Raw genomic sequence first — 922,746 nt, 5'->3', positions numbered from 1 at the left:
AGTTTCTAAGGCGCTGGAACCGGACATTCATCTAAATTCACAAGCTTAGACTTTCTTATTTTGTAAAAAAAGAAGACAAGCTTTTGAATGATGATACGTCTTTAGGGTCACCCAACTTCACTTTATGGCTTAGAAGGGAGTCAACAATGGAAAAGCTTAAGATTGCAGGCGGTTATCCGCTAAAAGGTACAGTACGAATTAGCGGTGCCAAAAATAGTGCCGTTGCCTTAATACCGGCAACCATCTTGGCAGATTCGCCTGTGACAATTGAAGGTTTACCAGATATTTCAGATGTTCAAATTTTAAAGGGGCTTTTAGAAGAGATTGGCGGTACCGTTGATTTTTCGAACAATGAAATGACAGTAGATCCATCCTCAATGATTTCCATGCCCTTGCCGAATGGAAAGGTGAAAAAGCTAAGAGCCTCTTATTATTTAATGGGAGCAATGCTTGGTCGCTTTAAAAAGGCGGTCATTGGGTTACCAGGAGGTTGTCATCTTGGTCCGCGTCCGATTGATCAGCATATAAAAGGCTTTGAAGCCCTTGGTGCTAAAGTCACCAATGAGCAGGGGGCTATTTATTTGCGTGCCGACGAGCTTATTGGAGCTCGTATTTATCTTGATGTTGTCAGCGTTGGTGCCACGATCAATATTATGCTTGCTGCCGTAAGGGCAAAAGGTCGGACCACTATCGAAAACGCGGCAAAAGAGCCAGAAATCATTGATGTTGCGACACTATTAACAAATATGGGAGCAAAAATCAAAGGTGCTGGCACAGATGTGATCCGAATTGATGGAGTCGATAATCTGCATGGCTGTCGACATACAATCATTCCTGACCGAATTGAAGCAGGTACCTATTTAATTTTAGGCGCAGCTGTAGGAGACGGTCTGTTAATCGATAATGTGATCCCTGAACATCTGGAATCGCTTATTGCAAAGCTACGTGAAATGGGTGTAAATATCGAGGAAAGTGATGAGCAAGTGTTTGTCAGTTCGCCGAATAAATTGAAAGCGGTTGACATTAAAACCTTAGTTTATCCAGGCTTTCCAACCGATCTACAGCAACCGTTTACTTCACTTTTAACAAGAGCTGAAGGATCAAGCGTTGTAACAGATACGATCTATGGCGCTCGCTTTAAGCATATTGACGAGCTGAGAAGAATGAATGCGGGCATTAAGGTCGAAGGACGCTCGGCAATCATTCATGGACCAGTTCAACTCCAAGGCGCTAAGGTGAAGGCGAGTGATCTTCGTGCCGGAGCAGCCCTTGTCATTGCCGGATTAATGGCTGAAGGAATTACCGAAGTAACTGGACTTGAACACATTGACCGTGGCTACAGCCATTTGGTCGAAAAGCTTCAAGGTCTTGGCGCTACTGTTTGGCGTGAAGACTTAACAAAAGAAGAACAAGAGCAACTGAAAAACACTTAGGACAGACACCTTAGAAGACTATAGGAAACTAAAAGATAGTTAGAAATTACTTCCGAGACAAAACAGCAGAGATATTTGGGAGGCGGGAAACCGATGGAGAGAAGTTTAACAATGGAGCTAGTTAGAGTTACAGAAGCTGCTGCACTAGCTTCAGCACGATGGATGGGCCGGGGAAAAAAAGACGAAGCAGATGATGCAGCAACTACTGCCATGAGAAATGAATTTAACTCAATTCCAATGCAGGGAACAGTCGTTATTGGTGAAGGTGAAATGGACGAAGCGCCAATGCTTTATATTGGGGAAAAGCTTGGAACTGGACATGGTCCAGGTGTTGATGTAGCTGTTGATCCATTAGAAGGAACCAATATCGTTGCTGCAGGTGGTTGGAATGCTCTAGCTGTTATCGCTATTGCAGATAAAGGTAATTTACTCCACGCACCAGATATGTACATGGAAAAAATTGCTGTTGGACCTGAGGCAGTTGGGAAAATTGACATCAATGCGTCCGTTTTGGAAAATCTCCAAGCTGTTGCCAAAGCAAAAAACAAAGAGGTTTGCGATGTCGTTGCAACCATATTAGACCGTCCACGTCATCAACATATTATTGATCAGATTCGTGAAGCGGGAGCAAGAATTAAATTGATTAATGACGGTGATGTTGCTGCTGCGATCAATACAGCATTTGAACATACCGGCGTCGATATTTTATTCGGAACAGGCGGAGCACCTGAGGGCGTTATCGCTGCTGTTGCATTAAAATGTCTTGGCGGAGAACTTCAAGGAAAACTTATTCCATCAAACGACGAAGAAATTGAACGTTGTCATAAGATGGGTATCGAAGTAAACAAAGTTCTTCTTATGGAAGATCTAGTTAAAGGTGACGATGCCATCTTTGCAGCGACAGGTGTAACTGACGGCGAATTACTTCGTGGTGTTCAGTACACAGGCACTCACGGATCAACTCATTCAGTTGTCATGCGTGCCAAAACTGGAACCGTTCGTTTTATTGAAGGAGAACACTATTTAACTAAAAAACCCAATTTGGTTATGGGTTAATTAGTTTAGTTTTTATAGTCTAAAACCATGCTCCCTTTGTAATAATCAAAGGGAGTCTCTATATAACCTCTTATGATTTGATCCTTCCTTGAAAAATATGTTGATTATTTTTTGCAAAGAAGGGTAAAATATTAATTGTTTTTCCTTTTGTAAAAGATATCTGCGTTTAGTTGACTATCACTTCTTATACTTCTAGAAACCTTCTATTAAACAAATCTTATCTTTTTTTCCATCCATATCTTCTGAAAATACTATTTACCATTATATGGGGGAGAATGACCAATCTTAAAAGTGTGGTGTAATAATGGAATTAACCATTTCGAGTTTAGAGAGTATGAAACTGAAGGAACTTTATGAGTTAGCTCGTGAGTTGAAGGTCTCGTATTACAGTAAATTGACAAAAAAAGAACTAATTTTTGCTATATTAAAAGTACGTGCAGAACAACAAGGCTATTTCTTTATGGAAGGCGTTTTAGAAATCATTCAGTCTGAGGGCTTTGGCTTTTTAAGGCCGATTAATTACTCGCCAAGCTCGGAGGATATTTATATTTCTGCTTCACAAATCCGTCGCTTTGACTTGAGAAACGGGGACAAAGTTTCTGGTAAAGTTCGTCCGCCAAAAGAAAGCGAACGTTATTTTGGTTTGTTACATGTTGAAGCCGTTAATGGTGACAATCCTGAATCAGCTAAGGAACGAGTTCACTTCCCAGCTTTAACGCCTCTTTATCCGGATCGATTAATGCGTTTGGAAACAACTCAAAAACATTTATCAACTAGGATCATGGACATTCTGGCTCCAGTAGGCTTCGGTCAACGTGGTTTGATTGTAGCTCCTCCAAAAGCGGGAAAAACCATGCTGTTAAAAGAAATTGCCAATAGCATTACTACTAATCACCCAGAAGCCGAGCTCATCGTGTTATTAATCGATGAACGCCCAGAGGAAGTAACCGATATCGAGCGCTCCGTTGCTGGTGATGTTGTTAGTTCAACCTTTGACGAGGTTCCAGAAAACCATATTAAAGTGGCTGAGCTTGTGCTTGAACGTGCCATGAGACTCGTTGAGCACAAACGCGATGTTATTATATTAATGGATAGTCTTACGCGTCTTGCCCGCGCCTATAACTTGGTTATTCCACCAAGCGGCCGGACTTTATCCGGAGGGATTGACCCAGCTGCATTCCACCGTCCAAAACGTTTTTTTGGGGCAGCTCGAAATATTGAAGAGGGTGGCAGCTTAACGATTTTAGCAACAGCGCTTGTCGATACTGGTTCACGTATGGATGATGTTATTTATGAAGAATTTAAAGGGACAGGGAATATGGAACTGCATCTTGACCGCTCATTGGCAGAGCGCAGAATTTTCCCAGCATTGGATATTCGCCGTTCGGGAACTCGGAAAGAAGAGCTCCTACTTCCAAAGGAACAATTGGACAAACTATGGGCAATCCGGAAGTCAATGACCGATTCACCAGATTTTGCCGAAAAGTTTATCAAAAAATTAAGACAGACGAAATCGAACGAGGATTTCTTTGCCATTCTTGGGGAAGAAATAAAGTCAAGACCAGGTCGTTCGTAATCGGTAAATATAACCAGTCTGTTGTTAAGGCCGATTTGCTGAAATTCCTTGGTTGCAAATCAGCAACATGCTTGTTATAATAATTTCAGTGTGTTTTTGAATTTTACGGAGTTAGGTATTTGTTCTAACACGTAACATATAACTCTGTTTCGAAAGATTCAGGGCGGAAGGAGATGAAAAGAATGAAAGCAGGAATTCATCCAAATTACAAAACAGTTACGGTGAAATGTGCTTGTGGTAACACGTTTGAAACTGGCTCAGTAAAAAATGAGTTAAAAGTTGAAACTTGTTCTGAATGCCATCCATTCTATACTGGTCGTCAAAAATTCGCTGAAGTAGGCGGACGTGTAGACCGATTCAACAAGAAATACGGCATGAAGTAAGTAATAAATGATCAAAAGCAGGCAAGAAGTACTATATTCCTTGCCTGTTTTTTATTTTTATAAAAATAAAGAAATTTGTTTATGATAATGATAAGTGGGCGTGGAAGGAGAGACCGTTCATGTACGTAATGAAGCAAAGCGGTTGGGTGGAAGTCATTTGTGGCAGTATGTTTTCCGGAAAATCGGAAGAATTGATTCGACGCGTCAGAAGATCGCAATTCGCCAAACAAAAAATTGTCGTCTTTAAGCCGAAAATCGATAACCGATATAGCAAAGAGGCTGTCGTTTCTCATAATGGTACTTCATTTATTGCTATCCCGATTTCCCACTCAAACGATATTTTTCAATATATAGATGCGGAAGTAGATGTGATTGCGATTGATGAGGTCCAATTTTTTGATAAGGACATCGTAAACGTAATTCAGAACCTTGCTTATAGTGGTTATCGTGTTATCACTGCGGGCTTAGATCAAGACTTCCGTGGTGAACCCTTTGGACAAATGCCGGCATTGTTGTCGATTGCCGAGCAAGTAACCAAATTGCAGGCGGTATGTTCTGTCTGCGGTTCACCAGCGAGTCGAACTCAACGTCTCATTAATGGAAACCCGGCTTCTTACCACGATCCAGTCATCCTAGTGGGCGCTTCGGAAGCATACGAGCCTCGCTGTCGCCATCATCACGAGGTACCTCGTCAATGCGAGGATGATGAACCCGTAGCTGAAACCGAAACTGTCATCTAGAAAAAGGGAAGCATATATCTTCGAAAGTTGAGCATATATCTCGAAAGTCGAGCATATATCTTGAAAAGTCGAGCATATCACCTCGAAAGTCGAGCATAAATCTCGAAAAGTCGAGCATAAATCTCGAAAAGTCGAGCATAAATCTCGAAAAGTCGAGCATATATCTCGAAAAGTCGAGTGTATATCTCGAATTTCGACAAAATACCATCAAAAATCATACGTTTATCCCTGAAATCTAGTTGGAATCCAGAAATTAGATGACTTTTGGACCTCCGTCAAGAAAACGGACATAAATATTAGCTTTTTTCTTTTTGGAACCTCTACCGCGCTACCGCTTGGTGGCCTCTCCACCTTGTGACAATCTTTCAGATTTGTCACAAAGCAGAGAGGGGAATTATTAGAATCAAGCAGCTTCGTTTTTTAAATAATAGGCTTTTTCAAATTCATTTGGCGTGGAATAATCCAAAGTGGAGTGGATTCGCCATGAATTATAAAAACTCAGGATGTAATCGAATATACTGCTCTTTGCTTCCTTACGCGTTTTGTAGTCCTTGTGAAATATGAGCTCTTTTTTAATTACGCTGTGGAATGACTCAATGCAAGCATTGTCATAACAGTTGCCTTTTCCACTCATGCTTATTTGTATTTCAGCGTCTTTTAATATCTTTGTATACTCTTTAGATGCATACTGGCTACCCCGATCCGAATGGTGGATCAGACCTTTTTTAGGAGGCTGGTGCCTCACAGCTCGTTCCAGCGCTTGTATTACCAGTTCCTTGGTCATACGACTGCTCATAGAAAACCCGATGATTTTTCGTGAATAAAGATCCATAACGCTGGCCAAATATAACCATCCTTGGCGTGTCCAAATGTAGGTGATATCAGATACCCACGCCACTCCTGGTCCAGATGTCTTAAAGTTTTGTTCAAGAAGGTTTGGATAAATATGCTTATCATGGTCTGAATTGGTCGTAGCTTTGAACTTCTGAGCTGTTATGGATTTCATTCCTTCCTCTGTCATGATCCTCTGAACGTGGCGTTCTGATACAGAAAATCCTGTCTTACGTAGTTCTCGTGTAATTTTAATGCTTCCGTATCGCTTCTTAGATTTATAGTATATATTTTTGATTTCCTCAGTAAGTCTTTTACGGGCCATCCTCTGCTCGCTTTCGTCTCGTTTGAGCCAATCATAATACCCACTTTTAGAAACACCAAAAACACTGCACATCTTCACTACACGAAACTCGTGCTGGTGATTCTTAATAAACTCATAAATTACATCGGGCTTTTCGTGAAAATGTGCATAGCCTTTTTTAAGATTGCGTTTTCCTCCTGAAGATCCTTAATTTGCTTTTCAAGATCTTTAACTGCCTTCACATCAGGCGATAAGTTTCCACTACCTACAAAACCTTCATTCTTTTTACTCTTATAAACTTGTATCCAGTTTCTAATTGTTCCAATAGGAATATCTAGATCCCTTGCCAGCTGAGTAGCCTTTTTGCCCTCATCCACTACTAGTTGAGCTATTTGCATTTTATATTCGTTATCAAAATGTTTCCCCACTAAAGACACGTCCTCTTTTATATATAATTGTCATTATAACAAATGACCAATTCTACGTGTCCGTCTTCTAGTCTACATCCACTTTTATTCAAATAAAGCGGTCTTTTGTTGAATAATTTAATAAAATAGTAACGCTCAGAGCATTTTTCCTCTGAGCGTTTTTCTGTACCGATTATTGTGGAGAAAAAGTTCCCCGATTCCCCCATACCCACTAAAATTTGCCTTACCACATCCTCCATGTCTCTGGACATAATAAAAGTGGGAGGTATGTGTGATGAAAAAATCAATATTAACTATCCTATTAATGCTAACCATCACATCTGGATGCACAGCAAAGTCTAATGCAGACAATGCATTCAGTAGTAATGAAGATAAAAACGGAACACAACTAATGTCAAATCGCCGCGCCAACAATATTGACACCACAAATGAGACCCGCGGACAAACAATGAGTGATCAAAACCCAAACCTTTTAAACACGGATGGGGGACGGAACAGTATCCGCAGTGACGTCGATAAAGCCCGCGATGTCATAAATCAAACGACAGAGTATCAATCAGAATCGGTTTGGGTGAATGGAAATGTAATGTGGGTTACTGTTTATAAAAAAGGCATGATGACAAACGAACAAAGAATTGATGCCGAAGCCATTGTCCATGCTCTCCTGGTCAAAGCGCTGCCGCGGTACAAAATTGAGGTAAGAGTACTTCAAGATCGAACCTAAAAAAGACAGCCTGAGGATACCTCGGCTGTCTTTCTCTTCATGGCATAAGCCAGTCGTTCCCCATGTTGGAGCAAACGTGGCAAAGCCCTGAACCCGTATTATGAACATGGTCATCCGAAACTGGCCGAATTTCGTGCCGGTCCAGCAAACGAGCTGACACTGCATCATCGTCAGACTGATCAGCAAACGACAAATAACTTTGTTTGCAACGTTTGCATGTAGCCTCGAAGATGGGAAAACGTGATTCTGACTTGACCTTCAATGCTTCTCTAATCAAAATCGCACCCTCAGGACAAGCATCAGCACAAATGGAACAATTGGTACACTTTTGATTATCAATAAAAAATTCTGATTCCGAAAGGCTTAGCGCTCCTTGAGAGCAGAGAGAAAAACAACCCTTACAAAGCGAACACTTCTCCTGATCCAATTCTACTTGATAGAATTGGATATCGGGATAATAGTCGGGAAGCGACCAGGTTTTTGGATTATGACGCCAGGAAGCAGGGGCGAATTCCTTTGCTAAAGATTGCCCCTTTGTTCGAGCGGAAAGAAATAATTCCCGTCTCGTCATACCTGGATCCTTGATTTCCTCCGCCTGCTGGAAACAGAATGGAGATAAACCAATCTCTGTCAAAATGCCATTTACCTCAGTTACTGCTTTTTCCCAATCATCATCCTGCCATCCATTTGGAACAGCAATCTCTCTTATTCCTCTTTTACGATAGGTGAGCAATTCCTTCACCGATGGGCAGTAATGTGCTTCATAGAAAAGCAAGCCATTCTTCACTTTACGGTTTGGCATTGTTCCAGAAATAGCTGAAATGGGACAGGCGATGATACATTTACCACAAGTATGGCATTTGCTAGAATCAATGATAATTTTGTTTTTCTGTAAAGATAGAGCTTCAGACTCACAATGATCGATACAAGCGGTGCAGGTTGATTTTGGACTGATCTCAAGCGAACAACGCTCAGTAATATGCAAATCAATAGATAGGCTTTCTAGCCAATTAATAATAAGCGACATTATCTCACCTACTTACTCGGGAATGATTTTTTGCCCTTATTAATTCATCTTAGCATCTCGGTGTGGAGTAATGACCAAATTAGGCTGAGTAATCGTTGCGCTTGGCATCCCTTTAATTTGATCAGTATCACCGTATTTTTTTCGCAATTCGGAAATTGGTCCAAACTCGATGGCCCGCATTGGGCAAGTTGCTACACAAACAGGGTCTTCACCTTTTTCCTGTAAATCGATGCAAAGATTGCATTTATTTGATTTCTTCAGCTTTTCATTATACTGTGGTCCACCATATGGGCAGGCCTGAACGCAATACTTTGTTCCGATACAAACATCTTGTTTGATAATGACAACGCCATCTTCTGGACGTTTTTCAATCGCGCCAGTCGGGCAATTTTTTAAGCAAGCCGGAGAATCACAATGGTTGCAGGAAATAGAAAAAGTAAAAGCTTTAACATTCGGTGTAATTCCATTGCCATTTTGAGCATAACCGCCTTCCTCATAGGAATAGACTCGGCGGAAATTCACGCCAACATCAAGATCATTCTTATCCTTACAGGAAACCTGGCAAGCTTTACAGCCAATACAAATACTTTGATTTATATAAAATCCTAACTGCGTCAAGATTCTTCACTCCTTTTTGCATTTTGATAGTTTTAGCATCAACAAATTTTTATTAATAAATAAAGGTTCATGAAGTGCTTGACGTTAGATTGCGCTCAACTTGAACAAGGTTAGTTAGTTGAGGATTAGCTTTAGCCAGTGCGGTAGGCCTCTGGTTAGTAAGTACATTCACTGCTCCTCGTTGGTCAATTCCTTTATCGTTTGGAGAATACCAACCACCTTGTGGGATCGCGACAACTCCTGGAACGATGCGATTGGTGACTTTAACATCGATGACAATCTCACCGCGACCATTAAAAACTTTCGCTCTGTCCCCATCGGAAATCGACCGGGCTTTGGCATCAATCGGATTAATCCACATTTCTTGCTTAGCTGTTTCTTCAAGCCAAGGGTTATTATCATGAGTTGAGTGGCATCTCCGTTTATAATGCCAGCTAATCAACTGCAATGGATATTGTTCTATTAATGGATCAGACGGACCTTCCCAAGCAGGAATATATTTTGCAATCGCTGGGATTTCCTCATGGTTGTTCATATCCCATAGAACTTTAGAGAATAGTTCGATTTTTCCTGAAGGGGTCTTAAATGGATTTTTCTCCAGGTCATCAATTTGCGCTTTATATCCAATAAGTGGTTCATCATATTTAAAATGATGGACGCCAGTCTTACGAAACTCATCAAAGGTTGGGAAGTTTGGATCAAGCTCTTTCTTTGTCCGTTTTGTACTTTCTTTGACTAGGTCCAGCGTTGTTCTTCCTTCTAAATACTTATCTTTCACTCCTAATTTTTCAGCAACATCTGCAAAAACATCATACTCATCGCGGCACTCATAAAGTGGGTCAATGGTTTTTTGACCTAATACAACATAATCGCCGAAGCACCAAGGTGTACCGATGTCCCAGCGTTCAAAGAAGGTGGTTGCGGGTATTAAAATATCGGCAAACTTTGCACTTGGAGTCATAAAGATATCACTGGCTACAATAAATTCCACTTTACTTTCATCTTCAAGCAGTTTTTTTGTTTTATTAATATCTGCGTGTTGATTAACGAGCATATTGCTTGCCATGCTAAAAATAAGCTTGATATTTGTATCTAGTTTTTCAGCACCCTCTAAACCATCTGCGGAAGTCATTTCCGTTCCTTTTTCAACAGCCTTTGTCCAAAGGAAACATGGAATGGATGCTTTAACTGGATTTTCGTAAGCAAAAGGGTAGACGATATTTGCACGGTTCCAATAACCGGTACCTGCGGCCCAACCACCAAGCTTTCCTACATTACCAGTTAAACAAGCAAGCTGCGCCCCGCCTCGCATAATTTGTTCTCCATAAGCGTGCCGTTGTGGCCCCCAGCCTTGAATAAGAGCAGCAGGTTTAGTTGTGGCATACTCGCGAGCTATTTGGCGGATTTTATCGGCAGGAACACGACAGATTTTTTCAGCCCATTCAGGCGTTTTTGGTATTCCATCTTTTTCACCAAGTAAATAACTCTTTAACGATTCTTTCTTTTCGACTCCATCTGGCATATGTTCGCCATCAAAGCCCACGCAATATTTATCTAAGAAAGCTTGATCATGTAATTTTTCGGTTACGATAACATAGCCCATCGCATCCATCAAAGCATTATCGGTTGTCGGTAAAATTGGAATCCACTCATCAGCATATGTGATAGCGGTATCTGTATAACGAGGGTCGATTACAACAATCTTTGCCCCATTTTTCTTTGCCTGCAGTAAATACTCACGGTAAGGTGTTGAATAAACCATTTCCCCAGGGTTTTGTCCCCAAAGAATAATATATTTTGAATGAAGGAGAGTATCGAAGCTACTTCCTGAATTATTGTCCCCATATGTATAAGGGGTGGCAACGTTACCTGCTCCAGAACTGTAATCATTTCGATAGTTTAAGTAGCCCCCTGTAAGTGACAACAGTTTGCGAACAGAGGTACTTCCCCCGTGTAGTCCCCAGCATTGACCAGTAGCATAAATATCAAATCTTGACTCTGGACCATACTTATCACCAATTCTTTTCATTTCAGAGGCAATCGTATTTACTGCTTCTTTCCATGATATGCGTTCAAACTTTCCTTCACCGCGCTTGCCAACACGTTTCATCGGATATTTCAAGCGATCTGGATGATAGAGCATTGAACGATAGCTTCTTCCTCTAACACACGCACGCAATGGGGGAGCGGAGAGATCATCAGCCTTAGATGTATCAGTGCTGACACGGACAACCACGCCATCTTTAACATGGGCCTTAATAATGCAACGGCCCCCACAGTTATTAACATTACATGTTGAAACGATTACCTCGGTGTCGTCCTCTTTGACCGTAGTTGTTTCTTTACGGTCAATCAAAAGTTTTGTCCCGATGCCACCAGCAATAACTGGTACGGCCACGGCCCCAGACCATTTTAAAAATGTCCGACGTTTCATATTTTTTGAAATAAGCTTGGAAAACTGGTTTTTATCTGACATCTGCCAATGCCTCCTTCATTTCTGTTAAAGATTCTGACTCAGACTCAATAAAATCCTGGAGCAGTAATGCAGCTCCTTTATATAAAAAGCTATCTGTGTTTTTGATAATCTTCCCGCAAAATGCGGGTACCCATTGGATCAGGTGCAGATCTAAAAAGTTTATCTGGTAGTCAAATAGCTCTGCCAGTTTCACAGAATCGCTTTCATTTAAACATAGGTCATTTAAAAAAATAATAAAGTCTAATTCAATCACAAGATGGTCATCAGGCTCATTGTTTTCACCGTGAAATTGAAGTCCAAAGTGGTGATATTGTTCGCGAACCTGATAAGTGGTTTTATCAAAAAGCAGGCGTTCCTTGCTGGTATATACTGATTCCCAAGGAGGGGCGACGATGGGTCCAGGCCCAACAAATAATCTATTAAATTCGTCTTTTTCAAGTTGCAGTTGATTTTCGGTTACCTGTTCAAAAAACTGGTGCAGATACTGACCAGCTTGATCCAGGGCTTGAAGTTCTTGCAAATTACCGTCTTTTTTAAGTTGCGAAATGGTTTCTGGAGTGAACGGTTCGAAAAATAATAATTGTAAAAACCGGTAAAAATTCTGTCTCGCTTTTAAGTAATCATGAAGCGGGGCAACATCTACAGTCTGCATAAGTCAGCTCCCATTCTGAATATATATGTTGTGAAGTATTTCACAATATATATGGTCATGCAAATGCCCACCGTACAAAAGGGTGGGTGTGGAATAAGTCACATCGGTTTACTTCATATATGAATATAATAAAGAATTTATCTACCATCGATTGTATCGTATTCATGTTTTATCGTACTTAGGTATAAGGATATTTCACATATTATTCAAAATGTAAAGACAAAATATGGACGATTTTATTCTTTTAAGATAATTTTAATAAGTTCGTGGAGGTTGGAATGGCCTAATAATTTTAATCAGAATCCGTCCAAAATGCGGCACTATTTTTTAAAAGGGATAATAGACTTTGACTAAGGGCAATCACTATACTATAATTAGAATGTTATGGGTCGAAAAGCGGAAGCGCCCGGTTAACGACGTATGGACTGGAGCGCACCGACTGAGATAAAGGAAACACGAAGAGCGCTAGCGATTCGATGTTGACTTATCGTAGGGAGGTGGGTGAAGTCCACTAGTCGTTGGGCGCTGGAGCTAGACAGTAATCTAAATTTAAAGTTTATACTTTCTTAATTTTGGAAAAAGGCAGAGCGCCGTTATATAAATATTTAATTGAAATGGATAAGAGGTGAATGGCTATGTTTGATCGTCTTCAAACTGTCGAAGATCGTTATGAAAGGCTGAATGAGCTGCTGAGCGATCCCGATATTGTAAATGATCCGAAAAAATTGCGGGATTTTTCAAAAGAGCAATCAGATATGCAGGATACTGTGCAAACATATCGTCAGTATAAAGAAATAAAAGAACAGATTCAGGATGCAAAGGCCATGCTCGACGAAAAGCTAGATGCTGACATGCGCGAAATGGTAAAAGAAGAATTGAATGAGCTTGAAGGGCAATTAACTACTCTCGAAATTCAGCTTAAACAGCTCCTTATTCCAAAGGATCCGAATGATGACAAAAACGTCATTTTTGAAATTCGTGGAGCAGCAGGCGGAGATGAAGCGGCATTATTTGCTGGGACACTTTACCGGATGTATAGTCGCTATGCTGACTTACAAGGCTGGAAAACAGAAGTGGTCGAAGCAAACCCAACCGGTCTAGGCGGATTTAAAGAGATTATTTTTATGATTAATGGTAAAGGTGCCTACTCCAAATTGAAATTTGAAAATGGTGCCCACCGTGTTCAGCGTGTTCCGGAAACGGAATCTGGCGGACGCATTCATACTTCTACTGCCACAGTTGGTTGTTTACCAGAAATAGAAGAAGTAGATGTTGATATCTCCGATAAAGACGTTCGTGTTGATACGTATTGCTCAAGTGGTGCCGGCGGACAGTCCGTAAATACGACCGCGTCAGCAGTTCGAGTCACACATGTTCCAACTGGAATCGTGGTAACCTGTCAGGATGAGAAGTCGCAGCATAAAAACAAGGATAAGGCGATGAAAGTCTTACGCGCCCGTGTAGCTGATAAGTTTCTTCAAGAAGCCCAAGCAGAATACGATCAAGTTCGTAAATCTGCGGTTGGTACCGGCGATCGTTCTGAGCGGATTCGTACTTACAACTTCCCGCAAAACCGGGTCACTGACCATCGTATTGGCTTAACGATTCAAAAGCTTGATCAAATAATAGAAGGCAAAATCGATGACATTATCGATGCATTAATTATGGAAGATCAATCCAGCAAACTGGAGTCTGCCTCAGATGAGTAAAATATATGAAGCCCTCCAGTGGGCTTCTTCTTTTTTAGTTGCTTCTGGTCGGGATGAGAATGCGGGAGAATTATTGTTGCGCCATTTTGCCGGGATGACGAGGTCGCAGCTTTTTGCCAATATGCAGGAGAGTTTGGATGACGACGTCCTTGTTGCGTTTCGGGAAGCGGTGGCTGAGCACGTGGCTGGTCGGCCCATTCAATATATGATCGGCGCTGAGGAGTTTTACGGTCGGCGCTTTGTTGTGAATGAAGAGGTGCTGATTCCGCGTCCGGAAACTGAAGAGCTAGTATATGAAGTTTTGCAGCGTTTTCGGTCTATTTTTGGAAAAAGTAAAGCAGTTGACCTTGTCGACATCGGGACCGGTAGTGGAGCGATTGCCGTTACGCTGAAGTTGGAAGCCCCGGAGTTGGTTGTGACGGCAAGCGATTTAGCCGAGGAATCGTTGCTGGTGGCACGAGGGAATGCTGAGAAGCTAGGAGCAGATGTCGAATTTGTTCATGGCGATTTATTGCAGCCGTTTATTGTGGCTGGACGCAGGTTTGATGTGGTGATTTCGAATCCACCATATATTCCTGTCGGAGATATGAACGAAATGTCTGAGGTAGTGACCGAGCATGAGCCGCATCGCGCCTTGTTTGCTGGCGAAGATGGATTGGATCTGTATCGGCGTTTTATGGTGGAATTACCGCTGGTTTTGAAAAGTACAGCACTAGTCGGGTTCGAAGTAGGTGCTGGTCAAAGTGAGGCTGTGGTGGAGATGTTGCGAGTAGCATTCCCACAAGCAGCTGTCGATATCGTTTTTGATATAAACGGCAAGGACCGCATGGTGTTTGCGACGATAAAAGAATAATGTGATGGGTTTGTTGGGACGCTGCGATACTTCTGTGTATCGTGGCGTTTTTTTATGGAAAGACTGTGTTAAAGCTCAATGTTGATTGGAGTGGAAGGTGCGAGACTCCTGCGGGAGCAGCGGGACAGGTGAGACCCCACAGGCGCTTCGCCGAGGAGGCTCACCGCCCGCCCCACGGAAAGCGAGCAACTGGAGCGGAAATCAACCACACTTCTCTTTTGGCACATAGCAAAGAAGTTTACGAAAACAGCAATTTTTTCATTTTACTAGTTTAAGATTCTTTCGTCCTGTCCACAATGTGTAGTGAGGGGACGGTGGCGAGAGAGATGAAAAAGAAATTAATCAGTTCATATTTAATCCTGTTATCATTAGCAACGATTTTTAATTTATATATTCCAAAAAACGAGGTAACCGCAAAAGAGGATGTCGTCATTCCAAATGAGGCGATCCGACTAAGAATTTTAGCAAACAGCGACTCGAAGCATGACCAACAACTAAAACGTAAAGTAAGAGACGCAGTCAATCTTGAAATTACCAAATGGGTTCAGGACCTAACTTCAATAGAAGAAGCAAGAACAGTCATCAAAGGCCATCTTCCAGAAATTCAAAAGATTGCCGAACAGGTTGTAGCCGACGAAAATGAAACACAAGCTGTAACAGCAACATTTGGTAAGGTTCAGTTTCCAACGAAATTATATGGTCAGTTCCTTTATCCAGCTGGAGAATATGAAGCCATTTTAATCACGCTTGGGGACGGGAAAGGGGCAAATTGGTGGTGTGTCCTATTTCCACCATTATGTTTCCTAGATTTCTCAAACGGAGTCGCCGTTAGTGATGGATTTGACGAAAAGAAAAAAGACCATACTTCAAGCAAAACAACAACAGAAGAAAAAACAAAACCAACTGCCAAACCACAAACAAAAGAAAAGATAACAAATAATACTGAAGTAAAAAATGAAAAGACTAAGGAAGGCAAAATCGACCCGAAGACAGAAAAACAACAAAAGCAAACCAACACGGCTGCAAAAGCAACAGATGAAAATCAACAAGTCGTAACGAAAACAGAAACCAACACGGCTGACCAAAAGCCAGTTTACACTGAAAAAGATGAAGATGATGTCGAAGTGAAGTTTTTCGTGAAAGAGCTGTGGACGAAGCTGTTTTAAGCAGAGTTTTGCACAATTTGTTCCATGATTTGCTTACTTACCCACCACTAACATATTTTCACTGTGGATAACTCGCTTTTTATGGAAATAAAGCTGGAAAACAGCAAAATATCCACAAAGTTATCCACTGTTTTACCCCTTTTATCCACAATTTGTGGATAAAGCTTGTATTTACCCCCATCTTCTTTTATACTTTCAAAATAAATGAAGGTCAAAATATGGATATATAGACCTATTATTGAAGGTGGATAAAAATGAAAACTTATGTTTGGTCAGTGGATAAGTTTGTGGACAACCTTAAAAGTTACCCACAGATTACACAAGCTGCTAAATTTTTAAAAGATAATGAAGTCATCGCTTTTCCTACGGAAACCGTTTATGGCCTAGGCGGAAATGCTGAAAATAGTGAAGCCGTCGCGAAAATTTTTGCGGCAAAAGGTCGACCTTCTGATAACCCATTAATTATCCATATCGCTGAAATCTCCCAATTAGAGGAGTTTGTTAGCGACGTTCCGCAAGTTGCGGCCGTCCTTATGGAGAAATTCTGGCCGGGGCCATTAACGATTGTATTAAATAAAAAGGAAGGTCAACTTTCTGAGCTGGCTACAGCTGGATTGCCAACGGTTGCCGTTCGAATGCCTGACCATCCGCTAGCGTTAGCGCTAATTAAAGCTTCAGGGCTGCCAATTGCCGCACCTAGCGCCAATCAATCCGGGAAGCCAAGTCCGACTTTAGCTCGACATGTGCATGATGACTTAAATGGGAAAATAGCTGGAATTGTTGATGGCGGTCCCACTGGTGTTGGTTTAGAGTCAACGGTTATTGATTGTACCAATGAAATCCCCGTTATTTTAAGACCAGGTGGTATTACAAAGGAACAGCTTGAAGCGGTGATAGGCGAGGTAGCAGTCGACCCAGCCCTTAAAAATTCAGAAACAGCACCGAAAGCGCCGGGAATGAAGTATACCCATTATGCCCCGAATGCCCCGTTATTTCTCGTTTCAGGGAGCCAAACCTTTCTCCAAAAACTCGTCAGTGAAGCACAGGGAGAAGGGCTTAAAGTGGGAGTCTTAACAACGAAGGAAGCCCAAGACGATTATCAAGCAGATATCGTTTTAGCATGTGGACAGAGAGAAAAGCTAGAATCTGTCGCCGCTTCATTATATGAAACGTTACGAGCATTTAATGAAGCAGAAGTTGGCATTATTTTTAGCGAAATATTCCCAGAAAATGGCGTCGGTGGGGCGATTATGAATCGGCTAACGAAAGCTGCCGGGAATCGAGTGATTACCGAATAGACTCACCCTCAAGTTTCTGATCATCAAGCCTTATTCCCAAACCTCCATCATGCCAAATTGAGATTCTAAACAAACTTGGACTTGCATATGCTTCAATTAGTAAGTCCGAGGGGGCGAAGGAATTGACGGCAATGGTTGGGGAAATTTTCACTTTAAGTATCATGGCTTTTGCCTTGGGGATGGATGCATTCTCCGTCGGCCTAGGAATGGGAATGATTAAGCTAAGACTAAGGCAAATATTCAAAATTGGCATCACAATCGGATTGTTTCATGTATGGATGCCTTTGCTTGGCATGATTACTGGAAGATTCCTTTCAGATAAGTTCGGAACCTTTGCCGGTTATGCGGGTGGAATGCTATTGCTTACCCTCGGCATCCAAATGATATGGTCCAGTTTCAATAGCCCCGATACCAACAGTCTGATTACGCCCGTTGGTTTTGGTTTAATCGTATTTGCATTAAGTGTTAGTCTGGACAGCTTTTCAGTCGGTTTGACACTCGGAATTTACAAAGCCAAAACAGTCGCCGTCCTCGTTTGCTTTGGGATCGCGGCAACTTGCCTGACTTGGGCGGGATTGTTAATCGGTCGCAAGGTTCAAGGCTGGCTTGGAACTTACAGTGAAGCACTTGGTGGTGGTATTTTATTAGGCTTTGGTCTAAAGCTACTATTGCCGATTTAAAAATAATAATGCGACCAGGCTAAACCTTAGTTCGACGACTAAGGTTTTTTATATAGGCTGCGATTGACGTAAGTGCTATATGAATCCATTCATTTTGTCTTATAATAGGATAAAGGAGGACTTTATTTATGGTTCGCATACTTTTTGTTTGTACAGGAAATACATGCCGAAGTCCAATGGCTGAGGCTATTTTAAAAAGTAAAGCAGTCACCGGTGTCGAGGTAAAATCAGCAGGTGTATTTGCTAACAACGGAAGTCCCGCTTCATCCCATGCTCGCGCAGTTCTCAAAGAAAATGACATTTCAGAAGACCATCGCTCATCGATGTTAACGGATGCTGAGATCAATTGGGCAACTTATATTTTTACGATGACAACGAGTCACAAAACGTCCGTGGTCAGGCAGTTCCCCAATGCGCTTGAAAAAACCTTTACCTTAAAAGAATATGCAGGCACTACTTTTAATAAAGATATTGTCGATCCATACGGTGGTCCGCTTGAACTTTATCGTGATACATTTTTAGATATCCAAACGACAATCGACAAAATCATCGAGCGCTTAACTTTGGAAGCTAATTGATTTGGATTGAATTATAGCCTTAATAGTGGCAAAATAGTGGAATATAGTAGCGGGATAACCTAGAATCATACTTTTTATGAAAGGCTATGTTAAAGATCATTATTGATTTTTTGCACAATGTTGATTGGAGTGGAAGGCGCGAAGACTCCTGCGGGAGCAGCGGGACAGGTGAGACCCCACAGGCGCTTAAGCGCCGAGGAGGCTCACCGCCCGCCCCGCGGAAAGCGAAGCGCCTGGAACGGAAATCAACATTCTAGTTTAACAGAGCCTAATGAAAAAATGGAGGTAAATAGAATGAAAGTAGCAATTGCATCAGATCATGGCGGAGTAGTTCTGCGCGAAGAAATTAAAAAATTAATGGACGAAATGGAAATTCAATATGACGATTTTGGCTGTGACTGCGGAACGTCTGTTGACTACCCTGATTATGCCTTGCCGGTAGCGCAAAAAGTGGCAAATGGTGAGTATGACCGTGGAATCTTAATTTGTGGTACGGGAATTGGCATGAGCATCGCTGCCAACAAGGTAAAGGGCATCCGTTGCGCCCTCGTTCATGATGTATTTAGCGCCATTGCTACCCGTCAACACAATGATAGCAACATTTTAGCGATGGGAGAGCGTGTTATCGGTCCGGGCCTTGCCCGTGAAATCGCCAAAACCTGGTTAAAGACAGAATTTGAAGGCGGCCGTCACTTAAATCGAATCAATAAAATAACTGACATCGAAAAAGCAGAGAAATAACATAATGAGCGCCACAGGTTTATAATAGAAGTATCTTAATAGTATTTTGGCATCGTAGATTGGCGACGGAAAGGAGACAGCTTCAAATGTCAGTTCATTCTTGGGAAATCCAACTTACCGGTATTTTAGAAAGCTTTTTAGAACAAGTGGAGCTAAAGCCTGGGAATTTGGTTGTTATCGGCTGTAGTACAAGCGAAGTCATTGGCGCAAAAATTGGAACTGCTGGATCATTTGAAGTGGCAGAAATGATTTTTCGATTATTATCTGACTATCAGGAGAAAATCGGCTTCAGGCTTGCCTTCCAATGCTGTGAACATCTAAACCGGGCCATTGTTCTGGAACGTGAAACGGCACGGGAGCGACAACTTGAAGAAGTCTCGGTGATTCCAGTTAGAAATGCTGGCGGTGCGATGGCAACTTATGCCTTCGAACACATGAACGACCCAATTGTGGTTGAGACCATCAAGGCCGACGCTGGCATCGATATCGGCGAAACGCTGATTGGTATGCACTTAAAGCATGTTGCTGTTCCAATCAGAGTCGAGCAAAAAACGGTTGGTGGCGCCCATGTAACTTTAGCCAAAACTCGTCCGAAGTTAATCGGCGGCGGGCGTGCCGTCTATGAACGAACCGTCGACAATACGACTTGTCATTAATGTTCATATCAGACTAGAGGGTAAGTGCAGCGGGAATGTACTTACCCTTTTTTTGGATTTGTGCCCAAAAGTGGTATCGGAAAATAAAAGTTGGAATCGGCAAATAAAATAGTAAATCGGTGAATAAAATTGCTTCCGGGTGAAAACGGGCAATCAAATTCAAAATGAATCCGTTTACTTTTGTCAAATACCGCTTTCTTTCTTTCTTTTTAGACAAAAACCGTGTAAAATGTAATAGAATTTTCAAATAATAGTTCGGAAATTAAGCATTTTTTACATAAAAAGGAGGATATATATGAAACATTTGGCTTCTCAAGACGAACAAGTATACAATGCGATTCAAAAAGAGTTAGGACGTCAACGTAATAATATCGAATTGATTGCTTCTGAAAACTTTGTAAGTGAAGCGGTTATGGAGGCACAAGGCTCCGTATTAACAAACAAATATGCAGAAGGCTACCCTGGTAAACGTTACTACGGTGGTTGTGAATTCGTCGACGTTGCTGAGGATATTGCTCGTGATCGTGCGAAACAAATCTTCGGTGCAGAACATGTCAACGTGCAACCGCACTCCGGTGCCCAAGCTAACATGGCTGTTTACTATTCCATTCTTAAGCATGGCGATACTGTGCTTGGAATGAATCTTTCCATGGGCGGACATTTAACTCATGGGAGCCCAGTAAACTTCAGTGGACTTCAATTTAACTTTATTGAATATGGTGTCGATAAAGAAACTCATTACATCGATTATGACGATGTTCGGGCCAAAGCGCTTGAGCACAAGCCGAAATTAATCGTTGCTGGTGCCAGTGCTTATCCTCGTGTCATCGATTTTGCTAAATTCCGCGAAATCGCTGATGAAGTCGGAGCTTATTTAATGGTTGATATGGCTCACATTGCCGGTTTAGTTGCAGCGGGCTTACATCCAAGCCCAGTGCCATACGCTGAATTTGTTACAACAACTACTCACAAAACATTACGCGGTCCTCGTGGCGGGATGATCCTTTGTCGCGAAGAGTTTGCGAAAGCAATTGATAAATCAATCTTCCCTGGAGTTCAAGGTGGCCCGTTAATGCACGTTATCGCAGCAAAAGCTGTTGCATTTGGCGAAGCTCTTCAAGACAACTTCAAGGATTATGCAAAAAATATTATTGCTAATGCGGCTCGCTTAGCTGAAGGCTTACAAAAAGAAGGCGTAGCTCTTGTTTCCGGCGGAACAGACAACCACCTTTTATTAGTGGATTTACGTTCGCTTGACCTAACTGGAAAAGTTGCTGAAAAGGTGCTTGACGAAGTTGGAATCACTGTTAATAAAAATACCATTCCATACGATCCACAAAGCCCATTCGTAACAAGCGGGATCCGTATCGGTACTGCCGCTGCTACATCACGTGGTTTTGGTTTAGCGGAAATGGACGAAATCGCGTCAATTATTGGCTTCACACTTAAAAACCATGAAGATGAAGCAAAATTAGCAGAAGCAAAAGCACGCGTAACTGCTTTAACAAGCAAATTCCCGTTATACCCTGAATACTAAAATTTTGTTGCTAAAATCGGCTTCCTTTGGGGAGCCGTTTTTTTGTGGTGCGATGAACGATCTTTATTTTTAAAAAAAGAAAGGTTGAACGTTGTTGCTTACCGAAGTTTTTTTCTGTAAAATTAAACGAAGTGTAGTTTCATGATTTTACATAGTACGACAATTTTTGATAAGCGAAGGAGCGATAGTTATGGCAAAAGTATATGTATTCGATCATCCACTCATCCAGCACAAGCTTACATACATTCGTGATAAGTCTACAGGGACAAAGGAATTCCGCGAACTTGTTGATGAAGTAGCAACGTTAATGGCGTTTGAAATCACTCGTGATATGCATCTCGAGGATATTGAAATCGAAACTCCAGTTAGTGTGACTAAGTCTAAGGTTTTATCTGGGAAAAAAATCGGTGTTGTTCCAATTTTGCGTGCCGGGCTTGGAATGGTTGACGGAATTCTAAAAGTAATTCCAGCCGCAAAGGTAGGGCATATTGGCCTTTACCGCGATCCGGAAACGTTAATGCCGGTTGAATATTACATTAAATTACCGAGCGATGTGGAAGAGCGCGACTTTATCGTCGTTGATCCGATGCTTGCAACTGGCGGTTCAGCTATTGATGCGATTCATTCTATCAAGAAACGCGGCGCTCAGCATATCAAATTTATGTGCTTAATCGCTTCACCTGAGGGCGTGGAAGCTTTAAAGCTGGCGCACCCAGATGTTGATATTTATATCGCTGCGCTTGATGAAAAACTCAATGATCACGGTTATATCGTACCTGGACTAGGCGACGCAGGCGACCGCTTATTTGGAACGAAGTAATATAGGGGCGACCTGTGCCGAATTGAGGTGCGGGTCGTCATTTTTTTAGTGAATTAATTTCGTTTTTGGAACAAAAATGGAAGCGATTAGTTTTTATTTCAAACAAACTGCCGAGCGTCCGGAAGTGTTTCGGGGTTAAGACTGAAAAAAACAAGGTTGACCAATCGAGTGGTCGGCCTTGTTTTGTTTTTTTGAACGAAAATAGGTGAAAATGGACCGCTGTACTTGGTAATTTTTGGTGATTGGTCGATAAATCTTGGGAAGCGGCCGATAAAAATCGTAAAGTGGCCGACAAATTTCAGATAGCGGTCGATAAAATCTTCAAAGCGGCCGAAAAAAATTCCGCCATCAAAAATATACAATTAGATGGTCATCTTAGCAGGGATTCTACCTGTAAAATCGAAATAAATAGGTAATCTTTCATAGGGAGGAATCATTTTGATCGTTAAACCACGAAAAATTCCAGATATTGTCCTTGAAATCGACGCAATCTTAAACAGGCTCGCCTTTTTTCACCCTAAACGGCCATGGCTCGAAGAAGATCGGAAAAGCTATTTGACGGGTTATCGAGGGGAACTTCAAGTCGACTACCATCTGGAGTTAATTGACAATGATAACATGCTAATTTTCGCAGATCTTCGCCTTATACATCAAAATCAAGCCTTCCAAATGGACACCCTCATTATTTGCCCTTATTTTATTCTTATTATCGAATCTAAAAACATCGCTGGAACATTAACTTTTGAAAAGGATTCAACCCAAATGATTAGAGAACTAGACGGCAAGAAACAAGGCTTTAAAAATCCGCTCGTTCAAGTTGCAAGGCAAAAAGAGCAATTAATGGGCTGGCTTAAAAAGCGTAAAATTCCACTTATCCCCGTAGAAGACCTCGTCGGAATCGCAGACCGGAGAACCGTAATTATTACATCAGATAACAATAGAGCTATTTTTAAAAAAATAATCCATGTCGATATCCTTAACGAAAAAATTAAACAATTCGAAGCCACCCACACCCAAAACCCATTAAGCAAAAAACAGTTACATAAGCTGAAAAATCTCCTCCTGAGAGAGCACACTCCAGCTCCGCCAAGCATCCTGAAAAAACAAAATATAGGTGAATCAGAAATAATAATAGGAATACAATGTCCAATCTGCAAGCAGTTCTCACTAAGACGCCAAATTCAAAGCTGGTATTGTTCTAAATGCCAATCCTATTCAAAAAATGGCCATATACAAGCCGTTTACGATTATTTTCTTATTAAGAACACAACAATTTCGAATAAAGAGTGCAGAGAATTTTTAAAGCTAGAATGCCCAAATCTCGCCAAAAAACTCCTCGTGCGAATGAAGCTTCCCATCTCCGGCTCCAACAAAAACCGTCTATATCACCGTCCCCCTAATCTTTAAATATGTATATTTCCCAGTCAAACTGAGGACCCTAACGAAAAAAGGAGTTCCCCTTATGCGTAAACTAACTTATGTTATCCTCCTACAATTCATCCTGTTCGCACTCACCGGAATCAAAACCCAATCGCGCATCGTGGTTCATCCGGTACTCTCGTCTAAACAGGCCCAATTGCGGTCGCCAAAGTCGGCAGAACACAACCATTCCCGCCCCCTAATCCATCCGCCAATTCCAACCGAACTACCCCAGACTGAAAAAATAGCCATAGTCATGCTCGACAAACCGCAATCACCACAAGAAATTCTAGCCCAATTCCCGACACTAAAACTAAGGTATACCTTTGAGCATGCCCTAATCGGATTTTCCGTTAAAGGCACAATTGAAACACTGCAGCAACTTGCCAAACATACAAATATCCTTAACATTTCGCCGGTCAATAACTATCAGGTAGAGAGAATTAGCCCTATATTCCAGCCCGAACCCAACAACGAAAACCTGAAAATCATTGGAGGGGACGAAGCTCGAGGACTTTACGACCAAAACAATCAGCGCATTACCGGTAAAGGAGTAACGGTAGGCGTCATTGATACCGGGATCGACTATACTCACCCTGATTTACAGGCCAACTTCAAGGGCGGACAAGACTTTGTTGACGGCGACTCTGATCCAATGGAAACAAAGGGGATAGCCGGAGCATCAACCCTGCACGGAACTCATGTTGCTGGAATCATTGCCGCAAATGGAAAAATAAAAGGCGTCGCCCCGGAAGCTAATATTATTGCTTACCGTGCTTTGGGACCTGGAGGGAGTGGCACAACAGAACAAGTAATTGCCGCCATCGAGCAAGCAATCAAAGACCGCGTCGATATTGTGAACCTATCACTGGGGAATAATGTCAACGGACCAGACCTGCCGATAAGTCTAGCCTTAAATCATGCTGTCGAAAAGGGAATAACAGCCGTAACATCATCCGGAAATTCGGGACCCAATCGTTGGACTGTTGGCTCACCAGGGACAGCAGCTAAGGCAATCTCAGTGGGAGCTTCGACACCGCCTCAGGAAATCCCCTACTTACAAATAACTGGGAACCAAGCGCCAATAAGAATGGAGCCGTTACAAGGGTCACCGGAATGGAACCAATCCATACACACAAACCTAGCCTTCGGAGGTCTAGGTCGAATGGAAGAACTAAACGATGTTAAGGAAAAAATAGTTATGCTAAAACGAGGCCAGCTTACTTTTACCCAAAAAGTAAAAAACGCAGCTAAGGCAGGGGCGGCAGCGGTCATTATTTCCAATAATACAAAAGGGAGCTTTAGCGGTAACCTCAAGGAAACAGTTCCGATTCCCGTGGCGGCGATTTCAAAGCAGGATGGGGAAATGATTCGAAAAATAGACCCAAGCAGTGCTCGGACTATATTAATAGAAGAAAAGGATATTCTTGCCGACTTTAGCTCGCGCGGACCGGTAACCGGAACATGGGAAATAAAGCCCGATGTGGTTGCTCCCGGTGTGGCCATCAATAGTACGATTCCTGGTGGATATCTCTCACTTCAAGGGACAAGTATGGCGGCACCGCACGTGGCCGGGGCTTGTGCCCTCATTAAACAAGCCCATCCTAATTGGGGTCCGGATGAAATTAAGGCTGCCCTAATGAATACCGCCAAGCCCATCACAAATCAAAACGGGCAGGAATACAAAACGTTCGAACAGGGTTCCGGTAGAATCCAGCCGCTCCAGGCCATTAAGTTGGAAACACTGGTTTTACCGGGATCACTGCAGTTTGGGAAATTTAAGCTTGCTGACAATCTGCATCAGCATCAGGCTTTTGTAAAAATAAAAAATGTAAGCGACACGGATAAAAATTATTATTTTACCATACCAAAACAGGAGCAAGGACTCCAATGGGATTTTCCGCTCTCAATCAAATTGAAACCACATGAAGAAAAGCAAATTCCCATCCGCATGACGGTGAATGCTGATCAATTTACAAAAAAAATATATGATGGTTATCTTCAGTTAAATGAAGGCTCAAATCAAATTAAAATACCGTATATTTATGTGTTGGAAGAACCAGATTACCCCCGGGTGATGGGGTTTGAATTTGGAAATGCTGATAAAGAGAATACGTATCGATATGAGGTGTATTTGCCTGGTGGTGCCGATGAATTTGGAATCGCGTTGTTCCATCCAAGCAACTTCCAATTTGTTGGCTATTTAGATTGGCAAAGGAACGTACCGATCGGCGCTCTGGAAAAAGAAATAAGTAAGACGAAGCTACCAGTAGAAGGACTGTATATCGCTAAGGTGTTTGCAAGAAAATCCGGGAAGGAGGACATGATTGAAGCGATGGTTGAAATCCTACCAGAAAGTGGAGAAAGTCAGTTTGGGAAAAAATAAAACAAGACCCAGGCAGTGCGCCTGGGTCCAATTTAAAATAAATTATGAAAATTGAAAATTTAGTGACAGAATTCCCTTTTTAACATTGACATTGATGGGGGGCTATTGTATGCTAACAAAGGGAATAAAATGACAGGGTTTACAAAGCTTTGTATTGACCTTTTACACTTCTAATACATAGTTTTCATTGGGCATCTGCACAACCGATATGACCATTCTCCTAACGAGAGGATGCGCTTTAATGCGTCGAAAAAACCGCAACCCACTTCAATCAATGGCATTAATGTCTGGAATTCTTTCACAACTAGTCGGGTCTATTTTGATTGGCATTTTCGCAGGAAGATGGCTAGATCGATGGGTAGGAACCGAGCCACTTTTCCTTATTATTGGACTTCTTTTAGGATTAGCTGCAGGAGTTTTTGCTATGCTGCACCTCGTCAATCAATTCTTCTCAGGAGATTAACCAGCTATGTCAGATTTTAAAGCAATGTATAAACGTGAGCAAAAATACATATTTTTTTTACTGGCATTCTATTGTATAGGGTGGGGGGTTACCTCCTATAAGTCTGTATTTTTAGGACTTATCCTAGGGACAAGCTTAAGCTTATACAATTTATGGATGATGGCGAGAAAATCCGACAAGTTTGGCGATGCCGTCCTACAGGGGAAAAAGGTCCGTTCACTCGGTTCATTTTCACGAATGGCCACTGCGGCTTTAGCTGTGATGATATCCCTTAAATTTCCTGATTCATTTCATCTTATTTCTGTTGTATTGGGATTAATGACATCTTATATTGTCATTATGATAGATTTTTTTCTTCAGTCTTTTCATTTACATAAATAGTCGGGAAGAGAGGTGAATACTGTTGCATCATGAAGCTCCTATTAAAGAATTCCTCGGGCTCAATTTTAACTTGGCCAATATTTTGATGATTACGGTCGCGTGTGCGATTGTCTTTTTAATCGCTATAATATCAACTCGTAAATTGGCGATGAAACCGACCGGAATGCAAAATTTCCTTGAATGGGTCATGGATTTTGTTAAAGGCATTATTGATAGCACCATGGATTGGAAAACTGGTGGTAGATTCCATGTGCTTGGAATTACAATAATGATGTATGTGTTTGTATCAAACATGTTAGGACTACCATTTTCTGTTGTTTATGACGGTAAGTTATGGTGGAAATCACCAACGGCAGATCCAGTCGTAACCTTAACACTAGCCACTATGGTGGTTGCGCTTTCGCACTATTATGGTGTGAAAATGAGAGGGACAAAAGCATATGGGAAGGAATTCCTTAAGCCATTTGCATTTATGTTTCCGATTAAAATTATTGAAGAGTTTGCTAATACACTAACTCTTGGTCTTCGACTTTACGGGAATATTTACGCAGGTGAAATTTTACTTGGGTTACTTTCCGCAGGTCTTGCTACCGGCGTAGGTGGTACTATTGCCGCAATCGTGCCAATGTTGGCATGGCAAGGATTCTCAGTTTTTGTTGGCGCAATCCAAGCATTTATTTTTACTATGTTAACGATGGTTTATCTGTCTCACAAAGTGAGCAGCGACCATTAATATATACGTTGTTCAGTAAATGAACATGTTTATAATCTATTTTTTTTACACAATTGAAGGAGGAACTTTATAATGGGTCTTTTAGCAGCAGCAATCGCAATCGGTTTAGCAGCACTAGGTGCTGGTATTGGTAATGGTCTTATCGTATCTCGTACAGTAGAAGGAATTGCACGTCAACCAGAAGCACGTGGAATTCTACAAACTACAATGTTCATCGGGGTAGCTTTAGTTGAGGCGATTCCTATCATCGCGGTTGTTATCGCGTTCATGGTTCAAGGTCAATAATATTTTTCGTAAAAGACGTTCAATAATGGCGAAGATCATTCCATGAGAACCTTCGCCATTCTCTTATGTCCATTTTGGCGAAAAAACAAGCTTATGTTTTGTTGGCGACACTAGTTCGCCACTGTATTTCTGATTTGTTTTTAACAATATTACGGGATTCATATACATGAACCTTATCGTTGAAAGTGAACGACTCTTGAAGGGAGTGAATCGAGGGTGTTAACAAGCAGTTTAGTTTTAGGAGCAGCTGAAAGTGCAGCTCATACCGGCTTTAATGGTGGAGACATCATTTTCCAATTAGTAATGTTTATCATCTTGTTAGCATTGTTGAAGAAATACGCATGGGGTCCGCTTATGGGTATCATGGATCAACGTGCAAGCCACGTTGCTTCTGAAATTGATGCAGCTGAAAAAAGCCGCAGCGAAGCCAACAAGATTTTAGATGAGCAAAGAGCTCTTTTAAAAGAGGCTCGTCAAGAAGCACACGTATTGATTGAAAATGCGAAAAAACAAGGCGATATTCAACGTGAAGAAATAATTATTGCTGCTCGTGCTGAATCCGAGCGTCTTAAAGAAGCAGCTAAGCGTGACATTGAGCAACAAAAAGAAAATGCTGTTACCGCTATTCGCGAACAAGTGGCATCTTTATCTGTATTAATTGCGTCGAAAGTAATTGAAAAAGAACTTACGGCTCAAGATCAAGAAAAACTTATTAGTGAGTATATCCAAGAGGCAGGAGAGAAACGATGAGCAACTCAGCAGTAGCAAAACGCTATGCGATAGCTCTTTTCCAGCTTTCAAAGGAACACCAGCTTCTTGACCAGATGGAGAAAGAACTTCGTATAGTTAAAGAGGTCGTGACAAGTACTCCGGGGTTAACCGCTTTATTAAAATCTCCAAAGCTTTCAAAAGAAAAGAAGAAAGAGATTTTAACTGAAGCATTTTCATCGGTAAGTCCTTATGTCTTAAATACGTTAATGATTATGATCGATCGCCATCGTGAAGACAACTTCACTGGTTTGGCAGATCAATTTATTGAGCTTGCGAATGAAGAAAGAGGAATCGCTGAAGCAAAGGTTTACTCGATTCGCCCATTAACGGCAGACGAGAGCACTGCTATATCATCCTCTTTTGCAAGCAAGGTTGGAAAAAAATCTCTTCTTATTGATAATATCGTTGATTCCAATTTACTTGGTGGCGTTAAGCTACGAATTGGAAACCGGATTTTCGACGGCAGCCTGCGTGGAAAGCTGGAACGATTAGGACGTCAATTGCTAGGCTAAGATTCGTAGATAGGGGTGAAACTCATGAGCATCAAAGCTGAGGAAATTAGTGCGCTGATAAAAAAGCAGATTGAGAACTATCAGTCAGAAATTCAAGTGAGTGATGTAGGTACGGTTATCTCTGTTGGTGACGGTATCGCTCGTGCTCATGGCCTCGACAATGTCATGGCTGGAGAACTTGTTGAATTTTCAAACGGCGTTATGGGAATGGCACTAAACCTAGAAGAAAGTAACGTCGGTATCATTATTCTTGGACCATTTACTGAAATCCGTGAAGGTGACGAAGTTCGTCGTACAGGCCGGATCATGGAGGTTCCAACAGGAACTGAATTAATCGGTCGTGTAGTAAACCCACTTGGACAACCAGTTGATGGTATGGGACCAATTAACACAACAAAAACTCGTCCAATCGAATATAATGCTCCTGGAGTAATGGCTCGTAAATCCGTTCACGAACCACTTCAAACAGGTATTAAAGCGATTGACGCTCTTGTACCAATCGGACGCGGACAACGTGAGTTAATCATCGGTGACCGTCAAACTGGTAAAACATCTGTTGCAATTGATACAATTTTGAACCAAAAAGGTCAAAATATGATCTGTGTCTACGTTGCAATCGGACAAAAAGAGTCAACTGTTCGTAATGCAGTTGAAACTCTACGTAAATTTGGCGCGTTAGATTACACAATTGTTGTAACGGCTGCCGCTTCTCAACCAGCTCCAATGTTATACCTAGCACCTTATGCTGGTGTAGCAATGGCTGAAGAGTTCATGTTTGATGGCAAGCATGTATTAGTTGTGTTTGATGACTTAACTAAACAAGCATCTGCATATCGTGAACTTTCATTATTATTACGCCGTCCTCCAGGTCGTGAAGCATATCCAGGGGATGTATTCTACCTACACAGCCGTCTTTTAGAGCGTGCTGCAAAATTAAGTGATGCACTTGGTGCAGGTTCAATTACTGCATTACCATTTATCGAAACACAAGCTGGTGACGTTTCAGCTTATATTCCAACAAACGTTATCTCTATCACTGATGGACAAATTTTCTTACAATCCGATTTGTTCTTCTCAGGGGTTCGTCCAGCGATCAACGCCGGTCTTTCTGTATCCCGTGTTGGAGGATCAGCCCAAATTAAAGCAATGAAAAAAGTTTCTGGTACATTACGTCTTGACCTTGCGTCATATCGCGAACTAGAAGCATTTGCTCAATTCGGTTCTGACCTTGATAAAATTACACAAGCAAAATTAAACCGTGGTGCGCGTACAGTTGAGGTATTGAAACAAGACCTTAACAAACCACTTACTGTTGAAAAACAAGTAGTCATTCTGTATGCATTAACACGTGGCTTCTTGGATGAAATTCCATTGAACGATATCCGTCGTTTTGAAGCTGAACTTCATACATGGTTCGACCATAACCGCAAAGTGTTGTTAGACCATATCGTAACAACGAAAGAACTTCCATCTGACGACGATATGGCTGCTGCGATTAACGAATTCAAGAAAACGTTCGCAGTATCCGAGTAATTTTGGACTAACTTAAAGAAGGAAAGCTCTAAGCGTCTTTTTAGAAAGGGGCATAGAGCGTTCCTTAACAATCTTTGTAAAAAGGGTGGTGAGAACCTGTGGCATCTTTACGCGATATAAAAACTCGGATTACTTCTACTAAAAAGACGAGCCAAATTACAAAAGCAATGGAAATGGTGTATTCAGCTAAATGGAGCCGTGGAGTAGGAAATGCAAAAGCATTCGTACCTTATATGGAGAAAATCCAAGAGGTAACTGCTTCAATAGCGATCGGTAGCAAGGACGCAAACCATCCAATGTTAGTAACTCGTCCAGTTAAGAAGACCGGTTATATAGTATTTACTTCAGACAGAGGCTTGTGTGGAGGATATAACTCTAACGTCCTTCGTGCAGTTTACCAAAAAATTCAAGAACGTCATCAATCGACTGATGAGTATGCAATTATTGCAATCGGAAGAATGGGACGTGACTTTTTCGTAAAGCGCGGTATGCCAGTTATCCTTGATATTATTGGAATTTCAGACCTACCGACTTTCGAAGATATTAGAGAAATCGCCAACAAAACAGTTGGTATGTATTCCGACGGTACCTTTGATGAATTATTTGTCTATTCTACCCATTATATAAGTGCCATTTCACAAGAAGTAACGACAAAGAAACTGTTACCATTAAATGATATTACAATTTCTTCTAAGCTTGCTTCCTATGAATTTGAGCCATCAGCAGATGAGATTTTGGACGTTCTCTTACCTCAATATGCTGAAAGCTTAATATATGGTTCGTTATTAGACAGTAAGGCAAGTGAATCTGCCGCGCGGATGACAGCAATGAGAAATGCGACTGATAACGCGAAAGAGCTTATCAAATCGTATACTCTATTGTTTAACCGTGCCCGTCAGGCAGCGATTACACAAGAAATTACCGAAATCGTTGGCGGTGCAGCAGCACTGGAATAATCAATTCCGACGGTAACAACCTGAGACAGCTACGTCTCATTAATAAAAAATTCCGGCTGAGCACTTACTCAGCCCTATTCTTTGAAAATGTTGAAAGTTTATGTTAGGAGGGAAAACGATGAACAAAGGACGCGTTCTTCAAATTATGGGTCCGGTCGTTGACGTAAAGTTCGAAAGCGGCAGTCTCCCTGAGATCTATAATGCTTTAAAAATCGTCATTAAAGCGCGTAACGAAGCTGAAGTTGACATCAACTTGACCCTTGAAGTTGCCCTTCATTTAGGTGACGATACAGTTCGTACAATCGCAATGGCTTCAACTGACGGTTTAACTCGTGGAGTAGAAGTACTAGACACTGGAGCCCCAATTTCTGTTCCAGTTGGTGATATTACACTTGGTCGTGTATTTAACGTATTAGGTGATGTAATTGACTTAGATGGTGAAATGACAGGCGATTTCCGCCGTGATTCTATTCACCGCGAAGCACCTTCATTCGAGCAACTTTCTACTGAAGTAGAAATTCTTGAAACAGGTATTAAAGTAGTAGACTTACTAGCACCATATATCAAGGGTGGTAAAATTGGTCTATTCGGTGGTGCCGGTGTAGGTAAAACGGTATTAATCCAAGAATTAATCAATAACATCGCTCAAGAACATAGCGGTATCTCAGTATTCGCTGGTGTTGGTGAACGTACTCGTGAAGGTAATGACCTTTATTATGAAATGACTGATTCAGGCGTTATCAAACAAACAGCGATGGTATTCGGACAAATGAACGAGCCACCAGGAGCACGTATGCGTGTTGCTCTTACTGGTTTGACAATGGCTGAATATTTCCGTGACGAACAAGGACAAGACGTTCTTTTCTTCATGGATAACATCTTCCGTTTCACACAAGCAGGTTCTGAGGTTTCAGCGTTATTAGGCCGTATGCCTTCTGCCGTTGGTTACCAACCAACTCTTGCTACTGAAATGGGTAAATTACAAGAACGGATCACTTCTACTAATAAAGGATCTGTTACATCTATCCAAGCGATTTACGTACCAGCCGATGACTACACTGACCCGGCTCCGGCTACAACATTCGCTCACTTAGATTCAACAACAAACCTTGAGCGTAAGCTTTCGGAAATGGGTATCTATCCAGCGGTAGATCCACTTGCTTCAACATCTCGTGCGTTGTCACCTGATATTGTTGGAGAAGAGCATTACGAAGTAGCTCGTCAAGTTCAACAAACATTACAAAAATATCGTGAATTACAAGATATCATCGCGATCCTTGGTATGGACGAATTATCCGATGACGATAAACTAGTCGTACTTCGTGCGCGTCGTGTTCAAAACTTCTTATCACAAAACTTCCACGTGGCTGAACAGTTCACTGGACAAAAAGGTTCTTATGTACCTGTAAAAGAAACTGTTAAAGGTTTCAAAGAAATTCTTGAAGGTAAATACGACCACCTTCCAGAAGATGCATTCCGTTTAGTAGGTCGCATTGAAGATGTACTTGAGAATGCTAAACGCTTGGGTGCACAAGTCTAATTTTAGACCGGGAGGGTGAAAAATGAAGACGATTAAAGTCAATGTTGTTACTCCTGATGGCCCGGTGTATGAATCAGCTGTGGAAATGGTTAGTACAAAAGCTCGAGGTGGTGAGCTTGGTATCTTACCAGGTCACATTCCTATGGTTGCACCGTTAGAAATAGCCGCCCTCCGTTTAAAAAATGGGGGTAATACTGAATTCGTTTCCATAAACGGCGGATTTTTAGAGGTACGTCCTGACCAAGTTACGATTCTAGCACAGTCAGCTGAAAAAGCTGAAGACATTGATGTCGAACGTGCGCTTCGTGCAAAGGAACGTGCTGAGCAGCGTCTCCGTGAACAAAAGCAAGAAACTATGGATTTCAGACGTGCCGAGCTTGCACTTAAACGTGCCATCAATCGAATCACTGTTGCACAAAAAAGAATATAATTACGAACACCCCTCAAGCGTTTGCTTGAGGGGTGTTTTTTTATTTGGCTGTTTTCGTAAACTTTGTTGCTATTTACTAAAAGAGATGTGTTGTTGATTTCCGCTCCAGGATGCTCGCTTTCCACGGGGATATTTCTGTTTGACCTTTTTTAATATCGATGCATGCTATCCGTAGCCGGGGTAGATCGCCCACACCAGTGGGACTTGATCCCGTTAAGTAAACAGTTTGCCCACTATGGTTTCAAGTGTTTATTCAAAATAACGCTTTTATTAAATTCATCTCTATAAAAACCATTTTCCAACTCCTCACTCCTACATTTAGATCATACTTTTGCAGAATAACTCAAAAAGTATAACAATTTATACATCTTTTCATTTTAACCTTCATGCTAACCTTACTCCATATATGAACTTAATAACGTCTAGTTGTATGGTATTTAATCTTCGAAATAATCCTTACATATTTTCTCCAACCATACTGTTTGCTGACTTCATATCGCTTCATTTTGAATGTTGAGAAATCTAAACACCTATTATAATAGCTTCTATACCGAAACCAGTCTATTCAAGCAAGCTACCTATTTTACCGCTTATATCTTTGCAGATTGAAGTTGCAAAAAGATGTACTGAACTATTTTGAAATAACAAACTATAATCAAATTATGGAAGGGGATACATTTCATGAAGGAACGGACACAACGAGTGTTTACAAGATTTTTAAAAGTAAATACCTATTTAACTTTTGAGGATTTAAGTAAAGAATTCCATATTAGTGAACGTACTTTACGAAACGACTTAGTACTGATTAATGAATATTTAGCTGAAAATAATTATCCGATTGTTACTACTACAAGAGGAAATGGGATGAAATTGGTTCTGTCTGATAAAGAAAGAGAAAAGCTATTGGCGCAAGTTGGTGGTGATAGGGAAAAAGATTATTATCGGCCAGATGAACGTTTTCTTGCATTACTTTTAGATATTGTAGATAGTACAAGAACTACAGTGTTATATGAAATGGAAGAGCAGCTACAGGTATCTAAAAGTACGATGGATGAGGATATGCGAAAACTTCGCCAGTTTTTAAAGGAATATGCAATTTCTGTAGTGAGTTTAGCGAAGCAAGGTATTGTATTACATGGGGATGAACGGTCAATACGGTCTATGCTGTACGATGTGATTAATAGTATGACAGATATTGATCATCTAATGGGGTATAGAGATACAGATGCTTTGAATACCTTTGCTGATAAATTTGTACTAGATTATTTGGACCCGAGGGTATTACAGGTACTTGGGGAACATTATGATGAAGTATTGAAAAAGTCCAGAGTAGAGATTAATCATGTGTATCGAAATCAGATAATTCTATTTTTAGGTGTATGGGTAAGACGTATACAAGAAGGAAGTACCGTTAGTGAACTAGCAAAAATAAGAGCAGAAATAAAAGAAGGTCCGGTAAGAAATTTTGTAGATCTGATTTGTACGGAGTTTGCATTATATCCATCATTAAATGAAATTAAATATATTACTTTCACAATCGAATCGTTCAATCCAAAAGATATGAATAATTCATTTGATTGGGTTACAGCACAATTATTAGCTATTCAATTAATAGAGCATGTAGAGAAAGTAACCGGAATCCCTTTTTCTCAGGAAGAAGAAGATTTGTATGAAGGTTTGTATAAGCATATCACCGGGCTATTAAGTAGAGCCAAGAATAATTTACAGGTATTTAATCCATTAAAAGACACGATTAAAGAGTCCTACACAGAGATTTATAATGCAATAGCTTGCTTTAGTAAGAAAATAGAGAACTATACAAAGAAAACATTATCAGAAGATGAAAAAGGGTTTTTAACTATTTATTTTTCAACTTCTAAAAGTCGAATGAAGCAAGATGAGCACTATGTGTATCAAGCGGTTGTGGTTTGCAATCATGGAATTTCAACTGGAAAGTTGTTAGCTGCGAATCTAAAAGAGCAATTCAAAATAGAGATTGTAGCGGTTTTGAGTTCGTATGAGTTAGCTTTTATTGACAAGTTAGATGTAGATTTGATCTTTACATCGATTCCTATCGATTACCAAAAGAAACCACTTTTATTACTAAATCCGATTTTAAGGGAAAGTGATAAGAAGGAAATAAAGGCATTTTTACTCAAAAATAAGGATAAGAGAAGAACTGTATCAGATGAGTTAGATGCCACAAAGTTGCTGCAGGATATTCTAGCGTTGATAGAGGCTAGTGGCGGTAAAGTAACGCGGGAAAGTTATCAGAAAGTGGAAGATACTTTTAAAGAACATCATCTGAAATTTAATACAAGGGAGATACAGCCTATGTTGGAGGATATTTTAAAGGATTCCGACATCTTACTAAAGCAAGGATGTAAAGATTGGAAAGAGGCAATAACGAAAGTTGCACAGCCTTTAGTAAAAGAGAAGGTTATTGAAGAGCGATATATAAACGCAATGATAGAGTCTGTTGAAGAATTTGGACCTTATATAGTGATAGGGAAGCATATAGCATTAGCACATGCACGGCCAGAAGATGGCGTAAATAAGTTAGGAATTAGTGTCATGACGTTACAAGAACCGGTGAATTTTGGCAATCCAGATAATGATCCGGTGAAAATTATCTTTTGTTTAGCCGCAGTGGATTCTTATTCGCATCTAAATATGATGAAAAACCTGATTGAGTTAATTAATGATGAAGAAAAATTAGATCAGTTAATTTCTGCAAAAGATGTGAAGATGTTTAACCAGGTTTTATATGGAAATCAAGTGGTGAAATGAGAAAAGTAGCTGTCATTACAAGTGGTGGAGATGCAAGTGGGATTAATGCTGTATTTGAAGGAATCCTTACAGGTAAAGAAATTGAGTTGTGGGGATTTCATGGTGGGTACAACGGGATATGTGAAAATGACCCATTTAGGTTAACAGAAAAAATAGTAAAGGAACATATCAATACAGGAAATGCATTATTACGTACATCCAGATCGCAGAGGACCTTTTCTAAAGAAGGTAGAGCAGAAATTATAAGTAAATTAAAGGAATATGATTTTGATATGTTAGTTGTTTGCGGTGGTGAGGGTTCAGGTAAAGGGGCAAGCCTTTTATCAAAAGAAGGGATGAGTACTCTATTAGTGCCTATGACAATAGATAACAATATCTATGGCACTGATTATACCGTTGGCTATCATACCGCTTGTAATTATATAGCAGATGCAGTGAGGAGATTACGTCAAACTGGAATGAATTTACCAGGTCGCATTTTTATGGTAGAAACGTTTGGTGGTCATGCAGGTCAGTTGGCATTAGGCGGGGCGATTGCAGGAGGTGCTGATTATGTGTTACTTCCGGAGCGACCAATCAACATAGAGAAATTAGTGCTGAGAGCGAAGGATTGTTTAGAGAAACAAGGGCAGTTTATCGTATTAAATTGTGAATCCAATACCTTAAATGGAGAGTGGATACGAGGAAAACAAGGCGCGAGTTTTGAAATTGGAGATGCGATTGAGAAAGAAGTGGATAATCGTGTGAGATATTCTATTTTAGGGTATACCCAACGAGCAGGAGATTCAATTGCGGCAGATGTAGTGGATGCAATCAAAATAGGGTTAGCAGTAGCCGAAGAAATCGTAAAAGGTACGAGCGATGTGATGGTTGGTCTTGTAGATGGGAAGGCAGTATTGGTTCCTTTAGAGGATGTTTTTAGTAAAACAAAGGATTTAATAGCAACAAATATATATATAGCAAAAAAGATGAAAATTATTAATTAAAGGAGAGAGTTAGATGAAAAAAATTAATATGTTATTTGTATGTGGTGCTGGTTTAGGAAGTAGTTTTGCTTGTCAAATGGCTGCGGAAGACGTGTTAAATAAGTTAGGTGTAGATGTAAAAATGGATCATAGTGATATTTCTTCTGCGTTATCAGCAAGACCGGATATTATCATTACTGCACAAAATTTCCAAAAACAATTTGAAAAATACACAGTTGATCCAAAACAAACGACAATTGTTTATTTGAAAAATATTGTTTCTAAACCAGAGATTGAAGAAAAAATCACCCCAGTATTAAAGGAAAAAGGCGTTTTAGTTTAAAAAAATAGGAAATGGATGGAGGAACGAAAATGGGCATAGTAAACTTTATCATCGATAATATCTTGACACAAGCCTCAGTTACAGTCGCGTTGATTGCTATGTTGGGATTGATTTTGCAAAAAAAATCATTAGGGCAAGTAACTTCAGGTTCGTTAAAAACGTTATTAGGGTTTATGGTTTTGTCGGCAGGCTCTAGCATTATCGTTGGCAGTTTAATATATTTTGGTAAGATTTTTACAGAAGGGTTCCATATGCAAGGGATTATTCCTTCGATTGAAGCTATTAATGGTCAAGCAATGAATGACTTAGGCTTAGGTCGTGATATCGCATTAACATTCTTAGCAATCTTTATTTTTAATATCATAATTGCACGGTTTACGAAATGGAAATACATATTTTTAACTGGTCAGGCTATTCTTTGGATGGCAACTATGACAACGGTGTTTGGTTACGTTTCAGGTTTACGTGGAGCTGCATTGATTATAGTGGGTGGTTTCATTGGGGGCGTGTTTGCAGTAGCTATGCCGGCAATTGCCCAACCATTCGTTCGTAAGATTACTGGTATGGATGAAATTGCTTTAGGACATTTCTGTACGGTTGGTTATGTTTTTGAGGCAGGTGTAGCGAAACTATTTGGTGAAAAAGGTGAAAAGAAAAAATCAGTTGAAGATTTGAAATTACCTTCTCAACTGGAGTTCTTACAAGACACGTATCTATCACTGATGGTCGTTATGGTTCCTCTCTATATCATTACAGCAGGGTTTGCAGGTGAAAAGTTCGCCTCTACATTATCAGGAAATACCAACTATTTGATGTTTGCATTCTTACAATCTATTCAATTCGTAGTTGGGGTGTATGTATTATTAGCAGGGGTTCGCTTATTGCTGGGTGAAATTGTTCCAGCATTTAGAGGGATTGCAATGCGTTTGGTTCCAGATGCGATACCTGCGTTGGATTGTCCAGTGCTTTTTCCATATAGCCCTAATGCGGTAATTGTAGGGTTTATCACAACTACTATAGGTTCTATTATTGCGATGTTTGTGTTACCTACCTTTGGTTTGGCGATGATCTTACCAGGTATGCTAACAAACTTCTTCGCGGGTGGTACTGCTGGAATCTTTGGTAACTTAACAGGTGGGCGTCGTGGGGCAATCATTGGTGGCGTTTTTCATGGTTTCTTCATTACGTTATTACCGGCACTGTTAGTAACGATTTTTAATCACATGGGATTTGTCAATGCAACGGCGACAGATGTGGATACAGTATCAGCGGCTTTACTATATGCTTGGATCATTGGTCCACTCTTAAAAGCTTTTTAGGATATGAGTAAGAGATAGAAGGAGGTTCGCGTAATGTTTGGATTTGGTAAGAAGAAAGACACAGATTCGAAAAAGGGAGCAACAGAAAAAGCAGTGTTAACAGAAGAGCGTAAAGAAGAATTATTACGTACTATCTCTTTGAAAAAAGCAGGAGTAGACCAAGTAGATGGAGAGGAACTATCAAAAATTTATGAAGAGATTGGCTTAGCATTTAATGAGCTTGGTCAAGAAGATAATGCGATTGATGCGTTTGAAAAAAGTATTCAAGCGAAAAAATCTATAGGTGACGGTTATAAAGCTTTATTAAAACTATATAACAAGAAGCGTGCAGAAGCAGCAAAAGCAAATGATGAAGAATCATTACAAATATATTTAAAGAAAATGGATCAAATGATGCAGGTTTCTAAAGATGTTACGCGTGGTGTGCGATAAGGAAGAAAATAAAAGATTAGCATAAGGGGAGAAAAATAACTCATGTATACAACATTAAAAGAAGTAACACGAAGAGCAGAAGAATTAAATTATACAGTGGGTGCATTTAATACACATAATTTAGAGATGTTACCAGATATGATACGTGCAGCAAAAGAGCAAGGTTCACCAATTATTATTCAAACGAGTATAGATACAGCGAAATATATTGGTCATGAAAACTTAGTTGCTGTATGTAAGTCTATGGCCACAAAAGAAATGGTAGATGTGGTGTTGCATTTGGACCATGCAAGAGATTTTGATGATATTAAAGAAGCAATCGACAAAGGGTTTACATCAGTGATGTTTGATGGATCTAATTTACCATTTAAAGAGAATATTATGAAGACAAGTGCAGTAGTAGAATATGCACACAAACATGGTGTCTCAGTAGAAGGTGAATTAGGGACGATTGGCGGTACTGAAGAAGGGATTCGTGTAGATGAGGATGGCAAGATTTATACTGATCCAAAAGATGCTGTAGAGTTTGTTAATGCAACAGGAGTAGATGCTTTGGCAATTGCAATCGGTACTAATCATGGTCAATATCAATCTAAAACAGAAGTAAATATACCACTATTAAAAGAAATCAATGCGGTAGTAGATGTACCTTTAGTTATTCATGGGGGTACAGGTGTTAATGAAAAGGATATTCATGAATTAATTAATAATGGGATTCGTAAATTTAATGTAGGTACTGAGTTGTTAGTAACATGGACTAAAACAGCGAAAGAAACATTTGAAGAAACAAAAGTAAACAAATCATTACGTCATAATATCATTCCATGTAATGAGGCAGTAAAAGAAGTTGTAAAACATAAAATTGATATCTTCATGAATAAAGGGGATTATATCAATTAAGTAAAATAATTACAAAAGTGCGTTACTCTATTAAATAATGGATAAAGAAGATAAGGATAATAAGGAGAGTACGAGGAATTCCTTGTGCTCTTTCTTTATTCGTTAGATGATGAGGTGAAAGGGATGGAAAAGGTATTGATCTTATTAGCAGGTTTACCAGGAACAGGGAAAACCTACTTAAGTAATATCATCAGGCAAGAATTAGGATCGTTTTATATGCTTTCTCAAGATGAGTTGAAAGAACATTATTGTGATGTGTTTGGCTATAATAATTTAGAAGAAAAGCAGAAAGTAGAAAAGATAACATGGGCGAAATATTATAAAATAATGGAAGAACAAATGCAAGTAGGCAGCAACATCATGTCTGATTATCCTTTTAGTCAGAAACAGAAACCTTATATTCAACAATTAGTAGAAAGATATGGTTATAGGGTTGTTACTATTCGGTTAATTGCAGATTTAGATGTTTTGTTTGAACGACAAAAGAAGCGAGATTTGGACCCGACAAGGCATTTAAGTCATATTGTAACTTCTTACAAAAAGGGAGATTATTTAGCCGATAGAAGTAAAGCAGATAATTTATTAACTTACGAGGAATTTATAAAAAGATGTACAACAAGAGGATATGGCACGTTTGAATTAGGAAAGTTATATGAAGTGGATGTAACAGATTATACAAAAGTGAATTATTCTAAGTTGTTGGAAGAAATAAGACTGTGGGATGAAAGTAATAGTGTTAAGAATTGAGTATGGCTAAGGAAAATTCCTTAGTCTTATTTTAATCAGGAAGAAAGTATAAGTTCTTAAACTTAGGTCGTTATCTAGATCCAGCTCCCAGCTACTAGTGTACTTCACTCTCTTCCCTACGATAGGTCAACATCGGATCGCTTTGCTCTCCTTGTTTCCTTTATCTCAGTCAGAGAGCTCCAGTCCATACGTCTACCAGGGGGCTTGCGCTTATCTTAGTTAGATTATTCAAAAACAAAATGTGTCGAAAAATTTAAACTTTTGTGAAATTAGTAACAAACACACGAATTACCTTTAATAAAAATAGGATTACCACTAAGTATGTCGAATTAATAATAGGTTGACGGGGAAAACCTATTTCTATTTTTACATATCAAGAGGGGTTTCTGAGTTGGGACAAACCCAGTAATGGCGCCATATAAAGGTGCTTTTTTAAAATAAAAAGGGGAGTACCAATATTAGTAAACCATTATCGACACAAATTTGTAACAGTGATATAATGTTATCGGTTACAAAATTAGAAAAGTTTTAAAAATTTTTATACATAGGAGGGTTTGGACATGGATTTACTCAACTTGTATCAGAATAATTACCTGATTGTCTTTGTGTTTCTATGTCTAGGAATTTTATTGCCGATTGTGGCATTATTTTTTGGGAAACTGTTACGTCCTTATAAACCAAGTGATGAAAAGTACACCACCTATGAAAGCGGTATTGAACCGTTCCATGATTCAAGGGTACAGTTCAATGTCCGCTATTATATTTTCGCCCTAATGTTCGTTATTTTTGATGTGGAGACTGTATTTTTATATCCTTGGGCTGTTGCCTATGAAAAACTAGGAATCTTTGCTTTGATCGAAATGTTGATCTTCGTATTAATGCTTGTCATTGGACTCGTCTATGCGTGGAAGAAGAAGGTGCTCAAATGGATTTAAAGTTAGATAATATCTCACTTGAAGAAATGGAAGAGCTGAAGCGGAGTGTTTTTGTCACAACACTAGAACAAGTGAAAGCCTGGGCTAGAAGTAACTCTATCTGGCCGCTGACATTTGGACTCGCATGTTGTGCAATTGAGATGATGGGTACTGGATCCTCTCACTATGACTTAGACCGTTTCGGTACCATTTTTAGAACATCACCGCGTCAATCAGATTGTATGATCGTCTCGGGGACTGTGACGAAAAAAATGGCGCCAATTCTTCGCCGACTGTATGATCAAATGCCTGAACCTAAATGGGTTATTGCTATGGGTTCATGCGCTACTGCTGGAGGTCCTTACGTTAAATCTTACGCAGTCGTAAAAGGCGTCGATCAAATTGTCCCAGTTGATGTGTACATTCCAGGCTGTCCGCCAAATCCTGCAGCATTAATTTACGGAATCAATAAATTGAGAGAAAAGATCCGCTACGAGGCAAAAACCGGGAAGAGGGTGTTGTAATCGATGAGCGGGGAAAAAGATATTGAACAATTAAAAAAAGAAGCAGCTGCCAAGGCGAAAGAACAAGCGCAACAACGTTTAGCCGAAAAGCAGTCAGTTCAAGCAACGATAGAGAAGGATCCTGAAAAAGAAACACAGTCTGCGGAAAAATCCGAGACAGAAAATATCGATCTAGCAAAAGCCAAAGCAGCAGCTGCTGCTAAAGCGAAAGCCGCGGCATTGGCAAAACAAAAAGCAAAAGAGCAAACTGAAGTAACAACTGAGCCACCAGCCGCAAGCGATGGGGATGAAAAGGCGAGGGCAATAGCCGTTGCTAAGGCGAAGGCCGCCGCAGCCGCAAAAGCGAAAGCTGCCGCGTTAGCCAAACAAGCAAGCCAAGCAGAAGCACCAGTCGCAAGCGATGGAGATGAAAAAGCGAAAGCAATAGCCGCAGCTAAGGCGAAAGCCGCCGCAGCCGGAAAAGCGAAAGCTGCCGCGTTAGCCAAACAAGCAGGCCAAGCAGAAGCACCAGCCGCAAGCGATGTGGATGAAAAAGCGAAGGCAATAGCCGCAGCTAAGGCGAAGGCCGCCGCAGCCGCAAAAGCGAAAGCTGCTGCGTTAGCCAAACAAGCAGGCCAAGCAGAAGCACCAGCCGCAAGCGATGGGGATGAAAAAGCTAAGGCAATAGCCGCAGCAAAGGCGAAAGCCGTCGCAGCCGCAAAAGCGAAAGCTGCCGCACTGGCCAAACAAGCAGGCCAAGCAGAAGCACCAGCCGCAGGCAGTGGAGATGAAAAAGCGAAAGCAATAGCCGCCGCGAAGGCGAAAGCCGCTGCTGCTGCAGCCGCAAAAGCGAAAGCCGCCGCTGGAGCAAAAACGGACGGGGCATCAGCGCCGTTAGCAGAAACAACACCGTCTCCAAATCAACAGTTCCTAGATAAATATGTTCGCGTTATCGAAGAGCATCTTGGACAAGACGTAATCGAAGCATCTTATATTAATAATCTTTCCAAGGATGTACCAACATTAGTGGCTAAACGCGATACATATTTCAAAATAGCACAATTTCTAAAATACAACGAACAGCTTGGTTTCGACTATTTATCAGAGATTCACGGGTCTGATTTTGAGACTCATATGGAAATGTATGCTCACCTATACTCGTACAAAAACAATCAATCCGTTGCGCTAAAAGTAAAGATTGACCGTGATGCGCCGGAAATTGAATCACTTGAACCACTGTGGGCGGGAGCAAACTGGCCCGAGTGTGAGGCATACGATTTACTGGGGATTAATTTTCTAGGTCATCCAAAACTCCACCGGATTATGCTTGGTGAAGATTGGATTGGACACCCTCTCCGCAAAGATTATGTACAGTATGATGTGGAGGTATAACTCATGATACGAACAGAAGAAATGCTATTAAATGTCGGACCGCAGCATCCAAGTACCCATGGAGTTTTCCGTCTAGTGGTAAAAATTGATGGTGAAAACATCGTGGAAGCAACACCCGTAATTGGATATTTGCATCGCGGTACAGAAAAACTGGCTGAAAATTTGCAGTACACACAAATTATTCCTTATACAGACAGAATGGACTATATTTCGTCGATGACGAATAACTACGTGATTTGTCATGCAGTTGAAACGATGATGGGTCTTGAAATTCCCGAGCGGGCCGAGTATTTGCGCGTTATTGCCATGGAACTTAATAGAATTGCCAGCCATCTTGTTTGGTGGGGGACATTCCTATTAGACCTTGGTGCAACGAGTCCATTTTTATACGCATTCCGGGAACGGGAAATGATCATTAACCTGTTAGCGGAGCTTTCAGGTGCACGCCTAACCTTTAACTACATGAGAGTTGGTGGAGTTAAATGGGACGCTCCGGAAGGCTGGATCGAAAAGGTTAAAGATTTTATTCCTTACATGCGTCAGGAATTAGTCGGCTACCATGAACTTGTAACCGGTAACGAAATATTCATGAACCGTGTTAAGGGAATTGGAAAATACACAAAAGAAGATGCGCTTAATTATTCCTTAAGTGGAACCAATCTGCGCTGTACGGGAGTCAAGTGGGATCTTCGCAAGGATGAGCCATACTCCATTTATGACCGTTTCAAATTTGATGTTCCAGTCCGCACGGGTGGGGATGCTTGGGCACGTTACCACTGTCGTATTGAGGAGATCGAAGAGTCACTAAAAATTCTAGAGCAGGCGATTGAACAATTTCCAGAGAATGGGGAAATTTTAGCCAAAGTTCCTAAAATTATTAAAGCGCCAAAAGGTGAAGCATACGTCAGAATTGAATCTCCTCGCGGTGAAATAGGATGTTACATTGCCAGCGATGGTAAAAAGGAGCCGTATCGCTTAAAGTTCCGGAGACCGTCGTTCTATAATTTGCAAATCCTCCCAAAATTACTAGTGGGAGAAAATATGTCCAACTTAATTGCAGTATTAGGGGCGATTGACATTGTTCTCGGGGAGGTGGACGGCTGATGATTGATGAATTATTACACGCTAGCTCAGGCTGGGGTAACTTCGGGATTTTCTTCCTACTCGGCACCATTTTACTTTTAGTCGTACTTGGATTCGTTACATTTGCCATCTTAGCCGAGCGTAAAGTAATGGGTTTTATGCAGCTTCGAATGGGACCTAACCAACTAGGGGGTCCATGGGGGCTATTACAAACAGCGGCTGACGTATTAAAATTATTGTTAAAAGAAGACACGATTCCGAAACTTGCGGATCGACCATTATTTATTATCGCTCCAGTGATTGCCTTTGCACCGTCCTTTATGGTGTTGGCGACTATTCCATTTACCGACAAACTTCAGTTTGCCGATATCGGAGTCGGATTGCTTTATTATATAGCGATTTCAGGAATTTCTACTGTCGGAATCGTAACTGCTGGGTGGGCGTCAAATAATAAATACGCTCTTCTCGGTGGAATGCGTGCAGCGGCCCAAATGATTTCCTATGAAATCCCGCTCGTGATGTCGCTGTTAGGTGTCATTCTTTTAAGTGGAAGCTTAAATTTAAATGATATCGTCGCAGCACAGCAAAATGGCTGGTTTATTCTCCTTCAACCAGTAGCCTTTATCGTTTTCTTAATCGCTGCAGTGGCCGAGTTAAACCGGGTACCATTCGACTTACCAGAATCAGAATCTGAGCTTGTCGCTGGATTCCATGTCGAGTATTCAGGCTTCCGTTGGGCATTCTTTATGCTGTCAGAATATGTATATATGTTTGCCATGTCTGCGTTAATTACCGTCATTTTCTTAGGCGGTTGGCTGCCACTTCCGTTCTTAGGATTTATTCCTGGAGCAGTCTGGTTTGCCTTCAAATTCAGCGCCGTTGTCTTTTTCTTAATCTGGATTCGGGTAACGTTCCCACGTTTGCGAGCGGACCAGTTAATGGAATTTGGTTGGAAAATTCTTTTGCCAGTAGCACTAGCAAACATCTTCATAACCGCAATCATAAAAGAACTAGTCAAATTGTTTTAAACACGAAAAGCGAAAGCGGCTTGCCACTTTTGCTGGACAATGAAAAAAGGGGTGAAAATACATGCTTGGATTAATGAAAGGCTTGAAATATACCCTAAAAAACCTGACGCGGGAAAAGTTAACCTATGACTATCCAAACAAACCACTTCCGCTCCCGGATCGTTTCCGCGGCATCCAAAAATTTTATCCGGAAAAGTGTATTGTTTGTAATCAGTGTTCAGCAATCTGTCCAACAGACTGTATTCAACTAACAGGGAAAAAGCACCCCGACCCGTCGAAAAAGGGTAAAATCATTGATACCTATGATATTAACTTTGAACTCTGTATCCTATGCGACTTGTGCACAGAAGTATGTCCAACCGAAGCCATCATTATGACCAACAACTTCGAACTAGCTGAATATAGCCGTGATGCACTATTCAAAAACCTTGAATGGCTGGACGAAAATGACCAAAATGTACGGCAGGTGAACAAACCATGACCTTATCAGGTGAATTAATTGCATTTATGGGCCTTGCGCTAGTGGCGATCATTGGCGGTGTGCTCCTCTTGAACCTTAACAAAGTGGTTCACATGGTCATCGCCCTCGTGTTTACTTTTATCAGTATTGCCGGCATATACGTCCTGTTATCAGCTGAATTTATTGCCGTCGTGCAAATCCTTATTTATTCTGGCGCCATCACCATCATTATGCTGTTCGGCATCATGCTTACACGCCATAACGATCAAGACATGCCAAAAGAAGGCTGGGTACGAAAATTTTTCCTACTCATTGGTGTAATCGGATTTGCGGCTGTCTTCTATTTCGGGATATATGACCTTGATATCCCAGCAGCCCAAACAACATTACATGTAAATAACACAGAGCAGATCGGTAAAACAATATTTTCAAAATACACCATTCCATTTGAATTAACATCAGTCGTACTATTAGTTACCTTAATTGGCGCAATTATACTTGCCAAGAAAGACGACGAAAAGGGGGCAGAAAACGAATGAGCTCAACGCCCATTTCAATCTATCTTACCTTAGCACTAATCCTGTTTTGCATCGGCCTTTACGGCGCCCTAACAAAAAGAAACACCGTAATCGTCCTAATCTCAATTGAACTAATGCTGAACGCGGTTAACATTAACCTCGTCACCTTCAGCAAATACGGCGTCGCACCGTCAATCGACGGACAAATCTTTGCCCTATTCGCCATCGCCATCGCCGCAGCCGAGGCAGCACTCGGACTCGCGATCCTCATGGCGCTATACCGCAACCGCAAAACCGTAAACATCGACGAAATCAACACAATGAAAAATTAGAAAGGCGGAAGCGCACGGTTAGCGACGTATGGACTGGAGCACACCGACTGAGATAAAGGAAACACGAAGAGCGTAAGCGATTCGATGTTGACTTATCGTAGGGAGGTGGGTGAAGTCCACTAGGCGCTGGGCGCTGGAGCTAGACAATTGTTGAGTTGCCTTATTTAGGAAAATAAAGAAGCTTAATCCTTGAAAGCAATTTGTGGAAACTCTAGCAAATTGCAAAACCAATGACCCGCGCGTACAGTAGCGGGCCGCAATCAAACGCGTGGCAAACAGACATCACGCCACTTAAAAGCGTTTAAAAAGGGGAATGTGATATTGATGGAGAATGCATGGATCATACCGCTTTTCCCGCTTTTATCGTTCTTAATCCTTCTTCTTTTCGGTAAACGAATGAAAGAAGCGAGTGCTTATATTGGAATATTACTGTCACTGGCAACTTTCATCTACTCTTTGCTGGTGCTGTTTGATCGCTTTTCGGCACCAACATTTAAGAGCGAAGCCACCTGGCTTACGTTCGGGGATACTCAGATAACAGCGGGTTTTGAAATCAATCAGTTAAATGCATTGATGCTAGTAATCGTGTCGCTTGTCAGCTTATTAGTACATACGTATTCAAAAGGCTATATGCACGGTGACGAGCGAATTTCGGTTTTCTATGCCTACTTAGGTTTGTTCACGTTTGCGATGCTCGGCTTGGTGATCTCACCAAACTTATTACAAACGTACGTATTTTGGGAGCTTGTCGGCTTAGGTTCATTCCTACTAATCGGTTTCTATTTTTATAAAGAGGAAGCCAAAGCCGCTGCCAAAAAGGCGTTTATTATGACGAGAATCGGGGATGTCGGCTTATTTATCGGGATGATCCTCTTATTCTGGCAAGTTGGCAGCTTTGAATACGATGAAATTTTTAAAGCAGTAGCAGAAGGTGCCGTTTCCAGCGGAATGATTACGCTCACGGCCATCTTAATTTTTATCGGAGCAGTCGGTAAATCCGGTCAGTTCCCGTTACACACATGGTTGCCGGATGCAATGGAAGGTCCTACACCAGTGTCAGCGTTAATTCACGCAGCGACCATGGTTGCAGCAGGTGTTTATTTAGTCGCATCACTATTCCCATTATTCACTGCTAGTAAGACAGCATTGTTAACAGTGGCCATCGTTGGAGCTGTTACAGCTATTTTTGCAGCGAGTATTGGCTTAGTCCAAACGGATATTAAAAGAGTTCTAGCTTACTCAACCATGAGCCAGCTCGGCTATATGATGCTTGCATTAGGTTCAGCAGGATATGTCGCTGGTGTGTTCCATTTAATGACACACGCCTTCTTTAAAGCGTTGCTGTTTTTAGCAGCAGGAAGCGTCATTCATGCGGTCCACACGCAAGACATTGAAAAAATGGGTGGCTTATGGAAGAAACTTCGCCTCACTGGACCATTATTTTTAATTGGAACATTAGCGATCAGTGGTGTCCCGTTATTTTCAGGATTTTTCAGTAAGGACGAGATCTTAGTGTCAGCTTGGACTCACGGCAACACAGTGTTATTCTGGCTCGCCGTTGTGGCTGCCTTCTTTACCGCGTTCTACATGTTCCGCTTGTTCTTTATGGTCTTCTTAGGCGAGTCACGTAGCGAAATGAAGAATGTTCATGACTCACCAAATATCATGACCTTCCCAATGATCGTGTTAGCTATTTTGGCGGTTGTGTCTGGTTATGTGAACACGCCGTGGTTCGGTACCTTCCTTGGCGATTGGTTAACAGAGGGTAATGAAGCATTAGCGCATGGTGAGGTCGAAGGTCCAATCTGGATTATGATCGTTGCCACAGTCGTGTCGCTTGCCGGTATTTTCTTGGCTTGGCTCATCTATGGAAAACGCAGCTTGTCCCGTGATTGGTTATCAGGACGAGCACCGATTCTCTACAATATTTTATATAACAAATATTATATCGATGAGTTTTATCAGCTCACAGTTATTTTTGCGACCAAGTGGATTAGCCAATTGCTTAATATCATTGAAGTGTTCATTGTTGAAGGAATCATCAAAGGGATTACCGGCATTGTGCAAACACTTGGAAAATCAGGCTCTAAGCTACAATCTGGTCAGGTTCAAACCTACGGAACGGTAGCCTTTGTTGGTCTGGCGCTGTTAGTTGTGATTTTCGCGTTGACAGGGGGGTACTTAAAATGAATATGGCCCATTTTCTTTCTATCTTAGTATTCTCCCCGTTGCTCGGTATTGCTGTGTTAGCGTTCATTCCAAAAACGCAGGGCGAAACGATTAAATTAATTGGTTTTATCTCAACGCTTCCGGCATTGGTGTTGGCATTGGTGGCCTTTATTCAATATCGTGGCGGGGCAAGTCTGGCTACGATTGCTGAAAAGGTCCATTGGGTCCAATTTGGGCGTTTCGACGACAAGTATATATTCTCCGTTTATTATGAATTAGGTTTAGACGGATTTTCGTTGACCATGGTCGTGCTTACGGCAATTATTGCCACACTGGCAGCGATTGCTTCCATTCAAATTAACAAGGAATGGAAAGGCTATTTCATGTTATTTCTACTATTAGAAATAGGGATGCTAGGTGTGTTTACTGCGCAAAACCTGATTCTATTCTTTATCTTCTTTGAAATTACCTTAGTTCCGATGTTCTTCTTAATCGGAAAATGGGGTTATTTTGAAAAAGAAAAAGCGGCTTACAGTTTCTTAATCTATAATGGTTTGGGATCAGCCATCCTGTTAATTGTGATTATGGTTCTGTTTGCTCGCACAGGAACATCTAATATTGATGCGCTTAAATATTTAATCAATACAGATGGGATCAAACTTGTGGCTCCAATAACGGAATCGGCGAAGTTTGGGTTGCTCATCGCCCTTTTAGTGGCCTTTGGCATTAAGCTTCCAATCTTCCCATTACACAGCTGGATGCTGCGTGTTCACGTTGAAGCACCACCATCAGTTGTTATGATTCACTCAGGTATTCTGTTAAAAATTGGTGCATTCGGTTTGATCCGCATCGCCATGGGAATTTTCCCAGAACAATTTAAAGAAGTGGCTGGGGTGCTGGCCATATTAGGAGTCATTAACCTCCTATACGGTGCTTTCCTGGCGTTTATTCAAAAAGATTTCAAAATGGTTCTGGCTTACTCGTCCATTTCTCATATGGGAATTGTGTTAATCGGGCTAGGATCTTTAAATGCTGCCGGGATTCAAGGGGCCATTTTCCAAGTGGTCTCACACGGATTAATTTCAGCATTATTATTCTTCCTGGTTGGGGTTATTTATGAACGGACCCATACAACCACGATTGCTAAGCTTGGAGGGCTTGCCAAGGGAATGCCACTCGCGGCTGGATTTTTACTAGCAGCAGCCATGGCCTCACTTGGTTTACCAGGAATGTCCGGATTCGTCAGCGAATTCATGGCTTTCTTAGGTTTATTCAAAGAAATGCCAGTATTGGGCGCCATTGGCTCGATCGGTATTATCATGACGGCTGTCTATTTGCTCCGCGCAGTCTTGGGAATGACTTTTGGAAAAGCAGAGCGACAATTCGTTGGAACGAACGATCTGCGTTCAGTCGAAATGATCCCAGTGCTAACATTAGTAGGCTTAATCGTCCTAATCGGCGTTTTCCCGAGTCTGCTAAGTGAACCGCTTCATAAAACAATAGAAACCATCATGTTAGGGATAGGGGGTTGATGAAGGATGGATTTAGCAACGTTAAAATCGTTTGAGTGGGGAATCATGGCTCCTGAGTTCATCATCCTTGCTGCCGCAACGATCATGTCCCTGCTTGATATCTTTATGAGTAAAAAATTCGACCGCAGAAATATAGGCTGGATTGGCGTCGCCGGGATCGCGCTGGCAATGGTGTCTCTAGCCGGATTATTCAATCATCCTTTGGCTTCGATTTTACATGACACGTTCCGCCTTGATGCATTCTCAAAGGCTTTTAAACTGCTTATGCTTGGTGGAGCGGCGTTAGTATTGATTTTAGCAATAAGTGATGACACGAAAGAGGGTCTTGAAGAGAACAGAGGAGAATTTTTCTACTTGTTCTTAACCGCATTGTTGGGTGCCATGGTGATGGCGTCAAGTGGCGACTTGATTACTCTTTTTGTTGGACTAGAGTTATTATCGATTTCATCTTACATTTTAGCTGGAATGCGTAAGAAACATTTAAAATCCAATGAAGCTGCTATGAAATACGTCATCAATGGCGGACTTTCTACAGCGATCACACTATTTGGTTTAAGTTACGTTTACGGTTTAACAGGATCAACGAACTTAATGCTGGTTGCTAATGCCGCAGGATCAGTGACAAACCCGCAAATAGTTTATTTACTCGGACTAGCCTTCTTCATGGTGTTCGTGGGCTTGTCGTTTAAGCTGGCTACCGCACCGTTTCATATGTGGGCACCGGATGTTTACCAAGGAGCACCAACACCGGTCACAGCCTTTTTAAGCGTTGTGTCCAAGACGGCGGGCTTCGTGTTGATGTCACGTGTGTTCTTAATGATTTTTGTGCGAATTCCGACTGAAGGACCTGGCTCGGAGCCGTTCTTTTATCAAATTCAAGATTACATCGCTTTCCTAGCTGGGGCGACAATGATCATTGGTAACGTGGTCGCGTTAAGACAGCGTAATATTAAACGGATGTTTGCTTATTCAAGTATTGCTCACGCTGGTTACTTGTTGGTGATTTTCACAACGTTACAATTTTTATTTAACACTTTGTGGTTTTACTTGGCAGCGTACTTGTTCATGAACTTGTGTGCGTTCGCTATCATCCAACTAGTTACCGCTAAGCAGGAAACGGAAGATATTCACCATTTTGCAGGTCTTTACCGTCGTTCTCCATTCCTGGCCATTGCGATGGCAATTTCAGTGTTGTCGCTGGCAGGGTTTCCGGGAACAGCCGGCTTTATCGGCAAATTGAATATCTTCATGGGAGCTTTGATTGATCAGCCTGCCCATTATGTTCTGGCTTCGATTATGATCGCAGCAACAGTTGTTTCTTACGTTTACTATTTTGGAATTTTGACTCAAATATTTTTCCGCCCTGCCGAGGGTGATCACAAGATCAATATTCCAATCGGTGTCGGCGTCGTGATTGTCATTTGCGTTCTTGGGACAATGGTGTTAGGGGTAGCACCAGACACAGCATTTGATTTCTTAAATTCACATTTTAAGGATTTTGGGGATTTCTTTAAGTAATTCTTAATGGGAGTTATAAACGGTCAAATTTTTTAGGGGTTTTATAGAGTGAGGAAGGAGAGAAAGGGGACTCTCCTTCCTTTTTTTGCGTGGTGATTGGTGTCGGTCGATAAAATTAAGGGAAAAGCCAAGTAAAACGACGATTAAAAAATGGTAATTTTTGGCGATTGGCCGATAAAAATGCCAAAGCGGCCGATAAACCAAGTAACAACTAAAAATCCCACAATTCAACCGGAAATTACCGCCATTTCTCGTAAGAAAATAGCAAATGCATACATAAAACCCTGAATCCTTCAAAAACTAGAACGTCTCAATAAAAAAAATAGGGGTGTGGGCAAATGGATGTAAAAAGAGTAAAGCAAATACTTTCTTCTTCTGCTGAAATTGATGTAAAATATAATGGGACGTCAGTTTGGATCGATGGACTTAGCGAAGATGGCAGAACAGCCACCGTTCACTTAAGGGGACCACTTGAAGAACGCACAGTGGTGGAAATACATGAATTAATTGAAGAATAGTCCATCCAAAGAACTGAGCCACCTTAATCTAAGGTGGTTTTTAACTGATAAAGCAAATCCTTTGAAACTTTTTCACAAAACAATACGTCTAAGGAGAAGGATTACCAGCATTTTTTTCAGATTTGAATTTTAAATTTGATGAGTATCTAGCTCCAGCGCCCAGCGTCTAGTGGACTTCACCCACCTCCCTACGATAAGTCAACATCGAATCGCTATCGCTCTTCGTGTTTCCTTTATCTCAGTCGGTGTGCTCCAGTCCATACGTCGCTAACCGGGCGCTTGCGCTTTTCAAGTAAGGGGGAATCTATTTGGTACCGGAATTTGGACAACAAGCTTTAGTAAGTATATTGGCGCATTTGGCGTTTATTGGGGTGGCATGGTGGGCAATTCAAGCAATTCAGTTAGATAAATTATTAAAGAAAAATCACGTTATACAGGCAAGAATACTATACATATTATTAGCCATTGCACTTGGCTCTATCGTTAGTAATTTTTTCCTAGATTACCTTATGTGGTCCCAACAGCTCCCAATGATGTTCCAATAATTGTAAAATAACGAAAATTTAGGTCTTCTTACATGTTCACAAAAGCTGATTTATTCAGTACAATTCAATGTGTTGTTGTAATAAACAATTGTTTGTCACAAAGTGACGATAATTCCCAAGTATGTAAGCCTCTCTCCGGGTAAACACTGTGATTATGGAGAGGGGATATAGAGATGAAATATCATATAAATAAAATGGTCATTTTAATCATTATTTGTTTTTTCATAACGCAATTTGGGAATCATAAAACTGAAGCTATAGAGCCTCAATGGTCGTCGGATCTTTTGACTTTAGCATCCGTCATACAGGGTGAAAACATACAGCTTGATGAATGGTCAATTTACGCACGAGAGAAGCTTCCAAATTTTCCAAATCAGAAAAATAAAGAAGAATACCTAAAAACCATCCAAAAAAAGTTTCCAAAGTGGGAATGGACAGAATCAAAGGATCAACGTCATTGGGAAGCGGAAGCTGTTTCCCCAAGTACATCAACCATTCAAGAAAAGATAAGATTCGTTTCGACCCCCACAAATCAACGCTCCCAAGCGTATCTCATCTATGAAGTAAAAGGACATGCTTGGTCTGATCATATGGAAAGTTTTTTGAAAACACACCTATCCTCAACTTTTTCTGACATATTTCAAGGAAAACCCACAATTTTCTCTTGTATCAAAGCGGAAATAGATGATAAGATGGTACAGACTTTGTCACCAAGTATAAATGGTTTGCTAAAAGCTTTTAATGCGAATGAAATAGAATCTCTATCAGAAAATGCATTTATTTCCGTAACGGCAGCTTCGCCTTTATTCGCCGGATCGCTAAAAAGTAACCACGAAAACATAAACTTACAACTAGCCTTGCGAAAAGGATTGGGCGCTAAGACAACCCTGGTTGTTGGCACACCAATCATTACGATTGAATATTAATATAGAGAAAATGGACGCGGAGGGGAATACATTTGGAAAAGATCATCGTCCGCGGCGGACAAAGGCTGAGCGGTATCGTTAAAGTAGAAGGGGCAAAAAATGCCGTATTGCCAGTACTCGCTGCAACACTATTAGCAAGTGACGGAAAAAGCGTAATTCATGATGTGCCAGCTCTCTCCGATGTATACACTATCAATGAAGTATTACGCTATTTAAATGCCGGAGTAGAGTTTAAAAATAATCATGTGACAGTGAATGCATCAAATACGTTAAAGGATGAAGCACCTTTCGAATACGTTCGAAAAATGCGCGCATCTGTGTTGGTTATGGGCTCACTATTAGCAAGAAATGGCCGTGCCCGGGTCGCATTACCAGGTGGCTGTGCAATTGGATCGCGTCCGATTGACCAGCACTTAAAAGGCTTCGAAGCTATGGGCGCAACCGTTAAGGTCGGCAACGGCTTTATCGATGCGGAAGTGAAAGACCGTCTAATCGGAGCGAAAATCTATCTCGATTTTCCAAGTGTTGGGGCTACTGAAAATATTATGATGGCTGCAACTCTCGCAAAAGGAACGTCGGTCATTGAAAACGCGGCCAAGGAGCCGGAAATTGTTGATTTAGCGAATTTCCTTAATGCGATGGGCGCTAAGGTTCGTGGAGCTGGGACTGGAACGATCAAAATTGAAGGTGTAGACGTACTATTCGGGGCGGAGCACTCCATTATCCCGGATCGGGTTGAAGCTGGAACATTTATGGTGGCAGCGGCGATTACAGGCGGAAATGTGCTTGTGCAGAATGCTGTACCTGAGCATTTGACTTCTTTGATTGCCAAGATGGAAGAGATGGGTGTTACGATTATTGAAGAGGATGAAGGCATCCGCGTAATCGGAACGGATCTTCTAAAGGCTGTGGATATTAAAACGATGCCGCACCCAGGGTTCCCGACTGATATGCAATCGCAAATGATGGCACTATTATTGCGTGCTCGGGGTACGAGCATGATTACTGAGACTGTTTTTGAGAACCGCTTCATGCACGTTGAAGAGTTCCGCCGCATGAATGCTGATATTAAAATTGAGGGCCGTTCGGTGATTATGAATGGACCATCGGATTTACAAGGTGCAGAAGTGGCTGCTACGGATCTTCGTGCTGCGGCGTCATTGATTCTGACAGGGCTTGTTGCTGATGGTGTCACACGTGTTACTGAGTTGAAGCATTTAGACCGTGGTTATGTGAATTTCCATGAGAAGCTTGCTTTGCTAGGTGCCGATATTGAACGTGTCAAAGTGGAAGAGCACAGTTTTAGCGGTCATGAAGATATGGTGACTGATTTAAACGCATAAGGTTAGAGATATAGCCGAAGTTGAGGGGTACCCCTTGCTTCGGCTTTTTTGGCGTTTATTGGGGGTAAAATCGGGGTTATTTTTGGTAAAATTTGGCGATTAGCCGATAAAATTACGAAAGCGGCCGATAAACATTAAAAAACGGTCGACAAATTCCGGAAAGCGGCCGATAAATTGGCAAAAGCGGCCGACAAAATCCTTCGTCTAAAATTGAAGCACATAACTGTCATAAAAGCCTGTCCAAAACCATAAGTATGAAAAGAAACGAGGCGGATTTGAAGTTGAATGGGGGACGGTCAATCGCCGTCGCCATCACAACGTCGCCGCACCTGTTTACTTCACATATGGAGGCTTCAATCATGACAAAAATCAAACCTTACATCGTACTAACGGCGTTGCTATTTGCGGTAACCATACTCATACCGACGCTTCTAGTGCTTCCTTTTAGTGAGGAAAAAGCTAGCGGAAAGTTGGGGGAGCAGCTAACAAAACAAACCGAACAAACAGCAGTTAGCCAAAACCCACCAACTGGCCCCAGTGTTGAAGTCGCCGTGTACCGTACTTCACTTCAACATATGGAAAAGCTTCCGCTCGAAAATTATGTGATCGGGGTAGTTGCCGCGGAAATGCCCGCTGATTTTGAAATGGAGGCATTGAAGGCACAGGCACTTACAGCGCGAACCTACATCGTCAAACAGATGGTCAGCCAAAACAAAGTTGGCTTGCCAGCAGGTGCTGACACCGCTGACACCGAACTCCACCAGGTATACAAAAACGATGAGGAACTAAAAAGAATATGGGGAGCCGATTATAACTGGAAAATCAAAAAAGTAACTGACGCGGTTCACCAAACAGCAGGTCAAATCCTCACTTACAACGGCCAGCCGATTACGGCTACATTTTTCTCAACTAGTAACGGGTATACGGAAAACTCTGAGGACTACTGGTCCGGTTCCTTTCCATACTTAAGAAGCGTCCAAAGCCCGTGGGACAAAAGGTCGCCAAAATTTTCCGACCAAAAGGTGTTTTCGATTAGCGACTTCGAGAATAAGCTGGGTGTAAAACTGGCAGACAAGAAATCGGTCGGAATGATTACGGAAAGAACATCTGGAAAGCGGGTTGGCAAAGTGAAGATCAATGGCAAAGAGCTTACGGGGAAAGAAATCCGCGAGAAGCTTGGTCTTAAATCGTCTGACTTCTCTTGGATCGTTAAAGGGGATAACATCGTCATCAATACCAAAGGATACGGTCACGGCGTTGGAATGAGTCAGTACGGTGCCAACGGAATGGCCACAGACGGGAAAAACTATCAGGACATCGTGAAACACTACTATCAAGGTGTGGAAATCTCAGCCTCCGATACCATGCTAGCAAAAATCACGGCGCAGAAATAAAAAAAGGCTGTTTTTCGTAAACTTTGTTGCTATTTACCAAAAGAGAAGTGTGGTTGATTTCCGATCCAGGATGCTCGCTTTCCGCGGGGCGGGCGGTGAGCCTCCTCGGCGCTTAAGCGCCTGTGGGGTCTCACCTGTCCCGCTGCTCCCGCAGGAGTCTCGCACCTTCCGCTCCAATCAACTGCTGTATCAACAGTTTTCTTTTCACAAAACCCTAAAAAAACAACAATCTTTTAGAAAAGAGCCTAAAAAAGGGCAAGCGCGAAGGCCCCCCCATGTGGCCTTCGCACTTGTCCTTTTTGCCATTATTCTGCTAGATTTTTTTGAAAATGCCCCTGAAACCGCCGTAATAGGTTCCCGACCTTCGTAAACCGCCCACCAAAATAAGCTCCACGCACCACATACCAACTTACCCCAACACCAATCCAATCCTTAACCCCATCAATCACCGTGCAAGAACGGTATGGCACAAACGACTGATGAATCTCATCGGTAATCCCGTAAAACCCGGCAATCAGAGCACAAATCAAACTGACAACAGGCGTAAACTTCCTAGTCGTCAACATCGCCCCAACAAAAAGCCAATAAACAATCGCAAACTCTACTAAATGAAGCGACTCTTTAATAAACCGATCCACGCTCAGCAAGGGAAGCTCGACAATTGCGTCACTTGGCATACTGGACATAATCCAGATTGCCACCATCCAGACCACCGGCAAAATACGAAAAAACCATCTAAACTTAATCATGTTGAATACCCCTTATAAAAAATTTTAATAACCATGCATAAAACACTTACTCATGTCGAAAAATAAGCCAAAAAATAATTTTTTACCTTATGTATATAATTCTCGTAATCGGTTCAGACTGATTGCAGAGGTGATGTAAAATGAGAGAGGAAGAAAAGAACAAATCTTCTCAAGAATCTAGTATAAAGCGCTTTTTCAAAAAGCGTTGGGTATTTCCAGCAATTTATATTTCAAGTGCAGCCATCATTTTAACCGGGGCCCTATGGTATCAAAGTAGCAGCAATTCAGACTCTAGTAACTATGATTACAAAGCGTCAGATATTTCCGGCAAAAAGATTAACGATATGCCGGCAGTAGAAGTGAACCGTGCCATGGAAAACTTCGTAATGCCTGTCACAAATCCAGACACTGCAGTCATCCAAAAGCCATTCTATGAATATGATGGCAAAAAGGATGAACAAGTAGCGGCTCTAGTAGAGTACAATAATTCTTACCAGCCTAACACTGGTATCGATATTACCATGAAAGAGGGCAAAACATTTGAAGTAGTAGCTGCATTAAGCGGTACCGTAACAGATGTTAAGGAAGATTCCTTGCTAGGTAATGTCATTGAAATTGAACACGACAAAGGTATTGTAACACAATATCAATCTGTTAAAGACATTAGTGTTAAAGTTGGCGACGAAGTCGAACAAGGACAAGCGCTGGCAATGGCTGGAGAAAGCATCTACAACGAAAAAGCAGGCGTGCATGTGCACTTTGAAATCCGCAAGGAAAACGTTCCTGTTAACCCGTCTGACTACTTCAACAAACCATTAAGCGCATTAATTGACGCAAAAATGACGGAAGAAAAACCAGCAGACGACAGCAAAATGACTGATGACAAAAAAGCCACGGACGATAGTAAAACAACTGATGAAAAAAAAGCGACCGATGACAGCAAACCGGCTGATGAAAAAAAATCAACAGACGATAGCAAACCATCTGACGACAAAAATACGACTGATGACAAGTCCAAAGATAATAGCACACCTAAGGAAGACAGCACAAAATCAACTGATTCTTCCATGAATTCATAAGAGAATTCATCATCGCAAAAGGCCAGCAACAGGAGTCGCCACTTGAAAGGCGCTCCAGCTGCTGGCCTTTTTGTGTTGTGCCGACCTGCTAGAAATTATTGTTCAATCCTCTATTATGGTAAAATAGTGGAAGAGCAGGGAGGAGTGAATTTTTTGAAAAAAATCATAATGGGAATAACATGCCTAATCTTAATGATCGTGTTGTCCAGCTGCAGTAAGGAACCTAGTCCCGAAAATCAATTCTCTGAATACATAAAGCTGTGGAATGACCAGAAATTTGCCAAAATGTATGATTACCTATCTACCGACGCCAAAAAGGCCATTAGCAAAGACGAATTTGTAAGCCGATATCAAAAAATTTATCAGGACCTAGAAATCTCCAATCTTGACGTCCAATTTAGTAAGTCCGACAAACAAGAAAAAACGAAAGCAACGAGTATGAAACTGCCTTTTTCTGTAAAAATGAAAACCGTTGCTGGCCCGATTGAATTTCAGCAAACGGCCAAACTTGTAAAAGAAAAACACCAGGATAATGAAAACTGGTTCATCAACTGGAATACTGGCTTTATTTTTCCAAAATTGCAGGAAACTGATAAAATCAGCCTAGCAACTACCCCGGCAGAACGCGGGGAAATCCAGGACCGAAATGGTGATCCGATGGCCATCAACGGTACCGCCTTTGAAATTGGCATCGTGCCTGAAAAAATGGGTGCGCAGCCAGACGCTAGCCTAAACCAGCTGGCGCAGCTCCTGCAAATTACGCCTGAGCGCATTCAAAAAGCACTAGCGGCCACATGGGTCAAACCAAGTTTCTTTGTCCCAATTGCCACCATCGCCGAACAGGACACCGCGCTTTTGGCGCAGCTATACCAAATTCCTGGCGTCGACAAAAAGAACACCAATGCCCGAGTCTATCCATTCAAGGAGTCAGCGGCGCATCTCATCGGCTACACCGGCCCCATCACCGCTGATGAATTGAAAAGCCTGGCAGCAAAGGGCTACACCGCCCAAGACACAATCGGAAAAAGAGGACTCGAGCAAGTCCTTGACCAAAAGCTAAAGGGCAAAAATGGCATCAAAATTTTGATAAATAAACCAGATGGCAAGAAAATTTTGCTTGCCGAGCAGCCTGTTCAAAATGGCGCAAATGTTAGCTTAACGATAGACGCCACCCTGCAACAACAAATTTTTGCGCAGCTAACAGGGGAAGCGGGGGCATCGGCCGCAATCGATCCGCTAACCGGTGAAACGCTGGCACTCGTCAGCAGTCCGAGCTTCGACCCGAACAAAATGGCGATTGGCATGTCCGATACCGAGCGAAAGGCGCTTGAGGATAACCCGCAAAAGCCGCTGCTCAACCGGTTTAAAAGCACCTATGCACCAGGATCGGTCATCAAGCCAGTGACCGCCGCAATCGGTCTAACAGCCGGAACGCTTAAGCTAGACATGACGGTCAACGTCAAAGGCCTATCCTGGCAGAAAGATAAATCATGGGGCAACTACGTCGTGACAAGGGTAAAGGACCCAGGCACACCGGTTAATTTGGAAAAAGCACTGCTTTACTCTGACAATATTTATTTTGCCCAAGCTGCACTAGGACTCGGAAAAGATAAATTTTCGGCTGGATTAAAACAATTTGGATTTGAAGAGGAAATTCCTTATCTATTTCCATTAGAAACATCCAAATACGGTGCGCTTGATACCGATATTAAGGTGGCGGATTCGGGATACGGGCAGGGCCAACTCGAAATTAACGTCCTGCATATGGCTACGGCTTATACGCCGTTCCTAAATAACGGTAATCTGATCAAGCCAGTATTGAATTTGGATGATAAGAAGAGCCAAATTTGGAAGGAGCAGGTCGTCAGTGAGTCTAATGCTAAGACGATCTCAGATGATCTGCTAAATGTGGTCGAAAGTCCCCAGGGCACAGCCCATTCTGGAAAAATTAACGGAATGGCGATTGCCGGAAAAACGGGCACAGCCGAATTGAAATTAAAACAATCCGAAAAAGGCGCCGAGCTTGGTTGGTTTGTCGCTTATAAAACGGAGGCTCCCCATCTGCTGATTGCGATGATGGTTGAAAACGTCCAAGGACGGGGCGGCTCAAAAATCCCCGTTGAGAAAGTAAAGAATGTTTTCACGCAAACAATCACCGAAGCAGGACCAGACACAGTTACACAATAAATAACCAGAGGGAGGGACAGTGGTCTCTCCTTTTTGTTATAAGAATAAAAAGCACTGGCTGATGTTTCAACCGGTGAAAGGAGAATTTGGCTATGACTAGTATATTATCTAATTTTTTATTATGCTGAGCTAAAGGCGATTGAAAAGGCATAGCTCCAGGATGAGCTTTGATTATTCGATCATGTACGAGATCAGTGAGCTGTATCCGGATCTAAGGAACCAATTTGAGCTACCCAACGTGTGGATAGTAGCTGCCGAATCACTTCTTTCCGTTTGATAGTCAGTGATGTGGTACCAGCTAATCGTATGTTTTTCAACAGCTTTTACACGTGAACAAACGATACCCTGAAGATGTAGACGAAAGCACTATTTAATGAATCAATGGTTTGAAAATATAAATTGGCAGTTGGAACAAGCAACAAATAGAGAACAGATCATTCGGATTACTGGAGATTTGCATATCCAATTTGAACGTATTTATCCTTTTTCCGATGGAAATGGACGTACTGGAAGACTAGTCATGAATTATACCTAACTTCAAAATGGAATTCCTCCATTAATACGCACTAAAATGTCTGAAATACTTCAAGTGGAAATTGTAGAAGAAAACGGTGGCTTTTAGCTTTTGGAGCAATAATTCATAAATATTCATTTTTTCAAACAGTCCTGGTAAACCTTCATTTACATATAATGTTTAGTATCTCTTTCGGCTAGTCCAAGAAGGAATTCCTAATTGATCTCGATATTTGGCAATTGTCCTTCTTGAGATGACGATACTTTCCTTCTCTTTAAGGATTTCAACAATTTCCTGGTCTGAAAGGGGATTGTGTTTATTCTCATTTGCAATAATAACTGAAAGTGTATTTTTTACTTGGATTGATGAAGTTTTTTTATCTGACACGGTAGGGACGGCACTTGAGAAAAATGATTTAAGCATAACCATTCCTGAAGGTGTTTGAACATATTTTTCCCGAACAGCCCTGCTGATTGTCGATTCATGGACCTCAAGTTCTTGTGCGAGTTCTTTCATAGTCATTGGGTTTAGATGGTTTGGGCCTTCCAAAAAAAACTCTCGCTGTTTTTCAGATATTTTTACAATCACCTTGGCGAGTGTTTCCCTTCTTTGTTCAATCCCTTTCATAATCCCATTAAAATCCTGGAGTTTTTCCTGAAGAAACCTATTTACTAGATGATCTCCGCACTCAGAAAACTTCTGGTAATACGTTGTATTAAATTTGATTTTTGGAACGGCTACTTCCCACAAACGTACTGAAATCCCATTTTTCGTTACTTCGATAATGGCATCTGGAATGATATAGTGAGTTTGGTCTGTTGAAAATTCCAACCCTGGCTTTGGATTCAGTTTTTGAATTCTATCAAATACATTTTGGATTTCTTTAATCGTAACCTTCATTTCTTTTGAAAGATTAATCCACTTTTTTTCTGCAAATAAAACAAAATATTCAGCGATAATTTTTATGGCAAGCTTGTCTTCAGGCCTTTTACGCTGAATCTGAATAAGTAAACATTCCTGTAGATTCCTGGCTGCAATTCCAGCTGGCTCAAGTCCTTGGATAACACCAAGGCTTTCTTCTACCAGTTGCCTTGGAGCATTCATTTCTAATGATATTTCCCCAATATCTCCCCGAAAGTAACCATTTTCATCTAAATTCAACAATAGAGTTTTAATAATCGTTAATTGGATTCTGGTGTATTTATTTAAATTCAATTGTGATAGTAGCTGTTCCTCAAGCGAAAAGGATTTGTCAACAATCTGTTCAATCCACGTTGACTTATTTCTTTCTGCTTTCAACTGCTTATAGTCTTTATCGATTGGAGCATCTTTTATGGTGAGTAGTGGATTCTCAAGCGATTTGGATTCTAAAAAACTAGTCAGTTCCTGTGCTGAGTATTGAAGCAAAGCAATCGCCTGTGATAGTTCCTGCGTCATCGCAAGCTTTAACGTTTGTTGTTGCCATAATCCAGCTCCTAAATTCATTATCTGATCCTCCTTTACCCATTATTTTATATTTTGAGAAATAGTAAGATTTTGGATTATTGTATTGAGATAGGAATACTACATCCTAAAATTAGGCTATCCTGAATCCAATTATGAGCTACTAATTTTTCTTAAACTAAATTTTTTTTAAATTAACATTTAGTTTAACTATATTAGAATGATATTTTTTCATAAAAGCAAGATAAGTTAATACTATGTCAAAAATTGTTCATAAGTTTCACTAAAACGTTGAGATAAGTTTTTGTTAGGGTTCGGGGTTCCAATGGAACTTGCTCATTGGAAAAACTTTTTTCTTATATTCGGGTTACCATCAGTGCAAAAATTTTTATCTTGTTACTCTATGTGTAATGCAGACTACTCCTTGTAAAAAAATTTTTACACAATATATACGACTCTCGTTAAAACGAGAATAATAGCCCAACAAAAATATTTAACTTGTAAAAAAATTTTAACAACAACTGTAACTGAGCTAATTTTGCTTTACTCATTTTATGTCAAAACATACATATAAGGCATAATCTCGTGTGAAAATTGTTATTTATTTCACGAAAAGCATCAAAAAGCTGGCACAGTTTTTGCATTATATATGTTCGACAAAGAGAAACCATGAATTTGTTTTTGTATTTTTCCTACTAGATTTTCTTCACTTGAGGAGGTGAAAAAATAGGGACCATTTTTGCAGGACTGACTGAATCATCATAAATGTATGCAGTATGTAATGAAAAAGTGGCTTGTATCATTATTAGTTAATCTTTTTCTATTTGCGTAATTATATGCCTTTGGTAAGAAAACTAGGGTCAATTTAATGATATGTCTGTTGTAATTTAATCAAAGATCACACAGTTTGGTTGGACATGGCATAGGAGAATTTTGGTAGCAATCTGAAATTGTAGTCTTTAAACAGTTTTACTGTTTTGTTTGATTTGACCACTTAGGAAGTTTTAACCGATAGACCAAGGCAAAAAAAGTTTAGTAGAAAAGGAGGGGGGATTTAAGAATTTTAAAATGGGAAGAAAACACAAACAAAAAGTAAAGAGAGGGGAAATATTATGAAAATTAGTAAAATGAAGTATTTTGCAAGATTGTTAGTTCTTGGGTTTGCCAACCCTACAATTTATGTACTGCCGTACTTATATTACACATGGGGCAATCAAATGCTTGGTAGATACCACACTGACTTAACAACATTGGCTGGGTTAGTAGGTATATATGGAATTATAGCTTTAATTACGTATGTTCCATCTGGTATTTTAGTTGATATTTTTGGACCAAAGAGATTGTCGATTTTCTCATATATCACTACAACAGCGCTAATTCTAGTAAGTGCATTTGTAACTAATATTAGTGTATTAAGAATCATTTATATTGCATTGGGATTTACTACAATTTTAACATTCTGGTCACCATGGATTACTTCGGTAGCAAGAGCTGGTGGTTTAGAAAATCAAACGAAGTCTTTTGGATTTACCTATACATTCGTAGGACTTGGTGGAATTGTTGTAAACACTATACTTGTAAAAATCATTGGTAATACAAGTAGTGGAATTCAATCTGGGTTAATTGTGTTAGCAATAATTACAGCTATAATAGGCGTTTTATATGTGTTCTTATTTAAAGATATTGATATTCTAGAAGGCGAAGATGATGAAAATGCAAAATTCAAATTTTCAAGAGTAATAGAAGCGATAAAAATACCTGGATTATGGTATGCAGCATTTGTTGTGTTTGCTTTCTATTCATTACTTACAACAACAAGTGTATTTAACCAATTATTAACAAACACTTACGGAATGTCTAATGAACAAGCATCGTTTATTGCAGTATTCCGTACAAACGGACTTGGTTTAATAGCTGGTCCAGCATTAGTATTTGTTGTATCTAGATTTAAATCTACAGGTAAAACATTACTAGCAACAGCGATTGTTGAAGCAGTATTTGTTGCGGCAATTATGCTTTTACCAAAAAGTACATCTTATGTTATGCCAGCTATGATTGTCGTATTGTCGATAGCATTCTTGCAACTTGGTGCTCGTGCAATTTATTTTGGCCAAATTGGTGAAGCAGGAATACCTGACCATATTTTAGGTACAGCTTCTGGGATCATTTCATTAATTGCATACTCTTCGGATATATATATGCCCCAACTAGTAGCAGGAATGATCACAGATAAAGCTGGAAAAATTATTTCTTCTGGTTATCACACAGTTTACATGCTTCAGTTTGGATTATTAGCAATGGTAGTAGTATTTAGTTTACTTGTTTGGAGAGAATCTAAAAAAAGTAAAGCTAAACTTGGATAGTGTCAAAGTTACCATCATAATGGACATTCTACTTTTTAATTGGATTTGAGTTTGGTAATGACAAATTTCTCTAAAAAGGTTTAGAATGTCCTTTTTTATTATTGCTGCTGGATCTTGCTTGTTCCTTGCATTTAGAGAAAACTAGCTCTGAATGATGATTTATGAAGAAAGAATGTCAAAAGGCGAATAGGAATAAAAGATTTCACAGCGGCCTAATGAAAGATGGGAATTATCGGAAAATAGGGTGCTATCTCATGAAACAAACTAAATGTATCGGCTACACTTAACTGGACAATAAAATAAAGGTCAAGTAGACCTACCGCCAAATATGGGCATACTGATTACTAACATAAGTGATCAGTCCTAGAAACTTTATATGGAGTGGCGGGTATGCTAGCCTTGTCGTCGAGCCAGGTGTATTGATTAACCGGCTTCCTGGATGGGAACTTATTACTGAAAAAGTTTTACAAATTGGAATGTTACTATTTATCATGTGGAACGTAATGTTTCTATTTTTTTAAAAAATAGAAACTCTGAAGGAGACTACAAAGATGGAAACGAACAAATATAATGCTTACAAAATGATGACTCCTAAAATGCTTGAAACATTAACAAAACAAAATGAACTTGTTAAGGATGCATTTTCAACTGATGTAACTTTTAAAGAAATGCGTGAAAACTATATTAAGGAAAGAAGGTTTTGGAACGAAGGTGGTCCTGAACCGAAAAAAACCATTGATATAGAGGTAGAAGGACCATATGGACCTATTGCTATTCGTTTTCACTACCCAATGCGCAGGACTGGAAAAGGGGCGATTGTTTATACTCACGGTGGTGGGTTTGTGGTAGGAAATCTTGATACACATAGTAAAATTATGCGCTTATTAATGGAAGAAACAGAATCAGTTGTCATTGGAATTGACTATCATTTAGCTCCTGAATTTAAATACCCAACACAAGTAGAAGAGGTTGCTTTCTTAGTCGAGTGGTTACGGATTCATTCAGAAGAATATGATATCGATATGAATGATATTGCCCTTGCAGGAGATTCGGGAGGTGCCAATTTATCTTTAGCTGCGTCTTTATATTTAAGGGATAAAAAGAAAGATGTTTCTTATATACGCTGTTTACTTCTTTATTATGGTATTTATGGACTAACTGATTCAAAATCAATGCGCTTACTTGGTGGAGATTATGATGGATTAACTCGTAAAGATTTAAATGCGTATACAAAAATGTATATAGGAGACGAAATTACAGATTTACGTTATTTTGACAGTTTTTCAAATGATTTAACTAAAGGAGTTCCTCCTTGTTATATTGCTTATGGAGATTTAGATCCGGTTCAGGATGACAGTAAATTATTATATGATATTTTAACCTATCATAATCAAAAAGCAGAAATAGAAGAATTTAGAGGCGTGATTCATGCGTTCTTACATCATTCTCGTATTCTTCCTGAATCCAAAGTGGCAATTCAACATGGTGCAAATTTCTATAAATCATTAGCAAATTTTGAGTAAGCACTTAATCTTATCCAAAATCATGCCGAAACAGACATGATAAAAAAGAGAGGATATGGCACAAATTGTACTAGGTCCTTTGCGATACTGGCATCCAAAAAATCAACTCAATTATACCGGAATGTTTGAAATAAGATTGACACTATTTACGAAGACTACAGGGATCCGTCCAAGAGAGATTCCAGGTACCACCGAAACGGCAATAAGCCTGAAAAGGAATTGAACGGTGAAATCGTTGCATATGAAATCGACCTTTGGGCAACAAGTAATGTGTTTTTACCGGGTCACCAAATGACGTTGGAAATTTCTTCGAGCAGCTTTCCTCAATATGCACCAAATCCCAATACCGGGAAATCGATGATTGAGAGTACAGAGACTGTTAAAGCACAACAAGTTATTTATCATAATGAGAAATATCCTTCTCATATTATATTGCCGATTATTCCGATAAAGAGCTAGTGAATCGGTCTCTATGAAATTTTTAGCGATGATCCATAGAATGAAAGTTTAAAAAAATATATTAAACCAAACGACAGGTAGAAAGAAGAAAACCTGTCGTTTTTTCTATGTATAGCTTCATTTACATTTAACTCTCCAAAGTCTTTTCACCAAATTTACACATTTTAAATTCAACAAAAATGTCATCTTGAACCTTTATGTGTTCGGAAGTGTCTGTTGCTTGTCAAAAATTTTTTACATACTTTATCACCCTCTCGATGACAACCTATCAGAGGACAAAAAAATATTTTACATGTAAAAAAATTTTGACACCAACGAAATTTGAGCTTATTTTGTTTTCCTTATTTAATTTCAAACCCACATTTAAGGCATAAATTTGCGTAAAAATCATTTTCTTTTACACGGGATCTGGCACAGTTCTTGCATTATATATAGTCGACAAAGAAAAAACATGGTTTCTCTTGTCAAAAAAGGTGCTGCTAAACTGCATAAGTAGAATTGCGGTGTCCCTCTTTAGGGTGAAATGACGAAGAATGTAAAAAAAATAGGAGGGCTAAATAATGGATTTTAGACTTACAGACGAGCAGGAATTATTAGTTAAGGGTATTCGAGAGCTAATGACTAGAGAAAACTGGGACAGTTACTTTGCGGACTGTGATGAGAAAAGCCAGTATCCAGAAAGATTTGTGAAGGAATTAGCTGATTTAGGTATTGACAGTATTTTATTACCTGAAGAGCATGGTGGCTTTGATGCAGGTTTGGTTACGTTAACAGCTGCCTGGGAAGAACTAGGAAGATTGGGTGCGCCTACTTATGTTTTATATCAGATTCCTGGTTTCACTACAATCTTACGCGAAGGAACAGAAGAACAGATTGAAAAAATCATGGCATTACACGGTACTGGCAAGCAAATGTGGAATTCAGCTATCACGGAGCCAGGTGCAGGATCGGACGTGGGCAGTCTTCAAACTACTTACACTCGTAAGGATGGAAAAGTCTATTTAAATGGACATAAAACCTTTATTACAAGTGGAGCAGGAGTTCCTTACTTAGTGGTTATGGCGAGAGACTCTGAAAATTACTCGACTTTTACAGAGTGGTTTATCGATATGACGAAACCAGGAATCAAAATTGAAAAGCTACAAAAACTTGGCTTGAGAATGGATAGCTGCTGTGAAATTTATTTCGACAATGTGGAACTAGAAGAAAAAGACATGTTTGGTAAAGAAGGAAACGGCTTCAACCGTGTTAAAGAAGAGTTTGATTTTGAACGTTTCTTAGTTGGTGCTACAAACTATGCTACTGCATACTGTGCTCTTGAAGATGCAGCTAAATATGCAAATCAACGTGTACAATTCGGAGAAGCTATTGGGCGCTTCCAATTAATCCAAGAGAAATTCTGTAATATGCAAATTAAAGTTACAAACATGCGCAACATGATCTATGAAGCAGCATGGAAATATGATAACGGTTTAATGACATCAGGTGATGCTGCATGTTGTAAATACTATTGTGCGAATGCTGCATTCGAAGTAGTAGATGATGCAATGCAAGTTCTTGGTGGGGTAGCTATCGCAGGTGATCACCGTATTGCTCGTTTCTGGCGTGACCTACGTGTAGACCGTGTATCTGGCGGATCGGATGAAATGCAGATTCTTACTGCTGGTAGAGCAGTGCTTAAACAATATCGATAAGCTTTTGATCGCAGTAGGTGGAAAGTTGAGTTTTTTACCGCATGTGAGGAGGAGTCATGGATGATGGCTAACGGAATGAAAATGCCGGCATTTGGAAATTTACAGGGATTAAAAGTGGTGTATTCTGCAGTTGAAATTGCTGCACCTGAGTCAGCACAGCTGATGGCAGAATGGGGAGCAGATGTCACGTGGATTGAAAATACATTCAACGGTGATTCGATGAGAGACACGACGTATGTAAAAGAATTAGAACGTCGGAATCAGAAGAGCTTATCCCTGAATATTTTCTCAGAAGAAGGAAGAGAAGTATTTTTAAAATTAATTGAGTCAGCAGATATCTTTATTGAATCCAGTAAAGGACCAGTTTATGAAAAACGTGGGATTACCGATGAATTGTTGTGGAAACACAATCCATCCTTGGTCATCGTTCATGTTTCTGGGTATGGCCAGTATGGGGATCCTGATCGAGTAAACCGGGCTGCGTACGACCAAACAGCACAGGCATTTAGTGGCTACTTAGCTCAAAATGGATCGGAAGATCAGCCGATGATTGCTGCTCCTTATGTTGGGGATTATATGTCTTCACTTATGATAACGAGCTCATCTCTGGCAGCTCTTTATAAGGCCAAGCAAACAGGCGTAGGAGAGAGCATAGATGTTGCCATGTATGAAGTTATGCTTCGTATGGGTGCCTATTATATGATGGATTACCTCAATGAAGGAATACTCTATCCACGTGCAGGGGCCAGACATCAGAACTTATGTGGTATCGGGGTTTATAAATGTAAAGATGGCTTCCTTAGTTTATGTCTTTATGGTGCTCCGCAGAACAAGGCGATTCTTGAAAGGATTGGACTGGGTCATCTTTGGGGAACGGATGAATATCCGGAAGGAACAACTGCTCTTTGGCTTGATGGTCCAAAAGCAGACCTCATCCAACAAAAAATAGAAGAATACCTTTTGATGCAGCCGGTTGACGAAGTAGAAAAAGACTTTTCTAATTGCAAAATTGCCGCTAATAAAATGCTGACGTTTGAGGAATTGCCGAACCATCCTCATTTTGTGGCGCGTGAAGCTTTCATCGAGTGGGAATCGATGGAAGGTAACAAGGTCAAAGGTCCAAATATTTTTCCTAAATTTAAAAACAATCCAGGGAAAGTTTGGCGGCCTATGCCAACGCTGGGAATGGATACGGAAGATATCTTACTAGATTTAGGATTTTCGAGCGAACGCATCCAGGAACTATGCGAAAAGGGCGTTATCAAAAAGGACGAAAGCAGATAATGCTCTAATCTAATGAAGTGGAATGAGATACATGGAGGAATGCACTTCGTCCACCATAATAGTGTTGTACAAATTACTAATAGATTAAGAAGGTGGAAATATGAGAGTTATTTCATGTTGTAAGGCGGTACCTGAAGAACAGGATATCGTCGTTGCAAAAGATAGACAGATTTCTTTTGAAAAAGCAGAATGGAAATTCGGGCAATATGATCTAAATGCCGTAGAATCAGGCAAACAAATTGTTGAAGCTACAGGGGGGAAATTATCCGGTTTGTGTGCCGGAGGGAAAATTCTTGATAATGCAAAACTGAAGAAAGATATTCTTTCCAGAGGTCTGGATGATCTATATGTTGTGATGGATGAAACGATGGAACATGCGGACACTTATCAGTCGACTAGAGTGTTGAAAGCTGCAATTAAAAAAATGGGTGACTTTGATCTGATTTTGTGTGGAGCAGGTTCATCCGATTTGTATGCACAGCAGGTAGGTAATCAATTAGGCGAATTATTAGGTATACCGGTCGTTAATGCTGTTAATAAAATTACACCTCAGGGAGACAAAGTCATTGTTGAACGTGCGCTGGAAGATGCGATTCAAGTCCTTGAAGTCCCATTACCTGCAGTACTGTCTGTTACATCTGAAATAAATGTCCCACGGATAGCAGGGATGAAAGATATTATTGCGGCCAATAAGAAGCCAGTAACAAAATTCACTCTATCCGAAATTGAAGTTACGGATAATCAACCGTCCCGTATGATTTTGAGTACACTTGCACCTGAGCAGGTGGACCGTCGGTTAAATATCCTAGAAGGCGAATCCGACGATGTTGTGGATGCATTTGTGAAGTTGCTCCGTGCTGAATTGAAGTAATCAAAAAAAGAGGTGAAGATTTCATGACTATAAATAATGTTTGGATTATAACCGATGATCAAAACGCCGTAGGAGAGCTGTGCGGCGGCGGGCACCAACTTGGTGAGAAAATATCTATCGTTTTGTTTGGTGATCAAAATCAAGCGGAAGAAGCCATTGCATCTGGGGCTGACTATGTATACTTGTTTGAACAACCTGAGGATTCAGTAATGATTGAAGATTATTCTAAATCGATCGCGGGATTGCTACGAGCAGAAAAGGCTGACTTAGTGCTAGTCTATTCTTCTATACGTGGCAAGCTAATGGCTGGAAGGATTGCTTCTCAATTAGGTACTAGTGCATTGTCGAATGTATCGGAGCTCACCTTAGATGATAGCAGCATTATCGCGAAACACATGGTTTACGGTGGTGCAGCGTTTAGAACAGAAAAAGCGTTATCAGATACAGTTGTCGTAACGGTAGGAACAGGTGTATTTGATGCAATGCCTAAGGATGCAGCGAGACAGGGTAAGGTGATCAAAGTCAATCCGGATGTCGTCAATGCTGGAATTCGTATTCTGGAAACTCGTCCAAAACAGGGTGAATTAGTAAATCTAAGTGCTGCGAAACGGGTTGTTGGAGTCGGAAGAGGTTTTATAAGCAAAGAAGATCTGAAAATGGCGGAAGAACTCGCTGTTTTAACTGGAGCCGAGATGGCGTGCAGTCGACCAATCGCCGAAGGTGAGAAGTGGATGAGCAAGGAGCGCTATATTGGAGTATCCGGCGTTGTCCTGAAGCCAGATATTTATATTTCCATGGGTATATCAGGCCAAATTCAGCACTTGGTAGGTGTAAACCAAGCCAAAACGCTAGTGGCAATTAACAAGGATAAAAATGCACCGATTTTCAAACATGTTGATATTGGTCTGGTTGGGGATCTATATAAAGTTCTGCCGCAAATCGTTGAGAAAATGAAAGCGTAGAATTAGCTACATTATTTGTTGCTGAGCGGCTGATACCGGCTTCTCAGTAGCATTTTAAAATCGATAATTATTTATCCCATCAGGGTATCTATAATAATCAGGCACAACTATTTGTAGGGGTGATAAACATTGGGTGAGGAAAAATTTGACGCAATTATCGTAGGAGGAGGCCTTGCCGGCTCTACTGCGGCTTATATTTTGGCAAAGGAGGGTTTGGAGGTTCTACTTATTGAAAGAGGTAATTACGGTGGTTCTAAAAATATGACCGGGGGTCGTCTCTACTCTCACAGTTTAGAAAAAATAATTCCCAACTTTGCAGAGGAAGCACCGGTAGAGAGAAGAGTTGTCAAAGAGCGTATCAGCATGATGACTGAAAATGATGCGGTAACTTTGGATTATCATTCTCCCCGCTTGGCAGAAACAGGCAGTGATTCTTATGTGGTTATGCGTGGTGAGTTTGACCGTTGGCTCTTTAACAAGGCAGAAGAAGCGGGGGCAACAGCTGCAGCGGGTATTAAGGTAGACCAATTAATTCTGGAAAATAATCGGGTCACAGGAGTTATCTGCGGTGGTGAGGAAATGAAGGCTGATGTAGTAATTCTAGCAGATGGTGTAAATTCTATATTAGCTGAAAATGCAGGTTTAAGAAAAGGGATTAAGCCTTCTCAGGTTGCTGTGGGTGTCAAGGAAGTCTATGGGCTGCCGGCAAAGGTTATTGAGGATCGTTTTGGCTTAACAGGTGATGAAGGTGCCGCATGGTTATTTGCCGGCTCTCCGAGTAATGGGCTGATTGGAGGAGGTTTCCTTTATACCAACAAGGAAAGCATTTCTATTGGCTTGGTTTTGGGTCTTCAGCATATAGGAGAAAGTGACAAAACTATAGAGGAAATGCTTGTAGCCTTTTACAATCATCCTGAAATAGCTCCTTTAATTAAGGATGGCAAGCTTCTAGAAAGAAGTGGTCACATTGTACCTGAAGCAGGCCTGTCTATGGTTTCAACCTTGTATGGTGACGGCTACCTGATTTGTGGCGATGCGGCAGGCTTTTGTTTAAACATCGGTTATATGGTGAGGGGCATGGATTTGGCTATCAGCTCAGGAGAGTTGGCGGCTAAGGCTGTTCTTGAAGCAATAAAAAAGGGCGATTTTAGTTCAGCCTCTCTCAAAAGCTACAAGAATATGCTGGATAAAAGCTTCATAATGAATGACCTTTCTGCATATAAGAACTTTCCTGAATTTATGGAAAACCCTCGTATTTTCAACCAATATCCTACTATGGTATCAGATATTATGGCAGATATGTTTGTGGTTGATGGAGAACCTCCAGTTTCATTACGGAAAAAGGTTATGAAGCATTTAAAGGCTGTTGGTCTTATAAATCTAGTAAAAGACGGACTAAAGGGAATGAAATCTGTATGAGTATAACCATTGAGGAAAAACTGGGAGTAAATAAATATTTTGTTGATGAAGGGAATGCCCATATAGAGATAGACCCTTCCTATCCTGATATGAGGGAGAAAATGAAGCTTATAAATGCCTGTCCGGCAGGTTTGTACAAGCTCAATGAAAATGAAACATTATCCTTTGATTATGCCGGCTGTCTGGAATGTGGTACTTGCAGAGTTTTGTGCTTAGGTACAATTGTGAAAAAATGGGAGTTTCCTGAGAGCTCAATGGGTGTAGAATTCCGATACGGATAATTAAGATGCAATATATATACAAGATAGCCCCATGTATTACGCGGCTTGGCTGCGATACTTGAGTGAGGATGTTAAGAGGTGTGAAAAATGGCAGATATAGTGGGGAACAAGACTTTGCGAGATATGTGGGATGAGCTTGTCCGTATAAACGGTGAAGAAAAAGTCTTGATCTTTCATGACTGCAACGGTAATAACTCTGAGTTTACCTATTCACAATTTAATGAAGAAATTAATAAAACGGCAAATCTTTTTCTCGATTTAGGAATAAAAAAGGGAGATAAGGTTGCCATTCAGCTCCATAACTGCCCTGAAATTTTGATGTGTTGGTTTGGACTCGCAAAAGTAGGAGCGGTTATGGTTCCTTTAAACACACAATACACACAAGAAGAATGTGAAGATATTATTCAAAAGTGCGGTGTTGCTACCGCAGTGATGGAAGAAAAGTTTTTACCTTTTTATGATCGAAGCCGACAGAACATTGATAACGGTATTAAAAATATATTGTTGGCAAGAAGTGAAAAACAAATTCCTGGGACCATAAATTTTTGGGACAGTAAGGAAAAGCAACCTAAGGAATTAAATGAGCTCAGACCTTTAAGTAGTGACGATGTAGTAGAAATTTTGTTTACATCAGGGACTACATCAAAGCCAAAGGGCGTTGTTATTACTCATTGTAATATGTTATATGCAGGTATTTTTACCGCCTGGCAGCTTTCGATGAGACATGAAGACCGTTTTTTAACGATTATGCCTGCTTTTCATGTTGATTTTCAGCTTGATGCCTTCATGCCTATCCTTACTGTTGGTGGAACGATGATTGTAGTGGAAAAATATAGCGCAAGAAGGTTTTGGAAGCAGGTCTGCGACTATAAGGCAACAATCACAGAGTGTATTCCAATGATGGCTCGTACACTGATGCTACAGCCTCAACAAGAATGGGAAAAAGATCATAGTGTTCGTGAAGTGTACTTTTATCTTGCTCTTACTAAAAAAGAAAAGAATGCTTTTGAAGAGCGCTTCAATGTACGATTGCTAAATTCCTATGGCTTAACCGAATCGCTTGTTGGCGTAATCGGCGCCCCTCCGAACGGTGAAAGAAACTGGCCTTCTATAGGCAAACCGGGATTGTCCTATGAGGCAAAGATTATTGATGAGGAAGGCAATGAACTTCCTCCAAACATGATTGGTGAGATTTATATTAAGGGAATACCCGGCAGAACTCTTATGAAGGAATATTATCATGATCCGGAAGCAACAGCAAAGGCCTTGAAGCCTGGAGGATGGTTGTATACAGGGGACAAGGGCTATGTTGATGAGTCAGGTTGGTTTTATTTTGTTGACCGCAAGGTAAATATGATTAAACGGGCGGGAGAAAATATTTCCACTACTGAAATTGAAAATATCCTCATGTGTCATCCGAAAATTGAGGAAGCGGCAGTAATCGGTGTGCCTGATCCTATTCGTGACCAGGCGGTAAAGGCTTTTATAATTTTTAAAGATGGTGAAGAGCTTAGTATGGAGGAGATCCTGGATTATTGCAAGGGGCGTTTGGCTACATTCAAAGTGCCGTCCTTTATAGAAACAAGGACATCTTTTCCAAGAACCTGCACCTATAAAATACAAAAAAAATTGCTGGAATAAAAAACAGATTTTGCTATGGATTTTACAGATAACATTTTTAAGAAGAGAAGAGAGGATGATTAAAAATGGCAATAAAAACGGAAATGGTTGGGCAAACATTTGGACCTTTTGAACGTGAATACGATTTCAAAGATTTGATTCTTTTTGCGCTTGGCTGCGGTGCTGGCGTCGATGGCAAAACTGATTTGGAATATGTTTACGAAAAGGATTTAAAAATTCTCCCTATGTTTGCAGCGATGCCGATTGTGGACAGTGAAGTCACGAAAACCATTGATTATGGCTATAATTATGCAGGGTCACTTCATTGGGGATTCGATTTACAATTTCACCAGCCAATGACGAAATTGTCGGGTAAATTAAGTACACACGTACTACTTAATGGGCTATATGATCGTGGGCCCGATAAAGGTTTGTTAGCACAACATATAGGAGAAACCTATGATGAAACAGGTGCCAAAATATTTACCAACGAAAGCTGGGATTGTTTGATCTATGACGGCGGGTTTGGTGGTCCGAAACCGCCGAAAGATATCGTGGAAATTCCGGATAGAGAACCAGATTATGAGATTGAGGAGCGGATTCCTGAGAATCAGGCGCTCATTTACAGATTGTCAGGGGATTATCACCCTCAACACATTGATTGGGATTATGCCAAAGAAAATGGCCAAATGAAGCCAATTCTTCATGCTGTGAGTTTTGCAGGAGTGGCTTGCCGTCATTTTGTTAAAACATTTATTCCCGGAGAACCAGAGCGATTGACACGTTTCAAAACTCGTATTACGGCTTCACTCCTTCCAGGGGCAACCATTAAGACTCAAATGTGGATAATGGGAGAAAATAAGGTTCACTTTAGGGTTATAGATGCGTATACACAAGCGAAGCCTTATCTAAACTTTGGCATTATTGAATGGAAATAATATTTCATCATTAATCTATTGCTATACTAACTATATAAGAAGAATCGTCAGTACGAAAGAACGGGTTGGTAATCCGATAGAATATTGAAATGAAGCAGAAGCGAAGCCTTGATAACGTAATGGAAATAGGAAAAATCATCAGAAATACTGAAACAGGTGCTTCGCTTGGCTTCTATTTTTACAACATCGTATCGGCGGAATTGCGACTTCCCTAGGTCAGACTGTTAAAAAAAGTAGCTTAAGTGTTAATACCAAGATTGTACATGATAGTGATTAACGATTGTTTACCAAAAAGGGAGTAAAAAGTATGCAATCAAAAAAAACGCTCGATGATTTTGAATTTACACCTTTTCTTAAGAAAATGACCCTTTTTGCCAGTGGCGGTCCATTCTTGGATGGCTATGTCCTGGTAATAATAGGTGTCGCTCTTGCACAATTGAGGCCTCAACTGAATTTGGATGCACACTGGAGTGCATTGGTTGGAGCTGCTGCATTGGCAGGGATTTTTATAGGCACTGCTCTATTTGGATATGTAACTGATCTAGTGGGGCGCCAGTTGATGTTTACCGTTGATATCATTGCAATTGCAATCATTTCCATTGGGACTATGTTTATTTCTTCTCCAATACAGCTTGTTGTCATGAGGTTTTTAATAGGAATTGTTATTGGGGCGGACTACCCGATTGCAACTTCTCTGGTAGCGGAATTTACACCACGAAAGTACAGGGCACTTTCTATAGGGTTTATTGCAGCCGTATGGTATTTAGGAGCAACCGCAGCGGATATTGTGGGATATTATTTGTCCGATGTAGATGGTGGCTGGCGGTGGATGCTAGGTAGCGCTTTTATACCTTGTGTGATCCTTCTAATTGGACGGTGGGGAACTCCGGAATCACCCCGATGGCTGGCACAAAAAGGGCGCGTTGAGGAGGCCCGTGCAGTTGTACTACGGTTATTTGGTGCCGATGTGGAATTAGAACCGGAAGAAGTCAAGGAAACACGTTATAGCAAGATATTTGAAAAAGGATATTTCAGAAGAATGATATTTGTTGGTACCATATGGGCATGTCAGGTGGTGCCTATGTTTGGTTTATATACATTTGGTCCTCAGATAATGAGTGCATTTGGCTTTGGGGCAGGAAAGCAAGCTATTTTAGGTGATATCATCATTAGTATGTTCTTTTTAATCGGCTGTGTTCCTGCAATGTTTTGGTTGAATTCTATTGGCCGTCGTCCTTTGCTTATTGGGAGCTTTACAATCATGAGTATTGCATTAGCTGTTTTGGGATTTTTTCCAAATGCCAATATATGGATTGTGGTTATTGCTTTTGGAACATATGCCTTCTTTTCTGGTGGCCCTGGCATTTTGCAATGGCTTTATCCAAATGAACTTTTTCCAACTGAGATTCGGGCTTCGGCAGTGGGTGCAGCTATGGCTTTTAGCCGAATCGGGACCGTTTTATCTACCTACGCATTACCCATTTTTATGAATGCTTACGGAATTGGACCAACACTGCTTGTTGGCTTTGCAATCTCAGTTCTTGGACTGGGTGTGTCAATCGCTATGGCTCCTGAAACAAAAGGATTAACGTTAGCTGAATCAAGTTCGGTGGATTATAAACATTAAAGAACATCTCATATCAAACAGCAGCATGCCATAAGCAGTATGTTGCTGTTTAGTATTGGAATTTAGAAAGAGTTGCGATATATAAAAGTGATAAGGTTATATATATGCAGGCTTAACTGTAGCTCAATTCCAGTGGCCTATACCTTGTCCCGCTATCGGAGGATACAACTAATGCACAAGCTTCGAGGAATTATTTTTATAATTGTTTCCGCTTCTTTTTTTGGTATTATGCCGATATGGGTCAAACTAGCCTATACAACAGGACTCACTGCCTTCGATGTTACCTTCTTGCGTTCAGGTATGGCTGTTGCTATGCTCGGAATATTCATACGCTACCGCAAGATTGATTTTCATGTCGAGAAGCAGCAGCTAATTCCGTTGTTATTATCGAGTACGCTAGGTTATACAGCCACAATTGTAACTTTGTATTTATCTTATAAATATGTTAGTGCCGGCGTGGCTACTTCGCTTCATTTCCTATTTCCCGTACTGGTCATGCTGTTATCTTATTTCATATATCATGAAAGACTGCAGTTTTATAAATGGATAGCTCTTCTGACATCTCTGGGAGGCATTTACCTGATGGCTGGTCTAGGGGGGAGCAGTTTTTCTCTCTGGGGAGTTGGCCTAGCTATAAGTTCAGCCGTATTTTTTGCCATTTATGTGCTATCAATTAATCATCCTCAGCTGAAAAAGATGAACAGCCTGGTGCTTGCTTTTTATGCTTGCTTGATAGCATCCATCACTTCACTGATACTGCTTGTAGCTTGGGGGAATTGGCCGATGGCTGTTACGTTGGAAGGTTTGTACTATACGGGTTTGGTAAGCTTTTTCTGTACCGCCTTGGCGCTGATTTTCTTCATAAAAGGTGTACAAAGCATCGGCTCGGCAAATGCTTCCATACTTAGTACCCTGGAGCCGGTGGTCAGCCTGGGGGCAGGTATCATCGTTTTATATGAATCAATAAACAGGTATACATTACTGGGATGTACATTGATAATAGCTGCCGTCATTCTTATCGGCTATTCAGACCTAAGTGAGGATTTCCCCACCAGAGAAAGAACTAAAAATATATTCAAAAGTAATCGAAACCTCTAGGGGGGGCAGGTGGTTTGACTTTTGTTAGTCCTGATCCCTCATAATTTAAAAAAGTAAATAGCTTAGCACAAGCCCATATGAAATCAATCCTCATAAGGTGTTCACTGAGAGGTGTTAATTTATGTTAAATATCATATTGATTATCGTTTTACAGCTTATATATGTACCTATATATACACTAAGAACATTGTTTCTTGTAAAAAATATTACGGTTCTTGCTGCGATAATGGGGATTATTGAAACATTAATTTATGTATTTGGCCTTTCGCTGATTTTCAACGGGGATAAAAGTTTCACTTCTATGATCGTGTACTCAATAGGATTTGGTATAGGGATTATTTTAGGAACAAGATTGGAACAGAAATTAGCCCTTGGTTATATTATTGTTACCGTGAACACACCAATGAAAAATAGCGAATTGGTTCGTACGTTACGAGAAAATGGATTTGGTGTTACATTATATACCGGTGAGGGAATGGACAGTGATCGGTATAGAATGGAGATATTAACAAAGAGAAATAGAGAAAGAGAGTTAATAGCAACTGTAGAAAGATTTGAGACTAATGCTTTTATCGTTTCATATGAACCAAAAAGATTTAAAGGCGGTTATATTTTTAAATAAGCTTAAATAGAAAAGCAAAGTCACATAATATGACTTTGCTTTTCTATTGTTTTAACTAAAATGGAGTTTGAAGGTTATGCTCATTATTGCTCATTTCAAATATAATACCTGATTATTATTCCATATGAATTTCATGCAGAATGTCGATATCTAATCGTTTCAGCTTATAATATAAACATTGCCTGGACAAATTTAATTCCTTGGCAGTTTGGTTAATATTACAGTTATTTCTTTTTAGTGCTTGGGTCAATATATCTGTTTCAACTTGCACCATTACTTGTTTATAATCGCTAATTTTTGGCACGATAATCGGTAATGTATTATTCACGAGGGTTTTGTCCTGAAGGAACGGGGGCAAATGCTGCACTTGCAGGGATTTGTCAGTAGGATCAACCATATTCATCGCATGCTCGATACAATGACTTAATTCGCGAACATTCCCAGGCCAGTCATAGTTTTTCATTATTTGAATAACCTCTACGGATATCTCGTCAATTTTCCTCCCCAGAATCTTATTATATCTATTAATGTAATTCCAGGATAAGGTAATTATGTCTTCTTTTCTGCTTCGTAAAGGTGGACATTCTAAAGTAACCACAGCGAGTCTGTAATAAAAGTCACTTCTTAGTTTTTCCGTTTCAATGGCTTCTTTGGGATCAATATTCATAGCACTGATAATTCGCGGATTGACAGGGATTTCTTTGTTACCTCCCACTCTACGGATGCGATTTGTTTCCAATGCTCTCAATAGTTTGGACTGGAGTACGATACTCATAGAATTCAGTTCGTCCAAAAAAAGTGTGCCGTTTTTGGCTTCTTCGAACAACCCGACTTTATTCTCAGCTCCAGTAAATGCACCCTTATTTGTCCCAAACAGGATGCTTTCTAATAAAGTATCTGGAATGGCTGAACAGTTAACCGCGATAAAAGGCTCTTTAGCTCTTGAACTATCGTTATGGATACTCTGAGCAAATAGCTCTTTACCTGTTCCAGTTTCTCCAAGAATCATAATCCGTGATTCCGAGCGGGCCATTCTTTTCGCAGTATTCATTACGCTTTTCATGCATTCTCCAGAACCTAGGATGTCATCAAAACAAAATTGGGTTCCATTATTACTCATTTTCTGTAGTTGATTATAAAGCGCTTTTTGAAGTTGAATTACTTTGTCGGTAAGCGCTTCTATTTTGCTCGTGTCTCGACTTATAGCAAATGAACCGATTACCTCTCCCTTCGAAAAAACCGGATATATATCCATTAGGAACTCAATGGGGTGACCATTCGCTGAAGTATATCTTAAAATAGTATTTTTTAATACCTTTTTTTCATTTATTGCTTTGACATGTACACTATTTTCTTTACCAAGTTTGTAAACATCCAATACATTTTTTCCTAATATATCGTTAATTTTGTAGCCATCTATATCTTCAAAACCTTTTGATATGAAAACAATTTTACCTGTGGCGTCAACCATTGAAAAATAACAGTCTTCAAAACAATCTAAGGAATTAATAATCAATTTAAATTCGGCATCTATATTTTTAAAGCTTGTTTCGGATTCGAATAGAGATTTTGAGGGATTGGTTCTAGTCATCTAAAGTATCTCCTTAATGTCATTTATATATGTTGACAATAATGTTGAAACTCTGCTGAAGTTTTGGTTGGATGTTTTATGTTTCCCTTGTGCTATTTGTTGTCTTTATTCAAGATAAAGTTAACTCTGTTATGTTTCTCCATTTATAAAATGTACTAATCGTTTTAGGGATAAAATCTGATCCGATAGAATGCAATAAGGAATATTAATAATACCCTTCCAAGGATTTACCATCATTCCATTTCATATATCACTTTTTCCAAATTTGCGAGGATAGGACTTACCTTGTCATAAAGGGACGTCCGTATTGGTTGATTTTAATGTTATGATCCTGTCTGGGGAATAAAGATACGTTCAGATCTTTTTCTAGTTAGTCTATTGAATGAATTAAACTCAGTTGAGTGACCATCAAATCGATAGCTGAATGAGTATAATTCTGCCTTTAAGCTAAAAATAAAATATTGAAGCTGAAAGATATTCATTTTACTATAGTTAAGATTTTATGGATTTAATGAACTAATGTCTATAAATCATAATGTTTGTTCACAAATAGTCCAAAAGGAAAAATTCACAATTGTAACTTGATTAATTATTAACACAAAAAAGGCTCTTAGTGGGAAAATTGGTTGTTCCGCCAAGTTAAGAAGCTTTCCATTTTGTAATTGAAAGACGTTACATTGGGATTTCAAGAAACAAGATCAAGCATAATCAGTAAAGGTGAGGGTAGGAGTAAAGGAAGCTATATCTCTACCTGAAGTAGTCATTGAAAATCGGTTCCAATGGGGAAGTTAAGAAGAAGGTACCTCTTGGTTATTTGCTGGAATACCTTCTTCTGGATTTATAGGAAGAGGATTTTTTTATAACAAAAAATCAACCTTTGCCCTGGAATATTTTAATCCCCTCTTTTACCCATTTTTTATCGAAGGAATAACAATTAGAGCATAATCCTAATCTTTGAAACTACATCACTGATGGAATGATTCACTGATTCGCTCGATAGGTGTGCTCGATTATCTCTATATATGGGTATATCCAAATCTCCCTTTTGAACTTGTTCAATCCTATGTCAAAGAAAAAGTAGTACATATCGAGAAATCGACAAAAACCGACACACACCCTGCATAAACCTAAGTATCTTTTGCTGAATTTTCAAAAAAATCTCCGTTATACCTGTCCTGTTTGTGTTTTTTGTGCATAATCCCGTCCCCGCCATAATAAACTGTTACAAACCTAACAAAGGAAGTGTTCGAGGTGAGGAGTCGTTTGCAGACAGCCGTTTTAGTTGAGGACTTGATCATATTTCGTAATTTCAGAAAGTAGACGCTTTCTGCCGCATAAAGTTAAATAGGTAAACAATCCATGATTAATACAGTTAGCATCACATGCGGAATGACAGCATTAGAACTATGCGAAAAGCGGATCTCATTTCACGCTTCTCACTTTCAATTTAGGGAGGGCGAGTGGTGTGCACGATTACATCAAAGAGAGGACCATCAAGATTGGAAAGTATATCGTGGAGACGAGAAAAACTGTTCGCGTCATTGCGAAAGAGTTTGGCGTATCCAAAAGTACAGTCCATAAAGACCTAACGGAAAGACTTCCGGAAATCAACCCCGATCTGGCAAATGAAGTGAAGGAAATTTTAGATTATCATAAATCAATCCGTCATCTTCGCGGCGGCGAGGCAACCAAACTAAAATACAGAAAAGAAGAATTGGAGGAAGAGACAGTCAAGTAATATGGTTGAAATTTTTGGTAAAACTACCCATCCGAAATTGATAAAATAATAAACCAACCAGGCAAATTATCATGCTGGTTGGTTTATTTTGGTGATCAAATATATGTCAAGGCAAACTTTTCTTGTAATTTTGACATTATTCCGCAAAAATAATACTATTTTTGACAAATACCTTGTCTCTTTTTGCAGAGAATATGATAAAATAAACAATTAGGACAGACTTGGCTCGTCGAACTGGCAGCAGTGAAGCAACTGTTAAGAAGCTGAAACTGGCCAAATGTTTCAAGGAGGAAAGAAAGTAATGTTTTCTAGGGATATAGGAATCGATTTAGGAACGGCAAACGTGTTAATTCACGTTAAGGGTCGTGGAATTGTACTGAACGAACCATCTGTAGTAGCTATTGATAAAAACACCAACAGAGTGTTAGCTGTAGGTGAAGAAGCAAGAAGAATGGTAGGCCGGACTCCGGGAAACATTGTGGCCATTCGTCCCTTAAAAGATGGTGTCATCGCTGATTTTGATGTAACAGAAGCAATGCTAAAGCATTTTATCAATAAATTAAATGTGAAGGGCTTTTTATCTAAGCCACGCATTTTAATTTGTTGCCCAACCAATATCACAAGTGTTGAACAAAAAGCTATTAAAGAAGCAGCTGAAAAAAGCGGCGGTAAGAAAGTCTATTTAGAAGAAGAACCAAAAGTTGCGGCAATTGGTGCTGGAATGGATATTTTCCAACCTAGCGGCAATATGGTCGTTGACGTCGGTGGTGGTACGACCGATATCGCGGTTCTTTCAATGGGAGACATTGTTACCTCGTCTTCAATCAAAATGGCTGGCGATAAATTCGATATGGAAATTTTGAATTACATTAAGCGTGAATATAAGTTATTAATCGGTGAAAGAACGGCTGAGAATATTAAAATTAATATTGCCACAGTATTTCCTGGTTCACGTCACGAAGAAATGGACATTCGCGGTCGTGACATGGTATCAGGTCTGCCAAGAACGATTACCGTTCATTCAGAAGAAATTGAAAAGTCTCTTCGTGAATCAGTTGCCGTCATCGTTCAAGCTGCAAAAGGCGTGTTAGAACGTACTCCACCAGAATTATCTGCGGATATCATCGATCGTGGTGTCATCCTAACTGGCGGTGGGGCCCTTCTTCACGGTATCGATATGCTTCTAGCTGAAGAATTAAAGGTACCTGTGTTAGTTGCCGAAAATCCAATGGATTGTGTGGCGATTGGAACAGGCATCATGTTAGATAATATTGATAAAATTCCTACAAAACGGTTCGGATAATAAGGACGACGGTCCGGTGTTCTTTGGATATTTCCAAATAACATCGGACTTTTTTTGAAGAAAGCTGTTGTTGAAAGGCTGTTTTCGCAAAGATACTTAGTTTGGGTAGATCCATTTACCAGCGCCGGAGCTTCGACATTTCTTTTTTTCTAGTTTCTTTCAGTGAACTTTCTTATAATAGAATTAAGCAACCATACTCAAAGGAGTTTATATAAATGTTAGTAATCGAAAAAAATCAAGAAGGTCTTAAAGAAGAAGCGGTCGAGCCTCAGCCACCTAAAGAGCCCAACACACAAAAGTCTCCGGAAACACAACCAGAAGTAGAAGAGGCGACAGACAATACATCCTTACCTCAGGAACAGGCTGAGGAAGCAGTAGCAGCCATTGAAGAACCGCAGACGCGCGAACAACTGAAAAAGGAAAAGGCAGAGCAAGAAGAGAAGCCTCAGCATGGTAATAACCGAGTGCGGGTCCGACTGATTCCGATTTGGCTAAGACTCGTCATTGTTATTTTATTATTAGTATTTAGCTTAACGGCAGGAGTAATAGTTGGATATGGCGTAATCGGGAACGGAAAACCACTTGATGCACTAAAACAATCCACTTGGACACATATTGCGGATCTTATTAATAAAGAAAAATGAGGGGAAGGAGCTGTCTAGCTCCAGCGGCTAGGGGCTCGCAGGTCTTCAGCCAATCCGTCAAGAAGGTTAAAGAGCAACCTTCTCTCCAGCTTGTCTTATGCTTGTCACCCCTGGTCAAGCCGCTTCCGCTTTTCTTTGTTTTTCAGCCCTTTTTTAGTACAATATAAAATAAGTACCAATTATTATGAGGAGGTCATAAAATGTTAGATATTAATCAAATAAAAGAAATCATTCCCCATCGTTATCCATTTTTACTAGTTGATAGAATTTTAGAAGTAGAAGAGGGTCAAAAAGCGGTCGGCATCAAAAACGTCACCGCCAATGAGGAATTTTTTAACGGACATTTTCCAGACTTTCCAGTCATGCCAGGCGTACTCATTGTTGAAGCGTTAGCACAAGTGGGCGCTGTTGCCATGCTGAAAAAGGAAGAAAACCGTGGCCGCCTAGCTTTCTTCGGTGGCATCGATAACTGTCGGTTCAAACGCCAAGTAAGACCAGGTGATCAATTGCGGCTTGAAGTTGTCATGACTCGCGTGCGCGGAAGCATTGGTAAAGGTAAAGGAACCGCAACTGTTAACGGCGAAATAGCCTGTGAACTGGAAATGACATTTGCTTTAGGACCAAAACAAGAATAGTCTTCAAAAAGCTGTCCCACCTTAAATTTGGTGGGGCAGCTTTTTTTATGGACAGAAATAAATGGTAGAAATTTGAGATGGAAAAAATTTTGGGTTCTTGGGCAACATAAAAACAGACCTATGGATAAGGTCAATCAAAGAATATTTGGAAAGGGGTAATGATTCATGAGGAAAAAATTATTAATGTTGATTGGAGGCTCGGTGCTTTCAGCGTTTCTCCTTGTAGGTTGCGCAAATAACGTTGATGAAGACAATAACCCATCAATCAAAGGGACCAATGTGGACAACAGAGATAATAGAATTTTGGATCGAAATGGTAACAACGATGATAATGGCATTATTGGTGACAACAATAATGATGGGATTATTGATGATAACAATGATGACGTACCTGACACAAAAGACAGAAATACAGATAAGGATCTTGACCCTGTGAAAGACGATAACGAAAAAGGTGAAGATGTAATCGAAGATAGAAATGATATGAAAGATAAAGATCAAAAAGACGAATAAAAAACGAATGGCTGTCCTAGGTATGGGCAGTCATTTTATTTTGTAAAGAACTACATTCCTACAGACCCTTCACTAAAAGTAGAAGTATTGCTAGGGGGTGTCAAATAAGGTTTATTTTTCAACTTTTCCTTAAATTCATTAAGTAACGTATCGCCACTGAAACCTTTGTCCATTAAATCCTTAAGGAGTAATTCGGCATAGTTTTTCCGTGAGGTTCGTTTTAAAGTTCCTTGTAGCATAATGCTTATATTCGTTTCAAGTTTTCTTACCGAGCGGGCCTTGATATGGAAGGAGACGGGGTCATTATCCTCTTTGCTGATGACTGCTCTAACAATAAATTCTTGCTGGCTCTGCAATGCTTTTTCAAAAAATTCGAAGTTTGTAGGGGTGGTATAAACTTCAATCAGCCAAGTGTTTTGGTCATCTTCCTTATTGATGATCAAACCATCAACCAATTCAATGTGCTTCAGACCGTTCTCCTCGACAATCTCAAGTGAGATTAATCTAAAAGTTTTCATCCACATTCCTCCCATTCTGTTTTGTTTGCCCAAATTATACCATAGCGGGAGTGGAAAGCGAATTCCGTCAATGTCGAAAAATAGTTATAAGAAGGGCTGTTTTTGGATTTTCGAGGGGTAACATGGTCCAGAAATCGGAATTTCCCTTGTTTTCTTGGGGTTTTGACATGAATATTTTGGATAAATCTAACTTTTAACAATTTTACGACATATTGAATATTAGGCTATGATGGGGGCATCAAATCAGAGAGGAGATGAGAAATGATTAACCAAGTTACATTAGTAGGCAGATTAACCAAAGACCCGGAAATAAGGGTTACGACTGAAGGCATCCCTGTCACGCATGTCACACTAGCTGTAAACCGTCACTATAAAAATCAGAGTGGCCAGATTGAGGCTGATTTTGTTCAATGCACACTGTGGCGGAAAGCGGCTGAAAATACGGTTCATTATTGCCGTAAGGGCTCCGTTGTCGGTATTACCGGCAGAATCCAAACCCGTAATTACGAAAATAATGAAGGACGCAGAGTGTATGTGACTGAAGTTGTGGCAGAGGGTGTTCAGTTTCTTGGAAAAAGAGTGACAGAGTCTGAGCATGTAACAATACCAGTACCTGAACCGGATCCTGTGCCCGTGACTTTTTCGAGGGAGGCATGATGGTGTGGATGAATCTTTCGAACAGCTTGTAAAGGTTGAAAGACTACTGGAAAACTTAATCACCATGATCGGCAGGTCGAATCGTAGGTTGACCGATTTATCAAAGCGAGTTAGCCAAGTCGAGCAATATATTGTTGAGACTGCATCCTCAGAAACCCCCTTTCCTGATGCATGCTACACCTTTATTGCTCGAGTCGAGAAGCCAACCCCAAACTCGTAAAGAGAACCCACACAAATTCAAACCAACATTTCATTACATTTGAAATACCATTAACCCATTCTTAGCGTCCTTCCATAGAAAAAATCAATGGACCCCACAATTAACCCTCATTATTAATGCCTGACCCCAGTGCGGTGGTCAGGCATTTTCTTTGCCGCTGTAAAGCAGTGGGGGTCAGGCACACTAGCCTTGCATCGATGTATATAAGTTGAATTTATTCAAAAATTTCACAATGTAATTTAGATGTAGAATGAAAAAAGGCGAACAGGGTTTAAGATTAAGCCATTCTCTTTTGGAGTACCCGCATCGGAAAACGCAAATATAAAAACAAGTATAAAAGCAGGCAATTATAGCCTGCGTGAAATTTCTAAAAACGATGGAAATAGCAATAATTTGGTAGATGGATTTGGAAACATAAAATCGATGTTAAAGAAAACTTATTCAAGAATATCAGAAAATAGGGTTATTTGTCGAAATAAAATAATTTACAAAAAAAGGTATAAATGATATATTTTTCATGTTCTTATTTTCAAAATAATGACAAATAATTGCAATTAATGACAAATGGAGGTGGGAATTATGTTGAAAATTATGTCAATGCTTAGTTGTTCTGCTAATACAGCGGCATATATTATGTTATTTATCGATGCGTCAAGTGTTATTGGATTAATAATGGCGTTAACTGGTGTCGGTTTTGCAGCAGCAGCAGCAGTGTTTGCCTTAAAGGCCACTATTAAAAGAATGGCTTACAACTCAGCAATAGCATTCTAGTATTAAGATTAGAAAGGTAGTCACCGTAAAATGGTGTCTACCTTTCTGTTAATATTAAACCTTCTTTTTATTTCGATTCCAATATAGATAGGTGCTGAGGGAGGAAAGGTAAGCGTTACTCAGATGTTGGATAAAAAGGAATCTGCACCAATTGCTAGAATTGATCCCATTCATAATAGAAGAATATTAAGGGGTTTTATTTTACATACATCGCGTTTTGATCTAAGTCCATGACTGAGGTTTAACTTGGTAGGATGGAAGCTTTTTTCCATAATTATTTCTTAAAAAAAACACATCTCTTTCGACATCAGGAGTGATGAAGGAATCAGAAAAATACTTCAGCTGTTTACAGGTTGAAAATGGGCTGCGTCTGCCTATCCAAAGTCTGAGACTGTTACTCAATAATCCTGATGGACTATACATATTGGAGTATTTTTATGAGTATTTTTACGTTATTTAGGAAACAATCAAGAAGAAAAGAAGAAGAAATAACATTTTTTGTTTTAAAAAATTTATTGGATAGATTTTTAAATATAACTGATATTCAGGATAATGTAAAAAACTTAATTATACTAACAAGATTCGCAGATTTAATTGGAAGTATATTTAAAGTGTTAGCTGTAATATTTATTAGTATAAAAATATTTGATATAAATATTGCTATGTTTATAAGCTGGATTTATATATTTATATGTAAATTTATGTTGGATGAAAGACATATGAATAATTATATTCGTTGCGAAGAATATAAGCTTTATAAACTTAATTGTAATAGTAGAAAGAGTTTTTTTTATGGTTTTTTAAATTATAGCATCAGCTCAAAATTAAACGATCTTATTTTGAAAGTGTTTTTTCCTGCTACAATAGTTATATGTACAAATTATATATATTTAAATGATTTGAGAGTAATCGTTTTCTCAATAATTAATTTGATTATTATTACAATATTAAGTGAGTTTATTGTTTTATCATTAAATAACATACTAATTAGTAATTATAAAAGTAGCATTGGTGATATTATAAGAAAATTACTTACTCTACTATTTTCTGCGTTGTTCATATTTGCGAGCAATTATATATATGTAAAATTATACTATTCTATTATCTTCCTAATAATAACAGTAATTTTAATTATTAATTTAATCCAAGGATATAAAAATGAATTATATAGAATGAACACTTTAAATTATGATAAAAATAAGATTTTTAAAGTTAAGAAAACTAAAAATATTGCTAACATTATAATTAATAATCATATTAGATTATTTTCAAAAGATGGATATATATGGAAAGTAGTGTTTTTTCAAATAGTTACTTTAGTTATTGGCATATTTTTATCTACGAATAAATTGTTTAATAATATAACTGACATGTTACTAATCAATTCTATTAATATGATTATATTTATAACAGTTCAATTAATTGATCGGAAAGTGATGGATAACATTAATGGACATTTTTTTATATTGAAATTTTATAAAAAGGCAAAGTTTATGTTATTGGTTGAATGCTTAATAAATGTATTAATTTATTTTCCAATATTAATTGTATATATTCTACTTTGTAATGGGCATAGCATTTTTTATATACTTATCTATTACCTAATTGCAATTATGTATCATACGATGAAGACACGAAAAAATATTTATAACTTAGTAAAAGAGGACTTAATTTCAGATAGATTTACTCTAGAAACTAAAGTTTTTAAAATTAGTATTTTCGATTATGTTACTATGACAGGTTTGAATACACTACTATTTATCTATATTGGACTTGGAGATAGTAGAATATTATACAGCATATCCATGATAATCAATACAGTAGTGATAATTACATATACATGGTTTTTAATTGTTTTCTTCAAGGAATTGTTTTTTAAAAGGGGTAATGTAAGTGCTTAAGTTAAATAAAGTCACAAAAAAATACGATGAAAAAAAAATTATTGATAATCTAAGTATCGACATTCATGAGGGAGAAGTTCTGGCACTATATGGGAATAATGGTTCGGGAAAAACAACATTGATTTCATTAATAGGGGGATTAACAGATTTTGAAGGAGAGATACAACTTAATGACATATCTTTAAGTTGTGGTCGAGAAAACTATGAGTATCTTAGAAATGTAGGTATGTTATTAAATGATTTATATTCCTATGATTTTATGACTGTTGACGAATTTATAGAATTAAACATTAATTTTAAAGACATAGAGGATAAAAGTTCCCTGTATTCATCAAAAACAGAACTAATAGAATTATTATTTTTAGAGAATTTTAAAAATCACTTGATGAAAAACTTATCTTTGGGCACAAAGCAAAAAGTAATGTTACTTTTAAGTTTAATTCATAAGCCAAATTTATTATTATTTGACGAGCCATTAGTAAATTTAGATACAAAAAGTAAAGAGAATACTATTGATTTTTTAAAGAGTTATATTAATAATAACAAAGCTATTTTAGTATTTTCTTCTCACGATTTAAATTTAATTAAGAAACTTTCAAATAGGATCTTGGACATGAAAGATATGAAGATTTACAGTGTGAGAGAAGAGTGGCGTGTTAATGAATCTTAAAAAATATACGAAAGAAACAGTTTTTACAGTTTTAGTATTTATACTAGGTTTTTTATGTGGTTATTTCCTTACGAATATAGATAGTCCAATAAGCAGTCATACACAAGTGAGTATTTTGGAGATTTTCAACAACAACATTTCTATAATTTATTTAAATATTGCTTTTGGAATTATTACAGCAGGTATTTATTCTAATATCAATTTATTTTTTCAAGGTATAGGGATGGGTGCAGTAATTAAGGTTGCTGTAATAAATGATATGGGGATAGGAAAATTATTATCTTCCGTAATTGCCCACGGCTTTTTGGAACTGATAGCATTTTTTGTAGCTAATATATTAGTAATATTAATTGTAAAAAAAATCTATAACATAATATTGGATAAACAACAAGTAGGAAGGTTACTCTTACTGAAGAAACTGATAACAAATTCAACTAAAGTTATAATTGTTGTTACGACAATTACGTTGCTAGCGGCAATTATTGAGGGGACAATAACAGAAAAATTATATAACAGCATTTAAAGGAGATAAAATTTAATGAAAAAGTTTTTTTTAATAAATCTCATTTCTTATCTACTAATAAGTTCCCTTAAATTGAATGTAAGTATGAATTACTTTAAAAAAATTATACCAGATGAAATCAGTAATTTTATAAATGTAAAAACGTTCCTAAATGTAATTAATCTACTATTACAGCTCACGGTATTTGTTTCTTTGTATACAATATTAATTATAGCAATTGCTGCGATTTTTAAATTTATTTTCAAAGATAAAGTTGATATGAAGTTTGCGAAACAGTATGGGAATATATATTTACTATTAACTTCTCTTTATTCCACAATAATATTTTTTGCGTTTTATTTCCTAAACGGTGATGTTGTTGATTTATATAGTGGCAAAACTCAAGTATTTGTTAATATCTTTTCCCCAGTTAATATAATTTTTTCAATTATGGTTTATAAACACATACTCAAGAACTTTAAAAAAGATAGAAAATCTATATTGAAATTTTTAGGGGCTTTTAATTTACTTATATATATTAACATTATAGTTGTGAGCTTAACTCTAAATAACAAATTATTAGGATAATAAATTTGATTAACTGAATTCGTTAAACTACCAGATATTGCGAAAGGAGAAATGATTAATATGAATATGAAACCTAAATTTCTGTTTTGGTTTAGTGCTTTGGCATTTGTAATTGGATTAATAGCCGCAGGTATCTTTATTTATAACATCTTTTTATAAAATTAATATCAAAAGTTATTCTCATGAACAAGGCTAAATCTTATGTTTATGAAAGCCGTATATAAAAATTCTCTACCAATAAAGATACAAAAATATATGTTCAACAATCGCAATGTACAGGATCTATTTAACTGATAGCTTTCTTTGAAAAAAATAAACTATGATATTTGAATGCTTATAAAATTTTTTGATAATACTTTATGAAAAAGGTAGGCTAAACTCTTTAATATCAACAGCTTAGAGGTACGCTTCATAGAAGTGACCTCTATTATTGTTGCCAACATCTCTATAAACATATTGCAAGTACTTAGTGCACCAATTAAATAGAATTTGAAAAGGTGATACTATCAATGCTGGATAATTTTCAAAAGCAGCTGAGTAATCATTTTAATACTTCAAAGTGAGCTACCGAGTATATAAAACTGTGTAACCTTCGGTATATATTCAGCTGTTTGTTTACAGATTAACAAGTTTTGAGCATATGTCTTCTCCCTATTTGCGTTTAGGGTATTCTATGCTTACGATGCTCGGGATAATCATCGGAGTCGGGTCGATTATCACTGTTGTAGCCATTTGACAAGGGGAAAAATTTCACTTTAGTTTTTAATTGAAGCCATGGTTCTTACCCTTCTGGGTGGGATCATTGGCATTGGATTGGGAGTCGGAGGAGCATACATTGTATCTGCATTTGCGAAATGGCCAGCACTGGTATCTGTTCAAGTCGTGATTAGTGGTGTATTTTTTTCAATGACTCTTGGTATTATCTTTGGCTTAATGCCGGCAAACAAAGCTGCAAAGCGGGATCCAATCGATGTATTAAGATAGGAATAGAAGAGGAGAGGATATTTATGGAAACAAATGTAATGATTAATGAAATAAATAAGGAAAAGCCTTCACTATTTGGTATCATCACATCCCCAACCATTCAATTTGAGAGGATGAAAGAAGAAGCTTCAATTGGACTGCCGCTGGTAATCATGATTCTATTGATGGGAATAACAGGATCCCTTGTTTCATATTTAAGTTTAGATAACCCAATCCTAAATGATGCCGATTTGATGTCGGATATGAAGATCCCGGTTGCTTTATCCATGGGAATGGGAGCTATTGGGGGAATGTTTGGGGGAGTGATTATGTTCTTCATCGCCGCTGCCTTATACAAATTCTGTATGGTAATTATGAGTAATGATACTTCATATAAAAGGCTATTAGCTGTTGTAATTTACTCAAGTATTATTACATCTCTAGGAGTATTAGTTAACACTTTGATTGCTCTTTCCCTTGGAGGATATGAAGTGTCATATACGAGTATGGCTCCGTTATTTGAGGATAACAAAATGCTAAATGCTATTGCTCAGAGCTTTGATATTTTCAAAATCTGGTACTATGCTGTACTGGGTATAGGTTTGCATATTGTGACAGGAATAAGCAAGAATAAGGCAGTCACTCTTGTTGTGATTGTATTCTTAATTGGAGTTGGATTAAGTTCTCTTGGAGGTTTAATACCACAACCAGGGCTAAAATAGTTTTTTTACGAACAGCTCATTTACAAGGCGTGTTGTGATTTTTAATATAAAATTCCATTGCGTTACTTCGATAAATCCCTATTTTTAGGGATTTATCGAAAGTTTAAAGGTAATTTAATGTTATCGCTAATTGGTACTAAATAAATTTTTTAGTGAAATGAGAAAATTTTTATATATATTGTCTTTATACATAGAAAATAAATAATCACTACCTTTTTTCTGAATACTGCTTATTAATCAGAATTATGTCTAGTCCCAAGCTGAGTTATTGATTATTTTCGAGTTTGTTAAACTTCAGTGTGTTTCGGGAATATGGACTTTTCCTTAAATCACTTGGAAGGAAGAACTTCTTGATTTCTTCCATGGGGAAGGAAAATTTAAATTGACACCTGAGGGTGTATTTTTATTGCGAACTGTAGTTTTTTCGCAATCGCCCACTATATTTAATACTAGAATTCATAAATGAATATTGCCATTGAAAAGGGACAGTTATGCCATATTTTAGGGACACTCATGTCAGAAATGGGGGACAGTAGTGACACAAAAAGAGCCACTGCCTTACGGTAATGGCTCAGTCCTAAGATTAATATTTTAGCCCATGTCTTTCTCTCATCGACATTTCTCCATCAATTAGAATGGTGTATGAGTCGTGAATGTTGCGATCCAAGAAAGCATCTGCTAAGGTTTCCTCTCCAATCTTTTCATAACATCCTTGAGTATCAAATTGAGAACAGAATATGGTAGAGGCCACTTGGTGACGGGCTTCCACAATCTCTAATAAATCTCGAGCTTCACTTCCTGTTAAAGATGTTAGAAGCCATTCATCAAGTATTAGATCCTACTTAGTACATAGTGAATGAAAAGTAAGATTTCCCCCATATCAGAAAGAATATAATACAGGTAATAAATTAATGACAATTTATACTAAAGAAAATATCTATTTATGACAAAATTTATGAAAAAATGTGACTTATTTATGTTCAAAAATATCTTAAAAACAGGTGTTTTTGTGACAGAACATAATAAAATCCACATGAAGGCATTCCTGTCACGCATGTCACTTTAGCTGTAAATAGCCACTTCAAAAATCAAAATGGCCAGATAGAAGCTGATTTTGTTCAATGCACTCTGTGGCGGAAAGCGGCTGAAAATACGGTTCATTATTGCCGGAAGGGCTCCGTTGTCGGAATTACCGGCAGAATTCAGACCCGCAACTACGAAAATAATGAAGGACGCAGAGTGTATGTGACTGAAGTTGTGGCAGAGGGTGTTCAGTTTCTTGGAAAAAGAGTGACAGAGTCTGAGCATGTAACGATACCTGTACCTGAACCGGATCCTGTGCCCATGAGTTTTTCGAGGGAGGCATAATGGTGTGGATGAATCTTTCGAACAGCTTGTAAAGGTTGAAAGACTACTGGAAAACTTAATCACCATGATCGGCAGGTCGAATCGTAGGTTGACCGATTTATCAAAGCGAGTTAGCCAAGTCGAGCAATATATTGTTGAGGCTGCATCCTCAGAAACCCCCTTTCCTGATGCATGCTACACCTTTATTGCCCGAGTCGAGAAGCCAACCCCAAACTCGTAAAGAGAACCCACACAAATTCAAACCAACATTTCATTACATTTGAAATACCATTAACCCATTCTTAGCGTCCTTCCATAGAAAAAATCAATGGACCCTACAAATAACCCTCATTATTAAGGCCTGACCCCGAATTCTAGTGGTCAAGCCTTTTCTTTGTTTACCGCTGTAAAGCACTGGGGGTCAGGCACCGCTTCGCACTTTACAGCATTACAGCGACAACCCCAGCCCGCCCCCCTTTATGTACTCGTCTGTATCTTAGCCACGCCTAAGGCTAGATGATCCCAGAGGATTTGTTCGATCGCTTCCGCTTTATTTTCGTGGCAATCGATGATGAGGATGACCTCACCGTGTTTCCCTTTTAACAGTCGTTTCTTTTTCCGCAATACTTTAAAAATAAATAACTTAATCCCAAATCCAAGCATAAAGCCAAAAAAGGTACCGATGAGTCCCCAATAAATGGGCCCCCACTTTAGGGTAAATCCAAAACTAGCCCCAATTACCGCAAATACAGTCGCAAGCGCCATCGCAAGATCTATGAGCGAGGTTCCATCGGCATGGTGAAGTGAATCAAATAATTTCCGTTCTTCAACACGATTATTTAAAGGGACAGCAAAAATGTCCTCCTTCTTGACCCCTTTTTGTTCTATAGAAGATATCGCTAACTCTAGAAAAATGGTGTGTTCAAAAGTTGAGAATATTTGCATACAATCACTCCACTTTAGTTCCTTTTATTATTTCAAAATTAGGATTCTGGTAATTTAATTTCAAAAATGTCTTCTGTTCGCTATCAAACAGTTTATTGTTTTCAACAGTATTGATATAGGAATCATACATAGAAAAACCATAAACAGAGGGAAGGAACAGAAACCATTCCGGTCTTAACACGGAGGTTGCCTGCTGAATTTTGCCTAAGAAAAGTAAACTGATAGCTTCAGGTGCATGGGAAAAGTAGTAAAAGACCACAGCCCAAATAATAACAAAAAAGGCAGTGATAATTCGATGAATATAGAGTTCCCCTAACCCTGGAATCCACAAAGACCAAAATACTGATATGATAGGTTTCCGCTTATCAAGATGGTTAATCTCCAGCGCATCAATAGAAAAAGTATTAAACTGATGATCTTCTCTATCAGCTAAAATAGATATCTGATTCAAATCGACAGTTGTTCGATAGCTATCCCAAATCCCAAACAGATAAACAGGGATATAAATGAGCAACCATCTTGTGTCTAAAATAGCTTTTGCCATATCTATTTTCCCTTGAAACGAATAGATCATGGCTCCGTTTATATGTGCATGTATATTTACAAACACTTCCCAAATAAATAATACAAATCCACGGAGATTTTTTGAAAGTAAAAGATGCCCTACTCCAGGAAAAGCTGCAGACCACCAAGCAATAATAAATGGGCTCCTTAGATGAATTTGCGCCGACCCAAGCGTACTTACATAAGCTTTATAACGCCGGGCAGTATTGTCATTTGAATAGTTATTCATAAGGTTGCTCCTAAACGTCATAAAAATGGGTGTAAATATTATTACTTAATATTTACTAAAATTGGAATTGTATCCACAAAAAAAGATGTCTAAAATCAACTCCAATTAGTATGATAAAACAAAACCCCTCATGTGGAGGAGCCTTTAACATGAAGAAATTATGGTGGAAAGAAGCAGTAGCCTATCAAATCTATCTCCGCAGCTTTATGGATTCGAACGGGGATGGGATTGGCGACATCCAGGGTGTCATCTCAAAGTTACCCTATCTAAGTGACCTGGGAATTGAAGTGATCTGGATCTCCCCAATGTACCAATCACCAAACGATGATAACGGCTATGACATCAGCAACTACCAAGAAATCATGGCTGAATTCGGAACAATGGCGGACTTTGATCAGCTCCTACTAGAAACACATCGCCTCGGCATGAAGCTGATCCTCGACCTAGTCATCAACCATACAAGCGACGAGCATCCATGGTTCATCGAATCGCGCTCTGGCAGGGACAATCCAAAGCGCGACTGGTATATCTGGCGGGATGGCAAGGACAACGCTCCGCCACAAGACGGTGCTGATTTGAATAGACCATCAACCCCAACCCCCGCTGAACCTAATAACTGGGAAAGCATTTTCGGCGGCTCAGCCTGGGAATACGACCACCAAACCGAACAGTACTACCTGCACATTTTTTCGCGAAAACAGCCTGACCTGAATTGGGAAAATAGCCATGTTCGGAAAGGGCTCTTCAAAATGATCAATTGGTGGCTCGATAAAGGGATTGACGGCTTCCGCGTTGACGCCATTAGCCATATCAAAAAAGAGACCGGACTTGCTGATATGCCAAATCCCGACGGACTGAAATACGTTCCTGCTTTTCCCAAAATGATGAACGTCAACGGCATCCAGCCCTTACTAAAAGAGCTAAAGGAAGCGACATTCGCTAAATATGACATCATCACCGTTGGCGAAGCGAACGGAGTCACCGTCAACGATATTGATGTTTGGGTCGACGAAAAGCAAGGTAATTTCAATATGGTATTCCAATTTGAACACCTCGCCCTCTGGGATGCGGAAGTGAAAAAGAAACTTGATGTCGTCGAATTAAAAGAGGTCTTGTCACGCTGGCAAAAAGGTCTCGAAGGCAAAGGTTGGAACGCCCTGTTTATTGAAAATCATGACCATGCCCGTGTTGTCTCAACCTGGGGAAATGACAGTCAGTATTGGCGCGAAAGTGCAACAGCGTTCGCCGCCATGTATTTTCTGATGCAAGGCACACCGTTCATATACCAAGGACAAGAAATCGGCATGACCAACGTCCAATTTGATTCCATCGAAGAATACAATGACGTGGCCACCAAAAACCTGTACCGTTTGAAACGAATCGAAGGCATTCCGCACGCGGAAATTATGGAAGTCATCCTGGCCACGAGCCGCGACAACTCCCGCACTCCAATGCAATGGTCCGCCGATCAATCCGCCGGTTTCACCACAGGCACCCCTTGGTTAAAAATAAATCAGAATTACGTAGACATTAATGTAGCCGCTCAGCGACACGACCCAGCATCAATACTGAATTTCTATAAAAAAATGATCCGCTTGAAAAAGGCCAATAAGGTATTCACATATGGCACCTATGACCTGCTTTTACCGGATGATCCGCAAATCTACGCCTACACCAGGACACTCGGCCGAAAAAAAGTCATCGTAATCGCTAATCTTTCCGATCAACCCGCATTATTGACCAATGAGTTGGGTGCATGCTTTAACCGACGCCACTTGCTGTTAAACAACTATGGAATAACCGAACACAAACTTGAATTAGGTCCATATGAAACAAGGGTTTACCGGATAAAATAAAAAAGGCTTCGCTACTGAGCGAAGCCTCTTCTAATATGCTAACCGAAGTTTGTTGTTCTAAGAAACTCGTTTAATGCCAAGAGGTTTAGGCTGTTTTATGTGCCGTACGATCGGCTGTTTTGAAAACAGTTTTGCGGATGAATGGAATCACCCAACGGTCAAGACCGATTCGACCTGCATTATAGCCAGAGAATAAAATGATTGCCCCTAAGAAAAGGTCAGTTGGAATATGAGAAACTGTTCCTGCTAAGAAAAACGCGAAGTTCATCACAAGTCCAAAGAACATAGCAGCTGTTGTTAAACATCCAAGCAAAAGTCCAAGACCGATTAAAAATTCACCTATTGGAACGATCGTGTTAAAGATATCAACGTTTGGTAAGGCAAAGTGTTTTAGGAAATCTACATACCAGCCGTAAACCATGCCACCATCTGGACCCATTACTGGTTTAGCCACTGCACCCTTTAGATATCCTGAAGCATCAAAACCGCCAGCCAACTTGTGGTACCCTGCAGTGATCCATGAATATCCCATATATAAACGAAGGACTGTCAAAATGCCTGCTGCAATTTTGTTTTCTCTTAGAAAATTTACTACCATTTGAAACATCTCCTTTATTAATTAGAATAAATACGTTAAGTACACTGTTAATATAACAAAAAAATGACCAAATGGGTGGATTTTCCTTCGAATTCACAAATCTGTAATAAATGTATGAACATTTTATTACACCGTAATAGTGAAAACCTCATCAACATTGACATAGCAGTCAAAAAAGACAATCCGTACCGAATCATCTCTTCACCACTTTAAAGCACCGGGGGTCAGGCACCCAATTATGCTTCACAGCGTTAATTCGTCCTCCTATCACTCATTTACTAATTATTAGCACTGTTAAATAATCCAAACAGGCAAACACTAGCTGTAAGAAAACTGTAAGTGGAGTGGCATAATTGGAAAAAAAACATAACATTCGTTTAACCTCTTCGGAGATAGGTTACCTTTGGGCTAATTACCAGGGGGATAGCTTAGCCAAATGTGTATTAACGGTATTTCTACATAACGTAGAAGACACTGAAACGCGCCCAGCAATCGAGTACGCCTTATCACTGGCCCAAAATCACTTAGAAAAAATCACCGAGATTTTTACCGGAGACCATATCCCCATTCCGCTAGGATTTACTGATGAGGACATAAACTTGAATGCACCCAGACTGTTCTCAGATTCATTTTATTTAAATTACCTCCTAGACATGGCCAAGGGAGGGCTGCATCGTACGCCTATGCTTTGCAGAATACGCACAGACAAGATGTTAGGGATTTCACAACAGCGTGTTTAGCCACCGTCGCCGAGCTATTCAATATGGTCACAGAAATTCTATTAAACAAAGGTCTTTCAATCAGACCACCTTATATAACACCGCAACATCAAGTTGAATTTGTAAAAAAGCAAAGCTTTCTGTCGGGGTGGTTTGGCGAAAAGCGGCCCCTTGTAGCACTCGAAATTTCCCATCTAGCTACAAACATTCAAACAAATGCGATGGGAAGAGCCTTAGCGATCGGATTTGCCCAAACGGCAAAAACAGCAGATGTTAGGGATTATATGGTCCGTGTCAAAGAAATAGCTAAAAAACATATCGAAATATTTCATGCCACTTTAACGGAGGAAAGCTTACCAGCCCCAATGACCTGGGACAGCGATATATTGGATTCAACGAAACCACCTTTCTCAGACAAGCTGATGATGTATCACATATGTTTAATGTATATTACCGGCATCGGGAACTATGGTACGGCGCTATCACAAAGCATAAGGAAGGATTTGATCCAAAAATACACTCGACTTATATCAGAGGTAGGATTATTAGCTGAAGATGGTGCAAATTTAACAATCAAACACGGCTGGATGGAATGTCCACCACAAGCTCCACCAAATGACTTAATGAACAGAGAACAATAAAAAAAGGAGCCTGCCTCCAATACACTTGGAGGCAGGCCCCCAATCCCCGACCTACATCTTGCTTTCCATCAATGGAGAAAATAATGCATCGATGAGATAAGTTTGCTTTCTTGCTAACTTCGTAAGACATGTATTGCAAATTGCCCCAATTCCTAGAGGAGGTTTCCCATATTTAGCTAAAATAGCTTGGGTAAATGGATCTTTACTATCAGAATGAACAAGCTCATATCCGGTTTTAATGACCTTCCTAGTATTCGCACCACAAACAATACATGCCTTAACCAATACGCATTTCCCCTTTTATACTTTATATATGATGAGGAAATCCAAGTATTCCATTTTTAAGACTTTGAAAAATAAAGAACGATTCCGCAGACACTGAGGCGACTCTCGGCCACCCCACCAAATCATCTTTAACGCTGGTGTCGCAGCTGGTAATTTTTGGCGATTAGCCGATAAAAATTGCCAAAACGGTCGATAAAACCACGATAGCGGCCGATAAACGTTCCTAGTGCAATGCCCAGCCCCCAAAATGCCAAAAAACCGTAATAAAGCACCTAACAAACCAACGACGAACCAACCTAATCCCAGCACATCCCAAAAGCTACAAAAACACCCCAAAAAACCACAAAAAAAGGCAATCCGGCCAACCACCACCACCACCGAATCCCCTTCCAAATTAATTTATTTTCCCACTATAATTCGATCCCCAAGCACAATTGAATAAGCTTCAATCGTCCCAACAGGCAGCTCTAACGTTTTAACCGCACCACGAATCGGAAATATTATTCGATTTGGTTTCAAGTTCTTCCTTACAGCTACCACCACATCATCGTCATCAAGAAACACAACATCAATCGCAAAAAACATAAAGAACATATGGATTGAATTACAGGGTGAAAACATAATGCCTTCATCCACAATCGGTTTCCGTCTAAACATCAGCCCTCTAAACCGCGGCCAAAATCGATCGTAAACCTTTATCGTAATAGGTACATCAATGTCACTAATTCGCCTTATAATTTTCACAAAATCGCCCTTCCTTCTCCTACCGTACATAGCGATTTTACCAATTAAAGTGCTATATTTAAATAGCAAACAAACGAAAAGGCAAACCTTGAGAAATCATGGGACGCAAAACTATAGGGACTTACGAGCAATGCCGAAGTCAGCCAGTTACCGAATCTGTAGAAGGGCTTACGAGAATACCAAAGTTAGCTAGTTGCCGAATTTGTATAATGGTTTACAGAGATTACCAAAGTCAGTCAGTTACCGAATCTGTAAAAGGTCACTCGGACTATTCCGAAGTCAACCATTTACTGAATCAGTAGAAAGGCTTTTTTGGAATACCAAAGTTTAGCCAGTTTACGAATTTGATTGAAGAGCTTACACGGAATGTCGAAGTCAGCCATTTGCCGAATCTGTAGAACAGCTTACAGGCTATACCGAAGTCAGCCAGTTACCGAATCTGTAGTGTTACTTATCGTTGTTTGCCAAAATATTATATGAGGTGAACATAATGATGAAGAAAATCAGTGGTCTTTTCATTGAAGAGACGGGACAAGGTATGACAGAGTACGGACTAATTTTAGGACTAATCGCTCTAGCTGCAGTGGCTGCTCTAGGGTTATTTGGTGACGCCATCAGCGCCAAATTTACAGAAATTAAAGGCAAGCTTGAAGGCACAGATGTAACACCACCTGAATGATAATAAGTTAAATAATAATGATTAATCAAAATCCCTACTTTCGTTCGTGCATTTGGAAGTGGGGGTTTTTTATAATCTCAAGCGCTGACGACCCAACCATCAACACATCAAACAGCCCTCTTCAGCGCGAAATATCCAGCACCGACGCCGCTAATCACCACTCAAGCTGGCGTTTTAAGCATGTCCAATGAGGTGAAAAATGCTACTAAATATAATTTTGTTACTAATCCTTGTAATCTCATTCATTACCGATCTCAAAAGCAGACGCATATTAAATAAGATTACCTTCCCGACCATGATCCTGGGACTAACCTATCACACCATAACTGCTGGCACGCACGGCTTAACATTCAGCGGACTAGGCTTATTGGCAGGCTTTGGTGTACTATTAATCCCCTATCTAATGGACGGAATGGGCGCAGGCGACGTCAAGCTTCTAGCGGCCATAGGGGCACTAAAAGGCGCAACCTTCGTGTTTGGGGCATTCTTATTTACCGCCATCATCGGAGGCATAATTGCTGTCATCATCTTAATTTGGAAAAAAGAACTACTAATCTCACTTAAACGCATCATTTTTTTTACAAAACTAAGAAAGCTGAGCGGCCTGGACCAGAATGAATATCATCACGCCTTCCCATATGGCGTCGCGATCGTCCTAGGTACCATCATCCAGCTCGGAGTAAACTTCGGATGATTCGCTCCCAGAAAGGCCAAGCAACAGTCGAACTAGCCCTCAGCTTAGTGGTACTTTTGCTCATCGTCTTCGGCATCATCGATTTTGGGCGAATTTTTCAAGCCTATTTAACAACAAACAACGCCAGTCGTGAAGGGGCACGGTTAGCCACACTAGGCGCGACTGATACGGAAATCATCAAGACGACGAAGGACGCAGCTCAAGTCGAACAGACTGACAAGTTGACCGTCACCGTCACACCGCAGCCGGAACTGAGAAAAAGAGGCGTATATGTGACCGTCTCCACCACATACCCAGTGACAATATCCGTACCGCTTATGGAAATCGTATTGCCAAACCCTTTTACTGTTAAAAGTAAAACCGTGATGAGGGTGGAATAGTATGAGCACAATCATAAAAAAAGAAAATGGTGCAGTCGTTGTCGTCGTCGCACTCCTGATGTCCGTTTTACTAGGCATCACCGCACTCGTCATTGATGGCGGCATGCTGTACATGGAAAAGCAAAAATTGCGAGACATCGCCGATGCCGCAGCCCTTGCCGGTGCACAGGAACTGCCGGCAACACCAGCGATGGCAACAGCCAAAGCAACCGAAACAATAACCTTAAATGGGGAAGATCCCAATAAATTTAACATCATCTTTAGTAAAAGTGATCACCGAATCACCGTCAGCGCTGAAAAAACAGTCGACCTCGTGTTCGCCAAAGCAATCGGCTTCGCTCAAGCCAAAGTTGACGCCGTTGCCCATGTCGAAATCGGAACGCTTATGTCAGGAAGAGGCGCCGTTCCAGTAGGGGTAGAGGATACAAGCCAACTAACCTTTGGTGACATCAAATATCTTAAAGTTGAAGACGCCACAGTCGGGAACTTTGGTGCCCTTGCCCTAGCAGGGCCGGGAGCAAATATATTCGAAGAAGATTTTAAAATGGGATATGACCAAGAACTTCGTGTGAACCAAATCATCAATACACAAACAGGGAATTTAGCAGGACCCACCGCCAGAGCAGTTAACTACCGGATAGCTGCCTGCCCAACTGCGACCTATTTGAATCACCCTGATGATTGTCCAAGGATTATACTGGTGCCCGTGTTCCAGACCGTGGTAACGGACCAAAACCAAATAAAGGCCGTAAAGATCGTTGGCTTTGCCAAGTTCTTTATCGAAACTGTTGCATCAACAAGCCAATCCGCTGAAATCGTCGGGCGCTTTATTGAAGAAACAGCTTCAGGCGAAATTGCCTACGGCACGCCAAGCTACGGAGCCTATGGATACAAACTAACAAGATAGATACTCCATTGTACGGATAATATGAGTACTTTTAACAAGATAGCCAAGGGTCGGAAATTATGAGTTCTCCTAACCAGATAGTCCGGGTTCCCAAAATAAAGAGGCGGGAAACTCCGCCTCTAAAATATCAAGACAGACAGCAGGTGAAGGGATGAATCCTAAGAAAATCTGGATGCTGTCAATGGTGATCGCATCCATTTTTACAATCATTTTTTACTTCTATTTAAGCAAAGGGGAAAACCAGCAAGTATCATCCTCTGAAAATAAGTCCGAGAACGTAGTTTCTGTGCAAAAGAAAGAAACGAATAAAGCGGCGCAAACAAACAATGAAAAGCTAAAAATCAGCCCAAACAAGCGCGCAATCTCGATCGCGGTTGACCAAGTCAAAGGGGTATCCGGTTTAATCCGCCCAGGAAACTTTGTCGACGTCATCGCCTTTATCCCAGAAAGTCCGGAGGGACCAGCGAAGACCGAAATCCTCCTGCAAGGAATCAAAGTTCTCGCAGTTGGTAGCCAAACCGGCAAAACGATAAAAAGCATCGAGCCGGCCTCTGAGCTAGCCTTAACCTATCCATCCGTGACCGTAGAAGTGACGCCCGAGCAAGCCGTATCAATTGCCACCGTATCGGTAAAAGGTTCCCTTACCCTAATGCTGCGCAAAACACCGGCACAGGATTCGAAAAAAGGAGTGACAGCAGATGCAGATTAACTACCTAGTCTTTAGCTCAAAAGTCTCCTTTGGAACCGAAATCGCCGAAATGCTGCACGGGAAACGACACATAGTCAAAACAATCACAACCGAAACCGACCTGAAAAAGGAGCTCGAAGCAAGCGCACCATCAATCATCATCATCGGTCAGTTTCAGCACAAGAACCCTTACGAAGTAGCTCGAGAATTTTCGCTAAAATACCGAAATACCGTCGTCCTGCTCATGCTGCCGGCCGACCAAATCGACCTGAAGCAAGCGCTCTACTCGGGGGTTGTCGACATCCTACCCCAACACTGCACCAAGCAAGATTTCCTGACTTCCATTGAAAAAGTAGAGCAGACCCTTGCACTCAAACTAGATGGCGCGGCAAGCCAACCACTCGCTACCCATCAAAAGGACGGCAAAATTATCGTCTTCCTGAGCACAAAAGGAGGAGTCGGCAAAACAACCCTGGCGGTCAATGCCGCAACCGCACTCGCGAAAAAGAACCTCGCAGTCGCTGTCATCGACCTCGACCTGCAGTTCGGCGACGTGCCCTTGCTATTTGATAAAGAACCGAAAGCGACCATTTACGATTGGGTCAAGGAATCGTTGGATTCCAACGACGGGCAGGTCGAGCCCTATATGATGAAGCACCAATCCGGCGTTGAATTCATTGCCGCGCCACCCTTGCCTGAATTTGCCGAACTCATCAGCGGCGACCATGTTTCGCGCCTAATCGAGGAACTGAAGAAGCGCTACGATGTCGTCATCATCGACACACCGCCCAGTCTAGTCGAAACGAACCTTGTTGCACTAGACCACGCCGATGACATCCTGCTCATCACCTCACTCGATCTGCCAGCCCTAAAGAACGGAAAGCTGGCGCTCGATACCATGACCCTGTTAGGCTTTACCGATAAAATAAAAATCGTTTTAAACCGCGATGCCGAAATGAAAGGAATGAACTTTGAGTCGATTGAAGGCGTGCTCGGAAAAAAAGTTTTCGCGAGAATCCCAAGCGATTACATGACCGTAATTTCCTCAATTAACAAAGGCGTTCCATTCGTAATCTCAGCACCGCGCACACAAGTAGCTAAAGCAACACTAAAGTTTGCCGAAAGCCTAGTAACAATCCCTAAAGTCCCAAGCGAAAAATCAAAAAAGACCAAGCGCTTCAAAGGATTATCATTTAAAAAAAGCTCTAAAAGTTAACTTTGTTACTAGTTTACAATAACTAAAAAAGACAGCCGAGAGTTCCCGCCATCACTCCACTGGGTCAAGTGACCGAAGAGAGGCCAAGAGTAACTGAAACAGCGCAGCAGTGACCAAAGCTGGGAAAAAAACACCCAAACGGTAACTGAAACAGGGAAGTAGGACCGAAGCTGGGGAAAAAAAGCCCAAATGGTAACTCCACAGCGCAGAAGACGCTCCCATACCGCCCCGCGGTTTGCTGAGCATCCTAGAGCGGAAATCAACAAACTAGTTACAAAGCCTAAAAAAAGAAATAACACCATCGGAGGGATATCATCGTGTCCTTGCTGAAACGATTAAACGAAAAGAATCTAGTCTCTCCTTCAGTCAAAACAGCTGTCGAACAAATCATTGAAAAAAAGGAAACCAAAAAGACGAAGGACTATGGCCTGAGAAACCTGCTCCACAAGCATCTGATCACCGAAATAAAGAAACAAATCATCGAAGCCGATGATGAAATGGAAAAATTTATCGAGCAGGAAGCGATGAAATTCCTAAGTGAAGAAAGCGATCGCCTCACCTTTGAGGCCAAAAAAGAGCTGGTCACATCGGTTATGAATGAATTAATCGGATTTGGGCCGATCACGCCGCTGTTAAATGATTCGAGCGTCTCGGAAATCATGGTCAACGGGCCCAACCAAATCTACGTCGAGCAGCATGGAAAGCTCCAGCTCAGCGACTACACCTTTCGCGACGACGAACATGTCCTGCAGGTGATTGAAAAAATCGTCGCCCCGCTAGGCCGAAGAATCGATGAAAGCAGCCCGATGGTCGACGCCAGACTTCCGGATGGTTCGCGGGTCAACGCGATTATCGCCCCATTATCACTCGACGGGCCATCGATCACGATCCGGAAGTTTCCAAACAAGCGCCTCCAAATCGAGGACCTAACCGGATTCGGCACGCTTTCATCCGAAATGGCGCAATTTCTGGACGCCTGTGTCAAAGCGCGCCTGAACATCTTCATCAGTGGCGGTACCGGTTCCGGAAAAACAACACTGTTGAACGTGCTGTCCTCATTCATCCCACATGACGAACGAATCGTCACGATTGAAGATGCCGCCGAGCTTCAGCTTTCGCAGGAGCATGTCCTTCGCCTCGAGACAAAGCCGCCCAATATTGAGGGCAAAGGGGCAATTGGCATCAGGGATTTAGTGAAAAACTCACTGAGAATGCGGCCGGACCGGATTGTCATCGGCGAAATTCGCAGTGGAGAAGCACTCGACATGCTGCAAGCGATGAACACCGGACATGACGGCTCACTCGCGACCGGTCACTCGAACTCGCCGCGCGATATGCTGGCCCGCCTCGAAACGATGGTGTTAATGGCCGGTCTCGATTTTCCAATCAGAGCCATCCGTAGCCAAGTCGCCAGCGCCATCGATCTGATCGTGCAGCAATCGCGCCTCAAGGACGGTTCGAGGAAAATTACCCACATCACCGAAGTTGTCGGCATGGAAGGTGAGACGATTACACTACAAGACATATTTATTTACAAACAAGACAGCATCAATAAGGACGGCAAAGTTTCCGGGCACTTTACACCGACTGGAATTCGCCCGATGTGTGCCGGCAGAATCGAAAATCACGGAATCAACCTTCCGAGTGAATGGTTTGAAGAGAGGTGGTAAATCAATCATGTTTTGGCTTCTATTTTTCGCGTTAACCATCCTGTTCGGCTCGCTCGGAATGCTATTTCAACCAAAGGCAAGCCAGGTCGACCGCCTGAACAAATTTTTCCCAAAAGAAGTGACCGAAGAGGTAACGGAGGAGGACCAACAACGCCAGAAATTTAATTTGAGTGAGCTCAAGTCATTTTTGGCAAGGCTATCTGGAAAATTTTTAACAAAGAAAAACTCGACCAAGTGGGAGCAAAAACTTGAGGCCGCCAACCTTCCACTCAGAACTGAAGAGTTCATGGCGATAAGACTGCTGGCCGGGATTGGACTCGGGGGAACAGCCGCCATCCTAAACATGCCACTGTTCATCATCACCGTTAGCGCAATACTAGCAACCTTCCTGCCTCACTTTTATGTAAAAAGAAAAATTGCCCAGCGCTTAGCACGATGTACCACACAACTGCCGCAAGCGTTAGGCACCATGGCAACATCGATGAAATCCGGCTACAGCTTCCTACAGTCGATGCAGGTCATCGCTCAAGAGGTGCCCGACCCAATCGGGACAGAATTCAAGAAAACCTTACGCGAAATTAACCTAGGAGTTCCGCTCGAGGAAGCGTTTGAAAACTTACAAACCCGGCTACCGACCGATGACATCAAAATCGTCGCCAATGCCATCATCATCCAACGGTCAACCGGCGGCAACCTAACGCAAATATTAGATACAATCCAAGAAACCATCACCGACCGCGTTCGCATCAAGGAAGAACTCAGGGCCCTAACCGCGCAGGGGAAAATGTCGGCGTGGATCATCTCCCTGCTGCCCGTCATCCTCGGGTTCATCCTGAACATCATGAATCCCGAATACTTCCACCCGATGCTCACCCAACCGCTTGGCTGGACCATGCTTGGCGTGGGGGCCGTATCCGGGATAATCGGCTGGTTCGTCATCCAAAAAATCGTCAACATCGAGGTGTAACCCATGGTATTGCTGTTAAGCATCCTATTATTTGGATTTTGCACACTAGTATTCTCACAGCTCTTTGTAAAAATAGGGAAGAATCGCCGTAACCTCCAAAGAAGATTGAACACGATTGCTAGAGACCGGGGGTATGTTGAGGAACAAGAACTCGACGATTTAAAACAAGAAAAATCCTTAAAAGAAAGGTTACTAGAGCCGTTTATCATCAAACTACGCCAAGCCGTCGATAAAAATATGGGCAAGCAAAAGCAAGCCAGGATGGAAATAAAATTACATGAAGCGGGCTCGCCCTTCGGGCTTAAAGCCGTCGATTTCCAACTGCTGCAAATCTCGATCGCTTCGATTACGTTTGTCGCCTTCCTATTACTTTTCGCCATCGGCAGCGACGAACCGCTTAAAGGAGTCATGGTCGCGATAATCGCCGGGCTCTTCGCACTAGTCTATCCGCCAATGTATCTAAATGGTAAAAAGAAAAAAAGAATCAAAACCATCGAAAAAGACATGCCCGATTTTTTCGACATGGTCAACGTATCAATTGAAGCGGGAATGGGCCTAGACGGCGCCCTGAAACGGGTTTGCACCCAAATGAGCGGTCCCATATCGATCGAATTCAAACTAGCAATAGAAGACATGAAACTAGGAAAATCAAGAAAACACGCCTTCGAAGAACTGCGCGACCGCATTCCGTCCGAATTCTTCAAAAGCGTCATCAACTCAATCATCCAAGCCGATCAAATGGGTATCGGCATGACCAAAGTCCTACGCGCCCAAACCGAAAGAATGCGAGAACAAAAGAAACAGGCTGTCAAAGAAAAAGCTATGAAGGCCCCAGTAAAAATGCTCATCCCAATGGTCCTGTTCATCTTCCCAACCCTATTCATCATCCTACTAGGCCCAGTCGTCATCAACCTAGTAACCAAATGGATGTAAGAGCATTGGTATGCTCTCAGGCTGTCGAGAAACTCTCGACAGTCTATTATTTTGCCTAAATAGGCTGTTCAATAGGTCTGTTGATTTCCGTTCCAGGCGCTTCGCGCACCTTAGGGGCGGGCGGTGAGCCTCCTCGGCGCTAAAGTGCCTTAGGGTCTCACCTGTCCCGCTGCTCCCGCAGGAGTCTTCGCGCCTTCCACTCCAATTAACCGGGCGGTTCCAGTACAGACCTTGCAATCCCCAACCCCAAAAATTACCTATTTTTAATTTAATCCCACCCCAAAAACAAAAAAAGTCAACTCGGCAAACACACCAAATCGTCTCTTTCTGAATCCCCTCCCTAGGGAATATAGATTGTCAAAAATCATAACAGTTTGTTAAGATTAATTTTCTAAGTAATTTATTATATAATAAGTAAAAGTGATTCATTAAAGTTAGGTGGGGTGAGAATAATGGCTGTTCGTAAAGAAGATTTGTTGAGAATGATCGAGAACCTTGATAATGCAGACAAAAAGGCAGCTTTCGATTTTATCCAATTTTTAAGTGAACGTTCAAAGCAGAAACCTCAGACTTGGAAAAAAATCGATGACTTAGATCCAGATGATGAACCATTAACTGAAGAAGAACTAAAACAACTGAAAAGTGATGAAGGTTATATAACAGGGGAGGATGCAAAGCGTGAATTCGGACTACAAGTTGATTTACCATAAGTCCGCAGTAAAATTCATTGCTAAACAAGATAAATCTTCTCAAGTTAGAATTGCGGCTGGCTTAAAAGGATTGTTAAAGGTTCCACCAGATGGTGATATTAAGAGCTTAAAAGGACAAACTGGATTCTATCGTTTAAGAATAGGTAGTTATCGGATACTTTTCAATATAGATCATGAAGAACAACTTATTTATATACAAGCTGTTGGTAACCGTGGTGATATATATAAATGACTTAAAGGTTCATTGGATAAGCAATGAACCCTTCTTTATTATGGACAAATTAGAGCCTTAGTTAAATGAAAAAGGAATATGGTTGATATAAAACACATAATAGATGGGGAACAAATGCACAGTGAGTCAGGGGCCCAATTGCACTGTACAGCGTTAAAGAGAAAATAGGAAACGCTGGGGCAATATTTAGTAATTTTTGGAGATTGGCCGATAAAAATGCCAAAACGGTCGATAAAATCCGAAAAACGGCCGATAAAACCACGAAAGCGGTCGATAAACTTTCCTAGTGCAATCCCCAGTCCCCAAAATTACCTATTTTTATTAAAACCCCACCCCAAAAATCCGTAACAGAGCACCTAACAACCCTAGGCAATAGCAAGAACATCCGAAAAAACCCAAAACCCACAAAAAAAGGCGACTCGGCCCCACTCACCGAATCACCTTTACCACATTAACGCACCGGGGGTCAGGCACCCAATTGCACTGTACAGCGCTAAAGTGCGCCCGCTACAAGCCCACCACGAGCCCATCACGAGCCCGCCGCACCCCCAACGACACTCATAAACATCTACCCCAACTTCAACAGATCCTGCAGATCCCCAGTTGACAGCTCGGTGATCCAATTCTCGCTCTGGATAATCTGATCATTCAGCGACTGCTTCTTCTCCAGCATCGCGTCAATCTTCTCCTCCAGCGTCCCTGTACTAATCAACTTGTGCACATGAACAAACCGATCCTGGCCAATCCGATAAGCCCGGTCCGTCGCCTGATTCTCCACCGCCGGATTCCACCAGCGGTCATAATGAATCACATGATTCGCAGCCGTCAAATTCAGCCCCGTCCCGCCAGCCTTCAAACTCAACAAGAACACCGGAAACTCCCGATCCTGGAACCGCCCAATCATCAGATCACGCTGCAGCTTCGGCACACTCCCGTTCAAAAACGGCACCTCCACCGCAAACTTTTTCTTCAAATGGTCGCGGATGATCTCACCCATATGGATATATTGGGTAAAAATAAGGCAGCTTTCACCCGCATCAAGCACCGCTTCAACCAACTCGCTCAACTTTTCTAGCTTCGTCGACCGCTCCAGCAAACTTCGAGGATGCACTTCCTTCAAATACAACGCCGGATGGTTACAAAGCTGCTTCAGCTTCCCAAGCATCTGCAGAATCAAACCCTTGCGTTCAAACCCCGACAGCTGCTCAATCTCCGCAAACGTATCCCGCACCAACTGCTCATACAACGAGGCCTGCTCAGCCGTCAGCGGGCAATACTCCTTCTGCTCCAGCTTATCTGGCAAATTCAACGCCACATCTTGATCCTTCTTCGTCCGCCGCAACAAGAACGGCCGAATCAGCGCCTGCAACTTCTCAATCTTTTCCTTCTTGCCATCCTTTTCAATCGGCACCACAAACCGCTTCTGAAACTGCCCCAAGCTTCCCAAATAACCATGATTGGAAAAATCGAAAATCGACCATAGCTCACTCAAGCGGTTCTCCATCGGCGTCCCCGTCAACGCAATATGATGGTGCCCCTTCAACTTCCGAACCGCCCGCGATTGCTTCGTCGCCGAATTCTTGATATTCTGCGCCTCATCAATCGCCACCGAACTCCACGTCAACGATTCAAACTCCTCCAAATCGAGATGAGTTAACCCGTAAGAAGACAGCACAATATCCGCCCCCGCAGCAGCACTTGAAAAAGCCTCACCCTTCAACCGGTTCGATCCATAATGAAGATACACCTTTACCCCGGGCGCAAACCGCTCAATCTCCTTCTGCCAGTTCCCGAGCACCGACGTTGGGCAAATAATCAATGCCGGCCCGACTTCGCCTCTTTCTTTTGCTAAAAGTAAATAAGATAACAGTTGCACCGTTTTCCCGAGCCCCATATCATCAGCGAGACAAGCCCCAAAACCAGCCTTCCGCAAAAACCATAACCAGCTCATCCCCAGCTGCTGATAAGGACGGAGCTCGCCACGAAAACTCGCCGGTACTGGCTCTTCCGGAATTTCCTTCACCTCAGATAGCTGTTTCATCATCGACTTCCATTGCCGGTTCAATTCAATTTGTATCCGGGCAAACGCCTTTGGATTCTCGAGCTCATCTTCATGAGCTTCCTCTTCGGCAAGTAACTCCTGCTCCAACAAATCTCGAACATGAAGCCCTTGTTTGTCAGCCTTTTTCATCATCTCTTGGATCTGCTTAATGAACTGCGGATCAAGCTTAATCCAACGTCCCTTCACAAACACGAGCCGCCGCTTTTCATCAACGAGCTGTTGAAATTCCGATTCCGACAAATCCACACCGTTCATCGAGAAGCGCCAGTCATAATCAAGCAAAGCCTGCAAGCCAACGAAAGACGGACCGTGACTCGAGCTGCCCTTCACGCGTGCCTTCACCTTTAAGTTGGCATTTTTCATCGCCTGCCACCAACTCGGTAGCAAAATCTCCACACCTAAAGCCACCAGCGTTTCACTAGCCTCCGTCAAAAATTCCCACGCTTCGTTCTCTGATAAACGTCGAGTAACCCTACGAACCCCTGTCTCGGTTTCGACACCTAACCACGGAAACAGAGCCACCCAGCGCGCCTCCTCAAGTGCCACTTTCCCGAGAAACGGTCGCCAACTAGCAGGCATAGCCTCATCGTCAACACTAAACAACTGCTCCTCCGCAACCTTCCCGCGCAAAAAGACGTTCAAATTCCACTCTTGATCAGCCTCAACCGGTTCCTCTAATTGCACTCCAACCGTAAATGGGGTCGGATCTTCCTTCAAGCCAATCCACTGCAACCAACTATCCTCATCGAAAAAGCCAGCCAGTGCCTGCGTCGACACACCTTGATCCCGCAAATGCGAAAGCTTTTCCCCGAACGCCGCCTTCATCTCCGCATTTTGATTCAAATAAGCATCGAGCGCTCCATTAAACCAATCGCCAATAAAGCCCTGAACAGGGATTACTGCCGCCTCACCATCATCAGCTAACGCCGCATCCTCAACTCCGACACCAGCATCCTTGCCGCCAACATCCGTAGCATCTCCAACACCAGCCCCAGCACCAACCCGACTCTCATCACCATCGACCACAACAGTCTGCTCCCAAAACCCCGGACCAAACTCACTCAACACCCGCTCAGGCAGCGCCCAGCGAAACTGCTCATGCTCCCACACCGCAAAATCCGGGAGCCAATCCTTCTCAACCACAGATTCATGAATAGCCGGGGCCGCCGCCAAACAAACCTGCGACAAATCGTCCCAATCCCAATCAATAAAGCGATTGAACGGCTCCTTCGCAAACAGCGTCACCAGCTGCCAGCCATCCAAGACCACGCCTTCCACACCACTGACAACAGCCTTTTCCGCCATCGTCCCGTAAAAACTTTCCTCATGACGAAAGAAGAGCAGATTTTTCCAAATACTCACTGGAACAATCTCGCCCGCATCTTTTTCCGCTTTTAAAAAATACCGATTACCAGCTAAAGGGAGAAGGTGAATTTTTAAATATCTAGTTTTAAGCATCGATCAACTTACCCCTTTTACATTCTTCTTGAAAAGCGCGCAACCGTTTCGTTTGCATCAGCAACAAAGTCAAAAACCTCTCCCAATCCGCAAGGCGCCCCAATTTTTTATAAATCGTCCGCAGCTTCTTCAATAGCTTCACGGCCTCCCGATAACTAGCCCGATTTTTCAACTCAATATTGTCGGCAATCGCTTGATGATAAAGGGGCAGAAGCGCACCTGGATCCTGCTTTTGCACCTCTTTAACCCTTTCTTTTTCTAAATAGGGAAGTTCAGCGCCGATAAAAGCCTGGAGCTCAACCCACTTTTCAAAGCCTCGTTGCTTAAATAAAAAAGTATCATAGACCCGAAAACTGTAAGGAAGACTCTGAACAAGCGTGCGTTCAAGCAAATCGGCTCGGTCCACCTCTTCACAATAGGGCACGACAAGGTCTAAAGCCATCCCGGTAAAATCAATACAGGCATCATAGCTATGAAGACCCCGCAGATACCCATTCAACCGTGAAACGAACAGGTCAATAAACGGACCAATCCGTTTCCACTCCTTTTGAAACGTAAACTGCTCCAGCCAATACAGCATATAAGGGACCCCAATCATCTCCAGGTTCGCTAATAATTCCAGCCCCTCGTCATCCTTTTTGGCTAAAATGTCCTGATGAATCAATCCGACCTGCACTGGCAGATAATCCGGGTTCCGCATCGCTAATTCCTCAAGCCGTTCTCGTTCTGAAAGGTGCCACGGCGACTTCTTAAACAATTGGCTCCACAGCAAGCGGTATAAATGGATGCCCTCGTAGGCGAGTCCATCCGAGACCTCTAATAAGCCACTAGCGTCATCTTTTAATTTTTCGATAAAACCATCAAAGGCAAACGGCATCGACGTGATCGACAGCCGGGCGATTGCCTTTTCGATATCCTCAATCATTCCATGAAATAAATGGCGATAATAACGATCCACCATTGTATCGGTATGACCAAATTCCTCGCTAAGATCTGCCAACAACATAAACGAATGCATATTGGCAATTAATTCATACAAGGTTCGCCATTCGGTTTCAATTGGAGAATCAGCCTTAATCCGGCGCCAATAAACCCGAAACAATTCAGGGACGACGTACGGATTGGGCTGGCCATTTCCGACCATCATCCTCTGAAAGCTATCTAAAAAAGTTTCGCTCCAATCCTGATAATTGGCTTCCGGCTTTTTCGATGCCTTTAATAAATCACGCGCTGTTTGCAGTCCCCAATTCGTTGCTGCCGTCTTCGCTTTTATCGGCTGACGCCAGTCCTCGACCCAAGTCGCGACACTGGCAACCTGAGAGAGGGCATGAAAAAACACCGCCAACTGGTGCCGACAAAAGCCTTCTTCTGGACAAGAGCATTGACTCGTCTCAAGAAAGCTCAAATCAAGCTTCACCTGAACCGGTGTGACATCCTGAACCCCAGCTGCTACTATATCCCCGTCAAATCGCAGCTGATAGACAAGGCCTTGGCGATACAACATCAGCCCCTTTTGAACAAGCTTCGCGTCTTCGTCACGTTCAGGCCTTAACAGTCCTTTCATATTTCGAGAGGCAAACTCCAATAGTTCTGCATTATATTCTGTAATGGGCGCCACTACAAACAACCCCTTTATAAAGTGAAAAAGTATACTTTTTAGAACTTCGATTAATGTTTAGCGCAAGCAGCAAAGGCGCATCCGCTTTTCTTTTAGGCAATGTAAAATTAGAATGGTGATTTCCGCTCCAGGATGCTCCCGCACCTGCAGCGAAGATCAACTTGGTTGCAAAATCAACAATGAGTTTTATCATAACCTTCTGTTAAAAATCCATATTCTTTTATTATACCAAAAAAAGGGGAGGAAAAGACGGGGGAAGCGGAAGTGATGGATGCCTTCCCAATCACCTTCGCCAACCGATCTCTTTGCATCTCAATCAAACCTCATCTATTGTTGCCAAAAATCCAAACCAAAAACCCGCTCAGTCAAAACCAGCGGGGTAGTTATAGAAACATTGATGTCTTGACCAAGGTCTTTTTTAGGGCCTTGCGCACTGCTTCACATGTCTAGCTCCAGCGCCTAGTGTACTTCACCCACCTCCGCAACGATTGAGTCAACATCGGATCGCTGTGCTCTCCGTGTTTCCTTTATCTCAGTCAGTGTGCTCCAGTCCTGTCGTGCGCTAACCGGGCGCTTCCGCTTTTCTATCTACAACGAATAAATATCGTCTTCTTCTTTAAAACGGAAGAATATCGAAAAAATAAAAATAATCGCTGTTAGTATCCATGTAAATAAGAAAGACATTCCAAGTCCAATGTTTGTAGTTAGGGAAGGACTTTTCCATTCATGGTAAACCGTGTAAAGGACAGGGAATGCCATACAGATATATACAATAAATAACGAAATCAACCTAATTGTCGTTTTCCGCTCCATTTTCGAGAAAATTAGTAAAAAACTAAAGAAGAGCAAGAGTAGTGATAAAAAAGTAATCAATAGTAAACTATTCAATTAAAACGCTCCCTTCCTGCATACTTAATTATTTCGGGAAAATTTTGAATATTCCTGCAGAAAATTCAAAATTTTTCTAAAATAATATAAATAGTAATCTCATCAAAAGTGTTAAGGAGCACTCAAAAGTAAGGAGGGGATACTCGTGTTTATTCTCAAATAGTTATTTCCGTATCATATTATTCCCAATAAATAAACAAATTTCCTTATTAATCACCAACTTAGATAAAGCGAAAAATTTGTATTTAGGATAACAAACATATGATGAATTTTAATGAAATTTACAAGAAACGGCAAAAATAACTCAATATCTACAAAAAAATTACATTTTCTTGATAAGATATTGTTAACTGGTATGATGTATGCTAATATAATTTTAAAGAATCAGAATTAAACAACAGGCTTTAAAGTTCCATTATTTTTCAATTAGAAAGGGGATAGAATTATTCAAAACAAAGAATTGTCCTTTCTCACAGCAGAAAAAGTTCGGGATATCATTATTAAAAATGGCATGAAACCCGGAGATAAATTGCCAAGTGAAAGTGAGTTAATCGAATTATTTAAAGTAAGCAGAACAACAATTAGGGAAGCAATGAAAATTTTGAAGGCTGAAAACATCATCGAAATTCAACAGGGAAGAGGGACTTTTGTTAGTAAAGAAACAGGGATGATTGGAGATCCTTTAGGATTAACTTTTGTTAATCAAAAAACCTTACTAAAAAACCTTCTAGAAGCTAGGCTGTTAATTGAACCACCAATAACTCTATTGGCAGCTCAAAGGGCAAATGATTCTGATGTAAAAGATTTGCAAGATGTCATTAATAAAATGAAAGAACTTAATTATCATGATAAAAATAGTGCAGAATTAGATTTAGAGTTCCATAAATTAATTGCAAAAGCCACAGGTAATGATGTTTTGTATCGGGTCATTCCGATAATCAATGAGTCAATAATGAAAGGCTATGGAGAAACGGTAAATAACATAGAAAGTTTCCGAAGAGCATTTCAGAGCCATTTGAATATTTTTAAAGCAATAAAAGATAAAGATTTTCTGGCTGCTAGATATGAGTCAGAAAAGCATATAAGACAAACTTTAGATGACGTTTATGGTTATTAATTTTTTGCCAGTGGGTATGATTGCATACCCCACCCTACTCCACTCTACCCTACAGCATAGAAGACTTACTAATATCATGCATTTTGTAAAAAGAGATAAATGTAAGCGCTTGCCACTCCTGCCGATTTCTTTCACCTGAGAAAACTACATAAGATAAATTAGACATTTTTATAATTATTTAATCTCTATTTTTAGATTTATTAGCCATCTATATGAGGAGGAATAATAGGATGAAAAAAATGTTTATAGTTTTACTTTTGGTAGTCTTAAGTTTTAGTTTGATAGCTTGTAATTCCAAAGAAGCAGCCAAATCTACTAAAAAGGATACTAAAAAATCAGAAGCGGAAGCCGTCACACTTAAATACTGGTATTGGGCTGATAATCCAGAATACTCTAAGGTTATGCAAAATATTATTAAAGATTTTAATAGCACAAATGGCAAAGGAATTACAGTCGTTGGAGAAGAATATCCTTGGGATGGCGGAGCGTATAGTGAATCGTTATTTACTGCAGCAATGGGTGGCGGTGGACCGGATGTAGCAACTTTTAAATTAACATCAACACCACTATTTAAAGCCAATAAGTTGCTTGCTAATTTAGATGATTTCATTTCCGACTGGAAGGATAAAGATGATATTGATGAAAATATCTATAACATTATGAAACAAGCAAGCGGTACTGACAGCGTTTATGTAATGCCATGGAATACACAAGTATTATATGTTTATTACCGTCCTTCAATATTTGAGAAAGCAGGAATTGAAGTACCAAAAACATACAAAGAATTTTTAACAGCCATAAAAAAAACCACGATGGATACTAATGGTGATGGAAAGACCGATGTATATGGATTTGGTATGAGAGGTGCTAAAGGTGGTCAAGAGCCTTGGGGAAGTTTCATCTATGGACGAGGTGGGGATTTCGATCACTTAAATAGTAAAGAATCAATAAAGGGTATGCAGGATTTTGTGGATTTATATAAAAAGGGTTATGTTCCACCAACAGCAACAACTGATGGATTCAACGAAATCATTTCAAACTTCAAATCAGGAAAAACCGCTATGACAATTCACCATACAGGTTCATCAAAAGGAATGGTAGAATCACTCGGAGACGATGTATCAGCATTTGCTTTCCCTAAAGGTGATGGCCAATGGACATCAATGGGCGATACAGAAAATGTAATATTTGAATCAAGTAAAAATAAAGAAGCTGCATTTGAATGGGTTTCATATTTAGCTACAGGAAAAGGACAAGTAGATTGGAATGAAGCCACAGGGAATGTTCCAGTAAGTAAAACTGTACAAGCAATGGATTATTTCCAAAATGATAAATTTATGAAAGCTTCAATTGCAGGAATGCCATATGCAGGGATTTTACCAATTCGAGATACAACAACAGAATGGATCAATACTGATTGGCCTAATACAGTTGCTTCTACATTATTGGGAAATTTAACATCTGAAGAAGCAATGAAAATTTTACAGGAAAAACTTGCAAAATAGTTTTGCTTTTCATCATTTGGTCATGCAGTAATATCACTTAGTTAAAAAGGTTGACCATTATTTATGAAAAAATGAAACCGGTTACTAATTACTTATATTTGTGATTGAAACTATAAAAATAGTGAACTGTTTGTTGCTCATGGCAGTTGTTTTGATAGATTCAATAAAATGGAACTGTCATGAGTGTCTTCTAAAAGGAGTTGTGCTAATAAACTTTAAATTGGCATAAAAGAAGCAGAGGTGAAAAGTTTGCAACGGAAAAAGTTGAATATTTGGCCCTATCTTTTGATAGCTCCTGCATTACTTATCGTTACTCTCGTAGTTTTTGTACCAGTAATTAATGCTCTCATCATGAGTTTCCAAAGTTATGACTTAAGAAGGCCTTTTGATATAGATTTCATTGGTTTAAGCAACTATAAGGAAGTAATGTCAGACCCTCTTTTTTGGTCTTCACTCAAATATACATTAATTTGGGTAATCGGAGGGGTAGGGCTACAATTTTTATTTGGGTTTATCCTAGCGTTACTTTTAAACCAAAAGTTTAAAGGGCGCGGGATAGTGCGTGCAGCTAGTTTGATTCCTTGGGCAACACCAGGGGTATTAATTGGTTTGATGTGGAAATGGATTTACGATGGGAATTATGGAGTTTTGAACGACGTATTATTAAAGCTCAATATAATAGATCAAGCCATTCCATTTTTATCACAAACATCAACTGCATTCCCGTCTGTAATCGTGACAATTATCTGGCAAGGCATTCCGTTTTTTGCAATCATGCTACTAGCGGGTCTTCAAGGTATATCTCAGGAAATGTATGAAGCAGCTGATATTGATGGAGCAACGAGTTTTCAAAAACTAGTGAGAATTACCATTCCATCTTTGAAAAATACGATCCTAACTACTTTGTTACTGCGGATTATTTGGGTCTCAAACTCAGTGGATATTATTTACAATATGACTGGAGGCGGACCTTCTTATTCCTCGCAAACTTTAAGTGTATACATATTTAATAAAGCAAATGTTTTAAACCTTGGATATGCATCTGCAATGGCATTAATTTTAATGGCGCTCTTAGCCTTTGTGGCCATTCCTTATATAAAAAATAGTTTTAAGGAGGGATGAATTTGAAAAGAAAAGGTTTTAATTGGAGTAAAATATTCAGTGTTTATTTGCCGATTATGACAATATTATTGTTTTTAATTTTCCCGTTTTACTGGACTTTTGTTACATCCATTAAACCTGAACTTGAATTATATGGAACAACAGTAACCTACTGGCCTAAAGCACTAACATTTGCAGCTTATAAAAATTTATTTAGTGAATATAATTTTTTACATCCAATGTTAAATAGTTTATTAGTTGCTACTATTACTACATTAGTAACTCTGGTTGTTTCAACCTTAGCTGCTTATGCATTCACAAGATATAATTTTAAAGGTAAAAAAGTACTGATGGCTTTGTTTTTGACAAATAATATGTTTCCAACTGTATTACTTTTAATACCCTTATATACGATTATGCGTAATATCAATCTATTATATTCACCGTTATCACTAGTATTTGCTTACACAACTTTCACGATTCCTTTTTCAGTATGGATGCTTACCGGATATTTAAAAGATTTGCCTTCATCATTAGAAGAAGCAGCTATGATAGACGGGGCTACAAGAGCATATGCATTTATTAAAATTATCATGCCAGTCCTTACACCATCGATTGTTGCGACAGGTGTATATATATTCATTCAATCATGGAATGAATATACATTTGCAGTTTTGTTTACAAATGAGGCAAGCCGAACCATACCGGTTTCATTAAAAAACTTAATTGGTCAGTTAGGTGTTCAATGGGATTTACTGACAGCAGGTGGAATTATTACAATTATTCCTGTTTGTCTAATGTTCTTCTTTGCACAAAAGAAACTGATTGAAGGGATGACTGCAGGTTCAGAAAAAGGTTAATTAAAAATGAACCTTTAGTATTCATACACATTTAGGAGGGGAAATAATGCAAAAAGCTAATCTAGAAGAAACTGCAAAAAAAATACGGGCAGATATTTTAAAAATGATCTATACTGCTCAATCTGGCCATCCTGGTGGGTCACTTTCTCTTGTCGAGATTTTAATAGCTTTATATTATGATGTAGCAAATATTGATCCAGCAAATCCAAATAAAGAGGATAGGGACCGGATTGTCCTTAGTAAAGGTCATGGTTGTCCAGCTCTCTATGCAATATTAGCAAATAAGGGCTATTTTCCTATAGAAGATCTCAAGGATTTCCGCCAAGTCCATAGCCATTTACAAGGGCACCCCGATATGAAGAAAACGCCAGGTGTTGATGCTAATACTGGTTCGCTTGGACAAGGAGTATCCATTTCAACTGGAATGGCTTTAGCCGCAAAACATAGAAAAATGGATTATAAAGTGTATGCAATTATCGGAGATGGTGAAGTCCAAGAAGGTTTGGTTTGGGAAGCGGCAATGGCCTCTGCACATTACAAATTAGATAATTTGGTTGTTATTTTAGATCATAACGGTCTTCAAATTGATGGCTCCAATGATGATGTTTTAAGCATTGGAGATATTATGGAAAAATATAGAGTGTTTGGTTTTGAATGTTTCAAGGTGGATGGACATGACCTTGATGCGATTCACTATGCACTTAAAGCACCAGTTTCCGGGAAGCCCAAATTTATTTGTTGTGAAACACATAAGGGGAATGGGATTTCCTTTATGGAAGATGAATATGGATGGCATGGAAAAGCACCGAATCAACAAGAATTTGAAAAAGCTATGGAAGAATTGGGGGTAACGATAAATGGGTAAATCATTAAGAGTAGCTTATGGAGAAGCATTAAAAGAATTAGGTGCCATAAATGAAAATATTGTCGTCATGGATGGAGATTTAGCTCATGCTACTATGACAAGTATTTTTGCAGATGAGTATCCAGACCGATTCTATAATATCGGAATTGCAGAAGCAAATTTATTTTGTATTGCAGCCGGAGTTTCGCACTCAGGATTAATACCTTTTGTCAGTACATTTTCCCTATTTGGAACAGGGCGGGCCTATGAACAAATTCGAAATTCGATCAGCTATGTCAATGCAAATGTAAAGTTTGGTTTGTCACATTCAGGTTTATCTGTTGGAGAAGATGGAGGTAGCCATCAATCTATTGAAGATATTTCCTTGATGCGAGGATTACCAGGAATGACTGTTTTTGTTCCGTGTGACCCAATTGAAACTAGAAAGGCTGTTTTTGCTGCATATGAAATCGATGGCCCGGTCTATATTCGTGTAGCAAGACCTATTGTTGAGAATGTTACAACAGAAGCCACCCCGTTTATTCCAGGCAAAGCTAATATATTAAGAGATGGGTCTGATGTTTGTATAATGGCTACCGGATTAATGGTGTCAGAAGCATTGGCGGCAGCTAAACTATTAGAAAAGGATGGAATAAAAGCGGCGGTAGTCAATTTCCATACCATAAAGCCTTTCGATAGTGAGTGTGTATTACAAATGGCCGAACAATGTGGAGCAGTTGTTACGGTAGAAGAGCATTCAGTCATTGGTGGACTTGGAAGTGCTGTTGCTGAAGTGTTGGCTGGAAATTCATCAGCCAAATTTACTAGAGTAGGCATAAACGATAAGTTTGGTAAATCCGGAAAACCTGCAGATTTATTTAAGGAGTATGGTCTGACAGCTGAAAATATTGTTGATAAATGTAAATCGTTAGTAGGAGTACATCTTTAAAATATGGGAGGATAGTCAGATGAACATTTTATCGTATGAATTTAATCAAGAAGGTATGAGTCGGGTATATGAAAATGAAAAGTGGACCGTAGGTATTAAAAATTGGAAGCCCGCTAATGATATAAAAGGTATTGACTGCTTGGAAAGACACAATAAAACTGATGAACTATTTGTGTTACTTTCAGGAGAATGTGTTTTGGTGTTTGCAAATGAAATAAATAATGACTTAAAATTTGAAACAGTAAATATGGAACCATATAAAGTTTACAATATTCCACAATCATTATGGCATAATACAATCACGATGAAAGATACAAAAATGGTATTAATTGAAGATTCATCTACAAGCATGGAAAATAGTGATATTCTTCCATTGAATGCTAAACAAATTTTAGAAATTCAAGAAAAAGTAAACGTATAAAAAAAACCGGGTAGATAGCCCGGTTTTTCTTATGGGTTGATGAGCAATTAAATTTTGTATTCAATATGTAAAAAACTGATTAATAGTATATATGAATGCTATTACCGTACAATCTTACCTGATTCATTTTCAGCAAACTTTAAAACTTCTTCCTTTGTAAAAGGATTACAATCTCCGTAAACTGTGTGTTTTAAAGCAGAAGCTGCAGTTGCAAAGGAGATAATCTGGTCGGGATCTAGCTCATCGAGAACTCCGGACAAAACGCCTGCTGCAAATGCGTCACCCCCGCCGACACGGTCAATGATTGGATTAATAGGATGAACCTTTGATTGATACAGCTTGCCATCAACAAACAGATTGCCTTGTAGCCTGTTACTTGAAGCAGAAATGACTGTACGAAAGGTTGAGCATAATAATTCAATGTTTGGATATAAATCCGTCAGCTTTTCGTAATAATATTTTAGTTTTTCTTCTGGTGGGAGAGACTCGGTTGCTTTCTCCATCCCGAGGAGATAGACGGCATCCAATTCTCCGCACGAACAAATATCAATAAAAGGAAGCAGCGGCAAAATCGCTTCTTTAGCCTCTGCCTGGCTCCAGAGCTTGGCCCGGTAATTGAAATCAAAGCTCGTTTTAACGCCATACTCTTTTGCCTTTTTCAGGGCATGAAGCGTCAATTCTCTCAACTCAGGGGATAACGCCAATGTAATTCCCGAAACATGAAATAACGAGGCACTCTGCAAAGCCGCTTCCAAATCAACTGCTTCCACTTTCAGCTCTGAAAAACTGGAGTATTTCCGATCATAGGTTACTTGAGAGCCTCTTTCCCCGGCACCAGCTTCAAGGTAGTAACTACCTAAACGTTCTCCACCCTTTTGAAGATAATCTGTGTGAACACCATGAGATTTCAAATGCCTTTCCACAGCTAGCCCCAAAGGATTATTCGGGACTTTGCTAATAAAATAGGAATCATAACCGAAATATGAAAGAGAAACAGCAACATTGGCCTCGGCACCGCCATAATGGGCGTTAAGTTGGTTAGCTTGTGAAAGTCTCTCTCCCTTGGGGGTAGAAAGGCGAAGCATGATTTCCCCTAGTGTGACAATCTTCTTCATCGTAATCCCTCTCTTGCTTCTTGTACTTTTTCAATATATAATTTCGCATTTTCGGTGATTTTTCCATAGTCTCCCGTTTTGGCAGGTGAGACAAGATTCCCTCCAACACCGACGGCGACACAGCCATTTTTAATCCATTGGTCGACATTATCGAGACTTACACCACCAGTAGGCATGATGTTCACTTGCGGTAAAGGTGCTTTAAGCGCTTTCACGAACTCTGGACCAAAAGCGTTCCCTGGGAACAATTTAATGATATCGACGCCATATTCTAGTGCATTTTTCATTTCTGTAATCGTCATGCAGCCTGGCAAATAAGGGACCTGATATAAATTGCACATTTTGGCCGTTTGTTTATCAAAACTTGGGCTGACAATGTATTGCGCCCCTGCCAAAATAGCAATTCTGGCTGTTACTTCATCAAGAACTGTTCCTGCACCAATCATTACATCGGGGTGAGTACGATAATGTGAGACAAGTTCCTTTACAATTGCCTCAGCACCATCGATTGTAAAGGTTATTTCGATGCCGGTAATACCACCTTTTACACACGCATCTGAGATTTTGACTGCTTCTTCTTGCGAGTCTGCTCTAACGACAGCAATTACCCCGCACTCCGAAAGTTTGGATAATATCATAAGTTTTTTCATTTTTACCTCCTTGGCTAGAACCCCGCCCATTAGAAAACTAAAGTCAAACAACCGGTTATAAAGTTACCCCGCTTTTAAAGATAGCAATTTCTCTAAAGTCATTCTTCTCGTTATTTACAAGCTCACCGCTCGCCACTTTGGTTATATAATCGATAAAATCATTTAACACTTGATCAGAGGATACTCCATCTTCAAGCAGAATCTCTGCATTAAAATCAATCCAGTGAGGTTTAGCTTCATATAGTTGTTTGTTGGTTGAAATCTTTAGGGTTGGAACAAAAGACCCAAACGGCGTTCCTCTTCCTGTGGTAAACAACACCATCTGACAACCGGCAGCAGCAAGTGCGGAGGAGGAAACGAGATCATTTCCTGGTGCGCTGAGAAGGTTTAATCCTTTCGTCTTAAGAACCTCTCCATATTTTAGAACATCAACAACAGTGGAAGTACCAGCCTTCTGCGTACATCCAAGCGATTTGTCCTCCAAGGTAGTAATGCCACCGGCTTTGTTCCCTGGTGAAGGATTTTCATAAACAGGCTGATTATGCTGCATGAAATAAGCCTTAAAGTCATTGATTAAGTCTACTACTTTATGAAATACTTCTTCATTGGCAGCGTGTTCCATTAATCTGGTTTCGGCACCGAACATTTCCGGAACTTCAGTCAGAACGGTAGTTCCACCTTGGGCAATCAAATAGTCAGAGAACCTTCCAAGCAGCGGGTTGGCTGTTATTCCAGAAAAACCGTCGGAACCGCCGCATTTTAAACCGATTTTTAATTCTGAAAGAGAGATGTCCTCTCTTTTATCGGTTTTAGCATTTTCATAGATTTCCTTAAGGAGTTTAAAGCCTTCCTCAATCTCATCGCCAACAGCTTGAGATATCAGGAATTTCACTCTGTCCTCATTCACGTTTCCAAGCGCCTTTTTAAATTCCGGCAGTTGATTGTTCTCACATCCGAGCCCTAAAACGAGTACTCCACCAGCATTTGGGTGATGAACAGCATTGAGCAAAATTTGTTTCGTATTTTCATGGTCGTCCCCAAGCTGGGAGCAACCATAATTGTGCTTTAAAACTAGAACATGATCAAACGGACTAATATCACCCACATGCTTTTCAAAGCGTTTGATTATTTTATCGGCAATTCCGTTTACACATCCAACTGTTGGCACGATCCAAAGTTCGTTTCGAATGCCAACATTTCCATTTTCCCTTCGATACCCTTTGAAGGTCCGCTTTTCATCTTTATATGGATTTGGCGTTTGTACCGGTGTGTACTGATAATCCTGGATTCCGGATAAATTCGTTTTGGTGTTGTGGGTATGAACATGTTCTCCCGCTGCAATTGTTGTCAGCGCATGTCCAATCGGATACCCGTATTTCATAATATTTTCACTTTCCTTGATTTCTGTAGAGGCGATTTTATGACCGCGATTGATATCCTCTTTTAATAGAATGCTAGTATCATTAACGCTCAGTGTTTCATCCTTCTTTAAATCTATCAAGGCAATGATGATGTTATCCTTTTCATGAATTTGTAAGAACTTCTTCATATGCTAGACCTCCTTATTCAATAATGGATGTCTCATTTATTTCTTTGAGCGCTTCTTTTACTCCCTTTTGAGCAATTTGTAGAAGGTTGGACGTCACATGGCTAACCAGGTTGGGAATGGAAGTAAGGTCCGTTCCCCAAAGCTGTTTTTTTGCCAATACAGTTTCAACTAGTTCCTTCATTTCAATTTTCTGATTCTCGAATTCCCCCCAAATGTCCTTAAAGAATGCCAAGATTTCAGGATTATCCTGCAATGGGATTTCCTGATTCCCCCTTTTTCCTTTATAAAAATAAAGCAAACAGCTTAAGGCAAAGGTCATTCGTTTTGGCAGCCTATCGTTACGGTTCACATAATCTAACAAAGCAGGCAAGTTTCTTGTATTAAACTTGGAGACTGAGTTTAAGGAAATACTAGACAAATAGTGTTTAATATATGGATTCCTGAAGCGCGCCAGCACTTCTTTTGAAAAATCAGTAAGCTCTTCCAGCGGCCCACCGAGAGTAGGGATAATTTCCTCTTCAATCAGCTCCCTGACAAATTTACCAATCACGCTATGATTAACCGATTCCTCTACTGTGTTCAAACCATACAAGTAAGCAACAGGTGTCATCGCTGTGTGGGCTCCATTTAAAATACGGACTTTTCGAACTCGATAGGGTGCTAAATCGTCAACAATCAGTGTGTTCAACCCTGTTCCCTCAATTGGGAGCTCGTTCTTAATCCATTCTGGCCCCTCGATCACCCAAAGATGGTATTGTTCCCCAACCACCATCAAGTCATCCTGGTAGTCAAGTTCTTCAGTTTTTTCTTCAATTGAATCAAATGGAAATCCCGTGACAATCCTGTCTACCAGGCTCGAACAGAAAGTGTTAGCATGGTGAATCCAATCTATGAAGTCGCTGCCTAGGTCCCAGTGTCGGGCATATTGCAGTACAATTTCCTTGAGTATTTGACCATTATTTTCAATCAATTCAACTGGAATAACAATACAACCACGGCTTTCGTCTCCAGAAAAAGCTTGAAAACGATGATAAAGAAAAGAGGTCAGTTTGCCTGGAAAGCTCTTCTGTGGCTTATCTTCCAATCGATCTTCAGGATCAAAAACGATCCCTGCTTCAGTTGTGTTTGAAATGATAAAACGCAGTTCAGATTGGCCAGCTAGGTCTACATAGAGTTGATAGTCTGTAAAAAGATTAATCCCACGGCTGATGGATTCAATCACCATATGTTCATTTACGGGACATCCATCTTTGATTCCCTGTAAATAAAGAGTGAACAGCCCATCCTGGTTATTGAGCCTTTCAATCTTATCAAAGCCTCTGGGCTGAACGACGACAACGCTTCCATTAAAGTTGGTCTTCTCATTGAGAATCTGTATTTGCCAGTCAACAAATGCCCTTAAAAAGTTTCCTTCCCCGAACTGAAGTACTTTTTCCGGATAGGAGGCAATATTCTTATATAAGCTTTTATTTAGTCTCTGCATTTATTAATCCCTCCGTATTTGCACACGTGAACATTTTAGATAAAATTCCCCCATTCTTGTGAATGGGTCGATGTCAATTCACCTTCTTGACAGAGTCTCTAATCATTAGTTCCGAATTAATAAAGATTTTCTCACCCTTCTGCTCGTTATCCTCAATCAAGGACAAGATTTTCTTCGCCCCCTTTACACTGATTTCTTCAATTGGCCGTTTAATCGTTGTAAGCCGTGGCGTCGTATATTGGGAATAGCCAATATCATCAAAACCAAATACAGATACATCGTCCGGCACCTTTAAGTTCCGTGAAAAAATAGCGTTCATCGCCCCAATTGCCATATCATCATTGGAACAAAATACGGCAGTGGGAGGGGTGGAAAGCGAAAGGAGCCTTTCTGCGGCAAGATATCCGCTCCTCATATCATAGTTCCCAACAACAGAGTACTCTTTTCTAGGGTAAATGCCATTTTCAATTAGTGCAGCCAAATATCCATCCTTGCGCTCTTGAGAAGATTTGAAGCCCTGGATACCTTCAATGATGGCAATATTGCGGTGACCGCATTTAATCAAATATTCCACTGCTTGGCGGGAACCTTCTTTATCATTAGATAAGATATTGGTAATTTTATTTTCCTCAATATCACGATTTAGCACCACTAACGGAATCCTTTTCTCAATCGAGTTGTAAATAAAAGAATTATCGTGGATGCTTTGACTCATTAAAATGATCCCATCATATCTTTGTTTGTTAATAGAGGAATAATCCTGGTAATCATCGATACCGCGGACAATCAGATTGTAATCCTGATTAATCACGCTATTTACACCCTTTATCGTATCAGCAAGGAAGCTTGATGACGTGCCGTTAGTGATACTTGTAAAGAATAAGCCGATTGTATAAGACTTATGCATGACTAGACCCTTGGCATTGTAATTTGGTGTGTAATTAAGCTGAGAGGCAATCTCTAGTATCTTCTTCTTTGTATGTTCTTTAATCAGGGGGCTGTTATTTAAAGCCCTTGATACCGTTGTGTGAGAAACATTCGCCAATTTAGCTATATCCTTTATTGTAACCATGATCTGTCCTTCCTTTTGCAAATGAACAAAATTAGCACTCACTTACTTCCTGAAAATTAAAATAATCCCTGGCATTGAGATAAGATATCCTTTGTACAATCCTGCCTAGGATCTCCATATCTTCGGGGTATTCGCCGTTTTCAACCCATTCTCCGATCAGATTGCAAACCAATCTTCTGAAATACTCATGCCTTGGATAGGATAGGAAACTTCGGGAATCTGTGAGCATCCCAATAAACTGGCTAAAAAGTGCTGTATTGGATAGTGCTTTCATTTGTTCTATCATCCCATCTTTGGAGTCATTAAACCACCACGCTGTGCCAAATTGAATTTTCCCAGGGGTTTTCCCATCCTGAAAACTATTGATCACGCTAGCGATAATAGAGTTATCATTAGGGTTCAATGAATATAAAATGGTTTTAGGAAGCTTGTTTTCCTGTTCCAAAGCGTCAAGAATATAGCATAACGGTTTAGCAATTTGATCATCATTGATCGAATCATAGCCGGTATCAGGTCCTAGTAGCTTTAACATTTTCGTATTATTATTCCGGTGTGCGTTCATGTGAAATTGCATTGCCCAATCGCGATCAGCATACAGTTTCCCAAGGTAGATTAATGTATAGGTTTTAAATTTCCTTTCGGCTTCAAGTGAAATTTTTAGACCCGTTAAGCGCTCCGAAAAAATAGTTTTAACTTCCTCTAGCGAAGTTTCCTCATATACCATTGAATCTAACGCATGGTCTGACACCCTGCATCCGACAGAGTGAAAAAATTGTACACGTTTTTCAAGAGCGGATAGATAATCTTCATAACTGTTAATGCTGACAACTGCAGCCTGTTCAAGCTTTTCGACCCAGCTAAGAAAATCGTCTCGGTTTATTCCCAGTCCCTTATCTGGTCTGAACCCTGGAACCACGTTGACGGAAAAATCCTTGCTTTCTTTTAATAAAAGGTGATATGCCAAACTATCTACAGGGTCGTCAGTTGTACATACGACTCTTACATTTGATTTGGCGATTAAATCACGCGCACCGAATCCTTCTCCCTGTAGGAACAGATTAGCCTTTTCCCAAATGGCTTGTGCGCTTTTTTCGTTTAAAGGCTCATATATACTGAAAAATCTCTGAAGTTCAAGGTGGGCCCAGCTATATAAAGGATTCCCAATTGTAAGGGGAACAGTTTGGGCCCAAGCCATAAATTTTTCGTAATCACTAGCATTTCCGGTAATCTTCTCCTCCGGTATGCCGTTTGCTCTCATGGCTCTCCATTTATAATGGTCGCCATAAAGCCAGACTTCTGTAATAGTATGAAACCGCTTATTTTCATAGATTTCTTTTGGACTTAAATGGCAATGATAATCGATAATTGGCAGTTCTTTAGCGTAATTATGGTACAACGAGATAGCGGTTTCATTTTTTAATAAAAAATTTTCATCCATAAATTTTCGCATCGTTTCACCATCCATCATATTTTTTGTTCGCATTCATATTTTTAACTTAGGCTCTGTTAAAGTAGAATGTTGATTTCCGTTCCAGGCACTCGCTTTCCGCGGGCGGTCCGGGAGCCTCCTCGGCGCTTTCGCGCCTGCGGGGTCTCCCGTGACGCGCTACTCCCGCAGGAGTCTCGCGCCTTCCACTCCAATCAACATTGAGCTTTAACTTAAAAAGGTTTTGGTTTTACAATTCACCAAAAATGTTAACGTTAACATTTTTATTTTAACATTTTATATATTATGTCGACAATACTAATAATTTAGAAAAGATATAGCTAACGCTACCCAAACTAAAGAATACTTTGATTTGTCATGATATTCGGCATTGGCTAGGGTTCCCCCAAAACTAAAGCCGGAAATCCTTAAAGTAAGGAATCCGGCTTGTTATTACTCTACTGCTACAAAAAATTCCTTGCCATTAAACACTGTCGGTGCCAGTGTTTCCACTGGAACCCCATCTTTTAGGTAATAATTCTTATTTTCGGGATACTCTAGTTTCACACCCTCATGTTCGACAATTAGGACTGGATTCGCGGACATCCCATCTTTTATTGTCACTTTGAAACCTTTGCCCTTGAAATACTGGCCAGCTTCAACATACTTCACTTTATAATTCAAATCGGTAATCCCTAAATAGTTTCCAATCACCCTTGGGATATCAGTATTATCAATCAAACCGCTCGGCTTCCCAGGTCCATAAGCATACAAAAACACATTCTCACCTGTATGCCCGTGCGTCGTAAACCCAAGCTTTGCTCGTGAGGCTAACATCCCTGCCATTGCATTTTCGAGGTTTTCAGCACCCTTCAAATTCCCCAACTCATCCCGCGTTACATTACCCAGACCATAGAGCTCGGCTACTTTAAGTAAATTGGAGTGATCAGGCTTTAGCTGTGTCATCGCACCTTCCAAGGTTAGCTTGGCCTTTTTCAACGGTTCAATAAAAGTCGGTGCTGGGGTAGCTCCATATGTTCTGTCGGTAGAACTGCTTCCCATCGTCAGGCCGCTGTTGCCATGATCGGTGACGGCAATTACCATCGTGTTGCCGTCCTTTTTCGCATACTCAAGTGCCTTACCGACCGCTTCATCAAAGCCCAACACTTCACTGACCATGCCAACTGGATCATTCTTATGTGCGGCCCAGTCAATTTTACTGCCTTCGACAAACAAGAAAAAGCCTTGATCTTGTTTTCTATCTAAAACTTGAATTGCGGCCTCGGTCATATCCGCCAGCGAAGGTTGGCTTGGTGTTAACGCCTCACGGTCAAAATGGTTACTCAACGCCGACTGTGCTAAGCTACCCCAGACCTTGCTACCACGCACTCCCGCTAACTGTTCTTTTGTTTCCACCACCTGATACCCCATTTTTTTCACGACTGGCATTAGATCCTCTCGATCAGCTCGATTTTTAGCAGCGAGTGAGCTTTTACCACCGCCCAACACCACATCCAGATTCTGATACACCTGCTGTTCGGCAATATCATGATAATTGTTGCGGTCAGTGACATGAGACGAATAGCTAGCCGGCGTGGCATTCTGAATCTCCGACGTCGACACAAGGCCCGTCGCCATCCCGGCAAGCTTTGCCGCTTCACTTAAGTTCACCACGGGTGCGAACCCATTGCGATTTGACCCCGGCACCATCCCAATCGCATTCACAATTGTTTTATGTCCCGTCGCCAGCGCCGTGCCTGCTGCCGCCGAATCGGTAATCGCCGAGCGGAGTGAATGGGTGTGCACCCCACCGACCAAAATTTCATCAAGCGCCAATGGTTTGCCCTTGTACCAACGTGCTAGTGTCACCACATCAGAATTCGTTCCGTCCATCACCATCATGATCACATTCTTATGTTTGGCAACCACAGGCTCCGCATACCCCGCTTTTGGAAAAAATAAAGCAGATACGGTTAATAAAATAAGTAAGCTTCTTCTCTGATAAAACATACATACCTCCACTACCATATATTTAACTACTTCAATCTTGTCTACAATATTTTCAGCACAACTGAAAAAAATATGTAAGTGGAGGGAAAAATAAAAAGGGCAGGATACCTTCGGCATCCCACCCAAAAACTTCTATTAATAAAAACGCTTGTAGCCATCAAAATGTTGTTTGTAATACGGATTGTTAAGATCAGTAATCTGTACACCGTCGGAATCGGCTTGAATAAACTGATTTCCGCCCAGATAGATGCCCATGTGTGAAATGCCTGTTTTATAAGTATTCTCAAAAAACAGCAAATCGCCTGGCTCCGGAGTGGATACATAGTAAGAACGATTATAATAGCCTTCGGCGGAAAGGCGACTCAATGGCTTTCCTGCCTGGTTATAAACATAGAAAACAAAGCCGCTGCAATCAAAGCCTGCAGGTGTAGTGCCACCCCATACATAAGGAGCCCCGAGCACAGCATTGGCGGCATTTACAATGCTGTCAGCGCTAGATGAAGGATTGTTCACTGGTGTTACCGTGATAGGCGCAACTGTATTTACGGTTGTCTGTGTGCTGCCGTTATTGGAAGTTTGAGCAGATGTCACCTTTAGAGTTCGTCCAACATAAATTAAATCAGAAGTAAGATTATTTAACAGTTTTAGATCGGTTACGGTTGTACCAAATTGCCGAGCGATTTGACTCAAGGTGTCGCCACTTTTGATGGTGTAGCTACTCGAGTTTGTTGATATTGATGTGGAGGCTGTTTGTACTGGAACTGTTGGCGCTGGTCCTGCTGTGATATCAGGGGTTGAAACCTTTAACACATTTCCAGGATAGATTAAATGTGTGGTAAGCCCGTTCCAAGTCATTAGGTCTGAGAGTGAAATACCATGTTGAACAGCTATTTTGCTTAATGTGTCACCACTAACAATGGTATAAGTTTTGCTTTGAGTAGGTGTTTGAACTGTCGGTTTAATAGGTGCAGCACTAGTGTTAGTCTGGGAAACTACTAAACTTTGATTAATTAAAATAAAATCGGAACTTAAAGAGTTGAGTCGTTTTAATTCGGAAATACTAGTTTGGTATTTAAGTGCGATATGTGACAGAGTATCCCCTTTTTGGACTATGTAGGAATTTGCTGAAACACCACCCGCGAATGCTGTTGATAGAATCGCTAACGTTGCCGCGGATACAATTTTTTTCTTCAAACTTTTCACCGCCTCTAGCTATTTTTCGAACATTTAACCTAATTTTACCACAAAGGTTCGAGTTATTAAGCTGATAAACTACAAAACCGATCAGATTAGTCCAACAGTCACAGTAATGTAAATAATTTGTCAAAAAATAGGTATTTCAATCGATTTACAATTCTGTTTATTGTAACTAAAATGAGTTGTATAGAAACTGGGAGGACAAGTGGGATAATGGAACGAAATATACAAACTGAAGATATTAGATTAGGAAGCTTCCAAGAGTTGATCGTAAAAGCATACGAGCGGGGCACGTCTGATACGGAGATCACGGTGGGGAAACTACTTGAGGATCTCATCTTTGATTTGAAAAATATGATTGTTAAATAGGATTTAGCAGTTTGATTAGAATGAGATTATTAATTGTTTCATTTCTGTTAGGTTCGTATTTCTTGGTATAAACCCACAAAAGTTGCGGGTTTTTTATTTTTGTCTAATAATATTTCCGCTTATAAGCGGTTACATAAAAGACGGAATCGTTAGCTTACTTTTGGGTGAAAAGGAAAAACCACACTTTTCCCAAAATTACCTGTTAATTCCTAAAAAAATAGTGTTAAATAGAGTAATTAATATGAAACAATGACAAATACCATAATAATTTGACAGCAAAATATGATAATATTATACAACAGGTTTTATAATTCGTGCTTCGGAGGCTGAAATGGAAGAGACAATTAGTTTAAAAGAATTATTTGATACATTAAGAAAACGACTAAAATTAATTGCCATTATTACAATTACAGCAGTTCTTATTAGTGGAATCTTTAGTTATTTTTTCCTAACACCAATTTATCAGGCATCTACGCAATTACTAGTCAATCAGTCGAAAAATGAGCAGACTATGTACAACTATAACGAGGTTCAAACAAACCTGCAGCTAATCAATACGTATAACGTAATTATAAAAAGCCCTGCAGTCTTGGATTTAGTTGTTAAAGAACTTGGACTGAACATGACAACAGCGGAACTTAATGAAAAAGTTACGGTTCAAAATGAAAAGGACTCTCAAGTGGTCAATATAGCGGTTCAGGATCCTAGTCAAGCTAAAGCAGCCCAAATTGCCAACAAAATAGCTGATGTCTTTAAAAAAGAAATCGTCAAAATCATGAATGTTGATAATGTAAGTATCCTAGCAATAGCAACAGTTGCAGAACATCCATCCCCAATCAAGCCAAATCCACCGTTAAATGTGGCAATCGCACTTGTTGTGGGCTTAATGGCGGGCGTTGGATTAGCCTTTTTATTAGAATACTTGGATAACACAATTAAAACTGAGCAGGATATTGAAAAAATTCTAGGATTGCCAGTGTTAGGAGTGATCACAAATTTTGAAGATGATCATTCAAAAAACGAAGGAATCCGTAACGTTCGAAACTCTAGAGTAAGGAGTGAGTCGATTGGTTCTTAAAAAAAGCCCAAGACCGGTAAAGAATTTAAAACAACGAAACTTAATCACAAAACTCAAACCGAAATCACCTATATCGGAACAGTATCGGACAGTTCGGACCAATATTCAATTTGCTGAAATTGACCAAGAACTTAAATCTATTTTGGTGACATCCACAGGACCAGGAGAAGGGAAATCAACAACGGTTGCCAATCTTGCCGTGGTGTTTGCACAGCAAGGAAAACGAGTTTTACTTGTTGATGCAGATTTAAGAAAACCAACTGTTCATTTCACTTTCCAAATCTCAAATATATATGGGCTAACAAATGTCTTAACAAAACTTAGGTCGTTGGATGAAGCAATTGCGGCCACCGATATTGAAAATTTGTATGTTTTAACAAGTGGGCCAATTCCACCAAACCCAGCTGAGTTATTAGGATCTAAAGCGATGCGAGAATTCATTACAACAGTTGAAGGTGAATATGACATCATTCTTTTTGATACACCGCCTGTATTGGCTGTAACTGATTCGCAAATACTGGCAAATATTTGTCAGGGTAGCTTACTGGTAGTTTCTAGTGGTCGTACCGAAATCGATATGGTAACTAAGGCGAAAGACTTATTGTTATCGGCTAAAGGAAAGATCCTTGGGGTAGTGTTAAATAACAAGAAGGTGGAAAATTCCAATTACTATTATTATTACGGGGTAAAATAAGTTAGGATTCGACAAAATACCACTCTTTACCCTATATTACGATAACGTTACTATTAAAAAGCTGAAAGAAATAGAAAATAAATGGAAGGAGTGGTTTCGATGATTGACATACATTGTCATATTTTGCCTGGTATTGACGACGGTGCTAAAAATATTGAAGATAGCCTTAATATGGCTAGAGCTGCAGTTAAACAAGGAATTCATACGATCATCGCTACCCCGCACCATCAAAATAGTAAATATTTGAATCCTAAAGAGGATATCCTCTTGAAAGTTTCGGAACTAAACGAAGCTATTCAAGAGGAAAATATTTCAATAACGATCCTTCCAGGTCAAGAAACAAGAATATATGGTGAGATTTTAGAAGACTACAATAATAACGAAATCCTACCTCTAAATCATTCAAATTATCTTTTCATAGAGCTACCATCAGGACATGTTCCTAGGTATACACAACAATTGTTATATGATATCCAGTTGCAGGGATTAATCCCGATTATTGTTCACCCAGAGAGAAATCAAGAAATCATAGAACGACCAGAGATTTTATTCCAGTTCGTTGAAAAAGGAGCCCTAACTCAAGTAACAGCAGCAAGTATATCTGGGGCTTTTGGAAAAAAAATTAAAGAATTTTCATTTCAGCTCATCGATGCAAGCTTAACGCATTTTCTTGCATCAGACGCCCATAATATTTCGAATCGAAACTTTAAGGTAGTCGAAGCGTTTGATTTGGTCGAAAAGAGATATGGAGTCGATACTGTTGATATGTTTTTAGAAAATGCGGAGTACTTAGTCTCTGGAAAATCGGTCTTTAAAGACATCCCTACAAAAGTAAAGAGGAAAAAGATTCTAGGAATATTTTAATCTCTTAATGTTTTAACATCGAAGACTAACAATCTACTTTTGTCAGGTAACTTCCTGACCGGTGAGGCTTCCTGTCCGATATCTACGGAGGTACTCGATTATGCTGTGGGATACAGGGATTGTTATCCTTAGACGCGAATGTCGTCACTAGCATGGTGTGAGGATGGGTTTGATGCCCATTTTATTGATCTGTGAAATGTGAAGTTTTTTTGAAGTTGGCGGTTTTATAGATACCTAATGATAGGACGTGTATCGACGTGGGTTATCATTAGGTATTTATTTTGGTATGTGGAATTAGATTGAATATCCATATAATTCTATTTATTCATAAAATTGCAACTGCAACCTCGTTTTATGGGGGTGGTTTTGAAAATTGAAGGGGAGGGTTCGATTGGCCTATAGAACACGATTAACCATGTTAGCTTTTCTTGATTCAATCATTGTGCTTACAGCTATTTATATTAGCTTTTTAACTTTACATCCGAATCTGTCGATCTTTAAGATGCCGACCCTGATGCTGACTGCGATTACTTTATTACTTAGTCACCATTTCTTTGCATTTGTTTATAAGCTATATAAAAAGGCATGGGAGTATGCGAGTGTTGGCGAAGTAATATCAATAGTTAAGGCAGTGACCTTCTCGATTGGGACAACCTTAATCATGCAGTTACTTGTCTTTCATGATGCATATGTTCGCGCACTGATGATTGCCTGGATGCTGCACGTGATTTTGATTGGCGGTTCCCGGTTTTCATGGCGAGTGGTTCGGGACCGCTATATAAGCACACAAACACAAATGAAACGGACGTTAATCATCGGGGCTGGAGCGGCGGGAACGATGGTTGCCCGTCAAGTATTGAATAACCATGACACGGAGTTAAAGCCGGTCGCCTTTATTGATGATGATCCGAAAAAATATCGTTTGGACATTCTTGGCTTACCGGTGGTTGGCAATGTCAATCATATCACCAAAACGGTGGAAACATTGCAGATTGATAATATCGTGATTGCGATTCCTTCACTTAGTAGAAAAGAATTGAAGCGGATCTATGATGAATGCGCAAAAACAAAAGCGAAAACGAAAATCATGCCGATGTTAGAAGACATTATGCTCGGAAAAGTGTCAGTCAATCACTTCCGAGATGTTCAAGTTGAGGATTTGCTGGGACGAGAACCAGTGGATTTGGATATCGCTGGTATTTCGGAATATGTGAGTGGCAAGACGGTACTTGTGACAGGCGCTGGAGGGTCAATCGGTTCAGAAATTTGTCGACAGATATGCAAGTTCTCGCCGCGGAAGATTGTTTTGGTTGGTCACGGTGAGAATAGCATTTATGGGATTGATATGGAGTTGAGAAACGCCGTTCCTCCTTCAATTGAAATTGTTCCGGTTATTGGTGATATTCAGGATCGAGAGCGAATATTTGAAGTGATGGAAATCCATCGACCTAGTGTTGTCTATCATGCGGCAGCGCATAAGCATGTTCCGTTGATGGAGTATAACCCAATGGAAGCGGTTAAGAATAATGTGTTTGGGACGAAGAATGTGGCGGAAGCAGCCCACAGTTTCGGTGTTGATACGTTTGTGATGATTTCTTCGGATAAGGCGGTTAATCCTACTAATGTGATGGGGTCGACAAAGCGGATTGCGGAGATGATTATTCAGAAGTTAGATAAAGAGAGTAAAACGAGGTTTGTGGCTGTCCGGTTTGGGAATGTGTTGGGGAGTCGCGGTAGTGTGATTCCGTTGTTTAAGAAACAGATTCAGGCAGGTGGGCCGGTGACGGTTACGCATGAGGATATGACGAGATATTTTATGACGATTCCAGAAGCTTCGCGGCTTGTGATTCAGGCAGGGTCTCTTGCGCGTGGTGGGGAGATTTTTGTTTTGGATATGGGTGAGCCGGTGAAGATTGTTGATTTGGCACGGAATTTGATAACCCTTTCGGGTTATTCTGAAGATGAGATTGGGATTGGATTTTCAGGTTTACGACCTGGGGAGAAGATGTATGAAGAGTTGCTAAATGCAGAGGAGATTTATCCTGAGCCGGTGTTTCCGAAAATTTTTATTGGGAGAGCGGTGCTGGAGCAGGAAGCGGAAGTCGGCTATCTACTGGAGCGGTTTGAGAGTTTTACACCAGTAGAAATAAAAGAATATGTCATTAATCTAGCAAATCGACGAGTAAATAAAGTTTATGATGTTGCAAGTAATCAATAGGGAGATGCTCAAGTGAAAAAGGTCCGTAAAGCAATAATCCCGGCTGCTGGGTTGGGTACAAGATTTTTGCCGGCAACGAAGGCAATGCCAAAGGAAATGCTCCCGATTGTCGATAAGCCGACGATCCAGTACATAGTAGAAGAAGCGATTGCATCAGGAATAGAAGATATTATCATCGTAACCGGAAAAGGTAAGCGGGCAATTGAAGACCACTTTGACTTTGCCTCGGAACTTGAGCAAAACCTAATAGAAAAAGGAAAGCTAGATTTGCTGGATAAGGTTCGCTATTCTACTAATTTGGCAGATATTCATTATATTCGTCAAAAGGAACCAAAGGGGTTGGGACATGCTGTTTGGTGTGCCCGTAACTTTATTGGCGATGAACCGTTTGCAGTCCTGTTAGGAGACGATATTGTTCAGAGTGAGACTCCATGCCTTAGACAACTGATGAATATATATGAAGAAACTCATTCATCCGTGATTGGCGTTCAAACAGTTCCTGATGATGAGACGCATCGGTATGGGATTGTTGAACCTTCGGTTCAAGAAGGACGAAGATATAAGGTGGAGAACTTTGTTGAGAAACCAGTTCCTGGTACTGCGCCGTCTAATCTGGCCATTATGGGGCGTTATATCCTGACTCCAGAGATCTTTTCGTTCTTGGAGAATCAGGAGACTGGTGCAGGTGGGGAGATTCAGTTGACGGATGCGATTCAGAAATTGAATCAAATCCAGCGGGTGTTTGCTTATGATTTTGAGGGCAAGCGGTATGATGTTGGGGAGAAGATTGGGTTTGTAAAGACTACGGTGGAGTTTGCGCTGCAGGATGAGGAATTGAGATCTGAATTGCTTATCTTTCTTAAAGAAGTAATGGAGATGGGGAAAGTACAAATAAAGAAGTAGGTTATAGGCTCCTTTTCGTATGAGTAGTTTAATCATAGGATAGGAGCTGATGTTTTGATGTTTTCAATAAAGAGTGAATTGCTCAATTTCAATATATTACTGAACAGTTTTTGTTTTATTAAATTGAGAATATATAGGTATGAGTATTAAATGAATCTGGTATTTAGTGGGTTAGTAGTTAGTTGGATAGGGTATTTAAGATTCCAATTAAGTACTAAGCGACTAAAAATGTATTTATATATGTGAAATACCTAAACTTGAATAAAGTGAGGAATTAAAATGATTGATACCCAATTAAGAAATATACCATTCTCTCCACCCGATATTACAGATGCAGAGATTGAAGAAGTTATAAAAGCAATGAAGTCTGGTTGGATTACAACTGGACCGAGGACAAAAGAGTTTGAAAAAAGAATAGCTGAATATATTGGTGCAAATAAAGCTGTTTGCCTCAACTCTGCGACAGCAGCTATGGAGCTTACTTTGCGAATTTTAGGGATAGGACCTGGCGATGAGGTCATTACTTCAGCCTATACTTATACAGCATCTGCTTCAGTTATAGACCACGTAGGTGCGAAAATTGTACTGGTTGATACTGCCCCAAATTCGTTTGAGATGGACTATTCTAAACTTGTTGATGCTATAACTGAAAAGACAAAAGCTATCATACCTGTTGATATTGCAGGGAAGATGTGTGATTACGATACCATATACAAAATAGTAAATAGTAAAAAGGAACTATTTAAGCCTAACAATGAACTTCAAAAGTTATTTAATCGAGTAATTGTTATGACAGATGCTGCTCATGCTTTTGGAGCTGAGAGAAATGGATTAAGTTGCGGGCAAGTTGGAGATTTTACTTGCTTCTCCTTTCATGCAGTAAAGAATCTTACAACTGCTGAAGGTGGTGCAGTTGTTTGGTGTGATGACCTTGGATTAGATGATGAATGGCTTTATAAACAATATATGTTATACAGCCTTCATGGTCAGTCTAAAGATGCTTTAGCTAAAACCCAAAAAGGTGCATGGGAATATGATATTGTCTATCCTGCATACAAGTGCAATATGACTGACATTATGGCAGGGTTTGGCTTGATACAGTTAAATAGATATGAAGGTCTGTTGAAAAGACGTCAAGAGATTATTGAAATGTATGATAAAGCATTTTTACCATTAGGTATTCAGAGTTTGCAACATTATGGAGAGGACTTTGCTTCATCAGGTCATCTTTATTTAGTGAGAATACCTGGAATTGGGGAATTTGAAAGAAATGAAATAATAGAGAAAATGGCTGAGAATGGGATTGCTTGTAATGTTCACTACAAGCCACTACCTTTGTTTACAGCATATAAGAATTTAGGATTTCATATAAAGGATTATCCTAATGCTTTTGATGTGTATAAGAATGAGATTACATTGCCACTTAACACATTACTTATTGATGAAGATGTAGAGTATGTAATTGAGAACTTAATGAAGATAATGAATGAAGTCTTAAGTGATTAGTCTCGAGTAGGAGTGACAAAATGTATAAGAGTTTTTTTAAAAGAGTTTTTGATCTCATTTTGGCAATAATAGCTCTGCCATTTTGGCTTATTATATTAGTTATTGTAGGACCAATTATTTATTTTCAGGATAAAGGCTCAATTTTTTATAATGCTCCTCGTCTAGGTAGGAATGGGAGAGTATTTAAAATGTATAAATTCCGTTCAATGAAAATAAATGCACCTGACCTGAGAAATGAGGATGGCTCAACCTTTAATGCAGAAGATGATCCAAGATTAACTAGGATAGGGAAGTTTATTCGAAAGACAAGTTTGGACGAAACACCACAACTACTAAATATTATTAAAGGTGACATGAGCATCATTGGACCTAGACCAGATTTACCTGAGCATCTTAAATTATACGATGGCAATGAAGCCCGTAAGTTAGAAGTTAGCCCGGGTGTTACCGGTTTTAACCAAGCTTATTATAGAAATACGGTACCGTGGAAAGAGCGTATTCAACACGATATTTACTATATTGATAATTTGTCTATTTTGCTTGATGTAAAAATCTTCTTTAAAACTGCGGTATCAGTGTTAAAGCGTGAAGATGTATTTGTTTCTGAAAATAGTACAAAATCTAGCAAAAACAAGACTGTAGGTTTGTAGGAGGGGAAATATTATATGAAAGAAAAAAACACGGAAGATGCAGTAACCTTCTATGAACTAGAGTGGGACACAGAGTTTTTTGGTGTTTCTTGTGCAAAAACAGTTTTAAATAAGTCACTTACATCTATTGAATGGAATGATCTTAAAACTAGATTTACAGATTATCAGTTTATTTCAATCGAGAATCGTGATTCAGAACCTATTAATGCTCAGTTGATAGGAAGGGATACTTCGGCATTTTTGGTGGATGTGAATATACAGTTTGTGAAGAAAATTGAAGGTTCACCTGAGATGCCAAAACACATCACAGTTTATCAAGCGTTAGAGAGAAATGATCAATTGCTTGAGATAGCAGATTTTCAGTTCTCAAAGTTTACAGAGGACCCAGAACTAGCTAAACGTGGTGGGCATCTTGTTTACCATCAATGGTTAATAAATTCATTTGAAAAGTCCGGCAAGTTTTATGCGTTATCAATGAATGAAAATGGTGATATTAACGGTTTTCTTTTGCATTCTTATTCAGATGATGCATGTGTGATAGAACTTATAGCTGTGTCCAAAGCGGCCACTAAAAGTGGTATTGGTAAAGGCTTATTCAATGCGGTAGAATATTCAGCATATCAAAAAGGCTTTAACATACTTAAAGTCGGTACTCAGGTCCGAAACATGGGAGCTATTAACTTTTATCAAAAAGTTGGTTTTAAACAGGTAGGGTGTCATCAAGTTTACCATTTATGGAACCTTTAGAGGAAATCGCATAAAGATGTGGTGTGTGGCAGAAATCGAGGAGAGATTTTTTTGAGAGTATTATACATTGCTACTTCGTTTCCGGAGCCAGGTAAGGGAGCTACAATATATACAGATCTAGCAGAAGCATTATATGAAGCGGGTCATGAGATTACAGTAGCTGTATCCGAACAAGCGAAAGATAAACAACATACAGAAATGAAGAAAGAGCGAGGTTTTGATGTTCTTCGAATTGTAACTGGAAATTATTATGATGTAGGTTTTATAGAAAAAGGTATAACTACTTTAAAAATACCAGTGCTAATGAAAAAAGGAATAAATAAATATTTAGGGAAAAGAGAATTTGATTTTATCTTATTTGAATCACCACCAGTCACTAACGCCGGATTGGTAGCATGGGCTAAGAAACAGTTCAATTGCCGGTCATATCTAATGCTCAAAGATATTTTTCCTCAGAACGCAGTAGATTTAAGAATTATAAAAGAAAACGGTATTTTACATCGTTATTTCACATCAAAGGAAAAGAAATTATTAGAAACTGCAGATTACATTGGTTGTATGTCTAATGCTAATAAGCAATATGTGTTAGATCATAATTCATGGATTAATTCTGCAAAAGTTGAGGTTTTCCCTAATACTAAAAAATTGACAAATTTCTTTAATTCAGAAGAATTTCCAATGAGAGAGCGATTTGGAATTCCCGAAGGAGCATGTGTTTTCCTTTTTGGTGGAAACATGGGGAGACCACAGTATTTAGATCTTTTATGTGAGACTATTAAAGGATGCAAGAATGAAATAAATATGTACTTTCTCTTTATTGGTAGAGGAACTGATAGATATAAGTTAGAGAAGACGATAAAAGAAAATGATATTTACAATGCTCTTGTGATTGAGAATCTTCCGAGAAATGAGTACGAACAAATAACAAAAGAATGTGATGTTGGACTGATTGTCCTGGACCCACGATTTACAATTCCAAACTATCCGTCTCGTATTCTAGCATATATGGAATATGCAAAGCCTGTCATTGCTGCCACAGATAAAGTTACTGATCTTAAAGAGATGATTGAGAAAGCTAATTGTGGTGAGTGGGTGTGGTCTGGTGATGTTCAAAAATTTATAAAAAAGGCAAAAGAAATGGCAGAATCAGAAAGCCTGTCTGAGATGGGAGCAAAAGGACGTAAGTATTTAGAAAGTAAATTTAATGTTAAGCGTTCTGTTGAAATTTTAGAGAATCATTTTGGAAAGGAGAGGTAGTGAACATGTTTAAAGATAAAACGTTATTAATAACTGGAGGAACTGGATCCTTCGGCAACGCTGTAATGGAAAGATTCCTAGATACAGATATAAAAGAAATTCGGATTTTCTCTCGTGATGAGAAAAAACAGGATGATATGAGAAAACTTTATAAACATGACAAACTAAAGTTTTATCTCGGGGATGTAAGAGATTTGGGGAGTGTTAAAAATGCTATGCATGGAGTAGATTATATTTTTCATGCTGCTGCTTTAAAACAGGTGCCATCCTGTGAATTTTTCCCTTTAGAAGCTGTAAAAACGAATATATTGGGTACAGATAATGTATTAACAGCAGCCATTGATTATGGAGTAAAAAAGGTAATTTGTCTATCTACTGATAAAGCAGCGTACCCAATTAATGCAATGGGAATTTCAAAAGCAATGATGGAAAAGGTTTTTGTTGCAAAATCAAGAACGGTTTCACCAGAAAGAACTCTAATATGTGGCACAAGATATGGAAATGTTATGGCTTCACGTGGTTCAGTTATACCGTTATTTATCGAACAAATTAAAACTGGGCAGCCACTTACGGTAACCGATCCGAATATGACAAGATTTCTTATGAGTCTTGAAGAAGCGGTTGAACTAGTAGTATTTGCATTTCAAAATGCAGAGGCAGGAGATATTATGGTTCAAAAATCGCCGGCAAGTACAGTGGGTGACCTTGCCAAAGCCATTATAGAGCTATTTGATGCTGATAATGAGATTAAGGTTATAGGTACTCGTCATGGTGAGAAGTTATATGAGACACTTCTTACAAGAGAAGAATATGTAGTATCAGAGGATTTAGGTGGGTTCTTTAGGGTTCCAGCTGACCAAAGAGATTTAAATTATGATAAGTATTTCGCTGAGGGAGATCAAAAGCTCACTACTGAAGAAGAATATAATTCCCACAACACACAAATCCTTAACGTAGAACAGATAAAAGAAAAATTGCTTGAGATAGATTATGTGCAAAAAGAGCTTGAGGAATGGACTAAAAATCTTCACGTAATGAACTAAAGGGTGGAATAAATTAAATGAATATTCTGGTTACAGGCGCGAATGGTTTTGTAGGAAAAAATCTTATCGCAGAGCTTAAAAATAAAGGTAATAACAATATATTTGAGTTTACTAGAGAAAGCGATAGTTCATTACTAGAAAGATATACAAAAGAATGTGACTTTGTATTTCATTTAGCTGGGGTAAACAGACCAAAAGATGAAACTGAATTTATCGAAGGTAATATTGGTTTTACGGCTAAATTGCTAAATCTACTAAAGGAACATGGTAATAAAGCACCAGTACTTATTACTTCATCTATTCAAGCAGAAAAGGAAAACCCCTATGGAGAAAGTAAGAAGGCTGGAGAAGACTTATTATTTGCGCACAGTAAAGAAACTGGTGCTATAGCATTAGTCTATCGACTAGCTAATATATTTGGAAAATGGAGTAGACCTAATTACAATACGGTCGTGGCCACATACTGTCATAATATTTCTAGAGATATAGAAATTAAAGTGAACAATCCAGATGCAGAACTGACGCTCTGCTATATTGATGACGTCTTAGAAGAATTTATGAAAGCTTTAGAAGGTATCCCAACTCAGCAGGATAGATTTTGTATTGTTCCAATAACACACAATATTAAATTGGGTGAATTAGCAAGAATGATTAAAGGATTCAAAGGAAGCAGAACAGATTTAAGTGTTCCTAATATGGAGGATGCACTAACTAAAAAGCTTTACAGTACTTATTTAAGCTTTTTACCAGAAAACAAGTTTTCTTATGATCTAAAAATGAATTGTGATAATAGAGGTTCCTTTACAGAATTTATAAGAACTCCTGATAGAGGACAAGTTTCAGTAAATGTTTCAAAACCTGGGATTACAAAAGGTAATCATTGGCATCATACCAAAAACGAAAAATTCTTGGTAGTAAGTGGTGAAGGCCTGATTAGGTTTAGAAAAATAGATTCAGAAGAAATCATAGAATATAGAGTAAGTGGGGATAGGTTACAGGTTGTTGATATACCTACTGGATACACCCACTCAATTGTGAATGTTGGAGATAATGATCTTGTAACAGTAATGTGGGTTAATGAATGCTTTAATCCAGAAAAGCCGGATACGTATTATTTGGGGGTATAAATAATAGTGAAGAAATTAAAAGTGATGACAGTCATTGGTACTAGACCAGAAATTATAAGATTGTCTGCGGTTATTAATAAATTAGAAGAATCCGAGGCTATTGAACATATCCTTGTTCATACGGGTCAAAATTATGATTATGAATTGAATGAAGTGTTTTTTAAGGATTTTAAATTAAAAAAGCCTGATTATTTTCTTAATGCAGCTACTGGAACAGCAGTAGAAACCATTGGTAATATCCTAGTCAAAATTGATCCTATTATGGAAGAGGTAAAACCAGAGGCTTTTTTAGTACTGGGTGATACTAATAGTTGTTTATGTGCTATTGCAGCAAAAAGAAGGCATATTCCTATATTCCATATGGAAGCAGGAAATAGATGCTTCGACCAAAGAGTACCAGAAGAAACAAACAGAAAAATTGTTGATCATACAGCTGACATTAATTTAACTTATAGTGATATCGCAAGAGAATATTTATTAAGAGAAGGTCTTCCTGCTGATAGGATTATTAAAACTGGAAGCCCAATGTTTGAAGTGCTCAACTCAAGAAAAGATGATATTGAGAAATCAGATGTATTGGAAAGATTGGAACTTGAGGAAGGGAAATATTTTGTAGTATCAGCTCACAGAGAAGAAAATATTAGTTCTGAAACCAATTTCTTAGATTTAGTAGAAAGCTTAAATGTAATTGCTGAAAAATACAATGTACCTGTAATTGTAAGTACACACCCAAGAACTAGAAATATGATTAATGTTAAAGGGATAGAGTTTAATCCGTTGATTAAAACAATGAAACCATTAGGATTCAATGATTATGTAAAACTTCAAACCAAGGCAAAAGCCGTACTGAGTGATAGTGGAACGATCAGTGAAGAATCATCTATCCTTGGGTTTAGAGCGCTTAATATAAGACAAGCCCATGAAAGACCAGAGGCAATGGAAGAAGGGTCAGTAATGATGGTAGGGCTTAAGAAAGAAAGAATATTACAGGGGTTAGAAATATTAGAGATACAAGAAAAAAATATTCTTAGAAATGTATCAGATTATAGTATGCCTAATGTTTCAGATAAGGTACTTAGGATAATTTTATCTTATACGGATTATGTGAATAGAGTTGTTTGGGAAAAAAGGTAAGAAAAGTGATAAATATTTCTATATACATCGATAAGAACAGAATAGATTTAAATATAAATAGTTAGATAAATTTCGAATAATTAATAGAGATATGTACTAGAACAGTAGTTTTGGAAGTAAATATTCCTAGACTTATAAATAAAATAAATGAAGAAAGTAGTATCTATGTTTTTAGAATTAAGGAGCAAAACTTGAGAATTTAGGATTTGAAGTCAAGATAGGAGGGCTGTTAGCGTTTTGAAACGAAGTAATTTCACTATTGGGAACCCCAATCTTCCAAAATTAAAAAATATTATAAGTTTGATTTACAAAGAAATATTCTAAATCGAATTTCTTAAAGGGGATTATTAAAATTGAAAGTTTTATACCTATGTTCGTCTCATCCACCTTATGATAAGAGGGTGTATTATAAAATTAGTATTGCACTTGTAAAATGTGGATATGAAGTAATTAATATAAGTCCAAATACTAAGAAAGAAATATCGAAAGATAATATAGGTATCGATGGCTTTACTAGAAAAAAAGGACTAATTAATAGAGTTTTTAGTTTAAAACACTTATATAAAATGGGGAAAGAAAATAAGCCTAACATAATCATTGCCCCCGAGCCAGATTCATTGGTTGTTGCTTTTTTCCTTAAATTATTTATTAAGGATATAAAAGTTATTTTTGATTGCCATGAATGGTATGAAAATCATTTTAAGGAGAAAGTAAATAATGTAACCATAGCTAATACACTTAATAAAATTACGGGATTAATTTTGAAGTTTATTAGTAAAAGAATAGATGCAGTGTTTTGTGTGAATGAAACCATGAAAAATAAATATTTAAAATTTAACAGTAATTCATTTTCTATTCCTAATACATTGTTGGTTGAAGATGAGGAAACTACATCAAATATGAATAGGGATAAAAATAGTTTTGTGTTTATTGGTAATTTTGCTGATAAGAAGCAAGAAGTCATATTAATTGAAGCGGCTAAGATATTAAAAAACGAGAATTCAAATGCAAAAATTCGAATATTAGGTGGATTTCCTAATAATGAAAATTATGAAACCAAATACAATGATTATACATTATTAATAGAAGAAAACAATATTAAAGAAAATATTGAGATTATTCCTTGGATGAGTAAAGGGGATGTAACTAAATTTTTGAAAGGAAATATAGCAGGTATAACTCGTTTTGACTCATACCTATATGGAGAGTACCATTGTTTACCTAATAAAATATTTGACTATATGGCTGCAAATTTAGCGATAATTACCTGTGAATTAAATAAGGAAACGTCAACAATAATTAAAGAAAATAAGTGTGGGATTGCAGTCCCAGAGGAGTCTGGTGAAGCCTTAGCTAACGGAATACTTTACATGATGAACAATATAGATGATTCTATTCATATGGGGAATAATGCTTATAAAGCAGTATTGCACAAATACAACTGGAAGCAGTATGAAACAAAACTTTGCGAAATACTGAAAAGTATATAAAAGATAATATGTGGATGATAGTAAGATACAGTGTTTTTGTCGACAGGCAGATGTTTGTTGAAAAAGAGAAATTTTTTCTGTAAAAAACAAAATAATAAATTGTTAAATAAACCGTGAATTACTTTTAATTTTATCTAATAGGTAACAATTAAAGTAAGTTTTTTATAACATTTTAGTCTTATAGACGAGAGATAATCTTAAAAACTAATTTTAACAAAAATAAAATTTTAAAGTTATGTAATGAAATATACCAGGGACAACAGAGACAAAAAAGGATGTTTTATAAATGTATACTAATCTAAAATATTACTTCTGGGTTATGGCCTATAAAATAGTCTTAGAAGTGATTTATTATGTTTTTGTTGCACCCAACTATTCATATTCTGGGTTAGTTTGGGATCCATCTATAATAAAATTATTTATTTCTAATTTATGTTTTTTTCTATTAATAAAAGTCCTGCCCAAGGGGCAACAAAGACCATCATATCAATTAACTCAATTGTTTTTTATTATTACAGTTGTACCTGTATTAAGTATATTTTGGCAGGCAAATTTAAGCTTTAATTATTTTTCTTACTTAGTTGTATGCTCTTTAATTTTATTTATATTTTTACGGTTATTTAAGCCATTTAGAGTTAAATTTATTGGGTTTGAAACAAAAAAATATTTGAATTTTGTTAACGTTATTTTCATTATAACCTGTTTCCTTTTAATTCTATTTACAATGAAATTCGGAGGTATTGATCTTAGGGCTTTGAATTTCAATGAAATATATGAACTAAGGGCAGAAGCAGAATATGGTGTCTTTTGGGGTTACTTGGTTAACTGGATTGCAAAATTATTTATTCCATTTTGCATCGTAATGTACATGATTGAAGATAAGAAAATAATGTTGTTTATTTCTTGTTTTTTTCAGATATATTTTTATTTATGTACAGGGCATAAATCAATATTATTTTCAGTCCTATTTTTAATTGTGTTTACATTTCTATTAAAAAAGAAAAAATTCTTTGTTGGAGTTCCTACTTTTTATACGTTAGCTATTACTGTTTCAAGTTTTTTATTCTTAATAACAAATAATTTTTTTACAATAGCATTAATGCCAATCCGCCAATTAAATATTCCAGCTTTACTAAGCTTTAACCATTATGATTTTTTTTCCAAAAACCCTAAATTGTATTTTTCTGAAGGGTTGATTGGTAAAGTATTAGGTTTAGAATCTCCTTATTCTATACATTCTACTTTTCTAGTTTCATCGGGAGGAGCAAATGCTAATACTGGTTTTTTAGCAGATGCTTATGACAATGGTGGGCTACTATTAATGATTTTACTTACAATAGCACTAGGTGTCATATTTTTATTTATTGACTCAATATCTGAAGGATTAAACAACAGATATAGATATACTGCTCTAATGTTGTACACAATAGTAATTTTAAATGATAGCGCTCTGCTTACAACATTATTAACTTCTGGGGGAATAGTTCTAATACTATTTTTATATATAGTTTCATCAGAGGAAAGAAAAAAAAGTGCATTGTAATGAAAGTATAATAATACAAAATTGGTTAGTCGTCTTTGCTGTTAACAAGTTATAATTTTATTTAAAGTCAATGTTTTTCTACCTTTTTCAAACGATATGTATATATTGTATAAATCAATGTTAACGAGATCATATATAAGGGAAAGGGATATCTATTGAACATAAGGAGTTATAAAAAAGGAAAGTTTTTATTAGATATAGTAATAAATATTTTTTCTTCTGCTATCTCAGTTTCAATATTACAATTTTTGGTTTATCCTTTAATTGGTAGGGAATATGATAGTGATACTTTTGGTGAAATTCTTACAATTATGGGATTAGTAAATATAATATCAGTTGTTATGGGAAATTCATTAAATAACATAAGACTGATTGTAAATAATGAATATGAGGACAACAAAATATCAGGAGATTTTATTCCATTATTAATTCTTGCTAGCTTTACTAACATGGGTTCAATTTTATTATTAGCATCTTTTGATCTTATCAATGAATCAACTTCAACAATACCAATGTTAGTTATCGTTTCGATATTAACTATGTTGAGATCTTATTTAATTGTAAGTTATCGATTGAATATTGATTACAAAAAGATTTTTTATCATAGTGTAATTTACTGTATTGGATTAATTATAGGTACTGCAATACTTTATTATGGATATTCAGACAAATGGGAAATTGTTTTTCTTTTTGGAGAAATATTCTCAATACTTTTTTTGCTATTTACTACAAACATTTATTTAGAACCATTGAGAATAACATCTAAATTCAAATTAACTTTAAATAAATATATATCCTTAGCATTTTCTAATGTAATAGGGAATGTACTTATTTATTTAGATCGTTTAATTATTTTACCATTATTAGGTGGAAGACAAGTGACTGTATATTATGCTGCTACTTTAGTTGGAAAAATGTCTAGTTTTGTATTGCAGCCCATATCTGGGGTTTTATTAACATATTTTTCGAAAAGTAAAAGAAGAATGAGGGTTAAAGAATTTTTATTAATTAACCTTTTAGTAATAGTGTTTAGCGCTATAGCATTTATAGGGTGTATTTTTTTATCAACCTATATTATAAGGATTCTTTATCCTACTATATATGATGATGTATTAGAAATATTAGTTTTAGCAAATTTGGCTGCAATTCTTATTGCTTCAAGTGTTATAACTCAATCAATAATTCTTAGATACTGTGCGACGTTCTGGCAAACGGTTATTCAAACCATATATGGATTAATATATATTGGTGGTGGAGTAATATTAATTAAACAAAGTGGGCTTATAGGTTTTTGTGTGGCTGCAACGATTGCAGCTGTAGTTAAAATATTCTTAATAATAATAATAGGATCATTGTCATTAAGGTATGAATCCTAATTCTAGAGTGACTTTTTAAAAGTCAGAGTATATTAATTTGAAAATTAATATACTCTGATTAACAAAGTGTAAAAGGTCCTGGACCTTTTTGTTTTTCATGAGGGGTAGCTAGATAGTTACGACTCGTGAAGAGGAGCTGGTGCTTAAGAAAGGATAAAGTCATGAAAATTAGCATAAAACTGTAGAACTAGCTTAACACGCAGTACTTATTAATCTATTTTAAGCTAGGACCGAAATATATATCTTGAATCCTAACCTTTTTAATTGCTTTTATTCAATAAGAATTTCTCAATCTATTTAGTACAAGCATTTAATAAAAATTGTTTCCACTATCAACTGAAGTAGTGTTAACTCAGTTGAATTTTTTTGAGAATTTAAAATAAGTATAGGGAAATTTATATGTAATCATGGATTCATTTGTTTTTTTACCTTAATAAAGTAGAAAGTATTTCTATATGAAAGGGTTATGAATAATGAAAGTTATAACTATAATTGGTGCCCGTCCTCAATTTATAAAGGCAGCACCATTTTCTGAAGAATTTAGAAAAGAAAATGAAGAAATATTAGTTCATACAGGTCAACATTATGATGCAAATATGTCTGACATTTTTTTTGAGGAGTTAGGAATACCAAAACCTGATTATAATTTAGGTGTAGGTTCAGGATCCCATGGATTACAAACAGGACGAATGCTTGAAAACATTGAAGAAATAATATTTAAAGAAAAACCTGATGGAATGCTTGTATACGGGGATACAAACTCAACTCTTGCTGGTGCATTAGCAGCTAGTAAATTACGTATCCCTGTATTCCATGTGGAAGCTGGGTTACGTAGTTATAATAAGCTAATGCCAGAGGAACAAAACAGAGTATTAACAGACCATATATCTGATTTATTACTATGTCCAACACAAACAGCTGTAAAAAACTTAGAAAAAGAAGGAATCACAGATGGCGTCTTAAATACGGGAGATATCATGTATGACGTGGTGATAAGGAATATAGATATTTCAAAAAAATTATATTCTAACGGTGCTTGGTTGGATGAATTAAGAGATATAAATGGTAAAATCCCAAGTATTATAGAAAAAGAATATTACCTTGCTACAATTCATCGTGCAGAAAATACAGATGATCATAAAAAGTTACGTGAGATTTTTTCTGCATTTGAAAAAATGGACAAGCCAGTTCTTTTACCAATTCATCCAAGGACTCGTAAATTAATTGATGAACTGGATATTAAATTAGGTAATATAACAATGATCAAACCGGTGGGCTATCTACTGATGCTTTACTTAACAGCAAATGCTTATATGGTGGTTACAGATTCTGGTGGACTTCAAAAGGAAGCATATTTCCTTAAGACCCCATGTACAACACTTAGAGATCAAACAGAATGGGTTGAAACCTTAGAAAATGGATGGAATATTTTATGTCCAATTGATGTTAAAACAATTCTAAGATCAGTCACAAGAGAATTAGACTGTTTGCAGCATCCACAAACACTGTTATTTAGTGATGGACATGCAGCAGATCATATATGTCAAGCTATCTTAAGAGGAGGAAAATAATATAATGAGTACTGTTACTTTAACAAGTAATCTAAAAGAAAAATTATTAAATAAAACTGCAACACTTGGAGTTGTGGGTTTGGGTTATGTAGGTTTGCCTCTTGCTGTAGAGAAAGCAAAAGCCGGGTTTAAAACAATTGGTTTTGATGTACAAGAATCTAAAATTGAGATGGTAAACACCGGTAAGAACTATATTGGTGATGTTGTCAATGAAGACCTTGAAGAAATAGTGATGTCAGGACTCCTGTCAGCCACTACAGATTTTGCACAGGTAGCAAAAGCGGATTGTGTGTGTATTTGTGTACCAACACCACTTGATGACCATCAACAGCCAGATATTAGTTATGTTAAAGCCTCTGCAGAGAGCATCGTTCCCTATATGCATAAAGATATGCTAATCGTTTTGGAATCAACTACTTATCCTGGGACTACGGAAGAACTTCTTAAGCCGATTCTTGAAACATCTGGACTAAAATGTGGTGAGGACTTCTACCTTGCTTTTTCCCCAGAGCGTGTTGATCCAGGGAATTTGATCTATAAGACTAAAAACACACCCAAAGTCGTTGGAGGGATTACTGCAAAATGTACTGATGTGGCAGCAACACTATATGAAAGTATACTAGAAGCACCGATCCATCGTGTTTCATCTCCTGCTATAGCGGAGATGGAGAAAATTCTTGAAAACACTTATAGAAATATTAACATTGGACTTGTAAATGAACTTGCAATTCTAAGTAATAAGATGGGCATTAACTTTTGGGAAGTCGTTGATGCTGCAAAATCTAAACCTTATGGTTTCCAAGCCTTTTATCCAGGACCAGGACTTGGGGGTCATTGTATTCCACTTGATCCATACTATCTTTCTTGGAAGGCACGGGAATATGGTTTTCATACATCAATGATTGAATCCTCCATGATGGTTAATGACCGAATGCCGGAATACTGCGTAGAGAGATCAAGTAAAATCTTAAATAGGTATAAAAAAGCTATGAACGGTTCAAGAATCTTTGTGCTTGGCGTAGCTTATAAACAAGATATTGAAGATTACAGAGAGAGTCCTGCTCTTAGAGTGATTGAAGAGCTAGAAAAAGAAGGGGCAGAAGTTGTTTACTTTGATCCTTTCGTGCTAGAGTATCGTGAGCATGGGGAAATTAAAAAGGGAGAATCAGAATTAACTGTGGAACTCCTTGAAAGTTCTGATCTCGTAATAGTAACAACAGCACATACAACTGTGGATTATTCTTTTGTACAGCAACATGCAAAGGCAATATTTGATACTAAGAATGCGATGAAAGATATAAAAAATAGAGAAAATATTGAATTATTATAGAGGGGGATCATCATGACTTTACGTTTTGCAATAATTGGTTGTGGTAGAATCTCACCAAATCATATAGCTGCTGCAATCAAAAATGAACTTGAAATTGTTGGTTTATGTGACATAGTGCCCGAAAATATGGAGGATAAAATTTCAAAATTTAATCTTCCTCAATCTACACCACAATATATTGACTATAAGGAGTTACTTGAAAAGGAAAAACCTCAACTAGTAGCAATTTGTACTGAAAGTGGTAAACATGGACAAATTGCTTTAGATTGTATAGAAGCGGGCAGTAATCTTATCATTGAAAAGCCCATCGCTCTTTCACTGGAAGAAGCTGATGAAATCATCAAAAAAGCTAAAGAAAAAAATATAAAAGTTAGCGCATGCCATCAAAACCGTTTTAATAAGTCTATTCAAAAAATAAGAGAGGCTGTTGAAGAAGAACGCTTTGGAAGGCTGCTTCATGGAACTGCTCATATTCGTTGGAACAGGGGAGAAGATTACTATAAACAGGCTCCTTGGCGCGGAACATGGGAGCAAGACGGAGGGGCACTTATGAACCAGTGCATCCATAACATAGATCTTTTGCGATGGATGATGGGAGACGAAATAGTAGAAGTGGTCGGTATGACGGATAATTTGAAACATAACTTTATTGAAGCAGAAGACCTAGGTATGGCATTAATTAAGTTTTCCAATGGAAGTTATGGGATTATTGAAGGTACAACTAATATTTATCCAAAAAACCTTGAAGAAACATTGTATTTATTTGGGGAGAAAGGCACAGTTAAAGCTGGCGGAAAATCTGTAAATCTAATAGAGGAATGGCAATTTGCAGATATGCTAGATGATCCAGAAGATATTAAAGCTAAGTATCAAGAAAATCCACCAACCGTATATGGGTTTGGTCATAATCCCCTATATTCTGATGTAATTGATGCAATTCTGAATGATAGACAACCGTATGTAACGGCTGAGGATGGAAGAAGAGCACTTGAGCTCGTCCTTGCAATTTACAAATCAGCTGCAGAAGGTAAAAGCGTTAAACTACCATTAGAAAAGTGTAGTTCATTGGATTTCAAAGGTAGATTTGATAGATGAGCTACTTTGTACATGAGAGTAGTTATATAGATGAAAATGTTTCGATTGGTGCTGGTACTAAGGTATGGCATTTTAGCCATGTTCAAAAAGGGGCTCAAATAGGTGAAAAATGCTCTCTAGGACAAAATGTTAACATTTCTAATAACGTTAAAATTGGTAAGGGAGTTAAAATCCAGAACAATGTAGCGGTTTATGAAGGTGTTGAGTTAGAAGATTATGTATTCTGCGGGCCTTCAATGGTATTTACAAATGATTTAACACCTAGAAGTAAGTATCCTAAAGGTAATGAAGGATATAGAAAGACTCTTATTAAATACGGTGCATCTATCGGAGCCAATGCTACTATTGTATGTGGAAATACAATTGGTCGTTGGGCAATGATCGCTTCAGGTGCAGTCGTAACAAAGGATGTCCCTGACTATGCTTTAATGGCAGGTGTTCCGGCAAAACAAATAGGTTGGGTCTGCGAATGTGGAATGGTTCTAAAAAATGAGTTGAAATGTAATGAATGTGACAGGGAATATATGCTGAAGGGTAGAGAACTAAAAGAAAAAGCTGAATAGGGAAAATTAAATCGTGATGGAGATTGATGGACTATGGAATTCAGGGATTTAAAGACTCAGTATCAGGAATATAAGCAGGAAATTGATTTAGCTATACAGGAAGTATTAACTAATGCAAATTTTATTAGTGGAAAAGAAGTAGCAGAGCTAGAAGAACAATTAGCTAACTACGTGGGTGTAAAACACTGTATTTCTTGTGCCAATGGAACAGACGCACTGAATTTAGTGATGATGGCAAGGGATATCAAAGATGGAGATGCAGTATTTTTACCAGACTTTACATTTTTTTCGACAGGAGAAATTGTTTCATTTAGAGGAGCTACTCCAATTTTTGTGGATGTGGATAGGGAAACTTTCAATATTGATACAAATAAACTAGAAAAAGCGATCATAAAAACAATTAAAGAAGGGAAGTTAACTCCTAAGGCCATTATTCCTGTTGATTTATTTGGGCTTCCTGCAGATTATCGTGAAATAGAGAGAATTGCAAAGAAGTTTGATTTATTCGTGTTAGAAGATGGTGCTCAGGGCTTTGGTGGCAATATTAGTGGTAAAATGGCCTGTAGTTTTGGTAATGCAGCAACTACCTCATTTTTTCCAGCTAAACCATTAGGTTGTTATGGCGATGGTGGGGCTATTTTTACTGATGATGATGAATTAGCAGAATTACTTAAATCTTTAAAAGTTCATGGTAAAGGCGAGAATAAATACGATAATGTTAGGATTGGAGTTAATTCCAGACTAGACACTATCCAGGCTGCTATTTTAAAAGTGAAACTAAAATCCTTTATTAATCATGAATTAGAAAGTGTTAACAGGGTATATAAATTATATAATGAAAGATTAGAAGGCGTTATTGAAATTCCATATATACCGGATGGGTTTTATTCAAGTTTTGCCCAGTATACTATTAAGCTTAAGAACAAGGAACAGCGAGATGACTTACAAGCAAAACTTAAGGAGAACGGGATTCCAAGCATGATTTATTATGTTAAGCCAATGCATAAACAAGATGCTTTTTCTGGTTTAGCGTTTGATGATCAAGAATTTGAAATTACTAATAACCTTTGTGATACAGTCCTTTCATTGCCGATGCACCCATATTTGAGTGAAGAGGAAGTAAATAAAGTTTGTGCGGTAATAAAAGAATTTATGGAATTACAGTAGATACGAAGTAAACTGAACAGAACTAAATTTCGTTGTTAAGAAACGTACTTTATTTTTGGAACTAAGTAAAGTCTGAGACTAAATCGCGTTTCAGGAATCATCCATTTTTCTGGAATCACTTACTGTAAGCGTGGGACTGTTTGAGGGGAACAAAAATCTTGTTTTCCCTCATTTTTTTATATCCAAAACCCTGTAGTAATTTGCTGGAGTTGTTTTTTACTGAGAATAAGGCACAATGTTGTTGTCTTTGCTCATTTGTAATAAGCTTTTAAATAAAGTTTTTTTAGTGCTATTTTCATTGCGTTTCTTTTACTATGGAAATCGATTCCAGATGCTATGTAATCATAAAAGGGTGGCTTATCAGGACAAATGGTTGCGGTTACAGAGTAATGGTCGATATATTGAAGTATTTCCAGTTCTATTTCATCCCCAATGTCATTCACTAGCTGTGTGACTTCTCTTGATTTTAAGTTTTCCACTCTATCATCTCCTCTTTCTAGTCATCATCGGCAGCTTTATTTATTTGGGAAGGTAAATCTTCATCCTTCTCTATCTCTTTCATAAGTTTATGAGGTTTCATTTCAAGCGCAATAGCAATGTTTATTAATGTTATGGAATTTGGAAAATGTATATCCTAAATATGTTACTCTTTGATTTTAACTTATAGTTTGCGGCGTTGAAACCGACTGATATTTGTAGGATAAAAAGTAGGTGCCTAGAAAACTGGGAGTTTGTAATCCGAGACCCAATTGATTCAAAGGTTAATGGGAGTAGGTATGTAAATGAAGTACTTTAAGAGCCTTTTGGATTGCTTTTTTTCTATTATTACAATCTTTTCCGGTTCCGATGAAATCGAATTAGAGATTATTCGCTACAAGGAGCACTACTCCATAACCGCAACCATTTGCCAAGATGAATCTCCCTTAAAAGACTGCATATAAATATTGCTTCGGTTGTTAAGTAACTTCATAGGTAATAGGCATTTTGATGGTTAACACAGTTGTTTGTACACGGAGATGACGGATAGGGTCTGGGGGATTAGATTTGCTAGTATAGAAGCTAAAGTCACTAAGACTATGCATTATTATTCTCTTTCTTCTTTATCAAAATCAATGATTTTTCTAATATCGTTAATATCAAGGGCATCTGCAATTTTTTCAATGTGATGGAAATTAATATTTTGCCGTTTATCATTGGCTAATTCACTCAATGTAGCATGACGAATATCAGTTTGTCTTGATAATTCTCTTACGGAAATACCTCTTTGTTCAGTTAACTCTCGAATTTTCACGACAACTTTTTTCACCATATTTCTCCCCATAATCTTAATTTAATGACTATAAGGAAAAGGTATCATATGGTAAAAATTAAAGTGGTACGCATTAGCGTACCGTTTAGGCATTTATCATTCTTTTTTTCAGGATTAGGTGCCTATTGGTTTTGCTTAATATAAATAAGTTAATTCCCTCTAAAAACGAGAGAGAACAAACTTAATTTCAGTGACTGTGACGCCTTTGGGGATCTTGAAATTCCGGTGCCTGTCACGCCACGAAAAATCTTGTTTCACAGAATGTGGTTCACAATGTATACGGACATGTAAAAGTGACATCTATACTAAATATTAGTGACAGCCCTGCCATAAAGAGAGCCGCCTCCTGTATAATGAGTTTGCTCAATTAGTGCGCAAATTCATTATACAGGAGGTTTTTTTATTAAATATCGTGAAATTCTGAGACTGAACGCTCAAATTCTCTGTAACCGCAATATTGCTTCAAGTTGTGGTTGTTCGGTAAGCGTAAAATAGTCCCTACCTTCATGCCAGATGGGGACTCAAAGTATTATTTAGATAACTTGTTAAAGACTATGCAAATGATTTGAAGAGTTGTTGACCAAGGAAGTATGTATTCTAAAAGTGGACCACCGTAGTCAATTGAAATTCCCCCAGTATATAATAATCTCACAGAGATGATTTCATAAAGTGGGCAGCTTGTTCCCAATTGACTTCCCGCTAGCCTCAATCGACTTATCATGAAGTTTCTTTAAGGTTTGTTCTACATCACCTACAAAACATCCTTGTACCTGCTTTTCCCAACCATTCTCCTTCAAATCATAAAAGCCTTTGGTCACTCGAAGAGAAGAGGACGAACCATACCAGTTGAACTAATCCCCCCCATAATAAAGCCTTACCAATCTAATAAAACTTGTTCATTTGCATTACCTCCAAATAATTTGAATTTTTGTTGCCTTATATAATAGGATGCTTTTAAAAAACTCCTTTATAGGAAAATATTTTTTGAGGATTCTCATAAGAATTGGAAGGGGAGCAGGAGCCGAAAGACGAAATAGTTAGTGGGTGTTTACATGAAGAAAGAAAGGGGAAGGGATTATGTGAACAAAGGTAATCGTCGTCATAACCATCGTGACGTGGTTGATGTCAGGTTGTGCGTCAAGCCAATACCAAGAATATATGGACAAAGGGAATGAAGCCTTGAAAAAGGAGAACTACTCCGAAGCTGTCCAGTACTTTGAGAAGGCAGCCAAAGTGAAATCGAACGAAGAAGCAAAAGCCCTATTAGAGACCACGAAAGGGAAAGTGAATATACAAAAAAGATTAACCCAAGGGGAGAAGGCACAAAAGGAAAAGAAGTTTGATAATGCGATAGACCTCTTTACGAAAATCATCGAAAAAAAAGAAAATGATAAAGAGTATGCACTATTGACCAAACGAGCAAAGGAATCGTTAGAGACAGCCAAGACCCAAAAGGAAACTGCCTTACTGGAAATGGCACATACCGCTTTAACCGGGAAGAAATATATCACTGCATCTAAATACTTTACGGAAATGTTGGATTTAAACCCGAAACAAAAAGAAGCGAAAAAACTCTTGAAGTTTAGTGAGAACATGAAGAATGGTTCCACCGCTTTAATCGGGAAGAAATATGATGAAGCCATTTCCTTGTTTACGATAGCCTTAGATACTAAGCCTGATGATGAAGAAGCGAAGAAACGGAAGGAAGAAGCTCTTACCGCTAAGAAAGAAGCGGAAGCGGTTGTTTCCAATGTGGAGAAGAGAGAAGAAAACTCCGACGACACGTTTCCGATTGAGTATCCTGTGCAACCTTATGTTCCTGCCCAAGATAATGCGAAAGTCCAGTTCGTCAATTCCATGAACAATTTGATTAATTACTATAATCTAAATGTATCGAATCAGATAAAAGGAATGCCCAATATGACATCTCCGACGCAATTAATGGTGACAGTGGAGTATATTTATAGGGAATCTCTAAAGGTTTATGTTCCTTTCACCGAGTACCAACCGATTATGGATAATTGGTTAAAGTGTTTAAAGGAATCCAACGTGGTCTTTCAAAAGTTTAAGGATTTGTCCAATGGAGACATTTCAGCCCTTAATGAGATAACTGACAGCCCGATGACGGACTATTATAATTTAACCGTTCAAGGCCTGAATTCCATTCAATAGAATAGGAGAATAAGAAGCGGAAGAAAGAGATTTTTCCGTTTTTATTTTTGGGGAGAATAACAAGGGAGAGGAACGACGACATTTTTGGTGCGAAACATCAAATCGGGTGCAATCTGGTACCGGGTACCATCCATTTTTCTGAAATTTAATGTAGGCCACTATGGTAATTTCCCGTGCCTGTCACCACCCGATAATTAAATACATACAGATTAGATGCCTGTGACCCATTCTCTCTTTGTGTTTCGAATACTGTAATGATTCCTATGCTTGTTGCCCTCTTAATCATACGTTTGAATGAAGTTCTGGAAATACCGTGATCATAGAAATCTTCACGAATCGTACTTAACATGGTGCCAATGGCTGCGTTGCAAACCCCAGGGATTTCTTCTGAAAAACATAAGCCATTTAAAGCCGACTAATTCACTTTTCGTAAAATCCTGCTTATACTTTCCAACCCACAATTCTATATGAAGCTGATATTCCTCTACAGACTCAAACTTTGAAAACCGTTCTAAGCGATCGACCTCATTCATCTTCAGCCTTATCATTCCGCACCACCCTTTTACCTTCTATATAGTAATTCAGGGTGAATTTGGGTATGGTAAATGAAAATTAGGTAAATTTACGAACATTTCTGATAGACCCGTTCTTCATCAAATGATTGATGACTGTCGCGAAATCTAAGCTGGCCAATCGGTAAGCTCTTTTTGGGAAGAAAGGGTGGTTTTTCTACTTTGCGGGAAGCAAGGGGACGGTTCTTTTGCTTCCAATTTTTAAGACCTGGTGGGAGAAAGATTCGTGGAGAGGTTAAAAAAAGGAAACAGGTAAACACAAAAGGAAGCAAGATTCCCGGTGAGGCAATTAAGAAAGCAAGAGATGTGTTGGCTAATAAATAAATCTCTTCCTTTTTTTATTGGATATGAAAAAAGAGAATATATTTTCTTTCCAGACTGAAGACAACCTCGATGAAAATCGAGGTTGTCTTCAGTCTTTTATTTGGTCAGTTTATAAGATTGTTGATATCTGTTCCAGGCGCTCCGCTTTTGCGCCTACCAACAACGACTTCAAAAGCGAAAGGAGTGCCTGTTATGTAAGAGTGTTTGGCCACGAACTTATTAAGTTTAGTATTGATTGTAATATTTTTGAATTTCTGCAGAGTCATCGGTTTTTGTCAAAGCAAGCATTAATAGTATACGAGCTTTTTGAGCATTTAAAGAGTCCGATGTAATAAAGCCCTCTTTTGGAGAGACAGTTCCTGATCCTACCCGAGAGGAACGGACAAGTTTCACACCTTTTTTCATTGTAGCTTCAGCACCTTCAAGTGCAACGGTAGATAGGGTTCCGTCACCAGGAGCTGCTACAACAATTCCCTTTGCTCCATTTTCCACTGCAGCTTCATACATATAGGTTGGGTTATTTTGATATCCATAAATAATATCAACCTGTGGTAACTTATCTACTTTTGAAATATCAAATACAGTTTCGGTAGTATGAAGACGTTCTGCTTCATTGTAGTAATAAATGTTTCCGCCTACGATTGCTCCTAAGTTTCCATTCTCTGCTGATTTAAATGTATCAACAGCTGTTGTATTGGTTTTTGTAATATTTCTAGGTGACATTATTCTGTCATTGAGTGTTACAAGAACTCCTCTACCTTTTGAGCTCTCATCACTTGCTAATTGAACAGCATTGTATAAGTTAAAAGGTCCATCAGCACTCATGGCAGTTGCAGGGCGCATCGCTGCAGTTAGAACTACTGGTTTTTCACTTTTTACAACCAAGTCTAAAAAGTAAGCTGTTTCTTCTAATGTATCTGTTCCGTGAGTGACAACAATACCATCCACGTCCTTAGAAGCGAGTAATTCGTTTATTCGCTTACCTAATTTTAATAGAATTTCATTTGTAATATCTGTACTATCTACTTTTACAATTTGCTCTCCGGTAATATTCGCAATTTCTTTCGTTTCGGGAACAGCTTTAATTAAAGTATCAATCGCAAGATCCCCGGATTTATACCCTGTTGTTTCAGTAGAGGATGAACCCGTACCAGCAATAGTCCCACCTGTTGCCAAAATAGAAATATTTGGTAATCCATCAACCTTTTTAGTTTCTGCTTTGGTTTGTTCCGTTGTTTTGGCGTCTACTTTGGTGCTTACATTTGCACCATTTGCTTCTGGCATAAGAACTGGACCTAATTTAATTGCAGCAAAGACAACAATCAATAATGCTAAAAATGAAACTAATAACTTTTTCTGCATAACTCAAACCTCCTCTTAGTTAAACTGCAAAGGCATTTCCAATATGATCTAATAGCCTTAATATCATCCTTTCACTTATATAAGAAAGTTTGGTTCCGGCGAATTAGTTCGAACAAATCATAAACATCGAAGTACAAAAAACTACTAAAAGTAACAGAAGTTTCCTCCATTGACAAGAAATTGTCAATTAATTTCAGAAATTATCAATTAATTTCGGTGCCTGTCACGCCCCGAAAAATCTTGTTTCACAGAATTTGTTCCACAAAATTTGGGTGTCTGATACAACACCCAAATTTTTGAGGCGGGTTGTTGCCAGTCTATAGATAGGTATCGATCATTCCAATAAATAGTACACGCCTGTTCCTATTTAATTATTAACTATGCAGGATTTTGGGTTATTTTGCAGAAAAATATAGAGGATTACTTCAAATATGTTTAACTTCTAAATACTCCTTCTTAACATCGATTTCGTATGCCATTCACTTGTTATTTCCATTCCAATTTCTTATTCATTCATTTTATAAAAAAGGATAAATGGAGGTTGTTCTATGACTGTAAAAGTATCTAGTATAGGTTTAAAGGGCCTAAAGGGATATCGTGTCCAAGTGGAGGTGAGGATTTCACCCGGGACAGAATCGATGGTGATTGTGGGCTTACCGGACATATCAGTTAAGGAGTCAAGAGAACGGGTGTTAGCTGCATTAAGTCACTTAGACGCAGATGTTACCGATCATAAGGTTGTGGTCAACCTATCTCCGTCTGAACAAAAGAAAAACGGACCTTTATTTGATCTTGCGATGGCGATTGCTGCATTAAAGGAGTTAAATATGATAAAGAGAGAAATCCCATTTGAGACAGCTTTCATTGGTGCATTATCCCTTGATGGTACGGTTGAAAAAGCAGAAGGAATGCTGCCGGCATTAATATCGGCGAAGGCACTAGGGATAAAGCGGGTCTATATTCCGTATGATCCAATGATCCCGATTCATATGCTGCAAGATTTGGAATGTATCGTTGTTAATCATATAGAAGAAGTGGTTCAACGCATAGAAGGTCAAGAATGCTTATCTTTCCTCCCAGAATTACAACCCCAACACCAAACTCTTCATTACTCATCTGAATCACCTAAAAGAGACTTTTGTCATGTGATTGGTCATAAGCAATCGAAACGAGCATTAGAAATCGCTGCTGCTGGGGAACATAATGTTTTGATGACCGGTCCACCTGGCTGCGGAAAGAGCTTGCTTGCAGAAACCTTTCCGTCCATTTTACCTCAACTTACAAATCAAGCACAGTTAGAAGTCATCAGTTTATATCAGCTTGCAGGAGAGAATAGTAGTTTGCGTCAAACCGCCCCGTTCAGACATCCTCATCATTCTGCATCCTCGGTCGCAATTATTGGAGGAGGTTCGACACCTAGGCCTGGGGAAATTTCACTTGTACATCGAGGTGTACTATTTCTCGATGAAATTGCAGAATTCACTAAGAAAACACTTGATATGTTAAGGCAGCCGCTCGAGACAGGGGAAGTGACAATCAGTAGAGCACAGTCTACAGTTACCTATCCTTCAGCCTTTATCCTGATCGCGGCAATGAATCCATGTCCTTGTGGTTATCTCGGTTCAATTAATCTCTACTGTACATGTTCACAAAAACAAATTCAAAATTATCTAAATCGATTGTCGGGTCCGGTTTATGATAGGATTGATATCCTTTTATCATTGAAGTCCGTAAATTTAGATCAACCCCAACTTGGACAAGACTCCTCACTCGAAATGCGCAAAAGGGTTGAAACAGCAAGAAATCGTCAATACGAGCGTTATCAAACAGAAGAATCAAATGCAAAAGTTCCGTATGAAACGATAACTCAAACAAGCCCTTTAACGAGTGACCAGCGAAAAATGCTTATGAACGTAGCTGCTAAGCGAAATTGGAGCAATAGGGTTCAAATCAAGATTATCCGGCTGGCTAGAACCATTTCTGATTTAGCTGGAGAAGAAATGATTATCGATGCATCCATTTGGGAAGCGATGACGCTTAGACGGTGGGGTCTTCATAAGCAAAAAAATGTTGCGAGGGAAACGTAAATGTCACGGAAGAAAAGGATTTGGGTACCCAATCGTTATTATCATATTGTCTGCAGAGGTAACCGGCGCGACCCGCTGTTTCGAAATGCCACTGATTTTCAAGCTTTTCTCCATATCCTACACCAGCTCTATGAAAAAACATCCTTTGAAATCGTCTCCTATTGTTTGATGACCAACCATTACCATCTTCAAATGCGCTCCAAAGAAATTTCTATATCCAAATTGATGGCTTTTATCAACAAGCGCTATGCTAATTACTATAATACAAAATATCGGATAACTGGGCACGTGTTTGAAAAACGCTTTTACGACAGCATTATTGAAGATAAAGAAGGAATGCTAGAAGTCAGCCGTTATATTCATTTAAATCCAGTCGAAGCAAAAATGGTAAAAAAACCTGAGAATTATCCGTGGAGCAGTTATTACTTGTTTAAGTATCCAACCTCTATTCCACTTTGTGAAGTAATTTGCTGGTATTGTTTTTTATGAGGAATAACAGATAAGAAAGCTATTGGTAATAAGCCTTTAAATATAGTTCTTTAAGTGCTTTCTTCATTGCCTTTCGTTTACTATGGCGATCGCTGCCAGTTGCTATGTAATCTTTAAAAGGTGGTGTGTCTGGGCAAATCGTTGCAGTTACAGAGTAATGATCAATATATTGAAAAATTTCCAGTTCTATTTCATCCCCAATGTCATTCACTAGCTGTGTGACTTCTCTTGATATTAAGTTTTCCATTCTATCTATCCTCCCATTAGTCATCAGTAGCTCTTTCTAGTAAATCTATATCCTTCTCTATTTCTTTCATAAGTTCATGAGGTTTCATATCAAGCGCACTAGCAATGTTTATCAATGTTATTAAATTGGGAAGATGTCGATCCTTTTCCAGGTTACTCATGGATTTTCTGCTTATGCCGCAACGAAAAGCTACTTCCTCCTGTGACAGTTCTCTAGCTTTCCTCAACTTTTCTAATACCTTCCCAATCTTTATCGTCTTATTTTTCAAGGATATTCCCCTTTTTAAGACAATTACATGATGAGAAAGGGAATTGCACCACGTAGTATACTTCTCAAAAGTTCCTTTGAGTAAAATTTATTAGAGATCAACAGTTTCAGCCAAATAGTGAATATTACCATTGAAAACAGCCAGTTATGCCATATTTTAGAGCCACTAGTGTCAGAATTGGCGGACAGTTGTGCCAAAAACAGAGCCACTACCTCTCAGTAGTGGCTCTGTTTAAAGATTAATATTTGAGGCCGTGTCTTTCTCTCATTGACATTTCTCCATCAATTAGAATGGTATATGAGTTTTGGATAATACGGTCCAAAATAGCGTCTGCAAGGGTGTCCTCTCCAATCTTTTCATTTGTGGAAAACTGTTAATTTTAATTTAGCAGTTACACCAGTGGGTCGGTTTCTTTTGAGTTTGTTTTTATTTAGTGGGATTTTAAAAATGGAGATTTGGGCATTGTGGGAAGAAGGGGTTTAAAAAGAAGCATGTGCATTCTCCTCAAAGTTTACCAGTAAATTTTGCTGGAAAAAGTTTTAGGCGCCTTAACAAGATTTATATCTTTTTAAGGTGCCTGTGTTCTATATGATTAATGAAGAATTTTTTCTAGGTGTTTTATTGTTGGGGTTAAATTTGCAAAAAAGTAGGCTTCACGTAGTCTACGTGATGGTAAACAATCTCTTAAGTAACCTGAACTTCCATTATGTAGCATATTTGCTTGAGTTGCATCAAGTGTTAAATAGGCCACTTCAAGGCGAACTTCGGCAATCTCTTTCCAATTAAATTGATCAGCTGAAAATAAGTTTTTTACCTTTTCCTGAGTTTGATCAACTAATTCTTGTAATTCCGACGATTGTCTTTTCAAATAACGATTGCAGCCATTTTGCCTTTGGTGTATTTTTTCAATAGAAGTAATAGAATCCTTTATTACACCTAACCCAAGCGGGATTTGATATAGGACGAATGCAGGCCGGATGATTTCCACAAATTGATCAGCGTTTTCTGATAACACCCATTCATCAGGAATAAATACATTGTCAAACTGGCATGAGTATGTCGCACTGCCATTTGCACCGAGGAATTCAATTTTTCCTTTCAATTTTAACCCATCTACTTTGCAAGGAACGAAACACATAACACGTTTGGTTTCATTAACATTGGCAATAACTCCGAACCAGTGATTTTCTCCCAGATTAGAGACGGCAGGTAAAACTCCAGACAGGATGTAGCCACCATTTGTCTGTTTTGCGCTTAAATGGAGGTTTTCTAGTCCCGCATAATATTTCATTGGGTTAGACAATCCTGTTGCAGCTAAAAGTTTTCCATTTTCAAGCAGAGGTAAGAACTTGAGTTTAAAGAGCTCATTGTTTGTATTTCTTACATATGTTAATGCAGCGAGGTGGCACCAAAGACAAAAGGCAGTGGTCATACAAGTTTTCGATGTTTCTTCTACTAAATGCATTTCATCTAAAATATATTCCTTTTGAGACTTATTGACAGAAGAAAATAATCCCGACTCACCAAGTTTTCTTAAAAAGCTCTCAGCATAAAAGGCCTCAACATCAATCTTTTTTATATACGGTTTTAATTCCTGTTCAATTATCTTCTCAAGTATGATGGGTTTTTCCACTACATTTTTACTCATTACTTCCACTCCTGCTTTTTATCATTATTTTCACTCATTAAAATACCAAGATTAATAAACTGCACGAGGGTGAATACGTGTCCTGATTTAATGAAATCTGTTTTTGGTATTTGGGATTAAATAAATTAACTTTTCCTATTAGTTTAGTTGGTTTAAGGTAATATTAGGGCACTTTAATTGGAAAATCAACCATTAATTCAAATTTTTTGAATTTTACCCCAAACCTAAATTTAAGTAAAACTTCTACCAGTGTGGGGGGAACTGACCGTTATTGTGGAGTAGAATAGAAAATGGCTAAATGCGAAAAGAGGCTTTAAATCAGCTATCTGATTTAAAGTCTCCGTTGGTGTATTACTTAATATCTGTCAAAATTTCTGTAATGGAATCAATCGGTGTTTGCACTGCCTCACGAGCCCGTTTCACAGCTGCCACATTAGGAGCATCATAGAAGCATAGGCATTTGGTCATATCCTCGCACACGTATGTTCTGGAAAACGCTACTTCTGGAACTTCTTGATAATGGACGGAGTTTTTATTTTTTCTAGCTAAATATTGTTCCATTGTGATGTTTTCAGGAATATTCCATTCGACTAAATAGTTTACCACTTCATTATTTTTCTTCACTTCTTCAAGCTCTTTCCCAACAAGACGTACCTCTTTGATCAGTTGAACTGGAATACCAGCGGCTCTTAAGAGATTTGTCGCCACATTTCGGTCTTCACCTTCAATAATAAAGAATGAACGTGAAAAATCCTTTGATATTTGTAGTTCAATTAATGCTGAATGGTTTTCATTCAGTTCTGCTTGAATTGCGGCAGCCTTTTGGTCTAAGTCTTCTTTTGTAGATACAATTCCTGCTAAAGATGATTCAATTAAATAAAGTCCCATCATAAATCCCTCACTTTTTGTTTTTTAACTATTCTAATTATTTATTAAGGTTAGTTTATTATACTTAGTTATAAAAATCAACTTTGTAATTTTATTTATTTTCATGATAAAATAAAACGATGGAGGGATATATGGTATGAAATCGAGATATGATATACCTTGTAATATCGCACAATCATTAAATATCATTGGAGATCGCTGGACTTTATTAATTGTCCATGAAATTTTAGCGGGACATACTTTGTTTAATGAAATTAAAAAGTCTTTAATTGGCATTTCTTCTAATCTTCTATCAGAACGGCTGAAACATTTAGAGGAAGAGGGTCTGATAAAATCAGAACTGTATTCTCAGCACCCTCCTCGTTATTGTTATACATTAACAAAAAGCGGTGAGGAGCTTGAGCATGTATTTAATGCACTCATCATATGGGGCAGTAACAATTTACATAAGTGCTATAAAAAGCTGGTTGATCCGGAGAATGGTGAGGAAGTAGCAATTGCTTATTACTCTAAAAAAACAGGGGAGCTTGTGAAAAACATTAAGGTTGTATCTATAGAAAATCAAATTCAAAACATGGGAGAATAAATTTCTAACATTCCCATTTTAAAAAAACTCACTGCAAGTTCAGTGAGTTTTTTTAATGTAGTATTCTTCCTATGAAACAAGGTTAATAAACAGAATTTTTAAAAATTAACCACAATTAGGGTTGAAAAAATTAACAAAGTATAATAAACTTACTTACAATCATTAAAACTTAGTATTCTTATATGAATTATTATTATGAAAATAACAAACGGAAAACAGGGGGGGAACTAGTTGGGGCAACAGTCCGAAATGATTGATGTACAAAATTTGATTAAAAGTTTTAAAAATAAGAATCAGGAAACCAAAGTATTAGACGATATATCAATGAGAATCGATAAAGGTGAAATTATTTCAATTTTAGGGGAAAGCGGCTGTGGAAAAAGCACATTGTTGAATATTATTGGTGGTTTTGAAAAAGCGAGTAACGGTCAGGTTTTCCTAGATGGAAAATTAGTGGATCGGCCAAATCGCAAATGCATTATGCTTTTCCAAAACTACGGCATACTACCATGGCGCTCCGTTTTAAAAAATGTTGAATTTGGACTGGAAGGTTTAAAGCTTAATCGCTCAGAACAAAGGGAAAAAGCATTACACTATTTGAATTTAGTCGGCTTGAAAGGGAAAGAAGCGCTGTTTCCTCATGAACTATCTGGGGGAATGCAGCAAAGAGTGGGGATTGCCAGGGCACTAGCCTTACAACCAGAATTAATTTTGATGGATGAACCATTTGCTGCATTAGATACTTTTAATCGATATCATTTACAAAATGAACTTCTCCGGATCCAAGCCATAGAAAAGACAACCATTATTCTTGTTACACATGATATTGATGAAGCAGTCTATTTATCAGACCGAGTTTTTTTAATGCAGCCTAATCCTGGTCGAATCCATAAAGAAATTAACATTACTCTTTCGAAACCACGTGACCGTAGTGACAGTGATTTTCAGTATTATCGGAATATCATTTTGAAAGAATTCCATTTTACTAGACCCGAAGCATTGATTGAGTTTAACATCTAAAACTATGGCTTTGTTAAAGTGTGTTGTTGGATTTTTTCGTCAATATTAATTGGTGCTGCCATCAAAATATTAATTTTAAAAAATCAGCAAATCATCAAAAATTAAGATTAATTGAAGAGGAGATTATCATGAAAAAAATAATAAAAACAGTCTTTTTGATTCTTTTAGTTGGTGTATTGTTCATTTCACTTGCAGGTTGTGGCGCCATTGGAAGCGAAAAATCTTCAGGAGAAACGAACAAACAAAAGCCGACAATAAAAATTGGATATTTACCAATTACCCATGCAGTACCATTATTTATTGAAAAAGAACAAGCCAAATATAAAAATTTCAATCTTGAACTTGTTAAATTTGGTTCTTGGCCAGAACTCGTAGATGCCCTTAACACAGGCCATATTGACGGGGCATCTATGCTTGTGACGCTGGCAATGAAGGCAAAAGCACAGGGGATTGACTTAAAAGCTGTTGCTTTGGGCCATAAAGATGGGAATGTTTTAATTACAGCAAAAGATATTAACAGTGTTAAAGAGTTAAAGGGAAAAAACTTTGCTATCCCACATAAATTCTCCACCCACAATATATTGCTTTACAAAATGTTAAAACAAAATGGGCTTAAGTATGAGGACGTCCATCCGATTGAGCTTCCTCCAGCTGAAATGCCAGCGGCGCTTTCTGAAGGTAGAATTTCCGGTTACGTAGTTGCAGAACCTTTTGGTGCCGTTTCCGTAGCAATTGACAAAGGGAAAGTTTTATATCAAGACAATCAAATTTGGGATAATTCTATTGATTGTACACTAGTGCTTCGTGGCGAATTTATTAAAAAGGAAAATAAAATTGCCAAAAAATTTGTTGGCTACTACATAAAGTCTGGAAAAATTGCTGAACAAAAAGATAAACAAACCTTTGAAATGTCGTCGAAATATATGAAAGTAAAAGAAGACGTATTGGATTTATCTTTTAAGTGGATTACGTATGACAATTTAGCAATTAATAAAGAGGACTACGAAGAATTAGCAAAGAATCTTATTGAGATGGGGTTACTGGAAAATCCACCAAGCTTTGCTGAATTTGTTGATCATTCCTTAATTAAAAAAACGAAGTGATATGATGAAAAATTATAAAAATATAATCAATGCAGCTATTGGTTTTGGTATCTTGATTTTGGTCTGGCAATTGATTATTTTTGTCGGAAAATATGATACAACACTTTTTCCTACTCCTATACAAGTGTGGGATGGGATCTTATCTCTTATTAATGATGGTACCCTTTTTGTTCATTTTCAAGTTAGCATCATTCGCTTTTTTGTGGGTTATCTTTCGGCGGTTGTAACAGCGATTGTTTTCGGGCTGATACTTGGAAGAATTCCTGCGTTATGGGGAGTGATCGACCCAATTGTTCAAGTCCTACGGCCAATTTCACCAATTGCATGGTCACCGTTTATTGTCCTTTGGTTTGGGATCGGTGATATGCCAGCTATTATCATTATTTTTATTGCCGCCTTTTTCCCAGTTTTGCTGTCAACGGTTTCGGCTGTAAGAAAAGTTGATAAAACCTATTTGAAGGTTGCTCAAAATTTCGAGATTAAGAGGTTTGAATTATTACAAAAAATTATCTTTCCAGCTGCATTTCCCTATATTGCAAATGGCCTCCATATTGCAGTGGGGACGGCTTGGATTTTCCTTGTAGCTGGTGAAATGATTGGGACTCAGTCAGGGCTTGGTTACTTAATCGTCGATTCCAGAAATTCAATGAGACTCGACCTAGTCATGGCCGGAATCCTCTCAATTGGAATCATCGGACTCCTCCTCGACAAAACCGTAGGCCTATTCGAAACCTGGATCAACCAAATATGGGGAAACTGATTTCCCGTGCCTAGTCACCACCCGATATATGTCGAGATTTGTAGAATTAGAATATTACAGTTTTAAGAAGTCTATGTCAGGTGAAGGATTTTTCTTGTTAAGCAGTATGTCTTAGAAAAACAGTAAGGGAAACAAATAATCTTGTTTTTCCCTCACTGTTTTAATATACATAATTTGTTTTTTTAACGAGGAAAAGGACACAGTAGATCATTTGTTATTGGTTAAAATTTCAGATTAGAATTTGTTTTAGCGGTTTCGTTTGCGGGATAACGGTTAAACACATATAAGTTACTGGACTGTGACCCGTTTTGTTTGGCTGTTTCATACACAGAGATGATCCCCAGTTTTTTGGCTTTTAGGAGCATTTTTTTAAAAGTAGAGCGGGAAATGCCATGATCATAGTAATCTTCATGAATGGCTTTTAAAATTGTCCCAATCGGTAAGTTACATACTCCTGGTACTTTTGAGGAGAAGTGGACCAGCCATTTCATTCCCACTAATTCCCCCTTTGAAAAATCATGCTTATGATCAAATAACCAACCTTCTATATCATGAAGAAAATTCTCAAGTGTACTGAATTGCGATAACGGATTAAACTCTTCAAGATTTCCAGCTTTTAAATTCATTGCCATGCAGCCCCCTTTTACTTTTTATATAGGAAGAAGAGAGCCAAAGAGCAAGGGTTGTTTATAGCGGTTTTGTGAAAATTTGGGTGACATCAGGCTTATAGCAAGATGGATTACTTCTTTTCTTTAGCTGGAAGTGTTGAGTAGTTCAACTATAGAATGTTTCATGTGGTTTTAATTTTGTTAATAAATGTAAAAAAATAAACCACGAGAAGAATTAGGGCTAGCTCATGTATGTTTGTCCATTTCATCACATTTCATCATTTCATATCTTATTCAGAGATGATTAAATAGGGAGTGATAAAATGAGTAATTCTTCAAAAGAAACAGAGGGACTGACAATAATAATCAATCAATTTATAGGAGAAAATAGAGTGAGATTGAATTCCAGTTCTAATTCATCAAATCTGCTCTTGGATTTTTTGGATAAAATGAAAGACTTTAAACCTCATGAACATGATCAAGAAGAAATCACTGGGAGCAGTGACAGAAATCGGCGGAAAAATAAATGGGATAATAAACAACATCATCATATCGATGATTTTTATAGTACACATAACTATCGTCATTTTTGTAATTGCGGATGCAGCCATAACAGTTATGATCGACATGATCAGCATGGTCATGATAGAAGCTGTTATCATCAACAGGGCTTTATAAGTAAGGGATGTTGTCATATTCCTTTTACATTCCCAAGAAAGCATTGTTTTAATAACCATTTTCGTCTAAGGTTAGCAGGATTAACTGATAACTTAAATTTCCAGATGTTGAAGCATCACGACTGCGATGACCGCAAACATCCCCCCGACCAAGAAGAAAGCAGAAGTAGTGATTGATTGAAAATTATACAAAAGAAACAGAGCTGTGACGGTCAGGAACGAACTGAGAAACACAACAGTCCAAATGTGAAGAATACCAAAATGGTAATAAAAACGATTAAGCCTAAATCTGCCATTACTCCAATCATTGGTCCCATAATTCCACTCATGATTCCACTGAAAACACCCGTTATTAATGTTTGATAATCAACAAGGGCACCAAATAGTGAACCCAAAAATATTGCGATAATAGTGGTTATAATTGTAATCCATGTATAGTAGGCAGGAAATTGATAACCTAAAATGGTTCCAACGCCAATACCCATAATCATACTGCTAGTCATCGCAATATTCATCCCGAAGTGGTACCCAATTATTTGTTTTATTTTATATAAATAACGGTAGGATGCTGCCCCCACTACTAAATAGGATAAAAGAACCAGTCCTAATAAAACGGTCACAAGAGCTCCCCCCTTAAAACTAAATAGACGCGCCTTTTGGCACACAATACCGGCAGTAGTATACTGCCGGTATTTTCAATTTTTTTATATAAGTATGCAAATAGGGCTTTAATAGACTCTTTTTTTCACAAATGGGCAACTGGACATAACGGCTATGATAACCATTTGCACATTCATTCATAAAGTATAAAAAAGGAAAGGAGGAGAAGGGTGGTGAGTCAGCCAATCAACAAATCCATTCAAAAGTCCTATGATCATAACAATCCTGAATTAAAAAGTGATGATGGATATACATCGCCTGCAAGTGCACTGCCGCTATATGAACTGAAAATGCTTCAAGAGTACATTCACATTGGGAATTTACAAAACCTGGGGAAAAGTCTTCCTTTTTATAAGAAAAACCTGATGCTGGTAAAATTTTTTAAGCATCATCGCAATCGGCTGGTAGAGGTTTATTCTAAACAGAAAGAAGGCATTCAGTATATAAGCGGGAAGGTTTATACCATTGGAAGGGATTTTGTGCTGCTAAAAACGTTATTTCAGCGAATTTGGATTCCCTATTCCACCATCCATTCCACAAAATCTCCTTTTGGAGCACCGAATATTCCGAATTCCCATCAACATCTTACCTTTGATGAAGAATTAAGAAAAAAACTGTTATGGCAGTTTGGAAAAGAAGTGGCTGGGAAGGAGGATTTAAGACAACAGTTTTTTGAACAACTATTAGAATCCAACCTTCGTTACCGAAAAGGATTCAGCCTGAAAGTCTTTACGGAAACAGAGATGATTAGTGGTACATTGACCGAAGCAAAACACGGGAATGTATCCATCAAAACTGGGAAATCTGAGAAAAAAATATCGATTCAACATATTCAGCTGATTAAACAGTCTCGATTCATTTCAACGGTAATATCTTCCTTGTCTAAAATATATAAAAAATAACCAGATATATGAGGGATAAAAGCTATTATCCTCTTTTTAAAGCCCTCCCCTTCGCGGCTTTTGTTTAAAAAACAATAATAAGGAATTTGTATGTTTAGCCCTTTCACTTTGTCCGCTATATCCATATATTGTCATAAGTGAATAGAATAACAACTAAAGGAGGAGTACCATTTGAGTAAAAAGTTATTACCTGAAAATGAACCCTTTGAAAAAATCTTAGGGAAGGAAATTTTGTTGGTGACTCAAGTGGCCCAATTAAATATTCTTGGTCAAACCTTTCGGCCAATCTTTACTGGGAAGGTAACTAAAGTTACCAATGGTTACATTACCTTAGATCCTGCGATTATCAAGATGCATAATGCTCCGTTTTTTCGATTCCCTACACCATTAAACTTTCCAATGGAGCACATTGCTTTATTTACCCCGTTTGACAGTTCTACTAGACTTCCAATTGTTTAACAGAAACAACGAATGAGGTGATTATATGAATAAGGATGAGTTAGGTAAGGATTTAGGAATAGACAGAGCCGATATTAATGCCATTAGGCAAAGAGCCGTAAGCGAAGAATTTGCCGAGAATAAAGACAAAAGAGCCCTGATATTGTTAGGTCAATATCCTTTTTTAATTATTGGAAGAATTAAAAATGTTATTAGTGATTACTTATTGATTAAAGCGGAAGTGACCAACGTTTTTGAATTGGATGGGGAAGTTTTTAGAGTTCACATTGATGATATTGAAGTCTTTTATATTGAAAATGATGACATTCCAATTCCTGATATACGGAAGGTGGGAGACTATTGAAAAGGCGGTACCATGTGGTAGCAATACCCATTCGAATCGTAATCAATAAGTTCGGCGAGCATGATCCGGATGGGATGATGTATGTTTTAAAAGAAAATGAAGATTGCGTGAGGACCTTAGTTGCTAAACATCCTTTCAGTCCTGTTGATCTTGTTCAGCCTTTGGTCATTCGCGGTAATGTAGGAGATCATATTGAAATTTTATTTGAAAACCAACTTTCCTTTCCGGTTTCGATGCATATTCAAAATGCCGAGTACGATGTGTTTACTTCGGATGGTGCTTTTGTTGGACTGAATCCGGACACGACTGTAGAACCTGGAAAAAGCATTAATTATTGCTGGACTTTGCAGGAAGAGGGAATTCATCTTTTTTCAGATTTAGGGAATACATTATCGAGTGAAATAGGGAGTAATGTTCATGGCTTATTTGGTGCTTTAATTGCAGAACCCAGGGGCTCGTGGTGGACGGATCCTGAAACGGGAAAACCAATTAATAGCGGGGTTTTTGCTGATATCCATAATCCACTTCTTCCTTCCTTTCGCGAGTTTGGCTGGTTTTTCCATGATGAAATGGAAGTCCACGACTTAATTGGTGAAAAACCAATTAGTCCTCACACGCTGCAGCCGGAAGCGACGCATAGTATTAATTATCGTTCCGAACCGATGAGAAACCGGATGCGGCTCATTCGCGAGGGTGTTGTTTGTCCGGATTGCGAAGGTGAAGAAGTTCATCATGATTCGTGGGTGTTTGGGGACCCTGATACTCCAATATTAAGGGCCTATCTAGGTGATCCGATAAAAATAAGACTTATTCATGCTGCCGTGAAGGAAACTCATGTTTTTCACTACCATGTCCATCAATGGTTATTTGAACCGAATGATCAGGAGTCTGAAATTATCGATGCACAGGCGATTTCCCCACAAAATAACTATACCGTCAGTCCTTTATATGGTGCCGGCAGCCTGCAGGAGGCTATTGGAGATGCCATCATCCACTGCCACCTTTATCCTCATTTTGGAGAAGGGATGTGGGGAATTCAACGTAACTTTGATACCCTCCAGGATGGAAGCCAATGTTATCCTAATGGGGTACCTATTAAGGCATTAAATCCACTGCCAGACAGGCCTTTACCGCCAAGACCAACCCCTCATAAGCCTGGTTTTCCTAACTTTATCCCCGGGATTGTTGGATTTAAGGCGCCTCGGCCGCCACTCGGAATTGAAAATGGAAGAGAGCCTACCATTATTGAGCGAAATCATTTTGCCCCGAATGCGCGTCCAGGTGCGGTTTTTACGAATCCTGTCAAGGAGGGGGTAAATCCTGTCCGGGAATATAACGTCTGCGTCATCCAAATGCCGCTTGTTTATAACAAACAAGGGTGGCATGATCCAGAAGGAAGGTTATATGTATTAGCTGAAGATGAAGCGGATGTACTGGCAGGAAGAAAGGAGCCTGAGCCGTTAATTATCCGTGCCAATGCAGGAGACTGTATTCGTTTTCGCTATACAAACAAGCTCCCCGAAGTACTTGGAGGAAATGCCTTCCAATTAATTAATCGGACCTATGAAGCAGGGATGCATGTTCACTTTGTAAAATTCGATCCTCTCGTCGCAGATGGGGCCAATGTTGGCTGGAATTATGATTCGGGGATTTTACCCGGTGAAACCATGGAGTATCAATGGTTTGCCGATGTGGAATTAAAAAACACGTTCTGGCATGATCATTTATTTGCCAACGAGCATCAGCAGCACGGAATTTTTGCGGGAATTAATATACAAGCCAGAGGGTCTAAATATTTGGATCCCTTCACAGGAAAAGAAATTAGATCTGGTACTCAAGCCGTTATTACGAATCCGCTCATCCCAGATTTCCGGGAATTCACCTTATTCGTTCATGATTTTGGGCTGCTTTTTGACGAAAATGGCAACCCCTTAAATCCTCCTCCTTTTCCTGGTTCACCGGAAGACCCTGGTGTGATGGGTATTAATTATCGAAATGAACCGATCCAGTTCCGCTTGAGGGAACCTGATTGTGATCCGGCCTATGTCTTTAGTTCTTGGGTCCATGGCGATCCTGTAACTCCATTGCTTGAAACGTATAATGGCGATCCGGTAAGAATTCGTCTCTTCCAAGGTGCTCATGAAGAGTCCCATAGTTTTAATCTCCATCGACAGCGCTGGCATAATGAACGGCAGGATTTAGATTCAGAGCTCGTACAAGAAAAGCATATTGGAATTTCTGAAGCATTCACCCTTGAATTTAATATTGAAGGGGAAGGGGATTTTGATATGCTTTACCACTATGGTGCTTTGGATGATATTTGGCTTGGCCTTTGGGGTATTATCCGGACATATGAAGAAAGGGTTTCTCATCTTTTACCCTTGCCTGATCGGGAATGTCCGCCGGAACGAAAGCATCCATTACCATGTCCAACTGGGAAAAAACCGCCTAAAGCACCGGTTCCGGGGAATCCTTGTCCTGCCCATGCACATGTCAGAAAGTTTGAGGTTGCTGCCATCAATACTGATATCAAATACAACGATCAGGGAGATCATGATCCATTTGGAATTGTCTTTGTATTGAAAGACGATGTTCCTATGATTCTATGTGGTGACTTAAATCCTGAACCATTGATTCTCCGTGCTAATGTTGGTGAATGGATTGAAGTGACTTTGACGAATGAAATAACTGGCACATGTCATCATGAACATGATGACATTCATGGTTACCCAGCCGTTCCGGTTGAGGTTCCATTACCGGCATCGAATCGGATATCACTGCATCCGCAATTGCTCGCTTACGATGTAAGAACCTCCGACGGAGCAACCGTAGGCTTTAACTATGACCAAACCATTGGGCCTGGCGAAAGCATTACTTATCGCTGGTATGCTGATCAAGAAGTAGGAGCGGTGAACCTTTGTGATATGGCAGATATCCGTAACCACCGGCATCACGGAGCTTTTGGAATGTTGATTATTGAGGCTCGAGGTTCAACCTATTTAGATCGACTGAGCCGTGAGGAATGTGCAACGGGGAATCAAGTCATTATTTCCAACCCATTGCTGCCTGAAACTCGTGAGTTTGCTCTTCTTATGCATGATGGCGTCCGGCTTGTTGCTAAGAACGGAAATCTGATTATTGACCCAGAACCACTTTTTGTCGAAAGGGAGGACCCATTGGAGGACTTCGAGAATCAGGGGTCAAGAGGCTTCAATTATCGTGCTGAACGGTTTAGTCACCGATTAACTAGTCCTAACGATATATCAAAAGTATTCAGCTCTAAGGTCCATGGCGATCCTGCTACCCCACTATTTATTGCTTATGCCGGCGATCCTGTTACATTTCGCTTTGTTACACCAGCAGACCGGGCGAGAGGTCACGCTTTTACGATTCATGGCCATAAGTGGTTAAAAAGCAGTGATGATGTAAATTCCTCCGTTATTTCGATTAGTGGACAGAATGTCCCTGGGTCTAATGATGATTTTGAATTATTTTATGGTGCCGGCGGTTATTGTCAAAGTCCTGGTGATTACCTCTATCGTTCTGGCAACATCCGTTGGGATATCGAACTTGGATTATGGGGGATCATGAGGGTTTTAGGGGAAAGAATCCCTTATTTGGCTCCATTGGATGAGAGAAGTTCTTATGGAAGAAAAGAGGTAAAGGAGGATAACTTAAATGAAGGAACATGAAGATCAAGACTATAAGGAAAGTCAATTGGAAGCATGTGAATGTGACGGAAAACTTGATCATGATCAATCATGTTCATGTCCTCCCTTACATCCATGCCCTGAAAAGATTCCTACTCCACGATTTCGATCACCGAACAGTCCATTGCCGCCAGCAGAACTCGATGAATTACAGGAATGTATCGAGGTTGCCAATCATTTACTTCGTTCATTAAGCAATGAGCGTAACCCAAATAATCAACGGCAATTGCAATTACATTTACTAGATTTGAGGGATATTTTAATCCGTGTAAAGGTCTACTGTCAGGAAAAGCAAATTGAAGAGGTAGGGACACTTGTAACAGCTGGAAAGAACTTTATTAAGTTGAATACAGTGGGAAAAAGGGTGTTCATCCTATTTAATAAAATCGACTCCTTGCAATATGAGGAATGCAACACAGAGAAAAAACATCAACAGGAACTCATCCATTTGAATCGCCAGCTCAAGAGGGAGCTCGTTCTCCATTTTGGTGAATTTGTTTCTGGTGAACCAGAACTAGTTAATCTTTTCTTTGGCATCCCTATCCATCTAATGCTTTTTCAATTTGTCGGATGTCAGGTGGAAGTAATGGTTGAGGATAAGAGCGAGGCAATTTCTGGCCAATTATTGAATGCGGATGAAAACTTCTTGCACCTTTTAAACAAAGAGGAAATGGAACAAATTCCTTTTGCGAAAGCATGTTTGATTCGGTGTCTGTTTAACAGGGACCGCGACTTCATTCTTCTTGGCAATCAAAAATTTTGCGGTTAGATCTTTTGCGTAAGATAAAGGTAAGGCACAACTAGGTAATCAAATCACTAGTTGTGCCTTTTTGCGCGCAAAACTTCCGATTGTCCCCTATAAGAACCGTCCCTCTTGACACCCCCGCTCCCCCTTGACAGATCCTATTTGTTATTTTAAGATATATTAAAATAATAACTTAATAGACCTCACTTTTAACATGTGAGGTAGAGGCGCGATATTTAACAGTTTTTAGTGGAGTCTGAGAGACTTTGATACTAAGGAGAAGGAAATGTCGCCGAAGCTTGTAATATCTCAGTATTACTTGCTGGGTCTGCAGTTAAGAGCTGTAGAACTGTCTCAATAAACTTCCCGGTTTATTGAGTTGTGCTATCTCATTTGGGAAAAAAGAGGATTTAGGGTTCCTTATGCATATAAGGCCTGAGTTCATCGCTCAGGTCTTTTTTTGTTGAGTAAAATACCTAAAAAATGAATAAGTGTTAAGGTTCAGAAAACTATAAAATTTATAATCAAAGGGAGAGGAATCATTATGATGAAAAAATTATCTATTTTAATAGCTATGTCTTTGGCAGCTATTATTCTATTATCGGGTTGTGGAAAAAGTAGTAGTTCAGAAAAAGCGGATGGATCTTCAAAAGAAGATGACACTTTTAAAGTAGGTCTCGAAGCTGGATATGCCCCATTCAACTGGACTCAAAATGGCGATTCCGATGGCGGTGTGAAAATTGATGGCAATGCGGAATTTGCAGGCGGATATGATGTTGAAATCGCTAAAAAAATTGCTGATGGTTTAGGAAAAAAATTAGTGATTGTCAAAACTGAATGGGATGGCCTTGTTCCTTCATTAACTTCTGGAAAAATCGATGGAATTATTGCAGGGATGTCTCCAACAGCAGAGCGTAAAAAGACAATCGATTTCTCAGACAACTACTATAAATCAGATTTAGTTATCGTGGTTAAAAAAGGTGGAAAATATGAGGATGCGAAATCCATTCAAGATTTTAGTGGAGCAAAAATATCGGCACAATTGAATACATTCCACTATTCAGTAATCGACCAAATCAAAGGTGTAAAAAAACAGCCAGCTATGGATAACTTCCCAGCAATGCGAGTTGCTCTGGAATCAGGTGTAATTGATGGATACGTATCGGAACGTCCTGAAGGTATTAGCGCTTCTTCTGCGAACGATCATTTTGCCATGGTAGAACTGTCAGAAGGATTTAAAACATCAGATGGTGACACAGCAATCGCAGTGGGTGTGGCGAAAGGTAGTAAATTGACTGAAAAAATCAATAAAATCTTAGCAGGAATATCAGAAGAAGAACGTCAAAAAATTATGGAGACAGCTATTAAAAATCAACCAGCAGCTAAATAAAAATGATTTGAAACCGGGTGTATTTTACGCACTCGGTTTCATGAATATAGGAGGAGAAAGATGAGCTTTGATTGGGTAGTAAAAATTGTCTCAGAAAATTGGCCAATGTTTCTTCGTGGTGCTGGTGTGACACTCTTAATTGCCATCATTGGTACGATTATAGGGTCGATCATTGGTTTATTAATAGGGGTTATTCGAACCATTCCGATGCCTGAACGAGGGGCCAAACGCTTCTTTTTAAAATTAATAAATGCCATTCTTTCTATTTATATTGAGTTTTTCCGTGGAACACCAATGATTGTACAAGCGATGGTCATTTATTATGGTTCCGCTTTAGCATTTGGTTTTGATATGGACCGATTATATGCAGCAATTTTTATCGTATCAATCAATACAGGGGCCTACATGTCAGAAATTGTTCGCGGCGGTATTGTATCGATTGACAAGGGACAATTTGAAGCAGCCCAAGCAATCGGGATGAACCATGTTCAAACGATGTTTAATATTATTTTACCGCAAGTTATTCGCAATATTTTACCAGCCACAGGAAATGAATTTGTCATCAATATTAAAGATACCTCAGTGCTGAACGTTATTTCTGTTTCGGAATTATATTTCCAGACTAAATCAATTGCCGGTAACAACTTTAGATATTTTGAATCATTTTTTGTCTCCTGTATTATTTATTTTATTATGACCTTTACGGTGACAAGAATTTTGCGTTTTATCGAAAGAAAATTGGATGGTCCAGACAATTACATTATGGGTGGGAATCAAATGCAAGTGGCAACAGTAGAGGATATGTTGCTTAAGGACAATAATAGAGACGGGAATACATTGTAGAACGGAGGGTGAGAAAAGATGGAAAAGGTTATTGATATTCAACATTTGAGCAAATCCTTTGGTACTCATGAAGTCTTAAAAGATATTGATTTTTCAGTGGAAAAGGGAGAAGTAGTCTGTATCATCGGTTCCTCCGGGTCGGGTAAATCAACTCTTCTTCGTTGCGTGAATCTGCTAGAAAAGCCAAGTGGCGGTCAAATTATCTATAATGGAGAAAACATTCTAGATGATAAACATGATGTCTACGAATATCGCAAAAACTTAGGGATGGTATTTCAACAATTTAACTTGTTTAATAATCACAATGTGTTAACGAATTGTGTTGTGGGACAAATTAAAGTTTTAAAGCGTTCGAAGCAAGAGGCCGAAAAGGTAGCGATGAAATATTTGAATGTGGTCGGGATGGATCGGTTTGTGAACGCCAAACCAAAACATTTATCAGGTGGTCAAAAACAACGTGTCGCTATTGCAAGAGCCCTTTCTATGGAACCGGATGTGATGTTGTTTGATGAACCAACATCAGCCCTTGATCCAGAAATGGTAGGGGATGTTCTTAAAATTATGAAGGAACTAGCCCATTCTGGTCTTACGATGCTAATCGTCACTCATGAAATGGAATTCGCCAAAGAAGTTTCTGACCGTGTCGTATTTATGGACAAAGGGGTTATCGCGGAAGAAGGAACTCCAGAGCAAATATTCAATAATCCAACTGAGCCACGGACACGGGAGTTTTTGAAGCGGACTTTGGTTTAAGGGGGGCGGTTCTTGTGATTTGAAGGAATGTAAGGTCAAATAAGAAATTTAATTAATCAAGAGCCATGTTTGTCTTTGCCGTAGGCAGAGACAAACATGGCTCTTTTTTTAATTTGTGTTTTCAGGGGTCTATCTGCAAAGACCGACCCTTCGCTTTGATTTAATCAAACGTTTGATTAGTTGAGAAAGTTAGAATTCTTCATAACTTCCACATAAGTTCCTCATAAGAACTACACATGAACTTAGTATTATTAAGTCAAGAAGAACAAGCGGTGTTGCAAATACAACATCAGCTCTTTGTAACCTAATTAACAATAAGCTTAATATATAGGGCCGGAAAACCCTAACTTGCGAAAATCGATAATAATGGGAACCTCGATTTTCAAACCTTAGTGCTAATAGTGGCTCTAAGAATTCTAATTTTTTAGCTTCACCCTTTCTGAAAGTTTAAAACCTCTCTATTTTGAAAGCTGGCCAATGGGTCAGCTTCTTTTTTTATTTTGGGGAAACATAGGGAGGACGGTCTTCCAGCTTCCCTTGTTCATTAAAACGTCATAATTTAAGCTCATTTTTCTCCATTAATTTCTTATATATATAACAAGAGGGAGATAAAGATTTTATTATCCCTCTAACTAATGAAAGAAGGTGGCGTGATGTCATTCGTACATTTTGATGAGATTGCTGAAATCTGTTGTGGAATGGCGGAAGCAGAGGAAGTGTTAAACGGGGGAGAGCCTGTGATTGAAAGATTAGAATTCATGAAGGACTACCATGCAGACTCTAATCGTTGGTGGGAAGAAGTGGCTAAAGAAATTATAAAAGAAAAAGAAAGAGAGATATTGTATGTTTGAGTCGTATAATTCTAAGGGTAAATAATCCTCCGTTTTTTCCGACTTAAGGAATAACAGAGGATTATTTTTTTTTGATACTCTTTGTAAAATGCATACTTCTGTAAAGTATTATTCGTTCAGGCTAGATCATTTCACCAGAACTCATTTTTTTATTTTGGCTTTGTTAATGCTCAATGTTGATTTTTTGCACAATGTTGATTGGAGTGGAAGGCGCGAGACTCCTGCGGGAGCAGCGGGACAGGTGAGACCCCGCAGGAGCTTTAGCGACGAGGAGGCTCACCGCCCGCCCCGCGGAAAGCGAAGCGCCTGGAACGGAAATCAACATTTTAGTTTAACAGAGCCTTTATTTTAAAGCATTTGGTTTGTTAGGATCGTGACAAAGGTACTCAGTATGATGGTGAAAATGATAAAAGAGGCATAGAGGAGCTTTTTATTCATTTTTCTCTTTCGCATTATTTCTTCCGGTGTAAGAAAGTAGTTCTTTGACATCAAATATTCTCCTTTGAGTTTGATGGTAGCTGGCTGACTTCGTTATTAAACGGAGGCCCCTATAGCTTTGCGTCATCACTTTTCAGCGATTTTGCCCTTGAAGTTCCACTTATAATTATAATGATAATAATTGGAAGAGTCCACGATAATCTCGAATTTTGTCGAAAAACAGTATTTTGGAATCTGTAACTGAAAACTTATTTGCCTGCCATTATGCAGCAATACGTACCGATAAGCTCTTGACTGGAGTAATTAAAAGGCTGCTCAAAAAAATATTGTTTTTTTAAAATACCTCTTCATAAAAATAGTAAGTAGCTAACCCCACGAGCGTAGTATCTTTGGGGTTCTTTTCTATGAGAAACGAGTATGTATTCCGAATTTATCCTCTGATAAGCATAATGTTGATATATTGATATTTTTGCCGATCCAGAAAAAAACTAATAAAAGGTTATTGACAAAAAAGAATAAATGGATTAATATTATCTCATATTCAAGATATATTAATTAAAGATAAATGTGTAGGAGGTGGTTAAAGTGGATGGAACATGTTCAAACAAGCCTTACCTGGCGATCATGCAAACATCTAAAGCGATTCAGGAGCAAATAAGAATAGAAATGTCTAAACATAGGGTAAGTATTACGGAGTTTGCCGTTTTAGAAGTACTTTTCCTTAAGGGGAAACAAACGATTCAGCAGATTGCTCAAAGTATTCTAATTGCAAGCAGTTCAATGACGTATGTGGTCGATAAACTAGAGCAAAAGGGTTTATTAAAAAGAAGTGCCTGTCCTGAAGATCGTCGTGCTATATATGTGACGATAACCGATACAGGTAATGAATTAATGAATCATATCATGCCGATGCATAGGGAATTGGTTGATTATATGCTTGGTTCATTGGATCATGATGAGGCAGTAACCATGGTCAGGCTTTTGGAAAAAGTAAGGAATAGAGCCATTTCATAAAAATTTTTTTGGTGAAATATCTCGAATTAAAGATAAACAGTATATTAGGAGGAAATAAAATGATTAATTTTGGTTTATTATTGATTCGTTTAGTAGTTGGTTTGTTATTCGTGGGTCACGGTGCACAGAAATTGTTTGGTTGGTTTGGCGGTTACGGATTAAAAGGTACTGGTGGTTGGATGGAATCAATTGGTATTAAACCGGGTGTGACCATGGCTCTACTTGCAGGGTTGGCAGAACTTTTCGGGGGAATTTTCTTTGCGGTTGGATTTCTTACACCGCTTGCCGGTATTTTGATTGCAGCAACAATGGTTATTGGGATTGTTAAGGTACATGGTGCTAATGGATTATGGGTAACACAAAATGGTTATGAATATAACCTAACCTTGATAGCTGTTTCAATTGGTTTAGCTTTAGTAGGACCTGGCCAATACGCTATTGACGCTTTATTATTCTAATTTATCTCGGATTAAGAATTCTTGAATTAGGAATTAATCTGATTAAAAAGGAGTGTAACTTGAATACAAGTTACACTCCTTTTTCTATTAGCCGAGGAATTTTGTTTGCTGGTTTCCGATAAATATCATATTTTCCAGTTTCATATTTGAGTAGGTGTTAAGGTATTGATTAATCGTATCGATGTTATATTTCGCTGAGCTTCTAAATAGCTGAACCGTTAAAGATGGGGTATGGGTTAAAGTGTCAATTATGTTTATTAATTGTTCATGAATGAAAGAATGATAAGCATAATCGAATTGAAGTGCTTCTACCTTTTGGTTATTGGAATTGTATTTTTGATTGTAAACCGTTTTGTTTTGTTGTGCGAGAGAAGGCATTTGCTGTTTCTTCTTGCTTTGGATGCCAATGATTTCCGTTTCGATTAGATTATAGTTTGGAATTATTTTTGTTGAGAATATTCTCTCAAGGATATTTAGGATTTCTTTTTCCATTTCTATATAATAGGTAACATTGTTAATTAATAAATCTATGTAATCATTTGAATTTCCTACTCGCTGCCTTTTGATTAATAAAGTTTGATTAATTTGGGTTTGATATTGATAACTATTTATACCACCAGCAAGTTGATTAAATAATTGTCCATAAAGTTGATTTGTTCCTTCATTATAATTAGGCTTACTAGTTTGTTTTTGGTGTTGATTATCTGGATTTCTAAAAAAATTAGAGAAAAAGCCCATCTGAATTCCTCCAATTGCCAATTTTTGTCCTACTTATATATATTAATCCAGCGCTGCTCAGTTTGCCTTATTATTTCAAAAATATTTCCTATTGTGAGATCGCAATCGCAATTTGTCGTACTTTATGCCAAAAGCGTCGCATGGTTATATTTGAAAGTAGTAAAAGATAAAGTTTTTACAGTAAAATCTACGACGCATTTTCATCCAAATGTGTATCAAATGGGGTTCAAGCTTGAACAACCGATTATGGTGCAAATTGTTTTAATCATGCGTTTGAGTTTAACAATGCCTGTATATTAAAAACATCTAAAATATTAATAAATTAAAAAGAATGATAAATATTCTGATATAATGTTAAACGAAAACAAAAGTGTCTCTTTAATCGAGCAAACTGATAAAAAACTTAGCCTGGAGTCCTCCAGGATTATTTGTATTGTCCCTCACAAAATAGAGCACCCTTTCAAACCATATCCCTTTAATTTCTCAAAACAAACATCTAGGAGGAAATACAATGTTTAAAAATGTTTCAATGAAACTAATTCAGCGTTCTAGTTATACAACTATTTTGGTTTTGCTTTTTATTATCAGCATTACTTCTTATTTAAGTTTCAATCATTTATCCGATTCATTTAACAGGATAATTGATACGGAAATTGTAAAGGTTGAAGTAGCAGCCGATCTAACCGATCATATGACTCGAGTAAGATTAGATCTCGCAAACTACTTGCTTGAAAATTCTCAAGAAAATAAAGAACGATCTCAAGAAACTTTAAATCAAGATGTTAAACAGATTAAAGAAGAAATAGTCACTTTGCGTCCTTTACTTAATGGAACAAACAAACAAAGACTAGATGAATTCGAGCATCAATTCAAAGAGTATACAGATCTGATTCCTGTAGCTATGGGAAAGTGGTCTGCTCAAGATATGAAAGGATTTGAAGCGACTTCTGTAGTGATGACTCCAATCGGCGAAAAGGCACGTACTCAATTAGCTGAAATGCGTTCTGATTTTGACAAATCATTCGAAATCGCAGCCACCGAATCAACTAATAATGTAAATAAAAGCAAGCTTATTATTATTGTTATTTCTATTATTGCAACAATAGTGAGTGTTGGGATCGTTTTATTGGTTACCAGAATTATCGGCCGATCCGTGGCAGGGGTGGTTAATAATGTAGAGATCACCACAAATTCAGTTACGGAAATAAAAAATTCAATTGATAAAACGTCTATAAGTGCAAAAGAATTAGATAACTCGATGAACGTTGCAAACGATTCTATAAGAGAACTCGTGACCTCTATTCAACAGGTAGCCGGAAACACTAATGAAACGGCTTTTGGTGTCACTGAAATCTCCGCAGCGGTTGAAGAAATGAGCGCGACAATTAGTTTAGTTGCAGGGAATGCGGACCAATTATCTGCCGCTGCTGATGAAACATCTGCAGCGATTCAAGAAATGATGGCCTCTATTGAACAAGTTGCTATAAATGTTGTGAATGCAGGCTCAGGTGTTGACCAAATTTCTGAAGCGATTGAAGAAATGAGTAAGTCCATTAAAGGTGTTAACGAAAATGCTGTAAATTTGACCGAAAGTGCAGAACAAACATCGGAAACGGTTGAGGAAATGGTAGTTTCGATCAAGAGAGTAGCGGCCAGTGCTCAAACAGTTAATACACTTAGCAACACTGTTAAGAATGATGCACTTGAAGGAACACACTCACTGAATGAAACATTGAGTGGAATGCAAGAAATTTCTGTGGTTATTAATCAAACAAGTGCTGTCATGGAAAGCTTAGGGAAGAGTTCAGAAGAAGTTGGAAATATTGTCGAAGTCATTAATGATATTGCAGATCAAACGAATCTTTTGGCTCTCAATGCGGCGATTGAAGCTGCACGTGCTGGAGAGCAGGGAAAAGGGTTTGCTGTTGTTGCAGACGAAGTCCGGAAATTAGCTGAACGGTCGGCAAAAGCAACCAAAGAAATTGCGATTATTATCAAAGGGATTCAGGATGAAACGGCTGTTGCGGTAAACTCTATCAACGAAGGTGCTATTAAAGTAAAAGTAGGAAATCAATTGGCGGATAAAACGAACCAAGCGATCAAGAAAATTACTGAAGGTATTACTCAGGTAACAGAGGAAATGAACCAAATTGCCAATGCTACGGAAGAACAAACTAAGAATACTGAATTCCTCACAGAAGTAGTTAATCATGTGACAACGCATGCGTCGGAAATGAAGCTTTCAACAAAAGAACAATCAATCATGGCAGAAGAAATTGTTAGAGGAATCAATGATACTAAAGAACAAGTTCACCAAATCTCGATGGCAACTGCCGAACAGGCGAGAGGCAGTTATGCAATTGTTAGTGCGGTAGAAAATGTATCCAATCAATCAAACTCTGTGACTAACGCCACGAAAGAACAAGCACTAACAGCTGATGAAATCGTTCGTAATATCAATATAATTAATGAAATGGTCAAGCAAATGACGATTGCGACGAACGAACAGTCAAGATATGGTCAAGATATCGCTACAGAGGTTGAGAAGGTTCGTAATCAAACTGAAGAGTTAAATGCAAGTATTGAATCTCAAACCAATGAAGTAGCAGAGGTAGCAAACGCCATAAATAATGTACATACTCAGGTGGAAAAACTAAAATAGGGGACGGTTCTCCTGCAATTAAGGCAGGAATCAATAAATGTTCCAATGCTGAGAGGATAAATTCTTGATAGAGTAAGACCAGTCAATTGTTTAATCAAACGTTTGATTAAACAATTGACTGGTCGAAAAAAGGGGGCATGACAGGAGAAATGAATCAGTAGAACCGTCCCTTAACTCTCGAATTCTGCTTTGATTTGGGCTAATGTGTCACGGTCTGTTATTAGTTTTAGTGCAGTAAGTGCCAGTGCTTTTGCTCCTGTGATAAGGGCTTGATCACCTTGAACAGAAGCGGCTGCTTCTCTAAATGGTACGGTATGTGGAATCAGGTCATCTGCTCCAATTTTTATAAATGGATGGATTGTTGGTACGACCTGGCTGATGTTTCCAGCATCTGTTGAGCCAATGCCTTTATCTTCATCAACCACCGTTTCGCCCAACTCCTCAACCACCTCTTTGAAAACTGCATCATAACTTTTATTTAATAGAAGATTATCGACTTGATTTTGAAAAGCAATCACGTTCAACTTCGCGCCGGTGGCAAATGCAGCCCCTTCGGCAACGGCCGTTACCCTACGGGTGACTTCGTTCAAATGGGCCCTAGTAGCTGCGCGAATGTAAAATCTTGCTTTTGTATATTCAGGAATAATGTTCGGTGCATCGCCACCATGGGTGATGATTCCGTGGATGCGAACATCGTCTGTGAGTTGTTGTCTTAAGGCGTTTATTCCATTGAACAGCTGAATGACAGCATCCAAGGCATTGATTCCTTCATGTGGGGAAGCTGCGGCGTGAGCCGGCTTTCCGATGAACTCAAAGTCGAGCGGATCAACAGCAAGCGACGAACATGTTAACCGTGTCTGGCTGTTAGGATGAATCATAAGTGCTGCATCAATTCCTTCAACTAGTCCGTGTTTAACAAAGCTTCCTTTGGCACTGCCGTTTGGCCCGCCTTCTTCGGCAGGGGTGCCGAAAACGACAGCTTCCCCGCCAGTTTCCTCCAATACCTTACTTAATGCAATGGCGGCGGCGACGCTGGTAGTTCCAATAATATTATGTCCGCAAGCATGGCCTAGGCCAGGGAGAGCATCATATTCTGCTAGGAATGCGATGTGGGGACCAGGTTTTTCTGATTTTTTTCGGGCTACAAATGAAGTTTCGTGTCCGGCCACTGCTTTCTCCACTTTAAATCCTTCTTTTTCAAGAATGTCAGTTAGCAGGGCGGCTGCAAAATATTCTTCGTTGCCGATTTCAGGCTTTTGGTGGATTTTATGGCTTGTTGAAAGATAAAGCTCTTTATTACTTTCAACATTTTCAATAATCGCCGCTTTTAATTCTGCTAAAGATTTGACAGGTACTGTCATGTTTCTCCTCCTCAGTGTGTTTAGCATTTTTAGAGACGCGTCAGCGCCCAGAGAATAGTGGATTTCGCTAACCTGGGCGCTTACGCTTTTCTTATTTACCAGCCAATTTTGCTTAATGGTACAAACGTTGGGATCATGTTGCCTTTGTACTCTTTTTCAATAAATTTTGCTGTATCATCCTCTTGGTAGAGCTCTGCTAATCTCTTAAGTGTTTTGTTGTTTTTGTCTGCTTTTTTAACAGCAATAATATTGAGATAAGGTGTAGCTGTTTTACTTTCATGGAAAATGGTATCCTTTAGTGGGCTAAGGCCTGCATCAACGGCAATCCCGTTATTGATGACAGACGCTGCAACATCTGGTAATGCTCTTGGTGTTTGGGCTGGAACAACTGGTACGATCTCAAGCTTCTTAGGGTTTTCTATCACTTGATCAAGTGTTGTGAAATTCCCGTCAAAGCTGTCATCTAACTTAATTAATTTAGCTTCTTGAAGAAGTAATAAGGCACGGCCACCATTTGATGCGTCATTTGGGATGGCAATTTTTGAACTATTCGGAATGTCCTTCACTTTTTTATATTTGTCAGAGTAAATTCCCATTGGGGCAAGGACTGTTGTCGCAATCGGGACAAGGTCTAGTTTGTGTTCTTTAATAAAGACATCGAAATAGGCGACGGTTTGGAATGCATTGGCATCAAGCTCGCCTTCTGCAAGAGCGGTGTTAGGAGCCACATAGTCTGAGAACTTAACGATTTCAACGTCAATTCCTTCTTTCTCAGCCTTTTTCGCTACAAAGTCCCAAATCCGAGTATCCGTTCCACTAATTCCAAGCTTGACCTTAACTGATTCATTGCTTTCTTTGTTTACTTTGTTTTCTTTGCCTTGTGTAGTTTCAGAGCAACCAGCACCAAGTACCGCCAATGTAAAAATAATGATTGATAATAATAACTTTTTCATGTTGTTTCCTCCTAGTTATCTTCGTCTGATTTTTTTTGCTAAAATATTTCCTAATGATTGTAGTCCTTGAACGATCACAATCAGGATTCCTACTGTAATGAGCATCGTGATGGTATCAAAACGCTGGTAACCATATGTAATGGCCAAATCACCAAGACCGCCTCCGCCGACTGCTCCAGCCATCGCTGATGCACCAACGAGACCAATGGTGGCAATCGTGAATGCCAGAACCAGCGAGCTGAGCGCTTCTGGAATGAGGAATTTGAAAATAATTTGCCACGGGGTGGCACCCATTGCTTCCGCCGCTTCAATAACACCGGGATCCACTTCCAGCAAGGAGTTTTCTACCAATCTTGCAATATATGGTCCGGCATAGAAGACGAGCGGGACGATTGCCGCTGCGGTTCCAATTGATGTTCCGACAATCAGCCTTGTCACGGGAATGATCGCCACCAGCAAAATAATGAACGGAACCGATCGAAAAATATTAATAATGCCACTCAATACATTAAAAAATGGCACATTCTCAAGCAACTGATTTCTCCGTGTTACGACTAACAAGATTCCCAGTGGCAGCCCAAGTATGGCTGAGAATAGGAGCGAGAAGGCGACCATTTGAATCGTTTCGACTAAAGCAGAAATGATTTGCTCTGAATTAACTAGCATGTGCGTTCACTTCCTTTATGCTTATTTCCTTCTGGTTGATATAAGTTAAAGCACGGAGAATCTCTTTGTCTGTTCCTTGGAATTCAACAATTAAGTTTCCAAAGGGTGTGCCTTGAAGCTCGGTAATATTTCCAAACAAGACATTGATATGAATATCAAACTTTTTGGCAAGTTCTGAAAGGAGCGGCTGCCCCGCTGAATTGCCGACAAAGTTAATTCGAAAGACCTTTAGCATACCTGCGTGTTTTTGAATGAGTTCTTTAATCGAATCAGGGAGTTGATCGTTCATGACTGAGCTGACAAAGTTCTTGGCCGTCTTTGTTTTTGGTGCGGAAAAGACGTCAAATACTGTGCCTTCTTCAATGATTTTGCCAGCTTCAATCACAGCTACTCGGTCGCAAATTTCTCTGATAACCGCCATTTCGTGAGTGATGATGAGGATGGTGATGTTGTATTCCTTATTGATTTTTTTCAATAGCTGTAGGATCGAGCCTGTCGTTTGCGGATCGAGTGCTGACGTTGCCTCATCACAAAGGAGAATCGAAGGCTGGGTCGCCAATGCTCGCGCTATCCCGATTCGCTGTTTTTGCCCTCCAGAGAGCTGGTCGGGATAATAATCTGCTTTGTCGGCCAACCCGACAAATTCTAGTAATTCCTGAACACGTTTCTTGATGGTATCCTTGGGAACTTTGGAAAGAGTGAGCGGCATGGCCACGTTGGCAAAGACGGTTTTTGAGTTTAATAGATTAAAGTGTTGAAAAACCATCCCGATATTTTTCCTGATTTCCCGGATATATTTGATGGAAAGGGAGGTCAGGTCGTGGTTATTGACGATGACTTTCCCAGAGGTCGGCCGCTCTAACGAGTTTACACATCGGATTAGTGAACTTTTGCCTGCACCACTGAAGCCGATGACTCCGAAAATCTCCCCCTTATTGATTTTTAAATTAACTCCATCGAGCGCGGCAACCCGCTGCCCGCCACTTTCATAAACCTTTTTTAGACTCTGAAATTCGATCATGTAGCATGACCCCTTTTTGGGAAACTTCCCGTTTTTGGTAAAATAAAAACCCTCTTCTAGAAATAAGAAGAGGGTATGCCAATGCAAAATAAAGGCAAGAAGCTCTTCTTATCTCCCAAGCGATCTGCTTGCTGGATTTGGCACAGTCTCCAATTGGATTCCGCTGCCGAGGTGTCATAGGGCCAGTCCCTCAACCTCTCTGGATAAGAAAATGATTATTCAATTAAAATAAAAAACCTCTTCTTGAAAAAGAAGAGGGCAAATTGATAAAATACGTTAGTCCTCTTCTTATCTCTCAAGTTTTACTTGCTGGATTTGGCACAGAATCAGTAAAGCTCCGCTGCCGAGGTGTCATAGGGCCAGTCCCTCAACCTCTCTTGATAAGAAGTAATTTCGAATTATTTAATTATTTTTTTAACTTGTGTATTAATTTAACGCAAGAAAAACAAAATGTCAAATTTTTTTCTAATGGGGATGCAAAATAAGTCGTCAACTCTTACCTAAAACAGATTTAATAATGATTTCATTTCGCTTAACGTTGACGGGGTTAGCAAGTGTATCGCCAATTGGGCATTTGCTTTCTACAAATGTTACAAATTCTTCTACTCTATCTCTTGGCGCATCTGTTTCAATATGAATGTTGTAGCGAATATCACTATATCCTGGTCGTACATCAGACAAATTCAAAAAACCGTCGGTATTAAGCTCTCCTTCAACCTCTATCCAAAGTTTTTCTAAGTTGATTTTAAATTTTTTAGCATACACCCGGGCGACAATAGCTTGACATGCCCCTAATGCAGATAGTGCCAACTCAACAGGATTCATTCCTGTATCAGTTCCACCGAGTTCTTTTGGCTCGTCAATTGTAATCTCAAAATTTCTCGACCGTACTTTAACTTGGACTCCGTCTTGTAAATGAGCAGTAGCTTTGAATAATGTTTTGGGCATATTAAAGACCTACCTTTCTCAATTTAAAAACTATCGACCTCACCTACGATTATAGACTTCTATTTTCCCAAATTGTATTAATAACATGCTAACTCTTAAATAATATTGGAAAGAATAGGGGGAGGTTAACGGAGTAAATTATACATCTTAACAGAGTCTTCACCATTTTTAATTAATATTGTAGAAGTTAATTAATAAATAATCTTTAATATATAATGTAGGTAGGCTAAAGTGTACCTTTTATGTTATCTAGCAAAGGAGTGTTGGTATATCGAGGGGCCAAATAATGAGCTTGTACCTAAGGGGGAAATGGGTGTGGTTAAGGTGAAGAGAGATTTTGCCAGTTTTATTCCTAAGATTCTTCAAATCGTTTTGAATTCTTCTCTCGTTTTCCTAGCAATTATTTTATCATTTCTATTAGTGAAGGAATTATTCATTTTTTGTAAATTGTTGGTGGAGGAGGGAAGCCATCATAATTATAATGTTTTTCTTGAAAGTATTCTTATTTTCTTTTTATATTTTGAGTTTATTACTATGATTGTTAAATATTTTAAAGAAAGCTATCATTTTCCGCTTAGATACTTTATTTATATTGGCATCACGGCAATGATTAGATTAATTATTGTTGAACACTCTAATCCAGTGAGTACATTACTTTATTCATTTGTCATCTTAGTCCTTATTATTGGATACCTCATCATAAATCTAACTCCTCGTGACAGACCTGAAAGCAGTTGGTATTTTAAATTAATGAAAAACAAATAGAAGCTTTATTATTCTAATTTACCGTGAATTAAAAATTCTTGAATTGGGAATTGATATGGTCAAAAGGAGTGTAACTTGTATTCAAGTTACACTCCTTTTTCTACTTATGCGTGGAATTTTGTTTGCTGGTTTCCGATAAACATCATATTTTCCAGCTTCCAATTTGAGTAGGTATTAAGGTATCAATTAATCGTATCGATTATATTTCGTTGCTTCTAAACAGCTGGCTCGTTACAGCTGGGTTGTTTTTTGAATATATAGGTTTCCTTTTCTAAAATGCCCAAAAAAATCTCTGATATTTTCGGGTCGAATTGGATACCTTTATTTTGGGTAATTTCAAGGATAGCATAATCTAGATCATTATCCTCCTTATAAGCGCGCTTTGAAATCATGGCGTCAAAAGAATCAGCGATAGAAATGATGCGGGCAGAAAGAGGTATTTCCTCTCCTTTTAATCCATAAGGATATCCTTTTCCATCATATCGCTCATGGTGGTATAGAACCATATCTAAAATCCCACTTTTTTTAAAAGAGGAAACGTATTTAACTATTTCATATCCTAATATGGGATGTTGCTTAATAATTTCATATTCATTTTCATTTAATGTCATTGGCTTAGACAAGATAGATTCAGTGATTCCGATCTTACCAATGTCGTGTAATAATCCACCTATATAAACCGATTCACATTGTTCATTGGGTAATTTCATTTCTTTAGCAATCATCAAGGCATAATTTGCAACACTCTCAGAATGATTTCCTACATTAGTGTCTCTTGAATCCAATGATTTAGCTAGGGTCAATATTAATTCAGTTTTTTGTTTTTTAGTTTCAATGTATTTTTTCGTACCTTCTGATGATATATAGGTTACGATCAAGTATACAATCAAGCGGGTTAGGAAGGCAGTGGGATGTGTGATTTCTTCAGGATCAGCTATTACTACGCGTAATACCACAACTAATGAACAAGATAGAAATAAAAACCATTTAGATTTGTTTGAAAAGGCAGTACCTAAAAATATCACCGTAAGAACGTTCAGAGAATTAAAATGAAGCACCCAACTAGTAATGATTGGTGCCAAGATCAAAAACATATAGAAAAGGGATCGGAAAACAAGGGAATTATCAGGGGGAAAGTCCAGTTTTGATAACATATATCACCTCGAAGGTAAGTTATAAAAAAATATTATTAAAGGGGATAATGGTTTCAACATAAACTATACACTAAATTCAGAAATAGAAGCGGGAACAGTTGTGTTAAATTTTGAAACTTTGATCTTATGGTTGGTAAATCGGATTACCTCAAGCGGAATGTAGTCTGGTTATTGTGAATAATATAATAAATTGGAAGTGAATAAATACCAGGTCCTTTTTGTATCGGGTCGAGTCTATACATAACAAGGAGTCCTGAGTGCTATCCCTTTCAGCGGAAATGGGCTAGTCTCCCCAGGTCGTCATTCCAAACACCTAGTTCATTATATGTTAACATTCATATGATACGATAGAACAATAATGACAGACGAAGAGGTGGTAGTAATGAATAAACGAATGAAATTAGGCTCTATCGCAGTCGCACTACCTCTTCTCATCATTGGCTTTAAAACTGAAACAATGAAGGTTCTGTTATCGGGTAATATTGAGTCATTACAAAACTTATCCCATGGAAGTTTATGGCTCCTTTTATTTTTCACACTGCTGTTGATGACGATTCAAAATTTGTTTACAATCATTCCTCTAATCTTATTAATCTCAATCAATGTGTCTCTGTTTGGGTTTACAGGTGGTTATATTTGGAGCTGGTTGATAAGCATTGCCGGCGCCACGGTTTCTTTTTTAATAACCCGCTATTGGTTTCAAGATTTCTTTGCTAAATACGTAAATAGCCAATGGGAAAGCAAGATAGAAGAGAACGGGTTTGGCGTTGTGTTTATTGGAAGGGTTATGCCTTTCATGCCTACCAGTGTAGTTAATATTGCCGCTGCCATTAGTTCGATCCGATTTATGAAGTTTTTCTATGCAACAGTACTAGGAAACATGATTTATTTTTTTATTCTTTCATCCATCTCACTCGGCATTTTATCTATTCCATGGGAAAACAGTTTATATGTGGTTTCTGCCGCATTTGCCTTATTAGTCATCATGGTCATAAGGAAGCGAAGAAAGAAAGCGGGCCGCACTCCAATGACACCACCCGAATAGGGCCTGGTGTTAGCAAGAAGGATTAATATACTCAGAGGAAAGGAGAGCAATCACATCAGTGTGATTGACTCTCCTTTTTGGTTTCAATTCTAAACGGAAACCATTGTATGTTTTCTTTAATATATTGAAAAGCATATAGAAGTAGTGCTCTAAAGATATGGAGTACCAAGTATGGTAGCTGTTTTAATTTTGCCAATGAAAAGATCTTAAACTGTTTTGTATATTTTAAGCCAACGAAAATAAACAATATATGAAAAATTGTATTAGTAATAAAATATACAAAGAATTTCCCATAGGTCCATTTTAATACCCAAAAACTTGAGACAAAGTAAGGGCCCCAGTTTAGGAAATCCATGCTATTTAGCGGGGGAATTCCTTTATAAAACGTCCACCATTTGTTACGTTGCCCAATTATATCTAGTATTTTCGTGAAGCTACAAATAAATAAAGCACCTGGAAGATATCTTTTAAATGTATCTTTACCTAATAATGGTAGGGTTAGCCAAGGGAGAATTAACATAGCGACTAGAAATATTTTTGAGTTTTTCACCTACGCTTATACACCTCCTATAATAAGAGTGTGTATTTTGATTGGAAATTATTACAACGAATTGATTTATTTTTAATTGCTCTTTGCTAATTGCCGATTTCCTACGAAAAATGGTATTTTAATCTGTAGATAAGTGGTATCATCGTTTTTAAATGGTTGAACGTGAAGTGAGAGAAATTGTTTGATTAAAGGCTGAGAAGAGATTGGATGGTACTAAATCAATGACCTATTTATATACATACGCTTATCCTGAGGATGAACGCTCTTTGTGTGCTATGGAAATGCGTTCTTTATTCGGAAAAGAGTCGAGATCTAGTATTTTGGAAAGCCCTGTGAAAATCGACCCATCGCGAAGTCCGTTTATCAAAGGAAGAATTGCAGTGCTTTTTGAAGGGGACACTCTTGACGAGCTTCTCGAACAGGTAGAAACATTGCCATTAAATGGGGCAACGTTTAAGGTGGTTTATGTAAAAAATGGTGATCTTGCTGAAAAGGAAAGTTTCGTGAAGAGGCGGACGATTGAGCGAGAGCTTGGATTACATATCGATGGTGAGGCTGATTTACATGATCCAGAGCGCTTGTTTGCTGTAATGAATGTCAGCGGCAGCTGGGTTTTTGGAGAGTATCTTAAAAGTGTGTCTGTTTGGTTCCAACACCAAAAGAAGCCAAATAGTTACTCCGTTGCGCTCAACACGCGTGTTGCCAGGGCGGTCGTCAATATTGCCATTCCGAATCCGAGTGGGATTAAGGCAATCGACCCTTGCTGTGGAATTGGGACCGTGCTCGTTGAAGCCCGTTCGATGGGAATTAATATTGTAGGTAGCGACCGCAATCCACTTATCCTGCCAGGAGTTCGGGAAAATATTCTTCACTTTGGACTTACTGGCGAGGTGAATTTAGCAGATATCCGTGATATCACAGAGGATTTTGATGTGGCGATTATCGATTTGCCTTACAATTTGTGTTCGGTGATAACGCCTGAAGAGCAGCTGGAAATGCTCCAAAGTGCGCGCAGGTTTGCCAAGAAAGTGGTTGTGGTGACGGTCGAGCCGATTGATCATGTCCTTGTAACCGCAGGATTTTCCATAGTAGATCGTGCTGTCGCAAAAAAAGGGTTATTTACTCGTGAAGTGATCGTGTGTGAGTGATTTTGGATTTATTTTTAAAAAATAAGGAGGGCAATCACAGATCATGTTGGTTGGCTTCTTTTTTTTGATCTCAGGGAGTCCACCTCAGAACATATTTATGTTAGCTGAATATCATGTGATGGACCATAAAGAGTGAGGTGGGCTTAACATGATCCCAAAGTACCCGTATTATTCCGTTCAAACAACCTGTAAACAAACTCCCGTTACGTTTCCGCCGCAACATCAAGAAAGACAACCAGGGTTAGAGTATTTGATGAACCCAACTCCGATATCCGATAATCCTCAGTATGTTGGAAGTGGAAAATTAACAGACAAGGTCGCTATTATCACTGGAGGAGATAGCGGAATCGGCCGGGCCGTAGCGATTGGATTTGCAAAAGAAGGGGCAGATGTGGCGATTGCTTATTTATACGAGCATGAAGATGCCAATCTGACAAAGAGAATGGTTGAACAATACGGTCGCCGCTGCTTGTTAATCCCAGGAGATCTGCGGGAAGAATCAGTCTGTCGTGATGTAGTACGAAAGACTTTGGCCTGCTATGGAAAAATAAATATTCTTGTCCTTAACCAAGGCGTCGTGTTTCCTCAGGAAAGTATCTTAAACATTACAAGAGATCAATTAGAGGATACTTTTCGTACTAATATTTTCCCGCTTTTTTTCATCACTCAGGAAGCATTGCCTTATTTACAATCCGGAAGTTCCATTATTAGTACTACTTCTGTGGCTGCCTATGCAGGGGTTCCCATGTTAGTTGATTACTCTTCAACCAAAGGTGCCATTGTTTCATTTACTCGATCCTTGTCATCGCAGCTAGTTAAGTATGGGATAAGAGTGAATGCGGTGGCTCCTGGTCCTACTTGGACTCCATTAGTTGTTTCAGGCTTTTCTGCGGAATATGTAAAAACATATGGTGCAGGCACGCTGATGCAGCGTGCTGGACAGCCGTTTGAACTGGCTCCGACCTATGTTTATTTAGCCTCAGACGATTCATCTTATGTCACTGGTCAAATCCTGCATGTAAATGGAGGAGGGATGATGGGGACATAAGATGGGTATCTTTGGAAGGCGCTAGGCACCTTCCATTAATCTATGAACTTTTTGAACACTAACACAGCATTATGCCCACCAAATCCAAAACCATTGGAAAGAGCATAGTTTACTTCTGCTTGAATGGATTCGTTCGGAACATAATCAAGATCACATTCTTCATCAGGGTGTTCATAATTAATTGTAGGGGGGATCGTATCCTCCATGATGCTTTTAAGTGTAATGATGGCCTCGACTCCGCCTGCTGCTCCAAACAAGTGTCCTGTCATTGATTTGGTCGAGCTTATTTTTAATCTATAGGCATGGTCCTTGAATACATTTTTTATGGCTTTGGTTTCAGATTTATCCCCTTCAGGTGTACTTGTGCCATGGGCATTGATGTAATCAACATCCGTAGGCTGGATTTGGGCCATGTCTAGGGCAAGCTTCATCGCTCTTTCTGCCCCATGAAAATCAGGAGTAGTAATGTGGTGAGCATCGGTTGTAGATCCAAAGCCAATGATCTCACCTAAGATAGTCGCACCTCTATTTTTGGCATGCTCATATTCTTCGAGCAACAGGATTCCTGCTCCCTCTGACATGACAAAGCCATCTCTGTCTTTGTCAAATGGTCGACTTGCTTTTTGCGGTGAATCATTATTAGTGGACATGGCTTTCATTCTTGAAAAACCGGCAAATGCCAGCGGATTAATCGAAGCTTCGGATCCTCCCGCAAGGATTGCGTCAGAATAGCCATGCAGAATATTCAAGAATGCTTCTCCAATTGCTTGGTTTCCAGTGGCACATGCAGACACTGGGGAGAAACTCGGTCCTTTAAAACCAGTTTTAATGGCCACGATGCCAGCAGCCATATTACTAATCATCATCGGTACCATGAATGGAGACACTCTTCTTGGCCCTTTTTCTAATAGGGCTTTATGATTTTCTAACACAGTATTAATACCGCCAATTCCTGAGCCGATGTAAACGCCCAATCGATGTGCATCAGTGGATTCCGGGTTCAGTTTGGCTTGATTTAATGCTTGCTGGGCGGCAGCATATGCATATTGTACAAATAAATCATATTTACCTAATTCTTTTTTATCAAAATATTGTTCTGGCTGAAAATCGTCGATAAAGCCGCCAATTTTTGTGTTTATATCCTCAAAACCGTTCTCTTGGATTTTTTTAATCCCAGATTTTGCAGCTTTTATATGACTCCAAAACGTATCTACATCATTTCCTAATGGGGAAATGACACCATATCCTGTGATGACAACTCGACGTTTAATATATAAAACCCCCTATAGAAACCAATCGGTCTCTTTTTTTATAAAAAAATATAGACCACTCAGCTAAAAAGAATTCCACTTAGCTGTGCAATGACCATTTCTAGATAGCTCTCATCTTTGTACAATCGGCTTAACGCAAGGGCACCCTCAAGCGATGAAATAACGAATACGGACATTTGATCAGCGTTGATGTCCATTTTGATTTCACCGTGGTTCTGGCCATGTTGGATTATGCCATTAATCAGTCTGATTAATGCGGTAAATCCCTCTTTGATTGAATCCTCGAATTCGATTTTTGAATCATCGGCTTCAATTGAGGCGTTCATTAATGGACAACCTCCGATTATGATGCTGTCCTGTTGTAATGTCTTAAAAACAGAGATAAAGGCATAGAATTTTTCGTGTGCGGTGCTTTTTGAGGCGACGGCACTCTTATAATTTTCTTTCATTTTATTAAAGGCATAAGAAAATGATGCGTTCGCCAAGCTATCTTTATTTTCAAAATGGTTATAGATCCCGCCTTTCTTGAGACCAGTGGCAGCCATAATATCAGAAATAGAGGTCGATTTATACCCATTTCGGTTGAATAATGAAGAGGATTGCTCGATAATATAGTTCTTTGTTCGTTCGCCTTTATTCATATGCTACTCACCTCCCTATGTGCAAAAAAAGAACGTTCGGTCTTTTTATTATTAAATAATGCAGTCCTTTCTGTCAAGCCATTTTGTTTCAGATACTTGTTTGGCTCCAAGAAGAATAATTGCTATCATTAATGAAAAGATTTGTTTTGAAAAAATAATGAAGATAAGCGGGAAGCGGTGTCGCATATGATGGCTGGAAAGAAAATCAAAGTGATTATTACAGGTTCTACTGGGATGGTAGGGGAAGGGGTTCTGCACGAATGCCTTCAGGATCCAAAGGTAGAGCAGGTATTGGTTATCAATCGTAAACCTTGCGGGGTTACCCATCCCAAATTAACGGAAATTGTCCATGGCGATCTGTTTGATTTAAGCCCAATCGAACACCTGCTGAGCAATTACGATGCATGCTTTTTCTGCCTAGGTGTTTCGTCAGTCGGCATGAAGGAAGCGGAATTTAGCAGGATAAGCTATGATTTAACTCTTTATGTCGCTGGTGTTCTTTCCCGATTGAATCCAGAAATGGTCTTTTGTTATGTGTCTGGAAGCGGGACAGACAGCAGTGAGCAGGGTAGAGTCATGTGGGCTCGAGTGAAAGGAAGAACGGAGAACCATTTGCTTCAGTTGCCTTTTAAAAGAGCATACATGTTTCGCCCAGGCTACCTTCATCCGACCAAAGGGTTAAAGAATACGCACCGTTATTATCATGCCATTTCATGGATGTATCCTGTCATGCGTCTTGTTTTTCCGCAGCATCTCCTTACTTTAAGGGAGCTGGGTATTGCGATGATTCATTCCGTCAGTGAAGGCTATGAAAACTCCATTCTGGAAAATAAGGATATAATAACGTTGGCTAGTAAGTAAGAAGAGAAGCTGGAATTTCTTGAAGTGAGCGTGTGGGCATATATCCTGAAAGTTGAGTTTTTTCTGGCCCATTATTGTGTTAATTTGTTTTTTAATTCAGGCGCAATTTATAATACGATTCCTCTGACCCAAACGGACGGACACAGAGGACCTTATTTTGATAAAATTACCCATTTTTTAGATTTATCGGACACAGGATACCTTATTTTAATAAAAAACACTGAATCATGCCCGCTTTCTAATGAATAAGGGCCCTGATGTCCGTTAACCTATCAAGCCCCCCCCTTTATGCATTAATAGCGGCATTGATGTCCGCAAACATGAATATAATGTTTACTCAAATGCCTCAAAGTTGCAACAAGAAATGTAGGGGTACACCAGTGAGTGTACCCTAGCAAATCGATGTGCATTTTCTTTTTACGATGTTTTAATCAAACGTTTGATTAAAGAGGCGACTGATGTTTAACAACCTACAATGCAGTCAGGATTCTGACTAATAACGCGATCCGTTCTGGGATATCCTTTAGCGTAATATGCTCATTAGAAGCATGAGCTCCATCCCCGACTGGACCAAGTCCATCAAGAACAGGTACGCCTGTAGCTGCAGCAAAATTTCCGTCGCTCGTCCCACCAGCCGTCACTTCAGTTAATTCAAATCCTTCTAGTTTTGCTTGCTCAGCAGCAAGACGGAATAACCGTTCGGTTTGCTCTGTTCGTTCCATTGGCGGCGTAATAAATTCCCACTCTACAGAGACCTTCGCTTCAGGATGAACAGGCTTTAATGCTGCCGAGCGGTTTTGTACGCCAGGCATTGCCGACTTTTTAGCTACACGCACATCCACAATCGCTTCTGCAAATTCAGGTACCACATTTACTGCGGACCCTCCTTTTATCATCCCTACCGAGAGGGTGGTACCTTCTTGATAATCTGTCCATGATTGAATGGCGAGGATATGCTGGGCCAATTCTGCAATCGCATTTACCCCTTTTGCATGGTCATTCCCGGCATGTACCGCCCTTCCGTGTACCGTTACCTTGAACTCTGCGCCCCCTTTTCTACTCGTTTTCAATGATCCATTGCCAAAAGCAGGTTCAAGCACGAGCACTGCACAACTTTTCGCAGCTTCTTCCTGGATGTACACTCTAGAAGAAGGACTCCCCATCTCTTCATCTGTATTCCATATAAAAACAATTCGTTTGTTTAAAGGAAGATTAAATTGTTTAATGGCCTTTAACGCAAAATAGGCAAAAATGATGCCTGCCTTCATATCATATGTGCCCGGCCCATATACCTTCCCTTCTTCGATTCTCCAAGGCTCAACTTCTAGGGTGCCAATGTCCTTTACAGTATCGAAATGTCCTAAAATAAGGATCTGTTCCGCTCCTTCTCCATATTCCAAGCGCAGTTGATCCCCATATTCCTTTTGTTGATTTCGTGTAAAACGGCACCCGAGTTTTTCAAACTGTTGTTGAATATAAGAACCCAGTTTATCCACTGCTTGCTTATTTGAGGAAGGACTCTCCATCTCTACATAGGTTTTTAATTCCGTTAGAATCCCATCAATATTATCTTGAAAATATTTACTCCAATTTTGCATATAAAAAACCCCTCTCTTATTTCCACATTTCCGCATGTATGTTTTATCATAATTTTCTTAATAGTAATAGGGACATATTAACCGCCAATTTATCAAATAATCGGTAAATTGCATATTTATTTTTATTTTAGTATAACTATAAATTTCTAGTTGAAAAACTATTCTCGTATAATTATAATAACAAAGGTGCTGGATAATAATAAAAAAATTAACATAAATATTCGAAAGGGTGTTAGATTTGAAAAAATCTTTAATCATTATATTAACAATTATCATGACTATGGGCCTTTTAGCTGCCTGTGGAACATCAAAGGATCAGGATAAAAAGTCCACTAGCTCACAAGGAGATACAAAAAAAGAAAAATTGGTTATGGCTACATCTGCAGATTACCCTCCTTATGAGGATTATGACACAACATCTGGAAAAATCATCGGATTTGATGTAGACGTTGCAAAATATATTGGAAGCAAATTGAACTTCGAAGTTGAAGTTAAAGACATGGATTTTAACGGATTACTTCCAGCTTTACAGTCTAAGCGTGCCGATTTCGTAATGGCCGGGATGACTCCGAAACCAGAACGTAAGAAGAACGCTGATTTCTCTGATATTTATTTCGAAGCAAAAAACACAATAGTAGCTGATAAAGATTCCAACTTCAAAACTTTAGAAGACCTAAAAGGCAAAAAAGTAGGCGTACAGCTTGGATCCATCCAAGAGAGTGCAGTAAATGAGGTAAAAGGCATTCAGGTTGTATCTTTAAACAAAATTCCTGAAATTATTCAAGAGCTTAAATCTGGTCGGATTGATGCAGCAATTATTGAGGACACTGTTGCAAAAGGATATACAGGATCCAACAAGGATCTTAAATTCACCGAGATTCCAAACACTGAGCTTGCTGGATCGGCGGTTGCTTTTCCAAAGGGTTCTACTCATGTTGATGATTTCAACAAAGTATTAAAAGAAATGAAAGAAAACGGTGAAATGGATCGTTTAGTTAAGAAATGGTTTGAGGCAAAATAAGCTAGAGGGAGAAGTGTAGGGCATGCATTTACAATTTAATCAAATCGTGCCCTATATCCCTTTTATCTTACAAGGGATATTGGTCACGCTACAATTTACCATTCTTTCAACCATCATCGGGTTTATATTGGGGATTGTGCTGTCGCTTATTAAAATTTCCAGTATTAAGCCGTTAAAATGGATAGGCATATTTTATACGTCGATTTTTCGAGGAACACCATTAATATTACAAATTGCACTAATATATTATGCTACACCGCAATTAACGGGTTATAATATTCCAGCATTGCAAGCGGGTGTCATCGCATTTGCGCTTAATTCAGCTGCCTATATTTCGGAAACGATTCGTGGTGGAATTTTGGCAGTAGATAAGGGTCAACGAGAAGCAGCTTTATCTTTGGGTGTTCCTTATCGACAAATGATGAAGGATATCATTCTTCCGCAGGCTGTAAAGAACATTCTTCCGGCATTGGCTAATGAGAGTATTGCATTGTTGAAAGAATCAGCCCTGGTATCAACCATCGGAGTGACGGATTTACTCCGCCGTGCCAGCATTGTTGGGGCTAAAACATTCTTGTATTTTGAACCGCTCCTTATTGTTGGTGTGATTTATTACGGAATGGTTTTACTGCTAACATTCGGTGCCCGTTTATTAGAAAGGAGACTTCGTCGTAGTGATTAAGGTAGAAAACGTTTATAAAGCATTTGGGAAATTAGATGTATTAAAAGGGATTTCTACTGAAATTAAAAAAGGTGAAGTCGTGGCGATTATCGGTCCGTCTGGTTCCGGAAAGTCCACTTTCTTACGGTGCCTGAACTTACTTGAAATTCCTACGAGCGGAAAGATAGCGGTGAATGGTAAGGAAATTACCGATCCCAAAACCAATATCACTTCCCTACGGCAGCATATTGGAATGGTGTTTCAACATTTTCATTTGTTCCCTCATAAAACTGTCCTGCAAAATATGACGTATGCTCCTATCACAGTTAAAAAAGTCTCGAAAGACGAAGCTGATAAAAAGGCGATGGAGCTTTTAAAGCGGGTGGGTTTAGAGGATAAAGCAAATGAATATCCTTCTAAGTTATCCGGAGGGCAAAAGCAACGTGTAGCTATTGCCCGAGCTCTGGCGATGGAACCGGAAATCATGTTATTTGATGAGCCTACATCTGCCCTCGATCCGGAAATGGTTAAAGAGGTATTGGACGTAATGAAATCTTTAGCCCATACCGGAATAACGATGGTGATTGTGACTCATGAAATGGGCTTCGCACGGGAAGTGGCGGATCGCATCTGCTTCTTGGATGAAGGAAGATTGATGGAGGATTCAACCCCTCAAGAATTTTTTGCACAACCAAAGAGTGAACGTGCCAAGGCATTTCTTGAGAAAATTTTATAAAAATAAAGAAGAACCCTGGAAGTTAGTTGACTTTCAGGGTCTTTTTCATTTTTAGGGAAGGCTGTTTTCGTAAACTTTGTTGCTATTTACCAAAAGAGAAGTGTGGTTGATTTCCGCTCCAGGATGCTCGCTTTCCGCGGGGCGGGCGGTGAGCCTCCTCGGCGCTTAAGCGCCTGTGGGGTCTCACCTGTCCCGCTGCTCCCGCAGGAGTCTCGCACCTTCCGCTCCAATCAACTTCTTTATCAACGGTTTCCTCTCCACACAAACCTATTAAAAAAACAACAATCTTTTAGTAAAGTGCCTTAGGGAAAAAGGATTTCAAATGAGACTAGGAATTTATATGGCTATTTTTGCGCACGATAAAGGTAAAAAGATACCTTTGGAGCGTGATCATGTGCGGAAGGTTTTGATTTTAATAGTAGTTTTTGTCTCAATTTTATCCTATGACAAGGTTTCAGCAAGTCAAATACCGCAACCGGTAAGAGGAATCTATGTTCAGGCCGTGAATACCCAAGAGCCGAAGTTTGCAAAGTTTCTTGAGCTCGTTAACAACACAGAATTAAATTCGATGGTAATTGATATAAAAGACGATTTTGGCCATTTAACTTTTACCCCTGAGAAAAGCTCGAGGTATTATTCTGCCAGCCGCTCATTCATTACGAACCCACGAGAACTAATGAAAACCTTAGAAAAAAATAATATTTATCCCATTGCGCGGATCGTTGTTTTTAAAGATAGTGTCCTACCAAAGATAAATCCCAGCTGGTCCTTTAAGACGGCTCAAGGTATATGGAAAAACAGTCGCGGTGATTCGTTCGCAAATCCTTTTCTGGAGGAGGTTTGGGAATATAATGTCGGTATCGCCATTGAAGCGGCCAAATTAGGCTTTAAAGAAATCCAATTCGATTATGTAAGATTCCCAGAAAAATTCGAGACATTTGAAAGTGGGCTAACCTACTCTAAAGGAAGTTTTCATGGGTCAAATGAAGGAACTAATAGAGTTACGGCGATCACTCAATTCGTAAAATATGCTAATTCAAAATTAAAACCTTACAAGGTTAAGATGTCTGTCGATACATTTGGATATACTACAGTTATTTCTGAAGCACCAGGAATTGGGCAGAACTTTTCCAATATCGCTAAAAACGTGGATGTGATCTCGGCTATGATTTATCCAAGCCATTGGGCTTCTATATTCGGGATTCAAAAACCCGATTTTGAACCGTTTCGACTAGTTGGAGAATATGCTAAAGTCGAAAATAATCGTTTAAAACAAATTAAAAATCCCCCTATCTCACGCCCATGGTTGCAGGATTTCACTGCCACTTGGCTTGGTAAGGGGAACTATAAAGTCTATGGTAAAAAAGAAGTGGAAGATCAAATTCGCGCCCTACATTCACAGGGAATTAACGAATTTTTACTTTGGAATAGCAAAAACATCTATACACCTAACGTCGATTACACACCATTTTAGAATGATTGGATTCCCTTTCATTAAAGTGAGAGGGTATCTTACTTTGAGATGCGACAATCATTCGGGTGTCACAAGTGACAGCCTATGCATTATATAAATCATGTCTGTCCGTTTGCTGCGGTGGTTGTTCCATCCAACCTCGCTTAATCATGATTTCTAACCCTTCGCCGCCATATTTCATAATTTCTGGTATTAATAACGAATAATGAGCAACTAGATCTTTTCTCATGGAATTAGACATCGCATAAGCAAGCAAATAAATCCCTGTTCCTGAAGTCGAAGTAATCAAAAACAGAATGAGCCGATTGGAAAATGGTGAAGTCGTTGAATTTGTAACTTCTAAACTTACAGGAATGTTTCCCAGGTGTTCTTCGTCTCTTAAAATCTTATTAAAAATGTCGATCTGTTTTTCGGATAATTTTTTCCCTTTGATGAGGTATTGTTTTATTTCCTCGTCCCTCATCACTTGAATCAAACCCATTAAAAGAAGTACGCCTATATAATTTCTTTCAATTGTATAAAAGATTTCACTTAACTCTGCAGTATTTAATGGTCTTTTATCACCAAACCATATACTTAAAAGAGATTGCTGTTTTTTCATATATTCTACTTTGTTCGGATAGGGAATCTTAGGAGGTCTATCATAGACTCCTTTAGAAAGCATTAAATTTAACGATCTTTTATACAACTCTGTTGATGATTTCAAACTATCTTCGAAAAATTGGAAGACATCGCTCCTAGCTACTTTTGTGAGGATTGTACTGTAATTAGGAACGCTCATTTGACCGACACGATAAACAAAACTTAAATCAAATAAATCTGTATAGAGTGGAGGAGCAGTTAGATCAATATCTTTATCGGAAAAACCTTTTGGAATAGGAAAATCATCCTCAATAAAGATTGTTTCAATTTGCTTTATGTACGCTCTATTCAAATGCAAAGCTTCTTCTACAATTGGTTTTATTTCTAAGTCTTGAAGATGATGAAGAAAGTGGATATAAAAGCAAATGGTTGCACTATTTTGGATATAGGTGGTCCACAAGGCTGCAATCTCAGGAGTGGTAAGTTGTATATTATGTTCTTTCATGGTCATCTCCCTATACCAATACTGTTTAAACATAGAATGTGTGATTTTTAACCAGATTATTCTAAAATGTTAAGGATGAGACTGGTCAGTGACCGTTTGCTCCTTTTTTCACTCTCTAAGGTTACTACTTTACTGGTTCAGTGACCGTTTGCTCCTTTTTTCATTCTCTACGGTCACTACTTCACTGGTTCAGTGACCGTTTGCTCCTTTTTTTCACTTAACGGTTACTACTTCACTGGTTCAGTGACCAGTTGCTCCTTTTTTTTACCCTTGAACCCCGTCAAATCAACAAAAATAGCAGTCCAATTCATATAAATTGGACTGCTATTTGGTTTATTATTTACTGTTTTGTACTCGACAACGGAATCAGTTAGGAAACTTTGCTTCTTCTTTTTTTAAAACCTAATTAATGTGTCACCATAGCTGGATTTGTTGTGCTTTTTTTACCCAAATCCTCAGGTTCTGTTTTTGGTCTTCTTAAAATTAAACTTAATATCGCCCCAAATGCAGCAATACCAGCAGCAAGTAGGAATGTGTCACCATAGCCAGCTACCATTGCATTAATGGGACTCGTCGCCGTAGGCATTTGGTCTTCAATTCTAGAAGTAAGGAACCCAGTCATACCTGCCACAGCAAACGAAACCATTACTTGTTGGGCAGCCGTCGTAAGTGGGGTGACACGACTCACTAAATTACGTGGTGCCGCTTGTAGAACATGAGTATTGATCGACATCATCGAAAAGCCCATTCCTCCACCCATCATCGCTAGTGCAGTCATCACATATCCATTGCTTGTAGTCGGTGTAATTTGTGAAAGCATATATAATGCACTGGTAATAATAGTCAATCCACCAATCGCCATAGGTCGAGCCCCTAATTTATCAAACAGTCGTCCGCCAATAGGCATCATAACCGCAGATGCCAAGGCTTGTGGTAACAGCAATAATCCTGTATGGAATGAACCATATCCTTTGACGGTCTGTAAGTACAACGGTACAAGTAGAATAGCACCAAATAAAGCAATTTGAGAAATCCACGCAATCAAGATACCACGCGTAAAATCTCCAGAGCCGAATACTTTCAGTTCTAACAGCGGTTGTTTTTGACGAAGCTCTACAATAATAAATAACAGTAGTGCTACGCCCCCAACAATAAGCCCAGTCAACGTTTCAGTGGATGACCAGCTTTTTCCTCCCTCACTGATTCCGAAAGCAAGCATAGAAAATGCAATTGGAGCGAGGATGATTCCCAAAATATCAAGGGACGGCACAGTTTTTCGATCGAATTTTGGCAAGAAGCGCATTCCAATGAAAACAGCAAGGATCCCAATCGGTAAATTAATAAGGAAAATCCAATGCCATGAAACGTATTCAATCAAATAACCAGATATTACTGGACCAAGCGCCGGGGCTAGAAGCATCGGAATGCCTAACATTCCCATTATAGAGCCAACCTTCCCTGGAGGAGCAATACGGAAGACGATTGCCATCCCAATCGGAGCAACCATACCGCCACCAAGTCCTTGGATAACTCGGAAAGTAATTAATTGAACCGGTGATTGGGCAATGGAACATAACAGCGATCCAAGTGTAAATAATATAATTGTAGTCAGGAAAATTCTTTTCGCACCAAAGCGATCCGTCATCCATCCAGCTAACGGAATAACTGCAGATAGGGCAAGCGTATATCCTGTTATTGCCCATTGCATAGTCGAAACCGTACTACCAAAATCCTTGATCAATCCAGGTAATGCTACATTCATAATCGTACTGTCAAGAATAACCATAATCATTCCGACAATGACGGCCATTAACGGACCAATAATTGCTTTTAAGGAAAAAGGTATTTCATTAAGTTCTTTATTTGACATTCGTACATCTCCATTCATTCTTAGTCATCATTTCATTGATGGATAGAAAACCTCACAGCGGGAGTCCGTCCTCCAAGTAGCTGAAGGCTTCATCCATTAAGGTGAAGGTATCCAGATCTGGGTTTTCTGTTTGGGTAAAAATAACCGAAAGGGCAACTCCCATCAAAGCCCCTGCAAACGTTCGAACCGCTAATGTGTTCGGATCACGATTAACTCGTTTTGCGACCACATCACTAATCATTCGCAACAGATCAGTTAGGTTGCTCATATAGGCAGAACGCAGCTCTGGAACAGTGAATATCAGTTTTGATCGCTCCTGTTCCGAAATTCTTTCAGCAGGTGACATATTGGCATAAACGATTTTTATCGAGTGGCGCATGGCCTTGATCGGGCTGATATCAGCGGGCTCAGCATTAAACGCTTCAATGAAACGCGCGTCAAACTCATCGTTAAGAACAACATCCTCTTTAGTTGGAAAATAACGGAAAAAGGTGCTCGGTGAGATTTCTGCCGCATCCGTAATCTGTTCCACACTCGTGGCACTGTATCCGTGCTCCTGAAATAATCGCAAGGCATGCTGCTGGATAGCAGCTCTCGTTTTGGCCTTTTTTCGCTCTCGTAAACTCATTTGTTGTGGACAACCTGAATTCAATTTGTTCATCTCCCAATTCACCTATTTTGGGTGTGACCACTGTTACCGCATTATTCCGCTTCAGCATCCACCTTCTAGAAAATCCTCAATAGAATAATTATATGGTGATATCTTATCTGAGATGTGTGAAATGCTATTATGAAACAGACTGTAAAATGATATTAAACACCAAATGATAGTAACTGTCAACTTTTGTGAAATCATTGCCACCGTCTTATATGCAATTAACAAATAATGGATGAAGCGCGATCAGTTTAATGCTAAACTATGAATATATTAATGCTATTGGTGGAGATGAAGCTGATGAGTGGGGAAGAAATTTTAACAATCAAAGATTTAAAGAAAAGTTATGGTAATAAAGATGTCCTTAATGGAGTTTCGTTTCAGGTGGACCGCGGGCAAATTATTGGTTATATCGGCCCGAATGGAGCTGGGAAAAGTACGACTGTAAAGATCATGCTGGGGATTGAAGAAGGATATTCTGGTGAAGTGAAAATATTTGGGAAGGACATTTCCACTGGAGATATCGAGTACAAGAGGAAGATTGGTTATGTTCCTGAGATGGCAGAGGTTTATGATAATCTGACTGCACACGAGTATTTAACGTTTATCGGCGAATTGTACGGATTGAGGTTTGATCTTGTTGATTACAAAGCGAAACGGCTCATGGAATTGTTTGGAATTGGCGATGTGTATCATTCAAGGATTGCCTCGTACTCGAAGGGGATGCGCCAGAAGCTGTTAATCATTTCTAGTTTATTACATAATCCCGAGTTGTTATTTTTCGATGAGCCGATCAATGGCTTGGATGCCAACAGCGTGATGATTTTCAAAGAAATCTTAGCGACGTTAGCTGCAAATGGGAAGACGATCTTCTATTCCTCACATATTATGGATGTGGTTGAAAAAATAAGCAGCCGGATCATTTTGCTTAATGATGGAAAAATTGCTGCTGACGGTACTTTTTCTGAGTTAAAATTACAGAATCACCAAGGCTCCTTGGAGGCGATTTTTAACCAATTGACGGGGTTTAGTGAGCATAAAGATATAGGTAAACAATTTGTTTCAGTAGTGGAAGAGGTGTAGTGATGAAGGACTTCACCACACTGAAACTGTTAGATCGGTTTAAAGTTGTTTTTGAGCGTTTTGGTGTTGATTACATATTGATGAGGAAAATCTTACAGATTAAGCTGCTAATGGATCAACGACGGGTACCGACCATTTTTAGTCAGCAAGCAAAGAAAAAGAGAAAAGATGGGACAAGCGGAAATCAATATCTAAAATCACTTTGGATTTTCGTATTTTTTGGCTTATTCACCATTCCACTCATTATAATGGGGGACAATTACTTCTTTCAAATGAGCCTTGTTTTTGGAATTCTAATGTTTCTGGAGTTGACATCGATGATTTCAGACTTTTCTTCTGTGTTACTTGATATTCGTGATCGAAATATTCTTCATCCAAAACCGATAGATAAAAAAACGATTAGTACAGCGAAAATGATTCATGTTTCGATTTATTTATTTTTCCTGTCAATTTCAATAATTGGAATTCCATTAATCGTTGGACTGGTCAAAAACGGCATTCTATTTTTCCTTATTTCTGCTGTTTCTGTTATCATGATTAATTTATTTGTGCTTGTTTTTACCGCTTTACTTTATATGTTTATTTTAAAATACTTTGATGGTGAAAAGCTGAAGGACCTTATTAATTATGTACAAATTGGCCTATCATTTGCGATGATGATCGGTTACCAGTTGCTGGTGCGATCCTTTCAGTTAGTAGACCTAAATATTGTTTTGGAACCGAAATGGTGGCAAGTATTTATTTTTCCAATGTGGTATGGGGCTAGCGTTGATCTTGTGATGAACGGGCACTTCAGCAATTTTTATGCGTTATTATCATTTTGTGGGATTGTGGTTCCACTGATTTCGTTTGCGATCTACCTAAGATTAATCCCATCATTTGAAAGAAATCTAGTCAAGTTGGCCACACATGGCAAAGGGAAGGTCGAAAAGCGGAAAAGACTAGGAGAATGGCTGTTAAATAGATTATGCACTACGAAAGAGGAGCGAACCTTTTTCCGCTTTGCCAGTTTGATGATGAAACATGAACGTGATTTTAAGCTAAAGGTTTATCCTTCATTAGGATTTTCATTAATCCTACCTTTGATCATGATCATGAATAATATTGGTACGGATTCCTTTGAAAATATGTCTTCAGGCAAATCTTATTTAAATATTTATTTTAGCTTGATCATCATTCCTACCGTTGTGATGATGCTGAAATTCTCTGGTACATATAAAGGTGCTTGGATTTATAAAGTAGCACCTATCAAAGATTTGAAACCAATTTTTAGTGGAACGATGAAAGCCTTTATTATGAAGCTTTTTTTACCTCTTTACCTTTTTCTTAGCTTAATTTTTATTGGCATTTTTGGAGTGAGAATTATGCCAGACCTTGTTGTTGCCTTTTTTAATGCCTGTTTTTATGTAGTGATTTGTTTTTTATTTTTTAAAAAATCATTACCTTTCTCAGAATCCTTTGAGGGAATGCAACAAAGTGGGACGTGGAAAACTTTTCTCCTCATCCTGTTCCTTCCAGCCTTCGTGGGTCTTCACTTTGTTAGTACTTTGGTATCGTGGGGATTATTAGTGTACCTTCTGTTGATGGGTGTTACGGTTTTCTCCGTATGGAAAATTGCGTTTAAAATTTCTTGGGAAAATTCTTGAGTATTCAGCCACCAGATTAAAGGTAAAAAAATGCAGCCGTAGTCGCGACTGCATTTTTTTATGTTTATTTAAAGATGTTGGCGATAATTTCGTCAGTGGTCATCCCACTTTGGACTTCATACGTACCTAGTTGTAACTTATTCTCTACGCCCTTTGATTCAACTACCTTAGAGAAATCGAATGCACTAATCTCAATGATGTGCCCCGAAACGAGTGCATTACCAACCTCAATACTGGTCATACCATCTGAAACGGTCAGCATCATGCGATACACATCTTTTTCAGTGGGCTCTGTTGGTTTTTGTTCATTATCTTTATTGGCAGTCTCAGCAGCCTTCTTTTCAGCATCCTTAACTGCAGAAAGCTGCTTATTCCATTCTTCTTTTGTATGGATGACATAACCTGCTGAAGATAACGTGGTTTTCATCTCTTTTTCTGATATCTTTTCTGTAGTTGTTTTTGTCTCATTAGTATTTGAGCCAGAGAAATATACGGCACCAAATATACTAGTCGCAACCAAAAGTCCTGCGGCAAAGGTGCGGATCGGATTAGATGTCATCGTTTTTTTCAGTCCTTTCAACCTTTGGTTTGATGTAAGGTGAAAGTAATTTCTCTATCTCATCCGTAGTCAGCTGTTTTTTTGTGGCAATGCTTTCAAATGAGTACCCGCGTCTATGCAAATCGAGTGCCTCGCGAGTCAGGAGTCGGTCCGTAGAAATCTCGACTTCTTGGGCTGTAATTTCAGCGTCTAGCTCGAGGTTTCGAACTTTCTCTTGCAGTTTTGTTACTTCTTCCATAAGAGAAAAGGAAAACTGATCTAGTTGTTTTTCAGCTTCTTTTGATGCTTGTGCCGTTTTAACAAACGACAAAATGAGCAGCACGACTGCTGCACCAAATAAAATGGCTAATGTCCATTCCATCATACTTAACCATCTCCCACTTGATTCTTTTGTTACAAGAATCTATTATACATAGATTCACCCAAGAATTCGACTAAAAACATCAAAACACGACAATAGTCACGGTTTTTCTGCCATTCCCCCAATATAAAAATCAGGAACATCAGGCGCTACCACCATTTTTACGGAAAAATTCGGCATGTTTATTGAAAGCAAAATTTTCCCGTAAGCATAAAAAATCTGGCATCCAAATTGGAAGCCAGATTGAAGAATTTTTTTAAAAAAACTAGAACTTATCTTAATGTTTTCAAAGCTCCGCTCCATGCGATAACTTGATCAAGCATGGCGGTAACATTATTTAGATGCAAATCAGCTGGCTTGAAAGCACTGCCGTTTTCAAAATCAGTAAATAATGACAAGGTTGGATGAACACGTACATCAGCTACTTGTAATTCTCCTAAGATTCCACGCAAATGTTCAGCTGCTCGAGCGCCACCAGTTGAACCGTAGCTAACGATGCCGGCTGCCTTATTGTTCCATTCATCCCGTGCTGTATCAAGAGCATTTTTCAAAGCACCAGTAATACTGTGGTTATATTCTTGAACAATAAATACGAAACCATCAAGGCTAGAAAGTTTTTCTGACCATGCTTTAATTCCTGGTTCATCACCAGCAGTAGTAAATACAAATGGCAAATTGAAGTCAGCGATATCGACGATTTCGTAATTTGCATCGCCTCGCTTGTCGGCAATTCCCTTTACCCATTCTCCTACTTGTGGACTAACACGTCCTTGACGAGTGCTTCCTAAAATAATACCAATGTTCAATTTTGTCATTGTTTTTTCCTCCTCAGTAGTTCTACCGAATAATTTATCCAAAAAACCCAAAACACACACCACCTGTAACATTCTTTTGAAAATGAAATCATCATTAATGAGGAAACAATTCTTGAATTGCAAAAATCCGCTACCTCAAAAATAAAAATCTCTAATTAAAGTATATTTGATTAAGATATTCTTAATTCAAGATAATATTATAATATTGAACAAAATATGTCAACCGAAATGATTCGGGTTAATTCGCCATCCGTAAAAGGGTGCTGTAAAACTTAGTACAAGGTGAATCAAGGAGCCGCGAAAAAATGGGGAAGAAATGCCCAAAATTCAGGAGTCGCAGAAAAAAGGGAAAGAAAGAGGCGTAATTGTGCCCAAAATTCGGGGGGCGCGGAAAAAAGGGAAAGAAAGAGGCGTAATCGTGCCCAAAAATCGGGGGCCGCGGAAAAATGGGAAAGAAAGAAGCGTAATTGTGCCTAAAAATCAGGGGGCGCGGAAAAATGGGAAAGAGAGAAGCGTAATTGTGCCCAAAATTCAGGAGCCGCGGAAAAACGGGAATCAAAGGGATGCTGTGATGCCCAAAATCCGAGGTTCCAAGGTGAAAATATTTAAATTTGTTCGAAAAACAACAGTCTTTGTGAAAACAGCCTTTATTTAAAACAACTTCATCTGCTCCGTTGGATCTATATCCTTTTGTTCGATAACATAGCCCATTGATTTATAGCCTGGCAATCTTTTTTCGAACATTTTCAGTAATAGGGGAACCTTTTGATCGACGTAATCATACACTCTTACTTCGGTTTTGTTTGAATGAATTCTGTGTAGCCTACCTATATATTGTTGTAATGTACCTTTCCAGGAAATAGGCATGGCAAGAAATAATGTATCTAAACGAGCATCATCAAACCCTTCACCAATATATTTTCCTGTAGCAATCACTAATCGTTCCTCGCTGTCAGGTATTTTGGCTAACCTTTCAAGTTCCTTTATCCGCTCTTTTTTGCTCGTGTGCCCCGTGAGAATGATGATATTTTTTGCAAATCCTTTAAACATCATTCTTAGCTTTTCTAAGTGTTCTATTCGCTCAGTAAGTATAATTGGCGAACGGCCTTGATCAAGTTCGTTAAGCACATCATCAAATAAATGTTGATTTCTGTTTTCGTCATTAGATAATGCATGAAAGATGTCTTTAATGTCTGTTTCATTTGTTCTAAATACAGTGGTTTTTGAAATTAGCCGATGGGTAAATGGACGAACCTTTGCCTGGGTTTTTGCATCCACTTTATACCGAATTGGCCCACATTGCATGAAAATAATTGGGTGCAGACCGTCTCTTCGTATTGGTGTAGCAGTTAATCCTAAAATATACTTTGCACGTAGCTGTTTCAGCACCTTTTCAAAGCTAAACGCCGAAACATGATGGCATTCATCAATTATTATTTGACCATACAGTGTTAAAAAGGATTTTAATTGTCCATTTGTAAGTAAACTTTGTATCGTTGCGACATCAATCTTCCCAGTTATTTTCTGCTTCCCTCCACCAATTTGACCAATTTCTTTTGAAGGAATATTTAGAAAGGATGACAACGATGCAACCCATTGCTTCTGTAACTGGGTTCGGTGCACGAGAATTAATGTATTAATTTTCCTCTTGGAGATGATATCTGCTGCTATGACAGTTTTTCCAAAACCAGTTGTCGCTGAAAGTAATCCATTAGCATGTTCAAGTATGTTCGAAACAGCTTGCTCTTGAAGTGGTGCTAGCGTTCCATTAAAATCAACCTCAAGTTTTTCTCCTTCATATCGTAAATCTTGTACCTCTATCTCGATTTTCCACTCCTTAATTAGCTTAATCACATCCTCCAAACAACCCCTTGGAAGGATAAGATGCTCAGAATCCTCCCATGAACAATTGATGATGCGTTGAAGTCCAAATGTAGAGAATCTTTTGGCCTGTGCTTTGTAAAACTCTGGGTTATTAATTGAAGCAAGCTCGATCATTTTTACGATAATGGAAGATGGCAGTCGTTCTTTCTTAAAATAAAGACCGTTTTTAATTACAATTGTGATTTTCTTTGGAAGAGGTCCATTCACTAATTGTATAGGTAATGAAGTGTTCTCCATTTTATTGAGAAGTAAGTAGATTTGTTTTTTTGAAAGCTTCTGTACGGAAGATAAATACATCCACTGATCAGGAAATGGAACAAAAGTTTCATCCACAAATACACTATTACTATTTTTCCGTGCAAAATATTGCAAAGGTAAGGCGATTAAATTTCCGAAGCCACCCTTTGGTAACGTATCTTGATTTGGGAACATACGGTCATATGAATCCATCCCAATTTCATGACGCTTTTCCAAGGTCTTTCCTATAATTCCCATACCTAGCTTTCTGGCAGTAATGGCAGGAATATTCTCAGAAAAGAAAATCCAAACATGCGCACCTTGGCCGGAGCGCGATCTCTCAATATTAAAGGGGATTTCGTATTCCTTGCAAATCTCTACGAGTGCTAATACATCCTCACGCCAATTATCTTTGTCAAAGTCCAAGGCTAAAAAAGAGCAAGATTCATCCTTTTGCAAAGGGTATAATCCGATTACTCTCTTACCACTTAAATGGTCATACATCGTTTGAACAGTTACTGGCAATAATTTGCGATTTTGGCATTCAGAGCATTTAATCTTTGGTTTTAAGCAAATTGGTTTTTTCCACTCATTGGCACATGCGGGTATGTAGCCGGACTGCCCGCTTTGTGATTCCCAACGAAGCGCATAAGCATCCGTTCTTCCTTTAAACAGACTTTTAAAGAGTTTAACCTTTTCTTCGACAGTGGAAAAATTACTAACTATATTTTCAGCTGGAAAATGGTTCTCTTTTACAACCTGAGGATTCATCATTTTTGAAAGTAAATTTTTCAAATAAAGGTTTTCCTTTTTCAAACGCTCACATTCATTTAAAACTACTTCTAAATTATGATTATTTTCCATTATTAATCTCTCCGAATAGTTAATGTATAATGCTAGTGTAACCAATTTTTCATGCAGATAACAATTCATATAACACTTTGGGGGAAGTTATGAAAATTAAAATTAGTGAACTTAAGAGACATTTAAAAGAATACGACCAAACAGAACTAATTCAACTAATTGTTGAGTTGTCTAAAATAAATAAGGACGTTCAAAATTATCTATCTAGCAAATTTCTTGGAGACGAAGCAGTTGAGGAATTGTTTACTTTTGCTAGGAAACAGATTCAGAATGAATTTTTCCCTGAAAAAGGGCACGGGAAACTCCGCTTATCAGATGCTAAAAAGACAATCAAAACTTTTGAGCAAACCACTGGAGATAAACAGAGAACAGTGGACTTAATGCTTTTTTATGTGGAATTAGGAGTAGAATTCACAAACACATACGGTGATATAGATGCAAGCTTTTATACCAATGTGGGAAATATGTATGAAAAAGTGGTTTCTATTTGTGATGATGAGGAAGAATATTATCATACTTTTGCAGGTAGATTGGAAAAAGTAGTTAGGGACACGGTTGATGTTGGTTGGGGATTCCATGATTATTTTTGTGATTGTTATTATTCTTTGCAGTGGCTTGATGATGAAGAAGACGAAAATTAAATTGTATATTATTTCCGAGGGAAGAAATTCTTTTATAAAAATTGGACAGATTATAGTCCGTGGGATATAATAAAATAGGAACTAATGTTCTCGTTTCTGTGTATTGGCAAATTTTTTTTCATCCAAGAAGGCTCTTTCAATGATATAATTTTTAAAATTGGAGGAATTGGGATGGGTACTGAAATAATAGAATTATTACGCGAAGTCATTAAGGACGAGTTATCAGAGTTTCGAAATGATGTTAAGAGTCAATTCGAAGAGGTAGGAAAACGATTTAATAAAATCGACAATCGGTTTGAAGAAGTAGAAAAACGATTTAATGAAATCGACAATCGATTTGTAGAAGTAGGAAAACGATTTAATGAAATCGACAATCGATTTGTAGAAGTAGGAAAACGATTTAATGAAATCGACAATCGATTTGAAGAAGTAAATGGTCAATTCAAAGAAGTAGGAAAACAGTTTAAAGAAGTAAATATTCGATTAGACAATGTTGACACTCGACTATCAAGTTTAGAAGAAGGTCAAAAAAGCATCGAACGGAAAATTTCTAGTATTCCTGCGCAATATCAGGCCTTGGAGGACTCCATAGGAGTTAGCATTAAATCACTTGAAGTCAATCAAAAAAAGCAACAATCACTTATTGAACTTCTTTCATATAGATCAATTAATAACGAGACGGAAATAAAAGAACTTAGAAAATTGGTTTAACAATTTTTAATTCTTGATTTATCCCGATAATATAAAAGGCTATCGAGATTTATCGATAGCCTAAAATAGTACCTATTACATTAAATCCTATCACTCTATTTCTTGCAGGTATTGATTTTAAATATAGGATAAAGCGGACAAAAACGGATTACAGCAGTTAAGATTAATACAACTCCTAGTAACCCAAAATATTTAACGTTACCTTCGAGAAGGAATAATCCTAATAGAAGAACCCCAAGAACAAGACGAATCATACGATCTGTTACCCCTACATTTTTTTCATAAGTAAACATCCCCTAAAAGAATATAATTTCTTAAATATTATGATAACTTTAGAGGTGAATATTTTCTGTGACTAAGTCACTTATTCACTTTTTTCTATTATTTCATAATCTTAGCTCCACAGGCGTCGCTAATCTTTTATTAAATTTAAAAATATACTTAAATCCACATTCACTTGCAAGAGAATAGGCCTCCCGAATGTTGGCCCCTACAGTGTCAACAAAGTGAGAATCAGAGCCGATTGTTAATATCTCTCCGCCTAAATCATGATATAGCTTCAGAATCTCAAGCGATGGCAATGTCTGTTTCAATCCACTATGGAGTCCGGAAGTATTGATTTCAATTCCAATATTCCTGTCGATGGCCTTCTCTAAAATTTGTCGGATTAATGTTTGTAACTCTTGAAATGGATATAACCCAAATTTTGAGAAAGCATAGCGGTTGATTAAATCTAAATGGGCGATGACATCAATGTCAGCAATGGCAACCATTTTATAAAGCTCTTCAAAATATAATTGAAAGCTCTTTGTACCATGTTCTTTAAGAACATCGCGTAGCTTTTGGCTGTTGACGTTATGGACTGAACCTAGGATGAAATCTATGTTCTGCGGCTGTAGCGCTATAGCGAACTTTTCCATTAATAAATGGGGTTCGCAAAGTTCGATGCCTGCTCTTATGACTAAGCTGTCAGCAAATTTTTTTTGACAATCATTTATTTCGGTGAAATATTTTTCGAAATTCAGATGGCCATAAGTTGGCACAAGTGGATTAACTGAGAAATGTTCGGTGAAGCAAATCTCTTTTATTTGCTTTTCGACGGCAAGTCGGCAAATATCCTCCATGTTGGCACTTGAGTCGAAGGAGTTATTTGTATGATGATGGTAATCTATTAAATCCAAGCTAAGCGCCTCCTCTAGAGGATTATATCGTCTTCCAGTGCCTAGTGTCATCTTCAGTTTCCAATCGCTAATGGTAGTGGTCATTGCGGACATATCCATTTTTAGATATGATGAATAAAATATTATAAAATTTGTAATTAGGTAGGAGGATATTATGGCAATTTTGGTGACGGGTGGAGCAGGATACATAGGTAGTCATACATGTGTCGAATTATTAAGTGCAGGTAATGAGGTTATTGTTCTTGATAATTTTTCAAATAGTAAGCAAGAATCGTTGACTCGGGTTAAGGAGATCACTGGAAAAGATATTAAATTCTATGAGGTTGATTTACTTAATCGTGACGATGTGGAAAAAGTGTTTATCGAAAACCAAATTGATGCGGTCGTCCATTTTGCAGGGTTAAAGGCAGTTGGAGAGTCTGTTTCGATTCCACTTTATTATTATCATAATAATATTACGGGAACGCTTATTCTTTGCGAAATTATGCAAAAATACGGTGTAAAGAAAATCGTGTTTAGCTCATCTGCAACAGTGTACGGAATGCCGGAACGGATGCCAATTTCAGAGGACTTCCCACTTGGGGCAACTAACCCTTATGGAAGAACCAAGCTGATGATCGAAGAAATTCTAAGAGACTTATATATTTCTGATAATAGCTGGAGTATTGCCTTATTACGCTATTTTAACCCAATTGGTGCCCATGCAAGTGGTCGCATCGGCGAGGATCCAAACGGTATTCCTAACAATTTAATGCCGTATATTACTCAAGTAGCAGTAGGTAAGTTAAAAGAGCTTCAGGTGTTTGGAAATGACTATCCGACGATTGACGGAACTGGGGTCCGAGATTATATCCATGTTGTTGACTTAGCGATGGGACATTTAAAGGCGCTGGAGAAAGTGAAGACTACAACAGGGGTGGATGCATACAATCTCGGTACTGGAACGGGTTATAGTGTATTGGAGCTTGTTTCCGCTTTTGAAAAGGCAGCAGGAAAAGACATTCCATATAAAATTGTTGCAAGAAGACCAGGAGACGTAGCTTCCTGTTATGCTGATCCAACAAAAGCAAAAACAGAACTAGGTTGGGTGGCAGAAAGAGGAGTAGAAGACATGTGCCGTGACTCATGGGGATGGCAGGAAAAGAATCCAAATGGTTATGACGTAATGGTGAAATAAAGTAGAATCATGTGCGGGATTCTCAAAAATATTTTTTAAACGGATAACTTTATAAATAGAGGAGGGTCATCATAGGATGGCCCTCCGGTTTTTTCGCAAAAGTATGGACATGGATCATCACAGCTAAATGTGGATGGTCCATTTTGCACGAATATTGACAGTGCTTCTGATATTATAAAATATCCAACCAAATCTTCCCAGCAGTTGCAAATATTAATACTGCCAAAATGACTTGGAGTACTTTGGTATTTACCTTTTTCCCAGCAATAGCCCCAAGCGGAGAAGCAATTAAACTCGCAATTATCATAATGAAGGCTGGGTAATAATCTACTTGTCCTGTCGTAATTTTTCCAATAGTTGCCCCAATAGACGAGATAAATGTTATCGCTAATGATGAAGCTATTGTCATTCTTGTTGGAATCTTTAACACTACTAGCATGATCGGTACTAATAAAAACGCACCCGCTGCACCGACAATACCAGCGCCAAGGCCAACGATTAAAGCAAGCGCAGCCGCCAGCCATTTATTAAATGTCACTTGATCAAGCGGAATATCATCAATTCCCTTTTTAGGAATAAACATCATAATAGCAGCGATTAAGGCTAAAATACCATAAATTAAGTTAATTCCACCTTCTGACATTAACTTTGAACCATATCCTCCAATAAAACTACCGATTAATATAGCTCCCCCCATATAAATTATTAATTTTTTATTTAAATAACCGCCTTTTCGATAAGCCCATACACCGGCAATCGTTGCAAAAAATACTTGAATGGCACTAATTCCCGAAACCTCATGTGCACTAAATGCAGCGATACCGAATAAAGGTGGAATGTAAAGGAGCATTGGATACTTAATAATTGAGCCACCAATTCCTAACATTCCAGATACATATGAACCTACAAATCCAATCAGGAATATGGTAATAATAAAACCTATGTCCATAACCTTGCCCTCCATTTAAGAAAGGGAACCAAGCTGGTTCCCATATTTTATTAGCCCTTTTTTATTATGTCTATACTGAACCCCTAGGCAATTGCATAAAGGAAGTGGAAGCTTTATGTCAGCATTCCTTATTAAAAATTAATGAGTATGGTGAACTGCACAACGATTTGGTCCAATTTCAAGTTCTTGTTTCTGGTCAATCGTCGCTTCCTTTACGCCGCGGTTGATGGCTACGATGTCTTCAAAGTTTGGTGGTGTGTCTGTTGCAGCAGAAGCTGCCACTTGATCAACGAATTCCTCAACTGTTTTACCTACCATGATGTCATTGACATTTCGAATATTTCCTAATGTGTTTCCAATATACCCTTGGTCGTTTATTTCACCATGAAAATCAGCATAATGGCCTGGTAGTACAATGACATCGTCGGCAATTTGTGATACTTTGCTATAAATTGTGTCGTATAAGTCAACTGCCCATTCGCGGGCTTTACCGCCTAAGTCAGGACGCCCTAAACCAGAAACGAAAATTGTATCACCAGAGAATAATAATTTTTGATTCACAGCGAATGAGACACTTCCTGGAGTATGACCCGGTGTTTTCACCGCTAAAACTTCCAATTTAAGATGAGCAAACTCAATTTTGTCGTATTGCTCAAGTGCTTCAAATTCGAACACTGCACCTTCTGATTTCATTACATAGTATTTGGCACCAGTTTTTTCTGCTAATTCACGTCCACCTGAAATATGATCAGCATGTAAATGAGAATCTACAATGTGGGTAATATTTACGCCTTGTGCCACAGCAAATTCAGTATACTGATCGATAAAACGGGCCGGATCTACTACTAATGCTTCTTTTCCTGAGGTCACTATATAAGATAAGCAGCCTTTTCCGACGCGGATAAATTGGTGCACAGAAATGTCTTCATCCTCATAGACCTTTGTTGGATATAAGTATTCGCTCCAACTTTTCATTCCGTCCTTCAAATAAGAAACCTCTAACCCTTTTTCACTTAACATCTCGGCGATCATAACTGAAGATCCTTCTTTTGCACATACAACCACTACTTTTTTGTCGGTTGGAATCTGCTCCAATACTGGTTCGACTCCATCAATTAACTCAAAATAGGGGACATTTAAATATTCAATGTTGTCTCCCTCGATTTTCCAATCCTTAAAGTCAGATTCATTACGTACATCCAATATGAAAAGCGGTTGTTTTTCTAAAATTAATTGATTAATTTCCGTCGGTAAGATTGCTTTCATCAGTTTTTCCTCCTTATACCCACTAGGGTATATTAAAGTTTAAAAAAAATAGTCTTTTTTCATTTGTGATCTAAATTTGAAACATCTTATTTCCTATTATTTCATGGCTCAACTTAATTAAAAGGTTAATGTAACGTCAGCATCTTTAGCAAACTCTAAAAATGTTACGGCTCCACCTACATCAATTCCATCCACAAATGCATCTTTTTCTAATCCCATAATATCCATTGTCATTTGGCAACCTATAAATCTAACACCCATTTCTTGAGCCATTGCAACCATTTCAGGAATGGCAGGTACGTTTTCCTTTGCAAAGCCTTCTGCAAAATGCTCTTTTCCTTCTGGCATTGGAAGATGTTGATTCGCCTCTTTATGAATGAGGTTTAGGCCTTCAAATGTGAAAAATATTGCTACTTCTTGATCCATTGCAGCAGCAGCTGTCGCAATATTAACCACTTTATATGCATCAAATAATCCACCATTACTAGCAATAATCGCTACTTTGTTACTCATTATTCATTCCTCCAATATATTTTTATATTATATTTTGAGTTAATTTTTCACAAACCTATCTATTTATACCCGTTGTTTTTCCAGTCCATTGACTCATGCCTGGAACCACATTTATTACATTAGTAAATCCATTTTCTGTTAACTTTTGGGCTGCAAAATCACTACGATTTCCTGCACGACATACAATAAAAATTTCATCCTCTTTGCTTAATTCATTTATACGGTCATCTAATTCACCCAAAGGAATAGAGATTGCATTTGGAATATGATTAAATGTGTATTCTGCAGCTTCTCGTACATCTAGAACAACTACACTATTAACATTTGTTTGTAGCTTCTTTTCGAGTTCTTCATTACTCGTCACATTGGGATGTTTTCTCTCAAATGCTTCATCATTAGCTGACTTTCTTATATAATGTTTTAATACATTTCCTTCTTCAAGCATACCGAGATATTGATGACCTGAACTTTTAGACCACGCTTGCATGTCAGCTTTAGACCCTTTATCTGTTGCTAATACTTCTAAAACTTGACCTGCTTCTAAATCATTCATAGCCCTCTTTGTTTTTACAATCGGCATCGGGCATGCTAATCCTTTTGTATCTAGTACAAGATTTGTTTTTAATGATTCCATGTTTAAATTTCCACCTTTTCAATTACCTGTATGGGTATATATATTTTTAAAAAAATTACTCCATTTCGCCTTCCCAAGCAAGTATACCACCGGTCATGTTGGTGACATGATAACCATTACTTTGAAGGAAATTCGAAGCACGACCACTTCGAGCACCTGAACGACAAACCATGATATATTCTTTTGATTTATCTAATTCATGTATATAAGACTCAATTAACCCCAATGGGATGTTTACGGCTCCTGGAATTTTTCCTGTGGCCACTTCAGCTAGTTCACGGACATCAATAATATTGACAGGCTTACCTTCATTTAATAATAACTCCACTTCTTTTGCCGTTATTTCTTGCATTTGTACAGTCCTCCTTATCGTTTTATTATGACCAATTCGTCATGGACAAGATGGGCTTTCAAAATTATGTGTATACCCATACGGGTATATTAACAGAGTGGGAAATGAAGTGTCAACTAGAAGACAAATTATTTTGAATTTTATTTTTTTCCAGATCCTGTCACTACTCGTAATAACCCTTGAGGAATGAGTAACGTAGTATGAAAGGAAAATAGAGGAGAAGTGCAAGTACATATGCGAAAGAGAGTTGAAATTGTTTTCAAAGGAAAAAGGTGGAGCTTTAGCTTAAGTAGTCGTGTTTTCGTGGAGAAACATGTGAAATATCCTAACAATCAGCAGACTAAAGCATTTAAGCTTTAATATTCTTAGTTATATCAACGTATATCGAATTATAACCCGTCAAATAGCATAGAAAATAGTACACAATAACAATAGTCATCTCGTGAATTTGTATGCTAAAAGTGATGCTAGTGTGGCACCTGAGCGGACATATTCCGTTATTTGAATCAAAAATGGTGTTTTCACCTTTTATCGGACATGCGTTCCCCTATTTAGCTTAAAGGTTCCTCAGTTGCTTGGTTTTTTAGCAAATAACGAACTCATTGTCCGGGAATTTTCCCAAAATAGCGTTTATTATTAAAATAGCGAACTCAATGTCCGGAAAAAATGATATGAATGAAATCTTATAGAAAGCACAAAAAACGCATAGATCTGATTATTATCCATGCGTTTATTTGTACTATTTATTTTGCTATTCTTACTGAAATATACGTTTTTTCGTTTTCTCCAAGTATCGGAATTACTTAGCTTTAGCTCATACCTTTTTTTGGCGTATCTTGTGCAGGAAAAAACCTAGAATAAAAAGGTTCCTGACACCATAAAACTCCGTTTCATTCATTTTAATGTTCTCTTTCACTGGAAAAATGCAATTAGATCATCTACGAGTCATCGGAAATAATTTTTTCCTAACCACAAATTCCTCCAATCTTACTTTTTAGGATTCATTTATTGTCTTTTCAGTTGATGTAATTTGGGTTTGGAATAAAATCAGCTTAATTCAAAATATGCTGAATATTATTAATTTATATAATAATTGAATTATCAAAAAAATAAAAGCGAAATGCTCATAGTTCTTTCGACCTATTTTTGTTTTTGTGTAGAACCTTTCTTTTTCATAGAAATTGTCGTAACTTTTTCTAATTAAGGGGAAATATTCATGATTTGTTTGTTATAAATGATTAAACATGATTGTAAAGGAGAACTAATATGTATTTTGAATTCCTGCTAGACGCAATATTGGGTCCGCGAGAAGTATTACACGAATTGGAATGTTCGGTGTGTGGTTTTTTGAAATATATTACCAAGACTCAATTACAAAGGAGACTATTGGAAGGGCGTGTGAACAATGTAACTTTGTTCAAAGGTTCGATTTTGAAAGTCGTGCATAACGAAGGGAACGGAAGGGAGGTTGAAAGGTTCTTACTCAGTGCCCTCGAGTGGAGGGGGATTTAGCTGAAAATTTTCTTTCTAGGCATGCTCCAAATTTTAATGTAGGTAGAGCCTTCACTTGATCTAAATATTCTTACTCCTAAAAATTTCAATGGTGTGAATATTTCCTTCATATATACTAGCGGCATATTTCCATCTCTTTCCAAAAAAAAGTTAAATTTACTTTAACCCATTGTTAGAATTAAATGAATATATAGTTTTCGATAGGATTCGACAATGATAATGGAACTATTTTTTTATTATTATATTCATATATAAACGATGGTCCGCTCATTTCCCATGCCAAAGGGTTAGGAATTAATTCCTAACCCTCTGGATATCTGTATTTATTTTTCCATAAGCCATTTTGTAACGATTTGAGACTCTTCATCTGTTAATAACTTGCCAGGCATCATATTAACTCCATCTTTAATAATTTTCTGGACCTGTTCTTCGGAATATTTACTGCTAAGGTTTAAAAGTGGCGGTCCAGATATCCCCTTTAAGTCAGTTCCATGACATGATGCACAACTCCTGTTATAGAGTGATTCTCCATCCATGCTTGTTTCTTTTTGTTCCGAAGAACAGCCGGTTAGTAATAATAGTGATAGTGCAAAAACAGTCCAAAGTTTCTTCATGATGTTTCCTCCGTTGTGTGTTTTGTTTTTTTTCGATAGGTTGTTGCGGGATCTAATATTATCAAATTTATTATGAGCATAGCTAAGAAAAATTAACTCCTGCTAAACCAATGATTAAAATATCCTTAACATATTAGAAAAACCATTTCAAAATAATGATACAACCATAATTATAAAATGAAAAAAGTTATAAATGGGTGTTGTACCTTGAAAATTCTTGGAACATTTTTCTTTTAGCAGTCGTTTCAAACAAGAAGAAGATAGATTTAATATAATTTTCATAAATGTTTAAAATATTATGTTAATTATCATTTATAATGAAGCATAAGGGGGTCAGCTTGCGCACGGGAAGCTTATTTCCTTGATTTGTGAATTATTTCACAATGGAAAATGTTTGCGGGAATTCTGGCATGAGGTGAAGGCTGAGAAAATATCCGGTTAGACAAAATAAATGGACGTACATACTGGTTTATTTTAATAAAAAAGGTGGGAATAAGAGCGATTAATCATTGCTCTCATATGAAGGAGGGTTTAGGATGGATGAATTTAAGTTCGATAGGGTACTAGAGCCAATTAGGATTGGGTCGATGGAACTGAGAAACAGATTTGTCATGCCTCCGATGGTTACGAATTATGCTGCTTGCGATGGTGCTGTGACGGAACGGTTGATGCGTTATCATGAGACGAGAGCGAAGGGTGGGGTGGGTTTAATTGTTGTTGAGGCGATTTATGTGCATCAGAGTGGGAAGGGTTTTAGTAATCAGTTAGGTATTCATCGGGATGAGTTGGTTCCGGGGTTGCTGGGATTAACGGATGCGGTTCATCGCCATGGGGCTAAGGTTGCGGCTCAGTTGTTTCATGCTGGGAGACAAACGACGTCGGATGTTTCGGGTGTGAGGGTGGTGGCACCTTCACCGGTTCCTTGTCCGGTGAAGCAGGAGATGCCTTGGCAGTTAGCGGTTTGGGAAATTAAGGAGTTGGTTTGGCATTTTAGGCAGTCAGCACGGCGGGCGAAGGAGGCAGGGTTTGATGCGGTTGAGATTCATGGTGCTCATGGATACTTATTAAATCAATTCTTGTCACCATACAGTAATAAACGGACGGATGAGTATGGTGGAACCTTTGAAAATCGGATGAGGTTCCCGTTAGAGGTGCTTAGGAGTGTGAGGGAAGAGGTCGGGGTGGATTTCCCGATTATTTATCGGATCAGTGCTGACGAATTTGTTCCTGGCGGACTTACGATTGAGGATACGATGATGTTTGCTCGCAGATTGGTGGAGGAAGGTATTGATGCGATTCACGTTTCTGGCGGGGTTTATGGGTCAGCGCCGATGATTATTCAGCCGGCGGCGATTCCTCAAGGTGTTTATGTGGAAAATGCAGCAACGATTAAGAAGGCTATTGATGGTGCGGTGCCTGTGATTGTTGTTGGTCGGATTAAGGATGCGAGTATGGCGGAACAAATTATTCGTGAGGGCAAAGCGGATCTTGTTGCAATGGGCAGGGCATTGCTGGGGGATCCAGATTTGCCAAGAAAAGTGGCGGAAGGAAAGTTTGCGGAGATTAGAAAGTGTATTGGTTGCAACCAGGGTTGTATTGATCGATTGTTCCAGGATGTGGATATTGCCTGCATGATTAATCCGTTAACAGGTCATGAAATGGAATTTGATATGGATGCACCTGTCGATAAGAAGAAGGTTCTAGTTGTTGGTGGTGGGCCTGCTGGATTGGAAGCAACGTGGATGGCCGATTTGCGGGGGCATGAAACGATTCTTTATGAAAAGGAAGCAGAATTAGGTGGGCAATTGCGGCTTGCGGCTAAACCTCCATATAAAGAAGAAATCAATGATTTGTTGGCACATTTGATTCATAAGGTTGAGAATTCGGGAGCTGTGATTGTTAAAGGGATGGAAATTGACCTAACGAAAGTTCGGGGAAATCATCCAGATTTCGTCATTTTGGCGACAGGATCTGAGGCTACTATGCCAAATATTCCTGGGATTTATCAGAGAAATGTTGTATCGGGTCATAATGTCCTTAAGGGCACGGTACCAGTGGGACAAAAGGTAGTGGTGATAGGCGGTGGGATGGTTGGTTGTGAAACAGCCGAATATCTTGCTGATCGTGGCAAACATGTTACGGTAGTCGAAATGCTTGATGATGTAGGTTTAGATATCGGTGCTTTAACTCGTGGTTTGTTAATCAATCGTTTGGTTGAGAAGAAGGTTTCGATTTTAACAAAGAGCAGGGTTAGTGAAATAGTTGGTGAGCGAGTAAAAATTGAAAAAGAGGACGGAAATGTTGTTATATCAGGTGTTGACTCGGTCGTAGTTGCAGTTGGTTCGAGGTCTATGGATCGTTTGGCTGAGGAGATTCGGGGTGCAGGTATTCCGGTTTATGTGATTGGAGACGCTTTGAAACCTCGAAAGATTTATGAAGCTATTCACGAGGGATTTAGAGTTGGTTATGAGGTTGGTTTAGTGGATTTGAAAAATAGAGTGCCTGTTTTGAGGTAGGCAAGAGGGCGGTTCCAGGAGTTTCTGGGACTGCTCGTTTTTTGTCGAAGCCTTCGAAGTCTGTCGAACGATTTGAAGTCTGGTCCTCTATTGTTTTGGAATTATCTGTGTTATTGTAAGGTGGAATTGTTCGAATAGTCCAATAAATAATGACGAAAGGGGCCAAGATAATTACTTAGACTGTTATGATTTGTAATGTTGGATTATTGTGCTGAAGTGAAGGCAACTGTTCGGACGTAGGTGTTGTTAGGGGTCTGTGTTTGTTGGTTTGCCGGAGCGATTGATTATCGAATGAAAAGACTAAGGTTTGAATTGCACTAGAGGAACAAAACGGTGATTACATACATAGAAGATGGCTATGAATTGATCTTTCTTCACCAGATCTTGGCTGGTGATGGCTGTTTGCATGCGTTTGGACGACTGGTGTAATAGTAGGTTAGTAGGGTTTGAGAATGGGTTTACTATAAAAAACATGATAGGGGAGTTATATATATGGTTAAAGAAGTTGTGATTGTGAGTGCTGTTAGAACAGCAGTTGGAAGTTTCATGGGAAGTTTAAGTGGCGTTAAAGCTACTGATCTAGGCGGAATTGTTATTAAGGAAGCACTAGCTCGCGCTGGCGTTAAACCTAACCAAGTTGATGAAGTAATCATGGGAAATGTTTTACAAGCAGGTTTAGGACAAAACCCAGCTCGCCAAGCTGCTTTAGCTGCTGAATTACCAATTGAAGTTCCATCAATGACAATTAATAAATTATGTGGATCTGGATTGAAATCTGTACATTTGGCTACTCAAGCCATCATTGCTGGTGACGCTGAAATTGTTGTAGCTGGTGGAATGGAAAACATGAGCAGAGCTCCTTATATTTTAGAAAATGCACGTGCTGGCTTTAAAATGGGAAATCAACCATTAGAAGATACTTTGCTTCACGATGGTTTAAATTGTGCGATTAATGGTTACCATATGGGAATTACCGCTGAAAATCTAGTTGATAAATATGACCTTACTAGAGAAGAGCAAGACCAATTTTCTGCATGGAGTCAAGAAAAAACTCAAGCAGCGATTAATTCTGGTCGCTTTGAAGCTGAGATTGTTCCTGTTGAAATTAAAGGTAGAAAAGGTCAAGTCACTGTATTTGCACAAGATGAATTCCCACGTGCGGGTACAACTGCTGAAAGCCTTGGAAAACTTCGTCCTGCATTCAAAAAGGATGGTACGGTTACAGCTGGGAACGCTTCAGGCGTAAACGATGGAGCTGCAGCTGTTGTTGTGATGAGCCGTGAAAAAGCTGATCAATTAGGAATTAAACCATTAGTAAGTATCCGTGCCAATGCAAACGCTGGTGTTGATCCGGCTATTATGGGAATTGGTCCAGTTGCTGCAGTGAAAAAGGTTCTTGAAAAAGGCGCAGTTTCATTAGAAGATATTGATTTAATTGAAGCTAACGAAGCATTTGCTGCTCAATCTCTTGCTGTAGGTAAAGAGCTTGGTTTTGATAACGATAAATTAAACGTGAATGGTGGAGCGATTTCTATTGGACATCCAATCGGAAATAGTGGAGCTCGTATTCTCGTAACATTAATTCATGAAATGCAAAAACGTCAATCTAAGCTTGGTTTAGCTACATTATGTATTGGTGGCGGTCAAGGTGTTGCTACAATCGTTGAAGGTATTAACGAGTAATTAAGGTATTTTGGTGTTAGTTGCCCCTTTAATTTTCCGAATTTTTGTGTTTGGTAGATTATTCTGATGCCATATTTTTATAAAAGAAATACAGAAGCCGATGACATTTTGTCATCGGCTTTTATACTGCCTTATATTTTGAATAAATTTCGGTGCTTAAGGTCCAGAAGGTTGATGGAGACTTTTAGGAATTGAAAAGTGAATCTGGTGGAAAATAAACTCTTCCCTTATTTGCGCCTGAATACGGTAAATTCATTGCAGAAAGTAAGTATCTGGAAAGTGTAGGTGAGGAAAACTGAAGGAAGGAGCAACATTGGCTGTTCGTCATTTTGGAATCAACCAATAGGAAATAATCATGAACAGCCTGGACGTAAGCATTTTTAGTGTAGACACCGCAATTTTGGCACAACCATGAACCTTTGTGGCGGATCATTAGGTATGTTAAACATTTTGGACATTGAATACCGGTTTTAAGTTCTTCGGGTGAAATTCCGTAATATTTTAATACATCGAAGTTTTTGGGTGTGTGGTGTTTGATAAGGAACCGGGACAGTTTCTTTATGTCTTTTAAAGTGAGAAATTGCTTATTGTGAGTTTGCCAGAGTGTCTCTATTTTATCAGGTATCTGGTGGGCGAAGAAGACCTTTTGATATACACGAGGATTTTCTTTTTCGGATTTTATGATTGTAGTGGGATGGCTAATGGCAACGAGATATTCGAGGGGGATCTGGCTGGGATGCCATTTCTCAAAGAGCTTGCTAAGTTGGAGTTTTTGCCGTTTTACTTGTGCGATTGGATCCTGGAATCCTGTTTCGTTACCATCGAGTATACGAATTAATTGTTGGAATTGATTTTCAAAAAATAAGGTACCAATTATGTTTTTAACCTCTGTGTTTACGCCGAAATTTGTGGAAAAGATTAAGGAGTCAATTTGGAAGAAGGTTTGACCGAAGGGGAGGCGGAGATCATTTAAAATGAAATATTTATCATGGGGCAGGAAACCTAAATGGTAGTCTAACATTTTTTCTCCTCGGTATCCAGCCCATCTTTTTGCTAGATTTTCTTCAATTTTGGGCCTTCTAGGATCATTTTTTTCTATTCTTCTCAATAATGCCTCTTCCTTTTTGATTTCAATCGGGAGAGGACGTTCCTTAAGTATCAAATCTATCAACTCCTTGTTTTTTTTTGGAAAAATCACCCTAGGGAGTTCTCCAAAAATAGCATATCAAGAAAAATATCAGGATATCAAGGAAAATTCTAATATATCAAAAATTTTTAGTGATATATCGAGAAAAAAATCAATATATCAAGAATTTCCACCCATATATCGAGAATTCGACAAAAACCTACTCTTTCCGCCAGCAACACCACCACACAAAAAAAGGACCAGGTAAAAAACTGGTCCAACGGATGTTGTTCATTAATCCGTAATGAATTTATATCTTAACACGGCCGCAAGTCCGGCACCATGCTGAAATTCTCCTTTAATGATTAAGGTCTTCAATTCCTCCATGCTTAGTTCATGGACTTCAATTTGCTCGCAACTTTCTAAACTTTGCTTCGTAGCCGTTAAGCCAGCTGCTGCAAATAGAAATATTTCCTCACTTGTCGAGCCTGGAGACGGATAAAAGCTTCCCAATTCAAGCCATTGTTCGGCGGTATAGCCTGTCTCTTCTTCGAGTTCTCGTTTGGCAGTTTCAAGCGGGGCACTGTCTTCTGAATCAATCATCCCAGCCGGAAGTTCCCATTGCCATTTTTTCAAGGAATGGCGATATTGTTTTAAACATAATACTTTGTGATCCTCAGTGATCGGCAGGACACAGACTCCTTTGGCAAAATCCAAATAAGAAAAAGTTTTTTCTTCGCCGTTAGGAAGAATGACCTCGTCAATCGTAATTCCAAACCGATCCACAGTTTCCTTAATCGAGCTTTTTATCTTCCAAACCATTCAGTTCACCTCATCAATGTGTTGAAGGGCCGACTAACTGACCCTGCGGTAAGCTTATTTTATCTTATTTTGGCAAATAAACGAAAGTTTTTTGTGCTGAGTGGAGACTGATGGGGCCACTTCGTAATTTATATTTTAAAAAAAGTCATTCGTCATAAACAATTCGGAAATTACTGGAGCATTTTGTCAATAAATAGTAGAAAATAGAATAGTATTCAAAAAAAGGAGGCACACAGATGAAAGGTTATCTATCATTATTTTTAGGTAGTTTGATTGTTGTGTTTATGCTCGTTTCTCCAGGGAATGCTGTACAAGCAGCAGAAAAAGTATCAGATCCACCACATGAAAATTGTGATTGTCCTGTGACACCTATATTGGGAGCAGAAGGAAACAAATGGGTGTCTGTCTTATTAACAGGTGAAGAATTTAAGAATAAAAAAATGGAATTAAAAGAAGATGGATATAAGTGGAATGGTGCAAACGAAATCGAGGTTGTTCGGTGGAATTCAAATGGAATGATTTTAGCGAGGGCTCCTTTTGTAAATGAAGAAGGGATTATTGAATATGCTGGCTTCCTTTATCTTGATGGGGTATTCCAATTCGGTGGCATTGCTCCGGATACGGAAGGACACGAATAGGGTTGGAGCCTGGAACTATTAAATAAGAAATGGAAGTATCTAAGACAATAGATACTTCCATTTTTTTATATTTTCTCCACGCTCACTCGTCCTGAAAAGAAGGTTGCTCCTCCACCCATATCGGCCAGGCGGTCTGGTGTCAGTGAGTTTACCCGCTGTTTTTTGTCGCCCCAGAGTCCTTGGGTGGCTACTACTCCAGCTAGAACCGTATCACCAACAGCTACTTTTAACTCGATCTCGCCACGATTGTTCCAAACTCTAACCAAATCGCCATCAGCAATTTCTCGTACTCTAGCATCTTCATGATTCATGTGCAATTTTGGTTCTTTTTCAAGTGTTTGGTGTTTGTGATTATTTGAAAATGTTGAGTTTAGGAAATTATGATTAGGTGCTGCGACAAACATAAATGGAAAATCACCATCGTTTACTAACGGGATATAGGTTGGTAATGGCGGATACCCGTCCAGTTTCATTTTCGCAGAATACAGCTCAATTTTTCCACTTGATGTTGGGAGTTTACCCGGGAACAATGGTTTCACAGCAGCTTTCATATATTGGTGTTGGACCAAAGCCTCATAACTAATTCCTTCTATATAAAGGTTGCTAGGATTTTCAAGCGATCGAGCGATCATTTCTGCTTCTGTCTCTTGAAAAGCGGCATCCTCGAAGCCCATCTCCACAGCAAGCAATCGGAACACTTCGACATTTGACTTTGCTTCACCGTATCGTTCGATGACGGGCTCTTGTATTTGCATATAATGGTGCCAGTAAGAAGCATAAAAATCGGTGTTTTCAAAGGCTGAAGTGGCCGGAAGAATAATATCGGCGTATTTGGCTGTTTCTGTTAAAAATAAATCATGAACGACGATGAACAAATCATCACGCTCTAGGCCTTGTCTGACTTTATTACCGTCTGGAGCCACAACGGCAGGGTTGCTGCTATAGACGTAAAGCGACTTTACGGGTGGATCTAATGAAAGCAAAGTTTCGCCAAGTAAATTCATGTTAATCAGACGAGTTGCTTTATTTTGCAAAAGGTCGGGACGCTGTAAGTACTCGGAATTGTATGCTAAATAACCGGAATTCCCTTTGATGGCACCGCCACCCTTGACCAGCCATTGTCCTGTTAAGGCCGGAAGACAGGAAATGGTGCGGATGCACATGCCGCCATTATCATGGTGCTGCGGTCCGTTGCCAATTCGAATATAAGCAGGCGAAGTGTTTCCGTACAAACGTGCCAACTTATAGATATCTTCCACTGGCACACCCGTGATGTCAGAAACGGTGGCGGGATCGTATTGGACCACATGCTCTCGCAATTCTTCGTGTCCAACGGTATATTGTTGTAAGAAAGCTTCATCGACCATGTTTTCGGCAAATAAGATGTGCATCAGACCGAGAGCGAGTGCACTATCTGTCCCTGGTAAAATGGGGATAAACCAGTCTGCGAACTTAGCTGTTTGATTTTTATGAACATCGATGACGACAATCTTGGCGCCATTTTGTTTGCGGGCCTTTTGAGCAAACGCCACTTGATGCATGTTTGTGCTCGCGGCATTAATGCCCCAAAAAATGATTAGTTTTGAATAAATGGTGTCTTCGGGGTCGATTCCGAAACTGCCACCCATCGTGTATTTATAGCCAACACCTCCGGCTTCTGAACAGATGGTTCGATCAAGCTGTGAAGCACCTAGGCGATGAAAGAAGCGCCGATCCATTCCTTCGGCCGTGAGATTTCCCATGTTGCCATAGAAGCTATATGGAAGAATGCTTTCTGGACCATCCGTTTGAATGAGGTTTTTCCAGTGGGAGGTAATCGTCTCGATAGCCTCGTCCCAGCTAATCCGCTCAAAGTTATTAGATCCTTTGGGACCTGTCCGCTTGAGTGGGTATTTTAATCGATTTTCATCATAAATCCGCTCCGCCATATTTCGGACTTTGTTGCAGATACTTCCCTGCGTAACCGGATGATTGGGATCACCCTCAATCTTTACTATTTTCCCATTGAGCTTATGAATTAGTAAACCGCACTGATCTGGACAATCAAGTGAGCATACTGAGTGAAAAATACCGTTTTGAGTATGCATATGAAGTTTCCTTTCGGAGGTGGTGCCTGTCACCACCTGAGGTTTGTGGAAGATTCTCAGTTTACTATATTTTAATACATTTTAGGCGAGAAGAAAAAACAAAATGCATGATAGGGTTTGTGGTAAAGCTTGTTTATTAAAAGGAATTAGTGGGGATAATTGTCTTAAGTGCTTAATTTTGAGGTGTGATGTTCTTGAGAGTTGATTATATTGTCCTTATTTCTGTATGGTGTGTCACGATCCTTGGACTTTTGTATTTTGTTCCACGAAATAAAATCCGGGAAGCTATTGCCATATTTCTCTTCAAACAGTCCTTGACCTGGTTATTCGGTTTGATGGTGGTTCAGTTAGGATTGATTGAATATCCGGTTCGTGAATTTCCGAAGGCGAGTCATACTAGTTTTTCATTTGAATACTTTATCTACCCGGCTACTTGTGTGGTGTTTAATTTGCATTTTCCGGTGCACAAAAGCTTGGTGCATAAAATTGGATGGTTTCTGTTTTTTCCAACCTGGATGACGATTTTGGAAGTATTGATTGCTCAGAACACCGAGTTGATCCACTACATACATTGGGCCTGGTACTGGAGCTGGATTACTTTGTTTTTGACATTTTTATTCTCGTTTATATATTATCGTTGGTTCTTTAAAATTAAGCCTGGTTCACCAGTATCTTCCTAAAAAAACAAGCTGATTTTTTATGAATTCAGCTTGTTTTTGTTTAGCTTAGATGACAGGTCCGCGGCTATTTCCATGTGTCGATGCTGCATTTATTTGAATCACCGGGCAACTTGTGCGACGAGCTCCTGGAGTGAAGTATTAGCAAGTTGGTGTTTTCCACTACATAATTTGGTTATTTTTATCCAATGAATTGAGTCAACTCTTTGTTGAATTTATTGCGTTCCTCCCAGAATGGTCCGTGACCACTGTATTTAAATGAAACAAGTTTTGAGTTTCTAATACCCTGATTAACAGTATGAGCGTAAGAGAATGGAATCACTTTGTCGTGTATTCCATGGATGATTAACGTAGGCTGGTTTATTTTCCCAAGGTCAGGGAGTACGGTTTCATCTCTAAGGGAGATGATCGTTTTAATGGTGGACCAACCGGCCGCTTGTAGTCCCATATGAAAAAAATATTCTGAGAAGGGGCTGTTGATATATTGAAAGAAAAAGATATCTCCCACACCCCGCAGCATTTTGGGGCGATCGTGAGTGGCCTCAGCAAGGAGCGAATGTGCGGTTTCCTTCGTAAAACCAGTCGGGGCAGCGGCATCTACTAGGACAAGCTTAGCAACACCAAATCCGTTATGGCGGGCGATATATCTGATTGAAATGGCACCACCCATTGAGTGACCAACAAGGGTAATGTTTTGTAATTGCAGGGTTTGAATGACGGCTAGAATGTCATCGCTGATGCGGTCGTAGCTGTAATCACCCCAAGGCTTATCAGACTTCCCGAACCCTCTAATATCAATGGCTATACAGCGATAACCCATGTTCGGAAGTGAATTAAACTGGTATTCAAACAGTTGATGATTGAGCGGCCATCCATGGATAAACAAGATGGTCTTCGCACCATTGGGATGAATATCTTCTACATAAATATTTACCTCTTGTTCTACTTGAATAAAATAGCCCACAGGACCTCCCCCTAAAGTAATACTTTTCTCTTAAAAGTTATTCCAATAGTGCTTGTCGAATAACTTTTAAGAAAAAATATTCCTGGAAAGGAATGTTTGTGGGGAAAGGAACATATCATATGTCCTCATTTTCTGAGTCTAATTTTTGGAGCAAGTTAATTAATTGATCCTCTTCCTCGGATGTTAGGCGATGAATCAGCTGTTTGTTAGCGTTTTTTAAAATATTTTGGAGGATTGGATGCATGTCTACTGCTTTTTGGGTAGGATACAAACGATAAGAACGGCGATCCTTCTCATCTACTTTCCGTTCAATATAGCCAGCGATCTCTAATTGCTTAACGTTCCGAGCAGTGGTGGCTTTATCAAATCTCAAATCTGTTGTCAGTTGGTCCTGGTTTATTCCTGGACGTAGGAGAATTTCCTTCAAAAAGCTATGTTGCCCACCACCACCGATTTGATAGGGTTTTAATTCTTTGGTTAAGTTCTTTTGGTTTTGGCGACTGATCAGGGAAATTAACTTGCCAATTGGTTTTCTTTGCATATTCAGGCTCCTTTTTTTGTAACCTAATGAAAAAATTGTAACGTAAATTAGTTGCGTACGCAACTAAAATAGAGTAGACTTGTTATGACAAAATAGTTGCGTGCGCAACTAATAATCGTAAAAATGAGGTGTTGTTTTTGAATCCGCACTACAAATCGTATCAAGATGATCCTAATATTCAAAAGAAGCGTTGGTCTATTTTGATCATCTTAAATCTTTTTATATTCATGTCTACTCTGGATGGAAGTATTGTAAATATCGCTTTACCCATGATCACCAAAAATCTTCATATCCAAATCGCTCAAGCACAATGGATCGTAACGAGTTATTTAATTGCAATTTGCACTTTTATTCTCTTTTTCGGCAAATTAGGAGATATTTTCGGGAAAATAAAGATTTTTAAATTGGGTACAGTCATTTTCATCATTGGCTCACTGTTATGTGGATTGAGCTCAACCTTGCCGATGCTAATCATTTTCCGAAGCTTTCAGGCAATCGGGGCTTCCATGACTATGGCCAACAGTTCAGGGATTGTAACCGATATTTTCCCACCGCGAGAACGAGGTAGGGCGTTGGGGCTCGTTGGAACGTTTGTATCGCTAGGAAGTATTGCCGGTCCTAGTCTTGGGGGGGTAATTCTATCGGCCCTAGGGTGGGAGTATATTTTCTTGGTCAATATTCCGATTGGATTGATTGCGATTACAATTGGCTGGAGGCTGTTACCGAAGGATATCGCATTCCTGAAAGTGAAAATAGACTACCAGGGTAGTTTGTTGTTTGCGGTCTTCATTATTGCGTTGTTTTCAGGGCTTTTATTGGGGCAGCAGGCCGGTTTTGAAGATATCCGTATTTTGCTAGCTTTTGCAGTCGCTTTGGTTACTTTTGTGGTGTTTTTGTGGGTGGAGTCACATAAGCCGGAACCCATGCTACACCTAGACTTATTCAAGAATCCACTATTTTCATTGAGTATCTTAACTGGATTTCTCGTGTTCGTGGCCAACTTTTGCTTTAATATTATTTCACCATTTTACACGCAAAATATCTTGCAGTTATCTCCGGCAAGCGCGGGGTTTTTGTTAATGTTATTTCCGATTACAATGGCCATTGTTGCTCCGTTTAGTGGGGCGTTATCAGATAAAATCGGCTCTGAGCTGCTGACTTTTGTCGGTTTGATTGTCATGGTGTTAGCGCAAATTGGCTTAGCGACGCTGCATAGCGGGAGTTCGATAACGTTTGTTGGTTTGTTGGTGGCGATGTTGGGGATGGGGAGCGGGTTATTCCAATCACCAAACAATTCATTGGTGATGTCAACTGTCCCGAGGTTTCAATTGGGGATTGCTGGTAGTGTTAATTCCCTTATTCGTAATGTGGGAATGGTGGTAGGGATTTCCGTAGCCACAACCACCTTATTCACGGTAATGAGCAACAAGGAAGGTTACCGTGTGACAGGGTTAATTCCCAATCGTCCCGATATCTTTTTAGAAGGAATGCATGTTGTTTTCATTGGTTCAGCCTCGATTTGTTTTGTCGCAGCAATGTTAACGGGTTGGCGCTTGTTAAAATCGAGAGTGGTGGTAAGTGACTGATAGTGAGCTGGCGCGTTAGCGTTCGTGTTTGTTAGTGCCAGAAGCATCACGATTGTTTATTAGTGTGGCTTTCACTGTTGTTGCTGTTGGATTGTGACAGGAATATGGCATCGGCAAATAAAAGTGCGAAACGGCAAATAAAATTATGGAATCGGCAAATAAAATCGAGATTCGGCAAATAAAGATGAATCAATATACCGGATTTTTACTCAAATACAGATAGAAGCTCAAAATCCACGGAAATGGCCAATATCCGTGGCTATTAGAACAGAAAGACGCCATTCTCGAGTAAAGAGAATGACGTCTTTTGTGGTTCTATTAACCTCGTTGAAAAAGTAAGTCCAATAGTGGTCTTTTACGTCTATCTACGATCCTGATGGTTTTAGCGATAATTTTTTCTTCATTTTCTCTTATCCAATTTTTCACTTCATTTTTCGTATGGCAATGAGTAAAGAAAGTTTCTCCACCTTTTCCAATTACATTAATCATAAATCTACAATTTGTGTTTCTCATATTTTCCACCTTTTAAATAAAGTCTCTTGAACTACCCCTCCTTAACACCCTTACGGGTTGTTTGAAGAAGGGGATTCCTAAGAACACCAGTGTATCCACCAGTTATTGATTAGGCGATCCCCGCAGTCCCTGCGGTTAGAAGTCTTAGGGCTTCGTTTTTAAGATTGATTCCTGCGTTAATATCTCGATTATGATAGGTATGACATTTAGGGCATTCCCATTCACGTAATCCGAGATTTTTAACCTCTTTGTTTTTGTAGCCACAACCAGAACAAAGCTGGCTACTAGCGAAGTTTTTTGAAACGGTTACCACTTGTCTGCTGCTCCATTTAGCTTTGTATTCGATCATACATTTGAATTGTGACCAAGATACTTCGCTGATTGCTTTAGCAAGATGGTGGTTCTTTAACATGTTCGATACGGACAAGTCTTCCATCCCAATAATGTCGTGGTTTTTGACAATCTTGGAAGAAATCTTGTCCAAATAATCTTTTCTTACGTTTACAATTTTTTCATGAATACATGCGACTTTTCTTTTGGCTTTATACCAGTTCGCACCACCTATCTTTCGTCTGCTCATAACTCTTTGCGCATGGACTAATTTTTCTTCTAATGAACGAAAAAACTTCGGATTAGGGTAAATCGTTCCATCCGAAAGAATAGCGAAATCTTTCAGTCCTACATCAATACCAATTGCTGAATTGGTTTTAAGTAATGCAATAACTTCCGATTCAGTAGCTAAAGAAACAAAATATTTACCAGAGGGGTTTCTTCTGATCGTGGCACTTATAATACGACCTTCGACTTCACGACTTTTTGCAAAACGGACGTACCCTAGTTTGGGGAGTTTGATGTGGTTGTCTATGATAGCTATATTTCCGTTTGTATACTTTGTTGAATAAGATTGCACTGGATTCTTTTTTGACTTAAAGCGTGGTTGTTTATTTTGCTTTTTGTAGTAGCGATCATAGGAATCAGCTAAATTTTCTACTGATTTTTGCAAAGCAATACTATCGACTTCTTTCAAAAATGAGTACTGTTTCTTCAGTTCAGGAAGCGATTTCACTGTTTCAAATTTGTTTAAGAATTTGCCTTTCCAGTTATTCGCTGTGAGCTGACCGTTTTGTCTCATTTCTTCGACGATATACCAGTAAGCATCTTTTTCTTTTTGTTTACCAAGAAAGAAATTGAAAACAAATCTTGAACAGCCAATGGTTTTGTTAATCTGTTCAATTTGTTTTTTATTTGGGTAGATGCGGAACTTGTAAGCCTTGTTTACTAGCATATATTTCACCTCGCCGTACAAGAACGTTTGTTCTTATTATAACACAAGGAAGAAAGTTTTGGCTATCGCCAACCGACATTCATCCCCTCCCTACTCATTGGGCTTCGCCCTTCACATTCCTTGAGGGAGGGGTATTCTGTCGGATGGATGATAAACTATACAATAACCAAATAAAAAATTCCACCACTTTTTGTCGCCTTTACATAAAAATTTAATTACAAATTTCGCACCACAAACCCCAACGCTATACCGCTGTACAGCACTGGGGGTCAGGCACCGCTTTAGGCTTTAAAGCGTTAATGCGCCGCCACTGGTCTGCTCTGTTAGTAGCCTTTTTGGTAGTTTACGAGATTTATGTTAGGTGTTTCGGTTTCGAGATAGCTTTTTAGGTTTGGAATGAGGATGTTTTCGATTAGCCGTTTTGTGTAATTTTCGGTAGCTCCGGCATGATGAGGAGTTACAATTACGTTTTCCATCTCCCACAGCGGGCTGGCAGTGTTTAACGGCTCTGTTTCAAATACATCTAGTCCGGCACCGGCGATTTCCTCCTCACGAAGGGCCTCGATTAGTTCTATTTCATTGACGATTTCCCCACGACCGATATTGATAAAGAATGAGGAGGGGGGCATCAACTTGAACTGTTCTTTTCCAAACAAATGATACGTTTCTTTTGTGAGCGGTAGGGTAACCACAACATAATCACAGCGTGGTAGGATCGCCTGCAAGTCATCGATGGTATACATTTCATCCACATAATCTGTAGTCCCACCAGAACGACGGACGCCAAGTACCGTCATACCAAAAGCCTTGGCAATTTTGGCCGTTTCTTTACCGATTGCCCCAACACCGATAATCCCAATTGTCTTTTCATGTATTTCAAGCTTCAACCCGGCATTGTCCCATTTCTTAGCGGCTTGGTTTTGCACAAATGTATGGATCTTTCTTGTTAAAGCGAGCATTAACGCAAAGATCGTCTCAGATATCGGATAAGCATGGACACCATTGGCACTGGTTAGATAGACGTTTCGCGCTTGGAAGCGGTCTAATGGATAGTTGTTTACCCCGGCGCTCCAGCTTTGGAACCAACGCAGCTTTGAATCGTCGGCCAGGAAATACTTCTCCATTCCACTAAACCAACCAGCTACGATTTCTGCTTCCTGGATATGTTCCTCCCAAGTCGTTTGCTCTCTACCTATAATTAGTTCCCATTCGGGAATCAATTCCTTAACCTTTTCGGCTAACTGCGGATCAATATTTCGAGCGATAATCATCTTTCTTTTTTGCAAAATGATTCACCTGACTTTCTTTCTTTTTGGCGCTGTTAAATTAGAATGTTGATTTCCGCTCCAGCCGCTTGGCTTTCCGCGGGGCGGGCGGTGAGCCTCCTCGGCGCTAAAGCGCCTGCGGGGTCTCACCTGTCCCGCTACTCCCGCAGGAGTCTTCGCGCCTTCCACTCCAATCAACATTGAGCTTTAACACAGCTTTCTTTTTTAAAAAATGGATATTTAGTGCACGTTATGGGGAAGGAAGACCTCCATCGGTGGCCGGTTCGAATCCCTAACGAGTGACATTTTTCACATCGGCCGATAAATTATCAGAAGCGGCCGATAAAAATTAAAAAGCGGCCGATAAATTTTCAAAAACGGTCGATAAAATCACCAAAACGGCCGATAAATCCCAACGAACCACAAAAACCAATTCAAACCCCAATCTGAATGACCAAAAAGGCTGCACTCAAACTCTTTTTTGAGCGTTGAGTACAGCCTTGGTTATTATTTTTTCACTTTAAGAATCACTTTTCGAACTTTTGTTACAGTATTACCTGTGTTGATACCGGTCATATGACCATCTTGTGGAAAACAAACTAACACATCGCCTTTGTTTAAAGAAACGGTAGAATGAACTTCGCCAGTAAAGAAAATGGCATCCTTTTCTTCATTATATGTTTCTTTTACGGTTAAACGATTAATTTGTTCATAGCCAACTTTTTCCGATCCTTCTAAAATATAATGAAGGTCGAGATACGTTTGGTGGCTTTCCCAGAAGCAATCTTCCACGCTATTAGTCTCGTATTCTGATAAGAAGAAAAACATTTCTTCATCAATGATATGTTTTCCAAGCTCGTAACTTGAAAAATCCTCTTCAGCCAAAAATTGAACAGCTCGTTGGATATTGGCTGGTTGAACGGTTGATTCAAGTAAATGGGTTAACTTATCTAGTATCATCTGAATTCCCCGCTATCTATAGCATCCCACAAAATTAACGAACTAACCAACCACCATCAACAGCAAGAATGTGGCCGTTCATATAGTCAGAAGCTCTGCTTGATAAGAATACAGCAACACCCATCAAGTCGAATGGAGTACCCCAACGATCAGCAGGGATTCTCGATTGAATTTCGTTGTTACGGTTTTCGTCAGCGCGGATTGGTGCTGTATTAGCGGTTGCAATATAGCCAGGAGCAATCGCATTGATTTGAATATTGTGACCAGCTAATTCATTAGCAAATGCTTTTGTGATTCCGGCAACAGCGTGCTTACTTGCTGTGTAGGAAGGAACAAATTTTCCACCTTGGAATGCTAGCATTGAAGCAATGTTAATGATTTTTCCGCTCTTTTGCTCTACCATTACTTTAGCAATTTCTTGGCTCAAGAAGTAAACTGCGTTAAGGTTGATGTCCATTACCGCATTCCAATCTTGTTCAGGGTATTCTAATAGTGGGGCACGGCGGATCGTACCAGCATTGTTGATCAGGATATCAACTTTTCCAAACTCTTTTAAACACTCTTCTTTAACACGGCTACGATCTTCTTTCTTGGTTAAATCAGCTTGAAGGAAGACTACTTTACGACCTTCATTTTCGATCAATTCTCTTGTTTCATCCCAGTTTGTATCATAAGTAGGAATGAATAGGTCTGCGCCAGCTTTTGCTAAGGCAACAGCATAGCCTTGTCCTAAACCAGAGTTCCCTCCAGTAACGATTGCTACTTTACCATCTAAACGAAAGAAATCCATTGAAAAATTTTGTAAGCTCATTATTTTATTCCTCCAGTAATAAGATTATTTTGTCGTGCATCTGCTACTTTTTGAACATATTGCTGGGCAAGCTCGGTTATTTTTGCAAAATCATTATTCTTTGCAGGACTTACAAGATTCCCGCCGATTCCTACTGCCACGCAACCATTCTTAATCCATTGATCGATGTTTCCTAAGTCAACCCCACCAGTTGGCATAATATTAACTTGTGGTAATGGTGCCTTCACAGCTTTTATATAATCTGGTCCAAATGCATTGCCAGGGAATAATTTAACCACGTCAACACCATGCTGCATGGCCTCTTTCATTTCCGTAATCGTTAAGCAACCTGCCATAAAAGGAATTTGATAGAGATTACACAGTTTAGCTGTTTCTTTATCAAAACCAGGGCTAACAACGAACTCGGCACCCGCCATGATCGCGATTCTAGCTGTGATGGCATCAAGCACTGTGCCGGCACCAATACAAGCTTGATCTCCGTATATCTTTACTAACTCTGTAATTGCAACATCAGCATTTGGTGTCGTAAAGGTAATCTCGATTGATGTAATGCCTCCGCTAATACAAGCGTGAGATATTTGGACCGCTTCTTCTGCGGAGTCGGCACGAATGACTGCGACCACACCAGTTTCGGCGATTTTTTGTAAAACATGTAGTTTTTTCATGGTTCTCCTCTCCAAAAGGAAGACTTCTTTATTTTTATAAAAATGACCGTCAGCTACTACCGCAAATCTTCCATTGCCACATGGTCCATGTCGGTGTAAGTGTAGTTCTCGCCAGCCATTGCCCAAATGAAAGTGTAATTGCTGGTAGCCACACCGGAGTGAATTGACCAAGACGGTGATAATACTGCCTGCTCATTTTTCATGACGATATGACGCGTTTCGGTTGGTTCGCCCATCATATGGAACAATCTCGCATCCTCATCTAGATCGAAATACATATAAATTTCGACGCGGCGATCATGCGTGTGGGTTGGCATTGAGTTCCACACACTACCTGGGTCAAGTAGGGTCATCCCCATGACGAGTTGGCAGCTTTGAATCCCTTTTTCATGGATAATTCGATGGATTGAGCGCTTATTGGCACTCTCCTGTGTACCCATTTGATCACCAGGAATTTCAGTAAAGGGTGCTTTTTGAATAGGATATTTCTTATGAGCTGGTGTAGAGACAAGATAGTACTTCGCTGGATTTTCGGCAGCTTCACTTGTGAAAATAAGCTCCTTGCAGCCTAAGCCGACATAAAGAGTGTCTCTTTTTTCTAATGTATATTCCTCACCATCCACTCGAACGGTTCCTTTGCCACCTACGTTGATGATGCCGAGTTCTCTACGTTGTAGGAAGTAATCTGCTTTGATTACGTCTTGACCCTCTAAATATAGAGCATCGTTGATTGGATTGATTCCGCCAACCACGACGCGATCTTCTAATGAATAATATAGTTTGATTTCACCAGGAACAAACAACTCCGAGATGAGGTACTGTTGGCGTAGTTGCTCCGTGTTTAAGGTTTTCCCATGATCTGGATGTGTTGCATAACGTTTTTCCATTGTAAGCCCTCCAAGTTCTATTTTATAAAACGGTTTATTAAAAATTGATGCTGTTGACGCTTACACAAATGATTCTAAGCCCAATACAGTAGTTAGTCAATCACTATTTTTCTAAACGAAATGTGGTGTTATTTTTTATAATTGTAAAATGAACCTTGATAATAAAGGATTTACTGCGGATTTTTCAAATTCTCATTCAAAATTATTTCACATTTGAATCTCATTTTTTAAAATAAAATTATGAACCCTGTTGTACAAAACCGGTTTATGTGTTAATTTTTAGTCATCGAAATTGAATACGCTTTCGATTTCGAGAACAGCGCTTTTAAAAGTTAGCTTTTTAGTTTTATTCATTAGGAGGGATTCAGTTCACATGAAACTCAATGTAGTAACATTTGGAGAGCCAATGACGATGTTCTTTGCGAATGAAGTAGGTTCTCTCGATCATGTTGTTACTTTTTCAAAAGCTTTAGCGGGAGCAGAAACGAACGTTGCCACTGGATTATCAAGATTGGGCATGAACGTTGGCCTCGTAACAAAGCTTGGTGACGATACGTTCGGAAGATTTATAACAAATGCATTAAATAAAGAAAATATTGATACAAGTAGCATAATCGTGACAAATGAATACCAAACTGGGATGCTCGTGAAATCTAAAGTATTGGAAGGAGATCCGGAAGTTCAATATTTTAGAAAAAATTCAGCCGCTTCAAAGCTTGGCGCTGAGGATTTTTCGGAAGCATACTTCAGAAACGCGTCGCATTTGCATGTGACTAGTATTCCATCAGCATTATCGAAAGAATGCAATGAATTTACGGTTCGGGCGATGGATTTTATGAGAGAAGAGGGGAAAACAATCTCCTTTGATCCGAATTTACGACCAGGCTTGTGGCCGGATGAGGCAACAATGGTTCACACGATCAATGAGCTAGCATTGAAATGCGATTGGTTTTTACCTGGTATTTCTGAAGGGAAGACATTGACTGGTTACGACCAACCTGAGCAAATCGCTGATTTCTATCTTGAAAAAGGAATTAAATTAGTGGTGATTAAGCTTGGGGCAGAAGGCGCCTTTTATAAAAGTGAAGATGAATCTGGTTACGTAAAAGGTTTCGAAGTAAAAGAAGTGGTTGATACGGTTGGTGCCGGGGATGGATTTGCAGTTGGTATTATAAGTGCGTTATTGGAGAAACTTCCTGTAAAAGAAGCTGTCGTCCGCGCAAACGCAATTGGCGCATTAGCGGTCATGTCCCCTGGGGATAGTGATGGATTACCTACAAAAAAAGGCTTAGCGGAATTTATAGATTATTCATTAGTTGCTGCAAAATAAACCATTATATGAATTGGAGTGAATAAAATGAAAATTAAAGCTACCATCGAGAAAATTCCTGGCGGCATGATGATTGTACCATTGTTTATAGGGGCGCTTTTACACACATTTGCACCGAATACAGCTGAGTTCTTTGGTGGATTCACCGGGGCCATGCTTACCGGAACAGGCACTATTTTAGCGGTATTTTTCTTCTGTATCGGAACAACCATTGATGTACGTTCATCAGGATATATTGCAAAAAAGGGATTAACGCTATTAATTGGTAAAGTTTTATTTGCAGCATTGATTGGTTACATTGCTTCCCAGTTCATCCCTGCCGGTGGGATCCAAACAGGATTCTTTGCTGGTATCTCCGTTCTAGTGTTAATTGCAGCCATGAATGAAACAAATGGCGGTTTGTACTTGGCAGTAATGAATCACTTAGGTAGAAAAGAAGACGCAGCAGGTTTCTGTTTCATCAGTATTGAATCAGGTCCGTTTATGACTATGGTTACTTTAGGTGTGGCAGGTCTTGGTACATTCCCTTGGCAGGCAATTGTTTCTACACTCATTCCATTTGCATTAGGTATTCTACTTGGAAGTCTTGATAAAGATATTCGTAAATTCTTTGGTCCAGCCGTGCCGATTTTCATTCCTTTCTTCGCCCTTTCACTGGGATATGCTTTGAACTTAGGTATGTTGGTTAAATCAGGAGTACTTGGGATTTTATTAGGTGTTACAGTAGCCGTAGTTTCTGGTGGATTCCTATATATCCTTGACCGATTTGTTACTGGATCAGATGGTGTGGCGGGAGTTGCCGCAGGCTCAACAGCAGGTGCAGCCGTTGCCGTACCGTTTGCAATCGCCGAAATCGATCCTTCGTTTGCTGGTGTAGCAGAATCTGCAACAGCCTTAATTGCAACATGTGTTATTGTAACCGCTGTATTAACACCATTCTTAACAACGTGGGTTGCAAAATGGTCAAAAGAAAAGGGCATACCCGCAAAAAAGGTCCGCAAACAGCCCATCGTAGATGAAATAAACGTGAAAGTATCATAATAGCTTAACGGCGGCCACATAAGTGGTCGCCGTTTTCTATGTTTATTTTTGGCTTTTTTTGCAAGAGAAGTGTTGTTGATTTCCGCTCCAGGATGCTCGCTTTCCGCGGGGCGGGCGGTGAGCCTCCTCGTCGCTAAAGCTCCTGCGGGGTCTCACCTGTCCCGCTGCTCCCGCAGGAGTCTCGCACCTTCCGCTCCAATCAACTTCTTTATCAACTGTTTTCTTTCCAAAAACCTATTAAAAAAACAAAAATTTTTTAGAAAAGAGCCTTATTTTCTATAAAGAAGCCCGATAAATTGTGGAAACATCTTCTGAATTCAACTTCTTAAAGTTACCGAACTCGCCTCTCGCCATCGCTTTTTCTGTCATGATTTCAATTGAATCCTGACCTATTCCGTAGTCTGCAAGACGAGTTGGGGCACCAATTGATGTCCAGAACTCGCGTAACCGCTTAATTCCTTCTAAAGCAATTTCCTTATCACTTTTTCCAGCTGGGTCGACTCCGAAAACTCGTAAACTTAGTTGCTTGAACCTAGCCAAGTTTTCATCCAGGACGTATTCCATCCAGTTAGGGAAGAGGATGGACAGACCTCCACCATGAGGGATGTCGTAAACAGCTGAGACTGCGTGCTCAATATTATGTGTTGCCCAATCAGGGATAATGCCAGTTGATAGCAGTCTGTTTTGAGCAAGCGTCCCACAATACAAAATGCTAGCACGGTGATCATAATTGCTTAAATCCTTGATTAGCTTTGGTGCGGTGGCGATGACTGTTTGTAGAATCGACTCACCAAAACGGTCGATTAACTCAGTCCCAGTTTGATGGTGGAAATATTGCTCGAATACGTGCGCCATTATATCCACAATTCCATAGATGGTTTGGTCCAATGGAACTGAGTAGGTGTATTCTGGGTCTAATATTGAAAAAACGGGATAAGTATATAAGCTTCTAAAAGGGTATTTTTCTTTTGTTTCCCAATTGGTGATCACCGCACCGTTGTTCATTTCTGAGCCGGTTGCCGCCAGCGTTAATATCGCCCCGAAAGGCAAAGCGGACTGCACCTCGGCCTTATTGGTAATGAGGTCCCACGGGTCACCGTCATAGAGTGCACCTGCGACAATCGCTTTTGTGCAATCGATGACACTGCCGCCACCAACAGCTAATACAAAGTTAATATCATGTTCCTTGCACAGATCGGCCCCTTTTTTTACGGAAGTCAATCGTGGATTGGGCTCAACACCACTCAGTTCAACTACTTTTGCGTTCATTTCGTTTAAAATGGACATAACCTCTTGATACAAGCCGATTTTCTTAATACTCCCACCGCCGTAGACAACGAGAATATTTTTTCCGTAGTGCGCTAATTCAGATTTAAGTAGACCTAATTGCTCTTTTCCAAAAATAATTCTGGTTGGGTTGTGAAAAGAAAAATTCTCCAAAAAAGTATACCTCCTCGGGTAAAATGAAATCCATTCATTATATCATTTTGATAAACCGATTTAGTAATATTGATATTACGATTTTTTTACAAAAGGCTCTGCTAAACTAGAATGTTGATTTCCGTACCAGGCACTCGCTTTCCGCGGGGCGGGCGGTGAGCCTCCTCGGCGCTTATGCGCCTGTGGGGTCTCACCTGTCCCGCTGCTCCCGCAGGAGTCTTCGTGCCTTCCACTCAACATTCTGCAAAAAGCAACATAGAGCTTTAACACAGCTTTACAAAAAAATAAACCGCATTCTTGTGGAGAATGTGGTTTATTTTAATAAGGCCAAAACTTGCAGTTTAAACCGACTCACCTTGTTTCAAAGTGGGAGGGAATCGGAAGGTAATCGGAGTGATGTCCTTTTCCTTTTCAATGCTCTCGAGTAAAATTCTTGCCGCTGTTTTCCCCATTTCATAAGCAGGTTGAGCCACCGTAGTAATGGTCGGGTTATGAATTCGGGCAAAGGAAACATCATCAATTCCAATTACCGCAATATCCTTAGGAACAGTAATGTCGTTATGCTTAGCAGCTAGCAGGACTTCCTTTAGAACAATATCATTGGCAGCCAATAACGCTGTTGGAGGATCACTTAGGGCAAGAAGAGATGTAACTGAATTTTGTATTTCCTCTTTAGGAACGTTATATATATAGTCTTCTCTGATTTCTAAGCCATTTCGTTCAAGTGCTTTTTTATAGCCGCTCAATCGCTCAATCCTTGGAGTAATATGGGGGGAAGTGATTGGCATGGTAATAATACCGATTTTCTTATGGCCATTTTTAATAAATTCTTGGACCGCCATGGTTGCAGCTGCCTCGTTATCAAGCAATATGCTTTGTACGGCAACACCTTCGACAATCCTGTCTAAAAACACGAGAGGATATTTTTCATCTATTAATTGGTTGTACAAATCGACGTTTTTTCCAGTTGGAAAGACTAGCAAACCATCGACCTGCCGTGATTTTAACATTTCAATATAATTTCTTTCCTTTTCGGGATTTTCATCGGCATTACAGATGATGACTTGGATACCCGATTTTTGGAACTCATCCTCAATGCCACGGACAATATGGGTAGAAATGTTATAGATGATATTGGCGACAATTACCCCAACCATAGAGGTTCTCTTTTGTTTTAAACTTCTGGCCAGATTGTTAGGTACGAAGTTTAACTCCTTTATTACGCCCTCAATTTTAAGCTTTGTTTTTTCGCTCATATATTTATAACGTTGATTTAAATATTGCGAAACAGTGCTTTTGGAAACACCGGCTTTTTTTGCGACATCGTCAATCGTTGGGTTTTTCATCATTTTCTCTCCTCAAATCATGCGTGGTTCCTTATATATTATCTCGAAATAATAACTTTCTGTATCAGAAACACTACCATTTATTATACAGAATGAAAAGAGAAAAAGTCTAACGATAACAAAAAATGAGAATAATACTTAGCACTGTGCCGCTTTACAGCAAGCTGTGGTGCCTGACCCCCGGTGCTTTAAAGCGGCATAGTGGAAAGAAAAAAGTTAGACGCCATTCTCAGGTTGAGAACAGCGTCTTTATGGGTGAAATTTAGAGCCATATTTTGTTGCCAACACAGGTTGTTAATCAAACGTTTGATTAACAACCATGGAACCTCATGAATTCTGTGCTTGCTTTGCTTCCATGTATAGGGCTTGGATGAATTTTTTAATATTAATACGAGAATGGGCTGTATTACAGTTGCTTTTTCCATCAAGCTCAAGCATTTTCATCCGGACCTGGGAGTAATCAAAGAATTTCGAAGCGTAATTTTCAAATTTAGGATTTGCATAATCGGTTAGACCAAGTGAAGCGATATGACAAAGAGCCTGTTGAATGGCTCGGCGGATTCTTTGTTCCCCAGCTTTTATTTCTTTTTTTAAATCTACCGTAGAGGAAGCATTTCCAAAACGCTTTTCAACGACTCTTTCGTATAAGTCTTTTAATGATGGGGTTTCTCGAACGCCAGCTTTTTCTAATTCATATATAACGCTTAATATATCGAGCAAGTCTTTGTTTCCGCTCTCGCCAATAATTCCTAGCTCAAGTAACAGACTTTTCCCTGAAGCTACAATCGAAGGAGGGGCTGATTTGTAAGAAGCGGAGCTCACCGGGATTTGATGAAGACCGCTTAATGATTTTTGAATTTCCTGGATTGACTTTTCAAGGAGTAGATGTTCGCTTACTTTCTTCAGAATACTGACTACCTCAAGTCGATTAATTGGTTTAGTAATATAATGTTCAACTCCGAGGCAATAGGCTTCGCCAATCAAATCCTTCGTTTCTACCTGGGATATCATAAGGATTTTCCCTTTAAAGGAAGAGGCAATTTCCCTCACTGTCTCAATCCCGTCGCGGTTTGGCATTAGCAAGTCAATCAGAAGGATATCAATCGCTTTAGCAACAAGTTCGTCCGCGTATACCTCCGAGCCATCCTCTGCTTCGCCTACCACTGTTCCAAGGTCCTCATCTTCGATAATATTTGCTAGCATTGCCCGAATCGGGGCAGAATCGTCCACGATAAAAAAATTCACAGGTCTCAACCTCTTTCCGTTAAACTCTCAATTGGGAGACTAATTGCAAACACCGTTTTAAAATGAATTTCTGGTTCCTCAAGTCTAATATTTCCGCCAAGATCTCTAATCACATTTTTCACATAGGAAAGTCCGATTCCAGTTGATGCTATACCCTCAGAGTCAAACTTCGTCGTGAAACCAGGTGTGAATATTAACGGCCTGTTTCGTGGGCTAATGCCCATCCCGTTGTCCTTCACACGGATATCAAGGATGTCTTCGGCGATTATTGTTTCAATTAAAATTTCCCCGTTCTCCTCAATTGCTTCCACCGCATTTGAAACAAGATTATTAATCACAGAAAGAAGGATGAACGTGTGATATAACGGATGCTGCCCGGAAATGTTGCTTATAAAAAGAATATTCTTTCCTAGCAAATCTGAATACCGCTCATTACCGGTGCGGATTACGTGAATAATTTCACTAATTGACATGTAATCGCTAAGGTTTTCCTTGGTCATTAGCTTGGAAAGCCCTGCATAAATTCGTTGATTATCTTTTTTTATTTCGTGCATTTCAAAGGCAAGTTTGAGGGCAGTCTTGGAAAAAGTATTATGCCCGACCTCCCTTAAATCACGGTAAAGTTTGTAGCCAGCAATTGTCAACTGCTCGGTATTTTTCATTGTTTTTTTTAGTTGAACCATTTCTATATAAAGGTTTGAAATGAGGACAAGCATTTGTTCATTTTGTTTCCGCTGTTCTTCTTCAGCTAGGCGTGCTTCGCGAATCATAAATATGTTGAAGAATCCTAAAACGAAGAAACTCCGGATAATCGCTATCCCCCCGATAATAACAAGAGTGTCCAGTGCAATTGGAACATGGGAGTAAAACGATCGTAAACCGATTTCGATCATGCTAGCAAAGATTTCAATTATGACCCCAAGCACACCGATAAGCAAGGGATTGTCAGACATCTTTTTAATATTAAATAAGTAAAACAGCGATGCAAACGTTACATAATAGAAGAAAACTGGAAAGTTAGCGCCAAAAGCTTCCTCCAAAAGCATGTCTCCACTATGTATTCCTAGAAAAATTCGAAATGATACCACGGATATTCCGACTAGAATGCCGGAAACGATTGGTTGGATTTCTCGTGACAATAATAAAATAAAGAAGAAGACCGGTGTACCAAGGCTAACCCTCACGTCTTCTTGGATTGGGAAAAACTTCATTTCACCCGCAAGCGGCACTACAATCATCATCGTTAAATAGACTAACAGTCTTTTCTTCATTTATGCCACTTCCTACACATTTTGTGATGTCGAAAAAACTATATTTACATGGCCCTTATAAAAGAAGATACGTTATTACGTACTTCTTAAAGGGTGTTGTATGAAAATTAGCTTGTCCCTGACAATAACATTGTACGGGATTTGTGTAAATTCCCAACATATAATTATGACAAATTTATTAAGTTCAAATCGGACTCTGTCGGTTCTTGTAGTTTTTAGTAGGGCGACTGTTATTCTCTTCTTAAGCAAAAGAGACTTAAATCCCCTTTCCCAAAAGAAGATTATTTGTCTCTGTTGCTTTAGTTTACCTAGAGGGTAAGCTGGAGTTTTCTTTATAAACTTTTTGTGAAATAAAACACAAACATTCAAAAAGAAGGAAGGTGACAGGTCGTTCATTTTAATGGGCAACCGTGACTGGTCACAACTGAAAATCGTTTACTGCACTTCTTAGTATTTATAAAAATTTCTTGTCTGGAGGAAACAACATGTTTTGGATTCAATTTCTTATCGTACTGACCTGTATCTTTATCGGTGCACGTCTTGGCGGTGTTGGCCTCGGGGTAATGGGCGGAGTCGGACTCGCCATTCTGGTATTTGGTTTCGGGCTTCAGCCAACTTCTGCACCAATCGATGTTATGCTGATGATTCTCGCCGTCATTACGGCAGCGGGAGCGCTTCAAGCAGCAGGGGGCATGGAATATCTTGTCTTTCTTGCAGAAAAAGCACTTCGAAAACATCCTAAGTATATTACGTATATTGCACCAGTTGTTACGTATCTCTTTACTTTCTGTGCCGGTACTGGACACGTTGCGTATTCGGTCCTTCCAGTTATCGCTGAGGTTGCTCGGGAAACAGGAATACGACCTGAACGCCCGATGTCAATTGCAGTTATTGCATCACAACAAGCGATTACGGCAAGTCCCATATCCGCAGCAACTGTAGCGTTGTTGGCTTTATTGTCTGATTTTAACATTAGTCTTATGCAAATCATGCTAATTTGTGTTCCGTCAACATTCATCGCCTGTATGATTGCTGCTTTTGTTTCTAGCAAAACAGGTAAAGAGCTTAACATGGATCCTGATTATTTAAAACGTCTCGAAGCTGGTCTTGCTCCGATTAAAAAGGACAAGAAAGCGTATAACCCGAATTCTGGAGCCAAGTTATCAGTAATATTTTTCTTGATGGCGGCTGTGCTTGTTGTTGTCCTTGGTTCTTTTGAACAATTGCGTCCAGGCTGGGATATCGAGGGTGTATTTACACGGATGAGTATGCCGGCTGCAATCGAAATCGTCATGCTTACCATTTCTGCTTTAATCCTTATTTTCTGTAAACCAAAAGTAGAAGAAATTGTCTCGGGCAGTGTGTTTAAAGCTGGTGCGACTGCTGTTGTTGCCATCTTCGGTATCGCTTGGATGGGAGATACCTTCTTCCAAGGTAATATGGCCCTTATTTCAGGATCAATTTCAGATTTAGTTACTGCAGCACCATGGTTGTTTGCTCTTGCATTGTTTGGCTTGTCAATCCTACTTTACAGCCAGGCTGCAACGGTTCGAACTCTTATGCCGCTTGGAATAACGCTTGGGATTAACCCAGCATTACTAATCGCGATGTTCCCAGCTGTAAACGGATATTTCTTTATCCCGAACTATCCGACGGTTGTTGCCGCAATAAACTTTGACCGCACCGGTACAACGAGAATCGGAAAATACATTTTGAATCACAGCTTCATGGTTCCAGGCTTAATAGCTTCTGTCGGTGGAGTTGCGATCGGTATTTTAATGAGTATGATCGTCCTTTAAAGGCGTTGGCAATAAATTAGGTTTATTAACACAGCCTTAAAAAAAGAACAGGGGCAGCAGACAGCTGCCCACCACAAAAAAATTGGAGATGACTGTAATGAGAGAATTATTCCGGATCGAAAAAGATTTTTTAGGTGAGAAGGAAGTTCCTGTAAATGCTTATTTTGGAGTCCAAACGATGCGTGCAACTGAGAACTTTCCTATCACGGGATACCGGATTGATGAAGCATTAATTATCGCGATGGGGATAGTGAAAAAAGCAGCGGCACTTGCTAATGCGGATATTGGACAGCTTGATCGTAAAGTTGCTACCGCTATTGCTGCGGCATCGCAAGAAGTAATTGAGGGTGGCCTGCATGATCAGTTCATTGTCGACCCAATTCAGGGGGGGGCCGGTACATCGATTAACATGAATGCGAATGAAGTCATCGCCAACCGCGCTCTTGAATTAATCGGTGAACAGAAGGGTAACTACAAAGTAATCAGCCCAAATTCTCATGTTAACATGGCCCAGTCTACAAATGATTCCTTCCCGACAGCGATCCACTTATCAACATTAGCGACCTTAGACGGATTACTTGAGGTTATGGGTGAATTGCATGATGAGTTCATGAACAAAGCGAGTGAATTTGATGGAATCATCAAAATGGGCCGGACTCATTTACAGGATGCTGTTCCTATCCGACTTGGTCAAGAGTTTGAGGCGTATGCACGTGTGTTAAGAAGAGATATTCAGCGGATTACTGCAACTCGTGAACATTTATATGAAGTGAATATGGGAGCAACCGCGGTGGGAACAGGCTTAAACGCTGACCCAGAATATATCAAAAAAGCGGTTAGCTATCTAGCAGAGTTCAGCGGTTACCCACTTAAAGGTTCGGAAAATCTAATCGATGGCACGCAAAACACAGATTGCTATATTGAAGTATCAGCGGCATTAAAGATTTGTATGCTGAACATGTCTAAAATGGCAAATGACTTACGGATGATGACTTCAGGCCCACGCTGCGGATTTGGTGAAATTAATCTACCTGCTCGCCAGCCTGGTTCTTCGATTATGCCAGGTAAAGTGAACCCGGTTATGGCAGAAGTGCTGAACCAGAGTGCATTCCAAGTAGTCGGTAACGATTTGACAATCAGCATGGCGTCTGAAGCGGGCCAGTTCGAGTTGAATGTAATGGAGCCAGTTATTGTTTTCAATTTGTTGCAATCTATCAAAGTCATGACCAATGTGTTCAATGTATTCCGCGAGCATTGTTTAAGTGGCATTACTGCCAATGAAGAAAGAATGGCAGCGTACGTGAATAATAGTGTCGGTGTGATTACGGCAATCAACCCGCATGTTGGTTATGAAACAGCTGCATCCATTGCCAGGGAAGCGATTGTCTACAGCCGACCTGTAAGAGAGATTGTTCTGGAGCGTGGCGTCTTGACGACAGAAGAGCTAGATACGATCTTAAATCCATTTGAAATGACTCATCCAGGAATTTCTGGGAAATTTTTAATAGAAAAGAAGAAACAGAAAATAGCAGAAAAAGAGCTTGTGTTGGCATAAACACAAATATAATTCGCAACAAAAGGAGGTTGTACAAATATGGAGCGAGGCAAGTACCAGCATTTATACCGAAAGCTGCACTCGCTGTCAGGAATTATCCCAGTTGGGGTATTCCTGACAGTCCACCTGTTCGTAAACTACTCAGTCACATGGGGGATGGATGCCTATAACACTGCAGCAGGAATTATGGGGAATTTACCATTCAAATTTTTCTTGGAAGCATTCATTATTTTTATTCCGTTATATTTCCACGCAATATATGGAATATATATTGCGTTTCAGTCAAAAAACAATGTCGGAAAGTATGGTTATTTTCGCAATTGGAAGTTTTTCCTACAACGATTAACTGGGATTATCACCTTCATTTTCGTTACTTGGCATATTTGGGAAACGAAAGTACAAGTTGAGTTTTTTGGAGCTGAAGCTAACTATGATTTAATGGCCAATATTGTGGCCAATCCTGTGTCATTGGCCTTTTATATCATTGGAATTGTTGGTTCCATTTTTCATTTTGCTAACGGAGTTTGGACATTCTTGATCACTTGGGGAATAACTGTTTCCCCGAAATCGCAAAAGATTTTTCAGTACATTACACTTGGACTATTTGTCGTACTATCAATCATTGGTGTACGCGCAATCCTGGCATTTTCATGATGGAGCTGGATAGGAGGAGACACTTATGAGCAAAGGCAAAATTGTAATTGTAGGCGGTGGATTAGCTGGCTTAATGGCAGCAATCAAAATCGCCGAAGCAGGAACAAAGGTGGATTTATTCTCGATTGTCCCGGTAAAACGGTCGCACTCTGTTTGCGCACAGGGCGGCATTAACGGAGCGGTGAATACAAAAGGTGAAAACGATTCGACTTGGGAGCATTTTGATGATTCCGTTTATGGGGGAGACTTCCTTGCCAATCAGCCACCTGTCAAAGCCATGTGTGAGGCGGCGCCAAAAATTATTCATATGTTTGACCGGATGGGGGTTATGTTTAACCGGACGCCTGAAGGTCTGCTAGATTTCCGTCGCTTTGGCGGAACACAGTACCACCGGACAGCATTTGCAGGAGCAACTACAGGTCAACAGCTTTTATACGCACTTGATGAGCAAGTCCGTAGGTTTGAGGTAGACGGTCTGGTGACGAAATATGAAAGTTGGGAATTTGTTTCGGCAGTCCTTGATGGCAAAGGAATATGTCGTGGAATTACCGCACAAAATTTGCGAACGATGGAAATGCAGTCTTTTCCTGCGGATGCGGTCATTATTGCCACAGGCGGACCTGGCCTTATTTTTGGAAAATCAACGAACTCAACGATCAACACAGGTTATGCCGCAGCAAGATTATATGAGCAGGGTGCTCTGTATGCTAACGGTGAATTTATTCAGATCCATCCGACGGCCATTCCTGGTGATGACAAAAATCGATTAATGAGTGAATCTGCACGTGGTGAAGGCGGTCGTGTTTGGACATATAAGGATGGTAAGCCATGGTATTTCCTTGAGGAAAAATATCCTGCATACGGGAATTTGGTGCCACGTGATATCGCCACTCGTGAAATTTTCGATGTGTGTGTTAACCAGAAGCTTGGAATTGATGGGGAGAATAAAGTCTATCTCGATCTTTCCCATATTGATTCGAAACAGTTGGATATCAAGCTTGGCGGAATCATGGAAATCTATGAAAAATTCATGGGTGATGACCCACGTAAGGTTCCGATGAAGATTTTTCCGGCTGTTCACTATTCAATGGGTGGACTTTGGGTTAATTTTCAACAAAGGACGAATATTGAGGGCTTGTTTGCAGCAGGTGAATGCGATTATTCTCAGCATGGTGCCAACAGACTTGGTGCGAATTCACTATTGTCAGCGGTTTACGGTGGAATGACGGCTGGACCTTCAGCGCTTGAATATATAAAAGGGCTGGATAAGTATGCTGATGATATACCTTCATCCATTTTCGAGAGACAGCTTATGGAGGATGGCCAGAAATATCACTCTATTTTAGCGATGAATGGCACGGAAAACGCCTATTTGCTTCATAAGGAACTAGGGGAACTTCTGACAGAGAATGTAACAGTTGTCCGTGAGAATAAAAAGCTGAAGACGACGTTTGATAAGCTTCAGGATTTCACTGAAAGATATCAACGCATTAATATAGAAGATACAGCAAAATGGAGTAACTCCAGTACTTCATTTATCCGTCAGCTTGAGGGAATGATTAATTTGGCCCAAGTGATTACGCTTGGCGCACTAAACAGGAATGAAAGCCGCGGTGCTCACTATAAGCCAGAATTCCCTGATCGCAATGATGATGAGTGGTTAAAAACTACTATTGCAAAATTTAATTCAAAAATAAAACAACCTGAGCTTTCCTATCAAGATGTCGATACTTCTTTAATACAGCCGCGGAAACGGGATTACACAAAAGCCAAGAAAGGAGCCAAATGACCATGGGTGCAAGCAGTAAAAAAATTCAACTTATCATTAAACGGCAAAAAGATGCAAATTCCAAGCCGTATGAGGAAGAATTCCAGGTTCCTTACCGCACAAACATGAATATCATTTCGGCTCTAATGGAGATCCAGAAGAATCCCGTGAATGCAAAAGGGGAGCCGACGACACCAGTCATTTGGGAATCGGTGTGCCTCGAGGAAGTATGTGGGGCATGTTCGATGGTGATCAACGGCAAACCACGTCAGGCATGTTCTTCGCTGATTGATCAGTTAGAGCAGCCAATCCGGATTGCGCCGCTCACTACTTTTCCAGTTGTTCGTGACCTGATGGTTGACCGTCAGCGGATGTTCGATGCACTGAAAAAAGTGAAGGCCTGGATTCCGATTGACGGAACGCATGATTTGGGTGCAGGTCCTCGCATGCCAGAAAAAACAAGGCAGTGGGCGTACGAACTGTCCAAATGTATGACCTGTGGCTGTTGTCTTGAGGCCTGTCCGAATGTCAATGATCATTCACCGTTCATGGGACCAGCGCCTTTGTCCCAAGTACGTCTCTTTAATGCCCATCCGACAGGTGCGATGCACAAAGAAGAGCGGCTTGAAGCCATTATGGGCGAAGGCGGCATTACAACATGCGGCAACTCACAAAACTGCGTCGAAGTCTGTCCAAAAGGGATTCAACTGACAACATCAATCGCTAACCTAAACAGACAAATAACCCTACAATCATTCAAAAACTTCTTTGGAAACTAAAAAAATGGTCAAAAACTGGCGCTTTAAATCTGTACTGTATTAAGTGGTGCCTGACCCCCGGCACTTTAAAGCGCTATAGTATTAAATAGAAAAATGTCATTCTTAAGTGAATGATGTTTTTTTTTTTTGAAAACAATAAATTGGCATATTTGTTTGCAAGGTGAATTTGGTGAGATTGTCGAATTATAGTATTATGAAGTAGAAAGAGGTGAAAATTTGATGGAACAAGAAGATTTTTATCAAAGTTTCAGAAAGAAGATGCAGTACTGGGAAAAGAGTGAGGATGGCAAAGCAAATAAATATGTAGAAATTTTAATGTTTGGCCCAGACTTATTTCATTTATTATGCAAATTGACCTTGGATGATGATGTCTCCGTAACAGATAAAGCCAAACTAGCTGCGGCAATTGCATACTTTGTTTCACCTATTGACCTTATACCTGAAGCATTACTTGGCCCAGTCGGCTATGTAGATGATATCGCAGTTGCAGCATTCGTATTGAATGGAATAGTGAACAACTCAAGCCCTGAAGTAGTAAGGAAACATTGGGCAGGGGATGAAGACGCTCTAAAAGTCATAAAACAAATCCTAGAAGTTGCCGACAAAATGGTTGGATCAGGATTAATGAAAAAATTAAGAGGGAAATTTGGTGGCTGATCACCAGCTACCAACTACAACGCCGATGCAGATGCTTTAACGTGTTAACACGCTAAGTGGTGCCTGACCCCCGGTGCGGTAGTGCATTAAAGTCCTTCTTTTCTATGTGGTTATTAAATAAATGGGACAAACTCTTTCTATAAGAAGGGGTTTGTTTTTTTATAGGGACATATTCAGAAGAGGAAGGGGATAAGTTAGGAAATAGATTAATACATTTAGTAAAAAAGAGGTGTTCGAAATTTAATGAGTGACAGTGAAAAGCAGACGGTTGACTCAAAATATATTCAGCAGCATTTGGCAAATGAACGCACCTATTTGGCATGGGTTAGAACAAGTATAACCATCATTGGAGTGGGATTTTTGATCACCAACCTCCATTTTTCAACTCTATCGACTAAAGTTGTGATTGGAGATATTCTTGCTAAAATCATTGGCCTCGCCTCAATTGTATTGGGAATCATTACTCTAATCATGACTACATTTAGTTATTTTCGAAAAGGGAAGGACATCAACAACCAAACCTTCCATTTTTCAAAGGCATTAGTTGTATCATTATCAATTCTATTAATCCTGATTTTCCTTGTATTTGGCATTTATTACTTGTATGTTTGGAAATTTATCTAAGTATTTTAGAAAATTATTAACCGAGTAAGGAGAGCGAATTTGTTGGACAGAATTGTTCTTCTTATTTTTGGAAAAATTTAAACTGCTAGCGCTCATCGCATCAAATTTACTGGGAATCAAAGGTTATTGACATTTCCTATGGTGCACATTATAGTGAATATTGTTCTACTAATATAATATATTACCCTCATCCTAACCGATGAGGTAGAGGTCGCGGTTTTTAATAGTAGCGTAAGGGAGATGCAGAGGCATCTACGAACTTACTTGAAAGGAAAAATCGCCGAAGTTTGCTCATTACTCTGTTTGAGCATGCTGGGGCTGTATCCGAACAGGAACAGAACTGTCACGTCTGCCTTAACCTGGCAAACGTGTTGTGCTATCTTCATGGAAGGTTTGATGCGGTTAAAGTAGAGAATGCCGTCGACACTATTGTTCGGCTTTTTTTATTGAAATTTTGCGCTCCTTCCCAAAAAAAGAAAAGGAGTTTTTTTATATGAGTCAAGGAAATGCGACAGCTAGAGTTTTAGAGGTTCAAGAGGAATTACAGCAGGAACAACCACAGCTGCACCGTGGATTGCAGGCCCGACACTTAACGATGATCTCCATCGGTGGAGCCATCGGAACAGGCTTGTTTTTAGCAAGTGGCGCAGCCATTCATACCGCAGGACCAGGTGGAGCCTTGGTCGCATATGGCATTATCGGAATTATGGTTTACTTTTTGATGACAAGCCTTGGTGAACTGGCTGCCTACATGCCGGAAGCGGGCTCGTTCAGTACCTATGCTAACAAATTTGTTGATCCAGCCTTAGGGTTCGCGCTTGGATGGAACTATTGGTACAACTGGGCGATTACGGTCGCAGCCGAATTAGTTGCTGGTGCCCTCATTATAAAATTTTGGCTACCGGACAGCTCATCGCTGCTCTGGAGTGCTTTATTTTTAGCAATCATGTTTGGATTAAACTATATGTCTGTCAAAGGTTTTGGTGAGTCGGAATATTGGTTTGCCCTTATTAAAGTAGTAACGATTATTCTCTTTTTAGTAGTTGGCGTATTAATGATTTTTGGTGTGTTCACAGGTAAGGCGGTTGGCTTTACAAACTTTATGTTAGCCGATGGACCGTTCCACGGCGGATTTTTCACCATGATTGGTATCTTCATGGCAGCAGGATTCTCCTTCCAAGGAACTGAGCTACTCGGAGTAGCAGCAGGGGAAAGTGAAGACCCAGCTCGTAATGTTCCACGTGCAGTTCGTCAAGTGTTCTGGCGCATTCTATTATTCTATGTATTAGCAATTGCTGTAATCGGGATGCTAATTCCGTTTACAACTGAGTCACTTTCAAGCGGTGATGTAACGGTGAGCCCGTTCACGCTTATCTTTAAACGTGCCGGTTTTGCGTTTGCGGCATCGGCTATGAATGCAGTCATTTTGACATCTGTTCTATCTGCGGGTAACTCTGGTATGTATGCTTCGACTAGAATGCTTTGGAATCTTGCTAAAGAAGGAAAAGCACCGAAGTTTTTATCAAAAGTAGATGGCCGTGGCGTGCCTGTTAATGCTCTACTTGTAACAACAGCGGTTGGTCTTATTGCCTTTTTTGCCTCCATGTTTGGTGATGGTGCTGTTTATATCTGGTTACTGAATGCATCTGGTATGTCCGGGTTTATCGTTTGGTTAGGCATTGCGATTAGTCATTATCGTTTCCGGAAAGCCTTTGCGGCACAAGGACGTAGCTTAAAGGAACTTCCTTATCTTGCTAAATGGTTCCCGTTCGGCCCGATTTTTGCCTTTGTTTTGTGTACGTTTGTTGTTTTAGGACAAAACTATGCTGCTTTCATGGGTGACAAAATTGACTGGTACGGTGTGATGGTATCGTATATCGGCTTACCATTGTTCATTGCCGTATGGTTGGGTTATAAATATGTGAAGAAAACAAAAGTGATTCCGTTAGAAGAGTGTGATTTGACACCGTCTTTGAAGCAATAGCTTGTGTAGACAACCTTAATAAAGTCTGTAAACTTTGTTGCTATTTACTAAAAGAGAAGTGTGGTTGATTTCCGCTCCAGGATGCTCGCTTTCCGCGGGGCGGGCGGTGAGCCTCCTCGACGCTTAAGCGCCTGTGGGGTCTCACCTGTCCCGCTGCTCCCGCAGGAGTCTCGCACCTTCCGCTCCAATCAACTTTTTTATCAACGGTTTTCTTTCCATAAACCTATAATAGAAACAACAATCTTTTAGAAAGAGCCTTAATAAAAGACATCTATGAACAGAGTTTACTCTGCGTTATAGATGTCTTTTTTTTGTGAATACACGGGTACTGTCTTGACGTGCTACGTTAAAGCACTAAGTGGTGCCTGACCCCCAATGCGGTGAAATGGTAATGAATCAACGGGGTTAAGTGAGCAGCATAAAAATAGGTCTTAGGTCGTAGAATTTTTTACTGTCTTAGTCTATAGGAAAACGGGGAGCATTGGTGTATTCTGAGTTTATAGAAGAAATTCTTCCCTTCCTACGGATAATCGATTGAAAGTTGAAACGTTATTTTCCATTATTCGTATATATAGAAAGGATTTTTATGTCAGGAGTCGATTAAGATGAACCTGTTTATTTCGTTTCTTGTTGGAACGTTCGTGGCTGTACCTACTGCAATCTTCGTGTGGCTGCTAAGCTACTTTGCTTTTGACTTAACATTCTGGCTTTCGTCCGTTATTTCTCTCGTTGGAGGAATCTTTGCGTACATGCTGATATCCGTAAATGTGAATTCACGTTTTCTAAAGAAAAATCAGCTGTCAAGAAAGGAATACCGATATATTAAGAAAAATTTAGATGAGGCCAAGCTGAAAATTAACCGCTTGAACAAATCTATTTTTCGGATTCGGGAAATTCCGTATAAACAGAGAATAGATGTTGTTCGGATTACTAGAAGGATTTACAAAATGACCAAAAAGGAACCGAAGCGATTTTTCAAGGCAGAGCAATTTTATTTTTCCCATTTAGATTCAGTTGTTGAATTAACCGAGAAATATGCTTTACTAGCAACACAGCCTAACAAAACGAGTGAGCTTGTGCTCTCCCTAAAGGAAACTCGACAAACATTAACAGAACTTACCCAGGCTGTGGAGGACGATTTATACGAAATCCTGTCTGATGACATTGATCATCTGAATTTTGAAGTAGATGTAGCGAAGCATTCGATAAAAACACTGAAGGATTCTCAATTCAATGGGGATAGCAGGAGGCTGAAAAAATGAACGAGAAAGAACCGAACCTGTTAAAGAGTACGAACAATGTAATGGATGACATCTTGGCGAATCCATTTGGTGATCATGTTGAGAGTTCAAATCAATTTTCACCACAGCTACAAAAAGAGAAGCAAACAGTTAGACTTATTGACGTGATTCCTGCCGAAAACCGAGCCAAAGCCTATCAGCTTGCCGAACAAATTGATCCCAAAAATCAACAAGCAATGATTCTATACGGAACTCAAGCACAAGGTAAGCTGCTTTCTTTTTCCCATACCATGCTTGAGCATGTCCAGAAACAGGATATTGGTGAGGTTGGTGAGATTATCAGCGACTTGATGAAGCGGCTTAATGACATGAATCCTGATGAGTTACATCAAGATAAGCCATCACTATTCTCGCGCATGTTTGGGAAATTATCTGGTTCAATCCAAGAGGTTCTGTCAAAATATCAGAAAACAGGGGCGCAGATTGACCGTATCAGTGTCAAACTTGATCGCAGTAAAAACGTCCTTTTATCTGACATAGGAATGCTGGAAAAGCTTTATGAAACGAATAAAGAGTATTTCCATGCCTTAAATATCTATATCGCTGCCGGTGAAATCAAGATAGAAGAACTGAATGAAAAAACGATTCCAGCCCTGAAAAAAGCGGCTGAAGCTTCACAGGATCAAATGAAATATCAAGAAGTGAGCGATATGATTCAATTTGCCGACCGCTTGGATAAACGGTTATATGACTTAAAATTAAGCCGGGAAATAACCATTCAAAGCGCACCTCAAATTCGCCTCATTCAAAATACGAACCAAGCGCTTGTTGAAAAAATCCAATCGTCGATTGTTACGGCCATTCCGTTATGGAAAAATCAGGTTGCGATTGCCTTGACCCTGCTTCGGCAACGCCATGCAGTCGAGGCACAGAAGCAGGTATCAAAAACAACGAATGAGCTATTATTGAAAAATGCAGAAATGCTGAAGACGAATACAATTGAGACAGCTCGAGAAAATGAACGCGGTCTTGTCGATATTGAAACACTTAAGAAAACGCAGGAAAGTCTCGTGACCACACTAGAAGAAACACTACGAATCCAGGAAGAAGGTCGAACCAAACGCCGTCTGGCCGAACAAGAACTGGCCACAATGGAAAACGACCTAAGATTAAAACTACTTGAAATAAAAGGGAAATAACGTGGGAAGTATCGAGGGGGTAAGAAGAGTACTGCACCGCTTTAAAGCGCCTTGTGGTGCCTGACCCCCGATGCTGTATAGCAGTGAATTGTTAAAAGGATGTTCATGTCCTATTAATATTTTGTTCATATTTGTCCTGTATGCTTATTAAGAAGTCAAACCCCCTTTACTACATTTTTCTCTTTTCCGGTCTTTTGACCGGACTTTTTTTGTTTTTTTGAAAAAAAAATCCCCCTCCGCAATTTATGTTTTTCTGAAGAAAAGCCATCATAATAGGAGGAAGGGGATTAATATCATATTTTAAAAATAGGCTCTGTTAAATTAGAATGTTGATTTCCGCTCCAGGCACTCGCTTTCCGCGGGGCGGGCGGTGAGCCTCCTCGGCGCTTAAGCGGAGGCCACTGAAAAAGTCCAAGTTTTTAATTTAGGCAGTTGAAAGTTTGATTAAACCAAACTTTCAACTGCCTTTTTGCCTTATAATAACGATATTAAATGTATGTAGGTGGTATCCCGATGATTTCCAATCAAGAAACACTTAATCTTAGCCCATTCATGGCAATCTACGAAATAGTTGTGCCAAAAAGTAATATGCTTCGCCAAATCAATGAACTAGTGGACTTTTCATTTATTCTCGAAGAATTAAAAACGAAATATTGTCTTGATAACGGTCGAAATGCCATTTCACCGATTCGCATGTTCAAATATTTATTACTAAAATCGATATTTGATCTATCTGATGTGGATGTAGTAGAACGTTCAATATATGATATGTCGTTTAAATATTTCCTGGATATGGCACCAGAAGATTCCGTGATTGATCCTAGTTCCTTAACGAAATTTCGTAAACTCCGTCTTCAAGATGAGGATTTATTAGATTTGCTCATTGGCAAAACAGTTGAGATTGCTCTGGAAAAAGAAATCATAAAAAGTAAAACCATTATCGTGGATTCCACACATACGAAAGCGCGTTATAACCAAAAATCTCCGAAGGAATTTTTACAAGAGAAAGCGAAAAATGTTCGAAAAGCCGTGTATCGAATTGATGAATCCATGAAGGAAAAATTCCCTGCGAAAACAACTTCTGTTGAAGTAACCGATGAATTAGATTATTGTCGTCGAATCATTACTGTTGTCGAAAAAGAACCACAAATCGCTAAGGTACCTGCGGTCAAAGAAAAATTAAATGTTCTAAAAGAGATCGTAGAAGATTATACAGAACAACTTAGCTATTCAAATGATCCAGACGCACGGGTCGGACACAAAACAGAGGACTCTTCTTTTTTTGGGTTCAAAACGCATTACGCGATGGCTAATGAACGGATTATTACAGCGGCAGTTATGACAACAGGTGAAAAAAGTGATGGAAAATATCTGCGGGATTTAACAAAAAAAGCCAAGCAACTGGAATGAAAATTGACAAAATCATTGGAGATACAGCCTACTCTGAGAAAGATAATATTCGATTCGCGAAAGAAAATGAATTAGCACTTGTTTCCAAATTACATCCGCATATTACACATGGCAGACGCACAAAAGAAGAAGAGTTTGAATTTAATAAAGATGCAGGAATGTATGTATGTAAAGCAGGGCATATGGCTAATAGAAGGAAATATGAAGGACGAAAGGGACAAGATAAAAACCCTAGAATCAAATACTTTTTTGATATTGAAAAATGTAAAGTGTGCCCTTTTCATGATGGCTGTTATAAAGAAGGAGCGAAAAGTAAATCTTATTCTGTGACAATCAAATCAACAGAACATGCCGATCAGGAGGCATTTCAAAACACAGAAGAATTTAAAGAGCTAGCGAAATCTCGCTATAAAATTGAAGCGAAAAATAGTGAGTTGAAACATAGACACGGGTATGATATTGCATCATCTGCGGGTCTATTAGGCATGAAGATTCAGGGAGCTACAGCGATATTCGCTGTCAACCTTAAACGAATACTAAAACTCCTCAATGAAAAAGAATAAAAAAAGATAAGGAAAAGGGCAATTTTTCGTCCAAAAACAGACGATAAATTGCCTTTTTTGTACCAAAATTTATTTACAGACGTAAAAATCGTATGTTTTTCAGTGGCCTCGCTTAAGCGCCTGTGGGGTCTCACCTGTCCCGCTGCTCCCGCAGGAGTCTTCGCGCCTTCCACTCCAATCAACATTGTACAAAAACTCAACATTGAGCTTTAACACAACCTAAAAATAAAGTTCATCTTTATCTTTGTCAGAGAGCATAAGTTCATTGTAGAATGTGGCATTTGAGGTTGATACATAAGGGACAAGCCATAAGTAGCCAATTCCTAAAGTGAAAATACCAAGAATTCCCCAGCCGATAAAGCTTAGATTGAGGAGGAAATATTTCCATTTGTATCCATTCATGCGTTTTCTGCTTTCAGTGATAGCTTCAAACACGGTATATTCTGGATGGTCCTTCAATAGATAGTATGTCTGAGAGTATGAGATGGATTTGATAATACCGGGAATAATGAGTAGTAAAGTCCATAAGAAAACAAAAATCCCGATTAAAAGTGAAGCTCCGATTAATTTGAAATAAGTTTTCCCATTATTAAAGATAGTAAACACCTGGGAAATTTCTGGTACCTCTGATCTCACAACGGATAAATAATACCAATAAACTGAAATACTTACTGGAATTAAAATAATGGCGATCAACATATTTCCTATAACTGCTGAGGGTGGTGCTTGGTCCTGATTCAACATGTTGTTGAATCCTCCACTAAAAATTGACTCAACAATCGATGGTAAAACCGATGTGAGCAGGAACAATATAAAGGTAAGTAGAACTGCGGCACCCCATTGTCCTTTTAGCGCTGTTCGTGCTTGTTTTTTGATTTCGGAAATTTTCATATATTAGCCTCCTTGTATTGTTAAATTATACCATAATAAGAACGAGGTCTTGCCAGAAAGTGACACTATTCGTAAAAAAATTGCTGCTTACTCTTCAATATTTTATTCACAACCCGCTTGTCCAAAGTCCCATTTTTGGGAAAAATAAAGATAGTTGGAAATATAAGATTAAAAAGTCCTTTCCACGGTTATACTAAAATGAGCAAGATTATTTAGTAATTTTGTTTATTTATTACATGCTAGGAGGCAACAATTAATGGAACATGGCAAAGTAAAATGGTTTAACGGTGAAAAAGGTTTTGGATTTATCGAGCGTGAAGGTGGAGAAGATGTATTTGTACATTTCTCAGCTATTCAGGGCGAGGGGTACAAAACATTAGATGAAGGCCAAGAGGTTACCTTTGAGGTTGAGCAAGGACAACGCGGCCCGCAAGCAACAAACGTTCGTAAGGCATAATTAACTTAACGAAACGATAAACAGACTCTCACTTTATTGCTTGAGGGTCTGTTTTTTTTTACAAAAAATCCCCGTCTTGAATCAAAAATCCCTTGCTTGATTTCCAAAAATACTGAATAGCCTTTGGCTCCTAAATGGCTGAATTGGACAACCTGCTTTTGTGATTTTGTATAATTTTCAACAAAAATATTCTCCCCTTATATCTCAACTCGAAATATTGAATAAATTCCATATAATGGGTAGCGCACAAGATAACTCTAGTATACAATAATGCTGTACTACTACAAGAAAAGAGGGAAAAGATGAAGAAAATTTCTAGAATACTACTAGCACTACTTTTATTATTACCTAGTTTACCAAACCTATCTTTTGCTGCTCAGGACCCAACCTTTGATTCGGATCTGGAAGTTTATTTGGAGGAAATTAGTGCAACTCGTGGTTTTGAAGTAACAAAGGAAGATATTGAGGAGTCACTGACTCTTTATGAATTAGGACTAGATGATTTTGATAGTGTAACAGACCTCTCAGATTTTCTTGGAGAAGTCATTTCTTCAGATAATAGTAATTTAGAAGATATGCTAACAGAATATGATCTGACAATAGATGAACTGAATTCTCTTTTAGAAGAAAACGGAGAAGCAATTGATGATTATGTTTTTATAGATGATCTAGATTATTCTGTTTCCTTTTATTTGAATCCAATTGAGGGGGACCCTGGTTCAATTGATGATGAATTCGCTACAAATCTATTAGCGGCTTTTCAGGAGCAGTTTGGCCTAACAGAAGCGGAACTAAACAAATTAAGCGAACATTTTATTGCCCATCAAGAAGAGTTATCCTCACCTGAATCCCTAGCAAAGTTAGAAGAACTGGCAACCAGAATGGAGGCTTTTGGTGAATTTGACAAATTGACTGACCTAAATTCTGAGCAGGTTCAAGAATTTTTATCGATTTATGATGAATTTCTTACCATCCTCCAATTAAAGGTTGATTTTTATCTTGTCAAAAGTGATAAGGAATCTGCTATTCCATTTTGGGAAGTATTGAGTATGAATGAACTAAACAATGCTAAATTAAAAATGAACATTTACGATCTTAGTGGGAATTTTCTGGCTGACTTACTTATAACAGGTGAAATGGTAGACTCTGACACCGTAAATGAAGTGGGACAAGAAGTAGATAAAGCCACTGAAAAGGTAGTTGTCGAAAAAGCAAAGACTGAAACAACTGCCGTTCAATTTAAAACTGAAAAAGGTGGGAAACTACCTAATACAGCCGGCAACTATGTTCCCAATATCCTGATTGGCCTTTTTATGATTTTATCAGGAGTTATGGTATACCGGACTTATAGAAGGATTTTATAAAATGAAAAGAAAGAAGCTCATTTTTTTTCTTTCAATTGCTTTGGTTTTATCAGGAATTGGATTTTCGACAACAAATGCCTATAAGTTTTTAAAAGGGTACTTTTTGTATAAGGTAGAGAAAAGTAGTGATCATCCAGCTAAATCAGCAGCTCATCTCAAATCTTCTAATAAAAATCCCGATGTTCTTTATCCAGTTCGTCCTAAACAAGGGGAAGAAATAGGAAGTTTATATATTCCAAAATTAAATGCTAGTTTACCAATTTTCCATGGTACAGATGAAGATGAACTAGAAAAGGGAGTGGGGCATTATGCAAACAGTGTCCTTCCTGGAGAAAAAGATAATTCAGTTTTATCTGGTCACCGAGATACCGTTTTTCGCAGATTAGGAGAGGTGGGTGTTGGGGACCTCTTGACTGTTAATACTTCTGCTGGTGAGTTTACCTATAAAGTAAATAAAGTAAGGATAGTAGATGCTAATGATCGGACGGTTATTGTGCCTAAACCTAGAGCTACTTTAACAGTTAGTACCTGTTACCCCTTTAATTACATAGGCGATGCGCCACAACGGTATATCTTAGTAGCTTATATGGTTTCAAAGCAAACAATTAAATAAACAAAAGGTTCACAGAAAAAGAGACTGCTGGATTTCCACCGCAGCCTCTTTTTTTGTATTATAAGTTTACAATCGACCTTTTCAACAGTCTCTTTTTTCCCAAAATTAAACATTCACTTAATTGAAACACTTTTTAGGGGAAAAGTGATTTTTTACTCTTACAATAAAGTAAGTTAAAATACCATGACGATAGGTTAAGCCACTACAAGGAGATGGATTAAGTGGTAAAAAGATTATTGAAGCTTCGATTACGAACAACCATTACCTTATTAGTCTCAGCGGTTATCTTCATCTGTTTCTCTGTTACTAATCACTTGATTAAAAAAAATGTCGAACTAACAACTTTAAATAATATTGAAGAAAAAGCAAAGGACCTATCAAGGACAGTCGCACTGTCACCGGTTGTCATTGATGGGTTAAGTAATAATGTGGATGAGAAATCAATCCAGCCTTACACGGAAAAAATTCGAAAAGCAACTGATGTCCGGTTTATTGTTGTTTTAGATATGAACGGAATTAGGAAATCACATCCTATTAAAGAGAAAATCGGTCACAAATTCGTTGGTGGAGACGATAAGCCGGTCTATGCCGGGAAGGAAAATTTATCGATTGGCAAAGGGACCCTTGGAATGTCCTTGCGTTTTTTTACCCCTGTTTATAATGCAACAGGGAAACAAATTGGTGCTGTAGTTGTGGGGATTCTCCTTGATGATGTTCAAACGCAGCTGGATAAGAGTAGTCGAGTCATCTATATCAGTGCCATTATCGGCATTCTTGTGGGCATATTTGGAGCGGTTTTATTGGCTTACAAGGTTAAAAAAATCATGTTTGGGATGGAGCCTGATGAAATCGCCAACCTTCTCGAGCAAAGGAGTGCGATGCTGCTCAATGTCCGTGAGGGTGTATTAGCAGTGGATCGTGATTCGAAAATCACCCTATTAAATCAAGAGGCTGAGCGATTATTTAAAAAGGTTGGGATTAACCACAACCCGGTCGGACAAAAAGTTGGGGACATCATCCCCAAATTCCATATTACCTCGGTTATCGAAACGGGACATAAAGAACTAGACCAAGAATATTCCATCAACGGCCTCGTGTTGGTTGCTAATATCGTGCCAATCCTAGTGAATAGACAAATTGTTGGAGCAGTAGCGACTTTTCGCGATAAGACTGAAATGAAGATTATGGCTGAGCAGCTCACTGGAGTTCGTTTGTATGCTGAGGCTTTGCGTTCTCAAACGCATGAATTTATGAATAAGCTTCATGTTATTCTTGGTATGGTTCAACTGGAATTTTATGATCAGTTACTAGATTATGTGAGGGGTTTAAAAGATACAAGTGAATCCGAAGCTGGCTTTTTCACCAGTCACTTCAAAGATCCTGTCCTATCAGGCTTTCTTTTAGGAAAGGTAAGCTATGCAAGGGAAAAAGGAGCAGAACTGAAGTTTGCGGACGAATGCTATTTACCTACACCAAATGATCAAGAAGTAATTAAAGGAATGATTACCATCCTCGGTAACCTGATTGATAACGCGATTGATGCGGTGCAGAACTCCGAGGAAAAGAAGGTTGCGGTGGAGATTTTGCCGAAACCAGTTGGGCAAATATCCATTACAGTAACGGATACAGGCACCGGTATGAGCCCTGAGATGAAAAATAGTATATTTGAAAAAGGGTTCTCTACTAAAGGGGTTGATCGAGGCTACGGTTTATACCTCGTCATGCACAGTGTAGCAGAGCTTAATGGCACGATCGATTTTTGCTCACAAGAAGGATTTGGCACAAAGATTAATGTGAAAATTCCATATGAAAACAGGAGTGATTCATGATGATTCGTACAGTCATTGTTGAAGACGACCCGATGGTAGCTAAGATTAATACAAGTTATCTTGGAAAAATGAACGGTTTTCAGTTGGTTGCGGCTGTATCGACCGTTGATGAGGCCCTTCCGATTATTGAAAAGGATCAAGTTGATCTAATTTTGTTAGATATATATATGCCAGGCGAGGACGGCTGGAGTCTGTTATCGAAAATCAGGTGGCTAGGTCAAGGGATTGATGTGATTATTATTTCAGCGGCATGTGATAAGGAAAGTATTCAAAAAGGGCTGCGGTTTGGAGCGGTCGATTATTTAATTAAACCATTTGAATTTGAACGATTTCAGACGGCGCTTAACTCATATAAAGAAGAACAGAGCTTTTTTGACGAACAGGAAAAGCTTAGTCAGGAAGAACTAGACCATTTACTCCTTCACAAGGACCAGCAAAGTGTTATAAGCTTTGAACTTCCAAAGGGGCTGACGAGAAACACCTTGCGGTTAATTTGGGAAAAAATCCTAGAGAACGGGGCTGAAGTATTTTCAACCGACGAAATGGCAAAGCAAGTCGGAATTTCCAGGGTGTCGATGAGAAAATACCTGTTCTTTTTAGCTGATATTACGATTATTGACACGGAAGTGGTTTACGGGGCGGTTGGCAGACCTATTTTTAAGCACCGGATAGCCAATCTAGATCACCAATTAATGAATAAATATTTGAACGGATAAAAGTTTACAAGGGTAGGAGAGCCAAATCTCCTATCCTTTTTTTTATTTTTTACAAAATTATAGATTTCAGCACTGTGGGTAACGTTAACTAGGTTGGACTCGTCCAGCTCCAGCGCCCAGCGCCTAGTGGACTTCACCCACCTCCCTACGATAAGTCAACATAGAATCACTCTCGCTCTTCGTGTTTCCTTTATCTCAGTCGGTGTGCTCCAGTCCATACGTCGCTAACCGGGCGCTTACGCTTTTGTTTTTTTTGCAAAAAAGACTCTCCTACTTTCTAAAGTTACAAAACTCTTTATATATTTTCATAAACTATTAAGAAATCCTTATATTCAGTACCATTCAATAGAGCGAGATAAACATTTCTCGAAAAGTAAATTACCTTTCAATGGGGGGATTTTTAACACTTAAAAATAACCAAATTAAATTGATGAAAATGAAAAGGTACGTTAGAAAAGTGAAATGGTACAAGAGGGCTTCTAATGAAAATTAGTAGCTATTTTAAAAAGAGAGTTTGTGAATATGCTCACAAATGTGAAAGTTTTGTGAACAAGTGAAGGAAAAATAAAGGGAGTGAAAAATATGTCTGTTCCAGCTATAAAGCTAAAACAAATACCCAAGGTTAAAGTTGGTACCAACCCTAAAGGTTTAAGTGAAGTTAAATTATTACCATTACTCATTACTATAATCGTAGGTGTGGCTCTATGGATGATTACACCACCTGCAGGCTTAGATGTACAAGCATGGCACTTATTCGCTATTTTCGTAGCAACAATTGTTGGATTAGTTAGCAAGCCAATGCCAATGGGGAGTGTAGCAATCCTAGCCTTAACGGCAACGGTGCTTACGCAAACATTGACGATTGATCAGGCGTTAACTGGCTTTCAAAATTCAACCATTTGGTTAATCGTTATTGCCTTTTTTATCTCGCGCGGTTTTATCAAAACAGGTTTAGGTTCGCGCGTTGCTTATATGTTCGTAAAAATGTTTGGTAAGAAAACACTTGGATTATCGTACTCCTTGCTTGTAAGTGATTTGCTTTTATCACCTGCAATGCCTTCGAATACAGCTCGTGCAGGTGGAATTATCCTTCCAATTATTCGCTCACTGTCTGAAACGTTTGGATCACGCGTTGGCGATGGAACAGAAAGAAAAGTTGGAGCCTTCTTAACAAAGGTTGCTTTCCAGGGCGACATGATTACGTCGGCGATGTTTTTAACAGCGATGGCCGCTAATCCTTTAGCAGCTCAAATTACACATGATTTAACCGGAAAAACAATTTCGTGGATGGGTTGGGCAACAGCTGCAATCGTACCCGGATTAATTAGTTTAATCCTAATTCCTTATGTCATCTATAAATTATATCCTCCAGAAATTAAGGAAACACCTGAAGCACCGGCAATGGCAGCTAAAAAGCTAAAAGAAATGGGCTCACTAAAAAAGCAAGAATGGTACATGATTGGCGTATTTCTATTGATTTTGGCTTTGTGGATTTTTGGAACAAGCTTAAATATCAATGCTACAACGACAGCGTTTATCGGATTAGGAGTTTTGTTATTAACTCAAGTATTATCATGGAACGACATTAAGAAGGAAGAAGGAGCATGGGACACATTAGTATGGTTCGCAGTGTTAGTCATGATGGCTACCTTCTTAAATGAGTTAGGAATGATTCCTTGGTTTAGTGAAACAATGAAGGGCGCAGTTAGTGGAATGTCGTGGATTTGGGCATTGGTTATCCTTTCAGTTGTTTACTTTTACTCTCACTATTTCTTTGCAAGCAGTACAGCACATGTTAGTGCCATGTATGCCGCTTTCCTAACAGTTGTGATCGCGGCTGGAGCACCACCTTTAGTATCAGCTTTAATCCTAGCATTCTTCAGCAATCTATTTGGTTGTATGACACATTATGGCTGCGGACCAGCACCAGTTTTCTTCGGAAGCGGCTATGTTACACAAAACAAATGGTGGTCGCTCGGTTTCCTTATTTCGATTATCCATATCATCGTTTGGATCGGTGTCGGCGGCGTATGGTGGAAAGTTCTTGGACTTTGGTAAAAACATAGACCCTTTGCTTTTGGAAAAATAAAACTAGGTAGCTAAACCATCAAGCGTTTGGCTACCAACTAAAGTAGGAGGAACAATCTAATGCGGGAAATATCAGCAAAATTAATTACGGAAACGGTAAAAAATCTTTGTATGAAAGCAGCTTGCGATCTACCAGAGGATGTTGAAAATCTGATTGCAGCGGGCTTAGAAAAAGAAGAATCAGAGTTTGGTAAATATAGTTTAGAGAAAATTCTAAAAAATGTAAAACTTGCTCGTGCTGAGCATGCTCCAATGTGTCAAGACACGGGAATGACAGTTATTTTAGTAGAAGTAGGTCAAGACGTCCGAATCGTCGATGGCGATTTCACTGACGCAATCAATGAAGGTGTTCGACAAGGTTATGAAGAGGGTTATTTACGGAAATCAGTTGTTTCTGATCCTGTTTTAGATAGAAAAAATACTGGCGACAATACTCCGGCTGTCATTCATATGGAAATTGTCCCAGGTGACAAGCTAAATATCCAAGTACTGCCTAAAGGGGCAGGCAGTGAAAATATGGGTGCCGTGAAAATGTGCAAGCCATCTGAAGGCATCGAGGGCGTAAAGGATTTTATCGTCAATTCGATTACTCAAGCTGGCGGAAATCCTTGTCCTCCAGTCATTGTTGGCGTTGGAATCGGCGGAACAATGGATAAATGTACCTTATTAGCTAAAAAGGCGTTAGCTCGTGAAGCTGGTTCGCCGAATCCAAACCCAGCTTATGCTGAAGTAGAAAAAGAACTGCTTGAACGAATCAACAAATTAGGAATTGGACCACAAGGATTTGGTGGTAAAGTGACTGCTTTAGCTGTTCATATCGAAACATATCCAACCCATATCGCGATGCTGCCGGTTTGTGTCACATTGAACTGCCATGCTGCTCGCCATACGGAAGCTACATTATAAGGGGTGAAAAAAATGACAACGATTAAACAACTTACCACACCATTAACGTTTGACCAGGTAAAAGATTTAAAAGCCGGTGATCAAGTTTCGATTACAGGTGTCATTTATTCAGCAAGAGACGCAGCCCATAAAAATATGGTTGATGCTTTGAATGAAAATCTACCGATGCCGATAGATGTAAAAGACCAAGTCATTTACTATGCTGGACCGTCACCTGCAAAACCAGGGAAAGCAATCGGATCTTGCGGGCCAACAACAAGTGGTCGTATGGATGCTTATTCTCCAACGATGATGGAGCAGGGACTAAGAGGAATGATTGGAAAAGGCCCTCGTAGTAAAGAAGTAATCGAATCGATGAAGAAACATGGCGCCGTATACTTCGCTGCAATCGGCGGAGCGGCTGCTTTAATCGCTGATACGATTAAAAAGGTTGATATTGTTGCCTACGCGGACCTTGGACCAGAAGCGATTCGTCGCATGGAAGTTGTCAATTATCCTTGTATAGTCGCAGTTGATTGTGAAGGTAATGATCTCTATGAAATTGGTGTAAAGAAATACAGAATCGAAGACTAACAAGAAATCGAGGTGGAAAATTGTCATGCTAAAGTATGATGTTGTAGTAGTAGGAGCTGGCGGTGCTGGAATGATGGCGGCACTATCAGCAAGTGAAGATAAAAGTTTGCGTGTAGCGTGTATTTCAAAAATTTTCCCAACACGTTCACATACGGGCGCAGCCCAAGGCGGAATTAATGCAGCGATGGGTTATCGCGATGCAACTGATTCAGTTGACAAACACTTTCGCGATACAGTTAAAGGAAGCGACTTCTTAGCGGATCAGGATGCAGTTGAATTTTTCACAGAAAATATGCCAAAGGTTATTTCCGAATTAGATTATTATGGTGTGCCTTTTTCACGTGATGAAAATGGCCGTGTTGCTCAAAGACCATTTGGTGGTGCATCAAGTCCGAGAACATGTTATTCAGCTGATAAAACGGGTCACGTTATTCTTCATGCCTTGTATGAACAGTGCTTAAAGAACAAAGTCGAGTTTCTTGATGACTGGCATCTGTTATCGGTTGCGGTCGAAGATGGCAAGTTCGAAGGAATCGTAGCGATGGAAATGCGAACTGGAGAAATTCAGCCAATTCAAGCTAAAGCAGTTGTGATCGCAACAGGCGGGTTTGGTCGTATTTATTGGAGCAGAACCACCAATGCGATCAACATGACTGGTGATGGAACGGCGGCTTGCTTCGAAGCAGGAATTCCATTAAAGGATCCAGAGTTTGTCCAATTTCATCCAACTGGTTTAGCGTCAACTGGGGTGCTTTTATCAGAAGCATGCCGGGGCGAGGGCGGTTATTTATTGAATAAGGACGGAGAACGGTTTATGGCCCGTTATGCTCCTGAAAAAATGGAGTTAGGACCTCGTGACCTTGTTTCACGCTCAATCGAAACAGAAATTAAAGAAGGCCGCGGCTTTGGTGAAGGAATGAGTTCTTACGTGCTAATGGACCTGCGCCATTTAGGTGAGGAAAAAATCATGGAACGCCTGCCGCAAGTACGGGAATTGGCAATGGATTTTGAAGGCGTTGATTTAATTAAAGAACCAGTACCGATTCGTCCAAGCTGTCATTATATGATGGGCGGCATCCATGTAAGTGACTATAAAACTTGCAGTACACCAATCGAAGGTGTTCACGCTGCCGGCGAATGCTCAAGCGTATCGATTCACGGTGCGAACCGTCTTGGTGGAAACTCAGTTGCCGATGTTGTTCTGTTCGGTAAGTATGCCGGACTTGGTGCAAAAGAAACGGCTAAGAGACGTTCTTTCGCAGGAACGAAAAAACTTGAGGCCGAAACGCAAAAATGGGAAAACGAATTTGAAAAGATTCGCAGTAAAAAGACTGGAATCAACATGTTTAGTATCCGTGATCGATTAGCGGAAACAATGTGGTACAATGTTGGGATTTTCCGGACTGAAGAAGAAATGGTCGAAGCATCTAAAACAGTAGAGCAGCTTTTAGAAGAATATAAAGAGGCTTTTTGTGGAGATCCTTCGTTAAAATACAATATGGCTTTCCTCAACTATGTTGAAATTGGAAATCTATTAAAGCTCGCAAAGGCAGTGACCATGGGAGCAATCAACCGAAAAGAAAGCAGGGGCTCTCATTCTAGATCGGATTACCCTGTACGTAATGATGGTGACTTCCTTAAACACACGTTGATCCATAAGGAAGGGAATAACTATCGGTTAGATTACATCCCGGTAAAAATCACGAAATATCAACCGGAGGAGCGGAAGTACTAATGTTTACGACAATTTATTTTAAAATTAAGAGATTTGACGGCGAGCGCGAATGGTATGACAATTATGAACTTCCGTATGAAAAAGGGAAAACCATTCTTTGGGCCTTAACTTCGATTCGCGAGCAGCTAGACCCGACATTAACGTTCACCTCCGCCTGTCGCCATGCCATTTGCGGAAGCTGTGCCGTTAGAGTAAATGACCATGCGTTTCTATCATGTAAAACTTCATTGGATGAGGTTTTAGAAACATTTTCTACTAATTACTTAACCTTTGAACCTTTGAAAAATTTTGACGTGATCAAGGATTTGGCAATTGCTTGGGAACCTAAGATGGAAAAAATGGAGCAGGTTAAGCCGTGGTTGATCCCTTCAGATGAGGGCAGTAAAGAGGATGGCTTTATTCAGGCTGAGGACGATTACCATGATATTTCCTCCCCAACCGATTGTATTTTGTGCGGTGTTTGTGCATCAGAATGTAACCAGCTTGCAATAAATGATGGAACATATTTGGATCCGTTTATCCTAAATCGTGCTTACCGCTTTGCTGTTGATTCACGGGACGGTTCACCACAAGAGCATATTCGTCCAGTTTATGAAAATGAATTATGGAAATGCCTCCACTGTATGCAGTGTGTGACAAAATGTCCAAAGGGTATTCCATTAACAGAACAGATTGCTTACTTACGCTCAGAATCTATCAAAATGGGTGAAGTGAAAAACTTAGGAGCACGACACGCTTTTGCTTTCCATGATGATGTAAAGAGCAAAGGTCGCCTAAATGAAGTCATGCTACCAATTAAAACAGAAGGTGTCCTCAATACCGTGAAGGCCCGTGTTCCGTTTGCCTTGAGAATGATTAAAAAGGGTAAAATCAACCCGCTTCATATGCCAAAGGCTGTCGAAGGTATTAAAGGAATTAGAGAGATTTATAAGTTTGCACAGGAGGTAAACGACTAATGAAATACGCCTTTTTCCCAGGATGTACATTGGAATCAGCAGCAGAAGAGCTTATGATTTCTACTAAAAAAGTAGCATCTGCATTAGGGATTGAATTAATAGAATTAAATGGTTGGACTTGCTGTGGGGCAAGCCACATTCAAGATGTCGATAATTTCTTAGCCACGTCTATTAACGCTAGAAACATTGCTTTGGCAGAAGAGCTAGGCACGTTAAAATTATTGACTGTTTGTAATACATGTACATTAATGCTAAGAACAGCTAAGTTAAAAATGGATAAAAATGAAAAGCTTCGCACTAAAGTAAATGAAGGCCTAAGCAGAGCGGGACTTCAGTACAAGGGTACAACTGAAGTAACGCATTTCCTTTGGGCATTAATTGAAGATTATGGTTTGGAAAATCTACGCAAAAAAGTAAAAAGACCATTAACTGGTTTAAAAGTAGCTAATTTCTATGGCTGTCATATTACCATGCCACCCGATATCATGGGCTTTGAAAACCATATGAATCCGCAATCGATGGAAATGGTTGCCGAGGTGCTTGGGGCAGAGAGTGTTGACTTTGATCAAAGATTAGCTTGCTGTGGTTTCCATGCTGTTTTTCCAGCTGAAAAAGAAGTAATGGATTTAACAGGCAAAAACTGTCTGTCACCAAAATATGCAGGTGCAGATTGCATCGTCACTCCATGTCCGCTTTGTCAAATGCAGCTTGATGCATATCAGCCTGACGCACAAAAAGGATTTAGCGAAGATATTACGATGCCAATCCTGCACTTACCGCAGTTGATCGGTCTTGCCCTAGGTTTCTCACCTGAAGAGCTGGCGATCCAAAGACACGTCGTAGATGCGATTCCGGCATTAAAAGGATCGTTAATGACTGTTTAATAAGTTAAGTGAGTTTTGCTATGGTACCAAGCGTCATAAGATTTTGAAGTAAGGGGATATTTTAAATGAAATATACCTTTGAGAAAAAGGCTAAATTAGTCGGGAAGGTTGGTAGTGGGAAGCTGTGGTTGTTGAATATTGAAGACGACTGGATTCATGACCAATACGGTGAAAGCCATATTTACCATGGCAGGATTCACTCAAGTAAAAAAGCCTTTCATCCATTATCAACAACAATTTCCGGCTACTTCCAAGACGAAGATACCCAGAAGTGGATCAAACTAAAATATGGAGTCGCAACCGTCGATCCAACAAACCTAGACCACTCCTGGAAAACCGACATCAACCAACTAGTGAAAATCTCCATCAACACCGGAGTATATCAACACTACAAAACCGGGACTGCCGCGGCTGCTTTAACGCGCTAAACCACTAAGTGGTGCCTGACCCCCGGCGCTGTGAAGAGTTAAAGCAGTAGAGAGTGCCAAAGCCCCCCTGGCACTTTTATACGCGAAAAATCCCCTTACATGTGAAGGGGATTTTTTGCGTTGTTTCTGTTTTAGCGAATCGGTTTTGCGGAATGGCTCTTGTACCAATACCGAAACGAGCCATCTCCAAGCTCTTTATATTCAATGCCAGCATCATCGAAGGCTTTTTTGAGGCTGGATCGCTCCAGTTCCTGTTTGTGGGCCAATTCATCAAAGTGGGCGTTTAGCTCATCAAAACTATTGTCCTTCCTAGCCTTATCTAAATAAGATAATACCAACATTCGTTCCTTCATTACCGCCATGAAGGATTTTTTATGGTTGCTAAAGCCTTTCGGTGTTTTAAGATTCTTGGTTGTCTTTGTCAGTTCCTGAAGCTGGTCTTGAGTATTTTTGATCTCCACCGAATATTCCTCAGCAGATAAACGAAATAATTTAAGTTTAACGTTTTTAACGATTGCATCACTATCGTCATTGTAAAGGTCTGTTTTATCCAAATATGTGACCAACAGCTTGTCCTCGTTGACAAAATAGCGGTTATAAAGATTGATAATTTTGTCTGAGAAGATATATAAAAGTAATAATAATCCTAATAAACCAATAAAACGAAATAGACGCTTTCTTGTTAAATTAGGGTCCTTCTTGATTGACTTTCCGGAATTGTTATCAGAGGGAGTATGCATAACGGAGCCTCCTCATTTTTTGCAAAAAAGCAAATCGGATTAAATAAGCGATCAAAAACAGTACTAATATCATCTACTAATATTGTGAAGAAATACCGGGAAATTTGCAAGAATCGGTGGCTCGGTACAGCTTTAAGTCGTCATTCGGTGCCTGACCACCGTTAAAAGTAAAGCATTAAAGAGAAGGAGTGAGCGGTGGGCACCTCTATTTGATTTTTATTATATTAGGAAATTATCTTCCCATTTATTTCTAGTAATCTTATAATTAAAATGACTATTAAAATCCGAAAGGGCAAACCTGGGGAAATTCAGGGACGCAAAGCTATAGGGGCTAAGATCGTATTCATTGATGATGCCAGCCAGTTGCCGAAGAGTAAGCTGCTTACTATTCTTCGGAGTAGTTTTTTTATTATCTCCTAAGGGCTTTAATCGTTATAAATTACTTGTAGGAGGAAAAAACGATGAAAAGAAGAATTTGCTTAACAGCGCTTACTCTTTTGTTTGCAATGGGAACTTCAGTGAGCGCAAATTCCGAGGTGACAGACACTGCTGGAATAACGCCTGACGAATTTCTTTATCCAGTGGACAAGCTTTATGAAGAGGTAGAATTAGCAGTTACTACTGACGCTGTAAAGGAAGCCGACCTTTTGCTAGAGCAAGCTGATGAACGACTTGCTGAAGCGGAGGCAATGACGGTAGAAGAACAACCGGAATTAGTTACGGAGACCATATCTGATTATACTGAGGTCCTTGCAGAGGCTCAGGACGCGGTTTCTGATGTCGTAGCTAATGAAGAGGTTGAGGACCAAACAAAACAAGAGCTTGGGGAGCAATTAGCAGACGCTGCAGAAATTGATGAAGATCTGGCCAATCAACTAAGTGAAGACCAAAAAGTTGAGGTCAAGGAACAACAGGACGAAGCTTTTCTAGTTGCCAACGTAGTACAGGGACTTGATACAGATGTTGTTAAAGCATTACGTAGTGAGGACCTTGGATACGGAGAAATTGCAAAGGTGATCGCCCTTTCTGAGATTAGCGGGAAGACGGTTGAAGAAATAGTCGCCCTTTTAAACAGTGGAGAAACAGAAATCGGCGGAGTGATGCAAGAACTTAACATTACTATGACTCAAGTTAAGGCTCAAGCCCTCTCTAAAAAGATAGATTATCTAGAGCAAGCAATCGAAACAGCGAAAGCCGAGGGAAACACGAAAGCAACAGAAAAATATACGAAAAAGTTAAAACAGCTTAATGCTAAAAAAGATAAACTTGCAACGAAACTTAATCAAGATTCGGCAGTAGAAGACGATAATCAAACTGAAGTTGAAAAAATAGACACAGATGAGTTGGCTGCGGATGGTGCGGTGTCAACAGAAGCCTTACCAGCCGCTGCAATTGAAGAAGAAACAGCGTCTCCATTAGCCACTTCAACAGAAAATACAAGTAAACCAAATGCTGATGTTAAGAAAACAAGCCAGAAACCTGACCAAGTTGCCGAAAAAGCAAAACAAACAGCGGAAGTCGCCAAACAAACTGCTGAGGCAGCAAAAGTTCAAGCAAAACAGATAGAAGAAACTGCAAAAATGCAGGCCAAGCAAACCGCTGAGGCAGCAAAAACACAAGCAAAACAAGCTCTAGAAACTGCAATAGATCATGGAAAACAACAACAATCAAAAGAAAATAACGGAAAATAAAAATCAATAAAAGTGCCAGACTTTCGGGAGAATTAATCCAAAAGGAAGTCTGGTCTCTTTTTTTATTAAATGAATTAGACAAAGTCCAGGGTTACCTCACTCTGAGCCGAAGAACTAAAAAGAACAATAAAACAGCAGACGCTTTATTGCGTTAAAGCGCTGAGTGGCGCCTGACCCCCGGTGCTTTAAAGTGTTAAAATGCTGTGAGAAGTCAAAATAAAATAATCAAAACCAAAATACCTGCGTCCCTTCCTTATAGGGGCGCAGGTATTTCTTTAGGCAATTTTCCTGACATACGCGGTACTTTCCGTGGATTATAATTGATACCATCAGAGGAAAATATCATCACAATCATTCTGCCATTACCGGACTGAGCCCGAATGAGCACAGGCTGATTATACTTGTTTTTAAAGGTGAAATCGGGACCGTACCAACTGACCGTTGCATCCCGGCCGTCAGGAACATAAGGGACCTTCTTGCTGTGGGAATAACGCTCCACAATCTCTAATCCCGACTGATCCACAGCATTATACAATGTCGAGGACACCTGACAAATCCCGCCCCCGATTCCCTCTGAAAGCTCGCCTTTAACAATCACCGGTGCCGGTAAATATCCTTTCGCTTTCGTCCTTTTTCCGACAATCCGATTAAAAGAAAACTTCTCCCCAGGAAAAATCACGGTATTATTAATCTTAGCAGTCGCTAGATAAATATTATGGGAACGTTCTTCATTTCTAGAATTATAATAAGTCACATAATGTCCAAGCATCTCAGTCCTAATATCAGAAATCAGTTCGCTATCAATTCGCGGGTATATTGCGCGAACAGGGACTTCGATTGTTGCGGGCCCAGTGCTGTAGAAGTACTTGTAGAACTGCTCCGTAAATTTGCTTCGGTTTAGCACAGCACCAGTTTTTTCGGCATAAATATTTCCGCTTTGGTCCAGACCTGCATTGACTGGTTCTTTCTTAATTTGCTGAGCCACTTTTTCCTCGAGCTGTAACAAGCTGTTTTTATTAAAAAAAGGAAGCATTTGAATAGGCATCATAAAATCGGAACGGTTCACCACAGCAATGTTATCACCATTCAGGTTGATTGATAAATTATCTGCTGGTACCTCGGTCGTTTGACTTAGAAAAATAAACGCAAAAAACCACATGAAATTCAATTAAATTCACCCCTCACATAGTATGGGTAAGATGAATTCGTTTCATGTGGCAGAAATAGAAGATTCTTTTTGCGTACAGGTGGCTGGCTTTTGGAAAAATAAACATCAAATAAATCTTTGTAAGTAATTCCACACAACAAAAATCACTAATATAACAGCAACCCCAATGACGCCAGTCTTATCAATTTTTCGCTGTTTGAACAAACGAAGAACAATATGCAATACAATACTGGCAACAATGAGCCCAAGTAAATTAGGCAATAAATTAAGGAATAAATAGGCGAAAATGAATTCACTATTAAAATAAATAGAAATCATCAAGCCCAAAAACAACACAAGTAAGGTTATAAGCGGTGGTGCTAAACGGACAATTAATTTCTGCGAGTACCGAAATGCTACGATGGATAAGATTAATATCAAAAGAAAAAATGCAATAAGTATATAAGTTTGCATAATAAAGTCCTCCAATTAATATGTATTAATCTCCCTCTATATATTATAGCTTTATCGTCCCTGTTAAATATTTACTTTCACTGGATTATTCTTAAAAGTGAGTTTTATTCAAAGGTTATAAAGAGAAGGTGAGTAATAGTTCCATTAAGTTGGATATTACCTGATTTTGTAATGAATCTCTATAAAATCAGCAAATAAACTAATATTATTTTAAAATATAAAGGAAAATAAAATGAAGATAAAGAAAAACTATTAGTAACCGTAAATAAAGGAGGAAGTTCAAATGGGTATTCTAGATGGTCTAATGGGGAATGTTTCCGAAGTAGACGTAAAAGAGGTAGAAAAAGATCTTGAACTGATTATTGCTAATAATGAGCGAGTTGAAAAAGCCTATAAACTAATACGAGACCTCATCGTATTCACCAATACAAGACTGATTTTAATCGATAAGCAGGGGATGACAGGGAAAAAGGTTGAATATCATTCAGTTCCTTACAAAAGTATCACCCATTTTAGCTGTGAAACAGCCGGAACCTTTGATCTTGATGCCGAACTAAAAATCTGGATCTCCGGTTCGGATCAACCAATCGAAAAACAATTCAAAAAAGACAAGAGCATCTTCGACGTCCAAAAAGCCCTCGCCACCTACATCGCAAAATAAAAGAAGGCTCTTTTCGTAAATTTTGTTGCTCTCTGAACTTATATATGCTCACTAAGCGGCGATTTCGGACAGCTTTGGTGAAGAGCCGCAATGATTACCAAAATCCGAAGTGGCAGGAAAAACGGGAACAACAGAGCCGCAATGATGCCCAAAATCCAAGAGTCGAGGAAAAATGGGAATCAAAGAGCCACTATGATGCCCAAAATCCGAAGTGGTAGGAAAAATGGGAACAAAAAAGCCGCAATGATGCCCAAAATTCAAGAGTCGCGGAAAAATGGGAACCAAAGAGCCGCAATGATGCCCAAAATTCAGGAGTCGCAGAAAAATGGGAATCAAAGAGCCGCAATGATGCCCAAAATCCAAGAGTCGCGGAAAAATGGGAACCAAAGAGCCGCAATGATGCCCAAAATCCGAAGTCGCAGGAAAAACGGGAACCAAAGAGCCGCAATGATGCCCAAAATCCAAGAGTCGCGGAAAAATGGGAACCAAAGAGCCGCAATGATGCCCAAAATCCCGACTTGTGGTGCCTGACCCCCGGCGCGGTGATGTGGTAAAGCGCAATTCAGATTCGGTATTAATCAAACGTTTGATTGAATGGAGTGAAGCATAGGTGTACCAAATTGTTGGTCACCTTAATCAAACGTTTGATTGAAATTCAATTTTAGGGGCTAGCATAATATTCCATTATTCCTCAAATAACTTTATAATTTAAGCATATCTATTTTTCCTAAGAAAATTTACTACACTACATTCGTAAACCGTAGGAGGAAGCCATATGCTAGCAGGAATTGAAGCAGGTGGAACGAAATTTGTCTGTGCAGTTGGTGATGAAAGGGGAAATATCGTCGAGCGGATTCAGATCCCGACAACTGTACCTGAAGAAACCCTTCAACATGTGAGCAATTTTTTCAAAAAATATGAAATAGATGCAATCGGGATTGGCTCATTTGGTCCAGTTGATGTGAACCTGGAAAGCCCAACATATGGGTACATCACCTCCACCCCGAAAACAGCTTGGAAAAACTATCCGCTTGTTCAATCTTTAAAAGGCGCATTCCCAGTTCCAATTGGTTTCAATACCGATGTAAATGCGGCAGCACTTGGAGAAGCCACTTTCGGTGCAGCAAAAGGGTTGGATAGTTGCCTGTATATCACAATTGGGACAGGCATTGGTGCTGGAGCCATTGTTCAAGGCAAGCTACTTCAGGGGCTTTCCCATCCTGAAATGGGTCATACTCTCGTTCGACGCCATCCAGCTGACCACTATCAAGGCAAATGTCCATATCATCATGATTGTCTGGAAGGTCTTGCAGCAGGTCCTGCGATCGAAGAACGGTGGGGCGATAAGGGAATCAACCTCGTTTCCCGCGAAGAAGTCTGGAAGCTTGAAGCGTATTACATTGCACAGGCTTTAATGCAATACATATTGATTCTTTCTCCGAAAAAAATTATCCTCGGTGGTGGAGTCATGCACCAGAATCAAGTATTCTCGTATGTCTATCAACACCTGGAGGAAATTTTAAACGGGTACATTTCATTACCCGAGCTTTCCGAGTATATCGTCATTCCTGGATTAGGAGACAATGCCGGAATCATCGGATCACTTCTGTTAGCAAAACAAGCACTATCTGTAAAATATGGCGAGTAGGTAGCTAGAGCCAACAACAGAGGCGTGAAAACGTAAATGATAAGGAATACTTATAGAAAAATTAACTGGAGGGTACCATTTTTGCAACCACTACTTTTGAGACCGACATTTAAGGAACGGATCTGGGGGGGAACCGCTTTACGAACTGATTTTGGATATGACATTCCTTCTGAAAAAACAGGTGAATGCTGGGCTATTTCTGCCCATCCAAATGGTCCTTCAATCATTGAAAACGGAACATTCGCTGGGAAAACATTGGATGAGCTATGGAAAGAGCATCCTGAGCTCTTCGGAAACCCAAAAGAAGCTGTTTTCCCACTTTTGACCAAAATTCTCGATGCAAACGTTGATCTATCTGTTCAGGTTCACCCTGACGATACCTACGCACAAGAGCATGAAAATGGCGAACTTGGAAAAACGGAATGCTGGTATATCATCGATTGCAAGGAAGGCACTGATATCGTCTTTGGCCATTATGCGAAAACAAAAGCCGAATTAATTCAGCAAATGGAACAGGGGAATTGGAATCAGTTGCTCCGTCGGGTAAAAATAAAACCTGGTGATTTTTTCTACGTGCCAAGCGGGACTATCCATGCAATATGTGAAGGAACCCTTATACTAGAAACTCAGCAAAGCTCGGACACAACCTACCGCGTTTATGATTATGACCGCCGCGATGAAAATGGGAATTTACGCGAGCTTCACCTTGAAAAAGCGATAGATGTTACAACGGTTCCTCATCAAGATACTGCAAGTCAGCCGACCGTCGAAACAAGAGACGGCGTAACGATTACAACCTATGTTCAATCAGAATTCTTCTCAGTCTACAAATGGGATATTGAGGGGAGAGCTTCCTTTACCTTCAATGATCAATACTTGCTGTTAAGCAACATTAACGGTGAAGGGACAATCACTCACAACGGAGAACAATACACACTGAAAAAGGGCACAAACCTTATCATCCCAGTAAACTTCGGCCCATTCACAATCAGCGGCCACTGCCAACTCATCGTCTCCCACCCATAAAAAAAGCATGGTTCAGATTTATCAATCAACGCGTTAAAGTACGATTGGGTGCCTGACCCCCGGCGCGGTACAGTGGTGAAGCGACAATAAAAGCAATAGCTCTTCTTAATTGTTAAGGGGAGCTACTGCGCAAAATAAATTACCAGAATTAACTCAAGTTTTTTGTTGACGCACTTCTGGCAAATAAATTATGATAACGGTGTACAATTGTGTCCACTCAAAACACATTTGCAAACAAACCAACCCAAACAACCAAAAAAGGAGGTAACCAGATGGCGAGAAAGCTCCGTCCGTGGTATCCAGGGGCCATCTATCATATCACCGCCCGTGGAAATCGGCGTGCTCCAATTTTCCTCGGCACTCATGACTATTTAAGGTATTTGAAAATCCTCGAGGATGTCCGCGAAACGTATCCCTTTATCCTACACTCCTACTGTTTGATGACCAACCACCTCCACCTCCAGCTCGAAACATCCGAACATCACATCCAAGAAATCATGAAAACAATCCATTCGCGTTACGCAAAATACCTAAATCTACGTTTAGAGGTAGATGGCCATGTCTTTCAAGGGCGGTATGGAGCAAAACTAATCCTAGCCGACGAATACTTTTTAGAAGTCAGTCGTTACATCCACCGAAACCCACTAGAAGCCAACATGGTTAAAAATCCCGCTGATTACCCTTGGAGCAGCTATTCCTCATACGTGCACCAATCAAAAAATCCACACATAGATCAAACCAAAACCCTATCTTATTTTTCCGAACCAGCGCACATCAAATATCGTGAATTTGTCGAGGAAGAGGTGGAAGCAAATTGACAGCTATCGTAACAAGCATTGGATTAAAAGGCTTAGAAGGGTACCGGATACAAGTTGAGGATTTTGCCCAGCAAGGGATGGAGTCGATCACAATCGTTGGCCTACCTGATGCTTCCGTAAAAGAATCGAAGAGGCGAGTTGCCGCTGCCCTGTACTCCACAGGATATTCAATCAGCGGCCAAAAAATCATGATTAATTTATCGCCCTCCGAACTTAGGAAAAACGGTCCATTATACGATTTGCCCATGGCAATAGGGGTTTTGCAAAGTGTAAATCTTCTAAATATAGAACGATCAGACCAAGTAGGTTTTGCCGGGGCACTATCACTAGACGGAGCCGTCCACCAGCAAGCGGGATGCTCCCAGTCGTTCTAGCTGCAAAAAAAATAGGCCTAAAAAGGCTCTATATTCCTTACGACGAGAATCTTCCCGTTTTTGATTTTGAAAAAATAGAGATCGTTTATGTTTCTTCATTAAAAGAAGTCATCGCCCACCTATCCGGGAAACCGATCCATTCAAGCTATCCGTACGAGAGGGAAGAAAAACCACTACCCGCCACACCACACATTGATTTCTAACAAATTATCGGACACAAACATGCGAAACAGGCCATAGAAATAGCAGCCGCAGGAGAACACCACCTATTTAGGTTATGGTACATTATCAAGCTAAAATATTTTTGATGTTTTAAGAAAAATAAGAACACTGATATATAAACTAACTTGGTGCGGTGCTTCAATAACGAAGAATCGCATTTCTTTCTTTATTTAAGTAACGGGTCAGTTTAGTTGTGCGAAATGTTCCTGGTTAAATTGAGATTGGTCACAATCTTCAGGTAAAGGCCAGGCAGTTCCTTTCGGAACTGAAGGGTTATATCGAAGAATCAAATGATGGGGTAACGCCCGGAAGGGTTCTCTCTTAGCCGAATAGCATTAGATTTAGTAAGAATGATAGTGTTATAAGCTCGGTGAAAAGGCGTGAGAAACTATCGTAGCAGTGTGGCTGCCGAAACCCTACTCGAGGGAGTGGTGTAGTTCATGATGCTTGAGTTGAATGAATATGGTGAGGATGCAAATACACCTAAAATAAAAAGGTAAAGCTGACGAACTTCTGAATGTACGGGTCTATACCTGCAATACATAGAAATGTGTATATCACCAAATTGTGAGGTTAGTCGTGGGTGAGTAAGAATAACTAATATAAAAATCCATGATACGTTATAGGCGTATGTGTGCTAACAGGCTTAAAGGAAGCACCTAAGTTCATTCTTTAATAGATATAATTCAACATTGTAAGCTGATAACGTGGAGGGCTTACTCCCTGTGAACCGTTGGCAAGGAAAGCAATAATGATATTAGTTACTGTATAATTTGCCTTCATATCAGTGAAAGTGGTGGCACAGTACCAATGAAATGTCTAATCCACATGGAGGAATAGCCACTAGACTAATGAAGAATCATTCAACCATGTAATGCAGATTTTTATCGATTAATAAGGTTCTTGTGAGACTAAAAGAGGTTTAACTCCGAAAGGAGTTTCCGACTTATTGAAACGAAAGAAGCTGAGGCACAATGAGTATTATAACTTACAGGGGTGCTTTGACGCTCTTTATGCTCAAAGTGTCAGTGGTGAAAAGTTTTATGGATTAATAGAATTGATGAGTTCTAATGAAAATATTCGTCTTGCCTACCGAAATTTCAAAAGAAATACAGGTAGTAAAACGGCAGGTACAGATAATCTTACGATTAAAGATATTTGTCATTTATCGGTGGAAGATGTAATAAACACGGTTCAAATCATGTTTAAAAACTACAAACCTAAAATGGTTAGACGAGTGTTTATTGACAAAGGGAATGGAAAACTTAGACCCTTAGGGATTCCAGCCATCTGGGATAGAATTTTCCAACAGTGTATTCTACAAGTATTGGAGCCCATTTGTGAAGCTAAATTCCATAAACACAGCTATGGATTCCGACCAAATAGAAGCACCCATCATGCCAAAGCAAGGTTCGAATTCCTTGTCAATCAAGCTGGGCTTCATCATTGTGTGGATGTCGATATAAAAGGTTTCTTTGATAATGTGAATCACGGAAAACTTTTGAAACAGCTTTGGTCATTGGGGATTAGGGACAAAGTATTACTCTCCATTATTTCAAGATTATTAAAAGCAGAGATTGATGGAGAAGGAATACCAGCCAAAGGAACACCGCAAGGTGGAATTTTATCACCTTTATTATCAAATGTCGTTCTCAATGAACTTGATTGGTGGATAAGTAATCAGTGGGAAACATTTGAAAGCAACTTTAAATATAAGACCAGTGGAATCAAGTATCAAGGACTTAAAAAATCTGGGTTAAAAGAATGCTTTATCGTCCGCTATGCGGACGATTGTGTGCCACGAAGGAACACAAAAGCAACTCGAAGAGTTGCATAGTGTAACATGCTGCACAAAAGATGAGGGTTGGCCCCTCGAAATCGCCATACAGGTGGAGATTTCAAACCACCCTAAGATGCTTTAGTCAAAAGCTATGGTATTGAGCGTTAGGGAAAAGGCAGTGCAAGACACTGTCAGGTACGTATTAAGGAGACGAAAACCACTGAACCGCTGAAGAAGTATCGAAAGCGTAGAAATGTCATCAAAACTGAGGGGGAGTCGTTAACTCAGGATAAGTTCGGAGGAAACCTGTTTACTGTCCGTTCGGTGACCGGTATAAAGGCGGCGTGAACTTAATACAGGCTTTTGTGTGGAACGTGGGAACCTACGACATGGATGCCAAGGGAGAGATTTCAAGTGGAAGCCCCACAAGAATCAGAGTACCAATGCCATGTATAGGGGCGGAATAACTCGTAGTAGCAATGAAATCTCCTAACGTTGATGGAGCAAAGGGGTTATATTATTCAGTTTTATAAACAAGTCAACCATCAAAAGTGGGAGGAACTTATGGATAAAACAAAGCCATATGAAATATCTAAAAAGATAGTGTATGAAGCCTTTATAAGAGTTAAAGCAAATAAGGGTTCAGCAGGAATTGATGAACAATCCATAGAAGAATTTGAAAGAAATCTAAAAGATAATCTATATAAAGTTTGGAACAGAATGTCATCGGGAAGTTACTTCCCTCCAGCAGTTAAGGCTGTAGAAATACAAAAGAAAGCTGGGGGTACTAGGACACTTGGAATTCCAACGGTTGCGGATAGAATTGCACAGATGACAGTGAAATTATATTTCGAACCTTCGGTAGAACCATTCTTTTATGAGGATTCCTATGGATATAGACCTAAGAAAAGCGCCATTCAAGCAATAGAGACAACTCGAAAAAGATGCTGGAAGTACAATTGGATACTTGAATTTGATATAAAAGGTTTATTCGATAACATCGATCATGAGTTCCTGATGAGAGCTGTAGATAAGCATACAGACGTAGAATGGGTTAAGCTGTACATCAAAAGATGGTTAACCGCACCATTTCAAACAAAAGAAGGAATAAAAGAACGTACCTCCGGCACACCGCAAGGTGGTGTCATAAGTCCGGTGCTAGCAAATTTGTTTCTACATTATGCGTTTGATAAATGGATGGCTATTAATCACCCCAGCAAACCATTCGCTAGATATGCAGATGACGCAGTCATCCACTGTAAGACAGAGGAAGAAGCAAAGAAAGTGCTCAAATCCTTAAGCAAGAGAATGAACGAATGTAAACTCGAACTACATCCTTCCAAAACAAAAATTGTATATTGTAAGGATGCGGACAGGAAAGAAGATCATGAAAACATAGCGTTTGATTTTCTGGGATACACGTTCAGACCAAGGCTGTCAAAGAACAGGTGGGGAAAACACTTTGTGAATTTCACGCCAGCCATCAGTAACAAATCTAAGAAATCAATACAGCAAAAAGTGAGAGATTGGAAACTACAATTGAAGGCGGATAAAGAGCTCATAGACCTATCAAATATGTTTAACTCAGTAATTCAAGGGTGGATTAACTACTATGGGAAATTCTACAAATCTGAAATGTACTCCTCTTTAAGGCACATAAACAAAGCCTTAATTATGTGGGCGAGAAGGAAATATAAAAAGCTATCTCGACACAAGAAAAGGGCAGAACATTTTCTAGGCAGAATTTCTAAACAAAATCCTAAACTCTTCAAACACTGGGATATAGGCATCAAACCTACGGCTGAATAATGGGAGCCGGATGAGCTGAGAGGTTCACGTCCGGTTCTGAGAGAGACTACTGGGGAGGTTCCAGTGGTCTACTTGCCTTAAAGTTTTGTGCAGAACTCGTTCTCAAGCAATCAGAATGAACTATGCCATAAAAGACTTTTTGAAAACAAGATTACACCTTGAAACCAGCGATGAAAAATCAAAGGTAATTAACCTAAAGAAAAACTCTTCCGAGTTTCTCGGCTTTACTTTTAAAGTAGTAAGGAAGGGAAAAACTAGGTTTGGTCATGTAGTCCATTCACATATGTCTAGAAAAGCAAAGGCTAATGCCTCTAATAAAATTAAAGAAGCAATCAAAGGTACCCAGAAGAACCCTTGTGTAGAAAAGGTCTGGCATTTCAACACAGTTGTAATGGGAATCCAAAACTACTATTCCGTAGCCACCCAAATTACAACAAATCTTAATGAGTTAAACTTCTACCTAAGAAAAACACTGTATAATCGTTTAAAAATTTTTAGAACAGATGCGAATTTTCATGAGATGACTAAAACTCTACAAAAAAGGTACGAAGGTTACAAATCGAAACTATACAAAATACAAAGTATGGTATTTGTGCCCATATATGCCCAGAAGCATAAAACAAACCTATGCTTTTCGCAGGAAACATGTAATTATACTGCCGAAGGTAGAGATAAAATCCACAAAAGTCTAAAGGCTGTAAATAAAAGGATTTTATTTTCAATTATGAAAAACTATATTCCAAATCGGTCAATTGAATATAACGATAATCGAATAAGTAAGTTTATTGCTCAATATGGGAAATGTGCGGTAACAGGAGTTGAGCTTGGCATTAATGATTGGCACTGCCATCATAAGAACCCGTATCATCTGTCAAAAGATGATACATTTTTAAATTTAGTGATACTCCATGAATCAGTGCATCGACTGGTCCACCTAAAGGATATTGAAAAGACAAAGAAATTAAACAAAGTCTTAAAACTTACCAAAAAGCAAAAAGAAAAAATTAACGAACTTCGATTACAATGTAAAAATGAAGCCATATGATTTCGGAAGAAAGCATCATCAATCTAAACAAATACATAGAATTGAATGAATTGGATTAGTTGGAACGCCGTATGCGGTGAAAGTCGCACGTACTGGTGTGGACAGGGGGAAAAGGGAGCGATAACTTCAAACCCTTACCTATCTGTATTAATAAACTTCTGTTTTAATAATTATTTCCTTTATTCTGTTTAGCTGAAAGTATTGATAATGAATGCTTTGCACTTATATTCCCTTTTTGTGCTTCCTTCTTTAGAATTAAAACCATAATTACACGACAAATAATGAGAACAGATAAAAAAGCAGAAAGGTCGATTATTTTTGCAAATGGTTTAAGGTAAACGAATACTTCCATCGAAGTCAAAACAATACCATAATATCCAGTAATGAAAAAACCTGAAAATAAGATGCTCCATCGTAAATAGCTATCCCAAGGACTTTTAAATTGGTAAATAATCATAGCAATCAACGGTGCAACCGTTAAGTTACTTCCAAAGAAATTAGGATAAACAGGAAACAAAGACATATTGTCCGCCCAAAAACCAAAGAATAACCCAATGGAATCGTAAACTACAAATGCCACCGACACAAGAGAACCATATAGCAAAATCTCAACTATTCGCTTTTTGTCTAAAAGATAAAAAAATAAAAAATAGCATACGACAATTATAAACAGCATAAAAAACCACTCAAATGTAAACATTTCTTGATTAAGCCACTTATTTAAGATTTGTTTGTTCAATACATCGGTGTTTTGTCGTACTTCATCATTAGTAACCATTTCAATACCCCTTAAAAACATTTTTATGGACTTAATATTTGTAAAAAACTTGAAATGTATTCTACAGGTTTAAGCTTTCTTTTAATACGAAGGGTAGTTTTAGTTGAAGAAGCAAAAAAAAGAAATGGCTCAAATTCATTTAAAAACTGAGCCATTTCTTTTGATTACAAAGCCACTACAAAATACGGTTCAAATATATTTACATCTTTAAATGTAATGTTATGTTTTGCGATAACAGAACCTCTAATGTATTAATGACAGGGCCGCCCGGATGTGGGAAAAGCCTCCTCGCCGAAAGTTTTCCATCGATCCTACCTCCATTAAGTAAAGAAGCTCAACTGGAAATGATCAGTATCTATCAATTAGGAGGAGCTCCCATAAACGATTATTATTTCCCACCCTATCGAAACCCGCACCATTCTGCTTCAGGTGTGTCAATTATTGGAGGAGGCCAAATTCCAAAACCTGGGGAGATTTCATTAGCACATCGTGGGGTGTTATTTCTGGATGAAGTCGCCGAATTCACAAGAAAAACGCTTGAAATGCTCCGCCAGCCGTTGGAAAGTGGGGAAGTGACAATCTGCCGTGCCCGTTCAACAGTATCTTATCCCGCCAAATTCATTCTATTAGGAGCAATGAACCCATGCCCCTGTGGTTATTCAGGGTCAAACACCCACTACTGTGCTTGTACTAAAAAAGAAATTCATGCCTATCAAAATAAACTCTCCGGGCCTATTAGAGACCGATTCGATATAATCTTAAACTGAATTCGGTAAAGTTAGAATGGCAATCATCCGGTATCCAAGAAACCTCAGACCAAATCCGCAAAAGAGTGACCGAAGCAAGAGAGCGCCAATACGATCGTTATGGACAAGAAATAAGCAACAACCGTGTTTCCTATGAGACACTGATTAAAGATAATCCACTAAGCCGCTATCAATTACAAAACCTCCAAGAAATCTCTTCCAAACAAAACTGGAGCAACCGTGCCCAAATCAAAATCATCAGACTAGCCCGCACCATCGCCGACCTTCAACAAAACATCAAAATCACCGACCAAAACATCCAACACGCCATCCAACTAAAGCACTAAACGTTGCCTGACCCCCGGTGCGGTGATGCGGTAAAGTGCGAATCGGTGCCTGACCCCCAGTGCGGTAGTGTGTTAAAGTGGCACGGATCGATCCAATGTGTGACTGCACCACACTGTGGGGAGTAACTACTATATTCCTCATGAGTCCCCGGTAAACGAGTATCTTCTAAGTAACCATCCATGACAGAAACCTCAAAAAATCTTTTCCTAATATTACTTTCGGCAGGTGCCATGCCCAAAGGTTTTGGCCAATAGACCATTCCTTCATCCCCTCTCAAACGTATAACTCACCGTGACAAAACCAACTGGTCATTACTATGATTTGGTGGAACAATCGGATACACATTTTCTTCTTCCATGACGTTAAACTCCATTAAAACAGGCCCATCTTCCTGGAATGCCTTGGCAATCACATCCCGCGCTTCCTCCTCGGTACTTGCATGATAACCCACAATCCCGTATGCAGAAGCCAGCTTCACAAAGTCAGGCGAGGTCATCTTAACTGAAGAATAACGGCGCTCGTAAAACATTTCTTGCCACTGGCGCACCATTCCCAGGTACCCATTATTCATTATGGCAATTTTAATTGGTAGCCGATAACTGACCGCCGTCATTAATTCCTGTAGATTCATTTGAAAACTGCCATCACCGGTTACACAAATAATCTGCTTCTCAGGGCTCGCAACAGCCGCCCCGATGGCAGCCGGAAGCCCAAATCCCATCGTGCCTAACCCCCCCGAAGTTAAAAATGTTCGAGGTTTTGTAAAATGATAATTGTGAGCAGTCCAAATTTGATGCTGGCCAACATCCGTGACAACGATGGTTTCATCACTCGAAAATTCATCTAGCATCTTAATAACATTTTGCGGCCTTAAAACACTAGTAGAGCTATCAAAACGCGGAACCGTCCGTTGCCATACAGTCGCCTCGGCAACCCAATCCTTAATGTTTTCTTGAACCAATTGAAAATCTAACCTTTCTTTTAAAAAATAAAGAAATTCCCTTGCATCACTAACTATTGGCAAATCGATACGGATGATTTTGTTGATTTCGGCAGGATCAATATCAACATGGATTTTGGTTGAGCTCGGTGAAAAGCCACTGATTTTCCCCGTCACTCGATCGCTAAACCGTACTCCGATTGAAACCAGAAGATCGGCATGATGGACGGCTTTGTTCGCAGCAAAAGTTCCATGCATTCCCAGCATCCCTAAGTGTAAAGGGTCAGCCGTACTTAATGCACCAAGTCCCATTAGTGAACTCACAACAGGAATCCCAGATTGGCGAACGACCTCGCTTAAAATCGCACTAGATCCAGAAATTATGGTACCTCCCCCAATAAAAAATACGGGTTTCCGGGCCTTTTCGATGTATTCAACCGCCTTTTCAAAGGATTTGTCGTGATATAGTTTAGAAGAATTTATTACCGATAGCTTACTCGACATTTCAACTGGATGGTCTGTAAGGACTTCCTTTGAAAGTTCAATGATGACTGGCCCTGGTCTTCCTTCAGCAGCGATATGAATCGCCTCCTGTATAACCCCCGCAAGATCATTCACTTCTTTTACAGTAAAAATATGTTTCGTAATTGGAACATTAATCCCGATAAAATTTAAATCATCACCCGTCTCGTTTTCGATTTTATTAAAAAATAACTGGGCAGTAATGACCACAATTGGAACAGAATCACTATAAGCAGTGGCGATGCCCGTTACTCCATTTGTCACGCCAGAGGCAGTACTTATTATCGCAACTCCAGGCTTGCCAGTGGCTCGGGCATACCCGTCTGCTGCATGAACCGCGGCTTGCTCATGTTTTAATTGCACAAAATTAATATAGGGATTATCTGATATAACATCATATAACGGCAACATCGTATCACCGTGACATCCGAAAACACTTTTTACACCTTGCGAAGCTAAAGATTCAAATAATAAGTCAGCACCTGTTAGTATTTTCGAATTTATCAATCTTTTCACCTGATTCATAGTTTTCTAATAGTTTAAATTATCAGATACGATTTGTATGTGAGTTAAGTCATAAAAGATAAAAAATAATAAAGCGGAATAGGAAAGTGAGGAAGAAATGATCAAGTATTTCTTTAAAAGTCCTACAACGCCGAAATATAAAAACCGCGGAGAGGGCTTGCGCCTCTGAACCGCGGTATCAGTTAAATATATGTTTTCATCCTAGTGAATTTCAATCCGTTTCCGTTCAGTTGCGGAGATTGCTAGTTTAAGACAATTAAGAGTTAGGACACCGTTTTTGAAGATAGCTTCAATCATGTTTTCATTAATGTCCTCAACAAAGAAGCGGCGCTCAAATTCCCCATAATGTCTTTCTTGGCGGATGTAATTATCTTTTTCCTCTTTGGTAGAAGCTTCCCGTTTGGCCGAAATAGTTAAATAACCATGGTCATAATCCACTTTGATGTCTTCTTTTTCGAAGCCAGGCATTTCTGCCTCAATTAGATAATGATCACCTAAATCTTTAATGTCTGTACGGAATTGGTGTAGGTCACCTCTGATTGATGAATGTAGATTGTCAGTGAAGAAATCGTTTAGAGAATCCCACATCTCACCCCAATCCCGATTTCTATGTTTCAATGATAAGTTGGTCATCGCTGATTCCTCCTTTTCTAGCATAAATTACCTTACACCAATATTTTACTCCTTCCAAAAAACGAGTTCAAACAATAACCATCAATTAACAAAGGCACCCAAACAAGCACTAGTCTTTCGTGCGTTAAAGCGCGATTGGATGCCTGACCCCCGGTGCTTTAACGCGCTAAATTCCCATCTATTCAGACTTTCTTTCACGGCATTTCTGGTGTAAATTTATTAAAAAAGTACACTAAAAAGGATGTCATGAAGAAATGAAGCTAAACAAAATCCATCACATCGCAATTATTTGCAGTGACTACGAAAAATCAAAGGACTTCTATGTACGTATTTTAGGGCTTACTCCAGTCCAAGAAATCTATCGCGAGGAAAGAAATTCGTATAAATTGGACCTAGAGGTCAATGGCCTCTACCAAATAGAACTATTCTCATTTCCGAATCCGCCCAAACGTCCGAGTTATCCAGAGTCTGCTGGATTGCGTCACTTAGCATTTGAGGTGGATGATATCGAGGGAGCGGTCGAGCAACTTACGAGCCAAGATATAACATCTGAGCCTATCAGAATTGACCCATATACAAATAAAAAATTCACCTTCTTTGCTGATCCAGACGGATTGCCAATAGAATTTTATGAAAAATAATCCTCCAAAAAAACCACGCCCAACGAATAAATAGTTTGAACCTTATCACAATGAGGTTCAAACTGAAAAAATGTGTTTCATTCACCATTCCCATTGATTTACAAATTATCACCTGGAAGCACAAAACATCAATACAACAAAAAAAGCAGTAGGTAGTAGGGAACCCTTCCCTACTACCTACTGCTTTCCCACACAATCAAATCACAAAATCCATCGCCATCTCCAAATCGTATTGTTCCTTCATCATTTGAATAAACGGCTCGACATACATAGGGTCAAACTGCGAGCCTGAGCAAGAACGTAACTCTTCAAAAGCTTCTTGAAAGGATTTCGCTTTTTGGTAAGGCCGCTCTGTTGTCATTGCATCAAATGAATCAATAATGCACAAAATCCTGGCCAGCTTTGGAATATTTTCGCCTTTCAACCCGTAAGGATAACCTTTCCCATCATAACGTTCATGGTGAAGCTCGACCAATGGCAGAACATCCTTCCATTGCTTATTCGTCGAAATGAATTCCTTCCCAAAAATAACATGATTTTTAACCAATTCCCATTCATGAGAATCGATGTTCCCCTTTTTAAGTAAAATATGCTTGGGAATTTCAAGCTTTCCGATGTCATGCACTAATGCTCCGAGCTTGAAAATTTGACGCTCATGTTCACTGGAATTTAGCTTCTGTGAAAAATCGTCCGCATATTGGAACACCCGCTTACTGTGGCGATACGTAAGGACATCCTTAGCGAGGAACAAGGATAATTTTTGATCAGCTTTCTCCAGCTCTTCTTCAATAATAAACGATGATTCTGCAAAAATTTCCTGATAAATTTGGACCATATTCTTTCCTTGGGCTTTGGACAAATACATCGCCTGATCCGCTTTATTTATAAGCTCGGAAGTGCTATACATATCTTTTTCATACTCCGCAATTCCCGCCGAAAATGACAAACAACCGTAAGGTAGCACTTCAACACCCTCAATACATGTATCATTTACTTTTTTTCTAAAATAGTTTAAAAAAGCATAGGCATCACTACTATTTGTCTGAGGCATTAAGATGGCAAACTCCTCGCCACCATACCGTGCTGGAATGAAATTTTTCGGATAAGTATACGAAGCTATTAATTTCCCGAATATCTTTAGTAACTGATCTCCTTGAATATGACCATATAAATCATTGTATTTTTTAAAATCATCCAAATCAATCAGGGCTAAGCTTAACGGGGAATCTGTTTTTTTAGCTAACGAGACTTCTTTTTCAAGCAACTCCTTAAAGCTGCCGTGATTATATAATCCAGTCAAGTAGTCTATTTGAGCCTTTTTGGTTACCTCTTGAAAAATTTGGAAGTACTGTCTATTGACAATCGATATCAACATTACAACACAAACAAATAGAAATAACCCGAACACCCCTTCATCGTTGATTAAAATTCCTAGAACAAAAGACAAAAGTAGAGTAGTAAAGTAACTAACCAAAAACGTTATATCCTTGATAAACCCCTGTAACACTACCTTTTTGCTTTCATTTTTTAATAATAAGAAATAAAGGATGGTCAGGAGTATATTCACAGCAAAATAACCAGTTAATGAAAGTACATATGGTATTAAGTGCTTTGTTTGGATTTCCCCAACCTTCCCGCCAAACAAAATAAAAATATTGTACGATAGTATAATCATTAACGAGTAAATGGCAAAATTAAATACATGCTTCCACCAAGCAATCTTCTTTTTCCATATTCCGTAAAAAAACGCATTGATTAATAGAATATTTAAGGCTAGGCTTGGCCCGAACAAAAACAAAATAGCCAAATAAATGGCCGAATCCATCGAAATATTTTTTTCGTAAGGTGGGATGGTAATCATAAAATGGCTTAGGATAATAATCGCCCCTAGAAGAACAAATGAGATCGTAGATCCGAAGGCATCGCTAAAATGGAATTGTTGCATCATGAAGAATGCCACTATTCCGATAATTGACACTGTAGCTAAGTAGATTCTAGCGGATTCCATTTTTCTTGGCATTTATCAATCACTCGCATCTATTCAAAGTAGGAGGGAGAAACCGTCAAACGACCTCTCCCATTGTACTTTTATTATAGTGGTAAACCTTTCCTTGGGGAAGTGGATATTTTTGACGGGTCTGGGGCAGTCTTGATTATTCTACATTCTCTAAGCTCCCGCGAAGTTTTCGCTTGGCACCATTCCGCCACATTTTCACCGCTGAAACAGAAACACCTTCCTTTGCGGCAATCTCCCTAACACTCAAACCATCCACGCAAGTGTAAAAAACCCATTTCGTTTGCCCGACTGATAAAGACTCACAATAAGAGAGCAACAACTTCGCTTCAAATGGCATCTTAGCACCAGTATCCTCAATAACCTCCCAAAACTCATCCTTTGGAAACACCATCCGTTCCGCGTGCCGATTTGTTTTCGCCATCTCTGTTAAAAATAAACCTTTAATGTACGTGAATGCATAGTTGGTAAACTCACCTTTGTTAGGGTCGAACTTTAATTTAGCTTCCCATAAGCCGACCAAACCAAGCTGGAAAAACTCGTCCTTATCTTTATAAATGTGTAATGTTTTCATGATTTTATAAATCATCGGTTCATACTGCTTTGCCAGTTCTTCAAAACCTTCCATGAAGAAATCCCTTCAGGGAAGCGCGCTCACCATTGTATTCCCGGGTAACCTAACCATATCGTTTCGGGAAAATTATGACGAATCGAAGAAACCTGATTTTTTCCTAGGGCATTTTCTGATTTTCGGCTAGCGAAAAGACAAAAATGGACACTAAAACAGGCTTTATTTTACAAAAAGGGTCCATTGTTCGAAAAATCAAAAAGCGGTGACGAAATGGTGTCCATACACTAGCTATGTTTGTATCCGAAGGAGTTCGTTTGTGTCGAACGGAGGCTGGCAAAAAATAACGCTTTTAATGAAGGAAAGAGCAACCTTATACAAGTAAAAGCGCACAGTCCCTTTTGCTCCTAGCTAATAGGAATAATACGCAAGCCCCGACAATAAATATAAAATTTCCTAGGAAATTTGCTGAATTTCCACATGTAGTTGTAGAATTTTGGACCAAAATAAAAAGGCAGGCACTCATTAATTTGAGTATCAGCCTTTGTTTTTCCTAATTACTAATTAAAAAATCACAAACAAAATCGCTCCAAAGCTGATGTCCCTGTTCATTCGGTCCCTCTTGGTCAGTGGATAAAAGAGTTTTAATATCGTCTGTATTCGGGTCTGGCCAAACTCCCCAATGGTTAAGGTAGGTGATCCCTTTTTCCTCAGCGTATTTCTTTAACTCACTAACCTGTGTCGGATAGATTTTTGCTTGATAGACTGGGTAAGATGGCTGTAAAAGAAAGACAATATCTGGCGAGGTTTTTTTTACAGTACCGATAATCGTGTCTAAATCTGCAAGAGTTTTCTCAATTGTAATTACACCGTTATTCTTTAAAATAAACGGTTCAAAAAGCACCATATCTGCCTTTAAGGAAGCTAATTCACGATCCTTTTTCTCAGCAATAAACTGTTCAGACGTCAAATCATATTCTTTAATAGTAACGGACAGGTTCTCATTGCCAAAGGAGTCTATCAGTCTAGCTTTCGTTAGTTCCGCCCAACCGTCGGCTCCGCCTAATGCAGCGGAACCAGCAATCACTATTTTAAAAGTCTTGTTCTCTTTAACTACTTGTTTAAACCGTTTCACGCTTTGTTCAGGCCAGTTCTTTGTTAGCGGAAGAAGTTCATCAATGGTATCTTGCTGTGTGCTCGCTTTGGTAACAGATTCATTAACATGAACTTGACCTTGACCTGCTGCTTGATCGGCTGTTGTTTTCTGTGTCCAGTAGTAATGGCTTATCCCGATAAAGGCAATACAGGCAAGTGCATAAATTACGGTAATAAAGGCTTTCATCCTGCTAACCTCCAAGTCTTATTATCTAGTAGTAATATTTCAGCATAATGAGTTCTAAGTACAATTATGACAAACACGCTAAAAAATGGCAATTACATTTAATGAACTTGCTTTATAATAACACCAAAATCTAACAAAAAAAGGCGACCGTCTACTAAGGACAGTCGCCTAACAAAGTATTATTGAACGATTTCACCATTCCAGTCATTCATACCGCCTTGAACATTGACCAGCTTTTTATATCCAAAGCCCTGCAACGCCTCGGCAGCCTTCATGCTACGATTACCGCTTCGGCAAATGATCACAACTTCGGAATTTTTCCCAAAATCGATTGTATCTTCGCTCAAAGTGCTCAACGGAACATTCGTCATACCACTAATATGCCCAGCAGCAAATTCGTCTGGCTCGCGAACATCAATAAATACAACTTTTTCACTTGGTGCCTTCATTTTCTCTGCCAGTTCTGCAGTTGAAATATTGCTGACGGTAGTGCTGCTATTCATAAATTGAAAGCCAATAAAACCGACAACGAAAACAATAATAAATCCAAAAATGATTTTCTTTCCCATGTCTTGGTCCACTCCTGTATTTAAAAGTAATAATCTAGTATTCCACAGCACCCATCCAGCTCATCATGCCGCCGGTCATATTGGTCACGTTGTAGCCTTGGTATTCTAAGAAACGCGTTGCTTGGCTGCTTCTTCCACCTGATAGGCAAACAATATAATATTCTTTTGATTTATCCAGTTCATTCATCTTACATTCAATTAATCCTAGTGGAATATTGACTGCACTAGGAATTTTCCCACCTGCAACCTCAGCTACTTCACGGACATCAATAATATTCAAAGCCTTTTTCTTATTTAAAAGTGTCTCTAATTCTTTTACGCTAATTTGTTTCATCGAATTTCCTCCCCTTAATTCCAGGCGCTCATGCCACCCTTTACGTTGATAATGTTGTTAAAACCGGCTTTCTTTAACAGCTTGCTAGCCTTATTGCTTCTCATCCCACTTTGACAGATGACGATAATGTCTTTATCATGCGAAAGCTCAGCCGTTTTCTGTGCCAATAGATGCAACGGAATATTCTTAAACTGCCGAATATGATTGGTTTTAAATTCACCAGGCGTCCGAACATCAATAAATTGGATATTGTTATTCGATAAATAGCCTTTTAAATCCGAAGTGGTAATTTGTTTCACGCCTTTAGTCGGGATCATCCTAAGTACTAGCAGTAACACAAAGACCCCGATAATGGCTATATTAGCTAAACTCATTTATTATTTCCTCCTCTTTATACAGTTACCCCTATAGGTATATAGTTTAGCAAATAAAAAAGGAAAAACCTTTTTTATTAACGACTTTTAACTAATAAATTAACTGCCTCTTTCACTAATTCCTCGGAACTTTGTCCTTTGGTTTCAGCATCCTTGACACATTTAATGAGATTAGTACTTACAACAACACCAATTGTGCGGTCAATGGCCGTTCTAGCAGCGGATAGTTGCGTAATGACTTCCTTGCAATCCTTATCTTCTTCCATCATCCGCAGGATTCCTCGCAGCTGTCCTTCAATTCGTTTGACTCTATTTTTTATTTGATCATTATAATCCAATTTTTCAGTGCTCCTTTCTTTTATAAAAATAAGGCTGTGTTAAATTAGAATGTTGATTTCCGCTCCAGGCGCTCGCTTTCCGCGGGCGGTCCGGGAGCCTCCTCGGCGCTGTGCGCCTCCGGGGTCTCCCGTGACACGCTGCTCCCGCAGGAGTCCCGCGCCTTCCGCTCCAATCAACATTGTGCAAAAAATCAACAATGAGCATTAACACAGCCAAAAATAAAGAAGTTATCAAGTTAAACTAGATTTATATTATACCCTAAAGGGTATGAAGTCAAACCAATTTGTTTGCGAAATCGGAAAATTTTTTTACTAAATAAGGCAATATTTTAAAGGTGAGGATAGAAAAAATTTGAAAGGAAAATCTTTTCTCTGGATAGGGTAGGGGGTATGGTGTACAATGATTTCGGAGGGTGATAGATGATGAGTAAAAAAATATTAATTATTGGTGGAGTAGCCGGTGGTGCTACGGCTGCCGCAAGATTACGGAGATTGGATGAAGAAGCAGAAATCATTTTATTTGAGCGCGGAGAATATATCTCTTTTGCCAACTGTGGACTTCCTTATTATATCGGTGAAGTTATTTCAAAACGGGAAAAACTGTTGGTTCAAACAGTTGAAGGGATGAGCCGCAGATTTAAGTTGGACATTCGCAATTTAACCGAAGTGGTTACCATCAACCGTGACAAAAAAACCGTTACCGCAAAACATGTTATGACAGGCGAAACTTATGAGGAAAGCTATGATGTTTTACTTTTATCACCTGGTGCAAGACCAATCGTTCCAAACTTCCCAGGCTTGTCAGAAGCAGGTAATGTCTTCACACTACGAAATATTCCTGATACAGATGAAATTAAGTACCGTGTTGATCACGAAAAACCAAGCCATGCGGTTGTTGTTGGCGGTGGGTTCATCGGATTAGAAATGGCCGAAAACCTAGTGGAAAGAGGCGTAAAAGTAACGATTGTCGAGATGGCCAACCAAGTAATGGCGCCGATCGACTATGAAATGGCAGCCATTGTTCATCAACACCTTCAAGATAAAGGTGTCGAACTGATCCTCAAAGATGGCGTTCAATCAATTGAGAACGGCGGTAAGGCTTTACTTTTATCAAGTGGAAAAAGAATTGAAACAGAAATGATTATATTAGCCATTGGGGTAAGACCTGAAAACCAATTGGTGATTGATGCCGGCTTGGAAGTAGGAGAGCGCGGAGGTATTAAAGTAAACGAATACCTGCAAACGAACGATGAAAATATTTATGCTATCGGTGACGCCATCGAAGTAGTAGATTATATAAATGGAAAACCAGCGATGATCCCACTTGCTGGACCAGCCAATCGTCAAGGTCGCATCGTCGCCAACAACATTTGTGGCAGAAGCGAAAAATATCCTGGAACCTTGGGGACAGCCATCGCCAAAGTATTTGACCTGGCTGTTGCCGCAACTGGTAATAATGAAAAAACCTTAAAAAGACTGGGCATCGATTATGAAGTGGTTCACACACATCCAGCTTCACACGCGGGTTACTATCCTGGTGCAAGCCCGATTGCCCTCAAACTGATCTTTGACCGCAACAGTGGGAAAATTTATGGAGCGCAAGCAGTTGGTGCAAACGGTGCAGACAAACGAATTGATGTAATTTCGACAGCAATCAAAGGTAATTTAACCGTTCACGATCTAACAGAAATTGAACTAGCTTATGCACCACCGTTTTCCTCAGCAAAAGATCCAGTCAATATGGCGGGCTATGTGGCTGCTAATATCATCGACGATGGCATTGAAACCGTGCAATGGTATGAAATTGATGAAATTATTGGCGCAGGCGGTCTATTAATCGACGTTCGTGAACCAGGCGAACGGGAGAACGGATATATCAGCGGTTCTGCTAATATACCGCTCGACCAGCTCCGCGACCGTTTGGATGAGCTACCAAAAGACCAAACCATTTACGTTTCTTGTCAAGTTGGTCTTAGAGGATATTTAGCAGCAAGAATCCTGATGGCGTACGGCTTCAAGGTTAAAAATCTCGATGGTGGCTGGAAGACCTATTCAGCAGTATTGCCAAAGGACAAGGTAGAAGATAAATAATTCATAGTGGACCCGGCGATATTGCTGGGTCTATTATTGTGCTAAAAAAGCAGTGGTTTGGGGGATTCCAGAATCATGAGAATATACTTAATGATTAGAAATTAACCCTATAAAATAGATAGGTAACTACTTAATTGAAGTAACAAAAATTACTTCAGTTCATTTTTTGCAAAAAACCATCTACAATATTCGGACTTAAATTTGCAATAAACAATAGTATAATAACCTTGTAGATAAGATTTTCTGAAATCTATCAGTCTAATCTTTGCAAAGATAAGTCACTTCGTTTTTGCAAGCGATCAATTGCATACGCTTGCATGAATGGAAGGGAGCCCCCTAAATGACGTTAGATCAACGATGTATCGCGATTCTGAACAAAGTGGTTCATGCAACTTCATACGTTTCTCCGGATGAACTTATGGAGGAGTTGAACATTTCCAAACGGACAGTTTATTATGATGTCGAAAAAATTAATTACTGGCTACAAAGTCTCAAGTTGGAGTCCTTATGCTATGTTCGTTCTGCCGGTTTTTATCTAAGTGATCGCTCAAGACCACTAATTAAGGAAAAGTTATCACAATTTGATAAACATCATTATGAATTTTCTCGGAAAGAGCGGATTGCCTGGACTGCAATTTTTATTTTGACAAGGGAATCATCTATTTTCTTACAGGATTTACTTGAAAAGCTGAATGTTAGTCGTAGTACACTTTTGAATGATATCAAGGAGTTAAAAGCACAGTTGGAGCATTTTCAGGTGAAACTGCAATTCCAGAAGGCTTCCGGGTATGAGGTTTTGGGGGAGGAGCAGGATAAGCGGAAAGTGTTGGCCTTCTATTTATCTCAGGTATTAACAAATCGTGGTTGGGATGAGTTATTATCAGAACTTCAGATGACAATCAATCACCAAGATCCGCAACTAGCAACGCGCTTGTTTACTCGTTCTGATCTAGATACGATTTCTGAAATCTTGAATGAATCGGAGTCGGTAGTAGGAGTAAGTTATACCGATGATGTTATCCAGACCTTAAGTATCCACCTATTTTTGTTAATCAAGCGATTTACCCAGGGCAAGCATGTATTAATTGACCCTGTTGAAAAAGAGGTCATTAAAGAAACGGGTGAGTATCAGGCTGCACGTTTTATTAGTAAAAAGATTGAAAATATTTTCTCGATTCAGGTGCCTGAGGACGAAGTATACTACATGACAACATATTTACTTGGGTCGAAAATCAGTGATTACAGGCCTATTGATATCGAGAACCAAGACCTAGCCCACTTAAAGCATATTATTTCGCTAATGGTCGATGATTTTCAAAAGTTTGCTTGTTTGTTTTTTCAAAATCGGGCTGATTTAGAGAGAAACCTATTTGTTCATTTAAAGCCTGCCTATTTTCGGATAAAATACGGGATTGAGCTAGCTAATCCCTTAACAGAATCGGTAGAACAGAATTATCATGATATTTTTGTCCTGACAAAAAAAGTTATTCATCACTTTGAACATGTGCTTGGCAAATTGATTTCCAATGATGAAGTTGCCTATATTGCCATGCATTTTGGTGGTTGGATTGCTCAAGAAGGGGTAAAAGTTGAGTCTAGAAAAAAGGCGATCGTTGTTTGTGCAAGCGGTATTGGGACTTCGCGCATTTTGCAAAAACAAATTGAAGATTTGGTGCCTACCGTTGATGTTGTAAGGGCAGTAACCGTCCGTGAGTATGAAAAAACAAGTCTAACTGGATTGGATTTTGTTATTTCTACAACCCCAATTGAACAAAAAAATGTTCCGGTTTTTGTCGTAAACCCAATCTTAAATAACGCTGAAAAAGCGTCTTTGTTGAAGCTGATCCACACAACCTCCGAAATAACTAAGTCAGATAATATTGAATCGTTATTGACTATTATAAAAAAACACACAGACATAAAGAATGAACAGGGATTATACCAGGAGTTAAAGAACTACTTTCAATCGCAAAGAGTTGTAGACAGGGAGGTGCACCGAAAACCAATGCTAAAAGAACTATTAACAGAGGATAAAATCCAATTTATCTCGGAAGCACAAAGCTGGGAAGAGGCAATAACAAAGGCATCCCAACCATTGTTATTCGATCATTGTATTACAACTGATTATATTGATGCCATGATTGATAGTGTGAATACAATGGGGCCGTATATTGTAATTGCACCGAAAATAGCACTACCTCACGCTCGCCCTGAAGCAGGCGTGAAAAAACTAGGGATGAGTTTTTTGCAGCTAAAGCAGGGTTGTGCTTTTTCAGAAAAGCCAGAACATCAAGTTAATCTAATATTTGTACTCTCCGCAATTGACAGTGAAACTCATTTAAAAGCATTATCACAGCTATCAAGTATGCTGTCGGATCAAAGCAACGTTGAAAAACTTTTATCAGCAGAAACAGCAGCTGAGGTATTAGTAATTATCGAGAAATATTCAACATACTAAGGAGGAAATTAGCATGAAAAAAATTCTAGTTGTTTGTGGAAATGGTCTAGGAAGCAGCTTTATTGTGGAAATGAACGTAAAAACAGTATTAGGCCAATTAGGTATTGAGGCAGAAGTTTCTCATACAGATTTAACAACGGGGAAATCAGAAAAAGCGGATATTTATCTTGGCTCAAAGGATCTTATTTCTCAGTTGGATGATGGTACAAGAACAATTATTGGTTTAACAAATATTCTTGATTTAAATGAACTGAAGAGTGTCCTTGAAGCCCATTTGCTGTAGTAATATAGAAATTTGCTTTTCAATAAAAAAGGCTGTGTTAAAGCTCAATGTTGATTGGAGTGGAAGGCGCGAGACTCCTGCGGGAGCAGTGGGACAGGTGAGATCCCGCAGGCGCTTTAGCCGAGGAGGCTCACCGCCCGCCCCGCGGAAAGCGAGTGCCTGGAACGGAAATCAACATGCTAGTTTAACTGAGCCATAAAAAAAGCAGACGAAACAAGTTCGCCTGCCAAAGAATAAGACAAGATTAGTATAAAGATAAATAGATAGAGATTCAAGATATATAACCACTAGTGAGGAGAGGTCAAAATGTTTGATTTTATCATGAAGGATATATTAGGAACACCCGCTATCTTAGTCGGCTTATTTGCTTTACTAGGTCTTGCCCTACAAAAGAAGGGTGCAGCAGATATCATATCGGGTACATTAAAAACGATCATGGGTTTCGTTATCCTAGGTGGTGGAGCAGGGATATTAATTGGTTCACTTGATATATTTGGAAAGATGTTTGAAAAGGCATTCCATATTCAAGGGGTTATCCCAAATAATGAAGCCATTGTCGCCATTGCACAACAATCTTTCGGAAAAGAAACAGCGATGATCATGCTGTTTGGTATGGTAGTAAATATCGTAATTGCTCGTTTTACACCTTTTAAATATATTTTCTTAACTGGTCATCATACATTATTTATGGCGTGCTTAATTTCAGCAGTATTTGCAACAGGGGGAGTAACAGGTATTCCGCTTATCATTATCGGTTCGATTATCCTTGGTACACTAATGGTATTAATGCCAGCAATTTTACAACCTTATGTAAGAGAAATAACAGGAAATGATAGTATTGCTGTAGGACACTTTGGTTCAATTGGTTATTTTACCTCTGCATTTATTGGGAAACGCATTGGTGATAAGTCAAAGTCAACTGAAGATATCAAAGTTCCAAAATCCCTTGGTTTCTTACGAGATACATCTGTAGCGATGTCCTTAACGATGGCAATTCTTTTCTTTGTCGTCGCTCCGATTGCTGGAAAAAGCTATGTTGAAGCAGAATTAAGTGGTGGGGTAAACTTCCTAGTATTCTCGATCATGCAGGCAATAACATTTGCTGCAGGTGTGTATGTTGTTTTAGCTGGGGTTCGGATGCTCATTGCTGAAATTGTTCCAGCCTTCAAAGGTATTGCAGACAAAATTGTAAAAGATGCAAAACCTGCGCTTGATTGTCCAGCAGTTTTCCCTTTTGCACCAAATGCCGTTATTATCGGATTTTTGTTTAGTTTTATCGCAGGACTTATTTCAATGTTCCTTCTTCCAGTGTTTGGATTAAAAGTAATTGTCCCCGGGTTAATCCCGCATTTCTTCACAGGTGCAGCAGCAGGGGTATTTGGTAATGCAACAGGTGGTCGTCGCGGTGCGATGTTTGGTTCATTTGCAAACGGTCTTTTAATCTCATTCCTTCCTGCTTTATTGCTTCCGGTCCTTGGCTCCCTTGGGTTCGAAGGGACAACATTTGGAGATTCCGATTTCGGTATAGTCGGTATTTTATTAGGGTACTTGGTTGATTTGTTTAATTAAGAGTTTTGGGTTTTTTCTCTACTTATTTTTTGAGCTAGTGGGATGAGCTTCTGTCACAAATATTGGTGTTTAGATCTTAAAAAGCCTTAAGGCTGCCGTGTGTGCAGCTTTAAGGCTTTTTTTAGGGTCTATTAAAAGAACTACATAATTGCCTTGCCAGAAAATATACATAGTTCATGAGGATACTGTCTATCAAACCTTTCACAGCATGTTCGGCACATTCAAAATCGAGCATCCTTGCTACGTTACGAAGGAAAAAGGGGAGTGGAGGCTACTATGGGATTATAATTTTGAATAAATTATCTTTTGTTTTCGTTGCACTTCGCACTAGATACGATTTATAAAGGGAAATTCTTAAAAATGGGGTTAGTTTTAATAAGAACTGCTCCTTAAAAATAGAAAAATATCAGTATATCAAGGAAAAAACGAATATATCGAAATTTTTTAGGGATATATCAAAAAAATACAAATATATCGAAAATTCCCTACCACATATCGAGAATTCGACAAAATCCACCCTATTTCTCCAGAGGACCACCACCAAAAATTCCATTAAAAACTAGTATGAGTTTTAACTCCCAAACCGGTTATGGAAGTAAGATAGTTAATCGCATTAACTATAAAAAAATTTATCATTTAGCGACGCTCCGACCCTTTACCACAAAAAAGGACCAGGTTCGCACTAAACCCGGTCGCTCATTCCAACTACTTACTCTCTTTTCCAGTCAATTCCAAGTTCGTCTTCATTACATCCTGCACTCTTTGTTTCTCTTCATCTGGAACAACCAAATAATAAATCCCGTCAATCATCGTCCCTTTGCCAGAGATTGTGACCTGCTCGATATTCTGGCTAGCATTCTTATAGTTCTTTTGAATATCAACCATTTCGCCGAACGTCAAGTTAGTTTTAATATTATTACCCAATGCCTCAAAAATGGAACCATAGTTTGTGATCGAATTTAAACTTGCTCCTTGGCGAATAACACCTTGGATAATCATCCGTTGCCGGTGCTGGCGTCCAAAATCACCGTTTGGATCTTCATGGCGCATTCTTGAATAACTGAGAGCTTCGGTTCCGTTTAAGGTAATTGTCCCCGTTGGAAAATGAGTCCCATCTTGTGAAAATTCCAGGTCATTGTTAACGGTAATCCCACCTACAGCATTAACAATTTCCTTAAATCCCTCCATGTTAATTTTCATGTAATAATCAATTGGAATATCAAGGAAGTTTTCTACCGTATCCATTGACATTTCCGGTCCCCCAAAAGCGTAAGCATGATTAATTTTATCGACCGTCCCATGACCGATAATATCAGTACGAGTGTCACGAGGGATACTCAACATTTTCATGGAATTTTGATTAGGATTGACGGTAAGGACAATCATCGTATCGGACCGACCTTTGTCTCCTTTTCGTTCATCTACTCCAAGCATTAATATCGAGAAAGGCTCTTTTTTCGCTAAGGTAACTTCCTCCGTACGCTTGTCTGATTTCCGATCAAAAGGATCATGAATATCCTTTAGAGCACTTGATAGTGAATGGTAGAACATAAATCCATAAATACTGATTCCGAGTAATAGTAATAGGGAAACAATCCCAAGCACCCGGACCCATTTTGGTTTTCTACTTTTTCCTGCAGACATGTTATCCTCCAAAGTTTTACAATTAGTATAATAAGTATTACAATATCAAAAATTATCCAATTTTGGTACAAAAATTTTCCAATCAAAAAGTCCTTTCACTCTAATTATTCCAACTGGAAAATTTATGCTAGAATTAAGGTGATAAATTAACCTCATTCTTTCTTCTTTAATTGAATGGTAAGTGAATTACCTGAAATGAGGCAATACGATTTAAGATAAGTTAACTGACTAATTCATCTTTTCGTTGTCATTCATGGGCTTAAGTCTTTTATTTTAATAAAAATAAGACTAGTTGTCTGGAGTGAGTATATTGAAGAAATCAGAATGGTATAATGTGACAATTCGAAAAGTCAACGACCTGAATATTAAACTAGATAAAAGGAAAGTTAGAAGGTTTAGAGTAAGTCTGTTAATCAAAATGATTTCTAGAATTGAAGAATTTTCACTTCAAAGTTGCGATCAATGTGAAAATTATAAACAAAATATTGAACAAATGATTTCCATGTTAGAGCAGGATAGTTCAGCAAACATAAAAGAATTCCGTTCTATTTTTAATGAAATATTAAAACACTTAAAAAAGGACCATGGCTTGGTTGAAGAAGGCACATACATGCCGCAATGGCTGTCATTAGGGCTAATTTTCGGGGTTGCGTTTATGTTCACCTACACCTATTCAATTTCGATTGGGATGTTATTGGGGATCGTCATCGGTTCAATGTTAGATGAAAATGCGAAAAAGAAAGGCAAGCAAATATAGCAAAATTAAGGGGAAAGAGCATCCAATTTAGATGTTCTTCCCCTATTATTTATACTCCCTTTTTGAATTGCCAATAAGAATAAGCATAAGGTGCGGCAACGGTAACGACGATTACGATAATTAGCACAGTTTCCTTCAAAACACTTGGTAAAAAGGTAGCAAATATCATGATAACACCGCCACCAAAGAAGATCTTACCACCAAAACGATGCGTCTTTTTCCAAACCTCATCATTGCTTAACGTCCATGGAGTACGTATCCCAATAAAAAAGTTTGACCGTACCTGTTGCATGAAATTCCCCATAATAATAAAGATCGCTCCAATGATTAGCGTGCTCATTGTGGCCATGGGTATATCATAACCAAGTCCAATCAAAATTGTAATGACATTTAACACAAAGAAAATGGTAAGCAACGAGTTATAAATGATTTGGTACCCTTTCGAAAATAAGGAATAGTTTGCTTTCCTCGGGTCAATCTTCGGAAGAAACGCAACTGAAACATACAATAAGGTCATGATTCCGATTTGGGTAAACATGGCGCCCAACTTGGACGAGTATCCATTAGCTTCCCCCGTAAAACTCCAATGAATAGGCACTTCTTGCGGAAGCTTAGGAAAGGCAATCACCCAAGCTAAAATGGTAAGCCCAATCATAAAAATTGGAAAAACGTGTTTCTTCATTTATTATTCCTCCTAGCTTCCTAGTGTGTTCCTTGCGTAAAACTCAATGCCCAGCTCAATAAATCTTGGAATACTGTGGTGTTCAAAGAGTAAATGATAAACTGTCCTTTTTTTTCGTCTTGAATTAACTCAGCTTGTTTTAAAATTTTTAAATGCTGGGAAATACTTGGTTTTGACATTTGGAAATGGTTAGAAATATCTCCTGCGCTAAGATCGCCATCCTTTAGCAAATCGAGAATTTGTCTTCTAGTAGGATCAGATAATGCCTTAAACGCATTATTCACCACAAAAAACTCCTCTCATTAATTTAAGTATTTAGTTATTTACCTAAATAATAAGTCTAAAAGATAAAAAATTCAACAATAAATTTCTAGCTAAAACTGTCCTTAATTCGATAAATTTGTTAAGGGGGAAGTTAAGAATTGTCTTGAAAAAACTCGTATTTTAGAAACAATCCCATAATTTTAAACAATTCAGTAATAATTCATTGACGAGTTGCCCAACATTGAATACGCTAGTAAATGGAAAGGTTTTTCACTGTAATAACAATCTCTTTTATGAGGAGTGGTTCACGTGGACTTTCACGCCTTTGCTTCTGACTTTCAAGTATCTTTTTCACGGGAAGCTAATCGTTATTTCTTTTCGCCAGGCAGAGTAAACTTAATTGGAGAACATACAGATTACAATGGCGGTCATGTTTTTCCTTGTGCCATCACATATGGAACTTACGGTGCTGTAAGTAAAAGAAAGGATCGATTAGTTCGGCTGTTTTCGAAAAACTTCCCCGAGCAAGGCATGATTGAATTCACCCTCGATGAACTTGACTATAATCGCGACCATGGATGGGCAAATTATCCGAAAGGGATGCTGCAATTTTTGCAAAAAAAAGGTCATCATCTTACAGAAGGATTTGATTTGCTCGTATCAGGAAATATTCCAAATGGAGCAGGTCTTTCCTCGTCGGCATCTCTGCTGATGTTAACTGGAGAGGTCGTTAATAAACTGTACAATTTTCATATCGACAGAATCGATCTCATTAAGGCTGGTAAAACAGTCGAAAACGAATTTATTGGTGTCAACAGCGGGATTATGGACCATTTTGCAGTAGCAATGGGAAAAACGAATCATGCGATTCTGTTAGATTGCCATACCTTAAACTATGATTATGTACCACTTGATCTGCGTCATTATAAAATTATCATTATGAATACAAATAAACGCCGCGAGCTAGCGGACTCAAAGTATAACGAGCGTAGAGATGAGTGCGAACATGCATTGCGCCAGCTCCAGGGGTTCATTAACATTCTGTCCCTCGGTGACTTGAACATTGCCCAATTTGATAACTTTAAACACATAATTGCAACGGATGTATTAAGAAGGCGCGCAAGACATGCTGTCACTGAAAATGAGCGAACCTTAAAGGCTGTAAAAGAGCTAAAGCACGGAAATCTAGAGGCTTTTGGCAAACTGATGAATGAATCCCATCTTTCATTAAGGGATGATTATGAAGTAACTGGTATTGAACTCGATACATTGGTTGAGGCCGCTTGGAAGCAACCGGGTGTGCTTGGAGCAAGAATGACTGGAGCAGGCTTCGGAGGCTGTGCAGTCGCCATTGTCGAACAAAGCGAGATTGCCCAGTTTATCGAACAGGTGGCCGAAATTTATCAAACAAAAATTGGTTATGACGCCACCTTCTATGTAGCATCAATTGGTGATGGTGTGAAGGAACTGAATGTTGGTGCAGTCCGGTGATCTAATCTGAAATATTTCCACGGGGATTCCAGTTAATGGGTTCCTCGTTTTCTTTTTAAAATCCAAATTACACGAGGTGTTACCGAGGAAATCACACAAGAAAAGTTTGGAACAACCGAGGTCTGTTTAAATAGTTACTATTATATAGATAGAAAAACACAAAACCATCTTCAAAATGCAAAATGAAGATGGTTTTGCTGTAAATAATAATTATTTTACTACTCTTCTCCTCTTAATAAACATAACTGTTCCTCCGATAGCAATTAAAGCTAGCCCAGCGAGTAAGATGTTGAAGCTGTTAGTAGCTGTATTTGGTAATTCGATTGAGGAGGTTGTAGAATTCTTAGAAGCACTTGTAGAACTAGTTTTGGTAGCAATAGCTGTAGTTGCAGTTGCAGTGCTTGTGTTAGTAGTGCCAGTTCCAGTTACATTCGAACCAGTATTGATAGTACCAGTGTTAATTGTACTGTTGTTTGTTGATCCATTGTTGGAAGAACCGTTGTCACTCGATCCGCTATCAATGGAGCTGTTGTTTGAAGAACTTGCTTCTACCACAGCGTAAGGACTAAAATGGTTTACATTTGCCCAAACCTCTCCAGTAGTTTTATCGTATTTTATTGGCGTAATAAACTCTTTGTTTGTACCTTCATCGTCAATGAAAACTACTCGGAGGTTCTTCCAGTCTTTAACCAATGAAGGATCAATCACAAATTTTAGTGTCACTGGTGATTCAAATTCACTAATTAATAATTCATCATCTTGAATTATATAAAAATCATAAAGGGGACTTAAATACCCTTCAGTCTTAGGATCTCTAAATAATCCAAAAGAAAAATTTTGATCTGTAGGTAAGATGGCTAAAGGTAATGTTACACTTACGTCACCTTTATTAATCTGCAAAACTTGGTCGGGATTTGCTTCTAATAAGCCTCCCAGTAAAGTTGTATCTAGATACACATCAAACCAAGATTGATTTTTAGCATCTGAATAGTCTAACTCTAGAGAACCATCTTCTTTTTGGTATTCATCGGAAATTTGATTCTCAACAAGATATGCTTCATCAGTGATGGTATCGCCCTCTGCAGAATCTTCCTCTGTAGCAGTGTTTGTAGAGTCAGTGTTGTCAACATTGGGGACTACATCAGTGGCTGTTGTGTTCTCTGAGGTATCGATGTCATCACCATTATTATCCATTACAGTGCTGGTCTTAGAGGCTGAAATAGTTTCGTCTTTAGCCTCAATTTCAGTGTTATTTACAGTAGCAGGGCTCGAATCCGTGCCACCATCCTGAGCTGCATCGATAGTTTGTTCCTCAGTGGTAACGGAAGTGTTGTCCGTTTCGATAGTTTCAGTGGCAGAGTCATCTCCAATGGTAGGGACAGATCCATCATTAACAGCATCATTGGTGCTATCACTTGGAACATCATCAAGTATTTCATTGGAAACTACATCAGTGGGGTTGTCATTTTTTGTCACTTCTTCCTCTGCCTTCGTACTTAATGTTAAAGGAATTAGCATTAATAAAATAATCGTCACTAAACTTAAAAAAGATAACCTTCTCTTCATGAAACTATCTCCTCTCCAGTATTAATTAATAAATAACAACCTCCTTTTTTCCAATTTTGTAATATTTCTTACAAATACATTAAGAGTATACGAACTTTTCTGACAAATGTCTACAGATTGTCGAGCTTTTTCTTTAATATTTTGACGAAATGTTTAGTTTCAGTAGAATCGTTTTCTATAAGGTACAGTTTTGAAGATTGATTGAATTCCCCCTCTTTTTCCAATGCCAAAATTGTCAGAGCAATCATTCGTTTATCGTTATTAAATAATTTTTTATTTTGGGAATATATATTAATGACCTTTTTATAGTCCTTTAATAAATAGTAAGAAAGGCTTGCGTAATAGTTTACATTTTTTGTTAATAGAAAATTTCTATTGTTATTTGCTCCTGAAAATTGATTGTTATCGACCATGCGGTTCCAATACATAATTTCTTGGTAATCATCCAAAACCAGATTTGCATACTTCCTTTTTACATTACTGTTTTCGACTAACGCAAATTGCAATTTTATTTGCATTCCTTTTTCATATAGCTTTGTATTGTAATGATCTTTTTTTAGTGCTTCATCTATTATTAGAATTGCTTTTTGATTTTCTCCGATCGACTTTGCAATAACAGCTGCATTATACAATACACTTGAATTTTCAGGCTCTAAAGTAACCATTCGAGTGATTAACTCATTTAGTTCGATTTTATAGTTTTTTGTTTTGTCATCTTTTGCTAGTTGTAAATAAATATTACTTAATTTGGTTAGGTAGTTTATATTGGAGGGATGATTAGAAACAGCCTTTTGCAATAACTCTTTTTGCATTGTAATAGATTGGTTTTTTTTTGATTTTTCAAAGTAAGTGGCTGCAATCAAAAACCTTAAGGATAAAACCGAACTAATTATTAATAGGATAGATAAGATACTAACGATGATGGGAACCATTCTTTTCCCAATCATAGTATTTACATTACTTCTTTTAATAGAAGGGTCATGTTTAATATCGATAGCCATGGCAAATAACCAGAACACTAAAAACCAAATCGTTCCGTAGGAAAAGTCAAAGTCAATAAAACTATGAATGAAAATAGTAAATAGGGCAGTAATGCTTCCTGCAACAAGAGAAGAGTCCTGTTTTTTTATGTAAGTTTTTAAAGTTAGATAGAACAAGATAGCAAACACAATGGAAAAAAAGCTAAATCCTATCCATCCTGTATCAATGATCCATTCTAAATATCCATTATAAATTTCATTTGATTGGTAGGGTGATTGTTGATAGCTTTTATATGCTGTTGCCCATCCTTCACCCCCAAAACCGATTATAGGAGAGTCCTTACTCATATTGAGGACATCCTTTAAGGAAATGAAATGTTCTTCAGTCACTGCATTTATGCTTAATCCTTGAATGGTATCTTGTAACTTTGAAGGCAAAGTCTTAAATCCGAGTCCTTCGTTTTTCAAATCAAGTAAAGTAAGGAAACAAAGGCTGGTGATAAAAACTGTCAGGATTAGATATAATCCGATTTTTTCAGAGTATAAGTAGATATTTTCATTATTAAGTTCTTTTTGACGTTTAACTTTCTTTATCAAGACTATTAGGAATGTGGACAGTAATGACATTAAAAGAATTATTAATAAACCAGTTTCTGAGGTCATGGACTTAATGGCAAAAATTGAACAGGCAACACTAATTATAGAATATAGAAGGTATTCTACTTGTTTTTTAAAGGGCAATAGAATAAGTCCTATTAACCAAGAAATAGAGAAAAAGGGCAACATTCCGGTAAAGTTGGATTGAACCATACATACGAAAAAAGGAACGATGGGCGTTGCGTAAAAAAATAATATTTTTAAAGAAATTGACTTCTTTGTAAGAAGAGAAATAGAGAATAGGAAATATAATGTCATTACCATCCCAAAGGTGTTAGGATGCAGAAAAACACCTGCAAAGCGCCCATCAACCATGTAATTAGGAAAACTAAAAAAGTTGTAATAGACAAGTAACATTAAAAGAGAAATTGAAATACCTGTAAACTGAAAAACTACAGGCATGGTTTTTTTATTTTTTTGATCAAAAGAAGACCAATAGAGTAATAGAAAAAATGCACAGTACATGCCCCATTTAATTACATTATCGTAGGCTCCTTGAGGACTTACTGCAAAGGGAAGAGACAATAAATAGGAAAGTGGTAGCAATAATAAAATAGATAGAACTTTTAAGGAGTTTAGCTCTTTTCTAATAACTAGAAAGGATAGAAGTAACATGGATAACACAGCAATTAAAACAAAAAGACTGTATTGATCTGATATGAAATAGAGCCCCTTTTTATAGGGTGATATTATAAATATTGCACTCAATAGTATAAATAGAAACCAGCGCACCGCAAAGTCCTCCCATTTCTTAAAACGCACTAGCCCATTTTACTACAAATTTCAGTCGAAACGGCAAAATATTTATATTATTTAGAAAATTAACCATTTGAGGAAAAGTGGAAAATCCGCCTAGACATGGGTCTAAGCGGATTATTTAGAGATATTAATCTCGTATGAGAAGTGACAAATAGTTACGTCACTAAAAGGAGGCATACCAAAACTAATGTGGTATCCCTCCTTTTAATAAGAACTAATCATTTTACTTTAATTATTTTCTTCAAGCGAAGAAATAGTTTCTTTGATATATTTGATTACATCTTGGCGTTAGTTTTCGTGCTGAAGAGCAAAGTCAATTGTTGTTTTAATATAGCCTATTTTCTCCCCGACATCGTATCTTTTTCCTTCAAAATCATAGGCAAAGACTCTTTTAATTTGGTTTAATTCTTGAATAGCATCAGTTAATTGGATTTCTCCACCAGCACCTGTTTTTTGCTGTTCCAAAAACGTAAAAATTTCTGGGGTCAATATGTATCTACCCATTATCGCCAGGTTTGAAGGAGCTTCCTCTAAACTAGGTTTTTCAACAAAGTTGCGAACTTGATAACGGCGTCCTTCTTGAGAGATAGGATCTATAATTCCATAACGATTTGTTTCTTTTTCTGGCACATGTTGTACGCCAATAATAGAAGATTGGGTGCTGTCAAACTCATTAATCAATTGTCGTAAGCAAGGAGTCTTGCTTTGAACAATATCGTCTCCCAACAAAACAGCAAAAGGTTCATCTCCGATAAAATTCCTAGCACACCAAATCGCATGACCTAATCCTTTAGGCTCTTTTTGACGAATATAGTGAATGTCTGCAAGGTTTGACGAATATCTAACCTCTTCAAGAATATCAAGTTTACCCTTTTCAAGTAAATTTCGTTCAAGTTCAGGAGCAATATCAAAATGGTCTTCAATCGCCCGTTTCCCTTTTCCTGTTACGATAATTATATCCTCTATACCTGAAGCCATTGCTTCCTCAACAATATATTGAATAGTGGGCTTATCAACGATTGGAAGCATTTCTTTTGGCATTGCTTTTGTAGTTGGCAAAAATCTTGTGCCCAAACCAGCAGCAGGTATAATGGCCTTTCTGACTTTTTTCATTATAGGCTCCTCCTGGAAAATATAAGTTTGCTAGAAATACAAGCATACTGTTTCACAATATAATTTAATTAATAGTAACATTTACCTATTTAATTGGTAAAGGGTATAATTTGTGGGGATTGGTAAATGAAACCAATTTTTTATTGAGTAGGCGGTAGAACGGAAACTGAAGAAGTAGTTACCCAAGATATGGCTTCAATCTAGCTAAGTTGTCTATGACCAATAAAATTATGGTACTTCTCTAAATAGTGGTTGTTTAAAGACTTATAGAGTTGCCCTTACTGGATAAATAATATTCCAAATAATTTTTCGAGGTAGCTTCAAATGGAAGAATTCAATCAAGAATTAAGTGCATTTCAAAAGGCCATAAAAATTGTAGATCCATGGTATGTGATTGGCTACGAATTGAATTAAAAGGATCAAATTCTAGAAGTATATTTGGACTTCAAACGTGGTGCTTCACTTTCTTGAACGCATTACGGCATTTAACCTTTGGCAATATACTACCTATCTTCAAGCAAGACATTTGAGGATAAAGTGCGACCTATGTGACAAAATTAGAACAGTCATCGTAGATTGGTCACGCAAATCATCGGGCTTTACCTGGTTTTTCGAGCGGAGGTCATGGAACTCATGAAAGAAATGCCAGTATCCGCCGTAGCCTGGAAAGAATGCGAAAACTACACTCCGTTATGGAGTGTGTGAATTACTATGTTGATCGAGCGATGGACCAAATTGATGAACCAAATGGATTTTTCCATGACCTCAATAAGGTCCATTGATGAAACATCTAGCAGAAGCGGCCATGAATACGTAACCTTATTTGTCTTAATGACACCAAAACGGTGATGTTTGCGACAGAAGGTAAAGGCTCTCTAGTGCTAAAGTCCTTTTCAGGATTCCTTCAGGAGAAGGAAAAATAATCCAGAAAACTTAAGTGAAGTCTGTTGTGACATGTCTCCATCGTTCATAACAGGCGATGAGCCAGGAACTCTAATATGTAACATAAATGTATAAATTATCTTATTTCATTTTTTTATTTGTAATTTAATTTATAATATATAAGGATTTGAACATTTACATTCTGATTCTACAATCGATATTATTCAGCCCAGTAATTTTCCTATTACTAAAAAAGATTTCATATGATATAATATCTCAGGTTGGGTCCATTATTCAGTAAGTTTAGATATTAATATATTTTTATATAAGAGAATTGAAAATCAAAAGTTTAGGTGAATTGTAGCTATTATCCTTGCGACTTTTATTTTTGGATGAATTTAATCATCTTTAAGATTTATGTGATTTTCATGATAAAGTAGATGGGGTTGAAAATATGAGAGCTGCATTTGTTGAACAGAAATCAAATAAGAGTGATAAATATATTAGAATAGAAGAAATGAATGAAAAATTTTCTTATTCTATGATAAAAAGATTAATAGATTTAATCTTTTCACTATTCGGTATTATATTTCTGATGCCTTTGTTTATTATTGTTAGTCTTTTAATAAAGTTGGAGGATCCAAATGGATCTGTTTTCTTTAAACAAATAAGAGTTGGGAAAAATGGTAAAGAATTTTATATATACAAATTTAGAACCATGGTAATCGATGCTGAGAAACAGTTAGAAGATTTATTTAAATATAATGAAGTAAATGGTCTTATGTTTAAAATGAAAGAAGATCCTCGGATAACAAAGATTGGGAAATTTTTAAGAAACACAAGTCTTGATGAATTCCCTCAATTATTCAACGTTTTAAAGGGTGAAATGAGTTTAGTGGGTCCCAGGCCACCTTTACCAAGAGAAGTAAAAGAATATACCAATTATCATAAACAAAGATTGTATGTGCTTCCGGGGTGTACTGGATTATGGCAAGTGACATCTCGGAATAATGTGGGATTTGAAGAAATGGTAATGCTTGATTTAGAATACATAGAAAAACGTTCAATTTTTTTTGATCTCCGAATTATTATTAGCACTTTTAACGTATTACTTATAAATAAAACTGGCTACTAAAAACTATTAAAAAACCGATAGTTAATAAATCCGGGCACTTTTTTGGCTATTTGAAAAAGTGCCCTTATCTATTTACTGTGTCTGATAAATTAATTCAATAAAAATGGAAAGTGGAAAAGGTGCAATATGAGAAATATTTTTATTATTGGAAGTAAAGGTATTCCATCTAAATATGGTGGGTTTGAAACTTTTGTTGATAAATTAACTGAATACAAAAAGTCAGATAATATTAAATATCATGTTTCCTGTTTATCTGAAATCAAAAAGTCAGAATTTGAATACAATGGTGCTCGATGTTTTACCGTTAAAACAGTGATCAACGGTGCTGCAAAAGCTATTGAGTATGATGTAAAGTCACTAAACGAAGTTTTTTACTATATTAGTAAAAACAAAATTGAAAATGCAATTGTTTATATATTAGCTTGTAGAATTGGTCCTTTTATGAAGTTTTTTAAGAGAAAGTTCGAAAAGTTAGGTGTTCCGGTATATGTAAATCCTGATGGTCATGAGTGGAAAAGGGCTAAATGGAATCTGTTGGTACGTAAATATTGGAAGTTGTCCGAAAGACTGATGATTAAAAATACTGATTTGGCTATATGTGATTCTATTGCAATTGAGAGTTATATAAAGGAAGAATATTATAAATATAATCCTAAAACCACGTTTATTGCCTACGGGGCAAATGTTAAAGAACCCATTGGGATAAATAAAAATATATATCAAGAATGGTTAAATAACTGGAATCTTCAAAATAAAGATTACTACTTAATCGTTGGTCGATTTGTACCAGAAAATAACTATGACCTAATTATTAGCGAATTTTTAAGGTCAAATACCACAAAAAAACTGGTGATAGTTACCAATGTGGAAAAGAATAAATTTTTAGAAGAATTAAAGAGAAAAACGCGATTTGAACTTGATAGTAGAATCCTATTTGTTGGAACAATTTATGATGGGGATTTGTTATATCAAGTTCGTAGAAATGCATTTGCATATTTGCATGGCCATGAAGTAGGAGGGACAAATCCATCTTTATTAGAAGCTTTAGCAACAACTTCGTTAAATTTACTTTTGGATGTAAAATTTAATAGGGAAGTTGGTGAGGATGCGGCTTTGTACTTTAATAAGGAACAAAACAGCTTAGCAAGTAGTATCAATAAAGCCGATAGACTAACATATCAAGAAATTGAAGAAAAAAGGAGACTTGCTAGGGAGCGGATAGAAGAAGCCTATTCTTGGGATAATATTATTGAGAGATACGAAAATGTTTTTGAGGGGCATTCAAAATAATGAGAATATTGCACTATACATTAGGTCTTCCACCTTTTAGAAGTGGGGGACTTACTCGATATGCTAGTGATTTGATGGAAGAACAAACTAAACATAATGAAGTTTTTCATTTGTATCCGGGAAAAGTGGACTTTTTTAATAAAAATACAAAAATTATAAAAAAGAAAAAAAGTAATAGTGGGGATAAAATAATCCACTTTGAAATAATTAATTCACTCCCGCTTCCATTGTTTAGAGGGATAAGTCAACCTAGCCATTTTATTATTACTGTCCCTGATAATGTATATAAAGAGTATTTATCTTTGATTAATCCTGATGTAATTCATATTCATTCTTTAATGGGTCTGCATAAAGAATTTATTACCTGCGCTAAAGATTTAGGAATTAGGCTAGTATTTACTTCACACGACTATTTTGGAATTTGCCCCACAATAAACTTATATAAAGATAGAGAAAATGTTAACTGTAATAATTATGATGATGGTAAGGGTTGTCAGGAATGCTGCTTTAATGCAATGAACACTAAATCGCTTTTATTAACTCAGACATCTATATATCCTTTCATAAAAAAAATAAAAAAGTTTATTCCTTCAAAAAAGTTTAGAATAGGAACTGTAAATTCAGATAAAGTTGAAATAGACAAGTTAGATAAGAGTAAATCATATAAGTATGTCTTGTTAAGAGAATATTATTTAACAATGTTAAGAAGAATAGATTATTTTCATTTTAATAGTATTCAAACTGAACAAGTTTATAAGAGTTATTTGCCAGAAGTGAAGGGGAAAGTTTTAAGCATTACACATAGTGGAGTAAGAAAGAATGCTATACAAAAAAAACAGGGATCTAAAATAATAATAGGATATTTAGGTCCAATGAAAGAATATAAAGGGTTTAACCTTTTGATTGATTTATTTAAGCAGTTACCCAAAGATTATTTTGAACTTCACATTTATGGCGATGATAGTATTTTAGAAGTAGATGAAAATGTGTTTTTATACGGCAGATATTCGAATGAAGATTTAGAAAGAATAATCTTATCATTTGATGTTGTAGTTGTTCCGAGTATTTGGCGAGAAACATTTGGATTTGTTACTTTAGAAGCCTTAAGTTTTGGCACACCAGTAATTGTATCAGAAAATGTCGGGAGCAAGGATTTGGTTAAAGGAGAGTTTGGGTGGAAATTTGATCCAAGTTCTCCAATAGAGCTATTAAACATATTAACAAATTTAAATAAAAAAGTATTAAACCAAAAGCATGTAAATATTAATGAGTACTTTATTGTAAATACACTTGAGGAACATTCAAAATTATTGATTCGAAATTTTTATACTGAAAATGAATAGTAAAAATTTGAAGGAGTAAAAGATGATTGACGTAATAATACCTGTTTATAATGGTTATGCAGAAACTAAGCAATGTATAGATTCATTACTAAATTGCGAAAATAGAAAAAAAATTAGATTTATATTTATAAACGATAATAGCCCAAATAAAGAAATTTCTGATTTATTAGAGCGAATTAAGGATAGTCGCGTCATTGTACTAACTAATAAACAAAACCTTGGATTTGTTAAAACAGTTAATATAGGTATGAGGTATTCTAATAATGATGTAATATTATTAAATTCTGACACTGTTGTAACAAATTTTTGGATAGATAAATTATTCTTGGCTTCTCAATCACATAAAAAGGTTGGAACTGTTACTTGTCTAACCAATAATGGTACTATTGCTTCTGTTCCGAATTTTAATCAAGATAATGAAATTCCAAAAGGGTATACCATAGAACAGTTTTCACAACTTGTTGAACAGATTTCAAAAAAATTGTATCCAACTATACCAACTGCAGTAGGTCATGCTATGTTTATTAAAAGAGATGCACTTAATGCAGTAGGTTTTTTTGATGAAGAAACATTTGGAATGGGATACGGGGAGGAAAATGATTTCTCCTGCCGACTTATAAAAAAAGGTTTTAAAAATATTCTGGCTGATGATACATTTATTTATCATTATGGGAGCACTTCATTTAAAAAAGAAAAAGCTGTTTTATTAGCTAAAAACAAGAAAAAATTAATAAAAAAACATTTGTGGTACCCAATAAATGTTAAATTATTTTTATTTTTTGATAAGAAAGTAAAAGGTATTTGCAAGAATATTCAGAACGAAATAAATGTGGGACAAAATCTTTAATGGAGTAGAAAAATGAAAAATTTGACGAATATAGATAAGTTCTTTGTGGTTTCGATTCTAATTGGTGTGTTCTTTTTAAGATATATTAAACTGATGTTCGTATTATGGTATATACCAGAATTAATTGTATTATGTTACGTTATTGTTCAAACTTTAAAAAAAGAAATAAAAGTCAGTAGATGGTTAAAAATATGGTTAGGGATTACCATATGTTATCTATTTTTAATAGTAGCTCTGAATATATATAAATTTGGTGTAGGCATTGTATTTATTGAAAATATATTAATGATTTTTATGCCTGCAATAATTTTAATTTATTTGGCATATTTAACAAGCTCATATTCTTTTGATGATTTGTTTGATACAGGAAAAAAAATATTAGTATTTTTAAATTTTTATTTCTGGCTGAATGTACCAATAATAATTCTTCAGTTTGTAACCGGTACCTTTATGATAAAAAGATTTTTGTCATGGGGAAAGTATGACTTTGATCATATGACAGGACTAATTGGACCCTTTGGCACCGGTATTTTGAATGTTTTTTGGTGTTCATTATTAATTGGTAATTTATTCATATTTCTAATTACAAAAAAAAGACATTGGCTATTCTCATTTCTAATTCAAATACCAACAATGATTGTCTTGTCATATTTCAATGAAAATAAATCTTTTATTCCAACAGCTCTTCTTTTTGTAACTGTTTTTTTTACTTATTCATTTTTAGTCAAAAATTTCACTTTTAAATCTTTGTTGAAGCTCACATCAATTATATTAATAGGAATTTTATTTTGTTTTGCAGTCTATTTTTCAGTTGATATCATAAAAACTCAAATAGATAAATTGTTTGTGCTGGCTAATCAATTAATTTATGGAATTCCTGATACAAATAACGAGCGTGCTTATCTGAATTATTTGGCATTTCAGAAGTTTGATGCTATTCATTTAGGTGAAGGGATTAACAGTGTGGATTTTAATAATCAAAAAATACACCCCAACCTTGGGATAAATAGTATGTCTCTTATATTAATTCATGGAGGAATATGGTATTTTATAGCTGTTGTTAATTTCTATTCAACTTTAGCTGTCATAGTTATAAAAAAGGGATTTGATTTAAATACTGTTGTTATTTATGTTGTATTTATCGTAATTTTTGGGTTCCTTTCTATAATCACTCAGCCATTTAGAGATCATTATATTATTTCAATGATTTCTTTGCTTGCTTTATATGTAACGTTATTTTACAGATATAAAAACGAAAATTCGGGTTTTTTATCCAACTAAAATAATTAGTTTTAATGATAGTATGGCTATATTAAGGATATTCCATACCTGGAAAAATGAAAGGAGTGACCAGAGTATTGCCAAAAGTCTCCATTATTATTCCAACATATAACTCAGAAAGTACAATAGAAAGAGCAGTCATTTCATGTTTGCATCAAACATTTAAGGACATAGAGGTGATTGTAATTGATGATGGATCAATGGATAGTACTCGACACATAATTAAAAAAATTAAAGATAATCGATTAAGGTACTATTATTTTGAAAATAGTGGCCGATCCAAAGCAAGAAATAGGGGCATAGAAAACGCACGGGGTAAATATATACAATTTTTAGATTCGGACGATACCTTGGACATATTGAAAATAGAAACTGCTATGGGGATTTTAAATTCTGATGAGAAAATAGATGCAATACAATGTGGAACACGATATTGGAAAGAAAATAAATTAGTCGTTGAGAGTAAAGCATCTTATAGGAAAAACAAGGGAAAACTCCTGCTAAGACAAAATATATTTCCTATTCATTCTGTGATTTTCAAAAAGGAACTAGCTTCTAGCTTTCCCGAAAACCTTTCTTATTGTGAAGATTGGTTTTTTTGGGTAAAAACATTATGGAAAGCAAACATATTTTTTCAACCAGAATATTTTGGAGCTAACGTTTTTATTCATCATGAAAATACCATGACTAACTACCGAGAAATGATATTAGGGGAAATCTATATTTTACTACGAATAAAAAAAGAAATTGCATGTAAGTCACTATTAAGGGATATCAAAATCATTAAACAATTTATATATTATTTGATTAACTATAACAAAAAAGACTTACATGAGATAGGAGAGTCAACTTTCACTAGATACAAACTATTGAAAATTATTTATTATTTTACAGATATACCAATTATTAGAGCTGTGTTAAAACAAGTTTTTGTGATAAAAAATAAGATGATTAAAAAAGAGAACCTTTATTAAGATGATTTACTTCAACGGAGGACGTAAATATTGAGAGTAGCTGTAGATGCGTATTTTAATAATAACCTTGGGGACGATCTTTTCCTAGAGATATTGTTGAAGCGATATAAGGGTGTACAATTTGATTTTATGATAACTGATTCAAATTCTTGTTTAGCTTTTAGGAATAATCCACAGGTTAATTTTATAAGTAGAAAAAAAATGCTTTGTAATATTTTAAAATATGATGCTTATATCTTGATCGGGGGTTCGTTGTTTCAAGAACCAGAAGATTGGAGAAACCATTGGAGAATATTTAATCTAACTGTATCCCTATTTAAAATTTTGGGGAAATCCTCATTTGTGCTAGGGTGTAATTTTGGCCCCTTTGATTCTGAAGAATATAAAAATTGTTACACAAAGACGTTCAAGAAATTGACTCACATGACTGTTAGAGATAATTATTCCTTTGAAATATTATCGAATAAAGGGATTAATCTATCTGTACATCCTGATATTGTTTTGAGCAAATATATTGATTTACCGATTAAAAAAAATCCAGGAATAGTTGGAATCTCCATTATTGATTGGCCTAAAAATTCTGAGGTAGAAGAATATATTGTGTTTATTTCAGAACTTGTAGTTTCTTTAATTAGGAAAAATAGGGATATTAGACTATTTGCCTTTCAAAATACTGAGGAAATTAGTGATCTACGTGTCATAAATAGGATTTTAGACAAACTAGATGCTTCCATAAAAAGCAATATTAGTACCGTGTCATATAATGGTGATCTTAAAATTTTCCTTGAGAAATACGCTGAATGTTATTCAATGGTAACAACCAGATTCCATTCGCTAATACTTTCGTTAAAGTATCTACAAAATATATTTCCTATTATCTATAGTAAGAAAACATTACAAACTTTAGACTATTTAAAATTAAATATTGATTTTATCGAGTTAGAAAACTTATCAATGACTAATAAGGAAGAATTTGTGGCTTCTTTACTGAGTTGTAAAGATAATTATGAAAAGGCTAAAATAAATAATCTAATACAATATTCACAGCATCACTTTTCAGTTTTGGATAAAGTATTAAGAAAATGAGTGAACATTTATGAAGTTTATTAAATCACTTTCATTATTAATGGTGGTTACTATTCTCACGCAATTATTTATGATGTATAGAAGTATGCTAATGGCTAAGTTCTATGGGGTAAATGAGGTAATGGACGCATATAACATTGCTAATATATTAACTATCAGTAGTGTTAGTATTATATCCGCAGCAATTACAACTGTTTTAATCCCATTATTAGTAAAGAAAAGTTACTTGGCTGAAGAGGTAGAGTCAATAAACACATATGTAAGTGTCTTAGGAAGTATCAGTATATTCATGGTTGTTTTACTTATCCTTTTTGGCCAACCTATTATAAAAATATTCACCTTAAATCATACTGAATCAATGCAGATTTTAACCTTTAATTTAACAATTATTTTGTCAGTTTCTCAAATATTTAAAGTGATGACTGGTATATCTACAGCTTTTTTTCAAACAAAATCTGATTTTATAAATCCAAAGATTGCAAATTTATTGGCAGTCGTTATTAGTATTTGTTATTTCTATTTTAATTCTGATCCAAATATATATGGAATTACAATTGCATTAGGTTTATCTTTTTTTATTGAAATTATTTATTTATTATTTAAACAAAGGAAATTGGATTTCAAATTTAAGCTAACATTTAAATTTCATAATTCAACTTTTAGACTGTTAATGAAAAATACTGGACCAATAATACTGAGTTCAGCTGCATTTCAATTATCTGTTGTGTTTTCTAATTTTATTGCAAGTTATTTTGGAAAAGGCTATGTCTCAATAGTTGGATATTCCAATCAAATTGTAAATATTATTCATAGTTTGATCATATTAAATATTATTATGATGCTATACCCTATGATCGCAAAAAAATTCGAAGAAAACTTAATCGAAGCAAAAAAATCTTTAATCCAGTATATTAACATTACAAATCTTTTTGTAATTCCAATTGTATTTGGTTTTTTAGCATTAGGTGACATGATTGTTGAAGTTTTATTTCAACGGGGAAGTTTTACGTCCCAAAATACTTATCAAGTGTATTTAATTAGTGGAATATTGTTTCTTGCGTTTCCATTTAATACGATGCGTGATTATATTTATAGATGTTTTTATTCAATTAAAGACACAAAGACCCCCTCAAGAAACTCAATTTTAATTGTGCTCCTTACCATTTTACTGATTGCAGTTTTGGCACCTTTTATTCAAATTTTTTCAATAGCCATTGCACCAGTTCTAGCTTCAGTTATCTCATTGTTGCTTTCTTATAAGAAGTTAATAACAAAAATAGGTAAATTAGATAATGATAGAGAAATATTGAAAAATAACCTTTTGTTTATGATTAATTCTGTAATAATGAGTTTAATGTTATTAATTATTAAACATTTTTTAGAGCCATTTAAAATTTTCACCATACTGGAGTTAATATTATTAGTGGTTTTAGGTGGAATATTTTATTTATTGCTAGTTTATCTAACACAAAAGAGATTTTTAATTGGAATAATTAGACATCAAAGTAAAAATCGGTAAATTTCACTTACCAAATTTAAATGTGTTTTATTACTATTGTTTACGATGTTTGTCAAGATAGTTGTAGTGTTTTATTATTTGAATTCTTCAATCAAAAACACTACCGTACTATCGTCTCTTGCCCTTACAATAAATAGATGAATCTAACGCTACATCCATTTATTGAAGGGTTAAATATAGCCCCCATTTAACATCGTTTGCATATAAACAACCTCCGAAAAAAATATTTTAAGTGTAATACCACATAGAAACGCATTAACTCAGAATTGGTCGCATAAACTGACATGAAAAGGTGTTAGCGTCTTATGCGCTCTGTGTGCATCATAGAAAACTACTTGCTATCACCTTTTTCCCCCTAGGTAAAAACGAAACCTCCGAAGGTGTTTACAGCTTGAGGGATCCACCTTACTTATCCCTTTGTATCAACCTCTTAAAATACTTCAAAAACTGCCCGTTATTTATCGCAAATTCTAATGACGACTTTTCAAATCGATCAGTTAAGCTAAATGACACCGGATGGACTTTTCTATTATCCATAATAAACTTTTTCTAATTCATGAAACAATCCAGCATTGCCGTCCTCTGGTTGAAATATCTCATTGAATTTACTTCACGGACTAAAGGCTTGATGACTTGAATATCCTAAAGTATTTCGCTAACATAGGCTGAATCAGATTCGCAATCCCTCTGCAAATCCTCACACAATCACCTTTTTCCCCACCTTCTACTGAAGGTTGTGATAATAGCTTCAGATAATCAGTCCACTTTATAATCATTGGGCATGAAGCCTAAGAATTTCACGATATTTAATTAAAAAAAACCTCTTATAAAATGAGTTTGCACAATTGTGAGCAAATTCATTATATAGAAGATGGCTCTCTCAATGTCAGGTGTGGCTCAAAGCCGTGTCATAAGTGGCTCAAAAATTTGGCGCAAGTGGTATTTTTCTATGTCTTTATTCATGTAGGCAGTTTTATACTGTTAAGTATGACGTCTTCTAGATTTATTTGGTGAATTAGCTCTCGCTAGAGGAGAAGGGATTTTTCAAAAGGTTATGAAGACCTATAGGAAAGTAAATCTTCTAATACTTGATGAATGGCTTCTAACATCTTTAACAGGAAGTGAAGCTCGTGATTTATTAGAGTTTGTGGAAGCCCGTCACCAAGTGGCCTCTACCATATTCTGTTCTCAATTTGATACTCAAGGAGGGTATGGAAAGATTGGAGAGGAAACCTTAGCAGACGCTATCTTGGATCGCGTCATTCACGACTCATACACCATTCAAATTGATGGAGAAATGTCGATGAGAGAAAGAAACGGGCTAAAATATTAATCTTAGGACTGATCCATTACCGTAAGGCAGTGGCTCTTTCGGTGTCACTACTGTCCCCCATCTCTGAAATGAGTGCCCTCAAATATGGCATGACTGTCCATTTTCAATGGCAATATTCACCTTAAAACAGCTTAGGAAGCAGATGCGTTCCAAGCCCTATCAGTGAGAAGGGTTTTGTTATATCTATTTTTAAATTGAACATATAATATAAGTTAATTGAGTGATAAAATAGCAAAAGAGGGAATTCCTACATAGAAAGGCAGGTGAGGCGTCTTGAATAAAAGGCTTCTGTATATGGATATATTAAAAATCGTTGCAAGTTTCTCTGTAGTATTAATACATACATCGGATTTGATATCTAATTATGATTATTTTGAAACACAGCAATGGTGGGCTGCTGATTTTTTAAATTCAATTAGCCGTTGGTGTGTTCCGGTCTTTTTTATGTTAAGTGGAGCAACATTATTAAACTATAAATCTCGGTATACTACCGCTTCATTTTATAAGAAACGGTTATTAAAAGTATTGATCCCTTTTATAGTTTGGTCTTTTATTTATATAATTTATCGGATAAATATTGGCAACTTAGTTATTTTCGATCTAAAACAATTAATTCTGATTACCATTAGTGGACCATCTATGTTCCATATGTGGTTTTTTTATCCATTAATCGGTTTTTACTTTATTACCCCAGTATTAGCTGTGATAGTCACTAATTCAAACAAAAGGATTATTTTCTTCTTTGTATCGGTTTGTATTGTTCAAAATATTGTATACCCATTAATCAATAAGTTTTTTGGGTTTCAAATTGGTTTTAATATACCGCTTGCTACAAAATATGTGGATTACTTTTTACTTGGATATTTACTAAAAAATCTTGATTTGAGTAAAACCTATAAATCAATCATCTATATTTTGGGGATTATAGGAGTAATGATATCTTTTATAAGTACTTACATATTAACGTTAAAAATGCAAAAACTGGATTCCTTCTTTATGGAATATGAATCTATATCAGTATTAATGTCTAGTATATCTATATTTCTATTGTTTAAATCTATCCCTTGGGAAAGACTGATCAAACACCATGGCTGCCAATTATTAGTGAATAAGCTTTCTGCAGCAAGTTTTGGTATATATTTAGTCCATATTATGGTTATGAAAAACTTCGAACTGTTAACCGGTTGGGGTAATGATTCACGGTCTTTCATGGTTTTTGGTGCGGTTATCATATATTTCATAAGTTTATTTATTATTTTAATTTTAAAGAAAATCCCATTCCTTAACAAAATAGTTCCATAAATTAAATATAGCCCCTATCTAATGATAGTATATTCCTTATGCAGAACTTCATAGTGATTTTTTTGTAAACCTCGATGGAAATCCAGCTTATGAAAAATATCGAGAATTATCAATTTATTCTTTAAATACTAAGTTAGGATAATCACCTAGTCATTAACAGTGCGGATAATATCCTTTATCTTAAATTTATTGGTTCTCCTACCGTTAGAATGGTTCTTTTATTCCTTTATGAGTGCTCATTTTGTCCGAGAAAGTGGTTCTTTTTAAACGAAATGCTAATTAATACAGTACATTCTGCAGGAGATAAGCCGAAAGCCGAAAATATAAAATTAGCAAGCGAGAATTTCACAATATAATGGAGTATTCTTGTTACAATCGCATTTATGTAACTGTTAATCTATAATTAACAGTTTTCGTTTGATAGAATTGAACACTTTTTCCCAAATAATCGATCAGCTGAGCTATGATAAATTTACATAATTGTTTAGCTGGGGGATATGAAAGGTGGAAAAATTACTATTGTTTGTGGAAATACATCATTTGAAAAACAAGGGTTTAGCAAAGCAGCTATAGCAAGAAAGTTAGAGATCTCAAGAAATACCTTTTAAGTATTTGGAGATGACACTGGAGGATGCTTCGGATTGGATTTTATCGTTAAGGAGTAGGACAAAGAAGTTGGATCAATATCAGGCCAAATATTAAGTTGGCTCAAGGAGCATCCAGATTTTCTTCTGCTCAAGTGGAGGACTGGATCAAAGAACGATATCCTTCATTTAATATTGGAGGAAGTACAGTTCGCTCCTATGTAAGTGAAATGAGAGATATCTATCATATCCCCAAGGTTGTTCGTGTTCGTCAACATGAGGCCGTGGAGGAATTACCAATGACAACAGATCCAAGTGGATTGGGGAGAAATCACTGTTAAAAATTCAGAAAAAAGAGATGTCAAATTGTATTTTATAACCTTTGTCTGTAAAACGAGCACAATATTGACCCGAGGCCAGCCCTGGGATAGTAATGCAATTGCTTCTACTGCTGTTTCTGTAAAGATGAGCATCTTTGCTCCTACTAGCTTCATGTGATGATCAATATAATTAGAAACTTCCTCTCTAGTTAAAGGCTGAATCTCATATTTCATAATCATTCTCTGAGAAAGTGGACGATGATGATTTAATGCTAATCGTGTCTTTAAATGTGGTAAGCCTGCTAAAACTAGGATAAAAGGATTCGTTGAATCCATTTGAAAATTAAATAAAATGGCGATATCCAGCACATGCATATTGAAGCGTTTCAGACGATAGATCTTGCCATTATCTGCATAAATAATTGTTGGTTTACCTTTTCGAATTAATGCTTCTTTCGTGACTACTCTCAATCCATCAAACTTCTCTAACGAGAAAAATTGCGCGTATTTTGATAAGTGACCCCATGACCTTCGTAAGAAGGGTGATTTGCCAAAATCAAGGATCATTTTCATATATTTTGTGGCCTCTTTTTTATATCCCCCGCCATTCCACTGGCCTTCCCTAAGCTGATAAAGAAGCTATGAGCCCAATTAATACTCCTAAGGTATCGTTTAAGATGATATCTCAATAACTGAGACTGCCGTTCACATTTTTCTTCTGAAGGATTTGGTTCACTCGCTCTAAAATCGTATGGATAGTATGTTGAAAATAAGGGATTAGGAAGTCCGGAAGGATAGAAAAATTTACCCCACATTGTAAACATCTCATACGACAAATAGGGATTCGTAAGGTTGCCTCCTCTGTTACACCATACCGCCAGTAATAGCCATTACGGTGAAGATTTCCATGTGCAAGTCATTTGCAGTTTGGACATGCCTCAGACAAAGAAAATTCATTCTCCTTCCCTCTTGCCTCATATTTTATTAAGCCAATACCAAAATAATAAGAAATGATCATAAAAAAACTTCCCCTTCTAATATGCAAAAAAGTTAGCACATTATCTCAGAGAAGTATAGAAACAATTCTGGAGGAATTTGAAAAATTCAACGGTATTTGAGAGGGAATAAAGTGACTATATTAAAAGGAAAATCCACTTTTTCATTCCTATAAATTCAAATGTTCCTTAAATATCAGTTGGATTCTACTTTTCTCTTCACTAGGGACATTGAAGTAATAAATTCCATCTATTTTCCCGCCTTGCCCCTTTAATTGTTCTTGTTCCATATTTTTGCTCGCTGCTTTGTATTTGCTTTGAATCGTGACCATTTGGTCAAAGGTTAAACTGGTTTTTACGTTTGTACCTAATGCATTGAAAATATTACCATAATTAGTAAGTGATTTTAGGCTGGCGCCCTCATTAATAACAGCTTGAATGATTTGACGTTGTCTAGCTTGTCTTCCAAAATCGCCTCTTGGGTCGTCGTATCTCATACGAGAGTATTTTAACGCTTTCTCTCCATTAAGATTCAATTCTCCTTTGGTGAAATGCACTCCCTCGTAAGTGAAGTCTAGATCATTTTGAACTGTGACTCCTCCAACTGCATCCACAATATCTTTAAAACCTTCCATATTAATTTGAATATAATGGTCAATAGGGATATCAAGGAATTTTTCGACTGTAGCAATTGACATTTCTACTCCACCAAATGCATAAGCGTGATTGATTTTATCGACTGTACCCTTGCCAACAATCTCTGTTCTAGTATCACGGGGAATACTTAACATTTTAACAGAGTTTTTTTGTGGGTTAACAGTTAAGACTATAATAGAATCAGAACGGCCCCTGTCATTTTTTCTTTGGTCTACCCCAAGAAGCAGAACTGAAAATGGTTGAGCATCTTTTAACGACAAATCATCAGTGCGTTTTTCTGATTTTTCCCTTTTTAATGGCTGATGCATAGTATCTACTGCATTAGATAGTGAATGATAAACAGAATATGCATACGCCCCAACAGCAAGAAATATGAGAACAAAGGTGGTAATTAATATTTTTCCCCACTTTTTTTTCTTCTTGTTTGCTTTTTTCTCCGAACGTAAATTCATTATGAAGCCTCCTAATAGATTTAAAAAAAGAGCTGATTTAATAATAACAACAATTAAAGTTGTTTCCGACAAAAAATTGCAGTACGATATAATAATATAACAAAATACTTCCAAAAACGAGGTTTATTATGAAAGAATTCATACTTTTTCTTGCGAATATTGTAAACTATTGCCATGATTTAATAATGGGTTTGGCTGAGAATGCTGGTTTAGACCTTACTGATAAAGATTTACACCTTTGGGTTTTTGGGGTTATTGGGATCATTTCCTTTTTCGTCGTCCATATGGTTTTTAAGACCTTAGCAAATTATAGCATTACTGCGATTTCATTTATATATACATTTACTATTATGCTAGTTTTAGTTTTTGCAATTGAAATTCAGCAAAAGATTACTGGTCGGGGGAAAATGGAATTTGATGATGCAGTTATTGGTCTTTGGGGTTTTATACTATTTTTTGCTGCATTTCTCCTTATTAAAGGACTAATTTTGTTGATCAAACGAATGTTTAAAAAAGATTAAATATGTTTACACAACCTAGTTATTGAATATAACTAGGTCTCTTTGTGCGCTTGGCAGGGCTTCGCTCTAATGGGTGAAAGTCCCTAACATACCGTTGTGGCGGAAATGTATAGCTGACAGGTAGTGCGAGTATCGTGAGATTTTGTGCGGAGGACTTGAAGGCAAAGTTGGAACAGGTGGCTGTAGTAAGATGGGATAACCTTTCAAAGGATGGGGACGTCCAATACCACTCTGCATATTATTAGTTATGAGGATTGCTTCAAGTGAAAGGCGAAGAACGTGACCCAAGGAGATCTCATCTTCTCCCCCGTAGGTGGTAAATCTTTTTCAAAGCTGAGATAGACAAGAATTTGAATACGGAGGGTGAGAAGTCAGAGCAGGGGATAGTAGTGAATAAACTTGTCAGAAATGCCACAAAGACAAGCGCCTTACCAAGGAGTTGGTAAGGCAGACATTGACCCAAAAGGCAGTGAACTGGTGCGAGGCCCGTCTGTCCATGGAAGAAAAGCAATACGAACTTATTTATTCGTCATGTACTAAACAGAAGTCAACGAGGCAGGAAGCCAGAGAGTTGAGACCGAAAGAAAGTAGGTTGTTTAGGACGTAGTACTAATAAAGGTATTAGTAATTGAATCAACTATACTTCTGATATCTTATTGGGAAAGGAAACGGATACATGAATGAATCAATAGGAAAACGAAGCTTACGTGTATTCAGAGATTCTAAAAAGAAACGCAAGTGGAACAGACTAATTGATAAAATCTGGAACTATCAGAACTTGGAACAGGCATTCTATGATGTAAAGAAGGATCGTGGTGCTCATGGTGTGGATAAAATAAGATAAAAGATTTTGAAAAAGAATTGGAACACAACTTAAGAGTGCTCCAAAAGTGGTTACCTACAAAGACATACCGTGCAAAACCAGTTAGATGAGTCTTTATCCCGAAAGGTTAATGGTGCAAAACGTCCGGTAGGTATTCCGACAGTAGGAGACCGCATTATCCAAGCCGCAACAAAACGAATTCTTGAACCGATTTTTGAACAGAAGTTCATTGTAGTTATGGATTCCGTCCAATTCGTAGTGCTCACATAGCAATTAGGAAAATCCGGAAGGATTTGAGAGATGGGTACACGTATGTAATAGACGCAGATATAAAGACGTACTTTGATTTCATCCCACATGATAAGTTCCTAGAATTAATCAAGGAGGAAGTTGTAGATAGTAGTGTATTAGCACTAATTTTACAATTCCTTAAATCGGGAATTCTTGAAAACGGTATTTACCATCAAAATGATAAAGGGAGTCCACAAGAAGATCTATATTCCATCCACTTCAGCAATTGGATGGATTGGAGCGGCATATATCGGAGGAATGGGGAAATAAATGAGAAAAGAGGGTGTCCCAAAGTTCTGCTTTGGGACACCCTCTTTCTTCTAGAAACTCTTAATCTACTCTTGCAGTTTGAGAGGAAGGACTAATCTCAAGCTGTATTTTTAACTCGTTTTGAATTCTTTCTTTTTCCTCATCAGGCACAAGAATATAATAAATGGAATCAATCTTTGTTCCTTTACCAGTTAAGGGTTCCATTTGTTCAATAATAACTGCAGCTGTCATAAAGAGGGGATAAAGTGTTTTACAATTATTGCTAATAAAATCTTGTTTATGATGGTGCTATAATTGCTTTCCGCCCATTCTTGAAGAAATATTACCCTTTCCCAATAAATATTTTACTAAGTAGCAAAGGTAATAATTATTTGAAAAATAATTATTACAAAAAAATAAAAACAGCCTAAACTAGAAATCTAAACTGTTTATTATATTCACTAATTTGCTTGTGCTGTTTTAGAAATAGAATTAATCTCAAGTTGTCTTTTCAACTCGTCTTGTATCCTTTCCTTTTCTTCATCCGGTACAAGAATATAAAAAACAGAGTCAATTTTTGTCCCTTGACCAGTAAGGGGGTCCATTTGCTCAATGTTACTTGTAGCAGTTCGGTAATTTTTTTGTATATCCATCATTTCATCAAAAGTTAGATTTGTTTTTATGTTCCCACTAAGTGCATCAAAAATATCATTATATTTGGATAAAGACGATATACTTATACCACTATCAATTACAGCTTGAATAATTTCTCTTTGTCTGATTTGGCGTCCGTAATCTCCTCTAGGGTCTTGATATCTCATTCTAGAAAACTTTAAGGCTTTATCTCCATTAAGCTGTAATTCACCCATAGGAAAACGGGTCCCTTCAAAAGCAAAAGCATAATCGTTATTTACAGTTACACCACCTACGGCATCCACAATATCCTTAAAGCCATCCATGTTAATTTCGACATAATAATCAATAGGGATGTCCAAGAAATTTTCAACTGTTGCCATTGCCATGTCAACACCACCGAAGGCATAGGCATGATTAATTTTATCCAATTTACCTTTACCAATAATTTGGGTTCGCGTATCCCTTGGTATACTTAACATTTTTACAGATTTATTATTAGGATTAACTGTCATAACAATAATTGTATCCGAGCGTCCTTTGTCTCCCTCACGTTCGTCAACCCCAAGTAATAAAACCGAGAATGGTTCTTTTTTTGATAAGGTTACATCCTCTACTCGTTTATCTGACTTTTTCCTATCAGTAGTTTGATGCATTGAATCAATAGCACTATTAAAGGATTTATAAACTTTAAGACCGTATATACCGGCACCAATTAACATTAACAATAGAATGATTCCCACTATACGTAGCCATCTTCTTTTTTGTTTTTTCTTTTTGGCTCGCAATTTTAAATTACCTCCATAAAATAACAAATTTCGCAATCTTTAATAGAATATCAAAAATTGAGGTAAAAATATATGGTTATTATTTGGAAATAGACATTTCTGTAGTATATTTGGTGAAAACTCGAAAATTGGTAACAAATTGTTTAATAATATTGTTAGGTATCTTAATTGGGAAGAATATAATAAAGTTTAAAGTCAATATATATAAGATATTAATCACTAACAATAAGGAAAAAGGGAGATAAAATATTGTGTATTTACATTTCATATGAAATAATTTTTAATGAAAAGTCTTTTTGACTAACAATATGGATCAAATATTTCGAAACACTAACATTTATTTACAGAAAAAGGGGGATTAACCATTGAAAAGAGTAAAAAAAGCGATTATCCCAGCGGCTGGTCTTGGAACAAGGTTTTTACCTGCTACAAAAGCGATGCCAAAAGAAATGCTTCCAATTGTAGATAAACCAACAATTCAATATATCGTCGAAGAAGCAATTGAGTCTGGAATAGAAGATATTATTATTGTTACAGGAAAAGGGAAGCGAGCAATAGAGGATCATTTTGATAATGCATTTGAATTAGAACAAAACTTATTTGATAAAGAAAAATTTGATCTATTAGAAAAGGTTCAAGCAACTTCAAAAATGGTGGATATCCACTATATCAGACAGAAAGAGCCGAAAGGTCTCGGACATGCAGTTTGGTGTGCTCGGAAATTTATTGGGAGTGAACCTTTTGCTGTTTTATTGGGGGACGACATTGTTCGTTCAGAAACACCATGTTTGAAACAACTAATAAATGAATTTAATAGAACTCACTCCTCAGTTATTGGAGTAAAAAGAGTTCCTGAAGATCAGACAAACCGTTACGGTATAATAGATCCAATAGATCAACAAGGACGTTCTTTTCAAGTGAAAAATTTCGTTGAGAAACCTCGAATAGGGTCAGCTCCGTCTAACTTAGCTATTATAGGAAGATATATTTTCACACCTGAGATTTTTAAGTTTTTAGAAAGGCAAGAAATTGGTGCAGGGGGAGAAATACAGTTAACAGATGCGATCCAAGAATTAAACCAAATTCAACGGGTATTTGCTTATGAATTCGAAGGTAAAAGATATGATGTTGGAGAGAAACTAGGTTTTATCGAAACCACCATTCAATTTGCACTTGAAAGAGAAGATCTAAGAGGAGATTTATTGAGATTTATGGAAAAAACACTGAGCGAGAACAAGTAAGTTTTATTATAGGAAACTGAAATTTTAATATATCCCTCATAATCAAAGTATCCACGATTTAACAAAAACATGGCTTCTTGATCATCCACAAGGATTTCAGGTTAGCCATGTTTTTTGCTGCTGCAATTCCAGCGGAAAAATTATAGGATTTCCAAATTAATTTTATTACTATGTTCCAGGTGTGTCCTTATTGCCTATTACAATAAAAGATTTTATTAAATAATATATTAAAAATTGTATTTAAAATTAATGAGACAAACCAGCAACTAATAAAAATAAGAAGGCTGAAACAAACAAATTTTAATATTATAAAATTTGTTTGAGTTGAAATAACATCTTCTATTATCCCTAATTTCGACCATAATATTTCTCTAACAACAGGATGCTCATGAATTAGATAAATTCCAAAAACATAGACCGAAGTAAAATTAATTATTCTTGACTTAATTTTAATTTGTTTAAAATAAAGAAAAAGACAATATGACATTAAAAGAGTGATTGGCGAATTATAATTATACAATTGACCAAGACTATCATTAAATTTATATATTATTATTGCATTAAAAAGGGCTAAAAATATAAATAGTATTAGGTATACATTTTTGCCGAAATCAAACATTATAAAATTATATTTTCGAATATATGCTGCGAGTAAATATAGAAACAAAAAATAAATCAGTCCATATCCAGAAGCTACTCCAATATTTGCAATCGGGTATATGAACTGCCAAACAGTGGTAATTAGAACTAGTATTAACAATAGGTTAAAATGCTCTTTCTTATTTAGATGATCAATTAATCTATTTAAATATGGGGATAATATATACATGATAAAATATAAAGATACAAACCAATATTGTTCGAAAAAAACAGCAAATAAAGATTTTATGAAACTAACAAAAGTAAAATCCGTGTATCCTAGCAGGATACATAATATATAAATTATTGTAGAAAAGAAACTTGTCATCAAAAAAAGATTTATTAATTTTTTTAATTTAAACTGAGATTTATATAAAAAGTACCCACTTACTAGCACGTATAAGTTAACAGCGATGATGGATAATGATCTTATAAAGTAATATATGAACTCATTAATTCCGGTTAAAAATGTTGGTATATTCACATATCTTGAAAATCCGTGAGTACCAAAATGTAAGATAACAACCATTAGCATTGAAATAATTCTTAATAATTCAAAGTTCGATTCACGAATCCTATTTTCTTTATTTGTCATAATAAATCTCCAATCAATGGAATAAAAACAGTTCGACATTATTTTTCAATAATATTATTCTATCTCAAGTAGACGATTTAAGCATTAGAGAATTGAAATAATACCATGAAAAAAGGAACGATGTTTGTTAAATCCATCAAAAAATGGAAATCATAATCACTTAGCACAGATTGATAGAAGTAATGGTATTCATCGAATAAAGAATAGTGTATAAGTATTGAAATTTGTGAACCACAGTAGAAAAACACCCCAAAGGTTTTTATTAACCTTTGGGGTGTTTTTTTTAATTTAATATTTGTTTAATATAATCTCCAGATACCCAACCTGTAGTTGTAGAATTTGGAAGATATACATTATACCAACCATTTTGTGTTAGTGGTATTCCATTTATCGTAACAGTCTTTAAATAAGTCCCGTTAATGACACTAGTCATTATGCTAGAGCCAGTAGAAGCACTACTACGAATATTTAGAGAACCTCCATCAACGTTGACTTGAAGTAAATTTTCAATTGATAAATATCCACCATAAAGCCAGCCGTTTTGACCATTAACATTGACTCTATACCAACGATAAGAATAATTCCCACTACTAGCTGGATCATAAGATACGTCAGTATTAAATCCCAAAACATTTACCACAGTATTTTGATTAATAGTACCTATTATGGTAGAAGATGAGACAAATGGTAAAGACCTAAAAGTCAGAGATGTAGTGTTGACAACTTTTGCAACTATACCACTAGGAAAGTTAATGATTGTATCCACTGGATATGGTTGTCCAGCAGGTATATCTCTTACCAAATTTGGTGGAGTAATGGAAGACATTCCTAACTCATTGATATTGGAATAATATGAACTGTCATATGGTTTCATACTTTTCATTAGAGAAGCAATTCCATTTTTCCAATTTTGATCTGAGGCATAGTGTACATTCATTCCTACTAAATTAGGACCCTCATAATAACTTCCTGACGCATTTAGATAATCAACCCTAATCTGATAAGCTACTCTAAAAATACTATCAGGTACAGATTGGAAATAATAGCCACATGTGAAAGGACAAGAATCATATGCGCCATATCCATAAAGGTTATTCTTGTATTCTATTAATTGTGATCCGCCCCAGCCGGTTTCCCAAATAGCATGTGCTACTAAATATTGTGCGTTTACACCATACCTATTCTGGGCATCAATAAAACTTTGGGCATAATTCTTAAGAGGACTATCGGAATGATTTTTTTGATTAAAGAAATTAATAATATCATTTGCCGTAATATTAGCAGGTTTCTTTAAATCTAGTACGAGATATGGATTTCCGTTGCTAATAGTAATGTTGACAGAAACACTATTAGTATTGCCATTTTTTCCAGTTTCCCTTACTGTCAAAGTATGTTGACCATCGGTAAACTGTATTGTATCAAAAGAGAATTGGAAACCAGCATTACCGTTGTAATATTCTGGAAAGGCATTTTGTACGTCCGGACGAGAATAACCATAGCTAGCTTGACCAATAATATTACCATCCAATAAAATATCTATTTTAGCAACTCCACTACCATCCAAATACCAGCCGCGAACATTGGTTACCCCATTGACAGTTGAACCAGCTGTTGGAGAATCAAGATATCTCATTGTAGGTAGATGGTCAAGATTTTGGACATTCACCATTAAACTTTTTAAAACGGTTATTTTTCCGTTGTTTCCAGTTGCTTGAACGGTTATTGAGTGAGAACCATTGGTAAGACTCTTAGTATCAAGCTTAAATTCATATCCTGAGTTAGCGTTTTGATATTCTGGAAAAACTCCTTGTACGTCTGGACGAGGACTACCATAGGTAGCCTGGCCAACAATTTTTCCATCAACTAAAACATCAACTTTGGCAACTCCACTTCCTTCTAAAAACCAACCACGGACATTGGTAGTACCATTAATTAAAGAACCATCAGATGGTGAATTAATATCCCCTATCCCTGGCATATTCTTTAAATTTTGAACGTTTATATTAACAACTTGAAGTTGCTTAGTAGAGCCGTTCATCCCTGTAGCTCTAACTGTCACTGAGTGTATACCATTAGAAAGAGTCCCTGTATCAAGGGCAAATGCATATCCTGAGTTACTGTTTTGGTATTGTGGAAATACATTTTGAACATCAGGCCTTGGGCTACCATAAGTAGCTTGACCAACAATTTTCCCATCAACTAAGACATCAACTTTCACAATCCCGCTTCCGTCTAAAACCCAACCACGAACATTGGTGACCCCATTAACTGTAGAATTAGCCACTGGTGAATTGATATCCCCTATAGCTGGGAGATTTTGAACATTAAATTTGATAGTTTGAAGCTGTGTTGTAGATCCGTTATTTCCAGTTGATTTAACCGTTATAGAATGTTGTCCATTTGCTAGCTTCTTAGTATCAAGTTCAAACTGGAATCCTGAGTTAGCGTTTTGATATTGCGGAAAAACTTCTTTTACGTCAGGCCTTGAACTACCATATTGCGCTTGGCCAACAATTGCCCCATCAACTAAAACATCAACTTTAGCAACTCCGCTGCCATTTAAAACCCAACCACGGACATTGGTGATCCCATTAACTGTAGAACCAGCTACTGGTGAATTGATATCCCCAATCCCTGGCATATTCTTTAAGTTTTGAACATTCATTTTAACGCCTTGAAGTTCCTTAGTGGAACCATTCATCGCTGTTGCTCTAACTGATACTGAGTGTATCCCATTAGAAAGAGTCTCTGTATCAAGGGCAAATGCATATCCTGAGTTACTGTTTTGATACTGTGGGAAAACATTTAGAACATCAGGCCTTGGGCTACCATAAGAAGCTTGACCAATAATTTTCCCATCAACTAAGACATCAACTTTCACAATCCCGCTACCATCTAAAAACCAACCCCGTACATTGGTGTAACGACTGACTGTAGAACCAGCCACAGGTGAATTGATATCTCCCATTGCTGGCAAATTTTGAACATTAAATTTAATATTTTGAAGCTGTACAGTAGAACCGTTATTTCCAGTTGATTTAACGGTTATAGTGTGTTGTCCATTGGAAAGCTTCTTAGTATCAAGTTTATATTGATAACCTGAGTTGGCGTTTTGGTACTGCGGAAAAACTTTCTGTACATCCGGCCGCGAACTACCATATTGCGCCTCACCAACAAATTTCCCATCTACAATGACTTCCACTTTGGCTACTCCACTACCGTCTAAAACCCAACCGCGTACATCAATGATCCCATTAACAGTCGAACCAGCAGATGGTGAATCAATATAACCTATAGGTGAAAGGACCACATTGCTTGCTAGGACATTACTATTATTAAGAAATATTAAAACAGTAAAAAAACAGGCAAAAAGCATAGATTTAGTTACTTTATTGATGATATTCACCTCCTTTTTATTAATTAAACTACTAAATAACAACACTCTATAAATAGTAACAAAATATATCCTACTAAACAATTAAAGGAGTAAAATACTTTCAGGAATAGTTGTAAGTATGAGGCAAATAATTTTATCTAATATTATTTAGTATATTGAGATGATTTTTCTTTCGGAAAAAGCAATCTGGCATTATATGAAATATATTGTTTGTCTTTTTGGGGTATCTTCTAGATTAATTAATAGGAAAAACCGAAGAAAAGTATAATAGAAGGTTTACGTCAGCATAGAACTAACTTCCAGAAAGGTAGATGAAAAAATTAATAATTATTTTATATGAACCAAACAAATTTTTACAAAAAATGATATAATAAATTTTTGAATATCATCTGATTGAAAAGGATGGAAATAATGAATCGACTATCACACAGAAAAAAGAAAAAAAAGACTAAATTAAAGAAAGTTTCGTTTGTAATTCTTGTACTTTTACTAGGGCTTTCAGGATATATATATTATCAATATTCACAAGGATTAAAACAAGCCTTAGGTAAATCTCCCGTTACGAATGAAACACCAAAGAAAGAGTTTAACGGTGCTGAAAAAGAAAAAATGGGAAAGGTTAATATTCTTTTATTAGGGGTAGACTCCAGAGGCGAGGAAAAGTCGCGAACTGATACAATTATGATTGCCCAATATGATTCTGAAAAACAAACGGCAAAAATCGTTTCTCTTATGAGGGATATTTATGTGGAAATTCCTGATCATAAGAATTATAAAATAAATACGGCCTATTTTCTTGGCGGGCCAGAGTTACTTAGACAAACAATAAAGCGAAACTTTGATATTGATATTCACTACTATGCTGTAATTGATTTTAAGGGATTTGAATCAGTTATTGATACACTGGCTCCACATGGAATTGAAATGAATGTTGAAAAGAAAATGTCCAAAAATATTGGTGTTGTCTTACAACCAGGCTTACAAGATTTAAATGGTAAACAGTTACTAGGGTATTCGCGTTTTAGAGATGATGCTCAAGGTGATTTTGGTAGGGTAAACCGTCAGCAAAAGGTATTAAATGCGTTAAAGGATAAGATCATTAGTGTCAATGGTGTAGCGAAATTACCAAAACTTGTAGGTACCATTCAGCCGTATATTGATACCAATTTAGAAGGAATTGACCGTTTAGCGATATTAAAGGACTTTTTTCTGAATCCACCTGATAATATTGAAACATTGCGTATTCCGGTCGATAAATCATATACACCGGGAAGTTATGAACATGCTGGTTCAGTTCTTGAAATTGATTTCGAGAAAAATAAACAAGCAATTGATCAATTCCTTAATGGGAACGAGAATCAAACGATTTCAAAAAATGATGCTACTAATCAAAAAAGATGAGTTTGTACCTAAAAATAAGAGTTAAGAGTGGGTTTATTAATTTTATAGCCAAAAATCGAGGCGAATAAAATAATTCCCTCATTAAATTGTGGCTACGCATTCGGTAAAGGCTGTTATCTCATGTGACTAAACACGTATGGTCACTGAGATGCGGTCCTTTTTTTATAGTGGAAATTTACGGATTGAAATGGGTGAGATAGCAGCCTGGTGCAATGTGGATATTGAAGTAAGTGCAAAGTTTATGTATATTAGTACTTGTTATGTTTTGGAGAGAAAGCGTGGAGAGAGCATTGAAACTAAAATCAATAAAAATGAATTATATATTTAATACAATATTAACTTTATCGAATTTTATTTTTCCTCTGATAACCTTTCCGTATGTTGCAAGAATATTAGGTCCAGTTGGCATTGGTAAGGTAAATTATGCTTTCACTGTTGCTGCATATTTTATTATGATTGCTCAGGTAGGAATACCTGTTTATGGGATTAAAGAAATTTCAAAGGTTCGAGAAAATAAACAAACCTGTAGTAAAATTTTCTCGGAGCTGTTTACAATAAATACAATCATGACTGCTATTACTGTTACAATTTTTAGCATAGTATTTCTTTTTAGTACTAAAATGCAGGACGAAAAGACATTGTTTTTTGTAGCGGGGATTAGTGTATTTCTTAGTCTGTTTTCAATTGATTGGCTTTACAGTGGGCTCGAAGAATATAAATTTATAGCGATTAGAAGCATACTGGTTAAAATCGTTTCGGTTATTATGTTATTTGTTTTAGTCCATGATAGCAATGATTACGTTATATATGCATTTATTACGGTGTTAGCAACAGTTTTAACAAATGTTTTAAACCTTTTTGCAGCGAGAAAGAAAATTAGATTTACGATAAAAAATCTTGATTTAAGGAAACATAGCAAACCTATACTTTCATTATCTTTAGCAGGTTTAATTGGTAGCATCTATGCTAATTTAGATATTATTTTACTTGGAAATCTAGTTGGAGACAAATATGTAGGATTTTATTCAACTGGGAGAAAAATAACAGGAATCATGATCACTATTATCGGTTCTTTAGGTACAGTACTTATACCAAGGCTTTCATTTTATTTAGATAAAAATATGAAAGAAGAATATAATCAGCTTGCACAAAAATCATTGAATTTCATTTATTTTTTAGCCTTCCCTTCAATTATTTATATAATTTTTATGTCACAAGATATCCTTCGCTTTTTTGGAGGCGGAGAGTTTGCGACTGCTAGTATTTCATTAAAAATACTCTCTTTTCAAGTTTTAGCAACTAGCTTAGCGACTTTTTACGGTTTTCAAGTTGTTTTGGCCCATAATGATGAGAAATCAATGGTGAAAGCAAATTTTGCAGGAGCTTTAGTAAATTTAGCCTTAAATCTAATTTTAATTAAAACTCTTTATCACAATGCAACTAGTATATCAATCGTTTTATCTGAAGCAACTGTTGTATTAGTTTTAATATTATTGTCAAGACGCTATACAGACTTAAAGTTATTTAATAGTGAAAGTTTTAAATATGTTAAAGCAAGCCTGTTGTTAACCATTTGTTTATTAATTACAAAATTATTCATTAAAGAAAGCGTCATAATAAATCTGATCATAACTGGAATACTATCTGGAACAATTTATTTTGGATATTTGCTATGGAAAAAGGAAGAATTTTCAATGATGATAGCGGAAAAATTGTTTAGGAGGAACAAAAGTGCGTAACAAAAGAATGGTGTTACTCTTTGATATTGAATGGTTTGAAAGAGTCCACCTTTTTAAGGACGTTGGAATGATTCCTGCTTATTTTAGTAAGTTATATAATTTTGAAAGCACAATTGTTTTTTATGATAATGAAAGAAACCATAATCTAAAAAACATGGAATGTGGTATAAACCTAATTAGATTAAAAAAGAATTTGTTAAATAAAGTGCTGTGGATAAGGAATTTTGTATCACCAATCACAATGTACTTAATCAAAAATGCAAAAAACATCGATGTCCTCATGCTTTTTCACCTAAAAAAAGAAAATTATTTTTATAGACTTTTATATAAATTTCTTAACCCAAAGGGAAAGGTCTATTTAAAGCTTGATATAAATTTAAAGGGTATCGAAATGTTTGAAATATTAAATAAAGAAGAACAAACAAGCTTAAATATTTTTAAATATAAAAAGGGTATTGAAGCGTATTTGAGGACAATAAAACGAACAATTGATTTTAAAAGAATGAAATTTGAGTTAACAAAATTTGAGGTAGTAAGTGTTGAGACTAAGTATGCACTTGATAGGATTCAGGAGTTAACTAATAACAAGTTAAACCACAATTTGATTTTGGCAACAAACGGTTTTCCTGATGAGATTGAGAATGAAAAGTTCGTAAAGGGATTTGAGGAAAAAGAGAACATAATTATGACAGTTGGACGATTAGGAACATTTGAAAAAAATAATGAAATGTTGTTAAAGTCGATTGAAAAACTTCAATTAAATAATTGGAAAATTTTTTTAATTGGTCCAATAGAAGATAATTTTAGAAAATATACTCAAGAGTTCTATAATAATAACCCGACTCTAAAAGATAAAGTTGTTTTAGTCGGAAATATTAATGATAAAAACACATTATATGAATGGTATGCAAGAAGTAAGGTGTTCTGTTTAACTTCAAGAAGTGAGGGCTTTCCTTTAGTTTTTCCTGAGGCAATTTATTTTGGTAATTATATCGTTTCAACTAAAGTCGGTGCTGACGAGGATATCACAAATTACGGAACTTTAGGAAAAAGTATTGATCAGGACGATATCGAGACATTAACAAATACTTTCCAGGAAATTATTGATAATACTAATGATATTAGCGTTAAATATAATGAAATAATAAAACACAGCAGAGAACATTTTGTGTGGGACAAAGTCTTAGAAAAAATATATTCTAAACTTTATGGGAATTTATGAACTTATTTTTGGAAAATGAACCTATACAAGTTTAACTAGAGATTTAAATGGAGAGAAATGAAATGAATCCTAAAATTAGCATAATTGTACCTGTTTTCAATGTTGAAAGATTTATTCATGATTGTGTTGATAGTATTCTTGGACAGACATTTAAAGATTTTGAACTTATTTTAGTGAATGATGGATCTATTGACCGAAGTGGTGATATTTGTGATGAATATTCAAAAAAGGATGATAGAATCATTGTTATTCACAAAGAAAATGGTGGTCAGTCTTCGGCAAGAAATAGAGGAATTGATTTAGCAAAGGGAGATTATATTGGATTCATCGATAGTGATGATTGGATAGACAAAGATATGTACGAAGTCTTGTATAAAAAAGCAATCGAAACGGATACGGATATATCTGCGTGTAATATTATAGAATATCAAAAGGATTCTACAAAACGTCTTTTCTGTAATGATTCAACTTATCAAATATATGATAGAAATTCTGCAATGAATGAAATATTCTTAAATCAGAGACTAACCTATAGTCCATGTAATAAAATATATAAAAAGGATTTATTCAACTGTCTTAGATTTAAAGAAGGTTATATTCTTGAAGATATGGATTTTGCCTATAAAATAATTCATCAATCAAATAAAATTTTTTATACAGGGCAAGCAATGTATAATTACCGTTATAATGATAAAAGCACTTTGCGAAAAACCTTTTCAAAAAAGCGCTTAGATGAATATTCAGTAAGAAAAGAGATGTACGCATTTTATCTAGAAAATTATCCAGCTCAAGCTGATGAAGTATATGCAGAATGGTTTTTAAAGGGTTTAGAGTTATATATCAACATTGAAAAGTATTATAGAAATGAAAAGAAACAATATAAATATTTAATTGATGTAGATCGTAGAATATTAAAATCATTAGTAGGTAAAAAAAGTTATAATAAGAAGAAAAAAATCCTTTTATCTATTGGCCTTATTTCGATTAATCTGCTGGTAACTGTGTACAGATTATACTGGGATAAAATCAAGAAAGAGTTATAATTTTATTCATTCAATGGATAGGCTCTAATAGTTTTACTTTGGAGATGAAAAAATGATAGCCTTTGTTATTTTAAATTACAACACTTGGGAAATGACTATACGTTGTGTAGATTCAATTTTTCAAACATGCAAACAAAAATACACCATTTATATTGTGGACAATGGTTCAACCAATGACTCCTATAAACAGATTGAAAAACATTACCGAGATAATAAAAATGTAGTGTTAATTAAATCTGAAAATTTCGGGTATGCCAGAGGAAATAATAATGGTATCAGACAGGCCATTAAGGATGGCTTTGATATCATTACCGTCACGAATAATGATGTTATTTTTTCGGATGGAAGCATTGATTGTATGTATACATTTCTCCAAAAAAATCAGGATGCAGCAGTCGTAGCTCCCTACATATTATCACCTGAAGGGGTCCTACATAATTTGCCATCATTAAAACCAATAAGTACAAGGGATTATCTACTATTTCATACAAGGCTAGAGAAATTTGTGTCTGGAAATAGCAAAAGGCTCCATGATCAAGAGTATAATTTAACTCCTGAAGCAATAAGTAATCAGCCTATACCAATTTATAAATTTTCTGGTTGCTGTTTTATGGCAAGGGGAAGGATGTTAGAGGAAGTAGGATTATTTGATGAAAATACTTTCTTGTATTTCGAAGAAGATATTCTTTGCCTAAGGATGGATCAGTCAGGTTATAGATCCTACTTTTTACCAGATTCTAAAATTGTTCATCACCATGGTCTAACAACGGGTAAAGACAATCTGTTTGTAGATACCGAAATGTTAAAAAGTGAGATGTATTTCTTGTCAAGATACCAAAAAATGAATTTTTTCAGTATGTTCTTTGTATATATTGATCGTGCTTTAACTTCCATGATTAAAATAATTAGAAATCGTTACAATAATGTCGGGTTTAAAGACTATTTAGACTTTCTAAGGAAAACGTGGACACAGTTTAAAAATACTCGAAACAAAGAAATGGCAAAAATGTAATATAGTAATAAAAAGAAGTCACCATCTTATCAAATCATGATAGATGGTGTTTTTTATTTTGCCTGTCTTAAGTATTAAGGCGGATGGGGAGACTGTTTTTATAGACCATTTGATAAACTCATGATTGATGCCTTTTACATGAAAGAATCTGTAGTTTAAGAGAAACACTTACAATAATTTATATCCACTTATTCAACAGATTCTAAAAAAAGATTGTGTATGTGAAAAATAGTAAAATACAATTCTTATATATCCTTTTAAATGGAAGAATAGTATTATAAAAGAGGATTAATAGCCTAGCAGGAAAGGAGGAAGAAATGAGATTTCATAAAATTATTGGTGCTATTTTGTTTGCAGGAATTTTAATGTCATTTTTTGTGAAAACTCCCATTTATGCATCAGCACAAATAAATTCAATCGGGTATATCGATGATCCGGTTTCTGGCAAAACGCTAGTAGGGTCCCAAAACGTACGGGGCTGGTTTTTGGATGAAAGTGGAGTAGCAAAAATTGAAGTATTGGTAGACGGTGTAGTGGCAGGCCAGGCGATTTATGGAGATGCGAGACCGGATGTCCAAAAAGTCTTTCCAGAGTACCACAATGGGAATGCGGGCTTTCATTACACTCTCGACACAACCAAATTTAGAGATGGAAGACATAACGTAACGTTTAGAGAAACAGGAATGAACGGCTATGTCACAACATTGCCTGAAAAGACTATAACGATTGCAAATGTCCTCGGGTATATCGATGATCCGGTTTCTGGCAAAACACTTATCGGGTCCCAAAACGTACGGGGCTGGTTTTTAGATGAAAGCGGAGTATCGAAAATTGAAGTGCTGGTAGACGGTGTAGTGGCAGGTCAGGCGATCTATGGAGATGCGAGACCAGATGTCCAGAAAGTCTTTCCAGCGTACCACAATAGGAATGGTGGCTTTCATTATACTCTCGACACAACCAAATTTAGTGATGGAAGACATACCGTAACGTTCAGAGAAACAGGAATGAACGGCTATGTCACAACATTGCCTGAAAAGACTATAACGATTGCAAATGTCCTCGGGTATATCGATGATCCGGTTTCTGGCAAAACACTTATCGGGTCCCAAAACGTACGGGGCTGGTTTTTAGATGAAAGCGGAGTGTCGAAAATTGAAGTACTGGTAGACGGTATAGTGGCAGGTCAGGCGATCTATGGAGATGCGAGACCAGATGTCCAGAAAGTCTTTCCAGCGTACCACAATGGGAATGCGGGCTTTCATTTTACGCTCGACACAACCAAATTTAGAGATGGAAGACATACCGTAACGTTCAGAGAAACAGGAATGAACGGCTATGTCACAACATTGCCTGAAAAGACTATAACGATTGCAAATGTCCTCGGGTATATCGATGATCCGGTTTCTGGCAAAACGCTAGTAGGGTCCCAAAACGTACGGGGCTGGTTTTTAGATGAAAGTGGAGTATCAAAAATTGAAGTACTGGTAGACGGTGTAGTGGCAGGTCAGGCGATCTATGGAGATGCGAGACCAGATGTCCAGAAAGTCTTTCCAGAGTACCACAATGGGAATGGTGGCTTTCATTACACTCTCGACACAACCAAATTTAGAGATGGAAGACATACCGTAACGTTCAGAGAAACAGGAAAGAACGGCTATGTCACAACATTGCCTGAAAAGACTATAACGATTGCAAATGTCCTCGGGTATATCGATGATCCGGTTTCTGGCAAAACACTTATCGGGTCCCAAAACGTACGGGGCTGGTTTTTAGATGAAAGCGGAGTGTCGAAAATTGAAGTACTGGTAGACGGTGTAGTGGCAGGTCAGGCGATCTATGGAGATGCGAGACCAGATGTCCAGAAAGTCTTTCCAGAGTACCACAATGGGAATGGTGGCTTTCATTACACTCTCGACACAACCAAATTTAGAGATGGAAGACATACCGTAACGTTCAGAGAAACAGGAATGAACGGCTTTGTCACAACATTGCCTGAAAAGACTATAACGATTGCAAATGTCCTCGGGTATATCGATGATCCGGTTTCTGGCAAAATACTAAAAGGAAACCAAAACGTGCGGGGCTGGTTTTTGGATGAAAGCGGAGTGTCGAAAATTGAAGTACTGGTAGACGGTGTAGTGGCAGGTCAGGCGATCTATGGAGATGCGAGACCAGATGTCCAAAAAGTCTTTCCAGAGTACCACAATGGGAATGCAGGCTATCATTATACTCTCGACACAACCAAATTTAGTGATGGAAGACACACCGTAACGTTCAGAGAAACGGGAAAGAACGGCTATGTCACAACATTGCCTGGAAAGATTGTAACGTTCAATCAATTATCAAAAGCAACAGTATTTTTAGACCCGGGACATGGTGGGACTGATCCTGGTGCAACTGCTGGTGGTTATAAAGAAGCAGACTTGAATTTAGCTGTTGCGAAAAAAGTTCAATCATTATTATTAGATCGAGGCTATATAGTTTATATGTCTCGTAATGACAATTCCACTGTAGGATTACTAGATCGTTCCCAAATGGCAAATGATATAAATCCAGATATTTTCGTTAGTATTCATCATAACGCTACAGGAACAGGGGAAACTTCAGCTAATGGTATCGAGTCATACTACTATGAATATGACCCAAATTACCCTTCGAAAATCAATGCTGATATGCATAATAATCCAGAAAGAATTTCAATGAGTAAGACACTCGCAACCTTGATTCAGGAAAATTTGGTTGAATATACAGGTGCGAATGATCGTGGAACTGATGGAGAGACATTTTCAGTGCTACGTGAATCAGCTATGCCTGCAACTTTAGTAGAGCTAGGTTTTATAAACAACTCAAGCGAACGTCAAAAATTAGTTACAGATTCATATCAAAATACATTAGCAAAAGCAATTGCTGACGGGATTGATGAGTACTTTTCAATTTATTAACTCATTTTTCAATCCGTTTGATAAGAGGAAATAAAAAAGATAAACATGCAGCAAATTTTTTGGACTAGAAATCAAAATGATTTCTAGTCCTTTATTATGCCCTCAACTAACGTAATTTTAGCAATACGAACACCAGGCACTGTTCGTAATAATAACCCCGTGATAAACTTTAGTTTATCTTGCAACGAATTAGTTTTTATTTTTTTTTATATTAAGGTAAAATGGTATTCGTATGTATTTTTTATTAGAGGAATTTAGTTGTGGATATTTACACTTTTCGTAAATAAAATTCTTGACTGATATTGCAACTTATACGTTTAAGGTTTGTAAAATGGGGGTAATAAAATGAAAAAAAATATAATATTCCTTTTAAGCATGGTGCTTATTTTAAGTATGTTCCTTAGCATGTTCTATACTGCATTTTTTGGCAAGAATGAAAATGCTAAAAAAGTTCAAATCCCTGAATATGTAGACCAAGATCTTAAAATAAATATTAATACAGAACCGACGACATTACATCCTGGTTTAGCGGCTGATTCTGTCTCAGGATCCGTGCTTCTTCAGACTTTTGAAGGGTTAACTCGAATTGATTTATGGGGTAGAACTGTAAATGCTGCTGCATCAGTAGTCAAAATATCAGATGATCAAAAAACTTATAGTTTTACATTACGGGATGCAAAATGGACAAATGGTGATCCTGTCATTGCAAAGGATTTTGAATTTGCATGGAAATGGTTATTGAATCCTGCTAACCATTCAGAAAATGCATCTCAACTCTATTATATAAAGGGTGCGGAAGCATTTAATAAAGGAAAAGATAGTGTGGAAAAAGTAGGTGTAAGGGCAATTGACGACAAAACTTTAGAGGTAAAGCTTGTCAATCCAACTCCCAATTTTTTAGACTTAATTTCTAAATATACATACTTCCCGATTAACAGTAAAGTTGCTGAAAAAAATCCTAACTGGGCAAATGAAGCAGGAAAGCAATATACATCAAACGGACCATTCGAATTAACTGAATGGACTCATAACAATAAAATTGTTCTTAAAAGGAATAAAAATTATTGGGACACAGATACAGTAAGATTAAAGTCAATATCAATGCTTATGGTCAATGATCCAAACACAGAGTTATCTATGTATGAAAATGGTGAACTCAATTTGACTGGTTCTCCTGTTGAAGAAGTCCCTTCGAGTGATATTACTCAATCAATTGATGGTATGTATACATTAAAATTAAATACCAAATTCGAACCTTTTAATAATAAAAACATACGTAAGGCTTTTGCTTTTGCACTTAATCGTCAAGAGTTGGTTGAACATACAAAGCAAATGAAATCAATACCCGCTTTGGCCACTGTTCCCCCAGCGTTGTTTCAAGGAAATAAAAAAAGTTTCTTCAAAGACAATGATGTTGAAAAAGCAAAACAATGTTTACAAAAAGGTATAGAAGAACTAGGGTATAAAGATACATCTGAACTACCTGTGATAACTCTTTTAATTAATACAAATCAAGTGGATAAAAGAATTGCTCAATCTATCCAGGATATGTGGAGAAAAAATTTAGGTGTTAATGTTACCCTTGATAGCTCCAGTTGGAATATTCAAAACGAAAAAGTGCACACCCTTGATTATGAAGTTTCCCTAATGGAATCATTAAGCTCGTACAGTGACCCAGTAAACGTTCTTGAACCCTTTCTGAATGCTAATTCCATCAACAATGGTACAGGCTGGGAAAACAAGGAATTTCAATCTTTAATAAGACAATCTCAAATAGAGACTGATATAAACAAACGTCAGAAATTATTAAAGAATGCTGAGGGGCTATTGATTGAAGATATGCCTGTTATCCCCGTTAGCTTTTTTAAAATTGATCTTTTCCAAAGTGAGAACGTAAGAGATGTGGCTGTCTCCAAACTAGGTTATGTTCAGTATAAATGGGCTCATCTTGAAAAATAGGGATAGGTAGTTCTCTATAAAAATATTGGAACAAAAAGACTGTTTAAGGATGTTATTCATAAACTTAATCAGTCTTTTATTATTGACTTTAGGTGTATAGATTTCTAGCCCATTCACTAAAGAGAATAAGGCTTAATTTAACTGGATAATACTCAACCGCTCATCACTATTAATTTTTTTATAAAAAATGTTGAAATATGTTACAATACAACCTAGACTGGAAATTTTCCCGAGGTATATACTGTATATAAAAATTTGGAGAGTATGACCTTATTTAATCAATAAACCTGTGTTAATAGTAGAGAAATTAAAGGTAATATCGTTTAAATAAACGACCTAGAAAAAACCTGTCTTTTTATAGATTTAGGGATTTTGGAAATAGGAGGAGTTTGCTATAAAGAATCATCGCTTTTTTCTATCTGTTTTAACTTCACTATCAGTTATATCCTATTTTTTGTGCGTATTTGCTTTGACAAGGCAATTTCCATTTTACCAGTTATCAAAAATAATTAGTATTAGTCTTATCATCATGTTTGTTTTTTCTGTTCCCTTTCTAATAAGGAATTTTAGGGGAAGTGATAAGCCAATAAAGTACTTGTTTATTCTTAATATTGTCAGTTTGTCTATTTTGCTAATATATTCAATTGTGATTGAACATAATAGTGTGTCGTTAGCCATTCGATTTTATTCTGTTTTTGTCTTATTGCTATCTGCATTTTTTTTACCGCCCAAAAAAATCTACGTAAACATTTTTGTTTTATTAGCTGTTTTGCATAGTGTCCTCCTGATAGGCTTTGAAATCTATATTGTTTTATTTGGGGATCCTGAATTTGCTGGATTTATTAGATCAAAAGTAATGGAACTTGGCTTGGGGGATATATATACCTATAATCAATATTTTTATCGGATTCAAATCAAAGGGAATCCAATTTTACCCATTTCCTTTTTAGTAAGTTTATTTGCAATTCAGAGTAAACGATTGAAAATTTCAGCAGCCTCTCTTTTATTTGTTGGGACTATTGTCGCAGGGAATTTTGCTTTTATTCTTGCAATTTTATTCTTTTTGGGTATGTATTTTATCATTTTATTTTTTTCAAATAAGAAGGTATCTGTGTTTTTGAAAAACCTGTTTAATAGTCGCATGAGAATATTAATGCTAGTAGGTTCAATAATACTAATCCTTTTTATTGCTGTAATGGTCCTATATCCATATTTAAATGAATTGCTATTATTGAAAATGGAAGTTTCAATTCCAACACGTTTTGATCAAATGGCGCAACTTATTGAAAATTTAGCAGAGACTCCAACCTCGTTATTATTTGGGCAGGGCTTAGGAAATGTAATTAACGTAATAACAGACTATCGGGATTATAGAAATAACTACTATTTTGAACTACAGACATTGTATGTTCTTAATCAAGTTGGAATTCTTTACTTCTTATTGTTTTTAATTACAAAGATCGCCTTTGTTATTAAATTTTGGGACAATAAATTTATCTATTTAATTTATTTATCTTATGTATTATATGCTTTTACCAATCCTTATTTGTTTGACACAACAAATATCCTGGTTTTAATTGTATTAAGCTCATTAAGTAAACTATATTTTAAAGAAGGTAAAAACAGTGAATCAAAAATTTAAGGTTTGTGCTGTAATGGTTTGTTTCTATCCTGACATCAATGAGTTGTCATCTAATATTATGTCTATCGTCGGGCAGGTAGAAAAATTAGTCATAGTAGATAACAGTGAAAAGCCAGTTCTCTCTGATTTTTTAACTGAAGAACATCAGGTCAATAAAATTGAATGGGTTTCTTTGAATCAAAATCTGGGTATTGGTGCTGCTCATAATGTTGGAATAAAGATAGCTGTTGAAGAAAATTACGATGGAATTATTCTTTTAGATCAGGATAGTAATCCACCGGATAATCTTGTAAATGCTCTTGTAGCTGGAGTCGAATTCCTTAAAGGCCAAGGGATAAAAATTGCCTGTATAGGTCCTGATATTTTTAATAAGATCACTAATGAAAATTATAAACCACTTATAAATAAAGGCGTAGAATTAGATGGGAATTTTGTCGAGAAGGACGTTTTGATAAGCTCTGGAAAACTTCTAGTAGCTAATGCTGTAAAAGATATAGGTATGATGGATGAAACCCTTTTTATTGATTTAGTGGACTTCGAGTGGTGTTGGAGAGCGAAAAAATATGGCTACAGAGTTTTTAATAGTAAAGATGTAAAAATGGGCCATATGGTTGGACAAAAAAACATTAAAATTTTAAAAGTGTATAATTTATTAATACCATCACCTATTAGACATTATTATCAATTTAGGAACTCAATTTTACTATTTAAAAGGGACTATGTTCCAGCGAAATGGAAAATTAAAGCATTGGTTGAAAGAGCGATTGAATTATTTATTTATCCGTTGTTCGTCTCTCCAAAAATAAAACGCTGTCGATATATTTTTAAGGGGATAGTGGACGGCATATTTAATAGGGAAGGTAAATATAAAAATGGTTGATAGTATGATTGAAATCAAAAACGTTTGTGCAATTATAGTTACTTATAATCCTAATATTGATGAACTGAAGGAAAATATTGAATCAGTAATTAATCAAGTAGGTGCGATTTGTATTGTTGATAATTCAACTGATGTAGTACTCCAAGATAAGGTTAAGGCTATTCAAGAAGAACAGCGCCTTTATGTTATATCCAATAAGGGCAATTTTGGTATTGCTACTGCACAAAATATAGGTATGAATTGGGCATTATTAGCTGGCTATGATGCTTTTTTTCTATTAGATCAGGATAGCAAACTAAATAAAGATACGGTTTCAAATTTGTTAAGGGATTATAATTATTTAGTTAATCAAAATAAAAAAATAGCTTGTATTGGACCGTTAGCTTTTGATAGAGATCAATCTGAAGATAGTTTATATAATAATTTTGGTTCAGGAGATGAAAGGATTATTGAGGTTCAGCAAACCTTAAGTTCGGGTTCATTAATTCCTAAAAGCACTTTTACCGAAATAGGTGGAATGGAAGACGATTTGTTTATTGATATAGTGGATTATGAGTGGTGTTGGAGAGCAAAACAAATAGGTTATTCAACTTTTATCACAAAAGACGTAAAAATGGCCCACAGATTAGGAGAAGATCGTTATCATTTCTTAGGAAAAAGTATAGGTGTTCCCTCTCCAATTAGACATTACTATCAGTTTAGGAACACCCTTAAAATGTTCAAAAGATCTTACGTGCCATTAGGTTTTAAATTTAAATATATGATCATCTTATCTTTTAAGTTTTTCTTTTTCGCTCTTTTTGTGAAGCCTAGAGCTGTACGCTTCAGGATGATTGTAAAGGGGATTGTAGATGCGTTTATGGGTGTTAAAGGAAATATTAATGGAGAAAGACCTAATATCGTTTATGAAACTAAATCATAAACATATAAAATGGAGATGAAATCATGAACTTCTCAGTTCTAATGTCGGTTTATTTTAAAGAAAAGCCGGAATTCTTAAAAGAAGCAATAGATAGTATGTTAAAGCAAACTTTAAAACCAAATGAAATTGTCATTGTATTAGATGGTGAACTTACTAATGAGTTGTATGGTTTATTGGATGAATATAAAAATAAATTTCCTACCTTGTTCAAATATGTACAACTCGATAAGAATATGGGTTTAGGAAAAGCCTTAGAAATTGGGATTAACGAGTGTAGTAATGACTTAATTGCAAGGATGGATAGTGATGATATATGTCATCCTGAAAGATTTGAAAGACAAATTAACTTTATGAAAAATAACCCTGAGGTTAAGGTTCTTGGATCTTGGATTGGTGAGTTTGATGAAGACCCTGGAAAAATAGAATCTATTCGTAAAGTCCCCTCTAGTTATGAGGAAATAAAACGTTATGCTAGAACACGATGCCCAGTAAATCATATGACGGTGGTTTATTGGAAGGATGCCGTTTTAAAAGCGGGTAGTTATCAGACGCTAATGTGGAACGAGGATTATTTTTTATGGGGAAGAATGTTGAATAATAATATGAAATTTATGAATATACCTGAAGTTTTGATATATGCTCGTGCGGGGGCCGACATGTTTAATAGACGCGGAGGGTTAAAGTACTTCGAAAGTGAAGTTAAACTACAAAAAGAGTTTTTGAAAATGCATTTTATTGACAAACAGACATTCTTAAGGAATATTTTAATGAGAGGTTTTGTAAGAGTCCTCCCAAATTCTTTAAGAGGTTTTATTTATAAAAAGATGCTTAGAGGCTAATAATTTTTAAAAATGGAAGACTTAGTTCTTTATTACGATAATAAAGACAATATTAATAAGTATTCTTATCGGTATTTATGTTAGAATTTATTTGGTTTACTATTTTTCAAAGTGTTATTACAATAAGCGTCTAACGTTTCCTTAGTTTTTTCAAATTTAGCGTTGTTTTATCAGTTATATTGGCTTGATTTGATTTTAGAAAAATTAGACATGTAAGTCAATTTCATTAAATGAAATAAGGCAGGAATCTTATTTTACTCTCTTATTGTAATGTTAGGGCTTAAGGGAGCCTTAGATAATTAAGTTAAGGAGCTGACTGTAAATGAAAGGTATTATTTTAGCAGGGGGCAGCGGGACACGTCTTTATCCATTAACCAAAGTGGTATCTAAGCAATTATTACCTGTATATGATAAACCAATGATCTATTACCCGCTTTCTGTACTTATGTTGGCGGGTATCAAGGATATTTTAATCATCTCTACACCTGAAGATACAGCACGTTTTGAACAAATTTTAGGTGATGGATCCGATTTAGGTATGAACTTTTCTTATAAAATTCAGCCACATCCAGGTGGGTTAGCCCAAGCATTTATAATTGGTGAAGAATTTATTGGGGATGACCATGTTGCTTTAGTGCTTGGCGACAATATTTTCTATGGCCATGGCCTGACTGACCTTCTAAGAAGAGCATCTTCTCGGGAAACAGGGGCATCCGTGTTTGGATACTATGTTAACGATCCAGAGCGCTTTGGTGTCGTTGAATTTGATGAGGAAGGAAAGGCTGTTTCGATCGAAGAAAAGCCTATCGAACCAAAATCGAATTATGCCGTAACCGGGCTTTACTTTTATGATAATCGCGTTGTTGAGATTGCGAAAAATATTCAACCATCTCCACGTGGTGAACTCGAAATCACTGATATAAATAAAGCATACTTAGAAATGGGCGAGCTTAATGTTGAGTTGCTTGGTCGTGGTTATGCTTGGTTGGATACAGGTACACACGCATCATTATTAGAAGCATCGCAATTTATAGAAACGGTTGAAAAACGTCAATCATTAAAAATTGCCTGTTTAGAAGAAATTGCATATAAAATGGGCTATATTACAAAAGATAAGCTATTAGAGCTTGCGAAACCATTAATGAAAAATCAATATGGCCAGTACTTAGTAAAAGTGGCTAACCAAGTAATGAAATGAGGTATTTCCAATGAACGTAATTGAAACAAAGCTATCAGGTGTCAAGATTTTAGAACCTAAGGTGTTTGGTGACCATCGTGGATATTTCATGGAAAGCTATAACAAAGATTTGTTTGAAAAACTAGGCCTTAATTTTGATTTTATTCAAGATAATCAATCACTATCAGCTCCAGTTGGTACATTGCGCGGCTTGCATTTTCAATTAAATCCAAAAGCACAAACGAAGGTTGTGCGTTGTGTGACTGGTGCTATCTATGATGTTGCTGTTGATATCAGAAAAGGTTCACCTACATATGGTCAATGGGTTGGCGTAATTTTAAGTGAATATAACAAACGTCAGCTCTTAGTCCCAAAAGGATTTGCACATGGTTTCTGTACTTTAGTGCCTGATACAACTGTGGCTTATAAAGTAGACGAATATTATTCACCTGAGCATGATGGTGGTATTCTTTGGAACGATCCAGCATTAGCTATTGATTGGCCGACAACGAATCCAATCCTTTCAGATAAGGATACAAAGCATCCAACATTAGCAGAAGCAAAACATCTAAATTTTGTGTTTGAGAAATAGGAGGCAGCTCATGAAATTGTTAATAACAGGCGGCGCAGGTTTCATCGGTAGTAACTTTGTCCGCTATATGGTAAATAAATATCCTAATTATAATATCGTGAATCTTGATTTATTAACTTATGCAGGGAACCTTGAAAATTTAAAAGACATTGAAAATGCCCCAAACTATAAGTTTGTACGCGGAGATATCGCTGACCGCGATTTCGTCGGAGGTTTATTCCAAGCAGAGAAGTTTGATTATGTCATTAACTTTGCTGCGGAATCACATGTTGACAGAAGTATCACGGACCCCGGAATTTTCGTGCAAACAAACATTCAAGGAACACTTGCCCTTCTCGATGCTGCGAAAACTCTTGGTGTAAAAAAATACCTTCAAGTTTCTACTGATGAAGTTTATGGAACGTTAGGCGAAACTGGTTATTTCACTGAAGAAACGCCATTAGCAGCTAATAGCCCGTATAGTGCTAGTAAAGCTGGTGCTGATCTACTTGTGCGTGCCTATAATGAAACATTTGACCTGCCAGTGAATATCACTCGTTGCTCAAATAATTATGGACCGTTCCATTTCCCAGAGAAGCTGATTCCATTAATGATTATTAATGCGTTAAACGACAAAGAGCTTCCAGTTTACGGTGATGGCTTAAACATTCGTGACTGGTTACATGTTGAAGACCATTGCCAAGCGATTGATCTAGTCCTTCACAATGGCCGTAACGGTGAAGTGTACAACGTTGGTGGAAATAACGAACGCACCAATATTGACATCGTTAAAACGATTTTAAAAGCTTTAGATAAGCCAGAATCATTAATTAAATATGTTACAGATCGCCCAGGACACGACCGTCGTTACGCAATCGATGCAACCAAGTTACGTACAGAACTCGGTTGGGCACCTAAGTACAATTTTGAAACGGGTATTGAGCAAACAATTAAATGGTATTTGGATAACAAGGAATGGTGGGAAAACATCATTTCTGGAGATTACCAAGAGTATTTTAAATCCCAATATGGTGACAGATTAGAGGTAGAATAATGAAAGTAGTTGTAACGGGAGTAAAGGGTCAATTAGGCCATGATCTTGAAAAGCAACTGACCGCAAGAAATCATCAGGTATTTGGAATTGACCGCAATGAATTAGATATTACCGATGAGGCTAAAGTACAGGCCTATTTTGACGAAGTTAAGCCTGATGCGATTTTGCATTGCGCAGCTTTTACAAATGTTGATGCAGCCGAAGAAGACAAAGAGACTGCCTACAATGTTAATGCGTTGGGGCCGAAATATCTTGCCCAAGCAGCTAATAAGGTTGGGGCAAAAATGGTTTATGTCAGTACTGATTATGTCTTTGATGGTACAGCAACTGAGCCTTATGAAGTAGAACATCCTACCAACCCGCTTGGTGTTTATGGTGAAACTAAGTTTGCTGGCGAAGAATTTTTAAAGCAAAACTTAGATCGTTATTTTATCGTGCGGACGGCGTGGGTATTTGGAATTAATGGTAATAACTTTGTTAAAACGATGCTTCGACTTGCTGAGGACCGCAATGAACTTGGCGTTGTCCATGATCAAGTAGGTTCACCAACGTATACAGTTGATTTAGCTCGATTTATAATCGATTTGGTTGAATCTGAGAAGTACGGTGTCTATCATGCCACTAATGAAGGCGTATGCTCATGGTATGATTTTGCCGTTGAAATCTTCAAACAAGCAGGGGTAGATATAAAGGTAAATCCATTAACATCGGATCAATTTCCACGCCCAGCAGCTCGACCAAATTATTCTGTCTTAAGTAAAAAGAAAATAACGGAACAAGGCTTTACATTGCTACCAGATTGGCATGAGGCATTATCGGCTTATCTGAAGGAACTAAAAGGATAATAATAAAAAGCGGGATACCATATTGGCCACTTAAATGGACAATATGGTTCCCGCTTTCATTGTGGGGCATGTTTTTTTTAAGAAGAACGAAACTTTCTTCACAATGTTTCGTCATAGTAATTGATAAACTCATACTTTTTTAGAAAAAAAGTTTTTGATTACACACGTTTAAGGGATATAATTACATTTTATCAAAAAAATAGCAAACTTCTACATTTGTAGCTCAAATAAATAGTTTCATTGAGGATAAGTCTATGCTATAATCCTTTAGGAGTAATTTATCGAATTTTGGATATCAAATTATTTTGCATTAATGAAATTTACATTTATGTTTTTAAAAAATAAGGTAATGATAAATGTATGGAGGGTCTCTATGTTGTATTTTACGTTGTTATTATGCTTTTGTGCTTCGATCTTCCTCACCCCATTAATAAAAAAATTGGCATTTAAAATTGGCGCAACTGACAAACCAAATCAACGAAAAGTTCATCAAAAAATTATGCCCCGTTTAGGCGGACTGGCTATTTATATAAGTTTCATCTTGGGCATAGTTATTATTCGACCAAATCTGAATTTCAATTTACCGCTCCTGCACCCAAATGATTACGTCCATTTAGCAATTTTGTTGGGAAGTTTGATTATTATCATTACAGGTGCAATTGATGATGTGAAAGAGATCTCCCCAAGAGTAAAGTTACTTGGGCAAATCTTGGCTTCATTAGTGGTAATTATTTTAGGGGATATAAAAGTCGAGTTTATAAACCTGCCTTTTGGTGGCCAGTTAGACTTTGGAATGTTAAGTATTCCATTTACAATGGTGTGGATTATCGGAATAACAAATGCCATCAATTTAATTGATGGATTGGATGGTTTAGCAGCAGGTGTTTCTTCGATTGCTTTATTCTCTATTGCTGGAATGGCCTTTTTGATGGGAAGTCCATATGTAATGGTTGTTGCGCTAATAGCAGCTGTTTCAACTCTTGGTTTTCTTGTATTTAATTTCCATCCTGCCAAGATTTTTATGGGTGATACAGGCGCATTGTTCTTAGGATTCTTGATTAGTGTTCTCTCATTGCTTGGATTTAAAAATGTAACGTTTATCTCGCTTGTTATCCCGGTTATTATCCTTGGTGTACCGATTTCGGATACATTCTTTGCAATCATAAGAAGACTCGTGAATAAACAACCCTTGTCAGCACCGGATAAATCACATTTACATCATTGTTTATTGCGTGCTGGTTATTCACATAAACAAACAGTTTTATTGATCTATGCAATGAGCGCTATTTTTGGACTTGCTGCATTTATCTTTTCGCAAGCAACAATTCGCGGATCAGTTCTTATACTGCTTACAATCATCATCATAATCGAGGTGTTTGTCGAGAAGATTGGTCTTGTGAAGGATGATTATAAACCGCTGTTAAAATTATTTAGAGGTCTTAGAACCGTCAATTTACGAAATAAATGATAAAAAGAGGGCAAGCTCACCATTTGAGTTTGCCCTCTTTTTGGTTTTACACTATATCCATTTCTTGATAAAGTAGTTCCCCTTCATTTATTTCACCCTGCCCATTAGTCAATTCCACCATCCAATCCGTAAAGATCTGGATTTTTCCTTCTTCGACATACGTTTCTATTTCAACGTTCTCCAAGTAATGTATTTCCTTGATTGTATAGACCGACGCACGGAGCTCGTTTTCGAGCTTGCCTAGCCAGTTGTAGTCCACGGAGGTGTGGATGATACGGGTGAGTTTGCGCTCGACGATGCCGGTGGCGTCTAGGCCTTCTGATGTTGATTTACCGTAGGCACGGATGAGACCGCCGGCGCCGAGCTTGATACCACCGAAGAAGCGGGTGATGACGACAACTGTGTCTTTGAGCTTGCGTTTTTTTAGGACTTCGAGGATGGGAACGCCGGCAGTACCGCTTGGTTCGCCGTCGTCGTTTGCTTTTTGGATTTGGTCGTGCTCGCCGATTAGATAGGCGGAGCAGTTATGAGTGGCGTTCCAATGCTGTTTTTTGATTCGTTGGATGAATTCTTGGGCTTGGGCTTCTGTTTCGGCTCTGGCGACGTGGGCGATGAAACGTGATTTTTGGATGACGATTTCGTGTTCGCCTGGGCCTTTGACCGTTAGATAACTTGCCAGCATGTTTACCACTTCTTTCTATTTTCTATACGTTGTATTTGTTGGATATTCAACGAGCGTAGTTGGGCCCGAAATCTTATTCTAGGGTTAGCTTCCTGCACAAACTAAATGGTGTGTCGAATTAAATTGAGTTAGCCGTTATAAAAGAGTTTCTCCAAATTGTTTTACTTTTTGACAAAAAGAGCGGAGATGTGAGGAATTCAGTTGTTTTTTGACAATATCTCACTAGTTGATTGTAATAAATTTTGCCAAGAGAATAAAGGTTTTTGTGTTATAATTGAAATATTCTGAAAAGGTATTGTTTGGAAATTATTAGAAGGTATTTTGGGGGGAAGCTGGTAGAGAGGTTGATTCGAAAACACTTGAATACATATTGAAGAATATTGTGCTCAATAAATTTGGATGATTTTGGTTTGGTTCTGACCCACAAATAGGACTTATAGACTATCGAACTATATTATAAGGGATCAAAGGATTTGTTAAACGGGATGCTTGCAATAAGGGGTGATTATATGGCGACGAATATTGTTATTATTGACGACCAGCAATTGTTTAGAGAAGGGGTAAAGCGTATTTTGGAGATTGAAAATACGTTTAAGGTTGTGGCTGAGGGACAGGATGGACAAGAGGCCGTGGATTTATTTGATACATATCATCCGGATGTTGTGTTAATGGATATTAATATGCCGATGACGAGTGGTATTGATGCGACGAGTCAGTTAATTGAGAAGTACCCTGAGGCTAGGGTGATTATTTTATCGATCCATGATGATGAGAATTATGTGATGCGCGCTCTACAAACGGGTGCTCGTGGATATTTGTTAAAAGAGATGGATGCGGAAATGCTGGTAGAGGCTGTAAAGGTTGTGGCTAATGGCGGCAGTTATCTGCATCCGAAGGTGACCCATAATTTGGTGAATGAGTACCGTCGTTTGGTTGCGGTTGGATTGGAAACTGTCGGATCTTATGGTGAAAGTCGCCAGTCTGCAGCTAGAACCGTAAGTGGTATGACGACTTTAATAGAGGTGCGCCGTCCGTTTCATTTATTAACGAAACGGGAATGTGAGGTACTGCAGCTGCTAACTGATGGAAAAAGTAATCGCGGTATCGGCGAGGCGTTGTTTATTAGTGAGAAGACGGTAAAAAACCACGTCAGCAATATTTTACAAAAAATGAGCGTGAATGACCGGACGCAAGCGGTTGTTGTGGCGATAAAAAATGGTTGGGTTGAGGTAAGGTAAGTAATAAAACATTTTATTATGATGGGATTTTCATTATAGGTTGACCTCAGAAGGACGAAGGTTTCTTTTGATGGTCGTCTTTTTTTTTGCGTTTTTTTCATACTTTTTACACATTTCCAAATTTTATGATAAAAAAGTAAATTATTTTACAAAAAGTTCAGTGATTTTTCTCACAATAGTGTAAAATAAATTAAGTGGGATAATTTTCCTAATTAATAAGCCATGCAGTATTGTTATAGGTTAAATGCGCAAACCGGGTTAAAAAAATAATTTATTGTGACTTGGTAGTGGAAACTACCAAGTTTGTTTGATGTCGATTAATAGGAGAGAACGTTTTGATATTAACACTTTTTGATAGAGGGAAAGTTTTTCGTACCGTATTACCGGAAAGAGTGACTGGAAGATACATTTTATCAACGGCTGATGACGCGGGGAAAATTATCGATTTGTTAGCAGTCGAAGAAGATCAGGGCCATTGGTATTTAAAGTCAAATAAATATGCTTATCTGAAAAATTCACATAATGAAATAGTTAAAAATATAAAGGTTGAATTGTTCGAAACTTACATCATTAATCGTGACGATGGACCTTCAGCGTTGTTATATGTGGAGCCGCCAACTCAGGATGGAAATGTGTTTACGAAGCATCTAGTGACGAATGCTGTTATTAACATTGGCAGAGCTCAGGATAGCCATATATGTTTTGCAAATAAATTGGTCTCGAGCGCGCATTGTACGATTGTCTATGATGCGAGTGGGCAGGCGATGATTAAAGATAAAAATAGTTCTAACGGTACATATGTTAATGGCGAGAAAATTACGGAGCAAAGGCTCGTAATTGGCGACTGTATTTTTATTATGGGGCTGAAAATTGTCTACAATGGTCGGCTACTATCATTGAACAACCCGCATCGCTCGGTGTTTCTCGATCGAACCTCTTTTAATCCGTTTCAAGTTGAAACACCGGTTGTCTGGGAGGAGGTACTGCTCGATGAATTTCATCATGAGGATGTAAATGACAACTTGTTCTTTAGATCGCCTAGATTTAAAAGGGACATCCAAAAGGCTGAGATAAGAATTGATCCGCCGCCACAGCAAGCGAATATGGAGGAAACGCCGCTGATGCTGTTGCTCGGTCCTTCGATTACGATGGGGATGGCTTCGATGTTCACCGGTCTGATGACCTTGCAGAATGTGATGAGTACTGGCGGGAATATGATGATGGCGATGCCGACATTGGTGATGTCAGTGAGCATGCTGATCGGGACGATCCTCTGGCCGATTTTAACAAAGCGATATGAAAAAAGAAAAAAGGCAAAGCTTGAACGAATCCGTCAGGAAAAATATTTGCAGTATCTCGAGGAAATGGAGCAGGTGGTGAAGGATGAGTGCCAGCACCAAAGTGAAATTTTGCTTGAAAACCATGTCACGCTTGAAAACTGTCTGTCAAGAATTAAGCGGCGCCAGCGGAATCTGTGGGAACGCGGACCAGGTCAGGATGATTTTCTAAAAGTAAGATTGGGAATTGGCGACTTGCCATTAAATGCTGATATTAAATTTCCGGAAAGAAAGTTCAGCCTTGAAGACGACAATCTTCAAGAAGCGCTTTACGAAATGTTTGAGACTCCGCAAATTTTGGAGAAGGTGCCTGTGACCCTAAGTTTAACCGAGGAGCGGGTCAGCGGCATTATCGGCAGCAGGGAAGAGGTTAAGTCGTTTGTTAAAGGACTTATTTTTCAGCTGACGGCGCTGCATAGTTACGATGAGCTTAAGCTTGTGTTTATTTACGATAAAAACGAACAGGAAGATTGGAAGTTTGTAAAATGGCTTCCGCATGTGTGGAATGATGGCAAAAATGTTCGGTTCATTGCGACTGATGCAAATGAGGTTAAGGAGCTTTCTGCTTATTTTGAAAAGGAAATCAGCAATCGTAAGGAATGCGGGGATCGCGAATTAGTGGAGTTGGAACAGCATACTGTTGTTTTTTCAATGAGCAAAAGCCTGGCACCAAAAGCTGAAATGGTCAATCTTATTCTGAAGGAAAAGAAGGATATGGGCTATAGTTTGATTGCTCTTTATGATGAACTGAAAAATTTGCCTAAGGAATGCTGCAATGTCATTGAGCTGGCTAAGGAATTTTCGAAGAGCTATGACAAAGACGATATTTCTGGAAAATATACCGGATTTCAGGCTGATATTTATTTGCAGGAGGATGCCGAGGAACTTGCGGTCAAACTTGCGAATATCCAGCTTGATTCGGCGCGTGAATCGTACAAGCTCCCAGAGATGGTGACCTTCCTTGAAATGTTCGGTGTTGGGAAAATCGAGCATCTTAATGCCCTGACGAGATGGAAGGAAAACAATCCGACTAAGACAATCGAAACGCAAATTGGTGTCGACACTGCCGGGGAGCCGTTCATGATCGACCTTCATGAGAAATATCATGGTCCGCACGGTTTGGTTGCAGGGATGACGGGATCAGGGAAGAGTGAATTTATTATGACGTTTATCCTGTCGTTGGCAGTCAATTTTCATCCTGATGAAGTGGCGTTTATTTTGATTGATTACAAGGGCGGAGGGATGGCGAACGCGTTTTCTGATCTGCCGCATCTGGCCGGAACGATTACCAACCTTGATGGGGCAGCGGTCAAACGGTCGCTCATTTCGATTCAGAGCGAATTGAAACGGCGTCAGGCTATTTTTAGCGAAACAAGCCGGCGCATTGATGAAAGCAATATCGACATTTACAAATATCAGAAATGTTACCGTGAAGGCTTAGTGACTGAGCCGCTCCAGCATTTGTTCATTATTTCCGATGAGTTTGCGGAATTGAAAGCACAGCAACCGGAATTTATGGAACAACTTGTTAGTGCTGCACGGATCGGTCGGAGTCTGGGAATCCACTTGATTCTAGCAACTCAGAAGCCTTCCGGGGTTGTTAACGATCAGATTTGGAGTAATAGCAAATTTAGAATTTCTTTGAAGGTTCAGGAAAAAGCGGACAGTATGGAAGTCATCAAACGACCGGATGCCGCTGAGTTATCAACAACCGGTCGATTTTACTTGCAGGTCGGCTTTAATGAGTTATTTATGCTGGGACAGTCAGCATGGGCAGGAGCACCTTATTATCCTGCTGATAAAGTTGAAAAGCAGAAGGATGACAGTGTTGTTGTGATTGATCATTTAGGGCGTGTCATTAAAAATGCGAAAATCGACCGGAAGAAATCGGCAGCGAAAAATCCGCCAAAGCAAATTGATGAAGTGACCGATTATCTGTCTCAACTCGCCGCACAAGAAAACATCAAGGTTCGTCCACTCTGGCTCGAGCCAATTCCTGAGCTTATTTATATCAATGAGTTGAAGGCTAAGTACAAGGTTGAAGCACGGTGTCACGAATTAAATCCAGTCATAGGTGAATACGATGATCCAACGAACCAGCGTCAGATGGTGATGACGATGCCGATCACTCAGGATGGAAATGCGGTTATTTATGGGATTGCTGGCAGTGGAAAGACCACCTTCGTGTCGAGTTTGATTTATTCATTAATGGAAGAGCATACGCCTAATGAGGTAAATTTTTACTTGGTGGACTTTGGTTCGGAAACGTTGACCTGGTTCCGGGAGGCTCCACATGTGGGCGAGGTTATGCTGTCACACGAGAGCGAAAAAATTGGCAATCTGTTTAAAATGTTGACAGCTGAAGTGGAGTGTAGAAAGAAGCTACTGGCTAATTACGGTGGAGACTTCAGCACCTATAACGAAGTATCAGCTGAAAGTCTGCCTGCAATCGTTGTGGTCATCCATAACTATTCGGCGTTTTCGGAAATGTACGAGGATCAGGAAGAGACGGTGTCGTTCCTGACTCGAGAAGGTGTGAAATATGGGGTTAATTTTATCGTAACAGCGATCAACACGGGTGCGATTAGATATCGGATGCTGCAAAACTTTAAGCAGATGTATGTGCTGCAGTTGAATGATCATAGTGAATATTCCGGGTTACTGGGAAATGTTGACGGTGTTTATCCGTCCAAGTACAAAGGCCGAGGTATTTTTAAAGACGAGCTAACTTATGAATTTCAGACTGCTCACATTGTTCGAGATGTTGAGAATATGTATAAATTCACGAGTGACTATTGCCGTGACTGGAGCAAGAAATGGACGCAGCACCCTGCGAAACGAGTGCCAATTCTTCCTGAAAAAATCGATATCGACTTTTTGCGGGATGAGATAAGAGATATAGGTACGAAAAAAGTGCCTGTTGGGGTTGAAAAAAATTCATTGCAGTTGGCCCATTTTGATTTTCACGGTGCCTATATCACTATGGTCGCTGCAACCAGCAGCGATCAATGTGGAAGCTTTTTGCAGGGGATGGCAGAGCTTGTCGCGACTTTTGGTAATCGGGAAGTGATCGTGATCGATCCAAATCAGCATTTTACTGGAGGCGGGTTGCGCGGCTACAAGTATATTTCGGAGCAAGCGGAGTTGGAGGAAACGATCGTTCATCTCTTTAACACATTGGTGTACCGAAATAATACGAAAAAGGATGCAATTGAAGCAGGGGATGAGCCACCTGTTTATGAAAATATCACCCTCATCATCGATTCTTTTACCGATTTGAAAATGAGCTTAACTGAGGATGGGCGCGATAAGCTGAAGTTATTTTTGGAAAAAGGAAACGGTCTAAACGTAAACTTACTGCTTTCAGACTATACCGAAAAACTAAGCTCCGTTTCATATGAAAGCTGGTTTAAGGAGCATGTGCCTGTAAATGATTTCATCTGGATTGGCAGTGGCATTACCGACCAGTATGTATTGAAGCCGCTGAAGACGACAAGCGATATGTATAAAGAAGTCCCGAATGGCTTTGGCTATGTGGTTAGCAAGGGGAAAGCGGTGCTTGTGAAGCTATTGTCTGCTGCGGAAAGTATTGAAAGAGAGGCGGTCTATCATGGATAAAGTCCTAGTCGAAGTGTATATCCCCGCCTCTGAAAAATCGTACGATGTCTTTTTGCCACTAGAAAGCAAGCTTTATGAAGTGCTGTATTTGCTAATGGGTACGATGGCCGAGTTGACCCAGGGAGAATTCTCTGCAACGCCCGATACGATTCTTTGCGACCGCATCACCGGCAAGATTTTAAACATCAATCTAACCGTAGCGGAAAACGGTGTGATTAATGGGACGAAGTTGATGTTGGTGTAGGGAATGGCATATAAGGTAGGCTGTTTAAAAAAAGTTGAGTGATTTGAAGGGGAAGGTGTGTCATGAGACTTACTAAAAGGCTAATTTTATTTATGGTTTCAATTCTTTTAATTGTTGGGGAGGCGGGCTGTATGAGTACTGAAGATAAAGTATTGAATTATTTGGAAGATAAGTACCACCAAAAGTTTGAAATTGAAGGTGTGAAAAAAGGGAGCCTGTTTTTTTCGCAAATGTATGGAGGGGATAAAGTTACTGTTCATTCCAAGGAGAACCCGGAGATTGTTTTTTTAGTTGAAGAAGACAGCGAGGAAAACGGTGTTTATTATGACAACTACGTGCTGGCAAAGTGGGCTGAGGAGTTGAAGGGAAAGCTTGCTGCGGATATTGAGAAAGAACTACCGCCGGGAAGCCCTTACAAAATCTTGGTATATGTTGCACCTGACAAATATGACAAATCAATGGTTAATATGGACTTCGAGGATTACTTAAATAATGTAAATAGAGATTTCAAAATAGTTGTAAAAGTTGGAATTAAAACTGCTGGGGAACCAGATGTCAACTTGTACAACCAGAATATCTTTAATCTTTACAACCTTGTAAAAAAACTAGGAACTGAGCGATATGCGGTGTCGGTAGGATTTGTAGATAGAGCTGATAACATTTCTGATTATATTCGAACAGCATATGTAAACAATATTCCGTGGTCAAATCTAAAAGCAAGAGTTTTTGGCGAAATCATACTAAATGACCGACACGATCCTCTAAATGGTAGTGCTGACCAGGACTGGAGAATTACTGGTCCTGAAAAGGTCATTGATCATTATACTTCTATGGAGGAGTAAAGAGATGCCACTTAATAACTTAAACGATGAAGAAAAAAATATCCTTTTGCAGTTATCATATTTGGATTTACCACCTGACGAAACTATAAATGAAAAAGAAAATTTGAACATTAAAAATATCATTAAGCTAATTAAAGAAAATAATATCGAGGTCGATAAAACACGCCTTGAGAACATTGAAAACTTCCTGAAAAAAAACAAGAATAGCAGTTTACATGACATAAAACTCATCGGTTATCAAAACCATAATCCTAATAAAAATAACAACTCTGACGGAGAGTCAGAATCCGGTTTTGTAGGCTACGCACTTAAAGATCAAGACGGAAATCGCGCAATTCTGTTCAGAGGCAGTGAAAATCCATTTGATTGGGCAACTTAAAGACCGACTGGTTGGGAAACCTTGAGGCAGGAATAGGGATAGTAACTCAGCAGCATGAAGAAGCCAATAACTTTTACAAGGAAAACACCAACAAGAATACTAAAGGCGAGATTACCATTTATGGACATTCCAAAGGTGGGAATCTCAGTACGTACGTGTTTCTCAAAAATCTCAAAGACAATGTGAAAGCCTATATTGTTAATGGTGCTCCAATTTGTTATTTGGGTCTGAGTGATAAAGAAAAAGGGGCATTAAATAGTGGTAGATTTACCTTTATCACCTATGTAGGGGACATTGTATCGCATCTTGGCTTCGCTCCGTACGTAGACAAAATCGTTGTACCACATGATCTGGGGAAAGAAATAGATCCTTTCTTTTTTCACTATGAAACAAGTGTGGACTTTAATGAAAAGGATGGTAGATTTGCTCATTGGTACAATCATGGAGATTGGCAATTGAAGGATGCTAAACAAGACATTCTTTATCTACAAATAAACACAGCCCTTTTTACAATAAATAAAAGTATAGAAGTGGAAGTAGCCGTTGGAGCAGCCACTTTGGAAATTATTCATTTAGCTGCGAAAGCCCGCAATAAAGCAGCCCAATTAGTAATAGACCAATGTTTGAAGTTTTTAGCAAGGGTGAATAACGTGACCAAGCAGGTTCTAACTGATGTCGCAAATTTCTTGGTTAACACTGCCCATCAAACAAGGCTTTTTTTCGCAAAGGTCGTAGAATCCACCAAACGCTCTATCGCGCATGCTGAGGAAATAATCAAAGTCGATCTCTCCAGATTGTATTACTACATCGAACGTCTCCAGGCTGTTAAAAGAAAGACAGCACGTGTGAACGATTTGATCGATGATCTTTATTGGCAAGCGGGGGTAATGGGTCTCGACAATATCTTGAAAGCTGACCTCAGCACGATGTTTAATTTCAAGCTAACAGACAGCATTAATTATTTAAGCTCAACCGCCGAGACATTGGAACTCGTCGAATCCATGCTTTCTAACAAGGCAGGAAGGTTCTAGTAAACAAATATAAAAGGTTCTTGTAAACCGACTGGAGGATGAAAAATGGATCCTAAAGTAAAAAATAAGATTAATAGTATTATAGCCCAGACCCAAGCAATCGCTAGGGAACTCGATGATATTTCCCAGGGGCTTACCCGTGAATTCAAGGGAATAGGTGCTGAGAAATGCGCCAGTGGACTACAAAAGACGGCAGTAAAATACAGACGTGTAATCAACGAACTAAGGAAAATTTAATGTCCTCAAAAACTTAATTTGGATATGACTCGATTTAGAGTTCATATAGATATTTCTTTTAAGGTGGTGAGAAAAAATGGCAGGATCGATTATGGTTGAACCGGCGAAGCTTGAGAATGCTGCAAGTAAAATTGATCAGCAAGCAGCTGATTATGAAAGCACTTATCGTAAATTATTCGCAGAGGTAGATGCAATGGCAGCTGCATGGCAAGGTGCTGATAATGCGGCTTTCACTACTCAAATCAAGACATTCACGACAGATTTTGAAAAAATGACGAAGTTAATGAGAGACTACTCCGAATTTCTAAAATTAGGTGCTAAAGCCTACCGGGATGCTCAAAACGAAGTTAAAACGCAAGCGTCAAGACTTTAATTAAAATTATCTGAAAATAATGAGAGGTGAGAAAATTGGCAATTGATGGACTAAAAATTACCCTTGGCGAGGTTTCGAAAACGGCTGGACAACTCCGTACGTTTAATCAAACCCTGTCTACAAAACTTCATGAAATCAAGACAGATATGAACAATCTTGCCCAATATTGGGAAAGTGATGCTTCCAGCACCATTAGAGGGAACTTCAATGCGCTAGAACCTAGATTTGAAGAATATCGTCAAGTAGTAGATAACTATGCAAAATTCCTAGACAACACGGTAACTTACTATAACGACGCTGAAAGTAAAATCAATAATAACGCAAGCATGTTCAAATAAGAGGATTAGGGGGTAACCAGCTTAGCTGGCTACCCTTCTATCCAATTGCGTTATTTCCAATATTTGTCGTTTTGCTGAAAAATTAATTTTTTGCTGATAAAATGGAACTTTTTACTGATATATTTGCTTTTTTTGCTGATAAAAATGAATTTTTCACCGATAAATTGGCATTTTTACTGATAAGTAGAGACCTAGGCAAAAATCAACAATGTTTGGAAAAATAAAGAGCGGCAATGTTTGTGAATACAACTTAAAAATAAACTAATGTGACGGAGTCGAATCATAATGATAAAAAAGGTGGAACTGAAGGAAGAAAATTACGGAATTTCTAAGTTTTTATTTTATAAAGTACCGAGCCTAGAGGAAGTGGAGCGCGCGGAGCTAGAAGTGCTGAAAAACAGCCGAATCCCAGGATTGCTTCCATGTGCAGTGCTTCAACAGGAGGAAGAAGTGTTGATCCGCTACGATCTTGTTTCTGATACCTCCCTGGAAATGTTGTTTACCAAGCCTGTATCAAAGGAAACCCTGTGTAAAAGCTTGAATTCAATTGCGGAAACGCTGATAGAGGCCCAAAACTGCGGTTTAAATATTGAAAATTTCGTCTTCAGTAGTCACCACATCTTTATTGATAATTTTTCAAGTAGATTAGTTTTTATCTATCTGCCTGTAAAAAATAATATTTTTGAAAAGGTATCACTTAAAGAGTTTTTAAAAGAAATCTTGACGATGGCTCCGTTCGATGAGAACGATGACAGTCAATTTTTTATTAAACTACATAATTATTTGCTAATCAGCGATGACATTTCTCCCGAAGGTGTCGTGGAGAAATTACAGGGCTGGGAGGATGATGCGGAAACGTTAGCGCAGGCGGAATCAGGCACTCCTTTTTCAGAAAGCACTGAAATGACGAGCATGAGTTCAATGGCCGATCCATTAGTTGCCATAAACTCGAATTTTTATAGTCCCGGAAGCCCGAGAAATGAAGTGAAAACCACCGTTGACCGTGGTGTAGTGACGTCAGAATACAGCAGCCAGAAGAAGGAGAAGAAAACAAGCCAGAAGCTAGAGATTGAAGAAGAGGTTCAGTATAAGCGGATCACCAGAACGGAGTTGGGCGATCAGAATCCCTTCATAAAAGGGGCCGCTTCAATAGGAGGAACGTCGATCAATATCCAACCGAATTTTGGAAATGCCTTTGCCCAGCAAACTGAACCTGAAGGAACCACGGTCCTTGGCGCCGACCGGATCGAAGAGGATGAAGGAACCACCACTTTGGGAGTAGGCGTTCAGGCAGTGCGGAAGCCTTTTCTGCTTTCGGCAATGCAAAAGGAAAAAATAATCATCGCTAAGGATGTTTTCAAAATAGGCAGGGATCCACAGCAGTCAGATTACACCTCTAAGAATAAAGTGGTCGGGCGCGTCCATGCTCTTTTCATAACAGTAAATGGTGAGTATTACTTTGAGGACAATCACTCAACGAACGGGAGCTTTGTCAATGGCGTGAAGGCTTTTCCAAATGACCGGGTCAAAATCAAACATGACGATGTGATTAAACTGGCAAATGAAGAATACATTTTCAGGATATTTTAGCAAAGGAAGAGGGGACGGGAAATGGCATTTCAAATTGCCTACCATACGGACGCTGGGATTAGAAAGAAGACGAATCAGGATGGGTTACTCATAAAAACGGCGAAAACACCGGAGGGGATGGTTGGACTTTTTGTGGTTTGTGATGGGATGGGTGGGCTATCCCACGGAGAATTGGCCAGTGCGACAGTGATAAGAGGGCTGTCAGATTGGTTTGACCGAGATCTCCCAGAAATTCTTCAATCCGAATCGCTGGATCGAACCATCGAAGTGGGATTGGAGGCGCATATACACAGCCTCAATGAGAAAATTCTGCAGTATGGTGAGACGGCGAGAATAAAATTAGGTACTACGGTTACAGCGTTGTTAATTTTTTGTTCGCGCTACTACATCGTCCAGATTGGTGATAGCCGGGCATACAGCATCAATCGTACCATCCTGAAATTAACGAAGGATCAGACACTTGTAGCCCGTGAACTTGAGTATGGAAATCTTACTGAAGCGCAGGCACGGATTGACCCAAGAAGGAATATCCTCCTGCAATGTGTCGGAGCAACAAAGGATCTCAACGTGATCATTTCACGAGGGGATATTGAGCCGGGAACACTGTTTATGCTGTGTACGGATGGTTTTTACCATGAAATTACCGAAGCGGAGCTGCTCACCGCAATGAATCCGGAAAGTTTCCACAACGAGCAGCAAATGAAAGAAACATTGATTGAACTCGTGGAGCTCATTAAGGAGCGCAAGGAGACGGACAATATTTCTGTCATCACGGTTAAAGAGAGATAGATGGAGGAATTTTCTTGATACAGATTGGCACGAATATCGATGATCGATACGAAATTCTTAAGGAAATAGGTCGGGGCGGGATGAGCATTGTTTATCTAGCCATGGATAACAGGCTAAATAAATCCCTTGTTGTAAAGGATATTCGCAAGCGGGCAAACAGCGACAACAAGTTATTAGTGAACAGCCTTGTTGTTGAAGCGAATATGCTTAAAAGGCTTGATCACGGAGCCCTGCCCCGGATTTATGACATCATCGAATCCGAGGGTGATATTTATGTTGTTATGGATTATATCGAAGGTGAGTCGTTGAAGGAAAAGCAGGATCGAGAGGGCATCATCCCGGCAAGTCTTGTAATCGATTGGGCAAAACAGTTAACAAATGTTTTAGATTATTTACACACAAGAAAACCTTTCTCGATTATTTACCGGGACATGAAGCCTGATAATGTCATGCTCACGCCGGAGGGGAAAATTAAGCTAATCGACTTTGGGATTGCCCGGGAATATAAAACAGAAAACGCTACAGATACGACGAATCTAGGGACAAAAGCCTATGCTGCTCCGGAGCAGCTTTCTGGCAAGCAAACCGATGCCAGGTCCGATATTTATAGCTTAGGGCTGACCTTGTATTTCCTTGTTACGGGTAAAAGTTTAAATGAACCGCCGTTTGAAATTAAACCGATCCGCACTTGGGATGCTTCACTACCTGAGGGGCTTGAACACATCATTAACAAATGCACTCAATCTGAGCCAACTGACCGTTATCAGAGTTGTGAAGAGCTTGCTTATGATTTAGACAATATCAACTTGCTGACGAAGGGCTATAAGAAAAAACTGTTTAAGCAATTATACGTATTCCTGATCCCAGCAGTATTATTTTTACTATTTTTAGTAACAACGGGCTTTGGCTACAGTGGAATGAAGAATGAACAGTTCCAAGATTATATGAAGCTAGTAAACGAGTCAAGCCGATATTTAATCAATGGCAAGGACGCGAAAGCAATCGAGCACCTTGAACGCGCGATTACATCGGTTGATAGCGGAAAATCTGAAGCCTATCTCAATTTACTTGATATTTATATCAATCGAGATGAAACGGATAGTGGGTTAGCGAAAATTGAAATTTATATTAATGATCAATACGGTCATGTTGATAAAAATAATGAAGTTTTGTTTAAGATGGGCATGACCTATTTTGATATAAAAAGTGATTATGTTTCTGCCTTGAAGTATTTTCAGAAGGTTGATGAAGAGGAAATTCCAGATGCAAAATATTACAAATCATTAGCGACAACAATGGGCAGTTTGAATGTTGACTATAACAAGTTTACCACCAATTTACGAGAGTTTGAAAAGTACAATGATAGCTTGGCAAATGATCATAAAAAAATTGATAACTATCATTCTTTGGCAAATATATATCTTTCATATAAAGGGCAAATTCCTGATGCCAATACCCAAGCCATCATGGTCATTCAAAAGGCAAATGGCGTCTTAAAAAAGTTGGATGATGAGCACTTGCGGTATAAATACGAGCTAGACTTTGATCAGAAATTAGCCCAAGCCTACTATAGCAGAGGTGTAAATTCAGAAGACAAAGAGGGCGCAAGGAAGGATTTTTCCCAAGCAATTGAGCATTATCAAAATGTGATTGATCAAGAGGTCACCGATCAAGATAAAGAGGATGCAATGGTAAAAATAGGGATCATCTATCAGGAAATGGGTGAAAATGCTCAAGCAGTTGAGCAGCTCCAGTTAGCTCTTAAACAATATCCAAAGAGTATTGAAGCCTATACAAAGCTTGGAAATCTGCTTCTTGATATAGAGCAAGGTAAAGAGGAAGGAAGTAGAAATTATAGTGAAGCCAAGCTTGTGTATGACCAAGCTAGCCATCTTGATGCTATTACGAATGATGAATCCTATAAAAAGTTAACAAGAAGATTACAAAATCTGGATGTAATTCAGTAGTGTGGCCGCAAAAATTAAGCGAGGATTTTCCGTACAAGTTCAACGGATTTTTAGTCCTACCGAAATGGAAGGCTCGCGCTACCAATTTTATTAAGAAAGGGGGAGGGAAATGCAATACCAGATTATGTTTTATGGGGGTTTGGCTGGAGCGATAATTACCCTTTCTATCTCGATTTACGTCTATATCAAGCTAAATATTTCACAGGTTATTGAACATCTGACCGGATTTAGTTTTCGCAAAACAAGCAAGAAATGGCGTAGAAACAATAACCAGGATGGGGCTAAGAGTGAGAAACGGACGACAAATGAAATAAAGATTAGAAAAAAAGTGGTTGATCAAGACCGGGCCTTGGCAGAAGCGGTTGCTGCAACGGAGTTGATGAATCAGGCAGGCGAACAAACCGCCTTACTTCAAGAGCAAAACATTGAAGAAACATCGATATTAGGTGTCTATCCTGAGGAAACTTCTATTTTAACCGCAGTCGACGAAACATCGTTATTAACTGGAATTTTAGAAGAGGAACTTAAAACAAGCTTTAAAAAAGAAATCGAGATTATGATTGTCCATTCGGAAACGATCATTTAAGAGGAGAACAAGAAAATGAAAAACAGGAAAGAGAAATTCAAAAGTAAGAATATGAAACTATTATTTTTTTTTCCAGTTGCCGTGTTATTACTGACTACCATTCTTATTTTTAACAATAAGGTATGGTCAGATTCAGATGAAGTGGCCAGAAAGATTATCTTTGGTGATGAGACTTGGAATATGGTTACCAATCCCGAATTTAAGCTTGAGTGGTTTACCAATAAGGACACTGTTACCATCACTGTTGATTTGCAGGAAGATTTTACGAAATGGAAGGCCATGAATAAAGACGAGGTGTTACCTACAGAAAGACCGTTTGAAGTAACCGCGAAGATGGGAGAAACTGCTGTTGTTCCTATTTCGATAAAAGAAAAATTGAATACCAACGCGGAATTTGATGGAAGCTATCTTGTGGAAATTCCTGTTAATAAGGATGGGAAGCTGGATATTACTACTAGCATTAAGGATGGGAATTCTTGGGGGTTATCACCTTCGGAAGGGAATTTCCATATCACCAGGGATACTGAGGCTCCCGTCATCAAATTATCAGGTGTTGCAGAAGGTGCTTTAAGCAAGAACGACATTACCCTAAACATGGCAGTGACCGAGAAGTATTTCATAGATAAAAATGTGACGGTTTTAGTGAAGGATCTAAACAGCAATGAACAATCTGAGATTTCTCCTGTATGGAAGCAAAATGATCAGTCCGGAGCCTGGGAAGCTTCACACTTGTTCTCCAATAGCGGCGAGTTCGAAGTCTCTATAAACGCGAAAGACAAAGCAGGCAACGTTGGGACCGAGAAGAGGGTTTCGTTTGCTATTAATAAGAAATCTCCTGAACTGTCAGTTACAGATATCGAGCATTCATTAAAAATCGCCGATACTGGCTATTCCAGATCAAAAAAGGTTCAATTCAAAGTGAATAGCGGGATTTCGATTGCGACAGCAACGGCTTCCATTTCAAAAATTGGGGAGCATGGAGAGCCTACGAGTGCAGTCCTAAAAATAAATGAACAAAACACGAAAGAGGCTTTTCTAGATTATGAATTTACCCAAGATGGTAAATATGTCATTGATGCTACCGTTACGGACAAAAATAAAAATGGAGAATCTCATAAGCTCCCTCCATTTACATTTGAAATTGACAGCACTCCTCCAGCCCTTTCGGTGACAGATGGAGCGGGCAACCCAGCTCAAGGGGAGTATAGCAGTAAGCAGAATATTATAATTAGTATTTTTGATACAAATTTTAACAAAGAAAAGGCTTCGATTAGCGGGACACGAAAGGGCATGGACGGAAAAGAAGTCAGCTTGAATAACTTACTTGTGTTAGATGAAGCCGGAAATGCATCACTGGCTGCTGAAGCAGATGGAATTTATGAGCTTACTTTAAAAGCGACAGACCAAGCCGGAAATGAATCGACTAAAAACGTCTCGTTCACGATTGACGTGACAGCACCAAAGGTTACCCACAATATTGATCAAAAGTATTATCAAACAAAGGATTTCAAGCTTTCTGTAGAGGATCTTACTTTTGTATTAGGAAAAACGGCATTAACTGCAACGAAGGTAAATGGTGGGACTTCTGAAGATTATAGTCCAAAAATCACTCGCTCCTTGCTTGGCCTGTTTGGTGCACAATGGACCCGCCAATTTACTGAGGATGGCGACTACACTTTAGAAGTTTCAGCAATTGACAATCTGTTGCACCCGATTGTAAAGGGGGAACCTATTACTTTTACAATTGACGCAACAGCACCAATGCCATATATCAATAATGTAGTTGATCAAGCTCTTTATAGCGCACCGCTAAAGGGCGTCGATATTGGTGTTAATGATAAGAATATCGATTTGGGGCACACGACACTAACCGTTAAAAAAGATGGAAAGATTCAAACTGTATCACCACTAAACCAAAATGGTGAAAATGCCTCTAATCAATATGATTTTACAGAGGATGGAGTGTATTCGATTGAGCTAGAGACAACTGATTTTGCTCAGAATAGAGCGAAAGCGGCGCCTGTCACGTTTACTGTGGACCAAACAAATCCGGAACTCGAGATTTCAAAGATTACCAACGGCGGACACTATCAAGAAATAAAAGACGTAGTCTTAACAGCATTGGATTTAACGCTTCGCGAAGCGACATTAGTAATTAAGCGTGACGGCCAACAAATCCTGTCCGAAACATTAAAAGGTAATGTAGAAAACAATTTAATTAAAGCCATGAAATCTCTTGATTTTACAGAAGAAGGAGATTATGAATTGATCCTGATTGCCACGGATCGCACTGAAAGAACGACTGAAAAGAAAATGTCTTTCACTATTGACCATACCGCACCAGCGCTTGATTTCAGTGGCATAAGTGAAGGAAGTTTCCTTAAAAATGGCACACTGAACGTTAATATTCTTGAACATAATTTTGAAACAGATAATGTCACGATTACTGCTACAAGAAAAACTGATCGAGATAAGGATGCAGAACCTTACACCGAAATTAAAAAATGGGAGAATGCCGGAGAGAAAGCTTCGCTAGCTCACTTCTTTGACAAAGATGGCGACTATGTTGTCGTTGTTGAAGCTGAAGACAAGGCCCTCAATAAAGCAAAGAAAGAGTTGCATTTTACGATTGATAATGTCAAACCGATTATCGGGATCTCTAATAGTAACGAAAATGGTTCTTATTATAATGCTGACAAGGCTGTATCGATTTCGGTAAATGAGCGAAATTTTGAAGGCAATAATGTAACGATTGAAGCCACCAAGAAAGTCGAGGCTGGTGACGAGAAGCAAGCTATTTCCATTGGGGATTGGAAAAATACTGCTGAAAGTTCCAGCTTAAGTAATTTATTCACAGAAGATGGTGAATATGAAATTACCGTTAATGCAATGGACTTAGCAGGTAATTTGGGCGATAAACAAACTGTTAAATTTACCGTGGACAAAACCAAGCCGCTTTTAAGCATCACAGGTGTTGGAAACGATGATCATTATAATGTGGATAAACCTGTTGAGGCGAAAGTGATCGACCGAAATCTTAACCTAAACGGTAAAAACCTGACTGTGACGAGGGACGGTAAACCATACTCGTTAGTTGGTCAACTTGGGCAAACAGGGACGACGGCTCAAAATAGCTTTATTTTCACAGAAGAAGGAAGCTATCTAGTTAATCTGAATTTAACAGATAAAGCGGGCAATTATCAGGAACACGAGCCAATTTCGTTTGTTATTGATAAAACCAATCCTGTTTTGAAGATTAACGGAGTTGAAGATCAATCGTTCAATCCAGCCGAGAAGCCGGTTTCGGTGACGGTCGATGAATTGAACTTTGCGACAAATAATGTGGAATTGACAGCGACAAAAGACGGTAAACAGTTGGATATCGGGGAGTGGAAAAATACTGGAAAGATGTCAGCGTTAAATTATGATTTTAGTCTAGATGGATTGTACACCGTATGGATTAAAGCAAAAGATAAAGCAGGCAATGGACCAATCGAAGCTGCCAAAACGTTTACGGTTGATAAAGTGAAACCGGCGATTGAAATTACAGGTGTCGAAAATAATCAAGAATACAATGTGGATAAGCCTGTCACGGCGACGATTAAGGACGTTAACTTAGATGTCAACAAAATTAAGGTCACAAAAGATGGTGCCAACTATAATGCCGGCAACTTTACGATCGCTCATCATCAATATGAGAATTCAGTGGCCACGCTCACGCATCATTTCAGTGCTGAAGGCGATTATGAAGTAGTCGTAGAGGCAACCGATAAAGCAGGGAACAGCTTCAGCCAACAAGTTAAATTTACGATTGATAAAACGAAACCAGTGATTACGTCGAAATTTAAAGGTGAAAGTCGCGTTATAACAGACGGGGAATTTATTAACAAAATCTTTACACCAGAATTTGCGCTTGATGAGCCGGAGGATTCGATCGTATCGGTAACATTGAACGATGGAGCTAATGTGAAAAATAACCTTCCACTCGCTTCTTCGGAAATGGCCTACCACTACAAGGTGCTTGCGCGCGATAAAGCGGGAAATGAAACGACATTAGAAATTAGCTTTACTTTGGATACAACGAAGCCAGAGCTAAATATCTCAGGGATATTGGATGGGTTCTTTAACAAGGACATGGTTCCAAAGATAACTTACTCAGATAAACATTTAGACCCTAGTAAAACATCGGTAATGCTAAATGGCGATCCATTTGAAAACGGTAAAAAGCTAGATTATGAGAAAGATTATGTGTTTAAAGCAGTCATTACTGACTTAGCGAATAATGTAACAACCCGGACGATTGTTTTTACAATCGATAAAACATCGCCGGTCATTAAGTTCAAAGAACCAATCTCTAATAAATACTTTAATAAGGACTTGATTCCACAGCTATTAATTGAGGATTTCAGCGAATATGATATCATCACGCAAACGCTTGATGGCAAACCATATAAGTTGGGAACTCCAATTAAAGAAGAGGGCAAACACGTTCTTTATTTTGAAGTAAAAGATAAAGCAGGAAATATTAAGCAAATTAGTGTTGAGTTCATCATTGATAAAACGGCCCCAAAAGTCGTTTATGACGGAGTCAAAAAAGGCGGAAAATACTATAATCCAGTATCGGTCAGCATTCGTCTCGATAATCCTTTGGATAAAATAAAGACTGTTACACTTAATGGCAAAGTTTTTGACGGTGAAGTGGTAACAGAGGATGGAACCGAGGTAATCAAAACAAAGCTATCTGACAAGAAATCATATGAAATTAAAGTTTCAGCGTATGATGAAGCGGGCAATGAAATAAAATCTGTTCTTCCTTTTAAAATCGTTGAAAAGAGTCTTATCGTGAAGTTCTATGAAAATAAACCATTCATGATGGGATCCATCGCCGGGGTCGTTGGGGTGATTGGTCTGCTGGGCTCACTAGTTTTTAGAAAGAAAAAAGAAGATGGAGCCGAAGAGGAAGTATAAGGGGTAGCTACTCTTTTAGGGAATGGACTCCCACCCAACGCTTTTATGTTGAGGGGGTCCTACCTTAGGTAGCGAAATTTTTAAAATGAAAGCAGGTGATTATATGGGTATTAACGTGAGCTTAGCAACCTCGCAGGCGAATACATTAAAAAGATACACATCGGTCCTTCGGAATATAAGGAGGACTGTTGAAAACAATAAAGCCATCCTAAACAATCGGTGGCAGGCATCAGAGATGATGTACATAAATAATGCAATGGATGAGTTAATGAATGAAATACGTAAGTTGGTATCTGAATTGGAATCAATTGGAAACGATGTTCAAAGTACAGCAGTTGAAATTAGAAATGAGGAAATTGCCAGAGCCAAGGCAGAAGCGGAAGCCAAAGCAAGGGAGGAAGCTGAGAAAAAGGCTAAAGCAAAAGCGAGGTAGCAAAGGGGATATTCGCATATGTCAAATTGAAAAAGGAGGATATATCTTGGAGCTTATTAAAATTCATACAAGTAAAATAAGGGATATTTCAGTCAGCATTATCCAAAATTCTAATACTATTAAGGAATCTAAATCTGGGTTTGTTTCTGTTAAGGGAAGTATTGATCATCGAATTTTAAGCCGAAGAAATATTGGTTCTAGATTAGGGAGTGTATCCAGCTCTTTTAGCAACATCGAACAAGATTTAAAACAACTTGGTTCATTTCTTGAAAATGCTGGTGATATTTACAATCAAACAGAAAATACGTTAGAAAAACTGGCGAAAGTTAAATTTCCTGAAGGTAACTCCTGGGAATTAGTTAAGTCTTTTACAGGCGGGGTATCGTTTTATCAAGGGACAAAAATTAACTTTCAGTTAGGAGATTTTAAGTTTAAATTTGTAAAAGAAAATGGGAGAACCTTTATTAAACTTGTAGGTGGAAATCCAAGAGATTATCAGAGATACAGAGATTTACTAATTGAAAGGTTTGGTGGTAACCCAAGCTTATGGAAAAAGGGATTTTACAAGAATCTTATTACCAGAGGAATCCCTCTCTATGATGAAAATAATAATTTTAATTTTAACAATAGTAGTGGCTACCGTGAAAATATTAGAAGGTTTGGAAGCAGTCAATTAGATGATATGAGTAATTATGTCAGCCATCTTGGTGATTCAAAGGTGAAAGTATTTTTCAAAACTGCAGTAGACAGCGTAGTTGGTACAGTTACTGATTTTAATGTTTTTGACTATAAATCTGTTACAAAAGCTACCAGTAAAGGACTGGGTGTGGTTGGAACTGGAATTACCGTAGTTGAGAATTTTCAAGGTGCATATGATAATAATGGCTTTGATACGAAGAAATTCGCTATTGATACCACGGTAGATGTCGTTTCTGGGGCGGGTGCGACTGCTGCAGGGGCGGCTTTTGGATCACTATTTGTACCTCCATTAGGTACAGTAGCTGGTGCTGCAGTAGGGGCAGGAATAAACTTTTTAATTAATATGAAGATTTTGCCTGGGGAAAAGAGTATTGTTGATTTTACTAAGGACTTTGCAAATGATCCGGAAGATACTACTAAAAAAATTACAAAAGAAATAGAAGAAAGTGTTAACACGATTAGTAAAAATATAGATAACATGGCAAATAATATAGGCAAAAAACTTAATGATGTTTTGTGGTAGGGGGATGATGGATATGTTACTTAAAAATAAAGAAGTAGACTTTTATCAAATTAAGTCAGTCTCTTTAGGTCGGTTGAGTCCTAATAATGTTTCTGGCTTTTTTTGGGGAGGATTTGTTTTAAGCACAGTCACGACAATTGTTGCATTTGCGGGGATCAGTACTGAAATTAGCACGTTCATGACTTTGATGGTTTTATTGAGTTTATTTCTTTGGGTATTTCAGTTCTTTTTTACTTTGTTTTTTACCATGAGAAAAATTGCCTATAAATTTCAAAGATTACTATCCGTTTATTTAAGTTTAATTGGCTTTAAGGTTTCAATTGATTTTTACCAAGCCTTTTTTGGTGTGTGTGAAGTTTTTAACTCCCCATCGTATATAAAAACCACTGGTACTATCCTGTTTCTAGGAGGAATTATTTTATTAATAATTTCTACTATGAGGGCAGTAAGAAGAGTGAAACAAGGAGAGCTACGAAAAGAAGGCAGGGGATTATATAATTTCCAAAATTCTAAGGGTTATGTTAGTGTGCCAATTATTTTTGGAGTGACAATGTTGGGAGGGGCAGCGGCAAGATTTTTTTCTGATATGTCCACAGATATTACGGCACTTGCAATTCTATTTTTTGCTGTATTGCTTCAATACAGTGTGGCAATGGCATTGCCGGAATTTTTCCTTTTAACTTATTGTAAATTCAGATTTGAATCATTTAAGGTGAAGATGCCGAAATGATAGATAGTGAGGAATTCCTAATATGAAAATTAAACGTTGTCCAATCATATTCAATAATGTTATTAGTACGAAATCAAAATGTAGAATGGATAAATGGTACCTTATTGCTCGTGATTTGAGAAATGCAGTAATTAAAAATGGCTTATATGCAACGGGCCCAGTTATTTATCAAATTAACAAGGTTGATCTTTTCGAAAATGAAGCGGAATATACTTTTTACCTACCTATTAATGAACAAATAAGTATGACGGAAAATGATAAATATAGTTTTCAAGATAAATGGAGTTTTGGTGATGCATTAGTATATAGACATGCAGATTTGGAAGAAGATATTAATCTTTCTTATAACGTCCTTCGAGTAGCTGCCAAAGATACCAATTTAGTGTTGCAAGAACCTTTTTTTCATATTTACCTGGATGTTTATGGAGAAGGAATTATCGATATTTTTGCTCCAATAGTTGAGGAGGGTTGATATGATCAATCCTAATGACCATATTCGCTACACAAATGTTATTTCAAGAAAATATAGATTTCATTATCAAGATATGGAAAAAGTAATGACGGATTTCTTAAACGATATTGTAAAAATAAAAGCATCCATTAAGGGTCCAATGTATTATTCAATCAATAATGTGCCACTAGATGAAATTATCAATGGGGAAGTCTTTATACCAGTCAATCAGGACAGTTTGGAAATAATGGATGATATGTACTTCCATAGCTATTTTAGTATTGAGAATATGATTTCTCTCTGTTTATCTTCTTCCAATTTTGAGAGAGACACAGAAATTGCCTATAAAATGTTAATAGATTATATGGAACACAACGGACTTACTCAAGTTACTCCTATTTTTCATGTTCTATCTGGAGACGAGACACTTCATTACATTTATATAAAAATAGGAGTTTTTAAGGAAGATTTTTTGTGAATAATGAAAATGTAAATAAGCCAATACAATATGAGGTTATACTTGTTCTAAGAATCTTGCTGCTTCTTGCTACTCTTGGGATGGGTTTAGCAAGCTTGTGGATGTTTAAAGGTGGTTTAACATTTGAATCTAGTTATTCATTAATATATATTTTTATAGGAATAATTGGGGTTATTTGGGGATTTACAACATTTTTAATGTGTTTTCCTGCATTTACAAGGAAAGGGAAAGTGTTATTTACAATTACGCAGGGAGAAAATGGTCAATTAATATCTAGGAAAAGAACTGTTTATTTACGAGATATAAAAGATATTAAATTGGATCATTATTTATTGCCTCCAAGCGGATTAATCTTTCAAGATCTAATGATACGAACCTATCAAAACAAATTAATAAGAATTCCAACTTATAATTTGCTTTTCGATGATGTCCTAAAATATTATGTTGAAAATTATATGCTATCTTATATGACAGAAGAAGCCCAGCAAATTTGGAAGAAGAGATTTGATAAGACCACTATTGCCTAGCTGATATCAATATAAAATTGGAGTAACCAAAGAAGAGTTAATTTAAAAGAAAGAAAGTTTAATATTTAACACTAAAATGAACACATTTTCCATAGGGGAAATGTGTTCTTAAAGGTTTAGGTGATTTGGTTTTCTTATAATAAGTGCAAAAAACTCTGATGAATATTATAAGTTAGGAAAATACCGTTATGTGCAAATGAAGGGAAGAAACAGAAGTGGATAGGACGAATAATGTTATTAAGGTAAGAACGAGATTTTTTCATAGATTTTACCTTTTTTTAGGAACTTTCGGAATGGCATTAGCTGGTTTTGTTCTCTTTTTTCAAGGGATAAAATTTGAATCAAGCTATTCGTTATTTTATATTGCAGGAAGTTTAATAGGGATACCCTATGGTTTGATTACCTTTCTTTGGAGCTACAGGGCTTATGGTAAAAAAGGATTACTTTTTTCAATTAAACCAGGAGAAAATGGGCAAATCATTTCTAGAAAAGTTTCCGTTAATATAAAAGATATTAGAGAAATAAAAATTATTCAGGAGTTTAAAATATACAAGCCTAGAACGATGTTCTTTTCTGATCTCACGATTCGCACGAATCAAAATAAAATAATTAGAATTCCCACATATAATATACTGAGTTTTAGGGACTTCAGATATCATGTTGAAAAATATATTCTTCCATATACGACGCCAGATGCACAGCAAGATTGGAAGAAGAGGCATGATAAGACCATTATTGCCTAGTATTCGAGTTTATGACAACCTATAATTCTATTAAAAAATAACGATGAACAAAGTTACTCACGGATATTTAACGATTTTTATAAAAAAGCTGTTTGAAAATTTGAATACTTTGTTACGGTTTCTACTATTGTATTTACTTATTTTCTGCTTTTTGAAAGAATATAGTATAGTTTGATGAATGGAGTGGAGTGTAGGATGTCATCTTTGGTAATCCTCTCAGATCAAGATTTGCTAGATGTTTTTGTTAAAGCAAAAAAATATCAATTAGAGGTAATGTTTATTGACACCTTGCTGACAGAGATTGAGCGCAGAGGTTTGAATGTAGTTGCTGGTTAATTAAATACTTTACATTTTATAACGCTGAACGGTATTCGGCGTTTTTATTTTTGCCAAAAAGAGTTCACTGTGTTTTCCATATTGTAAGCCGATTAATGCAATTTGTGGTCCATTCATATAAAATGGTATGTAGACATATTGTAGAAGAAAAAGGTAAGGACGGTATTTATATATATGAAAACGGCAGTAGTGACCGATAGCACAGCGTACATTTCTAAAGATATTCAAGAACAATTTCATATAAATATGATCCCTTTGAGCGTCATTTTTGGTAATGAAACGTATCAAGAGGAAATAGAGCTTGGCGCTGATGATTTTTATCGATTGGTTCAAGAACGAGACCTTCCCACTACATCGCAGCCGCCGATTGGGAAGTTTGTTGAGTTGTTTGAAAGGCTTTCAAAGGAGTACGATGCGGTGGTCTGCATCCATCTTTCAAGCGGTATTAGCGGTACCTATCAGGGTGCAGTAGCAGCTGGGGAAATGGTGGATGGAATTGAAATCTATGCGTTTGATTCGGAGATTAGTTGTATGGTGCAAGGCTTTTATGTGCTTGAGGCAGCTAAGATGGCTTTAGCAGGTAGTGGTCCTGAGGAAATCGTGACACGTTTGGAAGAGATGAAAGAGTTTGTCCAGGCATATTTTATGGTGGATGATTTGAGCCATTTACAACGAGGTGGACGACTATCAAGTGCTCAGGCCTTAATCGGCAGTTTGTTGCAGGTAAAGCCTTTGTTGCATTTTGATAATAAGCAAATTGTTCCATTTGAAAAGATAAGGACAAGGAAAAGAGCGCTGCGGCGGAAAGCTGAATTGCTGAGGGAAGCTGTTAGTGATGGTGATTCCTATGAGGCAGTGATTATTCATGCTAACCGTGAAGCAGAAGCTCTTGAATGGAAGGCTGAGCTTGAGCAGGAATTTCCAAATGTTGAATTCAAGATCAGTTATTTCGGTGCCGTCATCGGAACCCACCTCGGCGAAGGAGCGATGGGACTGGGCTGGTCAAAGAAAATGATACGGTGACACGGTGAAGCACGAATTGGTGCCTGACCCCATGTAGTGTAATGCGTTAAAGTGTGATAAAGTGCCTGACCCCCGTTGCGTTACTGCGGTAACGTGAAGGGGGTCAGGCACTTTTTTTAGGTAATTAGTCCTATGCTCTTAAAGCATAAAAAAAGAAGATTTGGTTAATTTTACCCTTGTTTTACCAATTTGTTATTGATATATAGTAAGATTTTCTTATATTAATATTATTTTGACGAAAATATAGGTAATTTATTCCATTTTGTAGAATTAGTAGAAAAAGGGGGAGAATTATGGAAAATCCAATGCCTAGTCGAAAGAAAGCTAACCAGAGGAAACCGGGAAGTGTTGTAAAAAAAGCTATAATACCTACCTTTTGTTTTGCCGTCTTATCGACTGTTGCTTTCGAAGAAGCTGTACATGCAGCGCAAACGAATACTGGCCAACCTGGTATGGTTAGTGAAGTAACAATTAAATATGTCAATGTAAGCAGTGGATCGTTGAATTTGCGGACAAGTGCATCGACTAATGGCACAGTCATTGCTACCCTTAAAAAAGGGACGGCGTTAACAATTTTTTTTGAATCTAATGGCTGGGCAAAGGTAAGTGTAAACGGCAAGGAAGGATATGTTAGCTCCAGCTATATCTCTGCTACAAATCCTAATCCGCAAACGAGTTCAGGTTCAACCTGGTCGTCGGCACCAGCTCCCACGACCAAATATGTCAATATAAGCAGTGGATCGTTGAATTTACGGTCAAGCGGTTCGACCAGTGCACCAGCAATTGCTACTCTTCAAAAAGGTACAGTGGTAACGGTATACTCTGAATCCAATGGCTGGGCAAAGGTAAATGCAAATGGCAAGGAGGGATATGTCAGCTCTAGCTATATATCTGGGACAAATCCTAATCCGCAAACGAGTTCTGGTTCAACTGCGGCATCGACACCAACATCGGCAACGCCATCCACGTCATCAGTCTCAGCTCCTACCACTAAATATGTAAATGTAAGCAGTGGTTCGTTGAATATGAGAAATGGAGCCTCGACTAGCTCGTCGATTATCGTAAAACTTGCAAAAGGTACCTCAGTAAAAGTGTACTCAGATGTTAATGGCTGGTCTAAAATTGAGGTATATGGGAAAACAGGTTATGTCAGTTCTGCCTTTTTATCAGTCACGTCTCAGAGTACTGACAATAGTCCGCCACCAGCACAACCAACCGTTACAAAATATGTGGCGGTAAGTGCTGGATCCAGCTTGATTTTGAGAAAAGGTGCTTCGACGGATTCAACCGTGCTCGCAAAATTAACAAATGGTGCTGAAGTAAAAGTTTACACAGAATCAAACGGTTGGGCAAAAGTTCAAGCGAATGGGCATGATGGCTATGTCAGTTCACAATACCTTTCCACTATCAAAACAGGCTCGAATATCACAGAACAACAAACAACCATAATGAAATATGTAAATGTAAACCTTGGTACGAGCTTGAATATGCGTAAGAGCGCCTCTCAAGATTCGTCAATTATCCTTAAACTTGCTCGAGGAGTTGAGGTCACTGTCTATTCAGAGGCCAATGGTTGGGCTAGAATCGCCGCTTATGGACAAATCGGTTATGTTAGCTCCGAATATCTGGCACAAACTAAATTAACAGCTGGATCAGATACCATTGCTGATACCAACACAAATAACAATACAGATACAAATAATCAAGTTACGGTGGACAAATATGTTAACGTTATTTATGGTTCCAGTTTAAATCTTCGCTCAGCCCCATCATCAAGTGCATCCGTCATAACTAAGCTGGCAAGAGGAACGATTGTTAACTTTTATTCTGAAGCGAATGGCTGGGCAAAAGTAACAGCCAACGGACAAACTGGTTATGTTAGTTCACAATACTTATCAACATTGGAACCTTTCAACCCGAGTCAAACACCTGGATCAATTGAAGTGATTAATGAAAATTATCATATAAGCTTAGCTGAAATGACGAATATCCAGATGAAAGTAAGTCCGCAGACAGATAAGAAATACAACACCTATATTAGAGCGGATGCAATAACTCTTAATAGTTCAACCTGCGGAATAGTAAATGGTGCGGGGTGGAATATTAGAGGAGGAGCGGGAACAGATTTTTGGACTGTTGGGAAAGTAGATAACCAGGAAACACTACAGATTCTTGGTAAAGTGAAGGGTACTGATGGTTATGATTGGTATCAAGTTACTTATAACAAAACATGGGTAAATGCTAGCCCAGAAGATGTTGCCTACTATTTAAACCCTGACAATTTTGAAAATAATACGGTTGATTCGCTTCAATTCCTAAAGCTGTCGGAATCAGCAAATATAGATGCTACAGAAGTTAATGAAAGGATTCTTCTCGGTAAAGGGATTTTACAAGGGTTAGCTTCTACCTTTATTATCGCCGGAAATACATATGGAATAAATGAATTATACTTAATTTCTCATGCTTTGCTTGAGACAGGCAATGGTACCTCCCAGCTAGCTACTGGTGTACAAATAAACGGGAAAACTGTATATAATATGTATGGAATTGGTGCGTACGATGACTCGGCTGTAAGTAGCGGTGCTCAATTCGCTTATAATGCTGGCTGGTTTACACCTGAGGCTGCGATCATAGGTGGAGCTCAATTTATTGCAAATGGATACATTAATGTTGGGCAGGATACGCTTTATAAAATGAGATGGAATCCAAGTTCTGCTGTAACAAACGGCTATGCTTCACATCAGTATGCCTCCGATATTGGTTGGGCTAATAAACAAGTAAACCAAATCTACAATTTATATAGTTTAATAAATTCATATAAAATAATACAAGAAATACCTCAATACAACTAAAAACAAAAAAATTGATGTGTGATGTAACGCGTTAAAGTGTAATTTGGTGCCTGACCCCCGATACGTTACTGCGGTAGTGCGGTGGGGTTAGGCAATGCATTGAAAAGCTAAATGAAACTACTATTATATGAGGTGATTTTATTTGGATGATTTTAGTTTGGGTTGTTCCTCTATTCAAAGCCATCACACGGATTCTTCTCAACCTACTCAATCACTTAACCCTAAATTCTCCTTCAACTCTGAACTCCAAAATATGACACTTGGGAAACAACTCCTGTTTGTTGATCTCCCGTTTTCGCGCGAAGAAATTCACCAGCATTATGAAAATGGTTATCTTACTTTCCGGCCTGGGCTAAGATTTGACCGTGGTGGATTGCCAAAGTGTGTGCGTTGTGGGAATCATAATGGTGCTTGGTTTGGCAAGTTTCCCTGTGCAAGATGTGGACAGGTCTGTACTTATTGCCGGAAATGCCTGATGATGGGGCGGATTAGCTCGTGCACGGTGCTGATAAGCTGGCGTTCAGAATCGGTACCTGAACTGGTTGGTGCAAATGAGACCACAGCTTTGTTAGCTCTTCATGAGGCGAAAATGGCAGACCAATCAAGCTTATTAGCTTGGACCGGAAGGCTATCTGAAGGCCAACAGTTGGCCTCAAATCGGGTGATAGAGGCCATACAACAAAAGGATGAGCTCTTGGTTTGGGCGGTTTGTGGGGCTGGCAAAACCGAGGTGCTGTTTGCTGGGATTGACCGCGCACTCCAGCAGGGCCAAAGAGTGTGTATCGCCACGCCTCGGACCGATGTTGTACTCGAGCTCACTCCACGACTGCAAGCAGCCTTCCCGACGATTTCAATAGCATCCTTATATGGTGGTAGCCCAGACCGCCATTTGTGCGCTCCGCTAACCATAACCACCACTCATCAGCTTCTCCGCTTTTATCAAGCCTTTGACACGGTCATCGTTGATGAGGTAGATGCATTCCCATATTCTGTTGATGAAACCCTTCAGTATGCCGTAAAACAATCAAGAAAGCCTAAATCTGGGCTTATCTATTTAACGGCGACCCCAGATCAAAAGCTGCAGAGGCAATGTCGTAATGGAAAAAAAGCGTACACCACCATCCCGGCCCGTTTTCATCGTCATCCACTGCCTGTGCCGGAGTTCGTTTGGTGTGGGAATTGGGGGAAGTTGTTAAAAGGTAAACAGACTCTTCCCCAAAATGTGATGAAGTGGATCGATGAGCGATTGAAAATCCACAAGCAAGCCCTTTTGTTCATTCCAAAAATCGAGCTTATTGACGAGCTACTGCCCCTCCTTCAGGCGAAGTATCCCACAATCGAAGGCGTTCATGCCGAGGACCCGGACCGTAAGGAAAAGGTTATGAAGATGCGCAACCACGAAATCCCTCTGTTACTTACCACAACTATCCTTGAAAGAGGCGTGACCTTCCCAAATATTGATGTTGCCGTCCTTGGAGCCGAGGACCGCATTTTTACCGAGAGTGCTCTCGTGCAAATTTCTGGCCGGGTTGGACGTAGTCCTGACTTCCCATCGGGTGATATCACTTTTTTTCATTATGGAAAAACGGAGGCGATGGTCAAAGCCCGCAAACAAATTATAGACATGAACCGGGAGGCAAAGCGAGTTGGACTTGTTGATTTTTAAAAGAAAGTCATCCACCACAATATTTTTCTAAAAATAGGAAAGAGGTGCTGACATGAACGGTTTATTTCAAGCTGATTTCTGTGTGGTTTGCCATCAGGAGATTACAGTAAAAGTGAGCTGGGTACAGTTGTTTTCAAAGGAATCGAGTGCGATTTTGTGCGCTACCTGCAAGAAGAAGTTGCTCAAAATCACTGGTGAAACTTGCCGGATTTGTGGTCGTTCCTTTGAAAATGGGGAATACTCTTATCGAAAGGGAGATCTTTGTTTCGACTGCATACGGTGGGAGGAGGACCCTGAATGGGGTGGAATGCTGCAGCAAAATGTGTCGCTGTTTTTTTATAATGATTTTTTAAAAGAGACCTTGGCAACCTTTAAATTCCGAGGTGATTATGTGATTGCAAAGGCCTTTGCTGATTTTATAAAAATAAACCTAGAAAAGCTGAAGGTTGATCAATTTGTCCCAATCCCGTTAAGTGAGGAGCGTTTGTATGAGTGGGGCTTTAATCAGGCTGAAGCGCTTATTAACGAAGCAGGTTTTCGTTCAGCAAATTTATTGGCTAGAATTCATGCCGAAAAGCAATCTAAGAAATCTCGCTCCGATCGGATCCATCTGCCCCAAGTTTTCCGAATGGCTAAGGAAACAACGATTCTAGCTGGGCAAAGCGTTCTGCTTTTCGATGACATTTATACAACGGGATCAACACTCCGCCATGCAGCTATGGTACTAAAAGGAGCAGGAGCGGAAAAGGTTTGTTCACTAACCTTGGCAAGAGGATGAATCGACAGATTTAGCAAACTGCGTAATGATGAGGTGCGGGTCTTATCTTGATTTAGCAAAACTTTAACAATCAGTGCTATTTGTAGCATTTTTTTTAAAAAAGTGAACATAAATCACATTCTTGTAAGCATAAGATGGGAAAGCAGAAGCCTTAATGGGCATCGGAATGTCTGAATAAAACGGCTGGAAAAATGACACGATAAAGCAGTGTGGAAAGGAGAAATTACATAAAGCTACAGGTGTTAATTTAGTCCTAATTTGGCTGTAGTCGAGGCCCCGATATTACAAATAAATGCCCCTTGTTCAAAATTTAGACACAAATATACAGGGTTTTAGCAGGAATTCAATGGGGCAAAATAGAAATAGTAGTACATAGTCTTTATAATCATAGTACGGCAACTGGTTCGAGGGTAAACGCTAGCCTTCCATTACAGACAAGTAGTATACTCAAATCAATAGCTGTACATAAAACAAAAGGAGGAGTTCACTTATGAACTACAACATTCGTGGTGAAAACATTGAGGTAACTCCAGCGATTAGAGAGTATGTAGAAAGAAAGATTGCCAAATTGGAACGCTATTTCACAGAAACGCCTGATGCACATGTGAACGTCAATCTTAGAGTTTATAACGATAAAAAGTCTAAAGTGGAAGTTACCATCCCAATGACTCAACTAGTATTACGTGCTGAAGAAACGAATGAAGACATGTATGCCGCGATCGATTTAATTGTTGATAAGTTAGAACGCCAAATCCGCAAACATAAAACTAAAGTTAACCGAAAATTCCGTGAAAAGGGTAGTCTCACTTCTATGTTTACAGTTGTCGAGGACAGCAGTTTACCAGTTGTTGATGAAGAGCACGAGTTAGAGCTTGTTCGAACAAAACGCTTTGATTTAAAACCAATGGACAGTGAAGAAGCTATCTTACAAATGAACATGTTAGGTCACAGTTTCTATGTATTCACGAATTCTGCTAATCACAACACGAACGTCGTTTATAAACGTAAAGACGGCCGCTATGGGTTAATTGAAGCCCAATAATATACCATATATTACATGCAAAGCCCTGATGAAAATTCAGGGCTTTGTTGTGTTTTTAGAACAAGCCCCAGGGAAAATTCAATTAATCGTTTGATTAAACCTCCAATCTTCATATCCACCAAGCCTTGAACCCAATTCAATCAAATGATTGATTAACACCAGCCACCAGCGTTTCCATTTTCGAAAGACTTTCCAATTCTGATGGTTAACTTCAACAATTATCTTTATAATAAAAAAGGATACTTCTGCTCCACACACAGTTGAATATAACTTAGATAGAGCCAAGCGGTAAATCGAAGGGAAGAACATACAAATGAAGCAGGCAGATATATTTCTCGCTTTTTTCAGAGTGGGGGTTCTCGGTTATGGAGGGGGGCCGTCCTCCATACCATTAGTACATAAAGAAGTGGTCGAACGGTATAAATGGATGAATTCAGATGAGTTTAGTGATGTTCTGGCACTCGGTAATGCGCTACCAGGTCCGATTAATACAAAAATGGCTGGCTATATCGGCTATCGGGTCGGTGGTCTACCTGGAATGGTGAATGCCTTATTGGGAACCGTATTGCCAAGCGCCGTGATGATGATTTTGCTATTGACCGTGTTAAATGCCTATAAAGATAAGCCCTGGGTAAGTGGGATGTCACGAGCAGTTGTGCCGGTTGTAGGGGTTATGCTCGCCACTTTAACTTGGGGTTTTGTCAAAAAATCAACCCAATCAGATTTAGGCTGGGGCTGGACACTCCTATATATTGTCGGCAGCATTATTTTATTGCAGGTAGCAAACGTTCACCCAGCGATTGTTATTTTTGCTCTCTTAATTGGTGCTCTCTTGAAAAAGAACTCAAGTAAAGCGGACATTATGAAAAAGGAGCAAAGCTAATGATTTATTTTAAAATATTTTGGGCATTTTTTATCCCTGGAATTCTTGGTTATGGGGGAGGGCCTTCGTCTATTCCGCTCATCGAAACGGAAGTGGTTGACCGCTACCACTGGTTAACAGTCAATGAATTTAGTGAGGTGCTGGCGCTCGGAAATTCGCTACCCGGCCCGATTGCGACGAAGATGGCTGGTTACATCGGTTATGAGGTTTCGGGCGTGTTGGGGGGCATCGTTGCTGTATTTGCTATGGTGGCTCCATCGCTTATTTTAATGATTTCCCTGCTCAGCATTTTAATGAAATATAAAAACTCTCCACGGGTAAAACGAATGACGATGGTTGTACGACCTGTTATTGCGGTTTTGCTCGGGGTGATGACTTACGATTTATTATTTTCATCTTATGAAAGCGTGGGGTGGCTCCAAACGCTTGGAATAGGCGTTATTAGCTTTATTTTAATGGAAAAAGTAAAAGTTCATCCAGCTTATGTTATTGCTGGAGCGCTTGTATATGGCGGAGTATTTTTGGCATGATTTTAATATTTGGATTAGGGAATATCGCGCATGAAAAAGCAGAGTGGATTCGCGTTTGAATTCACTCTGCTTTTTGTTGTTTTATTAGATATTGTTTTCTGAGCGTTGAGTTTGTGCAGGATTATGGCAACGGCAAATAAAACCTGAAATCGGCAAATAAAATCGAAAATCGGCAAATAAAACACCGGAATCGGCTAATAAAGCCGAAATCCACGGAATAGCCCCACCAAATTTACGGATAGCCCACAAAAAAACAAATAGATTCCGCTGCCGAAAGTCTGAATCCCACCCTCGAAATCCCCAAACATCGCACTAAACATAAACGGATAGCCCCCAACCAAGGAGGCTATCCGCAAAAACTTCGTAATTTAGTTCAATTTCGACCGCAAATATGCATCAATAAACATGTTGATATCGCCATCCATGACTGCTTGCACATTTCCGCTTTCGGTGCTGGTGCGGTGATCCTTCACCATCGAATACGGATGGAAAACGTAGGAGCGGATTTGGCTCCCCCAGCCGATTTCCTTCTGCTCGCCGCGGATTTCTAATAACTGTGCTTCCTGCTCTTCAATCTTCAATTGATAGAGCTTTGCCTTTAACATCTTCATCGCTTGCTCACGGTTTTTAATCTGCGACCGCTCATTTTGGCAGGTAACTACAACTCCTGTGGGAGCATGAGTAATTCGGACCGCCGAATCGGTAGTGTTAATGTGCTGACCGCCGGCACCAGTCGCCCGGTACGTGTCGATTTTCAAATCTTCCGTCCGAATATCAACCTCGATTTCATCGTTAAACTCCGGCATCACTTCACAGGAAACGAACGAAGTATGACGTCGTCCCGATGCATCAAACGGCGAGATCCGCACTAAACGGTGGACCCCTTTTTCAGCCTTCAAATATCCGTAGGCATTGTGCCCCTTAATCGCCAGCGTAACACTCTTAATTCCTGCCTCATCACCAGGCAGATAATCGAGCGTTTCCACCTTGAAACCTTTTTTCTCCGCCCAACGAGTGTACATCCGAAGTAACATCGAACCCCAATCCTGCGATTCCGTTCCGCCAGCGCCTGGATGAAGCTCCAAAATGGCATTATTTTTATCATAAGGCTCACTTAAAAGAAGTTCGAGCTCAAACTTACTCAAGCGGTCCGTAAACTCCAACAACTCACTTTCAAGATCGCTTTGCAACTCCGCGTCTGGTTCTTCCTTTATCAACTCAAAAGTTAACTCGAGATTCTCATACGTCTCGTACAAATCATGGAACACATGAACCTGATCCTTCAACGCATTGGACTCACTAATCACCGTCTGCGCTTGCTGCTGATCATCCCAAAAATTCGGATGAAGCATCTCATCATCAAGCTGTGCTATTCGCGCCTCCTTGTTTTCTAAGTCAAAGAGACCCCCTAAAGCCCGCTAATTTCTTAGCTGTTATCTCAAGCTCATTTCTAATATCTGCTAATTCCATCCTCGTCACCCCAAATAATTGTTATATACTATTATACCGTTAAAGACTGATACAGGCAAAAGAGAGTCGACACATCGGCCGGCCCTCTTATACAATATGCAAACATTTCTCTTTTTGTAAAAATAAACCTTGTCCTGTTCTTTACGCCAGACTATCGCCTACTCAAACTTACCATGGCAGTTCTTATATTTCTTCCCGCTGCCGCAGTGGCATGGGTCGTTGCGACCAATGTCCTTTTTCTTAACAACAGGCTTTTTCTTAACCTGTTCGCCGTCTTCCTTCGGATTGACAGCGTGTCCTTGGGCAACCTCTTGACGTTCCAGGTTGTTGCGGATTTCCGCTTTCATCAGGTACATTGCTGCTTCTTCCTCAATCGATGTAATCATTGCTTCGAACATCGTAAATCCTTCTTGTTGATATTCACGAAGCGGGTCGATTTGACCATAGGCGCGTAAGTGAATTCCTTGGCGAAGTTGGTCCATCGCATCGATGTGGTCCATCCATTTGGAATCGACTGAACGAAGTAAAATAACTTTTTCAAATTCACGCATTTGTTCTTCGGAAAGCAGTTGTTCCTTTTCCGCGTAGCGCTCTAGAACTTTAGCGAATATAACATCCTTCATTTCTTCAGGCTCTTTGTCTTTAAGTTGGTCTAAAACAACATCACCTTCGCGAAGAAGATTGGCGTTCGTATAATCGATGATCCCTTGAAGATTCCAATCTTCAGGCTCTTCGTTGGCAGGAGTGTGGGCATCAATATTACGCGAAATGGAAGCCACAATCATGTTTTGAACGATATCACGAAGGTTATCAGATTCTAAGACGTCATTACGTTGCTTGTAAATAATTTCACGTTGCTGACGCAACACATCGTCATATTGTAATAGTTGTTTCCGAGCATCAAAGTTGTTTCCTTCAACACGTTTCTGTGCTGATTCAACCGCTTTTGAAACCATTTTACTTTGGATTGGCTGTGAATCATCCATGCCTAACCGTTCCATCATCGATTTCATATTGTCGGAACCGAAGCGGCGCATTAATTCATCTTCCATTGAAAGGTAGAACTGCGTAATCCCAGGATCCCCTTGACGACCAGAACGTCCACGGAGCTGGTTATCGATCCGGCGACTCTCATGGCGCTCAGTACCAACAACAGCAAGTCCGCCCAACTCAACAACACCTTCGCCAAGCTTAATGTCTGTACCACGGCCAGCCATGTTTGTGGCAATCGTTACGGCACCACGTTGACCGGCTTCAACAATGATTTCCGCTTCACGGCCATGATTTTTGGCATTCAAGACGTTGTGGCGAACGCCTTTTTTAGTTAACAGATTTGAAATAAGTTCAGAAGTTTCAATCGCCACTGTACCAACAAGCACGGGCTGCCCTTTTTGGTGACGCTCAGCAATGTCCTCAACAACAGCACGGAATTTTCCATCCATTGATGAATAAATCAAATCGGCACGGTCATCACGGACAATAGGTTGGTTCGTAGGAATGACAATAACGTACATATTATAAATATTACGGAATTCTTCTTCCTCAGTTTTCGCTGTACCTGTCATACCGGAAAGTTTTTCGTACATCCGGAAGTAGTTCTGGAAGGTAATCGTCGCTAGGGTCATGCTTTCATTTTGGATTTCAAGGCCTTCTTTTGCCTCAATCGCTTGATGGAGTCCTTCACTATAACGACGACCTTTCATCATCCGGCCAGTGAACTGGTCAACGATAATGATTTCACCCTCTTGAACCACATAATCAACATCAAGGTGCATACTGACATTTGCCCTTAGCGCCTGATTAATATGGTGGTTTAAAGTGATATGTGAATAGTCAAACAGGTTATCAATTCCAAAAGAACGTTCGGCCTTGGTAATCCCTTCTTCGGTGAGCATGACCCCTTTAGTTTTTTCATCATACGTGTAGTCTTCTTCTTTTTTCAATGTCCGCACAAACCCATTAGCCTGAATATAGAGGGCCGTTGATTTTTGAGCCGAACCGGAAATAATCAACGGTGTCCGCGCTTCATCGATTAAGATCGAGTCAACCTCATCAATGATTGCATAATTTAGCGGGCGCTGAACCATTTGTTCTTTGTAAAGAACCATGTTGTCACGCAAATAGTCAAAACCGTATTCGTTGTTCGTTCCGTAAGTAATATCAGCAGCATAGGCCTCTTGCTTTTCTTCCTTTGACATTCCGTTAAGGTTTAGGCCCACAGTTAAGCCAAGAAATTCGTAGAGACGACCCATATCTGCCGCATCACGACTGGCTAAGTATTCGTTTACGGTAACAACATGAACGCCTTTTCCGGAAAGGGCATTCAAATAAACTGGCATTGTTGCCGTTAAGGTTTTACCTTCCCCAGTTTTCATTTCAGAGATATTGCCTTCATGCAGTGCAATGCCCCCCATTAACTGAACATGATACGGATATAATCCTAAAACGCGGCGAGAGCCTTCGCGAACAACAGCAAATGCTTCAAAAAGCAGGTCGTCTAGAGTTTCACCTTGTTGATAACGCTCCTGAAACTGGGCTGTTTTTTCTCGAAGCTGATCATCTGTTAACTTTTCCATTTCGGCTGCAAAAAGTTCAATTTGATCGGCCTTTTTAGCTAGGCGTTTGATGTCGCGCTTATTTGGGTCAAATACTTTATTTAAAATACCAAGCATGCAATAACGCTCCTTTTTTGGTTTCATATTCAAGCTGTATGTGCCTCTTGGCACTTAGTTGCCAGTTAACTAATTAAATCTCTCTCACTTGAAAAAAGATTCGCTTTGTATCGGCAGAATCCTTTTTAAAAAAATCGATTAATTTCTTACTAATATTAACACTTCCGATATAGGGTGACAACTTATGCAGGAAAGCGATAGTCACAGAAAAAGAAAAGAAGTCCCTATTATTTTAAAAGTTTCGGTTTCTATTCACAATTATCATATTAGAAGTGTTTTCCCATAATTCCTGTTTTTAACAGTTTTAAAAGTGTTGAGGTTAATTATCTGAATTGATAAACTTTTCACAAAATGTCCACTATAAAACACCCATATCTTGTAAGATACTATATTTAGGAATACTAACTGTTTATTACCTTAACCAGAAATATAGACGGGGTGATTACTATGGCTTTTTGGAACAAAAATAAGAAAAAAGGACCAGATGAGATTCCCGAAGAAAAGAAACCTGGTTTGTTCCGCAGGCTTTGGCGGAAATTCAGGAGTATTGATTGGAAAAATCCAGTCAATCGTTGGAAACTATTATTTATTTCTTTATTTGGATTACTCATAATGGTTGGATTTATTGGTGGTGCAATTGCCGCTACCAACAGCCCATCTTTTTGTAAAGTTTGTCATGAAATGGCACCAGAACATGTTACGTTTGAAGCCAGTGCTCATAATCAAGCTACATGTGTGGATTGCCACATCGCACCTGGAAATGTCGAAATGGTACTACATAAGATAGGATCATTAAAAGAGGTTTATTATCATATTACCGGTGTGCCTGATCCGATTGTTCAAACAGTTGCCGTTCTGGACGAAAACTGTGAGAAATGCCATTCCAAGAACCGTTTAGTGACCGCAACTGGTGACCTGATCGTCAATCATAAAGGTCATATTAAAGAGGGAATTCCTTGTGTTGTATGTCATAGCGGTGTCGCTCACGCTAAGGTCGTTGAGCGTGGTATTAATGGTTCCTCCACTTACGATTCCTGGACCACAGCGAACGCAGACAAATTGATGAGTAAAAAATATATGAGTCCGAACATGGGATCCTGTATTGACTGCCATGACCAGGTAAACCAGGGTAAAAAACCTTGGAAGGATTATTCCTACACTGTACCTAAAAATCCTCACGAGGAAAAAGAAAGTGCATCTGGAGATGGAAAAACAGCCGAAGCGGCCGAGGTAAGTGCTGCGGAAGCTGAAAAAACAAGTCATAAAAATACGCAAGACATCATCCTTCAAGCGATTGGTAAACAAAAAGCTGACGTAAAGATTTCAATGGAATGCTTCACCTGCCACCAAGAAATCAACACTCCTAAAAACCATGATAGTGGAGATTGGAATCAAAATCATGGCGGTTTCGCTTACCAACAACTCAATAAATGTATCAACTGTCACCAAGATGCAAAATGGATCAAGAGGTTTGAAAAAGAGGACATCAACCAAATTCTAAAAACTGGCCATGATGCAGAGAAATACACTCCAAACATGGTACTAGTTAAAGACCAATCACGTCAAAACAGTTTTTGCAGCACCTGTCACGCGAACCGTCCAGCCGGACACGTTGACAGTGACACTTGGTTAACAGCTCATGCACCAAAAGCAAAAACAAACGAAGAAAAAGCCAGCTGTTATGTCTGTCACGACAAAGAGAAGCCGTTAACAACTGACACTTCCACTAAAGCCCCGACAGATGTGTATTGTCAATTCTGTCATAGGACCGGGTTTAAGAGTGAAAAGCTTTAGATTATATTGAAATATCTATTATATTGAATAAAATGTCCACTTCAAGGAGACGCACTAGTTAAACGTGTCTCCTTTTTCGTCTTTTTTGTGAATGCAATTCAAGCTACATGTACGATAACAATAGGTAAGATAAACATTTTTCTCATATTATTAAAATGAAAAATATTATATAATTTTTAAAAATATGTCTTTCTGGAAAAGACCACATTTGGTAAGATACTATCTGTACAAGGGGGGATTGCTATGGCTTTTTGGAAAAAGAAATATAATTTCGAGCCAGAACAGAATCCCGAGGGGGAGAATCCTGGTGGAACTGGAAAGAAAGACGGAAACAATAATATGAGAGAAACGAAGAAAAGTTTACACCGTTGGAAGCTACTTGTTGTTTCATTAACAGGATTTATCGCTTTTCTCGGTTTAATATATGGAGTCATTACCTTTACCTCCACTCCGACATTCTGTGCTACTTGTCATGAAATGGCCCCTGAACATGTGACCTTCCAAAAGAGTGCTCACAATCAAATCAAATGTACGCAGTGTCATATCAAACCTGGAATAGGAAATTTACTAATACATAAAGTGGAATCTTTAAAAGAAGTGTATTCTCATATTGTTGGACCACCTGATCCAATTGTGCAAACGGTTGCAGTTTTGGAAGAAAACTGCAAAAAGTGTCACACGAAAAATCGATTAATCTCAGCAACCGGAGATTTAATTGTCAATCACAAAGGACATATCGAAGAAGGGATTCCTTGCATTACCTGCCACAGCGGGGTCGTCCATGCAAAAGTGGTCGAACGTGGTATTAACGACTCCTCCACCTACGATGCTTGGACAATGAAAAACTCCGACAAGCTAATGGGGGAACAATACGAGAAACCCAACATGGGAACATGCATTGACTGTCACGACCAAGTTAACGAAGGCAAACAGCCGTGGAAGGATATTTCCTATAGCTTGCCGGAAAAAGTTCAAGAGAAGAAAACTAAAGAAGTAGGGGTGGGATTTAAGGCAACAGCAGAAATGGAAGCTGGGGTGCTTGAAAGAGACATTCCTGAAAATACCCAGAAGATCATCCTTCAAGCCATTGGCCAACAAAAAGATAACGTCAAAATTTCTATGGAATGCTTTACTTGCCATCAAAAGATCAACACACCTAAAAATCACGATCTAGAAGCATGGGATCAACGCCATGGGGACTTAGCATTAAAAGGCCTGGATAGATGCCTAAAATGTCATCAAGATTCAAAATGGATCAAGAGGGTAGAAAAACAAGACATAAAAACATTACTAAAAGTAAGTAAAGAAAAAGTTGTTTACAAACAAGACCTTAGCACGGTAACGGCAATATCTCGGACCAACCATTTCTGCAGAACTTGTCACATTAACAGACCAGATGATCACCTAGACCGTTACACATGGTTAACGGATACACACCGTAATGATTCAGGAACAAAGGAACAAAGACAAAACTGCTATGTATGTCACGACCTAAAAAAGCCTGATGAAAAAACCAAGGACGTCAGCGCTCCTTCTGATGTTTATTGTGAATTTTGCCACAAAAATGGGTTCGTGGATGAGCCACTTTAGATTTTCGAAAAATGGACACATAATAACAAAAATGAGTAAGGAACCCTAACAACCTATGTGAGATTTGTCACAGGAATAAGGACGGAAGTTCAAAACCTTACAGATGATTTCATTAAAATTCTGCTAGAATTTGCCCTTCTAATTTATATACCATCTGAAATAATAAATTAAGCAGGTTCTTAATGTACTAGATTAGTATGTGATGAACTTGCTTATTTGTTATTTTTAAATAAAATTTCCTCTTTAGGTTAATAATGGTATGGGTGTACTGTGCACCCCATACTTCCAAAGATTATAATTCTGAATTTACGCAATCATACCAATATGAAACTGTTCACATAGAGGAGACAGAATTGTTTTCATTCTGTCACTTTTATGTGGTTTATGTGAGTATTTTTGGAGTATCTTTTTGATAGTGACATAATTTCATTAAGAATATTTTCACTATAATCGCGTTGTAAATTTCGTGTCATGATGGGGGTCCTACTTCATTAACACTTCATGAAACTTGTAATATCCATGTATTTTTTACCAAAAGGTCGGTGTAAACCTGAATTAACTGCTATGGGACATTTTTTCACAAATTGTCCATTTGGAAAAATCCCTTTCTTATAAGATACTAACCTTAGAGAGGTTATAAACTTATAAAATTAACTAGAGAGAAATAACAGAAAGGGTGAACATCTTGGCCTTTTGGAGGAAACAGACAGAACCAAAAGAGAGCAGACACGAAGAGAAAAAGATGGGTCTGATCAGAAGACTTTGGCGGAAGTTCCGAAATATAGATTGGAAAAACCCGGTAAACCGCTGGAAGCTATTATTTGTTTCATTATTTAGCTTTATTGCTCTGCTTGGAGTTATGTACGGTGCAATCGCCGCGACTTCTACACCATCGTTTTGTAAAGTGTGTCACGAAATGGCACCGGAGCACACGACGTTCGAAGCAAGCGCTCACAATCAGATTACTTGCGTACAATGTCACGTTAAGCCAGGTGCTGTTAATGAAATAGTTCATAAAGTTGAATCGTTGAAAGAAGTATATTATCACATCACAGGCGCACCAAATCCAATCGCACAAACTGTTGCAGTATTAAACGAAAATTGCCAACAGTGTCACTCGCAAAACCGCCTAGTTACAGCAACAGGGGACTTAAAGGTAAACCACAAAGGACATATTAAGGAAGGCATTCCTTGTGTTACTTGTCATAGTGGAGTAGTTCACGCAAAAGTCGTTGAACGTGGACTTAACACCCAAGAGAATTTAGACTTATGGACTCCGGAAAACGCCAAGAAATTAATGGGCGAAGCCAATATGAAACCAAACATGGGAACATGTATTGACTGTCATGATCAAGTAAACCAAGGCAAAAAGCCATGGAAAGATATTTCTTACAGCTTGCCTGAAAGCGAACACAATAAGAAAAATGAAGAAACTAGTGCAGATAAAAAAACTAGTAATGAAGCCGAGGCGGCTGTAGTAACTGCAACGGATGCAGAAAAAGCTAGCCATGAAAAGACACAAGATATCATCTTACAAGCTATTGGAAAACAACAAACAGATGTAAAACTTTCTATGGAATGTAAGACATGTCATTTAGAAGTTAATATTCCTAAAAGTCACCAAAATGACATTTGGAATCAAAATCACGGAGACAAAGCTTTAAATGGTCTCGATAAATGTATTAAATGTCATCAAGATTCTAAATGGATTAAAGTGATGGCAAAACAAGATATTCAGCAGTTGCTAAGAGATAGCACTGATAAAGAAAAATACACTCAAAACATCACCATTGTAAAAACACAGTCACGCCAAAACCAATTCTGTAGCGCATGTCACGCCAACCGTCCTCCAGGACACGTAGATAGCGATCAATGGTTAACGGCTCATGCTTCACATGCACAAACAAACGAAGCTAAATCAAACTGCTATGTCTGTCACGATAAAGAAAAGCCAAACGAACTATCAACTGATGTCAAAGCACCAACTGATGTTTATTGTCAATTCTGTCACCGAACTGGATTTAAGAGTGAAAAGCTTTAAAGATTAACAGTCAAAAAAGGAGGGCACAAAATGGATTCACAACAGATTGAACAGCCCACCCCTCCCAAAAGTCAAATTAAATACAAATTTTTTAAAATAATGACGCTTACCTTGTTTTTCATCACAGTCTTTATCGCGCTCGGGTACGTAGGAGTAGAAACCTCTTCAAGTTCGAAGTTCTGCTCCTCGTGCCATGAGATGAAGCCAGAGTATTACACGTGGAAAGCTTCTACTCATAGTGAAGTAGATTGTGTAAATTGCCATATTAGTCCTGGGGCAAAAAACTACTCAAAAGCAAAGGCAAATGGATTGTTGCAGGTATTCAAAAAAGAGACCAACACTTACACTGCACCAATCCAAATGCCAAAGGATATTCCAAACTCAGCTTGTGAAAAATGTCATGATATGAAAACAAGACAAACGACTCCATCGGGAGATTTGATTATCCCCCATGACAAGCATATTGATAAGGACATTGCATGTATCCAGTGTCACAGCGGTGTGGCACACGGGAAAATCTCCGAACGCAAAGTAACTTTTAAAACAGATTATGAAAAGTGGGACACATCCCTTGGGCAGTCAATGATGAGTGATATTAAATTCACAAGTCCTAAAATGGAAAAATGTATGGATTGTCATGAAGCTCGTGATGTATCTACAGCTTGTAAAACTTGTCATACGACGGGAATGGTGCCGAAATCGCACAAAAAGGCTACTTTTAAAACCGAAACACACGGACAATCAGCTAGAAAAGATGTAGAAAAGTGTCATAGCTGTCATCAATACATGTCCGATCAAGAGATCAAAGACATGAAGGAAATCCCAGCATCACAGCAATTTTTAAGTAACGGTACGGTGCAAGAAAAATCGATAACGGCACAGTTATATGCAAAGGAAAACACATTTTGTAAGAAGTGTCATTCGATAAGACCACCAAGCCATATTAAAGGGTTTATAAGTATGCATGGTCCACTCGCAAAGAAAGATAAAGAGAAATGTTTGACTTGCCATGATTATCAAAACACAGGTCAAAAATATATTTCAAAGATTAATTGTAGCAGCTGTCACCCAGCTTCACATGAAGGGAACACTTGGAGGTTAACACATCCAATCGAGTTGCCTGTTAATCAAAAAGTAAATCAAACTTGTTATACATGCCATTTCCAAAAAAATTGTTCTTCATGCCATAAGGAATAATAGATTTATAAGTATATTAGGAGGGTTCAAATGCAAAGCAAAGTTAAATCAAACGCCGAGGAACCTACCAATGGATCCGATACATCTAAACCAAAGAAAAACGACCGATTCACATGGTGGCAATCTCTGCTTATTTTAGTGTTAACACTAGGTATTTGTTTAACTGCCGGGTATTACATCAGTGACAAATATTTTTGGAAAGATACAGATTCGATGCAAATTGCTGAAAGAATAAAATATTATAAGGACCAGGTTGATCAAAAACCAAATGATCCAAAAAACAGAGTTCAATTAGGATATTCCTACTTCCTAAAGGGCGATAACGACGAAGCAATCAAGCAATATGAAGTAGCAAAGGATCTTGATAAAAACTACTTTGACGCCTATCTTAATTTAAGTATTGTATATGATAAAGAAAATCAAACAGATAATGCATTAGAGATGGCTTCAAAGGCAGTAAAAATCTCACCGAAAGATTATAAAGGATATGTCCTACAGGGTAGAAGCTATCGAAAGCTAAAAATGTATGATAAAGCAAATGCTTCCTTAGAAGAAGCAAGTAAACTTATGCCAGCTAATACAGATATAATATACGAAATAGGACATGTTGCTGAGGCTCAAGGAAATAAAAAAGATGCAGAAAAAATATATAAAGAAGCTTTAAGCTACGACCCTCTGTATAAACCAGCACTTAAGGGCCTAGAACGGTTAACAGCCAAGAAATAGAACAAGAAAGAAAAGGAGTTGAAACCCTTGAAGAAAAAAACTGTCTATAAATGGATGGGTGTTATCGTAGCTTTAGCGATAGTCTTCTTTGCAGTTATCTATTTTTTAAATCTACAAAATGACCTAAATAAGGTTAAAAAAGTTGTTGATCGTAATGGACCTCCTTCATTCAGTCGGTTCATTCAAGGGGATTTTGATAATCCTCTAGACAAAGCAATGGATGTTGCAAAAATTGGAGAATTTATTTATGTTACTGATACAAACCACAAACAAGTACAAGTTTTCGATTCTTCTGGATCCCCAATTTTTAAATTCGGAAAAGAGGGAGAAGGAAAAGGCGAATTTAAATTCCCATATGGTATAACTGGAGATAAAAAAGGGAATGTTTATGTCGCTGATATGTATAATGGGAAAATCTCCATTTTTACACAAAAAGGGAAATTCATTAAGTACTTTGAAGAAAAAGATTCTACTAAAGTAATTACGACACCTGCGGGACTAAGAATTTATGATGAAAAACTATATTTTACTGACATTCAGCAATCTAAAGCTTATGTTTTTAAACTAAATGGTGAAAAGTTACTAGAGATATCTACTGGTGCAACCCAGAAGGAACGATTAAATGCGCCAAATGCTGTGACAGTTGATGATAATAAAAATATTTATGTATCCGATTCTGGTAATCAACAAATTCTTGTATATGACAAAAAAGGGAAATACCTACGTAAAGTGAATGGCTCTGCTGGAGGAAAAGGGAATTCTATCTTTGTTAACCCGAGGGGGATAGGTGTTACTGGGGATGGAAAACTTTATGTTGTTGATAATATGAGTCATTACGTCTATGGTTTTGATGAAAAAGGCAAAAAGTTATTTCAGTTCGGTGGTATGGGAGATGGGAATGAACAATTCTATCTACCAAATGGACTCTTCATTGATGACAAAGAGCAATTTTATATAACTGATACATTTAATCAGAGAGTCGCAGTTTACTATTAAGGTAATATTTTCCTTTGAGGAGGTGATGCCCAAAAGTAGCATAATATAGCCTTTTCATATGTAAAGAGAGAGAGAAAAACAGGGAGGTTTTTAGAAATGAGAAAGTTAAAAGCGAGTTTCTCACTAATCATTATGATTCTATTAGTGGGAATGTTTAGTGCAGTTGCTTTTGCTGCAGAAGGTCCTGGAGACCTAACAGTGAAACAAAATGCAGACAACACCCTTACATTAAACTGGAGTCCAATTGCAGCACCAAGCAACAATGCTTATTCATCTATCACGTATGATCTTACAATTACTGAGTACGGCGGTGCTGTAGTAGATACGCAAACAGCCTTAGCTGCAGCTACCCACACAACTGCTGTGTTAGACGCTGGAAAGAAATACACTTTAACTCTTACAGAAAATGCAACAGATTCTAAAAGTGTAGCTGTTACTGGAACAACTGAGATTGATTACAGTATGGCTGATTACAACTCAACTTTAGCAACTGGCGACGATGAAGATAATAATTTTTCAAACGCCAACCATACTGGTGCAAATGCAAATTTAAATACTGGTGCTATATCAGAATATAATGGTGTTAACAAAGCCCTTACAGGCCACCAAGTTCACGGTTCATACAAAAACAACACTAACTCTTGTGCAAGCTGTCACCAAACACATACAGGTAATGACACAATGTTATTGTTTAAAAATGGAACATACAGCACATGTTCTTCTTGTCATGACGGTACATTAGGAATTTACAACGTATTTGAAGCATCAAACGCAGGTACTTTCGGTGGTTCACATGACGGTAACATGTCCGTTCACTTATCAGATGGAGCAGTTGCTATCAAAGCTGCACCAGGAGGAAATTCTGCTGCAGCTACTGGCGCTTGGACTGGTGAATTCACTTGTGCAAGTTGCCATTCACCCCATGGATCTGATAATGTTCGTTTACTATCCAATAACCCTGGTGGTGTAGTAACTTCTAACGTAGCAGATATCGTAGATGCAATACCAGGAACAATCGATGCTGCTTCTCCTGCCTATCTTTGGGTTAAAGAAGCTGTTGTTGATGCTTCAAAATACCCTGGGTTAGTTGTAGGACAAAAAGTTGTTCAGCTTTATAAAAAGGTAGGAACTGATCCTACTTACTCTTATGATCCTTACTACAGCTGGGCAACAAAAGATCCTGTAATTTTTGGTAACTGGTTTACAAATAATACTGGATCATTGATTAGAGGAGGCGCAGACCTTGCATATTATTCCTCTTCAACTAACGTGTTCGCATATGTTGGTTCAGAGGGAAGTGCAGCCAAAGTATATGATACTAAACTTACAGGTGGAGGAATAGGTGAATTCACTTATGGTTTATCTGTATCAGCGCGTTTGGTTTCTCAAATAGCTCCAAATGGTGTAAACTATACAACAGTTGACAATAGAGCAGCTATTGATAAGGATTATGTTAATTATGTTATAGGAAATGGAACAAAAATGAGTACTTGGTGTACTTCATGCCATTCAGATTATCTGTCTACTACTCATAGTAATGAAACTGGCGTTTACACTACAGCATATCGCCACAAAACTAAATCAGATGACCTTTCTTGCATACGTTGTCACTTTGCTCATGGAACAGAAGCAAAAGTTATGAAAGACTCTTTAGATAGAGGAATGTCAGACTTAACAGCAGTTGGTGGTTTATACGATGGAGATGCTGTTAATGCTGAAGCTTACTTATTAGATACTAACCCATCTTCAGCATTAAAACGTTATACTGGTATGGCTGTATGTTTCGGTTGCCATGATACATCAATTGCAAACGATACAACAACATTAGGTAACCTTGGTATCGGAAAACCAGGAATTCAATCACCAGGAGTAAAAAATTAACCTAAAAGATAGCGCCACTATCTGTTAGGCTAACAAAAAGATTTAAAAAAAGTATTTAACAAGGTAGCAATAGAAATATTGTTACCTTGTTTTTTATTATCTCATAATTGTAACCATTTGTTCAAAATATATATATATATTGGACAAATATTTTTACGTTTTCTATTGTTATAATTGATATGCGATTAAAACTATAAATATATAGTTAATGTTAATTTTTTCAAAAAGAAAAGGATGACGATTATGAAAAAAACGAACTTTTCACTTAAGTTGATACTAATCTTTTTTATATGGATCGTTTTTTCGATATCTTTCCTTTTACCTCTTCCGTCTGATTTTGAGAAAGCAGCTGACGAACCATCTCCAGTCACAATTATAAGCCCTACGGACAATTCTCATTTTAATAACAAGACAGTTGAATTTAGCGGGACTCTTGCATATGGGAGTACCCCCCTCAATGAATATACTTTAGTGGTAAAAGATTACAATAAAACAACAGGAATATTAATTGAAGAAACTGATATTACCGCAAATATTGTAGATAACGCAGGTGTTGGTCAATGGACTTTTTCAAAAGATTTTACTGATGGTTTGCATGAGCTTTCTTTTGAAGCCAATGATCTAACTAATACTTATCAGCCAGTAAAAATTACTAGCTTAGTTGATACCACTAGACCTTTTGTTAAGGAAACTAAATTAGTCTCCATAGATCGTGGGGACGGTACTCCCTGGAATACAGATATTGATAATATGACACATGTCCCTTTAAACGCCCAAATAAAAATAACGATTAATGAAAGTAATGGCTTAAACGTAAATTCAAGCTCAATTGACGTTACACCAGTAGGAGGTGCACCCATTTCAGGGACAAACTCAACTCCTGAAAGAGACGAGTTTGGCAATTATGTATTTACTTTTACGCCTACATCATCGTTAGAACGCCAGAAAACCTATAACGTTAGCGTAAAAGAAACTATTTTAGATGATAGTGGAAATATTGTTTACCCCAAATTTTATAAGTTTACTACAATTAGCGAAGAAGGTACAGAAGATCCACATGGTAACTACATGGCAAACACCAACGTGTGTTCGAACTGTCACGGTGCTCATGTTGCAGGAACTTCCAATTTGGAAAATAGTAAATATCAAACAAATCCTTTTCCACCTGTTGAGAATTATTGCATGGCATGCCATGACGGGACTGGCGGAGCTCCAATGCCAAATAAATACAATCAAAACAATAATCATAATCACTTTGAAAGCACTGGTTCATGTAGCAGTTGCCATGACCCTCATAATTCGTGGAGTGAAGGAAATCCCAACAAATTTCGAGATCATTATGTGTTTGATCATGTAGGAACAACGATGGATCCTCCTCGAATTGTTGATAGTGATTATGAAGATTGTGAAAACTGTCATGATACAGAATTAGATACTGTATTATCTATTTCACATTACCGTGTTTATTCGTATAATAATGCTAATAGTGCAACTGGAGTCATTGACGATTACTCTTTATGTTTCCGCTGCCATGATGGCACAAAAAAATGGACAGATAGTAATCAGGTGGAGCAAACAATAAGTAACATTAAGCAATACTTTGATGATACTGGTGAATCAGATACAACTAAAGGTAGTCAATCTTTGCATCGTATCTCCGCGAATGATGGTAGTAATTTAACTGCTAACTCGGGATCAAACGATGGTCACATCCCTTGTGCAGAATGCCATGACACCCATGGTTCTAGTAATATTAAAATCCTTAAAGAACAATTGGGTCAAGAAGACAGGCAGTCATTCACGGCCACAACCGGTGATTGGGATGCAGCAAAAGAAAAGTCCTTCTGTACTAAGTGCCATAATGGAACAACTACGATAAGTGGAGTGAGTACCAAAAAGTTTGATGCAAATGATATAAACCACAATGGTACAACCGAAACCTGTTCATATTGTCATGGCGGAACTTCTCGATCATTGGTAGAAGCTGCCCACGCACCAAAAACAGGTACACCTTAAAAACAAAACCCGAGAGGCCCCACCTCTCGGGTTTTGTTTTACTTACTTATTTTCCAACTAAAGAATTCTTTCAATTTTCCAATCCGGCCTTTCCCTATCCCGAAACCACTTGTGTCTAAACTGTCGATTATCATTCACTATTTGTCTATTCATTCCGCCCACTATTGCTACTATAATAACTATGGATACATTGCGAAATTCTGTGTTGCGTTTAAATACTTTATTATTTACTCACGATACAAAACTGGACCATTATCCATGAATTGATTTCACATTAAGAAGAAACAATCTTAAACCTTAACAATACTAACTATTCAATAGTATAAGGAATAGTAGAAAGGACGGACCGATTATGTTGAAGAAAAAAAAACCCTACTTGGGTCTGTATATCATTATTCAATTTCTGGTTAGTTCTTTCCATCCTGCCACTACCTTTGCGGCAGTTCCTACTGTACACATTGATAGTAATCCGGTTCTAGGTCGGCCTGTCACGGTATTCGGTACGATAGAGGCTCCAATTATTGGGATTCTTGAAAGAGTTGAAATGATAATAAAAGATGAAAGTGGTAATACTGTTACATCTTTTAACCAAGTTGGTGAAAACTGGTCTTATACATTTGACCCGGATTTAAGTGATGGAAGTTATAGATATACAATAGTAACGACTGATTATTTCCTAGATTTACCCCCATCTACGTCCGAAACTGAATTAAACTTTACTGTAGATTCGACGCCACCAACTATAACGAATAATAGTCCTTCTTTTCTAAATAATAAGGGGTCTATTACTGGGATAGCATATGATGGGCTGTTACCAGGTACTCAACCGACAATGGAATTAGCATTATTTGATGCTAATTTAAATCGTATATACAGTGCAGTAATGCCAGATCCGTCATTAATAGCCGAGAAATGGAATTGGTCCTTTTCATTACCTGAGGGATTAGCAGATGGGGATTATACGTACAAAATTAAGGCTACTGACTTAAACAGTAATAGTAACACTCAAGCCTATTCCTTTACTTTGGACAATAATCGACCAAAAGTATCTTCTGTCAAACTTAATCTTTCAGATACCGTCGCATCAGTAGATCAAACTGAAATAGATTTACTTACCAACGAGGATATGAATAATATTAAAAAAAATACAAGTATTACTGTCTCGTTAACCGATGATATACTGATCAAAGCTGATACAGTCAAGAATCCAATTCTTGTTTTTAACAGTAAAGGTGAAAATATACCAGGGGGTTTTACATCCACTGAAAAATCTGATCAAAATGTAGAAGTTGTATTTACACCTACATCGCTGTTATCAGCTAGCACAACTTATTATATTTTAATTAATCCAGCTTTCATTGATAAAAATCAGGGTGAACCAACTTTTTCTACTGATGCTGCTGGTAATCCTGTTTTTCCATTAATTAAAAAGTTTACAACTGAAAGAGAAAGCAATCCGGCAAATATACCAACAGATAAAACTCAATATCATAATTTGAATGACCCTCATGGAAACTATACAACGAACACCAATACATGTGCGAATTGTCATAGGACTCATGATTCTAAAGGTGGGTCTAAACTAGAACAGCCTAGTTTTGAATATTCGACTTATAACTATTGTATGGCCTGTCATGATGGAACCGTTGCAGCAACACCAGAAAATATGCATCAAAACAATCACTTTCCAGCATATGAAAACACATCAGTGAAGAAAACAGCCACGGATTGTTCTGTATGCCATAATCCACATTTGACTTGGAGCGAGGAGAACCCAAATTTATTAGATGATCATTTTGTCGTAGAAAATCATCCTGCTGTTGATGGAGTCGCGGCTGACATGTTTGACAGTGATAAACTGCTTTGTGAAACATGCCATAGTAGTGATTCTCGAAGGGTGAGAGGCTATGTACCCAAATCTGAAAATGACCCTATTGTAGTCCGATATAAAATTCTTCATTATCGAAAATCAACAGCTACCGGGATTGGTGATGATTATGCACTATGTTTAAGATGTCATGATGGAAGTAAAGCAAATGTCACCAATATTAATGATTTTTATAAGGACAGCAATTCAAAACACAGGATTGCGGCAGCAGATGGTAGTGCTTTAAACGTAAGTACATCTGAAAGTGGTCATATCCCTTGTGCTGAATGCCATGGGACTCATGGATCGAAAAATATTAAAATATTAAATGATAAGCTGGGGCATGAAGACAGGAGAGCGTTTACAGCTTCAACCGGTGAATGGGATGCCACCAAAGAGAGAGACCTCTGTATTAAGTGCCATAATGGATCGACCGCGTTATATGGAGTAACCGGTAAAGCGCTTGACCAAAGCATAACCGGGCACGAAGCTGAGAATCTTAATGCATGCTCATCCTGCCATGGTACAGGGACTACGCCAGAAGAAAAAGCTTTAAGTGCTGCACACGCACCAAAAACAGGTACTCCATGATCAAATATAACCCCAATAGGCCACGCCTCTCGGGGTTTATTTATTTTCCAATATTTTAACCTCTAACCCACTATAACCCTTTTAACCTCATTCCCAACATTACTATTGACTTCTCCCCCATTTCCCTTTATATTTATAATAATTTCATATTCCTTTTAAAGGGGAGTAGCTGTACAATAAAGTCGTCATTACGGGAACTTGTTTCTCCGGCTTTATTGGCAACGATCGTGTTGTTAGCAAGACCTTTACTGTTACGGTAAAGGTCTTTTTTGTATTTTTCGGCCTTTACCGCTAATGGTAAAGGCCCTTTTAATTTGGAATGGGATAAAAAAGGAGGATGTTAAATGGACTTATCATTAATATTGGAATACGGTTGGGTGCTAGTTGTGCTCGTCGCTTTAGAAGGGCTTTTGGCAGCGGATAATGCTTTGGTAATGGCGATTATGGTGAAACATCTTCCTGAGGAAGATCGGAAGAAGGCTTTGTTTTACGGATTGGCAGGGGCCTTCGTGTTCCGCTTTGTTTCTTTGTTTGTCATCTCCTTTCTGGTGGGTGTGTGGCAGCTGCAGGCAATTGGCGCACTTTATCTATTATTTATGGCTGGGAATCACATTTTCCGGAAGCTAGTCGTGAAAGGAAAAGCTGATGAGCAGGATCAGCCGAAACAGGTAGGTAACAAGGCCGCCAATTTTTGGTTGACTGTTTTGAAGGTGGAGGTGGCGGACATTGCCTTTGCCGTTGACTCCATTTTGGCGGCCGTGGCTATGGCAGTAATGCTTCCAGATACCTCGCTTCCGAATATCGGTGGCCTAGATGGTGGGAAATTCTTAGTAATTTTTGCAGGAGGGATGATCGGGCTAGTGATTATGCGCTTTGCTGCTAACATGTTTGTAAAGCTCCTACACAGCCGCCCAGGTCTGGAAGTTGCCGCGTTTTTGATTGTAGGCTGGGTTGGCGTCAAGCTTGCTATCTACACCCTGTCACATCCGTCGTTAGCTGTTTTGAGTGAGGGTTTCGCACATTCGATGCTGTGGAAGGTTAGCTTTTACGTCGTCTTAATTGGAATTGCGGTTGCTGGCTGGTTTTTATCAAAAGAAAAGATAGAGGAAGAGGCTTTGAATAAGGATTCGATTGTATTGTAACCATGCTGGTATTGACCAAGTTTCGTCAACCGGGTTACTAATAAACAAAAATAATGGAGGTATGAACGTTGTTATTTCATCCAATGGATATTTTTATTTTTATCGCCCTAGGAGTTTCAATGTGGGCCCAATTTCGGGTCAAGGGGACATTTAATCGTTGGTCTAATGTTCCGACTAGAACGGGTAGATCTGGTGGTGAGGTCGCTAGAAGAATTCTTGATCAAAACGGATTGGCGCATGTGCCGATTGAAGTGGTTCGAGGAACGCTCTCGGATCACTACGATCCGGTCCAACGTGTCGTTTGCCTGTCCGAAACCGTTTATTACGGTCGTTCGATAGCTTCGATTTCAGTTGCTGCTCACGAAATCGGACATGCTATTCAGCACAAACAGGGCTATGCGGCACTGGCGATGAGACAACGCCTCTTTCCGGTAGCCAATATTGCTTCTGGCGTCGCGCCGTTCTTATTTTTAGGAGGAATGTTCTTGCATTTGACGTCATTAATCGGTGTGGGGATTCTTTTTTTCTCGGCAGCAGTCGCTTTCCAGTTGATTACGTTACCTGTAGAATTTAACGCGAGTTCACGGGCAAGGTCGATGATGATAGCTGAAGGACTACTATATAATGAAGAAGAACGCGGTGTGAAAAAAGTACTGAATGCTGCTGCGTTAACCTATGTTGCCGCCGCCCTCATTTCATTGCTAGAGTTATTGAAGTTTGTGATGATTTTTTTTCAGGGGAGTCGAGAGGAAGATTAATCCAATGAATTAGTGGTTAAAGGACGATTAACCTGTCTATTTTGATATAATTGAGGTAGCTCCATTATAATTAGGTGGAATTTTCATCAATTGGATAAGGAAAAAATATGCTTTTTTAAATACACAGGAGGTGTGTGCCTTACTCTCGTAGGGCAACATAGTGATTATTACCAACCTAGTACTATTCGTTTTATTAATCGCGATATCGGGTTTTTTTGTCGCAACAGAGTTTGCTATTGTTAAAGTAAGAGGTTCCAGAATTGACCAGCTGGTTGCAGAAGAGAAAATAGGTGCTTTAGCCGTCAAAGAAGTGACGACTCACCTCGACGATTATTTATCGGCCTGCCAACTTGGGATAACCGTGACTTCATTAGGTCTTGGTTGGTTAGGAGAACCTACAGTCGAAAGACTATTGCATCCTTTATTTGAAAATTTGAGTCTAACTACTTCTATTACAAGTGTTCTTTCGTTTGTTATTGCCTTTGGCACGGTCACTTTCTTGCATGTTGTAGTCGGGGAACTGTCACCCAAGACATTGGCAATCCAAAAAACTGAAACCGTGGCGCTGGCAGTTTCACGCCCAATTATTTTGTTTCATAAAATAATGTATCCTTTCATTTGGGTGCTTAATCATTCTTCACGGCTTGTAGTCGGCCTTTTTGGGCTAAAGCCCTCACCAGACCATGAATTAGCCCATTCCGAGGAAGAGTTAAGAATTCTTCTCTCCGAAAGCTACGAAGGTGGAGAAATTAATCAGAATGAATTGAAATACGTGAACAACATTTTCGACTTTAATGAGCGAGTGGCCAAAGAAATTATGGTCCCGCGGACAGAAATGGCCTGTATTGATATCGAGGATAGTATTGAAGCGATTAAGGATATCATTGTAAATGAAAAATATACTCGTTACCCTGTTATCGACGGGGATAAAGATAACGTTTTGGGCATGATCAATATTAAGGAATTTCTTACCGCTGACCTTAAACAAAAAAGTTTTCAAAAAGAAGTAGGTTTGAGATCTTTAGTGAAACCGGTCATAAGTGTAATTGAAACAATCCCAATTCATAGCCTTCTGGTAAAAATGCAAAAGGAACGGATCCACATGGCCATTTTGTTAGATGAGTATGGGGGAACATCTGGTCTCGTAACCGTTGAGGACATCCTTGAAGAGATTGTCGGTGAAATACGTGACGAATTTGATGCGGATGAAGTCGCAGAGATTCGTAAATTAGGTGTTAATCATTATATTTTCAGCTCGAAGGTGTTAGTCAACGAGGTTAATGATACGTTGGGGACAAACCTAAATGATGAAGAAATCGATACACTTGGCGGGTGGTTCCTGACACGGAATATCGATGCAAAGTTGGGCGATGAATTAGTGGAGGAAGGATTTATCTTCAAGGTCAAAGAGATTGAAGGGCATCATATATTATTTTTGGAAGTTAGCAAGAAGTAATACAACAAAAAGGTCTTTGCCACTTAGTAATGGCAAGGACCTTTTTCTATGGATTTTTACCATTAACGTGAGGACAGAGAAGAATAAAGGGAGGTTCTCGTTTTAAATTGATTTATCTCAGTATCGTGGACCCCTGCTTTCTTACTTAAAAAAAGGCTGTGTTAAAGCACAATGTTGATTGGAGTGGAAGGCGCGAAGACTCCTGCGGAAGCAGCGGGACAGGTGAGACCCCGCAGGCGCTTTAGCGCAGAGGAGGCTCACCGCCCGCCCCGCGGAAAGCGAAGCGCCTGGAACAGAAATCAACATTCTAGTTTAACAGAGCCCAAAAAAAAGATATCAATCCGTAATTAATTTGATATTCACCTTTGCAAGTGAATTAATTCATATTCCTCCTTCAAAATCCACATCCTAATCATAGCTTTTTATCCCTTTAACACGGTAGTTTGTTGGCATTTACAGGGGTTTTCACACATGTTATACTCATTTTCATAAATTTTTGTAAAATAATTTTTGCGAGAAAACACAGGTACCAGACAATAAGGAGAAAATGAATGAAGAAAAGGATAAATGGATACTGGGAAAATTCGAGAGTGATGAAGGTATTAGAATACATATATGTGTTAGTAGGTGCTGCTTTAGTAGCTGTTGCCTTTAATGTTTTCTTACTGCCAAATCGAGTGGCTTCTGGTGGCGTAAGTGGAATCAGTACGATTTTATATGAAGTAGTAGGTTGGGAACCTGCTTACGTCCAGTGGGCACTCAATATTCCTTTATTTATTGCTGGGGTTATTTTACTAGGAAAGAATTTCGGGGTAAAAACCTTGGTTGGAACGATTTTTTTACCTTTGGTTGTCTTTTTTACAAAGGAATGGGAGCCTTGGACGAATGACCCACTGCTGGCTTCGTTATTTGGTGGCATTGTTGTTGGACTGGGGATTGGCATTGTTTTTCTAGGAAAGGCTTCAACGGGTGGAACCGATCTTGCAGCGCAAATAATACATAAGTACACAGGTTTTACGCTAGGGACTTGTGTTGCCGCCATTGATGGCTTAATCGTGCTATCAGCAGCGCTTGTATTTAATATTGAGAGTGGTTTGTACGCGTTATTAGGCTTATATGCCACTAGTAAAACGATTGATTTGGTTCAAGTGGGGATTGGCCGTTCCAAAATGGCGATGATCATTACCAATAATCAAGATCAGGTTCGGGAGGCAATCTTAAATAAAATCGATCGAGGCGTTACAAAACTATCTGGACAGGGTGGTTATACAGATTCTGAACGACCCATTTTGATGTGTGTGTTTGATCACACAGAGTTCACAAAGTTGAAACAATTAGTGAAAAGTATTGACCCGACTGCGTTTGTCATTGTTATGGATGCTACAGAGGTATTAGGAAAGGGTTTCAAAAATTCATAAAATTGGTATAATAATCCTTGCTATAGTATTCATTGACATTTTACAAGGGGGTTTGGAAATGAAAAAGAAATTACTAGCATTATTAATGGGGACGACTATCGTATTAAGTTTGGCAGCGTGTGGCGGTGGCGATGGTACTTCAAAAGACACTGCAGGTGCTGGAAATGCTGAAAAGTTATTTGAACAAAAATGTTCAAGCTGCCACGCAACAGATCTAAAAGGTGGAGTAGGACCTGATTTAACTAAGGTTGGGTCAAGACTTGATCAAGCAGGTATTGAAAAAGTAATTAATGAGGGCAGAGGAAATATGCCTAAAGGACAGGTAACGGGTGGAGATGTAACAACTGTTGCAAAATGGTTAGCAGCGAAAAAATAATGAATAGAAAAGACGTCCCAGACTTTAATCTCTGGGACGTTTTTTTAATTTGCGATTTTGATAGAGGTAAATCTAGCATATTTGTAATATTTTGTAGAATTGTGTCAATTCACGGAAGAAAGGCTAAGACAGGTTTTGCGAAAAATTACAATAGCATATTTTAATAGAAATGTTCCAATGCAGGTCAAATATGGATGAATTTTGTCAAGATGATACGAAACTGTAATATTTTTTATCGGCAAAATGTCAATCTATGATGGTATAATGAACTAGTGTCAATTCACAAACAAGATTTTTTGATGAGTTTTGTTTGTTCTTGTCGATACTTACTAAATTTAGTTTTTGGCGAATTAGTACTATTCTTTTGAAAAGTGGCTGAGCGCCTTATTATGATTTTTATAAGAAAAGCTCAAGATCTTCTATGACATACTTTGATATAGGTGATAAAAATGATAGAAATGAATGAAGTGTTTAAAAAATATCCAAATGGGGTTACTGCTGTTAATGGGATTAGTGTCCAGATTAAGCAGGGTGAATTTGTCTATGTTGTTGGTCCAAGTGGCGCGGGGAAATCTACCTTTATTAAGATGATGTACCGCGAAGAAAAGCCAACAAAAGGTGACATTATGATTAATGGTGTGAACCTAGCAAGAATTAAAAACAGTAAGGTTCCGCTTTTACGGAGGAATATTGGCGTTGTATTCCAAGATTTCAAACTGCTACCAACTTTAACAGTGTACGAGAATGTGGCTTATGCCTTAGAGGTAATTGAGGAGCAGCCGAAGTACATTAAAAGGCATGTTATGGAAACATTAGAACTCGTGAATTTACGTCATAAAGCAAGGATGTTGCCAACAGAGCTTTCTGGAGGAGAACAGCAGCGGGTATCGATTGCTCGTTCAATCGTGAATTCTCCGAAAGTGGTCATTGCTGACGAGCCAACAGGAAATCTAGATCCGGACACTTCGTGGGAGATTATGAAAATCTTTGATGAAATCAACACGAGAGGAACAACCGTTGTCATGGCAACACATAACCGCGAAATTGTTAATACGATTAAAAAGCGTGTAATTGCCATTGAAAGTGGAAAAATTGTTCGGGACGAGCGGAAGGGTGAATACGGCTATGAAGCTTAGGACAATCCACCGTCACGTAAGAGAAAGCTTAAAAAGCATTGCTAGGAATGGCTGGATGACATTTGCGTCAGTCAGCGCTGTAACGGTTACACTTCTTTTGGTCGGTGTATTTTTCGTTATTATGATGAATCTCAATAAAGTGGCTACCACGATTGAAGAGGACGTAGAAATTCGTGTTCACATCGATTTGGCAGCAAATAAAGAAGATCAGCAAGCTTTACAGGCTAAAATTGAACAGATTCCCGAAGTAAAGACGGTGAAGTTCTCTTCTAAACAGAAGGAACTTAAGGATATGATTAAAAGCCTTGGCACTGAGGGTGAAGCTTTTAAACTGTTTGAACAAGATAACCCGTTAAATGATGTATTCATCGTGAAAACGAAAAATCCAGTTGATACGATGAAAACCGCTACTAAAATTAAAAAGCTAGAATATGCCTCAAAAGTTAAATACGGACAAGGTGAAGTAGAAAAATTATTTAGTTTTACCAAGGTTAGTCGAAATGTTGGAGTGGCCTTAATTGTTGGATTGCTGTTTACAGCGATGTTCTTAATTTCCAACACAATTAAAATTACGATTGTTGCTAGAAGAAATGAAATTGAGATTATGAGACTCGTAGGGGCAACGAATGCTTTTATCCGCTGGCCATTTTTCCTTGAAGGGCTATGGCTTGGTATTCTTGGTTCAATCATTCCAATCATCGTAGTTGGAATGGCCTACTATTATTCGTATGACTATCTGGCACCAAAGTTGAAGGATCATTTTATGAAATTGCTAGACTTTTATCCTTTTATCTATCAAATTTCAGGTTTGCTTTTGTTAATGGGAGCACTGATTGGCGTTTGGGGAAGCTTAATGTCAATCCGTAAGTTTTTGAAGGTATAGATAGAAGCAAAGCCAAGTTGCCTGGTATTTTGAAAGTCTTGGACATTCACATTTCAGTCTACAAATTTTGACGACGCAAAGGAAAGCTTGGAGGGACCGGAAAAGGTTCTTCCTAGCTGCTATTCCTTTTTGATTCACATAGATAAACGATTAACCCGTACATAGAGAAGCATGGAAAGGAGAAATCGGATTTGAAACATTCAATTTACACAATATCACTTGCAGCAACATTGACACTCGCAACTTTTTTACCCGGGCTGGTTGCAGAACCGGCTTCTGCATCAAAGCTATCAGATTTAAAAAATCAAAAAACGCATATTACTCAGGAAAAGTCTGCGGTATCTTCAGATATTAATGAAGCGGATCAAAAGATTAATAGTATTAAAAATGACCAAGAGAGTGTAAAAACAGAAAAGCAACGGCTAGACCTTGCGATTGGTGACACGAATACAAAGTTGCTTCAAAAGTCTCAAGAAATCGAAACAACTAAGGGTGAAATCCTACAGCTTCAAACAGAGGTTCAACAAATAACAGAACGAATTAACAAGCGAAATGAAATGTTAAAAAACCGTGCCCGCTCTTTCCAAGAAAACGGTGGCATGGTCAACTATATGGATGTGCTCATGGGTGCACAAAGCTTCGGTGAGTTCATTGATCGTGTCGGGGCTGTAGCGACATTAGTTGAAGCTGACCAAGGCATTCTTCGCCAGCAAAAGCAAGATAAACAACTTCTTGAGGAAAAGCAAGTACAAGTTCAAAATGATTTGGCTTCACTTGAAAAAATGGCGAGAGATTTAGATGCTTTGAAAATTTCACTGAATGGGCAAATCGCTCAACAAGATCAGTTGTTGGCATCTCTTCAACAACAAGAAGAAGAAGCGCATGCTGAAAAACTAGAAAAAGAAGAGCAAGCAGAAATTTTGGCTGCCCAACAAGCTGCCATTCAACAGGCTATCAAAATGGAAGAACAGCGTATTGCAGCTGCAGCAGAAGCTGCTAAACAGCCGCAAAGTAATAGCGGTAGTGGTAGTACAAGTGGTAGTTCAGGTGGGAATACTGGCGGAGGTACGAGTACTGCTACACCTGGAGTTTCTAGTGGATATTGGACAAAACCTGCTGTAGGGAGGCTTTCGTCTGGATTCGGAATGCGCGGGGGTGAATTCCATGCCGGTGTTGATATCGCCAATTCAGTTTCCGTTCCAATCCTAGCGGCAGCCGATGGAGTAGTCAGCAGGTCGTATTCTTCAAAAACCTACGGGGAATGTATTTTCATAACCCATTACACTAATGGACAGATTTACACTACCGTTTACGCTCATATGACCACGCGATTAGTTGGATCTGGTGCTGTGAAAAAAGGCCAACAAATTGGTACGATGGGTAATACAGGTGCTTCACAAGGACAACATCTCCACTTCGAATTGCACGTCGGAGAGTGGAACCAAGCCAAATCAAACGCAGTTAATCCTTTGAATTATATACCAATGTAAAGTAAGAAGAGGCTGAAAAAGCCTCTTCTTTTTACGTTAGTGCGTTAGGATGAATGGTGCCTGACCCCCAGTGCTTTAAAGCACTGGGGGTCAGGCACCGCTTTGCGCGTTGACGCGGTAAAACGTCGAGGGTCAGGTCGCTTTTTAATGTAATTTTAATGTCGTTTTAATACCCCTTTTAATGGAGAGAAGTATACTGTTAAGGAGTTTTAAGTATACAAAATTGCTTAAATGGGGTGACTTCGAAGTATGATGAATAAAAAAATTTTAATTTTATCATCCACCTACGGTGATGGCCATAAACAAGTGGCAAACGCCATTAGCGAAGCCATTAATCTTTCATTCTCTGAGTATGAACCGATTATTTTAAATGTGATGGAGATTATTCATCCTCATTCGCATCAGATTAGTCATTTTCTTTATATGCAGGGCATCAAAAAATTCCCACAGGTATATGGTTATTTATATAAGAAAACTTATCAAATCAATACTTTTTCAAAAATGCTTAACACTGTTTTGTTAATGGGAATAAACTCAATCCTGCAAATATTGCATGAGGAGAAACCAGCCATTGTTGTTAGCACCTATCCTTTTGCGGCAGGCGTCATGTCAAGGTTGAAAGAAAAAGGATTAACTGAAATACCTACGGTTACCGTGATTACAGATTACACCAACCACTCCTATTGGATTCATCCTTTAACGGATAAATATATTGTGGGATCCGATCATGTTCAGAATAGATTAATTGAAATAGGAGTAGATCCTTCCAAAATTGCCAACGCTGGAATTCCTATTCGTCCAAGATTTTTTCAGGACTTATCTCGTGATTTTTTGATGGAAAAGTATGCCTTGAAGCCTACCATATTTACCTTATTAGTCATGGGTGGTGGATTGGGATTACTGGGCAAAGGTTTATCCACAATCCGTCAGTTAGAAAGTATAACCATTCCCATTCAGATTTTGATTTTATGCGGGCATAATGGAAAGTTAAAAAAAAGGCTGGAAATATACAAAGAAAACTCCAAACATGATATCATATTGCTGGGTTTCACAGAAGATGTGAATGAACTAATGATGATTTCAGACCTCCTAATTACAAAACCTGGTGGTGTCACGATTACTGAAGCCATTTCAATGGAATTACCCTTGTTGATTCACTATTCCTTACCAGGACAGGAAGAAGAGAATGCTACCTATTTAATACAAAGTGGGGTAGCAATGAAATCAGAGAATGATGAGGATTTGGCTGTTAAAATTCAGGGTATGATCAATAACCCGAGAAAACTGCAATTCTTTCAGCAAAAAGAAAAACAACTTCAGAAAAAAAACTCATTATTGGAAACGATTGAAGTCATTCAGGATATCCTGATGAATCAATGGAACCAAACAGAGGGTCTTTTGGCATAAATTAGAGACGGGATCAATGTGAGAGAGAAGCGTGAGGAGTGGAAAATGATATGAGGGTATTAATGACTTTACTTATCGCTTTCATCATTCTGTATACTCTTGTTCCTTGGATATTAACCTTTTTCCTTGGTTTGAAAGCTGTAAAGAAAACGAATCTTTCTAGTAAAATAGCTTTTACCTTTGATGATGGCCCAAACCCTAAGTATACTCCTGTGTTATTGGACCTCTTAAAGGACCATCATGTAAAAGCGACATTTTTTGTATTAGGTTCAAAAGCCGAGCAATATCCTGAAATTATCCGTAGAATGCATCGTGAAGGTCATTTAATTGGAATTCATAATTATGTTCATCGCTCAAATTGGATCATGACTCCGTGGAGGAGTTATAAAGAACTTTCCCGATGTGATTCAATAATTGAAGATATTACAGGAGAGAAGACCGTTTACTACCGGCCACCTTGGGGTCTTTTAAATTTTTTTGATTTATTTTTAATAAAAACACATCAAATTGTGTTATGGTCATTAATGGCAGGTGACTGGAAGTGTAAGGGTGGAAGCATCAGGATTAAAAACATTTTATTGAAAAGGCTAAAACCAGGTGAAATCATCTTATTGCATGATAGTGGGGAAACCTTTGGGGCAGATATGAATGCGCCAGAAAATACGATAAAAGCATTAAATGAAGTATTAGCAGAGGTAAAATCCAAAGGATTAGAATGTGTAAGAGTTGATGATATGTTATTCTTGAACAATCAGGCTCAATGTGACCAAATAGTAAAAGCCAATGTAGCTAAATAACACGTACAAAGGAGCAGCAAATCAATGATGCATTATATTACTGCAATTATTTTAGGTATGGTTGAGGGTTTAACAGAATTCCTTCCAGTCTCTTCAACAGGACACTTAATCCTATCTGGAGAGATACTGAATTTTAAAGGTGACAACGCAAAAACGTTTGAGATTTTTATTCAGCTAGGATCGATTTTAGCCGTGGTCGTTGTCTTTTGGAAACGATTCTTAAATATTCTCGGGCTAATCGGTGATCACAAAAATAAATTGAACATTCTACATATCATCTTCGCCATGATTCCAGCCGTTATCTTAGGTTTATTGTTACACGATGCTATAAAAACCTATCTGTTTTCTTCAAATACGGTCGTCATCGGTTTAGTGGCCGGCGGGATATTAATGATTTATGCTGAAAAGAAAAAGGCACCAAATTTAATCACAAGCTTGGATACACTAACCTATGCACAAGCTTTTAAAATTGGCCTATTTCAATGTCTTGCGCTTTGGCCAGGTTTCTCAAGATCAGGTTCGACTATTTCCGGTGGTTTATTAGTCGGAGCGGATCGGAAGGTTTCAGCTGACTTTTCATTCATTGTCGCTGTACCGATGATGGTTGCCGCATCAGGACTAGACTTATTAAAGAGCTATGACAGCCTTTCAATGAGTGATGTGCCATTCTTTGCTGTCGGCTTCGTCACTGCATTTATTATGGCGCTCCTAGCAATCAAAATCTTCCTTAAGGTCGTCGCAAAAGTAAAATTAACACCGTTCGCCTACTATCGCTTTATCCTTGCCATCGTTGTCTATCTATTCCTTAATAAATAAGGTGGTGGACTTTAGCGCTGTGAAGGACCGGGGGTCAGGCACCACTTAGTACTTTAACGCAAAAAAGCACAGTTTATGCTGTGCTTTTTTGTGATTGTACCATGATTTTTCGGTCATAACTTGTCCTCTCTTATCATATAAATGTATGGATTATGACATCGCACCTCAACCGTGTGGTGTTTTTTTTAAAAGTGAACAGGAGGATGGATGGGGATGAACCGGAAGCTGATCGCACTAATGCTAGTCGGATCGCTGTTAACGGGAGCAGGAGGCACATACGCGGGCCTTTCCTGGTGGGACAGCCAACAGGCTTTGGAAAAGGAATCGCTCCAAAAATCGAATGACCAAACTGAGGCCACAACGGATACAGAGAATTTACAAAAGATTTCGCAGGCTTACGAGCTAATAAAAAATCGTTATGTAAAAAGCGTTGATGATAAAACGCTTGTTGAAGGGGCTATTTCTGGCATGCTATCAAAGCTTGCGGACCCATATTCCGTCTACATGAATAAAGAGACGGCTAAGCAATTTAATCAAACACTTGAGTCATCCTTTGAAGGGATTGGAGCGGAAGTGAGTAGTGTTGATGGGAAGATTGTGATCGTATCCCCTTTTAAAGGATCGCCTGCTGAAAAGGCCGGCATTAAGCCAAACGATCAAATATTAAAGGTGGATAACGAAAGTGTGGCTGGATTGGACCTTTATGAAACAACGCTAAAAATCCGCGGGGAAAAGGGCTCAAAAGTGAGGTTGCAAATCCAGCGAGAAGGCATAAGTGAGCCGCTGACAGTTGAAATCAAACGTGATGATATTCCACTAGAAACCATTCATGCCGATATGAAAAAGCAGAATGGGAAAAAAATCGGCTATATAGAAATCACTACCTTTTCTGAAAAGACCTCTGATGATTTTAAAAAGGAATTAAAAGCTCTGGAGAAGAAAGGCATGGAAGGGCTGATTTTAGATGTCCGCGGCAATCCGGGTGGACTGTTAACCAGTGTGGAGCAAATCTTGCGTGAGCTTGTCACCGATAATAAACCATATGTGCAAATCGAAAAGCGTAATGGCGAGAAACTTCGTTATTTTTCAGATTTAACAATTAAAAAGGACTATCCGATCGCTGTGCTAATCGATAAGGGCAGTGCCTCGGCAGCGGAAATTTTGGCTGGTGCTTTGGCGGAAACGGAAGGCTATCCATTGATTGGCGAAAAAACATTTGGTAAAGGGACGGTTCAACAAGCAGTACCGATGGGGGATGGCAGCAACATAAAGCTGACTTTGTTTAAATGGCTGACTCCGGATGGAAATTGGATTCACAAGAAAGGCATCAAGCCAACTGTGGCAGTGAGCCAACCGGAAATATATCGGACCCATCCACTTAACCTTGACAAGCCTTTGGCAAAGGATATGAATAATGAACAGGTCAAGAATGCTCAGGTGATTTTGGATGGATTAGGATTTTCTCCAGGGCGCAAGGATGGATATTACAGTGATAGCACGGAAACAGCAGTCAAAGCTTTCCAGCAGGTAAAGGGGATTAAGGCCACTGGTGTAATTGATGAAAAAACGGCGACAAGCTTAGTAGATTCGGTTAAGGCGGAGCTTCGTAAGGAGAAAAACGATTTACAGCTGCAAACAGCGTTAAGGTATTTGAGTAAATAAACGTAGTTTGAGAGTGGAGGGAGGCTAAGTTCGGTGCTGACTTAGCCTTTTTTGGTTTGGCTCTGTTAAACTAGAATGTTGATTTCCGTTCCAGGCGCTTCGCTTTCCGCGGGGCGGGCGGTGAGCCTCCTCGGCGCTAAAGCGCCTGCGGGGTCTCACCTGTCCCGCTGCTCCCGCAGGAGTCTTCGCGCCTTCCACTCCAATCAACATTGTTCAAAAAATCAACATTGAGCTTTAACACAGCCATTGGTTAAAGTATAGCGCGGGTTCAGGTGTGACTTTTTTTACATTGACCCATAATATTCAAAAAGCGACCCATAAATCCGAGAGAACGAACAAAAACTAGTTAATCTTCTCATCTCGAGTACTACATCTTGTCAGTCATCACGTTTCGACATCATATTTTCCTTTTTCTGAAAAAAGTAGTAATAGGTTTTGCCCTTGTATTTTGATAGAATAAAGGGTAATAGATTCGGAATCATTCAGGCAGGGGCAGGTGGCATTAAGTGGCACAAGATTGGCTATTGGAGTTTCTATTCGGAGCGGGAAAATTGTTTCTTCATCCCGTATTGTATATTTTGGTTTGTTTAGCTGCATTTTTAGGGGTAAGTCGGGTGAAGCGGGAGCGGAAGAATTTTCATGTTCGGGTGGAGAATGCCTATTTTGAGTTGCGGCAGCTGCTACCGGCTGGATTACTGATTGGCCTTGTCTTGTCGGTCATCATTATCGCAATAGGAATTGTGATTCCGTTGGAAGCGGTCTTCTTCACGGCGGGAGTAACAGTCCTCCTTTTATTAACAACAAGGATTCGGCTTCTGTCACCTGCTTACACAGTGGGAATTGCTACATTAGTGTTACTTCTTTCGCCATGGCAAAAGTGGCCACTACCCTATTTCAACGAAATTCAATTAGATAAGCAGGCTTATCCTGCTTTGGCAGCCCTATTAGCTTTACTTTTAATCGGTGAAGGGATTCTCATTTTATGGAATGGATCAAAAGGAACCTCACCGAAACTAATCAACGGGAAGCGCGGACAAAGAGTGGGTGTTCATGAGGTGAAGCGGGTCTGGTTGCTTCCAGTATTTTTGTTAATCCCTGGTGATGTCCTTCACCTACCATTTAGCTGGTGGCCAACGTTATCAGTCGGTGGCGATACCTATTCGCTGCTGTTGGTGCCGTTTGCAGTGGGGATGTATCAGCAAGTCAAGTCTATGCTACCAAAAGAGGCAATCCGTTATCAGGGAAAGCGTGTGGTTATACTAGGTGTCATGACAACACTCCTTGCAGCAGCAACCTTTTTTTATCCACTTGCAGCTATTGGAGTTGTCGCGCTTGCGTTAATAAGTCGAGAGATTATCACCTTAAGCCAACGGAATCGTGAAAAGAATTTACCGTTTTATTTTTCAAAACAAAACGGTGGGATGATGATTCTCGGGATTCTCCTGAATTCGCCTGCAAGCAAAATGGACCTAAAGGTAGGCGAAATAATTTCAAAGGTGAACGGACAATCTGTACGGGATGAGAAAGGATTTTATGAAGCGTTGCAACGGAATCGTGCCCATTGCAAGCTTGATGTCCTTGATGTGAATGGTGAGGTTCGTTTCGTTCAGCGTGCATTGTATGAAGGAGATCATTATGAGCTTGGCATCCTGTTTGTCCAGGATGAGAAAAAGTGGGATAGTGAAGTTATATAAATGGGTTATTCAATTTTATAGTATTACTCTAAAGACAGTTTTTTCGAAAACTGTCTTTTTTTAATGTCGTTTTCTTGTTCTACTAGTACGATTTTCCATGAAACATCTTCCGGACCTTACTGACGATTAACAATAATAAAGGAATAAAAAGTCCATAAGCTAATGCAAATGGGGTCCAGATTGATCCGATTATAGTCAGGAAATAGGCTGAATTTGGATAGGCAACAAGGGAAAGAACAACCATAATCATTCCTAACGGTAAGGTTAGCGGACGAAAATCCTTTAGATTAAATATTTGAGCAAGACATAATAATGATGCATAGAAACAGATGGTTAGCTTAAAAAAAATGGTAATAAACCATAGGATGGCTACAACTGCCTCGATGCGTTGTAAGAAATGACCCACATTTATTTTTGTTGCCAAAACATAACTGGGGTATATTTCACTTGCTGTTGCTGGAGCACCGATTACAAGAATGGTAAGCAATGAGACGATAATCAAGAAAATGCCACCGATTAAATATCCCACTATAAAGGCCTTTTTAGTATTTTTAGTTATATTAACATGAGGATATATCATTAAAAATGCGACGAGTTCCAGACAAGGAGTGCCGATAAACGGAAGAGATCCCCTGATGATAGGCTTAATTCCTTTCTCAAGTATCGGTTGTATATTTTGTAGCTTTACTTGAGGGGAAATAAAAATAACCATGATTAGAAATAACAAGAATATCAATGGGGTAAAAAATTCAGAAGTCCGAGAGAAGGTTTCCAAACCGAGCCAGACTGCCATAAAAACAACTAATAAAAAAATGATTTCGATTGCTTGGATTGGTGTTTCATCTAAGATATACGAAACTAAAAAATCACCAATGTTTCGCAACACAAGTGCAGAAACAAGAAAAAAATAGGAGAAAAAGAGGAGTGAAACGGTCTTGCCAATCCATTTACCAAGGACTTTTTCACTATATTCTGCAAGGGTCATATTGGGAAAAGAGCTTCCTAAGGCGTTATACAGGATGACCAATAATAATCCTATTCCAACTCCAAGTATTGCTGATATCCACGCATCTTGTTTGGCATGGGCGGCAAAAGCTGGAGGCATAAGCAAAATGGAGCTTCCAATTAAAAAATTGGTTACCAAAACACTAAATTGAAGGTTTGAAATTTTAACATTCACAGTCATTTTCAATCCCCTTAAAAGATTCTTATAAAGTAAGAAAGGATAACATTTTGAACAATGAAACTGTCTAGCTCCAGGCACCTCGGGCTTTTTTTATTATTTACATTAAAGCTAATAATAACCGCACTATAAAAACCGGATTTGCTTATTCAAAAGGATGAAATATTATTTTTAGAGAATAATGAAGAGATATGATGTTGGAAAAATTGTCCTAAATAGAAATTGATTTATAGAAAAAGCAAAGGAGTAACAACTGTGTTATCCTCTTTAGCCATCCTTGTCGTCGCAATAATAATCGCTTTAACTGAATTGCCATCGCTGTTAAAGAAAAAAATGCTAAAAGAGTGTTTTTTATTCAGCCTTTTACTTATTATTGGGACTTCATTAAGTATGGCTTTAGCAATGGGGGTCCATTTACCCAATCCCGTAGATTGGATTGCAGCCGTGATGAAGCCAGTTGCTGACTGGATTGATTACATTTTAAAATAAAGCTGTGTTAAAGCTCAATGTTGATTGGAGCGGAAATCAACATTTACAAATAAAAATCCCTTTGAGAAACAATGTAGAATCCGGGGGAGGGTTTCCCAGATCATATACTGTCTACCCAAAGGGATGAATTGATAAATTTGAAAACTTATGTTTGTACCTAAGTGGTCTTTGGAGAATAGGCATCAGCATTTCTAAAAAAGGTTCTGCGAATGAATGGGACAACCCAGTAATCTAAACCAATTCTTCCTGCATTATAGCCAGCCACCAAAATGATCATGCCTAAGAAAATATCTGTAGGGTTATGAGACACTGTTCCCGCCAAGAAATACGAGAAGTTCATTACTAGTCCAAAGAACATTGCGGCGGTTGTTAAGCAGCCAAGGATTAAACCAAGACCAACTAGGAACTCACCCCATGGAATGACAGTATTAAAAATACCGACATTTGGCAATGCAAAATGCTTTAAGAATGAAATATACCATCCATAAACCATTGTACCATCAGGTCCTTTTACTGGATTGGCGATTGATCCTTTCAAATATCCAGCTGCATCGAATCCACCAGTCAGTTTATGGTAACCTGCAGTTATCCAAGAATAGCCGAGATATAAGCGGATTAAGGTCAAAATCACTGCCGCTATTTTATTTTCTCTTAGAAAATGTACAAACATTGAAAATCGCTTCCTTTCAATATGATTGAACTCAATGTAAACGTGTAATGGAGATGGTGTTTACTCGTTATTTTTCACAATGGGTTAAAAAATATGTGAAGTATTTATTAAACGAGACCGAGACAAATTCTGATTGGATATTTTGTAAAATTACCCACCCCTCCTAATGTATGGATGAAAAAATATATAGCTACCGCTAACAGAAACTTATTTTATTTTCCCCTCATTTGATTAGTTAATCCTCTAAAATTAACCCATTTACATTGGAACTCTAAAAGTTTAAAGAATACTTCATTAATTTTTAATTAAAATTCAAAAAATACACAAAAATAATGATACATTTGGTGTGGAAACACATGATAATCATGATACAAAATTTGAACCTTTTTTTAGAAAATTCCGGAGGCATTTGTGTATGTCGCATTTAATTACTATATTTGAACATCATAGTTACTTTATATTATTTTCAGTTATTTTTCTTGAGTTACTTGCGGTTCCTATTTCTTCAGAATTTTTTATGAGCTATGCTGGCTATTTTGTCTTTCAAGGGAAAATGAGTTATCCGTTGGCCATTCTTACCACAGTGACCGCGTCGATGATTGCGGTATCGACGACGTACTGGATTGGAAGGAAAGGCGGCTACAAGCTGGTAGAGAAATACGGAAGATATATTCATTTTGGTCCAGAGAAATATTCGAAAACGGCTGCCTGGATGGGGAGGTCGGGAAGTAAATTACTCGTTTTCTCCTACTTCGTACCAGGCGTCCGCCAATTTGCTGGATATATTTCTGGCATTTCGCGAATACCATATCGCAAGTTCATCATCCCATCGTTCTGTGGCTCACTATTGTGGGGAACTAGCTTTGTCACGCTTGGAAAAGTATTAGGCCCACAATGGGAAGGTTTTCACCGCGCAGCCTCAAAATATCTGGTGTTTATCATTCTGGCTTTTGTGGTGCTAATTGTTGCCTATTTAGCCTATCGATTTTATCGAGTACAAATTAAGCTTTATTCGGTTATGGTGCTAGATCATCTGATTTATCGACTCCGAACAATTAGAAGGGCAGAAGTTTTTCTAGTTTTTCTGACACTCAGCTTATTAGGAGCGCTAATCTTAATGCTGGGCTTGGCACAGGATTATTTAGATAGTGAGTTCACGAAATTCAATGAAATCACGGTTTTTGTAGTGAGATCAATATTTGATCAAAACTGGCTCAAGGGGTTATTCATATTCCAAGCAACTAGAACTTTTATCGTGTTCATGCTGTTTACTATTTTTATCATTTGGGTGAAGGGACATAACAGAAGACTGGAATATCTCATGCTTGTGGTCATCTTGCTTGGTGCGAAGCCGTATCACGACACGATTCAGCACATACTCGCTGACCTTCATGTTGCGGGAGTAGGGAAGGGTATTCAATCGCAAGCATTTCCAGATTTACTTGCAACCTTTGCGATGATTATTTATGGCACAGGAATATATTTCCTAGCCCGCCATCTCAAAAGTAACTTTTTTCAAGTCATCTGGCCAGTCTTAGGATTGCTGTTGCTTGTGAGCCTAGCAGTTTCCAACATAGCCTTTACTTCTACCCTGCCAAGTGACATTGCCGGGGGTTATGTGTATGGCTCAGTCTGGATTTTTTTGAATTTCTTGTTGTTTGAAATGTTTCGGCTTGTTACCGATAACAAGGTGTAACAGGCGGGGTATCGAGAAGGTTGGTTGATTCACAGACTAGAAAAGGTTGGCGGAGATCGGCATGGTTACGGTATACGGGTTTATTTTATAAAAAAAGGGGAGTTACTGGGGTGAAGAAGCGGATTTTGGTGGTTGAGGATGAGACTCAGATTGCGCGAGTGTTAAAGCTTGAGCTTGAATATGAGGGTTATGAGGTTGAGTTGGCTTATAATGGGCGGTCTGGGTTGGAGCGGGCGTTGTCTGATGAGTTTGATTTGATTCTGCTGGATGTGATGTTGCCGGAGTTAAATGGGATGGAAGTGCTACGGCGTTTGCGCAAGACATACAGCGCACTGCCAGTGATTTTGTTGACGGCACGGGATTCCACCTTTGATAAAGTGAATGGATTGGATCAAGGTGCGAATGATTATATCACGAAGCCGTTTGAGATTGAGGAGTTATTGGCGCGGGTTCGGTCTTGTTTTCGTCAGAAGGCGGTTGTGGATTCGGATGAGGGGTCCTCAGAATTGGCGGTGCGCGATTTAACGCTTGTGTTGGATACCAGGGAAGTAAGGCGGGATAGAGTGTCGATTACGCTCACACCAAAAGAGTATGATTTGTTGATGTATTTGATGATTAATAAAAATAAGGTGGTCACAAGGGAAAACATTCTTTTGCATGTTTGGGGTTATGAGTATGAAGGAGAAACGAATGTTCTCGATGTTTATATTCGGCATTTACGGAAAAAAATCGATGACGATTTTTCCTTTCAGCTCATACAAACCGTTCGTGGGATTGGTTATTCGATTAGGGAGAAGTAACTTAAAATGAAAATTACTACAAAGATTAATTTATTAACGACTGCTTGGCTGCTGTTTATTCTGATTTTGATTAATGTTGCCGTCTATATTTCTTTTATGAAAATGACGGTGAACATGGAGGAAAATGTGTTAATGGAGAAAGCGGAGTCAGTTTTGCACGATTTGGATAAGGGTGCGAGCGCTTCTCAGACAGAAGAGGTTTTGAAAAAATACTTAACGGATCACTCGTTGATTCGGGTTATTTTGCCGAATCAGGAAATTTTGGTAGAGACCACAAATGATCATCATTTAGCAAAATTACATGGTAGATTTGTGTCGAAGCCCGGCTCGGAAAGACGGGTCATTAGAGAAGCGCACGGCGAGGAGCAGGTGTTAATCACTAGGGTTCCGATTATGAATGGGCAAAAGGTTACGGGGACCTTGGAAATTAGCGAGAGCTTGCTTGGGCTTGAGATGCGCAAGGATATTTTATTGTCGATTCTAGTAACATGTACGGTTATCGCCATTGTCCTGTCGTTGCTCGGTGGGCGCTGGATGTCGAAAATAATGATGCGACCAATCTCCAATATGATCAAAACGATGGAGGATATTGAACGCAGTGGGGTACCGAAAAAAATTATCATTCAAAGTGAAACTAAGGACGAGCTTCAGACGATGGCTAGCACCTTTAACAGGATGATTGAGCGCTTGCAGGTGAATATCGAGAAGCAAAAGCAGTTTATTTCCGACGCCTCACACGAAATGAAAACGCCGCTAACCGTGATCAAGAGCTATGCCAATTTGTTGCGTCGTCGCGGGGTTGAGAATAACGAGATCACCAAAGAAGCAATCGACGCGATTTACTCTGAGTCCAACCGAATGCAGCAAATGACGCAAGCATTTCTGGACTTGGCGACTTCGGAAAACGAGCATCAGTTAGATCGAAAACCGATTAATCTTCATTCACTGTGCCAAGATATTCAAAAGCATTTTAAGAAGGTGTACAGCAGGGAAATTTTTCTTCATTATGAACGGGGTAATCCAGTTATCGTGAGCGCTGAGGAGCTTAAGGTAAAACAGGTCATTATCATCCTGCTTGATAATGCCATGAAATATAGCACCGGTAAGATTGATGTTTATGTGGACAAAGGCGAGGAGTTCGCGACTATCCGCGTCAAAGACTACGGAATCGGCATTCCCGAGGGAGAAATCGCCAATATTTTCGAGCGCTTCTATCGGGTCGACAAAGCAAGAAGTCGCGAAACAGGTGGCACTGGCCTAGGTTTATCAATCGCCAAAAACATCATGACCCTGCACAATGGCAATATTTTGATTAAAAGTAAACCAGGAATCGGGACGACCGTTGAATTATTTTTACCTAATTAAGTATTGTAGCGGTACCTAAACACCCGTGTGTGGGTAATAAAAAATGCAAGCAAGCTATTCAATATAGCTTACTTGCCTTTGTGTTAAAAAGTTATTCCAAAATAATATAATGATTATGGGAGACAATTGTGCTCGGAGTGTCAATTTTTAAGAGACTAGCATCATGAGTGCTTATACTGACAACTACACTTTGTTCTTTTACCTTAATGACTTCTCCGATTAAAGTGGACCCATGTCTGTCAAAGCTAATTCTGTTTCCCTCGCTGGCTATTTGTCGCAATTTTTTCCCTGCCCCCAATTGATATTAATCTTTAAAGAGACTAGCAAAAACGGGTCATGCGACCGATTCTTATAGTTTAAAGGGTGAAAAACTATCGAATCGGATAAAACATGAACCATTATTCAAGTATTGCATGCTGACTGTTATTATGTCAATATAATGGTGAACCGATTTTTAAGTTTTGTGACTATTTTGTGAGATGGTGGAGGTGAATGAATGTTAGATCAAGACGGGGGTAATCTTGTTGGCGGTAACCAAACGGCAGATCAAGAAGAAGGCAACCTCGTTGGAGCCTTTCCTTTTGTGCCTCAGCAGGAACGTGCACAGAAGAAAAGACAATCATTGCTTGAAAGTGGTCATTACTTGTTTACCACTAATGGTTATGCGGAAACGACTACGAAGGAAATTGCCGCGCATGCTGTTGTTGCAACGGGAACCTTTTATCGTTATTTTTCAGATAAGCGTCAGCTTTTAATGGCTCTGCTTGAGGATAAATTGGAAAAACTCACTCCACCTGAACCAAATTGGCTCAATGGGGACCCGGTAAAGAAACTGGCCTCGCTTTTAAACATCCATCATCAGCGCGTGGAAGCGTTTGGGCTTCAACATGTGCTTCAGGAATTGTTGCCAAAGGATCCGGAATTGGCGGAGGTCTTAGCCGAGGCAAGACGACAATTGCATAAAAGAATATACCTCGGTTTATTACAAGCTAAAGAAAAGGGCCTTACATGGCAGGATATAGATTTGGATACGGTGGTGTGGTCGCTTCTTGTATTAGTGGAGAAGCTTCCGGAAAATTCGGGGGCTCATTCGGGCACTGCAGTGGATTATCAACAACTCGCTAAGGTGATATGCCGAATGATTTTCCCCCCAGCCGTTTTGGCGGAATTACAGAAAAAGGGTTAATGGACTTAACATTATTTGAATGGAGAGTATTGAATATGGGACTTGCAAATATTGGGTTACCAGGAATCATTGTTATTTTTGTGTTAGGGCTACTAATATTTGGTCCAAAGAAGATTCCGCAATTAGGCTCAGCCGTTGGGCGGATGATGTCTGAATTTAAAAAGGGCATAAAGAAGGATGTTGTGGTCGATCAAGCTAAGAATGAGCAAAAGAGTCTTCCAAAAGCATAGATTAAAAAAATGCAAGTAGACCCTGATTTGGGGGATAGCTTGCATTTTTTTGTGCGTAAGTATCTGTAGCTAGTGGTTCGCTTGCGTTTATCGTGCCCATAGTCATATCGAAAGGGATGGTTTTGATGGAAATTATTGGCTAATGGTCGATAAAAATGGAGAAGCGGTCGATAAAATCCGCAAAGCGGCCGACAAATTTCAAAGAACGGTCGATAAAATAACGATAGCGGCCGATAAATTACGATCAATCAAAAAAACCACTGATTATTCAGCGGTTTCAGCACAAGTCCCTAATCAAATCAATTAGAAATAAAATTACCTAACATAACCCCAAGACCATTTTCCAAAAATCGCCCTAATTTAAGACTTTATCCGCGCCCTTTACCGAGCACTCCTTTGGATTTTCTGTTTGGCAGCATGGTGGAAGATTACTTTTATCTGCCGTCTCTCCACCCATCAACGCACTGCATTTATCGATCATTTGTTGGACTTTGTTATCGATGGCTGCCTTCTGGTCCGCATCAAGAGCACTTGCCAACACCGCGCCGCCCATCCCGAAAAGCATCGACATTAATAATATTGAAAAAATGATTTTTTTCATTGTATTCGCCTCCATAACTTCATTATAGTGGAGAAGAGAAAAGGGATGCTGCACCGGGTATTACAACATTTTGAACAGAAGCAGTCATTTTCAGACGAACACCTCACAATGATACGGAGGTCTGACAATATGCACGTTTTTCAATCTATTCAAAGTTTAATTCAATACGGGTTACAAAGGCATTTACTTGAAACAGAAGATGAGACTTATGTCCGAAATCGGCTGCTTGCCCTTCTTGGAATAGAGGATTGGCAGGAGTGTGACGCAGAAAGTCCATTGCCGCCACTAGCAGTAATTTTAGAAAAAATAGTAGATTGGGCTTTCGAAAGTGGGCGGCTAACATCCAACACCATAACCGAGCGCGACCTTTTTGATACGGAGATCATGAATGGCTTGATGCCAAGGCCTTCGGAAGTGATTCGTGAGTTTTGTCAAAATTACGAGATGAGCCCGAAGGCGGCTACTGATAGATTTTATCAACTTTCGGTTGCCTCCAATTACATTCGGGCAGACCGTATTGCGAAAAATAGAGACTGGAAAGCGGATACTCCATATGGTGCGATCGACATCACGATCAATTTGTCGAAGCCCGAAAAAGATCCAAAAGAAATCGCTCTGTTAAAGGATCTGCCGGCATCAACGTATCCATCCTGTTTATTATGCCGTGAAAATGAGGGCTACAAAGGAACACTTCGCCACCCAGCGAGAGCAACGCATCGGGTGATTCCGGTTACCCTTCATAACGAAGCTTGGTTCTTACAATATTCACCTTACGTCTATTACAAAGAGCATTGTATTGTGTTTCGAAAAGAGCATGTTCCAATGAAAATTACGCGGACCACCTTCGATCGTCTTTTAGACTTTGTTGAGGTCTTTCCACATTATTTTATTGGATCAAATGCCGATTTGCCGATTGTCGGAGGATCGATTTTAGCACATGACCATTTTCAAGGGGGGAACTTCAAGTTTGCGCTGGAGCGGGCTAAAATTGTCGAGACACTTCGTCTAAACGCCTATCCCGATGTAAAAATAGGAATTGTGAACTGGCCGATGTCAGTTATCCGTATCACGGGTTCTTCTAAAGGGGATGTCGCCGAAATTACAGAACGAATTTGGCGCAAATGGTTGGGGTATAGTGATCCAAGCGTCGATATTAAGGCTTTTAGTGGGGAAACACCACATAATACCGTTACGCCGATCGCGCGCCGACGTGGCAATTTTTTTGAAATGGACGTTGTGCTACGAAATAATCGAACCACGGCTGAATTTCCCGATGGCCTATTCCATCCGCACAAACCGCTTCATCATATAAAAAAGGAAAACATCGGCTTAATCGAAGTCATGGGACTGGCAATTTTGCCAGGGCGACTCGCCACCGAGTTACAGCAAATCAAGGAGTACCTTTTACGGCCTGTTGCAAGAAATCAATGGGAGGATTCTCTGCAAAAACATTGGGATTGGTATGTTGAATTATCGCAGAAGTACCCACAGCTTTCCCAGGAGAAGGTAAATGAAATCATTAAAGCTGAGGTCGGCGCCAAATTCCAACAAGTGTTGGAGGATGCCGGTGTGTTTAAGAATACGGAAGAAGGGCGAGCGGCGTTTATGGCATTTTTACAAACAGTGGAGGGAACGACCGGCACTTTATAAAAATAAGGGATAGTGAGGTTTTCACATAAAATTTGCTTTTTATCAACAGTTCCAATATTACCAACTATATAATGCGTTATAATTGATAAAGTGGTTCGCTATTTTAGTAATCATAAGTGTAGATTTCACGGGGGGATATTAATGGGGGTAAGCTTACTATCAATTCTAGCTTTAGGATTTGTACTTGGAATAAAACATGCAATTGAGCCAGACCATGTAATCGCTGTCTCTACAATTGCTAGTCAAAGTAAAAAGTTGTGGCGCTCCTCTTTAGCTGGTGTATTTTGGGGGATCGGCCATACGGCAACCCTATTTATTATTGGGACATTCCTCATTGTCATGAAGGGTGAAATACCAGAAAAATGGGCTATGTCGTTAGAATTTTTAGTAGGGATCATGCTTGTATACCTTGGTGTTACCACCCTCCTTTCATTTAAAAATATCCATTTACATAAGCACGACCATAATGGAGAAGAAGATAAACATAAACATATCCATACCCATGAACATAGTGGGAAACATGAACATAAACACCAACACCACAAAGTTTCTTATTTTAGATCCCTGATGATTGGCCTAGTTCATGGTCTTGCCGGAAGTGGTGCCATGGTTCTTTTAACAATGAGTACTGTAAAAAGTGTTTGGGAAGGGGTAATTTATATCCTTATTTTTGGCACTGGGACAGTCGTGGGAATGCTATTCTTTACGACGATTATCGGGATTCCGTTTGTTTTTAGCGCCAAGAAAATTAGTCTGAATAGAACTCTTACGCAAATTACTGGTGTGGTTAGTACAGTATTTGGGATCTATTATATGTATAACTTAGGGATAACAGAAGGATTGTTCAAACTTTGGATTCAGTAGCGGTTTTCGAGTTAAAACTATAAAAATAGGGGGTCTTGAGTTCATTCTCAGGACCCCCTTTGCTTTGTATCTTCTACCCTAAAAACGATTCATCAAATTTCTGATGACGTACTTTGTTGATCAAGGCTATTCTGTTCTCCGCTTGTTCCTTGACATGTATCAAACATTTCTTTTAATTCTTTGGTTGATAAATCAGGATGCATTTCCTGCATATGCGGTTTCATTTGGCCAAAGTTAAGGATTTCTTTATCTCCAGTACCTGCGGCAAATACTGCTGTCCCTGCCCCTAAGATGAAAGTTGCACATAAAGTCCCAATCGCGATTTTTTTCATTTTTACCACTCCTTTTCATTTCTTAATTAGAGCATATCTCTGAATATTGTAGAATCTATGGATTTTTGGTGGAGAACTAATGAAGTTATCAATTAAAGGGAAAGAAACATTTTTCAATAATTGTATTAAGGAGATTTTGAAAATTATTAAAAATGGTAGGGGTATGATGCCAGGTGACTTAGTTTCAGATGAGGAAGCCAAAATTCTGGTGAATTGGTTAGAGGAGATGAAATGATCTTTTTTGAGACAGTCTTTAAGGGCTGTCTCTTTAATAATTTTTGCCATCTTTAATTTTTGTTAATAAATGTTCACTTTCACCCATCCTTTCTTCATATCATCAACATATCTATTTCATATACTTTATCTATTCTTAATACAAGTAAAGGTAGTGAACTAGATGAGTATAAGAAAGGAACGACTAAAGGTGTACGATATGACCTGTACATCTTGTGAAAAGCGGGTTGAAAGATCCTTAAATAAGCTAAGTGGTTTGTTTAAGGTAAAAGCAAGCTTTAGTGGTCAATTCGCTGATATTGAGTATGAAGATGAGTTATGTAGTTTAAATCAAATTAAATCCGCTATAAAAAGTGCCGGATATACAACTGAAGAGTCAAAAGACTATAAGTTTATAGGAGTTCTCGTAGTAGTAATTGCTGTTGTGTTGCTTGGTATGAATACCGGTGGCTTTGATATGGAAGCAAAACTTACGAATGCCTCGTATGGTGTATTATTTGTAGTCGGGGTTCTAACTTCGATTCATTGTGTTGGCATGTGCGGAGGAATTATGCTTTCACAAAGCTTAAAAAAGGAAAGTAAGAACAAATTTGAGGCGATTAAGCCAGCTATTTTATACAATCTGGGAAGAGTGATATCCTACTCCATCCTTGGTGGAATAGTTGGAGCTATAGGTTCAGTATTTTCTCTTTCCATTACAGCCCAAGCAGGTCTGCAAATATTTGCTGGAGTCTTTATGATTATGATGGGTTTAAACATGGCTGGATTTAGTGCATTCAGAAAGTTTCAAATTAAATTACCAGCTGCGGTTTGTAAAATTCAAAGCAAACCTAAATCGCCGCTTTTTGTAGGATTATTAAATGGATTTATGCCTTGTGGTCCTCTTCAGACAATGCAAATATTTGCGCTAGGAACAGGCAGTGCTTTATCTGGTGCATTTTCTATGTTTATGTTTGCCTTGGGAACAGTCCCGCTTATGCTGACATTTGGAGCGGTTTCGGGTCTTTTAAGTAAAGGGTATACAAAGAAAATTCTTAAATTTAGTGGTGTCCTTATCATGGTTCTTGGACTTATAATGGGCAATCGAGGTTTAGCTCTTGCAGGAATGAACATGAGTCCTAAAGCTGTGATGGCTAAGATCGGCGCATTGGGGACAGGTGATGATGCAGCAGCACCAGCTAATGCAGTTAAAGCATCGATAAAAAATGGGACACAGGTCTTAAACATGACTGTTAGTGGGCAAGGATACACTCCAAACTTTCTTTATGTTCAAAAAGGAATACCTGTTAAGTGGGAGTTAGATGCACAACAACTAACAGGATGTAATAGTACCATCGTTATTCCTTCCTTAAATATCAAACAAAAGCTTGAGAGTGGTAAAAATACGATTGAGTTCACTCCTGGTGATGAAGATTTAAGCTTTAGCTGTTGGATGGGAATGCTTAGTGGAACAATTAAAGTGGTAGATGATCTTAAGTCAGTGTCCACATCTACTAGTAAGTCATCTGGTAGTGATTCTGCTTCTGGTTCAACTAGTGGATCTGCAGCACCTTCACAACCAAGTATTTATGGTGATGATATTAGCAAAGTAGCAACCGATCGATTAGTAAAAAAAGCTCAAGTAACAAATAATGAGCAAACTATAGCGGTAAAAGGGATTGGTTACGAGTTAGAACCACTCATCATGGTTACTAATAAAGGTATCCCAACAAAGCTGTCACTAGATTTAACTGCTTTCGATCAACCTGATGGGAACTTTACAATAAAGGATGCCAATACACAGCAGGTTGTCACCAAGTTTGTAGGCCAGAAGGGAATCGTTGAGGTTGGCTTTACAATCGATAAAGCGGGTTCCTATGGAATATATATAGATGAGAACATCCTTGGAATGATTGACGTGGCAGATGATTTGAACTCGGTGAACCTAGACGAGGTTAGAAGCAAGTATATCCAACAATAAATGAAAAGAGCGTTGATAATGGTTTAAACCATTATCAACGCTCTTTTTTTTCGAATTGGGTTTTAGAGCCCTGCATATCATTATGGGGATAGGAGGTCATAAAAAAAGGCTGTTTTCTAACAGATTGTTGTCTTTAAATGAATTTTGAATTCATTACCGTTGAAAATGAAACTGATTGGAGCGGAAGGTGCTCGACTCCTGCGGGAGCAGCGGGACAGGTGAGACCCCGCAGGAGCGTTAGCGACGAGGAGGCTTACCGCCCGCCCCGCGGAAAGCGAGCACGTGGAGCGGAAATCAGCCTCTCCTCTCATAAATAAATAGCAACAAAGTTTACGAAAACAGACTAAAAAAAAGAAGATTCGACGCATGGCCGAATCTCCTTATTCTTATCTAGCTGGCTTAAACCCTTTCAATCTCAAAGCGTTTAATAAAACTGATACCGAGCTGAAGCTCATGGCTGCAGCTGCAATAATTGGATTTAACAAAGGTCCTCCGAAGAGATAGAGGATACCCATCGCAACTGGAATCCCTAATGTATTGTAACCAAATGCCCAGAATAAGTTTTGTTTGATATTGGAGATCGTTTTTTTACTTAATTGAATCGCAGTTGGTACATCCATTAAATCACTTCTCATCAGAACGATATCAGCTGATTCCATTGCTACATCTGTTCCAGAACCAATCGCGATTCCGATATCTGCCTGAGCGAGAGCGGGGGCATCATTAATCCCGTCACCAACCATCGCGACTTTTCTACCTTCTGCTTGAATCTTCTTAACCTCATTTGCTTTATCATGCGGGAGAACTTCAGCTAAAACTCTATCGATTCCAACCTGCTTTGCAATGGCTTCAGCTGTTCGCTTGTTATCCCCCGTAATCATCGCGACTTCAATCCCCATTTTATGAAGCTGCTCGATTGCCTTCTTACTGTTCTCTTTCACCGTGTCGGCAACAGCAATAATCCCAGCCATTACACCGTCAATGGCAACATACATTGGTGTCTTACCTTCTCCAGCAAGAGTATCAGATACAGTTTGAAGATCTGCTAAGGAGATATTGCTCTCAATCATAAGCTTTCTATTTCCTAGCAAAATATCCTTACCATCAATCTTAACTTCAATTCCATGACCTGGGATTGCCTTAAAGAAATCAAGTTTCTTAAACTCTAATTTACGTTCTTCTGCGCCTCTTACAATCGATTCCCCTAGTGGATGCTCAGAACCTTTTTCAGCGGAAGCTGCTAATTGTAATAGGTATTCTTCCGTGATCGTGCCTGTTACGATAATGTCCGTCACTTTTGGTTTACCCTCAGTAATGGTACCTGTTTTATCAAATACAATCGTTTTGATTTTGTGAGCAGTTTCAAGCGCAACACCACTCTTTATTAAAACACCATGTTCTGCCCCTTTACCGGTCCCAACCATGATAGCTGTTGGAGTTGCCAACCCTAATGCACAAGGACAGGCGATAACGAGGACTGAGATAAAGATTGTTAACGAGAATACGCCTGTTTCTCCCGCAAAGAAATACCATGCCAACGCTCCCGCTATCGCAATCCCGATTACAACTGGAACAAAGTAACCTGAGATGATATCAGCCATTTTAGCAATGGGGGCCTTCGTACCTTGGGCGTCTTCTACTAATTTAATAATTTGAGCTAAGGCAGTATCTTTACCCACTTTAGTCGTTTTATATTTAATTGACCCATTTTTGTTGATACTTGCACCGATAATCTTATCACCGATATTCTTTTCGACCGGCATGCTTTCACCTGTTAGCATCGATTCATCAACAGAGGTCATACCCTCGATTACTTCTCCATCTACAGGCATCTTTTCACCTGGTTTTACGATAATGATATCGCCAACTTCTACCTCATCAATGGAAATTTCGACTTCTTTACCTTCTCGTAAAATGATGGCTGTTTTCGGGGCAAGGCCCATCAGTTTCTTAATTGCTTCAGAAGTTTTACCTTTGGTTACGGCTTCCAAATATTTACCAAGCATGATTAGAGTGATTATTACCCCTGCTGCTTCAAAGTATAAGTCATAGGCATAATCGATATTTCCTCCATAAATCTGGTAGATAGCAAAAATTCCGTATAGGAAGGCAGCGGATGTACCTATGGCTATTAACGAATCCATATTAGGACTTCGACTAATTAATGCTGAAAAACCGACTGTATAAAACTTGTATCCGGCAATCATTGCAGGTAGAACTAATAATAATTGCACAAGCCCAAAGGTTAGCGGGTGAATCATTGGGTCGATAAACTGTGGAAGTTTAAATCCTACTGCATCACCAAACATATGGCCCATCGAAATGGTCAGCAGTGGCACAGTGAAGATTAAGGAAATGATAAACTTTTTCCATAACAGCTTGATTTCTTTTTCTTTTCTCTCTTTATCTGAATCTACAGAAATTTCTTCTTCAAGCGCTTTATAACCAGCTTTTTGGATTGCATTCTTAATATCTGATATTCTAACCTTAGAAGGCTCGAAGCTAATATTCAATTTTTCTGTAGCGTAGTTTACATTCGATTCAATTACGCCATCTAGTTTCGATGTTACTTTTTCAATTCTTTTTGCACATGCCGCACAAGTCATTCCTTCAATTTTAAGTTGCTTATTATTCGATTCGATCATTGCCTCGTATCCAGCTTTTTCAATCTTAGCCTGAATATCGGGAATGGAAACTTTGGTCTCATCAAAATGAATCGTTAGTTTTTCTGTCGCATAATTTACATTTGATTCAAGTACACCCTCTAGCTTACTTGTTACCTTTTCAATTCGCTTAGCACAGGCTGCACAGGTCATTCCACTAATTTTTAGACTCTTTTCCAACTCATTCACCTCAATTTCATAAGTAGTATAACCACCCCTATTTCGAGGGGTGGTTATAAATGAATAACAAATTGATTAGCTCTTTATATCATATATTTTTACGATTTGATCTGGGGTTGCACCCATTCCATCATCATCTTTACTTGCTTCTTTAAAGACCCAACCGCTACCTTCGAGCTTGTCAATATCTAATCCTGCTTTTACAAGTGGTGCAGCTTCAAGTGCAAAGATCATGTCGGCATTATTCAGGCCTAATTTTTCTGTCCACTGAACTTGGTTGCCCTTTCCAAGCTGTAAGCTGAAGTGCTGTAGTTCCTTGTGGTAACTAACCATTTTGTTGTCTTCTTTTAATAATCTTCTCATCGAATCTTCAGACCCATTTGATGCTTGTTTTTTATCAGAGACATTGTAAGGTTTAATCAGTCGGTTAGGTAGATCATTCCCTTTATCGTCTTTAGCAGCAGGCTCATAAAGCCATGCATTTTTATCAAGTTTTTTCACATCTAATCCTGCCTTCACAAGTGGATCCGCTAACATAACCATTGCGAAGTCTGCTTTATTTGCGGACATATCTTTGCTCCACTCAAACTTTTCCCCTGTTGGAAGCAGAAATCCCCAATGTTTAAGAGCTTGATGGAATCCCTTTTTTTCTGGGTAAGCCTTAACAATTTTATTAAATGAATCAAGAGCTTTGTCTGAGTCTTTGTTTCCTGTTACTGGTCGGCTACAACCTGTAAATGCGACCAATAAAGCTGTTGATACAAGCACTGTTGCTAGTTTTTTCTTCAAACTAAATCCAACTCCTTAATGTGAATTACTATCTGACAATATCATAATGAATTGTTATGTAGACTGTATGAAGAAAAAGAGATTTCAAAATTTAGCCACAGGTTCATCCTTGAAGCAGAAACTATTTGCTAAAAAAATATAAGGACGACCCCTACCATCTGGGAAGGTGTCGTCCTAATGTTCATTCGTTTATTATTTTTTTAAAATAAATCTTAACAGTTGTTCCTTTCCCTTCAAAACTATCTACACTTATACTTGCATTGTGAAGCTGTAAGATGTTCTTCACTATCGTTAAGCCAATTCCGGTGCCTTCAATTTGCTGTCTGCTCTTATCTCCTCGGTAAAGACGCTCAAAGATATAAGGTAAATCTTCTTGTTTAATTCCAACACCATTATCAATTACTTCAACTATGATGATTTTATTGTTTGTATATAAATTAATGAGAATTTCGCCATTCGTTTCAGTAAACTTCATCGCATTAGAAAGTAAATTGATAAAAACTTGTTTCAGTTTATCTCTATCTCCTGTAATAAGATAATCTTTGTCAGGTTTAATGAAATACTTAATTTTTATATTTTTATTTTCTGCAGCAATGAAGAAATCTTGGCATATGTCCGTAATCAGTTTATCAAGGAAGATTTTTTCATAATTTAACTTAATACTTTCAGACTCAAATTCTTTTAGTACATTTAAATTATTAATTAATTTACCAAAACGGATTACTTCTTCATTTAGATTATTTAAGCGCTCAGATGTAACTGGAAAAACCCCATCAATCATTGCTTCAAGGTTATTTTGCAACACATTTAGGGGTGTTCTAATCTCATGCGAAATATCAGAGACTAATTTTTTTCGAAGCGAGTCCTGGTAATTAAGTTTTTCAGCGAGTATATTGATGCTTTTGCGAAGCTGTTCTATTTCTTCAATATTACTCTCGGTACTCGATTTTGTGTCAAAATCTCCTTTTGATAAGGCAACGGACATATTGGCAACTTCTCTAATAGGATTTGAAAATTGTTTGGAAAAATAAATGCTTAATAGGATTGTAATAATGAGAGTAAGGATACCACTGGCAACGATGCTTTTATTGATTGAGGATTTAAAGTTCACATCTTCTTCCGATAAAAGTACGGATGAATACTGTCCAATTTCAACAAAGCCTACAATTTTGCCAACTGATTTGATTTTAAAACTTTTTGTGTTATAAACTCCGCTATCCTGCATAGCCATGGACTTTAGGTGCTCCCTATTTTTCAGATCGCTTGGGTCCATCCCCCAGATGATCTTTTTTGTAGAATCCTTTAGCGTTATACAGTAATTACCCATATAGGCTTCGTGCATTAATTCGACTCCGGTATTTTCGGTTAACTTTCCCTCTTGCTTATATACTTCCTCAAAATAAGAAACGATTCTTTCGTAGCGTTTGTCCTGAATATCTTTCATGTAATGGTTAAACTTATTGCTTACATTAATATTCACAAATAACGTTACAAGAAGGATCGAGGCAATTGAGCAGCCGACAAACATGAAACCTAAGCGTTTAGTGATTGATTGCATTTAGCTCTCACCACCAAATTTATAACCGACCTTTAAAACAGTAATCACATAGCTTGGATTCTTTGTATCCTGTTCAATTTTTTTACGAATATTTTTTATATGAACATCAATAGTTCGGTCGTAGCCCGAAAAATCCGCACCGAAAATTTTGTTAATAAGCTGTTCTCTGGATAAAACTTTTCCTTTGCTGGTTACAAGTGTCGATAGGATATCGAACTCATTGGGTGTAAGCGGAATTTCTGTGCCCCGTACTTTGACGATGCGTTTTTCATAATCAATTAATAGGTTTCCATCATTAAAAAGATAATGTGATGAATCGGGTTCAGAGCTTAATCTCCTGAAAAGAGCATTTACTCTTGCGGTCAGTTCTCGCGGACTAAATGGTTTTATCAAATATTCATCTGCACCAATATTTAGTCCCTCGATTCGATCCTCTAAAGCCCCTTTAGCTGTAAGCATAAAAATATGCACATCTGAGTTTTGACGAATGATTTTACAAACTTCTTCTCCACTTATATCCGGAAGCATTAAATCAAGAATGATTAGTTTTATCGCTTCTTTTTTAAAAATATCAATTCCCTTTAAACCTGTGGTCGAGCAATGGACCCGATAGCCATCTTTTTCTAAATACCCTTTTAAAACCTCAGAAACTCTTTCATCATCTTCGATGATTAAAATGTTATTCATTCACTCACCTCATGAAATTCGATTTCAAAAAAATACAAGTGGTTTCGAGTGCTACCCTAGAACCAATAAGTAACCGTATCAAGTATCCCAAGGATAATAAATAAGAATGCTGCTGTTTTCTGAATCATATTACCGATTTTCTTACTCTTTTTCAATAAAGCTCCATCCAAGCCGATAAATGTTACGATCCCAGCAAAAACGAGGACAGGTACCGATGTCCCGATTGCGAATACAGATGGCAAGAATGCTCCATAAGATGAGGTTAATACAATCGGCATTAATGTAAAGAAAAACAAAGCAAACATGGTGGGGCAAAATGCGATTGAAAAGCTTACCCCCATTAAAAATGATCCGAGTTTTCCTTCTCTACTCCGGTTAGGGATCCATTTTGTCAAGGAACCCAACCACCTTAACTTAAATACACCTGCAAGAACAAGGCCGATGATGATAAACAGTGGACCCATTAGTTTTCGGAAGAACGAAAAATAATCCGGCAGCACATCCTGAAAACCGCGTCCTAGAATCCAGACAGCCATACCCAATACCGAGAAGACAACAATCTTCCCCAATACAAAAAATCCAATTTCGGCCCATTGGTTTTTGGTTTGAAGGCTACGGTTTCCATAAAAGGTGATGGCTCCGATATTTCCAGTAAGTTGGCATGGCGCTAAAGCCCCGATAAGACCCAAAATGAGACTAGCTAATATCGGGATTTGTTTTGTATCTTCGATAATGTTAAAAAAAGGACTGCTCAAGACACGGCTTATATCGGAAAGAATTTGATACATAAAGTTCCCTCGCTTAATTTGTTGAGTAAATAAGATTTATTATAAAGAAACAAGTAGAAGAATGTATTGATAGCGTTTTTTTTATCATAACAATATAGGGACATTAGAAACGGTGTATTTGGTACGGATTAATGACAAAGAATAGATTGGCATAGCTTTGTCAAATCTGTTAGATATTTTGCAGTTTCCTAGCAATAAAGCATACCGCAAAATTTTGTAGATTCTATGGATTTTTTATATAAATGTAATGAATTTAATTTTATCCTAAACAATTTAGTTAGTTGCCAAATGAGTAGATTTCTTCATAGTTTCTTTAAAAATTAAGTTTATACTTAATAAAAGTAGGCTCTGTTAAACTAGAATGTTGATTTCCGTTCCAGGCACTCGCTTTCCGCGGGGCGGGCGGTGAGCCTCCTCGGCGCTAAAGCGCCTGTGGGGTCTCACCTGTCCCGCTGCTCCCGCAGGAGTCTTCGTGCCTTCCACTTCAATCAGCATTGTGCAAAAAATCAACATTGAGCTTTAATACAGCCTAAAAGTAAGAAAACACTGCTAAAAGAATCAAGAATTTAAGAGGAAGTTTATCTATATAGAAAACAGGAGTAAAACGCATGAATTTAAGAGTAAGTGGCATATCTTTGAAACTCGGTCTATTATTCAGTTCGGTTTTTCTGACATTAATTTTTATTTTAGAATTGGTTTTGTATGGTGTGTTTATGCACATATTTGTAGATTATGTAACACAGGATTTGCTAGAAAGAGGCAGCAACCACGCAAAAATATTGAGTGAAAATTACAATCAGAATACCATCGACCATGTTATTACAATGGAAAAAGGAGGAAGAACATCCGTTTTAATAACAGATTCAAACAATCAAATTATTGCCTCGTCAGTACATCCCGATAAAGATATGAAAAGTCATCTCCTTAAGCAAGGAAATATGAAAGTCAATAAATTATTAGAGAAAGACTGGAAGCATCATGACTACCTTATCAGCGTAACTACAATCGGTCATAATAAAGGACATTTGTATATGTATTACCCAACAAATATTGTAAGGGAAATTGTTCTCGTATTAAAAATCTTGATTTTACTTACCTTTATCGGAATGATCCTATTGTCATTTGGTTTGATTGGAATCCTTTCTCAAAAGATCACAAGACCACTGTTAATCATGAAAGATGCAACGCAGAAAATGGCAAAAGGGGAGTATAAGCAAAAAATCACAACTAAAGGAAATGATGAGGTTGCCCAACTTGGTCAATCTATTCAGGGGTTAGGAGAAAAGCTTCAAGCTTTTGAGGACTCGAGAAACGATTTTTTAGCTGATGTGTCACATGAACTACGAACGCCATTAACGTATATTAAAGGTTACAGCGATATTCTTAGCAAAGGAATGTATAAGAATAGCATAGAACAAGCTGAGTACACGGCAATTATAAATAAGGAAGCAAACAGGTTATCGTTTCTGTTGAATGATTTATTTGAAATGAGTAAACTCCAGGTTGGGAAATTTGAGCTGTCTATGGAAATGGCAAATATAAATACAATTATAGAAAAAGTAATTATGAATCTAACACCTGCAGCAGTGGAGAAAGGAATTGTCTTGAAAAGAAATCTTGCAAATGACATTCCCGAACTTAATATTGATATCCAAAGAATGGAGCAGGTGCTTTATAATTTGATCGAAAATGCATTGAAATATACCGATAAAGGAGAAATAACCGTTAAGGCTTATCAGGAAAAGGAAACAAAGATCATAGAGATTAGCGATACAGGAATAGGTATTCCTAAACTGGATATTCCATATATTTGGGAACGGTTTTATCGGGTTGATAAATCGAGAACTCGGAATACTGGTGGAAGCGGTTTGGGACTGTTTGTAGTAAAGCAGATTGTTGAGGCTCATGGAGGGAAAATAGAAGTTAACAGTATTGTGGGTATGGGTTCTACATTTAGGATTTATTTTCATACGTAAAAAATGATGGAAGTTTTACAAGATTGGAGATGTATGTATTAAATGGAGAAAGTTTTAATTGTAGACGATGAAATTCAAATGCGAAAATTGATTGAAATATACTTACAGGATCATTATTTAATTGAGGAAGCGGAGAATGGTGAAGAGGCATATCAAAATGTTCTGAAAGACCAATACGGTTTAGTCATTCTTGATGTTATGATGCCTAAAATGGATGGATGGGATACTCTAAAGAAAATAAGAGGAATATCGAATGTTCCTATTATCATGTTAACAGCAAAAGGAACGGTTCAGGATAAAGTGACTGGATTGTCTACTGGCGCTGATGATTATCTAGTAAAACCGTTTGATGGAGCGGAACTAATCGTGAGAGTCCAGGCTTTATTACGAAGAGCAAATAGTCATGTTGAAGAGGAGAAACTCCTCAAATATAAAGGGATATCCATCGATATTGGTGCTCGTGTTGTAAAATATGATGGTCAAATTATTAATCTAACCCAGACAGAATTCGATATCCTTGAATCGTTTATAAATCACAAAGGAAAAGTGTTAACACGTGAACAACTAGTTGAGAGCGTTTGGGGAATAGAATTTATGGGAGAAGATCGAACTGTAGATTCGCATATTAAAAACCTCCGGGAAAAGTTAAAAGCATCTGGAGTTGATAAATCATTTATTAAAACCGTTTGGGGCGTCGGATATAAAGTGGAATAAGGTGAAGAATATGAAACAAACTTGGTCAAAAATCTTTTCAATATTTTTCATTCTTATGGGCATCGGATTACTGCTGGTTGTTCTGAGAATGGTCTGGTTCCCACCAAGTTCTATGGGGATGATGATGGGCAAGAATTTAATGATGCATCATGTAGCCTTTATGTTCAGCCAATTATTGCTGTTTTCTTTTTGCTTTATCGGGATTTTCATCATAGTTTGGATTGTTAATAATAAAGGAAAATAAAACTCCATATTAAATCCACTTTTCTTTTATAAAATAAAGAAAAGTAAGGAGTGATTTTAATGGAATGGTTACAATTTTTATTGGTTTTGCTATGTCCGCTCATGATGATTTTTTGCATGAAAGGCCATATGGGTGGTCATAAACAAAATCATGATCTACATAATTTGAATGACCTGGATAAAAAAGTAGGCAACCTCCTAGATGAGAATGCCAAACTTCGGAAAGAAGTTGCTGACCTCTCAATACTGGTGAAAAAAGAATCATAAATTGAAAGAGCCGTCCTTAAAAAAGGGTACGGCTCTTTTGTTTTGCTAAAAAGGACATTTGAATTAAATGCCCCTTGCTATTTTCTCTAAGACTTCTACACTAGTTCCAAATTTGCACATGGCATCACAGTCACAGCGCAGGTCTGAAAAAAGAATATAAGAGATATTGCATACATGTTCGTTTGAAAAGGAAGGCCGATGCAGTTGTGCTTTAATCTCCTTTTCTCTTTTGTTTGGAGCTATAAGGTAAAACATGCAACGATTATGATCTAGTGAAATGGATAGGTCATTTAATCTCAATATTCCGGAATAGATTGAAGTGGATTTCTCTACTTCAAATGCAGAAATGATTTCACCATTTTTATCAAGCCAAAGAAGATCAATAAGTGCAATCGTATCTTTAACCGCTTTTGGAATATCAGGAAGGTGCAGCTTGGCTAGTGACAGCTCTCCAAGCTTCAGGTTATTCCACTCTCTTCGGTGGTCGTTTTGTGCCACCCAAACATCATACCCTAAAGATTTTCCAAGGCGGGCAAGGTGATATTGCATTTCTGTATGCTCATTTTCTTCTAAAATATCATTCGTAACTTCTTTATGCCGTTTTAGTTTGCTTTTCTCAAGATTTTCTAGTGTGATTTGATAATTTTCACCCGTAACTAACCTACCGATTCCTATTTCGAAAAATAGACCAGCTATTGCTCCTAAGTCTTTAGAAAGAACATTGCTAAATTTTTGATTCCAATCTATGATCATTTCTCGCATTTTAAGATATTCATCCCATGAACCGAGTTTAATTTTCTGCTGGAATAAGACATTAAATCCCTTCACTATAGCTGTATTGAAGGGTGGAAATAAAGTGGGATGAAGAAAATATAGAATGTTAGCAACCGCTGGCCCGAGGCCTTTGATTTGTTGATTTTTTAATTTAATTATTTCTTCTGAAAGTTGTTTTTCCGTGGAACTTTGTAGACATCCTTTTAAAAATCGCCCAAATGTTTTTTTGTTTTTTTCATTTTCATATATATCTGGTATTCTTAACTTTGGTTTCCAGAAAAAAGCATGGGCGGCCCCTTCAAATATCTGTTTTTGCTCTGAAATTACTGTTACAACTGTTTCTAATGATGATCCTTTGAAATCACTACCGAATCCCTCATTTTCAATATCATCAATCACAACTTTAATGCCGCTGCGGATTGTACGAAACGCTTTTAGTCTATCGTTATTGTTAATGAACCAGGTATGGTAAACGGATTCTTGGTCAGATCGATATTCTTGTATCAACTTTTCTAATTGTTGCTCCATCTTGTTCCCTCCACAAAGTTAATATCAAATATTCCTATTATAATGGAGAATTATGCAGATTCAATGAATTTCAAAAAATAGTAAGAATTTATTTGCTATAGACCTTTTAAACAAAAAATGTGGTCGTTTTTATACGACCACATTTTTTAGGATAAGCTGAAACTGATTACTCGGGCTTATTGCCTGTATTCGGATCTGGTGTGTAGTTTGACTTGTAACCTTCATAGTTAACGACATCAACCATTCCTCCTGTTGCATGATGGAGATCATGGCAGTGGAACATCCAGTTGCCGGGGTTATCTGCTTTAAAGGCAACAATGTATGTGTCTCCAGGTTTTAAATTAATCGTATCCTTAATAATTGGTGAGCCTGTTAATGGGTTTCCATTTTTACTTAATACTTGGAAAGAGTGTCCGTGTAGATGCATGGGGTGATCAACCCCCTTAGGTGAGTTATTCACTAATTTAACCTTTACCAAGTCACCCTTTTTCACATTAAGACTCTCGATGTTCGGGAAAGATTTACCGTTGATTGTCCAATTGTTATCCATATTATTCCCATTGAGTTCCATCTTGTACTCAACCTCATACTTCTGATCTAGAGTGAATTCTCCGTTTTTTGCCCCTCCGTAATTAGTGTAATTAAATATAGGTAGGTTTTCATTTTGGTTAGAGTGATCATTTGATTTACTAGTACCTTCATATTGGATCATTGTTTTCATTCCGTCTTTACCCTTCGTTTTTCCGTGCTCCTCAAGGAACCATTTTCCAGGATTATTTGCTATAAACTCGATATCGTAACGCTCTCCAGGAGCAATCGCAATTAACTGGTCTTTTAATTTCTTTGGTTCATTCAACTCATGTCCGTCGATTGCAACAACTTTAAATTGATGACCATGAAGGTGAAGGTTATGGGATAAATACCCTATATTAGCTAGGCGTAACCTAACTGTTTCTCCTTCTTTTACTTTTAAGGGTTTGATAGTATCCCCGCTCTTACCGTTTATAGTAAAAATGTCGTAAATAGACATGTCGTGACCCATACCGTTTTTATTTTTTTGATCCTTTGTGCTAGAGCTATGACTCATGCCGCTCATGTTACCATGGTCCATGCTACCGGATTCGTTTGTGGACATAGTTGAGTTTTTAGGATTACTGATCCATTCATCTAACATAAGTGTGTAATCTCGATCGTAGGTTTTCTCCCTAGGCTCGACAATAAAAGAACCATAAAGTCCCATATCAACCTGGTTTACTGAGTTTTGATGGGAATGATACATGTAAGTGCCTGGGACTGAAGCTGTAAATTCATACGTAAAGGTTTCTCCAGGCTTGACCGCATTTTGCGTTACTCCTGGTATCCCGTCCATGTCATTTGGTACATTAACTCCATGCCAGTGAATGGAAACAGGTTCAGATAACTTATTTTTAAAATTAATTTTAACCCTTTCCCCTTCTTTAACACGGATTTGCGGACCTGGGACTGAACCATTGAATGTCCATGCATCGACAGTTACATTGCTGTTTAACTGATGAGTGGCTGCTTTAGCTACAAGGTTAAACTCTTTCCCTGTCAATGTTTTAAAACTTGTTGTTTCTAAACCTTCTCCATTGTTATCCTTTTTATTCTGTTCGCTTTGATTGGAAGAGCAAGCAGACAGTATGAGAATAAAAGCGGCCAAAAATACGGCTAATTTTAGCTTCATTAAAATACCTCCTGAATTTATTTTCTAGATTGATAATAGAAGATAAGTTTGCAGAAAGTATGGATTTATTTTGTGTAAAACAAAAAAATCAACGGTAAATATCACAGCTTTTAAAAAATAAATTTTATCCCTACATATTTTCTTCATAGTCGACCTTTATAATTAGTTAATAGAACAAACAATGAACTAAATGAAAGGAGAATGACAAATGATGGGTCCTGGATTTGGATATAGATATGGATTTATGAACTGCGGATCAATTGCCATTGTTATTGGTATTCTGTTGATTGTTTTATTTTTCTTTTTTATTTCAAAGAATCAAAGGAAAAATAAACACCCAGAAAATTTTGTTATCAACCCACAGCCACTAGAATTGCTAAAGGTAAGATTGGCAAAGGGTGAAATCACTCCAGATGAATATCAAAAGGTAAAGGAAACGATAATGAAATAAAACGCCTTTAATCCATATCCCTTCTAAGTATGATGGGAAACAGGATATGGCTAACATGGTGAATTAGGAATAGGAGGAGGAACATTCATGATGATTGTAGTGATTGTAGTGATTGGATTCCTTATTTATTTTGCGATAAACAAACAAACCACCGTAAGTGGAAACCATACTATTTCTCAGCCAGCACAAAATTCAGAACCACTTGAAATTACAAAATCCAGACTAGCACGTGGAGACATTACCTTGGAAGAATTCGAGGAAATTAAGAAACACCTGTTAACGGATTAAACTACCAAGGGAACAGTGCAGTTTGTAAACAAATAACAATCAACTGACCATCTTAAAAGGAGTGTAATTCATGATCAATATAGTTATCGGTGTCGTTATTTTTTCGTTAGCAGGATATTTCCTGGTTAAGCAAATAAAGGGGTCCGCGCAAGGGAAGTGTCCTTCGTGTTCATCTGAAAGCGAATGTAGTGGGAATTGTGATGGAAATTGTGGATGTTCCTAAATAGTATATTTTTTAATAAAATTAGACTTATGAAACGTTCAGTTATCATGGGAGTGTAAAGGAAATGATTGACCATGCTGTGGAGCTGTTACAATCTTATAAGTCGTTTGCTTTATTTATCAGTATTTTTTTAAATGTCATGATTAATATCATCGGATTTGTTCCCAGTGTATTTTTAACTGGGGCAAACTTGGTCGTGTTTGGTTTTTGGAAAGGGACGCTTGTGTCATTCGTTGGTGAAGGGGTCGGAGCTGTTGTTTCGTTTGTCCTTTACCGAAAAGGCTTACGTAAAATGGTGGAAACTAAGGCGTTTCAGCGTCCGAATGTTAAGCGACTGCTTGAGGTGGAAGGGAAACAAGCATTTGCTCTCGTTATTTCATTGCGGATTCTTCCGTTTGTTCCGTCAGGTGTCATCACATTTTTAGCAGCAATCGGACGAATGTCCCTTGGGATTTTTGTAGTATCGAGTACACTTGGGAAATTGCCAGCCCTTTTTTTAGAAGCTTACTCAGTTAATCACGTAGTTCAATGGACTTGGCAAGGGAAAACAATTATCACTGTTTTGGCGGGTCTACTGTTAATAGCTGTCTTGAAGAGGACGTCTGCGAAAAAATAAAATGCATGATGAAAACTAATTTTTTGTCCAAAATATGAAATGTAAAAACTTCAGGTTAATTTACTTCACATACTACAGGGGGGTATGGTACTATTCGTATAAAGGAGGTGGTGAGTTGTGGATTTTTCAAATCCGAAAGAAATGAAACCTCATTGTCATGATCATTGCGACCCTGAAACTGAAGTTAATGCTGAGGACGCAGAAATCCTATTGAATTCAGAAACCGATGAGAACACATCGTGTCATATTGTCTCTGAGCGAAAAAGCCATCATTCCGATAACGCAAAGAAAAACTTGATTACAAGGCTTAATCGCGTTGAGGGACAAATCCGTGGAATCAAAGGATTGATTGAAAAAGATACTTATTGTGACGACGTTATTACCCAGATTTCGGCAACACAGGCAGCCTTAAATAGTGTCGCGAAACTCCTTTTGGAGGTTCATATGAGAAGCTGTGTGGTGGAACGAATTCAAGAGGGTGATCATGAGGTTGTTGACGAACTGCTTACTACCATCCAAAGGTTAATGAAAAAATAGAGAGGGGAACAACAATGGAAAATACTACTTTAACAGTAAAAGGAATGTCATGTAATCACTGTGTGAAAGCAATTGAGGGCAGTGTTGGTGAACTTAATGGGGTCGAAAGCGTAAAAGTGGACTTAAAAGCTGAATCCGTAAGTGTAAAATTCAACCCTGAAGTTGTTACGCTTGACCAAATTAAAGAAACAATTGACGACCAAGGCTACGATATTGAATAGATGAATAAGTACGTGCTAGAGATAGCACGTTCTTTTACCACTTAAATATACCCCAATAGGGTATGAAAGGAGTTAGTTTTATGAGTCAAAATCTTAAAGAAACTAGCTTGCAAATCTCAGGTATGACTTGCGCCGCTTGTGCTGTTCGAATTGAAAAGGGCTTAAACAAGCTCGAAGGTGTTACCGAAGCAACCGTAAACCTTGCATTAGAAAAATCAGCAGTCAAGTTCGATCCAACGATTACCAATATAGAAACAATCCAAAATAAAGTCCGTGATTTAGGCTATACCGTTGTGACTGAAAAAGCAGAGTTCGATCTAACAGGAATGACCTGTGCTGCATGCGCAACTAGAATAGAAAAGGGATTAAATAAGCTAGATGGTGTCGTCAAGGCGAATGTTAACCTCGCCTTAGAAAAAGCGAGTGTGGAATACAATCCTAGCAATTTGGCAAAATCAGATATCATTAAAAAAGTGAAAGCGCTGGGATATGGGGCAACCGTTAAAGAGGAAGCTAACCAACAGGCTACAGTTGACCATCGCCAGCGAGAAATTGAAAACCAAACAGGTAAATTTTTATTCTCGGCCATTCTTGCCATTCCACTTTTATGGGCAATGGTTGGACATTTCGAATTTACTTCGTTTATATATGTTCCAGATATGTTTATGAATCCTTGGGTTCAACTTGCTTTGGCAACACCTGTACAGTTTATCATAGGCAAACAATTTTACGTTGGAGCCTTTAAGGCATTGAAGAATGGCAGTGCCAATATGGATGTGCTAGTTGCACTTGGAACATCTGCGGCGTATTTCTACAGTCTTTATCTCTCAATTATTTCGCTTACAGATACAGCGCATACTGTTGAGTTATATTACGAAACAAGTGCTATTTTGATCACTTTAATTATCTTAGGAAAGCTATTTGAAGCCAGAGCTAAGGGCCGCTCGTCCGAGGCGATTAAGAAGTTAATGGGACTGCAAGCGAAAAATGCCATTGTGGAGCGGGACGGAGTTGAAAAGGAAATTCCTCTCGAAGATGTTATAGTAGGCGATATTCTCCATGTTAAGCCAGGTGAAAAAATTCCTGTTGATGGAAAAATAGTTCAAGGTCAGTCCGCCATTGATGAATCGATGCTAACTGGAGAAAGTGTGCCGGTTGATAAAAAGGTCGGTGATGAAGTCATCGGAGCGACGATTAATAAGAACGGATTTCTAAAGGTGGAAGCGGTCAAAGTTGGAAGAGACACTGCATTAGCGCAAATCATTAAAGTGGTTGAAGAAGCTCAAGGCTCGAAGGCTCCTATTCAGCGCTTAGCAGATCAAATTTCTGGCGTGTTTGTTCCAGTTGTTGTGGGATTAGCGGTGCTGACTTTCCTTATTTGGTTTTTCTGGGTTGAACCTGGAAATTTCGCGGAAGCGTTAGAAAAATTAATTGCTGTTCTTGTGATTGCTTGTCCATGTGCACTAGGTCTAGCGACGCCAACGTCGATAATGGCCGGTTCTGGCCGTGCAGCGGAATTTGGAGTTTTGTTTAAAGGTGGCGAGCATTTAGAAATGACGCATCGAATTTCTGCCATTATTTTAGACAAAACGGGTACTGTTACGAACGGGACCCCTGTATTTACAGATGTTATTCTTGGTAAAAATCAAACTGAAGTGGAATTTCTATCAATGGTAGGTTCTGCCGAAAAACAATCTGAACACCCTTTAGCACAAGCAATTGTTCAAGGGATAAAAGAAAAAGGAATTACTTTGAAAGAAGTCTCGGGCTTTGAAGCGTTACCGGGATTTGGGATTAAAGCAATGGTGGAAGGGAAATTATTGCTGGTCGGAACTCGGAAGCTAATGGCCATGGAAACTGTTGAAATAAACGATGCAGAAAATCAGATGGTAGCCTTTGAAAAAGAAGGAAAGACAGCAATGTTAGCAGCTGTGGACGGTCAATTTGCAGGGATTGTTGCGGTCGCCGACACCATAAAAGAAACCTCACAAGCTGCTATTAAAAGACTGAAAGAGATGGGGCTTGAAGTCATAATGATTACCGGTGATAACCAGCAAACCGCGAAATCGATTGCCATGCAAGTGGGAATTGATCACGTCATTGCTGAGGTATTGCCAGAGGGTAAAGCAGATGAAGTGAAAAAATTGCAAGCAATGGGCAAGAAAGTGGCTATGGTTGGCGATGGAATAAATGATGCTCCGGCGCTTGCCGTTGCTGATATAGGGATGGCCATAGGAACCGGAACGGATGTTGCAATGGAAGCAGCTGATATCACGTTAATCCGAGGAGACTTGAACAGCATTGCTGACGCCATTTTCATGAGCAAAAAGACAATGCGCAACATTAAGCAAAACTTATTTTGGGCTTTTGGATATAATACGCTTGGAATTCCAGTCGCAGCTCTAGGGTTTTTGGCACCTTGGCTTGCCGGTGCAGCGATGGCTTTCAGCTCTGTGTCGGTTGTGCTTAACGCACTGCGATTGCAGAAAGTGAAATTATAGATTAAAAGATAAAATCGGGGTGACTATATATGATTAAGAAATGGGTGTTTGGGGCTATTGCTTATTTAATTGTTGTGATGATTGGTTTTGGAATCTATAATTCAACGGTGGATCCAAAACCAATGAATCAACATCAACAGGAAAACATGAAATAAATAGATTTGAATGAAGCATGATGGGAAAATTTCCTGTCATGCTTTTTTTTTGGCACCTTTGATATATCCTTGCGCTTTTGTTGCTTTTTCACTAATAAAACGCTATTAATGGGTGCTTGTCACATTTTATCCAAAAAAAGCACATGGTTTCTGCATATTCATCTTTTAAATTTAAGAAGTACTTTTAAATCAAAAAGGAGGTGGCTTGGTTGGCTCGAATCATCGTTTTTTTATTTGCAATAGGAATTATTTTATCAAATAGTCATTTAGCATTTGCTGACGGGGGAATGGAAAATGGTAAGAAGAATGTCAGCGAAGTAAAGAACTCTACTCAAAAAGAGTCAAACAGTGGCCATAGTGAAAGCAAAAAACAAATGGATTCTTCAAAGGGAGAATCAGATGAGATGGAAATGGAAATGGGCGGTTCTAATAAATCCAGTGATACTGGGAGTGGTCATGAAGAGAGTGGCCCAAAAGTTGATGCCCCACCAAACTACAAAGTGCTAGGAACATATGGTGCAGTGAATTTATCATTCATTTTAATTGGGATTTGGAATAAATGGATCAGAAGGAAGGTTGTGTAAGGTATGGCGACTCCAGAGAAAAACTTAAAACCAAAAAAGGAACCATTTGACCTCCTATCCATACCGGTAGTAAAAAAGTTTGTTAAAAGCAAATGGTATCCGGGAATCTTTCAATGGATTGTCATTTCCGTGTTTTCCCTGATTGTGTTTGAACTGGTAATGGGGACAGTAGATCCAAGTAAAAACTTTGGTACTACGATGACATGGGTGCTATGGTGGCCGATTATCCCTATTCTTTTCTTAGTAGCCGGACGCTTTTGGTGTGCGATTTGTCCTTTCGGGAAGTTAAGCGACATCATACGGAAGCTTGTCGGTAGCAAGCGACCAATCCCTAAATTTTTAAAAAAATATGGAATTTGGCTCATTGACCTTTTCTTTATTTCGATTACCTATAGTGACCATATGTGGGGAATTGTTGAGTCGCCGCGCGGTTCGGGGTACTTATTACTTTTATTAGTCACAATGGTTGTAGGAACATCCGTTTTTTATGAAAGAAGAGCGTTCTGTAAGTATCTTTGTTTTCTTGGTGGCCTTGCGGGTAACTATTCACGGTCTGGGGCTGTTAAAGTTCAAACGACACCAGATATTTGTAAAACGTGTAAAGTACAAGCTTGCTTCAAAGGAACTGCTGAATGTGAAGGATGTCCAATGTTTCAGTTTCCAAGGACAATGGAATCTGCTGCCGAATGTAATATTTGTGGAAATTGCGTCAAAAACTGTCCAAATGATTCTATTAAAATTACAACAAGAATTCCGACAAGTGAGTTATGGGGACTAAAGAATCCAAAACTTGAAAATGCTTCATTAGCAGCTGTTATTATGGGAATTGTTTTCGTTCAAAATATTACCATGCTTGAAATTTGGCAAAGTATTTTACATGCAATTGGTAAGGTTACTGGCACGATGAACTATAGTATCAACTTTTCAGTTGCCTTTATTATTGCGATGGCGCTACCAATCCTTTTATTGTTAGGTACATCAAAATTAGCTTCCTGGTTCGGATTAGATGGTACAGTGAAAAAGAACTTTACTCGTTTTGGATATGCGATTATTCCTTTGGACCTTGCTGGTCACTTGGCGCATAATCTGTTCCATATCTTTACCGAAGGAAAGGCAGTTTGGTTTAATTCAATGGGCCTATTCGGAATGGAATCAGCCCCTGAGAGTTTGGCTCTTGCTTCTACTCCAACCGTGCAAATGATCCAATATATCATTATTGGGATTGGATTAATCGGGACTACCTATACAACATACAGAATGGGAAACAAGGCAGCTTTTAAATCCATGTGGCCTTTATATCTATTTATGTTGGTGTTAGCTGCTATTAATATTTATTTATTCTCACTACCTATGATGCACAGGGTTTAATGATATATGATAGTTTAATTGAAGCTGTTCGATTGGAAAAATCACGACTGCCTTGGGGAAACTCGGGGCAGTTTTTTTTATGGTCTTATTTTGGGGCTACTCATGAGATACAGTCTACTTAGATCATAAACCCTACCCTTGTTTGAGCCGGAGTGGGGAAGATCCAGTTTTAATAGAAGGTGTTTTGTTTTATCAGGAGACGGGAGATGTAGAAATTCGCAACATTTTCGGTTAGTTATTTTTGAATCGATTAGTAGGGAATAATCAATTAGTGCTGGAATATGAGCTTCTTTGGAGCTATTTAGGCATTTTGGACAAAACCATGACCCGAACTGATGGACCATTGGAATGGCAAAACAGGTTGGACATTGGACGCCAGTAATGATCTCAGCTTGGGATTTTCCGTAAAACTCTAATGGGTTATAATCCCTTGGTGTATGTAGGTTTAAGAGGGTTTTACAAATTTTTTTCATTTCTTTTGAATTGAGAATAGATTCAGGGTGAATTTTTTGAAGGCTTTCAACTTTTTCGGGAATTAGGTGGGCAAAACATACTTTTTGAAGTGCTAGGGGAGAGGTGGAACTAGTATCTATTCTGGTAGAGGCCTTGCTGATAGCCACGACATATTCTATCGGGTATTCGCTAAAATTCCATTTTTTACATAATGCCTCTAATTGTTGCGTTTGCCGCTTTGCTTGGATAATTGGATCTTTAAAGCTATCTTCATTACCATTATGAGTTCTAATGAGCTGGTGGAAATGAGGCTCGAAGAATAGTTTTCCAATGATATTTTTGATTTCATTGATTAGACCAAAATTCGATGAAAGGATAAGAGTGTCAATTTGGAAGAAGTAATCACCAGTAGATTTTAAGCGGAGATCGTGGAAGATGTGATAGTCGTTTGTGGGGAGGAATCTTAATTCTTTATCAGCAGCCTTTTCGCCATAGTATCCAGCGGTCCTTTTCGCTATATTTTCTTCAATTTCCGGTCTTCTCAAAATGAATTTTGGGGTTCTTCTTAATAAAGCGGTATCTTTTACGATTTCTATTGGTATATCACGTTCTTTTACAATCACATTTTCAGCTCCTTTTTGCTATTTACGATTTTTATTCGCTATTAGTCTATGATATTCCTTCAAATTGAATGGTTGAAAGGGACAAGAAATATTATATCGGTAAAATCTCGATTATATCGGTAAAATCTCGATTATATCGGTAAAAATCAAATTATATCAGGAAAAACTAGATTATATCGGCAAAAATCAAATTATATCAGTAAAAAAACAAATATATCAGCAACTTGACTTTTTTTACCAATTCCTACAATCAATCACAAAAATATCAGCCAAAACTCCTCAATTTCTGGATAGAAACTCAATAGATTCTCCATATTCATCGACTAAAGTTCGAGGCAAATAGGTAACAGTTTTTCTAATAACGACATTAATATGCTGGTAAAGTTGAATTAATTGTTAAAAAGAGGGGGAGTGTGTAAAATGGAGAAAATATTAAAAAAGTTGGGGCTGCAGCTAACATGGTTAAGAGATCTCTGTCCAATCTTCTCATTTTGTCCTCTATTATACTCATTCTTGTTATTCCTCAAAATGTTCTTGCACATGCGATATTAGAAAAGGCAAACCCAACACCTGATAGCATCCTCCAGACTGCTCCGAGCAAAATTGTGCTTTCTTTTAATGAAAGGCTTGAAAAAGAGCTCTATTCTATCAAGGTATTCGATGATCAAGGTGAAGTCATTAGTAAAAATAAAACGAAGATGAGTATAGATCAAAAAGAATTGCAGCAAAAAATTCCTACTCTTTCAAATGGTCGTTATACAATATCTTATCAAGTATTATCAGCAGACGGTCATCCTGTGAAGGGTTCCTACGTCATTTCAGTTGGAGAAGTGGCAGATGCTAGTATCAGGCAACAAAACGAGTTACATAACGAACAAAAGGGATCCTCCCTTGCCACAATCATTCAATCTGTGGTAAGAGTTTTATATTACATAGCTTTACTGTTTGTTACAGGTTGGGTTCTTTGGGAGCCGACAGTAAGAAAACTAAATTTCTCACAGAAGCAAACAAGTTATCGACAGTGGACAACGTATCTACTATTCGCATTTTTGACTATAAACTTGGTCATGGGTGCGCTGAACTTTAATGAATTACTAGACACTTGGACACTAAAGGGAATTGAGGTTATTTTAACCGAAACAACAGCTGGGATTTCCTGGACCATCTTCATGGTTTTATCAACTTTAGGCTTCGCAATCTTACATCGGAATAACTGGCTGGATCGATTATGGGTCGTTCTGCTCCTTGGGGCAAAAAGTGTGAATGGACATGCGCTGGCCTTTGATCCTCCGCTACGAACCATTTCGATTGATATCGTTCATTTACTTGCTGCCGCGATATGGGTAGGAGGACTTTTCTATATGGTGGTATGTTGGAAACAGCAACGAGAACACGTGCGGCAGTTCATGCTGATTTTTTCAAAAGCAGCATTGATCAGTATCATCGTGCTAATCGTCACAGGTCTTGCATCAACTCTCATTTTTTTACCAAAACCCCACTACATTCTTTATACCCAATGGGGAATTTGGCTGCTTGTAAAAATAGCTCTTGTGTTTTGTGTCATCTTAATTGGTGGTATTTTAAGATTTTCAATGAAAAAGAATAAGGAACATGTAATTGGTAATTTAATTAAAGTCGACTTTACAATCATGATTTTAGTAGTAGGGATTGTCGGGATCTTTACTCATTTAAGCCCGCTCCCACAAAACCAATCGCTAGAATGGCACAAACATGAGAAGGGCATTGAACTCGCAACGTTTATCTCACCAAAGGTACCTGGTTACAATATGTTCATGGTTGCAGCCAGTTCAGATAAACCAGACGTAGCCATCAAACGAATTGAACTTTTTTTAAAGTCCAAAGACCATCTAGATGTTGCGCCGATTCAAGTACCATTTGCTAGCTACGAGCCAAATAAGAATGTTCATTATATGGCGAAAGGGAATTATCTTCCATTTACGGGGAATTGGATAATGGAAGTTAGGGTGTTAGATTCTAACGATGACGAACATGTTTATGAAAAAGAATTCATTGTTTATTAAAGAGAGGAAGTTAATTAATATGAAAAAGCTAGTAACTTTAATTGCCGTAATGATTGGAGCAATATCGCTTTTTGCAGGGGTGGCAAGTGCACATGTCACGGTTCAACCGAAGGAAACGACACAAGGGAGCTATGAGGTGTTCACAGTCCGCGTTCCTTCTGAGAACGAAACCGTCCCAACGACAAAAATTGAAGTGAAGTTCTCTGCTGATGTTAACATCTCCCGTTTTGAACCAAAGCCAGGCTGGACATATGAAATTCAAAAGGATGCTTCTGGTAAAATTACGAGCGTTACCTGGACAGCAGAGGGCGCTGGTCTATCACCAACTGAATTCGGTCAATTTAACATGCAGGGGAAAGTAGAAGACAAGGCCAAAGAAATAGTTTGGAAAGCATATCAAACGTATCAAGATGGAAGTGTAGTTGAATGGGTTGGTGCAGAAGCATCAGTGACCGTAGTGCATCCTGCTGATGCTTCTGCTGAAAGCCATGACCACGGCGCTGCAACAACTGAGCAACCAATAGAGGAAACAAAATCTACAACAGAAACAAGTTCGCCAGATGTTCCACTTTATCTTTCTGTTGCTGCATTATTTGTAGGTTTGTTGTCTTTAGGTCTTTCACTTAGAAAAAAATGATAAACAAAACAGCGGTGGCTCGAATTAGAGCCACCGCTGTTTTGTTAAAGCAATTTTATCTTAAAATACCCTGCTATTTTCTCCTGTAATTCGGCCAAGCTGTTTTCGTGATTGAGAGTAGCTAGCATGCCTTGAATGACTGGTGTTCGAGGTGTGTCACTTTTGATTTCTGATTCCAGTACTTCGAGCGAAATTCGCAGGTCGCCCGCCAATTTGTGCTCCAAAATAGCTTGCGATAATAATTCGAGCAGGCCATCTTTCCCCAATTCATGGGTTTCAGGACTAACACCAAATGGATTTGTAGTCACAATTGGAACTTCATCGGAAGCCTTAAATCCCTCCACTAAACTATCCATTCTTTTTAAAATAAACCTTGCTAAGTAGTTTAAATGAACGTCGGACTTATTAAAAATAATCAGTTCAAAGTAGGAATTGATGATTCCCAGCAGCATCAGGGTTAGATCGACCACGTATGGGCGAATGGTTTCACCGTAAATCGAAAGTAGGGCATTCTGGAAAAATTGTTGTGTCTGGATCCGCATTATTTTTATAAAATTAGCCACTTCATTATTAAAGGGAATGGCATGCTCTCGTGTTTGCATTATGATGAATTCTTTGTGGCGTTGGACTTCATCAAGTTGCCCTGCTAGCTGTTCAACGAAAAGCTGGCGAGGTGTTAGGTTTTTGTCCTCCAATGCTTCAAGTCTTGATTTTATTTGATGGTAGTAATATTCGAAGATTGCGAGCAGCAAGGATTCCTTTGACTTAAAATATAGATAGAATGCCCCCTTTGAGATATTGCATTCGGTGGCAATTTCTTGAATGGAGGTTGAGTCAAAGCCTTTTTTTGCAAATAACTTAATCGATGCTTCGATTATGGCTATTTCTTTTTCCTTCATATTAATACTCACTTCCTGTGATTTAAGAATAATTTAAGGATTTTTTTATTGACTAGTGACTGACTAGTCATTTATATTATTAACGAACCTGACCAGGTGGTCAATGTTGTTTTTTTTATAAAAATGGCACTGTTAAACTAGAATGTTGATTTCCGTTCCAGGCGCTTCGCTTTCCGCGGGGCGGGCGGTGAGCCTCCTCGGCGCTAAAGCGCCTGCGGGGTCTCACCTGTCCCGCTGCTCCCGCAGGAGTCTTCGCGCCTTCCACTCCAATCAACATTGTGCAAAAAATCAACATTGAGCTTTAATACAGCCATAAAAATAAGGAGGATCTCCTACATGAACGGTATGATCAATTTTGTCTTGAAAAATAAATATGCGGTATGGCTATTAACATTAATCATCACCGTGGCAGGCTTGTATTCGGGAATGAATATGAAGCTTGAAACGATTCCAAATATTAATGTGCCCATGATTAGTGTGACTACGGTTTATCCGGGTGCAACACCTCAGGCAGTTGCTGATGAGGTGTCAAAGCCAATTGAGCAGGCTATTCAAAACCTGAATGGTGTCAGTGTTGTCAACTCATCATCCTTTCAAAATGCATCATCAATTCAGATTGAGTATAAATATGAGAAAAACATGGATGAGGCAGAGGATGAGCTTAATAAGGTATTAGCGAATCTGTCGTTTCCGGAAGGCGCTAAGGATCCGGACATCGCTAGGATGAGCATGAATGCTTTTCCAATTTTAGCGGCTAGCGTCGCCAATGACAAGCAGTCGCTTTCAGAGCTTTCGAAAACAATGGAAAAGGAAATTGTTCCGGCATTGGAAGGCCTGAATGGAGTGGCATCTGTGCAAATTTCCGGCCAGCTTGTGAACGAGGCTGAGCTTGTTTTCTATAAAGATAAAATGGCACAGTACGGTTTGAGCGAGGATACGGTTCAAAATATTATTAAAGGCTCGAATGTAGCGGTTCCATTAGGTTTGTACACTTTTGGAAATAGTGAGAAGTCGGTCGTGGTTGATGGGAAAATGATCACCATTGCTAATTTGAAATCAATGGAGATCCCAGTGATGCCAAGTGCCAGCGCTCAAGCTGCACAAGGAAGTGGTTCAGAGCAAGGAACGGCTGGGGCGCAAGGTGCTTCTGGAATGTCAGGCGTGCCAACGGGAGCGGGAACACCGGTGACAACTGGAACACCGCAAACAGCGCCTGGCAACCAGTCAGCAACAGGAACCCAATCGGCGCCTGGAACCCAGTCAATAGGCTTGCCAACTGTCAAGCTTGGCGACATTGCTGATATTAAGGTTGTTGGAAAAGCAGAAACGATTTCGCGGACAAACGGAAAAGATGCGATTGGCATTCAAATCATAAAAGCATCTGATGCGAACACCGTAACAGTTGCTAATGCAGTTAAAGATAAATTAGCTGACTTCGAAGATAAAATGAAAGGTCTTGATGTGAATACGACCTTTGACCAGGCTAAGCCGATCGAACAGTCAGTAAGCACGATGTTAAGTAAAGCGATCTTTGGGGCTATTTTTGCCGTGCTGATCATTATGCTATTCTTGCGCAACTTTAAATCAACATTGATTTCAGTTGTATCGATTCCTTTATCATTGTTAATTGGGATTTTATTGTTAAAACAAATGGACATCACCCTAAATATGATGACATTAGGGGCAATGACGGTGGCGATTGGTCGGGTTGTCGATGACTCCATCGTTGTGATTGAAAACATTTTCCGGCGAATGTCATTATCTGGTGAAAAACTGAAGGGCAAAGCGCTTGTGCGTGAAGCCACGAAAGAAATGTTTATGCCGATTTTGTCTTCGACACTTGTGACGATTGCTGTATTTTTACCAATGGCTTTGGTTAAAGGAATGATTGGCGAGTTATTCATGCCGTTTGCTTTAACTATTGTGTTTTCATTGTTGGCATCGTTACTAGTTGCCATCACAATTGTGCCTATGCTAGCACACAGTTTGTTTAAGAAGAATTTAGCGCAAAAGGTGCATCATGAAGAGGGCAAGCCAAGCAAATTGGCTGGTGTATATAAATCAGTTTTGAATTGGGCGTTGAACCATAAAGCGATCACTTCATCGATTGCGATTTTAATGCTCGTAGGAAGCTTTTTCTTAGTTTCAATTATTGGGGTTAGCTTCCTTCCAGCGGATGAAAACAAAATGATTATTGCAACGTACAAGCCGGCTCCTGGCGAAACGTTATCAGAAGTGGAGCAGCTAACCACAAAAGCGGAAAGCTATTTTATGGATCGAAAAGATGCCAAAACGGTCCAGTTTTCATTAGGTGGGCAAAACCCGATGAACCCTGGAAGCGGCAAGGATGCCATGTTCTTTGTGAATTATAAAGATGATACGAAGAATTTCGAAAAAGAAAAAGAAACGGTCATTAAAGATTTAAACAAGATGACTAAAAAAGGTGAATGGGGTAGCCAAGATTTCTCGGCAAGTGCTGGTAGCAATGAAATCGTTGTCCACGTCTACGGCGATGATCTGAAAGAGATCGAGCCAATTGTGAAAGAGATCGAAGACAAAATGAACTCGACAAAGAACTTTAAAGACGTCAAGTCGAGTATTGCTGAAACATACGATGAATATGTTCTAGTTGTAGACCAAGCCAAAGTAAGCAAACTAGGCTTAACTGCTGGTCAAATTGGCATGGGACTTATGCCAAATATGCAGCGTCCTGTTTTAACAACAGTTGAAAAGGACGGCGAAGGGCTTAATGTTTATTTGCAGGTCGAAAAAGAGGCCATTTCTAGTATTTCAGATTTAACGAGCAAGAAAATTAAGTCACCACTTGGTTTTGAAGTTCCTGTTAGTGAGCTTGTAAAAGTGAAAGAAGGAAAAACGTCTAACACGATTACTCGCCGCGATGGTCGGATTTCTGTCCAAGTAAGCGGTAAGCCTAAAACTGATGATGTATCTAAGGCATCTAAGGATTTGCAAGTGAAAATGGATAAAATTGACCATCCAGATAGCATCGAAATTTCAATGGGTGGAGTTACCGAGGATATTAATAGTGCCTTTACACAGTTAGGGCTGGCGATGTTAGCAGCCATTGCGATTGTGTATTTGATCCTAGTGATCACGTTTGGCGGCGGTCTTGCGCCACTTGCGATTCTGTTCTCGCTACCGTTTACGATTATTGGTGGGTTAGTAGCCTTGCTAATTGCCGGGGAGACGCTGAGTGTATCATCCTTGATTGGGGCATTAATGTTAATCGGTATCGTAGTAACCAATGCGATCGTGCTGATTGACCGCGTCATTCATAAAGAGCGTGAAGGCTACAGTACACGCGAAGCCTTATTAGAGGCGGGATCAACCCGACTTCGGCCGATCTTGATGACGGCGATTGCAACTATTGGCGCCTTATTACCACTAGCATTTGGAATGGAAGGCAGTGGACTCATCTCCAAAGGCATGGGCGTAACGGTTATCGGGGGTCTGACTAGTTCAACTTTGTTAACCTTGCTGATCGTGCCAATCGTGTACGAACTATTGAGCAAATTTAAAAAGAAACCTGTTCAAGGTGAAGAATAATCATTAAATCAAAGAAGCTGACACCAATTTGGTAGTCAGCTTCTTTGATTTTTGTCGTTATGGTTGCGTTTTTGATTAAATAAATTGTCCTATTTTTTCTCGGGTTGTATTCTCGCATCGGCGACAGGACTTTGTTCCGGAGAATTGTTTTCCTCAACTGGAAAATTGCTAATCAAAAAGGCAAACACCAACACAGTAAACAACACGCTAATGAACACATAAAACCGTTCCTGTAAAAGCTTCATTATTTCTAATCTCCCTTAAGTATGTTGAGGCTAACCCCCGATTTAGAGAGTAGACCTCGTGTTTTTCATTAAGTAGAAGCGAGAAAGTAACCCAACGTTATATGTTTATTAGCATTGGTGCTTAATTATTAGTAAATTTTTTAATAAATTCATAACAAGACTTGGCGATGAAGCCTTTATCGAAATCAAGCGAAGCAACATGAAACGAATTTTCCAACACAATTTGTTGCTTAAACTTTGATGAAATATCTTGCAAAATTTTTCGTGAATCAGATGGCGGTACGACATGATCTAATTTTGATGTAAAGACAAGGATAGGGGTGTGAACATTCTTAAGTTGGTCGGCAGTTGCTTCAATCACTTTTTGCAACTCATGAATCGCAGATATCGGGACAGAATCGTAGGTGATTTCAAAGGCCTGTGGATCCTTGATATCTGGAGCACCTTCGGCGACAAAGCGCGGACCATTGCCATTTCGATATTGATCATAAGCAGGGACATGAAGCGCCGCGTTAATCGTTAGGACACCCTTAATATCCGGGAACTTGGCGGCCAGTTGTAAGCAGAGCGCGCCACCCATTGACTGCCCAACAATAAAGACATCATGACAAGTTTCTTTAAGTTTAAGATAACCTGCCTCAAGATCCTTCAGCCAGTCCGAATATTTAGCCTCTTCAATATCATAAATTGATGTCCCATGACCAGATAACCGAGGTGCATACACCGTAAAACCGAATTTATTTAACAATTTCCCAAGCTCACGGACACTTTGGGGTGTTCCGAGAAATCCATGGGACAGGAGGATTCCTACCCCATTTCCTATAAATAAAAATGGTTCAGCGCCAGCAATCACTTTACTTTTTACCTCATTCATTTTTCTGCCCCTCTTTCTGCTTCCAGATGTAGGGTGGAAGCGATAAAAAATATATACCGTCTATTAGTGAACTTTAGTTAGTTTTTTCAATATTTGTTAATTTTAATTATATAGGGATATTTCATAAAATTCAATACTAATTTTATAAATCATATAAGAAAACTATGAATTGACGTTTAAGCTTTGCAAATAACATGCTTAGAGGTTATTCTATTAATTAATAAGATGTTCGGACATCATCATTTTACTTAGAAGGAAGGTGTTGCAATGGTACTCAAGTTTTTGTCTGCTCTTTTGCTTCCGGGCATGGTGGTTGTTTTGTTTGCCCGCGTAACCTATAGCCATATCATTGGGTTAGTGTTAACGGTTGCGCTTATTGCTGCGTCTGTTTATAAAGGGTACACGAATACATGGTGGTTAATTATTGTTGACGCCTTTTCGCTGACTGTAGGGTTTTGGTACAGCACTGCAATGATCGAAAAAACCCGAAAAAAAGCGTAACAACGAAACCATTGAATAGAAAAGACTCGCCACAGCTTATGGAGTTGTGGTTTTTACGGTTAAAAGGGAATTTGTTGTATATGGGATTTTTTGGTTTTCGGCCGATAAAATTCTGAAAAACGGCCGACAAAATCCGAAAAACGGCCGACAAATTCTAAATGCCTATCTCAAAACACCAATATCGGGCAATAAATTCCATATTCAACCAATCATCAGCGAATATTTGTTCGCTTATTGTTGGTTTGTTTTCCCTCGTTTGTGGTAGAATGTAATATAGAAGATTAGTAATCACAATTGACATATCAGCGTCAAAAAATGCTGATTTATATACGATTATTCAGGGCTATTTTTCAAAAAGGAGGTCTAAGGTGATGGACCAGTTTGAATTAGTTTCAAAATACTCACCACAAGGGGATCAACCGGAGGCTATCCGCCAAATTGTTGAAGGGATACGCCAAGGGAAACGATATCAAACCCTACTAGGAGCAACCGGGACAGGGAAGACTTTCACGATTTCTAATGTCATCAAAGAGATTAATAAACCAACCTTGATTATTGCTCATAACAAAACATTAGCGGGTCAGTTATATAGTGAGTTTAAAGAATTCTTTCCGAATAATGCGGTTGAATATTTTGTTAGTTATTATGATTACTTTCAACCAGAAGCCTATGTTCCTTCGACTGATACATTTATAGAGAAAGATTCTAGCATCAACGAAGAGATTGATAAATTACGACATTCAGCGACTTCGTCCTTATTCGAACGGCAGGATGTCATTATCATCGCTAGCGTTTCCTGTATATATGGCTTAGGATCACCAGAGGAGTATCGTGATTTAGTCGTGTCCCTCCGGACAGGAATGGAAATGGAGCGGAACCAACTGCTACGTAGGCTAGTTGATATCCAATACAGCCGGAATGACATCGATTTCCAACGGGGAACCTTTCGCGTTAGAGGGGATGTAGTAGAAATTTTCCCAGCATCTCGAGATGAACATTGCATCCGCATTGAATTCTTTGGCGATGAAATTGACCGAATACGTGAGGTAAATGCCTTAACAGGAGAAATAATGGCTGAACGGGATCATGTTGCCATTTTTCCAGCTTCCCACTTCGTAACCCGTGAGGAAAAGCTACGCGTAGCCATTCAAAATATTGAACAAGAGCTCGAAGCACGACTAAAGGAGCTTCGTGCCAATGACAAACTCCTTGAAGCACAGCGCCTTGAACAAAGGACTCGGTATGATTTGGAAATGATGCAGGAAATGGGGTTCTGTTCCGGAATCGAAAACTATTCACGCCATTTAACGCTTCGTCCGCCCGGATCTACTCCGTATACCTTGATTGATTATTTTCCAAAGGATTTCCTGCTTGTTATCGATGAGTCGCATGTGACCTTGCCGCAAGTTCGTGGGATGTTTAATGGTGACAAAGCCAGAAAACAAGTGCTAGTAGATCATGGCTTCCGTTTGCCGTCAGCACTCGACAACCGCCCGTTAACCTTCGACGAATTCGAAGGACATATCAAACAAAGTGTCTTTGTATCAGCCACTCCTGGGCCATATGAGCTTGAACATACCCCAGTGATGGTCGAACAAATTATCCGTCCTACTGGTCTGCTTGATCCAACGATTGATGTCCGACCAATCGAAGGGCAAATTGATGATATGATTGGCGAAATTAATGATCGGATTGCCCGGAATGAACGGGTGTTGGTCACAACTTTAACGAAGAAAATGTCAGAGGACTTAACCGATTATTTGAAGGAAATCGGCATTAAGGTTCAGTACCTTCATTCTGAAGTAAAAACGCTTGATAGAATCGAGATTATCAGAGAACTCCGGCTTGGAAAATATGATGTTCTTGTTGGTATTAACTTGCTCAGAGAAGGTCTTGATATCCCTGAAGTTTCTTTAGTCACGATTCTTGATGCAGATAAAGAAGGATTCCTCCGCTCCGAACGATCTTTAATCCAAACAATGGGTCGAGCAGCCCGGAATTCAAACGGCCATGTCATTATGTACGCAAATCGGATTACCAATTCGATGGAGCTTGCAATTAGCGAAACAAAACGACGTCGACAAGTCCAAGAAGAGTACAACAGAGTGCATGGAATTACGCCAATGACTATTCAAAAGGAGATTCGGGAAGGCATTCGTGCGACCTATGCTGCCGAAAATCCAGAGGAATACAAACCTGCAACAGCGTTTGGCAAGCTGAACAAAAAAGAAAGAGAAAAGCTAATTGCCACAATGGAAAAAGAAATGAAAGAAGAAGCCAAGAACCTCAATTTCGAGCGGGCGACCGAGCTTCGTGATCTAATATTTGAGTTGAAAGCGGAAGGATGACATATACATGGCAATGGATAAACTAATTGTAAAAGGGGCCAGAGCTCATAATTTAAAAAATATTGATGTGACCATTCCAAGAGATAAGCTTGTGGTCTTAACTGGGCTCTCTGGATCTGGGAAGTCCTCTTTGGCCTTTGATACGATTTATGCAGAAGGGCAGAGACGTTATGTTGAATCTCTATCTGCGTACGCCCGCCAATTTTTAGGGCAGATGGATAAACCGGATGTAGACGCCATTGAAGGGTTATCACCAGCAATTTCGATTGACCAAAAAACGACCAGTCGGAATCCGCGTTCAACAGTGGGAACAGTTACAGAAATCTATGATTATCTACGTCTTTTATATGCAAGGGTGGGTCGACCTACTTGTCCGATCCATAACATCGAGATTTCCTCGCAAACGGTGGAACAAATGGTGGACCGGATTCTTGAATACCCTGAGCGCACAAAGCTGCAAATCCTTGCTCCAATCATTTCTGGGCGAAAGGGTGCCCATGTTAAAACTTTAGAGGATATTAAAAAGCAAGGTTACGTTCGTGTTCGAATTGATGGAGAAATGCATGACCTTGGTGATGATATTGAGCTTGATAAAAATAAAAAGCACTCCATCGAAGTTGTAATTGACAGAATTGTCGTCAAAGACGGTATTTCCTCCCGCTTAGCTGATTCGCTTGAATCTGCTTTGAAATTAGGAAGTGGAAGAGTTTTTATCGATGTGATGGGCGAAGAAGAGCTCCTATTTAGCGAAAATCACTCTTGTCCCCATTGTGGTTTTTCAATTGGAGAGCTTGAACCACGAATGTTCTCTTTTAATAGTCCATTCGGTGCTTGTCCAGATTGTGATGGGCTGGGTTCAAAGCTCGAGGTTGATGTTGACTTAGTGATTCCAAACCATGATTTGTCCTTGAAAGAACATGCGATTGCCCCATGGGAGCCAACTAGTTCACAGTATTATCCGCAGTTACTAGAGGCGGTTTGCAAACATTATGGAGTGGATATGGATATTCCAGTAAGTGAAATTCCCGAACATTTGCTAGATAAGGTCCTTTATGGTTCAAAGGGAGATAAAATTTTCTTCCACTACGAAAACGATTTTGGCCAAGTGCGCGAGGGTCATATCGAGTTCGAAGGGGTCATTCGAAATGTCGAACGCCGTTATAAGGAAACGAGTTCAGACTATATTCGGGAGCAAATGGAAAAATATATGGGCCAGCATTCATGCCCAACCTGTAAGGGCTATCGATTGAAAAAGGAAGCGATGTCGGTATTAATTTCAGGTCATCATGTTGGGGAAATCACATCCCTATCAGTTGTTGAGGCTAATCAATTTTTTGAAGGGCTTCAATTATCTGAAAAGGAAATGAAAATCGCTAATATGGTATTTCAAGAGATAAGAGAGAGACTAGGCTTTCTAATCAATGTCGGCTTAGATTACTTGACACTCAGCCGAGCTGCTGGAACTCTTTCAGGTGGAGAAGCACAACGGATTCGCTTAGCAACTCAGATTGGCTCTCGATTGACTGGGGTGCTCTATATTTTAGATGAGCCCTCAATTGGACTCCATCAACGCGATAATGATCGATTAATCGGTACGTTGAAAAATATGCGCGATATCGGGAACACACTGATAGTCGTTGAGCATGACGAGGATACGATGCTGGCTGCAGATTATTTGATTGATGTCGGCCCAGGAGCTGGGGTACATGGCGGAGAGATTATTTCTCAAGGTACACCGCAAGAAGTTATGGCAGATCCTCATTCGTTAACTGGTCAGTACCTATCTGGGAAAAAGTTCATTCCACTTCCGATTGAACGTCGCCAGTCTGATGGTCGTTTTATTGAAATAAAAGGTGCCAAAGAAAATAACTTGAATAATGTGAATGTCAAAATTCCTTTAGGAATGTTTGTTGTGGTAACCGGGGTATCCGGTTCTGGGAAAAGTACCTTGATCAACGAAATTCTTCATAAAGCATTGGCGCATAAGCTTCACCATGCAAAAATCAAGCCTGGAGAGCATCGGGAGATTAAAGGGATTGAGCAACTTGAAAAGGTTATAGATATTGACCAATCGCCAATTGGAAGAACACCACGATCAAATCCTGCAACCTATACAGGTGTGTTCGATGATATTCGCGATGTGTTCGCATCAACCAATGAAGCGAAAGTCCGTGGCTATAAAAAAGGACGGTTTAGCTTTAATGTTAAGGGTGGACGCTGTGAAGCCTGTCGTGGCGATGGGATTATTAAAATTGAAATGCACTTTCTTCCTGATGTATATGTTCCTTGTGAGGTTTGCCATGGAAATCGGTATAACCGTGAAACTTTAGAAGTAAAATACAAAGGAAAGCATATATCTGATATACTAGGGATGACTGTAGAGGATGCAGTAGTATTTTTTGAAAACCATCCAAAAATCAAAAGAAAATTACAAACCATTGCTGATGTAGGTCTTGGATACATTACTCTTGGGCAACCGGCGACAACTCTATCTGGCGGAGAAGCTCAGAGGGTAAAATTGGCTTCTGAACTTCATCGGCGTTCAAATGGACGTTCGCTCTATATTCTTGACGAACCGACAACCGGACTTCATGTGGATGATATTTCACGACTGTTGCATGTATTAGAGCGGATTGTGGAAAATGGTGATACGGTTTTGATCATTGAGCATAACCTCGATGTTATTAAAACGGCGGATTACCTGATTGATCTTGGTCCTGAAGGTGGAGACAAGGGTGGAACGATTGTCGCAACTGGCACCCCTGAAGCAGTTGCTGAAGTCCCACTTTCTTATACTGGGAAATATTTAAAACCGATTCTTGAACGTGACCGATTAAGAATGACCCAGAATATTGCTGAAAAAGAAGCATTAGGGAACTATTCATAAAACAATAAAATACGAAACTACTCAGGATCTGGCACCGAAGAATATGGCTGCCAGATCTTTTTGTATATTTAAGAAAGTATTTCATTTAAATTTTCACCATTATGAAACTTCATGACACGTCTTTCGTAAATAATAAGAGGAGATGAGTCACGGTGGATACCAAAAAAGTTTTAGCGGCTTTATCCTATTTCAGCGTGTTGTTTTTGCAAGGACTATTCCCATTAATTGTTTACTTCGCCTCTGAAGATTTAGAGGTCAAGGGGCATGCAAAAAGAGCATTTTTCTCTCACCTTGTCCCACTTATCACTGTTCCGTTTTTTATTTGGGGAATCGTGTTGGGGGTAACAGGTCAAGAGTCTACTGTCCCGTTTATTATTATTCCTGCATTTATTGTTTGTTTCCTTCTTGGTTTAATTGTGATCATTTGGAACATCATACAAGGAATAAAGGTGCTCCGTTAGAAAAATTAGTTGGAGGGGTTAACTATGCAAGAAGAACGGAAACGGGTTTTAAAGTTGGTTGAAGAAGGAAAACTATCGGCAGAAGAGGCACTATCGTTATTAAATGATTTGGACAAATCACAACAAAAAATGGAAAAAAAGCAGGAAGAGTTGGTTAACGAGTTATCTACGGTTGTGAAATTTGATGAAGAAAAGAAGGAGGAAGACTCCACCCAATTCAAATATCAGTCTTTAAAGGATAAAATTGTCGATTTTGTTGATTCAGCTTTTAAGAAAATTAAAGATTTTGATTTAGATTTTAACTTTGGGCAGGCAACAGAAATTTCTCATATTTTTCAACATGGTGATGTCCAATTGCGTAATATCGATATTGATGTAGCAAATGGCTCTGTGGTGTTAAAACCATGGGATCAAAGTGATGTGCGGATTGAATGTAAGGCTAAGGTTTATCGGGCATCTTCACAGGACGAAGCACGCGCTAGTTTTTTAAAAGATATCCAATTTAATGTGGAACTGGGAACACTACGGTTTGCAGCTCAACCTAAGTGGATGAAAGTTGATGCCATTCTTTATATTCCACAAGAGGATTATGAAAATGTCCGTGTCAGGTTGTTTAATGGTCCAGTTCAATGTGAAAACTTAAATGTTAAATCATTAAAGATGAAAACAGCGAATGGAAGAATTGCTGCAGTTGGACTGAACGGTGGAAAATTGGAGGCTGAGACTGCCAATGGTAAAATAAAGATTCAAAACAGCGTTATCACTGAATTAGAAGCTGAGACATTAAATGGTGCCATTCAATTAGAGGGGGATTACTCCCGTGTAGAAATGCAATCTTTTAATGGAAATATTAACTGTAAGCTGACTGGAGCAAATAGTGAATTGATTGATGTTAAAACAGTTACTGGAAGTATTGAGTTGCTAATTCCAGAAGGCATTCCTGTCGTTGGCGAGCTAAAGTCGAATCTAGGAAGCTTTTCCGTTGAACTTGATGGAATTCAAATCATTGAAGAGAAAACTGAAATGGTTCAAAAGAGCTTACATTTTAAGCCGATTTTGACTGATAAACAGCCGCTTAATATTGATGCAGACACAAAAACAGGATCAATTTCAGTTAAAAAGTCATTTACGATGGATTTTCAAAAGTAAAAGGATTGTGTAATCTGAAAAAATATTTTTGGGTAAATTGTAAGAAAAATCCTTTTATTGGAGGGCTGTGTGATGGATAAATTAGTTCGGTCTAAGTCTGATCGTAAGCTTGCAGGTGTTTTAGGAGGACTGGGCAATTCTTTAGGTGTCAGCCCCGTTTTGCTTCGAATTATTTTCGTTATATTGTTATTTACGACCGGGTTTTTCCCATTGTTTCTTTTGTATATGATTCTTGTATTTGTCATACCGAACGAACAGGAACGCTATTAATATGAGATGGTTGATTGGAATATTGATTAATGCGGTTCTGTTTATGGGGATATCTGGCTATTTTGATGATTCATTTAAGCTTTCTGGTGTTGGAGCAGCGATTACAGCTAGTTTTATTCTGTCTATTTTGAACATTCTCGTGCGCCCGATTTTAATTATTTTAACCTTGCCCGTCACCATTTTAACATTAGGGTTCTTCTTATTTGTTATCAATGCGATTACATTAAGATTAACAGATTCGATTATGGGCAATGCCTTTGAAATAAATGGGTTTGGAATGGCACTATTTGTTGCCATTCTCATGTCAATATTTAATGTATTGATTCAAAAGATGTTGCTAGAAAAAAAGGAATCAAAATAGCCGGCAGTGAGGTTGCCGGCTATTTCCTATGGTTCACGATATATTAATCGCGGTAAACGAATGGTTGGTATCCAGCATTTCTTAGTTTTTCAAGGAGCTCATCGGCATTTTGTTTGTCCTTAAATGCGCCGGCTTGGACTTTAAATAAGCCGTTTTCAGAAAAAACAAAGTGTTGGAAGCCATCCTTTTCTAACCGTACAGCTAATGAATTTGCATTATCTCTTTGTTTAAAGGCTCCAACTTGTACTTTATAAATTCCTGTTGAGGGTGCAGGGGTAGGAGGTGGCACAGGTGTAGGCTTTTTTGCTAATCCAAATTGTTCCGCGACACCTTTGACAATGGCATCAGCACAGGTACGGCGGTAGGCTTCAGAACGTAGTAATTTAATTTCCTCAGGGTTTGTCATAAACCCGCATTCAACTAGGACAGCGTCCATGTTGGTTTCACGCAGCACATGGAAATCTGCCGTTTTGACTCCTCTGTTGTGCAATCCTGTTTCGGCAATGAGATGATTTTGTATTTTTTGAGCAGCTGCAAGGGCAACTGGAGGTTTTGTTATATATACATAAGTTTCGATTCCGCTAGCATTATTCCAACTAGTTCCATAGGCATTGGCGTGAATTGAGACATAGAAATCAACTTTTAAATTATTTGCGCTATTGGTTCTTTGTTGAAGTGGTACGTCGGTTTGGTCAGAATGGGCATAATAGACGGTCACATTTTGATAGCCCTCAAGGAATGCTTTTGCGTAGGCTGCACAAGCTCTGTTAAATTCGTATTCTCGCATGCCATCGGGGCTAGCTTTTCCTGCTGTGTTATACCCATGACCTGCATCTAACATGATTTTCATTCTACCACTCCTTTTATTCTTTTTATTAATATCTATTCCCCAATAATATATGTTTAGGGTAACGAAAAGGACATAGTGGTTTCGCTTAAATTTGAAAGGTTATCCTGAATTACTTTTATTATAGAACCGTACCATTTGGTTCTTTGAAAAAAAGTGCTAAAATAAAGTTTATATTATTGCAACTATATTTTATTTTTGTTCAAATGAAGGAGGAGGCTCTTTTGCCAAATGTTCGCACCAAAGATATCATTGAGAAGTTTAATCTGGAGCTTATCAGTGGAGAAGAAGGCATAAACCGTCCAATTACTATGAGTGATATTTCAAGACCAGGAATTGAGATAGCTGGTTATTTTAATTACTATCCTGCCGAGCGAATTCAGTTATTAGGAAAAACTGAATTGTCCTTTTTTGAAAAGCTAGACGAAAAGGATCGGCAGTATCGGATGGAGCAGTTATGTACCGATATTACCCCTGGTATCATTGTTACAAGAGGGCTGGAGGTACCAGTTGAATTAATCGAGGCATCTGAACGTGAATCAGTCCCAGTTATGCGGGCATCAATGAAGACGACAAGATTCTCAAGTAGGCTGACTAACTATTTGGAAAGCAAGCTAGCACCGACCACAGCAGTCCATGGAGTTTTGGTTGATATCTATGGGATGGGTGTATTAATTACTGGACAAAGTGGAGTGGGGAAAAGTGAAACTGCACTAGAACTTGTGAAAAGGGGTCATCGCCTTATTGCAGATGATTGTGTAGAGATTCGTCAAGAAGATCAAGATACCCTTGTTGGTCATGCTCCAGAGTTGATTGAGCATTTACTTGAAATTCGGGGATTAGGGATCATTAATGTAATGACACTGTTTGGAGCAGGCTCTGTTCGTAGTTTTAAACGAATCACCTTAGTCATTAATTTAGAGCTATGGGATCAGAACAAACAATATGACCGTCTTGGTTTAGATGAAGAAAAAATGAAAATTATTGACACGGAAGTAACAAAGCTGACGATTCCAGTTCGCCCTGGTCGAAATCTTGCCGTTATTATTGAGGTTGCGGCCATGAATACGCGACTTAAACGGATGGGCGTTAATGCAGCTGAACAATTTACGAACCGCTTATCGGACGTTATTGATGAAGGTGACCAAGAGGATTATTAAATTTGCATCTTAATCTCTAGATGTGAAGTGAATGAGGAGAATAGATAATGGAAGCAATGATACAACCGCTTGATCCGATTGCCATCTCGCTCGGGCCGATACAAGTTCATTGGTATGGCGTGATTATTGGGACAGGGATCGCACTTGCCTTATGGTTGGCGATGAGAGAGGGAGACAAAAGAGGCTTGCCGAATGAAGTTTTTCCTGACTTGATGTTATGGGCAATCCCAATCGCTATTATATGTGCACGGATTTATTATGTTTTATTTGAATGGGACTATTATGCGCAACACCTTGGTGATATTCCGAAAATATGGAATGGTGGAATTGCCATCCATGGAGCATTGATTGGGTCAGTCGCGACTACCTACTTTTTTGCGAAAAAGAGAAACATTTCATTCTGGAAGTTAGCTGATATCGCTGCACCGAGTATCATTCTTGGCCAAGCCATTGGCAGATGGGGAAATTTCATGAATCAGGAGGCACATGGTGGTGAGGTTACTCGTGCCTTTTTAGAAAACCTGCACTTACCTGATTTTATTATTAATCAAATGTACATTAATGGTGCCTATTATCATCCAACCTTCCTATATGAATCTATTTGGGACTTACTTGGAGTATTCCTCCTTCTAGCTTTAAGAAGAGTGAATCTCGGGCGTGGGGAAATCTTTTTATCATATATCACTTGGTATTCGATTGGACGCTTTTTTGTAGAGGGACTAAGGACAGATAGTTTGATGTTGACAGAGAATTTGCGCATGGCACAAACAATTTCCTTCGCCTTAGTCATTGTGGATGTGGTTCTGTGGATCATCAGGCGGAAAAAAGGATATGCTGATGTGCGTTATTTAGATAAAAAGCAATAATCGTTATCATTGATTTGTGCGATTTTGTGATTCAACAACTTAAGTTAGAACCGAGGTTCAAAAGAAAGGAAGCAGTATATGAACAATAGTATAAATACAGTATTATTCGACTTAGATGGAACATTAATTGATACGAACGAACTGATTATTTCTTCTTTTTTACATACATTAGAAATTTATCAACCCGGCCAGTATAAGCGGGCGGATGTAATGCCGTTTATGGGACCATCCTTGATTGAAACTTTTTCAGCTATTAATGAGGAAAAGGTTGATGAAATGGTTAAAACGTATCGTCAGTACAATATTTCGAATCATGACCTACTGGTAAGGGAATTTGAGGGTGTTTACGAGACCGTTTCGGCATTAAAAGAGAGAAACTTTAAGGTTGGCATTGTCAGTACAAAAATGTTAAATGTGATTTTGATGGGTTTAAAACTGACGAAGATGGATCATTTCTTCGAAACCATTGTTGCACTTGATCGTGTCAGTCATCCAAAACCACATCCTGAGCCTATTTTTAAGGCATTAGAGCAGCTAAACTCCAGTCCTGAAACGGCCATTATGGTTGGGGATAATTATCATGACGTACTTGCTGGGAAAAATGCTGGTACTAAAACTGCTGGAGTGGCCTGGGCAGCTAAAGGCAGGGAATCTTTAGAAATATATCACCCTGATTACATCCTTGATAATATGCGCGATCTTCTTCCCATTCTTGGGGTATAAGCAGTTGAGAAAAACAACACGTTATCCAGTTGAAGGTGCTAATTCGTTATGGCAGATTTATAAAACGGTATCTTTTTGGAAAGTGGTAAAAAACTTTATAGTGATTCAAATCGCACGTTATACTCCGTTCCTAAGTGTTAAGAATTGGCTTTACCGTACGTTTTTAAGGATGGAAGTCGGAAAAAAAACCGCCTTTGCCTTAATGGTTGTACCGGATATTATGTTCCCAGAAAAAATAAGCGTCGGAAACAATTCGATTATTGGCTACAACACGACGATTCTTGCTCACGAATATTTAATTAATGAGTATCGACTTGGTTCAGTCGTGATTGGAAATGAAGTGATGATAGGTGCTAATTCCACCATCTTACCTGGTCTCACAATTGGCGATCGAGCAATCGTTGCCGCTGGTACACTTGTCAATAAAGATGTCCCACCGGGCGCATTTGTCGGAGGAAACCCGATGCGTATTATTAAATAGGGTGTCTACCCCCGGTGCGTACTTTAATGCGTTAAACCACCGGGGGTCAGGCACCCTGTTTCGCATTAATGTATTAAAGTGTTTTGAGGAGCTTTTTCTGCTTGACGAATAGGTTAATCAAGAGTACACTTACATATAACTTCATTGTACTACCACATTAGCGAACTAAAGGATTTCAGAAAAATTGGTTCTGAACAATTAATATATGTATATAAAAGGGTGAGCTTATGAGTCTATTTATGTTTGAAAAGCCGCTGGGAATGAGAGATACACTTCCAGATTTATACGAAACCAAGCAGCGCGTGAAGCGGAAAATTGCAGAGGAAATGAAGAGGTGGGGTTATCAATTTGTCCAAACACCCACATTAGAATATTTTGATACGGTTGGATCAGCATCGGCGATATTGGATGGAGTCCTGTTCAAATTATTAGATCAACAAGGACATACACTTGTTCTTCGTCCTGATATGACAGCGCCAATTGCTAGGGTTGCAGTATCAAAGTTATTGAATGATGATTTACCATTACGACTGGCAAGTACAGCTAATTTGTTTAGAGCTCAACAGCGAGAAGGTGGACGTCCAGCTGAGTTTGAACAAATTGGGGTTGAGTGTATTGCAGATGATACCATGAGCGCAGATGCAGAAGTCATTGCGTTAATGATCTCTTCCTTAAAGGAAGCAGGTTTAAAAGATTTTCAAATTTCAGTCGGGCATATTGGTTTTGTTCAAGATTTATTTATGCAAATATTAGGAACAGAGGAGCGCACAAAAACGCTCACGAAATTCTTATATGAAAAAAATTATGTTGGTTATCGCGAACATGTAAAGGCTCTCCCCCTCTCTTCTATTGATAAGCAGCGTTTATTTGATTTATTACAGCTGCGCGGTGGGGAGGAAGTAATTGAAAATGCCCTTAGCCTGATCGAGAACGAGCAGGGCCGAAACGCGATTCAGCAATTGCGGCAATTATGGGATATCGTATCTGATTACGGCGTTGAAACGAATGTTAAATTTGATTTGACCTTGGTCAGTCATATGAGTTATTACACGGGTATTTTATTTGAATTATACGCAGGTAAGGTTGGGTTCCCGATTGGAAGTGGCGGGCGATATGATCGATTATTAGAGAAATTCGGTAAACCAACTGGAGCAACAGGATTTGCGGTCAGAGTTGACCGTCTGTTAGAAGCACTCGGTGAGTTGGAAAAACCAGAGCCGATTGAATGCATCTTGTTCAGTGAAGAACGTCGGAAAGAAGCGTTCCAATTAGCTAATCAAAAGCGGGCAGAAGGTCAGCAAGTTATTTTACAAGATATAAATGGTGTGAAAAATGTAGATTCCTTAACGAACAAGTTTGCAGATACAATTCTTTTGATTGGGAAACAAGAAAGGGGGTCTGCAGAATGAGCAGGATGTTAACGATTGCGATGCCAAAAGGAAGAATTTTTGAGGAAGCATCTGATTTGCTCAGGAAAGCTGGCTTCCGGCTACCGCCTGAATTTGAGGATTCTCGCAAGCTGATTATCGATGTCCCTGAGGAGAATTTTCGATTTATTCTGGCAAAGCCGATGGACGTTCCTACCTACGTTGAGTATGGTGTAGCCGATTTAGGGATTGCAGGGAAGGATGTCATGCTTGAGGAAGAGCGTGATGTTTACGAATTATTAGATTTAAAGATTAGTAAATGTTACTTAGCTGTTGCTGGAGTACCGAATACAGCAATGAGTGACGTCGCTCCAAAAGTTGCGACGAAATATCCTAATGTGGCGGCAGCCTATTTTCGCGCCCAAGGTGAACAAGTAGAAATTATTAAACTGAATGGATCAATCGAGTTAGCACCAATCATTGGCCTAGCAGATCGGATCGTTGATATCGTGTCAACTGGTCGTACATTAGTGGAAAATGGTTTAGTGGAATACGAGGAAATTGTTGATATCACTTCAAGGCTCATTGTCAATCCTGTCAGTTATCAAATCAAGGATGATCGAATTCGTGAGTTGGTTGAACGCCTAAATGAAGTGATTGAATAGCTTAGAAAGGATGATGGTTGTTGAAAATCTTGCAGGTAAGTGAAGATATTTCGATTAAAAGGTCGGTTGAGGGTGGAACGGAAGACCAGCGTGCTACTGTCAAAGCCATTATCAACGATGTTCGCCAAAATGGAGATTTTGCATTAAAGCAATATACAGAAAAATTCGATGGCATTTCTCTTTCTAGTTTTTTAGTAAGTGAGGAGGAAATCAGTCACGCCTATGAAAATGTTAGTGAGGATCAGTTAACAATCATTCAGGAGGCAGCTGCGAATATTCGCTCCTTCCATGAAAAACAGCTCCGCCCTTCGTGGATGACTACTGAACAAAATGGAACCATCCTTGGTCAAAAGATTACTCCATTGGACTCAGTTGGATTATATGTTCCTGGTGGGACAGCAGCTTACCCTTCCTCGGTGCTTATGAATGTCATTCCCGCACAGACGGCTGGGGTCGAACGAATTGTCGTCGTTTCTCCTCCTGGTAAAAATGGGGCCATTCCCGCGGCAGTATTAGTTGCGGCTAACGTGGCCGGAGTGAAGGAAATTTACAAGGTTGGCGGTGCCCAAGCCATCGCAGCGTTAGCTTACGGAACTGAAACCATTAAACCGGTCGATAAAATCACCGGGCCGGGAAATATTTATGTAGCGCTAGCAAAACGTGAGGTTTTTGGTGATGTCGACATCGATATGATTGCCGGACCAAGTGAAATTGCCGTCCTAGCGGATGATAGTGCAAGACCTCATGAAGTAGCAGCAGATTTGTTATCGCAAGCGGAACATGACGTGCGTGCTTGCAGTGTTCTCGTTACTCCTTCAAGACAGTTAGCTGAGGCAGTCGCAGCTGAGGTCAATTTACAACTCAGCGATTTACCACGTCGTGACATCGCAACGGCATCGATTGATCATTACGGAACCATTTATGTGACAGAAACAATGGAAGAAGCGGTAGAAACGGTTAACAAACTAGCGCCTGAACACTTGGAAATTGTCACCGAAAATGCCATTGAGCTACTTGGACAAATTCGTCATGCGGGAGCCATCTTTATTGGGCGTTATAGCTCTGAGCCAGTCGGGGATTATTTTGCTGGGCCTAACCATGTGTTACCAACGAATGGTACTGCACGCTTCTCCAGCCCGTTAAACGTTGAGGATTTCCAGAAAAAATCAAGCGTGATCGTTTATAGTGAAACGGCCTTTAAGGAAAACGCCGCTAAAATTGCCGAGTTCGCTAGGATCGAAGGTTTGGAAGCTCACGCACGAGCCATTGAGGCAAGATTTAAAAATTAAATTGAGAGAAAACGTGAACAAAATTAATACTGATACAAGGTTTATTTTTAGGCTGTGTTAAGGCTCAAGATTGATTTTTCACAATGTTGATTGGAGTGGAAGGCGCGAGACTCCTGCGGGAGCAGCGGGACAGGTGAGACCCCGCAGGCGCTTAAGCACTGAGGAGGCTCACCGCCCGCCCCTAAGGTCCGCGAAGCACATGGAACGGAAATCAACACTATATTAACAGAGCCATTTTTTTAAAAAAATTCCCCGTAAATATTGGAGGGTCAAAGATGGAAAGAACGGCAAAGGTTATTCGGAAAACAAATGAAACGGATATTAAGTTGCAATTGTCAATTGATGGAGAAGGTCAGTCAAATATTGATACGAGCGTGCCGTTTCTTAACCATATGCTTGATCTGTTTACAAAGCATGGTCAGTTTGATTTTTTCGTGGATGCAAAGGGTGATATCGAAATCGATGATCACCATACAACCGAAGATATCGCAATTTGCTTAGGACAAGCCCTCCGTGAGGCTTTAGGCGACAAAAAAGGAATTAAACGGTACGGAAATGCCTTCGTGCCGATGGATGAGGCCTTAGCTCAGGTTGTGATTGACCTTAGCAATCGTCCACATCTAGAATTGCGTGCCCAGCTACCTAGCCAAAAGGTTGGCACGTTTGACACTGAGCTTGTTCATGAATTCCTTTGGAAGCTAGCTTTAGAAGCGCGAATGAATTTGCATGTGGTTGTTCACTATGGGCAAAACACCCACCATATCATTGAAGCAATTTTTAAAGCGCTAGGTCGTGCTTTAGATGAGGCTACGACTATTGATCCCCGAATTAAAGGGGTTCCATCCACGAAAGGAATGTTGTAAATGATTGGCATTATTGACTACGGGATGGGCAACTTGTTTAGCGTTAGTAAAGCACTTGAACGTCTAAATGTTCCTTATTTTATTTCGGAAAATAAAGCAGAGCTGTTGGCGGCTGACGCTTTGATTTTACCTGGTGTAGGTGCCTTCCGTGATGCAATTGAGCGTTTGAACGAATCTGGCCTAACGGAGATGGTTCGGAACTATGTGGCCAGTGGAAAACCACTATTAGGAATTTGTCTCGGTATGCAGCTTTTGTTTGAGGAAAGTGAAGAAAATGGCTTAACCACTGGAATGGGCATTCTTCCAGGTAGGGTTGTTCGATTTGCTGGTCATACAAAGGAAGGCCAATCTTATAAAGTTCCGCATATGGGGTGGAATAAGTTACACTATTTGCATCCATCACCGATATTAAAAGATATTACTGAGAACTATGTTTATTTTGTCCATTCCTATTATGTTGTTACCGATGGAAAAGATGTCGTGATTGCTGAGGCAGAATATGATGTTAAAGTGCCTGCAGTTGTTGGTAGAGACAATGTTTATGGGATGCAGTTCCATCCTGAAAAGAGCAGCAAGCTAGGAATGGAACTTTTACGGAACTTTACCCAGTTAGTTGAAGAAAGGGAGTTGGTCTGATGGCTTTTACAATTTATCCGGCCATTGATATGAGAGGTGGAAAATGTGTACGCCTCCTTCAAGGTGACTATCAAAAAGAAACCGTCTACGGCGATTCCCCATTTGAAATGGCGCAACAGTTTGCAAACTCAGGCGCTGCTTGGATTCATATGGTTGATTTAGACGGTGCCAAGGATGGCCAACGAGTGAATGATAAGTTTGTGATTCAGGCTGCACAAAATTTGGATGCTAAAGTTCAAATTGGTGGCGGCATCCGAACTGAAGCTGATATTGTTCATTACTTGGATCGAGGCGTGGAGCGGGTTATCATCGGCAGTATTGCCGTTTCCAATCCGGAATTTGCCATTGAGATGATTCGAAAGTACGGAAGTCATATTGCTGTTGGAATTGATGCCAAAAACGGCTATGTCGCTACACATGGCTGGTTGACCACCTCTGAGCTGAAGGCTGTCGATCTTGGCAAGCGCTTCGCCGATGCCGGTGCCGAAACGTTTATTTTTACCGATATTGCCACTGATGGGATGCTGTCAGGTCCTAATGTAGCAGCGATTAAGCAAATGGCTGTCGAAACTGGGAAAAGCGTAATCGCTTCGGGCGGGGTAAGTTCACTTGAAGATTTAACTGTACTCCAGGCTTTGTTTGAAAAAGGGGTAACAGGTGCCATTGTCGGTAAAGCCCTCTATGAAGGTCGATTTACTGTGAGTGAAGCGTTAAAAGAGGTGAAAGCCTAAATGCTTACGAAGAGAATCATCCCATGCCTTGATGTAAAAGAAGGTCGTGTTGTCAAAGGAATTCAATTTGTTCAGCTCCGTGATGCTGGCGACCCCGTGGAATTGGCTTCATTTTATGATGAACAGGGTGCCGATGAGTTAGTGTTCCTTGATATTTCCGCGTCACACGAAGGTCGGAAAACGATGACTGAAGTGGTTAAAGCCGTTGCCTCACAATTGGCGATTCCGTTTACCGTAGGCGGGGGGATTAATTCATTAGAGGATATGAAACAGATGTTGCGCGCTGGTGCTGACAAGGTTTCATTAAATACAGCAGCACTATTGAACCCTGAAATCATTAATGAAGGGGCAAGCTTCTTCGGCTCGCAGTGCATTGTGGTAGCGATAGACGCTAAATACGATGCAGAACTTGGTTCATGGCGCGTATTTACTCATGGTGGCCGAAACGCGACTGAATGGGAAGTAATCGCTTGGGCAAAGGAAGCAGTCGGGCGCGGTGCAGGAGAAATCCTGTTAACGAGTATGGATTGTGATGGTGAGAAAGCAGGTTTTGACTTGGCGTTGACGAAGGCTGTTAGTGAAGCAGTCCAAGTACCGGTTATTGCATCTGGTGGTGCCGGAAATTCTGAGCACTTTGCCGATGCCTTTGAAAAAGGAAAAGCTGATGCCGCATTAGCTGCCTCAATTTTTCACTATAAAGAAACCTCCGTTAGTGAGGTTAAATCGTTTTTAAGAGAAAGAGGAGTTGTAGTACGATGAATATCGAGAAAATTAAATTTGATGAAAAAGGTCTTGTAGCCGCCATCGTTCAAGATATCGCGACGAAGGAAGTCCTCACACTTGCGTACATGAATAAAGAGTCATTGGGAAAATCGATTGAAACTGGGGAGACGTGGTTTTTCAGTCGCTCACGCCAAGAGCTTTGGAATAAAGGAGCCACAAGTGGCAACACCCAAAAAATCAACGAAATTAAGTATGATTGTGATAAGGATGCCTTGCTTGTATTAGTTGAGCCAGCAGGTCCTGCTTGTCATAACGGCACGGATAGCTGTTTTGTTGAAAGCCTTTATGCGGTTGCCGGTGCCGAAAAAGTGGCCAGCTTGTCTGATTATGAAATTCTGTTGACACTTGAAAAGGTAATTAAGGATCGTGAAGAGAATCGACCTGAAGGCGCTTATACTACATACCTATTTGAAAAAGGCGTAGATAAAATCTTGAAAAAGGTTGGTGAAGAGGCGGCAGAGGTTATTATTGCAGCGAAAAATCGCAGCCATGAAGAATTAAAATGGGAAGCGTCAGACCTTCTATACCATTTATTAGTTTTATTAAGAGAACAACAGCTTCCATTTGTTGATATCCTAGACGTATTAAAAACTCGTCATAAATAGAATGCTTATTGATGGATTGGGCCGGCGCCGTGATGGAGGTTGCCGGTCTATTTTGTGTCTGAAATGTGGCATTGGCAAATAAAAATCGAAAACGGCAAATAAAACACCGAAAACGGCAAATAAAAACTGAAAGCGGCAAATAAAACACCAAAATCCACGGATAGAACTCCAAACCCACTTGTCGATTTCTTTCTAGCCCATTTTTCTTCTCTATATGCTCATTCCTGTGATATACTACATTAGTTAAAAATGAATTTTGGAGGATTTCATGAGTAAAGACTCTAAAGCAACCAAACAAAAAGCGAAAATTTTATCATTTGTTCCGACGGCGGAGTATTATTTTTCAAAAGGGATAAAAGCATATAATCGCCGGGACTTCCATAAAGCAAAAAAATACTTCCTTCGTGCGCTCCAGTTGGAACCAGGTGAACCGATGATTACCTGCCAGCTAGCTGTTTTGCATACGGAAATGGGAGATTATCAGCAGTCAAATCGTCTCTTGCACTCTATCTTAGAAGAACTTGACGAAGAGCTGTATGAATGTCACTATTTCCTTGCAAATAATTATGCCCACCTAGGTTTATTTAAAGACGCCTATCATCATGCAAATTCTTATTTGCAGCTAGAACCGTTCGGTGAATTCCTTGAAGATACAGAGGAACTACTTGAACTTCTTACCCTTGAGGTGGAAGACGAAGACGATGATGGATTTTATGAGCATGATGACTTAATTGTTCAACAGGAGCAAGCAAGAGATCTCCTAGAATCTGGACATTTTCCGAAAGCAATTGAAGTTCTAAATTCGATTATTGATAACTACCCAGAGTATTGGTCAGCTTATAATAACTTAGCTCTAGCTTATTTTTACCCTGGGGAAGCAGAAAAAGCCTTTGAAATTTTAAATGATGTGCTGCAAAAGAATCCAGGGAACTTACATGCAATGTGTAACCGCTTGGTGTTCGCCTATTATCAACAGGATTTGAGCGAAGTAAGCCATCTTAAAGCTGTTCTTGAAAAAATAAAGCCGCTATTGGTTGACCATCAGTACAAACTAGGAACGACATTTGCGCTTATCAAAGAATACGAACTTGCCTACACCTGGCTCCGAAAGCTCCAAAAACAAGGCTATGACGGAGAAAGTGCTTTCTATTACTGGTTAGCGTATGCTTGCTATTTTACTGGACATGAACAAGCTGCATCAAATGCTTGGAAAAAGGTAATTGAGCAGAATCCTGAAAAGGCCGGATTTGAACCTTGGAGCGATAATAAGGGGAATTATAATGGCTTTGAAGAGCATCTTCCTTCTATCATGAAAAAAATGGATAGCGATTATGTGGAGGAACGGTTATTTGCGATATTTTTAACAGCAGTCTCTACAAAAAGAGAAGAGCTGTTAAATTCGATTCAGTCTAAGAATTATAACAAATTCTCTAGCTTGGAAAGAGAATATCTTGCATGGGTAAAATCGGTGGATGAAACAGAAACATATGCAGCGCATGAGGTTGCAGAAATTCTTTATCAGCACCATCATCCTGTTGGATCCGTCGAATCAGGGCTTTATTTAATGTGGTTTTCTGTTTTTGTGAAAATCATTAATGAAGGCTTATCGATAAAAAACAAGCAAGCCTGGTCAGCTGCAGTTGAATACATCTGGTTTCATTTGCGTAATGAGAAGGTAACTCAAGCAACTCAGGCAAGTAAATATGGTCTTTCTTTGGCCACGATGCAAAAATATGTAAAGTCAGTAAAGAATTTACTGGTTTAAAGTAAGTAGCCTAGGCAGATTCTTGGACTAAATCATGATGTTTTTATAGGATAAATGTAAATACTATTTATAGTACTTCCTCGAAGGAACTGGCTGTAAAAAGGAGGATGAACAAGGTGACAGAAGAAAAAATTTATGACGTCATTATTGCAGGGGCGGGTCCAGCAGGGATGACCGCTGCTGTGTATACATCTCGTGCAAACATGCCTACACTTATGATTGAGCGTGGAATTCCTGGCGGCCAAATGGCTAATACAGAAGAAGTAGAAAATTATCCAGGTTTTGATTCAATCCTTGGTCCGGAACTATCGACTAAAATGTTCGACCATGCCAAGAAATTTGGTGCTGAATATGCTTATGGAGATATAAAGGAAATTATCGATGGGGATGATTACAAAACCGTAGTAGCAGGCTCGAAACAATATAAAGGCCGTGCCGTGATTATTACTACAGGAGCCGAGTATAAAAAGCTAGGAGTACCTGGTGAAAAAGAACTTGGTGGCCGTGGAGTATCTTATTGTGCGGTTTGCGACGGTGCTTTCTTTAAAAATAAAGAGCTTTTCGTGATAGGTGGAGGCGACTCAGCTGTTGAGGAGGGAGTTTACTTAACTCGCTTTGCCTCAAAGGTTACAATCGTCCATCGTCGTGACGAACTCCGTGCACAAGCTATTTTGCAGCAACGTGCTTTCGATAATGAAAAAATTGAATTCCTTTGGAGTCATACAGTTAAGCAAATTAATGATAAAAATGGAAAAGTTGGTAGTATCACTCTTGTTTCAACTAAGACTGGCGAAGAACAAGAATTACCAGCCGATGGTGTGTTTATTTACGTCGGAATGGTGCCTCTTTCCAAACCGTTTGTTAGTATTGGTATTACCAATGAAAATGGATATATCGAAACAAATGATAAGATGGAAACAAAAGTACCTGGGATCTTTGCTGCAGGGGATATTCGTGAGAAAACATTGCGACAAATTGTTACAGCAACTGGTGATGGCAGTATTGCTGCACAAACAGCTCAACATTATGTTGAAGAATTGAAGGAAAAAATTAAAGCAAAGGCTTAAGAAAAAGTCACCCGCTTTTAATTTTACTGTAACAGTGTTGAAATATATTTTGAGTACAATAAGGGTAGTAATTTGACCCCCTTTAATACATTTTGTGGCACAGGACTCCTGTGTCATTTTTTTTGATTAGTTGAGTGGCCGGCTCGTCTTATGCCTGTCGCCCCTTTCTAGTTAACTAATTGTCAACTTACTTTCATTGTGACAGAATCCCAATAATAGTATAATGGAATGAATAAAGATATTATTAAGGTTGTTAATGGATGAAATATTGAGGTGAAGGTTATGCAGAGGGTCACTAATTGTGTTTTGTTGAGGGAAAATAAAGTCCTGTTGTTACAGAAGCCACGCCGTGGTTGGTGGGTAGCACCGGGTGGGAAAATGGAACGCGGTGAATCTGTTAAAGACGCCTGCATACGAGAATTTCGGGAAGAAACTGGAATTTATCTTAAGGATCCAAAAATAAAAGGGATATTCACCTTTATAATGGTAGACCCAGACGATGGAGACAAAGTCCTGTCAGAATGGATGATGTTCACTTTTATTGCCAAAGATGCAGAAGGACCTACACTTCAGGAATCTGAAGAAGGAAAGCTTACATGGCATGAGGTCGAACAAATAAACAGTCTGCCAATGGCAGAAGGAGATCATCATATCATTGAATATATGGTCCATGGTAACGGAATTATATACGGAACCTTTACATATACACCAGAATTTAAGCTAGTAGCTTATCGACTGGATCCAAGTTAAAATGTTCATAACCTAAATCAAGCGTTGTTTTAGCTTAAAGGATTAAGCTTTCAACTTGATCCATGCTAAAACACTAATGGAGGGAAATACATGAGTACCGGTGCGACTAGTGAAACTCAAATGGTCATAATAACAGGAATGTCAGGAGCAGGGAAAACCGTAGCAATCCAAAGCTTTGAGGATTTAGGCTTTTTCTGTGTAGATAATTTACCACCCACTTTGTTACCGAAATTTCTAGAACTGATGAAAGAATCTGGAAATAAAATGAATAAAGTTGCATTGGTAATGGACTTAAGAGGAAGAGAGTTTTTCGATAATTTATTTAAAGCATTAGATGAGTTAAATGAAACCGCATGGGTAACACCGCAAATCCTGTTCCTGGACGCGGATGATTCAACCTTAGTCCGGCGTTATAAAGAAACAAGACGATTCCATCCTTTGGCACCATCTGGTCTTCCATTAGAAGGCATAAAGCTCGAACGAGAATTATTAGAGGAATTAAAGGGAAGAGCTCAGATTATTTATAACACTTCACTAATGAAACCGAAAGATCTTCGTGAAAAAATCCTAACCGAGTTTTCAGTTAACAAGCAGACCATTTTTACGGTTAATGTGATGTCGTTTGGATTTAAACATGGTATTCCAATTGATGCTGATCTGGTCTTTGATGTCCGTTTTTTACCAAATCCTCATTATATCGAATCAATGAGGCCGAAGACTGGACTTGACGAAGATGTTTCAAGTTACGTCCTAAAATGGAATGAAACACATAAGTTTCTTGAGAAGGTAACTGAGCTCCTCGCCTTTATGTTGCCGCATTATAAGCGAGAGGGAAAGGCACAGCTTGTTATCGCAATTGGGTGCACCGGTGGTCAGCATCGCTCAGTTGCATTGGCAGAGTATATTGGTCGATTTTTCGGAAAAGATTATCAAACTAGAGTTTCTCATCGTGACATTGATAAAAGGAAGGACAAAGTTACATGAAAGAAATTCGACAACCAAGAATTGTCATTATTGGTGGCGGAACAGGCTTGCCAGTTCTATTGCGCGGATTGAAAAAATATCCTGTTGATATAACGGCAATTGTGACAGTCGCCGATGACGGAGGTAGTTCAGGAAGATTGAGGGATGATCTTCATATTCCTCCCCCTGGGGATGTTCGCAACGTACTAGCTGCACTTTCGGATGTAGAGCCGCTCATTGAGGAAATGTTTCAGCACCGTTTTAAGACTACAAACGAACTTTCAGGCCATTCTTTAGGAAACTTAATTCTTGCTGCGATGACATCGATCACGGGTAATTTTGTTCACGCCATTCAAGAAATGTCTAAAGTGCTAAACGTTCACGGTAAAGTGTTGCCTGCTGCTAATCAAAGTGTTATTCTACATGCTGAACTAGAGGATGGGACATTTGTTTCCGGAGAATCAAAAATACCCTTTTCAGGAAAAAAAATAAAAAAGGTATTTCTGACACCTAACCGTATTGACGCTTTGCCTGAATCGATTCTGGAAATCAAGCAGGCTGATTTAATTATCATTGGTCCAGGGAGTCTGTACACAAGTATCCTGCCCAATCTGCTTGTTCCTGAACTTGGTAAAGCAGTTTGCCAGGCTAATGCAAAAAAGGTTTATATTTGTAATTTGATGACACAGGCTGGGGAAACACTTGAATACACCGCCAGTGACCATGTTAAAGCGATTTATGATCACATGCAGTGCAGGTTTATTGATATAATCCTTGTCAATAATAGACCGATTCCTAAGGAAATCCAGCAACGATATCAAAAGGAATTCGCTGAACCAGTTTATTTAGATGTACCAATACTGCAAAAATTAGGTATTGAATTGTTACAAGATGAAATCGTGTCTCTGCATGATGGTGCCATACGCCATGATACAAAGAAAGTGGCAGGAATTTTATATTCTTTACTTATAAATGAAACTAAATAGAGTTTTTATCGTAGTAATAGTTGATAATAGTCGTGGATGGGGGTGATAATGGGTGTCTTTCGCTTCAGAGACAAAGAAAGAATTAACGAATATAGAAGTAAAAGGATGCTGCAGTAAATCGGAACTCTCCGCATTAATTCGTATGAATGGCTCCTTATCCTTTTCTAATCGAAAGTTGATTGTTGATATTCAAACTGAGAATGCCGCCATCGCAAGAAGGATTTATACACTCATTAAAAAGAATTATCAAGTCCAGGTTGAATTGCTGGTCAGGAAAAAAATGCGATTGAAGAAGAATAATGTATACATTGTTCGCCTATCTGATCAAGCAAAGTCAATTTTAGAGGACTTAAAAATATTGGGGGAAGGTTTTACCTTTGTCCGCGTTATTTCAAGTGAATTAATCAAAAAGAAATGTTGTAAGCGTTCTTATTTACGAGGTGCATTTCTTGCTGGAGGCTCCGTTAATAATCCGGAAACCTCTTCCTACCATCTTGAAATTTTCTCATTATACAATGAGCATAATGATTCTTTGTGTGAATTGATGAACACCTTTTCGCTTAATAGCAAAACACTAGAGCGTAAAAAAGGTTTTATTAACTATTTAAAAGAGGCAGAAAAAATAACGGAGTTTTTAAATATTGTTGGTGCACATAATGCTTTATTACGATTTGAGGATATTCGTATTGTTCGAGATATGAGGAATTCTGTAAATCGACTGGTAAATTGTGAAACAGCAAATTTAAATAAAACGATTGGTGCAGCGTTGAGGCAGGTCGAAAATATTCGCTATATTGACAGGACAGTCGGTTTGCAAATTTTGCCCGGAAAATTAAGGGAGATTGCTGAATTGCGTGTCAATTATCAAGATGTAACCCTCAAAGAACTAGGGGAAATGGTTTCAGGTGGAAACATAAGTAAATCAGGAATCAATCATCGTTTAAGAAAAATAGATGAAATTGCCGATAAATTACGTGCCGGTGAACCAAACACAAAATAGAGATATCCAAAGGGGAGAAATTGGGATGTTAGAAAAACAGGTAAAGGTTAGGCTAAAAACAGGTTTACAAGCACGCCCTGCAGCGCTTTTTGTTCAAGAAGCTAATCGATTTTCAGCCGATATTTTTTTAGAAAAAGACGGAAAAAAGGTTAATGCAAAAAGTATTATGGGATTAATGAGCTTAGCAATTAGTTCCGGATCTGAGGTGGCATTAATCGCCAACGGCAGTGATGAAACGGAAGCAATTGAAGCACTTATTTCATATATTTCTCATGATGCATAAAAAACTCGCGCTCAAAAGTTGAGCGCGAGTTTTCACTTTTAATAAAGTAAGAAATTATAAAACTTTGAATTAGATAACTGTCTAGCTCCAACGCCAAGCGACTAGTGGACTTCACCCACCTCCCTACGATAAGTCAACATCGAATCGCTATCGCTCTCCGTGTTTCCTTTATCTCAGTCGGTTGCTCCAGTCCATACGTCGCTAACCTGGCGTTTCCGCTTTTCTTAATTATTTATCCTTTTTTTCGCTAATTTTGCTGCGAGAAATGATGTGGTCGACAAGACCGTACTCTTTTGCTCTTTCAGCAGTCATAAAGTTATCACGCTCAGTATCTCGTCCAATCACTTCAAGTGGTTGACCAGTACGCTCTGCTAAGATACCATTTAGTTTATCACGAAGGAATAGAATGCGCTTTGCAGCGATTTCAATTTCCGTTGCTTGCCCTTGTGCTCCGCCAAGTGGTTGGTGAATCATGACTTCACTGTTTGGTAAGCAGTAACGCTTTCCAATAGTACCAGCTGCAAGTAGGAATGCTCCCATTGAAGCTGCCATACCGATACAAATTGTTTGTACATCAGGTTTGATGAATTGCATTGTGTCGTAAATAGCCATTCCAGCTGTAATGCTTCCACCAGGACTATTGATGTAAATGGATATATCTTTTTCAGGATTTTCTGCTTCTAAAAACAACAATTGCGCAACAATCGAGTTGGAAACATTGTCATCAATTGCGCTTCCAAGCATGATAATGCGATCTTTTAATAGACGAGAGTAAATATCATATGCCCGCTCGCCACGGTTAGTCTGTTCAATTACTGTAGGAATCAAATTCATTTTCTGTTCCTCCTTTAATCTGAAAATTACTAGGTAGACCTCTTTCATCGATAAATGTAACTTTATCTTATGTAATGTAATCATACACTGATGGTCAATTAAGGTCAAACAAATCGCTTTGCTAATGATGATGATTCTTTCGACAACTTTTTATGTAAAAAAATAGGCCTGTTTTTCAGCATAACCCATTCACATTTTTTTAAACAAAAAACAGTGCTTGCAAACAAGTTAAACATACCATATAATATGTAATCGTACTGCTTATTTTATATGCCCTCGTGGTGCAACGGATAGCACGCAAGCCTCCGAAGCTTGAAATGCAGGTTCGATTCCTGCCGAGGGCATCACTAACCTCTTACCTACTTAGGGTAAGAGGTTTTTTTATTATGAAAAAGAAAACTCTAGGCTAGGCCTAAAGTCAGATTGTCGAAAAAGGTTATTTTCTCGGCAATATTTATTTTGTCAGATCATTAAATGCCAATTTGTCTATGCTAGCGGATCTGTTGATTTCCGCTCCAGGTGCTTCGCTTTCCGCGGGGCGGGCGGTGAGTCTCCTCGTCGCTAACGCTCCTGCGGGGTCTCACCTGTCCGCTGCTCCCGCAGGAGTCTTCGCACCTTCCGCTCCAATCAACAGTGAGCAAATCAACCGAAAGAATTGCAACCCACCCTATCCAACCTGACTAAATGCGTTGCAATCTTTTTTATGTTTTGGCAGGCTGCAGTAAGGAGAGCCTGTTCACTTACATTCTTCAATCCCCGTAACCAGCAGTAGCGAATCCCTTGCAGTCACCAAAGCTGTCCGAATCCGCCACTCATTTGGGAGACGCTTCGGATTTTGGGCATCATAACGGGTCTTTGATTACTATTTTTCCACGGCTCTTTGATTTCGGTCATCATATTACTCTTTGATTCCCTTTTTTATGCACTCTTGAATTTTTGGGCATCATAGCAGTTCTTTGAGCCCTTTACCTATGAGTGTCCTTGAATTCACCAAAGCTGTTCGAAACCACCGCTTAGTGGGAACATATAAATTCAGAGAGCAACAAAATTTAGGAAAAGAGCCTTTCTAAATTTATAAAGCATTTACTTACTTGAATTTCCTTAGTCTCTTTCACTTTCTCCTTTTCTTTTAATGGACTTTTTTCGTGATTGATTCTATCCTCTTCTATTGCCTTGTTTAAGTCATTATAATATTACTGAGTCCTTGAATTTCAAACCTAAAAACCAGCGGTAGGCGACGTTTGTTCTTATTTTCCTTTCTAATTGAGGTTCAAAATGAATGCCATATAGTTAACCAATAAACATCATTTTAAAAAGAATATGGGGATCAGTAGGGCGTCTGTTATTATTGCTATATTAATTCATTAGTAGACACAAATTTCATATTCTTTTTGGCTAGACTCTTTTGGCTTAAACATTGATTTCACCACTTATTTTTATTATTTATTGGTTGATTGGAGTGGAAGACGCGAAGACTCCTGCGGGAGCAGCGGGACAGGTGAGACCCCGCAGGCGCTTAGGCGCCGAGGAGGCTCACCTCCCGCCCCGCGGAAAGCGAAGCGTCTGGAACGGAAATCAACAGACTTATTAAATCATCCTTCTTTGTTCTGAGAATATGATGAAAATAACTGTATCTAATATTCGTGAACATATCTGTTCTGTGGTGTAAAATAAGGGCAGGAGGAGTGAAGATGGATTTAAAAGCAGGATTATGGCAGCAACAAACTTTAAAGCTAGCAATGACGCAAGAACTTTCACAGGCCATCGCACTTTTACAATTTTCAAGCATTGAGCTTGTCGATTTCCTTGAAAGCAAGGCACTGGAAAATCCTTTATTGCAGTTTGAAAGTAGCAAAATTGATGTCTACCGCCAGAAAAAACGAGGGATGGGTCTAAAAACCTCTGATAAAGCCTGGATTGAACAAATCAGTGATCAGCGGTTTACCTTGACAGATCACATATATCCTCAAATTCAGGATATGACTATGTCTCCACATCTTCGCAAGGTTGTAACACATTTTATTGATCACTTGGATGACAATGGTTATTTTACAGGAGATTTAAAAGAGCTTTCCGACCATTTTCATCTTTCATTAGCTGAGGCAGAAAGCTGCTTATCAATTTTACAACAAGTCGAGCCAGCTGGAATTGGGGCACGTCACTTACAGGAATGCTTACTTTTGCAAATTCGTCGGCAGTCCCCCATAAATCATCGAGCTGAGACCATTGTTTCTGACTACTTTAAAATGTTTGCAGAAAAAAAGTGGAAAGGGCTATCGAAAATCCTCTCCATTGAATTAAAGGAAATCCAACAAGTATCTGATTATATTTTAACTTTAAATCCAAAGCCTGGGGCAGCTTTCCATTATGAAAGAGCGCCATACGTCATTCCAGATGTAATGGTCGTTCATGATGGCGAACAGTTTGTCGTCCGATTATTTGATAACATCCTTCCGAAAATCCAATTCAATAAGGAATACTTTAAAAATTTAACTTCGTATCAAGATCAGAAGGTTACTGAGTTCCTTCATGATAAGCAACAGGATTATCATTGGATTATCCGGAGCATTGAACAACGTCAAAGAACAATAGTCAATGTGACTAGCAAAATAGTAGATAAACAACAGGAATTTTTTAAAAAAGGCCCTGATTTTCTAAAACCAATGACAATGAAAGAGATAGCTGAAGACCTAGAAATACATGAATCAACAGTTAGTAGAACCGTGCGCGAAAAATATGTGCAAACTCCATTTGGGACAGTTGAACTCAAAACATTTTTTACGAATGCAATCGAGTCAGTGTCAAATGAATCGATATCATCAAACACAGTAAAAACAGCGATGGAAAAATTATTTAAAGCTGAAAACAAACAGAAGCCTTTTTCAGATTTAGAAATGGTTCAACTTTTAAAGGAGCAAGAAGGGATTGACGTTTCGCGAAGAACAATCGCAAAATATCGAGAACAGTTAGGAATCCCCTCATCTTCCAAAAGAAAAAGATTCGACTAGAAGGAGAAGTGGCCCAAGTGCAGGTAAAGTTCTATACCAGAAATAAATGCCATTTATGCGAAAAGGCAAAAGTGATTTTATCCGAATTGAAATCTGAGTTTGACTTCGACCTTGAGGAAATCGATATTGACTCAGATGACAAGCTTACAGAGTTTTATGGAATCATGATTCCGGTCGTTGTAATTGATGGAGAAGAAGTTCAATATGGACAAATTGAGAAAGATTTTTTAGTTAAGCGTTTGCAAAAAAAAATATCTTTTTTTTAGGTTGAATTTTCATTTCACTCCTGCTAGAATGAGCCTTAGGTTAAGGAGTGATTTTTTTTGCAACAAGCGGGACACAATATGTCTATGTGGGACATTTTTTGACCAGTAAAGGAGAACATTACCATGTACTCAATAATCGATTTACAAAAAAGATTATTACCTGACCTCTTAGAAGTTATGCAAAAGCGCTATTCAATTCTTCAATACATAAATATCATGCAACCAGTTGGAAGAAGAAGTTTAGCTGGAAGTCTTAGCTTAACTGAAAGAGTTCTTCGCAGCGAAGTGGAATTTCTTAAAGACCAAGATTTAATTGACATCTCAAGTGTTGGAATGAGTTTGACCTCAGAGGGAACAAAAATTCTTATAAACCTTGAAAGTGTCATGCGGGAAGTTACGGGCATCGATGAAATCGAGCGGCAATTAAAACGTCAGCTCAATATCAAACGAGTACTCGTTGTTTCGGGTGATAGCGACGAATCGCCTTGGGTTAAAAGTGAGTTAGGTCGAGCTACTGCGAATTGTATGAACGAGCTTTTACATGGGGAAAATATCATTGCTGTGACAGGTGGAACAACAATGGCATGGGTTGCGGAAATGCTAACCCCTGACCTTCGTGAAAAAAAGTTACTGTTTGTACCAGCACGTGGCGGAATCGGAGAGGTTGTCAAAAACCAAGCGAATACAATCTGCGCACGTATGGCGGAGAAGGCAGGAGCAAAACACCGAGTCTTTTACGTACCCGATCAAGTGAGTCAAGAAATATACGATTCATTTATTAAGGAACCATATATTACTGAGGTCTTAAATTTAGTTCAATCTGCAAGCATGGTTTTACACGGTATTGGAGACGCTATTATAATGGCAGAACGCCGCAATACACCACCAGAAGAGATTGAAAAAATCAAAAGTGGGAACGCAGTCGGTGAATCCTTTGGATATTATTTCAATGAAACCGGTGAAGTTGTTCATAAAGTCCTAACTATTGGCCTCCAGCTTGAGGATTTAACTAACATTAACCACGTTATTGCCGTGGCTGGTGGAGCATCAAAAGCAAAGGCGATTCGAGCATATATGAAACAAGCCCCTTCCTCAACGATCCTAATTACCGATGAGGGTGCAGCAAAACAGCTGTTAAAAGGATAATCGCAGTTAAGGATATCAAGCATATCCTAATTTTAAAGGCATTTTTTTAAAATAGTGCTGTTTGATCACATCTGATTTGACTATGTCTTATCACAAAAAGTTAATACTGGGGAAATCCCCTTTATATAAATTTAATTTGTATATCTTAAAGGAGGAAAAAATAATGGCAGTAAAAATGGGTATTAATGGATTTGGACGTATTGGACGGAATGTATTCCGGGCTGCTTTAAAAAACCCGAATGTTGAAATCGTAGCAGTGAATGACTTAACTGATGCAAATATGTTAGCACATCTTTTACAATATGATACAGTTCACGGCAAACTAGCAGAAACAGTAACTGTTGATGGCGAGTATCTTGTAGTGGGTAGCCACCGTGTGAAAGTTCTTGCTGAGCGCGATCCTGCACAACTTGGCTGGGGCGGTCTTGGTGTTGAAGTAGTTGTTGAATCAACTGGTCGTTTCACTGACCGTAATAATGCTGCAAAACATCTTGAAGCTGGAGCGAAAAAAGTTATCATCTCTGCACCAGCAAGCAACGAAGATATTACAATCGTTATGGGTGTTAACGAAGATAAATACGATGCAGCTAACCACCACATCGTATCTAACGCATCTTGTACAACAAACTGTTTAGCTCCATTTGCTAAAGTTTTAAATGACAACTTTGGTATCAAACGCGGTATGATGACAACTATTCATTCATATACTAACGACCAACAAATCTTAGATTTACCACACAAAGATTATCGTCGTGCTCGTGCAGCTGCAGAAAACATGATCCCAACTTCAACTGGTGCTGCAAAAGCGGTTGCTCTAGTTCTTCCTGAATTAAAAGGAAAATTGAACGGAATGGCTATGCGTGTACCGACTCCAAACGTTTCTATCGTTGACTTAGTTGCTGAGCTTGAAAAAAGTGTAACAGCAGAAGAAATCAATGGTGCGCTTAAAGCAGCAGCTGAAGGCGAATTAAAAGGTATTTTAGAATACACTGAGCTTCCACTTGTATCTACTGACTTTAATGGTAGCGCAGCTTCTTCTACAATCGATGCACTTTCAACAATGGTTATGGAAGGCAACATGGTTAAGGTTCTTTCTTGGTACGATAACGAAACTGGTTATTCTAACCGTGTCGTAGACCTTGCTGATTTTATGGGCAAAAAAGGTTTCTAAAATTGGATATTGGTTCCGTAGAAGTCTATAATGGTAAAGGGTGTGTCTAGACTATTGTCTTACAAACCCCTTATATATTAGATGGTTTTTCAATCCCCTTGATTGGCATGCCAGTCTGTAGGGATAAAAGGGGAGCGGGGATGATTCCCCCTCCCTATTTTTTTAATTGTTTTACTTCGAGATATTGGGAATCAAAAAACTTCTTATGCTCTCGGGAAAAACTGTTGGATCACCCACCCAGATTATTTTTATTATTAAAGGAGGACCATCCTGTATGAACAAAAAGTCTGTAAAAGATGTTGGCGTTAAGGGTCAACGCGTATTTTGTCGTGTGGATTTCAATGTTCCAATGAAAGACGGTCAAGTAACGGATGACACTCGTATCCGTGCTGCACTTCCAACTATTCAATATTTAGTTGAACAAGGAGCAAAAGTGGTACTTGCTTCACACCTTGGACGTCCAAAAGGACAAGTAGTTGAAGAATTACGTTTGACTCCTGTAGCCAAACGTTTGTCAGAACTTCTTGGAAAAGAAGTGAAAAAGGCAAACGAGGCTTTCGGAGAAAATGTGAAAACAGAAATCAGTGCCCTTGCTGAGGGAGACGTTCTTTTACTAGAGAATGTTCGCTTTTACCCTGGTGAAGAAAAGAATGATCCAGAATTAGCAAAAGCATTTGCAGAATTAGCTGATCTCTATGTGAATGATGCATTTGGTGCAGCGCACCGTGCCCATGCTTCTACTGAAGGAATTGCTCATTTCATTCCGGCAGTTTCCGGATTTTTAATGCAAAAAGAGCTTGATGTTCTTGGAAAAGCACTTTCTAATCCAGAGCGTCCATTCACTGCTATCATTGGTGGAGCAAAAGTAAAAGATAAAATCGGCGTTATTGATAACCTGCTTGAAAAAGTTGATAATTTAATTATTGGTGGTGGCCTAGCGTATACGTTTGTTAAGGCACAGGGTCATGAAATTGGGAAATCTCTTTTAGAAGCAGACAAGATTGATTTAGCTCTTTCTTTTATCAAAAAAGCTGAAGAAAAAGGCGTTAAATTTTATATGCCTATCGATGCAGTGGTTGCAGATGAATTCTCGGAAGATGCGAACTCTAAGGTTGTTGGCATTGATGAAATACCTGCTGACTGGCAGTCACTTGATATTGGACCAAAAACTGCCGAACTATATAGCGATGTAATCAAGAACTCCAAATTGGTGATCTGGAATGGACCGATGGGAGTATTTGAAATAGATAAATTTGCTGGTGGAACAAAAGCGGTTGCCGAAGCACTTGCAGAAAGTACCGATACATATTCTGTAATCGGCGGGGGAGATTCAGCAGCAGCGGTTGAAAAATTTGACCTAGCCGACAAAATGAGTCATATTTCTACTGGGGGCGGTGCTTCTTTAGAATTTATGGAAGGCAAGGCTTTACCAGGTGTTGTAGCATTAAACGATAAGTAATTTTGAGCAACTAAGAAGCAATCGATGGCTCATCAACTATAGATAACTATGATAAGCGAAGAAAGGAAGTACCATCATGCGCAAACCGATTATTGCTGGAAACTGGAAAATGCAAAAAACTCTTTCAGAAGCAAAAAGTTTTATGGAGCATGTAAATGAATTAGTCCCTTCAAAAGAAAAGGTAGATTCTGTTGTCTGCGCTCCAGCTTTGTTTCTTGAGCAACTCGTGACGATTTCAAAAGGCTTTGATGTTGAAATCGGTGCACAAAATATGCACTTTGAAAAAAGCGGTGCTTTCACAGGTGAAATCAGCCCAGTAGCATTGGCTGATATTGGTGTAAAATATGTTATTATTGGTCACTCAGAACGTCGTGAAATGTTTAACGAAACAGACGATAGTGTGAACAAAAAAGCGCATGCTGCTTTTGCACATGGGCTAATACCAATCGTATGTTGTGGTGAAACTTTAGAACAACGTGAAGCAGGACAAACAAATGAATTAGTTGGCGCTCAAGTGAAAAAGGGCTTAGCTGGTTTAACTGAAGAACAAGTTAAACAAACAGTTATTGCATATGAACCAATCTGGGCAATCGGTACAGGTAGATCCTCTTCTGCAGCAGATGCAAATGAGGTATGTGCTTATATTCGCCAGGTGGTTGGAGAACAATTTTCGCAAGAAGTAGCACAAGCGGTACGGATTCAGTACGGCGGCAGCGTGAAACCAGAAAACATCAAAGAATATATGGCACAACCAGACATCGACGGAGCCTTAGTTGGCGGCGCGAGCTTAGAGGCTGAATCTTACCTGCAATTATTGGAGGCAGGATCAAATGAGTAAAGCACCTGTAGCATTAATTATTTTAGACGGTTTTGGGTGCCGGAATGAGAATAAGGGAAATGCAGTAGCACAAGCAAACAAACCAAATTTTGATCGTTTTTGGAAAACCTTTCCGCATAATCATTTAAGTGCAAGCGGTGAAGCTGTAGGGTTACCAGAAGGTCAAATGGGGAATTCTGAGGTTGGCCACTTAAATATTGGTGCTGGCCGGGTTGTTTACCAAAGTTTGACACGCGTGAATGTGGCAATCCGTGAGGGTGAATTTGAAAAAAATGAAACGCTTGTTGGGGCAATAAATCACGCTAAAAAAGAAGGAACGAGCCTTCACCTGTTTGGTTTACTTTCTGATGGTGGAGTACACAGTCATATTACCCATATGTTTGCGTTACTTCGTTTAGCTGCAGCAGAGGGAATCAAAAAAGTGTATGTTCATGCCTTTTTAGATGGTCGTGATGTGGGTCCACAAACGGCTAGCGGTTATATTCAATCAACATTGGATGAAATGAAAGAAATTGGTGTTGGTGAATTTGCTAGTGTTTCAGGTCGTTATTATTCAATGGACCGCGATAAGCGGTGGGAACGGGTTGAAAAATCATATCGTGCCATGGTATACGGTGAAGGTCCTGCTTACACAAATCCGCTGGATGTTGTGACGGATTCCTATGAGAAAGGGATCCATGATGAGTTCATCCTACCTTCTGTTATCACTAAGGAAAATGGCGAACCAGTTGCAACAATTCAAGACAATGATGCCGTGATTTTCTATAATTTCCGACCTGACCGGGCGATTCAGATTTCTAATACGTTTACCAATGAGGACTTCCGCTCGTTCGATCGTGGCGAAAAGCATCCGAAAAATTTATTTTTCGTTTGTATGACCCATTTCAGTGAAACCGTTGATGGCTATGTTGCCTTTAAACCAACTAACTTGGATAACACTATCGGAGAAGTTTTGGCGCAAAACAACTTAACGCAGCTTCGTATCGCCGAAACGGAAAAATATCCGCACGTCACCTTCTTTATGAATGGTGGACGTGAAGCAGAGTTTCCTGGCGAAGAACGAATTTTGATTGCCTCTCCAAAGGTGGCAACTTATGACCTTAAGCCGGAAATGAGCGCTTATGAAGTAACGGATGCACTTGTTGATGCCATAAACGCTGATAAGTTTGATGTCATCCTGTTAAATTATGCTAATCCTGATATGGTTGGACATTCTGGTATGCTTGAGCCAACAATTAAAGCGATTGAGACCGTTGATGAGTGTTTAGGACGGGTAGTTGATTTGATCCTTGCAAAAGGCGGAACAGCTATTATTACGGCCGATCATGGGAATGCTGATGAAGTGGTAACTCTTGAAGGTAATCCGATGACAGCTCATACCACTGCTCCAGTTCCCGTTATTGTTACCAAAGCTGGTGGTGAACTTCGTCAAGGCGGAATTCTTGCGGATTTAGCTCCTACCATTCTTGACCTAATAGGGATTGCTAAACCAGCTGAAATGACTGGAACTTCATTAATTAAGTAGGTAGAATTAATGGGTGACTAGGTTCGATTTTGGCTGTGGTAAAGCTCAATGTTGATTTTTTGCATAATGTTGATTGGAGTGGAGGGCGCGAAGACTCCTGCGGGAGCAGCGGGACAGGTGAGACCCCAAAGGCGCTTTAGCGCCGAGGAGGCTCACCGCCCGCCCCGCGGAAAGCGAGTGCCCGGAACGGAAATCAACATTCTAGTTTAACAGAGCTTATTTTTAAAAAATAATTCAATTTATTAAAAGGAGAGATTTTCTATGCCATTTATCCAAGAAGTGTATGCTCGTGAAGTACTTGATTCCCGCGGGAATCCAACAGTTGAGGTTGAAGTATTAACAGAATCAGGTTCATTTGGTCGCGCTCTAGTTCCATCTGGTGCTTCTACAGGTGAATATGAAGCAGTTGAGCTTCGTGACGGCGACAAATCCCGTTACCTTGGAAAAGGTGTTTTAAAAGCTGTAAGTAACGTAAATGATATCATCGCTGAAGCTGTTATCGGCATGGACGTAACTGACCAAGTTGGAATCGACCGCACGATGATCGAGCTTGACGGTACAGAAAACAAAGGTAAATTAGGAGCTAACGCTATTCTTGGTGTTTCTATGGCTTGTGCACACGCTGCAGCTGATTTAGTGGGTCTTCCATTATATCGTTACCTTGGTGGATTCAATGCGAAGCAATTACCAACTCCAATGATGAACATCATCAACGGTGGTTCTCACGCGGACAACAACGTGGACTTCCAAGAGTTCATGATTTTACCAGTTGGCGCTCCTAGCTTTAAAGAAGCAATCCGTATGGGTGCTGAAGTATTCCACAGCTTGAAAAAAGTTCTTTCTGGTAAAGGTTTAAATACTGCTGTAGGTGACGAAGGTGGATTCGCTCCAAACCTTGGTTCTAACCGTGAAGCATTAGAAGTAATCATCGAAGCAATCAAAGCTGCTGGATATGAGCCTGGCAAAGATATCTTCCTTGGTATGGACGTTGCTTCTTCTGAGTTCTTTAACAAAAAAACAGGCAAATATGATCTTGCTGGTGAAGGTCGCACAGGCTTAACTTCTGAAGAAATGGTTACTTTCTATGAAGAGCTTGTTAACGAATTCCCAATCCTTTCTATCGAAGACGGTTTAGATGAAAACGACTGGGAAGGTCACAAATTGTTGACTGACCGTATTGGTAGTCGCGTACAACTTGTTGGTGACGATTTGTTCGTTACAAACACTAAAAAGCTTGCTGAAGGTATTGAAAAAGGTATCTCTAACTCAATCTTAATTAAAGTTAACCAAATCGGTACTTTAACTGAAACTTTTGAAGCAATCGAAATGGCTAAGCGTGCAGGCTATACTGCAGTTGTTTCTCACCGTTCTGGTGAAACAGAAGATGCTACAATCGCTGACATCGCTGTTGCAACTAACGCTGGTCAAATCAAAACTGGTTCTATGTCTCGTACAGACCGTATTGCGAAATACAACCAACTTCTTCGTATCGAAGACGATCTTGGCGAATTAGCTGTATATGACGGTTTGAAATCTTTTTATAACTTGAAGAAGTAATTTGTGAATGAATGTTACGTGACGCCGGCTGCTGCCGGCGTTTTTTTTTGTGTTGGTTTGCGAGTTTGAATTTAATTAATACTCATGTTTTTGTGTCTAAATTATGGCATCGGCTAAAAGAAGTTTAAAATCGGCTAATAGGAAGACAAAATCCGCTAAAAGAACGCTGGAATTAGCTAATAGAACCTCAAAATCGGCTAAAAGAAAAGTAACGAACTAAAAAATATTAAATGAAAGCTGGTAAACGCGTTGCTTTTTCGTTCCGATCGAAGGTAAATTCAATTTTTTTAACATTTTTGAAGCCTTATGGACTGAATCAATGCATAAAAAATCCCGAAATTGTCGATTTGTAATCTCAGGACCCCACAAAAGGAAATAATCCCGCAAAGCTGGTAGGTGCGCATCCCTCGATTGGCACTTACATCTCGGGCAAAACCATGATCCATGATGATAGGACATCCCTAAACACTTACAATCAGGACAAAAAACACCGTTACGCAACCCAGCTCGAGAGATTTTGTAAATCTTCTCAATGTCAAAGCTAGGTTCTGTATCATTTTTTATCAAAAGACGGCTAAGTTTCCGGATCATGGCGGGATTCAACACATCTGGACCATGTTGATTAGAAATGGTATCAATTCGCGGTAGCACTTGCCGGCCTCGACAAACACGAAATTGTTCAGCTATAGTGTATCCGTCAAACTTTAAGATACAGTTTTGATTAATCATTACAACAAGATGTTCAAGTGGCATGTCAGGAAACTGATGTTTCTTCAACCAATCTCTTAACTGGTAAATTTGGAGCTCAGCTTGCAAGAGCGGATCTTCATAACCATTTTTTTATTATCGATTTTTTGGATAAGCTGACCCGCTTTTCTGTCAAAGGTCAATTCTCCAGCTAAGTTTTTAACTTCAATTGTGAGCAAGTGGGTAGGGGAAAGCAAAACATTATCAATTTGAAAGTGGGATTCAGCTTCATTTGCTAAACGAAGACCTTGCAGGATGTGGTAATTCTTTTTAGGGAGGTTTTCTAAAATGGTATCTACCCTTTTTTCTCCAGCGTATCCAGCTTCTCGTCGTCGGCTGTCTTCTGCAATAAAATGGATTTTGGGGTGATTTGGAGGGACACGTCTTAAAGCGGCTTCATTAAAGTAGAGTTTTCGGGGTCTTATTCGATTCTTATCAGCCAAAAACATCACATCCTTTCAGTTTTGATAAAGACTTCTTTCTTTTAAAAAAAATTCCTTCATGATTGAAATTTGTTCACCTATTCGTAAAAGAAAGCTTGTTCACTCAATCGTAAAGGGTATAGCTATTGTTTATAGGTCTTAAATATGTTACATTTAACCTACTGTAATTTGTACGTTTTTCAGGAGGTGGACTACATGCACGCATTATTGGTTACCCTTTTAGTCATCGTATGTATTGGTCTAATTGTGGTAGTACTTCTTCAATCAGGGAAAAGCGCAGGTCTTTCTGGAGCAATATCTGGAGGCGCAGAACAATTATTTGGAAAACAGAAAGCACGGGGCATCGATTTGGTACTCCACCGCATCACCATTGTTTTGTCAGTATTGTTTTTCATTTTGACGATTTTAGTTAGTTATTTCAAACTCTAATCTTAAACTCCGAAACCTGATCCAATTGCGGCTCAGGTTTTTTTATTGAATAAAAATGTATACATAATTTTCTAAAAAGCATATTTATGGATTACTCCAGAAATGTTTGCTAAAAATAATACTATATTAGTGTAATTTTAAAAAGTTATGATTCGAAGGAGTTTCATCTATGAAAATTGTTGCAGCAAAACCATTTACTTTTAAAGCTGGGAAAAGAGCGGTGTTATTGCTGCATGGGTTTACCGGGAATACAGCAGATGTTCGGATCCTCGGTCGTTTTCTTGAAAATAAAGGATATACTTGCCACGCACCGCTCTATAAAGGGCATGGAGTACCACCAGAGATGTTAGTTCAAACAGGTCCAGAGGATTGGTGGAAGGATGTAATGGGCGGGTATGAACTATTAAAATCAATGGGACATGAGGAAATTGCCGTTGGGGGACTTTCGTTAGGCGGCGTATTTTCTTTGAAATTGGGTTACACTGTTCCTATAAAGGGAATTATTCCGATGTGTGCTCCGATGTACATAAAAAGTGAAGAGGTTATGTTTAAAGGAATACTGGAGTTCGCAAGAGAATATAAACAACGTGAAGGAAAATCGGCTCAACAGATCGAAATGGAAATGGATGAATATCAAAAAACACCGATGAATACATTGAAGGCTTTGCAAACACTTATTTCGGGGGTTCGCCAAAATGTTGATATGATATACGCACCTACATTTGTGGTTCAGGCTCGGAACGATCATATGATCAACACAGACAGTGCCAATATTATATATAACGAAGTAGAGTCCCACATAAAAGAAATAAAGTGGTATGAGGAATCGGGACATGTTATCACTCTTGATAAAGAACGGGATCAATTACATGAAGATATTTATCGGTTTTTAGAACGCCTTGATTGGAAAGAATAAGAAAATGGATTGCAGGAATTGTTCGTTTTAAAAAATAAAAAAATAATAATCTCCTTAAAGGAGGGATTCATATGGAAGAAATACAGCAACATGTTGACAGGCTTTTGCAATATATGAAGGATGAAGCCTATAAGCCGCTAACAGTCCAGGAGCTTGAAGAGGCATTTGGGATTGAGGATTCGGCGGCGTTTAAAGATTTTGTAAAAGCGCTTGTGGTGATGGAAGAAAAGGGACTAGTTTTAAGAACCCGCAGTAACCGTTATGGACTGCCTGAAAAAATGAATTTAGTTCGTGGGAAATTAGCGGGTCATGCAAAGGGATTTGCGTTTGTTATCCCGGATGAACCTGGAATGGATGATATTTTTATCCCACCTAATGAAACGAATAACGCTTTACATGGTGATATTGTATTAGCACGTGTATCATCGGGAGCCTCTGGTCAACGTCGAGAAGGTACGATTGTCCGAATTCTTGAAAGAGGCATTCAGCAAATTGTGGGAACGTACTCAGAAAGTAAGAATTTTGGATTTGTGCTTCCGGATGATAAGAAGTTTACTAGCGATATTTTTATCCCAAAATCAGTATCTATGGGTGCTGTGGATGGGCATAAGGTAGTTGTTAAGTTGACGACTTATCCAGAAGGTAGAAAAAGTGCAGAGGGAGAAATTATCCAAATCCTTGGTCATAAAAATGACCCAGGAGTGGATATCCTGTCGGTAATTCATAAACACGGTTTACCCCTTGGATTTGAAGAGGAAGTGCTCAACCAAGCGAACCAAACCCCTGAATCAATTGACGAAAGTGAAATTGCTAATCGTCGTGACCTTCGTAATGAGGTTATTGTCACGATTGATGGAGCAGATGCAAAAGATTTAGATGACGCTGTTCAAGTTAGTAAGCTGGAAAATGGACATTATAAGTTAGGGGTTCATATTGCTGACGTCACCTATTATGTTACAGAGGGTTCGCCGATTGATCTTGAAGCACGGGACAGAGGTACGAGTGTTTATTTAGTTGACCGTGTCATTCCAATGATACCACACCGGCTATCTAATGGAATTTGTTCATTAAATCCAAAGGTGGATCGGTTAACCCTTTCTTGTACGATGGAAATTACACCAGACGGAGAAGTCGTCCACCATGAAATTTTCCAAAGTGTGATTAAAACGACTGAACGAATGACATACTCCGATGTAAATAAAATCCTTACCGACAAAGATGAGGAATTGTTAAAACGTTATGAACCTCTCGTTCCCATGTTTGAAACAATGGAAGAGCTTGCTGAAGTTTTACGAAAAAAGCGGATGCACCGTGGTGCGATCGATTTTGATTTTAAAGAAGCCAAGGTTTTGGTGGATGAAGAAGGAAAACCAACCGATGTGGTCCTTCGAGAACGTTCAGTTGCTGAAAAGCTAATTGAAGAGTTTATGTTGGCTGCAAATGAAACAGTTGCCGAGCATTTCCATTGGTTAGAAGTTCCGTTTATTTACCGAATTCACGAGGATCCGAAAGAGGATAAGCTCAGACGTTTCTTTGAGTTTATCACCAACTTTGGGTATATCGTAAAAGGGACCGCTAACTCGGTTCATCCAAGAGCACTTCAGGAAATTATTGAAGAGGTTCGCGGGAAGCCAGAGGAAATGGTTATCTCCACTGTGATGTTGCGGTCGATGCAACAGGCAAAATATGATCCAGAAAGCCTAGGCCATTTCGGACTTTCTACTGAGTTTTATACCCATTTCACATCACCTATTCGGAGATATCCTGACTTGATTGTGCATCGGTTGATTCGAACGTATTTAATTGAGGGTAAATTAGATCCTGCGACTAGAGAAAAATGGGATGCAATCCTTCCAGATATCGCGTTGCATTCTTCGAAAATGGAGCGTCGTTCAGTGGATGCTGAACGGGAAACGGATGACCTTAAGAAGGCTGAGTTTATGGCCGATAAAATTGGTGAAGAGTATGATGGAATCATTAGTTCTGTCACGAACTTTGGGTTATTTGTAGAACTGCCAAATACAATCGAAGGTCTTGTTCATGTAAGTTACATGACCGATGATTATTATCGCTTTGATGATCGTCATTTTGCGATGATTGGAGAACGGACAGGGAATGTTTTCCGGATTGGTGATGAGATTACGATTCGAGTGATTAACGTCAATAAGGATGAACGCTCGATTGATTTCGAAATTGTCGGCATGAAGGGTACACCTCGTCGAGAACGCAGTGGTACACCGCGCGTCTTTAAGACGGGTAGCGATCAAAAAAAACCACGTCAAAGCAAGAGCCGGCCAGAAGCTTCAGCTAAGTCTTCTTCACCGCAAAACGGGAAGAAAAAGAAGAAAAGCTACGATAATGCTTCAAAGGCGAAAAGGGAAGGTAAGAAAAAAAAACGGTAAATTATAGAGGGAGCCTCTTTGTTAAGTAGGGCTCTCTTTTCTCTAGTCACCTTTTTTGCTAAAATAGAGAGATAGAAATGAGGGGAAGTCTAATGCCAAAAGGCGAGGGTAAGGTTGTCGCACAGAATAAAAAAGCAAACCATGATTACTTTATTGAAGAAACATATGAAGCGGGAATTGTCCTTCAGGGAACCGAGATTAAGTCAATCCGTGCCGGCCGCGTTAATTTAAAGGATTCATATGCCCGGATTCTCAATGGAGAAATGTTTCTATACAGTATGCACGTTAGCCCATATGAGCAGGGAAATCGCTTTAATCATGATCCACTAAGAACGAGAAAGCTGTTGCTTCATAAAAAGCAGATTGCGACTTTAATTGGTGAAACGAAAGAAGCTGGCTATGCGCTTGTTCCACTAAAAATGTACTTAAAAAATGGATTTGCAAAAGTTTTAATTGGTCTCGGAAAAGGGAAAAAGAATTATGATAAACGTGAAGACTTAAAGCAGAAGGAAGCTAAGCGTGAAATTGCTCGTGTATTTCGCGATAAGCAGAAGATGTAACTGGGGCATGGTCATCACTTGGATTTTGTCGATTGGCGTTCGAGGAGTTTAGTTGAAAGCTGGAATGGCAAGTCAGGTAGAATGTTACAATTGAAAAATCGATTTACTATGTTATAATTATAAATGTCACCAAGGTGACAGTATAACTTTTGCTCGAGACTTCAATGAGCAATCCTAACGTCAAGCGTGCGAATAGCCGCTGACCCTTCTAACATGGGGACGCTACGGATTCGACAGGGGTAGTTCGAGCTTAGGTTGCGAGTCGAGGGGATCGGCCTCGTTAAAACGTCAAAGCCTATAACTGGCAAAACTAACAACAACCTAGCTTTCGCAGCTTAATACTGCATAGCTGTTCGCCCCTCCATCGCCTATGTGGTAGGGTAGCGGACTCACTCTAAGTAGGCTACGCCGGATTCCACCGTCTGAGGATGAAGGAAGAGAACAACCAGACTAGCTACTCTGCCGCCTGTCGGTAGGCATATGAAGTAGCGAAACGCCAATATGCCGACTACACTCGTAGAAGCTTAAGTGCCGATATTTCTGGACGTGGGTTCGATTCCCACCGTCTCCACCATACATAGGTGGAACCAAGACTAGCCAATGGCTATGTGAATTGAACTATAATTTTGCCGAATTTGCAATGAAATGCTTCAATTTACTTTAGGCAAAAATATACTTCAAATCAAATTGAATGCTGTTAAAAGAACTGTAGATAATATTCTACAGTTCTTTTTTACTTTTTTTCGTATTTTATATAAATAATGCTGGGAATATACAATTAACGGCAAATTCTTTGCAGGTAATAGGTTCGAATTCTGAAATGTCTAATGCCGCCGCTATAATATCTGAATATGGAGGTAATCCAAATTTAGGTCTTTATTTTGCTAATGGCTCTGTTAAACTCCCTCAGTTTAATGCGATTTTCTCCCGAATGCTCGCTAATTCGCAGGATTTCATAGTCCCATATTTTGAATTAACAGTTAAGTGGAATGAATTCAGATCATTATTGGCTCGTGGAGGCATAGTGAAATAAAGGGATAAATAATAACCCCAATTTTTACCATGTGATGTACATGCTCCACGCCGCCCCTGGAGGCTTTCCCTCCCATGTCTCAACGGGTCAATTGCCCTTTCATTCCTTCGTCATGCCTACCCAAGGGGTGGAGGCCAGTCAAGCTAGATTAATGGGTCTATGCCCTTTTGTTTAACAAATCTGGTACTCCGTACATATTTATTATCCTGCGAATAAGCCAGCATTCGGTTTATACAATTCTGTTATCTAATTTATTTTTGGTGTCACATTTAAGAAATCAGATTTAGTTCAAGGTTCTATCGTAACTATGCTGCCAACACAATAATGTGGTTAACTTTTTCAGGACAGTAGAACTCATTTCGGCGAGCGATGCCCACAAAAATCCTCGCAAGTTTCCCAATCAATTTCATGATTGACTTCATTTTCTTCATCTTTTTTACTTTTACATTATAGGAGTGTATTGCTTTAAATTCCGGATTATTCACTACAAGACTCATTGTAGCTAAATATAGGAAACGTCGTAGTCTAGACCTTCCTCGCTTAGAGATGACAATTTGACCTTTCCACTTCCCTGAACTTGCTTCAGCTAAGTGTAATCCAGCATGGCGAAGCAAAGAATTCCCATGAGAAAAACCACTTAAATCTCCTGCCTCACCTAAAATACCTGCCAATGAAATTACACTAATGCCTTTAATGGCAAGTAATTTATAAGCGAAAGGGATCTTTAATAGAGCATCAGTAACTTGTTCCTCCACTCTTTCGAGTTGTTTTAAAGCTAAATCATATTCCTCTAATAATTGTTCCAAATGAAATTTATAAGCATCAAGTGCTTGCTTTGTTCCAACTGATTTTCCAGCTACCTGAATGAGTAATAGTGCCTTTTTTAAACCAGGTTGTCTCTTCATGATTGATTTCCAACCCATTATTACTTCCTCGGGCTCCATAGTTCCTAATTCTACAGGGGATGGGAATAGACGAAGGGTTGCAATTGCCCCTTTAGCGGTAATATCTTTAAACACCTGTCGGAGTTCGGGAAATACAATATCTACCCACCGATTTAATTGGTTAGTAGAACTTACGAGACGCTTAACAACTACATCACGATTAGACATAAGAACCCTAAGTTTTTCAAATGACTCAGATGTAGGCCTAACCTCAGAGTAGTAACCGTTTTTCACCATATCAGCTATAACCAAAGCATCTTTTTTATCACTTTTAGATTGAGTATTATCACGATTTTCTTTATTTCTTTTTACTAAATAGGGATTTACCGTTACCACTTCAATATTATGCTTAAAAAGCCATTTTGAAAGATTAATCCAATAGTGTCCAGTAGGTTCCATCCCAACAATAGATTCATCTAAATTGTTTATTCTTTGAAGATTATTAATCCATTTTAATAAACTAGAAAATCCTTCTTCATTATTAGTAAATGTAAGTGGATCACCAACTACAATTCCGCGGAAATTAACAGCTCGGGCTACATGTAATTGTTGAGCAATATCTATCCCAACAACAAGATGTTTAACGGAAATTCTTTCTATTAGTTGATTTTGTTTGTTTTGCATTTTAAACTTCAAAGTAGGGTTCCTCCTTAAGGTTGAGTTTGAGTGGTGTCTTACTCATATCTTACTGAGGAGCCCTATTTTTTTCAAACTCGAAAAATAACGTTCTACAGGAATGCTAGAATGTTGATTTCCGTTCCATGCGCTTCGCTTTCCGCGGGGCGGGCGGTGAGCCTCCTCGGCGCTAAAGCGCCTGCGGGGTCGCACCTGTCCCGCTGCTCCCGCAGGAGTCTTCGCGCCTTCCACTCCAATCAACATTGTGCAAAAAATCAACATTGAGCTTTAACACAGCCTTGCTAATAAATCAGGGGCAGGAACAACTATAAATTATATTGATATTTGGTATACCCTTTCTTAATAAGGAGGTTCCAATATGATTATTGGAGATGTTATACAAATTGGAGATTATCAAATGAAAATAATAAATATCTTAACTGATGAGGATGGTGTAACTATAATCTCATTTTTACCAGTCAAAGCCAATTCTTTAAATAATCCTAAAGGGGTTTGGGGCAATTAACATCATGGAGGGATATTAATGGATGAGAACATTGAAAATGTGAAATTAACAAGTGCAGAAATCGCAGGATTATGGTCTACCTATATTAGCGATAGCATGGTGACTGCATTATGGCTCACTTTTCGGAGACATGTACTGATCCTGAAATCAAAACTATTATCGAAGAAACCATCCGGATTGCTAAAAATCATATGAGTACCGTTGAACAGTTATTTTTACAAGAGGGAATTGTTGTTCCAGAAGAGTTTAAGGTTGAGAAACATGTTATTCCAAATGCACCAAAACTATTCTCTGACTTATTCTACATAACATATGTGCTTGAAATGTGTAAATTTGGAGTTGGTTCACACACTGCAGGTTTTACAGCTTCAGCATGGAAAGATGTACGGTTACTGTACAAAAACTTTATAAGATGATGCTTCCCAGCAATACAATGAGACTGTTGATATTTCGCAAAAGAAAGGGATATACATTCGAATGCCTTTTATGAATTATCCCATGAAAAATACGTTGACAAGAAAAATTATTTGATAGGCTGGTTTGGCCGAAGAAGGTCCTTATCTGGAATTGAGGCTAACCATGAATGCAATTCAGAATGATTTAGGAAGGGCAACCTGTATTGGTTTGTCGCAGGTAGTTCAGGATCCGGAAATTCAAGATTACTTTATGAATGGAAAAAATTATATAAGCATTTTATAAACTCTATTCATGATGTGTTAACAGAATCTGATGTACCGACCCCATCACCTTGGGATTATAGTATAACGGATTCGACAGTTGCTCCTTTTTCAGATCACTTAATGCTTTCCATTATAGTCGTTCTCCCAAACATCGGAATTTTAACTTATGGTGAGGCTTGGCTGATAATTTGCGAAGGGATATAAGTGCCATGTATGCCAACTTCTTAACCAAGACAGGAACTTATGGAGAAGATGGTATCAATCTATTAATTGAGCTGGGATGGATGGAACAACCTCCAAAATTTGAAGATCGTGATTTAATAGCTGCAAAACAATAACTTGGTAAAACTTACAACTGGTTAAATAATGCAATGTGACAAGATTAAATCGATTGAATAAAAGCCCTTCTCGCTTGGGAGGGGCTTTTAAAACGGCAAATCCAAATCTGGAATTGGTGCCTACTCGAGCTGCTGTAGAAGTCCGGTTATGCCGTTTTCTTCATTTAAAATACTTACATGTAACCCACAGATTAAATCCTCGACCTAAATAATTGCAAGCTAAAAAACTGGACTAAATATGTTCACAAGTGTGACATTGTTTAAATAAATCCTCATTTTCACCATCACTATAAACTCTCGACCAACTACAAAAATTCTCTAAAATCTGTACTAACGAGTGACCCTTATCCGTCAAAGAATATTCGACTCTTGGTAGAATCTCATTGTCCTCGTTGTACTGCCTACGGTTTATTAACTTATTTGCTATCATTTCCTTTAATGTAGTTCCAAGAACGGTGTCGGTAACATCGATAAGTTCATTTTTTAAATCGGTATACCTCAACGTCTTATTGTATGATAAAACACAGATAATTCTTGCATTCCATTTTCCTCTGATCATATATAATGCATATTCTAAAGGACAACGAATGGTTGAGTTCAGTTTGCGTTGATACATTACTATCACATTTCCTTTCAATATTCAAAGTTGCTATCCAAAATAATTTTCTAATATCTTGATGTACCCTAAAGTATTAATATATCAAGGTTTCTTGATTATTAATGTTTTCTTGTGATTAGTAATTTTTAAAATTTGGGCACCAAACACGCCACCTGTAATCTTCTTTAGACGAGGACAAAGAATATGGAGTTTAAATGTTTCCCGAATTGTTGAGGAACTAACCGGCACCTTAATAAAATTTTGCTTGGCGGACCAGTTGGATTAGGATCACTTATCATCGCCTTGCTCTCGGGGGAATTATCCAATTTGTTAATGAAAAAAAAGATACTATATCACAGAAGGATAAATTCATTGTCCAGAGTGGAAGTCTGACCCAAATGCCATAAAAAATACCAAATCATTTCGACAAGTATTTTTATAACTCTTCTTTTTTAGACTTATTTAACAAAGCTTACAGATCGATTTCCAATGAAGGAGTCGACTTTTTAGGAATTTTAATATGATTGTATCCAAACTACATGGTGACAAATAAGGTAAGCTAGACAAGATATTTCATCAATCAAATTTCTTGTCTGGCTTATTTCCTTATTCACCACTAGAAATATTGGATATTCAGCCGCTTCTTTTTGTAGTAAGTTCACTGGACCTGTTTAAGGCGGCATTGACCAAACATTAACCTATTAAATCATAGAATTAAAATAGCCATAAAACTGAACGGCTCGCCATAGGTACATGGAATCCTACTACGGTATCGGCGCAATGCTCAGTACCGTACAACGGTTAATCCTCCTTTTCAGAGGAATCCTCTTTATTATCTTCAAAAAAGAGGGTGTCTAGAAAAGACATCCCTACTTAAAAGCCGTTTTATTTTAATCCGCTAATGAAGGTTTCAACTTCTTCCTGCGTTTTGCGATCTTTGCTTACAAAGCGGCCTAAATCCTTGCCGTTATCAAAAGCAATAAAGCTTGGAATTCCAAATACATCAAGCTGCTGACATAAGTCGATATATTCATCGCGATCTACACGAACAAAAGTATAATCATTAAATTTTGATTCTACTTCCGGCATAAACGTTTCGACAAACCTACAATCAGGACAATAGCCCGCTGAGAAAACAAATAAATGCTTCCCTTCATTTTTTAACTGTTCAAACTTCTCCATGGATTCTAAGCTTTTCATGTTCCTTACCTCCTCGTATCGTCTGTTTAGAATTCACTTTCAAGGTTATTTCCCAGTTAGTGTGATGTGCCCCCACTAACTGGAAATCTAAGTGTTATTGTTTAGAAAGTCATAAGTTGTTACGACTGTCACATTTTTATGTTTTTATTCTTTTAGGTCAAAATCACATTCTTTAAGAGGAACGACTTTTGTCTTTTTAATAATTTTATAGCCAAACCATAAAAGGAGAAAGGCAGGAATACTGATATACGTCGATACTATTTCCACCCAACCTTGATCATTAATCAATACGACTTGTCCAAATACGAAGATAAACAGGAACAATATAGTGATAATCGGCCCAAAAGGGAACCATTTAGCCTTGTACGGTAATTGACTTAAATCTCTGCCTTGGGCAATATATGCCTTACGGAAACGGTAATGACTTACCGCAATCCCCAGCCATTTGATAAACCCTGTCATGGCAGAGGCGTTCATCAGCCAAAGAAAGACAGAGCCGTTGCCGAACAAAGAAGATAAAAACGTTAGAACCCCTACGATTGAAGTGAGAAATAACGCAAACATTGGAACTCCGCGCGAGTTGAGTTTAGCAAAGATGCGCGGTGCTTTTCCTCCTTCTGCTAATGCCCAAAGCATACGGGAAGAACCATACATAGCAGAGTTTGCTGCCGATAAAACAGATGTTAACAGCACAGCGTTCATTGCGGAGGCGGCAAATGCTAATCCAGCTCTTCTAAAGACTAGTGTGAAAGGGCTGATGGAAACATTTTTGATACCTGTTTTTAGTAAATTCGGATCTGTGTAGGGGATAATCAAACCGACAACGAAAATGGTAAGCACATAGAATATAAGGATTCTCCAAAAAATAGATCGAATCGCTTGCGGCACATTTTTAGCCGGATCTTTTGTTTCACCGGCAGCAGTTGCCACTACCTCTGTGCCTTGGAAAGCAAAACCGGCTACGAGGATCACACTAAAGATTGAAAGCATTCCGCCATGAAAAGGCGCATCACCACGTGTAAAGTTACCAAAACCAACTGCATGTCCTCCCATGATTCCAAAAATCATGGCAACACCTACAACGAGGAATATAATGATTGCAATGACTTTAATACTGGCAAACCAGTATTCGCTTTCACCATAGCCCTTGACAGATAAAATATTTAGCACTAACAAAAAGGCCAAAGCCAATCCACTCCACAAAAGTGAAGACGAGTTTGGGAACCAATAGTGCATGATCATAGAGGCGGCAGTTAAGTCGGCTGGTAGTGTAATAGCAGTGGTATACCAATAATTCCATCCTAAAGCAAATCCAAAAGCGGGATCAACAAACTTTGTTGCATGTGTTTCAAACGATCCCGATACTGGCATAAACGAGGCCATCTCTCCTAGACTAGTCATGACAAAATACACCATTGCTCCTACCAGGATGTATGCTACAAGTGCACCTCCTGGTCCCGCAGTGTTGATGGCTGACCCGCTGGACACAAACAACCCGGTTCCAATTGCACCACCAATGGCCATCATCGTTAAATGCCTTGCTTCCAGCTTTCGTTGTAATCCTTTTTCTTTCTTTACGGCAGGATCGTTGAAGGTGCTTAACTCTTTTTCTGATTTCCCCATATAAGTAGCTCCTTATTATTTAATAAATGAAATTTGTTTAAAAACCACATTTACCATAATTTCCCATTATTTGTTTCAACGCACGTTCCAGTAAAGATCTTGTACAAGCAATATTTATTCTTACAAATTGACCGCTATCTTTGCCATATGTGATTCCGGCATTGACTCTAACCCCGAAATCCTCGAAAAATTTGATCACTCCTTCGCTGTCTAAGCCCAGTTCCTTACAGTCAATCCACAACAAATAGGAACATTCAGGGTACTGAACCTTTAATTTTGGTAAATGTTGATCGATAAATTCAATAGCAAACTCGATATTGTTTCGTAAATACTCATTTAATTCATCTGCGTAATAATCGCATTGATTATAAGCAGTTATTAAAGCCTCAACCCCCAAATAGTTATAATCGAAATGATACTTGACATAAATATCATCAAACGCCTTCTTTAGTTTTTTGTTTTTTACAATCACATAAGCACTAAAGAACGACGCCAAATTAAAGATTTTACTCGGAGAGTTCATCACTACTATATTTGGATCCTCTTCCTCACAAAGCTCTAAAAAGGATGTAAAAGGAAGCCCTTTGTGGATCATGTCACTATGAATTTCATCACTTATGATGATCACGTTATTTTCCCGGCATAAATCTACCATTCGGGTCATCTCTTCTTTTGTCCATACCCGACCAATGGGATTGGCAGGGTTACATACCAAAAGTATTTTTACATCCTGCATCTTCAGTTTATTATCTAAATCTGCAAAATCAATATCGTACCTTCCATTTTGGTATAACAAGGGATTGTCGACAGCTTTTCTATTGAAATTCTCAATTACCTTTTTAAATGTGGCATAGACTGGAGGCTGAATTACCACTTTGTCTCCCGGATTGGTATAAGCATCTAAAAACATCCATAAAGAGCCTGTCATTAATCCGGGAGCATAACTAATTTCGTTTTTCCTAATATTGATTTTATGATGGCGGCTATACCAACCTTTAATAGCATCCGTAAATCGAGCATGCGGAAAATATCCATATCCAAATACTCCAAAATCCACTTTTTTCCTCAGGGCATCTAATACTTCACGTGGTGCCTTATAATCGGTATCGGCAATCCCGAGTGGAATCAAAGTGCCGCCTTTCCCTTCATTGTCCCACTTATCGGAATCAGTACCAGTTCGATTCATCATTTCATCAAAGTTGTGTATCATGCCTACCCCTCATTTCTCTAAAATTACTGCAAATGCTATTACATTTTTGTGTAAATCGTTAATATTATTCAACAAAGATTTTTAGAGTCAGCTGGACATATCCCGGAATATGTCCAGGGAACAGATCCTTTTAAACGGCTCCAAACAACATATTAATCTTTTCATCCGTCCATCCAAAAATTCCACCGGTGTGAATAAACAATATGTTTTGGCTTTCTTGAAAGTTTCCATTTTTAAGTTCGTTGTACAAACCATACATCGCCTTCCCGGTATATACGGGGTCAAGGATTAATCCTTCTTCTTGTGCAAATTTCTCGATAAATTTCAGTTCATCTAATTGGCTTTTGCCATAACCTAATCCTATATAGCGATCAATAATGTTGATCTCCGAAGTCGAAAAACAGAAATGATTGTCTCTATATTGATTCATATCTGTTAAAACATGTAATATATCATGAACTGCTTCTTCACTCTGATTTAATACACTCATACCAATTATGGTTTTATTTTGATGGCTTTCTTTATTTGCATATGACAATCCGGCATATGTACCGCCTGAGCCGTTGGTCACCACAATCGTATCAAACACTAATCCTAATTCCTGTTCCTGGTGCAGGATTTCATAATAGGCGTCTACATACCCTTGTGCACCAATGCCGTTTGAGCCTCCCATCGGAATAACATAAGGGCGGTGTCCGGAGTCAATCAATTCCTCCTTCAATTCTTCGATCATAGGTGTTAAATCCCGGTACTCATTCTCACTTACAAGCTTAATCTTTGCACCTACTAATTGATTGAAAAACAGATTCCCTTCCATCCGATTTATTTCTCCGGCTTTTAAAATTAACAAAGTTTTCATTCGAAATTTAGCCGCTAAAACAGCAGTTGCTCTCGCATGGTTCGATTGAATCCCACCACTGGTAATTAGATAATCACATTTTTGGTTTTGGGCATCTTGAAGCAAATATTCCAGCTTTCTGATCTTATTTCCCGATGTAGCCATTCCTGTTTGGTCATCACGTTTGATAAAGACGGTTTTATTTAAGTGTTTATTGAAAAAGTTCAATTTTTCAATCTTTGTAGGTACATTGGCAATCGTTATTCTGTTCATAAAGCACGTTCCAATCCTTATAGTACTTTTTTCCGTAATGCAGATGCGGCTTTTACATGATCTAATGCCTTGTGTAAATCATTAAGAAGGTCATCTTTATCTTCAAGCCCGCAGCTTAGTCGAACTAACCCGTCGGTCACCCCTAATTCAATTCGTCCTTTTTCAGGGATTACGGCATGAGACATGGTGAACGGATAAGATAATATGGATTCTACCCCGCCTAAACTCACGGCGACTATCGGAATGGTCACATGGGCAAAAAAGTTTTTTACATTTTCATAGTTTCCTAAATCAAAGGTCAGGACAGCCCCTCCACTGCTTGCTTGGGAATAATGGATCTTTCTACCTTTGTGATGTTCAAGACCAGGGTAATAGACGGCCTTCACTTTGCTATGTTTTTGGAGCTCTTTCGCAATATATGCCGCGTTTTCTACTTCCTTTTCCATACGGACTTTCATTGTCTTGATTCCTCTTAAAATTAACCAACAATCATATGGGGGAAGCATACTACCAAGCATTTTTTGTGTTTTGTATAACGTATCAGAAATCTCTTGGTCGTTGGTCACAACCATTCCGGCGGTTACATCACTATGGCCGTTAATAAATTTTGTCGCACTATGGATCACGATATCGACTCCGAGTTTAATCGGATTTTGGTAAATTGGCGTCATAAACGTATTGTCAATAATGGTCAGTAGATTGTGTTGTTTTGCTAATTTTACAACACCTCTTATATCGGTTATCGTTAACAATGGATTAGAAGGTGTCTCGATATAAATTCCTTTTGTTTTTTTCCTGATTGCTTTCTTCCAGGAATCGAGATCCGTTTCGTCCACGAAAGTGTATTCGATTCCGTATCTTGGAAACATCTCGGTTACAAGCTGATAGGCCCCTCCATAGATATCTTTGCATAAGATTAAGTGATCACCTTGTGAAAAATTAAGCAGCACCGTAGAAATCGCTGCCATACCAGATGAAAAGGCATATCCATATTTTGCATATTCCAAACAGGCAATCGTTTCCTCTAAAGCCTTTCTTGTGGGATTACCAAATCGAGTATAGGTAAACTCTTGTGATTCTGTAAATTGTGCTTGATGAAAGGTGGAGGCTTGATAAATAGGTACGGATGAACTTCCAGTATGCGGATCAATTAACGGACCACCGTGAATTAATTTTGTATCTAGCTTCATCTTCCTCACTCCTTTTTATTTATCAAGTACTGCAATAACCTCAATCTCAACTAAAGCATTTTTTGGCAGTTTTTCAACTGCAACAGCCGTTCTTCCAGGGTAAGGAGAAACAAAAAATTCTTTATATGCTTCATTCATAGCATTGAAATCATTCATATTATGTAAATAGACAGTCGTTTTTATGATATTATCCATAGTGCAGCCATTTTCTTCGAGGATTGCTTTGACATTTAATAGAGATTGTCTTGTTTGATCTTCAATTTTATTGCTCGGAAATTCGTTTGTTTCTGGATTAATTGGAAGTTGTCCGGACGTAAATATTAAATTGCCTGTTATACGAAATGCTGAGTAAGGGCCAATTGCCTCTGGATATTTTTTCATTTAAAACACTCCTTAATAATTTTTTATTATCATGATAATATTATATTATCAAAAGATATTAATATATCAATAAAATTTTATAATGATTAGAATTTTTTTTATCATAAGGATATCTAAAAAAACGTTTAATTTTTTTGTTGAAATGTATAGCCAAAATCCCATGGTTATACTATTTTCATATATGAATTCTTGGTATTATTTTGTTGAACCGCTTTATCCATCTGGAAAATGTATTCAATAATTGTTAAACTTTTAAGGTGAATAGATTAATTTTTTAACCTGTTTCCACATTGATTTATCATGAGGAATTATAAGAATCTATTATTTTTATGGGGAGTTCACTATGAATATGAAAGTTAAGAATAAAGAAATTATTGATCACTACAAAAAACTGGTGGAATTTTTAGGAAAAGTCCTTGGGGAAAACTATGAGGTTATTTTACACATTATCGAGAAAGGCAATTCCTATGTTGGAGCCATTGCAAATAATCATATCAGCGGGCGAACGGTTAGTGCACCATTAACAGGACTTGCTCTTAAAATGATGAAAGACAGAACGTATTTAGATAAGGACTATATAACAAACTACAAAGGTTTTACTAAATTAGGTGAAGAAATTCGAGGTTCTACTTATTTTATTAAAGATGAAAATAATGAATTAATTGGAATGTTTTGTATCAATTTTGATTCAAGTAAACATAGAAAAATTGCCATTGACATTCTGGATTTAGTTCAGACACAACTAAACATGATAAGCCCAACTTTAGTTGAAACAGCTATTTCTAAAAAAGAAAAAATAGAAGAACACCATGATCATGAATTTATCGAATATTTTTCAGATTCAATTGAAGAGGTTGTAAAGTCAATCGTTGACCCCTCTCTTTTAAATCCAAATATCATTCTAAAACAGGAACAAAAAATAGAAATAATAAAACAGTTATACAAGAAAGGAATATTTCAATTAAAAGGTGCCGTATCCCAAGTCGCTGAGTTATTGAATGTATCTGAACCCAGTATATACAGATACTTAAAAATAATTGATAAGGATAAAAAGTAAAAGGGACTACATTTACATTGACTTTACTTATTTGATAAGAGCCTATTCGTTGAACAAGACGAAGGGCTCATTTTTTTTAGAAAACTATTTATGATCCGGTTTCCCCAACTGCACTTTTAAGTAGTCGGGTAGAAAGGAGCCTTTCTACCTTGCTATAAATTGGATCCCCCCCCTCATAGAACAGTGCTTGCCCTATTAAAGCACATGGTTCCTCCCAGTCATCATTTAAAGAATGCAGCTAATCTCTTTTCTCTCATAGATGAATGAGAATATTACCGATGGTCTTTCGCGAAGAAGTGCATAGCCTTTTTTAAAATTGCATTTTCCTCCTCCAAATCACGAATACGTTTTCGAAAGCCCGGAGCTGTTGGTAAACTGTGTCCACTTTTGAGTCTAATATCAATAAAATACTCTACCTTGTGTAGGATATCGACCAATAAATTTATTAGTAACTAATAAATTGCTGGGTTTGTTGAGCTATACTAAGCAACACTGATAAACTAAAAAAGCTTCTAAAAACCACATAGAAATATATACAAGGAGGTATGTACAGTTGGAGGTGAAAACATAGTTACAGTCTACAATCGAATTGATTTGTACAACAGACCAGCGGAAACAAAAGGTTATACAGACTGCGGAGAACCATTCCTAAAAACAATCAAAAGTCCGTAACAAAGACTTTGCTTATTTGAAACGAGAGCGTTTTAGGTTTGTCGTGGTTTACAGAAGCAAAAATGTTAGTATCGGAGGAACAGGAATGAGTATTAAACTTGACCGAAGAACCTTCCTCAAATTATCCGGAAGTGTTGCAGGAACGGTGGCAGTCTCAGGAACGTGGGAAGTTCTCACAAAAGAACAATTAGCTTCAGCAGTCAATACTGACGAGGGTACACAAGTTATTCCAGTATTATGTAATCACAACTGTGGGGGCCGTTGTCAGATCAAAGCCCATGTAAAAGATGGTGTAGTTGTAAGAATTACAACTGATGATAGACCGGACTTGGAAAATAATCCACAGTTACGTGCTTGTCTTAAAGGGCGTGCAACCCGTAACCGCGTTTATCATCCAGACCGCTTGAAATACCCTATGAAGAGAGTGGGTAAACGCGGTGAAGGTAAGTTTGAGAGAATTACTTGGGATGAGGCAACAGACCTTATAGCCAAAAATCTCAAAAAAATAGTAGATCAATACGGACCACACTCAGTTTATGTTAATTATGCCACTGGGGACGAAGGAGCCATGGCCGGAAGAACTAGTGCCAAGCGGTTAATGAATATGATGGGTGGTTATCTTGGCTATTATGGTTCCTATAGTTCCGCCTGTTTAAAATACACCGCTCCCTTCGTGACGGGATACCGGGATACCAATAGTTATCAAACTTTGCATCATTCAAAACTTATTATTTTAAGTGGATTTAATCCAGCTGAAACTGTCTTTGAGACGAACTCAAACTACTATCTGGCAAAAGCGAAAAAGGCCGGTGCCAAAGTTATTGTTATCGATCCTCGTTATACTGAATCTGCTGCAACGTTTGGGGATCAGTGGATTCCAATCGTTCCATCAACCGATACGGCTTTATTCTCTGCTATGGCTTATGTCATTATTACAGAAAATTTACATGATCAAGCTTTCTTGGATAAATATACAATCGGCTTTGATGAAGAGCATATGCCTGAAGGAGTTCCATCGGGGAATTCTTATAAAAGTTATATTTTAGGAACTACAGATGGACAGACAAAGACTCCTGAGTGGGCTGCTGCTATTACGGGAATCGATGCCAATACTATCAAAAATCTGGCAAGAGAGTATGCGACAACAAAACCTGCTCAGTTGTTGCAAGGTCTTGGCCCACAGCGTCACGCACAAGGTGAATCTTCTGTACGCGCTGGTATTGTTCTTGCCGCAATGACAGGGAACATTGGAATTCTCGGCGGCGGCTGGGGCGGCGGCGAAGGTGGCCGTAAATTAGGATTAGATGTCGGCGAATTACCTACAGGAGACAATCCTGTGGAAACACAAATCTCCGTGTTCATGTGGACGGATGCTGTGGTTCGAGGAACCGAGATGACTGAAAAAGACGGAGTTCAGAATGGTCCGCTGAAGAGCAATCTTAAGTTCATGTGGAATTTAGGCAGCAACACGTTAGTCAATCAGCACGCGGATATTAATAAAACGATTAAAATCCTAGAAGACGAAAGTAAACTAGAATATATCGTAGTATCGGAACAGTTTATGACACCAAGTGCAAAGTTTGCAGATATTCTTTTGCCGTCTGACCATGCCTTTGAACGGTATGACTTTGGCTTTCCGTGGACAGGTGAAAACTATATCCTGTTTGGAAATAAGGTCATTGAACCACCCGGCGAATGTAAGCACGATTACTGGTGGATGAGTAAAGTAGCTGAGAAACTGGGCCTTGGGGAGAAATTTACCGAAGGAAAGACCCAAGAGGATTGGATGAAACAGCTGGTTGCGGATGCACAGAAAGCAGACCCTCAATTCCCAAGCTGGGAAGAACTTAAGAAGAAGGGCCTCTATCGAAGTGATGCCAGGGAATACGTCTCATACGAAAAAGAGATTAAGGATCCAGCCAACAATCCATTCCAAACCCCTTCAGGGAAAATTGAGATTTTCTCAAAAACACTCTTTGATATGAAAAACGATGAAATTCCTGGAGTTCCTAAATACACTCCTGCCGCAGAGGGGCCTGAGGATTCGCTCAGAGAAAAATATCCGCTCCAGTGTTTTGGACCACATATTAAAAGGCGTACCCATTCAACTTGGGATGAAACTCCGTGGATGGAAGAGGCTGAGCCGCAACAGATGTGGATTAACCCTGAAGATGCTCAAGCTCGCGGACTGCAAGATGGAGATAAGGCCAAAGTGTACAATGACCGTGGAGCGCTAGTGATCCCTGTTCGTATCACCAAGAGAATTCGTCCGGGGGTTGTGTCCATTCCTCAAGGCGCTTGGTATACTCCTGACGATAAAGGAGTTTGTCAAAGAGGATGTATTAATATTCTTACCAGTCAACGTCCTACACCTCTTGCCCATGGTAACGGTCAACATACTAACTTGGTACAAGTTAAGAAACTCTAAAAGAGGAGGGTAAAGTCGTGGCGAAAGACCAGATGGCGTTTTACGTCGATACAACCAAATGCATCAATTGTAAGACTTGTGAAATCGCTTGTAAAGATATCAACAATGCTGCTTTGGGACAACGGATTCGTAAAGTGAGAAGCTTTGAGGTAGGAGAGTACCCTAAAATCTTTGTATATAACATTTCTATGTCTTGCAACCATTGTGAAGATCCACAATGTGTAAAAGCCTGCCCAGCAGGGGCATACACCAAGCGTGAAGATGGTATTGTCGTGCATAATCCAGATCTCTGTATTGGATGCCGTTATTGTACTTGGGCATGCCCGTATGGGGCTCCACAGTTTAACGAAGAAGTGGGTAAGGTGAGAAAGTGTAACATGTGTATTGATAATGTGAAAGAAGGGGAGCTTCCAGCTTGTGTAAGTGCATGCCCAACGCGTGCCATTGAAATTGGAAAGTTGTCTGATTTTGAAAATCGGCCAGGTTCTACAATTTCGATTCACAACCTTCCCTCACCTGGTATCTCCAAACCTTCAACCCGCTACAAAGTAAAACCTGAAGCAATGAAGGGATAAGAAAGGTGGAATTTTTTATGGAATGGCCCTTGGTACTATTTACAATCGCTTTACAGTTAGCATGTGGTTTGGCATTGGCTGTCACATTAATTGACCAAAAAAGTCGATCCGCAACCTCAAAGATGGCCCGTATTCTAGGGATATCAATATTTCCTTTGACTGTCGTTGGAATTTTTTCATCACTTATGCATTTAGGAAATCCATTGCACGCAGCGAACTCCTTGCGACATTTGGGAAGTTCTTGGTTAAGTCGTGAGGTACTTTTTTCAGGAATCTTTGCGTTCGCTGCACTTATATATAGCTATTTCTGGTTCAAAGAGCGACAATCGAACCGGGTTCTTCTTGGTTCCATTACGACGATACTTGGTCTCATATCGATTGCCTCTAGTTCAATGACCTATCTTCTTCCCTCGCAGGCTGCATGGAATTCCGGTTGGGTTCCGATGTCGTTTTTGGGGACAACCCTTCTCTTAGGGGCTTTTGGAGCACTTGTTTTGGGAAATTTAGATTTCAGTCATAAATCCTCAAGAACATTAGTCTGTCTTTCGGTTTTCGGTGGATTAGCTCTTATCGTTTCTACGGTATGGATGCTTTCCGGTCTTGGACAGGTTGTTGAGGATGAGGTAGCAACTCAGAGGCTGCAGAGGGCCTTACATCTTATTACCAATCAATATGCTATTTGGTTTGGCCTATATGTTTTGCTAGCCTGTGTATTACCTTTTACAGTGATGTTCAAGTATTGGAATGGAAGTCAGGTCTCTGGCTCGAACGAAGAGCCAGTTGTTACCGCAAAAGGAACCATTTCAAGCATCTATACAATGCTCTTTATTGCTGTTTTGATAGGTACGGTTATTGGACGAGCATTGATGTATGTTGTGGGAGTAGGAACATTACCACCATTCTAATACTAACGTTTACAATTTAAGTTTCATTTTACAAACGAGGGGTGTTGCTTTGGAAAGAATTCATTTCGTTTGCAACAACCCCTTCCACTATTAGTTAAGTATGGAGTGCCTGATCATTTCCCAACCAGGATCATTTTGAAGAGGTGGTCAAGATGGGTTTATTAAGCAAATGGGTAGAAAGTCTTGATTATCAATATGAAGTTTTAGCATCATGTACTCGGTATAAGAGTCCTCGTTCCACTTGTTTAAGATGTCTCGAGGTTTGCGAAAATAATGCTATCACTCTTGAAAATAATCGTCCTATTATCCAGAGAAATAAGTGTAATGAATGTGGTAATTGTATTGCCGCCTGCCCAGTTCAAGCAGTTGCAGGTATATTCCCAAAAAGAGCCGTTATTCAAAATAAACTCTTAATTTCAACTGATCATTTGCCTACTGTTAAGGAAATGTTGATACTTTTCAAAAAAGGTGTCAGAGAAATTATTTATGAGGATTCTTCGTTAACGGGCCCTTTGAAGGAGAGAGTAGAAGCAGTAAACTTGATTCTAAATCAACTAGGTGAAGATACTTTTTGTGTTTTAAATAAAGCATTAGAAAAAAATGAAGAAGTATATTCACGCAGAGAGCTTTTTTCTCTATGGAAAAAGGAAAGCCAATCTTTTTTGAAACAAGTAACTCCTGTAAACTGGCGATTTAATCATAAACAATTAGACGTAACAAAATATTATCCTTGTTATCAATTTACAAATATATCATTAGATCCCGAAAAATGTACATTATGCAAAGCTTGTGAACTTCTTTGTGAGAAAAAATGTTTCAGTAAATTAGAGACTACTTTTTCGATTGCTGCCCAATCTTGTTCTTCCTGTCGGTTATGTGTGGATATATGTCCGGAAAATGCTATCAGGTTGGATGAACATATTTCTGAAGTAAAAGATATCCATTATTCTATTTATCAAAAACAATGTTGTATTTGTCATGAACAATTTGAAACACTACGTGAAAACGAAGAACAATGTGTTTCATGTTCAAAACGAAAAAGGAGTTCTTTCGTCACATGAATTCAAAATATAAAGGTGTGAATGACCATGATTTCAAATATTGGAGGACCAGGTTTAATTTTAATAGTAACTCTTGCTCTCATTGTATTTGGTCCGAAGAAACTTCCAGAGATTGGTCGGGCGATGGGCCAATCATTAAAAGAATTTAAGAAATCAACTAAGGGATTAATTGGTGATGAAAAAGAATATGTCATGGAAATAGAAAAATCAATTTTTGATAAAAAGTGATTTGAGCAAAATAATTTAGTGATTATAAAATGAACTATTATTATAGTTAACTTGTCTTTACAGTGTTCTTGTACACTGTAAACTTTTGGGCAATACTAGTTCTCTCTCAAAAAGGGAATAAGAAAATCAATCATAAAAAAATAATGAATATAAAAATTGGAGTTGTTTTTATGTTATCCAATATTGGGATTCCTGGATTAATCTTGATCTTAGTCCTTGCTCTTATCATTTTTGGCCCTAAAAAGCTTCCAGAACTAGGCCGTGCAGTAGGTCAAACATTAAGAGAATTTAAGAAATCCACTAACGAATTAATCGAAGAAAATGAAGAAAAAGAGACGGTATCTTCTTCAATTGATAAAAAAAGGACTATTGAGGAATCGACCAATTCTACTCTGAATACAAAGTAAATGGATGGTAGGAAATTTTATCAATATTCCCAGTATGTATAAGACCTAAAACATCTTTTAGGTCTTTTCATATGACCACAATTTCTATAACTATCAGTATTTTATGAGGTGAGCGTATATGGTGGAGAAAAGAACACCGATCCAAATTAATCAGGCGGTTAATAAAATAATCGATCATTTCATGGAAGGGAAAACAGAGGTAATTTCTATCAATGATTGTGATCAACGATTTCTTGGAGAAGATATCCTTGCTACAAATGATGTGCCATTGTTTACACGGTCAGCATTTGATGGCTATGCCCTTCGGTCAAAGGATACCTTAGAGGCTTCATCCCATCAGCCTATTGAATTCAAAGTAATAGAAAAGCTTGGGGCTGGAATGGTGGCTGTTAAGGAAATAGGACCTTTTGAAACAACCAGAATCATGACCGGAACGAAGGTACCAAAGGGCTGTGATGCCATTATTATGCTGGAAGCCGTGAAAGAAGTAGAAAAAAACGGAGAAAAATATATCACCATCAAACGCAAGGTGAAGGATGGGGATCATATTTCCTATCAGGGAGAAGAAACAAAAAAAGGAGAAATGATCCTAAAAAAAGGAACAAGGATTAATCCGGGGGTGATGGCTGTCCTTGCTACCTTCGGTTATACAAAAGTTCGAGTTGCCGTAAAACCCAAAATAGGAATTTTTGTAACGGGTTCTGAACTCCTGGATATAGATGAACCCCTGCAAGATGGAAAGATCAGAAATAGTAACTCATTTATGATCGCCTCTCAAATCAGGAGAGCCGGCGGAGAACCAGTCTATTTAGGAAAATTACCCGATGTTTTGGATACTTGTACGAATGCAGTGGATGCAGCACTTAAAGATGTCGATATGTTGGTCACAACTGGAGGCGTTTCTGTCGGAGATTATGATTTAATGCCAGAGGTGTACAAGAGATTAAATGGAAAGGTTCTATTTAATAAAGTAGCCATGCGTCCAGGCAGTGTCACAACGGTAGCGATACTGAAAGGGAAATTTCTATTCGGGCTTTCTGGAAACCCTTCTGCCAGTTATGTAGGTTTCGAGTTATTTACTAGGCCAGTGATAAGGAAAATGCTTTTTTGTGAAAATACTCATCTAAGAGCTGGAGTTGCACAATTGAATGTTGATTTTCCAAGAGCAAATCCATTAACAAGGTTTGTTCGAAGTAAGCTGTATTTTGAAAATGGAAAATTACTTGTTGACCCTGCAGGTATCGATAAATCCAATGTGGTGATGAGTTTAGCTCATACCGATTCATTAACCGTATTACCTGGTGGGGAACGGGGATTTCAAAAGGGAGACCAGGTACAAGTATTATTGCTTGAGGATGAAGGAAGTTCATTTCCTTTGAATTAGAGAGAGGTGAAAAAAATAGGTTTATCGATCATTTAGAGAAATCGAAATAGAGAATCATTATAGTTGATTGGGCATTTATAAGTAATTTTATTGAGTTAGTATAAAAAAACAAAGTTCCTGAGGCTAGACTAAGTAAGGAGAACTATGAACATGAAAACAATGGATAACCTGATAGATTCTCTTGATAGACCGTTACGTGACTTACGTATTTCGGTGATTGATCAATGTAATTTTCGCTGTGCCTATTGCATGCCGGAAAAAGAGTATGCCCATCGTTCCTTTTTAAATAGGGAAGAATTATTATCCTTTCAGGAAATTGAAAGGATCGTTCAGGCATTTGCCCTGTTAGGGGTCAATAAATTGAGGATCACAGGCGGAGAACCATTACTTCGAAAAAACCTTCCAGATTTAATTAATAAATTATCTGGTATTTCTGGAATTAATGATATTGCTTTAACGACTAACGGATATTATCTTCCTCTTTATTCTAAGTATTTAAAAGAAGCTGGATTGAAGCGGGTAAATATCAGTTTAGATGCCATGGAAGATTCTATTTTTACAAAAATGAATGGCAGAAATGTAAAAGTGAGTTCTATCTTAAAAGGAATATTTGCGGCAAAAGAAGCGGGGCTTGAAGTAAAGATAAATATGGTCGTTCAAAAGAATGTGAACGATCATCAAATAATACCAATGGTTCAATTTTTTAAAGAAAACGACATGACTTTAAGATTTATTGAATTTATGGATGCAGGTAATTCAAATGGATGGAAATTGGATCAAGTGGTAACAATTAAGGAGATTCATGACAGAATTCAAGCCCAATATCCTTTAGAACAGGTCTCATTCCGATATTATGGGGAAGTGGCTAAACGTTATCGACATGTAGGTACTAATGCTGAAATAGGATATATCTCCTCGGTTTCGGATGCATTTTGTTCAACTTGTACCCGTGTTCGTTTGTCTGCAGATGGAAAGATTTATAAATGTTTGTTTGCCAACCAAGGATTTGATATTAAGAAATTAATGAGAGAAGGGGCTTCCACTGGACAAATAGTAGCCTCTGTGAAAGATATATGGAAAGGACGGACGGATCGTTATTCTGAAGATAGAGTGAACGATACAAACCAAGAAAGAAAAATAGAAATGTATTATATTGGTGGTTAATATCTGTAGTTTTAACCAAAGAAGTGCTCATTTTGTTAGGTAATCAACTAATACTTGAATGTGTCGCTATTAAAAGATAAAGGTAGTGATGAAGATGAGTATTAATACACCTATATTACAATTAGTTGGGTTTCAAAATAGCGGTAAAACAACACTAGTTTCCAAACTATTAGGGGTGTTTAAAAACAACAAACTTCGAATTGGGGCACTTAAACATCATGGGCATGATGGATCTCCGTTAGGTTTAGACACTAATAAAGATACGTTTAAACATCGTTCTGCTGGAGCTACAATTACAGGTGTTGAAGGCAAAGGGTTATTACAAATAACTTGTGCAGACGAAAACTATTTAACATTAGATAGATTATTAGAATTATATGAAACCTTTTCCTTAGACCTCATCCTTGTTGAAGGATTTAAAAACGAACCATTTCCCAAAATAGTGCTATTAAAAACACCTCAGGAAGAAGAGCTTTTAAAAAAACTAAGTAACATCATTTTACTTATTTGCTGGTATGATTCCTTTCCTGAATGTGATATTCCTGTGTATTCCATTCAGGATGAATCAGGCTATATCTCATGGATTCAAGCATACATGAAAAAGGAGAAAGTGTGTTGAAAGAAAAAATGTTTGAGATAACAAAAGAGCCTATTTCAATCGAGTCAATTATTCATAAAGTTGAAAAACGAACATCAGGAGCAATTAATACATTTATCGGTACTGTGCGGGAGTTTACAAAAGAAAAGAAAACTCTTTATTTAGAATATGATGCCTATGAATCGATGGCAGTGAAAAAACTGACCCAAATTAGCACAGAAATTCAAGAACAGTGGCCGGGAGCGATAGTGGCCATTTCTCATCGGATTGGAAGACTTGATATTTCAGATATAGCAGTAGTGATTGCTGTTTCAACCCCTCACCGGGCACAATCCTTTAATGCGTGCCGTTATGCAATTGAACGGATAAAGGAAATGGTTCCGATATGGAAGAAAGAACACTGGGAAGATGGGGAATCGTGGATTGGAGATCAGCTGGAGAAGAAAAGTTACCCTTCTGGAAAACCGAATAAGGAGGAATTTAGTAATGATTGAAATCTTATTTTTTTCCCATCTTCAAGAAACAGTAGGGGCTCCTAAGATTACATGGACAGAAGTTCCAATTTCTGTGGGGCAACTTAAACAAACATTAGCTGAAAAATATTCTTTAAGATTAAATACAGTTATGACTGGGGTAAATGAAGAGTACGCAGATGATAATCTTATCTTGCAAATAGGTGATATTGTATCATTTATCCCGCCAGTAAGTGGCGGATAAATGATAGGGAATTAAAGGCATAAACGACTAAGGTTGCAGCTATTTTATACAGAAGGGTGTATTGAGTGGAGGAAAGTAGGATGGCAGATTTTCGCATTTTAATGAAGAAGGAAGGGGTAAAATGGTTGATGTTAGCGATAAGCCTGAAACAGCGAGAACTGCTCTTGCAAAATCTAGCATAACTGTAAGTCCAGAAATTTTTCATAAGATTACAAGTAATGAGATAAGATGTACTCGCTGTTGACCAGGTTGCTGGAGTATTGGCAGCAAAGAATACATGGAACCTTATTCCAATGTGCCATCCAATTCCATTGTCAGGTATCAATCTTTCTTTTTGTTGGGAAAAAACACCTCAATAATTATATCAATTAATTATTTGTGTCTCCGTTACAACAAATGAGAGAACGGGTGTTGAAATGGAAGCCCTCACTGCAGCAACTGTGTCTGCGTTAACAGTCTACGATATGTGTAAAGCAGTTGTGATAAAGGTATGGTGATTGGAAAAACCTATTTGGTAGAAAAATCAGGTGGGGTAAGCGGTAATTTTAAAAGAAACATAAAGCCCAAACGTTAATTTCCGTTTATAAAATGATTTGTGACAAATGTTATTGAAAAGAGATAAACCGGAAACTAGCCATTTTATTATAAGGTATGAAGATTTTTACAAACTGATTTGCTACGATCATTGAAATACATCTCCAATAAATATGAACGGTATTTTTTATTAAAGTAATGAAAGGAATAATTAATATGAAAGTCCGATGGGTTTTATTGATGGGAGTTACTGGATGCAATACAAATAAAGCAGGAGCCCAAGGGAAAAAACAAGAAGCGGATAAAAAGAATGAAGAATTGACAATATCAGCAGCAGCCAGTTTACAAAATGCTTTAAATGAAATAAAAGTAAATTTCGAGAAGGAACATCCTCATGTGAAAATTATCTATAACTTCGGGGCTACTGGCTCTCTGCAGCAGCAAATTTCCCAGGGAGCACCAGTGGATCTCTTTTTCTCAGCTGCAGAAGACAAATTTCAAAAATTAGTGCAGGATGGACAAATCGACAAGAAAAATGCAACAGATTTAGTTGGAAACGAGCTTGTACTAGTAGTTCCAACTGACTCAAAGAAAGGAATTCACACATTTGAAGACCTAACAAAAGTTGATAAAATTTCGATTGGAACACCTGAGGCAGTACCAGCAGGACAATATGCCAAACAAACATTAGAAAAATTAAATATTTGGACAGCAGTTGAAGGGAAAATGGCATATGCAAAGGATGTCCGCCAAGTGCTTACGTATATAGAAACGGGTAATGTTGATGCAGGAATTGTTTATAAAACAGATGCTTTGATTTCACCCAAAGTCAAGATTGTCACTTCAGCTAAGGAAACTACACATGAGCCTATTATTTATCCGGTAGGTATGATAAAAAACAGTTCTCATCCAATTGAAGCTACCTTATTTTATCAATACCTACAAAATATAAAATCGATAATGATTTTCGAAAAGTACGGATTTAAAGGTCTAAAATAATTTGAATGTCTATTAATTTTTGGTCACCCATTAAATTATCTATTGAGATAACAATAATCTCGGGAATATTGGCTACCATTTTAGGGATAACTGTCGGAAAGATAATGGCAAATCGAACGTTTAAAGGGAAAGCTATTGTTGAAACAATATTCCTTTTACCATTAGTATTGCCTCCTACTGTTGTTGGATTCTTGTTAATTATTATTTTTGGAAGGAATAGTTTAATAGGCCAACTAATTGAATTAATCTTTGATCAACCTGTTATGTTTACGTATTGGTCAGCTGTTATTGCCTCTACTGTAGTAGCATTTCCACTTATGTATCAAGCTGCGGTGGCAGGATTTGAAGGTGTTGATAAGGATATTGAGAATGCAGGCCGTATGGATGGTGCGAATGAATTCCAAATATTTATCTATTTAACCATTCCTCAAGCCCTTAGAATGATCCTTTCAGGTTCTGTCATGAGTTTTGCAAGAGCATTAGGTGAATTTGGAGCCACATTAATGTTTGCTGGAAATATCCCAGGGAAAACTCAAACCATTCCGACCGCAATTTATATGGCGATTGATACTGGTAATATGGAGTTTGCTTGGTTATGGGTAATAAGTATAATAAGTATTTCCTTTTTTATGTTAATATGCTTAAACCTAATGAAGCCATGATATTTTAAAAGTTTTTACAAGGATAGAAATATTTTATATGACACTTGTTAAACGAAGAGAGTTCTATATATAAACAAACTTTTATTTAATTATGTGGTCAAAATGATAATCGAGCAGAACAAGACAGTTGCCGAGGTTTCAAGAGAAATGGGTAAACATCAATACTTTTTATAGTTGGCGAAAAAAATTCGAAATAGAATTCATTCATACAGCACTGCCTGGTATGACAGAGCAACACCGGCTCAGATTCTTGAAAAAACGGATTCGTGATCTCGAGGAGGAGAATAAAATTCTTAAAGAAAAAAAGATAGAATTACCTTCTAAATGATTTTCAATTACATTGGTGAATGGAAGGAGTAGAACAACTTGGCTGAAAAAGAACTTAATATTGTGGAGCATTTAGATGAATTTAGAAAAAGAATTATCATTACTGCTTTAGCTTTCATCATTTTTATGGTGATTTGCCTTTATTATGTGAAAAATATCTATTTATTCTTTTTGGGTAATTTTCATTACAAACTATTAGTATTAGGACCAAGTGATATAGTCAAGGTATATTTTAATCTTGCCGGTGTTGTAGCATGTGCAGGTACAATTCCAGTTGCAGCGTGGCAATTGTGGCTATTTGTAAAACCTGCTTTAAAAACATCTGGACGGAAGGTGACCTTAGCGTATATACCAGCACTATTTATCCTTTTTATTTGTGGATTATCCTTTGGATATTTTTTTATATTTCCTAACATTGTTCGGTTCCTAGTAGATTTAAGCAGCGGTATTATGTCAACCACTTTTACGGCAGATAAATATTTTAGTTTTTTATTAAACATTACGTTACCCTTTGGTGTGGCTTTTGAAATGCCGCTGGTTATGATGTTTCTAACATCTTTAGGAGTTATTAATCCCTTTAATATTGCTAAACTTCGAAAATACGCCTATTTTATCTTGGTCATTGTTGCAAGCATGATATCCCCACCAGAATTTATCTCACATATTTCAGTAGCAATACCATTAATCTTGATTTATGAAATAAGTGTACTCGTTTCAAAAGTTGCATATAAAAGAAAGCAAAAACGTCTAGAAGTTGACCATGATTTAGAGGAAACCTTACAAATAGAAGTATAGAATTATTGGTACTTGCTATTAAACAAATTGGTATAAAGCCTATGCCTATTTTCAATTCAACCAAAATGATTTATTAATGTTATATCCATATCAATTAAATGTTACTTTAACAGAGAACCTCTGAGGCTTGTAAGATTTAGTGTGTATTTATTTTGTGCTTTATCTTTCGAAGTGGTTAGAGTTAAATGATCGATTCCAAATCTATTTCTATGTTTACTCTATTATAGAATAGTACTAGAAAGAGGTATTTTATTAAGCTATAGTACTTTTGCCTTTCACTTAAAAGAAGATAACAATGTAGAATAGTCAGAATAGAATAAAGGGGGAAGATTGGGAAGGAATAGTGCAGTCTCAACCCTTTTTTAGTTTTAAAAGAGAGGTTAATAACAAAGAAGTCCTAATGTGGAATTAAACGGGGAAAGGTCATCAAAAGAAGACCCTTTTAGTGCGCCCGGCATGGGGGTAATCTCCAGGTGTGTTGCACTTGAAAATAAATTTTTTCCTTTTTACAAAAAGCGATACATAAAATAGCATCGCTTTACTTGTTCAGCTATGGATTGGTGTTGAACATCATTTAGTCTTAAGATGAATTTGGCAATTAAAAAATGCTGTTAACGGAAGTATCTATTATGAATGTAAAAAAGCCAAATGCGCAAGTAGTTAATAAAAACTTGCATATTTTAGACTTTTAAATTTTATTCCTTATTGTGTTAAAGCCACCGTTAGAGCTTTGTAACGGTTCCGAAAACCATTGTTTTTGGTACTGATTTAACAGCGAGTAAATCTGTAGTAATGCCATATAAAAATCCTCATCCTTCATTTTATGGGACGAGGATTTTTGGGGTTGCACTGTGATATCACTTGGAGAATTAATGATAAATTTGATTTAAAAACCATAATTGAAACAAGCAGTACAGCTACTACTATCGCAGGAAGAAGGTTAGCCACTTTAATTTTTGTAGTCCCTATTAAATTTGAACCGATGGCAATAATCATAATCACACCAGTAGCTGTGATTTCTATCATAAATTGATTCCTTAGTAAGAGACTCTCAACCTAAATTTAAAAATAATATGTACCATGAATTTCACCATCCTTCATATGCATTTTATCATAACTGGAACAAATGTTCTAATTTTAATCCTCGAAAAAATTTTTGTAGTTATTTGTCGAAAATTATTATATATTGGATTTTCAGACTGATTTTTCAATGTAAAGAGAGGGCAAAAAATGCAAATTCCAATAACAATCATTGTCCTAAGTGGAATTCTTTTTGCAATATTATTATTTGTAAATCTAAAATATAAACTGAAGAACAAAACAATGAATATAGAACTACAAAAAGCTCGGGAACAGTTTCATTCCGTAATTGGTTCTGCAAAAGACGCAATCATTCTAAGCGATTCTAAATCAAGAATCATATCATGGAACAGAGGTGCAGAATTAATTTTTGGCTATCGAGAGGAAGAGGTCTTAGCCAAGAACCTACAAATTATCTTACCTGAACGATATCGGGGACCCCACCACGAAGGAATGAAGAGGTTTTTATCAACCAACATCCCCAAGGTCATTGGTCATACAGTTGAATTAACAGGTCTAAACAAAAATGGAAAAGAGATGCCGATAGAATTATCCTTATCGGCTTGGGAAATAGACAATGAAACATTTTTTAGTGGTATTATTCGCGATATAACTGAAAGAAAAAAAGCAGAAGAAAGAATTAAATTCATCGCATTTCATGATGATTTAACTCAATTACCCAACCGAAGATTTTTTAATCAAATTTTAGAAAAGGAACTCATCCAAGCAAAACTTACGGATGAATCTGTCATTGTCATGATCCTTGATTTGGATGGGTTTAAAATAGTAAACGATACATTTGGTCATGCGGTCGGTGATTTATTATTAAGAGAAATTGCTAATCGGTTAAATCAAGTTATTGAAAAAAGAGGTTTCGTAGCACGGATAGGTGGAGATGAGTTTACCCTCCTGATGACCAATGTTAAACATATTAGTGAAGCCACAGCCATGGCTAACAAAATAATAGAATTAATCGAGAAACCAGTGATAATATACCAAAAAGAAATATTTGTATCAGTAAGTATCGGAATTGTTCATTATCCAGATAATGGGCAAGCTGTTGAAACGCTAATGAAAAGAGCAGATAAGGCCATGTATTTAGCGAAGGCTGAACATAAATCAAATTATAAATTCTATAACTCTTCTTTTGGGGATTAAAATTATATGCAAAGGATATCCAATGGAACGGATATTCTTTTGCCAAATATTTAGAAAATTAATTGACAGAAATGGACCGACATGGTAAATTTTAAATCATATAAAACAAATCGGAATAATAAAGGTTCGATCAGACCACTGAAGACCCTGCAACGTTTGAAATGGAATCATTTCAACGTTCATGGTCTTTTTTGTTTTTGGCTCTGTTAACATAGAATGTTGATTTCCGTTCCAGGCGCTTCGCTTTCCGCGGGGCGGGCGGTGAGCCTCCTCGTCGCTAAAGCTCTTGCGGGGTCTCACCTGTCCCGCTACTCCCGCAGGAGTCTCGCGCCTTCCACTCCAATCAACATTGAGCATTATCAGAGCCTTGTTTTTAAAAGTAAAGATTAAGTCGAAATGCCTATGAAAAATAGAGTCTAATCCCAATTTCATATGAAAGGTTGAGGGGTATGCAACTAGCAAAGGATCATTATAGTTTGGAAGAATTAGTATCAGTTTCCGGGAAAGTGGTTCAGGGTAGAAAAATAGGTCGAGAGATCAATTTTCCAACTGCAAATATTGGAGTTGCTACAGACGGCTTTGAAAATGGGGTATATGGAGTATATGTTTCATTAAACGGAGAATTTTACCGTGGCGTTATGAACATCGGTGTTAAACCTTCATTTGGTTCGCAATTGAAGAAGACAATGGAAGTGCATATTTTGAATTTTCATAATGATATTTATGGGCAAATCATTACTTGTCAGCTTATTTTCAAAGTCAGAGAGGAGCGGAAGTTCCCTTCAATAGAATTATTAAAACAGCAGATTTCACGGGACATTCTTGATGCAACTCAAAAGTTTAATCTGATCGGGTTGGCCAACAAAATCCAAAATGATTACAGAAGCAAGCAGGATCGCCCCTTGAACTAACCGTACAATGAGCAAGAAACGATAAAAATTTTTGCCGGAGTTATTCATTATTTTTTGAAAAATAGAGAGGAAGTTTGAGAATGGAAGTATTTTGGTTTATTCCTACCCATGGTGATGGTCATTATTTAGGAACTAGTGAGGGAGCAAGAGCAGTTAGCTACAATTATTGCAAACAAATCGCGCAGGCAGTAGATGAGCTGGGGTATACCGGTGTTCTCATTCCAACTGGAAAATCTTGTGAAGATCCATGGATTGTCGCATCAACGCTAGCGCCTGTTACGGAAAATTTAAAATTCCTGGTCGCGGTAAGGCCAGGGCTGACGTCTCCTACCCTCTCAGCTAGAATGACAGCGACACTTGATCGCTTTTCAAAAGGTAGATTGTTAATTAATGTCGTGGCAGGAGGGGACCCTGTAGAATTAGCGGGGGATGGGATTTTCCTTGATCATGATGCTCGGTATAAAGAAACTGATGAGTTTTTAACGATATGGAAAAGCCTTTTACAACAACAAGAGGTTGATTTTCAAGGTGAGCATTTGCGGGTAGAAGGGGGATCTGTCTTATATCCTACGATTCAAAAACCATACCCACCGCTCTATTTCGGAGGTTCCTCACCGGCTGCATTGGATGTTGCAGTGGACCACGTTGATGTGTACTTAACCTGGGGAGAACCACCTGCACAGGTAGAAAAGAAAATAAATCATTTGCGTAAGTTGGCTGAGGCGAAGGGAAGAACGCTTAAATTTGGTATTCGGATGCATGTGATTGTTAGAAAAACTGAGGAAGAAGCGTGGAAGGCGGCTGAAGAGTTGATTCAATACGTCGACGATGAGTCGATTGCTTCAGCGCAAGAGGTATTTTCGAGGATGGATTCCGAAGGTCAAAGATTAATGAGCAAGCTCAACAATGGAGATCGCTCCAAATTAGAGATTAGCCCGAATTTATGGGCTGGAGTCGGACTTGTTCGTGGAGGTGCAGGAACTGCATTAGTGGGCGATCCTGACACAGTCGCCGCCCGCATGAAGGAATATGCCGATTTAGGGGTAGAAACGTTTGTCCTTTCTGGCTATCCCCATTTAGAAGAGGCATACCGGACAGCGGAGTTGCTTTTCCCAAGACTTCCATTAAAAAATAATAAAGGTCAAAATGATCCGAATTTTATTAGCCCCTTCGGGGAAATAATCGCCAATCAAAAAATTCCTACAAAGAAAAAAACAGCTGATTTAGTGAAATAAGCTGCTGTGGCCCTTTTTTAATCCTATTATGAAATTAAAGACTAGCATAGTGTGCTGGTCTTTTTTCATTGGTGGTGGGTTTCAATAAAGAGGTTTTGGTGATCGACAATCAAATACTCCTGCACACTGGCTTCAAGCGTCTGGTTTCCTGACACCTTATTTAATCATAGTGCTGAAAAACTTAGGCTGGTTCATATCATAGTATGAGATTGATTTAGGCTTGGTTTGAAAGTGATGATTAAGGAGTGAGGGATTATGCCAATCGATTGGAATGACAAAGATGGGATTTTTCATCTTTATAATAAAAACATTAGTTATCTGCTTCAGATTGTCCATGGTAAATATCTAGCGCATTTGTACTGGGGCAAACGAGTACAGATTCATCAACCGACTTCAATACTATTATTTAAAGGAAGGACGTTTTCACCGACTACTGAAGCTGGCGAATTACAATTTTCCCTTGATACACTTCCCCAGGAGTACCCGGCGTATGGGAACGGGGATTTTCGTTCTCCTGCCTATCAAATCCGTTCCGCAGATGGATCGACGATAACAGAATTTGTCTATGATTCTTTTGAAATTTTTCAAGGGAAGCGCCCCCTTAATGGATTACCTGCTGCCTATGTGGAAGATAAATCTGAAGCTGAAACATTGGTCGTAACAATGGTTGATTCGATGCTTGGAATCGGGATCGATTTACATTACACAATCTTTCATGATCTGGATGTCATAACGAGATCCGTTTCCTATGAGAACCTTGGTAGCGAAGCTGTTGAAATCCAAAAGTGTATGAGTGCCTCTATTGATTTTCACCAAGCGAATTGGGATTGGCTACAGTTGAGTGGAACATGGGCCAGGGAGCGTCATATCGATAGGATACCTGTACACCCTGGCATTCAAATGATTTCATCAGCGAGAGGGGCAAGCAGTCACCAACATAACCCTTTTATTGCCATCCTCTCAAAAGATACAACCGAAGAATTCGGTGATGTATACGGATTAAGTCTAGTGTACAGTGGGAATTTCCAAGCTTATATTGAAACAGGCTCCTATCATACTGCCAGAGTAAGCATCGGCTTAAACTCCTTTGATTTCGCTTGGCTCTTGAAGTCAGGGGAAACTTTTCAAACACCTGAGGCTCTAATGGTCTATTCTTCTGAAGGCCTTGGTGGGATGTCTAGAACTTTTCACAAATTATTGCGAACCAGAGTTTGCCGTGGTGTTTATCGTGATAAAACACGTCCAATTCTGATCAATAACTGGGAAGCTACCTATTTTAATTTTAATGAAAAAAGATTAAAAAATATTGCTGATGCTGGAAAAGAACTAGGTATTGAGTTGTTTGTCCTGGATGACGGCTGGTTCGGACATCGCAACAATGCAAAAAGTTCGTTAGGTGATTGGGATGTTGATACGAAAAAGCTGCCAAATGGGTTAGATGGATTAGCTGATTATATCTGTAAAAGGGGCATGAAATTTGGCTTATGGGTGGAGCCGGAAATGGTTTCCCCGGATAGTGATTTATACCGAAAGCATCCCGATTGGTGTATTCATGTGCCTGGAAGGAACCGTACATTGTCTAGAAACCAATTGATCCTTGATTTAAGTCGGGAAGATGTAGTAGATTTCTTAATCGAAACTCTAACTAAAGTTTTAAATAGTGCAAAGATTTCCTATGTAAAATGGGACATGAACCGTAATATGACTGAAATTGGCTCTGCCAAATTACCACCCGAGAGGCAAAAGGAAACAGCACATCGGTATATGCTGGGATTGTATCGGATTCTGGAAACGCTGATAGATCGTTTTCCAGATATTTTGTTTGAAAGTTGTTCCGGAGGTGGCGGTCGCTTCGATCCCGGCATGCTGTATTATATGTCGCAAACCTGGACGAGTGATGATACAGACGCAGTCGAAAGATTAAAAATTCAATACGGAACAAGCATGGTTTATCCAGCCATTACAATGGGAGCCCATGTTTCAGATGTGCCTAATCACCAGGTAGGAAGAACGACGCCTTTGCTCATGCGCTGCCATGTGGCGATGGCCGCAAATTTGGGTTTTGAATTAAATATCGATAAGATGAGTAGTGATGATAAAAAAATGATCATGAAGCAAATCAAGCAATATGACCAAATTAGAGACATAATCTGTTTTGGGGACCTTTACAGACTGTTAAGTCCGTTTGCTGGAATGGACACAGCCTTGATGTATGTTTCAGAGAATCAAGAAAAGGCAGTTGTTTTTAACTTTAAAACACTGGCAACTCCGAACCCACCATTTTTGCGCGTAAAGTTACGGGGACTGAAGCCTAATGATCTTTACAGAGTGAACCATGCTGATAAGAAATACTTTGGTGATGAACTCATGACGATTGGGCTAACGCTTCCACTGATAAAAGAAGACTTTTCCTCCTATATCTATCAGATCGAAAAGGCAGATTAAATCGTTCATATTGAGTTCATAATCGTAGCTTATATTTTATTCTAGACAAAGGAAGCTGCAAAGGAGATTATAAAGTTGAAAAAAATACAAAAACAAAAAACTAAAGGCTGGCGTGAATTTTTACAGTTAATTGCAGAGACAAAGCCTTCAAAACTAATCATTATTATTGCGTTGTTGCTTAGCGTGAGTACGACGGTGGTTGGATTATTTGTACCACTGTTTACGAAAAATCTGATCAATGACTTTTCAATCAGTTCATTGAGCCAAGGAAAAATTGTTATGCTTGGCGGAGCAATCATAGTTCAGGCCTTAGCAGGTGGGATTTCGATTTATTTATTAAATCAAGTAGGGCAGTCGGTAATAGCAGGGATTAGGGAACGGTTATGGAAAAAGCTTCTCGTCCTACCTGTTTCCTATTATGATGAGCACCAAACTGGCGAAACCGTTAGTAGAATGACCAACGATACGGGGGTTGTAAAGGACTTAATTACAAACCATCTAACGAGTTTCTTTACAGGGATTATTTCAATCGTTGGTTCGATTATTGCCATGTTGTTTTTAGATTGGAAAATGACCTTATTAATGTTTACGGCTATTCCACTCTCGTTTGCAATCATCATGCCCCTCGGAAGAAAGATGCATACGATTTCCAAAGGAATGCAGGATGAAACAGCCCGTTTTACTTCTATGATCAATCAAGTATTGTCTGAGGTCCGTTTAGTTAAATCCTCTAATGCAGAAACAATTGAATCTAAAAATGGGAAAAACGGAATTACAAAATTATTACAATTTGGGCTAAAAGAAGCTAAAATTCAAGCTTTAATTACCCCACTTGTTTCATTAGTAATTATGGTCTTACTTGTCGTCATCCTTGGTTACGGGGGAATGAGGGTATCAACTGGGGCTTTAACCCCCGGAGATTTAGTTGCCTTCATCATGTATCTTTTTCCAATTGTGATGCCAGTTGCGCAATTAACAGCCTTTTTTACCCAATTTCAGAAAGCGTTAGGTGCAACGGAACGAATCATTACGATTTTGGATGAAGAAAAAGAAATCGACGACTCCAACCTGACCATTGAAGATGTAAATCAACCCATTCATGTTGACCATATGACATTTTCCTATAAAAATGGTGATGCTGTTATAAAAGATATTAGCTTTACGGTGGAACCAGGAAAAGTAACGGCCATCGTGGGACCAAGCGGAAGTGGAAAAACGACCCTATTCTCACTGTTTGAACGCTTTTATCAGCCGCAGTCGGGTTCAATCAAATTAGGAAATAAACCAATAAATGAGTATTCACTCCTATCATGGCGAAGTCAATTTGGCTATGTATCACAAGAAAGCTCACTGCTAGCTGGAACGATTCGTGATAATCTTTGTTATGGAATCAACCGAGAGGTACGTGACGAGGAGCTTCATCGGGTCGCAAAGATGGCTTATGCAGATCAATTTATCGAGCAGCTTCCAAATGGATATGACACTGAGGTTGGTGAAAGAGGCGTGAAATTATCGGGTGGTCAGCGTCAAAGAATCGCGATTGCCCGAGCTTTGTTGCGTGATCCGAAAATTTTAATGCTAGATGAAGCAACGTCAAGTCTCGATAGTAAATCAGAAATTGTTGTCCAAAAAGCGTTAGAGAATTTAATGAAGGGTCGAACAACACTTGTGATCGCCCATCGTCTTTCTACAGTGGTCAATGCAGATCGAATCTTCTTTTTCGATAAAGGAACGATTACAGGAAGTGGAACGCACGAGGAATTATTAACTTCTCATTCCTTATACCATGAATTTGCCACTCAACAATTGCAAATTAAAGAGGAAGTCGGCTAATCGGAAGACAATGTCTGTAAAAATGAAGAAGTGAAAGTATTCTACAAGGGAATGGTTTTTAATGACAAAGCTACTAGTAGTTGATGATGACTCAAATATTCGAGAACTTCTCAAATTACTGTTAAAGCGTGAAGGCTTTGAAATATATGAAGCATCGGATGGAATTGAAGCATTGCAGTTATTGAAATCGGTAAAGGTGGATCTTGTCATCCTGGATATTATGATGCCCAATATGGATGGATGGCAGCTTTGCAAGGAACTCAGGGATTACTATGAGATCCCTGTTCTGATGCTAACGGCGATCGGAGAAACGGCGCAGAAGGTAAAAGGGTTTGAACTCGGAGCAGATGATTATCTAGTAAAGCCCTTTGAACCTTTAGAGATGGTCGCAAGAGTCAAGGCCTTATTAAAAAGATACCAAATTACATTGTCGCAGATCATTGAGATAGGAGAGTTGCGACTTAATCGCAAAACGTATCAAGTGATGGCTGGGGAAACGAATATAACATTGCCACTTAAAGAATTTGAACTTTTGTTCAAGCTGGCAAGTTATCCTAGAAAGACTTTTTCACGCGATCAACTAATTGAACAGATTTGGGGATTTGATTATGAGGGGGACGAGCGTACTGTGGATGTTCACATAAAAAGGCTTCGTGAACGCTTTCCTGAAAATCAATATGATTTTAAAATTACAACTATTCGAGGTCTAGGGTATCGATTGGAGGGATAGCGATGAAGTTAAAGGAGATAGCGAAAAGAATTGCTGGAATTTTCCTGGTTTTTCTTATATTAACTCTTTGCTGGTCTGCTTCGTTTTACGTCACTTCCTGGATGTTCAATTACTTTGGTAGCGAACCTTCCTTATACATTAAACAGATTGGCACATCTATATTTGGATTTTTTATCTTTGGCTCATTAATGTTTTTCATCTCTCGTATTTCAAATGTTAGAGAAAGGCAAATTAATTTTTATCGGCCCATTATTGTTGCAATGGAAAGAATGTCTCAAGGTAATTTTAATATTGATTTGACTGTATTTCTGAAGCAAGTAAATTCTCGGGATAATCCATTATTTGAAGTAGGCCAAAGTGTTAAACGTATGGCAGAAGAGTTGGGACAAATGGAAAAAGTCAGACAAGAATTTATCTCAAATGTTTCCCATGAAATCCAATCGCCTTTAACGTCCATAAGTGGGTTTGCGAACGCTTTAAAAAATACTGATCTTACTATTGATGAACGCAATCATTATCTTACTATTATTGAAACAGAGAGCAGGCGGCTTTCGAAATTGAGTGACAATCTTTTAAAGCTGACTTCCTTAGAATCTGACCATCTTAGTTTTGATCCAAAGGTTTACCTTCTGGACCGCCAACTCCGCAGAATAGTCCTTTCCTGTGAACCCCAGTGGCGAAGTAAAGAAATTGAAATGGATATTGATTTGCTATTATTGAATATCACGGCTGATGAGGGGCTTATGGATCAGGTCTGGACAAATCTTATTCATAACGCGATAAAATTCACCCCACAAGGTGGTAAAATTAGTATTGTTTTACAGAAAGACGAAGATAATGAAGCAGTTATTCAAATCATAGATACAGGAATTGGCATGTCCAAGGAAGTTCAAATGCATATTTTTGAACGATTTTATAAGGGTGATAAATCGAGAAATCGTTTAGTCGAGGGTAACGGATTAGGGCTTTCGATAACAAAAAAAATTATTGATATCCACCAAGGTGATATTAAAGTTAAAAGTAATGAAGGAACAGGGACAACCTTTACGATTAAATTACCTATTGGTGGAAAACAATAGGATTAAAGCTAAAAAAACTGCAGACACTGTCTGCAGTTTTTTGTTGATTAATATATTATTATTTCTCAGATAATTGGAAATCTCTAAGTTGTATTACTTTTTTATCACCCTTGGAGTCTGTTTGCGCTAGTTCAACTAAATATGGAGCCACGTTGGCAGGGTCATCACCGATGGTAGCTAAATTCGTCTTCATTACACCAGGGTTAAATACATGGAATTGAAGGCCGTTTTTGTGTTCCTCATCTTCAATAGAGAAGGTTAATGCTTCAACGGCAGCTTTACTTGCCGCATAGGCTCCAAAACTACCTGCACCTTCACGCACCAATCCTGTCGTAATGTTGATAACATGTCCTGATTTTTGGTTTCTCATAATCGGTAAAACTTCGCGCATCATTAAAAATACACTGGTGGCATTGTTGTTGATTTGATACTCCCAAGAATCAAGTGGGCTGTCGATGATAGGATATTGCTGAAAAACAGCAGCATTATTGATTAAAATATCAATCCTTTGAAACTTTGCTAATGCTGCTTGAATGAGCATTTTAACGTCTGATTCAGATGATACGTCAGCACGGATTGGTAATACAGACACACTGTACTGGCTGGTGATCAAGTCTTCCACTTGTTCAAGCTTGCCATAATTACGACCGCAAATGACTAAATTTGCTCCTGCTTTTGCATAGGCAAGCGCCGTTTCTTTGCCTAAACCACTTCCCGCACCAGAGATAACTGCAACTTTCCCTTTTAAATTCCCCATCCTATTTCCCTCTTTTCATAAATTATCCGAATTCATATGTGAATACTAATGTATAACAACCTAGTTATAAAGTCAATTAATTCTGAAAACATAAAATTGAGAAAAAAGAAAAAGGCCAACAATAGGCCTTTTCGCTCTATACAACACTATTTTTCCAAGAGTTACTGTCTGATAGTTCAGAGTCATTCATTGTTGATATCGGAATATAAACCTGTGATAAATCACCGTTCTGTTCACCAAACCCCATATTCAATTTGGTGGAAACAAATAAGTCAGCCTGTTGCAACGGGCCGAAATTTAATGTTCCTAATCTGTCGAGTCCATTTACCTTAACACCCAGCAGATTGATGATCATAGGTGCAAAATTCATGCAAATCACTCCTCATGTGGGTGAATTGATTCAAATGTTGAAGGTGAATCAATTTGATCCCGATCATCGACAAAGCTTCTTGGTGCTAAGTATGCAGCGCCATCGCCAAAATTTTGACCATAACCTTGGTTTTTTTTATCTGAATTATGCCATTCTGCCAATAAATTTTGGCCAATATTTACTGCAGATGCATTTTCAAAGGAATTAATTTTGATCATATATATATTAATATTTATATAAGGAGTTGGAGCAGACATTTAATTCCCCCTTTTTGTTTGCTTTTAAAATATATGCTAACCAGCCCAGAATATGAGGGAGTTACGGGAGAGAGGTATCGTAATGGATTATAATAAATTAAAACAATGGTTGGACTTAGCACAAAATATGAATGGTGGTGACTTCTGGACCAGTGTTTTTGACCAGGAATTTGCCAAACAATTTATGGAACAAAGCGGAGCAGGTCCTGGAGGCGCTAGTCCCTTTCCTTCTAATCCTTTTCAACAAAATGAACAAGAAGAGAGACATGTAAAAAGTTTCCCTCCTGTTGATATATTTGAAGCCAATCATGAAGTGGTCGTTATTATTGAATTACCTGGTATTAGAAAAGAGGAGGTTCAGTTAGGAATCAAAGGAAACATCCTAACCATTCGTGGAGAGGCCCGCCACCTACAAGACCCAAGCAATATGACCTATTCGGAAAGGTTTTATGGACAATTTAATCGCCAAATCACTTTGCCTGATTCAGTTTTAGCAGAGCAAATCAAAGCTAAATTTTGGAATGGAATTCTGTTTGTGAGCTATCAGCGCCAAATTAACGATGGTGCTCAAATTCCCATTGACTAATATTGTTTTACCGCATCGGCATCCATTATGTCGTCATCATTGACATAAAAAATTGGGATGGAGACGACTGTTCTGTCCCCGTTTTGCTCACCGAACCCCTCAGTTTTTTTTGAAGTATTATTGTTATTTATCTTTCGATTTTCCCCAACAGAAAAGCTTGAGAGTCTTCCGATAGAATTGACTTTCACATGACCTAATTGGACTTTTGTAGGTATAAAAAACATCGAATCCTTCCCCTCCTATTATGTTTTGGACATGTTCGTAATGAATAGCCATATATTAAACCTATGACGATGAAAAATAAGGAGCGACATTTAGGATGTCAATTAAAGAAATATTCCTATTCATCAAAAAAAATGAACAAATTGATGAACTTAAACAAAAAATTATTCAACTAGAGCGAGAGTTAAAGGAAATAAAAAAACAAGTTAACAAAAAGGAAGAAGCCAATCCAAACGAACAACCAAGAACTGAACCACCTATTATTATCGAAAAAATTAACATTGAAAAAATTATCTTAGATAAATATGAGTTAAATAATAACTTTGGTCAGTTAGGGATAAAGGAATTGCAAGGTCAGCTTAACATTGGTGCAACGTATGGAAGAGCATTTTCGCCAAAGAAGAAAATGGCTACGAATCACCCCAAAAAAGAGGAACAAGAACACAAAGCGGGGGAGAACCAATCAAGAAGAGAGCCTAGTGTTAACATTCGACCAAAACAAGAGGAATAATTTAGTTGTAACAAATTAATAGGAAGAAAGTGGGGCATTGTGACAAATTTGTTACGGTGTCAATAGTGTAATTAACAAAATGAGACAAAATAATTTAAATTTTCAAGCAAACTCGATTATAATAAGTCTGAAAGAATACGCTAGGGGGTTTATTAAGGGGATAAATCTTGGAACCTCATCAGTGTAAAACATATTTTAGTAGTTTCAATTAAGATTTTATATATAAGGGGAGAAGTTTTAAAAAATGTATATCGTATTAGTAATCATGCTGATCGCTGCTTGCTTGACTTTATTTTTTTGTGGATATTATTTGGCAGTTATTAAGGAAAAGATCGGAAGAAGTGTCCTTATTGCTATACCAATTACAATTGGTTTATTCATGTTTAATGTTATTTGGGCGTTACTTGAGCTTTCAAAAACAGCACGCTGGCAATAATTTATCAATTTTACAATAAAGTTAAAGACTTCATTCCTTAATAAAGGGCTGAGGTCTTTTTTTATTTTGCTTTGTTGTTAAACTGGCCTGTTGATTTACGCTCCAGGTGCTCGCTTTCCGCGGGGCGGGCGGCGAGCCTCCTCGGCGCTAAAGCGCCTGCGGGGTCTCACCTGTCCCGCTGCTCCCGCAGGAGTCTTCGCGCCCTCCACTCCAATCAACATTGTGTAAAAAATCAACATTGAGCTTTAACACAGCCTTTATTTTAATAAATTACAATAGCTTGTTTACCCATCTGGTCCCATGCTTTTATAAAATTTTCACGGTTGACCTTTTGATTTTTGAAGCCATAGGGATTATTGATATAAATATTTTCAGTATCAAAGCCCGTTATCACGACGCTATGCATATTATAAGTGATATCTACTGCTCCTTGAGATGTTTGCCATGTTTGAAGATCAGATATTGGGGCAAAGGTCTTCGTGTTGATGACCCAAATGGGATTTCCTGACGCTACTTTTTGTAGAATGAGATCGAAGGGTTGACTTGTGAGGTCTTCCACTTTCCCATTAACGTATTTGTTTGCCAGATCAAAAATTGGACCATGATAAACACCTAAACCTGGACCGTCCTCCATATTCCCAACAAATCCAGAGTTAGGATTTCCAAAGTATCCGTTACTATATTTAAATGGAACTCTAGCAATCTGCTGAGCTAAATCGTTCTTGCTAACCATGACCCCTTTAAAATTAAGAAGCATCGCTAAGCTAGTGACTTCGCACCCTGCTTTGAGTCTAGGAGGATCCATTTGATTAAGTAAAGGGACATCAATCAAATTGTTATCACTAGTTATTGCTATATTTTTTTCATTTATACTTTGTTGCTGCTTACTAATTTTCAAAGTATTGGCAATATCGTCTAAAAAGGAACTAGAGCTAATCAAGACGCTACCACTAATAATCAATACACCAATACAGAATCTGAAAATTTTACTCAAGAAACTTTCCTCCAATAATATATTGTCCATAAAAATTAATGGTAGGAGTAAATATATTAAGAGACTCCCCAGTTAATAGAATGTGAAAATATTATATCAAAAATAGTAAGGGGAGTCTTTAGTAAAGGCTGTTTTCGTAAACTTTGTTGCTATTTACTAAAAGAGAAGTGTGGTTGATCTCCGCTCCAGGATGCTCGCTTTCCGCGGGGCGGGCGGTGAGCATCCTCGGCGCTTAAGCGCCTGTGGGGTCTCATCTGTCCCGCTGCTCCCGCAGGAGTCTCGCACCTTCCGCTCCAATCAACTTCTTTATCAACAAAACAACAATCTTTTAGAAAAGAGCCTTAGTAAATCACAATAGCTTGTTTGCCCATTTGTTCCCAAGACTCAATGAAATTTTCACGATTCACTTTTTGATTTTTGTTGCCATATGGATTATTAATGTAAATATTTTCTGGGTCATATCCAGTTATCACAACACTATGCATTTTAAAAGTGATGTCTACCGAACCTTGGGGAGTTTGCCATGTTTGTAATCCGGATATCGGAGCAAAGGTGGTTGTGGTGATCACCCAGATTGGGTTTCCTTGCGCAAGTTTTTTAAGAATGAGATCGAAAGGCTGATTAGTGAGGTCTTCCACGTTTCCATGATCGTATTTGTTAGCCAAGTCGAAAATAGGCCCATGAAAAACACCTAATCCAGGACCATTTTCCATATTCCCAACAAATCCGAAATTAGGATTTCCATAGTTTCCATTACTATATTTAAGGGGAACTCTTGCAATCTCTTGTGCTAATTCATTTTTAGTAACCTGTATCCCTTTAAAATTAAGAATCATGGCTAAGCTGGTGACTTCGCAGCCATTATAAAGCCTTGGACTATCCATTTGGTTAAGGAGTGGGACATCTAACAAAACCTCATTCACTACTGTTTCTGGCTCAGTTTGCTTTTCGGAAGCCACGTAACCCTCTAGGTCAACATTTTCTACTAATTTAGGAGTTGTTTCTGGAATAGTTTGGTTTGAGTCCTTACTAGATTTTATAGTTGATAGCGACTTATCAGCAAATGGAATAAAACTTGAGCCAATTAAGATGCCGCATCCAAGGATGATAACAGCAATGCTCAGTTTACATATTTTAATCAAAGAATCTACCTCCTTTATACAGCAGGTGATAGTAGAAATATTTTTATTTAAAAAGGCTCTTTTCTAAAAGATTGTTGTTTTTTACTTGTTTTTGGAAAGAAAACCGTTGATAAGGAAGTTGATTGGAGCGGAAGGTGCGAGACTCCTGCGGGAGCAGCGGGACAGGTGAGACCCCGCGCTTTAGCGCCGAGGAGGCTCACCGCCCGCCCCGCGGAAAGCGAAGCACCTGGAGCGGAAATCAACCACACTTCTCTTTTAATAAATAGCAACAAAGTTTACGAAAAAAGCCTTTAAAAAAGAATAAAAAGTTTTTCTGAAAAAAAATGCATACTACTACTATCTAAAATCAGCATACAAAACAGATATGAACAAACTATTAAGGAGAATGGAAGATTCCTTTAAGGATGAAGAAAGGTTTCTATATTAGGGGATTTTTAGTAGAAAAATGATCAAAAAAATACCACAACTAGGAAAGCTGTGGTATATCCATGTCCTTATTAAAATCTATACTTGAACTGTATCTTGTACCATTTGTTGTGCTGTTAACCTTGCCTCTTCTTTTGCCTTCTCGACTATTTCTTGAACTTTTGCAGGGAAATAATCAAATCCTTCTGCAATAACTGTATCCATTACTTCAATGCCTAAAAAGCGAAGAGCAATTTTTAAATAACGATCACCAGACTCTAATTCTGCCATTGGAGTATTAATATACAAACCGCCTCGTGTTTGGATATGGACTGCTCTTTTTCCTGTTAATGCACCTTTTGCTCCACTTGGTGTGTAATTAAAAGTTTTTCCGGATACAAATAAATTATCTAGATATTGTTTTAACACTGGAGGTGAGCTTAAATTCCAAACTGGAGAAACAAATACATAATAATCATATTCAACAAACTCATCGGCAACTGCGTGCATGGCTAAATATTTTTCTTTTTCTATTTCTGGAAGGTCTTCAATTTTATAACCATATCCGCCCACTTTTCCGCGAGCTGAGACTAAGTCGGCATCCATTTTGGGGATTTCTGCTTCAAATAAATCAATTTTTTTAATTTCAGCATCAGGTTGTTCTTGTCGGAATGCTTCAAGAAAAGCTTCTCCAATTTGTAACCCCTTTGACTTACTTATACCTTTTGGATTTGCTGTAATATAAAGTAATTTAGCCATTTAAGTCAATCCCATCATATATTCTTACTATATATTATATAAAAATAACGTTTACGCTAAGTTGAACAAATAATGAATATCATGAACATTAAGTGTCATTGTAGGGATAGTATTGGAAAAAATAAAGAAAAAAAGAAGCTGACCCAGGGGTCAGCTTAAAAATAGAGAGGTTTTAAAAATTAACCTTGAAAATAACAGAAAGCGTTAAAACATTTGAATCAGAGACTTAGGATAAACTAGATTTTCTAGACTACACTAAGCTTCCTGAAAATCGAGAGTCCTTAACATTTTCGATTTTCCGAGTAAGAGGTTTTTCCGAACCTCTTTATATGAGTCTCATTGTTAATAGTGGGATCAAGATGCTGCATGGATATCTACTTCAATATCCTTGTTTGCAACCCCTTGTTTTACCTTGTCTTTATAATAATATGGAGGTATGTAGAACTTATGAGGAAGTTATGTGGAAGTTGTGAAGATTAATATTTGAAGGTTGAAAGGGTACTTAACATTATATTTTCATTAATAAATAAAGAATTAATGGATAAATATGAATGAACTATATTATATTAGTTGTATATGTTGGACCAAAGTTGGTGGATAGATGTTTCATTTTAATAAAGAAAAACTGCTTTTTATAACAAAAATTCTTTTTCCAGTTTTACTTTTACTCTTGGTAATTTTTGAACTAAGGAAAATGTTTTTAGGTTTAGACCCTAACCTGCTTATTCATAATATTAACGAACTTACGCTAGTAGAGAGTTTACTCATAGTTGTTGGTGGTTTTTTGGCGATTACCCCGATGCTTTATTATGACTATAGCTTAACCAAGCTATTACAACTTAACATTCCAACAAAACAAGTTATGGAGTATTCCGTCATCACTAATACATTTTCGAATTTACTTGGATTTGGTGGGCTAATTGGAGCAGGATTAAGGTCTTATTTTTATAGTGAGTATGAACCCGATAGAAGAAAGTTACTTACGAATATTGGTGTTGTTTCGCTATTCGGAATAACCGGGATATCTATTTTGGCTTGGATTATCATCTTCGGTTTTTGTCATTCACCGCTACTTGCTGATCATAAGTGGCTTTATGCTGGGCTTTGGTTTGTTGGACTTTATTTACCCTTTTATCTCATAAACCTGTTACGACACAGAAAAAGGGCGGTTCAATCTACTATCCATCTAAAAATGGTGGCCAAGCTTGTGACGGCATCTTTTTTGGAATGGGCATTCATTTTTTTGGGGATATGGGGATTAAGTTTAATCCTTAAAATACCAATTTCAGCAGGTGAACTATTACCTATTTATATTATTGCTGCTTGTGCAGGAATCATCAGTATGATCCCTGGTGGGCTTGGATCGTTTGATCTTGTTTTCTTATGGGGTTTACAAGGATTAATGGTTTCTGATGAGAAAGCAATTGTCTTATTACTTCTGTATAGAATCGGTTATTTTTTAATTCCCTTTATCGTTGGTTTGTTTTTACTGATAAAAATGTATTGGGGTAAATGGAATAAATCTTGGAGTCAGATTCCTAACATCATAGTTCAAAATGTAAGTCATTTTATTTTGACTGGTTTAGTTTTCCTTTCTGGATCGGTGCTCCTTTTATCAGCAGCCGTTCCAGGGGTGTTAGAGAGGTTGAAAATTAGTGAGGAAATCCTTTCGTTACCAATCATGAACCTCTCTCACCAACTTTCTGTGGCAACAGGATTTGTTTTATTGGCTGTTTCGAGGGGAATTGAGTATAAAAGTAAACAGGCTTATCACCTAACAATGTCAGTCCTGATTTTAGCGGCCGTTTTTACCTTTTTTAAAGGGCTTGATTATGAGGAAGCCATATTCATCTTAATTGTTGCTATTCTATTGCGGATTTCAAAAAATAGCTTTTACCGTGAAAATACCGTGTTGACATGGGGGAAAATAAGTTTTGATGTCATCGTGATTACTCTCATCACTTCGCTCTACTTGGTGATTGGAGTGATTAATTTGCCTAATTCAAAACTAAATGTTCCTTCAGCATTAGTGCCATATGTAATGGTTAATTCAAGCGATTTGTTCACAAGTGCCATTATTGGTCTTTCGATTGCTGTCATTTTTATGGCGGCTGGGGCTATTGTAAGAGGGAAGAAAAGTTTTCCCTTTGAGGAATCGCTTTCACAGGAATTACAGGTTAAACACCATTTAGAAATTTATAAAGGAAGTCCATTAGCTCATCTCATCTTTTTGCATGATAAACTTTTGTATTGGAATAAACAAAAGAATGTTTTGTTTGCTTACCAAGTAGTAGCCGATAAAATAGTTGTTTTAGGTAATCCAATTGGAAGTCAGGAAAATATGTTGAATTCTATTGAAGAATTGATAGAAACCGCAGATGTTTATGGGTATAGCCCAGTTTTTTATCAAGTTAGTAGTGAAAAGATTCCTTTTCTTCATGGAAATGGGTTCGATTTCTTTAAACTTGGAGAAGAGGCTTTTGTAGATTTAAAGACTTTTTCTTTAACAGGTAAAAAGGCGAAAAATCTGCGAGCATTAAAAAATAAGTTTGAACGGGAGGGATACTCCTTTCAAATCGTTGAATCACCGTTCTCTGCGCAGTTAATAATGGACTTAGAATATGTTTCAAATGAATGGTTACGGGGACGAAAGGAAAAGGGCTTTTCTCTCGGCTTTTTTGACGCGGATTATATCCAAAAAGCGCCGGTTGGGGTTCTGGCAGATCCTATGGGGAATGTGATTGGGTTTGCTAGCTTAATGTTAAATTATGATGATCATGAGACGGTTTCAGTGGATCTGATGAGGTTTCTTCCTGATTCTCCGAATGGAACGATGGACTTTTTGTTTCTGTCATTGTTTCAATGGGCTAGGAGTGTCGGCTATATTCGTTTTAATTTGGGAATGGCTCCATTATCCAATGTGGGGGCTTCAAGGTTTTCATTTTTAAGTGAGAAAATTGCTTCACAAATATTTTTGCATGGTCAGTTGTTTTACCATTTTAAGGGTTTAAAAAGATTTAAAGAAAAATATGCTGATTATTGGGAGCCAAAATATTTGGCTTATCGTAAAAAGTCGAGTCTTCCAATTACTATGCTGCAAGTGACGATGATGATTTCGAAAAAGAAAAAATGATCGGTAAAAAAGAACTGTTTGGAGGGATGCTCCAAACAGTTCTTTTTTTGATGTTAATATTATAAAAATTTCACACAAACAGGATCTGGAACAACTTTATCAGAAGATAATAGGGTAAGTTTTCCGGTTTCAGAATCTCTTGAAAAGAGAACAAGGTTACTCGATTCCTGATTAGAAGCAACGATGAATTTTTCGGTAGGATCTAATACGAAATCTCTTGGCCAATTTCCTTCGGTAGAGGTATACTCCACAAAACTCAGCTCACATGTCTCCTGGTTAACCCGGAACACAGCAATGCTATTATGTCCACGATTTCCTGCATACACAAAGCGCCCATCTGAAGAAATATGAATAGCACTTCCTTGATTGTTCTCAGTGAAATCAGTTGGAATAGTGGGAATCGATTGCACTTGCGTAAATTGACCATTATCAGCATGATACCGTAATACAAGGACCTCTGAGCTAAACTCAGTCATCACATAAGCGTAGCGCTGATTAGGATGAAAAACCAGATGCCTTGGACCACTACCGGGTTTTACACTGAGGCTTGAGACCTCATTTATAGTGCCATCATTTAATTCATATGTAAAAACCTTATCAATCCCGAGCTCAACCACGGCTATATACTTTTCATCAGGGGTAAAACCTGCGTAATGAGTGTGTGGTTTTTCCTGCCGTTTATCCGGACCGGAGCCAACATGTGTAGCAACGGAGGCTTTAGGGTTAATGCTTCCACTTTCCTGGTTTAAAGAGTAAACTTCGATGCTACCCTTATGGTAATTGGACGCGAGAACATAACGGTTTTGACTATCAACACTTACGTGGCAGGGGGGTGCTCCTTCTGAACCCTGCTGATTTAGTGGTGATAACTCACCAGTTTCTTTATTTATTGAGAAAGCAGCGATCCCACCCAATTCTCCATCCTTAACAACAGAATAAAGGAATTTACTATCGTGACTAACCGTTAAATATGTGGGGTTTTCAAGTTTTGCAGCCACCTTTATGTGTTCGATTCTTCCATTTTGAGTATCCAATGAAAATGAATAAAGGCCTTCGCTTTCCCCCTTTGTATAAGTTCCAATAAACCCGATAAACTTATTTTGCTCCATCTGAGATGCTCCCCCTCGTTATTTTTGATTCATTATAGCAATAAAGTTCCTGCTTCTCCAATTTTGGATGTCTGCATCTATTTTTTCAAAAATAGAATGTTATTGGTGGGAATTACTATGTGGGGGGCGAAATAAAATTCCACTGGAACACTTGTAGGAAAATGATGGAACAAGTTAAGGGAGAAGAAGGGTTGGAGGTGCCAGATGTCGAATTTGTTCAAAGAGTCAGAGTGAATTGTAGTTAGTTTGGAGGGTAAAACAATGGGAAATAGCAAATGGAAGGTCTATCCAATGTATCTGGACGGAGGTTGGGTAGGGGGAAATTACCAGGAATTTACCGAAGTGATAAATCCAGCAACACAAGTGGTTGTTGGGGCAGTTCCAACCGGTGGTGCGTTTGAGGCAAACAAAGCCGTTGATACTGCCTCTGCGGCATTTCAAAGCTGGTCCAAAAAAACAGCAGAAGAACGTTATAAAATATTAATGAAATGGCATTATTTAATAGATGAAAATAAGCATGAAATCGCCAAAGTGATGACGATTGAACAAGGCAAACCATTAAAGGAAGCATTAGGTGAGGTTGTCTATGCAAATGGGTTTATCTCTTGGTTTGCCGAAGAAGGGAAGCGGATTTATGGTGAAACGATCCCTGCTTCCGCCCCCAATAAACGAATCATCGTTAGAAAGGAACCAGTGGGTGTAATTGCGGCGATCACACCGTGGAACTTCCCAGCAGCCATGATTACTCGGAAAGTTGCTCCTGCTTTAGCAGCAGGTTGTACAGCAGTTGTAAAGCCGGCAAACCAAACTCCACTTACGGCCTTAAAATTAGCGGAGCTTGCTCATGAGGCTGGTCTGCCGAATGGTGTACTTAATATTATTACGGGAAGATCATCGGAGATTGGGGAGGCATGGTTGAAAGATCCACGGGTAACCAAAATTACATTTACAGGCTCGACAGAAGTTGGAAAGTTACTGATGCGTGGTGCTGCCGAAAATGTAAAAAAGGTTTCACTCGAACTAGGTGGTAACGCACCATTTATCGTCATGGATGATGCCGACTTGCCGAAGGCTGTCTTAGGTCTCGTGCAATCTAAATTCCGCAACGCCGGGCAAACCTGTATCTGTACGAATCGCGTCTATGTTCAAGAGAGTGTAGCTGAATCATTTATTGAGCTTTTTTCGTCAGAGTTGAAAAAACTTAAGGTAGGAAACGGACTCGATGAGGGAATTGATGTGGGGCCACTAATTGATCAGGCTGCTTTATTGAAGGTGGAAACCCTAGTAGAAGATGCATTGCAAAAAGGTGGAAAGATTAGCTGTAGCGGTAATAAACCATCTGGATCCCCTGGGTATTTCTATCAGCCTACTATTTTGACGGACATTACGGATGAGATGGACTGTATGAAGGATGAAATCTTCGGACCACTTGCGCCCATTTCTACATTTGTAACGGAAGAGGAGGTCATTGCTCGAGCGAATAACTCTCGCTATGGATTGGCAGCATATGTTTATACAAATGATTTAAGTCGTTCATTTAGAATGACCGAACAGCTCGAATACGGAATTATTGGGCTCAATGATGCCTTACCTTCAGTTCCGCAAGCCCCGTTCGGTGGCTATAAGGAAAGTGGTCTTGGTAGAGAAGGCGGACACTTCGGGATCGAAGAGTTTTTAGAGGTGAAATATATTTCGATAGGTTTAGATATGTGAGTTTTTGATGTAGTCTCATCTTAGGGGGAGACACTTCATGGTAAAATAGTAATTTTGATTTTAATATGGAAATAAACAATGAGAGGAGCGATTTGTGTGCAGGTGAAGGTGTTTGCCAACCTCCGAGACATTTGCGGCGGGGTTACAGTTGAGGTACAACCCAGAGGCGAGCGTGTTATCGATGTTCTTGATAGAATGATAGAAATGTTTCCTAAGTTATATGATGAAATTTTCACCGAAGAGAAAACGCTTAAGCCATTTGTCCATGTTTATTTGAATGGAAGAAATATCATCCATTTAGAGGGACTATATACTGTGGTGAAGGGGACAGATCAATTTGCGCTATTTCCTCCAGTTGCAGGGGGTTAAAATGGCCAGTCGTGACCTTGAATTTCGGGGTATAAATCGTCGTCATCTTGAAATGTATTTTGAAGAGTTGGGCGGAAAACGGTTGGCTAAAGAATCTAGAAGGGAATCAGAACAAGTACCAGCATCACAAACAAAAGATACCGACACTGACTCTGATTCATTTCCTTCCATATTTGTTGCTGCTGGCTGGGAAGGACAGATTTTGAGTGAACAGGAAATTTCGTTTACGTCTATTTTTAAAGTCAATGCAGTTATGGTTCGCTTTACAGCGGACGATGAAGTAGGATTAGAGGAACTTATTAAGAAATATCGATATAAGACTACTAGGGTCGGGGGCTGAGTAAGTGCCTCTGGCTTTTTATTTTGGAGGGGGAAAATAAACCCGGCCTTTGTTTGTACCGAGGTGGGATAGATTCATGGAATTTAGAAATCTGGTAGCAATATGGCGAGAATATGCTCCTCTCCAAAGATAATAGACTAAATTCTTCTCGAAAAAAAATAAAATAGTATTTTCGGAGAATGAGCCACATCGACTCGACTCATCCTCCGATATTTCTGATTCAGCAATTCAATTCTTATTTCTGTCCAACTGCTTCATCAATAATCCCTAATTCAACCAACTTCTCAACAGGCACGACGCCGTCTTTCCAGCCACGAACTTGGTAATACTCCTCTAGCATGATATCCATTCGGCTCACATAACCTGCACTATTGCCTGTTGCAGGTTCATCTGTAAACCGTTTCGGTAAGAAATCATCCTCACGTTTATCAAAACCAGCAAGGTTATTATAATAGCGCTCTAGATTGTAAATCCGTTCGCCAACCTTCATCACATCATCAGCCGTCAACTCAACACCAGTCATCGTTCCATACTGCTCAGCATAATGCTCGGCATTCTCAGAGAATGAAGAGAATTTGCAAATATTCATAGAATCAGAGAACGAAAGTAAGTCTTGGAAAATTTTCAACAACGCACCCTTACCATGCGCTTCAAGTCGATCTGTAGGCTCTGGGATTCCAGCGATTTCACTGGCGACCGTGTAGCCACGTAAATGGCAAGCACCTCGGTTACTAGTCGCATAACCAAGACCAATACCTTGAATACCCCGTGGATCGTAAGCAGGGATAGATTGTCCCTTAACTGACATCGAAAGCTCCGGAGCGCCCCAAAGAGCTGTAGCTTTCGCTGGTCCATCAGCAAGAACACCGCCGAATCCTTCACGGAAGGCGATTTTTTTAGTCATTTCGATCATAGCATCAGCATCGCCCCATACAAGCTTTTCGTCAACCAAGCCCTTATCATAGGCTTCCATCGTTACAGAGAATGCATGTCCGAGCTCAATTGTATCCAGACCGTATTCATTACATTGGTCAATTATGAAGGAAATAGCTTCGGCATCACTTACTAAACAGTTGGCCCCAATTGACCAAGCAGATTCGAATTCAATGCTTTCCACTCTTGTTTTATATTTTCCTTCTTTGACCTCTACTTCAATTTTACAGCCAACAGGACAGGCATGACAGGTGTTATTACTAACGAGCAAATGCTTGTTAAAATATTCCCCGCTGTGTTTTTCAGCTTCATCCCAATACGTGAATTGAGAATTTTTTGTAGGAAGAGCTCCTGCTTCATTAATTAAATTTGTTAAAACATTTGTACCGTAGACGGATAATCCACCCTTATTCGGAGCAGTTAGTCCACCTTCAAGGAGTGCTTTTACGGCCTTTTTGTTTGCAACTTTATATTCATCCTTTAAAGCTGGCTCAGGCATATTGCCTTTTTGTGCAGCCTTGATAACAATAGCTTTTAATTTCTTATATCCGGCAACAGCACCTGTACCACCACGGCCTGCCGCACGGTCATGTTCATTCATAAATCCTGAAAAAAGCACTTTATTTTCACCGGCTTGACCAATCGTCATGACACTTAGGTCAGCTTCACCATATTTTTCTTTGAAAAATGCAATCGTGCCTCTTGTCCCTTTTCCCCATACTTCAGAAGCATCGCGGATTTCAGCTTTTCCATCCTCAATATAAAGATAAACGGGTTTGTCACTTTTTCCTTTAAAAATGACGTTGTCGACCCCAGCCCATTTTAAACGAGCTGCTGTCCAACCACCCATATGAGAATCTGTAACAGTACCAGTGAGTGGAGATTTTGTTACTACTGCAAGTCTTCCGCTCATCGAGGAACGGGACCCAGTGACAGGACCTGTCATAATACAAATAATGTTTTCTTCGGAAAAAGGTTCTACCTCAGGTCCATTATCTAGGACATACTTCACTCCTAAACCACGGCCACCGATGTATTTTCTGGCAAGATCTTCGTTGATTTCTCTGTAAGATACAGTAGAGCTTGTTAAATCAACAACTATTTCATTGTTTTTAAAGCCGCCAAGATTCATCGTTTAACAACACCTCTTTCAATTCTAGTGTAAAAAAAAATACTTACCTTATAATAAATTAGATACTGAATAAAAAAATTCCTCTTAATATTTAGCTTTTCCGAAATTATTAGTAAATTTTTTTTGAAAATAAACTATAATCATATAGAAAAGAGGGGTGTCTATGCAAGAATTGGAAAGATATTCTAGACAAATGCTTTTTAAGCCAATTGGAAAAGATGGACAATCTAAATTAGTAAAAAGTCGGGCAGCTATTGTTGGAATGGGGGCTCTTGGTACTGTAATCGCCAACCACCTTGTTCGATCAGGTGTCGGATTTGTGAGAATAATAGACCGAGACATAGTTGAATTATCAAATTTGCAACGCCAATCTCTTTATACTGAAATAGATTCTGAAGAAAAGATCCCAAAAGTGATTGCAGCTGAAAAAAGGTTGAAGGAAATTAACTCAACGGTAATTGTTGAGCCGATACTTTCTGATTTAAATCTTGATAATGCTGAAGAGTTATTGGGTGGATTTGATGTTATTGTTGATGGATCGGATAATTTTATGACTCGTTATTTAATCAATGATGTTGCGGTAAAGCATGGGATCCCATGGGTATACGGAGGTGCAGTCAGCTCAAGGGGGATGTTTGCCACCATTATTCCTGGAAAAACCCCCTGCTATCGATGCCTTTTTCCAGACATTCCAGCCGGGCTGGGTGAAACCTGTGATACGATTGGGGTTCTCTCCCCGATAACCGATATTATTGGATCGTTTGAAGCAATGGAAGCATTGAAATTGTTAGTTGGTGTTGATACGAACCCAAATTTGGAGCAACTTGATATTTGGTATAACTCTTCCCTGCAAATGGATATATCTGATGGGCGTAACCCAAAGTGCCCAACATGTGTCGAGCACAAATATGATTTTCTAGATAGGTCCTCTCATCAGCAAATAGCCTATACTAGCTTGTGTGGTCGTGATACGGTCCAGATTAATCCAAGAAACAAGCAGGAGATTGATTTTATTAAAACTGCAGAACGCTTGAAATCAAGTGGAAAAGTCGAAATGAACCCATATATGCTCCGTTTTTCTCCAAATGATGAGATTACGATTGTTTTTTTCAAAGACGGCAGGGTTCTCATTCATGGATTAAATGATCTTGTCAAAGCAAAAACATATTATTCAAAGTATATTGGTACTTAAACATACTAAAAGCAAAGGGAATCGACGCATAGTCTGATTCCCTTTTTTTATTTCGAGGTATATGAAAGGGATCAAAGTCCCCTTTGGAGGCTTAAACCTACTGTGCAAGACATCTTTTAATAAAGTGATCTTTATATTTTCCAGGTGTATAGTAGGCGAATTTTTTAAAACCCTTAATAAAATGTGCTTGATCAAAGTAGCCATAATCGTAAATAAGATCTAATAAATCATGGTCATCTTCAAATAAAAGTTTATGTAAACAGTTTTGAAATTTAACTATTTGACAAAATTGTTTCGGAGAGAACCCTATATATTCTTCGAATTTTCCACGGATATACCGGTCTGAGTAGCCGACTTTCTTCGATAAATCACTGATATTCAAAAGACCACTTGATTCGGTAATATTTTTGATTGCTGAAGCCACTATTTCATAATCCTGGTTCGTATTTGGTTCTAGCCGCAGTAGATACCTTTGAAATAGATTAATTCTATCCTCAAAAGAAGAGGCGTAGCTAATTTTTTCAATAACTGCTGGATCTATTGATGTAACATCGAGAAGCGGTATTTGACGATCAAGCATTTCCTTCATGGGATATTTCAGCTTAATCAGCCCTTGCTCCGGAAAAAACCTTACCCCAAAATATTCACAGTTTTTTTGAAAATTGTGCTGTACTCGCCTTTGCAGGGGACTGGTCCATAGAATGGCATGTGGTGTTTGTTTGTGACAACGAAATAAAATATCAAAACAACCGTCGGGGATTAGAGACAAGGTGTCTTCAGAATTTAATGTAGTTGTAAATTGGTAGAACAATGCAATGTGACTTCCGTAAAAGGAGTCACCTGGTTTGATTTCCTGATAAGAATTCGTATTAAGCTGAATTTCCGGTTGGGATGGAAAGTAGTGTTTTTCTATTAAGGTAGTCATGTTAAGCCTCCTAACAATTCACTGTAAAAATGTTCACATGTTCGTCATAAACACCTCCTTATTATTGTTGATTAGATGGACCGAATCCACAATCTTGTAAGATAATCTAACAAACAATTTGCTGAATTGAATGAATTTTCGGAAATTGTTCCGTTTTTTACAATAAATAACCTCGGGAACTGAGTAACCTAAATATAGAAAACGAAAACGGAACCAAGCGTTTTTAAAAGGAGGAAATAAAAATTGCAAACTAATCAATTACAAAAACAACAGGTACTTCACCCATTAGAGCCATTAACAGCAGGAGAAATATCGAAAGCAGTAGATCTGATCAAAGGGCAAAAGAACTTAACGGAATCTGTGCGGTTCGCTCAGGTAGTGTTACAAGAACCAACAAAAGAGGTTGTTTTAAACTTTAAAGAAGGTCAACCAATTAGTCGTGAAGCGTTCATCATTCTTTTAGACAATGAAACTGAAAAAACGTACGAAGCGGTTGTTTCGATTACGGATGAAAAAGTAGTTTCATATGAGTACATTCCAGATGTTCAGCCTGGATTTTTGCTGGATGAATTTGAAGAGTGTGAGCGGGTTGTTAAAGATCATCCAGACTATCAAGCAGCACTACTCAAAAGAGGGGTAACAGACCCTGAACTCGTCATGATTGATCCATGGTCTGCTGGGTATTTCGGGGTTGAGGAAGATGAAGGGAAAAGAGTGGCGCGTGCGTTAGCGTGGGTCAGAAAGTCACCAGAGGATAACGGATATGCCTATCCACTTTCAGGCTTATATGCAGTGGTGGATCTAAATAAAATGGAAGTCATGCGAATTGAGGATTATGGAGTCAAACCACTTCCACCAACAGGAGCCAATTATGCTCCAGAAACATCTGATTCGATCGAGCTGCGTAAAGACCTAAAAGCGTTGGAAATTGTTCAGCCTGATGGCGCGAGTTTCCAAGTGGAAGGCCACCGCATCAAATGGCAAAAGTGGGATTTTAGGTTCAGCTTTACACCAAGAGAAGGACTTGTTCTTCATACAATTGGCTATGAAGATAAGGGGAAAAAACGCCCCGTTCTATACCGAGCTTCACTAGCTGAAATGGTTGTGCCATACGGTGACACCACGCCAATCCATAATCGACAAAATGCCTTTGATGCTGGTGAATACGGAATGGGACAATTGGCTAATTCCTTAACATTAGGATGTGACTGCTTAGGGGAAATCCGTTACTTCGATGCTGTGATGTCAGATAGTAAGGGGAATATCAGAACCATTCCGAATGCTATTTGTTTACATGAAGAGGATTATGGAATTGCATGGAAGCACACGGATTGGAGAACCGAGCAAGTAGAAGTTCGTCGTTCACGTCGCCTTGTCATTTCCTTTTTCTCAACGGTTGCCAACTACGATTACGGTTTCTTTTGGTCATTTTATCAGGACGGAACAATGGAATGCGAAGTGAAGTTGACCGGTATGTTGAACACTGGGGCTCTTGATGAAGGAGAAGTACCAAAACATGGGACGATTATTGCGCCACAGCTGAATGCACCATATCATCAACATTTCTTTAACTTCCGACTCGATACACAATTGGATGGAATGAACAATTCAGTGGTCGAGGTGAATACCGTAGCATCAAAAGTCGGTCCGGAAAATCCAAATAATAATGGTTATTATATTGAAGCAAAAACGTTCAAAACAGAACAGGAAGCGATTCGTCAAATGGATCTAGCTTCACAGCGGACTTGGAAAATTATTAATCCTGAATCGAAGAATTTTGTTGGTCAGCCTGTTGGTTATAAAATCATGCCTGGTGAAAACTGCTTGCCGTTTGCCAACGATAATTCTAGTTTAATTAAGCGGGCTGGCTTCATTAAAAACCATCTTCATGTAACAAAGTATGACCCTAACGAGTTATATGCATCTGGTAAGTATCCAAACCAACACAAGGGTGGAGATGGTATTACTAGATACGCAGAAGCAAATCGCAATATTGAAAATGAAGACATTGTGGTTTGGTATACCATGGGGCACCACCATATTACCCGTACTGAAGACTGGCCGGTGATGCCAACTGCGTATATTAATTTCCAATTAAAACCGGTTGGATTCTTTGATCGTAATCCGGCATTAGATTTACCAAGACCAACTGCGAAGAAAGGTACAAGCTGCCACCACTAATAAGCAGGGGGAGTCAAATCTCCCCCAACCTTGAAAATCAAAATTAACTCTGAGAAATAATAACAGATGCTTGAGCTTTACGAAATGAGGTGAAATGAAAATGCTGATTAGTTCTATTTTAGTTGTAATCTATTTGCTAGTTTATATTCGAAATGTATATCTGCAAAAGGGCAACGTCAATCCAATGACGGGGAAAATGATTTCGATGGGATTAGGGATGATGAATGGATTAGTTATTGGGGTATTGGCAGGGGTGTTTTTACAAAGTCAACTAGCGCTATCAACGGTTTCCGCAGTCATGATTAGCTTGATTATAGCAATTGTAATCGGCTACCCCTTTGGAATCCACGGAATGATCGAGGCAGCCTGTTCAAGCGCAATGGGGGGAATGATGGGAGCTATGCTTGGGGAAATGCTTCGTACAGATGAGATAAGCTTGATGCTATTATTTATGGACTTTATTTATGTTATCAGTATGGCGATTGTTTTATTGGCCCTTCATAAAAAAAATCGGAATGAAACAGTCGTACCATTCGGTAAAAAGCAATCCACCTCATTAATTTTTTCAATCATCATTCCCATATTGGTTGCAGCATCAGTAAACCTTGTTGACTTGAATGCGCATCCTGCAAAGCAAAGTGAAGAGGTTCAACAACATCAGCACCACATGCCGTAAGGTTCTTTTTGAAAATTAGTCTAGTAAAAGGGAGGAAAAAAATATGCATCTGTTAAAAAATAAATCTTCTTTAATTGGAATGTCGTTATTATTTTTATTGGTATTACCAATTAATGCATTTGCTGCTGAAAAAACTCCCGCCATTGACACAGGCGATACAACTTGGATGTTAATTGCGACAGCTATTGTTCTTTTTATGCACGTGCCAGGTCTTGCACTATTTTATGGTGGATTAGTCAGTGAACGAAATGTAATTTCAACGATGATGCACAGTTTCGTCAGTTTATTAATTGTCACGGTTGTCTGGGTACTTTGGGGCTACACTTTAACCTTCGGTACCGATGCAGCTGGTTTAATTGGCTCCTTAGATTTCCTTGGATTGAAAGGAATAGGAGTAGGAAATAGTTCCTTAGGTTTTACGATACCTGATTTAATCTTTGTGATTTTCCAAGGCGCTTTCGCAGCGATTACGGTTGCCATTATTTCAGGGGGCATTGCCGGTCGAATTTCATTCCCTGCTTGGACGATGTTCACAGTATTATGGGTTACATTCGTTTACGCTCCAATGGCTCACTGGGTATGGGGTGGCGGCTGGTTATTCAAAATGGGCGAGCTTGACTTTGCTGGAGGGACAGTTGTTCACATTCTATCTGGTGTCAGTGCTTTAGTTGCCGCCATTGTGATTGGACCGAGAAATGAAAAACTGCAGATGGAGCACGCACCGCACAATATTGTTTTCTTTCTCATTGGTGCCGCAACACTTTGGTTTGGCTGGTACGGATTTAATGCGGGTAGTGCATTAGGATCGGGGAGTATCGCAGCTCTTTCTTTCGCTACCACGACCGTGGCAGCAGCAACAGGAGGACTTGGTTGGTTATTGATTGAATGGAAGATTCGCAAGCGTCCAACGTTGGTAGGTGCAGCGACGGGTGCCATTGCAGGCTTAGTAGCCATTACACCTGCGACAGGTTTTGTCACAGTTCAATCAGCTTTACTAATTGGCCTGATTTCAGCACCAATTTGTTATTTCGGAATCAATTTTGTAAAGGTTCGCTTTAAATATGATGATACATTAGACGCATTTGGGGTCCATGGGATTGGTGGAATTTGGGGGGCGATTGCCACTGGGATCTTTGCTACAAAAAGTGTTAATGAAGCAGGTAATAATGGATTACTCTACGGGAATCCAGAGCAATTGCTCCATCAATTGGTTGGGGTAGGAGCAGCAGTTTTATTGGCATCAGTTGGTACTTTTGTGATTTTAAAAGTGATCAGCCTGTTCACTGCCATCCGTGTAAGCAAAGAAGAGGAATTAATGGGATTAGATTTAAGCTTCCATGAAGAGGTTGCATATAATTCAACTACTCAATCACCTCCGTTAAATCAGTTAAATACTAAACACGAAGTCCTGTAGGGGCAACAAGTGAATATTCAATACTTTGGCAATCCTTCATTATTAGGGTTGCTTTTTTTGTGTTAAACTAGTCTGTTGATTTGCGATCCAATCAACTGGGAGGGTAAAATCAACATTGTGCACTAACAAAGCCTTTCGTAAAAATGCTGGTTTGCCTTCAATATCAAAAATAAAAACTTTGTCGAGCAATTTTTTTTTGTAATTTGCGTAAAATCTATTAAAATAGAATACGGACATATTCATGGAAATTATGTAATAAACGATAAGGAGAAGTGAAAATGGAAAAAATATTTATTTTTGGTCACAAAAATCCAGATACTGATACAATTTGTTCTGCTCTTGCTTATGCAGACTTAAAGTCAAAATTAGGGGTAGAAGTTGAAGCAATTCGCTTAGGTTCAGTTAATGGTGAAACTCAGTATGCACTTGACCAATTTCAAGTAGCAGCACCTCGTTTAGTGGAACAAGTATCTGAAGAGGTAAAAAACGTAATCTTGGTGGATCACAATGAGCGCCAACAAAGTGCCAACGATATTGACAAAGTTCGTGTACTTGAAGTAATTGACCACCACCGCATTGCTAATTTTGAGACAAGCGATCCTTTATACTATCGTTGCGAGCCTGTTGGTTGTACAGCGACAATCTTAAACAAAATGTACAAAGAAAATGGAATTGCGATTGAAAAAGAAATTGCTGGATTAATGTTATCGGCAATCATTTCTGATTCTTTATTATTTAAATCTCCAACCTGCACAGACCAAGATGTGGCTGCAGCTAAGGAACTTGCTGAAATCGCCGGAGTGGACGCAGAAAGCTACGGCTTAGCGATGTTAAAAGCTGGCGCGGACTTAAGTGATAAAACAATCTCTCAATTGATTTCTTTAGATGCTAAGGAATTCCAAATGGGCAACTATAAAGTTGAGGTCGCTCAAGTGAATGCTGTTGACACAAACGATGTTCTTGCTCGTCAAGCAGAACTAGAGGATGCTCTTACAAAGGTAATTTCTGAAAAGAATTTAGATTTGTTCCTATTTGTTGTTACTGATATTTTAACCAATGATTCTGTTGGGGTTGCACTAGGTAACGAAACTGGAGTAGTTGAGGAAGCATTTAATGTAACATTGACAAACAACTCAGCCCTTCTTAAAGGTGTTGTATCACGTAAAAAACAAATTATTCCACCACTAACTGATACATTTGTCAAAAAGAACTAATTATCAATAAGCCTATTCGCATAATATTTTATGCGGACAGGCTTATTTTTTTTGCCATTATAACTAATACTAAAAACGGTGCACCAATTTAAAAACAAAAGGAGGAATCGAGGAATCATGGCAAAAGTTTTACACATTACAGCACATCCTCATAATGAAACACAATCTTATAGTATGGCAGTAGGTAAGGAATTTATCGATTCTTATAAGCAAGCAAACCCCAATGATGAAGTTGTTCATTTAGATTTATATAGCGAAAATATCCCACATATTGATGCAGATGTTTTTAGCGGATGGGGGAAACTTCGCTCTGGAAGCGGGTTTACTGAACTTTCTCCAGAAGAACAAGCAAAAGTGGGGCGCCTTGGTGAGTTAAGTGATCAATTTATCGCCTTTGATAAATATGTTTTTGTCACACCACTTTGGAACTTTTCTTTCCCACCCGTTATGAAGGCGTACTTAGATTCAATTGCAGTGGCGGGCAAAACATTTAATTACACTGAGCAAGGCCCAGTGGGACTTTTAACAAATAAGAAAGCCATTCACATTCAAGCACGTGGTGGTTATTACTCTGAAGGGCCAGCAGCTGCAATGGAAATGGGCCACCGCTACTTAAGTGTTATGATGAATTTTTTCGGTGTTCCTTCACTGGAAGGGTTGTTCGTCGAAGGACATAACGCCAATCCTGAAAAGGCAGAAGAAATAAAGAAAAATGCCATTGCCCGTGCAAAGGAAATGGCACATACCTTCTAATCAATGTAAAAAAGCGGTTCTTCTGATGAAGAATCGTTTTTTTTTGAGAAAAAAACGATCCTATGCAAAGTTTAATATCCTCCTTTAAAAATAATATTGAACAAATTGTGAATCCTATTGTGTTTTACATTTAATTGATATATCTTAATATCAAGATATTTCACTTAAGATATCTTGTTTCCAAAGTGCTGGCCAGCATGTTAATAAGATTTCAAACAATCAGGAGATGACATAAAATGAAATGGTGGAAAACTCCACAAGCATCAGTAGTATGGACGATTTTGAGAATTTGGCTTGGATTACAATGGTTCGAAGCAGGCATTGAGAAAATTAAAGCGGGTGGCTTTGCAGCAGACGGATTCTTACAAGGAGCAATTGCAAACTCTTCTGGAGAGCATCCCGCTGTACAAGGTTGGTATGCAGCTTTTATTCAGCATTTTGCATTGCCTAATGTACATATTTTTAATACTTTAATCCCTTGGGGTGAAGCTTTAGTTGGTCTTGGACTTATTTTAGGTTTAGTAACGATTCCAGCAATCCTTGCTGGTGCTTTAATGAATTTGAATTACATGCTAGCAGGAACAACAAGCACAAATCCCATTTTATACACAGCAGCGATGATTTTACTTTTTACTGGCTCAGGTTCATATTATTGGGGTCTAGACCGCTTAACTGTTCCTTTTGTTAAAAGAAAATTTGGAAAAGGCAAAGTAAGTCAGTTAGGCGTGGAAAAATAAATCCTTTTTAAACAAAAGAGCAACCAAAAGGTTGCTCTTTTGTCAGATTGTCGAGAAAGAGTATTCTACTCGGCAATTTTTTATTTAGCCTGCTAATTGGCCGGTTGATTTCCGCTCCAGGTGCTTCGCTTTCCGCGGGGCGGGCGCTGAGCCTCCTCGGCGTAAACGCCTGCGGGGTCTCACCTGTCCCGCTACTCCCGCAGGAGTCTTCGCACCTTCCGCTCCAATCAACCTAAAGAATTGCAACACACCATATCCAACCTAGCTAAATGTGTTGCAATCTTTTCTATGTTTTGGCAGGATGCAGTAAGGAGAGCCTGTTCACTTTCATTCTTCAATCCCCGTAATCGGCAGTAATGAAGCCCATGCAGTTCTTCCTGAGTCCGCGAAGCTTCGTTGTTTAGTTCTTCAGAGTATTCACGAGTTTCTATTTCAACCTCTTTTTTTTTAAACTTATGCTTATTTGCATTAGCCTTTAAATGAGTAGAGTCCGAAAATAAAACCCGACACCACCCACCATTTTGTGATTCATTGCTTATAGGACAATCTCGTCAAAAATTTCCTGAAAGATATTGGTATCCTTAAAACCATGTGGACAATTCCAACTAATCGTAGAGTGATGGGGGAACTGGCTCTTTTAACTTTAAGCCTAAAAACCAAGGTAGGCAACGCTCATTCTTATTTCTCTTTCTAATTGTCTCTCGGAGCGAATACCGTAAAGAAAGCCAATATACATCATTTTAAATAGAACAAGTGGATCAGAAGGACGACCGTTATCAGTGTTATAAAAAGGGTGACCTTTTTCAAGAAGAAATGAAAAATAATATATTTTTCAATCTCACGGAGGAGATAATTGTCAGGAACTAATATATCAATAGTCATAAATTCATATTCACTTTGGCTAGACTGTTTTGCCTTAAAATTGATTTTATCACTTATTATTATTTAATGGTTGAGTGGAAGGTTTGTATTGGCACCGACCTGTTGATTGGAGTGGAAGGCGCGAAGACTCCTGCGGGAGCAGCGGGACAGGTGAGATCCCGCAGGAGCGTAGCGACGAGGAAGCTCACCGCCCGCCCCGCGGAAAGCGAAGCGCCTGGAACGGAAATCAACTGACCTATTGAACAGCAAATATTTATTAACAATTAATATTTTTATTATAAAAAATTAACGCGGTGAATTACTAAAGTTTTTAGGGGAAATAATAGACTGTCGAGAGTTTCAAGACAGCCTGAGAGCAACCATAAGGTTGCTCTTTTGTAGTTGTATCAACTGTTTCATGAAATGAGCTTGACCAACCTTGCAGTATCTGTTTATTTTAATATAAATAAATTTTGTATTAGGAAAGAGGATTGCGGTGGAACAAAAGCTATATTATCAAGATGCTTATTTACAGACATTTTCTGCAAAAGTTCGGAAACAGACTCAGGATGAATCCGGAAACTGGTTTGTTGTGTTAGATAGAACTGCATTTTACCCAACAGGTGGGGGACAACCTTTTGACATTGGAACTCTTAACGATATTCAAGTACTAAATGTTGAGGAAATCGAGGGGGAAATCCGCCATTATATTGATCGTCCGATCGCTGAAACAGAGGAGAAAATTTTTGGTGTAATTGATTGGCAGAGACGTTTTGATCATATGCAGCAACATGCTGGTCAGCATATTCTATCTGCAACTTTTGAAGAGTTATTTGAATTCGAAACGGTTAGCTTTCATCTTGGAAAAGAAGTACTTACTATCGATCTAAATACAGATGAATTGAAAGAGGAACAAGCCCAACAAGTTGAAATACGAGCCAATCAAATCATCTTAGAAAATCAACCGATTGATACCAGGTGGGTAAACTCAGCTGAATTATCTCAATATAAGCTTCGTAAGCGGATTTCAGTCACAGAGGACATACGTCTTGTTATTATCCCTGATTTTGATTATAACGGTTGTGGTGGCACGCATCCTAATTCGACCGGTCAGGTAGGGTCATTAAAAATATTGGATTGGGAGCGTCAAAAAAAGAAAATTCGAGTTCAATTTGTATGTGGGAATCGAGTGTTAACTCAGCTTGGGCAAAAGCAAAAAATTCTCAAGCAATTAAGTCCTTTGTTAAATGCGCCTGAAATCGAAATGGCTACTTCTGTAAAAAAAATGCTAGAGACAGCTAAAGAGGTTGATAAAGAATTAGAAGAAGCGCGCGAATCCTTATTGCAGTATGAAGTAATGGAATTGTTGCAAAACGTTAGGTTGGTTGATGGGAATAGGGTCATTAGCAAAGTGTTTCAAAATCGATCCATCCAGGACCTTCAAAGGTTTGGTCGCTTTGTAGCTTCTGAATCGGCAGATGGAGTCGTTATTTTGGTTTCAGAAAATGAGGATCGACTACAATTGGTTTGTGCCCGAGGTTTAGCAGCTAGTGGCAACATGAAGACTATCGTCTCTAAACTTCTGCCAATGATTAATGGAAAAGGTGGCGGAAATGAGGCATTTGCACAAGGTGGTGGAGAGGCTACAATTTCTGGATTGCAACTGCTGGAAAAGGCTCTTACCTTATTGGTATAGGGCATAGAGATATAAATGAAAACAGGGTCCAATCACAATCGATTGGACCCTGTTATATCGTTTCTTTTATTACCAGTCGCCTGGCAAAACGCTTCCGCTTTTCTATCTGTCTAGCTCCAGCGGCTAGGGGCTCGGGGTCATAAGCCCCTGGTCAAGCCGCTTCTGCTTTTCTATCAATCCCCATTAAACATGTCAAATAGTCCTCTGGCGATGCTTCCTTCATCTTTTGAGCCTCCACGATGTGGTGCAGCTGCAAACACACGGCTGGCAAGACGGCTAAATGGAAGCGATTGGATCCAAACTGTTCCTGGGCCTCTTAATGTGGCAAAAAATAATCCTTCACCACCAAATAAAGCTGTTTTAACACCTTTTACAAATTCAATATCATAATTCACACCACTAGTCATAGCCACTAAGCAGCCCGTATCTACACGGATCATGTCACCTGATGCAAGTTCTTTTTTATGTATAGTACCTCCGGCGTGGACAAATGCCAGTCCGTCGCCCTCGAGCTTTTGCATGATAAACCCTTCACCGCCAAAAAAGCCAGCGCCAACTTTTCGTTGAAATTCGATTCCAACTGAAACACCTTTTGCTGCGGCCAAAAACGCATCCTTTTGACAAATGATTTTTCCATTTAACTTACTTAAATCCATAGGAATAACACTACCAGGATATGGTGCGGCAAAAGAAACATGTTTTTTCGTGTTTGCATGGTTGGTAAAAGCTGTCATAAATAAACTTTCCCCAGTTATGACACGTTTTCCAGCGCTGAGTAATTTCCCCATTATTCCTCCAGTTTCGGAACCTTGAGAGCCGTCACCAAAAATTGTTTCCATTTGAATGTCGCCATCCATCATCATAAAGCTTCCTGCTTCGGCTATTACCGTTTCTTGAGGGTCTAATTCAACTTCGACAAACTGCATATCATCGCCATAAATTTTGTAATCAATTTCATGATTGGTCATTTTTAACCCCTCCAACAATAAAGATATTTTTTAACATTATGTTTAAGTTTCAGTTTATATTATATAAGATTTCGTTCTAAAATCATAAAGATAACCAAGAATATAAAAAAAAGAAAGAAGGCCAACTTCCCCATTTATTGGAAAAGTTAGCCTAAAAAGTTAAGATTGTTTTCTAAATCCTTCTTCAAGTAAATATTGCTTGGCCTCATTATAAGAAGGGAAGGTACCATCAAGGTTTAACCCAGCATAAACATTCCACATGTCATCCTCTTGAATGAGGATCAGTTTATGTTTTTCAGCGTCCACCCAACGTTCTTCCACCTCGTCCCCAATGATAGCACTTTCAGAGACAGGTCTTTGTGCAAGAGAAAGAATGGACTCCTGAATAATGGATCTTAAGTCTTGTTTTGAAAAATCACGAATGTTGACCATTCCCTTATCATCAGACTGATATCCACTAATATTTTCCGCATATACAAAGCCATTTCCATTTGGGTGAAGATGATACACTACGTTTTTCTTATCGGTAACACTTTCTTCGTATTGAAAATTCACACGACCTAGTGATACATTTTTTCGTTTAAGTTCAGGAAATGATTCAATAATAGCCAATTTTTCTTCAAAAGTTAACATAGAACCTCCAAAATAAGTTAAATTTATTGCGCCCCCTCATTATATCATTGCACAATGATAGGCACCAAGGTGAGAGGAATTACTTCAATTCATACGGCTCAATATGAACGTGGACAAACGTATTTTTGTGTTCTAACAACATTTTCTTCTCGATATCTTCGGTAATTTTGTGGCTTTCTACTACATTTAGTTTTGGGTTAACTAGGATGGTTGTATCTACATACACTTTGTTTCCATGCTCGCGGGCTTTAATATCTCTTACGTCCAACACGCCATTTGTGTCAGCGACCGTATTCCGAAGTAACTCCAGTTTTTTTTCATCAAATCCATCAGTCAATAATACCGATGCTTCTCGGAAGATGGACAAAGCTGTTTTAATAATAATGATTCCAACAATAATTGCGGTAAAGCTATCTAGCCATAGTAATCCAACCTTAGCCCCAATGATTCCAACAAATGCCCCGACACTCACGAGTGCATCCGATTTACTGTCTTGTGCTGCAGCCATTAAAGAGGAACTGTGTAGTTCTTTCGCCAATTTTCGATTATGTAAAAACACTAGCAATAAAACGATAGCACCAAAAAGTGCAGTCCAAGCAGTAAGCATGTCAGGCTGTGAGTACTCTGACAGTAAAAATGAACGACCTGCATTCACAATAATTTGCAATCCAACTACTGTCATAATAATAGCGGCAATTAACGAAGAAACAGACTCTGCACGGTAATGACCATAAAGATGGTTTTCATCTGCAGGTTTTCTTGATATTCTTAAGCCAATTAGCACAGCAACTGATACTACAACATCGGTTGTATTGTTTAATCCATCAGCCCTTAGAGCTTCTGAATTTCCTATGTAACCTACAATTAGTTTTAGCAGGGAAAGTAAAGTATAGGCAATAATACTAATCCATGCTCCTGTTTCAGCTTTTTTAATTTCTAACGATCTTTCCATCTTCTGACACCCCAATTTGTTTCATTATATCAAATTTAAGATTAGCAAACGATTACCGTGTGGGTCTAGAGAAAAAGTATAGGCTTTGTGCATGATTATTGACCATGAGATAAAAAGTTGGCATGGACCAATTTTTTGCTGGAAAAATTGCCTAAAGGTGAATGTTTGTAAATTAGAACAATACGCTGATATGAGAAAGGTGGCACAATTAAAGCATCTGAGTAAAATCTTTGTTATTTTTTAAAAACAGAGTCGCTATTCTAATTATATTACAACATTTTACAAAGCAAAAAATTTTCATAAAAAATATGGAATAGCTTATTTCATAAATATAAAAGTTACAAAGGAGTTCATATGAAAATAGATGCCTATATACACTTAATTGAACAGGAATTACTTCCCTATATTAACCTAAGAGCTGAAAATATATTTGATCCCATTGAGGTGAACAATTATTCTAAGTCTTGGAAAATAGTTGGAAGTGGAAATTACGCAGCTGTATTTTATCATGATTCTAAACCAGAGTGGGTAGTTAAGGTTTATGGAAGAAATCATGAGGAAATCAAAAAGGAAATTGAGGTATATAAGAAAATTGGTGACCATGAAGCTTATTCTACTCTTTATGCCTTTGGTGAAAACTATTTAGTCCTGAAAAGACTAGAGGGCATAACCTTATTTAATGCTGTGGTTAAAGGAATTCCCATTCCAAAATCCGTCATAAGGGATATTGATAATGCTTTATTATACGCAAAATCGGTTGGACTAAATCCTTATGATGTACATGGAAAAAATGTAGTGATGGACGGGAACAGGGGTTACGTAGTAGATATATCTGACTTTCATAAACTAGGGTATTGCAGCAAATGGCTAGATCTTAAAAAAGCATATGACAAGATTTACAGACCTTTTATCTATCCGTTTCACCCACCCATTCCGTTTTTTATTGTGGATGCTGTTAGAAAAAGTTACCGAAAATATAAAAGAATTAAATCAAAAATAGTCATAAAAGATAAAAATTTTGAAATGTAACAGATATATTATTCCAGTATAATCATAGTTGTACTCATATTAAGAAAAAGTTAAGCATTAAAAGGAGATCTGGAATGAAGAGAACATTACTAATTTCAAGTTTGATCCTCATTGTGGCTGTGGCTATCGGATTTTTTGTTGTAAAGCATTATACACTGTTACTAGATAACAAGGATGAGGCAATAGCGATCAACAAAAGTTATGACTGGAAGGACGATTTTTCCGATAAACGAAGAGTAAGTGGTGCAGCAAAGAATATTTTTATAGGAGAAGTTATCGAACAGGTGGGTACCAAAGATTTTCAAGGTAAGCCAAGTACTCAATATTCCGTCCGGATAACCCAAAATATTAAAGGGGGATTCCTCAATGATATTATTGTCAATCAACAGGGGGGGTACTATAAAGACAGCGGCAAACTTTATTTACTTCAATATGAAAATGATCACTTTTTGAAGCCAGGAAAAATGTATTTGTTTGCAACAGCCCCAGATACTAATGAAGAATGGCAGCAAATGATCCCGAAATATGGGAATACTCCTATAAGTAACGAAAAACAGAAATTTAAACTTATTGACCAATACAAGGAAGCGATTGCTTCCGAAATAAAACCAAACGCTAAAACATGGTGGTAGGATCTCCTTATTCTCTGCTTCAATTATTTAAAATGTGACTATAAAGAAGGTGGGGGATATCATTGGTACGGTTTGGAGTCGTCGGAACAAACTGGATTACAGAAGCATTCATTAAAGCAGCAAGTGACCATCAAGATTTTGCACTAACAGCGGTCTATTCTCGGACAAAAGAACGGGCTGAGGAATTTGCTGGAAAGTTTCAGGTTAAGTCTGTTTATACAGATATAGAAACAATGGCAAGTAGTAACGAAATAGATGCTGTTTATATTGCCAGCCCAAATTCGCTTCATGCAAGACAAACAATTTTTTTCTTAAAACAGGGGAAACACGTACTTTGTGAAAAGCCAGTCGCTTCTAATAAGGTAGAATTACAAGCCATGATTTTAGCAGCTAAGGAGAATGGTGTTTTATTAATGGAGGCGTTAAAATCCTCCTTTTTACCTAATTTTCAAGTTGTCCGAGATCATTTAGACAAGATTGGAAAGGTTAGAAGTTTTTTTGCAAGCTATTGCCAATATTCATCTCGATATGATGCCTATAAAGAAGGTAATATTCTTAATGCCTTTAAACCAGAATTCTCGAATGGTTCAATCATGGATATTGGGATTTACTGCATTTACCCATTAGTGGTGTTATTTGGCAAGCCAGAAAGTGTCCAAGCTACTGGCACCATGCTTGAGTCGGGGGTTGACGGTAAGGGGAGCATTCTCCTGAAATATAAGGAAATGGATGCCATGGTGATGTTTTCAAAAATCACCAATTCTTATCTTCCTGCAGAGATACAAGGTGAAAATGGTAATATCGTCATTGATAAAATCAATATACCTGAAAAGGTTGAAATTCATTATCGAAATGGGGAAGTGGAGGAGCTTACCCAAGCTCAAAAAGAGGGAACAATGTATTATGAAGCGAAGGAATTTATTGAGTTAATAAAGTCGGGTAAAGTAGAGTCGATGATAAACTCGTATGAAAATTCATTAACCGTAATGGAAATCATTGATGAAGCTCGAAAACAAATAGGGGTTGTGTTTCCAGCGGATAAAAATCCAACAGAATTTAAATAAAGGCTCTGTTAATTAAACTAGAATGTTGAATTCCGTTCCAGGCACTCGCTTTCCGCGGGGCGGGCGGTTGAGCCTCCTCGGCGCTAAAGCGCCTGTGGGGTCTCACCTGTCCCGCTGCTCCCGCAGGAGTCTTCGTGCCTGTAACGAAGATCAACATTGAGCTTTAACAGAGCCAAAATAAAAAAAGGCTGTCGAAAATTAAAATCGGCAGCCTTTTTTTATATTTATTGATTCACGGTTTCTTTTGCCATTTTGCGTGCGGCTTCTGCTGCCTTTTCTTTCGCATTTGCCATGATTTCTGGAATTTGTTTCGGGAAGTGGTCCAAACCTTCAGCATAAACAGTTTCCATAACGTTCATTCCTAAAAATTCTAGTGCGGATCTTAAAAAACGGTCCCCGAATTCAAGAGGTTCCATTCGACCAGTAGAGTAGATACCGCCTCGAGTTTGAATGTGAAGTGCCTTTTTATCTGTTAACAGACCTTGTGCACCATCAGCTGCGTAGGTGAATGTCTTTCCAGCAACAAACAGGTTATCTAAAAATGCTTTGAGAATAGCTGGAGAACCTAGGTTCCAAATTGGTGTGACAAACACAAAATAGTCAAACGTAATGAATTCATCAGCCAATGCATGCATTCTTGTAATTTGAGAACGTTCTCGTTCTGTAAGATCTTCTAATTTATAGCCCATAAAGGATAGTTTTGCCCGAGCATATAATAGATCCTCGTCCATTTGAGGCATATCTAAAGTGAATAAGTCCCAGTTAACAATTTCAACATCTGGCTGTTCTTGTCGGAATGTTTCAAGGAATACTTCTCCGATTTGACGGCCTTTTGAGCGTTCAATATCTTTTTTTGGATTTACGGTAATATAAAGTAACTTTGCCACAAGCAACCCATCCTTTTAAAAAATATATAGTTCATAACATTATCATATACAAAACGGGTTTGTTCAACCTTGAACAAGTAGTGAAATTCATGAATTTTATGTGACTACCAACCTATGATCACCAATTATAACCAGCTGTTGTTGCCAATAGATATGCGAATACACAAAATAAAAATGAACGCCAGCAATAATTACCGGCGTTCATTTTTTTAATCAGTGTCTGTCTTATCCTGCTGACTTTTGTTTCGTTTGTTTCCTTTGCTGTTGTCACCACTTATTATTTCATTAGAAAACTCTGCATCTCTTGTGGGTGAGTTCTGGTTTTTACTACCCTTATTATATTTCTTAGTCATGTGCCCAACTCCTTATTAAAATGGTCAAGGATAGTATGCCAAGCAAGCATAACGCTTATGTAAAAAAATGAACGAGATTAACTTTAGCCACGTTTTAATTCTAGTTCAATAATAGGAAGAGTCCACTCATTTAAAAATTCTGCTGTTTTTTCATTCGGGTTGGAGGTGACTTGCTCAGGTGTTCCTGTTTGTTCAATTTGTCCATTGATCATGACAATTAATTTGTCCGTAAGAAATTTAATCTCCAACATGTCGTGACTGATAAAAACAGTTGTCGTTTTCGTCGACTTTAAGATGGATTTTAAATCCTTTAATAACTTCACTTTAGTAGGGTAATCCAAAGCTGAAAAGGGCTCATCCAAAAATAATACCTCAGGCTCTAGTACCATTGCCCTAGCGAGATTCACCCTTTGTGATTCCCCACCAGATAGATGTGAGGCATGTTTATTTGCTAAATGAGAAATATGAAACTTTTCCAACCAAAAATGAACTTTTTCCTCGATGGTCTTCTTATTTTGTTTTCGTAACTTTAACCCAATCGCTACATTTTGAAAAACCGTTGTATTTAGTAATAAAGACTGTTGAAGGGCGATTGCAAATTTCCGACGTTGTTCAAGCGAAAACGACTTTGCTGTGACCATATCCCCGTGATAATAAAGGGATCCATTAGTTGGGTATTCTAGGAATGCCATGATTTTAAGCAATGTGCTTTTTCCAGCTCCATTAGGTCCCATAATACCCAAAACGTCCCCTTGGTTGAGTTGAAGTTCTGGAATCATTAAAATTTTTTGGCCGTTATTATAATATTGGATGTTCTCTAAGCTCAGTAAAGGTTTCATGAAATTCGCTTCCTCTGCTGTAAAAAAGTTAAACAAAAGGTTATGAGGAATGCCATTGTCATTAAAATAAATGATAGCGCAATCGCAATGTCAAAATTTCCTTTTGATACTTCCATCACGATAGATGTCGTTAAAATCCGCGTTTCCCCCAGTAAATTACCGCCTACCATCATAGCAGCACCTACTTCGGCTAAAATTCGGCCAAGACCTGCGATGATCGCCGCAAAAATAGCAATTTTTGTTTCCTTTAATAATAGCCAAACTGTTTGTCCCTTTGTTGCTCCTAAAGCCTTGATTTGTAGGAGTAGCTTTGGATCGATTTGTTGAAAGGCTGTGGAGGTTAATCCTGTAACAATTGGGAGAGAAACAAGAATCTGGGCCAATACAATCGCTGTTGGTGTATATAGTAAAGCAAAGTCTCCCATTGGTCCAGAACGCCAAAGGGTTATGGTGATCCACAGACCGGCAACAACTGGAGGGAGACCCATCCCAATATTAACTAACACTAAAAGAAGCTTTTTTCCAGGGAAATTAGTTAGTCCTAATAAAATCCCGATTGGAATGCCAATCAGCATGCTAAAAAATATTGCAGTAAAAGAAACCTTTAAGGTCAACAAGGTGATAGCTAAAATTTCGCTATCCCCTGTTAAAACCATTTCAAATGCCTTTTTTAGTCCCTCAAATAATAGGTCCATAAAATCTCCGACACCCTTCACTTGAAAAAAATCTATCGCTGTTTACTTTTTCGTGTTTCTCAGGATTCACTTGCATTGGTATAAGAACATTAAGCGTCCCCTGTTAATGTCTATCGTAAATTATTTGTCCTAACTCACTGAAGTCATAGCCCTCCATATTTTTACAACTTTCTAAAAAAGAAGAGGACTGAATAAGATTAATTAAGGTTTCTAAAGCTTCTTTGTTTTGATCGTTCCACCTGAAGACAAGATCAAATTGTTCATTGGTAACGGGGAGAAAATCCAAATCTAGTTGGCTTGCAGCTGAATGGATCCCGAAAGTAACATCTCCCACTCCGCGACTGACAGAGGACGCTGTTGCAAGATGATTCCACTCCTCCGTGCTATAACCTGAAATATCGGTAGGAGCAATATCGTGTAAGGATATATAATAATCAAAAATGAACCTTGTACCGGATCCTTTTTGACGATTAATAAATGTTACGTCCTTACGTAACAAATCCTCAAATTCTAGAATTTTTTTTGGGTTTCCCCTTTTTACAATAAATCCTTGTTCTCTTGCAGCTAGTCTTAAAACCGTAATAGGTTCATGTACAAAAAGCTGATTAATAAACGGAATATTATATGTTTGTGAGGCAGGGTCCAATAAATGAATCGCTGCAACGTCTGAATCACCGTGGTATAACGTCATCAATCCTTCTAAACTACCGATGAAAGCAGGCTGCAATGAAAGGGAGGTGATTTTTGTTCGTGCAAATTTAAGTAAATGTTCAATGACAAAGTCATGACTTCCCGTTATTTTAATAGGGTATTTATGTAATGAGTTTTCAGGAGTCTTATTTTTTTTTTCAACTCTTGGTGCCGCTTTCATGTCTTCTTTGAAGCGGTCAACTTCTGATTGTTCAATCCTCATCTTATTGCCAACCTTGAAAGCGTTCAATTCACCTCTCTTTATCAACTCGTAAACGGTATGCTTGGAAATTTTGAAAATCCCAGCAATTTCATCTGGTGTAAATGTCTGATCTTCCAATTTGGTTCCCTCCTGCCAATTCCTCATTTTATTATAAAAGAAGTTTGGTGCCGTTTCTATGTATTTTGGTTTAGAATCATTTAGTTTTATTTGGTTCTGTTTTGTTTTGTTACATTTATTCACAAAATAGCCTTATACCAGAAATATAGTGAAACAAAGCTAAATCGGATACCGTCTAAGAAATAAATGATAAAATAAAGAGTGCTTCATTAGAAGATTATTTAATTAAAGGGTGAGTTTATTTGGAGAGTACTCATTTATTTTTTAATATCGCAATTGGAAGAGGAAAACCAGAAAATATCCGAAATAAAGAACAAAGCTGTCCATTTTGTGCAAGAAATGAGCTTACAGACATTATCGCTGAACAAGGATCAATTATATTACTAAAAAATAAATATCCAGTCTTAGAAAATGCCTTTCAAACTGTCTTAATCGAAACCGATGATTGCCAAGCAGATCTTTCAAGTTATTCAAGGGAACATCTTGTGAAATTATTTGAGTTTGGACTAAACCAGTGGAGTTCGATGGAGGAGAGTGGGCAATTTTCTTCCGTTTTATTTTTTAAAAACTATGGTCCATTGTCAGGAGGGAGTATCGCCCACTCCCATATGCAAATTGTTGGTTTATACGATATCAACTACCAAGAGAAGCTGAAACCAGAAAGCTTCAACGGAATCACAATATCTGAAAATAATGGGGTAAGCCTTATTCTTTCTACACATCCACAAATTGGTTTTTATGAATTTTACATTCGGATGTCAAACAAGAAAGAACTGGGTACTTTTTCTTACTATGTCCAGAAAGTGGTTCAATATCTATTACATGGATTTCCCTTTCGTTGTAATAGCTACAATTTATTCTTTTATCAATATCAAGATGAAACAATTGCTAAGGTGATCCCACGGTTTATCACAACGCCTATATACATCGGGTACTCTATTCCTCAGTTGCCGAATAATCTGGAATGGATGGCGGAGGATATTAAAAGGCGTTATTTTTTCGAGTTGTGATTTTCCTCCAATAAAAATATAATGAAAGAATGTATTTAGAAATTGTTTAATTAGATTAGGGGAATGAATAGATATGTCTTCCAACCAAAAACCGACGCCTAGGCTTGATTATGGTCTGGTCTTAATATTATTTTTACTGTTTTTAGCTAGTTGTGTTGCCATCTACAGTGCACAAGCATCTGGTCAGTACAAAGAGAACTTTTTATTAAAACAAATAGTATGGTATGTAGTAGGAACGGGAATAATTGCCGCGGTCATTTCTCTAGATTCTGACCAATTAAAAAAGATTTCATGGTATGCTTACGGACTTGGTTTAGTATTATTGGCATTTTTAATGGTTGCTCCAACTAGTATTGCACCTTTAATCAATGGGGCAAAAAGCTGGTATAAAGTGCCAGGAATGGGCTCGTTGCAGCCTTCTGAGTTGGTTAAAGTATTCCTTATTTTGGTAATAGCTAGAGTGATTAAAGACCATCATCAAAAGAATATAATTAAAACGATTAAAACCGATTTCTGGCTGTTGATAAAGATTGGATTGGTGACCTTTGTACCTTTAATTCTTGTCATGCAGCAGCCTGACCTTGGAACTTCACTTGTGTTTATTGCTATTATGGTCGGAATGATTTTTATTTCCGGTATCAGCTGGAAGCTTTTACTTCCGATTTTCGGAACAGGGATTATGTTAGTTGTAGGAATTTTTTACCTAGTCCTGTCTAAACCTGATTTGCTGGAAAAAACGTTAGGTGTGAAGGAGTATCAATTTGGCCGAATTTATTCTTGGCTGGATCCTTATAATTATCAGAGTTCAACTGGCTTCCAGCTCACTCGGTCACTGCTTGCTATTGGTTCTGGTGAAACAGTAGGAAAGGGCTATGGTAATCGGGAAATATATTTACCTGAAAGTCAAACAGACTTTATCTTTAGTGTCGTCGGTGAGGAATTTGGGTTTGTTGGGGCAAGTGTGCTCGTTAGTTTGTTCTTCCTGTTGATTTACCATATAACGAAAGTTGGAATGGAAACGAAGAATGATTTTTACACTTATGTATGTGTAGGGGTTATTAGTATGATAACGTTTCACGTCTTCCAGAATATTGGAATGACGATTGGCTTATTACCGATTACCGGGATCCCACTGCCTTTTGTTAGCTATGGAGGTAGTTCTTTGATGGGGAACATGCTGGGAGTAGGCTTGATTTTTTCAATTCGCTACCACTATAAAAAATATATGTTCTCAACTTCAGAATAAATAAAAAAGCGGAGGTTGGTCAAGATAAGTGACCAGCTTCCGCTTTTCTTTATTCAATTACCCCGGCTTCGATGATATCCGCGTCGGTCTTTACTTTAACCACAAGATTTTCATACTCTTTTTCCCATTCCGCAGGATTGAAATGTCTGGTCTTTGTTTTTGCAAAATGCCCTAAGCCAATCGGGTCAATTCCAATATCCTTAAAATGATTGATTAATTTTAGGCACTCTTGGTTTACTACCTTTTCTAACTTTTTTTCAATCATGAGGGTTTCCTTATGTGAGAGCTTATTCCCGGAATACTCCCGAATAGCTCCTTTGATTTTAATGTGAATCGTAATCTCAAGAGGTCCTTTTTTAGACATCACAAGCTTATGGTTGGATTTGATACTTCTAACGGCTGCTTGATTTCCATCTACCTTTATTTTATAGGTTCCCTGACTATATTTATCAGCTAGAAGCTTGAAAAAAAACATCTTGTTCGGTGTGATGACATCTACTATTTTATCTTTTTTAAATAAACTAATACCGTTTACTTCCATCTTATTAGAGCCGATTTTTTTGATTCTTGGTAAAAATGGGTCTTTTCCAGTTTGGAAAAAATCATAAATAAACATGTGTAAATTAGTCGTAGGCAAATCACGTGTTTCCATATTTTGTTTTATTAAATTTGCGAAATAAGTAGCATTTCCTCTAGAACCATAATCTTGTTTGAGTAGATCGATAGCTTTTCCATCGACCACTACCAAGTAAAGCCTCTCTCCAATGGTAGCATCTCGCTGGAAGGCATCAATAAGGTCAATTATCCCGTTTTGAGCTAATTTTTCTCCAAACATGACTATCTCTAGACTACCGATTACTAATGGATCCGGTGATTGCCGTTGCATTTCTATAAAAAGTTCACGATTCATCGTTGATATGGATGTAAACGTGACATTTTTAACAGACTTATCTGCCATGTAACGGGGAACCAATGCCGTTCCTAATATTTGTTGACCTTTATAATGGTCAAAGCCGAGGCCACTCTCAATGCTAATATCATCTAATATTTCTTTTCTGACACAACCTGAGAGCAGCAACATGATCAAAATAACAGAAGTGACTCTCTTACCCATGTTTTTTCACCTTCTTGGCAATCATGATGGCTATGAATAAACCGGGGACATATACAAAGTCAAAAATAAAGCTCATATTACCCAAAAAGTCACCTAGGATACTGATTTGAATTCTTGTAGTCAATAAACTTGAAGCAATTAAGCAAACAACAGTGGCACCTATTACTCCAGTCCGCTGTCGAATATGGAAAATTTGCTTACATAATCGACCGGCAATCCAAAGTGAGATACAAACGTTAGGCAAAACAATTAGGTTCCAGTTGGCGATTCCAACATATTCAAAACGTGCTACGAACGGAAGCTCAACAATTTTCCACATGTTTAATGTAGGCCATATCGTTTCTTGAAGTTGTTTTTCGGAAAAGTAGGCAAACGTAATAAGTGTCAGAATGGTATAAAAAACAGTTGTAGTTAATGCTGATAGATGGGCCCACTTCTTGGATTTGTTTGGATCCTTAATGAACGGATAGATAAATAGCAGGGTTTCGTACCCAGTATAAGTTAGCGACATATGAAAGAACGCATTCTTCATATCTTTAAACGAATGATCTAAGATTGGTTGGATATTGGTGAAATCGCTAAAACGTATTGTATAAGAAAAAGTGAATATTAAATAGGCAGGTAAAACGAATCCAAAAAACGCAATCCCGGTCACGGTGCGAATGCCACCAAACACAATGTAAACACAGAGAATCAAAAAGGCGAAGGAAAACCTGAATATGCTGATGTCAGGGAACATCCATACTTGGATAACCTCAACAAAGGATCTCAATACTGTTGTGGCATAAAGACAAAAATAGCCAATGAAAATGGCACTGATGATTTTCCCAAATATTTTCCCGAAGATATATTGATTTGCATGGAAAAGATCACCTTCAGCTGTTTCAACGATTTTGTACATCATCCATAAAATCACATGAATAATGAGACCAGCAACAAGGACGGAGATCCAAGCATCATAACCAGCATCCTTTGCTATTATGCGCTGAAAGCTAAGGACACCAATGCCAATCTGCATCCCAATAATTAGATAGTAAACAAGAAAAGGGGATATCTTTACATTTTCTGCGACCTCTTGCTTCATCCCTAATCCCCTCCTTCTAAAAAAATGGAAAACTTTACTACAGACTAAGTATGTCCCACTTTACCTACCCGAAGTATGCTGATTGAAGTTTCAATTTATTCATCAATATCCTTCTTTTTCTTGGCCTTTTGTTTATTAAAACGGTCTGGCTTTTCAGTCCGTAAATAACTTGGTCTTGTTGACAGTTGGCTAAAAGAGAGTCGAACAAATGCATCTTTAATATCCGCCATTCTTGGAGGGTAAATGGGTTCCAAAAAGGGTCTACCTAATGATTTAAGCCTTAACAAATGGGTCATTAATAAACAAAAGCAAAAGACAATTCCTACTAACCCCCATAGCTCTGCAAAAATCATAAAGGGAAATCGCAACAAACGAATGGTATTACTCATTTTATAAACAGGTGTTGTAAAAGACGCAAGGGCAGACAGCGCAACGATAATTAATAGGACATTACTTGTAAGGGCTGCCTCCACAGACGCTGTTCCAATTACGATTCCACCTACGATGCCCATGGTTTGTCCAACCTTAGTTGGCAATCGGGCTCCAGCTTCCCTGAGTAGTTCAATCGTTAGTTCTAAAAACAATGCTTCTAAAATAGGTGGAAGAGGAATTAATTGTCGAGATGATACGAGTGTAATTAATAGGTCTCTTGGTATTAGCTCATAGTGATAATTAAGGGTTGCGACATATATGGGTGTTATTAATATCGAAAAGGCTACCGAAAATAAACGAATTAATCGAAAGAATGATGCCACTATCCAATTCAAAAAATAATCTTCAAAGGAACTAAAAAATTCAACTAGAGTGGTTGGTGCGATAAGTACTTGCGGAGATCCGTCAACAACTATGGCCACTTTTCCTTCTGCAAGAATTGCCGCAACACGATCAGGTCTTTCTGTATCCAATAATTGAGGAAAGGGTGAATTTCCATTATCGGATATGAGTTGAACTAAATAAGAACTATCTGTGATCATATCAAACTGAAGGTCCCCAATCCGTTGTTTCACGGTCTTTACGTTTTCTTTATCGGTAATTCCATCAATATGAAGGATAGCAATCTTTGTTTTTGACAACTTCCCGACTTGAAGTTCTTCTACAATTAACTCTTTTATAGGTATCCGTTTCCTAATAAGGTTCAGGTTTTGTCCAATTGACTCGACGAAGGATTCCTTAGGACCAAGAACACTGAACTCAATCTCAGGTGTCGTTATGCTCCGAACAAGCTCTTTGTGAGCCGCGATAAAAGCCATCGTTTTGTTTGTTGATTCGATTGTGAGTAAAACGTAGCCATTAAATATTTTTTGCTCAACTAAACTAATATCCTCACTAATTTGAATGTCTGAGATTGGAACGATTTTAACGATATCCTCAAGAGATTGGAAAGCTTGTTCTAATAAATAAGGCAAAACACTTTTCTGGAGGATACTTTCATCAATCAGATTTGAGATAAAGGCTAGTTGAAAACGTAGATTGGTTTTTTGATTAACAAACTCAATTCGCTTATAATCGCTAGAATTTGATAATTTCTGTTCAAGATCAGATTGCTCGCTTGATTTTTTTTTGAACCAATTCATGATGTTCATCACCTGCCTAGTTGTGCATGCTTGTATTGTTTCCATTACAGGAAATGTTATGAATAAATAGAGAAAATTTTAACGGGATTGAGAGTTAGCGGGATATTGTTAGAAATTTGAAATGTGTGTAGGTAAACAAAACAAGTTAAACAGAACAAAAAAAGCTGACAGAAGTGTCAGCTTTTCAGATTGTCGAGAAAGGTTATTTTCTCGGCAATTTTTTTGTCAGAACATCGATTTTTAATATTAGATTATCTATGCAATGGGACCTGTTGATCTCCGCTCCAGGTGCTTCGCTTTCCGCGGGGCGGGCGGTGAGCCTCCTCTGCGCTAAAGCGCCTGCGGGGTCTCACCTGTCCCGCTACTCCCGCAGGAGTCTTCGCACCTTCCGCTCCAATCAACAGGGTACAAATCAACCTATAGATTTGCAACATACCTTATCGAATCTGGAAAATTGTGTTGCTATTATGTTTTGGCAGTCACCAGTAAGGAGAGCCTGTTCACTTACATTCTTCACTTCCCTTAACTGGCACATAACATCAATAAACATCATTTAAAAGGCTGTTTTCGTAAACTTTGGTGCTCTCTGAACTTATATGGTCCCACTCACTGATCAAAGAGCCGTATTGATCCAGGATAAACCAAAAATCGATATAATTGTCAATCAAGCGACGAAGAAGGTGATCGCCTGGAACGGAAATCAACAGCCCTCTTGAACAGCCTATTTATTAATAAATAAACTTGGTGTATCACTAAAGCGTTTAAGCAAAATAATAGGCTGTCGAGAGTTTCTCGACAGCCTGAGCTGACAGAAGTGTCAGCTTTTTTAATCTATTACTAAAAGGGGAGGGGGAACAATTTATTTTAAAAACGTTTTTTCTATATCACCTAACATAATGTTTGCTGCGATAACGCCACCAGCAGTATTCCAGGTTACGTCATCAACCTTATGAACATTTCCTTTTTTCGCTACTTCAAGATTTTTGAAGAGAGGATCCTCAAGCCATTCTTTCTCTAGTTGAGTTGCTTCTCCATTGCCAGTATCGTACGTAAAATAGAAGAGAATATCGCCATCCATTGCCGATAGGCGTTCTTTCGTAACATTTCTTTCGGCGAAATCATTGACATTTTGACTTTCAGGACGTGCGAATCCAAGAGAATCAAGGATTACTCCTGAGAATGTATCTTTATGATAGATTCTTACATCACCTGCCATAAAGCGGACCATCGAAATTTTCATGCTTAGTTTATCACCAAGTTTCTCTTTTAAACTAGCAATTCTTTTCTGATATTTACCAAGAACTTCATTTCCTTTTTCTTCTTTATTCAAAGCTTTTGCGTATAGTTTAAAGTTCTCTTGCCAATCGCCTCGCAGGGTTTCTGCATAAATGGTTGGAGCAATAGCTGATAGTTGCTCATAGATGTTTTCTTGGCGCATTTTGTTTCCTATGATAAGGTCTGGCTTTAAGGCTGCGATGGCTTCCACATTTACTTGTGATTCAACTCCGACTACTTGAACACCTTTCATATCCTTAGAAATATGATCATACCAAGGATCCCCAGTCCATGATTGAACCGCACCAACAGGTTTAACTCCCATCGCTAATAGAGCTTCAGTTCCTTCGTTTGTTAAAATAACCACTCGTTTAGGAGCTTTTTCTAGTGTTGTTTCGCCCATGGCATGTTTAACTGTATAGCTTGTATCCTCAGTTTTAGTGTCAGTTGCTTTTTTCTCTCCAGTTTTGTCAGCGTCATTGTTGCCACAAGCAGCTAACAAAAGAATGGCCGTTAAAAAGAGAAGAGAGAGTGGTAGCTTGAAATTTTTCATTGTATGTATCCTCCTAGTGGTAATGATAATCATTTTCAATTACAATGTAATCTTAAAATCAAATGCTAATGTTTGTCAACAACTAATTGAAAATTATTCTCATTATCTGATAGATAATTTATGGGTGTTAAAATTCTAATTGAAAATGATTATCAAACTCATTGACAGATTTTTTTCGATCCAATAGACTGATATTTGACATGATATTTTTATACTAAAGAAGGTTTTAACGATGTTATTGAAAAATACACAACATAAATGGGCGGGATTAATTTTCACAATTGCTTTTCTATTTTTATTGATGTGTGCAAGTGTGGTTTATGGATATACAGACACAACTTGGAAAATGGCCTTCGATTCATTTACGAATTTTAATGGGACAAATGAACATCTAATCATCCAAACAGTTAGACTCCCGCGGGCACTCATTGCAGCCGCTGTTGGGGGAAGTTTGGCTATAGCCGGAGTGCTATTGCAAGCGTTGACGAAAAATCCACTTGCCTCCTCAGAATTTTTCGGAGTTAACGCAGGTGCTGGCTTTGCAGTAGTGATAGTAGTAACCTTCCTATCTCTTAGTAACCTCCAGGTTTTCACATGGGTATCATTTTTAGGAGCGGCTGTGGCTGCAATTAGTGTTTATCTAGTTGGTTCAGTTGGTAGAGAAGGGCTAACGCCAATGAAACTCACCCTAGCAGGAGCAGCAATGACAGCATTGTTCTCCTCCTTAACCCAGGGTTTACTTGTATTAAATGAATCTGCCTTAGAACAAGTGCTTTTTTGGCTAGCTGGTTCGGTCTCCGGTAGGAAACTTGAAAATTTAACCGCAGTTCTTCCTTACTTAACGATTGGTTGGGTTGCCTCTCTGCTCATTTCATCTAAACTAAATGTTTTTGCAATGGGTGAAGACGTTGCTAAAGGCCTAGGTCTGAATACCACGATCACAAAAATAATGGCTGTGATGATTGTTATTTTACTATCAGGTGGTGCTGTAGCTGTTGCTGGACCGATTGGCTTTATTGGGATTGTGATTCCCCATTTAACTCGTCCAATCGTCGGAAATGACCACCGTTGGGTTATTCCGTACTCAGGGTTACTAGGAGGAATCCTGTTAATTTCTGCTGATATATCTGCGAGATATATTGTCATGCCCGAGGAAATGCCCGTGGGAGTTATGACGGCGATCATTGGAACTCCATTCTTTGTTTATATAGCGAGAAAGGGGTTCAATGGATCATGAAACAGTATAAAAGTATCCGTGGATTAAAGGGAAAGATTTCTTTTTTAATCGATAAACGATCATTAAACATTTTTATCGGCTTATTGCTGACTACTGCTGGGGTATTTATTATGAGTACTGGTCTAGGCGAATTAAAAATCAGTCCATTTAGAGTGCTACAAGTTTTCTTTGGTGGAGGGACTGAGATGGATCGTCTTATTATCCATTCCTTCCGTTTACCAAGGATAATTGTCGCTATGATGGTTGGAATGGGCTTAGCAGTAGCAGGTGGGATCCTCCAAGGGATGATCAGAAATCCGCTGGCTTCTCCCGATATTTTAGGGATTACTGGTGGTGCCTCCGTTGCAGTAGTAGGATTTTTAGCAGTATTTAGTAATGAGAGTAATGCTTTAACCGTAAGTATAAAATGGCTACCCGTTGCAGCTTTTGTTGGGGCAGCCATCGTCGCTTTCCTGGTTTATTTCCTAGCTTGGAAAAATGGTGTATCCCCCATTAGGCTTGTCTTAATTGGTATCGGCATCATGACACTGATGAAAGCTCTGACCACTTTAATGATGGTGTTTGGGCCAATTTATCAAGCAAGTCAGGCAAATATTTGGATAACAGGGACTGTGTATGGTTCTAATTGGAATAATGTCTATATACTTGTTCCTTGGATTTTGTTCTTATTAATGATTTCCTTCATTTATGCAAGAAATGTAAATATTCAAGAGCTTGGTGATGAGCTTGCGATTGGCGTGGGTGGGAGCGTTCAGCGCCAACGCTTTATTTTGTTAATGATAAGTACCGGCCTTATTGGTAGCTCTGTTGCCTTTGCGGGCGGAATTGGATTTGTTGGTTTAATGGCTCCACATATGGCAAGAAGATTAGTCGGTTCAGCTTTTGGGGCGTTGTTACCAGTATCCGCTCTGCTTGGTGCCATATTAGTCATGCTAGCTGATCTAATTGGGAGAACTGTATTTTCACCATTAGAGGTACCGGCAGGTGTGTTTACTGCAAGTATTGGAGCACCATATTTTATTTACCTTTTATTTAAAACAAAAAATTCCTAGTGGTTTTTGTTTTATGATTGTTACCACGTTGTAGATAAAAATTGATGCTCATAAAATAAAGGAGATGGTGAAATGATGCATGCAATTCAAACAGAAAAACTAACTCTTTCATATGGAGACAGCATCATTATCAATGAGCTTAATCTAGAAATCCCCAAGGGTGAAATTACTGTTTTTATCGGGGGGAATGGCTGTGGTAAATCAACGCTCCTTCGCTCAGTGGCGAGATTGCTTAAACCAAAATCAGGTACAGTTTTGCTTGATGGCGCAGCAATAGCAAGTTTGTCCACAAAGGATGTTGCTAAGAAAATGGCGATACTTCCTCAATCTCCGACTGCACCAGAAGGGTTAACGGTTTTACAGTTAGTAAAGCAAGGGCGTTATCCCTACCAATCATGGTTAAAACAATGGTCAACGGAAGATGAAGAAAAAGTAAATCAAGCTTTTAAGGCTACTGGAATTGAACACTTACGCGATCGCACGGTTGATTCACTATCTGGTGGACAGAGACAACGCGCTTGGATTGCCATGACTTTAGCACAGGACACTGAAGTTCTCCTTTTGGATGAACCAACTACTTATTTAGATATGACCCACCAAATTGAAATCTTGGATTTATTATTTGAACTAAATGAGCGAGAAAATCGAACAATTGTCATGGTGCTTCACGATCTAAATTTAGCCTGTCGTTACGCGCATAATATCGTTGCGATTAAAGATCAAAAAATTTATGCTGAGGGAAAACCTGAGTATGTTGTTAATTGCAGCATGGTGAAAAACGTATTCGATATGGAATGCCAAGTAACAGTTGACCCATTATTTGGAACACCTCTTTGTATTCCCTATGGTAGGGGGAGACGTATTATTAAGGAAGAGGTTGTGGCTAATTAATGATTAGTAAACTAAGTGAACAAGAAATTTCCATCCTCAAGGGGATGAGGTTTACCGATAGAAAAATGGAATCCGATCTGTCTATTGAATTACAGGTAATATACGAAGATGATAAGAGATTAGTTAAATACTTGCAGAACATAAAACAAGAAGTAGGGTCACCGAATGATAAAGTGGCTGCATCCATCTTTATAAAACGCTATGCCTATTTGGCTGTGATTTACCTTTTTTCGATGACAGCTTGGAATAAACGGTTAAATATTTCAATACCAAATATAACCATTGTATCTGCTAAACGAGATGGCTTATGGCTCCCCTGCTTATATTTGAAGGACCTTTCATTTAACGAGGCAAATAGGATGAATCGGGAGGATTGGCGGCGTGAGTCAGTAGCAGAATTGTTTAAGAACCATTTCTTTCCTTTGATAAATTGCTTGGTCAAGACAACGAAGATATCGAAAATCATCCTTTGGGAAAACATAGCCATTTATATCTTTTGGCTTTATGAATCAGTGCTATCCAAAAATGAAGATTCAATGGTAAGGGATCAAGCGCAAAAGGACCTGGATTTCATCTTGAATGACGCATCGGGTGCCCTATTTGGCGACAATCATCAAAATCCATTAACAAAATATTATTCTAAACCAGTATTAAATGCTGAACTTAACCGAGAAATACGTCTAAGAAAAACGTGTTGTTCTTCTTACCAATTGGAAGTTTATCCAAAAATGTGTAAAACCTGTCCACGAAATTAAGAATATTTTTTGGGAGGGCAACAGCGATGGAGCAATTAATGAGAGAATTTTTCTTGTTTTTATCAAAAAATAAATCATTAACAAAGCTGGCAAGAAAATATGGCCTCCATTTCGGTGCATCTCGTTTTGTTGCAGGTGAATCGATTGGTCGTGCCGTTCATGTGATTAAGGAACTAAACCAAAAAGGACTAATGGTCACCCTTGACTATCTTGGAGAATTTGTTGACAACGAAATTGAAGCAAATGACAGGGTAAATAAGACAATTGAGGCCATTGAGGTGATAGGGCGCGAAGGGATTAATTCACAGCTTTCGTTAAAAATGACTTCAATGGGTTTAGATATTTCTGAAGATATAGTCTTAAAAAATATGCGGCGAATTCTTGAAGTAGCATCAAGAAATGATGTGTTTGTTACTATTGATATGGAAGATTTTAATCGCTGTCAGAAAACAATCGATATTTTTAAAATACTAAAATCCGAATATGCCCATGTAGGGACGGTTATTCAGGCCTATTTATTCCGATCTGCGTTCGATATCGAGGATTTAAATAAATTTTCTCCAAATCTTCGTTTGGTAAAAGGGGCTTATAAGGAATCTGCAGAAGTTGCCTTCCCAGAAAAAAAGGATGTTGACGAAAACTTTAAGAAAATCATTAAAATGCATATATTAAATGGCAATTATACAGCAATAGCAACTCATGATGACGCGATAATTGAGTATACAAAACAAATTGTGGGTGAATACAATATCCCAAATGAACGGTTTGAATTTCAAATGTTATATGGGATTAGACCGGAAAGACAACTGATGCTTGTACAAGAGGGCTATAAAATGCGTGTCTATGTCCCTTACGGAACGGACTGGTATGGATATTTCATGCGACGTTTAGCTGAGCGCCCAGCCAATGTGGCCTTTGTTTTAAAGGGGATGTTAAAAAAATAATCATGGAGATAAAGGGGGAAGCCGCTAGTCAATACGTTTGTTTAAAGGGGTCAGACCCCTCCAGTTAAGGCGTCAGACTCCCTTCATATTATTTTTTATACTGGTTGTTTTGGCTATTTACTTTTCCGCCACCGTCTAATTCCACTGTAGGACCGGCATCACCTTTAACACTTGCTGCGCTTACACCTGCTTTAGAAGGGTTTTTCTTGCGTTTGGCCATAATCGATCACCTCCAATCATATGGTGTCCAAAAGGGATGTATTCTATTTATCTAAAAATTTAAATTTTTCACCTCGTTAATATTGATTAAAAATTCGAAATATTTTATAGTATAAATATCAAAATTAAATCCTGTTAAAATTTTTTGGATAAAAAATGAATGAGTATTCATTCAATAAAGTTTGAGGAGGAAAACAGATTGATTCAACGGATAAAGAAAGCTGCTGTTTTAGGCTCAGGGGTAATGGGTTCGGGAATCGCTGCCCATCTTGCGAATATTGGAATTCCAACTTTATTGCTGGATATTGTTCCGAAAGAAATAACTGAAGCAGAACAAGTCAAGGGTTTAACCCTTCAGGACAAACAGGTAAGAAATCGCTTTAGTACAGAGGCACTACAAAAATTACTAAACCAAAAACCGGCACCGCTAGCTTCGAAAAGAAATCTTTCCCTGCTCGAGGCTGGGAATTTTGAAGATGATATGGAGCGACTTTGCGAGGTCGATTGGATTATTGAAGTAGTTGTAGAAAACCTGACGGTAAAAAAACAGGTTTTTTCAAAAGTAGATCAATATCGAAGACCTGGTAGTATTGTCAGCTCCAATACATCAGGGATTTCAATTGAAGCGATGGCAGAGGGGCGTTCAAATGATTTCCAAACACACTTCTTGGGGACTCACTTTTTTAATCCACCGAGATATTTAAAGCTACTTGAAATCATTCCAACTAAGCATACAGACCTAGAAGTTCTTTCTTTCATGAAAAAATTTGGTGAAGATGTATTAGGTAAAGGAGTTGTTACGGCAAAGGATACACCGAATTTTATCGCCAACCGAATTGGCACGTATGGCTTAATGGTTACGGCACAGGAAATGTTGAAGGGTGGATACAGTATTGGGGAAGTGGATTCGATTACTGGACCACTTATTGGTAGGCCCAAAAGTGCTACATTCAGAACGCTTGATGTCGTTGGACTTGATACATTTGTTCATGTAGCAAACAACGTTTATGACCAAGTAGACGGTAAAGAGAAAGAAGTGTTTAAAGTTCCAGCGTTTATGAAGGAAATGCTTCAAAGAGGCTGGCTTGGCAGTAAAACTGGTCAAGGATTTTTTATTAAAAAGGTCAAGGAAATTCTTGAACTAGATCCCCATACATTAGAATATGGACCAGTAAAAAAACTTAAGACCGCTGCAATAGAATCCAGCAAACAAGAAAAGGGCCTCAGCAATAAAATGAAAGCGCTTGTTTATAAAGAAGACCGTGCTGGGACATTGCTGTGGAACATAATTAGCCCAGTCCTTGTCTACGCTGCTGAATTATCTGGTGAAATCGCCGACAATATTCTCGCGATTGACCAAGCAATGAAGTGGGGCTTCGGCTGGGAGCAAGGGCCATTTGAAACATGGGATGCCATTGGTGTAGAAAAAGCTGTTGCAAAAATGGAGCTAGATGGGCAATCCATTCCGCAATGGATTAAAGAAATGTTAGCTAAAGGTTATACTTCTTTTTATCAAAATCAGGATGGAAAGGTTTCCTATTATCAAAATGGAGAATACAGAGAAATTCCAATAAATCCCAAGGTCATCAACCTTAAGCAACTAAAAAAACAAGCTAATAAAGTTATTAAAAAAAATAGTGGTGCTAGTCTGATTGATCTTGGCGATGGGGTTGCCCTACTTCAATTCCACTCTCCAAACAATGCGATTGGTCCAGATATTACTCAAATGATTAATATTGCAATCGATGAGGTAGAGAAGAACTATAAAGGGCTGGTAATCGGGAACCAAGGGAAAAATTTCTGTGTTGGTGCAAACCTGGCAATGATCTTGATGGAGGCCCAGGATGACAATATTTTTGAACTAGATTTAGTCGTTCGGAGCTTTCAACAAGCGATGATGAAAATTAAATATAGTACCAAGCCTGTTGTGGCTGCTCCATTTAGTATGACGCTTGGGGGAGGGACAGAGGTTTGTTTACCAGCTGCGCGTATTCAAGCCTCCATGGAAACTTATCTGGGACTTGTTGAAACAGGTGTGGGATTAATCCCTGGTGGCGGCGGGAATAAAGAACTTTATATAAAGCACCTGAATAGCTATCCAACTGGAGTAGAGGTAGATCTGCAAAAGGTGGCTAACAGTGTTTTTGAAAAAGTTGCTTTGGCCAAAGTATCAACCTCAGCTGAGGAGGCGAGGGAATCCTTTTTCCTATCAGACTCGGACGGAATCAGTATTAATGGAGATCATTTAATATACGATGCCAAACAAGCCGTGCTTGAATTAGACAGAAAAGGCTACAAGCCACCCTTACGTAAAAAAATACCGGTAGTTGGGGAAACGGGATTTGCTCTTCTGCTACTTGGTGCTCAATCAATGTTCTTATCTGGCTATATTTCTGAACATGACTTAAAAATCGCCAAAAAATTAGCATACGTGATTGCAGGCGGAAAACTACCCTATGGGACGGAAGTAGATGAACAATATTTATTGGACTTAGAAAGGGAATCCTTCCTAAGTTTAGTTGCCGAACCGAAATCGCAACAAAGAATGCAACATATGTTAGTCAAAGGGAAACCATTACGTAACTAAGCTTTGGAGATTCATAGATTTCGTCAAGGAAACGGCCGTAAGCTAACAACTTTATCGAAAAAAACATGACCCTTTAAGTATAAACATAGTTCAGAAAGTGGGGAAAGAGATGAGAGAAGCGGTAATTGTTGATGGAGCGCGGACCCCAGTAGGAAGAGCAAAAAAGGGTACGCTTGCCCAAGTCCGTCCGGATGATTTAGGAGCCATTGTTGTAAAAGAGACATTGAGACGTGCTGGAAATTATCAAGGAGATATCGATGATTTAATTATTGGCTGTGCGATGCCTGAGGCAGAACAAGGAATGAATATGGCCCGAAATATTGGAGCATTAGCTGGTTTACCCTATTCAGTCCCAGCGATTACGATCAATCGTTATTGTTCATCCGGATTACAGGCAATTGCTTATGCAGCGGAAAGAATTATGATTGGTCATGCTGATACGGTAATAGCTGGTGGTGCAGAATCGATGAGTTTGGTCCCGATGATGGGCCACGTTGTTCGACCAAATGCAAAACTGGCCGAATCAGCACCTGAATACTATATGAGTATGGGACATACCGCTGAGGAAGTTGCCAAAAAATATGGCATCTCGCGTGAGGATCAGGATGCTTTTGCAGTGCGTAGCCACCAAAGGGCAGCTAAAGCCATCCAAGCAGGGAAATTTGTTGATGAAATCGTTCCGGTACATGCAACGATCCGCTCTGTCGGAAATGATCATAAGTTAATTGAGAAAAACCTTTTATTCAGTCAAGATGAAGGTGTTCGAGTGGGGACAAATATGGAAGCGCTAGCAAAACTTCGGCCGGCCTTCTCGGTAACAGGGAGTGTAACGGCAGGAAATGCCTCTCAAACGAGTGATGGGGCTGCCGCAGTGATGGTTATGGATCGTGAAAAGGCTGAAACTTTGGGTTTAAAACCATTGGCAAAGTTTAGATCATTTGCCGTTGGAGGTGTTCCCCCTGAAGTAATGGGAATTGGCCCCATAGTGGCCATTCCTAAAGCCCTTAAAAATGCCGGTCTGGAGTTAGCGGATATTGGTCTAATTGAATTGAACGAAGCTTTTGCTTCGCAATCCTTGCAAATCATCCGGGAGCTAGGACTTGATGACGAAAAAGTAAATGTAAATGGTGGAGCGATCGCTCTTGGACACCCGCTAGGATGTACTGGTGCGAAGCTAACCCTATCACTCATTCACGAGATGAAACGACGTAATGAGCAATTTGGTATTGTGACGATGTGCATTGGCGGTGGAATGGGTGCAGCTGGAGTCTTTGAACTTTTATAAAAATAGTTCTAATTCATTCAAAAGGGGGTAAACGAATGTCAAATCAAACTGAACGGTTAATTAAGGGTGGAAGCTTTTTAATTGAAGATATTGCATATGATCGTGTTTGGACACTTGAGGATTTAACGGATGAACAAAAAATGATTGCCAAAACAACAGAGGACTTTGTCAAAAATGAAGTACTCCCAGAAGTTGAATATCTAGAGAATCACGAGTTTAATCGAACGGTTCGGCTTTTAAAAGAAGCTGGGGAATTGGGATTATTAGGTGCCGATGTACCAGAAGAATATGGGGGATTAGGATTAGATAAAATTAGTTCATCCCTCATAACAGAAAAAATGGCACGTGCAGGAGGATTTTCCCTCTCCCATGGAGCACATGTGGGTATAGGATCGCTTCCCATTGTGTTGTTTGGAAATGAAGAACAAAAACAAAAATACTTACCTAAGCTTGCAAATGGTGAAATGCTTGCAGCCTATGCGTTAACAGAACCTGGATCGGGTTCTGATGCACTGGGAGCAAAAACCTCAGCCAATTTGAATCAAGAAGGTACTCACTTTATCCTAAACGGTGAAAAGCAGTGGATTACTAATTCAGGGTTTGCTGATGTTTTCATTGTTTACGCAAAGATAGATGGGGAACATTTTACCGCATTTATCGTCGATCGTGATTTCCCTGGAGTATCAACTGGGGCAGAAGAAAAGAAAATGGGAATTAAAAGCTCTTCGACTAGGACCTTAATCCTTCAAGATGTTCCTGTACCAAAAGAAAACTTGCTTGGGGAACCTGGAAAAGGTCATGTAATTGCCTTTAATATTTTAAATATTGGTCGATACAAACTTGGAGTAGGGGTGGTTGGTGGAGCGAAACGGGCATTTGAGTTAGCAGTCCAGTACGCAAATATGAGGCAACAATTTAAAACACCTATTTCCCAGTTCAATTTGACCAAAGAAAAGCTTGCGACAATGGCAACCAAAATTTATGCGGCTGAAACATCGGTATATCGGACAGTTGGACTATATGAAGAACGAATGGGTCAATTAACGGAGGAACAAGTTAAAAATCCGAAAGAAGTAGCTATCTCCATTTCGGAATATGCGATTGAATGTTCATTAAACAAGTTTTTCGCATCTGAAGTGTTAGATTATGTGGTTGATGAGGGTGTTCAAATCCATGGTGGATATGGCTTTATTCAAGAATATGAAATTGAAAGAGCCTATCGTGACTCCAGAATTAACCGGATCTTTGAAGGGACAAACGAAATTAATAGGTTATTAGTGCCAGGAACCTTCATTCGAAAAGCACTAAAAGGTGAGCTTCCTTTATTACAAAAGGCACAAGTTTTGCAAGAAGAACTAATGATGCTCATTCCAGTAGAACCGGGGGATGAACCACTTGCTCAAGAAAAATATTTAGTAGGGAATGCCAAAAAAATCGGCTTGTTAGCTATTGGATTAGCAGCTCAAAAATTTGGCAGAGAGCTTGAGAAGGAGCAGGAGATATTAGCTAATATTGCTGATATTGTTTCAAGTGCTTACGCAATGGAATCCGTTGTCCTTCGAACGGAAAAGGCAATTGCCAAAACAGGTGTAGAAAAAAGTAAACAAAAGCTGCTCTACACGCAAATCTTTTGTCAAGAAGCCTTTAATAAGATCGAACAAGATGCAAAAGAAACATTGATTGCTGTTGAAAAAGGAGATACACTTCGGATGCTGATTTCATCCCTCCGTAAATATACTCGTCACACACCAATCAATGTGATAGAAAAAAAGCGCGAGGTAGCTGATAGGTTAATTGAGGCAGAAAAGTATTCCGTATAAAAGACATTTAAGGCTTTCCTCTAAATGAGGAGGGCCTATCCTTTTGTAAGAAGGATTTGCTTCCCTAGGGGTCGAATTATTTTCTTAGGAGTAAGATTCCTGTTTTTTTTAAGAACCATGTTTTACAATAGTGGATAAACTGGGCAAAATACATGGAGGTGAAAAAATGGCGTTAACCTTTTATTGGTACCCAAAATGTGGTACTTGTCGGAAAGCAAAAAAGTGGTTTGACGATCAGAAAATCGTTTATAACGAAATACATATTGTTGAAAATCCCCCTTCAAGACAGGAACTAGCGGAGCTTTATCAGCAAAGTGGCTTAGAACTAAAAAAATTCTTCAACACAAGTGGACAAAAATACCGAGATCTTGGCCTAAAGGACAAAATCAAGCATACAAGTGAAAGTGATTTATTGGATATACTCACATCAGATGGGATGCTCATTAAGCGTCCAATTGTTACTGATGGTGTTAAGGTTACAGTCGGTTTTAAAGAAGAAGAATTTGAACAAACATGGAGTAAGGAATTATAATCTATTTTAATATAATGAGTGGAGGACAATATTTTATGAGTATTCCAAAAGAGTTACGTTATTCTGTAGAACATGAGTGGGTAAAGGTTGAAGGAGAAAAAGTGCGCGTTGGAATAACTTATTTTGCTCAAGCGGAATTAGGAGATATTGTTTTTGTTGAGCTTCCAGAGGTTGGAGATAAGCTTACAGCAGATGAGCCCTTCGGTAGTGTGGAATCCGTAAAGACTGTTTCTGAATTGTATGCTCCAATTAGTGGTACAGTGGTTGAAATTAATGAAGAATTAACTGATAGCCCCGAATTTGTAAATGAATCCCCTTATGAAAAAGCATGGATGGTTGTCATTGAGCCATCTGATCTAAGTGAAATAGACAATTTAATGACCGCTGAAAAATATCAAGAAATGACAAAAGAAGATTAATCTAAAAACGCCTTGGCCAAATTCAAGGCGTTTTTATGTTTAAGCATGAGTTAAAGCTCAATGTTGATTTTTTGCAAAATGTTGATTGGAGTGGAAGGCGCGAAGACTCCTGCGGGAGCAGCGGGACAGGTGAGACCCCGCAGGCACTTAAGCGCCGAGGGAGGCTCACCGCCCGCCCCTAAGGTGCGCGAAGCGCTTGGAACGGAAATCAACATTCTAGTTTAACAAAGCCATGTTTAAAAAGCAGCGTATTGAATGTGTGGTATAGACAAAACCTTAAAATAGATGCAGGAAAACAACACCAAAGTATTGAATATTGAATAAGGTAACATAAAATACAACACGTTTATAGGTGATGAATGTGAAAGAAACAGTTGGTAAGGTCATCATTGTTGAAGGCACTTCTGATAAAAAGAAAGTAAAAGAAATCATTAAAGAGCCCATTGAGATTATATGCACGAATGGGACAATTGGTCTTACCCGTCTAGATGAATTAATAGACTCTGTTCTTGAAAAGGATGTTTATATACTGGTGGATGCAGATGAAGCAGGAGAAAAACTGCGGAAACAATTTAAAAAGGAATTCCCAGAGGCTGAGCATCTCTATATTGACAAAGCTTATAAGGAAGTAGCGTCTGCACCTGAACATCACTTGGCTACCATACTGTTGGGAGCAAATATAGATGTGTTTAAAGAGTTCCTTAAAAAGGGATGAACCTAGAAATATGAAGGAAATTCCAGCAGAATACGTTGAGACGATTATAAGTGAAAATTTAACAAGCCTCCTCTATTTTTATACCCCTCTTTGCGGAACTTGTCAGGTAGCGGGGAAAATGTTGACGATTATCGAAGAACTTTTACCAGAGATTGAATTGGTTCGATCAAATCTGAATTATTCTCCCCGTATTGCAACGGAATTATCAATAGAAAGTGTGCCTTGTTTGCTCCTATTCAAAAATGGGGTTTTGAAAGAAAAAATTTATGCTTTTCATTCTGTTCCATTTTTGTACGATAAAATTAAAGAATTTATTTGATAACTTTGGAATTTAAATATTTTAATCTAATTAATTGTAAGATAATAGCAATATTTCTCGGGAAATGACAGACAAAACTTTGTTTCGACATGGTTTTGTCTTTTTTAGTCTGCTTTCGTAAACTTTGTTGCTGTTTACTTTTGAGGAGAGGTTGATTTCCGCTCCAGGTGCTCGCTTTCCGCGGGGCGGGCGGTGAGCCTCCTCGGCGTTCCGCCTGCGGGGTCTCACCTGTCCCGCTGCTCCCGCAGGAGTCGAGCACCTTCCGCTCCAATCAGTTTAATTTTCAACGGTATGAATTCAAAACTTCTTCAATAACACAGTCTTTTAGAAAACAGCCTTTTTTTATCAAATTTGTCGAACTAATATACAAGGAATATGAAAATTTTAGTGGAATTAACTAAGTTGTAGCATCCAAAGAGGGGGAGTGGATCCTTGAGAGATATTTTGAATTCGTTTATTGAGACCTATAATCGAAAAGGTCATTTTCATTATCTTATGGAAGAAAGAACAATAATCATTTGTTTGAATACCGACAAAGGAGAATTTCCCTTTACCCTTAACAATATTAAAGCAACTGCGCTGGATGAGTATGGACAAGTGGATCAGCTGGAGATTGTCAATATTGCAGGTGACTATAAAAAAGTAGCTGATTTATTGACTGGAAAAACAAAACTTCGAGAAAGTATTTCAAATCAATACCTAACAATTTCCTCCACTCTTCGAACAACATTGGCACTGGAATCAATCTTTTTTTTGGCAAATAAAGAAAATCCGAGTTTTCTGGTCGGATAAATTTTTAAATATATTGACTTTACAAAATTTTCTGTGTTACGATGTTTTCAAGAGAATGTGAATAGTTAGTAAAGATCTTATCAAGAGAGGCAGAGGGACTGGCCCTGTGACGCCCAGCAACCGGTATGGAACACGGTGCTAATTCCAGCAGAGTCTGTTTACTCTGGGAGATAAGAAGAGATGTGATCAAAACAATCAACCCTCTTCTTATGAAGAGGGTTTTTTTGGTCCTTTTGTTCTGCTTGATTTGTTCTTTTACTTACAATAGACAATGAAAAGGGAGAGAAGAGTATGAGTGACAAACAAAAGAACTACCGTTTTGAAACATTAAGTGTACATGGAGGATTATCTCCAGATCCTGTGACTGGAGCAAGATCAGTACCAATTTACATGAGTAATGCTTATCAATTTAAAGACACCGATCACGCAGCTAATCTTTTTGGTTTGAAAGAAAATGGCTATATATATACTAGAATCCATAATCCTACTGTAACAGTCTTTGAAGAAAGAGTGGCTTTATTAGAAGGCGGAATTGGAGCACTTGCTCTATCTAGTGGTATGGCAGCCATTACGTTATCAATATTAAATATTGCCCAAGCCGGAGATGAAATCGTTGCCTCAGCAAACCTTTATGGAGGAACCTATAATTTATTTGCCAATACACTTCCAAGGTATGGGATTAATGTTAAATTTGTTAATCCAGAGGATCCAGAGAATTTTAATCAAGCTATTACGGATAAAACAAAGGCAGTATTTGCAGAAACAATTGGAAATCCTAGTTTAAGGGTATTAGATATTGAAAAGGTTGCAGCAATCGCTCATAAAGCAGGTATTCCATTAATCGTTGATAACACTTTTGCAACACCTTATTTATTAAGACCAATTGAGTACGGTGCAGATATTGTCATCCACTCAGCAACAAAATGGATAGGTGGAAACGGAACAACCTTAGGTGGAATCATTGTTGATGGCGGAAAATTTGATTGGGCAAATGGAAACTTCCCAGTTTTTACACAACCAGACCCTAGTTACAATGGTCTAGTTTACACTGATGCAGTAGGACCAGCAGCATTTATCATTAAAGCAAGAGTACAGCTGCTAAGGGATATGGGACCAGCGATTAGTCCACAGAATGCTTTCCAATTTGTTCTAGGTCTAGAAACGCTCCCTGTACGGATGAGAGAACATATTGCCAATACTAAGAAAATTATTGCTTATTTAGACGCACATCCTGCTGTTGCATGGGTTTTATACCCTGGTAGTGAAGGACATCCTGATAAGGCATTAGCTGATAAATACTTACCAAACGGTGCAGGTTCAGTTGTGGTCTTTGGTATTGAAGGTGGACGAGAAGCAGGCGCAAAATTAATTAATGCAGCTTCTCTTTGGACTCATGTAGCTAATGTGGGAGATGCAAAAAGTTTAATTATTCATCCAGCAAGTACCACTCATCAACAGTTAGATGATGAAGGGTTAGTAGCAGCAGGAGTGCCAGAAGATTTAATTCGACTTTCGGTTGGTATAGAAAACGCTGAAGACTTAATTGAGGATCTTGAGCAAGCGATAGAAAAAGCAACAGGAGTATCTTCACTAACTGTAATAACAGATAAATAACTTTTTCAGAATAAAAGTTTCCATTGACACTGATTTTTATTCCGTGATAAAATCACAATCATAGTTAAGATTTGTTTGAATATTGTTTACTTAATATAATATTTTACTCTTATCAAGAGAGGTGGAGGGATGTGCCCTATGAAGCCCGGCAACCGTCGATTTGCTTTTTGCAATTGAAATGGTGCCAATTCACACAAAGCAAGCTGCTTTGGAAGATGAGAGAAAGGGATATAGAACATTACTATGCCTTTCTGCTCATATGCAGAAAGGCATTTTTATTTCAGAATAAGAAAGTATAAACTTATGAAGTAGTTTACTGTCTAGCTCCAGCGCCCAGCGACTAGTGTACTTCACTATCTTCCCTACGATAAGTCAACATCGGATCGCTTCGCTCTCCGTGTTTCCTTTATCTCAGTCAGATAGCTCCAGTCCTGTCGTGCGCTAACCGGGGCGCTTCCGCTTTTCTTATTACTATGAGAATAAAAAGAAGGTGATTGGATGATTTCAATAAAAGGTGTTAAAAAGATTTATCCTTCTAAGTCGGGTACCGTAACAGCAGTCGACAATGTAGATTTAGAAGTGCAAGATGGAGAGATTTTTGGAGTTATCGGCTATAGCGGAGCTGGAAAAAGTACGCTAATTCGAATGTTCAATGGTCTTGAACTTCCCTCAGAAGGATCCATTACCGTTGCTGGTCGGGAGATATCAAAAATTAAAGGTAGTGCCCTTCGTAAAGCACGTCAAGAAATTAGCATGATTTTTCAACATTTCAACCTTTTATGGTCTAGAACTGTACGGGAAAATATCGCATTTCCACTTGAAATTTCTGGGATTTCCAAGTTAGAACGCCAAAAACGTGTGGAAGAACTAATCAAGTTAGTTGGATTAGAAGGAAGAGAGGATGCCTATCCTGCTCAGTTGAGTGGTGGACAAAAGCAAAGGGTTGGGATTGCTCGGGCACTTGCAAATAATCCTAAAGTTTTACTTTGTGATGAAGCAACCTCGGCATTGGATCCGCAAACTACAGACTCTATTTTAGAATTATTAGTAGATATTAATAAACGGCTCGGACTAACGATAGTATTAATTACGCATGAAATGCATGTGATTAGAAAAATTTGTCACCGGGTTGCGGTCATGGAAGATGGGAAAATCGTTGAAATTGGACGAGTTTTAGACGTCTTTAAACATCCTGAACAGCAGATTACGAAACGGTTTGTTCAGCAAGTGACTGAGCCTGAAGAAACAAAAGATATCATTGAGCATTTATTAACACGCTATCCACATGGCCAAGTCGTTCAATTAACCTTTGTTGGGGATGCGGCGGAGCAACCAGTGATTGCCAACCTCATTCGTCAATTTGAAATAACAGTTACGATTTTACAAGGGAAAATTTCACAAACACATACTGGCTCCTATGGGACTTTATTTATACATCTTGATGGTGCTCCTCAGGAAATCAGCAAAGCGATAGAATTTATTCAATCGCAGCAAGTAGGAGTTGAGGTGATAAATAATGGCTAACTCTGTGGAAATAGTAAATTGGGACCAATTAATTGCAGCAACGCGTGAAACCATCTATATGACTACGATTTCGGTACTAACCACGTTTGTTTTGGGGCTAGTGCTAGGGTTACTATTATTTTTGACAGCGAAGGGTAATATATGGGAAAACAGAATCATCAACCTTATTATCTCTGGCTTCGTCAATATATTCCGGTCAATCCCTTTCATCATATTAATTGTTTTGCTCATTCCGTTTACTAAATTATTATTAGGTACAATGCTTGGCGCAAATGCAGCATTACCTGCCCTAATTATAGGTGCTGCACCCTTTTACGCACGAATGGTTGAAATTGCTCTTCGAGAAATCGATAAAGGTGTAATTGAAGCTTCGCAATCAATGGGGGCGACACACAGTCATATTATTTTTAAAGTATTAATTCCTGAATCATTGCCAGCCTTAATATCCGGGATTACAGTTACAACTATTTCATTAGTAAGCTTTACAGCAATGGCTGGAGTAATCGGAGCAGGCGGACTAGGTCATTTTGCTTACTTGGAAGGTTTTCAACGCAACAGACCAGTAGTCACATTCGTGGCAACAGTTGCGATTTTAATATTAGTTTTTATCATCCAATTTATTGGTGATTATTTTACTAAGAAAACAGATAAACGATAACAGGAGGAGTGGAAAAACATGAAGAAAATACTTAGTTTTGCATTTATTGCTTTATTAGTTTTTACCCTTGCAGCTTGTGGCAGTACGAAAAATGATTCAGCAGAGAAGGCTGGAAAAGATGGAAACAAGAAGTTAATTGTTGGGGCAACAGCAGTACCACACGCTGAAGTGCTTGAAGCAGCAAAACCATTATTAAAGAAAAAAGGTATTGATCTTGAAGTGCAAGTGTTTACAGATTATGTTCTTCCCAATGTTGCGTTAAGAGATAAAGAACTCGATGCAAATTATTTCCAAACACCAGGTTATTTAGAACTTCAAATGAAAGAAAACAAGGATTATGATTTTGTAAGTGTTGGAGAAATCCACAAAGAACCAATTGGTGTTTATTCTAAAAAATACAAAAGTTTAAAAGATCTTCCTAATGGTGCAAAAATTATTATGAGTGATTCTTTTAGTGATCACGGACGTATTCTTCCTATTTTTGAAAAAGCAGGATTAATTAAGCTTAAAGAAGGTGTAGGAAAAAATGCAAGAGTTGAGGATATTATTGACAATCCAAAAAAACTTGATTTCTCAACTTTAATCGAAGCGAAATTATTAGCCTCTTCTTTCGAAAGCGGTGAAGGTGACGCAGTTGTAATTAATACGAATTATGCTTTAGAAGGCGGAATCGACATTGGAAAATACGGAATCGCATTTGAAGGTGATGACGTTGTTCCAGCTAACCTATTTGTCGTACGTTCTGAAGATAAAGATAACAAGGAAATTAAAACACTTGTAGATGTCCTTAAATCAGAAGAAATCCAAAAGTTCATTAAAGATAAATACCAAGGTGCCGTTTTATCAGTAAAATAGTTTTTTAAAAAAATAGAACCAATCGGAAATTGGTTCTTAGGCTGTCGAGAGTTTCTCGACAGCCTTTATTTTTAAATTGATTTAGAACAAGGAAAATTTCATAAAAAAATATATAATAAGAAAGAAACACTTGCCAGACCAGTGCAAATGAATACAAGATTTTTGACAAAATTGAACTTGCAAAGCTTTGTCAAACGAAACAAGTGATACATGAAACCAAGGGATAGGGAAAAAATAAAGGATATAGAAATATATTCAGGGATTTGTTCTTTATAACTAATTTTATTATTACTGCTAAAATGTTGCTAACTAATTTCATTTGTTATAAGATTGTAATGAGAATAGATTGAGAATGAAAAATTTACAGTCTTTTTGGCTGAAAGATACACAGTGATGGAGGTATTATATATGGCAGGATCAACTTTAACGGTGAAGGATCTTCACGTTGCTATTGAGGGAAAAGAAATTTTAAAGGGTGTAAACTTAGAAATTAAGGGCGGAGAAATCCATGCTATTATGGGCCCTAACGGAACTGGAAAGTCAACCTTGTCTTCTTCAATTATGGGTCATCCAAAATATGAAGTAACACAAGGAAGTATCACATTGGACGGGAAAAATGTTTTGGAAATGGAAGTTGACGAACGCGCACGTGCAGGTCTTTTTCTCGGTATGCAGTATCCAAGTGAGATTAGCGGAGTAACAAATGCAGATTTTTTACGTTCAGCAGTCAACAGTCGACGTGAAGAAGGAAATGAAATTTCGTTAATGAAATTTATCCGTCAAATGGATGCGAAAATGGATTTCCTTGAAATGGATCAAAATATGGCTCAACGGTATTTAAACGAAGGATTTTCTGGTGGAGAAAAGAAACGTAATGAAATCCTTCAATTAATGATGATTCAGCCTAAAATTGCTATTTTAGACGAGATTGACTCGGGTTTGGATATTGATGCTCTGAAGGTTGTTTCAAAGGGTATCAATGAAATGCGCAATGAGGATTTCGGATGTTTAATGATTACACATTATCAACGTCTATTAAATTATATCAAACCAGATTTCGTTCACGTTATGATGCAAGGCCGTATTGTTAAGTCCGGCGGGCCAGAATTGGCACAACGCTTAGAAACAGAAGGATACGACTGGATCAAGCAAGAGCTAGGAATTGAAGACGAAACAGTTGGGCAAGAAGCGTAAGCGTTGGGGGGATTAAAATGACAACTGAAATAAAATTACCGTTTGACCAGGATTATGTCAGCTCTTTTTCAAAGGAAATGGGTGAGCCAACCTGGTTAACAGAACTTCGTTTACAAGCAATGGCTTTGGCGGAAACGCTTCCTTTACCAAGACCGGATAAAACGAAAATAGATAAGTGGAATTTTACTCAATTTCCAAAGCACATCGTAAAAAGTGAAGATTTCGCTTCCCTTAACGAATTGCCGGAAGAAGTGAAAGTTTTAATTGATATAGAGGCAAAAGATAAAAATTTATATATCCAACGAAATAATCGACCTGTTTTTCTGTCGTTATCAAAAGAATGGCAAGAAAAAGGAGTTATTTTTACAGATATTTTTTCAGCTGCACGTGAACATGGTGACTTGCTTCAACGTTATCTGATGAAAAGTGGAGTAAAAATGGATGAACATCGCTTAACAGCTGTTCATGCAGCGTTAATAAATGGTGGTACCTTTCTATATGTTCCAAAAAACGTCGAGGTAACTCAACCAATTCAAGCTGTTTTTATCCATGACGATGCTGAAGCTAGTCTTTTCAATCATGTGTTAGTTTTGGCTGAAGATAATAGTTCTGTAACCTATGTAGAAAATTATGTGTCCTTGGTGAACGCGGCAACAGGGGTCGTTAATATTGTGACAGAAGTGTTAGCTAATAATAATGCAAAAGTTCAATATGGTGCTGTTGATACTCTTTCTAAAGAAGTGACAACGTATGTTAACCGACGCGGTGTTGCTGCAAGAGATGCTAAAATTGAATGGGCATTAGGATTAATGAATGATGGAAATACTATTTCTGAAAATACAACAAACCTAATTGGCGACGGATCTTTGAGTGATTCTAAAACAGTTGTTGTTGGACGCGGAGAGCAAATTCAAAACTTTACAACAAAAATCGTTCATTATGGTAAAAATACAACAGGCCACATTCTAAAACATGGTGTGATGAAAGACAGTGCCTCGTCCATTTTTAACGGTATTGGGAAAATCGAGCATGGTGCCTCTAAGTCTAATGCCGAACAAGAATCACGTGTTTTGATGCTTAGTGAAAAAGCGCGTGGAGACGCTAACCCTGTATTGTTGATTGATGAAGATGATGTAATTGCCGGTCATGCAGCATCAGTAGGTCGAGTAGACCCTGTTCAGTTATATTATTTAATGAGTCGTGGGATTGCAAAAAAAGAGGCAGAACGCCTAATCATTCACGGTTTCTTAGCACCAGTCGTTAATGAACTACCAATCGAAGGAGTTAAGAAGCAGCTTGTTGAAGTGATCGAAAGGAAAGTAAAATGATGAATATTCATGATATTCGCAACCTTTTTCCAATACTAGATCAAGAAATAAACGGGAAACCACTTGTTTATCTTGACAGTGCCGCTACATCACAGAAGCCAGTTCAGGTAATCGAGGCCATCGACCGCTACTATCGTGAAATTAACTCCAATGTTCATCGCGGCGTTCACACCCTTGGGACTCGTGCTACGGATGCCTATGAAGGTGCTCGTGAAAAGGTTCGTAAGTTTATTAATGCTAAATCGATTCAGGAAATTGTTTTCACTCGGGGGACAACAACTTCATTAAATACAGTTGCAAGAAGTTATGGTGGGGCTAACCTTCACCCTGGTGATGAAATTGTCATTTCTTTAATGGAACATCACAGTAATATCATTCCTTGGCAGCAAGTGGCGAAACAAACTGGTGCAACACTTAAATACCTACCAATGCAAGAAGATGGAACCATTTCACTTGATGATGTTCGGGCAACCGTGACAGCAAATACAAAAATTGTTTCTGTTATGCAAGTTTCCAATGTTTTAGGAACCATAAACCCAGTGAAGGAAATTGCCAAAATTGCCCACGAAAACGGTGCTATTATGGTGGTTGACGGAGCTCAAAGTGTACCGCATATGAAAATTGATGTGCAAGATTTAGATTGTGACTTTTTAGCCTTTTCAGGTCATAAAATGTGCGGTCCAACGGGTATCGGCGTATTATATGGTAAAAAGCATTTGCTTGAAAAAATGGAGCCAGTTGAATTTGGTGGGGAAATGATCGATTTTGTAGATCTTTATGATTCAACATGGAAAGAGCTTCCATGGAAGTTTGAAGGTGGTACTCCAATCATTGCTGGAGCGATTGGACTAGGTGCTGCGATCGACTTTTTAGAAGAAGTTGGATTAGAGCAAATTCTCGCACACGAGCATAGACTAGCAGCATATGGAATGGAAAAAATGTCACAGATTGAGGGAATCACCATCTACGGTCCGAAAGATCCAAAAAATCGTGCCGGTGTAATTACCTTTAATATAAATGATGTTCATCCACATGATGTAGCAACTGTTTTAGATGCGGAAGGAATTGCAGTCCGTGCAGGACATCATTGTGCTCAACCTTTAATGAAATGGTTAAAGGCATCAGCAACCGCTCGGGCCAGCTTCTATTTGTATAATACGGAAGAGGATATTGATAAGCTCGTCGAAGGGCTTGTTAAAACAAAGGAGTATTTCAGCGATGTCTTTTAATAATTTAGATACACTTTATCGTCAGGTCATTATGGATCATTACAAAAATCCTCGGAACAAAGGGGTTTTGGAAGACGGCAGTTTGACTGTTAACATGAATAATCCAACCTGTGGGGACCGAATCCGTTTGACGATGAAAGTAGAGAACGGGATCGTAATCGATGCCAAGTTTGAGGGAGAAGGATGTTCAATTTCAATGTCATCTGCATCGATGATGACACAAGCAATTAAAGGAAAGAGCATTAATGATGCCATTAAAGTCTCTCATGCATTTTCGAATATCATGCAGGGGAAAGAATATGATGAAAGTCTAGACCTTGGCGATATCGAATCGTTGCAAGGTGTTTGCAAGTTTCCAGCAAGAATAAAATGTGCGACGCTTGCTTGGAAGGCCATGGAAAAGGGCCTTGAGGAAGATGGGGAATAATTTAACATTCTAACTGCCTGTCCTAACCAGTGCCAATGACTAAAAAGCAGTGAAGCAAGATTCCCTGCAAGAAATGGAGGAATTCGACGATGGCAAAAAAAATGCCTGAGATCGGTGATTATAAATATGGCTTTGCCGATAAAGATGTTTCCATTTTTCGATCTAAGCGTGGTTTAACAAGTGAGATCGTTGAGGAAATTTCAAAATTAAAGGGCGAACCACAGTGGATGCTTGACTTCCGATTAAAGTCGTTAGAGCATTTCTACAGGATGCCAATGCCTCAATGGGGTGGTGACTTGGCATCGTTAAACTTTGATGAAATTACTTATTACGTAAAGCCATCAGAGCGTTCTGAAAAATCGTGGGATGAAGTACCTGAAGAAATTAAACAAACCTTTGATAAGCTTGGGATTCCAGAAGCTGAGCAAAAGTATTTAGCGGGTGTTTCTGCACAATACGAGTCAGAGGTTGTTTATCATAATATGAAGCAAGAACTAGAAGATCTAGGAATTGTCTTTAAGGATACCGACTCTGCATTACGTGAAAATGAAGATATTTTCCGTGAACATTTTGCAAAAGTGATTCCACCAACTGACAATAAGTTTTCGGCTCTTAACTCGGCTGTATGGTCAGGAGGATCATTCATTTATGTTCCAAAGGGCATAAAGGTGGATACTCCGCTTCAAGCATACTTCCGGATCAATTCGGAAAACATGGGTCAATTTGAACGGACCTTAATTATTGTGGATGAGGGTGCTAGCGTTCATTATGTTGAAGGCTGTACTGCTCCAGTTTATACAACGAATTCACTTCATAGTGCAGTAGTTGAAATTATAATTAAAAAAGATGCTTACTGTCGTTACACAACCATCCAAAACTGGGCAAACAATGTTTTTAACCTAGTAACGAAGCGAGCGGTCTGTGACGCTAATGCGACAATGGAATGGATTGATGGAAACATCGGATCTAAGTTAACAATGAAATACCCTGCTGTTATTTTAAAAGGAGAAGGTGCCCGGGGCATGACTCTTTCCATCGCAATTGCTGGAAAAGGACAGCACCAGGATGCCGGTGCGAAAATGATCCACTTAGCACCGAATACCTCTTCAACCATTGTTTCGAAGTCAATTTCAAAACATGGCGGCAAAGTAACTTATCGTGGAATCGTCCATTTTGGCCGCAAAGCAGATGGAGCTCGTGCTAATATTGAATGTGATACATTGATTATGGATAACCAATCTACTTCTGATACGGTTCCTTACAATGAAATCTTAAATGACAATATCTCCCTTGAGCATGAAGCGAAGGTATCAAAAGTATCAGAAGAACAATTATTCTATCTGATGAGCCGTGGTGTTTCTCAACAAGACGCAACAGAGATGATTGTCATGGGCTTTATTGAGCCATTTACAAAAGAACTTCCAATGGAGTACGCTGTTGAAATGAATCGTCTCATCAAGTTCGAGATGGAAGGTTCAATCGGCTAATCCTTTTGTTTAAAAATCCGTTCACCATTAAATGGTGAACGGATTTTTTGCATTTATTTTGTTGGTTGGCGGATGGGAGTGCTAATTTGGCGGATGGGGCCAGTTTATTGGCGGATTGGAGGCAATTATCGGCGGATAGGCGCCCGACTTTGGCGGATTGTGGCCACACAATCTGGCGAATAGGGTAGGATAGGAGAGAACCCGTCGAGACCAACACCAGAAACAAATCCAATCAGCCAAACGCATAACACTGATAATCCTTCATAGCGATATGCTATCATGTTGTTATAGATTAAATAAATATAAAGCAGCAAAAAGGAATGATGCAACGATGGAAATCATCCATATTTATCATACAAACGATTTACATAGCCATTTTGAGCATTGGCCAAGAATTCATTCGTTTTTGAATGATAGAAAACAGTGGCATCAAGATGTTGGCGATGAAGTATACCTTTTTGATATCGGTGATCATGTCGATCGATTTCATCCATATTCAGACGGAACAATGGGAAAGGGAAATATTGAGCTTCTGAACCAAGCCGGCTATACCGCTGTGACAATAGGAAACAATGAGGGTATCACGTTCCCACATGAAGCTCTTGATTCCATGTATGGCCAAGCAACATACCCAATCCTCGTTGCAAATTTATTTAACCAGGACGGGACCAGACCAGATTGGGTCAAACCATTCCAAATTCTGACCACAAACAGTGGTACAAGGGTGGGTATAATAGGTCTAACCGTTTTTTATGAACATCTATATGGGTTATTAGGATGGAAGCTTAAGGAGCCCTTCCAGGAGTTAAGGAAGCAAATTGACCAACTTAATGGAAAAACAGATGTCCTTATATTATTGTCCCATTTAGGACTTCACGAGGATGAGGCAATTGCCCGTGAATTCCCTGAGATTGATATCATTTTAGGTGGACACACTCACCACCTTCTCCACCAAGGGAAAATAATAAATAATAGCATGCTTTGTGCTGCTGGAAAGTATGGTCAGTTTGTGGGCCATGTTACTTTAGAATTGGAAAATGGGAAAGTAATCAAACGTGAGGCTATTTTATATGACACAAATGAGCTTCCTCCGGTTGAAACTGAACTGGAAAATGTGAACCGTTTGCATACTAAAGGTAAACAGCTTTTGGAAAAAAATATTGTTCACCTTTCAGAGAACCTAATTAGTAATCCGCTTCAGGAATCTCCTCTACCTGCACTGTTGTGCGAGGCGCTTCATGAATGGTGTGGTGCTGATTGTGCTTTTATGAATTCTGGCTTACTGCTAGGTGGTTTAGAAAAGGGACTAGTTACCCGTTTTGATTTATTAGAAATTTGCCCTCATCCTATTAACCCTTGTTTAGTTGAGATTTCGGGTAGGGAACTAAAGGAAGTTTTACTTCAAACTCAAGAAGAACACTGGCCACATCTTCAAGTGACAGGATTGGGTTTCCGCGGTAAGGTGATGGGGGCATTCATCTATAGTGGAATAACAGTTAACCGTAAACAATCTATGATAGAAGTGTTAATTGGCAATGAGCAAATCGTTCCTGAAAAAATATATAAACTAGCTATTCCAGATATGTTCACATTTGGACGCTATTTTCCAGAAATATTCCGTGCAGAGAATAAAACCTATTATTTACCTGAGTTTTTAAGGGATGTTCTTGAATGGAAACTGAAAAAAAACTATCCCAAATTTGATTCAAATGCATAAAATATACACCTCCTTCCTTATTGCACATAAAATACTATAGGAAGGAGTGTGGAAAATTGATTGATTTGTCACCGATTGAATTAAATGGACATACCTTTATTAGCATTTCAGTTAAACTACCGAAGACAAATTTACTGGTTGTAACCAGTGATAAAGGATATATAATGTGCGGCGCTTTAGATGTTGGGCTGCTCAATGAAAAGCTAAGCGACAGGAAGATTCTTGCTGGGCGAGCAGTTGGTGTAAAAACGATTGACGAGCTTCTTAATGCACCGCTAGAATCTGTTACAGTTGAAGCGGAAGCATGGGGCATTCATAGGGGAATGACCGGGAAAGAAGCAATCCTAAAAATGATTTGAGAAAGATTAAATTCATATATTTTGAGCTAGTTCTCCTCTTGCTTGCATATATTTTGTTGAAGGGGGGATTAATTTTGCCAAAATTTCGCCGTCGGTTTCCGCGGAAAGGTCCTCTTCCTTTTCGTTATGTTATTTTACTTACGTTTGTTTTTTTTATTTTTTCAACTGCAACTGGTTTATGGGTCGTGAACACTGCACTAAAACCAACTTTAATGAAATATGCGGAATCTGAAACACGGAAAATCGCAACGCTTGTTATAAGCAATGCTATCAATAAAAAAATCGCCAGCGGGATGGAATTAGATAAAATTATCGAAAGTGTCCCTGGTCAAGAAGGGATGTCGAAATTAAATGCAGAGATTGTCAATCGGGTGAAGGCAGAAACAACAAGCCTCGTTCAAAAAAATTTAAATGATATTGAGAGTGGGAATTTATCAGAAATCGAGCTAATTACGGATGTTGAATTTGAAAAAAACAAAAAAAATAATTCGGAAGGAATTGAATATAGCGTTCCTCTCGGTAAAACAACAAATAATGTATTGTTAGGAAATATAGGCCCACAGATTCCAATCCAATTTTCAGCAATAGGTGATGTCAGTTCTGATGTAAAAACACAAATTAAGGATTTTGGGATTAATAACGCATACCTTCAAGTATATGTACACTTTAAGGTGAATGTCCAAGTTATTATTCCATTTGCTACAAGGGTAACAACAATAACTGAAGATGTGCCGGTAGCTATGTTTTTACTTAAAGGGAATGTGCCGCAATTTTATAATAGTGGGGGTAAATCGTCTGCTCCTTCTTTTGAAGTGCCAAAACAAACAAATTAGGAAAAAGTTGATCATAGGCAAAGAAAAGATAACAGGACTTTCCTGTTATCTTTTCTTTGCCTGCTGCCGGTCTTGGCGCTCCCAAAGTCTTAAATGAGGATAGGGATCATAGGACCACTCTGTATAACCATTATCTTTATACATACCATAATGCAAGTGAGGAGGGAATTTACCAGATGTTCCTGGTGGACCGTAGCCTGAACTACCGACTCCGCCAATAACCATTCCTGGTTGCACTACTTGTCCAACTTTTAACTCCTTTGCAAATCCGCTTAGATGAGCAAAATAATGGTAGTTATTATTGATGTCGCGAATTCCAATACGCCAACCACCATATTTGTTCCAACCTTTCATTTCAATAATTCCAAATGAGGTCGCCCGAACAGGAACCCCATAACCAGCAAAAATATCTGTTCCTTCATGAATTCTTCTTCCACCCCAGCCGCGTGCATCTCCCCAAGTATTTTTATAACTAAAATTGCTACGGATCGGAACTGGGAATGCATGATTTTCTAGATCAAGTTTTCCAAAATGCCGATAGAGTTTTGCTTTTCCAATAATAATCCCTACAGTCTTATCTCGATGGTAATATTCCCAAAGGCCGATTTTGATATTTTCATGATCCACTCCGTAAGAAAGAAGGTAATTGGCGAAAGCGAAAATGACATCTTCATCATCCGAGCGGTTTGCTCTTCCATCTCCGTTTCCATCAACCCCAATCCCGTCAAAAAATGCAATGGATGACGGGGAATCGTCATTCGCGTTTGGATTTAAAAGACCTGCCCATTCTTCGGGTCGGAAATAGATTCCAATAGTCCCTACAGGTTTGGGTAGATCACGGCGGGAGAATCTGATATTTCTTTCATACTGGTCAACAGCAGCAAGGTAATACCAAGGGATATTTGTGATTGCTTCAACCTTTTTATATAATTCCATTCTTTTTTGATATTTATCTTTATCCTGTTCATTTGCATGAGAATGTTCAACATAAAAGGCGAAATTCCCACAAAGCAAAATCATCATCAGAAAAAGCCGCAATGGAATCTTCCTCCCTTCTTTTTAATTCGTACACTTAGTTTGTGGATATCTTTGTAAAAACATTAATATCAATAAATGGTAATCGAGTTCTTTGCGCTTGTTCTCATTTTTTGATATGGTACAGTGAAAAGAAATAAACAGCATGAATGGAGTGGAAAAGTGAGCAAAAAAGAAGAATTGATACGTAAACCAGAATGGTTAAAAATAAAATTAAATACAAATGACAATTATACTGGGCTTAAGAAAATGATGAGAAACAAAAGTCTACATACAGTTTGTGAGGAAGCAAAATGCCCAAATATTCACGAATGCTGGGCTGTAAGGAAAACAGCAACCTTTATGATTCTTGGCGATGTTTGTACGAGAGCTTGCCGTTTTTGTGCAGTTAAAACAGGGCAACCTACAGAACTTGATTGGGAAGAGCCTGAACGGGTTGCTGATTCAGTTAGTTTAATGAATTTAAAGCATGTAGTGGTGACCGCGGTGGCGCGTGATGATTTAAAAGATGGAGGCGCCACTGTGTTTGCCGAAACAATTAAAGCGATCCGTCGTAAAAATCCATTTACAAGTATTGAAGTTCTTCCTTCTGATATGGGTGGGGTATACGAAAATATTCAGAAGCTGATGGAGGCTCGACCAGATATACTTAATCACAATATTGAAACGGTTCGCAGACTTACTCCAACCGTTCGAGCACGAGCAACCTATGAACGTTCCTTGGAATTATTGCGTCGTTCAAGGGAATTACAGCCAGACATTCCAACAAAATCTAGCATTATGATCGGAATCGGCGAAACAAAAGAAGAAATACTTGAAGCAATGGATGATTTAAGAGATAACCATGTTGAGATCATCACGATTGGACAATACCTCCAACCATCTAACAAGCATCTAAAGGTTGAAAAATATTACCGACCTGAGGAATTTCAGGAATTAAAAGAAATTGCATTTAACAAGGGATTCAGTCACTGTGAGTCAGGACCACTAGTGCGTTCTTCTTATCATGCCGATGAACAAGTAAATTCAGCATCAAAGAAAAAACAGCTTTCAGGAGAACAGGAAGCAAAAGAAGCATAGTAAATTAAAGAGTTCAGCCCAGTAAGCTGAACTCTTTTGATTATTTTTGCATGGTCTGACTTATATTATCATTAGTTAGGTTTGCGTTTGGTCCATCTTTTGATTCTCCATTAGCATTCTCACCACTGTTCATGTCACGTCCTTGTGGTGATTTTAACATTTGTTTGATTAGACCATTAATCATGCTATCAACGTTTCGACTGTCGGAATCTAAGGTTGAGTAATTTTCTACATTTTTTCTTAAATTTGTATTGTCAGAAACATAGACATGGTACCAGCGTGGAACGACTGTCATACCCATTCTTTTTACTTGGTCAGCTGTTTCGAATCTGTTGTTTGAGTCAGTTTTATATATAATTAATACTTCTTCATCTGTAACAAGCGCAGAGACATCATCAACATTTGGCACATCCGTACTATATTGACTAATAAGTTTTGCCAATTGTTCCCGGTCGATTGCAGCATAATGATCATTCGAAGAATTAGTTCCCATTACTGGGTTTCGAGAATGTCGTACATAACCAAAATCTTCACTTTTTTCCTGGAGGGATTTCTTATTCCCTTCGTTATAAAGCTCTGCTCTTTCGTTATTGACATTTATAGTGTTGCCGCTTGTTTTGTAAATCCCGCGAGTATCTTGGTCTGCTTTGTTATTTGCACAACCAGTTGAGGTAAATAGCGCGCAAATACCAGCAATAATTAGGCCTTTTCTCACTCAATCCACCTCCTCATGTTTAGAATGACCCGGAAACTGTGTTTTTCTCTTAGTAATTGATGGGGAATCAGTTATAATTTATATAAGACGAATTTTTAATAAAAATAGGAGTGACTTCAAAAGAGAGGTGAATATTTTGATTTGTATCAATAACGTTTGTTATGAAGTAATTGAAGACGAACGAACTGGTTTTAATGAAGAAGCCTTTAGGGGAAGATATAGTGATATTTTAAGCAAATATGATTACATTGTTGGTGATTGGGGTTATGGTCAACTTCGCCTACGCGGTTTTTTCGACGATCAGAATCAAAAGGCTTCGTTTGATACAAAAATAAGTACATTAACTGAATACTTATACGAGTACTGTAATTTCGGATGTGCTTATTTTGTCATGAAAAAAGTGAATAAATAAAAAATAGGTCAGATATAATTAATCTGACCTAATGTTATTACATACTAGCTTGCCTTAGTTGAAAGGATCGTGATTAAATTGTTTCATAAAGAAATGATCTTAATTCCGCGGCTTCTTCTTCTGTGAACTGGAAAATATGTTCTAAATATCCTTCTTCTTCGAGGTCATCAGGCCCAATAATGGCAAAACGACTTCCTTGTAAATCTAACAGTAATTGTTTGCCATAGAACCGTCCAGATTGAACGATAGCAAGGTCAAACCTTTGTGTATCGCCAACAAAACTGACAAAACGTGTTTTTGATTCTTCTTTTTCATCATATAAAAAATAGCGATGCGTCATAAAGACCTCCTGAGTAATGCAAATGGGATGAATTTGTACATAATGCTATCTTATCAAATTTTTCAATTGTTAAAAAATAATCAGTCTTGAAAGGGTGAAATTGTCATGTATTTTATTGATAGAGAAAAAATTGAAGCAATCTTGGTTTACTTAGAAAAACAAATAAGCTTGTTTGAACGGACCCAGGATTGGAACACACCAGTTGAAAAAGCGGCTTTGGAACGTATACCCCATATTATGATAGAAGCAATATTGGATGTTGGAAATGATATTATCGATGGGTTTATCATGCGGGATCCTGGGAGTTACGAGGATATTATCGATATTTTAACAGATGAGAAAGTGGTTTCTGAAGAGGTTAGTTTAGGACTTAAAACAATCATTCCATATCGAAAAATACTTGTACAGCAGTATATGGAAATTTCCCATGAAGCGCTGCAACAGGATTTTACCGATACGTTACCAATCTTAAAGAAATTCGCACCAATGGTAAGACAGTATCTTGAAACTGAACTCAGCCCCGTTTCTGCTTTTAAAAAATAGGCTCTTTGATTGGAGCGGAAGGCACGAGACTCCTGCGGGAGCACGAGCTGAGTGAGACCCCGCAGGGAGGAACGACCGAGGAGGCTCACGGGCGAGCCCGCGGAAAGCGGAGTGCCTGTAGCGGAAATCAACAGACAAGTTTAACACAGCCAAAAAATAAACCAAAATAAACAATGCTTCCAGTCGTTTGGAAGCATTGTTTTGTCTAGAACAACAGGAAGAATACGCTATTTTTAGGAGTGAGAATGATGAAAAAATACAGTGGATATTTAATTGACTTAGATGGAACCATGTACCGGGGGACGGAGAGAATCATTGAGGCAGTCCAATTTGTTAAAAGACTTCATGAAAAACAAATCCCCTATTTATTTGTAACAAATAATTCATCCCGGACGCCTGAACAGGTTGCCGAAAAATTAAGAGAGTTCGATATACCAGCAAAGGCACAGCAAGTATTTACAACTAGCCAAGCAACTGCAAACTTTATTAATGAACAAAATCCTGCTGCAAGGGTTTATGTGATTGGTGAAGAAGGGATTCAAACAGCACTTGAACAAAAGAATTTTCAAAAAGCGGGGGAAGATGCTGATTTTGTTGTCGCCGGAATTGACCGGGATATCAGTTATGAAAAACTTGCCGTTGCTTGTTTAGCGGTTCGAAATGGGGCAACTTTTATTTCAACAAATGGAGACATTGCGATTCCAACGGAAAGAGGATTGCTACCTGGAAATGGTGCACTCACATCGGTTATCACGGTTTCTACGCAAACAAAGCCAATCTTTATTGGGAAACCAGAGTCGATTATCATGGAGCAAGCATTAAAGGTGTTAGGAACGAAAAAAGAAGAGACGTTAATGGTTGGGGATAACTATGACACAGATATTTTGGCAGGAATGAATGCTGGGTTGGACACTTTGCTTGTCCATACTGGTGTAACTTCGAAGGAGCATCTAAAAGGATACTCTAATCAGCCAACGTTTGTTGTTGATTCTTTAGCAGATTGGTTGGAAATTTAGTAAGGATATTGCAGGGGGAATCCAGGATTCAGAAGGATTCCTCCTGATGGTGAAGGGGCGGAGCGACGCAAATAAATTTTTTCGTTGTTATTTTGATGCGAAAGCAAATAAATTTATATACATAAAATAACCTGTTTTGCTCTGCTCACACTACCTTGTTTGAATAATAATTGATGAGTCAATCAACATTTGCTGCTCGATGGGCAAGCCGGCTGGAGGCAGCGGCGGCAATTGCACCAACTAGATCGTCTAAAAAGGTATGGCATTTACCAGATGATTTATCATTTAAATCCTTTAGAATACCAGGTTTTTGCTTGTCAATAAATCCGTAATTTGTAAAGCCTATTGAACCGTAAACATTTACGATTGAAAATGCCAGAATCTCATCTACGCCATAGAGACTTTCATCCGTTTCAACAATTGTTTGTAATGGTTCTTCTAATAGCCCCTTTTCAGCTAATACATCAAGCTGAATCCCTGTTAATATTGCATTTTGGACTTCTCGTTTTGACAAAACCCTTTCAACATTATGAATACAATCTTTCATTTGTAAATTTGGATGATATTTTTCTTGAAGATAGAAAACCAGGTTTGCGATATCTTGAATTTCGACTCCCCTCTCATGAAGCCATTTGCGTGCTGTTTTCTCTGTCATTTTTACGATGTTATTTTCGTCCATATGCTCACCTTTTCTTCTTCATTTGTCCTATATATATACACTTTTTTATGAAAATATTCTCGTTAAAAAAGTCTCCTTTATCATCATCTCCTACAGTTATTGACTTATTCAAATACCCATCGAAGTTGCAAACAAGTTTTTAACCCAAATCACATATATATAAGTATCGAAGCCTGAAAAAGAGGTGGAAAGATGATTCAACTGTGGCTTGAAAGAAACTATGGTATTAAAGCCGATGAAGAAATTAAAATTGGAAATTACTCTGCATGTAGAAGGGGAGACCAGCTTTATTTTTTAATCCGCCCTGTTAACAAGGACACAGATGAACTTTCTGAGTTACAAACAATCGCCTTACATTTATCACAAAATGGAGACAGTTCGGTTCCATTGTTTTTTCCTGCCAAAAATGGAGAGTTATTGAGTCAATGGGAAAATGATAAAGCGTGTGTCCTTGTCAGCAAAAGTGTGGAGAGAAGGAAAATAACTAAGTTAGGTAGGAAGTTAGGCAAATTCCATAAACGGGGAAGATCCTTGCAGTATCCAATAAAAAAAATAAGCAGACTCGGGCAATGGAAGGAACTATGGGAAAAAAGATTAGATCAAATGGAAAATGTTTGGAACGGGAAGCTTTTTCAATTTCCTGAAAATGAATTTGAAAGAATGTTTTTAGAGTCATTTCCTTATTACATGGGATTGGCAGAGAATGCAATTCAATATTTGGTAGATACTGAGTTAGATGAAACACCTACCGAAATTGACCATGGTACAATATGTCATGAGAGATTTAGCTCAAGCACTTGGGGAGATAGTATTTTAACTAAGAACCCTTTTGAGTGGGTACTTGATCATGGTAGCAGAGACCTTGCTGAATGGACAAGAGAACGCTATTTTTATAACACGCAAACCTATGAACCAGATTTGAAGGGATTTTTTGCTGACTACCAAAGTACCACAAAACTATCCCCATTTTCTTGGCGTCTTCTTTATGCAAGAATGTTATTCCCACTACATTATTTTGAGAGTGTAGAGGGATATTATTTGACTCAATCCGAGCAGACAAGAAATTCTTTAGAGGATCAAATGTTAAAACTGCTTAATCAATCTGGTGAATATGAACAATTTTTGAGGAACTTTTATCATGTAATAGAAGCCCCAATCCGAACCCGAAATATTCCAGAAGTTGAATGGCTCAAAAGACTTTAATTTTTATGGTTTAATTTTCCTAATATTACTGTCACAAACAGCTTGCAGACAGCAGATTTGCTTTATTTTGCTTCATGTAAACCCTTCCTTGTAGTATATTAGAATAGTAATTACGATATTTGGAAATGGGGTAAAGTATGAAGCCTTATATTTTTATTACAAGGAAGCTTCCAGAAAGTGTAATAGTCGAATTGAGTAATCAGTTCGAAATCAAGATGTGGGATAGTGAGGATATTCCTGTACCTAGATCGATTTTATTAGCGGAGGCAAAACGCGCTGATGCTTTGATTACGATGCTTTCAGATCCTATTGATGAAGAAGTATTATCATCCGGGAATTCCTTGAAAGTCATTGCCAACCTTGCAGTAGGTTATGATAATATCGATATCCAAGCAGCAACTAAACGGGGAATTGCTATCTGTAACACTCCCGATGTCTTGACCGACACAACCGCCGATTTAACATTTGCTTTATTGATGGCGACTGCTCGCAGAATCGTTGAATCTGCTGAATTTGTAAAAGAAGGAAAATGGCAAAGCTGGAGTCCGTTATTATTAGCTGGACACGATATTCATCATAAAACAATCGGAATTGTTGGGATGGGTAAAATCGGGGAAACGGTTGCGAAAAGAGCAACTGGTTTTGATATGGAGATTTTATATCATAATCGCTCGCATAAACCAGAAGTGGAAGAAGCGATTGGGGCGAAATACGTTTGTTTTGAAGAGTTAGTAGGACGCTCAGACTTTATCGTTTGTTTAACACCGTTGACGAATGAAACAAAAAATTTATTTACTCGTGCAGTTTTTCAAAAAATGAAAAAATCAGCTATTTTTATCAATGCTTCTCGGGGACCAGTTGCTGACGAGCAGGCATTATATGATGCTCTTGTTAATGGGGAGATTGCCGGAGCAGGGTTAGATGTCTTTACAAAAGAGCCAATTTCTGCAGATCATCCGCTCCTTAAACTTACGAATGTTGTAGCACTTCCTCATATCGGAAGTTCAAGCATGGAAACTAGAATGACGATGATGAAATTGTGTTTAGAAAATATAGAAATGGTTCTAACCGGAAAAGATCCTAAGACGTTAGTAAACAAAGACTGGAAGGCCCAGTTTTCTCATTAAAACTTGTAAACCTGTGAAGTGAAATACTTCGCAGGTTTTTTTAGTGAAAGGCTGTGTTAAAGCTCAATGTTGATTTTTTTTGCAAATGTTGATTGGAGTGGAAGGCGCGAAGACTCCTGCGGGAGCAGCGGGACAGGTGAGACCCCACAGGCGCTGAAGCGCCGAGGAGGCTCACCGCCCGCCCCGCGGAAAGCGAGCGCCTGGAACGGAAATCAACATTCTAGTAACACCGCCTAGTGAAAAAGAAAAGTTCAACACTAATAAAGGAAATACATAAAATTAGGCTTGAGTCATGTAAGCGGTTTATAATAAAAGGGGATAAAAAACTATTGTAAAAACTGAAAACTAGAAATATAATGTCTTTTATACAAACACAATTGTTCGTTGTAAATGAACAAAGGGACGGGAGGTAATCGGATTGGAAGCTATCTCAATTGGGATGTTAGGTCTAGGTACAGTTGGCACCGGTGTTGTGACAATTATTGAGAACCACCAAGATAAATTAATGCATCAAGTTGGTTGCCCTGTTAAATTAAAAAAGATCCTTGTAAAGGATTTAAATAAACCAAGAGCAGTCGAAGTTTCACAAGAACTATTAACTACTAATGAAGATGACATATTAAATGACCCTGATATCGACGTAATAATCGAAGTAATGGGTGGGGTTGAACACACCAAGGAATATGTGCTTAAGGCATTAAAGCAAAAAAAGCATGTCGTTACCGCAAATAAAGATTTAATGGCAGTATATGGTACGGAGCTACATACGGTTGCTGCAGAAAATGGTTGTGATTTATTTTATGAAGCTAGTGTTGCTGGTGGTATTCCAATTTTAAGAAGCTTAGTAGATGGATTAGCTTCTGATCGAATTACAAAAATGATGGGGATCGTCAACGGAACAACGAATTTCATTTTAACAAAGATGACCAAACAAGGTGCAGCGTATCAAAATGTTTTGAAAGAAGCACAAGAATTGGGATATGCAGAGTCCGACCCAACTGCTGACGTTGAAGGATTAGATGCGGCTAGAAAAATGACCATCCTTGCAACACTTGGCTTTTCCATGAAGGTTGATTTGGATGATGTTAAAGTTACAGGAATCACCAAAATTACTGAAGACGATTTGAAGTATGCGAAACAGCTGGGCTATACAATGAAGTTGCTTGGAATTGCTAAGCGGGAAGAGGAAAAGGTCGAAGTTAGTGTTCAGCCTACACTCTTACCTGAAACACACCCACTTGCTTCCGTTAATGACGAATATAATGCCGTATACGTTTTTGGTGAAGCCGTTGGAGAAACTATGTTTTATGGACCAGGAGCAGGTAGCTTACCAACAGCGACATCCATTGTTTCTGATTTAGTTGGTGTGATGAAAAACATGCGTCTTGGTGTGAATGGAAAAAGTGCAGTAACTCCACAATTTCCGAAACAAATGAAAGGGCCAGAAGAAATTTTTTCCAAATATTTCTTACGCCTCCATGTATTTGATGAAGTTGGTGTATTTGCTGATATTACGGGTATCTTCTCCAAACACCGTGTTAGCTTCGAAAAGATCCTTCAAATGCCATTAAAGGATAAAGAACTGGCTGAAATTGTACTTGTAACGCATCACGCTAGTTTAAAAGATTATGAAGAAATCCTAATTGAATTAAAAGATTTACATGCAGTTAAAGAAATTAAAAGTTCATATCGTGTGGAAAGAGGAGAAAGATAATGAGATGGAAAGGCCTTATTGAAGAATACAAAGAGTATTTACCGATTACAGAGAACACGCCCAAGTTAACATTAAATGAGGGGAACACTCCACTAATCAAGCTGGAAAAATTGTCTGAAGAGTGGGGCATCAATCTATTCGTAAAAACAGAAGGAGCTAACCCGACTGGTTCGTTTAAGGACCGTGGCATGGTGTTTGCTGTTGCCAAAGCGAAAGAAGAAGGCGCTGATACGGTAATTTGTGCTTCGACCGGAAATACTTCGGCTGCCGCCGCTGCGTATGCAACAAGAGCTGGCATGAAATGTATCGTCGTCATTCCTAAGGGGAAAATCGCCCTCGGTAAGCTGGCCCAGGCTGTTATGTATGGTGCTGAAATCGTATCGATAGAAGGTAATTTTGATCAGGCTTTGGCAATGGTTCGCAAAATTAGTGAAACAGAACCTGTTGCACTCGTAAATTCTGTAAATCCTTATCGTCTAGAAGGACAAAAGACAGGTGCGTTTGAAGTTTGTGATCAGCTAGGGGCTGCACCTGATATTTTAGCCATTCCAGTTGGTAATGCCGGAAACATTAGTGCTTACTGGAAAGGCTTTAAAGAGTACAATGAGAAGAAAGATTATAAGCTTCCTCGAATGTTTGGCTTTGAAGCTGCAGGAGCAGCTGCGATTGTTCATAATCGAGTGTTTGAAAATCCGGAAACCATTGCAACAGCTATTCGAATTGGAAACCCTGCTAGCTGGGACCTTGCTGTAAATGCGGCGAAGGAATCAAACGGAGTAATTGATGAGGTAACGGATGAAGAAATCCTTGCTGCTTATCATAAAATAGCCTCAACTGAAGGAGTATTCGCAGAGCCAGGTTCGTGTGCTTCTATCGCTGGTGTTTATAAGAAAGTTCAACAAGGAGAGATTCCTGCCGGTTCAACAGTGGTGGCGATTTTGACTGGAAACGGATTAAAGGATCCAGATACAGCAATCGATGCCAGCCCAATCAAGCCTGTAGCACTTCCTAATGATGAAAAAGTAGTAGCAGAATATATTAAGGGAGTTGTCCGTCAATGAGTGAAGACGGACTGTTTGTTATCAAAGTTCCGGGCAGTTCGGCAAACCTAGGCCCGGGATTTGATTCCATCGGCATTGCTGTAAATCTATATTTAACTATTACTGTAGAAAAAAGCGATGCCTGGGAAGTAGTACCTCAAAGTAAAGAACTTGAAGTTTTCCCAACAGATGAAACCAATTTTATTTGTATGATGGCAATCCAGACAGCATCTTTATATGATAAAAAAATGCCTCCTTGTCGTTTGAAGGTGGCCAGTGATATTCCGCTTGCTAGGGGACTGGGGTCAAGTGCCTCTGCCATTGTAGCTGGGATTGAATTAGCAGATTGTATTTGTCAGCTCAATTTATCTAAGAATGAAAAGCTGGCGATCGCTTCCAAAATGGAGGGCCATCCTGATAATGTAGGGGCCTCTATCTTTGGTGGATTATTTATTGGTTATCAAAATGATGATGAAATAGATATGTCAGTAATATCTGATGTCAGCTTTGATCTGGTCGTAGTGGTTCCAAAGGAAGTCCTTTTAACAAAGGCATCCCGAAACGTTCTCCCCGATCAACTTCCTTTTGCAGAGGCTGTGAAAGCTGGCGCGGTAGCGAATTTACTTGTAGCTTCGCTGTTAACTAGGGACTTTCAGCTTGCTGGTAAAATGATGAAGTCTGATCGGTACCATCAACCATACCGGAGAAAACTCGTCCCTCATTTTGAAAAGATTGAAGATATTGCATTGGATCAAGGAGCATTTGGTGCTGCCCTAAGTGGTGCGGGTCCATCTATTCTTTGTTTTGCAGAAACGGGTTATGGGGGGGAACTAGCTGGCGTCCTTAAAGAGAATTTTCCTGAAATGGAAGTGCTTGAATTAACAATTGACCGTGTCGGAAGTGTGGTTAATTCATAATCCGGGAACAAATAATAAAGGGCCAGATCTTCCTCGAATGAGGTGATCTGGCCCTTTATTCGTAAATTTTTTTTAGAAGACTTGTTCTACTTCAACTACACCTGGAACTTCTTCTAATAATGCCCGTTCGATTCCAGCTTTTAACGTGATTGTTGAACTAGGGCAGCTTCCGCAGGCACCTAGAAGACGTAATTTTACAATACCGTCCTCAATATCAACTAACTCACAATCTCCTCCATCACGTAAAAGAAATGGACGCAATTTATCTAATACTTCTTGTACTTGCGCTAACAAATCTTGATCAACCATTAAATCTACTCCTTTCCTTAATCTTATTATAATCACAATAACCGTAAAAATCTATTCCCTAAGACTTAAAACTAACATTCAATGGTAAATAATATTAAAATATTAATAAATAATATGAACGGTAAGGGAGCGGTGTGAAATGGAGGATACAATCGTTGAAATCGTCGTATATGGCACAGAACAAGTTTGCCCTAGCTGTGTCTCACTCCCGTCCTCAAAAGAGACGTATGAGTGGTTAGAGGCTGCAATAAGCAGGAAATATCCAAACCAGCAATTTTTCCTGACCTATGTAGATATTTTCGAACCTCCAAACGATGCGATTAAACAAAAATTTGCAAGGAAGATCATCGACGAAAATTTGTTTTATCCAGTTGTCGTAATAGATGGAAATGTTGTAGCAGAGGGGAGCCCAAGATTGAAAAATATTTTTGCTGAAATGGAGAAGAGAGGATATAAAGGTCTTTAATATATTTAGGCTGCGTTAAAGAACAATGTTGATTTTTGAGCATTCTGTTGATTGGAGCGGAAAGCGAGTGCCTGCAGCGGAAATCACCAGAATTGTTTAACAGAGCCTATTTAAAAAAGGCGGGGGTAGTATCCCTCGCCTAAATGATCATCCGTTATGATATTTATATACCCAGAGAATTCCTGATTTTAACAATCGTGCTACTCTACCCGTAATAGGACGGTCTGCGAGCAATCCGAATCCGTGTTTTTTTCCGAGAGAACCCAGTACACCCTTAAGTTTAATAGCTGGGAAGGATTCAGGTGGTGCTTCACCATTCCAGCGTTTTAATAATACTTGAACTATTTGTTCTGCTTGTCCTTCAGCAAGTTGAGCACTAGGTGCATATGGCAAGCTTGCGCAATCTCCAAGTACATAAACATTTTCGGAGTTTGGAATATTATGTTGAGTGGTGAGTACGACACGACCTTGAGGGTCTTTTTCTACATCAAGTTCTCTAACCACCTTACTTGGTTGGATTCCAGCAGTCCAAACAATAGCATCAAAATTCATAGGCGCATCATGATTATACAAGACGTTTTCTTCCACTCTTGTAATATTGGCGTTATTGATAATGTCTACGCCATTGGTATCAAACCAATTTTCTACATAAGTGCTTAATCTTTCCGGAAAAGTAGATAAAATAAAATTCCCACGATCAAATAATTTTATTTTTAAATCTTTTCGGCTCTCGTTCAATTCACTAGCTAATTCAACTCCACTTAAACCTGCTCCAACAATTGCTACAACCGACCCAGATGGAAGATTATTCAATGCTTGATAGGTATTCCGCGCTTTTTCGATATTTTGAATGCTAAAGGTAAATTGATCAGCACCCGGAACATGGTGATACTTATCCTCGCATCCCAATCCGATGATTAAATCATCATAGCTGATTGTTTCTTGGTCATTAAAGGAAATGGAATTATTCGCTAGATTAATAGAAGTAATTTCCCCATACTTAATCTGTAAACGGGGATGTGTAGGAAAAGGTACACGAACGTGTTGATCAGAAATGGTACCCGCTGCAAGAGCGTAAAATTCAGTTTTTAAACTATGATATGGAACTCTGTCTACCAGTGTTATTGAAACATCATCCGGCAATTGGTTTGGCAACAGTCGTTGCAAAACTCTCATACCCCCATATCCTCCACCAAGAATAACAAGATTTTTCATTCGTAATTTCCCCTTTGTAGCAGTGTATACTGCATTCTTGATCTATCCCAATTTTAAAAAATGCAACGTTACATTGATTGGTTGATTCTTGGATTGTAAAAGTTCCTTGTTGAAGAAAACAATGGATACTTTGAAAACGAAATGATATCACACACATAATAGTAAAATTCTACTATTTAAACCACTTAACAGTATATCGAAAATGTCACAAAATCTCAACATTTAATACACAAAAACTTGACATTAGTTTACGAATATTAAATTGACGTTTTTTTATTAATAAAGTAGGATATAAAGTTGATAGAGAAGTGAGAGGTGAGGGATATGATCAATCCAATGGTTGAATTTTGTATTGGCAATTTAGTTAAAGGTTCCCAAAGGGTTTTCGAAACTCTTCAAAAGGACCCAAATATAGATACAATTGAATATGGTTGTCTGAGTTACTGCGGCATTTGCGAAGATACCCTTTTTGCCGTAGTGAATGGGGAAATTGTCAAAGGCTCCACCCCAGACGAACTACTTGAAAATATATATCAATATATAGAAGAAAACCCAATGTTTTAAACTGAAAAGCTACAGCGGCTAGGCGCTGTAGCTAGATAAACCGAAAAGCGTAAGTACATCCTTATCTCTTACAGAAGATAGACACTAATCAAGGTTTTATCCGCTTGTTAAAATGGGGAAACTGATTAGTTGAGTCATATATTATTGGTGTATATACTAATAGTACAGTGAGCTGTAGAAAGGTGGGATATGAATGGAACAAATAATTACTATTAGCGAGGCAGCAGCCTTTCAAATTAAAGACATGATGAAGCAAAATGAAGAAGAAGGCGCTTTTTTACGAGTCGCTGTTAAAGGCGGAGGCTGTAGCGGTTTGTCATACGGTATGGGTTTTGATCATGAAATAAATGAAGATGATATTAAGTTGGAACAACATGGCATCACTGTCCTTGTTGATAAAGAAAGCGAACCAGTCCTCAAGGGAACAATCATTGATTTTAAAGAATCGATGATGGGTGGCGGCTTTACCATCGATAATCCGAATGCAATTGCATCATGCGGATGCGGCTCATCCTTTAAAACAGCAACGAATACAGGCACACCAGAGGAATGTTAAGGTTTTGAATTACATGCCTTCTCGATAGTTAATGTCTAAAGCATAACTATTTGAGGGGTTTTTTTTATGGCTCAGAACAGCTTGGATATTGTTCTTCGAAGGTAATATTAAAATGGGTTAATTTGGTATTACCTTATCAATTATATATAGAGTAATATTTATTTATGGCTCTGTTAAACTCCCTCAGTTTAATGCGATTTTCTCCCGAATGCTCGCTAATTCGCAGGATTTCATAGTCCCATATTTTGAATTAACAGTTAAGTGGAATGAATTCAGATCATTATTGGCTCGTGGAGGCATAGTGAAATAAAGGGATAAATAATAACCCCAATTTTTACCATGTGATGTACATGCTCCACGCCGCCCCTGGAGGCTTTCCCTCCCATGTCTCAACGGGTCAATTGCCCTTTCATTCCTTCGTCATGCCTACCCAAGGGGTGGAGGCCAGTCAAGCTAGATTAATGGGTCTATGCCCTTTTGTTTAACAAATCTGGTACTCCGTACATATTTATTATCCTGCGAATAAGCCAGCATTCGGTTTATACAATTCTGTTATCTAATTTATTTTTGGTGTCACATTTAAGAAATCAGATTTAGTTCAAGGTTCTATCGTAACTATGCTGCCAACACAATAATGTGGTTAACTTTTTCAGGACAGTAGAACTCATTTCGGCGAGCGATGCCCACAAAAATCCTCGCAAGTTTCCCAATCAATTTCATGATTGACTTCATTTTCTTCATCTTTTTTACTTTTACATTATAGGAGTGAATTGCTTTAAATTCCGGATTATTCGCTACAAGACTCATTGTAGCTAAATATAGGAAACGTCGTAGTCTAGACCTTCCTCGCTTAGAGATGACAATTTGACCTTTCCACTTCCCTGAACTTGCTTCAGCTAAGTGTAATCCAGCATGGCGAAGCAAAGAATTCCCATGAGAAAAACCACTTAAATCTCCTGCCTCACCTAAAATACCTGCCAATGAAATTACACTAATGCCTTTAATGGCAAGTAATTTATAAGCGAAAGGGATCTTTAATAGAGCATCAGTAACTTGTTCCTCCACTCTTTCGAGTTGTTTTAAAGCTAAATCATATTCCTCTAATAATTGTTCCAAATGAAATTTATAAGCATCAAGTGCTTGCTTTGTTCCAACTGATTTTCCAGCTACCTGAATGAGTAATAGTGCCTTTTTTAAACCAGGTTGTCTCTTCATGATTGATTTCCAACCCATTATTACTTCCTCGGGCTCCATAGTTCCTAATTCTACAGGGGATGGGAATAGACGAAGGGTTGCAATTGCCCCTTTAGCGGTAATATCTTTAAACACCTGTCGGAGTTCGGGAAATACAATATCTACCCACCGATTTAATTGGTTAGTAGAACTTACGAGACGCTTAACAACTACATCACGATTAGACATAAGAACCCTAAGTTTTTCAAATGACTCAGATGTAGGCCTAACCTCAGAGTAGTAACCGTTTTTCACCATATCAGCTATAACCAAAGCATCTTTTTTATCACTTTTAGATTGAGTATTATCACGATTTTCTTTATTTCTTTTTACTAAATAGGGATTTACCGTTACCACTTCAATATTATGCTTAAAAAGCCATTTTGAAAGATTAATCCAATAGTGTCCAGTAGGTTCCATCCCAACAATAGATTCATCTAAATTGTTTATTCTTTGAAGATTATTAATCCATTTTAATAAACTAGAAAATCCTTCTTCATTATTAGTAAATGTAAGTGGATCACCAACTACAATTCCGCGGAAATTAACAGCTCGGGCTACATGTAATTGTTGAGCAATATCTATCCCAACAACAAGATGTTTAACGGAAATTCTTTCTATTAGTTGATTTTGTTTGTTTTGCATTTTAAACTTCAAAGTAGGGTTCCTCCTTAAGGTTGAGTTTGAGTGGTGTCTTACTCATATCTTACTGAGGAGCCCTATTTTTTTCAAACTCGAAAAATAACGTTCTACAGGAATGCTAGAATGTTGATTTCCGTTCCAGGCGCTTCGCTTTCCGCGGGGCGGGCGGTGAGCCTCCTCGGCGCTAAAGCGCCTGCGGGGTCTCACCTGTCCCGCTGCTCCCGCAGGAGTCTCGCGCCTTCCACTCCAATCAACATTGTGCAAAAAATCAACATTGAGCTTTAACACAGTCATTTAAATAAAAGTTGATTATCCGCTCCTTCCTATAAATTTCAATATCTAAACTCGATGTAATATTGTCAAAATTTCAGAGAAAAAAGGTTCCTAGTGGTAAATAAGATATGGAATAATTAATTCAAGTAATGACAAAAGCGAGGAATCTCTCTTGAATAAAAATCTTGTGCAAATACAAAAAAATATTAAGCATGTTATGAAGGGGTGGATTTGGCCCTTTTTTCGCAAAATCTTTATTCTAATAGGAATAATGGCTTTGTTGATTTATGGTGCTGGAAAAGTTAATTGGACGCCAATGGAAGACTGGATGATTGACAAACTAGCACATTTGGAACCTCGTGGTAAGCAGGTTTCCTTGCTTTCAATGGATGGTAAGTTGAGCATCACCGATACAATAGCTTATAAAAAGGAAAAGTTAGAGATTTTTAAGACCAACATCAAGAATACTGTTCAGCTGGTAGCTTCAAAGGTAGGTCTAGAAAGCAGTGCCCAAAATAAAAATAAAAGCTTAACAAGTATAAGTAAGGAAATTGCTAAAAATAGCAAATTCAAGGATCTAACCGAATACAAAATAGAAGTTGCAGATGTCAAGACATCGGATACAAAGGTACCCTTATCTGATTGGGAAATCATTAAAACCAATCTTAAGGACGGTTTTAATGCCTTTCTGGATATGGCAACTGTTAGGATTATGACTGAAGATGGAAAACCAATGATTGTAAAGGTCGTAGGGGACAAACAAGTGGTTGTTGAATATGATTCATCTGATAAAGTAATGAGGTGGGGCAAGGAAATTCAAGCTGCCTCAACAAAATACGGAATCGAACCTGCTGTAATAGCAGCTATTATTGAACAAGAATCTGGGGGTAATCCTGATATCCAAAGTCCAGCAGGAGCAATCGGATTAATGCAGTTAATGCCTAGAACGGCCCAGGGGTTAGGAGTTAATCCTTACGATCCTGGTCAGAACATTGAAGGAGGAACCAAATATTTAGCTATTCAGCTTAATCGTTTTGGAAGCCTTGAAATGGCGTTGGCTGCTTATAATGCCGGTCCTGGAAACGTACTCAACTCAAGGTATTTGTACATCTCTGAGACCCAAAACTATATTCGAAATGTACCTGCTTTGGTTAATAAATATCAACGCCAATTTACTGCAGCAGTAAGTGGGGGTTAAAACTTCAAGCAAAAATGATAGCATCCCGGTAAAGGCTATAATAGGTGGCGGATTTACGATACCTGAAGAATGCTAAATTTACGCTAAAAAGCAAAGTGAATGTAGAAACTCACTTTGCTTTTTATTTTAATATTCTTAAAAGGGAATACGCTTTCGATTTTCTGTTCAATTAAACATCGAAGAGCTATGAAGCGGTTGGATCTTAGCTTTTGGATCGATAAATTGTTTTGCATTATTAACTGCAGTTGGTGCTTCACCAAATCCGCATGCAATAAGCTTAACTTTTCCTTCATAAGTACAAATATCACCTGCAGCATAAATACCAGGGATGTTTGTTTCCATTCTTGAATTGACAACGATTGAAGTTTTGTCAATATTCAAGCCCCATTCTTTAATCGGACCTAAAGATGAAACAAAACCGTAGTTGACGATGACTGAATCTACATCAATTACTTCACGTTGCTCCCCGTTCACATGATCAATCACGACTTGCTTAATTCCGTTATCGTCGCCAACTAAATCTGCTGGTACAAAAGGAGTTTTAATCTCAGCCTTTGAGTTTTGAAGATTTTCAACGCTGTGCTCATGAGCTCTAAATTTATCGCGACGATGAATAATCGTTACTTTTTCTGCAATCGGTTCAAGCATCATTGTCCAGTCAACAGCAGAGTCGCCACCGCCAAAAACAACTACTTTTTTACCTGCAAATTTGTTCAAATCATCAATAAAGTAATGAAGATTTTTTGATTCATATTGAGTAGCACTTTCTAATTCTAAACGGCGTGGTTGGAAAGCACCGTTCCCAGCAGTAATAATGATAGTTTTTGTGTAATGGATTTCATTATTAGTGGTTAATTTGAAAATGCCGTCATCTTGCTTTTCAACTTTTTCAACAGCTTGCTCAAGCGCTACTGTTGGGTTGAATTTTGCCATTTGTTCCTTTAAATTGTTTACCAATTCTTGAGCTCTAACTTTTGGAAAACCTGCTACATCATATATGTATTTTTCCGGATAAAGCGCTGCCAATTGTCCGCCAAGTTGTGGCAAACTTTCGATTATTTTGACGCTGGCTTGTCTCATACCACCATAAAATGCGGTAAATAATCCAACGGGCCCTCCGCCAATGATTGTAATGTCATAAACTTGCTTATCTACTTTCACTTTGAACCCCCCCAAACAATCTGTAAATATTCACGTAATTTATAATACCACAAATTAATCAATTACTCTAAAAATTGGTGGGATTTGGGGATGATTGATTTATTACAAAATTGTAATTTTTGGATAACTATTTTTCTTGCTTGAAAAAGAAACTGAAATGGAATATTATAATTAGGAATTATGTTAATTTTTTGTGACATTTTTAGAACATTTTTATGTCTATGAACGTGAAATACCTCACAATCTTTTAAGCGATAATGAACGTACGGAATAAAAAGAGTGTATTTTACTGAAAAATATATTGGAAAAGGTGAAGTGATATACTTTGAGAAAGTCAAAAATAGTTGTATTAGGTGCGGGATACGGTGGCTTAATGACCGTTACAAAATTACAAAAGATGCTTGGTGTTAATGAAGCAGAGATTACTCTTGTAAATAAAAACGATTACCATTATGAAACTACTTGGCTTCATGAGGCATCTGCTGGAACACTTCATCATGACCGTGTTCGTTATCCAATTGATAATGTTATTGAACGCAGTAAAGTTCATTTTATACAAGATTGTGCAATTGAAGTAAATACCGCTGAAAAGAAGGTAATTTTAGAAAATAGAGAGCTTTCTTATGATTATCTTGTTATCGCACTTGGCGGGGAGTCGGAAACATTTGGAATTAAGGGATTGAAAGATTTCGCATTTTCAATTGTAAATGTTAACGCTGCAAGACAAATTCGAGAGCATATTGAGCTTCAATTTGCTACCTATCAAACGGAAGAAGAGAAGAAAGATGAACGCCTAACTATTGTAGTTGGTGGAGCTGGATTCACTGGAATTGAGTTTTTAGGTGAAATGGCTAATCGAATTCCTGAACTATGTCGTGAATATGATGTAGAACAAAATAGGGTTAAGCTCATTTGTGTTGAAGCAGCACCAATGGTTTTACCAGGATTTGATCCTGAATTAGTAAGCTACGCTGTTGCTCAATTAGAGAAAAAGGGTGTTCAATTCCGAATTGGCACTGCCATAAAAGAATGTACTCCTGAAGGGATTATTGTTGCAAAAAGTGAAAATGAAGTTGAAGAAATAAAAGCTGGCACTGTTGTATGGGCTGCTGGGGTTAGAGGTAACTCAATCATTGAAAAGTCTGGGATTGAATCAATGCGCGGACGTGTAAAAATTCAACTTGATTTAAGAGTTCCAGGCAGCGATCATATTTTCGTCATTGGAGACTGTTCTTTAATGATAAATGAAGAAATTAACCGACCTTACCCACCTACTGCTCAAATTGCGATGCAACAAGGTGAAGTATGTGCAAGAAACTTAGCTGCATTAGTTAGAGACAAAGCAGAGCTTGAATCATTTAAGCCTGATATAAAAGGTTCTGTATGTTCACTTGGTCATGATGATGCAATTGGCTTGGTATTTGGTAAGAAAGTGTTTGGTGCAAAGGCATCTTTTATGAAAAAAATGGTCGATAATCGTGCCCTATTGATGATTGGCGGAGCAGGCCTTGTTATGAAAAAGGGTAAATTTAATCTATTATAATATTATTATTATATTTAATAGACAACCTTAAAACTCTTGTAAAAAAGTTTTTGAGGTTGTCTTTTTCTTTTATTGAGGAATCGGAATGTAATCAAGGTAAAAGTGGGAATAATCAAAAAAACAGGTTAAAAAAAGTCATTTGCGTTGACTACACCTAATCCTTTCAGTAAACTTTATGTTGATGTGTTAGGGGGAGGAAAGCTGATGGAACTGACCGTTGTCACGCTTGTTATTTCAATGCTATTATTTTTCGTGTTATTTTTTGGAATTGGCTTTTTGTTAAATATGCTACTAAAAATGACATGGATTATGGCGATTATTTACCCAATAATAGCTATTTTTATCGTTGATAAAGTAAGGTTTATTGAATACTTTCAAAATAGTAAACAGTCGTTTACAGAGTTAGGTAAGCACTTAAGTAATTTGGCCCCTGCCGATATATTAATTTTGAGTAGCGGGTTGGTTGGAGCTATAGTTGCAGGAATAACTGTTAAGCTATTGCGAAAAAAGGGATATGGTATGTTTTAAGAGTGATAATTTCCCCACAGTAAATTACTGTGGTTTTTTTTTTGCCTAAAAATAGGTTTGTTTGTTAAAAATTCTTTTTCACCTCCAAATGAATATTTCTTGAAAGTTAGGAAATGAATAAATTTGGGAGGATTGAAAAATAATATGGTTAATAAATTAAAAAAATGGACGAGGCGTTCGATTATGTCTTGTTTATTTTTGGTAGCATTATTAATGACATATCAGTCAATTTCAGGTGTAGAAGCAAAAACGCTTGCTTCTATAGTATATCCATCTCATCACCATGAAAAAGTGGAAAGTTCTAACTCAAGTCATAAAATAAGACCACTGGAACTTGCTTTAAAAATTATGAAACGAATAACACAGCCACCAACGCAAATTTCAGCGGCTGAAGAAGTTTCGGGCACGATTCCATCTTTGGAAGATTCTTTTGATTGGTCGAAGTATCCAAAAAAGACGGTGGTAGCGACTGGCTATACTGCAGGATATGAATCAACTGGGAAGAACCCTGGTAACCCTCAATTTGGGATTACTTATTCTGGTGTGAAAGTAAAACGTGATTTATTTTCGACTGTTGCTGCAGACATCAATGTATTTCCGATTGGGACAATTCTGTTTATTCCTAACTACGGATACGGCGTAGTAGCTGATACGGGTAGTGCCATTAAAGGGGATAAGGTTGATTTATACTATGACACTGTTGATGAAGTATACAATGAATGGGGAAAACGGACGTTAGAGGTGTACATCGTTGAAATGGGAAAAGGGGAATTAACTGAGAATAAATTGAACTCTCTTAATGAGAATGAATCAATGCAAGTGTTTAGGCAACAATATAATCGAACCGAGCAAGATTAAAAATTAGACGGACCCATGTGTTCAGGGCATGGGATCCGCCTTTTTTTATTAATCTATTGCAATAAGAAGAACAATATTAAAGTCAGAGCTATACCAGTTAAACCGCCAAAAAATACTTCAATGGGTTTATGACCAAGTAGTTCTTTCAATTCTTTTCTTTTTTCCTGTTCAGGTTTTTTAGGCCAATTTTTGGCATCGGCAATGATTTTATTGAAATCAGCTACAAGTTGGTTCAAAACAATAGCCTGCTCGCCTGCCTGCCTACGTACTCCTGTGGCATCAAACATTGTGATGATGGCAAACATTGCTGAGACGGCAAATACAGCAGAATTCAACCCTTCTTCTAACGCGATTCCTGTCGTTAACGCTGTTACCGCAGCAGAATGGGAGCTTGGCATGCCACCTGTACTCGTTAGCAGGGACCAATTTAGCCTTCTAGTGGCTAAGTATTGAATTGGGACTTTTACAAATTGGGCAAAGAAAATGGCGGCTAACGCAGACCACAATGGGAAGTTAGTAAATAATTCCATTAAAAAGACCACCTTTTTGATTTAACCTTTATATTACCTATGCTATCCACCAATCTTTATATTAATTATCCTGCAAACTTGAAGATAATACCATATATAATTACGGAGAAAATTTACATTTTAAAATAAGGCTGTTTTCTAAAAGATTGTTGTTTTTGAATAAGTTTTGAATGCATACCGTTGAAAATGAAACTGATTGGAGCGGAAGGTGCTCGACTCCTGCGGGAGCAGCGGGACAGGTGAGACCCCGCAGGCGTAACGCCGAGGAGGCTCGCCGCCCGCCCCGCGGAAAGCGAGCACCTGGAGCGGAAATCAGCCCCTCCTCAAATAAGTAACTAGCAACAAAGTTTACAAAAACAGCCTAAAATAATCAGCATAATGTAGTTATTTTCAGATACAAGCCTGAGAATTCGTTATAATAGGTTTATATTCGGAGGTGATTCAACATGTTTGAAGTTAAAACAAAAGTGGATCTTTTAAAGGATCATGAAGGTATTATCATTGGTGTGTTTGATCGCAATACAAAGCTAGATGGGGTCATGGCGGAAGTCAATCATGCTCTCGGTGGCCAAATAACAGAACTCTTAAAGAACAACGACATCTCTGGGAAAAAGAAATCAGTGAAACTCATCCATACCTTAGGGAGAATTAACACAAAAAGATTGATTTTTGTTGGATTGGGTAATGAAAAAGATTATACATATGAAGTGTTCCTAGAAATTATCGGAAACGCATTTAAAGAAGTCCAAAAGTTGAAATACACGGAGATTGGGGTTGCCCTTGACACATTTGTTAATAGTCAAGTTGATGTACTTGACGCTGCTCATGCGCTCAGTGAAGCTTTTGTACTATCAACCTATAAATTTGAAGGATACAAACAAGAATCGAATCAATCTGATAAGAGAATTGACAGTATAACTGTGTATTCTCAAATAGAAGATATTGAGGAAATACAGGCGGCAATAACGGTCGGCTATGTTTACGGAGAGGGGACTAATTCTGCTCGTACACTTGTCAATATGCCTGGAAATATGTTGACAGCAACAGACATGGCGGATTATGCAACAGATCTGGCATGGAAATATAATTTTGACGTAGAGATTCTAGAAAAAGAAGAAATTGAAAAAATGGGAATGGGCGCATTCCTAGCAGTAAATCAAGGATCAGCAGAGCCTCCAAAAATGATTGTATTAAAATATCAAGGTAAAGAAGTATGGGAAGATGTCATTGGGCTTGTAGGAAAGGGTATTACCTTTGATACAGGTGGTTATTCGCTTAAAACAAAAGACGGCATCGTCGGAATGAAAACTGATATGGGTGGAGCAGCAGCAGTGTTAGGTGCGATGGAAATCATCGGCGAATTAAAACCAGAACAAAATGTTGTAGCGGTGATTCCTGCTACGGACAATATGATAAGTGGGTCCGCTTTTAAGCCTGATGATGTCATTACATCTATGAGTGGAAAAACAATTGAAGTTTTAAATACAGATGCAGAAGGAAGACTAGTATTAGCAGACGCCATTACCTATGCAAAATATCATGGTGCAAGCTACCTCGTTGACGTTGCTACCTTAACTGGTGGTGTAATTGTTGCGCTTGGAACAAATACATCTGGTGCACTAACCAACCACGAGATCTTATTTGAGCAGGTACTTGAGGCGTCAGTTGAGGCAGTTGAACCAATATGGCGTTTGCCGATTTTTCCAAAGGATATTGAGAGAATACACAATAGTCAAATCGCTGATTTAAATAATTCGCCAGGACGAGAAGGTCATGCCATTATGGCTGGTGCGTTTATTGGTGAGTTTGCTGAAGGAACGCCATGGGTGCATCTTGATATTGCCGGAACCGCAACATCAAAAAATGGGCATGATTTAGGCCCTGCAGGTGCTACAGGGGTGATGACCCGGACCCTTGCATTATTAGTGGAGCGGTTTGAACCAATTGATTAAACTTGAGGGAGTTGAATTAAAAAAGTTCAGCTCCCTTTTTCTTTCTTTCTTGTTTTTTAGAGTTACATAATCGAAAATAGAAGTATAAGCAATTAGATTTTCAGCTTGGTTCTTCAATGACTACCTCCGCTCTTCTAGTAAAATAAGGAGGATTGCCCATGGATATGGAATTAATTTTGAGGGTACTCGAAAATTATGGCTATTTAGGTTTGTTTTTAATGTTGTGGCTTGGTATTTTTGGTATCCCTGTTCCGAACGAAGTCACCATTATGACAATAGGTTTTGCTTCCTCAGAAAATTTTTTGAATCCAGTAGTCACCTTTTTGGTCGCCTATGGTGGAATGGTTGCGGCATTAACAACATGCTATATCATTGGAAGATACGTAGGTCGCCCGCTGATACAGTTTTTCGAGAAAAGAAAAAGGTTATCAAAAAAAATAGATTCATCTTTAAGGATGATTGAGCATTACCATGCTTTTTCCCTTTCGTTAAGTTATTTCCTCCCCGGGGTCAGAAATTTAGTTCCCTTTTTGTATGGATTCAGTAAATTCTCATTTAAGTCTTTCGTGCTTTTTTCATATTCTGGCGCGCTTGTTTGGTTAATACTTGTTTTTTTTGCGGGTTATTGGTTTAATGACCGAATTGATACATTCCTCCAGTTTGGTAAAGAGTTACTAATTGGAGCTGGTGTGATGGTCCTTTTGTTCGTTATTTTTAAAATGGTTCATAAAAGAAGAACTAAGCACATGAATAGGGTTAGAGGACATGGTCCACATGTATAGATCATTTCAAAACTAATAGATAAGGGGTGAAGAGATTGGATTTAAGCAAAACTTTAATTGGTGCACTCGGAATTGAGATCACTGAAATTGGAAAAGGAACAATAATAGCCACCATGCCAGTGGATGAACGAACAAGACAACCGATGGGTTTCTTGCATGGGGGAGCATCAGTGGCATTGGCAGAAACGGTTGCGAGTGTGGGTGCTTATGAATTGGTGGACAAAGAAACTGAGGCAGTAGTTGGCCTGGAAATAAACGCTAACCATATTAAGGGGAAAAGAGATGGAGTCGTAACTGCCGTGGGGAATGTTTTACATCAGGGCAGGACCACTATGGTTTGGAATATCAAAATTGTTGATGAATCCGATCAACTTATTTGTACATCCCGTTGTACAATTGCGATTGTTAAGTTAAAAAAATAGTGAAAATGCCACCAGCTAATTGTTAAGGTGGCATTTTTATTTTTATAGGATAATAAAGTATAAAGTTTTGAACTTAGATGGATGTCTAGCGGAAGGCGCCATCGGCTAGTGTACTTCGCTCTTTTCCCTACGATAAGTCAACATCGAATCGCTGGCGCTCTTCGTGTTTCCTTTATCTCAGTCAAAGCGCTCCAGTCCATACGCCGATAGGCGGGCGCCTTCCGCCTTTCTTATCAAAATTAAAAAGTTCTTTTTCTTAGAATAGTTTTAATCAATAAACATTATATTAAAGAAAAATTTAAAAAATTATCTTAGTTCATGTTATAATAATCTTAATAATTTTTTTTGGTCTCATATTTATGCGTATTTATTGGACAAAAGAAAGTAGGTGATTCGATGAGGGGAAGCCATCAATATTTATTTATTGATTTTGAGTTCACAATGCCTGAAAAAAGTGAAAGATATAAAGGTTTTTACCCTGAGATCATTGAGGCTGGGATTGTTTCTGTGGTGGATGATAAAGTCCAGGAGCAGTTTTCTTCGTACGTTACTCCAATCCGATTTCCTATTTTAAGTGAACGTTGTAAATCATTCTTACGTATTTCTCAAGGACAAGTGGAACAAGGAATCCCATTTCAAGATTTGATCCGCAAAATGAACGAACTAAATAATAGTTATCCGAGTTCGATTATCACATGGGGCAATATGGACATGAGGGTACTTCGAAATAATTGCCATCATGCCGATTTAATGTTTCCGTTTACCGGGAAAGAAATCGACCTTTCTATGGAATATAAACGTTTTTTTGGTGATCAAAATCAAACTGGATTATGGAAGGCTGTCCAAGAGTATGGCAAAGAAGGAACAGGTAAACACCATAGGGCTCTTGACGATGCGATGACGACGTTTAATATTTTCAAATTGGTTGAAAAGGATAAAAAATATTTAGAAAAACCGAAACCACCAACTATTGGTGATCGAGTGGACTTCTCCAAACTATTTAATAAATTTGCATAAAAAAGCCAAATCACCTATAAATTGATTTGGCTTTTAATTTTTAATTAAAATATTCTTTTTCTAATTCAATTAATAACTGTAGACTTTGGTCTGCCCATGGAGTTGCCTGCTCTTGTAGTTCTAGCTTCATTTTTTCAACAGCTTCTTTTAAAGATGGGATGTACTCAGGTAAAGCTTCTGTGTATGGTTTGACCATTTGCTTCGGGACATTTGTTTGTTCCCTAAAGGCTAAAGCGCGGCGTTGGTGGAAAAAATCAACATTGGCATCCTTTGGATGATGTAGGTCACCTTGCATCGGGTGTTTTGCTACAGCCAATACTCGAACTAAATAATGCTGTGGACGAATGTCAGTAATTTCCCCAAGGTATTTCCCGGTTTTATAAATAGCTGAAACTTTATCTCCTATGATTAATTCGTTCATTTGATTTCCCCCTATGATTTATTATCATCAATACTACCAATAATTTTGCTGATCTCAAAATAAACGAGTCAAGAATATGGTATCAACTAGTATTCAAATATAGCTGTTCGTGGGTATAATATTACTGGCAGACTAAGAAGTTCAAAGGAGTAGATTATGAAAATAAGATTATTTATAGTGATGTCGACAGTTATGGTATTATTGGTAGCTTGTGGTACAGGCACTCAAAAACAAGAGTCAAAGCAAAATGACAGTGTTAAATCAAATCAATCAGAAACAAAACAGAATGCAGAACAGCCTGCATTACCTGAGGGTGTTTATCCTCAGCTAACGAACGAAGTTCAAGCAAATGAAAAATTGGTGGAAATGAATACCTCAATGGGAGTGATAAAAATTAAATTATTCCCAGCGTATGCTCCAAAAGCAGTGGAAAACTTTGTAACACACAGTAAACAGGGCTACTACGATGGATTAACTTTTCACCGTGTCATTAAGGATTTTATGATTCAAGGTGGGGACCCACGCGGAAATGGTACAGGAGGAGAAAGTATTTATGGCGGTACATTTGACGATGAAATAACCGACAAGCTTTACCATATTCGAGGTGCCCTTTCAATGGCAAACTCTGGTCCGGATACGAATGGGAGTCAATTTTTTATCGTGCAAAATCCAACGGTAGACGCTCAATCCAAGGCTCAAATGGAAAAGGATGGATATCCAAAAGAAATAATGAAAGCATATGAAAATGGTGGAACGAGTTTTCTTGATTTTAGTTATACGATATTTGGACAAGTCATTGAAGGTATGGATGTAGTGGATAAAATTGCTAATGTTGAGACTGGAGCAGATGACAAGCCGAAAGATGCTGTCATTATAAAAAATATTACTGTTATTAAAGAGTAAGGCTAGGATAAACCTTTTTGTTTGACCCGAGTGGATTACTTGTTGCTATAATAAACAAGGGGATCCTGCCAATAGGCAGAAGGGGGATAAACATGATAAAAGGGTATGTGTTGGGACTATTTTTATATTTTCCGGAAGATAAATCAGAATATATTCCTGCTGCTATTACTTGCATTATTTTTCTTATCGGGGCAGTCTTTACGATGAAGCTTATTATTAAGGTGTCCAAACGTGAAGAAAAAAAGGCCAAAGAGTTGGAAGACAAATTAAAACAAGAAGGTATAACGAAGGACAGCTAAAATAGGCTGTTCTTCTTTTTTTTAGAGCAGGAACGCGGCAAAAGCGAGTTAGCTTTACGACTTCAAAACCTGTTGAAGTGATTTAATCGATTAGTAGCAGCTAAATATGGCAATACTAAACGCAAATTGCTTTTTGGGGATGGTGCATGAAATGAAAAGGCTACTATTGTTACTTCCGATTCTTTTAATGACGGGTTGTGCAGAGGAGAACCCAACTAAGCTGGATGTCGAAATGTTTAATTCAGTAGGAGATTCAATTGGGACAATAAAACTCCAGGAGCAATCAAGTGGCGTTAAGATGGCAATTGACTTAAAGGGATTACAGCCGGGGGAGCATGCCATTCATATTCATGATAAGGGTAAATGTAAAGGACCGGATTTCCAAACGGCAGGAAACCACTTGAACCCCGAAAATAAAGAACACGGCCTGCTCCATCCGAAAGGACCACATGCAGGTGATTTGCCCAACTTAATTGTAGACGATGAAGGAAAAGTAAGTGCTGAATTAATGGCTCCCCAAGTAACTTTAAAGGATGGGAAAAATTCTTTATTAACTTTGAATGGAACTTCGATTGTCATCCATGAGGAAAAAGATGACGGTATGAGCCAGCCTTCAGGTGACTCTGGAGCAAGAATAGCCTGCGGTAAAATTCCTGAAAAATAATCCAGACCAATAAGGTTTGGATTATTTTTATTCAGGAAAAAATACTGTAATCAACCTCCCAATAACTATTCAAATGATTTTTGTAATCGTTTCAGGCCATCTAACAATATTTCCTGAGGGCAGGCAAGATTCATACGAACAAAGCCCTCTCCACCCTGTCCGTATTTAGCACCTGGTTCGAGAGCGAGTTTACCTCTTTTCAATAATCTCTCTTTAATCTCATTGTCCGAAAAACCAAGATTTCGACAATCAAGCCAAAGTAAATAGGTACCCTCAGGCTCCATCACTGAAATTGCGGGAACATTCTTTTCAATATATCTTTTGGCTATCGAAACATTTTCCGATAAATAGGATAGTAATTCCTCTAACCATTTCTCTCCGTATCGATAAGCAGCTTCCATCGCCGTAATACCAAAGAGATTTAAGGAAAAGAAACCCTGTCTGTGTTGGAACTTTTTGATATATGCCCTCCATTTTGGGTTAGGGATAATCATGGCACTAGCTTGTAGACCTGCAATATTAAAGGTTTTGCTTGGTGCGACACAAGTAATAACATTTTGTTCTAGTTCTGGGCTTAAGGATGCAATTGGGATATGGATTGCAGGTTTAAAAACAAGGTCCGAATGGATTTCATCCGATAAAATCTTACAATTATATTTTAAGCAAAGCTTACCAATCTGCAGTAGCTCTTCTTTTGTCCAAACTCGTCCGCCTGGATTATGTGGATTGCAAAGCAGAAAGAGTTTGACTCCTTGTTTCAAGTTCTGTTCAAATAAATCAAAATTGATTTGAAAGCGATGATCCTGAGTTTCTAAAGGAGTATTGACCATGATTCGTCCGTTTCTTTCGATCATATCAAAGAATGGCGTATAAACTGGTGATTGCAGCATTACCTGTTCCCCCGGATTGGTTAACGCTTGAATGACGGTACTAATGGCGGGAACAACCCCAGAAGAGTATTCTATCCAGGGGGTATCGATCTTCCAATTGTGGCGGAGCGCCATCCAATTATGAATGGCGTCCCCTGTTGATGGTGGGATAAAAGTATAACCATAAATACCGTGTTCTGCTCTGTGTTGAATTGCATTCATCACTTCTTGCGGAGGCTGAAAATCCATATCGGCAACCCACATTGGCAATAAATCATCTGTTCCAAAAATTTTCTTAGTCATTTCCCATTTCACTGAAGCTGTTTGGGTTCTGTTAAATATTTTATGAAAATCACTTGATGCCATTCCAACACCACCTAGCTAATTATTTTAGTTTATAACCTTATAATAAATTAATTTTAATTAAATAAATAGGTTAGGCAAAAAACGAGGTATCCCACCTGAGGGTCATGATTTAATTTTGAATAAATCTCTTTATGTGATTATAAACCTGATCTGGCCTTTCTTCAGGGACAAGGTGCCCTGTATCCTTAAGGATAATCAATTTCGAGTTTCCTAAATCTCGGTGAAGGCGATGACCAACTGATAATGGCACCACTCGATCGTGCTCACCCCAAATTAGTAAACATGGTGTGTTAATTTTTTTTAAAACAGACACGGATAAATCTCCTTCACGATCACGAATCATTCGTGTTAAGGCTCGGAAAATATCTTCTTCTAAAAAAGGCTGCATATAACCGAACATCATCTCGTCATCAATCATTTTTTGATCATAAACAACCGTTTGGAGATTGTGTTTAACCCCAGATTTAATTAACCGAAGCTTAACAATTAAATAAAAAAATGGGAGATAGCTAGACAAAATTAATGAGGATTTTGATCGTTTTAAATAGCTAGAACTACACAGTAGAACGTTTTTTTCGACTAAATCAGGACGTAGATAAGATACATTTAAACAAATCTGTCCGCCCATTGAGTGTCCAATCATTGTTACTTGTGTGAGATCCAATCCTTCAATTAATTGAATGACTGTCTGTGCCATATTTTCGTATGAATAGATAAACTTTTTCGATTTACCACTTTTCCCAAAGGGGGGGAGGTCAACGGTTATAACATTGTAGTCCTTCTTTAAAAGAGGGATGAGACGCCTAAAACTAAAGGACGATGAAAGAAAACCGTGTACAAGAACGATTGTTTTCTGTGTTTCTGCACCTTGATAATATTCATAATAAATATTAATTCCATTTACTTCTTTTTCGTTAGTAACCATTGTTATCCCCCTTACTTTCATATAACTAAGAAAGTTTAATGTTGCCGTCGGATCCGATTCACTGCTTTTTTTGAATTATTTTTCCCAAGAGTAAATTTATTCACACATCTTCCGTCTAACTTTGGTAAAATGAAAAAATGAACTAAATATTCTTTCAATCCAAATGGTATTGATTCAATTTTAAACTAAGGGGGGAGTTTCATGCAGCTTTCTGAAAAAGAGCTTGAGGTGCTTGAAATTCTGGAGAAAAATGCTCGGATTTCCACTGAGGACCTAGCTAAAATGGTCGGAGTCCAAATGGAACAAGCTGATGAAATCGTTCATAAGCTTCAGGAACAAAAGGTCATTGTTCTTCACACGTCAATTGTTGATTGGTCCAAGGTTGACGGACATGAAGGGGTAACAGCTATGATAGATGTAAAAGTTACGCCAAAACGTGGCGTAGGGTTTGATGAGATTGCCCAAAGAATTTATCGATTTAAGGAAGTTAAGTCCTTGTATTTAATGTCAGGGGCATACGATTTATCTGTCGTTATTGAAGGTCAATCCATGAATGAAGTGGCACGGTTTGTTTCACAAAAACTTTCTACACTTGATTCAGTCCTTTCAACAACAACACATTTCATCTTGAAAAAATATAAACATGATGGAACGATATTCGAACAAACCGATGATGATAAACGGATTGTGGTGTCTCCTTGATGAAGAAAACAAATGCGTACCTTGCAAAAAATGTTGAAAATATGAAGCCATCTGGTATTCGTCGTTTTTTTGATTTAGCTGCAGGAATGGAAGGTGTCGTTTCACTTGGAGTTGGAGAGCCTGACTTTGTCACATCCTGGTCTGTAAGGGAAGCCGCAATTTTATCACTTGAGCAAGGCTATACTTCCTATACTGCAAATGCAGGACTATTACAGCTAAGACAGCTTATTTCAAAGTATATGGATGATCACTTTGATGTCCATTACAATCCAAATTCAGAAATAGTTGTTACAGTAGGAGCAAGCCAAGCAATCGATTTAGCATTAAGGGCAATCCTTAATCCAGGTGACGAGGTTATCGTGGTAGAACCGTGTTTTGTTTCTTATTCTCCACTGGTTGATTTGGCTGGGGGAAAAGCAATTCAGGTACAGGCGACGAAGGAAAATGATTTTAAAATTAAACCTGCTCAATTAGAGAGTGTCGTTTCATATAAAACAAAAGCTTTGTTAATTTGTTCTCCAAATAACCCAACCGGAACGATGCTGAATCGGGAAGACTTGCTTGAAATTGCCCGCTTCGCAGAAAAACATGACTTACTTGTCATTTCCGATGAAATCTATGCAGAGCTTGTCTATGATGAAGAGTACACAAGTGTTGCAGCAATTAAAGATATGTGGGAGCGAACTATTTTAATATCAGGTTTTTCAAAAGCTTTTGCGATGACGGGTTGGAGACTTGGTTTTGTTTGTGCACCTGAAGAAATTTCCCAAGCTATTTTAAAAATCCATCAATATGCAATGATGTGTGCACCAACTATGGCGCAATATGCTGCGATCGAAGCTTTGAAAACGGGAGAGTCTGATGTGGAAGACATGAGGAAAAGCTACCGCCGTCGCCGAAATTATATTGTTCAAACCTTGAATGAAATAGGTTTAACTTGCCATAATCCAGGTGGCGCATTTTATGCTTTTCCATCGATCGAAATAACCGGGATGTCTTCTGAGGAATTTGCAGAAAACCTGCTCCTTGAAGAAAAGGTTGCGGTTGTCCCAGGCAGTGTGTTTGGTGAGAGTGGTGAAGGCCATGTCCGTTGTTCATACGCTTCCTCAATGGAACAGCTCCAAGAAGCGATGTTGCGAATCAAAAGGTTTATTTCAAAACATAGCTTACAAAAAGAAGTATACTAAAACGAATATAAATAGAAAAAAATAAAAAAGGGACATACCCAATGAGTATGTCCGATAAAGGGGGGAATACAAGAAAGCCTTATGGTGTAAGGTTTTCCAGTTCCCTCCTTTTTTATACATATGTTAGTGTTGGTTTTTATTTTTAATTTCAGACATCATTTGCATAACACGGAGATAATCTTCTTCGTCTAGTTCTTTTATTTTTCTAAGAACTAACTTGGCTTTTTTCGTCCCAATTTCACGTACCAATTGTTCAGTTTCATGGTCAATTCCAGAAGGGCTTAATTGAAATTCTTTTTCAAGAAGCTCAGATGCAGGAATATCTAATACGGTAGAAATATTTAATATTGTTTGTGTATCAGGTCTTCGCTCACCCGATTCGAACTTTTCAACGGTTTGTAGTCCGACACGAATCTTTCGCGCAAGTTCTTGTTGTGTAATGTTTTGTCTTTCACGACATAGTTTAATATTTTGTCCGATCGTTGACATAATCATGTCACCTCTTTGACACATTTTTCTTTTTATAAATGGCTCTGTTAAACTAGAATGTTGATTTCCGTTCCAGGCGCTTCGCGCACCTTAGGGGCGGGCGGTGAGCCTCCTCGGCGCTAAAGCGCCTGCGGGGTCTCACCTGTCCCGCTACTCCCGCAGGAGTCTTCGCGCCTTCCACTCAAATCAACATTGTTCAAAAAATCAACATTGAGCTTTAACACAGCCTTATAAATAAGAGACTGGAATAACTAAACTTTTTTTCTTAATTGTACCACCCTTCTATAAAATATCATGATTGTAAGCGTGAACAATCGGTTAAAAATATGTTTTAATATTATGAAAAATGCTGAAAATGAAACTTAATGATTTAATATGTTGCGGTTCCTTTGATTACTTGTTTACACTGTGGTATAATTGTATATTGCGTATATATGGGATAAAATAAAAATTAAATTTAGGAGTGTTTCTATGTCAGACACTATTCAAGTAGGAAGTATTATCGTAGGAAAGGTGACGGGAATTCAGCCATATGGTGCCTTTGTTTCTCTTGATGAGAATACCCAAGGACTCGTTCATATTTCAGAAATTACCCACGGTTATGTAAAGGATATTAATGATCATCTTAAAGTGGGTGATGAGGTTAATGTAAAGGTACTTTCAATTGATAAAGAAGCTGGGAAAATTGGCTTATCAATTCGAGCAACTGAAGAGGCACCGGCCAATCAACCGGAAACGTCTAAACCTAAAAAACCAAAAAAACGTGCGGCGACAATCACACCAATTCAAAATGATCCTGAGTTGTCCCAAGGATTTAACACCCTTAAAGACAAGCTCCAAGAGTGGATTGACCAATCACAAAGAGAAGATTTAATTAAAAAGTAAAGATCGGCTAAAGATTTAAAAAGACCAATTCCGTCCCTATTTATAGGGAAGGAATTGGTCTTTTTTTCATAAAGTTCTGTTAAACTAGAATGTTGATTTCCGTTCCAGGCACTCGCTTTCCGCGGGGCGGGCGGTGAGCCTCCTCGGCGCTTAAGCGCCTGCGGGGTCTCACCTGTCCCGCTGCTCCCGCAGGAGTCTTCGCGCCTTCCACTCCAATCAACATGTGCTAAAAATCAGTATTGAGCTTTAACACAGCCTTTCAAAAAGTAAGAAAGTATAAAATTTTGAACTTAGCTAAGTGTCTAGCTCCAGCACCCGGCGCCTAGTGGACTTCATCCACCTCCTTAAAGATAAGTCAACATCGAATCACTTGCACTTTTCGTGTTTCCTTTATCAGTCATCAACACTTGAGCTACACAGCCTTTTCGTAAAATTTATCGATATATGGATAAGAATTATTTGTGTCACAAGTCCGAGAGACTTTAAAGGTGGGAAGGAGAGCGGTACAATTGAATCATACTAGTCATGACAGGGATGGAGGAAATTGATGTGACAAAATCACAAACGATTATTAACCTAACCGAAAAATATGGCGCCCATAATTATCACCCACTTCCTATCGTTATTTCCAAGGCAGAAGGAGTATGGGTTGAAAATCCTGAAGGCAGCAAGTTTATGGATATGTTAAGCGCGTACTCAGCAGTGAACCAAGGCCATCGACATCCAAAAATTATTCAAGCGCTGAAGGAGCAAGCTGATCGCGTGACACTAACTTCCCGTGCCTTTCACAATGAACTCCTTGGACCTTGGTATGAAAAAATAACTGCGTTATCAAAAAAGGAAATGTCACTCCCTATGAATACAGGTGCTGAAGCAGTTGAAACAGCTGTTAAAGCAGCGCGTCGCTGGGCATATGATGTAAAAGGTGTCCCGGAAAACCAAGCGGAAATCATTGCTTGCATCGGCAATTTTCACGGTCGGACGATGACGGCGGTATCATTGTCATCGGAAGAAGAATATAAACGAGGGTTTGGACCGATGCTTCCTGGCATTAAGCTGATTCCTTATGGTGATTTGGAAGCGCTAGCACAAGCGATAACCCCAAATACTGCTGCTTTTTTAATCGAGCCAATCCAGGGGGAAGCAGGAATTATTGTTCCACCGGCTGGATTCTTAAAACAAGCATTTGATTTATGCAAAAAAAATAATGTTTTATTTATTGCCGACGAAATTCAGGTAGGCTTAGGGCGAACAGGGAAAATGTTTGCCTGTGATTGGGAAGCTGTCGATCCAGATATGTTTATATTAGGGAAAGCCCTTGGTGGAGGTGTGTTCCCGATTTCCTGTGTTGTTTCGAGCAAAGATATTCTTGGGGTTTTTAACCCAGGTTCACATGGGTCAACCTTTGGAGGTAACCCGATGGCTTGTGCCGTTTCCCTGGCAGCGCTTGAGGTTACTGAAGAAGAAAAATTGGCCGATCGGTCGCTTGAATTAGGGGGATATTTCCTTAATAAGCTAAGAGAAATCGAAAATCCGATGATTAAAGAGGTACGTGGAAAAGGTTTGTTTATAGGTGTTGAACTCCGAGAGCCTGCCCGTAAATATTGTGAAAAATTAAAAGAACAAGGTCTTCTTTGTAAGGAAACCCATGAAACGGTCATACGATTTGCTCCACCGTTGATCATTACGAAAACAGAGCTAGATTGGGCGATTGATCGAATCAAAAACGTGCTGGGCTAAAATAATCGCAAAGGGACGACCCGAATTTGGAGTCATCCCTTTGCGATTTGTAGCTAAACGCGTGCCTTCTGCTTTTCTTATATGTCCAGCTCCAGGCGCCTTCCGCTTTTCTACCTGCTTGGACGGGATTCAGGTTCTCTTACAACTTCTTCACTTGGTTTGAATAGCAAACCTAAGTTAATTAAGCCGGCTATCCCGACTAATCCATAAACGATCCGTGATAGTGCTGAAGTTTGTCCCCCAAATATAGAGGCAACAAGATCAAATTGGAAAAAACCAATTAAACCCCAATTAATAGCACCAATAATCGTGAGAACTAGTGCAATGCGCTGAATCGCACTCATTAAAATTCCTCCTTATTAAATGAATTCACTTTTAGATTTGTACATAGAGGAAAATTTTATTCATCATCAACTCAATTAAATGAAAAGTTTTTTTGATATAGCAACTTCTTTGCAATTTAGGCGTAAATAGATAATAATAATGAACGAGGAAGGTGAAAAAATTGGATAATTTTACATACTGGAATCCTACAAAATTAATATTTGGAAAAGGTCAACTTGAAAGTCTAACAACTGAAATACCCCAATACGGAAAAAAGGTATTATTTGTATATGGTGGTGGAAGTATAAAAAAAAGCGGTTTATACGATAAAACGATCCGAACTCTTAAACAAACTGGTGCAGAAATTTTTGAGCTAAGTGGAGTTGAGCCAAATCCGAGGATTTCTACTGTTCGCAAAGGGGTGGAAATTTGCAAAAATGAAGGAATCGACTTTTTGCTGGCTGTTGGTGGTGGCAGTGTCATAGATTGTACAAAGGCGATTGCAGCTGGAGCAAAATATGATGGTGACGCCTGGGACTTGATTACAAAGAAAGCTGGCGTAAATGGTGCACTTCCATTTGGAACCGTGCTTACCCTCGCTGCAACAGGTTCTGAGATGAATGCTGGTTCTGTTATTACAAATTGGGAAACCAATGAAAAATATGGTTGGGGTAGTCCCTATGTATTTCCAAGGTTTTCAATCTTAGATCCAGAACATACTTTTACAGTGCCTTTAAAACAGACGGTTTATGGGATTGTTGACATGATGGCACATGTGTTGGAACACTATTTCCATCTAGAAGAAAATACTGTGCTTCAGGACAGAATGTGTGAATCACTATTGATAACAACTATGGAAACAGCCCCCAAATTGTTAGAAAACCTGGAAAGCTATGAGCATCGGGCAACCATTTTATATAATGGAACAATGGCGTTAAATGGGATGCTTTCAATGGGATACAGCGGAGATTGGGCGACCCATAATATTGAACATGCGGTTTCAGCTGTTTATGATATTCCACATGGTGGGGGTCTTGCTATTCTTTTTCCAAACTGGATGAAACATAATTTACATGTAAAGCCTGAGCGATTTGCTCAACTTGCTGAACGAGTTTTTGGAATAGACGCTACTGGAAAAAGTGCCGAAGAAGTAGGTTTAGCGGGAATAGAGAAGCTTCGTGGATTTTGGAGTAGTCTTGGTGCCCCGGCGCGTTTGGCTGATTATGAAATCGATGATAGTCAGTTAGATGTTATGGCTGATAAAGCGATGATAAACGGAGAATTTGGTAAGTTTAAACACCTAAATAAAGATGATGTTTTGTCAATTTATCGGGCATCCTTATAAAATATGACATGATTTACTTAGAATCACAAAGATAGTGTAGAATAATGTAAAAATGTTTTCACTTTGATCACGCTTACAGTGAAGAATGATTCTTGATTATCCCAGCTTCATTCGTTAAAGTGAAAAGGAATAAAAAATAAACGGAGGATCATACATGACACATGTTCGTTTTGATTACTCAAAAGCCCTTCAATTTTTTGGAGAGCATGAGGTTACATATTTAAGGGATTTCGTTAAAGTTGCTCACCATTCTTTACATGAGCAAACTGGAGCTGGAAGTGATTTTTTAGGCTGGATTGACCTTCCTGTTAATTACGATAAAGAAGAGTTTGCGCGTATTCAAAAAGCTGCTGAAAAAATTAAATCTGATTCAGATGTGCTTCTAGTTATTGGCATTGGCGGATCGTATTTAGGTGCACGCGCTGCTATTGACATGCTTAATCACAGTTTTTATAATGCTTTACCAAAAGAAACTCGCAAAACCCCTCAAGTTATCTTTGTTGGAAATAATATTAGTTCAACTTATATGAGAGATGTAATGGATCTTCTAGAAGGCAAAGACTTCTCTATTAATGTCATCTCTAAATCTGGAACAACTACAGAACCAGCACTTGCTTTCCGTATTTTCCGGAAGCTTCTTGAAGAAAAGTACGGTGTTGACCAAGCGCGTGAGCGTATTTACGCTACAACAGATAAAGCTAGAGGAGCTTTGAAAACTCTCGCAACAGAAGAAGGCTTCCAAACCTTTGTGATTCCAGATGATGTAGGTGGAAGATATTCTGTTCTAACTGCAGTAGGGTTATTGCCGATTGCTGCTACTGGTGCTGATATTGATGCCATGATGAAGGGGGCTGCTCAAGCTAGAGAGGATTTCGGAAAATCTGAATTGGAAGAGAATGCTGCTTACCAATATGCTGCAGTCCGTAATGTTCTTTATAATAAGGGTAAAACAATTGAAATGCTTATCAACTACGAGCCAGGCTTACAATATTTCTCCGAATGGTGGAAGCAATTGTTTGGCGAAAGTGAAGGAAAAGATCAAAAAGGAATTTTCCCTTCATCGGCAAACTTCTCAACTGATTTGCATTCACTTGGCCAATATGTCCAAGAAGGTCGCCGTGATTTGTTTGAAACGATTGTAAAAGTTGAAAAGTCACGTCATGAACTTACAGTTGAGGAAGAAAGTAATGATCTTGATGGTTTGAATTACCTTGCAGGGAAAACCGTTGATTTCGTTAATAACAAAGCGTTTGAAGGAACGATGCTTGCCCATACTGATGGCGGAGTACCAAATCTTATTGTTTCGATTCCATCGATGGATGAATATACATTTGGTTATTTGGCGTATTTCTTTGAAAAAGCTTGTGCAATGAGTGGATATTTATTAGGAGTGAACCCGTTTGATCAACCTGGAGTTGAAGCTTATAAAGTGAATATGTTTGCTTTATTAGGAAAACCAGGGTTTGAAGCGAAAAAGGCAGAACTCGAAAAAAGATTATAATAAGGGCAAATGAAAGATGACTCAGAAATCATTTCTGGGTCATCTTTCATTTTTTTTAGGGGAAACTAACCTTAAAAGCTTTGAAAGGCGGTAACATATGATCGAAATTCTTTCTCGACTTGAAGGGGAACACTTTGACTTGTTTAAACTTGAGCAAAAGTTAAAACCAAAAGGCTACTCGATCGGCGGAAATTGGGATTATGATCAGGGGGCATTTGATTATAAAATGACTGATGATGGCGCCTATCGGTTTTTACGACTGCCGTTTACAGCCGTTGATGGACAGCTAGATGATTCCAATTGTACAGTGGAGTTTGGAAGACCTTATTTATTATCTCATGTGTACCAACAGGGTCTAGTTGATCAAGCTCACAGTGATAATTCCTCAGCTACATTTAATCAATTTCAAGAACCAGTAGATAAAGATGGGGAGATTCCAGAAAATTACCTAGAGATGGGAAAAGCGTTAGTCAAAGAACTCGAAAGTCTGCTGTTAGTGCAAACTTGAATTATTCGAGAAACGCTCCATCAGTAGGATTGATAAAAGCCTGCTGGTGGATTAGTTTATATTTTACCTAGCATCGCTGTGCTAATAATCTTATTCGATCTGATTACTTCATCTGCACCGGCGCGCCCTGCGTTTAAAACCTGTTCGGTAGTTAAAATTTCCACAATACACTTTACAGAAGGATTAAGGCCTTTTATGGCTAACAATGTTAATATGGTATGCATGTCTGTTTGGAGCTCGTCTTTATTGGGGTCCGCGGTAATTATCACACATTCGGCAGCATGTAAATTAGCGTTGATTAGTGTTTCATCACGATTGGATCTTCCCTTAATAAAATGGACATTAGGTTGTTTAACAGGGAGGTTTCCCAATGAGTCATCGATTAATATCATTTGTTTACCTTTATCCTCTTTCGATAAAATTTCTACCATTTCCCGTGAACGTTCATTCCAACCAATAATGATTAAATGACCTCTCCCTTTATATAGACGCTTCCCTTCTAAATATTCGTTTTGTTTTGTTACAGCGATAGTTGCCAAATTACTAAAATAGAAAGTGAGAAAACTAGCTCCTAAGAAAATGAGAAATATTCCAGCAATCCTCCCTAGTATTGATTTTGGTACAAAGTCCCCATAGCCGACTGTAGAGGCAGTCACGATGGCCCACCAAATTCCATCAAATACTGTTGGAAAATTGGTTGGTTCAATTAAATGAATAAACATTCCGAATATAACCATTATGAAAAAGGCCATAAATAAAATTCTGATAACAAGTGGGAATCTTAAAAAATAGTTATAGACATTCTGGGACAAACGGATCACCTCGAGTGGAAACTTTCTATCTTCAGTATTGACGAAATATCTGATTAGCATAATAAAGTATTTAGACTGAAAATTTTAAATTATTTGTATTGACACTTTCTATTTTATTGTTATAATTCATAACGGAATAGTGTTATAAAACCTTACATACGAATTGAGGAATACAATGAAAAAAATTGAGGCAATCATAAGACCGGAAAAGATTACTGAAACAATAAAAGGATTGAAAAGTATTGGAATAACAGGATTTACGGTGTCTCAAATAGTTGGTAGAGGAAAGCAAAAGGATACTCAAGGAGTTTACCGAGGGAAAAATTATCAAGTTACTCTGCATCCAAAAGTAAAACTTGAAATTGTTTTATCTGACTATATGGTTGAATTAACAATAAATGCGATTATGAAATCAGCACAAACTGGAGAAGACGGGGATGGGAAAATTTATGTCTACCCAATTATTGAAGCCTATAATATTCGGACTGGCACTTCGGATTTATCAATTGATGACCTTGTAAATCGAAAGGGGTAAAAAACGTGAAGTTAATGTATGTGAATACCATTTGGGTAGTCCTTGCAGCTGCGATGGTTTTGTTCATGGAAGGTGGCTTCAGCCTTCTTGAATCGGGCTTTGTTCGGACTAAAAATGCTGTAAATGTGACGATGAAGATTTTTGTTGACTTGACGATTGGCGCTCTAGCCTTTTGGTTAATCGGTTTTGGTATCATGTTTGGTAAAGATTCATTCGGATTAGTGGGGACCACGTTATTCGGAAGTCCGGAAAAAATCCACCTTTCAATGTCATTACCGAGTGGAGCGTTTGTACTGTTCCAAATGGGTTTTGCAGTTGCTTGCATTTCGATTGTGTCAGGTGCAGTCGCCGAAAGAATGAATTTTAAGGCTTATATACTAACGGCGGCTTTAATTACGATTGTTATTTACCCTCTATCTGGTCATTGGTTTTGGAATCCCAATGGCTGGTTATCGAAGCTTGGAGTGGTGGATTTTGCTGGATCAGCTGCTATTCATGCAGTCGGAGGCTTTGCTGCTTTGGCAATGGCGAGAGTTTTGGGTCCTAGAAAAGGTAGATTTAATTCGGACGGGAGTGCAAATGTATTTGCACCTAGTAATATTCCGTTGGCTTCAGCTGGAGCGTTTATTTTGTGGTTCGGCTGGTTTGGTTTTAATGCAGGTAATACATTAGATGCTTCTAATCCAGCGTTAGCCGCAATCGCCATTAATACGATGCTTGCAGGAGCAAGTGGTGGAACTGCCGCACTCTTCCTAACGATGAAAAAGTTTGGAAAAGCAGATCCAAGTATGACGATTAACGGTGTCCTATCAGGATTAGTGGCGGTGACAGCAGGTTGTGCAACTATATCTCAATGGAGTGCAATCGCTATTGGGATTATCAGTGGGGTCATCGTCATCTATGCAACACTCCTGATTGATCATCTGAAAATTGATGATCCAGTAGGTGCCGTCTCTGTCCATGGCTTTAATGGTATGTTTGGTACAATCGCGGTTGGTCTGTTTGATTCGACCCACGGTTTATTTACTACAGGAAATGCTTCATTATTAGGGATCCAACTTTTAGGTGCAGTAGTTGCTTGTACTTGGGGATTTGTTGGTGGGACTTTTATGGCTAAAGTAGCAGAAAAAACGACTGGACTTCGTGCAACAGAACGCGAAGAGGATGAAGGATTAGACATGTCTTATCACGGAATCCCAGCTTACAACGAGCTAGAACGATTTACTGATTTACCGACTAGCCTGTATAATTTTGAAGAAACAACAGGGATCATGGTTGCTCCAGCAAAAGTGAAAAAAATTGTTGGGTGATACTTTGAATTTATTTTAATTGAGTTAGCTCATATTTTTGGGCTAGCTTTTTTTTTGCATTTCTAAGATTTAAAATACTGGTCATTTTCATTTTGTTATTTAAATATATTATTATTTTTCATATTCATACATGCTCGCTGGCTCAACTTGGGTTAAAATTAAAAATATAATGGTTCAAAGAGGTGCTTGGTGTGAAAATAATAGATATGGAAGCAGACTTATATTGTGTTCATTGTGAAGAAGAAGTATCTCATAAACTTGCTTATATTAATAATAGGTTGTCTCATGTAGAGTGCGAGATGTGCCACCGGGTCGTTGAGATGTCAGTGGATGTCACTAGAGAGATGTATAAAGAATTATACGAGCGGATTTCTACGAAGCCAACTCGGATTACCGAAGAATATCGTAAAGACTTAAGCCACTTTTTGTTAACCTTTCCACTAAGAGTTGTAAGCAAGCCTTTTCGAATGTTAAAGGAAATCCATGATACTAGAAAAATAGTGAAAAACTATAAATGGTGAAAGTAGAATCGATAAGAACTTGGCTGTATTCAGTCGGGTTCTTATCTTTTTTTGAGGAAAAGGGGGGGAGCGGCGCATAAATGAATCAACTTAGTGATATGTCGTGAGAAATATACATCTTTCACTTTATATTTTTGCGAATGTCATATTATTTCCTTATTGAGAAATAGTAAAAATAGGAAAAATAAATTCTCATGCTGAACAATTCAAGCGCAACAAATGGTAATGAAAGCGTAAACAAAAGGTTTCATATACCTGTTAAACTATAAATAGATAAGGGGGAGACAACATGTATTTAGACGAAAGGAGTAACCTTTTATTAAATGAGGTTTTATCTAACCCCGAAATCTCAAATACTATTTTAGAAGAAAAACATCAACTATCTCGAAGACAAGTGAGTTACAGTTTTAAAAAAATTAATGATTGGCTAGATGGGAAAAACTATCCGACTATAAAAAGAACAAATAGCGGAAAGTTCATCGTCAATCCAAAATTATTAGACCTGCTAGCGAAAAAAACGGAGAGAACAAATAGTAAGTATATTCCTTCTGAAAAAGAACGAGCCCAACTCATCTTATTAATGATTTTAAGCAGTGATGAAGAATTATCACTAATTCATTTCACAACTGCAATGGAAGTGAGCAAAAACACAGTCCTTCGTGATTTGAAATATGCTCAGAATATTATCAATCCGTATCAACTAGAAATAGACTATTCAAGAATTCATGGCTATGATTTGGCAGGCAGTGAATGGGATAAAAGAAAACTACTTATCGATATATTACAGTCGATATTTGGCATCTACAACGGAGAAGGTTATATTGAACAACTGATCCGAATTTCCAAAACTGAAATTGACGAATTAAGAAGCCAGATGGAAGATGTAGAAACAAAATTACATCTTAAATTTATTGACGAAAAAATTAAGATTCTTCCATACGTAATTGCTATTCTTTTGAAAAGGATCAAAAGAGACAAGTTAATAACCGATTCTTACCATATCGATTATAAAGAGTTGTCGGATACAAAAGAATATGAAGCAGCAGAATTATTAATACAAGACGTTAACAAAATTCCAGAGGCAGAGCGATTGTTCTTAACCTTGCAGCTGCTTACATCAAATGTTTTATCATCACAGTTTTTAACGGATACTGAAATTCCTCAGCTAAGAAAAGCTTTGGAAGAAAGCTTAAATTTATTCGAGAAAAAAGCATGTGTAACGCTAAAGGATAAGGACATATTACTGCAAAGATTAATTCAACATATGAAACCGGCATATTACCGAATTAAATATCATTTGACCACCAACTATTCTGTATTAGAAAAAGTTAGCGATCAATTTGAAGCCGTTCATTATATAGTTAAGGATTCTATTAAGCCATTTGAAGATTATATCGGTTCTGAAATTCCGGAAAGTGAAATTATGTTTATCACCATTTATATTGGTGGACATTTAATTAATATTGGCGAAACCATCCATATCAAGAAAAAAGCAGTGGTTGTTTGTCCGAATGGTGTTTCGATTTCGAAGCTAATGGAAAATACATTACGAGGGTTATTTCCAGAATTTTATTTTTACGATGCGTTATCCGTTCGAGAATTTGAACTGCTGAAAATGGAAACAGATATCGTATTTTCACCAGTACCGTTGCAAACCGATAAACAATTATTTATTGTTGACAGGTTTATTACCGAGTATGAAAAGGTGCAATTACGCCAAAGAGTTATGAAAGAAATTTTTGGTTTAAACTCATCTGTTATCAATGTTGATCAAATCATGAACATTATCGAAAAATATGTAAAGATCGAGGGAAAACAATCATTAATGAATGCCTTACAGGATTATTTTTCAACACAAGAAACGAGCGAAAAACAACAGAAGCATGGGTTTACTCTATCAGACTTGATTACTCCCGAACGAATCATCTTAAGAGATAATGTAGAAAATTGGCAAGAAGCTATTTCAATCGCATCGGAACCTTTGTTAAGTAAGGGAATCATAACAGAAACCTATGTAGAAGCTATGCAAAGTCAATATCCGACCATGTCTCCGTTTATCGTTTTAAGAACCAATATCGCCATTCCACATGCAAGTCCAGACGAAGGTGTTAATTCAATTGGAATGAGTTTGTTGAAAATAAAAAATGGTCTCGAGTTTGAAGAGAATCACAAAGTACACTTAGTCGTTGTTATCGCAGCAGTGGATAAAAATCAACATTTTAGTGCTTTGCTCCAATTAATGAAGCTATCTGGCGAGACTAACGATGTTAACAAGATCATTCAAATGAAAAATGAAAATGATATCCATCAAATGATTAAATCATATTCAATATAAAAATATATAGTCACCGGGTGCAAGGGAGAGAGATTCAATGTCTATAGAACAATTTTTAAAAGATGAATTGATTAAGGTTCATGTAAATTGTGAAAGCAAGGAACAGCTATTTGAAGTGTTGTACCAAGAAGCATTCAAAAAGGGATACGTAAGTGAAGCTTATTTGGAAAAAGTGAATGCAAGAGAAGCTATATTCCCAACAGGGTTAAATATGGATAAATATAACATAGCTATCCCTCATACAGATCCAGAATTTGTGTTTGAACAATTTATTGCAGTGGCAACTCTAGAGAAACCCGTTCCATTTTATTTAATGGATGATAACACCAAACAAGTTGATGTAAATGTGGTATTCATGTTAGGACTTAATGAACCACATAACCAATTAAACGTTTTACAACAGATCATTGGTGTCATTCAAGATGGCAGCAAGATTGAAGAATTATTACAATCATCAAACAGTACTGATGTTCGTGCAATTTTCGCCTAAAGGAAACTGAGATTCATTCGAAGTTTCAGATTTGAAAGGAGGTGAAAAAAGTGAAAAAGTATACAATACTAGTGGCTTGTGGGGCAGGAATCGCGACCTCAACTGTGGTATGTCAGAAGGTTGAGAATTTGGTGAAAGAACATAACATTAATGCAGAAATCATTCAATGTAAAATTGCCGAGGTTAAATCACGTCAACAAGGTGCCGATTTAATCGTATCAACAACTATTCTACCAACAACCTATGAAATTCCAGCAATCATTGCAACTGCTTATATTTCTGGAATTGGGATGGATAAACTAGATCAAAAAATTCTTGATCATCTAAAAGACTAATATGAAAAAAACTATGTAAACTCGTTCTAATCAATTTTATTATCATTATATTTTGGGGAAATTTCATACGGTTATAGCAGCTATTAAGTTTGGAAACAAAGCAAAATTAATTTTGCTATTAAAATAAATTTACGGGGGTAACATCATGAAAAAATTCACAATACTTGTAGCTTGTGGAGCAGGAATTGCAACTTCAACAGTAGTATGTCAGAAGGTTGAAACTTTGGTTAAGGAAAATAACATTAATGCAGAAATCATTCAATGTAAAATTGCCGAAGTTAAGTCACGTCAACAAGGTGCCGATTTAATCGTTTCGACAACCATTCTTCCGACAACTTATGAAATTCCAGCTATTATCGCTACTGCTTACATATCTGGAATTGGAATGGACAAATTAAGTCAAAAAATTCTTGATCATTTAAAATAAGAATTTTCATTCGTTTTAGCAATAATTTTTTATATATAAAAATAGAAAAATAGAACATTATTGGAGGTTTGAAAATGGACAAATTATTAGCTGGCGTCCAGTACGTACTAGGCCTTGGACCAACCGTTATTTTGCCGATTGCCATTGTTATTTTGGGAATGATCTTCAAAACTGGTTTCAAGAAAGCGTTTAAATCAGGGATTATCATCGGGATTGGCTTTGTTGGAATTAACTTAGTTATTGGCCTACTCGTTGATAACTTAGGACCAGCTGCGCAAGCAATGGTTGAACGTTTTGGATTAAACTTGACCGTTATTGATACTGGATGGCCATCAGCCGCTGCTCTTTCATGGGCATCTCCAGTTGCTGCAATTCTAATTCCTATTTGTTTAGTTGTTAATATTATCTTACTTCTATTAAAATTCACGAAAACGCTTAATATCGATATTTGGAACTACTGGCATTTCATTGCTGCCGGTGCTACAGGTTATATCGTTACAGGTAGCTGGTGGTTTGCCATTTTATGTGCGGTTATCTATGAAATCGCTGTCTTATATGTTGCTGACAAAACAGCTCCAATGGTTGGGAATTTCTACGGTCTTGAAGGTATTTCATTACCAACAGGTTCTACAGCAGCGTTCGCTCCAATTGGAATTTTAGTTGGTTGGTTAGTTTCGAAGATTCCTGGAATCAAAGATTTACATGCTGATCCTGAAACCATTCAAAAGCGCTTTGGTGTTTTTGGAGAACCAATGATGATGGGTCTTGTACTTGGTCTAGTTATTGGTGCATTAGCAGGTTATGATGTAGGCGGTATTCTTCATGTAGGTATTTCAATGGGCGCAGTTATGATGTTATTACCACGTATGGTTAAAATCCTGATGGAAGGTTTAATTCCAATTTCAGAAGCTGCACGTGATTTCTTACAAAAACGTTATGGCGAACGCGAAATCTATATCGGTTTAGACGCAGCTCTAGCTGTTGGGCACCCTGCTGTAATGTCTACAGCATTATTACTTGTACCAGTTACATTATTCTTAGCAGTTGTTTTACCTGGAAACAAAGTATTACCTTTTGGTGACTTAGCAACAATTCCATTCTATGTAGCGTTTGTTGTTGGTTCTAGAAAAGGTAACATTGTCCACTCATTATTAGCAGGTGTTGTGATGGTGGCGTTGTCATTATACATGGCAACTGACTTTGCTGCAGTACACACACTTATGATGGATGGTGCACAATTCAAAATGCCAGCAGGTGCAACACAAATTTCAAGCTTAGACCTTGGTGGTAACTTATTTAACTGGTTAATTCTTAAGTTCGCACAAGCTTGGCATGCCATTTTCTAATATTGATTAATCACTCTGTTAAAAGACTTACCAATAGTGGGGGACAAAAACCCCCCATTGTTGGAAGTTTATTTTTTTAAAAAAAATGTCTCTGTTAAGCTAGAATGTTGATTTCCGTTCCAGGCACTCGCTTTCCGCGGGGCGGGCGGTGAGCCTCCTCGGCGCTAAAGCGGCTGTGGGGTCTCACCTGTCCCGCTGCTCCCGCAGGAGTCTTCGCGCCTTCCACTCCAATCAACACTATGCAAAAAATCAACAATGGGCTTTAACACAGCCCCAAAAATAAAAATGGGAATTTGGATTTAGACGACTGTCTAGTTTCAACGCCCAGCGACTATTAGGAGGTCCTTTTTTGTGAAAGCAGCAGTCTTACATTCTGAAAATCATTTCATCTATCAAGATATTGAAATTGGTGAGTGTAAAGCAGACGAAGTCAAGATAAAGGTTATGGCCGCAGGAATTTGTGGCTCTGATACACATAAGATGGTCAGTAAATGGAAATACCCCCTACCAGCGATCATGGGTCATGAATTTTCTGGATACATTGTTGAAAAAGGAAACGATGTGACCAACGTGGAGATTGGTGACCGTGTACTTGCGATTCCTTTCCACCCTTGTAAAAAATGTGAGTATTGTCTTCGTGGTCAATACAACTTGTGTGAAGACCATGGCATGATTGGTAGTAAATCTTTTGGTGGGTTTGCGGAATACTGTAATTTACCTGCTGAGTATGTTCTTCCAATAGGCGACATGGATTATGAAGAAGCTGCCATGATTGAACCGCTAGCGGTTGCCTTGCACGGGGTTTTAAATATCGAACCTCGAATTGGAGATGTAGTAGCTGTCTTTGGTGTTGGGACCATCGGAATTTTAGCGATTCAATGGTTAAAAATTGCTGGTGCTAAAAAGATTATTGCGATTGATATTTCTGAGGAAAAACTAGCAGACGCAGTGGCAATGGGCTGCGAACGAACCATCAATCCACTTAAAGAAGATTTATTTGAAAAAATAAGTGAGTATACAAATGGATTTGGTGTTGATATTGCACTTGAGTGTGCAGGATCAAAAATTACCCAAGAACAATGCCTACTTGTTACTCGTAAAAAGGGCAAAATTGGGTACTTAGGAATTGCTTATGCTGATGTTACGCTCCATGAAAAGGCCTTTGAAAGTATTTTTAGAAAAGAACTGACTCTTAAAGGTTTCTGGAATTCTTATTCTGCACCATTCCCTGGTGAAGAGTGGAAAACAAGCATTGATTTTGTGAAAAAAGGAAGAATTCAGCTTAAAGAATTAATTTCTCATCGATATAAATTAGAGAATACGCAAAAGGCGTTTGATATGATGCTCAGTCGCAAGGAACCATACAACAAAGTATTGATTATTCCAAATGAGGTGTAAATTGAAATGAAAGCAGTAATGAAACTAGAACCCGGTTATGACAAAATGTCACTTGAGAATATTCCAGAACCGAATGTCTTTGATGATAAGGTTAAAATAAAAGTAGCTTACACCGGAATCTGTGGCTCTGATATCCACACTTTTAAAGGAGACTACAGCAACCCTAAAACGCCTGTTGTTCTTGGTCATGAATTTTCAGGTGTTGTTGTTGAAGTTGGACCAGACGTGAAAAATGTGAAGGTTGGCGATCGTGTAACAAGCGAAACTACCTATACAACTTGTGGAGCATGTGAGTACTGTCTAGAGGGCAATTATAATTTGTGTCCTGATCGTAAGGGGTTAGGAACTCAGGAAAATGGAAGTTTCGCAGAATATGTTATTTCCCGTGAGGAGAGTGTTCATGTACTGCCTGAAGAAGTCAGCCTTTTAGCCGCTTCTTTGACTGAGCCTTTAGCTTGTTGTGTACATGCTGTACTAGAGAAAACAACAGTGAGTGCAAAGGATAGAGTCCTAATCTTTGGACCAGGACCAATTGGTTTACTGCTTCTTCAAGTTGTAAAAGCACAAGGGGCATTTGTTATCATGTCAGGAATTACTAAGGATGCTAAACGGTTAGAATTAGCTAAATCTTTAGGTGCTGATGTCATTGTAGATACGCTACAAGAGGATCTTAAAGAGATAGTCCTTGCCAATACAAATGGTTATGGTGTTGATAAAATCTTTGAATGTTCTGGTGCAGTACCTGCGTTAAATTCAGGTTTGCCTCTTATGAAGAAAAAAGGAACATTTGTACAAGTTGGCCTGTTTGGTAATAAATTAAATGCAATCGATCAAGAATCGATCATCCAACGTGAGATCTCTTATGTTGGTAGCCGTTCACAAAAACCAAGTTCTTGGGTTATTGCTCTTGATCTATTAAAAAATAATAAAGTTGATACAGATAAAATGATTACCAAGATGGTTTCATTAGATGAATGGCGGACAGGCTTTGAAGCTGTTATGGCCGGAAATGAAATCAAGGTAATCGTAGAATCTTAAAAAAAGGCTGTTTTCGTCATCTTTTTTGCTATTTACTAAAATAAAAGAGTGGTTGATTTCCGCTCCAGGATGCTCGCTTTCCGCGGGGCGGGCGGTGAGCCTCCTCGGCGCTTAAGCGCCTGTGGGGTCTCACCTGTCCCGCTGCTCCCGCAGGAGTCTCGCACCTTCCGCTCCAATCAACTTTCTTCTAATAGGTTTCCTTTCCACAAAACCTATTAAAAAAACAACAATCTTTTAGAAAAGAGCCAAAAAAATAATAGTACCCTCATTTTCCTTTATTGGAATTGTGGGTACTATTTTTTTTGTAAAGGGCATGTTCCTTTAGTCTGGCTAAAAGTAAATTTTCATCACTGCGAACTACAATTATCGGTACACTAAATGGGATGAAACCGCATTCTTTATCATGTTTATTGGTGTTACTATTATGACAGGTCAAAGAAAAGAATGGCAGAAGGGGTGGAAAGTATGAAGCTGGCAATCGGTTGTGATCATGGTGGATTTCAATTAAAGGAAGCGATCAAAAAACACCTTATAGGAAAAAATATCGAAGTAGAAGATTTCGGTACATATAGCAAGGATAGTGTGAATTTTCCAGGTTACGCTTTAAAAGTTGGGAATGCTGTTACAACTGGAAATAGTGATTTAGGAATTCTTTGTTGTGGAACGGGAATTGGCATGTCAATTGCCGCAAATAAAATTGCAGGAGTTCGTGCTGCTGTCGTAACGGATACCTTTTCGGCACAAGCGACTAGGGAACACAACAATAGCAATATCCTTTGTTTAGGAGAGCGCGTAATTGGTGAAGGGTTAGCATTATTAATCGTTGATACATGGTTAGCTGCAAGCTTCCAAGGTGGCCGTCATAAAGAGAGAATAGACCAAGTGACGGATATCGAGCAGTCTCGAACTGACTCCTTATTATGTTAGGAGGACGGAGATATGTATTTAGATACAGCCAATATAGATGAAATTAAAGAGTCGTTTACTCTCGGCGTGATGAAAGGCGTCACAACTAATCCTTCTATTCTGCTTAAAGAAGGAAGAAAAAGAGAGTCTGTCATTAATGATATTCTCGGCAACAGTGAAGGAATCGTGTTTGTCCAAGCTGTTGGTGATAGCTGTGAAGAAATTTACAACGATAGCAAGGAAATTTTACAGTTGCATGAAACAAGGGTTGCTTTGAAGATTCCAGCAAACAGTGAGGGCTTAAAGGCCATTAAAAAGTTGAAAGGTGAAAATCCCCAGGTAGTGATTTTGGCAACAGCCATTTTTTCGGTCGAACAAGGTTTTCTAAGTGCGTTGGCGGGTTGTGATTTTATTGCTCCATACGTTAATAGAATGGAGAATAATAATATTGACCCTTATGAAGTCATTAGAAAAACAAGAAAAATATTTGATGATCGAAACTTACCTACCCAAATTTTGGCTGCCAGTTTTAAAAACACTAATCAAGTAGTTGATATTTTAGCGGCAGGAGCACACACGGCAACTGTACCATTTGATATTTTGAACAGTATGCTGAATAAAGTATTAGCAACAGCAAGTATCAAAAAGTTTAATCAAGACTGGGTAGAATTACAAGGGAAAATCTAAGTGTGGTAAAGGGTGATGTTATGCATTCAATCGCTGCATCAATAATGTGTGCTAATCAATTGAATCTAGCAGCTGAATTGCAAGAATTAGAGAAAGCTCAAGTGGAATTACTTCATTGCGATGTGATGGACGGGGTGTTTGTCCATAATTTAGCAATGGGACCTTATGTTTTGGAACAAATCAAAGCAGGTACAACAATCCCGCTTGATTTTCATTTGGCGACAGAAGAGCCTTCAAAATATATTGATATGTATTCATACATTCAGCCAGAATACATCTCGTTCCATGTTGAAGCGAGTGATCATATCGAACGCGATATTGATAAGATTCAAGAAAAAGGCATCAAACCTGTCTTGGCCTTAAGTCCGCAATGCCCCATCGAAATGATTACCCCTTATCTATCAAAGGTACCGGCGATTCTTATGATGACAGTTAATCCAGGTTTTGCAGGGCAAAAGTTTAATTATGATGTCTTAAAAAAAATTGATGAGTTGAATACCTTCATGGAAGGTTGGGAGGAAAAACCTTTAATCGAAGTGGATGGCTGTATCAATCAAAATACCATTCCTCTTTTAGTAGATAAAGGGGCCAATATTTATGTGTTGGGGACCTCAGCCTTGTTTAATACCAATAATGGGTCATTCAAACAAAAGGTTGATAGTGTACGAGAGTTATTTTTAGAAAAACGTCTGAATCTTTAAGAACGTTCTAATAAAAAGGCTCTGTTAAACTAGAATGTGGATTTCTGCTCCAGGCGCTTCGCTTTCCGCGGGGCGGGCGGTGGAGCCTCCTCGGCGCTTTAAGCGCCTGCGGGGTCTCACCTGTCCCGCTGCTCCCGCAGGAGTCTTCGCGCCTTCCACTCCAATCAACATTGTGCAAAAAATCAACATTGAGGCTTTAACACAGCCAATAAAAAAGAGAAAAAAGGTGAGTTTTGCTTGAAAATTGGGTTAGTTGTTTTCGGCATTTATCCATCAGGATTAAAGCAGTTAATTTATCATGTTATATCCGAACCATCATTCAATCATGAATTTATTGGGATTGAAATTGATCGTTATCAGGGAAAAGTAATTGAGAAACCGATACATACCGATGTTGTAAATGGATCCCAAAAACTATTAGTTAAAGGATCGCCAATATCATGCCATTCTAGTTTGTGTGATGTTATTAATGGTTTTGATGCGGTAATTGTGGTCGGAACAGCGGAAACAAAAGTATTTATGGACGACTTGATTAAAGAAGAACAAAAAACTAGATTATTATATGTTCCGGTTTCTATTATCAATGATATTCCAGGGTCTGATTCCACATTAGGCTATGATACTGCCTTAAATTCCATTGTTGAAAATGCGTTAAAAATTCAAGATACGATTCATTCAGTAAAATACGCTAAACCAAGATTATTTGGCGTACAAGTACCTGGTAATGCCCCAGACCACATGTTAGAAGAGCTGGCCGTAGCTGCAGAGGGGTATTTTGTTTCAGGAAACTTTACCGATGAGCAAATTAATAGTCTTTGTGACTCAATCAATTCAAATTTTTCACCGGACAAAACGTCATCTGTTTTATTTTACAATCATGCAATTAGTTCTAAAGATTTGAATGAAAGGGTACTTCCAAAGCTGAATGTAGATTGGAAGGCGACCACCATCGATGAGGCTTTATGTATGGGTTCACATCCTACTGCAAACGATCGAATTCTAGCTAGTAAGCTATCTGATCAGATCATCCTTTGGCTTAAAAATGGGAAGCTTACCGGGCAACTAACAGTTAAAAACGCTGAAGTTGGCTTTCAAAAATTCCTAACTAACATCTAAAAATATAGATTGTACAAGCAAGTTATGAACTTAATATAGAGGAGTGTTTTTGAATGGAAACAGTTATTACACCAAAAAATGTTGAAGAACTAGCAATTAGTACAATTCGTACTCTATCAATCGATGCGATTGAAAAGTCAAACTCTGGTCATCCAGGAATGCCAATGGGTGCAGCTCCAATGGCTTACACGCTATGGACAAAATTTATGAAACACAATCCATCCAATCCAACTTGGTTCAATCGTGATCGTTTTGTTCTGTCTGCCGGTCACGGATCGATGTTGTTATACAGCCTATTACATTTATCAGGATACGATGTATCAATGGAAGATATTAAATCCTTCAGACAATGGGGAAGTATGACTCCTGGTCATCCTGAATTCGGACATACTCCTGGAATTGATGCAACTACAGGTCCACTTGGTCAAGGGATTGCTACTGCAGTAGGGATGGCAATGGCTGAAAGACATTTAGCAACAAAGTATAATCGTGATTCTTTTGATGTGGTTGATCATTTCACCTTTGCCATTTGTGGTGACGGAGATTTAATGGAAGGTGTTTCAGCTGAAGCTTCATCACTAGCAGCGCATTTAGGATTAGGCAGATTAGTTGTTTTATATGATTCAAATGACATTTCACTTGATGGTGATTTAAACCGTTCTTTCTCTGAAAGTGTTGAAGGTCGTTACAATGCGTATGGTTGGCAAGTTCTTCGTGTTGAAGATGGAAACAGTATTGCCGAAATAGCTAAAGCGATTGAAGAAGCTAGGGCAGATACAACTCGTCCGACACTGATTGAAATTAAAACAACTATCGGATTTGGTTCACCTAATAAATCAGGTAAATCTGACTCCCACGGATCACCACTTGGTGGAACTGAAGCAGCCTTAACAAAAGCAGCATACGGCTGGGAATACCCTGAAAGTTTCTATGTACCTGAAGAAGTGTATGAGCACTTTCAAGCTACAGTAAAAACTGCTGGAGCTGCAAATGAGGCAGAATGGTCCGCATTATATGCTCAATATAAAAAAGCTTACCCTGAGTTAGCAAATGAACTTGATTTAACTATTGAAGGTAAACTACCGGAGAATTGGGAACAACAATTACCAAAATATGAAGTGGGTAAAAAAATTGCCACTCGTTCTTCATCAGGCGATGCCATTAATGCTATTTCGCAAACAGTACCAGCGTTCTTTGGTGGATCTGCTGACCTTGCTGGTTCAAATAAAACCTATATGAAAAACAAAAATGATTTTAGTAAAGCTGATTACAGTGGGAAAAATATTTGGTTTGGTGTTCGCGAATTTGCGATGGGTGCAGCGATGAATGGGATTGCCTTGCATGGCGGTTTAAAAACATTTGGGGGTACGTTCTTTGTATTCTCGGATTACCTTCGCCCAGCCATTCGTTTGGCAGCGTTAATGAAATTACCGGTGACCTATGTGTTTACTCATGACAGTATCGCTGTTGGAGAAGACGGGCCTACTCATGAACCAATCGAACAATTAGCAGCATTGCGCTCGATTCCAGGATTATCAGTGATTCGTCCTGCTGACGGTAATGAATCTACGGCAGCATGGAAATTAGCAATCGAGTCCACTAATACACCAACAACACTTGTATTATCAAGACAGGATTTGCCTATTTTAGAAGGTGCCGTAGAAGATACTTATGAAAAAGTTTCAAAAGGTGCGTATGTTCTTTCTTCAAGTAAAAAGGAAACAGCAGATGCTATCCTAATCGCAACAGGATCTGAAGTGGAGTTGGCTGTTAAGGCCCAAGCAGCACTAGCAGAAAAAGGAATCGATGTTTCTGTAGTAAGCATGCCTTCATGGGATCGTTTTGAAGCTCAAACAGAAGAGTATAAAGAAACTGTTTTACCACGAGCGATTACTAAACGCTTGGCAATTGAAATGGGAGCTTCGTTTGGATGGCACCGCTATGTTGGCTTAGAAGGGAAAATATTGGGTATTGATACGTTTGGTGCATCCGCTCCTGGCGATCAAATTATTAAAGAATTCGGTTTCACAGTAGAAAACGTAATAACTAAAGTTGAGGAACTTTTATAGTAAATAATGAAAGATGGGAGTCTTGGTCATGTTGGAAAAACGCTATTTGATAACAAGTCATGCGGGGGTTCATGCTCGTCCAGCGACAATATTAGTAAGCTCCATGGCACCTTTCCAAGCCGAAGTTTCGCTTGAATATAAAGAGAAGAAAGTTAACTTAAAGTCCATTATGGGTGTCATGTCATTAGGAATTCCAGAAGGGGCCACGATTAAAATTGCTGCTGACGGAGTGGATGAAGTCCAAGCAATAGAAAAAATTGATGAAATCATCAAAGCTAACGAATTGGGTGAGTAGGCTCAATCGGCAAAGTGTATTAAAGTATGAAGATTTAGAATATAAAAGAAAATTGTTTACAGGAAAGATGATAAAAGCTATTATATTTACGACATGTAAAAATAATAAGTAACTACTAGGGGTGCCTTAAATAGGCTGAGAAAAAAACGGCAGCGTTTTTTAACCCTTCGGACCTGATCTGGATTAAACCAGCGTAGGAAAGTAGTGGAAATGTTTCTGTAATTCTTTCACTCACTAAAGCCAGGTCCTTATTGGATCTGGCTTTTTACTATTTTATAGGCTGTATTAAAGCTCAATGTCGATTTTTTGCACAATGTTGATTGGAGTGGAAGGCGCGAGACTCCTGCGGGAGCAGCGGGACAGGTGAGACCCCGCAGGCGCTTTAGCGCCGAGGAGGCTCACCGCCCGCCCCGCGGAAAGCGAAGCGCCTGGAACGGAAATCAACATTCTAGCATTCCTGTAGAACGTTATTTTTCGAGTTTGAAAAAAATAGGGCTCCTCAGTAAGATATGAGTAAGACACCACTCAAACTCAACCTTAAGGAGGAACCCTACTTTGAAGTTTAAAATGCAAAACAAACAAAATCAACTAATAGAAAGAATTTCCGTTAAACATCTTGTTGTTGGGATAGATATTGCTCAACAATTACATGTAGCCCGAGCTGTTAATTTCCGCGGAATTGTAGTTGGTGATCCACTTACATTTACTAATAATGAAGAAGGATTTTCTAGTTTATTAAAATGGATTAATAATCTTCAAAGAATAAACAATTTAGATGAATCTATTGTTGGGATGGAACCTACTGGACACTATTGGATTAATCTTTCAAAATGGCTTTTTAAGCATAATATTGAAGTGGTAACGGTAAATCCCTATTTAGTAAAAAGAAATAAAGAAAATCGTGATAATACTCAATCTAAAAGTGATAAAAAAGATGCTTTGGTTATAGCTGATATGGTGAAAAACGGTTACTACTCTGAGGTTAGGCCTACATCTGAGTCATTTGAAAAACTTAGGGTTCTTATGTCTAATCGTGATGTAGTTGTTAAGCGTCTCGTAAGTTCTACTAACCAATTAAATCGGTGGGTAGATATTGTATTTCCCGAACTCCGACAGGTGTTTAAAGATATTACCGCTAAAGGGGCAATTGCAACCCTTCGTCTATTCCCATCCCCTGTAGAATTAGGAACTATGGAGCCCGAGGAAGTAATAATGGGTTGGAAATCAATCATGAAGAGACAACCTGGTTTAAAAAAGGCACTATTACTCATTCAGGTAGCTGGAAAATCAGTTGGAACAAAGCAAGCACTTGATGCTTATAAATTTCATTTGGAACAATTATTAGAGGAATATGATTTAGCTTTAAAACAACTCGAAAGAGTGGAGGAACAAGTTACTGATGCTCTATTAAAGATCCCTTTCGCTTATAAATTACTTGCCATTAAAGGCATTAGTGTAATTTCATTGGCAGGTATTTTAGGTGAGGCAGGAGATTTAAGTGGTTTTTCTCATGGGAATTCTTTGCTTCGCCATGCTGGATTACACTTAGCTGAAGCAAGTTCAGGGAAGTGGAAAGGTCAAATTGTCATCTCTAAGCGAGGAAGGTCTAGACTACGACGTTTCCTATATTTAGCTACAATGAGTCTTGTAGCGAATAATCCGGAATTTAAAGCAATTCACTCCTATAATGTAAAAGTAAAAAAGATGAAGAAAATGAAGTCAATCATGAAATTGATTGGGAAACTTGCGAGGATTTTTGTGGGCATCGCTCGCCGAAATGAGTTCTACTGTCCTGAAAAAGTTAACCACATTATTGTGTTGGCAGCATAGTTACGATAGAACCTTGAACTAAATCTGATTTCTTAAATGTGACACCAAAAATAAATTAGATAACAGAATTGTATAAACCGAATGCTGGCTTATTCGCAGGATAATAAATATGTACGGAGTACCAGATTTGTTAAACAAAAGGGCATAGACCCATTAATCTAGCTTGACTGGCCTCCACCCCTTGGGTAGGCATGACGAAGGAATGAAAGGGCAATTGACCCGTTGAGACATGGGAGGGAAAGCCTCCAGGGGCGGCGTGGAGCATGTACATCACATGGTAAAAATTGGGGTTATTATTTATCCCTTTATTTCACTATGCCTCCACGAGCCAATAATGATCTGAATTCATTCCACTTAACTGTTAATTCAAAATATGGGACTATGAAATCCTGCGAATTAGCGAGCATTCGGGAGAAAATCGCATTAAACTGAGGGAGTTTAACAGAGCCAATTATAAGGAGAAATGAAAATGAACAAGGAAAAGGTTGTTGAGTTATTGGAGCAAGTTAGAAAACAAAACCCGCTCATTCATAATATTACCAACGTGGTGGTAACAAATTTTACTGCAAATGGCCTTTTGGCTCTTGGTGCCTCTCCAGTTATGGCAGATAGTCGAAAAGAAGTTGCAGACATGGTGAAAATTGCGAAAGCACTTGTTATAAATATGGGAACTCTTAATGAAAGAACCGTAGAGGCGATGCACATTGCTGGTAAAGCAGCAAATGAGCAAGGCATACCCGTTGTGTTAGATCCAGTTGGTGCGGGGGCGACACCCTACCGTACCGAAACTGCACGAAAATTAATTGAAGACGTTAACTTTTCAATCATTAGGGGCAATGCTGCCGAGGTTGCCAATGTGGCAGGAGAAAATTGGATTGTGAAAGGAGTAGATGCAGGAAATTCCCAGGGGAATGTCACGGATTTAGTCGTTTCCACTGCAAAAAAACTAAACACCGTCGTGATCGCAACCGGGAAGGATGACGTGGTTTCAGACGGAGAAACTACCTATGTCATTCAAAATGGCCATCCAATCCTGACAAGGGTAACGGGTACAGGTTGTCTATTAACCTCTGTTATTGCAGCATTTGCTGCTGTTGAAAAGGACTTGATGGTTGCTTCAGTTGCTGCTTTATCTTTTTATGGAATCGCTGCAGAAATCGCGGCAGAGAAAACCGCTCATAGTGGACCTGGAAGCTTTCAAATTGAATTATTAAATCAGCTTTATCAGGCTTCATCCTCTGAAATTATGGAATTTAGTAGATTTGAAAAGATTTAGAGAGAAGGTAATTTTACAATGGTGACTAAGAAGGCTTTAACGATAGCAGGCTCAGATAGTGGCGGCGGAGCAGGGATTCAAGCGGACCTTAAAACGTTCCAAGAATTAGGTGTGTTTGGGATGTCGGCGCTAACAGCTGTTACAGCCCAAAATACATTAGGTGTTCATGGTGTCTATCCGCTAACAGCAGAAGCGGTTTCCCGACAGATTCAAGCGATTGGTGAAGATATGGGGGCCGACGCTGTAAAGACAGGAATGTTATTTAACGCGGAAATTATTGAAGCTGTATCTGAAAAAATCAGGACTTATCAGTGGGGAAAAGTTGTTGTTGATCCAGTGATGATCGCAAAAGGGGGAGCTTCGCTACTGCAAAATGAGGCCATCACTGCGCTAAAAAGACATTTGTTGCCGCTCTCGATGATAGTGACTCCCAATATTCCCGAAGCAGAAGTACTGACAGGGATGAAAATCCAAACTCTTGATGATAAAAAAGAGGCTGCTAGAAAACTAGTAGATTTAGGAGCGAAGCATGTTGTCCTTAAGGGTGGCCATGATGAGGATCCACATGAAGCGGTTGATGTATTATTTGATGGACAAGAGTTTATTTATTTTAAAAGTAAAAGGGCATTAACAAAAAATACTCATGGAACAGGCTGCACTTTTTCGGCGGCAATTACCGCAGAACTTGCACAAGGGAAAAGTGTCTACGAGGCTGTTGCCAAAGCGAAGGATTTTATCCAAGCTGCAATTGAAGATGATCTCCATATTGGGCAGGGCCATGGGCCGACAAATCATTGGGCTTATAAAAGAAGATTAGGTAAGGAGTAGTGATGCTTACGTGGCGCGGATTCATAGTGAAAAATTAAAAGAGCTTTTACAGGTTTATTTTATCGTAGGTAGTATGAATTGTTCGAAACAGCCTGCAGAAGTGTTAGCTGAGGCAATAGCTGGGGGGATTTCTCTTTTTCAATTCCGTGAGAAAGGAACGGGATCGCTTATCGGGGCAGAAAAGCTCGAATTAGCCTATGAACTTCAAAGTATTTGCCGAGAGAATCAAATTCCGTTTATTGTTAATGATGATGTGGATTTAGCCCTCTTGCTCGATGCTGACGGTGTTCATATTGGTCAGGAGGATGAATCAATTAAAACAGTAAGGAATCGAATTGGTGATAAAATCCTTGGTGTTTCAGCACACTCCCTTGCTGAAGCAGAAATTGCCATGCGATATGGGGCAGACTATCTTGGGCTTGGTCCGGTGTTTCCTACGAAAACAAAAGAAGACGCTAAGGAGGCTGCCGGATTTACGCTTATCCAAACGTTAAGGCAAACGGGTTTTAACATTCCGATTGTTGGAATCGGGGGGATCAATCATGAAAATAGTGCATCTGTATTTCAAGCTGGGGCAGATGGAGTAGCCGTAATTAGTGCGATTAGTGCAGCAGATTCGGTAAGGGAAGCGGCTAGGAAAATAAGAAATCTTGTTTCATATAAGTAAAGATGGAGGGAGCGAACTCAATTCGTTCCTTATTTTTTTGAAAATAAAGACTGAAAATTTTAAAAATGTTATATTAAAACAATAAAAATGAAATGACTTTTAAAATGAATCATTTATATGGCAAAGAGTTATTGAATCGGAATTAAAAAGAAGGAGGGTTTCAAGTTTGAATTCATTTAAAGGAAATTATCCTTATTTACTGCTTATTCTTGCGAATATGATTTGGGGTGGAAATTTTGTCATCGGTCGTGTTGCAGCAGATTACTTTCCGCCGCTAACTTTTTCGCTACTAAGATGGCTTTTGGCATTTCTAGTATTGTCGCTATTTATGAGAAATCGTCTTAAATCAGATTGGCGTATTCTTAGGAATCATAAATGGATTTTGCTGTTACTATCTGTAACGGGAATTGCAGGCTACAATACAATCATTTACTTTTCATTACACTATACAACCTCAATTAATGCCGCGGTTGTGAATTCAACAACCCCGTTGTTTATCACCTTTTTTTCTGTATTCATTCTTAAAGAAAAACTCAACTCTTACCAAGGTGTTGGAATTATTGTATCGATCATTGGAGTTGCGTTTATCCTCTCAAAAGGTGCTTTACAGTCATTACAATCTTTTTCTTTTAACCAAGGAGATTTGTTTGTAGTGGTCGCAGTGATTTTTTGGGCAATTTATTCAGTCATTATTAAAAAGTATTCTACTGTCTTGCCAACCCTTACTACTTTATACATCACTTCATTTGTTGGTGTACTGTTTTTGCTCCCTTTGAGCTTGTTGGAATTAAACCATTCAAACCAGTCCGTTTTAATTCAGCCCTTTTCCGTATTCATCATTCTTTATGTAGGTATTTTAGCATCAATTATTGCCTTTCTTTCCTGGAATATTGGAGTATCAAAAATAGGTGCATCTAAGTCTGGTGTTTTTCTAAACTTGCTACCAGTATTTGCAACCATTTTTGCGACAGTATTTACTGATGAAAATTTGTACTGGTATCAAATTGTGGGGGGATTCATCGTTGTTTCCGGTGTGATTCTTTCCTCAAAAAAATCAAAGGGGAATTCTAAACACGAAAAGGCAAAACATTCAAATTATCATTCCTTAAAGGCAGATTAATATTCGTCAAAATTAATCTGTCCAGTTGGTGATACATATTGAATAGCTTCAAGTTAAATGAAATAATAAAATAACTATATAAAAAATAGTAATTAATTAGGAGGATTCCCTTTATTGGAAAATAGAATTAGGGAATTTAGGAGATTGGTTCTATAGTTCTACTTAAAGGGGTTTTCATCGATGTATTGGTTTACTCTGTTGTTTCCTTTACTAATCTACCCATGGGGGATTGAACGATATTATACGATGCCCAAGTATTATTATTTGGAAGTATTCGTTTTATGTACTTGGCTATATATTGTTTTTAAAAGGAAGTCATGGAAACCTAATTTTATAGAACCATATTTATCAATTGAAATAATTGTGATCATTTTTTTATGTTTAGTGGGAATTTCCACTATTTTTTCAGTAAATCCAGTGGTGTCCGTCTATGGTAAGCTAAACCGTTATGAAGGACTTTTGGCTTTCACCTCTTATTGTAGCGTCTTACTATTTTCATATCGGCTTATCAATGAACAAAAATTAAAAAAAGTGATGTCGGAAATGGCGATCGTGTCTGTAATTGTTTCGATTTATGGAATCTTACAGCATTATTTCTTAGATTTCCTGCCCAGAACTCCGATGTATTATAACGAAGTACGGAGCTACGCTTTTTTTGATAACCCCAATTTTTTTGGCTCTTACCTTGTTTTAGTGATCATGTTAACGATTTCGGTTTATTTAAATGCTCAGAAAAAATCCCGTTCATCCTTTTATTTAATTACAATTAGCTTAGCTTTTATCGCGCTCCTTTTTTCTGGGACGAGAAGTGGTTGGGTAGGGGTATTTTGTGGAATAATATTTGTCTCTTTCTTTGTGATTATGAAGAGAAAATATCTTTGGAAGAAATGGGCAACATTATTAATTACGTTAACCCTTTTAGTAGTCTTGATTAATATTGCTGAAAAAGGGAGTCTTTACAATCGGGTCGGTACACTCTTTTCTGATTCCTATCGTATTGTTACTGATAAAAGTACGGGCGAAGAGGGTTCTTTCCGCTTGTTTATATGGAAAAAATCGTTACCGTTAGTCCCGAAATATTTCTGGGTTGGTTCAGGGCCAGACACTTTTGCCTATGTATTCCCAAATGATCAGGAAAAGAAGGGGTTTTTCGGTGATATGATTGTCGATAAAGCTCATAATGAGTATTTACAAATGGCAATTACATTGGGTGTCCCGGCACTTTTAACGTATCTATATTTACTATTTGTTATTTTAAGAAATGCCTTTAAAGCCGTTAAAAATGTTCAGATGGACAAGGAGAAAATCCTCCTGTACGGTTTAATTTCAGCGATCTTTTCCTACCTTGTTCAAGCATTTTTTAATATAAGCACAGTTCCCGTAGCCCCAATATTTTGGGCTGTTTTAGGAATGACGATGGCAGTATCAACCTTGTATCTGAATATTGAAGTGAAGCAAGATTCGGGTGAGGAAACTAGAGAGAGTCAGAAATAAAAGCCAAACTACATAAAAGAAAGAGGTATCGGAACAAAGTGCAGACATGATTTAATACACTTTGTTTCAATACCTCTTTTTGAATTAGATTATATGATTTATCTTTGTGTTACTTGAGTAATTACATTTTTTAAATTTTTGCCAATCTCAATAAGGCTCTCTATTCCAGCCTCTAAGTTTTGTTTCCATTTTGGACTTTCTTCTTTTATTATGCCTTCAATCTCCTGCGCTTTTTTCTTCACTTCTTCTGTTTTATCTTTAATGACCTTTTGGGTGTAATCTTTTTTAGCTAGCTGTGCGTTTACGGATTCTGCATCAAATTTCCCTTGTTCTACATAGGGAAGCGACTGCTCCATAATAGCTCTAAAGATTGGTACTACTGTATCTGAGCTACTGTTGGGTAAATAATGCTCACGATCGGTCATGTCATAGCCAAGCCATACCGCACCGACAAGATTTGGCGTATACCCAACAAACCACTGATCTTTTGTCCCATTTATATCGTTGTAGGGAAGCTGAGTTGAGCCTGTTTTTCCGGCAATTTGAACATTGGTCATCTTTGTTCGTTGTCCGGTGCCTGTTTCAACTACATTTAGTAACATGGAGGTCATGTCATCCGCAACTTGTTTGGACGTAACTTTTTTTGTTTCCTCTTTTCTTTCAGCAATAACGGTACCAGTAGGACCGACAATTTTTATGATAAAATGGCTGTCTGTCCGTTTTCCTCCGTTTGGAAAAGTAGAATAGGCTTCAGCCATTTCCTGAGGTGAAACCCCTTTATGCATCCCACCGAGAGCAACTGCTAGGTGCTCGTCTTCCTTTTCATACGGAATCCCAAACCTCTTCAAAGAATCGAGACCTTTTTCTAAACCAATTTTATTTAAAAGCCAAACAGCTGGTAGATTGACAGAGTTCTCAACAGCTTTGTACATCGGGATTTCTCCTTGATAGGTTTTTGAGGCGTTCTCCGGATGATAGCTGCTAAATGACATCGGTTTATCTACCAGCATCGAAGTAGCCTCATACCCCTCTTCAAGAGCCGGGGTGTAAACAGCTAATGGTTTTAACGTTGATCCCGGTTGAGCCTTTAATTGAGTAGCACGATTGAAGCCGCGAAACACATAGCCCCCTCGTCCACCGATTACACCGCGGATTCCGCCAGAGCTCGCATCGAGTAGAACGGCACCACTTTGAACTAAAGTCGAGCTGTCTCTATTTTTTGGAAATAAAGCGGTTCTTGCGTAAACTTTTTCAAGGGAAGATTGGATATTTTGATCCATTTCAGTGTAAATCCGATACCCTCTTGTTAAAATTTCATCTTGAGTAAGTCCGTATTTAGAAATGGCTTCATTTAAAACAGCGTCAACATAATAGGGATACTTACGTTCAATATAACTTCCGCCGCCGTCTTCTAATTTAATGTTTTCGTTGATGGCGGTGTTATATTCGGTTTTCGAAATCATGCCCAATTCCTTCATTTTACCTAAGACAATATTGCGTCTTTTAATGGCTCTGTCGTAGTGGTTGTATGGATCTAAAGCGGATGGAGACTGCAATAATCCAGCTAAAAGAGCCGCTTCACTGATCGATACCTGTTCAATCGGTTTATTATAGTATTTTTCTGATGCATGACCAATTCCCCAAGCGCCACTCCCAAAATACACTTGATTTAAATACATTTGGAGGATTTCGTCCTTTTTGTAATACTTTTCGATTTCTACTGCCAGGAACAATTCCTCAATTTTCCGTTTATAGGTTTGTTCTGGTGATAGGAGGGCATTCTTCGTTAACTGTTGAGTAATGGTACTGCCACCACCCGTTATACTTAACGAAAATAAATTGCTAAAAAAGGCCCGAGCTATCCCCCTAATATCAAAACCATTATGTTCGTAAAAGCGTTCATCTTCAATGGCAACAACGGCATTTTTAACATGGTTAGGGAGTTCTTCAATCTTTACCCCTTCGGTTCGATTGGTTGATAAAGTCGTGGCGTTTTCCCCGTCCTTGTCGTAAATAATCGTTGACTGCTCCAGGCCGTCTTTTAATGTTTGAACATTAGCCCTGCTAGCCATAAAAGCAAAAAATAAAATGGTCAGTAAAACCGCGGTTAAACAAAGTAATAAAAAAAATTGGGTGATATGGTTTTTTCTCCAAAAACGGATGAGAGCTGCTTGTAAAGAATGAAATAATTGCATGATTGTTCTCCAGACCTAATGATAGTAATTTTTCTACTTCATTCATTTTACTCTCAATATCTTCATCTTGGCAAAAACAAACTAGAAAAATATGATGTTACTCGTGCGTTAAAACATTAATACAACAAAAGGTGCCTGACCCCCAGTACGGGAACGCATTACTGCACTGGGGGTCAGGCACTTTTTTTCTTCTTATTTAAGCCCGGTCCAATCGGTAAATAGACCACTTCCGTTGCAGCCCGGACATTCGGATGGATTGGAGTAGTAAACAAATTCATTCGCAGGGTAGGAATGATAGCCTCTTCCATTGCAGTCAGGGCATTTATTTTGTGATTCCATATTAGAGACATGATTTTCATACCTTGAGACCTTCCATTGGTTGTACGCCTCAAATAATCCCATGTTTTGTTCTCACCTCTACAAGTTTTTCTTATTATTTATTCTAAATGGGAATTTTATACTATTTAGGTTGGGTCAATTTCTATTTTGTGCTGCCTTCTTGTATAATAAAATTAATTAGTAAACCGAAATATAATGAGGTAGACTATTCTTGGAAGCTACAAAGAGAGAAGGGCATTTATGAATCAACCATTAACGAAAGAAAAGATAAATATTAATAATAAAGAAAATGAAAAGATATGGACTAAAGATTTTGTACGAATCCTTTTTGCAAACTTTTTTGTATTTCTAGGATTTCAAATGACCCTGCCAACCATCCCACTTTTTGTGGAGCACTTAGGGGGGAATGATCAATTAATCGGATTTGTTGTCGGGATATTCACTTTTTCGGCTTTGCTGCTACGTCCATTTGCTGGTCATGCTTTGGAATCGAAGGGGAGAAGGTTTGTATATTTATTTGGAATGTCCATTTTTGTTGTATCTGTCGGGTCATATGGATTTGCGATGGGGATTACCTTTCTATTTGTGATGCGAATAGTTCAAGGGGTTGGATGGGGCTTTTCGACGACTGCATCAGGTACCATCGCAACGGATCTGATCCCCCAAAGTAGGCGTGGGGAAGGGATGGGTTATTATGGTTTATCCGGAAATCTTGCAATGGCAATGGGACCTTCGTTGGGTTTAGCTATAGCTGGAATAATGACCTTCAAGCAATTGTTTTTAATCTGTGCAGGTCTTGGCATAACAGCTTTTCTTTTAGCATCCACGATAAAATTTAAAAAAGTGGAGAAACACCAGCAAAATACGGTTACAAGAAAGTTGGATCTTTACGAAAAAAGTGCATTGCCACCATCCATTCTTTTATTTTTCATCACGATCACTTTCGGGGGTATTGCCACGTTCCTCCCATTATATACTGCACAAAAAGGAATATCGGGAATACAATGGTATTTTCTTTTCTATGCGCTATCGCTAATGGTAAGCCGATTTTTTGCTGGACAATTATACGATCGAAAAGGGCATCAAGCCGTTTTCATTCCTGGTACTGTTTTAGTCATGGGGGCAATGGTTTTGTTGGCGTGGCTTCCTAATAGCATGGTTCTTTATTGTGCTGCCATTCTATACGGACTTGGATTTGGAACCGTTCAACCAGCTTTGCAGGCTTGGTCTGTTGAAAGGGCCCCGATACACCGAAAGGGAATGGCTAATGCTACCTTCTTCTCCTTTTTTGATTTAGGAATAGGGGTTGGTGCTATGGCGTTTGGGCAAATCGGGCACCTGTTTGGATATGATAGTATCTACATTACGTCAGCAATGTCAGTATTAATTGCGATCCTTCTATATATTATTTTTTTAATGAAAAAACGTGAGAACTAAGCCGTGCCTGACCCAATGGGAAAACGTAAAAACGCTTCTTTGTGGTCAGGTGTATTTTTCAAGGATTTAGGATTTTAATGTTACAATGGTGAAATATGTTGTAATGATTGACCCTTTTTTTGATGAGATTGGTTATGTTTGGGAGATTTAGTGTCATGGAGGATCATTCCAATTTTTTTAGGAAAGCTGTTGTGGTAAGACATAAACAGCCTATTTTATTCCTACCAAATTTTGGTGAATGAATAAGGATATTACAGATGGTAGCCTACTAGTAGAGCGATAAACAAGAATACTAGGAGGTTATCAAATGAAAAACATAAAAAAACTAGTTATTACAACGGTCCTATCACTTTCAGTATCATTATTTACAATAAATCATCAATCAGAAGCTGCTTCATCCTACCAAGTACAATCAGGTGATTCTTACTGGAAGATTGCAACCAAATACGGTGTTCCTGTTGCAAATATTAAAAAGACGAATAATAAAACAAGTGATTTAATCTATCCAGGACAAAGTCTAGTAATCCCTGATTCTACGATTACACCAGTAGAAAAAGATATGATGGCAAGACTAGTAAATGCCGAAGCAAAAGGTGAACCATATGCAGGGAAGGTTGCAGTTGCAACTGTTATCTTAAATAGAGTGGATAGTCCAGATTTCCCTAATACGGTAAAAGAGGTAATTTACCAAAAGTCAAACGGGTATTATGCATTTACACCGGTTCAAAATGGCGCGATTAACCAAGCAGCCGATGCATCAGCAAAACAAGCAGTAAACGAAGCGTTGGCATTTAGAGGTCAAGGCAAAGGTTCTTTATTTTTCTATAACCCTAATAAAGCAGTAAGTCAGTGGATTTTTTCTCGTGAAGTAACAGTTACAATCGGGAACCATCGATTTGCAAAATAAAATAGTATATAAGAGTGCCTGACCCTATATCGGAATAGAGGTCAGGCACTTTTTTTACACTTTAGTTTTTCTGGAACACAATGTCCCTTTATCCCAAAAGCCTTTTTCGGAACAGCCGATACAAGCTGCTCCAGCCATTATAGGAGAACCCAATCCGCCATTCCAGCCCATACATTCACACGAGTTAAACGTGGACGGTCCTCTACAGCCTAACTTAAACAAACAATAGTCCTTATGTGCTCCTTCGTCATCGTATGACTCAACAAATAGCTTTTGATCAAAGTAAGGCTTCCGATGACACTGTTGATGGACAGTATATTGATAAAACTTTTTGGGGCGTCCCTTTTTATCTAATTCGGGAAGACATCCATTTGTATGTATGTGAAGAAGAGTACCTACCATTATTTCGGCAATAGGAGGACAACCTGGGATCAAAGCGATTGGAACATCTTTAATTAACTCTGTTATTGGTACTGCCCCGGTCGGATTTGGTGAAGCTGCAGCAATTCCGCCCCAAGAGGAACAACTACCAAACGCTAGTATGGCTTTCGCATGGTGGGCAGCATGAAGAATATCTTCTTTAATTGAGTGGCCACCGACAGTTAAAAAGTCATCGGACTCTGGAATACTCCCCTCTATGATCAAGATATATTCTCCCTTATTTTCTTCAATAACTTTGTCCTTATGTTTTTCTAATTGTTCGCCACTGGCAATGGACAAAAGCTCACTATACTCGAGAGAAATCAAGTCCTGTAGGAGGTCATTAATATTAACAAATGCGGAACGGATAAAGGATTCAAGGCAACCTGTACAATCTTGAGCACTCATCCATAGAACTGGTAACCGATTCTTATTTGATAAATTTCTTAGCTCAACTTGATTTATGCCGAGTAAGCTTTCAAAGTCTGGTTCACTCGAAAGCATGTCATTCATGCGATATCCTCCTTAAAAAATGGCTGTTTTCGTAACCTTTGTTGCTATTTACTAAAAAAAAGAGTGGTTGATTTCCGCTCCAGGATGCTCGCGCACCTTAGGGGCGGGCGGTGAGCCTCCTCGGCGCTAAAGCGCCTGTGGGGTCTCACCTGTCCCGCTGCTCCCGCAGGAGTCTCGCACCTTACGCTCCAATCAGCTTTCTTTTAAGAGGTTCCCTTTCCAAAAAGCTATTAAAAAAACAACAATCTTTTAGAAAATCCCCCAAAAATAAACAGACCTGACCCCTTAAGCGGAAATGTTTCATCGCTAAGAGGTTCAGGCACTATATTTTAACTATATTGCGGACGAAGTTTAGAACGTTTATTCACGTGTTGTTCTGCGCTTAATGCAGCGATTGCTCCATCAGCAGCAGAAATAACCGCTTGTTTAATCGGAGTTCTTCTGGCATCTCCACCAGCAAATACCCCATCAACACTTGTGCGAAGAAGATCGTCGACCAAAATATAGCCTTCCTCATCCCGTTTGATTGCATCTTTCAAAAAGTCAGTTCCAGGCTTCATTCCGCCTAGGTACAAGAAAACTCCATCAACATCCCAAACTTGCTCCGTTTTATTATTATCAAGGATAACAAGTTTCTCAACGCTATCTGTACCTTTGATTTCTCTTAAACGGAAACGTTTGTAGATTTCCACATTTGGTTTGCTTTCAAGTATAGTTAGGTCTGTATCTCCCTTAACATGTTCAGTCGGAATTAACAATTTCACAGTCTTACAATATTTCGCGAGCGTTTCAGCCTCATGGATCGCTTCATCGTTATCACCTACAACGGCAACAATTCGATCCTGATAAAAGGCTGCGTCGCATGTGGAACAATAACTTACGCCACGACCAGTAAATTCTTCTTCTCCGGTAATTTTGCTTGATGGAGCCTTCGCACCAACTGCAATAAAAACACTTTTCGCTTGGATGGTTCCTTCTGCAACCACAATTTTTTTTAGGTCCTCTGAAAAATCAATCGAAAGGACGGTTGATCGGACAAATTCTGCTCCAAAATCGTTTGCTTGGGCTTGCATACGATTTAAAAGTTCCAGTCCCGTAACTTCTTCACGAACGCCGGGATAATTGGCGATTTTGTGAGTAATCGCAAGCGTACCGGCTTTAGGTGCTTTGTCGATAACAAGTGTTTTTAACTTTCCTCGTGCGGCATAGACCGCTGCCGAAGCTCCTGCAGGACCGCCTCCGATAGTTACTAGGTCATATACCTGGCCTAATACTTCAGCTGTAACTGGTTTGAAAACTGAGTCTGAATCTATTTTTTCAGGTGCTGGGGCATTTGTAACTGGGAGGGATAGTTCCTCAGAAATTTCCAATAGTTTTTTGAACTTTTTCAGTTGGAATCCTAAAACTAGTTTTCCGTCTATTAAAGTTGCTGGAGTACCCATTATTTTACGTTCTCTTAATTCATCGAAATATTGTTTGTGAACGGAGGCGTTCCGTTCTTCATATTCAATTCCCCAATCCTTAAGTTGTGCTTTTACCTTTTCACAATGTGGGCAGCCTGTACTACTATACACAATTACTTCATGAACTGACATATTCAACATCTCCAATCCTAAGTAGGTCAATGGACTATTATTACATTATGGTTTACTTATAATTAGGCTGTGTTAAACTAGAATGTTGATTTCCGTTCCAGGCACTCGCTTTCCGCGGGGCGGGCGGTGAGCCTCCTCGGCACTAAGCGCCTGTGGGGTCTCACCTGTCCCGCTGCTCCCGCAGGAGTCTTCGCGCCTTCCACTCCAATCAACATTGTGCAAAAAATCAACATTGAGCTTTAACGCAGCTTATAATTAAAATAATAATATTTAGTTACATGAAAGTCAATATCTTTTAATAATAATTATAAATAAGGTAACTGGAGGTTAAAAAAAGTCCAACATATGATCATGTTGGACAAAGGGATTAGGTCTAAATATTTAAACAGCTTTACCAAGATATGCTGTAAGCATCCAAATATGCTTTTCAAGCCCAGAGTGGATTGCAAGAAGCATATCTCCAGTTGTTTCGTCGTTTAATTCACTAGCTAAGCTCATGGCTTCTTTTAATTCACCAGTGATCAAAGTAAAATCACTAATAATAGCCTGAACCATTTCATGGGATGATTCTGTGCCAGTGGCTTCCTTAATAGATGCAGTTTCAAGATTTTCTTTCATCGTCGCAACTGGTTTTCCACCAATAGAGAGTAAACGTTCAGCGATGACATCTACGTGTAGGCCAGCTTCATTATAAAGTTCCTCAAATTTGATATGTAAAGTGAAAAATTGCTCACCTTTTACATACCAATGGAAATTATGGAGTTTAGTGTACAATACGGACCAATTGGCAATTTGTTTGTTAAGGACTGTTGCAAGTTGTTGTTTCATAGGAATTCCTCCTTAATTTTGGTGTACCTATATTAATTCTAATAAAAGGGAGATTCTCCTCTTTCAAATTGCACAACTGTTTGTCTAGTTTGTGACAAAATACACAATCACAATTGTGCACATTAACGTATCACCGTATCGGGGGTCAGGCACCCTTCATTATATTAATGTGCTAACGCGTGAAAAAGGCGTTTTTCTCTATTCATTCTTTGACTATAGGAGTAAAATGGTTTCATTAATAATAGAAAATTACTGGAGCGAATGAGATGTTTCAAAAAATAAACCGATTTCTTGAAAGATTAATGCCAATGATTACTCCAACAAGTGTTGTATTTGGGGTCATTTTGGTAGATCACCTTAAACATTGGTCATATTTAGTCCCCTGGATATTTGCCTTTATGACGTTTTCTGGGAGTTTAGGATCCAATTTTAAATCACTAAAGGATGCTGTCGGACATCCAATGCGCTTGTTCACTGTCCTCATCATTCTTCATATCATCATGCCAGTTTGGGCATTTTTCCTTGGAAATGTAACATTCGGGGGAGATGTTCACACGATAACGGGGATTGTTTTAGCGGCAGTTATACCAACAGGGATTACTAGCTTTATTTGGGTCTCAATTTATAGAGGAAACCTTGCTTTAGCACTTTCGATTATTTTGGTGGATACTTTCCTTTCCCCTTTTATTGTCCCGTTTAGTGTTTCCTTGTTCGCAGGGGAGAAGGTTGTAATCGATATTTTCGGTATGATGAAGGGATTATTTGGGATGGTCGTGCTTCCATCTATTCTGGGAATGTTGTTGAATGAACTGACAAAGGGAAGGATCAAACTACAACTGGGAACGAAGTTAGCTCCTTTTTCTAAAGTGGGACTTGCTGCAGTGGTGATGATTAATAGTTCAGTTGTTGCACCGTATCTAATCCACGTCAATATGAAACTTTTACTCATTGCTGGTCTGGGATTCACTGTCTCAGCATCAGGTTATTTATTTTCGTGGATGATCGGCAAGTTTTTAAAATGGAATAGAGAAGATGTTGTTACGCTAATGTTTACAGGTGGAATGAGAAATATTAGTGCTGGTGCCGTTTTAGCAGTTTCCTATTTTGAGCCTGCTGTTGCGGTTCCTGTCGTGATCGGGATGCTATTTCAACAAGTGCTGGCATCACTTTTTGGTCATCTCCTTCACAAATCCTATCTTAAACCAGTTCCAGGAAGAGGAAATGAAGTTGCATAAAAAAGGTGCCTGCCCCGACATGTCAATACCTTAACGCGCTGGGGGTCAGGCACCATATAGTACTTTAAAGTGGTACAGTAAAGGAATTATTGTACTTCTTTTGGCACGGTTAATCCAAGTCCTTCTGCAACCCGTTTTCCATATTCCTTGTCTGCTTTATAGAAATGGCCGATTTGGCGGAGTTTAATTTCCTCTTTTTCAACGGGCTTTATCGCACCCACAATGGTTTCAACAAGCCGTGTCCGTTCCTCCACACTCAGTAAGCGATACAGGTCTCCTGCTTGGGTAAAATGATCATGGTGGTCATACGCCACATTTTCAGCCACCCCAGTAACCGGGTAGGCAGCCTGCTTATTTTCTGGAGTTTCGGTTGGGCCTCCATAACTGTTTGGTTCATAGTTAATCGAACTGCCTCCATTATCATTGAATTGAGATTGGCCATCACGTTGGTAATGGTTTATTTCATTCTTAGGACGATTAATTGGCAGCTGGTTATGCTGAACACCAACCCGGTAACGATGGGCATCAGTGTAGGCAAACAACCTTCCTTGCAACATTTTATCTGGTGAGACATCAATACCTGGAACCAAAGTACCTGGTGAGAATGTGGCTTGTTCCACTTCTGCAAAATAGTTTTCAGGATTTCGGTTTAACATCATTCGTCCGACTTCGATCAAAGGATAATCCTTTTGTGACCACACCTTTGTGACATCAAATGGATCAAAACGATACGTATTAGCATCTTCTAAAGGCATGATTTGGACATGAAGCTTCCACGTTGGATAATCTCCTTTGTCAATTGCATTAAATAAGTCCTCTGTATGATAGTCAGGGTTCTCTCCAGCAATTTTTGTTGCGACGTCAGAGGCTAGGTTTTTAATGCCTTGTTCTGTTTTAAAGTGGTATTTGATCCAAACTCCTTCACCGGCATCATTTGTCCATTTGAAAGTGTGACTTCCATAGCCATTCATGTGGCGTAATGTCGCTGGTATTCCACGATCAGACATGAGGATTGTTACTTGATGAAGCGATTCAGGTGAGAGGGACCAGAAATCCCAAACTGCATTTGGATCTTTTAAGTGTGTTTGTGGATTCCGTTTTTGTGTATGAATAAAATCAGGAAATTTAATTGCGTCGCGGATAAAGAATACTGGTGTGTTATTCCCAACAATATCGTAATTTCCGTCTTCAGTATAAAATTTTATAGCAAAACCACGTGGATCCCGGACCGTTTCCGATGAACCAAGTTCCCCAGCGACAGTGGAGAAACGGGCAAAAAGCGGTGTACGTTTGCCGACTTCTGATAAGAACTTCGCTTTTGTATATTTCGTTAAATCATTGGTCACCTCAAAATAACCATGGGCACCTGCACCTTTTGCGTGAACCACTCTTTCAGGAACACGCTCCCTGTTAAAGTGAGCCAATTTTTCGAGCAAATGAACATCCTGTAACAATGTTGGTCCTCTTGATCCCGCTGTCATCGAGTTTTGATTATCTCCAACAGGAGCACCCCAACTCGTAGTTAGTTTCTTGTTTTTTTTGGTCATGAATGGATCACCCCAATTTATCATTATTAGTAGAAAATCAAACGAAGGAAAGATATTACACTTAAGATAATATTAGATAAGCATCAAATATATTTACAAAAGACTCCGACATTTATTGCATAAAAAGAACCTGACCATCGGCGCTTAAACGCGTTAACGCACCGGGGGTCAGGCACCATTTAATACAGTACAGCATTAATTCGATAATTAATATTGAACCTTGTATTTTTTGAGTTTTTTTACTACGTAGATTACTCCGGAAATCCATAGGACGAAGAGAATGCTATAAATAGCGAGCATGGCTGAGCTTGAGACATTAATAGTCAGTAGGAGCGTTCTCACATTTGTAAGAATGATCATTCCTCCGACCAGAACCCCGAGCAAATGCGAAGGGATAATTTTGACTAACCATGCCGCGATCGGGGCTGCGATAATTCCCCCAATCATCAAGGCAAAGACCCAAATGAAGTTAATCTCACCCCACCCAAGTGAAAATAAAAAACCTATTGTAGCAGAAACAGAGATGGCGAATTCACTAGTATCAACAGAGCCAACTACCTTTCTAGTTTCAATATTGTTCTTTGAAAGGAGTACAGGTGTCGTGATTGGTCCCCACCCACCTCCACCGGTTGAGTCAAAAAATCCAGCAATAAAACCTAGGGGGATAAAAAACTTTTTATTAAAATCTGGCTGTTTTTTCTCTTTTACATCAACCTTTTTAAAAAGAAATCGGTAAATAACAAAACATCCTAGTCCGAGTAAAAATAAGGAAATGTAAGGCTTTATAATATCACCAGGTATGCTTCCTAAAAAAATTGCCCCAATGAAGGCTCCAACTGATCCAGGAATCAATAATCTTTTAACAATATTTTTGTCGACGTTACCGAACCTGATATGAGAAATACCCGATGCTGCTGTGGTGACGACTTCAGCTAGATGGACGGATGCGGAAGCGGCAGCTGGTGCGATACCGAACAATAATAAAAGGGAAGTGGAAGTAACACCATAAGCCATTCCTAGCGACCCGTCTACCAATTGAGCACAAAGTCCAATTACCGCAAGAATGATCAACTTTTTCAAAAAAACATCTCCTTTTTCGTACCAGCCCGAGTGTTTTACAAATACAACTTTTATAAAAATTAGCCAAGGATTAATACGAGTGGTGACGACTTAGTGTTTAAAGTAACAAATTCTAAGAAACTTTCTAACCCATATTATGAAACCCAAACAATCTAGGTCACCAGTCCAGTAGAAATTGGGTAATTGCCCATAAAAAAAGAAAAGGTACCTGCCATTCGGTTGTTTCATACTCTAACGAACCGAGGGCAGACACCCTTTCTTATAGAAAAGACTTATTTTTGTTCATTTTTCCATTTTTCGAATTTGAGGTGTTTAAGGTGGTTTGAAAATTCCTCTTTACTAGCGCCCTCATTTATTGCTAAGGAAATCAACTCTTCCCACTCTTCATCTAAAGTTAGGTCTGTTTGATTTACTGAATTTGGAGTGAGAATTATATTGTCAATGCTAATTTCTAATGAATCCGCAATTTTAATTAAAAAATGAAGAGAGGGGTTACTCTTTACATCCCTTTCAATATGGCTCAAGTAGGATTTAGAAACATGAGCAAGTTTTGCTAGCTTTGATAGGGAATAGCCTTTTAATTCCCTGAAATATTTGATTCGTTGGCCGATCATATTTGTTCACCTTCCTTTAGCTCCTGTTTAATAGTAGGAGTCGATTAATAGTAATATAAAGAACCAATTGTTCCTTATATAGAGCTACGAAGTGGGATTAATAACAATAAAAAAACAGGAAATAGATTGGTGAAATTGAGATAATCCGTTCCTTCTTAAGGTGTTTCTCATTGGACTTTTTTCATATAATAACATAAGATGTTCTTTAAAAAGAACAAAAATATCCGCGAGATAAACTTATAATTATAGATTATTTTCAGGTTAATAATTCTTTATTAAGAACAAGGAGGCGCCCCTGTTGATATTTTTATTCCATTATTTATCTTTATTAAATATGTTCGACGCTATCATTACTTTTGTGGGGTTGGAAAATTCCTTAATTCAAGAAATGAACCCGATAATGAATAAAGTATATGAAATCAATCCGATTTTATTTTTATTTTCAAAATTCTCTCTATCATTTTTACTATATTTATTTATTTTCTTAAAAAAAGTGCCAAAATCTAAATCCCCAAGAATAATAACCTACCTCGCATCTGGTATATACACCATCATATTCATCCTTCACTGCTTCTGGATAATCGGACTTCCCTATCTGTAATACAGTAAAGCACTGGGGGTCAGGCACCTCATTTCGCTTTAAAGCGTTAAAATTAAATATATTGTGAATGATTGGGATTTTCATAGACTGACGGTCGGTCTGGGGTTTATAATGAACTTAATTAATCGATGTCAAGATTGACTAGGAGTGAGATATTGATGAAAAACTGGAGACGAATTCAGTTATTATTAATGTTCTTGTTATTGCCGGCTTTACTAAACTATTTCTCCCCTTATTTAGTGATTGATGGAGCAACCCACGGAATAGCAACAGGAGCCTTTGTTATTTGGTCATTAATGTTTATCCTTTCACTTTTCGCAGGCCGAATTTTTTGTTCATACGTTTGCCCTTATGGTGGACTTCAGGAGGCTATTGATAAAACCATCAATAAGCCATTAAAGGAAATCAAATGGCTGAGAACATTTAAATTGGGATTAGGTATGGTGTGGGTAGCCATATTTATATACGTACTTTTGCTTCAAGGTGGTTTTTCTTCATTTAATTTCTTTTATTTAACAGAGAATATTGTCTCAGTTGACCATTGGTCCCACTTATTAATGTATTACATCATCATAATTGGGATTGGAATATTACCATTTATTCTTGGTAAAAGAGCTTCCTGCCACTATTTGTGCCCTATGTCTATCCTAAATATCGTGGGGACCAAATTCAAAAATCACATGCCATATCCATCTCTCCGTTTAGTTGCAAGGTCTAGTACATGTTCGGGATGTAAACAATGTAATAAAGCTTGCCCAATGAGTATTGATGTATTGGAAATGGTTAAGAAAAATAATACCAATAATATGGAATGTATTTTATGTGGAGAATGCACGAGGGCTTGTAAAACTGGTTCAATCCAGTGCAAATTTACGAATTGAATTAGTGAGGTTTTGTAAATGACTAGAGAAATGAAAAGTCCAGAGGATCGTAAAAAACAAATTATGGACACAGCAACAAAGCTTTTCAATAACCAAGGATATGAAAAGACGTCAGTCAACGCCATCATCAATGAGGTCAATATTGCTAAGGGGACCTTTTATTATTATTTTAAATCAAAGGATGAGCTCCTGTTGGCAATCATTGACAATTACTATACTGATTTTGTCCATGAAATTGTATTGATTAGTGATGATCCATTACTAAATCCTTTTGTAAAAATAAATACTATATTGAGGAAACTTATAAATCCCTCTTCACAATCTAGTCCTTTTTCTAGTTATATTGATGATGATAGGTCAAATAAGATTCATAGCAACTTAGAAGAAAAATTTAGATTTCACTTCCATCCAGTGTTGACGAAAGTATTACAGGAAGGTGTTGAACAGGGGGTATTCATGTTGGATTATCCCGAAGAACTAAGCGAGATATTACTTATTGGCATTCAAGGATACATCCATTATCATCTACCATATTTTGAGGACCCACAATATGCCTATAAAAAATTAAAAGCAATTGAGGAATTATTTAATAAAGTTTTGGTGAACCCAGTTGGGAGACTCGTCTTATTGTAAATTGTAATTATAGTGCCTGACCCCCAGTACTGTACAGTACTGGGGGTCAGGCACCACATTTTACACTAACGTATTAAAGCAAGCACTGCCTGTTTAGTTGTTTCTTAGGACGACAATGGTTACACGGCGGTTTGCTTGGCGGTGTTCGTCTGAATCATTTGGAAAGAGGGGATGTTGTTCCCCATATCCAGTAAATTGAAGACGGTTTGCAACAATATTTCTTGCTTCAAAAAAATGAAGCACACTAGCTGCTCGTGCACCAGATAACTCCCAATTGGAAGGAAAGGATGAACTATGTATAGGTACATCATCCGTATGGCCTTCAATATTAATTGGATTTGGAACGGTATTGATTAACCCCAAAATGCCGCTCAAAGTTTGATATGAATTCTGCTTTATATCCGCTTTCCCAGAATCAAATAAAACCACTTCTTGTAAGGAGATTTCAATGCCTCTTTTTGTATCTTGAAGAGTGATTACAGCGTTTAAATGGTTATCTGCCAGGTATTTTTCCAATTGTTGTCTCATTTGTTCAAGCTCAGGGTCAATCTGGGCACCTTTTTCTTCTTTTGAAACTTGTTCGGACTTCTTATTCGGTAGCTGAGTAGAGAGCCCTGAATTTTTATCAGGAATTTTGGTTCCTGTAAGTTCGGATTTAAAGGATTCCATAATTGATTGATACTTTACCTTATCAACATTACTTGCTGCAAACAAAACAATAAAAAGGGCAAGTAAAAGAGTTAAGATATCTGCATAGGGTATGAGCCAGGATTCACTGATATGACCTTCATCATCATCATCATCCAGCCTTTTACGAAATTTACTCATGATGTTTCTCCTCCACGATCTTTTCATACTTCTTTCTATCTTTCGGAGGTATATAAACAGATAATTTAATCTCTAAAGCCCTTGGAGAAAGTCCGCGATAAATACCCAACAGCCCTTCAATAATTAACATCTTTAATTCTTGTTCCTTTTTGGAAAATCGTCTCAGTTTGTTAGCAATCGGATGCCACAAAACATAACCAGAAAAAATCCCAAGCAAAGTAGCAATAAAGGCTGCTGAAATCGAATGTCCAATCTTCTCCACATCATCTAGATTTCCTAGTGAAGCAATCAACCCAATAACTGCCCCAAGTACTCCCAGCGTAGGTGCATACGTTCCCGCCTGGGTAAAAATCAGTGCACCTGTTTTGTGCCGTTTATCAATCGCTTCCAACTCTTCTACTAAGACTCCTTCAATATATTCAATATCGTGACCGTCAATAATCATTTCAAGTCCTTTTCTGAAAAAAGGCTCTTTTATACTATTGGCAATTTCCTCTAGGGCGAGCAATCCTTCTTTTTTTGCAATTTCAGCACATTTAACTAGATTGGCAACTTCTTCAACCATGGGTGGAAGTTTAGGTTCAAAAAAGGCAATTTTTAATAAGGAAGGAATCCTTTTTAGTTCACTACGTGGAAATGCAACCATAATTGAGGCAACCGTTCCCCCAAAAATAACGAGGAATGCTGCCGGATTGTTTAACGCCGCTAGTGAAGCTCCCTTTAAAACCATTCCAACACCTATTGCAAGGAGTGCTAATACAATTCCAATAATAGACATTACTTTCTCCTTTATTTTAGAAAAATGGTATTCTGATTTCATTTTACGCTAAACAGTAAAATTCGACAATTATGTTTTTTGATTAAAGTTTGAGTTTATTTGTAAATTTTATCAAAATGTATCAAAATATATAAGAAATAAGGTGGAATATTAATTGACGCAATATAATTTATCTAGTAGTTTTTAAATTATACATAGAAAATCATCCATGTCCTTTTAACAAAAGTTAAAAATGTTAGGAAAATAAAAGTCTCTCAACTTTTTAAATTTTGAGAGACACTATAAGGTGATAGAATGCAAGATATTGGTCTGGTAAGATTAAGTCAAATAATTTATGACTATTGCGGATTAAGTTATACTGACCGCATTCCCAATTTAGTACAAAAGATAGGAAAACGGGTTAACGAACTAGGACTTTCATACCAAGATTATTGTGATTATTTAAAAAAGTCCACTATGGAATGGGATGCTATCGTAGAGTTACTAACGATCAACGAAACTTATTTTTATCGTGAGGAAAATCAGTTAATTGAGTGTTGCTCGATTGTTTTACCCAAGTTAAAGGAGAAAATAGGAGATCGGCCGCTACGGATATGGAGTGCAGCTTGCTCATCTGGTGAGGAGCCTTACACGCTCGCAATGATGATTCAGGATTCAGGAAAATTTCTGCCAGGTACAATAGAAATCATCGCTACGGATATCAACAGAAAGGTTCTCCAAAAGGCAGAAAAAGGGTGGTATCATTCTGGATCATTCGCTTTTCGAAGAATACCTGAAAAACTGCTGAAAAAATATTTTTTAGAGGAAAATGGCGGATATCAAATTAATCCATCGATTCGAAAAATGGTTAAATTTGAGCATTTAAATCTCCTTAACAATGGACAATTAGGACAAATTGGCAAGGTGGATGTTATTTTTTGTCGGAATGTTTTAATCTATTTTGACCAAGTGACGACCAGGCAGGTGATCTTTAACCTGCATAAATGTCTAACACCGGGAGGTTATTTATTTCTTGGTCATGCAGAATCGATTACGGATATGAACTTAGGGTTTAAAAAAGTGGACTCAGATAAGACTTTTTATTATCGAAAGGAAACTGATTAGAATGCAACAATACCGTGTATTAGTGGTAGATGATTCTGCCTTTATGAGGAGGGCAATTAGCCAAATACTTGAGCAGGATCCTCAATTTATAGTGATTGGAATTGCCAGGAATGGTTTGGATGCCGTTGAAAAAGTTCAGCGGCTTATGCCTGACCTTGTCACCATGGATGTCGAAATGCCGGAAATGAATGGTCTAAGAGCGCTAGAGCAAATTATGAAAATATCTCCAGTTCCAGTGGTGATGTTAAGCTCTTATACAGGAGAAGGTGCACTTGAAACGCTGGATGCACTTGAGCTCGGTGCAGTTGATTTCTTTTTAAAAGACAATCTAATCAAGAATTCGAAAGACTACAGGCAAATTCATGAGTTTTTGCAACGTTTAAAGGCCGTTGCACAAGCGACACTACCGAAAACGGATATTATGTTTCAACCAAAAGTTAAAGAAAGTAAAAAAGGAAAACAACGGATAATTGAACTCCTTTTCATAGGCTGTTCTACCGGAGGCCCATCCGCATTACAAACGATCCTTCCACGTTTTCCAAAAGACTTTCCGATTCCGATTGTAGTTGCTCAACATATGCCCCCGAGTTTTACCAAACCACTGGCGGAACGGTTTAATAACTTGTGTCAGTTGAATGTGGAAGAAGTCAAGGATGACCAGGTAGTTTTAGCAGGTACTATTTACATCGCACCATCGGGTTATCAAACAAAACTGAAAAAAAGATTGGATGGCACAGTTATTTTTAAAGTCGAAAATCCAGAAATGGATCAAACATTATATAAGCCATGCATTGATATAACTGTAGGGTCAGCTGCCCAAATTTATAAGGATCGGCTGTTGTCTGTCATCTTAACCGGAATGGGAACTGATGGGACAAAAGGATGCGAACTTGTAAAGAAATATGGTGGCTATGTTTTTGTGGAAGCAGAAGAGTCCTGTATCGTTTACGGAATGCCAAAGTCGGTATTGGAAGCAGGATTTGCAGATGGCCAATATCTTATATCACGGATTTATGATGAGGTTAATTCCTTTATAGAATTCGTTTAAACATTAGAACAAATTACATGGATATATTGATAGGTAAGGTTTTTGAAATATTTATAAAAATATTTTCATCGCTTAAACAAAAACTATCAAAAAATAGATAAAGAAAGATTGAAAAAATTGTTTGTCATCGAAAATACTTATGACGAAAAGGGGCCTATGAGTTATAATTGAGCATAATTGGAATTCCAAAACCGGATGAAAGGAGGTTATTTATTTGGAGGTCATTCCGATTCCTATCAAAATAAATCAAACAAACCATTTGGGTGGTGGAAAACCAAAGATAAACAATCAAAACAATGCTCTTTCAAATTCCTTTGGTCGAATATTTGAAATGTTTAATAACTTACATAAATCACCCAGATTATCAGAACAAAATGAAGCGGATTCTTCAAATTGCATGTCAGATTTAACTAATACTGAAAAGAATGATTCAAAAAATATGGATGTTGGAGATTCTGGAAATATAAACTCTTTAATTGCTTTAATAGCTGCTAGATTCCAGCAAGCTCAAATATCGCCTGCAGATCTGAAAGACTTGTCCATAAACGATTCTATAGGGAGTGTTAGTCAATCGCAACCAACTTCTGTTTTAACTATGTTAAACTCACTCCAACAGGGCACAGCAGAAATTAGGATGAATAACCCCAACTTAAAGATAGTGGCGGAGGAATTGGATAAAGCAGGTTTATCAATCTCGACTGAGTTGGTAGAACAAGTAGTAGAATTAATAAATAAATTCAAGTTACCTGAAAAACAAAACCTGAATGGAATTCCTAATATTTTGGGCGATGACATTCAGCCTGAATTTGATACATTTCGTAGTGTAACAGGCACCGAAAAAGGAATGGAAACCCATAAAAGTAGAGTAGAAATGGATCCATTACTAAAATCGGTAGAAGAATCGAGTGTTGTTAAAGTCACAGTAAGTGAAAAGGACCAAATTCCATTAATGAAACCAATGGAGGAACCAAGTAGTATTCATTTTAATGGAGACATTGCATTAACAGAACATCTGGATGAACAAACAACTGTAGATACACTTGGGATAATGGTAAACAAACAGTTACATCAACCTAATAAGGTTTATGACGAAAAGAAATTTGTGCCGCCACCCGTCGTTCCGGTTTCTCAATTTGTTCCGGAAGTGAGTGAATGGATTGGTGGTTTTTTTAGATCATTGCCTGAACAATCCGGTAGCACTGAAGCCAGATTTTCTTTAATTCCTGAATATTTAGGATCTATTCAGATTAACATTACGGTTGAAAAGGGTAATGTAGCTGCAAAAATAGTAACAAATACAACTCTCTCAAAAAAGGCGATAGAAGATCAAATGTCCGACTTGAGACAGTTACTGCAGCAGAATGGTACCCCTATTCAAAAACTGGATATTATCTATCGTCCACTACAATTTGTGGATTCAACTCTAATAGATCAATCCTTTTTGTCAACATTATCTGAAAAACAAAGTATTCTGTCAACCGTGGAAGGCAAAGAGTTCCAGGCTCCCGTGCTAAATCAAGATGAAGTATCTAGTGTAATGGAAACACTTGAAAATAGAGTTGAGAAAACTTCATTTTCAAGACATCAAGTTGAGCAACCTACTTTCGATACATCAGAAGTACCAGTATATCAAAACCTACAACACCCCGACAAAATGAGTGTGGAAAAGGCATTTGTGCCGCCACCTGTCGTTCCAGTTTCTCAATTTGTTCCGGAAGTGAGTGAGTGGATTGGAGGGTTTTTAAGAACCATTCCTGAAGAATCAGGCAGTACTGAAGCTAGGTTTGCATTAAATCCAGAACATTTAGGACCAATTCAGATCAAAATCACAACCGAGAAGGGTAAAGTAACGGCTCAAATTGTTACGGAAACATCTTTCGCGAAAGAAGCCTTAGAAGGCCAGTTGCCCCACTTGAGGCAGGCATTGCAGCAGCATGGGATCTTAGTTCAAAAACTAGATATCACTCAGCAATCGGTGCCAAGCACTGACCTATCTCAAACGAATTCAACCTTCTCACAAGGGGGAGGCAGTAATTCCCATGAGCAGCGAACGCTTACTTCACCGCAGAATGGATCAAAAAAACAGAGAGATTCAAATCAAAAGGAAATGGAAAAAGATATGGTAATTAGTACATACGGGGTGGCTGGAAGAATGACTGCATCAAGCGTCGACTTTTCTGCCTAGAAAGGAGTCTGGGGTTCTTTGAGTAGCTGGATAGATGTTACAAATACATCGAATAATAACTCTATTTACAAAAATATCAACAATTTCGAACAAAAAACCACATTGGGAAAGGATGATTTTCTTAGAATTTTAACGACACAACTATCAAACCAAGATCCTACCAACCCACTACAAGATAAAGATTTTATCGCACAGATGGCAACATTTAGTTCATTAGAGCAAATGACAAATCTAAATAGTTCGTTTGACAAATTTGCTAGTCTTCAAATGAGTCAGTATGCAGGGACCATTGGCAAAGAGATTAGTTGGATGCCTGAAGGGGCAACATCTGTTAAAACGGGTGTTGTCGATGGAGTATCAGCACAAGAAGGTAACTTTTTTTATACGGTTGGGGATGAAAAGGTTCCCATGGAAAGTATTATCGAGATTAAGCAAACAATTCCTGAATAGAAATAATCCAAACAATACGTAAAAAATAAGGAGGATATAAAATGTTAAATTCATTTTACACTGGCGTTACCGGGATGAAGGGCTTCCAAACAAAACTTGATGTGATCGGAAATAATATTGCCAATGTTAATACGGCAGGGTTTAAAAAAAGTCGTGTCGTTTTTCAAGATTTCTTCAATCAAAATATTGCTGGACCATCTGCACCAACTGCTCTCCGTGGTGGAGTGAATCCGAAGCAAATTGGTCTTGGGACAAGGATTGCTTCTATTGATACCGTCCATACACCAGGAAGTCCAGTAACAACGAATATTGGTACCGACTTAAGTATTGATGGAGATGCCTATTTTGTTGTTTCACCATCTAATGGGTCACCGGTAAATTATTTAACAAAAGCAGGGAATTTCTCACGGGATGCAAATGGAACATTAGTCAATTCCAATGGCTATTATGTGTTAGGGACAAATGAGGACGCAACTTTAAACCCACAACCACAAATAATAAAAATAATAGAAGATGAAGTAAATTTAGATCCAGTAACTAACCTTCCGTTAAAATTCACATCTTTTTCAATTGACACCAATGGTGACATCAACGTGGTTGATGAAGATGGAAATAGCGGAAAATTAGCAATCAATTCCACTGGTAAATATTATTTGAACGATGGCAATACTCCTGCTACTCAAAATGAAATTATTTCCATAGGAACCAAGGTTGTTTCTAATCCTGGTGGCTTAAAAAAGGTTGGGAACACCATGTTTGAGGAAACTGCAAACTCCGGAGTATCTACTATGGATCGTATTGTATACAATGATGGAGGCCAAATCAATTCCGGCGCCCTTGAAATGTCTAACGTGGATTTAACCGATGAATTTACTGAAATGATCGTGGCACAGCGTGGTTTTCAAGCTAATGCGAAAACCATCACGACTTCTGACACCATAATGGATGAAATTGTTAATTTAAAACGATAGCCATTTATAAATAATAGAATGTCCTTTTTCTCCTACTATTTAAATATAAGTTAATTACAGAAAATTAAAAGATTCCATAACTCATGGAAGAGTTAGGGGGATGCCTTTTGGCAGATGTATTATCACAACAAGAGATCGATGCCCTTTTATCAGCCGTAAATAACGGTGATCTGAAAGTATCTGATGTCGAAGAGGAAAAGAAAAAAGTAAAAGTCTATGATTTCAAACGTGCAATGCGTTACTCTAAGGAACAATTGCGAAGTATTTCGCGAATACATGAGAATTTTGCACGGTCCTTGACTTCCTATCTATCAGCTCAATTAAGAACGTATGTTCAAATTGAAATCGAACTGGTTGATCAAGTAATCTACCAGGAATTTATCGCCTCTCTTCCTTCAAAGACCATTTTGAATATTTTTGAGGTGCAGCCAATGGATGCAAAAATGGCCTTGGATATTAATCCACAAGTGGCCTACGCCATCTTAGAACGGATGCTTGGAGGTCAAGGCGGGCCTGCAAATGTTAACGGAACTTTAACGGAAATTGAAACAATGCTGATCCAAAAGGTTTTTTCCCAAGCATTTGATCTCTATCCTTATGTATGGGAAAATATTGAAAATTTAACGGTAAAATTTGAAGGACTTGAATCCAATCCGCAATTTATCCAAATTGCTGCTGCAAATGACACTGTGATTTTAATTGCTCTTCGAATAACAATAGGGGAGTTCACAGGAAGAATAACGCTATGTTTACCGCATTTAATTATTGAACCAGTGCTACCCAAATTAGCATCTCATCAATGGTATTCAACGATTGCGAAAACAAACGTACCCCAGCAAGATAAAATTATGCAAAACTTGGATAATGTTCCTGTACCAATGATTGCTGATCTGGGAAGAGCGACGTTACAGGTTGCCGATCTGATCAACTTGCAGGTTGGAGATGTGATTGGAATTGACACTGGGAAAATTCAAGTAAAAGTAGGGAATTTCACAAGGTTTTTAGGGAATCCGGGGTTACAAAAAGGGCATTATGCTGTTCAGATTGATCAAGTAATTCAAGCGGAAGGAGATGATTTTTAGGATGAGCGAGGGTTCACTATCACAAGAAGAGATTAATGCGCTCTTCAATCAGGGAGAAATAAACCATGCATTTACGATCGATGACTTTTTGAGCCCTATGGAGCAGGATGCACTAGGGGAGATTGGAAATATTTCTTTAGGAAGCTCTACCACAGCTCTTTCCACTTTGTTAAACCAAAGGGTAGAAATAACAGCGCCGGTGTTGGTTGTTATCAAAAGGGAAAAGATGGAAGAATTGATAAGAGAAAAACATGTTGCAGTACATGTGGATTATACATCGGGTATCCACGGCAAAAATTTGTTAATGATTAAAGAAAATGACGCAAAAATAATCGCCAATTTGATGATGGGCGGTGATGGTATTGATTTAGAACCTGAACTTTCAGAGCTCCATCTCAGTGCTGTCCAAGAAGCAATGAACCAGATGATGGGCTCGGCTGCAACATCCATGTCTACCATGTTCCATCAAAAAGTGGATATATCCCCACCTGAAATTGATGTACTTGGGTTTCCTCCAAAAAAGTTGGAGGACCTTGGAGATGATATTATTATTGAGATTTCATTTCGTTTGAAAATAGGAGAATTGATCGATTCCAAAATGATTCAATTCATTCCACTTTCTTTTGGAAAGGAAATGATCGAAATGATTTTTAATCAGGGGGATTCAACCGAATTTAGCAAAGTTTCGGATGAGCCAATCGTCACTCCTGCTCAGAAATCGGTAAACCAAGTACCAATTGGCCAAACATCAGCAAACCAACCGATATCTGATTCGTCGCCGAATCGTCGACAGGATCAACAAGTGTCTGTCAATCCAACTGCAAATGCCAATGTCCAAAAAGTAGAATATTCTACTTTTTCAGAGGGGCCTGCTTCAAGTACAGGTACAAACAATATTGATATGTTGTATGATATTCCACTTGAAATTACGGTGGAGTTGGGCCGTACCAAATTACCAATTCGAAAAATCCTTGAATTGGCGCCTGGTTCTGTTATACAACTTGATAAATTGGCAGGAGAACCAGTTGATATTTTAGCAAATCACAAATTGATTGCTAAAGGAGAAGTGGTCGTAATCGAAGAAAATTTTGGTGTACGAATCACAGATATTATTAGCCCTATTGACCGTCTAACCAAAATGACCAAGTAACAATCAACAATGAATATTGGAGGAAAAGGCAATGGCACGTGTTTTAATCGTTGATGATGCTGCTTTTATGCGAATGATGTTAAAAGATATCTTAAAAAAAAATGAAATTGAAGTTATAGGGGAAGCCGTCAATGGAACAGAGGCTTTGGAAAAATACATAGAGCTTCAACCAGATGTCGTGACCATGGATATTACCATGCCAGAAAAAGATGGGATTACGGCTGTCAAGGAAATAAGGGCATTATTTCCGCAAGCTAAAATTATTATGTGTTCTGCAATGGGGCAGCAACCGATGGTCTTAGAAGCAATCCAAGCCGGCGCAAAAGATTTCGTAGTTAAACCTTTTCAGGCAGAACGTGTTATGGAATCGATAAAAAAGGTACTGGGAAACTAGACATCGAAATCATTTTCCAACTTTAAAAATAGATAAATGAAAAGCGAGTAGTGGATGGAACAAGTAGGATGTTCTATCTCACTCGCATTTTTTATAGGGGTGGTTGGTAGCACTCTAATGTAATTTTTGAAATATCCAGACTTCTTAGAATGTCAAAATTGTGATATTTAATCAAAAAGTTTCATTTATTGATAAAAAACTATCAAAAAATTTCGATATTAAAATAGTAAATTATGCTAATATTAGTATGTATTTAGGTTAAAAAGGTATAGTCAGATCCAATTTCATGGGGGACTAATCTGCATGTTATTTCAGCGAGGGGAGTTTGAAATGGATTCCAACGAATATTTAGAAATGTTTATCGAAGAATCAAAAGAACATTTGCAGTCGATAAACAACGAGTTGTTAAAACTTGAAACGGAACCAGAGAACACATCGATTGTAAATGAAATTTTTCGTTCGGCCCACACTTTTAAAGGGATGGCAGGAGCGATGGGCTTTGAAGACCTAGCTTCCTTGACACACGAAATGGAAAATGTGCTGGATTTGGTTCGCAATTCCAAATTAAATATTAATTCCCAAATTATGGATGTTGTTTTTAAGTGCGTTGATTTAATCCAAAAAATGGTGGACAGTATTGAGCAAGGGGGGGATGGCAAAGAAAATGTCTCCGATGTGGTGAACCAGCTTTCCATGCTTAAAAACCCAACTGTATCACAGCCGGAAATTCCATCAAAATCGTCCTGGGAACCGAGTGATTTGCCAGAACTAGTGCTTGATGAGTATCAACTTGATATCATTAATGAAGCAAAAAATATCGGTAATTATGTTTATCAAATCAAGGTGACAATAAATGAAAAGTGTGTAATGAAATCTGTAAGGGCATACATGATTTTTCAATCCGCAGAAGAACTTGGTGAAATCATTCAGTCGATTCCACCAGTTGATCAAATAGAGCTAGAAAATTTTGATGACTCGTTCAGCATTTTACTGCTGTCGGAGCGAGATGCCAAAGATATTCAATCACATTTACTGAAAATTTCTGAGATAAATGAAATCATCATTTCTGAAATCACCGAACCTGAAATGAATGTGATCGAAAAATCGAAAATGAACAGCACCACTGAAAAAAAAGAAAAAGTGATAAAGCATGATAACGAAGAAACGGACGCAAATAAAAAAAAGCACCGATCAAAATCGATTCGTGTTGATATTGAGAAATTGGATCATTTAATGAATTTGTTTAGTGAATTAATCATTGACCGTGGAAGACTGGAGCAGATTGCCCACAAATCACAGCTGTCAGAATTAACAGAAACAGTTGAACATATGACCCGAATTTCGACGGACTTGCAAGGTCTAATTTTAAACATGCGAATGGTTCCGGTAGATCAGGTATTTAATCGGTTCCCAAGGATGGTCCGGGATTTAGCCAAGGAGTTAAATAAAAAGGTTCAATTAGTGATTCAAGGTGCAGATACTGAATTAGATCGAACCGTTATTGATGAAATTGGTGATCCCTTGATCCATCTGTTAAGAAATGCCCTAGACCATGGTCTTGAGTCTACTGAGGAAAGAATCGCAAATGGTAAACCTGAAGAAGGGACCGTTTTATTACAAGCTTACCATAGCGGAAACCATGTCTTTATCGAAGTTACTGAAGATGGAAAAGGAATCGACCGCGAAAAGGTATTAAACACAGCGATCGAACGAGGGGTTGTAACACTGGAGGAAGCTAATTCACTGACAGACCAAAAAGTTTATGGTTTGTTATTCTCTTCAGGATTTAGCACAGCCGAAAAAGTTACCGATATTTCCGGTCGGGGTGTTGGTCTGGATGTAGTAAAGTCCAAAATTGAATCACTTGGGGGCTTTATCAATATTGAGTCTGCACCGGGAAACGGGTCTACATTTCGGATTCAGCTGCCATTAACGTTATCGATTATTTATTCGATGTTAGTAAAAGTGGAAGATGAAACTTATGCCATTCCGTTCAATTCAATTGTGGAAATAACGTTGGTCACTAAAAATGATGTATCCACTCTCCGTGGTCAAAAGGTATTACAATTCAGAGGCCAAGTTGTACCGCTAGTCTCGATAAAAAATGTATTTCATGTGCCGACTTCCGATAGCGAAGTAGTATCAGCTGAAGAATCATTTTTTGTCGTCATTGTTAGAAAAGGAGATAAAACAGTAGGTTTAGTGGTTGATTCGGTAATTGGACAGCAAGAGATTGTATTAAAATCTTTAGGAAGCTTTTTACCAAACCTTTATGCCATATCAGGAGCGACCATTCTGGGGAATGGCGAAGTGGCATTAATTATCGATACAAATCAGTTTATTAACTAGAAAGGGGGACCTTCTCGATGGAAAATTTAGAAATCGTCGCCTTTAAAATAGGAGAAGAAGAGTATGGGGTAGAGATTAATTGTGTACAATCGATCGAACGAATTCAGCCCATTACTAGAGTTCCCAATGCACCGGCATATGTTAAAGGAGTTATTAACCTACGCGGAAATGTCACTCCAATCATTGATTTACGAACGAAGTTAGCCCTTGAACAGGTGGATTACACCTCAAACACGCGGATTATCATCACCAAATATGAGGAGATTGTATTGGGGTTAATTGTTGATCAAACGAGCGAAGTGGTTGATGTACCACCAGAAGCAATTGAAATTCCATCTTCAAGTGGTTTTGATTCTGAATATTTTGCTGGAATCGCTAAAATCGATGGGCGTTTGATTATCCTACTAAAACTAGCCGAGTTAATGAAAACCGCAGAATGTGTTTTCGGACATAGTTAATAGATGGTATATAGTTTTTTACCAAAGAGGAAGGGGGACCGTAGGATGGACCAGACTGAATTACAGGAATTTAAAGGACTAATTTTTAAAGTTGGACAGGAAGAGTATGGGGTAAACATCAATCAAGTCGTCTCTATTGAACGAATGGAGCCCATTATAATTTATCCAAATAGGCCCGCCCATGTATTAGGAGTGACGACGATTCGAAATGTCGTAATGCCGGTTGTAGACATTCGATCTGCTTTAACGGGGGAAACGCTAAATCCGACAGATGTGACCAGAATCATCGTCGTCCAAGTGTTTGGGAAAGAAATTGGCCTTGTGGTTGATTCCGCGAAGGACGTGTTGGATATTGCAGCAGATACTATTCAACATCCGAACTTTTTAGAAAACAAAAATATTTCCTATTTAATGGGGATATCGAAACTAGCAGACAGGCTAATCATTCTCTTAGACATCGAGAAACTCCTCGAAAATACGACGAATCTTGATGAATTAAAAGAAATAAAAGATGCGCTATAGGTTTTAGAAAAACCGGCTAGGTAAATACATTAATTCAAAAGGTGAGGGTAAACAAATGAAAAAAGTCTGGGATAATCTATCCATGAATAAGAAGCAATGGTGCAGTCATTTTATTATGATTCTAGCTTACTTTTCTATCACATTTGTTGGGTTTTACAATGTCCAAAACTTAAAAGAACAAATGTATGAGATTGGTAAAAATCAAGTTCCAAAGACAGAATTAATTGGAGATTTAAAAGAAGATATAACACGGGTACGGTTATACACTATTAAGCAAGCATATGAGCAAAAAGCTGAAGATAAAGCAAAAATGGAAGATATAGTTAGGCAAGACATCACAGCGATAAGAAAGGAAATTAAAGAAATCGAGAAATATGATAATTCGGCGGAAAACAAAAAACTTTTAACCGCTTTTAGCAATAGTTCCGAAGAATATTTTGCTAGTATTCCAGCTTATTTTGAGGCATCAAGAAACAATGATCCTGATATAGTCCATCAAAAGATGGTCGTTTTGGCACCACTGGGGGAAAAAGCTGTTGCCTCTCTTAATGAATACACCAAAAATAATCATAAAGAAACCGATGCTGGAATTAAACAATACGAGAAAATCTCATCTAGATCCATTATGGAAAATATCATTGTTTCCATCTTTGCTGTTCTTTTAAGTATTGTCATCTCATCCCTAATTACGAAAATGATTAAGGGTGCTGTACATAAGGTGGAAGACAATGTCAATACCACCACAAAATCAGTCGATGGGATTAAAGATTCAATCGATAAAACGAAAACTAGTGCTCAAGAATTAGATACTTCTATGAAAAAAGCGAATGATTCGGTCAGTGAACTTGTCGCTTCAATACAGCAGGTGGCAGGAAACACCAATGAAACAGCAGCAGGAGTGGAGGAAATTTCTGCAGCGGTGGAACAAATGAGTGCATCCATTAATTTAGTAGCTGAAAGTGCCATGCATTTAGATGCATCTACAGTAGAAACTAATTCTGCAATTCAGGAAATGATGGTTTCAATTGAACAAGTAGCGGGAAATGCTGGTAATGTAGGTGCTAGTGTGGAAGAAATCTCTGCTGCCATTGAAGAAATGAGCAAATCAATTAAAGGCGTTAACGAAAATGCAGTAGGCCTAACCATTTCGGCTGAAGATACATCCAAGGCAGTTGAGGAAATGGTCTTCTCAATTAATCAGGTAGCGGGTAGTGTGCAAACCGTTAACCATCTTAGCAATGATGTTAAGAAGGATGCGTTTGAAGGAACCAATTCACTGAATGAAACACTGAATGGCATGAAAGAAATTTCTCATGTGATTGACCAAGCAAGTGATGTCATTGAAGGATTGGGAAAAAGCTCAGAAGAAATTGGGAGCATTATCGAAGTGATTGATGAAATCGCAGAACAAACCAATCTATTATCACTCAATGCGGCAATTGAGGCAGCGCGCGCTGGAGAGCACGGAAAAGGATTTGCAGTCGTTGCTGACGAAGTGCGCAAACTGGCTGAACGTTCAGCAAAAGCAACAAAAGAAATTGCTGGCCTCATTAAAGGTATTCAAAATGAAACAGCTGTTGCAGTGACTTCCATTAAAGACGGTGCCAATAAAGTGAAAATTGGCAATCAATTGGCAGAGAAAACCAATCAGGCAATCAAGAAAATCTCGGAAGGAATTGCTCAAGTAACTGAGGAAATGAATCAGATTGCTAATGCAACGGAAGAACAAACGAAAAACAGCAAAATACTTGCTAGTGGTGTAGAGAAAGTAACAAAACAATCATCTGAAATGAATCATTCTACGAAAGAACAATCGATCACCGCAGAAGAAATTGTTAAAGGGATCTTGGACATAAAAGATCAAGTTCAACAAATCTCTGTTGCTACGAATGAGGAAGCGAAGACAGGACGATCTATGGTTACATCCATTGAAAAAGTAAGCAGTCAATCGAGCTCTGTTACGAATGCAACGAAAGAACAGGCACTTACAGCTGAGGAGATTGTTCGTAATATTAATAATATGAAAGAAATGGTTCAACAAATGAATATCGCCACAAGCGAACAAGTGAACTACGGGCATGAAATAGCCGCAGAGGTTAGAAATGTTAACAATCAAACAGGAGAACTATTCTCCACGATTGAAACTCAAACCAACGAAGTGGAAGAAGTGGTCCAAGCGATTACTGATGTAAAAACGCAGGTTCAAAAACTAGCATAATGTAGAATAGGTTAAAACGCCTTCGCAGATAATGGAAGGCGTTTTTTCACAATTGAACTGATTTTTCTATTACTAATAATGAAATTTTTGATAGGTTGGGTTATAATTTTGATATATTTTGATTAAGTTTTACATTTTGAATAAGTGGTGGTGAGTTCCGATGAGAGTACAAGACCCACTTAGGGTAAATATAGGTGAACCCCGACCCGCATCATCTGAGCGGTCTGCTGCAAATACAGCAGCTTTTCAAAAGATTATTAACTCCTATTCGAAGGACCTCACCGAGGAGCACCTCCAAAAGATGCTTCTGGAATTAGATCAACAAGGAAAACAGTTAAACGAAAATCCGACATTTGCAGAACTGCGCAAGTATAAGGATTTGGTTAAGAAGTTTATGGGTGAGGTAACAAAAAACGGGGTAGGTATGTACCAGACTGAAAGCTGGGACCCGTATGGAGGAAATAAAACGCTGAAAACGGTCCAAGTACTCGACCGCAAATTAATTGAATTAACAGATCACGTTTTAAATCAACAGAATTCGAGTTTATCCATCCTGGAACGAATCGGAGAGATTAAAGGCTTATTGATCAATCTTTATACGTGACACGTAAAGAAAGGAAGAAAATAGGTGCAACTTCTGATCATCATACTGTTAGTCCTCAATTTCATTGGAGTTCTTTTCTTGATTATTCGCAGTTTTTTTAAGACGAAAAATGACTCCCAGCTGGTACTAAGTCAAAAAATATTGGAAAATCAAGGGCAGCTGAATCGGCAATTGATGGAAGTGAAATCAAAGCTGGAGCATTATTATGAATCTATTCAACTGGAGCCTCAACAATGGAGGGCGGAGAAGCCATTTTTTGAAGCCCCGCCTCAAGTCGAAACAAAGCCAAAAAAAGAACAGAAATTATTGTTAAATGACCGTTATAAAGAGATTTTTGAATTAAATGTACAAGGTTTAACGGCAGATGAGATTGCAAAGAAACTTGATAGAGGCTACGGTGAAGTTTCGCTCATTCTTGGGCTTGCTGCTCAAGAAAAAGCATAAGGAAGGGGTTTTATCATGATAAGAGGGTTATATACTGCAACTTCAGGAATGTTATCTCTGGAGCGGAAGCAGGAAGCATTAGCCAATAACCTGTCAAATGCTCAAACTGTGGGATATAAGAAAGATGATACGGCGTTGCGAGCATTTCCAAAGTTATTTATAGATCGAATCAGCAAAATGAATGGAAGTGGAACTGCAGCCGCTGCAGGCACTGCCCAAGTATCTGGACAGTCCGTCCCAATTGGTGTGCTCACTACCGGTGTACTTGCCCAGGAACGTATTCCTAGCTTTACTCAAGGACCCCTTGTTCAAACGGATCAGCCTCTTGACATCGCGATCAATGACCAGAATATTCCTGCCCAGCTTGTCAATGGCCGGCAGGTGAAGCCGACGGCAATGTTTGCTGTCCAGCTCCCGGATGGAACAGTTGGATACACCCGGAACGGGAAATTTGATTTAGACGCAAATGGCAATTTGGTTACTTCTGAAGGCTATCGGGTGCTGGGTGCCAACCATCAGCCAGTGCAAATAACGACTAGTATTCAAAAAGGGGATTTGTACATAAATCAGAATGGCCAGATTATTGCGTATCCTGATGACCCTGCAAGAACCCAATTTGCTGGCGAGATTGGGATAGCCATAGTGCAAAATCCAATGGATCTTCGCCGACGGGGTGCAAATGTCTACCAAGCGGATACCCCAGCACCGTTTATCCAAGACCCAGGGAATACCAATCCCGGTGTAACCCTTAATCAGGGATCTATTGAACAGTCAAATGTAGACACGGGACAAACAATTTCAGATATGATGATGACCGTTCGCGGATATGAGTCAAACCAAAAAGTAATCAGTGCCTATGATTCCTCATTGCAACAACTGTATTCGGTGGGAAAGATTAACGGGTAAATCGCTTTAAAGACAGGAGGTAACGAATTTGAACACGTCACTATACATTTCTTCAGGCGCACTGCAGGCGTTTCAGCAAAAAATTGATACTTCCGCTAACAATATAGCCAACGTTGACACGAATGGTTTTAAACGGAAGGACCAAAGCTTTTCGGAAATTTTAGCTTCTCAAGTCAACAATCTGGGCACTGCAAACCAGGAAACCGGGCGGCTTACCCCTAAAGGCATTCGGGTTAGTTACGGGACGCGTTTGGGCCTTACACAGCTGGATATGAAGCAGGGGCAGGCTTTGCAAACTGGGAACCCCTTTGACTTAATGATTAATGGAAAGGGATTTTTTCAAGTGAGCTATCCATCAGCAGATGGGAACGGTGAGGTTCATTATACAAGAGATGGTAATTTTCACTTGAGTCCAAATTCGGCTAATCCGGGAAACTTTAATTTAGTCAATGCTAACGGAGGTTTTCTGCTCGACCAAAATGGCACGCCGATTGAACTGAATGGTCAGGATGATGTTAGTATTGATGCAACAGGTCAAATTCAAATTAAAAATGGGCAGGGTGTGTCATATGTTTCGCCACAAAGGGTGGCCACGGTTGACATTCAAAATCCAAATGTATTAAAAAGTGTTGGAGGCAATGAATTTGCAATTGACACCACCTTATTGGGGAATGGAACAAATGTCGGAAACTTTATAACTGTTATGGCCCCAGGAGATGCTCAGATTTCCTCTGGGTATATAGAAGGCTCCAACGTCGATTTGACAAAAGAAATGACCGATTTGATCACAACACAGCGGGGCTTTCAAATGAATGCAAGGGCGGTTTCCTATGCTGATCAAATGGTGGGGATTGCTAATAATATATTAAAATAGGTTTCTGGCCTGAGGCGTTTTTGACGTCTCTTTTTTTTACTAAACTTTATATAAGAATGACCGATTAATATAAAGTGGGCATTTTTTAAAAATAAAATATGATATTTTCTCATATAAAATATGACGTTTAAACTCTAGAAAGGAGTGGTGGCAATGGTTAGTTCTGTTACTAATTATAATCGAATTTCTGGATTAGCTTCCGGCATAGATACGGATACCTTGGTAGCACAAATGGTAAAAGCGCAAAGCAGCCAGCTTAATAAGTTGCAGCAGGCAAAAATTCTTAACTCGTGGAAGACGGATGCCTATCGGGAAATCAATACAAAGCTTGACGATTTCCGCAAATCAGTTGAAGGGCTTCGTTTGCAATCAACGTTCATTAAGCAAACCATAACATCATCTCAGCCGGATAAAATAGGTGTAAGTATTTCTGGGAAACCTACTGCAGCTTCTTATACGATTTCATCTGCTAGTCTTGCAACACCAGCTCAAGGTGCATCCGTGAATATTACTGTCCCTGGAAGAACGACTAAAGCAGATGCAGCCTTTTCATTTAATCTTACCGGCACAGGAACGGAACTTATTGATATTGCAAAAGATGATACAGCTGATCAGATCATTTCCAAGATTAATGAAAAAAGCTCTACCACTGGAATCAAGGCAAGCTTTTTTGATGGAAGTAGTTCCATCATTTTAACCACTATAGCAACAGGTGATTCTGCCGATATAAAAATCGATAGTGTGACGACTAATAATTTAGGAATTGTTGACGGCTCCATAAAATCCGCCCCGAATTTTGGAGCGTATAGTGTAGGTAAGAATGCATTGCCAGGGAGTGTTACCATTAATGGTCTAACCTTAAGCATCAGCAGTAATAGTTTTGTCTATGATGATATGAAGATTGATTTGAAGTCGAAAATTGATGCAACTGATCCATCAGTGTCGATTCAAACAGCAAATGATACCCAAGCTGTATTTGACTCAATCAAAACATTTGTAGATAAATATAACCAACTTATCGATGATCTTAATAAAAAAGTATCAGAAAAGAAATATCGGGACTTCCCACCTCTATTAGATGATCAAAAAAAGGACATGAAGGACAATGATATCAAGCTGTGGGATGATAAAGCAAAAAGTGGCGTATTAAAAAACGATTCTACCATTTCAGGATTCTTGATCCAGCTACGAAATAGCTTAACCGAAGCAACAGGCGGAATTACGAGTAGCCCTAAAACCCTTACTGATATCGGCATAACGCCAAGTAAATCTTATCTGGATCATGGCAAATTAGAACTTGATGAGACGAAATTAAAAAGTGTTTTAGACAACAATTTAGAAGGGGTAAAAAGTCTATTTACAAAAACAAGTAACTTAGGAAAATCCAGTGATTCAACGGTAACCAGCATAGCCAAGCATAATGACAGTGGTATTGGTTGGAGAATCTATGATCGAATTAACAGCACGATAGCTGATTTAGCGTCGACAGCTGGCTCGCCAAACTCCTATGTTGATACAAGCAGTCTAATGGCAAAACAGCTTAAAACAATCAATACTAATCTTAATAAAGAGCAGGACCGAATTGCACAGTATGAAAATAATCTCTATAAAAAGTTTTCTGCTATGGAGACGGCGATGTCCAAATTAAATTCGCAAAGCTCATGGTTATCACAGCAGCTAGGGCTGGGATAAAAATATTCGTGTTTGAATAGGAAAATTGAAAGTTGGGTCATTCCTTATTGGAATGGCTCCTTTTTTTTGATAAAAAATTTTAAAAAACAGCTAAACTATTTTTTTGATTCTCCGATAATAAGACATGTAAGACAATTGAATCTTAGGCGATGTTGAAAAAGTTACTGTCATTCAAGAAGATTCAAAATTTAGGTTAGTGATTAATGCACCAAAGAAGGTTGTGTGGACATAGATTTTGATCTTATCAAAAGTTATGTTTACTTTATTATTTTGATAATAGACCTACTGGGTTTGTTATAGATAAAGTTTCATAGGGAATATTCCCTGTAAAATTAATTTTACATATAATAAGGAGGAAAATTAATTATGCAAATTAACCACAATATCACAGCGATGAACACTCTTCGTCAGTTAAATTCAGCATCAACTGCACAATCCAAATCAATGGAGAAGTTATCTTCTGGTCTTCGTATCAACAACGCGGCAGATGATGCAGCAGGACTAGCAATCTCCGAAAAAATGCGTGGACAAATCCGCGGATTAGACATGGCTTCCAAAAATGCTCAAGATGCAACTTCTTTAATTCAAACTGCTGAAGGTGCATTAAATGAAACAGAAAGCATTCTTCAACGTATGCGTGAATTATCGGTTCAATCTTCCAATGATACAAACACTGATGGTGACCGTAAAGAAATCCAAAAAGAAATTACTCAATTGAAAGATGAAGTAAACCGTATTTCAACTGATACTGAGTTTAACACTAAGAAATTATTAAATGGTAGCGTGGCTAACAATGCAAACATTACTTCTGATGCTCATGTTTTAGGAAGTGTAAGTGTTGTTGATTCTGATTTAAAAGCTGACACATATACAGTCACTACTGGTGCTGTAGCTACGGTAGGAATGGATATTAAAACAAACACTACTGGACTAGATGCTACAAATTTTGCTCTAAATACTAATGCAAGTATTGATGGATTAAAATTAGGCGATTATTCATTGGAATTTAAGTCTACTGGAGCAACTGATACATTCGATATTTCTTTGAAAAATAGCGATGGTGTTGAAGTAGGGGTCTTAGCAGGATGGACAGCAGGCGGCGGTGACGCAACTATTGTTGGTACACGTCCCGATGGTACTGCAACAAAGTTTACATTGACAGATCCTCTTGCTGGTGGGGTTAATGAAGGGGAATTAGCCTTTAATTTAAATGCTACCTATGCAGCTGGAGACTTTGAAATTACAAACTCTGCTAGTGGAACTGAATATTCTAATGCAACTAGCTTGAAAATAACTGATAATAACTTTGAAGCAGGTGGACTTGCGTTTGATTTATCTGTTGATTCTGTTTTAGCAGCAGCGGGATCCTCGGTAATTAAGACTACAAATAATGCATTGTCAATGCATATCGGTGCTAATGAAAACCAGGAAGTGAAACTGGATATCAATAAAATAGATACACAAAGTCTTGGTATCAATGATATTGATGTTACTTCACAAGCAGGTGCTGAAACCGCAATTACTGCTGTAAGTGACGCTATTGCAAAAGTTTCAGCTGAGCGTTCAAAACTTGGTGCCGTCCAAAACCGATTCGAACACACAATCAATAACCTAGGTACATCATCCGAAAGCTTAACAGCTGCGGAATCTCGTATCCGTGACGTAGACATGGCGAAAGAAATGATGACTCAAACTAAGAATTCTATTCTTTCACAAGCAGCACAAGCTATGTTGGCTCAAGCCAACCAACAACCGCAAGGAGTTCTACAACTTCTTCGTTAATTATTTTTTATCAAAAAGGGAATTCCGGTTTTTACTGGGATTCCCTTTTTATTATAGTAAAGGAGATGAAGCCATAAGTTTGGGTATCGCATGAGAAAAATTCTTGTCTAGGAGAAATCATAATATAATTTAATAAAAAATGATCCCACTTATAAACAATGCTCCTAAACATTTCCTGCCCTTATCCGATAAAATTAATAGAATAGTGTAATATGAAAGAAGGGTTGTGTATGATTGAGAAAGTTTTAAATTCAAATAATCAACTGACAGATTTCCAAGTGAAACCAGTGGAAGGTGCACCCAAAATAAAAGAAGAATCGACTGATCCACAAAACCAAAATCCAAAGCAACCAGAGCATTCAAGGAAAAAAATAGAAAAAGCCATTAATGGCATGAATGACTTCTTAAAAGCGTCCAATACCCACTTGAAATTTCAGTTTCATGATGAATTACAAAAATATTATGTTGCGATTGTGGATGATCAAACGAATGAGGTCGTTAAAGAAATTCCGCCCAAGAAATTGCTAGATATGTATGCAGCAATGGTGGAGTATATCGGTCTTTTAGTAGATAAAAAGGTTTAAAGAAAATCGGCCTAGACAATGGAGTTGAATTCATTTGCAAATCCCGCAAATCCAGCTACATCAAACTTACGCTCAAATCGGACTGCGGACAACCCAGCCGGTTCAGGAGATTCATCAACAACCTGCCGATTTATCGATTGAACAGATTCCTGCTGTAATGACAATTGAACGTCAGCCCGCCCTACTTGAAATCAACCAGGAGCAGGCACGGTATGAATTGAACATGAAGAGTTTTGGTAGGTTCAATGAGGATATGGCTGAAGCTGCCAAGAAAAATGTGTTAGAAGCCATTGCTCAAATTGCACAGGAAGGCAATCAAATGGCAGCGATTCAGAATAAAACTGATGCCATTGCTGCGATTGCCACCGACAAGGCCCTCCCAGGTTCTGCAGATTTTAATATCGCCTTTATCCCAAGCTATGGTTCAGTCCAAATTCATTATACCCCGGCTGAGGTGTATATCAATTGGCAACAGGGTGGTGCTAAAATTGAATCCACTCAGCATAAGCCAATTCATAATTATACACCTGGAAAAACCGAAGTGTACCTTCGGCAAATGCAGCAATTACAAATTGATTTTGTTGGATTGAACGTGAATAGTAAGACTTGAGGGTCTTGTCAAAATAAAACAAACCAGCAGAGAGCAGAAGGAGTCTTTCTGCTATTTTTTTTGTTTTTTCCTCCCTCCTCATTTCAGAATCAATCAAAATAAATAATGTACATTCCTGGTTATTTTGATACAATTTAATCACAGAGTCCAAAGGTGCGAGTTTTTTTATGCATAAATAAATTTTTTCTTTCAATTAAAACTAAACTTTTTTTTATATATACCGATTAATATTAATAGAACTGGAGGGATGGTACATGCGAATCAATGATACGAATTATGGTTTTATCTCCTACCAAAAACAACAGAACCGTTCAAATATAGCAAACCCAGCAAAAAAGTCATCTTCCTCTGCTGAAGTGACCATTTCAACACGCGGTAAAGAAATTTCCCAGGTGATGATGAAGGAACAGACTCAGCGACAAAATCGGGTTCAGGAATTAAAACAGCAGATAGCCGACGGAAGCTATCACGTTGAAAGCAGCAAAATTGCTGATAAAATGATCGGGTTTTGGAAGAATGAATCCATTTAGGAGGACGTAAATTGGAAAAACTAGTCCAAATATTGGCGGAGATGATTGACGCCCATACCCGATTACTCGATTTAGCGAAAGAGAAGCGAACCATCCTTGTCGATGGAAGTATTGATGGACTACAAAGCGTGGTCATCCAGGAGAACTCGTGTGTAAATGAAATTCAGAAACTGGATCAGCAAAGACAACAATCGGTGCAAGAATATATGGCACAAAAGGGGATAATGGGACATTTTTTTTCGCTTGAGGAATACCTCAAATCCAAGGACGATGGTGCTCTAAAGTCCGCATTAACGAGGATGGCGGAACAGATTCGTCACTTAATTCAGGAAATTTCCTATTTAAATGAAAGCAACCAGCAATTAATTCTAACATCGCTTTCCTACATTCAATTCTCGGTCGCGATGTTTGTACAAAAAGAACCAGTAATCGGATATGGTCCGAATGCGGGCAACCATTATTCAAACCTGCTGGATGCAAAAGTATAAATTATGATAGACGGAGGAAAATGTAGATGGTTTCGACCTTTCATGGCTTAGAAATAGCGAAAAGAGGACTGTTTGCCCAGCAGTCGGCACTTTCTACTACGGCTCATAACATTGCCAATGCCAATACACAGGGCTATACCCGGCAGCGAGCGGAAATGCAAGCAACTACCCCCATCCCCAATGCAGGGATGAACGTGGATAAAACTCCAGGTCAATTGGGAACCGGTGTCGAGGTGGCAAAGCTGGTTCGGCTGCGGGAAGACTATTTGGATGTCCAATTTCGCGGTGAAAACAAAAATTTGGGATACTATGAAGCCAAAAGTGATACGCTGTCCAAAATGGAAGAACTATTGAACGAACCCTCTGAGACAGGGTTAGCGGAAACGATGGATCAATTCTTTAATTCATGGCAGGAATTGTCTAAAAATCCGGATAGTGGTGCTTCTCGTTCGGTAGTAAGACAAACAGGGGTAGCTGTCGCCGAAACGTTTAATTATATTTCTAATTCCTTGGACCAATTACAGGAAGATCTTAAAAATGTTATTTCTGCCAAAACGAAAGATGTCAATTCTTTGGCAACCCAAATTAGCAGCCTAAATGATCAGATTTCCCGTCTCGTTCCTAACAATTACCAGCCTAATGATTTGTATGACCGACGAGATTTGCTGCTCGATCAATTATCAAAACTTGTGGATGTCAAAGTGAAAACCTACCCTGAGACTGGGATGGTCGACGTATCTGTCGGCGGTGAGTTGTTGGTTCAGGGAAAAACTGCAAAATCCTTTTCCATTGGGTTTGATCCAACCTCCGGCTTGGTCAATCCCGCCGAGATAATGATTGGAAGTGATCCCGTATCCTTGAATTCCGGAGAGCTGCTCGGTCTGATGGAATCGTATGGAATAACAGACGGCAGTTCAAATAATAGCATCCCTAATCTTAAATCGAAAATCGATAATTTGGCCAAGACTTTTGCAGAAAAGGTAAATCAAGTTCATCAAGATGGACTTAATTTAGATAATATCAATGGTGGTATGCCAGCGACACCAATCTTTTTTACAGGAACAACTGCTAAAACCTTAAGTGTAAATCCAGAAATTATGCAAAATTTAAACCTGATTGCTGCAGCAAAAGAAGAATCCCCAGGAACTTCTTCGACTGGAAATGGGGAAAACGCCAAGGAAATGGCTGCAATTAAAACAGCCATTCTTGGTTTTAACGGTGCAACCTCCAACGCAACTGATTTTTATCGCAATATCATTGCGCAGTTGGGAACTGATTCACAAGAGGCACAGCGAATGCAGGATAACTCCAATTTGATTGTTCAGCAGGTAGAGAATCGGATCCAGTCCGTTTCCGGTGTCTCTTTAGACGAAGAAATGGCGAATATGATTAAATTCCAGCAGGCATATAATGCTGCTGCACGGGTTGTAACCATCATGGATGAATGTTTGGATAAGGTAATCAACGGCATGGGCCGTGTCGGAATGTAGGGGGAATTTGGATGAGCACGCGCGTAACACAATCGATGCTGAATCAGAATCTGCTGGTAAATTTACAGCGGAGCGACAGAGCAATGGAGAAGTTACAGAATCAGTTATCTTCCGGTAAAAAAATTAATAGACCATCAGATAATCCCGTCATAGCGGTTCGGAGCATGGATTACCGTTCTTCGCTCAATGATATCAGCCAATTTAAAAGCAATGCGGATGATGGAATCTCATGGATGACGACCACTGATGAAGCTCTGGATGAGGTAACCTCTGTCCTGCAGCGGGTCAGGGAACTGACGGTTAAGGGCCTTAACGGAACGAGTGGTACTACAGATCGCAGTGCTATTGCTGATGAAATCGATCAGTTAAAAGAGCATTTAGGGGAAGTTGCCAATTCCCAAATTGCCGGAAAATACATATTTGCTGGGACGGATGTCAAAGCACCACCATACCGGGAGGACCCGGCAATAATTGGCTCCGCGAAAGCGTTTCGCAACAATAATCAAGAAAAATTGGAATATCAGGTAGGGCAGACTAGCAATGTCCAAATCAATATTTCAGGGACCGACATCTTTAATAATGATGGAAACGGAGGTCTCTTTAAAGCCCTTTCAGACATCGTTTCGGATTTTCGTTCTTCGCTAGGATCCGTCTCTGACCACTTAGGTGACTTAGATGTTCAAATCGATAGCATCTTAACGAAACGCTCTGAATTGGGAGCCCGGATGAACCGGATGGAACTAAGTCAGTCGCGGCTGGACCAGCTTGAGGTTTCAACAAGTAGTTTATTATCAAAGGAAGGAGATGTGGATATTTCGCAGGTTATTATCGACCTTAAGTCCCAAGAGAATGTTCATCAGGCTGCCTTATCGGTTGGAGCGAAAGTTATTCAAACTTCTTTAGTTGATTTCTTACGTTAGTGTGAACTGCACAACTCCGTGCAGTTTTTTTGCGTGAAAATTTTTAAATCGATGATTACCTAAATCATACATTATTGTTAAAATAAAGATTGGAGGTGGAATTCTTGTATCCCAAAGTGAATCAGAACATCGTGATAAAATTAAAATACACTGATAAGTCGTTTCGGTCGATTGTAGCCGATATTGGGGAAAAAGAGTTACTAGTCGGAATCCCCCTGGATCGGAAGAACATTGGCCTAGTTGTGGATGGATCGAAATTGGAAATTTTCTTCTTGTCCGGCGAAAATCAGTATAAATTTTCAACTAAAATGCTGGGAAAAACAAGAGACAAAATCCCGATGTATCGAGTAACTAAGCCGGAGGCACAAGAGATTGTAAAGGTTCAGCGGCGCGATAATTTTCGTGTTAGAACCAATTTGCGACTGATCATGAAAGAAAAGGAACTAATAACGATTGATCTAAGTGTCGGTGGAACCCTGATCTCCTCCAAGTTAGATTTTGAAGTGGAGGAAGCGGAATCAGTGTCTGGAACTTTGATTATTCCTAATAAAATAAATAAAAATCCAGAATTCATCCCCTTTCAGGGCCTGGTCATTCGAATTGAGCTTATCGAAGATATAGAAAGAAAAAATATAGCTATCGAATTTACAGACATAGAGAAGCGGCATCAAATGAAAATAACCCAATATTGTTTTGAAAGACAAAGGCAAATGCGTTTGATAGAACGAGAATCTAGATAAGATAAAAAGCCCCCCCTATTGGGGGCTTTTTATCTTATCTAGGGAGAAGCTCTAGTTTGTTATGTTAAAAAAATCAAGCTTATTATTTTACTGAAAATAAAAGAACATATATAATAAAAATATGGATATTTTGTGTATTTTGGTAAGGGATAGATCCAACTTCTAGTTTTTGCTGCGTGCATACCCCAAAATTTTTCCCATTCCATCGAACAGTATAGTAAACATTCTAAAGATGTTTCACCCAATTAATCAAATTATTAATTTTAAAATCTGTTTGATCGAAAAAAATATGCTAATTTTTCGATGATTACACTTGGTTTATTTGGAGGTTTTTTTATGAGTTTAAAAAATGCAGTATTTGAAATGAAAGAAGCCTTAATTAATCAGCCAGATGACCTATCAGAGAAAGACTTTACCGGTGACTTGGAGAAAAGAAATGAATTACGGCCTGGTACTCTCGTATTTTACTATAACCAATTGCTGCTACATCTGAAACGCTCTGAACAAGTAGGTCCATCTCATCACGACACCAAAAAAGTCAATCGCAAATGGACTAAAATTGAAATCGAGTTCATGTTTCAATATATAAAAGAACGTCAGGATGAAGGGGCACTCAATATCACTGAAATATTGGAAGAAGTGGCCAAGCTGATAAACCGGGGCTATCAATCGGTTAATTATAAATATTATAGCCTCGTCAAGGCAAAAGGAAAAAAGGAAACGACTGAGCAGCATGGTTATCATTTTACGACTATTGCTGAGGATGAGGTACCGGTAATATCAACAGAGGTCATCCAAAACATGGCTCCAGTATTAGAAATAAATCCTTTGGATCATTCATCCGATGATGATTTGTTGGACATTTTGTCCGGATTGATTACCAACGTTCAGCAGCTCCCAGGGATTCAGTTAAATGAACTTTTAAGAAGTTTGTATCAACTAACAAATCTAGCTCTTCAGAATCAGGACGTAGTTCAACAGTTTGAGGCCATGAAAGCGGAAAAACATCATGAAAAGGCAGCTTTGCAAGATAAGTTAAAGAAAAAGGAACAACAATTAATTAATGAGAAAAAGCGTAATGATGAATTGCAGGAAGAAGTTTCGAAATTGGCAAAGGAAATTATCGCTTTTAACCTGTTAGGGGATGCAGCTAAAATTCAAAACCTGAAATCCTATAATCAACAGCTTAATTATATCATTGATGGATTCGGTTTGGTCCTGAAGGTAGGCAGTTAAGCATTAGGTTCAAATAAATATTCCTGCTGAGATAACTCAAACTTTTTAACTCTATCTTATAGAAAAAAGATAGCCTGTAACCTAAACTTCTTTCCACTTTTGCCGATAATGACTAATAAGTAGATTTTGAAAGGAGCAATCAATGGTGTCGTTAAGAAACCCTTATCAAACATATCAAAAGCAAGCTGTCACGACTTCCAAACCGGAAGATTTAACGTTAATGTTATATGAAGGTTTGGTAAAATTTATCCGTTTGTCCAAGCAGTCACTTCAAAATAAAAAATATGAAGAATGTCATCGATATAATTTAAGAGCACAGGATATTCTAAGCGAGTTAATTGTAACTTTAAAAAAGGGGTATTCCGTTTCTGAACCGTTGCTCTCAGTTTATGATTACATGAAAACCCGTTTAATTGAAGCAAACATTAAAAAAAGTTTAGAAATTTTGACAGAGGTAGAAGGGTTTGCTGTGGAATACGTGGAAACGTGGACAGTAGCGATGAAACAAGCAAAAACAATAAGTTAAAGTCTGGAGTAATTATGGACGAATTCATTATAGCAATTTCTGAAATTACTGAAGACATGGAACGGGCCTTAAATGAAGAAAATGATCCGGAGTTTGAGAAATTATTAACAGAACGTAACGCACTTATGGGAAAGGTTGATGAGTATCGGGTAAACCATCCGTGTGCTAAGTATTCTCCAAAAAGCAAACAATTGCTGGATGCTGCTCTTCAAGTTGACATGAGGATGGCTCCTGTTTTAAAAGAAAGAATGGCGGAAACAGAGTCTACACTTATTAAAATCGAAAAAAATAAAAAAGTTTCAAAAAAGTACTCTCCCTACATGAAACAAACAAACGGAGTATTTGTTGATTCAAAGAAGTAAACAAGAAAACACTGATAGTGATTAAAATGCGTTTTAATCACTATCAGTGTTTTCTTGTTATTTTTGCGTGATAGCGCAATATATTATTTCGGTGACTCGCAATAGATAATAATATACAATATACGATATAACTGTCAATATTTGACCTTAATCGACTGAATTTGCTATTTAGATATAACTAAACAATTGCAGTTCTAGCATTCTATTTATTTTTGCCATAAAGGGAAAATCTAGTTTTTTTTAGTGGGAAGGTAGAGATAAATGAGCCATCAACGATTATTATTGAAGGACAAGCACCCAACCGGCCAAATCTATGATTTTATGGAATTCAAAAAAAGGAAACCATTTTTCCATGAACAGATGAATATAAAAATTGGGTACCCAATTAACGAAACGTATATTTTGGTGGAAAATCTCGTTTACAAAGAAAAGCAGATTCTTATCTTAAAGCAGGATCTGGACGCAAAGACGATCATTTTAGTAGAAGCAAAATTAAATGGAGGTCAGCTTCAATATATTTCGAAATTATCTGAAGAAAGTATACAGGATGTAAGTAGGATGTTGAAAAATTACATATAATGCTATTTTAATAGTTAGATGAATAAACAGAAGTGAAAAATTGCGTGATTCGCAAAAAGAATTAACGTGATCACGCAGTTTTACTTCTATTAAAATGATGGATACCAAATCATACTTGTTATATAATGTCACAGTTTATACATAAAAAAGAAAGGAAGGGTTCCTTTGAACATTGGTGCTGACTGGTTGGCAAGAACTATGCTTTCCAATCCTGTATCCAGGATTGGAAATGCACAATCCCAGATTGGGACGGGAGCTTCCGATACCAGTAATCTATTTGTAAATGTTTTAACACAGTTTTTAAAGCAGCAGGAGTTGCAAACAGCAACTCCATCCCAGATGAATGCTTTCATACCTGACTTTTTTTCGTCCATACCTTCTTCAATTAATACGCAAAATCTGCCTTTGAATACGCAAAATTCATTGATATACCAGCCAATTTCTTCTGAAAGTCTAAATCAAGTGCTCAGTGGAAAATTAACTGGGATGGGTGAGACATTTGTCAGAGCAGGGCAACGGTTTAATGTTAACCCTGCTTTACTGGCAGCGATATCCCAACATGAAACAGGGAATGGGAAATCCAATGCTGCTATAGAAAAAAATAATGTTGCCGGAATGATGGGCAACCACGGTTTAAAGTCATACGCTTCCATTGAAGATAGCATCATGGATATGGCGCAGAATTTAAGTAAGAACTATCTTGGAAAAGGGTTATCCAGTATTGCAACAATCGGTTCAAAATATGCTCCGATAGGTGCTGGAAACGATCCCACAGGCCTGAACAATCATTGGGTAACGGGTGTTAACAAGTATTTTAATCAATTTTTTGTATAAAGTTTACAAATTTATTAATTCTTCATTTGGAAACGCTTATCGTTCATCAGCTAGTAGAAAATATATAGAATTGTTATGGCTTTTTTAGTATATTGAGAAAGACTGTTATTCTAGTGATTTTTATAATTAATCAAAATGAATCAAAAAAATATGATGATAGAAAGGGAGAAATCATATTGAATAATATCAGCCTCCTGCAGTCTGCATTAGGTGCTGCAAGCTTACGGCAGCAAGCTATTTCCAATAATATTGCGAATGCTGAGACCCCTGGATATAAAGCAAAAAAAGTTGTGTTTGAGGATATATTGAGACAGCATTTAACCAATCAAAGTAACTTTGTTGGAATCCGCACAAATGCAAAGCATGTGGTGATTGGCAACTCTGAGGACATTCCATTGCCAATGATAATAGAAAACCAGCAAACCACAATGCAAAACAACGGTAACAATGTCGATATCGATCAAGAGATGACCCAAATGGGGAAAAACGCCTTATGGTATGATACCTTGTCACAACAAGTAAATAGCGAATTTCAACAATTATCCATCGCGATAACAGGTAGGAGGTAGGGAAAATGTTTTCTTCGTTAAATATCAGCGCTTCCGCCTTAACAGCGCAGCGGTTACGGATGGATGTAACTTCCTCTAATATTGCGAATGCCTCCACTACTAGAGGTACGATGGTAAATGGACAATGGGAACCGTACCGCCGCAAGATGGTTGTAATGGAACCAAATGGCACCTCATTTAATCAAATTTTACAGGGGCAAATTCAAAAACAGTCGCAATCACAAACGAACATGCAGGGTGTAAAAGTTACGGGAATTGTTAACGATCAAACACCTTTCAACTTGGTCTACGATCCATCAAACCCTGATGCAAGCACTGACGGATACGTAAAGATGCCAAATGTCGATTTGTCGAAGGAAATGGTAGATTTGCTTTCTGCCTCTCGGGCATATGAAGCAAATGTAACGTCCTTTAATACCGGAAAATCAATGATGTTAAAAGCATTAGAAATCGGCCATTAGGAGGACTTTAGAAAATGGATATCTCTAGCATTGCAAGTGGCTCCATCAAAATAAATCAAAATCCGTTTCAAAAAATAGAATCAAATCAATCCAATACATCATTTGCAAGCGTGCTCCAAGGATATTTGCAGAATGTGGATGCCACAGTGACGCAAGCTTCAAATTTGTCTGCCGAAGTAGCTACAGGTGAAATTGATAACATACACGATGTAACGATTGCTTCTGAAAAGGCCAAGCTTGCACTCGAATTAACTGTTACTACAAGAGATAAGGCCGTAGAAGCATACCAGGATATCATGAGGATGCAATTTTAGAGAATGATAGAAAGCTGGGCAGGGTGAGAAATGAAACGATCATGGACAGATCAATTGAAAAAAGTAAAAGACCTTTTTAGCAATTATTGGAAAGAACGCAGCACGAAACAAAAGTGGTTCATAATAGGAACATTCTTATTTCTTTTTGCTGCTCTTTCAAGCTTTGTTTTTTTTGCGTCTCGCCCGCAGTATGTACCTTTATATACAGGTCAATTGACCACTCGGGAAGTTGGAGATATTAAAGCAGAATTGGACAAAGAAGGATATACAAATTATCAGGTATCCGACAACGGTATGATGATCCAAGTGCAAAAAAAGGACGCAGCTGATTTAGTAGTTAATCTTGCTTCAAAAGGGTACCCAAAAGATAGCACAATCAACTATGATGTTTTTAGCCAAAATCTATCATTTGGTGCAACAGATCGGCAATATGACATCCTTGAGCGGCAGGCGATGCAATCTCAAGTAGCGGATGTGCTGAAAAATGTGGATGGCATTAAAAATGCAGAGGTAATTTTGACGTTGTCGGAAAAATCCGTGTTTGTCAAGCAAGATCAGGAACAAAAAGCTAGTGCTTCCGTAATGGTAGAAGTAGAACCAGGAGCAGAGCTTAATGCTAATCAAATTCGTGCTCTGTACACTTTAGTATCAAAAAGTGTCCCCAACTTACCAATTGGTAATATTACGATCATGAATCAGTACAGTGAAACATTGGCCCTCCGGGATGTGGACACTGATGAACAAGCGTTGGATCAATATGAAAAGCAACGGAAAATCCAACAGGATATCCAGCAGGATATTCAACAAAGTCTTCAAAGTCTGCTGGGAACCATTCTTGGAACGGACAAAGTGTATGTACATACGTTTGTCAAAATGAATTTTGATAAAGTCAAAACGGAAGAACAATTAGTGAAGCCAACTGATAAGGAAAATAACGGGATTGTGGTAAGCTCTGAAAAAACTTCTAAGTCTTCCACTAACAGCGGAGCAAATGCCGGCGGTGTTGTCGGGACCGGAGAAACTGATGTCCCAGGTTATCCCGCGTCCAATACTAATGGAGAAAGCACTAATGATGAAACTTCAGATAAGGTAAATTATGAAATCAACAGAATAAATAATAAAGTCATTAAAAGTCCTTATGAAATAGATGATATTACGATTAATGTCGGAGTGGAGCCTGACCCGTCTAGCCCTAATAAATTATCAATGGCGACACAGGACAGCATCCGAAACATCGTTTCAAATACAGTAAGGACAGCTCTCGGTCATCCGGATTTAACCCAGAAAGAGGTTGATCAGAGGATTACGATATTCCCGCACACTTTAGAAAAGAATACGGCGCTTGAAAATCAAGCAAAGAATAATGGACTTTACATTGGAGCAGCTGCTGCAGGAATACTTTTAATTGGTGGTTTAGTATGGTTCCTTGTACGACGTAGGAAGCAGGATGAATTTGAACCGGAACTGAAACCGAAGATGGTCATTCCGCCTCCAATGAAAGAGAAAGAAATAGACTATTTTTCCGAGCAGGATATGAGCGTGGAAAGGCAATTAACGAAATTGTTAAATCAAAGGCCAGAAGACTTTTCCAAAGTCATCAGAGCTTTGCTGTATGAAGAGGAGGCGTAGATACCCATGGCGACAGCATCAAAGTTTACCGGAAAACAAAAAGCTGCAATCTTGCTTATTTCTATGGGTAAGGAAGCCTCTGCTAAGTTGTATAAGTATTTGCCAGAGGAAGAGATTGAACAGTTGACAGTTGCGATTGCAAATATCCGTAAAGTCGATGCAGTAGAAAAAGAGGCTGTCTTAAAGGAATTTCATGAAATGTGCATTGCCCAGGATTATCTGGCAACTGGTGGAATTAACTTTGCACAGGAAGTGTTGGAAAGCGCATTAGGCGAAGATCGTGCAAAACAAATGATTCAGCGGTTAACGACACAGCTCGAGGTAAAGCCATTCGATTTTACACGACGTATTGACCCAATGCAGATTTATCACTTCCTGCAAAACGAACATCCTCAAACGATTGCTTTAGTGCTAGCCCATATAGACCCGCAACAGTCATCTATGATTCTCTCTTCGCTTCCGAGCGAGCTTCAATCGGATGTTGCGAAGCGGATTGCACAGTTAGAGCAAGCTTCTCCGGCTGTGATAAAGGAAGTTGAACATATTTTAGAACAAAAACTAACCGCCACCATTCGTCAGGAATACAGCGTGGTAGGAGGAATAGATTCGATAGTCAGCATCCTTAACGGTGTCGACCGCAGCACAGAAAAGAGTATCTTGGAACACTTAGAAGTTGAAAACCATAACCTGGTCGAAGAAATCAAAAAGCGGATGTTCACCTTTGAAGATCTTATTAATCTCGACCGTCGTGCCATCCAGCGCGTGATTCAGGAAGTGGAAAATCAGGATCTCCTTATTGCCATGAAAGCTGTTAGCCCAGAAGTCAAACAGGTTCTGTTTGAAAATATGTCACAACGGATGGTGGAAACATTCCAAGAAGAATTGCAATATCTTGGACCAGTCAGGGTCAAGGATGTCGAGGATGCTCAGGGAAGAATTGTATCTGTCATTCGCCTCTTAGAGGATGCTGGTGAGATAGTGATTGCCCGAGGTGGTATCGATGAAATCTTACTCTAAAGTTTTTAAAGCTTCACATCTTTCCATTGTGAATGAAGTAAAGGTAATCTCCACGCCCCTTCCTTCAATTAATCAACAAGTAGAAGAATGGGAGTCTGTGGTTGTAAAGGAAGCAAGTGAGGATCTCGAACACCAAATACTTGAAGCTGCCAAAGTGCAGGCACAGGTAATCCTTTCAAACGCTGAACAAAAAGCAATGTCTCTCGAACGAGAAGCCCAGGAAAAAGTGAATCAATGGTGGAAAGAAAAAGAGAAAAATTTAGAGATGATGTCCCTTGAAGCCCAGCAGCAAGGATACGATGTAGGGTTTGAAAAGGGTGGAGTGGACGCGGAAAAGCAAATTCAGCAGGACTATCAAGAGAAGATGGTACAGGTTCAGCACTTGTTACAGTGTGCATATGAACAGAAGGAAGCGATTATCGCAGAAGCCGAGCCTTTTTTGCTGGAGTTGAGTACCGCGATTGCATCGCAGATTATCAAACAGGAATTAGAAGGTAACCCAGATAAATTTGTGGAGTTAATTAAGCATCACATTCTTCGCTTTAAAGAAAAAGAGTTTATTACGGTTTGTGTTCACCCGGATGATTTTGACTTTATTCAATCGCAGCGGGCTCATCTAGGTGCTGTTGTTAATGGAGAAACAGAAATCAAAGTCATCCCGGATCATACCGTTACACCTAATGGGTGTATGATCCGAACAGCTTATGGTAGTGTTGATGCGCGCATTGATACCCAATTGGAAGTGATCAAAAAGGTCATTCTTGAAGTAGGAAGGGATTCGGAAAGTGACATTATCAGCTGAGAAATACATAAAGCACATTCGCGGTATTGACACAGTACGGGTGAATGGGAAAATAACACAGATTATTGGTCTAACTATCGAATCCCAAGGACCTGATGTCCGGATTGGAGAATTGTGTTCGATTTTCCCGGCACATTCCCAAACACCAATTCAAGCAGAAGTTGTGGGAATCAGAGAAAACAAGGTATTGCTTATGCCTCTTGGCGAGGTTCGTTCTATCGGACCTGGCTGTGATGTAGTGGCCAGCGGAAAACCACTAATGGTTAAGGCTGGTCATCAGTTGCTTGGTCGCGTTCTTGATGGTTTAGGACAACCTCTTGATGGAAAGCCACTTCCCTTTGGATTAGGGGAAGTGCCTGCACATGCCATGCCGCCAAATCCCCTGATGCGGCCAAGAATTCAATATCCCTTAGGGGTGGGCGTCCGAACGATTGATGGCTTATTAACCATGGGGAAGGGCCAAAGGTTTGGGATCTTTGCAGGAAGTGGCGTTGGGAAAAGTACCTTACTGGGAATGATTTCACGAAATACAACTGCAGAAGTAAACGTAATTGCCCTGATTGGAGAAAGAGGTCGAGAAGTTAACGATTTCCTTGAACAAAACTTAGGTAAAGAAGGCTTGAAAAAATCAGTCGTGATCGTAGCTACCTCTGACCAGCCTGCCTTGATTCGGATAAAAGGGGCGTTGACTGCCACTTCGATTGCGGAGTATTTCCGTGACCAGGGTAAGGATGTATTACTTGTGATGGATTCTGTCACAAGGTTTGCCATGGCACAGCGAGAAATTGGCTTGGCGATTGGCGAACCACCAACAACCAAAGGTTACACTCCTTCTGTGTTTGCTATGTTGCCGCAACTTTTGGAACGTGCAGGAACTGGGCAGAAGGGATCCATTTCTGCCATATATACGGTTTTGGTGGATGGAGACGATATGAACGAGCCCATTGCAGATGCTGTGAGAGGTATTTTGGACGGGCACATTGTTTTAAATCGTGCGATCGCCGGGAAAGGAATTTTTCCATCGATTGATGTGCTTAACAGTGTCAGCCGCGTTATGACAGAAGTTACATCGGATGAACACTTAAATGCAGCTAGTAACTTAAAAAAACTTCTTGGTGCCTATAATGAAGCCGAAGATTTAATCAATATTGGCGCCTATAAAAAAGGTTCGAATCGTGAAATTGATTTGGCAATTAGATTAAAACCCCAGATGGATCAATTTTTACGGCAGGGAATCTTTGAGACATCCATGCTAGAGGACGCACAATCCTACTTAATTTCACAATTTGGAGCGATAATGCGATGAAATATGAGTTTTCCTTTCAAAAAGTGCTCGATGTCAAAGAAAAAGAAAAAGAAGTAGCGAAAAACGAGTTTGGCTCAAGTAAACGGCGGCAAATGGAGCTAGAGGAAAAGTTGGAAGGTTTGGAAGTTAAGAAGGAAAAGGTTTACAACCAATACAATGATGTAAACCGAAAAACAGTTTGGGAATTTTTAGAGGTCCAACAGGAACTCGATCACTTTAACTTGCAAGTGAAACAATTGACGCATCAATCAAAACAGCTTCATCAAGAAGTGGAACTTAAACATGAGGTGCTAATAGCAAAAACAAAGGAAGCAAAAGTATGGAATCTTTGGAAGGACAAATCAAAAAATGCCTTTCAAATGGAGCAGGCTAGGAAAGAACAAGCGATGCTGGATGAAATGGCAGTTTTACGCTATTCCCGCAGGGTGTGAGGAGAAAGTTAGATGGAAGAAAAAAAACACGGTAAACTACGCACAATTCTTTTTTTGATGATTCCTGTACTGGTAATCGTCATCTTAGCTATTTTTCTAGGCATCCCTGGGGGGGAAACCTTACAAAAATGGGGCAATAAAATTCCAGTAATAAACCGTATCATCCCAGACCCAGCTCCAAATAAAACAAACACTTCGGATAGTCAAAATGACTGGCAACAGAAATATTTAGCCAGCAGCGCCGAGATAACAGACAGAGATCTACAGATATCAAAATTAACTAAGCAACTCCGTGACACCAAAACAGGGTTAGAAGACATTAAAAAGAATAATCAAGAATTGCAGCGTCAGCTAGAAACGAAACAAGCAAAAGCTGTGCAGAATCAAATGAAACAAATGGCCAAAATGTATGCCAATATTCCGGCAACCAAAGCGGCAGCCATGATTGCTTCCATGCCCTTGGAGGATGCGGCCTTAACGATATCGAATCTTAAACCGGACCAGCAAAGTAGCATTCTCGGTGGTATGAAGGATGCAAAAAAAGCGGCCCAAATTACTCTACTGGTGACAGAAATTGCCGGGCTTACGGAAATGGATCCGATCCTGCTAAAAGATCAGATTCATCAAATTGCTTTGCAACAGGAAAATCCAACCCAGATACTGGCCGAAACGATAGCAGGGATGCCCTCAGCGCAAGCAGCGGGGATTATTCAATCAATGATGGTGACAAACTCACAAACCGCAATGGAGCTGTTGAGAAACATTAATGTTAATAACCGCTCCCAGATCTTAACGGAAATCCAGAAAACAAATGCTGATTTGGCGGCACAAATTGCATCAAGTTTAAACAGGTAGAATGGGCTCCATGGAAGGAGAAAATCATGAAGAGATTCATGTTTGTAATTATTTCGTTTATTTATCTAGTTTCTTTTCAACCCACGACATTTGCCGCTGGTACCTCAACTAACGGCGATCATACCGTCTACGACACGATCCAAAAAGGCGGCGAAAAAACGAAGTCTTCACCGGACAAGGTTGTAGATAGTGGGTCGTCACCATCCTTATTTCCCTTATTCATGAAATTTATTTTCTCCTTTATCTTGGTGGTCGGATTGCTGCTAGTGTTATTGCGCTTTCTTTCTAAACGAAACCACATGTTGCAATCCAGTGGTCCAGTAATCCATTTGGGAGGGAAGCAACTCGGAAATAACCGTAATCTCCAGGTGTTACTCATCGGCCAGACGATTTATATTATTGGTGTTGGTGACACGGTTACCTTGATCCGCACGATTTCTCAGGGTGAAGAATATCAGCACTTATTGGAAAATATTGAAAATCAGGCTGATGAACAGGCACCATCAAAATGGCTACCAGAGATTCCAAAAAGATTATGGAACGATACTTTTTTAAAGTATTTGAAAAAAATTAAGCAAGAAAATGGGGAGGAGTAGGATCGATGCTTCGGAAATTGATTGTTCTTGTACCTCTGCTAACGCTGGGAGGTCTTTCAATCGCGTATGCAACAAGTCCTGCTGATACGCTCATACCAGGAATTGATTTAGGCTCTAATGATCCAGGAAGTGTATCGAATTCCCTGCGGATTATTCTTTTGATTACGGTGCTTTCTATAGCTCCAGCGATACTTGTATTAATGACCTGTTTTACCCGTATCATCGTAGTGCTTGGGTTTGTTCGAAATGCGCTTGGAACACAGCAAATCCCCCCCAATCAGGTCTTAATCGGATTGGCACTCTTTATGACCTTTTTTATCATGGGTCCGACTTTTTCGCAAATAAATCATGATGGGCTAGAACCATTCATGTCAGGAAAAATGTCTCAGCAGGAAGCATTCAATGCCGCAAGTGAGCCATTGAAAGAATTCATGGCCAAACAGACACGCGAAAAAGATTTAGCATTGTTTATGGATTATGCTGGAATGAAAACGCCTAAAGAAGTGAAGGACATTCCAATTAATGCGTTAGTTCCTGCTTTTGCAATAAGTGAATTAAAAACCGCATTTCAAATGGGATTTATGATTTTTATTCCTTTCCTGGTCATCGATATGATTGTTTCAAGTGTCTTGATGTCGATGGGAATGATGATGCTTCCGCCAGTCATGATTTCGATGCCGTTTAAAATTTTACTGTTTATCATGGTGGATGGATGGAATTTAATTATTAAGTCATTGCTCACTAGTTTTTAAAAGGAAGTGTTACCCATGTCAACTGAAATGGTTCTACAGCTTGCACAGGATGCTGTCTATACTATCCTCATCGTCACCGCGCCAGTTGCTGTGGTGGCATTATTGGTTGGACTATTGGTCAGTATTTTTCAAGCAACCACCCAAATTCAGGAACAGACACTGGCATTTATTCCAAAAATCGTTGCCGTTTTCCTTACTCTATTAGTTGCCGGGGCATGGATGCTACAGCATGTCGTTGATTTCACCCAGAATTTATGGGGAAATCTTTCGCAATATGTGGGGTAGGTAATGGAAATCACTCCTTCCTTGTGGTGGACCTTTTTACTGATATTTGTCAGGATTTCTTCATTTATGGTATCAGCACCGGTGTTTTCTGGACAGCAAATACCTGGGACCTACAAAATCGGCTTTAGTGCCGCACTTAGTATTATTTGTGTAAGCATGATAAAAAATCCGGTCCATGATGTAGCTGAGTGGACACTGTTTTTATTAATTTTTAAAGAGTTTATGGTCGGAATTGTGATTGGAATGGTGGCCAATATCATGTTTTACTCCGTCCAGCTTGCAGGTTCATTAATGGATATTCAAATCGGATTCTCGATGGCCAGCTTATTTGACCCAACTTTTGGTACAAATACCCAACTGACGGGACGGCTACAAAACATTCTGGCAATGTTGGTGCTATTTACGACCAATGCCCACCATCTTTTGATACAGGGGATATTATCCAGCTTTGATTGGGTTTCATTGCAGGCTTTTGTGCCTGCGTGGTCGGACGGCCAGATATCAAGCTTTTTGCTGAAATGTTTGATGCAGATGTTTATGCTTGGATTTATGATGGCTGCCCCCATTATGGGTACATTGTTTGTGGTTGACATAGCGATTGGTATTCTTGCAAGGACTGTACCGCAGATGAATATTTTTGTCATTGCACCACCAATTAAGATTTTAGTCTACTTTGCTCTTTATATATTGGTCTTACCTGGTTTCTTTTATTTATTAAATATTCTTCTTCAAACAATGTTTGAATCAATGGCTTCTATTTTAAAAATAATGGGTGGATAAGTGTGGCAGAAGAAAAAACAGAAAAAGCAACCCCTTTTAAAAGGCGGGAGGCTAGAAAAAAAGGTCAGGTCGCCAAAAGTCCTGAAGTAGCATCTGCGGTTACTTTGCTCCTCGGTTTTGCCTTTTTTATGATTGGTGGGAAGATTTTTGTTGAAGGCTGCCTCAATATATTCCGGGTTAGTTTCCAGGAATATATGCAGTGGGATCTTTCTTACTCCAGTCTCTCGCTTATTTTTAAGCAGTTATTGTGGAATGGTGGGAAATTGTTGGCACCACTCTTTGGTATTATCATTTTGGCCGGGGTTGTAGCCAATTTTGCTCAGGTCGGGTTTATGATAAATGCTGAAGGAGCGAAAATGAATTTTGGTAAGATCAATCCCCTGGAGGGAGCAAAAAATATTTTTTCCCTAAGGGCATTAATGGAATTATTAAAATCCGTCCTGAAAATTGTCATCATTTCATTTGTGGTATTTTCGATTATTTGGGGTCAGAGAACAGAGCTGTTTGCACTTGGTACTAAGACTATTTGGGATACATCAAGATTTGTAGGTTCGCTTGTTATAAAAGTTGGAATCGCGGCATCCTCTTGTTTAATGATATTGGCTGCTGCAGATTACGCCTTTCGCCGGTATGAGCATGAAAAAAAGCTCCGGATGTCAAAGCAGGAAATCAAAGATGAATATAAGAAGATGGAAGGGGACCCAGTGGTTAAAGGGAAACGGCGCCAGATTCAACGGCAAATGGCAATGAACCGGATGATGCAGGATGTGCCTAAGGCTGATGTCGTTATCACAAACCCAACCCACTTCGCTGTTGCCATCCGCTATGATTTTAAAACCATGGATACTCCGATAGTCATCGCTAAAGGAAAAGAACATGTCGCTTTAAAAATTAAAGAAATTGCCAAACAACATAAAATTATGACGATAGAAAATAAACCGCTTGCCCGGGCATTATTTGCTGCGGTAGAGGTTGGGGAATCAGTCCCAGAAGAAATGTTCAATGCAGTAGGAGAGATTTTAGCATATGTTTACTATCATGAAGGCAGGTATAAGGGGATGATGAGATGAAAACAAAAGATATTTCCGTGTTGTTTGTTGTCATATTAATTGTTGCCATGATGATTATTCCTCTGCCAACTTTCTTATTGGATTTTCTATTAATTATTAATATCTGTATCTCATTGCTTATTCTGCTGGTGGCGATGAATATAAGAGAACCATTGGAGTTTTCAGTATTTCCAACAGCGTTGCTACTCACAACCTTATTCCGATTAGCCCTTAATGTGTCTACCACCCGTTCAGTTTTATCGAAAGCTGATGGTGGAAAAGTCATTGAGACGTTTGGTTCATTTGTTATTGGGGGAAACCCTGTTGTTGGTTTTGTCGTTTTCTTAATCTTAATTATCATTCAGTTCATCGTTATCACAAAAGGATCTGAACGAGTAGCGGAAGTTGCGGCGCGGTTTACACTGGATGCAATGCCAGGGAAACAAATGAGTATTGATGCCGATATGAATGCCGGGTTAATTAGTGAACATGATGCACGCGACCGCCGGAAAAAAATTGAGCAAGAGGCTGACTTCTACGGTTCTATGGATGGTGCCAGTAAATTTGTCAAAGGGGATGCCATCGCCGCCATTATCATCTTTTTGATCAATGTCATTGGTGGCTTCATCATCGGAATGGTTATCCATGGTATGCAATTTGCAGAATCACTCAGCACCTTTACGCTGTTATCTGTAGGGGATGGATTAGTAAGCCAAGTGCCTGCACTCCTTATTTCTACTGCCACCGGGATTACGGTTACACGTGCAGCATCAGATGGTAACTTAAGCTCGGATATCATACAGCAATTATTAAATTATCCAAAACTACTTTATATAGTGGCCGGAACCATTTTGGTTCTTGGTATATTTACACCAATTGGTATTTTTATCACACTTCCTATTGCAGCATTATTGGCTTTTGGTGCCTACACTATGCAACAGTCTGGTAAGCGAGAAGAACTTAACAATGAAAAAATGGAACAAGAAGGACAGGAAGAAGATCTCGGTAGTCCGGAAAAAGTGATTAATTTGCTACAACTTGATCCGTTGGAGTTGGAAATTGGCTATGGCTTAATTCCGCTGGCCGATAAAAATCAGGGTGGAGACATTCTTGATCGGATTGTCATGATTCGTAGGCAATTTGTGCTTGAATTAGGACTAGTCATCCCGACGATTCGGATTCGAGATAATTTGCAGCTACCACCAAACCAATATGTATTGAAATTTCGCGGTAGTAAAATTGTTGCAGGAGAAGTTTATCTTGACCATTTTCTCGCCATGAATCAAGGGGAAGAAAATGATGACAGGATCGAGGGAATTTCAGTGGTTGAGCCTGCGTTTGGATTGCCGGCAAAATGGGTGAGCCTGGAAGAAAAACAAAAAGCCGAACTTCTAGGTTATATGATTGTCGATCCGCCTTCGGTGATTGCCACCCATTTAACAGAAGTATTAAAACGACATGCTCACGAGTTATTACGCAGAGAAGAAACAAAAGAATTAATTGACAATCTTAAAGAAAGCCATCCGAATCTCGTCGATGAACTTGTTCCAAGCTTGCTTTCCGTTGGAGAGATTCAAAAAGTATTGCAAAATCTCTTACGTGAACAAATATCGATTCGGGATTTAGCGGTAATCTTTGAAACATTGGCAGATTATGCTGTCTATACTAAAGATCCAAAAGTACTAACGGAATATGTCCGTCAAAACATGACACGGCAAATTACCGAGCAATATGCAGATGAAGGAGTTATCCATGTGTTAACTGCAGGAGCGACGCTGGAAAAAGGAATTTCAGATAGTATTCAGCAGACCGAGGCAGGAGGATATTACCTTTCGATGGATCCGCAAATGTCGCGGAGAATTACGGAAGCATTGCACAGCCAAATTGATCGGGTTATTCAGACAGGCGGTCAGCCAATCTTCCTGACTTCCCCTTCGATTCGGATGTATTTGAAACAGTTTATTGAAAAAATCCTGCCGACGGTGCCCGTTCTTTCATATACCGAACTGGAGCCTAATATTGAGATCCAAAGTATAGGAGTGGTCAACATATGAAAACGAAAAGGATCATTGCGGAATCTATGCCCCTTGCTTTAAAAATGGTTCGGCAAGAATTAGGGGAAAACGCTATTATTGTTAACACAAGAACGATCAAAACAGGCGGCGTGTTTGGGCTGTTTTCTAAACAAAAATATGAGGTGACTGCTTATACCTTTGAAAAAGACGGTAATACTCCGGCACCTCAGTTTTCTTTAGAATTGAAAGATAAAGCAGAGAAAACCTTCCTGAAGGAAAAGGATAATAAGCACAATCCTGAAGATGTGGACGACAAAGGTTCCGGTTTTCATAAGCAGCCACAAAAACTATATAGCTATTATTCCCAACCACCTGTTCAAAAAGAACAAGCTGTTGTTGCACCCACTCCTATAGCTGAAACAGAAAATCCATTGCTCGATGAGCTACAGGATTTGCGTAAATTGATGATGAATTATGTGATGAGCGATAAAAAGAAAAATGTCCTGCCGAGAGCTGTGACTAAATGGTCAGACCGATTAAAGGAACAGGGTGTGGAGGATGATGTAGTTTTATATATTGTGAACCGTTTACTTAAACAAAATGAATCTCTAAAGGAAATGACTGCAAAAGAAATCAAACAAGAAATCATCCTGATCATTAAAGAAATCATCACAAAACGGGTTCCGGAGAATAACAACGTCAGGAAGCAGACCCTAGTAATCAATATGATTGGTCCTACAGGTGTCGGCAAAACGACCACGATTGCCAAACTGGCGACGGAGCAAATTTTAAAACAAAAGCGCCGGGTAGCGATGATAACGACTGATGTTTACCGAATTGCCGCCGTTGAACAGCTGAAAACCTATGCTGGGATTTTGAATGTTCCAATTGAAGTGGTTCGTTCAAGTGATGAATTAGGAACCGTTTTAAATAAATTGAGTAACTATGATCTAATTTATATGGATACAACCGGGAGAAATTATAAAGAACAAGCGAATCGTGAATCAATTAGCGAATTTTTACACCATCCGCTTGAAAGTGATAACTACCTTGTTCTGAGCTTGACGACGAAGTTCGAGGATTTAAAGATCCTGCTCAATGAGTTTTTAGACAGTCCAGTCCAAAAATTGATCCTGACGAAATTTGACGAAACTTCGAGCTATGGTTCGATTCTTAATATTGCCTATAAATACCCCTATCAAATTGCTTATATCACGAATGGGCAAAGTGTTCCAGAAGATATCACAGCGATTGATGCAGCACTTCTGACGAGTTACTTATTAGGGGAGGAAATCGAAAATGGATCAAGCTCAAAGCCTTCGCGAATACATGCTCAGATTTAATGTACAGCAGCAAAAAAAAGCAACCTCCCGCGTGATTACGGTTACTAGTGGTAAGGGAGGGGTTGGAAAATCAAATTTTACGCTTAACTTTGCCTTAGGTTTAAAAGCAGCTGGAAAAAAAGTTATCGTTCTCGATTTAGATTTAACCACAGCCAATATTAATATTCTTATGGGGATTACACCACGGTATAGTCTGGTTGATGTATTATCGCAGCGAAAATTGATATGGGATGTATTAGAATTGGGTACAGGAGGAATCGAGTATATCACCGGTGGACTCGAAATCCAAGATCTGCTGGAATTAGATCAAGCGAAACTTACCTTCTTCTGGAGCCAAATTCAAGGTCTGCAAAACTATGCCGATTTTATTTTATTGGATACGGGAGCGGGAATATCAAAGGAGCTCATGAATTTTATTTTAGCTTCGGATGAAACGATTTTGGTGACAACGCCTGAACCGACATCGATAGCCGATTCCTACTCAGTGGTAAAGGCTATTCATCGATACGATCAACCAACACTGAAAAAACTTAGATTGGTCGTCAATCGTGCTCATACTTATCGTGAAGCAGGAGAAACATCAAGGACATTGCAGAATGCATGCAGTACCTTTCTGAAAATGGAATTAAAATCATTAGGCCATCTGATGGAAGATGAGCATGTTCGGCAATCGGTTCGTTCACAAACGCCTTTTCTTGTTAGTTATCCAAATTGTACAGCATCGAAAAACATCAAACAAATGGTGTATTCTTATCTGCCTGAGTTGAATGAAACTTCTTCTGTTTCTCCTAAAGGATTACGGGGATTTTTCGAAAAAATCATTTCATCAGGAAAATCGTCGTAATGGGGTGGTCGAAATGAAAGCAAAGTGGGGAATTAGCCTAATTTTTGGAATCATGGCCTCTATTCTTACGTATTGTTTTTCTATTGCAAACAACACATGGCTTCCATCATTGTTCAGTGCAGTTATTGGCTTTTTTTTATTCGCAATTCTGGGGTTTTCGCTCCGATTTGTATTACTTTTTATTGCATCGGTGAACCAGGTTAATCCATTTCCTAAAGAAAGTCCAAAGGTGGACAGCTCTTCAGAAGCCCTACAGGAAAACCTGACTGAAGAAGAGTCAAATGATGAACCAGTGTTCCAGAGAATGCCCTTAGATTCTCTGCATAAAAAATAAACTCAAATCGATTGAACACGTTATCCATTAATCTACAAGTCTTAAAACAGGGGGGATAATCGTTGAAATCTGCTATAAAAGAATCTAATCTATTATGGAAGGCATACCGGGAGAATCTTGATTTCAACGCACAAGAAAGTTTGGTAAACCAATATTTGTATTTGGTTGAGCAAATGGCCAACCGCTTGAGTTTAACCATCCCTCAGCGAATTATTCCGAAAGAGGACTTGATTGGCTTAGGCTATATCGGTTTAATCGAAGCAATCAAAAAATTCGACTACAAAAAAGGGTATCAATTTGAAACGTACGGCCTTTGGCGCATTAAAGGTGCCATGTTGGACGGTATACGCAAAATGGACTGGGTTCCACGAAGCCTAAGAGAGAAAGCCAAAAAACTAAACAGTGCCTACCGACACCTGGAACAATCATTAATGAGGTCACCGACGGAAGAGGAGTTAAGTGAATACTTAAAGCTGGCTTTAGATGAAGTGGACCAGGCAATGGCAGCAATCTCTGTTTCGACCATCATCTCCCTTAATGAACCTTTGAATACAAACGATGTAGACGGAAAGCAGCAAACCCGGATTGAACAGCTGAAGGATGATCAATCAGCATCCCAGGAGCAGTTGATGCAAAGGGTGGAATTTCGGAACATGATGGCTTTAGCTATTGATAAGTTGCCTGAAAAAGAAAGACTGGTCATTTCGTTATTTTATTACGAAGGTCTTACTCAGTCAGAAATTACTGAGGTCTTGAATCTTACAAAGGGGAGGATTTCCCAGCTCCACTCCCAAGCAATTCTCCATTTACGAAAAAGTTTCGAAGATAAAGGTTTTTCCTTGGATTCTTTTGTATAGTTTTTAGTGAAGGTTAGACTACATTTTTCTATATATATATAAATTGAGTGTACTAAAGTACTAATATCACAGTATAATATCGATTGAAAAGGATTTCCTATTATTTGAGTAATATAAATTGAGGTGCTTAGATGATTCAAATTCTACTGGTTGACGACCATCCATTGGTTGGTGAAGGCACCAAGCTAATTATTGAGACTGAAGGAGACATGAAGGTTGAATTTGAGACATCTCCGATCCAGGCAATTGAACGATTAAAAACACACTCGTTTAATGTGTTGCTATTTGATCTGACTATGCCTCAAATGGATGGCTTCGAATTAACGAAAAAGGCGTTAGCCATTGATCCTCAAGCTAATGTATTAATTTTTAGTGAATGTGATATTTATCCAAATCTTGATTTGTTAATGGAGTCAGGGGCGGTTGGTTTTATCGCGAAAACAGCTACTAAGGAACAGTTAATAAGAGCGATTAGATGCGCTTTAAATCAAGAAATGGTTGTTCCGTTTTCCTGGCTGAAAGACATTTACCACGGTGACAGACCTTGGGTAAAACGAAAAATGTTTAAGGAAAAAATTTCACTCACGGACAAAGAAAAGAAAATTATGAAGGAATTAGTAAAAGGGAAAACCAACAAAGAAATGGCTCAAACCCTGTTTGTTGGCCAACGTTCATTTGAATATAGCTTAACTAAAATTTTCCATAAGCTAGGAGTCCAAACCAGGATTGAGGCCGTTGTCAAAGTAAAAGAGATGGGATTAATTGTTGATTAATAGGAAAAGTGGAAGCGCTCACTAGTTTCTTGTGCGCTTCTGCCTACAAATGCAGCAGGCACGCTTTAAAACAGATAGTATAATTAACGTAGAAAAAAACAGCGAGGGTAAGGTGCACAAGCTACTAAATAGTCATCCTTCTATGAATTAAAGCGGGGATAATCTTCTGCAGTCCCTGCTAGATCGCCTCATCAAAATCATCTTGGTTCTACACCTACACCTCAAACTTTCAACAATGATCCTCACATTTTATGTAAAAATCCCCATTCATCGAAAATATCAATCCCACGGTAATGAATACTATTTTAATAATCATAAACCCCCAGCACATTAACGCGTTGCTCCACCGGGGGTCAGGCACACTAGCCTTGCATCAATGTATATAAGTTGAATTTATTCAAAAATTTTACATTATAATTTAGATGTTGAATGAAAAAAAGGCGATCAGGGCTTAAATAGACCTTGTTCCCTTTTTTTTCCTAATTTAGTTTTCCTTCTTTTTTCTTGCCTTTTTCACCACAGCGACGTTTCCAAACAACGGTTTTTCTTTTACTAAAGGAATAGGGACTTTTTGTCTTCCCTTCGATTTTTTCCTTTTTCTGTTTAATTCTTTTAACATTCTTCTGCCCGGTAAATATAAATACGTTCGAAGAACCCGAAAGAATTCCCATGGCGTTTTTTCAGACTTCGTTTGAAGTTTTATTATAAGTGAAACACCTAACGCAATAAGGGCTAAGAACATTTGATTCCAAATTCCTTGTGGTTTTGTACTCCAGACCTTTGTTAGCTTTAGGTGTCCTTTTATCCACTTAAAAAAAAGTTCGATAAGCCAACGGTTCTTGTAGATTTCTAAGATTTGTTGATCAGTTAAATCAAAGCGTGTCGTTAAAATTCGATAGAGTCTCCCTTTTTCATCCAAAAATTCTATGTACCGAACAGGTACATTTGAAATCCCAAAATTCACTTTTGCATCTCTTTTTATGGATGGATGAGTCGGCTCATATTCTTCTAACGTATAAGTTACCAGACTCTTTCTTATACGAACTACAAATGAAATATTCCTCTCTAGCCAATCCATTAAATTCTTTTTGGAAGGATAACCTCTGTCCATTACATATGTTGCATCGTCTTCTTCAATGATGAAATCAGAGCTTTCGAAGTCACTCACAGTACCGGTGGATGGAACAATTTTATCTGGATAGGCGATATCTTTAGAAATCACAACGAGCCTAGTATGCATTTTGACCGCATTGTGGCCTTTAGAGATAAAAGCCCAATCACAAAGGTTTTCTGGTAAGCTAATTTCCGTTGAATCTACTATATTTAACCGACCGATGTCCTTTGATAATCCTTCAAAACCTTGAGTTAACTGATGAATTTTCTTAACTACTTTTACAAACATTTTTTGAACCATTTCTGTTGGAAGGTCGTTGATGTGGCGGCTTAATTGAGAACCACTAATACTTTTAATACCAATTTCTTTCCGGAGAGTAGGAAAAGCCCTTAACTTTTCTTCCATATGACTGTACGAGCACCATTGATCTAGCTGCGCTGCTACGAAAATTTTTAATAAAGCCTTTGTAGAAAGCTTCTTTCCATAATCAATTAGTGGACAATCAAAATCCTCTGTTGGAAGTAAAGATAAGCATTGACACATCAAGATTTCTTGACCTATACTTTTATTATTCAAAATTGAAAACTCCTTTGTAGAAGACTTGTTTGTTTAGGGAACAAAACAAGGTCAACAACTTCTACAATAGGAGTTTTTTTTTATTTCGTAAAGATATTAAATTACTTTTATTTCATTTTTAGTAACTTTTTTCAAGCCGTGCAAGGCTAGTGGGTCAGGCACCCATTCGCAATTTAATGTGTTAAAGCCACGATAACTCGACACATGTATTTTTTGTGAAGTTTATTGCTAGTATGAAATGTATGATTTATCCTACTAGTAGGAGGCGGATGAAAATGATGAACCACGGTAAAATTTTTGGAACAACTAGCGTAGGGGAAAGAGGACAGGTTGTTATTCCTGCAGAAGCACGCGAAGAATTAAACATTAAACCAGGTGAAAAATTTGTTGTCTTTGGTGATGCTAGAAAAGGGACAGTGATTCTGGTTAAATCTGAAATCATGAATAAGTTTGCAAATTTCTTTTTTAACAAATCAAAACGATTTGAAAAAATGGCTCAAGAAATTTTTGATAAAACAGAGGACAAACCCGAAGAAGAAGAAGAAGAGTAAATTGCAGATGTAGAAAAGGAGATCCGTTATGCGTGAAATCGCACGCTTAATCAGCAACAAGAGATTTCGCAAAACGAGTTTGATGTTTTTTGGGTTTATCGCCCAGTTTTGGTGGCTTGGCAAAACAAAAAGATTTATGTCCAAAGAAAAGGTAGATAGAAAGTATCATGCGCTCTACCTTTCCCAAGCGAAAAGGTTCACTTCAGAAGCGATAGAAATGGGTGGCCTGATTATTAAGCTCGGTCAATTTGTCAGCTCCAGGGTGGATATTTTACCAAAAGAATATACCGATACATTATCACAGCTCCAAGATTCAGTTTCTCCTGAAGACACGGACGAAATCATTAATAGAATAGAAGAAGAACGATCAAGCAAAATTGGAGACATCTTCTCGCATTTCGAACAAACTCCCCTTGCAGCTGCTTCGTTAGGACAGGTACATAAAGCGACTTTGCCTGATGGAACATGGGTTGCAGTAAAAGTGATGCGTCCAGGAATAGAGGATATTGTAGCGCTTGATTTAGCAACCATGAGGGTTCTGATTGCCTTTGCCCGCCGATTTACGAAAATCGGTAAGACCATGGATTTAAAGGATGTTTATGAGGAATTTGAAGAGGTCATTACCAAAGAGCTTGATTATCAAAAAGAAGCTCAACATCTTGAGCGTTTCCGTGAAAATTTCAGTGAATTTCCAGGGGTTACCGTTCCGAAAATATATTCCGATTTTTGCACAAAAAAGCTGCTTGTTATGGAATTTATCGAGGGTGTAAAGATCAATGAAATTCAAAAACTCGATGAGGCAGGAATCAATAAAAGCAATTTGGCAAAAATTCTTTTCTTGTCCTATCTAAAACAATTATTTGAGGATGGATTTTTTCACGCCGACCCTCACCCAGGGAATATTTTAGTGAAGAAAGATGGAACAATTGCTTACATTGATTTCGGAATGGTCGGGACCGTCTCAGACACGATGAAGGAAAACATGTTCAAGCTTGCGCTCGGAATTTATGTAAAAGACTTCAGTGGGGTAGTAGAGGCGCTTGATGGTCTCGGATTTTTAAGGAAAAAGGCCAACAAAACCGTTTTAACCAAAAATATAAAGGTAATTCTTGAGAATTTCTCCGACGGCAGTTTTGATTTTAATAAAATCGATCAAGGTGATTTTCTCGAGGAATTACGAGATTTCCTATATCAGCAGCCATTCCAAATTCCCTCACGAACAACATTTTTAGGAAAAGCAATTATTACCGTCTTTAGTTTATGCAAAGGTTTGGACGAAAAGTTTGATTTTATTGCTATGGCAAAACCTTATGTTGAAGATATGATGAATAGTGAAACGAGCAACGTCGGTAAAGAAACAATCATTGATCAAGTAAAGGAATCGCTTCTAAAAGTTATTCCTACCTCAAAAAAGGTTTTCACGCTTATCGATCAAGTGCAATCAGGTGAATTAAGGGTTAAGCCATCAGTGGCATTTGAAAATAAGATCATCAATCAGCAGGACATGAACAATAAAAAAATTATTTATGCAATATTAGGTACGGGTCTCTTGCTTTCTGGTACCCAGCTATTGGACTACAGCTTTCGAGTTGGGGTTTCATTTATGATAGTCGGATCGCTTATAACCGTAATACAGCTTATGCGAAAATCAACCACAAAAAGAAGAAGACCCCCAAGAGGTCATGGTTTTATGAAATAAAAAAACATTTAGCTCTAGGCAAAGGACTGTCGAGGTTTCTCGGCAGTTCTTTACATTTTATAAAGTATATATAATGCTCACTGGGAAATTTGTGAAAAGAGGTTTTTAGAAAAATTTTCTGATTGCGTAAGTTGAACTCATAGGTTATTATAGTTTTTATGTGTAATGATAGTATAAAAAAATGAACTGAAAGTTTATGGGAGGCAAAAAGTGAATACAACCAGTACAAATACAACCAAGCCGCAGTGGGGGATTATTGTCATATTACTTATTGGGGCTTTTATTTCAATGTTAAATGAAACTCTTCTTAATGTGGCGCTTCCGTCAATTATGAAGGATTTAGATATACCAGCTTCATCTGTTCAGTGGCTTTCAACAGGGTATATGTTAGTGAATGGGATCATGATTCCAGCCACAGCATTTTTGATTCAAAAATATTCAACACGCCGATTATTTTTAACGGCATTGAGTTTATTTACCATCGGTACGATAATCGCAGGTTTTGCCACAACGTTTCCGGTATTATTAAGTGCACGTATGGTTCAAGCATCAGGATCAGCGATTATGATGCCGTTGTTAATGAATGTTATGTTAACAAGCTTTCCAATTGAAAAACGGGGAGCAGCAATGGGGTTATTCGGATTAGTATTTATTTTCGCCCCAGCAGTTGGTCCAACTTTATCTGGTTGGCTCATCGAACATTATAACTGGAGAATTCTTTTCCATCTCGTTACACCAATTGCGGCAATCGTGTTAGTCGTTGCCTTCTTTTTATTAAAAGATAAAAAGGATAAAGTGGATCTCCGACTTGATTTATTTTCCCTTGTCCTATCAAGCATAGGCTTTGGTGGCTTATTATATGGATTTAGTTCTGCAGGAACCAAAGGCTGGGATAGTCCACAGGTGTATGTCACGCTTATTGTAGGCGCAATTTCATTAGTATTATTTATCTTGCGTCAGTTTAAGCTAGAAAAACCGATGCTGGAATTCCGAATCTATAAATATCCAATGTTTGCTTTATCATCAGCTATTTCAATTTTTATCACTATGGCTATGTTTTCAGCTATGCTGTTATTGCCAATATATGTACAGACCATTCGTGGGATATCACCATTCCATTCCGGTTTATTGATGCTGCCGGGTGCCATCTTAATGGGAATCATGTCACCTATTACAGGTAAATTATTTGATAAATTTGGTGGACGTATTTTAGCAATTACTGGATTAACGATTACGACATTAACAAGTTTTGCATTTAGCAAGCTTTCATTAGATACGTCGTATACACATCTACTTTTGATATACTCAGCTCGGATGTTCGGAATATCGATGGTCATGATGCCGGTTATGACTAACGGTTTGAATCAATTGCCTGCTCACTTATATCCACACGGGACAGCAATGAACAACACAATGCAACAGGTTTCTGGTGCAATCGGGTCAGCGTTGTTGGTTACGGTCATGTCAAACAGGATGAAAACTCATGCCAAGGAAATTGCCGATTCCGCAATGAAGCATTTTACAGGGCAACCAACTCCTGATGCCATCGCAACAATGAAACAACAAATTGCAACGAAAGCCATGCTCGAAGGAATTAATGATGCTTTCTTGGTGAGTGTAGGAATAGCACTAGTCGCTCTTATTCTTGCGTTCTTTATCAAACGCACGTCGAAACAAACGCAAGCTTCAAAACTGGAAGGTGCAAAAAGCACCATCACCACAAAACCAGTAGTAGAAAATTAATATGAGAAACTCCGTGTCCATTTAAGGGCACGGAGTTTTTTGTTAAGGAAACCTCCATTTGCATCAAGTGGATCACTCAAGTATTAAGTTTATACATACTCGCAAACATCCGTTTTAAAAGGTATAGTATTTATGTATAAAAAACACTAATAATAGAACTTTTTAAAATAAATGGTGGTGGAAAATGTTATGCAAAGAGCCAAAATATCAACTTACGAGCGAATTGCGATTGATCTGGCTAATCGGATATATGATGGGAAATTTAAAGAGGGTGAAAAAATCCACGGAAGATCTACCTTAGCAAGTGATTACAAGGTATCTCCTGAGACAGTAAGGAGAGCTATCAAGATCTTAGAAGACGTGGAAATAGTTCAATCAACGAAGGGAAGCGGGATTGTCATCTCTTCCCGTGAAAATGCGTTTAAATACATTAACAGGTTTTCAAGTCTAGCGAGTATAAATGATTTGGAAAAACAAATGAATACATTAATTACAGAACGTGAAAAGCTGGACGATCAGCTATTTGAAACAGTACGAAAAATCAAGGATTATTCAGTTACGTTGCGCTACACAAATCCATTGGCTCCGATCGAGATAGAGGTGGCTTCCGGCTGTAGTCACATTGGTAAGACGATTTCAGAAGTGATGTTTTGGCAAAATACGGGTGGAACGGTGATTGGAATGAAAAGAAAGGGAGAGCTGATCATCTCTCCCGGACCATATGCTTTAATTTTAGAAGGAGATATCTTACTAATTATTGGTAATGAGGTAGCTTACGAAAGGGTACGGAGTTTTTTACAAGATTGATCTAAATATAAATTAAAAGAATCGGCTCACTTCATTACTGAAGGAGCCGATTTTTGGATTTCTATTTTAATAGGTTTTCTTTTTCTAAATATTCCTTAGCTACTTTTGCCGGGGCTTGTTTCAGGCTGTCGACTTTATAGTTAAGCTTACGCATCTTTTCATCTGTAAGTTTTCCTGAAAGGGAATTAATGGCATCCCTTAGCTCAGGATATTTTTTCAATGTTTCCTGCTTGATGATCGGTACAGCATAGTAAGGAGGGAAGAAATTCTTATCATCCTTTAATACTTTTAAATGAAACGCTTCGAGTAGGCCGTCCGTGGAAAAAGCATCAATGGCATCACTCTTATGATTATTAAGAGCAGTATAGCGTAATCCGCCATCTAAAGCTTTTACCTCTTTAAAATTCATTTCATACTTTTTGGAAAGTCCGATTAATCCGTCCTCACGATTCGAGAATTCGATGGTTGGACCAAAAATTAAGCCATCGCTCACCTTTGCAAGATCAGAAATTGAAGCCAATCCATATTCTTTTGCAGTTTCTTGTCGCACCGCCACAGCATAGGTGTTATTAAATCCAAGCGGTTTTAGCAATTCAATCCCATATTTTTGATTGAATTTCTGTTTAACAGTGTCATAGACTTGATCTGGATCACTCTCAGGAGGCTCATTCAAGATATTTACTAATCCAGTCCCAGTGTATTCTACATATAAATCAATATCTCCATTGTTAAGAGCGCTAAAGGCTACTTGACTTCCGCCAAGATTTAGCTTTCTTTCTACTTCAATATCAGTCTTGTTTTCTATTAAGTCGGCTAGCATGTTCCCCAATATTAGTTGTTCACTGAAATTTTTTGAGCCAATTACAATCTTATCTTTTGCTTTTACCTGGGAAAAAATCGTGATTGTACCTGCTGCAATCAGCAATATAATGCTGAACGCAATGATTAATCTTTTCGATCTGCCATTGCTCTTTTTAGATGATGACTGATTGCTTTTCTTTTTACTAGTATAGGAAAGTGAAGTTTCCAGTTTCCCGACAACAAAGTCAATTAGCAGTGCTAATATACACGCTGGGATTGCACCACCCAAAATCATATTATTATCTACGGTTTGTACACCTGAAAATACGAGGTAACCTAGCCCGCCAGCACCAACAAAAGCGGCAATTGTCATCAATCCAACAGCTGTAACGGCAGAAATTCTGATCCCAGCCATGATCATCGGGAAGGCTAATGGCAACTGAATCTTTCGCATCGTTTGACTCTTAGTTAAACCGATACCTTCAGCAGCTTCGAGAATGTCTGAATCTATATTGGTCAATCCAGTATAAGTGTTTTTGACAATCGGAAGCAGGGAATATAGAACGACCATAACAACCGCTGGCGTACTCCCTATTCCAATAAATGGGATTAAGAATCCTAGAAGCGCCAAACTCGGTACGGCTTGGATGACATTAGTAGTACCAATAATAGGTTTCGATAGCTTCGGCTCCTTTGAGATAAGAATACCAAGTGGAACTCCAATCACAATTGCTATTGATACAGAAAAAACACTTAAGTAAAGATGTTGACCTAGTAAACTGAGAATTTGCTGATAGTTTGTTGTGATGTATGTCCAAAATTCACCCATTAAAAGGCCACCTCCAAATCAATTAATTGGCTACTTAAAACAGATAAAATGCTGCTTCTCGTAATAAGACCAATCAACTTCTTTTCATCATTGATAACTGGTACATAACCGATCTTATTTTCATTCATCGTGACCAATACCGAGATTAAGTTTGAATCCTGGGTAACGAACAGAACATTTTGATTCATTACTTCTTCAATGATGGCAGTTCGGTTTAGTAATTGGATGCTCTTCAACGTTACCATTCCGAGCAGTACATTATTTTTATCCGTTACCATTAAGCTGTCGACTTTATTCTCCTTCATGATCTCGATAGCTTGAAGAACATTTCGTTTCGGAGAAATTTTAACGGGGTTGTGAACCATAATATCTTCAGATTTTAATAATTCGGGGTTATTCCAGACCCGTCTTTTACCAATAAAGCTTTCCACAAAGTCATTTGCAGGATATTTTAAAATGTTTTCAGGGGTATCATATTGAAGAATATTACCATCTTTTAGTAAACAGATTTTGTCGGCAATTTTGATTGCTTCGTCCATATCATGGGTCACGAAGATAATCGTCTTGTTTAATTCCTTTTGCATTTGGAACAGTTCCTCTTGTAGCGAACTCCTTGTGACAGGATCCAAGGCACTGAATGGTTCGTCCATTAAAATAATGTCGGATTCGGTAGAAAAAGCCCTTGCCACACCAATTCTCTGCTGCTGTCCGCCACTCAATTCCCTCGGGAAACGATGTAAATATTCAGTTGGATTCAATCCAACCATTTGAAGTAACTCCGCGGTTTTTTTTGTGATTGCTTGAGGATTTTCACCTTTAAGCTTTGGAATGAGCTCCAAGTTTTCTTGTATCGACATATGAGGAAACAGCCCGGTATTCTGAATAACATATCCAATGTTTCTTCTAAGTTCTATCGCATTTAAGGTGGAAATATTTTTTCCATTTACAAATATTTCACCCGAAGTCGGTTGAATTAATTTATTTACCATTTTCAATAAAGTGGTTTTGCCACAACCACTTGGGCCTACAAATACAACCAACTGACCTGCTTCAATATTTAATGAAAAATGATCAATAATGGTCTTGTTCCGATACTTCTTTCCAATATTTTTGAACTGAATCATTTTCATTCCTCCTCTATAAAATAATATGATTCAGTGAAATGCAACAACTTAATGTTAACATACAAGTTGTTAGTTCGTCGAATTGTGGAACAAATTTCCTTTTTAATTTGCAATGGGTAGTGTCTCTAAATAATCATTTTGTTAATTTAAATGTAAATAAAACAAGCTTGTTTAATAAAATTTACAAAGTCAGAAGCTGCTCAAACTACCTTATTGTGTAAGTTAATCTGAAAAACTTTGATAGTTCCACATGCGGGTTGGAAGTTAAACTCTGCCAATTTTTATATAAAAAGAAACCTCCTAAAGTTAACAGGAGGTTTTTAGATTAAAAAAATCGTTGAGGAATGTCGTTTTATTGCTCCAATAAGCTGTTCAAAGAGACCTCTTGTTCTTTTTCTGGTTGATCAAGGGGATAGATTCTAGCTGTTTCATTTTTTTCATCTACTCCCTGAATATATATTTGCGTCCCATTATAGATTACATTGGCCATAACTGGGGAAGCAGCGATCTCTTTTGCACGTTGTTTGTTCATATTAATGTCCTCCTTTAATTTTCAACAATAAAATTATTTACTTAAAACCTGTGAATCATTCTAATTTGTCGAACATCATTATAAGAACTGCTTGAGGATTATATGGAAGATAGGTCAGGCGAATTTCTGTTCATCATTTGTGCTGAGTGCCTCGGTATAAGACATAAGTAAATTTTCAAAAATCAAGTCCCACTTTTGTCCTAATGCATAATTTCTTCCCTCCATGCCCATTTGAAATCGTAGGCTATCATGATTAATTAGCTGGAGAATTCTTATGGTAAAATCTTGCACATTACCTGGTCTACATAATTGTCCGGTTATACCCGGTTGAATGATATTTTTCACTCCACCTGAATCGGAACCAACTACTGGTGTACCGCTTGCAAGAGCCTCAAGTACAACATTCCCAAACGTTTCTGAAGAAGATGGGAAAACAAAAATATCAGATGCTGAATACACTTCTGCCAAAGCATCCCCTTTTAAATATCCAGTAAAGGACATGTTAGGTGGTGATTCATTTTGAAGTGCTTCACGTAAAGGACCATCTCCGACTACTAACCATTGAATGTCCTGATTTATTTTTGCTGGAATTGATCTTGCTATAGCAAGGAGAGTATTCAAATCTTTTTCAGGAGCTAACCGACCGACATAGGTAAGGAGATATTTTTTTTGAATTCCTAATCGACTTTGAATTAATTTCTTATCATAGTAGGGATGAAAAAGGCGGCAATCAACACCCCGAGGCCATAATTCAAGGTTTGTGAATCCACGGCGCTTGAGCTGATCAATTGTCTCATTTGAGGGGACGAATAACTTTTTAAACGGTCGATGGAACCAATTAATGTATTTCCAAAGGTATTTAGATAGAAATGAAGGTCATAGAATTTCAAATAATAATCGAAGTCAGTGTGATACGATCCGACAAGTGGAATATTTAGTCTTTTTGCATAATAAACTCCACAAAGACCAAGGTTAAACGGAGTGGCGACATGGATCAAATCTGGAGAAAAGCTTTGCAACTCTGACTTGATATGGGAAGGGTTGGGAAAAGCTAATCGGCATTCAGGATACAAGGAAAAGGGTAGACTTTTGAAACGGTGGATATGATTCACTGCGTATTCATTGGAACCATCCTCTGGAGCAAATATTTTGCAAGTAATATTTTGCGAGTGTAAATAATCGGTTAACCTTTTAAGAGTACAAGCAACCCCATTGATATCTGGATAATAGGTGTCTGAAAAAAAGGCAATCTTCATCAAATCCCCCCTGTAAAAAACAAATTCGATTCCTTCCTAAAAACTGTTGAAAAAATAAAAACAAAGGGTTGCTGTAAAAGATCCAAGAACGCAACCGGCTATTACATCCGAAGGATAATGAAGACCTAAATAAATTCTAGATAGTCCGATACAAAGTCCGATTGGTATGAGAATCAAAGAGAGTTTTGGTAAGAATAAGACGAATGGCATGATGACCGAAAAAACTGCTGTTGTATGTCCTGAAGGAAAAGAGTGATCCTTGAGCGGGTTAACAGGAAATTTTGCCTTTTTTAATGTCAAATAGGGTCTTTTTCGTGGATACAGTTTTTTAACAAAATGTACTGGTAGATGGCTTAAAGCTAGTGCCATTGCGCTAGAGATTGCCGTTATTCTTGTTTGGTTAGTAGTAAGGGAAATGAGCATCAGTGCAGTCACAATCGTAAATGGTGCTCCACCTATATGGGTAATTGTCCTGAAAAAGAGGTTTAACAACTTTTTATCAAAATGACGGTTTACCTCTTTAAATAGTCGACATTCAAAGTCATAAAAGGAATAAAGGAATCTATTCATCATCTGTCCCCCCAAAAAAGGATTTACGATAAGACACTTTTATTTTAGCTGAATAATATTTAGCAGATGCTAAGGGAATGTAAATTATTTGAAAAAGTAGTATTTTAGGGGGGACAAATGATGTTGAAAATTAGTGTGATTTTTGTGTTTCCTTAATAATAGGTGGTCTCCCAATAGAGAAGTAGGTAATCGGGTACTTTTGAATTTCGTTGAGAGAATAACAATTACGTCCATCTACTAAGAATGGTTTTTTCATATAAAGACAGAACATATCAAGAGAAATATGTTTTATCTGGTCCCATTCGGTTGCGATGAGCGCTAGGTCGGCATCGAAAAGGGCGGACAGGATGTCAGTTGTATACTCGATAGAGTTTCCTATTATTCTTTTGGCATTTTGGATGGCGACGGGATCATACCCAATGACAGTGGCTCCTTCTACTAGCAAATCCTTTACTAGTGTTAATGAGGCTGCTTCACGAACATCATCGGTATCAGGCTTAAAAGCTAGACCAAGTAAAGCAACCTTTTTTCCTTTAAGCGAACCTACCGATTCCTTAGCTTTTTTTACAAGTAAGGATTGCTGATGATTATTTACGTTGATTACCGCCTTGAGCAAGTCAAACTGGTGTTCAACATTCCCCGCAAGTTGGATAAGGGCTTTCGTATCCTTAGGAAAACAGGAACCTCCATAACCAATTCCCGCTTGAAGGAAGTAGGGTCCAATTCTATGATCTGTCCCGATTCCGTAGGCTACCTCGTCAATATTTGCTCCTACCTTATCGCAAATGGAGGCAATCTCGTTAATAAAACTAATCTTCGTTGCTAGAAATGCATTAGATGCGTATTTAATCATTTCTGCACTTCGCGTATCAGTTTTCATTATCGGTATTTTCAATGGAAGAAAGATTTGTTCAGCAATGTTTGCCGCTCTCTCGTTATCAGCACCAATCACAATTCGGTCACCGTGGAAAAAATCTAGGATTGCGGAGCCTTCGCGCAGGAATTCAGGGGTGGATACCACCTCTACCTTAAGGTAAGATGGTTTATTCCTATCAATAATCTGTTTAATTTGTTCGCTCGTGCCAACTGGCACGGTGCTTTTGGTGCAAACAATTACATCGTTTTTGATTGATTGTGCAATCGAATTTGCTACCGCATAAATGTGTTCGAGATTGGCCGCTCCATCATTTTGCTCAGGAGTTCCAACTGCAATAAAAATTATTTCTGCATTAGTATAAGCAGATTGAGGATTTGTGGTGAAATGAAGTCGACCTTTTACCAGATTGTTTGCTAAAAGCGATTCTAGACCAGGCTCATAAATTGGCGATTTTCCAGACTTAAGCATCGTTATCTTCGCTTCTTGAGTGTCAAGACAAGTTACTTCATTACCCATTTCTGCTAAACAAACACCTGTAACGAGCCCAACATATCCTGTTCCAGCAACCGCAATTTTCATCCAATTCCTCCCAAAATAAAATGGTATTGTTTCATTATATTAGAAATAATTGAAGGTAATCTTGAGCTGATATTAAGAGTGTGTAAAACTTTAAATAAAACCCCATTGACCTTAACGCAACGTAAAGGTGTAAAGTTAATTTATCAGGAGGTGATCTGGTGGAATATACAGTGCAAAAACTTGGCAGTCTTGCAGGCGTGAGCACCAGGACGTTAAGGTATTATGATGAAATAGGAATTCTAAAGCCGGCAAGAATCAATTCATCAGGATATCGAATCTATGGGCAAGCGGAAGTTGACAGGCTTCAGCAAATTCTGTTCTACAGAGAATTAGGAGTAAATCTAGATAGCATTAAGGACATCGTAACCGCGCCTTCGTTTGATAGTGGAAATGCACTGAAAGTACATCGCGAAAAGCTTCTTGAAAAAAGACAACAATTAGATATATTAATCGCTAATGTCGATAAAACAATCGCCTTAACTGAAGGGAGAATTACCATGAGTGATAAAGAAAAGTTTGAAGGCTTTAAACAAAAGATGATTGATGAAAATGAGAAAAAATATGGCAAAGAAATCCGTGAAAAGTATGGTAAAGATACAGTTGAAAAATCCAATGCCAGACTAAAAAACATGACCCAAGAACAATTTGACGAGGTAACCAGTCTCGCAGAACAGGTACAGGTAGCCTTAGCTCAAGCGTTCGAAACGGGTGACCCTGCAGGAGAGTTGGCTCAAAAAACAGCAGACCTCCACAAAAAATGGCTAACCTATTATTGGAAAGAATACTCTAAAGAGGCCCATGCAGGTTTGGCGCAAATGTATGTGGATGATGAAAGATTTACAGCCTATTATGATAAAGAAAAACCTGGTTCTGCAGAATTTTTAAGAGATGCTATTCACATCTATACTGGAATGAAAAAATAATCGAAAAAGACCTTAAGAACTCTTTAAGGTCTTTTTTTGATTTTTCCGTCAATGGAAAAATGATACAATACGGTTAAAGAAATGAACAGGAAGCCTTTTTTCAAATACATATATAAGGATGAAAAATATGTTAGATAAACTAAAAGTGTCAATGATCCAAATGCAAGTGACCAATCAGGTTGAAGAAAATGTAAACAAAGCAATTGAATTAATAATAGAAGCAGGGAAAAGCGATCCAGATGTCATCATCCTCCCCGAGAATTTCCACATGATGGGTAGAAAGGACGAATTTTTTGAAACAGCAGAAACTCTAGATGGCCCTACGCTTACCAGACTTAGGGAATTAGCGAAAGAATTAGGAACATACATAGTAGCTGGAACCATGAGACTGAGATTTCCAGAAACAGAAAAATTAAAAAATATTTGCTGTGTCATTAATCCTGAAGGAGAAATACAAGATATGTACAATAAAATACATACCTTCAATGCTCAAGTGGGTGGCAGAACCTATTCCGGAAGAAAGCTAGAGGAAGCCGGGGATGAGATTGTTGTAACATCAATAAAGGGAATTCCGGTTGGATTAAGTGTTTGTTTTGATTTGCGTTTCCCAGAAATGTTTCGCATTCTCGCTTTAAAGGGTGCAAAGGTCATCCTAGTTCCAGCGATATTTATGCTTCACACTGGTAAGGATCACTGGGAAGTATTATTACGAGCAAGAGCCATTGAAAATCAAGTATATATCGTGGCCCCTGCAACCTATGGAACATTTCCACCCCATAATGAATGGAGTTATGGTAGGAGTATGGTAGTTGATCCTTGGGGTGTGGTTGTAGCCCAAGCTTCAGATAAGACAGGCGTAATAACAGTTGATCTTGATTTAGATTGGCTTGAAGATGTCAGGAAAAGGGTACCGACACTCTCCCAACGCCGACCCGATGTCTATGATTGGGAGGAACTTGATAAATAGTGGATTCAAAATAAAAGGCTGTTTTCAAAAAGATTGTTGTTTTTGAACGAGTTCTGAATGTATATCGTTGAAAATGAACTGATTGGAGCGGAAGGTGCTCGACTCCTGCGGGAGCAGCGGGACAGGTGAGACCCCGCAGGCGAAACGCCGAGGAGGCTCACCGCCCGCCCCGCGGAAAGCGAGCACCTGGAGCGGAAATCAGCCGCTCCACTCATAAGTAAATAGCAACAAAGTTTACGAAAACAGCCAAATAAAAAAGCGATTGGCCAAAACCAATCGCTTCCTGATCTGCACAAAAATGTATTTGAATGTTTGAATGTTTGAATTTTAATTAATCTTGTTTGTTCATTTCCAAAATTAAATAATGTGAGGTTTCATTTGCATGTATCAGAATATCCTCTTTAACTATTTCTAAAGCATCTCTATCAACTAAGTCAAGATGATTAATTGATGAACTTCCTTCAATTTGGACTAAATAGGCTTGTCTCCCATTTTGAACAGGAAAACTAATTTCATTTCCCTTATCAAGCTCTAAAGAGTAAATATTAGTATCCTGATTCACTTTAATCGGTGCATTACCCTCTTTGCTTGAAACCATATGGAGCCATTTATTCTTACGATCATCCCAATTAAATTCAAAATCTCCATAATTAGGTTTATAGCCTTGTTTATCTGGGAATATCCATATTTGTAAAAGTCTCGCAAGTTTATTTCCTAAATTGTGTTCACTGTGATAAACCCCAGTTCCAGCACTCATGTATTGAACAGTGCCTCGACCGATAGTATTTTTATTGCCCATGCTATCCCCATGGGTCAACTCGCCATCTACAACATAAGAGATAATTTCCATGTTTCGATGGGGATGAGTATCGAACCCTGTACCAGCCTCAATCAAGTCATCATTTATAACTCTTAAAACACCGAAGTTAATATTGTCTGGATTATAATACTCCGCAAATGAAAAATGGAATACACTTTTGAGCCAACCAAGGTTACTTCTACCCATATTTCTGTTATCAATTTTTCTTAACATTTAATTCACTCCTAATTTCTTTTTAGTAAAATCTATTTCGGGTAAGGAAGATTTGACTAACATTTCCTACTTATTTATAGGCTCTGTTAAACTCCCTCAGTTTAATGCGATTTTCTCCCGAATGCTCGCTAATTCGCAGGATTTCATAGTCCCATATTTTGAATTAACAGTTAAGTGGAATGAATTCAGATCATTATTGGCTCGTGGAGGCATAGTGAAATAAAGGGATAAATAATAACCCCAATTTTTACCATGTGATGTACATGCTCCACGCCGCCCCTGGAGGCTTTCCCTCCCATGTCTCAACGGGTCAATTGCCCTTTCATTCCTTCGTCATGCCTACCCAAGGGGTGGAGGCCAGTCAAGCTAGATTAATGGGTCTATGCCCTTTTGTTTAACAAATCTGGTACTCCGTACATATTTATTATCCTGCGAATAAGCCAGCATTCGGTTTATACAATTCTGTTATCTAATTTATTTTTGGTGTCACATTTAAGAAATCAGATTTAGTTCAAGGTTCTATCGTAACTATGCTGCCAACACAATAATGTGGTTAACTTTTTCAGGACAGTAGAACTCATTTCGGCGAGCGATGCCCACAAAAATCCTCGCAAGTTTCCCAATCAATTTCATGATTGACTTCATTTTCTTCATCTTTTTTACTTTTACATTATAGGAGTGAATTGCTTTAAATTCCGGATTATTCGCTACAAGACTCATTGTAGCTAAATATAGGAAACGTCGTAGTCTAGACCTTCCTCGCTTAGAGATGACAATTTGACCTTTCCACTTCCCTGAACTTGCTTCAGCTAAGTGTAATCCAGCATGGCGAAGCAAAGAATTCCCATGAGAAAAACCACTTAAATCTCCTGCCTCACCTAAAATACCTGCCAATGAAATTACACTAATGCCTTTAATGGCAAGTAATTTATAAGCGAAAGGGATCTTTAATAGAGCATCAGTAACTTGTTCCTCCACTCTTTCGAGTTGTTTTAAAGCTAAATCATATTCCTCTAATAATTGTTCCAAATGAAATTTATAAGCATCAAGTGCTTGCTTTGTTCCAACTGATTTTCCAGCTACCTGAATGAGTAATAGTGCCTTTTTTAAACCAGGTTGTCTCTTCATGATTGATTTCCAACCCATTATTACTTCCTCGGGCTCCATAGTTCCTAATTCTACAGGGGATGGGAATAGACGAAGGGTTGCAATTGCCCCTTTAGCGGTAATATCTTTAAACACCTGTCGGAGTTCGGGAAATACAATATCTACCCACCGATTTAATTGGTTAGTAGAACTTACGAGACGCTTAACAACTACATCACGATTAGACATAAGAACCCTAAGTTTTTCAAATGACTCAGATGTAGGCCTAACCTCAGAGTAGTAACCGTTTTTCACCATATCAGCTATAACCAAAGCATCTTTTTTATCACTTTTAGATTGAGTATTATCACGATTTTCTTTATTTCTTTTTACTAAATAGGGATTTACCGTTACCACTTCAATATTATGCTTAAAAAGCCATTTTGAAAGATTAATCCAATAGTGTCCAGTAGGTTCCATCCCAACAATAGATTCATCTAAATTGTTTATTCTTTGAAGATTATTAATCCATTTTAATAAACTAGAAAATCCTTCTTCATTATTAGTAAATGTAAGTGGATCACCAACTACAATTCCGCGGAAATTAACAGCTCGGGCTACATGTAATTGTTGAGCAATATCTATCCCAACAACAAGATGTTTAACGGAAATTCTTTCTATTAGTTGATTTTGTTTGTTTTGCATTTTAAACTTCAAAGTAGGGTTCCTCCTTAAGGTTGAGTTTGAGTGGTGTCTTACTCATATCTTACTGAGGAGCCCTATTTTTTTCAAACTCGAAAAATAACGTTCTACAGGAATGCTAGAATGTTGATTTCCGTTCCAGGCGCTTCGCTTTCCGCGGGGCGGGCGGTGAGCCTCCTCGGCGCTAAAGCGCCTGCGGGGTCTCACCTGTCCCGCTGCTCCCGCAGGAGTCTCGCGCCTTCCACTCCAATCAACATTGTGCAAAAAATCAACATTGTGTTTTAACACAGTCTATAAAATAAAGATTGATTGAGGATTCAATTATACTTGATTAAAAATATCTTAATTCGAGATAAATTATATATTTAATTCCATCTAATTGTCAACATATTAAGCTTTCATCAAAATTTTTTACGGATTATTCAATAAAAAACCCCCCTTAAGAAAAAACTACAGCCTGTTAGCTGAGTTAATGTCCATAAGGGGATCATGACTATCGTTTATCAATTTTTATAGCAATAAGATTTCCAATAAATTGAACAGACTGGACTAGGATAATCAGCAGGAATACAGTTATGACCATTATATCCGTCTGGAATCGATAATACCCATAACGAATCGCCAAATCACCAATGCCACCTCCACCCACAACCCCGGCAATGGCAGAATAAGAAATGAAAGAAACGGCTGTTACTGTAAGACCTAAAACAAGGCCAGATCGAGCTTCTAATAATAAAACCTTTAAAATAATTTGTAGTGGCGATCCTCCCATTGCAACAGCCGCTTCTATTGTTCCTTTCGGGACCTCACGTAAAGATTGTTCCACAAGCCGTGCTAAATAGGGAATAGCAGCAATGGAAAGGGGAACAGAGGCTGCCGTGGGACCGACAGTTGTTCCAAGTAAAGCTCGTGTTAAAGGAATGAGTGCAACCAGTAAAATAATAAATGGGAAAGATCGAACGATATTAACAATTGAATTTAAAATGCCATTTATTATTTTTTGTTCGAGTAATTGTCCCTTTGAGGTTAAAAAAGTGAGCAAACCAAGAGGAATACCAAACAAAATAGCCGCAATCATCGCAGTACCTACCATAAAAAATGTTTGACCAACACTTAAATATATTTCAGGAAGGTAAGATACAATGTTATCAAACACCTACCATCACCTCTTCACGTTCCCGATTTAACAATATTTTGCCGATTTCTGTTTCCGGTGAAACTCTTTTATCCGCTAATTGAAATTCCTCCACGATCTGCCCATTTGCCATTACGGCAACCCTGTCTGCCAAGTAGCGGATTACATCCATCTCATGCGTTACGATGAGAATGGTCACACCATAGGTTTTGTTAATCTTTTTTAAATAAGATAGGATGGATAAAGTCGTTTGTGGGTCCAATGCTGAAGTAGGCTCATCACATAACAATACTTTAGGTCGCGTACTAATGGCTCTGGCAATCGCTACCCGTTGTTTTTGCCCACCCGAGAGTTGGGAAGGATACTGGTTCGCTTTATCAGATAAATCAACGGTTTTTAAAGCTTCTTCAATTATTTTGGACCGATCTCTCTTAGGAATATTAGCAAATTCTAATGCAAGACTAACATTTCCCCATACAGTGAGATTCGCCACGAGGTTAAAATGCTGAAAAATCATCCCGGTTTCATGGCGTACCTTTCTAAGATTTTTACCTGATAAATCCGTTAACACATGGTTGTTGATAATGACGGTTCCCTCCGTTGGTCTTTCTAATAGATTACCTATTCGAAGTAACGTGGACTTTCCTGCACCGCTAAAACCGATTATTCCAAAAATCTCTTTTTCTTTCACATGAAGATTAACATTGGAAATAGCCTGAAGCGATCCTTCTTTTACAGGGAAGCTTTTACCTACATTTTTAAATGTAATCACTTTTTAGCCTCCTTTTGTGTATAAATCATTTTTGAAATTGGATATTATTTAAAATAATCAGGTCGGTGAAATCCCTCGAAATTTTTATCACTTTCAATCACCTTTTTAAATTCAGTTGATTTATAGGCTTTAATAATATCTTTCACGAATTGTTTATCTTTATCTTCCGTTCTGACAGCTACTAAGTTTTGATATTCAAACGGTGGATCTTCTAAATAAAGAGAAGAGGATAATTTTCGATCATTGGCCAAAATAAAATTTCCATTGACCAATGCGTAATCTACATCAGGCAAGGTTCGGGGAAGTTGAGCTTGTTCAACCTCGACAAATGAGAAGTTTACCTTTTGTTCTTCAATATCCCTTTTTGAGACAGTAATTGGATCATAGCCCTTTTTTAAGGTTACCCAGCCAATTTTTTCTAATATTCTTAGGGCTCTAGCTACGTTGGGAGGATCATTAGGTATGGCTACTTTAAATCCATCCTTCACTTCCTTTATGCTATCGTGCTTATCTGAGTAAACGCCCATTGGGGCAGTCGGTACTTTAATGACTTCATAAAGATCTAGATTATTTTCTTTTTTAAAATTCTCGAAATAAGCTGTATGTTGAAATATATTCACGTCAAGTGATCCTTCCGCAAGCCCAAAGTTAGGTTGGCCTGGGTCACTGAATTCAACATATTTAATGCTATAGCCTTTTTCTTTTAATAAAGGTTCAATTCCCTTTTTGACTTGGTCGCTATAAGGACCAGGGGTGAAGCCAAATACGAGTTTTTTTGAATCCACATTTTTATTAGTCTTAACGCTTTCGCTCCCACTGCAGCCTGAAAAGACCAGTGTTAACAATAGGCAGAAAACGATCAACCCAAACTTCTTTTTCATTATAATTTTCCTCATTTCTGTACTACATGCTCTTTAAAATAGGCTCTGTTAAACTAGAATGTTGATTTCCGTTCCAGGCGCTTCGCTTTCCGCGGGGTGGGCGGTGAGCCTCCTCGGCGCTAAAGCGCCTGCGGGGTCTCACCTGTCCCACTGCTCCCGCAGGAGTCTCGCGCCTTCCACTACAATCAACATTGTGCTCTAACACAGCCTTAAAATAAAAAAAGCATGAACAATTTTTTGTCCATGCCGCCGGTTATCCGGTAGGCTTAAATAATTTAGTTAACCAATTGGAATAAATGGATTATAACAAGAAGGTAATTAATCTTTCAACCCCCTTTACTGAAATTTCAGATAAAAACATTTAAAAAACACACTTGACCGCTGTGTATTGTAGGACTATTATGAAAAATATAAAAATAAATACGCTTACCGGACAACCGATAGCCCTTGATAGGAATATAGCTTTTTATATTCCTTCGAGGGCTTTTGTATTTAAAGGAGTTGATTGCTTAATGAAAACCAAGAAAAAATCAGGATTTAAGGAAAGCCTCAATGATGGAAGAAGTGTTTGGTTAAATGGAAAGAAAATAAAAGATCTCGCCAACCATCCTGAATTTACAGGAACTCTAAAAACGATAACAAGCTTGTGGGAGACCCTCGATTCACCGGATGAACAGCAGAAAGTAGGATTTATCAGTCCAAGGACAAATGAATATGTTCACAAAGCTTATCTTATTCCGAATAATCTTAAAGACTTAAAATCAAGAAGAGAGTCCTTTGCTTTATGGTCACGGAAAACCTTCGGGGTAATGAGTCGATTATCTGATTATTCTAGTTCTCTTATTACCGGCTATTTTATTGATCGAGATTATTTTAATCAATTTGATCCAGGGTTTTCTAAGAAAATTACCGCTTATTATGAACAAGCAAGAGATGAGCGCCGAGTCATAACGACGGCTATTCTTGATCCGCAAATCGACCGCTCAAAACCAAATGATGAGCATCAGGATCAGGATGCATTATTACGAGTGATTCAGGAAACCGAAGAAGGTGTCATCGTTAGAGGAGCAAAAATGATTGCTACGGCTGCCCCTTATGCCCATGATGTCATAGTTATGCCACATCAAAAGCTGTCACCTGGAAAGTCAGAGTATGCCAACATGTTCATTGTGCCTTTGAATTTACCGGGACTTCAAATTGTTTGTCGTGAATCATTTGCTTCACAGGATCAAAAGAAACATCCATTAAGCGCACAGTTTGATGAAATGGATGCCGTGCTCATTTTTGACGATGTACTCATTCCATGGGAACGTGTACTGATCAGAGGTTCTGCTGAAGGTGTTTTTGAAGCGCAGCAGCATCAACAATTAAATGGCTTAGCTCATCATCAGACGGTTGTTCGCTTACTTACTAAGCTTCAATTTGTAGCAGGAGTGACGACGGCAATTGCTCAATCGATCGGTGCCGATCACTTCTTACATGTTCAAGAAAAACTAGGAGAACTCTATACACAGATTGATAGTATAGAAGCTTTGCTAATTGCTTCTGAAGTTCAAGGTTCACTAAATGATAAAAAGGTATATATGCCAGCTCGGGTTCCATTAATTACTGCCCGCAATTTAGGAACTCGATATTATCCGAGGGCGATTGAGATTTTAAAACAAATCGGAGCGGGTGGTTTTATCCAACTCCCCTCAACTACTGTAAATGACAGTAATGAGCTTACGCCGTTCTTTGAAAAGTATTATCGAGGTGCAAAGGTGGATGCTATGACCAAAACTGCCTTATTTCAAGTAGGTTGGGAACTGGTAGGAAGCACACTTGGTGCAAGACATGATCTATATGAAAGATTTTATACAGGGGATCCTATTCGTACCTTTGCTTTTCAATATGATACTTATGATAAAGAACCATTAAAACAAAAACTAGCACTCTTTTGGGAAGAGTTGCATGGAAAGGAGAAGTTAGATGAGCAAAATAATCCCGTACCTTCAACGACTCGATGATGGAAGAAATGTTTGGATAAACGGAGAAATTGTTAAAAATTTTGACCAACATCCTGCTTTTAAAGGAACAGTTCATTCAGTCAATACACTGCTAGAGTCGCAAACAAAGGTAGCTACAAAATCATTGTTAACTTATAAGACGGAGGAAGGGTTAGATGCCAATCTGTCTTTTCTTGTCCCAAAAACACACGAAGATTTAGAGAGAAAGAGACTTGCTTACAAATATTGGGCTGATCAAACTTTCGGAGTCATGAGCCGTCTATCTGAATATTCGCGTTCGCTGTTCACAGGATGGTTTGCGGATCGTAAACAATTAGAAGTGAGCAATCCTGGTTTTTCTAACAAAATAGAAGATTATTACTATCAGTCACGAAATCTTGATTTATTATCGACAGCTGTAGGTCATGATCCACAAAAGAACCGTTCTAAATCAATCGAAGAGAAGGATCCAGGGATTTTACATATTACTCGTAAAAACAGTGAAGGTGTTTTTGTTCGAGGAGCAAAAATGATCGCCACAGCTGCTCCTTATGTGGATGAACTATTAATTTTTTCCTATCACAAACGAGGAGAAAACGAACGAGAATTTGCTAATGTCTTTTTGGTCCCTGTTAATGCAAAGGGTCTGCATTTGGTTTGCAGAGAGTCTTTTGCAGATGAACGAATTGAGGATCATCCATTAAGTTCCCGTTTCGATGAAATGGATGCTGTGTTAATTTTTGATGATGTGTTTATACCATGGGAAAGAGTAATCGTCCATGAGGATCCTGAATTGGCATGGAAACTTCGAATTAACCCTGCTTCATCTTTGCTTAGCCAGCATCAAACAGTGGTCCGTCTCATCAGTAAACTAGAAGGTGTTGTGGCAATTGGCAATGAAATTGCTGAAACAGCCGGGGCAACGCAATTCCTTCATGTAAAAGAAAAGCTGGCAGAACTCATTATCCAGCTTGAAACGATCAAAGCGCTTCTGGTTGCTTCAGAACAAAAAGCAAAACTATATAATGGAATTTTGCTCCCGAACCAAGACTCGTTAACAACTGCACGCAATCTAGGAACCCGTTATTATCCGAGAGCTTTGGAGATCTTGCAACAAATTGGTGCGGGAGGACTATTGCAGGTTCCTTCAAGGATTGAAGATCTTGATGGAGAACTAGGGTCCTTATTGCAACAATATTTTAAGGGGACAGATACTTCGGCAAAAGAAAGGACCCAGTTGATTAAATTGGCTTGGGATATCATTGGAAGTCCACTTGCTGCTCGCCATGAGTTGTATGAACGATTTTATTCAGGCGACCCTGTCAGAACCTTTGCTGCCCAATCCAATGCTTATCAAAACAAGCAGCAGTTAATCGATTATGCTTATGAAGCGATAAAATAAGGAGGTTTAACGATGTCAGTTCATTTTTACTGGTTTGCGCCAACAAATGGCGATGGAGAATACTTAGGCTTAGAAAAGCCAGAGCGGAAACCAACTTTGGATTACTTGGTAAACGTAGCAAAAACAGCAGAAAAAGCCGGTTTTGAGGGGATCTTGATTCCTGTGGGAACGCCCTATTTAGATTCATGGTTGGTAGGATCGGCCATTATTCATCATACCAAAAAAATAAAAACACTGATTGCGCTTCGTCCAGGTTTTGTTGCCCCTACCGTAGCGGCGAAAATGGCATCAACCCTAGACCAATTTTCAGAGGGTCGGGTCCTGGTTAATATTGTAACAGGGGGGTCCGCGAAGGAGTTAGGGCAGGATGGCGATTTTTTAGCGCATGACGACCGTTATCGAAGAACAGATGAATTTCTTGATGTCCTTCAAAAATCATGGACTGGTTCAGAAGTAAATTACTCAGGTGATTATTTTACGATCAATCAAGGATTATTACCTTCCAATATCCATCAAAATCAATCCGTTCCGATTTATTTCGGCGGTTCTTCCGATGTAGCAAAGGAGATTGCGGCAAAATCTGCTGATGTTTTTCTTCAATGGGGTGAACCAGTTGAGCAAATCAAGCAACAGATTGAAGATATTAAACAAAGGGCACAGAAGTATGGAAGAGAGTTGGAATTTGGTGTCCGAATCCACGTCGTGGTTAGGGATGATGAGGAGGAAGCTTGGGAGGCTGCTGAAAAGATAATTAGTAGGGTGGATAGAGAGGTTCAAGGTAATATGGATCATTATTATGAAACCACCGATTCAGTTGCTCAAAAAAGAATGAATGAATTGACGAAACAAACCGAGCGTTTCGGAAAATATGGTTGGTCTGGTATCGGAAAAGTTAGGAAAGGTGCTGGTACCGCGCTTGTTGGTACCCCAACACAAGTCCGTGAAGGCTTGCAGGAATATATTGATGCCGGTGTGACGCATTTTGTTTTATCAGGATTTCCTCATCTGGAGGAGTCTCATCGTTTTGGGAGTTCTGTCCTCCCTTTATTTAAAGAGGAAGCATTAACTATTAAATAGCACATGAAGTGGTAATGAATTTGAGTTAGGAAGGAATGAATAAACTTGAAATTTTCGATTTGGGGGGCAAATTTATCTGGTGGCTTTTTGCGTGCTAATGTCAACCAGAATAAAGATGCAAGTCTAGAATATAACCGGAAACTTGTCCAAACTGCAGAGCAATGGCAAGTGGATTCAATCCTTTATCCTATCCGGTATGTAGGAAATATTGGTGGGACAACGGCTGGCAGCGGCCAATTAGATCCTTTGTCAATGGTTACAGCCTTAGCGACGGAGACAAAAAATATTCATTTTCTTGCCGCTGTATTACCTGGGTTTATCCACCCAGCAACATTAGCTAAAATAGGGGCCACGATTGATATTATTTCAAATGGACGATTTCATATAAATTTAGTGAGTGGATGGTTTAAGGAAGAACAAGAAATGTTTGGGATAGAGTGGATAAAGCATGAAGATCGCTATAAACGTTCGATAGAATACCTTGAAGTGTTAAAAGGGTTATGGACGACTAATCATTTTTCCTATCAGGGTGATTTTTATCAAATCAATAACGCTATATTGGAGCCTAAACCGATTCAAAAGCCATATCCAGCTATCTATCAAGGCGGGAATTCGATAGAAGCCCAAGAAATGGCCGGTCGCCTATCTGATTACTATTTTATGAATGGCGCTCCAATTGAAGAGTTCAAAGAACAAATAAAAAATGTTTCGGAAGTGGCAAAAGAGAACGGACGGCATGTTAAATTTGCAGTAAATGCCTTTGTGATTGCCAGGGAAACATCAAATAAAGCGCTAGAAGAATACCAATATATTATTGAAAACGCAGATGATACAGCTATTTCTCAACTAAAAAAACGAACAGAAACAAGGGGTATGTGGAAAAATGCTTCAACGATTAGTGACTTTGTAGCTAATAATGAAGGATTCCGGACAGGACTTATCGGTAATTATGAAGAAGTTGCAAACAAAATTCATGAGCTTCAAGCAATAGGAATTGATAAAATCCTCCTAACCTTTAGGAATCCATTACAGGAACTTAATGATTTTTACGAAGGTGTTGTTCCTCTATTAAAATCACAATAAATTGAACAATAAAATAGAGAGGCTGAATTCTTATGAATCAGCTTTTTTCCTTTTGGCTCTGTTAAACTAGAATGTTGATTTCCGTTCCAGGCACTTGCTTTCCGCGGGGAGGGCGGTGAGCCTCCTCGGCGCTTAAGCGCCTGTGGGGTCTCACCTGTCCCGCTGCTCCCGCAGGAGTCTTCGTGCCTTCCACTCCAATCAATATTGTGCAAAAAATCAACATTGAGTTTTAACACAGCCTTCCTTGTAAATGAAAATATCATAAATTGGAGGCCGTATTATGACAGTTATAAAAGATATTAAAATACTAAAAAATTATATTGGGGGAAAATGGGTTGAATCAAAAACTTTAGAGTATGAAGAAGTGATCAACCCAGCAACGGGAGAACTTTTGGCTGTAGTACCTCTTTCTTCTATAGATGAGCTTGATCATGCAGTTCAAGTGGCAAAAGTGGCTTATCAAGAATGGAAAAGGGTATCTGTGCCAAAACGTGCACGGTTCTTGTTTTCCTATCAGCAATTGTTGATTGATCATTGGGAAGAACTTGCTCACCTGGTAACGATCGAAAATGGAAAAAGTTTTGCTGAAGCATATGGTGAGGTTCAACGTGGAATTGAGTGTGTAGAATTCGCTGCAGGCGCACCAACCTTGATGATGGGAAGTCAGCTTCAGGATATTTCACCCGGCATCGAGTCAGGTATGTATCGTTATCCAATGGGGGTTGTTGCAGGGATTACGCCGTTTAATTTTCCGATGATGGTTCCTTGCTGGATGTTTCCTCTTGCCATTGCGTGTGGTAATACGTTCATCTTAAAACCATCTGAACGAACCCCACTCTTGGCCAATCGGCTTGTAGAATTATTGGGCGAGGCTGGTGTGCCAGATGGGGTAGTGAATATTGTCCACGGTGCACATGATGTTGTGAATGGTATTTTAGAGCATTCAGACATAAAAGCTGTGTCTTTTGTTGGGTCACAGCCAGTTGCTGAATATGTATATAAAAAAGCTGCCGCAAATAAAAAGCGGGTACAAGCACTTTCAGGTGCGAAAAATCATGCAATTGTTATGCCAGATGCAGACTTGGACAATGCCGTGACACAGATTATTAGTGCTGCCTATGGATCAGCTGGAGAGCGGTGTATGGCAACTTCAGTTGTGGTCGCTGTTGGGAAAATTGGTGATGTTTTAGTCGAAAAAATAAAGACAGCTGCTGAACGGTTAGTAATCGGTAACGGTATGGACAAAGAGGTATTCTTGGGACCAGTAATCAGAGACGTTCATAAAAAAAGGACAGAATCTTATATTGAAATAGGGGAAGCAGAAGGGGCGGTCCTTGTCTGTGATGGTCGCGGAAAAGGCAATCAAGAAAATGGTTATTTTGTTGGTCCAACACTATTCGATCATGTTGATCCATCGATGAAAATTTGGCAGGATGAAATTTTTGCCCCAGTATTATCAGTAGTCCGGGTCAACACTCTTCAAGAGGCGATTGAAATCGCCAACCAATCGGAATTTGCAAACGGTGCTTGTCTTTATACAGATAGTTCCAAGGCAGTTCGGGAATTCCGTGATGAAATTGATGCAGGTATGCTTGGTGTAAACCTAGGTGTACCTGCTCCAATGGCATTTTTTCCATTTTCAGGTTACAAAAGCTCTTTCTACGGTGATCTCCATGCAAATGGAAAGGATGGCGTGGAGTTTTATACGAGAAAGAAGGTATTGACGGCAAGGTATTGAGGATTTATAAACAGCTGGATGTTTCTACACACAAAAAAATCACTTCTATAATTAGAAAGTGATTTTTTTTATACTATCAAAAAGGAAAACATCGACAAGTCGATGTTATTTTACTTCTTCCCAGTAATATTGAATAGCCTCTCTTCGAACAACTTCAGGACAATCTACTTCTTCGCCCCAATGATCGTAATTATTTTCATCGTTTACGTGTTGGATATCAACACTATAGTATTTATCTTTGTATTTAAAAATTACAACTATCATTTCACAACAACCTGCATCATCATTCCCAAGTTCCTGAACAAACTCTAGTCCGTAACTTTCATGGTTTTTACGTTCGACAATAGATTCTAAAATAACGTCTTTAGGAAATTTCATTTTTTCCTCCCCTTGTTTTTTATAAGCAAATTTTAATATGCCAACAAATAAAAAGAAACAAGCTAGCCGCTAATATATTGTCTAATTTGTGACAATATTGAAAATTGGTATTTATGATAACGATTTTTGCTAACTTTTGGGTAAATTTTATTCTGGATTGTACCTAAAATATTAATTGAGAGTAAAAGTTGGGATAACAGCTTTGCTGATCAGGATGTATTCACAATTTAGAACGTAATCGTAAAAATCAATAATTTAGCTAAAATTTAATAAACACAAGAATTTTTAAATTTCAAATTACACAAGGCGAGCACATAATTGTGCTCGCCTAGTTACTAACGACGATGTTCTATAAGGTCAATTGTACCTAAAACGATGTGGGCTAAACCGAAACCAAAAACAGTGTTTGCAATCATTTTATTTGAACCACGCTTTTGTTTCAATGCGTATCCAGTAGCCGTAACCTCAGAACCTAATACATTTGGGATCAAGCCTTCACGAATGTTCAATTCAAAATCCCTCCACATTGAAGTTAGTAGGTGTAGAACACCAAATATTACTATTACCAAATGAGCTAATATGTATTCAATTGGATACACAAGAGTAATTATGTTTCTCTATTATCGATTTCAAACTTGTTTTTAGCACCGATGTATTCTGAAAATTCCTTTATATAAGATTACCAATAGAAAAACATTATAGTAATTACACTAATACTAGCATCTCATTATAGTGTAAGGACTGGTTGTATATATTATAAGGATTTTAAAGCATTAACTAACCCAATGATAATTAGGAGTAATCCCAAAAAGATACCCTTACTACCATCGGATACAATAATATCGATGCTAGTATTAAACTTCCCATTTTTTTTTTTTAGAGATCTATATTCATTTACTAAAAAAAAGATAGTTAAAAGAATAATAATAAATCCTAATAAAGAAAGTAAAAGCCAAATATATTCTGTTCTCAATTTGATACGCAAGGATGGTATGAAAAGATTGGAGAGGACACCCTAGCAGACGCTATTTTAGATCGAATCATTCACGACGCATATCATTCTATTTGACTAAGAAATATCGATAAGAGAAAGACATGGGCTAAAATATTAATCTAAGAGCAGAGCCGTTTCTGAAAGGTCTGTCCTGTTTAGGTTTAGTCCCCTCATCCACATCCTTAAAGCCTTGTTTTTTAAGACTTATTTTACTAACATTTAAATTATTCCAAGATTAAAATTTAAACAACATCGTGCAAATTTGCCACCCTGTCCCAACAGACCAGAAAAAGACATGATCTCCACGCTTGATTCTACCTTGCTCAATCCCTCGATAAAGAGCAAGAAAAGGGCTACTTGTTCCTGTATAGCCAAATTCATCACCTATATAAATCATTTTATCCAAATTTTCTTGTAATTCTTCTTGTATTAATTCAATATTTTTATAAGAAAATTGAGAGAAGCAATAGGCTCCAATATCCTTTTTTATAAGGTTGTGTTTATCCATCATTTCTTTCATGGCTCCTACGGCTGGTTTAACACAGCAAGTTCCATCAAATGGAATCCATTTTATATGAACATCACTATGCTGGATATCATCATTATAGATATTCGATAACCCTACGGCGGGGAAAAGAACATTTTTTGCTTCACTGGAATCGGAATAATAATGTGAATCTATAAATCCAACCTTTCCTTCCACTTTTTCCAAGATCACGGCGGAAGAAGCGTCTCCATAATTGGAATATGTGATTTCATCATTTGGATTACAATTTATGGAACTATAATCCGAACCGATAACTAAAGCATATTTGACCTGAGGATTTCCCATCATATAGCGACAAGTTTGTTCTACAGCTACAACCATTCCTGCACAATTTGAATTAGAATCTAAACAGATAGTTTTACTGTTTCCTTGAATAGCTTGGTGAATCAACATGGCATTTGTCGGAAAGGTATACTCAGGTGTTTGAGTAGAAAAAACAATCATATCAATATCGCTACCGTTCAAACCGGTTTTATTCAATACTCGTTTAGACGCTTCCAATCCCATTGTTAAACCATTTTCTTTAGGATCATCAATAATATAACGTTTGTCCCTCCCCATTACTTCTAAAAAACGAGTTATTTCTTTGTTTTGTTTCCGGAAGTGATCAATAAAAAATTGATTTTCTACCACTTTCTTTGGATGATAAATGTCAACTGCCTTAATTTGTATACTCGTCATAAATTGTTCCCCCTAATCACTATGTTTTATGTTTGAGAAACCATTCATCTTAGAAATAAATTAATAACTATTCCATGAAAAGAAACAAGACCTTCCAAGTGAAAGTCTTGTTTCTAGGAAAGCCTTTTATAAGGCTCATACTTCTATAATTTCATAATTACTTAGCCCTGTACTGCGGGCAATGCGCCCTAATTGCATTTTAAGAATCGTATTTTGTTTGATTTTAAAGATCACCTTACTGAATCCACTTTCTTTGTACATTTTGTAACATTGCTCTAACATTGGCAATACGTCATTATCAGAAACCTTTAAATCAGTGCAGTCCAAATCAATTATGTATTCAGTTGGATTGAAAGAAGCAGTATGCTTGTTGTACTGATTAATAAAACTGACTGCATCTCCTTCACTGAAAGATCCCTCTACTTTCACATCAAATATTTTTTCTTCAGAATTGACATTAAAATTGAAACTGCCCATTATCTTAACCCCTTTTCTATAGTAAATATATATTTCATATGTATTAATATCGTATATTACTAAAATTAGTTTAGTTAAATATTTTTTTGTTATGTAAATTTATTTAATAGAAATGGTAATCAAATTTAAATGCCTTCATTGAATAGAACAGTTGATAGTAAGGAAGGTAAGATAATAGATAATTTCTATTTTTACAGATGATAAACGAAGATGGGGGGATCCAATTGGTTTCAAGGAAGGTGAAAATTTGTAACTATAGAAGATTTTAATATTTTTGTTTGCATTTTTATTATCAGCATTAAATTTAGGTATAGACGTAGATATATTTTGGAATTGGAATCGAATAATCTTGATTTTATAAATCGGACTTTTTCTATAAGTTAGAATTTGGCCTTTACAAGGTACCAAAAAAGAAAGTTAGTACAAGAATGGGACAAACCAAAGGTGGAAAAAAGAAAGAATAAAAAAACCCTTGCTACACAAGGGTTTTCGGGTAATGGAGAATAGGGGGCTCGAACCCCTGACCTCAACGCTGCCAGCGTTGCGCTCTCCCAGCTGAGCTAATCCCCCGTAATAGGATGTCCTTTTACGGTACAAGAAAAATTATAACGAGAACTTAATTAATACGCAAGAGGAAATTTTGATTTTCTAAGAAAATCAAAGGAGGAGAACAATTCGCTCCTCCGCAGAAAACTATTCCTTTTGATTAGGAATCACACAACCATTATCAGTACAACTAGCATCACTGGCTCCATCTGGGGATAGATCCTCCAATACAGGAGATGCTGATTCTTCATCCCATATTCTTTGTAAAGCATTTACAAAGGTCTCAGTTGGTTGTGCCCCTGATATGGCGTATTTTTGATTAATAATGAAAAACGGAACACCCGTAATTTGAAATTGCTGAGCGAGCGCTTCATCGACACGCACATCATTTGCATAGGACGTTTCATCAAGAAGAACATTCAACGCCTCATTCCGGTTTAATCCTGATCCCTCAGCAATATCTGCCAATGTTTCAAGTTCACCTATGTGTTTTGACTCAGTAAAATATGCATAAAGGAGGGCTTCAGTTACTTCTGCTTCTTTCCCATGGTCTTTAGCAAATTTGGTTAAGCGATGTGCATCAAAAGTGTTAGTTGGTATCATCGTATCAAAATTATATGTCAGCCCTAAAGTAGCAGCTTGTTGGGCCATACCCTCGTTTGTCTTTTTTGCCTGGTCTAAACTCATCCTGTACTTTGCAGCCAAAACCTCATGAATACTCATTTCAATATTTTTTGGAGAGTTTGGATCCAATTCGAAACTTTTAAAATCTACCTCAACTTGATCCTTATGAGGAAATTGTGCAAGGGCCTCTTCTAATCGGCGTTTCCCTATATAACAAAATGGACAGGCAAAATCAGACCACACTTCAATTTTCATCTTGTAACCTCACTTTTATTAATGTGCATTCATATGACAGTATGTAAGGTAATGGTTTCCTCAACTATAGCCATATAATTATTTTACTATAAGCATTATTGATATACCATTAAGACATACTTTCAACTTCTAGTCTTTCGATTCCTTCTATATTAACTACATGATGATAAACGTCAGTTGTATCCTCACTGAAATCGACGATCACCATGAGTTGAATCAGAAAATCTCCATCACTATTATCTTTAATCCTCATCGTCTTTATCTTTATTTCTTCTTTTTTAATTAAGGAAATCACATCATTGATTTTACTACGATCTTTTACATGTAGTTTTAATTGAACTTCTTTTTCTCTAAGTCTTCTAATTCCGATCAATCCCATTAAATATGGCAAAACTTCAACACTAAAAATAAGCAAAATGACTCCAGCAAAGGCTTCTATATAAAATCCAGTTCCAACAGCGATACCAATTCCTGCGGCACCCCAAATCATCGCAGCAGTGGTCAGTCCCGAAATACTATCATTACCACGACGAAGAATAACTCCAGCCCCCAGAAAACCAATGCCTGAAACAATTTGTGCGGCTAAACGAAGTGGATCCATCGTAATGTTTACTTTATTACTATGTGGAAACAAGTAGGCAGATTTAATGGATACAATTGTGAGTAAACAACTCACAATACAAATGACTAAACTGGTTTTTAATCCAACAGGTTTTCTTTTTAATTCCCGTTCAAGTCCAATAATTAAACCTAATACCGCGGAAATCCCTAATTTAATCAAAATTTCTACATCGACATCTAGCATAACTATTCACCACTTTTCTATTCGTTTTTTCTTTTTGTAAAATATTTTCAAATAGAAAAAAACGTCCATCTAGGTGTAATATAGATTCATATAAATTTTAGCACTTTTTTTTCAAAAGGAGTTAAATTAATGGAAAAACCTAGAATTAATCCTTACATTGCTCTTACTATAGGAGTGATATCAATATCATCCTCAGCTATTTTTGTAAAATTATCCTCTGCACCATCAGGAGCACTAGCTTTTTATCGGTTATTTTTTTCTGTCATATTAATGCTTCCAGTATTTCTTTTAAAGTATGTATCTGAGATACGTCTTATTACGAAACGTGATTGGACTCTAACCACAGCTTCAGGAGTATTTCTAGCCTTCCATTTCATACTATGGTTCGAATCGCTAAACTACACATCAGTAGCAAGTTCAACTGTACTAGTAACATTACAGCCCTTATTTGCTTTTGCTGGAACATTTATTTTTTTTAAAGAAAGACTGTCAGGCAAAGCTGTGTTAAGTGGAATCACTGCGGTAATCGGAAGTATCGTGATTAGTTGGGGGGATTTTAAAATAAGTGGAGATGCTTTATTTGGGGATATATTGGCTCTGATCGCCTGTGCTTTAATTACCTTCTATTTATTATTCGGTCAAACCGTCAGAAAAAGAGTATCTTTGATAACCTACACTTTTGTAGTTTATACCATCAGTTCTATCACTTTATTCTTTTATGTATTGGCTACCGATGAGCCTCTAGTTGGATACGACATGAAGAATTGGATTTTGTTCATATTGCTTGCTTTAATTCCAACTTTGCTAGGACATTCATTTCTAAATTGGTCAATTAAATGGGTAAGTGCATCAACAATTTCCGTTGCAATATTATTTGAGCCAATCGGGGCAACAGTTCTAGCTTTTTATCTATTGGAAGAGAGGGTTTTTTGGACTCAAGTCTTTGGTGGGATCATAGTCTTAGCTGGAATCATGATTTTTTTAGTTGATGATAAGAAATTAAAAATAGCTGTGTTGACTAACAATTCATAATAAAAAAGAAAAATGACTAAATGCCTAAAATATATTTATACACTTCACCTACAAATTAATTGAAAATATGATTAGCGTAGGATAGCAGAGAATTTTTTTATATTTAGCCTTGTGGATAAAACGGGCGAATTGTTAATAAAATGTGGATATTCTGAAAATTTACTTATTTATCAGCCCTCCAATTTAAAACTAACTGTGGATAATATAATGCCTTTTTAAAAAGTTTGAAATAAGGAGAATGGAAAGTTAAACAAGTGTAAAAAGAAAGTTATATTTATTATTAAAATTTTATTGCAATCAATATTTATACATGTTATATTAGAACACGTCCTCAATAAGAGGAAAGCAAAAAGAAATGTTTCTTCGAAAACAATTTTTAAAAAGTTGTTGACGATGAAAAGATGATATGTTATATTAATAAAGTCGCCTCTGAGAGACGGCAACGAAAAATTGCTCTTTGAAAACTAAACAAACAAACGTCAACAATAAATTTTTTTATAGTGTGAATGACTTCGGTCATGACACTAGCCAACGTAACTTTTATGAGTCAATCAACTTTCTTGGAGAGTTTGATCCTGGCTCAGGACGAACGCTGGCGGCGTGCCTAATACATGCAAGTCGAGCGGATTGATGGGAGCTTGCTCCCTGATATCAGCGGCGGACGGGTGAGTAACACGTGGGCAACCTGCCTGTAAGACTGGGATAACACCGGGAAACCGGTGCTAATACCGGATAATCCTTTTCCTCTCATGAGGAAAAGCTGAAAGACGGTTTCGGCTGTCACTTACAGATGGGCCCGCGGCGCATTAGCTAGTTGGTGAGGTAACGGCTCACCAAGGCGACGATGCGTAGCCGACCTGAGAGGGTGATCGGCCACACTGGGACTGAGACACGGCCCAGACTCCTACGGGAGGCAGCAGTAGGGAATCTTCCACAATGGACGAAAGTCTGATGGAGCAACGCCGCGTGAGCGAAGAAGGCCTTCGGGTCGTAAAGCTCTGTTGTTAGGGAAGAACAAGTATCGGAGTAACTGCCGGTACCTTGACGGTACCTAACCAGAAAGCCACGGCTAACTACGTGCCAGCAGCCGCGGTAATACGTAGGTGGCAAGCGTTGTCCGGAATTATTGGGCGTAAAGCGCGCGCAGGCGGTTCCTTAAGTCTGATGTGAAAGCCCCCGGCTCAACCGGGGAGGGTCATTGGAAACTGGGGAACTTGAGTGCAGAAGAGAAGAGCGGAATTCCACGTGTAGCGGTGAAATGCGTAGAGATGTGGAGGAACACCAGTGGCGAAGGCGGCTCTTTGGTCTGTAACTGACGCTGAGGCGCGAAAGCGTGGGGAGCAAACAGGATTAGATACCCTGGTAGTCCACGCCGTAAACGATGAGTGCTAAGTGTTAGAGGGTTTCCGCCCTTTAGTGCTGCAGCTAACGCATTAAGCACTCCGCCTGGGGAGTACGGCCGCAAGGCTGAAACTCAAAGGAATTGACGGGGGCCCGCACAAGCGGTGGAGCATGTGGTTTAATTCGAAGCAACGCGAAGAACCTTACCAGGTCTTGACATCCTCTGACACTCCTAGAGATAGGACGTTCCCCTTCGGGGGACAGAGTGACAGGTGGTGCATGGTTGTCGTCAGCTCGTGTCGTGAGATGTTGGGTTAAGTCCCGCAACGAGCGCAACCCTTGATCTTAGTTGCCAGCATTTAGTTGGGCACTCTAAGGTGACTGCCGGTGACAAACCGGAGGAAGGTGGGGATGACGTCAAATCATCATGCCCCTTATGACCTGGGCTACACACGTGCTACAATGGGTGGTACAAAGGGTTGCAAAACCGCGAGGTCGAGCCAATCCCATAAAACCACTCTCAGTTCGGATTGTAGGCTGCAACTCGCCTACATGAAGCTGGAATCGCTAGTAATCGCGGATCAGCATGCCGCGGTGAATACGTTCCCGGGCCTTGTACACACCGCCCGTCACACCACGAGAGTTTGTAACACCCGAAGTCGGTGGGGTAACCGTAAGGAGCCAGCCGCCTAAGGTGGGACAGATGATTGGGGTGAAGTCGTAACAAGGTAGCCGTATCGGAAGGTGCGGCTGGATCACCTCCTTTCTAAGGATATTGTCGTAAAGACAATCGGAACACAACACTTATAGTGATGTGATGTTGATGGTTTGTTTGTTTAGTTTTGAGAGAGCAATCTCTTAAAGCTTTTTTGTTCCTTGAAAACTAGATAATCGTAAGAAGAAGAATGTAAGACCGAGAAACACCACATTAGTTTTTTTCTCTCTTATATAATAAGAGATTAACCTTTAGGTTAAGTTAGAAAGGGCGCACGGTGGATGCCTTGGCACTAGGAGCCGATGAAGGACGGTACTAACACCGATATGCTTCGGGGAGCTGTAAGTAAGCTTTGATCCGGAGATTTCCGAATGGGGAAACCCACTGCTCGTAATGGAGTAGTATCTTTACCTGAATACATAGGGTATTGAAGGCAGACCCGGGGAACTGAAACATCTAAGTACCCGGAGGAAGAGAAAGCAAATGCGATTCCCTGAGTAGCGGCGAGCGAAACGGGAAATAGCCCAAACCAAGAGGCTTGCCTCTTGGGGTTGTAGGACACTCAACATGGAGTTACAAAGGAACGGGGTAAATGAAGAGGTCTGGAAAGGCCCGTCAAAGAAGGTAAAAACCCTGTAGTTGAAACTTCGTTCCCTCCTGAGTGGATCCTGAGTACGGCCGGACACGAGAAATCCGGTCGGAAGCAGGGAGGACCATCTCCCAAGGCTAAATACTACCTAGTGACCGATAGTGAACCAGTACCGTGAGGGAAAGGTGAAAAGCACCCCGGAAGGGGAGTGAAATAGATCCTGAAACCGTGTGCCTACAAGTAGTCAAAGCCCGTTAATGGGTGATGGCGTGCCTTTTGTAGAATGAACCGGCGAGTTACGATTACATGCAAGGTTAAGTTGATAAGACGGAGCCGCAGCGAAAGCGAGTCTGAATAGGGCGAATGAGTATGTGGTTGTAGACCCGAAACCAGGTGATCTACCCATGTCCAGGGTGAAGGTAGGGTAACACCTACTGGAGGCCCGAACCCACGCACGTTGAAAAGTGCGGGGATGAGGTGTGGGTAGCGGAGAAATTCCAATCGAACTTGGAGATAGCTGGTTCTCTCCGAAATAGCTTTAGGGCTAGCCTCACGTTGTAAGAGTCTTGGAGGTAGAGCACTGTTTGGACTAGGGGCCCTCATCGGGTTACCGAATTCAGACAAACTCCGAATGCCAAAGACTTATCCGTGGGAGTCAGACTGCGAGTGATAAGATCCGTAGTCAAAAGGGAAACAGCCCAGACCACCAGCTAAGGTCCCAAAGTATACGTTAAGTGGAAAAGGATGTGGAGTTGCTTAGACAACCAGGATGTTGGCTCAGAAGCAGCCACCATTTAAAGAGTGCGTAATAGCTCACTGGTCGAGTGACTCTGCGCCGAAAATGTACCGGGGCTAAACGTATCACCGAAGCTGTGGATTGACATCTTAGATGTCAGTGGTAGGAGAGCGTTCTAAGGGCGTTGAAGCTAGACCGTAAGGACTGGTGGAGCGCTTAGAAGTGAGAATGCCGGTATGAGTAGCGAAAGATGGGTGAGAATCCCATCCACCGAATGCCTAAGGTTTCCTGAGGAAGGCTCGTCCGCTCAGGGTTAGTCGGGACCTAAGCCGAGGCCGAAAGGCGTAGGCGATGGACAACAGGTTGATATTCCTGTACCACCTCTTTATCGTTTGAGCAATGGGGGGACGCAGAAGGATAGGGTAAGCGCGCTGTTGGATATGCGCGTCTAAGCAGTTAGGCTGGTAGCGAGGAAAATCCCGTTACCGTGAAGGCTAAGCTGTGATAGCGAGGGAAATATAGTACCGAAGTTCCTGATTTCACACTGCCTAGAAAAGCCTCTAGCGAGATAAAAGGTGCCCGTACCGCAAACCGACACAGGTAGGCGAGGAGAGAATCCTAAGGTGAGCGAGAGAACTCTCGTTAAGGAACTCGGCAAAATGACCCCGTAACTTCGGGAGAAGGGGTGCTCTTTAGGGTGAATAGCCTTGAAGAGCCGCAGTGAATAGGCCCAGGCGACTGTTTAGCAAAAACACAGGTCTCTGCAAAGCCGCAAGGCGAAGTATAGGGGCTGACGCCTGCCCGGTGCTGGAAGGTTAAGGGGAGAGGTTAGCCGCAAGGCGAAGCTTTGAACCGAAGCCCCAGTAAACGGCGGCCGTAACTATAACGGTCCTAAGGTAGCGAAATTCCTTGTCGGGTAAGTTCCGACCCGCACGAAAGGCGTAACGATCTGGGCACTGTCTCAACGAGAGACTCGGTGAAATTATAGTACCTGTGAAGATGCAGGTTACCCGCGACAGGACGGAAAGACCCCGTGGAGCTTTACTGTAGCCTGATATTGAATTTTGGTACAGCTTGTACAGGATAGGTAGGAGCCGTAGAAGCCGGAGCGCTAGCTTCGGTGGAGGCATTGGTGGGATACTACCCTGGCTGTATTGAAATTCTAACCCATACCCCTGATCGGGGTAGGAGACAGTGTCAGGTGGGCAGTTTGACTGGGGCGGTCGCCTCCTAAAGAGTAACGGAGGCGCCCAAAGGTTCCCTCAGAATGGTTGGAAATCATTCGTAGAGTGTAAAGGCACAAGGGAGCTTGACTGCGAGACCTACAAGTCGAGCAGGGACGAAAGTCGGGCTTAGTGATCCGGTGGTTCCGCATGGAAGGGCCATCGCTCAACGGATAAAAGCTACCCCGGGGATAACAGGCTTATCTCCCCCAAGAGTCCACATCGACGGGGAGGTTTGGCACCTCGATGTCGGCTCATCGCATCCTGGGGCTGTAGTCGGTCCCAAGGGTTGGGCTGTTCGCCCATTAAAGCGGTACGCGAGCTGGGTTCAGAACGTCGTGAGACAGTTCGGTCCCTATCCGTCGTGGGCGCAGGAAATTTGAGAGGAGCTGTCCTTAGTACGAGAGGACCGGGATGGACGCACCGCTGGTGTACCAGTTGTCTTGCCAAAGGCATAGCTGGGTAGCTATGTGCGGAAGGGATAAGTGCTGAAAGCATCTAAGCATGAAGCCCCCCTCAAGATGAGATTTCCCATAGCGCAAGCTAGTAAGATCCCTGAAAGATGATCAGGTTGATAGGTCAGAGGTGGAAGCGCGGTGACGTGTGGAGCTGACTGATACTAATCGATCGAGGACTTAACCAAAAACGGTGTTATTAGTTTTACAACTTCTTCTGCATTATCTAGTTTTGAGGGAATGAAAATTTCTCTTGCAAAACTTCAAAAAGTCATTATAATAAATAATGTCCTATGAAAATAATAGTCTGGTGGCGATAGCGAGAAGGTCACACCCGTTCCCATACCGAACACGGAAGTTAAGCTTCTCAGCGCCGATGGTAGTTGGGGGATCTCCCCCTGTGAGAGTAGGACGTTGCCGGGCTGTTACAAATGGAGGATTAGCTCAGCTGGGAGAGCATCTGCCTTACAAGCAGAGGGTCGGCGGTTCGAGCCCGTCATCCTCCACCATATTTTCCTACAGAGGTTTGCCGGGGTAGCTCAATTGGTAGAGCAACTGACTTGTAATCAGTAGGTTGGGGGTTCAAGTCCTCTCGCCGGCACCACTTGATTTTTTAGTACGAGCCATTAGCTCAGCTGGTAGAGCATCTGACTTTTAATCAGAGGGTCGAAGGTTCAAGTCCTTCATGGCTCACCATTTTCATTTTAATATGCGGGTGTGGCGGAATTGGCAGACGCACTAGACTTAGGATCTAGCGCCGCAAGGCGTGGGGGTTCGACTCCCTTCACCCGCACCATATTTACAAAAAACGCGGAAGTAGTTCAGTGGTAGAACATCACCTTGCCAAGGTGGGGGTCGCGGGTTCGAATCCCGTCTTCCGCTCCAAACAGATTTGCCGGGGTGGCGGAACTGGCAGACGCACAGGACTTAAAATCCTGCGGTAGGTGACTACCGTACCGGTTCGATTCCGGTCCTCGGCACCATTTTTAAAAATATATGCGCCCGTAGCTCAATTGGATAGAGTATCTGACTACGAATCAGAAGGTTGTAGGTTCGACCCCTGTCGGGCGCACCATTATATCGGGAAGTAGCTCAGCTTGGTAGAGCACTTGGTTTGGGACCAAGGGGTCGCAGGTTCGAATCCTGTCTTCCCGACCATTAAACCTTCAAATGGGGCCTTAGCTCAGCTGGGAGAGCGCCTGCTTTGCACGCAGGAGGTCAGCGGTTCGATCCCGCTAGGCTCCACCATTACAATCCTATATTAAATTTGGCGGTGTAGCTCAGCTGGCTAGAGCGTACGGTTCATACCCGTAAGGTCGGGGGTTCGATCCCCTCCGCCGCTACCAAATAAAGCCATTTTAGGTTATTAAAACTTAATTTGGACCTTTAGCTCAGCTGGTTAGAGCAGACGGCTCATAACCGTCCGGTCGTAGGTTCGAGTCCTACAAGGTCCACCAATGTACTTTTTCACACGGAGGAATACCCAAGTTCGGCTGAAGGGATCGGTCTTGAAAACCGACAGGCGGGTTACACCGCGCGGGGGTTCGAATCCCTCTTCCTCCTCCATTTTAATTTAATAATTTCTATTGTCGCGGGGTGGAGCAGTTCGGTAGCTCGTCGGGCTCATAACCCGAAGGTCGCAGGTTCAAATCCTGCCCCCGCAATATGGTCCGGTAGTTCAGTTGGTTAGAATGCCTGCCTGTCACGCAGGAGGTCGCGGGTTCGAGTCCCGTCCGGACCGCCATATTTTTTTAAGATGTTTGGCTCAGTAGCTCAGTCGGTAGAGCAAAGGACTGAAAATCCTTGTGTCGGCGGTTCGATTCCGTCCTGAGCCACCATTTTTATGCTTATAAGATGGAAGCATATGATGGCGATTGTGGCGAAGTGGTTAACGCATCGGATTGTGATTCCGACATTCGTGGGTTCAATTCCCATCAGTCGCCCCATCATTATTTTTCGCGGGTGTAGTTTAGTGGTAAAACCTCAGCCTTCCAAGCTGATGATGAGAGTTCGATTCTCTTCACCCGCTCCAAATGTGGGCCTATAGCTCAGCTGGTTAGAGCGCACGCCTGATAAGCGTGAGGTCGATGGTTCGAGTCCATTTAGGCCCACCATATAGTTTTACATTGTTCCGCAGTAGCTCAGTGGTAGAGCATTCGGCTGTTAACCGAACGGTCGTAGGTTCGAGTCCTACCTGCGGAGCCATTTATTTGGGGAAGTACTCAAGAGGCTGAAGAGGCGCCCCTGCTAAGGGTGTAGGTCGGGTGACCGGCGCGAGGGTTCAAATCCCTCCTTCTCCGCCAGATAAATTTAATATTGGCCCCTTGGTCAAGTGGTTAAGACACCTCCCTTTCACGGAGGTAACACGGGTTCGAGTCCCGTAGGGGTCATACAAAAAAAGCTATTAACTTATGTTAATAGCTTTTTTTGTGTTTTAATATTCCAGAATAGTATCCCTTCCTATCTGAGTTTCTCTTCAATATCTTCTTCTGGCAAATTACGGCCAGGATTATTCAAATCTAAATCAGACGTAATCCCTGTAGAAGGGCCACGAAACATATCACCTGTCGCTAGTATTTTTCTATCGGGTGCCTCGAATAGAGGGGCTTTTTCCATATTTTCTTTCAGTTGATTCCCAGGTTGTTCTTTCATCATATATTCCTCCTATAAGATTTATGTTTTATTTTGTCATAAACACATAAATCATATGTCGAATGAGGAAATATCCCGAAGAATAATATCGCTATGTATCATTTAATCGAATAAAATGTCTTAATATTAAGAAATTTATTACAAGGAAAATGGTATTAAGTCTCGTATACTAGGTAGATAGCCTAAGAAAAATGGTGGTGTGCTGTCAGATGACATTGAAGACATATTTACCAACTGAATTACAATTGTATCTTTTTCACGAGGGTACATTATTTGAAAGCTATAAATTGTTTGGGGCACACATCTTTAAAGAGGAAGATAGAACCTATACAAGATTTTGCGTTTGGGCACCACATGCAAAAGCAGTTAGCCTTGTTGGAGATTTTAATAATTGGAATGGAAATGGGTGTATCTTTCATAAAGTAAATAAAGAGGGTGTATGGGCGCTCGTTCTCGAGGGAAACTTAGAGGGCTATATATATAAGTATGAAATTATATCAAGGTCAGGCGAAAGATTATTAAAAGCTGATCCATATGGTTTTTATTCAGAGTTAAGGCCGAGTACAGCATCTGTTGTTTATAGCTTAGATGGCTTTGAATGGAAGGATCAAGGGTGGAAAAAGAAGAAGTTGAGGAAAAGTGTTGTTTCAGAGCCAACCATAATCTATGAAATTCATGCCGGTTCTTGGAGAAAGAATCCTGATGGTAGTTTCCTTACTTATCGAGAGTTGGCTGATCAATTGATTCCCTATGTACTTGATGGGGGATTTACACATGTTGAACTACTTCCTCTTGTCGAACATCCGCTCGACGTTTCGTGGGGCTATCAAGGGGTAGGATACTACTCTTTAACTAGTCGATATGGATCCCCCCATGATTTTATGTATTTCGTTGATCAATGTCATCAAAATGGAATAGGAGTGATTCTTGATTGGGTTCCAGGACACTTTTGTAAGGACTCACATGGACTTTACCGGTTTGATGGAGACTATACGTATGAGTATATGGCCAAGGATGACCGAGAGAATCATGTATGGGGTACAGCAAATTTTGACTTAGGGAAAAAAGAAGTCCACAGTTTTTTAATTTCTAACGCGTTGTTTTGGATGAGGTACTACCATATCGATGGATTTCGGGTTGATGCCGTATCAAATATTATCTTCTGGCCAAATTCCGATGGGCAGCATGTGAATATGTTTGGACTGGATTTTTTGAAAAATCTAAACCAAATTGTCCTTCAGGAAGATTCAGGGATATTGATGATTGCTGAAGACTCAACAGATTGGCCAAAAGTGACGGTACCTGTTGAACAGGGGGGGCTAGGTTTTAGCTTTAAATGGAATATGGGCTGGATGAATGACATGTTGACTTATATGGAAACAGAACCTGATCTTCGGTCTTCTATGCATAATAAGGTTACTTTTTCCTTTTTATACGCCTTTTCAGAAAACTTCATTTTACCTTTCTCGCATGACGAGGTTGTCCACGGAAAGAAATCACTCCTCAACAAAATGCCAGGAGATTACTGGCGGAAATTTGCACAGTTAAGATTGCTCCTAGGTTATATGATGGCCCACCCAGGAAAAAAACTACTATTTATGGGAACTGAATTTGGTCAATTTGCAGAGTGGAAAGACAAAGAAGAACTAGACTGGAATTTATTTGACTATGACATGCACAAAAAAATACATGTTTTTAGTAAACAGTTAGTGAAAATTTACAAACGTTCAAAACCTTTTTATGAATTAGATCATACCTTTGAGGGATTTGAATGGATTGATGCTAATAACACTGATCAATCTATCTTTTCTTTTATTCGGAAAGGATCAGGCATCGATGATTTTTTAATTATCGTTTGCAATTTTGGTGAGTACCCATATGAAAATTATAAAGTTGGCGTACCAAAAGATGGTGTCTACCGGGAGATATTAAATAGTGATGCAGAAATTTTTGGTGGAGCGAACCATCTCAATAAAAAGTTATTAAAATCAATATCAAAACCTTATCATGGGAAACCATGTCAATTGGAAATGACGATTCCTCCATTTGGAATTACTGTGTTACGCCCTGTGAAAAAACGGAAGGAGCTGGAGAATGATGGGAAAGAAAAAGTGCGTCGCCATGCTGTTGGCAGGAGGAAAAGGCAGCAGACTTAATTCCTTAACAAAGGAAATTGCAAAGCCAGCCGTTCCGTTTGGAGGAAAATATCGAATTATTGATTTTCCATTAAGTAACTGCACAAATTCTGGAATTGATACGGTTGGAGTTTTAACACAATATCAGCCACTAATATTGAATTCATATATTGGAATCGGGAGTGCTTGGGATTTAGACCGTAAGAATGGGGGAGTAACCGTTCTACCACCTTATGCTGAGTCCTCAGAAGTGAAATGGTATTCTGGTACGGCAAGTGCTATCTATCAAAATATAAACTATTTGAACCAATATGAACCAGAACATGTTTTGATCCTCTCAGGAGATCATATTTATAAAATGGATTATGAAGTAATGCTTGATTTTCATGTTAACAAGGGTGCAGACGTGACGATATCGGTCATTGAGGTACCTTGGGATGAAGCCAGCCGGTTCGGGATTATGAATACGAACGAAGAAATGGAGGTCACAGAATTTGCCGAAAAGCCGGAGCATCCACAAAGCAATTTAGCCTCAATGGGAATTTATATCTTTAAATGGAAATTGTTAAAGGAATATTTGATTAGGGATAATGATAACCCACTCTCAAGTCATGATTTTGGGAAGGATATCATACCGTGTTTGCTGGAGGACAACAAAAAGTTATTTGCCTACCCTTTTAAGGGATATTGGAAGGACGTAGGCACGGTAAGAAGTTTGTGGGAAGCCAACATGGATCTTTTAGATGAAACTTGTGAGTTAGATCTTTTTGATCGGTCATGGAGAATTTATTCGGTAAATCCTAATCACCCACCACAATATATATCACCAGATGCAGAAATCTTGGAATCCTTAATCAATGAAGGTTGTACGATTGAAGGCGATGTAGTAAGGTCCGTTGTTTTCCAAGGTGTTACGATTGAGTCAGGAGCAGTAATTCGAGAATCTGTAATTATGCCAGATGTAGTCATTGGTAAAAATGTCTTTATTGAAAAAGCAATTATCCAAAGTGGTTTGCAAATTCCTGATGGAGCAGTCATTCGCGGTAATATGGATCCAGAAGGGATTATGCTGGTTTCGGAAGAAATGTTACCGAATATTCCGGTTCAAATGAAAGTGCCTAATAAAAAAATCGGATAGTTTGATAACTAAAATTGGAGATTTTAAAAAAAAACTTAAATTGGGAGGGGGTTCTTCGGTGAATAAACAGTTACTAGGAGTTATCGATGCTACAACATTCCATGAAGATCTTGAAGAACTGACAATCCAAAGATCAGTTGCTGCTGTTCCATTTGCTGGTCGATATCGTTTGATAGATTTTGTTCTGTCGAGCATGGTTAACTCAGGAATAAAAAGCGTGGCAATTTTTCCGAAATTTCAGTATCGGTCGCTAATGGATCATTTAGGAACAGGAAGAAGCTGGGATCTAAACCGAAAACGAGATGGTCTTTTCTTATTTTCACCATCTTCTTATCAAAGTCAAGAAGATGGAATTGGAACATTCCAGAATTTCTCGGAAAATGTAGATTTTTTCCTCCGATGCACACAAGAGTATACACTAATTGCCAATTGCTTTACGGTTTCTAATATTGATTTTCGCAAAATCCTCCAGTCCCATATCGAAACTCAATGTGATATTACCGAAATCCGACATGATGGAAAGTCATTGGGGATGTACATCTTGAAAACATCATTGTTAGTCGAACTAATTGAGAACCATAAAAAAACGGGATATACATGCATGAAAGATGTAGTAAGTGATTTACAGCATCAATATAAACTGTGCTTCCAATATTACGAAGGGTACGCTGTCATGATAGATTCGATAAAAAAATATCATACTACCAGTCTTGAACTTTTACAACCGAGTATTTGGAAGTCGCTTTTCTTAAAGGAACAGCCGATTTATACGAAGGTTATGGATGAACCTCCAACTCGATATTCACAAGGAGCATCAATCCAAAATTCAATGATTGCCAATGGTTGTCAAATTGAAGGAAAGGTTGAGAACAGCATCATTGCCAGAGGTGTTAAGATTGGAAAAAACACAGTGATACGAAATTGTGTGATTTTACAAAAATGTAAAATTGAAGATGATTGTGTGTTAGAAAATGTCATTCTTGATAAAGATGTTACGATCGAGTCCGAAAGAACGATTAAGAGTTCTTCTACATCACCTCTCGTTCTCCGTAAGGGCACGGTTCAAGGAGCTCTGTTGAATTCGTGAAAATCCTTCATGCAGTCTCAGAATGTCTACCGTTTATAAAATCTGGAGGGCTAGCCGATGTTGCTGGGTCTCTACCCAAGGAATTAGTAAACCTTGGAACAGATGTAAGATTGATTCTCCCAAATTATGAAACCATTCCTCAACAGTATAAAAGGGATATGAGAAAAGTTGCGGAGTTTACCGTAAAGGTTGGCTGGAGAAATCAGTACTGTGGAATTTTGGAACTTGTCTCGGAGGGACTCACATACTACTTTGTCGATAACGAGTATTATTTTAAGCGGGATGGGCTTTATGGTTATTTCGATGACGGAGAAAGATTTTCTTTTTTCAATCGAGCAGTCCTCGAGGCGATAGCCCACCTGAACTTTTCTCCGGATATTATTCATTGTCATGATTGGCACACGGGCATGATTCCATTTTTACATCGGGTTGAATACAATCGGAAGCATGGATATGAATTTATTCGGACGATCTTCACGATTCACAACCTTCAATTTCAAGGAGTTTTCCCTAAGGAGATTTTAGGTGATTTGCTTGGGATCGATACTAAATATTTTAATAAGGAACAGTTGGAGTTTTTTGGTAACATAAATTTTTTGAAGGCAGGGCTCGTATCCGCAGATATGATTACCACGGTAAGTTCCACCTATTTAGCTGAAATCCAAACAGCTTATTTTGGGGAAAACCTGGATGGTCTTCTTCGAAACCGCATTTCTGATTTAAAAGGCATCTTAAATGGGATTGATGAGGGTTTTTACAATCCGGCTTCTGATATATTCCTCTACCGGAATTTTGACTCCGACAGCATCAGTTTAAAGGTGGAAAACAAAAGATTTGTGCAACGGGAATTAGGGCTAGTAGAAAATGATGACATTCCGCTTATGGTTATGATTACTCGATTAACAAAACAGAAGGGTCTTGAACTAGTTAAAACTGTTTTTCATGAGATGATGGCTGAAAAGCTTCAAATGGTTGTATTGGGAACTGGTGATTTTGAATTTGAGAGTTTCTTTCGTGAAATGTCTTATCAATACCCAGATCAACTCCGTGTACAGATTGGATTTAATGAGGAATGGGCTCATCAGCTTTATGCGGCTGCAGATCTGTTTTTAATGCCATCAAAATTTGAACCGTGTGGTTTGGGCCAGATGATTGCGATGAGATACGGTAGCATACCGATTGTCAGGGAAACTGGTGGCCTTAATGATACGGTTCGTGCCTATGATGAATGGGCGGATACCGGGAATGGTTTTTCCTTCACCCATTTTAATGCTCATGATATGTTGTATACAATTCGGCATTCATTGTCATTCTATCATTATAAAAAACCAATCTGGAGAAAAATGGTGAAGACAGCAATGAATAAAGACCTAAGTTGGGCACATTCGGCCTTTCAATATAACCTGCTTTATTTAGAATTGATCTCAAGGAGTGCAAGCCATGTTTTCTAATAAACAGGAATTTCAACAAGCTTTTTTAAAGCGTCTTGAGATGATGTGCGGGAAGCCATTTAAAGAAAGCACGAAAAGTGACCACTTTCAAACATTAGGGCATATGATTCGAGAGCATGTCAGCTCAAACTGGATTCATACGAAAGAGAGATATGGTGCTTCTCAAGGTAAACAAGTTTACTATTTATCTATAGAATTCTTATTGGGACGATTATTAAGACATAACTTGATGAATTTAGGTATAGAAGAGTTGGTTGATAGCGGTTTGCAGGAATTAGGAATTGATTTAGGTGACTTAGAGGAGATAGAGGCAGATGCCGGGCTAGGAAATGGTGGGCTCGGCAGGTTAGCTGCCTGCTTTTTAGATTCTCTTTCTTCATTAAATCTTCCCGGAAATGGATGTGGAATTCGCTACCGGCATGGATTGTTTGAGCAAAAGTTTGTCGACGGCTACCAGGTTGAGCTTCCTGAACAATGGCTTCGTTATGGACAGGTTTGGGAAATTAGAAAAAACGATTTAGCTGTTGAAGTACCCTTTTGGGGTGAAGTGGAGAGCTACGATGAAAATAGCCGTCTTGCCTTTCGACATATTAATGCTGAGGTCGTGACGGCAGTGCCTTATGACCTTCCAATTATCGGTTATCACAATGAGACAGTTAATACGTTACGGTTATGGAGTGCAGAACCATCCCCCTATCCTTTTTATCAAGATGTAATGAAATACAAGCGTGAGACTGAGGCGATTTCCGAATTTCTTTATCCTGATGATACACATAATGAAGGGAAAATCCTTCGTCTTAAACAGCAGTATCTTCTTGTTTCAGCTAGTCTTCGTTTGATCATTCGCAACCATCGATTTAGCCATCGATCATTAGCTGATTTGCCAAAGCATATTGCCATTCATATTAATGATACTCACCCGGTTATGGCAATTCCTGAATTAATGAGACTCCTGCTTGATGAAGAGAAAATGGGCTGGGAAGAGGCTTGGGATATTACGACTCAAACGATTTCATATACGAACCATACCACGCTTTCAGAGGCATTGGAAAAGTGGCCAGTACAACTTTTCAAACCTTTATTGCCAAGAATCCATATGATTATTCAAGAAATTAATGAGCGTTTTTGCCAAGAGTTATGGAAGCTTTACCCTGGCGATTGGGATCGGATTGGTCAAATGTCGATTATTTCTCATGATGAGATAAAGATGGCTCATTTAGCTTTAGTTGGCAGCTATAGTGTAAATGGTGTTGCCCAGATTCACACCAATATTTTAAAAAATAGGGAAATGAATCTTTTCTATCAGGTCTTTCCGGGAAAATTCAATAATAAAACAAATGGCATTACTCACCGACGTTGGCTATTAAAATCGAATCCAAAGCTGTCTGGCTTAATAACAGAAGCGATTGGCTCTGAGTGGGTATCAACACCCGAAGAACTTTCTAAGTTGGCGGTGTTCAAAGAGGATAGAGGTTTTCTAGATAGGTTACAGCAGGTTAAACAAGATAATAAGGAAAGATTTTTACGGAGAATAAATGAACAAACGGGAATCCAAATCGATCCACATTCGATTTTTGATGTCCATGTTAAAAGACTGCATGCCTATAAACGGCAACTGTTAAATGTGCTTCATATAATGCATCTTTACAGCCGACTTAAGGATGATTCTAGTTTTGAAATGTATCCTCGAACATTTATCTTTGGTGCAAAGGCTTCCCCAGGTTACTATTATGCAAAAAAGATCATTAAGTTAATAAATACTGTTGCGGATAAAATAAACGCCGATCCAGCTGTAAACGATAAGCTAAAGGTAGTCTTCTTAGAGAATTATCGTGTTTCGGTTGCGGAAGAGCTTTTTCCTGCTGCAGATGTTAGCGAACAAATTTCTACCGCAAGTAAAGAGGCGTCAGGAACGGGGAATATGAAGCTGATGATGAATGGTGCTATAACGGTAGGAACATTGGATGGGGCAAACGTAGAAATTAAGGAGAAGGTTGGCTCAGACAATATTTTTATATTTGGATTAACTGCCGAAGAGGTCCTTCATTTTTCACAAGTGGGTGGATACCATTCGATGGAGTATTATCATCATGATAAAAAGATCCGTCAAGTCGTCGACCAATTAAAAAATGGCTATTTTTCAGAAGTTGACGATGAGTTTGAACCGATATTTGATTCATTGTTAATACAAAATGATCAATATTTTGTATTAAGAGATTTTGATTCCTATGTGTCTATACATAGAGAAGTAGAACGAAAATATCAAGATCGTGAGCAATGGATTAAAATGAGCCTGCTTAACATTGCGGGATCAGGCTATTTTTCAAGCGATCGAACCATAAAGGAATATGCTGATAGGATTTGGAAAATAAAACCTGTGTAGAAAAGGCTGACCTAAGTCAGCTCAGATTGTCGAGAAAGGTTATTTTCTCGGCAATTTTTTTGTCAAAACATCGATTTTTAATATTAGATTGTCTATGCAATGGGACCTGTTGATCTCCGCTCCAGGTGCTTCGCTTTCCGCGGGGCGGGCGGTGAGCCTCCTCTGCGCTAAAGCGCCTGCGGGGTCTCACCTGTCCCGCTACTCCCGCAGGAGTCTTCGCACCTTCCGCTCCAATCAACAGGGTGCAAATCAACCTATAGATTTGCAACATACCCTACCGAATCTGGAAAATTGTGTTGTAATTATGTTTTGGCAGGCACCAGTAAGGAGAGCCTGTTCACTTACATTCTTCACTTCCCTTAACTGGCACATAACATCAATAAACATTATTTAAAAGGCTGTTTTCGTAAACTTTGGTGCTCTCTGAACTTATATGGTCCCACTCACTGATCAAAGAGCCGTATTGATGCCCATAATGCGAAGCGGCAGAAAAGATGGAAATCAAAGAGCCGTATTGATCCAGAATAAACGAAAAATCGATATAATTGTAAATCAAGCAACGAAGAAGGTGATCGCCTGGAACGGAAATCAACAGCTCTCTTGAACAGCCTATTTATTAATAAATAAACTTGGTGTATCACTAAAGCGTTTAAGCAAAATAATAGGCTGTCGAGAGTTTCTCGACAGCCTGACCTGACCTAAGTCAGCTTTTCTTATAGGTAATAGGCTATAAATAATCCTATTGAAAGTAAAAATCCGAAAATGGTGTTGGTTTGTGCAGTCGCTTTCATCGCTGGCATCATTTTCTGTGGAAGCGAATTTCGGTTGAAACCTGTAATGGCATTGATTGCTTTTGGTATGCTAAGAACAACAATAGTCAACCAGGGTGAGACGATTCCTAAGAAAATAAGCGCGAATACCCATAAATAAGAAATGATGAACATCCCCGCAAGGAAAATAATCGCACCTTTTCTTCCCAGCAAAATCGCTAATGTCTTACGCCCAAATTCCTTGTCTCCATCTAAATCCCGAATATTATTTGCCATTAATATGGCACCAACTAAAATAGTAATTGGAATTGAAACGAAAATGGCTGTTGAAGAGACCGTACCGGTTTGAATAAAGAATGAAATTAAAATAATTAAACATCCCATAAAGAAACCAGCAAATAGTTCTCCAAGCGGAGTATAGGCAATTGGAAGCGGACCGCCAGTATATAAATATCCGAACGACATAGATACAGACCCAATCAGGGCTAGCCACCAACTTGTGTACATACAAATATAAACACCTAATAATATAGAGATCCCATATAATGACAATGCAATATAAAGAACCGTTTTTGCTTGAATTCCCTCTCGAACAATCGCTCCGCCAATCCCAACTGATTCGGCAGTATCAAGTCCACGTTTAAAGTCATAATACTCATTAAACATGTTGGTTGCTGCTTGAATAAGTAAGCATGCCAAGAGCATGGCTACAAAAAGCCCAATATGAATATCAGATTGCGGTATGGCTAATGCCGTTCCCAATAAAACCGGAACAAACGCTGCTGTTAATGTATGAGGTCGTGTTAATTGCCACCAAACTCTCCAACTGGGCTGGTTCGTAACCTTTGAAGATTTTGAATGCATTTGTGGTTGCATAAATTTGACTCTCCCCTGTGAAAATATTATTAATGTATAATAGGAATAAACTAGACTATCTTAATGGAAAAAAGAATGATTGTCAAAAAGCCATCTATTTAAGTGTAGGAAAAGACACCATGCCTGTCAATTCATTTGTTATGATTGGAAATGAAAACCAAAACAAAATGAATGATATATATGGAATAAAGATTCCCTGTAACAAAAGAGCAGAATTCGGACTGTATAGTTAAAGTACAATCATTATATAATAAGGAACAAACTAGGGCACCTGTTACACGTATTATTGACATGATTTATAATGAGGTGTATCTTAAAATAAGCTTAAAATGAAAGGATAGCAGTAGTAATGCTGTTATTGGGGGGATTTTTTTTGGTTATCTTACATGATTCGGAGCTAAAGATGCGAATCTTCGAAGCAATCGCGAGAGCCAAGGCTTTAGCTGCGCCAGTACTAGTTAGTGAAGTTCATAAAATTGAGCATATTGAACCCCTGTCATTTTTCTATTCTGGTTGTGAAAAATACTTTGGTGAACGTTTCTTTTGGAAGGATCCATCAGACCAAGCATTTTTCGTAGGATTAGGGATTTGTAAACAAATTCAGACAGATCAGTCAGCTGATCGTTTTATTGATGTTCACAATGAGTGGAAGCGCTTTACAGAAAATTCAATGATTTTTAATCCATATACACATAACGGTTTAGGTCCTACGATGTTCGGGGGCTTTTCTTTTGACCCATTAAAGGCTAAAACCACATTATGGACAAAATTTTCACATTCACTGTTCCATATTCCAAAGTATATGCTTTCTATCATTGATGGACAAGCATATTTAACTTCCAATATTCTCTGTACGCAACATGATGACGATTCTTTAGTTGGCAAAATCAACCGAGAACGTGAACAATTATTGGCATCTGCAAAGGTTGGTAAAGAATATCGCGAAAGCCATCTTGCAAAAACTGAGGAAATTCAACCAGATGCCTGGAAAAAAACCGTAGATGATATCGCTGATGCGTTAAAGAAAGGTCCACTAAAAAAAGTGGTGTTAGCTCGAGAATTAAGACTGCATTTTCATGAACCAATTCAAGTTGAAAAGGTTTTAGAGCACTTTTTGTTAGAGCAAAAGGCAAGTTTTGTATTTGCATTTGAGTCTAATGGAGATTGTTTTGTAGGTGCTTCGCCAGAAAGATTACTGAAGAAAAGTGGCAATGATCTGTTTACGACTTGTTTAGCAGGATCTATTAAGCGTGGAAAAACAGTTGAAGATGATAAGCGCTTGGAACAAGACATCCTAACAGATCAAAAAAATCTAATTGAACATCACTATGTGGTCCAAATGATTAAAGAGGCAATGAGTGAAGTATGCCAACAGGTCATTATTCCTGAGCGACCTGCATTGATGAAAATGAGAGATATCCAACACTTATATACTCCTGTCATTGGAAAAACTGATGGACATACATCTTTGCTTCAGATTGTGGAACGACTCCATCCAACACCTGCATTAGGCGGCCTTCCCAAAAAAGAAGCAGTAGAAAAGATTCGCGAAGTTGAACTTATGGATCGTGGTCTCTATGGTGGACCAATTGGCTGGATGGATTATCGTGAGAATGGCGAATTTGCTGTTGCCATAAGGTCCGGTTTAATTCAAGGAGATCAAGCATCCCTTTTTGCTGGGTGCGGGGTTGTAGCCGATTCAAATTCAGAAAGTGAATACTTAGAGACAAACATTAAGTTTCGTCCGATGCTAACAGCGCTTGGAGGAGAAGGAATATGAATCACCAGGAGTCACTTACAGCTTACTTAGCAGCATTTATTGGGGAATTAGTCGAATCAGGTGTGACGGATGTAGTGGTTAGCCCTGGATCACGATCAACTCCAATGGCATTAATGATGGCCGAGCATCAAGGCCTTCAAATACATATTCAGATAGACGAGAGATCAGCTGCCTTTTTTGCGCTTGGAATTGCCAAAGCATCAAGAAAATCAGTTGCTCTCCTTTGTACTTCAGGGACTGCTGCAGCTAATTATTATCCAGCTATTATCGAAGCTAATATTTCAAGAGTTCCTCTCATCGTGTTAACAGCAGATCGTCCTCATGAGCTACGTGATGTTGGAGCGCCTCAAGCGATTGACCAAATACATCTTTACGGTAAACATGTGAAATGGTTTGTTGAAATGGCCTTACCTGAAGCATCTGATGAATTAATTCGTTATTCTCAAACCGTATGTGCTAGAGCCGTTGCCACTTCACAAATGACTCCAGCTGGACCAGTTCATTTGAATTTCCCTTTTAGGGAACCGTTGATCCCTCAATTAGAAGATCAGAATGTTTTTGAAAAGCATAGACCGACTAAAGGATCGATTAAGATTCGACCAGGGGAATTAACCTTAACACATGACCAATTTAGTAGACTTGCTGCACTGTGGTCTAAAGAAACAAAAGGTGTAATTGTTTGCGGTCCAATAGATAACCCTCCTTTTCAGCATGCGGTAATTGATTTGGCTGAAAAACTACAATTTCCTATTCTTGCAGATCCTTTATCACAATTACGAAGCGGGAGCCATAGAAAAAAAAATATAGTTGATACATATGATACATTTTTGCGAAATGATCAAGCAAAGAGGTTTTTACAGCCTGATATAATCATCCGTCTAGGCGCAATGCCAGTTTCCAAAGCACTTACGATTTTTATGAAGGAAAACCACGATGCCGTTCATTATGTCATTGATGGCGGGGGTGGCTGGAGAGATCCAAATGCTGTGACTTCCGAAATGATTTATTGTGATGAGGTTGTCCTTTGCCAGTCACTACTTCCTTTAATAGAAGAGCGCAATGAGTCAGCTTTTCTGGAAAAGTGGATGAAAATGAACCAGATCACTAAACACCATTTATCAAAGATCAATAATGAGACCGCCTTAAGTGAAGCGAAGCTGTTTTCTCAGCTCTCAAACATTCTTCCTGCGGATGCTACCGTGTTTGTTGGAAATAGTATGCCAATTAGAGATTTGGATTCTTTCTTTCATCATAATGAAAAATCGCTCCGGATTATGGCCAACCGAGGGGCAAATGGTATTGATGGAACTGTTTCAACCGCATTGGGTGCGGCAACCATACATCAACCCTTTTATTTAGTCCTTGGAGATTTAACCTTTTTCCATGATTTAAATGGCTTAATCGCCTCAAAATTACATCAAATACCGATTAATATTATTTTAATCAATAATAATGGTGGCGGGATATTCTCGTTCTTACCACAGGCTAGGCATCCAAAACATTTTGAACTTCTGTTTGGGACTCCGTTAGATATAGATTTTAAACATGCAGTACAAATGTTTAAGGGCAACTTTGAAACGATTATGGATTGGGAGCACCTTTCTTCGTCTATCGAGAAGAATCTAGATAGACAAGGATTATGTGTGTACGAAATTCCGACAACTAGAGACACAAATCTTAATGAACATCGAGAATTGTGGAATTATGTTTCCCAGGAAATAGAAAAATGGATTAAAGGTGAATCTAAATGAAGCTAGAAATCGACGGAATTCGGTATGATGTCGATATGGTTGGAGAGGGATATCCACTTGTGCTACTCCACGGTTTTACTGGGAATTCCGCAACGTGGTTACCGTTTTGTAAACAGTGGACCACCCATTCATCTTTAATCATGATTGATATTATCGGTCACGGAAGGACGGATGCACCAGTAGAATCTGAACGCTATCAAATGGATAGGGTAGTTAATGACATATCTCTTATTCTGCAACAACTAAACATAGATAAAGCAGATTTTCTTGGATACTCTATGGGAGGCAGGCTAGCTCTTTCGTTTGCGGCTAAATATCCTGATAAAATAAGGAAACTAGTCCTAGAGAGTGCTTCGCCTGGACTTAAGACGGAAACGGAAAGAGATGAGCGTAGACAGAGGGATGAGAAGCTTGCTACGTCGATTATCGACAAGGGGATCGAAAACTTTGTCGATAATTGGGAAGGAATTCCGTTATTTCAATCCCAAAAAAATCTTCCACAACAGGTTCAAAACCAAATAAGAGAACAACGTTTAATGAACTCTGTGACAGGTCTAGCCAATAGTTTAATCGGAATGGGCACAGGAGCACAGAAATCATGGTGGGAATACCTAGACCACGTGTCCTGTGATGTATTGTTAATAACGGGTGAGCTTGACGAAAAGTTTTGTAAGATTGCGAATGAAATGTTGGGAAGGCTAAAAAATAGCAAAATGATGGTTGTAGAGGGATGCGGACATGCAATTCATGTGGAACAAGCGGGGAAATTTGGTACAATAGTAAGTGAGTTTGTTCAATCTACATAATAAGGAGGAATAAAGTATGACAGTTGAATGGGTAGCTGCACGTCAATACGAGGACATTTTATATGAAACATACAATGGAATTGCCAAAATAACCATTAACCGTCCAGAGGTACGCAATGCGTTCCGACCTAAGACTGTAATGGAGCTAATCGATGCATTTGCATACGCACGTGATGATTCGAATGTTGGTGTTATTGTGTTAACGGGAGCAGGCGATGATGCGTTTTGCTCGGGAGGAGATCAAAAGGTACGTGGTCATGGTGGCTATGTAGGAGAAGATCAAGTTCCTCGGTTAAATGTTCTAGACTTGCAAAGGTTAATCCGTGTGATTCCTAAGCCTGTTATCGCGATGGTAAAAGGTTATGCAATTGGTGGAGGACATGTTTTACATATTGTTTGTGACTTAACGATTGCGGCTGATAACGCTAAATTTGGACAAACTGGACCGAACGTAGGTAGTTTTGATGCCGGTTATGGTTCTGGTTATTTAGCAAGAATAGTGGGACATAAAAAGGCTCGTGAGATTTGGTTCTTATGTCGTCAATACAATGCTCAAGAAGCCTTGGACATGGGACTTGTTAATACGGTTGTACCACTTGACCAAGTTGAAGATGAAACAGTAAAATGGTGTGAAGAAATTCTTGGGAAAAGCCCAATGGCCCTTCGTTTCTTAAAGGCAGCGTTCAATGCTGATACTGACGGATTGGCTGGAATCCAGCAATTTGCCGGTGATGCAACTTTGCTTTATTACACAACAGACGAGGCAAAAGAAGGCCGTGACGCGTTCAAAGAAAAACGCAAACCTGACTTTGGGAAATTCCCTCGTTTTCCGTGATCAAAACGAAATACGGAAGGCGTAAGAATTGAATGCGACCTTTACACATGCAAACAGTTTGATGGACCCCATCAAGCTGTTTTTTTGAAATGAGATCTATGATTAGATTTTTAGTAGAGTATGAAATCAGTTTCGAATAGTTTTTTTAGAATTTTTTTATGAATTTGTTCCATTTCTTTTGCTTTTTTGTATTATTTTATTAAAAAATAGCCATGATTCTATTTTTTTTTTGGCCGGCCTAATTATTCAAACCGAATAAATCTACACAATAGAAGCAGGTGATTATCCATGACCCAGCAGATTCCAAACTGGCTTAAAAAGAGAGCCTTTTTAACACCATCAAGGACAGCACTAATTTTTGAAGATCAAGTCCTGACTTTTCAAGATACATATGATAGAACCTTGTCCATTTCCGGAAAGTTAGCGGCTGTCTCAATTGTAAAAGGACAATTTATAGGTGTCTTATTAAAAAACCATCTAGATACAATCACCATTCTTTATGCCTTACAAATGCTCGGGGCGACAGCTGTTATCCTAAATAACCGACTTACCGAGGATGAGTTAGCATGGCAACTCGAAGACTCCAAAAGTGTGGCTTTAATCACTGAGGATTCATTCGCGCCAAAAATCGCAGCATTACAAGCTAAAAAACCTCTATACTCCATTTGGACAAAACAGCAGCTTTTCTCAATAAATCCTATTCAACCAAACCTACGCGAAGAGTACGAACTCGAGGGAATTTGTACGATTATGTACACCTCCGGGACGACCGGTTTTCCAAAAGGAGTTAAACAAACCTATGGAAACCACTGGTGGAGTTCAATTGGATCGGCATTAAATCTTGGTATATCTGAACAAGATTGCTGGTTATGTACCGTTCCATTATTTCATATAAGTGGTTATTCAATTTTAGTCCGGAGCTTAGTGTACGGAATGCCGATCGTTCTTCATGATGGATTTGATGAACAAAGGGTCATTAACGATATCAGCCGCCACAACGTGACAATTATGTCCGTGGTTACGACAACGTTAACAAGAATAGTGAAAGCATTAGGGGGCAAAAACATGCCTGCCCAATTCCGTTGTATGTTACTTGGTGGTGGACCAGCTCCATTGTCATTGCTAGATACTTGTGCAGAAATTGGAATTCCAGTTTTCCAATCATACGGAATGACAGAAACGTCTTCGCAAATCGTGACACTTTCCCCAGAAAATAGCTTTAATAAAATAGGGTCAGCAGGAAAACCATTATTCCCTGCCCAATTGAAAATTATTGATGCTGGTGGCGTGGAGGTTAAGCCCCGAGAAGAGGGCGAGATTATAGTCAAAGGACCGAACGTGACCACAGGATATTTATATCGTGAAAAGGAAAACGCTGAAAAAATTCAAAACGGCTGGCTTCATACTGGGGATATTGGCTATGTTGATGAAGAAGGGTTCTTGTATGTACTTGATCGCCGGGCAGATTTAATTATTTCGGGCGGTGAGAATATCTATCCCGCCCAAATTGAAGGAGCCTTGCTGTCTCATCAGGAGGTCTTTGATGCAGGCGTAATCGGTATCGACGATGACAAGTGGGGGCAAGTGCCAATCGCTTTTGTTGTTTGCGACCCGGCCTCATTGATTACCGCTGAGGAATTGCTCTCTTTTTGCCGCCAAAAGCTGGCTAGCTATAAAGTTCCAAAACGGATTATTTTTACAGAACGGCTGCCGAGGAACGCATCAAATAAATTGGTAAGGCGTCAATTAAGAGATTTGCTTGAAAGAGGAAGCGGCCAATGATCAAGATCAATTCCATTACACTTTATGTTATCTCAAAGAAATTAAAGCTTCCGTTTGCAACCCATTTGGCGACTGTAACTGACCGGGAAGCTATCATTGTTGAGGTGATCGATTCCGAGGGGGGTAAAGGCTATGGAGAGGTAGTTGCCTTTTCCTCACCATGGTACACTGAGGAAACCGTACGGACATGTTTTCATATGTTAAAGGATTATTTCATACCTCTGTTAAAAAATAAAACCATTTCCCATCCTGACGAAGTCACTCCACTTCTTGATAAGTATAGGCGCAACCAGATGGCCAAAGCGGGACTAGAGACAGCTATATGGGATTTGTATGCAAAATCGCAAGAAAAAGCGCTCTCAAGGCTTCTGGGGGGCTGCAAAACAAAAGTTCCGTCAGGAGTGGTGGTCGGAACAAGCAATGTAGATGAGGCCATTCGTCAGATTGACCTATATTTGGCTGACGGCTATCAAAGAGTGAAGGTGAAAATTAGCCCAGGACATGATTTCAATCTAATTGAGGGGATTCGTTCCCGTTTTCCTGACCTGCCTCTCATGGCTGATGCTAATTCCGCCTACACCTTAAATGAGATTGAAAGGTTGAAGGAACTTGATCAGTTTGGGTTGCTCATGATCGAACAACCGTTGGCTCACGATGACATCATTGATCACGCTAAACTTCAGAAGGAGATCCAAACACCTATTTGTTTGGATGAAAGTATTGTCACCTTTAACGATGCAAGGCAAGCGATTGAGCTTGGCAGCTGTGGGGTGATTAATGTGAAGATTGGAAGAGTCGGTGGTCTTAAGACAGCTAAACAAATCCATGACATAGCTGTTCAAAACGGCATTCAAGTGTGGTGTGGGGGGATGCTTGAATTTGGCGTTTCCCGTGCCCATAATATAGCCATTGCATCTTTACCTGGATTCACCATTCCAGGCGATATTTCTGCTTCGAGTCGATATTGGGCTGAAGATATTACTACTCCAGAAGTGATGGTTGAAAATGGGTATATCCAAGTACCAGAGGGACCTGGAATTGGCTTTTCAATTAATGAGAAGAGCCTTAATAATTCACTTCAATTTAAGGAAATAATTCGCTTATAAAAAAGAGCATCCGGGAATAATCTCGGATGCTCTCTGTTCTATTTACTCATGAGAGGAGGGGATGATTTCCGCTCCACGCTTTCCGCGGGGCGGGCGGTGAGCCTCCTCGGCGTTACGCCTGCGGGGTCTCACCTGTCCCGCTGCTCCCCCAGGAGTCAAGCACCTTCCGCTCCAATCAACTTCTTTCTAATCGGTTTGCTTTCCACAAAACCTATTTAGAAAAGAGCCTTTAAGATAGTTCATCATTAGGGATGAACGTTTTACAGCCGGTTTCTGAACTGGTATAAGTGGTATCTCCAGTCTGACTGACGACATAGATCTGCTCGGCGCCGCAAGAATTGCCATGTTCCCAATATTGACAGTTTTTCACTTCACATAAGACCTGACCCGTCACTCAGCATCACTCCTCGTAATAGCGGTACAAGGATAGGGTTAGCAGAATCTGTTGTGATTATGTTGACAATATTAAGGATGATTTGCTAGTTTTTTTGTTTAACACTAATCATTTAGGGCTTTATTTAAAGTCTGGATGTTTTTATCCATAATGGTAAAATAATTATCCTTGTTATCGATATTTTCTCTTGTTAAAACGGAAAGATTATGAAGAGTAAGTGATTTTGCACCAACTTCATCTTCAACTATTTTAGTTAGCTTGGATGTAACATTTTGCTCAAAAATAATGTATTTTATATGATCCTGTTTGGCTTTGGAAACAATTTCTTCAAGTTTTTTTTGAGAAGGTTCATTGGTAGTAGACAAACCGGAAATACTGATTTGTTTTATTCCGTAACGTTTTTCCCAGTATCCATAAGCTGCATGGGCAACTACTATTTCTTTGTACTTCGCTGATTGTGCCGTGGATTCAAAGGATTGATTTAACTTTTCCAATTCCTTTGATAATTCTTGGTAATTCTTATCAAAGGTATCTTTTTGTTCAGGCATTTTTTTGACCAAAGAATCCCTTATCGATTTAGCTAACTCCTGTGCATAAATAGGATCTAGCCATACATGGGGATCAATCGACTGATTGTGTTCAGTAGATTCTGCTTGCTCCGAATCTTGTTCTTGATCGATTGGAGGATTATCCCCAAAGGAAATATGATCTGCAGTGGAAATCATCTCCACCTTTTCATTCTTTAATGTATCTTTAGCTTTATCAACAAAACCTTCTAGACCCAAGCCCACATAGAAAAACAAATCTGCATCAACGAGATTCATCATATCTCTTTGGGTTGGCTCAAACGTGTGCTCATCTGCCCCAGGTGGGTAAATGGTGTCCACCTTTACAAAGTCACCGCCAATTCTTTCGGTAAAATATTGAAGCGGATAAACGGTTGTATATACGGTCAGTTGTTTATTATTTTTTTTCGTTTTTTGCTTATTTTCACAACCCAAGATAAATAAACTTAGTGGGAGTATAATCGAAATAAAAATCAATAAAGACTTTTTCAAAGTGATCACCTTTCCTCGGCAAGGTCGCCCCTTCAGATGTTGGTTTTGGAGGAGTGTTGACTGTTAACAGCCATTTTCATACTTTTACTAGATTCATAATCCGTAATCGTTACGATTTGCCTTTTTGTATCTTACATAATTTTTTTGAAAATTGCAAGCTTATATTTGTCGTTTTGGTCAAACATTTGTATTCTATAAATATGGACAAAAAACGACAGAAGGAGTGACCAAAAATGAAATTACTGGATGAAATCATAAGTTTTAATGAAAACTTTGTCGCTGAAAAGAAATATGAGGAATATTTAACGACAAAATTCCCTAATAAGCGGATGGTTATTTTAACTTGCATGGATACAAGGTTACTAGAACTGTTGCCGAAAGCATTAAATTTAGGAAATGGCGATGTGAAAATCGTAAAGGATGCAGGTGCACTCGTAATGCATCCATTTGGAAGTGTGATGCGAAGTATTTTGGTTGCAGTTTATGAATTACAAGCAGAAGAAGTCTTAGTTATCGGTCATTATGATTGCGGAATGAGCGGGCTTAAGGCTGAGCCTATTATCGCGAAGATGAAAGAGCGGGGAATTAAACAGGAAATGCTCGACATCTTATCGTATTCAGGCATAGAGGTCTCAGAATGGCTTAAAGGGTTTGATAATGTGACTGAAAGTGTTACTCATAGTGTAAGTGTGGTCAGAAAACATCCACTTATGCCAAAAGAAATCGCTGTGCATGGTTTAGTAATTGACCCAACGACTGGAAAGCTTGATTTGGTTGTAAATGGGTATGATCATTTGTAAGAAATTTATTAAATTATTTCGTTTTATCAACCACTTTTTTTCTAGTTGGCCATTCTTGAGGAACCGGATCCATTCCTCCAGGATGAAACGGCTGGCATTTTAAGATTCGTTTGATTGTTAGCCAGCTGCCTTTTATTGCGCCATGCCGCTGAACTGCTTCTATTCCATAATGGGAACAAGTAGGATAAAACCGGCAAGACGGTGGTTTTAATGGAGAAATGACAATTTGGTAAAAACGGATGATTTTAATCACCATTTTTGATAGCATGGAATAGCTCCCTTTCAAAAACATTTGATTTAGATAAACGATAGCACAAATTTTTTTATTCGTCTAAAGATGCAAACCGATTGTCCAGTTTTAGCATTGCGTTCTTTGTTGATGAATAAAGTAGGGAATTAAGGTATGATAATGTGAAGAATAATTAAGGAGTGATAACATGCCATCAGTTGAAAGTTTTGATTTAGATCATAATGCAGTCGTAGCCCCTTATGTTAGACACTGTGGTGTCCATAAAGTGGGAAGTGACGGAGTTGTTAATAAATACGATCTCCGCTTTTGCCAACCTAATAAACAATCAATGAAGCCTGAAGCAATGCATACATTAGAGCATTTACTTGCTTTTAATATCCGTAAGCACTCAGAAAAGTACGATCACTTTGACATCATTGATATTTCACCAATGGGATGCCAAACTGGCTATTATCTAGTCGTTAGTGGCGAACCAACAGTTGAAGAAATTATTAATTTACTTGAAGATACCATGAAGGATGCAATGGAAATTACCGACATCCCAGCAGCAAATGAAAGACAATGTGGTCAAGCGAAGCTCCATGACTTAGAAGGCGCCAAGCGTTTAATGAAGTTCTGGTTAGAGCATGATAAAGCCAATTTAAAAGAAGTTTTTGCCTAAAAAGACGAGTAATCAAAAAAAACAGGGATTGACGTTAATCGTCAGTCCCTGCTTTTTTTAGATTTTCATTGTCTTCAAAGTTTGGAAGTTCATCGATCGGGTCTACCGTATGCTTAAAGGAATAGGCTTTTGAAGTAGTTAACACAGCCAATAATAGGACTACAAATACAATAATAATGGAAATCACCATGACAGTTAGCATTATTTCCCCTCCCCATATTCTTCGCTATTTTATCACAAAGTTTGAACTTTTGAGAAAGATTACGTCCCGAAATACTTCGATTTATTTCCTTGATAAAGGGAATAATAGTTTCGGGAGGATGATAACATGTCAACTGAATTGATTCTAAATGTAAACAAACAGGTGGCCAATTGGACGGTATTATATGTAAAATTACATAATTACCATTGGTTTATTAAAGGGCATCATTTCTTTACTTTGCATGAAAAATTTGAAGTGTTTTATGATGAAGCTGCAGGATATATTGACGAGCTGGCCGAGAGATTATTATCTATCGGTGGAAAGCCAATCGGTACCATCAAAGAATGCCTTGAAATAGCAACTGTTAAGGAAGCAACAGGGAATGAAGGTGAGCAAGAGATGGTAAAAACCATCTATGCAGATTTTTCACTCTTAATAAATGAGTTAAAAGTGGTAATTGGGCTAGCAGAAAAGGAAGAAGATCAAGGAACAGCAGACATATTAGTGGGAATACAGAAAAATCTTTTAAAACATATGTGGATGCTACAAGCGTTTTTGGGATAATAAAGAAAGCTGGCAAATAATTGCCAGCTTTTGTTATGTATTTATTAATGAATATTCCGTGGCAAATTGGTTTGTGGACGGTGTTGTCCATACTCTTCTTGGGCGAATTTTTCTTTAAGACTTTCGATTAAATAAACACCAACTAAGTTGTATATCTCCTGTGTAGAAAGATCATGGATTAATTGTAATATGTCATCTCTGCTCATTTCTTCTAAAATAGCAAATGCAAGCATATCGATATCTTCATCGTCTCCGGTTAATTTATTACGGTATAATTCAAATAGTTCATCCACTAACTTCACTTTCAACACCTCCGTTTCTTTCAGTAAGTTAATAATCATTTTATGTTAATCCTTCTTAATAAATCCCTCTGAATAAAGGATTTATTCCTACCCCGTCTCTATATAATTTTAGTTTACCCTAAAACCATATGCAGGTGTTAGTTTTGTAACTCAATAAAAAAGAAAAATTTCCCTCTTTTAAGGGCGTGGAAAAACTTTAGGAATAATCTAAAGGAATATGTGGGAAACGATAAGCAATGAATCGAAAGGGATGAAAAGGATGCCATTAAATAAAAAGACCTATTATATCGCACTTGGAACCGGAGAAATAATGCAAAGTGCAACTGATTCACCTTGGAATTTTAAAATTACCGCGACTGACGATGAAATAATTCAGTTAAGAGAATATTTTGATCAAAACTATTCGACCGAATGGCAAAATTTTTTTCGTGCACATGTTCCTTATGTTCAATACCATTATGATCGAGAAAATGATGCTTATGATAAAACGACAGAAAAAATTTACAAACTGATTTATGATCTCGGTGATGAAGAGGCAAAACAACATATTCGCTCAATCGGGATTCTGCCAGACCTGACCTAGCTGTGGAATAAACTATGCAACTTGCCCCGTTCTTATTTCCCGCTTATACGTTCCTATTGTAAAATAGATACTAGGAGATACGAGCAGGGGGAATTAAATTGGATCAATTTTTTGATCATAATGGGTGTACAGTGCGATTGGCCTTTAGGCTAAATGCTTTTTCAGAAGTTAGTAGGCATGTGATCGTGATTTGCCGTTATCATAATAAGTGGTTGTTAACCTCACATAAAGAGCGGGGCTGGGAATTTCCTGGAGGGAAAATAGAACCAGGAGAAAATCCAGAACAAGCAGCATTGAGAGAGGTGTATGAAGAAACAGGTGGTGTGTTGGATACTTTTTTTCCACTTGGGGAATATGAAGTTTCCAATGGGTCAACCAGTTTTGTGAAGACCATTTTCTATGGTAGTGTCGTGGATTTGGTTGATAAGAATAATTATATGGAGACAAATGGCCCAGTTTTTGAAGATGACAATATCCTTGATGCCCGTTTTCAAGAAAAATATAGTTTTATTATGAAAGATGATGTGATTAAAAACAGCTTGGAACAACTAGCTCAATTAAAATTTTAGGCTGTGTTAAAGCTCAATGTTGATTTTTTGCACAATGTTGATTGGAGTGGAAGGCGCGAAGACTCCTGCGGGAGCAGCGGGACAGGTGAGACCCCGCAGGCGCTTTAGCGAGGCCACTGAAAAAGTCCAAGTTTTTAATTTAGGCAGTTGAAAGTTTGATTAAACCAAACTTTCAACTGTCTTTTTGCCTTATAATAACGATATTAAATGTATGTAGGTGATATCCCGATGATTTCCAATCAAGAAACACTTAATCTTAGCCCATTCATGGCAATCTACGAAATAGTTGTGCCAAAAAGTAATATGCTTCGCCAAATCAATGAACTAGTGGACTTTTCATTTATTCTCGAAGAATTAAAAACGAAATATTGTCTTGATAACGGTCGAAATGCCATTTCACCGATTCGCATGTTCAAATATTTATTACTAAAATCGATATTTGATCTATCTGATGTGGATGTAGTAGAACGTTCAATATATGATATGTCGTTTAAATATTTCCTGGATATGGCACCAGAAGATTCCGTGATTGATCCTAGTTCCTTAACGAAATTTCGTAAACTCCGTCTTCAAGATGAGGATTTATTAGATTTGCTCATTGGCAAAACAGTTGAGATTGCTCTGGAAAAAGAAATCATAAAAAGTAAAACCATTATCGTGGATTCCACACATACGAAAGCGCGTTATAACCAAAAATCTCCGAAGGAATTTTTACAAGAGAAAGCGAAAAATGTTCGAAAAGCCGTGTATCGAATTGATGAATCCATGAAGGAAAAATTCCCTGCGAAAACAACTTCTGTTGAAGTAACCGATGAATTAGATTATTGTCGTCGAATCATTACTGTTGTCGAAAAAGAACCACAAATCGCTAAGGTACCTGCGGTCAAAGAAAAATTAAATGTTCTAAAAGAGATCGTAGAAGATTATACAGAACAACTTAGCTATTCAAATGATCCAGACGCACGGGTCGGACACAAAACAGAGGACTCTTCTTTTTTTGGGTTCAAAACGCATTACGCGATGGCTAATGAACGGATTATTACAGCGGCAGTTATGACAACAGGTGAAAAAAGTGATGGAAAATATCTGCGGGATTTAACAAAAAAAAGCCAAGCAACTGGAATGAAAATTGACAAAATCATTGGAGATACAGCCTACTCTGAGAAAGATAATATTCGATTCGCGAAAGAAAATGAATTAGCACTTGTTTCCAAATTACATCCGCATATTACACATGGCAGACGCACAAAAGAAGAAGAGTTTGAATTTAATAAAGATGCAGGAATGTATGTATGTAAAGCAGGGCATATGGCTAATAGAAGGAAATATGAAGGACGAAAGGGACAAGATAAAAACCCTAGAATCAAGTACTTTTTTGATATTGAAAAATGTAAAGTGTGCCCTTTTCATGATGGCTGTTATAAAGAAGGAGCGAAAAGTAAATCTTATTCTGTGACAATCAAATCAACAGAACATGCCGATCAGGAGGCATTTCAAAACACAGAAGAATTTAAAGAGTTAGCGAAATCTCGCTATAAAATTGAAGCGAAAAATAGTGAGTTGAAACATAGACACGGGTATGATATTGCATCATCTGCGGGTCTATTAGGCATGAAGATTCAGGGAGCTACAGCGATATTCGCTGTCAACCTTAAACGAATACTAAAACTCCTCAATGAAAAAGAATAAAAAAAGATAAGGAAAAGGGCAATTTTTCGTCCAAAAACAGACGATAAATTGCCTTTTTTGTACCAAAATTTATTTACAGACGTAAAAATCGTATGTTTTTCAGTGGCCTCCGCTTTAGCGCCGAGGAGGCTCACCGCCCGCCCCTAAGGTGCGCGAAACGCCTGGAACGGAAATCAACATTCTAGTTTAACAGAGCCAAATTTTTTAAAAATAGACAAGGTTGTAGTCCTTGTCGAAATTATTTTCAGTTTTTTATGATCTTTTTTTCTAATAAGGATACCAATTGATACATCAACGTGGCAAACACGGCGATAATCAGGAGTGACAGTAAGACAAGTGTAAAGTTAAAGACTTGGAATCCATAAACGACCATATAGCCAAGTCCTTTTGACGAAACGAGGAATTCACCAACCATCACGCCGACCCATGATAGGCCCACATTGACCTTAAGAGTTGAAATAATGGTTGGAAACGACGCGGGTAAAATTACCTCCCAAAAGCTTTGAATTCTTGTTGCTCCTAGTGTTTGTAATACCTTGAGATAATTAGGGTCCACTTCTTTAAAAGACGTGTAAACCACAATGGCCGTAATGATGATAGAGATGATGGCGCCCATTGAAATGATTGATGTAAATCCGGGTCCTAAAGCAACGATGAGAATCGGACCAAGTGCAACCTTTGGCATCGCATTTAATATGACTAAATAGGGATCAAGTATTTTTGAAACCTGTGGGGACCACCATAGAATTGAGGCTAAGATGGTACCAAGCAGTGTTCCTAGAATAAATCCAAATACCGTTTCAGTCAGCGTCACACCGATATTAGTAAGTAAGGAGCCATCTGCCATTTTTTCAATAAATAATAGATATATTTTTGATGGAGAGCTAAAGATTAATGGATCAATCCATAGCTTTCGACTTGCTAATTCCCATCCTGAGAAAAATACGAAGAAAATGATAAGCTGGTAAAATCGGACCCAGTTTTTTTCCCGTTTTAGTGATTGGATATAATTATGGTGTAGAAGGTTGATGTTTGACTGGGGTAGATGCTTCAAGGGATTCCAACTCCTTCCAAATTGTTTGGAACAGGGCGGGGTATGTTTCATGATTTCTTGTATTAAAGGGAGTTAAACTTTTGAGTTCATCTGGGACATCAAATATTTTAAACAGACTCCCTGGTTGGGAAGATAATAAATAAATCCGGTCACTCATAACGATTGCCTCGCCGATATCATGTGTAACAAGGATAGCGGTCTTGCCAAATGAGGATAGCGTCTTAGATACCAAGTTTTCTAGCCTTAGCTTTGTCTGGTAATCCAAGGCGGAAAAGGGCTCATCGAGCATTAACAGTTTTGGTTCCATAGCGAGTGTTCTAACTAAAGCAACCCGCTGACGCATTCCACCAGATAATTGTTTTGGATATTGTGATTCAACGCCTTTAAGCCCCATTTGATCAAGCAGGCTTAAGGCATATTCCTCATTTTCCGGTGTTAGGCGATTGGTTAGTTTTAATCCAATTAATATGTTTTCAATAATGGTCTTCCATGGAAATAAATAATCTTGTTGGAGCATATAGCCAATTCGATTTCCTGCCTTTTTGACGGGCATATCCTCTAAGGTTACTGATCCTGATGTAGGGTCTATCAAGCCGGCAATAACGGAAAGTAACGTGGTCTTTCCACAGCCGCTTGGTCCAAGAAAAGAGATAAACTCTCCTTCCTTAACCTCAAGCGAAATATTGGAGAGGGCAGTTATAGCCGATGTTTTAGTAAAATAGGTATGGTGAATGTTGTTTATTTTTAAAAATGTCATGATAAATCGGCCTCCTCTTACGATGATTTATTTAATGGTTTTTTCAGCAATGGCTGTATTAACTAACGTTTTATAATTAACTTTTTTAGAAAGTTCACCTGATTCACTCATAATATTTTGTAGATTATTCCATTCCTTTTTATCTAGGATTGGATCTGTTGCAAATGAGCCTTGGGTTTTATAACGGTCAATCGACATTTCAAGGATTCCTAAATCAATGTCTGGAAAATAGGATTGGATTGTGGTGGCAATTTCTTTTGAGCTATGGGTATTTACCCACTGTTGTGCTCGATAAATGGCGCGAGTGAACTTTTCTACCGTATCTTTGTTCCTCTTCATATAGCTTTGTTTTGCCATGAAGGTTGTGTAGGGTACATGGCCAGATTCTGATCCAAAGGAGGCAACAATATGTCCTTTCCCCTCTTTTTCAAATACACTAGCAGTGGGCTCAAACAATTGCACATAATCACCTGTTCCTGACGCAAATGCATTGGCAATATTTGCAAAGTCGACGTTCTGAATTAAATTTAAATCGTTTTGCGGGTCAATCCCTTGTTGTTTCAGCACGAATTCACCCACCATTTGTGGCATTCCGCCCTTTCGTTGCCCTAAGAAGGTACTTCCTTTTAACAGATCCCACGAAAAATTGTTGATTTTCTTTCGCGAAACAAGGAAGGTGCCATCGGTTTGAGTCAATTGTGCAAAATTGATGACTGGGTCATTTGATCCCTGTGCATAAACATAAATCGATGTCTCTGATCCAACCAACGCAATATCTGCGCCATCTGAAATGAGGGTGGTCATCGTTTTATCACCACCAAAAGTTGTGGTGAGCGAAACATCTAGGCCTTCATCCTTAAAGAAACCCTTTTCCAGCGCCACATATTGTGGGGCATAAAACAACGAGCGCGTCACCTCAGCAACCCTAACTTTTTCAAGCCTTTTGGTAGTTTTTGTATTGGTATTGTTACAAGCTACTAATGGGATTATGAGCACGGCGACCATCAGCAAAGTAAGCCAAAATTTGTTTAAGTATTTCATTTTAATGCCTCCTATTCATTTATTAAAAAAGGTTGTGTTAAAGCACAATGTTGATTTTTGCACAATGTTGATTGGAGCGGATACAGCGAAGACTCCTGCGGGAGCAGCGGGACAGGTGAGACCCCACAGGCGCTTAAGCGCCGAGGAGGCTCACTGTTCGCCTAGCGGAAAGCGAGTGCCTGGAACGGAAATCAACATTCTAGGTTAACAGTGCCTTAAAAAATGAAGGGTTTAAACTTGTGATATCGTATGAAAAAACAAAAAAATGTGTGAATGCCTATAGCCTTTTTATGAAAGGAGAAATCCTAACTATGGAAAAAGAAGGAACTATTTTATCAAAATGGAGATACCCCTCCCCAAATTCAAACATCTCTTTAACGATTGTTACCTACTATTCACAGGGGCTAAGAGTAAAAGGGTTATTGGCTGAGCCAAAAAGGGCTGCAGTTTATGAAGGTTTTTTGTATTTAAGAGGAGGAATTAGAAATGTTGGAAAAGTAAGAGCAGCTCGAATTTGTCAGTTTGCAGCAGAAGGATTTATTGTGTTTGCGCCATTTTACCGGGGGAATCAAGGGGGAGAAGGAAGCGAGGATTTTGGCGGTGAAGACCGCCATGATGCTTTTGCGGCTTATTCGGTGTTGAAAAATCACCCTCAAGTGAAAAATATCCATATCTTTGGCTTTTCGCGTGGAGGTGTTATGGCCCTGCAGACTGCGATTCAATTCCCTGAAGCGGTGTCACTCGTAACTTGGGGCGGTGTGAGTGATATGGAGTTAACCTATTATGAACGAGAAGATTTGCGGAGAATGATGAAACGGGTTATTGGCGGGACACCTAGCAAATATCCCGAAAGATACCGTTATCGAACACCATTGTATCAATTGAATCGGCTGCAATCACCAGTGTTAATTATTCACGGCTGCCAAGACACAAATGTCTCGGTCGAACATGCTTTTCGCCTACAGCAACGTTTAAATGAGTACCAAAAACCCGTTACATGTTGGTACTTTAAGGAGTTCACTCATTATTTCCCACCGTTAATAAATCGACAAATCGTAAAAGATCTAACGAATTGGATGAAAAATCAATCAAATAAATGATAAAATAATGGTAAGGAAACATGAAGGAGAGATCATATGGGAATGCCGCTGGAATTAAATACACTGATTGTAACAAAGGGTAGAGAGAAACGGCTGGATGAGCATAACAGGTTCTCTTTAACAAAAGAGGGTTATCGACTTTATCCAATTGACATTCCATTAGAAGTTCGAAAAACACGGGAAAGTGAAATTAACGGTACAGCTCTAATAAAAAAGGTTGAGTGGGAACAAAACGAAACGACCATCACCTACCAATTAATCACTTTGCACTCGACAAACTAATTTTGTTTAATCAAGAAACAAAAATAAACAGGCTGATAAGGGCCCCCGCCCTTATCAGCCTGTTTTATTAAACCCCCATTAACCGAAACAATTCCCCTAAAGTGAGATGAAATTACTTCCCCAAATAATTTCATCACTTAATTAAAATTATCGTGCAATAGGTCCGCCGTTTTCAACAATTTCTTGTGGAACATTAGCGAACTTTTTGAAATTCTCGTGAAATTTACCAGCTAATTCTTTTGCTTTTGCTACATAAGAATCTTGGTTTGCCCAAGTTTTGTTCGGTTGTAGCACTTCGTCAGGTACACCTGGAACATGTAGTGGTACCTCTAAGCCAAAAATAGCATCTGTAGCAGTTTCGATATGATTTAATTCACCAACAAGTGCGGCTTGAACCATTGAACGTGTATAAGAAAGCTTCATTCTCGAACCAACCCCATACTCTCCACCAGTCCAACCTGTGTTAACTAAGAAAACATTAGCATTGTGCTCATCAATTTTATTTCCAAGCATTTCCGCATACCGAGTAGCTGGAAGCGGTAAGAATGGAGATCCGAAGCAAGTTGAGAAAGTTGCTTCAGGAGATGTAACTCCACGCTCTGTTCCTGCTAGTTTAGAAGTATAACCACTTAAGAAATGGTACATAGCTTGTTCTTTAGTAAGCTTCGAGATTGGAGGTAATACTCCAAAAGCATCAGCTGTTAAGAAAATAATGGTATTAGGATGACCAGCAACACTTGGATCAACAATATTGCTAATTGCTTGTAATGGATAAGCTGCACGAGTGTTTTCTGTTAAGGTAGTGTCATCATAATCGGCGATACGGCTTTCGTCGTCAAGAACAACATTTTCAAGGACAGAACCAAAGCGGATTGCATCAAAAATTTGTGGTTCTTTTTCACGAGATAAATTGATGCATTTTGCATAACAACCGCCTTCAATATTGAAGACACCATTTGCTGACCAACCATGCTCGTCGTCACCGATTAATTTACGGTCTGGGTCTGCTGATAAAGTTGTTTTCCCAGTTCCAGAAAGACCAAAGAATAAAGCAACATCGCCTTCTGCCCCAACATTTGACGAACAGTGCATAGATAGAATTCCGCTTTCAGGAAGCAAGTAATTCATAATAGAAAAAATCGATTTTTTGATTTCTCCAGCATATTCTGTACCGCCAATTAAAACTGTTCTGCGTTCGAAAGAAATAATGATAAAGGTTTCTGACGCAGTACCATCAACAGCAGGATCTGCTTTAAAGTTAGGTGCGCAGATAACCGAAAATGCATTATTGTGCTCTTCTAGTTCTTTTTCGTCTGGACGAATGAATAATTGATGAGAAAAAAGATTATGCCAAGCATACTCATTGATTATTTGGATTGGCAAACGATATTTTTTATCTGCCCCTGCGAAACCACGGAAGACAAAAACTTCCTCTTGTTTTTGTAAATAAGTTACGACTTTATTGTAAAGCTTTGAAAATGCTTCTTCAGAGATCGGTGTATTTATAGAACCCCATTCGACCTTGTCCTTTGATGAAGCTTCTTCTACAATATACTTGTCTTTAGGTGAACGGCCAGTATATTTTCCAGTGGTGGCACGGACAGCGCCAGTTGATGAAATAATTCCTTCTTTTCGCTCTAATACTTTTTCAACTAACTGGGGAACTGAAAGTTGAATCTTAATGTTATTACCACTTAATAATTTACTTAGTTCATTAGAAATACTTACAGAATTCATCTGATAAATACCTTCCTTTATCAAATATTTTTGAGTGTTGTGAATAGTATAACACATTCGAGTTAATAATCTATACTATTAACTCGATTTTTAAAAAAATTATAGTTCACCTTATCATTCTTTAGTTAAATAACGTTGTTAATTAAACTAATAAGTTAAATAGGTTATCCTGTATTGTGTTATGAGGGTCAATCATGCACAACGATGCTAAATTCCATTATTATATAATTAGTGAACATTTATAAAAAACGATTGACATCATTTGACACTATACGGTATTATTCAACCTTGAACGGATACTCTCTTATCCTGAGCTGGTGGAGGGACAGGCCCAATGAAACCCAGCAACCTGCTATAAAAGAAAACCGAGATTAATCTCTCTGACAAACTTTCTTTCTAGCAAGGTGCTAACCTGACGCAAGGCATATGACCTTGAACGATAAGAGTGAAAGGCGCAAATTAGTTTGCTCAAAACCTTTCCTCATTTAAAAGGAAGGGTTTTTTATTTTGTCGCCTTTTAAATGGAAAACATGTGTGCTTTTAATAATCCCAGGTCTATATAGTTCATACACGATAAATTGGGATAAGAACTCCATGTTTATTTCATACTACATAGGGAATGAGTACCGTATCAATCTGAGGTTAATATAAGGGGTTCAGCTGTTAATCTCGTTATAAGGAAAAGGAGGAATTCAGATGTCCACAAAACGTCGTTTGTTCACTTCTGAATCAGTAACTGAAGGTCATCCAGATAAGATGTGTGACCAAATTTCTGATTCCATTTTAGATGCTATTTTAGCGAAGGATGCTAATGCCCGTGTTGCTGCTGAAACTTCAGTAACAACTGGATTAGTTCTAGTTGCTGGCGAAATTACTACATCTACTTATGTGGATATTCCAAAGATTGTTCGTGAAACGATTAAAGGTATCGGGTACGATCGTGCTAAATATGGTTTTGATTCTGAGACTTGTGCGGTTTTAACTTCTATTGGTGAACAAAGTCCTGATATTGCTATGGGTGTTAATCAGGCCCTTGAAGCACGTGAAGGTCTAATGTCTGATGAAGAAATCGAAGCAATTGGAGCAGGAGACCAAGGCTTAATGTTTGGCTATGCTTGTAATGAAACAAAAGAGCTTATGCCACTCCCAATTTCGCTTGCACACAAGCTTGCTCGTCGATTAGCAGAAGTGCGTAAGGATAAAGTTCTTGAGTACCTTCGTCCAGATGGAAAAACTCAAGTAACTGTGGAATATGATGAAAATGACAAGCCAGTTCGTATTGATACAATTGTCATCTCAACTCAGCATAATCCTGAGGTAATGTTAGAGCAAATTCAACGCAATTTAAAGGAATATGTTATCAATCCGGTTGTTCCAAAAGAACTAATCGATGAAAATACAAAGTATTTTATTAATCCAACTGGACGTTTCGTTATTGGCGGTCCTCAAGGAGATGCTGGTCTTACTGGTCGTAAAATTATCGTTGATACTTATGGTGGCTATGCTCGTCACGGCGGTGGCGCGTTTTCTGGTAAAGATCCAACAAAAGTTGACCGTTCTGCTGCTTATGCTGCACGTTATGTTGCGAAAAACATTGTTGCTGCTGGTCTCGCTGAAAAGTGCGAAGTTCAGCTTGCTTATGCGATTGGCGTTGCACGACCTGTATCGATTGCTGTTGATACATTTGGAACAGGAAAAGTAAGTGAGAATGTTCTCGTTGACCTCGTACGCAACAACTTTGACCTTCGTCCTGCTGGAATCATCAAAATGCTAGATCTTCGTCGTCCCATTTATAAGCAAACGGCTGCTTACGGCCACTTTGGAAGAACAGATGTTGATCTTCCATGGGAACGTACCGATAAAGCAGAAGGCATATTAAAACAAGCTAACCTATAAAAGAAAAACGGGGGGGTTACACGAAAGTGTAACTCCTGTTTTTTATTTTAGGTCTATTTTATGTTATTATATTGAGTATGATTTTAAAAAGAGAAGAATCAAATTAAATGATGAGAGTCCTCCTATTTGCTAGTGGACGCTTGTTTGAAATGGAGTAGGTGACGTACATAATGTGTGGTTTCATTGGTTGTGTACATGATAAAACACAAGAATATACCGAAGAACAAATTCAACAGTTTAAAAATATGAATACGATTATTACACATCGCGGTCCTGATGATGATGGATATTATTTTGATCAACATGTTCAATTTGGGTTCCGCCGTCTAAGTATTATTGATATTGAAAGTGGACATCAACCGCTAACTTATGAAAATGAGCGTTATTGGATTATTTTTAATGGTGAAATATATAACTATCTTGAGCTTCGTGAAGAGCTTACAAATGAAGGTTTAACATTTGCTACAAGCTCTGACACTGAGGTCATTATTGCCCTTTACAGCCATTTGAAGGAAAAAGCAGTAGACCGTTTGCGCGGAATGTTTGCATTTGTCATTTGGGACAAACAAGAACAAACACTTTTTGGTGCTAGAGATCATTTCGGAATCAAACCATTTTTCTATTATGAACATGGAGAAAAGACCTTTTTTGCTTCTGAAAAGAAAAGCATTGTACTTGCATTAGAAGATGTCATAAATTATCAAGCGTTACAACAATATTTAACGTATCAGTTTGTCCCTGAACCAGACACGTTGTCTGAAGGGATTTTTAAGCTTGAACCAGGTCACTATTTTACCAAAAAAATCGGCAAACCGATGGAAATTTCACGGTACTGGAAGGCTTCATTCCAACCAGTTCAAAAGTCAGAAGATACTTTTATCAAAGAAATTAGAGATGTCATGATCGATTCCGTGAAAATGCACATGAGAAGTGATGTTCCTGTTGGTTCCTTCCTTTCAGGCGGAATTGACTCATCCATCATCGCTTCAATTGCCAAAGAATTTCATCCAGCCATTAAAACGTTTTCGGTTGGATTTGAACATAATGGTTTTAGTGAAATCGATGTTGCGAAAGAAACGGCTGAAAAACTCGGTGTTGAAAATATTAGTTATGTTATTTCCCCTGAAGAGTATATTAATGAGTTACCGAAAATTATGTGGCATACGGATGATCCATTAGCTGACCCGGCTTGCGTCCCTCTCTATTTCGTCGCACGCGAAGCAAGGAAGCACGTGACAGTTGTTCTATCAGGTGAAGGTGCTGATGAACTGTTCGGTGGCTATAATATTTATCGTGAACCCCAATCGCTTGAGGTTTTTAACAAGATTCCAAGTGTCGGTAAATCGCTGCTAAAAGGAATTGCAACCATGATGCCAGCGGGGATGAAAGGTAAGAGCTTTATTGAGCGTGGTGTCACCCCGATGGAAGAACGCTATATTGGGAATGCAAAGATGTTTACAGATGAGGAAAAACGCAATCTTTTACACGTGTATAACCAAGACATTAAATATACAGATGTGACCAAACCTCTCTATGAGCAAAGCCGAGGTTACGATCCGGTTGATCGCATGCAATTTATTGACATTCATACATGGATGCGCGGTGACATTTTATTAAAGGCTGATAAAATGACAATGGCTCATTCGTTAGAACTACGTGTCCCGTTTTTAGATAAAGAAGTCTTTAATATTGCTTCTAAAATACCAACTAGCTTAAAGACTGCTAACGGTACAACAAAATATATTTTGAGGAAAGCGGTCGAGGGAATTGTCCCTGACCACGTCCTTAACCGTAAAAAGCTTGGATTCCCAGTGCCAATCCGTCACTGGTTAAAAAATGAAATGAATGATTGGGCAAAGAAGACGATCCGTGAAAGCAATACTGATCATTTAATTAACAAGTCCTATTTATTAAATCTATTAGACGATCATTGTCAGGACAAAGCCGATAATAGCCGGAAAATCTGGACCGTTTTGATGTTCATGGTTTGGCATGATGTCTACATTGAAAAAAAATATTCCTTTGAGTTGGACTATTTAAAACAAACGGCAATGCAAAGTTAATGAATATTCAATGTAAGAAGAGAGGCTGACCCAATGAGTCAGCCTCTCTTTGAATTTGGCTCTGTTAAACTAGAATGTTGATTTCCGTTCCAGGCGCTTCGCGCACCTTAGGGGCGGGCGGTGAGCCTCCTCGGCGCTAAAGCGCCTGCGGGGTCTCACCTGTCCCGCAGCTCCCGCAGGAGTCTTCTCGCCTTCCACTCCAATCAACATTGTGCAAAAAATCAACATTGAGCTTTAACACAGACTTAAATTTAACAATAGGATAAGTTGAATTTTGGACCTTTTTTAATAAAAAAAGCTATAATTAAAAACAGTAACCTAGTTCTTGTTGGCAAAAGGCATAGCAATGTTTGTAAAGGGAAACCTAAACCTATTTACTCTCGTTTTTTGATTGAAGTGCTTTATAATATTGTCCTTTTTCAACGTATTCACGCGAAATTCGTTCCATATCAGCGATATCATTGGCATTTAATTCTCTAATGACTTTAGCAGGACGACCATAAGCCATTGTATTAGGTGGAATCTTTTTTCCCTGTGAGACGAGACTTCCAGCGCCAATAAACGCACCTTCACCGATTTCGGCGTTATCAAGGATAGTTGATCCCATTCCAATCAGTGCCTTTTTTCGAATGATGCAGCTATGGAGCATGACTTGGTGACCAATCGTTACTTCATCCTCAACGATTAGTGGGTTGTTGGGACTTTGATGAAGAATGGAATTATCTTGGATATTTACCTTTTTACCAATAATGGTGGGGGCAACATCTCCACGAATAACAGAATTAAACCAAACGCTTGATTCGTCACCAATTTCGACGTCTCCTGTTACGGTTACATAATCTGCAATAAAAGCAGATTCGGAAATCTTTGGGTTTTTCCCTTTGTACGGATAAATCATGGATTTCTCTCCTTTATACCTTGTCTAGCTACAGGTATGGTACCCCGTACCTTGCGCTTATGGACAGTGCTAATTTAATTTTAGACAAAATGCCACCCATTTTGTCAAAGATTTAATCTTAATTTTTAAAAAATTATCAATCAAGAGATATTTGACATTTAAGACGGAGGCAGTTTTTATGTGGAAATGGGAAGCAGAAGGGGAAGCGAAAGCGGTAATTGTGATGGTTCACGGGGCTATGGAGCATCATCGTCGCTACGGATGGCTTATACAAATGTGGCGTTCTTCGGGATTTCATGTCATCATGGGAGACTTACCAGGTCAAGGAATGACAACTCGAGCAAAAAGAGGACATATTGATTCATTTGATGATTATATATTTGAAGTAAAGGATTGGATTCAGGCAGCATATCAGTTTGAATTGCCTGTATTTTTACTTGGACATAGTATGGGTGGATTAATCGCGGTTCGTTTATTGCAGGAGGAAGAAGTTAATTTGGCTGGGGTTATTTTATCATCGCCTTGCTTTGGATTGGTAAAGTATCCATCAAGATTCCTTAATGCCCTGTCGTTTGGCTTAAACTACGTTATGCCTGAATTTAGAATGAATTCCGGCATAACGGTTGAAATGGCTACCCGAAATCAAGATGTTAGAGATGTAGACTTGAATGATACATTGTATGTTACAAAGGTATCAATTAGATGGTATCGCGAAATGGTTCAAGCAATAAAGCTCGCATTTGTGAACATTGATAAATTGCCTGATATCCCGATGCTGGTTATGCAAGGCGGAGAAGATAAAATTGTTAACAAGCAGGTGGTAAGGGATTGGTTTAACCAAGTTCCTTTATCCGAAAAAAGGTTTAAAGAATGGACAAAATGTTACCATGAAATTTTTAATGAACCTGAACGTGATGACGTGTTTGAATATGGTAAAGATTTTGTTAACAGTCAGCTTAAGGTGATAGGTTATTTGGTATAAGTAAAGCCCAGCAATGGAGTCTTACTACCCGTTAAAAAGGGATAAAAGGGGTGTTGAAATGACGATACCGACACAGCCAATCAGTTTAATGTCCAGTGTCTACTGGAAGGTATTGCCGACCGTCCAACAAGAATTAGATTATTGGAAAAAGAAAGCAGAGGCAATTCCAAATCCGGAACTTCGTAAACAAGCAATAGCGAGTATTGCTAATAAAACATTTCATTGTCAGGGCGGATCGATTCTGGCTTTATTAGCTACAGATAAATGGCGCCAGGCGATAAAATTTATTGTCGCTTATCAAACAATCAGTGATTATTTAGATAATCTGTGCGATCGAAGCACTTCGCTTGACCCCGTTGATTTTGCATCCTTACATGAAGCAATGAAAGATGCACTATGCTTAAGTGTTGCGCCGAAAAATTATTACCGATACCGTGAGGATCAAGATGATGGGGGCTATTTAGCAGAACTTTCCGGAGCTTGTCGAGCTGTCTTGCAAGAAATGCATCATTACCCAAAGATCAGTTCATTTCTTACAGAACTATGTGAATATTACTGTGATCTTCAAATTCATAAGCATGTAGTGGTAGAAGAGCGGGTTCCTCGGTTAAAACAATGGTATCTACTTAATCAAGATAACATTCCCGAGATGGAGTGGTATGAATTTTCGGCATGCTCAGGATCAACATTAGGTATATTTTGCTTATTATCATACGCGATGAGAGATGATTTTGAAGATGATCATGCTGAAAAGATAAAAAATGGATATTTCCCATATATTCAGGGTTTACACATCCTGCTTGATTATTTTATTGATCAAGAAGAAGATCGACTTGGTGGAGATTTAAATTTTTGCTTTTATTATGAAAATAAACAAACATTATTTAATCGTTTAAAATATTTTCTGTTAGAAGCTGATCGCCATACGAAGAAGCTTCCAAATCAAAAATTTCACCGGCTTATTAATCGAGGGTTACTTGGTATTTATTTATCGGACAAAAAAGTGGCAAAACAAAAGGGTGTTAGGAAGTTAGCAAAGGAAATCATCAAAACTGGTGGAGCTGTTAGTTACTTTTTTTACGTTAATGGTCTTATTTTTCGAAGAGTGGAAAAGTTGGTTCCAGCAGGGGTCATCAGAGCGTTAGTGAAATAGCTGACCCTAATCCAAGGAGTCAGCTATTTTTTCAATGGCAATAATAAATGGTGGAGAATTAATTTGGTTAATAAATTGATATTGGAGAACGTGAGCCTTTTTTTGGTCTAATTCCACCACATATTGAAGAAGATCATCACGCTCGTGATCCCCATCTTGATGTCCATGATAAATCACTAACACTATGATTCCTTCGGGAGCCATGATCTCTAGAAGCTGTTTGAGTGCGGAAATGGTTGTAGTCGATTTTGTAACAATCGATTTATCTCCACCAGGTAAATAACCAAGATTGAAAATTGCCCCACTTATTTTCCCGAAATGGTCATTCGGTATCGAAGCTAAAATATGCTCATGACCTGTATGGAAAAGTACGGCATTTTCAGCAAGTCCACTATTTTGTAACCGTAGTTTTGTTGATTTGACTGCGGCTCCTTGAATATCAAAACCGTACACTTTACCTTTTTGCCCGACTAGTTCTGCTAAAAAAGCAGTATCGTGACCATTTCCAATCGTGGCATCCACAGCTATGTCCCCATCCCCCACAGCTAACTTCAATAACCTCCTAGCAAAGGGTAATACTTTATCGAGTTTCATTTTTCGAAAATCCCCCAGTGTTTAGAGCCTAATCATAAAATTTGCCTTGCCAGCTATTGCGTCGCTTTAGTTCAGCATCAATCGCGTTTAATACTTCCCACTTATTAACACTCCACATCGGCCCAATCATTAAGTCAATCGGTCCATCCCCGGTAATACGATGCACAATCATTTCTGGGGGTAAAATCTCCAATTGGTCGCAAACTAACTTTACATAATCCTCAAAAGAAAGAAATTCCAGCATCCCTTTTTCGTATTGTTTGACCATGGGTGTCCCTTTTAATAAATGAAGCAAGTGAATTTTAATTCCTTGAACATCTAGCTTGGCCACTTCTTGTGCTGTTTGCATCATCATTTCTGGAGTTTCTAGGGGAAGTCCGTTAATGATATGGGTACAGACACGAATTCCGTGTTTGCGGAGCTTGTTTACTCCTTCAACATAGCTTGGAAAATCATGGGCACGGTTAATCAAAAGTGCTGTTCGTTCATGAATAGTTTGTAGCCCAAGCTCCACCCATAAATAGGTTCGTTTATTTAAGTCTGCTAAATATTCGACGACATCATCTGGCAAACAATCAGGTCTAGTGGCAATTGATAATCCAACCACACCTTCTTGCTGTAAAACCATTTCAAATTTTTCTTTTAAAACCTCAACTGGTGCATGTGTGTTGGTAAATGCTTGGAAGTAAGCCATGTACTTTCCGTCTTTCCATTTTTCATGCATTTTTGCTTTGATTTCCTGAAATTGTGTGTTTAAGTCTTCGGCACGATTACCGGCGTAGTCACCAGACCCTGCTGCACTACAAAATGTACATCCTCCATGGGCAACGGTGCCATCACGATTGGGACAATCAAAGCCACCGTCTAAGGCGATTTTAAATACTTTATGACCAAACGTCTGACGCAAATGGTAGTTCCATGTATGGTATCGTTTGTCATCACTTGCATATCGAAAGGGGTTAGCCTGATTCAATTCAGATCCTCCTAAAAACTTAATCAAGATTTTTTAAAACACTCAAAACCCGAGTGATTTGATTCATAAGTGAAATTGTATCATGAAATATCGCGGTTATCCAAGATAGATGTACGAATTGGAAGTAATTAAACATTGAATATGGTGTTAGGAATGACAGTTGTGAACAAAATATTAAAGAAGCAATCCGCTTCATGTCCACCATCTTTAAGGGAGGTGCTCAAGATGGCAACTCGTAAATCAATGGATGATTTTTTTCAGCAATGTGAGGACGTAATTAGGTTTGCACAAAACGAGTATAATGAAGCAAACAAGCAGGAGCATTACAACAACGATAACTATACAGAGGCATTGAACAAAATTGAGGAGACATATAATGATCTGACTGGACTTGCCCATAGTGCAAATGGGCAACAACGGGAACAGCTTCATCGAATGAGGCTCCAGCTTCAGCAAATTCAAAATTCGATGATTTTACTTGATCAGTAAGGAGTGAAAAAAGAACATGAAAAAGCGTTCAAAACAAAACAATCCAGAACAAAAAACACGAAATGGTGTTAATAATCAAGATATGGAACTTGGAACCGATTACGATCCTGTAAAGCAATCGAAGAAAAATTACGAAAAGACAGGTGGACAGCCAGTAAAGTCGAAGTTCCATCCAGAACCAGAACAATCTTCATAATAATAGTGAAAAAGAGCCTCATACATTTACTTTGTATGGGGCTAGTTTTTGCTCGCTTTTTTTCCCCAAACACGAAAACTACATTAACACTACATATTTGATGTTAAAACGGAGTTCACAAAAAGGTAACGAATGGGAGGGTAAACTGTGAAATACGTCACAGAACCCAATCTTGAAAAATCGTTAAATAAGGAAGTACTACATAACAGGGTGATTGCTTAAAAGGTTGTTGATTTATATAAACTTACCACTGGAAAGGAAGACATAGATGAGGAAGACTGCATTTTATATAAGTTTACTAATGTGTTTGCTAATGACTTTGCCGAATGATTCGAGCGCTGAATCAAACGTTGATACGAATTCTCCGATTCTCTCAATGGAGGAGCTTTCCATTCAATTGATGCCAGAATACTCTTATCATCCAATGGACAAAAAGAAGGATCATCCACCATTATTAGTCGGACTTCATGCATCATTAATGAACAAAAGTGCTCAACCCCAAAGAGGTCAAATCGAAATTCCCCTTCCTGTAAAATCAAAAGACTTTCGCATCGGATTTGTCGCTGATTACAATCGTGATGGTTCAAAAATGAACGAAATTGAGTATGACATAAATAAGGACAGGGGAACCATTTCATGGACGACTAGTGAAGATGTTCAACCTGGGGAGTTCTATAAATTTGTAGTTGAGTATTATACAAATGATATAAAAGTCAATCAAAAGAAAAATACGTTGGACTACCAATTTAAAAGCTTTGCCAATATTGGTTTAGTAAGAATTTTATTTTTAGAGCCTCTTAAAACAAATAGCTTCAAGTTAACTCCAGCGGCTGAATCCCATCAGGAAAATGGCTATGGAATGAACATGTTCATGTACCAAATTCAAGGAATGATACCGGATCAAACGAAGAAATTTCATTTGGAATATAAACGATCAGATTCGAAAACAACAATGGATATAATGGCTGAAATGGGGGACAAAACCGCTAAACAAGGGCAGGTAAAGAAAAATAAGACTCTTTCTATGGGAGTAATGGTAGGTGGAGTTGGTGGAATTAGTGGTGTGGTCGCTATTCTTGTCTTATTATTCCTGAAGAGAAAAGCCAAGAAGAAAAAGAAAGAAACTAGTCTTCCTGATATTGATTTAGGTCAGACAGATCTTGAAACAAAAAAGAAACGACTCAGAGGAATGTTACTTGAAGGAAACATCTCGGAGGAAGAATATCAGGAATTGCTTCGGAAGCTTGTCGAATAAACCATAATGATTCTGACCGTCTTGTTATTAATTCATCAGGAGAGTAACCATAAATTAGACAGGCGAAGGTGGTGTTTAGCATTTATCTATTAGGAAACATTTCACTTATTCTCGGTTTAGTAATTTCTATTTATTCCTTGACTGCTATTGTAATCGGGATTAGGAAAAAGAGTGAGATTTGGCTTCAAAGTGCTAAAGGCGGAATCTTATCTCTTACTTTCGTATCAAGCATTGCTGCGTTTCTTCTATTTTATATACTTGGCACAAGCCAGTTCCAATATAAATATGTGGCAGCATATACAAATCTTGAGTTGCCGCTTGTCTATAAGCTAACGGCCTTTTGGGCAGGTAATGCAGGATCGTTACTATTATGGCTTTTCTTGCTTTGTTGTTATACAGGGATGATCGTGCTTTCAAAGAGAAACAAACATAACGAAATGATTCCATATGTTTCGAGCATCCTTTTAGCTAATATTGTATTTTTCTTTCTCGTTCTTCTGGTAAGTGTAAATCCATTTGCGATGAGTGACATCATTCCACCGGATGGAAAAGGATTAAATCCAATGCTGCAAAATCCAGGGATGGTCCTTCACCCAGTCACCTTGTATTTAGGTTATGTCGGTTTAGCTGTTCCATTTGCCTTTGCGATTGCTGCACTTATGATGAAAAGAATGGATGCAGAATGGATCAAATTAACAAGACGTTGGACATTAACTGCATGGTTATTTTTAACATTAGGTAATATTATCGGAGGCTGGTGGGCGTATTTAGAGCTTGGCTGGGGCGGCTACTGGGCTTGGGATCCAGTTGAAAATGCTTCGTTCCTACCATGGCTCACGGCTTCAGCGTTTTTGCACTCTGTGATGATACAAGAACGGAAAAACATGTTAAGAACATGGAATATAAGTCTTATCATTATTTCTTATATTTTAACGTTATTTGGGACCTTTTTAGTAAGAAGTGGTGTGCTAACAAGTGTTCATGCCTTTGGTGATACCAATCTCGGTACTTACTTTTTAATTTTTATGTCATTCATGGCATTGTTTGCTATTTATATTGCCATCTCAAGATATCAATTGATTAAAAAAGAAACAAGCCCAATAGAAGCGTATTTTTCAAAAGAAAGCAGCTTTTTATTAAACAATCTAATTCTGATTGCAGCAGCTTTTGCTGTTCTGTGGGGAACGATGTATCCACTAGTTTCAGAATCAATCATAGGGATAAAAGTTAATGTGGGAGCCCCTTACTTTAATAAAGTAATGGCGCCAATCATGCTTTGTTTAATTATCCTCATGGCTATATGCCCACTAATCTCCTGGCAAAAGGCTGTTTTTAGTCGGTTTATCCGAAATATCATGGGTCCATTTCTTGTGGCAGTCCTTTTCGGAATCGCAATGGTCTTGTCTGGTATTCATGGGGTGTTTGCCATCATTGGCTTATCTGCTTCGGTATTTATGTTTTGCACTCATTTCCTAGAATTTTGGCGGGGAATGAAGGCACGGAAAAAGGCAACGAATGAAAACCTTTTGAAAGCAGTTTTTCGGTTAACCATAAAGAACCAACGCAGATACGGTGGCTATGTTGTTCATATAGGGATGGCCATTCTAGCTGTTGGGATCATTTCCTCCCATACCTATTCACAGGAAGTTTTGAAAACAGTGGATAAAGGTCAAACATTTGCGATTGGTGACTATCGTTTAACCTTTAACGGCCTTACTGAAAAGACAGTGCGAGGGAATGATACAGTCTTTGCAGATGTAAGCGTTAAATTTAAGGATATAAATGATGGAACCATTGTCCCAAAAAAGATTTTTTATAGCAATTGGCCAGAACCTTCGACAGAAGTAGCAATCAAAACAAATATAAAGGAAGATTTATATGTAGTATTAAGCTCTTGGGAGAACAAACAAAAAGCTACCTTTCTTGTGAAAGTAAATCCGTTTGTTAGTTGGATTTGGGTAGGAGGATTCATCATGGTCCTAGGAATAGCGATCGCCTTAATCGGCGGAAAAACAGCATTTCATCGGATAAACCTGCACCCTTTAAGACGCTCGGAAGGTGTGTGATCGGAAATGAAACGAAAAATAGCGGTGATAACTTTTCTATTTCTATCGATTGTTCCAAATTTTTCATTTGCAGCTTTTACTTATAACTCGAAGGAATTTCAACATGTAATCGAACAGTTGGACATGCAAGGGCATGCCGACCATGACTTATCAACTTGTTCAGTGAAAAAAATCTATTATGAAGAAGTCGTCGACATGTTAAATGAGGGAAAGTCTCAGAACGACATTATAAAATCCTATGTTGATGAGTATGGGCAGGCAGCCCTACGAACACCAGGGACAAGCTGGGCTGGAATATTTGCGTGGGCTATGCCAGCTGTAGGTCTTTTATTGGGGCTTTGGATTGTTATAAAGGGGATGCAAAAATTCACCTTTAAGGCAAAAGATTCAATTGAAACTAGTCCGACCCCATTACAATGGCAGAATGATATCGAGCGAGAAATATTTGAAAAAACAATGGATGAAGAACGACGGAAATTATTTTAGTCAATCAGTCTCTTAGTATGCGGAAGGAGCGAATGAATGATGGATATTTTGTTTTTGATTATTGGTTCCTTTGTAACAATTATTTGTTTTTATCTTATCGTTTCTCCTTTTTATAACCAGAAAACGAAGACTTCATCGATTTACCAAAAGCAGCAAGATAGGGCATCTGTTGAAATGATTTATTCAGCAGTAAACGAATTAGAAATGGATTTTTTAATGAAAAAAATACCCGAGGTTGATTTTCAGGAAATGAAGGAGCGCTACCAAATCATGGCGGCAGACTACTTCCAACTGGAAGACCAGCCCTTTTATAAGCAAAAAGAAACTGTTGACCATTCAAATATAGATCATGAAATTTTACTTGAATTAAAAAATATCCGCAGTAAGCACAGAAAGGAAGGTAGGAAGGATGAAAGAGATTCCTCCTTTTAGAAATAGATGAAAAAGAATCCTATCTCAGTCATGGTGATTGTCGTGGTAGTGGTCTTTTTGGGTTTTTTGGTGAATGGTTTAAGTGGGAAAGCTACAACGGCTGATCTAGGCGATAAGGCTAAAGATTTTAGTTTAAAGGATGTAAATGGAAAAGCTTATAAGCTTTCTGATTATAGAGGGAAAATCATCGTGATGAATTTTTTCACCACATGGTGTGGTCCATGTCTTGACGAGGCCCCAGAACTAGAAGCGTTTGGGTCAGAATATAAAGATGCCCAGTTTTTCGTTTTAGCAAAGGGCGAAACAACCAATCGGGTTAAAAATTATATTCAAAAAAATAATTCAAAGCTCATCTACCTGCTTGATACAAAAGAAGGAACCGCTAAAAACTACAACGTAGTTGGTCAACCTGAAACAATCATTATTGATGGTAAAGGGGTGATTAGAAAAAGAATCACTGGACCAACGACGAAGAAAAAGTTGATTGATATAGTTGAAAAGCTTCACTAACCATGGTTAGAGCACTATCAAGTGTTTTAATAAATAGAAATGAATTTTTACCAGGGAGGTGAAAACATGATGAAAAGGTTGCTCGCAATAGATAAGCGCTTACTTTTGTTGATAGGATTATTTCTCGGAATCGTCCTTTCAGTTGTAACAGTGAAAACCTTGGCATACACAGATTCAGCAGAATTTTGTAAGAGCTGTCATATTATGACCAATGTCTATGATTCATTCACTGATTCTCCACACGCAGAGCTCGCGTGTGCTGCTTGCCACTTACCACATGACTCATTGGTGAGTAAGTATACATTTAAAGCAAAGTCAGGGCTTGGTCACGTTTATTACAATACGTTAGGCGAGGAAGATATACCAGAGGTGCTCCATCCAACTGATGGTTCAAAAGAGGCGATTAATCACAATTGTATGAATTGCCACAAGAGCACTTTGAAGAATGTTTCACATGATGCAAAAGAAAGCTGTACAAACTGTCATCAGTCGGTACCGCACGGGAAAGGTTTTAAGAATGAAGATTTTTACAAACCAGCTAAAAAGGGAGAACTTTTACAAGAAAAGGGAGGAACGATGAGCAATGGCTAGGAATTATCGTTGGACTTATATTTTACTAGTCGCTGTCATATTCATCATTTCAGGCTGTTCTGGCGCTAAAGAAAAAGAAAATGCCAGTGAACTGAAAACGGGTTTATCAAAAGATGAAATCAGCAATGAAGCATTTAAAGATTTATTTCCGCTTCAATATGATAGCTACAAGAAAAACGAAAAAATGGAAGATACAAAATATAGTGGATCTGTTAAGCGAAGTAAATTTGATCAGGATAAAGAACCATATTTACCAATCTTGTTCAATGGTTACGGATTTGCGACAGAATATAATGAAGACCGGGGTCATATTTATGCACTCGATGATATTCGGTCAGTTGCACGGATTAATGACAAGTCAGTTGGTTCCTGTTTAACATGTAAGTCAACTGCTGTCCCTCATATGATTGAGGAAATGGGAGACGCTTATTGGAGTGGAAACTTTAATTCAGAAATTTGGCCAAAAGCGGAGTCAATGGGCCATTCGCCAATTGGATGCTCTGACTGTCACGATCCTGAAACAATGGATTTACGGGTGACTCGTCCAAGTTTTGTGAAAGCGATGGAATCCAAAGGTGTGGATATGTCAAACCCAACAAAAAATGAAATGCGTAGCTATGTTTGTGGGCAATGTCATGTTGAGTACTATTTTGATGCTAAAAATAGTGAAGTAACATTCCCGTGGGCAAATGGGTTCAAACCAGAAGATATGTTTAAATACTATGAAACTACCGCAAAAGAAAAAGGCTTTGAGAAAGACTGGATCAGTAATGTTTCAGGTACTCCAATGTTGAAATCTCAGCATCCTGATTTTGAAACATCTTCAGAAGGACCACACGGAAAAGCAAATGTGGCTTGTGCTGATTGTCATATGCCGTATGAACGTGTAGACGGTAAGAAAAAAATTAGTTCTCACTGGTGGACATCTCCACTTAAGACGATGAAAACATCTTGCGGAACTTGTCATACTAACCGTGAATTGGATGAATTGAAAGATCGTGTTACTGATATCCAAGATACTCATATGGAAGGCTTACACCAAGCTGAGGATGTTTCGATTACTTCTCATTACTATGTGAATAAAATGATTACATCTGGAGTGAGTGCAGACAAGGTGAAGTTGGCGCAGGATCAAATTCGTAAAGGACAATGGTTCTGGGATATTGTTGCCGCTGAAAGCTCAGCCGGGTTCCATAATCCACAAGGATCGATGAATTCATTAAGAATATCCCTTGAAGCCTCTAATGAAGCGATTCGCATTGCAACAGAGGAGCTTGTTAAGAAGGGTGTTAGTATTGAGGAATTAAATACAGAGATTGAAAAAGTGAAGAAGGCTGTAGTGGAAGAAAAAGATAACTTTAAAAAGAAAGAAAAAGCCATCAATTCTTACTTCCCAGCGCAACAGCCTCCAGTTAAATAAAGTACTTCGAAAGCACCGGGTAATTGCAGTTACCTGGTGTTTTCATTTTTTAATTTTGACTACTTTTTGTTCGGGTGTCAATGAAAACGAATGTGTATTCATTTTATGAAGAGTGGTGTGGAAAAAAGGTTTGCCAAGGAGGTCAAAAACCACTAGAATTATTTTGTTAATCGAAATATATCGAAATAATTTTTGAGGGAGCGGATTTTTCATGCCACGAGCCTTATGGCTTCTCGTGATCGGTATGGCAGTGAATGTTACAGGCTCTTCTTTTTTATGGCCTTTAAATTCTATCTATATTCATGACCATTTAGGGAAGTCAATGTCCATTTCAGGAATGGTTTTAATGATAAATTCGGCCACAAGTGTGGTCGGTAATTTAATTGGGGGGCATTTGTTTGATCGAATCGGAGGCTATCGCTCGATTCTTCTAGGAATTGGGATTACGGTATTGGCTCTGTTTGGATTAACGATGTGGAATGGCTGGCCAGAATATGTCATTTTTTTAGCTGTTGTTGGGTTTGGTTCAGGAATTGTTTTTCCGTCTATGTATGCAATGGCTGGGTCAGTCTGGAAGGAAGGCGGCCGAAAAGCCTTTAATGCCATTTATGTAGCTTCTAATTTAGGAGTGGCCATTGGCTCTGCATTAGGTGGGATTGTAGCAGCCATTTCTTTTCGGTGGATTTTCTTAGCTAACGCCCTTTTGTATCTTATTTTTTTATTCATAGCCTTATTTGGATATAAAGGAATTAAAACTCAAGTAGGGAAACAGGCTAATAATCCTAGTGGGCGAATGAATGCGAATCATCATTCTCAGCTTCATGCACTTCTGATTCTTTGTGTGGGCTTTATGCTTAGTTGGGTGGGGTATTGTCAATGGCAAGCAACAATCGGCCCTTACACCCAAGAAATCGGCCTTTCGTTAAAACAATATAGTCTATTATGGACGATAAATGGAGCACTTATTGTATTAGGTCAACCTATTTTGGCAAAAATGATAAAATACCTAGCAAAATCGGTTAAGAAACAAATTATCCTTGGGACCCTTATTTTTGTGGTGGCCTTTATTATCGCTTCACAAGCACAACAATTCACTGCTTTTGCTGTAGCCATGATGATCATGACCATTGGCGAAATGTTGGTTTGGCCTGCTGTGCCAACCATTGCAGACAAACTGGCGCCTATAGGGAGAGAAGGATTTTATCAGGGAATCGTGAATAGCACAGCAACTGCAGGCCGGATGATCGGTCCATTATTAGGTGGAATCTTAATTGATATGTACGACATGCACATGCTATTTAGGGTGATGATCGTGCTGTTCATCTTATCTATTTTCACAACGATTATTTATGATCGGAAGCTTAAAGCAACGAGTGGACCCACAGCAAAAGCTTCATAAATATAGCGGGATAATAATACATTGCTAAATAAACGTTTAGAGCACCTTCACCCATTAACACTTTTTTCATATTATAGTTATTACTCTCTCTAGATGGCTAGTGTTTACTTGCACTAGAAAGAGAAATTTAATACAATAACTTTATAGTTTTATAAATGGACATTGACAAGGAGTAGTAATGATTCTTGCCTGAATTAGAGAGTTGACGGACGGTGCAAGTCAACCAGGCTTTTCATGAACTCGCCTTTGAGTAGCAGGTGTGAAGATTAGTAATACTTGCCGTTTTCCGCGTTAAGGATGAGTAAGTGAGTGTGTAAACACTAATGTGGGTGGTACCGCGGGAGATATAATAATCCTCTCGTCCCTTTTTATGGGATGAGGGGTTTTTTTGTTATACTGAAAAATTGCTATCTGATATTTACCAATACATATTTAATAGGAGGAAAAACCGATGAGCTTCGATCATCAGGATATTGAAAAAAAATGGCAGACCTATTGGGAAGAAAATAAAACCTTCAAAACAAGTGAAGAAAAGGGGAAACGAAAGTTTTACGCCCTTGATATGTTCCCTTATCCGTCTGGCGCAGGACTACACGTTGGACATCCAGAAGGCTATACTGCAACAGATATTTTATCAAGATTAAAACGGATGCAGGGCTATAACGTCTTACATCCGATGGGCTGGGATGCATTTGGTTTACCGGCGGAGCAATATGCCTTAGATACAGGGAATGACCCTGCAGAGTTTACTAAGAAAAATATTGATAATTTCCGTCGCCAAATCAAATCATTAGGCTTTTCTTATGACTGGGATCGGGAAGTTAACACGACAGATCAGAGCTATTATAAATGGACACAATGGATTTTCTTGCAGCTTTATAAAAAGGGCCTTGCCTATATTGATGAAGTAGCAGTAAATTGGTGTCCAGCACTCGGAACCGTTTTGGCAAATGAAGAAGTAATCGATGGAAAAAGTGAACGTGGTGGACATCCAGTTGAAAGACGTCCTATGAAACAATGGATGCTCAGGATTACTGCCTATGCTGATCGATTATTGGAAGACCTTGATGAGGTTGATTGGCCAGAAAGTATTAAAGAAATGCAACGGAACTGGATTGGTAGGTCAGAAGGGGCAGAAATTACCTTCCATATTGACGGTTACGATGAAACGTTTACGGTATTTACGACTCGTCCAGATACCCTATTTGGGGCCACTTATGCCGTGCTTGCGCCTGAACATCCATTAGTTGGTGTGATTTCAACCGATTCGCAAAAGGAAGCAGTTAAAGTATACCTTGATCAAATCAAGAGCAAAAGTGATCTTGAACGAACCGATTTAGCTAAGGACAAAACAGGTGTATTTACTGGTGCTTATGCAATTAATCCTGTAAATGGTGAAAAAATGCCAATCTGGATTGCTGATTATGTCCTAATGAGTTATGGTTCTGGGGCAATTATGGCTGTCCCGGCTCACGATGAACGGGATTATGAATTTGCTAAGAAATTCGAACTGCCGATTATTGAAGTCGTTGGTGGAGGAGATATATCGACTGAAGCTTATACCGGTGATGGCGATCATGTAAACTCTGAATTCCTAAATGGAATGAATAAGGTAGATGGTATTCAAGCGATGATTTCATGGCTTGAAGAGAGAAAAATTGGTATGAAAAAGGTAACTTACCGTCTGCGTGACTGGTTGTTTAGCCGCCAGCGCTATTGGGGTGAACCAATCCCGATTATCCATTGGGAGGATGGAACAATGTCCGCTGTTCCAGAGGACCAACTACCGTTAGTGTTGCCGAAAACATCTGAAATAAAGCCGTCTGGAACAGGTGAATCTCCGTTGGCTATTATTAAGGATTGGGTTAATATTGAGGATCCGACAACAGGTAAAAAAGGACGCCGTGAGACAAATACCATGCCACAATGGGCAGGAAGCTGCTGGTATTATTTACGCTATATTGATCCGAAAAATGATCAAGCATTAGCGGATGCTGAGAAATTAAATGAATGGCTACCAGTGGATATTTATATCGGTGGTGCAGAGCATGCTGTGCTTCATTTATTATATGCTCGTTTCTGGCATAAATTTTTATACGATATCGGGGTTGTCCCAACGAAAGAACCTTTCCAAAAGCTGTTTAACCAAGGGATGATTCTTGGGGAAGGCAATGAAAAAATGAGTAAATCAAAGGGCAATGTCGTAAATCCTGATGATATTGTCATCAGCCATGGTGCAGATACTTTGAGACTTTATGAAATGTTCATGGGACCACTTGATGCATCGATTGCTTGGTCGACTAATGGATTAGACGGGTCACGTCGTTTCTTGGATCGAATTTGGCGTTTGTTTATTGAGGATACCGGTGAATTAAGTTCTAAAATTCAAACAAGTGATGATGATACCTTAGAAAAAGTTTATCATCAAACTGTTAAAAAGGTAACAGAGGACTACGAAGGTCTTCGTTTTAATACTGCGATTTCACAAATGATGGTCTTTATTAATGATGCTTATAAAGCAACTGTACTTCCTAAGCATTTTATTGAGGGATTTGTAAAATTACTTGCACCTATAACTCCGCACGTTGCCGAGGAACTTTGGTCAAAGCTTGGTGGAAAGGGAACCATTTCATACGAAGCATGGCCAGCTTATGATGAAGCAAAATTGATTGATGATGAGGTAGAAATCGTTGTCCAAATCAATGGGAAAGTGAAAGCAAAATTATTGGTTCCGTCTGGAGCGTCTAAGGAAATACTTGAACAGATTGCCATGGACGATGATAACATAAAAGAACAAATTGATGGTAAAACGGTTCGCAAAGTGATTGCTGTTCCGGGTAAGCTTGTAAACATCGTTGCAAATTAAGGTGAAGTGATTCCAAAGGGGTAACAAAACATTAGGTAGAATTTGTCCTTGTTTTGGTTTGGAATAATAATAAAATAAGAGGCAGACTGGTTCAAGTCTGCACTCAGATTAATGAGAGGATGTTGGGGATGGAAGAGTTAAATATTATTACGACAGAAGAATTACAAAAGAGGCTTGAGGCAGGGGAAAAGTTAGAACTTGTTGATGTTAGAGAAGATGAAGAGGTTGCCGAAGGAATGATTCCTGGAGCAAAACATATCAAAATGGGCGAAATACCCATGAATCTTGATTACTTCGATCCAGATAAAGAATACATTTTAATTTGCCGTTCAAGTCGTCGAAGTGAAAATGTTTGTTATTTCCTTCATGACCATGGCGTAAAGGTTCGAAACATGGTTGGCGGAATGCTGGAGTGGAATGGCGAAGTTAAATAAGAACAGTTGATGCCGGTCTGAAAATTAGACCGGTTTATTTTTTATATTGGCTGAGTTAATGCTCATTGTTGTTTTTTTGTGTAAATTTGAAATAAAGTTATACTGTTTATAAAAAAGTTGCGCCATTTTTCTCCTTTAGATTTTTTCTTCTAAAGGTTTTTTTGTGTCTTCGCAAAGAAAAGGAACTTCAAAAGTTGATAGGTGGATTAAGGGAAAATTGTTCCGTTAAAGGGCCATTTAATGGAGTAATTTTTGAGGGAATCGTTATTGATTAAAGTATTTTTTTAAGTTGAAGTTACTGGTTTTATAAGATTTACACTATTGGTTTGATATAATTACAGTAGAATTAAAAGGATTACGAGGGGATTTGAAATGAGAATATGGTTAAATAAGGGGTTTTCGATTTCTACTAATAAAGAGTATTTAGATGTGGATTTAATACATAATTTTTTGAATCAAGAAGCTTACTAGTCAAAGGGGATACCCAAGGAAACAGTAAAAAAGCTGTTGATGCTGCGAAATATACACATAAAGCAATGTTTTCTACATTTTATGGGGACATATTAGTAAAACCGTTTGAATTTGATGCATCATTAACAGGATTTGAAATCCTTAAAAGGCAGATCCAGAATGAGAAAGGACGATCTAAAGCGAAGGAAGTTGTGGTTGGAATTGAAACGACGGGGCACTATTACGAGGATCTTGTTCGAAGTTGCCGATCTGAGGGCTATCATGTTCGCATCCTAAATTCAGCGACCACAGCCCAGGAGAGAGATGCTCTGTTAAATTGGTCAAAAACAGATAATCTTGACCTTATGGCGATCCTTCAGTCCATGGTTTCTGTACTGCCACTCCCCGAATGGCACATAGATTTCTCGGAAAAATGTTTTAGAAAACAAGAAAGCCACCCCGCACTGATATTATCCCTCTTGTGTAGACAGTATGAAAAAAACCCTCGGATTTTGTCGAAAAGTGAAAACTTGGATTTTGTCAAAATATAATAAACCGTCTCATCCCATGATGTAGCTGGGATGAGACGGCTTTGGTTAATGTGCCTTTATTCTATTAAAATTTTTACCTAGCTTAGCGCTTAGGTCCTTTTGATTTAGTTTTCGGTGCCTGTATATCTGCGAAAATATCCTGATTGCCGGTTCTAAAATCAGTCCAAACAGAAATCAATCCGTTAGGTGGGATGATAGCTGCAAAAATATAGTCACCGATAAATGTGGTGTTTCCTGTAACAGGAGCAGGGAATTCCCCTGTATTCGGATTGGAGGACTGGTCAGTGATGCGTTTGTTAACTCGGAATGATTGTCCATTTTTGGATGACTCGGCTACGAAAACATCTAGTTGAGTACCTCCTGATACTCTATTTGAATAGTAAATGACTTTGACTTTTCCATCCGAAAAGTTAACGACTGGAAATGGCCAGAAGTTCTGGGTATTTTGAGGACTTTTTCTATCTACTCTTACAGGAGTGGACCAACTTATTCCGTCTTTGGAACGGGAGGAAAGGATATGAGCGTTTCCGGATGAATAGTCATTCCATACAGCATACACTCTTCCTGAAGATTTACCTTTTGAGAGATCTACGGCAAGGTAAGCAAAAGTTGGAGTTCGGAATTGCCAATTGGGGATGTTTGAGGTTAAGGTAAAAGGAAGTGCAGTAATTGGGCTGACGGTAATGATCGGTCCAAATGTAGCACCTCCGTCATTGGAACGACGGACTCTGAAGAAGGCTGCGTTTCCTGCAGCAAATTGTTCCCGCTCAATCCAAGCCACATAGACCTCTCCCTTTGGTCCCACAGCGACATTGGATCCATGAACGAACGTATTTCCAGTGATAACTCCAGTGATCGGGATTGGTGCAGACCAGGTTAAGCCGCCGTTATTAGAAGTATGGAATAATATTTGCGTATTATTGAAATTATTTGTAAATTGGGTGTAGCTAATATAGGCTCGGCCTCGAAAGCGACTTTTCCTTGAATTGTCAATAGCCGAAAAGTTTTTATCGTTGATTTCAGCTGTGCCATTTCCCTGATTGACAATAATTGGAGCCGAAAAGGTATTTCCATTGTCCGTGGATCGATAGACCACGACCGATGTGTCTACACCCTGACCAGCAGCGTTTCTATTGAATACAATGCCGGAGACGAGGAATAGATTTCCACCTCCCCAGTTTGCGATACCATCGCCTGCCTCTGTGAATCCTGCCGGAAGCGGCAGAATATTGTTTGTCCAGTTTCTTCCTCCGTTTGTGGAGCGGTATACTCCTGTTCTCGATGGGCCTAACCGATAGTCGTTTGCTGTAGCAACAATGATGTTGGGATTTGACAAATTTACGGCTACACTGGGCTCATTTTGAGATGAATTATTTGGTGTTACACGTATATCTACTATTTTCTTTCACTTCTCCTTTCTTTAATTTACTAATATAATATTCTTAGATAATATAATGGTTTGGATAATAGTACTAGTTTTATCTATTTTTTTAAACACTGTCAACACGTAAACACGGGGACGGTTCGAGACCACTGAAAAACACATTATAAAATTTGTAAAATATGTTACATTTTATATAAAAAAATCACTAGCGTTGGCTGGCTTCTGTCACTAGTGTAGTAAATAGATAAGGTCAATAGAAATACAACCTTTAGTTAGTGGAGGTGGGCATAGCTCGTGGAGGCGGACAATAGAAATACACCGCTAGTGTGGTAATTGGAAGAGGACAATAGGAATACCGTTGAAAATAAAATATGGGTAGCGTCAAGAGATTTCTATACTCCAAACTCTGATTGGGAAGGCAGTATTGAGGATTTTGATTGGGATATACAAGATAACAATAGATTTGATGAACGTATTAAAACTTTTTTAGAAGTCAATGGAAGCATAATTGTAGAGCAGATTGAATCTGACGGGGTTGGAGGATTAAAGGTCGTTTTATCTGGTGGGTATACGTTAGAAGTATTTCTAGATAGTTCAGAAAACAATGCACATAGTGAACACTGGAGATTCTTTAGAAAGGATAACAGTCCACATTTTGTTATTACTGGTTCCCGAATCGAAATGGTTTGATATTCTGCAATCGGGCGCATTTCTGCAGCAAGAAATGCGCTCTTCTTAATGAATTGGGCCAAATTGTTTAATAACGATTAATAAGAGAAATGGAGATTGTGAAGAATGTACTTAGGCTAACGGATGTAGGTTAGTTCCATAAGAATTTGTATTTGTATACCTAGAATTTCTTTGTATTAAAATGGTAATATAAAAGTTATAATGAGGAAATAAAGGGAGGGCGAATTCTAGCTTTGCATTAGGTAGTTTACGCGTCAGATAATAAATTAATAAAAGGTAGCTGAATTAGGTGAATATAGAGCAAGATATTACCCGAATAAAAAAGCGGGCTAAATGGGGATGTTTGATATGGGCTGTTATTTTGATTTTTGGACCAATCATTTTATTTTTCGGCTATTTTTATTACCAGACCGAGCTAAAGGAACGCACGCTGATAGTTAGCCATTCCCCGAACGATGTGAATACAATTGAAATTGTTGAAAAGGGTGAACCAGCTTTTTTTGGTCCTTCTTCTGTCAGAATTAAATACGGGAATCAGCATATTGACCGAATCATTAGCAATGATGGAAAAATGCTCAATAGTTCCAATGCCTCTGTAAAATGGAAAAGTGTTGATACCGCCATTATTACTTTATATGGAGAAGAACAATTCCCAGAAACCATTGAATTTAATAAAGAAAATCGTAAGCTTTTCAACAATGTACAAGTCGAACTCGATTCCAATACTTTAACGATAAGTGAATCTCCTGACCATACAAAAATGATTGAATTCAGAGAAACAACTAGGTCTCAAGGACAAAAGCCTGAAAGGTTTTTAAGAATTTATTACGGAGAAAACGGCAGCATTTTAAAGAAGTACAAAGAATATAATTACCAAAATAGAAGTTACACTGCTGACCAACTCTATGTTGATTGGACGAATAACATCCGGCCATCCATAATGATATTTGTAGAAAATAAATTTGTGGGTGCTATTGAAATTGACTTTAATAAGTAATGTTAAAAAGGCAGCGAAAATGCTGACTTTTTGATGTCAAATTATATGTTGAGATTCTGAAAAATCATACTGTTTAAAAGTCGCAGTTTAGTGTAACAACAATACAATTTTTTTACGACGATGAAAATTGTTAACAACGTCTAAATATTTTTAAAGTGTTACATCCAAGGTGGATGAACAGAGAGATTTAAAATATGCCAAAATAGTGATCAAAGTTATTTTGATCACTATTTTTGGTTCCAAATTTCCTATGTCTTCTATTCAATTTAAAATTAAATACCAGAGCAATGATCAATATGGGTCTCCTAAATTATGAATTATATGTTTCCCTGTTTAGATTCACAATATCTTTATGTGAAAATCCAGCTGAAAACTTCTTCATTACCTTATCCCGTAGGAATGGGGCTGTTTCTTTATTTGCCTTTTTCAATGCTTCCGTTAGTTCCTCTTTTGTTAGTTCTGTGCAGTATGCTGGAGTTCCTGGCTGTTGTCTCCACGAATCACTTAAAGAACCACTATCTACTGCATCGAAGCCTAGCTCGTTTACTACGTCCATGATTATTTGTTTTTGTGATAGGTCATTACCAGCAATCGCCATGGCAATGCGACCACTAGTACCTTCGGGGGTTCCTTTATTTTCTAAAGTATAAGCTAATTGATTGTTGAAAGCTTTAATAATAGGTCTACCTAATTGATTTGAAACCCAAACACTTTCAACCATCCCGTTCTCAATTTCTTCAATTTTATTGTCTCTGAAAGGATAATAATTTGAAGTGTCTACAGCGATTACTTCCTCTCTAGCCTTATCTACAATGTTGCGAATGCTTGGCATTACATGAAAAGGGATAGATATTATAAGAACATCAATATTTGTTATTACATCTTCTACACTCACAGGTGTTCCAGCAATCTCTTTTCCTTCTAAACGTTCAATTCCTCGAGCATCTGCAATTTTTACATCATGACCATTCTTAACTAACTTTTTAGAAATAATTGTCCCTATTGGTCCTGCACCTATAATTCCAAATCTCATTATTGTTCCTCCTAAATATAATTTTGTTCGATTATGATTTAATAACAGCTATGGAATTTTCCAATTGCCTCAACACGAAATTGTCTACATTCCTTTTTTCGCGAGTATTAAGGTAATTAAGAGGTAGTTGAGTGTTTTGGTTATAAATACTATAATAAACACATTACTCTTGCTTTTGAAGTAGGCAATAAAAAATGATATAGTACACTTTTTTGTACCTTATAGAAGAAAAGAGATGTTAGTATGGCTAGATTATGCAAGGATGGATTTGAAAAAGAGTTTATTAAGGAGCAAAGAGACGTTTATGGTATTGCGTATACCCAAAATATGCTTTCAGGACGCTGGAAGTCTCTTATTCTTTGGTTTTTAAAAACGAAAGTACGTCGTTATAGCGAAATTAAAGCTTTTTTATGGGACATTTCACAAGGTTCGCTTACAAAACAGTTGAGAGAATTAGAATCAGATGGATTAATTAAACGAGAGGTTTTTCCTGAGGTACCTCCACGTGTTGAATATTCATTAACAACTAAAGGGCGTGAATTTATCCCAATACTTGATCTAATGGAGAATTTCGGCAAAAAATTCGGGGAGAAACCTGAGTGAAATAATAAAATGATATTTTTTTATTAATTGGGCCGATATTGTGAAGTGTTGTACTTAAATTAACGGGGGTGTTTCTGAAACAAAGAAACACACTTTTCTTCTTTAAGTAACTAAGCTAATAGAAGCTCAATCTTATTCCATTAAAGGGCACATTTCTCAAACAAGAGATGTGCCTACTTTTATTATGGGCCATTTATCGTAATAACACCTTTAAAGAAAAATGGATTCTTATATTAAAGTTAGAAGGATTGTGAAATTCTAACCTTAAAGTAAATTAGTTTAGGTGAATAAGGAATCGGAAATATAGTAAAGAAAATTCTCCAATACTTTGCACTGTGGCGAGTTTTGCTATTTGATATGCCAATAACGAAGTTAAAACAACTGTCATTTTGGTTTATAACTTTTGGAAAGCACCTCAAAACGGGCAGAAGAATTAAAATTTCTTGACTTAGAGTAAACTCTAAGTAATACCCTTACTTTGTGTCACATTAAAAAAGAAAGAAGAAATAGACATATCAAATTTAATGGAGGCGGTTATATTGACATATTCTATTGGAGAATTTTCTAAAATCGTTGGGTTAAGCGACCATACATTGAGGTTTTATGAAAAAGAAGGGTTAATAAAAGTAAATAGGAACGATAACAATGTCAGAATCTACTCGGATGAAAATAAATTGTGGATTGAATCTTTGCTCCACTTGAAAAATACCGGTATGTCACTAAAAGACATGAAACAATTTGCTACGTGGGGGCATATTGGAGATGCAACAATGGAAGAACGGTTAGCTTTACTTAAAAATCATCGCAAAAAAGTAGTGGAAGAATTTGAGAAGCTGCGTCAAAGTTTAGAGCATCTGGACAATAAAATTAATTTTTATGAAAATGAATTAGGAGACTGTTTCTCTACAAATTAAGCAGCCATTTGTTTTTTTCATTTGCGTTCGAAAAAAATAAAAATAAAAAAACACTTGCCTTAGAGTGCTCTCAAGGGATTAACCTATTCTTGCACCATTTAAATACATGAAGAGTTGATAACCCTTTACAAAAATAGTGCGAACTAAGAAGAACATATAAATAAACATATAGAAAGAGGTTAAAAAATGAACACAAAATATAGCAACTTGTTTGAATCACTTACATTTAAAACTGGTATCACGATTAAAAATAGAGTCGTTATGGCACCAATGACAACTTGGAGCAGTAATGATGATTACACCGTTTCAGATGAAGAAGTGAACTATTATAAAAGAAGAGTCAATGGAGTAGGACTTGTTATCACTGGCTGTACACATGTTCAACCAAACGGTATAGGTTTTACGCATGAATTCGCAGCTTATGACGATAAATTTATTCCAAGTCTACGGAAACTGGCGGATGCGGCGAAAAGTGGAGGAGCTCCTGCGTTACTTCAAATTTTCCATGCAGGAAACAAGGCATTGCCTTCTTTAACCCCAAATGGTGAGGTGGTTAGTTCCAGTGCTGTAGAGACTGAAGCTACTGCATTTGCTCCTTCAGTATTCCCTAGAGAACTTTCACATGATGAAATAAAAGAAGTGATTCATTCATTTGGAGAAACAACCAGAAGAGCTATTGAAGCTGGTTTTGATGGTGTTGAAGTTCATGGTGCACACGGATTTTTACTTCAAAACTTCTTCTCTCCTTTCTTCAATGGACGTGAGGATGAATGGGGTGGCTCTCTAGAAAATCGCTTGCGTTTCCCATTGGCAGTCATTCAGGAAATGAAAAATGTGATTAAGAATCATGCAACAAAGCCGTTTATTTTCGGATACAGAATTTCACCTGAAGAACAAGGCGGCTATGGGATGGAAGATGCCTATGAATTAATTGACCGTCTGGTTGAACAGGATTTGGATTACATCCATGTATCGCTTGATGATGTATCTTCAAAACCACGAGGCAATAAAGATGGAAAAACACGGCTTGAATTAATTATTGAACATGTAAACGGCAGAGTTCCTGTAATCGCTGCAGGTTCTATGGTAACTGCTTATGATGTTGCATCTGCATTAGATAAGGGTCTATCCTTAGCAGCAGTTGGTCATACGTTAATAATGAATCCAGACTGGGTAGAAAAGGTTCAGAATGGAAAAGAAACTGAAATTAAGACAGCAATTAAGACTTCACAAGTGAGCGACCTTGAGCTTCCAGAAAAACTTTGGGGGATCATTCAAGCTTCAGGACCATGGTTTAAGATCGAAGATTAAAATCGAAAAGAAAAGTTACTGTTTTTTATTACGTTTGTATTGGAAGGGAATTTATTATATGTCAAATATTCAAGATAAGGTTGTCATTATTACGGGTGCCTCTAGTGGGATTGGAGAAGCTACTGCAAAAGAACTTGCATCTAAAGGTGCGAGGCTGGTACTGGCGGCTCGTCGAGAAGAACGATTAAAGAAATTACAAGAAGAGATTCTAAATAATGGCGGGCAATCTATTTATAAAGCCACAGATGTTACCTCCCATGAACAAATGGAAGAATTAGCTGAATTTGCTTTTAAAGAGTATGGAAAGATTGATGTAATGATCAATAATGCTGGAGTAATGCCGCTATCACCTGTACATCAGAGAAAAATCAATGAATGGAATACGATGATTGATGTTAACATCAAGGGTGTACTTTATGGTATTGCCGCTGTTCTTCCGTCTATGAGAGAAAGAAAAGAAGGTCATATCATTAACGTTTCTTCTATAGCTGGTCATTTAGTATTCCCTGCGGGCTCAGTTTATAGTGGTACAAAGTTTGCTGTACGTGCCATTACAGAAGGTCTTCGTATAGAGGAGGCTAGCAACAATATTCGTACAACCATTATCTCGCCAGGAACTATTACTACAGAATTACTTGAAGCCATTTCAGATCCGGAATTAAAATCTGCCATCGTTGAAGATTGCAAAATTGGAATCGAGCCTGCAAGCATTGCTCGTGCCATCGCATTTGCAATTGAACAACCATCAGATGTAGCGATTAATGAGATGATTGTTCGTCCAACAATTCAAGAACTCTAAAAAATTTTTTGTTATGAAGCAGCCCCACTTTTCTGGGGCTGCTTATTTTGTATTTAAGAAATTTATACAATTAAAAATGAGATTGAATTTAGGCTTGTGAATCTTTGCACTTAAACAAAAGGTGGGTTTTACTTCAATAACTATATTCAACAAACGGGCGCTTGTGCGGCTGAGCTAGGTCGTATCATATAACGGGTGGGATTCCCGTCGAGTAAGAACTAGCCATTCACTCGTAGCGAGTCTTGGAGGACTAAAGGTAACTTTAGTTTTTAAGCGTAGACAGTTAGGTGGCGGGCCGAAAGCCAAATGGTTGAAGGGATTGAGCTCCATAATGTTTGTAATTTGAGAGGGCTGATGCTTTAAGCGCTGCAGAAAGCTACATTTTATCTTTCGTTAAAGGCAAGAAAGATAAAACCTCTCTGGAGTCATAGACCTTGGCACGTTATACATTGATATGATACGGCAACTCAGGAGACCCTACCGGTCTTTTCTTTTTCTTAGAAGAGTATGGTTTACAAGCGATAAAAAGCAAGGAAACCAAATGCCGTTGTAGGGAGTCGGATAGCAGCGTAGTACCAATGAAATTGGGTAATGCCGATGGAGGAAAGGCTGCTACCTAGTTATCGCCCTTACTAGAGACACATTTACTACACACAGAGGTAGGTATACTAAATGGAAACAAAACTACTAAGGATAGCAGAATTAACAAAGTCTAATCCTAAAATGAAATTCACATCACTTGCACATTTACTAAATAAGCAAGCACTAGCTCAATGTCATCATGAACTACCCAATAGGAAAGCAACCGGGATTAACGGTACAACTAAAGAGCAATACGGTGAAAATTTAGAAGAAAACATAGAGGAGTTAGTAAGTCGGCTTAAAAGCAAAAGCTATCGTCCTGTTCCTGTAAGGAGAATGTATATTCCGAAGCTCAATTCAAACAAGAAAAGACCATTAGGAATACCGGAACATGAAGACAAGATTGTTCAAAAAGGCATTACAAAGATACTAAATACCATCTATGAAAATGATTTTCTAGATTGTTCCTTTGGGTTTCGACCTAATCGTGGTTGTCATGATGCTTTGAAAATACTGAACTTTTATATTGAAAAGAGATCAGTAAATTATGTAGTAGATGTCGATATTAAGGGATTCTTTGACAACGTTGACCACAAATGGATGGTGGAGTTCTTAAAACTGCGAATTGCTGACCCTAATCTACTAAGAATAATTGGTAGGTTTCTTAAAGGTGGATACATGGAGGAAGGTAAGAAATACAAAACAGACAATGGCACACCGCAAGGTGGAGTTATATCTCCGGTATTAGCCAATGTGTATCTCCATTATGTCCTTGACTTATGGTTTGAGAAAAAGGTTAAGAAACAATGCAAGGGACAGGCATATATAGTAAGGTATGCAGATGATTTTGTGTGCTGTTTTCAATATCAGAGCGAAGCTCAGGAATTCTTCCAATCATTGAAATGTAGATTAAAGAAATTTAACTTGGAAATTTCCGAGGATAAAACCAAAATTATTCCCTTCGGGCGGTTTGCCGAGAAATATGAAAAGCAAAAGGGAAATAGTAAACCAGCAACCTTTGATTTCCTAGGCTTTACACACTATTGTGGGAAAAGTAAACAAGGGAAATTTCGGGTGAAACGGAAATCGAGTAGCAAGAAAGTCCAAGGTAAATTAAAAGAGTCTAAAGAATGGCTGAAGAAGAATAGAAATAGAGATATTCATATGATCATGGATAGATTTCGACGATCGCTTATAGGTTATTACAACTATTATTGCATCACTGATAATACCAAAAATGTTTGCAACTTCAAAGACAAAATCGAGAACTTACTATTTAAATGGCTCAATAGAAGAAGTCAAAGGAAATCCTTTACATGGGATAAATTCAGACTATTTCTTGATAAATATCCACTACCTTCACCAAGAATTAAAGTGAATATATATGATTTAAGAAAAGAGATTAGCTACATTCTGTGAATGATGACTAGGAGGAGCCGTGTGCATTAATAGTGCAAGCACGGTTCTGTGAGGGGATGGAGTACAATTTATCGTAAGGTAGAAAGGCTCCCTTCTACTCGACTAGCTTAATAACTAAGGTGTCATTTTTGCATTTACCACTATTCAGCAATCGGGCGCATTTTAAACAAGAGATGCGCCTATTTTTGTTATGGGTCATATTGTTGAATAAAGATATATTTAATATGAGTGTCAAGAGCTGTTTTTAAAACAGCCCTTGTCCATATTCAATTACTTGTTTAAGAACGGATAATCAGAATAGCCCTTTGCGCCTCCCATATAATTTTATTTAAATAAATTTTTCCATTTTCATTTTCCTTTGTGTGCTTATAATGTATAGGCTATACGTGGTTCAGTAAGTTACTTTAATATCAATAACTTATGCCATTTGGGAGTTGCAACAAATCTCCTAAGATTCGATGGCTCTTATTCATTTTTCAACTCAATACCTGTTTTTTTATTAGCGATCAGCATGTAGAATGATCGTTCTTGAATAGCTAAATAGAATTAAAAACCGCCAAAAACTGGATAAATGGGCTCTCTTAATTGGAATTCATAGTTTTCGTCTACAATTCCAAGTATTTGACTGCTATCATAAAGATCCATCATAAAACCTGCCATTTGCTTAGCAGTATGGTACTTAGGCATATGTGCTTTGTAATCAAATTTAACCTTATCGTTTCCTGGATTGATAAATTCTGTTTCTGTTATAGCTGGTGCTAGAACTTTCACTTTCATTTTTGCACCTTTTTGCTCCAGTTCTTTTGCAAGTCCTTCTGTGAATGCACTAACATAATACTTCGATGCTGAATACGTAATACTACCAAGAGTAACGACATATCCAAGTGCTGACGATACGTTTATTAGTTGGGTTCCTTCAACATCAGAATAATCACGAGCAAATAATGTAGAAAGGATGGTTAACGATTCGATATTTACACGTAACATGGTTTCTACGTTATCTAAATTTTGAGCGATTATAGGAGAGGATTCCCCAAGCCCAGCATTATTAACCCACGTCTCAATTTGGTATTCCTTTACGCTGTAATACAAAGCATATGCCTGTTCTGCAACCGATAGGTCAGCTATACGTATAATTACATCTAAATCAGGGTTGATTGTTTGGATGGCTGATTTAAGACCTTCTAATCGATCGAATCTTCTAGCTACAATAATTAAATTTTTCCGCGGGCAGCAAACGCTAAAGCTGTTTCATACCCTATACCTGAGCTAGCTCCTGTAATCACTGTATATTTCATATGAGTCTCCCCTTCATTTTGATTAATTTGAAATTATCCCCTTCTTTTTAGAAACACACCACGACCATTTGCTATCACATTTTGTATCAAAGACACCCAAACATTATGATCAGGGTTAGGAGATTGAGATTTACCGATCCTTGCTAATTGCTGCTCATACCAACCCAGTTCTAACATAGAAGCGGTCTTATCTATCGATTTGATCCCAGTGCGGATAGGCTTGGTCTGAACGGTTTCATATTTTCCTTGAAAGATTTTGTTTGGAAGGTCAGGTACCAAAGCAAAAGGTTTTGCTATCCCCACCATATCGATTGCTCCACTAGCAATGGCTTCATTCATTCCTTCTTCAGAACGAAAGCCGCCTGTAACAACTAATGGCGTAGAGACTAATTTTCTGGCCTTATGCGCATATTCAATAAAATAAGCTTCCCGTTTCTTGGTAGTTTCTTTCACATCAGCTACCAACATCTTGGGATTCTCATAGTTCCCTCCAGAAATTTCAATTAGGTCGATGCCGATTTCAGACATTTTCTGAAGAACTTCCATTGACTCCTCTTCGGTGAAACCACCACGTTGAAAATCAGCAGAATTTAGCTTGATACCGATCGGAAATGATTCTCCGACTTGTTTTCGTATTTCTTTATACGTTTCAATTAAAAATCGCATTCGATTCGCTAAACTTCCACCCCATTCATCTGTACGCTTATTGTGGTGAGGAGATAAAAACTGACTAATAAGATATCCATGTGCTGCATGGATTTGAACACCAGTAAATCCAGCTTTTTTAGCAATTCTTGCAGCATTACCAAAACGAATAATTACGTCTTCAATTTCCTTTACGAGCAGAGCGCGTGGTTGATTAAAGAAACTCTTGAGGTCTCCTGAAAGCGGAATAGCACTTGGTGCTACAGGTTCTTTAGATATTGTCTTAGGTGACTGCTTTCCTGGATGATTTAATTGCATCCAGAGGTGCGTTTCATTTTCCGTACCAGCTTTCGCCCATTTCGTTAGCATGTCTAAATCACGTTCGTCTTCCACAACAACGTTACCTGGTTCCCCTAGAGCATTCCGATCAATCATAACGTTTCCTGTCATGACAAGACCTGCGCCTCCGTTAGCCCATGTTTTGTATAACGTAATCAATGACTTTGTAGGGTTTTGATTATTTGTTCCTAATGCTTCACTCATTGCAGATTTAAAGAACCGATTTTTAATGATTACTCCATTTTGGAGTTGTAATGAATCTGCCAAAGTCGTGTTATTCTTGTTCATCCTGATTCACATCCATAAAGTTTTTTTAGTCTATCGCGTAAGTGGCTGATTTAAGACCTTCTAATATTAATTAATCTTCTAGTTACAACAAATAAGTTTACTCTGGGCAGCAAACGGTAGAGTTGTTTAATCCACTACCGAGATAGCTCCTCGAATCACTGTAAGCCTCATATGATTCTGTCCTTCATGAATCTTATTCTAATGTTGACAACGTTAAATCAATAATGGATTCTAATTTTTGCTTGTCATCTGTTGTTTTTACTAATACTCGTATTCCCACAAGTGCATTATGAAGGAAGAGAGAGAGCCCTTTGATATCGTGATGTTTGGAAATTTCTCCTTGTTCTTGACCATGTTTCAGCAGCTCATAAAAAAGGGTTTCTGTCTTTGTAAACATCTCTGTAATCTTTGTTGCTACTTCTTGATCAAGTAATGATAATTCAACTGCTGCGTTTACAGAAAAACATCCTATTGGCTGATTATTATTCGGGTAAATAACCATTTCAAATACTTCTCGTATCACTTGTTTAACCGGTAGTTCTGATTCTATCTTCTTCTTCATTTTCATCATTATGACTTCTTCATAGTGAGTTAAAGCGCTCATAAACAAAGTGCGTTTGTCACCAAACGTATCATAGATGCTTCTACGGTGAACGCCCATATGGTTTACCAAATCATTCATGGATGTTTTTTCATACCCTTGTTGCCAGAAAAGCTCCATGGCTTTCCTTAATGCTTCATTTTCATCAAATTCTTTATTTCTTGCCATAATATCCCCCTTAGAACGTGTTCATTTTGTATTTTGGGAAAGATAAAAAATAGCTACCTCGATTGGATGAATAAGGATTAATTAATCATCCCTCACTCCCTCAATACATTTATAGAAACAATTAAAGAATGATCATTCTCATTTCCGTAGAATAAAACAGTTAAATCTAACTTGTCTTAGTATATCAATTTAAGAACGTTCAGTAAAGAATTTTTCATCAGGTGTCCGAATAAAGAAATTCTGTAAATTGTAATTAATAAACAAGAAGTGATAAAGCTTAATATTGTAAGAAAATTAGATGAGAATGCGTTTATCACAATACATGATGTTAGAGTTCTATTTGGTTAGGATTTTATAGTTCTAACGAAAGTTTAAACTGTATTCAACAAACGGACGCATTACTGGAACAGCGGTAATGCCTTTTTCTTTTTTAAGGCTGTGTTCATAAAGTTTGTTGTTTTTAGTTCAAAAACAATCTACAAAAAAGTTAAACTTACACTCGTTGTTGTATAATTATGGTAAAAGGGGAGAGTGAATAAAATATGGACCCATTTAGTTTGGTATTATTTATTTTTCCTATTGTTGTTATTGTAGCTTCAATTATTGGTTATTTATTGGTAAGAAAATGGTATGTAATGCCTTTATTAACAGTTATTGTTTTCGCTATCTTGATGTTTACTGTTTTCAACAAATCTTTCTTTATTTGGGTAGTTGTATATACACTACTTTCTATTGCCGGCAGTTTTCTAATGAAATTTATCAAAGAGATGTCAAGCAAGTGAAATACCGTCATTGATAGTATTTTTTTATAAAAAATGAATATACAGAAGGCAAAGGAGGTTATGAAATTGAAAAAGATGATTGTTGGTTTAGTAGTTCTTCTTGGGGTAGTCCTTTCTGGATGTGGAAAAACAACTGATGAATCATCCAAAACTTCTTCAGAAAGTTCGGATCAAAAAATAGATAAGGCAGAAACGACATCACAATCTGAAAGTTTTACAACTTCAGAAGTATCAAAGGCAAGTGAGAATGTCGGTGGAGTTTGGATGGCAACAGGAAAAGAGGATGGGGTAAGTAGCACTTGGTACTTTAATAGTGGGCAATTAGTAGTAAGTTACGTGAACAATTATTCTTATGTGGTCGCTGAAAATAAAGATCCTAATGGGTATACTGTTGTGACGATTAAAAATAATGAAGGCAAGGAACATGCTTTGTTGTTGAAAGAAAATGGCAGTAATCTTGAAGGTATAACTGCTGAAGATGAGGCTTACGACAAATACTTAGCTGATGGTACGGTTCCATATGGACAGATTATCGAATTTTCTTTTCAAAAGAATGCATGGGGAAGTATGGACCAAGCAATTGATTTTTGGGAGAACACTCATAAGAATGCTGATAATGAGGTTTCTAAAGAAATTCTATGGGAAAATTACCGAAGGGATTTGTGGAGTTTAGTCGAGTATGGAACTTCAAGTAATACTATAACGTTACACTTTACTAATATCGGTGGGGCTGGTGGAAGCTATGTTCAATTTGTTAAAAATGATGAAAACACAGAAATCACTAACTTCGATGGAAATGCGTCATATCCAAATAATCCTACTATGAGATATACGGTTCAGAATGCAGATAATAAAGTGATTAAGACAGATGAATTGTGGAAGCAATAGTAATTAAATAGTTATATTTCTTTCCAATCCAAGGAAAAGATTATATTATGCTTGTTCAATACGTATGGTTTCTGTAAGATCGTTGAGGAATGAGCACCCAATTATAATATAAAACTGGTGCATTTTCCGAGTTGAGGCTAAAAGAATTATGACCGTCATTATGACGGTCATTTTTGTTGTTATGGAACGGGGCAGGTTAGTTGAGGTTTATTTTTAAAATTTATTAGTTGGGTGTGTATAAAAAGAGTTACCCAATTACCGGGGGGTTCAGCTATATTTTTAATCAAACTTCATTCTGATTTTTCTCTGCCTTTGTATTAAGGAGTTTGATTATTGTCAATAATGAGAATTAATAAGGGGGAGGCTAGCAATGATTCAAGTAAAAGTATTCGATTATGAGCATGAAAAGGATTTGGAAAAAGAAATGAATCGATTTCTAGAGAAATTAGAGGAGAAAGAACTATTGGATATTAAGTATAACGTGGCAGCCTATCAAGAAGATGTTGAAGACCAGATTTATTGTTTTTCTGCAATGGTTATTTACAGGGCATGACGCTTTGGACGATCATGCCCTATAAACTAGCTATTTTTGAGCCAAATATCTCCCCGCATTTAATCCAGCTAATCTGCCTGTAACCAATGCAGAAGTAATATTGTACCCACCAGTATATCCGTGAATATCCAAAATCTCACCGCAAAAAAATAACCCTTCCGTTAATTTTGAGGCCATCGTTTTTGGTTCAATTTCTTTTACCGAAACACCGCCGCCGGTAACAAAGGCTTTTTCCAGTGAGAGAGTGCCATTCACACTAATCTGAAACTGCTTGATGCTTTTTATAAAGTTTCTCCAATTTTCATGTGGGACTGCCGCTCCCAACGTTGTAGGATCAATCCCATTTCTTTCGAGTAAAAATAATAAATATCGTTCAGGTAGAAATCCTTTTAAACTATTTTTTATCACTTTTTTAGGGTCTTCCTTGTTTATTTTCATAATTTCCTGAAATAACATTTCCTCGGTTTTTGAAGGGAGTGCATCTAAACTCATCAAAACTTCTTTTTTTCCTGTTTTACGAAGTTCCTTCACGACATATTGGCTACAGCGAAGCACGGCTGGGCCACTAATTCCAAAATGGGTAAAAATCATATCCATCTTATGCGTAATAATCGGTTTACCTTTTTGATTTAAGACACTTAAGCTGATATCCCTTAATGACAAACCCTGCAAAGTTTTTTCTTTTATGAAAGGTTCAGAGGAAGTAATCGGAACCTCAGTAGGAAAAAGATCCGTGATGGTGTGACCTGCTTTTTTGGCCCAAGCATATCCGTCACCGGTAGAACCGGTTTGTGGAACTGATTTTCCACCTACGGCAATCACAACAGCTTTCGTACCGATGGTTTCTCCATTTTGTAATTTTACACTGACAACTTTCCCATTTTCATAATCAACGGTTTTCACAGGACAGTTTGTCCATATTTTTACGCCAAGTTGACCAAGCCTGTCTAAAAGGGCGTCGACTACAGATTGGGCTTTATCTGTAACAGGAAACATCCGACCGTGATCCTCTTCCTTTAACTCAATCCCAAGCTTTTCAAAAAAGGAGATGATATCTTCGTTGCTAAATAAGGAAAAGGCACTGTGTAAAAATCGGCCATTCCCTGGTATATGTTTTATAATTTCATCAATTGGTAATCTGTTTGTTACATTGCAACGCCCGCCTCCTGAAATGGCGAGTTTCCTTCCAAGTTTGTCTCCCTTATCTAGTAGTAACACACGTTTCCCTTTTTCACCTGCAGCGATTCCAGCCATTAAGCCAGAAGGCCCACCGCCGATAACTACAACATCATAATTCATTAAAAATCCACCAACTTTTTTAAATATACTTAAAAATCTAATGTTTATTTGTGGAACATTTCAATCGTTGGAAAAAGGATGCATGAATATACACCAATTTTCCTTTTTCAAGTAGCTTTCATATAAAAAGAAAGGTAAACTACTACTAGCATTGTTTCATTTGCTGAATAAAATTATGTTTAGCGTATAGATGTTTCGACAAATTATGATAAAATACAATGTCAGCTTGATTTTAAAAAAATGTCGTAACGATAAAATTTTGAACAGTGTCTGGCCCAAATGCGCCGTACACTTTTCGTTTGTAGGAAGGGATCGTATGTCTTCAAAGCTATTAAGAGGAACCTTCATCCTAACTCTAGGAACAATGGTTTCAAAAGTTCTTGGTTTGTTTTATGTTATTCCGTTTTACCATATAGTAGGATATCGGGGTACCGTTCTTTACAATTATTCATACGTACCATATACCATTTTTATTAGCATTGCAACAGCGGGGGTTCCATTAGCTGTGGCGAAGTTTGTTTCAAAATACAATGCCTTAGAAGAGTATGGAATTGGTAGGAAACTGTTTAAATCGGGACTAGCTGTCATGCTAAGTACAGGTGTTGTTGCTTTCCTTTTGTTGTATCTTTCTGCACCGATGTTAGCAGAAAGTGTAATTCGGGATAAGGACCAGGTTTCGAACGTAAAAGACGTCGTTACGGTTATCAGGGCCGTTAGTTTTGCCTTGATTGTCGTTCCATTTATGAGTTTGATCCGCGGCTTTTTCCAAGGGCACCAATCTATGGGGCCATCTGCCGTATCACAGGTTATTGAACAAATTGTCCGGATTGTTTTTGTGTTAGCTGGCGCTTATGTAGTGTTACATATTATGAAAGGCAGTCTTGTGACTGCAGTTAGTGTGGCGACGTTTGCCGCTTTTATCGGGGCAATCGGGAGTCTTGTTGTGTTAATTTGGTATTGGTATAAACGAAAACCGTATTTAGATGAGATTCTGTTGCAAGATAAGGGTACCATCGATATATCATTAAAACAGATTTATAAAGAAGTATTAATATATGCTGCTCCGTTTGTGTTTGTGGGTATAGCTAATCCGTTATTTCAATTGATTGATCAGTTAACCTTTAACCGGGCAATGGTTTCGATTGGTCTTGCCAAGCAAACAGAATTTGCGCTTAGTGTCTTAAATTTTGAATCACACAAATTAGTGATTATCCCTGTTTCATTGGCAACGGCTTTTTCACTTACGCTTGTACCAAGTGTAACGAAAGCTTTTGTGGAAAATGATCGAAAGGACCTGATTCGTCAGCTAAATCAGACTTTCCAGGTAATGCTATTTTTGACCTTACCAGCAGTAATAGGACTATCGTTATTGGCTGAACCAGTTTATACCGTTTTTTACGAGCATAAGGAACTGGGAACTGAAGTATTACGGGCTTATTCACCAGTGGCTATCCTTTTCGCTCTTTATTCGGTAACAGCAGCTATTTTACAAGGAATTAATGAACAACGGTTTACGATCTTAAGTTTACTTGTTGGATTGTTCATAAAATTGAGCTTAAATATTCCCTTCATTAAAATGTTTGAAACAAGAGGTGCTGTGTTAGCAACTGCACTTGGGTATACAGCTGCAATATTGATCAATATTTATGTGATTAGGAAGTATGCACACTATCCATTTAGACTCGTGGTAAGACGGTCATTATTGATCATCCTGTTTACCTTTTTAATGTTTGTCGGTACTTTTGCCACATATAAGTTATTATTACTATTTTTGTCACCTGCATCAAAGTCACAATCTCTAATTATTATTGGCATTTGTGCCCTTGTTGGAGCAGGAATTTATGTATTTTTGAGTTATCGCACTAAGCTTGTTTATCTACTTTTCGGACAACGGGCAGAAAAGATAAAACAAAAATTACGTTTACCATTTTAAGTGGGAAACAGGTCGCCAAAATTGCGGAGACCTGTTTATTTCTAATTTTTGCACCTTAATGACAGTTTAGCTCTAGGCATATTGATTTTTAATATTGAACAGGATATTCACCAGGATAATCTCTAATTCCTAATCTGCGCTCGATCCGATCTAAACGGCGATCAATACGTTCCACTTGTTGATCAAGACGAGAAACACGGCGTTCTAGCTGGTCAAGCCGCCGATCGAAGCCACCACCACCGGGGAAGCCTCCACCAGGGAAACCACCACCTGGGAAACCTGGGAATTGTTGTTGACGATAATAATCCATCATTGTATCATCTCCTAAATTTATTTGGGTAAGAATGATAACAGTCTATGTAATTTAACATGGGATGGTATAGGCTGATGCCTACATCCTTTTTATTGAATGTTGGGAGGGGTTTTGATGAGAATAGATAAGATGTTGGCAAATCTCGGGTTTGGTAGCAGAAAAGAAGTGAAGCAGCTTCTTAAAACGGGTGCGGTAAATATTAATGATAAAGTTGTAAAAGACTCCAAATTTCAGGTTAATCCGGAACATGATGTAGTCATCTTAAATGGTGAAGTGGTCGAATATAAGCAATTTATCTATTTAATGATGAACAAACCCCCAGGGGTTATTTCAGCAACAGAAGATAACCATGATGAAACGGTTATCGATTTATTGGGTCAGGACGATCTTGTCTTTGAACCATTCCCGGTAGGACGTTTGGATAAGGATACCGAAGGGCTACTGTTAATCACGAATGATGGCCAATTGGCTCATCAGCTTCTTTCACCCAAAAAGCATGTTCCAAAGCTGTATTACGCTGTTATCGAGGGAGTGGTAACGGAAGAGGATGTAGAAGCTTTTAAAGAGGGTGTAACCTTAGATGACGGCTATTTAACAAAACCGGGAGAGTTAACTATTTTAAAAGCTGGAATAAGGTCTGAGATTGAGCTTACGATTACTGAGGGGAAATTCCATCAAGTGAAACGAATGTTTCAAGCGGTTGGGAAAAAGGTTGTCTATTTAAAAAGAATGACGATGGGGCCACTAAAGCTTGATCAAGGGCTTGAATTAGGGGAATACCGTGAACTGACAGAAGAAGAAATTGAACAGTTAATAACATATGAAAAATAGAAAAATGGAAGGTGCCCGGAGCTGGCAGTTTTCTACTTCAAAAGTTTATATGTTCTAAAATCAAAAAAATCGTCCAAGGACGATTTCTTTTTGTATAAGGGTTTACTATTTTATTAAGATGACATCTTTACCTTTTTATGAGTTGTTGTCCATCTGCCGCGGCTGGGACTTTCTACTAGGTCATTGTAAGCCAAGACATTCAAATCTCTTTGGATGGTACGAGGAGTGATCCCAAATTCCTCTACAAGATCTTGTGTCGAAACTGTCCCATTTTTCTGAATAAACATGTAGATGGATTTGATACGGTTTAACATCCGGTTAGTCGAAGGTTTCAAAAAACCACTCCCTATCCTTTTTTCAAACCTATGGCAAATTCCTGCATCCGACTGGCTCATGAAGTATTATGACTTCAAGCTATGTAGTTTCCCTTCTACAGACAACTCCTTTTCTGGTAAAATATGCGATTGTCAATATCTAATATTATTGTACAACTGTTCACAGAAAATTTCTACTTAATCAAAGAAATTTAACAAAGTCTTAATTTTTTCTGAAAAAATAAGCTCTTTGCTCCTTTCTGTGCAATTAGTATACAATATGGTAATAAAAGGGGGAAATATGATAGTAGTTTGAAAATTTAGAAAATAAATTAATTTACATACCTCAAAACGGTATTTTGAAAATAAAAATCTGTAGATATGAAGCCCAATACGAATAGTGTTTTGGAAAAGATATTATGTATAATGGTACTATCAGGAAAGTTTGGTTATCCAAAAACATTTTGAATGAGGAGGTTCTATCTTTGCAACAAATTGATTGGACTCAAGAGGTTGAAAAAAGAAAGAATAATTTAATTCAAGAAACTCAAGACCTTTTACATATAAAAAGTGTATTGGATGAACAACATCCAACTTCAGACGCACCGCTTGGTAGAGAGGTAAAAAAGGCTTTAGATTTTATGCTTAATCTTGGTGAAAAAGATGGATTCACAGTCAAGAATGTAGGTAACTTAGCTGGCCATATTGAATTCGGCTCGGGAGAAGAGTTGGTCGGAATATTATGCCATGTTGATGTCGTTCCAGAGGGTGACGGGTGGAGTAGTGATCCATTTGAGGCAGAAATACGGGATGGAAAAATATTTGCTAGGGGAGCTATGGATGATAAAGGTCCAACTATGGCAGCTTATCATGCCATGAAAATAGTAAGAGATCTTGGTGTACCCATAAATAGGCGTGTACGAATGATTATCGGTACCGACGAAGAAAGCAATTGGCGTTGTGTGAACCATTATTTTAAACATGAAGAAATGCCAACCATGGGATTTGCACCAGATGCAGATTTTCCTATCATCCATGCTGAAAAGGGAATCGCTGATTTTGATCTTGTTCAATCAGTGGTAATTGAGCCCGATGATAAATTCCAAGTTGAAATTCTCACTTTTCAATCTGGAAAGCGCTACAATATGGTTCCCGATTTTGCAAAAGCGGAATTAATGGTTCAGCAACCGCATACAGACTTAGTGCAGTGTTTTGCAGACTTTTTAAAAAAGAAAAGGCTAACAGGAAAGCAGTATGTTGAAGGTGGCAAACTGGTTCTAGAATTGGAGGGTGTATCTGCCCACGGAATGGAGCCAAGGAACGGGAAAAATGCTGGGCTGTATTTAGCATCGTTCTTATCAAAATTTAATTTGGAACCTAAGGCGAAACATTTTATTAAATTTGTTGTTCGTTTTTTTGCTCAGGATTCTCGCGGCAAGGAATTAGGAATTCAATACACCGATGATATTTCCGGGGAATTAACCATCAATGTTGGTAAACTTAGATTTTCAAAGGAAGAGGGAGGACGCTTAGGATTAAACCTCCGTTATCCCGTTACACACCAGATTGAGGATTCAAAGAAAAAACTTGAAAACTTGTTACAAGAAGAAGGGTATACGATCATTAATTTTTCAAATTCTAATCCGCATTACGTAGATGAAAAGGATAGGTTGATTCAAATTTTAAAAAAGGTGTATGAGGAGCAAACGGGAGAAAAAGCCGAATTACTGGCAATTGGCGGAGGAACCTATGCTCGGTCCTTAAAGTCAGGTGTGGCTTTTGGACCGCTTTTTCCAGGAAGAGAAGATATTGCCCATCAAAAGGATGAATATATCATAATAGAAGATTTACTAAAAGCGACTGCTATCTATGCTCAAGCAATTTATGAGTTGACCCGATCTACAAACTAATTTGGGGGAATCAAGGATGAAGTATGCAATTTTAAATGGGGAATTCGTTGAGCGAAGCCAGGCAAAGGTTGATATTGAAGATCGTGGTTACCAATTCGGTGATGGGATTTACGAGGTAATTCGAGTTTACAATGGTACCATGTTTGCTGAGCAAGATCATTTGCTACGGTTAGTGGAATGTGCAAAAAAAATAAACTTGGTGCTCTCTTTATCTATAGCGGAAATGAAAAAACAACTTCAAACCCTTATTGTGAAAAATGAACTTGGTTTTGGGATTGTATATTTGCAATTTACCAGAGGAGTTGCACCACGAAATCATGCCTTTCCTGTACCAAGTACAATCGGGTCTTTTGTGGCCTATACAAAAGAGCTTGAACGACCGCTAACGTCAATAAATTCCGGTATTAAAGCAGCTTTAGTTGATGATATTCGCTGGTTTCATTGTGATATAAAAAGCCTAAATCTATTAGGGAATCTATTAGCAAAACAACAGGCGGTCGAGGCAGGGTGCGGTGAAGCCATCCTCCATCGCGACAAGACCATAACGGAAGGAAGCTCATCTAATATATCAATTATTAAGAACGGTGTCCTACGCACTCACCAGGCTGACCGATATATTTTGAATGGAATTACTAGGCAACAAATGCTGGCAATTTGCCGAAAAAATGAAATTACGGTTGAAGAAAAAGCTTTTACAGTTGAAGAATTGCTATCAGCGGATGAAGTCTTTATCTCAAGTACAACTGCGGAAATAACCCCTGTTGTAGAAATATCAGGTACCAAAATTGGGAACGGTGTACCTGGTTCTATTACTACAAAGTTACAACATCTACTTGAAGCAGAAATTAAACTTCAATGTGGTCCGATTCAATAATACGAAAATATTAGGGGCTGACTCGAATGAATGAGTCAGCCCCTAAATTATGAAAATAAAATAATTACTCGGTTTGAAATAAGTCGCTTGATAAATAACGTTCTCCGGAATCGGAGGCAATACATACGACCACATCATTTGGAGTTAGACTTTTAGCAACCTCAATGGCTGCAAAGCAGGCTCCACCCGATGATGGACCAACCAATATTCCTTCTTCTTTGGCAAGTTTGCGGGTGATGGAGTAGGCATCTTCATCTTTGATTTTGTGTATCTTATCATATACATTTTGATTTAGAACGTCTGGTATAAATCCTGGACTTGTGCCTACAAGCTTATGGTTACCGGGCTTTCCACCAGAAAGTACAGGGGACCCTGCTGGCTCCACTACATGGACAGATAGGTTGGGATAAAAATCTTTCAGTGCCTCTCCCGTTCCAGTGATGGTTCCGCCAGTCCCTGCCGTTGCCACAAAAGCAGCTAGTGGTTTACCAATTATTTTCATTGCATCGATGATTTCTAGAGCCGTGGAATGACGATGAGCATCCGGATTGGCTTGGTTTTCAAATTGCATCGGAATAAAGCTATTCGGAATTTTTGCTGCAAGCTCTTGGGCTTTTTTAATCGAACCAGGCATCTTTTCGGCACCAGGGGTAAGGACTACCTCTGCACCATAAGCTTTTAATATATTGATCCGTTCCTTCGTCATCGTGTCTGGCATTACTAGAATAGCTCGGTATCCACGTGCAGCAGCGTTCATGGCTAGTCCAATGCCCGTATTTCCACTTGTTGGTTCAATAATCGTTGCCCCAGGGGTCAATTTTCCTTCTTTTTCTGCCACCTCAATCATGTTAAAGGCCGCCCTGTCTTTAACACTTTTGCTTGGATTAAAAAACTCTAACTTGAGATAAACTGCTGCCCCATTTTCTGGTGCTAGACGATTTAATTTTACTATTGGCGTATTTCCAATTAACTCGGCCATGTTTTTCGCAACTTTCACTAGAAAACTTCCCTTCGTATTTATTATGAAAACATGAATATTTGCTTAAAATGAAATAAGACAATAACTGTACATTGTTCTCCTGCTGTTTACGTTTGTTATAATTATTCTATTAAATGCTAAAATAAAATCACATCTTAATAATACGAAGGAATTCATTACATTTCAAATATTGCTTTCGTATATACAGGGAAATCCTAGCTGAAAGGGTGTCATAATATGGAACAACAGACTCACTTTTTCTTTGCATTAAGACTGCCGTTAGAAGTGAAAGAGGAACTAAAAGATTTGTCAGATCAAGTAAAAAAGATGTTTCCGTTTTCAAGATGGGTGCATGAACAAGATTATCATATTACCCTTGCATTCTTAGGGAATGCAGACAAAGTTCAGCTTGAACGTGCAAAGGAACTTATCCATCAACAAACGATTGACAGCGAATCCTTTTCATTAAAAATTGATAATCTTGGTGTTTTTGGAAGAAAGGATTTCCCAAGAATTTTTTGGGCAGGAGTTCAAACAGAAGAAAGATTACATATAGTAAGAAAACAAGTGTTTTTAGCTTGTAAACAGGCAGGTTTTCAGTTAGAATCTCGCCCTTTTCACCCACATATTACTTTAGCAAGAAAATGGTCAGGAGATAACCCTTTTCCAATCTCTCAATTTGATGATGAAAAGATTTTAAACCATCCTTTGTCGTTTACAGGAAGTGAAATCGTTTTATACCAGACCCATCTTGATAAAACTCCTAAATATGAGGCAATTGCTTCTTTTCCGTTAAATAGCAGATAATTTGAGGAAGAGAGGAAAGATAACATTCAAATAAGAGGTTGGTTAGATGAAAAAAATACATTTTATCATAAATCCGATGGCGAAAAATGGGTATGGTTTGAGTACTTGGAATAAAGTAGAGGAAGAATTAGAAAAAAGGGGAATTCCTTTTCAGGCTTTTTTCACAGCGTACCATGGCCATGCCAAGGAATTAGCCCGATCAATTGCAGAGAATGTGGATGGGGAAACAGTAGGTCTTGTTGCTGTTGGAGGCGATGGGACACTTCACGAGATCATAAATGGAATCATAAAATATCCAAATATAGTGGTAGGCGTTATTCCCGCAGGATCAGGGAATGATTTTTCTAGGGGGTTGTTCATTCCCAAGGACCCACTTGTTGCATTAGATCACATTATTAGCAAGGCTTCTATTCAACCTGAATATATTGATGTTGGAAAGATGATCAATTCTGAGAAAGAAGAACAATATTTTGTCAATAATATGGGGGCGGGATTTGATGCAGAGGTTGCACAAGCCGCTAATCGTTCTCGACTCAAGGCACTTCTAAATCGCTATTCACTAGGAATGTTAATATACGTAATGATTCTTTTAAAAAAATTAGCATCCTTTCGGTGTCGGACTGTAGAAATGACGATTGATGGGAAAGATTATACTTTTCCGTTAACATGGTTTGTTACCGTTGCAAATCAGCCCTATTATGGGGGAGGGATGCTTATCGCTCCTGGTGCATCTCCAATAGACGGTGAACTAAATATCATTGTTGTCAATAATCTATCAAAGTTAAAACTACTAGCTGTTTTTATCAGTGTTTTCTGGGGAGGGCATACAAGGTTTAAAGAAGTGACTACATTAAAAGGTAAAAATATAAAAATTACCACCTCAGAGCCTTTATTAATTCATTTAGATGGTGAGATAAAGGGCTATACTCCTATTACAGTGCAAGTCGTAAATAAATCATTATCAATCATTGCCAGGAAAGACAACTTAGGTGAAGAGGAAGTGAAGGAGTTGAACGCTCATGAGTACCGTTGATCGTTTATTCTATGCTTACTTGGATGAAATGAACGTCATTACCATTCTCCTCCCTAAAATGTATCACTACGGCATTTCGACCTTGTTTTTTTTAATAGACGGAAAGAATCAGAAGCAAAACCTTGATATTCAGGAAATTCTCCCATTAGGTAACGAAATAAAGTATATTTGCACACCAGAGTTTGAACCTGAAATTGGCATTCAAAATTGGATTGTTGATGAACATGGAGGAAAATCCGATCTTCAAATCGGTTCCGTTATTCGTACACAAGAGTTTGATCAGCTTTTTTTTTATGAAGGTAAAGATTTAGGGGTAACTTTTTCCACGGAAAAAGTTACTTTCAAACTCTGGGCTCCGACTGCAACTATGGTAAAAGTAAAGTTGACAACTCCAAGTCAAGACCAGACAGAAGAATTTATCATGAATCGAGGCAAAAAAGGGGTTTGGTCGATTGAAAAAATGGGGGATTTTGAAAGGTTTCAATATTCCTTTCTTGTTTGTGTAAATAGAGTTTGGAGAGAAGCGGTGGATCCATACGCAGTAGCCGTAACCGCAAATGGGACCCATGGTGTTATTGTTGATCTTAATAAAACAAGGTCCTTTCTATCCACGACCAAGCTTGACCTGCCCCAACTTTATAGTCCCCTTGATGCAATTGTTTACGAAACACATATAAGAGATTTTACGATTCATCCATCAAGTGGAGTTAGAAATAAAGGAACATACCTTGGGGCTGCAGAAACGGACACAATCGGTAAAGATGGAGAATTAACTTGTTTGTCTTATGTCAAAAACCTAGGTGTTACTCATATAGAATTGTTACCATTTAATGATTTTGCTGGTGTGGATGAGTTAGCAGTCAAGAAAGAATATAATTGGGGCTATAATCCGCTCCATTTTAATGTTCCAGAAGGAAGTTTTTCTAGCAATCCAAATAATCCTTATGCAAGAATTAATGAACTCAAAGCATTGATAGAGACAATTCATCAGCAAGGTATCCGGGTCATAATGGATGTAGTATACAATCATGTTTTTATCCGTGAGCAAGCTTCTTTCGAAAAAATAGTTCCTGGCTACTTTTTTCGCCATGACCAGTTTGGGATGCCTTCAAACGGAACTGGAGTCGGAAACGATATCGCATCAGAACGGTTAATGGTAAGGAAAATGATCGTTGACTCTATTGATTTTTGGATGAAAGAATACCAAGTTGATGGATTTCGTTTTGACTTAATGGGAATTCTTGATATAGATACGATGAACGAAGTGAGAAAGAAAGTGGATGAAACTGACTATACGGCTCTGATAATCGGTGAGGGGTGGGACTTGAATACGCCTATTCCAGGAGAAAAAAAGGCGAATATTCGAAATCAAAAAAAGCTACCAAGAATTGCCCAATTTAATGATTGGTTCCGTGATTCCATTAAAGGGAGTACCTTTAATTTATATGACCGTGGTTTTGCACTAGGGAATGAACATTTTTATGATGCCGCTAAGCAAGTGTTAGCGGGGAGTATTGGAACAGAAAAGGCAACACAGGGGATTTTTCTTGAACCCATTCAAACCGTTAATTATATTGAATCACATGATAACCATACACTTTGGGATAAGTTAACAGTGTGTTGTCAAGGAAGTGATCATGAAACCCGAAAAAAACGCCATCGGCTGGCTACTGCCATGGTAATATTCTCTCAAGGCATCCCTTTTATCCACAGTGGTCAAGAATTTTTTCGAACAAAAAAGGGAATAGGCAATAGCTATCAATCTCCTGATGAAATAAACTGGCTTGATTGGGATAGAAAATCCTTTTATCATAATCATGTGGATTTTATAAAAGGCATTATAGAAATAAGGAAATCTCACCGGGCTTTTAGACTTCCAGAAGCAAAGGCAATTCGAGAACATGTAACATTTCTAGATTTCCCGAAACCACTGATAGGTTATTTTTTAAAGGAAGTAGGTCAGTATGGGAAATGGGAATCTATCTTGGTATTGTTCAATCCAACACTTCAATGTATGAGAGTCAGCCTTCCTAAAGAAGGGGCATGGAATGTTTTGGTAGAAGAACATAAAGCAAGCATTTTATCAATTGGGATAACAAGTTCTAGTCACTATTTAATACAGCCTTTGAGCGTATCTGTACTCGTTCAATAAGTCAATGTATGATGGTGAAAAAGCATTTTGTCACGAAGACACTTGACGAAAAAAGCAAATAGGGGATAAAATTGATGAAGATAGCTATTATTTTGGATTAAGTAGCTATCCTTTTTTGTGAAAAAGGGGCGGAGCGCCGCCTTATTAATATATAATGATTAACGAGCATTGCGCCCAATCCTTTAAAGATGAGACCATCATTGAAGATGAATGATCAAACTTTGTCTTATCTGGATTAAATTGGGCGCTTATGTTTTTATTAATAAAACTTTGGGCAGTCCTTTTATCAGTAGATTATCAGACATTTGAGGGAAATTGCGAACTAATTGAAGGTGAACAACTTTGGAGCATATATTTGGACAAGAATGGGAAATTGTTCCTGCAGGAGGGGCAACTGGAAAAGCCTTTTTTGCTCAACATGAAGAACAAAAGCTTTTTTTAAAACGAAATTCCTCTCCATTTTTAGCCGTTTTATCGGCTGAAGGGCTCGTCCCGAAATTGGTTTGGACTAAGAGGTTGGAGACTGGGGATGTTATTACAGCTCAGCAATGGTTAAATGGTAGAGAGTTAACGCCAACCGAAATGAATCATGAAAAAGTAGCAAAACTATTAAGAAAGATTCATCAATCAGAACCATTAAAAGGAATGTTGAGCAGACTTGGAAAGGCCCCGTTAAATCCTGAACCATTTTTTCAAAAGGTACAAGACGGATTGGACCAAGAATTAATGCAAATTCCTTCAGTGAAAAAATCTACTGAGTTTTTGGCAATGGAAGTTCACAAAGTTGAGTGTGACCAATTTGTCGTTTGTCATGGTGATGTAAATCATAACAACTGGTTGCTTGGCAATAACAACCAGCTGTACTTAATTGATTGGGACGGAGCAATGATTGGTGATCCAGCCATTGATTTAGGATTGTTGTTATACTGGTATATTCCTAAAAAAGAGTGGCAAAAATGGTTAGAACTCTATGGGATTCAAGTTACAGACCATTTAAAGCTGAGGATGAAGTGGTATGTATTAGCACACACCTTATCATCCATTCAATGGCATAAAAGGAAAGCACGATTTCCAGAAATGAAAAGATGGATTGAATACTTAGATAAGATTCTTTAAGAGTATTGGTCAATATCACTAACCCATTCTGATAAACGTTGTTGGTTCGATTCAATATGTTGATCAAGATGTTGAGTTTGTACGCCGTGTTGACTGTAATCATAAATTTCTTGCAAAACTGTTTTTACATCAGTATTTATATTAGAATTTACCATCAACGATTTGACCAATCGTTCTAATTGTTCACATTCTGAGATAGATCCACAACAATCCGATTGATGATTGTTTAAGATATCTTTTAATAAATTTACTTGATCTTGATGATCTAATGGCATTTAAATCCGTCCTTTCATAAAGGAATTCACTCTTAATTTGTGAATTCCTTTTTTGATTTATACATGGGTAACCAACTGGAAATAGGTGAAAAAATAAGCACCCATTTTTTTTAGCTTGCAACAGGCGGTTAGCCATGCTATTGTTTGAAACGTATATAAATTTAGGGGTGTCACAAATGAGATTACGAAATAAACCATGGGCAAAAGATAAATTAGATCAGTATCCTCAGTATGTCATTTCAGGGCCAGAATTATTAAAAGGAAAATGGAATGGTGTATTTGACAAGGTTCAGCCAATTCATATTGAAATTGGTACAGGAAGAGGTCGCTTTGTTACGGAGATGGCGAAAGCTAATCCGGAAATTAATTATTTGGGAATTGAGGTTCAACAAAGTGTGATCGTAACGGCATTGGACCGGTTGATCGAGGCTGAGCTTCCCAATATAAAGCTGCTTAATGTGAATGCTGGTGATGTAACGGAGTTCTTTGAAAAGGGAGAAGTCGAGCGGATTTATTTAAATTTTTCTGATCCGTGGCCTAAAAGTCGCCATGCAAAGCGACGTTTAACTTACAAAACCTTTTTGAAACAGTACGAAGAAATTTTGATCAATCAAGGAGAAATCCATTTTAAAACGGATAATCAGGGGTTGTTTGAATACTCTCTTAAGAGCTTTTCTGAATATGGATTGCTGTTACAGTATGTCAGCCTAGATCTCCACAACAGCAATTTTGAAGGGAATATCATGACAGAATACGAAGAGAAATTTTCAAAAAAAGGCCATCGCATATTCCGATCAGAAGTAAAATATCGATAAAATTAGTTTACTGCAACGCAGTGAAGTGCTATTGGGTGCCTGACCCCCACTACTTTAAAGTGATAAAGAAGTGGGGGTCAGGTTTTTTTATAGTTGTTGAACAGATAATATGGTTCCGGTGGTTGCATCGGCAATAAATTCAAATTGTTTTGTTTCATCGTCTACTTTTTTGGAAATACCGCCTTTATATACACGATATTGTATTTTATCTTTTACATATGGTTCAGCTTCCATGTGAATCCAGGAACCAAGAATCGGTCCTTGTTCTTTAAAGGTCGTTTTTATCTTCTCAAGGACTTTTTCTGGCGTTACCGTCTGGGTGTGTCCCTTCTGAAAAAGATAATATGCAGTTATTCCCCCAGCAAGTCCAGAGCCAACCCCCATTAAAAATGACTTCCAATTCAAAACAAAACACCACCTTTTAGTAAATCTTAAAACTACTTCGTTTTGGGTACCTTTTCAATTCCCATCATACCAGAAATGATCATTAGAGTTCATTTATCTTAGAAAAAATTAATGTTATAGTGAATAGATAACAGCAGAAGTGGAATGAAGTGTAAAATTTAAGTAATATAAATATATACATAATGCAAACATAAAACTCACTAAAAGGAGTAAAAAAAATGAACGAACAGACGTTAAAACTTTTTCAAACATTAACGGAACTACCAGGAGCACCTGGTAATGAACATGCAGTTCGTCAATTTATGAAAGAGGAATTAAGGAAATATAGTGATGAAGTGGTACAAGATAAACTTGGCAGTATTTTTGGAATAAAAAAAGGTGAAGCATCAGGCCCAACCATTATGGTGGCCGGTCATATGGATGAAGTTGGCTTTATGGTCACCGCCATAACTGAAAACGGAATGATCCGCTTTCAGCCTCTTGGTGGATGGTGGAGTCAGGTATTATTAGCTCAGCGAGTTCAAATCATCACCAACAATGGCCCTATTATCGGGGTAATCGGTTCAATCCCACCGCATCTTCTTGATGAAGGAACAAAAAATAAACCAATGGAAATTAAAAATATGCTAATTGATATTGGTGCAGACGACCATGAAGATGCTATCAAGATTGGTATTAAGCCCGGCCAACAAATTTTACCGATTTGTCCATTTACACCGATGGCTAATAATAAAAAGATTTTAGCTAAGGCATGGGATAATCGCTACGGCTGTGGTTTAGCAATTGAATTGCTTCAAGAACTCAAAGATGAAAAACTCCCAAATATTCTTTATTCCGGAGCGACTGTTCAAGAGGAAGTTGGGCTAAGAGGTGCACAAACAGCAGCAAACATGATTAAACCAGATCTATTTTTTGCACTTGATGCCAGCCCTGCTAATGACATGACTGGAGATAAAAAGGAATTTGGCCATTTAGGCAAAGGAGTATTACTAAGAATACTTGACCGCACAATGGTGACACACCGCGGTATAAGAGAATTTATTCTTGACACAGCTGAAACACATCATGTTCCATATCAATATTTCGCTTCCCAGGGTGGAACAGATGCAGGACGAGTTCATATGTCAAATGAAGGAATTCCAAGTGCTGTAATTGGAGTTTGTTCTCGCTATATTCATACACACGCTTCCATTATTCATGTAGATGATTACGCTGCTGCAAAAGAATTATTGATTAAGCTTGTAAAAACTTGTGATCAATCTACAGTTGATACGATCCGTCAAAATTATTAAAAGATAGGCTGTGTTATAGCTCAATGTTGATTGGAGTGGAGGGCGCGAAGACTCCTGCGGGAGCAGCGGGACAGGTGAGACCCCGCAGGCGCTTTAGCGCCGAGGAGGCTCACCGCCCGCCCCTAAGGTGCGCAAAGCGCCTGGAACGGAAATCAACATTCTAGTTTAACAGAGCCAAAAGATCAAGGAGGCAGATTAATTCTGTCTCCTTTATTTAGGATGATTGAAAGGAGAAGGACATGGAACGGTCTATAAATATGAAAATCATTATTGGAACAAAAAATCCAGCAAAGATAGAGGCTGTTAAGCAAATATTTACAAACAACCATTATGAATTTGAAGCCATAAACGTAGCATCAGGTGTTAGTGAACAACCCTTTTCAGATGAAGAAACAATAAAGGGGGCTATTAACCGGGCTAAGCAAGCATTAATTTTAGGAAAGGGCCAAATTGGAATTGGACTTGAAGGTGGAGTGGAAGATACAGTCTTTGGACTGTTCTTATGTAATTGGGGGGCTCTCGTCTCCGAAAATGAGCAACCTTTAATCGCTGGAGGAGCAAGAATATTACTTCCTGAAGAGGTCGCAGATCGATTAAGAAAAGGAGAAGAACTTGGTCCAGTTATGGACGATTTTACAAAAAAGAAAAATATCCGAAAGAATGAAGGAGCAATAGGGATCTTTACAAATGGAATCATTCCAAGGGCTGACATGTTTTCCCATGTAACAAAGCTCTTATTTGGGCAGTATCAATATCGTGAAAATATCACAAAATAAAAAATATATATAAATATTTTAAAAAATCGTAAAAAAATTGTCATACATAATTTAGTCATTGCTAGAAATAAGGGGTTATGATTTAAACGGATAATATCGTCTAGCAGGGAGGATAAAAAATGACAAGACTCTTCAAGGGAGCCTTGCTTTTAATGGCAACTGTTTTATTACTAAGCGCATGTTCAGGTAATGCAAAGGAAGAACAAAAAGCTACAAATGATAAGGTAGTGAAAATGTTCAACAGTACTCCAAAAAAGGCAAATAACAAAAATAAAGATATCCGTTTTTATCTACCTTTTGGGTTTGAAATTAAAGAGAAATCAGCTAATAATATTTTGCTGAAAAATGGGTCGAAAAAATATATCCTTTTTTATAATCCAAACGAAACTACAGTCAGCAAAGTCGTCTATAATGCAACAATAGGCATTAATGAAAAATTTGAATATAAGAAAACATATAAAAAAGATGATCAATTTGGGTTTTTGTTAATTAGAAAGCTAGACAAAAATCTTCAGGAAGTTACGGTTGGAATTGGTGGGGTCAAAATCACCACAGAAACAAAAACAAAAAGCATGAAATCAGATGCCGAAACGATGATGCAAATCGTGAAATCTGTAAAAATAGTTGAGAAGACCAACAAGAAATAGAATCGAACCTAAGCCAAAATAGGCTGCCACAGTTCTTGCACTGTGGTATTTTTTTCTTGATCATTTCATGTGTTGCATAAAAGTGGACTGGATAAGCAACTTCCTGCTATGCTATGGATAATTAAATAAGGTAAAATATTAGGTAATGTGGGAAACATATTTTTGAGGTGAAATGAAATGGAAAAATTAGAATCATATGAGCAATATACTGAACTGCGGGATAATGGAAAGCATATCTTTTTATTTTCTGCTGATTGGTGTCCAGATTGTCGTGTAATTGAACCAGTATTACCAGACATTGAAGCAAAATTCTCGGATTATACATTTGTCTATACAGATCGTGACCAATTTATTGATTTATGTGTTGAATTGGACATTTTTGGAATCCCAAGTTTTATTGCGTTTGAAGATGGGCGTGAGCTAGGACGTTTTGTTAGTAAGGATCGCAAAACCCAAGAGGAAATTGAAAATTTTATCGCTGGACTAAAATAATTCCTTTCTTCTTCCCTCCATCCGTTTTTAAGTGGAGGGATTTTGTTTGATTACTCCGAATGATTGAGGGGCTTTAAATGGATACGAAAAAAATGAAAACAGAATTGGAAAAACGACTAAAGCATCCAAGTCGCAGTTTTATTTTTGACCGGGAAAAGGACCAGCTTAGAATCGAAAACATTCGTACAGGGAAGGGGATAACTGTTTCACTTCCTGGAATTATCGCTAAATGGCACGAGCAAAAAGATCAGGCAATTGATGAGGTCGTTTACTTCGTTGAAGAAGGCCTTCAGGCGATGAAAGAAGATCAGGTGCACCTAACTGGGAATGAGAGCAAAATCTATCCAGTAATCCGTTCTACGTCATTTCCAGCCCATTCAACGGATAATGTCCTGTTTATTTTTGACGAGCATACAGCCGAAACCCGAATTTACTATGCTTTGGATTTAGGGAATTCCTATCGTCTAATTGATGAAAACTTGTTAAAGAGCGAGGGCTGGACGCTTGAGCGGATACGGGAAACAGCCTTATTTAACGTTAGAGCATTACCCATAAATATGAAAGAGGATTTAGTCGCTGGAAATAAATATTACTTCGTCAGATCAAATGACGGTTACGATGCCAGTAGAATTTTGAATCAAGCCTTTTTGAAAGAGATGGAAGAGAAAATTTCCGGGACAATGGTATTGGCAGTACCACATCAGGACGTTCTGATAATTGCCGATGTTCAAAATGATACTGGGTATGATATATTGGCCCAAATGGCGATGAGCTTTTTTTCTAGCGGTCGCGTTCCGATAACGGCATTGTCGTTTCTATATGAAAACAGTGAGCTTGAGCCCATTTTTATTTTAGGGAAGAATAGAAAAAAAGAAAAATAAGGATCACCTCGGTGATCCTGTTTTTTTTTAGAAAATAGTGGCTAATCCAAGGTTATTTTCATAAATCGGTGATTTTATCTCCTATTTTTCAGATTAACTGTTAAAATAATGATGGTAAAAGAATGCAGAAAGAGTTGATCAGCAATGGATTGGTTCAAAAAAATATTCCGAGTATTTAAAGATAATTCAGATGTAGCTGAGGATTTATATGAATATAAACGAGATCTACCGAAAAATGTAACAAAGAAAAATGATGGTTCAAAAGCAGTGAATGCCAAGATTACATACCAATACCCAAGAGGTGCTTTCAGGTTTCCAGCCATTCCTGATGTAGAGGTTCCACAGCGAGCACCAAGGCAAAATAGAAAAGTTGTTGACTCACAAGTTTTACAAGAAAATAAGAAAGTAGAACAACCTGGACCACAACAGCACGGACATAAGCCACAAAGGCACAGGCAAAAGGAGGTTGTCACGTTAAAAAAAGAGCAAGAAAGTATCCAACCTTTAAATAATGTTAAACCCAAAAAGGAAATAAGACGTCACGGTCCGTTTCGACCCACCGAAATACCTTCACCGATTTATGGTTATGGAAGACCAAGGAATTTGCAGGTGATTGAACATGAATTAACTGGATTTTTACACGAAGAAGTAATTAGCCAGTTAATTGAGACTTCACATCAAGAAGAGACAAACCGGAAAATAGAAACTACACATGAAGAAATGATGAATAAATTTCCAGAGCTTGAACACGAAGAGGAAGCAACTAACAAATTACCAGAGCTTGCACATGAAGAGGAAGCAACTAACAAATTACCAGAGCTTGCACATGAAGAGGAAGCAACTAACAAATTACCAGAGCTTGCACATGAAGAGGAAGCAACTAACAAATTACCAGAGCTTGCACATGAAGAGGAAGCAACTAACAAATTACCAGAGCTTGCACATGAAGAGGAAGCAACTAACAAATTACCAGACCTATCACATGAAAAAGAAGCTCTACACAAATTAACTGACCTTTCACATGCTGACATTTCAAATGAAGATACTGAAGTTCTGCCGGAACTAGAGCTAGTTACTTATGAAGAAATCGCTGTCAGTCAAGAACAATTTCATGAAGAATTGTATGTACCTGGACAATTAGAAATGGAAGCGAGTTATGACATAAAAAAAGCGGATGTGGGCGAACACCAGAACGAACAGATTGAGGTTGAAGAAAATAACATAACAGCCAACCAAACAAGAAGATCCACTATTCCTTTTAATGTCCTTATGCTCAAGCAGGACCGTCAAAAACTGGTTCAGCAAAAACATCATTTTTCTGAAAAACAAGAAAAAATTGCAGTGGAAATTGAACCGGTGATACAGCCGACAGACTTACAAAAAGCAGAACCATTTCCACCAGATAACCCTATAATTCATGAAAAACCAGTAATTCAACCAGAAACACTGGCACTTAACCATGAAATAGATCTTGAAAGCTATCAATTTCCTGAAGAGAATTTGCTCTTGCCGCCGGTTATACAAGAAGCAAACGAAGAATGGCTCCAAGAACAAGAAGACCTATTAAATCGAACATTATCTGATTTTAATGTTGGGGCAAAGGTTGTAAATGTTACCCAGGGTCCTTCTGTAACAAGGTTTGAAGTTCAGCCAGATCCGGGTGTTAAAGTTAATAAAATCACCAATTTACAAGACGATATTAAGTTGAGCTTGGCAGCCAAGGACATCCGGATTGAGGCACCAATTCCGGGGAAACACACGATTGGGATAGAAGTACCAAACCATTCAAGTCGTCCTGTATTAATTAGTGAAATTCTCAATAGTTCTCCATTTCGGGAAAATCCGTCGCCATTAACTGCAGCGCTTGGACTAGATATTTCTGGTAATCCTGTTGTCACTGATTTGAGAAAAATGCCACATGGTTTAATTGCTGGTGCAACTGGTTCAGGGAAAAGCGTCTGTATCAACACAATTCTAACAAGCCTTTTATATAAAGCGAATCCGAACGAGGTAAAATTGTTGTTAATCGATCCTAAGATGGTAGAATTAGCACCATATAATCATATTCCACACCTTGTAAGTCCAGTGATAACCGATGTGAAAGCAGCGACAGCGGCACTTAAATGGGCAGTAGATGAAATGGAACGTCGGTATGAGTTATTTGCTCATACGGGCGCTAGAGAAATCTCAAGGTATAATGAAATGGCTGAAGGAGCAAAGCAGTATGCCCAAAAGCTACCTTACATTCTAATTGTCATTGATGAGTTAGCTGATTTAATGATGGTAGCTCCGGCTGATGTAGAAGAAGCGGTATGCCGGATTGCCCAGAAGGCACGGGCTTGTGGAATCCATTTAATTATTGCCACACAGCGACCGTCAGTTGATGTAATAACTGGATTAATTAAAGCAAATATCCCAACACGAATTGCCTTTTCCGTATCATCTCAGATAGATTCTAGAACGATTATTGACATGAGCGGTGCTGAAAAGTTGCTTGGCCGTGGTGATATGCTTTTCCTTGAAAACGGAACATCAAAACCTGTTCGTCTCCAAGGAACTTATATTTCAGATATTGAGATTGATAAAGTAGTGGATCACGTTCGTAGTCAGAGCGAGCCTGAGTACTTATTTGAGCAGACAGAATTACTCAAAAAGGCTCAAGTGAATGAAGAGGAAGATGAACTTTTTTATGAAGCCTGTGAGTTTATAATCGAGCAAGGCGGAGCGTCTACTTCAAGCTTGCAGCGCAGGTTTAAAATTGGTTATAATCGGGCAGCAAGATTGATTGATTTGATGGAGAAAAATGACTTTATTTCTGAAGCAAGAGGGAGTAAACCAAGAGATGTTCTAATTACGGAGGAAGAACTTGACTCCATTAATAGTAGTAGTACAATAAACTAATGAAATCATTTTTTGTTGTATTAAACAATGCTATAATGATTTAATATGATAACGCTGTGACGTAATATAATGAGCAAAATGGAAACATTCTCATATAATGTGTTACAGATAGACGTTTGTTGGAGGTTCTTTAGATGACTATTTACCATTTCGTAGGTATTAAGGGGTCCGGAATGAGTGCTCTTGCACAAGTTCTTCATGATACGAAATTTCAAGTCCAAGGCTCCGATGTCGAAAAGCGCTTTTTTACTCAACAGGCCCTAGAGCAATCTGGAATTAAGATTCTTCCTTTTCAAAAGGAGAACATTCAGCCGGGAATGACGGTCATTGCAGGGAATGCTTTTCCAGATACTCATGAGGAAATTCAAGAAGCTTTGCATTTGGGTCTTCCTATTGTAAGATATCACCGCTTTTTAGGTGATTTTATGCAAAACTTTACGAGTATTGCAATTACAGGCGCACACGGGAAAACATCAACAACGGGTCTACTAGCCCACGTAATTGAAGGGGCGAAACCAACCTCCTATTTAATTGGAGATGGGACAGGAAAAGGCGATCGGGATGCCGAATATTTTGTATTTGAAGCATGTGAATATAGAAGACATTTCTTATCATATTTTCCTGATTATGCAATCATGACCAATATCGACTTCGATCACCCTGATTATTTTGCCAATATCGAGGATGTTTTTTCTGCTTTCCAAGAGATGGCGTGGCAAGTAAAGAAGGGGATTTTTGCATGTGGTGATGATAGGCATTTACAAAAGATTCAAGCAAAAGTTCCTGTTCTTTTTTATGGTTTCGGAGATGACAACGATTTTCAGGCAAGAAACATCGAGAAGTCTACTACAGGAACTACATTTGAAGTGTACGTTCGTAATACCTTCTATGATACATTTACCATCCCAGCATTTGGTGATCACAATGTGCTCAATACCTTAGCCGTTATTGCTCTTTGTCATTATGAAGGAATTAACATTAACATTATTAAAGAGCAATTAAAGACTTTTAGTGGTGTTAAAAGAAGATTTTCTGAGAAACAAATTGGTTCACAAATTATTATTGATGATTATGCACATCATCCAACAGAAATTAAAGCAACAATTGATGCTGCAAATCAGAAGTATCCTGATCGTGAAATTATTGCAGTGTTCCAACCACACACTTTTTCAAGAACACAAACATTTTTAGAAGATTTTGCTAAAAGCTTGAATTTAGCTGATAAGGTATATCTATGTGATATTTTTGGTTCAGCTCGTGAAAACCATGGGAAGCTATCGATTGAGGACTTACAAGCGAAAATTCCAGGCGCTGTCCTATTGGATGAAAAAGATACTACCCTATTAAAACAGCATGAAAATGGTGTAATTATTTTTATGGGTGCTGGTGATATTCAAAAATATCAAGTTGCATATGAAAAAGAATTAGCTTGATTGGAAAAAGGATGCAGGTAACGCCCTGCATCCTTTTTCTATAATTTTTAATCTTATTTTAAGTTCTCAGGGTTCAATGATTCAAGTTCAGGTATCACAAACCGGCCATCTTTTCGGATTAAGACATCATCAAAATAAATCTCACCACCACCATAATCAGGTCGTTGGATATTAACCATATCCCAATGGATGTCTGAATGGTTACCGTTATAGGCTTCGTCATAGCATTGTCCTGGGGTAAAGTGAAAGCTACCATCAATTTTTTCATCAAATAGAATATCCTGCATTGGCTGACGAATATACGGATTCACTCCAATAGCGAATTCACCAACAAATCTTGCGCCTTCGTCAGTATCAAATATCTTATTGATTCGGTCCGTATCATTCGATTCGGCTTTAATGATTTTTCCATTCTCAAACGTTAGCTTTACATTCTCGAAGGTAAAACCTTGATAGGGTGATGGGGTGTTATAGCTTACTACACCATTCACAGAATCTCGGACAGGAGCAGTAAAAACTTCTCCATCAGGAATATTCAATTGCCCAGCGCATTTTATGGCTGGAATATCTTTTATAGAAAAGGTTAAATCAGTTCCAGGTCCAGTAAGCCTAACTTTATCAGTTTTATTCATGATCTCAACTAAATGATCCATCGCATGGTCCATTTTCCCATAGTCAAGATTGCACACATTAAAATAGAAGTCCTCAAATGCTTCCGTGCTCATTTTTGCTAACTGTGCCATTGAAGAAGTTGGAAAACGAAGGACGACCCATTTGGTTTTTGGAACTCTAATGTCTCTATGTACTTTTTTACCAATGGTTTTACCATGAATTTTCATTTTATCGTCTGGAACATCAGCGTGTTCATTGATATTGTCTCCAGAACGTAGTCCGATGTAGGCATCCATATGGCTCATAACGTTAGCTTCAAAGTCAGCCATTAAATCAAATTGTTGTTCATTGGCACCCAATAATAGGGAACGGTCAACCTGTTGATCCTTTAATAGGACATAAGGATTTCCTCCTGCAGCATATGCTTCCTTAACTAATGCTGTAACAAGTTCCCGTTGTAAACCGAAGTTTTCAATTAATACCTTTTCACCCTTTTGAAGCCGTACGGAATAATTGATTAAATTTTTAGCTAGCTTTTCAATTCGTGGATCTTTCATATTAAAATCCCTCCGATGTCGTTTGGTATTATTCATTTTTCTAACTATCTAAATTATTGTAACCTAAATTAATTTATTTGTTGAATATGAACCATTTTGTATGTAATAAAATAGAAATATCCTATTAGAAATAGAGGATTTTTGCACAATTATATTGAAATATTGTATAAAAGGTTTATTCCCGACATAGTCGGTAAAACATAGTTGTAGAAACAACGGAGGTGCAGAATTGATCATTATTCTTTATTTAAGTGCAGCTTTAATTGCCATTTCCTTTCTTATTTTAGTGATTTACTTGTCCAAGACGTTTAAATCAGTGCAATTAACGCTTGATAGTGTGTCAAAAACTTTAAATGGTCTAGAAAAACAGCTAGATGGTGTGATGAGTGAAACAACAGAATTGTTAAAAAAGACCAATGCTTTGGCTGATGATATTAACAAAAAAGCGGAGAACTTGAATAGTGTTGTATATGCGGTAAAGGATGTTGGGACCTCTATTAAAAAATTCAATCATACTATTCAAACTGTTACGGACACTGTCGACCGTAGTGTCGAGGAAAATCAGGAGAAAATTTCGCAAATTGTCCAATGGAGCAATGTATTGATAGAATTAAAGGACAAATGGAAAAATAGAAAGCTACAAAAACAAATGGAAATTAAACCTAGTGGAACAAGGCAACGACAAAGAAATCAATAATTACTTTTTTGGGGGGATTAAGGTGATAAATAATAATGATAAGCTAATGCCATTGAATGAAAATAACGAAAGAACAGGAACAAAAGACTTTTTGCTAGGAGCAATGGTTGGGGGCGTTATAGGGGCTTCTGCAGCTTTGTGGCTTTCACCGAAATCGAGGACAGCCTTGCGGGAAACACTTAATAATCAAACCACCATATTAAAAGAGAAGGCTGATACATTGCAAGAAAAGGTAACAGACCTTGCCCAATACACAAAAGAAAAAACCAATACCTTAACAAAATCACTTAGCCAACAGTCATCGGAAGCATTGGCAAAAATGAAGTGCAAGAGTTCTGACACGGAAAGTGATCCAGTACAAAGAATGCTTGAAGAAACGAAAAAAGCGTTCGATGAAACAGAACAGAAGCTAAATCGTTAAATTTGCCATACGATTCTGAAAGTGATAAGATTACAGAAATTAAGCGAGATAGCCCTATAAAATAAGGGTTAATCGCTTTTTTCGATGGAAATCCATCAGCTAAGATACAATTCGGGAGGTATTAGAATTGCAAAAAATTGAATCTGTAGAACAATTCGAACAATTAATTGAATCAGGGGATACTTTTACGCTGTTAAAGCATAGTTTGACTTGTCCAATTAGCCAAGCTGCCTACGAGGAGTATGAAAAGTTCACCGAGGAAAATCCAGACGAAAAGAGTTATTATTTAACCGTTCAAGATTCTCGACCATTATCTACTTATATTGCTGAAAAATATCAAGTAAAACATGAATCACCTCAAGCCTTTTTATTCCATAATAAGGTTGTAGCATGGCATGCGTCACATTGGAAAATTACTTATAATACACTAGAAAAAGTTACCGAAGAAATAAAGTAAAAACATCCAGATTGTTGGATGTTTTTTTGTAAAGAAATTGTTCCTTTGATACACGCATTTTTTGGTTTTGTCATTAAAACTATAAGCACATATACCTAAGTTGAACATATTATGCTTTAACACTTAAAAGCGTTTAATTGCTAAAGAAATTTGGTGACAATAAAACATTTATCATATATAATTATTCTAATTATAAAAAGTATTTAAATATTTCCTTAAAACGCAGGCTGTGTTAAAGCTCAATGTTGATTTTTTGCACAATGTTGATTGAAGTGGAAGGCGCGAAGACTCCTGCGGGAGCAGCGGGACAGGTGAGACCCCGCAGGCGCTTTAGCGCCGAGGAGGCTCACCGCCCGCCCCGCGGAAAGCAAGCGCCTGTAGCGGATATCAACATTCTAGTTTAACAGAGCCAAAACTTAAGCTGCAGGTACTTTAAAACTGTAATACAATCTGGAGGGCTGAAAATGAAAAATCAAGGACTTGATCAATTACGAAACCGCGTTGATGAATTAAATTTGCAATTGCTTTCTTTAATTAACGAAAGAGCTGAACTAGTGCAAGAGATCGGGCGAGTTAAGGAAACACAAGGTGTGAATCGGTATGATCCAGTTCGTGAACGGAAAATGCTTGATTTAATAAAAGAACACAATGATGGACCATTTGAAAATTCGACGGTTGAGCATATGTTTAAACAAATATTTAAAGCAGGTTTAGAATTACAGCAAGACGACCATCGTAAGGCTCTCTTGGTTTCACGTAAGAAAAAACCAGAAAATACGATTGTAGATGTAAAGGGCGTAAAGATTGGCGATGGGACTCCTCATTTTGTCTTCGGTCCATGTTCAGTTGAATCGTATGAGCAAGTTGCAGCTGTTGCAGCTGCTGTTAAAGCGAACGGATTTAAATTATTACGTGGTGGGGCATACAAGCCTAGAACCTCTCCATACGACTTCCAAGGTCTTGGCTTAGAAGGTTTAAAAATATTAAAACGTGTTGCTGACGATTTCGATTTAGCTGTTATCAGTGAAATTGTTAATCCCGCAGATATCGAAACAGCATTAGATTACATTGATGTGATTCAAATTGGTGCCCGTAATATGCAAAACTTTGAACTTTTAAAAGCTGCAGGTTCTGTGAAAAAACCTGTTTTATTAAAACGTGGTCTTGCTGCAACAATTGAAGAGTTCATTAATGCGGCTGAATACATTATGTCACAAGGAAATGATCAAATTATCCTTTGTGAAAGAGGAATTCGTACTTACGAACGTGCGACAAGAAATACTTTAGATATTTCTGCCGTTCCAATTTTAAAACAAGAAACACATTTACCTGTTATGGTCGATGTAACCCACTCAACTGGTAGAAAAGATTTGCTATTACCATGTGCAAAAGCTGCATTAGCAATTGGGGCAGATGGTGTTATGGCTGAGGTTCACCCAGATCCAGCAGTAGCATTATCAGATTCTGCACAACAAATGGATTTAAAAGAATTTGATAGCTTTCTTAAAGGGTTAAAAGATACTCCGTTTGTTCGATTGTAAATTTTATTTTTACTAAAGATGTGACTATAAAAACCTTCTGCAAATGCAGGAGGTTTTTTAGTGTAGATTAACAAAAAAAGGACATTCATCTACTTTTTTCGACAAACTCCGATCATTTTTATATAATTTATAGTAAAATACACAGCTTGTCATTGCGGCAATGGACTCTGTATCGTATGATTAAATACATAATTAGGGACAAGTTTAGTATCTCACAAACTAAAGTAAAAGGTTTAGTCTAGCTAATCTTGCTGTAAACTAAAAAATAAGACGATAAGTGGGTATAAATAAAGGAGTGGATGTCGTGAATATTACGATTTATGATGTTGCTAGAGAAGCCAATGTATCAATGGCAACGGTTTCGCGGGTTGTTAACGGAAACCCTAATGTGAAACCAGCAACAAGAAAAAAGGTTGTTGAGGTAATTGAAAGATTGGGGTACCGTCCTAATGCTGTGGCAAGGGGCTTAGCCAGCAAAAAAACTACCACAGTGGGCGTGATTATTCCCGATATAGCTAGTACTTTTTTTGCTGATTTAGCAAGAGGTATAGAAGATATTGCAACAATGTATAAATACAATATCATTTTAAGTAATTCTGACCAAAATAAGGATAAAGAATTTCACTTATTAAATACAATGCTAGGCAAACAGGTTGATGGAATTGTGTTTATGAGTGGAAATGTAACCCCTGAGCATGTCGTGGAATTTGAAAAGTCTCCTGTTCCGATTGTTCTAGCAGGTTCAATTGAGGAAACTGAAAAAATCCCATCTGTTAATATTGACTATGAACAAGCAGCCTACGATGTTACCAAATTCTTTATCGATAAGGGACACAAACACATCGCATTTGTGATTGGGCCTTTACATGAACCAATCAACAGAATAAAAAAATTATCAGGCTACAAACGTGCGTTAGCAGATGCTGGAATCGAGTATCTTGAGGGCCTTGTAATCGAAGGTGACGATACTTACGATTCAGGAATAGAAGCTTTGGAAAAATTAATGGAAGTGCCAGATAGACCAACCGCTATTTTTGTGGGATCTGATGAAATGGCTCTAGGCGTTGTACATGGTGCTGAAGATAAAGGATTTACTATCCCAAATGATTTTGAAGTGGTAAGTTCTGATAACACTCGGTTAACATTAATGGTTCGTCCACAGCTTACAACAGTTGTTCAGCCTCTATATGATATTGGGGCAGTAGCGATGAGATTACTGACAAAGTTAATGAATAAGGAAAAAACGACTAATCATACCGTTGTTCTTCCACATAGAATTGAAGAGCGAAATTCTACAAGATAACAAAAAGAGGGAGCACCTTTAAAAGGTGCTTCCTCTTTCTTATGGCTGTTTTCGTAAACTTTGTTGCTATTTATTAAAAGAGAAGTGAGGTTGATTTCCTCTCCAGGATGCTCGCTTTCCGCGGGGCGGGCGGTGAGCCTCCTCGGCGCTTAGGCACCTGTGGGGTCTCACCTGTCCCGCTGCTCCCGCAGGAGTCTCGCACCTTCCGCTCCAATCAACTTTCTTTTAAGGGGTTCCCTTTCTACAAAACCTATTTTTAAAAACCATCTTTTAGAAAAGAGCCTTTCTTATACCTGTTGCTCAGGTCAAGGTGTTTCCACTTTTCGGTTTTGTGCTCGAATTGGGTACAGGGCTTTTTCCACAGTTTGGGCATTTTTTTCAGTAATTTCAGCTCTACGTGGAATAGGTGGGTATAAATCTATCGGATCATCCCACTCTCGTGGAAGTTGAAATGGAGATTCCGATTGCCATGTATCAAGCCAGTCAGTCGGTAAATTCCCGAAACAATTTGAGTTTTCAGTCATTTCTAACCAAATTAGCGCCCAAGCACGAGGGACAACTCTCCAAATATCATAACCACCACCACCCACTGCAATCCATCTACCATCACAATACTGATGAGCAATCCTATGAGCTAGTTTTGGAATTTCTCGATAGGTTTTCATCGTGGAAGACAAATGGGTTAATGGATCGCAAAAATGAGAATCGGCACCATTTTGCGTTAAGATCACATCGGGTTTGAAATACTCAGCAATTTCCTTAAACGCTAAAGTATAAGCATCTAACCACGATTCATCCTCAGTAAAAGCATCTAGGGGGATATTAAACTTAAAACCATATCCTTCACCTTGACCACGCTCATTAATATTTCCTGTACCAGGAAATAAGTAACGACCTGTCTCATGAATAGAAAGAGTACATACATTGGGGTCATCGTAAAATGACCATTGCACCCCATCGCCGTGGTGTGCGTCTGTGTCCACATATAGCACCTTTGCGTTGTATTTCTCCTGGATATATTTTATCGCTACGGCACAATCATTATAGATACAAAAACCAGATGCCTTACCGCGGAAACCGTGATGAAGGCCTCCACCGAGGTTAAGGGCATGTTTTGCCTGACCTGTCATGACATAATCGACAGCAGTTAAAGTGCCCCCAACTAAAAAAGCACTTGCCTCATGCATATTGGGGAAAATAGGTGTATCTTCCGTCCCAATTCCATAGTTTTCAGCCATACTTTCTGAAAGTTTTTCGATACCGGCTAATTTTACTGCATTTACATAGTTTGGGTCGTGGATGAGGAGTAGCTCCTCATCTGATGCCATTCGTGGAGGAACCATATCCTTTTCGTTAATTGCCCCAAGTTTTTCAATTAAATCGAGTGTGACTTTTAGTCTAATTTGATTAAAAGGATGGTGACTATTAAATTTATATTTCAATAGATCTTGTGAAAATACAAACACTGAATCGGTCATGATGAAATCCCCGGTAAATTTGGCCATAGAACAGTATGGCCGGCCTTTTTTAAATCCTCAATGATATTCATTGGATCAATAGTTTCAAGTCTAATAACCAAAATTTTATAGTTAGCATCCTTTTTATCTGGATAAACAAGTACACTTTGAATACTCGCATGACGTTTCTTAATGGTAGCTGTAACATCGCTTAGTACACCCGTCATATTTAGTACTTTGACCTCAATCACTGAACCAGGCTGATGTGCACCAGTCAGTTCAACAAGTGTTCGAAGAAGGTCGGTTTCAGTAATGATACCGGCAATTTTTTTTTCTTTGACAATGGGTAAACAGCTAATATGGTGTTCATAGAATACGGCAGCGATTTCCTCAACGAAATCAAGGGGATGACCGATAATGATATCGGTTCTCATTATAGTATGCAATTGTTTTTCAAGGACGTCGCGATGCTCCTCAGAATAAAAAATGGAAGGAGTTGCATCGCGAATATCACGGTCAGTAACTAATCCTACTACATTTTGGGCTTCATTTATGATGGGGATATGGCGGATTTTTTTCTGATCCATTAAATGGACGGCGTCGCCAATTGTGTTTAGGGTCGACAATGTTAAAACATTTGTTTGCATAATTTCTTCAACGATCATTTTTTTAAGCCTCCTTTTAAAATGAATTAATACATAAATCGATTCATAAATCTTAACTTATCAAACTTCTGGATTGATTCTGTTCCAATTCTTTTTCCAATTTTAGCCATTAAACAGTTAGCTGGGTGGGAGCTAATTTCTGGATCATCGGTCGCATACCACTCGAGACCTCCGGCGTTCATCATTTTCTCCATTACTTTCCGATACTCCCAAACATTTAATCCAGTTCTTCTTAGATCCCAATGCCAGTAATATTCGGTGGTAATAATGATATAGTCTTCCATTGCATCATCCATCATCGAAACGATTAGAAGATTTTTTCCTACGGCAAAACTGCGAAATTGCGGAATGACTTCAATGGCACCGAGTTCAATTAAATCGTCCATTTTTCCTTCAGACCAACGTTCAAGTGGGTCAGGATAGAGAAAAGTAGCATACCCAACAATTGTTTGGTCATGTCGGGCGATGATAATTCTTCCTTCAGGTAATTGGGCTATTTCTATTAGTGCCTTATGTTGCTGTGGTCCAGGGCGAAATGCAACTAAGTCTTGGTGAAATTCATATTCTGCTAGTTTCTCCGGTGAAACGGGGCCTTCAACTACGACAATTCCTTCTGAAGTGTTTAACTCTTTGGCATAATATGTCTTCTTATATTCCATTTGGTCACCACCTAAAATATACAAAACCATTTTCTCCCTCTATTATACATAAAACAAACGCGAATAAAGCGCTTTCAGCGAATATTTTGTCAAAAAAAATAAATTTTCAAAAAAATCAAAAAAATACTTTAAATTTTCATAAAATTGTGAAAAAATAGTAATCATGTTAGTAACAATCCTAAAAGGAAAAAAAGGGAGGAATACGATTGATGAAGTTGGAAGCGCTATCAGCCAAAAAGGGGAATTTTAACCTCGAAAATTATGATGAAATGTACAAGCAGTTTGATTGGAAAGATACCGAAAAGGAATTTAGTTGGTCTGAAACAGGCCTTGTTAACATGGCATATGAAGCGATTGATCGCCATGCAACATCATTCCGCAAAAATAAGGTTGCATTATATTATCGCGATGGTTCACGTCAAGAAAAATATACCTTCAAAGAAATGAAGGATTTATCGAATAAAGCAGGAAATGTTCTAAAAACATATGGCGAAGTTGTAAAGGGAGATCGTGTTTTCATTTTTATGCCACGTTCGCCTGAACTTTATTTTACAGTACTTGGTGCGATCAAATTAGGTGCGATTGTAGGCCCTCTTTTTGAAGCCTTTATGGAAGGGGCAGTTCGTGACCGCTTGGAAGACAGTGAAGCTAAGGTATTAGTAACAACACCTGAACTATTAAAGCGGGTACCAGTAAGTGAACTTCCTTCATTAAAACATATTTTCTTAATCGGAGATAATATTGAAGAAACAGATTCTCTTCTTGATTTTAACAAAAAATTCGCAGAAGCTAGCAGAAAGCTAGACATCGAGTGGGTTGAGCGTACAGACGGTCTTATTCTTCATTATACATCTGGTTCAACTGGAAAACCAAAGGGTGTTCTTCACGTTCATAATGCGATGATTCAACACTATCAAACAGCTAAATGGGTACTAGATTTACAAGAAGAGGATGTTTATTGGTGCACAGCTGATCCAGGTTGGGTAACAGGTACTTCCTATGGAATATTTGGACCATGGTTAGTCGGTGCATCAAATGTTATCATCGGTGGTCGATTCAGTCCAGATGCATGGTATGGCATGATTGAAGAATATGGTGTTACTGTATGGTATAGTGCTCCAACAGCATTTAGAATGCTAATGGGTGCTGGGGATGAGGTTATCAATAAATTTGATTTGAGCAGTCTTCGTCATATTCTCAGTGTTGGGGAGCCGTTAAATCCTGAGGTTGTTAGATGGGGTGCGAAGGTATTCAATTTACGAATTCATGATACATGGTGGATGACGGAAACAGGTTCACAGCTTATTTGTAACTATCCTTGCATGGAACTTAAACCAGGTTCAATGGGAAAACCAATCCCAGGAGTACAAGCTGCCATCGTTGATGACCAAGGAATTGAACTTCCACCGTACCGAATGGGTAACCTGGCGATCAAACGGGGTTGGCCTTCCATGATGCAAACAGTTTGGGGAAATCCAGAAAAATACGAATCATATTTCATGCCTGGAGACTGGTATGTTTCAGGAGACTCTGCTTTCATGGATGAAGATGGATACTTCTGGTTCCAAGGTCGCGTCGATGACGTTATTATGACTGCTGGTGAGCGTGTAGGTCCGTTTGAAGTTGAAAGTAAGTTAATAGAGCATCCAGCAGTAGCCGAAGCAGGGGTAATCGGAAAACCAGACCCTATTAGAGGTGAGATCATTAAAGCGTTTATTGCCCTAAGGGAAGGGTTTGAAGAAAGTGATGAATTGATTGAAGAGATTCGTCAATTTGTCAAGCTAGGTTTGGCAGCACATGCAGCACCTCGCGAGATTGAGTTCCGTGATAAACTTCCGAAGACTCGTAGTGGAAAAATCATGCGTCGAGTTTTGAAAGCATGGGAACTAGATTTGCCAACTGGTGATCTTTCAACAATGGAAGATTAATAGAAAAATGATAGTTTGATAATGAAAAAGCTGCCTCTAGCGAATAGGGGCAGCTTTTTGTTAATTTGTAGTATTTTGGTCGGGGGTGCCTGGAACGGTCCCTCCGATTTGGACTATATTGGATGGGGCAGATTCCTTTCCAGCAATGTCGACTGCAGTTACATAATAAGAGCCGTCTCCACTTGAAAAGGCTAGACTATTACCTGACCTAATACTACTAACCTTTGCCGCGTGGCTACCAGTTAGTCTGTATACTCTATATCCAACGATATCTCGATCAGAATGTGCTGCCCAAGAAAGGGTTGCTCCTGATAGAGATATACTCAATGGTCCAGGTGTTTTTCCATCTTCCAATATTTTAGCTTGCGGAATTAACACATTTGCCCATCGATCCTTCTTAGGGATTAATTGGCTAGCAGCACCTTTCGAGGTACCAAGGATTTTTGCAACATAATCGGGATTTAAAATTACCCCTCTTTGCGAAAATTCATCAGGTGTAGAATCTAATGCCAAATACTTGCTATTTCCTATTTGCACATATTTACCCTCAATAAGACTGTCATCCACCTTTGTTGGGGCAAACTTCGCATTAAAAAGGTCTGATTCTACTAAACCAGCCCGAGAACATGCTTCGGATGGAAGCAGTCCTGATACTGCGCAGTAAGAACGCTGGACAATTCCCTCTGGCATTTGGAAAGACTCCGCTGGATCAATAAGGTCTGGATTAATATCATAAGCGGCGTTAATTAAGTCAGCCCACAAATAGATGTTTCGTAAACTATAATTTAAGCCACCAGTATTTAAAGATTTAGGTGTATCGTATCCTGTCCAAATTCCAAATGAGACATTTGGGTTCGTCGCCACAAACCAAGCATCCCAGTATTGATTTCCAGTACCCGTTTTTCCCGCCCAATCGGACTGGAATTTCAGACGTCCATTTACGGAGGCGGCTGTCCCTTTCTTGACGACATCACGCATCATATCTAGCGTTAAATAAGCCGTCTGAGGACTGAACACGTCTGTTTGTTTAATTTCATGCTGATAAATGACTTTTCCATCACGATCAGTGATTTTATCAATCATATAACCATCGATAAATTCCCCATTATTCGCAAATGTCCCAAAAGCATTGGTGTTTTCTTCTACAGTAACCCCGTTTTTAAGAGAACCGATCGCAGTTGATAAATTTGTATAATCCTGCTCTAACAAGGAAGTAAAACCCATTTTCTCTAAATACTTTGCCGGCCTTTGGGCAATAATATCTTTGTAAAGTTTCACGGCTGGGACGTTGTATGATTTTGTTAACGCATATCGTGCAGATACTAAGCCGCTATATCTTAGGTCATAGTTTTGTGGCCAAGGATTTTTATTCGTTGGGTCAAGATGTAAAGCCACATCTGGTAGGATCGTCCCAGGAGAAGCGACACCAAGTTCAAAGGCTGGGCCATAAACGAGCAATGGTTTCATGGTTGATCCGTTTTGCCTAACAGCACTGGTTGCATGGTTTAATTGCTCCTGTTCATAATTGCGTCCGCCAACAAAGCTGATAATTTTTCCTGTCTTATTTTCAATTAAGATTGCTCCAACCTCAACCGGTTCCTTTACTGTAATCTTTTCACCAGTTTCAGGGTCAGTTTTCTCTTGTGGCTGATCTGGTCCATAATATTTGGAACTATCTTTTACCTGTTGCATTGCATCATAAATATCTTTATTGATGGTTGAATAAATCTTGTAGCCATTTTGTCGAATATTACGATCTGCTAACTCATGATATTCTTCCAATAATGCATTATCTTTTTTTAGATCCTGTTCTTCATAGCCGTCCTGTTTTGCGAGAATGGTTGCAAGAATATCTACAGAACGTTTCTCTATTTCTACGGTTACCCAAGGATATTTTTCCTGGGGGTTTTCTTTTGATGGGATAAAATCTTTCGTAATATCATAAACGAGTGCGTCGTTATATTGCTGCTCATTGATATATCCACCGTCATACATTCTTTTTAAAACGGTTTTCATTCTACCAATACCTGGTGCTAAATTTTTCTTGATCTGTTTATCTCTTGTATAGGGTGTATATCCGAAAGGACTCTGGGGAAGACCAGCAATGAAAGCTGCCTGAGGCAAACTTAACTGACTTGCGTCAACACCAAAAATTCCTTTAGCAGCTGATTGTACTCCCGCTATATTTCTTCCTGAGGAATTTCGACCGAACGTGGAAACATTAAGGTAAGCTTCGAGAATTTCCTTTTTATCAAAGAATTTTTCTAAACGTAATGCTAAAAGGATTTCTTTTGCTTTTCTATCAAATGAAACTTCGTTTGTTAAAAGCTGGTTTTTAATAAGTTGCTGGGTCAGGGTACTTCCCCCTGTTTTGACAGAGGAGTTGGTTACCTCTTGGAACAATGCCCGGAAAATAGCCTTAGGAACGACTCCGTTATGCTTATAAAAGTATTCATCTTCCGTTGCCACAACAGCATCCTGTAAATATTTTGATACATGATCAAGCGTTACTTCCTCGCGGTCAATATCTGAGCGAAGTTTTCCTAAATAAACGTCATTAGCAAAATATAATTCTGATGTTTCCTCATAATTATAAATTTGTGTTTTCATACTAGCATAGGAACGAATAGGTTCGTCCTTTACAAGTGAAGCGAAGTAGCCACCACCTATTCCTAAGGCAAATGTACCTCCAATAATGGAAATAATAAAAAGTATTAAAACTAGATTCCAAACAACTTGATAGGTGATTCTAGCTCTTTTTACTATCTGTTTATTTGTCAAAAGGTTTAAGCCTGACCTCAGTTTCTTTTTCCAATTTTGATTCACATTCATGAATATATCAAACCCCCTAAAATCACATCAATTATAGCATAATGGAACCAGGAAAATGACATGGTTCGTCATTTTTCAGTAATTTGCATTGGTAAATTGACAACTAGGGTTCTTATATGGTAAAAATGCTTTATAAAATTAATATTTTGCTTTGATGGGAAACCAGTAGTGCTTCTATCACTGTTTCAGAAAACCGGCGGTCGCTGTGAGTCGGTACAAATAGAAGAATGAATTACCTCCCTGAGCATTCGTTGTGAACGATTAATAAGTAGCAGCGAACGGATGAACCGTTATTTTTTTAAGTGGAGGACCGAGTTTCTGGTTCTTAATTTGGGTGGTACCGCGCTTTTTTAGCGTCCCTGCATATTGCAGGGGCGTTTTTTATTTTTCTGGAGGAGGAAATATTATGAATGAATTATTAAAGGATCTCGCATGGCGAGGGATTATCTATCAGCAAACAGATGAAGTTGGGATTCTTGATACATTAAACAAGGAGAGTATTTCTTTGTATTGTGGAGTTGACCCGACAGCTGACAGTATGCATATTGGACATTTATTGCCATTTTTAACTTTGCGTCGATTTCAATTGTCCGGTCACCGTCCAATTGTGCTAGTCGGTGGTGCTACTGGATTAATAGGGGATCCGAGCGGTAAGAAGGAAGAACGCAAATTACAAACACTTGAAACAGTACAGTACAATGTAAGTTGTCTTCAAAAGCAGCTTGAAAGGATTTTTGATTTTGAAGGCTCTAACGGCGCGATCATGGTCAATAACTATGATTGGGCTGGGTCAATGGATATTGTTACTTTTTTACGCGACTTTGGGAAGCATGTTGGCATTAATTATATGTTAGCAAAAGATACGATTGCGACCCGTTTGGATACTGGAATCTCCTTTACTGAGTTTACGTATACAATTTTGCAGGCAATGGACTTTTTCCATCTATATGAGAACCACGAATGTCGTATGCAAATTGGTGGAAGCGATCAATGGGGTAATATTACGACTGGCTTAGAATTGATACGTAAAATGCAGCCGGAAGGTGCAAAAGCGTACGGTCTGACTATTCCGCTTGTGACAAAAGCAGATGGGACTAAGTTTGGAAAAACAGAAAGCGGTGCTATCTGGCTAGATCCTGAAAAAACGTCGCCTTATGAGTTTTATCAATTCTGGATTAATACAGCTGATGCAGATGTCGTAAAATATTTAAAATTCTTCACCTTCCTTCCTCAAGCTGAAATTGAAGAACTAGCAAAGGCAGTGATGGATGAACCACATCTTCGCAAGGCACAAAAGACTTTGGCTGAAGAAATGACTCGAATGATTCACGGTCAAGAGTCATTAGACCAAGCAATTAAAATTTCGGCTGCCTTATTTAGTGGTGATGTTAAAAATCTAACCGCAGTTGAAATCAAACAAGGCTTTAAAGATGTCCCTTCCTATACTGCAACGGGTGAAGAGATTGCCCTAGTTGATTTGCTAGTCGATGCGAAGATATCTCCGTCAAAGCGTCAAGCGCGTGAGGATATTACAAACGGGGCCGTTACTATTAACGGGGAGCGGATTACGGATACAGCTTATGTTTTAACGATAAGCAATCGGATTGAAGAACAATTTACGATTATCCGCCGCGGCAAGAAGAAATACACATTAATAAAGTATTCATGATTTATAAACATAAAAGAACCTTCCGAAATTCGGAAGGTTCTTTTCATAAAGATTAACGTGAGTAGAACTCAACGATAAGAGCTTCGTTAATTTCAGCAGGTAGTTCAGAACGCTCTGGTAAGCGAGTGAAAGTACCTTCTAATTTTTCAGCATCGAAAGTTAAGAAATCAGGAACGAAATTACTTACTTCGACAGCTTCTTTAACGATATCAAGGTTGCGAGACTTTTCGCGAAGGCCAATTACTTGACCAGCAGCTACGCGGAAAGATGGAATGTCAACGCGAGATCCATTAACTAAAATATGACCGTGGTTAACAAGCTGACGAGCTTGACGGCGCGTACGAGCTAAACCTAAACGGTAAACAACATTGTCTAAGCGAGCTTCAAGAAGAATCATGAAGTTTTCACCATGTTTACCAGGCATTTTGCCGGCTTTGTCAAATAAGTTACGGAATTGACGTTCTGTCACACCATACATATGACGAAGTTTTTGTTTTTCTTGTAATTGCAATCCGTATTCGGAAAGCTTTTTACGTTGGTTTGGACCATGTGGTCCTGGAGCGTAAGGACGCTTTTCAATTTCTTTACCTGTTCCGCTTAGAGAAATTCCAAGACGACGGGATAATTTCCAGCTTGGGCCAGTATAACGAGCCATGAATGACTCCTCCTCGTGTGTTTTTATTTTGGTAAAATAAAAACGCTAATGAAGCAACAATGATGCTCATTTTGTTTTCATGTATCTTCGCCCTCGCAGCAGAGGGTTACGCAATACCCCATCATTTTGGTTGTAATATCAACCGATGGAACAAAATGAATACAAAAAAGTGTTCATATAGGCTGCGATATTTTACACAAAGAATAGTATATAATTATTTATATTGGAAAGTCAAGGGGGATATTGCTTCAGGAAGAATATTTTTACTTATATAGGACAAAAGTAGGATATTGATATGGTATAATAGAATAATAAATATATCGGAAAATTTTTACACATTAGCAAAAAATATAGAAATTTCTTCTTAGAAATATTTTCCCTGAACACCAATATCGGTAATAGGTAGTGATAGGATGAAAATGAGAAAAAAAGATGTGCTAGCACATTTAAAGAGTCAGTTTCTTGATATTTTAGATGAAGAAAATGGATTTTTACATTTTGAAAATACCCTTAAAAAAATGCTTTTGGAAATAAAAGAAATACTTAGTGCTCAGGAAGTTCTTTTTTTCTTTTTTTCTGATTGGAAGGAAAAATTGCTTGTTGACGGGATTCTGATAGAAGAATCCTCACTTCTATCAGAATTGCCATTCAATCCAGAGTCTTATCCACTCCATAAATCATCACTACCTAAGGGCTATATCGTTAGTAATGGTATGGATTCCTTAGGGTATTTAGCTATTAACGGTTACAATACAGAATTGATTTCAACAAAGATATTAGTGGAAGTTAGCAAACAATGTGGCATTTTTATTAAGAAAGTACATGGACTTTCTAAAATGGCATTAAAAGAAAAAAAATATCGTTTACTTTTTAGTGTAACAGAAAAGTTTCATTCGTCTATGGACATGGACTCAGTTCTTGAAGAAATGATTTTAGTATTAAAAAAGGTTTACCATGGATTTACATTTGCTCTTTTACTTTCTCAGGATAGCCATAGCAAAAGTTTACCTATTGAGGGACTTAAGTATAATAGTGAGAACCTAGCAGCCATGCAATCGTATGTAACGGGAACCGTCCAGATAGAGGATCATTTGTCTGAAAATTGTTCGATTCTTTATGCCCCTTTAAAAGGGAAGCAAGGGGTATATGGCGTCCTTCAAATTACAGCTTTAAATACGAACATTTTCCCAAAAAACGAAGTCGAATTTATTTCATTACTTACTAATACTGCAGGGAATGCTTTTGAAAATGCGCAATTATATCAACAATCAAAGCAATTGATTGAAGATCTACAATTGATTAATGAGGTATCCCACCGATTAAACTCAAAACTTCGAATTACAGATACTGTGACTTATATGTGTAAACAAATAGTAACTTCTTTTGAAGCTCAAGAAGTAGGCTTTATTCTATTTTCAGATGAACAGAAAAAAGTAAATATACTAGAAGGTAGCACTAGCTTCTTCTTAGCAGAAAAGGCAGAACTTTACATACAGTACTTTAATGATCAGCTCCAAATGGAAAAGGATGCCCTTTTTATTGGTGACTTTAAATTATTAAATGATAAACAATTCCGGTCCATCATGGCGGTACCAATGATTCAGACAGGCGTAATGCAAGGTTTTATCCTAGTTATGCACGAAAACCCTTATTATTTCTCCTTTGAATCATATAAATTGTTACAATCGCTTATCCATCATTCGACCTTAGCCTTTGTCAATTCTTCGTTAAAAGAAGAACTTGAGCGAATGGTGATCACTGATTATTTAACAAAACTTTATTCTCGAAATTATTTAGATCAAAAAATCCAACAATCAATGAAGGATGACGGTCAGGGTACATTTATTTTGATTGATATTGATAATTTTAAAGGAGTAAATGATACCTTTGGACATCAAGTGGGCGATGAGGTCATTATTCAGGTAGCAAATGTAATGAGTGCAAGTATTCGGGCTTCTGATATCGGTGCACGATGGGGAGGAGAGGAATTGGCAATCTACCTTCCGAGAATAACGATGGAAAAAGGGCGGGATATTGCGAGAAGGCTTGTAGAACGGGTAAAGCAAGATACCAACCCTCCTGTAACGGTTTCTTGTGGAATCTCGAATTGGAACAAAATGCAAAAGGATACAGTTAAAGATTTATTTGTTAGGGCAGATCAAGCTTTATATGTGGCAAAGAACTCAGGGAAAAATAAAGTTGTCACCCAAAATGAAATGACCATTTAAAAAGCAGAAAACATTCTGCTCAAATTGTCGAGAAAGTTTATTTTCTCGACAATTTTTTATTTGGTCAGAACAATGATTTTTTATATGAGTTTGTCTATGCTAACGGACTTGGTGATTTCTGCTCCAGTTGCTTCGCGTACTTTAGGGGCGGGTGGTGAGCCACATCAAAGCTAATGCTCCTGCGGAATTTCAACCTGTCCCGCAGGAATCTTTGCACCCTCTTGTTTTTTGACCGTGACTATGGGGATAGTAGGCAGGTGTAACTTTGAAATAAAGATTGACCAAAATGGATTCTTTTTAAGAAGATTTAAGTTTTGGTTCTATAAAAAAGTTTGAGCATTTCCTAATGGTTTTGCTCCACAATCGCGCCCGATTGCTGAAGATTAAAACTAGAAAATTTTTATCTATAGTATATTAGTCCTTCTTTCACAAACGCACTCGTTCGAGTTGATATGAGGATTTGAAATGGAACTGTCTGTTGCAGCCTCTTTTTTACCATAAAGGTTCTTCTTTATCAGTTAATTTCAGAAATAAGGGCATAACTAATAGAGCTAAAAATAATATGGTAATATCCAAGAGCATTACAGAAATAAGAGATAAATCAAATAATACCATAATTGGTATAGTGATAAGGGGAAATAAAATTACTAAAGATGTAGTATTTCTCGAAGATGTACTTTGATATTGAATTTTCCCACAATGATTACATTTCATACTTTTACGAAACGTCAATAATTTCTTTATAGAACTAAACCAAGACCATTTTGTTCCACAGTTTTGACAGATCGGCACAACGAATTCCTCCCATCTTTTTTTCGCTATCCACAAATATATATTACCATAAATATACATTTATTGTTTTCGGCCAAATGATCCTTAACAAAAATAGGCGCATCTCGTGTTAGAGATTTGCGCCCTTTACTTGAATAAAAAAGCATTACCGTTATTCCAGTAATGCCCTCGTTAGTGAAGTTCAAGGATATGTTTTTAAGTGCCTATAACTTATGAGTTTACCTGTTGTATTTATCACAACTTCATCTTCCCCTTAACCCATATGAGCACGATAGTAAGGGTAGACTTTAAGCGTTATTTCATATATTCCACTAATTCCATATAACTGTTTTATTTTAAGGATTTCTGTGTCATATGAAGCCCAAGTGAGACCTTCAGGTACATCTTCATCGTCTTTGTAGATTTCAACAATTGCTTTATCTACTGGTTCTCTTAGGCTACTTATAAGTGCCATTTTAACCGTTTCGCATAATTCCGTATCGGCTTCATTTATTGTTTCTGTTTTTCCATTTACTACCAAACAACAAATCTGAATTTGCGAAAAATCCTTGAAGTACCCTTCTATCTCAACTTAAAGGTTAAGTGCAAACTAAAAAGGACTGAGAGGCTTGTTCATCAATAACAGGCCCCAGTCCTTAGTTATATGCTCTCTATTTAACCATGCGCAATTTTGGTTAGCTTTTTGGGAGACTATGGTGGTAATATTTTAAATCGATATCTGAAGATATGGTTTTAATATATCGGGCATGCTCTTCACAATGAAATACGCAATTTCCTCACAGGGCTCTTTCAAATCATGTATTAACCATTTATGAATTACAAAATAACTGCCATAGCAAAAATGATAAATAGCCACCATCAACTCAGTAGTGATTCTTTTTTCCCCTATTTCTTTTATTATAAAAGTTACACTATATTCATTCCAAAAATTTAAAAATAAATTTGGGGCATCAATATCAAATAATAGTTTCATATAAGTTTTATTATTTCTAAAGTATTTCATAATGGAAGAAGTAAACTCAACAAAGTCTTTATCAGCATAGTACTGTTTAAAAATGTCTTTTGTATCCGTTTCATATAAAGAACTTAATAAGTCATATTTATCATAAAAATTCTTATAAAATGTCTGTCTCGACAAGTTGCAATTTCCCACTATTTCCTCAACAGAAATCTTAGAAAATGCTTTTGTATGCACTAACTCTTTGAGTGATCTTACTAATAGCAGCTTTGAATTAGCATTTTTAGTATTCATAGTTACCACTCCTTTCACCAATCTAGGGGTGCTTGGAACAAAATAGGCAACAGGTATCACTTATTACCTAATAACGAAAACTCTATTATACCTCAGTAAAGATAATAAGACAATTTACATTAGGGTGATATCATCAATTAAAAACGGTATATTTTGAGACTTTTGTAAATCGTTAAGAAAAACACTTTTATGTAAACTAAAATTAACAATCATTTAATACGTGATATGATCTTATCCAAAAAGGAGGTGTATAGATATATGGAGACTTACGTGTTAAATGTTTGGGAATATTTTAGGAAGTGTTAATTTTGGTCTGATCTATTGGCTAATCATACTTCTGATGTCATGATGGGTTAACAGAACAAGTTTTTTAATACTCTTAACCATCTTTCTTGGCCTGTTATCATTCGTCTAATTTATGAAAGCATTTGTTTTAGAAAATTCTATTGACACCGTACGCATACGGAAAAGAAAGGAGTTAATGGCTATGGAATATATGGATTATCTTGCCAACATGCCCCAACAGATCATCGACGCAATGACGCTTGTACCCGAAAACACCGGGAACATCATCGCATGGATACTCTGCATGACCTTTGGGTACCTGATGTACGTATGGCCAATACGCATTATGCTTCGTGAAAAGGTCGATGTCTTTCCGATTTGGTTGCATTGCTGGATGATCACTATCGATATTATCGGCTCACTCACCTTTTGGAAATTGGCATTTGCCTACGACTTCTTCTGGCTTTTCGTCGTGATGGGCATCGGCCTTCCCATCTGGGTTTGCATGGAGGCAATCTGCATATCTTTTGGCGTCAAGCACAACCGCCAGGAGGAATTCGGGCTTTTGAGCAAAGAGCCCATCAGCGAGAAGACAGCTTGGATTTACGCCCTTGGAATGGTCGTTGTGGCTTTCAGCGTCAACGCGTATGCGCTGGCGATGCTTGGCGGGGCCGACAACGCAGCAATCTTCATCATCTACCCCTTTACGAATTATGTCTTTGCCTATTGGACTTGGAAGTTTTGGGAGAGGCGCGGAGCGGAAAATACGAGGGCTGGCAACTCCATGGGCGTGCAGCTCTTCATCGTTATCCAAATCGCGCTCATGTGGATCCCAGGTTTGAGTTGGTACCTGGCCGTTTCGCCGTTCTTCGACACTCCGTGGTACTACTTATGCGGCATCGTGACAACCGCGCTGGCTTGCTACAACATGTATCGTTGCTCCAAGCACCCCAAGAAGGAGCTTCTTCCCAATGGGAAGAAACCCATCTGGTAAGTCTCTCGTGCGCGATCGCGTATGCGACCTGAGCAATTAATCGGGGAGATATTGATCTAATAGCAACAAGATTATGTAGATCCTCAATGACACTAAAGAGGAAAGGGGTTGGCGAAAATTTCGCCAACTCCTTTCCCAGTCAACGATTTATTTTTATTTAACTTGTTTCCTTATTGGTAGATAGTAAGCCCGAATTATAAAAATAAGCGCACCTTTCTGGTACACTTGACAAATAACCGTATATCATGAATTTTTTATCAGATATACGGTTATTTCATTTTCCGCATTCAGCTTGGATCATTTTTGACCAAGGCACATATTGATTCAAAATTTCTGGATGTTGATAGATATCTAGATTTGACAATTCCGTAAGTAGCTTCAAGAGATAACGGTAGAATCTACACCGTTTGCTTTTGCAGTTTCTGCAATACTTAAACAGATAACGTTGGCTTTTGCACCAGCTTCACTAACAGAGTGGAGCCAGTTTTTGCGACCAACCACACTTGGAGGGATAGCCTTTTCAGCTGGATTATTATCAATTTCGATGCGACTATCCATCAAAAATGCTTTTAGTCCATTCGCTCTGTTTAGAGTATATTCGGCTTTCTTCGCAAGTGCATTTTTGCCGTTTTTTTCTTCGCTTACTCGGAAACAGGTGTTTGAATTGTCTTTCTAATCGATATAAATCATCACAATATTTTACACCGATTTGTCCATTTTTGCTCTCCGCTTTCAACCAGTAGCGACGATCGTGCGCGAGACAATTTGCGAAAGTGACACCTTCAATTTTGTCATAGGCAGAATAACCATCACAGATAATCGTTCCAGAAAAGCCTTCAATGAAACTTTCAAGGAAAGATCGAGCACGTGATAATCGCGTTCTTGACCCTTGGCAACCGCATCTACTGTTCGATAGATTGCAACCCTCTGATAATACCTTGGTGTCTTATAATTTGGGACATAGTAATAAGGCTCAAGAAGCACCTTCTCTTCAACCTCATTAATGTTCTTATCTATTAAACATCTTTGATATAAATCCTCTGGTGATGGAAATTCATTTAGTCTAAGTTCTCTTACTTCACCAGTGATTAAGTTCTGCTCCACAAAGCTATCCCCATTAGAAGTGTAGACATAATATATGTCTAGTGTTTTCACATAGTCGATAGCTTGCTGTAAACCTGCACCTACCGAATGATTATTATCCTTAGCTTCTATGACTGCTAAAGAAAAGTTATTTTTGTAAAAAAGTACATAGTCCGCTCTCTTCTTCTTTCCTCTGGCAGTTATATTTCCACGGAGTATAATTCTACCAGCCGTAAAAGCGTATTCAAGTCGAACTTGCTTCTTTATGTCCCAGCCCGCATCAGTGATTGCCGGTGTAATATATCTGGCTTTGATATCTTTTTCAGATAGACCTCTCTTTCCCATTAGCTCAGCCCCTTCGCCATACTTTTTGCATAAATCACTTATATTTCAAACTCCGTAATGTCTCCAATATTGCAGTTGAGGCACTTGCAAATTTTATATAAGCTTTCTAGATTTACAGCTAAGTCCTTTGCTACGCAGTATTTAGTCTACTACGTAATTTAAGAGTACTCCACAATCTGGCCCTTAAAAGGAACAACTTATTGTCACTCAACAGTTCCTAAATCTGCTTTTTAACTTCAGAAGGTCCTTTCCTTTTAACTATAAAAACACCCCTTAAGGATAAACATCTAAAGGGGAGAACCGGGTCTCATTCATCAATAGAAACTAATCCATATTCACATTGGCTAGACTCTTTTGGCTTAAGCATTGAATTCATCACTTATTTTTATTATTTATTGGTTGTGTGGAAGGTCTGTATTGGAACCGACGTGTTGATTGAAGTGGAAGGCGCGAAGACTCCTGCGGGAGTAGCGGGACAGGTGAGACCCCACAGGAGCTTTAGCGACGAGGAGGCTCAGCGCCCGCCCCGCGGAAAGCGAAGCGCCTGGAACGGAAATCAACAAACCTATTGAACAGCCTATTTATTCATAATTAATTATTTCACTACAATAAATTAACGCGGTTAATCGCTAAATTTTTTAGGCGAAAGAATAGACTGTCGAGAGTTTCTTGACATCCTGTGCAGAAAACTTTCTGCTTTTTATTTTTTTGTTCTCGATATTATTCGACACAAACCAACTTTTTTTACATTCGTGATTTAAAATTATATTGGTATTGAATCATATTAAGCCGAAATGAAGGAAACTTTGTCGACAATAATAAAAAGGAGATTAGTTAAAGATACAGAATCTTTTTATTAATATACAGATTGAATGAACGGCAAATTATTTTTGTGGGGAGGGGGAGGTACCATGAAGAAAAACTCAAAGGAGGCAATTATCACTGCAGCTGTCTCGTTGTTTAATGCAAATGGGTATGATGGAACGTCGATACGGGACATAGCCAGGGAAGCAAAGATTAACGCCGCCAATATTTCTTATTATTTTCGAAATAAGCGTGGTTTATTAGAATACTGTCTTACGGTATTTTTTGAGAGCTACATGGAAGAACTAGAAAAGGGTTATGCCATCATAGAGTTTGGTGCGACAGACTGTTTAAAAAAAATTGCTGAAAACCTTTGGACCTATCAATGTAATCATACCCAACTCACTAGGTTTGTTTTACGTGAAATGTCGATTGATTCACAAGTAGTACGGGAAATTTTATCAACATATTATGCAAAAGAACGATATATATTTAAAGCAGTCATTGAACAGGGCGTTGAAACAAAGGAATTTAGTCCCCACGCTTTTCAATACTTAATGATTCAGTTCAAAGGGCTTCTGTCCATACCTTTTTTAAATACGCAATATTTAACGGAAGTATTGCATGTTTTCCCCCATGAAAGATATTTTACAGATAAATATTTACAGGAAATCTATAAGTGGATTGAAGGAATTGTCTGCTCTAAACCAGAAAAACAAAAAGAATGTATGCTAAAAACATCCTAGCCTTGGCTAGGATGTTTTTTCATATTTTCATAAACTGACGCCCCTGTCCCATTTCCTTTTTTTGATGGGCGTCTGAACCATAAATAAGCGGAATCCCCATGGCAATCGCCTTATCTACAACCCAGTCTGGGGGATAGGGTTCTTGGCAAAGCGGTTTTGCTGTACCGGCACCATTATAATCCAATTCATAACCATTTCTCTTAATCGTAATGAACAGTTCATTAATCTCACTCTCAAAACTGCTAAGAACTGGAAACTTTTTTTGGAATTTGTGGACAAGTGTAATATGTCCAATTCGTTTCGGTTTATAATGTCCTAAGTCGGCATTTACAGATTTCATTACCGTCTCATAATATTTCTTGTAAACCGCTTCAACTGATCCGTATTTTTTGACCATTTCTCCAAATACTTGGGGACTATAATCCATACAATCATATTCATTATCATGTTTTAAAAAATGAACAGATAAAATAGCGTCGTCTAAATTCGGACCAAAAATAGTTAGGAATTCCCGGGTCTCTTCTTCGTAGCCCTCGATAAAATCAACTTCAAGACCACTATTGATCTTTATTTGGCTACAATATTCCTTTTTTATCATTTCAATATCATGTAAATAGGTTTCGATTTTATTTGCAGGCATTCCACTATCTTTGGCGGGGGTAGGATCAAGAAATCCAACTGGCAAAGGAGCATGTTCTGTGAAGGAAATCTCATCGAACCCTAAAAAAATTGCATTCTCAACATATTCCTTAAATGAATCCTTTGTTCCATGTGGGCAATATGGGGTGTGAATGTGTCCATCTTTTCGCATGCAAGATGCCTCCTTTGTTTAAAAAAAGAAAATATTTGAAACTAGACGGGGTGCAATTTTCGGGAGGTTTCCCGTTTTTCTTAAAAATTTTTGAACAATGATTACTATTGGCAGAATTTCTCCCAAAAAAAAGAATTTATTAGTCAAAAAATGTCGTTTACATGGTATCATAAAAACATTGTAATGGATATTTTGAATGTTTGTCATTGTAGAAGTTTAATACATATTAGATTTTTCTCTGCAAAATGAATAATCTCGAGAGAAACATACGAAGAAATTAGGGTAAAAGTTTATCATAAAAAATAAACATTGATGCGGATGAGAACTTCGTATTTAGTGAGAGCAGGTGTGCAGAATGGGATTTGTGATCGGTACGATTGTGATTGTGCTTAGTATATTATTGTTGGGGTATTTTACAAGGAAGAAATATTATAAAGAGATAGATCGGCTTGAAAGTTGGAAAATTGATATTTTAAACCGTCCCGTTCTTGAAGAAATGTCAAAAGTGAAACAATTAAATATGACTGGTCAAACAGAAGAACTCTTCGACCAGTGGCGTAAAGAATGGGATGAAATTGTTGGTGGACAGCTTCCAAATATTGAGGATTTTTTATTTGATTCGGAAGAGTATATTGATAAGTTACGCTTCAATAAGGCAAAAGAAGTTCAAGTGAAAATCGAAACAATCCTTACGGACATTGAAGAAAAAATTAAAAAAATACTGTCTGAATTGAAGGAACTTATTGGAAGTGAACAAAAAAATCATGAAGAAATTGAAGAATTAATGAAAGTGTACCGGGATTGTAAAAAGGCATTATTAGCTCATCGCCATACATTCGGTCATGCTGTAGAATCTTTTGAAAAACAATTAGATAATTTGTTAGTTAAATTTCAAGTGTTTGAAGAGAAAACGGAAAATGGAGATTATCTAGAGGCCCGTGAGGTTGTATTATTAATTAAAGATACTTTAATGAGAATTACTAACAAAATGCAAGTGATACCAGGACTGTTTATAGATTGTCAAACAGGTTTGCCTATGCAAATTAATGAATTAAAGGACGGCTATCAAGAAATGGCTGAAGAGGGCTATTGCCTTGAGCATTTGCAATTTGAGAAAGAGATCGTTAGGTTAGAGGCGGAGATTCAAAAGTTTTTATCTCTTCTGGAACAGACAGAAGTTGATGAGGTAGTAACTGGAATTGAGACGGTAAAAGAGGAAATTGAGTTATTATATGTTTTGCTAGAGAAGGAAGTCCTTGCTAAGCACTATATTCACCAACATAAAGACGAAACGAAATCTCTTTTAACTGATGCTGTAGACAACAGTAGGATCTTGAAGGAAGAAACTGAGTTAGTACAGCAAATTTACCATTTGTCAGAAACGGAACTTGAAGCTCAGAAAAAATCGGAAAAGCAACTTGCTCAGCTTATGAAGCGGTTTGAAATACTTGAAGCGAGTTTAACCCATCCAGAATTTGCGCAAACTCAGCTTTCGGAGGATCTTTGTGAAATGCAGGAGATGATTCAAAAGCTTGAGCAAGAGCAAAAAGATTATCGGGAAATTTTGGGTGCACTAAGAAAAGATGAATTAGCAGCACGTGAAAAAGTCCAAGAGCTCAAAAAGAGTATTGGTGAAATGATTAGAACGATTTCAAAAAGTAAAATACCTGGTTTACCTAAGGAATATGAATTTTTGTTAGATGACGCGAAGGAAAGTATCCAAACTGTTATGGAAAAACTTTCTGAAAAACCTCTTGATATACCCATTGTTCAACATTTTTTAGATATAGCTGTAAATGTAGTGGAAGAATTAATTAGTACAACTAAAGAGATTTTAGAAAATGTGATATTGGCAGAAAAAGTTATTCAATATGGAAACCGCTATAAAAGTAAATATTCGTCAGTGGCTGAAGGCTTATATGAAGCAGAGCTTGCATTTAGAGATTTTGACTACAAATCAGCACTTGAACAGGCTGCAACAACAATCGAAAAGGTTGAACCTGGTGCAATTAAAAAAATTGAAAAAATGCTATCAGAAGAAATGCAATCAGAAGAAATCTAATCTAGTGATATTTTCGCTAACAGGTTTACCTATTAATAGGGAGCCTGTTTTATTTTTGAATTTCAAACAACTTGGTTGTGTTCTGGATGTTACTTTGGAATAATAATCAAAAAGTGGTGACTTCAGGAATTCTTACACATATATATTATGCATTTAATGGATTATGATAATATCCAAAGGTGCATATGGTTCGCAGGTGAAAGGGGAAAACCATGATTTATTTTGATAATAGTGCAACCACAAAACCATTTAACGAAGTGATCAATTCGTTCGTGAAGGTATCGACCGATTATTACGGAAATCCATCCTCCTTGCATCAATTAGGTGGAATGGCACAACAGCTATTAACCCAAGCAAGAAATCAAATAGCAAAGCTTCTGAAGGCGAAATCAACTGAAATTCTTTTTACCTCAGGTGGAACAGAGAGCAACAATTTGGCCATTAAAGGAACTGCCTTGATGTACAGGAGTCGAGGAAAACATATTATTACAACAGAAATTGAGCATGCATCTGTTTATGAAGCGATGGATCAATTAAAACAGTTAGGATATATAATTACCTATTTAAAACCTGATCAAGATGGTAGAATATCGGTCAGAGATGTGGAAAGTGCCCTAAGAGAAGATACCATTCTTGTTTCTGTTATACACGTTAACAACGAGGTGGGAACAATCCAACCTATTAAGGAAATAGGAGCGTTATTAAAGGATTATCCGAAAGTATTGTTTCATGTTGACCATGTTCAAGGTGTGTGTAAGGTGCCGTTGAATTTTCATGAATGTGGAATTGACTTATGCTCAATTTCTGGTCATAAATTTCATGGTTTAAAAGGTACTGGGGCTTTATTTTTGAGAGATACATTGCAAATTTCTCCGCTTTTCTCTGGAGGTGGGCAAGAATTAAAGCACCGAAGTGGTACGGAGAATGTTGCTGGTATCGTGGCAATGGCAAAGGCATTAAGATTATCCATGGATCTGCGTGCTGAAAAATTATCTGTTATGATGGAAATAATGAAACGATTAAGGGATGATCTGCAAAAAATAGATGAGGTAACCATTCATTCTCCAAACGAGGGCTCTGCCCCTCATATTCTCAACCTTTCGATAAGAGGATTTAAAGGTGAAGTGTTTGTTCATTCCTTAGAAGAAAAGGGAATATACGTGTCGACAACAAGTGCTTGTTCCTCCAAACAAGCAGCAGTTAGTAAAACATTGCTTGCTATGGGAATTTCAGCTGAGGAAGCAAAAAGTGCTATACGGATCAGTCTTTCTTTTAACAATACGATGGATGAAGCTTTGCAAGCGATAAGTGCATTAAAAGAGTCAATAAAACATTTAGGTGAGGTTATGAATTAATATGAAATATGATCGGATTATTATTCGTTATGGTGAAATTTCTACAAAAGGTAGAAATCGTAATTTGTTTATTGATAAATTAAGAAAAAGTATTAAACCGTTGTTAAACAATACGCCAAACGCAAAAATAGATGCAAGTCGAGATCGAATGTATATTTTGTTGAATGGCGAAAACGGGGATGCAATAATTGAGGGACTAAAAGAGATATTTGGGATTCAATCTTTTAGTCCAGCTATAAAAGTTGAAAAAGATGTCGAAATGATGAAAGATGCAGCATTGGCTCTTTTCAAACGAGTATACGTGGAAGGAAAAACTTTTAAAATTACTGGTAAACGTGCAGATAAGTCGTTTCCGCTTACAAGTGAGGATATTAATCAAGAGTTTAGCGCCCATATATTACAAAACATGGATGACTTAAAGGTAAACGTAAGAACACCTGATATTAATTTGCTCATCGAGGTACGAAGTGAAGCAGCCTATCTATCATGCGAAACAATTCGTGGTGCCGGTGGACTTCCAGTTGGTTCGAGTGGGAAAGCAATGCTCATGTTATCGGGGGGAATCGACAGTCCTGTTGCAGGTTACTTAGCGATGAAAAGGGGATTGGAAATTGAAGCTGTTCATTTCTTTAGCCCACCATTTACAAGTGAACGGTCAAAGCAAAAGGTGATTGATCTCGTAGAAAAATTGGCTAAAGTCAGTGGTTTTATTAATCTGCATATTGTCCCTTTTACAGAGATTCAACAATTAATTCAGAGGCAAATTCCAGAAAACTATTCGATGACCTCGACAAGACGAATGATGCTGCGAATAACGGATGAAATACGAAAAAATCGTGAAGGTTTGGCCATTATTACTGGTGAAAGCCTTGGACAGGTTGCCAGTCAAACAATTGAGAGCATGTTTGCCATCAATGAAGTGACGAACACACCTATCCTGCGTCCTTTGATTACCGTTGATAAGCACGATACAATTGAAATTGCTCAACAAATTGATACGTACGATATTTCAATTCGCCCGTTTGAGGATTGCTGTACTGTTTTTGTTCCTTCATCACCAAAAACAAAACCAAAACGTGAAAAGGTCCAACACTATGAAAGTTTTACAGACTTTGAACCCTATATTGAAAAAGCTGTAAAAGATACAGAAACAATCCGAATAAAAATCGGTCACGTAAACCATAATATGTCAGTAGAGGATTTATTCTAAGAAAAGCGGAAGCGCTTGACACAAAATTGTGAACAATTACCAACAAAAGATTTGAATGAAGCTATGTGATTCTACACACTCTATACTCACAAGGAGGTGATATCACATGGCAAACAACAACAACTCAAATCAGTTATTAGTTCCTGGAGTAGAACAAGCTCTTAACCAAATGAAGTACGAAATCGCTACAGAATTTGGTGTTAATCTTGGAGCAGACACAACATCTCGCGCTAACGGTTCAGTTGGTGGTGAGATCACTAAACGTTTAGTCTCTATGGCTCAACAACAGTTAAGCGGAGGCTTTTCAAGATAACAAAATAATACAAATGGCTACAAGAAGCGAGTATTCGTACTCGCTTCTTTATTATTTTGTCGGATAAAAGAGAAAAATATATTCCGAATAATCTAAATATTTGGTATATCATTAAGGGGTAAGTGTTTTTGTTTTACCAAATATGTGAGGGGGAAACAGAATGGGTAGAGGAGAATTAATCGCGCCGCAGCAATATAACTTAGTTAGTGAGGTCGAAAGATTTGCAGAAGATGCCAAGAAGCTTGCACTTAGATGGGAAAATGAAACAGGGGAAACAAAGGAAGTTACATATAAGGAATTAATAGCTAATGCAAATAGAGTAGGAAATCTCTTTCAACAAAATGGGATAAAAAAAGGCGATGTGGTCCTTGTTATGGTACCGCGTTTAATCGAGGCATATCAGATTTATTTGGGTGCTCTTAAAGCGGGGATCGTCGTCATCCCAAGTTCAGAAATGTTACGGGCAAAAGACCTTAAATATCGAATTACACATGGGGATGTTAAAGCTGTTGTATGTTATTACCCATATTTGGATCAATTTACTGACTTGCCAGAGGCTGAAAATCTTAAAAAGTTTGTAATTGGAGCAGATGCTAAAAATTGGATTAATGTAAATCAGCAATTAACTGAGGTATCTGATATTTTCGAATTAGCAGATACTACTTCTAGTGATATGGCCTTTTTATCTTATACTTCAGGAACAACTGGAAATCCAAAAGGGGTAGTCCATACACATGGCTGGGCATATGCACATTTACGAACAGCCGCTAAGAACTGGCTCGGTATTGATGAAGGGGACAGGGTCTGGGCAACAGCAAGTCCTGGTTGGCAAAAGTGGATTTGGAGCCCGTTTTTATCCATATTAGGTACAGGTGCGACTGGAATCGTCTATAACGGAAGATTTGAGCCGCAAAAATACTTGCAGCTTCTTGAAAAATACCAAATAAATGCTTTATGCTGTACCCCAACTGAGTATCGTATAATGGCTAAGGTTGATAATCTTGATGAATATAAATTACCACACTTGCATAGTGCCGTTTCTGCAGGGGAGCCTCTAAATCGGGAGGTAATTGAGACATTTAATCGTCATTTTAATATTGATGTAAGAGATGGATATGGACAAACAGAAAACACTCTATTAATCGGTGTAACAAAGGGAATGGCGCTTAGACCAGGCTCAATGGGAAAACCGACTCCTGGAAACAAAATCGAAATTATCGATGAAAATGGTGATCCGTGTGTTGTAGGAGAAGTAGGAGATATTGCAGTTCATGTAGAAAGTCCAGCATTGTTTAAAGAGTATTATAAAGATCCAGAAAGAACAGCGATGCAGTTCCGCGGTGAATATTATATTACTGGTGATAAAGCGAAGAAGGATGAGGATGGCTATTTCTGGTTTGAGGGCCGTGGTGACGATATCATTATCAGCTCAGGATATACAATTGGACCTTTCGAGGTTGAAGATGCGCTTGTTAAACATCCTTTTGTAAAAGAATGTGCCGTTGTAGCAAGTCCGGATGAGATTCGAGGAAATATCGTAAAGGCATTCATTGTGTTAAAAGATGGGATTAATCCGAGTGATCCTAGTCTTGTATCGAATCTTCAGGAACATGTAAAAGAATTAACAGCACCTTATAAATATCCGCGTGCAATTGAATTTTTAGCTGAGCTTCCGAAAACTACATCAGGAAAAATTCGCCGAATTGAATTACGCAAACAAGAATTAGAAGCATTTAGTGCTCAATCGTAAAAAACAAGTAAAAGGCTGACAATTTGTCATCCTCAGATTGTCGAGAAAAGGTATTTTTCTCGGCAATTTTTTGTTTTATCTTTTTAGCATGCTAAATGGCCGGTTGATTTCCGCTCCAGGTGCTTCGCTTTCCGCGGGGCGGGCGCTGAGCCTCCTCGGCGTAAACGCCTGCGGGGTCTCACCTGTCCCGCTGCTCCCGCAGGAGTCGAGCACCTTCCGCTCCAATCAACCTAAAGTAAATCAACCTGAGGTATTGCCACACACTTTTTCTAGCCTAGACAAATATGTGGCAATCTTTTTCATATTTTGGCAAGTTGCAGTAAGCAATACCTGCTCGCTCGCATTCCTCAATCCCCGCAACCTACAATAGCGAAGCCCATGCAGTTCTTTTGAATCTGCGAAGCTTCGCTCAATTTTTTCTTTCCTAAATTTATAAAGCATTTTTCCTGATTTTGATAGACGATTGAGCCGCACCTTCTCCTTATATTCTTCCAATACATGTCGGGTGACGACCTTCGTCTTGTTTTTTGATCTCGTACATTCCTTCAACAGAGGACATTCTGCACATAAGCAACGTTAGTTTGAATTTCTCGTTCCAATTGACGTTCCGAACGAATGCCATAAAAATATCCAATAAACATCATCTTGAAAAGCAGAATTGGATCAGTTGGACGACCGTTATCTTCTGAGTAATAGGGCCGAACCTTTTCTCCAACAAATGAAAAATCAATATATTTATCCACCTTTCTTAAAAGGTGATTTTGAGGCACCAAATCTTCGATAAAAACAAATTCAGCTTCATTTTGAACAGCTTTTTTGGGTTTGAACATTCTATTCACCGTCCTATTCTTTATAAGAATATTACACTATATTAACGCGGTGAATCATTAAAGTTATTAAACAAAATAATAGGCTGTCGAGAAACTCTCGACAGCCTAGGGCTATCAATTTGTCAG

At 38.5% G+C, this 922,746-nt stretch carries 848 protein-coding genes, 23 tRNA genes, 3 rRNA genes, 1 other RNA gene, 29 pseudogenes, 11 riboswitches and 2 other annotated features; of the genes and pseudogenes, 654 read left to right on the top strand and 250 right to left on the bottom strand.

The features are described from left to right. Positions 1-146 precede the first annotated feature (146 nt). The 5 genes from B1NLA3E_RS22400 to B1NLA3E_RS22380 all read left to right on the top strand — a co-directional run bounded on the left by B1NLA3E_RS22400 (position 147) and on the right by B1NLA3E_RS22380 (position 5,188). Positions 147-1,433: a UDP-N-acetylglucosamine 1-carboxyvinyltransferase gene (locus tag B1NLA3E_RS22400; protein WP_015596098.1), complete on the top strand. Its 1,287-nt coding sequence runs from the start codon at positions 147-149 to the stop codon at positions 1,431-1,433. Positions 1,434-1,526: 93 nt separating this feature from the next. Then, positions 1,527-2,489: a class II fructose-bisphosphatase gene (gene glpX, locus B1NLA3E_RS22395; RefSeq protein WP_015596097.1), complete on the top strand. Its 963-nt coding sequence runs from the start codon at positions 1,527-1,529 to the stop codon at positions 2,487-2,489. 304 nt (positions 2,490-2,793) lie between these two features. After that, positions 2,794-4,065: a transcription termination factor Rho gene (gene rho / locus B1NLA3E_RS22390; RefSeq protein ID WP_041580798.1), complete on the top strand. Its 1,272-nt coding sequence runs from the start codon at positions 2,794-2,796 to the stop codon at positions 4,063-4,065. Positions 4,066-4,247: 182 nt separating this feature from the next. Then, positions 4,248-4,448, top strand: coding sequence for a 50S ribosomal protein L31 (rpmE, locus tag B1NLA3E_RS22385; RefSeq protein WP_015596095.1), 201 nt, complete (start codon positions 4,248-4,250; stop codon positions 4,446-4,448). A 119-nt stretch (positions 4,449-4,567) separates the two neighbouring features. Beyond that, on the top strand, positions 4,568-5,188 hold the full coding sequence (locus B1NLA3E_RS22380; protein ID WP_015596094.1) for a thymidine kinase: 621 nt from the start codon (positions 4,568-4,570) through the stop codon (positions 5,186-5,188). A gap of 403 nt (positions 5,189-5,591) precedes the next feature. On the opposite strand, the pseudogene B1NLA3E_RS22375 reads toward B1NLA3E_RS22380, so the two are convergent. Further along, a pseudogene (locus tag B1NLA3E_RS22375) lies at positions 5,592-6,751 on the bottom strand (IS3 family transposase). A gap of 274 nt (positions 6,752-7,025) precedes the next feature. Between B1NLA3E_RS22375 and B1NLA3E_RS22365 the strand changes: the two are divergent. Beyond that, complete coding sequence (locus B1NLA3E_RS22365; RefSeq protein WP_015596092.1) at positions 7,026-7,475, top strand: hypothetical protein; 450 nt, start codon at positions 7,026-7,028, stop codon at positions 7,473-7,475. 37 nt (positions 7,476-7,512) lie between these two features. On the opposite strand, the gene B1NLA3E_RS22360 is transcribed toward B1NLA3E_RS22365, so the two are convergent. The 4 genes from B1NLA3E_RS22360 to B1NLA3E_RS22345 all read right to left on the bottom strand — a co-directional run bounded on the left by B1NLA3E_RS22360 (position 7,513) and on the right by B1NLA3E_RS22345 (position 12,248). Continuing rightward, positions 7,513-8,502 carry a 4Fe-4S dicluster domain-containing protein gene (locus tag B1NLA3E_RS22360; RefSeq protein ID WP_051120184.1) on the bottom strand — a complete coding sequence of 330 codons (990 nt, stop codon included), beginning with the start codon at positions 8,500-8,502 and terminating at the stop codon, positions 7,513-7,515. 39 nt (positions 8,503-8,541) lie between these two features. Further along, complete coding sequence (locus B1NLA3E_RS22355; RefSeq protein ID WP_015596090.1) at positions 8,542-9,120, bottom strand: DMSO/selenate family reductase complex B subunit; 579 nt, start codon at positions 9,118-9,120, stop codon at positions 8,542-8,544. Positions 9,121-9,187: 67 nt separating this feature from the next. Then, positions 9,188-11,596: a DMSO/selenate family reductase complex A subunit gene (locus B1NLA3E_RS22350; protein ID WP_015596089.1), complete on the bottom strand. Its 2,409-nt coding sequence runs from the start codon at positions 11,594-11,596 to the stop codon at positions 9,188-9,190. Beyond that, on the bottom strand, positions 11,586-12,248 hold the full coding sequence (locus B1NLA3E_RS22345) for a TorD/DmsD family molecular chaperone (protein ID WP_015596088.1): 663 nt from the start codon (positions 12,246-12,248) through the stop codon (positions 11,586-11,588). Before B1NLA3E_RS22345 ends, B1NLA3E_RS22350 begins: the two co-directional genes overlap by 11 nt. Before the next feature lie 635 nt (positions 12,249-12,883). On the opposite strand from B1NLA3E_RS22345, the gene prfA reads away from it, so the two are divergent. The 10 genes from prfA (at position 12,884) to upp (ending at position 22,286) form a co-directional block, all read left to right on the top strand. After that, positions 12,884-13,957: a peptide chain release factor 1 gene (gene prfA, locus B1NLA3E_RS22340; RefSeq protein ID WP_015596087.1), complete on the top strand. Its 1,074-nt coding sequence runs from the start codon at positions 12,884-12,886 to the stop codon at positions 13,955-13,957. Next, a complete protein-coding gene (prmC, locus tag B1NLA3E_RS22335; RefSeq protein ID WP_015596086.1) occupies positions 13,950-14,810 on the top strand; it encodes a peptide chain release factor N(5)-glutamine methyltransferase in 861 nt (286 codons plus the stop codon). The genes prfA and prmC overlap by 8 nt, the downstream gene beginning before the upstream one ends. Before the next feature lie 326 nt (positions 14,811-15,136). Continuing rightward, positions 15,137-15,976 carry a stage II sporulation protein R gene (gene spoIIR / locus B1NLA3E_RS22330; protein WP_015596085.1) on the top strand — a complete coding sequence of 280 codons (840 nt, stop codon included), beginning with the start codon at positions 15,137-15,139 and terminating at the stop codon, positions 15,974-15,976. Positions 15,977-16,230: 254 nt separating this feature from the next. Beyond that, positions 16,231-17,274, top strand: a complete 1,044-nt coding sequence (locus B1NLA3E_RS22325; protein ID WP_015596084.1) for an L-threonylcarbamoyladenylate synthase — start codon at positions 16,231-16,233, stop codon at positions 17,272-17,274. A 131-nt stretch (positions 17,275-17,405) separates the two neighbouring features. Continuing rightward, positions 17,406-17,954: a manganese efflux pump MntP gene (locus B1NLA3E_RS22320; RefSeq protein ID WP_015596083.1), complete on the top strand. Its 549-nt coding sequence runs from the start codon at positions 17,406-17,408 to the stop codon at positions 17,952-17,954. A gap of 128 nt (positions 17,955-18,082) precedes the next feature. Next, complete coding sequence (locus tag B1NLA3E_RS22315; protein WP_041580796.1) at positions 18,083-18,532, top strand: low molecular weight protein arginine phosphatase; 450 nt, start codon at positions 18,083-18,085, stop codon at positions 18,530-18,532. A 294-nt stretch (positions 18,533-18,826) separates the two neighbouring features. After that, complete coding sequence (rpiB, locus tag B1NLA3E_RS22310; RefSeq protein ID WP_015596081.1) at positions 18,827-19,273, top strand: ribose 5-phosphate isomerase B; 447 nt, start codon at positions 18,827-18,829, stop codon at positions 19,271-19,273. Between the two features lie 86 nt (positions 19,274-19,359). Beyond that, positions 19,360-19,929, top strand: a complete 570-nt coding sequence (locus tag B1NLA3E_RS22305; RefSeq protein ID WP_015596080.1) for a TIGR01440 family protein — start codon at positions 19,360-19,362, stop codon at positions 19,927-19,929. A 295-nt stretch (positions 19,930-20,224) separates the two neighbouring features. Beyond that, on the top strand, positions 20,225-21,466 hold the full coding sequence (gene glyA, locus B1NLA3E_RS22300) for a serine hydroxymethyltransferase (RefSeq protein WP_015596079.1): 1,242 nt from the start codon (positions 20,225-20,227) through the stop codon (positions 21,464-21,466). A gap of 190 nt (positions 21,467-21,656) precedes the next feature. Further along, a complete protein-coding gene (upp, locus tag B1NLA3E_RS22295; RefSeq protein WP_015596078.1) occupies positions 21,657-22,286 on the top strand; it encodes a uracil phosphoribosyltransferase in 630 nt (209 codons plus the stop codon). Between the two features lie 98 nt (positions 22,287-22,384). On the opposite strand, the gene B1NLA3E_RS25040 is transcribed toward upp, so the two are convergent. Next, entirely contained in the window at positions 22,385-22,648 is a 264-nt protein-coding gene (locus B1NLA3E_RS25040; protein ID WP_144061529.1) for a hypothetical protein, read from the bottom strand. A gap of 76 nt (positions 22,649-22,724) precedes the next feature. Here B1NLA3E_RS25040 and B1NLA3E_RS22290 point away from each other — a divergent pair, with 76 nt between their 5' ends. From B1NLA3E_RS22290 to spoIID, 35 genes are all read left to right on the top strand, one after another. Next, on the top strand, positions 22,725-23,693 hold the full coding sequence (locus B1NLA3E_RS22290) for a nuclease-related domain-containing protein (RefSeq protein ID WP_015596077.1): 969 nt from the start codon (positions 22,725-22,727) through the stop codon (positions 23,691-23,693). Positions 23,694-23,748: 55 nt separating this feature from the next. After that, the gene (locus B1NLA3E_RS22285) at positions 23,749-26,091 is read left to right on the top strand and encodes a S8 family serine peptidase (protein WP_015596076.1); all 2,343 of its coding nucleotides are present in this window, start codon (positions 23,749-23,751) and stop codon (positions 26,089-26,091) included. Between the two features lie 241 nt (positions 26,092-26,332). Then, entirely contained in the window at positions 26,333-26,554 is a 222-nt protein-coding gene (locus B1NLA3E_RS22280) for an AtpZ/AtpI family protein (protein WP_015596075.1), read from the top strand. A 6-nt stretch (positions 26,555-26,560) separates the two neighbouring features. Continuing rightward, positions 26,561-26,935, top strand: coding sequence for an ATP synthase subunit I (locus B1NLA3E_RS22275; RefSeq protein ID WP_015596074.1), 375 nt, complete (start codon positions 26,561-26,563; stop codon positions 26,933-26,935). A gap of 22 nt (positions 26,936-26,957) precedes the next feature. Beyond that, on the top strand, positions 26,958-27,668 hold the full coding sequence (gene atpB / locus B1NLA3E_RS22270) for a F0F1 ATP synthase subunit A (RefSeq protein ID WP_015596073.1): 711 nt from the start codon (positions 26,958-26,960) through the stop codon (positions 27,666-27,668). Between the two features lie 72 nt (positions 27,669-27,740). Further along, entirely contained in the window at positions 27,741-27,953 is a 213-nt protein-coding gene (gene atpE / locus B1NLA3E_RS22265) for a F0F1 ATP synthase subunit C (protein WP_015596072.1), read from the top strand. Between the two features lie 216 nt (positions 27,954-28,169). After that, positions 28,170-28,703, top strand: a complete 534-nt coding sequence (gene atpF, locus B1NLA3E_RS22260; RefSeq protein WP_015596071.1) for a F0F1 ATP synthase subunit B — start codon at positions 28,170-28,172, stop codon at positions 28,701-28,703. Further along, positions 28,700-29,236 carry a F0F1 ATP synthase subunit delta gene (locus tag B1NLA3E_RS22255; RefSeq protein ID WP_015596070.1) on the top strand — a complete coding sequence of 179 codons (537 nt, stop codon included), beginning with the start codon at positions 28,700-28,702 and terminating at the stop codon, positions 29,234-29,236. The genes atpF and B1NLA3E_RS22255 overlap by 4 nt, the downstream gene beginning before the upstream one ends. A 24-nt stretch (positions 29,237-29,260) precedes the next feature. Continuing rightward, positions 29,261-30,769, top strand: coding sequence for a F0F1 ATP synthase subunit alpha (gene atpA, locus B1NLA3E_RS22250; RefSeq protein ID WP_015596069.1), 1,509 nt, complete (start codon positions 29,261-29,263; stop codon positions 30,767-30,769). A gap of 98 nt (positions 30,770-30,867) precedes the next feature. Continuing rightward, positions 30,868-31,725: an ATP synthase F1 subunit gamma gene (gene atpG, locus B1NLA3E_RS22245; protein ID WP_015596068.1), complete on the top strand. Its 858-nt coding sequence runs from the start codon at positions 30,868-30,870 to the stop codon at positions 31,723-31,725. Between the two features lie 118 nt (positions 31,726-31,843). Next, positions 31,844-33,265, top strand: a complete 1,422-nt coding sequence (gene atpD / locus B1NLA3E_RS22240; protein WP_015596067.1) for a F0F1 ATP synthase subunit beta — start codon at positions 31,844-31,846, stop codon at positions 33,263-33,265. A 22-nt stretch (positions 33,266-33,287) separates the two neighbouring features. After that, positions 33,288-33,695, top strand: coding sequence for a F0F1 ATP synthase subunit epsilon (locus B1NLA3E_RS22235; protein ID WP_015596066.1), 408 nt, complete (start codon positions 33,288-33,290; stop codon positions 33,693-33,695). Between the two features lie 681 nt (positions 33,696-34,376). After that, the gene (locus B1NLA3E_RS22230) at positions 34,377-36,485 is read left to right on the top strand and encodes a BglG family transcription antiterminator (RefSeq protein ID WP_015596065.1); all 2,109 of its coding nucleotides are present in this window, start codon (positions 34,377-34,379) and stop codon (positions 36,483-36,485) included. Continuing rightward, the gene (locus B1NLA3E_RS22225; protein ID WP_015596064.1) at positions 36,482-37,471 is read left to right on the top strand and encodes a 6-phosphofructokinase; all 990 of its coding nucleotides are present in this window, start codon (positions 36,482-36,484) and stop codon (positions 37,469-37,471) included. Before B1NLA3E_RS22230 ends, B1NLA3E_RS22225 begins: the two co-directional genes overlap by 4 nt. A gap of 13 nt (positions 37,472-37,484) precedes the next feature. Continuing rightward, positions 37,485-37,793, top strand: coding sequence for a PTS sugar transporter subunit IIB (locus B1NLA3E_RS22220; RefSeq protein ID WP_015596063.1), 309 nt, complete (start codon positions 37,485-37,487; stop codon positions 37,791-37,793). 29 nt (positions 37,794-37,822) lie between these two features. Next, positions 37,823-39,112, top strand: a complete 1,290-nt coding sequence (locus tag B1NLA3E_RS22215) for a PTS sugar transporter subunit IIC (protein WP_015596062.1) — start codon at positions 37,823-37,825, stop codon at positions 39,110-39,112. Between the two features lie 33 nt (positions 39,113-39,145). Next, a complete protein-coding gene (locus B1NLA3E_RS22210; RefSeq protein WP_015596061.1) occupies positions 39,146-39,544 on the top strand; it encodes a hypothetical protein in 399 nt (132 codons plus the stop codon). Between the two features lie 42 nt (positions 39,545-39,586). Next, positions 39,587-40,444: a class II fructose-bisphosphate aldolase gene (locus B1NLA3E_RS22205; RefSeq protein ID WP_015596060.1), complete on the top strand. Its 858-nt coding sequence runs from the start codon at positions 39,587-39,589 to the stop codon at positions 40,442-40,444. Between the two features lie 84 nt (positions 40,445-40,528). Continuing rightward, positions 40,529-41,191 (top strand): AAA family ATPase, encoded by a 663-nt coding sequence (locus B1NLA3E_RS22200; protein WP_015596059.1) that lies wholly within the window; start codon positions 40,529-40,531, stop codon positions 41,189-41,191. Between the two features lie 560 nt (positions 41,192-41,751). After that, entirely contained in the window at positions 41,752-42,126 is a 375-nt protein-coding gene (locus tag B1NLA3E_RS22195; RefSeq protein ID WP_015596058.1) for an NADH-quinone oxidoreductase subunit A, read from the top strand. Continuing rightward, complete coding sequence (locus B1NLA3E_RS22190) at positions 42,117-42,629, top strand: NuoB/complex I 20 kDa subunit family protein (RefSeq protein ID WP_015596057.1); 513 nt, start codon at positions 42,117-42,119, stop codon at positions 42,627-42,629. Before B1NLA3E_RS22195 ends, B1NLA3E_RS22190 begins: the two co-directional genes overlap by 10 nt. Before the next feature lie 3 nt (positions 42,630-42,632). Then, positions 42,633-44,000, top strand: a complete 1,368-nt coding sequence (locus B1NLA3E_RS22185; RefSeq protein ID WP_015596056.1) for an NADH-quinone oxidoreductase subunit C — start codon at positions 42,633-42,635, stop codon at positions 43,998-44,000. Between the two features lie 3 nt (positions 44,001-44,003). Next, positions 44,004-45,104 (top strand): NADH-quinone oxidoreductase subunit D, encoded by a 1,101-nt coding sequence (locus B1NLA3E_RS22180; RefSeq protein ID WP_015596055.1) that lies wholly within the window; start codon positions 44,004-44,006, stop codon positions 45,102-45,104. Next, entirely contained in the window at positions 45,104-46,111 is a 1,008-nt protein-coding gene (nuoH, locus tag B1NLA3E_RS22175) for an NADH-quinone oxidoreductase subunit NuoH (protein WP_015596054.1), read from the top strand. Before B1NLA3E_RS22180 ends, nuoH begins: the two co-directional genes overlap by 1 nt. Positions 46,112-46,172: 61 nt before the next feature. Next, positions 46,173-46,592, top strand: coding sequence for an NADH-quinone oxidoreductase subunit NuoI (gene nuoI, locus B1NLA3E_RS22170; RefSeq protein WP_015596053.1), 420 nt, complete (start codon positions 46,173-46,175; stop codon positions 46,590-46,592). Then, on the top strand, positions 46,589-47,110 hold the full coding sequence (locus tag B1NLA3E_RS22165) for an NADH-quinone oxidoreductase subunit J (RefSeq protein ID WP_015596052.1): 522 nt from the start codon (positions 46,589-46,591) through the stop codon (positions 47,108-47,110). Before nuoI ends, B1NLA3E_RS22165 begins: the two co-directional genes overlap by 4 nt. Beyond that, complete coding sequence (gene nuoK / locus B1NLA3E_RS22160) at positions 47,107-47,421, top strand: NADH-quinone oxidoreductase subunit NuoK (RefSeq protein ID WP_015596051.1); 315 nt, start codon at positions 47,107-47,109, stop codon at positions 47,419-47,421. The genes B1NLA3E_RS22165 and nuoK overlap by 4 nt, the downstream gene beginning before the upstream one ends. A gap of 321 nt (positions 47,422-47,742) precedes the next feature. Continuing rightward, positions 47,743-49,611: an NADH-quinone oxidoreductase subunit L gene (nuoL, locus tag B1NLA3E_RS22155; protein WP_015596050.1), complete on the top strand. Its 1,869-nt coding sequence runs from the start codon at positions 47,743-47,745 to the stop codon at positions 49,609-49,611. Further along, complete coding sequence (locus B1NLA3E_RS22150; RefSeq protein WP_015596049.1) at positions 49,608-51,122, top strand: NADH-quinone oxidoreductase subunit M; 1,515 nt, start codon at positions 49,608-49,610, stop codon at positions 51,120-51,122. Before nuoL ends, B1NLA3E_RS22150 begins: the two co-directional genes overlap by 4 nt. Positions 51,123-51,128: 6 nt before the next feature. Next, on the top strand, positions 51,129-52,640 hold the full coding sequence (gene nuoN, locus B1NLA3E_RS22145) for an NADH-quinone oxidoreductase subunit NuoN (protein ID WP_015596048.1): 1,512 nt from the start codon (positions 51,129-51,131) through the stop codon (positions 52,638-52,640). A gap of 338 nt (positions 52,641-52,978) precedes the next feature. Then, complete coding sequence (locus tag B1NLA3E_RS22140) at positions 52,979-53,158, top strand: H-type small acid-soluble spore protein (RefSeq protein ID WP_015596047.1); 180 nt, start codon at positions 52,979-52,981, stop codon at positions 53,156-53,158. 308 nt (positions 53,159-53,466) lie between these two features. Continuing rightward, on the top strand, positions 53,467-53,703 hold the full coding sequence (locus B1NLA3E_RS22135; protein WP_015596046.1) for a DUF1146 family protein: 237 nt from the start codon (positions 53,467-53,469) through the stop codon (positions 53,701-53,703). A gap of 173 nt (positions 53,704-53,876) precedes the next feature. After that, entirely contained in the window at positions 53,877-54,629 is a 753-nt protein-coding gene (locus B1NLA3E_RS22130) for a YwmB family TATA-box binding protein (protein ID WP_015596045.1), read from the top strand. Positions 54,630-54,661: 32 nt separating this feature from the next. Next, complete coding sequence (gene murA, locus B1NLA3E_RS22125) at positions 54,662-55,972, top strand: UDP-N-acetylglucosamine 1-carboxyvinyltransferase (RefSeq protein WP_015596044.1); 1,311 nt, start codon at positions 54,662-54,664, stop codon at positions 55,970-55,972. A 359-nt stretch (positions 55,973-56,331) separates the two neighbouring features. After that, positions 56,332-57,366, top strand: a complete 1,035-nt coding sequence (gene spoIID, locus B1NLA3E_RS22120; protein ID WP_041580795.1) for a stage II sporulation protein D — start codon at positions 56,332-56,334, stop codon at positions 57,364-57,366. Between the two features lie 305 nt (positions 57,367-57,671). Here spoIID and B1NLA3E_RS22115 read toward each other — a convergent pair whose 3' ends face one another. After that, the gene (locus B1NLA3E_RS22115) at positions 57,672-58,115 is read right to left on the bottom strand and encodes a VanZ family protein (RefSeq protein WP_015596042.1); all 444 of its coding nucleotides are present in this window, start codon (positions 58,113-58,115) and stop codon (positions 57,672-57,674) included. Between the two features lie 140 nt (positions 58,116-58,255). Here B1NLA3E_RS22115 and B1NLA3E_RS22110 point away from each other — a divergent pair, with 140 nt between their 5' ends. The 3 genes from B1NLA3E_RS22110 to B1NLA3E_RS24510 all read left to right on the top strand — a co-directional run bounded on the left by B1NLA3E_RS22110 (position 58,256) and on the right by B1NLA3E_RS24510 (position 61,916). Continuing rightward, entirely contained in the window at positions 58,256-59,194 is a 939-nt protein-coding gene (locus tag B1NLA3E_RS22110; RefSeq protein ID WP_015596041.1) for a M23 family metallopeptidase, read from the top strand. Between the two features lie 153 nt (positions 59,195-59,347). After that, positions 59,348-61,381: a penicillin-binding transpeptidase domain-containing protein gene (locus tag B1NLA3E_RS22105; RefSeq protein WP_041581282.1), complete on the top strand. Its 2,034-nt coding sequence runs from the start codon at positions 59,348-59,350 to the stop codon at positions 61,379-61,381. A 373-nt stretch (positions 61,382-61,754) separates the two neighbouring features. Continuing rightward, positions 61,755-61,916 carry a Fic family protein gene (locus B1NLA3E_RS24510; RefSeq protein WP_083935159.1) on the top strand — a complete coding sequence of 54 codons (162 nt, stop codon included), beginning with the start codon at positions 61,755-61,757 and terminating at the stop codon, positions 61,914-61,916. Positions 61,917-62,075: 159 nt separating this feature from the next. Here the strand turns inward: B1NLA3E_RS24510 and rpoN (B1NLA3E_RS22095) are convergent, their stop codons facing one another. After that, on the bottom strand, positions 62,076-63,380 hold the full coding sequence (gene rpoN, locus B1NLA3E_RS22095) for an RNA polymerase factor sigma-54 (protein WP_015596039.1): 1,305 nt from the start codon (positions 63,378-63,380) through the stop codon (positions 62,076-62,078). Between the two features lie 1,175 nt (positions 63,381-64,555). Here rpoN (B1NLA3E_RS22095) and B1NLA3E_RS22090 point away from each other — a divergent pair. The 14 genes from B1NLA3E_RS22090 to B1NLA3E_RS22025 all read left to right on the top strand — a co-directional run bounded on the left by B1NLA3E_RS22090 (position 64,556) and on the right by B1NLA3E_RS22025 (position 80,099). Further along, on the top strand, positions 64,556-65,701 hold the full coding sequence (locus B1NLA3E_RS22090) for an MFS transporter (RefSeq protein WP_187292127.1): 1,146 nt from the start codon (positions 64,556-64,558) through the stop codon (positions 65,699-65,701). A gap of 551 nt (positions 65,702-66,252) precedes the next feature. Further along, a complete protein-coding gene (gene aes, locus B1NLA3E_RS22085; RefSeq protein WP_015596037.1) occupies positions 66,253-67,224 on the top strand; it encodes an acetyl esterase in 972 nt (323 codons plus the stop codon). Positions 67,225-67,359: 135 nt separating this feature from the next. Beyond that, positions 67,360-67,683, top strand: coding sequence for a CocE/NonD family hydrolase (locus B1NLA3E_RS22080; RefSeq protein WP_083935158.1), 324 nt, complete (start codon positions 67,360-67,362; stop codon positions 67,681-67,683). Between the two features lie 560 nt (positions 67,684-68,243). Next, positions 68,244-69,377, top strand: coding sequence for a crotonobetainyl-CoA dehydrogenase (gene caiA, locus B1NLA3E_RS22075; protein WP_015596036.1), 1,134 nt, complete (start codon positions 68,244-68,246; stop codon positions 69,375-69,377). A 60-nt stretch (positions 69,378-69,437) separates the two neighbouring features. Then, complete coding sequence (gene caiB / locus B1NLA3E_RS22070) at positions 69,438-70,661, top strand: L-carnitine CoA-transferase (RefSeq protein WP_015596035.1); 1,224 nt, start codon at positions 69,438-69,440, stop codon at positions 70,659-70,661. Positions 70,662-70,761: 100 nt separating this feature from the next. After that, the gene (locus tag B1NLA3E_RS22065) at positions 70,762-71,532 is read left to right on the top strand and encodes an electron transfer flavoprotein (RefSeq protein ID WP_015596034.1); all 771 of its coding nucleotides are present in this window, start codon (positions 70,762-70,764) and stop codon (positions 71,530-71,532) included. 23 nt (positions 71,533-71,555) lie between these two features. Continuing rightward, positions 71,556-72,494, top strand: coding sequence for an electron transfer flavoprotein subunit alpha/FixB family protein (locus B1NLA3E_RS22060; protein WP_015596033.1), 939 nt, complete (start codon positions 71,556-71,558; stop codon positions 72,492-72,494). Between the two features lie 129 nt (positions 72,495-72,623). Then, positions 72,624-73,913, top strand: coding sequence for an FAD-dependent oxidoreductase (locus B1NLA3E_RS22055; protein ID WP_015596032.1), 1,290 nt, complete (start codon positions 72,624-72,626; stop codon positions 73,911-73,913). Then, the gene (locus B1NLA3E_RS22050; RefSeq protein WP_015596031.1) at positions 73,910-74,194 is read left to right on the top strand and encodes a ferredoxin family protein; all 285 of its coding nucleotides are present in this window, start codon (positions 73,910-73,912) and stop codon (positions 74,192-74,194) included. Before B1NLA3E_RS22055 ends, B1NLA3E_RS22050 begins: the two co-directional genes overlap by 4 nt. A gap of 87 nt (positions 74,195-74,281) precedes the next feature. Further along, entirely contained in the window at positions 74,282-75,835 is a 1,554-nt protein-coding gene (caiC, locus tag B1NLA3E_RS22045) for a crotonobetaine/carnitine-CoA ligase (RefSeq protein ID WP_015596030.1), read from the top strand. Between the two features lie 65 nt (positions 75,836-75,900). Then, positions 75,901-76,752, top strand: a complete 852-nt coding sequence (locus B1NLA3E_RS22040; protein ID WP_015596029.1) for a MaoC/PaaZ C-terminal domain-containing protein — start codon at positions 75,901-75,903, stop codon at positions 76,750-76,752. A gap of 307 nt (positions 76,753-77,059) precedes the next feature. After that, positions 77,060-78,379: an MFS transporter gene (locus B1NLA3E_RS22035; protein WP_015596028.1), complete on the top strand. Its 1,320-nt coding sequence runs from the start codon at positions 77,060-77,062 to the stop codon at positions 78,377-78,379. 171 nt (positions 78,380-78,550) lie between these two features. Then, positions 78,551-79,477: a DMT family transporter gene (locus tag B1NLA3E_RS22030; protein WP_015596027.1), complete on the top strand. Its 927-nt coding sequence runs from the start codon at positions 78,551-78,553 to the stop codon at positions 79,475-79,477. A 121-nt stretch (positions 79,478-79,598) separates the two neighbouring features. Then, a complete protein-coding gene (locus B1NLA3E_RS22025; RefSeq protein WP_015596026.1) occupies positions 79,599-80,099 on the top strand; it encodes a DUF5698 domain-containing protein in 501 nt (166 codons plus the stop codon). 115 nt (positions 80,100-80,214) lie between these two features. On the opposite strand, the gene B1NLA3E_RS22020 is transcribed toward B1NLA3E_RS22025, so the two are convergent. Continuing rightward, positions 80,215-81,690: a sigma-54 interaction domain-containing protein gene (locus B1NLA3E_RS22020; RefSeq protein ID WP_015596025.1), complete on the bottom strand. Its 1,476-nt coding sequence runs from the start codon at positions 81,688-81,690 to the stop codon at positions 80,215-80,217. A gap of 1,465 nt (positions 81,691-83,155) precedes the next feature. Here B1NLA3E_RS22020 and spoIIID point away from each other — a divergent pair. The 5 genes from spoIIID (at position 83,156) to B1NLA3E_RS21995 (ending at position 86,523) form a co-directional block, all read left to right on the top strand. Beyond that, a complete protein-coding gene (gene spoIIID / locus B1NLA3E_RS22015) occupies positions 83,156-83,428 on the top strand; it encodes a sporulation transcriptional regulator SpoIIID (RefSeq protein ID WP_015596024.1) in 273 nt (90 codons plus the stop codon). A gap of 301 nt (positions 83,429-83,729) precedes the next feature. Beyond that, on the top strand, positions 83,730-84,731 hold the full coding sequence (locus B1NLA3E_RS22010; protein WP_015596023.1) for a rod shape-determining protein: 1,002 nt from the start codon (positions 83,730-83,732) through the stop codon (positions 84,729-84,731). A 215-nt stretch (positions 84,732-84,946) separates the two neighbouring features. Further along, positions 84,947-85,375 carry a DNA-directed RNA polymerase subunit beta gene (locus B1NLA3E_RS24505; RefSeq protein WP_015596022.1) on the top strand — a complete coding sequence of 143 codons (429 nt, stop codon included), beginning with the start codon at positions 84,947-84,949 and terminating at the stop codon, positions 85,373-85,375. A 200-nt stretch (positions 85,376-85,575) separates the two neighbouring features. Continuing rightward, on the top strand, positions 85,576-86,010 hold the full coding sequence (gene fabZ, locus B1NLA3E_RS22000; RefSeq protein ID WP_015596021.1) for a 3-hydroxyacyl-ACP dehydratase FabZ: 435 nt from the start codon (positions 85,576-85,578) through the stop codon (positions 86,008-86,010). Between the two features lie 165 nt (positions 86,011-86,175). Then, a complete protein-coding gene (locus B1NLA3E_RS21995; RefSeq protein ID WP_015596020.1) occupies positions 86,176-86,523 on the top strand; it encodes a hypothetical protein in 348 nt (115 codons plus the stop codon). Between the two features lie 50 nt (positions 86,524-86,573). On the opposite strand, the gene B1NLA3E_RS21990 is transcribed toward B1NLA3E_RS21995, so the two are convergent. Beyond that, a complete protein-coding gene (locus tag B1NLA3E_RS21990) occupies positions 86,574-87,041 on the bottom strand; it encodes a YwpF-like family protein (protein ID WP_015596019.1) in 468 nt (155 codons plus the stop codon). Positions 87,042-87,302: 261 nt separating this feature from the next. Between B1NLA3E_RS21990 and ssb (B1NLA3E_RS21985) the strand changes: the two genes are divergently transcribed. The 9 genes and pseudogenes from ssb (B1NLA3E_RS21985) (at position 87,303) to B1NLA3E_RS21945 (ending at position 94,035) form a co-directional block, all read left to right on the top strand. Beyond that, on the top strand, positions 87,303-87,698 hold the full coding sequence (ssb, locus tag B1NLA3E_RS21985) for a single-stranded DNA-binding protein (RefSeq protein WP_015596018.1): 396 nt from the start codon (positions 87,303-87,305) through the stop codon (positions 87,696-87,698). 4 nt (positions 87,699-87,702) lie between these two features. Beyond that, positions 87,703-87,918 (top strand): hypothetical protein, encoded by a 216-nt coding sequence (locus tag B1NLA3E_RS21980; RefSeq protein WP_041580793.1) that lies wholly within the window; start codon positions 87,703-87,705, stop codon positions 87,916-87,918. A 579-nt stretch (positions 87,919-88,497) separates the two neighbouring features. Then, positions 88,498-88,689 carry a hypothetical protein gene (locus B1NLA3E_RS21975; RefSeq protein WP_015596017.1) on the top strand — a complete coding sequence of 64 codons (192 nt, stop codon included), beginning with the start codon at positions 88,498-88,500 and terminating at the stop codon, positions 88,687-88,689. A 437-nt stretch (positions 88,690-89,126) separates the two neighbouring features. Further along, positions 89,127-90,590, top strand: coding sequence for a hypothetical protein (locus B1NLA3E_RS21970; protein WP_015596016.1), 1,464 nt, complete (start codon positions 89,127-89,129; stop codon positions 90,588-90,590). Continuing rightward, positions 90,583-91,260 (top strand): ATP-binding cassette domain-containing protein, encoded by a 678-nt coding sequence (locus B1NLA3E_RS21965; RefSeq protein ID WP_015596015.1) that lies wholly within the window; start codon positions 90,583-90,585, stop codon positions 91,258-91,260. Before B1NLA3E_RS21970 ends, B1NLA3E_RS21965 begins: the two co-directional genes overlap by 8 nt. Continuing rightward, a complete protein-coding gene (locus B1NLA3E_RS21960) occupies positions 91,250-91,783 on the top strand; it encodes a stage II sporulation protein M (protein WP_015596014.1) in 534 nt (177 codons plus the stop codon). The genes B1NLA3E_RS21965 and B1NLA3E_RS21960 overlap by 11 nt, the downstream gene beginning before the upstream one ends. Positions 91,784-91,798: 15 nt before the next feature. Further along, entirely contained in the window at positions 91,799-92,350 is a 552-nt protein-coding gene (locus B1NLA3E_RS21955) for a hypothetical protein (protein ID WP_015596013.1), read from the top strand. 759 nt (positions 92,351-93,109) lie between these two features. Further along, positions 93,110-93,334, top strand: a pseudogene (locus tag B1NLA3E_RS21950) (ABC transporter permease); the annotation flags it as partial. Between the two features lie 23 nt (positions 93,335-93,357). After that, complete coding sequence (locus B1NLA3E_RS21945) at positions 93,358-94,035, top strand: Yip1 family protein (protein ID WP_015596011.1); 678 nt, start codon at positions 93,358-93,360, stop codon at positions 94,033-94,035. 583 nt (positions 94,036-94,618) lie between these two features. Here B1NLA3E_RS21945 and B1NLA3E_RS21940 read toward each other — a convergent pair. Then, positions 94,619-94,870: pseudogene (locus B1NLA3E_RS21940) on the bottom strand (ATP-binding protein); the annotation flags it as partial. A 200-nt stretch (positions 94,871-95,070) separates the two neighbouring features. Here B1NLA3E_RS21940 and ssb (B1NLA3E_RS25870) point away from each other — a divergent pair. Continuing rightward, a pseudogene (gene ssb / locus B1NLA3E_RS25870) lies at positions 95,071-95,403 on the top strand (single-stranded DNA-binding protein); the annotation flags it as partial. Positions 95,404-95,407: 4 nt separating this feature from the next. Then, positions 95,408-95,623 carry a hypothetical protein gene (locus tag B1NLA3E_RS21930; RefSeq protein ID WP_015596010.1) on the top strand — a complete coding sequence of 72 codons (216 nt, stop codon included), beginning with the start codon at positions 95,408-95,410 and terminating at the stop codon, positions 95,621-95,623. 236 nt (positions 95,624-95,859) lie between these two features. Here the strand turns inward: B1NLA3E_RS21930 and B1NLA3E_RS21925 are convergent, their stop codons facing one another. Beyond that, positions 95,860-96,327: a hypothetical protein gene (locus B1NLA3E_RS21925; protein ID WP_015596009.1), complete on the bottom strand. Its 468-nt coding sequence runs from the start codon at positions 96,325-96,327 to the stop codon at positions 95,860-95,862. Positions 96,328-96,331: 4 nt separating this feature from the next. Continuing rightward, on the bottom strand, positions 96,332-97,120 hold the full coding sequence (locus B1NLA3E_RS21920; RefSeq protein WP_015596008.1) for a hypothetical protein: 789 nt from the start codon (positions 97,118-97,120) through the stop codon (positions 96,332-96,334). A 149-nt stretch (positions 97,121-97,269) separates the two neighbouring features. Here B1NLA3E_RS21920 and B1NLA3E_RS21915 point away from each other — a divergent pair, with 149 nt between their 5' ends. Beyond that, on the top strand, positions 97,270-98,976 hold the full coding sequence (locus B1NLA3E_RS21915) for a glycoside hydrolase family 13 protein (RefSeq protein ID WP_015596007.1): 1,707 nt from the start codon (positions 97,270-97,272) through the stop codon (positions 98,974-98,976). An 85-nt stretch (positions 98,977-99,061) separates the two neighbouring features. Here the strand turns inward: B1NLA3E_RS21915 and B1NLA3E_RS21910 are convergent, their stop codons facing one another. Continuing rightward, positions 99,062-99,574, bottom strand: coding sequence for a DoxX family membrane protein (locus B1NLA3E_RS21910; RefSeq protein WP_015596006.1), 513 nt, complete (start codon positions 99,572-99,574; stop codon positions 99,062-99,064). Between the two features lie 353 nt (positions 99,575-99,927). Between B1NLA3E_RS21910 and B1NLA3E_RS23445 the strand changes: the two are divergent. After that, positions 99,928-100,346, top strand: a pseudogene (locus tag B1NLA3E_RS23445) (DUF3231 family protein); the annotation flags it as partial. Continuing rightward, positions 100,338-100,934, top strand: a complete 597-nt coding sequence (locus B1NLA3E_RS23440) for a DUF3231 family protein (protein WP_015596004.1) — start codon at positions 100,338-100,340, stop codon at positions 100,932-100,934. The pseudogene B1NLA3E_RS23445 and the gene B1NLA3E_RS23440, both read left to right, overlap by 9 nt. A 51-nt stretch (positions 100,935-100,985) precedes the next feature. Here the strand turns inward: B1NLA3E_RS23440 and B1NLA3E_RS21900 are convergent, their stop codons facing one another. Genes B1NLA3E_RS21900 through B1NLA3E_RS21890 form a run of 3 tightly spaced genes read right to left on the bottom strand, consistent with a single transcriptional unit; the run spans position 100,986 to position 101,963 of the window. Beyond that, positions 100,986-101,219 (bottom strand): hypothetical protein, encoded by a 234-nt coding sequence (locus B1NLA3E_RS21900; RefSeq protein ID WP_041580791.1) that lies wholly within the window; start codon positions 101,217-101,219, stop codon positions 100,986-100,988. A 15-nt stretch (positions 101,220-101,234) separates the two neighbouring features. Next, entirely contained in the window at positions 101,235-101,594 is a 360-nt protein-coding gene (locus tag B1NLA3E_RS21895; RefSeq protein ID WP_041580790.1) for a hypothetical protein, read from the bottom strand. Positions 101,595-101,618: 24 nt separating this feature from the next. After that, positions 101,619-101,963 (bottom strand): DUF192 domain-containing protein, encoded by a 345-nt coding sequence (locus tag B1NLA3E_RS21890; RefSeq protein WP_187292126.1) that lies wholly within the window; start codon positions 101,961-101,963, stop codon positions 101,619-101,621. Positions 101,964-102,033: 70 nt separating this feature from the next. After that, positions 102,034-102,118, top strand: a riboswitch (cyclic di-GMP riboswitch). A gap of 335 nt (positions 102,119-102,453) precedes the next feature. On the opposite strand from B1NLA3E_RS21890, the gene B1NLA3E_RS21885 reads away from it, so the two are divergent. From B1NLA3E_RS21885 to B1NLA3E_RS21835, 11 genes are all read left to right on the top strand, one after another. Further along, on the top strand, positions 102,454-102,642 hold the full coding sequence (locus tag B1NLA3E_RS21885; RefSeq protein ID WP_041580789.1) for a Flp family type IVb pilin: 189 nt from the start codon (positions 102,454-102,456) through the stop codon (positions 102,640-102,642). Positions 102,643-102,841: 199 nt separating this feature from the next. Next, entirely contained in the window at positions 102,842-103,336 is a 495-nt protein-coding gene (locus tag B1NLA3E_RS21880; RefSeq protein WP_015596001.1) for an A24 family peptidase, read from the top strand. Next, entirely contained in the window at positions 103,333-103,716 is a 384-nt protein-coding gene (locus tag B1NLA3E_RS21875) for a TadE family protein (protein WP_015596000.1), read from the top strand. Before B1NLA3E_RS21880 ends, B1NLA3E_RS21875 begins: the two co-directional genes overlap by 4 nt. 1 nt (position 103,717) lies before the next feature. Further along, positions 103,718-104,623, top strand: coding sequence for a pilus assembly protein TadG-related protein (locus B1NLA3E_RS21870; protein ID WP_015595999.1), 906 nt, complete (start codon positions 103,718-103,720; stop codon positions 104,621-104,623). 151 nt (positions 104,624-104,774) lie between these two features. Beyond that, positions 104,775-105,332: a Flp pilus assembly protein CpaB gene (gene cpaB / locus B1NLA3E_RS23435; protein WP_015595998.1), complete on the top strand. Its 558-nt coding sequence runs from the start codon at positions 104,775-104,777 to the stop codon at positions 105,330-105,332. Then, positions 105,322-106,527 (top strand): AAA family ATPase, encoded by a 1,206-nt coding sequence (locus tag B1NLA3E_RS21860; RefSeq protein ID WP_015595997.1) that lies wholly within the window; start codon positions 105,322-105,324, stop codon positions 106,525-106,527. Before cpaB ends, B1NLA3E_RS21860 begins: the two co-directional genes overlap by 11 nt. 317 nt (positions 106,528-106,844) lie before the next feature. After that, positions 106,845-108,197, top strand: coding sequence for a CpaF family protein (locus B1NLA3E_RS21855; RefSeq protein ID WP_015595996.1), 1,353 nt, complete (start codon positions 106,845-106,847; stop codon positions 108,195-108,197). 7 nt (positions 108,198-108,204) lie between these two features. After that, entirely contained in the window at positions 108,205-109,164 is a 960-nt protein-coding gene (locus B1NLA3E_RS21850; protein ID WP_051120182.1) for a type II secretion system F family protein, read from the top strand. A gap of 3 nt (positions 109,165-109,167) precedes the next feature. Further along, positions 109,168-110,097 (top strand): type II secretion system F family protein, encoded by a 930-nt coding sequence (locus B1NLA3E_RS21845; RefSeq protein WP_015595994.1) that lies wholly within the window; start codon positions 109,168-109,170, stop codon positions 110,095-110,097. A gap of 452 nt (positions 110,098-110,549) precedes the next feature. After that, on the top strand, positions 110,550-110,807 hold the full coding sequence (locus B1NLA3E_RS21840; protein WP_015595993.1) for a hypothetical protein: 258 nt from the start codon (positions 110,550-110,552) through the stop codon (positions 110,805-110,807). Next, positions 110,776-111,039 (top strand): type II toxin-antitoxin system RelE family toxin, encoded by a 264-nt coding sequence (locus B1NLA3E_RS21835; RefSeq protein ID WP_015595992.1) that lies wholly within the window; start codon positions 110,776-110,778, stop codon positions 111,037-111,039. The genes B1NLA3E_RS21840 and B1NLA3E_RS21835 overlap by 32 nt, the downstream gene beginning before the upstream one ends. Positions 111,040-111,607: 568 nt before the next feature. Here the strand turns inward: B1NLA3E_RS21835 and B1NLA3E_RS21830 are convergent. The 3 genes from B1NLA3E_RS21830 to B1NLA3E_RS25030 all read right to left on the bottom strand — a co-directional run bounded on the left by B1NLA3E_RS21830 (position 111,608) and on the right by B1NLA3E_RS25030 (position 117,065). Continuing rightward, a complete protein-coding gene (locus B1NLA3E_RS21830; protein ID WP_015595991.1) occupies positions 111,608-114,559 on the bottom strand; it encodes a DEAD/DEAH box helicase in 2,952 nt (983 codons plus the stop codon). Then, the gene (locus tag B1NLA3E_RS21825) at positions 114,552-116,177 is read right to left on the bottom strand and encodes an SWIM zinc finger family protein (protein WP_015595990.1); all 1,626 of its coding nucleotides are present in this window, start codon (positions 116,175-116,177) and stop codon (positions 114,552-114,554) included. Before B1NLA3E_RS21825 ends, B1NLA3E_RS21830 begins: the two co-directional genes overlap by 8 nt. Before the next feature lie 588 nt (positions 116,178-116,765). Further along, positions 116,766-117,065, bottom strand: a complete 300-nt coding sequence (locus B1NLA3E_RS25030) for a hypothetical protein (protein ID WP_015595989.1) — start codon at positions 117,063-117,065, stop codon at positions 116,766-116,768. A gap of 460 nt (positions 117,066-117,525) precedes the next feature. On the opposite strand from B1NLA3E_RS25030, the gene B1NLA3E_RS21820 reads away from it, so the two are divergent. From B1NLA3E_RS21820 to B1NLA3E_RS21790, 7 genes are all read left to right on the top strand, one after another. After that, a complete protein-coding gene (locus B1NLA3E_RS21820; protein WP_015595988.1) occupies positions 117,526-118,182 on the top strand; it encodes a FadR/GntR family transcriptional regulator in 657 nt (218 codons plus the stop codon). Positions 118,183-118,412: 230 nt separating this feature from the next. Beyond that, positions 118,413-119,687 (top strand): ABC transporter substrate-binding protein, encoded by a 1,275-nt coding sequence (locus tag B1NLA3E_RS21815; protein WP_015595987.1) that lies wholly within the window; start codon positions 118,413-118,415, stop codon positions 119,685-119,687. A gap of 249 nt (positions 119,688-119,936) precedes the next feature. Then, a complete protein-coding gene (locus tag B1NLA3E_RS21810) occupies positions 119,937-120,809 on the top strand; it encodes a carbohydrate ABC transporter permease (RefSeq protein ID WP_015595986.1) in 873 nt (290 codons plus the stop codon). A gap of 2 nt (positions 120,810-120,811) precedes the next feature. Further along, positions 120,812-121,648, top strand: a complete 837-nt coding sequence (locus B1NLA3E_RS21805; protein ID WP_015595985.1) for a carbohydrate ABC transporter permease — start codon at positions 120,812-120,814, stop codon at positions 121,646-121,648. A 46-nt stretch (positions 121,649-121,694) separates the two neighbouring features. Then, entirely contained in the window at positions 121,695-122,513 is an 819-nt protein-coding gene (locus tag B1NLA3E_RS21800) for a transketolase (RefSeq protein WP_015595984.1), read from the top strand. Beyond that, the gene (locus B1NLA3E_RS21795; protein ID WP_015595983.1) at positions 122,506-123,441 is read left to right on the top strand and encodes a transketolase family protein; all 936 of its coding nucleotides are present in this window, start codon (positions 122,506-122,508) and stop codon (positions 123,439-123,441) included. Before B1NLA3E_RS21800 ends, B1NLA3E_RS21795 begins: the two co-directional genes overlap by 8 nt. Positions 123,442-123,460: 19 nt before the next feature. Beyond that, positions 123,461-123,862: a cupin gene (locus B1NLA3E_RS21790; protein ID WP_015595982.1), complete on the top strand. Its 402-nt coding sequence runs from the start codon at positions 123,461-123,463 to the stop codon at positions 123,860-123,862. A 101-nt stretch (positions 123,863-123,963) separates the two neighbouring features. Here B1NLA3E_RS21790 and B1NLA3E_RS21785 read toward each other — a convergent pair whose 3' ends face one another. The 8 genes from B1NLA3E_RS21785 to B1NLA3E_RS21750 form a co-directional block, all read right to left on the bottom strand. Then, complete coding sequence (locus B1NLA3E_RS21785) at positions 123,964-124,977, bottom strand: sugar kinase (RefSeq protein WP_015595981.1); 1,014 nt, start codon at positions 124,975-124,977, stop codon at positions 123,964-123,966. Further along, positions 124,974-125,627 (bottom strand): bifunctional 4-hydroxy-2-oxoglutarate aldolase/2-dehydro-3-deoxy-phosphogluconate aldolase, encoded by a 654-nt coding sequence (locus tag B1NLA3E_RS21780; RefSeq protein ID WP_015595980.1) that lies wholly within the window; start codon positions 125,625-125,627, stop codon positions 124,974-124,976. Before B1NLA3E_RS21780 ends, B1NLA3E_RS21785 begins: the two co-directional genes overlap by 4 nt. A 55-nt stretch (positions 125,628-125,682) precedes the next feature. Next, a complete protein-coding gene (locus B1NLA3E_RS21775) occupies positions 125,683-127,176 on the bottom strand; it encodes a UxaA family hydrolase (protein ID WP_015595979.1) in 1,494 nt (497 codons plus the stop codon). Positions 127,177-127,189: 13 nt separating this feature from the next. Next, positions 127,190-128,659, bottom strand: a complete 1,470-nt coding sequence (locus B1NLA3E_RS21770) for a tagaturonate reductase (RefSeq protein WP_015595978.1) — start codon at positions 128,657-128,659, stop codon at positions 127,190-127,192. 73 nt (positions 128,660-128,732) lie between these two features. Further along, positions 128,733-129,731: a LacI family DNA-binding transcriptional regulator gene (locus B1NLA3E_RS21765; protein WP_015595977.1), complete on the bottom strand. Its 999-nt coding sequence runs from the start codon at positions 129,729-129,731 to the stop codon at positions 128,733-128,735. A 31-nt stretch (positions 129,732-129,762) separates the two neighbouring features. After that, positions 129,763-131,181: a glucuronate isomerase gene (uxaC, locus tag B1NLA3E_RS21760; RefSeq protein WP_041581271.1), complete on the bottom strand. Its 1,419-nt coding sequence runs from the start codon at positions 131,179-131,181 to the stop codon at positions 129,763-129,765. A 429-nt stretch (positions 131,182-131,610) separates the two neighbouring features. Beyond that, positions 131,611-133,284 carry an alkaline phosphatase gene (locus B1NLA3E_RS21755; protein ID WP_236619595.1) on the bottom strand — a complete coding sequence of 558 codons (1,674 nt, stop codon included), beginning with the start codon at positions 133,282-133,284 and terminating at the stop codon, positions 131,611-131,613. A gap of 18 nt (positions 133,285-133,302) precedes the next feature. After that, positions 133,303-134,361: a C40 family peptidase gene (locus B1NLA3E_RS21750; protein WP_015595974.1), complete on the bottom strand. Its 1,059-nt coding sequence runs from the start codon at positions 134,359-134,361 to the stop codon at positions 133,303-133,305. Positions 134,362-134,577: 216 nt separating this feature from the next. On the opposite strand from B1NLA3E_RS21750, the gene B1NLA3E_RS25455 reads away from it, so the two are divergent. From B1NLA3E_RS25455 to B1NLA3E_RS21650, 21 genes are all read left to right on the top strand, one after another. Next, positions 134,578-134,733, top strand: a complete 156-nt coding sequence (locus tag B1NLA3E_RS25455) for a hypothetical protein (RefSeq protein ID WP_187292125.1) — start codon at positions 134,578-134,580, stop codon at positions 134,731-134,733. 331 nt (positions 134,734-135,064) lie between these two features. Beyond that, positions 135,065-135,811: a YveK family protein gene (locus B1NLA3E_RS21745; protein WP_015595973.1), complete on the top strand. Its 747-nt coding sequence runs from the start codon at positions 135,065-135,067 to the stop codon at positions 135,809-135,811. Further along, complete coding sequence (locus tag B1NLA3E_RS21740; RefSeq protein WP_015595972.1) at positions 135,801-136,505, top strand: CpsD/CapB family tyrosine-protein kinase; 705 nt, start codon at positions 135,801-135,803, stop codon at positions 136,503-136,505. The genes B1NLA3E_RS21745 and B1NLA3E_RS21740 overlap by 11 nt, the downstream gene beginning before the upstream one ends. Positions 136,506-136,604: 99 nt before the next feature. Further along, on the top strand, positions 136,605-137,369 hold the full coding sequence (locus B1NLA3E_RS21735; protein ID WP_015595971.1) for a tyrosine-protein phosphatase: 765 nt from the start codon (positions 136,605-136,607) through the stop codon (positions 137,367-137,369). Between the two features lie 391 nt (positions 137,370-137,760). Continuing rightward, entirely contained in the window at positions 137,761-139,587 is a 1,827-nt protein-coding gene (locus B1NLA3E_RS21730; RefSeq protein WP_015595970.1) for a polysaccharide biosynthesis protein, read from the top strand. Positions 139,588-139,599: 12 nt separating this feature from the next. Further along, entirely contained in the window at positions 139,600-140,490 is an 891-nt protein-coding gene (gene galU / locus B1NLA3E_RS21725) for a UTP--glucose-1-phosphate uridylyltransferase GalU (protein WP_015595969.1), read from the top strand. A 279-nt stretch (positions 140,491-140,769) separates the two neighbouring features. Continuing rightward, a complete protein-coding gene (locus tag B1NLA3E_RS21720) occupies positions 140,770-141,996 on the top strand; it encodes a DegT/DnrJ/EryC1/StrS family aminotransferase (RefSeq protein ID WP_015595968.1) in 1,227 nt (408 codons plus the stop codon). 20 nt (positions 141,997-142,016) lie between these two features. After that, positions 142,017-142,646, top strand: coding sequence for a sugar transferase (locus B1NLA3E_RS21715; RefSeq protein ID WP_015595967.1), 630 nt, complete (start codon positions 142,017-142,019; stop codon positions 142,644-142,646). 15 nt (positions 142,647-142,661) lie between these two features. Continuing rightward, positions 142,662-143,393: a GNAT family N-acetyltransferase gene (locus B1NLA3E_RS21710; protein ID WP_015595966.1), complete on the top strand. Its 732-nt coding sequence runs from the start codon at positions 142,662-142,664 to the stop codon at positions 143,391-143,393. Between the two features lie 51 nt (positions 143,394-143,444). Beyond that, on the top strand, positions 143,445-144,650 hold the full coding sequence (locus tag B1NLA3E_RS21705; protein ID WP_015595965.1) for a glycosyltransferase family 4 protein: 1,206 nt from the start codon (positions 143,445-143,447) through the stop codon (positions 144,648-144,650). Between the two features lie 5 nt (positions 144,651-144,655). Further along, positions 144,656-145,693 (top strand): nucleoside-diphosphate sugar epimerase/dehydratase, encoded by a 1,038-nt coding sequence (locus tag B1NLA3E_RS21700; RefSeq protein WP_015595964.1) that lies wholly within the window; start codon positions 144,656-144,658, stop codon positions 145,691-145,693. 17 nt (positions 145,694-145,710) lie between these two features. Beyond that, positions 145,711-146,820, top strand: a complete 1,110-nt coding sequence (locus B1NLA3E_RS21695; protein WP_015595963.1) for a capsular polysaccharide biosynthesis protein CapF — start codon at positions 145,711-145,713, stop codon at positions 146,818-146,820. A gap of 6 nt (positions 146,821-146,826) precedes the next feature. Continuing rightward, positions 146,827-147,954, top strand: a complete 1,128-nt coding sequence (gene wecB / locus B1NLA3E_RS21690) for a non-hydrolyzing UDP-N-acetylglucosamine 2-epimerase (protein WP_015595962.1) — start codon at positions 146,827-146,829, stop codon at positions 147,952-147,954. A gap of 353 nt (positions 147,955-148,307) precedes the next feature. Continuing rightward, positions 148,308-149,444 (top strand): glycosyltransferase, encoded by a 1,137-nt coding sequence (locus tag B1NLA3E_RS21685; protein WP_015595961.1) that lies wholly within the window; start codon positions 148,308-148,310, stop codon positions 149,442-149,444. 286 nt (positions 149,445-149,730) lie between these two features. After that, entirely contained in the window at positions 149,731-150,987 is a 1,257-nt protein-coding gene (locus B1NLA3E_RS21680) for an O-antigen polymerase (protein WP_015595960.1), read from the top strand. A 155-nt stretch (positions 150,988-151,142) separates the two neighbouring features. Then, entirely contained in the window at positions 151,143-152,363 is a 1,221-nt protein-coding gene (locus B1NLA3E_RS21675) for a lipopolysaccharide biosynthesis protein (protein WP_015595959.1), read from the top strand. 473 nt (positions 152,364-152,836) lie between these two features. Then, the gene (wecB, locus tag B1NLA3E_RS21670) at positions 152,837-153,934 is read left to right on the top strand and encodes a non-hydrolyzing UDP-N-acetylglucosamine 2-epimerase (protein WP_015595958.1); all 1,098 of its coding nucleotides are present in this window, start codon (positions 152,837-152,839) and stop codon (positions 153,932-153,934) included. Positions 153,935-153,938: 4 nt separating this feature from the next. Continuing rightward, positions 153,939-155,264: a nucleotide sugar dehydrogenase gene (locus tag B1NLA3E_RS21665; RefSeq protein WP_015595957.1), complete on the top strand. Its 1,326-nt coding sequence runs from the start codon at positions 153,939-153,941 to the stop codon at positions 155,262-155,264. Between the two features lie 12 nt (positions 155,265-155,276). Continuing rightward, a complete protein-coding gene (locus tag B1NLA3E_RS21660; RefSeq protein WP_015595956.1) occupies positions 155,277-156,359 on the top strand; it encodes a Gfo/Idh/MocA family protein in 1,083 nt (360 codons plus the stop codon). After that, on the top strand, positions 156,356-156,922 hold the full coding sequence (locus B1NLA3E_RS21655; protein WP_015595955.1) for an acyltransferase: 567 nt from the start codon (positions 156,356-156,358) through the stop codon (positions 156,920-156,922). The genes B1NLA3E_RS21660 and B1NLA3E_RS21655 overlap by 4 nt, the downstream gene beginning before the upstream one ends. Before the next feature lie 33 nt (positions 156,923-156,955). After that, entirely contained in the window at positions 156,956-158,089 is a 1,134-nt protein-coding gene (locus tag B1NLA3E_RS21650; protein ID WP_015595954.1) for a DegT/DnrJ/EryC1/StrS family aminotransferase, read from the top strand. 251 nt (positions 158,090-158,340) lie between these two features. Here B1NLA3E_RS21650 and B1NLA3E_RS21645 read toward each other — a convergent pair whose 3' ends face one another. Continuing rightward, positions 158,341-158,568, bottom strand: coding sequence for a hypothetical protein (locus B1NLA3E_RS21645; protein ID WP_015595953.1), 228 nt, complete (start codon positions 158,566-158,568; stop codon positions 158,341-158,343). Positions 158,569-159,173: 605 nt separating this feature from the next. Then, on the bottom strand, positions 159,174-159,398 hold the full coding sequence (locus B1NLA3E_RS21640; RefSeq protein WP_015595952.1) for a helix-turn-helix domain-containing protein: 225 nt from the start codon (positions 159,396-159,398) through the stop codon (positions 159,174-159,176). A gap of 1,179 nt (positions 159,399-160,577) precedes the next feature. On the opposite strand from B1NLA3E_RS21640, the gene B1NLA3E_RS21635 reads away from it, so the two are divergent. After that, positions 160,578-161,570 carry a tetratricopeptide repeat protein gene (locus tag B1NLA3E_RS21635; protein WP_144061527.1) on the top strand — a complete coding sequence of 331 codons (993 nt, stop codon included), beginning with the start codon at positions 160,578-160,580 and terminating at the stop codon, positions 161,568-161,570. Between the two features lie 329 nt (positions 161,571-161,899). Here the strand turns inward: B1NLA3E_RS21635 and B1NLA3E_RS23430 are convergent, their stop codons facing one another. Together B1NLA3E_RS23430 and B1NLA3E_RS21625 are read right to left on the bottom strand one after the other, a co-directional pair. Continuing rightward, the gene (locus tag B1NLA3E_RS23430; RefSeq protein WP_015595950.1) at positions 161,900-162,118 is read right to left on the bottom strand and encodes a hypothetical protein; all 219 of its coding nucleotides are present in this window, start codon (positions 162,116-162,118) and stop codon (positions 161,900-161,902) included. 573 nt (positions 162,119-162,691) lie between these two features. Continuing rightward, positions 162,692-163,828, bottom strand: a complete 1,137-nt coding sequence (locus B1NLA3E_RS21625; protein WP_015595949.1) for a type II asparaginase — start codon at positions 163,826-163,828, stop codon at positions 162,692-162,694. A 548-nt stretch (positions 163,829-164,376) separates the two neighbouring features. Here B1NLA3E_RS21625 and B1NLA3E_RS21620 point away from each other — a divergent pair. Both B1NLA3E_RS21620 and B1NLA3E_RS21615 read left to right on the top strand, forming a co-directional pair. Beyond that, positions 164,377-165,915: a YifB family Mg chelatase-like AAA ATPase gene (locus B1NLA3E_RS21620; protein ID WP_015595948.1), complete on the top strand. Its 1,539-nt coding sequence runs from the start codon at positions 164,377-164,379 to the stop codon at positions 165,913-165,915. Beyond that, a complete protein-coding gene (locus B1NLA3E_RS21615) occupies positions 165,916-166,404 on the top strand; it encodes an REP-associated tyrosine transposase (protein ID WP_015595947.1) in 489 nt (162 codons plus the stop codon). A gap of 19 nt (positions 166,405-166,423) precedes the next feature. On the opposite strand, the gene B1NLA3E_RS21610 is transcribed toward B1NLA3E_RS21615, so the two are convergent. From B1NLA3E_RS21610 to B1NLA3E_RS21595, 5 genes and pseudogenes are all read right to left on the bottom strand, one after another. Next, positions 166,424-166,651 (bottom strand): hypothetical protein, encoded by a 228-nt coding sequence (locus B1NLA3E_RS21610; RefSeq protein WP_041580785.1) that lies wholly within the window; start codon positions 166,649-166,651, stop codon positions 166,424-166,426. A 16-nt stretch (positions 166,652-166,667) separates the two neighbouring features. Continuing rightward, positions 166,668-166,919: a helix-turn-helix domain-containing protein gene (locus tag B1NLA3E_RS21605; protein WP_015595945.1), complete on the bottom strand. Its 252-nt coding sequence runs from the start codon at positions 166,917-166,919 to the stop codon at positions 166,668-166,670. 238 nt (positions 166,920-167,157) lie between these two features. Then, a pseudogene (locus B1NLA3E_RS25755) lies at positions 167,158-167,274 on the bottom strand (ATP-binding protein); the annotation flags it as partial. 237 nt (positions 167,275-167,511) lie between these two features. Beyond that, entirely contained in the window at positions 167,512-168,567 is a 1,056-nt protein-coding gene (locus B1NLA3E_RS21600; protein WP_015595944.1) for an acyl-CoA dehydrogenase family protein, read from the bottom strand. A 351-nt stretch (positions 168,568-168,918) separates the two neighbouring features. Next, the gene (locus B1NLA3E_RS21595; RefSeq protein ID WP_041580784.1) at positions 168,919-169,455 is read right to left on the bottom strand and encodes a DUF4242 domain-containing protein; all 537 of its coding nucleotides are present in this window, start codon (positions 169,453-169,455) and stop codon (positions 168,919-168,921) included. Positions 169,456-169,591: 136 nt separating this feature from the next. On the opposite strand from B1NLA3E_RS21595, the gene B1NLA3E_RS21590 reads away from it, so the two are divergent. The 4 genes from B1NLA3E_RS21590 (at position 169,592) to B1NLA3E_RS21575 (ending at position 172,924) form a co-directional block, all read left to right on the top strand. After that, positions 169,592-170,041 (top strand): winged helix-turn-helix transcriptional regulator, encoded by a 450-nt coding sequence (locus B1NLA3E_RS21590; RefSeq protein ID WP_015595942.1) that lies wholly within the window; start codon positions 169,592-169,594, stop codon positions 170,039-170,041. Positions 170,042-170,290: 249 nt separating this feature from the next. Next, entirely contained in the window at positions 170,291-171,061 is a 771-nt protein-coding gene (locus tag B1NLA3E_RS21585) for an ABC transporter ATP-binding protein (RefSeq protein WP_041581268.1), read from the top strand. 128 nt (positions 171,062-171,189) lie between these two features. After that, the gene (locus B1NLA3E_RS21580) at positions 171,190-172,164 is read left to right on the top strand and encodes an ABC transporter substrate-binding protein (RefSeq protein WP_041580783.1); all 975 of its coding nucleotides are present in this window, start codon (positions 171,190-171,192) and stop codon (positions 172,162-172,164) included. Between the two features lie 4 nt (positions 172,165-172,168). Further along, positions 172,169-172,924, top strand: a complete 756-nt coding sequence (locus tag B1NLA3E_RS21575; RefSeq protein WP_041580782.1) for an ABC transporter permease — start codon at positions 172,169-172,171, stop codon at positions 172,922-172,924. A 221-nt stretch (positions 172,925-173,145) separates the two neighbouring features. Here the strand turns inward: B1NLA3E_RS21575 and B1NLA3E_RS21570 are convergent, their stop codons facing one another. Further along, positions 173,146-173,550 carry a hypothetical protein gene (locus B1NLA3E_RS21570; protein ID WP_144061526.1) on the bottom strand — a complete coding sequence of 135 codons (405 nt, stop codon included), beginning with the start codon at positions 173,548-173,550 and terminating at the stop codon, positions 173,146-173,148. Positions 173,551-173,855: 305 nt separating this feature from the next. On the opposite strand from B1NLA3E_RS21570, the gene B1NLA3E_RS21565 reads away from it, so the two are divergent. After that, positions 173,856-174,386 carry a hypothetical protein gene (locus B1NLA3E_RS21565; protein ID WP_041580781.1) on the top strand — a complete coding sequence of 177 codons (531 nt, stop codon included), beginning with the start codon at positions 173,856-173,858 and terminating at the stop codon, positions 174,384-174,386. Between the two features lie 35 nt (positions 174,387-174,421). Here B1NLA3E_RS21565 and B1NLA3E_RS21560 read toward each other — a convergent pair whose 3' ends face one another. Then, the gene (locus tag B1NLA3E_RS21560) at positions 174,422-174,829 is read right to left on the bottom strand and encodes a hypothetical protein (protein ID WP_144061525.1); all 408 of its coding nucleotides are present in this window, start codon (positions 174,827-174,829) and stop codon (positions 174,422-174,424) included. A gap of 213 nt (positions 174,830-175,042) precedes the next feature. On the opposite strand from B1NLA3E_RS21560, the gene B1NLA3E_RS21555 reads away from it, so the two are divergent. From B1NLA3E_RS21555 to B1NLA3E_RS21515, 9 genes are all read left to right on the top strand, one after another. Next, the gene (locus tag B1NLA3E_RS21555) at positions 175,043-175,771 is read left to right on the top strand and encodes a hypothetical protein (protein ID WP_051120181.1); all 729 of its coding nucleotides are present in this window, start codon (positions 175,043-175,045) and stop codon (positions 175,769-175,771) included. A gap of 171 nt (positions 175,772-175,942) precedes the next feature. Continuing rightward, a complete protein-coding gene (locus B1NLA3E_RS21550; RefSeq protein ID WP_015595934.1) occupies positions 175,943-176,230 on the top strand; it encodes a hypothetical protein in 288 nt (95 codons plus the stop codon). A 25-nt stretch (positions 176,231-176,255) separates the two neighbouring features. After that, positions 176,256-176,573, top strand: coding sequence for a hypothetical protein (locus B1NLA3E_RS21545; RefSeq protein ID WP_015595933.1), 318 nt, complete (start codon positions 176,256-176,258; stop codon positions 176,571-176,573). Beyond that, positions 176,570-180,265, top strand: coding sequence for a multicopper oxidase type 3 (locus B1NLA3E_RS21540; protein ID WP_015595932.1), 3,696 nt, complete (start codon positions 176,570-176,572; stop codon positions 180,263-180,265). Before B1NLA3E_RS21545 ends, B1NLA3E_RS21540 begins: the two co-directional genes overlap by 4 nt. Next, positions 180,252-181,052 (top strand): hypothetical protein, encoded by an 801-nt coding sequence (locus B1NLA3E_RS21535; protein WP_015595931.1) that lies wholly within the window; start codon positions 180,252-180,254, stop codon positions 181,050-181,052. Before B1NLA3E_RS21540 ends, B1NLA3E_RS21535 begins: the two co-directional genes overlap by 14 nt. 190 nt (positions 181,053-181,242) lie before the next feature. Continuing rightward, positions 181,243-181,423: riboswitch (Lysine riboswitch) on the top strand. 149 nt (positions 181,424-181,572) lie between these two features. Continuing rightward, a complete protein-coding gene (locus B1NLA3E_RS21530; RefSeq protein WP_015595930.1) occupies positions 181,573-182,418 on the top strand; it encodes a transporter substrate-binding domain-containing protein in 846 nt (281 codons plus the stop codon). 60 nt (positions 182,419-182,478) lie between these two features. Further along, positions 182,479-183,261: an amino acid ABC transporter permease gene (locus B1NLA3E_RS21525; RefSeq protein WP_015595929.1), complete on the top strand. Its 783-nt coding sequence runs from the start codon at positions 182,479-182,481 to the stop codon at positions 183,259-183,261. An 18-nt stretch (positions 183,262-183,279) separates the two neighbouring features. Then, positions 183,280-184,014 carry an amino acid ABC transporter ATP-binding protein gene (locus B1NLA3E_RS21520; RefSeq protein ID WP_015595928.1) on the top strand — a complete coding sequence of 245 codons (735 nt, stop codon included), beginning with the start codon at positions 183,280-183,282 and terminating at the stop codon, positions 184,012-184,014. 653 nt (positions 184,015-184,667) lie between these two features. Beyond that, on the top strand, positions 184,668-184,865 hold the full coding sequence (locus B1NLA3E_RS21515) for a hypothetical protein (protein ID WP_041580780.1): 198 nt from the start codon (positions 184,668-184,670) through the stop codon (positions 184,863-184,865). Between the two features lie 348 nt (positions 184,866-185,213). Here the strand turns inward: B1NLA3E_RS21515 and B1NLA3E_RS25450 are convergent, their stop codons facing one another. Continuing rightward, positions 185,214-185,354 (bottom strand): hypothetical protein, encoded by a 141-nt coding sequence (locus tag B1NLA3E_RS25450; protein ID WP_187292124.1) that lies wholly within the window; start codon positions 185,352-185,354, stop codon positions 185,214-185,216. Positions 185,355-185,375: 21 nt separating this feature from the next. Next, positions 185,376-185,460, bottom strand: a riboswitch (cyclic di-GMP riboswitch). 428 nt (positions 185,461-185,888) lie between these two features. Here B1NLA3E_RS25450 and B1NLA3E_RS21510 point away from each other — a divergent pair. Together B1NLA3E_RS21510 and B1NLA3E_RS21505 are read left to right on the top strand one after the other, a co-directional pair. Next, complete coding sequence (locus B1NLA3E_RS21510; RefSeq protein WP_015595926.1) at positions 185,889-186,317, top strand: MarR family winged helix-turn-helix transcriptional regulator; 429 nt, start codon at positions 185,889-185,891, stop codon at positions 186,315-186,317. A 59-nt stretch (positions 186,318-186,376) separates the two neighbouring features. Beyond that, positions 186,377-186,775: a DoxX family protein gene (locus tag B1NLA3E_RS21505; protein WP_015595925.1), complete on the top strand. Its 399-nt coding sequence runs from the start codon at positions 186,377-186,379 to the stop codon at positions 186,773-186,775. 87 nt (positions 186,776-186,862) lie between these two features. On the opposite strand, the gene B1NLA3E_RS21500 is transcribed toward B1NLA3E_RS21505, so the two are convergent. Next, a complete protein-coding gene (locus tag B1NLA3E_RS21500; RefSeq protein WP_015595924.1) occupies positions 186,863-187,513 on the bottom strand; it encodes a hypothetical protein in 651 nt (216 codons plus the stop codon). A gap of 511 nt (positions 187,514-188,024) precedes the next feature. Here B1NLA3E_RS21500 and B1NLA3E_RS26110 point away from each other — a divergent pair. Continuing rightward, a pseudogene (locus B1NLA3E_RS26110) lies at positions 188,025-188,552 on the top strand (MCP four helix bundle domain-containing protein); the annotation flags it as partial. Between the two features lie 219 nt (positions 188,553-188,771). Then, positions 188,772-190,175 (top strand): methyl-accepting chemotaxis protein, encoded by a 1,404-nt coding sequence (locus B1NLA3E_RS21495; RefSeq protein WP_442852673.1) that lies wholly within the window; start codon positions 188,772-188,774, stop codon positions 190,173-190,175. A gap of 170 nt (positions 190,176-190,345) precedes the next feature. Here the strand turns inward: B1NLA3E_RS21495 and B1NLA3E_RS21490 are convergent, their stop codons facing one another. The 5 genes from B1NLA3E_RS21490 to B1NLA3E_RS21465 all read right to left on the bottom strand — a co-directional run bounded on the left by B1NLA3E_RS21490 (position 190,346) and on the right by B1NLA3E_RS21465 (position 195,124). Continuing rightward, positions 190,346-191,536 carry a M20 family metallopeptidase gene (locus B1NLA3E_RS21490; RefSeq protein ID WP_015595922.1) on the bottom strand — a complete coding sequence of 397 codons (1,191 nt, stop codon included), beginning with the start codon at positions 191,534-191,536 and terminating at the stop codon, positions 190,346-190,348. A gap of 95 nt (positions 191,537-191,631) precedes the next feature. Further along, positions 191,632-192,489, bottom strand: a complete 858-nt coding sequence (locus B1NLA3E_RS21485; protein WP_015595921.1) for a MetQ/NlpA family ABC transporter substrate-binding protein — start codon at positions 192,487-192,489, stop codon at positions 191,632-191,634. Between the two features lie 15 nt (positions 192,490-192,504). Continuing rightward, positions 192,505-193,155, bottom strand: a complete 651-nt coding sequence (locus B1NLA3E_RS21480; protein WP_015595920.1) for a methionine ABC transporter permease — start codon at positions 193,153-193,155, stop codon at positions 192,505-192,507. Further along, complete coding sequence (locus B1NLA3E_RS21475) at positions 193,145-194,176, bottom strand: methionine ABC transporter ATP-binding protein (RefSeq protein WP_015595919.1); 1,032 nt, start codon at positions 194,174-194,176, stop codon at positions 193,145-193,147. Before B1NLA3E_RS21475 ends, B1NLA3E_RS21480 begins: the two co-directional genes overlap by 11 nt. Positions 194,177-194,281: 105 nt before the next feature. Then, positions 194,282-194,386, bottom strand: a riboswitch (SAM riboswitch). Between the two features lie 75 nt (positions 194,387-194,461). Continuing rightward, positions 194,462-194,563: riboswitch (SAM riboswitch) on the bottom strand. Between the two features lie 102 nt (positions 194,564-194,665). Beyond that, a complete protein-coding gene (locus B1NLA3E_RS21465; RefSeq protein ID WP_015595918.1) occupies positions 194,666-195,124 on the bottom strand; it encodes an OsmC family protein in 459 nt (152 codons plus the stop codon). 309 nt (positions 195,125-195,433) lie between these two features. Here B1NLA3E_RS21465 and psiE point away from each other — a divergent pair, with 309 nt between their 5' ends. Continuing rightward, complete coding sequence (gene psiE, locus B1NLA3E_RS21460) at positions 195,434-195,889, top strand: phosphate-starvation-inducible protein PsiE (RefSeq protein ID WP_041581265.1); 456 nt, start codon at positions 195,434-195,436, stop codon at positions 195,887-195,889. Between the two features lie 215 nt (positions 195,890-196,104). Here the strand turns inward: psiE and B1NLA3E_RS21455 are convergent, their stop codons facing one another. Beyond that, a complete protein-coding gene (locus B1NLA3E_RS21455; protein WP_187292123.1) occupies positions 196,105-196,971 on the bottom strand; it encodes an HD-GYP domain-containing protein in 867 nt (288 codons plus the stop codon). A gap of 454 nt (positions 196,972-197,425) precedes the next feature. Here B1NLA3E_RS21455 and B1NLA3E_RS21450 point away from each other — a divergent pair, with 454 nt between their 5' ends. The 3 genes from B1NLA3E_RS21450 (at position 197,426) to B1NLA3E_RS21435 (ending at position 200,834) form a co-directional block, all read left to right on the top strand. Further along, entirely contained in the window at positions 197,426-198,088 is a 663-nt protein-coding gene (locus B1NLA3E_RS21450) for a TVP38/TMEM64 family protein (RefSeq protein WP_051120180.1), read from the top strand. Between the two features lie 771 nt (positions 198,089-198,859). Further along, complete coding sequence (locus tag B1NLA3E_RS21440; protein ID WP_051120179.1) at positions 198,860-199,786, top strand: TRM11 family SAM-dependent methyltransferase; 927 nt, start codon at positions 198,860-198,862, stop codon at positions 199,784-199,786. 148 nt (positions 199,787-199,934) lie between these two features. Next, a complete protein-coding gene (locus B1NLA3E_RS21435; protein ID WP_015595912.1) occupies positions 199,935-200,834 on the top strand; it encodes an SDR family oxidoreductase in 900 nt (299 codons plus the stop codon). A gap of 35 nt (positions 200,835-200,869) precedes the next feature. On the opposite strand, the gene fabF is transcribed toward B1NLA3E_RS21435, so the two are convergent. Then, positions 200,870-202,105, bottom strand: a complete 1,236-nt coding sequence (gene fabF / locus B1NLA3E_RS21430) for a beta-ketoacyl-ACP synthase II (protein ID WP_041580777.1) — start codon at positions 202,103-202,105, stop codon at positions 200,870-200,872. Positions 202,106-202,164: 59 nt separating this feature from the next. After that, a complete protein-coding gene (locus B1NLA3E_RS21425; RefSeq protein WP_015595910.1) occupies positions 202,165-202,746 on the bottom strand; it encodes a TetR/AcrR family transcriptional regulator in 582 nt (193 codons plus the stop codon). Positions 202,747-202,932: 186 nt separating this feature from the next. On the opposite strand from B1NLA3E_RS21425, the gene B1NLA3E_RS21420 reads away from it, so the two are divergent. Beyond that, complete coding sequence (locus tag B1NLA3E_RS21420) at positions 202,933-203,607, top strand: NAD-dependent epimerase/dehydratase family protein (RefSeq protein ID WP_015595909.1); 675 nt, start codon at positions 202,933-202,935, stop codon at positions 203,605-203,607. A 470-nt stretch (positions 203,608-204,077) separates the two neighbouring features. Here B1NLA3E_RS21420 and B1NLA3E_RS21415 read toward each other — a convergent pair whose 3' ends face one another. Continuing rightward, positions 204,078-205,205, bottom strand: a complete 1,128-nt coding sequence (locus tag B1NLA3E_RS21415; protein WP_015595908.1) for a M20 family metallopeptidase — start codon at positions 205,203-205,205, stop codon at positions 204,078-204,080. 238 nt (positions 205,206-205,443) lie between these two features. Between B1NLA3E_RS21415 and B1NLA3E_RS25075 the strand changes: the two genes are divergently transcribed. The 4 genes from B1NLA3E_RS25075 (at position 205,444) to B1NLA3E_RS21395 (ending at position 209,097) form a co-directional block, all read left to right on the top strand. After that, complete coding sequence (locus B1NLA3E_RS25075) at positions 205,444-206,226, top strand: transporter substrate-binding domain-containing protein (protein ID WP_015595907.1); 783 nt, start codon at positions 205,444-205,446, stop codon at positions 206,224-206,226. A gap of 22 nt (positions 206,227-206,248) precedes the next feature. After that, positions 206,249-206,908 carry an amino acid ABC transporter permease gene (locus B1NLA3E_RS25070; RefSeq protein WP_015595906.1) on the top strand — a complete coding sequence of 220 codons (660 nt, stop codon included), beginning with the start codon at positions 206,249-206,251 and terminating at the stop codon, positions 206,906-206,908. Then, a complete protein-coding gene (locus B1NLA3E_RS21400) occupies positions 206,901-207,623 on the top strand; it encodes an amino acid ABC transporter ATP-binding protein (RefSeq protein ID WP_015595905.1) in 723 nt (240 codons plus the stop codon). The genes B1NLA3E_RS25070 and B1NLA3E_RS21400 overlap by 8 nt, the downstream gene beginning before the upstream one ends. A 322-nt stretch (positions 207,624-207,945) precedes the next feature. Continuing rightward, a complete protein-coding gene (locus B1NLA3E_RS21395; protein ID WP_041580776.1) occupies positions 207,946-209,097 on the top strand; it encodes a putative glycoside hydrolase in 1,152 nt (383 codons plus the stop codon). Positions 209,098-209,179: 82 nt separating this feature from the next. Here B1NLA3E_RS21395 and B1NLA3E_RS21390 read toward each other — a convergent pair whose 3' ends face one another. From B1NLA3E_RS21390 to B1NLA3E_RS21380, 3 genes are all read right to left on the bottom strand, one after another. Then, entirely contained in the window at positions 209,180-210,184 is a 1,005-nt protein-coding gene (locus B1NLA3E_RS21390; protein ID WP_015595903.1) for a DUF3231 family protein, read from the bottom strand. Between the two features lie 406 nt (positions 210,185-210,590). Continuing rightward, entirely contained in the window at positions 210,591-212,054 is a 1,464-nt protein-coding gene (locus tag B1NLA3E_RS21385; protein ID WP_015595902.1) for an MDR family MFS transporter, read from the bottom strand. 52 nt (positions 212,055-212,106) lie between these two features. After that, positions 212,107-212,715 carry an acyl-CoA-like ligand-binding transcription factor gene (locus tag B1NLA3E_RS21380; RefSeq protein WP_236619594.1) on the bottom strand — a complete coding sequence of 203 codons (609 nt, stop codon included), beginning with the start codon at positions 212,713-212,715 and terminating at the stop codon, positions 212,107-212,109. A gap of 294 nt (positions 212,716-213,009) precedes the next feature. On the opposite strand from B1NLA3E_RS21380, the gene B1NLA3E_RS21375 reads away from it, so the two are divergent. Next, on the top strand, positions 213,010-213,792 hold the full coding sequence (locus tag B1NLA3E_RS21375) for an ABC transporter ATP-binding protein (protein ID WP_015595900.1): 783 nt from the start codon (positions 213,010-213,012) through the stop codon (positions 213,790-213,792). 2 nt (positions 213,793-213,794) lie between these two features. Next, the gene (locus B1NLA3E_RS21370; RefSeq protein WP_041580775.1) at positions 213,795-215,438 is read left to right on the top strand and encodes a hypothetical protein; all 1,644 of its coding nucleotides are present in this window, start codon (positions 213,795-213,797) and stop codon (positions 215,436-215,438) included. Between the two features lie 64 nt (positions 215,439-215,502). On the opposite strand, the gene B1NLA3E_RS21365 is transcribed toward B1NLA3E_RS21370, so the two are convergent. The 4 genes from B1NLA3E_RS21365 to B1NLA3E_RS21340 form a co-directional block, all read right to left on the bottom strand. Continuing rightward, entirely contained in the window at positions 215,503-215,997 is a 495-nt protein-coding gene (locus B1NLA3E_RS21365; protein ID WP_015595898.1) for a hypothetical protein, read from the bottom strand. Continuing rightward, complete coding sequence (locus tag B1NLA3E_RS21360; protein ID WP_015595897.1) at positions 215,987-216,361, bottom strand: hypothetical protein; 375 nt, start codon at positions 216,359-216,361, stop codon at positions 215,987-215,989. The genes B1NLA3E_RS21365 and B1NLA3E_RS21360 overlap by 11 nt, the downstream gene beginning before the upstream one ends. Positions 216,362-216,630: 269 nt before the next feature. Next, positions 216,631-217,224: an NADPH-dependent FMN reductase gene (locus tag B1NLA3E_RS21350; protein ID WP_041580773.1), complete on the bottom strand. Its 594-nt coding sequence runs from the start codon at positions 217,222-217,224 to the stop codon at positions 216,631-216,633. Between the two features lie 600 nt (positions 217,225-217,824). After that, entirely contained in the window at positions 217,825-220,158 is a 2,334-nt protein-coding gene (locus B1NLA3E_RS21340; protein WP_015595894.1) for a TOTE conflict system archaeo-eukaryotic primase domain-containing protein, read from the bottom strand. 89 nt (positions 220,159-220,247) lie between these two features. Between B1NLA3E_RS21340 and B1NLA3E_RS21335 the strand changes: the two genes are divergently transcribed. Both B1NLA3E_RS21335 and B1NLA3E_RS23425 read left to right on the top strand, forming a co-directional pair. Continuing rightward, positions 220,248-220,799, top strand: coding sequence for a DUF6155 family protein (locus tag B1NLA3E_RS21335; RefSeq protein ID WP_041580772.1), 552 nt, complete (start codon positions 220,248-220,250; stop codon positions 220,797-220,799). A 171-nt stretch (positions 220,800-220,970) separates the two neighbouring features. Further along, complete coding sequence (locus B1NLA3E_RS23425; protein ID WP_051120178.1) at positions 220,971-221,510, top strand: hypothetical protein; 540 nt, start codon at positions 220,971-220,973, stop codon at positions 221,508-221,510. Positions 221,511-221,605: 95 nt separating this feature from the next. Here the strand turns inward: B1NLA3E_RS23425 and B1NLA3E_RS21325 are convergent, their stop codons facing one another. After that, complete coding sequence (locus B1NLA3E_RS21325) at positions 221,606-221,803, bottom strand: YgaP family membrane protein (RefSeq protein WP_015595891.1); 198 nt, start codon at positions 221,801-221,803, stop codon at positions 221,606-221,608. A gap of 93 nt (positions 221,804-221,896) precedes the next feature. Then, positions 221,897-222,691: a histidinol-phosphatase HisJ family protein gene (locus tag B1NLA3E_RS21320; protein WP_041580771.1), complete on the bottom strand. Its 795-nt coding sequence runs from the start codon at positions 222,689-222,691 to the stop codon at positions 221,897-221,899. 154 nt (positions 222,692-222,845) lie between these two features. Here B1NLA3E_RS21320 and galE point away from each other — a divergent pair, with 154 nt between their 5' ends. Continuing rightward, positions 222,846-223,868 carry a UDP-glucose 4-epimerase GalE gene (galE, locus tag B1NLA3E_RS21315; protein ID WP_015595889.1) on the top strand — a complete coding sequence of 341 codons (1,023 nt, stop codon included), beginning with the start codon at positions 222,846-222,848 and terminating at the stop codon, positions 223,866-223,868. 172 nt (positions 223,869-224,040) lie between these two features. Here galE and B1NLA3E_RS21310 read toward each other — a convergent pair whose 3' ends face one another. The 6 genes from B1NLA3E_RS21310 to B1NLA3E_RS21280 form a co-directional block, all read right to left on the bottom strand. Then, entirely contained in the window at positions 224,041-224,817 is a 777-nt protein-coding gene (locus B1NLA3E_RS21310) for a sulfite exporter TauE/SafE family protein (RefSeq protein ID WP_015595888.1), read from the bottom strand. Positions 224,818-224,955: 138 nt separating this feature from the next. Then, complete coding sequence (locus B1NLA3E_RS21305; RefSeq protein ID WP_015595887.1) at positions 224,956-226,083, bottom strand: MBL fold metallo-hydrolase; 1,128 nt, start codon at positions 226,081-226,083, stop codon at positions 224,956-224,958. A 117-nt stretch (positions 226,084-226,200) separates the two neighbouring features. Further along, a complete protein-coding gene (locus B1NLA3E_RS21300; protein WP_015595886.1) occupies positions 226,201-226,596 on the bottom strand; it encodes a DsrE/DsrF/DrsH-like family protein in 396 nt (131 codons plus the stop codon). Between the two features lie 55 nt (positions 226,597-226,651). Beyond that, positions 226,652-227,230, bottom strand: a complete 579-nt coding sequence (locus B1NLA3E_RS21295) for a sulfurtransferase TusA family protein (protein ID WP_015595885.1) — start codon at positions 227,228-227,230, stop codon at positions 226,652-226,654. A gap of 55 nt (positions 227,231-227,285) precedes the next feature. After that, complete coding sequence (locus tag B1NLA3E_RS21290) at positions 227,286-227,582, bottom strand: rhodanese-like domain-containing protein (protein WP_015595884.1); 297 nt, start codon at positions 227,580-227,582, stop codon at positions 227,286-227,288. A gap of 1,835 nt (positions 227,583-229,417) precedes the next feature. Further along, positions 229,418-229,708 carry a c-type cytochrome gene (locus tag B1NLA3E_RS21280; protein WP_015595882.1) on the bottom strand — a complete coding sequence of 97 codons (291 nt, stop codon included), beginning with the start codon at positions 229,706-229,708 and terminating at the stop codon, positions 229,418-229,420. 536 nt (positions 229,709-230,244) lie between these two features. Here B1NLA3E_RS21280 and B1NLA3E_RS21275 point away from each other — a divergent pair. Both B1NLA3E_RS21275 and B1NLA3E_RS21270 read left to right on the top strand, forming a co-directional pair. Continuing rightward, on the top strand, positions 230,245-232,224 hold the full coding sequence (locus tag B1NLA3E_RS21275; RefSeq protein WP_015595881.1) for an oxidoreductase: 1,980 nt from the start codon (positions 230,245-230,247) through the stop codon (positions 232,222-232,224). Between the two features lie 492 nt (positions 232,225-232,716). After that, on the top strand, positions 232,717-233,907 hold the full coding sequence (locus B1NLA3E_RS21270; RefSeq protein WP_015595880.1) for an acetyl-CoA C-acetyltransferase: 1,191 nt from the start codon (positions 232,717-232,719) through the stop codon (positions 233,905-233,907). A gap of 184 nt (positions 233,908-234,091) precedes the next feature. On the opposite strand, the gene B1NLA3E_RS21265 is transcribed toward B1NLA3E_RS21270, so the two are convergent. Further along, positions 234,092-235,069 (bottom strand): nuclease-related domain-containing protein, encoded by a 978-nt coding sequence (locus tag B1NLA3E_RS21265; protein ID WP_144061524.1) that lies wholly within the window; start codon positions 235,067-235,069, stop codon positions 234,092-234,094. 258 nt (positions 235,070-235,327) lie between these two features. After that, complete coding sequence (locus B1NLA3E_RS21255) at positions 235,328-235,855, bottom strand: NUDIX hydrolase (protein ID WP_015595878.1); 528 nt, start codon at positions 235,853-235,855, stop codon at positions 235,328-235,330. Between the two features lie 236 nt (positions 235,856-236,091). On the opposite strand from B1NLA3E_RS21255, the gene B1NLA3E_RS21250 reads away from it, so the two are divergent. Continuing rightward, a complete protein-coding gene (locus B1NLA3E_RS21250) occupies positions 236,092-236,493 on the top strand; it encodes a hypothetical protein (RefSeq protein ID WP_015595877.1) in 402 nt (133 codons plus the stop codon). Between the two features lie 65 nt (positions 236,494-236,558). Here B1NLA3E_RS21250 and B1NLA3E_RS21245 read toward each other — a convergent pair whose 3' ends face one another. Continuing rightward, entirely contained in the window at positions 236,559-238,580 is a 2,022-nt protein-coding gene (locus tag B1NLA3E_RS21245; protein ID WP_041580769.1) for a molybdopterin oxidoreductase family protein, read from the bottom strand. A gap of 188 nt (positions 238,581-238,768) precedes the next feature. Between B1NLA3E_RS21245 and B1NLA3E_RS21240 the strand changes: the two genes are divergently transcribed. Next, positions 238,769-239,260: a CBO0543 family protein gene (locus B1NLA3E_RS21240; RefSeq protein ID WP_015595875.1), complete on the top strand. Its 492-nt coding sequence runs from the start codon at positions 238,769-238,771 to the stop codon at positions 239,258-239,260. Between the two features lie 178 nt (positions 239,261-239,438). Here B1NLA3E_RS21240 and B1NLA3E_RS21235 read toward each other — a convergent pair whose 3' ends face one another. Beyond that, positions 239,439-240,221: an alpha/beta fold hydrolase gene (locus tag B1NLA3E_RS21235; protein ID WP_015595874.1), complete on the bottom strand. Its 783-nt coding sequence runs from the start codon at positions 240,219-240,221 to the stop codon at positions 239,439-239,441. A gap of 115 nt (positions 240,222-240,336) precedes the next feature. Next, positions 240,337-240,762 carry a MarR family winged helix-turn-helix transcriptional regulator gene (locus tag B1NLA3E_RS21230; protein WP_015595873.1) on the bottom strand — a complete coding sequence of 142 codons (426 nt, stop codon included), beginning with the start codon at positions 240,760-240,762 and terminating at the stop codon, positions 240,337-240,339. Positions 240,763-240,890: 128 nt separating this feature from the next. Here B1NLA3E_RS21230 and B1NLA3E_RS21225 point away from each other — a divergent pair, with 128 nt between their 5' ends. Further along, on the top strand, positions 240,891-242,348 hold the full coding sequence (locus tag B1NLA3E_RS21225; RefSeq protein ID WP_015595872.1) for an MFS transporter: 1,458 nt from the start codon (positions 240,891-240,893) through the stop codon (positions 242,346-242,348). A 318-nt stretch (positions 242,349-242,666) separates the two neighbouring features. On the opposite strand, the gene B1NLA3E_RS21220 is transcribed toward B1NLA3E_RS21225, so the two are convergent. The 7 genes from B1NLA3E_RS21220 to kduI form a co-directional block, all read right to left on the bottom strand. Beyond that, complete coding sequence (locus B1NLA3E_RS21220; RefSeq protein ID WP_041580768.1) at positions 242,667-242,861, bottom strand: hypothetical protein; 195 nt, start codon at positions 242,859-242,861, stop codon at positions 242,667-242,669. Positions 242,862-242,970: 109 nt separating this feature from the next. Beyond that, positions 242,971-244,146, bottom strand: a complete 1,176-nt coding sequence (gene tnpB / locus B1NLA3E_RS21215) for an IS200/IS605 family element RNA-guided endonuclease TnpB (protein WP_015595871.1) — start codon at positions 244,144-244,146, stop codon at positions 242,971-242,973. A gap of 323 nt (positions 244,147-244,469) precedes the next feature. Further along, the gene (locus B1NLA3E_RS21210) at positions 244,470-245,432 is read right to left on the bottom strand and encodes a D-2-hydroxyacid dehydrogenase (RefSeq protein WP_015595870.1); all 963 of its coding nucleotides are present in this window, start codon (positions 245,430-245,432) and stop codon (positions 244,470-244,472) included. A gap of 486 nt (positions 245,433-245,918) precedes the next feature. Then, on the bottom strand, positions 245,919-246,371 hold the full coding sequence (locus tag B1NLA3E_RS21205; protein ID WP_015595869.1) for a YhcH/YjgK/YiaL family protein: 453 nt from the start codon (positions 246,369-246,371) through the stop codon (positions 245,919-245,921). A 34-nt stretch (positions 246,372-246,405) separates the two neighbouring features. Beyond that, complete coding sequence (gene kduD / locus B1NLA3E_RS21200; protein ID WP_015595868.1) at positions 246,406-247,182, bottom strand: 2-dehydro-3-deoxy-D-gluconate 5-dehydrogenase KduD; 777 nt, start codon at positions 247,180-247,182, stop codon at positions 246,406-246,408. Continuing rightward, the gene (locus B1NLA3E_RS21195) at positions 247,182-247,847 is read right to left on the bottom strand and encodes a bifunctional 4-hydroxy-2-oxoglutarate aldolase/2-dehydro-3-deoxy-phosphogluconate aldolase (RefSeq protein ID WP_015595867.1); all 666 of its coding nucleotides are present in this window, start codon (positions 247,845-247,847) and stop codon (positions 247,182-247,184) included. Before B1NLA3E_RS21195 ends, kduD begins: the two co-directional genes overlap by 1 nt. Positions 247,848-247,903: 56 nt before the next feature. Further along, positions 247,904-248,734, bottom strand: coding sequence for a 5-dehydro-4-deoxy-D-glucuronate isomerase (gene kduI / locus B1NLA3E_RS21190; protein WP_015595866.1), 831 nt, complete (start codon positions 248,732-248,734; stop codon positions 247,904-247,906). Positions 248,735-249,107: 373 nt separating this feature from the next. Between kduI and B1NLA3E_RS21185 the strand changes: the two genes are divergently transcribed. Continuing rightward, complete coding sequence (locus tag B1NLA3E_RS21185) at positions 249,108-250,064, top strand: sugar kinase (protein ID WP_015595865.1); 957 nt, start codon at positions 249,108-249,110, stop codon at positions 250,062-250,064. Positions 250,065-250,091: 27 nt separating this feature from the next. Then, positions 250,092-251,105 (top strand): 2-keto-3-deoxygluconate permease, encoded by a 1,014-nt coding sequence (locus B1NLA3E_RS21180; protein WP_015595864.1) that lies wholly within the window; start codon positions 250,092-250,094, stop codon positions 251,103-251,105. A 276-nt stretch (positions 251,106-251,381) separates the two neighbouring features. On the opposite strand, the gene B1NLA3E_RS21175 is transcribed toward B1NLA3E_RS21180, so the two are convergent. The 4 genes from B1NLA3E_RS21175 to B1NLA3E_RS21160 form a co-directional block, all read right to left on the bottom strand. Next, positions 251,382-252,545 (bottom strand): iron-containing alcohol dehydrogenase, encoded by a 1,164-nt coding sequence (locus tag B1NLA3E_RS21175; RefSeq protein WP_015595863.1) that lies wholly within the window; start codon positions 252,543-252,545, stop codon positions 251,382-251,384. 341 nt (positions 252,546-252,886) lie between these two features. Then, entirely contained in the window at positions 252,887-253,891 is a 1,005-nt protein-coding gene (locus B1NLA3E_RS21170; RefSeq protein ID WP_041580767.1) for a LacI family DNA-binding transcriptional regulator, read from the bottom strand. Positions 253,892-254,218: 327 nt separating this feature from the next. Beyond that, positions 254,219-255,136: a response regulator gene (locus B1NLA3E_RS21165; RefSeq protein ID WP_041580766.1), complete on the bottom strand. Its 918-nt coding sequence runs from the start codon at positions 255,134-255,136 to the stop codon at positions 254,219-254,221. Positions 255,137-255,141: 5 nt separating this feature from the next. Continuing rightward, positions 255,142-256,407: a sensor histidine kinase gene (locus tag B1NLA3E_RS21160; RefSeq protein WP_015595860.1), complete on the bottom strand. Its 1,266-nt coding sequence runs from the start codon at positions 256,405-256,407 to the stop codon at positions 255,142-255,144. Positions 256,408-256,892: 485 nt separating this feature from the next. On the opposite strand from B1NLA3E_RS21160, the gene B1NLA3E_RS21150 reads away from it, so the two are divergent. From B1NLA3E_RS21150 to B1NLA3E_RS21095, 11 genes and pseudogenes are all read left to right on the top strand, one after another. Further along, on the top strand, positions 256,893-258,206 hold the full coding sequence (locus B1NLA3E_RS21150; protein ID WP_015595858.1) for an anaerobic C4-dicarboxylate transporter family protein: 1,314 nt from the start codon (positions 256,893-256,895) through the stop codon (positions 258,204-258,206). A gap of 97 nt (positions 258,207-258,303) precedes the next feature. Next, a complete protein-coding gene (aspA, locus tag B1NLA3E_RS21145; RefSeq protein WP_015595857.1) occupies positions 258,304-259,761 on the top strand; it encodes an aspartate ammonia-lyase in 1,458 nt (485 codons plus the stop codon). A 39-nt stretch (positions 259,762-259,800) separates the two neighbouring features. After that, positions 259,801-260,415, top strand: a complete 615-nt coding sequence (locus tag B1NLA3E_RS21140; protein WP_015595856.1) for a succinate dehydrogenase cytochrome b558 subunit — start codon at positions 259,801-259,803, stop codon at positions 260,413-260,415. Positions 260,416-260,440: 25 nt separating this feature from the next. Beyond that, a complete protein-coding gene (gene sdhA / locus B1NLA3E_RS21135) occupies positions 260,441-262,204 on the top strand; it encodes a succinate dehydrogenase flavoprotein subunit (protein ID WP_015595855.1) in 1,764 nt (587 codons plus the stop codon). Between the two features lie 2 nt (positions 262,205-262,206). Continuing rightward, complete coding sequence (sdhB, locus tag B1NLA3E_RS21130; protein ID WP_041580763.1) at positions 262,207-262,962, top strand: succinate dehydrogenase iron-sulfur subunit; 756 nt, start codon at positions 262,207-262,209, stop codon at positions 262,960-262,962. 219 nt (positions 262,963-263,181) lie between these two features. Next, positions 263,182-263,619: a YkvA family protein gene (locus B1NLA3E_RS21125; protein ID WP_015595853.1), complete on the top strand. Its 438-nt coding sequence runs from the start codon at positions 263,182-263,184 to the stop codon at positions 263,617-263,619. Positions 263,620-263,862: 243 nt separating this feature from the next. Next, positions 263,863-264,243 (top strand): YidH family protein, encoded by a 381-nt coding sequence (locus B1NLA3E_RS21120; RefSeq protein ID WP_015595852.1) that lies wholly within the window; start codon positions 263,863-263,865, stop codon positions 264,241-264,243. A 197-nt stretch (positions 264,244-264,440) separates the two neighbouring features. Further along, a riboswitch (Lysine riboswitch) is annotated at positions 264,441-264,630 on the top strand. Positions 264,631-264,736: 106 nt separating this feature from the next. After that, the gene (locus B1NLA3E_RS21110) at positions 264,737-266,227 is read left to right on the top strand and encodes an amino acid permease (RefSeq protein WP_015595850.1); all 1,491 of its coding nucleotides are present in this window, start codon (positions 264,737-264,739) and stop codon (positions 266,225-266,227) included. 605 nt (positions 266,228-266,832) lie between these two features. Beyond that, positions 266,833-267,489: a 5-bromo-4-chloroindolyl phosphate hydrolysis family protein gene (locus B1NLA3E_RS21105; RefSeq protein WP_015595849.1), complete on the top strand. Its 657-nt coding sequence runs from the start codon at positions 266,833-266,835 to the stop codon at positions 267,487-267,489. After that, positions 267,486-268,667: a toxic anion resistance protein gene (locus tag B1NLA3E_RS21100; protein ID WP_015595848.1), complete on the top strand. Its 1,182-nt coding sequence runs from the start codon at positions 267,486-267,488 to the stop codon at positions 268,665-268,667. Before B1NLA3E_RS21105 ends, B1NLA3E_RS21100 begins: the two co-directional genes overlap by 4 nt. A 513-nt stretch (positions 268,668-269,180) precedes the next feature. Further along, positions 269,181-270,640: pseudogene (locus tag B1NLA3E_RS21095) on the top strand (IS1182 family transposase). 219 nt (positions 270,641-270,859) lie between these two features. On the opposite strand, the gene B1NLA3E_RS21090 reads toward B1NLA3E_RS21095, so the two are convergent. Further along, entirely contained in the window at positions 270,860-271,531 is a 672-nt protein-coding gene (locus B1NLA3E_RS21090) for a DUF975 family protein (protein WP_015595847.1), read from the bottom strand. A 256-nt stretch (positions 271,532-271,787) separates the two neighbouring features. On the opposite strand from B1NLA3E_RS21090, the gene B1NLA3E_RS21085 reads away from it, so the two are divergent. The 12 genes from B1NLA3E_RS21085 to B1NLA3E_RS21030 all read left to right on the top strand — a co-directional run bounded on the left by B1NLA3E_RS21085 (position 271,788) and on the right by B1NLA3E_RS21030 (position 284,080). Continuing rightward, positions 271,788-271,988, top strand: coding sequence for a cold-shock protein (locus B1NLA3E_RS21085; protein ID WP_015595846.1), 201 nt, complete (start codon positions 271,788-271,790; stop codon positions 271,986-271,988). Positions 271,989-272,290: 302 nt separating this feature from the next. Beyond that, positions 272,291-273,352, top strand: coding sequence for a processed acidic surface protein (locus B1NLA3E_RS21080; RefSeq protein ID WP_015595845.1), 1,062 nt, complete (start codon positions 272,291-272,293; stop codon positions 273,350-273,352). A gap of 1 nt (position 273,353) precedes the next feature. After that, positions 273,354-273,965, top strand: a complete 612-nt coding sequence (locus B1NLA3E_RS21075; protein ID WP_015595844.1) for a class D sortase — start codon at positions 273,354-273,356, stop codon at positions 273,963-273,965. Between the two features lie 221 nt (positions 273,966-274,186). Next, on the top strand, positions 274,187-275,794 hold the full coding sequence (dcuS, locus tag B1NLA3E_RS21070) for a DcuS/MalK family sensor histidine kinase (protein ID WP_015595843.1): 1,608 nt from the start codon (positions 274,187-274,189) through the stop codon (positions 275,792-275,794). Continuing rightward, complete coding sequence (locus B1NLA3E_RS21065) at positions 275,794-276,510, top strand: response regulator (protein WP_041580762.1); 717 nt, start codon at positions 275,794-275,796, stop codon at positions 276,508-276,510. Before dcuS ends, B1NLA3E_RS21065 begins: the two co-directional genes overlap by 1 nt. 582 nt (positions 276,511-277,092) lie before the next feature. Further along, entirely contained in the window at positions 277,093-278,568 is a 1,476-nt protein-coding gene (locus B1NLA3E_RS21060) for an anion permease (protein ID WP_015595841.1), read from the top strand. 90 nt (positions 278,569-278,658) lie between these two features. Then, positions 278,659-279,504: a fumarate hydratase gene (locus B1NLA3E_RS21055; RefSeq protein WP_015595840.1), complete on the top strand. Its 846-nt coding sequence runs from the start codon at positions 278,659-278,661 to the stop codon at positions 279,502-279,504. A 12-nt stretch (positions 279,505-279,516) separates the two neighbouring features. Continuing rightward, positions 279,517-280,077, top strand: coding sequence for a Fe-S-containing hydro-lyase (locus B1NLA3E_RS21050; protein WP_015595839.1), 561 nt, complete (start codon positions 279,517-279,519; stop codon positions 280,075-280,077). A 25-nt stretch (positions 280,078-280,102) separates the two neighbouring features. Further along, positions 280,103-281,812, top strand: coding sequence for an FAD-dependent oxidoreductase (locus B1NLA3E_RS21045; RefSeq protein WP_015595838.1), 1,710 nt, complete (start codon positions 280,103-280,105; stop codon positions 281,810-281,812). Next, on the top strand, positions 281,812-282,768 hold the full coding sequence (locus B1NLA3E_RS21040) for a succinate dehydrogenase/fumarate reductase iron-sulfur subunit (protein WP_015595837.1): 957 nt from the start codon (positions 281,812-281,814) through the stop codon (positions 282,766-282,768). The genes B1NLA3E_RS21045 and B1NLA3E_RS21040 overlap by 1 nt, the downstream gene beginning before the upstream one ends. Beyond that, a complete protein-coding gene (locus tag B1NLA3E_RS21035; protein ID WP_015595836.1) occupies positions 282,768-283,652 on the top strand; it encodes a CoB--CoM heterodisulfide reductase iron-sulfur subunit B family protein in 885 nt (294 codons plus the stop codon). Before B1NLA3E_RS21040 ends, B1NLA3E_RS21035 begins: the two co-directional genes overlap by 1 nt. 65 nt (positions 283,653-283,717) lie before the next feature. After that, entirely contained in the window at positions 283,718-284,080 is a 363-nt protein-coding gene (locus B1NLA3E_RS21030; RefSeq protein ID WP_015595835.1) for a hypothetical protein, read from the top strand. A 131-nt stretch (positions 284,081-284,211) separates the two neighbouring features. On the opposite strand, the gene B1NLA3E_RS21025 is transcribed toward B1NLA3E_RS21030, so the two are convergent. Then, positions 284,212-284,820, bottom strand: coding sequence for a hypothetical protein (locus B1NLA3E_RS21025; RefSeq protein ID WP_015595834.1), 609 nt, complete (start codon positions 284,818-284,820; stop codon positions 284,212-284,214). Between the two features lie 281 nt (positions 284,821-285,101). Continuing rightward, positions 285,102-285,191, top strand: a riboswitch (cyclic di-GMP riboswitch). A gap of 90 nt (positions 285,192-285,281) precedes the next feature. Between B1NLA3E_RS21025 and B1NLA3E_RS21020 the strand changes: the two genes are divergently transcribed. Then, positions 285,282-286,511 carry a DUF5667 domain-containing protein gene (locus tag B1NLA3E_RS21020; RefSeq protein WP_015595833.1) on the top strand — a complete coding sequence of 410 codons (1,230 nt, stop codon included), beginning with the start codon at positions 285,282-285,284 and terminating at the stop codon, positions 286,509-286,511. A gap of 253 nt (positions 286,512-286,764) precedes the next feature. Here the strand turns inward: B1NLA3E_RS21020 and B1NLA3E_RS21015 are convergent, their stop codons facing one another. Then, positions 286,765-287,670, bottom strand: a complete 906-nt coding sequence (locus B1NLA3E_RS21015) for a VanW family protein (protein WP_015595832.1) — start codon at positions 287,668-287,670, stop codon at positions 286,765-286,767. A gap of 114 nt (positions 287,671-287,784) precedes the next feature. After that, complete coding sequence (locus B1NLA3E_RS21010) at positions 287,785-288,132, bottom strand: hypothetical protein (protein ID WP_041580761.1); 348 nt, start codon at positions 288,130-288,132, stop codon at positions 287,785-287,787. 283 nt (positions 288,133-288,415) lie between these two features. Here B1NLA3E_RS21010 and B1NLA3E_RS21005 point away from each other — a divergent pair, with 283 nt between their 5' ends. From B1NLA3E_RS21005 to B1NLA3E_RS20965, 10 genes and pseudogenes are all read left to right on the top strand, one after another. Then, positions 288,416-288,793 carry a PH domain-containing protein gene (locus B1NLA3E_RS21005; protein WP_015595830.1) on the top strand — a complete coding sequence of 126 codons (378 nt, stop codon included), beginning with the start codon at positions 288,416-288,418 and terminating at the stop codon, positions 288,791-288,793. 90 nt (positions 288,794-288,883) lie between these two features. Next, the gene (locus tag B1NLA3E_RS21000) at positions 288,884-289,324 is read left to right on the top strand and encodes a hypothetical protein (RefSeq protein WP_015595829.1); all 441 of its coding nucleotides are present in this window, start codon (positions 288,884-288,886) and stop codon (positions 289,322-289,324) included. 244 nt (positions 289,325-289,568) lie between these two features. Beyond that, positions 289,569-290,441: an ROK family protein gene (locus tag B1NLA3E_RS20995; protein ID WP_015595828.1), complete on the top strand. Its 873-nt coding sequence runs from the start codon at positions 289,569-289,571 to the stop codon at positions 290,439-290,441. Between the two features lie 81 nt (positions 290,442-290,522). Then, on the top strand, positions 290,523-291,467 hold the full coding sequence (gene manA / locus B1NLA3E_RS20990; RefSeq protein ID WP_041580760.1) for a mannose-6-phosphate isomerase, class I: 945 nt from the start codon (positions 290,523-290,525) through the stop codon (positions 291,465-291,467). 272 nt (positions 291,468-291,739) lie between these two features. Further along, a complete protein-coding gene (locus tag B1NLA3E_RS20985) occupies positions 291,740-292,285 on the top strand; it encodes an REP-associated tyrosine transposase (RefSeq protein ID WP_015595826.1) in 546 nt (181 codons plus the stop codon). Then, a complete protein-coding gene (locus B1NLA3E_RS23420) occupies positions 292,282-292,659 on the top strand; it encodes a magnesium chelatase domain-containing protein (RefSeq protein WP_051120177.1) in 378 nt (125 codons plus the stop codon). Before B1NLA3E_RS20985 ends, B1NLA3E_RS23420 begins: the two co-directional genes overlap by 4 nt. A gap of 206 nt (positions 292,660-292,865) precedes the next feature. Beyond that, complete coding sequence (locus tag B1NLA3E_RS26105; protein WP_144061617.1) at positions 292,866-292,967, top strand: ATP-binding protein; 102 nt, start codon at positions 292,866-292,868, stop codon at positions 292,965-292,967. 863 nt (positions 292,968-293,830) lie between these two features. Further along, positions 293,831-294,673, top strand: a pseudogene (locus B1NLA3E_RS20975) (reverse transcriptase domain-containing protein); the annotation flags it as partial. Positions 294,674-295,225: 552 nt separating this feature from the next. After that, positions 295,226-296,470: a group II intron reverse transcriptase/maturase gene (gene ltrA, locus B1NLA3E_RS20970; RefSeq protein ID WP_015595824.1), complete on the top strand. Its 1,245-nt coding sequence runs from the start codon at positions 295,226-295,228 to the stop codon at positions 296,468-296,470. Between the two features lie 115 nt (positions 296,471-296,585). Next, entirely contained in the window at positions 296,586-297,515 is a 930-nt protein-coding gene (locus B1NLA3E_RS20965) for a group II intron reverse transcriptase/maturase (RefSeq protein ID WP_015595823.1), read from the top strand. Positions 297,516-297,678: 163 nt separating this feature from the next. Here B1NLA3E_RS20965 and B1NLA3E_RS20960 read toward each other — a convergent pair whose 3' ends face one another. Continuing rightward, entirely contained in the window at positions 297,679-298,293 is a 615-nt protein-coding gene (locus tag B1NLA3E_RS20960; RefSeq protein WP_015595822.1) for a hypothetical protein, read from the bottom strand. A gap of 245 nt (positions 298,294-298,538) precedes the next feature. Here B1NLA3E_RS20960 and B1NLA3E_RS24480 point away from each other — a divergent pair. After that, positions 298,539-299,386, top strand: a pseudogene (locus B1NLA3E_RS24480) (ATP-binding protein); the annotation flags it as partial. Positions 299,387-299,673: 287 nt separating this feature from the next. On the opposite strand, the gene ilvB reads toward B1NLA3E_RS24480, so the two are convergent. Then, complete coding sequence (gene ilvB, locus B1NLA3E_RS20945; RefSeq protein ID WP_442852672.1) at positions 299,674-301,365, bottom strand: biosynthetic-type acetolactate synthase large subunit; 1,692 nt, start codon at positions 301,363-301,365, stop codon at positions 299,674-299,676. A 210-nt stretch (positions 301,366-301,575) separates the two neighbouring features. Continuing rightward, the gene (locus B1NLA3E_RS20940) at positions 301,576-302,007 is read right to left on the bottom strand and encodes an Hsp20/alpha crystallin family protein (RefSeq protein ID WP_041580758.1); all 432 of its coding nucleotides are present in this window, start codon (positions 302,005-302,007) and stop codon (positions 301,576-301,578) included. A gap of 254 nt (positions 302,008-302,261) precedes the next feature. Here B1NLA3E_RS20940 and gloA2 point away from each other — a divergent pair, with 254 nt between their 5' ends. Then, entirely contained in the window at positions 302,262-302,648 is a 387-nt protein-coding gene (gene gloA2 / locus B1NLA3E_RS20935) for an SMU1112c/YaeR family gloxylase I-like metalloprotein (protein ID WP_015595818.1), read from the top strand. A gap of 196 nt (positions 302,649-302,844) precedes the next feature. Here gloA2 and B1NLA3E_RS20930 read toward each other — a convergent pair whose 3' ends face one another. From B1NLA3E_RS20930 to B1NLA3E_RS20900, 7 genes are all read right to left on the bottom strand, one after another. Then, a complete protein-coding gene (locus B1NLA3E_RS20930) occupies positions 302,845-304,668 on the bottom strand; it encodes a diguanylate cyclase (RefSeq protein ID WP_015595817.1) in 1,824 nt (607 codons plus the stop codon). Between the two features lie 133 nt (positions 304,669-304,801). Next, positions 304,802-305,290: a sigma-70 family RNA polymerase sigma factor gene (locus B1NLA3E_RS20925; RefSeq protein WP_015595816.1), complete on the bottom strand. Its 489-nt coding sequence runs from the start codon at positions 305,288-305,290 to the stop codon at positions 304,802-304,804. A 493-nt stretch (positions 305,291-305,783) separates the two neighbouring features. Then, positions 305,784-306,572 (bottom strand): SGNH/GDSL hydrolase family protein, encoded by a 789-nt coding sequence (locus B1NLA3E_RS20920; RefSeq protein ID WP_015595815.1) that lies wholly within the window; start codon positions 306,570-306,572, stop codon positions 305,784-305,786. Between the two features lie 179 nt (positions 306,573-306,751). Then, positions 306,752-307,141: a rhodanese-like domain-containing protein gene (locus B1NLA3E_RS20915; protein WP_041580757.1), complete on the bottom strand. Its 390-nt coding sequence runs from the start codon at positions 307,139-307,141 to the stop codon at positions 306,752-306,754. Between the two features lie 34 nt (positions 307,142-307,175). Then, entirely contained in the window at positions 307,176-307,475 is a 300-nt protein-coding gene (locus B1NLA3E_RS20910; protein WP_015595813.1) for a rhodanese-like domain-containing protein, read from the bottom strand. A gap of 14 nt (positions 307,476-307,489) precedes the next feature. After that, entirely contained in the window at positions 307,490-307,849 is a 360-nt protein-coding gene (locus B1NLA3E_RS20905) for a rhodanese-like domain-containing protein (RefSeq protein WP_015595812.1), read from the bottom strand. Positions 307,850-307,926: 77 nt separating this feature from the next. After that, positions 307,927-308,187 carry a metal-sensitive transcriptional regulator gene (locus B1NLA3E_RS20900; protein ID WP_015595811.1) on the bottom strand — a complete coding sequence of 87 codons (261 nt, stop codon included), beginning with the start codon at positions 308,185-308,187 and terminating at the stop codon, positions 307,927-307,929. A 423-nt stretch (positions 308,188-308,610) separates the two neighbouring features. Here B1NLA3E_RS20900 and B1NLA3E_RS20895 point away from each other — a divergent pair, with 423 nt between their 5' ends. The 4 genes from B1NLA3E_RS20895 to B1NLA3E_RS20880 all read left to right on the top strand — a co-directional run bounded on the left by B1NLA3E_RS20895 (position 308,611) and on the right by B1NLA3E_RS20880 (position 314,588). Continuing rightward, positions 308,611-310,278, top strand: coding sequence for a CoA-disulfide reductase (locus tag B1NLA3E_RS20895; RefSeq protein ID WP_187292202.1), 1,668 nt, complete (start codon positions 308,611-308,613; stop codon positions 310,276-310,278). 340 nt (positions 310,279-310,618) lie between these two features. After that, on the top strand, positions 310,619-312,736 hold the full coding sequence (locus B1NLA3E_RS20890; RefSeq protein ID WP_015595809.1) for a BglG family transcription antiterminator: 2,118 nt from the start codon (positions 310,619-310,621) through the stop codon (positions 312,734-312,736). Positions 312,737-312,749: 13 nt separating this feature from the next. Beyond that, positions 312,750-313,019 carry a PTS sugar transporter subunit IIB gene (locus B1NLA3E_RS20885; RefSeq protein WP_015595808.1) on the top strand — a complete coding sequence of 90 codons (270 nt, stop codon included), beginning with the start codon at positions 312,750-312,752 and terminating at the stop codon, positions 313,017-313,019. A 306-nt stretch (positions 313,020-313,325) separates the two neighbouring features. Continuing rightward, on the top strand, positions 313,326-314,588 hold the full coding sequence (locus B1NLA3E_RS20880) for a PTS ascorbate transporter subunit IIC (protein WP_015595807.1): 1,263 nt from the start codon (positions 313,326-313,328) through the stop codon (positions 314,586-314,588). A 705-nt stretch (positions 314,589-315,293) separates the two neighbouring features. Here B1NLA3E_RS20880 and tagU (B1NLA3E_RS20875) read toward each other — a convergent pair. Continuing rightward, positions 315,294-316,232 carry a polyisoprenyl-teichoic acid--peptidoglycan teichoic acid transferase TagU gene (tagU, locus tag B1NLA3E_RS20875; protein WP_015595806.1) on the bottom strand — a complete coding sequence of 313 codons (939 nt, stop codon included), beginning with the start codon at positions 316,230-316,232 and terminating at the stop codon, positions 315,294-315,296. 310 nt (positions 316,233-316,542) lie between these two features. On the opposite strand from tagU (B1NLA3E_RS20875), the gene B1NLA3E_RS23410 reads away from it, so the two are divergent. Next, entirely contained in the window at positions 316,543-316,989 is a 447-nt protein-coding gene (locus B1NLA3E_RS23410; RefSeq protein WP_015595805.1) for a hypothetical protein, read from the top strand. 49 nt (positions 316,990-317,038) lie between these two features. Here the strand turns inward: B1NLA3E_RS23410 and B1NLA3E_RS20865 are convergent, their stop codons facing one another. After that, positions 317,039-317,671 carry an SdpI family protein gene (locus B1NLA3E_RS20865; RefSeq protein WP_015595804.1) on the bottom strand — a complete coding sequence of 211 codons (633 nt, stop codon included), beginning with the start codon at positions 317,669-317,671 and terminating at the stop codon, positions 317,039-317,041. A 20-nt stretch (positions 317,672-317,691) separates the two neighbouring features. After that, positions 317,692-317,955 carry an autorepressor SdpR family transcription factor gene (locus B1NLA3E_RS20860; RefSeq protein WP_041580756.1) on the bottom strand — a complete coding sequence of 88 codons (264 nt, stop codon included), beginning with the start codon at positions 317,953-317,955 and terminating at the stop codon, positions 317,692-317,694. A gap of 289 nt (positions 317,956-318,244) precedes the next feature. Between B1NLA3E_RS20860 and B1NLA3E_RS20855 the strand changes: the two genes are divergently transcribed. Beyond that, positions 318,245-319,426, top strand: a complete 1,182-nt coding sequence (locus B1NLA3E_RS20855) for a galactokinase (RefSeq protein ID WP_015595802.1) — start codon at positions 318,245-318,247, stop codon at positions 319,424-319,426. 210 nt (positions 319,427-319,636) lie between these two features. On the opposite strand, the gene B1NLA3E_RS20850 is transcribed toward B1NLA3E_RS20855, so the two are convergent. The 3 genes from B1NLA3E_RS20850 to galU (B1NLA3E_RS20840) form a co-directional block, all read right to left on the bottom strand. Continuing rightward, positions 319,637-320,992, bottom strand: coding sequence for an LPXTG cell wall anchor domain-containing protein (locus B1NLA3E_RS20850; protein ID WP_015595801.1), 1,356 nt, complete (start codon positions 320,990-320,992; stop codon positions 319,637-319,639). Positions 320,993-321,102: 110 nt separating this feature from the next. Beyond that, entirely contained in the window at positions 321,103-323,391 is a 2,289-nt protein-coding gene (locus B1NLA3E_RS20845) for an O-antigen ligase family protein (protein WP_015595800.1), read from the bottom strand. A gap of 285 nt (positions 323,392-323,676) precedes the next feature. Continuing rightward, on the bottom strand, positions 323,677-324,501 hold the full coding sequence (galU, locus tag B1NLA3E_RS20840; RefSeq protein ID WP_015595799.1) for a UTP--glucose-1-phosphate uridylyltransferase GalU: 825 nt from the start codon (positions 324,499-324,501) through the stop codon (positions 323,677-323,679). Between the two features lie 1,336 nt (positions 324,502-325,837). On the opposite strand from galU (B1NLA3E_RS20840), the gene B1NLA3E_RS20835 reads away from it, so the two are divergent. From B1NLA3E_RS20835 to B1NLA3E_RS20790, 10 genes and pseudogenes are all read left to right on the top strand, one after another. Then, on the top strand, positions 325,838-326,518 hold the full coding sequence (locus B1NLA3E_RS20835) for a sugar transferase (RefSeq protein WP_015595798.1): 681 nt from the start codon (positions 325,838-325,840) through the stop codon (positions 326,516-326,518). Between the two features lie 126 nt (positions 326,519-326,644). Next, on the top strand, positions 326,645-327,808 hold the full coding sequence (cps2T, locus tag B1NLA3E_RS20830; RefSeq protein ID WP_015595797.1) for a beta 1-4 rhamnosyltransferase Cps2T: 1,164 nt from the start codon (positions 326,645-326,647) through the stop codon (positions 327,806-327,808). After that, positions 327,808-329,151, top strand: a complete 1,344-nt coding sequence (locus B1NLA3E_RS20825) for a glycosyltransferase (protein ID WP_015595796.1) — start codon at positions 327,808-327,810, stop codon at positions 329,149-329,151. The genes cps2T and B1NLA3E_RS20825 overlap by 1 nt, the downstream gene beginning before the upstream one ends. Positions 329,152-329,173: 22 nt before the next feature. Next, positions 329,174-329,998 carry a glycosyltransferase family 2 protein gene (locus B1NLA3E_RS20820; RefSeq protein WP_015595795.1) on the top strand — a complete coding sequence of 275 codons (825 nt, stop codon included), beginning with the start codon at positions 329,174-329,176 and terminating at the stop codon, positions 329,996-329,998. A 12-nt stretch (positions 329,999-330,010) separates the two neighbouring features. Then, a complete protein-coding gene (locus B1NLA3E_RS20815; protein ID WP_015595794.1) occupies positions 330,011-331,279 on the top strand; it encodes a hypothetical protein in 1,269 nt (422 codons plus the stop codon). Between the two features lie 77 nt (positions 331,280-331,356). Beyond that, positions 331,357-332,253: a glycosyltransferase family 2 protein gene (locus B1NLA3E_RS20810; RefSeq protein WP_051120175.1), complete on the top strand. Its 897-nt coding sequence runs from the start codon at positions 331,357-331,359 to the stop codon at positions 332,251-332,253. Between the two features lie 30 nt (positions 332,254-332,283). Further along, on the top strand, positions 332,284-333,339 hold the full coding sequence (locus B1NLA3E_RS20805) for a polysaccharide pyruvyl transferase family protein (RefSeq protein ID WP_015595792.1): 1,056 nt from the start codon (positions 332,284-332,286) through the stop codon (positions 333,337-333,339). Between the two features lie 10 nt (positions 333,340-333,349). Then, complete coding sequence (gene murJ, locus B1NLA3E_RS20800) at positions 333,350-334,858, top strand: murein biosynthesis integral membrane protein MurJ (RefSeq protein ID WP_015595791.1); 1,509 nt, start codon at positions 333,350-333,352, stop codon at positions 334,856-334,858. A 959-nt stretch (positions 334,859-335,817) separates the two neighbouring features. Beyond that, positions 335,818-336,191, top strand: a pseudogene (locus B1NLA3E_RS20795) (ATP-binding protein); the annotation flags it as partial. A 294-nt stretch (positions 336,192-336,485) separates the two neighbouring features. Further along, a complete protein-coding gene (locus B1NLA3E_RS20790) occupies positions 336,486-337,493 on the top strand; it encodes an acyltransferase (protein ID WP_144061522.1) in 1,008 nt (335 codons plus the stop codon). Positions 337,494-338,370: 877 nt separating this feature from the next. Here B1NLA3E_RS20790 and B1NLA3E_RS25445 read toward each other — a convergent pair. The 4 genes and pseudogenes from B1NLA3E_RS25445 to tagU (B1NLA3E_RS20775) all read right to left on the bottom strand — a co-directional run bounded on the left by B1NLA3E_RS25445 (position 338,371) and on the right by tagU (B1NLA3E_RS20775) (position 340,501). Beyond that, entirely contained in the window at positions 338,371-338,772 is a 402-nt protein-coding gene (locus B1NLA3E_RS25445; protein WP_187292122.1) for a hypothetical protein, read from the bottom strand. After that, positions 338,762-338,892: pseudogene (locus B1NLA3E_RS25015) on the bottom strand (IS481 family transposase); the annotation flags it as partial. The pseudogene B1NLA3E_RS25015 and the gene B1NLA3E_RS25445, both read right to left, overlap by 11 nt. Before the next feature lie 190 nt (positions 338,893-339,082). After that, positions 339,083-339,226, bottom strand: a complete 144-nt coding sequence (locus B1NLA3E_RS26100; RefSeq protein WP_442852647.1) for a hypothetical protein — start codon at positions 339,224-339,226, stop codon at positions 339,083-339,085. Between the two features lie 336 nt (positions 339,227-339,562). Next, entirely contained in the window at positions 339,563-340,501 is a 939-nt protein-coding gene (tagU, locus tag B1NLA3E_RS20775) for a polyisoprenyl-teichoic acid--peptidoglycan teichoic acid transferase TagU (protein WP_015595787.1), read from the bottom strand. A gap of 128 nt (positions 340,502-340,629) precedes the next feature. Here tagU (B1NLA3E_RS20775) and B1NLA3E_RS20770 point away from each other — a divergent pair, with 128 nt between their 5' ends. The 3 genes from B1NLA3E_RS20770 to B1NLA3E_RS23400 all read left to right on the top strand — a co-directional run bounded on the left by B1NLA3E_RS20770 (position 340,630) and on the right by B1NLA3E_RS23400 (position 342,115). Beyond that, positions 340,630-341,022, top strand: a complete 393-nt coding sequence (locus B1NLA3E_RS20770) for a hypothetical protein (RefSeq protein ID WP_015595786.1) — start codon at positions 340,630-340,632, stop codon at positions 341,020-341,022. 676 nt (positions 341,023-341,698) lie between these two features. Then, the gene (locus tag B1NLA3E_RS25440) at positions 341,699-341,866 is read left to right on the top strand and encodes a hypothetical protein (protein WP_187292121.1); all 168 of its coding nucleotides are present in this window, start codon (positions 341,699-341,701) and stop codon (positions 341,864-341,866) included. A 69-nt stretch (positions 341,867-341,935) separates the two neighbouring features. After that, on the top strand, positions 341,936-342,115 hold the full coding sequence (locus B1NLA3E_RS23400) for a hypothetical protein (protein ID WP_051120174.1): 180 nt from the start codon (positions 341,936-341,938) through the stop codon (positions 342,113-342,115). Positions 342,116-342,466: 351 nt separating this feature from the next. On the opposite strand, the gene B1NLA3E_RS25010 is transcribed toward B1NLA3E_RS23400, so the two are convergent. Beyond that, the gene (locus tag B1NLA3E_RS25010) at positions 342,467-342,637 is read right to left on the bottom strand and encodes a hypothetical protein (RefSeq protein ID WP_187292120.1); all 171 of its coding nucleotides are present in this window, start codon (positions 342,635-342,637) and stop codon (positions 342,467-342,469) included. A gap of 209 nt (positions 342,638-342,846) precedes the next feature. Continuing rightward, positions 342,847-343,806 carry a polyisoprenyl-teichoic acid--peptidoglycan teichoic acid transferase TagU gene (gene tagU, locus B1NLA3E_RS20760; RefSeq protein ID WP_015595785.1) on the bottom strand — a complete coding sequence of 320 codons (960 nt, stop codon included), beginning with the start codon at positions 343,804-343,806 and terminating at the stop codon, positions 342,847-342,849. A gap of 365 nt (positions 343,807-344,171) precedes the next feature. Here tagU (B1NLA3E_RS20760) and galU (B1NLA3E_RS20755) point away from each other — a divergent pair, with 365 nt between their 5' ends. Then, positions 344,172-345,047: a UTP--glucose-1-phosphate uridylyltransferase GalU gene (gene galU, locus B1NLA3E_RS20755; protein WP_015595784.1), complete on the top strand. Its 876-nt coding sequence runs from the start codon at positions 344,172-344,174 to the stop codon at positions 345,045-345,047. 187 nt (positions 345,048-345,234) lie between these two features. Here galU (B1NLA3E_RS20755) and B1NLA3E_RS26095 read toward each other — a convergent pair whose 3' ends face one another. Together B1NLA3E_RS26095 and B1NLA3E_RS20745 are read right to left on the bottom strand one after the other, a co-directional pair. Next, complete coding sequence (locus B1NLA3E_RS26095; protein ID WP_015595783.1) at positions 345,235-346,281, bottom strand: acyltransferase; 1,047 nt, start codon at positions 346,279-346,281, stop codon at positions 345,235-345,237. A 283-nt stretch (positions 346,282-346,564) separates the two neighbouring features. Further along, positions 346,565-349,657: an Ig-like domain-containing protein gene (locus tag B1NLA3E_RS20745; RefSeq protein WP_236619591.1), complete on the bottom strand. Its 3,093-nt coding sequence runs from the start codon at positions 349,655-349,657 to the stop codon at positions 346,565-346,567. A 432-nt stretch (positions 349,658-350,089) separates the two neighbouring features. On the opposite strand from B1NLA3E_RS20745, the gene B1NLA3E_RS20740 reads away from it, so the two are divergent. The 16 genes from B1NLA3E_RS20740 (at position 350,090) to B1NLA3E_RS20660 (ending at position 370,394) form a co-directional block, all read left to right on the top strand. Then, positions 350,090-351,079 carry an LCP family protein gene (locus B1NLA3E_RS20740; protein WP_015595781.1) on the top strand — a complete coding sequence of 330 codons (990 nt, stop codon included), beginning with the start codon at positions 350,090-350,092 and terminating at the stop codon, positions 351,077-351,079. 278 nt (positions 351,080-351,357) lie between these two features. Beyond that, entirely contained in the window at positions 351,358-352,818 is a 1,461-nt protein-coding gene (locus tag B1NLA3E_RS20730) for a flippase (protein ID WP_015595780.1), read from the top strand. Further along, positions 352,811-354,040, top strand: a complete 1,230-nt coding sequence (locus B1NLA3E_RS20725; protein ID WP_015595779.1) for a glycosyltransferase family 4 protein — start codon at positions 352,811-352,813, stop codon at positions 354,038-354,040. Before B1NLA3E_RS20730 ends, B1NLA3E_RS20725 begins: the two co-directional genes overlap by 8 nt. Positions 354,041-354,102: 62 nt before the next feature. Next, complete coding sequence (locus tag B1NLA3E_RS20720) at positions 354,103-355,083, top strand: glycosyltransferase family 2 protein (RefSeq protein ID WP_015595778.1); 981 nt, start codon at positions 354,103-354,105, stop codon at positions 355,081-355,083. A gap of 52 nt (positions 355,084-355,135) precedes the next feature. Continuing rightward, on the top strand, positions 355,136-356,095 hold the full coding sequence (locus B1NLA3E_RS20715) for a glycosyltransferase family 2 protein (RefSeq protein ID WP_015595777.1): 960 nt from the start codon (positions 355,136-355,138) through the stop codon (positions 356,093-356,095). Between the two features lie 317 nt (positions 356,096-356,412). Continuing rightward, the gene (locus B1NLA3E_RS20710; protein ID WP_015595776.1) at positions 356,413-359,037 is read left to right on the top strand and encodes an N-acetylmuramoyl-L-alanine amidase; all 2,625 of its coding nucleotides are present in this window, start codon (positions 356,413-356,415) and stop codon (positions 359,035-359,037) included. A gap of 345 nt (positions 359,038-359,382) precedes the next feature. Further along, positions 359,383-360,996 carry a peptide ABC transporter substrate-binding protein gene (locus B1NLA3E_RS20705; RefSeq protein ID WP_015595775.1) on the top strand — a complete coding sequence of 538 codons (1,614 nt, stop codon included), beginning with the start codon at positions 359,383-359,385 and terminating at the stop codon, positions 360,994-360,996. A gap of 628 nt (positions 360,997-361,624) precedes the next feature. Next, on the top strand, positions 361,625-362,638 hold the full coding sequence (locus B1NLA3E_RS20700; RefSeq protein ID WP_144061520.1) for a hypothetical protein: 1,014 nt from the start codon (positions 361,625-361,627) through the stop codon (positions 362,636-362,638). Next, positions 362,622-363,518, top strand: coding sequence for a glycosyltransferase family 2 protein (locus B1NLA3E_RS20695; protein WP_015595773.1), 897 nt, complete (start codon positions 362,622-362,624; stop codon positions 363,516-363,518). The genes B1NLA3E_RS20700 and B1NLA3E_RS20695 overlap by 17 nt, the downstream gene beginning before the upstream one ends. Beyond that, entirely contained in the window at positions 363,511-364,440 is a 930-nt protein-coding gene (locus tag B1NLA3E_RS20690) for a glycosyltransferase family 2 protein (protein WP_015595772.1), read from the top strand. The genes B1NLA3E_RS20695 and B1NLA3E_RS20690 overlap by 8 nt, the downstream gene beginning before the upstream one ends. Positions 364,441-364,463: 23 nt before the next feature. Further along, positions 364,464-365,279 carry a glycosyltransferase gene (locus B1NLA3E_RS20685; RefSeq protein ID WP_015595771.1) on the top strand — a complete coding sequence of 272 codons (816 nt, stop codon included), beginning with the start codon at positions 364,464-364,466 and terminating at the stop codon, positions 365,277-365,279. Positions 365,280-365,601: 322 nt separating this feature from the next. Then, positions 365,602-366,477, top strand: a complete 876-nt coding sequence (rfbA, locus tag B1NLA3E_RS20680; RefSeq protein ID WP_015595770.1) for a glucose-1-phosphate thymidylyltransferase RfbA — start codon at positions 365,602-365,604, stop codon at positions 366,475-366,477. Positions 366,478-366,487: 10 nt separating this feature from the next. Continuing rightward, positions 366,488-367,048 carry a dTDP-4-dehydrorhamnose 3,5-epimerase gene (gene rfbC / locus B1NLA3E_RS20675; protein ID WP_015595769.1) on the top strand — a complete coding sequence of 187 codons (561 nt, stop codon included), beginning with the start codon at positions 366,488-366,490 and terminating at the stop codon, positions 367,046-367,048. A 10-nt stretch (positions 367,049-367,058) separates the two neighbouring features. Continuing rightward, positions 367,059-368,081 (top strand): dTDP-glucose 4,6-dehydratase, encoded by a 1,023-nt coding sequence (gene rfbB / locus B1NLA3E_RS20670; protein WP_015595768.1) that lies wholly within the window; start codon positions 367,059-367,061, stop codon positions 368,079-368,081. Further along, positions 368,081-368,926 carry a dTDP-4-dehydrorhamnose reductase gene (gene rfbD, locus B1NLA3E_RS20665; RefSeq protein ID WP_015595767.1) on the top strand — a complete coding sequence of 282 codons (846 nt, stop codon included), beginning with the start codon at positions 368,081-368,083 and terminating at the stop codon, positions 368,924-368,926. Before rfbB ends, rfbD begins: the two co-directional genes overlap by 1 nt. Before the next feature lie 373 nt (positions 368,927-369,299). Then, a complete protein-coding gene (locus tag B1NLA3E_RS20660; protein WP_041580746.1) occupies positions 369,300-370,394 on the top strand; it encodes a glycosyltransferase family 4 protein in 1,095 nt (364 codons plus the stop codon). A 46-nt stretch (positions 370,395-370,440) separates the two neighbouring features. Here B1NLA3E_RS20660 and B1NLA3E_RS20655 read toward each other — a convergent pair whose 3' ends face one another. Then, positions 370,441-371,076: a YigZ family protein gene (locus B1NLA3E_RS20655; RefSeq protein WP_015595765.1), complete on the bottom strand. Its 636-nt coding sequence runs from the start codon at positions 371,074-371,076 to the stop codon at positions 370,441-370,443. Positions 371,077-371,585: 509 nt separating this feature from the next. Between B1NLA3E_RS20655 and B1NLA3E_RS20650 the strand changes: the two genes are divergently transcribed. The 29 genes from B1NLA3E_RS20650 (at position 371,586) to B1NLA3E_RS20515 (ending at position 404,307) form a co-directional block, all read left to right on the top strand. Then, on the top strand, positions 371,586-372,314 hold the full coding sequence (locus tag B1NLA3E_RS20650; RefSeq protein WP_015595764.1) for a response regulator: 729 nt from the start codon (positions 371,586-371,588) through the stop codon (positions 372,312-372,314). A gap of 335 nt (positions 372,315-372,649) precedes the next feature. Then, complete coding sequence (gene essC / locus B1NLA3E_RS20645; RefSeq protein ID WP_015595763.1) at positions 372,650-377,269, top strand: type VII secretion protein EssC; 4,620 nt, start codon at positions 372,650-372,652, stop codon at positions 377,267-377,269. Next, positions 377,262-377,513, top strand: coding sequence for an EsaB/YukD family protein (locus tag B1NLA3E_RS20640; RefSeq protein ID WP_015595762.1), 252 nt, complete (start codon positions 377,262-377,264; stop codon positions 377,511-377,513). The genes essC and B1NLA3E_RS20640 overlap by 8 nt, the downstream gene beginning before the upstream one ends. A gap of 131 nt (positions 377,514-377,644) precedes the next feature. Further along, a complete protein-coding gene (locus tag B1NLA3E_RS20635; protein ID WP_144061519.1) occupies positions 377,645-378,355 on the top strand; it encodes a hypothetical protein in 711 nt (236 codons plus the stop codon). Between the two features lie 4 nt (positions 378,356-378,359). Then, positions 378,360-378,734, top strand: a complete 375-nt coding sequence (locus B1NLA3E_RS20630) for a hypothetical protein (RefSeq protein WP_015595760.1) — start codon at positions 378,360-378,362, stop codon at positions 378,732-378,734. An 11-nt stretch (positions 378,735-378,745) separates the two neighbouring features. Continuing rightward, positions 378,746-379,765: an Mbeg1-like protein gene (locus B1NLA3E_RS20625; protein WP_187292119.1), complete on the top strand. Its 1,020-nt coding sequence runs from the start codon at positions 378,746-378,748 to the stop codon at positions 379,763-379,765. Positions 379,766-379,810: 45 nt separating this feature from the next. Then, positions 379,811-380,002, top strand: a complete 192-nt coding sequence (locus tag B1NLA3E_RS20620) for a DUF1732 domain-containing protein (protein WP_015595758.1) — start codon at positions 379,811-379,813, stop codon at positions 380,000-380,002. A 76-nt stretch (positions 380,003-380,078) separates the two neighbouring features. Further along, the gene (locus tag B1NLA3E_RS20615; RefSeq protein WP_015595757.1) at positions 380,079-380,375 is read left to right on the top strand and encodes a WXG100 family type VII secretion target; all 297 of its coding nucleotides are present in this window, start codon (positions 380,079-380,081) and stop codon (positions 380,373-380,375) included. Between the two features lie 35 nt (positions 380,376-380,410). Then, positions 380,411-380,713 (top strand): pore-forming ESAT-6 family protein, encoded by a 303-nt coding sequence (locus B1NLA3E_RS20610; protein WP_015595756.1) that lies wholly within the window; start codon positions 380,411-380,413, stop codon positions 380,711-380,713. A gap of 285 nt (positions 380,714-380,998) precedes the next feature. Next, the gene (locus B1NLA3E_RS20605) at positions 380,999-382,303 is read left to right on the top strand and encodes a DUF6382 domain-containing protein (RefSeq protein WP_015595755.1); all 1,305 of its coding nucleotides are present in this window, start codon (positions 380,999-381,001) and stop codon (positions 382,301-382,303) included. 21 nt (positions 382,304-382,324) lie between these two features. Then, positions 382,325-383,092: a PP2C family protein-serine/threonine phosphatase gene (locus B1NLA3E_RS20600; protein ID WP_015595754.1), complete on the top strand. Its 768-nt coding sequence runs from the start codon at positions 382,325-382,327 to the stop codon at positions 383,090-383,092. Positions 383,093-383,106: 14 nt separating this feature from the next. After that, positions 383,107-385,059, top strand: a complete 1,953-nt coding sequence (locus B1NLA3E_RS20595; protein ID WP_015595753.1) for a protein kinase domain-containing protein — start codon at positions 383,107-383,109, stop codon at positions 385,057-385,059. A 109-nt stretch (positions 385,060-385,168) separates the two neighbouring features. Next, complete coding sequence (locus B1NLA3E_RS20590) at positions 385,169-385,645, top strand: hypothetical protein (protein ID WP_015595752.1); 477 nt, start codon at positions 385,169-385,171, stop codon at positions 385,643-385,645. Positions 385,646-385,660: 15 nt separating this feature from the next. Further along, positions 385,661-390,613: an Ig-like domain-containing protein gene (locus tag B1NLA3E_RS20585; RefSeq protein ID WP_015595751.1), complete on the top strand. Its 4,953-nt coding sequence runs from the start codon at positions 385,661-385,663 to the stop codon at positions 390,611-390,613. 103 nt (positions 390,614-390,716) lie between these two features. Further along, positions 390,717-391,046, top strand: coding sequence for a hypothetical protein (locus tag B1NLA3E_RS20580; RefSeq protein WP_144061518.1), 330 nt, complete (start codon positions 390,717-390,719; stop codon positions 391,044-391,046). Positions 391,047-391,092: 46 nt separating this feature from the next. Next, positions 391,093-392,268, top strand: a complete 1,176-nt coding sequence (locus B1NLA3E_RS23390) for a YtxH domain-containing protein (protein ID WP_015595749.1) — start codon at positions 391,093-391,095, stop codon at positions 392,266-392,268. A 13-nt stretch (positions 392,269-392,281) separates the two neighbouring features. Further along, positions 392,282-392,998, top strand: coding sequence for a hypothetical protein (locus B1NLA3E_RS20570; RefSeq protein ID WP_041580743.1), 717 nt, complete (start codon positions 392,282-392,284; stop codon positions 392,996-392,998). A 22-nt stretch (positions 392,999-393,020) separates the two neighbouring features. Continuing rightward, entirely contained in the window at positions 393,021-393,470 is a 450-nt protein-coding gene (locus tag B1NLA3E_RS20565; protein ID WP_015595747.1) for a DUF5085 family protein, read from the top strand. Position 393,471: 1 nt separating this feature from the next. Continuing rightward, entirely contained in the window at positions 393,472-393,927 is a 456-nt protein-coding gene (locus B1NLA3E_RS20560) for a DUF5085 family protein (RefSeq protein ID WP_015595746.1), read from the top strand. Beyond that, positions 393,924-394,454 (top strand): YfjD family protein, encoded by a 531-nt coding sequence (locus tag B1NLA3E_RS20555; RefSeq protein WP_015595745.1) that lies wholly within the window; start codon positions 393,924-393,926, stop codon positions 394,452-394,454. Before B1NLA3E_RS20560 ends, B1NLA3E_RS20555 begins: the two co-directional genes overlap by 4 nt. 215 nt (positions 394,455-394,669) lie before the next feature. Beyond that, on the top strand, positions 394,670-395,197 hold the full coding sequence (locus B1NLA3E_RS20550) for a YfjD family protein (protein ID WP_015595744.1): 528 nt from the start codon (positions 394,670-394,672) through the stop codon (positions 395,195-395,197). Positions 395,198-395,392: 195 nt separating this feature from the next. After that, a complete protein-coding gene (gene sda, locus B1NLA3E_RS24470) occupies positions 395,393-395,533 on the top strand; it encodes a sporulation histidine kinase inhibitor Sda (protein ID WP_015595743.1) in 141 nt (46 codons plus the stop codon). A 174-nt stretch (positions 395,534-395,707) separates the two neighbouring features. Further along, on the top strand, positions 395,708-396,556 hold the full coding sequence (locus B1NLA3E_RS20545) for a DegV family protein (RefSeq protein WP_015595742.1): 849 nt from the start codon (positions 395,708-395,710) through the stop codon (positions 396,554-396,556). Positions 396,557-396,849: 293 nt separating this feature from the next. Next, positions 396,850-399,408, top strand: a complete 2,559-nt coding sequence (locus tag B1NLA3E_RS24465) for an SH3 domain-containing protein (RefSeq protein WP_236619590.1) — start codon at positions 396,850-396,852, stop codon at positions 399,406-399,408. A 502-nt stretch (positions 399,409-399,910) separates the two neighbouring features. Beyond that, complete coding sequence (locus tag B1NLA3E_RS20535; RefSeq protein WP_015595739.1) at positions 399,911-401,074, top strand: DEAD/DEAH box helicase; 1,164 nt, start codon at positions 399,911-399,913, stop codon at positions 401,072-401,074. A gap of 52 nt (positions 401,075-401,126) precedes the next feature. Beyond that, a complete protein-coding gene (locus tag B1NLA3E_RS20530) occupies positions 401,127-401,852 on the top strand; it encodes a ComF family protein (RefSeq protein ID WP_015595738.1) in 726 nt (241 codons plus the stop codon). Positions 401,853-402,342: 490 nt separating this feature from the next. Continuing rightward, positions 402,343-402,894: a ribosome hibernation-promoting factor, HPF/YfiA family gene (hpf, locus tag B1NLA3E_RS20525; RefSeq protein ID WP_015595737.1), complete on the top strand. Its 552-nt coding sequence runs from the start codon at positions 402,343-402,345 to the stop codon at positions 402,892-402,894. 313 nt (positions 402,895-403,207) lie between these two features. Further along, entirely contained in the window at positions 403,208-403,777 is a 570-nt protein-coding gene (locus B1NLA3E_RS20520; RefSeq protein WP_015595736.1) for a chromate transporter, read from the top strand. Next, positions 403,777-404,307: a chromate transporter gene (locus tag B1NLA3E_RS20515; RefSeq protein WP_015595735.1), complete on the top strand. Its 531-nt coding sequence runs from the start codon at positions 403,777-403,779 to the stop codon at positions 404,305-404,307. The genes B1NLA3E_RS20520 and B1NLA3E_RS20515 overlap by 1 nt, the downstream gene beginning before the upstream one ends. A 368-nt stretch (positions 404,308-404,675) precedes the next feature. On the opposite strand, the gene prfB is transcribed toward B1NLA3E_RS20515, so the two are convergent. Both prfB and secA read right to left on the bottom strand, forming a co-directional pair. Further along, a protein-coding gene (prfB, locus tag B1NLA3E_RS20510; protein WP_144061517.1) for a peptide chain release factor 2 occupies positions 404,676-405,777 on the bottom strand; the annotation gives its coding sequence in 2 pieces (ribosomal slippage) (positions 404,676-405,704 and positions 405,706-405,777; 1,101 coding nt in all). A gap of 158 nt (positions 405,778-405,935) precedes the next feature. Next, a complete protein-coding gene (gene secA, locus B1NLA3E_RS20505; protein WP_015595733.1) occupies positions 405,936-408,449 on the bottom strand; it encodes a preprotein translocase subunit SecA in 2,514 nt (837 codons plus the stop codon). 447 nt (positions 408,450-408,896) lie between these two features. Here secA and B1NLA3E_RS20500 point away from each other — a divergent pair, with 447 nt between their 5' ends. The 22 genes from B1NLA3E_RS20500 to B1NLA3E_RS20395 all read left to right on the top strand — a co-directional run bounded on the left by B1NLA3E_RS20500 (position 408,897) and on the right by B1NLA3E_RS20395 (position 438,183). Further along, positions 408,897-410,243: a cytochrome c3 family protein gene (locus B1NLA3E_RS20500; protein ID WP_015595732.1), complete on the top strand. Its 1,347-nt coding sequence runs from the start codon at positions 408,897-408,899 to the stop codon at positions 410,241-410,243. Between the two features lie 243 nt (positions 410,244-410,486). Beyond that, a complete protein-coding gene (locus tag B1NLA3E_RS20495) occupies positions 410,487-411,833 on the top strand; it encodes a cytochrome c3 family protein (RefSeq protein WP_015595731.1) in 1,347 nt (448 codons plus the stop codon). Between the two features lie 676 nt (positions 411,834-412,509). Beyond that, entirely contained in the window at positions 412,510-413,874 is a 1,365-nt protein-coding gene (locus tag B1NLA3E_RS20490) for a cytochrome c3 family protein (RefSeq protein WP_015595730.1), read from the top strand. A 30-nt stretch (positions 413,875-413,904) separates the two neighbouring features. Then, positions 413,905-415,071 carry a NapC/NirT family cytochrome c gene (locus tag B1NLA3E_RS20485; protein WP_015595729.1) on the top strand — a complete coding sequence of 389 codons (1,167 nt, stop codon included), beginning with the start codon at positions 413,905-413,907 and terminating at the stop codon, positions 415,069-415,071. A 30-nt stretch (positions 415,072-415,101) separates the two neighbouring features. Continuing rightward, positions 415,102-415,797 carry a tetratricopeptide repeat protein gene (locus B1NLA3E_RS20480; protein WP_015595728.1) on the top strand — a complete coding sequence of 232 codons (696 nt, stop codon included), beginning with the start codon at positions 415,102-415,104 and terminating at the stop codon, positions 415,795-415,797. A gap of 27 nt (positions 415,798-415,824) precedes the next feature. Next, positions 415,825-416,793 carry a 6-bladed beta-propeller gene (locus B1NLA3E_RS20475; protein ID WP_015595727.1) on the top strand — a complete coding sequence of 323 codons (969 nt, stop codon included), beginning with the start codon at positions 415,825-415,827 and terminating at the stop codon, positions 416,791-416,793. A gap of 96 nt (positions 416,794-416,889) precedes the next feature. Then, positions 416,890-418,674 (top strand): cytochrome c3 family protein, encoded by a 1,785-nt coding sequence (locus tag B1NLA3E_RS20470; RefSeq protein ID WP_015595726.1) that lies wholly within the window; start codon positions 416,890-416,892, stop codon positions 418,672-418,674. A 243-nt stretch (positions 418,675-418,917) separates the two neighbouring features. Further along, positions 418,918-420,690, top strand: a complete 1,773-nt coding sequence (locus tag B1NLA3E_RS20465; protein WP_015595725.1) for an Ig-like domain-containing protein — start codon at positions 418,918-418,920, stop codon at positions 420,688-420,690. A 352-nt stretch (positions 420,691-421,042) separates the two neighbouring features. Further along, positions 421,043-423,148, top strand: a complete 2,106-nt coding sequence (locus B1NLA3E_RS20460; protein ID WP_015595724.1) for an Ig-like domain-containing protein — start codon at positions 421,043-421,045, stop codon at positions 423,146-423,148. A gap of 344 nt (positions 423,149-423,492) precedes the next feature. After that, the gene (locus B1NLA3E_RS20455; RefSeq protein ID WP_015595723.1) at positions 423,493-424,290 is read left to right on the top strand and encodes a TerC family protein; all 798 of its coding nucleotides are present in this window, start codon (positions 423,493-423,495) and stop codon (positions 424,288-424,290) included. 68 nt (positions 424,291-424,358) lie between these two features. Then, positions 424,359-425,048, top strand: coding sequence for a zinc metallopeptidase (locus tag B1NLA3E_RS20450; RefSeq protein WP_015595722.1), 690 nt, complete (start codon positions 424,359-424,361; stop codon positions 425,046-425,048). Positions 425,049-425,208: 160 nt separating this feature from the next. Further along, positions 425,209-426,504, top strand: coding sequence for a hemolysin family protein (locus B1NLA3E_RS20445; RefSeq protein ID WP_015595721.1), 1,296 nt, complete (start codon positions 425,209-425,211; stop codon positions 426,502-426,504). Positions 426,505-427,055: 551 nt separating this feature from the next. Next, positions 427,056-427,922 carry a YitT family protein gene (locus B1NLA3E_RS20440; protein ID WP_015595720.1) on the top strand — a complete coding sequence of 289 codons (867 nt, stop codon included), beginning with the start codon at positions 427,056-427,058 and terminating at the stop codon, positions 427,920-427,922. Between the two features lie 58 nt (positions 427,923-427,980). Continuing rightward, positions 427,981-428,298, top strand: a complete 318-nt coding sequence (cccB, locus tag B1NLA3E_RS20435) for a cytochrome c551 (RefSeq protein ID WP_015595719.1) — start codon at positions 427,981-427,983, stop codon at positions 428,296-428,298. A 449-nt stretch (positions 428,299-428,747) separates the two neighbouring features. Beyond that, positions 428,748-429,434, top strand: a complete 687-nt coding sequence (ftsE, locus tag B1NLA3E_RS20430) for a cell division ATP-binding protein FtsE (RefSeq protein WP_015595718.1) — start codon at positions 428,748-428,750, stop codon at positions 429,432-429,434. Continuing rightward, positions 429,424-430,317, top strand: a complete 894-nt coding sequence (ftsX, locus tag B1NLA3E_RS20425) for a permease-like cell division protein FtsX (protein WP_015595717.1) — start codon at positions 429,424-429,426, stop codon at positions 430,315-430,317. The genes ftsE and ftsX overlap by 11 nt, the downstream gene beginning before the upstream one ends. A 191-nt stretch (positions 430,318-430,508) precedes the next feature. Next, the gene (locus B1NLA3E_RS20420; protein ID WP_015595716.1) at positions 430,509-431,807 is read left to right on the top strand and encodes a murein hydrolase activator EnvC family protein; all 1,299 of its coding nucleotides are present in this window, start codon (positions 430,509-430,511) and stop codon (positions 431,805-431,807) included. Positions 431,808-432,056: 249 nt separating this feature from the next. After that, positions 432,057-433,214: an MGDG synthase family glycosyltransferase gene (locus B1NLA3E_RS20415; protein ID WP_015595715.1), complete on the top strand. Its 1,158-nt coding sequence runs from the start codon at positions 432,057-432,059 to the stop codon at positions 433,212-433,214. Positions 433,215-433,264: 50 nt separating this feature from the next. Next, the gene (locus B1NLA3E_RS20410) at positions 433,265-434,011 is read left to right on the top strand and encodes a polysaccharide deacetylase family protein (RefSeq protein WP_015595714.1); all 747 of its coding nucleotides are present in this window, start codon (positions 433,265-433,267) and stop codon (positions 434,009-434,011) included. Positions 434,012-434,035: 24 nt separating this feature from the next. Continuing rightward, a complete protein-coding gene (gene bacA, locus B1NLA3E_RS20405; RefSeq protein WP_015595713.1) occupies positions 434,036-434,827 on the top strand; it encodes an undecaprenyl-diphosphate phosphatase in 792 nt (263 codons plus the stop codon). 213 nt (positions 434,828-435,040) lie between these two features. Beyond that, entirely contained in the window at positions 435,041-436,489 is a 1,449-nt protein-coding gene (locus B1NLA3E_RS20400; protein WP_015595712.1) for a S41 family peptidase, read from the top strand. A 506-nt stretch (positions 436,490-436,995) separates the two neighbouring features. Further along, positions 436,996-438,183, top strand: coding sequence for a PDZ domain-containing protein (locus B1NLA3E_RS20395; RefSeq protein ID WP_015595711.1), 1,188 nt, complete (start codon positions 436,996-436,998; stop codon positions 438,181-438,183). Positions 438,184-438,265: 82 nt separating this feature from the next. On the opposite strand, the gene B1NLA3E_RS20390 is transcribed toward B1NLA3E_RS20395, so the two are convergent. Next, positions 438,266-439,369, bottom strand: a complete 1,104-nt coding sequence (locus B1NLA3E_RS20390; protein WP_015595710.1) for a GerAB/ArcD/ProY family transporter — start codon at positions 439,367-439,369, stop codon at positions 438,266-438,268. Between the two features lie 252 nt (positions 439,370-439,621). Here B1NLA3E_RS20390 and B1NLA3E_RS20385 point away from each other — a divergent pair, with 252 nt between their 5' ends. Then, entirely contained in the window at positions 439,622-439,855 is a 234-nt protein-coding gene (locus tag B1NLA3E_RS20385; RefSeq protein ID WP_015595709.1) for a hypothetical protein, read from the top strand. Between the two features lie 157 nt (positions 439,856-440,012). Here B1NLA3E_RS20385 and B1NLA3E_RS20380 read toward each other — a convergent pair whose 3' ends face one another. Beyond that, on the bottom strand, positions 440,013-440,525 hold the full coding sequence (locus tag B1NLA3E_RS20380; protein ID WP_015595708.1) for a DoxX family protein: 513 nt from the start codon (positions 440,523-440,525) through the stop codon (positions 440,013-440,015). A gap of 415 nt (positions 440,526-440,940) precedes the next feature. On the opposite strand from B1NLA3E_RS20380, the gene B1NLA3E_RS20375 reads away from it, so the two are divergent. The 3 genes from B1NLA3E_RS20375 (at position 440,941) to B1NLA3E_RS20365 (ending at position 444,386) form a co-directional block, all read left to right on the top strand. After that, on the top strand, positions 440,941-442,221 hold the full coding sequence (locus B1NLA3E_RS20375; protein ID WP_015595707.1) for a DedA family protein: 1,281 nt from the start codon (positions 440,941-440,943) through the stop codon (positions 442,219-442,221). 110 nt (positions 442,222-442,331) lie between these two features. Further along, a complete protein-coding gene (locus B1NLA3E_RS20370) occupies positions 442,332-443,021 on the top strand; it encodes a response regulator transcription factor (RefSeq protein ID WP_041580739.1) in 690 nt (229 codons plus the stop codon). A 6-nt stretch (positions 443,022-443,027) separates the two neighbouring features. Further along, on the top strand, positions 443,028-444,386 hold the full coding sequence (locus B1NLA3E_RS20365) for a sensor histidine kinase (protein ID WP_015595705.1): 1,359 nt from the start codon (positions 443,028-443,030) through the stop codon (positions 444,384-444,386). A gap of 91 nt (positions 444,387-444,477) precedes the next feature. Here B1NLA3E_RS20365 and B1NLA3E_RS26090 read toward each other — a convergent pair whose 3' ends face one another. Next, complete coding sequence (locus B1NLA3E_RS26090) at positions 444,478-444,666, bottom strand: DUF2187 family protein (protein ID WP_041580738.1); 189 nt, start codon at positions 444,664-444,666, stop codon at positions 444,478-444,480. Between the two features lie 216 nt (positions 444,667-444,882). On the opposite strand from B1NLA3E_RS26090, the gene B1NLA3E_RS20355 reads away from it, so the two are divergent. The 3 genes from B1NLA3E_RS20355 to B1NLA3E_RS25435 all read left to right on the top strand — a co-directional run bounded on the left by B1NLA3E_RS20355 (position 444,883) and on the right by B1NLA3E_RS25435 (position 446,109). Further along, on the top strand, positions 444,883-445,572 hold the full coding sequence (locus B1NLA3E_RS20355) for a TetR/AcrR family transcriptional regulator (protein ID WP_015595704.1): 690 nt from the start codon (positions 444,883-444,885) through the stop codon (positions 445,570-445,572). Between the two features lie 35 nt (positions 445,573-445,607). Then, a complete protein-coding gene (locus tag B1NLA3E_RS20350) occupies positions 445,608-445,802 on the top strand; it encodes a twin-arginine translocase TatA/TatE family subunit (protein WP_041580737.1) in 195 nt (64 codons plus the stop codon). Positions 445,803-445,944: 142 nt separating this feature from the next. Next, positions 445,945-446,109 carry a hypothetical protein gene (locus B1NLA3E_RS25435; protein ID WP_187292118.1) on the top strand — a complete coding sequence of 55 codons (165 nt, stop codon included), beginning with the start codon at positions 445,945-445,947 and terminating at the stop codon, positions 446,107-446,109. A 48-nt stretch (positions 446,110-446,157) separates the two neighbouring features. Here B1NLA3E_RS25435 and B1NLA3E_RS20345 read toward each other — a convergent pair whose 3' ends face one another. Then, on the bottom strand, positions 446,158-446,403 hold the full coding sequence (locus tag B1NLA3E_RS20345) for a hypothetical protein (RefSeq protein ID WP_015595702.1): 246 nt from the start codon (positions 446,401-446,403) through the stop codon (positions 446,158-446,160). Positions 446,404-446,532: 129 nt separating this feature from the next. Between B1NLA3E_RS20345 and galT the strand changes: the two genes are divergently transcribed. Further along, positions 446,533-448,053 (top strand): UDP-glucose--hexose-1-phosphate uridylyltransferase, encoded by a 1,521-nt coding sequence (galT, locus tag B1NLA3E_RS20340; RefSeq protein WP_041580736.1) that lies wholly within the window; start codon positions 446,533-446,535, stop codon positions 448,051-448,053. 141 nt (positions 448,054-448,194) lie between these two features. Further along, entirely contained in the window at positions 448,195-448,917 is a 723-nt protein-coding gene (locus tag B1NLA3E_RS20335) for a HoxN/HupN/NixA family nickel/cobalt transporter (RefSeq protein ID WP_015595700.1), read from the top strand. A gap of 92 nt (positions 448,918-449,009) precedes the next feature. On the opposite strand, the gene B1NLA3E_RS20330 is transcribed toward B1NLA3E_RS20335, so the two are convergent. Further along, positions 449,010-449,249 (bottom strand): hypothetical protein, encoded by a 240-nt coding sequence (locus tag B1NLA3E_RS20330; RefSeq protein ID WP_015595699.1) that lies wholly within the window; start codon positions 449,247-449,249, stop codon positions 449,010-449,012. Between the two features lie 79 nt (positions 449,250-449,328). Between B1NLA3E_RS20330 and B1NLA3E_RS25005 the strand changes: the two genes are divergently transcribed. Both B1NLA3E_RS25005 and B1NLA3E_RS20325 read left to right on the top strand, forming a co-directional pair. Then, entirely contained in the window at positions 449,329-449,484 is a 156-nt protein-coding gene (locus B1NLA3E_RS25005; RefSeq protein ID WP_015595698.1) for a c-type cytochrome, read from the top strand. Between the two features lie 162 nt (positions 449,485-449,646). After that, the gene (locus B1NLA3E_RS20325) at positions 449,647-451,443 is read left to right on the top strand and encodes an urease accessory protein UreH domain-containing protein (protein WP_015595697.1); all 1,797 of its coding nucleotides are present in this window, start codon (positions 449,647-449,649) and stop codon (positions 451,441-451,443) included. Positions 451,444-451,829: 386 nt separating this feature from the next. Here the strand turns inward: B1NLA3E_RS20325 and B1NLA3E_RS20320 are convergent, their stop codons facing one another. From B1NLA3E_RS20320 to B1NLA3E_RS20300, 5 genes are all read right to left on the bottom strand, one after another. After that, on the bottom strand, positions 451,830-454,286 hold the full coding sequence (locus tag B1NLA3E_RS20320; protein ID WP_015595696.1) for a heavy metal translocating P-type ATPase: 2,457 nt from the start codon (positions 454,284-454,286) through the stop codon (positions 451,830-451,832). 75 nt (positions 454,287-454,361) lie between these two features. After that, entirely contained in the window at positions 454,362-455,075 is a 714-nt protein-coding gene (locus tag B1NLA3E_RS20315; protein ID WP_015595695.1) for a hypothetical protein, read from the bottom strand. Positions 455,076-455,256: 181 nt separating this feature from the next. Beyond that, complete coding sequence (locus B1NLA3E_RS20310) at positions 455,257-456,633, bottom strand: HAMP domain-containing sensor histidine kinase (RefSeq protein ID WP_015595694.1); 1,377 nt, start codon at positions 456,631-456,633, stop codon at positions 455,257-455,259. Further along, the gene (locus B1NLA3E_RS20305) at positions 456,634-457,320 is read right to left on the bottom strand and encodes a response regulator transcription factor (RefSeq protein WP_015595693.1); all 687 of its coding nucleotides are present in this window, start codon (positions 457,318-457,320) and stop codon (positions 456,634-456,636) included. Between the two features lie 56 nt (positions 457,321-457,376). Beyond that, positions 457,377-458,108, bottom strand: coding sequence for an urease accessory protein UreH domain-containing protein (locus tag B1NLA3E_RS20300; RefSeq protein WP_015595692.1), 732 nt, complete (start codon positions 458,106-458,108; stop codon positions 457,377-457,379). A gap of 608 nt (positions 458,109-458,716) precedes the next feature. Between B1NLA3E_RS20300 and B1NLA3E_RS20295 the strand changes: the two genes are divergently transcribed. The 4 genes from B1NLA3E_RS20295 to B1NLA3E_RS20280 are packed head-to-tail and all read left to right on the top strand — an operon-like array spanning position 458,717 to position 461,308. After that, complete coding sequence (locus tag B1NLA3E_RS20295; protein WP_015595691.1) at positions 458,717-460,084, top strand: HAMP domain-containing sensor histidine kinase; 1,368 nt, start codon at positions 458,717-458,719, stop codon at positions 460,082-460,084. Positions 460,085-460,126: 42 nt separating this feature from the next. After that, positions 460,127-460,798, top strand: coding sequence for a response regulator transcription factor (locus B1NLA3E_RS20290; RefSeq protein ID WP_015595690.1), 672 nt, complete (start codon positions 460,127-460,129; stop codon positions 460,796-460,798). A 10-nt stretch (positions 460,799-460,808) separates the two neighbouring features. Next, positions 460,809-461,042 carry a hypothetical protein gene (locus B1NLA3E_RS20285; protein ID WP_041580735.1) on the top strand — a complete coding sequence of 78 codons (234 nt, stop codon included), beginning with the start codon at positions 460,809-460,811 and terminating at the stop codon, positions 461,040-461,042. Positions 461,043-461,101: 59 nt separating this feature from the next. Then, positions 461,102-461,308, top strand: a complete 207-nt coding sequence (locus B1NLA3E_RS20280; protein WP_015595688.1) for a DUF2933 domain-containing protein — start codon at positions 461,102-461,104, stop codon at positions 461,306-461,308. Positions 461,309-461,371: 63 nt separating this feature from the next. Here B1NLA3E_RS20280 and B1NLA3E_RS20275 read toward each other — a convergent pair whose 3' ends face one another. Then, the gene (locus B1NLA3E_RS20275) at positions 461,372-462,610 is read right to left on the bottom strand and encodes a hypothetical protein (protein WP_015595687.1); all 1,239 of its coding nucleotides are present in this window, start codon (positions 462,608-462,610) and stop codon (positions 461,372-461,374) included. A gap of 166 nt (positions 462,611-462,776) precedes the next feature. Continuing rightward, the gene (locus B1NLA3E_RS20270; protein ID WP_015595686.1) at positions 462,777-464,315 is read right to left on the bottom strand and encodes a multicopper oxidase family protein; all 1,539 of its coding nucleotides are present in this window, start codon (positions 464,313-464,315) and stop codon (positions 462,777-462,779) included. A 208-nt stretch (positions 464,316-464,523) separates the two neighbouring features. Here B1NLA3E_RS20270 and B1NLA3E_RS20265 point away from each other — a divergent pair, with 208 nt between their 5' ends. From B1NLA3E_RS20265 to B1NLA3E_RS20230, 9 genes are all read left to right on the top strand, one after another. Then, the gene (locus B1NLA3E_RS20265; protein ID WP_015595685.1) at positions 464,524-464,766 is read left to right on the top strand and encodes an SHOCT domain-containing protein; all 243 of its coding nucleotides are present in this window, start codon (positions 464,524-464,526) and stop codon (positions 464,764-464,766) included. An 87-nt stretch (positions 464,767-464,853) separates the two neighbouring features. Beyond that, positions 464,854-465,054, top strand: a complete 201-nt coding sequence (locus B1NLA3E_RS20260; RefSeq protein ID WP_015595684.1) for an SHOCT domain-containing protein — start codon at positions 464,854-464,856, stop codon at positions 465,052-465,054. Between the two features lie 287 nt (positions 465,055-465,341). After that, positions 465,342-465,893: a TVP38/TMEM64 family protein gene (locus B1NLA3E_RS20255; RefSeq protein ID WP_015595683.1), complete on the top strand. Its 552-nt coding sequence runs from the start codon at positions 465,342-465,344 to the stop codon at positions 465,891-465,893. 117 nt (positions 465,894-466,010) lie between these two features. Then, entirely contained in the window at positions 466,011-466,430 is a 420-nt protein-coding gene (locus B1NLA3E_RS20250; RefSeq protein ID WP_015595682.1) for a metal-sensitive transcriptional regulator, read from the top strand. Between the two features lie 14 nt (positions 466,431-466,444). Then, the gene (gene copZ, locus B1NLA3E_RS20245; RefSeq protein WP_015595681.1) at positions 466,445-466,651 is read left to right on the top strand and encodes a copper chaperone CopZ; all 207 of its coding nucleotides are present in this window, start codon (positions 466,445-466,447) and stop codon (positions 466,649-466,651) included. An 80-nt stretch (positions 466,652-466,731) separates the two neighbouring features. Continuing rightward, entirely contained in the window at positions 466,732-469,152 is a 2,421-nt protein-coding gene (locus B1NLA3E_RS20240; RefSeq protein WP_015595680.1) for a heavy metal translocating P-type ATPase, read from the top strand. Between the two features lie 29 nt (positions 469,153-469,181). Next, entirely contained in the window at positions 469,182-469,307 is a 126-nt protein-coding gene (locus B1NLA3E_RS25865) for a hypothetical protein (RefSeq protein ID WP_268870644.1), read from the top strand. Positions 469,308-469,516: 209 nt separating this feature from the next. Further along, on the top strand, positions 469,517-469,891 hold the full coding sequence (locus B1NLA3E_RS20235) for a hypothetical protein (protein ID WP_015595679.1): 375 nt from the start codon (positions 469,517-469,519) through the stop codon (positions 469,889-469,891). 3 nt (positions 469,892-469,894) lie between these two features. Then, positions 469,895-471,259 carry a 4Fe-4S binding protein gene (locus B1NLA3E_RS20230; RefSeq protein ID WP_015595678.1) on the top strand — a complete coding sequence of 455 codons (1,365 nt, stop codon included), beginning with the start codon at positions 469,895-469,897 and terminating at the stop codon, positions 471,257-471,259. Positions 471,260-471,336: 77 nt separating this feature from the next. On the opposite strand, the gene B1NLA3E_RS20225 is transcribed toward B1NLA3E_RS20230, so the two are convergent. Then, entirely contained in the window at positions 471,337-472,335 is a 999-nt protein-coding gene (locus B1NLA3E_RS20225; protein WP_015595677.1) for a nuclease-related domain-containing protein, read from the bottom strand. Positions 472,336-472,793: 458 nt separating this feature from the next. Here B1NLA3E_RS20225 and B1NLA3E_RS20220 point away from each other — a divergent pair, with 458 nt between their 5' ends. Beyond that, positions 472,794-474,377: a copper resistance CopC/CopD family protein gene (locus B1NLA3E_RS20220; protein WP_015595676.1), complete on the top strand. Its 1,584-nt coding sequence runs from the start codon at positions 472,794-472,796 to the stop codon at positions 474,375-474,377. A 19-nt stretch (positions 474,378-474,396) separates the two neighbouring features. Next, entirely contained in the window at positions 474,397-475,014 is a 618-nt protein-coding gene (locus B1NLA3E_RS20215) for a YcnI family copper-binding membrane protein (protein WP_041581237.1), read from the top strand. Positions 475,015-475,058: 44 nt separating this feature from the next. Here the strand turns inward: B1NLA3E_RS20215 and B1NLA3E_RS20210 are convergent, their stop codons facing one another. Next, entirely contained in the window at positions 475,059-475,913 is an 855-nt protein-coding gene (locus B1NLA3E_RS20210) for a TetR/AcrR family transcriptional regulator (RefSeq protein ID WP_015595674.1), read from the bottom strand. Positions 475,914-476,249: 336 nt separating this feature from the next. Between B1NLA3E_RS20210 and B1NLA3E_RS20205 the strand changes: the two genes are divergently transcribed. Then, positions 476,250-479,480, top strand: coding sequence for an efflux RND transporter permease subunit (locus tag B1NLA3E_RS20205; RefSeq protein WP_015595673.1), 3,231 nt, complete (start codon positions 476,250-476,252; stop codon positions 479,478-479,480). A gap of 89 nt (positions 479,481-479,569) precedes the next feature. Here the strand turns inward: B1NLA3E_RS20205 and B1NLA3E_RS25430 are convergent, their stop codons facing one another. Together B1NLA3E_RS25430 and B1NLA3E_RS20200 are read right to left on the bottom strand one after the other, a co-directional pair. Beyond that, positions 479,570-479,725, bottom strand: coding sequence for a hypothetical protein (locus B1NLA3E_RS25430; protein WP_187292117.1), 156 nt, complete (start codon positions 479,723-479,725; stop codon positions 479,570-479,572). Between the two features lie 121 nt (positions 479,726-479,846). Beyond that, positions 479,847-480,599: an alpha/beta hydrolase gene (locus B1NLA3E_RS20200; RefSeq protein ID WP_015595672.1), complete on the bottom strand. Its 753-nt coding sequence runs from the start codon at positions 480,597-480,599 to the stop codon at positions 479,847-479,849. A gap of 267 nt (positions 480,600-480,866) precedes the next feature. On the opposite strand from B1NLA3E_RS20200, the gene B1NLA3E_RS20195 reads away from it, so the two are divergent. The 7 genes from B1NLA3E_RS20195 to B1NLA3E_RS20160 all read left to right on the top strand — a co-directional run bounded on the left by B1NLA3E_RS20195 (position 480,867) and on the right by B1NLA3E_RS20160 (position 488,576). Continuing rightward, complete coding sequence (locus B1NLA3E_RS20195) at positions 480,867-481,100, top strand: CsbA family protein (protein ID WP_015595671.1); 234 nt, start codon at positions 480,867-480,869, stop codon at positions 481,098-481,100. 368 nt (positions 481,101-481,468) lie between these two features. Continuing rightward, complete coding sequence (gene uvrB / locus B1NLA3E_RS20185; protein WP_041580732.1) at positions 481,469-483,448, top strand: excinuclease ABC subunit UvrB; 1,980 nt, start codon at positions 481,469-481,471, stop codon at positions 483,446-483,448. A 7-nt stretch (positions 483,449-483,455) separates the two neighbouring features. After that, complete coding sequence (gene uvrA, locus B1NLA3E_RS20180) at positions 483,456-486,335, top strand: excinuclease ABC subunit UvrA (RefSeq protein ID WP_015595669.1); 2,880 nt, start codon at positions 483,456-483,458, stop codon at positions 486,333-486,335. A gap of 152 nt (positions 486,336-486,487) precedes the next feature. After that, positions 486,488-486,796 carry a hypothetical protein gene (locus B1NLA3E_RS20175; RefSeq protein ID WP_015595668.1) on the top strand — a complete coding sequence of 103 codons (309 nt, stop codon included), beginning with the start codon at positions 486,488-486,490 and terminating at the stop codon, positions 486,794-486,796. 24 nt (positions 486,797-486,820) lie between these two features. Next, positions 486,821-487,945, top strand: a complete 1,125-nt coding sequence (locus B1NLA3E_RS20170) for a DUF4097 family beta strand repeat-containing protein (protein ID WP_015595667.1) — start codon at positions 486,821-486,823, stop codon at positions 487,943-487,945. A gap of 72 nt (positions 487,946-488,017) precedes the next feature. After that, the gene (locus tag B1NLA3E_RS20165; protein ID WP_015595666.1) at positions 488,018-488,215 is read left to right on the top strand and encodes a PspC domain-containing protein; all 198 of its coding nucleotides are present in this window, start codon (positions 488,018-488,020) and stop codon (positions 488,213-488,215) included. Position 488,216: 1 nt separating this feature from the next. Continuing rightward, positions 488,217-488,576, top strand: coding sequence for a phage holin family protein (locus B1NLA3E_RS20160; protein ID WP_015595665.1), 360 nt, complete (start codon positions 488,217-488,219; stop codon positions 488,574-488,576). Positions 488,577-488,619: 43 nt separating this feature from the next. Here B1NLA3E_RS20160 and B1NLA3E_RS20155 read toward each other — a convergent pair whose 3' ends face one another. Continuing rightward, a complete protein-coding gene (locus B1NLA3E_RS20155) occupies positions 488,620-489,426 on the bottom strand; it encodes an N-acetylmuramoyl-L-alanine amidase (RefSeq protein WP_015595664.1) in 807 nt (268 codons plus the stop codon). Between the two features lie 221 nt (positions 489,427-489,647). On the opposite strand from B1NLA3E_RS20155, the gene hprK reads away from it, so the two are divergent. The 19 genes from hprK (at position 489,648) to B1NLA3E_RS20060 (ending at position 506,406) form a co-directional block, all read left to right on the top strand. Then, positions 489,648-490,583 (top strand): HPr(Ser) kinase/phosphatase, encoded by a 936-nt coding sequence (gene hprK / locus B1NLA3E_RS20150; protein ID WP_015595663.1) that lies wholly within the window; start codon positions 489,648-489,650, stop codon positions 490,581-490,583. A gap of 47 nt (positions 490,584-490,630) precedes the next feature. Continuing rightward, positions 490,631-491,449: a prolipoprotein diacylglyceryl transferase gene (lgt, locus tag B1NLA3E_RS20145; protein ID WP_015595662.1), complete on the top strand. Its 819-nt coding sequence runs from the start codon at positions 490,631-490,633 to the stop codon at positions 491,447-491,449. A gap of 78 nt (positions 491,450-491,527) precedes the next feature. Then, on the top strand, positions 491,528-492,172 hold the full coding sequence (gene ppaX, locus B1NLA3E_RS20140; protein ID WP_015595661.1) for a pyrophosphatase PpaX: 645 nt from the start codon (positions 491,528-491,530) through the stop codon (positions 492,170-492,172). 4 nt (positions 492,173-492,176) lie between these two features. Further along, entirely contained in the window at positions 492,177-492,653 is a 477-nt protein-coding gene (locus B1NLA3E_RS20135) for an acyltransferase (protein ID WP_041580731.1), read from the top strand. A gap of 227 nt (positions 492,654-492,880) precedes the next feature. Continuing rightward, positions 492,881-494,062, top strand: coding sequence for an ATP phosphoribosyltransferase regulatory subunit (locus B1NLA3E_RS20130; protein WP_015595659.1), 1,182 nt, complete (start codon positions 492,881-492,883; stop codon positions 494,060-494,062). Next, positions 494,059-494,685 (top strand): ATP phosphoribosyltransferase, encoded by a 627-nt coding sequence (hisG, locus tag B1NLA3E_RS20125; RefSeq protein ID WP_041580730.1) that lies wholly within the window; start codon positions 494,059-494,061, stop codon positions 494,683-494,685. Before B1NLA3E_RS20130 ends, hisG begins: the two co-directional genes overlap by 4 nt. 20 nt (positions 494,686-494,705) lie before the next feature. Then, positions 494,706-495,974, top strand: coding sequence for a histidinol dehydrogenase (gene hisD / locus B1NLA3E_RS20120; protein ID WP_015595657.1), 1,269 nt, complete (start codon positions 494,706-494,708; stop codon positions 495,972-495,974). A 275-nt stretch (positions 495,975-496,249) separates the two neighbouring features. Beyond that, positions 496,250-496,837, top strand: coding sequence for an imidazoleglycerol-phosphate dehydratase HisB (gene hisB, locus B1NLA3E_RS20115; protein WP_015595656.1), 588 nt, complete (start codon positions 496,250-496,252; stop codon positions 496,835-496,837). Next, complete coding sequence (gene hisH / locus B1NLA3E_RS20110) at positions 496,838-497,473, top strand: imidazole glycerol phosphate synthase subunit HisH (protein WP_015595655.1); 636 nt, start codon at positions 496,838-496,840, stop codon at positions 497,471-497,473. Further along, positions 497,473-498,204, top strand: coding sequence for a 1-(5-phosphoribosyl)-5-[(5-phosphoribosylamino)methylideneamino]imidazole-4-carboxamide isomerase (gene hisA / locus B1NLA3E_RS20105; RefSeq protein WP_015595654.1), 732 nt, complete (start codon positions 497,473-497,475; stop codon positions 498,202-498,204). The genes hisH and hisA overlap by 1 nt, the downstream gene beginning before the upstream one ends. Continuing rightward, positions 498,205-498,963: an imidazole glycerol phosphate synthase subunit HisF gene (gene hisF / locus B1NLA3E_RS20100; RefSeq protein WP_015595653.1), complete on the top strand. Its 759-nt coding sequence runs from the start codon at positions 498,205-498,207 to the stop codon at positions 498,961-498,963. Further along, a complete protein-coding gene (gene hisIE, locus B1NLA3E_RS20095) occupies positions 498,960-499,592 on the top strand; it encodes a bifunctional phosphoribosyl-AMP cyclohydrolase/phosphoribosyl-ATP diphosphatase HisIE (RefSeq protein WP_015595652.1) in 633 nt (210 codons plus the stop codon). The genes hisF and hisIE overlap by 4 nt, the downstream gene beginning before the upstream one ends. Positions 499,593-499,860: 268 nt before the next feature. Then, positions 499,861-501,357: a tetratricopeptide repeat protein gene (locus B1NLA3E_RS20090; protein ID WP_015595651.1), complete on the top strand. Its 1,497-nt coding sequence runs from the start codon at positions 499,861-499,863 to the stop codon at positions 501,355-501,357. Positions 501,358-501,473: 116 nt separating this feature from the next. Beyond that, positions 501,474-502,424 carry a thioredoxin-disulfide reductase gene (gene trxB / locus B1NLA3E_RS20085; protein ID WP_015595650.1) on the top strand — a complete coding sequence of 317 codons (951 nt, stop codon included), beginning with the start codon at positions 501,474-501,476 and terminating at the stop codon, positions 502,422-502,424. A gap of 282 nt (positions 502,425-502,706) precedes the next feature. After that, positions 502,707-503,174, top strand: coding sequence for an NUDIX hydrolase (locus B1NLA3E_RS20080; protein ID WP_015595649.1), 468 nt, complete (start codon positions 502,707-502,709; stop codon positions 503,172-503,174). A gap of 90 nt (positions 503,175-503,264) precedes the next feature. Then, positions 503,265-504,158, top strand: coding sequence for an RNase adapter RapZ (rapZ, locus tag B1NLA3E_RS20075; RefSeq protein WP_015595648.1), 894 nt, complete (start codon positions 503,265-503,267; stop codon positions 504,156-504,158). Then, on the top strand, positions 504,155-505,123 hold the full coding sequence (locus B1NLA3E_RS20070; RefSeq protein WP_015595647.1) for a gluconeogenesis factor YvcK family protein: 969 nt from the start codon (positions 504,155-504,157) through the stop codon (positions 505,121-505,123). The genes rapZ and B1NLA3E_RS20070 overlap by 4 nt, the downstream gene beginning before the upstream one ends. 52 nt (positions 505,124-505,175) lie before the next feature. Continuing rightward, complete coding sequence (gene whiA / locus B1NLA3E_RS20065) at positions 505,176-506,123, top strand: DNA-binding protein WhiA (RefSeq protein ID WP_015595646.1); 948 nt, start codon at positions 505,176-505,178, stop codon at positions 506,121-506,123. A gap of 25 nt (positions 506,124-506,148) precedes the next feature. Continuing rightward, complete coding sequence (locus B1NLA3E_RS20060) at positions 506,149-506,406, top strand: HPr family phosphocarrier protein (RefSeq protein WP_015595645.1); 258 nt, start codon at positions 506,149-506,151, stop codon at positions 506,404-506,406. Between the two features lie 228 nt (positions 506,407-506,634). On the opposite strand, the gene clpP is transcribed toward B1NLA3E_RS20060, so the two are convergent. Beyond that, complete coding sequence (gene clpP / locus B1NLA3E_RS20055) at positions 506,635-507,288, bottom strand: ATP-dependent Clp endopeptidase proteolytic subunit ClpP (RefSeq protein WP_268870642.1); 654 nt, start codon at positions 507,286-507,288, stop codon at positions 506,635-506,637. A gap of 224 nt (positions 507,289-507,512) precedes the next feature. Between clpP and B1NLA3E_RS20050 the strand changes: the two genes are divergently transcribed. Next, positions 507,513-507,584 (top strand) — tRNA-Arg (locus B1NLA3E_RS20050). An 850-nt stretch (positions 507,585-508,434) separates the two neighbouring features. On the opposite strand, the pseudogene B1NLA3E_RS25750 reads toward B1NLA3E_RS20050, so the two are convergent. Beyond that, positions 508,435-508,596, bottom strand: a pseudogene (locus B1NLA3E_RS25750) (transposase); the annotation flags it as partial. Positions 508,597-508,931: 335 nt separating this feature from the next. On the opposite strand from B1NLA3E_RS25750, the gene rpoN (B1NLA3E_RS20045) reads away from it, so the two are divergent. From rpoN (B1NLA3E_RS20045) to eno, 8 genes are all read left to right on the top strand, one after another. Further along, complete coding sequence (gene rpoN / locus B1NLA3E_RS20045) at positions 508,932-510,248, top strand: RNA polymerase factor sigma-54 (RefSeq protein WP_015595643.1); 1,317 nt, start codon at positions 508,932-508,934, stop codon at positions 510,246-510,248. A 17-nt stretch (positions 510,249-510,265) separates the two neighbouring features. Continuing rightward, entirely contained in the window at positions 510,266-510,514 is a 249-nt protein-coding gene (locus B1NLA3E_RS20040; protein WP_015595642.1) for a glutaredoxin family protein, read from the top strand. 123 nt (positions 510,515-510,637) lie between these two features. Beyond that, a complete protein-coding gene (locus tag B1NLA3E_RS20035; RefSeq protein WP_015595641.1) occupies positions 510,638-511,660 on the top strand; it encodes a sugar-binding transcriptional regulator in 1,023 nt (340 codons plus the stop codon). A gap of 163 nt (positions 511,661-511,823) precedes the next feature. Next, the gene (gene gap / locus B1NLA3E_RS20030; RefSeq protein ID WP_015595640.1) at positions 511,824-512,831 is read left to right on the top strand and encodes a type I glyceraldehyde-3-phosphate dehydrogenase; all 1,008 of its coding nucleotides are present in this window, start codon (positions 511,824-511,826) and stop codon (positions 512,829-512,831) included. 274 nt (positions 512,832-513,105) lie between these two features. Next, entirely contained in the window at positions 513,106-514,290 is a 1,185-nt protein-coding gene (locus B1NLA3E_RS20025) for a phosphoglycerate kinase (RefSeq protein ID WP_015595639.1), read from the top strand. 76 nt (positions 514,291-514,366) lie between these two features. Next, positions 514,367-515,128, top strand: a complete 762-nt coding sequence (gene tpiA, locus B1NLA3E_RS20020) for a triose-phosphate isomerase (protein ID WP_015595638.1) — start codon at positions 514,367-514,369, stop codon at positions 515,126-515,128. After that, a complete protein-coding gene (gene gpmI / locus B1NLA3E_RS20015) occupies positions 515,121-516,653 on the top strand; it encodes a 2,3-bisphosphoglycerate-independent phosphoglycerate mutase (RefSeq protein ID WP_015595637.1) in 1,533 nt (510 codons plus the stop codon). Before tpiA ends, gpmI begins: the two co-directional genes overlap by 8 nt. A 261-nt stretch (positions 516,654-516,914) precedes the next feature. After that, on the top strand, positions 516,915-518,210 hold the full coding sequence (eno, locus tag B1NLA3E_RS20010) for a phosphopyruvate hydratase (protein ID WP_015595636.1): 1,296 nt from the start codon (positions 516,915-516,917) through the stop codon (positions 518,208-518,210). Between the two features lie 216 nt (positions 518,211-518,426). Here eno and B1NLA3E_RS20005 read toward each other — a convergent pair whose 3' ends face one another. Continuing rightward, positions 518,427-518,987, bottom strand: a complete 561-nt coding sequence (locus B1NLA3E_RS20005) for a hypothetical protein (RefSeq protein WP_144061515.1) — start codon at positions 518,985-518,987, stop codon at positions 518,427-518,429. A gap of 8 nt (positions 518,988-518,995) precedes the next feature. Next, on the bottom strand, positions 518,996-519,400 hold the full coding sequence (locus B1NLA3E_RS20000; protein ID WP_041580728.1) for a nuclease-related domain-containing protein: 405 nt from the start codon (positions 519,398-519,400) through the stop codon (positions 518,996-518,998). Between the two features lie 195 nt (positions 519,401-519,595). Between B1NLA3E_RS20000 and secG the strand changes: the two genes are divergently transcribed. The 5 genes from secG to ssrA all read left to right on the top strand — a co-directional run bounded on the left by secG (position 519,596) and on the right by ssrA (position 524,281). Next, positions 519,596-519,829 carry a preprotein translocase subunit SecG gene (gene secG / locus B1NLA3E_RS19995; protein ID WP_015595634.1) on the top strand — a complete coding sequence of 78 codons (234 nt, stop codon included), beginning with the start codon at positions 519,596-519,598 and terminating at the stop codon, positions 519,827-519,829. 169 nt (positions 519,830-519,998) lie between these two features. After that, positions 519,999-520,745 carry an alpha/beta hydrolase gene (locus B1NLA3E_RS19990; protein WP_015595633.1) on the top strand — a complete coding sequence of 249 codons (747 nt, stop codon included), beginning with the start codon at positions 519,999-520,001 and terminating at the stop codon, positions 520,743-520,745. A gap of 71 nt (positions 520,746-520,816) precedes the next feature. Further along, positions 520,817-523,147, top strand: coding sequence for a ribonuclease R (gene rnr / locus B1NLA3E_RS19985; RefSeq protein WP_015595632.1), 2,331 nt, complete (start codon positions 520,817-520,819; stop codon positions 523,145-523,147). 92 nt (positions 523,148-523,239) lie between these two features. Next, positions 523,240-523,707: an SsrA-binding protein SmpB gene (smpB, locus tag B1NLA3E_RS19980; RefSeq protein ID WP_015595631.1), complete on the top strand. Its 468-nt coding sequence runs from the start codon at positions 523,240-523,242 to the stop codon at positions 523,705-523,707. A gap of 215 nt (positions 523,708-523,922) precedes the next feature. After that, positions 523,923-524,281: a transfer-messenger RNA gene (ssrA, locus tag B1NLA3E_RS24430) on the top strand. A gap of 764 nt (positions 524,282-525,045) precedes the next feature. On the opposite strand, the gene B1NLA3E_RS19975 is transcribed toward ssrA, so the two are convergent. Next, positions 525,046-526,320, bottom strand: a complete 1,275-nt coding sequence (locus tag B1NLA3E_RS19975) for an IS110 family transposase (protein ID WP_015593749.1) — start codon at positions 526,318-526,320, stop codon at positions 525,046-525,048. A 358-nt stretch (positions 526,321-526,678) separates the two neighbouring features. On the opposite strand from B1NLA3E_RS19975, the gene B1NLA3E_RS25425 reads away from it, so the two are divergent. The 3 genes and pseudogenes from B1NLA3E_RS25425 (at position 526,679) to B1NLA3E_RS26085 (ending at position 527,843) form a co-directional block, all read left to right on the top strand. Continuing rightward, complete coding sequence (locus B1NLA3E_RS25425; RefSeq protein WP_187292116.1) at positions 526,679-526,825, top strand: hypothetical protein; 147 nt, start codon at positions 526,679-526,681, stop codon at positions 526,823-526,825. A gap of 110 nt (positions 526,826-526,935) precedes the next feature. Continuing rightward, positions 526,936-527,241: a DUF3231 family protein gene (locus B1NLA3E_RS19970; protein WP_015595630.1), complete on the top strand. Its 306-nt coding sequence runs from the start codon at positions 526,936-526,938 to the stop codon at positions 527,239-527,241. A gap of 297 nt (positions 527,242-527,538) precedes the next feature. Continuing rightward, positions 527,539-527,843: pseudogene (locus B1NLA3E_RS26085) on the top strand (DUF3231 family protein). A gap of 232 nt (positions 527,844-528,075) precedes the next feature. On the opposite strand, the gene B1NLA3E_RS19965 reads toward B1NLA3E_RS26085, so the two are convergent. From B1NLA3E_RS19965 to B1NLA3E_RS19935, 7 genes are all read right to left on the bottom strand, one after another. Continuing rightward, positions 528,076-528,459 (bottom strand): winged helix-turn-helix transcriptional regulator, encoded by a 384-nt coding sequence (locus B1NLA3E_RS19965; RefSeq protein WP_041580727.1) that lies wholly within the window; start codon positions 528,457-528,459, stop codon positions 528,076-528,078. Positions 528,460-529,326: 867 nt separating this feature from the next. Continuing rightward, positions 529,327-529,641 carry a thioredoxin family protein gene (locus tag B1NLA3E_RS19960; protein WP_015595627.1) on the bottom strand — a complete coding sequence of 105 codons (315 nt, stop codon included), beginning with the start codon at positions 529,639-529,641 and terminating at the stop codon, positions 529,327-529,329. Between the two features lie 144 nt (positions 529,642-529,785). Next, positions 529,786-531,264, bottom strand: coding sequence for an amino acid permease (locus tag B1NLA3E_RS19955; RefSeq protein ID WP_015595626.1), 1,479 nt, complete (start codon positions 531,262-531,264; stop codon positions 529,786-529,788). Positions 531,265-531,301: 37 nt separating this feature from the next. Continuing rightward, positions 531,302-532,474, bottom strand: a complete 1,173-nt coding sequence (locus B1NLA3E_RS19950; RefSeq protein WP_015595625.1) for a MalY/PatB family protein — start codon at positions 532,472-532,474, stop codon at positions 531,302-531,304. 130 nt (positions 532,475-532,604) lie between these two features. Further along, on the bottom strand, positions 532,605-533,585 hold the full coding sequence (locus tag B1NLA3E_RS19945) for a 1-aminocyclopropane-1-carboxylate deaminase/D-cysteine desulfhydrase (protein ID WP_015595624.1): 981 nt from the start codon (positions 533,583-533,585) through the stop codon (positions 532,605-532,607). 17 nt (positions 533,586-533,602) lie between these two features. Next, complete coding sequence (locus B1NLA3E_RS19940; protein ID WP_015595623.1) at positions 533,603-534,775, bottom strand: trans-sulfuration enzyme family protein; 1,173 nt, start codon at positions 534,773-534,775, stop codon at positions 533,603-533,605. Between the two features lie 15 nt (positions 534,776-534,790). Then, positions 534,791-535,156, bottom strand: a complete 366-nt coding sequence (locus B1NLA3E_RS19935; RefSeq protein ID WP_015595622.1) for a RidA family protein — start codon at positions 535,154-535,156, stop codon at positions 534,791-534,793. Between the two features lie 343 nt (positions 535,157-535,499). Between B1NLA3E_RS19935 and B1NLA3E_RS19930 the strand changes: the two genes are divergently transcribed. The 16 genes and pseudogenes from B1NLA3E_RS19930 to tatC all read left to right on the top strand — a co-directional run bounded on the left by B1NLA3E_RS19930 (position 535,500) and on the right by tatC (position 549,669). Beyond that, a complete protein-coding gene (locus B1NLA3E_RS19930) occupies positions 535,500-536,213 on the top strand; it encodes a helix-turn-helix transcriptional regulator (RefSeq protein WP_015595621.1) in 714 nt (237 codons plus the stop codon). Between the two features lie 757 nt (positions 536,214-536,970). Beyond that, positions 536,971-539,313: a DMSO/selenate family reductase complex A subunit gene (locus B1NLA3E_RS19925; RefSeq protein ID WP_015595620.1), complete on the top strand. Its 2,343-nt coding sequence runs from the start codon at positions 536,971-536,973 to the stop codon at positions 539,311-539,313. Positions 539,314-539,330: 17 nt separating this feature from the next. Then, on the top strand, positions 539,331-539,888 hold the full coding sequence (locus tag B1NLA3E_RS19920; RefSeq protein WP_015595619.1) for a 4Fe-4S dicluster domain-containing protein: 558 nt from the start codon (positions 539,331-539,333) through the stop codon (positions 539,886-539,888). Between the two features lie 17 nt (positions 539,889-539,905). Continuing rightward, positions 539,906-540,793, top strand: a complete 888-nt coding sequence (locus B1NLA3E_RS19915; protein WP_041580726.1) for a dimethyl sulfoxide reductase anchor subunit family protein — start codon at positions 539,906-539,908, stop codon at positions 540,791-540,793. Positions 540,794-540,945: 152 nt separating this feature from the next. Next, positions 540,946-541,854: a 4Fe-4S dicluster domain-containing protein gene (locus tag B1NLA3E_RS19910; protein ID WP_041580725.1), complete on the top strand. Its 909-nt coding sequence runs from the start codon at positions 540,946-540,948 to the stop codon at positions 541,852-541,854. A 27-nt stretch (positions 541,855-541,881) separates the two neighbouring features. Next, the gene (locus B1NLA3E_RS19905; RefSeq protein WP_041580724.1) at positions 541,882-542,082 is read left to right on the top strand and encodes a twin-arginine translocase TatA/TatE family subunit; all 201 of its coding nucleotides are present in this window, start codon (positions 541,882-541,884) and stop codon (positions 542,080-542,082) included. A gap of 170 nt (positions 542,083-542,252) precedes the next feature. After that, complete coding sequence (gene tatA, locus B1NLA3E_RS19900) at positions 542,253-542,489, top strand: twin-arginine translocase TatA/TatE family subunit (RefSeq protein ID WP_041580722.1); 237 nt, start codon at positions 542,253-542,255, stop codon at positions 542,487-542,489. Between the two features lie 118 nt (positions 542,490-542,607). Further along, the gene (locus B1NLA3E_RS19895; protein WP_015595615.1) at positions 542,608-543,873 is read left to right on the top strand and encodes a molybdopterin molybdotransferase MoeA; all 1,266 of its coding nucleotides are present in this window, start codon (positions 542,608-542,610) and stop codon (positions 543,871-543,873) included. A 150-nt stretch (positions 543,874-544,023) separates the two neighbouring features. Further along, positions 544,024-545,037: a GTP 3',8-cyclase MoaA gene (gene moaA, locus B1NLA3E_RS19890; protein WP_041580720.1), complete on the top strand. Its 1,014-nt coding sequence runs from the start codon at positions 544,024-544,026 to the stop codon at positions 545,035-545,037. Positions 545,038-545,131: 94 nt separating this feature from the next. Beyond that, positions 545,132-545,656, top strand: coding sequence for a molybdopterin-guanine dinucleotide biosynthesis protein B (gene mobB, locus B1NLA3E_RS19885; RefSeq protein WP_041580718.1), 525 nt, complete (start codon positions 545,132-545,134; stop codon positions 545,654-545,656). Between the two features lie 8 nt (positions 545,657-545,664). Then, a complete protein-coding gene (locus B1NLA3E_RS19880; RefSeq protein WP_041581232.1) occupies positions 545,665-546,129 on the top strand; it encodes a molybdenum cofactor biosynthesis protein MoaE in 465 nt (154 codons plus the stop codon). Beyond that, positions 546,122-546,352: a MoaD/ThiS family protein gene (locus tag B1NLA3E_RS19875; RefSeq protein ID WP_015595611.1), complete on the top strand. Its 231-nt coding sequence runs from the start codon at positions 546,122-546,124 to the stop codon at positions 546,350-546,352. Before B1NLA3E_RS19880 ends, B1NLA3E_RS19875 begins: the two co-directional genes overlap by 8 nt. Before the next feature lie 121 nt (positions 546,353-546,473). Continuing rightward, positions 546,474-546,926, top strand: a pseudogene (gene moaC / locus B1NLA3E_RS24410) (cyclic pyranopterin monophosphate synthase MoaC). 158 nt (positions 546,927-547,084) lie between these two features. Beyond that, positions 547,085-547,885 (top strand): molybdate ABC transporter substrate-binding protein, encoded by an 801-nt coding sequence (gene modA, locus B1NLA3E_RS19870; RefSeq protein ID WP_015595610.1) that lies wholly within the window; start codon positions 547,085-547,087, stop codon positions 547,883-547,885. A 5-nt stretch (positions 547,886-547,890) separates the two neighbouring features. After that, positions 547,891-548,547: a molybdate ABC transporter permease subunit gene (modB, locus tag B1NLA3E_RS19865; RefSeq protein WP_041580713.1), complete on the top strand. Its 657-nt coding sequence runs from the start codon at positions 547,891-547,893 to the stop codon at positions 548,545-548,547. A 366-nt stretch (positions 548,548-548,913) separates the two neighbouring features. Beyond that, positions 548,914-549,669 carry a twin-arginine translocase subunit TatC gene (gene tatC / locus B1NLA3E_RS19855; protein WP_015595607.1) on the top strand — a complete coding sequence of 252 codons (756 nt, stop codon included), beginning with the start codon at positions 548,914-548,916 and terminating at the stop codon, positions 549,667-549,669. A gap of 816 nt (positions 549,670-550,485) precedes the next feature. Here tatC and B1NLA3E_RS19850 read toward each other — a convergent pair. Then, positions 550,486-550,710: pseudogene (locus B1NLA3E_RS19850) on the bottom strand (DUF554 family protein); the annotation flags it as partial. A gap of 189 nt (positions 550,711-550,899) precedes the next feature. Between B1NLA3E_RS19850 and B1NLA3E_RS19845 the strand changes: the two are divergent. The 7 genes from B1NLA3E_RS19845 to B1NLA3E_RS19810 all read left to right on the top strand — a co-directional run bounded on the left by B1NLA3E_RS19845 (position 550,900) and on the right by B1NLA3E_RS19810 (position 560,140). Then, entirely contained in the window at positions 550,900-551,907 is a 1,008-nt protein-coding gene (locus B1NLA3E_RS19845; protein WP_015595606.1) for a diguanylate cyclase domain-containing protein, read from the top strand. Between the two features lie 449 nt (positions 551,908-552,356). Then, positions 552,357-552,818 (top strand): riboflavin kinase, encoded by a 462-nt coding sequence (locus B1NLA3E_RS19835; RefSeq protein WP_015595604.1) that lies wholly within the window; start codon positions 552,357-552,359, stop codon positions 552,816-552,818. 80 nt (positions 552,819-552,898) lie between these two features. Beyond that, a complete protein-coding gene (gene ssuD, locus B1NLA3E_RS19830) occupies positions 552,899-554,053 on the top strand; it encodes an FMNH2-dependent alkanesulfonate monooxygenase (RefSeq protein ID WP_015595603.1) in 1,155 nt (384 codons plus the stop codon). Between the two features lie 255 nt (positions 554,054-554,308). Next, entirely contained in the window at positions 554,309-556,498 is a 2,190-nt protein-coding gene (locus tag B1NLA3E_RS19825; RefSeq protein ID WP_015595602.1) for an alpha-galactosidase, read from the top strand. Positions 556,499-556,573: 75 nt separating this feature from the next. Next, a complete protein-coding gene (locus B1NLA3E_RS19820; protein WP_015595601.1) occupies positions 556,574-558,331 on the top strand; it encodes an ABC transporter ATP-binding protein in 1,758 nt (585 codons plus the stop codon). Positions 558,332-558,392: 61 nt separating this feature from the next. Further along, a complete protein-coding gene (locus B1NLA3E_RS19815) occupies positions 558,393-559,061 on the top strand; it encodes a response regulator transcription factor (RefSeq protein WP_015595600.1) in 669 nt (222 codons plus the stop codon). Between the two features lie 2 nt (positions 559,062-559,063). Continuing rightward, complete coding sequence (locus tag B1NLA3E_RS19810) at positions 559,064-560,140, top strand: sensor histidine kinase (protein WP_015595599.1); 1,077 nt, start codon at positions 559,064-559,066, stop codon at positions 560,138-560,140. Between the two features lie 58 nt (positions 560,141-560,198). Here the strand turns inward: B1NLA3E_RS19810 and B1NLA3E_RS19805 are convergent, their stop codons facing one another. From B1NLA3E_RS19805 to B1NLA3E_RS19795, 3 genes are all read right to left on the bottom strand, one after another. Further along, entirely contained in the window at positions 560,199-560,897 is a 699-nt protein-coding gene (locus B1NLA3E_RS19805) for an SDR family NAD(P)-dependent oxidoreductase (RefSeq protein ID WP_015595598.1), read from the bottom strand. 136 nt (positions 560,898-561,033) lie between these two features. Then, entirely contained in the window at positions 561,034-561,267 is a 234-nt protein-coding gene (locus tag B1NLA3E_RS19800) for a hypothetical protein (RefSeq protein ID WP_015595597.1), read from the bottom strand. A gap of 5 nt (positions 561,268-561,272) precedes the next feature. Continuing rightward, entirely contained in the window at positions 561,273-561,524 is a 252-nt protein-coding gene (locus B1NLA3E_RS19795) for a hypothetical protein (RefSeq protein ID WP_041580710.1), read from the bottom strand. 82 nt (positions 561,525-561,606) lie between these two features. Between B1NLA3E_RS19795 and B1NLA3E_RS19790 the strand changes: the two genes are divergently transcribed. Then, positions 561,607-562,110 (top strand): Hsp20/alpha crystallin family protein, encoded by a 504-nt coding sequence (locus tag B1NLA3E_RS19790; RefSeq protein ID WP_015595595.1) that lies wholly within the window; start codon positions 561,607-561,609, stop codon positions 562,108-562,110. On the opposite strand, the gene B1NLA3E_RS19785 is transcribed toward B1NLA3E_RS19790, so the two are convergent. Beyond that, positions 562,107-562,334, bottom strand: a complete 228-nt coding sequence (locus B1NLA3E_RS19785; RefSeq protein ID WP_015595594.1) for a hypothetical protein — start codon at positions 562,332-562,334, stop codon at positions 562,107-562,109. The two genes, B1NLA3E_RS19790 and B1NLA3E_RS19785, sit on opposite strands and share 4 nt — an antisense overlap. Positions 562,335-562,429: 95 nt before the next feature. Here B1NLA3E_RS19785 and B1NLA3E_RS19780 point away from each other — a divergent pair, with 95 nt between their 5' ends. After that, entirely contained in the window at positions 562,430-562,843 is a 414-nt protein-coding gene (locus B1NLA3E_RS19780) for a hypothetical protein (protein ID WP_015595593.1), read from the top strand. A 244-nt stretch (positions 562,844-563,087) separates the two neighbouring features. Continuing rightward, positions 563,088-563,279, top strand: coding sequence for a hypothetical protein (locus tag B1NLA3E_RS19775; protein WP_015595592.1), 192 nt, complete (start codon positions 563,088-563,090; stop codon positions 563,277-563,279). A gap of 262 nt (positions 563,280-563,541) precedes the next feature. Here the strand turns inward: B1NLA3E_RS19775 and B1NLA3E_RS19770 are convergent, their stop codons facing one another. The 3 genes from B1NLA3E_RS19770 to B1NLA3E_RS19760 all read right to left on the bottom strand — a co-directional run bounded on the left by B1NLA3E_RS19770 (position 563,542) and on the right by B1NLA3E_RS19760 (position 566,579). Beyond that, positions 563,542-564,273, bottom strand: a complete 732-nt coding sequence (locus tag B1NLA3E_RS19770) for a C39 family peptidase (RefSeq protein ID WP_015595591.1) — start codon at positions 564,271-564,273, stop codon at positions 563,542-563,544. Between the two features lie 341 nt (positions 564,274-564,614). Then, entirely contained in the window at positions 564,615-565,415 is an 801-nt protein-coding gene (locus B1NLA3E_RS19765) for a C39 family peptidase (RefSeq protein ID WP_015595590.1), read from the bottom strand. A gap of 504 nt (positions 565,416-565,919) precedes the next feature. Continuing rightward, positions 565,920-566,579: an FMN-dependent NADH-azoreductase gene (locus tag B1NLA3E_RS19760; RefSeq protein ID WP_015595589.1), complete on the bottom strand. Its 660-nt coding sequence runs from the start codon at positions 566,577-566,579 to the stop codon at positions 565,920-565,922. A 601-nt stretch (positions 566,580-567,180) separates the two neighbouring features. On the opposite strand from B1NLA3E_RS19760, the gene mprF reads away from it, so the two are divergent. Next, positions 567,181-569,712 carry a bifunctional lysylphosphatidylglycerol flippase/synthetase MprF gene (gene mprF, locus B1NLA3E_RS19755; RefSeq protein ID WP_015595588.1) on the top strand — a complete coding sequence of 844 codons (2,532 nt, stop codon included), beginning with the start codon at positions 567,181-567,183 and terminating at the stop codon, positions 569,710-569,712. A 59-nt stretch (positions 569,713-569,771) separates the two neighbouring features. On the opposite strand, the gene B1NLA3E_RS19750 is transcribed toward mprF, so the two are convergent. Further along, on the bottom strand, positions 569,772-570,821 hold the full coding sequence (locus tag B1NLA3E_RS19750; protein WP_015595587.1) for a lactonase family protein: 1,050 nt from the start codon (positions 570,819-570,821) through the stop codon (positions 569,772-569,774). 261 nt (positions 570,822-571,082) lie between these two features. On the opposite strand from B1NLA3E_RS19750, the gene B1NLA3E_RS19745 reads away from it, so the two are divergent. The 3 genes from B1NLA3E_RS19745 (at position 571,083) to B1NLA3E_RS19735 (ending at position 573,243) form a co-directional block, all read left to right on the top strand. Further along, positions 571,083-572,534 (top strand): NAD-dependent succinate-semialdehyde dehydrogenase, encoded by a 1,452-nt coding sequence (locus tag B1NLA3E_RS19745; protein WP_015595586.1) that lies wholly within the window; start codon positions 571,083-571,085, stop codon positions 572,532-572,534. A gap of 96 nt (positions 572,535-572,630) precedes the next feature. Continuing rightward, positions 572,631-572,903, top strand: coding sequence for a ubiquitin-like small modifier protein 1 (locus B1NLA3E_RS19740; protein WP_015595585.1), 273 nt, complete (start codon positions 572,631-572,633; stop codon positions 572,901-572,903). A 1-nt stretch (position 572,904) separates the two neighbouring features. After that, positions 572,905-573,243, top strand: a complete 339-nt coding sequence (locus B1NLA3E_RS19735; protein ID WP_041580708.1) for a hypothetical protein — start codon at positions 572,905-572,907, stop codon at positions 573,241-573,243. Between the two features lie 235 nt (positions 573,244-573,478). Here B1NLA3E_RS19735 and B1NLA3E_RS19730 read toward each other — a convergent pair whose 3' ends face one another. Continuing rightward, the gene (locus B1NLA3E_RS19730; protein WP_015595583.1) at positions 573,479-575,308 is read right to left on the bottom strand and encodes an aldehyde ferredoxin oxidoreductase family protein; all 1,830 of its coding nucleotides are present in this window, start codon (positions 575,306-575,308) and stop codon (positions 573,479-573,481) included. 163 nt (positions 575,309-575,471) lie between these two features. Here B1NLA3E_RS19730 and B1NLA3E_RS19725 point away from each other — a divergent pair, with 163 nt between their 5' ends. Next, entirely contained in the window at positions 575,472-576,500 is a 1,029-nt protein-coding gene (locus B1NLA3E_RS19725) for a ThiF family adenylyltransferase (RefSeq protein WP_015595582.1), read from the top strand. Positions 576,501-576,597: 97 nt separating this feature from the next. Here the strand turns inward: B1NLA3E_RS19725 and B1NLA3E_RS19720 are convergent, their stop codons facing one another. Continuing rightward, positions 576,598-577,425, bottom strand: coding sequence for a helix-turn-helix domain-containing protein (locus B1NLA3E_RS19720; RefSeq protein WP_015595581.1), 828 nt, complete (start codon positions 577,423-577,425; stop codon positions 576,598-576,600). Between the two features lie 243 nt (positions 577,426-577,668). On the opposite strand from B1NLA3E_RS19720, the gene B1NLA3E_RS19715 reads away from it, so the two are divergent. From B1NLA3E_RS19715 to B1NLA3E_RS19690, 6 genes are all read left to right on the top strand, one after another. After that, positions 577,669-579,606, top strand: coding sequence for a primary-amine oxidase (locus tag B1NLA3E_RS19715; protein ID WP_015595580.1), 1,938 nt, complete (start codon positions 577,669-577,671; stop codon positions 579,604-579,606). A gap of 100 nt (positions 579,607-579,706) precedes the next feature. Then, complete coding sequence (locus B1NLA3E_RS19710) at positions 579,707-580,282, top strand: hypothetical protein (RefSeq protein ID WP_041580707.1); 576 nt, start codon at positions 579,707-579,709, stop codon at positions 580,280-580,282. A 43-nt stretch (positions 580,283-580,325) separates the two neighbouring features. After that, positions 580,326-581,696, top strand: a complete 1,371-nt coding sequence (locus tag B1NLA3E_RS19705) for an ammonium transporter (RefSeq protein ID WP_015595578.1) — start codon at positions 580,326-580,328, stop codon at positions 581,694-581,696. Positions 581,697-581,974: 278 nt separating this feature from the next. After that, complete coding sequence (locus B1NLA3E_RS19700; protein WP_015595577.1) at positions 581,975-582,910, top strand: manganese-dependent inorganic pyrophosphatase; 936 nt, start codon at positions 581,975-581,977, stop codon at positions 582,908-582,910. 117 nt (positions 582,911-583,027) lie between these two features. Next, entirely contained in the window at positions 583,028-583,663 is a 636-nt protein-coding gene (locus B1NLA3E_RS19695) for an FMN-dependent NADH-azoreductase (RefSeq protein ID WP_015595576.1), read from the top strand. Positions 583,664-583,899: 236 nt separating this feature from the next. Continuing rightward, positions 583,900-584,400: a DoxX family membrane protein gene (locus tag B1NLA3E_RS19690; RefSeq protein WP_015595575.1), complete on the top strand. Its 501-nt coding sequence runs from the start codon at positions 583,900-583,902 to the stop codon at positions 584,398-584,400. A 371-nt stretch (positions 584,401-584,771) separates the two neighbouring features. Here the strand turns inward: B1NLA3E_RS19690 and B1NLA3E_RS25740 are convergent. Continuing rightward, positions 584,772-585,282, bottom strand: a pseudogene (locus B1NLA3E_RS25740) (transposase); the annotation flags it as partial. Positions 585,283-585,757: 475 nt separating this feature from the next. Between B1NLA3E_RS25740 and B1NLA3E_RS19685 the strand changes: the two are divergent. Then, positions 585,758-586,957 carry a serine-tRNA(Ala) deacylase AlaX gene (locus tag B1NLA3E_RS19685; protein WP_015595574.1) on the top strand — a complete coding sequence of 400 codons (1,200 nt, stop codon included), beginning with the start codon at positions 585,758-585,760 and terminating at the stop codon, positions 586,955-586,957. Between the two features lie 173 nt (positions 586,958-587,130). Here the strand turns inward: B1NLA3E_RS19685 and B1NLA3E_RS19680 are convergent, their stop codons facing one another. The 3 genes from B1NLA3E_RS19680 to B1NLA3E_RS19670 form a co-directional block, all read right to left on the bottom strand. Continuing rightward, positions 587,131-587,925, bottom strand: coding sequence for a TIGR00266 family protein (locus B1NLA3E_RS19680; protein ID WP_015595573.1), 795 nt, complete (start codon positions 587,923-587,925; stop codon positions 587,131-587,133). A gap of 159 nt (positions 587,926-588,084) precedes the next feature. Continuing rightward, on the bottom strand, positions 588,085-588,558 hold the full coding sequence (locus tag B1NLA3E_RS19675) for a hypothetical protein (RefSeq protein WP_015595572.1): 474 nt from the start codon (positions 588,556-588,558) through the stop codon (positions 588,085-588,087). A gap of 79 nt (positions 588,559-588,637) precedes the next feature. Next, entirely contained in the window at positions 588,638-589,510 is an 873-nt protein-coding gene (locus tag B1NLA3E_RS19670; protein ID WP_015595571.1) for a cation diffusion facilitator family transporter, read from the bottom strand. A 354-nt stretch (positions 589,511-589,864) separates the two neighbouring features. On the opposite strand from B1NLA3E_RS19670, the gene B1NLA3E_RS19665 reads away from it, so the two are divergent. The 3 genes from B1NLA3E_RS19665 (at position 589,865) to B1NLA3E_RS19655 (ending at position 592,235) form a co-directional block, all read left to right on the top strand. After that, positions 589,865-590,539, top strand: a complete 675-nt coding sequence (locus tag B1NLA3E_RS19665) for a serine/threonine protein kinase (protein ID WP_015595570.1) — start codon at positions 589,865-589,867, stop codon at positions 590,537-590,539. Between the two features lie 74 nt (positions 590,540-590,613). After that, positions 590,614-591,171: a hypothetical protein gene (locus tag B1NLA3E_RS19660; RefSeq protein ID WP_015595569.1), complete on the top strand. Its 558-nt coding sequence runs from the start codon at positions 590,614-590,616 to the stop codon at positions 591,169-591,171. Positions 591,172-591,233: 62 nt separating this feature from the next. Continuing rightward, positions 591,234-592,235: a Gfo/Idh/MocA family protein gene (locus B1NLA3E_RS19655; RefSeq protein WP_015595568.1), complete on the top strand. Its 1,002-nt coding sequence runs from the start codon at positions 591,234-591,236 to the stop codon at positions 592,233-592,235. 224 nt (positions 592,236-592,459) lie between these two features. Here B1NLA3E_RS19655 and B1NLA3E_RS19650 read toward each other — a convergent pair whose 3' ends face one another. The 5 genes from B1NLA3E_RS19650 to B1NLA3E_RS19635 form a co-directional block, all read right to left on the bottom strand. Beyond that, complete coding sequence (locus B1NLA3E_RS19650; RefSeq protein ID WP_015595567.1) at positions 592,460-593,122, bottom strand: FMN-dependent NADH-azoreductase; 663 nt, start codon at positions 593,120-593,122, stop codon at positions 592,460-592,462. A gap of 209 nt (positions 593,123-593,331) precedes the next feature. After that, positions 593,332-593,475 (bottom strand): hypothetical protein, encoded by a 144-nt coding sequence (locus B1NLA3E_RS25420; protein ID WP_015595566.1) that lies wholly within the window; start codon positions 593,473-593,475, stop codon positions 593,332-593,334. A gap of 83 nt (positions 593,476-593,558) precedes the next feature. Further along, the gene (locus B1NLA3E_RS19645; protein ID WP_015595565.1) at positions 593,559-594,314 is read right to left on the bottom strand and encodes an ABC transporter ATP-binding protein; all 756 of its coding nucleotides are present in this window, start codon (positions 594,312-594,314) and stop codon (positions 593,559-593,561) included. Further along, positions 594,311-595,009 carry an ABC transporter permease gene (locus tag B1NLA3E_RS19640; protein ID WP_015595564.1) on the bottom strand — a complete coding sequence of 233 codons (699 nt, stop codon included), beginning with the start codon at positions 595,007-595,009 and terminating at the stop codon, positions 594,311-594,313. Before B1NLA3E_RS19640 ends, B1NLA3E_RS19645 begins: the two co-directional genes overlap by 4 nt. A 103-nt stretch (positions 595,010-595,112) precedes the next feature. Further along, the gene (locus B1NLA3E_RS19635; RefSeq protein ID WP_041580705.1) at positions 595,113-596,039 is read right to left on the bottom strand and encodes a substrate-binding domain-containing protein; all 927 of its coding nucleotides are present in this window, start codon (positions 596,037-596,039) and stop codon (positions 595,113-595,115) included. Between the two features lie 242 nt (positions 596,040-596,281). Between B1NLA3E_RS19635 and B1NLA3E_RS19630 the strand changes: the two genes are divergently transcribed. Together B1NLA3E_RS19630 and rodA are read left to right on the top strand one after the other, a co-directional pair. Further along, positions 596,282-597,049 (top strand): DUF4931 domain-containing protein, encoded by a 768-nt coding sequence (locus tag B1NLA3E_RS19630; RefSeq protein ID WP_015595562.1) that lies wholly within the window; start codon positions 596,282-596,284, stop codon positions 597,047-597,049. 73 nt (positions 597,050-597,122) lie between these two features. Next, positions 597,123-598,295: a rod shape-determining protein RodA gene (gene rodA / locus B1NLA3E_RS19625; protein ID WP_015595561.1), complete on the top strand. Its 1,173-nt coding sequence runs from the start codon at positions 597,123-597,125 to the stop codon at positions 598,293-598,295. A gap of 49 nt (positions 598,296-598,344) precedes the next feature. Here the strand turns inward: rodA and B1NLA3E_RS19620 are convergent, their stop codons facing one another. The 4 genes from B1NLA3E_RS19620 to B1NLA3E_RS19605 form a co-directional block, all read right to left on the bottom strand. After that, positions 598,345-599,409: a Ger(x)C family spore germination protein gene (locus tag B1NLA3E_RS19620; protein WP_015595560.1), complete on the bottom strand. Its 1,065-nt coding sequence runs from the start codon at positions 599,407-599,409 to the stop codon at positions 598,345-598,347. Continuing rightward, on the bottom strand, positions 599,402-600,493 hold the full coding sequence (locus tag B1NLA3E_RS19615) for a GerAB/ArcD/ProY family transporter (protein WP_015595559.1): 1,092 nt from the start codon (positions 600,491-600,493) through the stop codon (positions 599,402-599,404). Before B1NLA3E_RS19615 ends, B1NLA3E_RS19620 begins: the two co-directional genes overlap by 8 nt. A gap of 95 nt (positions 600,494-600,588) precedes the next feature. Next, positions 600,589-602,076 (bottom strand): spore germination protein, encoded by a 1,488-nt coding sequence (locus tag B1NLA3E_RS19610; RefSeq protein ID WP_015595558.1) that lies wholly within the window; start codon positions 602,074-602,076, stop codon positions 600,589-600,591. 850 nt (positions 602,077-602,926) lie between these two features. Continuing rightward, positions 602,927-603,895 (bottom strand): ABC transporter substrate-binding protein, encoded by a 969-nt coding sequence (locus B1NLA3E_RS19605; RefSeq protein ID WP_015595557.1) that lies wholly within the window; start codon positions 603,893-603,895, stop codon positions 602,927-602,929. 232 nt (positions 603,896-604,127) lie between these two features. Here B1NLA3E_RS19605 and B1NLA3E_RS19600 point away from each other — a divergent pair, with 232 nt between their 5' ends. The 5 genes from B1NLA3E_RS19600 (at position 604,128) to B1NLA3E_RS19580 (ending at position 608,774) form a co-directional block, all read left to right on the top strand. Beyond that, positions 604,128-605,132: a FecCD family ABC transporter permease gene (locus B1NLA3E_RS19600; RefSeq protein ID WP_015595556.1), complete on the top strand. Its 1,005-nt coding sequence runs from the start codon at positions 604,128-604,130 to the stop codon at positions 605,130-605,132. Beyond that, entirely contained in the window at positions 605,129-606,184 is a 1,056-nt protein-coding gene (locus B1NLA3E_RS19595) for a FecCD family ABC transporter permease (RefSeq protein WP_015595555.1), read from the top strand. Before B1NLA3E_RS19600 ends, B1NLA3E_RS19595 begins: the two co-directional genes overlap by 4 nt. A gap of 72 nt (positions 606,185-606,256) precedes the next feature. Next, on the top strand, positions 606,257-607,075 hold the full coding sequence (locus B1NLA3E_RS19590) for an ABC transporter ATP-binding protein (protein ID WP_041580703.1): 819 nt from the start codon (positions 606,257-606,259) through the stop codon (positions 607,073-607,075). Beyond that, the gene (locus tag B1NLA3E_RS19585; protein ID WP_015595553.1) at positions 607,075-607,830 is read left to right on the top strand and encodes an IucA/IucC family C-terminal-domain containing protein; all 756 of its coding nucleotides are present in this window, start codon (positions 607,075-607,077) and stop codon (positions 607,828-607,830) included. Before B1NLA3E_RS19590 ends, B1NLA3E_RS19585 begins: the two co-directional genes overlap by 1 nt. A gap of 26 nt (positions 607,831-607,856) precedes the next feature. After that, entirely contained in the window at positions 607,857-608,774 is a 918-nt protein-coding gene (locus B1NLA3E_RS19580) for a proline dehydrogenase family protein (protein ID WP_015595552.1), read from the top strand. Between the two features lie 88 nt (positions 608,775-608,862). On the opposite strand, the gene B1NLA3E_RS24385 is transcribed toward B1NLA3E_RS19580, so the two are convergent. Continuing rightward, positions 608,863-608,994: a YuzL family protein gene (locus tag B1NLA3E_RS24385; RefSeq protein WP_015595551.1), complete on the bottom strand. Its 132-nt coding sequence runs from the start codon at positions 608,992-608,994 to the stop codon at positions 608,863-608,865. Between the two features lie 198 nt (positions 608,995-609,192). Between B1NLA3E_RS24385 and B1NLA3E_RS19575 the strand changes: the two genes are divergently transcribed. The 20 genes from B1NLA3E_RS19575 to yunB all read left to right on the top strand — a co-directional run bounded on the left by B1NLA3E_RS19575 (position 609,193) and on the right by yunB (position 630,687). Next, positions 609,193-611,580, top strand: a complete 2,388-nt coding sequence (locus tag B1NLA3E_RS19575; protein WP_015595550.1) for a 3-hydroxyacyl-CoA dehydrogenase/enoyl-CoA hydratase family protein — start codon at positions 609,193-609,195, stop codon at positions 611,578-611,580. A 109-nt stretch (positions 611,581-611,689) separates the two neighbouring features. Further along, on the top strand, positions 611,690-612,865 hold the full coding sequence (locus tag B1NLA3E_RS19570) for an acetyl-CoA C-acetyltransferase (RefSeq protein WP_015595549.1): 1,176 nt from the start codon (positions 611,690-611,692) through the stop codon (positions 612,863-612,865). A 35-nt stretch (positions 612,866-612,900) separates the two neighbouring features. Continuing rightward, positions 612,901-614,685, top strand: coding sequence for an acyl-CoA dehydrogenase family protein (locus B1NLA3E_RS19565; protein WP_015595548.1), 1,785 nt, complete (start codon positions 612,901-612,903; stop codon positions 614,683-614,685). Between the two features lie 166 nt (positions 614,686-614,851). Beyond that, entirely contained in the window at positions 614,852-615,217 is a 366-nt protein-coding gene (locus B1NLA3E_RS19560) for an arsenate reductase family protein (protein WP_015595547.1), read from the top strand. Positions 615,218-615,252: 35 nt separating this feature from the next. Then, positions 615,253-615,636 carry a glycine cleavage system protein GcvH gene (gene gcvH / locus B1NLA3E_RS19555; protein WP_015595546.1) on the top strand — a complete coding sequence of 128 codons (384 nt, stop codon included), beginning with the start codon at positions 615,253-615,255 and terminating at the stop codon, positions 615,634-615,636. 361 nt (positions 615,637-615,997) lie between these two features. Further along, positions 615,998-616,351: a toprim domain-containing protein gene (locus tag B1NLA3E_RS19550; protein WP_015595545.1), complete on the top strand. Its 354-nt coding sequence runs from the start codon at positions 615,998-616,000 to the stop codon at positions 616,349-616,351. Positions 616,352-616,361: 10 nt separating this feature from the next. Further along, the gene (locus B1NLA3E_RS19545) at positions 616,362-616,670 is read left to right on the top strand and encodes a thioredoxin family protein (RefSeq protein ID WP_015595544.1); all 309 of its coding nucleotides are present in this window, start codon (positions 616,362-616,364) and stop codon (positions 616,668-616,670) included. A gap of 432 nt (positions 616,671-617,102) precedes the next feature. After that, positions 617,103-617,462 carry a hypothetical protein gene (locus B1NLA3E_RS19535; protein ID WP_015595542.1) on the top strand — a complete coding sequence of 120 codons (360 nt, stop codon included), beginning with the start codon at positions 617,103-617,105 and terminating at the stop codon, positions 617,460-617,462. A 74-nt stretch (positions 617,463-617,536) separates the two neighbouring features. Next, positions 617,537-617,639: riboswitch (SAM riboswitch) on the top strand. Positions 617,640-617,753: 114 nt separating this feature from the next. After that, a complete protein-coding gene (locus B1NLA3E_RS19530) occupies positions 617,754-619,076 on the top strand; it encodes an O-acetylhomoserine aminocarboxypropyltransferase/cysteine synthase family protein (RefSeq protein ID WP_041580701.1) in 1,323 nt (440 codons plus the stop codon). A 106-nt stretch (positions 619,077-619,182) separates the two neighbouring features. Continuing rightward, a riboswitch (SAM riboswitch) is annotated at positions 619,183-619,298 on the top strand. A gap of 276 nt (positions 619,299-619,574) precedes the next feature. Further along, positions 619,575-620,600, top strand: coding sequence for a methionine ABC transporter ATP-binding protein (locus B1NLA3E_RS19525; RefSeq protein ID WP_015595540.1), 1,026 nt, complete (start codon positions 619,575-619,577; stop codon positions 620,598-620,600). After that, positions 620,593-621,258: a methionine ABC transporter permease gene (locus B1NLA3E_RS19520; RefSeq protein ID WP_015595539.1), complete on the top strand. Its 666-nt coding sequence runs from the start codon at positions 620,593-620,595 to the stop codon at positions 621,256-621,258. Before B1NLA3E_RS19525 ends, B1NLA3E_RS19520 begins: the two co-directional genes overlap by 8 nt. Positions 621,259-621,276: 18 nt before the next feature. After that, positions 621,277-622,113, top strand: coding sequence for a MetQ/NlpA family ABC transporter substrate-binding protein (locus tag B1NLA3E_RS19515; RefSeq protein ID WP_015595538.1), 837 nt, complete (start codon positions 621,277-621,279; stop codon positions 622,111-622,113). 408 nt (positions 622,114-622,521) lie between these two features. Beyond that, positions 622,522-623,307: a Fe-S cluster assembly ATPase SufC gene (gene sufC, locus B1NLA3E_RS19510; protein ID WP_015595537.1), complete on the top strand. Its 786-nt coding sequence runs from the start codon at positions 622,522-622,524 to the stop codon at positions 623,305-623,307. Positions 623,308-623,324: 17 nt separating this feature from the next. Beyond that, entirely contained in the window at positions 623,325-624,635 is a 1,311-nt protein-coding gene (gene sufD, locus B1NLA3E_RS19505) for a Fe-S cluster assembly protein SufD (protein ID WP_015595536.1), read from the top strand. Next, the gene (locus B1NLA3E_RS19500) at positions 624,635-625,864 is read left to right on the top strand and encodes a cysteine desulfurase (protein WP_015595535.1); all 1,230 of its coding nucleotides are present in this window, start codon (positions 624,635-624,637) and stop codon (positions 625,862-625,864) included. Before sufD ends, B1NLA3E_RS19500 begins: the two co-directional genes overlap by 1 nt. After that, positions 625,854-626,291: a Fe-S cluster assembly sulfur transfer protein SufU gene (sufU, locus tag B1NLA3E_RS19495; protein ID WP_015595534.1), complete on the top strand. Its 438-nt coding sequence runs from the start codon at positions 625,854-625,856 to the stop codon at positions 626,289-626,291. Before B1NLA3E_RS19500 ends, sufU begins: the two co-directional genes overlap by 11 nt. Before the next feature lie 89 nt (positions 626,292-626,380). Continuing rightward, complete coding sequence (gene sufB, locus B1NLA3E_RS19490; protein WP_015595533.1) at positions 626,381-627,778, top strand: Fe-S cluster assembly protein SufB; 1,398 nt, start codon at positions 626,381-626,383, stop codon at positions 627,776-627,778. 331 nt (positions 627,779-628,109) lie between these two features. After that, positions 628,110-629,495: a bifunctional metallophosphatase/5'-nucleotidase gene (locus B1NLA3E_RS19485; RefSeq protein WP_015595532.1), complete on the top strand. Its 1,386-nt coding sequence runs from the start codon at positions 628,110-628,112 to the stop codon at positions 629,493-629,495. Between the two features lie 56 nt (positions 629,496-629,551). Then, positions 629,552-629,854 (top strand): YunC family protein, encoded by a 303-nt coding sequence (locus B1NLA3E_RS19480; protein WP_015595531.1) that lies wholly within the window; start codon positions 629,552-629,554, stop codon positions 629,852-629,854. 74 nt (positions 629,855-629,928) lie between these two features. Next, positions 629,929-630,687: a sporulation protein YunB gene (gene yunB / locus B1NLA3E_RS19475; protein WP_041580700.1), complete on the top strand. Its 759-nt coding sequence runs from the start codon at positions 629,929-629,931 to the stop codon at positions 630,685-630,687. Between the two features lie 45 nt (positions 630,688-630,732). Here the strand turns inward: yunB and B1NLA3E_RS19470 are convergent, their stop codons facing one another. Further along, complete coding sequence (locus B1NLA3E_RS19470) at positions 630,733-631,710, bottom strand: M23 family metallopeptidase (RefSeq protein ID WP_083935200.1); 978 nt, start codon at positions 631,708-631,710, stop codon at positions 630,733-630,735. 138 nt (positions 631,711-631,848) lie between these two features. On the opposite strand from B1NLA3E_RS19470, the gene lipA reads away from it, so the two are divergent. After that, positions 631,849-632,802, top strand: a complete 954-nt coding sequence (gene lipA, locus B1NLA3E_RS19465; protein WP_083935140.1) for a lipoyl synthase — start codon at positions 631,849-631,851, stop codon at positions 632,800-632,802. A 40-nt stretch (positions 632,803-632,842) separates the two neighbouring features. Here the strand turns inward: lipA and B1NLA3E_RS19460 are convergent, their stop codons facing one another. Then, entirely contained in the window at positions 632,843-633,517 is a 675-nt protein-coding gene (locus tag B1NLA3E_RS19460; RefSeq protein WP_015595527.1) for a YhcN/YlaJ family sporulation lipoprotein, read from the bottom strand. A gap of 136 nt (positions 633,518-633,653) precedes the next feature. Here B1NLA3E_RS19460 and B1NLA3E_RS19455 point away from each other — a divergent pair, with 136 nt between their 5' ends. Then, a complete protein-coding gene (locus B1NLA3E_RS19455; protein ID WP_015595526.1) occupies positions 633,654-633,929 on the top strand; it encodes a YutD family protein in 276 nt (91 codons plus the stop codon). A gap of 73 nt (positions 633,930-634,002) precedes the next feature. On the opposite strand, the gene B1NLA3E_RS19450 is transcribed toward B1NLA3E_RS19455, so the two are convergent. Continuing rightward, positions 634,003-634,269 carry a DUF3055 domain-containing protein gene (locus tag B1NLA3E_RS19450; protein ID WP_015595525.1) on the bottom strand — a complete coding sequence of 89 codons (267 nt, stop codon included), beginning with the start codon at positions 634,267-634,269 and terminating at the stop codon, positions 634,003-634,005. Positions 634,270-634,374: 105 nt separating this feature from the next. Between B1NLA3E_RS19450 and B1NLA3E_RS19445 the strand changes: the two genes are divergently transcribed. After that, positions 634,375-634,812: a DUF86 domain-containing protein gene (locus B1NLA3E_RS19445; protein WP_015595524.1), complete on the top strand. Its 438-nt coding sequence runs from the start codon at positions 634,375-634,377 to the stop codon at positions 634,810-634,812. Positions 634,813-635,060: 248 nt separating this feature from the next. Continuing rightward, positions 635,061-635,828, top strand: a complete 768-nt coding sequence (locus B1NLA3E_RS19440) for a TIGR01457 family HAD-type hydrolase (RefSeq protein WP_015595523.1) — start codon at positions 635,061-635,063, stop codon at positions 635,826-635,828. 178 nt (positions 635,829-636,006) lie between these two features. Here B1NLA3E_RS19440 and B1NLA3E_RS19435 read toward each other — a convergent pair whose 3' ends face one another. Further along, complete coding sequence (locus B1NLA3E_RS19435; protein ID WP_015595522.1) at positions 636,007-636,507, bottom strand: phosphatidylglycerophosphatase A family protein; 501 nt, start codon at positions 636,505-636,507, stop codon at positions 636,007-636,009. Between the two features lie 192 nt (positions 636,508-636,699). Here B1NLA3E_RS19435 and yutH point away from each other — a divergent pair, with 192 nt between their 5' ends. The 5 genes from yutH (at position 636,700) to thrB (ending at position 642,508) form a co-directional block, all read left to right on the top strand. Continuing rightward, positions 636,700-637,710, top strand: coding sequence for a spore coat putative kinase YutH (gene yutH, locus B1NLA3E_RS19430; RefSeq protein ID WP_015595521.1), 1,011 nt, complete (start codon positions 636,700-636,702; stop codon positions 637,708-637,710). A gap of 137 nt (positions 637,711-637,847) precedes the next feature. Beyond that, a complete protein-coding gene (locus tag B1NLA3E_RS19425; protein WP_015595520.1) occupies positions 637,848-638,837 on the top strand; it encodes a 2-hydroxyacid dehydrogenase in 990 nt (329 codons plus the stop codon). 418 nt (positions 638,838-639,255) lie between these two features. After that, a complete protein-coding gene (locus tag B1NLA3E_RS19420) occupies positions 639,256-640,551 on the top strand; it encodes a homoserine dehydrogenase (RefSeq protein WP_015595519.1) in 1,296 nt (431 codons plus the stop codon). After that, positions 640,551-641,612: a threonine synthase gene (gene thrC / locus B1NLA3E_RS19415; protein ID WP_015595518.1), complete on the top strand. Its 1,062-nt coding sequence runs from the start codon at positions 640,551-640,553 to the stop codon at positions 641,610-641,612. The genes B1NLA3E_RS19420 and thrC overlap by 1 nt, the downstream gene beginning before the upstream one ends. Then, on the top strand, positions 641,609-642,508 hold the full coding sequence (thrB, locus tag B1NLA3E_RS19410; RefSeq protein ID WP_015595517.1) for a homoserine kinase: 900 nt from the start codon (positions 641,609-641,611) through the stop codon (positions 642,506-642,508). The genes thrC and thrB overlap by 4 nt, the downstream gene beginning before the upstream one ends. 72 nt (positions 642,509-642,580) lie before the next feature. On the opposite strand, the pseudogene B1NLA3E_RS19405 reads toward thrB, so the two are convergent. Continuing rightward, positions 642,581-642,872: pseudogene (locus tag B1NLA3E_RS19405) on the bottom strand (NifU family protein). Positions 642,873-642,956: 84 nt separating this feature from the next. On the opposite strand from B1NLA3E_RS19405, the gene B1NLA3E_RS19400 reads away from it, so the two are divergent. After that, positions 642,957-643,283: a YuzD family protein gene (locus B1NLA3E_RS19400; protein ID WP_015595515.1), complete on the top strand. Its 327-nt coding sequence runs from the start codon at positions 642,957-642,959 to the stop codon at positions 643,281-643,283. 147 nt (positions 643,284-643,430) lie between these two features. On the opposite strand, the gene B1NLA3E_RS19395 is transcribed toward B1NLA3E_RS19400, so the two are convergent. After that, complete coding sequence (locus B1NLA3E_RS19395) at positions 643,431-644,498, bottom strand: NAD(P)/FAD-dependent oxidoreductase (RefSeq protein WP_015595514.1); 1,068 nt, start codon at positions 644,496-644,498, stop codon at positions 643,431-643,433. 327 nt (positions 644,499-644,825) lie between these two features. On the opposite strand from B1NLA3E_RS19395, the gene B1NLA3E_RS19390 reads away from it, so the two are divergent. Then, positions 644,826-645,062, top strand: a complete 237-nt coding sequence (locus tag B1NLA3E_RS19390; RefSeq protein WP_187292201.1) for a YuzB family protein — start codon at positions 644,826-644,828, stop codon at positions 645,060-645,062. 193 nt (positions 645,063-645,255) lie between these two features. Next, the gene (locus tag B1NLA3E_RS19385; protein WP_015595512.1) at positions 645,256-645,618 is read left to right on the top strand and encodes a HesB/IscA family protein; all 363 of its coding nucleotides are present in this window, start codon (positions 645,256-645,258) and stop codon (positions 645,616-645,618) included. Between the two features lie 615 nt (positions 645,619-646,233). Here the strand turns inward: B1NLA3E_RS19385 and B1NLA3E_RS19380 are convergent. Next, positions 646,234-647,508 (bottom strand): IS110 family transposase, encoded by a 1,275-nt coding sequence (locus tag B1NLA3E_RS19380; protein ID WP_015592437.1) that lies wholly within the window; start codon positions 647,506-647,508, stop codon positions 646,234-646,236. 430 nt (positions 647,509-647,938) lie between these two features. Between B1NLA3E_RS19380 and B1NLA3E_RS25495 the strand changes: the two genes are divergently transcribed. Beyond that, positions 647,939-648,964, top strand: coding sequence for a lytic transglycosylase domain-containing protein (locus B1NLA3E_RS25495; protein ID WP_015595510.1), 1,026 nt, complete (start codon positions 647,939-647,941; stop codon positions 648,962-648,964). Positions 648,965-649,129: 165 nt separating this feature from the next. Here B1NLA3E_RS25495 and B1NLA3E_RS19365 read toward each other — a convergent pair whose 3' ends face one another. Then, positions 649,130-650,125 carry an NAD(P)/FAD-dependent oxidoreductase gene (locus B1NLA3E_RS19365; RefSeq protein ID WP_015595509.1) on the bottom strand — a complete coding sequence of 332 codons (996 nt, stop codon included), beginning with the start codon at positions 650,123-650,125 and terminating at the stop codon, positions 649,130-649,132. Positions 650,126-650,450: 325 nt separating this feature from the next. Between B1NLA3E_RS19365 and B1NLA3E_RS19360 the strand changes: the two genes are divergently transcribed. The 3 genes from B1NLA3E_RS19360 to B1NLA3E_RS19350 all read left to right on the top strand — a co-directional run bounded on the left by B1NLA3E_RS19360 (position 650,451) and on the right by B1NLA3E_RS19350 (position 653,054). Then, a complete protein-coding gene (locus tag B1NLA3E_RS19360; RefSeq protein ID WP_015595508.1) occupies positions 650,451-651,668 on the top strand; it encodes an NAD(P)/FAD-dependent oxidoreductase in 1,218 nt (405 codons plus the stop codon). A gap of 204 nt (positions 651,669-651,872) precedes the next feature. Further along, positions 651,873-652,196, top strand: coding sequence for a YuiB family protein (locus tag B1NLA3E_RS19355; RefSeq protein ID WP_015595507.1), 324 nt, complete (start codon positions 651,873-651,875; stop codon positions 652,194-652,196). A gap of 183 nt (positions 652,197-652,379) precedes the next feature. Then, on the top strand, positions 652,380-653,054 hold the full coding sequence (locus B1NLA3E_RS19350; protein ID WP_144061513.1) for a 3D domain-containing protein: 675 nt from the start codon (positions 652,380-652,382) through the stop codon (positions 653,052-653,054). Between the two features lie 53 nt (positions 653,055-653,107). Here B1NLA3E_RS19350 and B1NLA3E_RS19345 read toward each other — a convergent pair whose 3' ends face one another. Then, positions 653,108-653,584 carry a divergent PAP2 family protein gene (locus B1NLA3E_RS19345; protein ID WP_015595505.1) on the bottom strand — a complete coding sequence of 159 codons (477 nt, stop codon included), beginning with the start codon at positions 653,582-653,584 and terminating at the stop codon, positions 653,108-653,110. A gap of 446 nt (positions 653,585-654,030) precedes the next feature. Here B1NLA3E_RS19345 and B1NLA3E_RS19340 point away from each other — a divergent pair, with 446 nt between their 5' ends. From B1NLA3E_RS19340 to kapD, 4 genes are all read left to right on the top strand, one after another. After that, the gene (locus B1NLA3E_RS19340; protein WP_015595504.1) at positions 654,031-655,536 is read left to right on the top strand and encodes a leucyl aminopeptidase; all 1,506 of its coding nucleotides are present in this window, start codon (positions 654,031-654,033) and stop codon (positions 655,534-655,536) included. A gap of 158 nt (positions 655,537-655,694) precedes the next feature. Further along, on the top strand, positions 655,695-656,318 hold the full coding sequence (locus tag B1NLA3E_RS19335) for a DedA family protein (protein ID WP_015595503.1): 624 nt from the start codon (positions 655,695-655,697) through the stop codon (positions 656,316-656,318). A 35-nt stretch (positions 656,319-656,353) separates the two neighbouring features. Then, complete coding sequence (locus B1NLA3E_RS19330; protein WP_015595502.1) at positions 656,354-656,740, top strand: hotdog fold thioesterase; 387 nt, start codon at positions 656,354-656,356, stop codon at positions 656,738-656,740. 396 nt (positions 656,741-657,136) lie between these two features. Continuing rightward, complete coding sequence (gene kapD / locus B1NLA3E_RS19325) at positions 657,137-657,757, top strand: 3'-5' exonuclease KapD (protein WP_015595501.1); 621 nt, start codon at positions 657,137-657,139, stop codon at positions 657,755-657,757. A 40-nt stretch (positions 657,758-657,797) separates the two neighbouring features. Here the strand turns inward: kapD and B1NLA3E_RS19320 are convergent, their stop codons facing one another. Next, a complete protein-coding gene (locus B1NLA3E_RS19320; protein ID WP_015595500.1) occupies positions 657,798-658,178 on the bottom strand; it encodes a kinase-associated lipoprotein B in 381 nt (126 codons plus the stop codon). Positions 658,179-658,334: 156 nt separating this feature from the next. Here B1NLA3E_RS19320 and B1NLA3E_RS19315 point away from each other — a divergent pair, with 156 nt between their 5' ends. The 3 genes from B1NLA3E_RS19315 (at position 658,335) to B1NLA3E_RS19305 (ending at position 660,044) form a co-directional block, all read left to right on the top strand. Continuing rightward, the gene (locus B1NLA3E_RS19315) at positions 658,335-659,081 is read left to right on the top strand and encodes a peptidylprolyl isomerase (protein WP_015595499.1); all 747 of its coding nucleotides are present in this window, start codon (positions 658,335-658,337) and stop codon (positions 659,079-659,081) included. A 92-nt stretch (positions 659,082-659,173) separates the two neighbouring features. Next, positions 659,174-659,380, top strand: a complete 207-nt coding sequence (locus B1NLA3E_RS19310) for a hypothetical protein (RefSeq protein ID WP_041580699.1) — start codon at positions 659,174-659,176, stop codon at positions 659,378-659,380. 151 nt (positions 659,381-659,531) lie between these two features. Continuing rightward, positions 659,532-660,044: a superoxide dismutase family protein gene (locus B1NLA3E_RS19305; RefSeq protein ID WP_041580697.1), complete on the top strand. Its 513-nt coding sequence runs from the start codon at positions 659,532-659,534 to the stop codon at positions 660,042-660,044. 65 nt (positions 660,045-660,109) lie between these two features. Here the strand turns inward: B1NLA3E_RS19305 and B1NLA3E_RS19300 are convergent, their stop codons facing one another. Both B1NLA3E_RS19300 and B1NLA3E_RS19295 read right to left on the bottom strand, forming a co-directional pair. Continuing rightward, positions 660,110-661,279: a MalY/PatB family protein gene (locus B1NLA3E_RS19300; RefSeq protein WP_015595496.1), complete on the bottom strand. Its 1,170-nt coding sequence runs from the start codon at positions 661,277-661,279 to the stop codon at positions 660,110-660,112. A 109-nt stretch (positions 661,280-661,388) separates the two neighbouring features. After that, a complete protein-coding gene (locus tag B1NLA3E_RS19295) occupies positions 661,389-662,204 on the bottom strand; it encodes an alpha/beta fold hydrolase (protein WP_041580696.1) in 816 nt (271 codons plus the stop codon). Between the two features lie 201 nt (positions 662,205-662,405). On the opposite strand from B1NLA3E_RS19295, the gene B1NLA3E_RS19290 reads away from it, so the two are divergent. Together B1NLA3E_RS19290 and B1NLA3E_RS19285 are read left to right on the top strand one after the other, a co-directional pair. Next, entirely contained in the window at positions 662,406-662,906 is a 501-nt protein-coding gene (locus B1NLA3E_RS19290) for an Lrp/AsnC family transcriptional regulator (protein ID WP_015595494.1), read from the top strand. Then, positions 662,906-664,093, top strand: coding sequence for an aminotransferase (locus B1NLA3E_RS19285; protein WP_015595493.1), 1,188 nt, complete (start codon positions 662,906-662,908; stop codon positions 664,091-664,093). Before B1NLA3E_RS19290 ends, B1NLA3E_RS19285 begins: the two co-directional genes overlap by 1 nt. Before the next feature lie 123 nt (positions 664,094-664,216). On the opposite strand, the gene B1NLA3E_RS19280 is transcribed toward B1NLA3E_RS19285, so the two are convergent. Then, a complete protein-coding gene (locus tag B1NLA3E_RS19280) occupies positions 664,217-664,582 on the bottom strand; it encodes a helix-turn-helix domain-containing protein (protein WP_041580694.1) in 366 nt (121 codons plus the stop codon). Between the two features lie 471 nt (positions 664,583-665,053). On the opposite strand from B1NLA3E_RS19280, the gene yugI reads away from it, so the two are divergent. Then, a complete protein-coding gene (yugI, locus tag B1NLA3E_RS19275) occupies positions 665,054-665,467 on the top strand; it encodes a S1 domain-containing post-transcriptional regulator GSP13 (protein ID WP_015595491.1) in 414 nt (137 codons plus the stop codon). A gap of 534 nt (positions 665,468-666,001) precedes the next feature. Then, entirely contained in the window at positions 666,002-667,207 is a 1,206-nt protein-coding gene (locus B1NLA3E_RS19270) for an ornithine--oxo-acid transaminase (protein ID WP_041581226.1), read from the top strand. Positions 667,208-667,317: 110 nt separating this feature from the next. Here the strand turns inward: B1NLA3E_RS19270 and B1NLA3E_RS19265 are convergent, their stop codons facing one another. Further along, positions 667,318-667,551 (bottom strand): DUF378 domain-containing protein, encoded by a 234-nt coding sequence (locus B1NLA3E_RS19265; protein ID WP_015595489.1) that lies wholly within the window; start codon positions 667,549-667,551, stop codon positions 667,318-667,320. Positions 667,552-667,712: 161 nt separating this feature from the next. Here B1NLA3E_RS19265 and B1NLA3E_RS19260 point away from each other — a divergent pair, with 161 nt between their 5' ends. The 3 genes from B1NLA3E_RS19260 (at position 667,713) to B1NLA3E_RS19250 (ending at position 670,885) form a co-directional block, all read left to right on the top strand. Next, entirely contained in the window at positions 667,713-668,876 is a 1,164-nt protein-coding gene (locus tag B1NLA3E_RS19260) for an iron-containing alcohol dehydrogenase (protein WP_015595488.1), read from the top strand. Between the two features lie 154 nt (positions 668,877-669,030). Continuing rightward, positions 669,031-670,377 carry a glucose-6-phosphate isomerase gene (locus B1NLA3E_RS19255; RefSeq protein WP_015595487.1) on the top strand — a complete coding sequence of 449 codons (1,347 nt, stop codon included), beginning with the start codon at positions 669,031-669,033 and terminating at the stop codon, positions 670,375-670,377. Between the two features lie 97 nt (positions 670,378-670,474). Beyond that, positions 670,475-670,885, top strand: a complete 411-nt coding sequence (locus B1NLA3E_RS19250) for a YugN-like family protein (protein ID WP_015595486.1) — start codon at positions 670,475-670,477, stop codon at positions 670,883-670,885. A gap of 56 nt (positions 670,886-670,941) precedes the next feature. Here the strand turns inward: B1NLA3E_RS19250 and B1NLA3E_RS19245 are convergent, their stop codons facing one another. Beyond that, complete coding sequence (locus tag B1NLA3E_RS19245; protein WP_015595485.1) at positions 670,942-671,757, bottom strand: potassium channel family protein; 816 nt, start codon at positions 671,755-671,757, stop codon at positions 670,942-670,944. A 115-nt stretch (positions 671,758-671,872) separates the two neighbouring features. Here B1NLA3E_RS19245 and B1NLA3E_RS19240 point away from each other — a divergent pair, with 115 nt between their 5' ends. The 22 genes from B1NLA3E_RS19240 to B1NLA3E_RS19135 all read left to right on the top strand — a co-directional run bounded on the left by B1NLA3E_RS19240 (position 671,873) and on the right by B1NLA3E_RS19135 (position 694,421). Beyond that, the gene (locus B1NLA3E_RS19240) at positions 671,873-672,232 is read left to right on the top strand and encodes a P-II family nitrogen regulator (RefSeq protein ID WP_015595484.1); all 360 of its coding nucleotides are present in this window, start codon (positions 671,873-671,875) and stop codon (positions 672,230-672,232) included. 5 nt (positions 672,233-672,237) lie between these two features. Continuing rightward, positions 672,238-673,542 carry an ammonium transporter gene (locus B1NLA3E_RS19235; protein WP_015595483.1) on the top strand — a complete coding sequence of 435 codons (1,305 nt, stop codon included), beginning with the start codon at positions 672,238-672,240 and terminating at the stop codon, positions 673,540-673,542. 191 nt (positions 673,543-673,733) lie between these two features. Further along, positions 673,734-674,063, top strand: coding sequence for a hypothetical protein (locus B1NLA3E_RS19230; protein WP_015595482.1), 330 nt, complete (start codon positions 673,734-673,736; stop codon positions 674,061-674,063). A 289-nt stretch (positions 674,064-674,352) separates the two neighbouring features. After that, entirely contained in the window at positions 674,353-676,398 is a 2,046-nt protein-coding gene (locus tag B1NLA3E_RS19225; RefSeq protein ID WP_015595481.1) for a BglG family transcription antiterminator, read from the top strand. 37 nt (positions 676,399-676,435) lie between these two features. Beyond that, entirely contained in the window at positions 676,436-676,888 is a 453-nt protein-coding gene (locus tag B1NLA3E_RS19220) for a PTS sugar transporter subunit IIA (RefSeq protein ID WP_015595480.1), read from the top strand. 50 nt (positions 676,889-676,938) lie between these two features. Continuing rightward, a complete protein-coding gene (locus tag B1NLA3E_RS19215) occupies positions 676,939-677,223 on the top strand; it encodes a PTS sugar transporter subunit IIB (protein ID WP_015595479.1) in 285 nt (94 codons plus the stop codon). A 145-nt stretch (positions 677,224-677,368) separates the two neighbouring features. Next, a complete protein-coding gene (locus B1NLA3E_RS19210) occupies positions 677,369-677,650 on the top strand; it encodes a PTS sugar transporter subunit IIB (protein ID WP_015595478.1) in 282 nt (93 codons plus the stop codon). A gap of 74 nt (positions 677,651-677,724) precedes the next feature. Beyond that, the gene (locus B1NLA3E_RS19205) at positions 677,725-678,996 is read left to right on the top strand and encodes a PTS galactitol transporter subunit IIC (protein WP_015595477.1); all 1,272 of its coding nucleotides are present in this window, start codon (positions 677,725-677,727) and stop codon (positions 678,994-678,996) included. 351 nt (positions 678,997-679,347) lie between these two features. Then, positions 679,348-680,394, top strand: a complete 1,047-nt coding sequence (locus tag B1NLA3E_RS24980; protein WP_015595476.1) for a galactitol-1-phosphate 5-dehydrogenase — start codon at positions 679,348-679,350, stop codon at positions 680,392-680,394. A gap of 6 nt (positions 680,395-680,400) precedes the next feature. Beyond that, positions 680,401-681,432, top strand: a complete 1,032-nt coding sequence (locus B1NLA3E_RS24975; RefSeq protein ID WP_015595475.1) for a zinc-binding dehydrogenase — start codon at positions 680,401-680,403, stop codon at positions 681,430-681,432. A gap of 465 nt (positions 681,433-681,897) precedes the next feature. Further along, a complete protein-coding gene (gene rpiB, locus B1NLA3E_RS19190) occupies positions 681,898-682,359 on the top strand; it encodes a ribose 5-phosphate isomerase B (protein WP_015595474.1) in 462 nt (153 codons plus the stop codon). A gap of 12 nt (positions 682,360-682,371) precedes the next feature. Then, positions 682,372-683,025 (top strand): transaldolase family protein, encoded by a 654-nt coding sequence (locus B1NLA3E_RS19185; protein ID WP_015595473.1) that lies wholly within the window; start codon positions 682,372-682,374, stop codon positions 683,023-683,025. A gap of 20 nt (positions 683,026-683,045) precedes the next feature. Then, on the top strand, positions 683,046-683,726 hold the full coding sequence (locus B1NLA3E_RS19180) for a ribulose-phosphate 3-epimerase (RefSeq protein ID WP_041581220.1): 681 nt from the start codon (positions 683,046-683,048) through the stop codon (positions 683,724-683,726). Between the two features lie 237 nt (positions 683,727-683,963). Then, on the top strand, positions 683,964-684,842 hold the full coding sequence (locus B1NLA3E_RS19175; protein ID WP_015595470.1) for a 6-phosphofructokinase: 879 nt from the start codon (positions 683,964-683,966) through the stop codon (positions 684,840-684,842). A 53-nt stretch (positions 684,843-684,895) separates the two neighbouring features. Continuing rightward, positions 684,896-686,911 carry a transketolase gene (tkt, locus tag B1NLA3E_RS19170; RefSeq protein ID WP_015595469.1) on the top strand — a complete coding sequence of 672 codons (2,016 nt, stop codon included), beginning with the start codon at positions 684,896-684,898 and terminating at the stop codon, positions 686,909-686,911. A gap of 28 nt (positions 686,912-686,939) precedes the next feature. Further along, positions 686,940-687,206 carry a phosphocarrier protein HPr gene (locus B1NLA3E_RS19165; RefSeq protein WP_041580693.1) on the top strand — a complete coding sequence of 89 codons (267 nt, stop codon included), beginning with the start codon at positions 686,940-686,942 and terminating at the stop codon, positions 687,204-687,206. Positions 687,207-687,313: 107 nt separating this feature from the next. Next, a riboswitch (TPP riboswitch) is annotated at positions 687,314-687,423 on the top strand. Between the two features lie 338 nt (positions 687,424-687,761). Then, positions 687,762-689,036 carry an IS110 family transposase gene (locus B1NLA3E_RS19160; RefSeq protein ID WP_015592437.1) on the top strand — a complete coding sequence of 425 codons (1,275 nt, stop codon included), beginning with the start codon at positions 687,762-687,764 and terminating at the stop codon, positions 689,034-689,036. A 469-nt stretch (positions 689,037-689,505) separates the two neighbouring features. Then, positions 689,506-690,312: a hydroxyethylthiazole kinase gene (gene thiM, locus B1NLA3E_RS19155; protein ID WP_015595467.1), complete on the top strand. Its 807-nt coding sequence runs from the start codon at positions 689,506-689,508 to the stop codon at positions 690,310-690,312. 18 nt (positions 690,313-690,330) lie between these two features. Further along, positions 690,331-691,140: a bifunctional hydroxymethylpyrimidine kinase/phosphomethylpyrimidine kinase gene (thiD, locus tag B1NLA3E_RS19150; protein WP_015595466.1), complete on the top strand. Its 810-nt coding sequence runs from the start codon at positions 690,331-690,333 to the stop codon at positions 691,138-691,140. Between the two features lie 10 nt (positions 691,141-691,150). Continuing rightward, complete coding sequence (gene thiE / locus B1NLA3E_RS19145; protein WP_015595465.1) at positions 691,151-691,807, top strand: thiamine phosphate synthase; 657 nt, start codon at positions 691,151-691,153, stop codon at positions 691,805-691,807. Between the two features lie 166 nt (positions 691,808-691,973). Beyond that, positions 691,974-692,927, top strand: coding sequence for a DMT family transporter (locus B1NLA3E_RS19140; protein ID WP_015595464.1), 954 nt, complete (start codon positions 691,974-691,976; stop codon positions 692,925-692,927). A gap of 180 nt (positions 692,928-693,107) precedes the next feature. After that, positions 693,108-694,421 (top strand): O-antigen ligase family protein, encoded by a 1,314-nt coding sequence (locus B1NLA3E_RS19135; RefSeq protein WP_041580692.1) that lies wholly within the window; start codon positions 693,108-693,110, stop codon positions 694,419-694,421. A gap of 98 nt (positions 694,422-694,519) precedes the next feature. Here the strand turns inward: B1NLA3E_RS19135 and B1NLA3E_RS19130 are convergent, their stop codons facing one another. Both B1NLA3E_RS19130 and B1NLA3E_RS19125 read right to left on the bottom strand, forming a co-directional pair. Further along, the gene (locus B1NLA3E_RS19130) at positions 694,520-696,616 is read right to left on the bottom strand and encodes a transglycosylase domain-containing protein (protein WP_015595462.1); all 2,097 of its coding nucleotides are present in this window, start codon (positions 696,614-696,616) and stop codon (positions 694,520-694,522) included. Positions 696,617-696,789: 173 nt separating this feature from the next. Next, positions 696,790-696,975 carry a hypothetical protein gene (locus B1NLA3E_RS19125; RefSeq protein WP_041580691.1) on the bottom strand — a complete coding sequence of 62 codons (186 nt, stop codon included), beginning with the start codon at positions 696,973-696,975 and terminating at the stop codon, positions 696,790-696,792. A 220-nt stretch (positions 696,976-697,195) separates the two neighbouring features. Here B1NLA3E_RS19125 and B1NLA3E_RS19120 point away from each other — a divergent pair, with 220 nt between their 5' ends. Together B1NLA3E_RS19120 and B1NLA3E_RS19115 are read left to right on the top strand one after the other, a co-directional pair. Beyond that, positions 697,196-698,392 carry an MFS transporter gene (locus B1NLA3E_RS19120; protein WP_015595460.1) on the top strand — a complete coding sequence of 399 codons (1,197 nt, stop codon included), beginning with the start codon at positions 697,196-697,198 and terminating at the stop codon, positions 698,390-698,392. Between the two features lie 307 nt (positions 698,393-698,699). Further along, entirely contained in the window at positions 698,700-699,299 is a 600-nt protein-coding gene (locus tag B1NLA3E_RS19115; protein ID WP_015595459.1) for a cell wall hydrolase, read from the top strand. A gap of 54 nt (positions 699,300-699,353) precedes the next feature. On the opposite strand, the gene B1NLA3E_RS19110 is transcribed toward B1NLA3E_RS19115, so the two are convergent. The 3 genes from B1NLA3E_RS19110 to B1NLA3E_RS19100 all read right to left on the bottom strand — a co-directional run bounded on the left by B1NLA3E_RS19110 (position 699,354) and on the right by B1NLA3E_RS19100 (position 702,655). Further along, a complete protein-coding gene (locus B1NLA3E_RS19110) occupies positions 699,354-700,232 on the bottom strand; it encodes a hydrogenase small subunit (protein WP_015595458.1) in 879 nt (292 codons plus the stop codon). A 329-nt stretch (positions 700,233-700,561) separates the two neighbouring features. Continuing rightward, a complete protein-coding gene (locus tag B1NLA3E_RS19105) occupies positions 700,562-701,827 on the bottom strand; it encodes an FAD-dependent oxidoreductase (protein WP_015595457.1) in 1,266 nt (421 codons plus the stop codon). A 381-nt stretch (positions 701,828-702,208) separates the two neighbouring features. Next, a complete protein-coding gene (locus B1NLA3E_RS19100) occupies positions 702,209-702,655 on the bottom strand; it encodes a Dps family protein (protein WP_015595456.1) in 447 nt (148 codons plus the stop codon). A 266-nt stretch (positions 702,656-702,921) separates the two neighbouring features. Here B1NLA3E_RS19100 and B1NLA3E_RS19095 point away from each other — a divergent pair, with 266 nt between their 5' ends. After that, on the top strand, positions 702,922-703,890 hold the full coding sequence (locus B1NLA3E_RS19095) for a bile acid:sodium symporter family protein (protein ID WP_015595455.1): 969 nt from the start codon (positions 702,922-702,924) through the stop codon (positions 703,888-703,890). Positions 703,891-703,976: 86 nt separating this feature from the next. Here the strand turns inward: B1NLA3E_RS19095 and katA are convergent, their stop codons facing one another. The 3 genes from katA to B1NLA3E_RS19080 form a co-directional block, all read right to left on the bottom strand. Next, positions 703,977-705,437: a catalase KatA gene (gene katA, locus B1NLA3E_RS19090; RefSeq protein WP_015595454.1), complete on the bottom strand. Its 1,461-nt coding sequence runs from the start codon at positions 705,435-705,437 to the stop codon at positions 703,977-703,979. Between the two features lie 207 nt (positions 705,438-705,644). Then, on the bottom strand, positions 705,645-706,517 hold the full coding sequence (locus B1NLA3E_RS19085; protein ID WP_015595453.1) for a sulfite exporter TauE/SafE family protein: 873 nt from the start codon (positions 706,515-706,517) through the stop codon (positions 705,645-705,647). A gap of 272 nt (positions 706,518-706,789) precedes the next feature. Next, the gene (locus B1NLA3E_RS19080; RefSeq protein ID WP_015595452.1) at positions 706,790-707,131 is read right to left on the bottom strand and encodes a helix-turn-helix domain-containing protein; all 342 of its coding nucleotides are present in this window, start codon (positions 707,129-707,131) and stop codon (positions 706,790-706,792) included. 334 nt (positions 707,132-707,465) lie between these two features. Between B1NLA3E_RS19080 and B1NLA3E_RS26080 the strand changes: the two genes are divergently transcribed. The 3 genes from B1NLA3E_RS26080 (at position 707,466) to B1NLA3E_RS19065 (ending at position 709,246) form a co-directional block, all read left to right on the top strand. Next, entirely contained in the window at positions 707,466-707,732 is a 267-nt protein-coding gene (locus B1NLA3E_RS26080; protein WP_442852671.1) for a DUF5658 family protein, read from the top strand. A 158-nt stretch (positions 707,733-707,890) separates the two neighbouring features. Continuing rightward, complete coding sequence (locus B1NLA3E_RS19070) at positions 707,891-708,613, top strand: 4Fe-4S binding protein (RefSeq protein ID WP_015595451.1); 723 nt, start codon at positions 707,891-707,893, stop codon at positions 708,611-708,613. 18 nt (positions 708,614-708,631) lie between these two features. Continuing rightward, the gene (locus B1NLA3E_RS19065; protein ID WP_015595450.1) at positions 708,632-709,246 is read left to right on the top strand and encodes a TetR/AcrR family transcriptional regulator; all 615 of its coding nucleotides are present in this window, start codon (positions 708,632-708,634) and stop codon (positions 709,244-709,246) included. Between the two features lie 93 nt (positions 709,247-709,339). Here the strand turns inward: B1NLA3E_RS19065 and B1NLA3E_RS19060 are convergent, their stop codons facing one another. Then, positions 709,340-710,074 carry a flagellar motor protein MotB gene (locus tag B1NLA3E_RS19060; RefSeq protein ID WP_015595449.1) on the bottom strand — a complete coding sequence of 245 codons (735 nt, stop codon included), beginning with the start codon at positions 710,072-710,074 and terminating at the stop codon, positions 709,340-709,342. Then, on the bottom strand, positions 710,067-710,852 hold the full coding sequence (gene motA / locus B1NLA3E_RS19055) for a flagellar motor stator protein MotA (RefSeq protein WP_041580689.1): 786 nt from the start codon (positions 710,850-710,852) through the stop codon (positions 710,067-710,069). The genes B1NLA3E_RS19060 and motA overlap by 8 nt, the downstream gene beginning before the upstream one ends. Positions 710,853-711,146: 294 nt before the next feature. On the opposite strand from motA, the gene B1NLA3E_RS19050 reads away from it, so the two are divergent. From B1NLA3E_RS19050 to B1NLA3E_RS18805, 51 genes and pseudogenes are all read left to right on the top strand, one after another. After that, complete coding sequence (locus B1NLA3E_RS19050) at positions 711,147-711,956, top strand: CheR family methyltransferase (protein WP_015595447.1); 810 nt, start codon at positions 711,147-711,149, stop codon at positions 711,954-711,956. A 1-nt stretch (position 711,957) separates the two neighbouring features. Then, positions 711,958-713,004 (top strand): protein-glutamate methylesterase/protein-glutamine glutaminase, encoded by a 1,047-nt coding sequence (locus tag B1NLA3E_RS19045; protein ID WP_015595446.1) that lies wholly within the window; start codon positions 711,958-711,960, stop codon positions 713,002-713,004. Between the two features lie 214 nt (positions 713,005-713,218). Then, positions 713,219-715,189 carry a flagellar hook-length control protein FliK gene (locus tag B1NLA3E_RS19040; protein ID WP_015595445.1) on the top strand — a complete coding sequence of 657 codons (1,971 nt, stop codon included), beginning with the start codon at positions 713,219-713,221 and terminating at the stop codon, positions 715,187-715,189. Positions 715,190-715,207: 18 nt separating this feature from the next. After that, positions 715,208-715,639 carry a flagellar hook assembly protein FlgD gene (flgD, locus tag B1NLA3E_RS19035; protein ID WP_015595444.1) on the top strand — a complete coding sequence of 144 codons (432 nt, stop codon included), beginning with the start codon at positions 715,208-715,210 and terminating at the stop codon, positions 715,637-715,639. Positions 715,640-715,680: 41 nt separating this feature from the next. Continuing rightward, positions 715,681-716,610, top strand: coding sequence for a flagellar hook-basal body complex protein (locus B1NLA3E_RS19030; protein ID WP_015595443.1), 930 nt, complete (start codon positions 715,681-715,683; stop codon positions 716,608-716,610). A 107-nt stretch (positions 716,611-716,717) separates the two neighbouring features. After that, positions 716,718-717,692, top strand: a complete 975-nt coding sequence (fliM, locus tag B1NLA3E_RS19025) for a flagellar motor switch protein FliM (protein ID WP_015595442.1) — start codon at positions 716,718-716,720, stop codon at positions 717,690-717,692. A gap of 1 nt (position 717,693) precedes the next feature. Next, positions 717,694-718,842, top strand: a complete 1,149-nt coding sequence (gene fliY / locus B1NLA3E_RS19020; RefSeq protein ID WP_015595441.1) for a flagellar motor switch phosphatase FliY — start codon at positions 717,694-717,696, stop codon at positions 718,840-718,842. A 31-nt stretch (positions 718,843-718,873) separates the two neighbouring features. After that, a complete protein-coding gene (locus tag B1NLA3E_RS19015; protein ID WP_015595440.1) occupies positions 718,874-719,236 on the top strand; it encodes a response regulator in 363 nt (120 codons plus the stop codon). Between the two features lie 330 nt (positions 719,237-719,566). Beyond that, entirely contained in the window at positions 719,567-721,585 is a 2,019-nt protein-coding gene (locus B1NLA3E_RS19010; protein ID WP_041581213.1) for a chemotaxis protein CheA, read from the top strand. Between the two features lie 17 nt (positions 721,586-721,602). After that, positions 721,603-722,043, top strand: coding sequence for a chemotaxis protein CheW (locus B1NLA3E_RS19005; RefSeq protein WP_015595438.1), 441 nt, complete (start codon positions 721,603-721,605; stop codon positions 722,041-722,043). 45 nt (positions 722,044-722,088) lie between these two features. Next, positions 722,089-722,565, top strand: coding sequence for a chemotaxis protein CheW (locus B1NLA3E_RS19000; RefSeq protein ID WP_015595437.1), 477 nt, complete (start codon positions 722,089-722,091; stop codon positions 722,563-722,565). A 55-nt stretch (positions 722,566-722,620) separates the two neighbouring features. After that, positions 722,621-723,133: pseudogene (locus B1NLA3E_RS26075) on the top strand (MCP four helix bundle domain-containing protein); the annotation flags it as partial. Between the two features lie 57 nt (positions 723,134-723,190). Then, positions 723,191-724,783: a methyl-accepting chemotaxis protein gene (locus B1NLA3E_RS18995; protein ID WP_442852670.1), complete on the top strand. Its 1,593-nt coding sequence runs from the start codon at positions 723,191-723,193 to the stop codon at positions 724,781-724,783. Positions 724,784-724,943: 160 nt separating this feature from the next. Then, positions 724,944-725,387, top strand: coding sequence for a YaaR family protein (locus tag B1NLA3E_RS18990; protein ID WP_015595435.1), 444 nt, complete (start codon positions 724,944-724,946; stop codon positions 725,385-725,387). Between the two features lie 24 nt (positions 725,388-725,411). Beyond that, positions 725,412-725,831 (top strand): DUF6115 domain-containing protein, encoded by a 420-nt coding sequence (locus B1NLA3E_RS18985; protein ID WP_015595434.1) that lies wholly within the window; start codon positions 725,412-725,414, stop codon positions 725,829-725,831. A gap of 15 nt (positions 725,832-725,846) precedes the next feature. Beyond that, positions 725,847-726,737, top strand: coding sequence for a flagellar hook-basal body protein (locus tag B1NLA3E_RS18980; RefSeq protein WP_041580686.1), 891 nt, complete (start codon positions 725,847-725,849; stop codon positions 726,735-726,737). 28 nt (positions 726,738-726,765) lie between these two features. Continuing rightward, the gene (locus tag B1NLA3E_RS18975; RefSeq protein WP_015595432.1) at positions 726,766-727,611 is read left to right on the top strand and encodes a flagellar hook-basal body protein; all 846 of its coding nucleotides are present in this window, start codon (positions 726,766-726,768) and stop codon (positions 727,609-727,611) included. 153 nt (positions 727,612-727,764) lie between these two features. Further along, on the top strand, positions 727,765-729,303 hold the full coding sequence (gene fliD / locus B1NLA3E_RS18970) for a flagellar filament capping protein FliD (RefSeq protein ID WP_015595431.1): 1,539 nt from the start codon (positions 727,765-727,767) through the stop codon (positions 729,301-729,303). Between the two features lie 366 nt (positions 729,304-729,669). Then, positions 729,670-731,085: a flagellin N-terminal helical domain-containing protein gene (locus B1NLA3E_RS18965; RefSeq protein ID WP_015595430.1), complete on the top strand. Its 1,416-nt coding sequence runs from the start codon at positions 729,670-729,672 to the stop codon at positions 731,083-731,085. A gap of 230 nt (positions 731,086-731,315) precedes the next feature. Continuing rightward, positions 731,316-731,669 (top strand): flagellar protein FlaG, encoded by a 354-nt coding sequence (flaG, locus tag B1NLA3E_RS18960; RefSeq protein WP_015595429.1) that lies wholly within the window; start codon positions 731,316-731,318, stop codon positions 731,667-731,669. A 34-nt stretch (positions 731,670-731,703) separates the two neighbouring features. Then, entirely contained in the window at positions 731,704-732,279 is a 576-nt protein-coding gene (locus B1NLA3E_RS18955) for a DUF6470 family protein (RefSeq protein WP_015595428.1), read from the top strand. Positions 732,280-732,533: 254 nt separating this feature from the next. Continuing rightward, complete coding sequence (gene flgM, locus B1NLA3E_RS18950) at positions 732,534-732,809, top strand: flagellar biosynthesis anti-sigma factor FlgM (RefSeq protein ID WP_015595427.1); 276 nt, start codon at positions 732,534-732,536, stop codon at positions 732,807-732,809. A gap of 11 nt (positions 732,810-732,820) precedes the next feature. Then, the gene (locus B1NLA3E_RS18945; RefSeq protein WP_015595426.1) at positions 732,821-733,297 is read left to right on the top strand and encodes a flagellar protein FlgN; all 477 of its coding nucleotides are present in this window, start codon (positions 732,821-732,823) and stop codon (positions 733,295-733,297) included. A 26-nt stretch (positions 733,298-733,323) separates the two neighbouring features. Next, positions 733,324-734,787 carry a flagellar hook-associated protein FlgK gene (flgK, locus tag B1NLA3E_RS18940; RefSeq protein ID WP_015595425.1) on the top strand — a complete coding sequence of 488 codons (1,464 nt, stop codon included), beginning with the start codon at positions 733,324-733,326 and terminating at the stop codon, positions 734,785-734,787. Positions 734,788-734,798: 11 nt separating this feature from the next. Next, entirely contained in the window at positions 734,799-735,707 is a 909-nt protein-coding gene (gene flgL, locus B1NLA3E_RS18935) for a flagellar hook-associated protein FlgL (RefSeq protein ID WP_041580685.1), read from the top strand. 104 nt (positions 735,708-735,811) lie between these two features. Further along, positions 735,812-736,447: a flagellar brake protein gene (locus B1NLA3E_RS18930; RefSeq protein ID WP_015595423.1), complete on the top strand. Its 636-nt coding sequence runs from the start codon at positions 735,812-735,814 to the stop codon at positions 736,445-736,447. Positions 736,448-736,783: 336 nt separating this feature from the next. Beyond that, the gene (locus B1NLA3E_RS18925) at positions 736,784-737,683 is read left to right on the top strand and encodes a transcriptional regulator (RefSeq protein ID WP_015595422.1); all 900 of its coding nucleotides are present in this window, start codon (positions 736,784-736,786) and stop codon (positions 737,681-737,683) included. A gap of 142 nt (positions 737,684-737,825) precedes the next feature. Next, entirely contained in the window at positions 737,826-738,209 is a 384-nt protein-coding gene (gene fliS / locus B1NLA3E_RS18920) for a flagellar export chaperone FliS (protein ID WP_015595421.1), read from the top strand. Between the two features lie 14 nt (positions 738,210-738,223). Further along, a complete protein-coding gene (locus B1NLA3E_RS18915; RefSeq protein ID WP_015595420.1) occupies positions 738,224-738,571 on the top strand; it encodes a flagellar protein FliT in 348 nt (115 codons plus the stop codon). Positions 738,572-738,832: 261 nt separating this feature from the next. Beyond that, a complete protein-coding gene (locus tag B1NLA3E_RS18910; protein ID WP_041580684.1) occupies positions 738,833-739,150 on the top strand; it encodes a hypothetical protein in 318 nt (105 codons plus the stop codon). 165 nt (positions 739,151-739,315) lie between these two features. Beyond that, entirely contained in the window at positions 739,316-739,984 is a 669-nt protein-coding gene (locus B1NLA3E_RS18905; RefSeq protein WP_015595418.1) for a glucosaminidase domain-containing protein, read from the top strand. 176 nt (positions 739,985-740,160) lie between these two features. Then, positions 740,161-740,553 carry a flagellar basal body rod protein FlgB gene (gene flgB / locus B1NLA3E_RS18900; RefSeq protein ID WP_236619588.1) on the top strand — a complete coding sequence of 131 codons (393 nt, stop codon included), beginning with the start codon at positions 740,161-740,163 and terminating at the stop codon, positions 740,551-740,553. Between the two features lie 5 nt (positions 740,554-740,558). Then, complete coding sequence (flgC, locus tag B1NLA3E_RS18895) at positions 740,559-741,014, top strand: flagellar basal body rod protein FlgC (protein ID WP_041580682.1); 456 nt, start codon at positions 740,559-740,561, stop codon at positions 741,012-741,014. 14 nt (positions 741,015-741,028) lie between these two features. Next, complete coding sequence (gene fliE / locus B1NLA3E_RS18890) at positions 741,029-741,328, top strand: flagellar hook-basal body complex protein FliE (RefSeq protein ID WP_015595415.1); 300 nt, start codon at positions 741,029-741,031, stop codon at positions 741,326-741,328. A 30-nt stretch (positions 741,329-741,358) separates the two neighbouring features. Then, positions 741,359-742,957, top strand: a complete 1,599-nt coding sequence (gene fliF, locus B1NLA3E_RS18885; RefSeq protein ID WP_015595414.1) for a flagellar basal-body MS-ring/collar protein FliF — start codon at positions 741,359-741,361, stop codon at positions 742,955-742,957. Between the two features lie 6 nt (positions 742,958-742,963). After that, entirely contained in the window at positions 742,964-743,974 is a 1,011-nt protein-coding gene (gene fliG / locus B1NLA3E_RS18880) for a flagellar motor switch protein FliG (RefSeq protein WP_015595413.1), read from the top strand. Then, positions 743,958-744,776, top strand: a complete 819-nt coding sequence (locus B1NLA3E_RS18875; RefSeq protein ID WP_015595412.1) for a FliH/SctL family protein — start codon at positions 743,958-743,960, stop codon at positions 744,774-744,776. Before fliG ends, B1NLA3E_RS18875 begins: the two co-directional genes overlap by 17 nt. Then, positions 744,760-746,082: a flagellar protein export ATPase FliI gene (fliI, locus tag B1NLA3E_RS18870; RefSeq protein ID WP_015595411.1), complete on the top strand. Its 1,323-nt coding sequence runs from the start codon at positions 744,760-744,762 to the stop codon at positions 746,080-746,082. Before B1NLA3E_RS18875 ends, fliI begins: the two co-directional genes overlap by 17 nt. Beyond that, positions 746,079-746,513: a flagellar export protein FliJ gene (fliJ, locus tag B1NLA3E_RS18865; protein ID WP_015595410.1), complete on the top strand. Its 435-nt coding sequence runs from the start codon at positions 746,079-746,081 to the stop codon at positions 746,511-746,513. The genes fliI and fliJ overlap by 4 nt, the downstream gene beginning before the upstream one ends. A gap of 12 nt (positions 746,514-746,525) precedes the next feature. Beyond that, on the top strand, positions 746,526-747,368 hold the full coding sequence (locus B1NLA3E_RS18860) for a MotE family protein (protein ID WP_015595409.1): 843 nt from the start codon (positions 746,526-746,528) through the stop codon (positions 747,366-747,368). 26 nt (positions 747,369-747,394) lie between these two features. Continuing rightward, the gene (locus tag B1NLA3E_RS23380) at positions 747,395-747,964 is read left to right on the top strand and encodes a flagellar biosynthetic protein FliO (RefSeq protein ID WP_015595408.1); all 570 of its coding nucleotides are present in this window, start codon (positions 747,395-747,397) and stop codon (positions 747,962-747,964) included. Positions 747,965-747,969: 5 nt separating this feature from the next. Next, positions 747,970-748,716 carry a flagellar type III secretion system pore protein FliP gene (fliP, locus tag B1NLA3E_RS18850; protein WP_015595407.1) on the top strand — a complete coding sequence of 249 codons (747 nt, stop codon included), beginning with the start codon at positions 747,970-747,972 and terminating at the stop codon, positions 748,714-748,716. Between the two features lie 15 nt (positions 748,717-748,731). Next, positions 748,732-749,001, top strand: coding sequence for a flagellar biosynthesis protein FliQ (gene fliQ / locus B1NLA3E_RS18845; RefSeq protein ID WP_015595406.1), 270 nt, complete (start codon positions 748,732-748,734; stop codon positions 748,999-749,001). Between the two features lie 3 nt (positions 749,002-749,004). Continuing rightward, a complete protein-coding gene (fliR, locus tag B1NLA3E_RS18840; protein ID WP_041580680.1) occupies positions 749,005-749,781 on the top strand; it encodes a flagellar biosynthetic protein FliR in 777 nt (258 codons plus the stop codon). 2 nt (positions 749,782-749,783) lie between these two features. Further along, positions 749,784-750,851 carry a flagellar biosynthesis protein FlhB gene (gene flhB, locus B1NLA3E_RS18835; protein ID WP_015595404.1) on the top strand — a complete coding sequence of 356 codons (1,068 nt, stop codon included), beginning with the start codon at positions 749,784-749,786 and terminating at the stop codon, positions 750,849-750,851. Further along, entirely contained in the window at positions 750,848-752,884 is a 2,037-nt protein-coding gene (gene flhA / locus B1NLA3E_RS18830; RefSeq protein WP_015595403.1) for a flagellar biosynthesis protein FlhA, read from the top strand. The genes flhB and flhA overlap by 4 nt, the downstream gene beginning before the upstream one ends. Then, a complete protein-coding gene (flhF, locus tag B1NLA3E_RS18825; RefSeq protein WP_015595402.1) occupies positions 752,881-754,188 on the top strand; it encodes a flagellar biosynthesis protein FlhF in 1,308 nt (435 codons plus the stop codon). Before flhA ends, flhF begins: the two co-directional genes overlap by 4 nt. Next, positions 754,145-755,032, top strand: coding sequence for a MinD/ParA family protein (locus B1NLA3E_RS18820; protein WP_015595401.1), 888 nt, complete (start codon positions 754,145-754,147; stop codon positions 755,030-755,032). The genes flhF and B1NLA3E_RS18820 overlap by 44 nt, the downstream gene beginning before the upstream one ends. A gap of 13 nt (positions 755,033-755,045) precedes the next feature. After that, positions 755,046-755,366, top strand: a complete 321-nt coding sequence (locus B1NLA3E_RS18815) for a hypothetical protein (protein ID WP_015595400.1) — start codon at positions 755,046-755,048, stop codon at positions 755,364-755,366. Between the two features lie 62 nt (positions 755,367-755,428). Further along, entirely contained in the window at positions 755,429-756,223 is a 795-nt protein-coding gene (locus B1NLA3E_RS18810) for a sigma-70 family RNA polymerase sigma factor (RefSeq protein WP_015595399.1), read from the top strand. 131 nt (positions 756,224-756,354) lie between these two features. Beyond that, the gene (locus B1NLA3E_RS18805) at positions 756,355-756,996 is read left to right on the top strand and encodes a response regulator transcription factor (RefSeq protein ID WP_015595398.1); all 642 of its coding nucleotides are present in this window, start codon (positions 756,355-756,357) and stop codon (positions 756,994-756,996) included. A gap of 484 nt (positions 756,997-757,480) precedes the next feature. Here B1NLA3E_RS18805 and B1NLA3E_RS18800 read toward each other — a convergent pair whose 3' ends face one another. Next, positions 757,481-758,686 carry an IS4 family transposase gene (locus B1NLA3E_RS18800; RefSeq protein ID WP_015595397.1) on the bottom strand — a complete coding sequence of 402 codons (1,206 nt, stop codon included), beginning with the start codon at positions 758,684-758,686 and terminating at the stop codon, positions 757,481-757,483. A 269-nt stretch (positions 758,687-758,955) separates the two neighbouring features. Between B1NLA3E_RS18800 and B1NLA3E_RS18795 the strand changes: the two genes are divergently transcribed. The 4 genes from B1NLA3E_RS18795 to B1NLA3E_RS18780 all read left to right on the top strand — a co-directional run bounded on the left by B1NLA3E_RS18795 (position 758,956) and on the right by B1NLA3E_RS18780 (position 763,486). Then, positions 758,956-759,237: an AbrB/MazE/SpoVT family DNA-binding domain-containing protein gene (locus tag B1NLA3E_RS18795; protein ID WP_015595396.1), complete on the top strand. Its 282-nt coding sequence runs from the start codon at positions 758,956-758,958 to the stop codon at positions 759,235-759,237. Between the two features lie 28 nt (positions 759,238-759,265). Then, on the top strand, positions 759,266-760,936 hold the full coding sequence (locus tag B1NLA3E_RS18790; protein ID WP_015595395.1) for an ABC1 kinase family protein: 1,671 nt from the start codon (positions 759,266-759,268) through the stop codon (positions 760,934-760,936). Between the two features lie 210 nt (positions 760,937-761,146). Further along, positions 761,147-762,679 carry a DHA2 family efflux MFS transporter permease subunit gene (locus tag B1NLA3E_RS18785; RefSeq protein WP_015595394.1) on the top strand — a complete coding sequence of 511 codons (1,533 nt, stop codon included), beginning with the start codon at positions 761,147-761,149 and terminating at the stop codon, positions 762,677-762,679. Positions 762,680-762,868: 189 nt separating this feature from the next. Further along, positions 762,869-763,486: a TrkA C-terminal domain-containing protein gene (locus B1NLA3E_RS18780; RefSeq protein WP_041580679.1), complete on the top strand. Its 618-nt coding sequence runs from the start codon at positions 762,869-762,871 to the stop codon at positions 763,484-763,486. 61 nt (positions 763,487-763,547) lie between these two features. Here the strand turns inward: B1NLA3E_RS18780 and B1NLA3E_RS18775 are convergent, their stop codons facing one another. From B1NLA3E_RS18775 to B1NLA3E_RS18750, 6 genes and pseudogenes are all read right to left on the bottom strand, one after another. Further along, positions 763,548-765,116 carry an ABC transporter permease/substrate-binding protein gene (locus B1NLA3E_RS18775; protein WP_015595392.1) on the bottom strand — a complete coding sequence of 523 codons (1,569 nt, stop codon included), beginning with the start codon at positions 765,114-765,116 and terminating at the stop codon, positions 763,548-763,550. Further along, positions 765,116-766,240, bottom strand: a complete 1,125-nt coding sequence (locus B1NLA3E_RS18770) for a betaine/proline/choline family ABC transporter ATP-binding protein (protein ID WP_015595391.1) — start codon at positions 766,238-766,240, stop codon at positions 765,116-765,118. Before B1NLA3E_RS18770 ends, B1NLA3E_RS18775 begins: the two co-directional genes overlap by 1 nt. A gap of 352 nt (positions 766,241-766,592) precedes the next feature. Then, positions 766,593-766,772: a small acid-soluble spore protein H gene (locus B1NLA3E_RS18765; protein ID WP_015595390.1), complete on the bottom strand. Its 180-nt coding sequence runs from the start codon at positions 766,770-766,772 to the stop codon at positions 766,593-766,595. A gap of 114 nt (positions 766,773-766,886) precedes the next feature. Continuing rightward, positions 766,887-768,028: pseudogene (locus B1NLA3E_RS18760) on the bottom strand (glycosyltransferase family 4 protein). A 36-nt stretch (positions 768,029-768,064) separates the two neighbouring features. Then, on the bottom strand, positions 768,065-768,598 hold the full coding sequence (locus B1NLA3E_RS18755) for a phosphatase PAP2 family protein (RefSeq protein ID WP_015595387.1): 534 nt from the start codon (positions 768,596-768,598) through the stop codon (positions 768,065-768,067). Between the two features lie 130 nt (positions 768,599-768,728). After that, positions 768,729-770,054 (bottom strand): UDP-glucose dehydrogenase family protein, encoded by a 1,326-nt coding sequence (locus tag B1NLA3E_RS18750; protein ID WP_015595386.1) that lies wholly within the window; start codon positions 770,052-770,054, stop codon positions 768,729-768,731. 158 nt (positions 770,055-770,212) lie between these two features. Between B1NLA3E_RS18750 and B1NLA3E_RS18745 the strand changes: the two genes are divergently transcribed. Both B1NLA3E_RS18745 and B1NLA3E_RS18740 read left to right on the top strand, forming a co-directional pair. Continuing rightward, positions 770,213-770,977, top strand: coding sequence for a MerR family transcriptional regulator (locus B1NLA3E_RS18745; RefSeq protein WP_015595385.1), 765 nt, complete (start codon positions 770,213-770,215; stop codon positions 770,975-770,977). 127 nt (positions 770,978-771,104) lie between these two features. Beyond that, positions 771,105-771,944, top strand: coding sequence for a carbon-nitrogen hydrolase family protein (locus B1NLA3E_RS18740; protein ID WP_015595384.1), 840 nt, complete (start codon positions 771,105-771,107; stop codon positions 771,942-771,944). Between the two features lie 331 nt (positions 771,945-772,275). Here the strand turns inward: B1NLA3E_RS18740 and B1NLA3E_RS18735 are convergent, their stop codons facing one another. From B1NLA3E_RS18735 to B1NLA3E_RS18715, 5 genes are all read right to left on the bottom strand, one after another. Continuing rightward, entirely contained in the window at positions 772,276-772,977 is a 702-nt protein-coding gene (locus B1NLA3E_RS18735) for a pirin family protein (RefSeq protein WP_015595383.1), read from the bottom strand. A gap of 528 nt (positions 772,978-773,505) precedes the next feature. Further along, the gene (locus B1NLA3E_RS18730; protein WP_015592437.1) at positions 773,506-774,780 is read right to left on the bottom strand and encodes an IS110 family transposase; all 1,275 of its coding nucleotides are present in this window, start codon (positions 774,778-774,780) and stop codon (positions 773,506-773,508) included. A 478-nt stretch (positions 774,781-775,258) separates the two neighbouring features. Then, entirely contained in the window at positions 775,259-775,858 is a 600-nt protein-coding gene (locus B1NLA3E_RS18725; RefSeq protein ID WP_442852669.1) for a methionine ABC transporter permease, read from the bottom strand. Positions 775,859-775,913: 55 nt separating this feature from the next. Continuing rightward, positions 775,914-776,672 (bottom strand): methionine ABC transporter ATP-binding protein, encoded by a 759-nt coding sequence (locus B1NLA3E_RS18720; RefSeq protein WP_015595381.1) that lies wholly within the window; start codon positions 776,670-776,672, stop codon positions 775,914-775,916. 44 nt (positions 776,673-776,716) lie between these two features. Then, positions 776,717-777,553 carry a MetQ/NlpA family ABC transporter substrate-binding protein gene (locus tag B1NLA3E_RS18715; RefSeq protein ID WP_041580678.1) on the bottom strand — a complete coding sequence of 279 codons (837 nt, stop codon included), beginning with the start codon at positions 777,551-777,553 and terminating at the stop codon, positions 776,717-776,719. Positions 777,554-778,065: 512 nt separating this feature from the next. On the opposite strand from B1NLA3E_RS18715, the gene B1NLA3E_RS18710 reads away from it, so the two are divergent. The 5 genes from B1NLA3E_RS18710 to B1NLA3E_RS18690 all read left to right on the top strand — a co-directional run bounded on the left by B1NLA3E_RS18710 (position 778,066) and on the right by B1NLA3E_RS18690 (position 784,838). Continuing rightward, positions 778,066-779,559, top strand: coding sequence for a 4-hydroxyphenylacetate 3-hydroxylase family protein (locus tag B1NLA3E_RS18710; RefSeq protein ID WP_144061509.1), 1,494 nt, complete (start codon positions 778,066-778,068; stop codon positions 779,557-779,559). Then, positions 779,522-780,940, top strand: a complete 1,419-nt coding sequence (locus B1NLA3E_RS18705; RefSeq protein ID WP_015595378.1) for a 4-hydroxyphenylacetate 3-hydroxylase family protein — start codon at positions 779,522-779,524, stop codon at positions 780,938-780,940. The genes B1NLA3E_RS18710 and B1NLA3E_RS18705 overlap by 38 nt, the downstream gene beginning before the upstream one ends. Positions 780,941-780,952: 12 nt before the next feature. Further along, positions 780,953-782,017, top strand: coding sequence for an LLM class flavin-dependent oxidoreductase (locus B1NLA3E_RS18700; RefSeq protein ID WP_015595377.1), 1,065 nt, complete (start codon positions 780,953-780,955; stop codon positions 782,015-782,017). A gap of 45 nt (positions 782,018-782,062) precedes the next feature. After that, entirely contained in the window at positions 782,063-783,100 is a 1,038-nt protein-coding gene (locus B1NLA3E_RS18695; RefSeq protein WP_015595376.1) for an LLM class flavin-dependent oxidoreductase, read from the top strand. Between the two features lie 280 nt (positions 783,101-783,380). Then, complete coding sequence (locus B1NLA3E_RS18690; RefSeq protein WP_015595375.1) at positions 783,381-784,838, top strand: CoA-acylating methylmalonate-semialdehyde dehydrogenase; 1,458 nt, start codon at positions 783,381-783,383, stop codon at positions 784,836-784,838. A gap of 105 nt (positions 784,839-784,943) precedes the next feature. Here the strand turns inward: B1NLA3E_RS18690 and B1NLA3E_RS18685 are convergent, their stop codons facing one another. Continuing rightward, on the bottom strand, positions 784,944-785,216 hold the full coding sequence (locus B1NLA3E_RS18685) for a hypothetical protein (RefSeq protein WP_015595374.1): 273 nt from the start codon (positions 785,214-785,216) through the stop codon (positions 784,944-784,946). Positions 785,217-785,551: 335 nt separating this feature from the next. Beyond that, positions 785,552-785,725: a hypothetical protein gene (locus tag B1NLA3E_RS18680; RefSeq protein WP_041580676.1), complete on the bottom strand. Its 174-nt coding sequence runs from the start codon at positions 785,723-785,725 to the stop codon at positions 785,552-785,554. A 449-nt stretch (positions 785,726-786,174) separates the two neighbouring features. Here B1NLA3E_RS18680 and B1NLA3E_RS24345 point away from each other — a divergent pair. Continuing rightward, positions 786,175-786,289 (top strand): annotated as a pseudogene (locus B1NLA3E_RS24345) (AAA family ATPase); the annotation flags it as partial. A 156-nt stretch (positions 786,290-786,445) separates the two neighbouring features. On the opposite strand, the gene B1NLA3E_RS18670 reads toward B1NLA3E_RS24345, so the two are convergent. From B1NLA3E_RS18670 to B1NLA3E_RS18650, 5 genes are all read right to left on the bottom strand, one after another. Then, entirely contained in the window at positions 786,446-787,438 is a 993-nt protein-coding gene (locus B1NLA3E_RS18670; protein ID WP_015595373.1) for a 3-oxoacyl-[acyl-carrier-protein] synthase III C-terminal domain-containing protein, read from the bottom strand. Between the two features lie 135 nt (positions 787,439-787,573). Continuing rightward, positions 787,574-787,915, bottom strand: coding sequence for a hypothetical protein (locus B1NLA3E_RS18665; RefSeq protein WP_015595372.1), 342 nt, complete (start codon positions 787,913-787,915; stop codon positions 787,574-787,576). Between the two features lie 497 nt (positions 787,916-788,412). After that, positions 788,413-788,485, bottom strand: a tRNA-Ala gene (locus B1NLA3E_RS18660). Between the two features lie 123 nt (positions 788,486-788,608). Beyond that, a complete protein-coding gene (locus B1NLA3E_RS18655; RefSeq protein WP_015595371.1) occupies positions 788,609-789,340 on the bottom strand; it encodes a DsbA family oxidoreductase in 732 nt (243 codons plus the stop codon). 109 nt (positions 789,341-789,449) lie between these two features. Next, positions 789,450-790,145 (bottom strand): MgtC/SapB family protein, encoded by a 696-nt coding sequence (locus B1NLA3E_RS18650; RefSeq protein ID WP_015595370.1) that lies wholly within the window; start codon positions 790,143-790,145, stop codon positions 789,450-789,452. Positions 790,146-790,274: 129 nt separating this feature from the next. On the opposite strand from B1NLA3E_RS18650, the gene B1NLA3E_RS18645 reads away from it, so the two are divergent. From B1NLA3E_RS18645 to B1NLA3E_RS18525, 25 genes are all read left to right on the top strand, one after another. Then, entirely contained in the window at positions 790,275-791,177 is a 903-nt protein-coding gene (locus tag B1NLA3E_RS18645; RefSeq protein ID WP_015595369.1) for a DMT family transporter, read from the top strand. Positions 791,178-791,734: 557 nt separating this feature from the next. Continuing rightward, positions 791,735-793,284: ribosomal RNA gene (locus tag B1NLA3E_RS18640) — 16S ribosomal RNA — on the top strand. Between the two features lie 203 nt (positions 793,285-793,487). Further along, positions 793,488-796,424 (top strand): 23S ribosomal RNA (locus B1NLA3E_RS18635). Between the two features lie 118 nt (positions 796,425-796,542). Beyond that, a 5S ribosomal RNA gene (gene rrf, locus B1NLA3E_RS18630) occupies positions 796,543-796,659 on the top strand. The 16S, 23S and 5S rRNA genes sit together here with 21 tRNA genes alongside, the layout of an rRNA operon. Before the next feature lie 10 nt (positions 796,660-796,669). After that, positions 796,670-796,745, top strand: a tRNA-Val gene (locus B1NLA3E_RS18625). Positions 796,746-796,764: 19 nt separating this feature from the next. Beyond that, positions 796,765-796,840 (top strand) — tRNA-Thr (locus tag B1NLA3E_RS18620). 16 nt (positions 796,841-796,856) lie between these two features. Then, a tRNA-Lys gene (locus B1NLA3E_RS18615) sits at positions 796,857-796,932 on the top strand. A 15-nt stretch (positions 796,933-796,947) separates the two neighbouring features. Next, positions 796,948-797,032: transfer RNA gene (locus tag B1NLA3E_RS18610), tRNA-Leu, on the top strand. A 14-nt stretch (positions 797,033-797,046) separates the two neighbouring features. Beyond that, positions 797,047-797,121: transfer RNA gene (locus tag B1NLA3E_RS18605), tRNA-Gly, on the top strand. Between the two features lie 9 nt (positions 797,122-797,130). Continuing rightward, positions 797,131-797,219 (top strand) — tRNA-Leu (locus tag B1NLA3E_RS18600). Positions 797,220-797,234: 15 nt separating this feature from the next. Then, positions 797,235-797,311, top strand: a tRNA-Arg gene (locus B1NLA3E_RS18595). A gap of 6 nt (positions 797,312-797,317) precedes the next feature. Then, positions 797,318-797,394, top strand: a tRNA-Pro gene (locus B1NLA3E_RS18590). A 14-nt stretch (positions 797,395-797,408) separates the two neighbouring features. Continuing rightward, positions 797,409-797,484 (top strand) — tRNA-Ala (locus B1NLA3E_RS18585). 21 nt (positions 797,485-797,505) lie between these two features. Beyond that, positions 797,506-797,582 (top strand) — tRNA-Met (locus B1NLA3E_RS18580). 34 nt (positions 797,583-797,616) lie between these two features. Beyond that, positions 797,617-797,693, top strand: a tRNA-Ile gene (locus tag B1NLA3E_RS18575). A gap of 16 nt (positions 797,694-797,709) precedes the next feature. After that, positions 797,710-797,802: transfer RNA gene (locus tag B1NLA3E_RS18570), tRNA-Ser, on the top strand. Between the two features lie 24 nt (positions 797,803-797,826). Then, a tRNA-Met gene (locus B1NLA3E_RS18565) sits at positions 797,827-797,900 on the top strand. Positions 797,901-797,903: 3 nt separating this feature from the next. Beyond that, a tRNA-Asp gene (locus tag B1NLA3E_RS18560) sits at positions 797,904-797,980 on the top strand. An 18-nt stretch (positions 797,981-797,998) separates the two neighbouring features. Beyond that, positions 797,999-798,074 (top strand) — tRNA-Phe (locus B1NLA3E_RS18555). A gap of 32 nt (positions 798,075-798,106) precedes the next feature. Then, a tRNA-His gene (locus B1NLA3E_RS18550) sits at positions 798,107-798,182 on the top strand. Positions 798,183-798,194: 12 nt separating this feature from the next. Continuing rightward, a tRNA-Gly gene (locus tag B1NLA3E_RS18545) sits at positions 798,195-798,268 on the top strand. A 5-nt stretch (positions 798,269-798,273) separates the two neighbouring features. Further along, positions 798,274-798,350: transfer RNA gene (locus B1NLA3E_RS18540), tRNA-Ile, on the top strand. A 16-nt stretch (positions 798,351-798,366) separates the two neighbouring features. Continuing rightward, positions 798,367-798,441, top strand: a tRNA-Asn gene (locus B1NLA3E_RS18535). A gap of 7 nt (positions 798,442-798,448) precedes the next feature. Then, positions 798,449-798,539 (top strand) — tRNA-Ser (locus B1NLA3E_RS18530). Between the two features lie 15 nt (positions 798,540-798,554). Continuing rightward, positions 798,555-798,626: transfer RNA gene (locus B1NLA3E_RS18525), tRNA-Glu, on the top strand. A gap of 70 nt (positions 798,627-798,696) precedes the next feature. On the opposite strand, the gene B1NLA3E_RS18520 is transcribed toward B1NLA3E_RS18525, so the two are convergent. Next, positions 798,697-798,891, bottom strand: coding sequence for a hypothetical protein (locus tag B1NLA3E_RS18520; protein ID WP_015595368.1), 195 nt, complete (start codon positions 798,889-798,891; stop codon positions 798,697-798,699). Positions 798,892-799,097: 206 nt separating this feature from the next. On the opposite strand from B1NLA3E_RS18520, the gene glgB reads away from it, so the two are divergent. The 6 genes from glgB (at position 799,098) to B1NLA3E_RS25410 (ending at position 807,686) form a co-directional block, all read left to right on the top strand. After that, positions 799,098-801,044 (top strand): 1,4-alpha-glucan branching protein GlgB, encoded by a 1,947-nt coding sequence (glgB, locus tag B1NLA3E_RS18515; protein ID WP_015595367.1) that lies wholly within the window; start codon positions 799,098-799,100, stop codon positions 801,042-801,044. Further along, complete coding sequence (locus tag B1NLA3E_RS18510) at positions 800,986-802,161, top strand: glucose-1-phosphate adenylyltransferase (RefSeq protein WP_041580672.1); 1,176 nt, start codon at positions 800,986-800,988, stop codon at positions 802,159-802,161. The genes glgB and B1NLA3E_RS18510 overlap by 59 nt, the downstream gene beginning before the upstream one ends. A 58-nt stretch (positions 802,162-802,219) precedes the next feature. After that, positions 802,220-803,248 carry a sugar phosphate nucleotidyltransferase gene (locus B1NLA3E_RS18505; protein ID WP_041580671.1) on the top strand — a complete coding sequence of 343 codons (1,029 nt, stop codon included), beginning with the start codon at positions 802,220-802,222 and terminating at the stop codon, positions 803,246-803,248. Beyond that, the gene (gene glgA / locus B1NLA3E_RS18500) at positions 803,245-804,699 is read left to right on the top strand and encodes a glycogen synthase GlgA (protein ID WP_015595364.1); all 1,455 of its coding nucleotides are present in this window, start codon (positions 803,245-803,247) and stop codon (positions 804,697-804,699) included. The genes B1NLA3E_RS18505 and glgA overlap by 4 nt, the downstream gene beginning before the upstream one ends. Next, positions 804,689-807,082, top strand: coding sequence for a glycogen/starch/alpha-glucan phosphorylase (locus B1NLA3E_RS18495; protein ID WP_015595363.1), 2,394 nt, complete (start codon positions 804,689-804,691; stop codon positions 807,080-807,082). Before glgA ends, B1NLA3E_RS18495 begins: the two co-directional genes overlap by 11 nt. A gap of 466 nt (positions 807,083-807,548) precedes the next feature. Then, positions 807,549-807,686, top strand: a complete 138-nt coding sequence (locus B1NLA3E_RS25410; RefSeq protein ID WP_187292115.1) for a hypothetical protein — start codon at positions 807,549-807,551, stop codon at positions 807,684-807,686. 109 nt (positions 807,687-807,795) lie between these two features. Here the strand turns inward: B1NLA3E_RS25410 and B1NLA3E_RS18485 are convergent, their stop codons facing one another. Beyond that, positions 807,796-808,728 carry a 1,4-dihydroxy-2-naphthoate polyprenyltransferase gene (locus tag B1NLA3E_RS18485; RefSeq protein ID WP_015595362.1) on the bottom strand — a complete coding sequence of 311 codons (933 nt, stop codon included), beginning with the start codon at positions 808,726-808,728 and terminating at the stop codon, positions 807,796-807,798. A gap of 373 nt (positions 808,729-809,101) precedes the next feature. Here B1NLA3E_RS18485 and B1NLA3E_RS18480 point away from each other — a divergent pair, with 373 nt between their 5' ends. The 6 genes from B1NLA3E_RS18480 (at position 809,102) to menC (ending at position 816,788) form a co-directional block, all read left to right on the top strand. Then, positions 809,102-810,508, top strand: a complete 1,407-nt coding sequence (locus B1NLA3E_RS18480) for an isochorismate synthase (RefSeq protein ID WP_041580669.1) — start codon at positions 809,102-809,104, stop codon at positions 810,506-810,508. Further along, a complete protein-coding gene (gene menD / locus B1NLA3E_RS18475; RefSeq protein ID WP_015595359.1) occupies positions 810,505-812,259 on the top strand; it encodes a 2-succinyl-5-enolpyruvyl-6-hydroxy-3-cyclohexene-1-carboxylic-acid synthase in 1,755 nt (584 codons plus the stop codon). The genes B1NLA3E_RS18480 and menD overlap by 4 nt, the downstream gene beginning before the upstream one ends. Next, positions 812,256-813,065 carry a 2-succinyl-6-hydroxy-2,4-cyclohexadiene-1-carboxylate synthase gene (gene menH, locus B1NLA3E_RS18470; protein ID WP_015595358.1) on the top strand — a complete coding sequence of 270 codons (810 nt, stop codon included), beginning with the start codon at positions 812,256-812,258 and terminating at the stop codon, positions 813,063-813,065. The genes menD and menH overlap by 4 nt, the downstream gene beginning before the upstream one ends. Positions 813,066-813,081: 16 nt before the next feature. Beyond that, a complete protein-coding gene (gene menB, locus B1NLA3E_RS18465) occupies positions 813,082-813,900 on the top strand; it encodes a 1,4-dihydroxy-2-naphthoyl-CoA synthase (RefSeq protein ID WP_015595357.1) in 819 nt (272 codons plus the stop codon). 288 nt (positions 813,901-814,188) lie between these two features. Beyond that, a complete protein-coding gene (locus B1NLA3E_RS18460) occupies positions 814,189-815,682 on the top strand; it encodes an o-succinylbenzoate--CoA ligase (RefSeq protein ID WP_015595356.1) in 1,494 nt (497 codons plus the stop codon). Continuing rightward, positions 815,679-816,788, top strand: a complete 1,110-nt coding sequence (gene menC, locus B1NLA3E_RS18455; protein ID WP_015595355.1) for an o-succinylbenzoate synthase — start codon at positions 815,679-815,681, stop codon at positions 816,786-816,788. Before B1NLA3E_RS18460 ends, menC begins: the two co-directional genes overlap by 4 nt. A 229-nt stretch (positions 816,789-817,017) precedes the next feature. On the opposite strand, the gene B1NLA3E_RS24340 is transcribed toward menC, so the two are convergent. Both B1NLA3E_RS24340 and B1NLA3E_RS18450 read right to left on the bottom strand, forming a co-directional pair. Then, complete coding sequence (locus tag B1NLA3E_RS24340) at positions 817,018-817,182, bottom strand: DUF1540 domain-containing protein (protein ID WP_015595354.1); 165 nt, start codon at positions 817,180-817,182, stop codon at positions 817,018-817,020. 104 nt (positions 817,183-817,286) lie between these two features. Continuing rightward, positions 817,287-818,240 carry a metal ABC transporter solute-binding protein, Zn/Mn family gene (locus B1NLA3E_RS18450; protein WP_041580668.1) on the bottom strand — a complete coding sequence of 318 codons (954 nt, stop codon included), beginning with the start codon at positions 818,238-818,240 and terminating at the stop codon, positions 817,287-817,289. 233 nt (positions 818,241-818,473) lie between these two features. On the opposite strand from B1NLA3E_RS18450, the gene B1NLA3E_RS18445 reads away from it, so the two are divergent. Further along, positions 818,474-819,040 carry a beta-class carbonic anhydrase gene (locus B1NLA3E_RS18445; protein ID WP_015595352.1) on the top strand — a complete coding sequence of 189 codons (567 nt, stop codon included), beginning with the start codon at positions 818,474-818,476 and terminating at the stop codon, positions 819,038-819,040. A gap of 13 nt (positions 819,041-819,053) precedes the next feature. On the opposite strand, the gene yidD is transcribed toward B1NLA3E_RS18445, so the two are convergent. After that, the gene (gene yidD, locus B1NLA3E_RS18440; protein WP_015595351.1) at positions 819,054-819,308 is read right to left on the bottom strand and encodes a membrane protein insertion efficiency factor YidD; all 255 of its coding nucleotides are present in this window, start codon (positions 819,306-819,308) and stop codon (positions 819,054-819,056) included. Between the two features lie 169 nt (positions 819,309-819,477). On the opposite strand from yidD, the gene B1NLA3E_RS18435 reads away from it, so the two are divergent. Then, complete coding sequence (locus B1NLA3E_RS18435) at positions 819,478-819,951, top strand: S-ribosylhomocysteine lyase (RefSeq protein WP_015595350.1); 474 nt, start codon at positions 819,478-819,480, stop codon at positions 819,949-819,951. Between the two features lie 34 nt (positions 819,952-819,985). On the opposite strand, the gene ytzI is transcribed toward B1NLA3E_RS18435, so the two are convergent. Continuing rightward, positions 819,986-820,153, bottom strand: a complete 168-nt coding sequence (gene ytzI, locus B1NLA3E_RS24335; protein ID WP_015595349.1) for a YtzI protein — start codon at positions 820,151-820,153, stop codon at positions 819,986-819,988. A gap of 126 nt (positions 820,154-820,279) precedes the next feature. Between ytzI and B1NLA3E_RS18430 the strand changes: the two genes are divergently transcribed. Continuing rightward, positions 820,280-820,717, top strand: a complete 438-nt coding sequence (locus tag B1NLA3E_RS18430; RefSeq protein ID WP_015595348.1) for a Dps family protein — start codon at positions 820,280-820,282, stop codon at positions 820,715-820,717. Positions 820,718-820,761: 44 nt separating this feature from the next. Here the strand turns inward: B1NLA3E_RS18430 and B1NLA3E_RS18425 are convergent, their stop codons facing one another. Further along, positions 820,762-821,058, bottom strand: a complete 297-nt coding sequence (locus B1NLA3E_RS18425) for a DUF6154 family protein (RefSeq protein WP_015595347.1) — start codon at positions 821,056-821,058, stop codon at positions 820,762-820,764. Positions 821,059-821,278: 220 nt separating this feature from the next. On the opposite strand from B1NLA3E_RS18425, the gene B1NLA3E_RS18420 reads away from it, so the two are divergent. From B1NLA3E_RS18420 to B1NLA3E_RS18410, 3 genes are all read left to right on the top strand, one after another. Further along, positions 821,279-821,602: a hypothetical protein gene (locus B1NLA3E_RS18420; RefSeq protein ID WP_041580667.1), complete on the top strand. Its 324-nt coding sequence runs from the start codon at positions 821,279-821,281 to the stop codon at positions 821,600-821,602. Between the two features lie 98 nt (positions 821,603-821,700). Next, positions 821,701-822,171, top strand: coding sequence for an RNA deprotection pyrophosphohydrolase (gene ytkD / locus B1NLA3E_RS18415; RefSeq protein WP_015595345.1), 471 nt, complete (start codon positions 821,701-821,703; stop codon positions 822,169-822,171). 228 nt (positions 822,172-822,399) lie between these two features. After that, a complete protein-coding gene (locus B1NLA3E_RS18410; RefSeq protein WP_015592366.1) occupies positions 822,400-823,860 on the top strand; it encodes an IS1182 family transposase in 1,461 nt (486 codons plus the stop codon). A gap of 244 nt (positions 823,861-824,104) precedes the next feature. On the opposite strand, the gene B1NLA3E_RS18405 is transcribed toward B1NLA3E_RS18410, so the two are convergent. The 3 genes from B1NLA3E_RS18405 to B1NLA3E_RS18395 are packed head-to-tail and all read right to left on the bottom strand — an operon-like array spanning position 824,105 to position 826,712. Beyond that, positions 824,105-824,914 carry an ABC transporter permease gene (locus tag B1NLA3E_RS18405; RefSeq protein ID WP_015595344.1) on the bottom strand — a complete coding sequence of 270 codons (810 nt, stop codon included), beginning with the start codon at positions 824,912-824,914 and terminating at the stop codon, positions 824,105-824,107. After that, positions 824,871-825,671, bottom strand: coding sequence for an ABC transporter ATP-binding protein (locus B1NLA3E_RS18400; protein WP_015595343.1), 801 nt, complete (start codon positions 825,669-825,671; stop codon positions 824,871-824,873). Before B1NLA3E_RS18400 ends, B1NLA3E_RS18405 begins: the two co-directional genes overlap by 44 nt. A 27-nt stretch (positions 825,672-825,698) precedes the next feature. Continuing rightward, positions 825,699-826,712 carry an ABC transporter substrate-binding protein gene (locus B1NLA3E_RS18395; RefSeq protein ID WP_015595342.1) on the bottom strand — a complete coding sequence of 338 codons (1,014 nt, stop codon included), beginning with the start codon at positions 826,710-826,712 and terminating at the stop codon, positions 825,699-825,701. Positions 826,713-827,023: 311 nt separating this feature from the next. Between B1NLA3E_RS18395 and B1NLA3E_RS18390 the strand changes: the two genes are divergently transcribed. Then, the gene (locus tag B1NLA3E_RS18390; protein WP_041580666.1) at positions 827,024-827,812 is read left to right on the top strand and encodes an alpha/beta hydrolase family protein; all 789 of its coding nucleotides are present in this window, start codon (positions 827,024-827,026) and stop codon (positions 827,810-827,812) included. A gap of 36 nt (positions 827,813-827,848) precedes the next feature. Next, on the top strand, positions 827,849-828,094 hold the full coding sequence (locus tag B1NLA3E_RS18385) for a DUF2584 domain-containing protein (RefSeq protein WP_015595340.1): 246 nt from the start codon (positions 827,849-827,851) through the stop codon (positions 828,092-828,094). A 147-nt stretch (positions 828,095-828,241) separates the two neighbouring features. Here B1NLA3E_RS18385 and pckA read toward each other — a convergent pair whose 3' ends face one another. Next, positions 828,242-829,831: a phosphoenolpyruvate carboxykinase (ATP) gene (gene pckA, locus B1NLA3E_RS18380; protein WP_015595339.1), complete on the bottom strand. Its 1,590-nt coding sequence runs from the start codon at positions 829,829-829,831 to the stop codon at positions 828,242-828,244. A gap of 301 nt (positions 829,832-830,132) precedes the next feature. Then, a riboswitch (SAM riboswitch) is annotated at positions 830,133-830,277 on the top strand. Positions 830,278-830,527: 250 nt separating this feature from the next. Here pckA and metK point away from each other — a divergent pair. Both metK and asnB read left to right on the top strand, forming a co-directional pair. Beyond that, positions 830,528-831,727: a methionine adenosyltransferase gene (gene metK / locus B1NLA3E_RS18375; protein ID WP_015595338.1), complete on the top strand. Its 1,200-nt coding sequence runs from the start codon at positions 830,528-830,530 to the stop codon at positions 831,725-831,727. 170 nt (positions 831,728-831,897) lie between these two features. Then, complete coding sequence (gene asnB / locus B1NLA3E_RS18370; protein ID WP_015595337.1) at positions 831,898-833,790, top strand: asparagine synthase (glutamine-hydrolyzing); 1,893 nt, start codon at positions 831,898-831,900, stop codon at positions 833,788-833,790. A 370-nt stretch (positions 833,791-834,160) separates the two neighbouring features. Here asnB and B1NLA3E_RS18365 read toward each other — a convergent pair whose 3' ends face one another. Beyond that, entirely contained in the window at positions 834,161-834,688 is a 528-nt protein-coding gene (locus B1NLA3E_RS18365) for a gamma carbonic anhydrase (protein ID WP_015595336.1), read from the bottom strand. Positions 834,689-834,866: 178 nt separating this feature from the next. Here B1NLA3E_RS18365 and B1NLA3E_RS18360 point away from each other — a divergent pair, with 178 nt between their 5' ends. Further along, positions 834,867-835,670, top strand: coding sequence for an alpha/beta hydrolase (locus tag B1NLA3E_RS18360; RefSeq protein ID WP_015595335.1), 804 nt, complete (start codon positions 834,867-834,869; stop codon positions 835,668-835,670). Between the two features lie 58 nt (positions 835,671-835,728). Continuing rightward, positions 835,729-836,823 carry a tetraprenyl-beta-curcumene synthase family protein gene (locus tag B1NLA3E_RS18355; RefSeq protein WP_041580665.1) on the top strand — a complete coding sequence of 365 codons (1,095 nt, stop codon included), beginning with the start codon at positions 835,729-835,731 and terminating at the stop codon, positions 836,821-836,823. Positions 836,824-836,829: 6 nt separating this feature from the next. Here the strand turns inward: B1NLA3E_RS18355 and B1NLA3E_RS18350 are convergent, their stop codons facing one another. Continuing rightward, positions 836,830-837,417 (bottom strand): class I SAM-dependent methyltransferase, encoded by a 588-nt coding sequence (locus B1NLA3E_RS18350; protein WP_015595333.1) that lies wholly within the window; start codon positions 837,415-837,417, stop codon positions 836,830-836,832. Between the two features lie 28 nt (positions 837,418-837,445). Beyond that, on the bottom strand, positions 837,446-838,390 hold the full coding sequence (locus tag B1NLA3E_RS18345; RefSeq protein WP_015595332.1) for a TIGR01212 family radical SAM protein: 945 nt from the start codon (positions 838,388-838,390) through the stop codon (positions 837,446-837,448). 225 nt (positions 838,391-838,615) lie between these two features. Between B1NLA3E_RS18345 and B1NLA3E_RS18340 the strand changes: the two genes are divergently transcribed. From B1NLA3E_RS18340 to B1NLA3E_RS18280, 13 genes and pseudogenes are all read left to right on the top strand, one after another. Next, complete coding sequence (locus B1NLA3E_RS18340) at positions 838,616-838,879, top strand: YtzC family protein (protein ID WP_015595331.1); 264 nt, start codon at positions 838,616-838,618, stop codon at positions 838,877-838,879. A gap of 16 nt (positions 838,880-838,895) precedes the next feature. Beyond that, positions 838,896-839,075, top strand: coding sequence for a hypothetical protein (locus B1NLA3E_RS18335; RefSeq protein ID WP_015595330.1), 180 nt, complete (start codon positions 838,896-838,898; stop codon positions 839,073-839,075). A 268-nt stretch (positions 839,076-839,343) separates the two neighbouring features. Next, the gene (locus tag B1NLA3E_RS18330; protein WP_015595329.1) at positions 839,344-840,330 is read left to right on the top strand and encodes a hypothetical protein; all 987 of its coding nucleotides are present in this window, start codon (positions 839,344-839,346) and stop codon (positions 840,328-840,330) included. A 71-nt stretch (positions 840,331-840,401) separates the two neighbouring features. Beyond that, the gene (locus B1NLA3E_RS18325; RefSeq protein WP_236619587.1) at positions 840,402-842,396 is read left to right on the top strand and encodes a heme lyase CcmF/NrfE family subunit; all 1,995 of its coding nucleotides are present in this window, start codon (positions 840,402-840,404) and stop codon (positions 842,394-842,396) included. 6 nt (positions 842,397-842,402) lie between these two features. Further along, positions 842,403-842,882 (top strand): cytochrome c-type biogenesis protein CcmH, encoded by a 480-nt coding sequence (locus B1NLA3E_RS18320; protein ID WP_015595327.1) that lies wholly within the window; start codon positions 842,403-842,405, stop codon positions 842,880-842,882. 36 nt (positions 842,883-842,918) lie between these two features. Further along, entirely contained in the window at positions 842,919-843,314 is a 396-nt protein-coding gene (locus tag B1NLA3E_RS18315; protein ID WP_015595326.1) for a hypothetical protein, read from the top strand. Positions 843,315-843,320: 6 nt separating this feature from the next. After that, entirely contained in the window at positions 843,321-843,824 is a 504-nt protein-coding gene (locus B1NLA3E_RS18310; protein WP_015595325.1) for a TlpA family protein disulfide reductase, read from the top strand. A gap of 66 nt (positions 843,825-843,890) precedes the next feature. Continuing rightward, positions 843,891-844,415, top strand: a complete 525-nt coding sequence (locus tag B1NLA3E_RS18305; RefSeq protein WP_015595324.1) for a cytochrome c3 family protein — start codon at positions 843,891-843,893, stop codon at positions 844,413-844,415. Then, positions 844,408-845,835, top strand: coding sequence for an ammonia-forming cytochrome c nitrite reductase subunit c552 (locus tag B1NLA3E_RS18300; RefSeq protein ID WP_015595323.1), 1,428 nt, complete (start codon positions 844,408-844,410; stop codon positions 845,833-845,835). Before B1NLA3E_RS18305 ends, B1NLA3E_RS18300 begins: the two co-directional genes overlap by 8 nt. 211 nt (positions 845,836-846,046) lie before the next feature. After that, on the top strand, positions 846,047-847,234 hold the full coding sequence (locus B1NLA3E_RS18295) for an MDR family MFS transporter (protein ID WP_015595322.1): 1,188 nt from the start codon (positions 846,047-846,049) through the stop codon (positions 847,232-847,234). Positions 847,235-847,387: 153 nt separating this feature from the next. Continuing rightward, positions 847,388-847,603, top strand: a binding site (T-box leader). Between the two features lie 82 nt (positions 847,604-847,685). Beyond that, complete coding sequence (gene leuS, locus B1NLA3E_RS18290; RefSeq protein ID WP_015595321.1) at positions 847,686-850,100, top strand: leucine--tRNA ligase; 2,415 nt, start codon at positions 847,686-847,688, stop codon at positions 850,098-850,100. Positions 850,101-850,228: 128 nt separating this feature from the next. Beyond that, positions 850,229-850,534 (top strand): rhodanese-like domain-containing protein, encoded by a 306-nt coding sequence (locus B1NLA3E_RS18285; protein WP_015595320.1) that lies wholly within the window; start codon positions 850,229-850,231, stop codon positions 850,532-850,534. A gap of 518 nt (positions 850,535-851,052) precedes the next feature. After that, positions 851,053-851,535: pseudogene (locus B1NLA3E_RS18280) on the top strand (IS110 family transposase); the annotation flags it as partial. An 82-nt stretch (positions 851,536-851,617) separates the two neighbouring features. Here the strand turns inward: B1NLA3E_RS18280 and B1NLA3E_RS18275 are convergent. Beyond that, on the bottom strand, positions 851,618-852,871 hold the full coding sequence (locus B1NLA3E_RS18275) for a sialidase family protein (protein ID WP_015595318.1): 1,254 nt from the start codon (positions 852,869-852,871) through the stop codon (positions 851,618-851,620). Positions 852,872-853,252: 381 nt separating this feature from the next. On the opposite strand from B1NLA3E_RS18275, the gene B1NLA3E_RS18270 reads away from it, so the two are divergent. Together B1NLA3E_RS18270 and B1NLA3E_RS18265 are read left to right on the top strand one after the other, a co-directional pair. Then, positions 853,253-853,609 carry a hypothetical protein gene (locus B1NLA3E_RS18270; RefSeq protein WP_015595317.1) on the top strand — a complete coding sequence of 119 codons (357 nt, stop codon included), beginning with the start codon at positions 853,253-853,255 and terminating at the stop codon, positions 853,607-853,609. Positions 853,610-853,898: 289 nt separating this feature from the next. After that, positions 853,899-854,606, top strand: coding sequence for a hypothetical protein (locus B1NLA3E_RS18265; protein ID WP_015595316.1), 708 nt, complete (start codon positions 853,899-853,901; stop codon positions 854,604-854,606). 310 nt (positions 854,607-854,916) lie between these two features. Here the strand turns inward: B1NLA3E_RS18265 and B1NLA3E_RS18260 are convergent, their stop codons facing one another. Next, a complete protein-coding gene (locus tag B1NLA3E_RS18260) occupies positions 854,917-855,639 on the bottom strand; it encodes an NADPH-dependent F420 reductase (protein WP_015595315.1) in 723 nt (240 codons plus the stop codon). 243 nt (positions 855,640-855,882) lie between these two features. On the opposite strand from B1NLA3E_RS18260, the gene B1NLA3E_RS18255 reads away from it, so the two are divergent. The 5 genes from B1NLA3E_RS18255 to ltrA (B1NLA3E_RS18235) all read left to right on the top strand — a co-directional run bounded on the left by B1NLA3E_RS18255 (position 855,883) and on the right by ltrA (B1NLA3E_RS18235) (position 861,267). Continuing rightward, a complete protein-coding gene (locus B1NLA3E_RS18255; RefSeq protein ID WP_015595314.1) occupies positions 855,883-856,242 on the top strand; it encodes a winged helix-turn-helix transcriptional regulator in 360 nt (119 codons plus the stop codon). A gap of 539 nt (positions 856,243-856,781) precedes the next feature. After that, a complete protein-coding gene (locus B1NLA3E_RS18250; RefSeq protein ID WP_041580662.1) occupies positions 856,782-857,156 on the top strand; it encodes a MerR family transcriptional regulator in 375 nt (124 codons plus the stop codon). A 186-nt stretch (positions 857,157-857,342) separates the two neighbouring features. After that, positions 857,343-858,467 carry an NADH-dependent flavin oxidoreductase gene (locus tag B1NLA3E_RS18245; protein ID WP_015595312.1) on the top strand — a complete coding sequence of 375 codons (1,125 nt, stop codon included), beginning with the start codon at positions 857,343-857,345 and terminating at the stop codon, positions 858,465-858,467. Between the two features lie 58 nt (positions 858,468-858,525). After that, on the top strand, positions 858,526-859,266 hold the full coding sequence (locus B1NLA3E_RS18240) for an SDR family oxidoreductase (RefSeq protein WP_015595311.1): 741 nt from the start codon (positions 858,526-858,528) through the stop codon (positions 859,264-859,266). Between the two features lie 672 nt (positions 859,267-859,938). Next, positions 859,939-861,267, top strand: coding sequence for a group II intron reverse transcriptase/maturase (gene ltrA / locus B1NLA3E_RS18235; protein WP_015592909.1), 1,329 nt, complete (start codon positions 859,939-859,941; stop codon positions 861,265-861,267). Between the two features lie 546 nt (positions 861,268-861,813). Here the strand turns inward: ltrA (B1NLA3E_RS18235) and B1NLA3E_RS18230 are convergent. The 3 genes and pseudogenes from B1NLA3E_RS18230 to B1NLA3E_RS18220 all read right to left on the bottom strand — a co-directional run bounded on the left by B1NLA3E_RS18230 (position 861,814) and on the right by B1NLA3E_RS18220 (position 864,606). Continuing rightward, positions 861,814-862,565: pseudogene (locus B1NLA3E_RS18230) on the bottom strand (SDR family NAD(P)-dependent oxidoreductase). A 33-nt stretch (positions 862,566-862,598) separates the two neighbouring features. After that, entirely contained in the window at positions 862,599-863,837 is a 1,239-nt protein-coding gene (locus tag B1NLA3E_RS18225; protein ID WP_015595309.1) for an NADH:flavin oxidoreductase/NADH oxidase family protein, read from the bottom strand. A 193-nt stretch (positions 863,838-864,030) separates the two neighbouring features. Beyond that, entirely contained in the window at positions 864,031-864,606 is a 576-nt protein-coding gene (locus tag B1NLA3E_RS18220) for a TetR/AcrR family transcriptional regulator (protein ID WP_015595308.1), read from the bottom strand. A gap of 246 nt (positions 864,607-864,852) precedes the next feature. Between B1NLA3E_RS18220 and B1NLA3E_RS25735 the strand changes: the two are divergent. The 4 genes and pseudogenes from B1NLA3E_RS25735 to B1NLA3E_RS18205 all read left to right on the top strand — a co-directional run. After that, positions 864,853-864,954: pseudogene (locus tag B1NLA3E_RS25735) on the top strand (DUF2179 domain-containing protein); the annotation flags it as partial. Positions 864,955-865,148: 194 nt separating this feature from the next. Next, the gene (locus B1NLA3E_RS18215) at positions 865,149-865,388 is read left to right on the top strand and encodes a DUF2651 family protein (protein WP_015595307.1); all 240 of its coding nucleotides are present in this window, start codon (positions 865,149-865,151) and stop codon (positions 865,386-865,388) included. Between the two features lie 66 nt (positions 865,389-865,454). After that, entirely contained in the window at positions 865,455-866,276 is an 822-nt protein-coding gene (locus B1NLA3E_RS18210) for a hypothetical protein (RefSeq protein WP_041580661.1), read from the top strand. Between the two features lie 370 nt (positions 866,277-866,646). After that, complete coding sequence (locus B1NLA3E_RS18205; protein ID WP_015595305.1) at positions 866,647-866,829, top strand: sporulation protein Cse60; 183 nt, start codon at positions 866,647-866,649, stop codon at positions 866,827-866,829. Between the two features lie 30 nt (positions 866,830-866,859). Here the strand turns inward: B1NLA3E_RS18205 and B1NLA3E_RS18200 are convergent, their stop codons facing one another. Further along, positions 866,860-868,128 (bottom strand): NAD(P)/FAD-dependent oxidoreductase, encoded by a 1,269-nt coding sequence (locus B1NLA3E_RS18200; RefSeq protein WP_015595304.1) that lies wholly within the window; start codon positions 868,126-868,128, stop codon positions 866,860-866,862. 316 nt (positions 868,129-868,444) lie between these two features. On the opposite strand from B1NLA3E_RS18200, the gene B1NLA3E_RS18195 reads away from it, so the two are divergent. Then, the gene (locus B1NLA3E_RS18195) at positions 868,445-870,061 is read left to right on the top strand and encodes a putative polysaccharide biosynthesis protein (RefSeq protein WP_041580660.1); all 1,617 of its coding nucleotides are present in this window, start codon (positions 868,445-868,447) and stop codon (positions 870,059-870,061) included. An 88-nt stretch (positions 870,062-870,149) separates the two neighbouring features. Here B1NLA3E_RS18195 and B1NLA3E_RS18190 read toward each other — a convergent pair whose 3' ends face one another. Next, positions 870,150-870,371 carry a hypothetical protein gene (locus tag B1NLA3E_RS18190; RefSeq protein WP_015595302.1) on the bottom strand — a complete coding sequence of 74 codons (222 nt, stop codon included), beginning with the start codon at positions 870,369-870,371 and terminating at the stop codon, positions 870,150-870,152. Positions 870,372-870,488: 117 nt separating this feature from the next. On the opposite strand from B1NLA3E_RS18190, the gene B1NLA3E_RS18185 reads away from it, so the two are divergent. Next, positions 870,489-871,205 (top strand): pseudouridine synthase, encoded by a 717-nt coding sequence (locus B1NLA3E_RS18185; protein WP_015595301.1) that lies wholly within the window; start codon positions 870,489-870,491, stop codon positions 871,203-871,205. Positions 871,206-871,318: 113 nt separating this feature from the next. On the opposite strand, the gene B1NLA3E_RS18180 is transcribed toward B1NLA3E_RS18185, so the two are convergent. Next, positions 871,319-871,540: a DeoR family transcriptional regulator gene (locus tag B1NLA3E_RS18180; protein ID WP_015595300.1), complete on the bottom strand. Its 222-nt coding sequence runs from the start codon at positions 871,538-871,540 to the stop codon at positions 871,319-871,321. Between the two features lie 464 nt (positions 871,541-872,004). On the opposite strand from B1NLA3E_RS18180, the gene pepV reads away from it, so the two are divergent. Together pepV and dat are read left to right on the top strand one after the other, a co-directional pair. Next, entirely contained in the window at positions 872,005-873,429 is a 1,425-nt protein-coding gene (pepV, locus tag B1NLA3E_RS18175) for a dipeptidase PepV (RefSeq protein WP_015595299.1), read from the top strand. Positions 873,430-873,445: 16 nt separating this feature from the next. Beyond that, positions 873,446-874,303: a D-amino-acid transaminase gene (dat, locus tag B1NLA3E_RS18170; protein ID WP_015595298.1), complete on the top strand. Its 858-nt coding sequence runs from the start codon at positions 873,446-873,448 to the stop codon at positions 874,301-874,303. A 64-nt stretch (positions 874,304-874,367) separates the two neighbouring features. Here dat and cysK read toward each other — a convergent pair whose 3' ends face one another. Further along, positions 874,368-875,282, bottom strand: coding sequence for a cysteine synthase A (gene cysK, locus B1NLA3E_RS18165; protein WP_187292198.1), 915 nt, complete (start codon positions 875,280-875,282; stop codon positions 874,368-874,370). A 237-nt stretch (positions 875,283-875,519) separates the two neighbouring features. Here cysK and thpR point away from each other — a divergent pair, with 237 nt between their 5' ends. From thpR to B1NLA3E_RS18145, 4 genes are all read left to right on the top strand, one after another. After that, complete coding sequence (gene thpR, locus B1NLA3E_RS18160; protein ID WP_015595296.1) at positions 875,520-876,089, top strand: RNA 2',3'-cyclic phosphodiesterase; 570 nt, start codon at positions 875,520-875,522, stop codon at positions 876,087-876,089. Between the two features lie 46 nt (positions 876,090-876,135). Continuing rightward, on the top strand, positions 876,136-877,122 hold the full coding sequence (locus B1NLA3E_RS18155; protein ID WP_015595295.1) for a diacylglycerol/lipid kinase family protein: 987 nt from the start codon (positions 876,136-876,138) through the stop codon (positions 877,120-877,122). After that, the gene (gene pulA / locus B1NLA3E_RS18150; protein ID WP_015595294.1) at positions 877,109-879,274 is read left to right on the top strand and encodes a type I pullulanase; all 2,166 of its coding nucleotides are present in this window, start codon (positions 877,109-877,111) and stop codon (positions 879,272-879,274) included. Before B1NLA3E_RS18155 ends, pulA begins: the two co-directional genes overlap by 14 nt. Before the next feature lie 342 nt (positions 879,275-879,616). Continuing rightward, on the top strand, positions 879,617-880,390 hold the full coding sequence (locus tag B1NLA3E_RS18145; RefSeq protein ID WP_015595293.1) for a phosphotransferase family protein: 774 nt from the start codon (positions 879,617-879,619) through the stop codon (positions 880,388-880,390). Here the strand turns inward: B1NLA3E_RS18145 and B1NLA3E_RS18140 are convergent. Then, complete coding sequence (locus B1NLA3E_RS18140) at positions 880,387-880,665, bottom strand: YtzH-like family protein (protein WP_015595292.1); 279 nt, start codon at positions 880,663-880,665, stop codon at positions 880,387-880,389. The two genes, B1NLA3E_RS18145 and B1NLA3E_RS18140, sit on opposite strands and share 4 nt — an antisense overlap. 176 nt (positions 880,666-880,841) lie before the next feature. On the opposite strand from B1NLA3E_RS18140, the gene trmB reads away from it, so the two are divergent. Further along, positions 880,842-881,480 (top strand): tRNA (guanosine(46)-N7)-methyltransferase TrmB, encoded by a 639-nt coding sequence (gene trmB, locus B1NLA3E_RS18135; protein WP_015595291.1) that lies wholly within the window; start codon positions 880,842-880,844, stop codon positions 881,478-881,480. Between the two features lie 87 nt (positions 881,481-881,567). On the opposite strand, the gene B1NLA3E_RS18130 is transcribed toward trmB, so the two are convergent. After that, complete coding sequence (locus tag B1NLA3E_RS18130; RefSeq protein WP_041580657.1) at positions 881,568-881,885, bottom strand: PepSY domain-containing protein; 318 nt, start codon at positions 881,883-881,885, stop codon at positions 881,568-881,570. A gap of 218 nt (positions 881,886-882,103) precedes the next feature. Here B1NLA3E_RS18130 and B1NLA3E_RS18125 point away from each other — a divergent pair, with 218 nt between their 5' ends. The 7 genes from B1NLA3E_RS18125 to murC all read left to right on the top strand — a co-directional run bounded on the left by B1NLA3E_RS18125 (position 882,104) and on the right by murC (position 890,307). Continuing rightward, on the top strand, positions 882,104-883,177 hold the full coding sequence (locus B1NLA3E_RS18125) for a M42 family metallopeptidase (protein WP_015595289.1): 1,074 nt from the start codon (positions 882,104-882,106) through the stop codon (positions 883,175-883,177). A gap of 257 nt (positions 883,178-883,434) precedes the next feature. After that, complete coding sequence (locus B1NLA3E_RS18120; RefSeq protein WP_015595288.1) at positions 883,435-883,953, top strand: DUF84 family protein; 519 nt, start codon at positions 883,435-883,437, stop codon at positions 883,951-883,953. 119 nt (positions 883,954-884,072) lie between these two features. After that, the gene (locus B1NLA3E_RS18115) at positions 884,073-884,600 is read left to right on the top strand and encodes a hypothetical protein (RefSeq protein ID WP_015595287.1); all 528 of its coding nucleotides are present in this window, start codon (positions 884,073-884,075) and stop codon (positions 884,598-884,600) included. Between the two features lie 177 nt (positions 884,601-884,777). Beyond that, positions 884,778-885,092 carry a thioredoxin family protein gene (locus tag B1NLA3E_RS18110; protein WP_015595286.1) on the top strand — a complete coding sequence of 105 codons (315 nt, stop codon included), beginning with the start codon at positions 884,778-884,780 and terminating at the stop codon, positions 885,090-885,092. A 77-nt stretch (positions 885,093-885,169) separates the two neighbouring features. Beyond that, on the top strand, positions 885,170-885,973 hold the full coding sequence (locus B1NLA3E_RS18105; protein WP_015595285.1) for a DUF1444 domain-containing protein: 804 nt from the start codon (positions 885,170-885,172) through the stop codon (positions 885,971-885,973). Positions 885,974-886,117: 144 nt separating this feature from the next. Further along, on the top strand, positions 886,118-888,874 hold the full coding sequence (locus B1NLA3E_RS18100) for a DNA translocase FtsK (protein WP_015595284.1): 2,757 nt from the start codon (positions 886,118-886,120) through the stop codon (positions 888,872-888,874). Between the two features lie 134 nt (positions 888,875-889,008). Then, positions 889,009-890,307 carry a UDP-N-acetylmuramate--L-alanine ligase gene (gene murC / locus B1NLA3E_RS18095; protein ID WP_015595283.1) on the top strand — a complete coding sequence of 433 codons (1,299 nt, stop codon included), beginning with the start codon at positions 889,009-889,011 and terminating at the stop codon, positions 890,305-890,307. 53 nt (positions 890,308-890,360) lie between these two features. Here the strand turns inward: murC and B1NLA3E_RS18090 are convergent, their stop codons facing one another. Then, positions 890,361-891,476, bottom strand: a complete 1,116-nt coding sequence (locus B1NLA3E_RS18090) for an aminopeptidase (protein ID WP_015595282.1) — start codon at positions 891,474-891,476, stop codon at positions 890,361-890,363. A gap of 229 nt (positions 891,477-891,705) precedes the next feature. On the opposite strand from B1NLA3E_RS18090, the gene B1NLA3E_RS18085 reads away from it, so the two are divergent. The 5 genes from B1NLA3E_RS18085 (at position 891,706) to ccpA (ending at position 895,895) form a co-directional block, all read left to right on the top strand. Next, complete coding sequence (locus B1NLA3E_RS18085; RefSeq protein WP_015595281.1) at positions 891,706-892,173, top strand: DUF948 domain-containing protein; 468 nt, start codon at positions 891,706-891,708, stop codon at positions 892,171-892,173. A gap of 22 nt (positions 892,174-892,195) precedes the next feature. Then, complete coding sequence (locus tag B1NLA3E_RS18080) at positions 892,196-892,594, top strand: YtxH domain-containing protein (protein ID WP_051120170.1); 399 nt, start codon at positions 892,196-892,198, stop codon at positions 892,592-892,594. A 127-nt stretch (positions 892,595-892,721) separates the two neighbouring features. Further along, positions 892,722-893,051 carry a bacillithiol system redox-active protein YtxJ gene (ytxJ, locus tag B1NLA3E_RS18075; protein WP_015595279.1) on the top strand — a complete coding sequence of 110 codons (330 nt, stop codon included), beginning with the start codon at positions 892,722-892,724 and terminating at the stop codon, positions 893,049-893,051. Between the two features lie 464 nt (positions 893,052-893,515). Continuing rightward, the gene (locus B1NLA3E_RS18070; protein WP_015595278.1) at positions 893,516-894,592 is read left to right on the top strand and encodes a bifunctional 3-deoxy-7-phosphoheptulonate synthase/chorismate mutase; all 1,077 of its coding nucleotides are present in this window, start codon (positions 893,516-893,518) and stop codon (positions 894,590-894,592) included. A gap of 304 nt (positions 894,593-894,896) precedes the next feature. Further along, complete coding sequence (ccpA, locus tag B1NLA3E_RS18065; RefSeq protein ID WP_015595277.1) at positions 894,897-895,895, top strand: catabolite control protein A; 999 nt, start codon at positions 894,897-894,899, stop codon at positions 895,893-895,895. Positions 895,896-896,200: 305 nt separating this feature from the next. Here the strand turns inward: ccpA and B1NLA3E_RS18060 are convergent, their stop codons facing one another. The 3 genes from B1NLA3E_RS18060 to B1NLA3E_RS18050 are packed head-to-tail and all read right to left on the bottom strand — an operon-like array spanning position 896,201 to position 898,676. Beyond that, positions 896,201-897,373, bottom strand: a complete 1,173-nt coding sequence (locus tag B1NLA3E_RS18060) for an acetoin utilization protein AcuC (protein ID WP_015595276.1) — start codon at positions 897,371-897,373, stop codon at positions 896,201-896,203. Beyond that, positions 897,370-898,017, bottom strand: a complete 648-nt coding sequence (locus B1NLA3E_RS18055) for an acetoin utilization AcuB family protein (RefSeq protein WP_015595275.1) — start codon at positions 898,015-898,017, stop codon at positions 897,370-897,372. The genes B1NLA3E_RS18060 and B1NLA3E_RS18055 overlap by 4 nt, the downstream gene beginning before the upstream one ends. A 26-nt stretch (positions 898,018-898,043) precedes the next feature. Beyond that, entirely contained in the window at positions 898,044-898,676 is a 633-nt protein-coding gene (locus B1NLA3E_RS18050; RefSeq protein ID WP_015595274.1) for a GNAT family N-acetyltransferase, read from the bottom strand. 209 nt (positions 898,677-898,885) lie between these two features. Here B1NLA3E_RS18050 and acsA point away from each other — a divergent pair, with 209 nt between their 5' ends. Continuing rightward, positions 898,886-900,604: an acetate--CoA ligase gene (gene acsA / locus B1NLA3E_RS18045; RefSeq protein WP_015595273.1), complete on the top strand. Its 1,719-nt coding sequence runs from the start codon at positions 898,886-898,888 to the stop codon at positions 900,602-900,604. Positions 900,605-900,664: 60 nt separating this feature from the next. Here acsA and B1NLA3E_RS18040 read toward each other — a convergent pair whose 3' ends face one another. After that, on the bottom strand, positions 900,665-903,436 hold the full coding sequence (locus B1NLA3E_RS18040; protein ID WP_015595272.1) for a transglycosylase domain-containing protein: 2,772 nt from the start codon (positions 903,434-903,436) through the stop codon (positions 900,665-900,667). A 142-nt stretch (positions 903,437-903,578) separates the two neighbouring features. Then, positions 903,579-903,800, top strand: a binding site (T-box leader). Positions 903,801-903,842: 42 nt separating this feature from the next. Between B1NLA3E_RS18040 and tyrS the strand changes: the two genes are divergently transcribed. Further along, entirely contained in the window at positions 903,843-905,105 is a 1,263-nt protein-coding gene (tyrS, locus tag B1NLA3E_RS18035; RefSeq protein ID WP_015595271.1) for a tyrosine--tRNA ligase, read from the top strand. 52 nt (positions 905,106-905,157) lie between these two features. Here the strand turns inward: tyrS and rpsD are convergent, their stop codons facing one another. Beyond that, the gene (gene rpsD, locus B1NLA3E_RS18030; protein WP_015595270.1) at positions 905,158-905,760 is read right to left on the bottom strand and encodes a 30S ribosomal protein S4; all 603 of its coding nucleotides are present in this window, start codon (positions 905,758-905,760) and stop codon (positions 905,158-905,160) included. 413 nt (positions 905,761-906,173) lie between these two features. Between rpsD and B1NLA3E_RS18025 the strand changes: the two genes are divergently transcribed. Further along, positions 906,174-907,988 (top strand): sensor domain-containing diguanylate cyclase, encoded by a 1,815-nt coding sequence (locus tag B1NLA3E_RS18025; RefSeq protein WP_015595269.1) that lies wholly within the window; start codon positions 906,174-906,176, stop codon positions 907,986-907,988. 492 nt (positions 907,989-908,480) lie between these two features. On the opposite strand, the gene B1NLA3E_RS18020 is transcribed toward B1NLA3E_RS18025, so the two are convergent. The 3 genes from B1NLA3E_RS18020 to B1NLA3E_RS18010 form a co-directional block, all read right to left on the bottom strand. Beyond that, positions 908,481-908,840 carry a TIGR04104 family putative zinc finger protein gene (locus tag B1NLA3E_RS18020; protein WP_236619586.1) on the bottom strand — a complete coding sequence of 120 codons (360 nt, stop codon included), beginning with the start codon at positions 908,838-908,840 and terminating at the stop codon, positions 908,481-908,483. 193 nt (positions 908,841-909,033) lie between these two features. Further along, the gene (locus tag B1NLA3E_RS18015; protein ID WP_015595267.1) at positions 909,034-909,300 is read right to left on the bottom strand and encodes a DUF3888 domain-containing protein; all 267 of its coding nucleotides are present in this window, start codon (positions 909,298-909,300) and stop codon (positions 909,034-909,036) included. Positions 909,301-909,486: 186 nt separating this feature from the next. Beyond that, positions 909,487-910,032, bottom strand: coding sequence for a TetR/AcrR family transcriptional regulator C-terminal domain-containing protein (locus B1NLA3E_RS18010; protein WP_015595266.1), 546 nt, complete (start codon positions 910,030-910,032; stop codon positions 909,487-909,489). Between the two features lie 487 nt (positions 910,033-910,519). Between B1NLA3E_RS18010 and B1NLA3E_RS18005 the strand changes: the two genes are divergently transcribed. Next, complete coding sequence (locus B1NLA3E_RS18005) at positions 910,520-911,311, top strand: hypothetical protein (RefSeq protein WP_041580656.1); 792 nt, start codon at positions 910,520-910,522, stop codon at positions 911,309-911,311. Positions 911,312-911,585: 274 nt separating this feature from the next. On the opposite strand, the pseudogene B1NLA3E_RS24320 reads toward B1NLA3E_RS18005, so the two are convergent. The 3 pseudogenes from B1NLA3E_RS24320 to B1NLA3E_RS26070 form a co-directional block, all read right to left on the bottom strand. Continuing rightward, positions 911,586-912,194 (bottom strand): annotated as a pseudogene (locus tag B1NLA3E_RS24320) (IS66 family transposase); the annotation flags it as partial. Beyond that, a pseudogene (locus B1NLA3E_RS25730) lies at positions 912,188-912,739 on the bottom strand (type I restriction enzyme HsdR N-terminal domain-containing protein); the annotation flags it as partial. The pseudogenes B1NLA3E_RS24320 and B1NLA3E_RS25730, both read right to left, overlap by 7 nt. 38 nt (positions 912,740-912,777) lie before the next feature. Beyond that, positions 912,778-912,849 (bottom strand): annotated as a pseudogene (locus tag B1NLA3E_RS26070) (helix-turn-helix domain-containing protein); the annotation flags it as partial. Between the two features lie 801 nt (positions 912,850-913,650). Here B1NLA3E_RS26070 and refZ point away from each other — a divergent pair. Continuing rightward, positions 913,651-914,289: a forespore capture DNA-binding protein RefZ gene (gene refZ, locus B1NLA3E_RS17990; protein ID WP_015595263.1), complete on the top strand. Its 639-nt coding sequence runs from the start codon at positions 913,651-913,653 to the stop codon at positions 914,287-914,289. A 19-nt stretch (positions 914,290-914,308) separates the two neighbouring features. Here refZ and hisJ read toward each other — a convergent pair whose 3' ends face one another. Then, positions 914,309-915,100, bottom strand: a complete 792-nt coding sequence (gene hisJ / locus B1NLA3E_RS17985; protein WP_015595262.1) for a histidinol-phosphatase HisJ — start codon at positions 915,098-915,100, stop codon at positions 914,309-914,311. A 355-nt stretch (positions 915,101-915,455) separates the two neighbouring features. On the opposite strand from hisJ, the gene ezrA reads away from it, so the two are divergent. The 5 genes from ezrA (at position 915,456) to mbcS (ending at position 921,790) form a co-directional block, all read left to right on the top strand. After that, positions 915,456-917,162, top strand: coding sequence for a septation ring formation regulator EzrA (ezrA, locus tag B1NLA3E_RS17980; protein ID WP_015595261.1), 1,707 nt, complete (start codon positions 915,456-915,458; stop codon positions 917,160-917,162). Positions 917,163-917,374: 212 nt separating this feature from the next. Further along, positions 917,375-918,517: a cysteine desulfurase family protein gene (locus B1NLA3E_RS17975; RefSeq protein WP_015595260.1), complete on the top strand. Its 1,143-nt coding sequence runs from the start codon at positions 917,375-917,377 to the stop codon at positions 918,515-918,517. Position 918,518: 1 nt separating this feature from the next. Next, a complete protein-coding gene (gene thiI / locus B1NLA3E_RS17970) occupies positions 918,519-919,727 on the top strand; it encodes a tRNA uracil 4-sulfurtransferase ThiI (RefSeq protein ID WP_015595259.1) in 1,209 nt (402 codons plus the stop codon). A 106-nt stretch (positions 919,728-919,833) separates the two neighbouring features. After that, positions 919,834-920,040 (top strand): alpha/beta-type small acid-soluble spore protein, encoded by a 207-nt coding sequence (locus tag B1NLA3E_RS17965; protein ID WP_015595258.1) that lies wholly within the window; start codon positions 919,834-919,836, stop codon positions 920,038-920,040. Positions 920,041-920,200: 160 nt separating this feature from the next. Continuing rightward, complete coding sequence (gene mbcS, locus B1NLA3E_RS17960; protein ID WP_015595257.1) at positions 920,201-921,790, top strand: acyl-CoA synthetase MbcS; 1,590 nt, start codon at positions 920,201-920,203, stop codon at positions 921,788-921,790. A 240-nt stretch (positions 921,791-922,030) separates the two neighbouring features. Here the strand turns inward: mbcS and B1NLA3E_RS26065 are convergent. Continuing rightward, positions 922,031-922,357, bottom strand: a pseudogene (locus tag B1NLA3E_RS26065) (transposase); the annotation flags it as partial. After that, positions 922,357-922,620: pseudogene (locus B1NLA3E_RS26060) on the bottom strand (transposase); the annotation flags it as partial. The pseudogenes B1NLA3E_RS26060 and B1NLA3E_RS26065, both read right to left, overlap by 1 nt. Between the last annotated feature and the right edge of the window lie 126 nt (positions 922,621-922,746).

The sequence above is a fragment of the Bacillus sp. 1NLA3E genome (genome assembly GCF_000242895.2).
Lineage (GTDB): Bacteria > Bacillota > Bacilli > Bacillales > Cytobacillaceae > Bacillus_BU.
The sequence above is the reverse complement of the archived record's forward strand: the minus strand, read 5'-3'. Positions and strand labels throughout refer to the sequence as shown.

What these genes read in the sequence shown, in the direction of transcription:
- flgL (WP_041580685.1), top strand. Translation starts at nt 734,799, where the DNA reads ATGAGCACGCGCGTAACACAATCGATGCTGAATCAGAATCTGCTGGTA.
- B1NLA3E_RS21475 (WP_015595919.1), bottom strand. Translation starts at nt 194,176, where the DNA reads ATGATCGAATTTCAGAGTCTAAAAAAGGTTTATGAAAGTGGCGGGCAG.
- sda (WP_015595743.1), top strand. Translation starts at nt 395,393, where the DNA reads ATGTCATCTTTGGTAATCCTCTCAGATCAAGATTTGCTAGATGTTTTT.
- sdhA (WP_015595855.1), top strand. Translation starts at nt 260,441, where the DNA reads ATGAGCAAAGGCAAAATTGTAATTGTAGGCGGTGGATTAGCTGGCTTA.
- B1NLA3E_RS20410 (WP_015595714.1), top strand. Translation starts at nt 433,265, where the DNA reads ATGAGGGTATTAATGACTTTACTTATCGCTTTCATCATTCTGTATACT.
- rpmE (WP_015596095.1), top strand. Translation starts at nt 4,248, where the DNA reads ATGAAAGCAGGAATTCATCCAAATTACAAAACAGTTACGGTGAAATGT.
- pckA (WP_015595339.1), bottom strand. Translation starts at nt 829,831, where the DNA reads ATGAATTCTGTAAGTATTTCTAATGAACTAAGTAAATTATTAAGTGGT.
- B1NLA3E_RS18400 (WP_015595343.1), bottom strand. Translation starts at nt 825,671, where the DNA reads ATGACATTTTTAAAAATAAACAACATTCACCATACCTATTTTACTAAA.
- B1NLA3E_RS19450 (WP_015595525.1), bottom strand. Translation starts at nt 634,269, where the DNA reads ATGACGCATCGCTATTTTTTATATGATGAAAAAGAAGAATCAAAAACA.
- B1NLA3E_RS21780 (WP_015595980.1), bottom strand. Translation starts at nt 125,627, where the DNA reads ATGAAAAAACTTATGATATTATCCAAACTTTCGGAGTGCGGGGTAATT.
- B1NLA3E_RS18735 (WP_015595383.1), bottom strand. Translation starts at nt 772,977, where the DNA reads ATGTTAAGAAAAATTGATAACAGAAATATGGGTAGAAGTAACCTTGGT.
- B1NLA3E_RS21960 (WP_015596014.1), top strand. Translation starts at nt 91,250, where the DNA reads ATGAATCTTAAAAAATATACGAAAGAAACAGTTTTTACAGTTTTAGTA.
- B1NLA3E_RS19970 (WP_015595630.1), top strand. Translation starts at nt 526,936, where the DNA reads ATGGCTCACTTTTCGGAGACATGTACTGATCCTGAAATCAAAACTATT.
- B1NLA3E_RS25440 (WP_187292121.1), top strand. Translation starts at nt 341,699, where the DNA reads ATGAATGAATCAATAGGAAAACGAAGCTTACGTGTATTCAGAGATTCT.
- B1NLA3E_RS21365 (WP_015595898.1), bottom strand. Translation starts at nt 215,997, where the DNA reads ATGACATCTAATCCGATCCGCACCTTTGCCGCAGGACTTTTGGTTGCG.
- B1NLA3E_RS18340 (WP_015595331.1), top strand. Translation starts at nt 838,616, where the DNA reads ATGGCAACTCGTAAATCAATGGATGATTTTTTTCAGCAATGTGAGGAC.
- B1NLA3E_RS22010 (WP_015596023.1), top strand. Translation starts at nt 83,730, where the DNA reads ATGTTTTCTAGGGATATAGGAATCGATTTAGGAACGGCAAACGTGTTA.
- B1NLA3E_RS21230 (WP_015595873.1), bottom strand. Translation starts at nt 240,762, where the DNA reads ATGCAAAGAAAACCAATTGGCAAGTTAATTTCCCTGATCAGTCGCCAA.
- cccB (WP_015595719.1), top strand. Translation starts at nt 427,981, where the DNA reads ATGAAAAAGAAATTACTAGCATTATTAATGGGGACGACTATCGTATTA.
- B1NLA3E_RS20165 (WP_015595666.1), top strand. Translation starts at nt 488,018, where the DNA reads ATGGATAAATTAGTTCGGTCTAAGTCTGATCGTAAGCTTGCAGGTGTT.
- B1NLA3E_RS21035 (WP_015595836.1), top strand. Translation starts at nt 282,768, where the DNA reads ATGAAATACGCCTTTTTCCCAGGATGTACATTGGAATCAGCAGCAGAA.
- B1NLA3E_RS21755 (WP_236619595.1), bottom strand. Translation starts at nt 133,284, where the DNA reads ATGCCGAAGGTATCCTGCCCTTTTTATTTTTCCCTCCACTTACATATT.
- B1NLA3E_RS19165 (WP_041580693.1), top strand. Translation starts at nt 686,940, where the DNA reads ATGTTGGAAAAACGCTATTTGATAACAAGTCATGCGGGGGTTCATGCT.
- B1NLA3E_RS19835 (WP_015595604.1), top strand. Translation starts at nt 552,357, where the DNA reads ATGCAACTAGCAAAGGATCATTATAGTTTGGAAGAATTAGTATCAGTT.
- B1NLA3E_RS19915 (WP_041580726.1), top strand. Translation starts at nt 539,906, where the DNA reads ATGGAATGGCCCTTGGTACTATTTACAATCGCTTTACAGTTAGCATGT.
- B1NLA3E_RS21295 (WP_015595885.1), bottom strand. Translation starts at nt 227,230, where the DNA reads ATGGAATCATTAAAAACAAATCTTGTACTAGATACAAAAGGATTAGCA.
- B1NLA3E_RS21535 (WP_015595931.1), top strand. Translation starts at nt 180,252, where the DNA reads ATGAAGGAACATGAAGATCAAGACTATAAGGAAAGTCAATTGGAAGCA.
- B1NLA3E_RS20630 (WP_015595760.1), top strand. Translation starts at nt 378,360, where the DNA reads ATGCCACTTAATAACTTAAACGATGAAGAAAAAAATATCCTTTTGCAG.
- nuoI (WP_015596053.1), top strand. Translation starts at nt 46,173, where the DNA reads ATGCTTGGATTAATGAAAGGCTTGAAATATACCCTAAAAAACCTGACG.
- B1NLA3E_RS19110 (WP_015595458.1), bottom strand. Translation starts at nt 700,232, where the DNA reads ATGAATGACATGCTTTCGAGTGAACCAGACTTTGAAAGCTTACTCGGC.
- B1NLA3E_RS18335 (WP_015595330.1), top strand. Translation starts at nt 838,896, where the DNA reads ATGAAAAAGCGTTCAAAACAAAACAATCCAGAACAAAAAACACGAAAT.
- B1NLA3E_RS18100 (WP_015595284.1), top strand. Translation starts at nt 886,118, where the DNA reads ATGGATTGGTTCAAAAAAATATTCCGAGTATTTAAAGATAATTCAGAT.
- B1NLA3E_RS20155 (WP_015595664.1), bottom strand. Translation starts at nt 489,426, where the DNA reads ATGAAAATCATGTTAGATGCAGGTCATGGGTATAACACAGCAGGAAAA.
- B1NLA3E_RS18715 (WP_041580678.1), bottom strand. Translation starts at nt 777,553, where the DNA reads ATGAAAAAGAAGTTTGGGTTGATCGTTTTCTGCCTATTGTTAACACTG.
- B1NLA3E_RS20205 (WP_015595673.1), top strand. Translation starts at nt 476,250, where the DNA reads ATGAACGGTATGATCAATTTTGTCTTGAAAAATAAATATGCGGTATGG.
- B1NLA3E_RS19240 (WP_015595484.1), top strand. Translation starts at nt 671,873, where the DNA reads ATGAAAAAAATTGAGGCAATCATAAGACCGGAAAAGATTACTGAAACA.
- B1NLA3E_RS20300 (WP_015595692.1), bottom strand. Translation starts at nt 458,108, where the DNA reads ATGTATCAAATTCTTTCCGATATAAGCCGTGTCTTGAGCAGTCCTTTT.
- B1NLA3E_RS18205 (WP_015595305.1), top strand. Translation starts at nt 866,647, where the DNA reads ATGATTCAAGTAAAAGTATTCGATTATGAGCATGAAAAGGATTTGGAA.
- ltrA (WP_015592909.1), top strand. Translation starts at nt 859,939, where the DNA reads ATGGAAACAAAACTACTAAGGATAGCAGAATTAACAAAGTCTAATCCT.
- B1NLA3E_RS18520 (WP_015595368.1), bottom strand. Translation starts at nt 798,891, where the DNA reads ATGATGAAAGAACAACCTGGGAATCAACTGAAAGAAAATATGGAAAAA.
- B1NLA3E_RS18185 (WP_015595301.1), top strand. Translation starts at nt 870,489, where the DNA reads ATGAGAATAGATAAGATGTTGGCAAATCTCGGGTTTGGTAGCAGAAAA.
- B1NLA3E_RS19795 (WP_041580710.1), bottom strand. Translation starts at nt 561,524, where the DNA reads ATGTCTGCTCCAACTCCTTATATAAATATTAATATATATATGATCAAA.
- B1NLA3E_RS25425 (WP_187292116.1), top strand. Translation starts at nt 526,679, where the DNA reads ATGATTATTGGAGATGTTATACAAATTGGAGATTATCAAATGAAAATA.
- B1NLA3E_RS20230 (WP_015595678.1), top strand. Translation starts at nt 469,895, where the DNA reads ATGGCGACTCCAGAGAAAAACTTAAAACCAAAAAAGGAACCATTTGAC.
- tagU (WP_015595787.1), bottom strand. Translation starts at nt 340,501, where the DNA reads ATGAATTTACGTTCGGAGAAAAAAGCAAACAAGAAGAAAAAAAAGTGG.
- B1NLA3E_RS22195 (WP_015596058.1), top strand. Translation starts at nt 41,752, where the DNA reads ATGGATTTACTCAACTTGTATCAGAATAATTACCTGATTGTCTTTGTG.
- B1NLA3E_RS19955 (WP_015595626.1), bottom strand. Translation starts at nt 531,264, where the DNA reads ATGGGGAAATCAGAAAAAGAGTTAAGCACCTTCAACGATCCTGCCGTA.
- B1NLA3E_RS21795 (WP_015595983.1), top strand. Translation starts at nt 122,506, where the DNA reads ATGGGTAAATCATTAAGAGTAGCTTATGGAGAAGCATTAAAAGAATTA.
- B1NLA3E_RS20565 (WP_015595747.1), top strand. Translation starts at nt 393,021, where the DNA reads ATGAAAATTAAACGTTGTCCAATCATATTCAATAATGTTATTAGTACG.
- clpP (WP_268870642.1), bottom strand. Translation starts at nt 507,288, where the DNA reads ATGAAAGAGGTCTACCTAGTAATTTTCAGATTAAAGGAGGAACAGAAA.
- B1NLA3E_RS21450 (WP_051120180.1), top strand. Translation starts at nt 197,426, where the DNA reads ATGAATAAACGAATGAAATTAGGCTCTATCGCAGTCGCACTACCTCTT.
- B1NLA3E_RS21220 (WP_041580768.1), bottom strand. Translation starts at nt 242,861, where the DNA reads ATGAGAAACACAAATTGTAGATTTATGATTAATGTAATTGGAAAAGGT.
- B1NLA3E_RS20905 (WP_015595812.1), bottom strand. Translation starts at nt 307,849, where the DNA reads ATGAGTTTAGCTAATATAGCCATTATCGGGGTCTTTGTGTTACTGCTA.
- B1NLA3E_RS20600 (WP_015595754.1), top strand. Translation starts at nt 382,325, where the DNA reads ATGGCATTTCAAATTGCCTACCATACGGACGCTGGGATTAGAAAGAAG.
- B1NLA3E_RS18915 (WP_015595420.1), top strand. Translation starts at nt 738,224, where the DNA reads ATGGACGAATTCATTATAGCAATTTCTGAAATTACTGAAGACATGGAA.
- B1NLA3E_RS20390 (WP_015595710.1), bottom strand. Translation starts at nt 439,369, where the DNA reads ATGACTGTGAATGTTAAAATTTCAAACCTTCAATTTAGTGTTTTGGTA.
- B1NLA3E_RS19545 (WP_015595544.1), top strand. Translation starts at nt 616,362, where the DNA reads ATGAAGGAAATTCCAGCAGAATACGTTGAGACGATTATAAGTGAAAAT.
- B1NLA3E_RS18105 (WP_015595285.1), top strand. Translation starts at nt 885,170, where the DNA reads ATGGATACGAAAAAAATGAAAACAGAATTGGAAAAACGACTAAAGCAT.
- B1NLA3E_RS19345 (WP_015595505.1), bottom strand. Translation starts at nt 653,584, where the DNA reads ATGGAATTATTTACTAACTTCCCATTGTGGTCTGCGTTAGCCGCCATT.
- sdhB (WP_041580763.1), top strand. Translation starts at nt 262,207, where the DNA reads ATGGGTGCAAGCAGTAAAAAAATTCAACTTATCATTAAACGGCAAAAA.
- B1NLA3E_RS18755 (WP_015595387.1), bottom strand. Translation starts at nt 768,598, where the DNA reads ATGAATAGATTCCTTTATTCCTTTTATGACTTTGAATGTCGACTATTT.
- murJ (WP_015595791.1), top strand. Translation starts at nt 333,350, where the DNA reads ATGAAGTTTATTAAATCACTTTCATTATTAATGGTGGTTACTATTCTC.
- B1NLA3E_RS19220 (WP_015595480.1), top strand. Translation starts at nt 676,436, where the DNA reads ATGTCTATAGAACAATTTTTAAAAGATGAATTGATTAAGGTTCATGTA.
- B1NLA3E_RS19645 (WP_015595565.1), bottom strand. Translation starts at nt 594,314, where the DNA reads ATGAAACCTTTACTGAGCTTAGAGAACATCCAATATTATAATAACGGC.
- B1NLA3E_RS21955 (WP_015596013.1), top strand. Translation starts at nt 91,799, where the DNA reads ATGAAAAAGTTTTTTTTAATAAATCTCATTTCTTATCTACTAATAAGT.
- B1NLA3E_RS21255 (WP_015595878.1), bottom strand. Translation starts at nt 235,855, where the DNA reads ATGGTTTGGAAGATAAAAAGCTCGATTAAGGAAACTGTGGATCGGTTT.
- B1NLA3E_RS20635 (WP_144061519.1), top strand. Translation starts at nt 377,645, where the DNA reads ATGAGTACTGAAGATAAAGTATTGAATTATTTGGAAGATAAGTACCAC.
- B1NLA3E_RS20025 (WP_015595639.1), top strand. Translation starts at nt 513,106, where the DNA reads ATGAACAAAAAGTCTGTAAAAGATGTTGGCGTTAAGGGTCAACGCGTA.
- B1NLA3E_RS19115 (WP_015595459.1), top strand. Translation starts at nt 698,700, where the DNA reads ATGAAAAACATAAAAAAACTAGTTATTACAACGGTCCTATCACTTTCA.
- cps2T (WP_015595797.1), top strand. Translation starts at nt 326,645, where the DNA reads ATGAGAAATATTTTTATTATTGGAAGTAAAGGTATTCCATCTAAATAT.
- B1NLA3E_RS18220 (WP_015595308.1), bottom strand. Translation starts at nt 864,606, where the DNA reads ATGGCAAGAAATAAAGAATTTGATGAAAATGAAGCATTAAGGAAAGCC.
- gap (WP_015595640.1), top strand. Translation starts at nt 511,824, where the DNA reads ATGGCAGTAAAAATGGGTATTAATGGATTTGGACGTATTGGACGGAAT.
- B1NLA3E_RS19225 (WP_015595481.1), top strand. Translation starts at nt 674,353, where the DNA reads ATGTATTTAGACGAAAGGAGTAACCTTTTATTAAATGAGGTTTTATCT.
- nuoH (WP_015596054.1), top strand. Translation starts at nt 45,104, where the DNA reads ATGATTGATGAATTATTACACGCTAGCTCAGGCTGGGGTAACTTCGGG.
- B1NLA3E_RS18790 (WP_015595395.1), top strand. Translation starts at nt 759,266, where the DNA reads ATGCGTGAAATCGCACGCTTAATCAGCAACAAGAGATTTCGCAAAACG.
- B1NLA3E_RS21545 (WP_015595933.1), top strand. Translation starts at nt 176,256, where the DNA reads ATGAATAAGGATGAGTTAGGTAAGGATTTAGGAATAGACAGAGCCGAT.
- B1NLA3E_RS20350 (WP_041580737.1), top strand. Translation starts at nt 445,608, where the DNA reads ATGGGACTTGCAAATATTGGGTTACCAGGAATCATTGTTATTTTTGTG.
- B1NLA3E_RS21490 (WP_015595922.1), bottom strand. Translation starts at nt 191,536, where the DNA reads ATGACAGTACCTGTCAAATCTTTAGCAGAATTAAAAGCGGCGATTATT.
- B1NLA3E_RS19595 (WP_015595555.1), top strand. Translation starts at nt 605,129, where the DNA reads ATGAAACAGTATAAAAGTATCCGTGGATTAAAGGGAAAGATTTCTTTT.
- B1NLA3E_RS20470 (WP_015595726.1), top strand. Translation starts at nt 416,890, where the DNA reads ATGAGAAAGTTAAAAGCGAGTTTCTCACTAATCATTATGATTCTATTA.
- B1NLA3E_RS20365 (WP_015595705.1), top strand. Translation starts at nt 443,028, where the DNA reads ATGAAAATTACTACAAAGATTAATTTATTAACGACTGCTTGGCTGCTG.
- yutH (WP_015595521.1), top strand. Translation starts at nt 636,700, where the DNA reads ATGATTCAACTGTGGCTTGAAAGAAACTATGGTATTAAAGCCGATGAA.
- B1NLA3E_RS18190 (WP_015595302.1), bottom strand. Translation starts at nt 870,371, where the DNA reads ATGGATTATTATCGTCAACAACAATTCCCAGGTTTCCCAGGTGGTGGT.
- B1NLA3E_RS20815 (WP_015595794.1), top strand. Translation starts at nt 330,011, where the DNA reads ATGAAAAATTTGACGAATATAGATAAGTTCTTTGTGGTTTCGATTCTA.
- B1NLA3E_RS18110 (WP_015595286.1), top strand. Translation starts at nt 884,778, where the DNA reads ATGGAAAAATTAGAATCATATGAGCAATATACTGAACTGCGGGATAAT.
- B1NLA3E_RS21325 (WP_015595891.1), bottom strand. Translation starts at nt 221,803, where the DNA reads ATGTTTACTTATGAAAAAAATGTAGGGGTAACAGATCGTATGATTCGT.
- B1NLA3E_RS18815 (WP_015595400.1), top strand. Translation starts at nt 755,046, where the DNA reads ATGAAAGCAAAGTGGGGAATTAGCCTAATTTTTGGAATCATGGCCTCT.
- B1NLA3E_RS22035 (WP_015596028.1), top strand. Translation starts at nt 77,060, where the DNA reads ATGCAATCAAAAAAAACGCTCGATGATTTTGAATTTACACCTTTTCTT.
- B1NLA3E_RS18665 (WP_015595372.1), bottom strand. Translation starts at nt 787,915, where the DNA reads ATGGGCAGTTTCAATTTTAATGTCAATTCTGAAGAAAAAATATTTGAT.
- B1NLA3E_RS21465 (WP_015595918.1), bottom strand. Translation starts at nt 195,124, where the DNA reads ATGCCCAAAACATTATTCAAAGCTACTGCTCATTTACAAGACGGAGTC.
- prfA (WP_015596087.1), top strand. Translation starts at nt 12,884, where the DNA reads ATGTTTGATCGTCTTCAAACTGTCGAAGATCGTTATGAAAGGCTGAAT.
- B1NLA3E_RS18070 (WP_015595278.1), top strand. Translation starts at nt 893,516, where the DNA reads ATGAAAAATCAAGGACTTGATCAATTACGAAACCGCGTTGATGAATTA.
- B1NLA3E_RS20560 (WP_015595746.1), top strand. Translation starts at nt 393,472, where the DNA reads ATGATCAATCCTAATGACCATATTCGCTACACAAATGTTATTTCAAGA.
- ssb (WP_015596018.1), top strand. Translation starts at nt 87,303, where the DNA reads ATGATTAACCAAGTTACATTAGTAGGCAGATTAACCAAAGACCCGGAA.
- B1NLA3E_RS26095 (WP_015595783.1), bottom strand. Translation starts at nt 346,281, where the DNA reads ATGACAAATAAAGAAAATAGGATTCGTGAATCGAACTTTGAATTATTA.
- B1NLA3E_RS19395 (WP_015595514.1), bottom strand. Translation starts at nt 644,498, where the DNA reads ATGAAAAATCTTGTTATTCTTGGTGGAGGATATGGGGGTATGAGAGTT.
- B1NLA3E_RS21915 (WP_015596007.1), top strand. Translation starts at nt 97,270, where the DNA reads ATGAAGAAATTATGGTGGAAAGAAGCAGTAGCCTATCAAATCTATCTC.
- B1NLA3E_RS19680 (WP_015595573.1), bottom strand. Translation starts at nt 587,925, where the DNA reads ATGACCAATCATGAAATTGATTACAAAATTTATGGCGATGATATGCAG.
- B1NLA3E_RS20655 (WP_015595765.1), bottom strand. Translation starts at nt 371,076, where the DNA reads ATGCTGGCAAGTTATCTAACGGTCAAAGGCCCAGGCGAACACGAAATC.
- prmC (WP_015596086.1), top strand. Translation starts at nt 13,950, where the DNA reads ATGAGTAAAATATATGAAGCCCTCCAGTGGGCTTCTTCTTTTTTAGTT.
- sufU (WP_015595534.1), top strand. Translation starts at nt 625,854, where the DNA reads ATGTCTTTTAATAATTTAGATACACTTTATCGTCAGGTCATTATGGAT.
- B1NLA3E_RS19950 (WP_015595625.1), bottom strand. Translation starts at nt 532,474, where the DNA reads ATGATACACAACTTTGATGAAATGATGAATCGAACTGGTACTGATTCC.
- B1NLA3E_RS21090 (WP_015595847.1), bottom strand. Translation starts at nt 271,531, where the DNA reads ATGAAAATTTCCGAAATCAAAAAACAAGCACGAACAGCGCTAAAAGGA.
- B1NLA3E_RS21250 (WP_015595877.1), top strand. Translation starts at nt 236,092, where the DNA reads ATGAAAGGTTATCTATCATTATTTTTAGGTAGTTTGATTGTTGTGTTT.
- B1NLA3E_RS26100 (WP_442852647.1), bottom strand. Translation starts at nt 339,226, where the DNA reads ATGAGATGTTTACAATGTGGGGTAAATTTTTCTATCCTTCCGGACTTC.
- B1NLA3E_RS21485 (WP_015595921.1), bottom strand. Translation starts at nt 192,489, where the DNA reads ATGAAAAAGTTATTATTATCAATCATTATTTTTACATTGGCGGTACTT.
- B1NLA3E_RS19135 (WP_041580692.1), top strand. Translation starts at nt 693,108, where the DNA reads ATGTATTGGTTTACTCTGTTGTTTCCTTTACTAATCTACCCATGGGGG.
- rpiB (WP_015595474.1), top strand. Translation starts at nt 681,898, where the DNA reads ATGAAGCTGGCAATCGGTTGTGATCATGGTGGATTTCAATTAAAGGAA.
- B1NLA3E_RS25430 (WP_187292117.1), bottom strand. Translation starts at nt 479,725, where the DNA reads ATGAAGCTTTTACAGGAACGGTTTTATGTGTTCATTAGCGTGTTGTTT.
- B1NLA3E_RS21020 (WP_015595833.1), top strand. Translation starts at nt 285,282, where the DNA reads ATGAAAAGAAGAATTTGCTTAACAGCGCTTACTCTTTTGTTTGCAATG.
- B1NLA3E_RS21290 (WP_015595884.1), bottom strand. Translation starts at nt 227,582, where the DNA reads ATGCAAGAAATAACGGCAAAAGAAGTGGAGTTATTATTAAATGAAGGT.
- B1NLA3E_RS18750 (WP_015595386.1), bottom strand. Translation starts at nt 770,054, where the DNA reads ATGAAAATTGCGGTTGCTGGAACAGGATATGTTGGGCTCGTTACAGGT.
- B1NLA3E_RS18120 (WP_015595288.1), top strand. Translation starts at nt 883,435, where the DNA reads ATGAAAATCATTATTGGAACAAAAAATCCAGCAAAGATAGAGGCTGTT.
- B1NLA3E_RS20195 (WP_015595671.1), top strand. Translation starts at nt 480,867, where the DNA reads ATGGTACTCAAGTTTTTGTCTGCTCTTTTGCTTCCGGGCATGGTGGTT.
- B1NLA3E_RS19105 (WP_015595457.1), bottom strand. Translation starts at nt 701,827, where the DNA reads ATGTCAGTTCATGAAGTAATTGTGTATAGTAGTACAGGCTGCCCACAT.
- B1NLA3E_RS18860 (WP_015595409.1), top strand. Translation starts at nt 746,526, where the DNA reads ATGGAAGAAAAAAAACACGGTAAACTACGCACAATTCTTTTTTTGATG.
- B1NLA3E_RS21480 (WP_015595920.1), bottom strand. Translation starts at nt 193,155, where the DNA reads ATGCTAGTTAATTCAGAGCAAATCATTTCTGCTTTAGTCGAAACGATT.
- ytzI (WP_015595349.1), bottom strand. Translation starts at nt 820,153, where the DNA reads ATGCTAACTGTCATGGTGATTTCCATTATTATTGTATTTGTAGTCCTA.
- B1NLA3E_RS20615 (WP_015595757.1), top strand. Translation starts at nt 380,079, where the DNA reads ATGGCAGGATCGATTATGGTTGAACCGGCGAAGCTTGAGAATGCTGCA.
- thrC (WP_015595518.1), top strand. Translation starts at nt 640,551, where the DNA reads ATGAGATGGAAAGGCCTTATTGAAGAATACAAAGAGTATTTACCGATT.
- B1NLA3E_RS21525 (WP_015595929.1), top strand. Translation starts at nt 182,479, where the DNA reads ATGAGCTTTGATTGGGTAGTAAAAATTGTCTCAGAAAATTGGCCAATG.
- B1NLA3E_RS22165 (WP_015596052.1), top strand. Translation starts at nt 46,589, where the DNA reads ATGACCTTATCAGGTGAATTAATTGCATTTATGGGCCTTGCGCTAGTG.
- B1NLA3E_RS18645 (WP_015595369.1), top strand. Translation starts at nt 790,275, where the DNA reads ATGGAAAAACCTAGAATTAATCCTTACATTGCTCTTACTATAGGAGTG.
- refZ (WP_015595263.1), top strand. Translation starts at nt 913,651, where the DNA reads ATGAAGAAAAACTCAAAGGAGGCAATTATCACTGCAGCTGTCTCGTTG.
- B1NLA3E_RS18385 (WP_015595340.1), top strand. Translation starts at nt 827,849, where the DNA reads ATGGGAATGCCGCTGGAATTAAATACACTGATTGTAACAAAGGGTAGA.
- B1NLA3E_RS18115 (WP_015595287.1), top strand. Translation starts at nt 884,073, where the DNA reads ATGACAAGACTCTTCAAGGGAGCCTTGCTTTTAATGGCAACTGTTTTA.
- B1NLA3E_RS19760 (WP_015595589.1), bottom strand. Translation starts at nt 566,579, where the DNA reads ATGGCTAAATTACTTTATATTACAGCAAATCCAAAAGGTATAAGTAAG.
- B1NLA3E_RS20580 (WP_144061518.1), top strand. Translation starts at nt 390,717, where the DNA reads ATGGGTATTAACGTGAGCTTAGCAACCTCGCAGGCGAATACATTAAAA.
- B1NLA3E_RS19270 (WP_041581226.1), top strand. Translation starts at nt 666,002, where the DNA reads ATGGAGGAAATTGATGTGACAAAATCACAAACGATTATTAACCTAACC.
- B1NLA3E_RS21640 (WP_015595952.1), bottom strand. Translation starts at nt 159,398, where the DNA reads ATGGTGAAAAAAGTTGTCGTGAAAATTCGAGAGTTAACTGAACAAAGA.
- B1NLA3E_RS19660 (WP_015595569.1), top strand. Translation starts at nt 590,614, where the DNA reads ATGAAGAGAACATTACTAATTTCAAGTTTGATCCTCATTGTGGCTGTG.
- B1NLA3E_RS21335 (WP_041580772.1), top strand. Translation starts at nt 220,248, where the DNA reads ATGAAAATTAAAATTAGTGAACTTAAGAGACATTTAAAAGAATACGAC.
- B1NLA3E_RS22050 (WP_015596031.1), top strand. Translation starts at nt 73,910, where the DNA reads ATGAGTATAACCATTGAGGAAAAACTGGGAGTAAATAAATATTTTGTT.
- B1NLA3E_RS25450 (WP_187292124.1), bottom strand. Translation starts at nt 185,354, where the DNA reads ATGTCAAAGAACTACTTTCTTACACCGGAAGAAATAATGCGAAAGAGA.
- flaG (WP_015595429.1), top strand. Translation starts at nt 731,316, where the DNA reads ATGATTGAGAAAGTTTTAAATTCAAATAATCAACTGACAGATTTCCAA.
- asnB (WP_015595337.1), top strand. Translation starts at nt 831,898, where the DNA reads ATGTGTGGTTTCATTGGTTGTGTACATGATAAAACACAAGAATATACC.
- B1NLA3E_RS18320 (WP_015595327.1), top strand. Translation starts at nt 842,403, where the DNA reads ATGAAACGAAAAATAGCGGTGATAACTTTTCTATTTCTATCGATTGTT.
- B1NLA3E_RS19590 (WP_041580703.1), top strand. Translation starts at nt 606,257, where the DNA reads ATGATGCATGCAATTCAAACAGAAAAACTAACTCTTTCATATGGAGAC.
- B1NLA3E_RS18285 (WP_015595320.1), top strand. Translation starts at nt 850,229, where the DNA reads ATGGAAGAGTTAAATATTATTACGACAGAAGAATTACAAAAGAGGCTT.
- B1NLA3E_RS18495 (WP_015595363.1), top strand. Translation starts at nt 804,689, where the DNA reads ATGTTTTCTAATAAACAGGAATTTCAACAAGCTTTTTTAAAGCGTCTT.
- gloA2 (WP_015595818.1), top strand. Translation starts at nt 302,262, where the DNA reads ATGAAGCTAAACAAAATCCATCACATCGCAATTATTTGCAGTGACTAC.
- B1NLA3E_RS18090 (WP_015595282.1), bottom strand. Translation starts at nt 891,476, where the DNA reads ATGAAAGATCCACGAATTGAAAAGCTAGCTAAAAATTTAATCAATTAT.
- B1NLA3E_RS18020 (WP_236619586.1), bottom strand. Translation starts at nt 908,840, where the DNA reads ATGTATATTTATGGTAATATATATTTGTGGATAGCGAAAAAAAGATGG.
- B1NLA3E_RS19350 (WP_144061513.1), top strand. Translation starts at nt 652,380, where the DNA reads ATGTCTTGTTTATTTTTGGTAGCATTATTAATGACATATCAGTCAATT.
- B1NLA3E_RS21085 (WP_015595846.1), top strand. Translation starts at nt 271,788, where the DNA reads ATGGAACATGGCAAAGTAAAATGGTTTAACGGTGAAAAAGGTTTTGGA.
- B1NLA3E_RS21575 (WP_041580782.1), top strand. Translation starts at nt 172,169, where the DNA reads ATGAAAAATTATAAAAATATAATCAATGCAGCTATTGGTTTTGGTATC.
- B1NLA3E_RS20345 (WP_015595702.1), bottom strand. Translation starts at nt 446,403, where the DNA reads ATGAAAAAAATCATTTTTTCAATATTATTAATGTCGATGCTTTTCGGG.
- B1NLA3E_RS19385 (WP_015595512.1), top strand. Translation starts at nt 645,256, where the DNA reads ATGGAACAAATAATTACTATTAGCGAGGCAGCAGCCTTTCAAATTAAA.
- uvrA (WP_015595669.1), top strand. Translation starts at nt 483,456, where the DNA reads ATGGCAATGGATAAACTAATTGTAAAAGGGGCCAGAGCTCATAATTTA.
- B1NLA3E_RS21385 (WP_015595902.1), bottom strand. Translation starts at nt 212,054, where the DNA reads ATGTCAAATAAAGAACTTAATGAAATACCTTTTTCCTTAAAAGCAATT.
- B1NLA3E_RS19095 (WP_015595455.1), top strand. Translation starts at nt 702,922, where the DNA reads ATGTTTCAAAAAATAAACCGATTTCTTGAAAGATTAATGCCAATGATT.
- B1NLA3E_RS19875 (WP_015595611.1), top strand. Translation starts at nt 546,122, where the DNA reads ATGATTGAAATCTTATTTTTTTCCCATCTTCAAGAAACAGTAGGGGCT.
- B1NLA3E_RS18155 (WP_015595295.1), top strand. Translation starts at nt 876,136, where the DNA reads ATGAAAAAAATACATTTTATCATAAATCCGATGGCGAAAAATGGGTAT.
- B1NLA3E_RS22040 (WP_015596029.1), top strand. Translation starts at nt 75,901, where the DNA reads ATGGCAATAAAAACGGAAATGGTTGGGCAAACATTTGGACCTTTTGAA.
- B1NLA3E_RS19255 (WP_015595487.1), top strand. Translation starts at nt 669,031, where the DNA reads ATGACACATGTTCGTTTTGATTACTCAAAAGCCCTTCAATTTTTTGGA.
- B1NLA3E_RS19425 (WP_015595520.1), top strand. Translation starts at nt 637,848, where the DNA reads ATGAAGCCTTATATTTTTATTACAAGGAAGCTTCCAGAAAGTGTAATA.
- B1NLA3E_RS20375 (WP_015595707.1), top strand. Translation starts at nt 440,941, where the DNA reads ATGTCGCATTTAATTACTATATTTGAACATCATAGTTACTTTATATTA.
- B1NLA3E_RS21655 (WP_015595955.1), top strand. Translation starts at nt 156,356, where the DNA reads ATGAGCTACTTTGTACATGAGAGTAGTTATATAGATGAAAATGTTTCG.
- B1NLA3E_RS18200 (WP_015595304.1), bottom strand. Translation starts at nt 868,128, where the DNA reads ATGAATTATGATGTTGTAGTTATCGGCGGTGGGCCTTCTGGCTTAATG.
- kapD (WP_015595501.1), top strand. Translation starts at nt 657,137, where the DNA reads ATGAGGGGAAGCCATCAATATTTATTTATTGATTTTGAGTTCACAATG.
- B1NLA3E_RS19810 (WP_015595599.1), top strand. Translation starts at nt 559,064, where the DNA reads ATGAAGTTAAAGGAGATAGCGAAAAGAATTGCTGGAATTTTCCTGGTT.
- B1NLA3E_RS18055 (WP_015595275.1), bottom strand. Translation starts at nt 898,017, where the DNA reads ATGATCGTTGAAGAAATTATGCAAACAAATGTTTTAACATTGTCGACC.
- B1NLA3E_RS19515 (WP_015595538.1), top strand. Translation starts at nt 621,277, where the DNA reads ATGAAGAAAATACTTAGTTTTGCATTTATTGCTTTATTAGTTTTTACC.
- B1NLA3E_RS20400 (WP_015595712.1), top strand. Translation starts at nt 435,041, where the DNA reads ATGAACCGGAAGCTGATCGCACTAATGCTAGTCGGATCGCTGTTAACG.
- B1NLA3E_RS21765 (WP_015595977.1), bottom strand. Translation starts at nt 129,731, where the DNA reads ATGGTTACAATAAAGGATATAGCTAAATTGGCGAATGTTTCTCACACA.
- B1NLA3E_RS20090 (WP_015595651.1), top strand. Translation starts at nt 499,861, where the DNA reads ATGAGTAAAGACTCTAAAGCAACCAAACAAAAAGCGAAAATTTTATCA.
- B1NLA3E_RS22280 (WP_015596075.1), top strand. Translation starts at nt 26,333, where the DNA reads ATGCGTCGAAAAAACCGCAACCCACTTCAATCAATGGCATTAATGTCT.
- tkt (WP_015595469.1), top strand. Translation starts at nt 684,896, where the DNA reads ATGGAAACAGTTATTACACCAAAAAATGTTGAAGAACTAGCAATTAGT.
- B1NLA3E_RS20720 (WP_015595778.1), top strand. Translation starts at nt 354,103, where the DNA reads ATGAATCCTAAAATTAGCATAATTGTACCTGTTTTCAATGTTGAAAGA.
- B1NLA3E_RS18225 (WP_015595309.1), bottom strand. Translation starts at nt 863,837, where the DNA reads ATGAACAAGAATAACACGACTTTGGCAGATTCATTACAACTCCAAAAT.
- B1NLA3E_RS25010 (WP_187292120.1), bottom strand. Translation starts at nt 342,637, where the DNA reads ATGACAGCTGCAGTTATTATTGAACAAATGGAACCCTTAACTGGTAAA.
- B1NLA3E_RS19570 (WP_015595549.1), top strand. Translation starts at nt 611,690, where the DNA reads ATGAGAGAAGCGGTAATTGTTGATGGAGCGCGGACCCCAGTAGGAAGA.
- B1NLA3E_RS18460 (WP_015595356.1), top strand. Translation starts at nt 814,189, where the DNA reads ATGACCCAGCAGATTCCAAACTGGCTTAAAAAGAGAGCCTTTTTAACA.
- mbcS (WP_015595257.1), top strand. Translation starts at nt 920,201, where the DNA reads ATGGGTAGAGGAGAATTAATCGCGCCGCAGCAATATAACTTAGTTAGT.
- B1NLA3E_RS21745 (WP_015595973.1), top strand. Translation starts at nt 135,065, where the DNA reads ATGGAAGAGACAATTAGTTTAAAAGAATTATTTGATACATTAAGAAAA.
- modA (WP_015595610.1), top strand. Translation starts at nt 547,085, where the DNA reads ATGAAAGGAATAATTAATATGAAAGTCCGATGGGTTTTATTGATGGGA.
- B1NLA3E_RS19520 (WP_015595539.1), top strand. Translation starts at nt 620,593, where the DNA reads ATGGCTAACTCTGTGGAAATAGTAAATTGGGACCAATTAATTGCAGCA.
- B1NLA3E_RS20200 (WP_015595672.1), bottom strand. Translation starts at nt 480,599, where the DNA reads ATGAATGAGGTAAAAAGTAAAGTGATTGCTGGCGCTGAACCATTTTTA.
- fliJ (WP_015595410.1), top strand. Translation starts at nt 746,079, where the DNA reads ATGAAATATGAGTTTTCCTTTCAAAAAGTGCTCGATGTCAAAGAAAAA.
- B1NLA3E_RS20160 (WP_015595665.1), top strand. Translation starts at nt 488,217, where the DNA reads ATGAGATGGTTGATTGGAATATTGATTAATGCGGTTCTGTTTATGGGG.
- rfbA (WP_015595770.1), top strand. Translation starts at nt 365,602, where the DNA reads ATGAAAGGTATTATTTTAGCAGGGGGCAGCGGGACACGTCTTTATCCA.
- B1NLA3E_RS21180 (WP_015595864.1), top strand. Translation starts at nt 250,092, where the DNA reads ATGAAAATTAAAGCTACCATCGAGAAAATTCCTGGCGGCATGATGATT.
- B1NLA3E_RS18025 (WP_015595269.1), top strand. Translation starts at nt 906,174, where the DNA reads ATGAAAATGAGAAAAAAAGATGTGCTAGCACATTTAAAGAGTCAGTTT.
- B1NLA3E_RS18820 (WP_015595401.1), top strand. Translation starts at nt 754,145, where the DNA reads ATGGATCAAGCTCAAAGCCTTCGCGAATACATGCTCAGATTTAATGTA.
- B1NLA3E_RS19210 (WP_015595478.1), top strand. Translation starts at nt 677,369, where the DNA reads ATGAAAAAATTCACAATACTTGTAGCTTGTGGAGCAGGAATTGCAACT.
- B1NLA3E_RS19600 (WP_015595556.1), top strand. Translation starts at nt 604,128, where the DNA reads ATGTTATTGAAAAATACACAACATAAATGGGCGGGATTAATTTTCACA.
- B1NLA3E_RS21375 (WP_015595900.1), top strand. Translation starts at nt 213,010, where the DNA reads ATGAGTGGGGAAGAAATTTTAACAATCAAAGATTTAAAGAAAAGTTAT.
- B1NLA3E_RS18010 (WP_015595266.1), bottom strand. Translation starts at nt 910,032, where the DNA reads ATGAATACTAAAAATGCTAATTCAAAGCTGCTATTAGTAAGATCACTC.
- B1NLA3E_RS21040 (WP_015595837.1), top strand. Translation starts at nt 281,812, where the DNA reads ATGTTTACGACAATTTATTTTAAAATTAAGAGATTTGACGGCGAGCGC.
- B1NLA3E_RS21435 (WP_015595912.1), top strand. Translation starts at nt 199,935, where the DNA reads ATGATCCCAAAGTACCCGTATTATTCCGTTCAAACAACCTGTAAACAA.
- ftsE (WP_015595718.1), top strand. Translation starts at nt 428,748, where the DNA reads ATGATAGAAATGAATGAAGTGTTTAAAAAATATCCAAATGGGGTTACT.
- B1NLA3E_RS19735 (WP_041580708.1), top strand. Translation starts at nt 572,905, where the DNA reads ATGGCCAGTCGTGACCTTGAATTTCGGGGTATAAATCGTCGTCATCTT.
- B1NLA3E_RS19440 (WP_015595523.1), top strand. Translation starts at nt 635,061, where the DNA reads ATGAAAAAATACAGTGGATATTTAATTGACTTAGATGGAACCATGTAC.
- B1NLA3E_RS21440 (WP_051120179.1), top strand. Translation starts at nt 198,860, where the DNA reads ATGACCTATTTATATACATACGCTTATCCTGAGGATGAACGCTCTTTG.
- B1NLA3E_RS21275 (WP_015595881.1), top strand. Translation starts at nt 230,245, where the DNA reads ATGGATGAATTTAAGTTCGATAGGGTACTAGAGCCAATTAGGATTGGG.
- B1NLA3E_RS24465 (WP_236619590.1), top strand. Translation starts at nt 396,850, where the DNA reads ATGGAAAATCCAATGCCTAGTCGAAAGAAAGCTAACCAGAGGAAACCG.
- caiC (WP_015596030.1), top strand. Translation starts at nt 74,282, where the DNA reads ATGGCAGATATAGTGGGGAACAAGACTTTGCGAGATATGTGGGATGAG.
- B1NLA3E_RS19500 (WP_015595535.1), top strand. Translation starts at nt 624,635, where the DNA reads ATGAATATTCATGATATTCGCAACCTTTTTCCAATACTAGATCAAGAA.
- B1NLA3E_RS22220 (WP_015596063.1), top strand. Translation starts at nt 37,485, where the DNA reads ATGAAAAAAATTAATATGTTATTTGTATGTGGTGCTGGTTTAGGAAGT.
- galU (WP_015595799.1), bottom strand. Translation starts at nt 324,501, where the DNA reads ATGAAAAAAGTCAGAAAGGCCATTATACCTGCTGCTGGTTTGGGCACA.
- fliR (WP_041580680.1), top strand. Translation starts at nt 749,005, where the DNA reads ATGGAAATCACTCCTTCCTTGTGGTGGACCTTTTTACTGATATTTGTC.
- B1NLA3E_RS20585 (WP_015595751.1), top strand. Translation starts at nt 385,661, where the DNA reads ATGAAAAACAGGAAAGAGAAATTCAAAAGTAAGAATATGAAACTATTA.
- B1NLA3E_RS19355 (WP_015595507.1), top strand. Translation starts at nt 651,873, where the DNA reads ATGGAACTGACCGTTGTCACGCTTGTTATTTCAATGCTATTATTTTTC.
- B1NLA3E_RS21785 (WP_015595981.1), bottom strand. Translation starts at nt 124,977, where the DNA reads ATGAAGAAGATTGTCACACTAGGGGAAATCATGCTTCGCCTTTCTACC.
- B1NLA3E_RS21050 (WP_015595839.1), top strand. Translation starts at nt 279,517, where the DNA reads ATGACAACGATTAAACAACTTACCACACCATTAACGTTTGACCAGGTA.
- B1NLA3E_RS22110 (WP_015596041.1), top strand. Translation starts at nt 58,256, where the DNA reads ATGAGAGAGGAAGAAAAGAACAAATCTTCTCAAGAATCTAGTATAAAG.
- B1NLA3E_RS20270 (WP_015595686.1), bottom strand. Translation starts at nt 464,315, where the DNA reads ATGAAGCTAAAATTAGCCGTATTTTTGGCCGCTTTTATTCTCATACTG.
- B1NLA3E_RS22275 (WP_015596074.1), top strand. Translation starts at nt 26,561, where the DNA reads ATGTCAGATTTTAAAGCAATGTATAAACGTGAGCAAAAATACATATTT.
- B1NLA3E_RS19205 (WP_015595477.1), top strand. Translation starts at nt 677,725, where the DNA reads ATGGACAAATTATTAGCTGGCGTCCAGTACGTACTAGGCCTTGGACCA.
- B1NLA3E_RS18685 (WP_015595374.1), bottom strand. Translation starts at nt 785,216, where the DNA reads ATGAAATTTCCTAAAGACGTTATTTTAGAATCTATTGTCGAACGTAAA.
- B1NLA3E_RS18305 (WP_015595324.1), top strand. Translation starts at nt 843,891, where the DNA reads ATGATGAAAAGGTTGCTCGCAATAGATAAGCGCTTACTTTTGTTGATA.
- B1NLA3E_RS21075 (WP_015595844.1), top strand. Translation starts at nt 273,354, where the DNA reads ATGAAAAGAAAGAAGCTCATTTTTTTTCTTTCAATTGCTTTGGTTTTA.
- B1NLA3E_RS20820 (WP_015595795.1), top strand. Translation starts at nt 329,174, where the DNA reads ATGATTGACGTAATAATACCTGTTTATAATGGTTATGCAGAAACTAAG.
- B1NLA3E_RS21520 (WP_015595928.1), top strand. Translation starts at nt 183,280, where the DNA reads ATGGAAAAGGTTATTGATATTCAACATTTGAGCAAATCCTTTGGTACT.
- B1NLA3E_RS21245 (WP_041580769.1), bottom strand. Translation starts at nt 238,580, where the DNA reads ATGCATACTCAAAACGGTATTTTTCACTCAGTATGCTCACTTGATTGT.
- B1NLA3E_RS19815 (WP_015595600.1), top strand. Translation starts at nt 558,393, where the DNA reads ATGACAAAGCTACTAGTAGTTGATGATGACTCAAATATTCGAGAACTT.
- B1NLA3E_RS18260 (WP_015595315.1), bottom strand. Translation starts at nt 855,639, where the DNA reads ATGAGATTTGGAATTATAGGTGCAGGACCAATAGGGACAATTATTTCT.
- B1NLA3E_RS18125 (WP_015595289.1), top strand. Translation starts at nt 882,104, where the DNA reads ATGAACGAACAGACGTTAAAACTTTTTCAAACATTAACGGAACTACCA.
- B1NLA3E_RS21015 (WP_015595832.1), bottom strand. Translation starts at nt 287,670, where the DNA reads ATGTGGTTTTTTGCGTTTATTTTTCTAAGTCAAACGACCGAGGTACCA.
- menD (WP_015595359.1), top strand. Translation starts at nt 810,505, where the DNA reads ATGAATCACCAGGAGTCACTTACAGCTTACTTAGCAGCATTTATTGGG.
- flgK (WP_015595425.1), top strand. Translation starts at nt 733,324, where the DNA reads ATGGTTTCGACCTTTCATGGCTTAGAAATAGCGAAAAGAGGACTGTTT.
- B1NLA3E_RS20770 (WP_015595786.1), top strand. Translation starts at nt 340,630, where the DNA reads ATGAAAGAATTCATACTTTTTCTTGCGAATATTGTAAACTATTGCCAT.
- B1NLA3E_RS19560 (WP_015595547.1), top strand. Translation starts at nt 614,852, where the DNA reads ATGGCGTTAACCTTTTATTGGTACCCAAAATGTGGTACTTGTCGGAAA.
- B1NLA3E_RS20265 (WP_015595685.1), top strand. Translation starts at nt 464,524, where the DNA reads ATGATGGGTCCTGGATTTGGATATAGATATGGATTTATGAACTGCGGA.
- B1NLA3E_RS18430 (WP_015595348.1), top strand. Translation starts at nt 820,280, where the DNA reads ATGTCAACTGAATTGATTCTAAATGTAAACAAACAGGTGGCCAATTGG.
- fliQ (WP_015595406.1), top strand. Translation starts at nt 748,732, where the DNA reads ATGTCAACTGAAATGGTTCTACAGCTTGCACAGGATGCTGTCTATACT.
- B1NLA3E_RS19750 (WP_015595587.1), bottom strand. Translation starts at nt 570,821, where the DNA reads ATGGAGCAAAATAAGTTTATCGGGTTTATTGGAACTTATACAAAGGGG.
- B1NLA3E_RS22350 (WP_015596089.1), bottom strand. Translation starts at nt 11,596, where the DNA reads ATGTCAGATAAAAACCAGTTTTCCAAGCTTATTTCAAAAAATATGAAA.
- B1NLA3E_RS18050 (WP_015595274.1), bottom strand. Translation starts at nt 898,676, where the DNA reads ATGGAATATAAGAAGACATATTATGCCAAAGAGTTAAACACTTCAGAA.
- B1NLA3E_RS21205 (WP_015595869.1), bottom strand. Translation starts at nt 246,371, where the DNA reads ATGATACTAGATAAGTTAACCCATTTACTTGAATCAACCGTTCAACCA.
- upp (WP_015596078.1), top strand. Translation starts at nt 21,657, where the DNA reads ATGGCAAAAGTATATGTATTCGATCATCCACTCATCCAGCACAAGCTT.
- B1NLA3E_RS19700 (WP_015595577.1), top strand. Translation starts at nt 581,975, where the DNA reads ATGGAAAAAATATTTATTTTTGGTCACAAAAATCCAGATACTGATACA.
- B1NLA3E_RS19695 (WP_015595576.1), top strand. Translation starts at nt 583,028, where the DNA reads ATGGCAAAAGTTTTACACATTACAGCACATCCTCATAATGAAACACAA.
- B1NLA3E_RS21030 (WP_015595835.1), top strand. Translation starts at nt 283,718, where the DNA reads ATGAAATATACCTTTGAGAAAAAGGCTAAATTAGTCGGGAAGGTTGGT.
- B1NLA3E_RS20130 (WP_015595659.1), top strand. Translation starts at nt 492,881, where the DNA reads ATGAGTCTATTTATGTTTGAAAAGCCGCTGGGAATGAGAGATACACTT.
- B1NLA3E_RS18670 (WP_015595373.1), bottom strand. Translation starts at nt 787,438, where the DNA reads ATGACGAGTATACAAATTAAGGCAGTTGACATTTATCATCCAAAGAAA.
- menB (WP_015595357.1), top strand. Translation starts at nt 813,082, where the DNA reads ATGACAGTTGAATGGGTAGCTGCACGTCAATACGAGGACATTTTATAT.
- B1NLA3E_RS20605 (WP_015595755.1), top strand. Translation starts at nt 380,999, where the DNA reads ATGATAAAAAAGGTGGAACTGAAGGAAGAAAATTACGGAATTTCTAAG.
- B1NLA3E_RS18410 (WP_015592366.1), top strand. Translation starts at nt 822,400, where the DNA reads ATGATTTCCAATCAAGAAACACTTAATCTTAGCCCATTCATGGCAATC.
- glyA (WP_015596079.1), top strand. Translation starts at nt 20,225, where the DNA reads ATGAAACATTTGGCTTCTCAAGACGAACAAGTATACAATGCGATTCAA.
- atpE (WP_015596072.1), top strand. Translation starts at nt 27,741, where the DNA reads ATGGGTCTTTTAGCAGCAGCAATCGCAATCGGTTTAGCAGCACTAGGT.
- B1NLA3E_RS22285 (WP_015596076.1), top strand. Translation starts at nt 23,749, where the DNA reads ATGCGTAAACTAACTTATGTTATCCTCCTACAATTCATCCTGTTCGCA.
- B1NLA3E_RS18700 (WP_015595377.1), top strand. Translation starts at nt 780,953, where the DNA reads ATGTCAGTTCATTTTTACTGGTTTGCGCCAACAAATGGCGATGGAGAA.
- B1NLA3E_RS18875 (WP_015595412.1), top strand. Translation starts at nt 743,958, where the DNA reads ATGAAATCTTACTCTAAAGTTTTTAAAGCTTCACATCTTTCCATTGTG.
- B1NLA3E_RS18980 (WP_041580686.1), top strand. Translation starts at nt 725,847, where the DNA reads ATGATAAGAGGGTTATATACTGCAACTTCAGGAATGTTATCTCTGGAG.
- B1NLA3E_RS19320 (WP_015595500.1), bottom strand. Translation starts at nt 658,178, where the DNA reads ATGAACGAATTAATCATAGGAGATAAAGTTTCAGCTATTTATAAAACC.
- B1NLA3E_RS19245 (WP_015595485.1), bottom strand. Translation starts at nt 671,757, where the DNA reads ATGCTAATCAGATATTTCGTCAATACTGAAGATAGAAAGTTTCCACTC.
- B1NLA3E_RS20570 (WP_041580743.1), top strand. Translation starts at nt 392,282, where the DNA reads ATGTTACTTAAAAATAAAGAAGTAGACTTTTATCAAATTAAGTCAGTC.
- B1NLA3E_RS21860 (WP_015595997.1), top strand. Translation starts at nt 105,322, where the DNA reads ATGCAGATTAACTACCTAGTCTTTAGCTCAAAAGTCTCCTTTGGAACC.
- B1NLA3E_RS21715 (WP_015595967.1), top strand. Translation starts at nt 142,017, where the DNA reads ATGTATAAGAGTTTTTTTAAAAGAGTTTTTGATCTCATTTTGGCAATA.
- ltrA (WP_015595824.1), top strand. Translation starts at nt 295,226, where the DNA reads ATGGATAAAACAAAGCCATATGAAATATCTAAAAAGATAGTGTATGAA.
- B1NLA3E_RS20910 (WP_015595813.1), bottom strand. Translation starts at nt 307,475, where the DNA reads ATGAAACAAATTAGCGTAAAAGAATTAGAGACACTTTTAAATAAGAAA.
- B1NLA3E_RS23425 (WP_051120178.1), top strand. Translation starts at nt 220,971, where the DNA reads ATGGGTACTGAAATAATAGAATTATTACGCGAAGTCATTAAGGACGAG.
- B1NLA3E_RS18925 (WP_015595422.1), top strand. Translation starts at nt 736,784, where the DNA reads ATGAGTTTAAAAAATGCAGTATTTGAAATGAAAGAAGCCTTAATTAAT.
- B1NLA3E_RS21195 (WP_015595867.1), bottom strand. Translation starts at nt 247,847, where the DNA reads ATGAAAAAACTACATGTTTTACAAAAAATCGCCGAAACTGGTGTGGTC.
- B1NLA3E_RS22365 (WP_015596092.1), top strand. Translation starts at nt 7,026, where the DNA reads ATGAAAAAATCAATATTAACTATCCTATTAATGCTAACCATCACATCT.
- moaA (WP_041580720.1), top strand. Translation starts at nt 544,024, where the DNA reads ATGAAAACAATGGATAACCTGATAGATTCTCTTGATAGACCGTTACGT.
- B1NLA3E_RS22190 (WP_015596057.1), top strand. Translation starts at nt 42,117, where the DNA reads ATGGATTTAAAGTTAGATAATATCTCACTTGAAGAAATGGAAGAGCTG.
- B1NLA3E_RS20495 (WP_015595731.1), top strand. Translation starts at nt 410,487, where the DNA reads ATGGCTTTTTGGAAAAAGAAATATAATTTCGAGCCAGAACAGAATCCC.
- B1NLA3E_RS20295 (WP_015595691.1), top strand. Translation starts at nt 458,717, where the DNA reads ATGAATTTAAGAGTAAGTGGCATATCTTTGAAACTCGGTCTATTATTC.
- B1NLA3E_RS18360 (WP_015595335.1), top strand. Translation starts at nt 834,867, where the DNA reads ATGTGGAAATGGGAAGCAGAAGGGGAAGCGAAAGCGGTAATTGTGATG.
- B1NLA3E_RS19120 (WP_015595460.1), top strand. Translation starts at nt 697,196, where the DNA reads ATGAATCAACCATTAACGAAAGAAAAGATAAATATTAATAATAAAGAA.
- B1NLA3E_RS19050 (WP_015595447.1), top strand. Translation starts at nt 711,147, where the DNA reads ATGCAAGATATTGGTCTGGTAAGATTAAGTCAAATAATTTATGACTAT.
- B1NLA3E_RS20850 (WP_015595801.1), bottom strand. Translation starts at nt 320,992, where the DNA reads ATGAAGAGAAGGTTATCTTTTTTAAGTTTAGTGACGATTATTTTATTA.
- B1NLA3E_RS23430 (WP_015595950.1), bottom strand. Translation starts at nt 162,118, where the DNA reads ATGATAAGGCTGAAGATGAATGAGGTCGATCGCTTAGAACGGTTTTCA.
- B1NLA3E_RS20515 (WP_015595735.1), top strand. Translation starts at nt 403,777, where the DNA reads ATGATTTATTTTAAAATATTTTGGGCATTTTTTATCCCTGGAATTCTT.
- B1NLA3E_RS25070 (WP_015595906.1), top strand. Translation starts at nt 206,249, where the DNA reads ATGCATTTACAATTTAATCAAATCGTGCCCTATATCCCTTTTATCTTA.
- B1NLA3E_RS19785 (WP_015595594.1), bottom strand. Translation starts at nt 562,334, where the DNA reads ATGTTTTTTATACCTACAAAAGTCCAATTAGGTCATGTGAAAGTCAAT.
- B1NLA3E_RS19335 (WP_015595503.1), top strand. Translation starts at nt 655,695, where the DNA reads ATGGATATGGAATTAATTTTGAGGGTACTCGAAAATTATGGCTATTTA.
- B1NLA3E_RS20500 (WP_015595732.1), top strand. Translation starts at nt 408,897, where the DNA reads ATGGCTTTTTGGAACAAAAATAAGAAAAAAGGACCAGATGAGATTCCC.
- uxaC (WP_041581271.1), bottom strand. Translation starts at nt 131,181, where the DNA reads ATGCGAAAATTTATGGATGAAAATTTTTTATTAAAAAATGAAACCGCT.
- B1NLA3E_RS20880 (WP_015595807.1), top strand. Translation starts at nt 313,326, where the DNA reads ATGTTTGATTTTATCATGAAGGATATATTAGGAACACCCGCTATCTTA.
- B1NLA3E_RS20925 (WP_015595816.1), bottom strand. Translation starts at nt 305,290, where the DNA reads ATGGAAGGTTTTGAAGAACTGGCAAAGCAGTATGAACCGATGATTTAT.
- B1NLA3E_RS21060 (WP_015595841.1), top strand. Translation starts at nt 277,093, where the DNA reads ATGTCTGTTCCAGCTATAAAGCTAAAACAAATACCCAAGGTTAAAGTT.
- B1NLA3E_RS18650 (WP_015595370.1), bottom strand. Translation starts at nt 790,145, where the DNA reads ATGCTAGATGTCGATGTAGAAATTTTGATTAAATTAGGGATTTCCGCG.
- B1NLA3E_RS18245 (WP_015595312.1), top strand. Translation starts at nt 857,343, where the DNA reads ATGAACACAAAATATAGCAACTTGTTTGAATCACTTACATTTAAAACT.
- B1NLA3E_RS25435 (WP_187292118.1), top strand. Translation starts at nt 445,945, where the DNA reads ATGGTCGATAAAAATGGAGAAGCGGTCGATAAAATCCGCAAAGCGGCC.
- B1NLA3E_RS21565 (WP_041580781.1), top strand. Translation starts at nt 173,856, where the DNA reads ATGAGTAATTCTTCAAAAGAAACAGAGGGACTGACAATAATAATCAAT.
- B1NLA3E_RS19585 (WP_015595553.1), top strand. Translation starts at nt 607,075, where the DNA reads ATGATTAGTAAACTAAGTGAACAAGAAATTTCCATCCTCAAGGGGATG.
- yugI (WP_015595491.1), top strand. Translation starts at nt 665,054, where the DNA reads ATGTCAGACACTATTCAAGTAGGAAGTATTATCGTAGGAAAGGTGACG.
- tagU (WP_015595806.1), bottom strand. Translation starts at nt 316,232, where the DNA reads ATGTCTGCAGGAAAAAGTAGAAAACCAAAATGGGTCCGGGTGCTTGGG.
- B1NLA3E_RS18240 (WP_015595311.1), top strand. Translation starts at nt 858,526, where the DNA reads ATGTCAAATATTCAAGATAAGGTTGTCATTATTACGGGTGCCTCTAGT.
- caiA (WP_015596036.1), top strand. Translation starts at nt 68,244, where the DNA reads ATGGATTTTAGACTTACAGACGAGCAGGAATTATTAGTTAAGGGTATT.
- tnpB (WP_015595871.1), bottom strand. Translation starts at nt 244,146, where the DNA reads ATGCTAGTAAACAAGGCTTACAAGTTCCGCATCTACCCAAATAAAAAA.
- B1NLA3E_RS19065 (WP_015595450.1), top strand. Translation starts at nt 708,632, where the DNA reads ATGACTAGAGAAATGAAAAGTCCAGAGGATCGTAAAAAACAAATTATG.
- B1NLA3E_RS20440 (WP_015595720.1), top strand. Translation starts at nt 427,056, where the DNA reads ATGAAGAAAAGGATAAATGGATACTGGGAAAATTCGAGAGTGATGAAG.
- kduI (WP_015595866.1), bottom strand. Translation starts at nt 248,734, where the DNA reads ATGGAAAAACGTTATGCAACACATCCAGATCATGGGAAAACCTTAAAC.
- modB (WP_041580713.1), top strand. Translation starts at nt 547,891, where the DNA reads ATGTCTATTAATTTTTGGTCACCCATTAAATTATCTATTGAGATAACA.
- B1NLA3E_RS20460 (WP_015595724.1), top strand. Translation starts at nt 421,043, where the DNA reads ATGTTGAAGAAAAAAAAACCCTACTTGGGTCTGTATATCATTATTCAA.
- B1NLA3E_RS19080 (WP_015595452.1), bottom strand. Translation starts at nt 707,131, where the DNA reads ATGATCGGCCAACGAATCAAATATTTCAGGGAATTAAAAGGCTATTCC.
- B1NLA3E_RS20335 (WP_015595700.1), top strand. Translation starts at nt 448,195, where the DNA reads ATGGGGGTAAGCTTACTATCAATTCTAGCTTTAGGATTTGTACTTGGA.
- B1NLA3E_RS17965 (WP_015595258.1), top strand. Translation starts at nt 919,834, where the DNA reads ATGGCAAACAACAACAACTCAAATCAGTTATTAGTTCCTGGAGTAGAA.
- B1NLA3E_RS21010 (WP_041580761.1), bottom strand. Translation starts at nt 288,132, where the DNA reads ATGCAAACTTATATACTTATTGCATTTTTTCTTTTGATATTAATCTTA.
- secA (WP_015595733.1), bottom strand. Translation starts at nt 408,449, where the DNA reads ATGCTTGGTATTTTAAATAAAGTATTTGACCCAAATAAGCGCGACATC.
- rho (WP_041580798.1), top strand. Translation starts at nt 2,794, where the DNA reads ATGGAATTAACCATTTCGAGTTTAGAGAGTATGAAACTGAAGGAACTT.
- B1NLA3E_RS20485 (WP_015595729.1), top strand. Translation starts at nt 413,905, where the DNA reads ATGGATTCACAACAGATTGAACAGCCCACCCCTCCCAAAAGTCAAATT.
- pulA (WP_015595294.1), top strand. Translation starts at nt 877,109, where the DNA reads ATGAGTACCGTTGATCGTTTATTCTATGCTTACTTGGATGAAATGAAC.
- B1NLA3E_RS20545 (WP_015595742.1), top strand. Translation starts at nt 395,708, where the DNA reads ATGAAAACGGCAGTAGTGACCGATAGCACAGCGTACATTTCTAAAGAT.
- B1NLA3E_RS19030 (WP_015595443.1), top strand. Translation starts at nt 715,681, where the DNA reads ATGTTAAATTCATTTTACACTGGCGTTACCGGGATGAAGGGCTTCCAA.
- B1NLA3E_RS21735 (WP_015595971.1), top strand. Translation starts at nt 136,605, where the DNA reads ATGATTGACATACATTGTCATATTTTGCCTGGTATTGACGACGGTGCT.
- B1NLA3E_RS22030 (WP_015596027.1), top strand. Translation starts at nt 78,551, where the DNA reads ATGCACAAGCTTCGAGGAATTATTTTTATAATTGTTTCCGCTTCTTTT.
- B1NLA3E_RS18330 (WP_015595329.1), top strand. Translation starts at nt 839,344, where the DNA reads ATGAGGAAGACTGCATTTTATATAAGTTTACTAATGTGTTTGCTAATG.
- B1NLA3E_RS20455 (WP_015595723.1), top strand. Translation starts at nt 423,493, where the DNA reads ATGGACTTATCATTAATATTGGAATACGGTTGGGTGCTAGTTGTGCTC.
- B1NLA3E_RS20210 (WP_015595674.1), bottom strand. Translation starts at nt 475,913, where the DNA reads ATGAAGGAAAAAGAAATAGCCATAATCGAAGCATCGATTAAGTTATTT.
- hisH (WP_015595655.1), top strand. Translation starts at nt 496,838, where the DNA reads ATGATTGGCATTATTGACTACGGGATGGGCAACTTGTTTAGCGTTAGT.
- aspA (WP_015595857.1), top strand. Translation starts at nt 258,304, where the DNA reads ATGAGAGAATTATTCCGGATCGAAAAAGATTTTTTAGGTGAGAAGGAA.
- B1NLA3E_RS21945 (WP_015596011.1), top strand. Translation starts at nt 93,358, where the DNA reads ATGGAAACAAATGTAATGATTAATGAAATAAATAAGGAAAAGCCTTCA.
- B1NLA3E_RS22150 (WP_015596049.1), top strand. Translation starts at nt 49,608, where the DNA reads ATGAATATGGCCCATTTTCTTTCTATCTTAGTATTCTCCCCGTTGCTC.
- B1NLA3E_RS21625 (WP_015595949.1), bottom strand. Translation starts at nt 163,828, where the DNA reads ATGCAGAAAAAGTTATTAGTTTCATTTTTAGCATTATTGATTGTTGTC.
- B1NLA3E_RS18690 (WP_015595375.1), top strand. Translation starts at nt 783,381, where the DNA reads ATGACAGTTATAAAAGATATTAAAATACTAAAAAATTATATTGGGGGA.
- B1NLA3E_RS20305 (WP_015595693.1), bottom strand. Translation starts at nt 457,320, where the DNA reads ATGAATAACATTTTAATCATCGAAGATGATGAAAGAGTTTCTGAGGTT.
- kduD (WP_015595868.1), bottom strand. Translation starts at nt 247,182, where the DNA reads ATGAGCTTACAAAATTTTTCAATGGATTTCTTTCGTTTAGATGGTAAA.
- B1NLA3E_RS19305 (WP_041580697.1), top strand. Translation starts at nt 659,532, where the DNA reads ATGAAAAGGCTACTATTGTTACTTCCGATTCTTTTAATGACGGGTTGT.
- spoIID (WP_041580795.1), top strand. Translation starts at nt 56,332, where the DNA reads ATGACAAAAATCAAACCTTACATCGTACTAACGGCGTTGCTATTTGCG.
- B1NLA3E_RS20740 (WP_015595781.1), top strand. Translation starts at nt 350,090, where the DNA reads ATGAATCGACTATCACACAGAAAAAAGAAAAAAAAGACTAAATTAAAG.
- B1NLA3E_RS24385 (WP_015595551.1), bottom strand. Translation starts at nt 608,994, where the DNA reads ATGGCCAAACGCAAGAAAAACCCTTCTAAAGCAGGTGTAAGCGCAGCA.
- B1NLA3E_RS20590 (WP_015595752.1), top strand. Translation starts at nt 385,169, where the DNA reads ATGCAATACCAGATTATGTTTTATGGGGGTTTGGCTGGAGCGATAATT.
- B1NLA3E_RS19990 (WP_015595633.1), top strand. Translation starts at nt 519,999, where the DNA reads ATGAAAATTGTTGCAGCAAAACCATTTACTTTTAAAGCTGGGAAAAGA.
- B1NLA3E_RS19250 (WP_015595486.1), top strand. Translation starts at nt 670,475, where the DNA reads ATGATCGAAATTCTTTCTCGACTTGAAGGGGAACACTTTGACTTGTTT.
- B1NLA3E_RS18395 (WP_015595342.1), bottom strand. Translation starts at nt 826,712, where the DNA reads ATGAAATACTTAAACAAATTTTGGCTTACTTTGCTGATGGTCGCCGTG.
- flgC (WP_041580682.1), top strand. Translation starts at nt 740,559, where the DNA reads ATGTTTTCTTCGTTAAATATCAGCGCTTCCGCCTTAACAGCGCAGCGG.
- aes (WP_015596037.1), top strand. Translation starts at nt 66,253, where the DNA reads ATGGAAACGAACAAATATAATGCTTACAAAATGATGACTCCTAAAATG.
- B1NLA3E_RS18725 (WP_442852669.1), bottom strand. Translation starts at nt 775,858, where the DNA reads ATGGTAGGTACTGCGATGATTGCGGCTATTTTGTTTGGTATTCCTCTT.
- B1NLA3E_RS19290 (WP_015595494.1), top strand. Translation starts at nt 662,406, where the DNA reads ATGCAGCTTTCTGAAAAAGAGCTTGAGGTGCTTGAAATTCTGGAGAAA.
- B1NLA3E_RS18655 (WP_015595371.1), bottom strand. Translation starts at nt 789,340, where the DNA reads ATGAAAATTGAAGTGTGGTCTGATTTTGCCTGTCCATTTTGTTATATA.
- B1NLA3E_RS19280 (WP_041580694.1), bottom strand. Translation starts at nt 664,582, where the DNA reads ATGTCAACGATCGGACAAAATATTAAACTATGTCGTGAAAGACAAAAC.
- B1NLA3E_RS19315 (WP_015595499.1), top strand. Translation starts at nt 658,335, where the DNA reads ATGAAAATAAGATTATTTATAGTGATGTCGACAGTTATGGTATTATTG.
- B1NLA3E_RS21710 (WP_015595966.1), top strand. Translation starts at nt 142,662, where the DNA reads ATGAAAGAAAAAAACACGGAAGATGCAGTAACCTTCTATGAACTAGAG.
- B1NLA3E_RS21170 (WP_041580767.1), bottom strand. Translation starts at nt 253,891, where the DNA reads ATGAAAAACCCAACGATTGACGATGTCGCAAAAAAAGCCGGTGTTTCC.
- B1NLA3E_RS21790 (WP_015595982.1), top strand. Translation starts at nt 123,461, where the DNA reads ATGAACATTTTATCGTATGAATTTAATCAAGAAGGTATGAGTCGGGTA.
- rnr (WP_015595632.1), top strand. Translation starts at nt 520,817, where the DNA reads ATGGAAGAAATACAGCAACATGTTGACAGGCTTTTGCAATATATGAAG.
- B1NLA3E_RS21660 (WP_015595956.1), top strand. Translation starts at nt 155,277, where the DNA reads ATGACTTTACGTTTTGCAATAATTGGTTGTGGTAGAATCTCACCAAAT.
- B1NLA3E_RS21830 (WP_015595991.1), bottom strand. Translation starts at nt 114,559, where the DNA reads ATGCTTAAAACTAGATATTTAAAAATTCACCTTCTCCCTTTAGCTGGT.
- ssuD (WP_015595603.1), top strand. Translation starts at nt 552,899, where the DNA reads ATGGAAGTATTTTGGTTTATTCCTACCCATGGTGATGGTCATTATTTA.
- B1NLA3E_RS19060 (WP_015595449.1), bottom strand. Translation starts at nt 710,074, where the DNA reads ATGAGTAAATTTCGTAAAAGGCTGGATGATGATGATGATGAAGGTCAT.
- B1NLA3E_RS18965 (WP_015595430.1), top strand. Translation starts at nt 729,670, where the DNA reads ATGCAAATTAACCACAATATCACAGCGATGAACACTCTTCGTCAGTTA.
- B1NLA3E_RS19295 (WP_041580696.1), bottom strand. Translation starts at nt 662,204, where the DNA reads ATGGTTACTAACGAAAAAGAAGTAAATGGAATTAATATTTATTATGAA.
- B1NLA3E_RS19310 (WP_041580699.1), top strand. Translation starts at nt 659,174, where the DNA reads ATGATAAAAGGGTATGTGTTGGGACTATTTTTATATTTTCCGGAAGAT.
- B1NLA3E_RS20170 (WP_015595667.1), top strand. Translation starts at nt 486,821, where the DNA reads ATGCAAGAAGAACGGAAACGGGTTTTAAAGTTGGTTGAAGAAGGAAAA.
- B1NLA3E_RS21815 (WP_015595987.1), top strand. Translation starts at nt 118,413, where the DNA reads ATGAAAAAAATGTTTATAGTTTTACTTTTGGTAGTCTTAAGTTTTAGT.
- B1NLA3E_RS20215 (WP_041581237.1), top strand. Translation starts at nt 474,397, where the DNA reads ATGAAAAAGCTAGTAACTTTAATTGCCGTAATGATTGGAGCAATATCG.
- B1NLA3E_RS19400 (WP_015595515.1), top strand. Translation starts at nt 642,957, where the DNA reads ATGGAGGATACAATCGTTGAAATCGTCGTATATGGCACAGAACAAGTT.
- B1NLA3E_RS22185 (WP_015596056.1), top strand. Translation starts at nt 42,633, where the DNA reads ATGAGCGGGGAAAAAGATATTGAACAATTAAAAAAAGAAGCAGCTGCC.
- B1NLA3E_RS21850 (WP_051120182.1), top strand. Translation starts at nt 108,205, where the DNA reads ATGTTTTGGCTTCTATTTTTCGCGTTAACCATCCTGTTCGGCTCGCTC.
- B1NLA3E_RS19690 (WP_015595575.1), top strand. Translation starts at nt 583,900, where the DNA reads ATGAAATGGTGGAAAACTCCACAAGCATCAGTAGTATGGACGATTTTG.
- B1NLA3E_RS18310 (WP_015595325.1), top strand. Translation starts at nt 843,321, where the DNA reads ATGAAAAAGAATCCTATCTCAGTCATGGTGATTGTCGTGGTAGTGGTC.
- B1NLA3E_RS19610 (WP_015595558.1), bottom strand. Translation starts at nt 602,076, where the DNA reads ATGAACATCATGAATTGGTTCAAAAAAAAATCAAGCGAGCAATCTGAT.
- B1NLA3E_RS20915 (WP_041580757.1), bottom strand. Translation starts at nt 307,141, where the DNA reads ATGGGAAAGAAAATCATTTTTGGATTTATTATTGTTTTCGTTGTCGGT.
- B1NLA3E_RS22090 (WP_187292127.1), top strand. Translation starts at nt 64,556, where the DNA reads ATGCTTGGTAGATACCACACTGACTTAACAACATTGGCTGGGTTAGTA.
- rfbB (WP_015595768.1), top strand. Translation starts at nt 367,059, where the DNA reads ATGAAATTGTTAATAACAGGCGGCGCAGGTTTCATCGGTAGTAACTTT.
- B1NLA3E_RS21870 (WP_015595999.1), top strand. Translation starts at nt 103,718, where the DNA reads ATGAGCACAATCATAAAAAAAGAAAATGGTGCAGTCGTTGTCGTCGTC.
- B1NLA3E_RS18355 (WP_041580665.1), top strand. Translation starts at nt 835,729, where the DNA reads ATGACGATACCGACACAGCCAATCAGTTTAATGTCCAGTGTCTACTGG.
- B1NLA3E_RS19470 (WP_083935200.1), bottom strand. Translation starts at nt 631,710, where the DNA reads ATGATGATTTTGCTTTGTGGGAATTTCGCCTTTTATGTTGAACATTCT.
- B1NLA3E_RS21680 (WP_015595960.1), top strand. Translation starts at nt 149,731, where the DNA reads ATGTATACTAATCTAAAATATTACTTCTGGGTTATGGCCTATAAAATA.
- B1NLA3E_RS19045 (WP_015595446.1), top strand. Translation starts at nt 711,958, where the DNA reads ATGCAACAATACCGTGTATTAGTGGTAGATGATTCTGCCTTTATGAGG.
- B1NLA3E_RS21925 (WP_015596009.1), bottom strand. Translation starts at nt 96,327, where the DNA reads ATGCAAATATTCTCAACTTTTGAACACACCATTTTTCTAGAGTTAGCG.
- flhF (WP_015595402.1), top strand. Translation starts at nt 752,881, where the DNA reads ATGAAAACGAAAAGGATCATTGCGGAATCTATGCCCCTTGCTTTAAAA.
- B1NLA3E_RS20310 (WP_015595694.1), bottom strand. Translation starts at nt 456,633, where the DNA reads ATGCAATCAATCACTAAACGCTTAGGTTTCATGTTTGTCGGCTGCTCA.
- rodA (WP_015595561.1), top strand. Translation starts at nt 597,123, where the DNA reads ATGTCTTCCAACCAAAAACCGACGCCTAGGCTTGATTATGGTCTGGTC.
- B1NLA3E_RS20965 (WP_015595823.1), top strand. Translation starts at nt 296,586, where the DNA reads ATGAACTATGCCATAAAAGACTTTTTGAAAACAAGATTACACCTTGAA.
- B1NLA3E_RS22225 (WP_015596064.1), top strand. Translation starts at nt 36,482, where the DNA reads ATGAGAAAAGTAGCTGTCATTACAAGTGGTGGAGATGCAAGTGGGATT.
- atpA (WP_015596069.1), top strand. Translation starts at nt 29,261, where the DNA reads ATGAGCATCAAAGCTGAGGAAATTAGTGCGCTGATAAAAAAGCAGATT.
- B1NLA3E_RS20895 (WP_187292202.1), top strand. Translation starts at nt 308,611, where the DNA reads ATGAGTAAAAAAATATTAATTATTGGTGGAGTAGCCGGTGGTGCTACG.
- B1NLA3E_RS22025 (WP_015596026.1), top strand. Translation starts at nt 79,599, where the DNA reads ATGTTAAATATCATATTGATTATCGTTTTACAGCTTATATATGTACCT.
- thpR (WP_015595296.1), top strand. Translation starts at nt 875,520, where the DNA reads ATGGAACAACAGACTCACTTTTTCTTTGCATTAAGACTGCCGTTAGAA.
- B1NLA3E_RS20330 (WP_015595699.1), bottom strand. Translation starts at nt 449,249, where the DNA reads ATGAAAAAAATCGCGATTGGGACTTTATGTGCAACTTTCATCTTAGGG.
- tyrS (WP_015595271.1), top strand. Translation starts at nt 903,843, where the DNA reads ATGAATGAATTATTAAAGGATCTCGCATGGCGAGGGATTATCTATCAG.
- B1NLA3E_RS22400 (WP_015596098.1), top strand. Translation starts at nt 147, where the DNA reads ATGGAAAAGCTTAAGATTGCAGGCGGTTATCCGCTAAAAGGTACAGTA.
- B1NLA3E_RS21005 (WP_015595830.1), top strand. Translation starts at nt 288,416, where the DNA reads ATGGGTATTCTAGATGGTCTAATGGGGAATGTTTCCGAAGTAGACGTA.
- B1NLA3E_RS20995 (WP_015595828.1), top strand. Translation starts at nt 289,569, where the DNA reads ATGCTAGCAGGAATTGAAGCAGGTGGAACGAAATTTGTCTGTGCAGTT.
- B1NLA3E_RS21420 (WP_015595909.1), top strand. Translation starts at nt 202,933, where the DNA reads ATGATGGCTGGAAAGAAAATCAAAGTGATTATTACAGGTTCTACTGGG.
- mprF (WP_015595588.1), top strand. Translation starts at nt 567,181, where the DNA reads ATGTTTCATTTTAATAAAGAAAAACTGCTTTTTATAACAAAAATTCTT.
- B1NLA3E_RS21310 (WP_015595888.1), bottom strand. Translation starts at nt 224,817, where the DNA reads ATGGACATAGGTTTTATTATTACCATATTCCTGATTGGATTTGTAGGT.
- B1NLA3E_RS20660 (WP_041580746.1), top strand. Translation starts at nt 369,300, where the DNA reads ATGTTGTATTTTACGTTGTTATTATGCTTTTGTGCTTCGATCTTCCTC.
- fliF (WP_015595414.1), top strand. Translation starts at nt 741,359, where the DNA reads ATGAAACGATCATGGACAGATCAATTGAAAAAAGTAAAAGACCTTTTT.
- B1NLA3E_RS19665 (WP_015595570.1), top strand. Translation starts at nt 589,865, where the DNA reads ATGAAAATAGATGCCTATATACACTTAATTGAACAGGAATTACTTCCC.
- bacA (WP_015595713.1), top strand. Translation starts at nt 434,036, where the DNA reads ATGATGCATTATATTACTGCAATTATTTTAGGTATGGTTGAGGGTTTA.
- acsA (WP_015595273.1), top strand. Translation starts at nt 898,886, where the DNA reads ATGAAGTTGGAAGCGCTATCAGCCAAAAAGGGGAATTTTAACCTCGAA.
- B1NLA3E_RS18485 (WP_015595362.1), bottom strand. Translation starts at nt 808,728, where the DNA reads ATGCAACCACAAATGCATTCAAAATCTTCAAAGGTTACGAACCAGCCC.
- B1NLA3E_RS21425 (WP_015595910.1), bottom strand. Translation starts at nt 202,746, where the DNA reads ATGAATAAAGGCGAACGAACAAAGAACTATATTATCGAGCAATCCTCT.
- B1NLA3E_RS19525 (WP_015595540.1), top strand. Translation starts at nt 619,575, where the DNA reads ATGATTTCAATAAAAGGTGTTAAAAAGATTTATCCTTCTAAGTCGGGT.
- ezrA (WP_015595261.1), top strand. Translation starts at nt 915,456, where the DNA reads ATGGGATTTGTGATCGGTACGATTGTGATTGTGCTTAGTATATTATTG.
- hisA (WP_015595654.1), top strand. Translation starts at nt 497,473, where the DNA reads ATGGCTTTTACAATTTATCCGGCCATTGATATGAGAGGTGGAAAATGT.
- gpmI (WP_015595637.1), top strand. Translation starts at nt 515,121, where the DNA reads ATGAGTAAAGCACCTGTAGCATTAATTATTTTAGACGGTTTTGGGTGC.
- B1NLA3E_RS21970 (WP_015596016.1), top strand. Translation starts at nt 89,127, where the DNA reads ATGAGTATTTTTACGTTATTTAGGAAACAATCAAGAAGAAAAGAAGAA.
- B1NLA3E_RS21000 (WP_015595829.1), top strand. Translation starts at nt 288,884, where the DNA reads ATGATTACCAAAATCCGAAGTGGCAGGAAAAACGGGAACAACAGAGCC.
- B1NLA3E_RS19005 (WP_015595438.1), top strand. Translation starts at nt 721,603, where the DNA reads ATGGAAAATTTAGAAATCGTCGCCTTTAAAATAGGAGAAGAAGAGTAT.
- motA (WP_041580689.1), bottom strand. Translation starts at nt 710,852, where the DNA reads ATGTCTATTATTGGAATTGTATTAGCACTCCTTGCAATAGGTGTTGGA.
- B1NLA3E_RS18315 (WP_015595326.1), top strand. Translation starts at nt 842,919, where the DNA reads ATGATGGATATTTTGTTTTTGATTATTGGTTCCTTTGTAACAATTATT.
- thrB (WP_015595517.1), top strand. Translation starts at nt 641,609, where the DNA reads ATGAGTGAAGACGGACTGTTTGTTATCAAAGTTCCGGGCAGTTCGGCA.
- B1NLA3E_RS22215 (WP_015596062.1), top strand. Translation starts at nt 37,823, where the DNA reads ATGGGCATAGTAAACTTTATCATCGATAATATCTTGACACAAGCCTCA.
- B1NLA3E_RS20930 (WP_015595817.1), bottom strand. Translation starts at nt 304,668, where the DNA reads ATGCCAAGAAAAATGGAATCCGCTAGAATCTACTTAGCTACAGTGTCA.
- B1NLA3E_RS21280 (WP_015595882.1), bottom strand. Translation starts at nt 229,708, where the DNA reads ATGAAGAAACTTTGGACTGTTTTTGCACTATCACTATTATTACTAACC.
- B1NLA3E_RS21665 (WP_015595957.1), top strand. Translation starts at nt 153,939, where the DNA reads ATGAGTACTGTTACTTTAACAAGTAATCTAAAAGAAAAATTATTAAAT.
- B1NLA3E_RS21880 (WP_015596001.1), top strand. Translation starts at nt 102,842, where the DNA reads ATGCTACTAAATATAATTTTGTTACTAATCCTTGTAATCTCATTCATT.
- B1NLA3E_RS20825 (WP_015595796.1), top strand. Translation starts at nt 327,808, where the DNA reads ATGAGAATATTGCACTATACATTAGGTCTTCCACCTTTTAGAAGTGGG.
- B1NLA3E_RS19615 (WP_015595559.1), bottom strand. Translation starts at nt 600,493, where the DNA reads ATGAAGCAAGAGGTCGCAGAAAATGTAAAGATATCCCCTTTTCTTGTT.
- B1NLA3E_RS25445 (WP_187292122.1), bottom strand. Translation starts at nt 338,772, where the DNA reads ATGCATGTGCTGGATATCGCCATTTTATTTAATTTTCAAATGGATTCA.
- B1NLA3E_RS20985 (WP_015595826.1), top strand. Translation starts at nt 291,740, where the DNA reads ATGGCGAGAAAGCTCCGTCCGTGGTATCCAGGGGCCATCTATCATATC.
- B1NLA3E_RS20960 (WP_015595822.1), bottom strand. Translation starts at nt 298,293, where the DNA reads ATGGTTACTAATGATGAAGTACGACAAAACACCGATGTATTGAACAAA.
- murC (WP_015595283.1), top strand. Translation starts at nt 889,009, where the DNA reads ATGACTATTTACCATTTCGTAGGTATTAAGGGGTCCGGAATGAGTGCT.
- B1NLA3E_RS19670 (WP_015595571.1), bottom strand. Translation starts at nt 589,510, where the DNA reads ATGGAAAGATCGTTAGAAATTAAAAAAGCTGAAACAGGAGCATGGATT.
- trmB (WP_015595291.1), top strand. Translation starts at nt 880,842, where the DNA reads ATGAGATTACGAAATAAACCATGGGCAAAAGATAAATTAGATCAGTAT.
- B1NLA3E_RS20290 (WP_015595690.1), top strand. Translation starts at nt 460,127, where the DNA reads ATGGAGAAAGTTTTAATTGTAGACGATGAAATTCAAATGCGAAAATTG.
- fabZ (WP_015596021.1), top strand. Translation starts at nt 85,576, where the DNA reads ATGTTAGATATTAATCAAATAAAAGAAATCATTCCCCATCGTTATCCA.
- B1NLA3E_RS21585 (WP_041581268.1), top strand. Translation starts at nt 170,291, where the DNA reads ATGATTGATGTACAAAATTTGATTAAAAGTTTTAAAAATAAGAATCAG.
- B1NLA3E_RS18740 (WP_015595384.1), top strand. Translation starts at nt 771,105, where the DNA reads ATGTTAGATAAACTAAAAGTGTCAATGATCCAAATGCAAGTGACCAAT.
- B1NLA3E_RS21580 (WP_041580783.1), top strand. Translation starts at nt 171,190, where the DNA reads ATGAAAAAAATAATAAAAACAGTCTTTTTGATTCTTTTAGTTGGTGTA.
- B1NLA3E_RS21515 (WP_041580780.1), top strand. Translation starts at nt 184,668, where the DNA reads ATGTCATTCGTACATTTTGATGAGATTGCTGAAATCTGTTGTGGAATG.
- B1NLA3E_RS20480 (WP_015595728.1), top strand. Translation starts at nt 415,102, where the DNA reads ATGCAAAGCAAAGTTAAATCAAACGCCGAGGAACCTACCAATGGATCC.
- hpf (WP_015595737.1), top strand. Translation starts at nt 402,343, where the DNA reads ATGAACTACAACATTCGTGGTGAAAACATTGAGGTAACTCCAGCGATT.
- B1NLA3E_RS20080 (WP_015595649.1), top strand. Translation starts at nt 502,707, where the DNA reads ATGCAGAGGGTCACTAATTGTGTTTTGTTGAGGGAAAATAAAGTCCTG.
- B1NLA3E_RS21140 (WP_015595856.1), top strand. Translation starts at nt 259,801, where the DNA reads ATGGAGCGAGGCAAGTACCAGCATTTATACCGAAAGCTGCACTCGCTG.
- thiM (WP_015595467.1), top strand. Translation starts at nt 689,506, where the DNA reads ATGAACAAGGAAAAGGTTGTTGAGTTATTGGAGCAAGTTAGAAAACAA.
- B1NLA3E_RS18765 (WP_015595390.1), bottom strand. Translation starts at nt 766,772, where the DNA reads ATGAACAAACAACGTGCAAAAGAGATCGCTGCTTCCCCAGTTATGGCC.
- gcvH (WP_015595546.1), top strand. Translation starts at nt 615,253, where the DNA reads ATGAGTATTCCAAAAGAGTTACGTTATTCTGTAGAACATGAGTGGGTA.
- galE (WP_015595889.1), top strand. Translation starts at nt 222,846, where the DNA reads ATGGCAATTTTGGTGACGGGTGGAGCAGGATACATAGGTAGTCATACA.
- B1NLA3E_RS21025 (WP_015595834.1), bottom strand. Translation starts at nt 284,820, where the DNA reads ATGCATACTCCCTCTGATAACAATTCCGGAAAGTCAATCAAGAAGGAC.
- B1NLA3E_RS20835 (WP_015595798.1), top strand. Translation starts at nt 325,838, where the DNA reads ATGAGAGCTGCATTTGTTGAACAGAAATCAAATAAGAGTGATAAATAT.
- B1NLA3E_RS19935 (WP_015595622.1), bottom strand. Translation starts at nt 535,156, where the DNA reads ATGAAAAAATATCCAGAGGCAATTGGCCCTTACTCAGCATTTCGTATA.
- B1NLA3E_RS22020 (WP_015596025.1), bottom strand. Translation starts at nt 81,690, where the DNA reads ATGACTAGAACCAATCCCTCAAAATCTCTATTCGAATCCGAAACAAGC.
- B1NLA3E_RS18195 (WP_041580660.1), top strand. Translation starts at nt 868,445, where the DNA reads ATGTCTTCAAAGCTATTAAGAGGAACCTTCATCCTAACTCTAGGAACA.
- B1NLA3E_RS21770 (WP_015595978.1), bottom strand. Translation starts at nt 128,659, where the DNA reads ATGCAGAGACTAAATAAAAGCTTATATAAGAATATTGCCTCCTATCCG.
- B1NLA3E_RS20255 (WP_015595683.1), top strand. Translation starts at nt 465,342, where the DNA reads ATGATTGACCATGCTGTGGAGCTGTTACAATCTTATAAGTCGTTTGCT.
- B1NLA3E_RS25455 (WP_187292125.1), top strand. Translation starts at nt 134,578, where the DNA reads ATGGAACGAAATATACAAACTGAAGATATTAGATTAGGAAGCTTCCAA.
- B1NLA3E_RS25005 (WP_015595698.1), top strand. Translation starts at nt 449,329, where the DNA reads ATGAAGTTATCAATTAAAGGGAAAGAAACATTTTTCAATAATTGTATT.
- B1NLA3E_RS19780 (WP_015595593.1), top strand. Translation starts at nt 562,430, where the DNA reads ATGTCAATTAAAGAAATATTCCTATTCATCAAAAAAAATGAACAAATT.
- B1NLA3E_RS21340 (WP_015595894.1), bottom strand. Translation starts at nt 220,158, where the DNA reads ATGGAAAATAATCATAATTTAGAAGTAGTTTTAAATGAATGTGAGCGT.
- B1NLA3E_RS22115 (WP_015596042.1), bottom strand. Translation starts at nt 58,115, where the DNA reads ATGATTAAGTTTAGATGGTTTTTTCGTATTTTGCCGGTGGTCTGGATG.
- nuoN (WP_015596048.1), top strand. Translation starts at nt 51,129, where the DNA reads ATGGATTTAGCAACGTTAAAATCGTTTGAGTGGGGAATCATGGCTCCT.
- B1NLA3E_RS19775 (WP_015595592.1), top strand. Translation starts at nt 563,088, where the DNA reads ATGTATATCGTATTAGTAATCATGCTGATCGCTGCTTGCTTGACTTTA.
- eno (WP_015595636.1), top strand. Translation starts at nt 516,915, where the DNA reads ATGCCATTTATCCAAGAAGTGTATGCTCGTGAAGTACTTGATTCCCGC.
- B1NLA3E_RS22255 (WP_015596070.1), top strand. Translation starts at nt 28,700, where the DNA reads ATGAGCAACTCAGCAGTAGCAAAACGCTATGCGATAGCTCTTTTCCAG.
- B1NLA3E_RS22360 (WP_051120184.1), bottom strand. Translation starts at nt 8,502, where the DNA reads ATGTCGCTTATTATTAATTGGCTAGAAAGCCTATCTATTGATTTGCAT.
- B1NLA3E_RS19435 (WP_015595522.1), bottom strand. Translation starts at nt 636,507, where the DNA reads ATGGACGAAAATAACATCGTAAAAATGACAGAGAAAACAGCACGCAAA.
- B1NLA3E_RS25865 (WP_268870644.1), top strand. Translation starts at nt 469,182, where the DNA reads ATGATTAAGAAATGGGTGTTTGGGGCTATTGCTTATTTAATTGTTGTG.
- B1NLA3E_RS22130 (WP_015596045.1), top strand. Translation starts at nt 53,877, where the DNA reads ATGAAATATCATATAAATAAAATGGTCATTTTAATCATTATTTGTTTT.
- B1NLA3E_RS19620 (WP_015595560.1), bottom strand. Translation starts at nt 599,409, where the DNA reads ATGGGTAAGAGAGTCACTTCTGTTATTTTGATCATGTTGCTGCTCTCA.
- B1NLA3E_RS18295 (WP_015595322.1), top strand. Translation starts at nt 846,047, where the DNA reads ATGCCACGAGCCTTATGGCTTCTCGTGATCGGTATGGCAGTGAATGTT.
- B1NLA3E_RS19265 (WP_015595489.1), bottom strand. Translation starts at nt 667,551, where the DNA reads ATGAGTGCGATTCAGCGCATTGCACTAGTTCTCACGATTATTGGTGCT.
- B1NLA3E_RS21875 (WP_015596000.1), top strand. Translation starts at nt 103,333, where the DNA reads ATGATTCGCTCCCAGAAAGGCCAAGCAACAGTCGAACTAGCCCTCAGC.
- B1NLA3E_RS21495 (WP_442852673.1), top strand. Translation starts at nt 188,772, where the DNA reads ATGAACGTTGCAAACGATTCTATAAGAGAACTCGTGACCTCTATTCAA.
- B1NLA3E_RS19925 (WP_015595620.1), top strand. Translation starts at nt 536,971, where the DNA reads ATGAGTATTAAACTTGACCGAAGAACCTTCCTCAAATTATCCGGAAGT.
- B1NLA3E_RS18775 (WP_015595392.1), bottom strand. Translation starts at nt 765,116, where the DNA reads ATGGGTGAATTTTGGACATACATCACAACAAACTATCAGCAAATTCTC.
- B1NLA3E_RS19705 (WP_015595578.1), top strand. Translation starts at nt 580,326, where the DNA reads ATGCATCTGTTAAAAAATAAATCTTCTTTAATTGGAATGTCGTTATTA.
- ftsX (WP_015595717.1), top strand. Translation starts at nt 429,424, where the DNA reads ATGAAGCTTAGGACAATCCACCGTCACGTAAGAGAAAGCTTAAAAAGC.
- leuS (WP_015595321.1), top strand. Translation starts at nt 847,686, where the DNA reads ATGAGCTTCGATCATCAGGATATTGAAAAAAAATGGCAGACCTATTGG.
- cpaB (WP_015595998.1), top strand. Translation starts at nt 104,775, where the DNA reads ATGAATCCTAAGAAAATCTGGATGCTGTCAATGGTGATCGCATCCATT.
- B1NLA3E_RS20885 (WP_015595808.1), top strand. Translation starts at nt 312,750, where the DNA reads ATGAAAAAAATTCTAGTTGTTTGTGGAAATGGTCTAGGAAGCAGCTTT.
- B1NLA3E_RS20650 (WP_015595764.1), top strand. Translation starts at nt 371,586, where the DNA reads ATGGCGACGAATATTGTTATTATTGACGACCAGCAATTGTTTAGAGAA.
- B1NLA3E_RS18300 (WP_015595323.1), top strand. Translation starts at nt 844,408, where the DNA reads ATGGCTAGGAATTATCGTTGGACTTATATTTTACTAGTCGCTGTCATA.
- B1NLA3E_RS22060 (WP_015596033.1), top strand. Translation starts at nt 71,556, where the DNA reads ATGACTATAAATAATGTTTGGATTATAACCGATGATCAAAACGCCGTA.
- B1NLA3E_RS18140 (WP_015595292.1), bottom strand. Translation starts at nt 880,665, where the DNA reads ATGCCATTAGATCATCAAGATCAAGTAAATTTATTAAAAGATATCTTA.
- B1NLA3E_RS21610 (WP_041580785.1), bottom strand. Translation starts at nt 166,651, where the DNA reads ATGGAAAACTTAATATCAAGAGAAGTCACACAGCTAGTGAATGACATT.
- B1NLA3E_RS20035 (WP_015595641.1), top strand. Translation starts at nt 510,638, where the DNA reads ATGTACTCAATAATCGATTTACAAAAAAGATTATTACCTGACCTCTTA.
- B1NLA3E_RS19285 (WP_015595493.1), top strand. Translation starts at nt 662,906, where the DNA reads ATGAAGAAAACAAATGCGTACCTTGCAAAAAATGTTGAAAATATGAAG.
- B1NLA3E_RS22210 (WP_015596061.1), top strand. Translation starts at nt 39,146, where the DNA reads ATGTTTGGATTTGGTAAGAAGAAAGACACAGATTCGAAAAAGGGAGCA.
- B1NLA3E_RS18040 (WP_015595272.1), bottom strand. Translation starts at nt 903,436, where the DNA reads ATGAATGTGAATCAAAATTGGAAAAAGAAACTGAGGTCAGGCTTAAAC.
- wecB (WP_015595958.1), top strand. Translation starts at nt 152,837, where the DNA reads ATGAAAGTTATAACTATAATTGGTGCCCGTCCTCAATTTATAAAGGCA.
- B1NLA3E_RS21110 (WP_015595850.1), top strand. Translation starts at nt 264,737, where the DNA reads ATGAGTCAAGGAAATGCGACAGCTAGAGTTTTAGAGGTTCAAGAGGAA.
- fliD (WP_015595431.1), top strand. Translation starts at nt 727,765, where the DNA reads ATGGTTAGTTCTGTTACTAATTATAATCGAATTTCTGGATTAGCTTCC.
- B1NLA3E_RS19530 (WP_041580701.1), top strand. Translation starts at nt 617,754, where the DNA reads ATGAGTGACAAACAAAAGAACTACCGTTTTGAAACATTAAGTGTACAT.
- caiB (WP_015596035.1), top strand. Translation starts at nt 69,438, where the DNA reads ATGATGGCTAACGGAATGAAAATGCCGGCATTTGGAAATTTACAGGGA.
- B1NLA3E_RS21530 (WP_015595930.1), top strand. Translation starts at nt 181,573, where the DNA reads ATGATGAAAAAATTATCTATTTTAATAGCTATGTCTTTGGCAGCTATT.
- spoIIR (WP_015596085.1), top strand. Translation starts at nt 15,137, where the DNA reads ATGAAAAAGAAATTAATCAGTTCATATTTAATCCTGTTATCATTAGCA.
- B1NLA3E_RS19675 (WP_015595572.1), bottom strand. Translation starts at nt 588,558, where the DNA reads ATGTTAACTTTTGAAGAAAAATTGGCTATTATTGAATCATTTCCTGAA.
- B1NLA3E_RS19930 (WP_015595621.1), top strand. Translation starts at nt 535,500, where the DNA reads ATGAATATGAAAGTTAAGAATAAAGAAATTATTGATCACTACAAAAAA.
- B1NLA3E_RS21590 (WP_015595942.1), top strand. Translation starts at nt 169,592, where the DNA reads ATGAAATCGAGATATGATATACCTTGTAATATCGCACAATCATTAAAT.
- B1NLA3E_RS22230 (WP_015596065.1), top strand. Translation starts at nt 34,377, where the DNA reads ATGAAGGAACGGACACAACGAGTGTTTACAAGATTTTTAAAAGTAAAT.
- nuoK (WP_015596051.1), top strand. Translation starts at nt 47,107, where the DNA reads ATGAGCTCAACGCCCATTTCAATCTATCTTACCTTAGCACTAATCCTG.
- B1NLA3E_RS18060 (WP_015595276.1), bottom strand. Translation starts at nt 897,373, where the DNA reads ATGACCGATTCAGTGTTTGTATTTTCACAAGATCTATTGAAATATAAA.
- B1NLA3E_RS21045 (WP_015595838.1), top strand. Translation starts at nt 280,103, where the DNA reads ATGCTAAAGTATGATGTTGTAGTAGTAGGAGCTGGCGGTGCTGGAATG.
- B1NLA3E_RS19805 (WP_015595598.1), bottom strand. Translation starts at nt 560,897, where the DNA reads ATGGGGAATTTAAAAGGGAAAGTTGCAGTTATCTCTGGTGCGGGAAGT.
- B1NLA3E_RS21150 (WP_015595858.1), top strand. Translation starts at nt 256,893, where the DNA reads ATGTTTTGGATTCAATTTCTTATCGTACTGACCTGTATCTTTATCGGT.
- B1NLA3E_RS20620 (WP_015595758.1), top strand. Translation starts at nt 379,811, where the DNA reads ATGGATCCTAAAGTAAAAAATAAGATTAATAGTATTATAGCCCAGACC.
- B1NLA3E_RS19745 (WP_015595586.1), top strand. Translation starts at nt 571,083, where the DNA reads ATGGGAAATAGCAAATGGAAGGTCTATCCAATGTATCTGGACGGAGGT.
- B1NLA3E_RS19180 (WP_041581220.1), top strand. Translation starts at nt 683,046, where the DNA reads ATGCATTCAATCGCTGCATCAATAATGTGTGCTAATCAATTGAATCTA.
- B1NLA3E_RS20060 (WP_015595645.1), top strand. Translation starts at nt 506,149, where the DNA reads ATGTTAGAAAAACAGGTAAAGGTTAGGCTAAAAACAGGTTTACAAGCA.
- B1NLA3E_RS21240 (WP_015595875.1), top strand. Translation starts at nt 238,769, where the DNA reads ATGTTCTTGAGAGTTGATTATATTGTCCTTATTTCTGTATGGTGTGTC.
- B1NLA3E_RS21975 (WP_015596017.1), top strand. Translation starts at nt 88,498, where the DNA reads ATGTTGAAAATTATGTCAATGCTTAGTTGTTCTGCTAATACAGCGGCA.
- katA (WP_015595454.1), bottom strand. Translation starts at nt 705,437, where the DNA reads ATGACCAAAAAAAACAAGAAACTAACTACGAGTTGGGGTGCTCCTGTT.
- B1NLA3E_RS20280 (WP_015595688.1), top strand. Translation starts at nt 461,102, where the DNA reads ATGGAATGGTTACAATTTTTATTGGTTTTGCTATGTCCGCTCATGATG.
- B1NLA3E_RS20940 (WP_041580758.1), bottom strand. Translation starts at nt 302,007, where the DNA reads ATGACCAACTTATCATTGAAACATAGAAATCGGGATTGGGGTGAGATG.
- B1NLA3E_RS25420 (WP_015595566.1), bottom strand. Translation starts at nt 593,475, where the DNA reads ATGACTAAGAAATATAATAAGGGTAGTAAAAACCAGAACTCACCCACA.
- B1NLA3E_RS18770 (WP_015595391.1), bottom strand. Translation starts at nt 766,240, where the DNA reads ATGATTCAGTTCAAAAATATTGGAAAGAAGTATCGGAACAAGACCATT.
- B1NLA3E_RS18425 (WP_015595347.1), bottom strand. Translation starts at nt 821,058, where the DNA reads ATGATTATTAACTTACTGAAAGAAACGGAGGTGTTGAAAGTGAAGTTA.
- B1NLA3E_RS21700 (WP_015595964.1), top strand. Translation starts at nt 144,656, where the DNA reads ATGTTTAAAGATAAAACGTTATTAATAACTGGAGGAACTGGATCCTTC.
- B1NLA3E_RS20380 (WP_015595708.1), bottom strand. Translation starts at nt 440,525, where the DNA reads ATGTTTGTACATTTTCTAAGAGAAAATAAAATAGCGGCAGTGATTTTG.
- B1NLA3E_RS20890 (WP_015595809.1), top strand. Translation starts at nt 310,619, where the DNA reads ATGACGTTAGATCAACGATGTATCGCGATTCTGAACAAAGTGGTTCAT.
- B1NLA3E_RS21990 (WP_015596019.1), bottom strand. Translation starts at nt 87,041, where the DNA reads ATGAAAACTTTTAGATTAATCTCACTTGAGATTGTCGAGGAGAACGGT.
- B1NLA3E_RS19340 (WP_015595504.1), top strand. Translation starts at nt 654,031, where the DNA reads ATGTTTGAAGTTAAAACAAAAGTGGATCTTTTAAAGGATCATGAAGGT.
- B1NLA3E_RS19910 (WP_041580725.1), top strand. Translation starts at nt 540,946, where the DNA reads ATGGGTTTATTAAGCAAATGGGTAGAAAGTCTTGATTATCAATATGAA.
- B1NLA3E_RS21720 (WP_015595968.1), top strand. Translation starts at nt 140,770, where the DNA reads ATGATTGATACCCAATTAAGAAATATACCATTCTCTCCACCCGATATT.
- B1NLA3E_RS21775 (WP_015595979.1), bottom strand. Translation starts at nt 127,176, where the DNA reads ATGAAGAAGTTCTTACAAATTCATGAAAAGGATAACATCATCATTGCC.
- B1NLA3E_RS24975 (WP_015595475.1), top strand. Translation starts at nt 680,401, where the DNA reads ATGAAAGCAGTAATGAAACTAGAACCCGGTTATGACAAAATGTCACTT.
- B1NLA3E_RS24510 (WP_083935159.1), top strand. Translation starts at nt 61,755, where the DNA reads ATGAATCAATGGTTTGAAAATATAAATTGGCAGTTGGAACAAGCAACA.
- fliG (WP_015595413.1), top strand. Translation starts at nt 742,964, where the DNA reads ATGGCGACAGCATCAAAGTTTACCGGAAAACAAAAAGCTGCAATCTTG.
- hisG (WP_041580730.1), top strand. Translation starts at nt 494,059, where the DNA reads ATGAGCAGGATGTTAACGATTGCGATGCCAAAAGGAAGAATTTTTGAG.
- B1NLA3E_RS21595 (WP_041580784.1), bottom strand. Translation starts at nt 169,455, where the DNA reads ATGGGACTTTATTTAATTGAATCATCTTTAGCAGGAATTGTATCTACA.
- B1NLA3E_RS21065 (WP_041580762.1), top strand. Translation starts at nt 275,794, where the DNA reads ATGATTCGTACAGTCATTGTTGAAGACGACCCGATGGTAGCTAAGATT.
- B1NLA3E_RS21600 (WP_015595944.1), bottom strand. Translation starts at nt 168,567, where the DNA reads ATGAGTAAAAATGTAGTGGAAAAACCCATCATACTTGAGAAGATAATT.
- B1NLA3E_RS21105 (WP_015595849.1), top strand. Translation starts at nt 266,833, where the DNA reads ATGAACCTGTTTATTTCGTTTCTTGTTGGAACGTTCGTGGCTGTACCT.
- B1NLA3E_RS19015 (WP_015595440.1), top strand. Translation starts at nt 718,874, where the DNA reads ATGGCACGTGTTTTAATCGTTGATGATGCTGCTTTTATGCGAATGATG.
- B1NLA3E_RS20685 (WP_015595771.1), top strand. Translation starts at nt 364,464, where the DNA reads ATGAACTTCTCAGTTCTAATGTCGGTTTATTTTAAAGAAAAGCCGGAA.
- B1NLA3E_RS20865 (WP_015595804.1), bottom strand. Translation starts at nt 317,671, where the DNA reads ATGAAGAAACACGTTTTTCCAATTTTTATGATTGGGCTTACCATTTTA.
- B1NLA3E_RS19100 (WP_015595456.1), bottom strand. Translation starts at nt 702,655, where the DNA reads ATGAAACAACAACTTGCAACAGTCCTTAACAAACAAATTGCCAATTGG.
- B1NLA3E_RS19445 (WP_015595524.1), top strand. Translation starts at nt 634,375, where the DNA reads ATGTATTTTATTGATAGAGAAAAAATTGAAGCAATCTTGGTTTACTTA.
- B1NLA3E_RS22380 (WP_015596094.1), top strand. Translation starts at nt 4,568, where the DNA reads ATGTACGTAATGAAGCAAAGCGGTTGGGTGGAAGTCATTTGTGGCAGT.
- rapZ (WP_015595648.1), top strand. Translation starts at nt 503,265, where the DNA reads ATGAGTACCGGTGCGACTAGTGAAACTCAAATGGTCATAATAACAGGA.
- B1NLA3E_RS18390 (WP_041580666.1), top strand. Translation starts at nt 827,024, where the DNA reads ATGGAAAAAGAAGGAACTATTTTATCAAAATGGAGATACCCCTCCCCA.
- B1NLA3E_RS21620 (WP_015595948.1), top strand. Translation starts at nt 164,377, where the DNA reads ATGACTGTAAAAGTATCTAGTATAGGTTTAAAGGGCCTAAAGGGATAT.
- B1NLA3E_RS21305 (WP_015595887.1), bottom strand. Translation starts at nt 226,083, where the DNA reads ATGAAAGCAATCTTACCGACGGAAATTAATCAATTAATTTTAGAAAAA.
- B1NLA3E_RS19130 (WP_015595462.1), bottom strand. Translation starts at nt 696,616, where the DNA reads ATGCAATTATTTCATTCTTTACAAGCAGCTCTCATCCGTTTTTGGAGA.
- B1NLA3E_RS19605 (WP_015595557.1), bottom strand. Translation starts at nt 603,895, where the DNA reads ATGAAAAATTTCAAGCTACCACTCTCTCTTCTCTTTTTAACGGCCATT.
- B1NLA3E_RS18215 (WP_015595307.1), top strand. Translation starts at nt 865,149, where the DNA reads ATGGACCCATTTAGTTTGGTATTATTTATTTTTCCTATTGTTGTTATT.
- B1NLA3E_RS22180 (WP_015596055.1), top strand. Translation starts at nt 44,004, where the DNA reads ATGATACGAACAGAAGAAATGCTATTAAATGTCGGACCGCAGCATCCA.
- B1NLA3E_RS20355 (WP_015595704.1), top strand. Translation starts at nt 444,883, where the DNA reads ATGTTAGATCAAGACGGGGGTAATCTTGTTGGCGGTAACCAAACGGCA.
- hisF (WP_015595653.1), top strand. Translation starts at nt 498,205, where the DNA reads ATGCTTACGAAGAGAATCATCCCATGCCTTGATGTAAAAGAAGGTCGT.
- B1NLA3E_RS19725 (WP_015595582.1), top strand. Translation starts at nt 575,472, where the DNA reads ATGCAAGAATTGGAAAGATATTCTAGACAAATGCTTTTTAAGCCAATT.
- B1NLA3E_RS18255 (WP_015595314.1), top strand. Translation starts at nt 855,883, where the DNA reads ATGGCTAGATTATGCAAGGATGGATTTGAAAAAGAGTTTATTAAGGAG.
- B1NLA3E_RS19960 (WP_015595627.1), bottom strand. Translation starts at nt 529,641, where the DNA reads ATGAAAAGCTTAGAATCCATGGAGAAGTTTGAACAGTTAAAAAATGAA.
- B1NLA3E_RS19010 (WP_041581213.1), top strand. Translation starts at nt 719,567, where the DNA reads ATGGATTCCAACGAATATTTAGAAATGTTTATCGAAGAATCAAAAGAA.
- B1NLA3E_RS22235 (WP_015596066.1), top strand. Translation starts at nt 33,288, where the DNA reads ATGAAGACGATTAAAGTCAATGTTGTTACTCCTGATGGCCCGGTGTAT.
- B1NLA3E_RS19485 (WP_015595532.1), top strand. Translation starts at nt 628,110, where the DNA reads ATGGAAATCATCCATATTTATCATACAAACGATTTACATAGCCATTTT.
- flhA (WP_015595403.1), top strand. Translation starts at nt 750,848, where the DNA reads ATGAAAACAAAAGATATTTCCGTGTTGTTTGTTGTCATATTAATTGTT.
- B1NLA3E_RS22205 (WP_015596060.1), top strand. Translation starts at nt 39,587, where the DNA reads ATGTATACAACATTAAAAGAAGTAACACGAAGAGCAGAAGAATTAAAT.
- B1NLA3E_RS18365 (WP_015595336.1), bottom strand. Translation starts at nt 834,688, where the DNA reads ATGATTTATCCGTACAAAGGGAAAAACCCAAAGATTTCCGAATCTGCT.
- B1NLA3E_RS21885 (WP_041580789.1), top strand. Translation starts at nt 102,454, where the DNA reads ATGATGAAGAAAATCAGTGGTCTTTTCATTGAAGAGACGGGACAAGGT.
- B1NLA3E_RS20260 (WP_015595684.1), top strand. Translation starts at nt 464,854, where the DNA reads ATGATGATTGTAGTGATTGTAGTGATTGGATTCCTTATTTATTTTGCG.
- B1NLA3E_RS18780 (WP_041580679.1), top strand. Translation starts at nt 762,869, where the DNA reads ATGCAAAGAGCCAAAATATCAACTTACGAGCGAATTGCGATTGATCTG.
- B1NLA3E_RS18795 (WP_015595396.1), top strand. Translation starts at nt 758,956, where the DNA reads ATGAAAATGATGAACCACGGTAAAATTTTTGGAACAACTAGCGTAGGG.
- B1NLA3E_RS21125 (WP_015595853.1), top strand. Translation starts at nt 263,182, where the DNA reads ATGGAACAAGAAGATTTTTATCAAAGTTTCAGAAAGAAGATGCAGTAC.
- yidD (WP_015595351.1), bottom strand. Translation starts at nt 819,308, where the DNA reads ATGCTATCAAAAATGGTGATTAAAATCATCCGTTTTTACCAAATTGTC.
- B1NLA3E_RS21390 (WP_015595903.1), bottom strand. Translation starts at nt 210,184, where the DNA reads ATGAAAGAACATAATATACAACTTACCACTCCTGAGATTGCAGCCTTG.
- menC (WP_015595355.1), top strand. Translation starts at nt 815,679, where the DNA reads ATGATCAAGATCAATTCCATTACACTTTATGTTATCTCAAAGAAATTA.
- B1NLA3E_RS18990 (WP_015595435.1), top strand. Translation starts at nt 724,944, where the DNA reads ATGAGAGTACAAGACCCACTTAGGGTAAATATAGGTGAACCCCGACCC.
- psiE (WP_041581265.1), top strand. Translation starts at nt 195,434, where the DNA reads ATGGGTGTGGTTAAGGTGAAGAGAGATTTTGCCAGTTTTATTCCTAAG.
- B1NLA3E_RS18005 (WP_041580656.1), top strand. Translation starts at nt 910,520, where the DNA reads ATGGAATATATGGATTATCTTGCCAACATGCCCCAACAGATCATCGAC.
- B1NLA3E_RS23380 (WP_015595408.1), top strand. Translation starts at nt 747,395, where the DNA reads ATGAAGAGATTCATGTTTGTAATTATTTCGTTTATTTATCTAGTTTCT.
- B1NLA3E_RS18705 (WP_015595378.1), top strand. Translation starts at nt 779,522, where the DNA reads ATGAGCAAAATAATCCCGTACCTTCAACGACTCGATGATGGAAGAAAT.
- B1NLA3E_RS22305 (WP_015596080.1), top strand. Translation starts at nt 19,360, where the DNA reads ATGTCAGTTCATTCTTGGGAAATCCAACTTACCGGTATTTTAGAAAGC.
- B1NLA3E_RS19000 (WP_015595437.1), top strand. Translation starts at nt 722,089, where the DNA reads ATGGACCAGACTGAATTACAGGAATTTAAAGGACTAATTTTTAAAGTT.
- tatA (WP_041580722.1), top strand. Translation starts at nt 542,253, where the DNA reads ATGTTATCCAATATTGGGATTCCTGGATTAATCTTGATCTTAGTCCTT.
- B1NLA3E_RS21415 (WP_015595908.1), bottom strand. Translation starts at nt 205,205, where the DNA reads ATGCAAAATTGGAGTAAATATTTTCAAGATAATATTGATGGGATTCTA.
- fliE (WP_015595415.1), top strand. Translation starts at nt 741,029, where the DNA reads ATGGATATCTCTAGCATTGCAAGTGGCTCCATCAAAATAAATCAAAAT.
- B1NLA3E_RS21505 (WP_015595925.1), top strand. Translation starts at nt 186,377, where the DNA reads ATGATTAATTTTGGTTTATTATTGATTCGTTTAGTAGTTGGTTTGTTA.
- B1NLA3E_RS20275 (WP_015595687.1), bottom strand. Translation starts at nt 462,610, where the DNA reads ATGGAGCAACAATTAGAAAAGTTGATACAAGAATATCGATCTGACCAA.
- B1NLA3E_RS19790 (WP_015595595.1), top strand. Translation starts at nt 561,607, where the DNA reads ATGGATTATAATAAATTAAAACAATGGTTGGACTTAGCACAAAATATG.
- glpX (WP_015596097.1), top strand. Translation starts at nt 1,527, where the DNA reads ATGGAGAGAAGTTTAACAATGGAGCTAGTTAGAGTTACAGAAGCTGCT.
- B1NLA3E_RS20705 (WP_015595775.1), top strand. Translation starts at nt 359,383, where the DNA reads ATGAAAAAAAATATAATATTCCTTTTAAGCATGGTGCTTATTTTAAGT.
- B1NLA3E_RS21300 (WP_015595886.1), bottom strand. Translation starts at nt 226,596, where the DNA reads ATGAGTAACAAAGTAGCGATTATTGCTAGTAATGGTGGATTATTTGAT.
- tpiA (WP_015595638.1), top strand. Translation starts at nt 514,367, where the DNA reads ATGCGCAAACCGATTATTGCTGGAAACTGGAAAATGCAAAAAACTCTT.
- B1NLA3E_RS19945 (WP_015595624.1), bottom strand. Translation starts at nt 533,585, where the DNA reads ATGAACAGAATAACGATTGCCAATGTACCTACAAAGATTGAAAAATTG.
- B1NLA3E_RS22345 (WP_015596088.1), bottom strand. Translation starts at nt 12,248, where the DNA reads ATGCAGACTGTAGATGTTGCCCCGCTTCATGATTACTTAAAAGCGAGA.
- B1NLA3E_RS19895 (WP_015595615.1), top strand. Translation starts at nt 542,608, where the DNA reads ATGGTGGAGAAAAGAACACCGATCCAAATTAATCAGGCGGTTAATAAA.
- atpD (WP_015596067.1), top strand. Translation starts at nt 31,844, where the DNA reads ATGAACAAAGGACGCGTTCTTCAAATTATGGGTCCGGTCGTTGACGTA.
- thiI (WP_015595259.1), top strand. Translation starts at nt 918,519, where the DNA reads ATGAAATATGATCGGATTATTATTCGTTATGGTGAAATTTCTACAAAA.
- rpoN (WP_015596039.1), bottom strand. Translation starts at nt 63,380, where the DNA reads ATGAATTTAGGAGCTGGATTATGGCAACAACAAACGTTAAAGCTTGCG.
- sufC (WP_015595537.1), top strand. Translation starts at nt 622,522, where the DNA reads ATGGCAGGATCAACTTTAACGGTGAAGGATCTTCACGTTGCTATTGAG.
- B1NLA3E_RS18445 (WP_015595352.1), top strand. Translation starts at nt 818,474, where the DNA reads ATGAAATTACTGGATGAAATCATAAGTTTTAATGAAAACTTTGTCGCT.
- B1NLA3E_RS20465 (WP_015595725.1), top strand. Translation starts at nt 418,918, where the DNA reads ATGAAAAAAACGAACTTTTCACTTAAGTTGATACTAATCTTTTTTATA.
- B1NLA3E_RS20285 (WP_041580735.1), top strand. Translation starts at nt 460,809, where the DNA reads ATGAAACAAACTTGGTCAAAAATCTTTTCAATATTTTTCATTCTTATG.
- B1NLA3E_RS22320 (WP_015596083.1), top strand. Translation starts at nt 17,406, where the DNA reads ATGGTTGGGGAAATTTTCACTTTAAGTATCATGGCTTTTGCCTTGGGG.
- fliP (WP_015595407.1), top strand. Translation starts at nt 747,970, where the DNA reads ATGCTTCGGAAATTGATTGTTCTTGTACCTCTGCTAACGCTGGGAGGT.
- B1NLA3E_RS18435 (WP_015595350.1), top strand. Translation starts at nt 819,478, where the DNA reads ATGCCATCAGTTGAAAGTTTTGATTTAGATCATAATGCAGTCGTAGCC.
- hisJ (WP_015595262.1), bottom strand. Translation starts at nt 915,100, where the DNA reads ATGCGAAAAGATGGACACATTCACACCCCATATTGCCCACATGGAACA.
- B1NLA3E_RS21570 (WP_144061526.1), bottom strand. Translation starts at nt 173,550, where the DNA reads ATGAATTTAAAAGCTGGAAATCTTGAAGAGTTTAATCCGTTATCGCAA.
- B1NLA3E_RS20415 (WP_015595715.1), top strand. Translation starts at nt 432,057, where the DNA reads ATGATGAATAAAAAAATTTTAATTTTATCATCCACCTACGGTGATGGC.
- B1NLA3E_RS20710 (WP_015595776.1), top strand. Translation starts at nt 356,413, where the DNA reads ATGAGATTTCATAAAATTATTGGTGCTATTTTGTTTGCAGGAATTTTA.
- B1NLA3E_RS17975 (WP_015595260.1), top strand. Translation starts at nt 917,375, where the DNA reads ATGATTTATTTTGATAATAGTGCAACCACAAAACCATTTAACGAAGTG.
- B1NLA3E_RS21615 (WP_015595947.1), top strand. Translation starts at nt 165,916, where the DNA reads ATGTCACGGAAGAAAAGGATTTGGGTACCCAATCGTTATTATCATATT.
- B1NLA3E_RS21650 (WP_015595954.1), top strand. Translation starts at nt 156,956, where the DNA reads ATGGAATTCAGGGATTTAAAGACTCAGTATCAGGAATATAAGCAGGAA.
- galT (WP_041580736.1), top strand. Translation starts at nt 446,533, where the DNA reads ATGCACGTTTTTCAATCTATTCAAAGTTTAATTCAATACGGGTTACAA.
- B1NLA3E_RS20240 (WP_015595680.1), top strand. Translation starts at nt 466,732, where the DNA reads ATGAGTCAAAATCTTAAAGAAACTAGCTTGCAAATCTCAGGTATGACT.
- lgt (WP_015595662.1), top strand. Translation starts at nt 490,631, where the DNA reads ATGGAAGCAATGATACAACCGCTTGATCCGATTGCCATCTCGCTCGGG.
- rfbD (WP_015595767.1), top strand. Translation starts at nt 368,081, where the DNA reads ATGAAAGTAGTTGTAACGGGAGTAAAGGGTCAATTAGGCCATGATCTT.
- B1NLA3E_RS21360 (WP_015595897.1), bottom strand. Translation starts at nt 216,361, where the DNA reads ATGATGGAATGGACATTAGCCATTTTATTTGGTGCAGCAGTCGTGCTG.
- B1NLA3E_RS19300 (WP_015595496.1), bottom strand. Translation starts at nt 661,279, where the DNA reads ATGGCATCAAGTGATTTTCATAAAATATTTAACAGAACCCAAACAGCT.
- B1NLA3E_RS18350 (WP_015595333.1), bottom strand. Translation starts at nt 837,417, where the DNA reads ATGAAACTCGATAAAGTATTACCCTTTGCTAGGAGGTTATTGAAGTTA.
- B1NLA3E_RS19565 (WP_015595548.1), top strand. Translation starts at nt 612,901, where the DNA reads ATGTCAAATCAAACTGAACGGTTAATTAAGGGTGGAAGCTTTTTAATT.
- B1NLA3E_RS21080 (WP_015595845.1), top strand. Translation starts at nt 272,291, where the DNA reads ATGAAGAAAATTTCTAGAATACTACTAGCACTACTTTTATTATTACCT.
- sufB (WP_015595533.1), top strand. Translation starts at nt 626,381, where the DNA reads ATGGCAAAAAAAATGCCTGAGATCGGTGATTATAAATATGGCTTTGCC.
- thiD (WP_015595466.1), top strand. Translation starts at nt 690,331, where the DNA reads ATGGTGACTAAGAAGGCTTTAACGATAGCAGGCTCAGATAGTGGCGGC.
- secG (WP_015595634.1), top strand. Translation starts at nt 519,596, where the DNA reads ATGCACGCATTATTGGTTACCCTTTTAGTCATCGTATGTATTGGTCTA.
- B1NLA3E_RS22065 (WP_015596034.1), top strand. Translation starts at nt 70,762, where the DNA reads ATGAGAGTTATTTCATGTTGTAAGGCGGTACCTGAAGAACAGGATATC.
- B1NLA3E_RS21100 (WP_015595848.1), top strand. Translation starts at nt 267,486, where the DNA reads ATGAACGAGAAAGAACCGAACCTGTTAAAGAGTACGAACAATGTAATG.
- B1NLA3E_RS21055 (WP_015595840.1), top strand. Translation starts at nt 278,659, where the DNA reads ATGCGGGAAATATCAGCAAAATTAATTACGGAAACGGTAAAAAATCTT.
- B1NLA3E_RS19905 (WP_041580724.1), top strand. Translation starts at nt 541,882, where the DNA reads ATGATTTCAAATATTGGAGGACCAGGTTTAATTTTAATAGTAACTCTT.
- B1NLA3E_RS25410 (WP_187292115.1), top strand. Translation starts at nt 807,549, where the DNA reads ATGCCCATAATGCGAAGCGGCAGAAAAGATGGAAATCAAAGAGCCGTA.
- B1NLA3E_RS21920 (WP_015596008.1), bottom strand. Translation starts at nt 97,120, where the DNA reads ATGAATAACTATTCAAATGACAATACTGCCCGGCGTTATAAAGCTTAT.
- B1NLA3E_RS18995 (WP_442852670.1), top strand. Translation starts at nt 723,191, where the DNA reads ATGGAAAATATCATTGTTTCCATCTTTGCTGTTCTTTTAAGTATTGTC.
- flgM (WP_015595427.1), top strand. Translation starts at nt 732,534, where the DNA reads ATGCGAATCAATGATACGAATTATGGTTTTATCTCCTACCAAAAACAA.
- B1NLA3E_RS21395 (WP_041580776.1), top strand. Translation starts at nt 207,946, where the DNA reads ATGAGACTAGGAATTTATATGGCTATTTTTGCGCACGATAAAGGTAAA.
- B1NLA3E_RS20790 (WP_144061522.1), top strand. Translation starts at nt 336,486, where the DNA reads ATGGATATATTAAAAATCGTTGCAAGTTTCTCTGTAGTATTAATACAT.
- menH (WP_015595358.1), top strand. Translation starts at nt 812,256, where the DNA reads ATGAAGCTAGAAATCGACGGAATTCGGTATGATGTCGATATGGTTGGA.
- fliS (WP_015595421.1), top strand. Translation starts at nt 737,826, where the DNA reads ATGGTGTCGTTAAGAAACCCTTATCAAACATATCAAAAGCAAGCTGTC.
- B1NLA3E_RS20640 (WP_015595762.1), top strand. Translation starts at nt 377,262, where the DNA reads ATGGATAAAGTCCTAGTCGAAGTGTATATCCCCGCCTCTGAAAAATCG.
- B1NLA3E_RS21185 (WP_015595865.1), top strand. Translation starts at nt 249,108, where the DNA reads ATGAAACTCAATGTAGTAACATTTGGAGAGCCAATGACGATGTTCTTT.
- B1NLA3E_RS20520 (WP_015595736.1), top strand. Translation starts at nt 403,208, where the DNA reads ATGAAGCAGGCAGATATATTTCTCGCTTTTTTCAGAGTGGGGGTTCTC.
- B1NLA3E_RS19965 (WP_041580727.1), bottom strand. Translation starts at nt 528,459, where the DNA reads ATGTATCAACGCAAACTGAACTCAACCATTCGTTGTCCTTTAGAATAT.
- B1NLA3E_RS19720 (WP_015595581.1), bottom strand. Translation starts at nt 577,425, where the DNA reads ATGACTACCTTAATAGAAAAACACTACTTTCCATCCCAACCGGAAATT.
- B1NLA3E_RS21695 (WP_015595963.1), top strand. Translation starts at nt 145,711, where the DNA reads ATGAATATTCTGGTTACAGGCGCGAATGGTTTTGTAGGAAAAAATCTT.
- B1NLA3E_RS20220 (WP_015595676.1), top strand. Translation starts at nt 472,794, where the DNA reads ATGGTTAAGAGATCTCTGTCCAATCTTCTCATTTTGTCCTCTATTATA.
- cysK (WP_187292198.1), bottom strand. Translation starts at nt 875,282, where the DNA reads ATGGCCGAGTTAATTGGAAATACGCCAATAGTAAAATTAAATCGTCTA.
- B1NLA3E_RS20745 (WP_236619591.1), bottom strand. Translation starts at nt 349,657, where the DNA reads ATGCTTTTTGCCTGTTTTTTTACTGTTTTAATATTTCTTAATAATAGT.
- rpiB (WP_015596081.1), top strand. Translation starts at nt 18,827, where the DNA reads ATGAAAGTAGCAATTGCATCAGATCATGGCGGAGTAGTTCTGCGCGAA.
- B1NLA3E_RS21380 (WP_236619594.1), bottom strand. Translation starts at nt 212,715, where the DNA reads ATGAACAAATTGAATTCAGGTTGTCCACAACAAATGAGTTTACGAGAG.
- B1NLA3E_RS20715 (WP_015595777.1), top strand. Translation starts at nt 355,136, where the DNA reads ATGATAGCCTTTGTTATTTTAAATTACAACACTTGGGAAATGACTATA.
- B1NLA3E_RS21160 (WP_015595860.1), bottom strand. Translation starts at nt 256,407, where the DNA reads ATGAAGAAAAGACTGTTAGTCTATTTAACGATGATGATTGTAGTGCCG.
- dat (WP_015595298.1), top strand. Translation starts at nt 873,446, where the DNA reads ATGAAGTATGCAATTTTAAATGGGGAATTCGTTGAGCGAAGCCAGGCA.
- B1NLA3E_RS20325 (WP_015595697.1), top strand. Translation starts at nt 449,647, where the DNA reads ATGAGTATAAGAAAGGAACGACTAAAGGTGTACGATATGACCTGTACA.
- B1NLA3E_RS23440 (WP_015596004.1), top strand. Translation starts at nt 100,338, where the DNA reads ATGGTCACAGAAATTCTATTAAACAAAGGTCTTTCAATCAGACCACCT.
- B1NLA3E_RS20690 (WP_015595772.1), top strand. Translation starts at nt 363,511, where the DNA reads ATGGTTGATAGTATGATTGAAATCAAAAACGTTTGTGCAATTATAGTT.
- B1NLA3E_RS21845 (WP_015595994.1), top strand. Translation starts at nt 109,168, where the DNA reads ATGGTATTGCTGTTAAGCATCCTATTATTTGGATTTTGCACACTAGTA.
- B1NLA3E_RS18805 (WP_015595398.1), top strand. Translation starts at nt 756,355, where the DNA reads ATGATTCAAATTCTACTGGTTGACGACCATCCATTGGTTGGTGAAGGC.
- fliY (WP_015595441.1), top strand. Translation starts at nt 717,694, where the DNA reads ATGAGCGAGGGTTCACTATCACAAGAAGAGATTAATGCGCTCTTCAAT.
- B1NLA3E_RS18510 (WP_041580672.1), top strand. Translation starts at nt 800,986, where the DNA reads ATGGGAAAGAAAAAGTGCGTCGCCATGCTGTTGGCAGGAGGAAAAGGC.
- rfbC (WP_015595769.1), top strand. Translation starts at nt 366,488, where the DNA reads ATGAACGTAATTGAAACAAAGCTATCAGGTGTCAAGATTTTAGAACCT.
- hisIE (WP_015595652.1), top strand. Translation starts at nt 498,960, where the DNA reads ATGAATATCGAGAAAATTAAATTTGATGAAAAAGGTCTTGTAGCCGCC.
- B1NLA3E_RS20920 (WP_015595815.1), bottom strand. Translation starts at nt 306,572, where the DNA reads ATGAAAGCCTTTATTACCGTAATTTATGCACTTGCCTGTATTGCCTTT.
- B1NLA3E_RS19845 (WP_015595606.1), top strand. Translation starts at nt 550,900, where the DNA reads ATGCAAATTCCAATAACAATCATTGTCCTAAGTGGAATTCTTTTTGCA.
- B1NLA3E_RS18710 (WP_144061509.1), top strand. Translation starts at nt 778,066, where the DNA reads ATGAAAACCAAGAAAAAATCAGGATTTAAGGAAAGCCTCAATGATGGA.
- B1NLA3E_RS20070 (WP_015595647.1), top strand. Translation starts at nt 504,155, where the DNA reads ATGAAAGAAATTCGACAACCAAGAATTGTCATTATTGGTGGCGGAACA.
- B1NLA3E_RS19710 (WP_041580707.1), top strand. Translation starts at nt 579,707, where the DNA reads ATGCTGATTAGTTCTATTTTAGTTGTAATCTATTTGCTAGTTTATATT.
- B1NLA3E_RS22325 (WP_015596084.1), top strand. Translation starts at nt 16,231, where the DNA reads ATGAAAACTTATGTTTGGTCAGTGGATAAGTTTGTGGACAACCTTAAA.
- B1NLA3E_RS19825 (WP_015595602.1), top strand. Translation starts at nt 554,309, where the DNA reads ATGCCAATCGATTGGAATGACAAAGATGGGATTTTTCATCTTTATAAT.
- metK (WP_015595338.1), top strand. Translation starts at nt 830,528, where the DNA reads ATGTCCACAAAACGTCGTTTGTTCACTTCTGAATCAGTAACTGAAGGT.
- B1NLA3E_RS21840 (WP_015595993.1), top strand. Translation starts at nt 110,550, where the DNA reads ATGGCTGTTCGTAAAGAAGATTTGTTGAGAATGATCGAGAACCTTGAT.
- glgB (WP_015595367.1), top strand. Translation starts at nt 799,098, where the DNA reads ATGACATTGAAGACATATTTACCAACTGAATTACAATTGTATCTTTTT.
- smpB (WP_015595631.1), top strand. Translation starts at nt 523,240, where the DNA reads ATGCCAAAAGGCGAGGGTAAGGTTGTCGCACAGAATAAAAAAGCAAAC.
- sufD (WP_015595536.1), top strand. Translation starts at nt 623,325, where the DNA reads ATGACAACTGAAATAAAATTACCGTTTGACCAGGATTATGTCAGCTCT.
- B1NLA3E_RS21995 (WP_015596020.1), top strand. Translation starts at nt 86,176, where the DNA reads ATGAGGAAAAAATTATTAATGTTGATTGGAGGCTCGGTGCTTTCAGCG.
- copZ (WP_015595681.1), top strand. Translation starts at nt 466,445, where the DNA reads ATGGAAAATACTACTTTAACAGTAAAAGGAATGTCATGTAATCACTGT.
- B1NLA3E_RS19640 (WP_015595564.1), bottom strand. Translation starts at nt 595,009, where the DNA reads ATGGACCTATTATTTGAGGGACTAAAAAAGGCATTTGAAATGGTTTTA.
- B1NLA3E_RS19880 (WP_041581232.1), top strand. Translation starts at nt 545,665, where the DNA reads ATGTTTGAGATAACAAAAGAGCCTATTTCAATCGAGTCAATTATTCAT.
- B1NLA3E_RS24505 (WP_015596022.1), top strand. Translation starts at nt 84,947, where the DNA reads ATGTTAGTAATCGAAAAAAATCAAGAAGGTCTTAAAGAAGAAGCGGTC.
- B1NLA3E_RS19580 (WP_015595552.1), top strand. Translation starts at nt 607,857, where the DNA reads ATGGAGCAATTAATGAGAGAATTTTTCTTGTTTTTATCAAAAAATAAA.
- B1NLA3E_RS22315 (WP_041580796.1), top strand. Translation starts at nt 18,083, where the DNA reads ATGGTTCGCATACTTTTTGTTTGTACAGGAAATACATGCCGAAGTCCA.
- B1NLA3E_RS19125 (WP_041580691.1), bottom strand. Translation starts at nt 696,975, where the DNA reads ATGAAAATCATGTCTCTAATATGGAATCACAAAATAAATGCCCTGACT.
- ppaX (WP_015595661.1), top strand. Translation starts at nt 491,528, where the DNA reads ATGAACAATAGTATAAATACAGTATTATTCGACTTAGATGGAACATTA.
- B1NLA3E_RS22140 (WP_015596047.1), top strand. Translation starts at nt 52,979, where the DNA reads ATGGATGTAAAAAGAGTAAAGCAAATACTTTCTTCTTCTGCTGAAATT.
- B1NLA3E_RS21370 (WP_041580775.1), top strand. Translation starts at nt 213,795, where the DNA reads ATGAAGGACTTCACCACACTGAAACTGTTAGATCGGTTTAAAGTTGTT.
- B1NLA3E_RS19070 (WP_015595451.1), top strand. Translation starts at nt 707,891, where the DNA reads ATGAAAAACTGGAGACGAATTCAGTTATTATTAATGTTCTTGTTATTG.
- B1NLA3E_RS21120 (WP_015595852.1), top strand. Translation starts at nt 263,863, where the DNA reads ATGAGTGACAGTGAAAAGCAGACGGTTGACTCAAAATATATTCAGCAG.
- B1NLA3E_RS18910 (WP_041580684.1), top strand. Translation starts at nt 738,833, where the DNA reads ATGAGCCATCAACGATTATTATTGAAGGACAAGCACCCAACCGGCCAA.
- B1NLA3E_RS19800 (WP_015595597.1), bottom strand. Translation starts at nt 561,267, where the DNA reads ATGAATTTTGCACCTATGATCATCAATCTGCTGGGTGTTAAGGTAAAT.
- hisB (WP_015595656.1), top strand. Translation starts at nt 496,250, where the DNA reads ATGGAAAGAACGGCAAAGGTTATTCGGAAAACAAATGAAACGGATATT.
- B1NLA3E_RS19730 (WP_015595583.1), bottom strand. Translation starts at nt 575,308, where the DNA reads ATGAATCTTGGCGGCTTTAAAAACAATGAAATAGTTGTTGATTTAACA.
- mobB (WP_041580718.1), top strand. Translation starts at nt 545,132, where the DNA reads ATGAGTATTAATACACCTATATTACAATTAGTTGGGTTTCAAAATAGC.
- B1NLA3E_RS18420 (WP_041580667.1), top strand. Translation starts at nt 821,279, where the DNA reads ATGCCATTAAATAAAAAGACCTATTATATCGCACTTGGAACCGGAGAA.
- rpsD (WP_015595270.1), bottom strand. Translation starts at nt 905,760, where the DNA reads ATGGCTCGTTATACTGGCCCAAGCTGGAAATTATCCCGTCGTCTTGGA.
- B1NLA3E_RS20530 (WP_015595738.1), top strand. Translation starts at nt 401,127, where the DNA reads ATGAACGGTTTATTTCAAGCTGATTTCTGTGTGGTTTGCCATCAGGAG.
- B1NLA3E_RS21800 (WP_015595984.1), top strand. Translation starts at nt 121,695, where the DNA reads ATGCAAAAAGCTAATCTAGAAGAAACTGCAAAAAAAATACGGGCAGAT.
- rpoN (WP_015595643.1), top strand. Translation starts at nt 508,932, where the DNA reads ATGGATTTAAAAGCAGGATTATGGCAGCAACAAACTTTAAAGCTAGCA.
- B1NLA3E_RS21500 (WP_015595924.1), bottom strand. Translation starts at nt 187,513, where the DNA reads ATGGGCTTTTTCTCTAATTTTTTTAGAAATCCAGATAATCAACACCAA.
- B1NLA3E_RS19940 (WP_015595623.1), bottom strand. Translation starts at nt 534,775, where the DNA reads ATGAAGCTAGATACAAAATTAATTCACGGTGGTCCGTTAATTGATCCG.
- B1NLA3E_RS21270 (WP_015595880.1), top strand. Translation starts at nt 232,717, where the DNA reads ATGGTTAAAGAAGTTGTGATTGTGAGTGCTGTTAGAACAGCAGTTGGA.
- B1NLA3E_RS26080 (WP_442852671.1), top strand. Translation starts at nt 707,466, where the DNA reads ATGTTCGACGCTATCATTACTTTTGTGGGGTTGGAAAATTCCTTAATT.
- B1NLA3E_RS21910 (WP_015596006.1), bottom strand. Translation starts at nt 99,574, where the DNA reads ATGGTAGTAAATTTTCTAAGAGAAAACAAAATTGCAGCAGGCATTTTG.
- B1NLA3E_RS19185 (WP_015595473.1), top strand. Translation starts at nt 682,372, where the DNA reads ATGTATTTAGATACAGCCAATATAGATGAAATTAAAGAGTCGTTTACT.